General features: G+C 63.4%; 837 protein-coding genes, 2 tRNA genes, 2 other RNA genes, 14 pseudogenes and 1 riboswitch (2 of these 856 running past the window's edge). Of the genes and pseudogenes, 382 read left to right on the top strand and 473 right to left on the bottom strand.

Annotated elements, in window-relative coordinates; genetic code table 11:
- The 7 genes from xoxF5 to JJB99_RS12715 all read left to right on the top strand — a co-directional run.
- Nucleotides 1-956, top strand: partial view of a lanthanide-dependent methanol dehydrogenase XoxF5 gene (gene xoxF5 / locus JJB99_RS12745; protein WP_200499079.1) — the 3' portion only. 847 nt of this gene lie to the left of the window's left edge; 956 of the gene's 1,803 nt are visible here — the last part of the coding sequence; its start codon lies beyond the left edge, outside the window; its stop codon occupies nt 954-956.
- 109 nt (nt 957-1,065) lie between these two features.
- Nucleotides 1,066-1,554 carry a c-type cytochrome, methanol metabolism-related gene (locus tag JJB99_RS12740; protein ID WP_200500139.1) on the top strand — a complete coding sequence of 163 codons (489 nt, stop codon included), beginning with the start codon at nt 1,066-1,068 and terminating at the stop codon, nt 1,552-1,554.
- A 63-nt stretch (nt 1,555-1,617) separates the two neighbouring features.
- Nucleotides 1,618-2,727, top strand: coding sequence for an S-(hydroxymethyl)glutathione dehydrogenase/class III alcohol dehydrogenase (locus JJB99_RS12735; protein WP_200499078.1), 1,110 nt, complete (start codon nt 1,618-1,620; stop codon nt 2,725-2,727).
- Nucleotides 2,728-2,760: 33 nt separating this feature from the next.
- Nucleotides 2,761-3,324: an S-(hydroxymethyl)glutathione synthase gene (gene gfa, locus JJB99_RS12730; protein WP_200499077.1), complete on the top strand. Its 564-nt coding sequence runs from the start codon at nt 2,761-2,763 to the stop codon at nt 3,322-3,324.
- A gap of 656 nt (nt 3,325-3,980) precedes the next feature.
- Nucleotides 3,981-4,433, top strand: a complete 453-nt coding sequence (locus JJB99_RS12725; protein ID WP_200499076.1) for a (2Fe-2S)-binding protein — start codon at nt 3,981-3,983, stop codon at nt 4,431-4,433.
- A 1-nt stretch (nt 4,434) separates the two neighbouring features.
- Nucleotides 4,435-6,747: a xanthine dehydrogenase family protein molybdopterin-binding subunit gene (locus JJB99_RS12720; protein WP_200499075.1), complete on the top strand. Its 2,313-nt coding sequence runs from the start codon at nt 4,435-4,437 to the stop codon at nt 6,745-6,747.
- 57 nt (nt 6,748-6,804) lie between these two features.
- Nucleotides 6,805-7,065, top strand: a complete 261-nt coding sequence (locus JJB99_RS12715) for a hypothetical protein (protein ID WP_200499074.1) — start codon at nt 6,805-6,807, stop codon at nt 7,063-7,065.
- Nucleotides 7,066-7,149: 84 nt separating this feature from the next.
- Here JJB99_RS12715 and JJB99_RS12710 read toward each other — a convergent pair whose 3' ends face one another.
- The 4 genes from JJB99_RS12710 to JJB99_RS12695 form a co-directional block, all read right to left on the bottom strand.
- Nucleotides 7,150-8,889, bottom strand: a complete 1,740-nt coding sequence (locus JJB99_RS12710; protein ID WP_200499073.1) for a methanol/ethanol family PQQ-dependent dehydrogenase — start codon at nt 8,887-8,889, stop codon at nt 7,150-7,152.
- Nucleotides 8,890-9,020: 131 nt separating this feature from the next.
- The gene (locus JJB99_RS12705) at nt 9,021-9,674 is read right to left on the bottom strand and encodes a ubiquinol-cytochrome c reductase iron-sulfur subunit (RefSeq protein WP_200499072.1); all 654 of its coding nucleotides are present in this window, start codon (nt 9,672-9,674) and stop codon (nt 9,021-9,023) included.
- A 246-nt stretch (nt 9,675-9,920) separates the two neighbouring features.
- A complete protein-coding gene (locus JJB99_RS12700; RefSeq protein ID WP_200499071.1) occupies nt 9,921-10,385 on the bottom strand; it encodes a group III truncated hemoglobin in 465 nt (154 codons plus the stop codon).
- Nucleotides 10,386-10,521: 136 nt separating this feature from the next.
- Entirely contained in the window at nt 10,522-11,373 is an 852-nt protein-coding gene (locus JJB99_RS12695) for a 3-hydroxybutyryl-CoA dehydrogenase (RefSeq protein WP_200499070.1), read from the bottom strand.
- 249 nt (nt 11,374-11,622) lie between these two features.
- Between JJB99_RS12695 and JJB99_RS12690 the strand changes: the two genes are divergently transcribed.
- A complete protein-coding gene (locus tag JJB99_RS12690) occupies nt 11,623-12,321 on the top strand; it encodes an ABC transporter permease (RefSeq protein ID WP_200499069.1) in 699 nt (232 codons plus the stop codon).
- Here the strand turns inward: JJB99_RS12690 and JJB99_RS12685 are convergent.
- Complete coding sequence (locus tag JJB99_RS12685) at nt 12,295-13,104, bottom strand: extracellular solute-binding protein (RefSeq protein WP_200499068.1); 810 nt, start codon at nt 13,102-13,104, stop codon at nt 12,295-12,297. The genes JJB99_RS12690 and JJB99_RS12685 overlap by 27 nt on opposite strands.
- A gap of 169 nt (nt 13,105-13,273) precedes the next feature.
- On the opposite strand from JJB99_RS12685, the gene JJB99_RS12680 reads away from it, so the two are divergent.
- Nucleotides 13,274-13,546, top strand: a complete 273-nt coding sequence (locus JJB99_RS12680) for a hypothetical protein (protein WP_200499067.1) — start codon at nt 13,274-13,276, stop codon at nt 13,544-13,546.
- 271 nt (nt 13,547-13,817) lie between these two features.
- Nucleotides 13,818-14,840, top strand: a complete 1,023-nt coding sequence (locus tag JJB99_RS12675) for a hypothetical protein (protein WP_246775227.1) — start codon at nt 13,818-13,820, stop codon at nt 14,838-14,840.
- 137 nt (nt 14,841-14,977) lie between these two features.
- Here JJB99_RS12675 and hutU read toward each other — a convergent pair whose 3' ends face one another.
- From hutU to hutI, 3 genes are read right to left on the bottom strand one after another with little or no spacing between them, the layout of a single operon-like run.
- Nucleotides 14,978-16,642: a urocanate hydratase gene (gene hutU / locus JJB99_RS12670; RefSeq protein WP_200499066.1), complete on the bottom strand. Its 1,665-nt coding sequence runs from the start codon at nt 16,640-16,642 to the stop codon at nt 14,978-14,980.
- A 13-nt stretch (nt 16,643-16,655) separates the two neighbouring features.
- Nucleotides 16,656-18,215, bottom strand: a complete 1,560-nt coding sequence (gene hutH, locus JJB99_RS12665; protein ID WP_200499065.1) for a histidine ammonia-lyase — start codon at nt 18,213-18,215, stop codon at nt 16,656-16,658.
- A complete protein-coding gene (hutI, locus tag JJB99_RS12660) occupies nt 18,212-19,426 on the bottom strand; it encodes an imidazolonepropionase (RefSeq protein WP_200499064.1) in 1,215 nt (404 codons plus the stop codon). Before hutI ends, hutH begins: the two co-directional genes overlap by 4 nt.
- Nucleotides 19,427-19,508: 82 nt before the next feature.
- Between hutI and JJB99_RS12655 the strand changes: the two genes are divergently transcribed.
- From JJB99_RS12655 to JJB99_RS12630, 6 genes are all read left to right on the top strand, one after another.
- The gene (locus JJB99_RS12655; protein WP_200499063.1) at nt 19,509-20,867 is read left to right on the top strand and encodes a formimidoylglutamate deiminase; all 1,359 of its coding nucleotides are present in this window, start codon (nt 19,509-19,511) and stop codon (nt 20,865-20,867) included.
- Entirely contained in the window at nt 20,864-21,592 is a 729-nt protein-coding gene (gene hutC / locus JJB99_RS12650) for a histidine utilization repressor (RefSeq protein ID WP_200499062.1), read from the top strand. The genes JJB99_RS12655 and hutC overlap by 4 nt, the downstream gene beginning before the upstream one ends.
- Before the next feature lie 105 nt (nt 21,593-21,697).
- Nucleotides 21,698-22,642, top strand: a complete 945-nt coding sequence (locus tag JJB99_RS12645) for an ABC transporter substrate-binding protein (protein WP_200499061.1) — start codon at nt 21,698-21,700, stop codon at nt 22,640-22,642.
- A gap of 70 nt (nt 22,643-22,712) precedes the next feature.
- Nucleotides 22,713-23,486 (top strand): ABC transporter permease, encoded by a 774-nt coding sequence (locus JJB99_RS12640; RefSeq protein ID WP_200499060.1) that lies wholly within the window; start codon nt 22,713-22,715, stop codon nt 23,484-23,486.
- On the top strand, nt 23,483-24,268 hold the full coding sequence (locus JJB99_RS12635) for an ABC transporter ATP-binding protein (RefSeq protein ID WP_200499059.1): 786 nt from the start codon (nt 23,483-23,485) through the stop codon (nt 24,266-24,268). Before JJB99_RS12640 ends, JJB99_RS12635 begins: the two co-directional genes overlap by 4 nt.
- Nucleotides 24,261-25,493, top strand: a complete 1,233-nt coding sequence (locus tag JJB99_RS12630) for a Zn-dependent hydrolase (protein ID WP_200499058.1) — start codon at nt 24,261-24,263, stop codon at nt 25,491-25,493. Before JJB99_RS12635 ends, JJB99_RS12630 begins: the two co-directional genes overlap by 8 nt.
- Nucleotides 25,494-25,511: 18 nt before the next feature.
- Here JJB99_RS12630 and JJB99_RS12625 read toward each other — a convergent pair whose 3' ends face one another.
- A complete protein-coding gene (locus JJB99_RS12625) occupies nt 25,512-26,444 on the bottom strand; it encodes a helix-turn-helix domain-containing protein (protein ID WP_200499057.1) in 933 nt (310 codons plus the stop codon).
- Nucleotides 26,445-26,615: 171 nt separating this feature from the next.
- Entirely contained in the window at nt 26,616-29,129 is a 2,514-nt protein-coding gene (bamA, locus tag JJB99_RS12620) for an outer membrane protein assembly factor BamA (protein ID WP_200499056.1), read from the bottom strand.
- Nucleotides 29,130-30,187: 1,058 nt separating this feature from the next.
- On the opposite strand from bamA, the gene JJB99_RS12615 reads away from it, so the two are divergent.
- A complete protein-coding gene (locus JJB99_RS12615) occupies nt 30,188-31,327 on the top strand; it encodes an MFS transporter (RefSeq protein WP_200499055.1) in 1,140 nt (379 codons plus the stop codon).
- 6 nt (nt 31,328-31,333) lie between these two features.
- Here JJB99_RS12615 and JJB99_RS12610 read toward each other — a convergent pair.
- Both JJB99_RS12610 and JJB99_RS12605 read right to left on the bottom strand, forming a co-directional pair.
- Nucleotides 31,334-31,561, bottom strand: a pseudogene (locus JJB99_RS12610) (tripartite tricarboxylate transporter substrate-binding protein); the annotation flags it as partial.
- A gap of 93 nt (nt 31,562-31,654) precedes the next feature.
- The gene (locus JJB99_RS12605; RefSeq protein WP_200499054.1) at nt 31,655-32,278 is read right to left on the bottom strand and encodes a LysR family transcriptional regulator; all 624 of its coding nucleotides are present in this window, start codon (nt 32,276-32,278) and stop codon (nt 31,655-31,657) included.
- A 128-nt stretch (nt 32,279-32,406) separates the two neighbouring features.
- Between JJB99_RS12605 and JJB99_RS12600 the strand changes: the two genes are divergently transcribed.
- Together JJB99_RS12600 and JJB99_RS12595 are read left to right on the top strand one after the other, a co-directional pair.
- The gene (locus JJB99_RS12600) at nt 32,407-32,799 is read left to right on the top strand and encodes a RidA family protein (protein ID WP_200499053.1); all 393 of its coding nucleotides are present in this window, start codon (nt 32,407-32,409) and stop codon (nt 32,797-32,799) included.
- A 47-nt stretch (nt 32,800-32,846) separates the two neighbouring features.
- Nucleotides 32,847-33,533, top strand: coding sequence for an L-2-amino-thiazoline-4-carboxylic acid hydrolase (locus JJB99_RS12595; protein ID WP_200499052.1), 687 nt, complete (start codon nt 32,847-32,849; stop codon nt 33,531-33,533).
- 108 nt (nt 33,534-33,641) lie between these two features.
- Here the strand turns inward: JJB99_RS12595 and msrA (JJB99_RS12590) are convergent, their stop codons facing one another.
- The 3 genes from msrA (JJB99_RS12590) to JJB99_RS12580 form a co-directional block, all read right to left on the bottom strand.
- Nucleotides 33,642-34,157, bottom strand: coding sequence for a peptide-methionine (S)-S-oxide reductase MsrA (gene msrA, locus JJB99_RS12590; RefSeq protein WP_200499051.1), 516 nt, complete (start codon nt 34,155-34,157; stop codon nt 33,642-33,644).
- Between the two features lie 128 nt (nt 34,158-34,285).
- Nucleotides 34,286-34,708, bottom strand: coding sequence for an OsmC family protein (locus tag JJB99_RS12585; RefSeq protein WP_200499050.1), 423 nt, complete (start codon nt 34,706-34,708; stop codon nt 34,286-34,288).
- Nucleotides 34,709-34,848: 140 nt separating this feature from the next.
- A complete protein-coding gene (locus tag JJB99_RS12580) occupies nt 34,849-37,170 on the bottom strand; it encodes a molybdopterin guanine dinucleotide-containing S/N-oxide reductase (RefSeq protein WP_200499049.1) in 2,322 nt (773 codons plus the stop codon).
- A gap of 214 nt (nt 37,171-37,384) precedes the next feature.
- Between JJB99_RS12580 and JJB99_RS12575 the strand changes: the two genes are divergently transcribed.
- The gene (locus JJB99_RS12575) at nt 37,385-37,741 is read left to right on the top strand and encodes a RidA family protein (RefSeq protein ID WP_200499048.1); all 357 of its coding nucleotides are present in this window, start codon (nt 37,385-37,387) and stop codon (nt 37,739-37,741) included.
- Here the strand turns inward: JJB99_RS12575 and JJB99_RS12570 are convergent.
- Entirely contained in the window at nt 37,738-38,358 is a 621-nt protein-coding gene (locus JJB99_RS12570) for a general secretion pathway protein GspN (RefSeq protein WP_200499047.1), read from the bottom strand. The genes JJB99_RS12575 and JJB99_RS12570 overlap by 4 nt on opposite strands.
- Nucleotides 38,359-38,735: 377 nt before the next feature.
- On the opposite strand from JJB99_RS12570, the gene JJB99_RS12565 reads away from it, so the two are divergent.
- Together JJB99_RS12565 and JJB99_RS12560 are read left to right on the top strand one after the other, a co-directional pair.
- Nucleotides 38,736-40,934, top strand: coding sequence for a TonB-dependent receptor (locus JJB99_RS12565; RefSeq protein ID WP_433995761.1), 2,199 nt, complete (start codon nt 38,736-38,738; stop codon nt 40,932-40,934).
- A 120-nt stretch (nt 40,935-41,054) separates the two neighbouring features.
- A complete protein-coding gene (locus tag JJB99_RS12560) occupies nt 41,055-43,682 on the top strand; it encodes a spermidine synthase (protein WP_246775225.1) in 2,628 nt (875 codons plus the stop codon).
- A 92-nt stretch (nt 43,683-43,774) separates the two neighbouring features.
- On the opposite strand, the gene JJB99_RS12555 is transcribed toward JJB99_RS12560, so the two are convergent.
- The 3 genes from JJB99_RS12555 to JJB99_RS12545 form a co-directional block, all read right to left on the bottom strand.
- Nucleotides 43,775-44,398, bottom strand: a complete 624-nt coding sequence (locus tag JJB99_RS12555; RefSeq protein ID WP_200499046.1) for a 2OG-Fe(II) oxygenase family protein — start codon at nt 44,396-44,398, stop codon at nt 43,775-43,777.
- Nucleotides 44,399-44,487: 89 nt separating this feature from the next.
- Entirely contained in the window at nt 44,488-44,826 is a 339-nt protein-coding gene (locus JJB99_RS12550; RefSeq protein ID WP_246775224.1) for a hypothetical protein, read from the bottom strand.
- A gap of 91 nt (nt 44,827-44,917) precedes the next feature.
- Complete coding sequence (locus JJB99_RS12545; protein WP_200499045.1) at nt 44,918-46,921, bottom strand: hypothetical protein; 2,004 nt, start codon at nt 46,919-46,921, stop codon at nt 44,918-44,920.
- 301 nt (nt 46,922-47,222) lie between these two features.
- Here JJB99_RS12545 and JJB99_RS12540 point away from each other — a divergent pair, with 301 nt between their 5' ends.
- Genes JJB99_RS12540 through JJB99_RS12525 form a run of 4 tightly spaced genes read left to right on the top strand, consistent with a single transcriptional unit; the run spans nt 47,223 to nt 50,357 of the window.
- A complete protein-coding gene (locus JJB99_RS12540; RefSeq protein ID WP_433995760.1) occupies nt 47,223-48,131 on the top strand; it encodes a peptidyl-prolyl cis-trans isomerase in 909 nt (302 codons plus the stop codon).
- A gap of 20 nt (nt 48,132-48,151) precedes the next feature.
- Complete coding sequence (locus tag JJB99_RS12535) at nt 48,152-49,120, top strand: HupE/UreJ family protein (RefSeq protein WP_433995786.1); 969 nt, start codon at nt 48,152-48,154, stop codon at nt 49,118-49,120.
- Between the two features lie 17 nt (nt 49,121-49,137).
- Nucleotides 49,138-49,743, top strand: a complete 606-nt coding sequence (locus tag JJB99_RS12530) for a HupE/UreJ family protein (protein ID WP_200499042.1) — start codon at nt 49,138-49,140, stop codon at nt 49,741-49,743.
- A gap of 35 nt (nt 49,744-49,778) precedes the next feature.
- Entirely contained in the window at nt 49,779-50,357 is a 579-nt protein-coding gene (locus tag JJB99_RS12525; RefSeq protein ID WP_349629015.1) for a HupE/UreJ family protein, read from the top strand.
- A 124-nt stretch (nt 50,358-50,481) separates the two neighbouring features.
- Here JJB99_RS12525 and JJB99_RS12520 read toward each other — a convergent pair whose 3' ends face one another.
- On the bottom strand, nt 50,482-52,788 hold the full coding sequence (locus tag JJB99_RS12520) for an FdhF/YdeP family oxidoreductase (protein ID WP_200499040.1): 2,307 nt from the start codon (nt 52,786-52,788) through the stop codon (nt 50,482-50,484).
- On the opposite strand from JJB99_RS12520, the gene fdhD reads away from it, so the two are divergent.
- The gene (gene fdhD / locus JJB99_RS12515) at nt 52,772-53,770 is read left to right on the top strand and encodes a formate dehydrogenase accessory sulfurtransferase FdhD (RefSeq protein WP_246775223.1); all 999 of its coding nucleotides are present in this window, start codon (nt 52,772-52,774) and stop codon (nt 53,768-53,770) included. The two genes, JJB99_RS12520 and fdhD, sit on opposite strands and share 17 nt — an antisense overlap.
- 10 nt (nt 53,771-53,780) lie before the next feature.
- Here the strand turns inward: fdhD and JJB99_RS12510 are convergent, their stop codons facing one another.
- The 3 genes from JJB99_RS12510 to JJB99_RS12500 all read right to left on the bottom strand — a co-directional run bounded on the left by JJB99_RS12510 (nt 53,781) and on the right by JJB99_RS12500 (nt 56,703).
- Nucleotides 53,781-54,671, bottom strand: a complete 891-nt coding sequence (locus JJB99_RS12510; protein WP_200499039.1) for an NAD(P)/FAD-dependent oxidoreductase — start codon at nt 54,669-54,671, stop codon at nt 53,781-53,783.
- Nucleotides 54,672-54,680: 9 nt separating this feature from the next.
- Nucleotides 54,681-55,757 carry a flavodoxin family protein gene (locus tag JJB99_RS12505; RefSeq protein ID WP_200499038.1) on the bottom strand — a complete coding sequence of 359 codons (1,077 nt, stop codon included), beginning with the start codon at nt 55,755-55,757 and terminating at the stop codon, nt 54,681-54,683.
- Nucleotides 55,758-55,917: 160 nt separating this feature from the next.
- Complete coding sequence (locus tag JJB99_RS12500) at nt 55,918-56,703, bottom strand: SDR family NAD(P)-dependent oxidoreductase (RefSeq protein ID WP_200499037.1); 786 nt, start codon at nt 56,701-56,703, stop codon at nt 55,918-55,920.
- 150 nt (nt 56,704-56,853) lie between these two features.
- Here JJB99_RS12500 and JJB99_RS12495 point away from each other — a divergent pair, with 150 nt between their 5' ends.
- The 12 genes from JJB99_RS12495 (at nt 56,854) to JJB99_RS12440 (ending at nt 67,550) form a co-directional block, all read left to right on the top strand.
- The gene (locus JJB99_RS12495) at nt 56,854-58,029 is read left to right on the top strand and encodes a zinc-dependent alcohol dehydrogenase (RefSeq protein ID WP_200499036.1); all 1,176 of its coding nucleotides are present in this window, start codon (nt 56,854-56,856) and stop codon (nt 58,027-58,029) included.
- Nucleotides 58,030-58,044: 15 nt separating this feature from the next.
- Nucleotides 58,045-58,587, top strand: coding sequence for a hypothetical protein (locus tag JJB99_RS12490; protein ID WP_200499035.1), 543 nt, complete (start codon nt 58,045-58,047; stop codon nt 58,585-58,587).
- Nucleotides 58,588-58,654: 67 nt separating this feature from the next.
- The gene (locus tag JJB99_RS12485) at nt 58,655-60,256 is read left to right on the top strand and encodes an alpha-amylase family glycosyl hydrolase (protein ID WP_200499034.1); all 1,602 of its coding nucleotides are present in this window, start codon (nt 58,655-58,657) and stop codon (nt 60,254-60,256) included.
- Nucleotides 60,257-60,438: 182 nt separating this feature from the next.
- Entirely contained in the window at nt 60,439-60,633 is a 195-nt protein-coding gene (locus JJB99_RS12480) for a CsbD family protein (RefSeq protein WP_200499033.1), read from the top strand.
- Between the two features lie 36 nt (nt 60,634-60,669).
- Complete coding sequence (locus JJB99_RS12475) at nt 60,670-61,833, top strand: DUF305 domain-containing protein (RefSeq protein ID WP_433995785.1); 1,164 nt, start codon at nt 60,670-60,672, stop codon at nt 61,831-61,833.
- A gap of 42 nt (nt 61,834-61,875) precedes the next feature.
- Nucleotides 61,876-62,433 (top strand): c-type cytochrome, encoded by a 558-nt coding sequence (locus tag JJB99_RS12470; protein WP_246775222.1) that lies wholly within the window; start codon nt 61,876-61,878, stop codon nt 62,431-62,433.
- Entirely contained in the window at nt 62,433-63,434 is a 1,002-nt protein-coding gene (gene coxB / locus JJB99_RS12465) for a cytochrome c oxidase subunit II (RefSeq protein WP_200500133.1), read from the top strand. The genes JJB99_RS12470 and coxB overlap by 1 nt, the downstream gene beginning before the upstream one ends.
- The gene (gene ctaD / locus JJB99_RS12460; RefSeq protein WP_200499030.1) at nt 63,431-65,341 is read left to right on the top strand and encodes a cytochrome c oxidase subunit I; all 1,911 of its coding nucleotides are present in this window, start codon (nt 63,431-63,433) and stop codon (nt 65,339-65,341) included. The genes coxB and ctaD overlap by 4 nt, the downstream gene beginning before the upstream one ends.
- A complete protein-coding gene (locus JJB99_RS12455) occupies nt 65,338-65,940 on the top strand; it encodes a cytochrome c oxidase subunit 3 (RefSeq protein WP_200499029.1) in 603 nt (200 codons plus the stop codon). The genes ctaD and JJB99_RS12455 overlap by 4 nt, the downstream gene beginning before the upstream one ends.
- Nucleotides 65,937-66,278, top strand: coding sequence for a hypothetical protein (locus JJB99_RS12450; protein WP_200499028.1), 342 nt, complete (start codon nt 65,937-65,939; stop codon nt 66,276-66,278). The genes JJB99_RS12455 and JJB99_RS12450 overlap by 4 nt, the downstream gene beginning before the upstream one ends.
- Nucleotides 66,266-67,162, top strand: coding sequence for a cytochrome c oxidase assembly protein (locus JJB99_RS12445; protein WP_200499027.1), 897 nt, complete (start codon nt 66,266-66,268; stop codon nt 67,160-67,162). The genes JJB99_RS12450 and JJB99_RS12445 overlap by 13 nt, the downstream gene beginning before the upstream one ends.
- 28 nt (nt 67,163-67,190) lie before the next feature.
- Nucleotides 67,191-67,550: a c-type cytochrome gene (locus JJB99_RS12440; protein WP_433995759.1), complete on the top strand. Its 360-nt coding sequence runs from the start codon at nt 67,191-67,193 to the stop codon at nt 67,548-67,550.
- A gap of 9 nt (nt 67,551-67,559) precedes the next feature.
- On the opposite strand, the gene JJB99_RS12435 is transcribed toward JJB99_RS12440, so the two are convergent.
- The 4 genes from JJB99_RS12435 to JJB99_RS12420 form a co-directional block, all read right to left on the bottom strand.
- Nucleotides 67,560-68,477, bottom strand: coding sequence for a c-type cytochrome (locus tag JJB99_RS12435; RefSeq protein WP_200499026.1), 918 nt, complete (start codon nt 68,475-68,477; stop codon nt 67,560-67,562).
- 15 nt (nt 68,478-68,492) lie between these two features.
- Nucleotides 68,493-68,864, bottom strand: coding sequence for a low affinity iron permease family protein (locus tag JJB99_RS12430; protein WP_200499025.1), 372 nt, complete (start codon nt 68,862-68,864; stop codon nt 68,493-68,495).
- A gap of 171 nt (nt 68,865-69,035) precedes the next feature.
- Nucleotides 69,036-69,215, bottom strand: coding sequence for a hypothetical protein (locus JJB99_RS12425; protein WP_200499024.1), 180 nt, complete (start codon nt 69,213-69,215; stop codon nt 69,036-69,038).
- Nucleotides 69,212-69,436: a hypothetical protein gene (locus JJB99_RS12420; protein WP_200499023.1), complete on the bottom strand. Its 225-nt coding sequence runs from the start codon at nt 69,434-69,436 to the stop codon at nt 69,212-69,214. Before JJB99_RS12420 ends, JJB99_RS12425 begins: the two co-directional genes overlap by 4 nt.
- 353 nt (nt 69,437-69,789) lie before the next feature.
- On the opposite strand from JJB99_RS12420, the gene JJB99_RS12415 reads away from it, so the two are divergent.
- The 4 genes from JJB99_RS12415 to JJB99_RS12400 all read left to right on the top strand — a co-directional run bounded on the left by JJB99_RS12415 (nt 69,790) and on the right by JJB99_RS12400 (nt 72,019).
- Nucleotides 69,790-70,251: an Hsp20 family protein gene (locus JJB99_RS12415; protein ID WP_200499022.1), complete on the top strand. Its 462-nt coding sequence runs from the start codon at nt 69,790-69,792 to the stop codon at nt 70,249-70,251.
- A gap of 91 nt (nt 70,252-70,342) precedes the next feature.
- Nucleotides 70,343-70,834: an Hsp20/alpha crystallin family protein gene (locus JJB99_RS12410; protein ID WP_200499021.1), complete on the top strand. Its 492-nt coding sequence runs from the start codon at nt 70,343-70,345 to the stop codon at nt 70,832-70,834.
- A gap of 80 nt (nt 70,835-70,914) precedes the next feature.
- Complete coding sequence (locus JJB99_RS12405; protein ID WP_200499020.1) at nt 70,915-71,247, top strand: hypothetical protein; 333 nt, start codon at nt 70,915-70,917, stop codon at nt 71,245-71,247.
- A 481-nt stretch (nt 71,248-71,728) separates the two neighbouring features.
- Complete coding sequence (locus JJB99_RS12400) at nt 71,729-72,019, top strand: hypothetical protein (protein WP_200499019.1); 291 nt, start codon at nt 71,729-71,731, stop codon at nt 72,017-72,019.
- Between the two features lies 1 nt (nt 72,020).
- On the opposite strand, the gene JJB99_RS12395 is transcribed toward JJB99_RS12400, so the two are convergent.
- From JJB99_RS12395 to JJB99_RS12365, 7 genes are all read right to left on the bottom strand, one after another.
- Nucleotides 72,021-72,767 carry a hypothetical protein gene (locus tag JJB99_RS12395; protein WP_200499018.1) on the bottom strand — a complete coding sequence of 249 codons (747 nt, stop codon included), beginning with the start codon at nt 72,765-72,767 and terminating at the stop codon, nt 72,021-72,023.
- Nucleotides 72,768-72,859: 92 nt separating this feature from the next.
- Nucleotides 72,860-74,278: a YncE family protein gene (locus JJB99_RS12390; protein WP_246775221.1), complete on the bottom strand. Its 1,419-nt coding sequence runs from the start codon at nt 74,276-74,278 to the stop codon at nt 72,860-72,862.
- Between the two features lie 10 nt (nt 74,279-74,288).
- Nucleotides 74,289-75,437: a chromate efflux transporter gene (gene chrA / locus JJB99_RS12385; RefSeq protein WP_200499016.1), complete on the bottom strand. Its 1,149-nt coding sequence runs from the start codon at nt 75,435-75,437 to the stop codon at nt 74,289-74,291.
- Between the two features lie 49 nt (nt 75,438-75,486).
- A complete protein-coding gene (locus JJB99_RS12380; RefSeq protein WP_200499015.1) occupies nt 75,487-75,903 on the bottom strand; it encodes a hypothetical protein in 417 nt (138 codons plus the stop codon).
- Nucleotides 75,879-76,058, bottom strand: coding sequence for a hypothetical protein (locus tag JJB99_RS12375; protein WP_200499014.1), 180 nt, complete (start codon nt 76,056-76,058; stop codon nt 75,879-75,881). The genes JJB99_RS12380 and JJB99_RS12375 overlap by 25 nt, the downstream gene beginning before the upstream one ends.
- Nucleotides 76,059-76,079: 21 nt before the next feature.
- The gene (locus JJB99_RS12370) at nt 76,080-76,985 is read right to left on the bottom strand and encodes a DUF1259 domain-containing protein (protein ID WP_200499013.1); all 906 of its coding nucleotides are present in this window, start codon (nt 76,983-76,985) and stop codon (nt 76,080-76,082) included.
- 17 nt (nt 76,986-77,002) lie between these two features.
- Nucleotides 77,003-77,230 carry a PepSY domain-containing protein gene (locus JJB99_RS12365; protein ID WP_200499012.1) on the bottom strand — a complete coding sequence of 76 codons (228 nt, stop codon included), beginning with the start codon at nt 77,228-77,230 and terminating at the stop codon, nt 77,003-77,005.
- 664 nt (nt 77,231-77,894) lie between these two features.
- Here JJB99_RS12365 and JJB99_RS12360 point away from each other — a divergent pair.
- The 4 genes from JJB99_RS12360 (at nt 77,895) to JJB99_RS12345 (ending at nt 82,253) form a co-directional block, all read left to right on the top strand.
- A complete protein-coding gene (locus tag JJB99_RS12360; protein WP_200499011.1) occupies nt 77,895-78,929 on the top strand; it encodes a Cj0069 family protein in 1,035 nt (344 codons plus the stop codon).
- Between the two features lie 3 nt (nt 78,930-78,932).
- Nucleotides 78,933-79,529, top strand: coding sequence for an ABC transporter ATP-binding protein (locus tag JJB99_RS12355; RefSeq protein ID WP_200499010.1), 597 nt, complete (start codon nt 78,933-78,935; stop codon nt 79,527-79,529).
- Nucleotides 79,526-80,332: an ABC transporter permease gene (locus tag JJB99_RS12350; protein ID WP_200499009.1), complete on the top strand. Its 807-nt coding sequence runs from the start codon at nt 79,526-79,528 to the stop codon at nt 80,330-80,332. The genes JJB99_RS12355 and JJB99_RS12350 overlap by 4 nt, the downstream gene beginning before the upstream one ends.
- A gap of 562 nt (nt 80,333-80,894) precedes the next feature.
- Complete coding sequence (locus JJB99_RS12345) at nt 80,895-82,253, top strand: tyrosine-type recombinase/integrase (protein WP_200499008.1); 1,359 nt, start codon at nt 80,895-80,897, stop codon at nt 82,251-82,253.
- Between the two features lie 121 nt (nt 82,254-82,374).
- On the opposite strand, the gene JJB99_RS12340 is transcribed toward JJB99_RS12345, so the two are convergent.
- Nucleotides 82,375-83,205, bottom strand: a complete 831-nt coding sequence (locus tag JJB99_RS12340; RefSeq protein WP_200499007.1) for a Rap1a/Tai family immunity protein — start codon at nt 83,203-83,205, stop codon at nt 82,375-82,377.
- A gap of 1,054 nt (nt 83,206-84,259) precedes the next feature.
- On the opposite strand from JJB99_RS12340, the gene JJB99_RS12335 reads away from it, so the two are divergent.
- From JJB99_RS12335 to JJB99_RS12325, 3 genes are all read left to right on the top strand, one after another.
- Nucleotides 84,260-84,955 carry a hypothetical protein gene (locus JJB99_RS12335; protein WP_200499006.1) on the top strand — a complete coding sequence of 232 codons (696 nt, stop codon included), beginning with the start codon at nt 84,260-84,262 and terminating at the stop codon, nt 84,953-84,955.
- Between the two features lie 510 nt (nt 84,956-85,465).
- The gene (locus JJB99_RS12330; protein ID WP_200499005.1) at nt 85,466-85,642 is read left to right on the top strand and encodes a hypothetical protein; all 177 of its coding nucleotides are present in this window, start codon (nt 85,466-85,468) and stop codon (nt 85,640-85,642) included.
- Between the two features lie 67 nt (nt 85,643-85,709).
- Complete coding sequence (locus tag JJB99_RS12325; protein WP_200499004.1) at nt 85,710-85,967, top strand: hypothetical protein; 258 nt, start codon at nt 85,710-85,712, stop codon at nt 85,965-85,967.
- 538 nt (nt 85,968-86,505) lie between these two features.
- Here JJB99_RS12325 and JJB99_RS12320 read toward each other — a convergent pair.
- The 3 genes from JJB99_RS12320 to JJB99_RS12310 all read right to left on the bottom strand — a co-directional run bounded on the left by JJB99_RS12320 (nt 86,506) and on the right by JJB99_RS12310 (nt 88,962).
- Entirely contained in the window at nt 86,506-86,877 is a 372-nt protein-coding gene (locus tag JJB99_RS12320) for a cupin domain-containing protein (RefSeq protein WP_200499003.1), read from the bottom strand.
- 705 nt (nt 86,878-87,582) lie between these two features.
- Nucleotides 87,583-87,993 (bottom strand): hypothetical protein, encoded by a 411-nt coding sequence (locus JJB99_RS12315; RefSeq protein WP_200499002.1) that lies wholly within the window; start codon nt 87,991-87,993, stop codon nt 87,583-87,585.
- A gap of 96 nt (nt 87,994-88,089) precedes the next feature.
- Nucleotides 88,090-88,962: a LysR substrate-binding domain-containing protein gene (locus JJB99_RS12310; protein WP_246775220.1), complete on the bottom strand. Its 873-nt coding sequence runs from the start codon at nt 88,960-88,962 to the stop codon at nt 88,090-88,092.
- A 334-nt stretch (nt 88,963-89,296) separates the two neighbouring features.
- On the opposite strand from JJB99_RS12310, the gene JJB99_RS12305 reads away from it, so the two are divergent.
- From JJB99_RS12305 to JJB99_RS12295, 3 genes and pseudogenes are all read left to right on the top strand, one after another.
- The gene (locus tag JJB99_RS12305; protein WP_246775219.1) at nt 89,297-89,779 is read left to right on the top strand and encodes a thiosulfate oxidation carrier protein SoxY; all 483 of its coding nucleotides are present in this window, start codon (nt 89,297-89,299) and stop codon (nt 89,777-89,779) included.
- A 19-nt stretch (nt 89,780-89,798) separates the two neighbouring features.
- Nucleotides 89,799-90,107, top strand: a pseudogene (gene soxZ / locus JJB99_RS12300) (thiosulfate oxidation carrier complex protein SoxZ); the annotation flags it as partial.
- A gap of 134 nt (nt 90,108-90,241) precedes the next feature.
- A pseudogene (locus JJB99_RS12295) lies at nt 90,242-90,364 on the top strand (IS256 family transposase); the annotation flags it as partial.
- 363 nt (nt 90,365-90,727) lie between these two features.
- On the opposite strand, the gene JJB99_RS36225 reads toward JJB99_RS12295, so the two are convergent.
- Nucleotides 90,728-90,877, bottom strand: coding sequence for a GDCCVxC domain-containing (seleno)protein (locus tag JJB99_RS36225; protein WP_349629024.1), 150 nt, complete (start codon nt 90,875-90,877; stop codon nt 90,728-90,730).
- A gap of 250 nt (nt 90,878-91,127) precedes the next feature.
- On the bottom strand, nt 91,128-92,807 hold the full coding sequence (locus JJB99_RS12290) for a cytochrome b5 domain-containing protein (RefSeq protein WP_200498999.1): 1,680 nt from the start codon (nt 92,805-92,807) through the stop codon (nt 91,128-91,130).
- A gap of 341 nt (nt 92,808-93,148) precedes the next feature.
- On the opposite strand from JJB99_RS12290, the pseudogene JJB99_RS12285 reads away from it, so the two are divergent.
- Both JJB99_RS12285 and JJB99_RS12280 read left to right on the top strand, forming a co-directional pair.
- A pseudogene (locus tag JJB99_RS12285) lies at nt 93,149-94,040 on the top strand (cation diffusion facilitator family transporter).
- Between the two features lie 315 nt (nt 94,041-94,355).
- The gene (locus tag JJB99_RS12280) at nt 94,356-94,721 is read left to right on the top strand and encodes a response regulator transcription factor (RefSeq protein WP_200498998.1); all 366 of its coding nucleotides are present in this window, start codon (nt 94,356-94,358) and stop codon (nt 94,719-94,721) included.
- A gap of 36 nt (nt 94,722-94,757) precedes the next feature.
- On the opposite strand, the gene JJB99_RS12275 is transcribed toward JJB99_RS12280, so the two are convergent.
- Nucleotides 94,758-95,054 (bottom strand): hypothetical protein, encoded by a 297-nt coding sequence (locus JJB99_RS12275; protein ID WP_200498997.1) that lies wholly within the window; start codon nt 95,052-95,054, stop codon nt 94,758-94,760.
- Nucleotides 95,055-95,162: 108 nt separating this feature from the next.
- Entirely contained in the window at nt 95,163-96,119 is a 957-nt protein-coding gene (locus JJB99_RS12270) for a Ku protein (RefSeq protein ID WP_200500130.1), read from the bottom strand.
- A 698-nt stretch (nt 96,120-96,817) separates the two neighbouring features.
- Between JJB99_RS12270 and JJB99_RS12265 the strand changes: the two genes are divergently transcribed.
- The 3 genes and pseudogenes from JJB99_RS12265 to JJB99_RS12255 all read left to right on the top strand — a co-directional run bounded on the left by JJB99_RS12265 (nt 96,818) and on the right by JJB99_RS12255 (nt 100,040).
- Entirely contained in the window at nt 96,818-98,473 is a 1,656-nt protein-coding gene (locus JJB99_RS12265; RefSeq protein WP_200494851.1) for a recombinase family protein, read from the top strand.
- A 407-nt stretch (nt 98,474-98,880) separates the two neighbouring features.
- Nucleotides 98,881-99,291: pseudogene (locus JJB99_RS12260) on the top strand (hypothetical protein); the annotation flags it as partial.
- A 491-nt stretch (nt 99,292-99,782) separates the two neighbouring features.
- Nucleotides 99,783-100,040: a hypothetical protein gene (locus JJB99_RS12255; RefSeq protein ID WP_200494852.1), complete on the top strand. Its 258-nt coding sequence runs from the start codon at nt 99,783-99,785 to the stop codon at nt 100,038-100,040.
- Nucleotides 100,041-100,327: 287 nt separating this feature from the next.
- On the opposite strand, the gene JJB99_RS12250 is transcribed toward JJB99_RS12255, so the two are convergent.
- On the bottom strand, nt 100,328-100,522 hold the full coding sequence (locus tag JJB99_RS12250) for a hypothetical protein (RefSeq protein WP_246774970.1): 195 nt from the start codon (nt 100,520-100,522) through the stop codon (nt 100,328-100,330).
- 624 nt (nt 100,523-101,146) lie between these two features.
- On the opposite strand from JJB99_RS12250, the gene JJB99_RS12245 reads away from it, so the two are divergent.
- Together JJB99_RS12245 and JJB99_RS36770 are read left to right on the top strand one after the other, a co-directional pair.
- Complete coding sequence (locus tag JJB99_RS12245; RefSeq protein ID WP_200498996.1) at nt 101,147-101,386, top strand: hypothetical protein; 240 nt, start codon at nt 101,147-101,149, stop codon at nt 101,384-101,386.
- A 1,060-nt stretch (nt 101,387-102,446) separates the two neighbouring features.
- The gene (locus JJB99_RS36770; RefSeq protein ID WP_200498995.1) at nt 102,447-102,854 is read left to right on the top strand and encodes a DNA-directed RNA polymerase subunit alpha C-terminal domain-containing protein; all 408 of its coding nucleotides are present in this window, start codon (nt 102,447-102,449) and stop codon (nt 102,852-102,854) included.
- A 215-nt stretch (nt 102,855-103,069) separates the two neighbouring features.
- On the opposite strand, the gene JJB99_RS12235 is transcribed toward JJB99_RS36770, so the two are convergent.
- The 5 genes from JJB99_RS12235 to JJB99_RS12215 form a co-directional block, all read right to left on the bottom strand.
- Nucleotides 103,070-103,669 (bottom strand): SCO family protein, encoded by a 600-nt coding sequence (locus JJB99_RS12235; RefSeq protein ID WP_246775218.1) that lies wholly within the window; start codon nt 103,667-103,669, stop codon nt 103,070-103,072.
- 15 nt (nt 103,670-103,684) lie between these two features.
- On the bottom strand, nt 103,685-104,794 hold the full coding sequence (locus JJB99_RS12230) for an MBL fold metallo-hydrolase (protein WP_200498994.1): 1,110 nt from the start codon (nt 104,792-104,794) through the stop codon (nt 103,685-103,687).
- A 158-nt stretch (nt 104,795-104,952) separates the two neighbouring features.
- Nucleotides 104,953-106,263, bottom strand: a complete 1,311-nt coding sequence (locus tag JJB99_RS12225) for an adenylate/guanylate cyclase domain-containing protein (protein WP_200494858.1) — start codon at nt 106,261-106,263, stop codon at nt 104,953-104,955.
- A gap of 290 nt (nt 106,264-106,553) precedes the next feature.
- Nucleotides 106,554-107,414, bottom strand: a complete 861-nt coding sequence (locus JJB99_RS12220; RefSeq protein ID WP_200498993.1) for an ABC transporter substrate-binding protein — start codon at nt 107,412-107,414, stop codon at nt 106,554-106,556.
- A gap of 426 nt (nt 107,415-107,840) precedes the next feature.
- On the bottom strand, nt 107,841-108,623 hold the full coding sequence (locus JJB99_RS12215; protein ID WP_200498992.1) for a hypothetical protein: 783 nt from the start codon (nt 108,621-108,623) through the stop codon (nt 107,841-107,843).
- Between the two features lie 2,134 nt (nt 108,624-110,757).
- On the opposite strand from JJB99_RS12215, the gene JJB99_RS12210 reads away from it, so the two are divergent.
- Nucleotides 110,758-111,129: a lipocalin-like domain-containing protein gene (locus tag JJB99_RS12210; protein ID WP_200495502.1), complete on the top strand. Its 372-nt coding sequence runs from the start codon at nt 110,758-110,760 to the stop codon at nt 111,127-111,129.
- A gap of 430 nt (nt 111,130-111,559) precedes the next feature.
- Here the strand turns inward: JJB99_RS12210 and JJB99_RS12205 are convergent, their stop codons facing one another.
- Entirely contained in the window at nt 111,560-112,768 is a 1,209-nt protein-coding gene (locus JJB99_RS12205; protein ID WP_200495503.1) for an FAD-dependent oxidoreductase, read from the bottom strand.
- 58 nt (nt 112,769-112,826) lie between these two features.
- Entirely contained in the window at nt 112,827-113,807 is a 981-nt protein-coding gene (locus JJB99_RS12200; protein WP_200498991.1) for a tripartite tricarboxylate transporter substrate-binding protein, read from the bottom strand.
- 293 nt (nt 113,808-114,100) lie between these two features.
- On the opposite strand from JJB99_RS12200, the gene JJB99_RS12195 reads away from it, so the two are divergent.
- A complete protein-coding gene (locus JJB99_RS12195) occupies nt 114,101-115,078 on the top strand; it encodes a LysR family transcriptional regulator (protein ID WP_200498990.1) in 978 nt (325 codons plus the stop codon).
- Nucleotides 115,079-115,174: 96 nt separating this feature from the next.
- Here the strand turns inward: JJB99_RS12195 and JJB99_RS12190 are convergent, their stop codons facing one another.
- Nucleotides 115,175-116,491, bottom strand: coding sequence for a PQQ-dependent sugar dehydrogenase (locus tag JJB99_RS12190; RefSeq protein ID WP_433995784.1), 1,317 nt, complete (start codon nt 116,489-116,491; stop codon nt 115,175-115,177).
- Nucleotides 116,491-116,928: a DUF2231 domain-containing protein gene (locus JJB99_RS12185; RefSeq protein ID WP_200495504.1), complete on the bottom strand. Its 438-nt coding sequence runs from the start codon at nt 116,926-116,928 to the stop codon at nt 116,491-116,493. The genes JJB99_RS12190 and JJB99_RS12185 overlap by 1 nt, the downstream gene beginning before the upstream one ends.
- Nucleotides 116,929-117,331: 403 nt before the next feature.
- Here JJB99_RS12185 and JJB99_RS12180 point away from each other — a divergent pair, with 403 nt between their 5' ends.
- Nucleotides 117,332-117,727 (top strand): hypothetical protein, encoded by a 396-nt coding sequence (locus JJB99_RS12180; protein WP_200498989.1) that lies wholly within the window; start codon nt 117,332-117,334, stop codon nt 117,725-117,727.
- A gap of 683 nt (nt 117,728-118,410) precedes the next feature.
- Nucleotides 118,411-118,656 carry a hypothetical protein gene (locus JJB99_RS12175; RefSeq protein ID WP_200498988.1) on the top strand — a complete coding sequence of 82 codons (246 nt, stop codon included), beginning with the start codon at nt 118,411-118,413 and terminating at the stop codon, nt 118,654-118,656.
- Nucleotides 118,657-118,868: 212 nt separating this feature from the next.
- Here the strand turns inward: JJB99_RS12175 and JJB99_RS36940 are convergent, their stop codons facing one another.
- On the bottom strand, nt 118,869-119,021 hold the full coding sequence (locus tag JJB99_RS36940) for an SAM-dependent methyltransferase (RefSeq protein ID WP_200498987.1): 153 nt from the start codon (nt 119,019-119,021) through the stop codon (nt 118,869-118,871).
- Between the two features lie 166 nt (nt 119,022-119,187).
- On the opposite strand from JJB99_RS36940, the gene JJB99_RS12165 reads away from it, so the two are divergent.
- The 4 genes from JJB99_RS12165 (at nt 119,188) to JJB99_RS12150 (ending at nt 121,388) form a co-directional block, all read left to right on the top strand.
- Nucleotides 119,188-119,409 carry a hypothetical protein gene (locus JJB99_RS12165; RefSeq protein ID WP_200498986.1) on the top strand — a complete coding sequence of 74 codons (222 nt, stop codon included), beginning with the start codon at nt 119,188-119,190 and terminating at the stop codon, nt 119,407-119,409.
- Nucleotides 119,410-119,553: 144 nt separating this feature from the next.
- Nucleotides 119,554-119,859: a hypothetical protein gene (locus JJB99_RS12160; RefSeq protein WP_246775216.1), complete on the top strand. Its 306-nt coding sequence runs from the start codon at nt 119,554-119,556 to the stop codon at nt 119,857-119,859.
- 103 nt (nt 119,860-119,962) lie between these two features.
- On the top strand, nt 119,963-120,286 hold the full coding sequence (locus tag JJB99_RS12155; protein ID WP_246775215.1) for a LuxR C-terminal-related transcriptional regulator: 324 nt from the start codon (nt 119,963-119,965) through the stop codon (nt 120,284-120,286).
- A 418-nt stretch (nt 120,287-120,704) separates the two neighbouring features.
- Nucleotides 120,705-121,388 (top strand): sensor histidine kinase, encoded by a 684-nt coding sequence (locus tag JJB99_RS12150; protein WP_200498984.1) that lies wholly within the window; start codon nt 120,705-120,707, stop codon nt 121,386-121,388.
- Nucleotides 121,389-121,433: 45 nt separating this feature from the next.
- Here the strand turns inward: JJB99_RS12150 and JJB99_RS12145 are convergent, their stop codons facing one another.
- The 5 genes from JJB99_RS12145 to JJB99_RS12125 all read right to left on the bottom strand — a co-directional run bounded on the left by JJB99_RS12145 (nt 121,434) and on the right by JJB99_RS12125 (nt 132,458).
- Entirely contained in the window at nt 121,434-127,301 is a 5,868-nt protein-coding gene (locus tag JJB99_RS12145; RefSeq protein WP_200500125.1) for an ATP-binding sensor histidine kinase, read from the bottom strand.
- 466 nt (nt 127,302-127,767) lie between these two features.
- On the bottom strand, nt 127,768-130,149 hold the full coding sequence (locus JJB99_RS12140; RefSeq protein WP_200498983.1) for a PAS domain S-box protein: 2,382 nt from the start codon (nt 130,147-130,149) through the stop codon (nt 127,768-127,770).
- 104 nt (nt 130,150-130,253) lie between these two features.
- Nucleotides 130,254-131,117: a hypothetical protein gene (locus JJB99_RS12135; protein WP_200498982.1), complete on the bottom strand. Its 864-nt coding sequence runs from the start codon at nt 131,115-131,117 to the stop codon at nt 130,254-130,256.
- A 157-nt stretch (nt 131,118-131,274) separates the two neighbouring features.
- On the bottom strand, nt 131,275-131,640 hold the full coding sequence (locus JJB99_RS12130; protein WP_246775214.1) for a response regulator transcription factor: 366 nt from the start codon (nt 131,638-131,640) through the stop codon (nt 131,275-131,277).
- 152 nt (nt 131,641-131,792) lie between these two features.
- On the bottom strand, nt 131,793-132,458 hold the full coding sequence (locus tag JJB99_RS12125) for a response regulator transcription factor (RefSeq protein WP_200498980.1): 666 nt from the start codon (nt 132,456-132,458) through the stop codon (nt 131,793-131,795).
- Between the two features lie 260 nt (nt 132,459-132,718).
- Here JJB99_RS12125 and JJB99_RS12120 point away from each other — a divergent pair, with 260 nt between their 5' ends.
- Entirely contained in the window at nt 132,719-134,866 is a 2,148-nt protein-coding gene (locus JJB99_RS12120; protein WP_200498979.1) for a PAS domain S-box protein, read from the top strand.
- A gap of 51 nt (nt 134,867-134,917) precedes the next feature.
- Here the strand turns inward: JJB99_RS12120 and JJB99_RS12115 are convergent, their stop codons facing one another.
- The 6 genes and pseudogenes from JJB99_RS12115 to JJB99_RS12095 form a co-directional block, all read right to left on the bottom strand.
- Nucleotides 134,918-135,970 (bottom strand): helix-turn-helix domain-containing protein, encoded by a 1,053-nt coding sequence (locus JJB99_RS12115; protein ID WP_200498978.1) that lies wholly within the window; start codon nt 135,968-135,970, stop codon nt 134,918-134,920.
- Nucleotides 135,971-136,273: 303 nt separating this feature from the next.
- A complete protein-coding gene (locus JJB99_RS12110) occupies nt 136,274-136,840 on the bottom strand; it encodes a sensor histidine kinase (protein ID WP_246775213.1) in 567 nt (188 codons plus the stop codon).
- A 114-nt stretch (nt 136,841-136,954) separates the two neighbouring features.
- Nucleotides 136,955-137,110: pseudogene (locus tag JJB99_RS36935) on the bottom strand (sensor histidine kinase); the annotation flags it as partial.
- Nucleotides 137,111-137,447: 337 nt separating this feature from the next.
- Entirely contained in the window at nt 137,448-137,738 is a 291-nt protein-coding gene (locus JJB99_RS36210) for a PAS domain-containing protein (RefSeq protein ID WP_246775211.1), read from the bottom strand.
- A gap of 14 nt (nt 137,739-137,752) precedes the next feature.
- Complete coding sequence (locus JJB99_RS12100) at nt 137,753-138,649, bottom strand: PAS domain-containing protein (protein ID WP_200498976.1); 897 nt, start codon at nt 138,647-138,649, stop codon at nt 137,753-137,755.
- Nucleotides 138,650-139,554: 905 nt separating this feature from the next.
- Nucleotides 139,555-139,713: a hypothetical protein gene (locus JJB99_RS12095; protein ID WP_200498975.1), complete on the bottom strand. Its 159-nt coding sequence runs from the start codon at nt 139,711-139,713 to the stop codon at nt 139,555-139,557.
- A gap of 23 nt (nt 139,714-139,736) precedes the next feature.
- Here JJB99_RS12095 and JJB99_RS12090 point away from each other — a divergent pair, with 23 nt between their 5' ends.
- A complete protein-coding gene (locus tag JJB99_RS12090; RefSeq protein WP_200498974.1) occupies nt 139,737-139,946 on the top strand; it encodes a hypothetical protein in 210 nt (69 codons plus the stop codon).
- Between the two features lie 814 nt (nt 139,947-140,760).
- On the opposite strand, the gene JJB99_RS12085 is transcribed toward JJB99_RS12090, so the two are convergent.
- Nucleotides 140,761-142,950 carry a xanthine dehydrogenase family protein molybdopterin-binding subunit gene (locus JJB99_RS12085; RefSeq protein ID WP_200498973.1) on the bottom strand — a complete coding sequence of 730 codons (2,190 nt, stop codon included), beginning with the start codon at nt 142,948-142,950 and terminating at the stop codon, nt 140,761-140,763.
- 9 nt (nt 142,951-142,959) lie between these two features.
- Nucleotides 142,960-143,418 carry a (2Fe-2S)-binding protein gene (locus JJB99_RS12080; protein ID WP_200500124.1) on the bottom strand — a complete coding sequence of 153 codons (459 nt, stop codon included), beginning with the start codon at nt 143,416-143,418 and terminating at the stop codon, nt 142,960-142,962.
- 345 nt (nt 143,419-143,763) lie between these two features.
- On the opposite strand from JJB99_RS12080, the gene JJB99_RS12075 reads away from it, so the two are divergent.
- Nucleotides 143,764-144,141, top strand: coding sequence for a c-type cytochrome (locus tag JJB99_RS12075; RefSeq protein ID WP_246775210.1), 378 nt, complete (start codon nt 143,764-143,766; stop codon nt 144,139-144,141).
- A 6-nt stretch (nt 144,142-144,147) separates the two neighbouring features.
- On the top strand, nt 144,148-144,639 hold the full coding sequence (locus JJB99_RS12070) for a GlcG/HbpS family heme-binding protein (protein ID WP_200498971.1): 492 nt from the start codon (nt 144,148-144,150) through the stop codon (nt 144,637-144,639).
- A 54-nt stretch (nt 144,640-144,693) separates the two neighbouring features.
- On the opposite strand, the gene JJB99_RS12065 is transcribed toward JJB99_RS12070, so the two are convergent.
- The gene (locus tag JJB99_RS12065) at nt 144,694-146,151 is read right to left on the bottom strand and encodes a cytochrome-c peroxidase (RefSeq protein WP_200498970.1); all 1,458 of its coding nucleotides are present in this window, start codon (nt 146,149-146,151) and stop codon (nt 144,694-144,696) included.
- A 252-nt stretch (nt 146,152-146,403) separates the two neighbouring features.
- Between JJB99_RS12065 and JJB99_RS12060 the strand changes: the two genes are divergently transcribed.
- From JJB99_RS12060 to JJB99_RS36765, 9 genes and pseudogenes are all read left to right on the top strand, one after another.
- A complete protein-coding gene (locus JJB99_RS12060; protein ID WP_200500123.1) occupies nt 146,404-146,856 on the top strand; it encodes a (2Fe-2S)-binding protein in 453 nt (150 codons plus the stop codon).
- Complete coding sequence (locus JJB99_RS12055; RefSeq protein ID WP_200498969.1) at nt 146,856-149,111, top strand: xanthine dehydrogenase family protein molybdopterin-binding subunit; 2,256 nt, start codon at nt 146,856-146,858, stop codon at nt 149,109-149,111. Before JJB99_RS12060 ends, JJB99_RS12055 begins: the two co-directional genes overlap by 1 nt.
- 61 nt (nt 149,112-149,172) lie before the next feature.
- On the top strand, nt 149,173-150,249 hold the full coding sequence (locus tag JJB99_RS12050) for an aldo/keto reductase (protein ID WP_349629014.1): 1,077 nt from the start codon (nt 149,173-149,175) through the stop codon (nt 150,247-150,249).
- Nucleotides 150,250-150,303: 54 nt separating this feature from the next.
- Entirely contained in the window at nt 150,304-152,037 is a 1,734-nt protein-coding gene (gene poxB / locus JJB99_RS12045) for a ubiquinone-dependent pyruvate dehydrogenase (protein WP_200498968.1), read from the top strand.
- A gap of 13 nt (nt 152,038-152,050) precedes the next feature.
- Nucleotides 152,051-153,466 carry a cytochrome ubiquinol oxidase subunit I gene (locus JJB99_RS12040; protein WP_200498967.1) on the top strand — a complete coding sequence of 472 codons (1,416 nt, stop codon included), beginning with the start codon at nt 152,051-152,053 and terminating at the stop codon, nt 153,464-153,466.
- Nucleotides 153,467-153,468: 2 nt separating this feature from the next.
- On the top strand, nt 153,469-154,455 hold the full coding sequence (cydB, locus tag JJB99_RS12035) for a cytochrome d ubiquinol oxidase subunit II (RefSeq protein WP_200498966.1): 987 nt from the start codon (nt 153,469-153,471) through the stop codon (nt 154,453-154,455).
- Nucleotides 154,456-154,546: 91 nt separating this feature from the next.
- On the top strand, nt 154,547-156,202 hold the full coding sequence (locus JJB99_RS12030) for an NAD-dependent malic enzyme (protein WP_200498965.1): 1,656 nt from the start codon (nt 154,547-154,549) through the stop codon (nt 156,200-156,202).
- A 5-nt stretch (nt 156,203-156,207) separates the two neighbouring features.
- Nucleotides 156,208-157,617 carry an NAD(P)/FAD-dependent oxidoreductase gene (locus JJB99_RS12025; protein ID WP_200498964.1) on the top strand — a complete coding sequence of 470 codons (1,410 nt, stop codon included), beginning with the start codon at nt 156,208-156,210 and terminating at the stop codon, nt 157,615-157,617.
- A 226-nt stretch (nt 157,618-157,843) separates the two neighbouring features.
- Nucleotides 157,844-158,065 (top strand): annotated as a pseudogene (locus tag JJB99_RS36765) (biotin/lipoyl-binding protein); the annotation flags it as partial.
- Here JJB99_RS36765 and JJB99_RS36200 read toward each other — a convergent pair.
- Nucleotides 158,024-158,458 carry a hypothetical protein gene (locus JJB99_RS36200; protein WP_246775209.1) on the bottom strand — a complete coding sequence of 145 codons (435 nt, stop codon included), beginning with the start codon at nt 158,456-158,458 and terminating at the stop codon, nt 158,024-158,026. The pseudogene JJB99_RS36765 and the gene JJB99_RS36200 sit on opposite strands and share 42 nt — an antisense overlap.
- On the opposite strand from JJB99_RS36200, the gene JJB99_RS36195 reads away from it, so the two are divergent.
- From JJB99_RS36195 to JJB99_RS11945, 16 genes are all read left to right on the top strand, one after another.
- Nucleotides 158,457-158,732 (top strand): HlyD family secretion protein, encoded by a 276-nt coding sequence (locus JJB99_RS36195; protein ID WP_246775208.1) that lies wholly within the window; start codon nt 158,457-158,459, stop codon nt 158,730-158,732. The genes JJB99_RS36200 and JJB99_RS36195 overlap by 2 nt on opposite strands.
- A gap of 312 nt (nt 158,733-159,044) precedes the next feature.
- Nucleotides 159,045-159,602: an NADPH-dependent FMN reductase gene (locus JJB99_RS12015; protein WP_200498963.1), complete on the top strand. Its 558-nt coding sequence runs from the start codon at nt 159,045-159,047 to the stop codon at nt 159,600-159,602.
- 21 nt (nt 159,603-159,623) lie between these two features.
- Nucleotides 159,624-160,502, top strand: coding sequence for an NAD(P)-dependent oxidoreductase (locus JJB99_RS12010; protein ID WP_200498962.1), 879 nt, complete (start codon nt 159,624-159,626; stop codon nt 160,500-160,502).
- Between the two features lie 308 nt (nt 160,503-160,810).
- Nucleotides 160,811-161,275, top strand: a complete 465-nt coding sequence (locus JJB99_RS12005; RefSeq protein ID WP_246775207.1) for a DUF2231 domain-containing protein — start codon at nt 160,811-160,813, stop codon at nt 161,273-161,275.
- Nucleotides 161,275-162,633, top strand: coding sequence for a PQQ-dependent sugar dehydrogenase (locus JJB99_RS12000; RefSeq protein ID WP_200498961.1), 1,359 nt, complete (start codon nt 161,275-161,277; stop codon nt 162,631-162,633). Before JJB99_RS12005 ends, JJB99_RS12000 begins: the two co-directional genes overlap by 1 nt.
- A 275-nt stretch (nt 162,634-162,908) precedes the next feature.
- On the top strand, nt 162,909-163,322 hold the full coding sequence (locus JJB99_RS11995; RefSeq protein ID WP_200498960.1) for a hypothetical protein: 414 nt from the start codon (nt 162,909-162,911) through the stop codon (nt 163,320-163,322).
- Nucleotides 163,323-164,307: 985 nt separating this feature from the next.
- On the top strand, nt 164,308-165,489 hold the full coding sequence (locus JJB99_RS11990) for an efflux RND transporter periplasmic adaptor subunit (protein WP_200498959.1): 1,182 nt from the start codon (nt 164,308-164,310) through the stop codon (nt 165,487-165,489).
- Nucleotides 165,486-168,596 (top strand): efflux RND transporter permease subunit, encoded by a 3,111-nt coding sequence (locus tag JJB99_RS11985; protein ID WP_200498958.1) that lies wholly within the window; start codon nt 165,486-165,488, stop codon nt 168,594-168,596. Before JJB99_RS11990 ends, JJB99_RS11985 begins: the two co-directional genes overlap by 4 nt.
- 169 nt (nt 168,597-168,765) lie before the next feature.
- Nucleotides 168,766-169,689 (top strand): RNA polymerase sigma factor RpoH, encoded by a 924-nt coding sequence (gene rpoH, locus JJB99_RS11980; RefSeq protein WP_200498957.1) that lies wholly within the window; start codon nt 168,766-168,768, stop codon nt 169,687-169,689.
- Nucleotides 169,690-169,799: 110 nt separating this feature from the next.
- Nucleotides 169,800-170,201: a cupin domain-containing protein gene (locus JJB99_RS11975; protein ID WP_200498956.1), complete on the top strand. Its 402-nt coding sequence runs from the start codon at nt 169,800-169,802 to the stop codon at nt 170,199-170,201.
- A gap of 56 nt (nt 170,202-170,257) precedes the next feature.
- A complete protein-coding gene (gene hemA / locus JJB99_RS11970) occupies nt 170,258-171,487 on the top strand; it encodes a 5-aminolevulinate synthase (protein WP_200498955.1) in 1,230 nt (409 codons plus the stop codon).
- Nucleotides 171,488-171,769: 282 nt separating this feature from the next.
- Nucleotides 171,770-173,197 (top strand): catalase, encoded by a 1,428-nt coding sequence (locus tag JJB99_RS11965; protein WP_433995783.1) that lies wholly within the window; start codon nt 171,770-171,772, stop codon nt 173,195-173,197.
- Between the two features lie 108 nt (nt 173,198-173,305).
- The gene (locus JJB99_RS11960; RefSeq protein WP_200498953.1) at nt 173,306-174,049 is read left to right on the top strand and encodes an MIP/aquaporin family protein; all 744 of its coding nucleotides are present in this window, start codon (nt 173,306-173,308) and stop codon (nt 174,047-174,049) included.
- A gap of 88 nt (nt 174,050-174,137) precedes the next feature.
- Nucleotides 174,138-175,094: an iron exporter MbfA gene (gene mbfA / locus JJB99_RS11955; RefSeq protein WP_200500120.1), complete on the top strand. Its 957-nt coding sequence runs from the start codon at nt 174,138-174,140 to the stop codon at nt 175,092-175,094.
- A gap of 281 nt (nt 175,095-175,375) precedes the next feature.
- On the top strand, nt 175,376-175,711 hold the full coding sequence (locus JJB99_RS36760) for a BA14K family protein (RefSeq protein ID WP_200498952.1): 336 nt from the start codon (nt 175,376-175,378) through the stop codon (nt 175,709-175,711).
- A 185-nt stretch (nt 175,712-175,896) separates the two neighbouring features.
- Nucleotides 175,897-176,778, top strand: coding sequence for a DUF4396 domain-containing protein (locus tag JJB99_RS11945; protein WP_200498951.1), 882 nt, complete (start codon nt 175,897-175,899; stop codon nt 176,776-176,778).
- A gap of 151 nt (nt 176,779-176,929) precedes the next feature.
- Here JJB99_RS11945 and JJB99_RS11940 read toward each other — a convergent pair whose 3' ends face one another.
- The 3 genes from JJB99_RS11940 to JJB99_RS11930 all read right to left on the bottom strand — a co-directional run bounded on the left by JJB99_RS11940 (nt 176,930) and on the right by JJB99_RS11930 (nt 178,652).
- Complete coding sequence (locus tag JJB99_RS11940; RefSeq protein WP_200498950.1) at nt 176,930-177,397, bottom strand: DUF305 domain-containing protein; 468 nt, start codon at nt 177,395-177,397, stop codon at nt 176,930-176,932.
- 291 nt (nt 177,398-177,688) lie between these two features.
- Nucleotides 177,689-177,955: a hypothetical protein gene (locus JJB99_RS11935; RefSeq protein WP_200498949.1), complete on the bottom strand. Its 267-nt coding sequence runs from the start codon at nt 177,953-177,955 to the stop codon at nt 177,689-177,691.
- Between the two features lie 289 nt (nt 177,956-178,244).
- On the bottom strand, nt 178,245-178,652 hold the full coding sequence (locus JJB99_RS11930; protein ID WP_200498948.1) for a YodC family protein: 408 nt from the start codon (nt 178,650-178,652) through the stop codon (nt 178,245-178,247).
- Nucleotides 178,653-179,040: 388 nt separating this feature from the next.
- Here JJB99_RS11930 and JJB99_RS11925 point away from each other — a divergent pair, with 388 nt between their 5' ends.
- Nucleotides 179,041-179,454 (top strand): hypothetical protein, encoded by a 414-nt coding sequence (locus tag JJB99_RS11925; RefSeq protein WP_246775206.1) that lies wholly within the window; start codon nt 179,041-179,043, stop codon nt 179,452-179,454.
- Nucleotides 179,455-179,695: 241 nt separating this feature from the next.
- Here the strand turns inward: JJB99_RS11925 and JJB99_RS11920 are convergent, their stop codons facing one another.
- Complete coding sequence (locus JJB99_RS11920) at nt 179,696-179,917, bottom strand: hypothetical protein (protein ID WP_200498947.1); 222 nt, start codon at nt 179,915-179,917, stop codon at nt 179,696-179,698.
- Nucleotides 179,918-180,526: 609 nt separating this feature from the next.
- Here JJB99_RS11920 and JJB99_RS11915 point away from each other — a divergent pair.
- From JJB99_RS11915 to JJB99_RS11870, 10 genes and pseudogenes are all read left to right on the top strand, one after another.
- On the top strand, nt 180,527-181,270 hold the full coding sequence (locus JJB99_RS11915) for a (Fe-S)-binding protein (protein ID WP_200498946.1): 744 nt from the start codon (nt 180,527-180,529) through the stop codon (nt 181,268-181,270).
- Between the two features lie 32 nt (nt 181,271-181,302).
- Nucleotides 181,303-182,806: pseudogene (locus JJB99_RS36665) on the top strand (lactate utilization protein B).
- Complete coding sequence (locus tag JJB99_RS11905; RefSeq protein ID WP_200498945.1) at nt 182,803-183,438, top strand: LutC/YkgG family protein; 636 nt, start codon at nt 182,803-182,805, stop codon at nt 183,436-183,438. Before JJB99_RS36665 ends, JJB99_RS11905 begins: the two are co-directional and overlap by 4 nt.
- Nucleotides 183,431-185,083 (top strand): NAD-dependent malic enzyme, encoded by a 1,653-nt coding sequence (locus JJB99_RS11900; RefSeq protein WP_200498944.1) that lies wholly within the window; start codon nt 183,431-183,433, stop codon nt 185,081-185,083. The genes JJB99_RS11905 and JJB99_RS11900 overlap by 8 nt, the downstream gene beginning before the upstream one ends.
- A 54-nt stretch (nt 185,084-185,137) precedes the next feature.
- The gene (locus JJB99_RS11895) at nt 185,138-186,085 is read left to right on the top strand and encodes an AEC family transporter (protein WP_200498943.1); all 948 of its coding nucleotides are present in this window, start codon (nt 185,138-185,140) and stop codon (nt 186,083-186,085) included.
- Nucleotides 186,086-186,104: 19 nt separating this feature from the next.
- Nucleotides 186,105-187,556, top strand: coding sequence for a class II fumarate hydratase (gene fumC / locus JJB99_RS11890; RefSeq protein WP_200498942.1), 1,452 nt, complete (start codon nt 186,105-186,107; stop codon nt 187,554-187,556).
- A gap of 56 nt (nt 187,557-187,612) precedes the next feature.
- A complete protein-coding gene (locus JJB99_RS11885; RefSeq protein WP_200498941.1) occupies nt 187,613-188,140 on the top strand; it encodes an FUSC family protein in 528 nt (175 codons plus the stop codon).
- A 69-nt stretch (nt 188,141-188,209) separates the two neighbouring features.
- A complete protein-coding gene (locus JJB99_RS11880; RefSeq protein ID WP_200498940.1) occupies nt 188,210-189,049 on the top strand; it encodes a YoaK family protein in 840 nt (279 codons plus the stop codon).
- On the top strand, nt 189,033-191,108 hold the full coding sequence (locus tag JJB99_RS11875; RefSeq protein WP_200498939.1) for an FUSC family protein: 2,076 nt from the start codon (nt 189,033-189,035) through the stop codon (nt 191,106-191,108). Before JJB99_RS11880 ends, JJB99_RS11875 begins: the two co-directional genes overlap by 17 nt.
- Nucleotides 191,105-191,308 carry a DUF1656 domain-containing protein gene (locus JJB99_RS11870; protein WP_027533524.1) on the top strand — a complete coding sequence of 68 codons (204 nt, stop codon included), beginning with the start codon at nt 191,105-191,107 and terminating at the stop codon, nt 191,306-191,308. Before JJB99_RS11875 ends, JJB99_RS11870 begins: the two co-directional genes overlap by 4 nt.
- A gap of 210 nt (nt 191,309-191,518) precedes the next feature.
- On the opposite strand, the gene JJB99_RS11865 is transcribed toward JJB99_RS11870, so the two are convergent.
- A complete protein-coding gene (locus JJB99_RS11865; protein WP_200498938.1) occupies nt 191,519-191,848 on the bottom strand; it encodes a hypothetical protein in 330 nt (109 codons plus the stop codon).
- A 319-nt stretch (nt 191,849-192,167) separates the two neighbouring features.
- Between JJB99_RS11865 and JJB99_RS11860 the strand changes: the two genes are divergently transcribed.
- Complete coding sequence (locus tag JJB99_RS11860) at nt 192,168-192,728, top strand: hypothetical protein (RefSeq protein ID WP_200498937.1); 561 nt, start codon at nt 192,168-192,170, stop codon at nt 192,726-192,728.
- 104 nt (nt 192,729-192,832) lie between these two features.
- A complete protein-coding gene (locus tag JJB99_RS11855) occupies nt 192,833-193,594 on the top strand; it encodes an SURF1 family protein (protein ID WP_200498936.1) in 762 nt (253 codons plus the stop codon).
- Nucleotides 193,595-193,671: 77 nt separating this feature from the next.
- Here JJB99_RS11855 and JJB99_RS11850 read toward each other — a convergent pair whose 3' ends face one another.
- A complete protein-coding gene (locus JJB99_RS11850) occupies nt 193,672-195,564 on the bottom strand; it encodes a potassium transporter Kup (RefSeq protein ID WP_200498935.1) in 1,893 nt (630 codons plus the stop codon).
- A gap of 881 nt (nt 195,565-196,445) precedes the next feature.
- Between JJB99_RS11850 and JJB99_RS11845 the strand changes: the two genes are divergently transcribed.
- Complete coding sequence (locus JJB99_RS11845) at nt 196,446-196,802, top strand: hypothetical protein (protein WP_200498934.1); 357 nt, start codon at nt 196,446-196,448, stop codon at nt 196,800-196,802.
- 294 nt (nt 196,803-197,096) lie between these two features.
- Entirely contained in the window at nt 197,097-197,813 is a 717-nt protein-coding gene (locus JJB99_RS11840) for a tetratricopeptide repeat protein (RefSeq protein WP_200498933.1), read from the top strand.
- A gap of 203 nt (nt 197,814-198,016) precedes the next feature.
- Here JJB99_RS11840 and JJB99_RS11835 read toward each other — a convergent pair.
- The 7 genes and pseudogenes from JJB99_RS11835 to JJB99_RS11805 form a co-directional block, all read right to left on the bottom strand.
- Nucleotides 198,017-198,776, bottom strand: a pseudogene (locus tag JJB99_RS11835) (hypothetical protein).
- 999 nt (nt 198,777-199,775) lie between these two features.
- On the bottom strand, nt 199,776-201,002 hold the full coding sequence (locus JJB99_RS11830) for an ABC transporter substrate-binding protein (RefSeq protein WP_200498932.1): 1,227 nt from the start codon (nt 201,000-201,002) through the stop codon (nt 199,776-199,778).
- Between the two features lie 562 nt (nt 201,003-201,564).
- Nucleotides 201,565-203,100: an AMP-binding protein gene (locus JJB99_RS11825; protein ID WP_200498931.1), complete on the bottom strand. Its 1,536-nt coding sequence runs from the start codon at nt 203,098-203,100 to the stop codon at nt 201,565-201,567.
- Nucleotides 203,101-203,125: 25 nt separating this feature from the next.
- Complete coding sequence (locus JJB99_RS11820) at nt 203,126-204,109, bottom strand: quinone oxidoreductase family protein (protein WP_200498930.1); 984 nt, start codon at nt 204,107-204,109, stop codon at nt 203,126-203,128.
- Nucleotides 204,106-205,035 (bottom strand): 3-hydroxyisobutyrate dehydrogenase, encoded by a 930-nt coding sequence (gene mmsB / locus JJB99_RS11815; protein ID WP_200498929.1) that lies wholly within the window; start codon nt 205,033-205,035, stop codon nt 204,106-204,108. Before mmsB ends, JJB99_RS11820 begins: the two co-directional genes overlap by 4 nt.
- 15 nt (nt 205,036-205,050) lie before the next feature.
- Nucleotides 205,051-206,268: an ABC transporter substrate-binding protein gene (locus JJB99_RS11810; RefSeq protein ID WP_200498928.1), complete on the bottom strand. Its 1,218-nt coding sequence runs from the start codon at nt 206,266-206,268 to the stop codon at nt 205,051-205,053.
- Nucleotides 206,269-206,323: 55 nt separating this feature from the next.
- Nucleotides 206,324-207,106 carry an enoyl-CoA hydratase/isomerase family protein gene (locus tag JJB99_RS11805; RefSeq protein WP_200498927.1) on the bottom strand — a complete coding sequence of 261 codons (783 nt, stop codon included), beginning with the start codon at nt 207,104-207,106 and terminating at the stop codon, nt 206,324-206,326.
- A gap of 124 nt (nt 207,107-207,230) precedes the next feature.
- Here JJB99_RS11805 and JJB99_RS11800 point away from each other — a divergent pair, with 124 nt between their 5' ends.
- Both JJB99_RS11800 and JJB99_RS11795 read left to right on the top strand, forming a co-directional pair.
- Nucleotides 207,231-207,893: a GntR family transcriptional regulator gene (locus JJB99_RS11800; protein ID WP_200498926.1), complete on the top strand. Its 663-nt coding sequence runs from the start codon at nt 207,231-207,233 to the stop codon at nt 207,891-207,893.
- A 60-nt stretch (nt 207,894-207,953) separates the two neighbouring features.
- Entirely contained in the window at nt 207,954-209,432 is a 1,479-nt protein-coding gene (locus tag JJB99_RS11795) for an aldehyde dehydrogenase family protein (RefSeq protein ID WP_200498925.1), read from the top strand.
- 163 nt (nt 209,433-209,595) lie between these two features.
- Here JJB99_RS11795 and JJB99_RS11790 read toward each other — a convergent pair whose 3' ends face one another.
- The 7 genes from JJB99_RS11790 to JJB99_RS11760 all read right to left on the bottom strand — a co-directional run bounded on the left by JJB99_RS11790 (nt 209,596) and on the right by JJB99_RS11760 (nt 215,316).
- Nucleotides 209,596-210,297, bottom strand: a complete 702-nt coding sequence (locus JJB99_RS11790; protein ID WP_200498924.1) for an alpha/beta fold hydrolase — start codon at nt 210,295-210,297, stop codon at nt 209,596-209,598.
- Between the two features lie 238 nt (nt 210,298-210,535).
- Entirely contained in the window at nt 210,536-211,516 is a 981-nt protein-coding gene (locus JJB99_RS11785) for an NADPH:quinone oxidoreductase family protein (protein ID WP_200498923.1), read from the bottom strand.
- Nucleotides 211,517-211,621: 105 nt separating this feature from the next.
- Nucleotides 211,622-212,605 carry a quinone oxidoreductase family protein gene (locus JJB99_RS11780; protein WP_200498922.1) on the bottom strand — a complete coding sequence of 328 codons (984 nt, stop codon included), beginning with the start codon at nt 212,603-212,605 and terminating at the stop codon, nt 211,622-211,624.
- Between the two features lie 139 nt (nt 212,606-212,744).
- On the bottom strand, nt 212,745-213,647 hold the full coding sequence (locus JJB99_RS11775; protein WP_246775301.1) for a LysR family transcriptional regulator: 903 nt from the start codon (nt 213,645-213,647) through the stop codon (nt 212,745-212,747).
- Between the two features lie 611 nt (nt 213,648-214,258).
- Nucleotides 214,259-214,438, bottom strand: coding sequence for a hypothetical protein (locus tag JJB99_RS11770; RefSeq protein ID WP_200498920.1), 180 nt, complete (start codon nt 214,436-214,438; stop codon nt 214,259-214,261).
- Nucleotides 214,439-214,694: 256 nt separating this feature from the next.
- Nucleotides 214,695-215,099, bottom strand: coding sequence for a hypothetical protein (locus tag JJB99_RS11765; protein ID WP_200498919.1), 405 nt, complete (start codon nt 215,097-215,099; stop codon nt 214,695-214,697).
- Nucleotides 215,100-215,115: 16 nt separating this feature from the next.
- The gene (locus tag JJB99_RS11760) at nt 215,116-215,316 is read right to left on the bottom strand and encodes a hypothetical protein (protein ID WP_200498918.1); all 201 of its coding nucleotides are present in this window, start codon (nt 215,314-215,316) and stop codon (nt 215,116-215,118) included.
- Nucleotides 215,317-215,871: 555 nt separating this feature from the next.
- Here JJB99_RS11760 and JJB99_RS11755 point away from each other — a divergent pair.
- The 4 genes from JJB99_RS11755 to JJB99_RS11740 all read left to right on the top strand — a co-directional run bounded on the left by JJB99_RS11755 (nt 215,872) and on the right by JJB99_RS11740 (nt 220,854).
- Nucleotides 215,872-217,080, top strand: a complete 1,209-nt coding sequence (locus tag JJB99_RS11755) for a DNA polymerase/3'-5' exonuclease PolX (protein ID WP_200498917.1) — start codon at nt 215,872-215,874, stop codon at nt 217,078-217,080.
- A 664-nt stretch (nt 217,081-217,744) separates the two neighbouring features.
- On the top strand, nt 217,745-219,559 hold the full coding sequence (ligD, locus tag JJB99_RS11750) for a DNA ligase D (RefSeq protein ID WP_200498916.1): 1,815 nt from the start codon (nt 217,745-217,747) through the stop codon (nt 219,557-219,559).
- A 6-nt stretch (nt 219,560-219,565) separates the two neighbouring features.
- Entirely contained in the window at nt 219,566-220,063 is a 498-nt protein-coding gene (locus JJB99_RS11745) for a hypothetical protein (protein WP_200498915.1), read from the top strand.
- A 5-nt stretch (nt 220,064-220,068) separates the two neighbouring features.
- Nucleotides 220,069-220,854, top strand: a complete 786-nt coding sequence (locus tag JJB99_RS11740; protein WP_200498914.1) for a type II toxin-antitoxin system VapC family toxin — start codon at nt 220,069-220,071, stop codon at nt 220,852-220,854.
- A gap of 341 nt (nt 220,855-221,195) precedes the next feature.
- Here JJB99_RS11740 and JJB99_RS11735 read toward each other — a convergent pair whose 3' ends face one another.
- From JJB99_RS11735 to JJB99_RS11700, 7 genes are all read right to left on the bottom strand, one after another.
- Nucleotides 221,196-221,513, bottom strand: a complete 318-nt coding sequence (locus JJB99_RS11735; RefSeq protein ID WP_200500473.1) for a hypothetical protein — start codon at nt 221,511-221,513, stop codon at nt 221,196-221,198.
- A 238-nt stretch (nt 221,514-221,751) separates the two neighbouring features.
- Nucleotides 221,752-222,708, bottom strand: coding sequence for an alpha/beta hydrolase (locus JJB99_RS11725; protein WP_200498912.1), 957 nt, complete (start codon nt 222,706-222,708; stop codon nt 221,752-221,754).
- Nucleotides 222,709-223,168: 460 nt separating this feature from the next.
- A complete protein-coding gene (locus tag JJB99_RS11720; RefSeq protein WP_200498911.1) occupies nt 223,169-223,558 on the bottom strand; it encodes a nuclear transport factor 2 family protein in 390 nt (129 codons plus the stop codon).
- Between the two features lie 318 nt (nt 223,559-223,876).
- A complete protein-coding gene (locus JJB99_RS11715; RefSeq protein ID WP_200498910.1) occupies nt 223,877-224,620 on the bottom strand; it encodes an SDR family oxidoreductase in 744 nt (247 codons plus the stop codon).
- A gap of 142 nt (nt 224,621-224,762) precedes the next feature.
- A complete protein-coding gene (locus JJB99_RS11710; RefSeq protein WP_200498909.1) occupies nt 224,763-225,074 on the bottom strand; it encodes a helix-turn-helix domain-containing protein in 312 nt (103 codons plus the stop codon).
- Between the two features lie 225 nt (nt 225,075-225,299).
- On the bottom strand, nt 225,300-226,559 hold the full coding sequence (locus JJB99_RS11705; protein ID WP_200498908.1) for a Glu/Leu/Phe/Val family dehydrogenase: 1,260 nt from the start codon (nt 226,557-226,559) through the stop codon (nt 225,300-225,302).
- Between the two features lie 319 nt (nt 226,560-226,878).
- Nucleotides 226,879-228,336, bottom strand: a complete 1,458-nt coding sequence (locus JJB99_RS11700) for an NAD-dependent succinate-semialdehyde dehydrogenase (protein WP_200498907.1) — start codon at nt 228,334-228,336, stop codon at nt 226,879-226,881.
- A 197-nt stretch (nt 228,337-228,533) separates the two neighbouring features.
- On the opposite strand from JJB99_RS11700, the gene JJB99_RS11695 reads away from it, so the two are divergent.
- The 3 genes and pseudogenes from JJB99_RS11695 (at nt 228,534) to JJB99_RS11685 (ending at nt 232,134) form a co-directional block, all read left to right on the top strand.
- The gene (locus JJB99_RS11695; RefSeq protein ID WP_200498906.1) at nt 228,534-229,712 is read left to right on the top strand and encodes an NAD(P)/FAD-dependent oxidoreductase; all 1,179 of its coding nucleotides are present in this window, start codon (nt 228,534-228,536) and stop codon (nt 229,710-229,712) included.
- A 37-nt stretch (nt 229,713-229,749) separates the two neighbouring features.
- Nucleotides 229,750-231,054 carry a 4-aminobutyrate--2-oxoglutarate transaminase gene (gene gabT, locus JJB99_RS11690; protein ID WP_200498905.1) on the top strand — a complete coding sequence of 435 codons (1,305 nt, stop codon included), beginning with the start codon at nt 229,750-229,752 and terminating at the stop codon, nt 231,052-231,054.
- 555 nt (nt 231,055-231,609) lie between these two features.
- Nucleotides 231,610-232,134: pseudogene (locus JJB99_RS11685) on the top strand (DinB family protein).
- Nucleotides 232,135-232,236: 102 nt separating this feature from the next.
- On the opposite strand, the gene JJB99_RS11680 reads toward JJB99_RS11685, so the two are convergent.
- Nucleotides 232,237-233,142 (bottom strand): alpha/beta fold hydrolase, encoded by a 906-nt coding sequence (locus JJB99_RS11680; protein WP_200498904.1) that lies wholly within the window; start codon nt 233,140-233,142, stop codon nt 232,237-232,239.
- 442 nt (nt 233,143-233,584) lie between these two features.
- Entirely contained in the window at nt 233,585-233,809 is a 225-nt protein-coding gene (locus JJB99_RS36930; protein WP_433995782.1) for a membrane dipeptidase, read from the bottom strand.
- 804 nt (nt 233,810-234,613) lie between these two features.
- Here JJB99_RS36930 and JJB99_RS11670 point away from each other — a divergent pair.
- On the top strand, nt 234,614-234,820 hold the full coding sequence (locus tag JJB99_RS11670; protein ID WP_200498903.1) for a hypothetical protein: 207 nt from the start codon (nt 234,614-234,616) through the stop codon (nt 234,818-234,820).
- Between the two features lie 419 nt (nt 234,821-235,239).
- Here the strand turns inward: JJB99_RS11670 and JJB99_RS11665 are convergent, their stop codons facing one another.
- The 11 genes from JJB99_RS11665 to JJB99_RS11615 form a co-directional block, all read right to left on the bottom strand.
- Complete coding sequence (locus JJB99_RS11665; RefSeq protein WP_200498902.1) at nt 235,240-236,652, bottom strand: FAD-binding oxidoreductase; 1,413 nt, start codon at nt 236,650-236,652, stop codon at nt 235,240-235,242.
- 116 nt (nt 236,653-236,768) lie between these two features.
- Nucleotides 236,769-237,257 (bottom strand): Lrp/AsnC family transcriptional regulator, encoded by a 489-nt coding sequence (locus tag JJB99_RS11660; RefSeq protein WP_200498901.1) that lies wholly within the window; start codon nt 237,255-237,257, stop codon nt 236,769-236,771.
- 17 nt (nt 237,258-237,274) lie between these two features.
- Nucleotides 237,275-238,000, bottom strand: coding sequence for a haloacid dehalogenase type II (locus JJB99_RS11655; protein WP_200500117.1), 726 nt, complete (start codon nt 237,998-238,000; stop codon nt 237,275-237,277).
- A gap of 429 nt (nt 238,001-238,429) precedes the next feature.
- A complete protein-coding gene (locus JJB99_RS11650) occupies nt 238,430-238,933 on the bottom strand; it encodes a GAF domain-containing protein (protein WP_200498900.1) in 504 nt (167 codons plus the stop codon).
- A complete protein-coding gene (locus JJB99_RS11645) occupies nt 238,930-239,916 on the bottom strand; it encodes a CobW family GTP-binding protein (RefSeq protein WP_200498899.1) in 987 nt (328 codons plus the stop codon). Before JJB99_RS11645 ends, JJB99_RS11650 begins: the two co-directional genes overlap by 4 nt.
- Entirely contained in the window at nt 239,916-241,442 is a 1,527-nt protein-coding gene (locus tag JJB99_RS11640) for an amidohydrolase family protein (protein ID WP_246775205.1), read from the bottom strand. The genes JJB99_RS11645 and JJB99_RS11640 overlap by 1 nt, the downstream gene beginning before the upstream one ends.
- 58 nt (nt 241,443-241,500) lie before the next feature.
- Nucleotides 241,501-242,445 (bottom strand): branched-chain amino acid ABC transporter permease, encoded by a 945-nt coding sequence (locus tag JJB99_RS11635; RefSeq protein ID WP_200498898.1) that lies wholly within the window; start codon nt 242,443-242,445, stop codon nt 241,501-241,503.
- A complete protein-coding gene (locus tag JJB99_RS11630; protein WP_200498897.1) occupies nt 242,442-243,329 on the bottom strand; it encodes a branched-chain amino acid ABC transporter permease in 888 nt (295 codons plus the stop codon). The genes JJB99_RS11635 and JJB99_RS11630 overlap by 4 nt, the downstream gene beginning before the upstream one ends.
- A 19-nt stretch (nt 243,330-243,348) precedes the next feature.
- Nucleotides 243,349-244,617: an ABC transporter substrate-binding protein gene (locus tag JJB99_RS11625; RefSeq protein WP_246775204.1), complete on the bottom strand. Its 1,269-nt coding sequence runs from the start codon at nt 244,615-244,617 to the stop codon at nt 243,349-243,351.
- Nucleotides 244,547-245,314 (bottom strand): ABC transporter ATP-binding protein, encoded by a 768-nt coding sequence (locus JJB99_RS11620; RefSeq protein ID WP_200498896.1) that lies wholly within the window; start codon nt 245,312-245,314, stop codon nt 244,547-244,549. The genes JJB99_RS11625 and JJB99_RS11620 overlap by 71 nt, the downstream gene beginning before the upstream one ends.
- Complete coding sequence (locus tag JJB99_RS11615) at nt 245,311-246,081, bottom strand: ABC transporter ATP-binding protein (protein WP_200498895.1); 771 nt, start codon at nt 246,079-246,081, stop codon at nt 245,311-245,313. The genes JJB99_RS11620 and JJB99_RS11615 overlap by 4 nt, the downstream gene beginning before the upstream one ends.
- 196 nt (nt 246,082-246,277) lie before the next feature.
- Between JJB99_RS11615 and JJB99_RS11610 the strand changes: the two genes are divergently transcribed.
- On the top strand, nt 246,278-246,832 hold the full coding sequence (locus JJB99_RS11610) for a LuxR C-terminal-related transcriptional regulator (RefSeq protein ID WP_200498894.1): 555 nt from the start codon (nt 246,278-246,280) through the stop codon (nt 246,830-246,832).
- 363 nt (nt 246,833-247,195) lie between these two features.
- Here JJB99_RS11610 and JJB99_RS11605 read toward each other — a convergent pair whose 3' ends face one another.
- Nucleotides 247,196-247,537: a tRNA-binding protein gene (locus JJB99_RS11605; RefSeq protein ID WP_200498893.1), complete on the bottom strand. Its 342-nt coding sequence runs from the start codon at nt 247,535-247,537 to the stop codon at nt 247,196-247,198.
- A 366-nt stretch (nt 247,538-247,903) separates the two neighbouring features.
- Between JJB99_RS11605 and JJB99_RS11600 the strand changes: the two genes are divergently transcribed.
- From JJB99_RS11600 to JJB99_RS11570, 7 genes are all read left to right on the top strand, one after another.
- Nucleotides 247,904-248,740, top strand: coding sequence for a transporter substrate-binding domain-containing protein (locus JJB99_RS11600; RefSeq protein ID WP_200500114.1), 837 nt, complete (start codon nt 247,904-247,906; stop codon nt 248,738-248,740).
- A 67-nt stretch (nt 248,741-248,807) separates the two neighbouring features.
- Nucleotides 248,808-249,473 (top strand): amino acid ABC transporter permease, encoded by a 666-nt coding sequence (locus tag JJB99_RS11595; RefSeq protein WP_200498892.1) that lies wholly within the window; start codon nt 248,808-248,810, stop codon nt 249,471-249,473.
- Between the two features lie 11 nt (nt 249,474-249,484).
- Entirely contained in the window at nt 249,485-250,135 is a 651-nt protein-coding gene (locus JJB99_RS11590) for an amino acid ABC transporter permease (protein ID WP_200498891.1), read from the top strand.
- Entirely contained in the window at nt 250,132-250,857 is a 726-nt protein-coding gene (locus JJB99_RS11585) for an amino acid ABC transporter ATP-binding protein (RefSeq protein WP_200498890.1), read from the top strand. Before JJB99_RS11590 ends, JJB99_RS11585 begins: the two co-directional genes overlap by 4 nt.
- Before the next feature lie 755 nt (nt 250,858-251,612).
- The gene (locus JJB99_RS11580; protein WP_200498889.1) at nt 251,613-252,335 is read left to right on the top strand and encodes a helix-turn-helix transcriptional regulator; all 723 of its coding nucleotides are present in this window, start codon (nt 251,613-251,615) and stop codon (nt 252,333-252,335) included.
- Nucleotides 252,336-252,432: 97 nt separating this feature from the next.
- Nucleotides 252,433-253,062, top strand: a complete 630-nt coding sequence (locus JJB99_RS11575) for an acyl-homoserine-lactone synthase (protein WP_200498888.1) — start codon at nt 252,433-252,435, stop codon at nt 253,060-253,062.
- Nucleotides 252,987-254,057 carry a LysR family transcriptional regulator gene (locus JJB99_RS11570; protein ID WP_349629012.1) on the top strand — a complete coding sequence of 357 codons (1,071 nt, stop codon included), beginning with the start codon at nt 252,987-252,989 and terminating at the stop codon, nt 254,055-254,057. The genes JJB99_RS11575 and JJB99_RS11570 overlap by 76 nt, the downstream gene beginning before the upstream one ends.
- Here JJB99_RS11570 and JJB99_RS11565 read toward each other — a convergent pair.
- From JJB99_RS11565 to JJB99_RS36175, 23 genes are all read right to left on the bottom strand, one after another.
- Complete coding sequence (locus JJB99_RS11565; RefSeq protein WP_200498886.1) at nt 254,024-254,269, bottom strand: DUF2274 domain-containing protein; 246 nt, start codon at nt 254,267-254,269, stop codon at nt 254,024-254,026. The genes JJB99_RS11570 and JJB99_RS11565 overlap by 34 nt on opposite strands.
- 2 nt (nt 254,270-254,271) lie before the next feature.
- Nucleotides 254,272-255,483: a TrbI/VirB10 family protein gene (locus JJB99_RS11560; protein ID WP_200498885.1), complete on the bottom strand. Its 1,212-nt coding sequence runs from the start codon at nt 255,481-255,483 to the stop codon at nt 254,272-254,274.
- Complete coding sequence (gene trbG, locus JJB99_RS11555; protein ID WP_200498884.1) at nt 255,480-256,514, bottom strand: P-type conjugative transfer protein TrbG; 1,035 nt, start codon at nt 256,512-256,514, stop codon at nt 255,480-255,482. Before trbG ends, JJB99_RS11560 begins: the two co-directional genes overlap by 4 nt.
- Nucleotides 256,511-257,194, bottom strand: coding sequence for a conjugal transfer protein TrbF (gene trbF / locus JJB99_RS11550; protein ID WP_200498883.1), 684 nt, complete (start codon nt 257,192-257,194; stop codon nt 256,511-256,513). The genes trbG and trbF overlap by 4 nt, the downstream gene beginning before the upstream one ends.
- A 96-nt stretch (nt 257,195-257,290) precedes the next feature.
- Nucleotides 257,291-258,520 (bottom strand): P-type conjugative transfer protein TrbL, encoded by a 1,230-nt coding sequence (trbL, locus tag JJB99_RS11545; RefSeq protein ID WP_200498882.1) that lies wholly within the window; start codon nt 258,518-258,520, stop codon nt 257,291-257,293.
- Entirely contained in the window at nt 258,517-258,888 is a 372-nt protein-coding gene (trbK-alt, locus tag JJB99_RS11540; protein WP_200498881.1) for a putative entry exclusion protein TrbK-alt, read from the bottom strand. The genes trbL and trbK-alt overlap by 4 nt, the downstream gene beginning before the upstream one ends.
- Nucleotides 258,888-259,616 carry a P-type conjugative transfer protein TrbJ gene (trbJ, locus tag JJB99_RS11535; protein ID WP_200498880.1) on the bottom strand — a complete coding sequence of 243 codons (729 nt, stop codon included), beginning with the start codon at nt 259,614-259,616 and terminating at the stop codon, nt 258,888-258,890. The genes trbK-alt and trbJ overlap by 1 nt, the downstream gene beginning before the upstream one ends.
- Nucleotides 259,613-262,054 carry a conjugal transfer protein TrbE gene (trbE, locus tag JJB99_RS11530; protein WP_200498879.1) on the bottom strand — a complete coding sequence of 814 codons (2,442 nt, stop codon included), beginning with the start codon at nt 262,052-262,054 and terminating at the stop codon, nt 259,613-259,615. Before trbE ends, trbJ begins: the two co-directional genes overlap by 4 nt.
- A gap of 10 nt (nt 262,055-262,064) precedes the next feature.
- On the bottom strand, nt 262,065-262,328 hold the full coding sequence (locus JJB99_RS11525; RefSeq protein ID WP_200498878.1) for a VirB3 family type IV secretion system protein: 264 nt from the start codon (nt 262,326-262,328) through the stop codon (nt 262,065-262,067).
- A complete protein-coding gene (locus JJB99_RS11520; protein WP_200498877.1) occupies nt 262,328-262,654 on the bottom strand; it encodes a TrbC/VirB2 family protein in 327 nt (108 codons plus the stop codon). Before JJB99_RS11520 ends, JJB99_RS11525 begins: the two co-directional genes overlap by 1 nt.
- 1 nt (nt 262,655) lies before the next feature.
- The gene (gene trbB, locus JJB99_RS11515; protein WP_200500113.1) at nt 262,656-263,570 is read right to left on the bottom strand and encodes a P-type conjugative transfer ATPase TrbB; all 915 of its coding nucleotides are present in this window, start codon (nt 263,568-263,570) and stop codon (nt 262,656-262,658) included.
- Between the two features lie 203 nt (nt 263,571-263,773).
- Nucleotides 263,774-265,090, bottom strand: a complete 1,317-nt coding sequence (locus JJB99_RS11510) for an MFS transporter (protein ID WP_200498876.1) — start codon at nt 265,088-265,090, stop codon at nt 263,774-263,776.
- Between the two features lie 132 nt (nt 265,091-265,222).
- On the bottom strand, nt 265,223-265,651 hold the full coding sequence (locus JJB99_RS11505) for a CopG family transcriptional regulator (protein ID WP_200498875.1): 429 nt from the start codon (nt 265,649-265,651) through the stop codon (nt 265,223-265,225).
- A gap of 6 nt (nt 265,652-265,657) precedes the next feature.
- The gene (locus tag JJB99_RS11500) at nt 265,658-267,643 is read right to left on the bottom strand and encodes a conjugal transfer protein TraG (protein ID WP_200498874.1); all 1,986 of its coding nucleotides are present in this window, start codon (nt 267,641-267,643) and stop codon (nt 265,658-265,660) included.
- Nucleotides 267,644-267,680: 37 nt separating this feature from the next.
- Entirely contained in the window at nt 267,681-269,444 is a 1,764-nt protein-coding gene (locus JJB99_RS11495; RefSeq protein ID WP_200498873.1) for a relaxase/mobilization nuclease domain-containing protein, read from the bottom strand.
- 385 nt (nt 269,445-269,829) lie between these two features.
- Nucleotides 269,830-270,723, bottom strand: a complete 894-nt coding sequence (locus tag JJB99_RS11490) for a lytic transglycosylase domain-containing protein (RefSeq protein WP_246775300.1) — start codon at nt 270,721-270,723, stop codon at nt 269,830-269,832.
- A 2-nt stretch (nt 270,724-270,725) separates the two neighbouring features.
- A complete protein-coding gene (locus tag JJB99_RS11485) occupies nt 270,726-271,238 on the bottom strand; it encodes a S26 family signal peptidase (RefSeq protein ID WP_200498872.1) in 513 nt (170 codons plus the stop codon).
- Nucleotides 271,235-271,699 (bottom strand): DUF2840 domain-containing protein, encoded by a 465-nt coding sequence (locus JJB99_RS11480; protein WP_200498871.1) that lies wholly within the window; start codon nt 271,697-271,699, stop codon nt 271,235-271,237. The genes JJB99_RS11485 and JJB99_RS11480 overlap by 4 nt, the downstream gene beginning before the upstream one ends.
- A 289-nt stretch (nt 271,700-271,988) precedes the next feature.
- Entirely contained in the window at nt 271,989-272,870 is an 882-nt protein-coding gene (locus JJB99_RS11475) for a replication initiator protein A (RefSeq protein ID WP_200498870.1), read from the bottom strand.
- A 22-nt stretch (nt 272,871-272,892) separates the two neighbouring features.
- A complete protein-coding gene (locus tag JJB99_RS11470) occupies nt 272,893-273,174 on the bottom strand; it encodes a helix-turn-helix transcriptional regulator (protein ID WP_200498869.1) in 282 nt (93 codons plus the stop codon).
- Nucleotides 273,175-273,308: 134 nt separating this feature from the next.
- Nucleotides 273,309-273,719, bottom strand: a complete 411-nt coding sequence (locus tag JJB99_RS11465) for a DUF2285 domain-containing protein (protein ID WP_246775203.1) — start codon at nt 273,717-273,719, stop codon at nt 273,309-273,311.
- 166 nt (nt 273,720-273,885) lie between these two features.
- The gene (locus tag JJB99_RS11460; protein ID WP_200498867.1) at nt 273,886-274,080 is read right to left on the bottom strand and encodes a transcriptional regulator domain-containing protein; all 195 of its coding nucleotides are present in this window, start codon (nt 274,078-274,080) and stop codon (nt 273,886-273,888) included.
- A gap of 165 nt (nt 274,081-274,245) precedes the next feature.
- Nucleotides 274,246-274,518, bottom strand: coding sequence for a DUF2285 domain-containing protein (locus JJB99_RS36175; RefSeq protein ID WP_246775202.1), 273 nt, complete (start codon nt 274,516-274,518; stop codon nt 274,246-274,248).
- A 231-nt stretch (nt 274,519-274,749) separates the two neighbouring features.
- Here JJB99_RS36175 and JJB99_RS11455 point away from each other — a divergent pair, with 231 nt between their 5' ends.
- On the top strand, nt 274,750-274,977 hold the full coding sequence (locus tag JJB99_RS11455) for a helix-turn-helix domain-containing protein (protein ID WP_140483337.1): 228 nt from the start codon (nt 274,750-274,752) through the stop codon (nt 274,975-274,977).
- A gap of 141 nt (nt 274,978-275,118) precedes the next feature.
- On the opposite strand, the gene JJB99_RS11450 is transcribed toward JJB99_RS11455, so the two are convergent.
- Together JJB99_RS11450 and JJB99_RS11445 are read right to left on the bottom strand one after the other, a co-directional pair.
- Nucleotides 275,119-276,309: a DUF932 domain-containing protein gene (locus JJB99_RS11450; RefSeq protein ID WP_200500111.1), complete on the bottom strand. Its 1,191-nt coding sequence runs from the start codon at nt 276,307-276,309 to the stop codon at nt 275,119-275,121.
- Between the two features lie 371 nt (nt 276,310-276,680).
- Nucleotides 276,681-276,992: a DUF736 domain-containing protein gene (locus JJB99_RS11445; RefSeq protein ID WP_200498866.1), complete on the bottom strand. Its 312-nt coding sequence runs from the start codon at nt 276,990-276,992 to the stop codon at nt 276,681-276,683.
- A 260-nt stretch (nt 276,993-277,252) separates the two neighbouring features.
- Here JJB99_RS11445 and JJB99_RS11440 point away from each other — a divergent pair, with 260 nt between their 5' ends.
- The gene (locus JJB99_RS11440) at nt 277,253-277,663 is read left to right on the top strand and encodes a hypothetical protein (protein ID WP_200498865.1); all 411 of its coding nucleotides are present in this window, start codon (nt 277,253-277,255) and stop codon (nt 277,661-277,663) included.
- 38 nt (nt 277,664-277,701) lie between these two features.
- On the opposite strand, the gene JJB99_RS11435 is transcribed toward JJB99_RS11440, so the two are convergent.
- Complete coding sequence (locus JJB99_RS11435; RefSeq protein WP_200498864.1) at nt 277,702-279,711, bottom strand: ParB/RepB/Spo0J family partition protein; 2,010 nt, start codon at nt 279,709-279,711, stop codon at nt 277,702-277,704.
- A 516-nt stretch (nt 279,712-280,227) separates the two neighbouring features.
- Here JJB99_RS11435 and JJB99_RS11430 point away from each other — a divergent pair.
- Both JJB99_RS11430 and JJB99_RS11425 read left to right on the top strand, forming a co-directional pair.
- Nucleotides 280,228-280,542, top strand: a complete 315-nt coding sequence (locus JJB99_RS11430) for a hypothetical protein (protein WP_200498863.1) — start codon at nt 280,228-280,230, stop codon at nt 280,540-280,542.
- A gap of 381 nt (nt 280,543-280,923) precedes the next feature.
- Nucleotides 280,924-281,187 carry a hypothetical protein gene (locus JJB99_RS11425; protein WP_200498862.1) on the top strand — a complete coding sequence of 88 codons (264 nt, stop codon included), beginning with the start codon at nt 280,924-280,926 and terminating at the stop codon, nt 281,185-281,187.
- A gap of 41 nt (nt 281,188-281,228) precedes the next feature.
- Here JJB99_RS11425 and JJB99_RS11420 read toward each other — a convergent pair whose 3' ends face one another.
- The gene (locus JJB99_RS11420) at nt 281,229-281,417 is read right to left on the bottom strand and encodes a DUF3606 domain-containing protein (RefSeq protein WP_200498861.1); all 189 of its coding nucleotides are present in this window, start codon (nt 281,415-281,417) and stop codon (nt 281,229-281,231) included.
- Nucleotides 281,418-281,661: 244 nt separating this feature from the next.
- Here JJB99_RS11420 and ligD (JJB99_RS11415) point away from each other — a divergent pair, with 244 nt between their 5' ends.
- Nucleotides 281,662-282,609, top strand: coding sequence for a non-homologous end-joining DNA ligase (gene ligD, locus JJB99_RS11415; RefSeq protein ID WP_200498860.1), 948 nt, complete (start codon nt 281,662-281,664; stop codon nt 282,607-282,609).
- A 62-nt stretch (nt 282,610-282,671) separates the two neighbouring features.
- Here ligD (JJB99_RS11415) and JJB99_RS11410 read toward each other — a convergent pair whose 3' ends face one another.
- From JJB99_RS11410 to JJB99_RS11400, 3 genes are all read right to left on the bottom strand, one after another.
- Nucleotides 282,672-283,136, bottom strand: a complete 465-nt coding sequence (locus JJB99_RS11410) for a metallophosphoesterase family protein (RefSeq protein ID WP_200498859.1) — start codon at nt 283,134-283,136, stop codon at nt 282,672-282,674.
- Entirely contained in the window at nt 283,133-283,636 is a 504-nt protein-coding gene (locus JJB99_RS11405) for an NUDIX domain-containing protein (protein WP_200498858.1), read from the bottom strand. Before JJB99_RS11405 ends, JJB99_RS11410 begins: the two co-directional genes overlap by 4 nt.
- Nucleotides 283,637-283,923: 287 nt before the next feature.
- Nucleotides 283,924-284,853 (bottom strand): Ku protein, encoded by a 930-nt coding sequence (locus JJB99_RS11400; RefSeq protein WP_200498857.1) that lies wholly within the window; start codon nt 284,851-284,853, stop codon nt 283,924-283,926.
- Nucleotides 284,854-284,999: 146 nt separating this feature from the next.
- On the opposite strand from JJB99_RS11400, the gene JJB99_RS11395 reads away from it, so the two are divergent.
- Genes JJB99_RS11395 through JJB99_RS11385 form a run of 3 tightly spaced genes read left to right on the top strand, consistent with a single transcriptional unit; the run spans nt 285,000 to nt 286,620 of the window.
- On the top strand, nt 285,000-285,395 hold the full coding sequence (locus tag JJB99_RS11395; protein ID WP_200498856.1) for a hypothetical protein: 396 nt from the start codon (nt 285,000-285,002) through the stop codon (nt 285,393-285,395).
- A gap of 46 nt (nt 285,396-285,441) precedes the next feature.
- The gene (locus tag JJB99_RS11390; protein WP_200498855.1) at nt 285,442-285,891 is read left to right on the top strand and encodes a hypothetical protein; all 450 of its coding nucleotides are present in this window, start codon (nt 285,442-285,444) and stop codon (nt 285,889-285,891) included.
- 3 nt (nt 285,892-285,894) lie between these two features.
- Complete coding sequence (locus JJB99_RS11385) at nt 285,895-286,620, top strand: SOS response-associated peptidase (protein WP_200498854.1); 726 nt, start codon at nt 285,895-285,897, stop codon at nt 286,618-286,620.
- 189 nt (nt 286,621-286,809) lie between these two features.
- Here JJB99_RS11385 and JJB99_RS11380 read toward each other — a convergent pair whose 3' ends face one another.
- Together JJB99_RS11380 and JJB99_RS11375 are read right to left on the bottom strand one after the other, a co-directional pair.
- A complete protein-coding gene (locus tag JJB99_RS11380; protein ID WP_200498853.1) occupies nt 286,810-288,564 on the bottom strand; it encodes a phospholipase D-like domain-containing protein in 1,755 nt (584 codons plus the stop codon).
- 8 nt (nt 288,565-288,572) lie between these two features.
- On the bottom strand, nt 288,573-292,112 hold the full coding sequence (locus JJB99_RS11375; protein ID WP_200498852.1) for an AAA domain-containing protein: 3,540 nt from the start codon (nt 292,110-292,112) through the stop codon (nt 288,573-288,575).
- 111 nt (nt 292,113-292,223) lie between these two features.
- On the opposite strand from JJB99_RS11375, the gene JJB99_RS11370 reads away from it, so the two are divergent.
- Nucleotides 292,224-293,183, top strand: a complete 960-nt coding sequence (locus tag JJB99_RS11370) for an SIR2 family protein (protein ID WP_200498851.1) — start codon at nt 292,224-292,226, stop codon at nt 293,181-293,183.
- Between the two features lie 634 nt (nt 293,184-293,817).
- Here the strand turns inward: JJB99_RS11370 and JJB99_RS11365 are convergent.
- Nucleotides 293,818-294,354: a hypothetical protein gene (locus tag JJB99_RS11365; RefSeq protein WP_200498850.1), complete on the bottom strand. Its 537-nt coding sequence runs from the start codon at nt 294,352-294,354 to the stop codon at nt 293,818-293,820.
- On the opposite strand from JJB99_RS11365, the gene JJB99_RS36170 reads away from it, so the two are divergent.
- The gene (locus JJB99_RS36170) at nt 294,344-296,647 is read left to right on the top strand and encodes an SMODS domain-containing nucleotidyltransferase (RefSeq protein ID WP_246775201.1); all 2,304 of its coding nucleotides are present in this window, start codon (nt 294,344-294,346) and stop codon (nt 296,645-296,647) included. The two genes, JJB99_RS11365 and JJB99_RS36170, sit on opposite strands and share 11 nt — an antisense overlap.
- Before the next feature lie 621 nt (nt 296,648-297,268).
- Here the strand turns inward: JJB99_RS36170 and JJB99_RS11355 are convergent.
- Nucleotides 297,269-298,225, bottom strand: coding sequence for a hypothetical protein (locus tag JJB99_RS11355; RefSeq protein ID WP_200498849.1), 957 nt, complete (start codon nt 298,223-298,225; stop codon nt 297,269-297,271).
- 415 nt (nt 298,226-298,640) lie between these two features.
- Here JJB99_RS11355 and JJB99_RS11350 point away from each other — a divergent pair, with 415 nt between their 5' ends.
- Nucleotides 298,641-300,155, top strand: coding sequence for a DUF2235 domain-containing protein (locus JJB99_RS11350; protein ID WP_200498848.1), 1,515 nt, complete (start codon nt 298,641-298,643; stop codon nt 300,153-300,155).
- Nucleotides 300,156-300,344: 189 nt separating this feature from the next.
- Here the strand turns inward: JJB99_RS11350 and JJB99_RS11345 are convergent.
- The 5 genes from JJB99_RS11345 to JJB99_RS11325 form a co-directional block, all read right to left on the bottom strand.
- A tRNA-Lys gene (locus JJB99_RS11345) sits at nt 300,345-300,420 on the bottom strand.
- A 169-nt stretch (nt 300,421-300,589) separates the two neighbouring features.
- Nucleotides 300,590-301,186, bottom strand: a complete 597-nt coding sequence (locus JJB99_RS11340; protein WP_200498847.1) for a Spy/CpxP family protein refolding chaperone — start codon at nt 301,184-301,186, stop codon at nt 300,590-300,592.
- A 209-nt stretch (nt 301,187-301,395) separates the two neighbouring features.
- On the bottom strand, nt 301,396-302,400 hold the full coding sequence (locus JJB99_RS11335) for a TRAP transporter substrate-binding protein (RefSeq protein ID WP_200498846.1): 1,005 nt from the start codon (nt 302,398-302,400) through the stop codon (nt 301,396-301,398).
- A gap of 285 nt (nt 302,401-302,685) precedes the next feature.
- Nucleotides 302,686-304,248, bottom strand: coding sequence for a 2-isopropylmalate synthase (locus JJB99_RS11330; RefSeq protein ID WP_200498845.1), 1,563 nt, complete (start codon nt 304,246-304,248; stop codon nt 302,686-302,688).
- A 438-nt stretch (nt 304,249-304,686) separates the two neighbouring features.
- Complete coding sequence (locus JJB99_RS11325) at nt 304,687-304,950, bottom strand: hypothetical protein (RefSeq protein WP_200498844.1); 264 nt, start codon at nt 304,948-304,950, stop codon at nt 304,687-304,689.
- Between the two features lie 300 nt (nt 304,951-305,250).
- Between JJB99_RS11325 and JJB99_RS11320 the strand changes: the two genes are divergently transcribed.
- Nucleotides 305,251-306,501: an SMP-30/gluconolactonase/LRE family protein gene (locus JJB99_RS11320; protein WP_200498843.1), complete on the top strand. Its 1,251-nt coding sequence runs from the start codon at nt 305,251-305,253 to the stop codon at nt 306,499-306,501.
- Nucleotides 306,502-306,589: 88 nt separating this feature from the next.
- Here the strand turns inward: JJB99_RS11320 and JJB99_RS11315 are convergent, their stop codons facing one another.
- On the bottom strand, nt 306,590-307,756 hold the full coding sequence (locus JJB99_RS11315) for a hypothetical protein (RefSeq protein WP_246775200.1): 1,167 nt from the start codon (nt 307,754-307,756) through the stop codon (nt 306,590-306,592).
- Nucleotides 307,757-307,976: 220 nt separating this feature from the next.
- On the opposite strand from JJB99_RS11315, the gene JJB99_RS11310 reads away from it, so the two are divergent.
- The 7 genes from JJB99_RS11310 (at nt 307,977) to JJB99_RS11280 (ending at nt 316,745) form a co-directional block, all read left to right on the top strand.
- Entirely contained in the window at nt 307,977-309,080 is a 1,104-nt protein-coding gene (locus tag JJB99_RS11310) for an NAD(P)/FAD-dependent oxidoreductase (protein WP_200498842.1), read from the top strand.
- A 287-nt stretch (nt 309,081-309,367) separates the two neighbouring features.
- Nucleotides 309,368-310,582, top strand: coding sequence for an ABC transporter substrate-binding protein (locus JJB99_RS11305; protein ID WP_433995781.1), 1,215 nt, complete (start codon nt 309,368-309,370; stop codon nt 310,580-310,582).
- Between the two features lie 103 nt (nt 310,583-310,685).
- A complete protein-coding gene (locus tag JJB99_RS11300) occupies nt 310,686-311,561 on the top strand; it encodes a branched-chain amino acid ABC transporter permease (protein WP_200498840.1) in 876 nt (291 codons plus the stop codon).
- A 1-nt stretch (nt 311,562) separates the two neighbouring features.
- Nucleotides 311,563-312,489, top strand: coding sequence for a branched-chain amino acid ABC transporter permease (locus tag JJB99_RS11295; RefSeq protein ID WP_200498839.1), 927 nt, complete (start codon nt 311,563-311,565; stop codon nt 312,487-312,489).
- The gene (locus JJB99_RS11290) at nt 312,489-313,970 is read left to right on the top strand and encodes an ATP-binding cassette domain-containing protein (RefSeq protein ID WP_200498838.1); all 1,482 of its coding nucleotides are present in this window, start codon (nt 312,489-312,491) and stop codon (nt 313,968-313,970) included. Before JJB99_RS11295 ends, JJB99_RS11290 begins: the two co-directional genes overlap by 1 nt.
- 40 nt (nt 313,971-314,010) lie before the next feature.
- Nucleotides 314,011-315,246, top strand: a complete 1,236-nt coding sequence (locus JJB99_RS11285) for an ABC transporter substrate-binding protein (RefSeq protein ID WP_200498837.1) — start codon at nt 314,011-314,013, stop codon at nt 315,244-315,246.
- Between the two features lie 188 nt (nt 315,247-315,434).
- On the top strand, nt 315,435-316,745 hold the full coding sequence (locus JJB99_RS11280; RefSeq protein ID WP_200498836.1) for an ABC transporter substrate-binding protein: 1,311 nt from the start codon (nt 315,435-315,437) through the stop codon (nt 316,743-316,745).
- A 208-nt stretch (nt 316,746-316,953) separates the two neighbouring features.
- On the opposite strand, the gene JJB99_RS11275 is transcribed toward JJB99_RS11280, so the two are convergent.
- The 4 genes from JJB99_RS11275 to JJB99_RS11260 form a co-directional block, all read right to left on the bottom strand.
- Nucleotides 316,954-318,123 carry a Gfo/Idh/MocA family protein gene (locus JJB99_RS11275; RefSeq protein WP_200498835.1) on the bottom strand — a complete coding sequence of 390 codons (1,170 nt, stop codon included), beginning with the start codon at nt 318,121-318,123 and terminating at the stop codon, nt 316,954-316,956.
- A 43-nt stretch (nt 318,124-318,166) separates the two neighbouring features.
- Nucleotides 318,167-318,478: a septal ring lytic transglycosylase RlpA family protein gene (locus JJB99_RS11270; protein WP_200498834.1), complete on the bottom strand. Its 312-nt coding sequence runs from the start codon at nt 318,476-318,478 to the stop codon at nt 318,167-318,169.
- A 104-nt stretch (nt 318,479-318,582) separates the two neighbouring features.
- On the bottom strand, nt 318,583-319,428 hold the full coding sequence (locus JJB99_RS11265) for a CmcJ/NvfI family oxidoreductase (protein WP_200498833.1): 846 nt from the start codon (nt 319,426-319,428) through the stop codon (nt 318,583-318,585).
- 321 nt (nt 319,429-319,749) lie between these two features.
- On the bottom strand, nt 319,750-320,160 hold the full coding sequence (locus JJB99_RS11260; protein ID WP_200498832.1) for a hypothetical protein: 411 nt from the start codon (nt 320,158-320,160) through the stop codon (nt 319,750-319,752).
- 340 nt (nt 320,161-320,500) lie between these two features.
- On the opposite strand from JJB99_RS11260, the gene glgC reads away from it, so the two are divergent.
- The 3 genes from glgC to JJB99_RS11245 are packed head-to-tail and all read left to right on the top strand — an operon-like array spanning nt 320,501 to nt 323,511.
- Nucleotides 320,501-321,763: a glucose-1-phosphate adenylyltransferase gene (gene glgC / locus JJB99_RS11255; RefSeq protein ID WP_200498831.1), complete on the top strand. Its 1,263-nt coding sequence runs from the start codon at nt 320,501-320,503 to the stop codon at nt 321,761-321,763.
- Nucleotides 321,760-323,220 carry a glycogen synthase GlgA gene (gene glgA, locus JJB99_RS11250; RefSeq protein ID WP_200498830.1) on the top strand — a complete coding sequence of 487 codons (1,461 nt, stop codon included), beginning with the start codon at nt 321,760-321,762 and terminating at the stop codon, nt 323,218-323,220. The genes glgC and glgA overlap by 4 nt, the downstream gene beginning before the upstream one ends.
- A 30-nt stretch (nt 323,221-323,250) precedes the next feature.
- Nucleotides 323,251-323,511: a SemiSWEET transporter gene (locus JJB99_RS11245; protein ID WP_200498829.1), complete on the top strand. Its 261-nt coding sequence runs from the start codon at nt 323,251-323,253 to the stop codon at nt 323,509-323,511.
- 189 nt (nt 323,512-323,700) lie between these two features.
- Here the strand turns inward: JJB99_RS11245 and JJB99_RS11240 are convergent, their stop codons facing one another.
- Nucleotides 323,701-324,495, bottom strand: a complete 795-nt coding sequence (locus tag JJB99_RS11240; RefSeq protein WP_200498828.1) for a DODA-type extradiol aromatic ring-opening family dioxygenase — start codon at nt 324,493-324,495, stop codon at nt 323,701-323,703.
- Nucleotides 324,496-324,652: 157 nt separating this feature from the next.
- On the opposite strand from JJB99_RS11240, the gene JJB99_RS11235 reads away from it, so the two are divergent.
- Nucleotides 324,653-324,832 (top strand): hypothetical protein, encoded by a 180-nt coding sequence (locus JJB99_RS11235; RefSeq protein ID WP_027547875.1) that lies wholly within the window; start codon nt 324,653-324,655, stop codon nt 324,830-324,832.
- A 21-nt stretch (nt 324,833-324,853) separates the two neighbouring features.
- On the opposite strand, the gene JJB99_RS11230 is transcribed toward JJB99_RS11235, so the two are convergent.
- Entirely contained in the window at nt 324,854-326,314 is a 1,461-nt protein-coding gene (locus JJB99_RS11230) for a carboxylesterase/lipase family protein (protein WP_200498827.1), read from the bottom strand.
- A gap of 99 nt (nt 326,315-326,413) precedes the next feature.
- Between JJB99_RS11230 and JJB99_RS11225 the strand changes: the two genes are divergently transcribed.
- A complete protein-coding gene (locus JJB99_RS11225; RefSeq protein ID WP_246775199.1) occupies nt 326,414-327,808 on the top strand; it encodes an LON peptidase substrate-binding domain-containing protein in 1,395 nt (464 codons plus the stop codon).
- 84 nt (nt 327,809-327,892) lie between these two features.
- Here JJB99_RS11225 and JJB99_RS11220 read toward each other — a convergent pair whose 3' ends face one another.
- The gene (locus JJB99_RS11220) at nt 327,893-328,141 is read right to left on the bottom strand and encodes a hypothetical protein (protein WP_200498826.1); all 249 of its coding nucleotides are present in this window, start codon (nt 328,139-328,141) and stop codon (nt 327,893-327,895) included.
- 189 nt (nt 328,142-328,330) lie between these two features.
- Here JJB99_RS11220 and JJB99_RS11215 point away from each other — a divergent pair, with 189 nt between their 5' ends.
- The 3 genes from JJB99_RS11215 (at nt 328,331) to JJB99_RS11205 (ending at nt 331,850) form a co-directional block, all read left to right on the top strand.
- Nucleotides 328,331-331,021: a flavin-containing monooxygenase gene (locus tag JJB99_RS11215; RefSeq protein ID WP_200498825.1), complete on the top strand. Its 2,691-nt coding sequence runs from the start codon at nt 328,331-328,333 to the stop codon at nt 331,019-331,021.
- Between the two features lie 129 nt (nt 331,022-331,150).
- A complete protein-coding gene (locus tag JJB99_RS11210; RefSeq protein WP_200498824.1) occupies nt 331,151-331,426 on the top strand; it encodes a hypothetical protein in 276 nt (91 codons plus the stop codon).
- A 124-nt stretch (nt 331,427-331,550) separates the two neighbouring features.
- A complete protein-coding gene (locus JJB99_RS11205) occupies nt 331,551-331,850 on the top strand; it encodes a hypothetical protein (protein ID WP_200498823.1) in 300 nt (99 codons plus the stop codon).
- Between the two features lie 82 nt (nt 331,851-331,932).
- Here the strand turns inward: JJB99_RS11205 and JJB99_RS11200 are convergent, their stop codons facing one another.
- From JJB99_RS11200 to JJB99_RS11110, 19 genes are all read right to left on the bottom strand, one after another.
- Nucleotides 331,933-332,094 carry a hypothetical protein gene (locus JJB99_RS11200; RefSeq protein ID WP_200498822.1) on the bottom strand — a complete coding sequence of 54 codons (162 nt, stop codon included), beginning with the start codon at nt 332,092-332,094 and terminating at the stop codon, nt 331,933-331,935.
- Between the two features lie 105 nt (nt 332,095-332,199).
- Nucleotides 332,200-332,715, bottom strand: coding sequence for a septal ring lytic transglycosylase RlpA family protein (locus JJB99_RS11195; protein WP_200498821.1), 516 nt, complete (start codon nt 332,713-332,715; stop codon nt 332,200-332,202).
- Nucleotides 332,716-332,867: 152 nt separating this feature from the next.
- Complete coding sequence (locus JJB99_RS11190; protein ID WP_200498820.1) at nt 332,868-333,035, bottom strand: hypothetical protein; 168 nt, start codon at nt 333,033-333,035, stop codon at nt 332,868-332,870.
- Nucleotides 333,036-333,063: 28 nt separating this feature from the next.
- Nucleotides 333,064-334,314: a DUF1501 domain-containing protein gene (locus JJB99_RS11185; RefSeq protein WP_200498819.1), complete on the bottom strand. Its 1,251-nt coding sequence runs from the start codon at nt 334,312-334,314 to the stop codon at nt 333,064-333,066.
- Between the two features lie 2 nt (nt 334,315-334,316).
- The gene (locus JJB99_RS11180) at nt 334,317-335,792 is read right to left on the bottom strand and encodes a DUF1800 domain-containing protein (protein WP_200498818.1); all 1,476 of its coding nucleotides are present in this window, start codon (nt 335,790-335,792) and stop codon (nt 334,317-334,319) included.
- A 165-nt stretch (nt 335,793-335,957) separates the two neighbouring features.
- Nucleotides 335,958-338,486 carry a M56 family metallopeptidase gene (locus tag JJB99_RS11175; protein ID WP_200498817.1) on the bottom strand — a complete coding sequence of 843 codons (2,529 nt, stop codon included), beginning with the start codon at nt 338,484-338,486 and terminating at the stop codon, nt 335,958-335,960.
- Nucleotides 338,483-338,875 (bottom strand): BlaI/MecI/CopY family transcriptional regulator, encoded by a 393-nt coding sequence (locus tag JJB99_RS11170; RefSeq protein ID WP_200498816.1) that lies wholly within the window; start codon nt 338,873-338,875, stop codon nt 338,483-338,485. Before JJB99_RS11170 ends, JJB99_RS11175 begins: the two co-directional genes overlap by 4 nt.
- 370 nt (nt 338,876-339,245) lie before the next feature.
- A complete protein-coding gene (locus tag JJB99_RS11165) occupies nt 339,246-340,841 on the bottom strand; it encodes an NAD-dependent malic enzyme (protein WP_246775299.1) in 1,596 nt (531 codons plus the stop codon).
- A 322-nt stretch (nt 340,842-341,163) separates the two neighbouring features.
- Nucleotides 341,164-343,494 carry a mechanosensitive ion channel domain-containing protein gene (locus JJB99_RS11160; RefSeq protein ID WP_200498814.1) on the bottom strand — a complete coding sequence of 777 codons (2,331 nt, stop codon included), beginning with the start codon at nt 343,492-343,494 and terminating at the stop codon, nt 341,164-341,166.
- 962 nt (nt 343,495-344,456) lie between these two features.
- The gene (locus tag JJB99_RS11155; RefSeq protein ID WP_200498813.1) at nt 344,457-345,392 is read right to left on the bottom strand and encodes a polyphosphate kinase 2 family protein; all 936 of its coding nucleotides are present in this window, start codon (nt 345,390-345,392) and stop codon (nt 344,457-344,459) included.
- Complete coding sequence (locus JJB99_RS11150; RefSeq protein WP_200498812.1) at nt 345,352-346,371, bottom strand: branched-chain amino acid ABC transporter permease; 1,020 nt, start codon at nt 346,369-346,371, stop codon at nt 345,352-345,354. Before JJB99_RS11150 ends, JJB99_RS11155 begins: the two co-directional genes overlap by 41 nt.
- Nucleotides 346,368-347,249 carry a branched-chain amino acid ABC transporter permease gene (locus JJB99_RS11145; protein ID WP_200498811.1) on the bottom strand — a complete coding sequence of 294 codons (882 nt, stop codon included), beginning with the start codon at nt 347,247-347,249 and terminating at the stop codon, nt 346,368-346,370. The genes JJB99_RS11150 and JJB99_RS11145 overlap by 4 nt, the downstream gene beginning before the upstream one ends.
- A 5-nt stretch (nt 347,250-347,254) precedes the next feature.
- A complete protein-coding gene (locus tag JJB99_RS11140) occupies nt 347,255-347,959 on the bottom strand; it encodes an ABC transporter ATP-binding protein (RefSeq protein WP_200498810.1) in 705 nt (234 codons plus the stop codon).
- Nucleotides 347,959-348,729, bottom strand: coding sequence for an ABC transporter ATP-binding protein (locus tag JJB99_RS11135; protein WP_200498809.1), 771 nt, complete (start codon nt 348,727-348,729; stop codon nt 347,959-347,961). Before JJB99_RS11135 ends, JJB99_RS11140 begins: the two co-directional genes overlap by 1 nt.
- A gap of 15 nt (nt 348,730-348,744) precedes the next feature.
- Nucleotides 348,745-350,055 (bottom strand): ABC transporter substrate-binding protein, encoded by a 1,311-nt coding sequence (locus JJB99_RS11130; protein ID WP_200498808.1) that lies wholly within the window; start codon nt 350,053-350,055, stop codon nt 348,745-348,747.
- Nucleotides 350,056-350,149: 94 nt separating this feature from the next.
- Nucleotides 350,150-350,854, bottom strand: a complete 705-nt coding sequence (locus JJB99_RS11125) for an NUDIX hydrolase (RefSeq protein ID WP_200498807.1) — start codon at nt 350,852-350,854, stop codon at nt 350,150-350,152.
- Nucleotides 350,855-350,884: 30 nt separating this feature from the next.
- Complete coding sequence (locus JJB99_RS11120; protein ID WP_200498806.1) at nt 350,885-351,907, bottom strand: ABC transporter substrate-binding protein; 1,023 nt, start codon at nt 351,905-351,907, stop codon at nt 350,885-350,887.
- 72 nt (nt 351,908-351,979) lie between these two features.
- The gene (locus JJB99_RS11115; protein WP_200498805.1) at nt 351,980-352,765 is read right to left on the bottom strand and encodes an ABC transporter permease; all 786 of its coding nucleotides are present in this window, start codon (nt 352,763-352,765) and stop codon (nt 351,980-351,982) included.
- On the bottom strand, nt 352,765-353,583 hold the full coding sequence (locus tag JJB99_RS11110) for an ABC transporter ATP-binding protein (RefSeq protein ID WP_200498804.1): 819 nt from the start codon (nt 353,581-353,583) through the stop codon (nt 352,765-352,767). Before JJB99_RS11110 ends, JJB99_RS11115 begins: the two co-directional genes overlap by 1 nt.
- A gap of 266 nt (nt 353,584-353,849) precedes the next feature.
- Here JJB99_RS11110 and JJB99_RS11105 point away from each other — a divergent pair, with 266 nt between their 5' ends.
- Together JJB99_RS11105 and JJB99_RS11100 are read left to right on the top strand one after the other, a co-directional pair.
- Nucleotides 353,850-354,632 carry an ATP-binding cassette domain-containing protein gene (locus JJB99_RS11105; RefSeq protein ID WP_200498803.1) on the top strand — a complete coding sequence of 261 codons (783 nt, stop codon included), beginning with the start codon at nt 353,850-353,852 and terminating at the stop codon, nt 354,630-354,632.
- Nucleotides 354,629-356,188 carry a glycine betaine ABC transporter substrate-binding protein gene (locus tag JJB99_RS11100; protein ID WP_200498802.1) on the top strand — a complete coding sequence of 520 codons (1,560 nt, stop codon included), beginning with the start codon at nt 354,629-354,631 and terminating at the stop codon, nt 356,186-356,188. Before JJB99_RS11105 ends, JJB99_RS11100 begins: the two co-directional genes overlap by 4 nt.
- 89 nt (nt 356,189-356,277) lie before the next feature.
- On the opposite strand, the gene JJB99_RS11095 is transcribed toward JJB99_RS11100, so the two are convergent.
- The 5 genes from JJB99_RS11095 to JJB99_RS11075 all read right to left on the bottom strand — a co-directional run bounded on the left by JJB99_RS11095 (nt 356,278) and on the right by JJB99_RS11075 (nt 362,093).
- Nucleotides 356,278-357,240: an ABC transporter permease gene (locus JJB99_RS11095; protein ID WP_200498801.1), complete on the bottom strand. Its 963-nt coding sequence runs from the start codon at nt 357,238-357,240 to the stop codon at nt 356,278-356,280.
- Nucleotides 357,230-358,216 carry an ABC transporter ATP-binding protein gene (locus tag JJB99_RS11090; RefSeq protein WP_200498800.1) on the bottom strand — a complete coding sequence of 329 codons (987 nt, stop codon included), beginning with the start codon at nt 358,214-358,216 and terminating at the stop codon, nt 357,230-357,232. The genes JJB99_RS11095 and JJB99_RS11090 overlap by 11 nt, the downstream gene beginning before the upstream one ends.
- On the bottom strand, nt 358,213-359,379 hold the full coding sequence (locus JJB99_RS11085; protein ID WP_200498799.1) for a COG1470 family protein: 1,167 nt from the start codon (nt 359,377-359,379) through the stop codon (nt 358,213-358,215). The genes JJB99_RS11090 and JJB99_RS11085 overlap by 4 nt, the downstream gene beginning before the upstream one ends.
- Nucleotides 359,380-359,653: 274 nt before the next feature.
- Nucleotides 359,654-361,366: a sulfatase-like hydrolase/transferase gene (locus tag JJB99_RS11080; protein ID WP_200498798.1), complete on the bottom strand. Its 1,713-nt coding sequence runs from the start codon at nt 361,364-361,366 to the stop codon at nt 359,654-359,656.
- Between the two features lie 208 nt (nt 361,367-361,574).
- Complete coding sequence (locus tag JJB99_RS11075; protein WP_246775197.1) at nt 361,575-362,093, bottom strand: TetR-like C-terminal domain-containing protein; 519 nt, start codon at nt 362,091-362,093, stop codon at nt 361,575-361,577.
- Between the two features lie 244 nt (nt 362,094-362,337).
- Between JJB99_RS11075 and JJB99_RS11070 the strand changes: the two genes are divergently transcribed.
- A complete protein-coding gene (locus JJB99_RS11070) occupies nt 362,338-362,985 on the top strand; it encodes a hypothetical protein (protein WP_200498796.1) in 648 nt (215 codons plus the stop codon).
- Nucleotides 362,986-363,040: 55 nt separating this feature from the next.
- Nucleotides 363,041-363,346 (top strand): hypothetical protein, encoded by a 306-nt coding sequence (locus tag JJB99_RS11065; RefSeq protein WP_200498795.1) that lies wholly within the window; start codon nt 363,041-363,043, stop codon nt 363,344-363,346.
- A 10-nt stretch (nt 363,347-363,356) separates the two neighbouring features.
- Here the strand turns inward: JJB99_RS11065 and ilvC are convergent, their stop codons facing one another.
- The 7 genes from ilvC to miaA form a co-directional block, all read right to left on the bottom strand.
- Nucleotides 363,357-364,376 carry a ketol-acid reductoisomerase gene (gene ilvC, locus JJB99_RS11060; protein ID WP_200498794.1) on the bottom strand — a complete coding sequence of 340 codons (1,020 nt, stop codon included), beginning with the start codon at nt 364,374-364,376 and terminating at the stop codon, nt 363,357-363,359.
- A gap of 132 nt (nt 364,377-364,508) precedes the next feature.
- Entirely contained in the window at nt 364,509-365,111 is a 603-nt protein-coding gene (locus JJB99_RS11055; protein ID WP_200498793.1) for a LysE family translocator, read from the bottom strand.
- A gap of 7 nt (nt 365,112-365,118) precedes the next feature.
- Nucleotides 365,119-365,994, bottom strand: coding sequence for an EamA family transporter (locus JJB99_RS11050; RefSeq protein WP_200498792.1), 876 nt, complete (start codon nt 365,992-365,994; stop codon nt 365,119-365,121).
- A gap of 162 nt (nt 365,995-366,156) precedes the next feature.
- Nucleotides 366,157-366,852, bottom strand: a complete 696-nt coding sequence (locus JJB99_RS11045; RefSeq protein ID WP_200498791.1) for a class I SAM-dependent methyltransferase — start codon at nt 366,850-366,852, stop codon at nt 366,157-366,159.
- 3 nt (nt 366,853-366,855) lie between these two features.
- Nucleotides 366,856-367,398, bottom strand: coding sequence for an acetolactate synthase small subunit (gene ilvN / locus JJB99_RS11040; RefSeq protein ID WP_011089241.1), 543 nt, complete (start codon nt 367,396-367,398; stop codon nt 366,856-366,858).
- 148 nt (nt 367,399-367,546) lie between these two features.
- A complete protein-coding gene (locus JJB99_RS11035; protein ID WP_200498790.1) occupies nt 367,547-369,322 on the bottom strand; it encodes an acetolactate synthase 3 large subunit in 1,776 nt (591 codons plus the stop codon).
- Nucleotides 369,323-369,645: 323 nt separating this feature from the next.
- Nucleotides 369,646-370,587, bottom strand: coding sequence for a tRNA (adenosine(37)-N6)-dimethylallyltransferase MiaA (miaA, locus tag JJB99_RS11030; protein WP_200498789.1), 942 nt, complete (start codon nt 370,585-370,587; stop codon nt 369,646-369,648).
- A gap of 11 nt (nt 370,588-370,598) precedes the next feature.
- On the opposite strand from miaA, the gene serB reads away from it, so the two are divergent.
- A complete protein-coding gene (gene serB, locus JJB99_RS11025; protein WP_200498788.1) occupies nt 370,599-371,504 on the top strand; it encodes a phosphoserine phosphatase SerB in 906 nt (301 codons plus the stop codon).
- Nucleotides 371,505-371,644: 140 nt separating this feature from the next.
- Here serB and JJB99_RS11020 read toward each other — a convergent pair whose 3' ends face one another.
- From JJB99_RS11020 to JJB99_RS10965, 12 genes are all read right to left on the bottom strand, one after another.
- Nucleotides 371,645-373,141, bottom strand: coding sequence for a Do family serine endopeptidase (locus tag JJB99_RS11020; RefSeq protein ID WP_200498787.1), 1,497 nt, complete (start codon nt 373,139-373,141; stop codon nt 371,645-371,647).
- 144 nt (nt 373,142-373,285) lie between these two features.
- Nucleotides 373,286-373,492, bottom strand: coding sequence for a DUF2065 domain-containing protein (locus JJB99_RS11015; RefSeq protein WP_200498786.1), 207 nt, complete (start codon nt 373,490-373,492; stop codon nt 373,286-373,288).
- A 97-nt stretch (nt 373,493-373,589) separates the two neighbouring features.
- Nucleotides 373,590-374,486, bottom strand: a complete 897-nt coding sequence (gene hflC, locus JJB99_RS11010) for a protease modulator HflC (protein ID WP_200498785.1) — start codon at nt 374,484-374,486, stop codon at nt 373,590-373,592.
- Complete coding sequence (gene hflK / locus JJB99_RS11005; RefSeq protein WP_200498784.1) at nt 374,483-375,619, bottom strand: FtsH protease activity modulator HflK; 1,137 nt, start codon at nt 375,617-375,619, stop codon at nt 374,483-374,485. The genes hflC and hflK overlap by 4 nt, the downstream gene beginning before the upstream one ends.
- Before the next feature lie 159 nt (nt 375,620-375,778).
- Nucleotides 375,779-376,291 carry a dihydrofolate reductase gene (locus JJB99_RS11000; RefSeq protein ID WP_200498783.1) on the bottom strand — a complete coding sequence of 171 codons (513 nt, stop codon included), beginning with the start codon at nt 376,289-376,291 and terminating at the stop codon, nt 375,779-375,781.
- Entirely contained in the window at nt 376,291-376,776 is a 486-nt protein-coding gene (locus tag JJB99_RS10995) for a GNAT family N-acetyltransferase (RefSeq protein WP_200498782.1), read from the bottom strand. The genes JJB99_RS11000 and JJB99_RS10995 overlap by 1 nt, the downstream gene beginning before the upstream one ends.
- A 5-nt stretch (nt 376,777-376,781) precedes the next feature.
- Nucleotides 376,782-377,576 carry a thymidylate synthase gene (locus tag JJB99_RS10990; protein WP_200498781.1) on the bottom strand — a complete coding sequence of 265 codons (795 nt, stop codon included), beginning with the start codon at nt 377,574-377,576 and terminating at the stop codon, nt 376,782-376,784.
- A gap of 171 nt (nt 377,577-377,747) precedes the next feature.
- Entirely contained in the window at nt 377,748-378,728 is a 981-nt protein-coding gene (locus JJB99_RS10985) for a tripartite tricarboxylate transporter substrate binding protein BugD (protein ID WP_200498780.1), read from the bottom strand.
- 139 nt (nt 378,729-378,867) lie between these two features.
- Nucleotides 378,868-380,382, bottom strand: coding sequence for a tripartite tricarboxylate transporter permease (locus JJB99_RS10980; RefSeq protein ID WP_200498779.1), 1,515 nt, complete (start codon nt 380,380-380,382; stop codon nt 378,868-378,870).
- Nucleotides 380,383-380,389: 7 nt separating this feature from the next.
- Entirely contained in the window at nt 380,390-381,151 is a 762-nt protein-coding gene (locus JJB99_RS10975; RefSeq protein ID WP_200498778.1) for a tripartite tricarboxylate transporter TctB family protein, read from the bottom strand.
- A 94-nt stretch (nt 381,152-381,245) separates the two neighbouring features.
- On the bottom strand, nt 381,246-381,776 hold the full coding sequence (locus JJB99_RS10970; RefSeq protein WP_200498777.1) for a chromate transporter: 531 nt from the start codon (nt 381,774-381,776) through the stop codon (nt 381,246-381,248).
- A complete protein-coding gene (locus JJB99_RS10965; protein WP_200498776.1) occupies nt 381,773-382,378 on the bottom strand; it encodes a chromate transporter in 606 nt (201 codons plus the stop codon). Before JJB99_RS10965 ends, JJB99_RS10970 begins: the two co-directional genes overlap by 4 nt.
- A gap of 96 nt (nt 382,379-382,474) precedes the next feature.
- Here JJB99_RS10965 and ssrA point away from each other — a divergent pair.
- The 10 genes from ssrA to JJB99_RS10915 all read left to right on the top strand — a co-directional run bounded on the left by ssrA (nt 382,475) and on the right by JJB99_RS10915 (nt 392,085).
- Nucleotides 382,475-382,840: a transfer-messenger RNA gene (ssrA, locus tag JJB99_RS10960) on the top strand.
- 113 nt (nt 382,841-382,953) lie between these two features.
- On the top strand, nt 382,954-383,472 hold the full coding sequence (locus JJB99_RS10955) for an SspB family protein (RefSeq protein ID WP_200498775.1): 519 nt from the start codon (nt 382,954-382,956) through the stop codon (nt 383,470-383,472).
- Nucleotides 383,473-383,562: 90 nt separating this feature from the next.
- A complete protein-coding gene (fumC, locus tag JJB99_RS10950; protein ID WP_200500107.1) occupies nt 383,563-384,996 on the top strand; it encodes a class II fumarate hydratase in 1,434 nt (477 codons plus the stop codon).
- Nucleotides 384,997-385,271: 275 nt separating this feature from the next.
- Nucleotides 385,272-385,460: a DUF4169 family protein gene (locus JJB99_RS10945; protein WP_200469320.1), complete on the top strand. Its 189-nt coding sequence runs from the start codon at nt 385,272-385,274 to the stop codon at nt 385,458-385,460.
- The gene (locus JJB99_RS10940) at nt 385,457-385,708 is read left to right on the top strand and encodes a ribbon-helix-helix domain-containing protein (protein ID WP_200498774.1); all 252 of its coding nucleotides are present in this window, start codon (nt 385,457-385,459) and stop codon (nt 385,706-385,708) included. The genes JJB99_RS10945 and JJB99_RS10940 overlap by 4 nt, the downstream gene beginning before the upstream one ends.
- A 113-nt stretch (nt 385,709-385,821) precedes the next feature.
- Entirely contained in the window at nt 385,822-386,097 is a 276-nt protein-coding gene (locus tag JJB99_RS10935; RefSeq protein ID WP_200498773.1) for a FeoA family protein, read from the top strand.
- Nucleotides 386,098-386,119: 22 nt separating this feature from the next.
- Nucleotides 386,120-387,991, top strand: a complete 1,872-nt coding sequence (gene feoB / locus JJB99_RS10930; RefSeq protein WP_200498772.1) for a ferrous iron transporter B — start codon at nt 386,120-386,122, stop codon at nt 387,989-387,991.
- 179 nt (nt 387,992-388,170) lie between these two features.
- A complete protein-coding gene (locus tag JJB99_RS10925; RefSeq protein ID WP_200498771.1) occupies nt 388,171-388,707 on the top strand; it encodes a GNAT family N-acetyltransferase in 537 nt (178 codons plus the stop codon).
- Between the two features lie 160 nt (nt 388,708-388,867).
- Entirely contained in the window at nt 388,868-390,382 is a 1,515-nt protein-coding gene (locus tag JJB99_RS10920) for an ATPase domain-containing protein (RefSeq protein ID WP_200498770.1), read from the top strand.
- Complete coding sequence (locus JJB99_RS10915) at nt 390,379-392,085, top strand: ATP-binding protein (RefSeq protein WP_200498769.1); 1,707 nt, start codon at nt 390,379-390,381, stop codon at nt 392,083-392,085. The genes JJB99_RS10920 and JJB99_RS10915 overlap by 4 nt, the downstream gene beginning before the upstream one ends.
- 82 nt (nt 392,086-392,167) lie before the next feature.
- On the opposite strand, the gene JJB99_RS10910 is transcribed toward JJB99_RS10915, so the two are convergent.
- Nucleotides 392,168-392,653, bottom strand: coding sequence for a YkgB family protein (locus JJB99_RS10910; RefSeq protein WP_200498768.1), 486 nt, complete (start codon nt 392,651-392,653; stop codon nt 392,168-392,170).
- Nucleotides 392,654-393,047: 394 nt separating this feature from the next.
- Between JJB99_RS10910 and JJB99_RS10905 the strand changes: the two genes are divergently transcribed.
- Entirely contained in the window at nt 393,048-393,284 is a 237-nt protein-coding gene (locus JJB99_RS10905; RefSeq protein ID WP_200498767.1) for a hypothetical protein, read from the top strand.
- A 195-nt stretch (nt 393,285-393,479) separates the two neighbouring features.
- Here JJB99_RS10905 and JJB99_RS10900 read toward each other — a convergent pair whose 3' ends face one another.
- The 4 genes from JJB99_RS10900 to JJB99_RS10885 all read right to left on the bottom strand — a co-directional run bounded on the left by JJB99_RS10900 (nt 393,480) and on the right by JJB99_RS10885 (nt 400,222).
- Nucleotides 393,480-393,725, bottom strand: a complete 246-nt coding sequence (locus JJB99_RS10900) for a hypothetical protein (protein WP_200498766.1) — start codon at nt 393,723-393,725, stop codon at nt 393,480-393,482.
- Nucleotides 393,726-393,755: 30 nt separating this feature from the next.
- Nucleotides 393,756-394,874: a DUF2336 domain-containing protein gene (locus JJB99_RS10895; RefSeq protein WP_200498765.1), complete on the bottom strand. Its 1,119-nt coding sequence runs from the start codon at nt 394,872-394,874 to the stop codon at nt 393,756-393,758.
- A 368-nt stretch (nt 394,875-395,242) separates the two neighbouring features.
- Entirely contained in the window at nt 395,243-398,863 is a 3,621-nt protein-coding gene (locus JJB99_RS10890; protein ID WP_200498764.1) for an AsmA family protein, read from the bottom strand.
- A gap of 132 nt (nt 398,864-398,995) precedes the next feature.
- Nucleotides 398,996-400,222: a cytochrome P450 gene (locus JJB99_RS10885; RefSeq protein WP_200498763.1), complete on the bottom strand. Its 1,227-nt coding sequence runs from the start codon at nt 400,220-400,222 to the stop codon at nt 398,996-398,998.
- Between the two features lie 141 nt (nt 400,223-400,363).
- Here JJB99_RS10885 and JJB99_RS10880 point away from each other — a divergent pair, with 141 nt between their 5' ends.
- Together JJB99_RS10880 and JJB99_RS10875 are read left to right on the top strand one after the other, a co-directional pair.
- Complete coding sequence (locus JJB99_RS10880; RefSeq protein WP_200498762.1) at nt 400,364-400,975, top strand: TetR/AcrR family transcriptional regulator; 612 nt, start codon at nt 400,364-400,366, stop codon at nt 400,973-400,975.
- 162 nt (nt 400,976-401,137) lie between these two features.
- Nucleotides 401,138-401,785, top strand: coding sequence for a hypothetical protein (locus JJB99_RS10875; RefSeq protein WP_200498761.1), 648 nt, complete (start codon nt 401,138-401,140; stop codon nt 401,783-401,785).
- Between the two features lie 114 nt (nt 401,786-401,899).
- Here JJB99_RS10875 and JJB99_RS10870 read toward each other — a convergent pair whose 3' ends face one another.
- Nucleotides 401,900-402,178, bottom strand: coding sequence for a hypothetical protein (locus tag JJB99_RS10870; protein ID WP_200498760.1), 279 nt, complete (start codon nt 402,176-402,178; stop codon nt 401,900-401,902).
- Between the two features lie 37 nt (nt 402,179-402,215).
- Between JJB99_RS10870 and JJB99_RS10865 the strand changes: the two genes are divergently transcribed.
- Entirely contained in the window at nt 402,216-402,644 is a 429-nt protein-coding gene (locus JJB99_RS10865) for a hypothetical protein (RefSeq protein ID WP_200498759.1), read from the top strand.
- 57 nt (nt 402,645-402,701) lie between these two features.
- Here JJB99_RS10865 and JJB99_RS10860 read toward each other — a convergent pair whose 3' ends face one another.
- Nucleotides 402,702-403,157 (bottom strand): hypothetical protein, encoded by a 456-nt coding sequence (locus JJB99_RS10860; protein ID WP_200498758.1) that lies wholly within the window; start codon nt 403,155-403,157, stop codon nt 402,702-402,704.
- A gap of 89 nt (nt 403,158-403,246) precedes the next feature.
- Entirely contained in the window at nt 403,247-403,756 is a 510-nt protein-coding gene (locus tag JJB99_RS10855; RefSeq protein WP_200498757.1) for a MarR family winged helix-turn-helix transcriptional regulator, read from the bottom strand.
- A 99-nt stretch (nt 403,757-403,855) separates the two neighbouring features.
- Here JJB99_RS10855 and JJB99_RS10850 point away from each other — a divergent pair, with 99 nt between their 5' ends.
- Both JJB99_RS10850 and JJB99_RS10845 read left to right on the top strand, forming a co-directional pair.
- A complete protein-coding gene (locus JJB99_RS10850) occupies nt 403,856-404,755 on the top strand; it encodes an alpha/beta fold hydrolase (RefSeq protein WP_200498756.1) in 900 nt (299 codons plus the stop codon).
- Nucleotides 404,756-404,825: 70 nt separating this feature from the next.
- A complete protein-coding gene (locus JJB99_RS10845; protein ID WP_200498755.1) occupies nt 404,826-405,629 on the top strand; it encodes an isocitrate lyase/PEP mutase family protein in 804 nt (267 codons plus the stop codon).
- 320 nt (nt 405,630-405,949) lie between these two features.
- Here JJB99_RS10845 and JJB99_RS10840 read toward each other — a convergent pair whose 3' ends face one another.
- Nucleotides 405,950-406,363: a RidA family protein gene (locus tag JJB99_RS10840; protein WP_200498754.1), complete on the bottom strand. Its 414-nt coding sequence runs from the start codon at nt 406,361-406,363 to the stop codon at nt 405,950-405,952.
- 119 nt (nt 406,364-406,482) lie between these two features.
- Here JJB99_RS10840 and JJB99_RS10835 point away from each other — a divergent pair, with 119 nt between their 5' ends.
- A complete protein-coding gene (locus JJB99_RS10835) occupies nt 406,483-406,983 on the top strand; it encodes an Lrp/AsnC family transcriptional regulator (protein WP_200498753.1) in 501 nt (166 codons plus the stop codon).
- 146 nt (nt 406,984-407,129) lie between these two features.
- Here the strand turns inward: JJB99_RS10835 and JJB99_RS10830 are convergent, their stop codons facing one another.
- The 6 genes from JJB99_RS10830 to JJB99_RS10805 form a co-directional block, all read right to left on the bottom strand.
- Nucleotides 407,130-407,693 carry a GNAT family N-acetyltransferase gene (locus JJB99_RS10830; RefSeq protein ID WP_246775196.1) on the bottom strand — a complete coding sequence of 188 codons (564 nt, stop codon included), beginning with the start codon at nt 407,691-407,693 and terminating at the stop codon, nt 407,130-407,132.
- Nucleotides 407,694-407,947: 254 nt separating this feature from the next.
- Complete coding sequence (locus JJB99_RS10825; RefSeq protein WP_200498752.1) at nt 407,948-410,527, bottom strand: EAL domain-containing protein; 2,580 nt, start codon at nt 410,525-410,527, stop codon at nt 407,948-407,950.
- Between the two features lie 149 nt (nt 410,528-410,676).
- Complete coding sequence (locus JJB99_RS10820) at nt 410,677-411,978, bottom strand: MFS transporter (RefSeq protein WP_200498751.1); 1,302 nt, start codon at nt 411,976-411,978, stop codon at nt 410,677-410,679.
- 304 nt (nt 411,979-412,282) lie between these two features.
- Nucleotides 412,283-413,260, bottom strand: a complete 978-nt coding sequence (locus tag JJB99_RS10815) for an NAD(P)-dependent oxidoreductase (RefSeq protein ID WP_200498750.1) — start codon at nt 413,258-413,260, stop codon at nt 412,283-412,285.
- Nucleotides 413,261-413,272: 12 nt separating this feature from the next.
- Nucleotides 413,273-415,126 carry a TRAP transporter large permease gene (locus JJB99_RS10810; protein ID WP_200498749.1) on the bottom strand — a complete coding sequence of 618 codons (1,854 nt, stop codon included), beginning with the start codon at nt 415,124-415,126 and terminating at the stop codon, nt 413,273-413,275.
- A gap of 21 nt (nt 415,127-415,147) precedes the next feature.
- The gene (locus JJB99_RS10805) at nt 415,148-416,179 is read right to left on the bottom strand and encodes a TRAP transporter substrate-binding protein (RefSeq protein WP_200498748.1); all 1,032 of its coding nucleotides are present in this window, start codon (nt 416,177-416,179) and stop codon (nt 415,148-415,150) included.
- A 419-nt stretch (nt 416,180-416,598) separates the two neighbouring features.
- Between JJB99_RS10805 and JJB99_RS10800 the strand changes: the two genes are divergently transcribed.
- Both JJB99_RS10800 and JJB99_RS10795 read left to right on the top strand, forming a co-directional pair.
- Nucleotides 416,599-418,110: a caspase family protein gene (locus JJB99_RS10800; RefSeq protein ID WP_200498747.1), complete on the top strand. Its 1,512-nt coding sequence runs from the start codon at nt 416,599-416,601 to the stop codon at nt 418,108-418,110.
- A gap of 145 nt (nt 418,111-418,255) precedes the next feature.
- Nucleotides 418,256-419,269 carry an IS5 family transposase gene (locus JJB99_RS10795; protein WP_200498373.1) on the top strand — a complete coding sequence of 338 codons (1,014 nt, stop codon included), beginning with the start codon at nt 418,256-418,258 and terminating at the stop codon, nt 419,267-419,269.
- Between the two features lie 268 nt (nt 419,270-419,537).
- Here JJB99_RS10795 and JJB99_RS10790 read toward each other — a convergent pair whose 3' ends face one another.
- The 3 genes from JJB99_RS10790 to JJB99_RS10780 form a co-directional block, all read right to left on the bottom strand.
- On the bottom strand, nt 419,538-419,900 hold the full coding sequence (locus JJB99_RS10790; RefSeq protein WP_200498746.1) for a hypothetical protein: 363 nt from the start codon (nt 419,898-419,900) through the stop codon (nt 419,538-419,540).
- Between the two features lie 124 nt (nt 419,901-420,024).
- Nucleotides 420,025-421,362 (bottom strand): Spy/CpxP family protein refolding chaperone, encoded by a 1,338-nt coding sequence (locus tag JJB99_RS10785; protein WP_200498745.1) that lies wholly within the window; start codon nt 421,360-421,362, stop codon nt 420,025-420,027.
- 106 nt (nt 421,363-421,468) lie between these two features.
- Nucleotides 421,469-422,893 (bottom strand): FAD-binding oxidoreductase, encoded by a 1,425-nt coding sequence (locus JJB99_RS10780; protein ID WP_200498744.1) that lies wholly within the window; start codon nt 422,891-422,893, stop codon nt 421,469-421,471.
- 85 nt (nt 422,894-422,978) lie between these two features.
- On the opposite strand from JJB99_RS10780, the gene JJB99_RS10775 reads away from it, so the two are divergent.
- A complete protein-coding gene (locus JJB99_RS10775; protein ID WP_200498743.1) occupies nt 422,979-423,485 on the top strand; it encodes a thioesterase family protein in 507 nt (168 codons plus the stop codon).
- Between the two features lie 131 nt (nt 423,486-423,616).
- Here JJB99_RS10775 and JJB99_RS10770 read toward each other — a convergent pair whose 3' ends face one another.
- Entirely contained in the window at nt 423,617-423,790 is a 174-nt protein-coding gene (locus tag JJB99_RS10770; RefSeq protein ID WP_200498742.1) for a DUF1328 domain-containing protein, read from the bottom strand.
- 238 nt (nt 423,791-424,028) lie between these two features.
- Between JJB99_RS10770 and JJB99_RS10765 the strand changes: the two genes are divergently transcribed.
- From JJB99_RS10765 to JJB99_RS10725, 9 genes are all read left to right on the top strand, one after another.
- Nucleotides 424,029-426,671 carry an ATP-dependent helicase gene (locus JJB99_RS10765; protein ID WP_200498741.1) on the top strand — a complete coding sequence of 881 codons (2,643 nt, stop codon included), beginning with the start codon at nt 424,029-424,031 and terminating at the stop codon, nt 426,669-426,671.
- Nucleotides 426,672-426,678: 7 nt separating this feature from the next.
- Entirely contained in the window at nt 426,679-426,969 is a 291-nt protein-coding gene (locus tag JJB99_RS10760) for a type II toxin-antitoxin system HicB family antitoxin (protein ID WP_200498740.1), read from the top strand.
- Nucleotides 426,970-427,057: 88 nt separating this feature from the next.
- The gene (locus JJB99_RS10755) at nt 427,058-427,474 is read left to right on the top strand and encodes a hypothetical protein (RefSeq protein ID WP_200498739.1); all 417 of its coding nucleotides are present in this window, start codon (nt 427,058-427,060) and stop codon (nt 427,472-427,474) included.
- Nucleotides 427,474-428,133, top strand: coding sequence for an OmpA family protein (locus JJB99_RS10750; protein WP_200500105.1), 660 nt, complete (start codon nt 427,474-427,476; stop codon nt 428,131-428,133). Before JJB99_RS10755 ends, JJB99_RS10750 begins: the two co-directional genes overlap by 1 nt.
- A gap of 154 nt (nt 428,134-428,287) precedes the next feature.
- Nucleotides 428,288-428,824 carry a DUF962 domain-containing protein gene (locus tag JJB99_RS10745; protein WP_200498738.1) on the top strand — a complete coding sequence of 179 codons (537 nt, stop codon included), beginning with the start codon at nt 428,288-428,290 and terminating at the stop codon, nt 428,822-428,824.
- Nucleotides 428,825-428,853: 29 nt separating this feature from the next.
- The gene (locus tag JJB99_RS10740) at nt 428,854-429,885 is read left to right on the top strand and encodes an NAD-dependent epimerase/dehydratase family protein (RefSeq protein WP_200498737.1); all 1,032 of its coding nucleotides are present in this window, start codon (nt 428,854-428,856) and stop codon (nt 429,883-429,885) included.
- A 27-nt stretch (nt 429,886-429,912) separates the two neighbouring features.
- On the top strand, nt 429,913-430,539 hold the full coding sequence (locus JJB99_RS10735; RefSeq protein WP_200498736.1) for a methyltransferase family protein: 627 nt from the start codon (nt 429,913-429,915) through the stop codon (nt 430,537-430,539).
- Nucleotides 430,540-430,663: 124 nt separating this feature from the next.
- Nucleotides 430,664-430,873 (top strand): hypothetical protein, encoded by a 210-nt coding sequence (locus JJB99_RS10730; RefSeq protein ID WP_200498735.1) that lies wholly within the window; start codon nt 430,664-430,666, stop codon nt 430,871-430,873.
- 119 nt (nt 430,874-430,992) lie between these two features.
- Nucleotides 430,993-432,297, top strand: coding sequence for a PQQ-dependent sugar dehydrogenase (locus JJB99_RS10725; protein ID WP_200498734.1), 1,305 nt, complete (start codon nt 430,993-430,995; stop codon nt 432,295-432,297).
- Nucleotides 432,298-432,300: 3 nt separating this feature from the next.
- Here JJB99_RS10725 and JJB99_RS10720 read toward each other — a convergent pair whose 3' ends face one another.
- Both JJB99_RS10720 and JJB99_RS10715 read right to left on the bottom strand, forming a co-directional pair.
- Nucleotides 432,301-433,125: an aspartate dehydrogenase gene (locus tag JJB99_RS10720; RefSeq protein ID WP_200498733.1), complete on the bottom strand. Its 825-nt coding sequence runs from the start codon at nt 433,123-433,125 to the stop codon at nt 432,301-432,303.
- Between the two features lie 37 nt (nt 433,126-433,162).
- Complete coding sequence (locus JJB99_RS10715; RefSeq protein ID WP_200498732.1) at nt 433,163-434,080, bottom strand: LysR family transcriptional regulator; 918 nt, start codon at nt 434,078-434,080, stop codon at nt 433,163-433,165.
- Nucleotides 434,081-434,241: 161 nt separating this feature from the next.
- Here JJB99_RS10715 and JJB99_RS10710 point away from each other — a divergent pair, with 161 nt between their 5' ends.
- Both JJB99_RS10710 and JJB99_RS10705 read left to right on the top strand, forming a co-directional pair.
- Complete coding sequence (locus JJB99_RS10710; RefSeq protein WP_200498731.1) at nt 434,242-435,540, top strand: MFS transporter; 1,299 nt, start codon at nt 434,242-434,244, stop codon at nt 435,538-435,540.
- Nucleotides 435,541-435,560: 20 nt separating this feature from the next.
- Nucleotides 435,561-436,634: a tartrate dehydrogenase gene (locus JJB99_RS10705; RefSeq protein WP_200498730.1), complete on the top strand. Its 1,074-nt coding sequence runs from the start codon at nt 435,561-435,563 to the stop codon at nt 436,632-436,634.
- A gap of 5 nt (nt 436,635-436,639) precedes the next feature.
- On the opposite strand, the gene JJB99_RS10700 is transcribed toward JJB99_RS10705, so the two are convergent.
- Nucleotides 436,640-437,584 carry a LysM peptidoglycan-binding domain-containing protein gene (locus JJB99_RS10700; RefSeq protein ID WP_200498729.1) on the bottom strand — a complete coding sequence of 315 codons (945 nt, stop codon included), beginning with the start codon at nt 437,582-437,584 and terminating at the stop codon, nt 436,640-436,642.
- A gap of 128 nt (nt 437,585-437,712) precedes the next feature.
- Nucleotides 437,713-438,333: a CGNR zinc finger domain-containing protein gene (locus tag JJB99_RS10695; protein WP_200498728.1), complete on the bottom strand. Its 621-nt coding sequence runs from the start codon at nt 438,331-438,333 to the stop codon at nt 437,713-437,715.
- Nucleotides 438,334-438,475: 142 nt separating this feature from the next.
- On the opposite strand from JJB99_RS10695, the gene JJB99_RS10690 reads away from it, so the two are divergent.
- The 3 genes from JJB99_RS10690 to JJB99_RS10680 all read left to right on the top strand — a co-directional run bounded on the left by JJB99_RS10690 (nt 438,476) and on the right by JJB99_RS10680 (nt 440,878).
- Complete coding sequence (locus tag JJB99_RS10690; protein WP_200498727.1) at nt 438,476-439,348, top strand: alpha/beta fold hydrolase; 873 nt, start codon at nt 438,476-438,478, stop codon at nt 439,346-439,348.
- A 13-nt stretch (nt 439,349-439,361) separates the two neighbouring features.
- Nucleotides 439,362-439,970: a TMEM175 family protein gene (locus tag JJB99_RS10685; RefSeq protein WP_200498726.1), complete on the top strand. Its 609-nt coding sequence runs from the start codon at nt 439,362-439,364 to the stop codon at nt 439,968-439,970.
- A gap of 374 nt (nt 439,971-440,344) precedes the next feature.
- On the top strand, nt 440,345-440,878 hold the full coding sequence (locus JJB99_RS10680; protein ID WP_200498725.1) for a helix-turn-helix domain-containing protein: 534 nt from the start codon (nt 440,345-440,347) through the stop codon (nt 440,876-440,878).
- 9 nt (nt 440,879-440,887) lie between these two features.
- On the opposite strand, the gene JJB99_RS10675 is transcribed toward JJB99_RS10680, so the two are convergent.
- The 3 genes from JJB99_RS10675 to JJB99_RS10665 are packed head-to-tail and all read right to left on the bottom strand — an operon-like array spanning nt 440,888 to nt 445,642.
- Nucleotides 440,888-442,417, bottom strand: coding sequence for an aldehyde dehydrogenase (locus JJB99_RS10675; protein WP_433995758.1), 1,530 nt, complete (start codon nt 442,415-442,417; stop codon nt 440,888-440,890).
- Between the two features lie 47 nt (nt 442,418-442,464).
- Nucleotides 442,465-443,670 (bottom strand): ABC transporter substrate-binding protein, encoded by a 1,206-nt coding sequence (locus tag JJB99_RS10670; RefSeq protein WP_200498724.1) that lies wholly within the window; start codon nt 443,668-443,670, stop codon nt 442,465-442,467.
- A gap of 37 nt (nt 443,671-443,707) precedes the next feature.
- On the bottom strand, nt 443,708-445,642 hold the full coding sequence (locus JJB99_RS10665) for an autotransporter domain-containing protein (RefSeq protein WP_200498723.1): 1,935 nt from the start codon (nt 445,640-445,642) through the stop codon (nt 443,708-443,710).
- Between the two features lie 145 nt (nt 445,643-445,787).
- Between JJB99_RS10665 and JJB99_RS10660 the strand changes: the two genes are divergently transcribed.
- Nucleotides 445,788-445,976: a CoA transferase gene (locus JJB99_RS10660; RefSeq protein WP_200498722.1), complete on the top strand. Its 189-nt coding sequence runs from the start codon at nt 445,788-445,790 to the stop codon at nt 445,974-445,976.
- The gene (locus JJB99_RS10655) at nt 445,928-446,446 is read left to right on the top strand and encodes a hypothetical protein (RefSeq protein ID WP_349629011.1); all 519 of its coding nucleotides are present in this window, start codon (nt 445,928-445,930) and stop codon (nt 446,444-446,446) included. Before JJB99_RS10660 ends, JJB99_RS10655 begins: the two co-directional genes overlap by 49 nt.
- Here JJB99_RS10655 and JJB99_RS10650 read toward each other — a convergent pair.
- Nucleotides 446,443-447,168 (bottom strand): hypothetical protein, encoded by a 726-nt coding sequence (locus tag JJB99_RS10650; RefSeq protein WP_200498721.1) that lies wholly within the window; start codon nt 447,166-447,168, stop codon nt 446,443-446,445. The genes JJB99_RS10655 and JJB99_RS10650 overlap by 4 nt on opposite strands.
- Nucleotides 447,169-447,456: 288 nt before the next feature.
- Between JJB99_RS10650 and JJB99_RS10645 the strand changes: the two genes are divergently transcribed.
- Nucleotides 447,457-448,380 (top strand): ABC transporter ATP-binding protein, encoded by a 924-nt coding sequence (locus tag JJB99_RS10645; protein WP_200498720.1) that lies wholly within the window; start codon nt 447,457-447,459, stop codon nt 448,378-448,380.
- On the top strand, nt 448,377-449,138 hold the full coding sequence (locus tag JJB99_RS10640; RefSeq protein WP_200498719.1) for an ABC transporter permease: 762 nt from the start codon (nt 448,377-448,379) through the stop codon (nt 449,136-449,138). The genes JJB99_RS10645 and JJB99_RS10640 overlap by 4 nt, the downstream gene beginning before the upstream one ends.
- Nucleotides 449,139-449,149: 11 nt before the next feature.
- On the opposite strand, the gene JJB99_RS10635 is transcribed toward JJB99_RS10640, so the two are convergent.
- Nucleotides 449,150-449,470, bottom strand: coding sequence for a hypothetical protein (locus JJB99_RS10635; RefSeq protein ID WP_200498718.1), 321 nt, complete (start codon nt 449,468-449,470; stop codon nt 449,150-449,152).
- Nucleotides 449,471-449,826: 356 nt separating this feature from the next.
- Between JJB99_RS10635 and JJB99_RS10630 the strand changes: the two genes are divergently transcribed.
- Both JJB99_RS10630 and JJB99_RS10625 read left to right on the top strand, forming a co-directional pair.
- The gene (locus JJB99_RS10630) at nt 449,827-450,630 is read left to right on the top strand and encodes a L,D-transpeptidase (protein WP_200498717.1); all 804 of its coding nucleotides are present in this window, start codon (nt 449,827-449,829) and stop codon (nt 450,628-450,630) included.
- 273 nt (nt 450,631-450,903) lie between these two features.
- On the top strand, nt 450,904-451,761 hold the full coding sequence (locus JJB99_RS10625) for an alpha/beta fold hydrolase (protein WP_200498716.1): 858 nt from the start codon (nt 450,904-450,906) through the stop codon (nt 451,759-451,761).
- Nucleotides 451,762-451,922: 161 nt separating this feature from the next.
- On the opposite strand, the gene JJB99_RS10620 is transcribed toward JJB99_RS10625, so the two are convergent.
- Entirely contained in the window at nt 451,923-454,202 is a 2,280-nt protein-coding gene (locus tag JJB99_RS10620; protein WP_200498715.1) for a fused MFS/spermidine synthase, read from the bottom strand.
- Nucleotides 454,203-454,441: 239 nt separating this feature from the next.
- On the opposite strand from JJB99_RS10620, the gene JJB99_RS10615 reads away from it, so the two are divergent.
- Entirely contained in the window at nt 454,442-456,052 is a 1,611-nt protein-coding gene (locus JJB99_RS10615; protein ID WP_200498714.1) for a phytoene desaturase family protein, read from the top strand.
- Between the two features lie 75 nt (nt 456,053-456,127).
- The gene (locus JJB99_RS10610; protein ID WP_200498713.1) at nt 456,128-456,361 is read left to right on the top strand and encodes a hypothetical protein; all 234 of its coding nucleotides are present in this window, start codon (nt 456,128-456,130) and stop codon (nt 456,359-456,361) included.
- 256 nt (nt 456,362-456,617) lie between these two features.
- Here the strand turns inward: JJB99_RS10610 and JJB99_RS10605 are convergent, their stop codons facing one another.
- Nucleotides 456,618-456,773: a Flp family type IVb pilin gene (locus tag JJB99_RS10605; RefSeq protein ID WP_092021903.1), complete on the bottom strand. Its 156-nt coding sequence runs from the start codon at nt 456,771-456,773 to the stop codon at nt 456,618-456,620.
- A gap of 162 nt (nt 456,774-456,935) precedes the next feature.
- Between JJB99_RS10605 and JJB99_RS10600 the strand changes: the two genes are divergently transcribed.
- Nucleotides 456,936-457,823, top strand: coding sequence for a 50S ribosomal protein L11 methyltransferase (locus JJB99_RS10600; protein WP_200498712.1), 888 nt, complete (start codon nt 456,936-456,938; stop codon nt 457,821-457,823).
- Between the two features lie 127 nt (nt 457,824-457,950).
- Here the strand turns inward: JJB99_RS10600 and JJB99_RS10595 are convergent, their stop codons facing one another.
- A complete protein-coding gene (locus JJB99_RS10595; RefSeq protein WP_200498711.1) occupies nt 457,951-458,130 on the bottom strand; it encodes a hypothetical protein in 180 nt (59 codons plus the stop codon).
- A 185-nt stretch (nt 458,131-458,315) separates the two neighbouring features.
- Here JJB99_RS10595 and JJB99_RS10590 point away from each other — a divergent pair, with 185 nt between their 5' ends.
- Both JJB99_RS10590 and JJB99_RS10585 read left to right on the top strand, forming a co-directional pair.
- Entirely contained in the window at nt 458,316-460,145 is a 1,830-nt protein-coding gene (locus JJB99_RS10590; RefSeq protein ID WP_200498710.1) for an aminopeptidase P family protein, read from the top strand.
- A 318-nt stretch (nt 460,146-460,463) separates the two neighbouring features.
- Nucleotides 460,464-461,741: a multidrug effflux MFS transporter gene (locus tag JJB99_RS10585; RefSeq protein WP_200498709.1), complete on the top strand. Its 1,278-nt coding sequence runs from the start codon at nt 460,464-460,466 to the stop codon at nt 461,739-461,741.
- Nucleotides 461,742-461,905: 164 nt separating this feature from the next.
- On the opposite strand, the gene ligA is transcribed toward JJB99_RS10585, so the two are convergent.
- The 19 genes from ligA to rsmH form a co-directional block, all read right to left on the bottom strand.
- Nucleotides 461,906-464,059 (bottom strand): NAD-dependent DNA ligase LigA, encoded by a 2,154-nt coding sequence (gene ligA / locus JJB99_RS10580; protein ID WP_200498708.1) that lies wholly within the window; start codon nt 464,057-464,059, stop codon nt 461,906-461,908.
- 69 nt (nt 464,060-464,128) lie between these two features.
- A complete protein-coding gene (gene recN / locus JJB99_RS10575; protein WP_200498707.1) occupies nt 464,129-465,802 on the bottom strand; it encodes a DNA repair protein RecN in 1,674 nt (557 codons plus the stop codon).
- 25 nt (nt 465,803-465,827) lie between these two features.
- Nucleotides 465,828-466,715 carry an outer membrane protein assembly factor BamD gene (locus JJB99_RS10570; protein ID WP_200498706.1) on the bottom strand — a complete coding sequence of 296 codons (888 nt, stop codon included), beginning with the start codon at nt 466,713-466,715 and terminating at the stop codon, nt 465,828-465,830.
- A 245-nt stretch (nt 466,716-466,960) separates the two neighbouring features.
- Nucleotides 466,961-467,923 (bottom strand): UDP-3-O-acyl-N-acetylglucosamine deacetylase, encoded by a 963-nt coding sequence (gene lpxC / locus JJB99_RS10565; RefSeq protein ID WP_200498705.1) that lies wholly within the window; start codon nt 467,921-467,923, stop codon nt 466,961-466,963.
- A 363-nt stretch (nt 467,924-468,286) separates the two neighbouring features.
- Nucleotides 468,287-470,074 carry a cell division protein FtsZ gene (gene ftsZ / locus JJB99_RS10560; RefSeq protein WP_200498704.1) on the bottom strand — a complete coding sequence of 596 codons (1,788 nt, stop codon included), beginning with the start codon at nt 470,072-470,074 and terminating at the stop codon, nt 468,287-468,289.
- Nucleotides 470,075-470,161: 87 nt separating this feature from the next.
- A complete protein-coding gene (ftsA, locus tag JJB99_RS10555) occupies nt 470,162-471,484 on the bottom strand; it encodes a cell division protein FtsA (protein WP_200498703.1) in 1,323 nt (440 codons plus the stop codon).
- Nucleotides 471,481-472,521, bottom strand: coding sequence for a cell division protein FtsQ/DivIB (locus tag JJB99_RS10550; RefSeq protein WP_200498702.1), 1,041 nt, complete (start codon nt 472,519-472,521; stop codon nt 471,481-471,483). The genes ftsA and JJB99_RS10550 overlap by 4 nt, the downstream gene beginning before the upstream one ends.
- Nucleotides 472,522-472,870: 349 nt before the next feature.
- Nucleotides 472,871-473,857: a D-alanine--D-alanine ligase family protein gene (locus tag JJB99_RS10545; protein ID WP_200498701.1), complete on the bottom strand. Its 987-nt coding sequence runs from the start codon at nt 473,855-473,857 to the stop codon at nt 472,871-472,873.
- Between the two features lie 122 nt (nt 473,858-473,979).
- Nucleotides 473,980-474,900 carry a UDP-N-acetylmuramate dehydrogenase gene (gene murB / locus JJB99_RS10540; RefSeq protein WP_200498700.1) on the bottom strand — a complete coding sequence of 307 codons (921 nt, stop codon included), beginning with the start codon at nt 474,898-474,900 and terminating at the stop codon, nt 473,980-473,982.
- A gap of 4 nt (nt 474,901-474,904) precedes the next feature.
- On the bottom strand, nt 474,905-476,308 hold the full coding sequence (gene murC / locus JJB99_RS10535; protein WP_200498699.1) for a UDP-N-acetylmuramate--L-alanine ligase: 1,404 nt from the start codon (nt 476,306-476,308) through the stop codon (nt 474,905-474,907).
- Between the two features lie 123 nt (nt 476,309-476,431).
- A complete protein-coding gene (murG, locus tag JJB99_RS10530) occupies nt 476,432-477,532 on the bottom strand; it encodes an undecaprenyldiphospho-muramoylpentapeptide beta-N-acetylglucosaminyltransferase (protein WP_200498698.1) in 1,101 nt (366 codons plus the stop codon).
- 179 nt (nt 477,533-477,711) lie between these two features.
- On the bottom strand, nt 477,712-478,863 hold the full coding sequence (ftsW, locus tag JJB99_RS10525; RefSeq protein ID WP_200498697.1) for a putative lipid II flippase FtsW: 1,152 nt from the start codon (nt 478,861-478,863) through the stop codon (nt 477,712-477,714).
- A gap of 241 nt (nt 478,864-479,104) precedes the next feature.
- The gene (gene murD, locus JJB99_RS10520) at nt 479,105-480,505 is read right to left on the bottom strand and encodes a UDP-N-acetylmuramoyl-L-alanine--D-glutamate ligase (RefSeq protein WP_200498696.1); all 1,401 of its coding nucleotides are present in this window, start codon (nt 480,503-480,505) and stop codon (nt 479,105-479,107) included.
- Between the two features lie 7 nt (nt 480,506-480,512).
- The gene (mraY, locus tag JJB99_RS10515) at nt 480,513-481,616 is read right to left on the bottom strand and encodes a phospho-N-acetylmuramoyl-pentapeptide-transferase (RefSeq protein WP_200498695.1); all 1,104 of its coding nucleotides are present in this window, start codon (nt 481,614-481,616) and stop codon (nt 480,513-480,515) included.
- Nucleotides 481,617-481,812: 196 nt separating this feature from the next.
- On the bottom strand, nt 481,813-483,192 hold the full coding sequence (locus JJB99_RS10510) for a UDP-N-acetylmuramoyl-tripeptide--D-alanyl-D-alanine ligase (protein ID WP_200498694.1): 1,380 nt from the start codon (nt 483,190-483,192) through the stop codon (nt 481,813-481,815).
- Nucleotides 483,189-484,661, bottom strand: a complete 1,473-nt coding sequence (locus JJB99_RS10505) for a UDP-N-acetylmuramoyl-L-alanyl-D-glutamate--2,6-diaminopimelate ligase (RefSeq protein WP_200498693.1) — start codon at nt 484,659-484,661, stop codon at nt 483,189-483,191. The genes JJB99_RS10510 and JJB99_RS10505 overlap by 4 nt, the downstream gene beginning before the upstream one ends.
- An 83-nt stretch (nt 484,662-484,744) precedes the next feature.
- On the bottom strand, nt 484,745-486,487 hold the full coding sequence (locus JJB99_RS10500; protein WP_200498692.1) for a peptidoglycan D,D-transpeptidase FtsI family protein: 1,743 nt from the start codon (nt 486,485-486,487) through the stop codon (nt 484,745-484,747).
- Nucleotides 486,484-486,876 (bottom strand): cell division protein FtsL, encoded by a 393-nt coding sequence (gene ftsL / locus JJB99_RS10495; RefSeq protein WP_200498691.1) that lies wholly within the window; start codon nt 486,874-486,876, stop codon nt 486,484-486,486. The genes JJB99_RS10500 and ftsL overlap by 4 nt, the downstream gene beginning before the upstream one ends.
- 3 nt (nt 486,877-486,879) lie before the next feature.
- Nucleotides 486,880-487,869, bottom strand: a complete 990-nt coding sequence (rsmH, locus tag JJB99_RS10490) for a 16S rRNA (cytosine(1402)-N(4))-methyltransferase RsmH (RefSeq protein ID WP_200498690.1) — start codon at nt 487,867-487,869, stop codon at nt 486,880-486,882.
- Nucleotides 487,870-488,316: 447 nt separating this feature from the next.
- Between rsmH and JJB99_RS10485 the strand changes: the two genes are divergently transcribed.
- Nucleotides 488,317-489,174: an N-acetylmuramoyl-L-alanine amidase gene (locus tag JJB99_RS10485; RefSeq protein ID WP_200500103.1), complete on the top strand. Its 858-nt coding sequence runs from the start codon at nt 488,317-488,319 to the stop codon at nt 489,172-489,174.
- 142 nt (nt 489,175-489,316) lie between these two features.
- On the opposite strand, the gene JJB99_RS10480 is transcribed toward JJB99_RS10485, so the two are convergent.
- Nucleotides 489,317-490,549 carry an RNA polymerase sigma factor gene (locus JJB99_RS10480; RefSeq protein WP_200498689.1) on the bottom strand — a complete coding sequence of 411 codons (1,233 nt, stop codon included), beginning with the start codon at nt 490,547-490,549 and terminating at the stop codon, nt 489,317-489,319.
- Nucleotides 490,550-490,571: 22 nt separating this feature from the next.
- The gene (locus JJB99_RS10475; RefSeq protein ID WP_200498688.1) at nt 490,572-490,925 is read right to left on the bottom strand and encodes a YciI family protein; all 354 of its coding nucleotides are present in this window, start codon (nt 490,923-490,925) and stop codon (nt 490,572-490,574) included.
- A gap of 148 nt (nt 490,926-491,073) precedes the next feature.
- On the opposite strand from JJB99_RS10475, the gene rnpB reads away from it, so the two are divergent.
- Nucleotides 491,074-491,500: RNase P RNA component class A (gene rnpB / locus JJB99_RS10470), an RNA gene on the top strand.
- Between the two features lie 184 nt (nt 491,501-491,684).
- Here rnpB and JJB99_RS10465 read toward each other — a convergent pair.
- Together JJB99_RS10465 and JJB99_RS10460 are read right to left on the bottom strand one after the other, a co-directional pair.
- Nucleotides 491,685-492,398, bottom strand: a complete 714-nt coding sequence (locus tag JJB99_RS10465) for an alpha/beta fold hydrolase (protein WP_200498687.1) — start codon at nt 492,396-492,398, stop codon at nt 491,685-491,687.
- A gap of 70 nt (nt 492,399-492,468) precedes the next feature.
- The gene (locus tag JJB99_RS10460; RefSeq protein WP_246775194.1) at nt 492,469-492,903 is read right to left on the bottom strand and encodes a DUF983 domain-containing protein; all 435 of its coding nucleotides are present in this window, start codon (nt 492,901-492,903) and stop codon (nt 492,469-492,471) included.
- Between the two features lie 79 nt (nt 492,904-492,982).
- Between JJB99_RS10460 and JJB99_RS10455 the strand changes: the two genes are divergently transcribed.
- The gene (locus tag JJB99_RS10455) at nt 492,983-494,353 is read left to right on the top strand and encodes a PLP-dependent aminotransferase family protein (protein ID WP_200498685.1); all 1,371 of its coding nucleotides are present in this window, start codon (nt 492,983-492,985) and stop codon (nt 494,351-494,353) included.
- 7 nt (nt 494,354-494,360) lie between these two features.
- Here JJB99_RS10455 and JJB99_RS10450 read toward each other — a convergent pair whose 3' ends face one another.
- Complete coding sequence (locus tag JJB99_RS10450) at nt 494,361-494,621, bottom strand: hypothetical protein (protein ID WP_200498684.1); 261 nt, start codon at nt 494,619-494,621, stop codon at nt 494,361-494,363.
- A 224-nt stretch (nt 494,622-494,845) separates the two neighbouring features.
- Here JJB99_RS10450 and JJB99_RS10445 point away from each other — a divergent pair, with 224 nt between their 5' ends.
- Nucleotides 494,846-495,589 (top strand): sulfite exporter TauE/SafE family protein, encoded by a 744-nt coding sequence (locus JJB99_RS10445; RefSeq protein WP_200498683.1) that lies wholly within the window; start codon nt 494,846-494,848, stop codon nt 495,587-495,589.
- Between the two features lie 33 nt (nt 495,590-495,622).
- Here JJB99_RS10445 and JJB99_RS10440 read toward each other — a convergent pair whose 3' ends face one another.
- The 4 genes from JJB99_RS10440 to JJB99_RS10425 form a co-directional block, all read right to left on the bottom strand.
- Entirely contained in the window at nt 495,623-497,026 is a 1,404-nt protein-coding gene (locus tag JJB99_RS10440; RefSeq protein ID WP_200498682.1) for an MATE family efflux transporter, read from the bottom strand.
- Between the two features lie 54 nt (nt 497,027-497,080).
- Nucleotides 497,081-498,880 (bottom strand): ABC transporter ATP-binding protein, encoded by a 1,800-nt coding sequence (locus tag JJB99_RS10435; RefSeq protein ID WP_200498681.1) that lies wholly within the window; start codon nt 498,878-498,880, stop codon nt 497,081-497,083.
- Between the two features lie 521 nt (nt 498,881-499,401).
- Complete coding sequence (locus JJB99_RS10430) at nt 499,402-500,985, bottom strand: DHA2 family efflux MFS transporter permease subunit (protein WP_200498680.1); 1,584 nt, start codon at nt 500,983-500,985, stop codon at nt 499,402-499,404.
- A gap of 212 nt (nt 500,986-501,197) precedes the next feature.
- The gene (locus JJB99_RS10425) at nt 501,198-502,520 is read right to left on the bottom strand and encodes an HlyD family secretion protein (RefSeq protein ID WP_200498679.1); all 1,323 of its coding nucleotides are present in this window, start codon (nt 502,518-502,520) and stop codon (nt 501,198-501,200) included.
- Between the two features lie 196 nt (nt 502,521-502,716).
- Here JJB99_RS10425 and JJB99_RS10420 point away from each other — a divergent pair, with 196 nt between their 5' ends.
- Nucleotides 502,717-503,352, top strand: a complete 636-nt coding sequence (locus JJB99_RS10420; RefSeq protein WP_200498678.1) for a TetR/AcrR family transcriptional regulator — start codon at nt 502,717-502,719, stop codon at nt 503,350-503,352.
- Between the two features lie 54 nt (nt 503,353-503,406).
- Nucleotides 503,407-503,745, top strand: coding sequence for a DUF6665 family protein (locus JJB99_RS10415; RefSeq protein WP_200498677.1), 339 nt, complete (start codon nt 503,407-503,409; stop codon nt 503,743-503,745).
- A gap of 54 nt (nt 503,746-503,799) precedes the next feature.
- Here the strand turns inward: JJB99_RS10415 and JJB99_RS10410 are convergent, their stop codons facing one another.
- Nucleotides 503,800-505,008, bottom strand: a complete 1,209-nt coding sequence (locus JJB99_RS10410) for an extensin-like domain-containing protein (protein WP_200498676.1) — start codon at nt 505,006-505,008, stop codon at nt 503,800-503,802.
- A 110-nt stretch (nt 505,009-505,118) separates the two neighbouring features.
- Here JJB99_RS10410 and JJB99_RS10405 point away from each other — a divergent pair, with 110 nt between their 5' ends.
- From JJB99_RS10405 to JJB99_RS10395, 3 genes are all read left to right on the top strand, one after another.
- Nucleotides 505,119-505,283 carry a hypothetical protein gene (locus JJB99_RS10405; RefSeq protein ID WP_200498675.1) on the top strand — a complete coding sequence of 55 codons (165 nt, stop codon included), beginning with the start codon at nt 505,119-505,121 and terminating at the stop codon, nt 505,281-505,283.
- A gap of 214 nt (nt 505,284-505,497) precedes the next feature.
- Nucleotides 505,498-506,277: a DUF2147 domain-containing protein gene (locus JJB99_RS10400; RefSeq protein WP_200498674.1), complete on the top strand. Its 780-nt coding sequence runs from the start codon at nt 505,498-505,500 to the stop codon at nt 506,275-506,277.
- A 305-nt stretch (nt 506,278-506,582) separates the two neighbouring features.
- Nucleotides 506,583-508,070: a FecR domain-containing protein gene (locus JJB99_RS10395; protein ID WP_246775298.1), complete on the top strand. Its 1,488-nt coding sequence runs from the start codon at nt 506,583-506,585 to the stop codon at nt 508,068-508,070.
- 230 nt (nt 508,071-508,300) lie between these two features.
- Here the strand turns inward: JJB99_RS10395 and JJB99_RS10390 are convergent, their stop codons facing one another.
- Both JJB99_RS10390 and asd read right to left on the bottom strand, forming a co-directional pair.
- On the bottom strand, nt 508,301-508,888 hold the full coding sequence (locus JJB99_RS10390; RefSeq protein ID WP_200498673.1) for an NUDIX hydrolase: 588 nt from the start codon (nt 508,886-508,888) through the stop codon (nt 508,301-508,303).
- Between the two features lie 68 nt (nt 508,889-508,956).
- Nucleotides 508,957-509,820, bottom strand: a complete 864-nt coding sequence (gene asd, locus JJB99_RS10385) for an archaetidylserine decarboxylase (protein ID WP_200498672.1) — start codon at nt 509,818-509,820, stop codon at nt 508,957-508,959.
- Between the two features lie 35 nt (nt 509,821-509,855).
- On the opposite strand from asd, the gene JJB99_RS10380 reads away from it, so the two are divergent.
- Complete coding sequence (locus JJB99_RS10380) at nt 509,856-511,520, top strand: aminotransferase class III-fold pyridoxal phosphate-dependent enzyme (RefSeq protein ID WP_200498671.1); 1,665 nt, start codon at nt 509,856-509,858, stop codon at nt 511,518-511,520.
- A 302-nt stretch (nt 511,521-511,822) separates the two neighbouring features.
- Here JJB99_RS10380 and JJB99_RS10375 read toward each other — a convergent pair whose 3' ends face one another.
- The 3 genes from JJB99_RS10375 to JJB99_RS10365 form a co-directional block, all read right to left on the bottom strand.
- Entirely contained in the window at nt 511,823-512,482 is a 660-nt protein-coding gene (locus tag JJB99_RS10375; protein WP_200498670.1) for a hypothetical protein, read from the bottom strand.
- A 154-nt stretch (nt 512,483-512,636) separates the two neighbouring features.
- Nucleotides 512,637-513,326: a class I SAM-dependent methyltransferase gene (locus tag JJB99_RS10370; protein WP_200498669.1), complete on the bottom strand. Its 690-nt coding sequence runs from the start codon at nt 513,324-513,326 to the stop codon at nt 512,637-512,639.
- Nucleotides 513,327-513,360: 34 nt separating this feature from the next.
- The gene (locus JJB99_RS10365; RefSeq protein ID WP_200498668.1) at nt 513,361-514,413 is read right to left on the bottom strand and encodes a glycosyltransferase family 4 protein; all 1,053 of its coding nucleotides are present in this window, start codon (nt 514,411-514,413) and stop codon (nt 513,361-513,363) included.
- Nucleotides 514,414-514,689: 276 nt separating this feature from the next.
- Here JJB99_RS10365 and JJB99_RS10360 point away from each other — a divergent pair, with 276 nt between their 5' ends.
- A complete protein-coding gene (locus JJB99_RS10360; protein ID WP_200498667.1) occupies nt 514,690-515,388 on the top strand; it encodes a L,D-transpeptidase in 699 nt (232 codons plus the stop codon).
- A 215-nt stretch (nt 515,389-515,603) separates the two neighbouring features.
- Here JJB99_RS10360 and JJB99_RS10355 read toward each other — a convergent pair whose 3' ends face one another.
- Together JJB99_RS10355 and JJB99_RS10350 are read right to left on the bottom strand one after the other, a co-directional pair.
- On the bottom strand, nt 515,604-515,897 hold the full coding sequence (locus JJB99_RS10355) for a hypothetical protein (RefSeq protein WP_200498666.1): 294 nt from the start codon (nt 515,895-515,897) through the stop codon (nt 515,604-515,606).
- A complete protein-coding gene (locus JJB99_RS10350) occupies nt 515,890-516,681 on the bottom strand; it encodes a DUF899 domain-containing protein (RefSeq protein WP_200498665.1) in 792 nt (263 codons plus the stop codon). The genes JJB99_RS10355 and JJB99_RS10350 overlap by 8 nt, the downstream gene beginning before the upstream one ends.
- 138 nt (nt 516,682-516,819) lie before the next feature.
- On the opposite strand from JJB99_RS10350, the gene JJB99_RS10345 reads away from it, so the two are divergent.
- The 9 genes from JJB99_RS10345 to JJB99_RS10305 all read left to right on the top strand — a co-directional run bounded on the left by JJB99_RS10345 (nt 516,820) and on the right by JJB99_RS10305 (nt 527,831).
- On the top strand, nt 516,820-518,040 hold the full coding sequence (locus JJB99_RS10345) for a helix-turn-helix domain-containing protein (protein WP_200498664.1): 1,221 nt from the start codon (nt 516,820-516,822) through the stop codon (nt 518,038-518,040).
- 28 nt (nt 518,041-518,068) lie between these two features.
- Complete coding sequence (locus tag JJB99_RS10340; RefSeq protein ID WP_200498663.1) at nt 518,069-518,707, top strand: Vgb family protein; 639 nt, start codon at nt 518,069-518,071, stop codon at nt 518,705-518,707.
- A 138-nt stretch (nt 518,708-518,845) separates the two neighbouring features.
- A complete protein-coding gene (locus JJB99_RS10335; protein ID WP_200498662.1) occupies nt 518,846-520,414 on the top strand; it encodes a DUF4403 family protein in 1,569 nt (522 codons plus the stop codon).
- Between the two features lie 116 nt (nt 520,415-520,530).
- Nucleotides 520,531-521,640, top strand: coding sequence for an ABC transporter ATP-binding protein (locus JJB99_RS10330; RefSeq protein ID WP_200498661.1), 1,110 nt, complete (start codon nt 520,531-520,533; stop codon nt 521,638-521,640).
- A 42-nt stretch (nt 521,641-521,682) separates the two neighbouring features.
- Nucleotides 521,683-522,765, top strand: a complete 1,083-nt coding sequence (locus tag JJB99_RS10325; RefSeq protein WP_433995757.1) for an ABC transporter substrate-binding protein — start codon at nt 521,683-521,685, stop codon at nt 522,763-522,765.
- 268 nt (nt 522,766-523,033) lie between these two features.
- Nucleotides 523,034-524,293 carry an ABC transporter permease gene (locus JJB99_RS10320; protein ID WP_200498660.1) on the top strand — a complete coding sequence of 420 codons (1,260 nt, stop codon included), beginning with the start codon at nt 523,034-523,036 and terminating at the stop codon, nt 524,291-524,293.
- Complete coding sequence (locus JJB99_RS10315) at nt 524,290-525,117, top strand: ABC transporter permease (RefSeq protein WP_200498659.1); 828 nt, start codon at nt 524,290-524,292, stop codon at nt 525,115-525,117. The genes JJB99_RS10320 and JJB99_RS10315 overlap by 4 nt, the downstream gene beginning before the upstream one ends.
- A 151-nt stretch (nt 525,118-525,268) precedes the next feature.
- Nucleotides 525,269-526,282, top strand: coding sequence for an IS5 family transposase (locus JJB99_RS10310; RefSeq protein WP_200498373.1), 1,014 nt, complete (start codon nt 525,269-525,271; stop codon nt 526,280-526,282).
- A gap of 340 nt (nt 526,283-526,622) precedes the next feature.
- A complete protein-coding gene (locus tag JJB99_RS10305) occupies nt 526,623-527,831 on the top strand; it encodes an ABC transporter substrate-binding protein (RefSeq protein ID WP_200498658.1) in 1,209 nt (402 codons plus the stop codon).
- A gap of 104 nt (nt 527,832-527,935) precedes the next feature.
- On the opposite strand, the gene JJB99_RS10300 is transcribed toward JJB99_RS10305, so the two are convergent.
- Together JJB99_RS10300 and JJB99_RS10295 are read right to left on the bottom strand one after the other, a co-directional pair.
- Nucleotides 527,936-528,466: a PRC-barrel domain-containing protein gene (locus tag JJB99_RS10300; protein WP_200498657.1), complete on the bottom strand. Its 531-nt coding sequence runs from the start codon at nt 528,464-528,466 to the stop codon at nt 527,936-527,938.
- A gap of 240 nt (nt 528,467-528,706) precedes the next feature.
- Nucleotides 528,707-529,273, bottom strand: coding sequence for a hypothetical protein (locus JJB99_RS10295; protein WP_200498656.1), 567 nt, complete (start codon nt 529,271-529,273; stop codon nt 528,707-528,709).
- Between the two features lie 180 nt (nt 529,274-529,453).
- On the opposite strand from JJB99_RS10295, the gene JJB99_RS10290 reads away from it, so the two are divergent.
- Together JJB99_RS10290 and JJB99_RS10285 are read left to right on the top strand one after the other, a co-directional pair.
- Nucleotides 529,454-530,224 (top strand): response regulator, encoded by a 771-nt coding sequence (locus JJB99_RS10290; protein WP_200498655.1) that lies wholly within the window; start codon nt 529,454-529,456, stop codon nt 530,222-530,224.
- A 14-nt stretch (nt 530,225-530,238) separates the two neighbouring features.
- The gene (locus JJB99_RS10285) at nt 530,239-531,564 is read left to right on the top strand and encodes an ATP-binding protein (protein ID WP_200498654.1); all 1,326 of its coding nucleotides are present in this window, start codon (nt 530,239-530,241) and stop codon (nt 531,562-531,564) included.
- Nucleotides 531,565-531,567: 3 nt separating this feature from the next.
- Here the strand turns inward: JJB99_RS10285 and JJB99_RS10280 are convergent, their stop codons facing one another.
- Nucleotides 531,568-531,783 (bottom strand): hypothetical protein, encoded by a 216-nt coding sequence (locus JJB99_RS10280; RefSeq protein WP_200498653.1) that lies wholly within the window; start codon nt 531,781-531,783, stop codon nt 531,568-531,570.
- Between the two features lie 226 nt (nt 531,784-532,009).
- Here JJB99_RS10280 and JJB99_RS10275 point away from each other — a divergent pair, with 226 nt between their 5' ends.
- The 6 genes from JJB99_RS10275 (at nt 532,010) to thiC (ending at nt 537,783) form a co-directional block, all read left to right on the top strand.
- Nucleotides 532,010-532,558, top strand: coding sequence for a lytic transglycosylase domain-containing protein (locus tag JJB99_RS10275; protein WP_200498652.1), 549 nt, complete (start codon nt 532,010-532,012; stop codon nt 532,556-532,558).
- A 171-nt stretch (nt 532,559-532,729) separates the two neighbouring features.
- Nucleotides 532,730-532,871, top strand: a riboswitch (TPP riboswitch).
- Nucleotides 532,859-533,899 (top strand): FAD-dependent oxidoreductase, encoded by a 1,041-nt coding sequence (locus JJB99_RS10270; protein ID WP_200498651.1) that lies wholly within the window; start codon nt 532,859-532,861, stop codon nt 533,897-533,899. Its footprint overlaps the riboswitch before it by 13 nt.
- Nucleotides 533,890-534,087: a sulfur carrier protein ThiS gene (gene thiS / locus JJB99_RS10265; RefSeq protein ID WP_200498650.1), complete on the top strand. Its 198-nt coding sequence runs from the start codon at nt 533,890-533,892 to the stop codon at nt 534,085-534,087. The genes JJB99_RS10270 and thiS overlap by 10 nt, the downstream gene beginning before the upstream one ends.
- A gap of 175 nt (nt 534,088-534,262) precedes the next feature.
- Nucleotides 534,263-535,045 (top strand): thiazole synthase, encoded by a 783-nt coding sequence (locus JJB99_RS10260; protein WP_200498649.1) that lies wholly within the window; start codon nt 534,263-534,265, stop codon nt 535,043-535,045.
- Nucleotides 535,032-535,640, top strand: a complete 609-nt coding sequence (locus JJB99_RS10255; protein WP_200498648.1) for a thiamine phosphate synthase — start codon at nt 535,032-535,034, stop codon at nt 535,638-535,640. The genes JJB99_RS10260 and JJB99_RS10255 overlap by 14 nt, the downstream gene beginning before the upstream one ends.
- Nucleotides 535,641-535,884: 244 nt before the next feature.
- Nucleotides 535,885-537,783, top strand: coding sequence for a phosphomethylpyrimidine synthase ThiC (thiC, locus tag JJB99_RS10250; protein WP_200498647.1), 1,899 nt, complete (start codon nt 535,885-535,887; stop codon nt 537,781-537,783).
- 377 nt (nt 537,784-538,160) lie between these two features.
- Here thiC and JJB99_RS10245 read toward each other — a convergent pair whose 3' ends face one another.
- Together JJB99_RS10245 and JJB99_RS36925 are read right to left on the bottom strand one after the other, a co-directional pair.
- The gene (locus JJB99_RS10245) at nt 538,161-538,400 is read right to left on the bottom strand and encodes an ORC-CDC6 family AAA ATPase (protein WP_200498646.1); all 240 of its coding nucleotides are present in this window, start codon (nt 538,398-538,400) and stop codon (nt 538,161-538,163) included.
- 231 nt (nt 538,401-538,631) lie between these two features.
- Nucleotides 538,632-538,913 (bottom strand): DUF6150 family protein, encoded by a 282-nt coding sequence (locus tag JJB99_RS36925; protein WP_433995756.1) that lies wholly within the window; start codon nt 538,911-538,913, stop codon nt 538,632-538,634.
- A gap of 126 nt (nt 538,914-539,039) precedes the next feature.
- Between JJB99_RS36925 and JJB99_RS10240 the strand changes: the two are divergent.
- A pseudogene (locus JJB99_RS10240) lies at nt 539,040-539,575 on the top strand (mismatch-specific DNA-glycosylase).
- Between the two features lie 165 nt (nt 539,576-539,740).
- Here JJB99_RS10240 and JJB99_RS10235 read toward each other — a convergent pair.
- Entirely contained in the window at nt 539,741-540,178 is a 438-nt protein-coding gene (locus JJB99_RS10235) for a VOC family protein (protein ID WP_200498645.1), read from the bottom strand.
- Nucleotides 540,179-540,337: 159 nt separating this feature from the next.
- Between JJB99_RS10235 and JJB99_RS10230 the strand changes: the two genes are divergently transcribed.
- Entirely contained in the window at nt 540,338-540,988 is a 651-nt protein-coding gene (locus JJB99_RS10230) for a glutathione S-transferase family protein (protein ID WP_200498644.1), read from the top strand.
- 62 nt (nt 540,989-541,050) lie between these two features.
- Here JJB99_RS10230 and JJB99_RS10225 read toward each other — a convergent pair whose 3' ends face one another.
- Nucleotides 541,051-541,485, bottom strand: coding sequence for a hypothetical protein (locus JJB99_RS10225; RefSeq protein WP_200498643.1), 435 nt, complete (start codon nt 541,483-541,485; stop codon nt 541,051-541,053).
- Between the two features lie 630 nt (nt 541,486-542,115).
- Here JJB99_RS10225 and JJB99_RS10220 point away from each other — a divergent pair.
- The 3 genes from JJB99_RS10220 to JJB99_RS10210 all read left to right on the top strand — a co-directional run bounded on the left by JJB99_RS10220 (nt 542,116) and on the right by JJB99_RS10210 (nt 543,594).
- Complete coding sequence (locus tag JJB99_RS10220; protein ID WP_200498642.1) at nt 542,116-542,376, top strand: hypothetical protein; 261 nt, start codon at nt 542,116-542,118, stop codon at nt 542,374-542,376.
- A 239-nt stretch (nt 542,377-542,615) separates the two neighbouring features.
- The gene (locus tag JJB99_RS10215) at nt 542,616-542,867 is read left to right on the top strand and encodes a hypothetical protein (protein WP_200498641.1); all 252 of its coding nucleotides are present in this window, start codon (nt 542,616-542,618) and stop codon (nt 542,865-542,867) included.
- 91 nt (nt 542,868-542,958) lie between these two features.
- Nucleotides 542,959-543,594, top strand: coding sequence for a hypothetical protein (locus tag JJB99_RS10210; protein ID WP_200498640.1), 636 nt, complete (start codon nt 542,959-542,961; stop codon nt 543,592-543,594).
- 5 nt (nt 543,595-543,599) lie between these two features.
- On the opposite strand, the gene JJB99_RS10205 is transcribed toward JJB99_RS10210, so the two are convergent.
- Nucleotides 543,600-544,085: a J domain-containing protein gene (locus JJB99_RS10205; protein ID WP_200498639.1), complete on the bottom strand. Its 486-nt coding sequence runs from the start codon at nt 544,083-544,085 to the stop codon at nt 543,600-543,602.
- Between the two features lie 111 nt (nt 544,086-544,196).
- Here JJB99_RS10205 and JJB99_RS10200 point away from each other — a divergent pair, with 111 nt between their 5' ends.
- The 3 genes from JJB99_RS10200 (at nt 544,197) to JJB99_RS10190 (ending at nt 546,018) form a co-directional block, all read left to right on the top strand.
- Nucleotides 544,197-544,964: an SDR family NAD(P)-dependent oxidoreductase gene (locus JJB99_RS10200; protein WP_200498638.1), complete on the top strand. Its 768-nt coding sequence runs from the start codon at nt 544,197-544,199 to the stop codon at nt 544,962-544,964.
- A gap of 194 nt (nt 544,965-545,158) precedes the next feature.
- Nucleotides 545,159-545,404 (top strand): helix-turn-helix domain-containing protein, encoded by a 246-nt coding sequence (locus JJB99_RS10195; protein WP_200498637.1) that lies wholly within the window; start codon nt 545,159-545,161, stop codon nt 545,402-545,404.
- Between the two features lie 119 nt (nt 545,405-545,523).
- A complete protein-coding gene (locus JJB99_RS10190; protein WP_200498636.1) occupies nt 545,524-546,018 on the top strand; it encodes a collagen-like protein in 495 nt (164 codons plus the stop codon).
- A gap of 4 nt (nt 546,019-546,022) precedes the next feature.
- On the opposite strand, the gene JJB99_RS10185 is transcribed toward JJB99_RS10190, so the two are convergent.
- Together JJB99_RS10185 and JJB99_RS10180 are read right to left on the bottom strand one after the other, a co-directional pair.
- On the bottom strand, nt 546,023-546,238 hold the full coding sequence (locus JJB99_RS10185) for a hypothetical protein (protein WP_200498635.1): 216 nt from the start codon (nt 546,236-546,238) through the stop codon (nt 546,023-546,025).
- Nucleotides 546,239-546,324: 86 nt separating this feature from the next.
- Nucleotides 546,325-546,591: a DUF2277 domain-containing protein gene (locus tag JJB99_RS10180; RefSeq protein ID WP_200498634.1), complete on the bottom strand. Its 267-nt coding sequence runs from the start codon at nt 546,589-546,591 to the stop codon at nt 546,325-546,327.
- Between the two features lie 136 nt (nt 546,592-546,727).
- On the opposite strand from JJB99_RS10180, the gene JJB99_RS10175 reads away from it, so the two are divergent.
- Both JJB99_RS10175 and JJB99_RS10170 read left to right on the top strand, forming a co-directional pair.
- Nucleotides 546,728-547,789 (top strand): alpha/beta fold hydrolase, encoded by a 1,062-nt coding sequence (locus JJB99_RS10175; protein ID WP_200498633.1) that lies wholly within the window; start codon nt 546,728-546,730, stop codon nt 547,787-547,789.
- Between the two features lie 150 nt (nt 547,790-547,939).
- Nucleotides 547,940-548,542: a pyridoxamine 5'-phosphate oxidase family protein gene (locus JJB99_RS10170; protein ID WP_200498632.1), complete on the top strand. Its 603-nt coding sequence runs from the start codon at nt 547,940-547,942 to the stop codon at nt 548,540-548,542.
- 72 nt (nt 548,543-548,614) lie between these two features.
- Here JJB99_RS10170 and bfr read toward each other — a convergent pair whose 3' ends face one another.
- The 3 genes from bfr to JJB99_RS10155 form a co-directional block, all read right to left on the bottom strand.
- Entirely contained in the window at nt 548,615-549,103 is a 489-nt protein-coding gene (gene bfr / locus JJB99_RS10165) for a bacterioferritin (RefSeq protein ID WP_011089420.1), read from the bottom strand.
- A 133-nt stretch (nt 549,104-549,236) separates the two neighbouring features.
- Nucleotides 549,237-549,509 (bottom strand): (2Fe-2S)-binding protein, encoded by a 273-nt coding sequence (locus JJB99_RS10160; protein ID WP_200498631.1) that lies wholly within the window; start codon nt 549,507-549,509, stop codon nt 549,237-549,239.
- A 149-nt stretch (nt 549,510-549,658) separates the two neighbouring features.
- Nucleotides 549,659-549,958 carry a hypothetical protein gene (locus JJB99_RS10155; RefSeq protein ID WP_200498630.1) on the bottom strand — a complete coding sequence of 100 codons (300 nt, stop codon included), beginning with the start codon at nt 549,956-549,958 and terminating at the stop codon, nt 549,659-549,661.
- 137 nt (nt 549,959-550,095) lie between these two features.
- Between JJB99_RS10155 and JJB99_RS10150 the strand changes: the two genes are divergently transcribed.
- Together JJB99_RS10150 and JJB99_RS10145 are read left to right on the top strand one after the other, a co-directional pair.
- Nucleotides 550,096-550,425: a hypothetical protein gene (locus JJB99_RS10150; protein WP_200498629.1), complete on the top strand. Its 330-nt coding sequence runs from the start codon at nt 550,096-550,098 to the stop codon at nt 550,423-550,425.
- A gap of 225 nt (nt 550,426-550,650) precedes the next feature.
- Nucleotides 550,651-550,935 (top strand): hypothetical protein, encoded by a 285-nt coding sequence (locus tag JJB99_RS10145; protein WP_200498628.1) that lies wholly within the window; start codon nt 550,651-550,653, stop codon nt 550,933-550,935.
- 81 nt (nt 550,936-551,016) lie between these two features.
- Here the strand turns inward: JJB99_RS10145 and JJB99_RS10140 are convergent, their stop codons facing one another.
- Both JJB99_RS10140 and ettA read right to left on the bottom strand, forming a co-directional pair.
- Nucleotides 551,017-552,243: a lytic murein transglycosylase gene (locus JJB99_RS10140; protein WP_200498627.1), complete on the bottom strand. Its 1,227-nt coding sequence runs from the start codon at nt 552,241-552,243 to the stop codon at nt 551,017-551,019.
- A gap of 7 nt (nt 552,244-552,250) precedes the next feature.
- The gene (gene ettA, locus JJB99_RS10135) at nt 552,251-553,900 is read right to left on the bottom strand and encodes an energy-dependent translational throttle protein EttA (protein WP_200498626.1); all 1,650 of its coding nucleotides are present in this window, start codon (nt 553,898-553,900) and stop codon (nt 552,251-552,253) included.
- A gap of 233 nt (nt 553,901-554,133) precedes the next feature.
- Here ettA and JJB99_RS10130 point away from each other — a divergent pair, with 233 nt between their 5' ends.
- Entirely contained in the window at nt 554,134-554,349 is a 216-nt protein-coding gene (locus JJB99_RS10130) for a hypothetical protein (RefSeq protein WP_200498625.1), read from the top strand.
- Between the two features lie 133 nt (nt 554,350-554,482).
- Nucleotides 554,483-555,445, top strand: coding sequence for a D-2-hydroxyacid dehydrogenase family protein (locus JJB99_RS10125; RefSeq protein WP_200498624.1), 963 nt, complete (start codon nt 554,483-554,485; stop codon nt 555,443-555,445).
- Between the two features lie 10 nt (nt 555,446-555,455).
- Here the strand turns inward: JJB99_RS10125 and JJB99_RS10120 are convergent, their stop codons facing one another.
- Both JJB99_RS10120 and JJB99_RS10115 read right to left on the bottom strand, forming a co-directional pair.
- On the bottom strand, nt 555,456-556,424 hold the full coding sequence (locus tag JJB99_RS10120; RefSeq protein WP_200498623.1) for an NAD-dependent epimerase/dehydratase family protein: 969 nt from the start codon (nt 556,422-556,424) through the stop codon (nt 555,456-555,458).
- 162 nt (nt 556,425-556,586) lie between these two features.
- Nucleotides 556,587-557,786, bottom strand: coding sequence for a L,D-transpeptidase family protein (locus tag JJB99_RS10115; protein ID WP_200498622.1), 1,200 nt, complete (start codon nt 557,784-557,786; stop codon nt 556,587-556,589).
- Nucleotides 557,787-558,152: 366 nt separating this feature from the next.
- On the opposite strand from JJB99_RS10115, the gene JJB99_RS10110 reads away from it, so the two are divergent.
- A complete protein-coding gene (locus tag JJB99_RS10110; protein WP_200498621.1) occupies nt 558,153-558,959 on the top strand; it encodes a hypothetical protein in 807 nt (268 codons plus the stop codon).
- A 70-nt stretch (nt 558,960-559,029) separates the two neighbouring features.
- Here JJB99_RS10110 and sseA read toward each other — a convergent pair whose 3' ends face one another.
- From sseA to JJB99_RS10095, 3 genes are all read right to left on the bottom strand, one after another.
- The gene (gene sseA, locus JJB99_RS10105) at nt 559,030-559,887 is read right to left on the bottom strand and encodes a 3-mercaptopyruvate sulfurtransferase (protein ID WP_200498620.1); all 858 of its coding nucleotides are present in this window, start codon (nt 559,885-559,887) and stop codon (nt 559,030-559,032) included.
- Nucleotides 559,888-560,090: 203 nt separating this feature from the next.
- The gene (locus tag JJB99_RS10100) at nt 560,091-560,504 is read right to left on the bottom strand and encodes a rhodanese-like domain-containing protein (RefSeq protein ID WP_008140276.1); all 414 of its coding nucleotides are present in this window, start codon (nt 560,502-560,504) and stop codon (nt 560,091-560,093) included.
- Nucleotides 560,505-560,631: 127 nt separating this feature from the next.
- Nucleotides 560,632-561,807, bottom strand: coding sequence for a vWA domain-containing protein (locus JJB99_RS10095; RefSeq protein WP_200498619.1), 1,176 nt, complete (start codon nt 561,805-561,807; stop codon nt 560,632-560,634).
- Between the two features lie 228 nt (nt 561,808-562,035).
- Here JJB99_RS10095 and JJB99_RS10090 point away from each other — a divergent pair, with 228 nt between their 5' ends.
- The gene (locus JJB99_RS10090; protein WP_200498618.1) at nt 562,036-562,878 is read left to right on the top strand and encodes an AAA family ATPase; all 843 of its coding nucleotides are present in this window, start codon (nt 562,036-562,038) and stop codon (nt 562,876-562,878) included.
- An 876-nt stretch (nt 562,879-563,754) separates the two neighbouring features.
- On the opposite strand, the gene JJB99_RS10085 is transcribed toward JJB99_RS10090, so the two are convergent.
- The 4 genes from JJB99_RS10085 to JJB99_RS10070 form a co-directional block, all read right to left on the bottom strand.
- Nucleotides 563,755-565,401 (bottom strand): GMC family oxidoreductase, encoded by a 1,647-nt coding sequence (locus JJB99_RS10085; protein ID WP_200498617.1) that lies wholly within the window; start codon nt 565,399-565,401, stop codon nt 563,755-563,757.
- A 16-nt stretch (nt 565,402-565,417) separates the two neighbouring features.
- Nucleotides 565,418-566,011: a GNAT family N-acetyltransferase gene (locus JJB99_RS10080; protein WP_200498616.1), complete on the bottom strand. Its 594-nt coding sequence runs from the start codon at nt 566,009-566,011 to the stop codon at nt 565,418-565,420.
- A gap of 195 nt (nt 566,012-566,206) precedes the next feature.
- Entirely contained in the window at nt 566,207-567,133 is a 927-nt protein-coding gene (locus JJB99_RS10075) for an SMP-30/gluconolactonase/LRE family protein (RefSeq protein WP_200498615.1), read from the bottom strand.
- 133 nt (nt 567,134-567,266) lie between these two features.
- A complete protein-coding gene (locus JJB99_RS10070; RefSeq protein WP_200498614.1) occupies nt 567,267-568,100 on the bottom strand; it encodes an AraC family transcriptional regulator in 834 nt (277 codons plus the stop codon).
- 165 nt (nt 568,101-568,265) lie between these two features.
- On the opposite strand from JJB99_RS10070, the gene JJB99_RS10065 reads away from it, so the two are divergent.
- Nucleotides 568,266-569,369, top strand: coding sequence for a mandelate racemase/muconate lactonizing enzyme family protein (locus JJB99_RS10065; RefSeq protein WP_200498613.1), 1,104 nt, complete (start codon nt 568,266-568,268; stop codon nt 569,367-569,369).
- A 9-nt stretch (nt 569,370-569,378) separates the two neighbouring features.
- On the opposite strand, the gene JJB99_RS10060 is transcribed toward JJB99_RS10065, so the two are convergent.
- Nucleotides 569,379-569,735, bottom strand: a complete 357-nt coding sequence (locus JJB99_RS10060; protein WP_200498612.1) for a hypothetical protein — start codon at nt 569,733-569,735, stop codon at nt 569,379-569,381.
- Nucleotides 569,736-569,917: 182 nt separating this feature from the next.
- On the opposite strand from JJB99_RS10060, the gene JJB99_RS10055 reads away from it, so the two are divergent.
- Both JJB99_RS10055 and JJB99_RS10050 read left to right on the top strand, forming a co-directional pair.
- Nucleotides 569,918-570,142, top strand: coding sequence for a hypothetical protein (locus JJB99_RS10055; RefSeq protein ID WP_027547310.1), 225 nt, complete (start codon nt 569,918-569,920; stop codon nt 570,140-570,142).
- 355 nt (nt 570,143-570,497) lie between these two features.
- Entirely contained in the window at nt 570,498-571,607 is a 1,110-nt protein-coding gene (locus tag JJB99_RS10050; protein ID WP_200498611.1) for a hypothetical protein, read from the top strand.
- Here the strand turns inward: JJB99_RS10050 and JJB99_RS10045 are convergent.
- The 4 genes from JJB99_RS10045 to JJB99_RS10030 all read right to left on the bottom strand — a co-directional run bounded on the left by JJB99_RS10045 (nt 571,604) and on the right by JJB99_RS10030 (nt 577,024).
- Nucleotides 571,604-572,947 (bottom strand): cytochrome-c peroxidase, encoded by a 1,344-nt coding sequence (locus tag JJB99_RS10045; RefSeq protein WP_200498610.1) that lies wholly within the window; start codon nt 572,945-572,947, stop codon nt 571,604-571,606. The two genes, JJB99_RS10050 and JJB99_RS10045, sit on opposite strands and share 4 nt — an antisense overlap.
- Before the next feature lie 18 nt (nt 572,948-572,965).
- On the bottom strand, nt 572,966-574,714 hold the full coding sequence (locus tag JJB99_RS10040; protein ID WP_200498609.1) for a phospholipase C: 1,749 nt from the start codon (nt 574,712-574,714) through the stop codon (nt 572,966-572,968).
- Between the two features lie 233 nt (nt 574,715-574,947).
- Nucleotides 574,948-576,153, bottom strand: a complete 1,206-nt coding sequence (locus tag JJB99_RS10035) for an alpha/beta hydrolase family protein (RefSeq protein WP_246775193.1) — start codon at nt 576,151-576,153, stop codon at nt 574,948-574,950.
- Between the two features lie 79 nt (nt 576,154-576,232).
- Nucleotides 576,233-577,024 (bottom strand): ABC transporter substrate-binding protein, encoded by a 792-nt coding sequence (locus JJB99_RS10030; protein ID WP_200498608.1) that lies wholly within the window; start codon nt 577,022-577,024, stop codon nt 576,233-576,235.
- A gap of 234 nt (nt 577,025-577,258) precedes the next feature.
- Here JJB99_RS10030 and JJB99_RS10025 point away from each other — a divergent pair, with 234 nt between their 5' ends.
- Both JJB99_RS10025 and JJB99_RS10020 read left to right on the top strand, forming a co-directional pair.
- Nucleotides 577,259-578,452: an efflux RND transporter periplasmic adaptor subunit gene (locus JJB99_RS10025; protein ID WP_200498607.1), complete on the top strand. Its 1,194-nt coding sequence runs from the start codon at nt 577,259-577,261 to the stop codon at nt 578,450-578,452.
- Nucleotides 578,453-578,464: 12 nt separating this feature from the next.
- A complete protein-coding gene (locus tag JJB99_RS10020) occupies nt 578,465-581,617 on the top strand; it encodes an efflux RND transporter permease subunit (protein WP_200498606.1) in 3,153 nt (1,050 codons plus the stop codon).
- A gap of 181 nt (nt 581,618-581,798) precedes the next feature.
- On the opposite strand, the gene JJB99_RS10015 is transcribed toward JJB99_RS10020, so the two are convergent.
- Nucleotides 581,799-584,066, bottom strand: coding sequence for a cation:proton antiporter domain-containing protein (locus tag JJB99_RS10015; protein ID WP_200498605.1), 2,268 nt, complete (start codon nt 584,064-584,066; stop codon nt 581,799-581,801).
- Between the two features lie 520 nt (nt 584,067-584,586).
- The gene (locus tag JJB99_RS10010; RefSeq protein WP_200498604.1) at nt 584,587-585,759 is read right to left on the bottom strand and encodes an MFS transporter; all 1,173 of its coding nucleotides are present in this window, start codon (nt 585,757-585,759) and stop codon (nt 584,587-584,589) included.
- A gap of 62 nt (nt 585,760-585,821) precedes the next feature.
- On the opposite strand from JJB99_RS10010, the gene JJB99_RS10005 reads away from it, so the two are divergent.
- The 3 genes from JJB99_RS10005 (at nt 585,822) to JJB99_RS09995 (ending at nt 589,490) form a co-directional block, all read left to right on the top strand.
- Nucleotides 585,822-586,622, top strand: coding sequence for an AraC family transcriptional regulator (locus tag JJB99_RS10005; RefSeq protein ID WP_200498603.1), 801 nt, complete (start codon nt 585,822-585,824; stop codon nt 586,620-586,622).
- 94 nt (nt 586,623-586,716) lie between these two features.
- Nucleotides 586,717-588,069 carry a malonyl-CoA decarboxylase gene (locus tag JJB99_RS10000; RefSeq protein WP_200498602.1) on the top strand — a complete coding sequence of 451 codons (1,353 nt, stop codon included), beginning with the start codon at nt 586,717-586,719 and terminating at the stop codon, nt 588,067-588,069.
- Nucleotides 588,070-588,344: 275 nt separating this feature from the next.
- Nucleotides 588,345-589,490: a DUF418 domain-containing protein gene (locus JJB99_RS09995; RefSeq protein WP_200498601.1), complete on the top strand. Its 1,146-nt coding sequence runs from the start codon at nt 588,345-588,347 to the stop codon at nt 589,488-589,490.
- A 184-nt stretch (nt 589,491-589,674) separates the two neighbouring features.
- Here JJB99_RS09995 and tarD read toward each other — a convergent pair whose 3' ends face one another.
- From tarD to JJB99_RS09970, 5 genes are all read right to left on the bottom strand, one after another.
- The gene (tarD, locus tag JJB99_RS09990) at nt 589,675-590,844 is read right to left on the bottom strand and encodes a D(-)-tartrate dehydratase (protein WP_200498600.1); all 1,170 of its coding nucleotides are present in this window, start codon (nt 590,842-590,844) and stop codon (nt 589,675-589,677) included.
- A 144-nt stretch (nt 590,845-590,988) separates the two neighbouring features.
- The gene (locus JJB99_RS09985) at nt 590,989-591,231 is read right to left on the bottom strand and encodes a DUF3297 family protein (protein WP_029674077.1); all 243 of its coding nucleotides are present in this window, start codon (nt 591,229-591,231) and stop codon (nt 590,989-590,991) included.
- A gap of 11 nt (nt 591,232-591,242) precedes the next feature.
- Nucleotides 591,243-591,719 (bottom strand): glutathione peroxidase, encoded by a 477-nt coding sequence (locus tag JJB99_RS09980; protein ID WP_200498599.1) that lies wholly within the window; start codon nt 591,717-591,719, stop codon nt 591,243-591,245.
- Nucleotides 591,720-591,721: 2 nt separating this feature from the next.
- On the bottom strand, nt 591,722-593,122 hold the full coding sequence (locus tag JJB99_RS09975; RefSeq protein ID WP_200498598.1) for an amidase family protein: 1,401 nt from the start codon (nt 593,120-593,122) through the stop codon (nt 591,722-591,724).
- A 266-nt stretch (nt 593,123-593,388) separates the two neighbouring features.
- Nucleotides 593,389-593,646, bottom strand: coding sequence for a DUF6894 family protein (locus JJB99_RS09970; protein ID WP_200498597.1), 258 nt, complete (start codon nt 593,644-593,646; stop codon nt 593,389-593,391).
- A 247-nt stretch (nt 593,647-593,893) separates the two neighbouring features.
- Between JJB99_RS09970 and pqqA the strand changes: the two genes are divergently transcribed.
- The 10 genes from pqqA to JJB99_RS09920 all read left to right on the top strand — a co-directional run bounded on the left by pqqA (nt 593,894) and on the right by JJB99_RS09920 (nt 603,912).
- Nucleotides 593,894-593,974, top strand: a complete 81-nt coding sequence (gene pqqA / locus JJB99_RS09965; protein ID WP_007595659.1) for a pyrroloquinoline quinone precursor peptide PqqA — start codon at nt 593,894-593,896, stop codon at nt 593,972-593,974.
- A 133-nt stretch (nt 593,975-594,107) separates the two neighbouring features.
- Nucleotides 594,108-595,037: a pyrroloquinoline quinone biosynthesis protein PqqB gene (pqqB, locus tag JJB99_RS09960; protein ID WP_200498596.1), complete on the top strand. Its 930-nt coding sequence runs from the start codon at nt 594,108-594,110 to the stop codon at nt 595,035-595,037.
- Nucleotides 595,038-595,072: 35 nt separating this feature from the next.
- On the top strand, nt 595,073-595,828 hold the full coding sequence (gene pqqC / locus JJB99_RS09955) for a pyrroloquinoline-quinone synthase PqqC (protein ID WP_433995755.1): 756 nt from the start codon (nt 595,073-595,075) through the stop codon (nt 595,826-595,828).
- Between the two features lie 12 nt (nt 595,829-595,840).
- The gene (gene pqqD, locus JJB99_RS09950; RefSeq protein ID WP_014492816.1) at nt 595,841-596,152 is read left to right on the top strand and encodes a pyrroloquinoline quinone biosynthesis peptide chaperone PqqD; all 312 of its coding nucleotides are present in this window, start codon (nt 595,841-595,843) and stop codon (nt 596,150-596,152) included.
- Nucleotides 596,149-597,342, top strand: coding sequence for a pyrroloquinoline quinone biosynthesis protein PqqE (gene pqqE, locus JJB99_RS09945; RefSeq protein ID WP_200498594.1), 1,194 nt, complete (start codon nt 596,149-596,151; stop codon nt 597,340-597,342). Before pqqD ends, pqqE begins: the two co-directional genes overlap by 4 nt.
- Nucleotides 597,332-598,318, top strand: a complete 987-nt coding sequence (pip, locus tag JJB99_RS09940; protein WP_200498593.1) for a prolyl aminopeptidase — start codon at nt 597,332-597,334, stop codon at nt 598,316-598,318. Before pqqE ends, pip begins: the two co-directional genes overlap by 11 nt.
- 12 nt (nt 598,319-598,330) lie before the next feature.
- Nucleotides 598,331-599,008: a DUF4286 family protein gene (locus JJB99_RS09935; RefSeq protein ID WP_200498592.1), complete on the top strand. Its 678-nt coding sequence runs from the start codon at nt 598,331-598,333 to the stop codon at nt 599,006-599,008.
- 235 nt (nt 599,009-599,243) lie between these two features.
- Nucleotides 599,244-601,043, top strand: coding sequence for an FAD-dependent oxidoreductase (locus tag JJB99_RS09930; RefSeq protein ID WP_200498591.1), 1,800 nt, complete (start codon nt 599,244-599,246; stop codon nt 601,041-601,043).
- Nucleotides 601,013-602,860: a 2-oxoacid:acceptor oxidoreductase subunit alpha gene (locus tag JJB99_RS09925; RefSeq protein ID WP_200498590.1), complete on the top strand. Its 1,848-nt coding sequence runs from the start codon at nt 601,013-601,015 to the stop codon at nt 602,858-602,860. The genes JJB99_RS09930 and JJB99_RS09925 overlap by 31 nt, the downstream gene beginning before the upstream one ends.
- Entirely contained in the window at nt 602,857-603,912 is a 1,056-nt protein-coding gene (locus JJB99_RS09920) for a 2-oxoacid:ferredoxin oxidoreductase subunit beta (RefSeq protein ID WP_200498589.1), read from the top strand. The genes JJB99_RS09925 and JJB99_RS09920 overlap by 4 nt, the downstream gene beginning before the upstream one ends.
- On the opposite strand, the gene JJB99_RS09915 is transcribed toward JJB99_RS09920, so the two are convergent.
- The 3 genes from JJB99_RS09915 to JJB99_RS09905 form a co-directional block, all read right to left on the bottom strand.
- Nucleotides 603,913-604,356 carry a DUF4399 domain-containing protein gene (locus JJB99_RS09915; RefSeq protein WP_200498588.1) on the bottom strand — a complete coding sequence of 148 codons (444 nt, stop codon included), beginning with the start codon at nt 604,354-604,356 and terminating at the stop codon, nt 603,913-603,915.
- A gap of 17 nt (nt 604,357-604,373) precedes the next feature.
- On the bottom strand, nt 604,374-605,903 hold the full coding sequence (locus tag JJB99_RS09910; RefSeq protein ID WP_200498587.1) for an SUMF1/EgtB/PvdO family nonheme iron enzyme: 1,530 nt from the start codon (nt 605,901-605,903) through the stop codon (nt 604,374-604,376).
- Nucleotides 605,904-606,198: 295 nt separating this feature from the next.
- The gene (locus tag JJB99_RS09905) at nt 606,199-606,771 is read right to left on the bottom strand and encodes an STM3941 family protein (RefSeq protein ID WP_200498586.1); all 573 of its coding nucleotides are present in this window, start codon (nt 606,769-606,771) and stop codon (nt 606,199-606,201) included.
- Nucleotides 606,772-606,975: 204 nt separating this feature from the next.
- Between JJB99_RS09905 and JJB99_RS09900 the strand changes: the two genes are divergently transcribed.
- From JJB99_RS09900 to JJB99_RS09875, 6 genes are all read left to right on the top strand, one after another.
- Nucleotides 606,976-607,596 (top strand): hypothetical protein, encoded by a 621-nt coding sequence (locus JJB99_RS09900; protein ID WP_200498585.1) that lies wholly within the window; start codon nt 606,976-606,978, stop codon nt 607,594-607,596.
- An 82-nt stretch (nt 607,597-607,678) separates the two neighbouring features.
- Complete coding sequence (locus JJB99_RS09895) at nt 607,679-608,128, top strand: DsrE family protein (RefSeq protein ID WP_200498584.1); 450 nt, start codon at nt 607,679-607,681, stop codon at nt 608,126-608,128.
- A gap of 220 nt (nt 608,129-608,348) precedes the next feature.
- The gene (locus tag JJB99_RS09890; RefSeq protein WP_200498583.1) at nt 608,349-608,672 is read left to right on the top strand and encodes an ArsR/SmtB family transcription factor; all 324 of its coding nucleotides are present in this window, start codon (nt 608,349-608,351) and stop codon (nt 608,670-608,672) included.
- Nucleotides 608,669-609,088, top strand: a complete 420-nt coding sequence (locus JJB99_RS09885; RefSeq protein WP_200498582.1) for an SRPBCC family protein — start codon at nt 608,669-608,671, stop codon at nt 609,086-609,088. Before JJB99_RS09890 ends, JJB99_RS09885 begins: the two co-directional genes overlap by 4 nt.
- 56 nt (nt 609,089-609,144) lie before the next feature.
- Complete coding sequence (locus JJB99_RS09880) at nt 609,145-609,357, top strand: hypothetical protein (protein WP_433995780.1); 213 nt, start codon at nt 609,145-609,147, stop codon at nt 609,355-609,357.
- Nucleotides 609,354-609,800, top strand: coding sequence for a DUF1801 domain-containing protein (locus JJB99_RS09875; protein WP_200498580.1), 447 nt, complete (start codon nt 609,354-609,356; stop codon nt 609,798-609,800). Before JJB99_RS09880 ends, JJB99_RS09875 begins: the two co-directional genes overlap by 4 nt.
- Nucleotides 609,801-610,051: 251 nt before the next feature.
- Here the strand turns inward: JJB99_RS09875 and JJB99_RS09870 are convergent, their stop codons facing one another.
- The 4 genes from JJB99_RS09870 to JJB99_RS09855 form a co-directional block, all read right to left on the bottom strand.
- Nucleotides 610,052-611,590 (bottom strand): SpoVR family protein, encoded by a 1,539-nt coding sequence (locus JJB99_RS09870; RefSeq protein ID WP_200498579.1) that lies wholly within the window; start codon nt 611,588-611,590, stop codon nt 610,052-610,054.
- Entirely contained in the window at nt 611,587-612,864 is a 1,278-nt protein-coding gene (locus JJB99_RS09865) for a YeaH/YhbH family protein (RefSeq protein WP_200500099.1), read from the bottom strand. The genes JJB99_RS09870 and JJB99_RS09865 overlap by 4 nt, the downstream gene beginning before the upstream one ends.
- Before the next feature lie 19 nt (nt 612,865-612,883).
- Complete coding sequence (locus JJB99_RS09860) at nt 612,884-614,827, bottom strand: PrkA family serine protein kinase (protein ID WP_200498578.1); 1,944 nt, start codon at nt 614,825-614,827, stop codon at nt 612,884-612,886.
- Between the two features lie 299 nt (nt 614,828-615,126).
- Entirely contained in the window at nt 615,127-615,780 is a 654-nt protein-coding gene (locus JJB99_RS09855; RefSeq protein ID WP_200498577.1) for an STM3941 family protein, read from the bottom strand.
- Nucleotides 615,781-616,084: 304 nt separating this feature from the next.
- Here JJB99_RS09855 and JJB99_RS09850 point away from each other — a divergent pair, with 304 nt between their 5' ends.
- From JJB99_RS09850 to JJB99_RS09825, 6 genes are read left to right on the top strand one after another with little or no spacing between them, the layout of a single operon-like run.
- A complete protein-coding gene (locus JJB99_RS09850; protein WP_200498576.1) occupies nt 616,085-618,934 on the top strand; it encodes a bifunctional transaldolase/phosoglucose isomerase in 2,850 nt (949 codons plus the stop codon).
- A 12-nt stretch (nt 618,935-618,946) separates the two neighbouring features.
- Nucleotides 618,947-619,945, top strand: a complete 999-nt coding sequence (gnd, locus tag JJB99_RS09845) for a phosphogluconate dehydrogenase (NAD(+)-dependent, decarboxylating) (RefSeq protein WP_200498575.1) — start codon at nt 618,947-618,949, stop codon at nt 619,943-619,945.
- A 38-nt stretch (nt 619,946-619,983) separates the two neighbouring features.
- Complete coding sequence (zwf, locus tag JJB99_RS09840) at nt 619,984-621,495, top strand: glucose-6-phosphate dehydrogenase (RefSeq protein ID WP_200498574.1); 1,512 nt, start codon at nt 619,984-619,986, stop codon at nt 621,493-621,495.
- The gene (gene pgl / locus JJB99_RS09835) at nt 621,495-622,247 is read left to right on the top strand and encodes a 6-phosphogluconolactonase (protein ID WP_200500098.1); all 753 of its coding nucleotides are present in this window, start codon (nt 621,495-621,497) and stop codon (nt 622,245-622,247) included. The genes zwf and pgl overlap by 1 nt, the downstream gene beginning before the upstream one ends.
- Nucleotides 622,248-622,269: 22 nt before the next feature.
- Nucleotides 622,270-622,770: a gluconokinase gene (locus JJB99_RS09830; protein ID WP_433995779.1), complete on the top strand. Its 501-nt coding sequence runs from the start codon at nt 622,270-622,272 to the stop codon at nt 622,768-622,770.
- 15 nt (nt 622,771-622,785) lie between these two features.
- Nucleotides 622,786-623,598: a Cof-type HAD-IIB family hydrolase gene (locus tag JJB99_RS09825; protein WP_200498572.1), complete on the top strand. Its 813-nt coding sequence runs from the start codon at nt 622,786-622,788 to the stop codon at nt 623,596-623,598.
- 240 nt (nt 623,599-623,838) lie between these two features.
- On the opposite strand, the gene JJB99_RS09820 is transcribed toward JJB99_RS09825, so the two are convergent.
- Both JJB99_RS09820 and malQ read right to left on the bottom strand, forming a co-directional pair.
- Nucleotides 623,839-625,638 (bottom strand): glycoside hydrolase family 15 protein, encoded by a 1,800-nt coding sequence (locus tag JJB99_RS09820; protein WP_200498571.1) that lies wholly within the window; start codon nt 625,636-625,638, stop codon nt 623,839-623,841.
- A gap of 29 nt (nt 625,639-625,667) precedes the next feature.
- Entirely contained in the window at nt 625,668-627,629 is a 1,962-nt protein-coding gene (malQ, locus tag JJB99_RS09815) for a 4-alpha-glucanotransferase (protein ID WP_200498570.1), read from the bottom strand.
- A gap of 205 nt (nt 627,630-627,834) precedes the next feature.
- Here malQ and JJB99_RS09810 point away from each other — a divergent pair, with 205 nt between their 5' ends.
- From JJB99_RS09810 to treY, 6 genes are read left to right on the top strand one after another with little or no spacing between them, the layout of a single operon-like run.
- Nucleotides 627,835-629,781, top strand: a complete 1,947-nt coding sequence (locus JJB99_RS09810; protein ID WP_200498569.1) for a maltotransferase domain-containing protein — start codon at nt 627,835-627,837, stop codon at nt 629,779-629,781.
- Between the two features lie 11 nt (nt 629,782-629,792).
- Nucleotides 629,793-633,086: a maltose alpha-D-glucosyltransferase gene (gene treS, locus JJB99_RS09805; RefSeq protein WP_200498568.1), complete on the top strand. Its 3,294-nt coding sequence runs from the start codon at nt 629,793-629,795 to the stop codon at nt 633,084-633,086.
- Nucleotides 633,079-635,217 (top strand): 1,4-alpha-glucan branching protein GlgB, encoded by a 2,139-nt coding sequence (gene glgB, locus JJB99_RS09800; RefSeq protein ID WP_200498567.1) that lies wholly within the window; start codon nt 633,079-633,081, stop codon nt 635,215-635,217. Before treS ends, glgB begins: the two co-directional genes overlap by 8 nt.
- A 3-nt stretch (nt 635,218-635,220) precedes the next feature.
- Nucleotides 635,221-637,299 carry a glycogen debranching protein GlgX gene (gene glgX, locus JJB99_RS09795; protein ID WP_200498566.1) on the top strand — a complete coding sequence of 693 codons (2,079 nt, stop codon included), beginning with the start codon at nt 635,221-635,223 and terminating at the stop codon, nt 637,297-637,299.
- Nucleotides 637,296-639,050: a malto-oligosyltrehalose trehalohydrolase gene (gene treZ, locus JJB99_RS09790; protein WP_200498565.1), complete on the top strand. Its 1,755-nt coding sequence runs from the start codon at nt 637,296-637,298 to the stop codon at nt 639,048-639,050. The genes glgX and treZ overlap by 4 nt, the downstream gene beginning before the upstream one ends.
- 1 nt (nt 639,051) lies before the next feature.
- Complete coding sequence (treY, locus tag JJB99_RS09785) at nt 639,052-641,835, top strand: malto-oligosyltrehalose synthase (protein WP_200498564.1); 2,784 nt, start codon at nt 639,052-639,054, stop codon at nt 641,833-641,835.
- Nucleotides 641,836-641,837: 2 nt separating this feature from the next.
- Here the strand turns inward: treY and JJB99_RS09780 are convergent, their stop codons facing one another.
- Nucleotides 641,838-642,155 (bottom strand): polyhydroxyalkanoic acid system family protein, encoded by a 318-nt coding sequence (locus JJB99_RS09780; RefSeq protein WP_200498563.1) that lies wholly within the window; start codon nt 642,153-642,155, stop codon nt 641,838-641,840.
- Between the two features lie 182 nt (nt 642,156-642,337).
- Between JJB99_RS09780 and JJB99_RS09775 the strand changes: the two genes are divergently transcribed.
- A complete protein-coding gene (locus JJB99_RS09775; protein WP_084298933.1) occupies nt 642,338-642,502 on the top strand; it encodes a DUF3309 family protein in 165 nt (54 codons plus the stop codon).
- Nucleotides 642,503-642,618: 116 nt separating this feature from the next.
- Here the strand turns inward: JJB99_RS09775 and ligD (JJB99_RS09770) are convergent, their stop codons facing one another.
- Nucleotides 642,619-645,324 (bottom strand): DNA ligase D, encoded by a 2,706-nt coding sequence (ligD, locus tag JJB99_RS09770; RefSeq protein ID WP_200498562.1) that lies wholly within the window; start codon nt 645,322-645,324, stop codon nt 642,619-642,621.
- Between the two features lie 116 nt (nt 645,325-645,440).
- On the opposite strand from ligD (JJB99_RS09770), the gene JJB99_RS09765 reads away from it, so the two are divergent.
- Nucleotides 645,441-646,319, top strand: coding sequence for a Ku protein (locus JJB99_RS09765; RefSeq protein ID WP_200498561.1), 879 nt, complete (start codon nt 645,441-645,443; stop codon nt 646,317-646,319).
- A gap of 117 nt (nt 646,320-646,436) precedes the next feature.
- Here the strand turns inward: JJB99_RS09765 and JJB99_RS09760 are convergent, their stop codons facing one another.
- From JJB99_RS09760 to JJB99_RS09730, 7 genes are all read right to left on the bottom strand, one after another.
- Nucleotides 646,437-647,126, bottom strand: coding sequence for a response regulator (locus JJB99_RS09760; protein WP_200498560.1), 690 nt, complete (start codon nt 647,124-647,126; stop codon nt 646,437-646,439).
- A complete protein-coding gene (locus tag JJB99_RS09755) occupies nt 647,123-649,843 on the bottom strand; it encodes a sensor histidine kinase (RefSeq protein WP_200498559.1) in 2,721 nt (906 codons plus the stop codon). The genes JJB99_RS09760 and JJB99_RS09755 overlap by 4 nt, the downstream gene beginning before the upstream one ends.
- Nucleotides 649,844-649,883: 40 nt before the next feature.
- Nucleotides 649,884-650,489, bottom strand: coding sequence for a K(+)-transporting ATPase subunit C (locus JJB99_RS09750; RefSeq protein ID WP_200498558.1), 606 nt, complete (start codon nt 650,487-650,489; stop codon nt 649,884-649,886).
- A 113-nt stretch (nt 650,490-650,602) separates the two neighbouring features.
- On the bottom strand, nt 650,603-652,717 hold the full coding sequence (gene kdpB / locus JJB99_RS09745) for a potassium-transporting ATPase subunit KdpB (protein ID WP_200498557.1): 2,115 nt from the start codon (nt 652,715-652,717) through the stop codon (nt 650,603-650,605).
- A gap of 34 nt (nt 652,718-652,751) precedes the next feature.
- Nucleotides 652,752-654,455, bottom strand: a complete 1,704-nt coding sequence (gene kdpA / locus JJB99_RS09740) for a potassium-transporting ATPase subunit KdpA (RefSeq protein WP_200498556.1) — start codon at nt 654,453-654,455, stop codon at nt 652,752-652,754.
- 112 nt (nt 654,456-654,567) lie between these two features.
- Nucleotides 654,568-654,657 (bottom strand): K(+)-transporting ATPase subunit F, encoded by a 90-nt coding sequence (locus tag JJB99_RS09735; RefSeq protein WP_035698142.1) that lies wholly within the window; start codon nt 654,655-654,657, stop codon nt 654,568-654,570.
- 11 nt (nt 654,658-654,668) lie between these two features.
- The gene (locus JJB99_RS09730; protein WP_200498555.1) at nt 654,669-655,166 is read right to left on the bottom strand and encodes a hypothetical protein; all 498 of its coding nucleotides are present in this window, start codon (nt 655,164-655,166) and stop codon (nt 654,669-654,671) included.
- On the opposite strand from JJB99_RS09730, the gene upp reads away from it, so the two are divergent.
- Nucleotides 655,134-655,769: a uracil phosphoribosyltransferase gene (gene upp, locus JJB99_RS09725; RefSeq protein ID WP_200498554.1), complete on the top strand. Its 636-nt coding sequence runs from the start codon at nt 655,134-655,136 to the stop codon at nt 655,767-655,769. The two genes, JJB99_RS09730 and upp, sit on opposite strands and share 33 nt — an antisense overlap.
- Nucleotides 655,770-655,802: 33 nt before the next feature.
- Nucleotides 655,803-657,374, top strand: coding sequence for an AMP-binding protein (locus JJB99_RS09720; protein WP_200498553.1), 1,572 nt, complete (start codon nt 655,803-655,805; stop codon nt 657,372-657,374).
- Nucleotides 657,375-657,521: 147 nt separating this feature from the next.
- Here the strand turns inward: JJB99_RS09720 and JJB99_RS09715 are convergent, their stop codons facing one another.
- From JJB99_RS09715 to fliD, 9 genes are all read right to left on the bottom strand, one after another.
- Nucleotides 657,522-658,433 (bottom strand): flagellin, encoded by a 912-nt coding sequence (locus JJB99_RS09715; RefSeq protein ID WP_200498552.1) that lies wholly within the window; start codon nt 658,431-658,433, stop codon nt 657,522-657,524.
- 12 nt (nt 658,434-658,445) lie between these two features.
- On the bottom strand, nt 658,446-660,221 hold the full coding sequence (flgK, locus tag JJB99_RS09710; RefSeq protein WP_200498551.1) for a flagellar hook-associated protein FlgK: 1,776 nt from the start codon (nt 660,219-660,221) through the stop codon (nt 658,446-658,448).
- 19 nt (nt 660,222-660,240) lie between these two features.
- Complete coding sequence (locus JJB99_RS09705) at nt 660,241-660,696, bottom strand: flagellar protein FlgN (RefSeq protein ID WP_433995754.1); 456 nt, start codon at nt 660,694-660,696, stop codon at nt 660,241-660,243.
- A gap of 12 nt (nt 660,697-660,708) precedes the next feature.
- Entirely contained in the window at nt 660,709-660,969 is a 261-nt protein-coding gene (locus tag JJB99_RS09700; RefSeq protein ID WP_200498549.1) for a hypothetical protein, read from the bottom strand.
- Between the two features lie 3 nt (nt 660,970-660,972).
- Nucleotides 660,973-662,238: a flagellar hook protein FlgE gene (flgE, locus tag JJB99_RS09695; protein WP_200498548.1), complete on the bottom strand. Its 1,266-nt coding sequence runs from the start codon at nt 662,236-662,238 to the stop codon at nt 660,973-660,975.
- A gap of 32 nt (nt 662,239-662,270) precedes the next feature.
- A complete protein-coding gene (locus tag JJB99_RS09690; protein WP_200498547.1) occupies nt 662,271-662,939 on the bottom strand; it encodes a flagellar hook assembly protein FlgD in 669 nt (222 codons plus the stop codon).
- A gap of 376 nt (nt 662,940-663,315) precedes the next feature.
- Complete coding sequence (locus JJB99_RS09685; protein WP_200498546.1) at nt 663,316-663,588, bottom strand: hypothetical protein; 273 nt, start codon at nt 663,586-663,588, stop codon at nt 663,316-663,318.
- A 168-nt stretch (nt 663,589-663,756) separates the two neighbouring features.
- A complete protein-coding gene (fliS, locus tag JJB99_RS09680) occupies nt 663,757-664,182 on the bottom strand; it encodes a flagellar export chaperone FliS (protein ID WP_200498545.1) in 426 nt (141 codons plus the stop codon).
- 2 nt (nt 664,183-664,184) lie between these two features.
- The gene (fliD, locus tag JJB99_RS09675) at nt 664,185-665,819 is read right to left on the bottom strand and encodes a flagellar filament capping protein FliD (protein WP_246775192.1); all 1,635 of its coding nucleotides are present in this window, start codon (nt 665,817-665,819) and stop codon (nt 664,185-664,187) included.
- On the opposite strand from fliD, the gene JJB99_RS36165 reads away from it, so the two are divergent.
- Nucleotides 665,746-665,940: a hypothetical protein gene (locus tag JJB99_RS36165; RefSeq protein ID WP_246775366.1), complete on the top strand. Its 195-nt coding sequence runs from the start codon at nt 665,746-665,748 to the stop codon at nt 665,938-665,940. The two genes, fliD and JJB99_RS36165, sit on opposite strands and share 74 nt — an antisense overlap.
- 21 nt (nt 665,941-665,961) lie before the next feature.
- On the opposite strand, the gene JJB99_RS09670 is transcribed toward JJB99_RS36165, so the two are convergent.
- Nucleotides 665,962-666,786 carry a flagellin gene (locus JJB99_RS09670; RefSeq protein ID WP_200498543.1) on the bottom strand — a complete coding sequence of 275 codons (825 nt, stop codon included), beginning with the start codon at nt 666,784-666,786 and terminating at the stop codon, nt 665,962-665,964.
- A 140-nt stretch (nt 666,787-666,926) separates the two neighbouring features.
- Complete coding sequence (locus JJB99_RS09665; protein WP_200498542.1) at nt 666,927-667,625, bottom strand: RNA polymerase sigma factor; 699 nt, start codon at nt 667,623-667,625, stop codon at nt 666,927-666,929.
- Between the two features lie 513 nt (nt 667,626-668,138).
- Between JJB99_RS09665 and JJB99_RS09660 the strand changes: the two genes are divergently transcribed.
- The 3 genes from JJB99_RS09660 to JJB99_RS09650 all read left to right on the top strand — a co-directional run bounded on the left by JJB99_RS09660 (nt 668,139) and on the right by JJB99_RS09650 (nt 672,484).
- A complete protein-coding gene (locus JJB99_RS09660; protein WP_200498541.1) occupies nt 668,139-670,553 on the top strand; it encodes a hypothetical protein in 2,415 nt (804 codons plus the stop codon).
- A 61-nt stretch (nt 670,554-670,614) separates the two neighbouring features.
- Entirely contained in the window at nt 670,615-671,934 is a 1,320-nt protein-coding gene (locus JJB99_RS09655; protein WP_200500097.1) for a hypothetical protein, read from the top strand.
- 13 nt (nt 671,935-671,947) lie between these two features.
- Nucleotides 671,948-672,484 (top strand): hypothetical protein, encoded by a 537-nt coding sequence (locus JJB99_RS09650; protein ID WP_200498540.1) that lies wholly within the window; start codon nt 671,948-671,950, stop codon nt 672,482-672,484.
- A 49-nt stretch (nt 672,485-672,533) separates the two neighbouring features.
- Here JJB99_RS09650 and JJB99_RS09645 read toward each other — a convergent pair whose 3' ends face one another.
- On the bottom strand, nt 672,534-673,700 hold the full coding sequence (locus JJB99_RS09645; RefSeq protein ID WP_200498539.1) for an acyl-CoA dehydrogenase family protein: 1,167 nt from the start codon (nt 673,698-673,700) through the stop codon (nt 672,534-672,536).
- A gap of 226 nt (nt 673,701-673,926) precedes the next feature.
- On the opposite strand from JJB99_RS09645, the gene JJB99_RS09640 reads away from it, so the two are divergent.
- Entirely contained in the window at nt 673,927-674,379 is a 453-nt protein-coding gene (locus JJB99_RS09640; protein WP_200498538.1) for a MaoC family dehydratase, read from the top strand.
- Nucleotides 674,379-675,230 (top strand): HpcH/HpaI aldolase/citrate lyase family protein, encoded by an 852-nt coding sequence (locus tag JJB99_RS09635; protein WP_200498537.1) that lies wholly within the window; start codon nt 674,379-674,381, stop codon nt 675,228-675,230. The genes JJB99_RS09640 and JJB99_RS09635 overlap by 1 nt, the downstream gene beginning before the upstream one ends.
- Before the next feature lie 139 nt (nt 675,231-675,369).
- Here JJB99_RS09635 and JJB99_RS09630 read toward each other — a convergent pair whose 3' ends face one another.
- Entirely contained in the window at nt 675,370-676,170 is an 801-nt protein-coding gene (locus JJB99_RS09630; protein WP_200498536.1) for a fumarylacetoacetate hydrolase family protein, read from the bottom strand.
- Nucleotides 676,171-676,331: 161 nt separating this feature from the next.
- On the opposite strand from JJB99_RS09630, the gene JJB99_RS09625 reads away from it, so the two are divergent.
- Nucleotides 676,332-677,843, top strand: a complete 1,512-nt coding sequence (locus JJB99_RS09625; RefSeq protein ID WP_246775191.1) for a hypothetical protein — start codon at nt 676,332-676,334, stop codon at nt 677,841-677,843.
- A 6-nt stretch (nt 677,844-677,849) separates the two neighbouring features.
- Here the strand turns inward: JJB99_RS09625 and JJB99_RS09620 are convergent, their stop codons facing one another.
- Nucleotides 677,850-679,151: an MFS transporter gene (locus JJB99_RS09620; protein WP_200498535.1), complete on the bottom strand. Its 1,302-nt coding sequence runs from the start codon at nt 679,149-679,151 to the stop codon at nt 677,850-677,852.
- A gap of 355 nt (nt 679,152-679,506) precedes the next feature.
- Here JJB99_RS09620 and JJB99_RS09615 point away from each other — a divergent pair, with 355 nt between their 5' ends.
- From JJB99_RS09615 to JJB99_RS09605, 3 genes are read left to right on the top strand one after another with little or no spacing between them, the layout of a single operon-like run.
- On the top strand, nt 679,507-680,721 hold the full coding sequence (locus tag JJB99_RS09615) for an ABC transporter substrate-binding protein (protein WP_200498534.1): 1,215 nt from the start codon (nt 679,507-679,509) through the stop codon (nt 680,719-680,721).
- Between the two features lie 7 nt (nt 680,722-680,728).
- Entirely contained in the window at nt 680,729-682,462 is a 1,734-nt protein-coding gene (locus JJB99_RS09610; RefSeq protein WP_200498533.1) for an FAD-dependent oxidoreductase, read from the top strand.
- Nucleotides 682,463-682,481: 19 nt separating this feature from the next.
- Entirely contained in the window at nt 682,482-683,276 is a 795-nt protein-coding gene (locus JJB99_RS09605; protein ID WP_200498532.1) for an IclR family transcriptional regulator, read from the top strand.
- A gap of 269 nt (nt 683,277-683,545) precedes the next feature.
- Here the strand turns inward: JJB99_RS09605 and JJB99_RS09600 are convergent, their stop codons facing one another.
- The 9 genes from JJB99_RS09600 to JJB99_RS09560 form a co-directional block, all read right to left on the bottom strand.
- On the bottom strand, nt 683,546-684,559 hold the full coding sequence (locus JJB99_RS09600; RefSeq protein WP_200498373.1) for an IS5 family transposase: 1,014 nt from the start codon (nt 684,557-684,559) through the stop codon (nt 683,546-683,548).
- A 141-nt stretch (nt 684,560-684,700) separates the two neighbouring features.
- The gene (locus JJB99_RS09595; RefSeq protein ID WP_200498531.1) at nt 684,701-685,480 is read right to left on the bottom strand and encodes an SDR family NAD(P)-dependent oxidoreductase; all 780 of its coding nucleotides are present in this window, start codon (nt 685,478-685,480) and stop codon (nt 684,701-684,703) included.
- 54 nt (nt 685,481-685,534) lie between these two features.
- Nucleotides 685,535-686,125, bottom strand: a complete 591-nt coding sequence (locus JJB99_RS09590; RefSeq protein WP_200498530.1) for a thiamine pyrophosphate-dependent enzyme — start codon at nt 686,123-686,125, stop codon at nt 685,535-685,537.
- 5 nt (nt 686,126-686,130) lie between these two features.
- On the bottom strand, nt 686,131-686,673 hold the full coding sequence (locus tag JJB99_RS09585; protein WP_200498529.1) for a thiamine pyrophosphate-binding protein: 543 nt from the start codon (nt 686,671-686,673) through the stop codon (nt 686,131-686,133).
- Between the two features lie 271 nt (nt 686,674-686,944).
- A complete protein-coding gene (locus JJB99_RS09580) occupies nt 686,945-687,649 on the bottom strand; it encodes a GntR family transcriptional regulator (RefSeq protein WP_200498528.1) in 705 nt (234 codons plus the stop codon).
- A 17-nt stretch (nt 687,650-687,666) separates the two neighbouring features.
- Nucleotides 687,667-688,410, bottom strand: a complete 744-nt coding sequence (locus JJB99_RS09575) for an aspartate/glutamate racemase family protein (RefSeq protein WP_200498527.1) — start codon at nt 688,408-688,410, stop codon at nt 687,667-687,669.
- A gap of 9 nt (nt 688,411-688,419) precedes the next feature.
- The gene (locus tag JJB99_RS09570; RefSeq protein WP_200498526.1) at nt 688,420-689,685 is read right to left on the bottom strand and encodes an NAD(P)/FAD-dependent oxidoreductase; all 1,266 of its coding nucleotides are present in this window, start codon (nt 689,683-689,685) and stop codon (nt 688,420-688,422) included.
- Nucleotides 689,686-689,688: 3 nt separating this feature from the next.
- Nucleotides 689,689-691,350, bottom strand: a complete 1,662-nt coding sequence (locus JJB99_RS09565) for a thiamine pyrophosphate-binding protein (protein ID WP_200498525.1) — start codon at nt 691,348-691,350, stop codon at nt 689,689-689,691.
- A gap of 156 nt (nt 691,351-691,506) precedes the next feature.
- A complete protein-coding gene (locus JJB99_RS09560; protein WP_200498524.1) occupies nt 691,507-692,424 on the bottom strand; it encodes an NAD(P)-dependent oxidoreductase in 918 nt (305 codons plus the stop codon).
- A 125-nt stretch (nt 692,425-692,549) separates the two neighbouring features.
- Between JJB99_RS09560 and JJB99_RS09555 the strand changes: the two genes are divergently transcribed.
- Nucleotides 692,550-693,386: a transporter substrate-binding domain-containing protein gene (locus JJB99_RS09555; RefSeq protein ID WP_200498523.1), complete on the top strand. Its 837-nt coding sequence runs from the start codon at nt 692,550-692,552 to the stop codon at nt 693,384-693,386.
- 73 nt (nt 693,387-693,459) lie between these two features.
- Nucleotides 693,460-694,095: a TetR/AcrR family transcriptional regulator gene (locus JJB99_RS09550; protein ID WP_200498522.1), complete on the top strand. Its 636-nt coding sequence runs from the start codon at nt 693,460-693,462 to the stop codon at nt 694,093-694,095.
- A gap of 174 nt (nt 694,096-694,269) precedes the next feature.
- Here the strand turns inward: JJB99_RS09550 and uxuA are convergent, their stop codons facing one another.
- The 6 genes from uxuA to JJB99_RS09520 form a co-directional block, all read right to left on the bottom strand.
- Nucleotides 694,270-695,460 (bottom strand): mannonate dehydratase, encoded by a 1,191-nt coding sequence (uxuA, locus tag JJB99_RS09545; RefSeq protein ID WP_200498521.1) that lies wholly within the window; start codon nt 695,458-695,460, stop codon nt 694,270-694,272.
- 14 nt (nt 695,461-695,474) lie between these two features.
- Complete coding sequence (locus JJB99_RS09540; RefSeq protein ID WP_200498520.1) at nt 695,475-696,524, bottom strand: L-idonate 5-dehydrogenase; 1,050 nt, start codon at nt 696,522-696,524, stop codon at nt 695,475-695,477.
- Nucleotides 696,521-697,927, bottom strand: coding sequence for a TRAP transporter large permease (locus tag JJB99_RS09535; RefSeq protein ID WP_200498519.1), 1,407 nt, complete (start codon nt 697,925-697,927; stop codon nt 696,521-696,523). The genes JJB99_RS09540 and JJB99_RS09535 overlap by 4 nt, the downstream gene beginning before the upstream one ends.
- Before the next feature lie 4 nt (nt 697,928-697,931).
- Nucleotides 697,932-698,510 carry a TRAP transporter small permease gene (locus JJB99_RS09530; RefSeq protein ID WP_200498518.1) on the bottom strand — a complete coding sequence of 193 codons (579 nt, stop codon included), beginning with the start codon at nt 698,508-698,510 and terminating at the stop codon, nt 697,932-697,934.
- 106 nt (nt 698,511-698,616) lie between these two features.
- Nucleotides 698,617-699,576 (bottom strand): sialic acid TRAP transporter substrate-binding protein SiaP, encoded by a 960-nt coding sequence (locus tag JJB99_RS09525; RefSeq protein WP_246775297.1) that lies wholly within the window; start codon nt 699,574-699,576, stop codon nt 698,617-698,619.
- An 89-nt stretch (nt 699,577-699,665) separates the two neighbouring features.
- Nucleotides 699,666-700,484, bottom strand: a complete 819-nt coding sequence (locus tag JJB99_RS09520; RefSeq protein WP_200498516.1) for a FadR/GntR family transcriptional regulator — start codon at nt 700,482-700,484, stop codon at nt 699,666-699,668.
- Between the two features lie 143 nt (nt 700,485-700,627).
- Between JJB99_RS09520 and JJB99_RS09515 the strand changes: the two genes are divergently transcribed.
- Nucleotides 700,628-702,112: a mannitol dehydrogenase family protein gene (locus JJB99_RS09515; protein WP_200498515.1), complete on the top strand. Its 1,485-nt coding sequence runs from the start codon at nt 700,628-700,630 to the stop codon at nt 702,110-702,112.
- A gap of 99 nt (nt 702,113-702,211) precedes the next feature.
- Entirely contained in the window at nt 702,212-702,619 is a 408-nt protein-coding gene (locus JJB99_RS09510; protein ID WP_200498514.1) for a nuclear transport factor 2 family protein, read from the top strand.
- 24 nt (nt 702,620-702,643) lie between these two features.
- On the opposite strand, the gene JJB99_RS09505 is transcribed toward JJB99_RS09510, so the two are convergent.
- The gene (locus tag JJB99_RS09505; RefSeq protein WP_200498513.1) at nt 702,644-703,399 is read right to left on the bottom strand and encodes an HAD family hydrolase; all 756 of its coding nucleotides are present in this window, start codon (nt 703,397-703,399) and stop codon (nt 702,644-702,646) included.
- A 148-nt stretch (nt 703,400-703,547) separates the two neighbouring features.
- On the opposite strand from JJB99_RS09505, the gene JJB99_RS09500 reads away from it, so the two are divergent.
- Complete coding sequence (locus tag JJB99_RS09500) at nt 703,548-704,420, top strand: SDR family oxidoreductase (protein WP_200498512.1); 873 nt, start codon at nt 703,548-703,550, stop codon at nt 704,418-704,420.
- Between the two features lie 19 nt (nt 704,421-704,439).
- Here JJB99_RS09500 and JJB99_RS09495 read toward each other — a convergent pair whose 3' ends face one another.
- On the bottom strand, nt 704,440-705,327 hold the full coding sequence (locus JJB99_RS09495; protein WP_200498511.1) for a dienelactone hydrolase family protein: 888 nt from the start codon (nt 705,325-705,327) through the stop codon (nt 704,440-704,442).
- Nucleotides 705,328-705,946: 619 nt separating this feature from the next.
- Between JJB99_RS09495 and JJB99_RS09490 the strand changes: the two genes are divergently transcribed.
- Nucleotides 705,947-706,525 (top strand): MarR family winged helix-turn-helix transcriptional regulator, encoded by a 579-nt coding sequence (locus tag JJB99_RS09490; RefSeq protein WP_200498510.1) that lies wholly within the window; start codon nt 705,947-705,949, stop codon nt 706,523-706,525.
- A gap of 14 nt (nt 706,526-706,539) precedes the next feature.
- Here the strand turns inward: JJB99_RS09490 and JJB99_RS09485 are convergent, their stop codons facing one another.
- Nucleotides 706,540-707,517: a hypothetical protein gene (locus JJB99_RS09485; protein WP_200498509.1), complete on the bottom strand. Its 978-nt coding sequence runs from the start codon at nt 707,515-707,517 to the stop codon at nt 706,540-706,542.
- Nucleotides 707,518-708,331: 814 nt separating this feature from the next.
- On the opposite strand from JJB99_RS09485, the gene JJB99_RS09480 reads away from it, so the two are divergent.
- Nucleotides 708,332-709,102 (top strand): response regulator transcription factor, encoded by a 771-nt coding sequence (locus JJB99_RS09480; protein WP_200500095.1) that lies wholly within the window; start codon nt 708,332-708,334, stop codon nt 709,100-709,102.
- 100 nt (nt 709,103-709,202) lie between these two features.
- On the opposite strand, the gene JJB99_RS09475 is transcribed toward JJB99_RS09480, so the two are convergent.
- The 38 genes from JJB99_RS09475 to motA form a co-directional block, all read right to left on the bottom strand.
- Entirely contained in the window at nt 709,203-709,658 is a 456-nt protein-coding gene (locus tag JJB99_RS09475) for a hypothetical protein (RefSeq protein ID WP_200498508.1), read from the bottom strand.
- Nucleotides 709,655-710,167 (bottom strand): flagellar biosynthesis protein FlgN, encoded by a 513-nt coding sequence (locus JJB99_RS09470; RefSeq protein ID WP_200498507.1) that lies wholly within the window; start codon nt 710,165-710,167, stop codon nt 709,655-709,657. The genes JJB99_RS09475 and JJB99_RS09470 overlap by 4 nt, the downstream gene beginning before the upstream one ends.
- 37 nt (nt 710,168-710,204) lie before the next feature.
- Entirely contained in the window at nt 710,205-710,687 is a 483-nt protein-coding gene (locus tag JJB99_RS09465; protein ID WP_200498506.1) for a rod-binding protein, read from the bottom strand.
- On the bottom strand, nt 710,684-711,103 hold the full coding sequence (locus JJB99_RS09460; RefSeq protein WP_200498505.1) for a hypothetical protein: 420 nt from the start codon (nt 711,101-711,103) through the stop codon (nt 710,684-710,686). Before JJB99_RS09460 ends, JJB99_RS09465 begins: the two co-directional genes overlap by 4 nt.
- 6 nt (nt 711,104-711,109) lie before the next feature.
- Entirely contained in the window at nt 711,110-711,862 is a 753-nt protein-coding gene (gene fliR / locus JJB99_RS09455; protein WP_200498504.1) for a flagellar biosynthesis protein FliR, read from the bottom strand.
- The gene (gene flhA / locus JJB99_RS09450) at nt 711,859-713,940 is read right to left on the bottom strand and encodes a flagellar biosynthesis protein FlhA (protein ID WP_200498503.1); all 2,082 of its coding nucleotides are present in this window, start codon (nt 713,938-713,940) and stop codon (nt 711,859-711,861) included. The genes fliR and flhA overlap by 4 nt, the downstream gene beginning before the upstream one ends.
- A 78-nt stretch (nt 713,941-714,018) precedes the next feature.
- On the bottom strand, nt 714,019-714,285 hold the full coding sequence (gene fliQ / locus JJB99_RS09445) for a flagellar biosynthesis protein FliQ (RefSeq protein WP_200498502.1): 267 nt from the start codon (nt 714,283-714,285) through the stop codon (nt 714,019-714,021).
- Complete coding sequence (gene flgD, locus JJB99_RS09440) at nt 714,282-714,704, bottom strand: flagellar hook assembly protein FlgD (RefSeq protein WP_200498501.1); 423 nt, start codon at nt 714,702-714,704, stop codon at nt 714,282-714,284. The genes fliQ and flgD overlap by 4 nt, the downstream gene beginning before the upstream one ends.
- Before the next feature lie 15 nt (nt 714,705-714,719).
- Nucleotides 714,720-715,130 carry a flagellar biosynthesis repressor FlbT gene (gene flbT / locus JJB99_RS09435; protein ID WP_200498500.1) on the bottom strand — a complete coding sequence of 137 codons (411 nt, stop codon included), beginning with the start codon at nt 715,128-715,130 and terminating at the stop codon, nt 714,720-714,722.
- The gene (gene flaF / locus JJB99_RS09430) at nt 715,130-715,474 is read right to left on the bottom strand and encodes a flagellar biosynthesis regulator FlaF (RefSeq protein ID WP_200498499.1); all 345 of its coding nucleotides are present in this window, start codon (nt 715,472-715,474) and stop codon (nt 715,130-715,132) included. Before flaF ends, flbT begins: the two co-directional genes overlap by 1 nt.
- Before the next feature lie 101 nt (nt 715,475-715,575).
- A complete protein-coding gene (locus tag JJB99_RS09425) occupies nt 715,576-716,622 on the bottom strand; it encodes a flagellar hook-associated family protein (protein WP_200498498.1) in 1,047 nt (348 codons plus the stop codon).
- Between the two features lie 3 nt (nt 716,623-716,625).
- Nucleotides 716,626-718,101 (bottom strand): flagellar hook-associated protein FlgK, encoded by a 1,476-nt coding sequence (flgK, locus tag JJB99_RS09420; protein WP_200498497.1) that lies wholly within the window; start codon nt 718,099-718,101, stop codon nt 716,626-716,628.
- A gap of 34 nt (nt 718,102-718,135) precedes the next feature.
- Complete coding sequence (locus tag JJB99_RS09415; RefSeq protein ID WP_200498496.1) at nt 718,136-719,374, bottom strand: flagellar hook protein FlgE; 1,239 nt, start codon at nt 719,372-719,374, stop codon at nt 718,136-718,138.
- 97 nt (nt 719,375-719,471) lie between these two features.
- Nucleotides 719,472-720,053, bottom strand: coding sequence for a transglycosylase SLT domain-containing protein (locus JJB99_RS09410; RefSeq protein WP_200498495.1), 582 nt, complete (start codon nt 720,051-720,053; stop codon nt 719,472-719,474).
- Nucleotides 720,004-721,368, bottom strand: coding sequence for a flagellar hook-length control protein FliK (locus JJB99_RS09405; protein ID WP_200498494.1), 1,365 nt, complete (start codon nt 721,366-721,368; stop codon nt 720,004-720,006). The genes JJB99_RS09410 and JJB99_RS09405 overlap by 50 nt, the downstream gene beginning before the upstream one ends.
- Entirely contained in the window at nt 721,365-722,552 is a 1,188-nt protein-coding gene (locus tag JJB99_RS09400) for a chemotaxis protein (protein WP_200498493.1), read from the bottom strand. The genes JJB99_RS09405 and JJB99_RS09400 overlap by 4 nt, the downstream gene beginning before the upstream one ends.
- Complete coding sequence (locus JJB99_RS09395; protein ID WP_200498492.1) at nt 722,549-723,892, bottom strand: MotB family protein; 1,344 nt, start codon at nt 723,890-723,892, stop codon at nt 722,549-722,551. Before JJB99_RS09395 ends, JJB99_RS09400 begins: the two co-directional genes overlap by 4 nt.
- Nucleotides 723,893-723,898: 6 nt before the next feature.
- Nucleotides 723,899-724,603, bottom strand: coding sequence for a hypothetical protein (locus tag JJB99_RS09390; RefSeq protein WP_200498491.1), 705 nt, complete (start codon nt 724,601-724,603; stop codon nt 723,899-723,901).
- Complete coding sequence (gene fliF / locus JJB99_RS09385) at nt 724,600-726,225, bottom strand: flagellar basal-body MS-ring/collar protein FliF (RefSeq protein WP_200498490.1); 1,626 nt, start codon at nt 726,223-726,225, stop codon at nt 724,600-724,602. Before fliF (JJB99_RS09385) ends, JJB99_RS09390 begins: the two co-directional genes overlap by 4 nt.
- 270 nt (nt 726,226-726,495) lie before the next feature.
- Complete coding sequence (locus JJB99_RS09380) at nt 726,496-727,404, bottom strand: flagellin (protein WP_200498489.1); 909 nt, start codon at nt 727,402-727,404, stop codon at nt 726,496-726,498.
- A 280-nt stretch (nt 727,405-727,684) separates the two neighbouring features.
- On the bottom strand, nt 727,685-728,593 hold the full coding sequence (locus tag JJB99_RS09375; RefSeq protein ID WP_200498488.1) for a flagellin: 909 nt from the start codon (nt 728,591-728,593) through the stop codon (nt 727,685-727,687).
- A 274-nt stretch (nt 728,594-728,867) separates the two neighbouring features.
- A complete protein-coding gene (locus JJB99_RS09370) occupies nt 728,868-729,773 on the bottom strand; it encodes a flagellin (RefSeq protein WP_200498487.1) in 906 nt (301 codons plus the stop codon).
- Between the two features lie 266 nt (nt 729,774-730,039).
- Entirely contained in the window at nt 730,040-730,780 is a 741-nt protein-coding gene (gene fliP / locus JJB99_RS09365) for a flagellar type III secretion system pore protein FliP (protein WP_200498486.1), read from the bottom strand.
- Nucleotides 730,777-731,220, bottom strand: a complete 444-nt coding sequence (locus JJB99_RS09360) for a flagellar basal body-associated FliL family protein (protein ID WP_200498485.1) — start codon at nt 731,218-731,220, stop codon at nt 730,777-730,779. The genes fliP and JJB99_RS09360 overlap by 4 nt, the downstream gene beginning before the upstream one ends.
- Nucleotides 731,221-731,262: 42 nt before the next feature.
- On the bottom strand, nt 731,263-731,970 hold the full coding sequence (gene flgH / locus JJB99_RS09355; RefSeq protein WP_200498484.1) for a flagellar basal body L-ring protein FlgH: 708 nt from the start codon (nt 731,968-731,970) through the stop codon (nt 731,263-731,265).
- Nucleotides 731,971-732,744, bottom strand: a complete 774-nt coding sequence (locus tag JJB99_RS09350) for a MotE family protein (protein ID WP_200498483.1) — start codon at nt 732,742-732,744, stop codon at nt 731,971-731,973.
- Nucleotides 732,745-732,811: 67 nt separating this feature from the next.
- Nucleotides 732,812-733,942: a flagellar basal body P-ring protein FlgI gene (gene flgI / locus JJB99_RS09345; protein WP_200498482.1), complete on the bottom strand. Its 1,131-nt coding sequence runs from the start codon at nt 733,940-733,942 to the stop codon at nt 732,812-732,814.
- On the bottom strand, nt 733,939-734,415 hold the full coding sequence (flgA, locus tag JJB99_RS09340; RefSeq protein WP_200498481.1) for a flagellar basal body P-ring formation chaperone FlgA: 477 nt from the start codon (nt 734,413-734,415) through the stop codon (nt 733,939-733,941). The genes flgI and flgA overlap by 4 nt, the downstream gene beginning before the upstream one ends.
- A 13-nt stretch (nt 734,416-734,428) precedes the next feature.
- Nucleotides 734,429-735,217: a flagellar basal-body rod protein FlgG gene (gene flgG, locus JJB99_RS09335; protein ID WP_200498480.1), complete on the bottom strand. Its 789-nt coding sequence runs from the start codon at nt 735,215-735,217 to the stop codon at nt 734,429-734,431.
- A gap of 17 nt (nt 735,218-735,234) precedes the next feature.
- Nucleotides 735,235-735,564, bottom strand: coding sequence for a flagellar hook-basal body complex protein FliE (locus tag JJB99_RS09330; protein WP_200498479.1), 330 nt, complete (start codon nt 735,562-735,564; stop codon nt 735,235-735,237).
- Nucleotides 735,565-735,566: 2 nt separating this feature from the next.
- Nucleotides 735,567-735,983 carry a flagellar basal body rod protein FlgC gene (gene flgC / locus JJB99_RS09325; protein ID WP_018641261.1) on the bottom strand — a complete coding sequence of 139 codons (417 nt, stop codon included), beginning with the start codon at nt 735,981-735,983 and terminating at the stop codon, nt 735,567-735,569.
- Between the two features lie 11 nt (nt 735,984-735,994).
- Nucleotides 735,995-736,396, bottom strand: coding sequence for a flagellar basal body rod protein FlgB (gene flgB / locus JJB99_RS09320; RefSeq protein ID WP_200498478.1), 402 nt, complete (start codon nt 736,394-736,396; stop codon nt 735,995-735,997).
- 65 nt (nt 736,397-736,461) lie between these two features.
- Nucleotides 736,462-737,547, bottom strand: coding sequence for a flagellar biosynthesis protein FlhB (gene flhB, locus JJB99_RS09315; RefSeq protein ID WP_200498477.1), 1,086 nt, complete (start codon nt 737,545-737,547; stop codon nt 736,462-736,464).
- Nucleotides 737,548-737,560: 13 nt separating this feature from the next.
- Nucleotides 737,561-738,595 (bottom strand): flagellar motor switch protein FliG, encoded by a 1,035-nt coding sequence (locus JJB99_RS09310; RefSeq protein WP_200498476.1) that lies wholly within the window; start codon nt 738,593-738,595, stop codon nt 737,561-737,563.
- A gap of 2 nt (nt 738,596-738,597) precedes the next feature.
- Nucleotides 738,598-738,972 (bottom strand): flagellar motor switch protein FliN, encoded by a 375-nt coding sequence (gene fliN / locus JJB99_RS09305; RefSeq protein WP_200498475.1) that lies wholly within the window; start codon nt 738,970-738,972, stop codon nt 738,598-738,600.
- 76 nt (nt 738,973-739,048) lie between these two features.
- Entirely contained in the window at nt 739,049-739,354 is a 306-nt protein-coding gene (locus JJB99_RS09300; protein WP_200498474.1) for a hypothetical protein, read from the bottom strand.
- Nucleotides 739,335-740,276 carry a flagellar motor switch protein FliM gene (locus tag JJB99_RS09295; protein WP_200498473.1) on the bottom strand — a complete coding sequence of 314 codons (942 nt, stop codon included), beginning with the start codon at nt 740,274-740,276 and terminating at the stop codon, nt 739,335-739,337. The genes JJB99_RS09300 and JJB99_RS09295 overlap by 20 nt, the downstream gene beginning before the upstream one ends.
- Entirely contained in the window at nt 740,273-741,169 is an 897-nt protein-coding gene (gene motA, locus JJB99_RS09290; protein WP_200498472.1) for a flagellar motor stator protein MotA, read from the bottom strand. The genes JJB99_RS09295 and motA overlap by 4 nt, the downstream gene beginning before the upstream one ends.
- Nucleotides 741,170-741,312: 143 nt before the next feature.
- On the opposite strand from motA, the gene JJB99_RS09285 reads away from it, so the two are divergent.
- The 8 genes from JJB99_RS09285 (at nt 741,313) to JJB99_RS09250 (ending at nt 750,629) form a co-directional block, all read left to right on the top strand.
- Nucleotides 741,313-742,101, top strand: a complete 789-nt coding sequence (locus tag JJB99_RS09285) for a DUF1217 domain-containing protein (RefSeq protein ID WP_200498471.1) — start codon at nt 741,313-741,315, stop codon at nt 742,099-742,101.
- A gap of 3 nt (nt 742,102-742,104) precedes the next feature.
- Nucleotides 742,105-742,833, top strand: a complete 729-nt coding sequence (gene flgF / locus JJB99_RS09280) for a flagellar basal-body rod protein FlgF (protein ID WP_200498470.1) — start codon at nt 742,105-742,107, stop codon at nt 742,831-742,833.
- Between the two features lie 85 nt (nt 742,834-742,918).
- The gene (gene fliI, locus JJB99_RS09275; RefSeq protein WP_200498469.1) at nt 742,919-744,244 is read left to right on the top strand and encodes a flagellar protein export ATPase FliI; all 1,326 of its coding nucleotides are present in this window, start codon (nt 742,919-742,921) and stop codon (nt 744,242-744,244) included.
- A 44-nt stretch (nt 744,245-744,288) separates the two neighbouring features.
- A complete protein-coding gene (locus JJB99_RS09270) occupies nt 744,289-744,660 on the top strand; it encodes a hypothetical protein (RefSeq protein ID WP_200498468.1) in 372 nt (123 codons plus the stop codon).
- A 427-nt stretch (nt 744,661-745,087) separates the two neighbouring features.
- Entirely contained in the window at nt 745,088-745,735 is a 648-nt protein-coding gene (locus JJB99_RS09265) for a MarR family winged helix-turn-helix transcriptional regulator (protein WP_200498467.1), read from the top strand.
- 891 nt (nt 745,736-746,626) lie between these two features.
- Entirely contained in the window at nt 746,627-747,691 is a 1,065-nt protein-coding gene (locus tag JJB99_RS09260; RefSeq protein WP_200498466.1) for a ketopantoate reductase family protein, read from the top strand.
- A 503-nt stretch (nt 747,692-748,194) separates the two neighbouring features.
- A complete protein-coding gene (locus tag JJB99_RS09255) occupies nt 748,195-749,013 on the top strand; it encodes a YkgJ family cysteine cluster protein (RefSeq protein ID WP_200498465.1) in 819 nt (272 codons plus the stop codon).
- Nucleotides 749,014-749,117: 104 nt separating this feature from the next.
- Nucleotides 749,118-750,629, top strand: a complete 1,512-nt coding sequence (locus JJB99_RS09250) for an ATP-binding protein (protein ID WP_200498464.1) — start codon at nt 749,118-749,120, stop codon at nt 750,627-750,629.
- 110 nt (nt 750,630-750,739) lie between these two features.
- Here JJB99_RS09250 and JJB99_RS09245 read toward each other — a convergent pair whose 3' ends face one another.
- The 10 genes from JJB99_RS09245 to JJB99_RS09200 form a co-directional block, all read right to left on the bottom strand.
- On the bottom strand, nt 750,740-751,480 hold the full coding sequence (locus JJB99_RS09245; RefSeq protein WP_200498463.1) for an ABC transporter ATP-binding protein: 741 nt from the start codon (nt 751,478-751,480) through the stop codon (nt 750,740-750,742).
- A complete protein-coding gene (locus JJB99_RS09240) occupies nt 751,477-752,316 on the bottom strand; it encodes an ABC transporter ATP-binding protein (RefSeq protein WP_200498462.1) in 840 nt (279 codons plus the stop codon). Before JJB99_RS09240 ends, JJB99_RS09245 begins: the two co-directional genes overlap by 4 nt.
- Nucleotides 752,316-754,139: an ABC transporter permease gene (locus JJB99_RS09235; RefSeq protein WP_200498461.1), complete on the bottom strand. Its 1,824-nt coding sequence runs from the start codon at nt 754,137-754,139 to the stop codon at nt 752,316-752,318. Before JJB99_RS09235 ends, JJB99_RS09240 begins: the two co-directional genes overlap by 1 nt.
- A 47-nt stretch (nt 754,140-754,186) precedes the next feature.
- Nucleotides 754,187-755,344, bottom strand: a complete 1,158-nt coding sequence (locus JJB99_RS09230; RefSeq protein WP_200498460.1) for an ABC transporter substrate-binding protein — start codon at nt 755,342-755,344, stop codon at nt 754,187-754,189.
- Nucleotides 755,345-755,418: 74 nt separating this feature from the next.
- The gene (locus JJB99_RS09225; RefSeq protein ID WP_200498459.1) at nt 755,419-755,997 is read right to left on the bottom strand and encodes an alkylhydroperoxidase domain protein; all 579 of its coding nucleotides are present in this window, start codon (nt 755,995-755,997) and stop codon (nt 755,419-755,421) included.
- 15 nt (nt 755,998-756,012) lie between these two features.
- Nucleotides 756,013-756,612 (bottom strand): CMD domain protein, encoded by a 600-nt coding sequence (locus tag JJB99_RS09220; protein ID WP_200500094.1) that lies wholly within the window; start codon nt 756,610-756,612, stop codon nt 756,013-756,015.
- A gap of 3 nt (nt 756,613-756,615) precedes the next feature.
- Nucleotides 756,616-757,662: a putative FMN-dependent luciferase-like monooxygenase gene (locus JJB99_RS09215; RefSeq protein WP_200498458.1), complete on the bottom strand. Its 1,047-nt coding sequence runs from the start codon at nt 757,660-757,662 to the stop codon at nt 756,616-756,618.
- A gap of 146 nt (nt 757,663-757,808) precedes the next feature.
- On the bottom strand, nt 757,809-758,591 hold the full coding sequence (locus JJB99_RS09210) for a MetQ/NlpA family ABC transporter substrate-binding protein (protein WP_200498457.1): 783 nt from the start codon (nt 758,589-758,591) through the stop codon (nt 757,809-757,811).
- A 170-nt stretch (nt 758,592-758,761) separates the two neighbouring features.
- Nucleotides 758,762-758,944 carry a hypothetical protein gene (locus tag JJB99_RS09205; protein WP_200500093.1) on the bottom strand — a complete coding sequence of 61 codons (183 nt, stop codon included), beginning with the start codon at nt 758,942-758,944 and terminating at the stop codon, nt 758,762-758,764.
- Between the two features lie 135 nt (nt 758,945-759,079).
- A complete protein-coding gene (locus JJB99_RS09200; RefSeq protein ID WP_200500092.1) occupies nt 759,080-759,274 on the bottom strand; it encodes a hypothetical protein in 195 nt (64 codons plus the stop codon).
- Between the two features lie 203 nt (nt 759,275-759,477).
- Here JJB99_RS09200 and JJB99_RS09195 point away from each other — a divergent pair, with 203 nt between their 5' ends.
- Nucleotides 759,478-761,265, top strand: a complete 1,788-nt coding sequence (locus JJB99_RS09195; RefSeq protein ID WP_200498456.1) for a peptide ABC transporter substrate-binding protein — start codon at nt 759,478-759,480, stop codon at nt 761,263-761,265.
- A 42-nt stretch (nt 761,266-761,307) separates the two neighbouring features.
- On the opposite strand, the gene JJB99_RS09190 is transcribed toward JJB99_RS09195, so the two are convergent.
- Both JJB99_RS09190 and JJB99_RS09185 read right to left on the bottom strand, forming a co-directional pair.
- Entirely contained in the window at nt 761,308-761,595 is a 288-nt protein-coding gene (locus tag JJB99_RS09190) for a hypothetical protein (RefSeq protein ID WP_200498455.1), read from the bottom strand.
- A 3-nt stretch (nt 761,596-761,598) separates the two neighbouring features.
- A complete protein-coding gene (locus JJB99_RS09185; protein WP_246775189.1) occupies nt 761,599-761,880 on the bottom strand; it encodes a hypothetical protein in 282 nt (93 codons plus the stop codon).
- Nucleotides 761,881-762,041: 161 nt separating this feature from the next.
- Between JJB99_RS09185 and JJB99_RS09180 the strand changes: the two genes are divergently transcribed.
- Nucleotides 762,042-762,332 carry a hypothetical protein gene (locus tag JJB99_RS09180; protein ID WP_246775188.1) on the top strand — a complete coding sequence of 97 codons (291 nt, stop codon included), beginning with the start codon at nt 762,042-762,044 and terminating at the stop codon, nt 762,330-762,332.
- Between the two features lie 210 nt (nt 762,333-762,542).
- Here JJB99_RS09180 and JJB99_RS09175 read toward each other — a convergent pair whose 3' ends face one another.
- The 4 genes from JJB99_RS09175 to JJB99_RS09160 all read right to left on the bottom strand — a co-directional run bounded on the left by JJB99_RS09175 (nt 762,543) and on the right by JJB99_RS09160 (nt 764,216).
- Entirely contained in the window at nt 762,543-762,836 is a 294-nt protein-coding gene (locus tag JJB99_RS09175; protein WP_200498454.1) for a DUF2934 domain-containing protein, read from the bottom strand.
- Nucleotides 762,837-762,942: 106 nt separating this feature from the next.
- Complete coding sequence (locus tag JJB99_RS09170) at nt 762,943-763,128, bottom strand: hypothetical protein (protein WP_200498453.1); 186 nt, start codon at nt 763,126-763,128, stop codon at nt 762,943-762,945.
- Nucleotides 763,125-763,286: a DUF2934 domain-containing protein gene (locus JJB99_RS09165; protein ID WP_200498452.1), complete on the bottom strand. Its 162-nt coding sequence runs from the start codon at nt 763,284-763,286 to the stop codon at nt 763,125-763,127. Before JJB99_RS09165 ends, JJB99_RS09170 begins: the two co-directional genes overlap by 4 nt.
- Nucleotides 763,287-763,769: 483 nt before the next feature.
- Entirely contained in the window at nt 763,770-764,216 is a 447-nt protein-coding gene (locus JJB99_RS09160; protein WP_246775187.1) for a CBS domain-containing protein, read from the bottom strand.
- Between the two features lie 464 nt (nt 764,217-764,680).
- On the opposite strand from JJB99_RS09160, the gene JJB99_RS09155 reads away from it, so the two are divergent.
- Nucleotides 764,681-765,073 carry a VOC family protein gene (locus JJB99_RS09155; protein ID WP_200498451.1) on the top strand — a complete coding sequence of 131 codons (393 nt, stop codon included), beginning with the start codon at nt 764,681-764,683 and terminating at the stop codon, nt 765,071-765,073.
- 416 nt (nt 765,074-765,489) lie between these two features.
- Here the strand turns inward: JJB99_RS09155 and JJB99_RS36160 are convergent, their stop codons facing one another.
- Both JJB99_RS36160 and JJB99_RS36155 read right to left on the bottom strand, forming a co-directional pair.
- Nucleotides 765,490-765,624, bottom strand: a complete 135-nt coding sequence (locus tag JJB99_RS36160; protein ID WP_246775186.1) for a tyrosine-type recombinase/integrase — start codon at nt 765,622-765,624, stop codon at nt 765,490-765,492.
- 693 nt (nt 765,625-766,317) lie between these two features.
- Nucleotides 766,318-766,596 (bottom strand): annotated as a pseudogene (locus JJB99_RS36155) (hypothetical protein); the annotation flags it as partial.
- 2,273 nt (nt 766,597-768,869) lie between these two features.
- Between JJB99_RS36155 and JJB99_RS09145 the strand changes: the two are divergent.
- Nucleotides 768,870-769,169 (top strand): hypothetical protein, encoded by a 300-nt coding sequence (locus JJB99_RS09145; protein WP_200498449.1) that lies wholly within the window; start codon nt 768,870-768,872, stop codon nt 769,167-769,169.
- Between the two features lie 306 nt (nt 769,170-769,475).
- Nucleotides 769,476-769,883 carry a cupin domain-containing protein gene (locus JJB99_RS09140; protein ID WP_246775185.1) on the top strand — a complete coding sequence of 136 codons (408 nt, stop codon included), beginning with the start codon at nt 769,476-769,478 and terminating at the stop codon, nt 769,881-769,883.
- Between the two features lie 2,558 nt (nt 769,884-772,441).
- On the opposite strand, the gene JJB99_RS09135 is transcribed toward JJB99_RS09140, so the two are convergent.
- From JJB99_RS09135 to JJB99_RS09115, 5 genes are all read right to left on the bottom strand, one after another.
- Nucleotides 772,442-773,800, bottom strand: a complete 1,359-nt coding sequence (locus JJB99_RS09135; RefSeq protein WP_200498447.1) for an HlyD family type I secretion periplasmic adaptor subunit — start codon at nt 773,798-773,800, stop codon at nt 772,442-772,444.
- A gap of 18 nt (nt 773,801-773,818) precedes the next feature.
- Nucleotides 773,819-775,645, bottom strand: a complete 1,827-nt coding sequence (locus JJB99_RS09130; protein WP_200498446.1) for a type I secretion system permease/ATPase — start codon at nt 775,643-775,645, stop codon at nt 773,819-773,821.
- Between the two features lie 12 nt (nt 775,646-775,657).
- Complete coding sequence (locus tag JJB99_RS09125) at nt 775,658-778,780, bottom strand: hypothetical protein (protein WP_200498445.1); 3,123 nt, start codon at nt 778,778-778,780, stop codon at nt 775,658-775,660.
- Nucleotides 778,781-779,431: 651 nt separating this feature from the next.
- Nucleotides 779,432-779,929, bottom strand: coding sequence for a hypothetical protein (locus tag JJB99_RS09120; RefSeq protein ID WP_200498444.1), 498 nt, complete (start codon nt 779,927-779,929; stop codon nt 779,432-779,434).
- Nucleotides 779,930-780,045: 116 nt separating this feature from the next.
- The gene (locus JJB99_RS09115) at nt 780,046-780,693 is read right to left on the bottom strand and encodes a sigma-70 family RNA polymerase sigma factor (protein ID WP_246775183.1); all 648 of its coding nucleotides are present in this window, start codon (nt 780,691-780,693) and stop codon (nt 780,046-780,048) included.
- Between the two features lie 513 nt (nt 780,694-781,206).
- On the opposite strand from JJB99_RS09115, the gene JJB99_RS09110 reads away from it, so the two are divergent.
- The 4 genes from JJB99_RS09110 (at nt 781,207) to JJB99_RS09095 (ending at nt 786,138) form a co-directional block, all read left to right on the top strand.
- Nucleotides 781,207-781,365, top strand: a complete 159-nt coding sequence (locus JJB99_RS09110; RefSeq protein ID WP_200498443.1) for a hypothetical protein — start codon at nt 781,207-781,209, stop codon at nt 781,363-781,365.
- A 716-nt stretch (nt 781,366-782,081) separates the two neighbouring features.
- Nucleotides 782,082-782,279 (top strand): hypothetical protein, encoded by a 198-nt coding sequence (locus JJB99_RS09105; protein WP_200498442.1) that lies wholly within the window; start codon nt 782,082-782,084, stop codon nt 782,277-782,279.
- A 150-nt stretch (nt 782,280-782,429) separates the two neighbouring features.
- Nucleotides 782,430-783,680, top strand: coding sequence for an HlyD family efflux transporter periplasmic adaptor subunit (locus JJB99_RS09100; RefSeq protein WP_200498441.1), 1,251 nt, complete (start codon nt 782,430-782,432; stop codon nt 783,678-783,680).
- Nucleotides 783,681-783,684: 4 nt separating this feature from the next.
- A complete protein-coding gene (locus tag JJB99_RS09095; protein WP_200498440.1) occupies nt 783,685-786,138 on the top strand; it encodes a peptidase domain-containing ABC transporter in 2,454 nt (817 codons plus the stop codon).
- Nucleotides 786,139-786,526: 388 nt separating this feature from the next.
- Here the strand turns inward: JJB99_RS09095 and JJB99_RS09090 are convergent, their stop codons facing one another.
- The gene (locus tag JJB99_RS09090) at nt 786,527-786,760 is read right to left on the bottom strand and encodes a hypothetical protein (RefSeq protein ID WP_246775182.1); all 234 of its coding nucleotides are present in this window, start codon (nt 786,758-786,760) and stop codon (nt 786,527-786,529) included.
- A gap of 396 nt (nt 786,761-787,156) precedes the next feature.
- Here JJB99_RS09090 and JJB99_RS36755 point away from each other — a divergent pair, with 396 nt between their 5' ends.
- The 3 genes from JJB99_RS36755 (at nt 787,157) to JJB99_RS09080 (ending at nt 790,565) form a co-directional block, all read left to right on the top strand.
- The gene (locus JJB99_RS36755; protein WP_349629010.1) at nt 787,157-787,744 is read left to right on the top strand and encodes a septal ring lytic transglycosylase RlpA family protein; all 588 of its coding nucleotides are present in this window, start codon (nt 787,157-787,159) and stop codon (nt 787,742-787,744) included.
- A gap of 711 nt (nt 787,745-788,455) precedes the next feature.
- Nucleotides 788,456-788,641, top strand: a complete 186-nt coding sequence (locus JJB99_RS36920; RefSeq protein ID WP_433995753.1) for an alpha/beta fold hydrolase — start codon at nt 788,456-788,458, stop codon at nt 788,639-788,641.
- Nucleotides 788,642-789,806: 1,165 nt separating this feature from the next.
- Complete coding sequence (locus tag JJB99_RS09080) at nt 789,807-790,565, top strand: hypothetical protein (protein WP_200498439.1); 759 nt, start codon at nt 789,807-789,809, stop codon at nt 790,563-790,565.
- 710 nt (nt 790,566-791,275) lie between these two features.
- Here the strand turns inward: JJB99_RS09080 and JJB99_RS09075 are convergent.
- Nucleotides 791,276-791,581 carry a hypothetical protein gene (locus JJB99_RS09075; RefSeq protein ID WP_200498438.1) on the bottom strand — a complete coding sequence of 102 codons (306 nt, stop codon included), beginning with the start codon at nt 791,579-791,581 and terminating at the stop codon, nt 791,276-791,278.
- A 979-nt stretch (nt 791,582-792,560) separates the two neighbouring features.
- Here JJB99_RS09075 and JJB99_RS09070 point away from each other — a divergent pair.
- The gene (locus tag JJB99_RS09070; protein WP_200498437.1) at nt 792,561-795,938 is read left to right on the top strand and encodes an AAA family ATPase; all 3,378 of its coding nucleotides are present in this window, start codon (nt 792,561-792,563) and stop codon (nt 795,936-795,938) included.
- A 404-nt stretch (nt 795,939-796,342) separates the two neighbouring features.
- On the opposite strand, the gene JJB99_RS09065 is transcribed toward JJB99_RS09070, so the two are convergent.
- The 6 genes from JJB99_RS09065 to JJB99_RS09040 form a co-directional block, all read right to left on the bottom strand.
- On the bottom strand, nt 796,343-797,956 hold the full coding sequence (locus JJB99_RS09065; RefSeq protein ID WP_200498436.1) for an NAD(P)-binding domain-containing protein: 1,614 nt from the start codon (nt 797,954-797,956) through the stop codon (nt 796,343-796,345).
- Nucleotides 797,957-799,000: 1,044 nt separating this feature from the next.
- Nucleotides 799,001-799,711, bottom strand: coding sequence for an ABC transporter ATP-binding protein (locus JJB99_RS09060; RefSeq protein ID WP_200498435.1), 711 nt, complete (start codon nt 799,709-799,711; stop codon nt 799,001-799,003).
- Complete coding sequence (locus tag JJB99_RS09055) at nt 799,708-800,460, bottom strand: ABC transporter ATP-binding protein (protein ID WP_200498434.1); 753 nt, start codon at nt 800,458-800,460, stop codon at nt 799,708-799,710. Before JJB99_RS09055 ends, JJB99_RS09060 begins: the two co-directional genes overlap by 4 nt.
- A complete protein-coding gene (locus JJB99_RS09050) occupies nt 800,457-801,416 on the bottom strand; it encodes a branched-chain amino acid ABC transporter permease (protein WP_200498433.1) in 960 nt (319 codons plus the stop codon). The genes JJB99_RS09055 and JJB99_RS09050 overlap by 4 nt, the downstream gene beginning before the upstream one ends.
- The gene (locus JJB99_RS09045) at nt 801,413-802,312 is read right to left on the bottom strand and encodes a branched-chain amino acid ABC transporter permease (protein WP_200498432.1); all 900 of its coding nucleotides are present in this window, start codon (nt 802,310-802,312) and stop codon (nt 801,413-801,415) included. Before JJB99_RS09045 ends, JJB99_RS09050 begins: the two co-directional genes overlap by 4 nt.
- 6 nt (nt 802,313-802,318) lie before the next feature.
- A complete protein-coding gene (locus JJB99_RS09040; protein ID WP_200498431.1) occupies nt 802,319-803,554 on the bottom strand; it encodes an ABC transporter substrate-binding protein in 1,236 nt (411 codons plus the stop codon).
- A 96-nt stretch (nt 803,555-803,650) separates the two neighbouring features.
- On the opposite strand from JJB99_RS09040, the gene JJB99_RS09035 reads away from it, so the two are divergent.
- The 7 genes from JJB99_RS09035 (at nt 803,651) to JJB99_RS09005 (ending at nt 810,409) form a co-directional block, all read left to right on the top strand.
- Nucleotides 803,651-803,809, top strand: coding sequence for a hypothetical protein (locus tag JJB99_RS09035; protein ID WP_200498430.1), 159 nt, complete (start codon nt 803,651-803,653; stop codon nt 803,807-803,809).
- Nucleotides 803,810-804,095: 286 nt separating this feature from the next.
- Nucleotides 804,096-804,917 (top strand): N-acyl homoserine lactonase family protein, encoded by an 822-nt coding sequence (locus JJB99_RS09030; RefSeq protein WP_200498429.1) that lies wholly within the window; start codon nt 804,096-804,098, stop codon nt 804,915-804,917.
- 111 nt (nt 804,918-805,028) lie between these two features.
- Nucleotides 805,029-805,961, top strand: coding sequence for an ABC transporter ATP-binding protein (locus JJB99_RS09025; RefSeq protein WP_200498428.1), 933 nt, complete (start codon nt 805,029-805,031; stop codon nt 805,959-805,961).
- Nucleotides 805,958-806,659: an ABC transporter permease gene (locus JJB99_RS09020; protein WP_200498427.1), complete on the top strand. Its 702-nt coding sequence runs from the start codon at nt 805,958-805,960 to the stop codon at nt 806,657-806,659. Before JJB99_RS09025 ends, JJB99_RS09020 begins: the two co-directional genes overlap by 4 nt.
- A gap of 8 nt (nt 806,660-806,667) precedes the next feature.
- Nucleotides 806,668-808,260, top strand: a complete 1,593-nt coding sequence (locus tag JJB99_RS09015; protein ID WP_200498426.1) for a Gldg family protein — start codon at nt 806,668-806,670, stop codon at nt 808,258-808,260.
- 35 nt (nt 808,261-808,295) lie between these two features.
- A complete protein-coding gene (locus JJB99_RS09010) occupies nt 808,296-809,315 on the top strand; it encodes a hypothetical protein (protein ID WP_200498425.1) in 1,020 nt (339 codons plus the stop codon).
- A gap of 20 nt (nt 809,316-809,335) precedes the next feature.
- Nucleotides 809,336-810,409 carry a HupE/UreJ family protein gene (locus tag JJB99_RS09005; RefSeq protein ID WP_200498424.1) on the top strand — a complete coding sequence of 358 codons (1,074 nt, stop codon included), beginning with the start codon at nt 809,336-809,338 and terminating at the stop codon, nt 810,407-810,409.
- A 597-nt stretch (nt 810,410-811,006) separates the two neighbouring features.
- On the opposite strand, the gene JJB99_RS36915 is transcribed toward JJB99_RS09005, so the two are convergent.
- The 14 genes and pseudogenes from JJB99_RS36915 to JJB99_RS08935 form a co-directional block, all read right to left on the bottom strand.
- The gene (locus JJB99_RS36915; RefSeq protein WP_200498423.1) at nt 811,007-811,348 is read right to left on the bottom strand and encodes a helix-turn-helix domain-containing protein; all 342 of its coding nucleotides are present in this window, start codon (nt 811,346-811,348) and stop codon (nt 811,007-811,009) included.
- 470 nt (nt 811,349-811,818) lie between these two features.
- The gene (locus JJB99_RS08995; protein WP_200498422.1) at nt 811,819-812,634 is read right to left on the bottom strand and encodes a TIGR01459 family HAD-type hydrolase; all 816 of its coding nucleotides are present in this window, start codon (nt 812,632-812,634) and stop codon (nt 811,819-811,821) included.
- Nucleotides 812,635-812,648: 14 nt separating this feature from the next.
- Complete coding sequence (locus tag JJB99_RS08990) at nt 812,649-813,923, bottom strand: FGGY-family carbohydrate kinase (protein ID WP_200498421.1); 1,275 nt, start codon at nt 813,921-813,923, stop codon at nt 812,649-812,651.
- Nucleotides 813,920-814,960: a class II aldolase/adducin family protein gene (locus JJB99_RS08985; protein ID WP_246775181.1), complete on the bottom strand. Its 1,041-nt coding sequence runs from the start codon at nt 814,958-814,960 to the stop codon at nt 813,920-813,922. The genes JJB99_RS08990 and JJB99_RS08985 overlap by 4 nt, the downstream gene beginning before the upstream one ends.
- Nucleotides 814,957-816,462 carry a glycerol-3-phosphate dehydrogenase gene (locus JJB99_RS08980; RefSeq protein WP_200500086.1) on the bottom strand — a complete coding sequence of 502 codons (1,506 nt, stop codon included), beginning with the start codon at nt 816,460-816,462 and terminating at the stop codon, nt 814,957-814,959. The genes JJB99_RS08985 and JJB99_RS08980 overlap by 4 nt, the downstream gene beginning before the upstream one ends.
- On the bottom strand, nt 816,462-817,148 hold the full coding sequence (locus tag JJB99_RS08975; protein ID WP_200498420.1) for a class II aldolase/adducin family protein: 687 nt from the start codon (nt 817,146-817,148) through the stop codon (nt 816,462-816,464). The genes JJB99_RS08980 and JJB99_RS08975 overlap by 1 nt, the downstream gene beginning before the upstream one ends.
- 18 nt (nt 817,149-817,166) lie before the next feature.
- The gene (locus JJB99_RS08970; protein WP_200498419.1) at nt 817,167-818,207 is read right to left on the bottom strand and encodes a 2-hydroxyacid dehydrogenase; all 1,041 of its coding nucleotides are present in this window, start codon (nt 818,205-818,207) and stop codon (nt 817,167-817,169) included.
- Nucleotides 818,207-819,757 (bottom strand): annotated as a pseudogene (locus JJB99_RS08965) (FGGY family carbohydrate kinase). The gene JJB99_RS08970 and the pseudogene JJB99_RS08965 overlap by 1 nt, the downstream one beginning before the upstream one ends.
- Nucleotides 819,757-820,884 (bottom strand): ABC transporter ATP-binding protein, encoded by a 1,128-nt coding sequence (locus JJB99_RS08960; protein ID WP_200498418.1) that lies wholly within the window; start codon nt 820,882-820,884, stop codon nt 819,757-819,759. The pseudogene JJB99_RS08965 and the gene JJB99_RS08960 overlap by 1 nt, the downstream one beginning before the upstream one ends.
- Nucleotides 820,881-821,990, bottom strand: coding sequence for an ABC transporter ATP-binding protein (locus tag JJB99_RS08955; protein ID WP_200498417.1), 1,110 nt, complete (start codon nt 821,988-821,990; stop codon nt 820,881-820,883). Before JJB99_RS08955 ends, JJB99_RS08960 begins: the two co-directional genes overlap by 4 nt.
- Nucleotide 821,991: 1 nt before the next feature.
- The gene (locus JJB99_RS08950; protein ID WP_200498416.1) at nt 821,992-822,849 is read right to left on the bottom strand and encodes a carbohydrate ABC transporter permease; all 858 of its coding nucleotides are present in this window, start codon (nt 822,847-822,849) and stop codon (nt 821,992-821,994) included.
- A 12-nt stretch (nt 822,850-822,861) separates the two neighbouring features.
- Nucleotides 822,862-823,785 (bottom strand): carbohydrate ABC transporter permease, encoded by a 924-nt coding sequence (locus tag JJB99_RS08945; RefSeq protein WP_200498415.1) that lies wholly within the window; start codon nt 823,783-823,785, stop codon nt 822,862-822,864.
- A 75-nt stretch (nt 823,786-823,860) separates the two neighbouring features.
- Nucleotides 823,861-825,300, bottom strand: a complete 1,440-nt coding sequence (locus JJB99_RS08940; protein ID WP_200498414.1) for an ABC transporter substrate-binding protein — start codon at nt 825,298-825,300, stop codon at nt 823,861-823,863.
- Complete coding sequence (locus JJB99_RS08935) at nt 825,284-826,342, bottom strand: sugar-binding transcriptional regulator (RefSeq protein ID WP_200498413.1); 1,059 nt, start codon at nt 826,340-826,342, stop codon at nt 825,284-825,286. Before JJB99_RS08935 ends, JJB99_RS08940 begins: the two co-directional genes overlap by 17 nt.
- An 885-nt stretch (nt 826,343-827,227) precedes the next feature.
- Between JJB99_RS08935 and JJB99_RS36660 the strand changes: the two genes are divergently transcribed.
- From JJB99_RS36660 to JJB99_RS36130, 3 genes are read left to right on the top strand one after another with little or no spacing between them, the layout of a single operon-like run.
- Nucleotides 827,228-827,500, top strand: a complete 273-nt coding sequence (locus JJB99_RS36660; protein ID WP_283816038.1) for a recombinase family protein — start codon at nt 827,228-827,230, stop codon at nt 827,498-827,500.
- A gap of 16 nt (nt 827,501-827,516) precedes the next feature.
- The gene (locus JJB99_RS36135) at nt 827,517-828,113 is read left to right on the top strand and encodes a recombinase family protein (protein ID WP_283816037.1); all 597 of its coding nucleotides are present in this window, start codon (nt 827,517-827,519) and stop codon (nt 828,111-828,113) included.
- Between the two features lie 22 nt (nt 828,114-828,135).
- Nucleotides 828,136-828,897: a zinc ribbon domain-containing protein gene (locus JJB99_RS36130; protein ID WP_349629023.1), complete on the top strand. Its 762-nt coding sequence runs from the start codon at nt 828,136-828,138 to the stop codon at nt 828,895-828,897.
- Here the strand turns inward: JJB99_RS36130 and JJB99_RS08920 are convergent.
- The 5 genes from JJB99_RS08920 to mnmA form a co-directional block, all read right to left on the bottom strand.
- Nucleotides 828,854-828,930 (bottom strand) — tRNA-Met (locus tag JJB99_RS08920). The two genes, JJB99_RS36130 and JJB99_RS08920, sit on opposite strands and share 44 nt — an antisense overlap.
- Nucleotides 828,931-829,213: 283 nt before the next feature.
- Nucleotides 829,214-829,570 (bottom strand): hypothetical protein, encoded by a 357-nt coding sequence (locus tag JJB99_RS08915; RefSeq protein WP_200498411.1) that lies wholly within the window; start codon nt 829,568-829,570, stop codon nt 829,214-829,216.
- A gap of 240 nt (nt 829,571-829,810) precedes the next feature.
- Nucleotides 829,811-830,449: a class I SAM-dependent methyltransferase gene (locus JJB99_RS08910; RefSeq protein ID WP_200498410.1), complete on the bottom strand. Its 639-nt coding sequence runs from the start codon at nt 830,447-830,449 to the stop codon at nt 829,811-829,813.
- Between the two features lie 311 nt (nt 830,450-830,760).
- Nucleotides 830,761-831,774: an IS5 family transposase gene (locus tag JJB99_RS08905; RefSeq protein WP_200498373.1), complete on the bottom strand. Its 1,014-nt coding sequence runs from the start codon at nt 831,772-831,774 to the stop codon at nt 830,761-830,763.
- Nucleotides 831,775-831,895: 121 nt separating this feature from the next.
- The gene (mnmA, locus tag JJB99_RS08900; protein ID WP_200498409.1) at nt 831,896-833,077 is read right to left on the bottom strand and encodes a tRNA 2-thiouridine(34) synthase MnmA; all 1,182 of its coding nucleotides are present in this window, start codon (nt 833,075-833,077) and stop codon (nt 831,896-831,898) included.
- Between the two features lie 342 nt (nt 833,078-833,419).
- Here mnmA and JJB99_RS08895 point away from each other — a divergent pair, with 342 nt between their 5' ends.
- From JJB99_RS08895 to JJB99_RS08855, 9 genes are all read left to right on the top strand, one after another.
- Nucleotides 833,420-835,027, top strand: coding sequence for a flagellar hook-length control protein FliK (locus JJB99_RS08895; protein WP_200498408.1), 1,608 nt, complete (start codon nt 833,420-833,422; stop codon nt 835,025-835,027).
- Nucleotides 835,028-835,040: 13 nt separating this feature from the next.
- Nucleotides 835,041-835,748 (top strand): flagellar hook assembly protein FlgD, encoded by a 708-nt coding sequence (locus tag JJB99_RS08890; protein WP_200498407.1) that lies wholly within the window; start codon nt 835,041-835,043, stop codon nt 835,746-835,748.
- Between the two features lie 264 nt (nt 835,749-836,012).
- Nucleotides 836,013-836,288 (top strand): DUF1153 domain-containing protein, encoded by a 276-nt coding sequence (locus JJB99_RS08885; RefSeq protein ID WP_002714638.1) that lies wholly within the window; start codon nt 836,013-836,015, stop codon nt 836,286-836,288.
- Between the two features lie 188 nt (nt 836,289-836,476).
- Nucleotides 836,477-838,087 (top strand): flagellar basal-body MS-ring/collar protein FliF, encoded by a 1,611-nt coding sequence (gene fliF, locus JJB99_RS08880; protein ID WP_200498406.1) that lies wholly within the window; start codon nt 836,477-836,479, stop codon nt 838,085-838,087.
- A 26-nt stretch (nt 838,088-838,113) separates the two neighbouring features.
- A complete protein-coding gene (gene fliG / locus JJB99_RS08875) occupies nt 838,114-839,208 on the top strand; it encodes a flagellar motor switch protein FliG (protein WP_200498405.1) in 1,095 nt (364 codons plus the stop codon).
- Entirely contained in the window at nt 839,208-839,831 is a 624-nt protein-coding gene (locus JJB99_RS08870) for a FliH/SctL family protein (RefSeq protein ID WP_200498404.1), read from the top strand. The genes fliG and JJB99_RS08870 overlap by 1 nt, the downstream gene beginning before the upstream one ends.
- A 3-nt stretch (nt 839,832-839,834) precedes the next feature.
- Entirely contained in the window at nt 839,835-840,182 is a 348-nt protein-coding gene (fliN, locus tag JJB99_RS08865; RefSeq protein ID WP_200498403.1) for a flagellar motor switch protein FliN, read from the top strand.
- Nucleotides 840,183-840,225: 43 nt separating this feature from the next.
- On the top strand, nt 840,226-841,611 hold the full coding sequence (gene flbD / locus JJB99_RS08860) for a sigma-54-dependent transcriptional regulator FlbD (protein ID WP_200498402.1): 1,386 nt from the start codon (nt 840,226-840,228) through the stop codon (nt 841,609-841,611).
- A 189-nt stretch (nt 841,612-841,800) separates the two neighbouring features.
- Complete coding sequence (locus tag JJB99_RS08855; RefSeq protein WP_200498401.1) at nt 841,801-842,949, top strand: M20 family metallopeptidase; 1,149 nt, start codon at nt 841,801-841,803, stop codon at nt 842,947-842,949.
- Between the two features lie 113 nt (nt 842,950-843,062).
- Here JJB99_RS08855 and JJB99_RS08850 read toward each other — a convergent pair whose 3' ends face one another.
- The 5 genes from JJB99_RS08850 to JJB99_RS08830 all read right to left on the bottom strand — a co-directional run bounded on the left by JJB99_RS08850 (nt 843,063) and on the right by JJB99_RS08830 (nt 849,485).
- Complete coding sequence (locus JJB99_RS08850) at nt 843,063-843,221, bottom strand: hypothetical protein (protein ID WP_200500472.1); 159 nt, start codon at nt 843,219-843,221, stop codon at nt 843,063-843,065.
- Nucleotides 843,222-843,315: 94 nt separating this feature from the next.
- Nucleotides 843,316-843,897: a flavin reductase family protein gene (locus JJB99_RS08845; RefSeq protein ID WP_200498400.1), complete on the bottom strand. Its 582-nt coding sequence runs from the start codon at nt 843,895-843,897 to the stop codon at nt 843,316-843,318.
- Nucleotides 843,898-844,333: 436 nt separating this feature from the next.
- A complete protein-coding gene (locus tag JJB99_RS08840; protein ID WP_200498399.1) occupies nt 844,334-845,500 on the bottom strand; it encodes a cytochrome P450 in 1,167 nt (388 codons plus the stop codon).
- An 838-nt stretch (nt 845,501-846,338) separates the two neighbouring features.
- Nucleotides 846,339-847,205 carry a L,D-transpeptidase gene (locus JJB99_RS08835; protein ID WP_200498398.1) on the bottom strand — a complete coding sequence of 289 codons (867 nt, stop codon included), beginning with the start codon at nt 847,203-847,205 and terminating at the stop codon, nt 846,339-846,341.
- Between the two features lie 186 nt (nt 847,206-847,391).
- A complete protein-coding gene (locus tag JJB99_RS08830) occupies nt 847,392-849,485 on the bottom strand; it encodes a LuxR C-terminal-related transcriptional regulator (protein ID WP_200498397.1) in 2,094 nt (697 codons plus the stop codon).
- A 322-nt stretch (nt 849,486-849,807) separates the two neighbouring features.
- On the opposite strand from JJB99_RS08830, the gene JJB99_RS08825 reads away from it, so the two are divergent.
- Nucleotides 849,808-850,125: a hypothetical protein gene (locus tag JJB99_RS08825; RefSeq protein WP_200498396.1), complete on the top strand. Its 318-nt coding sequence runs from the start codon at nt 849,808-849,810 to the stop codon at nt 850,123-850,125.
- A gap of 8 nt (nt 850,126-850,133) precedes the next feature.
- Here JJB99_RS08825 and JJB99_RS08820 read toward each other — a convergent pair whose 3' ends face one another.
- Together JJB99_RS08820 and JJB99_RS08815 are read right to left on the bottom strand one after the other, a co-directional pair.
- Entirely contained in the window at nt 850,134-850,478 is a 345-nt protein-coding gene (locus JJB99_RS08820) for a septal ring lytic transglycosylase RlpA family protein (RefSeq protein ID WP_246775180.1), read from the bottom strand.
- A 364-nt stretch (nt 850,479-850,842) separates the two neighbouring features.
- Entirely contained in the window at nt 850,843-852,048 is a 1,206-nt protein-coding gene (locus JJB99_RS08815) for an LLM class flavin-dependent oxidoreductase (protein ID WP_200498394.1), read from the bottom strand.
- 170 nt (nt 852,049-852,218) lie between these two features.
- On the opposite strand from JJB99_RS08815, the gene JJB99_RS08810 reads away from it, so the two are divergent.
- Entirely contained in the window at nt 852,219-853,334 is a 1,116-nt protein-coding gene (locus JJB99_RS08810) for an ATP-dependent DNA helicase (protein ID WP_200498393.1), read from the top strand.
- A 119-nt stretch (nt 853,335-853,453) separates the two neighbouring features.
- Here the strand turns inward: JJB99_RS08810 and JJB99_RS08805 are convergent, their stop codons facing one another.
- A complete protein-coding gene (locus tag JJB99_RS08805) occupies nt 853,454-855,139 on the bottom strand; it encodes a caspase family protein (protein ID WP_200500085.1) in 1,686 nt (561 codons plus the stop codon).
- Between the two features lie 275 nt (nt 855,140-855,414).
- On the opposite strand from JJB99_RS08805, the gene msrA (JJB99_RS08800) reads away from it, so the two are divergent.
- From msrA (JJB99_RS08800) to JJB99_RS08785, 4 genes are all read left to right on the top strand, one after another.
- Nucleotides 855,415-856,110, top strand: a complete 696-nt coding sequence (gene msrA / locus JJB99_RS08800) for a peptide-methionine (S)-S-oxide reductase MsrA (RefSeq protein ID WP_200500084.1) — start codon at nt 855,415-855,417, stop codon at nt 856,108-856,110.
- A 30-nt stretch (nt 856,111-856,140) separates the two neighbouring features.
- On the top strand, nt 856,141-856,560 hold the full coding sequence (msrB, locus tag JJB99_RS08795; protein ID WP_200498392.1) for a peptide-methionine (R)-S-oxide reductase MsrB: 420 nt from the start codon (nt 856,141-856,143) through the stop codon (nt 856,558-856,560).
- Nucleotides 856,561-856,667: 107 nt separating this feature from the next.
- Nucleotides 856,668-856,832: a DUF3309 family protein gene (locus JJB99_RS08790; RefSeq protein ID WP_035731827.1), complete on the top strand. Its 165-nt coding sequence runs from the start codon at nt 856,668-856,670 to the stop codon at nt 856,830-856,832.
- 214 nt (nt 856,833-857,046) lie between these two features.
- Complete coding sequence (locus JJB99_RS08785) at nt 857,047-857,340, top strand: hypothetical protein (protein ID WP_200498391.1); 294 nt, start codon at nt 857,047-857,049, stop codon at nt 857,338-857,340.
- Between the two features lie 144 nt (nt 857,341-857,484).
- Here JJB99_RS08785 and JJB99_RS08780 read toward each other — a convergent pair whose 3' ends face one another.
- Both JJB99_RS08780 and JJB99_RS08775 read right to left on the bottom strand, forming a co-directional pair.
- A complete protein-coding gene (locus JJB99_RS08780) occupies nt 857,485-858,027 on the bottom strand; it encodes a DUF4112 domain-containing protein (protein ID WP_200498390.1) in 543 nt (180 codons plus the stop codon).
- 59 nt (nt 858,028-858,086) lie between these two features.
- Nucleotides 858,087-858,512, bottom strand: a complete 426-nt coding sequence (locus tag JJB99_RS08775; protein ID WP_200498389.1) for a DUF5413 family protein — start codon at nt 858,510-858,512, stop codon at nt 858,087-858,089.
- A gap of 146 nt (nt 858,513-858,658) precedes the next feature.
- Here JJB99_RS08775 and JJB99_RS08770 point away from each other — a divergent pair, with 146 nt between their 5' ends.
- The 4 genes from JJB99_RS08770 (at nt 858,659) to JJB99_RS08755 (ending at nt 860,373) form a co-directional block, all read left to right on the top strand.
- Complete coding sequence (locus JJB99_RS08770) at nt 858,659-858,901, top strand: hypothetical protein (protein ID WP_200498388.1); 243 nt, start codon at nt 858,659-858,661, stop codon at nt 858,899-858,901.
- A gap of 26 nt (nt 858,902-858,927) precedes the next feature.
- The gene (locus JJB99_RS08765) at nt 858,928-859,164 is read left to right on the top strand and encodes a hypothetical protein (protein WP_246775179.1); all 237 of its coding nucleotides are present in this window, start codon (nt 858,928-858,930) and stop codon (nt 859,162-859,164) included.
- A 258-nt stretch (nt 859,165-859,422) separates the two neighbouring features.
- A complete protein-coding gene (locus tag JJB99_RS08760; protein WP_246775178.1) occupies nt 859,423-859,695 on the top strand; it encodes a hypothetical protein in 273 nt (90 codons plus the stop codon).
- Between the two features lie 141 nt (nt 859,696-859,836).
- Nucleotides 859,837-860,373 carry a hypothetical protein gene (locus JJB99_RS08755; RefSeq protein WP_200498386.1) on the top strand — a complete coding sequence of 179 codons (537 nt, stop codon included), beginning with the start codon at nt 859,837-859,839 and terminating at the stop codon, nt 860,371-860,373.
- Between the two features lie 85 nt (nt 860,374-860,458).
- Here the strand turns inward: JJB99_RS08755 and JJB99_RS08750 are convergent, their stop codons facing one another.
- Entirely contained in the window at nt 860,459-862,072 is a 1,614-nt protein-coding gene (locus tag JJB99_RS08750; RefSeq protein ID WP_200498385.1) for a hypothetical protein, read from the bottom strand.
- 37 nt (nt 862,073-862,109) lie between these two features.
- Complete coding sequence (locus tag JJB99_RS08745) at nt 862,110-863,402, bottom strand: adenylosuccinate synthase (protein WP_200498384.1); 1,293 nt, start codon at nt 863,400-863,402, stop codon at nt 862,110-862,112.
- Between the two features lie 374 nt (nt 863,403-863,776).
- Between JJB99_RS08745 and JJB99_RS08740 the strand changes: the two genes are divergently transcribed.
- Nucleotides 863,777-864,709 (top strand): DMT family transporter, encoded by a 933-nt coding sequence (locus JJB99_RS08740; protein ID WP_200498383.1) that lies wholly within the window; start codon nt 863,777-863,779, stop codon nt 864,707-864,709.
- 194 nt (nt 864,710-864,903) lie between these two features.
- Here JJB99_RS08740 and JJB99_RS08735 read toward each other — a convergent pair whose 3' ends face one another.
- On the bottom strand, nt 864,904-865,293 hold the full coding sequence (locus tag JJB99_RS08735; protein ID WP_200498382.1) for a DUF1330 domain-containing protein: 390 nt from the start codon (nt 865,291-865,293) through the stop codon (nt 864,904-864,906).
- A 105-nt stretch (nt 865,294-865,398) separates the two neighbouring features.
- On the opposite strand from JJB99_RS08735, the gene JJB99_RS08730 reads away from it, so the two are divergent.
- Nucleotides 865,399-866,334 carry a DMT family transporter gene (locus JJB99_RS08730; protein WP_200498381.1) on the top strand — a complete coding sequence of 312 codons (936 nt, stop codon included), beginning with the start codon at nt 865,399-865,401 and terminating at the stop codon, nt 866,332-866,334.
- A 94-nt stretch (nt 866,335-866,428) separates the two neighbouring features.
- Entirely contained in the window at nt 866,429-867,406 is a 978-nt protein-coding gene (locus JJB99_RS08725; RefSeq protein ID WP_200498380.1) for a Bug family tripartite tricarboxylate transporter substrate binding protein, read from the top strand.
- Nucleotides 867,407-867,595: 189 nt separating this feature from the next.
- On the opposite strand, the gene JJB99_RS08720 is transcribed toward JJB99_RS08725, so the two are convergent.
- The gene (locus JJB99_RS08720; RefSeq protein ID WP_200498379.1) at nt 867,596-869,281 is read right to left on the bottom strand and encodes a methyl-accepting chemotaxis protein; all 1,686 of its coding nucleotides are present in this window, start codon (nt 869,279-869,281) and stop codon (nt 867,596-867,598) included.
- Nucleotides 869,282-869,542: 261 nt separating this feature from the next.
- Between JJB99_RS08720 and JJB99_RS08715 the strand changes: the two genes are divergently transcribed.
- The 7 genes and pseudogenes from JJB99_RS08715 (at nt 869,543) to JJB99_RS08685 (ending at nt 875,703) form a co-directional block, all read left to right on the top strand.
- The gene (locus JJB99_RS08715) at nt 869,543-870,586 is read left to right on the top strand and encodes a C-terminal binding protein (protein ID WP_200498378.1); all 1,044 of its coding nucleotides are present in this window, start codon (nt 869,543-869,545) and stop codon (nt 870,584-870,586) included.
- A gap of 94 nt (nt 870,587-870,680) precedes the next feature.
- Complete coding sequence (locus JJB99_RS08710) at nt 870,681-872,021, top strand: ABC transporter substrate-binding protein (RefSeq protein ID WP_200498377.1); 1,341 nt, start codon at nt 870,681-870,683, stop codon at nt 872,019-872,021.
- Between the two features lie 160 nt (nt 872,022-872,181).
- The gene (locus tag JJB99_RS08705; RefSeq protein WP_200498376.1) at nt 872,182-873,138 is read left to right on the top strand and encodes a carbohydrate ABC transporter permease; all 957 of its coding nucleotides are present in this window, start codon (nt 872,182-872,184) and stop codon (nt 873,136-873,138) included.
- Nucleotides 873,131-874,030: a carbohydrate ABC transporter permease gene (locus JJB99_RS08700; protein ID WP_200498375.1), complete on the top strand. Its 900-nt coding sequence runs from the start codon at nt 873,131-873,133 to the stop codon at nt 874,028-874,030. The genes JJB99_RS08705 and JJB99_RS08700 overlap by 8 nt, the downstream gene beginning before the upstream one ends.
- A 130-nt stretch (nt 874,031-874,160) precedes the next feature.
- The gene (locus JJB99_RS08695; protein WP_200498374.1) at nt 874,161-874,343 is read left to right on the top strand and encodes a hypothetical protein; all 183 of its coding nucleotides are present in this window, start codon (nt 874,161-874,163) and stop codon (nt 874,341-874,343) included.
- A 41-nt stretch (nt 874,344-874,384) separates the two neighbouring features.
- Nucleotides 874,385-874,590: pseudogene (locus JJB99_RS08690) on the top strand (esterase-like activity of phytase family protein); the annotation flags it as partial.
- A gap of 99 nt (nt 874,591-874,689) precedes the next feature.
- Nucleotides 874,690-875,703 carry an IS5 family transposase gene (locus tag JJB99_RS08685; RefSeq protein ID WP_200498373.1) on the top strand — a complete coding sequence of 338 codons (1,014 nt, stop codon included), beginning with the start codon at nt 874,690-874,692 and terminating at the stop codon, nt 875,701-875,703.
- Between the two features lie 350 nt (nt 875,704-876,053).
- On the opposite strand, the gene JJB99_RS08680 is transcribed toward JJB99_RS08685, so the two are convergent.
- The 5 genes from JJB99_RS08680 to JJB99_RS08660 all read right to left on the bottom strand — a co-directional run bounded on the left by JJB99_RS08680 (nt 876,054) and on the right by JJB99_RS08660 (nt 882,606).
- Nucleotides 876,054-877,733: a mucoidy inhibitor MuiA family protein gene (locus JJB99_RS08680; protein WP_200498372.1), complete on the bottom strand. Its 1,680-nt coding sequence runs from the start codon at nt 877,731-877,733 to the stop codon at nt 876,054-876,056.
- Nucleotides 877,734-877,943: 210 nt separating this feature from the next.
- Nucleotides 877,944-878,537 (bottom strand): DUF1349 domain-containing protein, encoded by a 594-nt coding sequence (locus JJB99_RS08675; RefSeq protein WP_200498371.1) that lies wholly within the window; start codon nt 878,535-878,537, stop codon nt 877,944-877,946.
- Nucleotides 878,538-878,673: 136 nt separating this feature from the next.
- Nucleotides 878,674-879,648: a substrate-binding domain-containing protein gene (locus tag JJB99_RS08670; protein WP_200498370.1), complete on the bottom strand. Its 975-nt coding sequence runs from the start codon at nt 879,646-879,648 to the stop codon at nt 878,674-878,676.
- On the bottom strand, nt 879,635-880,969 hold the full coding sequence (locus JJB99_RS08665) for an ABC transporter permease (RefSeq protein WP_200498369.1): 1,335 nt from the start codon (nt 880,967-880,969) through the stop codon (nt 879,635-879,637). Before JJB99_RS08665 ends, JJB99_RS08670 begins: the two co-directional genes overlap by 14 nt.
- Entirely contained in the window at nt 880,966-882,606 is a 1,641-nt protein-coding gene (locus tag JJB99_RS08660; RefSeq protein WP_200498368.1) for a sugar ABC transporter ATP-binding protein, read from the bottom strand. Before JJB99_RS08660 ends, JJB99_RS08665 begins: the two co-directional genes overlap by 4 nt.
- A gap of 95 nt (nt 882,607-882,701) precedes the next feature.
- Here JJB99_RS08660 and JJB99_RS36910 point away from each other — a divergent pair, with 95 nt between their 5' ends.
- Nucleotides 882,702-883,508, top strand: a complete 807-nt coding sequence (locus JJB99_RS36910; protein ID WP_433995778.1) for a GntR family transcriptional regulator — start codon at nt 882,702-882,704, stop codon at nt 883,506-883,508.
- A 17-nt stretch (nt 883,509-883,525) separates the two neighbouring features.
- Here the strand turns inward: JJB99_RS36910 and JJB99_RS08650 are convergent, their stop codons facing one another.
- From JJB99_RS08650 to JJB99_RS08635, 4 genes are all read right to left on the bottom strand, one after another.
- Nucleotides 883,526-883,843, bottom strand: coding sequence for an antibiotic biosynthesis monooxygenase family protein (locus JJB99_RS08650; RefSeq protein ID WP_200498366.1), 318 nt, complete (start codon nt 883,841-883,843; stop codon nt 883,526-883,528).
- 142 nt (nt 883,844-883,985) lie between these two features.
- Nucleotides 883,986-884,621, bottom strand: a complete 636-nt coding sequence (locus JJB99_RS08645) for a GNAT family N-acetyltransferase (RefSeq protein WP_200498365.1) — start codon at nt 884,619-884,621, stop codon at nt 883,986-883,988.
- A 22-nt stretch (nt 884,622-884,643) separates the two neighbouring features.
- Nucleotides 884,644-885,294 (bottom strand): 3-oxoacid CoA-transferase subunit B, encoded by a 651-nt coding sequence (locus tag JJB99_RS08640; RefSeq protein WP_200498364.1) that lies wholly within the window; start codon nt 885,292-885,294, stop codon nt 884,644-884,646.
- The gene (locus JJB99_RS08635; protein ID WP_200498363.1) at nt 885,294-886,031 is read right to left on the bottom strand and encodes a CoA transferase subunit A; all 738 of its coding nucleotides are present in this window, start codon (nt 886,029-886,031) and stop codon (nt 885,294-885,296) included. The genes JJB99_RS08640 and JJB99_RS08635 overlap by 1 nt, the downstream gene beginning before the upstream one ends.
- A gap of 288 nt (nt 886,032-886,319) precedes the next feature.
- Here JJB99_RS08635 and JJB99_RS08630 point away from each other — a divergent pair, with 288 nt between their 5' ends.
- Nucleotides 886,320-888,242 (top strand): AsmA family protein, encoded by a 1,923-nt coding sequence (locus JJB99_RS08630; RefSeq protein WP_200500083.1) that lies wholly within the window; start codon nt 886,320-886,322, stop codon nt 888,240-888,242.
- 171 nt (nt 888,243-888,413) lie between these two features.
- On the opposite strand, the gene dctA is transcribed toward JJB99_RS08630, so the two are convergent.
- Nucleotides 888,414-889,793: a C4-dicarboxylate transporter DctA gene (gene dctA, locus JJB99_RS08625; protein WP_433995777.1), complete on the bottom strand. Its 1,380-nt coding sequence runs from the start codon at nt 889,791-889,793 to the stop codon at nt 888,414-888,416.
- A 58-nt stretch (nt 889,794-889,851) separates the two neighbouring features.
- Nucleotides 889,852-890,925: a 4-oxalomesaconate tautomerase gene (locus JJB99_RS08620; protein WP_200498361.1), complete on the bottom strand. Its 1,074-nt coding sequence runs from the start codon at nt 890,923-890,925 to the stop codon at nt 889,852-889,854.
- 117 nt (nt 890,926-891,042) lie between these two features.
- Between JJB99_RS08620 and JJB99_RS08615 the strand changes: the two genes are divergently transcribed.
- The 5 genes from JJB99_RS08615 to JJB99_RS08595 all read left to right on the top strand — a co-directional run bounded on the left by JJB99_RS08615 (nt 891,043) and on the right by JJB99_RS08595 (nt 896,740).
- The gene (locus JJB99_RS08615; protein ID WP_200498360.1) at nt 891,043-892,017 is read left to right on the top strand and encodes a LysR family transcriptional regulator; all 975 of its coding nucleotides are present in this window, start codon (nt 891,043-891,045) and stop codon (nt 892,015-892,017) included.
- A gap of 389 nt (nt 892,018-892,406) precedes the next feature.
- Nucleotides 892,407-893,792 carry an ABC transporter substrate-binding protein gene (locus JJB99_RS08610; protein WP_200498359.1) on the top strand — a complete coding sequence of 462 codons (1,386 nt, stop codon included), beginning with the start codon at nt 892,407-892,409 and terminating at the stop codon, nt 893,790-893,792.
- A gap of 96 nt (nt 893,793-893,888) precedes the next feature.
- On the top strand, nt 893,889-894,761 hold the full coding sequence (locus JJB99_RS08605) for a carbohydrate ABC transporter permease (RefSeq protein WP_200498358.1): 873 nt from the start codon (nt 893,889-893,891) through the stop codon (nt 894,759-894,761).
- Nucleotides 894,758-895,624 carry a carbohydrate ABC transporter permease gene (locus JJB99_RS08600; protein ID WP_200498357.1) on the top strand — a complete coding sequence of 289 codons (867 nt, stop codon included), beginning with the start codon at nt 894,758-894,760 and terminating at the stop codon, nt 895,622-895,624. The genes JJB99_RS08605 and JJB99_RS08600 overlap by 4 nt, the downstream gene beginning before the upstream one ends.
- A gap of 117 nt (nt 895,625-895,741) precedes the next feature.
- Nucleotides 895,742-896,740, top strand: a complete 999-nt coding sequence (locus JJB99_RS08595; RefSeq protein WP_200498356.1) for an HD domain-containing protein — start codon at nt 895,742-895,744, stop codon at nt 896,738-896,740.
- Between the two features lie 55 nt (nt 896,741-896,795).
- On the opposite strand, the gene JJB99_RS08590 is transcribed toward JJB99_RS08595, so the two are convergent.
- From JJB99_RS08590 to JJB99_RS08570, 5 genes are all read right to left on the bottom strand, one after another.
- Nucleotides 896,796-897,608 (bottom strand): ABC transporter permease subunit, encoded by an 813-nt coding sequence (locus tag JJB99_RS08590; RefSeq protein ID WP_200498355.1) that lies wholly within the window; start codon nt 897,606-897,608, stop codon nt 896,796-896,798.
- A gap of 4 nt (nt 897,609-897,612) precedes the next feature.
- A complete protein-coding gene (locus JJB99_RS08585; RefSeq protein WP_200498354.1) occupies nt 897,613-898,527 on the bottom strand; it encodes an ABC transporter permease in 915 nt (304 codons plus the stop codon).
- A complete protein-coding gene (locus JJB99_RS08580; protein ID WP_433995776.1) occupies nt 898,524-899,657 on the bottom strand; it encodes an ABC transporter ATP-binding protein in 1,134 nt (377 codons plus the stop codon). The genes JJB99_RS08585 and JJB99_RS08580 overlap by 4 nt, the downstream gene beginning before the upstream one ends.
- Nucleotides 899,658-899,771: 114 nt before the next feature.
- Nucleotides 899,772-901,232: a glycerol-3-phosphate dehydrogenase gene (locus JJB99_RS08575; protein ID WP_200498352.1), complete on the bottom strand. Its 1,461-nt coding sequence runs from the start codon at nt 901,230-901,232 to the stop codon at nt 899,772-899,774.
- 138 nt (nt 901,233-901,370) lie between these two features.
- Nucleotides 901,371-904,055 carry a sensor domain-containing protein gene (locus JJB99_RS08570; protein WP_200498351.1) on the bottom strand — a complete coding sequence of 895 codons (2,685 nt, stop codon included), beginning with the start codon at nt 904,053-904,055 and terminating at the stop codon, nt 901,371-901,373.
- A 202-nt stretch (nt 904,056-904,257) separates the two neighbouring features.
- On the opposite strand from JJB99_RS08570, the gene JJB99_RS08565 reads away from it, so the two are divergent.
- Entirely contained in the window at nt 904,258-905,361 is a 1,104-nt protein-coding gene (locus JJB99_RS08565; RefSeq protein WP_200498350.1) for an NAD(P)/FAD-dependent oxidoreductase, read from the top strand.
- A 109-nt stretch (nt 905,362-905,470) separates the two neighbouring features.
- Here JJB99_RS08565 and JJB99_RS08560 read toward each other — a convergent pair whose 3' ends face one another.
- Nucleotides 905,471-905,650: a YdcH family protein gene (locus tag JJB99_RS08560; RefSeq protein ID WP_200498349.1), complete on the bottom strand. Its 180-nt coding sequence runs from the start codon at nt 905,648-905,650 to the stop codon at nt 905,471-905,473.
- A 113-nt stretch (nt 905,651-905,763) separates the two neighbouring features.
- Nucleotides 905,764-905,913: a hypothetical protein gene (locus tag JJB99_RS08555; RefSeq protein ID WP_200498348.1), complete on the bottom strand. Its 150-nt coding sequence runs from the start codon at nt 905,911-905,913 to the stop codon at nt 905,764-905,766.
- 68 nt (nt 905,914-905,981) lie between these two features.
- Between JJB99_RS08555 and JJB99_RS08550 the strand changes: the two genes are divergently transcribed.
- The 3 genes from JJB99_RS08550 to JJB99_RS08540 all read left to right on the top strand — a co-directional run bounded on the left by JJB99_RS08550 (nt 905,982) and on the right by JJB99_RS08540 (nt 906,811).
- On the top strand, nt 905,982-906,188 hold the full coding sequence (locus JJB99_RS08550; RefSeq protein WP_008546179.1) for a YdcH family protein: 207 nt from the start codon (nt 905,982-905,984) through the stop codon (nt 906,186-906,188).
- A 142-nt stretch (nt 906,189-906,330) separates the two neighbouring features.
- A complete protein-coding gene (locus tag JJB99_RS08545) occupies nt 906,331-906,537 on the top strand; it encodes a hypothetical protein (protein ID WP_200498347.1) in 207 nt (68 codons plus the stop codon).
- Nucleotides 906,538-906,559: 22 nt separating this feature from the next.
- The gene (locus JJB99_RS08540; protein ID WP_200498346.1) at nt 906,560-906,811 is read left to right on the top strand and encodes a hypothetical protein; all 252 of its coding nucleotides are present in this window, start codon (nt 906,560-906,562) and stop codon (nt 906,809-906,811) included.
- 60 nt (nt 906,812-906,871) lie between these two features.
- Here JJB99_RS08540 and JJB99_RS08535 read toward each other — a convergent pair whose 3' ends face one another.
- A complete protein-coding gene (locus JJB99_RS08535; RefSeq protein WP_246775176.1) occupies nt 906,872-907,534 on the bottom strand; it encodes a GGDEF domain-containing protein in 663 nt (220 codons plus the stop codon).
- Between JJB99_RS08535 and JJB99_RS36120 the strand changes: the two genes are divergently transcribed.
- From JJB99_RS36120 to JJB99_RS08525, 3 genes are all read left to right on the top strand, one after another.
- A complete protein-coding gene (locus tag JJB99_RS36120) occupies nt 907,527-907,670 on the top strand; it encodes a hypothetical protein (protein WP_246775175.1) in 144 nt (47 codons plus the stop codon). The genes JJB99_RS08535 and JJB99_RS36120 overlap by 8 nt on opposite strands.
- Nucleotides 907,671-907,762: 92 nt before the next feature.
- Nucleotides 907,763-908,251, top strand: coding sequence for a 5-(carboxyamino)imidazole ribonucleotide mutase (purE, locus tag JJB99_RS08530; RefSeq protein ID WP_200498344.1), 489 nt, complete (start codon nt 907,763-907,765; stop codon nt 908,249-908,251).
- Nucleotides 908,248-909,341, top strand: partial view of a 5-(carboxyamino)imidazole ribonucleotide synthase gene (locus JJB99_RS08525; RefSeq protein WP_200498343.1) — the 5' portion only. Its footprint extends 13 nt past the window's final position; only the first 1,094 of its 1,107 coding nucleotides appear in the window; it begins with the start codon at nt 908,248-908,250; its stop codon lies beyond the right edge, outside the window. Before purE ends, JJB99_RS08525 begins: the two co-directional genes overlap by 4 nt.

Raw genomic sequence — 909,341 nt, 5'->3', positions numbered from 1 at the left:
CGAAGCAGCGTCCCGGCGACAACAAATGGTCGATGACGATCTGGGCGCGCAACCCGGACACCGGCGTCGCCAAGTGGGTCTATCAGATGACGCCCCACGACGAGTGGGACTATGACGGCGTCAACGAGATGATCCTCTCGGATCAGTCGATCAACGGCCAGGCGCGCAAGCTGCTGACGCATTTCGATCGTAACGGCCTCGGCTATACGCTCGATCGCGCCACCGGCGAGCTTCTGGTCGCCGAGAAGTACGATCCGAAGGTGAACTGGACCTCCGGCGTCGACATGGACAAGAACTCGCCGACTTATGGCCGTCCGAAGGTGGTCGACGCAGCTTCGACCGACAAGGCCGGTGAAGACCACAACGTGAAGGGCATCTGCCCGGCCGCGCTCGGCACCAAGGACGAGCAGCCGGCAGCCTACTCGCCGGACACGCAGCTGTTCTACGTTCCGACCAACCACGTCTGCATGGACTACGAACCGTTCAAGGTGAGCTACACCGCGGGTCAGCCCTATGTGGGTGCGACGCTCTCGATGTATCCGCCGCAGGGTGAAAGCCACATGGGCAATTTCATCGCCTGGGACGGCAAGACCGGCAAGATCGTTTGGTCGAACAAGGAGCAGTTCTCGGTCTGGTCAGGTGCGCTCGCAACCGCCGGCGGCGTGGTGTTCTACGGCACGCTCGAAGGGTACCTGAAGGCGGTCGACGCCAAGACCGGCAAGGAGCTCTACAAGTTCAAGACTCCCTCCGGCATCATCGGCAACGTCACCACCTATGAGAACGGCGGCAAGCAGTACGTCGCAGTGCTCTCGGGCGTCGGCGGCTGGGCCGGCATTGGTCTCGCCGCAGGCCTGACCGATCCGACCGCAGGTCTCGGCGCGGTCGGCGGCTACGCAGCGCTGAGCAACTACACGGCGCTCGGCGGCACGCTGACCGTGTTCTCGCTGCCGAACTAAGCCTCGTCAGCATCGCTCCGGCGCGTGGACCTGTTCCACGCGCCGGCTCGTCTCCCCGGCCCCTTCGAGGAAAAATCTCTTGCGTAAAATCTGCTCTGTCATGGCTGCGATGATCTTCGTTGCGTCCGGAGGAATTGCTGTTGCGGACGGCTCGGGCGACCCGACTGCCGTCAAGCAGAACGAAACTGGCGAATGGCTCGATAAGGAAGGAAACCCGACCTACAAGATCAACGATGGATCGGTGGACTGGTACACCTATTCCGGATACCGCCGCTATCACTCGGACTGCCATGTGTGCCATGGCCCGGACGGAATGGGCTCGACCTATGCGCCGGCGCTGAAGGATTCGCTCAAGACGATGAGCTATGCCGATTTTCTCGGTGTCGTCGCCTCGGGCCGCAAGAACATCTCGACTGCGTCAGAGAACGTGATGCCGGCCTTCGGCGATAATCCGAACGTCGCCTGCTACATGGACGATCTCTACGTCTATCTGCGCGCCCGCTCCAACGAGGCCTGGGGCCGCGCCAGGCCCGGCAAGCACGAGGACAAGAACGACGCCTATACCAAGAATGAAGACTCGTGCATGGGCAAGAAGTGAACGTTTGGGGCCCGGCCGAGACTCAGTTCTTGGCGCCCTCTCGAGAAATTTGAGGAGTTACCGATGAAGACACGTGCCGCCGTCGCTTTCGAAGCCAAGAAGCCGCTCGAGATCGTCGAAGTCGACCTGGAAGGACCGAAGGCCGGCGAGGTCCTGGTCGAGATCAAGGCGACGGGCATCTGCCATACCGACGCCTACACGCTCGACGGCTTCGACAGCGAGGGCATCTTCCCCTCGATCCTCGGCCACGAGGGCGCCGGCATCATTCGTGAGATCGGCCCCGGCGTGACCTCGGTGAAGCCGGGCGACCACGTCATTCCGCTCTACACGCCGGAATGCCGGCAGTGCAAAAGCTGCCTCAGCCAGAAGACCAATCTCTGCACCGCGATCCGCGCGACGCAGGGCAAGGGCGTGATGCCCGACGGCACCAGCCGCTTCTCCTACAAAGGAAAGCCGATCTACCACTATATGGGCTGCTCGACCTTCTCGAACTTCACGGTGCTGCCGGAGATCGCGGTCGCCAAGATCCGCGAGGACGCTCCGTTCGACAAGAGCTGCTACATCGGCTGCGGCGTCACCACCGGCGTCGGCGCCGTCGTCAATACCGCCAAGGTCGAGCCCGGCGCCAACGTCGTCGTGTTCGGCCTCGGCGGCATCGGCCTCAACGTGATCCAGGGCGCCAAGATGGCCGGCGCCGACAAGATCATCGGTGTCGACATCAACGATTCCAAGGAGGAGTGGGGCAAGCGGTTCGGCATGACGCATTTCGTCAACCCCAAGAAAGTGACCGGCGACATCGTCCAGCACCTCGTCGGCCTCACCGACGGCGGCGCCGACTACACGTTCGACTGCACCGGCAACACCACCGTGATGCGCCAGGCGCTGGAAGCCTGCCATCGCGGCTGGGGCACCTCGATCATCATCGGGGTCGCCGAGGCCGGCAAGGAGATCGCCACCCGCCCGTTCCAGCTCGTCACCGGCCGCAACTGGCGCGGCACCGCCTTCGGCGGCGCACGCGGCCGCACCGACGTGCCGAAGATCGTCGACTGGTACATGAACGGAAAGATCCAGATCGATCCGATGATCACCCACGTGCTCAAGCTCGAAGAGATCAACAAGGGTTTTGACCTCATGCACGAGGGCAAATCCATCCGTTCCGTCGTCGTGTTCTAGCTCGAAAGCGTCACCCCCAAGGAGGATCGACCCATGACTGTTGCACTCCACCCATCGATCGACAACGGCGTCAAACAGGGCAGCGGCAGCTTTGCCGGCGGCACGCTGGTCTGCAAATGCAAGGACCATCCGGTCAAGGTCGGCATCAAGGGCGACGTGGCGCATAACCACGCCTGCGGCTGTACCAAGTGCTGGAAGCCGCAGGGTGCGACGTTCTCCGTCGTCGCCGTCGTACCGCGCCAGAACGTCACCGTGCTCGAGAACGGCGACAAGCTCGAGATCGTCGATCCGTCGGCGGTAATCCAGCGCCACGCCTGCAAGGCCTGCGGCACGCACATGTACGGCCGCATCGAGAACAAGAACCATCCATTCTACGGCCTCGACTTCATCCATCCCGAGCTGTTCCAGGAGCAGGGCTCGCAGGCGCCGCAATTCGCCGCCTTCGTCTCCTCGGTGATTGAATCGGGCGTGAAGCCGGAGCAGATGCCAGCCATCCGCGCGCGGCTGAAGGAAATCGGGCTCGAGCCCTATGACTGCCTGTCGCCGGCGCTGATGGACGCGATCGCGACCCATGTGGCGAAAGCCAAAGCGGCCTGACAAGGCCACCCGGCAAGACCGACGTTCCCCACGCCCCGGCTCGCTGGTCCCGACCACCGCCAGCGAGCCGAACGGGCACGGGTTGTTGTGTTGTCGCGGCGGTGCCGCCGCTGCACTCTGCGTATGAGGGCCAAGAGCTCCCTAGATCATGAGCTCCTCAGTCCTGGTCTCTGAATGACTGCGCAGTGCCGCTCACTTCCCGCTTGAAGTCCGCGGTTCTTGCGTTTCTCCCTCCCTCGACTGAGGCATCCTGCTTCGTCCGCGCAGATCTCCTGGCGGACGAAGCCTTTTTTGCGCGCGCGTCCCGCTGGGCACGGGGCGTGACGTCGCGCCCCGTTTTTGACAAACCATCGATGCAATCTTTTCCCGGTGAGAACACTCGGCTGTGAACGCCGGGCCGGCGCGATCTCTGCTACGGTCGCGCCGTCACGATGCCGCGCGAAGTTCAACAAACAAGAACAACACGGGAGGTATCGAGCACATCCAGACATCGCCATTGGCGTTCCTGCCTCCCTCCGGGATTTGCCCGCGCGGGGATGATGGCAGGAATCCGTCGAGACCGCATATGAACCACCGCCGACTCGCGTCGGCGGTCCACATCGGCGAATTTGAATTCGACATGCTTATGACATGCTTATGAAGAGCGAGGGACGATCATGATCAAGGTGAAGATCAACGGCCAGGAACAGAGCTGGGACGGCGACCCGGACCTCCCGCTGCTCTGGTTCCTGCGCGACGAGGCCGGGCTGACCGGCACCAAGTTCGGCTGTGGCCAGGCCCTGTGCGGCGCCTGCACTGTTATCGTCGACAAGGAGGCGGTGCGCTCCTGCATCACGTCGATCAACGACGTCGCCGGGCGCGAGGTCACCACGATCGAGGGGCTGCATCCGAATGGCGATCACCCGGTGCAGAAGGCCTGGCGTCAGGTCAACGTGCCCCAATGCGGCTTCTGCCAGGCCGGCCAGATCATGCAGGCGGCTGCGCTGCTGATGGACAACCCGAAGCCGTCACACGACCAGATCCGCGAGGCGATGGCCGGCAACATCTGCCGCTGCGGCTGCTACCAGCGCATCGAGAACGCGGTCCATCTCGCATCGACGGGAGTGTGACATGAATTTCATCGACAATCCCGGCAAGCTCCGTGGCTTCGAAAAGCACATCAAGGTCGAGAAGATCTCCCGTCGCAGCATCCTGAAGGGACTCGGCGTCACCGGCGGCTTCGTGCTCGCCGCACCCGTGATGTCGCGCCAGGCCTTCGCCTATGAGACCGGCGCCGGCAAGATGCCGCATGGCGTCGTGGTCGATCCGCGCGTGTTCGTCGCGGTCGCCTCCGACGGCACCGTCACCATCATCGCCCATCGCGCCGAAATGGGCACCGGCGTGCGCACCAGCCTGCCGCTAATCGTGGCCGAGGAGATGGAGGCCGACTGGTCCAGGGTGAAGGTCGAGCAGGCCCACGGCGACGAGGTCAAGTTCGGCAACCAAGACACCGACGGTTCGCGCAGCACGCGGCATTACCTGATGCCGATGCGCCAGATCGGCGCCTCTGCCCGCACCATGCTGGAGCAGGCTGCGGCGAAACGCTGGAACGTGCCGGCGACTGAGGTCAAGGCCGTCAACCACGAGGTCGTCCACAGCGCCAGCGGCCGCAAGCTCGGCTTCGGCGAGCTGGCCGCGGATGCCGCCAAGGAATCGGTGCCGAGCATCGAAGGCCTCAAGCTGAAGGATCCCAAGGACTTTCGCTATCTCGGCAAGGGCCAGATCGGTATCGTCGATCTGCATGACATCACCACCGGCAAGGCGCGCTATGGCGCCGACGTGCGGCTACCCGGCATGAAATATGCCGTGATCGCGCGTCCGCCGGTGACCGGCGGCAAGCTGGTCAAGTTCGAGCCGGACGACGCGCTGAAGGTTCCCGGCGTCGAGAAAGTGATGCAGGTGCAGGGCTGGCCGTGGCCGTCGAAATTCCAGCCGCTCGGCGGCGTCGCGGTGATCGCGCGCAACACCGGCGCGGCGATCAAGGGTCGCGACGCGCTGAAGCTGACCTGGGACGACGGTCCCAACGGCAAATACGACTCGGTCGCCTATCGCAAGGAGCTCGAGGACGCCGCCCGCAAGCCGGGGCTCGTCGTGCGCCAGGAGGGCGACGCCGACACCGCGCTGAGGAGCGCCGACAAGGTCATCGTCGGCGAATATTATCTGCCGCACCTTGCCCATGTCAGCATGGAGCCGCCGGTGGCGGTTGCCGATGTCAAGGGCGACAAGGCGGAGATCTGGGCGCCGGTGCAAAGCCCCGGCGGCACCCGCGAGGACGTCGCCAAGACGCTCGGCATTCCCGAGGACAATGTCACCGTCAACGTGACGCTGCTCGGTGGCGGTTTCGGCCGCAAGTCGAAATGCGACTTCGCGCTCGAAGCCGCTTTGCTGTCGAAGGAGCTGGGCGCGCCCGTGAAGGTGCAGTGGACCCGTGAGGACGATGTCCGCCACGACTTCCTGCACACCGTCTCGGTCGAGCGTATCGAAGCGGGACTCGACAAGAGCGGCAAGGTGATCGCCTGGCGCCACCGCAGCGTGGCGCCGAGCATCGCCTCGACGTTTGCTGCGGGCACGACGCATGAGGCACCCTTCGAGCTCGGCATGGGCCTCGTCGACATGCCGTTCGAGATCGCCAATATCAGTTGCGAGAATCCGGAAGCGGCCGCGCACACCCGCATCGGCTGGTTCCGCTCGGTCTCGAACATTCCGCGCGCCTTCGCGGTGCAGTCGATGGTCGGCGAGATCGCAGCGGCGACCGGCCGCGACCAGAAGGAGACGCTGCTCGCACTGATCGGCAGCCCGCGTATCGTCAAGCCGGCGGTGAAAGATCTGTGGAACTACGGCGAGCCCTTCGACAGCTATCCGATCGACACCGCGCGCCTGCGCAAGGTGGTCGAGCTGGTCGCCGAGAAGGGCGAGTGGGGCCGTCAGGTGCCCAAGGGCCACGGTCTCGGCATTGCCGTGCACCGCAGCTTCGTCAGCTACATCGCGACCATCGTCGAGGTGGCCGTCGACGACAAGGGCAAGCTGACGGTGCCGCGGGTCGACACCGCGATCGATTGCGGCACCTATGTCAATCCCGAGCGCATCGCCTCGCAGATCGAGGGCGCGGCGATCATGGGCTTGAGCCTCGCCAAATACGGCGAAATCACCTTCAAGGACGGCAAGGTGGAGCAAAAGAACTTTGACGACTTCCAGGTCATCCGGATGGATGAATCTCCTGCCGTCACCAACGTCTACATCGTTCCGCCCGGACCCGACACGCCGCCGAGCGGCGTCGGCGAGCCTGGCGTACCGCCATTCGCGCCGGCGCTGATGAACGCCATTTTCGCCGCGACCGGAAAACGCATCCGGAGCTTGCCGATCGGCAAGCAATTGGAGGCGTGAGGGAACGGAACAGAGGCGGCCTCGCGCCGTTTCCATCGATCTGACAGGAGCAGATCGATGACCAACATCTCAAAGGCGCTCGCAGTCTCGGTGCTGTCGGGTGCCTTTCTTTTGACCCCCGCGGGCGCGTTCGCCCAGAACAACACGACGCCGCCCACGACAGCGACGCGTCCGACCGCGCCGGACCAGAACTCGCTGCCCAACGCCGCCGCCCCGCCCGCCTCGACCAAGCAGACCACCGGGCAGCACAATCCGGATCCAAAGGTTCGGGAGATGAACCAGAAGGAGAAGGACAAGGTCGAGCGCGAGGGGAAGTAGGCGCACACGCAAGATGCGGCGGACGTTGCCGTCCGCCGCTCTCGCCACCCCCATGCTCCGCTTCTCTCGATCCGCCTTCGGAGCTTACTTCTTCAGCGCGAACACCCAGATCACGCCGCCTTGCGGCACGTTGGATTCGATGCCGATATTGTTGGTCGCGAGCGCATCCTGGATGCGCTGCGCGTCCACGCCCCAACCCGACTGGACCGCGACGTATTGGGTGCCGTCGATCTCATAGGACACCGGCATGCCCATGATGCCGGAGTTGGTCTTCTGCTCCCATAGCAACTCGCCGGTCTTGGCGTTGAAGGCGCGGAAGTTGCGGTCGTTGGTGCCGCCGGCGAAGACGAGATCGCCTGCGGTTGCCGTCACCGAGCCGAACAGCTGCGACTTCGGGAAGTTGTGCTGCCACACTTTCTTGCCGGTGGCGGGGTCCCAGGCCTGGAGCTCGCCGAAATGATCGGCGCCGGGCTTCGCCTTCAAGCCGATGTCCTCCGGCTTGGTGCCGAGCCAGAGTTCGCCCGGCTTGAGCGCGATCTTCTCGCCGGTGAAGCCGCCGCAGAAATTCTCGTTGGCGGGCACGTAGACGAGACCGGTCTTCTGGCTGTAGGCCGCCGACGGCCAGTCCTTGCCGCCCCACAGCGACGGACAGAACTCGACGCGCTTGCCGACGACCGGCTTGTGATCGGGATCGACGATCGGCTTGCCGCTCTCGGCGTCGATGCCCTTCCAGACGTCGGTGGCGACGAACGGCCAGCCGGCAACATAGTTGATCTTGGTCGGCGTGCGCTCGAGCACCCAGAAGATCGCGTCGCGTCCGGGATGGACCAGGCTCTTGATGTTGCGGCCGTCGCGTTGCAGGTCAATCAGCATCGGCGCCTCGACCTCGTCCCAATCCCAGGAATCGTTCTGGTGGTACTGGTGGTAGGTCTTGATCTTGCCGGTGCCGGGATCGAGCGCGAGCACCGACGAGGTGTAGAGATTGTCGCCGGGATGCATCTCGCCGGGCCACGGCGCGGCATTGCCGACACCCCAATAGATCGTCTTGGTGTCCTTGTCGTAATTGCCTGTCATCCAGGCCGAGCCGCCGCCGTTCTTCCAGTCGTCGCCCTGCCAGGTGTCGTGACCGGGCTCGCCCTCGCCGGGAATGGTGAAGGTGCGCCACAGCTCCTTGCCGTCCTTGGCATCGAAAGCGGCGACATAGCCGCGCACGCCGAACTCGCCGCCGGAGCCGCCGACAATGACCTTGCCGTCGACAATCAGCGGCATCAGGGTCATGTATTGACCCTTCTTGTAATCCTGCACCTTGGTGTCCCACACCACCTTGCCGGTCTTGGCATCGAGCGCGACGACGTGGTCGTCGGTGGTGGCGAGATAGAGCTTGTCCTCCCAGAGGCCGACGCCGCGGCTGGTCGGATGCAGCTGGAACAGATCGTCGGGCAGCTGCCGCTTGTATCGCCAATATTCGTCGCCGGTCTTCGCGTTCAGCGCGATCACCTGCCCCATCGGGGTCGCCACGAACATCACGCCATTATTGACGATCGGCGGCGCCTCGTGGCCTTCAACGACGCCGGTGGCGAAGGTCCAGACCGGCGTGAGGTTCTTGACGTTCGAGGTGTTGATCTGGTCGAGCGGGCTGTAGCCCTGCCCGTCATAGGTGCGCCGATAGAGCATCCAGTTGCCCGGCTCCGGATTCTCCAGGCGCTGCTGGGTAACTGGCGCATAGTTCTCGATCGGGCCGGCAATTGCAGCGGTCGAGACGAGGCAGGTGAAGGCGACGAAGCCGGACAGGTACCATTGCTTTTTGGTGATCGACGTTTTCATGGACGTTCCCCTTTTTCATCCGTTTGAATTCTTGTTTTCAATTCTTGTTCTGAATTCTTGTCGTTCGTCCCGCCGTCCGCCCCTCGGCGGATGCGGCCTCTCGTGACGCGGGGCATATCCCGCACCGCCCATCATCCTGGCTGCGCGCCACCTACCTTTCCGATGAAATTGCCGGCAACGCTGAGCGCGCCGTCAGCAAGCGCCAGCGGCAGCGCGGCGAGCCGGCGCGGCGCCGGCCCGAACACGACCTGCGCGCCCGCGCGCGGATCGTATTCCGAATTGTGGCACATGCACTTGAACACCTCCTTGTCGCCGGCATCGCTCTTGACCCAGGCGGTGACAGGACAGCCGGCATGCGAGCAGATCGCCGAATAGGCGAGGATGCCGTCGACGGCACGTGCTTTGGTTTGCTCGTCGAGCTCGGCGGGATCGAGCCGGATGATCAGGATCTCGTTGAGGCGTGAGGCGCTGCGCACCACCGACGTCTTGGGATCCTTCGGCCAGGCATGTACCGGCGGCCCGCCCGCCGGCAGATCGGCCGCAGTGACGAGCTTGCCTTCCTGATCGCCCTCGGAGAAGACGAGCACGTCGCCCCTCTGCGGGCGCTCGTCTGAGCCGGGCGGATCCTCAGCCGCGTGCGCGCGCGTGGAACAGCCCAGGCACGCGGTGCTGGCGAGCGCGCCGAGCAGGATCGCTCGTCGTGTCTGCTCCGTGGACTCGTCGGCTTCGGGTTCCGCAACCGTCTCGGAGGATGAGCAATGGGTGTTGGACAATGCGCGTGCCATGCCTGCTAGCAGGCGCTGGAACTCTGCCGAAAACAAGGCGAAGAATTGGCGCCGCAGCGCATCAATATGGCTTTGCTCGTTTTGATTGAACGAGAATGAACGCGTTCGCGCGCGTTTTCGCGAATTCTACATCGCACCACGCGAATGGCATGATGATTTTGCAGATCAGACCGATGATGTTGGTATTGGTGCGACGCGCCATGCGCGACGCAAGCTTGCGCGTTTCTCAGGCAGGCATTTTGTATTTCACTGCCTGAGCACGTGACGCGGCGAAGCGATACGGCCGGCGATAGTGGCCGAGGCCATTTCAAAACTGTCGGCGATGCGCCGTGCCTTGTCGATGAACAGCGCAGCCGCCGGTGGCGGACAGACCTCCCGCGCGGTCTGCTCGAACAGATCGAGCCAGCGGTCGAAATGATCGCCCACCAAACCGAGGGGCACATGCGCCCGCATCGGCGAACCATGATAGCGGCCGCTCATCAGCACGACCGACGACCAGAAGCCCTTGAGCTTGGCGAGATGCTCGTCCCAATTCTGCACGACCGCGAAAACCGGCCCGAGCAGCGCATCCTCGCGCACGCGCCCGTAGAACCGGGTGACGAGTTCTCCGATCATCTCCTCGGTAATCCCGGTGCGCTCGATCGCATCCTGAGTTAGCAAGTTCCGCCGCGCGGCCGCCGCTTCGCGCTCGGTCTTCAGTCGATCCGACATGTCCTTTGTTTCCGTTTTCGTTGTTCCCGCGAGGTCGCCCGTTCGACATTTCGGGCGAATTGCGCACGGCGTCTTTGTCGCAGCGCAAATTGCAGGGATCAGCGGCGGGCGCGACTGCCCGCCGCTGGCTATTTGATCAGGTGCCGTAGGTATAAAAACCCTGCCCGGTCTTGCGGCCGAGATGGCCGGCATCGACCATTTCCTTGAGCAAGGGGGCCGGACGGTATTTAGGGTCGTTGAAGCCCTTATAAAAGACCTCCATCACCGACAGCATGGTGTCGAGCCCGACCAGATCGGCCAGCGCCAGCGGCCCGATCGGATGGTTGCAGCCGAGCTTCATGCCGGCGTCGATCTCTTCCGCCGTCGCGATCCCTTCCTGAAGCGCGAAGATCGCCTCGTTGATCATCGGGCACAGGATGCGGTTGACCGCGAAGCCCGGGCTGTTCTTGGCCGTGATCGCCACTTTGCCGACGCGCTGGGCAAAATCGAGCGCCTTGGCATGGGTGTCGTCGGAGGTCTGCAGGCCGCGGATGAGTTCCAGCAGTGCCATCACCGGAACCGGGTTGAAGAAATGCATGCCGATGAAGCGGTCGGGACGATCGGTCGCGGCAGCGAGCTTGGTGATCGAGATCGACGAGGTGTTGGTCGCCACCAGCGTGCGCGGCGACAGGGTGGCGCAGAGATCCTTCAGGATCTTGATCTTGAGCTCTTCGTTCTCGGTCGCTGCCTCGATCACGAGGTCGCAATCGGAGAGTTTTGCGCGGTCGGTGGTGCCGGTGATGCGCTTGAGCGTGGCTTCGCGATCGGCCGCCGAGATCTTCTCCTTCTTGACCAGGCGCTCGAGGCTGCCGCCGACGGTCGAAAACCCGCGGTTCACCGCCGCATCGGAAATGTCGACCATCACGACCGAAAGCCCGGCGGCGGCGCAGACCTGCGCGATGCCGTTCCCCATGGTCCCTGCCCCGATGATGCCAACGGTCTGGATCATTGCCTCACATCCTTCATCCTTGCGGCCCGCCGCTACCGGCCCGGCCCATTGTTCCTGCATCAGGGTCTAGCACCGCGACCGTGCGGGTGCGACCTGATCCTGTCTCTTCCTTAACGCATTCAAGGCAGGAATAAAGCCGCTCCTCCAAGGCCGAGGCGCCTGATTTGGCGCTTAGGCCCCCCGACGGTTCTGACCCTATCCCGATTGACAGCCGCTCGTATTTCCATGACCGTTGAAATATCAGACAGAATGAACGATTTCGCGCGATCCATTGCCGCAGCCTTCGCGCTGATCGGCGAAGCCGATGCCGAGCTGCTCGGCATCGTCGCATTGTCGGTCCGTGTCAGCCTGACCGCCAGCATCGTCGCGCTGCTGATCGGCGCACCGTTCGGGGCCCTGCTTGCGATCACCCGTTTCCCCGGGCGGCAGGTCGTCATCGTGCTGATCAACGCGCTGCTTGGCCTCCCACCGGTCGTGGTCGGGCTCGCGCTCTATCTGCTGCTGTCGCGGTCCGGCCCGCTCGGGACAGCCGGCCTGCTGTTCACGCCAACGGCCATGGTGATCGCGCAGACGCTGCTTGCGACCCCGATCGTGGTCGCGCTGGTGCACCGGCCGGCGAGCCTGCTGTGGGCGGAGTATGGCGATCTGGCACGGATCGACGGACTGTCGGCCCTGCGCAGCATGGCGCTTCTGTTCGCGCTGGGACGGACTTCGCTGCTGACGGCTTTTCTCGCAGCGTTCGGGCGCGCCATCGCCGAGGTCGGCGCCATCCTCATCGTCGGCGGCAACATCCGCGGTTTTACGCGCACGATGACGACCGCGATCGCGCTGGAGACCAGCAAGGGCGACCTACCGCTGGCGCTCGGGCTCGGCCTGATCCTGCTCGCCCTCAGCGTTGCGGTGTCGACCGTCGCCTTCCTGCTAGTGGGACGCGTTGGGGAAAAATAGCTGCTCGCCGCCGACCTTGTAGCCGGCGATCGCATCCTGCCCCTTCGGCGAGACCAGCCAGTCGATGAAAGCCTGCCCGTCCTTCGCCTTCACGTTCGGATGCTTTTCCGGATTCACCAGCATGACGCCATACTGGTTGAACAGCCGCTTGTCGCCCTCGGTCAGGATGGTGAGCTCGCCGCGATTCTTGAACGACAGCCAGGTGCCGCGATCCGACAGCAGATAGGCATTCGACGACGAGGCCATGTTCAGTGCCGGGCCCATGCCCTGCCCGATTTCGCGATACCAGCTGTCCTTGCCGGCAGCGACGTCGATGCCCGCCGCCTTCCACAATCGCAGCTCCGCCGCATGCGTGCCGGACTTGTCGCCGCGCGAGATGAACGGCGCCTTCGCCGCCGCGATCTTGCGCAAGGCATCAGCGACGTCCTTGCCGCCGCCGATATGCGCGGGATCAGACTTCGGGCCAACGATGACGAAGTCATTGTACATGACGTCGAAGCGCTTCACGCCGTGGCCTTCGGACATGAACTTGTCTTCGGCCGGCCTGTCATGGACGAACACCACATCGGCATCGCCGCGCCGTCCGATGTCGAGCGCCTGGCCAGTGCCGACGGCAACGACCTTCACCTCGATGCCTTCGGCCTTCGAGAACAGCGGCAGCAAGTAGCCGAACAGGCCCGATTGCTCCGTGGACGTCGTCGAGGCCACGGTGATGCTGCGATCCTGCGCGAATGAGCATGTCGACCAGAACAAAACCGCTGCGATTGCGGCAAACTTTCTCATTGCGTCGTCCCCACACCTGGATATCGAGTGCTCCAAACTACGTCAGGCGGACTGCCCAGGGAACCCCGACGATCGGCTTGGCGCAGTCGCTCCCTGCGCCATCCGGCGGCCGCTGAGGAACGTCGCTCCCGCCTCCTGGTTGTCTGAACATGAATCCAGGGAGACCGTGATGACGAAAATCATCCTCGCATCCGCCTGCATCATGGCGCTGGCCACCGGTGGCGCCTTTGCGCAGACACAGCCCGCGCCGGACGCATCCGGTCAGGGCGGCGTCGGTCAGTCCTCGCGAGGTCCCGCCACCAAGGGCATGACGACGGGCAAGTCGTCGAACATGCAGAACGAGGCCAGCAGCAGCAAGGGCACGCAGTCCCCGAGCGCGGGCGGCACCAACACCAACAACATGGGCAGCCAAGCCGGCGGCGGCGCCGGCTCCGGGAAATAGCCGCAAGATCGAGATGCCGGGAAGGGGCAGCTGTGCCTTTCCGAGCACCAATCGGCGATCCAGGAAACATCTTCTCGCGCCACGACGCACGAGAACATCTAAGACGAAAAGTCGCTGCAGTTGCAGGATGTAATCTCCACGCGCGCTGCACGCGTGGATGTTCTGCAATTGGTCCCACCTACATTGACACACGTGTGACAGGCGAGGCAGTTTTTCATATTGCTGACGAATCAGCGATGGCCTCACGCCGAGTACCCTTGGACAACTCCCAGTGCTTTCGAGACTGATATCGTTGCTGCACCGGATTCCTGCGGTGAAATGGGCGTTCACCCGGCTTCGGCCCTCGTCGCGCAGCGGCAGCATCGACGTCTCGCCAAGCACGGCAACTGACCTGCCCGCCATCCTTGCCGGCGTGGCGGAGGCCGCTCCGGCGCTCGATTCGAGCATCAGCGCCGAACCGCGTCAGTCCGACATCACGGTCACGCCTCCAATCGCTAGGGACGAGCCTGCGATCGCTGTGATCGTAGAGAGCCCGTCAGCAGCGCCAACTGACATCAGCATCGGCGACGGACCATCCCGGGCGACACCCGTGGAGATCGAGCCGGTTGTCGCCCAGCCTGTCGTCCTCGAGCAGGCCTTGCCGGTCGACGTCGCAAGCGAGCAGGTCAGCGCTCCTGAAGTTGTCAGCAACGATCCTCCGGTGGAACTGCTGACGAGCGTTGAGGCCGCCATCGTGGAAGAGGCACCGGTCTCTTTCGAGGTTGCGAGCGAGCCGGCTGATGCTCCCGAAGCCGTCGTCAGCGCTACCGACGCATCTTGTGAAGAGTGCGCCGATGACAAGGTCTCGGACGTCTCCGAAAGCAGCATCGACCGCGATCTCTCTCCCAGCGTCGTGCTGGAGATCGAGCCGGTCCTTGAGTCTCCTGCTCCAGTCGTTCCCCGTGCGCCAAAAGTGCGCTCAAAGGTCACCGAGCCCGCCGACCGCGCCGCGCTGATCCGGCAGCGCTGGGCGGAGACTGGGATCAGGATGTGGAATCCGCGGCTGCACGGCACCGGCGATGCCACGCTGAACATCCAGGGGCGCGTCGGGCTGCTGCCGCCCGCGCCCGGCGAGACGATGCCGCGCTACGACAAGCTGGAATTCGGGATGCTGGGCGGGCAGATCGTCTGCGAAGGCGTCATCGTCGAGGCACCCGTCCAGGCGGACAAGCGCAGCTTCACTCACCTCGCCGCCCCCGGAAAACCCGAGCGGGTCCGCGAGCCGATCCGGGAACGCCAGGCTGCTCTCGCCTGATGCTGACGTGCCAGGTTCTCGACGACATGAAAGCGACCAGCTTCCGCGACGCCATGCGCTCGAGCGCCGGGGCGACGATCGGGCGCTGCGCCGCTCTCTCGCCCGGTTGAGAAAGCTTGACTTGCCTAGCAAATCGACTACAGGCTCGGCAGGTTGAGCCCATTGGCGCGCGCGCAGTCGATCGCGCTCTCATAGCCCGCGTCAGCATGGCGCATGACGCCGCTGGCGGGATCGTTCCACAGCACGCGCTCGATCCGCTTCGCCGCTTCCGGCGTGCCGTCGGCAACGATCACCATGCCGGCGTGCTGGGAATAGCCGATGCCGACGCCGCCGCCATGATGCAGTGAGACCCAGGTCGCGCCGCTGGCGCAATTGAGCAGCGCGTTGAGCAGCGGCCAGTCGGACACCGCGTCCGAGCCGTCCTTCATCGCTTCGGTCTCGCGATTGGGGCTTGCCACCGAGCCGCTGTCGAGATGATCGCGGCCAATCACGATCGGCGCTTTCAATTCGCCACGCGCCACCATCTCGTTGAAGGCAAGGCCGAGGCGATCGCGATCGCCGAGGCCAACCCAGCAGATTCGCGCCGGCAGCCCCTGGAACTTGATGCGCTCCTTGGCCATATCGAGCCAGTTATGCAGATGCTTATCATTGGGCATCAACTCCTTGACCTTGGCATCGGTCTTGAAGATATCCTCGGGATCGCCTGACAGCGCGGCCCAGCGGAACGGCCCAACGCCGCGACAGAACAGGGGTCGGATATAGGCGGGCACGAAACCGGGGAAATCGAAGGCGTTCTTCAGGCCCATGTCCTGCGCCATCTGGCGGATGTTGTTGCCGTAGTCGAGTGTCGGGATGCCCTGTGCGTGGAAATCCAGCATGGCCTGGACATGCTCGACCATCGAGATCTTCGACGCACGCTCGACCGTCTTGGGATCGGCGGCGCGCTTGGCTTCCCAATCGGCGAGGGACCAGCCCTTCGGCAAATAGCCGTTGATCGGATCGTGCGCGCTGGTCTGGTCGGTGACGATGTCGGGCTTGGCGCCGCGGCGCACCAGCTCCGGGAAAATCTCCGCGGCATTGCCGAGCAGGCCGACTGAGACCGCCTTCTTCGTCTTCGCGGCCTCCGCCATGATTGCGAGCGCCTCGTCGAGTGTTGCGGCCCGACGATCGAGATAGCCGGTGCGCAGCCGCATCTCGATGCGGCTCGGCTGGCATTCGACCGCGAGCATCGAAGCACCGGCCATGGTCGCGGCCAGCGGCTGCGCGCCGCCCATGCCGCCGAGACCGGCAGTGAGAATCCATTTTCCAGCGAGGCTGCCGCCATAATGGCGCCGGCCGACCTCGACAAAGGTCTCGTAGGTGCCCTGCACGATGCCCTGGCTGCCGATATAGATCCAGGAGCCCGCCGTCATCTGGCCGTACATCATCAGGCCCTTGCGATCGAGCTCGTTGAAATGATCGAGCGTCGCCCAGTGCGGCACGATGTTGGAATTCGCGATCAGCACGCGCGGCGCGTCGGTATGAGTGCGGAAGACGCCGACCGGCTTGCCGGACTGAACCAGCAGCGTCTGGTCGGCTTCCAGCTTGCGCAAGGCCGCAATGATCCGGTCGAAGCTCTCCCAGTCGCGCGCAGCGCGGCCGATGCCGCCATAGACGACGAGCTCGCTCGGTCGTTCCGCGACGTCAGGATCGAGATTATTCATGAGCATGCGCAAGGGAGCTTCCGTGAGCCAGCTCTTGGCGCTGATGTCGCTGCCGCGGGGCGCGCGGATGGTGCGGTCGTTGTCCAGTCGGCGGTTCATGCGAAGGACCTCTTCAGCTCAGTCTCGGAAACGGATCAGATGCAAGCTTGGCGAGTGCCGCGGCCGGCAACGCATCGGCTTCGATCAACGCCGCAGCCTTGGCGAGATCGCCAGCCATGTAGCGATCGGCCCCGAGCGCGGGCACTTGATCGCGAAGCTTGGCGATAACAGCAACGAGCGGCGCGCTGGTTGCATGCGGCGCGCGCAGCGTGATGCCTTGGGCGGCGACCAGCAGCTCGATGCCCAGAATGGCGGCGAGATTGTCGGCCATGTCGGACAGGCGCCGCGCGGCATGCGCGGCCATCGAAACGTGATCTTCCTGGTTGGCGCTGGTCGGCGTCGAGTCGATCGAGCAGGCAGAAGCGCGCTGCTTGTTCTCGGCATAGAGCGCGGCCGCCGTCACCTCGGCGATCATGAAGCCGGAATTGATGCCGGGGTCGGGGGTGAGGAACGGCGGCAGGCCGAAATTGAGCGCGGGATCGACCAGCGTCGCGATCCGCCGCTCGCTGATCGCGCCGATCTCCGACAGCGCCAGCGCGATCGCATCGGCAGCAAAGGCCACCGGCTCGGCGTGGAAATTGCCACCGGAGACGATCTCACCGGTCTCGACCAGGACCAGCGGATTGTCTGTGACAGCGTTAGCCTCGACGATCAAGGTGCGCGCGGCCTGCGTGATCAGGTCGAGCGCGGCGCCCGCCACCTGAGGTTGACACCGCAGGCAATAGGGATCCTGCACGCGCTCGTCGCCTTCGAGATGCGACAGGCGGATATCGCTGCCGTCGAGCAGCGCAGCCAGCGTTGCGGCTGCTGCGGTCTGCCCGGCATGGCCGCGCAGCGCCTGGATCTCGGGGCGGAACGGCGCCGTAGAGGCCATCGCCGCATCGACCGACAGCGCGCCGGTGACGAGCGCGGCACGCGCCAGACGGAATGCGCGCAGCACGCCGGCGATGGCGTAGGCAGTGGAGAACTGCGTACCGTTGATCAGCGCGAGCCCCTCCTTGGGGCCGAGCGTCAGCGCCGCAAGGCCGGCGGCGGCGAGCGCCTCGCCGCCGGGAACGATTGTCCCCCCAACGATCGCCTGCCCTTCGCCGATCATCACCGCCGTCATATGCGCGAGCGGCGCGAGATCGCCGGAAGCGCCGACTGAGCCCTGCTGCGGCACCAGCGGATAGACGCCGCGTGCCAGCATGGCCTGCAATTGCTCGATCACCTCGCGGCGCACGCCCGAGGCGCCACGCCCGAGCGAAACGATCTTCAGCGCCATCATCAGGCGGACGATTGGCTCCGGTGTTGCTGGACCGACGCCACAGCAATGCGAGACGATGAGGTTGCGCTGGAGCAGCGCGGTCTGGTCGGCCGGAATGCGCTTTGACGCCAGCTTCCCGAAGCCGGTGTTGATCCCATAGACGGGGACATCAGCGTGCGCGGCCTTCGCAACGATCTCCGCTGCAGCCTCCACGCGTGGCCAGAACGACGGGTCAAGCACGACATCAGCGCCCGCGAGCACGCGCGCGAGATCGTCGAAGCCGACCGTGCCCGGCTTGACGACGATCGCTGCGCCCTGCTCCGTCATTGTCCCCTCCACACCCGGCGATGCAGTGGATTGAAGCCGATGCGGTAGACCAGTTCGGCGGGACGCTCGATGTCCCAGATCGCGAGGTCGCACCATTTGCCGGTTTCCAGCGTGCCGGTCTCATGGAGCACGCCGAGCGCGCGGGCGCCTTCGCGCGTAATACCGGCCAGGCATTCGGCGACCGTCATCCGGAACAGCGTCGCGCCCATGTTCATCGCAAGCAGGAGCGAGGTCAGCGGCGAGCTGCCGGGATTGCAGTCGGTCGCGAGCGCCATGGCAACGCCAAGCTTGCGGAACGCCTCGACCGGCGGCTTCTGCGTCTCCCGGATGAAGTAGAAGGCGCCGGGCAATAGCACCGCCACCGTTCCGGCCTTCGCCATCGCGGCGGCACCGGCTTCATCGGTATGCTCGAGATGATCGGCCGACAGCGCGGAGAATTTTGCGGCGAGCGCAGCACCACCGAGATTCGAGAGCTGGTCGGCATGGAGCTTGACCGGCAGGCCAAGCTCCTTCGCAGTCTCGAACACCCGTGCGGTCTGCTCGGCCGAGAACGCGATGCTTTCCATGAAGGCATCCACGGCATCGGCAAGGCCGGCCTTCGCGATGGCGGGCAGCATCTGCCTGCACACGAGATCGATGTAGCGATCCTTGTCGCCATCGGCTTCCACCGGCAGCGCATGCGCGCCGAGGAACGAGGTACGGATCGCGACCTTCCGCTGACGGCCAAGACTGCGCGCGGCCGAGAGCTGCCGCATCTCGGTCTCGATGTCGAGACCGTAGCCAGACTTGATCTCGACCGTAGTGGCACCTTCGCCGATCAGCGCATCGAGCCGCGGCAATGCGCTTGCGACCAGCTCGGCCTCACTCGCCTTGCGCGTCGCGGCCACGGTCGAGACGATGCCGCCGCCGGCACGCGCGATCTCCTCGTAGCTTGCGCCTTTCAGGCGCATTTCGAACTCGTGCGCGCGGTTACCGCCATAGACGAGATGGGTGTGGCAATCAACGAGGCCCGGGGTGATCCAGCGCTCCTCGCAATCAATCCGCTCGATGGCGTCCGCATCCACCGGAAAGTCCGCTTGCGGGCCGGTATAGACGATACGGCCGCCGCGCGCGGCGATCACGCCGCGCTCGACCTCGCCGAGATCGGGACGGTCCGCCCGCATCGTGGCGAGCCGGGCGTTATGCCAGATCCGATCGAAGCGCTGTGCCATGCGACGGTCCCTTCGTGGGATGCTTGACTTATATGTCTAGACATATAATCGTAAGGTGGTTCTGTCCAGCCGGCGTGTCATCATGTCCCGACTGCATTTCGCCTCCGCGCTCCTGCCCTCGGGCTGGGCCAATGACGTGCAGGTGGTCATCACCGCCGGCGCGATCGCGGCAGTGACGCCGGGCGTGGCACCGGCCGCCGGCGACGAGCGCCACGCCATCGCGCTGCCGGGACTTGCGAGCCTGCATAGCCATGCCTTCCAGCGCGGCATGGCGGGACTTGCGGAGCTGCGCGGCGACAGCACCGACACGTTCTGGACCTGGCGCGAGACGATGTATCGTTTCGCGCTGGCGATGACTCCAGATGACGTGACCGCCGTCGCGACGCTGCTTTATGTCGAGATGCTGGAGCAGGGTTTTACCCGCGTCGGCGAATTCCATTATCTCCACCACGATCGCGACGGCTCGCAATATGCCGATATCGGCGAGATGGCCGAGCGAATTGCGCAGGCTGCCGAAGCCTCGGGCATTGCACTGACTCTGCTGCCGAGTTTTTATGCGCATGGCTCCTTCGGCGGCGCAGCGCCGCACGAGGGCCAGCGCCGCTTCATCTGCACGGTCGATCAGTTCGACGCGCTGATGAGCGCATCGCGCAAGGCGACCGCAAACCTGCCGGGCGCCAATATCGGGATCGCCCCGCACAGTCTGCGCGCGGTTGCGCCGGACGAGCTCGCGGCGATCATTCCGCTCGCGGGCGGCGGACCGGTGCACATCCATGCCGCCGAGCAGGTCAAGGAGGTCGAGGATTGCCTGGCCTGGTCGGGACGGCGTCCGGTGCAATGGCTGCTGGATCACGCGCCCCTCGATCAGCGCTGGTGCCTCATTCACACGACCCACATGACGGATCCGGAAGTCGCCGCATTCGCGAAGACGGGGGCGGTGGCGGGTCTCTGCCCCATCACCGAGGCAAGCCTCGGCGACGGCATTTTTCCGGCGCGCGAGTTTCTCGCCGCCGGCGGCGCGTTCGGTGTGGGCACCGATTCCAACGTGCTGGTCGGCGTCGCCGACGAATTGCGCCAGCTCGAATACGGCCAGCGCCTGAAGCATCGCGAGCGCAACGTCCTCTCCGGTAGCGCAGGCCGCTCGACGGGACGCACGCTGTTCGATCATGCGCTCGCAGGCGGCGCGCAAGCGATGGCGCAGGCAACGGTCGGCCTTGTACCGGGCGCGCGCGCCGACATCGTCACGCTCGATGCGGCGCATCCATCGCTGGCGGGACGTCCGGGTGATGCGGCCATAGATGGCTGGATCTTTGCGGCCGGCGGCGGCGCGATCGATTGCGTCTGGGCCGGCGGCCATAAGCTCGTCGAGGGCGGACGGCACCGACTGCGCCAGGCCGCACGCGAACGCTTCAACGCGGCGGTGCGGAGGCTCGTCGCATGAGCCTTGCCACCGATGCGGCCGACCAGCCGACGCTCTACAAGCGCATCCGCGCCGACATCGAAAAGCGCATCCTGACCGGCGAATGGCCGCCCGGGCATCGCATTCCGTTCGAGCACGAACTGGTCGCACGCTACGGCTGTTCGCGCATGACGGTGAACAAGGCGCTGTCAGAGCTCGCGCAAGCCGATCTGATCGAGCGCCGGCGTCGCGCCGGATCCTTCGTGTGCCGGCCGCAGCATCAGTCGGCGGTGCTCAAGATCGCCGACATCCGTGCCGAGATCACCGCGCTCGGGCGCACGTATGGCTATGAGCTGACCGGCCGCAAGCTGCGTGCCGCGACCGTTGCCGACCGCGAGCGTCTTGGCGTGAAGAAAGCCGGCAAGGTCGTCGCGATCACCTGCCGCCACAGCGCCGACAATGTTCCCTTTGCCGTCGAAGACCGGCTGATCGATCTTGCCTCCGTGCCGGATGCGGCGACCGCGGATTTCTCCCGTGAGCCGCCCGGCTCATGGCTGCTTCATCATGTCCCATGGACAGAAGCCGAGCATACGATCAGCGCCATCATTGCGGATGATCGCACGGCGGAAGCGCTCGATATCGCCATCGGCGCACCCTGTCTCGTGATCGACCGCTATACTTGGCGCAGCGCGCGCACGATCACCGCGGTGCGCCTGCTCTATCCCGGTAACTCTCACCGCCTTGTCGCCCGATTCAAGGGAGGCTGAGGGAACGATGTCGGCACAGATCGTGCAACGCGTCGGGCAAACGGTCCATCAGGGCCGACAGAGTTCAACAGGACGTCAATCCATCTGGGCAAGAGGACGACAATCATGCGTAGTTCGACGATTTTTGCGACAATCATTGCGCTTGCGGCCACCACTCCCGTGCTCGCCGACGACGTCAAGGTCGGAATCGGCATCTCCGGATGGACCGGCTTCGCGCCGCTGACGCTGGCGAAGGAGGCCGGCATCTTCAAGAAGAACGGGCTCGACGTCACCATCAAGAAGATCCCGCAGAAGGATCGTCATCTCGCGATCGCCTCCGGCGATGTGCAGTGCGCCGCGACGACGGTCGAGACCTGGATTTCCTGGAACGCCAACGGCGTTGCGACCAAGCAGATCTTCCAGCTCGACAAGAGCTATGGCGCCGACGGCATGGCCGTGCGCAACGACGTGACGTCGATCAAGGAGCTGAAGGGCAAGACCGTCGCGGCGTCCGCGCCCGGGACCTCGCCCTATTTCGCGCTGGCCTGGATGCTCAAGAAGAACGGGCTGTCGGTGAAGGACGTCACCGTTGTCAACCTCGAGCCGGCCGCGGCCGCGCAGGCCTTCGTCTCCGGCCAGAACGATGCCGCGATGACCTACGAGCCTTATCTCTCGACGGTTCGCGCCGCGCCCGACAAGGGCAAGATCATCGCGACCACGCTCGACTACCCGATGGTGATGGACACCTTCGGCTGTACGCCAAAATTCCTCGCCGAGAATCCGAAGGCCGCCAAGGCGCTCGCCGACAGCTATTTCGAGTCGCTCGACATGATCGCCAAGGACCAGGCCAAGGCCTACGAGATCATGGGCGCCGACGTGAAACAGAGCGGCGAGCAGTTCGGCAACTCGGCAAAATATCTGCGCTGGCAGGACAAGGCCGCGAACCAGAAATTCTTCGCAGGCGATTTCCTGACCTTCAACAAGGAGGCCGCCGACCTCCTGCTCGAGATCGGCATCATCAAGGCCACGCCGAAGATCGAGGACCTCTTCGACGCCAGTTACATCAAGTAAATTCCTCAGGAGCGGCCGGCCCCGTCTCAGCAGGGCCGGCAGTTCTGTTCACCGCCCGGATTGATCGTCGATGCGTCCCCTGGATCCCGTGACATCGAAGCAGCGCGTGGCGTACGGCCTTGCGTTCTTCGTGCTCTTCGTTGCTCTCTGGTCCTGGGCAACGCTCGGCGGCCATGTGTCGAAGACGTTTCTCGCCAATCCGCTGACCATGGTGCAGGAGGGTTATGATCTCCTGGCCAAGCAGGGGTTCGTCTACGATATCGGCATGACGATCTGGCGCGTCGTCGGCGGCTTTGCGCTCGCCGCTGTCATCGCGGTGCCGCTCGGCGTACTGATGGGCGCCTACAAGCCGGTCGAGGCCTTCCTCGAACCGTTCGTGTCCTTTGCGCGCTATCTGCCTGCCTCCGCCTTCATTCCGCTGTTGATCCTGTGGGCCGGCATTGGTGAGCTGCAAAAGTTGCTGGTGATCTTCATCGGCTCGGTCTTCCAGGTCATCCTGATGGTTGCCGTCACCGTCGGCGCCACACGGCGCGATCTGGTCGAGGCCGCCTATACGCTCGGGGCCAGCGACCGCGGCATCATCCGCCGCGTGCTGCTGCCCTCCTCCGCGCCGGAGATCGCGGAAATCCTGCGGCTGGTGCTGGGCTGGGCCTGGACCTACGTCATCGTCGCCGAGTTGATCGGCTCGTCCTCGGGCATCGGCCATATGATCACCGACAGCCAGGCACTGCTCAACACCGGCCAGATCATCTTCGGCATCATCGTGATCGGGCTGATCGGCCTCCTCTCGGACTTCATGTTCAAGGCGTTCAACGCCTGGCTGTTTCCGTGGAGGCTCGCATGACCACGCTGAAGATCGAGCAGGTCTCGCGAACTTTTCCCGCACGCCACGGCAATGCACCGACGCGGGCGCTGGAGCCGACCGATCTCGTCATCGGCAATAACGACTTCGTCACCATCCTCGGCCCCTCCGGCTGCGGCAAGTCCACGCTGCTGCGCATCGTCGCCGGACTCGATCGCCCAACCAGCGGGCGCGTCACGCTCGATGGGCGCGAGGTGACCGGTCCCGGCGCGGACCGCGGCATGGTGTTCCAATCCTACACGCTGTTTCCATGGCTGACCGTGCGCGAGAACATCGCCTTCGGCCTGCGCGAGCGCGGCGCATCCGAGACCGAGCGCCACAAGATCGCGGACGCCTTCATCCGCCAGGTCGGCCTCACCGGCTTCGAGAACCACTGGCCGAAACAGCTCTCGGGCGGCATGCAGCAGCGCACGGCGATTGCGCGCGCGCTCGCCAACGACCCGAAGATTCTTTTGCTCGACGAACCGTTCGGCGCGCTGGACAACCAGACCCGCGCGCTGATGCAGGAGATGCTGCTCGGGATCTGGGAGCGCGACCAGAAGACCGTTCTGTTCGTGACCCACGATATCGAGGAGGCGATCTTCCTCGGCAGCCGCGTCATCGTCATGAGCGCGCGTCCCGGCCGCGTCAAGGCCGAGATCAAGGTGGCCCTGCCGCATCCGCGCTCCTACAGGATCAAGACCACGCCGGAATTCGTCCAGCTGAAGGAAAGGCTGGTCGAGGAGATCCGTACCGAGGCGTTGAAGGTGGCCGAACATGCCTGACACAAGCCCGCGCGCCGATGGCCAGCGCGTTGTCGCCGACCTCAATGCGCTCCGCGCCATCGGCGCCTACAAGACCGGCGTGCACAAGCCGACCTTCTCCGAGCCGCACAAGCTTTCGTTGGACTGGCTGGTGCAGAAACTGCCTGAGGCCGGCCTCGCGGGGACGATTGACGGCATCGGCAATGTCTTCGGCACCAGCGCGAAGCCAGGGCCGAAGCTGCTGGCCGGATCGCATCTGGAGAGCCAGAACTATGCCGGCTGGCTCGACGGCCCGCTCGGCGTCGTCTATGCGCTCGAAGCGGCGCGGGTCCTCAATGCAGATCGCTCCGTGAACGGCGCCGTCGAAGTCGCCGCCTGGTGTGACGAGGAAGGGCATTTTGGCAGCTTTCTCGGTTCGCGCTCCTTTGTCGGACAGGTGACCGAGGCCGAGATCGACGCCGCGCGCGACCGCACCAGCGGCCGCCCCTTGCGCGATGCCCTCGCCGATATGGGACTTGCCGGGCGGGCGCGCGTCGCTGTCGAGCAGGGACGGCACGTCGGCTATCTCGAGGCGCATATCGAGCAGGGCGACACGCTCGAAAGCGGCAGGCTGGCGATCGGCGTCGTGACCTCCATCGTCGGCATCTGGCAGTACCGCATCAATTTCGCCGGCGAGCAGAACCACGCCGGCACCACCCGCATGGCCGTGCGGAAGGACGCCGGGCTTGCGCTGGCCAAATTCTGCGTGGCGATCGACCAGCGTTTCCCGGCCGCCTGCGGGCCGCGCACGGTCTGGACCACCGGCCGCATCACGCTCGATCCCGGTGCGCCGAGCATCATTCCCGGCGGTGCCGAGATGTTGTTCCAGATTCGCGACGACAACCCTGCCGTGATTGCGCGCCTCGAGGATCTGCTGCGGACCATGGCCGACGAATTCAACGCGAAAGGCCCTTGCACCGTCGCCGTGGAGAAAATCCGCACCGGTGCGCCCGCCATAATGAATGCGGGCATTCAGGACGCGATCGAGGCCGCGAGCAAGGCCTTTGCCGGCGGACGCTCCATCCGCATGCCGAGCGGCGCCGGCCACGATGCGCAGATGCTAGCAACCGTCATGCCGGCGGGCATGCTGTTCGTGCCGTCGATCGGCGGCATCAGCCATCATTGGAGCGAGAATACCGCGGACGCCGATATCGTCACTGGCGCAGAGGTTTTCGTCGACGCCTGCCGACGGATCCTGGGTGGCTGAGGCCGGCCTCGCCCCCGTTCACCCCTCGCCGCCCGTGACGCCAAGCGCCTCGCGGCGCCACATGGCCGGGCTGACGCCGACGATCGAGGAAAACACGCGCGTGAAGTGGCTCTGGTTGGCAAAGCCGGCCGCGATCGCGATCTCCGACAGCGGCAGGTCGCGAACGCTCATCAACTGCTTGGCGGTCTTGACGCGCTGATGCAGCAGCCATTGGTGCGGCGGCAGGCCGACTGAGATTCGAAACGCCCGCGAGAAATGGCTGACCGAGAGTTCGAGCTCAGCGGCGATCTTCTGCAACGAGAGTTTGCCGCCGAGATCCGACTCCAGCCTCTCGCAGGCTTGCTTCGCCTGCCATCGTGCGAGACCGCCGCGCGCGGGCGCGGATATGCGCTGAAGCCCGCCATAGATCCGGGCGACATGGGCGGTGAGCCCGAGCATCATGTGGTCGACGAAGAGCTGATTGGCCTCGTCCGGCCTGCGCAAGCCTTCCTGCAGCGACGCGCCGATGTGGCGAATGATTTCGTCGTCATGGCCAACGCCGATCCGGCAGTCGAGCTCGTCGATCCGCGGTGCATTCAACTGTTCGGCGATGCCGTCGAGTGCCGAGCGTGGAATATAGAAGAACAGCGAGTGGAACGGCTTGTCGATCACATAGCGCGGATCGCGCTTGAGGTCGTAGAGATAGGTCGTGCCGGCGCGGACATCCGCCTTCATGATGCATTTGCCGCGCTCCCAGAGCTCGCAGTCCGGGTAATCGTGAAGCTTCAGGCTGACGAGAAAGGCGTCTTCGGCGGTCAGCGAACCGGACAGGCCCGGCACCGGGCGGTCATTGCGGGTTTCGGTGACCGCGAGTTCGGCGCTGCGCAGCGAGCGCGTGACCAGCGCGGGCGGCGCATCCTTCAGGCGCAGGAACTGCCCGAGCCTCCGGCCGTAGGCGCCTGGCTGTGTCATCGCGGTAATCCTTCTGTGGAAGCCCGAATGCAAGCCACAGTGTCCTGCAATCTGCAGCGCGTGTTATCGGGCATCCGGCAATGGCTGTCCACACACGCGCACGCGAGGCTGATCACGGATTTTTCACAAACGCACAACGAGTGCTGCAACGTCACGTGGCTGCGTCGCTGCCTAGAACGAGGTGCCACCGCCGAACCTGAACTCCTGGACGATGTCGTATTTGCCTTTCGTGATCGGCACGGCGTAATCGAAGCGCAGCGGCCCGAACGGCGAAGCCCAGATCAGGCCGACACCGACCGACGATCGCACCACGTTGCGGTCGTCATATTGCAGTCCGCAGGTCGGACAGGCCTTGGTGTTGACCTCGCCCGTGGCCGACCATGACGTCGGGCCCTGGTAACCCCAGAGCGAGCCGGCATCCGCGTAGACCGCGCCCTTCAGGCCCACTTCCTTTGGCAGGAACCAGAACGGCATCTGCAATTCCATGGACGCGCCCCAGTATTTCGTGCCGCCGAGCGCATCGCCGGCGGCGCCGTAATTGTAGTAGGTGATGTCGCGCGGACCGATGCCGTTGGAGGCAAAGCCGCGCACGAGATTCGGCCCCATCTGGAAGTGATCCAGCATGCGCAAATCGTTATTGCCGATCTTGTTGAGAATGCCGCCCTGGAGATGGATCACGTTGACGATCTCGGAGACCAGCGGCGTGTAGTACTTGGTGTCGAGCGCGGTCTTCAGATAGGTTACGTCGCCGCCGACGCCGGCGAAGTCCTGCCGGAAGTCGATCAGCAGTCCGTCGGTCGGATTCTTGGTGTTGTCGAGCGTGTTGTAATTCAGCGTGTAGCCGAGCGCCGAAGTCCAGGTCGCGCCGTTCGCCAGCTCCTTCCGGACCGGCAGGCTCGACTCGCCGTCGCCGTAGCAGCCATAGCCATAAACGCCCGAACTCGTGGAATTGGTCGGGTCGACGCCGCCGAGCACGTTCTGGATGTAGGCCGGCGTCGGGTTGAAGGCCAGCGACGTGCTCGATGCGTTATTGTTACAGTTGTTGTAGGCGCTGGCGAGCGTAATGCTCTGCTGGTAGAGCGAATAGCGCAGCTGGAGCGAGAGGTCCTCACGCAGTGCGAAGCCGAGGCGCGGCGAAAAGCCCAGCGTCGTCACGCCGTAGCTCGTATAGCTGTTCGACAATTGCTGGCGCCAGTAGGTGTCGAACCCGAGCGCCAGCCGGTAGTCGAGCAGATAGGGCTCGACGAATGACAGCGAGATGCCGCGCGAGTACTGGCCGTAGCTCACGGACGCCTTGGCGAACAGGCCGCGGCCGAGCAGGTTGCGCTCGGAGATCGAGACCTCGGCGAGCGCGCCGTCGGTGGTGGAGTAACCGCCCGAGATCGAGAAGTCGCCGGTCGATTTCTCTTCCATGTCGACGATCAGGATGACGCGGTCGCTCGAGGAGCCCGGCTCGGTCGTGATCTTCACGCTCTTGAAGTAGTCGAGGTTCTTCAGACGCCGCTCGGCGCGGTCGACCAGCGCGCGGTTGTAGGCATCTCCTTCCGAGATGTCGAACTCGCGGCGGATGACGTAGTCGCGCGTGCGGGTGTTGCCGCGCAAATTGATGCGCTCGATATAGGTGCGCGGGCCCTCGTCGATGTTGAACACGACGGAGACGGTGTGCGCCTCGAAATTGCGGTCGCCGCCGGGCCGGACCACGGGGAAGGCGTAGCCGCGGCGCGAGGCCTCGATCTGCATCTCCTCGACCGACTTCTCGACCGATTCGACGTTGTAGAGCGAGCCGACATTGACGCGCGAATAGGCGCGCATCGAGGTGGGATCGAAGTTCGGAATGCTGGAGCGGAAATCGACGGTGGCGACGCGGTATTGCGCGCCTTCCTCGATCTTGAAGGTGACGTTGAAGCCCTTCTTCTCCGGATCGTATTCGGTGAGCGCGGCCACGACCTGCACGTCGGCAAAGCCGTTCTTGAGATAGAAGCGGCGGATCAGGTCGCGGTCGGCCTCGACGCGATCGGGATCGTAGATGTCGCCGCTGGCGAGGAAGCTCAGCAGATTCGATTCGTGGGTCTTGATCACGTCCTTGAGGCGATAGGACGAGAACGCGTTGTTGCCGATGAACTCGATCGACTTGACGCCGGTCTTGGCGCCCTCCTCGATCGTGAAAATGAGGTCGACGCGGTTGTTCGGCTGCTCGATGATCTCAGGCGTGACGCGCACGTCGTAGCGGCCGGAGCGGCGGTAGATCTCGGCGATTCGCAGCGTGTCGGACTGCACCATGGCGCGGGAGAAGGTGCCGCGCGCCTTGGACTGGACCTCGGCGGTGAGCTGCTCGTCCTTGATCTTCTTGTTGCCCTCGAAGGCGATGCGACCGATCACCGGGTTTTCCACCACGGAGACGACGATCTGGCCGCCGGGGCCGCGATTGATCCTGACGTCCTGGAACAGGCCGGTCTCGATCAGGGCCTTGAGGCCGTCGTCGATGGCGCCCTGATCCAGACGGCCGCCCGGGCCCGGCCTAAAATAGGAGCGGACCGTCTCGGCTTCGACGCGGCGATTGCCTTCGACGACAATCGTCTCCACGCTCTGCGCGGCGGCTTGCGGCAACAGCGCGACCGGAATTGAACTCGCAATCGAGACGCCACTCATCACCAAGGCGATCAGCCAGGCCCGCACAAACGACATTCCACACCTCGAAAACCCTGACCTGCTCTGAAACGGGAGAGCTATGGCCGCGGTGTGGCCTTGAGATTTCTGCACTGTTTCCGATCGTTGAGTTTGATTAGAGAGTGACGGATGGAGGTACGTTCACGTCCGCTTCCACGAGCGCAGCGACTTGTCCGCCGAAGCTTTAGCGAAGGCGGAAGCAATCCGGAATGCCGCCGCAGGAAGATTCTGGATTGCTTCGTCGCAAGGGCTCCTCGCAATGACGGAGCACGTGGTGGCAGCGAATCCTCTAACGCAGATTTCAACTCGCAGACACGCCTTCGCATCCTCGCGGCTTACTTCGCCCGAGCTTTGCCTGGTCATTCCACCCTCTCTAAGCCAAGAGGGCGCAGGGAAGGCCGGGTGCCGGCTGGCACCCGCGGTCCGCTGCGCGAAAGGCACACGCAGGAAGAACCGCACAGCAGCATACAGGTGAAGCCCAACACACGGCCTTCCCTGCGCGATGGTCGGACGGCTTATGCCGTGCTCTCCCGGGAGCCGAGTTCGTCTGGCCTCCCTCACCCCGGCGGAAGTCACCGGCCATCGCGCCGGTTGGCGCGACTGCCGCATCCGCCAGGGCTTGACCGTAGCAACGACGGCCAGGACCACACGGTTTTGCCGTACGCGCGGCTCGTTGGCGCCACAGCGGCCGACGGCGTTGTGCACGTTGCCATCGACATGTTGGCGCGACGAGCCTGACAGCGCCGTCCGTCTGCGCGAAGCCTTACGGGCTCACGGAGAGCAATCCGCCCTGCCCCAGACCTCTCGCGCCCGACGCTGCCGCGTCCACCGCAAGCCCGGCTCGCGAAACATGACGACCACACGATCGCCCCTCAAGGATGAGCCGGGATGGGCGACACATACGACAAATCCGAATTTCGGTAAAGCGGAATATTTTTTCCCGAGCGGGTGACAGCTTTGTGAGGTGTTTTGCCCGACGGGCAGCTGCGACAATTCGAGCTGCGTCCCGGACATAAAGTCGCGACAATCGTCGGGCTTGTCAGCCGCCTTCGCGCCCGCTTCCTTCCGGAGTTCCCATGCATTCTGCCGATCGGCCGGCGACCCGTCTCGCGACGCGGCTCGCCTTTCTCGTCGCGGGCTTCGGCATCGCTTGCTGGGCGCCGCTGGTGCCGTTCGCGAAGGCGCGGCTCGCCGTCGATGACGGCGTGCTCGGACTGCTGCTGCTCAGCCTCGGCATCGGTTCGGTGCTCGCGATGCTGCTGACCGGAATCATGAGCGCGCGTTACGGCAGCAAGCCGGTCATCGTTGCGGGCGGCCTGGGACTTGCGCTGGTGCTGCCGCTGCTGGCGATCGCGAACGCGCCGGCAACGCTGGCGCTGGCGTTGTTCGCCTTCGGCGCGGCGCTCGGGTCGATCGACGTCGCCATGAACATCCACGCGGTGGAGGTGGAGCGCGATGCGGGCCGGCCGCTGATGTCAGGCTTCCACGCGCTGTTCAGCATCGGCGGCTTTGCCGGCTCGGCACTGATGACCGCGCTGCTCTCGCTGCAGACAGGCGTGCTCGGCTCGACGCTGATCTGCTCCGCCCTGATGCTGGCCGCAATGCTGGCGGCCTGGCCGCGTTTGCTTCGCTCGGTGCAGGTGCAGGACGGGCCGCTGTTCGTGCTGCCGCATGGATCGGTGCTGCTGCTGGCGCTGCTCGGCGCCATCACCTTCCTGGTCGAAGGCGCGATGCTCGATTGGGGCGCGCTGCTCGTGATCGGCGCGGGCCTCGTCTCCGAGGCGCAAGGCGGGATCGGCTACATCGTGTTCTCGGTCGCAATGACGATCGGGCGGCTTGGCGGCGATGCCGTCGTTGCGCGCGTCGGGGACCGCGCGACCCTGATATGGGGCAGCCTCATTGCGATCGCGGGATTTGCCGTCCTGCTCACCGCGCCTGTCGCGGCGATCGCGCTCGGCGGCTTCCTGCTGATCGGCCTTGGCGCATCGAACCTCGTGCCGGTGCTGTTCCGCCGGGCGGCGCGGCAGACGGTGATGCCGACAGGGCTTGCGGTCGCGGCGATCACGACCGCGGGCTATGCCGGCATCCTGATCGGCCCGGCCGGCGTCGGCTTCGTCGCGCGTGTCGGCGGACTCCCGACGGCGTTCTGGCTGCTGGCCGCGCTGATGGGCCTCGTCACGCTGTCGGCGCGCATCGTGACGCGCAAGGGGGCCTGAGCGATCTTACAGTTGGCTCAGCCCGATCGATTTGATCACGGGCGCAAGGCTCGGCCTGGTCGCCTCGACGATGCGCTGGAATTTACCGGGGCTGGAATCGCTGTCCGGCTCCATGCCTTGGGCAAGATAGCTGGCCTGAAGTGCCGGATCGATCATGGCGAGGCGCGTCGCCTGCGCGATCCGGTCGATGATCGCATCGTCGGCGTCGCTGGGCGCGAACAGACCGAACGGCGGGCACCGACGGATGAATGGCAAAAACCAGCGCACTGCCGATGAGGCGGTAGACGGCTGCGCGCCTGACCGCGCGTCGAGGCCAAGCCGGCCGCCTCAACTTCCGACGGTGCCGACCAGACGCGGGCGGCCTGCGAGCGGCTTCTCGACTGATGCGGCGCGCAGCCAGCCGCGAAAGCTGACGATTTCAGGACAATCCGCGGTGCCTTCGGGCGCGATCAGCCAGTCACCCAGGCCGGATCCTTCCGTGACCCTGTCGCAGCGATAGCCCGGATGGCGGCCGAGACCGCGGGCGATCAGGAGGTCGACCTTGCCCTCGACCAGCTCGTGCAGGCCTGCCGGCTGCAGCACGCGCAAGCCGATCTCGGCATGCGCGCTGCGAAACACCGCCAGATCGAGGCGGCGCAGGTCGAAGCTGCCATAAACGCCCAATTGCAGCAGCACGGTACCTGCCGGCTTCAATTGCGAGGTCGCGTCCGCGATGTGGCGAAAGCCTTCGGATACGCCGGGCAGATAGGCCTGCCCTGCCGCGGTGAGGATCAGCTGCTTATGCAGGCGCTCGAACAGCTGCACGCCGAGCCGCGCCTCCAGCGCTTTCACCTGCTGACCCACGGCGGCGGGCGTCACATGCAGCTCGTGCGCGGCCAGCTTGAAGCTGAGATGCCGCGCGGCGGCTTCGAATGCGCGGAGCGCGTTGAGCGGTGGAAGGGCGTAGGTCATCGCGCATGAGCTTGACACTGATGCGGCCTCGCCTTGCAATAGATTTTCTTGCGCTGAACCGCAGCAACTATGCTTTGCGCCGCCGCGATGCCGCCGGATACGGTCAGCCCGCAATCCGGAGACACCCTATGCCCCTACCTGATATCGTCGGCCACAATCCCGCAAGGGTCCACCCGCCCGCCGGCGGCTACTGCATGGGACTTGAACTGAAGCAGCATCGCCGCCTGCTGTTCATCAGCGGCCAAGTGCCCGAGAGATCCGGCGGCACCGTTCCGGAAGGCTTCGAGGCGCAGTGCGAGCAGGCCTGGCGCAACGTCAAGGAGGTGCTCGCCGCCGCCGGCCTTGGCGTCGAGCATCTGGTCAAGGTCACCACGTTCCTGACCGACCGGGCGCAGCTCGCGGCTAACCGCACCATTCGCCGCGCGATGCTCGCCGATCATCAGCCTGCGCTGACGGTCGTGGTCGCCCAGACCGTCGACAGCAAATGGCTGCTGGAGATCGAGGCGATTGCCGCGGAATGAAATCGGCTTCGCCGGCTTTGCGATAAGCCAACTGTGTCAGGTGTCCAATGGCTGAGACCGTCCATCCCTTTTACGAAACGCATCGCGACGCCATGGAGGCCGCCATGCGCGATCGACTCGACCTTGCCGAAGCGATGCTGCGCGAGCGCGCACATCTCTCCGGCGTTGGTGGGATCAGACAACAGGTGATGGACGAATTCGAGATCGTGCTCACCCGGATGCCCTACGTCGGCGGCACGGCAAACCGCATGAGCGACTTCTTCATGCGTCTGATGGGCTTCATGGCGATCAGCCGCGTGCTGCGGCGGCACGGCGTGCCGATGCCCGTGATCGGCGAGATCGAGCGGGAAACCTACAAGGCGCAATTGCTCACCGTGCCAGAAGCGGAACGTCTCGCCTCGGGACGTCAATTCATGTCGTCAGAGAACCAGGCCGTGCTGCGCCAGCAGGCTGCAAGAAGCGCGACAAGAAGCCATCAGGACGCGTTTCCGGAAGATTTCGTCTACGATTTCGTCGAGCCTCGCCCGGGTGACGATTTCGAGTTCGGCATCGATTACAAGGCCTGCGGCTTCTGCAAATTTGCCGCCCGCCACGGCGACAAGGAGATCCTGCCGAACATTTGCGGGCTTGATTTCGACGCCTATGCAACGCGCGGCATCCGCCTGGAAAGGACACAGACCCTGGCCGGCGGCGCGAGCCACTGCGATTTCCGCTTCTCGCGGCTGCCGGACTAAAGCGCGATGAGATCGGGATGGATCATCATCGCGCTTTAGCTCTATTTGCGCATGATCTTTTCGGAAAACCGCCACGCACTTTTCCGGATCATGCAGACTAGGTCTTCTCTACCCGCCCACAACAGCCGCACGCCGCGGCAGCTTCCAGCCGGGCCGGACGAAGTGGCAGGTGTAGCCACCGGGATAACGTTCGAGATAATCCTGATGCTCCGGCTCGGCTTCCCAGAATTCGCGGGCCGGCGCGACCTCGGTCACCACCTTGCCGGGCCACAGGCCCGACGCCTCGACGTCTGCGATGGTGTCCTCGGCGATCCGCTTCTGCTCCTCGCTGGTGTAGAAGATCGCCGAGCGATAGCTCGTGCCGAGATCATTGCCCTGGCGGTTGAGCGTGGTGGGATCGTGGATCTGGAAAAAGAACTCCAGCATGGTCCGGAAGCTGGTCTTGGCGGGATCGAAGATGATCTCGATCGCTTCGGCGTGGCCGTCGTGATTGCGATAGGTGGCGTTCTTCACATGCCCGCCGGTGTAGCCGACACGCGTCGAGATCACGCCGGGCTGCTTGCGGATCAGATCCTGCATGCCCCAGAAACAGCCTCCGGCCAAAACTGCGCGCTCCGTCGTCATCTGTCCGCTCCCGATTGATCGCTCTGCATCTGCGTCAACATATGCTTTCCGCGGCCCGGCCGGAAGGCAGGCAGTCCGTTTATGTCCACCCGGTTCCTCAGAACCGGATGGACATTGAGAGCTCGTTACTAGCCCAGCTTGGCGTCGAGCGTGATCTCGGCGTTGAGGAGCTTCGACACCGGGCAGTTCTTCTCGGCCTCACCGGCGAACTTGGCAAAACCGGCATCGTCGAGGTCCGGTACCTTGGCGCGCAAGGTGAGCGCCGACTTGCTGATCTTGAAACCTTTGCCCTCGGGCTCGAGCGTGACGGCGGCTTCGGTCGAGAGCTCATCCGGCGTGAAACCGGCCATCTGCAGGCCGAAGGCCAGCGCCATGGTGAAGCAGCCGGCATGGGCGGCCGCGATCAACTCTTCGGGATTGGTGCCCTTCTCGTTCTCGAACCGGGTCTTGAACGAATAGGGCGTCTCGGCGAGCACGCCGGATTCGCTCGACAGGTGGCCGGCGCCATCGCGACCGGTGCCCTTCCAGACTGCCTTTGCCTTGCGGATCATCTTGGTTCTCCCTGTTTGTTTTTCGAGCACCGGCGCTCCGTACCGGTGAAAGGCGACATCAGCGTGACCGCCTGCGGCCCGTTCATCGGCGTTTGCTGCCGGACTCCGTCATTGCGGCCTCGGATTACGTCCAAAGCTTCCTACACCGGATCAAACGCCCGGATCGGCGGCAGATTGCCGGTGAACTTCTCCACTTCCACCGTCGTCAGTTGCCCCGTGCAGCCTTGCGCGAATGACGACGTGCCGATGTCGCGGGTAAGCACGTTTGGATTGCCGTGCACGCAGAGCGGAGCGTCGTCTTCGGGGTCCATGGGATCGTACCAGGCGCCGGTCGGAAGTTGCACGACGCCGGGTGCGATTCCATCGGTGACGTGAACGGCGGCAAGGCACGCGCCGCGTTCGTTGAACAGGCGGATGACGTCGCCGTCCTTGATGCCGCGCGCGTCCGCATCGCGCGGATTCATGCGCGCGACTTCGCGGCCGCGATGTTTTGCGCCAAGCGAATGGCCGCCGAAATCGAGCTGGCTGTGCAGGCGCGTCACCGGCTGGTTGGCGACGAGGAAGCACGGCGCACCGGGCTTCGGCATGTCGGTCTTGTCGAGCCAGACCGGATGGCCCGGGCAATCGGCATCGCCATGGCCAGCGATCTTGGCCGAATAGATCTCGATGCGGCCGCTCGGCGTCGGCAAGGCATGCGCGACCGGATCTTCGCGAAAACTGCGCAGCCGGCCGCCATCATCAGGCTGCTGCGGCACAATGAGGCTGCCGCGCCGCCAGAATTCCTCGAAGCTCGGGGCTTCGAGGCCGCGCGCTGCGAGCGAGGCGCGGGTCGGCTCGTAGAGATGCTCCAGCCATTGCCGCGAGGTGCGTCCTTCGGTGAAGGGTTCGCGCGCGCCGAGACGCTCGGCGAGATCGGCAAAGATCTCGTAGTCGTCCCGCGCCAGCCCATACGGCTCGGCGATGCGGTGCATCGCCACCATCAAGGGGTCGTTGCTGGAATAGCCGATGTCCTCGCGCTCGAGCGTCATGGTCGCGGGCAGCACGATATCGGCGTGGCGTGCGGTGGCAGTCCAGCCGAGATCATGCACGACGAATGTATCGACTTGCGCAAACGCCTTGCGCAGGCGGTTGATGTCCTGGTGATGATGGAAGGGATTGCCGCCGGCCCAGTAGACCAGGCGGATGTGCGGATAGGTCCGCGTCTCGCCGTTGTAGCGATAGGTGCTTCCAGGGTTGAGCAGCATGTCGGCGATGCGCGCCACCGGAATGAAATCGCGGACGCCGTTGCGGCCCTGCCCCAGCGTCGGCCCCGGCACGTCGTTGACGCGGCGGCCGTAATAGCCGATCGCTCCGAGCGAATAGGCGTAGCCGCCGCCGGGAAGGCCGATCTGGCCGAGCGCGGCCGCCAGCACCATGCCCATCCACACCGGCTGCTCGCCATGCTCGGCGCGCTGGAGCGAATGCGAGACGGTGATGAGCGCGCGCTTGCCGGCAAGGCGATGCGCCAGTGTGCGGATCGTATTCGCATCGACGCCTGAGATCGCCGCGGCCCACTCGGCATGCTTGGGCTGCCCGTCGCTCTCGCCGGTGAGATAACGCAGGAAGACCGGCCAGCCTTCGGTGTAGCGATCGAGGAAGGCCTGGTCGTGCAAATTCTCGCTGACCAGCGTGTGGACGATGCCGAGCATCAAGGCGGTATCGGTGCCAGGCACGCAGGTCATCCATTCGGCGCCGGCCTCGACCGGCAGGTCCTCACGCAAGGGGCTGACCAGGATGAACTCGCAGCCGCGGCGGCGCGCAGCCGCCATGGCGCCGCGCTCGACATGCTTGCTGATCGAGCCGCCCGCCACCATCGAGTTCTTCAGCGCCATGCCGCCGAACGCGAGCACGATATCGGTGTGAGCGGCGATCTGCTCCCAGGTGACGTTGCGCTTGGTGATGTCCTCGTAGCCCGCCAGGATCTGCGGCAACAGCACCGAGGACGCGCCTGAGGAATAGGAATTCACCGAACGCACATAGCCGCCCATCGCGATGTTGAGGAAGCGATGCACCTGGCTCTGGGCGTGATGGAAGCGGCCCGCGCTCGACCAGCCATAGGAGCCGCCGAACACGGCGCCGGGGCCGCGCGTATCGCGGATGCGGCCGAGCTCGTCGCCGAGCAGATCGAGCGCCTTCTCCCAGCTGACGGAGACGAATTCGTCGCGGCCGCGGCGATTGTCCGGACCCGGTCCGCGCTCGAGCCAGCCACGGCGGATCGCCGGCTGGGCGATGCGCGCCTGATGGCGCAGCGCGCCGGGAAAATTGTCGATGATGCCGTTCGGATCGGGGTCGCCCGCATAGGCCCGAACCTCAAGGCCGGCCTCGCTTTGACGCGCGGAAAACACGCCCCAATGCGAGGTGTGCGGCTTGAAGCCGTCCGACAGGTCGAGGCCGGGGTCGGGGAAGCCAATCGTGTCGTCCATCGCCTGATCCTTGTTCCGGTGCACGGTGGCAGTATACCGATCCCGGTCCCGATGTCATTGAGATCGGGCTGACGCAAACGCTGGGCTCCCCCGCACACTCTGCGGTCTGGCGAACGTTCCATCGAACGAAGGTCTCCGACCTCGCTCAGCCCTCGCCTCGATGATGGAAGTGTGCGATATGCGCCCCATTCCTCGAGCAATATCGGTCCCTCTCATGATCAATCGCGTCTTGCCCTATGAAGGACTGCTCCACGAGGTGGTCGAGCACAACGGCGTACTCTACATCGGCGGAATCGTCCCCGAAGACACCAGCCTCGACATGTCGGGCCAGGCCAACGACGTGCTCCGGCAGCTTGCGCAGCTGCTGAAGACCCTCGAATCCGATCTGTCCAAGGTCTTGCAGGTGACCATCTACATGACCGACCTCAAGGAGAAGGCCGAGTTCAATGCGGCCTGGAAGGCGCATTTCGCAGAAGCGCATCTGCCGGCGCGCGCTGCAATCGGCGTGGCGGATCTCGGTCCGGGCGTCAAGCTCGAGATGACCGCGATCGCGGCGCGAGGGCTCGCTTAGTCGTACTGAGCCGTGTGCGAGCTTCCGCGCTTCGCCGTGCTTTCCGCAACGGTCGATACATTTGCGGACGCGCCCTCACCTCGTTTGGTGAGCTCCAACGTCTCGGTCAACTCGCCGCGCGCCATGATCACCTCCCGGCGATGCACCGACAGAAGCTTCCAGCCCTGATAGTCGCCGTCGAGCTTCAGGCGCAGCGTGGCCTTGCTCTTCTCGTCGACAAAGATCCCGACACTCTGATCGCCGCCGATGACGGTTCCGACCAACACCAGCCGCAACTCGGCCTGCGGCGGGTCCGGCGGCTTTGGCGGCGGCGGTGCGCTCGGCGCAGATATTGAAGCCACGGGTGGCGGCCGCCGCGAGGCCGAAAAGATCGGCCGGTCGCCTGTTTCCGACAGCGTCGCAAGCGGAACCGCCCAGAGCGGATTGCCCTTCATCGCCTCCCTTTTGACACGCGATGGCGATGGCGCCGTGGGAGCAACTGCCGGTGCCGAAATTGCGGGAGCCTCCATCAGCGGACGGTCGGGCGCCGGCACGACGTAGGCTGGGGCGTCGGCATCCGAGAAATCAGACGGGAGCGCAAAGCTCGGCGCGGAAACGGCGAGCAGAGGCGCCAGCATGGAAGCAAGCCATGGCGATGTCCGCCGTATCGCCCGATCTGCGCTCATGTCCCTCGTCATCAGGCAATTGCCAGCAGCACAATATTTCTCAGTCACGGATAGCTGACGACCCACGTACACAAGACAAGCAGCCCCTGCCAAGGATCAGGTCGCCTGAGGGAAGCAAGGCTTATCGGTCACCCGTGTGACATCTGTGCGAAGCAGCGGCCATTGCGCCAATGTTTCAACGGCTCATTCCCCTGCGACGCCGTGACTGCATCAATGCCCGATTCGCAATGTCCGGCGAAGACCAGTATGATATTGTTGCTGAATCGTCATACTGATCTGCCATAGTGCAGCTTTGTTATTGGACTGCTGTGGTTGTCGTGCGGAACATCGTGGTGCGTAGGGTCTTGTCGCGGGTGTTGTCGGCTGCCGCATCGTCCGCCCTGTGCACGCTCCCGACCGCCGCCCACGACGTCGGCTCCACTGCGTCCGCCGAGCTTCCGCCGGTCAGCGTTGCAGCACCGGACAATCAGCCTGCCAAACGGCAGGCCCGCAGAAAGCCGCCGAAGGACCGTGGTCTGCGCAGTCATGCTGCCGCCCGCATAGACAGTCCGACCGAGAGCGGCGGTGCGGCCGGCGCGGAGCCCGCCGGCGCGTCTGCGCTGCAACCCAGCGCCGCTAGCGCAACGCGTATCAGCGGCACGGAGGTCAACGCAGTCCCGTTCTCCCGGCCTGGCGAGGCGCTGGAGGTGGTGCCGGGCCTGATCGTCACGCAGCATTCCGGCGAGGGCAAAGCCAACCAGTATTTTCTGCGCGGATTCAATCTCGATCACGGCACCGATCTCGCGATCAGCGTGGACGGCATGCCCGTCAACATGCCGACCCACGGGCATGGGCAAGGCTACGCTGACATCAATTTTCTCATCCCCGAGCTGATCCAGTCGGTCAATGTGCGCAAGGGCCCGTATTTCGCCGACCAGGGCGACTTCGCATCCGCCGGCGCCGTGGCGATCGACTATGTCAACAAGCTGCCGCACAACGTCGCCGAGATGACCTTCGGCAGCTTCGGCTATCGCCGCGCATTGGCAGCGGGATCGACCGCGGTGGGTGCCGGCACGCTGCTGACGGCGTTCGAAGCGAGCAAGTATGACGGTCCCTGGGACGTGCCCGACGATGTCCGCAAGCTGAACGGCGTGCTGCGCTACAGCCAGGGCACCGCGACCGATGGCCTGACGCTGACGGCGATGGCCTATTCCAACGGCTGGAATTCGACCGACCAGGTCCCGCAACGCGCGATCGACCAGGGCCTCATCAACCGTTTCGGCACGCTCGATCCGACCGATGGCGGCACCTCCAGCCGATTCAGCCTGTCGAGCAACTGGGCGCAGTCGAGCGAGCACGGACAGACCAATGTCAGCGCCTATGTCGTGCGCTCCGACCTGCGGCTGTTCAACAATTTCACCTATTTCCTCGACAATCCCGTCAATGGCGACCAGTTCAGCCAGCTCGACGGTCGCACGCTCGGCGGCGTCGATGCGCGGCACACGTTCGACTGGCGCTTCGCCTCTCTCGAATCGCAGACCCGCGTCGGGGTGCAGAGCCGCTATGACGATATCCACGTCGGGCTGTTCAAGACCGAGCAGCGCGCATGGCTCTCGACCGTGCGCGAGGACCGCGTGCAGGAGGGCAATGTCGGCCTCTGGACCGACACGACCACGCACTGGAAGGACTGGCTGCACACCACGATCGGCATCCGCGAGGATTTTTTCGCCGGCCACGTCTTTAGCGATACGCCGGAGAATTCAGGCAACGCGCAGGCGTCGATGATGAGCCCGAAGGCCGGCATCGTGCTCGGCCCCTGGTCCAAGACCGAGCTCTACGGCAATGCCGGCTACGGCCTGCACAGCAACGACATCCGCGGCGCGACCATCACCGTCGATCCCAACGACAAGGTAACCCCGCTCGAGCGCGTGCCGCTGCTGGTGCGCTCGCGCGGCGCCGAGCTCGGCATCCGCACCAAGGTGATCGAGGGTCTCACCAGCTCGCTGGCAGTGTTCGTGCTCGATTTCGACTCGGAGCTGCTGTTCGTCGGGGACGCCGGCACCACCGAGCCGAGCCGGCCCAGCCGCCGCGTCGGCGTCGAGTGGACGAACCAGTACAAGCCGCTGCCGTGGATGACGGTCGATCTCGACGTCGCCCAGACCCACGCGCGTTTCACCGATTTCGACCCTGCCGGCGCCCACATTCCCGGCGCACCGGCGTGGGTGGCCAGCAGCGCGATCACGCTGGGCGGCGACACCGGCTGGTTCGGCAGCCTGAAGGCGCGCTATTTCGGTCCGCGTCCTCTGATCGAGGACGACAGCGTCCGCTCGAAGGCGTCGCTGATCTTCAATGCGCGCGCCGGCTACAGGTTCGACAATGGCCTGTGGGTGCAGCTCGACGTGCTCAACCTCTTCAATGCCCAGACCAACCAGATCGAATATTATTATCTGTCGCGCCTGCCGGGAGAGCCCATCGCCGGCGTCGCAGATCGTCACGTCCATCCGGCCGAGCCCCTCGCGGTGCGGCTGACGGTGGCGGCGAGATTCTGATCACAGCGGCCATGGGCACCGACTGAGCGTCACAAATCCTAAGAAAATCTGACATGAAGCGGATGCTTCTGTCTGCGGGGACGCGGACGGCTGGGTGCGCTCGCGGCAGGAGTGAGGGGAATGCAATCTGAGCCGGACAGCATGACGATCGCTGCGGCAAATCGGCTCGCGGGCGCGATCCAGGACGAGGCCGCGCCGGCGCGCGCGCGTGCAAGCCGCGCCTGGGCCCTCGTGCCGATCGTGACTGCGTCGGGCTTTGCGGGCCTCGGCTACGAGATCGTATGGACGCGCCAGCTGAGCCTTGCGCTGGGCACCGAGATGATGGCGGTGCTCGGCGTCATCGCCGGGTTCTTCGGCGGCCTGGCTTTGGGCGCGTTCGCGCTCGATCGGCCGATCCGCCGCGCGACATCGCCATGGCGCGCCTATGCAATGCTCGAGGCGGTCATTGCCGTATGGGGCCTGATCAGCGTCTGGCTGCTGCCGGCGGCCGGCCGCGCCCTGGCTCCCCTGCTCGGCACCGAACCATCTGCTGCTCTGCTCTGGGTCGGCAGCCTGGCGCTGCCGACCCTCGTGCTGCTTCCGGCCACGATGGCCATGGGCGGAACGCTGGCCGCGCTGGAACGGATGATGCGGGCCGCGCGTGGCGAGGCCCGCATCGCGGCAGGCGTCTACGGCGCGAATACGGCCGGGGCTCTGGCCGGCACGCTGGTCTCGACGTTCCTGCTGATTCCGGCGCTGGGATTTTCGGGAACGCTGCTTTGCCTCGCCGCGGTCAATGCGTTCTGCTCCCTTGGCGCGCTCGCGCTCGGATCGACGGCGCACAGGGCTGATGCCGACGAACGGCGGCCGGCACGCATTCGCGACATGCGGCTCACTATCACTCTATTCGCGACGGGACTGCTCGGAATCGCCTTCGAGGTCCTCGTGGTCCGGCTCGCCGCGCAGGTGATGGAAGACACGGTCTACACGTTCGCTGGACTGCTGGCCGCCTATCTGCTCGGCACCGCGGCGGGGAGCCTGCTCTGGCAGCGGACCGGGCGCCACCCGAATGATCGCAATCTGCGCGGCCTGCTCGCCATAACAGCGCTCGCCTGCATCGCAACCGCGGCGCTCGCGCCCTATGCCGGCCGTCTGATCGAGGCCATATCGTCGGCGGACGTATTCGGCGAGCTGGCCGTGGCGATCGCGCTGTTCCTGGCGCCCGCGACCGCCATGGGCGCGCTGTTCGGCCTGCTGGCGCAACGGGTGAGCGACCAGCGCGGCTCGGTGGGAGCGGCGGTCGGCATCAACAGTCTTGGCGCTTGCATCGCGCCGCTGCTGGCGGCGCAATTCCTGATTCCGGCCCTTGGCGCCTGGACGGCGCTGCTTGCCGTTGCGCTTGGCTATCTGCTGCTGCTGCCGCCTGGACGATCGGCGCTACTGTGGTCCGCAGCGCCGGCGCTAACCGCGCTCGTCCTGTGGCTCAATCCCGCGCCATCATTGACGCGGGTGCCGCCGGGGGGCGCGCTGCTTGCGGTGCGTGAAGGTCCGATGGCGACGGCCAGCGTCGTCGATGACGCCACGGGCACGCGCTACCTCGAGATCAACGGCCACTTCCGCATGGGGGGAACGAGCTCGACGCGCTCCGACTACCGGCAGGCAATGCTGCCGCTGCTGCTTCACGAGGCGCCGCACCGCGCCTTGTTCCTGGGCATCGGCACTGGCGCCACCATGGTCGGCGGGGCGCAGATGCCCGGCGTCAGCGTGCGCGGCGTCGAACTCTCCCGCGAAGTGGTCGATCTCCTGCCCTGGTTCGTCAATCCGGCCCCGGCATCCGTGCCGCTTGTGACCGTGGCCGATGCCCGCCGCTATGTCGCTGCGGATACCGGCCAGCATGACGTGATCATCGCCGACCTGTTCCATCCGGCGCTCGACGGCAGCGGCGCGCTCTACACCGTGGAGCATTTCGCGGCCGTAAAACGCCGCCTGGCGAGAGGCGGCATCTTCTGCCAATGGCTGCCGCTGTACCAACTCGATATGCCCTCGCTGCGCGCCATCGTCCGCGGCTTTCTCGACGTCTATCCCGACGGCGCGGCCTGGCTCAATCATTACAGCGTCCGCACACCGATGCTTGCGCTGATCGGAACGCGGGACGGCGGCCATCTCGACATCGATGCGCTCGCTGCACGGCTTCGCGATCCCGCGATCGTATCAGTCGTTCGCCCGTTCGGGTTCGAGGCACCGATCGATCTGCTCGGGCAGTATCTCGCCGGCCCGCGCGCCCTTTCCGCATTCGCAGGCCAAGGGCCGCGTAATACGGACGATTATCCGTTCGTGACCTTCGATGCGCGGCGAAATGTCCGTGCGCTCACCGCAGCGCCTTGGTCGCTGCTGCTTGCCGTCACGAAAGAGATCCGGCCGGATCCGAATGAACTCCTCTCGCGCGCGGCCGAGCAAGACGCGCTGGGCGCGCGCCTCAATGCCTACTGGGCGGCGCGCAACCGCTTTCTCGAAGCCGGCGCGTCCCTACCAGGCGATCCGCGCGGTGCCGCGTTGATCGACGCGGCGTCGCCCGGCCTGATCGACGCGCTTCGCCTGAGCGGCGAGTTCGATCCGGCCTATGCGCCGCTGATGGGAATGGCGAGATTCCTGCTCGGCTCGGACCGCGCGGCGGCTGCCCGCCTGCTGCGCAAAATCAATGAGGCGGCCCCGTCGCGCCGTGAGGCAAGGGATTTGCTGCTTCGTGAGTTCGGCCTGAGAAACGAGTGATCGACCGGTCTCGCGCATGATCCGGAAAAGTGCGCAGCGGTTTTCCGAAAAGATCATGCTGAAACAATAATCTAAATCGCGACGTTCGCGCTTTAGGGCGTGAAGTTGATGCGATAACCCCAGCAGTCCAGATGATCCGGGATCGCGTTGAAGGCGATCGTGATCCGCTGTCCGCCCGGATTTCTCGGGACCTCATGATAGAGGTAGCTTGGAAACAGCACGAGATCGCCCGGCTCGGCCTCCGGCAAGACGTATTTGCCCGCATTGAACGGCCCGATGGCGGCACTGCGCGTGTGGTGGCGGAAGGAGAAGTCGGAGCCGCCGGGCGGCCGCACGAACACTGTCTTGCAGGCCTGGTGCGAGGGCGTCAGATAGAAGATGCCGGACACGAAACTGTTGGCGTGGGAATGCAGCGTCTGGTTTCCACCGGTCTCGAGCATGTTGGTCCACATCTCCTTGACCGTCCAGCGCAGCTCTTCGCCGAACAGCAGCACGCCGAAATCGACCAGCTTCGGCGCGGCAAGCTCGGCGATCTGGCGAAACAGCTCGTTGTCGCGGGGATCGGCAACCTCGGTATGAAACAGCTGGCCCGAACGCAGATTGCCCTCAATCTTGGTGCTGCGGATCGCGGCCACGGCCGCTTCGTTCAACGATGGCGGCAGCAGCCCAGGCGAGCGCATGAGGGGAATCGGGAAAAGCGGCTCGATCTGATCCATGACGCGACATCTACCTGTTCGTGAAGCTCGGCCAACCATGCCTGCGGAAAGATGACGCTGCGATGACAGCGCCGATTCCCCCGATCGCGCTACTCGTTGGACTTAAGCACTCTCAGCTGTTCGCCCGGCCGTAGCTCGTGGCGCCGTTCGCGCACTTCCTCGGAGGCACGCGCGGCCATATCGACGCATTCGTCGAACTCGCCGTTGCCGGCCTCAACCAGGGCCTGGTGCAAGTGCCGCTCGGCAAAGTAGCGGGACAGATGGTCGGGCGGCAGACCAGCCGCCAATGCGCGCGCCTCCGCAACTGCGGCGTTGCAATCGTCCGGTGTGGGCTCGTCCGAAGCAGGCGCGGCACCGGGGTTGGCCACACCGGAGCCGAAGCCGGCAAGGAGGAACAGCGCGCAGACGGTGAGACGGAACAGATACATAGCAAGCGTACCGACAGACTAAGCCCGTTTCAAAAAAGCGCGGCGGGACGCAGTTGTGATGCGTCCCGCCGGATGGCCTCAAATCACCACATCAGTCGTGGTCGTGATGATCGTCGTGATCGTGATCGTTGTCGGCGCGCTGCCCGAGCCGGCGAGCCAGTTCGGCGTTGGTCTCGACCAGCAGCTTCGGCGAATTTTCCGGCCGCACGAAGATCGGATTGGCGTAGAACCAGACGTTGGAATAGGCCTGAACGTCGTGGGTCACCTTCTTGACGCCGTTCACGGTGTCGAGATGCGCCGGGCACGCCGGATCGGTGCAGCTGACCTGCGCGTTGTTGGCATCGAGCAGCGGGTTTCCGGCGGTGTCGGTGACGTTGGGCGTGCCGTTCGGAATGTTGGTGCCGCGCGCGCGGATGTAGAAGGGCTGGGTGCCGGCGGTGAACGTCGTCGTGAACCGCAAGCGGACCGCACCGTGGTCCTTATGCTCGCGATGCATCTGCTTCGCCGAGATCTGCTGCGCGATCGTCGCCGTCGGGTTGTAGACGATCGCCGCACCGGCCGTACCGGCAGCATTCGCCACGGCATAGCCGGACGCATCGGGCGCGATGACGCCGGTGATCTTGCCGGTGATGAGGTCGACGTGGTCGAGCGACGGCTTGTTCAGCGGCTGCTTGATTCCGACCGGCAGCAGCAGCGGATTGTCGAAGCTGTAGGGGGCGTTGTTCTCAGCCGGGACGGTCATCTCCATCTCGACCGTCACCTTGTCGCCCGGCCTTACGACCAGCGTCTCGCCCATGGTCTTCCAGTCGTCGCCGCGCGCCTTGGCGCGGAACACCAGATCCGGTCCGATGAGGTCCGCGTTGACCGAGTACGAATTGCCCGAACGCATGCCGTCGATGACGTCTTGCGATGAGAACCGTCCGGCATTCGGGACATACAGCTTGGTGTATTCGCCGGGAATGAAGTCGGCCGTCGTGAAGGAATCACGCGCACCGCCCGCGCCGCGGCTGTGCCAGTCCGAGCTCACGAAGATGAAGAAGTTGCGGCCTTCGCCGAGCAGACCGTCCCAGAGGCCGCCGACCTTCGCGGTGTAGATACCGCTCATGCCGTAGGTGCCGCCGCCGACCGCGTTCGCAGTGTACGAGCCGGAGCCGCCGCTGGCGCCGCCTTCGGCGAAGTGACCGGGCGATTCGATGCCGAACGCCACCGTCGGGCCCGCGTTGTTGAAGTCGCGGAAGTGCTCGATGTTGTAGCCCTTGCTGGCGGTCGCGCTGAACGGTCCCTGGCGCTCGGTGTGGGTCGGAATGACGTAGGATTGCAGCGGATAGTTCTGCTGCAGCCACTTGATACCCGTGAGCGCCTTCTGGTGACCCGCGGTGCCGGTGTTGTTGACGTTGTCCTTGCCGGGCCAGAGCTGGTTGCCGCTGGCGTCGACGGTGGGACCGATCGCGTCGGTGTCGGCGCGGTCGAAGCGGTATTCGAACTCCGCCATTTTGTCGGCGTTGCCGGGGCCCTTCCGCTTGTGCATCGGGTGCTGCCCGGTGATGACGGCGACATCAACGTGCTCATGGCCCGGCGCGATCCACTCGAGACCTTCGATCAGCACCTTGTCGTAGGTGGCGGTGCGATTGACGATGATCGGATACTCGACCTCGCGGATCGACTGCCAGCGCCACATCGCGGCGCCGGTGCCGCTGCCGTTCGGGGTGCCTTTCAGGCTGCTGATGGTGATGCCGTCGATGGTCTGGCCGAGCGTCTGGCTCCAGGTGGTCGTGCTCTGCCCGGGAAGATTGGCGCTGGTGTCGCTGAAGCGGCAGTCGCGGTTGCCGGAGCCGCCATGGTTGCCGAGCGTGAACCAGTCGAGATCGAAATTGTTTCCACCGGCCGACGCGGTGCCGCGGCCGACCGCGCGATCGATCGCATAGCCGGCGGCAACCGAACCGTCAGTGCAGGTATTGTGATTGTGCATGTCACCCGCGACGTAGGGATTGCCGCGGCGCTCGCCGCGCCCCCAATCGTCGGCCGCAGCGCTCTGCGTCAGCGCCAAGGTTGCCGATGCCGCAGTCAACAGGATCGTCTTGCCGGATGGAAACATCTATCGCCCCTCGTGTCACATATCGAGAAAAATTCGTCAGAGGTGCGGGGAATTGAGAACCGTTTGGCCCAACCGCGTGCGCGGCTCCCTGCACGCGGCGATACTGGCCAGAGTTACGATACAGCTTCGTGAAGGATTTGTGTTCGGCCGCGACAAGTGCGTGCTGTACATGCGGCATCTTGTCTCTTGCATTTACCCATTGCATTTTTCTTCGCCGCGTGAGCGATAGAAGATGACAGATGAAAAGCACTGCCGCATAAGACGCGGCGACGCGCGTGCCCAGAGAGTTTGTGACAAACGTATGTCAATGCCAGCGACACCAGTTGAAGTGCAGCCTTTTCCGAGATCGCACGCCGAAGGCTCCAACCCGAGCGCCGATCTCGCCCGTGCGGCAGCGGCGCCCTCGCACTCCTTTATCTCTGCGCTGGTGCGGCTCTCGCGCGAACCTTTGCTGCACTTCACCTTGCTCGGAGCGATCATCTTCGGCATCGACGCCGTGCTGCATCCACCGGCCAAGGATGAAAAGGTCATCACCGTCACCAAGGCGATGCGACAGTCCTTCATCGACAATTTCGACGAGGACAAGGAACGTGCCCCTTCCGATGCGCAACTCCAGAAGATGATCGACAGCTGGGTCGCGAGCGAGATTCTCTACCGCGAAGGCAAGGCGCTCGGCGTCGACCGCGGCGACGAGACGATCCGCGACCGGATCGCCTTCAAGATGCAATTGCTGATCTTCGACCAGATCCGCGTCCCGCGCCCGACCGACGAGCAGCTGCAAGCCTGGTTCGCGGAAAATCACGCCCGCTTCGACGAGCCGGAGCGCGTTTCATTCTATATCACCCCGCCGGCGGATCAGGAAACGGCGCAGCGCCAGCTCGACGACATCACCCAGCAGCGCGAATCCGAGGAGTTACAAAAGGTCACCCGCGCCATTCTCGGCCGACCGGTCGAAAGTCTTGCGGCATCCTTTGGCGACAAATTCCGTGACGGGCTGCTGGCGATGCCGCAAGGCGAATGGAAGCTGTTGCAGTCCAAGGATGGCTGGCACGTTGCCCGGCTTGATTCCCGGCAAGCAGGAAAACTCGCGAGTCTCGACAGCGTTCGGGACGAGGCCGCCAGGAACTGGCATACGGAGGAAACCCGCAAGCGCGCCTGGGAAGCGGTCAAGCGGCTCAAGGCATCCTATCAAGTGCGGAACGAGCCGTGACGGCCGCCCGATATTTGCGGCTGGCGCTGCTGGCCTTGACAGTGACGGTGGCCGTACTGATCCGGCCTTCGGGGCTCCATGCGCATGAAGCGGCAATGGGCGTGCTCGAATTCCGCGAGGTTCGGCCCGGCGCCTTTGTCGGCCGCTGGAGCATCGAGCCGTCGATCGGCGCCTCGCGGGTCGATCTGCGGGTGCCGCCGCACTGCTTCCTGCGCCTGCCCGAGATGAACTGCGGCCAAAAGGGACTGATCGGCCCGATCACCATCACCAATCTCGGCTCCAACATGTCGGTCGTCCTGATCAAGGTCATCCCGATCGAGGGCGAGCCGCGCAGCTACACGATCTCGACGGCCAATCCCGTCGTCTCCGTCCTCGGCACCGGCGCGCCGACGCTCGAGACCTGGATCGAGCTCGCCAAGACTTATGTGAACTACGGTATCGATCACATTCTGCTGGGCGCCGATCACCTGCTGTTCGTGCTGGGCTTGATCTGGATCGTCGGCGGTGGCTGGCGTCTGGTGAAGACGATCACGGCCTTCACGATCGGACACAGCGCTTCGCTGGCTGCGGCGGCATTCGGCCTCATCGGCGTGCCGGAACGCCCGCTCAACGCCTGCATCGCCTTGAGCATCGCGTTCGTCGGCGTGGAAATCGTCAAGCAGCAGCGCGGCGAGATCGGGCTTACCGCCCGCTATCCCTGGGTTGTGGCCTTCACCTTCGGCCTGGTTCACGGCATCGGCTTTGCGAGCGCCTTGGCGGGACTTGGGCTCGAACGCCGCCTCCTGCCCGCGGCGCTGCTGTTCTTCAACATCGGCGTCGAGATCGGGCAGCTCGCCTTCGTGCTGCTGGTGCTCGCATTGATCTGGGCGCATCGGCGGCTTGACGCCGTCGTGCCGCGCTGGGGCGAGTCCCTCCCCGCCTATCTCATCGGGACGGTGTCGATGTTCTGGTTCTTCGGCCGTCTGGCGCGCGTGTTCGCCGTGATCTGAGCGAGAGTCGCAGCACAATGAATCTACATATCGCCCGAGCCTTCACCACCGCCGTCGTTTCGTTCGCACTGACGCAGCCGGCTCTCGCGCACGAGCAGGCCGGTGTGGCCGGCGGCCTCGTCAGCGGCCTGCTGCACCCGGTTACCGGCGTCGACCATCTGATCGCAATGGTGGCCGTCGGGATCTGGGGCGCGCAGCTCGGCGCGCCGGCGATCTGGATTCTGCCGATCACGTTCCCCCTCATCATGGCGGTCGGCGGAGTGCTGGGCGTGCTGCATGTTCCGCTGCCGATGCCGGAAGTGATGATTGCTGCATCCGCCGTGATCCTGGGCGTGGCTGTGGCCGCTCGGCTGCGCCTGCCCTTTGCCGCGGCCGCCGTGATCGTCGCGGTTTTCGCGGTCTTCCATGGGCACGCGCATGGCGCCGAGCTTCCCCGCGCGGCCAATGCGCTGGCCTATGGCGTCGGCTTCGTCACCGCCACCGGCCTGTTGCATCTGTGCGGCATCGTGATCGGCACGTTGACGCGCTGGCCCGCCGGCGAGCGCATCATTCAGGGACTCGGCGCCGGCATCGCGGTTATTGGCTGCTACTTCCTCGCACAAGGTCTCGGAGCCGTCGCATGAGATCGCACCTTGCACGGGCCTTGATCACCGCAACATTGCTGCTGACCGGCGCGCATGCCGCCGAAGCGCATATCGTCGCGGCCCGCCTCGGCGATTTCTACATGGGAGCCTCCCACCCGCTCACCGATCTCCAGGATGTCCTGCTCTGGGTTTCGACCGGCATACTCGCTGGTATGCTTGGCACCACCAAGGGGCGTTTGCTCATCCTGGTGTTTCCGCTTGGCTTGCTAGCTGGACTATCTCTCGGGTCCCATTTTGGCGCGGCAGCGACGCAGTTCGCCGACGCGACCATGATGCTCGCAATCGGCATGCTGCTCGCGGCAGCGGTGCAGGTCCCCACCTTCGTGCTGTGCGCGATTGCATTCGCGGTTGCCGTGATACGGGGCGCTGCGAACGGCGCCGAGCTCGGACCCGACACCGACCGGCTGTTGTTTGCGGTGGGCCTCGTTTGCGTGGGCTATGCGGTCATCACGCTGACGACGGCGCTGACCGCCATGTTCCGGCAAACGACGTCGGACAACACGGCATCGTGGCGAACCATCGCCGTTCGCGCCCTCGGAGGCTGGATCGCGGCGATCGGCCTGATGATGGCAAGCCTCACTCTTGCGTCGTGAGTGCGCCGTAAGGTGACGTCCTCTTCGGCCATTCCGATGGCGACGCTCTAAGCCGTTCGCGGAAACCCCCAATACGTGAGCGAGCCGCAGGACGGCGCGCGCTTCGTCTCCACGCTGGTACCCCTCAAGATGCCAAAGCGTCGGCCTTGATCCTCACGGGAATCGCCTTCGAGGCCGGCGTCTTCGCCTTTTCCTCGTGATGCCACAGCGGGACCAGCGGATTGCATTCGGGATAATATCCGGCAATGCAGCCCTCCGGGATATCGTAAGCGACGATCCGCAAGCCGCCCACCTGACGGTCGACGCCGTCATCCACCGCAGTGGCCAGGGTGACCATGGCGCCCTCCTGCAATCCGAGCCGTTCGATGTCGTTGCGATGCATCAGCACGACTTGACGCGAGCCGTAGATTCCGCGGAAGCGGTCATCGTAGTTGTAGATCGTCGTGTTGAACTGGCCGTTGCTGCGCAGCGTGATGAGCTGAACGACATCGCGAGCCTCGGGTGCGGTGTCGATATCGGTCGAGAGCGATTTGGGAATGATGAAATTGGCTTTTCCGGTCTTGGTCTTCCACGTCCTTTCGCGCGCACCGAGGGGACGATGGAAGCCGCCGGGTTTCCACATGCGTGCGTTGAAGTCATGGAAGATGTCCGGATAGGTCGCCGCAATCGCGTCGCGAATCTTGCTGTAGTCGCCGACCCATTCGTCCCAAGGGATCGTTGTTCGATTTGGCACGGTGGCCTTGGCAAGCTCAGCGACGATCCGGGGTTCGGACAAAAGGTGCGGGCTTGCCGGCCTGACCTGCCCCCATGAGCCATGCATGCAACCCGTCGAGTCCTCTATCGCGACGGCTTGGCGGCCGGTGGCCTGCTCATCGATTTCGATGCGCCCGAGACAGGGCAGGATGTAGGAAATTTCGCCGTGCACCAGCGCGCTGCGGTTGAGCTTGGTCAGAATCTGCACGGTCAGGCGGAGCTTGCGCCAAGCCGGCACGACGAGGCGATGGTCCGGCACGGAGCGAACCAGATTACCGCCGAGCTGGATCACCGCCCGCACGCTGCCATCGATGATCTTGGCGCAGGCATCGACCGTGACGAGGCCCTTTTTCCGCGGCACGTCGATGCCGAACAGCGACTTGATCTTGTCAGCGGGCACCATCTCCGGCTTCTCGGTGATCCCGACGGTGCGCTGCCCCTGGACGTTGGAATGTCCGCGCACCGGGCAAATCCCGGCCCCTGGCCGTCCGATGCTGCCACGCATCAGCGCCAGATTGACCAGGGTCTGCACGGTTTCGACGCCCTTCCTGTGCTGGGTCAATCCCATGCCGTAGATGAACATCGTCGCGCTGGAATGTGCGTAGACGTGAGCTGCGGCTTCAAGCGCGCCCCGCGTCAGGCCCGAGCGCTGCTCGATGTCAGACCATGCACAGGCCTTGACGGCGTTCGCCCATTCATCCCAGCCATGGCAGTGCTCGTGGATGAAGTCCCAGTCGATCACGCGTCCGGACTCGCCCTTCGCCTGCATCGCCAGCAGCGCTTTGGCCATGCCCATGATGGCGGCAGTATCGCCACCGGTCTTCACCTGGTGGTATTGCGAGCTGATGGGGGTCGCCGAACCGCTCAGCATCTCCGCCGGTGACTGAGGGTTGGCGAACTCCACGAGCCCGCGTTCACGCAGCGGATTGAAGGTCACGATCGGGACGCCGCGCTTTGCCGCGTCCTGAAGCTCGTGCAGCATGCGCGGGCTCGATGTCCCGACGTTCTGGCCGAAGAACAGGATGCAGTCGGTTTTGGCGAAATCGTCGAGCGTGCAGGTCCCGACGGGAACACCGATACTCTCCGGCAACGCCACCGACGTCGTCTCGTGGCACATGTTGGAGCTGTCGGGCAGATTGTTGGTGCCGTAAGCGCGGGCCAGAAGGCCGTACATGAACGACGTCTCGAGCGACGCGCGACCGGACGTGTAGAATACGGCGCTGTCGGGTTCCATTGCCCGCAATTCGCGACCGATCTCTGCAAACGCCTCGTCCCAGCTCACCGGCACATATTTGTCGCTGGCGGCATCGAACCGCATCGGATGGGTCAGCCGCCCTGCGTCTTCGAGATGATGATCGTCCCAGGCTTCCAGCTCCGTCACGGTGTGTTTGGCAAAAAATTCCGGGGTGACGCGCTTGTGCGTGATTTCCCAGGTGGTCGCCTTGGCGCCATTCTCGCAGAATTCGAACACCCGCGGATCGGCAGGCTTGGCCCAGGCGCAACTCACGCAGGCGAAGCCGTCCGGCTTGTTCTGCTTGAGCAGCACGCGCGGGCCGCTGAACGGTACGCGGGAGTGGGTAAGGCTCCTGGCCAGCGATTTGACCGAGCCCCAGCCGCCTGCCGGAGCGTCGTAGGGCTCGACTTCCAGATCGGGCCCCCATTTGCGTGTTGTTGTCATTGGCTTATTCCGAAAGACTGCCCGCTCGAAACCAACAAAGCGGCGCTACGCGGTTTCGTTCCTGAGCTCAGACCAATTGTGGATTGTCAGCAGCGGGCCGCCGCATCGCCAAGGAACCTTTCGGCGCAAGCGGCGTCGGTTATTGGCACGGGAGGAACTGTTGCACGGTCTTCATTTCAATCGGCCCGCGGACATGCCGCGCGCGATGGTCAGCGTCGACCGCCTCGATCACAGGCGGCAACAGGCGCCGCGCATTCTTGCCGAAGAAACGCCGGTCGCGTTGGTGTACAATGGGACAACTCTGGCTGTAGTCATGGCGACTCCGGCGGACCTCGGCGATCTCGCCGTCGGCTTCAGTCTTACCGAAGGCATCATCCGGCACCCTGCCGAGATCGAAGAGCTTGAGACATTGCGGCATGCCGACGGAATCGAGTTGCGCATGTGGATGTCGCGCGAGCGGGGCGACCGGCTGTCGGCAAGGCAACGTCGGCTGGTCGGTCCGACGGGTTGCGGTCTCTGCGGAATAGAAAGCCTGACCGACGCCAACCGGTCTGTGCCGCCCGTGCGCCGGACATTTTCGCTGACGCCCGGTCAGGTCGCGGCCGCCGTAGGGTCGCTGGCCGAAGCGCAGGACCTCAACCGCGCAACGCGCGCGACCCACGCGGCCGGATTCTACTCGGCCGAAGCCGCCTTGATCCTGCTGCGCGAGGATGTCGGCCGGCACAACGCAGTCGACAAGCTCGCGGGTGCGCTCGCCGCCGAGGGCGTGGAGGGCTCGTCAGGCGTTCTCGTGCTGACCAGCCGGGTTTCCATCGAGCTGGTGCAGAAGGCTGCGGCGATCGGCTGCGGCTTTCTCATTGCCGTTTCGGCGCCGACCGCCCTCGCGGTGCGCGCCGCAACCGCCTGCGGCATGACGCTGGTCGGGGTTGCTCGCGGAAGTGAGTTCGAGATTTTCAGTCACCCTGGAGGGCTGGCGGCCTAGATTGCCGTGCTTACGCAAGCCGTCGCGGCAGGCTGTTGTGGATCGCGCAGGCAGCCACGGCCGCGTGGCCGAACGCAACGGATATCTGATGCAGGTCGGTGACCATGTCCCCGATGCCGTAAAGGCCGGGCACCGACGTGCGCTGATGGTCGTCGACCCTCAGATAGCCCTCTTCGGTATGGTCCGCCCCCAAGGACAACGCGAGTTGCGATCGCACCCGCGCGCCCATGGTCGGATAGACCACGTCGAATCCTGGCGTATCGCCGCTCGCGAGTACGGCTTCGAGCCTTGCGCCCTCGCGCCTGAGCCGCACGCCGAGGGCCTCCACGATCTTGACGCCTGCGTCCGAGAGCTGCGCCAGTGTTGGTTTTTCCGCATCCTGCCGCGTTGCAAGTAGCGTCACGTCACGAGAGTAACCCCGCAGGAACAGCGCCTTGCTTGCTGCATGGGACAATGGACCGACGACGCCGATTCGACGATCGGTCGCTTCATAGGCGTCACAGACCGGACAATACCGCAACAGTCCGTCCGCGACCGCAGGGCGCCAATCATCGAATGGCGGATGGAGATCGACAATGCCGCAGGCAAGCGCGACGACGGCCGCGTCGGCTTCGCCACCATCCCAGCGCGCATGGAATCCATCGGACGTCCGCGCCAAGCCGGTGACTTCCGCCGCAATGCAGGTCACGCCGAGTTCGGTTAGCTGCACCGACATGCGTTCGATCAATTCCGACCCGGACAGGCCGTGCGCAAATCCGGGCACGTTGTGACTGCGCGGGATCAGGGCCGCGCGGCTCGCGCCGGCATCCAACAGCCACACACGGCGCCGGAACCGCGCAAGATAGATCGCAGCCATCAGCCCTGCTGGACCACCGCCGATGACAAGGCAGTCAATTGACATTGAGACCTTTCACTTCGGATTGGGATCGGCGATGTGCGTACCGGGATCGCGAAGCTGCCCGAGCCTTGCGAGTCGAACCGCATTGCCCAGCGCCCGGGCCGCGTTCACCACTTCTTCCTGAAATTCGCGATCGTCATCCAGCTCCTGGTGGGACGTGGCATACGGCTCCATGTAGCCGACATAGCCGTCCAGTTCGGCAAAGCGTCCCGCCGAGACCAGGTGCATGTCGGTCAGCCAGTCGGAGAGCGTCCGGCGCGCGCCTTCGGCGCCGACACTATCGCCGTGCACGATCACGCCGAAATAGCGGCCCGCAAGATGGCGCGGATACGGCCAGCCCTTCAGCTCCAGCGCCTTGGCTTCATCAGCTCTTTTGCCGTGCGTCGATGTCGGATCGGGATTTCCGCCATCAGCGCACACCAGACGGTCCACCATCGCCTTGAGCCCCGCCGGCACGTGATACCAGTTCACCGGCGCCACGATCAGGACACCGTGGGCTGCGACCCACAACGGATAGATCTCGTTCATCCAGTCATTGGCCTGACCGAGTGCGTAGTTCGGATAGCAGCTGCATGGCCAATGACAGAGCGGCATGGCTGTCGCGACGCAGGATTTGCAGGGATGGATATTGCGGCCGAACTCCGAGGTCAGGCGCGAGAGATCGAGGAGATCGACGGCGAATCCCATCTCGGCGAAGACGGGCTCGGCCAGCTTGACCATTCGCCATGTCTTGGACATCTCACCGGGACAGGTGTGCTCACTCCGGGAGGAGCCGTTGATGATCAAGACGCGCGGCGGCTCCTCCGCATCGTCATGCCGCCGCTGCGCCTCCAGGATGGCCGCTCGGGCATCGAGCCAGTCGACCGCGATATCGTAGCTTGGGTCGGCGAAGCCCGCTCCGGCCTTTCTCGTGACCGGCGCTTTCCGCGAATGACTGTAAGCATCCCAGGCGGCGCGGACGACACCGTCAAGCTCGCGTTGCAGCGGCGCAAAGGCCGGATCGACGAATTGGCTCCTGTAGCGGCGTTCGAATTCCTCGCGCGGCAGCTTGACGGGCGGCATCCCTTTGCGAACGTCCGGCTCCCTCATGCTGGCTCCTCGGAAGGCTCGTTTGTACAACTCGACCAACACGGCGCGCCGCGCGCGGTTCCCGAGCGCGCTGGCGGACGACTGGTGGCCTTGCCATGACGGCGTCGGGGCCGCAGAATGATTGGAACAAGCTGTCGCTCTGCCCGCCCCCGAACGCCGGCTAGGTCTTTGCAGTGCCGGGCTCTGCCATCTTGCGATGCTGTTTCGCCAGCATATCGGCGGGGGTCACGTTCGCGACGACAGTTTGCAGCTTGTTCTTCAGGCCGGTGACGATATCGCCCTTGCCTTTCATCATCGCGTCAAAGCCCTCGCGCGCGACCATCGCGGGATCGTCCTTCTTCTCCGTACCGACCTTGGTGTCGAGCATGTCCGCACGGGCGAAGAACGCTGTCTCGGTGGCACCCGGCATGAGGCAGGTGACGCTGATCTCGGTGTCCCGCAGCTCCTCGCGGAGCGCAAACGACAGGGAGTTCAGGTAAGCCTTGCTTGCGTTGTACACCGCCTGGAAGCTGCCGGGGGTGAAGCCGGCGATCGAACCGGTAATGAGAATGCGGCCCCGGTTGCGGCGCCGCATGTCGTTTCCGACCTTGTGAAGCAGGTAGGTCGTGCCCGCTACGTTGGTCTCGATGACATCGCGAATGCGGGCGAGATCCTGGTCGAGGAAAGCATGGCCGAGGCCCCGGCCTGCGTTCGCCATCAAGATATCGATCGGCCGCGCCCGGGCCGCCGCATAGAGCCTGTCGATACCATCCTCCGTCGCAAGGTTCACTTGCAGGGCCTCGACCGAGCCTGCTCCGGCCTCGTTCCGAAGCGCTTCGGCCGCATTTTGGATCTCCGGTTCATCCGCCGCGATCAGAAGGTCAAATCCCTCCTGCGCGCAGATGCGCGCCAGCTCGTAGCCGATCCCCGTTGAAGCGCCGGTCACGATTGCAAACTGCCTGTCCATCCTCGCTCTCCGTCCCGCTCGAAATTTGCTTTCTAATCGCGAAGCGCTCCGCCTGTTCCTAAGACAGGCGCATCAGAAAACTGAACGGCATCTAGCAACCATCCCAAGGGCTTCGACTTAGAAGCTTCGTGGTTGCGGCGGAGGAAGGACATGAAGGCACTGGTTTGGCACGGCAAGGAGGATATCCGCTGCGACACCGTCACCGATCCTGAGATTCAGGACCCCCGCGACGCCATCATCAAGGTGACGAGCTGCGCAATCTGCGGCTCGGACCTGCACCTCTTCCACAACTTCATTCCCGGCATGCTGCCCGGCGACATCATGGGCCATGAGACCATGGGCGAAGTGGTCGAGGTCGGCGGCGGGGTCGACGGCAAGCTGAAGAAGGGCGACCGCATCGTGGTGCCCTTCACCATCATCTGCGGCGAGTGCGAGCAGTGCAAGCGGGGCAATTTCTCGGTCTGCGAGACCACGAACCGCAAGAAGCATCTCGCCGACAAGGCGTTCGGCCACACCACCGCGGGCCTGTTCGGCTACACGCATCTGACCGGGGGCTACCCCGGCGGGCAGGCCGAATATCTTCGCGTGCCCTTCGCCGATGCCACCCACATCAAGGTGCCCGACGGAATTCCGGACGAGCAGCTGCTGTTTCTCAGCGACATCTTCCCGACCGGCTGGCAGGCCGCCGTGCAATGCGACATCGTGCCGACCGACACCGTCGCGATCTGGGGCTGCGGCCCGGTCGGACAGATGGCGATCCGCAGCGCGATCCTGCTCGGCGCCAACCAGGTGATCGCCATCGATTGTCTCCCCGAGCGGCTCAGCATGGCGGAAGCCGGCGGAGCCACGACGATCAATTTCGAAACCGAAAGCGTGGTCGAACGGCTCAACGAGCTCACCGACGGCAGAGGACCCGAGAAGTGCATCGATTGCGCCGGCATGGAGGCGCATGTGATGGCCTCGCAGCCCGACACCGTGCTCGACCGCGCCAAGCAGATGGTGATGCTGGAAAATGACCGGCCGCACGTGCTGCGCGAAATGATCTACGTCTGCCGGCCCGGCGGGGTGATCTCGGTGGCCGGCGTCTACTCCGGCTTCTCCGACAAGATCCCGATGGGCGCCTTCATGAACAAGGGGCTGACGATGCGCACCGGGCAGACCCACGTCAACCGCTGGACCGACGACCTGCTCCGCCGCATCGAGGAGGGCGAGATCGATCCGTCCTTCGTGATCACCCACACGGTGCCGCTGGAACAAGGGCCGCAGATGTATCAGGTGTTTCGCGACAAGCGAGACTCCTGCGTCAAGGTCGTGCTGAAGCCCTGAAGGAGCGAGCGAAACATGTTTCACTTCTCGAATTTCGTGCGGTCCAACGGCGATCCGAAGATCGTTGAGGGCGGCCGCAGCCTGAAGCGGCCCGAAGACCAGCTCGCCCGCGCGCTCGGCTGGTTCAGCATCGGGCTTGGCGCAATGCAGCTGCTGGCCCCGCGGCGCGTCACGGAAACGCTGGGCATGGAAGGCCACGAGACGCTGGTCCGCGCCTTCGGCGTCCGCGAAATCCTGTCCGGCATCATGTCCTTGTCGGTCGACAAGAATGCCGGACTTTGGGCCCGCGTCGGTGGCGACGGGCTCGATGCGGCTGCACTGCTTTCCGGACTGACACCCGACAATCCCAAAAAGGCCAACATCGCGCTGGCGCTGCTGATGGTCGGCGGCATCGCCATGCTCGACTATCGGGCCGCGCAGGACACCAAACCCAAACGGCCCGTGCCGAACGCAAGGCGCCGGCTCTATCCCACCCGCAGCGGTTTTCCCAAAGGACTGGAGGCGGCCAGAAGCGTGGCAAAGCAGCTTCCGCCGCCGTCCAACCCAGGAAGCTCCTGAGGCTCGCCGCAACGTCAGAGAACATAACGTCAGAGAATATCCAGAGTGCAAGAGGTGAATCGCAGCAATGACGGCCGAGTCCAATGACGGGACTGCATGGTGGCAATCTGCGGTCATCTACGAGATCTCCCTGATCTCGTTTCAGGATTGCAATGGCGACGGCAAAGGCGATCTCGCCGGGTTGCTGTCGCGGATCGAGTATCTCAAATGGCTGGGCGTCGACGCGGTCTGGCTGACGCCGATCTACAAAAGTCCCTTCCGCGACCTCGGTTACGACATCTCCGACTATTGTTCGGTCGATCCGGCGTTCGGCAGCCTCGACGAACTCGACTGGCTCATCACCAGGCTGCACGAGGCAGGCATCCGGCTCGTTCTCGACCTCGTCCCGAATCACACGTCCAACGACCACAGCTGGTTCGTCGAGAGCAGCAGCTCACCCAACAGCGCGAAGGCCGATTGGTACATCTGGGCCGATCCTGCCGAAAACGGCGGGCCGCCGAACAACTGGCTCAGCCGCTTCGGCGGCACCGCATGGGAATGGTGCGAAGCGCGGCGGCAATACTACTATCATTCCTTTCTGGCCGAGCAGCCCGATTTGAACTGGCGCAATCCGGCCGTACGAGCGGCGATTGCGGACGTCATGCGCTTCTGGCTCGACCGCGGTGTCGACGGCTTTCGCGTCGATGCCAGCGCCGTTCTGATCAAGGATGACCTGCTGCGCGACAATCCGCCAAACCCGCAAGCCAAGGGCAAGCCTCCGCCGCAGCGCCACACTCCGGTCTTCACCGACGACCGGCCCGAGACGATGCAATGCATCGAATTCATGCGGCACGTGATCGACGGCTATCCGGAGCGGCTGCTGTGCGGCGAGGTCCAGGGCAAGACCGACCGGATCGGGCACTTCTACGGTACCGATTGCCCTCGCCTCCATTTGCCGCTCAATTTCGCGCTGCTCGACTCGCAATGGGACTCGCTGTCGCTGCAAGCGACCATCGATGCCTACTACAACGCGCTGCCCGAGGGCGCATGGCCGGTCTGGGTCATCGGAGGCCACGACAAGCAGAGGATTGCCGGCAAGATCGGTCAGGCGCAGATGCGCGTGCTGGCGATGCTCCTGATGACACTGCGCGGAACGCCGTTCTTCTATATGGGCGACGAGATCGGTCGGGAGCGTGTCCCGATCCCGCCCGATCGCATCCATGATCCCTTCGAGAAGCTTGTGCCCGGATATGGGCTGTGCCGCGATCCCGAGCGCGCACCGATGCGGTGGGACGACAGCCCGACCGGCGGCTTCACCAGCGGCAGGCCGTGGCTGCCGTTGGAGCCGGACGGCAGCCGCAACGTGGGGCAGCAGCGGCGTAATGAGCGGTCGGTCCTTCAGCTGTTTCGCGCACTGATCGCACTGCGGCGGGAGCGCCCCTGCCTACGATACGGAGATTATGTGCCGGTTCGATCGCATGATGACGTCCTCGCCTTCAAACGGGTGCTGGACCGAACCACACTGCTGGTCGCGCTCAATGTCTCCGCCGAGCCGCGAAATTGGGACTGGGAAAGCGTTGGCCGCGTGCTGCTGTCCACGCATCTGGATCGGCCGCCGCAATCCCTGCCGGACGCCAGGATCCTGCTTCGCGGCAACGAAGGCGTGATCATCGAGCTCGCCCCCAGGTGATGACCTCAGATCATCATGAGCGAGCTCCGCGTCCTGCAAAGGAACGATCCGCTCGCCCGGGAGTCTAGCCCACACTTCCGGTATCCGACCCCCGTTACCGGAAGCAATCCGTGGAACGGCGGCTCCGGTGCCCATTCCCCCCGTGGGCGCTGGGGTCGCTGCACGAGCCCGGGAGGGCGGCGATGAGCAAGACGAAGAGCCTGCGGCAGCGGATCGCTGGCAAGACCAAACAGGCCGTTGGCGAAATCATTGGAGACCAGGAGCTGCATGAGGACGGCAAGGCCCAGGAGAGCAGTCGCCGGAAAGAGCAGGACGAGAAAGCGCCGGAGAACTCCAGTGGCCTTAATCCGCTCAAGAAGCTCAATCATCTGACATGAGCGCCGACTTGTAGTTCCGTGCAGCTCACTGCCGCCATTGACGAACGCGCACCAGCGATCCCTGCACGCAGGTTGCGGCCACGCCGGCTCGCTGCGATCGAGCTCGGCCTGATCAGCAGTACCTTCTCGACCATCGTCAGCCAATTGTTCGCTGCGCGGATCGGCCGCGATGCCGCGGTCGACTGGATGACGGTCGCCACGATCCCGGCCCGCGACTGGGCGATCAGCGCCGAGCCGTCGTGGAGTGCGATCATTGCAGGCATCGCCTTTCATCAATGGGCCGATTTTTCCTGGGCACTGGTGTTCTTCGGCGTATTCGGGCGCTGGACCGCTCAGCTGCCGCCGCTGGCCATCCTGGCACTTGCCATGCCCTGGGCGGTGTTCTCCTCGGCGACGGAATGGTTCGTGCTGGTACCGCTGTTTCCGTTCTGGCAGCCGCTGTTCACGTTGCAGCAGCCCTACTGGATCGGTCTGCTCGTCCATGGCTCATCGGCCCTGATGTATCCGCTGTTCGCCCGGCTGCGCTGGGTGGGCGGTGCTGCCCCGGAAAGAGACATTCGGTTCACCAGCGCCTGGATGGTGGCGGCGCTGGCCGTGATCGCGCTGCTCGGCGGCATCGCACTATCTGCTGCACGCGGCCACGAGCTGCCTTGGTTTGGCAACCATAAGGAGGTGGATCAGACCTACATCCGGCACATGACGGCACATCACGCCCAAGGCATTGTGCTGGCGCGGCTTGCAATCGAGCGCGCCCACGATCCGCATCTGCGGAAGCTCGCGATGCTGATGCTCGCAAGCCAGAACGGCGAGACCAAAATCTTCGAAAACTGGTGGCTCAGCTGGTTCGACACTGGGATGCCGGGTTGCACCGCAGAGGAGCGTGCCGACATGCCGGGCTTCCTGACGCCCGCCCAGATGCGGCAAGTCGATGCGGCGCCGCCGGAGCAGTTCGATGGGGCTTTCATCGACATGATGAGCCGGCATCACCGGGGCGCCGTGAAGATGGCTGATCAGATGTGGCACAGCCGGGGCGACCTCCGCCTGCGGATCATGGCCCATGCGATCCGCCACGAGCAGCAGGGCGAAATCGCGCTGATGCACGGGGCGACCGGCATCGACGCTGTGTCCACAGCGTTCCGCAACATGCTCGGTGACAACGTCAACTCGCCCGCTGGAACCTTGGCCGGAACAATCGATTGACGATTGTATGTTCCCTCGCGTTCAGACGATCCGATGATACGGATGGCGGGCTTACTCCTTGGACTTGCAGCCGCCTTGGCGGGCTGCCAGCGCGAAGAGCGGCAGTTGCGTCTTGATCCGCCGATCGCCGAAGCGCTGGACGGTATCGCACTGATGCCAAACGGGATCAGCGGCGCTCCCCCCGAGGTCTACTTCGCGCTGGATAGGCCGTATGAAGTCAACGCGTACAATCTAAGCCAGGGTAAACGGCTCTACGCGTGGTTCGGCTGCAAGGCCTGTCATGGCGACGGCCAGGGCGGCAGCGGCCCGGCATTTCTCGACGGCTGGTGGTACTACGGCCCCGAGATGGTCTCGATCTTCGCCTCGATCCGCGATGGCCGGCCGCACGGGATGCCGGCCTTTCGCGACAGGATGACCACGGAGCAGATCTGGCAGCTTGCCGGCTACGTGCAGACCATCGGCTCCTATGAGGGCAAGACCGCCGCGCCGAGCCGCAATGACGAGGCGCAGACACGGCCTGCGGAAAATCGCGCGCCGGCAAAGCTCCTGTTCGATCAGGGACCGACGCCGGTCCATCCGGATCAAGGGCCGACGCCGTGATGCGCCGGCTCGCCAAAACGTCTGCGAGCGTGATGCTCGCGTTGCCGCTGGCCGGCTGCGACGGCTCGCAGTCGGCCCTCGATGCACATGGCGCGTCCGCAATCGAGCTGAAGCAGCTGATCATCGTGATCGTCGCGGTCTGCTCCGTCGTCTGGATGCTGGTGATGGTGGCGCTGATCGGCGCATTGTGGCGCAACCGGCCGGCTCTGCGCCCGCCCGCCTCGCCATCGGCCGAGCGGCGGATGACGATCGCGACCATCGCCGCCGTCGTCGCCACGACGATCATCATCAGCGGCTTCACCGTCATGAGTTTCATCGCGACCCGCGCGCTCGCAGTCGCGGGCAATCACGACCTGACGATCAGGGTTCGCGGCCTGCAATGGTGGTGGAGCGTCGAATATCTCGGCACGAGCGCGGAGCGCTTCGAGACCGCCAATGAAATCCATATTCCCGTGGGCCGTAATGTCCGCCTCAAACTCGAAGGCGTCGACGTCATCCACTCCTTCTGGGTGCCAAGTCTCGCCGGCAAGCAGGACCTCGTCCCTGGCCGCAACAACGAGCTGACGATCCGTGCCGAGCGGGTGGGCATCTACCGCGGCCAATGTGCCGAATATTGCGGGATGCAGCACGCCCATATGGCACTCCTCGTGGTCGCCGACAGCCAGGACGATTTCGACAAATGGGCGGCAGCCCAACGGCAAGCCGCCAACCCGCCCGCCGAAGAAGAACTCGCGGCAGGCCGGCAGACATTTTTGGCGAAGCCCTGCGCGGCATGCCATACGATCCGCGGCACGGACGCATCCGGCAAAACGGGGCCCGACCTGACGCATGTCGGCAGCCGCCGCACCATCGCGGCCGGGCTGTTCGAGACCACGCGCGGCTCGCTCGCGGCCTGGATCGCCGATCCGCAGACGATCAAGCCGGGCAACAACATGCCCGTGGTTCCGCTGACGCCGGACGAGCTGCGCTCGGTCTCGGCCTATATGGCGAGCCTCAAATGACCGCCGACGCTGCGCCCGATACCCGCGACGCCGACGTCGAGCGGACGCACCTGACCTGCACGCTCGCAGAAACCTGGAAGACGCCCGCGGGATTCTGGGGCGCGCTTTCGACCGTGGACCACAAGATCATCGGGCGGCGCTACATCTTCACGGCGTTCGTCTTCCTGGCCCTTGGCGGCGTGCTCGCCGCCTTGATGCGCATCCAGCTCGCCCAGCCCGAGGCGCGCCTGCTCGGCCCCGACCGCTACAACCAGATCTTCACGATGCACGGCGCCAACATGATGTTCCTGTTCGCCGTGCCGGTGATGGAGGCCATGGCGGTCTATCTCGTGCCGCTGATGGTCGGCACCCGCAACATCGCCTTCCCGCGGCTCAATGCATTCTCCTACTGGATTTACCTCGCCGGCGGCGCGCTGCTCTGGATCGCCTTTGCACTCGACATGGGACCCGATGTCGGCTGGTTCGCCTATGTGCCGCTGTCCGGCCCGCAATACGGCGCCGGCAAGCGCGCCGACATCTGGGCCCAGATGATTACCTTTACCGAGCTCTCGGCGCTCGCCGTCGCGGTTGAGCTCGTGGTCACCATCTTCAAGCAGCGTGCTCCGGGAATGACGCTGGACCGCATTCCCGTCTTCGTCTGGGCGATGCTGGTCACCTCATTCCTCGTCATCATGGCGATGCCGGCGATCATGGTCGCGAGCACCAGCCTGATCCTGGACCGGTTGGTCGGCACGCATTTGTTCAATCCTGCCGAAGGCGGCGACGTGCTGCTGTGGCAGCATCTGTTCTGGTTCTTCGGCCATCCCGAGGTCTACATCATTTTCCTGCCGGCCGCCGGCATGGTCTCGACCATGATCGAGCCGTTCGCCCGCCGGCCGGCGTTCGGTTATCTCGCCTTGGTGATGGCCCTGATCGCGACGGGGATTCTCTCGTTCGGACTGTGGGTGCATCACATGTTCGTCGCCGGGCTGCCGCGGCTGGGCGAAAGCTTCTTTACGGCGTCCAGCATGACGATTGCGATCCCGGCGGGCATTCAGGTGTTCTGCTGGCTCGCGACGCTCTGGGACGGCACACTCGTATTCAAGACCCCGCTCCTTTTCATCATCGGCTTCATCGTCACGTTTGTGATCGGTGGGCTGACCGGCGTGATGGTTGCTTCGGTGCCGTTCGACACCCAAGTGCATGACACATATTTCGTCGTCGCCCATTTCCACTACGTGCTGGTTGGTGGTGCCGTATTTCCGCTGCTGGGCGCCATCCATTACTGGTTTCCCAAGCTCACCGGCCGGATGATGAGCGAGACGCTCGGACAATGGTCGTTCTGGCTGATCTTCATCGGCTTCAACGCGACCTTCTTCCCCATGCATATTCTCGGACTCCAGGGCATGCCCCGGCGGATCTACACCTATCAGCCGGACCTGGCGTGGCACGGCATGAACCTGTTCGTCAGCCTCAGCGCGGCTGTCCTGATCGCGGGATTCCTGCTGTTCTTCGTCAATGCGCTCCGTAGCGCGCGCTATGGCGAGCCTGCCTCCGACAATCCCTGGGACGCACCGACCCTGGAATGGGCGACGGCGTCGCCGCCGCCGAGCTACAATTTTGCAATGATCCCGGTGGTGAGCGGCGCACAGCCGCTTTGGAACGTCGAGGGCGCGCTGCCCGTCGCCGAGGGGCTTCGCACCGACCGGCGCGAGCTGGTTGTGACCTCGCTTGCGGCCGCAGAGCCGCAGACCCGCGAGGCCTCGCCGCGCCACTCGATCTGGCCGCTCTGGGCGGCGCTCGCGACCACGGTGATGCTGATTTGGTCGATCTTCTCGCCGTGGGCCGTGGTCTGGGGCTCGATTCCGATTGCCGTCACGCTGATCGGATGGTTCTGGCCCAAGGGCACACCGGAGGACGAGTCATGAGAGAAAGGGTCGTACTCGATCTTGCGAGATTGCCCCTGCACGGCACGGGCGCTGCAAGCGTCACGTGGTGGGGCACGCTCGCCTTCATGCTCATCGAAGGCACCGGTTTTGCGCTGGCGATCGCGGTCTACCTCTACCTGATGAGCCTCGCCACAACCTGGCCGCTCGACGCCCCGCCGCCAGATCTCTTGCCCGGCACGCTCGTGACGGTCATCCTCGTGGTCAGCGTCGTGCCAAACGTCATGATCTCGCGCTGGGCCGAGCAGCAGGATCTGCGCAAGGTGCGGATCGGAATGATCGTGATGTCCGCGCTCGGTGTTGCGCCGCTGATCGTGCGCATCTTCGAATTTCCTGCCTTGAACATCAGTTGGGACAGCAACGCCTACGGCTCGGTCGTCTGGATCCTGCTCGGCCTGCACACCACCCACATCATCACCGATCTCGTCGACACTCTTGTACTCGCAGCGTTGATGTTCACGCGGCATGGCGACAATCTGCGCCGGTTCGGCGACGTCCAGGACAATGCGATGTACTGGAACTTTGTCGTGACGACCTGGCTTCCGATCTATGGCTGCATCTACTGGATCCCGCGGCTATGAGCATGTCGAAGCCACTTGCCAACCTCGCGATCTGGGCCGGACTCTGGGTCGCGCCGCTGATGTGGGCGGCAAACATGCAGCTCGGACAAATCCTGCCCTATGCCGACTGCTATGGGCGGATGCACGCCGCCGCCATCGCGTCGTTCCTTTGCGGCGCCGTCGCCGCACTGTCGAGCGTCGTGTCGTGGCGCAACGTCCGAGACCCGAACTCCGCATCAGAGACGCACAGTGTCGCTGTCTTTGGCGCACGCGTTAGCGCGCTTTCGGCGGCTCTGTTCACATTTGCCCTGGTCATGCAGGGGATTGCTTCGATGGTGTTGACGGGATGCGAAAGGTAGCCGCCATCCTACTGCTGCTGACGCCCGCAGGCCCGATCGAGGCGCACGGGCTCGAGCAGCCGATTGCTGGGGCGGCCTGGACTTTCGACCCCTGGATCGTTGTGCCCCTCCTCGCCTTTGGCGCGGCCTATGTCGGCGGCGTCCTTGTGCTGCGGCGGCGAACGAGCCGGACGGCCATCGCCCGTACCTCGCATCATCTCGCCTGTTTCGCAGGGTGGCTCACGCTGGCCGCCGCGCTGGTCTCGCCGCTGCATTGGCTCGGCGAACGCCTGTTCACCTTTCACATGATCGAGCACGAGATCATTATGGCGGTATCTGCACCGCTGATCGTCGTCGCCCGGCCCGTGGGCACCTTGTTGTGGTCGCTTCCGCGGCGCGCGCGGCTGATGACCGCGCGCTTGATGCGGCACCCCGCCAGCCGTACCGTCTGGACCTTGTTGACCGCCGGACGCAACGCGACACTGCTCCACGGACTCGCAATCTGGATCTGGCATGCGCCCAGCCTGTTCGATGCGGCTATTGTCAACATCGCCCTGCACCGGCTGCAGCATCTCAGCTTCTTCGCCACCGCCATCCTGTTCTGGTGGTCGGTGTTTCGCCGCAGCGATACCGGCACGGCAGCGTGGCACGTGTTCATCACCATGATGCACACGAGCATTCTCGGGGCGCTGATGGCACTCGCGCCCCGGGTCCTTTATCAGCAGCAGACAGCGACCGCGGCGGCCTGGGGACTGTCGCCACTGGAGGATCAACAGCTTGCCGGCATCGTTATGTGGGTACCGGCCGGAACGATCTATGCCGGAGCTGCGCTCGCGTTGCTGGCGATCTGGATCCGGAGCGCCGGACACAGCAAAGTACATGCCGATGCGACCAGCCTTCGCTAGATCGTCCTGGACAATATCAGGGCTGCTGGTGCTGTCGGCGATCGCGATCCCATCGGCTCTGTTCTGGACGTCTCAGCAACAAACCGAGCAAGTCGCCCGTGCGATGACGGGCGGCGATCCGGCGCGCGCGCCGGCGCTGATGCGCCGCTATGGCTGCGCCGGCTGTCACACGATCCCCGGTATTCCCGGCGGCGACGGACAGGTCGGCGCCTCCCTCGCCGATATCCGCCATCGCGTGTATATCGCCGGCGTGGCGGCGAATTCGCCCGACAACCTGGTGCGCTGGATCGTCGCGCCGCAGGCCTTTTCGGAACGCACGGCGATGCCGGCCACCGGAATCAGCGAAGCCGAAGCGCGCGACGTCGCAGCCTATCTGTATGCGCAGTGACGTGACTGATCAGGGTTTCGGCGTCGGCCGCGGCGGCAGCGATTTGACGTAATGCGCAATAGCCTGCAGGTCACTCTCCGGCAGCATCGCCGTATTGGTGACGACGCCAGCCATGGAAGAGCCGACGCGGCCATGGTCCGGCGTGTTGCCGCTCCTCAGCATCTCGACCAGCGCCTGCTCGGACCATGCGCCGATGCGGTCAGCCGTGATGTTGGGATAAAATCCGGCGCCTTCCGGATCCTGCCCGCCGGCATAGCGCGTGTTCGTCCTGATGCCTCCGAATGCATCGCGCGAGGAGTGGCACCCGGCACAATGGCCGAGCGCCTCGACGAGATAACGCCCACGATTCCATGTCTCGTCATGGGCGGGATCGGCCGGGATCGGACCCGGACGGAAGTAAATCAGCTTCCAGAAACCCACGAGGCGGCGAATGCCAAACACCAAAGCGAGATCGTGCGGCGGCGGCCGCTGCTTCACAGCCGGCAGTGTTCGCAGATAGGCCATCAGATCCTGGATGTCTGTCGAAGTCATGTGGGAATAACTGGGGTACGGAAAGACAGGGTAGTAATGGCTGCCGTTCGGTGAGACGCCGTTCAACAGCGCGTTGGCAAGGTCTTTGGTCCGCCAGTTTCCGATCCCGTCCACCGGATCCATAGAGATATTGGGCGCGCGAAAGGTCCCATAGGGAGATGCGATCGCCAGGCCGCCGCCCAGGTGCAACCGATCGGACTGGCCTGGCGATGCATGGCAAGACGCGCAGTCGCCGGCGGCAAAGACGAGCTTGCCGCGCGCGGCATCTCCACCGGTATCCGAAAACTGCGCGAGATCGGCCGAAGCGAATAGCGAAGGCGCCGTGACCGCCCAAACAATCGCGGCAATGACGGCTGCGGTCACGATCGTCCCGATTATCCAAGCTCGTGCACGCATTCTCGTCCTGACGGACTAGTGAGTTCCATCGCTCTGAAGTTCTTTCTGCTTCGATTTCAGCTCGGGTTCGGGCTTTTCCTCGATTCCGATCACATCCTTCCGCGAATTGGTCGCTCTGATCAGTTCGTCGAGTTTCAGTTGAAGGGCGGCGCTGTCGCGGTTCTGAGCGTTTTGAATAAGAAACACCATCAGAAAGGTGACGACGCTGCTGACGGTGTTCATCACCAGCTGCCAAGTATCGGAAAATCCAAAGATCGGACCGCTAATGATCCATGCCAGTACGAGGCCGGTCGCCGACGCGAAAGCCCAGGGTCGGCCTGCCTGGAAAGCGGTTCTCTGCGCGAGTCTCGCGAAACGCACTTCGTTTTCGTGTTGCATCGCATGCATGGCCGAACATCACTCCCCGTAACCTACGAAAACGAGGCAGTCCTGTTCCATTCCGGCAGGATTTTCCACGCTCTGGGGACGCCGGCTTTCGAAGCGATTTTGCACCGGACGGAGAAGCCATGGGACGAGAACGGTCCGCCGTCCGACGGTCGCCCGCGACACGCATCCGGCTTACGCGGCGAACAGGTCCGGAAAGTGTCCCTGTAGTTGGTCCAGCAGCCGCTGCTCGCGCTTGATCCGATCTCGATAAAGCTGGCGCTCGCCCTCGGATTTGGCGCTCGCAAGCAGCAGGCGATAATGTCCGATCACCTTTTGGCTGCCGCGGATCAGGACGTCATGGATGTCGCTCACGGCTCGGCTCCCATCATTGCGGAAGCCAACTGGTGTTTCGGAAGGGCGAATGCGACGGGGAAGGTGTCGGCGGCCAGCGCCTTTAACGCGGTCTGCTCCTCGGCGAGGCGTCTTTGGATGAATTGACGTTCCAGGTCCGACAGCTTCGTCCGAAGCAGCCGCCGATAGCGGTGGATGTTGTTGCGGTGCGCGCGGATGCGGGCCAACTCTTCATCAAGCATCGTCGTCACTCCTGACGGTCGTCACGGTCCTTTTGGCGTTGAGAAAACCGGGAAGAACATTCCCCGCGCAAAAAATATTCGGGCCCGGGTGGCTGTCAAGACGCCTCTCGCCGCACGCCCGAGTCCTGCGGACGGGCGGCACGGCCGGACCGAGCGGCGCCAGATTGCTCGAATTTTTTTGCGGCGGGCCTCTTGAAACAGCTTCCTGTTTTTCTAAGTCATTTTTCGCCGCGGGAGCGGTGTGCCGGGCGCCAGATCGGGCCCGGCGCGAACGCCGGGCTGGGTCTCGGACCCCGTCTGAAATCCTGTCTTGCGTTCCTTCGTATCCATCTTGCTCTTTGGAGGACTTGGTTATGAGGACCACCTTTGACTTCGCGCCGCTGTGGCGCTCCACCATCGGTTTCGATCACCTGGCCAGCATCGTCGACGGCGCGCTCCGCCAGGCGACCGAGGACAACTATCCCCCCTATAACATCGAACGCTCCGGCGAGGACCACTACCGGATCTCGCTCGCGGTCGCCGGCTTCGGCGCCGACGACATCACGGTGACGGCCGAGCAGAATGCGCTCACCATCGAGGGCAGGAAGCCCGAGAAGGCAGCCGGCGAGTACCTGTATCAGGGCATCGCCGCGCGTCCGTTCCGGCGCGTGTTCAACCTGGCCGACTACGTCCAGGTGAAGGAGGCCTCCTTCCGCGACGGGCTGCTGATCATCGATCTCGTCCGCGAGGTGCCGGAAGCGATGAAGCCGCGCCGGATCCAGATCGGAAGCGGCGCCTCCCCTTCGGCGCAGATCGAGCAAAAGAAGGCAGCCTGACGACAGATCGAGGGTCGACTGCGGAACGCGGCGCGCGCAAGCGCAGCCGCGCTCCCTGCCTCCTGCCTCATGCACTGAAGGAGAGAAACCAATGGCAATTCGTGACCTCATTCCCTGGTCGAGAAACCAGGAGCTTGCGCCGGCGCGCGGCACCTACGATCCGTTCATGACGCTGCATCGCGAAATGAACCGCCTGTTCGACGATGTCTTCCGCGGCTTCAGTGGCACCGGCCTTTCGCCGCTGATGGAAGGACAGTTCGGCTGGCCAAAGATCGAGCTTAGCGAAACTGACAAGGCGCTGACGATCTCCGCCGAGCTTCCCGGCATGACGGAGAAGGACGTCCAGATCGAAATCGCGCGGGGCGTCCTGACCATCCGCGGCGAAAAGAAGAGCGAGCGCAAGGACGAAGGCAAATACTTCACCGAGCGCTACTATGGCTCCTTCGAGCGGCAGATCCCGCTCGAGGACGTCGAGGAGGACAAGGCCGAGGCGTCGTTCAAAAACGGCCTCCTGACCATCTCGCTGCCGAAATCGGAAAACCCGCGCGCCGGTGTCAAGCGCATCGCCATCAACGCGCAATAGAGAACGATCACGGGCGGCGGCACCGCCGCCCAACCCATCAAACCCCGTCCCTCGGAAAGGAGCATGAAGGGAGGCAATTGATGACAAACGCCAACACCAACGCCGGCAATCTTCATCCCCTCTTTCATCCGGCCGCGCACTATGCGTCTCCGAATGACGTGCTGAACGACGGAGCGCTCTCGGCTCCGGAGAAGCGGATCATCCTGTCGTCCTGGGCATCCGACATGTTCGCGGTCGAATCCTGTCCTGCTTTGCGCGAGATTCCCGGCATGGGTCATACCATCCGGCTCGCCGACATTCTCGCCGCGCTGCGCCAGCTCGACGGCGGAGGCGACGACGACCCGCCGCCCCGCGGCGGCATCGCCATGCGACTGCGGCGGCCATGGGCCGCCGCACAGCGCTGGCGCTTGTGATGTTCATTCCCGCAGTGCCGGCAGTCGAGCTCCTCGGCCACCGCATCGCCGCATCGAAGCTGTTGGGCGCTTCGATCCGGATACAGTGATCGACGGCGGCGTTCCAGATCTCAACGCAGGAAGTCACGGCCAGGGCTCGAACCTGGGACCCGCTGATTAAGAGTCGGCGACGGCTCAAGAACAATCAATGACTTACTGATCTCACTACTGGACTTATCCGACCGAAAGTAGGCATTCGTCGCACGGTCATACGAGGCAACCACCGATAGCGACATTCGCCGTAGGTGCGAACTGACATTCGCCTACGTAGACCGTAGCGCTAGCAAGTCCAAAAGCACATCGATCCGTGCGCGGCGCCTCAGCCTAGATCCGCTCGCGCATTTCACGATACGCGGTCGCGGCATAGGTGAAAACGCGGTCATTTACGAACTATGCGCGTTCCGGCAAGTTAATGCACAGTTCTGATGAGGAAGGAGCCACCATGAAAAGCTCTACATCGCTTGCTGCATTATCCGCTTTCGCGCTGACCGTCGCATTCGGCGGAGCCGCCGCCCAAGCGCAGTCCACCCCGGTTCAGGAGGCACAACCGCCCCAACAGTCGGAGCAATCGCGTGAGCAGGATCGCAGTCGCGCTGAGGACGTCAAGATCGGACGCGACTGGAAGGCCCAAGGCGGCGAGAACGACCACGCCGGTCAGGCTGCGCCGAACCAGGATCACCAGACGGTGGGCCGCGACTGGCGCGCCCGTCCAGAGAAATCGGATCGCCAGTAGGCTATCTCGGCGGCATCGGCGACGACCGTCCCGCGGCGTGACCTTCGAAGAAGGAAAGCGGAAAACCGAAGGTCAGGCCTGCGCGAATTTCGTTCACCGGGTGCCTGCCGGTGAGTGCATGACGGACTGCGGCGTCGAAGCTCAAATCGTCTCGCACCCGGTAGATCAAGCCGACCAAACCGGAAAACGTCTCCTCCTTCCCAAACTCGTTCTCGTAGAAGACTTCTGCGACTGGGCGAACTGTCCACGTCGACGGCCCCTCGATGATTGCGCCAAGAAAGACATCGCCATGATGGTCGCGGGTTAGGGCCGTCTCAGCGTTCAGATGGATGGTGCCCCAGTCCCAGCGCTGCGAGACAATGCCGGCCAGGCTCAAGCCGGCCCCTGCATTGCCGGTACTATCCGGGAGAAGAACGCCAAATTCGGTCGCAATGCTCGGGCCCGTCTTGTCCTGCAGGCTCCCGGGCACAATCACATGCTTGAGAAACGCTCCGGCTGCAGTCAGGCTGGTTGGCCCGGATGGAGAAAGCGGGGTCTGTCCCTGGCCCTCGAAGACGGCTTCCCAACCTTCACTCAAACCGTAGTTGATGACCCAGGCTGGCGCAATCAGGCTTGCCCCACCCTCATCACGCAAGCGCCCCGCCGGCTGCAGTTCGATCTCCATTTCGCCCGTCTTTGCAACGGCCGCATCGGTGCCATCGAATGGGCGATAGGCGGAAGCTGGAACCGACCAGGCGATCAGCGCCAAAGTGACCGCCACCCGTGGCACAAAGCATCTCGTGGAGCTGCGAAAGCCTCGGCTACGTCTGCACATGGGGCTGCCTCCTGATGAATTCGATCTCACGGCATTGGTTTGAACACCCAGATCGCGGCCGGCCCAGCGGGCCCCGCCCGGACGGCCACAAGCAAACGGTCCAACTCCGGCACAAACAGCGACGTTCGCGCCCCCCCTGCCGTCGGCAAACGTGCGATCCTCCGATAGGCTGACCCATCGATTTCAAGGACGTCGACGTATCCTGAGCCGCAGCTTACATAAACACGATTGCGCCTCCCATCGATGAAGATGTCATCGACGTCGCCGCAGGTTTCCGCACTCGCGATCGGCTTGCCGTCCACCGAAAAGACGGCAAGTGCGGCGGGGTTACGGTACGCCAGAAGCACGCGGCCGCGGTCGCGATCAATGGTCATCGCGAAATTGCCGCCTTTGTCCATTGGCCAGTTGGCGATCAGCTTCCCGGACGCGGTGTCCACCACTGCGACCGCGTGCGCATCGGGCAAGTTGACAAAGATGCGCCCGCCGTTGGGCTCGAGCTGGAAGCTCTCCGGATGCGCTTTCAATGGGATACTCTGGACCTTGTTGCGAGTGGCCGGGTCGATGACCGCCAGACCACCATCGCCATAGCCTACGATGACGCGCTTGCCGACCGCGTCGATCCGGATGTTGTCGGCATCGCCGCCAAGTTCAATCCGTCCGGTCGCCTTGTACTCGTTGGCCTCGTAAAGCCGGACCGATCCATCGCGGGCGTCGGCGACATAGAGGGTGTCGGTCGACGGCTCATAGCCGACGCCCTGGGGTTCGCTGAGCCCTGTGATGGTTTTGAGGACGGTGTTTGCGGCCAGATCGACGACGCCGACACTGTCATTGCCGAGTTCGGCCACGAACAATCGCTGCCGCTTCAGATCGACGGCCAAATGATCGATCCGCCCGCGGACATCGCCGAGCGGGATCTTGGTTTGGAGCTGGAGTGGCACCTTATTCCCCGCGGATTCGGCGGCTGCCGCCAGCGTCGGAATAAGTGCGTCGATGCGCTGGACGATCTGATCCCGGGTTGTTTCGTAATCGTCGATGCCCAAGGGAACGCCGGACCAGTAGCTCACGTTGACGCCTGCTCGCCGCTCCGCCGGAATCTTATCGAACGCCACCACCCCGCCTGCCGCGGTCATGTCCTCGACGGCAAGCTGTTGTGGCGCGTTGGCCGCCTCCAGACCATCCAGTGCAAGGCCGTCCTGGATCCGCACCGGCACCGACCGGTAGAGATCGATGCCCCGGGAGACCGCCCTGAATGGCAGCGCTCGCTCGTGCGCGGCCTTGTTGAAATAGGCCGCAGCGATCTGACTGTTCACCACCCCGTGCTGGCAGACGAAGACGACGGTCTCATCTTCGCCCGCCAGCGCGGAGGCGACCGATGTCAACAGGATCGCCAGGACTACGACCGGAAGGCGCAGCCCTGTTTGAGCATTCCCCAACATCGTTCGCATCGCTATCATCTCACTTCAGCCCTGTGAGCACCCATGCAGGCTGCAGGACCGGATAGGCAGCCAACCCAATGACCGCCGTCGCGGCAATAAGCAAGGGATTGCTGACCTTCCAACGAAACAGCACGGCGAGCGAGACGATGCCGATGAGCGCAGTCAGCCAGTCGCCGATCGCGATCTTGCCGAGCAGGAAGCTCGCGCCCAAGATGGTTCCGATCGCCGCCGCGTAAGCGCCCTTCACGAAGCCCTGCACATTCGGATTCTTGCGATGGCGCGCCAGCAACGGGGCCGCGATCAGGACCAGCAGGAAGGACGGCAAGAAGATACCGACCGTCGAGATCAGAGAGCCCCAGAAGCCCGCCACCAGATAGCCGACGAAGGTTGCCGTGATCACGACCGGCCCGGGGCTCATCATGCCGATCGCGACAGCCACCAGGAATTCGCGCTCATTGAGCCAGCCGTACTGCTGCACCAGTCCTTGCTCCAGGAAGGGAACGATGACGAGCCCGCTGCCGAAGGTCAGCGAGCCCGCCTTGAGGAAGAACAGCAGCAGCTTGCCGAGCGTCGAACCGGTCGCGGCCGGGACGGCGGCGGGCGCCGCCGCCGGGATCAGCGCAAGCTGCAGCGCGACCGGTGGGCGCCTGACCTGGCCGTAATAGACGATACCCACGATACCCGACCCGATGAACAGCAGCGCGACCTCGGCCTTCAGGATCACGGTGACGGCCAGACAGACGGCTGCGATCACCCACTGCAGCCAGTCTTCCATGCCGAGCTTGGCAAGCCGGTAGCAGGAATGCAGGATCAGAGCGATCACGGCCGGGCTGACGCCATAAAAGATTCCGGTGACCGCCTTGAGATCTCCGAGGTGGACGAAAAGCGCGCCAAGCGCCGCGACGATGATGAAATTTGGCAGGATGAACGCCCAGCCGCCGGCCCAGGCCCCCCAGAAACCGCAGCGCAAATAGGCGATAAAGATGCCGACCTGGATCGCGAGCGGTCCGGGCAGCGATTGGCAGATGGCGATGGTCTCGCGCATCTGCTCTTTGGTGAGCCACTTTTTGTCGTCGACGAGTTCGCGCTCCATCTGGCCAACCAGTGCGACCGGTCCGCCGAAGCCGAGAAAGCCCAGTCGCAGAAAGTAGCGGACCAATTCACCCATCCCACCGCGTTCACCGATCGTTGTTGTCGTCGTCACAGTCTTGCCCCCTTCAATTCTGATCTGCGGGTTCGAGAATCCCGTCGAGCGGAGGCCCGAGTCCCGATGGCACCAATTCGACACTCTGGCCCTTGAGAGTCACCGCGTAGCAGCCGTCATCGTTCTCACCCAGCCGCAAGCACAGGTCGTCCTTTTCGATAGACCACCTTCCGGCCTTCTTGGCGCCCATCGAATAGCTTCTCAGCGTGCCGTCGGGATCGTAGACAAGGCGATAGTGCACCTTGTCTGTAAGCTGCATGCCGACAAGCCTGGCCTTGATCTGTACACCGGAGAGCTTGCGCGCATCGGCAGCGACAGCTCCGTCAGACGCTTGCGACCCGAATCCAATAGCCGCGGCTACGACGACCGATAACCGCGTGATGCCTACCAGCTCACGCATCCGGCTCACTTTTTGCAGGCCTTCATGCACATCTGATACTCGGACTTGCAGGTCGGTCCGGCATAGTTCTTCATGCAAGCCTTCTGTTGGTCGGCGCAGACTTTGCAACTGGTCTGGCCGACCGCAGCGTTCATGCCCGCAAGAACTCCGACTGCCGCCAGGAACATGGCTGTGAACGTTCGCATCCTTCGATCCCCCAGGTTTCGTTAGCTCTTCGTGCTCGCGGTCTTGTCGAGCGCTGCGCGTAGGCCTTCTGCGAGCTTGATGGCATCGTCGTTCGCCCAGAAATGCATGAAGAAGAGCCGAGGCTGCTCGTCCAGCATGTGGCTGTGCAGTGCGGTCACCTCGATGCCATGCGTCCGCAGCGCCAGGATGACGGGGTTGACCTCGTCGCCGGTCAACACGAAGTCTCCCGTGATGGCGGCCTTGCCGCCCGCCGTCGGCTGGAAATTGATGCCGGTCGCGACGCCCATCGGGCTGACTGGGGTCAACGGCATGCCGTCCTGCGTGATCGGGTCGCGCCGCTTGACGTTGAACTGGTAGACGCCACTATTGGCCTGGCCCTTCACGCCGATGATCTGGTCCAATTTCGCAGTGTCGATATCGACGGCGGGCGGCGGGTTCGCCGGCGCCGCGACGGTCAGCGGCGTCTTGCTTTCGGCGAGACCATCGTGGATGGCCGAGGCCAGCTTGACGGGGTCGCCGTGGCCGGCGACATGCATGTAGAACGTCGCCGGGCTCGCCCGCAGCAGATGATTGTGCACGGCAGTGATTTCGAGGCCGCTCGCGATCATCTTCGCCATCACCGGATTGATCTCGGTCTCGAGCAGCACGAGGTCGCCCATCACCATGGCGCCGCCATGCACGGGCTTGAATGCAACCCAGCCGCCCAGCGCCAGCGCCGGCTTGATCGTGACGCCGTCCAAAGTCACGGAGAGGTCGCTGCGGGGGAAGCCGTAGCGGCGAACGTCGTCGGAGACGGCAGGCTTGCGACCGAGTGTCTCCTCAACCTTCTGCCAGTCGGCATCTTGAGCATACGCGGGGAACAAGGGCGCGAAGCGGAATGCGAAAAGGCAGACGATGCCGACGAGGGCCAGGATGGTCTTCTTCATGGTGTTACTCCTCACGTTCAATTCCGCTCTTTGATTTGGCCACTGCTGTCGACGACAAGCTTCACCGGCTTACCCTCCTTTACCGCCTGCGCGGTGATGCCTTCGGCCGTCGATTTGACGTCTTGCACTTGCGAGTAGCCGGCCGCCTGGATCTTGGCGATCAGTTCCTCCTGGGTCAGGGCATGTGCGGGCGACGCCGCAAGCGCCAAGAGGAGCGCGGTCCGATAGATCGTTGATGTCCGCATCTTTGGTCTCCTGGTTATCCCTGCCCCGGAAGTAGCCCTGCCTCCTCACTTGATCTTGTTGTTCGGCCAGTGGTGCGTCTCCTTGGTCGCATCGCGCATCGGTAGAACGCGTCGTAGAGCAGGAAACCTGCGCTCCCTTGCTGAGCTCCTTGCCCTTGTGCCAAACCACGACGGCGGACTGGCCCGTCAGGCGAGACACCCAATCCCGGACGTCGAGATGCGAGCGCCGCACGGCGCCGGGAATCCGGCGCGGGTCGGCCGAAAAATCCGCTGCATACGTCAATGAGCGCCGGCGCAGCCGCCGTGCTTATCAATCGAGACAGTTTGTCGGGTGAAATGGAGGTGTACGATACTGACATGCTGCGCCCTTGGTGATCAGGACGCGATTCTTGGGCATGACGCCTCGCGGGGAGATCGCATTTCCCCGTGGCCTGAATAAAAGCCCGGATGGCGGGGCTGTCAACCTGCGTGGGCCGAAGGATTCCAAGAAAATATGGGGCCCTACGTCAGGGAGTTTTTCAGCGATCGAATGGCATCCGGAAAGGCGAATGGCCCCTTGATGGGGCCAAGCGAACTCACGTAGACTGCCCGAGCGGGATCAGGCAGACTCCCGGCGAGACTTCGGTCCAAGCTCTGCGCAGCACGCAAAACGTGGAGCTTGCGCATGGACATCGAAAGACGACCCTTCCATCGACGTACCGTCGCCATCCTCTCGCGAGGAGATGATGCCGCGCGACGGGATGCGACCCCGCAAAAAAGCCGCTTCTTTGACGTCATCGAAGCGCTCGCCGCCGTCGGCGTCGAAGCGCGGCCAGTGATCTACGACGAAAGCTTCGCAGACGCGGTCCGTGAGCAACTGCTCGCGGTGGGCGGCGTGCTCGTCTGGGTCAACCCAATTCAAGACGGCCGTAACCGCGCCGGTCTCGACTCCCTGCTGCGGGACGTCGCCACGCAGGGCGTGTGGGTCAGCGCTCATCCGGACGTCATCCTCAAGATGGGCACCAAAGAGGTCCTCTATCGTACCCGCTCGATGGGGTGGGGATCGGACACGGCGCTATATCAAACCGCCGCCGCGATGCGTGCCGAGCTGCCTCTACGGCTCGCAACCGGTCCACGCGTGATCAAGCGCAACCGCGGTAACGGCGGCCAAGGCGTCTGGAAGGTCGAGACGCTGCCGAACACCTCCACGATAAGGGTGCTCGACGCGACCAAGGACGCGTCCGAGGAACTGACGCTGGATGATTTTCTTCGTCGCTGCGCGGAGCATTTCGAAAGCGGCAGCGTGATCGATCAACCCTACCAGCCGCGCCTAAGCGAAGGTGTGATTCGCTGCTATATGGCAGGCGACCGCTGCGCCGGCTTCGGTCACCACAAAGTCAAACCCCTGGTCGACTCGCCCGCCGCGCGTTCCGAGGCCGGACCGCGGCTCTATACATCCAATGCAGACCCGCGCTTCCAGCGACTGCGCCGGTTGATGGAGGACGAGTGGACGCCACAGCTAACCTCGCTGCTCGATATCGCCCGTGATGACCTGCCCATGATCTGGGACGCCGACTTCATGCTTGGCCGGGTGCAGACGGACGGGAGCGACAGCTACGTGCTCGGCGAGATCAATGTCAGCTCGGTGCATCCCTATCCGGTCGAGGCGCCGACGGAGATCGCCAGCCGGGTTGCCGACCGGCTGCAGCTTAAGCTTTGACGCATGTTGACGGTCAGCGGGCTCAAGCGCTTGCACATTTCCGTGTCGTTCCACTTGCAGGACGGCGAATGCGTCGCCCTGCAAGGGCCTTCGGGAGTCGGGAAAACCTTGCTACTCCGCTCCATCGCGGATCTCGATCCCAACGAAGGAACGGTCAAGCTGGACGGAACGCTGAGAGAAGCGATGCCCGCTCCTGCCTGGCGAAAACAAGTGACCTATGTCGCCGCCGAGCCCGGCTGGTGGTGCGACACCGTGCAAGAGCACTTCACGGGCTGGGATGACGCCCTCCCGCTGGTCAGACGTTTTGGGCTGTCGGACGACTGCGGACCCTGGCCAATCCAGAGGCTCTCCTCCGGAGAGAAACAGCGGCTGGGACTTGTAAGGGCGCTTATGCTGCGATCGCGGGTGCTTTTGCTGGACGAGCCAACCTCGGCGCTCGACTCGGCATCCGCCGCGGCCGTGGAATCCTTGATCGCCGAACGCATTGCGAGTGGAACGAGCGTCGTTTGGAGTACCCACGACGACGCTCAAGCCCGCCGGGTCGGGTCAAGGGTATTTGCGATGAGCCCCGATGGTGGGATCGAGGAAAATCGACCGTGACCTACATCCAACTGTCGTACGGTGATTTGGTCCTGCCCGCTCTCCTTGTCGTCATGGACGGCACTCTCTCGCTTGTTCTCCGTCTCAAGCTTGAAAAACAACTGGCCATCGCGACTGTGCGGATGGTGCTTCAGCTCGTCCTCGTTGGATACGTGCTGACGTTCCTGTTCGCTGCGGTGTCGCCGCTCTGGACCGCCCTTGCCGCCCTCATCATGGTTCTCTTCGCCTCGCGGGAGATCGTCGCGCGGCAGAAGCGGCGCTTGCCGGGCGTTTGGAGCTACAGCTTGGGCGCCGGCTGCACCCTGCTCGCCGCGGGTACCATCACGATGTTCGCGCTCCTGACGGAGCTGCGCCCGGATCCCTGGTATCATCCGCGCTATGCGCTGCCTTTGCTGGGCATGATCCTGGGCAACACCATGACCGGCATAAGCCTGGGCCTGGACGTGCTGACGAATAGCCTTATGCGCGAACGGACCGCCGTAGAGGCGTGTCTTGCACTCGGCGGTACTCGGCATCAGGCACTGCTGCCAATCGTCCGGGACGCGTTGAGAAGCGGCTTCATGCCGATCATGAACAGCATGGCGGCGATCGGCCTTGTTTCCTTGCCCGGGATGATGACTGGCCAGATTCTCGCGGGCGTCGAGCCCGTGGACGCGGCAAAGTATCAACTGCTGATTATGTTCCTGATCGCTGGCGGTACAGGCTTAGGCACTCTCGTTGCTGTCATGGGAGGAGCACGCCTGCTCACCGATCATCGACATCGATTACGCCTTGATCGAATTGCCTCAGATACACCCAATTGAAAGCTTGGGTCGGCGGAACGATCCACTCCTGGTTCGTAGATTCCAGCTGGTAGACCGCGGTCGCGGACATTCGATCATTCGGCCGCTCGTTGCGGCGACGGGCAGAAACAGATTGTCCGTTTTGCTCGCTCCAATATCCTATTCCACGACGAGCACGCGCACGGCCTGTGCCATCGGATCTGCGTGCTATATCGAATGGGGGTGAAGATACAGAAGCAAGGAAAAGCTGAACAGCAATCTGGCCGCACGAAGTCTGACAGCAAAAAAACGTCGCACGAGACCCGTTTCGTTCTCGGCGGACCTGCTCGTAATCTATTGAAGAAGAAGGCCTTTTAGATGGTGGGCGCACCAGGGCTCGAACCTGGGACCCGCTGATTAAGAGTTCAAAGCCGGCGCCTTGCTATCATTTCTGAAACTGCGCCACACTACGACAACGTGCAAGAAGGCCTTTTATTTATAGAGCCTTGTCGCATAGCGTCGCCGTCCAGCGAACCCAGACCTTCAAACACCTCGGCTCGCCAAAACCGTTTGAAAACCGTTTTAGCAGTTCACGTCCACGCTCATGACCGACATTCGCATTGCTCTCAACGACAAGGCCATCGCTCAGCTACCGACCCCTGAAGATGGATGGTATCTGGCTCGCGATACAGAGTTGAAAGGCTTCTTCGTGGTCGTGGGGAAGCGAAAAAGAACCTTCACTGTTCAAGGTGATCTTAGACATCGAGGAAGGCGGGCCTCAACCGTCAGAGTGTCCATTGGAGATGCCAGCGAGTTGACGACCCGAGCGGCCCGCGCGATCGCTAAGGAATATCTTGCTCAGATCAGCAAAGGACAGCACCCGAAACCAAGGCAAGGCGGGAAAGCCGAACAGGCCGAGGCCGATGGGAATATTGCTGTAGCGGTTACCACCCTGAAGCAGGCTTGGCAACGCTATCTGGAAGCCCACTTGATCCGAAAAGGCCGTAGCGAGAAAACGATAAGTGGATATCGCGATCACGTCGAACGACTCTTTGCGGAATGGCTCGACACCCCTCTGCTCGATCTCGCGAACGATCCCGGTCGCGTTGCCAAAAAGCATGATGAACTTACCAAGGAGAACGGTCCCTACATGGCGAATGGCAGCATGCGGACGCTGCGGGCCATTTACAATCATGCTCGGAAGACCAATCGATCGCTGCCGCGTGACAATCCAGCAGATGCAGTCGATTGGAATCAGGAGGAGCGCAGGAATACTGGAATGGGCACCGGCGATTTGAAAGGATGGTTCGTAGAGCTGGCAAATCTAGACAATCCAATTCGGCGCGAGTTTCATCTTTTCACATTGCTGTGTGGGTCTAGGCCCACCGCATTGCAGCGGGCTAAGCCCGAACACATCAATTTTCGACGGCGAACGCTCCACATCCCTAAGCCCAAGGGAGGTAGCAAGCGCGCGTTCGACATCCCGCTGTCTCGGGAAATGATCCTAAGCCTCATTCGGGTGCTTCGTTTCGGCAGGCAAATGCATCCGTCTCAGGCGCAAGAGTGGTTATTCCCAGCCGAGAGCGCCTCCGGACACCTTGCGGAAACAAAGGAGGATCGAGATATCTTATCAAAATGGGGCAATGACCTTCGTCAAACATTTCGAACAATTGCCACCGCTGCCGGCGTTTCCGAATTCGACGCCAAGCTCCTCATGAACCATTCAATCCCTGGAGTGAATGCAGGCTATGTCACTCGACACAAACTGGTTGAAGACCATCTGCGCAGCCAACAACAAGCCATCAGTACCGTCATGTTTTCCGCACTCGGTAAGTTGCGCACAGAACATGGAGCTGTAATCGAATGGCTTGGTCACCGGGCAAGCCGAACAGCTGTGAGCCAATTCCGATCGAAGCCGACCGCTCTCGACGAGAAGCAAGAAAGAATTCGGCGAGCAGCCTGACCTCAAGCTTGTTGGCTCGCGTTCCGAGGGACTTCTCTTACGCACACGTCGGGGGTCGGTCGCGCGAGACGACGTGACGCATGGGGACACTGTCACGGTCTAGCGGCCCTGCATCAACTCTTCACCGAATAAGTTTCCAACCGAACCCATTGCCCCGCCACGTGAGCTCAAAATTGCATGTGGCTTCTTTGCGCTTGCGATTACACGGGGGCATATCGCCCCGTACTTCCATCAGGATCTTTAGCTGCATCTGCCCCTGCCTGCCTTCGATCACGCGTTTATCGAATGCAGTTTGATCAAATTCCTTTTTCCAAGATTTGGGCGACTGCTCTGAATAGACGTAAAAATCACATCCGCCGGTAGAGCACGCTCCGTTTCCGTGAAATGTGCATATCTTGCTGGGATCGAAAATGGCGAGCCGCTTGCCGTCACCTCTCTCATAGACAGAGACCGTCTTGTCCAAGTCCCCGCGAGTGCCGTCCTCTTCAGCCTCTTTGCAAGCAGCTGCGACATCCTTCGCTATTTGTCCGACCTCGGTCGGCAAGTCAGCGATGTGAACCCTGGCGGAGCTTTCGCGCGATACGCTTGATGGCTCCTGACAAGGGAAGTTGTCTTTGAACGCCAACATAAGAGCTTGGGCGGCAGGAAGCTCCCGCGCCTCTCTATGTCCTGCTAAATAGTCAAAGAAGATTACGCTCATCTCTTTGACGGTCATTCCCGTAGGACAAAACGTCCTCGTTCCTTGAAGGAAGGCAATTCTCGCATCATCCCACCCGTTAATATATGCATTACAAAGCTTCGCGTGATCGTCCGCGTTCTTCTCCCTCTTCAGGTCGGGCACGTTGGCTGAACAAGCGAACGCGAGAGCCTCTCCTGTTAAATCGCTGGCATGGAGCGGAGCCTTGAAAGCCGCAAGGGAGAACACAAAAGCCAGAAGAAGCTTCCGAAGCAAATGATCACCGTTCCGAAGTCGAAATATATTCATCATTATCGTAGTGCGCGGCGAACCCGAGCATGCTCCCTATTTGACGCGGCGTCCTGTCGGACGCCGCGTCGCAATTCGCAATTCGTTTACTGGTGCGTGCCGTAGCGGTTGCCAGTGTTCACGTTTCTATAGCTGCCGCCTCGATGAGATGAGCCCAGACCGCCCGAATAGTGCCCTCCATGGCTCGATGTATGATGGCCACCACCGTAGGAGAGGCGGCCGCCGCCTCCATGTCCACCTCTGGCATGCGCAATGGAAATTGAGCAAAGGAGAACAAACGAAAGCACTGCAACATTTTTCAACATAATCTTCCCCTGAAGTTGAACGAGGCGATCTCTCCCAGAGTAGCAACGACAGGGCAATGCTACTTTGGCCGCCCCCCGGCTGCGCTTGTGGATCAGGCATGTGGGGCAAGAGCCTGCCTCCGGAGAAATACGGGGGGTCACCATCGAAAGTGTAGATCTCGCCGCCTACAGCTTGCGCGATCTCTCACGTTTCGCTTCAATGCGACCATGCGCGGCGGGGTTGTCATTCTACTTCTGGGGCCTTACGGCCTTAGGAGCATATTCCATTGGTCGCCACGATCTCGGGGCGGCCAACGCCCCGTCTTCGCTCGTAGCGCAGTCGCCAACCGCAAGGGCGCTAGCTTGGCAGAGGTCCCTAACAGCGCTCCAGCGCAACCGCCCGCCAGAGCTGCACCAAGTTCGACAGTCACCGCACCTCCCATAGTGTTGCCAGAGCGCGCGCCACAGCAAGGCGACACTAAGCGGAAGGTTGAAGTGGCACTGACCGCCGCAGCCATTGCTGCGATCCTGATCAAGGCCAGCCGGGACCAGTATCACGCATCCGGCAGGCCATGCGCCTGCCCAGATGATACGATGCGGAACGGGCGAGCATGCGGAGGCAGAAGCGCCTACTCGCGGCCCGCGGGCGCGGCACCGCTTTGCTACCCTGGCGATGTGACGACAACAATGATAGACGAGTACCGGAAAAAGATAATCCGATAGCTGGTGGGGGCACAGTGTTTCAGTTCAGGGTTTTTTCCATCTTCGCGGTTAGACGCCTCAGCTTCGTGGCAGCCGCGGCGACAACATTAACGGGCTGCATCACGACATCGATGCAAGGATATGCAGACCGAGACCTTCCCTCCAAGCCGATCACTCGGATAGTGGCCTACGTTGCCGGACCGCCCGCGCTGGTTTCCAGCATTCAGGCGACCATCTCAGAGGAAGGAAGAAAGCGCGGCGTTGTTGCTGAAGATGCATTCGCGCTGTTTCCACCAACGCGGACGTACACCAATGCAGAAATTCGTCAGGGGCTTACGACCAACAGCATAGATGGCGTGCTTGTCCTGAACGTCGGCGACAGTGGCGTCCAGCAGCAATATGCTGGAACCATATTGAGTGGTCAGTATTCTGGTTCCTCCACTGCGAACGGCACTATCAACACTTTCGGGAATGTTTCGTCTGCTTCGCTCAATGGAGTATCCTCAGGTACGGTCACTGCAACAGCCACTCCCGTGTACCACTACCGGCGGCAAACTGCGTTCACAGCGCGTTTGCTTGAACCAGCGACGGGTCGCAACCTGTGGGTTGGGAACGGGCAGGTGAATGCGCGAGGGTCACTTTTTGTCGGCGATGGAGCCAATGCGTCCAGCTCGGTCGGAGCGATTTTCGACGACTTGCAACGCAAAGGCATCATCGGAGGATCAAGCTAACAAACGGAGTTTAGCAGCTCGCCGGATGTCTATCTCTGACCCTGCAGCTTTCTGGCGTGTTCGATCACGCAATCCAAGCCAGCATGGCTCTAATCGTCGGCGCTCGAACATTCCAACCATGCTCGCCGCGATGTTTACGCGCACGAGGGCACCCGTAAATTTCCCAAGTGTTGGCTGCTCGGCTCACTGCTTAACTGGTGCAAAGTCGCAAGGCCGCACCATAAAAACGCAAAGCCGAAGCAATGAGCCGAGCAGGAGGTCCGACGCTTGATCACACTCGCCCGGCAGGGATTTGGCGCATCGAAGATAGCCGCCGAACTGGGCCGCCACGCCGGATCAGTCAGGCGAATGGCGCGGGCGGTTGGAATGCTGGTTAAGAAGTAGCCCAGCAACTTTTCTTCCTCCCGCCGGTGCAATTTCCCGTAATTTTACGGACATTGCATGTGCCTGATGTTTGGCATCTACTTGAGATTGATTTTTTGTGACCAACTAATTTCCGGATGAAGGCCCATGAGCGTTAAAGCCATGATGGCGAGGATCCTTCAGAATCAATTGGCATTGCGCGGCGTACAGTCACTGACGCCATTTGACTGTGAAGAGATCGTAGAACACTTGGTTGAACAACTCAGAGAGCTGGAGCTTAGCTTGGCGGCTCGCGAATTAGCTGGCAAGCACGAGCCGAAGTAACTTCATCGAATGCTGGCGCGCGCATTTGGTTGGTCAGCTACGGCGACTCAATGTATCGATCGCTACCATGAAATGCGCTTCTGCTCGCCCGTTGGCCGACCCGGAAAACGCCGGTCGCAAGCTGGTTGAGATCGCCTCCAGCATCCAGCCTGTGCAGGATGGGCGCATCTTCATCGAGCTCATCAATGTGCCCTTTCTGAAGCAAGGCGGGACCGGCGAACAATTCCGCGACGCAGTCGCGCTGGCGCAGGAGCGAGGCTGGCTAGAGCTGCATGAGAGCGGCACGTATGTGCGGCTAACGGGGCAGACCACAGAAGTTCGGTGAAGAACTAACATCAGAATCAGCAAATCCAGTCAGCTCCGCGCTGCTAAGCGGAGTGACGTGTGCCGCGACTTCGCTGATGGGCCAGAAGCGGAAGGAAAGATAACGTCTACTCCCCTCAGGGCAGGGGCTCGTCACGGAATTAGAAACCTCCTGACAGCGTTCCGAGCCCGACCTACCATGGCCTCTACTTCTTCCATGACACACGCTCGGTATTCGCGACCGTCGAAACTGCCACAGAGCGTACAGATGTTGTCGATGCGACAGGCTTCGCGAAATTTGAGAGCCCACCTTGGCACCCGTTGATCTATGGCAGCCTCAATGTAAGTCCGGTTGCACGCAGCTTCGGTCGCGGTCGCAAAAACTGCGAGAAATGCCCCAAGTAAAACTCTGCTCACGGATAACGCCTCCAGCCTCGTTCAGCCGGAGAACGTCATTTGTGAACGATTGTCGAGTCCACTCCCTCAAGGATGTTGGGTCTCGCTCTCTTCAGGCAGCGCAACGCTCATCGCATGCCGCTCCTGAAATCGGAGGGTTCAAGTCACTTCGCGGGCTCGACAAGCGGCTTGCCTTTGTCGACGATATGGACGGTCAACATCTTGAGCGTCTTGTCTCCGGCAATCTTGAAGCCGGCGTGGGGGACGTCGCGCGTGTTGATCGAGACCCGGCCAGTCGGAAACGGCACCTCTTTGCCATCGGGAAGGGCCAGGGTGGCGCCTTCGAGAACGTATACGGCCTCTTCTCCGTGGTGGGTATGTCTTGCCAGTTCGTTACCGGGCGGCACGTCGACCACGCTTACGATGATCTCCATGTCCGTGCCGGTTAGATCGGCGCGCTTTAACTCCTGGCGATTTGTCTGGGCGTTTGCGGAGACGGTGAGTGCGAATAAAAAGGCGGCTGCTAATTGAAACATCCTCTTCTCCCGCTGAAATGAGCGCGCAAGGCGCTGTTTGAAAGGCGCTAATCAAACACGTTGAAGAGCACCAGTGCAAGTTGCGGCGCAACAAAATAATCGCATTCACTCCCTCAGGGACAACGTATTCTCGGCAGCTGCGACGGTCCGCTTCGGGTCACAAGCAGCGGTCACGGCAAGCGCAGCGCGGCTTCCGGTCTCCCTCCGATAGCCGACATCGCAACGGGGTCGACCTTGTTCAGCTAAGGGCCACATCCGGACATTTCCAAACGCGAGCCCGTGGGCTCGACCACACTCGTTTTAGCTTAGGGAGCGCTCGACTCGTTCGCTTCTGCTTGGCAAGACCGTTGTCTCAAACCATAATCTACTTTCAGTAGCATAGCTCGCTAGGGCCGTCCGACTGGAGCTTTTGCCGGACCTGCTCCTCGGTGACCGGTTGATTTCCCGCTATGAAAGCTGGGCCCTTGCTCGGCTCTGCGGTCACCACGGCCGCACCGGCGCCATCCACGGCAAGCACGGGCGTTGTTGGCCTCGGTCGCGCGGATCTTCGTCAACGTCTAGTTCTTCCCGTCTCCTCGGCGCAGGCGAGACCGAGACCACAGGACAGCAGTATTGCCGTTATCATCGCGAGACTGCGCATGCGTTCCTCCTCCATTTGGCTGAACGCTAACGATTTGCTTCAGCTTCGGTTCGGGGATTTCGCGCTCATTCGCTTGCACCGCCGCAGCGTAGATCTGTGAAATGCGTTGGCCCCAACGCGCGTATGCCGTCAGCGACCACAAGCGGGCTCGTCATCTCTCCGCTGGGCAGCACGTCCCGATCTGAAAAGATGAACCATCGGGCAACTGACGAAAACACCATGTACCTATTCCTATCGACAGTTCGTAAAATGCCTTCCTCGTGCCACTTGAAGGCGCGGCTGGTCACTTCCGCCGCCACCACACCCTTTCCAGTGTTCATGGTTCTGCCCGTCAAGTCGACTTCGAAAGGCGCTGATGTCTCTTGACCGCCAATCGAGCACTCGAGCACGAGCGTCTCGGCATCTGCATCGGCGACAGCCAGCGCCTCGGCGCAGAGCACTCCCGCGGCAACAATTGTCACAGTCCATGCATCCATCGAATACTCCGCCTTAAGCACGCAAAGCCGGGCCAAGCGTTCAAACTACGATAGCGATCGGCCGCTCAGCTTATTTCGTCGCATCGTCATTTTCAGTCAGACGGCTTCTCGCCTGAGCCGGCGCCTCCTCGCTCGGTCTGAGCCGTCGGCGTGCGGCGGCTTTCGATCACCGGGCTGAGACGCGAGCTTTTTGAGCTGCCGCAAGTCAGCCGCCGCTTCCGCCAGCAGCCAATCCCGAAACTTCGCAATCTTCGGCAGCGCCGAAGTCGCCTTCGGGCATACGATCCAGTAGGTCTTTGACACGGAAAGTGGTTCTGGGAAGGCCATCACGAGCCGGCCATTCATCAAATCCCAAGCCGCCAATGTGGTGCGCGCAAGTGCAATGCCCTGCCCATTGATTGCAGCATCGATCACCATGCTGGCCCGATTGAGCACCGGACCGTGGGTGACGCCTGCGTCATCAATGCCAACGCCGCGCAACCATTTTTCCCAATCTGAACGGCTGTCGAGATGGATCAGGGGATACTTCAGAATATCGGCTGCTCCGCCAAGGCGTCGTCGACTGGACAAGAGCTTTGGGCTGCATACGGCAAAGAGCCGTTCGGCACCAAGCCTGACAGCATCAAGACCCGGCCAATTGCCATCGCCATGACTCACGGCGAGATCAACTTCCTCGCGCGCGAAATCGACGTGATGCAGGGTTGCGGAGACTCGAAGATCAATTCCCGCATGAGCCTCGGCAAAATGGCCCAGCCGATGAACCAGCCATTTGGCTGCGAAATCTGGCGAGGTACTGACCGTCAGAACGCCAGCGCTTTGTCGCTGCAGCAGACGCTCCGTCCCCGCGGCAATACGATCGAGCGCGTCGCGCACGACAGCGAGATAGCCCTGCCCTGCTTCGGTGATGATAAGCCGCTGGCGTTCACGATTGAACAGCTTGATCGCCAGCTCCCCTTCCAGCGCCTTCACCTGATGGCTGACGGCCCCTTGTGTAACGCACAGCTCCTCCCCCGCGCGCGTAAGGCTTTCGAGCCAGCGACAATTCGAAATCATGGGTTTAGGAGGGGTTCGATGTCAACGCGTTTTGCCAGCAGCGCTCACCTTCCCCGGCTTTGGCGCGCCACGACGTCCAAGGGTCATCAAAGCAATTCATGGCACGCTCTGCTCGACCGATTGCTTGCTTGCAGCGAGCGAAGCCACCAGCGCGCCGGCCTACGGGCAATCGCGATGACCCACACCTGCTTGCCGACCTCGGGCTCACCCGCGAAGAGGCCCTCGAGCAGGCCAATACGCCGTTCTGGCGATGATGCGCGCTACTGAAGGAGCACCCATGCAATCCATTTCGCGCCGCGAGGTCCTGCCCAGTGCAACTCAACTGACTGCCATTGCTGCGGCTGGCACGCTGAGCCCGGCCGATTCCGCACCGGCTGACGCGGCCGCCGAGATTGCCAGGTTCACAGCCGGCGTCATCCCCGACGCCGGCAGGATCGCAATCGATCTGCCGGAGATCGCGGAAAATGGCAATGCCGTCCCGCTCGCGGTCGATATCGACCACCCGATGACACCCGAAAGCCACGTCGTCGAAGTGCTCGTGGTCGCCGAGGCCAACCCCTGGCCGCGCATTGCCAGATTTCATTTCACGCCCATGAGCGGACGGGCAATGGTCGCGACCCGGATCCGGCTTGCGGGCACGCAGACCATTCAGGTCCTGGCCAGGACCAGCGAGAACCGAATCCTTACGGCTCAAAGGCAGATCAAGGTCACCATCGGCGGTTGCGGCGGCTGAGCCATTTCAGGAGGTGTTTGTGACCAACAAGCCACGCATCAAGATTCCCGATCAGATCCGCAAAGGAGAGATCATTCGGATCAAAACCCTCGTCGCGCACGAAATGGAGAATGGCCTGCGCCGCGATCAGGCTGGCAAAGTCATTCCGCGCAAGATCATTAATCGGTTTTTGTGCAGCTTCAACGGAAAGCCCGTATTTGCCTGCGACCTCGAACCGGCCGTAGCCGCCAATCCATATCTCGTGTTTTCGGTACGGGTCGATGAGAGCGGCCTCTTCAATTTCACCTGGACCGGCGACGACGGCACCGTAATCACCGCGGAAGAGAGGGCTGTCACCTTACGAGGCGCGTTGACGCTTCGCTGGCGACCTGCCAAGGAGTCCTGCTACCATGATTTTTGCACGTAGCCGGATAGTGATTGGCGCAACACTCGCCCTGCTCGCGGCATCGTTCCTCATTTTTCGGTGCGATCCTGCTCGAACAGAACGATGAATGGGCCATCCAGCGTGCCCGCTACATGACGCTGGAGACCATCGCGCCGTTGAGCGATGATCCAACCGTCAGCCTTCAGGCTATCACAAGCTGATCAGCCCGGCCCATGCCGGTGAACGCGGTGACCCGCCGCCAGCTACACCACGCAACGGGACACGATCCGATTGGCAAACGGATAAGAGACCTGCCGCTTAGCCGCGAGCGAATTGAGCGGGCATCGATATAGAGCTACGTGCGCCTCGTCGCCCGCGATCTTCATAGAGCGAGACACCGGAGCGGCCTCACACTCGTGTTCGCCAGCGCAAGTTGCTTCTGCTCGGCATACTCCTCTGGCTTGGCCAACATGGAGAATGGCAGTTGAGCTTAAGTTCTGATGGCACTCCGCTTTTCGAGATGTCCGGTCCAATCATGAAAAATTTGAAGCTCCTACCGCTGGCTTTCTCGCGGTCCTGGACGCTTAATTGCAACAACCACCGCTTTGGATCGGCGGACACGGCATTGATCGATAGGAGCAGAACACACAACAATCGCTGGCGAGGGGTTTGAGGCGCTTTCCGCAGCCCTCGCAGTCATAATAAAACCGACAGGCATTTCTTGATGGCCGCACTCCGGGCAAGTGAGGGTAGATTCAAGCTATAGTCCCTGTCATTCTTGCAAAGAGGCTCGCTGTCTCGCAGGCGCTTGCTACGGAAGGCGTCGGCGGCGGGTTGTGCTGATCCACCCGTCCATTTCCCTGCACAGTTTACCAAATATGTTGACTAAAGCGACCCTCGCGTCCCAACCCCCGTCCTCACTGGCGCATCGCTTATGGTCAACCCGGAAGTCCGATTTGGGTCGGCGAGCTAGTGACTGGCCAGTCACGCAGGTGTTGGAGCGCCGACGAGGTCGCCGATAAAGAAATGCGACATGTGGGCGACAGCTTCAGGACTGTGATAGTCACCGAATTCGGCAGTAGCTTCCTTGCCGGCATACATGCGGGCGATTCCTGCGCCACCGGGGTGATGGGGTGCCCACTCCGTGATATCGTAGACTTTTGCCCGGATGATGACCCAGCAGTCGTCGCGCGTTTTGTGCCGGGCGACTTCTTCGCGCGTGACCGGGCGTGGAGCCCTGGCGGGAGCAGCCGGTGTCCAGAGCTCGCTCGTGGTCGCGGGGTAGTTGGCCTTTGCGGCGCGGCGGAAGTCCCACGGCCCCAATCTCTTGGGAGGCAATTCGGCGCCGATGTTGCGGGCATCGTACGCATAGATCCAGGAGTCGTCCTCGCCACCGCGCTTGTCGTGGGCAAAGGCAGGGCTCACACGCTCGTCGATTTTCTCAAGTAGCGCCTTCTGCTCAGCGGTGTCCTTGGCGCGCAAATGGTCGAAGGCGAATTTGGATCCGAGTTGGAAACGGGTCGCGCGATAATGCCGCACGCGCTCGTAATGCAGCAGCGCCGTCGCCACGTCGTCCTTATGCAGCGCGAAGGCGCTGGCGAGCGCGGCGGCGTCCTCGAAGGACTGCGCAGCGCCCTGGCCAAACGTCGGCAGCATCGGGTGCGCCGCGTCCCCGAGCAGACAGATGCGGCCTTGCACCCAGGTTTCGAGCGCGTCGCGATCGTAGAGGCCCCACTTCGTGGGACGGACGATCGCCCCCGCCAGAGCAACCAAATCGTCGCGGCTGGGGCTCCCATCGAACGCCTCGCCCACCTCGCGAATGATCTCCTTCCGACCGACGGGAAACCAGTCGCCCTCCTCCTGCTCGAACGCGGCAGAGTCGGGCTCGTAGCGGGCGATCCAAACGTTCAACAACTCGCCGCCGCGCACCCAGTATGTCGTCGCCCCGCTCCTCTCGGTCCGGTGGCGGTCCATGCTGAAGGAGTCGATGGGATTATTGTCCAGCGGGCTGCCGTCAGCCTTGCGGAGCGAGGCGACCACCGCCCGCGGAATAAGTCCACGGAAGCAGGTCACCTCCGTCCAGCGCTTCGGACGCGGGTTCGGCCACGCCAGCTGCAATGTTGCAGAGTTGATCCCGTCGGCACCCACGAGAACCTCTCCCGTGGCGCTTCGGCCGTTCGCAAAGGTCGCCACTACCTCGCCGGCGCTCTGACGCAGCTGCGTCAGCCGAGAGTCCATGTGCACGGTGATCGGGCATGGCGCCATGCTGTCGGGACCGAACTCGAACACCCGCTTATACAGGCACATCAATAGGTCCAGCCTGTGCATATGATGAAATCCGGCGCTATCACCTGCGGCGGTGACATGATCGAACGGCCTCTGCGTCACCGTCCCATCGGCGTTGAACTGCCGTGTCAACTCCAGAATTGCAGCCCGGCCACCCTCGATCACCCCGTCGGGGCCACTGGGATCCCCGCCATCCAGGTCAACGCCCAGCCAACGACATATTCGCGCCCCGTTGGGCGGTACGTTCAACCCGGCGCCTGCGGTGCTCGGCACCTTGGTTTGCTCGTAGACCTCGACCGAGGCGAAGACGCCGGACTGCCGCAGGGCCAATGCCGTCATCAACCCGCCCATTCCTGCGCCGATGATCACTGCCCGCATCTGTCGCCCTTCCGAAGTAAGCGAACGCACCGATTACCCAGCTCGTGGCGGAGTACGGTGGGTGCCGCACGAATTAACTCGAGAGTAGCTTCGGGTGGGCCAGCAATAAAGCACCTTCTGGCGGAACCGGACGTCCTAACTTCACAATCCCTGCGAGCCCGCAATTACCATGCTCGAGCTATTTATGGCACGGTCCCGTATGCTCGGAGTGGGTAGCCGCCCGTACCCCAAACGACTGAACCGTTTCGCAATTGCAAGTGATTATCGCGAGCAAAGTTCGCGGTTGATTGAGCCGGAAATGCGGCTTAATCGGACGAACATCTCGATCCGATTGGGCAGTCATGAATCGCACTTTGAAGTTGGCAGCCGGCAGCATCGTGGTCGGCTGCCTTGTATTACTGCTGAAGTATGTCGCGTATCTAGTTACCGGAAGCGTGGCCCTCTATTCGGACGCCCTTGAAAGCACGTTAAATGTCGCCGCGGCTATCTTCGCATTCACTGCGGTAAGGATCAGCGCGGCGCCCGCCGACGCAAACCATCCTTATGATCATCATAAGGTGGAATACCTGTCCGCAATCGCGGAAGGCGTTCTCATCGTTCTCGCAGCGCTGTTCATATTCTACGCAGCCTACGAGGGCTTCTCCCGACCCAAGTCGCTCGAAGCCCCCCTGCTCGGTCTTCTTATTAACTCTGGTGCGAGCGCCGTGAATGCGTCCTGGTGCGTAATCCTCGGGCGTTATGGTCAGAAATGGCGGTCTCCCGCCCTGCTCGCGGAAGCCAAGCATCTCTGGACCGATGTGGTCACATCGGCAGGGGTACTTGTCGGTGTGGCCCTGGTCTGGTTGACGGGCTATCTCTTGCTTGACCCGACGGTGGCAGCGCTCGTCGCGATTAACATCCTGTGGACCGGTTGGCGCCTCATTGCGCGAGTCCATTGGCGGTCTGATGGACGAGGCGCTGCCGGAACCTACACTGGCAAAGGTGCGGAACATCATCTCCTCGCATGCGGGCGGCGCGGTCGAAGCCCATGATCTCAGGACCCGGCATGCCGGACGGGCAAACTTCATTGACTTTCATCTCGTCGTGCCCGGGAGCATGACCGTTTCCGAATCGCACGATCTCTGCGACCGGATCGAGGCTGCTCTGAAAGCGGAAATCGACGACGCGATGATTTCGATTCACGTGGAGCCGGAACAAAAGGCCAAGCATCCCGGCGTGGTGCCCATCGTTTGAGACGGTGCGCGGGTAAATGCCCACCCGAACCACGCCTTCATCAGGAATGGCTCACAGCCGCCGGCATAGCCGATTTTATTCCCCCACACCGGGCAAAAATTTTTCCGGTGAACCGATTGAAGTGACCGGCCAGATCGGTAGCTTCGCTGTCAATCAATAATTGAAGGCGGGCTGTGAGGCCGGTGCAGGCCGCCTATCGCCGCTGCGGCGAGCGTTCTCGCGCTCCGGCTGTCCACATCGACTCACCTCCAGGAACGACCACCAGCTGGGGCCGTTCGACATTGCGTGACAAATGCCATCCGTACTGAGCGACCAGTGAGCGTGCTTCTCGTCGAGGACGATCCTCTCATCCGCGAGTTCGTCGTCGAAGCCCTGCGCGAGGCCGGCTATCATGTCATCCATGCGAGCACGGGCGAGGAGGCGCTGGCCTGGTGCAAGCGGCACGCGGCGGACGTTCTCGGCACGGACATCCGACTGCCCGGGGAGGTCGACGGATGGCAGATCGCGGAGCGTTGCCGCGAACACGACCCGGACCTGCCGGTCATCTACGCCACCGGCTTCTCCCCCACTACACCACGCCCGGTGCCGGGCAGCCGCACGTTGAGGAAGCCCTTCCATCCGGACGAGATCGTACGGATGGTTAAAGAGCTCGGCGGCGGGAACCGGACGTCACCGCACTAGGGGGAATGCTCCGACGCCAACCGCCGCGCTTCGACGTCACTGCTGGTCCGGCTTCTTGGCGGGCGGGCCGCTCTTGTTCCCAGGCAGCCCCTTGATGTTGGACGTGTCCTGCTGCTGCACCGTCGGATTCTGCTGGTTGAGTGTCGAGCTTGAGCCAACGGTCTCTCCCGGCTTTGCCGCCGGACCGTTCTTGTTTCCAGGCTGGCCGGTTATGCCGGCGCCTGAGTTCTGCGCGCTCGGCGCGGACGAGACATCCGGCTTGCTCGTCTGCGCAAACGCGGCCGGAGCCGATATCGCCAGAGCGAACACGAGAGCGCTCGCGATGCACCTCATCTCGAATCCTCCTTTTGAGCTTCGGAATCGCTGACTGCGACTCCCTGGAGCCCGAACGTGCGGTTGTGTCGAGCGTTCCTAGCAGGCGTCGCCGTTCTGTCAGGTCCGCTAGGCCGACTTCCGCCGCGCCCCCGCGGCCGGCTTCTTCGCCGCCGCTTCCTTCACCGGCTTCTTGCCGGCGATCGGCATCAGCATCTCCTTTTGGCCGGCTGCCGGCTTGCGCGGCTTCTTGGCCGGCTTGGCGGCCTTTGCCGGCGCGGCTTCCCGGCCGACGCTCTGGCGCAGCGCCTCCAACAGGTCGACGACGTTCTCGCCTTTCGGCCGCTCCTTGGGATGGATGACCTTGCCAGCGCGCTTCTGGTTGATGAGTTCCACCAGCGCGGCTTCGTAATGGTCCTCGAACTTCTCCGGATCGAACCGGCCGGCCTTCTGGTTCACGATGTGCTTGGCGAGCTCCAGCATGTCCTTGGTGACCTTCACGTCCTGGATTTCGTCGAAATACTCGGCCTCGCTACGCACCTCGTACGGATACCGCAGCAGCGTCCCGACCAAGCCCTTGTCCATCGGCTCGAGCGCGATGATGTGCTCGCGGTTGGTCAGCACGACCCTCCCGATCGCGATCTTGTCCATCTCGCGGATGGTCTCGCGGATCACCGCGAAGGCATCGTGACCGACCTTGCCGTCCGGACGCAGGTAGTAGGGGCGGATGAGGTAGCGTGGGTCGATGTCGGTGCGATCCACGAACTCGTCGATCTCGATAGTGCGCGTGGACTCCAGCGCGATCTCCTCGAGCTCCTCCTTGGTGACCTCGATGAACTGGTCCTTCTCGAGCTGATAGCCCTTGACGATGTCCTCGTTTTGCACCTCGTCGCCGGTGTCCGCATCGACTTTGAGATACTTGATCCTGTGGCCGGTCTGGCGATTGAGCTGGTCGAATGAAATCTTTTCGCTCTCCGATGTAGCAGGGTAAAGTGCTACCGGACAGGTCACCAGGGATAGACGCAGGAAGCCTTTCCAGTTGGCTCGGGGGCCATGAACGCGGAACTCCGGGAATTGTTCTCCGATACAAGACGAACGAGGCACCTCAGTTCCGACGCTGGTGCCGACAGCGTCGTCAATGTTTCTCACCCCGAACGATCTCGCCAGCGGCCAGATGAGAAGCAGTCCATCGAATACGACCCAAGGGCGGCGCCAGCCTCTCCTTCCAAGGTCAGAACCCCGAGCCGAACGCCCGCCACGATCGCGAGCCACAGAAAGAGATTGGGTGCCCGAGCTACGTTGATCGCACCCTGTTTGGCGATCGCGGAAAACCTATCGCATAACTGAGTGCACGCTATTTCTCATCGGAACGCGCTAGCACGGCAAAATCTGAATTGCTGCGTCCCTTGCTCCTGCGGATCGGGCGCTTGCTCGACAATGGAATAGCCCTCGTGGGCCTGGACGAACGCTCGCTCAGCTAACCAATTACGCTGGTATTTCACTAGCTTTTCCGTCGAGGTCCTTAGCCCTCCAGGTCCATTGTCACTCAGAAAGATGTTTGGATCTCTGGCTTGGAGGCATCATCGCTGATCGGCACGCGATGCCAAACCAGCGCGGCTTGATGGTTACGATTGCGTCCGGGACGTATTGTATGGCGCCGTTCGAGTGGACGAGATCGATGTCACCACATTTTGAAACAATTCATGACGAGAACCCGTCAACGCGCTTGCTGAGAGACTCACACAGGCGTCTGATAGTGGCGGGCGCAGGCTTCGAGAGCATCCATGGGCAACGAACTCGTCGTTCGAAAGTCCAGCCTTCCAGCGGCTCAAAAAGTGTGTAGAGCCGCCCAGTACGTTCGTATGTCTACCGAACGGCAGCAGTATTCGATCCAGAACCAAGCTGCGGTGATCGCCGCTTATGCGCACGCGCACAATCTGACGCTTGTTCGAACCTACAGAGACGAGGGCGAGAGTGGTCTCCTGATCAAGAATCGAGCCGGTCTCATTCAACTTCTAGAAGACGTACAAGCGGGAGAGGCCGATTTTGCTCATGTCCTGGTTTATGACGTGAGCCGCTGGGGCCGCTTTCAGGATGTGGACGAAAGTGCGCACTACGAGTTTCTCTGCAAACGAGCCGGCATCAGAGTGGCCTACTGTGCTGAGCAATTCGACAACGACGGGAGCATGCTCGCCAGCATCGTCAAGAACATCAAACGAGTCATGGCGGCCGAGTACAGCCGGGAGCTTTCGGCCAAGGTCTATGCCGGTCAATGTCGGTTCGCTCGGCTCGGCTACAAACCTTGCGGCAAGGTTGGCTATGGTCTGGTTCGGGAGCTTGTTGACGAGAAAGAGCAATCGAAGGGCGCGCTGAAGAAAGGAGAGCGCAAGTATCTTGCAACTGATCACATCCGAGTGCGCCCCGGTCCCCCGAAGGAGGTGGCTGCTGTCAGATGGATATTTAGTCGGTTCTTGGAAGTGAAGTGTGAGACGGTAGTAGCTTGGGAGCTGAACAAGCGGAAGGTGCCAACTCGCACGGGGAAGCCGTGGACACGCGTGATGGTCGGCGCGATCCTCAGAGACGAGAGTTACATCGGCAATCTCGTTTTCAACCGCCGCTCATGGAAGCTGCGTCAAATCCGCTCGTACAATCCTCCTGAACAGTGGATCAGGGCTGAAAACTGCCTTGAGCCGATAATCGAGCGCGCTGTCTTCACAAGAGTTTCTAAGTTCATCCAAGAGCGGCGCGTCGATCTGACCGAGGATGAGATGCTTGTGCGGTTACGCCGAACCCTGCACAAGGAGGGGCGGTTAAGCATCAGCATTATCGACCGTACGCCGGGCCTACCCTGTGTGGCGACTTGTCAGACCCATTTCGGCAGCATGCGGAATCTCTATCGCTTGCTCGGCTACACGCCCAAGCGGAACTATGAATTTCTGGAATTGCGGCCTCTCTGGTCGGGGCAAAAAGTAGAACTCGCGGCTGGGATTGGCGCGGCCGTGCGAAAGGCGGGCTGTCGTACGAGTACGGGAGGCTGGACAGATTCGTTGCGTGTGAATGGTACCACTTGTGTTTCGGTTAGGGCGGCTCGCTGGACTCCGGGAAAGGAGGAAACTCATTCGCCGCATTGGACCATTCAATGCGACGCGCACGTGCCTGCTGGGTGGATTGCTGCCATCAGGCTATCTGAGCATAATGAGGCTGTACTGGACTATGTGTTGTTGCCGACAGATGGCAGAGTGAAGCGAACCATCAGATTCTCGGAGGCGGCCCGCGAACGTCGCTCAATTGTCTCATTCAAAACACCCGACGCTCTCGTGCGCGCAATCACCCGGAGGCTAACCAAGAAAAACCGTGCTTCCCGAGCCATGCCAGCCCCGATGAGCAAGCTACCGAAAGTAGCCCAGCCCAAAGCCAAGAACGGCCCCGCGCGGCACTGATCGAACGCAGGTAGAGGAATGCACCGAGTAGAGGGCCGTAGTTTCTTCGAAAGTCTCCATTGAGTTTCGCAATCTTCGACAGCTCGGAAGAGACCTCGACTTCATCCGCCATGACGCTGGTTCCTTCGAATGTGGGTAGAGCCAGCACCCTATGAACCACTGTTTTGCCCGACGGAGCAAGTGGAAATTTCGGTATATCGAAAATTTTGTTTGGACGGAGCACGCAAGCCGCATCAATGTATTGGGCTCCTGCCGGCGAGTTCGTCCGGTTCCTAATTTTGAAAGCGTTGCGCGTAGTCGATCAACAAGGCCAATCGCGACCCTTGACCAAGAGCTGGCCTTTTCTCCACAAGGCGGTTCTAAAGCTAGCGGCTTGCTTCGGCGCTCCTCCCGCGGAATCATCCGAGATGGGCACCAAGTCGCGAGAATACCTATTCGGGGCGACGGTCCGGATCCTCGCCGAACGTGCGCGGGACGCTCGCAAGGATGCCGACACCTTGGCTTGTCAGGCCTGGAACGCGCGAATGCTTGGCTTCCAGGGACCTGCCCAGCCCTCCCCAGCCCTTGGCGGTGCCCTGAACGCGGGCTACCGCTATCTTGAGGTAAAGTGCCTCGGGTGCGACACGCACCAGACAGTCCCGCTGGACATCGTGCGGCGGCCGAAGACCACCCCTATCCATGAGCTAGAGCGTTATATGCGCTGCAAGCGATGCTCAGAACTTCAGGAGCGCCCATTCAAGCGTAGTCATCTTGTGGCATTGCGAACCACGAAGATTTCCACCAGCAATCCGCCTTCTGTTTGGTGGCCGGGGGAGCGTCAAATGAAGCTGACTGACCAAGGGCCATATTCCAGCCCAGAGGCCGCAGCGCGCAAGCTGATCGAGCTCGCTGCGGGCATCGAGGTCCAGGATTGCTGCCCGCTCAGTAAAGCAGCATCAGCGACATCCACGCCGCCAGCGACGCGCAAAGACCAATTCCCAGGTAAGGCAATGCTAGGCGCATCGGGCTTCTCCTCCGAAACGCGAATATGGATCAGTGTCGCACGCCGGTCGGCCGACGACTACGAATCCAGAGTTGCACCGGGTCGCTTCGGGGCTGCATGATGCGCCTCGACCATTCGAAGAAACGGCTCCCGCATCCTTGGGGCGCTGAAGCAGGGGACGGATGCTGGAGCCGTTCCTCGGATACCTGACGCCAGCGCGAATCCTCACCTGTGCTCTTTCTACCGACAATGCAGTAGCTCGCGCGTGGTCTGAGCCACCAGTAATCGACAATTTGACTCTCGCCGGCGCCGCGCTTCGATGGCGGCATGACCAAGGCAGAGAACCGAGCGGCCGCCAAGGCGTATCACCAGGAGCGGATGCGCAAGATCAGCGAAGAGGCGCGCGCCAAAGCGGTCGAGGCAGAGCTCGGCGAGCTGGATCTATTCCGCCGATACCTCATGCAAGGCGGGCTCGGCCACACCCGGCCGCTGATCGATGCGATCGACGACTATGCCGAGCAAATCACCGGGGATCGGACCGCGCTGCACGGGAAGCCCTCAAGCATCGGGCCAGCAAGGCGCTGATGTCCTGGTCCCGCAAGCTGAAGAGAGATCAATAAGAGGATGACACGCCCAAGCTTGGATCCCCAAAAGACGGCCCCGACCCTGGGGGTTCTTGGGCGTGTGAGAGGGCCAGGGCCGTTGGAGGTGCTCGGGCGGTAATGGGATCGCCAAGCGTTGCCACCTTATCCCGCCATCACGGCGTTCCTCTGTTCGGTTCAGCATCAAGTACGGCCGCTTCAGAGCAGGCAAAGAGGCCGCCCGCTGAGGCGGCGTGAAACTACGGTGCCAGGAAAAACTGGCAACTCGGCTCATTGCGAGTTGTTATTCTGACCTTGATCATTCTGATTGCCGTCGGAATGCACCACGCGACCACCGGATGATGCGATCGCGCCTGACGTCAACGACGTCGAGAGCAGCACAGTCATGGCTGGAGGCGTTACGGCTGCAAACTTCCCACAGATCTTCAAAAATTCTCGCCGATCGTTGTCTTCCATCTCAGACATGGTATCACTCCATGTGCTCTGGATATTTTCAACGGCTTATAATTAAACTATTTATCCAGATTATAAATAAAATAATGCGCAGCTTTGATCACGAAGTGTAGCACAGCAGCCAAGCTGTCTCTTTCCTGCGCATAGGAACATTCCGGGAAACGAGAACAGAGGCTCCCCAGCGTGAACCGCCGGGCCGCTTGTCAGTGGCTCAGCCGTGCTGCGGCGGTTGTAGCTGCTCCAGTGCACCCTCGATCACTCGGAGGTCCTCAAGTAAAGCATCTCTTGAATGAGCCGGGTCAACGCCCGATGTGGACTCTAGCTGTTCGAGCAACTGGCGCCGGAGCTCTCGCATATTCTCCAAGGCTTGACGGTTCTTCAGGCGCACGTAAGCCGAAACGATCGATTCAATGCTTGTTGCCAACGGGTAGGTCCCAATACAAAATTCTAAAACAGGTTGTATCGTAACCCTTCCGGGAAAATCTGGTATATACACTTTTTTGTTAGGGGAGAGAGCGCGGCATGGCTGAGGACCGACTGAGCGCGAGAGGACGTCTAAATTCGGCCGTTGTGTAAGTTTTGATACGTTGCGCGCCCATGGATCCTGCTACTCTCCCGAGACCGCGGGGGCAAAGCATGGACAATCTGAAGAACGCGCTGGGAGAGCTCGAAGCGCCGATTTGTCCCGACTGCCACGTCAACATGAGGTGGTTTCGATCAGAGCTGGTGCGAGACACGCCGGTGATGATCGCTCACCTCTTCGTCTGCCCAAATTGCAAACGCGCTCAGCGGACTGAAACGAAGTTCACATCGCGCTCGGTTCCACCAGAAAAACTGGCTGCGCCCCGCTTCCGTGTGATCGTAGGGGGCAAATAAGCCACCGACTAAGGCCGCCTACAATTGCGAAACCAAGAGGGCAACGCATGCGATCACCGTTGCCGTGCTGAAGGTCACTACGACAAGGGCTTGTTCGCTGCGGGCTTTCAGTGCGGCATCATCCATCGATGTCCAACCGAAGAAAGCCCATCTGGTTTCTTGGAATCTAACCTTTGTTAACCTCGCTCCAGAACAAAATAGGGCCACTGAGGTCGGAAACAGGCCAGTGCCTGGCCTCATGCCATGCCACCTCACTCGTCCGGCAGCTCCTCGCCCCGATGCAGCGTGATCGGCGCGGAGTTCGCATGCGCTGTGGATGCGAATACCTTGGCCACGCTGCCTCGGAAGGTGGTAGGCGTGCTTCTTTTTACGCCTGCCGAAGAGCTTAGGCTGATCTATGCCGGTTCAGCAGATGAACCAAAGCTCGCCGGCCGACGTACGTCAGCTCGCCGAGCAATTGCGCGAAAAGATGGTCGTTGAGATCGGTTAGCCTGTTCTTTGTCATTTGGTCTTCCTTCGCTCAAAGCGCGGAATGCGCATCGAGAAGCCGAATCCTGAATCGCGGCGGCGCGTAGACGCACTTAGCCATCAGGATTTCTCATTCCGCGCGAACAGCATTTGAGTCGCAGGAGGACTGCAGGCATGCAGGCCGCTCATGCCATCCCGCCTTGCTGCCAGTCCTGGGTCGCCTGTTCCAGCAGCCCATCAGCATCGCCAATGCCGGATTCGGCGGGGTCTCGCTCCCGGTCGTTCAGCTCGCCAAGAAGGACAGAAGTTAAGGCCCATGGGGTCCGCCCCGGCGGAACGTGGAGGCTCCAGCCTCGTTGATGCTCAGGAGTTATGATGAGCTTTAGCGACTGGCGCTTTTACGGGTTCGTGGCTGGCTGCTTGGTTGCAGCAGCGCTACTTCTTGCATTGCTTATAGGGGGCGAGGTCGCCGGCCCGCAAGTTGCTGAGGTGCATCATCGTCCGACGTCAGAAAATCGAGACTGAGTTTATTTTTCAACAACGCCCGTTATTGCCTCGAACGGCACACGGCAGCCGTCCAGGATCTAGTGTGATGATGAACGACAACTCTATTTCCAAGCCGGCCAGCGCCGCTCAACTAGCGGCAGAAAAGATGTTTCGCCAAGCTGAACCCGAGGTTTCAGAATACATAAAGGCGCAGCAAGCGTTCGGCGCTAATCGGGAGCGGCTCCGGGACGAGCGGCTTGCCCGTGAGGCGGTGGCTCCCACCCATTTGGCCCCAACTCCCGAATTGCCCGACGACACGCCTCTTGCAAACGTGCGTCTGCCATCGCGTGTACAAAACGCGCTTCAGGCCGCCGGCTTCAAAACGGTCGGGGAGGTCCGCGATGCGACTGACAAAACGCTAGTGAGCTTGCAAGATCTCGGTAAGAAGTCAGTATCGGAGCTGCGCGACACCCTCGGCCTGCCTTCGACGGAAGGAGTGAGACCCTGCCGATAGTACTTGCGAGTCTATCTCGGACCAGCTTTTGCCTGCGCATCAGGCCGTGTACCTATACCCGGCGGCGTCATGTGACTGGTGCCTACGTCCGCTTTGCTCCTATATAGCGACCAAGTTTGTGCAGCAGCGCAGTATGTCGGGATGGGCCAACAGCAGACTGAGCATCGAACGTTTTATTGCTGCTATCATGAATGAGGAGCGGGAGGTCCGGCGCGTCAATCGAGATACTTGCGAAGGATTTCGATGAGCCGATCCGGCCCCGTCTGCGGCGGCATGAAGCCGAGGTATTCGCCGTTCCGTCCCATCAAATAAATGACACCCGAGTGATCGATGGAATACTCGCCGCTCCGGTTGTCTTCCACCTTCCCGTAGTACGCCTTGTAGGAATTGGCGAGTTCCTTGGTTGTTTTGGAAGATCCAGTCAGCCCGATGAAGCTGGGGTGAAACGCTTCAAGGTAGTCGGCAAGCACGTCCGTGTCACGCTCGGGGTCGATCGTAATGAAGATCGGTTGAATGCTTTCGGCTTTGGAACCGAGCGCGTCCAGCGCCTGCGTGATTGCCATTAGGTCGGTCGGGCAGACATCAGGGCAGAAGGTGTAGCCAAAATAGATGATCATCAGCTTGCCACGAAACTCGGTGTCGCTGCGTATCTTTCCGTGCTGGTCAGATAGGGTGAACGTTCCACCGATTGGCCCCCGGGCGTACATCAGGTCGTCCATCATCTCCGCGGCCGAGGGTTGCGGTTCGGCGACCGCCATCGCAGCGCCAATAACCGACGCAGCCACAACAAACACGCACGCCGCCAGCTTGGTCACCGCGCGCCCCGTTAATCAGATACCGAACGTTATCCGTGTGCCCGTCGTTGTAGTGAGCACTTTGCCCGGCATCTGGCGCTGCGCTTCCTGGGTGAAGTTCAGCCCGCTACAGTGCATCGGGATCACCACGTCAGGATTAAGGTTGGCGATCTCAGCGACAACCTTCGTGAGATAGTCAGCCGGTGCCGGCCCGAGATGGAAGCCGCCCATGATGGCATGAACCTTGTCAATACCGGACACTGCCATCGCCTGGCGCACCGAATTGACGATGCCGACATGGCCGCAGGAAGAGATGACGATTAGGCCCTTGTCTCTCAGATTGAAGCAGGTTGCGTGCTCATGGATATGTTCGTCGGGCACGACCTTGCCTTCCATCTCTGCCGGCAAATAGTGGCTGGCATTGCAGCCGGCACCGTCCTTGATCTGAAATCCCACCAAGCTGTTCGGAAGCACTTTCTCGATGCTGCTGCGGGTAATCTTGCCGGTGGTGAAGGCCTGACCTCCGATCACGACTGGAGCTTCGCACAGCACAACCTTCACGTTTTGTTTGACAATGTCCCGGCGGTCGAGAGTGCCAAAGTCGGCGAGGTCGCCTCCGGCACCCATCTTAACGTAGCGCGGGCAAAAATTGTCCTCGCCGCCGGCATACATTGTGAGGTCAACCGGTAGATCCTTGCGGTGCCGCTCCAGGAAGCCGAGCAGGCCGCCCCAATGGTCAAAGTGGCCGTGGCTCATGATCAGCGCGTCGATTTTAGAAGGATCGAGCCTGAGAAGCTCCATGTTGCCGTTGATCGCTTCGGGTGTCCAACCGAAATCGAGAAGGAAAGTTTTCCTCTCATTGCCGCGCTGCGGCTCCAGGTACAGCGACAACCCCCATTCGCTATGCAATGGCCGCTTCGGATCGGTCGATCGGCCGGGCTCGGTCCTCACCCCGCTCACATCTTGCGGCTTAAAGAAGATGTCGCTCGCGCTGTCGACGAGAACCCTGACGGTGAGCTTGTCGACCGTTGGGATCTCGATCGAGCCCGCCTTGGCCACCTCCCAACAGGAAAAGCTGCCTGTCGCGGCCGTAAGCGTCAGCCCAGCAGAAAACTTTAAAGCATCACGTCGGCTGAAATTTATCATGACCAATTCTCCATTCGGCATTTTCCGGCCGGCGAAGATTATCCCTCAATTACAGGCGCAATCTATTCCGCTGTCAACGCAATAGGGGATCGTCTCAGCTGACGTCGGTTGTGGGTCACAAGCGGGGGTCGGGGCGGAATCGACGCTCCGGAACTTATTCAGGTGACGGCTGCGAAGAGACGCATTGTCTCGGCGAGACCCTTAAGCTCAGCGGGTCCCTTATCGACGAACTTGAGGCCAGCACCTGCCACCAAGTCTTTTACCGTGCTTGAGGCCAGAACTTCGCTTGCTTTCGCATGCTGAGCTACTCGTGCTGCGATGTGCACAGCAATGCCGCCCACATCGTCTCCCATCATTTCAACCTCACCGGTATGGACGCCGGCCCGCACTTCGAGATCGAGCGGCCGCACCGCGCTGACAATCCTCTGGGCGCAGCGGACAGCGCGCGCCGGGCCGTCGAACAGCGCCAGAAATCCGTCGCCTGTAGTTTTAACCTCGCGTCCGCGATGCCGCTCCAATTCCGAACGCACCGTCGCATGATGCGCTTCCAGAGTTGAACGCCACTGCCGGTCACCCACCAACGAGGCCCTCCTTGTCGAATCGACGATATCGGTGAACAGCACAGTCGAGAGGACGCGATCAACGTCGAAGGCAGTGGCGGAAACACCCATGAATTGTCTGATCTCCTCGACAAGTCGATCCTGATCTCCTGACCATGCGAGGTGATCGCTACCCGGTAGTTCGATGTAGCGCGCCTGAGAAATTCTCTCTCCAAGCTCGCGCCCGGCGAGTGCACGAATCCGTACGTCGTCGCACCGGTGCATGACAAGCGTAGGAACACGGATCGACGGCAGGATGGCGGTCACGTCGATCTCGCGGTTCATACGCATCAGATTGATCACATCAGACGGGCTGGCGGCGGAGCGCTCGAACTTGGCGAAGCGCTCCATGGCTCCGGGAATTGCGGCTGCCGATGGGGAGAAACTTGGCAGACTTTTGCCGGAACCCCAGTTGGACCGGATATCACGCTCGAGTCCCGCAAAATCGTCAAACGGAACGGAGGCGCCAACCGTGCGCGCATACGTGCCGAACAGGATAAGGCCGGCGACCCGTTCAGGGTAGGTCGCTGCGAACAGAATCGACATCGGCCCGCCCTCCGAGACACCGAACAAGTAGGCTCTCTTGGAACCCGCGGCGTCGAGGACGGCGCGGATATCGTCGATCCTTTCATCGAGATGCGGGACACCGACGCCACGATCACTGAGACCCGTGCCGCGTTTGTCGAATCGGATCAGTCGCGAGAACGAGCCGAGGTCATTAAGGAACCGCGCGGCGTTGGGATTCTCCCACGACAGCTCCAGATGCGATACAAAGCCCGGGGTCATGAGCAAATCCGGACCGTCCTGTCCGGATATTTGGTACGCGACGAAGACCTCGCCGCTGGTCACATAGCGCGTCTCGACAACCATGGCTTCCCGCCACTCTGGGTCACTGGGCAGCCTACGGCTAAACGGCCACACAGTGCAATCGAGCAGCGAGAGGCTAGCGAGAGGCTCATGGCGTGTGGCCGTCGCCTCAGGCTGGCCCCTGTTCGCTGAGGGTCCGCGGCGTACCCCTGCCGGAGCCTTTCGGAAGTCGGCTTCGGATCAAAAGCTGCTCTCTGCTGCCCTCATGAACTTGGTCAGCTCATTTCTCCGAAGCTGACTCCGCCGCGATCCGGGCTCTAAGTCAGCCATGGGCCACAAGCCGACATGAGGCATTATTCGATTACCCGATCAGCCATCAGCAACACGCGTTCGGGGATTTCGATTCCGAAAGCTCGTGCAGTTCGCAGATTGATCACGAACTCGAAGGTAGTTGGCTGTTCGACAGGTATATCTTTTGGCTCTGCGCCCTTAAGTATTCGGTCGGCGTATTCAACCGCCTTCGTGAACAACGACCGCATGTTTGGACCATAACTCACCAATCCGTCGTGGATCGTGACGTAAGTGCTTACCTGGAAGATAGTAGGTAAGCCCGCTCGCAATGCGATCGGAGGAAGAGTGGCTCGTGGAGGATCAGCAAGAACGTAAACGACGTCACATTTTGCAGCCTTCATCTCCGCGAACACCTTTTCCAGGTCTTCCGGATTGCGGGCGAGAAAACGAGTCGCAGAAAGACCCGCCTTGTTTGCCGCCTGCTCCGTGACCTCTGCGAAGACCGGGTGAGTTGGATTGTTGGAAACCAAGATCCCGATCTTGGTCGCTTTCGGAAACACCTGCCGGATAATATCCAGTGTCTTTGTCGTGGTGTCTCCGAACATGTTGGCTACACCCGTGATGTTCCCTCCTGGGTGAGTGAAGCTCTTGACGAAGCCGGAGCCAATCGGATCGCTAGCCGGCGCCATGATGATGGGAATTGTGCTCGATGCCCTTTTCGCAGCGGCAACCGCCGGCGTTGCTTCCGCGATTATCAGGTCAGGACGGAGCGCGATCAGCTCATCAATCAACTGAGGCAAATCGGCGTAGCGGCCGTTCGCCGCTCGAAAGTCGATGACTAGGTTCTTGCCCTCTTCATAACCTGCATCCTTGAAGGAACTGCGGATAATATCGAGGACCGCGCCCCCATGTCCAGAAGTCACCAGAGCAACTCGCCGAACCTTCGCTGAAGCTGCCCTTGCCGGACTAACGATGCTGAGAAGACATAAGACAGTCGCCCGACGTGTTAGCGACTTGACCAAAGCCGGTCCTCCTAAGTTCACTTACCAATCGCGACAAAGTTTCAACCCCTTCTTTTTGCAAGACTAGTGCGAAGCAGGCCGATGCGCCAGACCTGACTTCCGCTTCGGGTCAAAGTGAGAAGTCTGAGTGCTCAGCCGGCAGGTCGGCTTTCCCCCTAGCTCCAGACAGACCACTGCATCGGACCAGCGGACGCGATGGGCCAGAAACGGAATTCGCTGTTCTACGAGACCTCGTAGTTTGGTCGCCAGTTCTCATCTAAGATGCTCTCGGACTTTGGCCCGGAGCGCCACCAATTCAGCTTTTGGTATTGTGGTTCTGCGACGCCCTCACTGGATTAACTTGAGCAATTTCTCCCGCATCGTCCTTCGGGTTTCGACCTGTGCCGAGCCGTAGACTTCGCCCGGCAAGAAACGCGGCGTGTAATCCGGTGGCCCAGTGACTTCTACGGACTTGCCTGGATAACCCTGCTTATCTGAAACCTCTTGCTGCGTTCCTCTCGCCAACCCGGCTCGTATTTCGTGCAAACCACCTCTACAAAGCAGATCGTCATCCTGTCTGGCTGGAGCGGTACGGGTCTCGTACCCCAGTGCCAACGCGACAATTTTTTCCTTCCACTCGGTGGATTGGCTTTTCATGAACGCTAAGATCACGCCGTTCTTCTCGATCAACTGGTCCACTCGATGGGATGGTGCAGTTTTATCCTCGCATTTCGCGCCATCGATCGCCGCTAGTTCGAAGGCGTACAACCAAAGCAGTGCGGCGCTCATCCGGGGGTCTGCGGCGGGGTCGCTTATCTGTTTGCTAATCCCTATCATCCAAAGCCAGCGCATATAGTGAAGCGTTAGCAGAAACCCGCCCCCGCCATCCACGCGCGACTTCAACCACACGAGTCCTTTTGATAGGGAAGTTGCATCGCTGGGTGGGTGTTCCAGCGCTGCAGTCAGGTGCCCCCAATCCTTGGCTTTAAAGAAGGAGTCGAGTTCGGAGTCAAATGAGCGCGCAGCATCTCCGGTGACAAGCGCGTTCTGCGCGACAGCGCGATTGAACGAAAAAAATAGGCTCGTAACTATCAAGCTGAACGTGAGCCAACTACGCAATTGTGTTTTCAAAGTTTATTCCCCCGCCAGCTCATTGATTTTATAAAACTTCTATGAAGTCTGTAAGAATGGGAAAGGTCGGGACTGCAAAAGCAACGTCGCGCTCCGTTTGATCCGATGAGAAGGTCGGATCGAAATTCGACAAGCCACAAATCCGGTTTGGGTCAAGAGCGCCATTCAGAAGGTCCTCCAGCCGCTTCCCGTCTGCCACGAGCCGACATTTCTGAGCCCCGCGCGGGCTTCGCATTCGGGCCAAATCAGGACTAAGGCTTCACAGGTAGGCTGCAATCTTTGAGGTGCCAGCGGGGCACACTTCATCTAGCTACCTGGTTAAGCAATCGAGCACCATCAGCGACGGGATCTGAGAAAAAGCGGCTGCCATGAGGCACACGCGAGCCAATACGTACTCGCCCGGGATCGGTACTGACGAGGTGTCATATTCAGCTTGCTTTCGAACGCACCAATCCCAACGAATGGCAATAAAAAGCGGGAGGGCTAGGGTCGCAAACGGCCACGCCACCAGCAAAGACCACGGAGAGCCTTCGGACCACTGGGAAAGACGCCAGCTCGGACATCCGGCAGGAGCAGCAGTCAAGAGCGGTAAGGTCGCTGACCCAGCCGAGCATAGCGCGGCGATGAATACAGCGATGCGAGCGAAGATCATCGCGGTTCATGTCCAACTCCCGGGGCGCATCTTGAACGGGAACTCTTTCCAGAACACCAACGGATCGGCATAAACTTGTCGAACTCTCCGAAGGTCCGCTCCGGGTCAAAGTGAGAAGTCTGAGTGCTCAGCCGGCAGGTCGGCTTCTCCCCCTAGCTCCGGACAGACCACTGCATCGGACCAGCGGACGCGATGGGCCACAAGCGGGCATTCCATCAACGAGCCGGGATCGTAAACTCAAAGAGAGCCTTGCCTTCGTCTAACTGGCATCTATCCGGCTATGGCTGGCCACGCGCGATATGCGTCCACGCCCTACTCGAAGAGTAGTCTGTGTCGCGGTGCGATCATATCCAGTAGCTACTTGCTACCTGGCGCGAGAATGCCGGTATTGTTAGTGTTTCCCAAATTATTGACGGCGTTGTTTGCCGTTGGGTTGCTATAGGAGGTGGAGCTTGACGAAGTGCTTCCGGCCTGGGGAGGACCACCAGTTGACCTATTCAGGTTGTTGCCTGTCGTCCCGTGGCTAAGCGCGTTGCTCGTGTTCGGGCCGGGTGAGCCTCCCGTACCGTTTACACTCCCGCTGCTCGACATCGAGCCAGCTGCCATTCCAGACGAGCTTGAAGCTCCCGAAGATGCACCGCCCCCACTGCTGCCTCCTCCGGATCCACCGCCTTGCGCCAGCGCTGTATACGAAGCGCTAGCAAGCATTGCTGCAAGTGCTGTCACAATAAATGCGCGATGCATGACATGACCTCCTGAAGGCCTACAAAATCAAGTACTCTCTCCCTCGAGGCGTTCCTAGGTAGAGCGGGATTTATGACGCGGGGAAGCTAGGCCATTGTCGCGAGCAGGACAGCGGCTAATTGGCGGGAGCGGAACTTCATACCGGCATCGGCCGTTCACCAAGCCCTAATGGTGCAAGGAAGGGCAAGATGACGGACCTCACGAAAAAGGAGCTGATGATCTTCGCTGCGGGCGCTTTAGTGGCGCTACCAGTCTTTGGGGGGTTGGGACTCGCAGTGCTGGGAGTCGTCACTTGGTAAGGCGTCTTCGTCGAATCCAGCGCGTTGGCGGGCATCGACCGCGGCCGCTTATGTCCCGCTGAGCTTTGCCCCAGGCGAAGCTTACCAGTTCGACTGGAGCCACGAGGTGGTCCTGCTGAGCGGCACCACGGTGATCGTGAAGGGGACGGCTGTCGGCGGCTTCCGCCCTTATGTGCGATTGCTCATCTGCTCCTCCTTCGGTGCTTCCGGCAGAAGCGGGACATCTGGAAATCAGGCGTTCACGAGCGGGGTTTCCTATAATCTCCTGTAGCTCTACAGTGCGGAACAGGTTCAAGGCGGAGCCACGGAGGACACCAATGAAGCACCGTAGCGTTCTCGGTATGTGCATTGCCACGGCTTTGGGGCTGTTGCCTTTAGTCAGCAGTCATGGCTGAAGAAAGGACTCGTTGGAACGTGGACGGTTCTCTCGTGGGAACAAATGAAAAGCGACGGCACCACGTTGCGGCAGTTCGGAGCAAACCCAACGGGTATGGCCATTTTTGACGCACGCGGGCGGTACATCATCACGGTTATGCGCTCAGACCGGGCCAAGTACGCAAGCAATGCGCTCTGGCGAGGCTCTGCGGAAGAAAACGAAGCAACAGCCAATGGGACCCAGACCTACTTCGGGACTTACTCGGTGAATGACCAAGACCGCAGCGTCGCAATTCATGTTGAAGGTAGTTCCTTTCCGAATTGGAATGGTTCAGATCAGAAACGCTTCGTTGCGATCACTGGAGATCAGCTCACGCTAACTATTCGTCCTCCAAGCGGGGAGAGCGTCGATGTGGTTTGGAAGCGAGCAAAATGAACACCCACGTCGCGTCGGCTTCTGCCCCTCGCGACATTGCCGCGGTCGCGCATAGGGGCGGTATCAGAGCGAAGCGAACCACGCCGCCGGTTTATGAGTACACGGCTAGTGCGGAATCGAAGTGACCGGCGAAGAGCCTCCCGTGATCCAGCGGACAGGCCAAGCCGCTTCGCTTGGCATCGATCGCAGGTTGCCGCTGGTCCGGCGCTCACGCCCGATTGCCGCCGATGAGGCTCAATCGCTCTTCGCAGTCCTTCGGGAGCCGAAGCTCGGCCAGAATCGCAAGACGACCCTCGATATGTGAGGGGCTTTCGGCAACTTCAGGAAGACGGCGCGCCTACTTCCGAGGGGCCGGCGCCTGCGCGTTCGAATTCGCCGGCTAAACTCGCCGTCGGTTGGTGAGACGTCGACTAAGAGCCAGAAGGAGACGTTAGAGCACCCCCAGCTCTTTGGCTCGATCGAGGCTCGCGATCATCGATACTCTTCGTAGGAACTCGCGAGTCAGTTGTCGGTCATTCGCCGTCCGTCTCAGTTCGTCGCGGAAGCCATCTCGCTCGTCAGGGTCACTGGTTTCCAGATTGCGCTTGGTGCGGATGGAGTGCTTCTGCACATGCTCGATTGCCACCGCGCGGCGCTGCAGATCGTAAAGATCCAAATCAGTGTCTGGAGCCGGTCTTGTGCAAAACTCACCCAGTCGCTCCGCCAGATTCACCGCATCGTGGATTCCTCCGTTCAATCCCATCCCGCCCAGCGGATTGTTGATGTGAGCAGCATCGCCGGCGAGAAAGACGCGCCCGGCGCGGAATGCCGCCGCGACACGCTGGTGCACTTTGAAGAGGGCGATGTGTGCGATCTCGCCGTCGTCAACTCCGGAAGCAAGCGTTGACAGCGCGGTTCGGGCAAAGGCGCGGCTGGTCGCTGTAGCATCTGGCAGATCTCGCGCGAGCGGTAATATCACGCGCCACCTCGAGGGGAGTTGCAACAGGAAGCGCCAGTTCATCGGTGCCGCCACATAGGTCAGCGATTCCACACCCGCGAGCGCGGTATGGAAATCGAAAGACGTGTCTACGATCAGAAAGCGTTCGGGCCAGGTGAAGCCTTCGAACGGAATGCCAAGCGCCTTGCGCACCGCGCTGTGACTGCCGTCGGCGCCGATGAGCCAGCTGCCGCGTTCCTCTCGCGGAGCGGAGCTGAACGATGAGAGCTCGACGGTGACGCCGGTCCGATCTTGCGAAACGCCGCTAACTCGCGTTCCAAACTCGATTTGGTAGTTCGGATTGCCGGACAGTTGATCGTGAATGATGCGCGTGAGATTGAATTGCTCGCACTGCAATCTGTACGGATGCCGTGTCGAGTCGGCGATAGCGGAATAGTCAAAGGTGGCCATCACCTCGTCGCGTCCGGAGCGATATTGCAGCCGGCGCGCAATCAAACCGCGTTGGGCGAGCGATTCGGCCAAGCCGAGGTCGTCGAGCATATCGAGCGTCGGTGGATGGAAGGTCGTCGCCCGCGATTCCGTGGTGAGCGCCGCGGACGCTTCGAACACCTTCACCGGAATACCGCGCCGTACCAGGCAGGCGGCTGCCGTGAGGCCGACTGGTCCTGCGCCGGCGATCAATATGCGCTGGTTCGGCATCATTTCGGTGGGTGCCTTGTGACTAGTTGAGAAACCGGGAGACGGGTCGGCCTGCCAGAGCTTATTCGGCCCTGACGTTTGCCGCTTTGAGGATCGGCCACCACTTCTGGATTTCGGCTTTTTGCAGGTCTGACAGGGCCTGAGGCGTTTGCTGTTCGCGTGTTGGGATTTGGACGCCGAGACTCTCCAGCCGCTCACGGACGACGGGGTCGGCCAGCGCGTCGACGACGGCCGCGTTCAGCTTGGCGATGACAGGTCGTGGGGTTGCTTTTGGCGCGAAGAGAGCGTGCCAAACCGATATTTGGAGGCCCGGGAGTCCAGCCTCCTCAACGGTCGGGACTTCGGGAGCGGACGCCAAGCGCTTCTTCGCTGTGACCGCGTACACCTTGAGTTCGCCGTTGCGTACGTGCGGCAACGCGCTCGACACCTGATCGAACATCACGTCGAGGCGTCCCGCGATCAGGTCCTGCATGACAGGCGCCGCGCCGCGATACGGCACGAACTGGAAGTGCGTGCCGGTCAAATGCTGAAACAGGATCGCGGCGACGTGGGAGGCGCTGCCCACACCCGACGTGCCTTGTAGAGCCTTGTCCGGGTTCGCCTCCAGCCACTCGACGAGTTGCTGCAGGTTTTCAGCAGGCAATGAGCTCCGTCCCAGGATGAGGAGCGGATTGTTCCCGAGCAGCGAGATCGGCTCGAAGTCCTGCACCACGTCGTAGGACAGCGGGTAAATCGCCCCGTTGAGAACGTGCGTGCCCCAATAGCCGTAGCTCACGGTGTAGCCATCGTTTGCGCTGCGGGCGACCTTGCCTGCCGCCACGCTTCCTGCTCCACCGACGACATTTTCGATGATGACTGGCTGGCCGAGCGTGACCTTCATCCGTTCGGCGATTATGCGCGCCTGCACGTCCGCTGGTCCGCCTGCCGCAAATGGCACCACAACGGTGATTGGACGCGAAGGGAATTCCTTGGCGGAGGCATTGCCGGCGGCGAGCCAGGCGGCCGCCATGATTGAGCACGCGAGGTAGGTGAGAGTTGTCATTCTGTTTCGCTCCCTACTATCCGGCAGCGCCCAGGATATCCGCGATCTCGCTGCCCAGGCCAGCAACGAACAGCAGAGCGCTGAGCATCAATCCACCCACGGACCAGAGGCACAAAACGGGCAGCGTCGCGCGTCGGGCGGACTGTGCCCAGCGAGGGGAGGACGTGGGTGTTCATGGTGTTGCGCTCCGCGTGGTCTCGCCGCCAATAATCGGCCGAGACCGTTGCGACACTAGCTCTCCTTCGCTACAAGCAATATTCTCTATTTTCCTGGATCCACCAAAGTCCTAGCTTATGGCCAAAATCATCGATTGGGACAGCCACATCGGTCGTCGCCTGAGCTTGCGCGACCTCCACGTGTTCTTCGTTGTCGCCCAGGAGGGCAGCTTGGCGAAGGCGGCCGCGCAGCTGCGTGTATCGCAACCGGCCGTTTCCCAACTGATCGCAGACCTCGAGCATTCCGTCGGTGCAAGGCTTTTCGACCGCAGCTCTCGGGGAGTGACGCTGACGATCTACGGCCGTGCCTTGCTCGGGCGCGGCCGGTCAGCCTTCGACGAGTTGAAGCAGGGCGTTCGGGAAATCGAGTACCTGTCCAACCCTCGCACGGGGGAGGTGAAGTTTGGTTGCCCGGAGGGACTCTCGCAAATCTTGCCACCGGTGATCGAGAGCTTTTCGAGGCTTTATCCCGGCATCCTCCTGGACATCCACGAGGAGGAGTTCGCGTCATTCGCCGGCAAGCTGCGCAGTCGTAGCTTGGATTTCGTACTTCAGCGGCTGCATGGGCGTCCACGCCCCGAGGACCACTCCGCCGATGATCTGGACGTCGAGATTCTCTTCGAGGATGAGCTGGTCATCGTTGCCGGCGCAGACAGCCGATTCAGTCGCAAGAAGAAGATCGACCTCGCGCAGCTCATCGACGAGCCATGGATACTGGCCTCACCTCCCAGCTGGAACCACAAGGTCATCGCCGAGGCGTGTCAGGCACGCGGCATTCCAATGCCGAAGGTGGTCTTGAGCACTTTTTCTTCGCACATCCGGGCCAGTATGCTCGCTTCCGGCCGCTACATTGCGACGTTTCCGAGATCGGTTGCGAACTATTTCGCGGGTCCGTTCGGGGTGCGAGTCCTCAACGTGGAATTGCCCTCTCGACCCTGGCCAGTGGCAATTCTGACGCTGAAGAACCGAATGCTGAGTCCGGTGGCAGGAGTCTTTCTCGACCATCTTCGCCAATTCACGGCTTCGAACTATCCCTCGGTCGCTCGGCCGGCTTGAGCACCGGGTCGCCCGGTTGTCGGCGGCGGTCTAGTCTGCTCGCGACGAGTGGACAGCCCACGGATAGAAGCGCACCCAGCTAAGAGTATCCCTTAGCTACTGCCCCGACTGGGCCGCGCTGACGCGCCATATCGCGTTGCCCGTATCATCGGCGACCAGCAGCGCGCCGGTGCGGTCAAGCGCTACGCCCACGGGTCGGCCGCGCACCGTATCGTCGTCATTGCCGAGAAATCCGGTAACGACCGGGACAGGTTTGCCCTCCGGTCGCCCGTTCACCAGCGGGACGAAAATGACTTGATAACCATTGACCGGGCTACGGTCCCAACTGCCGTGCTCACCGACAAAAATGCCGTTACCGAATTTGGGGGACAGCGTCTCGCCCTTGCTGAACACGAGACCGAGCGCCGCCACGTGTGAACTCAGGCCGTAGTCGGGCTTGACCGCTTTGGCCACCAGATCGGGTCTCTGCGGATGCACGCGGACGTCCACGTGCTGGCCCCAGTAGCTGTAAGGCCAGCCGTAGAAGGCGCCCTCCTGAACCATCGTGAGATAGTCCGGGACAAGGTCCGGGCCGATTTCGTCCCGCTCGTTCACCACCGCAAACAGCCGGCCCGTTTCTGGATCGACCGCCAGATTGGTCGGATTGCGCGTGCCCGACGCAAAAATGCGCTTGGCGCCGGTCTCGCGGTCGACCTGGTAGATCGCGGCCCGGCCCTCTTCGGCGTCGAGGCCGTTTTCGGTGATGTTGCTGTTGGACCCGACACCGACATAGAGCTTGGATCCATCGGGGCTGGCCGCCATCGCTTTGGTCCAGTGGTGGTCTATCGGGCCAGCCGGAAGATCCGCCAGCTTCGTACCGGGATCCGTGATCTTGGTCTGCCCGAGCGCGTACTTGAACGCCATGATCGCGTCCGTGTTGGCGACATAGAGCGTGCCGTCCACATACGCCACGCCATAGGGTGAGTGGAGGTGGTCGACGAGAATCGTCTGCTCTTCCGGCTTTCCATCGCCGTCGGCATCGCGAAGCAGGGTGATGCGGTTGCCGCCCTTGCCGGCGGTTCCGGCCCTTGCCTTCACCTTGCCTTGGATGAAGTCCTTGGGCCGGAAAGGTGTGGTGCCGGGACTGTTGCCTTCCACGACCAGGATATCGCCGTTCGGCAGAGGATAGACGATGCGAGGATGCATCAGCCCTGTCGCCATGGCTTGGACTTTCAACCCTTCGGTGACCGTTGGCGTCTCACCCGGCTTCCAGCCTATTCCCTTCGGGACGCTCATCGGCGGCAACAGATAGTTCTGAGGCTCTGGCAGGTAGGGATCAGACCCGTACTGCCGCATGGGATCGCCGCCTTGGTCGCAAGCGGTCAGCACGACCAAGGCGCAGATGGCGTAGAGGGCTCGGAGCTTTGCATGAATCACAGCCTGTCTCCGATCGCAGGAGCACGAACCGTGGTCACCGCCCAGCCGCGGACGGCGGCTATCAGGAGCAGAACCGTCACGATCGCGGAGATCGAGATTCCCTGCGGCACGACCGAGGTCCAGGCGTCGCGGCTGTGGATGAAAACATTCAGAAGAGAGAGAAGCGCCGCCAGCGCGACGAGCAAAAAGGAAATCCAATTGATCCGCCCCGCGCGGCCCGCGAGAAGATCGATGATCAGAGCAATCGTTGCGATCAGAGCCAGGACCAGTCCGGCAGCAATCAGCCAAGCCGAGGAGTTGGCCCACTGCCAATTCGATGTGTCCCAGTACATGGCATCAGTAGCGAACCCCGCTATCAGCAGGGTTGATCCGGCGCAGATGAAGCTTGGGTGCATCAGCGGTTTGGGACTGATTTCAGGAGTCGATCTCGCCATGTACTTTCCGCGAACCATTCCCGCCGAGCCAAGCCCGCGCGCTTGCGAAGTTGTGCATGGCGCGAACGCGGTAAGCACCCGAGCAGTTCCTACTCGCGGCGGACAGGTGAACCGGACGCCGGTTGGATCGCGAAACCACGGCGCATGTGGCGGACGGCTCGGCATTGGCGTGGTGCCAAGGACTCAAGTTGCTAACCTCCCAGGTTCTCGGTCGTACCGCTCAACGTCCCGCGCGGCCTGACCTACAAACCGGAACACCGCGGCTCCGCGGCACATTGCTCTTCCATGGAAGCGTTTCTGTACCGCCTGCTGAAGGCCAGATCGGACTTTCCGATCTGGGTACGTTACCTCCTAACGCTCGGTCTGGTTGGGATCGCTTTCTTTGCCAGGGCGCGAGGCCCGCTTGTCGGATGTGGCGCTGAACTGGCTGCTGGCCGGAGCTTCGCTCATTCCGGGCGGCCTGAAACACGACGGCAGTGTTCTGCGGCTGTCGCCCAGTCCCGCGGGTCCCCAACACAATGAGCAGGCGGGGGGCTTTCTCAAGGCCGGCATGCGCGATCTTCCCATCGATCCCGAGAGCGGGGAATCGAAATCGCCGATGCACAAATCCGTCTATCGGCGTTTCGAGGCGGGATCGGTTCTCCTCTATGACCGCATGGCAGCGTATCGGCCGGACAACATGAGGGTTCATGTCGACTTCAAGCACTATTTCGATGGAAGCGCGGCGCAGCCGCCCCAATGCATCCCCGATGACATTGAACGGAAGTGGGAAAATGCCGGATACGTCGGGCGGCTCTGACCCACATACAAGATTGAGCAAGCGGTTCTGTCGGGCGGCTTTCGACGCGCCGTGGCGTCCGCCGAGACAAGTGGAGCAGATCACAATGCTGAGAGTGAACTCGCCGACCGGCCGCCAAGAACACCGTTTGAAAAACCGTTTTAGTTCGGCCTTCTCAAACGGTTTCTCTCGCTAAGGTCTTGATTTGTTTGGTGGGCGCACCAGGGCTCGAACCTGGGACCCGCTGATTAAGAGACATGCTAAAGACCTTGATTTCTCAAGATAATTTTTCCAACCGCGCCAAAATCCAAGCATTGGAGATCAACGGCTTACAGTTAAAAATCCAACCACGAGAGCGGGTCGCTCTTGGCGGTCGACGGATCCGCGGCACGGTTCTGTCGATAGGTCAAACGCTCGTCCCGCAATTGACGGCGTCGGACCTTTGCCCTCCGAAAGCAAAGGTCACACGATCGACACAACGACATCGTGCGACAGCAACGGCCTTGCAATACTCGTAAGCAGCACACGCCAACGGACCGGCGTAGTCTGCGACATGCGGCCTCGCGAATTCGGCTGAGGCTGCGCATTCGATTATTGGCGCCTGAAGCTAACGTTAAGTTTACTGGCGCACGAGGCTCAACGAACGACATCCGTGTCCGAGAAGCCAAGCTCCCTCGGCTTCCACTAACAAGCGGAGACTTTCCATGATGAACCTGACGCTCCTGTCGACCTGCCTGATCGCGGTCGCCATGCTTTCGACCCCTGCCATCGCTCGCGAGCATCACATCGCTTCGCGGCATTTCGCAGAACGCGCGAATGCCTCCACTTCGCCAGCCGCAGTGAACCTGGGCGGCCGTCCCTGCTATCCCGCACCGCGGGTCGGCGCATATGCGACGGCGCCGTGGACCGGAAACAATGTCCCCTGCGAACCGGGACCGGGCGAGTATTGATTCGTCCGGATGGGCGCTACCGATTGGCCATCAAAACCAACCCGCGGCCTTCGACAAGGTGCATTGGCTACAACGGTGCTCGCCTGGAATTCGCGTAAGTCGGGCTGGAGGTTGTCCTCCAAGCCCGATTTCTTCCTACGGGACCTCCGGCAGCATAGAGATACTTTGGCAGGCGACCGTCGAACTGCCGAACCGAGACTCGGGTCGGAACGTCATCTCCACAGAAGCCCACTGGCAGCTACGGCTTCGGTGCTACTCGTCGCCGGCGCTATTCCGCAGCGTTGACGTAAGTTGGAGACTGCCTCAAGTCCCAGTCCGCCCCACCCACATCCGATGTCGAGCACCCGCTGACCTGGGTGCAGCATCAGCTCCTGATCGCTTCGCAGTTTTCGATGGCCTGTCGGATTGGTGCGAACTCAATTCCCGAGCCGGCCTTTGGCGCAATTTTTGCTAACTCGACTTAATTCTGGTCAAGCCATTCGCGGCCATATGGCTAGGCTACCCTGGGGCTGCGAACTCCGGGAGCCGCGCATGCCGACGCAGATTGTAATGGATCACACGGGCGATACCCGTCACCTCTTCGACGCGAACGATGCCGAGGCACTTGCCAAAGCAGAAGAACGGTTCAAGGCGCTTGTCCGCAAGGGATTTACGCCCGCTGTTCGCGACCCGGCGGGCGAAGTCAGGATTGCACGCTCGTTTGATCCGACTACGCAAGAGATGCTGTTCTATCCGCGGCTCGTCGGCGGCTGACGGCGGCCGAACATGTCGCCGGATAGGCTTCTCACTGCGGCAAGGGCTATCTGCAGGCATTGGATAGTTTGGCGGGCCTTCTGCGAGCGCTGCGTCGCCCTAAGCCGCGCCCTCACCAGCGAAGACGTTCGCGAGGCCCGCGGAATGACGCTCCTAAGAGAATGGCTGTTGCCTGAGCAGCGCGCGCAACTTGATGCCAATAAATGGTTCGACGTTATCGGCTGCGACACTGGGAAGCGATACCGCATCCGTTACGGCCGGGTGGTGAACGTCGTCGAGATGAGCGAAGAACACTGCCCGGTAGTCGGCTGGTGTTTTGTGCCCAGGGGACCGCTGGTCGCCGGCGACGTCATGCTTGCGCAAAAGATCGCTTTGCAAACCGATGAACATGCTGCGCTATCGGTGGCGCAGCCGTTTCCGGTTCAAGCCCCACTGCACGTACGGGGTTAATCTTCGCTCACTCACTCACCGATGAGAGCGGGGAAATGATCCACCCGAACTCGCCGGTTTGCGACAATGCAAGGGAGGTAATATGCGCGGATGTTCAAGCGTCTTGACGAAGCAGCAGCAAGCGGTCTGCGACCTCGTCATGGAAGGATTGGGCAACAAAGCGATTGCAAGGCAACTAGGGCTCAGTCCCCGAACGATCGAGGACCACAAGCTCAGCGTCTATCGGAAGAAGATGGACGTGTCGAATGGGATTCGGTTGGTGCGGAAGGTACTTGAAAGGAGGATCGAGGAGCTGGTTTCCTCCCACAGTAATGGGGCGTCAGCAGTCATTCGTCACCGAGAACGCGGAGGCGTGATTGACGGAGCTGGCGGAACTCGGCTGGAAGACGCACGGCGGCTCGCCGAACAGGTCGAGCACACGGCGTAAAGTAGCTCGCTGTTAGAGCGATCCAGATCCATAGCGTGTGAATCGGCGAGATGAAACGCCTCCATGCGGATCAATGATGGAGTGGCCGAGGCGCCAATCAGCCACCGGCCCCCGCGCCTCTTCACGAGCAAGTTCGCGAACTCTCCGACATCCCGATACCTCGGTTTGATTGCGACAGCAAACGTGTCGATCCGGTCTCCCTCGGGTATAATGGACCTCGCCGCTCAATGGGCTACTACTCAGGCCTGATCACGATCAGCGACTGAATCGGTCGAGTTTCAAGGAAGCGGGAGAAGCCGATGAACGGCGTTTTGTGTGGGCGCAATCGCATCAGCCTGGACGATCTCGGTACGGCTAGTACAGCGAAGAGGCCCGTCGGTGAATGGGGTACCGGCGTCTTGTGCGTCGGGAGCGCGATATGATCGAGCCGGCTATCGAATTGCCTTTCCTGGAGGAACTCACGCTGCTGAGCGAGCTCAGCCACAGGGTCAAGAACGAGTTTGCCTGTGTCATCGGCATCGTTGCTCACGCTGCGGTTCGTTCCGACAACGAGGAGGTCAAGACCGCCCTGACAAGGGTCTCTGAACTGCTTCACAGGTTTGTCGACGTCCACCGTGCCATGCAGAGGCCAGAATATCACGCTTTCGTCGACGCAGCGGTGCATCTTGAGGGACTATGCGCGTCGATCCGCCGGTCCAGGCTCGACCATGCGAAAATAAAGCTGGTGCTCGCCGCCTCGCCCCTGGAGTTGCAGTCGGACCAATGCTGGCGACTGGGTCTGATCGTCTACGAGCTCATAACCAACTCGGCACGGCACGCCTTTGCCAACGGGAGCGGCGAGATTCGGGTCGAGTTGTGTCGGGCGGGACCGTTCGTGGAATGTAGAGTGCTCGACAATGGGTCGGCTCCGGCCACAATACAGCCGGGGCGAGGCCTGAAGGTCGTCCGCGAACTCGCCAAAACTCTTGCCGGAAAGCTCGACCATCAGTTCGGATCGGCGGGAACGAGGTCGATCCTTACCTTTCCGTCGTGCTGCGAACCTCCGAGAAACGGGCACGAAAGAATCCTGCCCACCGAGCCGAGCCGCTTTGCAACGCAGTAGCGGCTCCCGCTTGCACGCGAGCACGCCAAAACGCGGCCACTACCGTCAGTGCACCGCGGGTAGCGTGAACTGAAAAATGGCGCCTCGGGGAACGTTCGCGCTCGCCCACAAACGTCCGCCGTGGGTCTCGACGATTGAACGGCAGATCGAGAGTCCCAGCCCCAAACCGCTCGGCTTGGTCGTGTAGAACGATTCGAAGAGACGATCGAGACCTGCTGATGCCAGCCCCGGACCGGAGTCACAAACAGCGACAAGCACGCCGCCTGAGTTGCCGGTCCCGCTGCTGATCAATATTTCGCGCGGCCCCTCGCCGATGCCACTCATGGCTTCGATCGCATTGATGATCAAATTCAAGAGCACCTGCTGCAGTTGGACCCTATCCCCCTCCACCAACGGCAGCCCGTCCGTGAGGTCTGTATGCACGGAGACGCTGTTCTTGGCCGTCTCGCCCCGGATGAGCTCAACGACCTCGCGAATTGCCGCATTGATCTCCCAGCGATCCCGCCGGGGTGGCGTCTTCTTGACCAGATCGCGGATGTGGCTGATGACCTCACCCGCACGATTTCCATCTCTCACGATGTCGTGGAGGATCTGTCGTACTTCGTCGATATCCATCATCGGGCCATCAAGAAAGCGCAATGCGGCCTGCGCATTGGTCATGGTCGCGGCGATCGGCTGCTTCACTTCGTGAGCAATGGAAGCCGTGAGATGTCCCATTGTCGCGACGCGGTTGGCGTGGGCCAATTCCATCTGCATTTCGCGATTTCGGCGATCGCTCTCGCGGGCTTCGGCTTCCGCACGCTTGCGCTCGGTAATGTGCCGACCGACGCCGCGGTACCCGGTAAAGCGTCCCGCCTCGTCGAAAACTGGCAGCCCCGAAACGGATACATAGCGCTTGCCGCCGTCGGGCGTGGGACGCGCGAGCTCGAAATCACGGAACGGCAGCTGGGCATCTAGCATCTCCCGATGCTTGCGCCACGCATCTTCATCAGGCTCCAAGTGGGGTACCTCCCAGCGCGTCTTGCCGAGTTCGGAGCCCGTCGCCGGCGCGTCGCTGACGCTTTCGGCGAATTCCTGGCGAATGAAGCGATGCTGCGCGTCGGTCTCCCAGTATGCGTCGAAGGAGAATTGCACGAGCGTGCGAAAACGCTCCTCGCTCCCGCGCAGCTCTTGCTCGGACCGTCTTCGCTCGGTCAGATCGAGCACGAATGCGACGAGCTGGTATCGTTCTTCATCAAACGCAGCCACGCCCACAAGAACGGGGACACGACTGCCATCTTTACGAAAATACTCCTTCTCGAAGGGCTTGATGGTCCCGGTACTGTCAAGTTCAGCAAGCGCCAATGCGGTGCGGTCGAGTGATTCGGGTGCTGTTAGATTCATCCATTGCACACGACCGGCGACGAGATCCTCGCGGCCATACCCGACGATCCTCAGAAACGCATCATTTGCCTCGATGATGCCACCATCCCGCGTTGAAACGCAGATTCCGATAATGTTGGCGTCAACCAAGCGCCGGATCTTCGCCTCGCGCAGCTCAAGGTCGCGGTACAGCCGCGTGTTTTCCAGCGAGACGGCCGCTTGCGAGGCCAGCAGCTTCAGTACTGCAATCCGGGCCGGCGCGAAGACGCGGGGCGCGAGGTTGTTTTCCAGATAGAGTACCCCGCTGAGCTTGGCCTGGTTGATCAAGGGCAGACAGAGAATGGAACGGGCCGTGCGCTGACGGATGTAGGGGTCCGCAAGAAACGAAGGTTGAATCGTAGCGTCGTCGATAATGACGCTCTCGCGGGTGCGCAGGACGTAGTGAAGAACCGTCTCCGGCAGCACAGATGCGGTTACGGCTGCATCGCGAATCTCAACGAGGATCGTCTCGCCCGAGGTCGTTGCTTCTGCCGCGATCCATTGCTCGGCCGCGCGTGACAGGATCAACAGGCCACGCTCGGCACCCGCTTGCGCGAGCGCGGTGCGCATGAGCGTATCGAGCATTTTCTCGAGAACGATCTCGCCCGAGACGGCCTGCGAAACCTTGATCACGGTCGTGAGGTCAAGGTGTTCGACCGGCGTCGCGATCGTGCCCGTCGGGGTAGGCACCGGCTCCTGCTTACCGAGCTGCGGATAGAGCTCGTCGAGCTGCCGGACCTTGCCGCCTGCTCCCCAACGCAGGAAGCAGTAGCGGGCGTCCTGTAAATACACACGGGAAATCTTCTCGAAACCACGCACCGCGTAAAACCGGGCGGCGAGTTCATTGGCGAGCGCCTCGGTATGTATAAATCCGTTGGCGCGCGCCGACTGAATTGCCTGTTCGTAGAGGTGCTCGGCATCCAGCTCGCGGCCCTCCAGGCGCGCCAGCTCGGCGCCCACGAGCGCTGCGCGGCTCTCGAAGTTCTCCGGGCAGTTCTCCGCCCAGACCTGGAGCTGCTTGTGATGTGCAGCCAGGGCTCCTAAGTGCTGTGCCCGTTCGTCGGCCGATGCGAAATCGCGGTAAGCGGCTTTGGCCAGCGCGCCGTAAAAGTGAAACTCGGCTTCCTCAAAGAACGAGGACGTGGTCCAAAGCAGCCGTTGCGCCTTCGATGCGGCATCGACGGCCGTCACGAAGTCGCCAGCTATATAGCGCGCCTGCAATTTTCGGATCCAGTACCAGCACGCAGCGAGCGCCAAGGCCGGATTGCGGGACAAATAGTCTTCGAACCGAAGTTCATCGAATTGGCCGTCGTCGAAGCAGCCAAACTCCGGCGTCAGGCCACGAAGCATCCGGATCAGCGCGACTTGCGGAATGATGTAGTCAATGACAGGGCCGAACCGCGCCTTTCCGGCGAAGGCGAGGCTATTTTCGGCTTCGCCTTGCGCCTCCAGCAGCGGTTCGCCGGCAAAGAGAAGGTCCGAGTTGAGATTGTTGCACGCGTAGCCCGCATACATGAGATCTCCGATCCGGTTCGCCGCCTCGAAAGCGCGGCGAAGCAGATCACGGCATTCCCGCACGTGTTTCATCCAGGGAACAACGTAAACCGAGAAGCAAAGATACGTGCTCGCCTCGAAACGTCTTAGCCGGCGGCGTTCGACGAGATCGTAGCCGAGTTGCCCAAAGCGAAATCCTGCCTCGTAGTCGCCGAAGCGCGGTCCGGCGATCCTAGCGAACCATACATATGTCAGACACGAAGCATCGCAGTTGCCGTGCTCGAGGCTGAGACCGACCGCCTTGCAGACGGAGAGGGAAGCCAAATTCGCGTCCGTAATCAAGGCTGACGGGAAGATCTTGCTCAGAACATCGACCGTCGCGAGAGACGCCAGGTCGGTCATCAAGGGCAGATCGATAAGTTCCTCAATCGCGCGGCTTCCGAGTTGTGACCAAATCTGCTCATACTCGCGGTGCGCTTCATCGTCCTGCGGATGGGGTGACCACTCGATCCCGACATGCCGGAGGTACTCCAGACAGACGAGCACCGCCCGGTCGCTCTGATCGAGGGCCGTGCAGACATCGATGCGCAAGCACGCGACGAGGGCTCGTTCGACCGTCGTTGTGGCCCGACTCGATAGCGCCGCCAATAGGCCATCTGCGGTGGTCAATTGGCCCGTCAAAAATTCGCATTCAGCCCGGTTCAGCTCCAGGGCGAAGGCAAGCTCATGCCTGCGCTCCCAGCCATCCTTCGCCAACAGAGCCAGACCGGCATTGAGATAGATGAGCGCTGAGTCGTAGGCGGTCGCCCCCTTCGCACGCCTGCCGGCGATCAGGTCGAGCGCGGCGAGCTCGTCCCGCTCCTCTTGTGCGGTGATCAGCGCGGCGCCGCGGTTGAGCTGACCAACGATCTCAAAGATCGCCTCCTCACGTCTCGCGGGAGGCGTTTGAGCGGCCAGCATACGACCTATCCGGAGATGTGCCTCGGCGCGCAATTGCTCCGGAATCGACGAATAGGCCGCCTCCTGGACCCGGTCATGGGCAAATTTGTAGGAGCCTTCGACACGCACAACTAACTCTAGGCGAGCCGCCGGCCACAGCGCTGCGTGCAGACGTTCCTCCGAGCTCCCGAGAACGGTCGAAAGCAGCGTGGTCGCGGCAACGTTGCCCAGGCAGGCGAATTGCTGCAAGGCCTGCTGAGTTTCGGCCGGCAGGCGCGTGAGCTTGGCCAACATGAGGTCCACGACATTGTCGGTGTAGCCTTTGGCGCGTATGCGATCGAGCTCCCAGCACCAAGTCGCCGCCTCATGATCGAAGCTAAGCAAGTCCTCTTCCGCCAGCGAATAAAGAAACTGAATTGCGTAAAACGGATTTCCGGCAGTCTTCAGGTATAGAAGTTCGGCGAAGTCTGCGGCGCGTACCGACTCACAGCGAAGGGCGTCCGCGATAAGCTGCTCAAGGTGCTCTCGGGCAAGCGGCACAAGCGCGATCTCCTCTATCTTCGCGCCTACTTGCTTCATTGCTTCAAGCTTTCGCTTAAGCTGGTGAGCGGCGTCGACCTCGTTGTCCCGGTAAGCGCCGATCAACATGAGGTGCTGCAGCTCCGATCGACCTAATAGATCCTCCAAGAGGTCGAGCGTCGCCGCGTCGAGCCACTGCAAATCGTCAAGAAACAGGGCCAGCGGATGTTCCGGTCGGGCAAACACGCCGATGAAGCGTCGGAACACCGACTGAAAGCGGCTCAGGGCCTGCTGTGGCGCCAGTTCAGGGACCGGCGGCGGATCACCGATGATGAGCTTCAGCTCGGGGATCAACTCGGTTATGAGCCCTGCATTCGGCTCCAGTGCCTCGAGAAACGCACCTCGCCAGCTCGCCACCTCGGAATCGCTCTTGCCGAGAAGAGGCCGCACAAGGCTTTGAAAAGCCTGCACCAGCGTCGAATACGGAATGTCGCGTTTGTACTGGTCGAACTTGCCGGCTGCGAAGAGCCCACGCGGCGGCACGAGCACCTTCTGCAGTTCATTGACGACGGAAGACTTGCCTATTCCGGAATAACCGGACACCAGCACCAATTCCGGCGCGCCGCTTTGGACGATGCGATCGAACGCTGCAACCAAGGTATCGACCTCGCGCTCCCGTCCGTACAGCTTCTCCGGAATCAACAGCCGGTCCGGCATATCGTGTTCGCACAGCGGAAAATCCTCAATGTGTCGAGCCCGGTCCCACATGCCGAGACAGCGTTGCAAATCACGCTCAAGACCAGCAGCCGTTTGGTAGCGATCTTCGGCGGTCTTGGCGAGCAGCTTCATGACGATCTGCGAGAGCGGAGCAGGAAGACTGTCCAGCCGCTCGCCCGGGGACACCGGCTTTCTGGCGATGTGACAGTGCACCCATTCCATTGGATCGGCGGCGGAAAATGGCAAGGCGCCGGTAAGCATCTGATAGAGCGTGACACCAAGCGAATAGAGATCGCTACGGGAATCGATAGAGCGGTTCATGCGTCCGGTCTGCTCAGGCGCCATATAGGCCAACGTGCCGGCGATAGTCTCAGGGGGATTGAGCGACTGCCGCTCGCGAGGAAGCCGTGAGGCGATGCCGAAACCAGTGAGCCGGACTTTGCCGATCGAGCGATCGACCATGATGTTGCTCGGCTTGATATCCTTGTGAACCAAGCCGCCCTGGTGAGCCTTGCCTAACGCTGCAGCGATTCCGATAGCGAGTTGCAGGAAGCTACCGATCTCCATGGGCGCACCGGTCAGCCGCTCGAGCGGCTCACCGCGGGAGTCGTCGAGCATCAACATGATTGAGGCGCTCTCGTGCAACAACTCCAGCGGCGGCACGGCCCAAGTCTCGTCGAGCTCATCCTTCAGTGCGCATTCATGAGCGAAGCGTGCGAGGATGCCGGGGGATGGATGCTCCCCAGCAGGCAGGACTACCAGCACAGCTCGCACCTTCCCATCGTCGCCCAGCCGCCACCCTCGACAGAATACGCGTTCCACGTCCTGCCAAAGGATTTCCAGACCCTTGTTGGCATCAGGGCCCAATCCAGAGTTTCGGGTCAGTTGGTCCAATGGGCGGATCTCCGGGCGTGCAGACGGTGGGGCGTTCAAGTTTCGTTAGAGTTGCCTTCGTGTCTCTTCAGCGCACGGTAAACGCATGGGCTGAGGTTCCCACTGGCCTCAACCACCTTGCGGCGACCCTGCGCACCGAAGCATCATCGTCGACGACCGAGAATCGGGACATTGCCCAGCGACTTACCTTCGTTCGAGGGAAGGCGACCGAGGTCGCACCCCGACCGTGATGCAGCCCGATTGTATGATACGATGGAATTTACGGGTGAGAATTATACCTGGGTATCGAGGGACCGGCAGCGGCGCATCTTGGGACTATGGGGTGGAGACATCGTCCGAGCATTGATCGCGAACCGAGGGCTGCCTAAGCGAGACGTCGCAGGCGCGCCTCGCGATACGATCGCGCGTAAGCACGTCAAGACACGGCCATTGCCGCCGGGACCGTGAACTGAAAAATGGCGCCTCGGGGAACGTTCGCGCTCGCCCACAAACGCCCGCCGTGGGCCTCAACGATCGAGCGGCAGATCGACAACCCCAGCCCCAAGCCGCTCGGCTTGGTCGTGTAGAACGTCTCGAAAAGACGATCGCGGCCTGCTGGCGTCAGTCCCGGACCCGAGTCACAAACAGTGACAAGTACGCCACCCGAGTCGGCAGTTCCGCTGCTGATCGACAATTCCCGCGGCCCCTCGCCGAGGCCATTCATGGCTTCGATCGCGTTGATGATCAAATTTAGGAGCACCTGCTGCAATTGGACTCTATCCCCTTCCACCGTCGGTAGCCCGTCCGCGAGATCGGTATGCACCGAGACGCTGTTCTTCGCCGCTTCGCCGCGAGCGAGCTCAATGACCTCGCTGATCGCGCCGTTCATTTGCCAGCGATCCCGCCGGGTCGGCGCCTTCTTGACGAGATCGCGGATCCGGCTGATGACCTCGCCGGCGCGACTCCCATCCTTGACGATGTCATTGAGGATCTGTCGCACTTCGTTCATATCCACACTAGGAGCGTCAAGAAAGCGCAACGCGGCTTGCGCGTTGGTTATTGTCGCGGCGATCGGCTGGTTCACCTCGTGGGCAATGGAGGCCGTGAGCCGTCCCATGGTCGCCACGCGGTTGGCGTGGGCCAATTCTACCTGCATCTCGCGGTGCCGCCGTTCGCTCTCGCGCGCTTCTGCCTCTGCCCGCTTGCGCTGCGTCAGATCGACAACGAAGACAACGCCCAGCGGAACGCCCAGATTGCTTCCATCGAAAAGCGTCGAGCCCACCAGCACGGGCACGCGGCTGCCGTCCTTACGGAAATACTCCTTCTCGTAGGGTTGGACCGTTTTTCCCGATCCTATTTCCGTCATCGTCTGTGCAGTTCGGTCTCGCCATTCCAGCGGCGTCATGTCAACCACATGCATCCGACTGGCAAGCAGATATTCGCGCCCGTATCCCACGATGCGGAGAAATTCGTCATTCGCTTCAATTATACGACCCTGGAGGTCCGCGACGAAGACCCCAATGATGTTGGCGTCGACCAGGCGCCGAATCTTGGCTTCGCGTTCCCGCAGAGCCTGCTCCGCGCGCTTGCGCTCCGTCAAATCGAGCACGAAAGCGACACCCTGATTTCCATCCTGTTCGAACGTCGCTGCTCCGATCAAGACGGGCACGCGCTCGCCATTTTTCCGAAAGTACTCCTTCTCGGTAGGCTGCAAAACCCCCGTCATCTTGTGCTCTCGGACCATCTGCGCGTCGCGGTCGCGCCATTCCGGTGGAGTTAGATTCGCCCAGCTCAGGCGGCCAGCCGCGAGGTCCTCGCGTTCGTAAGCCACCATTTGGAGAAACGCATCGTTAGCCTCCAGAATATTCCCTTCGAAATCCCACATGAAGATGCCAATGATGTTGGCGTCGACGAGGCGCCGGATCCGGGCTTCTCGCTCGCGTACAGTTGCCTCTGCCTGGCGGCGGGCGGCTAACTCTCGGGCAAGCTGGTCGTTGGTGTGATGGAAACTGCGATAAGCGAGCTGCAGATCATCAGACAACCTATTGAATGCAGTGACCAGTCGCTCCAGCTCATCCTCGTGCCGACGGGGTGGACGCTCCAATCGCAACGGCGACTGCGGTTCGCCGATGCGGTAATTGGCAACGAAATGGGCGATTGCGAATAGATGGCGGGTAACAAGGTAATGAAAGATACAAACGATAAATACGGACACCAAGAATGTCTTTGCCGCCTGTCTGAGCAAAATGATCAATGCCGTGTCGTACAGTCTCCGATATATGTCGGCAAGGGTTGCTTGGACATAGAGCGTGCCGATCACAGCGTTCCGGCCCTGCACATCGCGTCGCAGCGGATATTCTCGGATGATTGCTGATGGCGCGGAGAACTCGCCAAGCCTCATGTCAAACGCGTCGCCTATGTCGCCAGCCGCACGAACCTCAACGGCACGCATATCAGGAAATTGTAGAATTCCCGTGAGCTGCAGCCGCAACTGCTTTTCATCCAGCTCCCAGAGACTTTCAGTAAGGCTGCTCAGATTGCTCTTGCTGATCTGCTCCAGCCGCAACTCAAGGGCCGAGACGTCGTGTCTGTACTCAAAGTAGAGCTGAAGCACCGTCAGAATGAGCGTGACGCATCCGCTGAAGAGCAGAATACTGCCTAGCAGCCGCGGGCCCAGACTTTCACGCGTGAGGACCATCGACGGCAGGCGTCCGTGCAAATCGGCCGCGACTTTGCTGATGAACGCCAAATACTGCTTCGGCCGCGTGCCTGCGCCAGGCGTAGGCGGTTCGGGGGACGACTTGCCATTCAATGCCATGCCTGCCGCCTCCGTTCCGCCGACTCCCACCTGCAAACAAAAGATGACTGCTCGATTCTTCGCTCTCGCGTAACCAGAGAACCTGCTGGCACGATCGCGCTCATCTAGGGCATTTGCTCGGGATCGAACCACAGGTTCTTGCGGTTGAGCGGCACCCAACTTGGCAGGAACGGATTCTCCAGTTCGATCACGACCCGTTGGCGGAGATTGAGGTCCACCAGAAGCTTGCCGTAATGTTCGGTAAACAAGGCGTCGAAGCTGCCATCCGCGACCATGCGCTCGAGTCCGGCCGCGAGGCGGGTCGCTAGGCGGGGCGCGGACCTGCTGACATAGAAGACTTTGCAGAAAGGATAATGGATCAGGAGGTGCTGCTCGATTGCAAAATCGGGGAAGAACTGGGTGTAGGCTGAAAGACCGCGCGGGAACAGATCGAACCGACCGTCCAGCAGCATCGGGAACAGCGACTCGAAATTCGGTGCCGTTTCGACCGGAATGCGGTTGTACTCATAGATGGGCGTATCGGCCCAGCCACTTCCCTGCCCGACGCGTAGATGGCGCAGATCTTCAATACTCTGGATGCGAGAGAATCGCTCCTGGTTACGCTGATTGATCAGGGAGACCCTGTAGCTGAGCAGGCCCTTGTCGATCGGGAATGGTACGGGGATCATCTCCCGCTCGGGGACAGCTTGGCCGACACCTGCGGGGTAGAGGTTGACCAAGTCGCCCCCGACGGCCAATTGGATGGCGCGTGCGTTGGAGACATTTTCAGTGAACGGCTTCACCTCGTAAGCACCATAGTCGGGCCGCGTCCGCTCCAGCGCTCCATGCAAGAGCGCTAGTTCATAGCCGCTCATGGCCCAAGGCAGATTCTCTGCCTCGATCGGCCTCACGATATCGGCGGCGAACGCCGAAGGCGGCATAAAGGCCAGCATCAGCAAACCAATCAGCAGTCTCAACGCATCAATCACGAGGCGTGCTCCGAACATCGAACGCGCGGCGACGATTGATCATCCCGCGCTGATCCTCATTGAGTGGTCAGGGTGGGCGCGCCGCACGAATTGAAAGACAGCGCCCTTGAGCCGTTCGCAAGGGCCCAGAGTTGACGTGGCTGATTGTGCAATCTGATCAAGGGTTGTTCGGGCGGTCTTGGCGCATCGCCAGTGCCCGCTCCACACATTCGAGCAGCCGCGGCTCATCGAATGGCTTGCTCAAAAAATCGATCGCCCCAGCCCGCATCGCGCGTTCTCGAATCCGATCCTCCGGAAATGCCGTGATGAAGATCATCGGGGTGTTATGGCCGTTGGCAATCAGATACTCCTGCAGCTCAATGCCGCTCATACCGGGCATCTCCACGTCGGCAATGAGGCACGAGGTTTCAGGCAGTCGCGGCGACGACAGGAATTCCTTGGCCGAAGCAAACGCATGGGCTGAGAATCCCAGTGACCTCAACAATCTCGCGGTCGCGGTACGCACCGAAGCATCGTCGTCCACGACCGAAATTATGGGGCCATCAGTCACGCGACTTACCTTTGTTCGAGGGGAAGACGACCGAGATCGCACCCCCGATAGACGGCGCCGCCTGAGCGTATGATACGGCTGATTTGAGAGATGAGAACTATACTCGGGTATCGAAGGACCGTACCTCAGTGCTGGAGCGTCGGAGGCTTTACTCCAAGGGCTTCAGCCATCCTGACCAGATCGGCCACTGATCTGGCTTCCATCTTCTTCATGATATGGCTACGGTGCACTTTCACCGTGATTTCGCTCAGATTGATCTGAGCCGCGATTTGCTTGCTCATCAATCCGCTGGCGACCAGAGCCATGATCTCGCGCTCGCGAGCGGTTAGCGATGCGAAGTGCGCCCTCATGTCCGCGATCGCATGTTCATTTTCGCGGCGCCCCTTGTCGCGCTGGATTGCAGCGGCAACGGCATCCAGAAGGTCCTGGTCACGGAACGGCTTGGTGAGGAAATCGATGGCGCCGGCCTTCATGGCTCGCACCGACATCGGAATATCGCCGTGCCCCGTAATGAACACGACCGGAATAGGAAGCGCGGCATCTGCCAATCCGGCTTGGAAATCAAGGCCACTCAGCCCAGGCAGTCGGATATCGAGCACGAGACAAGCCGGAGCATCCGGCCGCTTAGCCTGCAAGAACTCCTGCGTCGACGCGAATACTTCAACCTTCAACTGGACCGAATAGAACAGCCGTGCGAGCGCCTCACGCATTGACGCATCGTCGTCGATGACGAAGACGGTCGGCTGGTCCGTGCTTCCAGCCGGCTTCGTTGATGAATTATGCTGCCTCATTCTGGTTCTTCACCATCTGGAGCCGGTCCCGATTAAAGCAAATCACAATACCTCAGCGGCTCGGCCGAGCTGAGGTCATATTGTAACGGAATCCGCTGGACAGGCAAATCCCGCACGCTCTGCCGCCTATCATTCGCCCCGCGCCTGCCAGGATGGCCCATCCCGGCCTTCCCGCGAGTTTAAACGAGCGGTATGGTTGCGGAATTTCCGCCTCCAAAGCGAAAGCTGTCAGGAGGCTTTGGTCTCGGTAACGATCGTTGATGACGCGTGATCCAGTCCAGGAGGTGCTGCGGTTGTTGGTCGGCGTCCTCGCGCTGGCAGCACTGACATGGCTATTTTTTTGGCTGAACCTGCGCCTGGTTTCCGCGGCGTTCACATACCTGATTCTCATTGTTCTGTTGTCACTCTCCGGCGGCCTGATTTCTCTCATCGTCCTATGCTTCGCTGCCGTTGCATCCCTCAACTACTTCTTTGCGCCCCCCATCTTCTCCTTTCGAGTTGATTATCCGGAAGACATCATCGCTTTGGCCGGGTTCCTGATCACCTCCCTGGTCATCACCGGCCTCGTAGGGAGGATGAGGGCGGGACGAGACCAACTGGTGCAGGTCCTGGACGGGTTGCCTGCGCTGGTTTGGAACATGTCCTCACACGGCACAGCTGATTTCTTCAATGATCGGTTCCTGAACTACACCGGCTTGTCCGCGCAGCAGTCGCGGGGCCCAGGCTGGCTGAATGCAGTGCATCCGGAAGATCGCGCCTGTGAGGAGTGGAGCACCGTGTTCGCGACTGGGAAGCCGTTCGAAAGAGAAATGCGCATTCGAAGCGCTGGCGGCGAATACCGTTGGTTCTTTGTCCGCCTGGTACCGATCTTTGGCGAGCAGAATAAGATATTGAGATGGTGCGCCAGCGCGGGCGACGTCCAGGAGCGCAGACGGGCGCTCGAGGCCTTGCGCGATAGCGAAGAACAGTGGCGCGCGGTTTTCGAGCACAATCCCACAATGTATTTCATGCTAGATGCGGCCGGTTCTGTGCTTTCGGTCAATCCTTATGGCGCCTGCCAGTTGGGCTACGACGTCAGCGATCTGACAGGCCGCCCCGTGCAGGAGGTGTTTCATGAAACTGATTGGCCGATAGTTCAGCGCAAGGCCGCCATGTGCATGGAACAGCTTGGTGAGCCGACAAGCTGGGAGGCGCGAAAACGGCGCAAAGACGGAACCATCCTGTGGGTACGCGAAACCGCCAAAGCGATGTTGATCAAGCAGCAGCCGGTGCTCTTGGTCGTCTGCGAGGATATCACCGATCGCAAGCGCGCCGAATATCTGGCTCAGCATGTCTTTGACACGCTACCAGACGTCGTGTCTGTGATCGACAAAGATTACCGCTACCGACAGTCCAATCGGGCACATCAGCGAGTTTGGGGATTAACGGCCGACACGCTCATCGGCCGGTACGTCGCTGACGCCATGGGGAGGGAGGCGTTCGACCAGCTGGCCAAACCGAATTTGGATCGGTGCTTTGCTGGAGAAGAGTTCCACATCAGTCAATGGTTCGATGGGCCCGCCGGTCGAAGATACTGGGTCGTAACCTATTCACCGCTCCAGCTCGAAACAGACGCGGTGGACAGCGCGCTTGTATTGGCCCGCGATCTGACGGATCACATGCTGGCCTCGGAAGCCGTACGGGACGCCCAGGCCCAACTGGCGCACGCGAACCGAGTGGCGACCGTCGGTCAACTAACCGCATCTGTTGCGCATGAGGTCAATCAGCCCGTTGGAGCGCTGGTCACGAACGCGCATGCCGCCTTGCGCCTGCTCCGCGCAACGCCTCCGGATCTGGAGCTGTCTTGCCAGGCGCTGGAGGACATTATCAAGGACGGGCGCAGGGTCAGCGATGTCATCAGCCGGATCCGCGCATTGGTCAAAAAGACGCCAGCGCAGATCGACAAGTTGGATATTAACGAGGTGATCATCGAGACGATCGCCCTGACCCGCGGCGAGATTATCAAGAACGGGATATCACTTGAGGCAGACCTTGCATCCGATTTGCCGTTCGTTCGCGGAGATCGGATTCAGCTGCAACAAGTCATCATGAATTTGGTGATGAATGCTGTCGAGGCCATGAGCAATGTCGACGACGACGGACGCGAATTGCAGATTAGCTCAGCAAGGGACCGAGAGGATGGCATCTCGCTCACAGTTCGCGACTCCGGTCCGACATTGCGCCCAGAAGCTCTGGACCGGTTCTTTGAGGCGTTCTACTCCACCAAAGCCAGCGGCATGGGCATCGGACTTTCCATCTGCCGTTCAATAGTTGAGGCACACGGCGGCCGCATTTGGGCCACCGCGAATGCTACTCGAGGCGTCACGCTTCATATCGTCCTGCCGGCATCGCGAGACTCTTCGCCTTGAGATGTTTTCGTGACCCCACAACCGTCCCCGGAGGACGTCTGGCTTGCCCATTCACCCTAAGCTGCGGCGGTATTGGGTGGGAGTGATCCCTGTCGTCTGCCGAAATGCTGACGAAAATGAGCTCGTCTCGCTGAACCCCAGCGCGAGCCCGATGTCAGTCACTGACTGTTCCGGATCTCCCAGCAAGGCCTTGGCGCGCTCGATACGGCGACTAATGTGATACCGGTGTGGTGGCATGCCGAATGATTGCTTGAATGCGCGGCAGAAATAGTAAGAGCTTAGACGAGCGAGCGCCGCCAGCGTCGCGAGCGAGATAGGTTCGGCCAGGTGTTCCTCCATATATCCTGTGACGGCGCGCTGCTGCCAGACAGCCAGCCCACCCCTCGCCAATGGTTTGCGGCGTGGCGAATGCTCGTTGTCCTGCATCAGCTCATGCGCAACGATCACCCCAAGCGCTTCACAATAGCGCTCGTTTTCGCAGCCTTCGTCGATTGCTGCTGTCAGCTTCGCGGCGGCATCCCACAGCCCGCGATGTTCGAACAATAGTCGAGGTGCAAGTCGAGCATCGGGTGACTCCGGATCGATGGCAGACATTTTGGCCGGATCAAGATAGAAGCAGGTCATACGACTGGGAACGCGCGGCTGCTGCCAGTCATGGTATTCGTGACCGGCGGGCACGAAGGTGAGCTTGCGCTTGAGCGTTCGCAGGTTCGAAGGCGGCAGAGTCCGAATGAAGGTCTCGCCGTGGTCACGAACGCCCTCTTCATGGACAAGCAGCAGATGGCACGGTGCACGGAATCGAAACTCGACCCTGTCATGGGCGACGCACCGGACGATCTCGACGGTGATCCCATCCCAGGCGATCGCCCGACGGCTGGCGACATGAGCAGGAAATATCTCAAGAGCGTGGCGACCGGCTTTATGCGTCCCGGCCTCAAGGGGCTGCTCACCGCGCCCGCCGCGCGGCAGATGATTGTTTTCGAGATGCGGATGATCGATGCGCCGCCGCGTCGTCTGTTCCTGATGCTGACGGTTGCTTAGGACGGAGACTTCGGAGAAGTCGGCGAGCCGCGCAGCGTTGACATCCATCGAGTAGGTCAGCATCGTTGCTCCCCTTGTGCGGGTCCATGAGGCCCCTGCTCCTCGACAGTCGTAGGGTTAGAACGGCGACCGCTCAATCGTAGCGAGGTTGACGCGATTGATTCGCTCGTTTCGGCCGCAGATACCCGGCGGTCGCAGCCCTCATACTTGGGTTGCCTGCGCTATACCTCGGTATGCAACGGAGTGACATGGTGGGCAACAGCGAGCCGATCGATGATCTCGCACAAACAAACGTGAGCACGCTGGCCAAATGGGGAGCGGCTATCTGCCTTCGACCGCCGGGATAGTAAACTGAAAGACGGCGCCCTAGAACGACTCGAAGACGCGATCGAGCATCGCTGGCGCCAGTCCCGGACCCGAGTCTCGCACAGTCACAAGCACGCCGCCCGACTCGGTTGTCCCGCTGCTGACCAGCAATTCCCGTGGTCCCTCGCCGAGGCCGCTCATGGCCTCGATCGCATTGATCACCAAGTTCAGGAGCACTTGTTGCAGTTGGACCCGGTCCCCATGAACGATTGGCAAGCCGTTCGCGAGTTCCGCGTGCATGGAGACGCTGTTCTTCACCGCCGCGCTACGGGTAAGTTCTATCAGTTCGCGAATGGCTTCGTTGACCTCCAAGCGATCCGGCCGGGGTGGCGCTTTTTTGATGAGATCCTGGATACGGCTGACGACCTCTCCTGCTCGATTGCCGTCTTTCAACATGTCGTTGAGTATCTGTCGTACTTCATCCAGATCCACCATCGGGGCGTCAAGAAAGCGCAATGCGGCTCGCGCATTGGCCACTGTCGCAGCGATCGGCTGCTTCACTTCATGGGCGATCGAGGCCGTTAGCTGCCCCATTGCTGCGACGCGGTTTGCGTGCGCCAATTCCATCTGCACCTCACGATATCGCCGCTCGCTCTCGCGCGCTTCGGCTTCAGCCTGCTTGCCCTCAGTAATGTCACGTGAAACCGAAAGCAGCTGCTCGGGCTGGCCGTCCGCATTGCAGATCGGGGTGGTGACGACATCCCACCAGCGCGGAGCCCCCTTCGCCGATGGACAGAACGCCTGAAATTTCCCAATTCCTCCAGCCCTTGCAGCGGCGACGGCTTCGCTGATCCTTGGGCGGTCTTCCGGTTGCCAGAAATCTATCCCAGCAGGCATTCACGTAGGTCTGGATATCGTCTATTTCGAGCAACTGCTGACCGCCGCTGCTCATGAACAGCAGGTTTGCATTCAGATCGAGCACCTTGATGCAGTCTCTACTGCTCTCGATGATTCTCCGCTTAAGCTCTTCGCTCGCGCGCAGCTCATCCTCGGCCCGTTTTCGCTCGGTTAGATCGAGTACGAAAGCAACACCTTGCCGTCCGCTTTCTTCGAAATCGGCCAGACCGATCAGGACGGGCACGCGGCTGCCGTCTTTCCTGAAAAACTCCTTCTCGAACGGGTGCAGGCGCCCGGTCCTCACGTACTCCGGGCCCCGTTGCACATCGCCTTCGAGTCATTCTTGCGGCATCAATTCCGTGCAACGCAAGCGGCCCGCGTCGAGATCTTCGCGGTCATATCCCATGATACGAAGAAACGCGTCATTGGCTTCGAGAATCGCACCTTCGGCCTCCCAGATGAAGATGCCGATGATATTGGCGTCTACTAGGCGCCGGATCTTGGCTTCGCGCACTGTGAGATCGCGGTCCAAGTGGGCACGTTGAATCGCAACCCCCGCCAGATGGGTGATCTGTTCTATGATCTCCTGATCGCGCAGGCTTGGGCTCCGCGGCTCGCTATAATACATGGCGAAGGTGCCAATCACCTGCCTTCTGAGGACATGATGGGCGTCGACCAGACGGCGCGCAGCGAAGGAAAGAGAGGCAGAACATCGCGAAGCTCGTCAAATGACGGGTCGGTCGTGATATCGGAAACGATGACTTGTCTGGCGAAATACGCCGCGGGCCCGCATGATCCGACCTTGGGTCCAACCGCGATTTTTCCCTCGACAGCCTCGACATAGGCTGGAGGAAGGCTCGGCTTCCCAACATGCCTCAGCCGGCCGTCCTCGACCAGAAGGATCGCAGTGAGCGCATCCCGAGTATGCTCTTCCACCAGCAGGCAGAGGCAATCGAGGATATAGGGAAGCGATTCCCCTTTGGCCACCATCTCGAGGATGCGATTCTCGCCGGCGAGCAGGGCCTCCGCCCGCTTGCGATCCTCGATGTCCGTCAGGATTTTATACCACCTCAGAATATTTCCTTGGTCGTCGCGGAGTGGGACAGCGCGCCCCAAGAACCAGCGGTATTCCCCATCGGCAGCGCAACGGAAACGCGCCTCACCTTCGAACGGTTCGCCGGTGGCCAAGGACTCACGAGATTTGTGCAAATATTGCTCAGCGTCTCCTGGATGAATTGCAGCCTCCCAGCCCGAACCCACGCTGTCCTGCGCAGGCAGGCCACAATATTCGGCCCAACGCCTATTCGCAAATGCGTTGGAGCCGTCAGGCAACATCGTCCAGGCCATCACCGGAATGGTTTCGATGATTTCGAAAAGCTGCTTGTCACCCGGGGGGCCTACGGCCTCCCCAGCACCATTCCGCTTTGTAGCGGCACCGTTCATATCGCGAAGTCGCGCCGCACCGCTCAAGTGCTGCCGGTGTTGGTCCATGTTGGTCAGATCGCGTTCTTCGACTTGGGAAGGCTCGCCGGTGGCCATCGCGTGTCAACCCCGCCGCGTCGCGTGTGACCGCGACCGCTCCCAACCAGCCTTGTTTTTCACCCATCGCAACAGATCGTACCCTTTGCGCCGGCCAGCGATAGCGAAACTCCGGTCGGTAGCGACCCGTCGCGAGTTCCCGCCAGCGCCGGGCTGGACGAGATAACCGAATTACCGCGGGAATCGGAGATGCCGTTCACACAACCAAGCCGTACTCGAGAGCAGCGGGCCATGCCCACTCTCGATCTCACGGTATGCTCCAGGATGATATCGGACCGTTTATAGATGAGAACTATACTTGGGTATCGACAGCTGATCGGCCGCTCCCGGACGAACCGGCCACGACAATCCACATGCTGAGCGACCGTGATTGCAAACCTCCGCATTTGAGTCGCCCGTTTTGAGGATCGCAACATCCAGCTGCAGATCCGATAGGCAATGACAGGATTGACGCGAGTTGCCCTTGCCGAAGGGGCGGCGTTAAAGCGCGAGCGCCATACACCTTCGTATCGCTCCGTGACGCCTTTCGATGTCGGACAATAACCTACGTTCAATTGAGACACTGACGGCAATCGTCTTAGGCTGCATGCGTTGGACAAGCACACAGGGCTCATGAAGTGCTGTGAAAAAGGGATGATCGACGTAGAGATACTAATGCCAAGGGAGACCACAATGCTCAACTGCTCTGAAAGTCCTAGATCTAGCAGAGCCGCGCGATGCGCGGTTTGCGAGGGCAAGTTTGGTCTCGTCCGACACTACTCGTGGCGAACTCCGCTTTGTTCCAAGAGGTGCGTCGATCGCTTCAGAGCTCGCAGGGAAAGTGACCGCAATTGGGTGAGCTGGCTCAAGGTCTCATTCGACCAGGCGCGGGAGAACCGCGGGAGGATTCTATGAGCGTTCATGTTTCACAGCGAGGCAAGGAATATCTGGAGATAGCGCGGACTTTGCTCCGCGCTGCCCAAACCATGACCGACGCAGCGGTTGCCGGCCAGCTTAAGGCCCTTGCCGAAGACTACCAACGGCGAGCTGAGAAGGCTTCGCATGTCGATGCGGCCAATGCTCATCGTAGCAAGGGGGTTGTCCTGTCATGATCAAGATCATCGCCGTGCTCTGCAGTCTTTCCTCTCCGGAAAATTGCCACGAGCAGACCGTCACCACCTCGGACTTCGCCGACGTGTCGATGCAGTCCTGCCTGATGGGCGCGCCGCAGCTCGCTAAGTGGATGAACCAGCATCCGACCGAGCGCCTGGCGGCATGGCGCTGCGTGATTGGCAAACAGGATGGCAGGCCAGCTTAGGGTGGAGAGCAGCTCCATCGGATGCATTGCACCGCCCGCCGCTCAGTCCGTGGCACCTCTGGCGCAACAAAGGGCCAATCGCAGCAATCTGGTAGGAGCGCGGTCCAGCCGCGGTGTAGGCGCATAGGAGCGGAAGCGGTCCACACAAGAAGCCGAGGACAGTTATGGCGATATCCTGTAAGCGGCCCGACAAGGAGAACGCCGTCGTCCTTCTCGTCGATCAGCCGACTGACTTTCTGTCGCCGGTTCGCGATATTGGCCCGGAGCAGTTCAAGAACCACGTGTCTGGCGAGCATCGCTCGATGAGCTCTGTTTGAGCGCGATGGGCCACCATTTTCAACTACTCACCCGTCGATAGCGACGGAGCACCAGGAGCCGAACATGAGATATCTTGCTATTGTAATGCTCGCGCTGTCAGTCGGCAGTTCGGCGAGCGCCGCCCGCTATTGTGCGGGTGGCCAACAGCCTGTCCCACCTAGCGTCGCGGAGCGAATGGCGCTGCCTCTGTGCGGCTTTGCCGCGACGGAGTCTTGGGGGCCGAACGGCTGCCAGCTCTGTGACTCCCGGAACATGTATCCAAATCCATTCGAGGCCTATGGTAAGGCGCGTTCCGTCTTTAGGCGATAGCCGGGCTGCTCCCTCCGACTCGGGCTTCAGCAAGGAGCGATCGAAGTGCAAGCGCAGCAAGCGGGCCGGCTTCGTCGTTGAACCAGAACGCCACCAGCGCCTGTGGAAGCTGCATGGCGTGCTACGATGGCTGGATGCAGATCGAAGTGTATGTGCCGGCCGGCGGCCGACCCAACATTTCAGTCAGTCACGCCCCTGCTAATTCCGCCAGCACCTTGACAGGCGTAAACGGCACCGAACGCAGCCGTACTCCCGTTGCCTCGAAAACAGCACCGGCGATCGCCGAGGGCACAACGGCGCAGGCCGGCTCCCCGCCACCCCAAGGGACCTCTTCCGGCCGATCAATCAGGTCGATCACGACCTCCGGAATTTCCGGAAACGTCAGAATAGGATAGCTCGCCCAATCGAGGCTTGTGACCATCGACCGATCGAATGTTACCTGCTCCTTCAAGGTGCGGCTCACCGTCTGAACGATGCAGCCTTCGATCTGATTTCGCAGCCCGTCAGGATTGATAATTTGTCCGCAATCATGCGCGACATAGAAGCGCTTGACCGCAAGTTGTCCAGTCTTGCGGTTGATCTCGACCTCGGCGACTGCGCCGACATAGGTGCGGACCAATTCGTATTTGACGTAGGCAAGCCCGCGCCCCGTCACTGTGTCCGCACCACGATCGCCCTTCGGGCGCTCACGCCATTTGCTCAATTTGGCGAGCCGCTCGAGAAGTTCCTTGCCGCGAGCGTCGGTGAGATGTCTCAGCCGAATGTCGAGCGGATCGGTATCGGTTGCGGCAGCGATCTCGTCTAGAAAGGTCTCGTTCGCAAACGTATTCTGCAACCGTCCCGGTGAGCGGATCCAGGCCGGCCGCAGCGGTGTCGCTGCCAACCGGTGGGCCGTCGTCGTGACATTCGGAAAGACGTACGGGACTGCCAGGTCGTTCAACACCCCACCGGGGCTGAGCTTGCCGAGACTGTCGAGTCCGGCGAGCTCGGAGCCGACCAGTGTTACAAAACCGGCGGTTCCATCCGGCACGTAGAGCTCGGATTCCCAGGCCGCCACGTCTCCGACCTTATCGATCGCGGCCCGCATATCGATAAGCGTAGGTGGACCTTTTGGATCCCAGCCGTGCTCGTCCGCGCGCATCCATTGCACGCGCACCGGCTGGCCGACCGCGCGCGACAGCAGGGCCGCGTCGGCCGCAGCATCCTCATGCCCATTGCGGCCGTAGCACCCCGCCCCTTCGATATAGATGCAGCGCACGTCCGCATCTGATATCGCGAAGGTGGCAGCGAGTTGCTTGCGCAGGTCGTGCGTTGCTTGCGACGCTGTCCAGCACGTCAGCTTGCCTTCGGCGAACGTTGCCACGGCGCAGGAGGGGCCGATGGAGCCATGGGTATGCATGCCGAATTCGTACGTTGCAGCAAGCTTGTTTGGTGTGCTTGCGAGCGCAGAACCAGAATCGCCGGTGCGGCTGGTGACATCGTCGCGCACGACCGGGGTGCTGCGCACGTGCTGCCAAATTCTGCTTTGGTCCGGCAATTCCTCCCACTTCGACCAGGTCACCGCCAACTGCTGGGCGGCCTTGATTGCGCTCCACTCGCTTTTCGCAACGACGCCGAGGAAGTTGTTGATGCGGACGACCTTCACGATGCCGGGAATGTCCGCAACGGACGATTCGTCATAGGAAACGAGTGTGGCACCGAATCCGGACGGGCGTACCACCCGGCCGTGTAACATGTCCGGCAGCTTGAAATCCTGCATGAACGTGAAGCGGCCGTTGACCTTGTCAGGAATGTCCAGCCGGGGCACGGCTTTACCGACGATCGTGTAAGCGTGGGGAGACTTTTCCTGCACGTCTTTGGTGATATCGATGGCCAACGTCGTGCCGTCAATGAACTCGCCGATCGGCAGCCGCCTGCCATGTTTGGCTGTTATGACGCCCTCGTGAAGCGACAACGTTGAAATATCCTGCCGCAGACGGGCGGCTGCTCGACGGAGGACAGCCCGACGCGCGGTCGCGGCGGCCCGGCGCAACTGCATGCCGCCGTTCTGAATCGAGAGACTTCCTGACGTCACGCCCTGGTCGGGAGTTAACGCGGTGTCGCCCTCGACGAGCGAGACGTGGCTCATCGGAACGTCAAGCTCCTCGGCGACGATCTGGGTCAGCGCCGTCCGCACCCCGGTGCCGAGATCGACCTTGCCGGAATAGACGGTGATATGGCCGTCTCGCGTGATGGCCAGAAAGCCATCGACCCGATCAGGCGAGACGGTTTTCGGTCCAGAAGCAGGCTTGGCTGTGCTCGAAGATAGCGGCAGGTAAAAGCTGACAACGAGCGCGCCGCCTGCCTGCAGCAACGAGCGTCTGTCGATCTGGTTCATGGGGCTGCCTCAGGTGCCAGCGGCGCGCAGGACCGCGCGCACGATGCGCAGGTGCGTGCCGCAACGGCATAGATTGTTCGCCAATTCGGCTTTGACCTCTCCCTCATTCGGCTTTGGGTTGCGCGCCAGGAGCGCGGCGGACTGCATGATCATCCCGTTGATGCAGTAACCGCACTGCAGAGCCTGTTCGTGGACGAAGGCCTCCTGAAGCGGATGCGGCTTTGCGCTGGTGCCGAGGCCCTCGAGCGTGACGATCTTGCCTTTGACAGCGGATAATGGAGTGACGCACGAGCGGATCGCCGCTCCATCAACATGCACAGTGCAGGCGCCGCATTGGCCGAGACCGCACCCGAAACGCGGACCGTGCAAGCCAAGCTCATTTCGCAAGATGTAGAGCAGTGGTGTGTCGGGGTCATCGACGGCTACCGAGACGGTACTGCCGTTCACGTTCAGGGCCGTTGTCGCCACAGTCTCTTCCTCTTTCTTGTCCCCGTCGAGATGAGGGATGCGGCCGGCCACCGCGCTGCGGAGGCCAGCCGCGCCCAAGCCGGTTGCGACACGGGGGCGGGAGGAGACAACCGACCAACCGAGACCTATCTATCGGTTGAACTGATGACTTTAGCGTTTTTGCCGCATTCGGCTTGGCCTTGCGCAATTTATTGTTGCACTGACGTCAATCAATCGCGTGCCACGGCTGCCAATCGCAAGGGCAAGAACGGCACACTGCAGCAAGCCGCGCCAAGTAAATTTGGGACGGGCCAACTAAATTGGCGCTGCAATGTCACACGCGAGGTACTTACAATGCGAAAACCGATGGTCGCAATCATCCCGGCACTCTCCGTCGCTGCGGTAGTCGGCACAACCCTGGCTGCCCTGCCGGCCCAGGCCGCCGGAGACGCTGCCGTGGGAAAGCAGGTATTTGCGCGTTGTGTCGGATGCCATTCGACGACACTGGGTGAGAACAAGATCGGCCCGTCGCTGGCCGGCGTTTTCGGCCGCAAGAGCGGATCCGAGCCAGGCTACAACTATTCGCCAGCGCTGAAGGCGGCGAACATCACATGGGACGAACATACTCTCGATCAGTTCCTCGCCAATCCTGCGACTGACGTCCATGGCACCAAGATGTTCGTCAATCTCCCGCAGGCGGCAGACCGCGAGAATGTCATCTCCTACCTGGAGACGTTGAAGTGAGCACCGATGGCGAAGATTGAAGTCAGCATCGGGATAGTCGCCGTGCTCTTCTGCATGTCGGCCCACGGACAGACCGTCAAAGTGCCGCTCCTCGATCAGACCGGTGCCCAGACAGTCCTGCGGGCCGCCGAGAAGACGGCGCAGCAGCGGAATGCGCCGTCGGCCATCGCGGTTGTTGACCCCGCCGGCGATCTGCTTGCATTCCAGCGAATGGATGGGGTCCGCCTGGCAGGCGTGGATCTCGCCATCGGGAACGCGCGAACGGCTGCGCGGCTGCAAAGGCCGACGGCGGAGATCGAGGACAGCATCAACCAGGGGCGGACAGCATTCGTTACCGCCGGTGTCATGGCGCTGCGGGGCGGCGCGCCGATACGCGTGAATGGCGAAATCGTGGGCGCAGTCGGTGTTGCTGGCTTGAGCAAGGAGACCGACACCGAGATCGCGAACACCGCTGCATCAGTTCTCAACCCCTCGTCTGCCATACCTCAGCACAATTGAGAGATTTACCGTTCGCGCGGACAGCGACGTAGCGGTGGATCGACGCACGCGTGACTACCGCTGCATGTACCCGTCACTGAGCGTCTGCATGAAGCTGACCAGTGCATCCTCCTCCTCATCGGAAAGACCGAGACGTCCGACGAACTTCGTGTTCATGTTGCGGGCGGATTCCGGGGCCGGCCAGCACGCGGTCCCCTCGCCCGGGTCGTTCCGACCACAGCGCGGCAGCACGTCGCGCGTGTTATAGAAATGCACGATCGACTTGAGACTCCTGAAATATCCGTTGTGACCGTAAGCCTTGACGAAGTCCGGATAAGGCCTCTTGTCGACGTTGCGCAGCGTCGGAACCTGAAAGCGCCCGACATTCTCCGGCGCGAGCGGGGCCCAGCGCGCATCGACGGACGAAGGTTGGCTAAGCAGATGATCGGCGGCGAGAAAGCCGGCGACGCCCGGATCCACATAGGATGAGCCTGCGGGATTGGCGCTATAGCCACGTGCGTCCGGTTGCTGTTCGACGTAGTACGGAAGCCGCGGATTTGCGGGGGTGCCGATGTTGCTCGCCGTGAAATCCGTGAACAGCGGATCTTCACCGGGCCCACCATCGCGGTGGCAATTGTTGCATTGCCCTTTGCCGCGGAACAGAGCGTAACCCGCCTGCTCCTGCGGCGTGAACTGCGCCTTCCCCGCCTGCACCGCATCGAACTTGGACGTAAGCGCCGTCACCTCCGCCGATGCTTCATAGCTGGAGATGGACTGCGCCATCTGGTCGAACGTTGTCGCGGCCCGGCCGCGATCTATCGGCGTCAGGTGAACCGGCGTCGGATCGTTCGCGGGGGGCGGCCCAGGCTGATTGCAAACTTGCTCAACGTCACCGGGCCACTGGATGGCAAATGCCTGTGGACCCCAGACGGTTTCGAACAGGCCGCGATAGGGCCGTTGAGCGGCGCGATAAACCGCACAAGCGATATCGGGCAGGCCCATTTCGACGGGATTGGTCGGCGGCCCCTCCGCCTGTTCGGCCGCGGGATTGCCCAATCGGCGGCCAGTTGCACGCATGTCCCAGAAATTGCCGCCGACGAGATCGCCCTGGCCGGGATTGTAATGCAGCACGGGCGAGAGCGGCGCGTACGCGTGCGATTGCGGCTTGCGATTGCTGAATCGAGTGCGCACCGAACCCGGATAGGAGCCGGTCGTACGATTAAGCTCGGACACCGGTCCCGTGAAGCCCGTCTCAGGTGTGTGACAGAACGCACACGCCTCGTTGCGATTCACCGAGAGGTCCTTGTCATAGAGCATCAGCTTGCCAAGCAATTCGATCTGCTGCACCTGATTGTCAGGTGACGCCGTCAGCCGCTGGAGGCTTTCTGCTTCGATCCGGTCAATCTCGGCCTCAACCCGCGCAATTTCCTTCAAAGCGGCCGGCGAGAGCGTCGTGCTTGTCTCCTGCGCCCACACGACCGCAGCCCCAGCAGTGGTGAGCATCACAATCGCCGTCCTGATCGACACGTTCATCCGGCGTGATCTCACAAATAGAGTGTCCATTCCCATGCCGTTCTCGGCGACATCGGGACGGTGCGCTTGTTGGTAATTGTTTCAATCAGCGCGTTTTTGCCTGAAACAGCACAGACGGCGTTCCGCACGAGCAAGCAGTCTCAGTGCAGAACACGCGATCGCAGCAATCGCAATCAACAAAAGACAAGGGCTCTCAAGTTGATTTTCGCCGCGGCGACTAGCTTGGGCATGTCGTCAACATCGGCTGCTCATATGCAACAAATCAACATCAACGGCGCCCTGCACAATATCGATGCTGATCCGCAGATGCCTTTGCTTTGGGCGATCCGTGACATTCTCGGGCTGGCCGGCACAAAATTCGGCTGCGGCATCGGCGCTTGCGGCGCATGCACCGTGCACATGGACGGGCAGGCGGTGCGCTCTTGCGTGACGCCGTTGTCGGCCGCCGCCGGCCATGAGATCGTCACCATCGAAGGACTAAGCTCCGATGGCACGCACGCCGTCCAGCGCGCGTGGCGCGCCAACAATGTGCCCCAGTGCGGCTACTGCCAGCCGGGCCAGATCATGCAGGCCGCGGCTCTCCTCAAGGAAACGCCAAAGCCGACTGATCAGCAGATCACAGATGCCATGTCCGGCAACATTTGCCGCTGTGGCACCTACGCGCGGATCCGCGCCGCGATCAAGTCAGCCGCGGAGACGATCTGATGACGAGGATCGTAAACCTCAGCCGACGCGAAGTCCTCGCGGGCGGCGCCACCAGCCTCGTTCTCGGCTTCACGATCGGTTTCAGCAACTTTCCGGCTCTCGCGGCTCATGCTCACGCGAGCGAGGCTTTTGAACCCAACGTCTACCTGATCATCGATCAGACCGGTTTGGTGACGATTGTCGCGCATCGGTCGGAAATGGGCACGGGAATCAAGACGGGGTTGCCGACGGTGCTCGCCAATGAGCTTGGCGCCGACTGGAGCCGCGTCAGGATCGTGCAGGCCCAGGGTGATCCGAAATATGGCGACCAAAACACCGATGGCTCCCGGAGCATGCGGGAATTCTACCAGCCGATGCGCGAAGCTGGCGCCTCGGCCCGCCAGATGCTCGAAGCGGCCGCTGCGCATGTCTGGCAGGTCAACGCAAACGACTGCCAGGCACGCAATCACACGGTCGTTCACGTTCCAACAGGACGGCAGCTTTCGTTCGGCGATGCCGCGAAGGTGGCCGCCACGCTGGAGATCGCGCCGACCGATCACATGGAATTGCGCTTCAAGCCGGTAAGCGAATGGCGTTACGTCGGCAAGCCCGTTCCGATTGTCGACCTTGACGCCATCACGCGCGGCACGGCGACCTATGGCATCGACGTCACACTTTCCGGAATGAAGTACGCGTCTGTGGAGCGCTGTCCGGTCTATGGCGGCAAAGCCCTGCACTTCGACGCCACCGACGCCCTGAAAGTCCCCGGCGTCGAGCAGGTGGTGGAGATTCCGGCCACCCCTATTCCGGCGGGCTTCTATCCGCTCGGCGGCATTGCCGTCATCGCCAGCAATACCTGGTCGGCGCAGCAGGGCCGCGAAAAGCTCAAGATCACCTGGGATTTTGGCCCCAACGCCAATCACGATTCGACGACTTATCGGGCTGAGCTTGAGGCAACGGCGAAACAGCCCGGGCGGGTCGTGCGCAGCCAAGGCAATGTCGAGGGCGCCCTCGGCGCCGCCCATCGCCGCATCTCGGCGGACTATTTTGTGCCCTATTACGCGCATGCGCCGATGGAGGTGCCGAACGCTGTCGCCCACTTCGCCGATGGCAAGTGTGAGATCTGGGCGCCCACGCAATTTCCGCAATCCGCACGTACGACCGCCTCCCAAGTCCTCGGCGTGCCGTTCGAAGACGTCACGGTCAACGTAACGCTGCTGGGAGGCGCATTCGGCCGTAAATCCAAATCCGATTACGTGGCCGAGGCGGCACTGCTGTCACGCCGCATCGGTGCGCCGGTCAAGGTCACCTGGACGCGCGAGGACGAGATCCAGCACGACTATTATCACGCGATTTCTGCCCAGCACCTCGAAGCCGGGCTCGACGCCGAAGGACGCCCGTCCGCCTGGCTGCACCGAACCGTCTTTCCGGCCATCGAATCGACCTTCCAGCCGGACGTCACATACGGCAGCGCCGGTGAGCTGCAGCAGGGCGTGACCGACATGCCCTACGCGATCGCCAACGTCCGCTGCGAAAACGGCCCGGCCGCCAACCACGTCAGAATCGGCTGGTATCGGTCGGTCTACAATATTCCCCATGCGTTCGCCGTGTGCTCGTTCGCCGATGAGCTCGCACAGGCGGCCGGCAAAGACCCGCTCGACTATCTGCGCGATCTGCTGGGCGAGCCGCGCAAGCTCGACTTCGCCGCCATGCATGTCAACTATCCCAACTACGGAGCATCGCTCGATACGTATCCGGTCGACACCGGCCGACTGCGAGGTGTCCTTGACCTGGTCGCGCGCAACAGTGGATGGGGCAGCAGCCTGCCGCCACGGCACGGACGCGGCATCGCCGTCCACCGCAGTTTCCTGAGCTACGCAGCAGCGGTCGTGCAGGTCGCTGTCGGCAGCGACGGCCAACTCACCATTCCCAGGGTGGATATCGGGCTCGATTGCGGCCTCGTCGTCAATCCGGACCGCGTACGCGCCCAGCTCGAAGGCGCCGTGATCATGGCCATCAGCAATGCGCTCTACAGCAATATTAGTATCAAGCAGGGGCGCATCGAGCAGAGCAATTTCAGCGATTACCTGGTCGCTCGTACCGATATCGCACCTGAAACTCACGTCCACCTCGTCGAGAGTGTTGCGCCTCCCGGCGGGGTTGGCGAGCCCGGCGTGCCGCCGGTCGCGCCGGCCATCTGCAACGCGATTTTTGCCGCTACTCGGAAGCGAATTCGTGCGCTGCCGATCGACCCTTCGCAATTGAAGGTCACCTGACAGGTGGAACGGCCGCTTCGGTCAAAGGGGACCGGAAAGGCATCGAGTAAGGAGCAAGCTTATGGCTGATGAAGCCAAGATACTCGAAAACAAGACATTCGACTACAAGGCTCCGGCGAGCACGCCTGTCCGAATCGGCATGGAGCGCGTCGAAATTCGGAGGACGCTGCTCCAGGTCTCACGGGTCGCGCTAGGGACGTGGGCCATCGGGGGCTGGATGTGGGGCGGCACGGATGAAGCGGAATCGATCAAAACGATTCAAGGGGCGATCGAGCACGGCATCAACGTCATCGACACCGCGCCGGCCTACGGGTTTGGCCGCTCCGAAGAAATTGTCGGCAAGGCACTCGCAGACGGTGGTCTGCGCTCCCGTGTGCAGATCGCCACAAAGGTCGGATTGGAATGGAAGGACGGGCGCGTATTCCGCAATGCCAGCCGCGCACGAATCCTTCGGGAATTGAAGGATTCTCTTCGTCGGCTTCAGACCGACTACATCGATATCTACCAGATCCACTGGCCGGATCCGTTGATCACGATCGAGGAGACCGCCGAGGCGATGCGTGACCTGTTCGAACAGGGAATAATCCGCGCGATCGGCGTCAGCAACTTCTCGGTCCTGCAGATGGAGCAGTTCCGGCGAATTGCTCCACTGCACGTGCTGCAGCCGCCCTTCAATCTGTTTGAGCGCGGCATCGAGACCGATATCTTGCCCTGTTGCCGCGAGAACAACATTGCGACCTTCGGGTATGGCGCGCTGTGCCGTGGCCTGCTCTCCGGCAGAATGCGGCCGGAGAGCAAATTCGAAGGGGATGACCTCCGACGAACCGATCCGAAATTCCAGCAGCCGCGCTTTGCGCAATATCTTGCGGCCGTCGAGCAGCTCGATTTACTCGCGCAGCGACGCTTCGGCAAGCGAGTGATCCACCTGGCCATCCGGTGGATGCTCGACCAGGGCATCACGACGGCGCTCTGGGGTGCGCGCAATCCGGCGCAACTTCTCCCGGTCGACGAGGTGAGCGGCTGGCATCTGGATGAGACAGCCAGAGCGGACATCGACCGCATCCTGCACGACACGATTACCGATTCGATCGGCCCGGAGTTCATGGCGCCGCCGGCACGGAGTTCTGCAGCGCACTAGGCCCAAGGACCAGGCGTGGCGGTAAAGGCATTAGCTTCTTAGAAAGGAAACGGCATGAGCGGCACAGTGGCGGACCAATTCGTAGAGATCCTCGTCGCGGCTGGGGTCAAGCGAATGTATGGCATCGTCGGCGACAGCCTGAACGGACTGACGGACGCGATTCGTCGCGACGGCAAAATCGAATGGATCCATGTCCGGCACGAGGAGGTCGCAGCCTTCGCGGCAGGCGCCGACGCTCACCTTACCGGCGAGCTCGTCGTCTGCGCGGGCAGTTGCGGGCCCGGTAACCTGCATCTCATCAATGGGCTGTTCGACTGTCATCGCTCCAGGGTGCCGGTCCTCGCCATCGCCGCGCAAATCCCGTCGAGCGAAATCGGCTCCGGATATTTCCAGGAAACGCATCCGGAGCAGCTGTTCAAGGAATGCAGTCACTATTGCGAGGTCGTCTCCGGTGCCAACCAGATGCAGCGCACGCTCGAGCTCGCCATTCGGCAGGCCGTCACAAACCGCGGCGTCTCCGTGATCGTCATTCCAGGCGACGTCGCGCTACAGCCAGCCGAAATGGGATCGGATCCGCAGCCCGCGAACCTGCTGCCGGCCCGACCGGCCGTGCCGGCAGCCAACGATGCCTTGGATCGATTGGCCGCACTGCTCAACGGAAACGGGCGCGTGACGATGCTCTGCGGCTCCGGCTGTCAAGGCGCGCATGATCAAGTCGTCGCCCTCGCCGAGCGCCTTAAGGCGCCTGTCGTTCACGCGTTGAGAGGCAAGGAACATGTCGAGTGGGATAACCCATATGACGTCGGCATGACTGGTCTGCTCGGCTTTTCATCGGGCTATTACGCGATGCTGGATTGCGACGTCCTGCTGATGCTTGGGACCGACTTCCCGTACCGACAGTTCTATCCGCGCGGTTCGGGGGTGAAGATCGCGCAGGTCGACCTGCGAGCGGAGGTCATCGGGCGACGAACTCCGGTCGATCTCGCCATTATTGGCGACGTGCGCGCGACGATCGACGCGCTTCTGCCGCTCCTGAAGGAGAAGCGAGACGGTAGTCATCTTGCTCAGGCGCGCGAACACTACGGTAAAGCACGCAAAGGTCTCGATGAGCTTGCTCGCAAGGGCAGCGGCAAGTTGATTCACCCGCAGCAGATTGCGAAGGCCGTTAGCGATTTGGCCTCCGATGATGCGGTCTTCACCTGCGATGTGGGTCTGCCAACCGTCTGGGCGGCGCGCTACCTGGCGATGAACGGCAAGCGGCGGCTGATCGGGTCATTCTGGCACGGCTCGATGGCAAATGCGATGCCGCAGGCAATTGGCGCACAAGCCGCCTTTCCCGGCCGACAGGTGATCTCGCTCTCGGGTGACGGCGGCTTCACCATGCTGATGGGCGACTTGCTCACGCTCGTGCAGCACCGCCTTTCGACGAAGGTGGTGGTGTTCAACAACGGCGCACTCGGTTTCATCGAGCTCGAGCAGAAGGGCACCGGTTTCCTCGATTTTGGCACCGAGCTCAAGAACCCCAATTTCGCGGCCATGGCCGAAGCTGTCGGCATTCGCGGCATTCGGATCGAAGACCCCGAGAAGGTGGAGGAGGGAATCGCCGCGGCGTTTGCGCACGATGGCCCCGTTCTCATCGATGCCGTCGTCAGCCGGACAGAGCTTGCCGTGCCGCCGTCGATCAACGTCGAGATGGCGAAGGGCTTCTCGCTCTACATGGTGAAGGCGATCATGAGCGGCCGGGCCGACGAGGTCATCGACCTCGCAAAAACCAATCTCTGGCGGTAAGGGCGGCCGCATCATGGAGATCACGGCGCTTCTTCTGTCGCGACTGCAGTTCGCGTTCACCGTTTCGTTTCACATCGTCTTTCCGTCCTTCACGATCGGCCTGGCAGCGTGGCTCACTGTCCTGGAGGCCCTTCATCTCGCGACGGGGCGCCCGGCGTACCGCGTGCTGTTCGACTTCTGGCTCAAGATCTTCGCAGTGGCTTTCGGACTCGGCGTGGTCTCGGGGGTCGTCATGGCCTTCGAGATAGGCACCAACTGGAGCGACTTTTCACGGATGACGGGACCGATCCAGGGGGTGCTTCTCTCGTATGAAACATTCACTGCTTTTGCGCTAGAGGCGGGTTTCCTCGGCGTACTTCTGTTCGGCCGACCGAAAGTCCCTCCGTGGTTCTACCTGTTTTCGACCGCAATGGTCGCCCTCGGCACCACGCTGTCGGCGTTCTGGATCATGATCAACAACAGTTGGATGCAAGTTCCGGTCGGGTATGTCGTCGAGAACGGAATGTTCGCGCCAAACGATTGGGCCAAGATCATCTTCAATTCGGTGGTCTGGTCGCGCTTTCCGCACATGCTTCTGGCAGCTTACCTGACCGGCGCATTCTGCGTGGCTGCGACGGGCGCCTGGTATTTGCTGCGGGGAATGTTTATCGCCGAAGCAAAAATTATGCTGCGTATGGGCTTGTATCTCGCGGCCGTGCTCGTTCCCGTCCAGATCATCTTCGGTCACCTCAACGGTGAATACGTTGTCCGCTACCAGCCCGCGAAGATGGCCGCCATCGAGGCGCGATGGCACAATGAACAGCCGGCATCCGAAGTGCTGCTCGCGTGGCCGGATGTCGCAAATCGGCGCAACCTTTTCGCGATCACTTTGCCCCCGCCTTGGGGCAGCTTGATCGACTCTGATAGCCTCGACGCCGCGGAAGTCGGGCTCGACAGCATTCCCGAGAGCGATTGGCCGCCGATACTCATTCCTTTCTTCAGCTTCCGGATCATGGTCGGCTGCGGCGTCCTTATGTTGGTTCTGGCCTGGGTCGGAACATATCTGAGCCGCAAAGGGCATCTGGCGCGGAACCGGACGGTGCTCTGGGCAACGTTTCTCAGCTTTCCTCTGCCTTTCGTCGCCACCTTGACCGGCTGGTTCACGGCGGAGGTAGGACGTCAGCCCTGGGTGGTCTACGGCGTGCTGAGAACCGCGGATGCAATGACGCCCTTCCTCACGACGGGCACGGCAATCATTTCGCTCATCCTTTTTTGTGCGATCTACACTTTCATCTTCGCGTTCGGCATCTTCTACATCTACCGGCTGCTGCGTGCAGGACCGGTCGGTCGCCTCCTGCCGCCAACAGCCGTTCTTCCTAATCGGCCTCTGTCGGTCGTCGGCGAGCCGGATGCGGCAGCAGCCCTCGTTCGCCTTCCGGCCGGAGAATAGCCATGGTCATGTTCTGGGTGACGATCCTTGCGGTCAGCATTTTACTTTATGTCTTGCTGGACGGGTTCGATCTGGGCGTCGGCATGCTGTTCGGGTTGGCTCCCGACGAGCCGCGAAGGCACGCCATGATAAGCGCGGTGGCGCCGGTTTGGGACGGCAACGAGACCTGGCTCGTCGTCTCGGGCGTGATCCTCTGGGGAGCGTTTCCGGTTGTCTATTCTGTGCTGATGTCGGCGTTTTATCTCCCGGTTCTGCTGATGTTGGCGGGTCTGATCCTGCGTGGCGTGGCGTTCGAGTTTCGCCACAAGGCGGTGCAGATGCGGTGGATCTGGAACGCAAGCTTTGTGGGAGGCTCGCTTGTCGCAACATTCATGCAGGGCTTGATGGTGGGCGCTCTTGTGCAGGGTCTGCCGGTCTCCGGCGACAGGTATGCTGGCGGCGAATTCGGATGGTTCAGTCCCTTTGCGATTGCGTGCGGCATTGGCCTGTGTGTCGGCTATGCGCTGCTCGGCGCCTGCTGGCTTGTGCGAAAATGCGAGGACGAGGTCCGCGACCAGGCCTATCGCCTAATTCCCTATCTGGCAGCCGCGTTGCTCGTCTTCTTGATCGTCGTGTTCGCCTACGCGTTAGCCGGAGATTTTGCAGTGATGACGCGTTGGCTTGACCGGCCATCCCTGTTCGTCTTCCCGGTGATTGGCATGTTGGCCGCGATCACGCTTGCCGCCAGCGTTCATCGCCATCAGGACGCGCTCCCCTTCCCCATGGTCGCTCTCATCTTTGTGGCCGCGTTCGGCACGCTGGCGATCTCGTTCTGGCCCTACATGATTCCGTTCTCGATCACGATCGAACAGGCGGCCGCCCCTCATTCGAGCCTTGCTTTCATGTTCTGGGGAGAGGGGCTCTTCGTATTCCCCCTCATGCTGCTCTACACCGTGATCAGCCTGACCGTGTTCAGAGGCAAAGTCGCAGCTTCAACAGACCATTACTAGGCGGGCGGGCCTCGCAAGCTTCGCCCTTCCACCAATTTGCGGCCCTCAGGCGCGGCCATCTCGAGACTACACAAAACGGAGCGATCAGAAGATGACCACACCCATCAGCAAAAAAATCGAACCGGCCCTCGGCCACCTCACCAGCTACCAGTTGCTGCATGATCCGCGCCTAAACAGGGGCACCGCCTTCACCGAGGCTGAGCGCCGCGCCTGGGGTCTCGAAGGTCTGCTGCCCCCCGCCGTCACCAATATCGAATTGCAGGTATCACGCCGGCACGCCGAGATCGCCGCGCTCGACAATGATCTCCTGAAATACCTTGTGCTGTCGGATCTGCAGGCGCGCAACGAGACGCTCTACTACGCGACGCTGATGTCGGACCCCGCCACCTATATGCCGCTGGTCTACACGCCGACCGTCGGCGAAGCCTGCCAGAAGTTCGGGCACATCTTCCGTCAGCCGCGCGGCATGTATCTACCGATCAGCGCGCGCGGTCGGGTCAAGGAATTGCTCTCCAACTGGCCGGAAAAGGACGTGCGCTTCATCGTCGTCACTGACGGTGAGCGCATCCTCGGTCTGGGCGATCTCGGCGCCGGCGGCATGGGCATTCCGATCGGCAAGCTCGCGCTCTATACCGCCTGCGCCGGCGTGCCACCGCAAGGCTGCCTGCCGGTCGTTCTCGATGTCGGCACGAACAATCAGAATTTGCTCGATGACCCGCTCTATCTCGGGCTGCGACGGCAGCGCGAGCGCGGCGACACCTACATGGCCTTTGTCGACGAGTTCGTAACGGTCGTGCAGCAGCTCTACCCGAAATGCTGTATCCAGTGGGAGGATTTCGCCAACACCAATGCCGTGCCGATTCTCGCGCGCTACCGCGACAAGATCTGCACCTTCAATGACGACATCCAGGGTACTGCCGGGGTGGCGTTGGCCGGCATCCTCGCCGCCTCCCGCCTCACCGGGAAGAAGCTAGCCGAGCAGCGATTCCTGTTTCTCGGTGCGGGATCGGCTGCAACCGGCATCGCCGAGCTGATCAGCCTCGCGATGACGCGCGAGGGCATGGATCCCGCCGAGGCGCGGCGGCGCAACGCGCTGTTCGACGTGCACGGGCTGCTGGTGACCTCGCGCACCGATTTGGCCGAATTTCAGAAGCCGTTCGCCCAGGACCGGGCCCCCGTCTCCACTTTCGCCGAGGCTGTCGAGTCGGGGCGACCGACCGGCATCATCGGGGTCAGCGCTGTTCCGAAACTGTTCAATCAGGCGGTGATCGGCGCGATGGCGCGCGTCAACGAGCGGCCGATCATCTTCCCCTATTCGAACCCGACCTCGCGCTCCGAGTGCACGGCCGAGGAGGCTTATCGCTGGTCGGACGGGCGGGCCATTTTTGCCAGCGGCAGCCCGTTCCCGCCGGTGGAGATCGCCGGCCGGCGCTTCGTCCCAGGCCAAGGCAACAACGTCTACATCTTCCCGGCGCTGGGCATGGCGGTGTTTGCCACGGAGGCGACCCGGGTGACGGACGAGATGTTCCTAGTCGCTGCGCAAGCCGTCGCCGAGCAGGTCACCGAAGAGAACCTCTCGGTCGGACTGATCTATCCGCCGCAGAGCCGTATCCTCGAAGCATCGCTCCATGTCGCGGAGCGGGTCGCGGCCTGCATTTTCGACCAGGGGCTCGCCGGCGTGAAGCGACCTGACGATATCAGCGCGCTGATCCGCAGCCGCATCTACCGTCCCGGCTATCTGGGGTGATGCGGATGGCCGACGTGTTGCAACGCGATCCCGATCAGGACTTAACTCGTGCAAATCCGCGTTCTGAGGCGGCGACGCTGCACCTTGGCGACCGCGTTGCCGACAAGGCGCTGCACCGCATCGTCGTTGTGGGCGGCGGTGCAGCAGGGCTCGAGCTCGTCACCCGGCTCGGCGATCGCCTCGGCCGCAAATCACGGGCGTCCATTACCCTGGTGGAGTCGGCCCGGACCCATCTCTGGAAACCGCTTCTGCACGCGGTGGCGGCAGGAAGCATTGATCCCGGCGAATACGAGGTGAACTATCTCGCGCAGGCGCATTGGCACGGCTTCAGATATCACTTCGGCGAGATGATCGGGCTTGATCGCACCAGCAAGGAAGTGCATCTCGCCGCCACCTTCGACGACGAGGGGCGCCAGATCACGCCGCCGCGCGCGGTCGGATACGACACATTGGTGATCGCGATCGGCAGCGTGACCAACGATTTCGGGACGCCAGGCGTTGCAGAATATGCTATTCCGCTTGAAACCCCCGCACAGGCCGAACGGTTCAACCGGCGACTTGTCAACGCCTGCCTGCGCGCGCAAACACAGCCGGGCCCGGTGCGGCCGGGCCAGCTTCACGTGGCGGTGGTCGGGGCTGGCGCGACCGGCACCGAATTGGCCGCTGAGCTCCATCGTACCACGCGCGAGGTGGTCGCCTACGGCCTTGACCACATCGATCCGGAGCGCGACATCCGTGTGGTGTTGATCGAGGCCGCGCCGCGCATCCTACCTGGCCTGCCGGAGCGAATCTCCGATGCCACGCGCCGCCTGCTCGACCAGATCGGTGTCAAGGTCCGCACCGGCGCGAGAGTCAAGGAGGTGACGCCGGAGGGTGTCACGCTCACCGACAGCTCGTTCATCGCCTCGGAGCTCGTCGTATGGGCGGCGGGGGTCAAGGCACCGGAGGTACTGGGCCGGCTCGACGGCCTCGAGAACAATCGCATCAATCAGCTCGTCGTCAAGCCGACACTGCAGACGACGCGCGATCCCGCAATCTTCGCAATCGGCGACTGCGCGGCTTGTCCGCGCCCGGGCGCATCCACCGCGGTCCCACCGCGGGCGCAGGCCGCGCATCAGGAAGCGGCGCATATGGTGCGCCAGATCGAGCGGCGGCTGAGCGGGCAGCGGCTGCAGCCGTACAAATACCGCGACTTCGGCTCGCTGGTTTCGCTCGGCAGATGGAGCACGGTCGGAAACCTGATGGGCTTCCTCTACGGCCGCGGCATCTTCGTCGCGGGCCTGTTTGCCCGGGTCATGTATCTCTCGCTGCGCATCATGCATGAGGGCGCGCTGGGTGGCACCTCGCGGGCACTGCTCGCTTTCGTCGCCCGCGCTCTGACGCGTCGGACCGGCCCTCCGGTAAAGCTGCATTGATTTCGCAGCTCTCGGGGCAATGATCCACGAACTCCGAAATCGCCTCTACACGAAAGTCATCCCAAGGGACGAAGCAAACGGGCCGGAACGCTTGGTGTCTACGTTGCGCCGATCGCAGTGATCGCGCTCATCATCGCATGCGGAGCTCACGATATCCGATGCTGAACCCAAATCGGAGAACAAAAGGGCCGATCTCTGCGTCGGCTTCGCGAACCCGGCAACTCCAATGACGAAGACATCGTTTCGATTGGTTCCGCCGTTGCTGACGCTCGCGGCCACCGGGCTTGCCGTGGTGCTCGGCTGGGCAATGTGGGAATCATATATGGGGACGCCCTGGACACGCGACGGTACCGTTCGCACCTATGTCGTGACCATCGCGCCGGAGGTAGATGGGCGTATTGTTCAGCTAACCGTGGGCGACAATCAGTTCGTGCACAAGGGCGATTTGCTGCTGGTGATCGATCCGACGAACTACAGGATCGCGCTCCAGTTGGCTGAAGCAGCTGTCGCGCAGGCTCGGGCCGCGGCCCAGAATGCGCAGCGACAGGCAGCGCGGCGCCGCATGATGACCGATCTGGCGGAGACCGTTGAAGACAGACAGACCTATGAGGCCAATGCCGCCGTGGCTCAGGCGCAATACCAGCAGGCTGTCGCCAGCCGCGATCAGGCAAAGATCAATCTGGAGCGCACCGAGGTCCGTTCTCCGGTGAATGGGTGGGTGACCAATCTCTTGGCGCGGCTTGGTGACTACGCCGGCGTTGGACGGAACACGATCTCGGTCGTCGACGGCGAATTCCTTCTGGGTGGATGCATATTTCGAGGAAACGCAGCTTGCGCTCATGCACGAAGGCGATCCTGCCAGTATCAAGTTGATGGGCTACAGGCAGGTCGTACACGGCGAAGTCGGGGGCGTGGCGCGCGGCATCAACATCGCCAACGCGCAATCCGACCCGCAAGGGCTAGCTACGGTGAATCCGATTTTCACCTGGGTACGCCTCGCTCAACGCATACCTGTGCGCATCCGGATCGATCAGGTACCTGCGGGAGTTCGGCTGGTCGCCGGCATGACGGCAACCGTCCAGATCGACCCGCGGAATGAGCCACGCAGGAACTGAGCACGGGCTCATCGCACGGACTTCGGTTGCGCAACGCCCACGTCTGCAAGTGCCCGGCGAAGCACGCACCATAGACGCTCGGCCCAGCCGCCGAGTTAAACAAGCGCAAGATCTCGCCCAATGCGGCAATAGGTGCAAAGCCCCGCCTTCCCGGCGCTGCTAGATCAGAGGCGCCTGGTGACCCCATCCTCCCCCAAACCAGGTTCGCTGCGGCCGTCCATTCGTCCCTAAGTGGACGGCCGCTTTCTTTTTGTTGCCGAACGCGCGCTCCGCGTGCCGCCGGCCGGTCGACTGCTCCAATGGAGTGCCAAGATGCATGACATTACAAGACCAACCCGCCTTGTTGGCCTATGTGGGAGCTTGCGCGAAGCCTCCTATTCACGTGCGACCCTGTCGGGCCTGCGTGACAATCTTCCGCTGTCGGTTGACCTTGAAATCTGCGATCTGCAGCTTCCGCTCTATAACGAGGATGAGGATCGAGCCGATGGACCGGAGCAAGTGCGGCTCTTTCGAAAGGCCATTGGTGCCAGCGACGGCGTTGTCATCGTGACGCCGGAGTACAATCACGGCATTCCGGGCGTGTTGAAAAATGCCCTGGATTGGGCCTCACGCCCATTTGGAAAGTCCGGGCTGATCGATAAGCCGGTGCTGGTCATAACGGTCTCGCCTGCCTTTACTGGCGGAGTCCGAGCCCATGCGCAGGTCAACGAGACGCTCCTCTCGATTCCTGCCCGCATCCTAGCCGGGCCCCAGATCGTCCTCGCCGGCATTGCAACAAAGGTCAAGGACGGCATTGTTGATCCCCCTTACCTGGCCTTCACTCTGGAAGCGATCGATCGGCTGGTCGCCATGTCACGACAACGGACGTGACCGAGTGTAGGAGATTGCAAGATGAAAATCGGCGTTATAGGGCTCGGCCAGATGGGCCGCGGACTGGTCCTGTCACTCCTGCGGGCCGGCCATGATGTCACGGTCTACAACCGCACGGCAGCAAAGGCCGGCGAATTGCTCAAAAAGGGCGCTGTTTCGGCGCCGCGCATATCTGACGCGTGTAGCGGCGATGTCGTCATGACCATACTGGCCAATGATGCGGCGGTTGAGAGCGTCGTTTATAGCGCCGACGGGCTGCTCGCGAGCCTTCCTAAGGGTCGGGTCCATATCTCCTCGAGTACGATTAGCGTGGCCCTTTCAGAGCGCCTTGCGGCTGATCACGCGAAGGCCGGCCAGCGGTTTGTCGCGGCTCCGGTGTTTGGGCGCCCAGATGTTGCAGCGGCCGGAGATCTCTCCGTCATTGTCGGTGGCGACCACGACGCGACCCAGGCTGCCGCACCTGTTTTCGATGCGATCGGGAAGAAGACATTCGTGATTTCCGACAAGCCCAAAGCCGCCAATCTCGTCAAGCTCAGCGGCAACTTCCTCATTGCGTCCGTCATCGAGTCATTGGGCGAGGCCGTCGCGCTTGTCGCCAAGGATGGCGTCGACCGCCAAGCATATGTCGACATGCTGACGTCCACCCTCTTCGACGCGCCCGTCTACAAGACCTACGGCAAGCTGATCGTTGAGGGAAAGTTCGAGCCCGCTGGCTTTGCTGCGCCACTCGGTTACAAGGATATCCGGCTCGTGCTGGCCGCTGGCGACGATTTGCACGTGCCCATGCCGGTCGCAAGTGTGCTGCGCGATCGCTTCTTGACTTTGCTGGCTCACGGCGGTGACAAGCTCGACTGGTCTGCGGTCGGAGCATTGGCCAGCCGGGATTCCGGCACCTCTTGATCCCTTAGCGAACCAACAATCCATTCCGCGACTGGACGAGCCAGCACTGCACCGAGCCGCCTTGCAGCAATGAGCGTTGCTGCGCTCGATTGCCGCATCCGCATCAATGGCAAGAATGACGCAGCACGAGCAATTTGCGCCAAGCCGCGCCGTGCTCATCACCTATTATTCGGAAGCAAGAAGGCGTTCGCCGGGCGACACCGACGCCGCACACCGGTGAAGATGCGCGGCGCGGACGTCGCAGCGGGGCGCTGGCTGTTGCCGTAGTTCCTCGCGACCGCACCCGCGAACCATGAGGATGGAAAGAGATGCAGCACGCTACGATAACGGAAGCGAGTTTCAGGCCCGAAGCAGCCTCAGCCGTCCAGGCCGGAGTTCATCCGGTTCACCGGATCCTAACGCCGTTTCCCGTCGCCTATTTTACGGGAGCACTCGCAACGGATCTCGCCTATTGGCGGACTGCGGACGTGATGTGGGAAGATTTCTCGGCCTGGCTGATAACGGCCGGCCTGATCGTGGCCGGCCTGGCGCTATTCACCGCCGTGATCGAAGTTGCAACCGGCAGGCAAAGGGCAGCTTGGGCGCGCGTGATTGGCTATGTACTCGCAGTCCTCCTCGCGCTGGTGAATATCTTCGTCCACAGCCGCGACGCTTACACCGCCGTTGTGCCGACGGGCCTGATGCTCTCGGCGCTCGTCGTCATCATTCTGTTGGCCATGGCCCCAACTTGTTGGGTCCTGACCTCCCCTCGTCATGTTGGAGCAGACACGTGATGCCGATCCTCAAGACTGCCCGCGCGGCGAACCTGCCGCGTCTTGCCACCGTCTTTGTCGCCGTTGCCGGCCTGGGGCTCGCGAGCTGCGAAGACAGCGGCGGCGACCCACGAAGCCAAATCGGCGCGCATCCCACGCTGCCTGCCCTGCAGCAATATGTGGTGCCGCCAATCCGGATTGCGGAGCCGGTCGGGTGGGGAAACGATGTAAAGCCGACCGTGCCGCAGGATTTGCAGGCCCAGGCAATAGCCACCGGCCTGGCGCATCCGCGCTCGCTTTATGTGCTCCCGAACGGCGACGTGCTCGTGGTTGAGAGCAACGGCCCGAAGGCGCCGATTTACCGTCCCAAGGACATTGTCACTAGCTGGGTAAAGTGGTTCGCCGGCGCCTCAGCAAAGGACGCAAACCGCATCACGCTGCTGCGCGATACAAATGGCGATGGCATTCCCGAAGTCCGGACCGTCTTTCTGGACCATCTGAATTCTCCTTTTGGCGTCGCGCTCGTCGGTAACGACCTTTACATCGCCAATACCGATGCCATCGTCCGCTATCCCTACCAGGAAGGACAGACCAGCATCACGGCCGCGCCGACCAAGCTGACTGACCTTCCCGGCGGTCCGATCGATCATCACTGGACGAAGCCGCTGTTAGCAAGTCCGGATGGCTCGAAGCTTTATGTCGGGATTGGCTCCAACAGCAACATCACCGAAAACGGGATCGGAGCCGAATATGAGCGGGCCGCGATCTGGGAGGTCGACCGTGCATCCGGCGCCCATCGCATTTTCGCCAGCGGAACGCGCAACCCGACCGGCCTTCAGTGGGAGCCCGAAACTGGCAAACTCTGGGCCATCGTCAACGAGCGCGACGAGATCGGACCAGACCTGGTCCCGGACTATCTGACCGCGGTGCAGGACAGAGGCTTCTATGGCTGGCCCTACAGCTATTACGGCAAGCACCTGGACCCGCGAGTTCAGCCACAGCGCCCGGATCTGGTGGCCACAGCGATTGTGCCGGACTACGCTCTAAGCTCCCATGTGGCGCCACTCGGCTTGGCAATGTACTCGGGCGGCGATCTCCCTGCCAACTATCGAAGCGGTGCCTTCGTCGGCGAACACGGAAGCTGGGATCGAACTCCACTCAACGGCTATAAGGTCGTCTTCGTGCCGTTTACCGGCGGAAAGCCCAGCGGGCCGGCGCGGGATGTCGTCACAGGATTCCTTGATGAAAACAATCACGCCCGCGGCCGGCCCGTTGGTCTCGCGATCGATCGCGCCGGCAGATTGCTGATCGCCGACGACGTCGGAAACACCGTTTGGCGCATATCGTCAGTTCGCCCAGGCCCCAAGCCAGCCACTTAGCAGCAGACACTTCCACGCTGCGGCGCCAGCCGAGAAATCGATTCAAGACCCGGCATGCGCCGGGTCTTTGTCGTTGCGTCTATCTGGATGCATGCACCACGCTTCCGTCCTGCTCGAGGGCGCGTTTCGTTCAGCCCGATGAACGCAAGTATAGTGGAGACGCCCGTGAAGCGTGCCCATCTCCCGCCTGTCGCGACGCTCGTGGCCTTCCGCGGCCATGCCGGCCGCGGACAATGACTGTGGGCGGACAACCGCCCGGTTGAAAGGAGAATGTCATGAGAAGACGAATGACGATGATTATGGCAACTGCGCTGCTCGCCGGCAGCCTTGTGGCCACTGCTGCGCAGGCGCGCGGTGGTGGTGGTGGTGGTGGCGGCGGCGGGGGACACGGCGGCGGTGGCGGATTTGGCGGAGGAGGCCATATGGGCGGCGGCTTCGGCGGCGGAGGCCATATCGGTGGGTTTGGCGGAGGTCACATGGGCGGCTTTGGTGGAGCCCACATCGGCGGGTTTGGCGGGACTCACTTTGGAAGTCACGTCGGTGGCTTTGGCTCAGGTCACATGGCGCATGTAGGTCGCGCCCATTTCGGACGACGCCGTTACGCTCACGGCTTTTACGACTATGGCCTCGATTGCCCATATTACCGGCCGTACGCCAGGCGATACTCCTGCAACTACGACTACTACTGATCGGTTGACCGGCTCGACGCGACAGCAGACCGCAATGAGGAATTTCATTGCGGTCTCTCTGGACCTTTTTCAGCCAGACTCTCGGTCGCAGGGGCCGAGCAAACAGCATAGGCGTATTCCACGCTCGCGGCCCTTCGATACCGAAGTACATACGAAGATACCAAGTTGCGATACCGCCAAACCCGAGTGCAATAACGACGACCAAGCGGTCTCCGTTACTCTCGCACCTGATGACTGGTCTTCCAAAGCTGGTCGCTTCGGTGCTCGCCCCAAAGACGCGGCTGAAACGGAGAATACGAATGAGATCCTCTCTGATTGCCTCCGTGCTTCCGGCACTCCTTTTCTGCAACGTTGCCATCGCGCAGGGAATTCCGGCGCCAACCCAGAGCCTGAGCCCGACGTCGCCGCTTGGCCTGGGAACGGGTTCGACGGTTTCCCCGACCATTCCTCTCGGCGCCACCGAACTCGCGTCCCCCGGAATCAGTCCAGCTCCCACAGGCGTAACCGGCACAATCGCTATGCCGGGCAGCACCACCTCATGTTCGACGGCGGGGACCTCACCGTCGACGATGTCCGGATCGACCTCCACTTACGACGGCGGCGGATTGGCTGTTGGCGGTGCAACGCCGGCCGCCGCCGCACCGTCTGGAATGTCGACATCGGTGATCTGCAGCTCCGCCTCGGGAAGCGCCGCAGCATCGTCGGCTCCAACGCCAATGTCGCCCACAACGACGGGAGGCGTCGCTCAAACCGGCGTTCCGTTGGGATCCACGGAGATCGGCAATCTCGGTGTCAGCTCTGCAGCACCAGTGCCGACAATAGGAGTCTCGCCCATCACGGGTAGCGTGGCGTCCGGCGTGGCCCCAACAGCCCCTTCTGTGTCGTCGCCACCCTAGGCCTCAACTACCCCGACAACCGGCACGATCGGAACGTCAATCCTTCCAGGCCAGTGAGACTGATCTCCCATTCGCAAATGAGAGCAAGCATGAACAAGAAGGTTATCGTTCCCGCTGCCTTGCTGCTCGCCGCCGTTGCGGCCGGCGGCATCCTCTTCTTCACACGCGCTGACCCAGTCGAGGCTACCGCCACTCCCGCGGCTCCGCCCGCGGTGCCCGTCGTCGGCGGCGTAGTCGCCCAGCATGATGTTCCGATCTATCTAAGCGGCGTCGGGACCGTGATCGCGTACAACACCGACGTCGTGCGTGCTCAGATCCAAGGAGAACTCGTCAGCATCAACTTCACAGAAGGCCAAGCTGTTCATGCCGGCGATCTGCTCGCGCAGATCGACCCGCGTCCTTACCAGGCGATGGTGGAGCAGTACACGGGTAACCTACAGCGGGATGAGGCGCAGCTTGCAAACGCCCAGGCAAACCTCATCCGCTACAACGCGTTGGGCAAGAACGGCTGGGCCACGCCGCAACTGATTGAAACTCAAAAGGCGCAGGTCCGCCAACTCCAGGCGGCCATCAAAACCGATCAAGCGTTGATCGATGCCGCGAACGTGCAACTCGGCTACACCCGCCTCACCTCCCCGATCGACGGTGTCGTCGGGATACGTCAGATAGACGTCGGCAACATCATCAGCCCGTCCACCACGAATGGACTCGTCGTCGTCACCCAAATCAATCCGATCTCGCTGATCTTCACGCTTCCCGAGACTGTTCTCCCGCAAATCCAGCAGCAACAGCAAAGGACCAACGCCCCGCTCCCGGTCCTAGCCTACAGCCAGGACAATACAATCCTGCTCGACCAAGGCTTCCTTGGTCTTATCAACAACGAGATCCTGCAGACAACGGGTTCGATTCAACTCAAAGCGAATTTTGCCAACCAATCGCACCGGCTCTGGCCGGGCCAACTCGTCAATGCCCGACTACTCGTCGATACGAGACACAATGGCCTGACCGTTGCCGCCTCGGCCGTTCAGCAGGGGCCGAATGGAGCCTATGTCTACGCCATCAATCCCGACAGCACGGTCCAGATCCGGCCGGTCAAGGTCACGCAGATCGGCGGCGGCCAGGCGCTCATCGATGCCGGTCTTACGGCAAACGAGCAGGTCGTGGTCGACGGACAATACAGGCTGCAACCGGGCACGCGTGTTACGCTGCTGCACGGAACGGCGGCGGATGAGGCCATCGCACAGACCGCCCAACAGGCGCCGATTCCATGAACATATCCGCGCCGTTCATCCATCGGCCGATCGCTACCGCTCTTCTGATGGTCGGATTGCTGGTCGGAGGCCTGGTGAGCTACCCACTCTTGCCGGTGGCCTCACTGCCCAACGTCAATTTCCCGACCCTCCAGGTCACGGCGCGATTGCCAGGCGCTGATCCGCAGACAATGGCATCTTCAGTGGCGACGCCGCTCGAACTGCAGTTCGGTCAGATCCCGGGCCTCACCCAAATGACGTCGGCGAGTGCGCTTGGCTTTGTCCAGGTCACGCTGCAGTTCGATTTGAGCCGGGCCATCGATGGAGCAGTGAGCGACACGCTCTCGGCTATCAACGCTGCGCAAGCGCAGCTACCCCTGAACATGCCGTATCCGCCCACGATCCGTAAGGTGAATCCAGCCGACACGCCAATCCTGGTACTCGCCTTGACCTCTGACAGCCTGCCGCTGACGACAGTTGACGCCTATGCAGAAAACATCCTGCTGCAAAAGATCTCGCAAATATCTGGCGTTGGTCTCGTGGGTATTGCAGGTCAGCAGAAGCCCGCGATTCGCGTGCAGCTCGATCCGCAGGCGCTCGCTGCTCGCGGCATCAGCCTTGAGGACGTACGCACGGTACTGGGACAGGCCAACGTCGACTTGCCCAAAGGCACCCTCAACAGCCCGCGCCTGACCTACACGCTCAATACCAACGATCAGCTGCTCAAGGCCGACGACTACGCCAATCTGATCCTCGCCTATCGCAATGGAGCGACGGTTCGTGTTCGTGACGTCGGCCGCGTGATCAGCGCGGCCGAGAACGACTTGATCGCAGGCTGGTACAACCAGGACCGGGCGATCATCCTGCCGATCCAGCGCCAGCCTGGCGCCAACGTCATCGCGACCGTCGAGAACATTAAGAACATGATGCCGACCCTCCAGGCCTCGATCCCGCCGGCCATCAAAGTCAGTATCATTACCGATCGGACCGAAACCATCCGTGCCTCGGTGAGCGACGTCCAGTTCACGTTGCTGCTCACCATCGCGCTGGTGGTGATGGTAATATTCGTGTTCCTGCGCAATTTTTGGGCGACGATCATTCCGGCAGTGACGGTGCCGCTCTCGCTGGTCGGCAGCTTCGCGGTGCTCTATGAGCTTGGCTACAGCCTTGATAACCTCTCGCTGATGGCATTGTCGATCGCTGTCGGCTTCGTGGTCGACGATGCGGTCGTCGTGATCGAGAACATTGTGCGGCACATGGAGCTCGGCGCTTCGCCGTTCGAAGCGGCGGTGAAGGGTGCCGGCGAGATCGGCTTCACCATCGTATCGATTACGTTGTCGCTGATTGCCGTCTTCATTCCGCTGTTCCTGATGGGCGGATATGTTGGCCTGTTGTTCCGAGAGTTTGCGATCACGGTTAGCGCGGCTCTAGTGCTGTCGCTGCTGATCTCGCTGACGCTTACGCCAATGATGTGCGCATACCTACTCAAGCCAGAGAGCAAGGAGCACGGGCGGCTCTACCGGTTTTTCGAACGCGGCTTCGATGGCTTGCTCAACCTCTATGAGGCGGGCCTCAAGATCGTGCTGCGTCACCGGTTCATTACGCTGATGACCATGCTCGGCACCATCGCGTTGACCGGATATCTGTACGTCGTGATCCCCAAGGGCTTCTTTCCGCAGCAGGACACCGGATTGATCATCGGCCTGTCCGAGGCCGCACAGGATATCTCGTTCCAGGGGATGGCCGAGCGCCAGCAGGCGTTGCTAAACGCCGTAATGCAGGATCCCGCAGTCGCCGCGGTCGGGTCAGGCGTCGGAGCCGGCGGCGGCAACACGACAGTCAACAACGGCCGTGTTTACATTGCGCTCAAGCCCCAGAATCAGCGCGGCAGCATGGATCAAGTGATGGCGAGGTTGCGCACCAACCTCGCAAAGATCCCGGGGATCACGCTCTACATGCAGGCCGCGCAGGATATTACTATCGGCGGACGGATTTCGAAGACCCAGTATCAGTACACATTGGCGGATGCCGACCCGGGCGAGCTGAACCATTGGGCGGCGCTGTTCCTCGACCGGATAAAGGCTATTAAGGGTACCGCCGACGTCACCACGGATCAGCTCAATGCCGGACCGATGCTCGACATCTCGATCAAGCGCGACGTCGCCTCGAGCTACGGCATCCAGCCCTATGCAATCGACAACACCCTCTCCGATGCCTTCGGTCAGCGTATTGTCTCAACCATGTTTACGACCCTGAATCAGTATCACGTCGTCATGGAGGTTGATCCCAAGTTCCAGTATGGGCCCGAGGCCCTCAACGGCATCTATGTCAATTCATCGAGCGGCCAGCAGGTGCCCCTGTCCACCCTGGTCGATAGCGCCGTGACGGTCGCTCCGCTCGTTGTCAACCATCAAGGCCAATTTCCGTCGGTGACGATCTCGTTCAATCTGACACCGGGCACCGCGATCGGCCAGGCGGTCGGCGCGATCCAGCAGGCCGAAAAGGATTTGGGTAAGCCACTCTCGCTTCAGACGAGCTTCCAAGGCAATGCCCAGGCATTTGGCGCAGCTCTTTCGAGCACGCCGATCCTCATCATCGCCGCGCTCTTCGTCATCTACATCATCCTCGGCGTGCTCTATGAGAGCCTGATTCATCCGATCACCATCATCTCGACCCTGCCGTCGGCCGGCCTTGGTGCGCTGTTGCTCCTGATGGCGGTTCACTTCGATCTGAGCGTCATCGCGATCGTGGGCATCATCCTGCTTATCGGCATCGTCAAGAAGAATGGCATCATGCTGGTCGATTTTGCTCTCCACGTCGAACACGAACAAGGGTTGACTGCCGAGGAGTCCATTCATCAAGCCTGCATCATGCGTTTCAGGCCAATCCTGATGACCACGATGGCGGCGCTCCTTGGCGGCGTTCCGATGATGCTCGGCAGTGGGAACGGATCGGAGCTTCGCCAGCCGCTCGGCTATGCCATTGTCGGCGGCCTCGCTCTGTCGCAGTTGCTCACTCTCTATACGACGCCGGTCGTCTATATCTATCTGGATCGGCTGCAAACCAAGCTGTTTGGGGAGAGGAAGCCGGCCGCCGCAAACCGGCCTGCCCCCGCACCTGCTGAATGAACGATGATGATGAAAGGGCTTTGGTCTGTGAAACGCTCTCACTCTCAATCTCGTGGATCGCGGAAATCGCGTGCGGCCCATCGCTGCTTTCTAAATCCCGCCTGTTGCGCTTCGTCGATCCGGATCGTTCGTTTCAGGCGTCGGTATCTTGACGGAAAGGGCAGCTGAGATGAGCGCAGAGGAGAACAAGGATCGTTGCGGACTAGCCACTCGAAGCCTGGATGCACCTTCGGCCGGCAACCCCGGATCAAGCTACTTCGCTGACATTCGACGCTTCTCATTACTCGAGAGAGACCGGGAATATCAGCTAGCCAAGCGCTGGCGAGACCATGGCGAGCGTGATGCGGCCGACCAAATCGTCACCAGCCATCTGCGGCTGGTCGCCAAAATGGCGATGAACTACCGCGGCTATGGTCTGCCCGTCTCGGACCTGATATCGGAAGGCAATGTCGGCCTGATGCAAGCCGTCCAACGCTTCGAGCCCGACATGGGATTTCGCTTTTCCACCTATGCGATGTGGTGGATAAAGGCCGCGATACAGGACTACATCCTACGATCCTGGTCGCTGGTGAAAATAGGCACCACTGCGAACCAGAAAAAGCTCTTTTTCAAGCTGCGATCGGCCAAGGCGAAGATTGCCGCTTTCGATAACGCTAGTTTACGTCCTGAACAGGTAAGCGAAATTGCAACGACCTTGGGGGTGACGGACCAGGACGTGGTAGATATGAATGGACGCCTCGCCGGCGACACATCGCTAAACTCACCGGTACGCGAAGGAGAACAGCCCAGCGAATGGCAAGACTATCTCGTTGATGAGAGCCCATCTCCGGAAACCATCGTCCTTAATCACGACGAAATGGATCACCGACAAGAAGCGCTCGCCTGCGCGATGGGCGTACTCGATAATCGAGAGCGGCGAATCTTTGAGGCGCGGCATCTTATCGATAATCCACCGACGCTGGAAGATCTTGCGCTCGAATTCAACGTTTCGCGTGAGCGCATTCGCCAGATCGAGGTACGCGCCTACGAGAAGGTACGGATTGCAGCGAGGCGATCCTTGGAACGACCCCTGCAAGGCGCAATGCATGCGTAGCGACGATCGTAATTCGCGCAAATTTCAGCCAAACGCCGCAATTTCGGCTGAGTGCTCCTAACCGAGAGCTCGCATATTGAGCGCTCCTAGCGCGAACCCCAAAGGGCACCATGAGTAAGCCTGCGATCCATATCGTAAACCCGGCTCAGTTCGATTCCGGAACAGCCCAGACGCCAGGCTCTCAGCGTCGTGCGGCTATCGCTCCAGAACTCGGGATCCCTTCGGCAATCTGGGGCGGTCTGTTCGAGGTGGCCCCTGGACTGCGTACAGGAATTCACCATCACGGACAGCAGGAAACGATCGCCTACGTCCTTTCCGGTATCTGTGAAGTGCGCTGGGGTGAAAGAGGCGAATTCTCCGCACTTGCGAAGGTCGGCGATTTCATTCACGTCCCGGCTTTCCTACCGCATATCGAAACCAACCCTTCGAAGCTGGAGCCGTTTCGGTGGGTCGTCGTTCGTAGTACAGCGACGCCTATCGTGATTAACCTGCCGGACGACACCTGGACCTAGGTCCAAAGCCGGGCCGCTTGTCGGCCGGACTGGGCGCATTCGGGCCGGGAGCTTCCATGAACTACGACACATTCTTAGCCAACGCCATAAGCCGGCTGAAGCACGAGCAGCGCTATCGCGTCTTCGCAGATCTTGAACGTATCGCTGGCCGCTTCCCGCACGCCATCTGGCATTCTCCCGGCGGCCCGCGCGAAGTGGTGATCTGGTGCTCGAACGACTATCTCGGAATGGGCCAGCACACGAAGGTGATCGGCGCCATGACAGCGGCCGCGACGCGCCTCGGCGTCGGCGCCGGCGGGACACGAAACATCGCCGGTACCAATCATCCCCTGATCGAGTTGGAGCATGAACTGGCCGATTTGCACCGCAAGGAGGCGGCTCTCGTTTTTACGTCGGGTTACGTGTCAAACCAGACCGGAATCGCGACCATCGGAAAGCTCATTCCGGACTGCCTGATCCTCTCCGATGAGCTCAACCACAATTCGATGATCGAAGGCGCGCGTCAGTCCGGTTGCGACAAGCAGATCTGGCGGCATAACGACGTCGACCATCTCGAACGGTTGTTGCAAGCCGCCGGACAGGATCGGCCGAAGCTGATTGCCTTCGAGACCGTCTATTCCATGGATGGCGACGTGGCGCCGGTGCACCGCATCTGTGACCTCGCCGAACACTACGGCGCGATGACCTATGCGGACGAGGTGCACGCCGTGGGCATGTACGGCGCGCGTGGTGCCGGCGTTGCGGAACGCGATGGGGTAATGGACCGGATCGACGTTCTGGAAGGCACGCTCGCCAAGGCGTTCGGCTGCATGGGCGGATACATTGCGGGAAACAGCATCTTGATCGACGCGGTGCGCTCGTATGCGCCAGGCTTTATCTTTACCACTGCTTTGCCACCGCCGATTTGCGCCGCTGCCACCGCCGCGATCCGACACCTGAAGGCTTCGAATTGGGAACGCGAGCGACATCAGGAACGAGCAGCACGCGTCAAAGCCGTGCTCACGGCCGCCGCGTTGCCAGTTATGCCGAGCGAGACCCATATCGTGCCGGTGCTGGTCGGAGATCCCGAGAGGTGCAAGATGGCCTGCGATCTGTTGCTCACTGACCACGGCATTTACATCCAGCCGATCAACTATCCCACCGTGCCGCGCGGAACTGAACGGCTGCGGATCACACCGACCCCCTACCACGACGACATGCTCGTAGATGCTCTCGCTCGCGCACTGGTGGATGTATGGGCAAGACTAGAGCTTGCGCCCAAGAGCTGGTCGGCAGCAGCCGAATAAGCGGTTCGTCTTTGCGTCCAACAACCAGTGGCCGCTGGGTTAGCGCCCGCCCCTCGCAGATAGAAGCAACTCCAACACAGCCACGGCAATAGAGCCACAGCCCTCCCAAACATAAAGGCTACATTCTGCTCCAGCCGGTCTTTTGCGGATGCAGTTGCCGCAACAAACGAGGTTGCCAACAGAAACGGGCAGCCGCACAGCGGCGACGTTGCCGGCATACTAACGCCTCGCATACAGGAGCATTTCGTGGCCAAACGCCCTACCCTCACCACCACCAGCGGCATGCCGATTGCCGACAACCAGAACAGCATCACCGCCGGCCCACGCGGCCCGGTTCTGATGCAGGACTTCCATCTCCTGGAGAGGATGGCGCATCAGAATCGCGAACGTATCCCCGAGCGCACCGTGCATGCCAAGGGATCGGCCGCCTACGGTACGTTGACCATCACCCATGACATCACGAGGTACACGAAGGCCAAAGCGCTACAGAAGGGCAAGAAGACCGAGGCTTTCCTGCGGTTCTCGACAGTGGCGGGCGAGCGTGGCGCGGCTGACGCTGAGCGCGACGTGCGGGGCTTTGCCCTCCGCTTCTATACTGAGGAAGGCAACTGGGACATCGTGGGCAACAATACGCCGGTGTTCTTCCTTCGCGATCCGCTGAAATTCCCCGACTTCATTCATACCCAGAAGCGGCACCCGCGGACCAATATGCGATCGCCGACCGCGATGTGGGATTACTGGTCGCTCTCACCTGAAAGCTTGCACCAGGTGACCATCCTGATGTCCGATCGCGGCCTGCCCCAGAGCTATCGGAATGTCGATGGCTTCGGCTCGCATACCTATTCGTTCATCAATGACAGGAATGAACGCCATTGGGTCAAGTTTCACTTCAAGACCTTGCAAGGCATCAAGAACTGGACCAACGCCGAAGCGGCCCAGAAGGTCGCCTACGACCGCGAGACCCATCAGCGCGATCTGTTCGATTCGATCGAGAAGCGCGACTTCCCGAAATGGAAGTTTTCCGTGCAGATCATGCCGGAGAGCGACATCGACAAGCACTGGTACAACCCGTTCGACTTGACCAAGGTATGGCCGCACGCGGACTATCCACTGATCGAGGTCGGTATCCTCGAGCTCAACCGCAATCCGGCGAACTATTTTGCCGAGGTCGAACAGGCGGCGCTCGCGCCGTCGAACATCGTACCCGGCATCGGCCACTCGCCGGACAAGGTGCTGCAGGCACGCATCTTTTCCTATGCGGACGCGCATCGTTACCGGGTCGGCATCAATGCACACCAACTCCCGGTAAATCGGCCGCGAGCAGAAGTGAACGATTATCACATCGACGGCACGATGCGGCTCGAGGGCAAGCCTTATCCCGACGCTTACTACGAGCCGAATTCGTTTGACGGCCCGCTAGAGGACCACAGTTTCCGCGAGCCGCCGCTCAGGATCACGGGAGACGCGACCCGCTACGATCATCGCGACGGCAACGACGACTATCGGCAGCCGGGAGAACTGTTCCGGCTGATGACGGCCGATCAGAAGCAGCAGCTGTTCAACAACATCAGGGATGCGATGGACGGCGTGCCGCCAAAAATCGTCTACCGTCAGCTCGTTCACTTCTATCGCGCCGATCCCGCATATGGTGCCGGCGTCGCCAACGCCCTCGGCGTCGATTTCAAGCCTGGGATGGTCGCCGCGGAGTAGGCCTGCGCTTTGTCGGCCGGCGGCGCTGCTGCGACCGCCGGTCGACCCATGACGTTCCGCAGCGCCAATCGATCGCGCCAAGCGGTCATTCCATCTCCGGAGACAACAATGTCCAACAGACTTGCATCCAAGCTCCTTGCGGAGCTCGTCGGCACCTTCTCGTTTGTATTCATCGGTGCAGGCGCCGCGGCGATAGTCGGCACCGGTGTCGGCCTGCCCGGCGTCGTTGCAGTTGCCTTTGCACACGGCTTGACGATCATGGCGTTCGCCTTCGCGTATGGCTCCGTGTCGGGCGGGCACATGAACCCCGCCGTCACCGTCGGCGTACTCGCCGCCGGGGCGATGCGTGCCGGCGAGGCGGCTGGCTATATCGTCAGTCAGCTCATTGGAGGTATCGCAGGCGCCCTGTTGCTGCGGACCGTTCTAGGCGGTTCGGCCACCGGCCTCGGCATGCCGACGCTCGCTCACAACCTCGCGCTCGGCGCTACGACCCTCACGATCACTCCCACAATCGGCTTCTTGATCGAGGCCGTGCTCGCCTTCTTCCTGGTTACAGTGGTACTCAGCACGGCGGTTGCGGGTCGCGCAGGCAGCCTCGCGCCGCTTGCGATCGGAATGACGCTGACCCTCAACATCCTGATGGGTGGGCCACTCACTGGCGCCCCGTTCAACCCAGCGCGGGCGCTCGGCCCGATGGTCGCCACCGGCAACTACGGCGATGTCTGGCTGTACCTGGCCGCCCCTATCGTGGGTGCCATCGTCGCTGCTATTTTTCATACCGTTCTCGTGTTGCTCGCCCATGAGGAGGCAGCCTCCGCGCCGGGCAGGGCCGGACAGGCACCCGCCGAATGACCCCGTCACTCGAGACTCATTGTTCAAGGCCGACCCACATTCCGCCAAGGCCGGTCGGTCCCAACGCGGCGCGGCTCGGCAGCTCAACATGAAATCATTCGATCAGCTCACGGAGCAGGAAATCCTCGCGCTCGCCATCAGCAGCGAGGAAGAGGATGGACGGATCTATGCCGATTTCGCAGAAAGTTTGAGGGACGAACATCCCGACACGGCGCAGGTCTTCTCTGATATGTCTGTAGAAGAGAACGAGCATCGCCGCGCATTGATCGAACTCTATTGTTCAAGATTTGGCGGTCACATTCCGCTCGTGAGACGACAGGACGTCCGCGGCTTCGTGCAACGAAAGAGGCTTTGGCGGGTCCGCTTTCGGGGCATCGAAGCCGTGAGGCAGCAAGCGAGTCAGATGGAGCAAGACGCCCGGCGCTTCTACGACCTGGCCGCTTCCCGAACGACCGACGCTTCTGTTCGCATATTGCTCGGCGACCTGGCAAAAGCCGAATTGCAACATGAACGGACGGCGGAAGCAATTACAGCCAAACGTCTGCCGCAGGAGGCCAGGGGCCTGGAGGACGAAAACGCCCGGCGCAGTTTCATCCTCCAGATCATTCAGCCAGGGCTCGTCGGACTGATGGATGGATCGGTTTCGACGTTAGCTCCGGTGTTTGCAGCGGCGTTTGCCACGCACAACTCGTGGAATGCCTTTCAAGTCGGCATGGCAGCGTCGCTCGGCGCTGGAATTTCTATGGGATTTGCGGAAGCTCTCGCCGATGACGGAAAGCTGTCCGGTCGCGGTACGCCATATTTGCGAGGACTTGTTTGTGGTCTCATGACAGTCGCGGGTGGCATAGGGCATACGCTTCCATACTTGATACCGGATTTTTTCACAGCGACCGCGACAGCCGCAGCGGTTGTTATGGCCGAGCTGCTCGCGATTGCCTTCATTCAATGGAAATACATGGACACGGCGCCGATCTCCGCCGCCGCCAAGGTCATGCTCGGAGGCGGACTTGTTCTCGCGACCGGCGTTCTCATTGGAAACGGCTGATCCAACGCAGCCCTTCCCGACCCCGTCAACTTGGGCAGGCCTCTTTGCGTCGACCTGCGATCTGTTTGGCACCCTTCAGAAGCGTCCGCCTATTCTCTCATTCCAGCACGTCGTCTGCGATGACGCGGTGTTCGCGCAGGAGTGATGTCCGTGCGCTTGGCTTCGCCGGATGCACTTGCCACATCGTCGTTGCTTAGAAACGTCCGCAGAAAACGGACCAACCAGAGCAGCGGCCATCGCTGCGCGAATTGTCCGCACAGAAAGCAACACGGAGAACCATTATGATTGGATTGAAAGCTTTGGTCGCGGCAACTCTATTGTCGACGATCACCATCACATCTGCAAGCGCTCAGGTCCCCGTTTGGGCCAGCCAGAATCCAGACACGTTTCAGGCCGAGTACCCGAACCGTGACGTTCTGAATGGAGGCACGCCAACGCCTGCAGGCAGAGCGGGCATGGAGCTCCCTGATGGCGCTGCTCCCGGCTATCGGGCACGCGGTGCTTATGCGGCCATGGTTGGCGCGCCTTACTCTTCCTGCGCTCGGCGCTATAGCTCCTACGATCCCGCGTCTGCCACCTTCCTCGGCCGCGATGGTCGACGCCATGCCTGCGAGTGATGCGAACAGAGTGTTTGACAATGATCAGGAATGCGCCGCCGATCGGCGGCGCATTCACGGTCTGACAACGTTGCTCGTGACAAGAACGGCTTGGTCGAGGGCGTGGACTCCATCCAATCAACGCGAAGACCCATTGCGGACGAGCGCCTTTCGGACGGAGCGCTGCATGAAGGTGGAGGCTTGCCATGCTCGACGGCGCCATGATCGTCTGGTTCGCGCTGACAGCCGGCAGCGTGGCCTTCGTCGTCTGGGACTCCATTTTCAATGGCGTCACCAGCTGGGTGCAGCGCATCGCCTGGATCCTCGTCACGATCTATGCGGGGCCGGTCGGCGCGTTCTTCTACCTGCTCGCCTGCCGCAGGCCCCTGCCGGGCACCCATGATGCCTTCACCGCGGCGAGGTGGAAGCAGTCGCTCAACAGCGAGATGCACTGCCTGGCAGGGGACGCTACCGGCATTGTCATGGCAGCCTCCATCCTGCCGGTCTTCAGTCTCACCAACGGCTGGGACGCGACGATCGAATACCTGGCGGGCTTCGTCTCCGGCCTGTTCATCTTCCAGGCGCTAATGATGGTCGGTATGTACGAGGGCGACTACTGGAAGGCGGTCCGCAAGACTTTCTTCGCTGAGACCGTGTCGATGAATATGGTGATGACTGGCATGATCGCGACCATGCTGATCCTGGGCGCCCACTGGGCGGGCTCGGAGGAGCCGCAGGCCCTCTCGTTCTGGTTCCGCATGAGCATAGCGACGATCGTCGGCGGCCTCGTCGCGTATCCGATCAACCACTGGATGGTTGCGAACCGCCTGAAGCATGGCTGTATGACTCTGCCTGATGCAGATAAACCTGCACCGGATCTGGGCCACGCCACGCCCGAGCCCTCGAAGATGATGGATCACGCCCAGATGCATCACGCGGCGGGATCGGCCGGCGCGATGTATCAACACCACGATCACGCGATGAACGAGCTGCCGGCAGGCCGCGCCGCGGTTATCATCGCCGCAACCTTCGTGGTTCTACTCGCCGCGGTTTGGCTGACGAGTTTCCTAATTCCGGTGAGGTTCTAACCAACAGTTGCTCCGTTCGGCATGGATGACGAACGGACACTGTTTCCGTCGGCAGCCGATGTGGTCACGGCTCCAATCTCAGCGACGCCGGCAAAACTGTTTATATCCATCGCGGTTCAGCCGGGCAGTCCTCGATTCGGATCTTGTGGACTCAATTCTCTTCCTTGTCGGCATACTTCTTGAGCCACTCTTTCATCCAGCTTATCTGCTGTCCCTGCTCCTTGATCACTTGCTCCGCGAACCTCTTGGCTTCAGCATTATGCCCGGTCTTCAGGACGACCTCGGCCATGTCGACGGCGCCCTGATGGTGCGGGATCATGCCACAGATGAACCCGACATCAGGATCGTTCGCCATGATGCCCATCTGCGTCGGAGCTCGCATCTTCATCATCGCTTCAAGATAGCCCTTCTGAGCCTCGCCCAGCTTGGCCGTGGGTTGCCCCTTCTGCGACATACTTCGCGTCATGCTGTGCATGCTTTGGTTCGGCTCGCTCCCGTGCGCCGCCATCCGGCACTCCTTGGGCAGGCTATCCGCCGCCATGGGCATCTGCTGAGCCGCTGCGCCGCAGCCCAGGGCGGCTGCGACGGCTGCAACGAGGATCAAAACTCGGTTCGACATAGCTGTTTTCTCCGTAGAGCTTGAGGGGTAATTTAAGGCCGTGACGCGTTGGATGGCCGGGGTGACGACCGACAGAGTTGCCTAGCCGCATATACCTTTATCAATGACGAAGTCGGCGGTCGTTCGGCCTTGACAGGCCCGGCGGCGGCGGGCTGGTTTTGCCGCTGCAAAACACAACTAAGCACGGTCCACACGGCAGGCCTTATCGATATTGCGGCGTTCGGCCTCGTCTTGCGATGATTGTGACCGGGTCAGGCCGCGCTCACGAACCTCGAATTATGACCACACGCCCTAGCAACCGCGACAAATGCCATTGATCATGCGGTCGAGCGCGGCGTTCTCCTGATTTACCGGATCGTTTGGATTCATCAGGTTCTTCTCCGATGGCACCTCGTCGGCACGTGGCTGGCGATGGCCTACCGGCGCCTCCGGGATGGATCGCCGCTCCAGGTTCATTGACGACGGCACGGACGGATTTGGCAAGACGCGCGACCGCGCTATCGCCATCGGGCTACCGATGACCGCGACCAACGCTATTGTGGCAATCAACTCGCGCATGATTGGCTCTCCAAGTGACCCTCGCTCACCCCAGAATGGTGCAAGAAAACTCCATCGCAAGCTGCCAAGGCTCACGTTTCGTTCAGATCATCGCGGCGCGGGTAAGTGCCGCGCGTACCGTCGCGACGATCGCATTTGGGATTGTCACGCTGGCGGCTCCAAGTCACTGTCCGAGGGCAGCTCCCGCCGGCGCGCTCGAGCCGGTGGTCCGACCTAAACATCCGCACCTTGGGCAAGGTCTTCAGCGGCAAGCCCTCCGCCACATCTTGCCGCGGGGCCCTTCCAATCGCTAATAGGCGCAGGTGAACTGCCCCTCAATCGATACTGATCCGGATGGGCAGTGCTTCTTGTAGTAGGCATCCGTATCGCGTTCGTCCTGTTGAAGGCTCGGATCTGCGGGAGGGATGGTCACGGGCACGCTGAGCACTGCAACGGGGAAGGTTTCCGATTTGAGCTCGCCCGTTATCCAATCAGTCCATGAGCAATTGACCTGATCGCCTTCAACGCTGTTCACTGTCATCAATGGCCCTCCCGAACGCACTCGAACAAGATCGCCACTGTGCAGCGTCGCAACAGCCTGCGCTGTAGTGCTTGGCTGGGCGGAGTCGGCGAAGGCCGCAGCCGACAGCGACCCAGCAAGTGCTAATCCGAGCGTCATAGCGATTGCGATCGGGATCCGTTTTGGAGACGACAACATGTTAAACTCCATTTCGACGCTGGGTCGCGTAGGGCACCAGTACTTGGCGCCGCGTCGCAATTGCGCGCCCCGAGGACGTGTTGGCGCCGCACGAAAATGAGAAGCCCTGATCAGTTGATTGTGACGCAGCTAACCGATTTGTTTGGCGGGCGGTGCCAATTGGAGCACAATGACATTCGTGAGCTCTCGAGCCATTGAACGTCGGCCCATGACCGAGTGATCGGCTCGATGAGGCCTCTCTCCATTTTCGTTTAGACCGCGTGCCGAGTGTCGTGCCCCGATCCTGCTGTTCGAGCAATTTCAGGCCACAAAGAGCAATGGCAGCGCAGCGGATAACGCGGCAGCTGATAAACTCTACGTCAGCCAAAACACCGGAGTTCTTGTTTCGATGCTATCCACGTCCAAGCCCGTCCTATGGCTGGCGATCATGGCGCTATCGGCGCTGTTCTTGACCACCGGCATCCGCGCTCGCGATCTCGGACAGTGGGAGAACGCCGATCCGCAGGTCCGCGGTTGGTATCAGAGCCTGATGATGCCGGATGTCCCGACTGCATCATGCTGTGGCGAAGCAGATGCTTACTGGTGCGATGACATCCACGTCAAGGATAGCAAGACCTTCTGCACCATCACCGATGACCGCGACAACGCCAAGTTGAGGCGCACGCCGGTCCCGATCGGCACGGAGATCGAAATACCGGACCACAAGCTAACCTGGAAAGACGGGAATCCGACGGGCCATAGCGTCGTGTTTCTGAGCACCGGCGGGCTAGTCTACTGCTTCGTGCAAAACGGCGGGGTATGAATGAAGAAGGGCCTCAATTGCGTCCAGCCTAAGCGTGCAGGACGGAGTTTGGACATGCGTGCACGAAGCTACTTTCAATCCCATGGCTTGTCGCTTAGGCTTATCACTGCGTCGTTTTTGCATTTGTTTTCGGGCGCACGGATGTCAGGAGAGTTTGGCTACCGGCAGCCGCGGCATCATCGCGACAAGACGTAGCGACCATCTCGGTTGACGACGCGAGCCGTGTCCACCGAGTTCTTCTCTACGGGTCCATGCCGAGCGATTGGCCACCAAACTTGGACGGATCGTCAAACCTGGGAGTGTCGTTGAAGTAGAGCGGCGGCCGACGCGGAGCCGCAGCAAACTTGGCGGCCACGCCTGGAGGAGCATCGACGTGATGGCGCATGCGGGCGTGGTGCACCGTTGCCCCGCTGGCCGAAGCGTATAGCGCAATCAATAGACCGAAGGCGAAAACAGAACGCATTGTATCTCTCGAAGCCATCTTCCCCCCAATCATGTCATGGGAGCGCAGTACCGGCACAATATGCGGCGGCTTCACGATCAGTCACATCGGCGGGAGCTCGGTGAATGGCCCCCACCCGCGGCCGCAATCCGCATACTCACGCGCCGATTATCGCGCGGCCCGACGCAGCCGCCATCGGGGCGGAGCCGGTCGTGATCGGCGCCATCGATAACACGAGCCACGCCTTGTCGCCTTACGCACCAGAAAGGCCGAATGTCCCGAATGTGGCTGATGCGAAACCGTCCGGTTCTCAGGCTTCCGCAGGATTGAATCCGATCATCGCGTCATGCGGGGACGGAAGGGCGCCCGCAGTTCGTCACGCTCACCCCCGCCGCAAGGGTTCTTCAAAAACAGCAATCCTCACACAGTGCTGTCGGGCGAGAGTGGCTACCTTGCATTCGACCTGAGGAACAGAGAGCACCTAGAGCAACCAGGCATGGTTTTAACTGTCGCCCCCTCTATCCGTGTTTCCCGCGATCGCTTGATCTATTCGAAGGCGCCTTCGCAGCATGGGCGACCCGCTACTGCAAGAGAGTAAGTTCCGAAATGTCCGCGATCATGGAGTGACACATGCGAATTGGGCTCTTCGTCCCCTGTTATATCGACGCTTTCTTTCCGCAAGTCGGCATCGCGACACTCGAGCTGCTGGAGCGCTTCGGTCATGAGGTCGTGTACCCACGCGATCAGACCTGCTGCGGACAACCGATGGCCAACAGTGGTTTCAACCCCGACTGCGCCGCGACTGAAGCCCTGTTCGTGCGCAATTTCTCGGGCTTCGACTATGTCGTAGGTCCGTCCGGCAGCTGCGTTCACCACGTGCGCGACAATTTCGACGCGATTGAGCAGACCGCGGACGTCAAGGAGGTTCGGGCGCGAACCTACGAACTGGTCGAGTTTCTGCACGATGTCCTGAAGGTCGATGCGTTTCCGTGGGCGAGGTTTCCACACCGGATCGGCCTCCATAACAGCTGCGGCACCCTGCGTCGGCTCAAGCACGCAACACCATCGGAGCTACACGAGCCGTTCTTCTCCAAGCCGGTGGATCTGCTGTCCAAGGTCGACGGCATCGAATTCGTCAAGCCGGCGAGACCTGACGAGTGTTGCGGCTTCGGAGGCACCTTCTCGGTCTTCGAGGAAGTCGTTTCTACCAAGATGGGGTACGACAAGGTCAGCGATCATGCCCGCGCGGGTGCCGAGTACATCGTATCGGCGGACAGCTCCTGCCTGATGCATCAGCAAGGCTGCGCCGAGCGCATCGGCGTGCCGCTCAAGTTCATCCACATCGCCGAGATATTGAACGGAGCCAGTGCATGACGAGCTCTGCTGAGCCGCTGCCCGGCCGCGCCATGCTGCATCCTGAGATGGTGGCTGCCGAGGACACCCAGGCCATCTACCGCGATGGCCACCGCCTCGATCACGCCGAGGGCGCCTCCAAGCCGTTGCGTTCGCGGGCCGAACCGCAGCCGCGCGGTGCGACAATCCACGGCAATCGTCCGATCGACCAGGCGGAAGCGGCCGCACGCTTCATTGCCTCGCCAGAGCACGAAAAGATGCATGACGAGCGCCTCTGGGATCTTCGCCAGAAGCGCGATCGGGAAATGCACCATATTCCCGAATGGGAAGAGCTCCGTTCCCTTGCGTCAGCCATCAAGGAGCACACGCTCACCCATCTCGACGAGTACCTCGATCAGTTCGAGGCGCGTGCGCGGGCGAACGGCATCCATGTGCACTGGGCACGCGACGCCGCCGAGCACAACCGGATCGTCCACGGGATCCTCAAGGACCACGGCGCGAAGTCCCTGATCAAGAGCAAATCGATGCTGACTGAGGAGTGTGGCTTTCGCCCCTACATGGCCTCCGCCGGGATCGAGGTGATCGAGACCGACCTCGGCGAGCGGATTCAGCAGCTCGACAAGGAGGATCCCAGCCATGTCGTGGTTCCGGCCGTGCACAAACTGCGTACTGATGTGGCAAAGGTATTAGCCGACACGATCGGCACGGACCCCGACAACAGCGACGGCACAGCGCGAGGCGACGCGCCCGCTGATCCTCGCCGCCGATGCCGGCATGACGGGGGGCAATTTCGTAGTCGCGGAGACCGGCACATTTGTAGTCTGCACCAACGAGGGCAATGCAGACCTGTCGGCGAACGTACCTAAGCTGCACATCGCCTCGATCGGTATCGAGAAGATCATTCCCCGTTTGGAGCACCTGGCGGTGTTTGTCCGCCTGCTGTCGCGCAGCGCCTTGGGTTCGCCGATGACCCAATACACCTCGCACTTCCGCGGCCCGCGGAAAGGCGGCGAAATGCATGTCGTGCTGGTCGATAACGGCCGCTCCGAACGGCTCGGTCTGGAAGAGTTCTGGACTTCTCTCAAATGCATCCGCTGCGGAGCCTGCATGAACACCTGCCCGGTGTATCGGCGTAGTGGCGGCTTGAGCTACGGCGCAACCTACTCTGGACCGATAGGCCTCATCATCGATCCGACCTTCAACGCGCGAAAATACAGCAACTTGCCCTTCGCCTCATCGCTCAACGGCAGTTGCACCAACGTCTGCCCGGTGAAGATCAATATCCACGAGCAGATCTATGCCTGGCGAAGAGAGCTGGTGAAGCGGCACGACGTGCCCCTCGTCAAGAAAGCCGCGATGAAGGCCGCCGGCGAGTTGCTGTCCCGGCCCGCGGCTTATCGAGTCGCGATCGCATCAGCCGATGTTGCGCTCGCGCACCTGCCTCGCTTCGTCATCTACAACGGTCTCGACGCCTGGGGAAAGCATCGCGAGGTGCCGCATCCGCCGAAGCAGACTTTCCACAGCTGGCACAAGGCGAACCGCGGAGGCGAACAGTGACAAGCCGCGACGATATACTGGATTCGATCCGGGCGAACCTGCCGCGAGTCGATCGGCCGCTGCCGCATGTTCCGATGTTCGACGAAGACCCGCCGGCATCGCTGCTCTCTGCGTTCAAGGGCAGCCTGGAACGCATGGGTGGGATATTTCTCGATCCGCCGGCCTCAGGCGATGTCCTCGCGCCGGTGCGGGCGAAGGTCGCAAGCGCGAAAGTCGTGTGCTCGACGGTCTCGGAGATCGTCGGCAACCGCGATATCGCAACGGTCGGTGGGACGCAGGAACTGGCAGATGTGGATTTCGCGATCGTGCGCGCGTCCTTCGCCGTGGCCGAGACCGGCTCCGTGCTTTTGAGCGAAACGGACTTGAACATCAACGCCCTCGCTTACTTCGCACAGCACCTGATCGTGCTGCTCGATCCAGCCGACATCGTTGTCAATCTGCATCATGCCTATCGCCGGCCAGAATTCCGCGAGCGGCACTACGCCAGCTTTCACACCGGCCCCTCCGCCACCGCAGATATCGAAGGCGTGCTCATCCATGGGGCGCAGGGCGTCCGCTCACTGTCTGTTCTGCCCATCGCGCGAAATTATCAACCCCAGCCGACTTCACCCCAGGAGAAGAAGCATGACTGAACGAGTAAAGATTACCACCAAGACCAAGCCGGTGGAGGTTCCGCACGGGGCTGCGTTTCTGGGCGATCCCACGCGCAACAAGGGTACGGCCTTCACTTTGGAGGAGCGCAGGCTCCATAGGCTCGAAGGTCTTCTACCGTATTCGGTTGACACCATCGAGCATCAGGTCGAGCGCGTGCTCGGGCATCTGGAAGCCAAGCCGACCGACCTCGAGCGGTACGTCTACCTTATCGGTCTGGAAGATCGGAATGAGACGTTGTTCTACCGCACCGTGATGTCCGATCCTGCACGCTTCATACCGATCCTCTATGACCCGACCGTTGCCTACGCCTGCCTCACCTTCGGCCACATCTACCGGCGGGCCCGGGGCATGTACATCAGCCGCGACATGAAGGGCCGCATCGCCGAGGTACTGCGCAATTGGCCGCAGCGCGACGTCCGATTTATTTGCGTCTCCACCGGCGGGCGCATCCTCGGCCTCGGTGACATCGGCGCAAACGGCATGGGCATCCCGATCGGCAAGCTGCAGCTCTACACCGCTTGCGCAGCGGTGCCGCCTACCACCCTGCTTCCGGTGCTGCTTGACATCGGCACGACCAACGATGCGTTACGCGCCGATCCACTCTATCTCGGTATGCGGGAGAAGCCGCCGTCCGATCAGGAACTCAACGAACTGACAGACGAATTCGTGGACGCGGTTCAGAAAGTCTTTCCCGACTGCTGTATCCATTTCGAGGACTGGAAAGGCACCGACGCCATTCGGATGCTCAAGCGGTATCGAGACAAGGTGCTGTGCTACAATGATGACATTCAGGGCACTGCCAGCATCTCCCTTGCAGGCCTGATAACTGCATTGCAGATCGTTGACGCGCCGCTCACCGAGCAGCGTATTCTGTTCCTCGGGGCCGGGTCGGCGGCAATCGCCATCGCAGGTCTCATAGCCTCTGCGATGGAACAGAAAGGCCTGTCGCCAGACCAAGCGCGCAGCCGCATCTCGATGTTCGACATCGATGGGCTGATCGAGCCATCTCGCTCCGATCTCTCGGATGTGCAGAAGGTGTATGCGCACAAGGCTGCGCCGTCGAAGGATCTTGTCCGGACCATCGAAGCGTTCAAGCCGACCATCCTGATCGGCGTCAGCACAAAGGGCGGCGCGTTTACTCAGCAGGTCGTCGAGGCGATGAGCCGGATAAATGAGCGACCCATCATCTTCGCGCTCTCCAACCCGACTGAAAAGGCGGAATGTTCCGCCGAGCAGGCCTACACGTGGTCCAAGGGCAAGGCGCTGTACGCGGCCGGCGTCCAGTTTCCTGACGTGACGGTGAACGGCAAGACCTATCACCCAGGTCAGGCCAACAACTTCTATATCTTTCCCGCCGTCGGCCTCGCAACCTATGTGGCGCGGCCGAAGAGGCTCACCGACGCCTGCTTCATCGCGGCGGCCCAGGCGTGCGCCGACCAAGTCGGCCCCGACCTGCGCGCCAAAGGCATGCTGTATCCAAGCCAAGCCGACATCCTGGAATCCGAAGTGACGACCGCGACTCGCGTGGCAGAGTTCATGTTCGACCGTGGCCTGGCGCAGGTGGAGCGGCCGCGCGACGTCCGCGCCTGGATCGAAGGGCAACTTTACAAACCAGAATACTGACGCGGTACCCGGGCGGCCAATCGCGGCTGCCCGGCCCACACGGAGCGCAAATACATGATCGCGACCATCCTTAGCGGCCTGCTGCCGATCCTGTTCGTCGCCTTCCTCGGATGGCTCGCAGGGCGCATGGGCCTGTTCGGCCCCAAATCGACCACGACACTCTCCACTTTCGTCGTGAGCTTCGCGTTGCCACTATCCCTGTTCCTGGCGGCAGCCCACGCCAAGCCAGAGCAGCTGACCGACGCCGCCTATGCGGGAAGCCTGGCTGCCGGTCTGCTCGGTACCTACGTGCTTGGGATACTCCTTGGTCGCCTGGTATTCCGGCATGACCTGCGGTCGAGCACGCTCGAAGGACTGTCCTGCGGCTTCCCCAACATGGCTTATTGCGGGCCGCCTGTGCTCACGGCGGCGGTGGGTGCGCAGGGCGTGCTCGCTGTCATCGTGGGTAATCTCATAGTCACCATCATCATGGTGCCGCTCACGATGGTGATGCTTCAACTCGCGATTCCGTCAAAAGGAAACGCGAAGGAAAGCGAGGTGCTGGTGGTCGAGCGCAGCCTTCTCAGCGCAGTCAAGCAGCCACTCGTTTGGCTCCCGGTGCTCGGCGCCATACTTGCGATTGCAGGCGTGCGGCTTCCCGATCTGATCGACAATTCGGTCGAGCAGATTGGACAAGCCGCCGGCGGCGCAGCGCTGTTCACGCTTGGCCTGATGCTCGCACAAAACCCGATCAGGCTCGGCCGCGACGTCGTGGCGAACGTCGCGCTTAAGAATCTGATTCAGCCCGCAATCATCTTGGGGGCGGCGCTGGTGTTTCGGCTCGACTCCACGCTGACGAAGGAAGTTTTTCTGGTTGGCGTCATGCCGTCAGCAACTGCGGCCTCAGTGCTGGCGCAACGGTACGGCGCCTATGCACAGGAGGCCGCCGCAACGACTGCGGCCAGCACGTTCTTCGCCATCATCTCGATCAGTCTCGGCCTGGCCATCGCCGCGACCCTCTAATCATGAAAGGAGCTATCTTATGAACGATCAGACACCTATCCTGCAGGACATCCCGATCGGCATCAATGCGACCGGGAAGCGTCACGAAACCGATTCGATGGGCGGCATCGACGTGCCGGCCGACCGCTACTGGGGCGCGCAAACCGAACGCAGCCTTGTCCATTTTTCGATCGGCAACGATCACATGCCGAAGCGGGTCTACCACGCCTACGGATACGTGAAGAAGGCGGCGGCGCTGGTCAACGCCGCGGCCGGCCGGCTACCGCAGTGGAAGGCGGACGCCATTGTCCGCGCCGCCGACGAAGCAATCGGCGGCAAGCTCGACGAGAACTTCCCGCTGTATGTCTGGCAGACCGGATCGGGCACCCAGTCGAACATGAATGTCAACGAGGTGCTGTCGAACCGCGCCATCCAGCTGCTCGGTGGCAAGATCGGCAGCAAGTCACCGATCCATCCCAACGACGACGTCAACATGGGGCAGTCCTCGAACGACAGCTTCCCAACCGCGATGCACATTGCCGCGTTGCTGGAAGTCGAAGAGCATTTGCTGCCGCACGCGGAGGCCCTGGCTGACGCGATCGAGGCAAAGGCAAGAGAATGGAACGATGTCGTCAAGACGGGCCGGACGCATCTGCAGGATGCCGTGCCGCTGACGGTGGGACAGGAATGGTCGGGCTACGCGCGTCAGATCCGCGACGCGCTGGAGCGCATTCGCGTCTCCGAGGAGGGACTTTTCGAACTGGCGGCAGGCGGCACCGCGGTCGGCACCGGGCTGAACGCGCCGGCCGGCTTTAGCCGGGAGATCGCGGCCAAGATCGCGGAGTTGACCCGCCACCCCTTTGTCACCGCGCCCAACAAATTCGCGGCCCAGGGCTCGCTCGATGCAATGGTCGCCGCGATGGCGGCGCTGCGAGGGCTTGCGGTTTCCTTGATGAAGGTCGCCAACGATATGCGCTGGCTCGCCTCCGGCCCGCGCTGCGGACTTGGCGAACTGCTGCTGCCGGAGAACGAGCCGGGCTCCTCGATCATGCCAGGCAAGGTCAACCCGACCCAGTGCGAAGCGATGGTGATGGTCTGCATCGAGGTGATCGGCGAGGACACCGCGGTCGCGTTCGCCGGCAGCCAGGGCAACTTCGAGCTCAACGCGATGCGCCCGGTCATCATCAACAACTTCCTCCACTCCGCGGGCATCCTCGGCGATGCCTGTGACAAGTTCCGGCGCTTCTCGGTTGAAGGCACACGTCTCAATCGCAAGCGCATCGACGAGGCGGTCGGCCGCTCGCTGATGTTGGTCACTGCACTCAGCCCGGTCATCGGCTACGACAAGGCCTCCGCGGTTGCGCACAAGGCCAATGACGACGAGCTGACCCTGAGGGAAGCCGCGCTTCAGTCCGGCTATATCGACGGGAAGCGCTTTGACGAGATCGTCGACCCCAAGAAGATGATCGGGCACGGTCTCGCCGGAGCATAGCTCCGCGGCGACATGCTCGGTTCGGGACGTACCAGCTTCGCTGAGGAGCGCATGCGATGAGCAAACTAGCAAGGCTGTCCTTGTGGGACGTGGTCTACGCCTTGGACATGGCCATCGCATGCGCGATCTCGTACTGGGCTGTTACCCATCTCCTTCATCCTCTGGCCAACAAGGATTCCGATTTGCTGGGAGGGATGTGGGCTGTGGCCGCGACGGTGTTCGTGTTCCGCGAAACGCGCCAGGACAGCCTCTCCGCCGGAGTAGCGCGTCTGATTGCCACATGCCTGAGTTTTTCGCTCTGCCTCCTCTACTTGTGGTTCTTTCCATTTACCCCGCTGGGAATGGCGGTCCTGCTCGGAATTGGGACCCTGGCGATGATGCTCTCGAATCGGCGCGGCGACATTGTAACGACCGGCATAACGACTGCGGTCGTCATGGTGGTCGCGGGCATGTCGCCGATGAATGCGTGGCATCAGCCGTTGCTGCGCCTGATCGATACCGTCGTCGGAATCGCCGTCGGTGTTGCATGTAAGTGGATCGCCTCGGCTGTCTTCTATGGGATCACTGGGGAGCCGGTACGATGATTGGTGACACTTGCAATCGTCATCGAGAAAACGTCCGAGCTCCTGCGTGTACTCGTCAGGAGACAGCTCATGTTTGAACGCGTGACAGCCGATCTCGGGCCTCCGCTAGTGGACGAGTCCCTCGCTGCAAAGCTGCTTCCGGGCGTCCTTAGCGTGATCGGCGGCAGTACGGACGTGATCAGCTTTCTCGGGCTCGGCGGCCTGTTCACCGCCCACATCACGGGCAATCTCGTCATTCTGGCCGCGCACGTCGTCGCCGGAGGCGAAGCACCATTGGCTCTGATGATTTCGGTTCCCGTATTCATTCTCGTGCTTGCCCTGACGCGATTCCTCGCAGCTGGATTGGAGCGGATGTGCGTCGCCTCGCTTCGACCTCTGCTTCTTCTCCAATTCCTGTTGCTTGCTGGTTTTCTAGCGCTTTGCGTAGGTGGCGGTTCGCAGCTCGATTCAAGCGCTGCAAGAGGGATAGTGGCGGGGATGCTGGGCGTCTCCGCTATGGCGGTGCAAAACGCTCTCGTGCAGATTTCCTTGGAGGGCGCGCCGTCCACTGCAGTGATGACGACCAATGTTACGCGGTTCGTCATGGACCTCGGGGAGGTTTTGCTCGGACACAGTCCAAGTGATGTGACGAGCGCAAGCCGGCGCGCGCGGCGCAGCGGGCTTGCGATCGTTGGCTTCGTCGTAGGCTGTGGCCTCGGCGCTGGGTGTCAAGCCGTCGCCGGGCTATGGTCGCTGGCGCTGCCCACCGGCCTTGGGCTAGTGGCGCTGGTCATGGCGGCTGCGGCCAAGCTCGACGGCGCTCAGGGCCACCTCCTGATTCCGGGTCTCGCTGCCGAGACGAAGCCGGAACCGAGCGACTCGCTCCGAGCAAGCGCATCAGAGACAGCTTCCAATGCCGGGCGCGCTTGACGAACCCGGCAGGATCGGTGCGAGGCGCTTTGCGACCCGATCAGGCACGCTGACAAGCGCGGTCGCGGCCGCGGGTCCGCCGTTGCTCTTTGGGGTTCGGCTGTGGGCCTCCGTCTGCCTGGCCCTCTATGTCGCGTTTTGGCTGCAGCTCGACAATGCGTATTGGGCCGGCACGTCCGCGGCGCTGGTGTGCCAGCCCTTTCTCGGCGCGTCGCTTCGCAAGGGATGGTTTCGCATGATCGGGACTTTGGTGGGCGCGGTCGCGATAGTGACGCTGACGGCCTGCTTCCCGCAAGAGCGCGCAGGCTTTCTGGTCGGCCTGGCGTTGTGGGGCGCAGCCTGCGCGCTGGTCGCCACGTTGCTGCGCAATTTTGCGGCCTATGGTGCAGCGCTGGCCGGTTACACGGCCGCGATTATCGCGAGCGATGAGCTCGGCGCGACCGGCGGCACAGATGGCCTCGCCTTCACTTTCGCTCTCGCGCGCGTCACCGAGATCTGGATCGGCATCGCATGCGCTGGCATCGTGCTCGCCGGGACCGATTTCGGCGGCGCCCGGCGTCAGCTTGCCGCGCTGCTCGCCGGCCTGTCAGCCGAGATCGCTGCCAGGTTCAGCTTCGCACTGACACAGGCCGGATCGGCCTTGTCGAAGATGCCGCCGGTTCGCCGCGAGCACATCCGCCAGGTTATTGCGCTCGACCCGGTCATCGACCAGGTAAAGGGGGAGTCCTCGATCCTTCGCTATCATTCGCCGGTGCTGCAGGCGGCGGTGGATGGCCTGTTTGAAGCGCTGGCCGGTTGGTGCGCAGTGGTATGGAGGCTCGCGCGCTTGCCGGATGACACCGCTCGGCGGGAGGCCGATGCCGTGCTGCGTAACATTCCAGCGGAGCTGCGTTCGGCTCTCTTGCAGGCCGATCCGCTCCCCTGGACAACCGACCCGATCGGAATGCGTCGACTGTGTGACGGGGCCGCCCGGACGCTGATCGCCATACCGGCTGGTGCGCCGTCGCTGCGGCTGCTGGCCGATCAAACCGTCCGGGTGCTGACCGGCTTGTCCGATGTGCTCGGCGGACTGGCGTTGCTGGTTGCCGAGCCCGCCGGTCGCACGCCTCCCCTTCGCAGCGTCAGACCTCACGTGCCCGATTGGTTGCCGGCGCTCATCAATGCCGCCCGGGCGTTCGTCACCATTGGTGCAGTCGAGCTGTTCTGGATTATGACGGAATGGCCAAACGGGGCGGTAGCCATCACCTGGGCAGCCATTTCGGTCATCCTGTTCGCGCCGAGAGCCGACGAGGCCTACGCGCGGGCCGTCGACTTCACGATTGGCACCGGCCTTGCCACGGTTTGTGCCGCGGTCGTTGCGTTTGCGATATTGCCAAACGTAGCAACCTTCGCCGGCTTGAGCATCGTCCTGGCGCTCTATCTGATTCCAGTGGGAGCCCTGATGGCCCAACCATGGCAGGCCACAATGTTCGCTCCCATGGCCGGCAACTTCGTGCCGCTGCTTGGGCCCGCCAACCAGATGAGCTACGACACAGTGCATTTCTACAACAATGCTCTGGCGATCGCCGCAGGGTGCGGCGCTGCGGCGCTCTCATTTCGCCTGCTCCCACCGCTCTCTCCGGCACTACGAAGCCGACGGCTGATCGCGCTGACCTTGCGCGACCTGCGTCGCCTCACCACCGACGCCGGCCGGCTGCCGGGGGACGATTGGGAAGGCCTCATTTACAGCCGCCTCGAGGCTCTGCCGGACCAAGCCGAACCGCTGCAGCGGGCACAGCTCATCGCGGCCCTTTCGGTCGGGGCCGACATCATCCACCTCCGCCGCCTCGCGCCTCGACTGGGCTTGGTCCAGGAACTCGAGGCGGCGCTCGCGGCATTTGCGCAAGAAGACAGCGCCGCTGCAATCGCTGGGCTGACCGCGTTCGATCACCGTCTTGCATCCCTCGGCGAGACTGGCCCAGAAGATTCCGTTGTGCTTCGAGCGCGCAGCCGGGTTCTCGCAGTCTGTGACGCCTTGGTCCGGCATGGCACTTATTTCGAAGCACGAGTATGCGGATGAGATTCGTCGAGATCAACCTGCTGGGCGTCTACGTCGCACCGATCTCCCTGCTGATGGTAGCGGCGTGGCTCGTCACGATCGTGCTGCGCAGGATCGCGGTCCGAACCGGCTTGTTGGTGCACGTCTGGCACCCGGCGCTCTTCGTGTTCGCGGTGTATGTCATCGTGCTGTCCTCAGCTGTACTCGTAATCGCACGCTGAGCTCGCACCCGCGCCCAGGATGGTTAACCACGAGGAGCGTCATGGACGAGAGTATACGAAGCAAGCGACGCCAGCTCTCCGGCCAAACGCCGAAGAGCTGCGCGCGTAGTATCATCTTTGACGAGAGGCTCGCCGCACCTTCAGTAAAGAGATAGACGTTAGATCCAAGCCCTTCCTCTTGCAGCCGGCGTTGCTCAGGTCGAAAGAGGTCTACGGTTTCGAAGCTTGGACTCCCGCCCCTGTCGTTTCATCGACCTCGGTAATGGCCGTTACCGAATCCGGATTCACGACCATCATCACAGGATTGCCATCCTGGTCTTTGGCGCGCACCAGAAACGAACTCGGCATGATTTGTATGTTGGTAAAGCCGGCTGCCTGCAGATTGTTCTGGATCTTGGTGCCAATCGGCGCCGGATTCGGCATCGAGCTCTGCTGCGATCCTGAACCGGAGTGCGGTGTGCTACTCGAATTTGCGCTCTGCGCAGAGGCTGCGGAAGCTACCATCAACGCGGCGGCGGCGATTACAAATGCAATTCGCATGTATTTTTCTCCTTTGATGTGCCCCTCGGAGCTAAGTGGGTCGACAGCGCGAAGCTGCAAGTTTGCGGATGGCTTTTGACGCAAACGCTCACAAGCGATCGCAATTTTCCACTAGTGTCGCTGATCGCTCGCACGGCCCGCCTTCGATACCCAAACGTTGGGACTTTTTTTTAACGTCCCTGACCCCAAAGAGCTACCTTAGTTTCGAGCCCCGATACAAAGATACCACGTGGACGAACCTCTGGATCATTCAGCTTCTCGCTTTCATTCCATAAACTTCTTCCACCGACGAGATCCACCAGCTGGACGGATGAAAACAATGCCTGACAACGATGCCATCGTTGCCGTCTTCACCGATCATCAAGGTGCAGAGGCGGCCACAAAGAAACTTGCCGAAGGCGGTTTCGACTTGAAGAAACTCACTCTGGTCGGCAAGGGCTATCACAGTGAGGAAAAGATCATTGGATTTTATAATACAGGCGATCGCGTCAGATTCTGGGGCAAGTACGGCACATTCTGGGGCGGTCTGTGGGGTTTGCTCTTTGGCGGCATCTTCGTGACCGTCAGCGGGGTGGGGCCCGTCGTTGTCCTTGGATACCTCGCCGCTGTGATCCTGTCTGGCATCGAGAGCGCGATCGTGGTTGGAGGTGTGAGCGCGCTGGGAGCCGCGCTTTACAGCATCGGGATTCCGAAAGACAGCGTACTCAATTACGAGACGGCTGTGAAGGCGGACGGATTTCTGGTCATGGCCCATGGAACGGCCGAAGAGATGGCACGGGCGAAAGCTATCCTCGACACCAGCAATCCCTCGCGTGTCGACATACACGAAGACCTGCCTGAGCCGCCTCCTGCCGATCATTCCGCACACGCGGCTGTATGACACCATTGAACCTTCGCCATTTCGCGAAGGTTTTGCGGACCGGATCGGTTTAGTTTGCCACGAGGACAAGGATTACCCGGTCTTCACGCTCTTGGCGACTTACGATGTCTGACAAAGTTGGGCAACACGAGACCGGCGGCTTCGCTACTGTAATGGTGGCGATAGTGGTGCTGTTTGCCGGCTTGGGGATCTGGCAACTTCAGCATCGGATCAAGGAGCACGCGCTCCTTGCGGCCCTCGGTGAACGCGTTCGCGCGGCGCCCGTGCCTTTGCCCGATCCGTCGCAGTGGCACGCGCTGGCGGCGGAGACCGACCAATTGCGACGCGTCAGCTTTACGGCAACCTATGAGTCCCGTCTGGATGCGATGGTTTACAGCTCTGCCTCTGCCGAGCGCGCCGATATTGCGGGTCGCGGCACATGGGCCTTTCTTCCCGCCCGCCTGTCAACCGGCCAAATCGTGGCGATCAACGCGGGGTTCGTCCCGAACGCGACTCAGGACCGCGACCAACAGGATCGCGCGGTGGCCCACCTCATTACCAACAAGCCCGTCATGATGACCGGCTACATTCGTTTTCCAGAGCGGGTCGGCGCGTTCACGCCAGACGTAGAGCGCGATACTCGCCTGTGGTTCAGCCGCGATCACCTCGCAATGGCACAGGCGCTCGGCTGGGGGGAGGTCGCACCATTCTACATCGATTTGGAAGCGCCGGTGCCGGCGAGCGGCGTCCCGAAGCCCGGACCGCTACGGGTACACCTGGTCGACCGTCACCTGCGATATGCGATCATCTGGTTTTCGCTTGCAGCCTTGGCGCTGTTGGCGCTTGTGGTCTCGCTGCGCGGCCGTCGAAGCCGTCGACCTCTATGAACGGTGCGCCTGTCGGACGGCATTGGCTCGTTTCATCTCGGCTGCGACTCCTGATCACGTGCTACCCGGACTGACAACTAGATCGCAATCTGGCGTCCGATCTCGACCACCTGGTCATTAGGAAGGTCGAAGAACTCGCCTACATGCTGCGCATTGCGCTCCATGAGCGCGAAAATCCGCTCCTGCCAAGCCGGGAGGCCGTTGCCGTCCGCGCGCCGGATCACCGTCTCGTGCCCGACGTAGTAGGTCACGTCGGACAGATCGATGGTGCATCCAAGGACCTTGCTCTGGGCGAGCAGTTCGACGAAATGCGGACGTTCCATGAAACCGTAATGGACATCGGCGCGCCAGAAGTTGGGCGCAGCTTGCTCGATTCTGATCCTGTCCGTGACGGACACCCAGGGTACCGACAGCACCTTGAGGCGCAGCACGAGAAGGTGCTCGTGCAAGGCGCGGTTATGCTTAACATGCCACACCATCACCGGCGGCGTGTCGCGTTCAGTCCGAGTCAGAAACACGGCGGTGCCCCGCACTCGAGGTACATTCCTTGCAACGACCTGTGCCATGAACTCCGGGACCGGAATCAGCACGTCATGTAGTCGCTGCGAAACCGCAGCGGCGCCGCGATGCCAGATCCACATCACACCGTAAACCGCCAAGGCCAAGATCAACGGCACGTAGCCGCCCGAGGCGATCTTGACGAGATTGGCGAGGAAGAAAGTGCAGTCGACGACAAAAAGGAAGCCTGCGACCGAGCCGGCCGCCAGCATGCTCCAACCCCAGATCTCGCGCATCGCAATGAAAAGCAGAGCCGATGTCGACAGCATCGTCAGCGACACCGCGATGCCGTAAGCGGCCGCCAGATTGTCCGATTTTCCAAACCCGATAGTCAACCCGACTGTCACGATCATCAGCAGCCAGTTGACCACGCCGATGTAGATCTGGCCAAAGCCCTGTGACGAGGTCTGCTTGATCCGCAGTCTCGGCAGCCAGCCAAGCTGGATCGCCTGTCGCGTCATCGAGAAAGCTCCGGTGATGATCGATTGGCTGGCTATGATGGTTGCGATCGTCGCGAGCAGTATCAGCGGCAGCAGCAAGACCTCAGGGCACAGCCTGAAGAAAATATTGCCGTCGGTCGGCGCGCCGTCGAGCACGAGAGCGGCCTGGCCAGCATAGTTCAGAATCAGGCTTGGAAACACGAGCGCGAACCAGGCAAACTTGATCGGTCCGCTGCCAAAATGGCCAATATCGGCATAAAGCGCTTCGGCACCTGTCACGCAAAGAAATACAGCGCCTAGAACGAGAAAACCGCTAATACCGTTCGAGAACAAATACGACAGGCCGTAGAGCGGATCCAGCGCGGCAAACACCGCAGGATGCCTCGCAATGCCGAAGATTCCCATCACGCCCATGGTCACGAACCAGATCAGCATCACGGGGCCGAACAGTTGGCCGATGGTCGCCGTGCCATGTGACTGGATGGCGAACAGTGCGAGCAGGATCGCCACGGCCGCCGGTACGACATAGGGCTGAAGCGCCGGTGCCACCATGTTCAGCCCTTCCAGCGCCGATAGCACGGAGATCGCTGGCGTGATCGTGCCGTCGCCATAGATCAGCGCTGCCCCTAACAAGCCGACGGCCACGATGGCCGGCCGGTGTCGTTTGCTCACGCCGAGCAGCGCCATTAATGCGAGAATGCCGCCCTCGCCGCCATTGTCGAAGCGCATGGCAAACAGCACATATTTGACGGTGGTGATGATAAACAGCGTCCAGAGCACCAGTGAAAGCGCGCCGAGTACGATGTGGGGAGATGGCTCGGCGGCGCCGAGAATGGTTTTGAAGGTGTAGAGCGGACTGGTGCCAATATCGCCGAATACGACGCCAAGCGCGGACAGACTGAGCAGGGGAAGCGCGCCTCGCGCACCGCGCCGCCCCGTATCGCTGGTCGCTGATGTCCGGTTTTTGTGCATGCAACTTCCTTCGGATCAGACAAACTTCTGGGCTTTCCCAGCCCCTCCAGATTGCGGCGTGGCGCAAAAGCGCCGACTGGCTGTGATCGGTGGAGCTTGGCGCTTGCGCCAAGCTCGGCGTCAAAGAGCCAGCTCGGCTCCCGAACTGGACGGCGACATGCCGGAACGTTTTCGGAATGAGCGGTCCTGCGTGACTTTCTCATCGCCGCCGCGGATCGCATTGGGCCAGAAAACCCGGGCACGAAGGGAAACGGCCGTCCCTGCGGGCGAAGGACGGTCGCGCCGCGCCTGGTTTGGGGCTCATGAGAACCAAGCGCATCGAATGTAGCAGTCTCTTCAAAGCACGGTTTTGCCATTGTTGCCGCTGTCCGTGTGATCTTGCGCTCGTTTTCTCAGATGCGCTGGCGCAGCCTGCAGTCGATCAGCCTGGCGCAGCCAGGACGTCGTTGTTCCCAAACTTCGGTCGGCCTTCCCAGACAAAGAGCGCGCAATTCGCTGGCATTGGGGTGGCTGCATCATAGCGGCCGCTGTTCTCTTCCGACCGGCGCTGATGGGTCGTCCGCAGCAGATGAAACCTCTCGCCGAGACACCTTTGCATTCGTGCGGAGCAATGGAGTAAGCAACCCACGCCGGCCCCGCCCGTGCGCATTTGTGGGAGAGCGCTAACACATCCAGCGGCTGCACCCGTCTCCAGCAATAGCGCGGCATTCAGAGCAATCCGGAGCAAGCATCGCAACGCGATGTGTGGAAAATGGCGGATCCACCTGCCCGCGCCCTTCATAGCTGCTTTTGAGCTTGGGCCTCGTGGGCACCAGATGCCTGCGTACAATCACTGCGGAGGAAACGTGCAACCTGTATTCTCCTTGGGATCCTGCACAATCATGTTAGCTCTCGCTCGCACGTGCCTTGCCATCTTCATGGCAGTATCGGCGCCAGCGGCTGCATTTGAGTGTCCAGCCGCCCAGGCACGCACCAGCAGCTCGGCGGTCAAGGAAACTCCCGCGCAAATAGCGCAGCTAACAAGGGAATTGGAAGGGGATGAGACGGGCAACACCGCTATGGCCATGATTTGGCAACTTAAGTCCAAGTATCCCCAAGCTGGCTTCAACGAGATCGTCAATTACATGGTCACGGCCTACTGTCCGATTGTTGCGCAGAACGCTTCGTTGAGCGACGATGAGAAGAAAGACCGCCTAATGCGCTACTCGCGGCAGATCGAGAGACTCGCGATTCAATAGCGAGCTCTTGGGGGCAAGATAGCTAAACTGTTCGCACGGCTGGACGAGGGCGGACGACATGGGACGCGAAGCGGAGCCAAGATCAATCAAATGTGGGCAATCCCCACAAATTCATCGTCAGCGATGATCGATAGTCTCATCAATGTGTAGAGGTGATCGACTCCCACAAGGATGGGCATATCGCTCGGCGTGGAGGACGGATGAGATACAGTCCCTTCAAACCGTAGCTACAGCTCTTTGGCTCCTGCTATCGATCGCATTGCGAGGCAGGCTTGGCGATAGAAACCGCGCAAAATGGAATTTCCAGTGCCGCTCGGAGAACTTGCCCAACCGAAAACCCCGCAGCCGCCCAACGAGCCGCGATTCCCTGGCTTTCTCGGCTATGTGGCTATTGGGTTGCTAATTGGAATTGCGGCGCAGGAATTCCGCTGGCGAAACTGGAACATGGCACCGCGAGCTCAACTGGCGCAGGCGGAGCATGATGCTAAGGCTGGTGATTATCGCGCAGCGGTGAAGTTATTCGATAGTCTCGCGAAGAAGAATGATCCGCTCGCCGAGTATTGGATAGGGCATCTGAGTGAGCTTGGTCTTGGCGTGGCCCGCGACCCGGCCAAGGCGGTCGAGTTTTACACCAGAGCCGCAGCCCAGGACGTCGCCCCGGCTGAGCTCCGGCTCGGCGAGCTATATCTGGATGGGAACCTTGTGTTGCCTGACTTTGAAAAGGCCAAGTCCTACCTGGAAAAGGCGGCCTATCATGGCGAGCCTCAGGCCGCGATGTTACTGGGCCAAATGTATCGTGATGGCATTGGAGCGCCCGCCGATCAAACCCAGGCGTATGCCTGGTCAGAAGTAGCCACTCTGGAGGGCAGCGCTTTCGCACAACGTGATCGGGATGCTGCACTCCACGACTTGAATGCTGTCGATCCAAAGACTGCAATAGCTCGCGCGCGGGAAATCCTCGACGCCATCAAGAAACAGACGCCTCCGTTCAAATCAACCACAGCGAATTGAAGCGCGCGCAACATTCTCCGCGACGGTGTTCCGTGCTCTCAAGGGACCGCCGCTCAGGCACTAGAGGAGATTGAAAGCCTGGACGTGCTAATCATCGAGGTGAAGGGAGAGGTTGCGGACCCGCTTTGGAGCTCCACGATGGCACACCAACTGAGTACTTGCTCGATCTCTGGGCTGCCGCTGCCGGTCGCACACGCCGCTGCTCATTCCGCAGCCGGTTCGCGGCCAGTCAACGGGGCTGCGAGGCCGGTCGGAACGCCGGCTTTAGCGGTCTTGATCGACTTGGCGGCCGGCGTGAGTCTCTCCCCGCTGACGGCTTCCCTCATGACCCCCTCCCGCCCAGCCTTTGCGTCAACGGCGGCGGCGCTGTCATTTCGCCGGAGTACGTCAACTACCTCGTCAGTCGTTACTAAATTGGTAAGCCGCAATTCAGCGGGCGACAGTTCGTGCAGCTCTTCCCACGTCGGGACGCTCAGCGCGAGCGACAAGAGATCACCCCCGCCGCCCATATCGAACGTGTATTTGGCGAGGCGGCCGATGTCCCTCTACGATCGTCATATCGTCCGCGCTATAGGTCGCGGCCTTGGCGTCATCGGCGCGATCGCCCATCCAGATCTGATGCACCCGCGCATGCGCGCCATGCGGCACCGAACGCACCCTGCCCGATAACAGCAGAAACACACAGATGGACTCGCAATAGGACTGCGGCTCGAGGCCGGTAGGCTTTTCTACGTCGTTGCTTGTGCCGACCGTCGTCAGCATGCCAAGATTCCGCCACTGCCGCCCCAGTGCGATTGCATCGTTGACGGAACCGCCGCTGGAATCCAGCACGACCGTCGTGCCGAAGAGTTCGCGCCCGCGAGCAAATTCATCGAATTCGTTCGGAGTATCCGCGGTGACGATGCCGACGGCTCCGACCCAACCGCCACAATTCGGCTGGCACGCGGCCCAACTGAGGCGCATCAGCAGTTTGCGTTGTTCGAGGCTCGAAATCACATGCGCTGGACCACCGGACGTAGCCGGGTGACCAACTGAGATCGAGGTTTGTCCTGTCGCCGGGCCGCTCAGTAGAAAGCCGAAGACGGCGGTGCCAAGAAAGAGAATAAGGGCCGCCTTCCCATACAATCTGTGCTGAAATACCAATGCAAGGTGAACAATGCCTCTTCTGGTCCGAAGCTTTGCTAATTCAGCCGCCGCGCTGGACACTCCGTTCAGTCGGGCGGCTCGTCTAAAATACATACGAGCTCGTACTGAATTTTCTGCGCTGCCCCTGACCTGATCCCGTTTCTTTCGGCTAGACCCGTTCAGCCAATAGGCGGCCATAAAGCAACCAAGGAGCAGCTTGCACAGAAAGTCCATTTCGGAGCCTCGCGCGCTTCGCAGGACGTAATTTGCGCATCAACTATCCCGCCCTCGTGGGAATCAAGTTAGTAGCCCTCTTGCAAATAGATTGGTGGGTATTGCCCTGCTTTGATCAGTATTGGCGCCTTATCCTTTGTAACGGCGCTTTCACCGGACCCGGAGGATCTTTGCACAATTCATTCTAGGCGGCAGGAGATGGGAGCGGGGCAGCGCTGGACGCGAACGAAACCTAACGTTCCGCCGCGTTTGTGCGGTGCTCCGGAACGGCTCTGCCGATCGCCCATAGCGCGCGAGCGCCTCGCACATCCGCCGTCGATATTCAGCAATGCGTTTTGCTTCACTTGCCCATAGCCGCGCACCTCAATAGCTTTTGTGCGATACGGAACGGTGACCGACTGCGTCAACCTGGAGAACGCCGCCCCGCATAGCGTGATCAACGCACTTGGTATGCTTGGTCTTTGGAGCTCCGGACTGATAAGGGTGCGTGCAGCACGGGCTTATGGGGTCTCGGGGGCTCAGGGCGGCGCGCATGCGTAACCGCGAAATGCGACATGGACAAGCCACGGTGTGGACCATCCCTTTCACCTATGATGTGTTTGCTCACTTCTTGACGAGCGGGCAATCGCTTTGCGCCAGCGGCCGGAACGCCTGATCAATCGGAATGGTCTTGATCAGCTTGGAGAGATCCCAGGGTCCCCTGCTCTCGGCGGGCGCTTTCACCTGCATCAGGTGCATCGGGTGAATCTTACGGCCGTCGGCACGAACCTGCCCGTTGCCAAACACCACATCGTCGGTCGGCAACTCCTTCATCGTGGCGACAATCTTGGCACCGTCGTGTGTTTGCGCCGCCTCGATCGCCCTGAGGAAATGAATGGTCCCGCTGTAGTTGCCGGCGTGATCCATCGTAGGGTACAATTTGTCCGTACCCGCTTTTTGCATGAATCGCTTGGTCCATTCGCGCGTCGCATCGTTCATGTCCCAGTAGAAGGCCGTCGTATAGTTGAGGCCCTGGGCAACCGGCAGCCCGAGCGAATGTAGATCGGTGATGAAAACAGCCAGCGCCGCCATCTTCTGTCCGCCCTTGACGATTCCGAATTCCGAGGCCCCTTTTATCGCATTTTGCATGTCACCGCCCGCGTTCGCCAGACCGATTACCTGCGCCTTCGAAGCCTGCGCTTGCAGCAAAAACGAGGAGAAATCCGGTGAATTCAGTGGCGCTCGCACGCTGCCGACAACTGTGCCACCGTCGGCCTTGACCACGTCCGAAGTCTGCTTTTCCAGATCGATACCGAACGAATAATCGGTCGTGATGAAGAACCAGCTCTTGCCGCCGCCCGCAACCATCGCGCTGCCAGTCCCATGCGCCAGCGAATAGTTGTCGAACGTCCATTGCACGGTGTTGGCGTTGCACAGATCGCCGGTCAGTCGGGTACTTCCCGCCGAGACAATGATGTCGACCTTGTTGAGCTGCTTGGTCACGCCGCTCACCGCCAGCGCCAGGGCCGAGTTGGGCACATCGATGATCAGATCGACGCCGTCGCGCTCGTACCACTGGCGCGCTATCGACGATCCGACGTCCGGCTTGTTTTGATGATCGGCCGAGATGATCTCGATCTGCAGCTTCGAAGTTGGATTGGCCTTCTTGTAGTCTTCGACCGCAAGCTGAACCGCAGAGATTGAACCGGCCCCGGTTGCATCGGAGTAGAGGCTAGACAGGTCGGTGAGGACGCCGATCTTCACCTTGCCGTCGAAAGGCGCCTGCGCGTCCGCCGGCAGCGAAAGGCCCATCATCAACCCTACAAGCAGGGCCGGTACGACTTTCTTCATGCGTCTATCCCCCGAAACTTATTCTAGCGATCACTGCTTTCACGCGCTTCTTCCGGCGCCATCAGCGACCATAGAGGCATGAGCGACGAACGTTGATCGGAAAATGTGAAAAACAATTGTGCGATTTTGATCGTGGACGGAATGTGCCCAAAACTGTCGTGAAAAGCGTGGAAAGCGAAAAACTAGGCATGCGGGAGATGGGAGAGCTAACAGATGCGATCTTAGAAGCGCGCGATCTGGTCAGTAATTTCGCGGGCTTCCAGTCAGTAAATCATACGAACCTACAGAGCGCCGCGGTCCATTCACGCCTCTGATTGGACCGGATGGCGCGCGCAAGACCAGCCGCTTCAGTTGCTGATAAAACTCCTCCGCGTCCACAGGGCTCCAATGCGGCAGGACATGACAGCCCCACCGCCATGGTCGACCGCAAAGGCCTCGTCCGTTTGCTCCAGTTCTGCACATAGATGTCGCCGCGAAACGTGGCTGCGTCCTTGCGGGGAATGGTGCCAGCAACGACCGACATCCCGCTCGCTACCCTTGTCGGGCGTCCGTTTCGTTGCGCTCAGGACGTTTGTGCCCCCGAGGAGCGCAGCCCATTGTCGACGGTCGCGCCGAATAGCGAAGCGCGCAGTTCGTTCTTCAGTACCTTCCCCATGGAATTTCTGGGCAGATCGTCGACCACGACAACCTGCTTAGGTACCTTGTAATTCGCAAGTCTGCTCTTGACCGTCTGAATGACTTCGGCAGCGACGGGTGGCCGGGTCCTATCGACGGGAATGACGAAGGCGACGACGCACTCGCCAAAATCGGGATGCGGCCCTCCGACCACGGCGGTTTCCCGGACGGATGGCATTTCGTCGATGACGGATTCGACCTCCGCCGGATAGACGTTGTAGCCGCCGCTGATGATCAGATCCTTCGCGCGGCCCGTGATCGTCACGTAACCCTCTTCGTCGAGTCGGCCCAGGTCACCGCTCCGGAAGAAACCGTCCTTGGTGAATTCCGCGCTCGTTTGAGCCGGCTTCTTCCAATACTCCGAGAAAAAACCCGGTCCGCGAGCCTGTATCATACCGATGCTTCCGCCCGGAAGGGGCCGGTCGGCCTGATCGGCTATCCGCAGTTCGACGCCGGGAATGGGAAATCCGACCGACCCGGGGCGCCGCTCTCCTGCAAGGGGATTCGAACAGATGATCATGGCCTCCGTCGACCCGTACCTCTCCAATATGCGCTGCCCGATTCGGGCTTCGAATTCGCGGTGGACGTCCGCCGAAAGCGGCGCTGAACCCGAGACGAACAGGCGCATGGACCGGCACACGTCCTTCGAGAGACATGGATGAGCGAGCAGCCGGTGATAATAGGTCGGGACGCCCATGAAGACGGTCGATCGCGGAAGCGCTTCGAGGACGCTCTCGGCGTCGAATTTGGATTGCAGAAGAACTCGGGCGCCGCTCGCGAGCGCGACGTTGAACGCGATGAACAGCCCATGACTATGGAAGATCGGCAGCGTGTGCAGCAGGACATCCGACGGTGAGAAGCCCCAGATGTCGCTCAACGTACGCGCCGAGTAGGTCAGCGCTCGATGGCTGAGAACCGCGCCTTTCGGTCTGCCGGTCGTCCCCGACGTGTATAGCAGCGCGGCAGGGTCTCCCTCGCGGACGTCAACGGTCGCGAACTCTTCGCTCGCGGCCGCTACCAACTCCGCGAACGTGCCTTCGCCGTCCGCGCCGAAGGAAAATGTCCTCGTCGTGTCATGCAAAATGCCCGCCTCGCCGTACGTAAAGAAGGCCTTTGGCTCCGCGTCGTCCAGCAGGTACATCAGTTCGCCGGCCTTGTACGCGGTGTTCACCGGCAGATAGCAGAGCCCCGCGCGCACGCACGCCAGATAAAGCGCGAAGGCGTGCGCCGACTTGTCGAGCTGCACCGCCACGCGGTCCCCCGGCTCGCAGCCGACTCCGCGCAATGCGCTGGCGTACCGCCCGGACAAAGCGTGGAGCCAAGTCCGGGTAATAGTCTTGCCATCTTCCAATTCGAAGACGACGGCCGATCCATCCCGACGGACGCCTTCCTCGAACGAAGAATAGAAGTTGCCATCTTGCATCTCACGGGATTCCTTGCACCGGGGACTAAGGGATCAGGACAATCGAGCCCGTCGTCTTGCGGCCCTCGAAGGCGCGGTGGACGTCGGCGACCTCGGCGAGCGGCGCCGTCATTCCGATTTCGGCCGTGATCGCACCCTCCTTGAGCCCCGCGAAAACGCCTTCCGCCAGTCTGACGATGCCCTCGCGTTTCGCGACGAAGGTCGCCAGAGTCGGCTTAGACAGGAAGATGGAGCCCTTCTGCGCCAGTTTGCTGATGTCCAACGGCGGCACGGGGCCACTTGCCTGCCCGACGCTCACCAGCATGCCGAGGGGGCGGATAGAGCCGAGCGACTTGTCGAAGGTGTCGGCACCGATGGAATCGTATACGACGTCGACGCCGGCTCCCCCTGTGATCTTCCTCGCTTCCGCCTCGAAATCCTGATCCTTCAGGACAACGACATGAGCGCAGCCTGCGGCTTGGGCGGCCTTCACCTTTTCGGCGGAGCCCACAGTACCGATCACCGTCGCGCCGAGATGCTTTGCCCACTGCGACATCAGACGGCCAACGCCGCCCGCAGCGGTGTGGACCAGGACGTTATCGCCCTTCTTCACCTTCCAGATGTCGTGCAGCAGGTAGAAGGCGGTGCCGCCTTTGAGCATGACAGCGGCGGCGGCCTGATCTGACACTCCGTCCGGTATCTTGACGAGGCGCCAGGCCGGAGCCACGCGTTTGGCAGAGTAGGCACCGGGCAGCATCCAATAGGCCACCCGGTCGCCGACCGTCACGTTGTCGACGCCGGCACCGATCGCTTCCACCACTCCGGCGGCTTCCACGCCAAGCGTGGCCGGACGAGGCAACGCGTACTGACCGGCGGTGGCGGTCCGATGATAGATGTCTATCAGGTTCACGCCGATCGCGGTGTGCCGTACAATTGCTTCGCCCTCGCCCGGCTCTTTCAGTTCGATCTCGTCCGTCTTCAGGACTTCCGGGCCGCCGGCCTCGTGTACGCGGATCGCTCTCGTCTTCATGTCACATCCTTCTTGAGCGTCTCGGACGACAGCCGTCCGGAAATCAATTTGTAGACGATGCTGAAGTCGCGATCGGCATGTCCGCCGGCGACGAGCATCTGATAGAAGGCGGTCGCCGCGCCGGCGAGAGCGGTCGCCGCGGACGAACTCGCCGCAGCCTGCTGCGAGAGCCTCATGTCCTTGAGCATCATTTCGGCCGAAAAGCCCGGCGCGTAGTCGTTACTCGAAGGAGAGGTCGGGACCGGTCCCGGCACCGGACAATAGGCCTGCAACGCCCAGCAGTTTCCCGACCCCTTCGTGACGACGTCGTACACCGTCTGATGGTCAAGCCCGAGGCGCTCGGCCAACGTCAACACCTCCGAGATGGCGACCATGCTCATGCCGGTCATCATGTTGTTGCAGATCTTCATCGCCTGACCACAGCCGGCTGGACCGATGTGCACGAAGGTGTGACCCATGGCCTTGAGAGGCGGAATCGCCCGGTTGTACCCCTCTTCGGTACCGCCGATCATGAAGATCAGACGTCCGGCGATGGCCGCGGGCTGCGCGCCGGAGACCGGCGCGTCGACCATCTCGAAGTTGGCAGCAACCGCAGCGGCGTTCACCGCCTTGGCACTCTCGATATCGACGGTGGAACAGTCGATCAGCATCGCGCCGGGACGCGCGTGCTTCAGGACCCCCTCCGCACCTTCGTACACTTCCCGGACGTGTCTGCCGGTCGGCACCATCGAGATGACGTAGTCGGCATCGTGTACAGCTTCAGCGATGCTGGTGCAGGGCGTGCCACCAATCTGTTTGAGCCTGCTCAATGCTTCCGGCGAGATGTCGTAGCCGGACACGGAGAAGCCGTTGCGTGCCAGATGGGTGCACATCGGATGCCCCATATTGCCCAATCCGATGAAAGCGATTTTGTGCAACATTTCCATGCTCCTATCGTCCGATCACTTCTTCACCAGGGGGCACTTGCTTTCCGAGAGGGGGATCGATGCCTCCTCCGCGGGGATCGTACGTAGGATCTTGTAATAGTCCCAGGGCGCCTTCGACTCCGACGGAGCCTTGACCTGGATGAGATACATGTCGTGCTCCATCTTGCCGTCGACGCGCACCTTCCCGTTCTTCGCGAAGAAATCGTTCACGGGGAGCTCGCGCATTTTCGCGGCGACCGCATTGGCGTCGTCTGCGCCGGCAGCTTTCAAGGCCTTCAGGTAGTGGAGGACGGAAGAATAGACGCCGGCCTGGATCATTCCGGGCATGCGTCCGGTCAACTTCATATAACGATTGCCGAACGCGCGGCTCTCGTCGTCACGATCCCAATAATATCCGGTGGTCGCTACGATGCCCTGCGCCGCCTGCAGCCCCAGCGCATGCACGTCGCTGATGACGAGGGCCATGCTCGCAAGCCGCTGCCCGCCCTGGACGATGCCGAATTCGGAGGCCTGCTTGACCGAATTCGTCGTATCGGCGCCGCCATTGGCGAGAGCGATGATCTGCGCCTTGCTGCTTTGGGCCTGGAGCAGGAAGGACGAGAAGTCAGGGGTCGAAAGGGGCGCACGGACCTCCCCGGCTACGGTACCGCCGTTCGCCGTGATGACCTTTCTCAGGTCTTCGGCCATCTGCTTTCCGAAGGCGTAGTCGGCCGCGAGAATGAACCAACTCTTGCCGCCATCCTTGAGCACAGTTCGGGCGGTCCCTATGACCGACGAATAGGTGTCCCACGTCCAGGCGAAACCGAGCCGCGAGCAGTCTTCCTGGGTCAAGCGCCTGGAGCCCGGACCGGAAGCGAGCGTGATGCGCTTCTTCTCTTTCGCGAGCCCCTGCACGGCGAGGGCAACGCCGGAATTCGTCAGGTCGGCGATGGCGAGAACGCTGTCTTGATCGAACCACTTTCTCGCGATCTGTGTACCGATGTCGGCCTTGTTCTGATGGTCGGCGGATACGATTTCGATATCGCGTCCTAAGGCTTTCCCGCCGAAGTCCTCAACCGCCATCTTCGCGGCCGTCACCGAACCCAGCCCGCCGAACTCCGCGTACAGTCCGGACTGGTCGTTGAGCACTCCGATCCGGATGGGGCCGTTCTGCGCGGTTGCCGGGCAGATCGATTCCGCGGCGATGATCGCGGCGAGAGCGACCATCGTTTTCAAGCCGACCAAACGTTTCATTCCCTGCTTCCTCTCCTGTTAGCGGCTCTAGCGGCCGACTTCCGAATAAACAGATCTAGGCGTCGGCGAACCTGGCGGGTCGCCTCTCGGACCAAGCGTCGAGTCCTTCCTTCGCGTCGGGCGAATCCAGACTTTCGAAAAACCTCGCATCGATGGTGGCCGGGTCATCGGAGCCTCGGGCTATCGCGTTGAGAGAGGCCTTCAGTCCGCGCACAGATTTGGGTGAACGCTGGGCCAGGGCGTCGGCTATCGCCGTGATCCGGATTTCGAGTTGCTCGGGCGCAGCTATCTCGCTTAGAAATCCGATGCGCAGCATGGTCGCGGTGTCGACCTGCTCGCCGGTGAGGAACAGGCGCTTCGCTTCCGTCAATCCGAGCCGCTCGACGTATCTGCGAAGTCCGCTGTAATAATATTCGATGCCGAGCCGCGCCGGCGACATCTGAAGGCGACAACCATCGACGCCGATGCGGAAATCGCACGACAGAGCGATGTCGGTCGCTCCCCCGTAGATGTTGCCGTTGATTCCGCACACGGTCGGGATCGGCAGCGTTTCAATCAGGTCGCAAAGCCTTGCGAACGCCGCGGTGCTCTGCCGCGCCTTGGGCCCGGAGAGCGTTTCCAGATCGAAGCCCGAGCTGAAGCTCGGCCCTCTCGCCGTGATGACCAGTACGCGTGCCGCGCCACCCTTCGCTAACTCTTCCAGCATCGCCGACATCGCCTCGATGTCAGCCGGCTCGAACCGATTGTGCCTATCGGGCCGGTTCAGAGCGATACGGGCGACCGCGCCCCCAATCTCGAGCGACGGACATCTCCCAGCCATCGGGCGAGCCTGTTCCATAAGTGCTTTATTTCATATAAAAAAAATATTTGTCAATGTAAAAAAAATATGTGAGGGTCGGTGATCGGTTCGCGACGCCGTCGGGGGTAGCGTCTAGAAGGTGATGATTGGGATGGATTGCGCCTTGCTGAACCGAAAGACGTACCGAACGGAAGAGATCGCGAAATGGATTCGCGACGAGATCGAGGCGGGCTCGTTCCCGCCAGGCGCGCGTTTGGAAGAACGACCGCTTTCCGAGCGCTTTGGCGTCTCGAAAACCCCGGTTCGGGAAGCCCTCATCCAACTCGCGACAATCGGGATGGTCGAACTCCGCCAGCGCCGGGGCGCGATGGTGACGGTACTCAGCGTCGACCAGGTCATCTCGATGTTCGAAGTCATGACCGAACTCGAAACGATGGCAGCCAAGCTCGCGGCGAACCGCATGTCGGCGTCGGACCGGAGCGAACTGTCCAGGATCCATAGCCGCAGCGAGGCCTGCATCCCCGCCGAGGATTTCGAGGCGTACGACGCCATCAACAAGGAATTCCACGAAGTGATTTACCGAGGTTCGTGCAACGACTACCTCGAAACGAGCATCAAGGACGTGCGCAGCCGCCTTCGCGTATATCGCCGGTATCCGTTCACGAAGGCCGGACGGATACGCCAATCGTTCTCCGATCACGCGCAGATCGTTCAGGCGATCTCGAGGGGCGACGGTGATGCGGCAGCCGCCGCCATGCGCGATCACATCAGCATCGGCGGGCGTGTTTTCGCCGATCTGGTCGCCGATATGCGGCGGCGGGCCTGAGAGTCTTTCGCGACCGATCCGTCCGAGATGGAAGTTCGAACGAGAAAAAAGGAGGACGTCATGAACACCGTCGTCAACGATCAAAAGGTACGGCGCCAACTCATGTTGATCGGCGGCGAATGGGTGCCCGCCGCATCCGGCGAAACCATCGCCGTGGAGAATCCGGGACGCCGCCAGATCATCGCGACGGTGCCGCGCGGCGGCGCCGAGGATGTCGACCTCGCGGTCAAGAAGGCCCACGCGGCGTTCGCATCCTGGAAACGGACGCCCCCTCGCGAACGCGGTCGCCTGCTGCAGACCATCGCCAAAAAGATCGAAGCCGAGCATGAGAACCTCGCGCGACAGGTCGCCGAGGAGACTGGAAACGCGCTGAGGACGCAGGCGCGCCCCGAAATCAAGATCGCTGCCGATATCTTCCGGTACTTTGGGGGGTTGGCATCCGAACTCAAGGGAGAAACTCTTCCTCTGGGCCATGATCTCCTCAGCTTCACGCAGCGCGAGCCCCTTGGCGTCGTGGCCGCCGTGATCCCCTGGAACGCGCCATTCCTGCTCGCATCGCTGAAGATCGCCCCCGCTCTGTGCGCCGGCAACACGGTGGTGATGAAGACAGCAGAGGACGCTCCCCTCGCGGTTTTTGAGCTCGCCAAGATCTGTTCCGACGTCCTTCCTTCCGGCACGCTGAGCATGCTTTCCGGCACCGGCCAGGAATGCGGCGCGCCGCTCCTCAATCATCCGCTCGTCGCCAAGCTCTCGTTCACAGGCTCGACGGCCGTCGGCAAGCTGGTCATGGAAGCCGCGGCGAAGCGCGTGCTGCCGGTCTCGCTCGAACTGGGGGGCAAGAGTCCGTCCATCGTCTACCCCGATGCGACAGACGACTGGGTCATAGAAGGGCTCGTCGCCGCGATGCGCTTCACCCGTCAAAGTCAATCCTGCACGGCCGGGTCCCGCCTGTTTCTTCACCGCAAGATCTACGACAACGTTCTCGAACGTCTTGTCGAGGCGACTTCGAAGCTGCGCGTCGGCGATCCGCTGGCCGAGGAGAGCGACGTCGGTGCGATCATCAACGAGCGCCAGTACAACAAGGTCTGCGGCTACATCGAAGACGGCATGAAGCAGAGCGGCTCGAAACTCCTCTGCGGTGGTCATCCCCGCGATGACAAGTCGCTCGGCGACGGCTATTACTTGCGTCCGACGATTTTCGCGCAAGGTACGAACGAATGGCGACTGGCCCGAGAGGAGATCTTCGGGCCCGTGCTGGTCGCAATCCCTTGGGAAGACGAGGACGACGTAATCCGGATGGCCAACGATTCCCATTACGGTCTTGCCGCCTACGTCTGGACGCATGATATCGGCAAGGCGTTGCGTGCCGCGCGGGACATCGAGTCCGGATGGGTACAGGTCAATCAGGGCGGCGGTCAAATGCCCGGCCATTCCTACGGCGGGTACAAGCAGAGCGGGCTCGGCCGCGAATTCTCCCTCGCCGCGATGCTCGACAGCTTCACGCAGACGAAGAACATCACGGTCAATCTCGTCCGCTAGACGGGTGATGCAAAGAACCGCTCCCGCACCGACGGTGCGAGAGCGGAGTCAGAGGGACGAGCCCTCTACGAGGGCCGCCGTCACCGACCCGAACGTCGATCGCCTCGTCGCGGGAACGAGTTTCGCTCGGCGGCCCTGTCGGTCCGACCTCGTAAAAACTGGATCACGGTAATGGAGCCGGCGCATACGAGAGCAGCAATTGCGCGAGCAACCGCGGATTGGTGATGTTGGGACTGTGACTGGCGTCGATCCCATGGAACGCCCATTCAGGATCCTGAGAAAACCGGTCGGCGAACTGGCGAAAGAAATCCTTATTCGCTTTTCGGGTACAGTGAATGTAGGAGCGCGGAGAAGCAGGTTTCGTGTGCGACAGTCGCAGTCCTTGTGAAAACGTCCGCACGGGCTGATGCCGGCGCAAGGGCGTCGTCCAGGCGATGTCCTCTGCGGATGTATCCGGCGCCAGCGCCACTGGCGGGATCAGCCATCCTTCGACGGGAGCGGCAAAGCTGGATTCGCCCCCGGCCAAATCGTATAGAGATTCTCCGTCCTCCGGTACGAAGGCGTCGACGTAGATCATCTGTCTGACTCGCTCGCGGATGCGATCGGCGAGCGCCGTGGTGACCATTCCGCCGTAGCTGTGACCTACCAGGATGATGTCGGTCAAATCCTCGTACTCGATCACGTTCCTGACATCCTGAATGTGAGTTTCGAGATCCACCAGCGGGTTGGTGAGATGGGCGCGCTCGCCCAGGCCGGTATAAGTCGGAACGAGAACCTCGTGATCTTCGGTGCGAAGAATGTCGCGGATCCTCTTCCACGCCCAGTTGCCGGCCCAAGCTCCGTGACAAATCAGGTAGGTCGCCATCAAGAACTCCCGCGCGTGAACACCTTCACGACCTCGACGATAATCGCAGGCTTTCATTCTTCCTGTTTTCGTGCGGAGGCCACCAAAAAAAGTGAAAAATGGTTTTCCACTTGTGGCGGATTCCCATCGGACGAGCGTGGGCAAAGATGAATGGCGGCGATGGGCATTTGAGCGAGACCTTCGTCTGAACACCGCTTGCACACCGACTGAGCTGCATTATTCGCTGAAGGACGTATTCCTAGTCGGCCACTTCGACGACTATCTTTCCCCTCGCGCGACGCGCACTCATCGTTTGGAACGCCTCCTGGAAGTTCGCGAAGGAAAACGTGTGCGTCGGCGGCGGCTCGAGCGACTTCCTTTCTAAGGCGACGCAAACATCCTGCATTAGCCGGTCATAGACGTCCGGCTCAAATTTTCGAATTTGAGCGCTGTCGACGCCAGTGAGCGAGGCTCCTTTTAGGAGGGCGATGTTGAACGGAAGGGCGGGGATTTTGCCGGCAGCGAATCCGACGACAAGATGCTGCCCCTTCCAGGCCAGCGTGCGAAAGGCAACGGGCGAAATTTCACCGCCGACCGCATCGAAAACGACGTTCACCGCGCGCCCCTGGGTGAGCGACTTCAACGTCTCCCGCCAATTCTCCAGTGTATAGTCGATTGCGGCGTCCGCTCCTTGCGAACATGCGAACGATCGCTTTTCCTCCGACGAAGCGGCGGCGATCACATGCGCACCCAAACTCTTCCCGACCTTGATCGCCGCGGTCCCTGTTCCGCCTGCCGCTCCGAGCACGAGGAGGATCTCTCCCCCGCGCAGCGCCGCCCGCTCTCGCAGGCCATATGTCGCCGTGAGATAGTTCACAGGAATCGCGGCGGACTGAACGAAGGAGAGGTTCTCAGGAATTCTGAATAGCTCGTTCTCCGGCACCACGATCTCTTCGGCCAACGCTCCCCTTGAAGCCAGGCCGAAGACCCGATCGGCCACCGCTACCCGAGAAACAGCTTCGCCGATCTCGTCTACCACACCGGCAAATTCCATCCCAGGAACGAAGGGAAGCGGATCTCTGGTCTGATAGAGTCCCTGCACCTTAAGACCATCGACGAAGCCGATGCCGGCGGCCTTGATCCGAACGCGAACCCGTCCTCGGGGCAAATCTGAGGTCGGGACGTCCTGGATACGGAGCGACTGAACCGGCGAGAATTGTTCGACAAGAACCGCCTTCATTTGTTCCTCCTCCGAACGGGATGGCCCAGAGCTGGTGCCGCCACCGACCGCGCGAATACGGCTGCGTCCTTCTGCTTATTTAAGTGCTTCCCTCATTCACAAGGATCAGGGAAGTAGAATCAGTGAACCCGAAGTCTTCCTGGCCTCAAGATCCCGATGCGCCTGGGGGGCGTCAGGCAGCAAGTACTCCGTAACCCCGGCGGCCTTTATCGTTCCGCTTTCGATGGCCTCGAACACCGCGGCCGCGCCTTTTTCCAAATCCGGGCGTTTCGCCGTGTAATGCGCGATGGAGGGCCTCGTCACGAAAAGTGAGCCTTTCGTGCCAAGCACACCCAGATCGAACGGCGGCACCGGCCCCGAGGAGGTGCCAAAGCTGACCAAAGTGCCGGTCATCCGCAAGCAATCCAGCGAACCTCCAAACGTCTGCGCTCCGACCGAGTCGTAGACGACCGCGACGCCCTCGCCCTTCGTGATCTCCTTCACTTGCTCGACGAAGCTCTGCTTCGTGTAGACGATCGGATGATCGCAGCCGTTGGCGCGCACGAGCTTTGCTTTCTCTTCGCTTCCGACCGTGCCGATGACAGTTGCTCCCATTGCCTTCAGCCACTGGCACGCAATCAGGCCGATGCCGCCGGCAGCAGCGTGCCACAGGACGAAGTCCCCGGCCTTCACCTGGTGACAGCGCCGGATGAGATATTCGACGGTCAAACCTTTGAAGGTAAGGCTCGCGGCCGCCTTGCTGGACACGTCCGCCGGAAGCTTCACAACCCGCGCGGCAGGTGCGTTTCTGATGGTGGCATACGCGCCGGGAGTGCCACCAGCATAGGCAACGCGGTCGCCTACGGCGAAGCCAGAGACTCCGCCGCCTACCGCTTCGATCGTGCCGGCTCCCTCGACGCCGATGCCACTGGGTAGCGGAAGGGGATATATCCCGGAACGATGATAGACGTCGATATAGTTGACGCCGATCGCTTCGTGGCGGATCTGCACCTGTCCTTCCGCAGGCGGAGGAACCTGGTCCGAGACCCATTCGAGTACGTCGGGACCCCCGGTACGAGAAAACTTGAAGGCTTGCGCGGTGGTGGTCATTTCAAAAATGCTCCAGAAAACTGCCGAAGACGTTTTTCTGCTCTTTTGCCTGAGCGACCAGCGGCAATCACGCAAAAGCGTTTTTCAAAATTGAAAAGCGCGCACGGGCATTCGGTCATGAAGCGGCGCCAGAGAGCCCTTAGCCGAGGTCCATGAAATCGGCCGAGGATTGCTGAAGCGCCTCCGCGACATGGTCGGCAAGCACCCTCACGCGAGCAAACGAACTAGAGCCCGGCGCCTGCAACATCCATATGTCGGAGGAGAACGGAGCCTCCTCCTTGAGGACCCGGACCAACCCGAATTTCTTGGCGACGAACGCCGGCAAAACAGCGAGACCGAGATTGGCTTCGGCCGCCGCCAACTGTGCGCTCATCGTGTGGGCGCGGAAGACCACGTTGGTTTCAGGCAAGGCGTCCAGCAGCCAACGAGAGAATGGCAAGAATCCGAGTTCGGCTTCCCAGCCGATCATGCGGTGATTCAGCAAATCTGACGGGACCGCGGGCGAGCCGTGCGCAGCCAGGTACGCCGGCGAACCATACAGCGCGAGCGCGATCCGGCCTACCCGGCGGACCAGGTAGTCTCCTTGCGTTGGATGCACAAGACGGACGAGAACGTCGGCTTCACGCCTGCTCAAGCGCATTGGGCGCACGTCGGCGATGACCTCCAGCCGGATCGAGGGGTGGCGCTCGCTGAAATCGGCGAGAGAAGGAATGATGAAGTGTTGGCCTAGCAATTCCGGAATCGCCAAGCGGACGATCCCGGCGAGGCTCTCGGCCGGGAAGGCCGCCCCCCGTTCCAACCACAGAAGGTGAGCCTCCGCCTGCTCAGCGGGTTCGAACAACGCTTCGCCTGCGGTCGTCAAGCTGTATCCGTCGTGGCGCTTAGTAAAGAGACCTCTTCCGATGGTATGTTCGAGAGCCGCAATGCGGCGTGCGATCGTCGCCTGGCTCACTCTCAGCTCCCGGGACGCTTCCGTTAGACTGTGAAGCCGGGCCACGGCCAAGAAGTAACGCAGATCGTTCCAATCCAAGCACAACTCCATTTCCCGAAGCGGGCTGCGGCGCGGGCGATTTCCGTGTTGGCCGCCGCCGCGCAGCAGAAGGCGTTCTTCGGTTTGCATCGTAGGGACGATCGCTGAAACAATTCAAGCTGATTTCGGGCGAGACGCCGTGCAATGGGATGCGTCGGCTCGCGACGTGCATCGGACAAATGACTGGTTGTGGCAACCGTGAACTCACGAGAGAAATTCCAACTGCTCGAGCCGCTTGAGGGTCGAACCTCCGTTCGCCTCTGCGCATTGAAAACCGCAACCAGCATCTGCCGTCGAGGCAAATGCAGTGATCTGCGGCTTGAGGAAGCGATAGCGCCTGCCGCATGCGTGGTTGGAACTGCAAATCCGCCTTACACACTAGTAGCCAGAGGCGCCTGCGCGCCTGACGTACTGTTCTGTCCTTGCAATATTGGCGATCAGCGCCATCGCGCTTGCGTTTCGGCCAGCCTCGAAAACGCCGCATCTGGTCGTTCGGGAAAAGCCAGTCGCGGATGTAGCGTTAGGTCGGCGTCTATCGAATTCCCTTCGGCTTGCGCCAAACCACGGACCTTTTTTGCTCGCAATCAGCCTTTCGGCAGGTCCAATTCCTCAATGGCCCGGACTCAGATCTTGGCGGGATCCTTGAGGCCGGTCTGAGCGATCTCAAGGATCTTCCTGGCCACCAATTCAGTGTTTCGATCCTGTACGCCAATCGTACGGAGAGCCTGCTCGTAAACGCTGGAAAGACGCGTGATCTCTTCAGGGCCAAGAGGTGAGTTTTTAAGTATTCGGTAGATGGCCAATTGTTCGTCCCCCCTACTGGAGCCAGCGTAGCATCCGTCCGCTGAGGGAGCATTGTGATTTAGGAGCTAATTTTAGTTTCCGAAAACCTCGGAGGTGTCGGTGGAGATCCGCGATGCCAATGCATATGGGCTGTCTGAAAGCTTAGCGCCGCTCAGGCGCCCTCAAAGAGCGCCGACGAACAGTTCGAAGGAGGGATTAGAGATTTCCCGTCACCGGTGGTAGCCGGAGGTTCGGCGGAAGCCGCTCGGGAGGAGATCAGGAAGCCTTCGCCCTGGCCCGCTCGCGAGCGGCTCGGCGGCGCTGACGGCGTTGATCCCCAGTGAGCCGGGTTGAGACAGGAAGACGCGCCGCTTGCGCCGTAATGGACGGCTCAGCTCCTACTCCGTCTCTTTCCGGCTCCGTTTTAGAAGGACGAGCTTCCATGAGTTCGAGCACCGCGCGCCCCTTCTCAGTAATACGCCAGCCGCCGTTCAGGCGCTCGACCAGCGCTTGCGAGAAGATATCGAGATCCGCCACCCGCGCGGCAAGCCGCTTGGTCCGCTCAGCCCAATCCCGTCCGCTCGTTGCGAGGATGGCCATGTCGCGCTTGAGGTCCGCCATAACGGCAAAACCGTCCGGATAGCTCACCAGGATCTTAAGCACCGTAACCTGGAAGTTCACGCCCCACGTCTCCCCGCTATCGCCACATGGTCGGCGCGTCGTAGAGAGCCTCGCGGCCGATCTGCTTGAGCCGGTCCGGCGAAGTGTCACCCTTGTTGACGGCTTCCAGGATCCTGGATGCCACGTGGACGCGTGTGCCGGATTCGGAGCGCGAAACGTCTTCGCAGACCTCGTCGAGGACGGCGCGCAACAGCGCGGTCGTTGCCGGATCGAACATGGGAGCCCCCCAAAGGAAAGGCAATCGTATCGCAACCGCAGAGGCGCCGAATTCAACATTGTTAAAGCGGCGTAAAATACGGCCTACTCTACATTCGGACCGTCTCTTCGCAACTGGAATTTGCCGCGCCGCAACGCTCAGCCGCCGATCACCGATCGCGCCGAGGGATACGAGGAGGTCTCGCAGCGTGCAAAGACCGCCAGCTCAGTTTCGACTGGGATCACCGGGTCAGGCTGCGTTCAGATCCGGGGGCCCGGAGCGCTGAATCGGCCGGCGGCGTAGTCGACCGGTCTCGTCGGCGTGACACCTCGGGCACCTGAACCGGATTTCCGGCTGCGGAGAGGACGTCCGCTGCAGGCTCGCGGCCATCGGCCAGGCGCCGCAGCGTAGGCATTTCTCCAAAAGAGTGTCGGTCTCGATCATGCAAGCGTCCTCCACACCCCCTCTGGCCAACCAGCTCAATTCCCTGCCGTTCCAGGCTCGGCAATAGCCCTTCCCCGGAACTGCTAGCCGCTTGGGACCGTTGAGACTCGGAAAGAATTTTGGGAAGACATCGTGCCCAAGATCGGTACGCAAGAGATCGCAAAGTTGCTGCGGGGGTACGCGCAGCGGAGCGCACTCCGCGGCGGCAATCCGTACCGCGCGAAAGCCTATTCGCGCGCCGCGGACAGCCTGACGGCGCTGGCCGTCCCGATCGAGCGTCTGATTGAAGAGGACAGGTTGACGGAGATACCTGGCGTGGGTGGTGCCATCGCAGACATCATCCTCAAGCTTCACCGCACAGGCACTCATCCCAGCTTGGAGAAGCTCCGGGAGGAGGTCCCCGCCGGTGTGCTGGAACTCCTGAGCCTACCCGGGCTCCGGCCCGAGAAGGTGCTGCGGCTCTACAAGGACCTAGGCGTCACGTCCCTCGCCGAACTGGAGGAGGCAGCGAAGGAGGACCGGATCAAGAAGGCCAAGGGGCTTGGGTCAGCGCTGCAGACCAAGATCCTGCAAAATCTCGCGATCGCGAAAAGCGGCGAAGGTCGGCGCGGGATCGTGCACTGCCACACCGACGCCTCGGACGGGACCGAGACCCTTGAGACCATGGCGAAGGCGACGCGAAAGCGCGGCTTCGAATATTTTGGTGTTGCCGACCATTCCAAGTCCGCGCACTACGCCGGAGGCCTGTCGCTCGAAGAGATCAAGGAGCAGCACCAGGAAGCCGACCGGCTCAACAAGAAATTTGGCAAGGACTTCCGGATCCTGAAAGGGATCGAATCGGACATCCTGGCAGACGGAGCGCTCGACTATCCTGACGACGTGCTTGAAAGCTTCGACTTTGTGGTTGCCAGTATCCATGGACGATTCAAGCTGGACAGAAAGGCGCAGACCGAACGGCTGCTCCGCGCCGTTGCCAACCCCTACACCACCATCATCGGCCATATGACTGGCCGCCAGCTCCAGCGCCGGCCGGGGTACGAGATCGACGTCGAAAAGGTCCTTCGCTCCTGCGCCAAGCACGACGTCGCGGTCGAGATCAACGCCCATCCGTGGCGGCTCGATCTGGACTGGCGCTGGCATCAGGCGGCGCTCGAATACGGCTGCATGCTGAGCATCAATCCGGACGCACACTCGATTGCTGAGCTCGATCATATGCATTGGGGTGTCGAGATGGCGCGAAAAGGTGGCGTGCCGCCCGACCGGGTGCTGAATGCCATGCCGCTGTCGGACATCACGCGATACCTTCGCCAGCGGCGGCGCTCCTTTGCACGTGCAGCCTGACGGACGATGACGGGCCTCGTCCTCGAAGGCATCGTTCTGGCCGTGTCGGCAGATCACAGGCATCGTTTTCAGCAAGATGCCGCAACGCGAGATCCTGTTGGTGGAAGGCCATGGCGTCGAAGGCGATGCGCACGCTGGGCCTTTCGTTCGGCACCGATACCTCGTCCGAAGGCAGCCTCGCCCGCCTAATCTGCGCCAAGTACACCTGATCCCGTCCGAGCTGTTCGGCACACTCCGGAGATGCGGCTACGAAATCGGCGCGGGAGAACTCGGCGAGAACATCGACGGACGGCCTCGACCTTGAGGAGATGCCGCGGGGGACGCGGATCCTGCTCGGACCGACCGCCGCCGTGGAACTGACGGGCTTCGGGCTGCCTGCGTGCTGGTTGATCGCTTCCGGTCCAGCCTGAAACAGCACCTGCTCCCGTTTGAGAAAACAGGCCCAGCGTTTAGATGCGGCGTGATGGGCGTTGTTCGAACCGGCGGACGCGTAGCTGCGGGCGATGTTGCGCGAGTGGTCCTGCCGAGCCCTCCCTTACGGGCTCTCCCGCCCATATAGCTCCTCGGCTTAAAACCGGGCCGGCCGAGACGAACCTCGATCGCATTCACCGGTGGCGGAGCATTTCCAGGAGGGAACGAATCGGCCGGGATGCGTTGAATCCGCATGTGTGCTGTAGCGTTGCGTCAGTCTCGTTCGGGAGTATCGCGCGTCCGCGGGGCGCAAAAGACTGCTATTCCAGGTTACATCGAGCCTTGTGATCCCACGTTGCGCGAGACGCCGCCGCGTGGCGAGGGTTGGGTCTATGAGATTAAGGCCGACGGCTACCGCGCGCAGCTGCACCTGGACGATGGTGACGTCAAAGTGTATTCGCGCACGGGTTACGACTGGACCGAGCAGTTCTCGTCAATCGCTGCGGCGGCGCATCGGTTGAAAGCAGACAGCGCGATCATCGACGGCGAAGCCGTGGTGTACGGCAGCGCCGGATTACCTGACTTTCAGCAGCTCCGGCGCGAGCTCGGGCCAAAGCGCAGTGAGCGTGTGCGCTACCACGCATTCGACCTGCTCTACTTAGATGGCTACGATTTGCGTGCGGTCGCGTATGAGGGTCGGAAGCGTTTACTCCAACGCCTCCTCAAGCATGCGCCCGACACCTTCATCTATGTCGAAAGCTTGGAAGCCGATGGCGACCGAATCTTCCACAATGGGTGCGAGCTGGGCCTGGAAGGGCTCATCGCCAAGCGGCTCGGAGAACCCTATCGCTCGGGCAGGCAGGAGACCTGGATCAAGCTCAAGTGCAAGAAGAGCGAGACCCTTCCAATCGTGGCGTTCGTGGAGAAGCTCGGGGCCCACCCTCGCAAGATCGCTTCGCTCTATGTGGGCCGTCGTGAAAACGGCAAGCTGGTCTATGCCGGCAAGGTCCGCACCGGCTATACGGAGACGACCGCGCGTGAGTTGCGCGAGCGGCTGGATCCATTGATCCGGCGGACGTCGCCGCTGGACGTCAGGATCAAGAAGCCAAAGGCCACCTGGGTCGAACCGAAGGTTGACGCTGAAGTCGAGTTTGGCGCGCTGACGGACGATGGCCTGTTGCGTGAGGCCGTGTTCAAGGGGCTCCGTGAGGACCTCGCCGTGAGAAAGGTCAAGGCCCCCCGGCTGGTACCCTCCCCCGTCGGACGGCCGAAGCTCGGGGTCCCCAGGGAAAACATCCTGCAACTGCTGCCCGACGCCGTCGTCCCCTCGAAGGAACAGCTCGCGGAGTACTGGAAGCGCGTTTGGAGGAAGGCGCTGCCGCACCTGGGCAATCGTCCGCTCAAGCTCGTCCGGCACGTACACGGCACCACCTTCTACCACAAGGGTCCGCTTCCGAAGGAGATTCCGGAAGCGGTGCACCAGCTCCGAATCCAAAAGCGGGAAGGCGGCCAAGGCACGCGCCTATGGGTCGACAGTCTTCATGGCTTCCTCGGCCTGGTCGAGATTGGGGCGATCGAACTGCACCCGTGGAATTCGACAGTGGAGGATTTCGAGCACGCCGATCGTATCGTGATCGATCTCGATCCCGGAGATGGCATCGAATGGGAGACAGTCGCCGACACCGCTCTTGAACTCCGCGCGGCAATGAAACGTCAGGGGTTCGACACTTGGCCGAAGTTGACCGGAGGCAAGGGCATCCATTTGATCGCGTCGCTGGATGGACCTATACTGCACGATCAGGCGCATCATATCGCACGACGCCTGGTGGCCGACTTCGCGGCGCGCAACCCCGCCCGCTACATCCTCTCAGCGCAGGCTAGGCGCAGCGGCCGGATCTTCCTCGATTACTTGCGGAACGGGCGTGGGACCACTGCGGTGGGCACCTACTCGCCGCGGGCGCGGGAGGGATTTCCGATTGCCGCGCCTGTCACCTGGACTCGCATCGAGAGCGGTATCAGGCCGGATGCATTCACGATGGATAATCCATTCCGCGCGACGCGGAGGTAAGCAGCCATGACCGACGCATTTGACGAATTCTGGCGGTGGCGAGAAAAGCCCCCCGGCAGCAGGCTCGCAATATCGAACGAGATACACGGCGCCGTGATGTCTTTGCCGGAAGCAGAGCGCTCAAGCCGCAAAGCAGTCAACGCCGCAGTTGAGAACTGGGCCGAGCTACGGCGAAATGGGCAAATCGTCTGGGTCTACCTGAACGATTTCGACAACGGAGATCAGCGTAAACCCGGCGATCCCGATTGGGTCAAGCTCTTCGGCTCGGATGACGCTGCCGACAGGTGGTTGCAGCAACACGATCCGGAAGGCGTCGCCTGGGCATATGAGGTCGAAGGCGGACCGCGACGAGCCTCACTTTGGCTCTATCTCTCCGATGAACACTCCAGGGCGATCGGAGACCCCGCGTGGGCGAAGCTGTTCGCCTCCAGGCAAGTCGCAGAACGATGGCTGGAGCAGAACGCTCCCGATGGCAAGATTTGGGACTATCCACTCGAGGAGTAAGAAGGGTGAGCACGTTCGTTGACAGCTCAGTGTGGTTTGCCGCCGCGTGCAAGCGCGACCGCAACAATGAACTCGCAAAGTCCATACTACTCAGCATCGATCGGTGCACGCTCACTAACCACGTCTTGGCTCAGACGTGGCAAATGCTCAACGCGCAGTTCGGCACCGGCGTCGCGGATACCTTTTGGGAGCGCTTGCGGGAGATTGACGCGGTCGTTGAACCCGTCACGGCGACCGACCTGGAAACGGCCAGGCAAATGTCGGAAGCGTATCCCCATGAGGAGCTTTCGCTCGTGGACCGAACAAGCTTCGCGGTGATGCAACGATGTGGCATCACGCGAGCGGCGACGTTCAGTTCGTCCTTTGAGATATTCAGGTATGGTCCTCGCAAGAAGGCCTTTCAAATCGTTCGCACAGGCCACAGCGCCACCTTTCTTGCCATGAAGGACGCCATCCTCCGGCGGAAGACGCTTCGGCTAAATTATAACGGAAGAGACCTAACGGCCTGCCCGTACATATTAGGCCACGCCTTGCAAGAGGAACGCGCGTTCGTCTTGGCTGTCGATGGGATTGGCAGGCCAACTCGGGCAGAACGTGGAAAATGGATGTGCCTGCGTTTGGCGAGCGTCGACGATATCAAGGTTTTGGATCAGCCCTGGACCGAACAGCCCTACCCCGGTCGCATTCAGCGCTGCGTGGACAGTGTACACCTGGATGCAGCTCGACTCGGCACCGCGAAGAGCACCGCTGTCGCGACGAGAGTATCGTCTAAGAAAACCCATCGCTTCTAGGGCGTTGCCCTCCGAAGGCAAAGGTCACACGTTCAAATGGTGTCGGGTGGCCACCGCATAGAAAGCGCGAACGCCAGCAGCCGCCGATTCTAGCCCTTGGGTTTGACTGCCTGCGAATGGTGCTCATGGACGAAAACCCATTCGCCCTGGCGCTTCTCGAAACAAATGTGAGCCGGACCGTAATTAGCGGCGCGTCGCTCCATTTTTCGGAATGATCTTCTGGAAATCCGTGGATGAGGACGAGCGCAGGCCCGCTCCCGCCTATCACGTAGGAGATCGTTGCGCCATTGACGCGCGCCTCCTCGCGCCGAAAGCCTTCTGGCGGAGGTGATGCTTTGCAGTCAACGACCGTCGGGGATGTTTGAGAGGCGGCCGTCGAGAGTTGCAGCGGAAATGCGATGAGTGTTGCTGCGAATATGGTTCGAATTGCAGATAAGAATTTCACCAGCGCCTCCGCACTGCGAAGTTGCATTGGCCAGATCCCAATTAATCTGTGCGCTGGCCGATGATGCCGTTTGGCCGAACGCCTCATCATCGAGCTTCGGCCAATCCTCATCGACGCCGCGGCCGTGCGGGGTCAGGTCGAGGATATTCCAGATGAGGTCCAAGGGTCCGTTGTGACGAGGGTGCTGGCCGCGATCGGCGGGAGCGTAGAACATCTCTGAGCCCAAACGTGTCGCACGGTAGCGCCCGCCTTCTGGAAGACGTTGATCATGGGATTCTCAAGGCCCTCGGCGAGGGCGAAATAGTCGGCATTGGACGTGTTCCCAGCCGATGAAAGCATCGGGAAGAAGCGCCAGCCGCGTTTTTTCTTGGGGACACGCCATCGGCGCCAAAAACCGCCGATTTCCAATACAGAGCGTCAAGTTGCATCCGCAGGCCGCGATCATGTTAACTTCAATTTGCGTCCAAGAAGTTGACGACAGCCCGATAAAGGTCACCGCGGCTTTCCTCAAGATGCATCAGGTGCGTGGCCTTCGCAATCTTGATGTCGGTCTTCTGCGGTACAGAGGTTAGCGCCGCAAGCAACCACGCCGCGTCGGCATCTTTGCAGCGACTGTCCCATTCGCCGCGTACAATTGCGATCGAAGATTTGATCAACGCCGGATCATAGGCGAGCGATCCGGACCATGCAGCCATGATATCGGCCATCGGGCCATTTGGCGTTCTCACAGATTGCGGTGTGCGGGTGCTGCTGGACGGGTCCGACTTCAGATAGAGTACCGTCCAGTCCGCAAAGTAGCGATCGAGCAACACAGGTGGCTGACCTGCCGGCACATCCTCGACAAAGCGCTTATGCTGTTCTTCGACGGTCAGAAAACGCCATGGCCCCAGTGGCGGTCCTCCCTTAACGATTTCGCGTCGAACGAGCGGTCCAAAGAAGACGATGCGGTCGACTAGTTCTGGATGTTTCGTGGCGAACAGACCCGCCGCCATCGTGCCCCACGAATGAGCGATGATTGAGACGCGGGCCGCGCCGGTCTCGGCGACAATCGCGCGAACGGCACGTTCAATTTGAACCGCGGCCTCGGGTGCGCGGCCGAGCGGCTCGCCAGCCGGCGGTGCCGACTGCGCCATCTGGGGGTAGAATTCGGAGCCGCCAAACCCGGCGAAATCCAATGCCCAGACCGAACGGCCGGATCTGTTCAAAGCATCAGCCCAGGACACGCCGTCAAATCTGAACATCATGGAATTGGCCGAAGGAAACGTAGCGCCGTGGATGTACAGAACGGGGCTTTGGCGATCCGCACCGTCTGACGTTTGCTTGCGCAGCAAAAGCGCCGGCCGCCAGGGCTCCGTTGCCGAAGCCGCGGTTCCCGGCAAGATGACCGTCTGATTTTTTGCAAGCGCCATATCCTGTCCTCCGGTGATCAGCAGTACGAACGAGATCCCCAATCGTCGTCGCGTGGTGACCTCTCAAAAACTGTCGAGAGGCTGTTAGCCCAGTCGAGGACCTCGATGCTTCGATGGGAACCGAAGCATTCCGGAGTGCGCCTAAATCGAAGGCAGCGCCGCGAGGCGCAGTGCAAAGTCGTAGAGTGTCGCAGCTTTGCAGATTGAAGCGCGTGCCGCGCTGCGGCATCATAGCGCCACGGCGAAGCAGTAGTGCCCATCTTCATCGGCCGTGGCGCGCCATTGCCACCGAATCCACAACCTCCTGCGATCCGCTACGCCGGGCGCCTCCGGCAACGATTCATGGTCGCGCGAAGGGCGGTGCTTGGCGCGGAAAACGTTTGAATCGCTTGGAGTGGTGCGGTAGGGCTGCGCCTGTTTCAGTCATTGCCCTTCCGCAACACCGGTCAACGGCGGCAAATCAAGCGTGTCCCTTTCCGTCACTCCCGATGTGTTGGCCATCGGGCACTTTGTGCGGGATGTCCCAGCCAAAATAGACCTCTGTCGCTACCAGACGGCCGTCCCGGACCGTGTGCACCTCGCAGTTTCTGAAGGTCTTTCCGGCCAAATTGCGCCCCTCATAAACTATGAAGGCGCGATCGCCGTCCTCCGCTTGATGGATGAGCTCGAAGCCTGCCATCGTCTCGCTGTTCGGCCAGCAGATCTCGATATAACTCTTGCGGTCGAGCGCATTGTCGATCGGACTCGTGAAGTGATAGGCATCGGCAATCAGCGCTTCGATCGCCGCACGGTCCTTTTCTACATAAGCCTGGAGGCAGGTGCGAGCGACGGCGAGCGGACTGGCGTTCATGACGGACCTCATTGTCAAAAGATCAATGCTCACCTATTCCTTCGAGCACTCATCTATGGTTGCGTGTTGGGTAACCGCGCTCAAAGAACGACGCCGCTCCTGCGTTCGTTCCATTAGAACAAGCAAGCGCAGTTTCAGTATTATGGCGCAGCATGGCGTGCCCTATCGTTTTTGAGCGTAGGCGAGTTAAATTCTCCGAAGGCGAAGGCCACACGTTCGAATGGTGTCGGGTGCGCCATATTTGCGGCCAAAGCACCATATCTCGGGCTTCACAGCCGCAAGGCTTTGCTGCCGATCCGTTCGAATTTGGGGGATTCCTCATGCCTGTTGCGTCGGATAAAGGGTCAGAATGTTCACATTAACATGCGGCGGCTGGGTCACGGCGTAGAGGATAGCCGCGGCAACGTCCTCGCTCTCGAGCTGCACCATGTCGCCCAACCTCTGCTCGACCGACGCACGGACTTCGTCGCGCATGTGGGAGGTAAATTCCGTCCTCACCGCACCAGGCTCGATTGAGGTCACGCGAATCCAATCCTTACCAATCTCGCGCCGCAGCGACTCCGCCATGGCACTGGCCGCATGCTTAGTGCCGGAATAGACCGTCGAGGGGTGGATGTAGCGACCCGTGCCGGACGAAACGATCACAATGTGCCCCGCGCCTTGCGCCTTCATCGCCGGCAACGCGGCGTGAATCGGATAGAGCAGTCCTAGAAAGTTGACCTCGACCATCTGGCGATATTCGGCTGTAGTCGTGTTCTGGAAGGGCGCAGCAACACCGACGCCGGCAATGTTGAGCAGGATGTCCAACCGTTCGAAATCTTGCAGAACACGCTCCACCATGGTTGTGGCCTGTGCTTCATCCCTCACATCGGCTGTGATCGGCAGTGCTTCGCCACCGCCTTGGCGAATGCGGTCTGCAAGATCGTTCAGGCGCTGAACGCGACGCGCGGCGATCGCCACGCGCGCGCCCTCTGCCGCCAACGCCAGTGCGGTCGCTTCGCCGATGCCGGAGGATGCCCCCGTTACCAAGGCTACTTTTCCTTTAAGTCTTTTCGTCTGCATATCTGCTCTCCTGCGGGGAGATTGGTGCCGACCGAGGTGTTTACCAACATATTTCTGGTAGGCGGACGAGAACTTCAAGACACGCACCGATCTGCCTCTTCAACCGCAGTTTCAGCCGGCAGGATGACTGCCCAAGCTCGCCTCACCGACGACCTGTTCGCCCGCTGGGGCCAATGATCGAGCTCAGCAAGCGGCCGCGGATCAAGATGATAGAACCGATGGCGCCCCAATGCTCCTCGCGAAGCAAGCCCGCTCTTCGGAGTGATTGGAGATGTTCGGAAACTGCAGGCCGTTTAAGGTTTTTGAAGCTCTGCGAAATCTCGGTGGCACTAAGCGCGCGCTTCCTCGAATCGGCCAGAATTTGCCGCCGAACCGGATTTGCTAGGATTGAAAAGACGTCGACGGTGGGGATAGCGGAAGCAATCATGCCTTCAGTGTCGGATTTTTTCGACATGTCAAGTTTTCGCGACGCATTTTCGCGAGCGATTAGGGGTGACCGATCAGACAATGGACAGGTTCCTGCTCAGATATGCGTGTTGGCGGCACACGAAGCCTATCCCGACAAATCATCAGGCCGTCGGCAGCCCCTTGTCAGAGATCGCTCGTTAGGTCTGTGGCCGCTTCAAGCTCGACCGACCTTGGGCCGCACCTGGAAGACCGGAGATCAGTCGGCGTGCCGCTATGGAAACAATCCACGTGCTTGCTTCGCTTTACGAACTCGGTCGACACCGATCGACATTGCCGCGGTTCGGTTGGAAACGCCGTGCCGGTTGGCGCGATCAACGACTTGTCTCCATGAGCGATCGAGCGCGCGCTCGAGCTTTTCCATGACTTCGTCTTTCGACCAAAAGTATTGTTGAAGCGATTGCACCCACTCAAAATAACTAACGATCACACCGCCGGCGTTGCAGAGGATGTCCGGTATCACGAAGATCGCGTTGTTCTGATTGCCAAGCACAAGATCGGCATCTGGTGTTGTCGGTCCGTTGGCGCCCTCGGCGAGAATTCGACAGTTCAGTGCAGCCGCCACCTCTTCGTCTATGACCCGCTCGACCGCACAGGGCGCCAGAATATCGCACGGCTTTGTTAGAAGCTCTGTGGGATCAATCTCGGCTTGATCGGCGAAGCCCTTCAGCACGCGATGTTTCATGACATGGTCGAACGCGCTCTGGGCGTCAAAGCCGTTCCGATCGTAGATGGCCACCGTGTGATCGCTCAGACCGACGATTCTGGTGCCGCGACGAGCCAGCCCAATTGCGGCATGTGATCCGACATTACCGAAACCTTGCAAGATCGCGGTTGAGGCGAGCGGGTCTATTCCTAGATGATCAAGAGCTCGGCTGGCGAGAAAGGCTACTCCATGACCAGTGGCCTCATTACGGCCGAGGGTGCCGCCCGATCCGACCGGCTTACCAGTAACGATTTCCGTGACGGTCACTCCCTGGTACATGGAATAGGTATCCATGAACCAAGCCATCACCTGCTCGTTCGTACCCATATCGGGCGCCATCACGTCGGTATGCGGACCGACGAAGGGAATCATCTCCTGCATGTAGCGACGCGATAGGCTCTCGAGTTCTCGAGGCGACAGTAGTCTTGGGTCGACAGTCACGCCGCCTTTGCCTCCGCCATAGGGCAGGTCGGCCAGCGCGCATTTCCAACTCATCCAGATAGCTAGGGCGGCAATCTCGCCTATATCGACGTTCGGGGCGTAGCGGGTTCCGCCTTTTGCCGGGCCCAGTGTTAGGTGATGCTGCACGCGATATCCCGTGAAAACCGCGGTCCTGCCATCGTCCATATGGATCGGGCAGGAAACCGAGATGGCGCGCTTCGGCAAGAGCAAGCGATCGCGTTCGTCACTGGGAATTTCAAGGTGGTCTGCGATGATATTGAACTGAGTGCGAGCCATGTCGAAAACCGGCCCTGCAAATAGAGTCATGGTGCTTCACCTGTTTTTGTTCATGGCTTTCGATCATGCCAGGGAGGATGGATTCCGCCGCGGAGGGTGCCGCTCGCACAAGCTTAGTTATGGAGCCTACGTGTAGATTTCATCGTGTCGTGCTTTGCCGGAATCCGAGCGGCGCCAGCGTCGGTCGTACTTGACCCGGGCAAATATCGTTCAGCCCAAGCGACGACGAAGATGATTGCCACCATGACCACAACGGAGATCGTCGCCATCAAATGTTGAGTTCTTAGTCTGAACTTCGGAGGGTTCTCGATTTCCCCAGGAAAGACGCGCTGTTCCATGACGGCGAATCTCAGATGCCACCGAGATGAAGAGTCTTCATCTCAAGAAACTCTTCGATGCCATGGTGGGACCCTTCGCGTCCCAGCCCCGATTCCTTGATTCCGCCGAACGGCGCGGTCGTTGTCGACACCGACCCGGCATTGATCCCAATCATGCCGAATTCAAGCGCTTCTGCGACCCTGAAAGCTCGCGAAATATCGCGCGTATAGAGATAAGACGCCAGACCGAAGGGCGTGTCGTTCGCCATTGCAATCGCATCCGCCTCATTGGCGAACCGAAAGAGCGGAGCCACGGGCCCAAATGTCTCTTCCTGGGCGACTCTCATCTCCGTCGTGACGTCCTTCAGTACAGTCGGTTGATAGAACAATCCTCCCATGGCATTGCCGCCGAGGACGATGGCCGCTCCCCGCGACACAGCATCATCGACGTGCTGCTGAATCTTGTCGATGGCTGCCTGGTTGATCATCGGGCCGATAGTCGTTCCGTCGACCAGCCCGTCGCCAACCTTCAGCTTTGAGGTGGCCGCAACGAGCCGGTCGGCGAAAGCGTCGTAGATGCCACTTTGAACGAAGATGCGATTGGCGCAAACGCATGTCTGCCCGCCATTGCGGAACTTACTCGCCACTACACCGGTGATCGCGGCGTCGAGGTCCGCGTCGTCGAAGATGACGAACGGGGCATTCCCGCCCAGTTCGAGCCCGACCCGCTTCACCGTCGCTGCGCACTGTTCCATCAGGAGCTTGCCAACACGGGTCGAACCCGTGAATGTCAGCTTGCGTACCACCGGACTCTTCGTGAGCGCGGCGCCAATATCGGCCGGCCGACCCGTGAGAACGTTGAGGACGCCCTTGGGAATCCCAGCTCGTTCGGCGAGCACAGCGAGCGCCAGAGCGGAGAACGGCGTCGCCTCAGCCGGCTTGATCACGATCGTGCAGCCGGCAGCGAGAGCCGGCGCCGCTTTCCGCGTGATCATGGCGTTCGGAAAATTCCAAGGCGTTATGGCTGCCACAACCCCGATCGGCTGTTTCTGGACGATGATTCGTCCGTCGACGGAAGCGGCGGGAATTGTCTCGCCGTACACGCGGCGCGCCTCCTCCGCGAACCACTTCACAAAGGAAGCGCCATAGGTGATTTCACCGCGGGCCTCGGCAAGTGGCTTGCCCTGCTCCAAAGTCATGATGCGAGCGAGATCTTCGCTATTCTGGATCATGAGATCGAACCAGCGTTCGAGGAGTTCCCCCCTCTCGCCCGCCGTCTTCTTTCGCCAAACTTGAAAAGCCTGTTCGGCTGCGGCAATGGCCGCTCCGGTCTCGCGTGCGCCGCACTGCGGAACGTTCCCGATTATCGCGCCTGTGGCGGGATTGTCGACCGGGAACGTCGCCTCCCCGTCCGCATCTATCCATCCGCCGCCGACGAAGCAGCGCTCGGCAAGCAATGATGGGTCCTTAAGCTGCGACGCGATTGTCATGGCTTCCTCCAGATTGGTCGCAATCATCACCCGAGGGCTGCGGCATGATCTGCCGAAGGTGCGCTCAAGCACGATAGTAATGCACGAATTCGACCTGCCGATTCGCGCTTTGTCACTGACCATGATGTGCAAGACTCCGTAACAAAGCGAATACGAGCGCCATGACGTCCGCTTTGTGGAGACTGGAAAAACGGAACATGGAAACAGCAGATTTCATTGTCATCGGTGGCGGCATCGCCGGCGCATCAGTCGCATACGAGCTTAGTCGAGAGGGAAAGGTCGTCCTGCTCGAGATGGAATCGTCCCCGGGATATCACTCGACCGGCCGATCCGCGGCGGTGATGTCGGAGAATTATGGGCCCTCCCTTTGGAGTCGACTGGTGACGGCCTCGCGGGCGTTTCTGGAGTCACCTCCCGACCACTTCACGGAAGTCCCGCTCGTGATGCCGCGCGGCGCGCTGTTCCTCGCGCACGAGCATGAGCGGAAGCAGTTGCACCGGCAGGCTGACGAATTGCTTCGCAGGGGCGCGGCAATCGAAATGACCACCGCCGAGCAGGCGCTCAAATTCTGCCCCGTCATCCGAGCCGAAGAATTTGCGACGGCGATGTACGAGCCGGACTGCAAGGATATCGATTCAAATGCTCTTGTGACGAGCTACCTCAAGGCTCTCCGGAAGAATGGCGGCACCTTCCTCACCGACGCCAGGGTTGAGGCGCTCGAACGGTCTGGGAGCACTTGGCGAGCTTCCACGCCGCGCGGCGAATTCGAAGCGCCGGTTATTGTCAACGCTGCTGGCGGATGGGTGCAGGAGATCGCAAAGCTTGCGGGTCTCTCCTACCGCAATGTCGTTCCCTTCCGTCGGACCGCTGTCGTTTTCGATCCGCCAGAGGGCAGCGTGATTCAAACCTGGCCAATGACGTTCGACGTCTCCGAGACGTTCTATTTCAAGCCCGAGGCCGGCCGGATCATGGTCTCGCCGATCGATATGGCGCCCTCCCCGCCGTGCGACGCCCAGGCGGATGAGCTTGAGGTGGCGATTGCCGTCGACCGGATTCACCGCTTCACCACGATGAATGTCCGCACGGTTGTGCACAAATGGGGTGGGCTGCGGACGTTCGCACCGGATCATGAGCCCGTCATCGGTCGTGATCCTGAACAACCGAGTTTCGTCTGGTTGGCGGGTCAGGGCGGCAATGGCGTGATGGGCGGCGCGGCCGCGGCGCGCTTGGCGGCGAGTTTCGCGCTTAACACCAACATCCCGGAAGACATCGCAGCGCTCGGCATTACCACCGAAAACGTCTCGCCGGGCCGCCGCTGCGTGGTCGACCCGAACCACGCCGCGCCGGTGGTGGGCACGATGGAAGAATTCGAGTGATCCGGCACACGAAATGTTCTGACAGAAAGGAAAACCCATGTCTAAGAACCAGAGAACCTCCGAAGATCTCTTGGCCGCCCGCTCCAGCAACATCCCGCGGGGCGTGCTGAGCGCCCATCCGATCGTAGTCGACCGCGCCGAGGGCGCCCATATCTGGGACAAGTCCGGGCGGCGCTACCTCGATTTCGTCGGCGGCATTGGCGTCATCAACGTCGGTCACAACCATCCGCGCGTGGTCGCCGCAGTCCAGGAACAGCTAAAGAAGGTCACCCACACCGCTTTCCAGGTTGCTGCCTATGAGCCCTATGTCGTTCTGGCGGAGCGCCTGAACAAACTCATCGGCAAGGGCGCACCGTACAAGTGTGCCCTCTTCACGACAGGTGCCGAAGCTGTCGAGAATGCAGTCAAGATCGCGCGGGGCTTCACCAATCGCCCCGGGATCATCTCCTTTCGCGGTGGATTCCATGGGCGCACGCTTCTGGGCGTGACGCTGACCGGGTTCGCCCAGCCCTATAAGCAAAATTTCGGGCCCTTCGCGCCCGAGGTCTTCCACACGCCCTACCCGGACAGCTATCGTGGCGTCTCTTCGGACGACGCCCTCGCCGCGCTCGAGGAGGTCTTCGCGACCGACATTGCTCCCGATCGTGTGGCCGCGATCATCATCGAGCCGGTTCAGGGGGATGGTGGCTTTCTACACGCACCCGTCGAATTCATGCGGGCGCTGCGCGAACTCACGCAGCGTCATGGCATTGTCCTCATCGTCGACGAAATCCAGACCGGCTTCGGCCGAACCGGAAAACTGTTCGGTTTCGAGCACTCTGACATCCAGCCCGATCTGGTCACGGTTGCCAAAAGCCTGGCCGGCGGCTTTCCCATCTCGGCCGTCGTCGGCAAGGCCGAGATCATGGACGCTCCGACACCCGGCGGTCTCGGCGGCACCTATGGCGGTAACGCCATTGCCTGCGCCGCAGCGCTCGCGGTGCTCGACGCGTTTGAACAGGACGGCCTAGTCGAGCGTGCTGCCGCACTCGGCGAGAAGCTTGGAGCTAACCTGGAAGCGCTCAAGGCGAAGCATTCCGACATCGGCATCGTACGGGGTTGTGGCTTCATGCGCGCAATCGAATTCGTCACCGACCCCGAAAGCAAGAAGCCCGACGCAGATCGAGCGCAGCAAGTCATGGAGCTGGCTCGCGAGCAGGGGCTACTGGTGATCAAGTGCGGCGTTCACCGCAATATCGTGCGTTTCCTCGCGCCGATCGTGCTGTCAGATGAAGACCTGGAGGAAGCATTGCGCCTCTTGGCGGCTGCACTCGACGCCGGCAAGGTCGCTCGCGCCGCTTAGCACCTCGACACAATGCGGTGGTCCAGGCCGAATGTTCGCCGGCCTGGATCGATTCCGAAAGCATAAGAAATCGAGCGGATTAAAGCTTGATCGCTCTGGAGGCGACCTATGCGCGCGACATTTGTTGACTGTACTCCCGAACTCGCGCGCGTCATCGATCAGCGCGCATTGTCCATCCGAAGACGATCGAGATCAACCACGGAAGTAGCTGATCGGCCTTTGCGGTGCTGCGCAGACGATCCTTACCGAGCATACGGGCATTTCGCCAGCGGTTCTTGACGCACGGCCCGCCGCTGGGTCACGAGCCGCTCGACGTTCGCATAAGCCGACAAGAGCTCATCGCCGAAGATGTAGCCGGCGGACGGAGGTAGCCCATTCCCGTACAACCATGTGGGCGATCTAATAGTCTCTTGTCAGAGACAGCAAAGAGCGTAAGCTATTCACGTGTGGCAATTCCGTCAGTCAGGCATCAGCCTGACGCTTAGCGATGTGATCGCGGATTGCATAGGACAAGACTAATCTGTCCGGCACTGTTCCAGCCAAATACTGACAAGCATGGAGCCTGATAAAATGATCTCAGCCGGATACTGCCGACTTATGGCTCGTTACAACAGTTGGCAGAACACTTCATTGGTTGCTGCCGCCGAGGGGCTTACCAACGAGGATCGCTGGAAGGACCGAGGCGCGTTCTTCCGCTCGATCGCAGCTACGTTAAACCACCTTTATTGGGCTGATGCCCTGATCCTGGGGCGATTAAAAGGGAACGAGCGTCCCGAGAAAACCATCAAGCACTCCCTTACAAGTCCATCGGATTGGGCTGACTTCAAAGCGCTACGTTTGCAGAGGAACGAGCAAATCGAAGAGTGATCGGCGAGATTGTTCGACGCGGACCTGGATGGGATCCTTGTCTGGTATTCCGGGGATGGCTCCACCCGGATCGAGAAGCCAAAAACGTTCTGTGTCATGCAGCTTTTCAACCACCAGACACACCATCGGGGTCAGGTCCACGCCATGCTGACGGCCGCGGGCGCAGACCCAGAGCCGACTGATCTTCTGGAGCTACCGGCTTTGCTCAGTTAACCACGTTTCCGACCCAAACTTCGTGCATGCCGCGCCTGATCGTGCCCGACAATCTGAAGTCCGACGTCAACCAGGCCGCGCCTTCATGCATGACTGCAAGGTCTAGGAGCCCGCTTCCCGCTCGATTAGCTCCGTCACAAACGCTGGCTGTTCTCCGATAACGTAGTGCGCTGCTCCCGAGATGGCTTCGGTTTTCACTTGCGCGAACCCCGACGCACGTAGCCCAGCAGCGAACTTTGGGAGCAGGTGTAAGAAGGGCGATCGTTCGCCCGCTCCGAGCACCATAGGTGTTGGGTTCGCACCGTGTTGAGCGGCGTTCCACCGCGCATTTTCAGGGAAGGCTCGGTAGATGCCAAGTGCGGCACGCCACTGTGCGGGCGTGGCGTAGGCCGCCCGGCTCGCCTCTTGCTCAGCTGGCGTAAAGCGACTGAATCCCATAAAATAGTCGATGAACACCGCTTCTCGGCCGGCGAGCAATTGTTCTGGAAGGCCCGGTGTCTGCATGAAGCCGACGTGCCACACGCCAGGTAGCTTTAAACTTTCGTCCCATCCATCGATGCCCGGGATCGGCGCGTCCATCAGCATCGCGCCGCGTGCAAAGCTTGGATCTAGCCGGACTAACGCGTATGTGACCTGACCCCCGATGTCATGGCCGACCACGTACGGCCGTTTCAGATTAAGCTTAGCCACGAGTTGCCTAACGTCCTCGGCGAGGGTCCGCGCATCGTAAGGACCATCGCCCTTGGATTCACCAATGCCGCGGATGTCGAGAGCTATGACAGTGTAGCGGCGAGCGAGGCGCTCGAGCACTGGCCGATACTCTGACCAATTTTGCGGGAATCCGTGGATCAGTAAGAGGGGCGGCCCGGAACCGCCACGAACATAGTGGATTTGCGCACCATTAACCGCCTCAACCGCAGAGATAAAGCCGGCTGGCGCTGCGGCTGCATGTACAGTCGGAATGAGTGCGATGGCAAGCGACGCCATCCAACTTGCAACACTCGCCATCCCTTCACCTCAATTCATCAAGCGCCGATGCGCTCCGCCAACGGCTACAGGTTCGTCGCCCCGAGTCTTTGGATCCGGGCCGACGGCCGAGGGAAAGCCGAACCCAACACCGACGAAAGTCCCGCCACGGTACCCCGCATGTCCTCCAGTCACGCTGTCGCAAACTCGTCGGCCACGGAACGGCAGTCTGATCGAGCGCTCCAGTTTCAGGATAACGTGGCTCATCGTCGATAGTTCGATATCGAGCGCGCAACCCGCCGGTAAAGAGCTTCCGTGAGCCGCAGGCGCGATTGCGCAACGAAGCTGACGGACATGGCCGAGGAACACGCCAATACCATTTCGCCAGCGGCGTTTGAGAAACGCCGCTATTTGGCCCGGAAATCCTATCGGTTCCGAAACCCAGATGATCTTCACCAATCAAGAAAAACGTGCCGAACCACAATTACATAGTCATCGAACGTCGACTGGAGTTTGATGAGAGAGGTATTGCGGCGATGCCTACAATTCCCCCTTTCTCAGCTATCGCTCGCAATTGTCGATCAGTTTTTTTCCGAACGTTGGCCGGCAAAGGCTCGCACCCCGCGCGGAAACAGCAAAGCGGCCTTGTTGACAGTTCGATGATCTCAGCACCCGTCCGATCGCCGACATGGGTGAGATCGACAAGGATACTTATATGGTTGCAGCGCTCGACTAGATCTCGACCGTAGGAGTCAAACCGTTGTTCGGCTCGTAGTATCCTCCGCCTGCAGCGTTAGCGGAGTTGAACGCAGGCGCAGGTCTCCGTAGCCCAAGCTCGTGATGGAGTGGAACTAAATCAAGGTTGGCTGCGAATCCATCAGATTTTTACCGACCTGAAATGATTCCGACCGCTCCAATGGCCCTGGCTGTCTTAATGTCCGCTCCCGAGGACAAGAAGCCCTTTGTCGCTCGCACCGATGATGCGACGGACACGAGCGAACGCGGCAAATGCGTCTGGCGCATCTTGCCCAATGGCAGCAGCATAGATAGCGGAATTGAGCCCGCTTTCGAACATCTGAGGATCGAGCGATCGTTGAATTCAGGGAAGACGAGTCCGTCGATCAGCGTAAGGGTCCAATCTGAGTTGGTAGATACGTGAACGGGCAAGTGTGTATTGCGCAGCCTGTCGCTCGGGATATGTGAGCGTTAGCTTAGTTAGTCGGACACGATTGGCTTAGCGCGACAGCAACAACGGCTGGAGAGCGCTTCGCGAACCCTAGAATCTGCCGTTCCGGCGAGGCCTTCAGCATCTCTATCCGCGGTCGGGCGCTAGCATCCTCTTCGTCGAAATCCGGCTCCTCCCGCCGGTTGGGGTGGCATTGCGCGCCTCAATACTATGGGCTCGGCGACAATCGCCGGGCCCTCTTTTTTGCGCATCGTGGCCCGAGGCGGCAACGCCGAATTTAATTGCGAAGGAAACGCATGCAGACCTCGATCAACGCAGGCGGGCTACATGTTCGAGGTCACGACGCTCCGACTCAAACGCAAGGGAATTCCAGAGGCGTTGATTTCGTTCTCCAGTTGCTGGAAGGGCCGGGTCAATCTCTCAAACGTCGCGATCGTGTCGGCTATGCCGATCTTTGGGATGCCAGCCAATTTGCCCGAACGCGAACCGGACAGGAACTCAGCCTCGATCTGCAGCGGTCGTTCTGCTGTCTGAAGAAATGCGCGGCCGTCCTGTGTCAACGTGACGCCAGGCCAGACCGATCAAACAAGGTGACAACCAGCGATTGTTCGTCCGCGCCGAGACCGCAGGCGGCGTTGCATTGAGGCTCACTCCGACCTGCGCGAACATCCAAGCGTTCCAAGCGTCGCGACGAGGTGAAAACCCCGGATTTGCGCAAACTTCGTTCGCCGCCTCACCGCGGCGCTCACTAAGTGAGTTGCTGTGCGGACCAGCCTCGGCACGTTACAGTCGGTCAACGGGACCTAGATAGAACCGATTTCGCCCGCTTCGAACATCGGCATACCGGGCGAGTAAGCGGCGTCAAGGGAAGCATGGAGCGAGCCTGCCGCCTCGAGAGCCGCCTTGGGCGCGCCCGAAACCCTTGCCTCGACGTACGTCGTCAAGAAGGATTCTCAGACGCTGACGACCTTGCCCGGGTTCAGGAGGCCATCGGGATCAAAAGCCAACTTAACGCGACGTATGAGCTCGGCTTTGCCCGGAGCGCCATACTGCTCAAGGTGCTTAAGCTTCACCCGTCCGATGCCGTACTCGGCGCTAAAGGTTCCCTCCATCTGCGCGGCAAGATCGTAGATCTGCGGCGAAACGTCTTTTTCGAACTGTTGCTTGAAGTCCTGCGGTTCGACGCCGGGCGCCGCGAGAACGTTGAAATGAACGTTCCCGTCTCCAACATGACCATAGACCGACAGAATCGAACCGGGCGAAGCGCCACGGACAAGCGAGCATGCGGCTTCGATGAAGGCTGCGACACGCGAGGTCCGAACCGCGATATCGTGCTTCACCGAACCTCCATGGCGGACTTCAGCTTCGGGGATGTTTTCCCGGAGATGCCAGAACTCCGTCGCTTGTTGCCCGCTGGAGGCGATCGAGCCGTCAACGATCAGGCCTTGCTGCATGAGCTCGGTAAGGAGCTGCGTCACCACTTCGTTGAAATTGAGCGTTGGAGACGCCGTCGCCAGTTCTAGAAGAACGTAATGATTGCCGGTCGTTTCGACGGGAAGGCGCAGATTTGGATTGGCACTCAGAAGCAACTGAAGCGACGTTACGGAAATGTATTCGAATGACGTGACGGCCTCGCCACTTTGGATCTGAGCGCGCTCGAGCACTTCATCCAGATCGCCGATATTCTGCAGCAAAAGAAAGGCGGTGACGCTCTGCTGCGGCTTTCTAGTGAGCTTCAAGCTTGCCGCAGTAATGACGCCGAGCGTGCCCTCCGCGCCGACAAAAAGTTGCTTGACGTCGTAACCGGTGTTGTTTTTTCGAAGTGGGCTGAGCTCACTGTAGAGGCTGCCATCCGGCAACACCACCTCAAGACCGAGTACGAGGTCGCGCGCCATTCCGTACCGGAGCACGGAGATTCCTCCAGCGTTCGTCGACAAATTTCCGCCGATACGGCAGGACTGCTGGGATCCGAGCGAGAGAGGAAGAAGAAGATCCGCCTTCGCGGCTGCGTCCTGGAGTTCACTCAAGATTGCGCCCGCCTCCGCGCACATCGAAAGATTGGCACGATCAACCTCGCGGATTTGATTCATCCTCTCAAGGCTGAGAACGAGCTCATTTCCCTCGCGGCTCGGGGTGGCGGCTGTGCAGTAGCTCGTATTGCCTCCTTGCGGAACAAGCGGAACATGCAATTCGCCGCAGGTCCGCACGATCGCCTGCACCTCTGCCACGTTTCTGGGGCGCAGTACCGCCCTTGCGCTTCCGGTATAGACGCCGCGAAAATCCGTCGTGTAGCCGGCGACGATATGCGGATCGTCGGTAACGATGCCGGCGGGAAGTCGGGCAAGAACAGTGCCGATGGCGTCCATAGTTCTCTCTCAGTGCAATGGCAAACCGCGAAGCGACTTGCCCACAAGGCAACACTCTGAAGACCGCAGCTGTCGCATGGCGGATGTGACTTACCAACGGGAAAACTAAGCGAGAGCTAATGCTCCATGAGCGACTTGACGGGTACGCTGCCGCGATCGTGAATCGTCTTTATTACGATGTAGCTGAAGTATTTCTCCACACCGATATTTCGTTCGGTAATGCGTTCCATCATTTCCTGATACTTTGCCACGCTCCGTATGACGAACTTCAGCAGATAGTCATAGCCTCCACTAACGAGGTGGCATTCCTGGAGCGCATCGTACCGGCGGATTGCTGTTTCGAACTTGATAAAGTCCTCGCGGCGATGATCGTTGAGGGTCACCTCCGTGAAGACGGTGATATGTTCGATGAGCTTCGGAAGATGAATCCGAGCGTTGTAACTAATGATGTAGCCCGCATCCTCCAGCCGCCTCAAGCGGGCAAGGCATGGGCTTGCTGACAAGCCCACGGCCTCCGCGAGGTCGACATTGGTCAGCCGACCGTTTTCCTGGAGCTGCGCAAGGATGTTGATGTCGATCCGATCTAGCCTTGGTGCTCCAGCCATTTTCGCGCCACCCCATTTCAACCGTCCCTGAGCGCTTCCTGATGCGCCTTCACAAGGTCGGCCATGCTGTTGAAGCGAAAGTCGACTTTCGGCATATCGCCGGGATGCATGGTCGCGCCAAAACCTTCTTGGTCGTGGCGACGATAGATCCAGCAGGAGGCAAGACCGTGCCTGTTGGCGGGTCCGTGGTCGTGGAACATGCTCTCGGCAGTGTGAAGAATCTCGCTTTTCTTGATACCGAGGGCCTCAAGCTTCTTCAGCATGTATTCGAAATTGCGATCCGAGGGCTTGTAGGAACCGCAATCCTCGGCCGTGTAAATCGCGTCAAACTGGACCTGAAGCCTTTTGTTGCTCGCGGCAAAGCTCGCATTGTCGACGTTCGACAGAATGATGAGCTTGTAGTGGCGCTTGAGATACCGGAGCGCGCCGGCCGAATCCGTGAAAGCGGGCCAGTTTCTGACCGATTGCCCGTAGGTGACGCATTCATCCCACGTCACAGGCAGCCCCCATTCTTCGGCGAGCCGCTTGTACACGATCGGCAGGACATCGCTATAGCGCGTGGCCGGTGTTTGAGTCTGCTGCGACGATTCATGGCGCGCGTGGGCCTCAAGGACCTGATCGCGCGTCAGCGGAGAAGAGAGCCGGGCCGTAAGGGGCTTCAGCGCCTCGAACATGCCCGATTCCCAATCGATCAGCGTTCCGTAACAATCGAACGTCAGCGCCTTGAAGTCTGTCAGTTTCATCGACCTATATCCTGCTTTTACGGAAGGAGACGCGGATCGTCTCATCCAGGGAAGTGTTGCGTCGTCGGAAAACCAAGTCGGATCCTGCTGACCGCTTCACTCATATCGCGCTTATAAAAACCTGCCCCGCAAGATCGTTCGCTCCCTTTGAACACAACCACATTGCCTCCAAAGGGGAAGCAATTGGGAAACAACTCTTCTGGCTAGACCGCAGACGCTGCCGAAAATAGCCACCAAATCGATCCGTTCTGCCGTTTTGTTTTACGGCGACTTAAACGCGGACGAAGGGAAAGTCGCGCTGCGACAGGGCGTCGAAGGAGATCGCTTCGCGCTGCCGTCGTCGCGTCGCCCGAACGGAACGCGAGATTCGGTATCTTATACTCAGGCGCTGTCGCGCCTGATCTGTCCCGACGGGCCGGAAGGGTCGCGTCAAAGGCGAGCATCGCACGGTCCTCGAGTGTCCAGAAACAACGGAACGGCGAGTTGGGCGTAGGGTGCGAAATGCTCGGCCGAAACGTCATCATATTGGCTGGCGCGGCCGAGAATGTTGATTGAGCCGACGGTGTGGCTTTTCCAACGAATGGGGATGTTCATCACGCTCTCGCAGCCGATGGCCCAGAGCGGCTCATAGTCGAAGAAGACCTCTTTCAGATCCTGCCGGCTCCGCCCGATATAGCTCCTGCCTTCCTGAATGAGCCGATCGGCCCATGGTCCGCTCGGCAGCGGCTTCTGGCCTCCTATCGGGCTAACCTCCTCACGGTTCGAATAGAGCCTCAACATGACCTGATCGCGATAGTCGAAGCGCAAGCAAGTGAAGAGGACATGATTGTGAAGACGCGCCGACCTCTTCTCGAGAGCGGAGAACGCCGCCCCCTCGCTCGTCGCTCGCGTCAACGAGCCGAGGAAGTCCCGGAGATCGTCAAACGCAATCATCGGATCCTCACCGTGGGTGGGTTCTCGACCCCGAAGGGTTGGAAGAGTTCATCTCTCGCCACATCACGCATGATCAGCATCACGCCGAGACGAATGTCGTCCAAGACGCGGATCCGCCTGGGCGGCGAGAACGCGTCGCCGACACCGTTGATTAGCACGGGGTCTAGATAGCCGTCGGGCCTGACCAGACCCTTCAGGCGCAAGAGGCGGCTTCCGAAGAAACCCGCGAGGTTCTCGATCCACTCGGAAATTGCCTCCCAGGACGCAGTCGCGTGCCATTGCGCGAAGACCACCGTGATACGGGAGGGTGAGGCCGCGCTTGCGGAGAATTGCGGAGCCCGAGCGAAAGGTCGGTCGCCATGCCTAGAGAACGCGGCAAGCGCCCGTTCCCAAGCCCGATCCGTTACGACCTGCCCGGCTAGCGGGTTGAAGCGTTGAGCCTCTGCGGCGCTGCGAGCCCATTGTCGCTCGGAAATCTTGTCGAGCTTGGTCAGCACGATCGTTTGCGCGGCCGCGAGTTGGGATGCGTAGTGTGGAAGAAAGCTTTCGCCGACGGTTGGTCCCGATGCGTCGAAGGTGGCGACGATCCGGACGTCGAACTCGACCTGCCGAATCGCGCGCAGGTATCGGATGATGGGCGCGGGCTCGGCAAGCCCGCTCGTTTCGAGAATGATCCGCCGCGGAGGGCCCAGACGTCGTTCAGCGCGCGCCTGCAGCAAGGCATCGATCCCCTCCTGAAGATCGTTGCCGAGCGAGCAGCACACGCAGCCACCGTCCAGCGTGGCGAGGGCGAGATTACGATGGTCCGAACCAATCACCGCACCGTCAATGTTGACCTCGCCAGCATCATTGACGAGCACACCCGTGTCGGACGTGTCGGCGAAGGAGAGGTACTCCGACAGGAGCGTCGTCTTGCCGGTCCCCAAAGGCCCCGTCAGCACGAAGAATTCCGGACGATCGGCGGTTGAGCCCGAGCGATCCATCAGCGCTCCTGTCTGGCTGCGGAGACCATCGCCTCGACATCGTCGAGGAGTTCGACCGGGTCATAGAGCAGCCCACCCTTGATCACGGTCTCCAGGCTGCGGTCCCAGTCGACGGATTTCATCACGTCGTTCAGGCGCATGGCCCCGGTGCCGTAGAGCAGCTTGAAATCTGTCAGCGGATTGCTGCGGTGGATGAGGATGTCGGCGCGCTTTCCGATCTCGAGCGTCCCCGTATCCTGCTCGATGCCCAGCAGTTCTGCACCGCACGCCGTCGCAGAGCGTAGGACCTCTAGCGGCGTAAATCCGGCCTCCTGGAGGAGCTCCAGCTCCCGGATATATCCGAAGCCGTATGTCTGGAACATGAAGCCGGAATCACTACCGACGGCGATGCGACCGCCGAGATTCTTGTAGTCGTTGACGAAGCGCATCCAGAGACGGAAAGTTTCCCGCCACTCGATCTCGTTCGTCGTCGACCAGCGATACCAGTAGGCCCCGTGTCCGCCGCGCTGCGGCTGGAAATAGGCCCAGAGCGTCGGATCGGTGAACCGCTCGTGCCAATCGGCCCGCCGCGTGCGCATTAGGTCGCGATTGCCGTCGTAGACGTTGAAGGTCGGGACGAAGGTGTGGCGCGCCTCAAGGAAGAGGCCAAGGACCGCTTCCCACTTCGGCGAGCCCGGGAGGGCGGCCTGCATGAAGGTCTGGCCTGCCGCCGAGAAGCGCAGATATTCGTCCCCGTAATCGTAATCCGGAGGGAACGACTGCAGCGTCTGGTTTTCGAGCAGCGTCTCAGGGATTCCGTAGGAATGCTCGGTGCTGCTGAGACCCCAACCGGCCGTCTGGAGCGGGTTCATCCGGCCGACCGCGAGCTGAGCGTGGTGACAGCAACTCCGCAGATCGCGCCGAGTGCACTCTTCGAGCGCCGCTTTCATCAAAGCCGGCGGCGCTCCGAAGAACTTTATGCCGTCAGCGCCGGCCTCCTTGACATCACGGACCCAGGCCGCGGCCTGTTCCGGCGTATGCAGACTCTTGACATAGTCGGTCGTCGCCGGGAAAGGCGCATAGGCCATAATCCGTGGGGCGTCGATACGCCCCTCCTCGGCCGCCGCCTTCTGCTGCAACGTCCAGGATAGGCCGTTGAAGCATCCAGTCTCACGCACGGTCGTGACGCCATGTCCGAGCCAGAGCTTGTAGATGTAGTCGGCTGAAGGTTGCGGCCCGTTCTTGGCATGGAACGGGGCGCCGATATGAGCATGGCAGTCGATGAGCCCTGGAGTGAGGAACTTGCCGGAGCAGTTGATCTCCAGCACATCGTTGGCATTCTCCGTCTCTGGAAGCTTCGCCTTGCCTGTCTTGGCGAGCGCGACGATCCGGCCATTCTCAACGACTAGATCCGCCGGCCCCCACGGCGGCGCGCCCGTCCCGTCGATCACGCGGGCGCCCGTCAGTTTGAGATATCGATGGGGCTCGCGGCCTCGTGTTCTTTTGGTCGCCGCCGTCAATCCCGGCAGGCCGGCCGCGGCGAACATGGTGGCGAACTCGTCTCCCGGCCCCCCGGCAATGGAGCTATTTGTCATAGTGGCATTCTCACTTCGATGCTGTCGCAACGGTCGGCGCAGAGGACGTGGCGTCGATAGCGCCAGCACCCGCACGCTCGTTCCGAAGGCCGAAAACGCCCTGTGGCCGTAGTTGCATGATCACGATTAGTGCGACCGCGATCGCGAACTCCCTGAGCGATGCAATCTGCACGGCGCTCAGGCCCGGAATGTACTCAGCAGCGAAACGCGAGGATTCCAGGATCGTCAGTACTGCCAGGGAGCCGAACACAGCGCCAATCAATCGGCTATAACCGCCGGCGGTCACGGCGAGGAAGATATAGATGGTGAGTTGAACGACGAAGTTGTCGGGGGAGATGTAGCTCGTGAGGTGGGCATAGAGCGCGCCGGCAAGGCCGAAAAGAGCTGCCCCTATTCCGAAGGCTTGGCATTTCAGGCGCAGCACGTTCTTGCCCGCCACGGCAGCGATCTTCTCGTCGTCCCGTACCGCGCGAAGGGCTCGGCCGAAGGGACTGCCAAGGATGCGTGTGAGGACCCAGACAACGAGGGCGACGAGGGCCCACGCCAGCGCAAAATAAAACCAGGGATAGAGATCGCCGAGCGTATCCTTCAACGGGGCGCGGATGCCAGAGATGCCGTCGCTGCCGCCCGTGAGCCAGCGCTCATTGAGCTCGACAAGACGCAGGCCTTCGCCGAAGCCCAGTGTCACGATGGCGAGGTAGTCGCCTCGGAGCGTTCGAGTCAGAAGACAGAACGCCACGCCGATCGCGGCTGATAGTGCCGCTCCCGCGACCCATCCAACTCCGATCGGTGCCCCGAACTTCGTCAGCAGTGCGGAGCAATAAGCGCCAAGGCCAAAGAAACCGACCAGGCCGAGATTGACCATACCGGTCTGGCCCCAACTGACGACGAGGCCGAGCGAGAGCAGGGAGTAGATGGCGGCAATGGTTCCGATGAACAAAAGATACGAGGTCATTTTCTCACCCCTTCCGCGCCGACGAGGAGGCCTGTCGGCTTCACCAGCAGGATGAAGAGAATCGCGAGAAAGGCCGTGAGGGACTGATATACGGGAGGCATCGCGATCATCGCGACCTCGCCCATGACACCGATGATCAGCGCCCCCAGGACCGCACCGTAAAGGCTCGTCAATCCCCCCAGCACGCTCGCCGAAAAAATAACTAGAATAAGCCGCGAGCCGGTCGATGGATCGACGCTGGTATCGATCGCCAGCAGCGAGCCGCCGATGCCGGCGAGCCCCATGCCGATGAACGTCGCGAGGTTCGCCAGATTGCGTGGCTCGATGCCCTTCAATCTGGCGAGGTCAGTATTGTCGGCAACCGCCCGCATCGCTTTGCCCCACCGGGTCAGCGAAAAGAATGCCGCAAGCGCTACCGCGATGAGGAGTGCGGTGACCAGATTGCGAAGCTGCTGGGGACCGACGCTCAACCCCCAGATCTGAAGGTTGCGTTCGACCGGAATGTCGAAGCTGTTTAGATTGCTCCCGAAGAGGAAGCGGAGCGCATTCTCGATTGCGAGATTCAGCGCGATTGAGACGACCGCCAGCATCAAGGCGGTGTGGGCACCGGATTGGCGCCGGATCGGAGCGAGCGCGAGCCGGTCGGCCGCGACGCCCAGCATGCCAGGGACCAGGAATGCGAAAAGCAGCATCAGGATGGAAGACCATCCCAAATAAGCTCCTGCGAGCCAAGCGGCGTAGGCGCCGACGGTCATCTGGGCGGCAACACTGAAGTTGACGAACCCCTGCACGGAGAAGATCAACGTGAGCCCCAGCGCCGGCAATGCGATGAGCGCTCCCAGCACAAGGCCGTTCAGCACATATTGTGCGAATTCGGTGAACATGGATCGCCACCTAATTCGCTCAGGCGACCTTCAGAAGGGCCATCTTACCCTTCTGAACCTGCTCATACCGAAAGAAGACGCCTTCGACATCGCCGTTGGCAGCAAATTCGAGTGGGCCGCTCGGGCCGTCGTAGTTGAGCGGCTTCTTGTCGGCGATGAGTTTCAACCCCTGTGCGACGTCGCTGACCTTTTCCCCCTTCGGATCCTGAGAAATCGCTCTCACGGCGTCGCGGACGACGGTGCCGTTCGGTGACGCGGCCGCAGCCTGCGCGAGTGCCAAAGTGGTCAGAACGACATGATCGTAGACCTGACACGAATAGCTATCGAGGGCCGACCGGCCCATCTTGCCGATGAGTGTCTTATAGGCCGTCGAATCTTCGGACGCCGACGGCACGAGCGAGGCGGTGCCTTCTGACACCTCGTGAGGCAGTCCGTCGGCCAGGACCTGGTTCACTCCGAAAGAGTACCCGATCTTCTTGCCGCCGAAGCCGGCGCGATAGAGGTCCTTGAGAACGACGGAGGTGTCCGGTACGTAGCCGCCGAGCACAACGACGTCTGGATTCGTCCGCAGCGCTTGATCGACCTCGGTCCGGTAGCTGGCGCGCTTGTCCTCGTAGATCAGTCCCTGTCCGAATCCGCCCGCATCCTTGAACAGTTTCGAGATGATGTCGATGTAGGACTGGGCAAAGGGGGTCTGCGGCCCGAGGAAGAACATCTTTTTGGCGCCGAGTTCCAGCGCGTATTGTCCCACCCGCGTGCCTTGCAAAGTGACGGTCGGGGAGGTGCGGAAGACGTAGCCGTTGTGCGGCGTCTTTGTGATGCTATCCGCCCCCGACGAGGTGAAGAGCACCGTCTTGCTCTCATAGCACAAGGGCGCGATCGCCGATGTTACGGCCGAAGCGTAGGAACCGCCGATCGAGACGACCTTGTCGACGTCGATCAGTTTGCGTACCGCCCGAACCGCGGCTTCCGGGTTGCTCTGGTCATCCTCGATCAGGACTTCGACCAGCCGGCCGGCCACGCCTCCGGCGGCGTTGATGTTGCTGACGGCAATCTTGGCCGCAGCACTCATCGTCGCCCCGAACTGGCTGGTTGACCCGGTCAGGGGGATCAGGATGCCGATCTTGATGGGCTGCGTGCCCTGCGCCAGCAGCGCACGCGGCCAAAAAGCCGCCATAGAGCCGGCACCGGCGGCACCGGCAAGGAAACGCCTACGGTCAAATTCCCTCATGATGATCCTCGCGTTTTGCTTCGTGTTGGATGGCTGGACCGTGCTCGCGTCGGCCAAGGAACAGGTGACGCACTTCGTCGTCGGCGAGCAACGATGACGCGGAGGCCTCGCGTGCTTTTCGGCCCGCGACCAGAGCCAGGCCCTTGGTCCCGTATTCGAGAGCCAGGAGGGCGTTCTGCTCGACCATAAGGACTGCGAGGCCCGACTTCGCCAAATCCCGAACGAGTTCGAATATCTCGTCCGCTGCAGCCGGCGATAGCCCGGCCGTCGGCTCGTCGAGCAGCAGCACGCTCGGACTGGTCATGAGCGCCACGCCCATGGCGAGCACCTGGCGCTGCCCGCCCGACAGGTTCCCCGCCCTTTCGCGGAATTTGGTCTTCAACAGCGGGAAGCGCGACAGTTGCTCGTCGATCCGGTCCTTCACGCCCTTGCGGAGAAGATATCCGCCCATCTCAAGGTTCTCGCGAATCGTCAGGCTCGCGAAAACGTTTCTCTCCTGCGGGACGAAGCTCATTCCGGCCCTGCACGCGGCTTGAGCATTTCCAAGTTGGAGCGGCTGCCCTTGCAGGCTGATCACTCCCGAGGATGGTTTCAGCAAACCCGCGACGAGTTTCAGAAACGTCGATTTTCCGGCTCCGTTTGGGCCGATAATGACCGTGAGATCGCCAGGCCGGACGTCCAGGTCGATGCCTTTAACAATTTCTTCAGCGTTCGGGTAGCCGCCCCGGATGCCTTGGACAGCAAGGTCGGTCATTGGCGCCGAATCCCCAAATAGCTCTCCTGGACGTCGCGGTTCGCCGCGATTTCGGAGAAGCTGCCGCGCGTTAGGAAGCGCCCGCCCGCCATGACGATGACCTCGTCGCAAAGGCGCTCGATCAGTTCCATTTCGTGCTCGATCAGCACAATCGAGATGCCGCTCTTGCGCATCTCAACGAGATGATCGGCGATCTCCTGGACAAGCGTGGGGTTCACGCCCGCCATGGGCTCGTCGAGCAGGATCATCTTGGGCTTGGCGAGAAGAACACGCCCGACCTCCAACAGCTTCTTCTGGCCGCCGGACAGGCGCGTGACGAGGTTGTCGAGAACATGCGCAAGCTTGAGGCGCCGCGCGATGTCGAGCGCCTCCTCGCGAAGCGCTTCCTCTTGCCTGCGCACCTCGGCGTTGCCTAGCAGCGCGCTCGCGAGTCCCTCACCACGCTGGCGTGGACCATAAAGCATGAGATGCTCGAACACCGTCATGTTCTCGCAGCCGCGAGCCAGTTGGAACGAGCGGACCAGACCCGCGCGGGAGATTTGCTGGGGAGATTCGCGGGAGATATCGCGCCCGCCAAACCTGACGGTCCCGCTCGCTCCAGGCGTCAGTCCCGAGATGCAATTGAAGAGCGTTGTCTTCCCGGCGCCGTTGGGGCCGATCAGACCTGTCGTGATGCCTGACCTGATTGCAAAGGAGGCACCATCAAGCGCGTGAACGCCTCCGAAATGGATCGAGAGATCAGAAATCTCAAGCTGTGCTTCTGCCATTTCCGCTCTACCTAACGCTTCCCCGCGATTTCGGCCCAGAACCGGGCTCTTTTGATTTCACCTGGAACCTCACGACGGGAAATCCTCCAGGTGCGTTCATTTACGGTATGACACCTAAACACTTAATGCTATAGGTGTTGAACACTTAAGTGTTCGGGCCGATCAGCGCCGTTCGCACAACCGGGAGCACACAGGGGTGGAGGTGGATTACAAGCGCGCGTTCGAGAACTCTCCCGTCGGCCAAGCGATTGCGCGTAACCGCGTGATCGTTGCGTGCAACCACACGTTCGCAGCCATTTTCCGCAGCTCGATCGCAGATCTGGTCGGTCAGACCTTCGAGCGCCTTTATCCAACCCAGGCGGACTACGAGAGCACGGGACGTCGGGTTGGTGCTCGGCTATCGGCGGAGCGTAGCTATAGTGACGACCGTGTCATGCGCCGGATCAACGGCGACCTATTCTGGGTCCGGGTGAGCGGCTTCACCTATACGCCAAGGAACGCTCACGCGCACACCTTGTGGGTGTTCACAGAACTGGCAAAGACCGGCGCCGAAGGGCAATCGCTCAGATCATCTTTGACGGATCGCGAGCGCGACGTGGCCACGCTTCTCATCGAGGGGAAGACTGGAAAAGAGGTCGCGAAAGCCTTGGGTATCAGCCCGAGAACAGTCGACATCTATCGCACGCGACTGCTGCGGAAGTACAATGCCGCGAACACTGCGGAGTTGATAACTCTCCTGCTAACGGCCTAGAGCAGGTCACCTGGATCATGCGCAGCAGTAGATCAATCGACCCTGTGGCTCTAGGGTAGCCGGAGCCACACGTGGGACTAGCCGAGGAACGTCAGCGGCGCAGCAACGCAGCCGGGCCGCGGCGTATAGTGCGGCGCCGAGACTTACGGCGCGAAATTCCTGCTCGTCTTAAAGGACTTGCGTTCTTTCGTCAGGCATCTCCAAAACGAATTCCGACATCTCAAGATCGTCAATTTGAACAAGCATCTTGGCCTGAGTAGTACGCGACTTCCCGATCTACAGCCAAGAGCGCCACCGGGACGGCGGCCTGTCCTTTCCGATCACAAGACAAGGACAGGCTATTACCCACCATTCGGTGTGCGGCTAAAACATCCTAGCGCCGTTCGGAACACTGCGTTCCGGAGCGATTAGAACCACGCGGCCTTGCTCGTCGGGAAACCCCAGCGTCAGCACTTCAGAGAGAAACGGACCGATCTTACGGGGCGACAAGTTGACGACGCACGCGACCTGCCGGCCGATCAATTGCTCACGCGAATACAGCGCAACAATCTGCGCGCTGGATTTCTTGACACCGATCTCGGCGCCAAAATCGATCTTCAGTTTCCATGCAGGCTTGCGGGCCTCCGGAAAGGCGGCCACCTCAACGACAGTGCCAACCCTGATATCAACGGATAGAAAATCATCGATGCTTATAGGCTTTGTCATTTTGTCCTCTTCTACAAGTCCTTCTTCGTTAGTGTTGGCTGACGCTAGTCTGGATGAGTGTTCAGGGAAGCAGACGACGAGCATTGCCACCAAGCTGTGCCGAAGGCCTTCTTTCGGCAGCAGTCGCCCATTGCTAATACTTGGCCCGATCCAGACGCAACGTTCCCGTAGCAACCATTCAGGGCTCACCATCACGCAGCCCTACCAGCAGAATGCCAAGGAAATTCGCGAGAAAACGACGAAGTGGCCCTGAGCTCCGCCCTCTTAACGGCAGGAACTGCTGTCCCGCGGCGTTTAGATTGTGACGGCTGTACGGCAATGGGGAATCCGACCGAGCAGACCACAACAAAATTCTGGAAACGCCTGATGTTCTACCCATTTCGCAACCTACACATCGGCTGTGTCGTGGCTGTCCTCGCGATCGGTGTCAGCACCGGCGCGGAAGCCGACAAAATCGACGATATTATCTCCTCCGGAAAGCTGCGTTGCGCGGTGGTCCTCGACTATCCGCCGATGGGCTATCGCAATGCCAAGAACGAACCGGAAGGCTTCGATGTCGAGTATTGCCGCGATCTGGCAAAGGCTCTCGGTGTCGAGCCCCAAATCGTGGAAACGCCGTTTCCCGATCGTATTCCCGCGCTGATCTCCGATCGCGCAGATGTCGGCGTGGCCTCGACCTCGGATACGCTCGAGCGTGCGAAAACGATTGGGTTCACCATCCCGTATTTCGTTCTGAACACGGTCGTACTCGCGCGCGAGGACGCAAGCATCACCAAGCCTGACGAGATCAAGGGCCACCCTGTCGGTGGGGTCGCAGGCAACTATGAAACGATCGGCCTTGAGGCCAATGTGAAGGCCCTCAACGATCCTAGAGGTCGCTTCCGCGCATTTCAGTCGCAAGCCGATGTGTTTCTGGCGCTCAGTCAGAAGCAGATCGACGCGACCTGGGTCGCATCGACGGTTGCGGCCGACATCATCAAGTCCGGCAGGTATCCCGGCCTAAAGGTCGTCGGCGTTGCACCCATTGTGCCCGATTACGTCGCACTCATCGCGCTGCGTCAGGAGCAGGGCCTCCTCAACTACCTGAATTTGTTCATCAATCAGCAGGTTCGATCAGGCCGGTACAATGCACTCTACGACAAGTGGGTCGGTAAGGCGGCCGGCGATGTGCCGGCTCTGACCGTTCCCGGCGTGTATCGCTGAACCTTGCAAGGAGGCGGAGCATCCACGCTTCGCCTCCCCAAGGTTCACAGGCGAGGTTGGCGTCATCATGTTCAAGTATTCGTTTCACTGGCGCCCGGTGTTCCAGGCACTTCCGGACATGTTGTGGGGAGCGCTCGTTACACTCGAGATTGCCACCCTCGCGATGCTGGTGGGCACAATCATCGGCCTAAGCCTCGCTCTCTTCAAGCGTAGCGAAAGCCTATTGGTGTCGGCGGTCGCCGCAACCTGGGTTGAAATCGCGCGCAACACGCCAGCCTTGTTTCAGATCTATATGATCTATTTCGGGCTCGGATCGCTCGGCATCCGCATCGACTCCTATTGGGCGTTGCTGGTTGGGATCTCGTTCAACAACGCCGGCTATCTGGCAGAAACCTTCCGCGGTGGCTTCAAGGCGGTGCCCGACACGCAAATGCGCGCGGCTCGCTCGCTCGGCATGGCCGCCGGGCAAAGCATGCGCCTGATTATCCTTCCACAGATGTTTCGTGTCGTCTATTTCGCTCTGACCAATCAGATGGTGTGGTCAATATTGATGACCTCCTTGGGCGTGGTCGTTGGCCTCACGTCCGATCTGACCGGCGTGACGCAGGAACTGAATGTGCGCACATTCCGCACGTTCGAATATTTCCTAGCAGCAGCGGTTCTATACCTGCTTGTCGCCAAGACGTTCACATTTTCGGCGGGTCTGATGGCCGTACGGCTATTTCGGTACTGAGGGAGAGCGTCGTGTTTCAGGGCTCTCTGTCATGGAATGATGTGCTGCTCATGCTGCAGGGCGCAGGTGTGACGCTTGCGATCACATTCTGGGCCGTCCTCGGCGGAACCATTCTCGGGCTCGTCTTCGGCGTCGTGCGTGCCAGCGCTGCGCGTTGGGTCCAAATCGTACTCGGCGCTTTCCTGGAGATCTTTCGATCGGTGCCGCTGCTGATCCAGCTTGTCCTGATCAATTCGTTCAGCTCGATCGCGAAATTCGGACTACCGCCCTTTAAAATCGCTTGCATAACGCTCGCGATATACACGGCAGCTTATTGCGCTGAGATCGTCAGAAGCGGTGTCCTGGCCGTGCCGCAAACGACGCGCCGTGCCGCTCGCTCGCTCGGCCTCACGAGGTGCCAGGACCTGATGTCGATCGTGCTTCCGATTGCAACACGAGTCATGCTTCCGAGTTGGATCGGCTTGGTCCTGGCTGTGATGAAGGACACGGCCCTGGTCCTCTGGATCGGGATCGCCGAGCTTCTTCGAACCTCGCAAACAATCGTCACTCGGACCCAAGAGCCGCTGCTCGTATTAGCGATCGCCGGCCTCATCTACTTCGCAATGAGCTTCCCGATTGCGCGCGTCGGCGGATATCTCGAGAGAAAGTGGCAGATGCAATGATTGATATCAAGGATGTGCGTAAGTCGTTCGGCTCCCTTGAGGTGCTCAAAGGAATTAACCTCACGGTCAATAAAGGAGAGGTTCTGTCGCTGATCGGTGGCTCCGGCTCCGGAAAGTCGACGTTGTTGATGTGCATTAACGGCCTCGAGCCCATTCAGTCCGGCAACATCATTGTCGATGGCGTGGATGTTCATGCCGCAACGACCGATCTCAACGAGCTGCGTCGCAAGATCGGTATCGTCTTCCAGCAATGGAACGCCTTCCCTCACCTGACCGTGATCGAAAACGTCATGTTGGCTCTGCGCAAGGTGCTCGGGAAGACCCGGCTGGAGGCAGAGGCAATCGCTGTCGAACAGCTTCGGCATGTCGGCCTCCACGACAAGCTCAAGGTGTTTCCATCTCGCCTATCGGGAGGACAGCAACAGCGAATGGCGATCGCTCGGGCGCTCGCGATGTCTCCCGACTATATGCTGTTCGACGAAGTCACGTCGGCACTTGACCCGCAACTCGTCGGTGAAGTGCTCGATACAATGCGCATGCTGTCCAAGGAGGGCATGACGATGATCTGCGTCACGCATGAAATGCGGTTTGCGCGAGAGGTATCCGACCGAGTCGCTTTCTTTCGCGGAGGCTTGGTCCATGAGATCGGGACGCCGCAACAGATCTTTGAGTGTCCACAGCAGCCGGAAACAGCCGCCTTTCTCAAGGCTTCACACTTCTGACCGTAGGGGCGGCCCCGATTGGCGGGAACGAACTGGAAGAGTAGAATGCGCAACTCTAGGATAGTGCATATTGCGAGTTGTGAACCGGAGCGCGAGGTCGCCGGCGTGATCGTTGAGGGGCTGCACTTCGCCCCGCAACACGTCCGTGAGGGGGCCCATTGCGTCGTCGACACCCGACTCTGGCCAGCTGATCGCCGATATCAACAGCAGCAATTGGCATGTCGCATCCCTACAAGCCTTGATCGGCTACGCTTCTGTACATTGGCTTCATCAACTTCGGAGTATCCGGCGCTTCGGCTTAACTTTGGGGGGAGAGTCGCAACCTTTCTCAGAGGAGTCCGATCAGGGAAGATTCGGCCGCACTACTGCGCAGGCGCAGATGCATCGCGTTTTCCAGCGGTTTATTGATTCGCTTGTAAGTGCGCAAGACGCGAAAGGCTTCTCGAATGCGACGGTTCCTTCTGACTTTAAGTGACCTCGGGTATGCCGGCTTTGACGGGAGGTCATTCGCGCTGCAGCCCAAGCTCAGGTGCAAGGTCTGACGCGCATATTCCGCGTCTGTGAGGGCGACGGTGCAGCCCGAGTAGGTTTCCCTGGGCGTGATCACGCTTCAATCAGCGGGCCTCCAAAGCAGCGGCTGTCTCGTGCATCGGAACGGAAGGAGCCGAGGCCGCATTGCGCGGCGGCTTTTCGGATGCTGCGGCTGAGCCGACAGGCAAGACCAGTGGCCTAAGATAAAAGCGAGACACAGTACCGTGCGGCTTGTCTTTCAAACGTTTGTCGATCGTCTCGTCGAAAGTAGGGATCCCAACGATCTCGGAGACGGATTGGCCGAAACTGCTGCGGCGCTGAATCTCTGCTGCTTCGCCTACCTTTCTCTGCCGCGCGCTCCCGGCGCGCTGCCTCTGCTAATTTCAAACTATCCTTCAACTTGGACGTCCTTATATTTACAAAGGCAATATGAGCGGATCGATCCAGTAATTGTTCAAGCGACCCGTCATCCAGGTCCGTTTCGTTGGGGCCTCGGAGTAGGATTGGCAGCGAGTTCGGACTCGGAGCGTCTATTATTCGAGGAAGCGGCTCGCTTTGGTATTCGCTGCGGGTTCACAATTCCCATCCATGATAGCAGCGGAGCCATTGCCGCGGTTACCTTTGCTGCCGATGAGCGTCGGTCCACTTTCGAGCGCACAATCGACGATCATGCACTCGTCCTGCAGCTCATGGCGATTTTCTTTCATGCTCACGCCCAGCGCAAGATCGCATTCGATAACCGGATAGACGGCGTTAATCTTTCGCCGCGAGAGGTTGAATGTCTCAAATGGGCTGCTGAGGGGAAATCGGCCTGGGAAACTGGACGCATCATGGGAATCTCGCGTCATACGGTGGCATTCCATCTCGAAAATGCCAAGGCAAAGCTCGGTGTTAGATCAACAATTCAGGCAGTCGCGCGTCTTGCTTCAGCGAGGTCGAGCACCTGAAGCATGAGCCTGACGTTAGCCCCCTCCTTAGTTGAGGAGGCTGTAGGCCCACGAAGCTTGTCCTTCAATAGACTATTGTCGTCTTTGGAGGCACATCATGATGCAGGTCATAACGTCAGAATACTACGGGGCTCTCGCCTATGAGATCGCCGAAATGCATCGGCTTCGGTACCGGGTATTCAAAGAACGCCTCCAATGGGACGTCCAAATCAGCGGCGATATGGAGATAGACGAATTCGATGCACTCCATCCCATTTACCTAATTCAGCGAGCAAGCGACTCCCGTATTCAAGGTTGCGTTCGAATGCTTCCGTCTACGGGACCGACGATGTTGCGAGATATCTTCCCCGCCTTGCTGGATGGGAAGTCATTCCAAGCAACTCCATCGGTCTGGGAAAGTAGCCGTTTCGCACTCGACGTTGCCAATGATGCGCGCAGCACAATTCGTGGAATGACCAACGCAACTTACGAGCTCTTCGCTGGCATGATCGAATTCGGTCTATCGCGACATCTAACGGATATTGTGACCGTCACGGACAGCCGCATGGAGCGCCTCTTACGCCGTGCGGGATGGCCCCTACGCCGAACAGGCCAGCCAAGAAGATTTGGAAACACTGAGGCAGTTGCTGGGTATCTTGCGGTCTCCTCGGAATGCCTAACACAGGTACGAACTGCTGGAAACCTGCAGTCTCCGATACTTTGGGAACCTGCAGTGAAAGCCGCATAAAAATGCACGCCGTTTCGAATGTTCGACTGTCAGATCCCAGCATCAGGAAGCTTCAAATGACTCCTTCTTCGCAAGCTACCCGGATCGAGTTGCGTCACTTGCGGGCCGCGATAGCTGCCGCAGAATGCGGAAGCTTTCGGCAAGCATCGGAGCTTCTGGTGGTCCGACATTCCGTGTTAAGCCGCTTGATCAGCCAGTTAGAACATCTGGTCGGAGCGACATTATTTGCGCGCTCCAATGCAGGAGTTGTGCCTACCGTTGCAGGTCAGAGCGTCCTACGGATATCGCGAACAATTCTAGAGCAAGTCGACGCGATACTTGCGACCGCTCGATCCAGCGGTCGCGGCGAAGCTGGACGTCTCTCAGTGGGGTTTTGCACGTCCATTTCAGCGGGAAACCTGAGGGCAACCATGATCGATTTTAAGAAGAGATTGCCCCTGGTCGAGCTCGCGACTATCGAGCGGCCACGCCCTCTTCTAATGAGCGCTCTCAGGAACGGTACTCTCGACATAACCATCGTTCCGGGGCGAAGACCGCTGTCCGATGTCAAGACACTGCCAGTCTGGAGCGAGCGTGCACTAGCTTTGGTTCCAAACGATCATCCTCTGGCTACGCGTCAAGTCATCTACTGGACAGATCTTCGCAGCCAGACGGTGCTCTTGGGCGAGCAGGATCTTGGAAGCGAGCTCGAAGATCTGTTGGTCTCCAGGCTGGTGACCGACGAGCATCGCCCAACAATCGAACGTCACGATGTGAGTCGGGGCATCATAAAGAGCCTGATCAGTATGGGACTTGGAATTGGTCTCGTCATGGAGTCGGATGTGGGAGCCAGCTTCGCTGGTTTGGTCTACCGTGAATTGCACGACGACGCCGGCATGAGCCGCATCGGCTTCTATGCGTATTGGCGGCAAGATAACGAAAACCCGGCCCTGAAGCGTTTCCTCGATTTGCTGGCAGAGCGCTATCCCTCGCCTCCACCGGCTCTCGGGGGATGAGCGCTTCGCCTTGCCTTTGCAAATCCACGGTCAGTGGCCATGAATCGCGCCAGCATGGGCGCGATCAGCTTCACTGGATCGATGCTCTGCCCGTTTTCGCGTGCCACAGCCTCTGCATAGGCCACGAGATCCCGATGCACTGATGCCGGGAGCTCCGCGGTGACCTTGACCGGCTTGTCGTCGGGCAGTGTTCCTATTCTAAGCTTGGGCATCCCTATCCTCTGTAAGGCGCAAGTATAAGGTCACGATTGACGAGAACGCGAACTGGGAAACCAGGTCGCACGGTCAGAGTGGGCTGAATGTTAAGACTACGGCGAACCACCTGCTGTCCGGTTTGGCTTAATGAGCCGGAGGCGCCGTGTCGCAATGCCTGGATGATGGCGCTGTCGTTGCTGTTGGTGTCCGAGCCGGCCCCCAATTCAGTCCCGACCGCCAAAAAGGTCGATAGTGCCGCAGCCTTGAACAACTCGCCCCAGTGATTGTCGACCTGATCTTCGAGGCCTGCATATCCGGCGCTGTCAGCGCCAGGCTGCCGCTCGAGAACGATAGAACGTCCATTCGGCATGATCAGCCGGGTCCAGGCGAGCAGAACGCGGGACTGGCCGAAAGTGACTTGGCTATCGTAGATGCCGATCAGACGCGCTCCCTGAGGCACAAGCAGAAACCGGCCGGTCGGCGTATCGAAGACATTTTCGGTCACCTGCGCTGTGACCTGGCCAGGAAGATCCGACCGAATCCCACTGATCAGGGCTCCCGGAATGAGCGTGCCAGCCTGGACGATATACGGTGAAGCGGGCTTGGTGACACGGTCAGGGCTGACGGTGCGACGGTCCACAGAGGCGTTGATGAAGGCAAGCTTGCGGTCTTGACCATTCTGCGCAGATCCATCGTCGCCAGTACTCGTGGCGTTTGGCGGCACGACGCGCTCGCCTCCAAGACCTGCGGCGGCGGTCGGACGCACTTCTCGTCCATTGGTCGATGCGAACAAATGGCTGATGCGGGCTGCTTCGGTCTCTTGATCCCGGCGCTGCTGGTCCGGATCAGCGCCCATGTTCGGTAACTGGCCTTGAGCAGCAAGGATCGGTCGGCCGAGGTCCCCAGGGAGCGGTGGACCAAGCTGGGGGATCGGCTGGCGCGGAACGCCAGCGTAATCTTTCGGCAGCGTCGTGATGCCGTCGGCAACATTGTGATGGTCGGTGCTGTAAAGCTCATCGGTCGCCTGTCGTCCGGGATGCTTATTCTGCAGCGACCACAGGACCGCTCCGCCGATGACAAGCAGGGCCGCCGCGCTCCCTCCGGCCAGTACTTTTCGCGACAACCGTGTCACCCGCGGATGCTCTGCTCTTAAGCGGAAGCTTTTGGACTGCTCCTGTTGTGTCTCCGGCGGCACTGTTGCCTCGTGATCGTCTCCCCTCCGCGTGTTCATGACGACGGCCTCCCGTCGGTCCTCACAATCCTGACCTTCTGCTGGTGCTCCCCGCCGAGCCGGAGTTCGGCGGCTGCAAACAGCCGATCGACGATCAACACGTTGCCGTAGGCGCGATAGTTGACGAGTTCGGTCTTGCCGTCGGGACCAATGACAAAGAGCGGCGGCATTTCCCCCTGCACGATGCCTTGCGGGAATTCGACATAGACCTTGCGGCCATCGTCATATGCGGCAAGCGGCCGCCAGGGAGGGCTGTCCCCTTCGATGGCATAGCGGGAAATGCGTCGCGCCGGATCGGGAAGGACCGGTTTCAGAGCGACTGAACGCGATCGTTCGCGCACTGTTTCCGGATAGTACCAGGCAACAGATGGCATGTATGGCCGCTCGCGGGAGCGAAGCTCGATCAGATAGGTGCGCCGATCGGTATTGACAACCAGGTTGGTCTCGATCGATGCGCGGGTGGGCTTCACCAGGATATGAACCCGTCGCGCGTCGCCGCTCCCGCTCTCGGTATCGCCCACCACCCAGCGTACGGTATCTCCAGCCGCGATGGGTCCCGATCCCGTCAACTGCTCTCCCTCCTCGAGCGCGATATCCGTGATCTGCCCGGGCGCTGCGTAAATCTGATAGAGCGCTCCGGGACTGTAAGCGTAGATTTGGGCTGCGTTGAAATACCCGCGCCTGCGAGGTTCAACGCGGGCTGCGCTGTTTGCGGTCTCAATTCGGCTCACGGGTTCAGCGTCTTCCTTCCCTCCTGATTGCCCGCCAAGAGCCGGCTTCCAGAGGGGTGGAACGTGCAGCGGTCGCGATCTATCGTCGAGAGGCACGGGAGGCGCCGGCAACGGCGGGACTTCGGCGTCATAGCTGATCTCCGGCGGAATGTAGGTCGCGCACCCGCCAAGCGCCGACGAACAAAGCAGAAGAGCGGACAGAAATGCGCGCTTCGAGCCCACGAATTCGGGCCAAGCCGAATTGAGCCTAGATTCTGCGAAGTGATGCTTCGAATGAACGTCGGACTTCGTCTTGGTCACTGACTCAACTCCTTTGACCAGTTGATAGCGCGGACGTAAACGCCAAGGGGGTTCTTGCGCAGGCGTTCGGCATCGCGCGCCGTCTCGATCGTGATTGTGAGAATGGCGGTCCAGCGCTCGGTCGAACTCAACGAACCGTTGTCGTAGGTTCGCTGGATCCATGCGATCCGAAAGCTATCCGGAGACGCGCGTATGACGCTCGACACGTCGACGGAGATCTGCGTCTTGCCGAGCTTGGCAAAGGGGTCATTGTTGCGCGCATAGTCGTTGAGCGCGGCCGCCCCGCGATCGGTCGTAAAATCATAGGCCCGGAGCCAGTTCTGACGCAGAACGATGCCGTCGGCCGGCAGGCCCCTGACATCTTCGATAAAGCGCGCAAGATGGTAGGCGATCTGGGCGTCGGTGGGTTGATAGTCGATGTTGGCGGGCGCGACCCTTTGAGCCTGGCCGAGACGATCGACTTCGACCACCCACGGCGTGATCGATCCCTGGCTCGATTGCCAAACAAGCCCCCCGGCGAGGCCGGCGGACATCATCAGGCAGCCGAACGCCATCAAGCGCCAGTTCTTGGCTTGCACGCGCGCCGACCCAATGCGTTCGTCCCAAACCTGCGCTGCCTTTTGATAAGGCGTGATCGGCTCGGGCATGCGCCCATAGTGGACAGAAGGTCGTTTGAACATCGATGGTTGCCCCTGAGATCAAGTGATCGGTTTCGAGTCGAGCGGTGTCCGCTTGAGACGCCCGCGCAGTGCGTGGCGAAGCTGCAATGCTGCGTGTCAGCGCTCTCCTTCGGACAAGTCGACGGACGAGCCGCTGCCACCTTGATCGCCGGAGCGCACCGCGTGACCAGCAGCCGACGCGCCATGTCGAATAGTCTCGGCACGCTTCATGCGCCGCGCCCAATCGGGCTGCCCTTCGGCCGAAGTGCCGGCGGCCTGCTCGCCGGCATGCCCGCCTCCGCCCAATGCTGCCGTTGTGCGACGCAACGGGCTCATGACCGCCGATCCTCCAGCTTCCGCGACGCCAGCAAGACCGCCACTTCGATACGCTGCAGTGGCTCCGCTTAGGACGGCGCCGCCCCCGCGCGCGGCACCTGCAATCGCACCGCCGGCCAGACCAGCACCTCCCGCGGCAAGACCCGCGCCAGCTGCAACGACACCGCCCGCGGCAAGTCCAGTTCCGATTGCAGCACCGGCGCCGAGCTGCGGCCCACCGGACACCAAGCCGTTTGCGATTCCGGGTCCAAAGATACCGAGGCCCAACAGCGAGAGCGCCGCGAGCACCAGCGTCATCGCGTCTTCAATGGTCGCCTGGCCGCCAGCGAAGCCGGAGGTAAATTGCGAGAACAGGGTCGAGCCGATGCCGACGATGACGGCCAGAACCAGAACCTTGATTCCGGATGATATGACGTTGCCTAACACCCGTTCGGCAGCGAAGGCGGTCTTACCAAACAGGCCAAAGGGAATGAGCACAAAGCCAGCCAGCGTCGTCAGCTTGAACTCGATCAGAGTGACGAAGAGCTGGATCGCCAGAATGAAGAAAGCGAGCAGCACCACGATCCAGGCAAACAGGAGAACGACGATCTGGACGAAATTCTCGAAGAAACTGATGTAGCCCATCAGGTTCGAAATCGAATCGAGCAGCGGCCGGCCGGCGTCGAGTCCTACTTGAGCGATCTTTCCAGGTCTCAGAAAATCTGCAGCGGAGAGGCTTGCGCCGGATGCCTTCAGCCCGAGACCGGCAAAGCTCTCGAAAACGATGCGCGCCAGGCTGTTCCAGTTGCTTATGAGGTAAGCGAAGACACCAACGAACAGCGTCTTCTTGACGAGGCGCGCGATAATGTCCTCGTCTGGCCCCCAGCTCCAGAACAACGCAGCGAGCGTGATGTCGATCGCGGCAAGGGTCGTTGCGAGATATCCGACATCCCCACCCAAGAGCCCGAAGCCGTTGTCGATGTAACGGGTGAACGTCTCCAGGAACTGATCGATGATCCCAGTACTGGTCATGGCTTGCTCGCTTCGGGTGATGCCACGGATGGATACCCCTGCGGCATCCGGCTCTGATCCTTTGGCGCGGGTGTTGGACCGGCGGCGGGATCCGCGCGGCGGGACGCAGCAGCACCATCCTTTTTGCCAAGGAACCTTCGCCGGTTTTCGGCCCAGACCTGCTGGCAGTGCTGATACTTGGCCGTTTCATCCGGCGTGACGGCGCGGCAGCGGGCGAGGTCAATAGGATCGCCGTCCGTGGTCTTCTCTGCCTTTGGCGGCGAAGAAGCATCCTCTCCACCACGAAGCTGAATCGTGCAGGCTGCGACAACAAACACCCCGGCCGACACCGCCAGCGACAGCGCTTTGAACGCTTTTACATCCGGCATCAGTGAAACATCCGCACGTCTTGCGATTGATAGCCCTGCCCAGGCGTCAAAAACCGCCGAAGCTGCTCTCTGCCCTGGTCTTGGGCTACGGCGCGTTGCGCGGATTCGAAGCTCTGCGCCCTGCCCTGCGCCGCCACGGCAGCCGTGAGATCGCCGAGCTGTTGCGCCTGAAGGGCGAGAAGCTGATTGCCGGCCTGGGTTGCCTGCAGAGCGCCACTGGCGCCCTGGCTCGACGTCACAAGCGCCGACGTCTGGACGCGGTTGGTATCGAGGTTGGCGACGACGCCGGCCTGGACCCGGAGCGCATCCTGCAGTGCGGCGACAGAATTCTGCCAGCGCGATTGGGCGTTGGTGATCAACGCCTGGTTGGACTGGCTGCCGTTGGCCGGCGCGTAGCTGGTTGAAAACGCCCGATCGATCTGCTGGACGTCGTAAGCGATCCGCTGGGCCTGGGCGAGCAATTGCTGGGTCCGCTGGATCGACGATTGCAGCTGCTGCAGCGACGAATACGGCAGACTTGCCAGATTCCTCGCCTGATTGATCAGCATCTGCGCCTCGTTCTGCAACGAGACGATCTGATTGTTGATCTGCTGGAGTTCTCGAGCGGCTGTCAGGACGTTCTGGACGTAGTTGTTGGGATCGAAGACGATCAGCGCCCGCGCGGGCACCGCGAGGCCAAGCCCAAGCGCGACGGTGCCGGCGGCTGCCAATAGGCCAAGACGCCTCATAGCGATTTCTCCAGGTTGACGAGATTGGGGATCAGGTCCGTAGCCCACGCGATGCCGCGGTGCTGAAGCCAGGCCGTCACGAAGCCCTCGCGCCCATGTGCGGCGAGGAGTTGCTCGATGGCGGCCTGGTCGGTCTTTGAAGAGGCTGCGGTAAAGGCGAGCGCCACTTCGCCTAGGCCGAGTTCGAACATCCGGTTGCCGCGGCGAGACTGGCAGTAATAGTCCCGCTTCGGCATTGCACGGCTCAGAAGCTCGATCTGGCGATCGTTGAGGCCAAAACGTCGGTAGATGGCTGATATCTGCGGCTCGATCGCCCGTTCGTTCGGCAGCAGGAGGCGCGTCGGGCAGCTTTCGATGATGGCCGGCGCGATTGCGGAGCCGTCGATATCCGAGAGAGACTGGGTGGCGAAGATGACGGACGCATTCTTCTTCCGAAGCGTCTTCAGCCACTCGCGAAGCTGGCCGGCGAAGTCCTCATCGTCCAAAGCCAGCCAGCCCTCATCGACAATGAGGAGTGTTGGCCTGCCGTCGAGGCGATCTCCAATCCGATGAAAGAGGTACGCCAGCACGGCCGGAGCTGCGCTCGTTCCGATCAGACCTTCGGTCTCAAAGGCCTGGACCGAGGCCTCACCGAGACGCTCGAACTCGGCATCAAGCAGGCGCCCGGATGGTCCGCCCAGACAATAGGGCTGCAACGCACGTTTCAGGGAGCTCGATTGCAGCAGCACGGACAGACCGGTCAGGGTGCGTTCCTGCATCGGCGCGGAAGCGAGAGATGTCAGCGCCGACCAGAGATGGTCCTTCACCTCCGGGGTGATCTCGATCTTCTCTCGGGCCAGGATCGCGCCGAGCCACTCCGTGGCCCACCCCCGCTCGATGGAATCGTCGATCCAGGCCAGCGGCTGCAATGCGACGGGTTGATCGTCCCCGTCAGACAATGCGCCACCGAGATCATGCCAGTCGCCGTCCATGGCGAGAGCGGCGGCCCGGATCGAACCGCCGAAATCGAACGCAAAGACCTGAGAATTCGGGTAGCGGCGGAACTGTAATGCCATCAGTGCCAGCAGCACCGACTTGCCGGCACCCGTCGGCCCCACCACAAGGGTGTGGCCGACGTCACCGACGTGGAGCGAGAACCGGAACGGTGTCGAGCCCTCGGTCTTGCCGAACAGGAGCGGCGGAGCCTTGAAGTGGAGATCCCGGGCTTCGCCCGCCCACACCGCCGACATCGGAATCATATGAGCCAGGTTGAGGGTCGAAACCGGTGGCTGCCGCACGTTGGCATAGACGTGCCCGGGGAGACTGCCGAGCCAGGCTTCAACGGCGTTCACCGTCTCAATCATGCAGGTGAAATCGCGACCTTGGATCACCTTCTCGACCAGCCGCAGCTTCTCGTCGGCTGCACCGGGATCGCGGTCCCAGACCGTGATAGTTGCCGTGACAAAGGCTTGCCCGATCTGGTCCGAACCCAGTTCCTGTAGCGCCGCGTCAGCGTCCATCGCCTTGTTGTGGGCGTCGGTATCAAGGAGTGTCGACGCCTCGTTGGTCATGACTTCCTTGAGGATCGCGCCAATCGACTTTCTCTTGGCAAACCACTGTCGGCGAATCTTGGTCAGCAGCTTGGTCGCATCGGTCTTGTCGAGCATGATCGCCCGTGTCGACCAGCGATACGAAAAGGCCAGGCGGTTCAGGTCGTCCAGGATTCCCGGCGTCGTCGCACCTGGAAAGCCGACAATCGTCAGAACCCGCACATTGGCCGAACCCAGCATCGGCTCGAGCCCGCCGGTCAGCGGCTGATCAGCCAAGAGCGCATCGATGTACATGGGACTTTCGGGCACGCGAACGCGATGACGCCTGGTCGAGATCGTCGAGTGCAGGTAGGTCAGGGTGTCCTGATCATCGAGCCAGCCGCATTCGGGCATGAACCCTTCCACTAGCTGAAGCACGCGGTTGGTTTGATCGATAAATCCGCGGAGCACCTCGCGAGCGTCGGCTCCAACCGTACGATCGCGGCCCTCATAGAGCAGTCGCTCTGCCCTGGCGGCGCCCTCCTCCGGCGGCAGGTAGAGAAACGTCAGGAAATAGCTCGATTCATAGTGGGCGCCAGCCTCCTCGAACTGAGCCCTGCGCTCCGCGTCGACCAGCGCGGACGCGACGTCTGGAAAGCTGTTCGGCGGGTAAGCCCCCGCAAAATGACGCTGCGCCTCGACGAAGATGGCCCAGCCAGATCCGAGGCGACGCAGGGCGTTGTTCAAGCGACCGGCGACGGCGACAAGTTCAGCCGGCACTGCACTATCCAGGTCGGGTCCCCGGAATTTCGCGGTCCGTTGAAACGAACCGTCCTTGTTCAGGATGATTCCTTCGCCGACGAGGGCTGCCCAAGGCAGAAAGTCGGCCAGACGTGCATTGAAATGGCGGTATTCAGCAAGGTTCATCATGATCGAGAGCTCAGACGTCGAGATGACCGGGAATGCGCAGATGTCGGCGCACGACATCGACGAAGGCGGGATCACGCTTGGCGGCCCAGACAGCGGCCATGTGTCCGATGAACCAGAGCACGAGGCCCGCGATCCACAGCCGCAGTCCAAGTCCAAGCGCGGCTCCCAATGTGCCGTTGACGATCGCGACCGACCGCGGCGCGCCGCCCATCAAGATCGGTTCCGTGAGCGCACGGTGAACGGGCACGACAAAACCTGCGACGGGATCATCCATCAGATCACCACGCCGCCGCCGAACGAGAAGAACGACAGGAAGAAACTCGAGGCGGCAAATGCGATCGACAGGCCGAACACGATCTGGATCAGCCTGCGGAAACCGCCGGACGAATCGCCGAACGCGAGCGTCAAACCGGTGACGACGATGATGATCACGGCGATGATCTTGGCGACCGGACCTTCGACCGATTGCAGGATCTGGTTGAGCGGCTGCTCCCACGGCATGTTCGAACCAGCCGCCCATGCCGGCGGCGTTGTCAGAAGAAGCGCACCCGAAGCAGCCAAACCAGCGGCTTCTCGAAGAAAACGAAATTGCGGACGCATGTCAGTCTCCTGCTTGTGAAAGGCTGTAGTCGCCCGCTGCTCCAAGGCCGGTGACGAGGGCGAGCTCAGAGAGGTGACGATCGCCGCCACGGCCTGTAAGCACGGCGACGAGGTTGATGGTTTCGGCGATAAGGGCACGCGGAACCGTAATGACGGCTTCCTGGATGAGTTGCTCGAGCCGCCGCAGCGCGCCGAGTGCCGTACCCGCATGGATGGTGCCGATGCCGCCGGGGTGGCCCGTGCCCCAGGCCTTGAGCAAATCGAGCGCTTCGGCGCCCCTGACCTCGCCGATCGGGATGCGGTCCGGGCGCAGTCGGAGCGAGGAGCGGACGAGGTCGGATAGGGTGGCAACGCCATCCTTGGTGCGCAGCGCAACGAGATTGGGTGCTTTGCACTGCAGTTCGCGCGTATCCTCGATCAGAACGACGCGATCGGAGGTTTTCGCCACTTCAGCCAACAGCGCGTTGGTCAGTGTTGTCTTGCCGCTCGATGTGCCACCGGCGACGAGGATGTTTTTGCGAGCGGAGACGGCACCTCTCAGTGCCGCGGCCTGCCTCGAGGTCATGATCCCCTTAGCGACGTAATCGTTGAGCGTGAACACGGCCACCGCCGGCTTGCGGATTGCAAAAGCTGGCGCCGCAACGACCGGAGGCAGGAGACCTTCGAAACGCTCGCCGGTGCCGGGCAGTTCGGCCGAAACGCGAGGTGAACCGGCGTGCACCTCCGCCCCTACGTGGTGGGCTACCAGGCGAACGATGCGCTCGCCGTCCGCCGCGGACAATGTCTCGCCGGTATCAACAAGGCCACTCGACAGGCGGTCGATCCACAACCTCCCGTCTGGATTGAGCATGACCTCAACGATCGATTCATCTTCAAGGTAGCCTGAAATTGCCACACCAAGCGCGCTCCGCAGCATACGCGCGCCGCGTGATGTCGTCTCCGACTGAATGGATTTGATCGCCACCGCTGCCCCCACGGAATGAGGACGTCCAAAGAGCGCCCTCAGATGGGGATGATTAGAAAAGCCACCAACCGATCTAGGGCAACAAGCACTTCGGGCAATCGTAGAACAGCGTAGGAAAAGAAAGACGAGCAGAGCAATTTAACGTGGGTCGCCACTCACCACTCCGTATCGTCATCCGCGGGCCCTTGTAGGACCGCTTGTTCGTAGAAACAGACCGGTTCGATTACATCGGAAGCGTCAAATGCGCCGATCCAACGGCCGACGTAGCGGACCCATGGCAGCCCGAACCACGCGAGCGCCGCGATCTGCAGCAATACGTTGAGACCAAACGCGACTTGGTAGGCCAATATGGGCTTATGGCTCGCCCCGGGAGACCATTGCTCCAAGATCAAGCCCGTCGCGCATTGGGCCAAAAATGCCCATCCGAAGTGCAGCACGTTCAATGCGCCATTGGCACGACCCGCAAGCCCGGGCGGAAAGTAATCGGCTATCACAGCGAAACTGACCACGGAGGCCGCTCCGACGACTGCGACAACGGACCATGGCAAGAGGGACGGCAAAGGCACACGAAACATCAAAAAAAGTTGGGCAGCGATGAACAGCACCGCAATCGTCGCCAATATTGATTCCGCTCCGATTTCTCTTCGTCTGATGTAGTGGACCGTCGTACCGAACAACCAAGCACCGCCGCTCAACACGATCGACATCGTGAACAGCTGTCTGACGAGACTTCCCCGATCAAAGCCCTCCACGTCTGTTAGCCACGTCGAGGCCCATAATCCTTGCAGTGACCAAGCCGACCCCACGCACGTGGCCGACAATGGGGCAATTCGCCAGAAACGCCTGTCGCCAACAACAGAGCTGAGGGTGTTAGAGATTGACGCTGTCGACGGGACGACGACTTGCTCGGGAACCACGACATAGATCAGCATGGCCGTGACGCCGGTTGCGACTGCAAGGATCTCGAAAAACTGTCGCCATCCTATCCACGCGAGTAGGTGCTCGGCGGGCGCCGTAGCGGTGACCGCCCCGAGCGATCCCAACATGACCATGTAGCCATTAAGCAAGGCCACTCGTTCTCTCGGAAACCAGAGGACGATCGATTTCAACCCCGCCGTCAGCGCTGCCGCTACGCCAAGCCCAATCATTGCACGCGCGATCAAGAGTGAAAAAAATCCGGCCGATATCGCGAACACTCCGGCACCAGCGGCAGCGATCAGGAGCAGAGCACTCTGGACGCGACGTGGGCCAAAGCGGTCCAACATTATGCCGACGGGGATCTGGGCCGCGGCGAAGACCAGGAAATAGACGGACGTCAGTAACCCGAGGTCCGCAGCATCAAGTCCGATATCGGAAATGAGATGACCTGAGATCAGAGCGTTGATCGTTCGGAACAAATATGAAAGATAGTATCCAGCAGCAAATGGGAGAAAAACGGAGGCGATGAGACGCCATGCTATTGAAATTGGCATGCTGGCCCTTCTTGCTCACTCAGCTCATTCGAGCCGATAGCGCGTCCAGCTTTTTGTCGACTTAGCTACATTGCTGCGATCGTAGGCTGGCGTAGAAAAAGGAAGGACCGGCGAAGTAGCTCCTCTGGTGGATTAATCCAGTTTGGCGACCGGCTCGTCACGAACGACGTCTTCCGAGATTTCACGCAGGAAGCTCTGCCCCTTTTGCAAACGGCGCCCGAGCGCCTCGACAAATCCCTCAAAGCGTTCCCGGCCTTTTGCCTGGGCAGCAGCCTGCGCGTCGTTGGGCAATGGCGGCGTGATCGTCAGCCAGAAGCGGATGAACAGGGCCAAAGTCTCGGCAGTCAGACCGACGTCACGTTCCAGTCTCTGCATCTGACGCGATAAACGATCCAGGCGCCGGGTAAACGCCGCCTCCCGCCTGTCCGCACCATCCGGCGATAGAAAGGAAGCGACCGCTGCTTCCACGATCGCGGATCGCGAGAGGTTCCTGCGATCGGCGAGGTCTGAGATCTGCTTCAAGAGCTCGGGCGGGAAATACACGTTCATCCTGTCGCGCATGATGCCTCAGAGCTCCATCCCGTCATCTGGGTCGAGCGCGACCTGGCGGGCCACACCTCGCATCTGTTTTCGTACGAGCCGAGACTGGCGGACCGCTTCGTCGTCATCGTCAAACACGATGGCAAATTCCTCGGCTGGCGTCCGTTCGGTCGTCTCTTTAGCGATGGCAACGTGATCAGGCAGTTCGGGCTCTCGGCGGAGCCCACTGTTCGCCGTGTCGTCCTCGACCTCCGCGGCCTTGTCAGTTGGACCTCCCGTCGGCTTCAACATTCCAAGCGCTGACCATCCGTCCGTTCGCGATGATCGACCGGCCCTTGCCGGATCGGGCGGCGGTAGAACCCGCTCCGTGAATCGCCTATCCTCGTAGTAGCGGACCTTCTTCGCCCGGATCGGCGGCGTGCCCGCCACCATGACGATCTCATCCATTGGCGGGAGCTGCATTACCTCGCCAGGGGTTAAGAGCGGCCTTGCCGTCTCCTGGCGCGAGACCATGAGGTGCCCCAGCCAGGGGTTCAACCTGTGCCCGGCATAGTTCTTCATCGCCCGCATTTCCGTCGCGGTGCCCAGCGCGTCGGACACCCGCTTTGCGGTCCTCTCGTCGTTGGTCGCGAAGCTGACGCGGACGTGACAGTTATCGAGGATGGCGTTGTTGGGCCCGTAGGCCTTCTCGATCTGATTGAGCGATTGCGCGATCAGAAAACTCTTAAGGCCGTACCCCGCCATGAAGGCGAGCGCGGATTCGAAGAAGTCGAGCCGCCCCAGAGCCGGGAACTCATCGAGCATCATCAGGACCCGATGCCGGCGGTCGCGGGCATGCAAGTCCTCGGTCAGCCGCCGGCCGATCTGATTCAGCACCAGGCGGATCAGCGGCTTGGTCCGCGAGATATCGGAGGGCGGCACCACAAGGTAAAGCGTTGTAGGGCTATCTGCGATCAGATCGGCAATCCGCCAGTCGCACCGGCAGGTCACCAGGGCCACCACGGGATCCCGATAAAGCCCAAGGAACGACATCGCGGTGGACAGGACGCCAGAACGTTCATTCTCCGATTTGTTGAGGAGTTCGCGCGCGGTGGAGGCGACAACGGGATGGGCGCCCTGCTCGCCCAGATGCGCGGTGGTCATCATTGCCTTCAGCGTCGCCTCGATTGGCCGCTTGGGGTCGGACAGAAAGGCGGCGACGCCTGCCAAGGTTTTGTCGGCCTCGGCATAAAGGACATGGAGGATGGCCCCGACCAGGAGCGAATGACTGGTCTTCTCCCAGTGGTTTCGTTTATCGAGCGAGCCTTCGGGATCGACCAGAACGTCGGCCACGTTCTGGACATCGCGAACTTCCCACTCTCCACGCCGGACCTCGAGCAGCGCGTTGTAGGCCGAAGACTTTGGGTTCGTCGGGTCGAACAACAGCACCCGGCCATGTCGCGAGCGAAAGCCGGCGGTCAATTGCCAATTCTCGCCCTTGATGTCGTGAACGATGGCCGAGCCGGGCCAAGCCAATAACGAGGGCACAACCAGCCCAACACCTTTGCCCGACCGGGTGGGCGCGAAACACAGCACATGCTCCGGTCCGTCATGGCGAAGGTAGTCGCCGTCAAGTTTGCCCAGCACCACGCCATCGGGACCGAGAAGCCCGGCGGCTTTGACCTCCTCCGCGTTGGCCCAGCGCGCAGAACCATAGGTCTCGACGTTCTTGGCCTCACGCGCCCGCCAGACCGACATGCCGATCGCCACCGCGATCGAAATGAAGGTCCCCGACGCCGCGATGAAGGCTCCCTCGACAAAGACCTGAGGCGCATAGGCATCAAAGACGAACCACCACCAGAAAAAGACCGGCGGGTAGTAGAATTTCCAACCCAGCAGTTCGAACCAGGGCCGGCCAAGCTCCGGTTGATAGGCGAGCCGCCACGCCGTCCATTCGGTTGCTCCCCAGATCGCCAGCAGAACGATCAAGCCGACAACGATCACCTGTCCCCAGAGGATCTTGGTTCCGGACATCCCGAACGCCCTTCCGCAATTGGAATTGGAGAGATTGCTAGAGGCCTAGGTCGCGCTTGCGACCAAAGCCCCACTCGATGCCACCGCCGTCCTTGACGACACCGATGACGTGTTGGCCGAGCCGCTTTTCGAGGTCACGCGACCAGGGCACGAGCTGGAAGCCGAGCCCATTGTCGATCATGGCAAAGCGCCCCGACGCGAGCGTCAGCCGCTGGCGATACGTGCCCGTCACGTGCTCCCCGGAGGCGGCCTTCAGATGAGGCAGACCTGTGTCGGCCGAGACTTTTGCCGCCACCTCATCCAGCTCGCGCCGGCGCAAGGTATCCAGGAGATCGCGCTGCAGGATGATGCGCTGCCCCTGCCGCCGCGCAAGACCCTGGTTAACCAGATGCTCGGCACGGGCTTCCATGGCACGGCGGGTCTCGCGGCCGAAACCACCCATGGCGAGCGGCATCGGATCGCGTTCGACCAGCCGGTGGTCGAGCCAGGTCGCACCTTTCGCGGTCACCTGATCACCAACATCTAGATCGGAACGAGTTGCGAGCACCAAGGTGGAGCGCGGATCATCGGTTTGACCGAAGCGTCGCACTTCGACGATGCCACCGACGGGCGGTGCATGTTCGAAGGCCTCGATTCCTCGGAAGCGGACGTGGTGAGCGCGTCCGTCTGTTCCGTCGATCAGGGCATAGGTCTCGCCCGTCAGTTCATCAAGCAATCCACGATCGACCAATCGTCCGATGATCTGGGACGTCGGCTGTCCGCCTTCGATGACGTAGTCCGACACGCCGCGCGCCTCCCCACGCTCGGTAAAGGCGCGGTGCATGGTCTTGATGATGTCGCCGCGCATGCCAAGGTCGCGCAGGCTACGCTCGGCCTCGAGCCCCACCATCCATTCCCCGGGCGCGGCGGACGTGGCGAGGCCCATCTTCTCCAACTGCTGGAGGCGGCCAACCATCAGTCGCCGGATCTCGGGATCGGAGCTGCCGGGATTTTCTGGGCGAAGATCGATATAGCCGGTCTCATCGGCCGACAGCCGGATCTCCCGATCAAGCCGCGTCCATCGTTCCGCCGTGACTTCCCTCTCCAGCGAATTGCGGATCTCGTGCTCGGGCTTTGGACCGAGTTCGATGGCGACGAGCTCCTCGGCTCGTGAACGCAGGCCCCGACTGATGTAGTCGCGGGAGATTACGAGGTCCGCCCCTTGCTCATCGACTCCCCTGACGAGAAGGTGGACGTGCGGATTGTCGGTATTCCAATGGTCGACGGCCAACCAATCGAGCCGCGTGGCAAGATCGGTCTCCATCTGCCTGGCGAGATCGCGGGTGAACGCCTTGAGGTCGGTCATGTCGTCAGCGTCCTGGGGCGAGACGATGAATCTGAAATGATGCCGGTCGTGCTGGCACCGCTCGGCGAAGGCCGCGCCATCGGCTCCGTCACTGCCAGCATCGAACATCTCGGCCCGCTCGCCGCTTCGGGTCACCCCATCGCGCTTCAGGTATGAAAGATGCGCGGTTAACGGCGCCGAACGGAATGAACGCCCCTTGTGGCGCACGATGCGCGCCTTCACCACAACTCGCCGTATCGGACTGAACAACCGGCTGCGACTAAAAGCGAGCCGGCCGCGGCCGAACGTCGAACGCCCATAGGCCGCCGAGCGCCTGCCCGCGGCAACCTGTCCCGAGGTGTGTCCTGCTTTCTTCGCGGCACGCAGCACCTGGTTGATGAAGCTCTTGGGCTTCGGCGCGCGGGTGCTGCGGATACGCCCGGGCCGAATGCGCAGATCGCTGTCGCCGGCGGTCATGGCGGAGCCTCGAACACCATTAAAACAGCTGCAGTGCCGAAAATGTCTTTGATCACATTGTTCAAAACGCAAGGCGCGGCACGCGCCCCGACCGACCGGCACGCCAGAACCCAAGCCATGACAATGGCTTGCGGTTCGACCGGCGAGCCGCTTTTATCTCGCCGTCCTGCCGTCGTGGTCTCAAAGTCGCTGAATCCGGAAAGAGCCGCCGCGCCTTGGCAGCCAACATGCGAAGCCCCCACTGCTTCCGAGCGCTTGCGATAGCGATCGTTACCCGAAGGGCCGAGACACCCGAAGGGTGGCTCGGTGAGGAGCGAAGCGACGAGTAGAGCGCGGGCCGAAGGCATCGCCCATACGCCATCACCTTGCGAACCCGCACACGTGGTCATCGCGATACACCCGAATCCGATCGAGGGACGAACATGCCAACAGGCCGGGGCACCATGGGCGCTACATCGTGCGCCGAGATTGCGGTCGTGACACCGCTCGAGGGCATGAGCGCCAGTAACCGATCGCGCGTTTTCATGAGATCGGATCGCGTGACAAATAGCGTCGCAGCTGCTGATGACTGTCCGCTGGACGTCCACGTCGGCGGCAGTTCGATGCCAAGCAGATTTGCAAGCTTTGCGACGTATGCTCGCGTCTCATCTGGCAGAGAGCCGCTTGCGAGATGCTCTTCGTAGCGAGCAGGTCCCGCATTGTACGCCGCAAGAAAGCCCGGTGAACCGTACCGCTCGTGCAGTTCGTGAAGGTACGCCGTGCCAGCAAGAATGTTGTCACGCGGATCGTAGGGATCGTTGCCGAGCTGGTACCGCAGCCGTAGCTCCGCCCACGTCTCCGGCATAATCTGCATCAGTCCCATGGCGCCTTTTGGTGATCTGGCACGCACGCCCCGGGCGCTTTCGACGTGCAGAACTGCGCCTATCCAGCGCACCGGCACGCCAAAGCGGCGCGAGGCCTGCTCGACGAACTCCCCAAACTGATCGCCAGCTCGATGACTCGCTGAAGGCTCCACGGATCGCGTCTCGGCGACAGCAACGGTGTTGCTCACGGTCAGCGCAACGAATACCGGTACGACAGCGCGCAGGCTCCCCTCGAACAAGCGCAAGCATGCCGCCGTGCTCCCGGCCGTCCAGGGTGAAGCCGCTTCGCGCCGGCCATTCGGCCGCCCTGGACCGCCGCTGCGCGCGACGGCCGTGCGATCGTTGGTCGGGACGGAGGAATGGTGCAGCACTTGGCCGAACAGAGGAATGGCTGTTCGGAAACTCAATTCGCGCACGATCAATCCTCCCAGGTCCAGACGGGAAGCGCACGGCCAATGACGGACGATGCCGGCAGTAGCCCGAAGTAGCGCCCATCCAGCGAGCTGGTGGACTGCCAGTTCATGACGAAGAGCTCGCCCTCGCCGACTACGCGGCATCCCTGCCATTTCGGCAGCGGTCGACCGCGTCCATCGCGATCTCGTGCCTCGCCAATTTCGATTGCATCGACGGACACCGCGAGCCCGCTTCTACAGACGGTTTGCCCCGGAAGCGCCAGCACACGTTTGAGCATCGGCACACCAGCTGGCAGATAGCCGTTCAGATCGAGGAAGGTCGCGAGCGGTTCCGGCGGCTGTATGGCGAGGAGTTCTGGAACGAATAGTTTGCCCGGCGGCTGCACACGGTAGAGCCCGATCGGTACGCTCTCGGATGCATTCCAGATGTAGGCCGGCGTGATCTCCAGAACGATTGGCGCAACAAGTGCGACGGCGCCGCCGAGCATCGCAGTCAACGTCTTGAGCCGCGGTGTCATCGCACAATCCTCTGCCGGTGAAGCCACGCCTGGTGGCGGGCTTTCGTGTACGGGCGCGGGTTTTCGTTGACGGACAGGCGGTTATGAACGTGATGCCAATGATCGGGCGCAACATCAGCGGGATTAATCCCGAGCGCCTCAATGGCATCGGTCATCTGCAACACTCGTTCGACCTTCGGCCAGCCAGACAGACGCAGCAGGATCTCCCCGCCCGGCGTCACATACGGCACAGTCGAGCAGCGCTGTCCTGGTGCGACCGCGCGCAAGATGTCGATGCGCGAAATGATCGTCCCAAAGTCGTTCGAGGTCCACCGGACGAAGGCAAAGATGCTACCGGGCGCAAATGACAGGACACGCCGGTGGCGATCAAGCTTCCGTTCCTTGACGATACGACCGAACCGAATGCGGTTTTCGATGCGCTTCTCGAGCCACAACACTTCCACTTCCGTGAGATCGGTCATGCCGTGGCTCTCTGACGCTGGAGCGGGCAGCCGTGAACTGAGGGCTCGGTGGAGAGTGTGTGTGGCCTGCAAACGCGGGCTAGACTGCCGGACCGCCGTTGCCGGGCGCCGACCACGCGGCTTTCGGCCTGATCCGTTAGAAGAAATCCGAAGGATTTCCGGTTAGTAAAGTTAGAGCGGCTGGAAGGCGCGGAGAAACAAGCTCTTAAGTCCGATTCCGGTCCCCGATAGCACGAGGATCTGGTCCCCGATAGCACGAGGGTTGCGGTCCCCGATAGCACGAGCTGACTCACAGGTTGTCCTCCGAATTTGGAATGAGACCGCGCCGGCGCAGGCGTATCGTTAAGGGATCAACGGGTGTCGGCGCGAAGTTCAGCCGCTCGGTGCCATCAGGATCGCGCGTGAGCACAAGCTGATAGCCTGGCAATGTCTGGCGCTGGACGATCTGACGGACGTCGTATGCAAAATGCTTCAGCGGCGAGAGGATGCCGGACTTGGCATGGAGGTGCACAAGATCAAAACTCCAGCCGCCCTCCTGCCGGCCGCCGTGCTTGCGCACGAGCCGGTAGAGCCAGCGCTCCAGTCCGCCCGTCAGATCGAAATAGGCGCGATCGATCGTCAGCACGAGCGCGTCATCGATGATGCCCGCGTAGAACCAATCAGGCAGGATTAGCTCGAGGCCAAATGGACGACCGTTTGCATCGGCGGTCTCCTTCCACTCGTTGATCCAGGAGAAACGGTGCCGCCGTCGTTCTGCCGGCTGGCGGATCGATGTCAGCACGGTCGTTGACTGAAGTCTGTCGAGACCGGCCTTCAGCCGGTCATAGTCGCGCGCGCTAGTCCCGCGCCCGACAAACGTCAGGATCTCATAAGGCGTTGCAGCCATTAGGCGCGACGTCTTCAGGCCGGCGTCACGGGCTTCGACGATCTGCGAGGCGGCCCAGATCAGAACGTCTGCATCCCAGATGGTCGCCATGCCGTGTTCCGGCACGGCTTCGACACGAATTGCGATCGGACCGGCACGAAAATCGATCGGCACGATCCGCCTGGTCTTTGCGAGCGAGAAGAACGGATAAGCCATCAAATCCTGCGCGTCTCGGGCGGCAAGATCACCGGGCAATGCCCGAAAGAGCTCAAGCTGCTCGCGCTCCGAATGGTGTTTACGCCGCATGATCGTTGCTCTCACGCGGCAATCAGCGGCGCTCTTGGCCTGCATACGGCCGCAGCGCCGGATGCTTTTTGGCCGGCAGAACGGTCCCCTTCCCCGGATCGGAGGTCGACGTCTTGGCGCCCCGGTCGGCCCACGCCTTCAGGTCATCAAGGGCGTAGACGACACGTCCGCCAATCTTCCGATAGGTCGGTCCAGTACCGTACGTGCGGTGCTTTTCCAGCGTGCGACCGGACAGGCCAAGATAGCGCGCGGCCTCAGGTGTACGCAGGAAGCGCGGGGGAAGACCGGCCATCGGATCGGGCATTTGAGGACTCCAAGAGGACAGCGCACCACGCTTGGCTAGGCCGGCGTGTGTGCGGACATCATGGAGGAGCAAGATCTCGAAGGGGAATGCCGAATGTTGAGGGTATGATTTTCGGCACCCCTCGGGCGACTGCGCTACTCGTCCCTGCGCCTTGGCCGCAGGAGTTTGCGGTAACCACCGCGCATCAACGCGAGGCCGCTTTGCACCAAGCGGACCGTTCGATTGCGCAGATCATGCGTCTTCCACGCGCGATCGGGCACGCGCTTCTTGCCGAACAGCGCTTCGGCGATAACGCGATAGCTGCCGCCGGCGCTATGCGCATCGAGCGCTCGGATCGCAGCGCTCAAGCGTTCGCGTCGCTGTTTCGAGAGATGATGAAAGGCAGGACCTGGCGCGCGTCCATTCATCGCTCGCCACAGCCGGCGGGCTGCATACGCACGCGCGTCGAAATCGCCGTCAAACGGCAGTTCGGCTGCGTATGACGCGCCGAGCACCGGCGGCTCTTTGGACCAGACACGGTGATCAACCGGGCCGATACGCAGCACGGCATGCCAGCCATCGACAGCTCGGCGCACCTCCCCAGCTGTAAGGTCGAGCAGTGGCTGAGACGGCGCCCCGCCCTCTTCAGGCACTGCGACCTTGACCGGAACGACCGCCGCTAAAACCTCTGGCGCCCAAAAGATCGTTTGCTCGTCGTAGGACCTCTGCGGGTCATGGGCGAAAGCAGAGGCCCCACCTCCTCCTGAATTCCTCGGTCACTTCGCCGTCCGGGCTGCTGGCGATCATCGCCTCAAAGTCGCGTCGGTAGTCCGCGTTGCGGCGAAGACATTCCCAGGCGATGTCGGTGATTTCAGCGTCTTTTAGGCTTTTGTAGGATTCCGGCGACCGCCAGTCGAATTCAGGCATTGCTTCCGCCCCATTGCACACAGCTAACAACGATTGCGCCGCAATAGGTATGAACGAAGCGGTTGCAGGAAGACCCTAGTTTGGCACCACGTGGTGCACCGGAATGACCACCGGTCACCAAAAGAAAATAGTTCTTCCTGCAGGTCACCAGGCGGCGATTCTGTTCTATTTCGAGCCGGTGCCACGTAATAGGCGGCCCTGTTCAGTCATCCATTTAGCGCGCGCAAGATGACTTTGATATGCGCTTCTCGCGCGGTCTGGCTCTCGCTCTGGGTCCATATGCAAGACCACGCGAGCCACTTCTCGCCAGTCTGCCCTCTCGCCTTCCGCCTGCAAAAGGCGAATGTACGTGACGACATGCTGTTCGTCATAGGCAGTCAGCGCCGGCTCGTTCGGTGCGACATCTGCGACGTCAGGATTTAGCGGCGGCTTCGACATCAGAGACTACAATATGCGCGTGATCGAAAATCAAATTGGGACGCGCGAGCCTCGGCGGCTCGAACGGTTCCCAGCCTGAGCATATGGCATGCCACCCGCTCGGGCGAGGGCTCAATAAGCCGCATTTCTCGACGTTTCAGCAATCGAAGCTCCGTCCGTGACCCTCAACATCCAAGCTCCGCGTATTATAACACGTAGCGCCAAAATACGCGATTGCTTCCTATCCTGCGGATGGATATTCGCAAGGTCTTCGGAGCGAACGCGCGTCGATTTCGACTGGCCCTTGGCTTGAGCCAAGAGGCAGTTGCAGAACGCATGGGCGTCGACCGGGCCTTCGTAAGCAGCATGGAGCGAGGGCTGCAAAACGCAACGTTGCTTACAATCTGGCAGATTGCCCAAGCGTTGGATGTCCGACCTGCAGATCTGCTTGAGGAAAAAGTGTCCAAGGTTCGATCCTGACCTTCCACGAGCCGGCCGGAGGCCGGCGAACGCCGGACGCGGATACGCGTCACCGCCGATCCAGCCTGCCGGATCGGCGGCGACGCACCATTCTGGATAGCATGGCCGCGCAACCGAAAGCCGGTCGCGCGGCTCAGGTCATCAGATTGCGCGCTCCATCAATCGTTTCGCTTTGCCTTCCAGTTCAAGTCGTGTGTCCTGATGAGCCTTGCCGCGAGCAAACGCAGTAATGCCTTGCACGAAATCAAAGATGCTTTCCGGCTTGCGGTTTTCCTCGCCCAAGACGGTCTCGATGATCTTCGAGGTCTTGGATTTGGAAAACCCGCCTTTGCGGAGGAACGTCTCCCGGTCGTCGTCCGTGCGGGCAACGATCCGCTCCCGCGCTGCCTTGATCCCGGCCACGAATAGCGCAGGTGACGAGTTGGCAAAGCTCGTTAGCGCTGGCGCAGCTTCATGGGCGAACCGTTGAGCGGCAAATTTGGAATGCCGAATCGTGATCTTCTCGAAATTCTCGACGCCCCAAAGATTACGGTTCATGCAGACGGCGCGGAGATAGAAGCTCGCGATCCCAAGCGTCTTGCTGCCGACTTCACTGTTCCAGCAGTAGAACCCCCGGAAATACAAATCCGGTGATCCATCCGGCAGGCGCCCGGCTTCGATCGGGTTGGTGTCGTCGACCAGAAACAGGAACACATCCCGGTCACTGCCATAGAGCGTGGTCGTGTCCTTGGTCACGTCCACAAACGGATTATGGGTCATGGTGGCCCAGTCCATCACGCCCGGGACCTTCCACCGCGTGTCACCCGTGCCATTGCCCGCGATCTTCATGACCGCTGCGACCAACTCATGATCCCAGATGCGGCCATAGTCCGGCCCGGTCACGGCACGAAGCTCAACGCGTCCGTTGTTGGCCTCCAAGGTTTTCACGAGCTCGGCGCGATGTGACAAAAAACCGTGTTGCAGATTGATAGCGGATAGGGCTGCGGGAAGCTGCCGCAGATAAGATGTCGGCGCACTGACCAGCGTACACAACTGGCCAAAACTCCAATGGGTCGGCGCCACCGGCTCGTCACGTCCCGGCACCGTCAGGGTCAGCCGCTCGGCATTGTCCCGGCTCGCCTCCACCCGGATCGCGCGGCTCTCCACCGTCCGCGCCTGCGCGCGCTCGGCCCGTCCTCGCACTGCTTCATAAAGGTCCGGCAGGTTCAGATACCGCTCGTCATCCGGTCGCGCAAACCACTCGGACGACACGCGGCCGATCCGCTGGCCGCGCGATACATCCACGCGGAAACCTCCCGAAACAGGCTGTTCGCTCTGGGACAATGTCATCATGTTCATGGTCGTTCTCCTATGGGCTGAGGTTGAAGCGCAGCGCTGCGCTGCAACCCTGCCCGTCGGCGAGACCTGGGGTAGCAAGGGCAAGGGCGGCCGGAGCGGAGGGGGATCACCCGCCTGACAAGGGCGCGCGAAGCGCGCGTCTGCACGCGCCCGACGACATCGTCGTCGTGAAGATCTTTTGCGCGGAAGACCGGGGATACCGCTCCGGCCGGCACGGCGAGCCGTGCTTCACCCTTGCCTGCGCGAGGGCGGAGCCCTTAGCAATCTCCTCAAAGAAAAATGCGCTTCTTCTTCCTCCCGAAGCGGCGAAATAAAATGCAGAAAAGCCCCGCCTCCGAGGAGGCGGGGCTGACGATCCCGTGGGATCAGTCGCCGTTGCGGCGGGACCAGATCAAGGCGAAGCCCTCGTCGCCTTCGACCTTCACCAGCGAGGCGTAGATCGGGGCCGGGAAAGTCGGATCGTCGAGCTTGACCGAGAGGTATTCGCGATCGGTCTCGCGGGCGGTCTTCTTCCAGGCGGCACCGAGCTCGGTCGTACCGGCGAAGATGCGGTAGTCGGGCGCCTTGTCGTTGTCCTTCTCGGATGCCGCGAACCTTGCCTTGACGTTCAGGGTCAGCGTCTTGATCGAACCGATGTAGCCGTTGTCCGAAGCGGTAAAGGTGCCGATGGTAGCCATGATGGTCTCCGTTTGTTGCTCGGGCCGCGCCCATCGCAGCCTCGATGGCGATCCTTGGCCCGGGGAGCGATCGGCCCGCAGCCGTCAGGCCCGCAGCGACAGCGGAGGACGGCGATAGCCTGCTTTTTTGTCTTCCCGCGAGGAATGCCGCCACTTCGCGGCAGGGGAAAAAAGCAGGCGCAGCCGTTGCGGGAAGGCGATCAAGGCTCTTGCCGGCCCTCGGGCCTGATCAGCCCATTCGAGGTTGCGTTGGACGCGCCATGAACGAACTGACGGAGACAACCATGGCGGCCGACACCGACGCGGCACAAGGACATGCCTGGGCGGATCGAACATCTGCTGGCACCCGCGCATCAACGGCAAAAAAGACGCATCTTGGCAAACACAAGCGAAACCAAGCGCATTTTCGCGTAGGAGACCAAATGTGCCGCTGGAGTTATCTGCCTGCGCGCGATCTCGATGCTCGCAGTCATCACACCATCAAAGCGTCCGCCCTGAATCGCATCGTCCTGATGAGGCGAGTGCGACACAGCCGTCCTCACTGGTGCGGCAAACGGCGTGGATCGGACAGATCGTGGCCCATATCCGAGTCGAGGGCTTGTGTGGGCGGTCGCCGCTTTGCATTGATCGAAGCGGCCGCGCGCGGGTCCGGCGCGCGGCCGAAAATTTAAAACCCGCCGGGGGCGCCTACGCGGCCCCGGCTCAGTCCTCATTCCGCGGCCTCCGAATACGCGTCGCCGTCCTGCACGTCAGTTGAAGCATCGGCGCGATCCTGCGACTTCGCTGTTCTCAGCAGCGAAGGCAGCCAGTCGGTCGCCGCTAGCAATTGTTCGGCGGCTTCCGCCATGTCGACCTTCTTCATGTCCACCATACGCTCGGCCGCCTCGGCGCTCACGCCCTCGCAAACCGCCTCCAGAATACGCGCCTTGGTGACGCGACCCAGATAGCTACGCACCGTCGGCCGCCAATAGCCGGTCATGTCAAGAGACACGGCTTCCGCCAGCCGGTCGGCCGTTGACAGCGCCCGCGGCCGCCGCTCCCACGGCAGTTTCACCGCATTGACGGTCAATGCGGTGCAATGCGCAAACAAGGCCATGCGGCTGTCGTGGTCGAGTTCGGCCACGAAAGCCCAAAGACCAGCCACGTCCCGCGGCATCTGCCTTGCCCAATTGGCGTGACGATCCGCCCAGGCCTTGCCGGCGGGTGTATCCTCGATACCGTCCGCATGCCCAGCCAAATCGGTCTTGACTGGCTGGATACCAACGACATGCGCATCCGCGCCGAGATAGAAGATTTGGGCCGCGAGCGCATGCGTGACGGCCACGATTGCGGTTTCGGGCTGTTCGCTCAAATTGAGCCTCAGCCCCAAGGTGCGATGTGCGGTGAGGTCGCGAACGAGAACGTCAGATAGGGGTCTGTCGTCGTCCTCGTCCTCCGCAACGGCTTCTTCATGACCACCTTGCGCCGCATGGCCATCTGTGTCCGCGCCCTCATTCGCCCCCTGCGGGTCGCTCCCTTCCTCCGTTTGGGCTTGGGGTTTCTCGTCTGCCGGGCGGATGAACCCGCGCTCGATCCGAATGCTGCCGTCGTGATTGAGGATCACGAAAGCGCCTCCGCGTGCAATGTCGTCAGGATCATAGGCCTGCCGCTTCGCTTCCAGCCGCTCGATTTCGGCCTCAAGCTCGCCGAACCGTGCATCTACGTCGTCAGCAAGTTCCTCAGCCGCCTGATGCTGTTCGGTCAGCCGATCGAAATCCGTCTGTGCCGCAGTAAGAGCGGCCTGATCTTCCGCGGAAAGCTCGACCGGATGCGGATAGGTCCGCCGCATGCCGTGCGCGTGCGGAAAATCAAGATGGGCTTCCGTCCATTTCCAACCCTCGGCTGACCGCACCGCATCGGCCTCACGGCCGAGCTTTGCGGTTACCAAAAGATCGAGCAGCGCCACATCCTCCAGATAGCCGCCGCGATCCTCGGTGAAAAGATCGCGAAGGACCGTACCGCCTGCTTCGGTGTAGGCCTCGATCCCGACAAAGCGCGCGCGGCGGTCGGTGGCGGCCACGTGGGTTTCGGTGAGCATGCGGCGGATGGTGCTGGCATCCCGGTTATAGGACAGGCGCTCATAGACGCCTTCCTGCCGGGCATGATCATCGGTGATGGCAAAGGCCATCAGCTGTTCTAGCGTCAGATCGCCATCGCGATAGACCTGCATCAGTTTCGGGGAGACCGCGCCGAGCCGTAGGCGCTGCCGCACGACATGCGGCGTCACGCCGAAACGGGCGGCAATTTCCTCTGCACCGAAACCGCGTTCTTCCGCCAGCTTCTTGAACGCCTCGAACTGGTCGGCAGGATGCATGTTTTCCCGGGTGACGTTCTCGTCCAGGCTGATTTCGTGCGGATCGTTCGCGGTGTCGATGATGCAGCGGATCGGCTCGGTCTTCTTGATCTCCTTCCGCTTCGCCCGCAGAAGCTGGGCAAGGCGTCTGCCCTCACCGATGGTCACGAAATAGAACCCCGTGGTCGCTCCTTCTCCGTCCAACTCCGGTTCGATCACCAGATTTTGCAAGATGCCCTTGGCGGCGATGCTCGCTGCATACGCCTCGATCGCCGCCTCGCTGTGCGGCGTCTTGCGCGCGTTCTTCGGCGACTTCTTGAGCTTGTTCAGCGGAATGAAAATCTCCGTCCCGCTCTCGGGAATGGCTTCAATGTGCTTGGCCGACATGATCAATCTCCCTTTGCCTTCATGGGTGCAGGGCGCACTCCGCGCCTGCGCCCCTGCCCGTCGGCGAGACCGGGGGTAACAAGTGCCAGGGCGAACCGGGCGGAGGGGGATCACCCGCCCGACAGGGCCGCTCAGTGAGCGGGTCTGCACAAGCGCATGCCGGTCTTTCGGAAGAGTGAGGAATCAGAGGACGCGCGGAAGACCGGGGAGACCGCTCGGGACGGCGCCGGCGTAAGCCGACGCTTTACCCTGGCGCGCGCGAGGGGCAGCGCCCCTTAGATCTCAACCATGAGAATGCCGGGTAGCCCGGCAGAGCTCACAACAAGAGAAGAGTGAGAGAATCAAAAGAGGCACCCGCAGGAGGGTCAGCATAGCGCCGACGCGTAGCGGCGGGACCCGGGACCGAGTGCAGTCGCGAGACCGGTTAAGAAGGCACCCGATCCGAAGGGCAGTGATAGCGACGCCGGCATGCAATGACGGCGGGCCCGAGGGCGAGTGCCTCCGGCGAGCGACTCAATGCGGATCACGTCTCGTTGGTATCAGTTTTGCTTTTGTGATAGCGTCTCACCGGTGCGCATGTCGATGCACGGCGTGGGCATGTTCACTGAGTCAATTCTTTACAGAGGACGACATGGCCAAGAAAGCCAAGAAGGCAAAGAAGACCGCGAAGGCAGCCACCAAGAAGGTGGCAAAGAAGACTTCAAAGAAAAAGAAGTAGTCGTATCGGCTACTGATTTATTGCCGCCTCCGGGTCGCAACCCGGATGAAAAGCGAGACCTCCCAAAGGATATGAAGCGTCCTTTGCAGCCGTTCGGTATCGCGGCACGCTAGGATAAGGCCGGACCTTTGTGCAGGTGGCTGCTGCATAAAGGTCCGGTTTTTCGTTTCTGCCCCCGCAAGGGGGTGATCTGCTCTAGTGCGAGGGATCGAAGCCGCAAGGCCGAGACGCTGCGTGGCTCGGTTCACCAGAGCCCAGTGCGGCGACAGCCGCACGCGCAAAACGGATAAGGGAGCACCACTTGAGCTCGCACGTCTGAAGTATCGGAAAACGGTTTCTTCGGTTCGTTCTCGCCCACCCTACCACCTGGCCGGCTGGAAAATTCGGCCTTCGAAAAACCACGAGATCCCACGATCCGGAATCCCAGCCGTGTGTTAGCGATGGGGAACGTCTGCGGGACTAAACGATTCGTCTCAGCGTGGGAGAACCTTTCAATGCTGATGACCAAGCAGAGACGGCCGGCGATCCGCACCCTGCGCGGTTGGGCGATCAACGTGCTGAACGAAGCCGGCGCCATCCGCGAATGCGAGGACCACGGCTGGATGCAAGACCGCGCCGATCCGCATGCCCGAGAGCGGGCCTTCGACATCGCCCGTCGAGACCTGCCGGAAGGCGTATCCCGTCAAACAGCGGAGGCCGCAGTTCGCGACGTTCTGGACTCGATCGGTGATACCTGCCCTGAATGCCCCTCCGACTAGAACGATCGCCGCCACCCTCGGACGCCAGCCCGTCTCTCGACTCAGCGGCCCAGCCGTTTCTCAACACGCTTGCGCGAGTTGCCGACCTTCTTGACTGCCTTTTTCACCGCGGGTGCGGACTTTCGCGTCTTCTTCGCCTCGTACCGCACTTCATAGTCCTGCCCGCCAGCCACCCGCGCCCGGTCCTGTTTTCGTCCGCGCGCCGTCTTGCTCTTCTTCGCTACCGCCATCGGTGCCTCCCGTTGTGACATCGAAGCAAACGCGACAAGGATTCGCAGGTTCCGGAACGATTCGAACTGTACCAATTTGAATCGGCTGTAGCGTGGAGTTCTTCAGTGGCGTTTCAGCGTAAAAGGCCGGCGGCTATCGGTGTCACGGCGCTTTTCCCGGGCTTCATCGAACCGGCCCTGGCCACTCGAGCGATAAGGTGCCGTCCATGCATTACGCAACACGCTCTGAAGGATTGGCCCTTGAATGAGCCGAACGTCGACCCTGCCCAAACGCCTACAGCCAATGCTTGCTACGCTCACCGACGCGCCGTTCGACGATCCCGGTTGGGTTTTCGAGGATAAGTACGACGGCTTCCGGATGATCGCGGAAATCCGCCGGGGCAAGGTTTCGCTCTACAGCCGCAACGGCAAGATCATCAGCCGCAGCTATATCGAGGTCGCCAAAGCGCTGGAGGGCGTGAAGGGCGACGCCGTGATCGACGGTGAGCTCGTCGCGATCGGAAAGGACGGCGTCTCGCATTTCCAGCTGCTTCAGAACGCGCTGCGCCATGAAGCGAAGCTCCTGTATTGCGCTTTCGATCTCATGTTTCAGAACGCAGTTGATTTGCGCAAGCAGCCTCTTCTCGAGCGCAAGGAGCGGCTGAAAGCGATCCTGCCGAGCAACCGGTTGATCGCCTTCAGCCGCCACCGCAAAGCAAACGGCACGAAATTCTTCGCCGAGGCCGAGCGGAAGGGTCTGGAGGGCATCATGGCGAAGCGCGCCGACAGCGCGTATACCTCCGGAAGCCGAACGGCGGATTGGCTGAAGATCAAGACGGCAAAGCGACAGGAAGTGGTGATCGCGGGCTTCACAGCGCCCAAGCGCTCCAGGCCGTTCTTCGGCGCCCTGGTCCTCGCCGTGCGGGAATACGACGCATGGCGCTACATCGGGCATGTCGGCACCGGCTTCAGTCACAAGGTCCTGGGAGATCTCCATGCCAAGCTCGTGAAGCTGACCACTCCTAAATCACCCTTCCCTTCCAAAGTGAAGGACGAGGGCGCCACGACCTGGGTCAAGCCCTCGTTGGTTGCCGAGGTCAAATTCGCGGAGTGGACGAGTAAGGGCGAACTGCGCCAGGCCGTCTACCTTGGGCTCAGGTCTGACAAGCGGGCGAGGGAGGTCGTGCGCGAGCGAGAACGTCCGCGCAAATAGCGCTCCCCTCCGAGCGTAACCCGGCAAACGGAAGGGATTAACCGGCCCTCCGCGGTGGGCACTCAGTCGCCTCCGAGGTAGTGGATTTCCGGACGCATGCCATCAGGCGTGAGTTCGAGCGTCGCAAACGTGATCGGCAGCTTGAAACGCCGGGGTCCCGCGCTGCCGGGATTCAGATAGAGAACGCCACCGACCGTGTCGATCTTCGGCACGTGGGAATGCCCGGAGACGATGACGTCGATGCCGGCGCCGCGGTCGGCTTTCAGCGTTTTCAAGTCGTGCAGAACGTAAATCGACCTACCTGCCAGGCGCACAAGGTTCGTGTCGGGGTAGTCGCGAGCCCACTCGCCACCATCCACGTTCCCACGAATGGCCGTGACGGGCGCAATCCGGCGAAGCGCATCGACGATCTCGGGGCGCCCGATGTCGCCGGCATGGATGATGTGATCGACGCCCGTCAGGCCTCGTTCCGCCTCGGGCCTCAACAGGCCGTGCGTGTCGGAAATGATTCCAATCCTGAACATCATTTCTCGGCGCTCTCAACCGCAATCGCCAAAAGTCGATCGAGAAGCTCAGCTTGAGCGGACAGCATCTTGGTCCGCGCGAGCTCGATATCAAACCATTCCGCCCGGTCGACTTCGGGAAAGGTCTTCCTTCGACCGCTTCGAGGCGGCCATTCGATATCGAAGGTATTACTGGTCAGCGCTGCCGGATCAAAGTGGCCCTCGGCGGCGAATGCGATGACGCGCTTCCCTCCTCGCTGTCGGACTTCCCCCAGCGCCTGGAGTGGACCAATCGAAGCGCTCGGGCCGAGTTCTTCGGCAAATTCGCGTCGAGCGACGTGCTCCGGAGCATCATTAGCATCGATTTCGCCCTTAGGAATGGACCAGGCGCCATCATCCTTCTTACGCCAGAACGGACCGCCGGGATGAACGAGCAGAACCTCGAGCCCACGAGCGCCCTTGCGGTATGCGAGAATGCCCGCGCTGAAGGTCGATCTCTTGGAGATCTTTTTCACGGCAGCCATATCGCTCCTGCTTTGCAGAGCAATCGAGAGCCGGCGAGCCGTCGTCCCGCCATACCGGACCGCGCTCGCCGAGCGCCTGCTTAGCCTCGTCCACGGTCCTATGCACCGTTACTGCGGCCTCGCGGTCGGCCGCCTTCCTGGCGCGCGCACCGACCCGCCGGGCCGCCATTAGACGGCTGACGAGATGATCTCGCGTGACCTCGTCGAGACGGGATTTGCCATTCGCCAGAGCCTGCCGCGGACGACGAAGGAGTGGCCGTCCGGCGTCACCGGATGCTTCACGACACCTAAGCCGACTTCCGCTGCGGCTTGGCCGCCGGCTTCTTCGCCCCGGTCTCCTTCGCCGGCTTCTTGCCTGCGATTGGCATCAGCATTTCTTTTTGCCCGACGGCCGCCTTGCGCGGCTTTTTTCCTGATTTCTTGGGTGCCTCTGTCGCAGCCCCCTCTCTTCCGATGCTCTTGCGCAGCGCGTCCATCAGGTCCACCACGTTCTCGCCGCGGGGACGCGCTTTCGCGGTGATGGGTTTGCCGGCGCGCTTCTGATTGATGAGATCGATGAGGGCAGTTTCGTACTGGTCTTGGAACTTGTCCGGCTCGAAATGGCCCGCCTTCTGATTGACGATGTGTTTGGCGAGATCGAGCATGTCCTTGGTAACTTTGACATCCTGGATATCGTCGAAATACTCTTCGGCGGAGCGCACTTCATAAGGGTAGCGCAGCAGCGTTCCCATCAGCCCCTTGTCCAGCGGCTCGAGCGCGATGATGTGCTCACGATTGGTCAGCACTACCCGACCAATTGCCACCTTGTTCATCTCGCGGATGGTTTCCCGAATGACGGCGAAGGCATCGTGCCCGACTTTACCGTCGGGTCGCAGATAGTATGGACGGATCAGATATCGCGGATCGATCTCGCTGCGGTCGACGAACTCGTCTATCTCGATGGTGCGCGTCGATTCCAGCGCGACGTTCTCAAGCTCCTCCTTGGTCACCTCGATAAAGGTGTCGGTATCAACCTTGTAGCCCTTGACGATGTCCTCGTTGTCGACCTCCTCGCCGGTGTCGGCGTCGACCTTGGCGTACTTGATCCGATGGCCGGTCTTTCGGTTCAGCTGGTTGAACGAGACTTTTTCGGATTCCGAGGTGGCCGGATAGAGCGCGACCGGACAGGTGACGAGAGAAAGACGCAGGAAGCCTTTCCAGTTAGCGCGGGGGGCCATGCCGGGGAACTCCGATACTAATACCGGATTCAAGACGAACGATCCGGCTTGGTTCCGACATCGCGACCCGTCCCACAGGAGGATTTTTTCTGACCGGCTGTCCCGGTCGGACTCGACATTTGTTCTTGTTATGTTCTAATTCGAGCATGACCGACCGACCCGCGAGCTGGCGCATGCCGACCCCGAAACAGATGCAAAAATTGGCCGTTGAAGCCTACCGTAGACGTGCGCCGCCCGCTGCCGCTCCAGATGCCCCCCTCCCGGCCGAATATTGGGAATCGGTCCTCAAAGACCCTCGCGCCCACGGGACCGTGGCGCAGGCTCGTGAGCGACGTCTTTCGGAAATCAAAGCCCACGTGCTGCGCGTCTCCTGCCGCCGCTGCGAGCGGACCGTGGAAATCCAGACCGCCGATGCCGTCCGGCTGTATGGCACCAACGCAGTCTGGAAGGACGTGGCGCAGCGGTTGCTCGACAACACCTGCCAGCAGCGCACCGGCAGGCATGAAGAAGACGGGTGCTGGCCAGCGTTCGAGACGCCGTAGTCGCTCTGGATTTGCCGATCCGATCTCTTTGCGCCTGGATGTCCGGATGGCCCCGAAGTATCACCCTACGCCCCTGTCGGGCGGCGATCGCAAGGCTCTGGCGAAAGAGCTCGGCAAGGCACGTGCGATGGCTAACATCCTGGCCATCCAATCGGCGGAGATGCGGGCCAAAGGCGAGGCGATGATCCAGCAAGCCGACAGGCTGCTTTGCGAAAGCTGGAACGAGCGGATGTGGAGTGACGGCGAACCGATCGATCCATCGCCGACCATCGATCAGGCGGTGAACGGAGGCTTCGCTTGGCTCGAGATCAGGTGCGCGCGCTGCAAGACGCCGAGCGATGTGGACCTCGCGGCCATGAAGCACCCGCCGACCACCTTCGTGCACGATCTCGCCAGCCGGCTGCGCTGCCGCAAATGCGCCAAGGCGGGCCGGCGTCCATCCGCGACTCTGCTACAGTTGACGTGGCAGCCGCGTCACCCTCGAACCGAATCCTGACCGATGTGCAATCCTTATTCGATCACGACCAACCAAGCCGCAATCAGCGCGCTGTTTCCTGTCGTGAACCAATACGTCGGCAACCTGGCGCCGATGCCCGGCGTGTTTCCGGACTACAATGCACCAATCGTGCGAAACGGGACCGAGGGCCGCGAGCTCGCTACGGCGCGGTGGGGAATGCCATCGTCGTCAAAAGCGCTGATGGACGCCACGAAGAAGCGAGCCGAGAAGTTGCAGGCCAAGGGCAAGGCGGTGGATTTCAAGGAATTGCTCAGAATGGAGCCGGACAGCGGCACGACCAACATCCGCAACGTGAAGAGCAAACACTGGGCCCGCTGGCTCGGCGTCGAAAACCGCTGCGTGGTGCCGTTCAACTCGTTCAGCGAGTTCAACAAGGCCGAGGGCGGCGGTATCTGGTTCGCGCTCGATGAGACCCGCCCCCTCGCCTGCTTCGCCGGCATCTGGACCAACTGGACGTCTGTGCGGAAGGTCAAGGAAGGTGAGACTACCAACGACCTTTATACGTTCCTCACGACGGAGCCGAACGCCGAAGTCGGCGCCATCCACCCCAAGGCAATGCCCGCTATCCTGACGACACAGGACGAAGTCGAAGCCTGGATGACGGCAACTCCGGACGAGGCCCTGAAATTGCAAAGGTCGCTTCCGGATGGAATCCCCCGGGTCGTCGCCCGGGGCGTCAAGGAAGACCAAGCAGGGTCCACAATGTAACCGACGAGACAGACTACCAACGGCGCCACCATGCATCGACGCATGGGGGGGGCGCTAGACAACGTCTGCGACGATCGCGCTCCAAGCGCCATGCCACGACGGGGATCAAAAAGGCGTAGGTTTCTCGCCGGTTCACTCCAAAAATGAATATGCGTGCCTTGGCGGGTTCCAAACAACTCGCGTCAGTTCTCAGGCCTGGCAGTCGAGAATATCGCGGTCAATTCCGGCGATTTCGCTGAATTTACTCTTGAGATGGCCAACCAGTCCCGGTCCTTTGACGATGACACCTATTTCCGCCCCGCGTGGCTTCCATGGATTGGAGGTTGTCGCGAGCCAGTTAAAGCTCGTGATCAGCAAAGCGTCATCGTCCCAGGTCATGAATTTTCCGTGGACCTGATCGACGGCGAAAAGCTTTATGCCAACTTCAGAAAGCGCGGCCGCAGTGCGCTCACGCTCTTCGGGTGAGACGCTTTTAGCGAGCTTGTTGTGGATGAGCGCTACGGCAACCTGGTCCCTGTCGGTCGCTCGCATCGGCACGAAAACCGATGTTTCACCGGCAGGTCCCAACAGATCGCAGACGGCGACGATGCTGGAGTTTGCGCCATCACGGGCTTCGCGAACGGCAGCCAAGTGTTCATGATCTCTCAGCACCGCTACACGATGTGGCCCCTCGATCCGCGCGTCAGCTCGGCGACATTCATTGCGGAGCTCAGCCAGACGATAGACGTCCTTTGTCCACTTGCCCGATGATGGAATCCGAAGAAACGCCAGAGTCGACGCAAGTGTGGCGACCACGTGCGGCTCCCGCAGCCTGATCGACACTTCAACGGATTTGTAAAGCGAGGAAAGCCAATTGCACGATCCGACGCAAGCTTCATAGGATCCGTGAGGTCCCGAATCCGCGAGCACGATCTTGGCATGAGATCCGGTCTCGGTCTCGGCGAAGCGCAGGTATGATTTCGTATGAGGAGACAGCTTGTCGAACATCGCCTTTGCTTCTCGAAAATCCTTCAGCGCTTCCTCGTTCAGCTCCTCGTTTCGTTGACCCCACAGGAGATCAACTCTCACTTTGCGCTTCGCCGCGGCCTCGAGATCTGGCATCAGACGGCGAACGGCTTCCGTTCCCACAAAGCATGTATGGATCACCACGAACGATTTTGCATCCGAAAGGACCCGTTTCAGCTCCGACAGATGAGCAGGTCCACCAACGACGAGATCGTCCGCGGTCACCTCGGCATAGCTATAGCCATCCTCTGTTTCCAGGCGGGTATCGGCACGAGCGATCACTTCTTCAGCAGCTGTATCGTCGCCCGCTTCAGGCGACATGGTTACGGCCTCCACGATCGCTTGGCGAAATTCGGGAGAGGTATATTGCGGCAGTCCCTCGACCTGGTAACCGGAGATTTGCACCGACGCGAAAAGACGCTGAGCCGTGATCCTGTGGTCGACCCACTCCTCGAAGGTCTCGTCCTCCTTCATGTACAACCGGTCGACACTGCCTGTCGGCGACATGGTCAACTTGAAAACCCTCGGTCTCAGAACGAAAGCATTCTCGGGAAGCTTGTCCTTGTGGATAAGGGTGAGATCCTCGGGCTGGAAAAAGCTCATGGTAATCCGCTCCATGCACAAAGTGTCGCGCCTGCGCAGGTTGCGGGTATCTTCAGGCAGCTTCTTGAGAGTCGCCGCTTTCTTGCCACCTGCCGTCGCCTCAAACGCTACACGGCCTGAGCTCGTGTGAATGTCGACCCATCCGACACCGATCAGCTCGATCAGGCATTCGACAACGAGTCGAAGCGGGACGCTGGAGAGTTCAGCAAGTTCGACGGAAGTTGCCCGTTCCTGGGCAAGCTTCCACAGGATCATGTGCTCGAACGCGCTCCACGTGCGGCCCTGCTTGACGATGTAATCCGCCCGAACCTTGTAGATCGGAATATAGACCGTCATCCGAGCCGTCACTTGTAAGCTCCTCCGAAGTCCTTCGGCTGTACTCGCTTCACTCGGCCGCGTTTCTCCTCCGCGATCAACCACCGCATCAATCTGGTGATGTGAGCAAGCTCGTCCTCCTCGTTCGGTTCGGAAGAGACGTCCACCCGGCTCACCAGAAAATTCCAACTTCCCACCAGGACAAGCTTCTGCCTTGCGCGGCTAAGCAGAACATTGAAACGACGTCGGTCGGCGAGGAAGCCCAGTCCCTTTCCGACCTTCTCGTCATTGTTGCGCACGAGCGAGGCAACCACGACGTCGGCTTCACTTCCCTGAAATTCGTCCACCGTTGCCCCCATCCGCTTCGCAAGGCGGATGTCGAGTTCAGGATAGAGCAGGTTTTTCAGCTTTCCTGAAGAGGTCCTGTCGGAAACCGCCGATACGATCTCGCGAACCTGTGCGCGGTAGGGCGACAAAATCTGAACATGGCAATCCTGTCCCGATTTGGGAACAAACTGCGTCAACACCTGAAGAACGGCATCGATCTCCGCGGGGTTGGTATATCGGCGCTTGCCGTCGGCTCCGCCCACCTCGCCCGTCGCGTGCTTTACCTCCTGCATCCAGGGCAAGTCGACAAAGACGATGCGCTGCTCCGGCATCCATCCGTTGGCCACGATGCCAAACGGTGGACCTTCGCTCTCAAATCGCGCGATAGCGTCTTCATGCGTCCGCAGCCTCTCGTGATAGAAGCAATGCGAGATCATATCGCAAATGTCCGGATGCATGCGATGTTGCAATTCAAGTCGCATCGCAATCGGCGCTTCCGCGACCACGCTTCTCTGGCATCGTCGAAACATTTCCGCAAAGAACTGGACCATGTCGAGCCAGACGGTGCAGCTCTCGCCGAACCTCTGCTGATCGTCATCGTCCAATCCGACATACTCGCGACCGACTAGGCCGGGAGCAAATCCAGCGCCGTTCTTCCACGCGTTCAGAATGCGAGGAGGCTCGCGGAATAGGCCCTCGAGCGCTGCGAAATTGAAAGGGGGAAGCTGCTCTTGGTCACCGATCAACAGCACCCGGTAGCTTGCCTGAAGCGCGAGCGCTAGGTCGAAACCATGCGCCTTTCCGGCCTCTTCAACAATCGACCAATCGAAGCGCCGGTTGTCTTCCAGTAACTGCGCCAACTCGCCCGAGTTCGATGTTGCAAACACGACATTGGCCGCTTGGCGAACCAGCGATTCCAGACTGCGTATGTCTCGCGTTGCCGGCTTGCCTTGTTCCATATCCACAGCGATCGACCTGGCCCGCTCTAGGATGTGGCTGGGGGCAGACGCCGCCAGTGGGCTGTCGGAAATCGCTCTGGCCAAACGAGCCGTGGTGCGGGAGACGTAGTCCGTGTCTGCCTTGTCGTCGAGACGGACGACAATTGGACGTGTGGTCTGCGGCAAAGTGGCGATACGCTCGGCAAGCTTGCGCCGTACATGCCGGACCGCTTCGTGCGAATGTGCGGTGATCAGTGCCTGCGTCGATACATCGACTTCAAGCAAGCGGGTCGTCAATGTCTCGAGAAGCCGCGTTTTTCCGGTCCCCGGCGGCCCCTGGAGCGCGAATAGGGGCTGTGTCTTCCAGATTCTGTTGAGCGCGAGTTGCTTTGACTCATCCATGCTCTCGATAGCATCGCTGCTTCCCGGACTATCGGTCGTATCCCGCCGTGCTCTATCGGGATCAGCGATCGCGGTCAGCAGACCGGCATGACTTCGCATGCCGTCGATCGCCCGCTGACGCCGCTTGAGCTGCGCGATCGTTCCGCCAAGACCCGACGGCATCAGGTACATCCGGGAATCCAGCGTCGGAGCCGGAAGCCCCGCATCTTCGTGATAAAAGCGATACCTGATCCCGCCGGGATGAAAAATCACGCGGTCGAAACGCCAACGGATGTTAGTCTCTTGCTCGCCGCGCCCCAAAACGCCTTCATAGCCGAGCGTAAAATCTGACTCTTCCGCAAGAGGCAGAGAGACAGCATCGCGCGTGAAAAAATCTCTCATCTGATCTGCTGAGCGAGAGAGCTTTAAGTTCAACGCGAGCTCATCGCGCTGTCCGTCGGGAACCGAGGTTACCTCAACGACCGCGCCTTCTGTCTGCTCCTCCACCTCGACCACACGAACCGGCCAGATCTGGGCCGCCGTCAGCAATGCATCCAGTTGGTTCGTGATCCTGAAGAACTCCAAAACTTGATTCTGAGCATCGTCCAACTCGGTCGTGGTCGACTCGAACGGAAAGACGGCATCCCAAGCCGCACCGATGCTGCGCGCCCGGTTCAAGTCTCGTGAAAGCTTCGGCGCCGCCCGCACTTCAAGCTTCCGCCCGTCGAGCGAAGCCACCTTTTCTGTTGGATCCAGCGAAGGCGGGTCGGCGGACTGGCAAAATCCGACGTCCCAGGTCGGGTTATCCCTCTCCCATCGCTGTACGCGGTACTGAAGCAGACGACCGTTGAGCACGTAGTGCTGGAAGGGCGTCTGACGGACAAGGACTTGCAAGTCTCCGGTCAAGTCTCGTTGGATAAAATCAAGCTGCGCCTCAACGTCTGCAGCTCGAATGGCCCCCTTGGCCGCGTTCGCTGTTATGTCGGCGATGGCTTCGGAAAGACGGGAACCCGAACCGAGATTGAAGCCGATGTACAAGGGTTTACCGATGACGATCGTTCGGTTGCGTACCGAGGCATGCGCCTCCGAAAGCCCTTGTAAGATGGTGGCACTGTCGGTAAATCGCCGCTCGGCATCAGGCTCGAGCAGACCAAGAATGAGAGCTCGCTCGGGAGGGCCGAGATAAGCAAGGTTCAAAACGACTTCGCGCAGTCTTTCGACCGTCTTGATTCCTCTACCGGAAGGCTCGAACCCAAAAATCTCCGTGCAGAGCACACCGAAATCAAACCAATCGGTCGCGAATGAATACCGCGCATCCGATTTCTCGAGCTCCGGCGCCCGCAGCCGATCGACCTTGTTGGAGCCATCGCGTCCGACGGACGACGCTGATGTGACGCGGAGCGACCACTCGAAGCCGCTTAAGCGAAAATCACAGTCGCCGCGGTCGTCGCTGAACACCGCAGCCGGCGATATGGCCCGGTGAATAGTACCTTCCTCGTGCAGCATGCTCACCGCAGTTGCGATACGGCGCAGCCCTTCCCAAACCTTTCGGCGACGCGCCGGCGTTGAGACGTCTCTTAGCCAAGGCCGGCGTCCTCGATCTGCGAGCATTTGCGCGAGCGGCTGGCGGTCGCCAGCATCGAGAACGACATAGAACTTCTTCTCTTCAATGCCGAGGTCGCGCAGCTGAACGAAATAATGTCCCGCTCTGGGATATCCTCCGAGGCGGAGAAGACTTCGGATTTCGTGGTTCCAGAGCGCCCTTAGATCGGCAGACTCGCCGGTCCGTGACCATGTACGCGCGAACAAGAACATGCCGGCATCGCTCACCTCGTAAAGAAACGGAAAACGGCCAGTCCTGTCGCCGCGAATAATCGTGCGAACGATCCGGTACCTGTCGCCAAGATATTGTGGTGAGCTCACGAATCGGACCCTATAAACGATAAGTTGTATAAGAATAGAAGCATATGTCGGCGGGAAACAATCGCCGATGGCAATTTCGACGATTTATCCAAGCAGGAATGGACTTTCTCGATGACCAAGGACCACGGTCCGAAGCCGGACGATATCGACCCGTACGAGCGGCAATTTCTTCCGCCTGACGGGAACTTCGAAAACCTTGTTAGCAACTGGGGCCGCTTAAATTCCCGGCTGACGATATTCCTGGGCGCCGGGGCTTCGGTCGGCGCCAAGAACCGGGCAGGTCAACTCTTACCTTCTGCACTGCGGCTGCGGGATGAGATCTGGCTGGAATTCATGTGCAACGATGAAGAGAGGCGAGCGTTTGGACCGAAAACGCTAGGGATGATGACCCTCGAGCATGCTGCGGCCTTGGCCGAAGCGCGGGCCGGACGGGGGGCCATTGAGGAATATCTGACGACGCGATTCGACTGCATCCGACCTCTTTGGCAACATGCTGTGCTTCCCTTTCTTGGACCTAAGGCGCTCTTCACTACGAATTATGATGAGCTCATCGAAAAGGGCTGGCGCCTTCAGATCGGGCGACCAAAAACGGAGGAGATCTTCCTAAGGCACAATGCAGCGCACCTGGATTCTCCGGCTCCCAGAATGTCCTTGTTCAAACCGCACGGGACAATGGAGCTAGCAGCGCGCCAAATCGGGCACGGTGGGCTCGTCATTACAATGTTCGATTACTTTCGCATGATTGGCGATTACAAAGGTATGATCGAACGGTTCCTTTCTGACTTCAACCAGAGCTGTGTGCTATTTATCGGATATGCTTTCATGGATATGGATATAGGAGCCGAGCTTTTTCGTCTTAGACAGGATAGAAAGATTCCCTGGTACGCCGTGTTCCCTCGAGACGATGCCGACGTTCGGAGGATGTACGAGCAGAAGTTCGGCATCCTGCAGATCAACCGGCGCTCACTAGACTTCCTTGTAGAGCTCGATGATCGAGTCGACTTCATTGCAGACAAGAAGTGGAAGTTTGATCAATTATCGGATCTTAGAGGAGCCGGCTTCATCCAATGAATGGTGGATTTCTGATCAATGCCAGGGGCTGAAGCGCTCGTACGTGCACGTATCGCCCGCGAGTTCGTTAATATGGCTGCGGGCGCGGTCGGCCGATCTAAACTAGCGGTGCGTTAGATCACCTGCGCAAGTGCGGAGATCGAAGTCGCTCTATTCATCGAACCAGCCGACCGAATCCCGTCGTGGGATCACGGCGCAATTGGTAGACCAGCTCCTGTAGTTTGCCAGCTCAATCCTTCGGGAGCATCCTGCCGCAGGGTACCGATCTCGCGCTGATTTGGAGGAGCGATGGGGTGACGCGGTCGATTCGACTCCAAGGATGTAGCTAGACCTGTGGGCAGCCATCACTTCTTCGGCTGTGTAATCAACATGTCTACGCCGAGGTCTACTCGCGCCACCAGAATATCCTCGACCGCCTGCTCCACATGCCCGGAACGTGTCGAGCCGGTCGGCTCGGCTGCTCGTCTCGTCCTGACGCGCTGCGCCAGCTCCGGCTCGGCTCCTCGCATCTGCGGACTAACCAAAGTTCGAACCGTGTCTCTGAGCAATCGCGATGAACTCTCCGGTGTCCGGTATTGCGGACGTTCAAAGAGGGCGCGAGCGTTTTGAGCGAGCGCTCCGTAGTTCAGTGCAGTTATCGGACGAGGGTGTGAGCAGAAGTACGCGACGGGCGTGTTAGTTTGTAAGCAATCGTATGATTCTTGTCATCGGGAAGCGGGCCGATATCAGCCGGAGAGAAGAAGGCCGATCTCTCGTGGACGCGTCCATCTTTGTACGCAAGGTTGAACTCACCCAGATTGTGCATGCCCGGCGAGGCATAGAAGACAGCACCAGGAAATTTTTGTTCTAGATCTATGAGTCTCCAATGCTGTCCTGATAGATCCCGCCGCATGAGCGGCATACGAAAGAAGGGGACGACAAGGCCAGCCAGCTGATGCGTCGATATCTCCCCGGCGCTATTGCGAGTCATCGATTCCGGCAGCTTGTACTGAATGGATGAGGTACACGCCGTGATCGCCGGATGAGTCGCCCGCATTGCCGAGGCGGCGCTTTCCTGTTGAAAATCTGGACAAACGTAATCAGCAGTTGTAATCGGGTTCCGCGTACATACATGCGGTTCATACCTTTCGCATTTCATCACGAAACAATGGAGCGGCAGCGTGAGCCTCACGTCAGCGAATCTGGTCGGCTATTTACGCGCCGAGTTCGACAGGGCGTCGAAGCTCCGCGTAGCGCTGTTCTTCCTGCAACTCGCCGTCGCACTGCCGGCCGCGATCTCGGTTGTCATCCCTGACAACTACCATGCCACCCTTTACACCATTGCGATCTGCGGCGCGCTCCTGCTCGCGCTCTGGTGGGTGGTGAATGGAGCGTATGAAAAGTCCCGATCTGCGGCGCAAGCTGCCCGGCGCGCCGCTCTCCTTACCGGCGGCTTGGAAGAATCACTCTCGCCGAGCGAAATCAGCGCCCTCCGTGAGCGATTCACGGTCTCAACCGAAAAGGCCCAGAAGTTCGAGAAAGGGGACTACTACGCCTCCTCCCTGCCCGCCGGAGCCGGGCGCCTTGCGGAAATGCTGGAAGAATCTGCTCTCTACAGTGAGCACCTGCAACGCATCAGCAGCCATGTAATGCTCGGCATCCTGTGGTTCTTCCTTTTGATCTTCTTTGGCATTGCCTTCGCCACTGTGCCCTTCGTGGAGCGCGAAGTGGCGTTCTTGGTGCTGCGGGTGTTCTTGGCGTTGATCGTATTCGTGATGTCAGCGGACGTGCTCGGCGCGTACCAAGAGCAAAAATCCGCGGCAAAAGAGATCAGGGACATCCGCCAGCGCCTGTCCGCCGCTGATGCGAACGGCTACCCGATGCCCGATGTGTTGCTCGCCATGACTGATTATAACGCGGCCGTCGAGGGCGCGCCGGAAACCATACCTGTACGGCTGGTATGTCGACGAGCTCGATCAACGCTGGAAAGCCTACCAGGCAGACCGTGCCGCTGCGCGCGCCAAGAGGGCCGCAGCATGAAGCTGATCGATCAATTCAACACGTTCCTCAACGATACCGTCAACCTGAACCAGACGCGGGTCAGCGATCTCGAAAAAAGCATTGAGGCCATCAAGCAGGCCATTCGGGATTCCGATTGGAAGCCAAAAATCCAGAGCTGGGCGCCTCAAGGTTCGTGGGCACATAAGACGATCATCAAGCCAGTAGATCAAGGCGAGTTCGACGCCGATCTGCTGGTGTTCGTCCATCCTGTCGATGGCTGGACGGCGCGGGACTATGTCGAAAAGCTGTATGACGCCCTGCGCGAGAACACCACCTATAAAGACAAGCTGAAGCGCTGGTCGCACTGCGTTACGATCAACTACGCCAACGAACGCAAAATCGACGTGGCGCCCTGCGTGGTGAATCGGATCGGGGCGCGCCTGGAAGTCTGCAACCGCCTCGACGACGAGTTCGAGCGTTCCGAGCCTATCCAGTACACCGACTGGCTGACCACGCAGAACGGCTACTCGGGCAGCAACAGCTTCCGCAAGGTTACCCGCCTCATCAAGTACATGCGGGACATCAAGACGCGGTTTACCTGCACATCCGTGCTGCTCACGACGCTGCTCGGCTATCGCATCCAGAGTACTGACAAAGATACCGACGCGTTCGCGGACACCCCGACTGCTCTAAAGACGATTTTCGGCCGCCTCGATGATTGGCTGCAGGCGAATAACGCTAAGCCAACGGTCTCGAATCCGTTTCTGCTGGAAGAGAATTTCGCCGACGCGTGGACCGACGACCAGTACACGAACTTCCGCGACAAGGTCCACACATACCGGGATTGGATCGACGAAGCTTATGACGAGGAGGACCGCAACGAAAGCATCGCCAAGTGGCGGCGTGTTTTCGGCGACGAGTTCGCTGCATCGGTTGACATCGACGAAGGCAAATCCATCAGCAAGATGGCCATTGCCAAGCTGAAGGAGAGCGTCAGCGCTGCTGCGCTGTTCGCCGGTGATCTCGTGGATGCCGTCAAGAGCTATGGCGTTCGAGCACTGCCGGAAGGCTTCAACAAGCGCCCGTATATGAAGGCGCCGAAGTGGAAAAAAGCTCGCACCGGCACGTTCCCAATCTTCGTCAAAGCCGTGCTCTACCAATCCAAGGGCTACAACAAGCTTCGCGATGTGCAGTCGCTTGATCCGGTACCGAAGGGCCGATGGCTCGAATTTACGGCGGTGACAAATCTCGGCCTGCCGCCTAGCAAAGACGAGTTTACCGTGGAGTGGCGCGTCACCAACACCGACGAAGCGGCCTATAACGCCCGGGCCCTGCGCGGTGGTTTCTACCCGTCAGAAGGCGGCCAGAGCCGTTTTGAGGAGCTGAGCTACCGCGGTGTGCATCTGGTCGAAGCGTTCGTGATCCGCAGGCGGGATGATGCTCTTGTCGCACAAAGCGAGCCGTTCCGCGTCTTGATTGAGTGAAGATCACGAGTGGTGCCGGCATTGCCGCCGGCACCGTTTCTTATTTGCGCTGACCTCGCCCTGCGACAGCACTGATGCTGAGAGCTTCTTCGAGTCCGCGAGGGTAGGTTTCGGAGAGCTCTGCTTGGTAGCCATTTCAATCAGTCCTTTACGAGGATCGGGATATTCGTGACAGAAATATAGCACGAACATTCGCGCCATGTTATTCAGAGCGGAAAGCGGGGAATAACAATGCCGGGGAAGCGATGTCCGTGGTGCGGTGAGCTGACGTTTGCTCGCGCGCGCCACAACAACAAAGACAAAGCCTACAGCAAGTGCAGTAACTGCGACGGCATCGGCTGGGTAAAGAGGCCAGCCGGCACCGGCGGCGGCTCTGGCAAAAACTGCTACCAGTGCGGCAAACGCACTTTGCACACCATTCGCAGAGGTTCTGAGCTCACGTTGATATACTGCACCACCGCGACATGCACATCCGTGATGGCGTTCAAGGGTCGTCCCGCCGCTCGGTGATATAGCTTTCTTGATAGATCAGTTATGCGGATTGTCCTCGCACGTCGGGTCGGAGGCCGGCATATGTTGCCGCCACCTCCGCATCTTTAAAAGAGCATAACCCGCTCTATTCTACCGCGCCTCCTCCGTAAGAGCCTGCTTGCCGATCCGTTTCATGGCTCGCCCGATCTTCTTGGCCTTCTCTATCGCGCCGCCGTTGACCACAGCAGCGACCGCGGTGATGGCGGCAACACTGTCCGCCTTCATCAGGGCCAGGAGGCCAACCGATGAGACGAGTATCGCGCCTTTCGCAGTTGAGGTCAGGATCTCCCCGCTCTTATTGGTCCACCACTCCTCCACGCCTTGCCTAAACGTCTTGGTGGCTTTTACGACTTCCTGGTCTGGCGCCTTGCCCTTCTTGAACGCAGCAACCATTTCGCGGATTCGTTCGAGCTCGGCTTTCATCCGCTCGAAGCCGGAAATTTCACGTGCAACCCGTGACTGTCCATCGTCGGAATTGGGTAGCTCGCCGCGCAAGGCTTCGAGTTTGGCCTCGATCTGGAGAATGAGGCCGGCGATCGCCAGATAGATTTCCTTCTCGTTAGCCAGAACCGCCTTCCCGAGGCGCGTGCTGGCTTTGCTCTTCTTGGGCTTCGGAATGGCCAGCAACTCTCGAAGCTGCTTTAGGTCCAGCGCGCGGAAGCGGCGATCGTTCCGCGGCATTTTTCTCATAGGCTCGCCAATAAAATACTGCCCGACCAGCCAGTATTCATCGAAGTCCGGCTCCTTTTTCTGTTCGATCGAATGGCGAAAGTCCTCAAACGCCTGTCTCAGTCGCGGCGGATTGATCTCGCTCACCGCGTCGATGATGTAGCGCCGCTCGCGGCCAAGATCGTTGCGTTTGACGAGCAGGTCCCCGGGTCTCGTTCGGCCGCCGTCGGGCAAGCGCGACGCACTCCAATTTGCCGCCTCAAAAAGCGCAGCAATCTGGCGCTCGAACTCCGCCTCTTCGACCCGTTCTTTCTCGGTGGTCTTTCGGATCGACGCCAGAATTTCCCGCTGGCTCGGCTCTTTAACCCGCTTGGCCATTCCTCTTCCCCTGTCGTCTCAAATACACACGCGCGGCCCGCGAATTGCAACCGGCTGACGGCCCCCAAAGTGGGAAACAGGCCCGCCTCTTTTTCTCCCGCCCGCAAACCGCGCAGACCCCGCGCGGGGCCAAAAATATCCGAACCCTTACAAATTTGGCTGCGCCCAATGCGCTCCCCCTTCGCGGCGGTCCGAGGGAGCAAGGTAAGGGATGGTGGCTGCCGAGAGGCTTGCGGTTGAGCTTCAGCCCCCGCGGCGTTGACCGAGCCGTTTTCGCCATCGCGGCGAGTTGAGCCTTGAATGAGGCGAACGCGACCATCCGCGAGCTGTGCTCAAGTGGGCCAGCTCACATTTAGGCTCGTGCAATCTGTGATATATGGATTGGCCTTTGGCGCGCTTTTGGGGACGATGTGCAATGCCGAAGTATATTGTGATCTTCTCCGACGGCACAGGCCAGGCCGGCGGCATTAATTTCGACGAAGCGCGGACGAATGTTTACAAGATCTACCGCGCCTGCCGCGTCGGCCCGGACACGAAGGTCGAACCGTCCGAACAGGTCGCCTTCTATGACGCCGGTCTTGGGTCGGCGTCGGACGGCGGTCATTTCAAGATCGGCTGGATGCGCTGGCTCTACAATCTCGCCAGCATGGCGACGGGCCTCGGGATCACGAGGAACATCGTTGATTGTTACGCCGCGATCATTGCCCTGTATGAGGAGGGCGACCGCGTCTTCCTGATCGGTTTCAGCCGCGGGGCCTACACTGTGCGATCGGTTGCCGGCGTCATGACCTATTGCGGCATCCCGCGCCATATGCCCGATGGCTCGCCCCTGCGCCGCGATCCAAAGAGCATCCACAAGCTGGCCGAGCATGCCGTGAAGGATGTCTATCAATTCTGCCCATCCTACTCGCGCAAGACTCTTGGATACCGGCAGTTTCTGTTGGAGACTCGAGATGCGATCGCCGCACAATTCAGACAGCAGTACGGTAGCACAAGCACCATCAACGGCGCCGAGCGGGCGAACGTCTTTCCCTACTTCATCGGCGTGTTCGATACGGTCGCCGCCCTCGGCCACAAATATCTCGGCACGGCGCTCGTGACCTCCGGCATTGCGCTGCTGATCGGGCTTCACTGGCTCGGAGGCTTCCTTCAGCCGGTCTTTCCATGGGCGGCATGGGGAGCTTGGATTCTGAGTTACCTTGGCGTCGCTACAGCCCTGATCGCTTTTCTCATGAACTATCTCAAGATCGCGCCATCCCTGCCCGGCTATGGGTTCTTGAAGCGCCTCCAGACCGTGCATTTCGCGCCGCCGAAGCACAAATTCTACGACACGACGTTGAATCCAAATGTTGGCTACGCCAAGCATGCGATTGCGATCGACGAGAACCGCGCCGACTTCAAACGCGTCGGCTGGGCGCCCACGGCCGAGAAGCAGGACGAACGCGATGCGCACGGCAACCTCTACTTCGAACAGGTCTGGTTTCCCGGCGTGCATGCGGATGTCGGCGGCGGCTATCTGGAAAATGAGGCCCGCTTGTCGGATGTCGCGCTGAACTGGCTGCTCGCCGGAGCTTCGCTCATTCCAGGCGGGTTGAAACACGACGGCAGTGTTCTGCGGCTCTCGCCCAATCCCGCGGGTCCCCAGCACAATGAGCAGGCGGGAGGCTTTCTCAAGGCCGGCGTGCGCGATCTTCCAATCGATCCCGAGAGCAGGGAAGCGAAATCGCCGATGCACAAATCGGTCTATCGGCGCTTCGAGGCGGGATCGGTTCTCCTCTATGACCGCATGGCGGCCTATCGGCCGGACAACATGAGGGTTCACGTCGACTTCAAGCACTATTTCGATGGAAGCGCGGGGCAGCCGCCCCAATGCATCGCCGATGACATTGAACGGAAGTGGGAAAATGCCGGCTACGTCGGGCGGCTCTGACCCACATACAAGATTGAGCAACCGGTTCTGTCGGGCGGCTTTCGAGGCGCCTTGGCCCCCGCCGAGACAAGTAGAGCAGATCACAATGCTGAGAGTGGACTCGTCGACCGGCCGCCAAAAACACCGTTTGAAAAACCGTTTTAGTTCGGCCTTCTCAAACGGTTTCTCTCGCTAAGATCTTGATTTGTTTGGTGGGCGCACCAGGGCTCGAACCTGGGACCCGCTGATTAAGAGTCAGCTGCTCTACCAACTGAGCTATGCGCCCGAAAGGCGGTCAGTGCCTTGCGAGGCCGGTCGTTTAGCAAAGCGATCCGGGTCTGGCAAGCGATGCGGCGAAGGTTTTTCCCCAGTCCCCAAAAAGCGAAAAGCCGCTGGATTCCAGCGGCTTCGCCAAGGTTAATCCAAAGCTTGGTCCCCGTAAGATCCGCGATGGCTCAGAGCCGGCCCTCGCGGTCCTGGTCCGGGCCGTTGTCACGGTCGAAACGGTCACGGCGGAAGTGCTCCATGCCGCGCTCCATCATGCGGTCCATGCCGCGTTCCATGAAGTGGTGAGGCCGGCCCTCCTCGCCGCCGCCGAACGGGCCGCGGTGCCGGGTCAGCACGGCCAGGCGCCGCTTCTGACCCTCGTCGAGCGTCTTGTAGAGCGGATCGGCGGCATCGGCGATCTTCTTCAGGGCGGCAGAGGCCGCGCCCATGTCCTCGGCGCGCTGGCGCAGGCGGGCGATCGGATCCTCCGGCTGGTCGGCATCGCCCGAAGGCGCGTTCATCCGCGCATTGGCGCGGTCGATGCGCAGCTTGGCGAAATCGCGCACGGCGGCCTCGACCGGCGGCCACAGCTTCTCCTGATCGGCGTTGAGCTTGAGCCCGGCATGGACGGCGGCGATCCGCGCGTCGACGAAGGCGGCGCGGTCTTCCGGGTTCATGCGGATGTGGCGGAAGTGCTCCATCCACGGGCGATGATATTGGGCATAGACCGCACCCGAGCCGGCGATACTGAGCACGGCGATGGCGGCGATGGTGAACTTCCTCATGACGGACCTCCTCTGGAAGGATGGGCATGAGGATGAGCGCCAAGCCGCTTGCGCGCAACTTACAACTTGGACAGGGAGCACGGTCTTACGGAGATGTAACTACCGTGAATGTCCGTTCAGGTGCAGACTGAAACGATTTGTAACGGAAGGGGCTTCCGTGCCGGCACGGAAGCCCCGTCATGCTTCGTTGAGACTAGGTCGTCGCGCTCCTAATTCGTCGCGCTCTTGGCTTCCTTCTGGAACTCATCGATCAACGGCTGGCCGACACGGCTCGCAGCGTCCTTGTAGACCGGCTCCATGGCCTTGCGCATCGCGGCATCCTGCTCCGGCGTCAGCTTGATGATCTCGCTCTTGCCGCTCTTCCTGATCTCGGCGAGCGCGTCGTCGTTCTCCTTCTGCGACTGCGCGTTGTTGAAGTCGGTCGCCTCCTTCATCGCCTTCGACAACTGGTCGCGGATGTCGGCCGGCAGATCGTCCCAGAACTTCTTGTTCACGATCACGACGTAGCCGATGTAGCCGTGATTGGTCTCGGTGATGTACTTCTGCACCTCGTGCATCTTCTGGGTATAGATGTTCGACCAGGTATTCTCCTGGCCGTCGACGACGCCGGTCTGCAGCGCCTGATAGACTTCCGAGAACGCCATCACCTGCGGCAGCGAGCCGAGCGCCTTGAATTGGGCCTGGAGCACGCGCGAGGACTGGATGCGGAATTTCACGCCCTGATAGTCGGCGGGCGTCACCAGCTTCTTATTGGCGCTCATCTGCTTGAAGCCGTTGTCCCAATAGGCAAGGCCGGTGATGCCCTTGGGCTCGAGCTGCTTGAGCAGCCTGGCGCCGAGCGGCCCCTCCGTCACCTTCCGCAACGTCTTCAGGTCGGGAAGGATGTAGGGCAGATCGAACACCTCGAACTCACGGATGCCGAGCGGACCGAATTTCGAGTTGGACGGCGCCAGCATCTGCACGCTGCCGAGCTGCAGCGCCTCGAGCTCTTCCTTGTCCTTGTAGAGCGTCGAGTTCGGATAGACCTCGACCTTGACCTTGCCGTTCGTGTACTTCTCGGCAAGCTCCTTGAACTTCTCCGACGCCTTGCCCTTCGGCGTATCGGTCGCGACCACGTGGCTGAATTTGATGATGATCGGCGACTGCGCCGATGACGGCCCGGCAAGTCCGAATGCCAATGCCGCGATGGATGCGGCGATCGCGAAGGTGCGCATGATGTCTCCCTTGTTATTCTCTTGGGCTGCCCAAAGCGGGCGCCTATCCTCGAGCCGGAAGCATCAATAGCGGCTGAGACGCCGAGCCGCTATTGGCCGTTAGCAGGGCAGCCATTCGCGACCATGCCGCTGCGCTCCCTCTCCCGCTTGCGGGAGAGGGTTGGGGAGAGGGTGTCTCCGCAATGGGAGAGTCCCGGTGAGGAAAGAACCCTCACCCGCCACGCTTCGCGTGTCGGCCTCTCCCGCAAGCGGGAGAGGCGAAGCCAATGCGCGGCAACGCTTGCGTCAGCTCGCAGCGGCCGTCGTCACCGTATCGCGCTGGCGTTTCATGACGATCTTGTTGAGCGCGCCGAGATAGGCCTTGGCCGAGGCGACCAGCGTATCCGGATCCGCCGCGCGCGCCGTCATCGACCGTCCCTCCTGCGACAGCCGCACCGAGACTTCCGCCTGCGCGTCGGTGCCTTCGGTCACCGCGTGAACCTGGTACAGCTCGAGCTTGGCCTCGTGCGGCACGAGACGCTTGATGCAGTTGAACACCGCATCGACCGGCCCGTTGCCCTCGGCCTCCTCGATTCTGATCTGGCCGTCGACGTCGAGCTTCATGGTCGCACGCTGCGGGCCATGGGTGCCGGCGATCACGGTCAGCGAGGTCAGCTTGATGCGGTCGTGCGAGGCCGCCATCTCCTCGTCGACCAGCGCCTCGATGTCCTCGTCATAGATGTCCTTCTTGCGGTCGGCGAGCGCCTTCATCCGCGTGAACGCATCTTCCAGCTGGTTCGGGCCGAGCTTGTAGCCCATCTCCTCCAGCTTGTGCACGAAGGCGTGGCGGCCGGAGTGCTTGCCGAGCACCAGCGACGACTGCTTCAGGCCGACCATTTCGGGCCGCATGATTTCGTAAGTCGAGGCGTCCTTCAGCACGCCGTCTTGGTGGATGCCGCTCTCATGCGCGAACGCGTTCCGGCCGACGATCGCCTTGTTGTACTGGACCGGAAACGAGGTCGCCGCCGACACGACCTTGGAGGCGCGGGTCAGCTGCGTGGTGTCGATCTTGTTCCAGTACGGGAATTTGTCGTTGCGCACGTTGATCGCCATCACGATCTCTTCGAGCGCCGCATTGCCGGCGCGCTCGCCGATCCCGTTGATGGTGCACTCGACCTGGCGCGCGCCGCCGACGATGCCGGCAAGCGAGTTCGCGACCGCCATGCCGAGGTCGTTGTGGCAGTGCACGGAGAACACGGCCTTGTCGGAGTTCGGCACACGCTCGATCAGCGTCTTCATGAAATGAGTGTATTCCTCCGGCACCGTGTAGCCGACGGTATCGGGAATGTTCACCGTGGTGGCGCCGGCCCTGATGACGGCTTCGACGATGCGGCACAAAAAGTCCATCTCGCTGCGGGTGCCGTCCTCGGCCGACCATTCAACGTCGTCGATCTGGTTGCGGGCGCGCGCGACCATCGCGACCGAGGTCTCGATCACTTGCTCCGGCGTCTTGTTCAGCTTCACCCGCATATGCAGCGGCGAGGTCGCGATCACGGTGTGGACGCGGCCGCGTTTTGCGAACTTCACCGCTTCGGCGCAGCGGTCGATGTCGGCAGGATGGGCGCGGGACAGGCCGGCGATGACGGCGTTCTTGGAACGGCGGGCGATCTCGCTCACCGCCTGGAAGTCGCCTTCGGAGGTGATCGGGAAGCCGGCCTCGATGACGTCGACGCCCATATCGTCCAAGAGCTCGGCGACCTCGAGCTTTTCCTCGAAGGTCATGGTGGCGCCGGGGCATTGCTCGCCGTCGCGCAGCGTGGTGTCGAAAATGATGACGCGGTCCTTGTCGGACTTGTTCGCGGGAGCCATTTCAAATTCCTTTTGAGCTTTGGCGCCGGTCATCTGCCTTGAGCGCCTGAGGTTGTCCGGTGACCTCGTACAAACCCCTGAGTGCCCAGGCGCGTGGCGCCCAGCCGGCCCTCAGGGGCAGGTAAGAAGAAGCCCGCCAAGAAGGAGGGTGGGCAGCAGCGCGGCCGGGATCGCGGCGGCGGCCAGAGCCACCTCCCTCGAAATCCCATCGATTTGGCCGCGAATCAGCATTGCCAGACCCTTTGAGCCAAGAATCCTCGGTCAAAACCATTGACGGTTGGTTGCCGGGAGGCTCGATGCGTCCGTTTCTAGACGAGAAATAGGCGCAACTGCAACGCCAAAAGATGGTCAGGGGAGCTGACCTGATTGAGCGTGGCGCCCTGCTGAACCGTCATTCGGGCAAGGTGACGGGAATGGATTGGCGTGCGCTCCTCGCATTTAGCTCGCGCGGCGGGCGCGGGCTCTGGTCTCCCAGCGGTCCAGCATCTGGCCGAGCTCGCCGGTGGGCACGGGCGCAGCCGGTTTGGTGCGCGCGATCTCGTTGGTGTTGGCCGGCGCGGTGGTGCGGTCCCAGTCCGGCCGCGCGTAGCCGCGCATGCGGCGGGCCTCCGCATGCCGCTTGCGGGAGATCATCTCGCGCGTGAAATAGCCGGCCGCGAATGCGATCCCAAGCAATACGATCAATATGACAACGCCACCCACGACCAACTCCGACCTGTGCCCCGGAGGTTTTGTGCGCGGCAATAGGCACGAAATCAAGGCTGCAAATGCGCCAGGCCCAGTTCGTCCAAACTTCTGCGCAGAATAGTCGTTGACGTGTTCGTATGCAGGTTCTTGCGCAGCACCGCCCCCGTTTTGGACAGACTTGCGACGAAATCACGACATCATCCGGCAATCGCCTGAAGCATGCAAAGCCGGCTCTCGCAACCGGCCGCGGACCGCATTAACCTCCCGCTGCTCGGCCGGATCAACCGGCCAGCCGAACATGATCGGGAGGACGCGATGACACGCCAAGAGGCTCGTGACCACGAGCCGCGTGACCAGGACGCTGCGCTTTCACGACGAACACTGGTGCAAGGAGTTGTGCAAGGACTTGCACTCGGTGCCGCCGCCACGCTGACCGGTGCCGGCTCGGCGCTGGCCCAGACGGGACCAGCCGCACCGCCGACGACGATCACCACGCCGCCGCGCGATTTCGGCCCGCGCGGCGCGCCGACCACCTATTTCTGGGACCCTGATATCATCGCGGTCGATCCGTCCTTCAACGATCTCGCCCAGCCCAACACCGCGATCAAGCGCCTCCACACTGGCGTGTTGTGGGCCGAGGGCCCGGCGTGGTGCGCACAGGGGCGCTATCTGTTGTGGAGTGACATTCCGAACAACCGGCAGATGCGCTGGAGCGAGGACGACGGCCATGTGAGCGTGTTCCGCTCGCCGTCCAACTATTCCAACGGCAACTCGTTCGACTTCCAGGGCCGCCAGCTCTCCTGCGAGCATCTGACGCGGCGGGTGACGCGCTACGAGCACGACGGCACCGTGACCGTGCTCGCCGACTCCTATCAGGGCAAGCGGCTGAACTCGCCGAACGACATCGCAGCCCATCCCGACGGCAGCTACTGGTTCACCGATCCGCCCTATGGCGGCCAATTGTACGAAGGCGAGCCCGATGGTCCGGGCGGACCAAGCAATGCTGGCGGCAAGCTCAATCCGCGGATCGGACAGCCGGCCGGCTTCGCCCCGGGCAAGCGCGAGCTGCCGACCAATTGCTACCGCATCGACCCCTCAGGCCGCATCGATCTCGTCGTGACTGAGGATCAGGTGCCCGATCCGAACGGTCTCTGCTTCTCGCCCGATTTCAAGAAGCTCTATGTCGTCTCGACCGGCAAGGGTCCGGGCGACACGGGCGCGGGCGGCAAGAGTGAGGTCTTCGTATTCGACGTCGGCAGCGACAACAAGTTGTCCAACCAGAAGCGGTTCAGCGATTTCGTGATCGATGGCGTGAAGTGCGGGCCTGACGGCGTGCGCTGCGACGTCAACGGCAATGTCTGGGCTTCCAGCAATGCCGGTCGCGCCGTCGGCTATAACGGCGTCACGGTGTGGTCGCCGGAGGGCAAGCTCATCGGCCGCATCCGCCTGCCGGAGGTCTGCGGCAACATCACCTTCGGCGGCCCCAAGCGCAACCGCCTGTTCATGGCCGCGAGTCAGTCGATTTACGCGGTGTATACGGCGACGCAAGGCGCCGGCCCGGGCTGAGGCGTGCGGCTTCAAAAAGATGGTGCCGGCGCAATGCGCGCCGGCACCAGATTTCGCCGAAGATCCCGAACCGGCCTCGGCCCGCGTGTCAGTTGTCACCACGCTTTGGCGGCGCCGGCACGGCGGTTCGATTGGCGGGCACGATCTGCGGCTGGAACGCGAACACCTCGCGGGTGCGGTCGTCCACGAACACCTTCAGCCACTGCACATCGTTGTTGCCGTTCGCCTGATTGTCGCCAAAGGTCTCGACGCGGACGAAGTTTTCAAGCCGCCGGCCCTTGTCATCAAGGAATGGCCGATCGATCCGGAAATAGTGGGAGTCGCCATGAACGTAGGCGACGGGCCTGCCGAAGCCGACCACTTCATCCCGCAGCGCCAGCAGGAAGGCCTGGAAACCGTCCGGATTGGTATCGGTTTCCTTGAGCGTCTTCGGGTCACGCAACGGGGACCGGGTTGCGTCGGACTGATCCCAGCCCGGATCCGCCTGCGAGATGAACATGATCGCCGCGGCGCGGTAGGTTCTCGCCACATCGAAGGTCTGCTGCATCCACAGGATGTCGGCGTTGTTGCGCGCGGCCCATTCGGCGTCATCGGGCAGCGTATCGCAACGGTTGTTGCACGATCCCTGAATGTTGAGCGTCGCGTAGACGACGCCTTTCATGATCCAGCGGCGATTTTCGACGCAACCGGTCAACTGGTTGTTGTGATCAAGACACAGCCTGTCGTGCTGCACCTGCTGCTTGATCGGCCGCTGACCAAGGGAATAATCGGTGCTGAAGAAAATCTTCCGCTCGTAATCGAGCCGCTCGCGCGAGGAGAACGAGCCGTTCGATGCTCGATCGCAGTCGGTCCAGTCGTTGTCGCCGGTGGTGAACATCGCAGCCGACTTCAGCGCGTTGAAATATCCGAGGCCCTGCTGGTACAGAGCGTCGCTGCAGGTGGTGGGGGTCACCGATCCCGGCGTGCCGTTGCCGGCCTTCAGGTCGCCATCATGAACCGTGAAGGCGAGCTTCTGCTCGTTCATGTCGGCGATCAGGTTAGGCACGCCGACCTGCGCCTGGAGGTCGGAATATGGCAGATCGCCCCACAATCCGATAGCGTAAGCCCGGCTCTCGCCTCCTCTGTCGCTGTCGTCATCGTCAGCGTGCGCGCCGACGATCGGGCTGATCGCAAAGCAGGCTGCCAGCAGAAGAAAGCTCATCCTGCGCAGCTTGCCGTAAACGCCTTCCAACTTCCCTCGACCGAGTCTCTTCATGGTTTGCTCCCCAGACAGCTTTGGACAATAGGCGGCTCATCACAGGGACAACGTCGCGTTGTCCTGCGCCAAGCCAGGTTATGAAATGAGAGAAAGCCCGCCCGTAGCTTCAATTTGCCGCGGTGAAGCTAGCTGCGGGTTGTGACGCCCACGTGAAACATTTTGAAACACGGCGCACTGATGCAGAGTTGCGAACGTGTGATCGACAAGGAGAGAGAGCATGCGCGTTGTGATCTGCGGCAGCGGCGTGATCGGGGCCTGCACCGCCTGGTTTCTTCGCCGGCACGGCATCGACGTCATCGTCGTCGAGCGGACCGGTATCGCGGCCGCCGCATCGGGCAAGGCCGGCGGCTTCCTGGCGCGCGACTGGTGCGCTGGGTCGCCCCTCGATGCGCTGGCGCGCCGCAGCTTTTCGCTTCACGCGCAGCTGCCGGACGAGATCGCAGGCGACTGGGGCTATCGCCCGATGAACGCGTATAGCGGCTTCGTTGCGTCCGGCGATGATGCGCGCCGGACTGCGCCATCCGAGCTGAGCTGGCTCAGCGACGGCATCGTCATCGCACAGCGCATCGGCACGCCGCAGACGACCGCGATCGTTCATCCCGGTAAGTTCACATCGGCCATGATGAATGCTGCGCTCGCGCAGGGCGCCGAGCTTCGCCTTGGCCGCGTTACCGGCATCGTGCGCGATGCAAATGGCACGCGTGCGAAAGGCGTCGAAATCGACGGCGACATCATCGCGGCGGATGCCGTCCTGATCGCGATGGGCCCATGGTCGCTGCTCGCGGCGCAATGGATGAGCCTGCCCGCGGTTTATGGCCAGCGCAGCCCGAGCATCGTGTACGACCTCGGCGCCAACGTGCCGGCCGATGCGTTGTTCCTGGAGCACGACGAGAACGGCAGCGCCGTCTCGATCGAGGTCTTCCCGCGCGCCGACGGCAGCACGCATATCACGGCCTTGTCCGACATCGCACCGCTGCCGCTCGATCCGGCAGCCGTGACGCCGGACAGCGACGCGATCGCACGGCTGCAAGCCATGTCCGAGTGCCTGTCGCCGCTGTTCGAGCCTGCGAAGATCATTGCGAAACAGGCCTGCTTTCGTCCGGTGACCCAGGACGGCCTGCCGCTAATCGGCCAGGTGCCGCAGAGTGAACGCCTTTATGTTGCGACTGGACATAATGTCTGGGGCATCCTCAATGCGCCCGCGACCGGCGAGGCGGTGGCGCAGCTGATCGCCGAGGGCGCGACGCGCGATGTGGACCTCGCGCCGTTCGATCCGGCCCGGCTCCAGCCGCTCGATCCATCGCTGCTGCAAGCGCGCTGAGCCGGCGCAGCAGCATCGCGGCTTCGATCGACGCTTGTTATTTGTGCGCCTTCGACACTCATGCATGCCCGTCGGCGAAATCTGCATGCCTCTGCGTGCAGCAGGTCTCCTGCACCTCTCCTGCCTGCATTTTACGCAGCGCTAGACTTTAGTCCCCTGCTCACACTCCGGAACGCGGTTTCACTTGCCGAGAATTCCCTCGCCGTTATAGTCGCGCCAATAGCTCAAAGAAGCTTGGTTCAAAGGGAGAAAACAACATGAATAATGCACTCTCTGTTGCATTGCGAATGACGCTTGGTGCGGGCGCGGTGGGCGCGGTGATAGCAGCCTCAGGCGCGGCACTGGCGGCGGATCCGATCAAGATCGGCGTGATCGCGGAAGCGCAGGCCATCGCCGGCGCTTCCATCCCACAAGCAGCGCAGCTTGCCGCCGACGAGATCAACGCCAAGGGTGGCGTCGACGGCCGCAAGATCGAGATCATCTCCTACGACAATCACTCCTCCTCGGCGGATTCCGTGCGCGCATTCCAGCGCGCGGTAAACGAGGACAAGGTCAACGCGGTCATCGCCAGCTATATCAGCGAGGTCGTGTTGGCGCTGGAGCCCTGGGCCTCGCGGCTGAAGACGCCGTTCGTGACGCCGGGCGCCGCCTCCAACGAGATCAGCAAGAGCGTCCACGCCGACTACGAAAGGAACAAGTATACCTTCCACGGCTATCTGACCTCGGCGGCGCTGGCGCTCTCGGTCTGCGACGCCGCCAAGGACCTTCTCGTCGACAAGATGCACATGAAGTCGGCCGTTATCATGAGCGAGGACGCCGCCTGGACCAAGCCGCTCGATGTCGGCTACGAGGAATGCCTGCCCAAGATCGGGCTGAAGGTGCTCGACCACATCCGCTTCTCGCCCGATACCACCGACTTCACGCCGATTTTCAACAAGATCGAAGGCGCCAAGCCCGACGTGATCATCACCGGCATCTCCCATGTCGGCGTGCAGCCGACGGTGCAGTGGAAGAACCAGCAGGTGCCGATCCCGATGTTCGGCATTTCCTCGCAGGCGACCAATGAGACCTTTGGCAAGGACACCAACCAGGCCGCCGAAGGCGTGCTCTACCAGGGGGTCTCCGGGCCCGGCGTCGCGGTGACGCCGAAGTCGGTGCCGTTTGCCGAAAACTTCAAGAAGAAGTTCGGCAACTATCCGTCCTACGCCGGCTACACTGCCTATGACGAGGTCTACTACATCGCCGATGCGGTGAAGCGCGCCGGCTCGACCGACGCCGACAAGCTGGTGACGGCGTTGGAGGGGACCGACTGGGAAGGCACGATCGGCCGCGTCCAGTTCTACGGCAAGGACGATCCTTTCACCCACTCGATCAAATACGGCAAGGGCCTGATCACCGGGCTGATGCTGCAATGGCAGGACGGCAAGCAGAGCGCGGTTTGGCCCAAGGACGTCGCCAAGGTCGACGTCAAGTTCCCGAGCTTCATCAAGCTCTCGAACTAGCAGGAACAGCTCCCGGGATCACCTCCCGGGAGCGTCCACATGCGGCACCCCGCAGCACCTTCCCTCGAAGCGGCAGTTTGACTGCCACCTGGCCAAATCATCAATGCGAGCTTTCCAGATCCTGATCGATGGCTTTGCCATCAGCGCTCTCTACGCTCTCGGTGCTACCGGCTTCACGCTGATCTTCGGCGTCTCCGGCGTGCTCAACCTCTCCCACGGCGCCATCATGGTGGCCGCAGCGGTCGCGGCCTGGGCCGCAGCCAGCATCCTCGGCGTCGGCACCTATGCCGGCGCGCTGATCGGGGTCGCGGTCGCCCTCGTCACCGCCTTTGCCACCTATTTCGCGGTGGTGAAGCCGATCCAGGACTCCCGGCGCATCCCGAACGAGGAGAAGGAGATCTTCGTCCTCACGGGAACGCTGCTCTGGGGCATCATGATCCAGGAGCTGATCGCCTATTTCTTCACCAACAACGCCAAGACCGTGCTGCCGATCGTCGAGGGCGTGGTCGATATTCTCGGCGTGCGCACCCCGCGCAACGAGATCTTCACCGCCATCGTGTGCTGTCTCGTGATTGCGCTGCTGTGGCTGCTGGTGAACCGCACCCGCACCGGCAAGGCGGTGCTGGCGGCCTCGATGAACCCGCGCGGCGTCACCTTGCTCGGTCTCGAGCTCACCAACATCTACATCGTGGTCTGGGCGATCTATGGCATCCTCGCCGGCATCGCCGGCGTGCTGCTCGGCATGTTCCTCGGCGTCAGCTCCTACAGCGTCGGGCCGCTGACGGCGAGCGCGTTCTCGATCGTCGTGCTCGGCGGGCTCGGCAGCGTGTCCGGCTCGCTGATCGCGGCCTTCGTGGTCGGCTATCTCGAAACGCTGACGGCCTATCTGGTCTCGCCGGCCTATCGCACCATCCCGGCGCTGCTGCTGCTCGTGTTCGTGATGTATATCCGGCCCCAGGGCCTTCTGGGGAGGCGCTGAGATGACCACCTTCTTCACCTCGCGCCTGTTCTTCGTCTCGCTTGCGCTCGTCGTCATCGCAGCGACGCTGCCGCTTTACGTCTCCGGCTATGTGCTGGGCCTGCTCACCGTCGCGTTCTATTTCGGCGTGTTTGCGATGGCCTGGGACCTGCTGTTCGGCTTTGCCGGCGAAGTCAATTTCGGGCCGACCTTCCTGATCGGCGTCGGCGCCTACACGGCCGGCATTTTGAACAACCAGTTCGGCTGGTCGGTCTATCTCTGCATCGTGCTGGGGGCGCTCGCCTCCGTCGTCGCCGGCCTCGTGCTGGCGCTGCCGGCGCTGCGGGTCCGTGGCCCCTATTTCGGCCTGACCACGCTGGTCGCAGTCTTGATGCTCCAGAACTTCATCGTCGTGTTCGCTGACCTCACTGGCGGCGAGATCGGGCTCACCATCCCCGACGTCATCAGCATCAATGCCGGCGCCAATTACTGGATCGCGCTCGGCTTCATGACGATCTCGGCCGCGATCCTCTACGGCCTGTCGCAATCGCCTGTTGGACTCGTGCTCCAGGCCAGCGGCCAGGACCCGGTGCAGGCCGGCGCGCTCGGCTTCAACATCGTCAAGCACAAGCTCGCCGCCTTCATCGTCTCGGCGTTCTTCTCGGGGCTGTCGGGCGCGCTCTTGGTGTTCTACTTCGGCACCGCCTCGGTCGGCACCGTCGTCGACGTCGCGGTGGGCGTCAACGTCATCGTCTCGGCCGTGCTCGGCGGACGGCGCACCGTGCTTGGTGCTGCGCTGGGCGCGATCTTCCTGATCGTCGCCGGCGAATTCCTGCGGCCGACCGGCGAGCTTGCGACCTTCATCGTCTCGGCGGTCGCGCTGCTCGTCGTGCTGTTCTTCCCCGGCGGCTTCCTCGGAGCGGCCCTCTCGCGTGAGGCGCGTTCGTGATGGATATGAGCCTTTCAAACCGGGCCGTGCTCGAAGTCCGCGGTCTCACCAAACGCTTCGGCGGATTGACGGCGGTCAAGAACCTCGGGTTCGAGGTTAATGGCGGCGAGATCTTTGGCCTGATCGGTCCGAACGGGTCGGGCAAATCGACCGCCATGAAGAGCGTGATGGGCATCGAGCGCCCGACATCAGGCGAAGTCATCTTTGAAGGCGAGAATATCGCCGGCCTGCCCGCGCACAAGATCGCGCGCAAGGGCTTTGGCATGGTGTTCCAGCACTCGCGGCCGCTGAACCGGCAGACGGTCCTGGAGAACATCATGGTCGCGCTGCTGCCGGACAGCCTATTCATGCTGTTTCCCGACAAGGCGCTGGTCGAGCGCGCCAAATGGATCGCCGACCGGGTCGGGCTCGGCAGCGTAATGAACCGCCGTCCGCCGACGCTGCCCTTCGCCGATCTGCGCCGGCTCGAGCTCGCCAAAGCGATCGCCCGCGATCCCAAGGTCGTGCTGGTGGACGAGCCCTTCGCCGGCCTGACGCGGGCGGAGGTCGACGTCTTCTCCGACCTGATCCGCAGCTTCCGCGACGAGGGCCGCGCGGTGATGCTGGTCGACCACAACGTCAAGAGCGTCGCCGCGCTCGTCGACCGCGTGCTCGCAATGTATCTCGGCGAGGAGATCGTCACCGGTAAGGCCGAGGACGTGATGAAGAACGAGACCGTGCGCCGGGTCTACCTCGGCGGCGCGATCGAAACCCATGCGCGGCCCGAGACCAGCTTCAAGGACAAGGTGCCGCTGCTCCAGGTCGAGAATGTCAGCGTGTTCTACGGCAAGGCGCAGGCGCTGGAGAACGTCTCGATCCACGTCCACGAGGGCGAGTTCGTCTCGGTCGTCGGCCTCAACGGCGCCGGCAAGACCACGCTGTTCAACACCATCTCCGGCTTCCTGCCCTATACCGGCGAGATCATGCGCGGCGGCGACAAGCTGCGCGGCACCAGCCCGGCGAAGATCGCGCGCAGCGGCCTCGTGCAATGCCCGGAATCGCGCGAGCTGTTCGGCGAGATGAGCGTGCGGGAGAATCTCGATCTCGGCGGCCAGCATCTTTCCGACGACAAGCGCGCGGCGCAGCTGGCCTGGCTGTTCGAGCTGTTCCCGATCCTGAAGGAGCGCCAGGGCCAGATGGCGCAGACGCTCTCCGGCGGCGAGCAGCAGATGCTGGCGATCGGCCGCGCGCTGATGATGCAGCCGCAGATCCTGATCCTCGACGAGCCGACGCTGGGCCTTGCCCCCGTCATCCTCGAGCAATTGTCCAAGGCGCTGGAGAAGCTGCGTCAGACAACGTCGATCACGGTGCTGCTCGGCGAGCAGAACGTCACCTTCGCACTGCCGCATGCCGACCGCGTCTATGTGCTGGAGCATGCGCGGATCGTCTGGGAGGGGGATCCGGGCCGCTTCGCAACCGAGGCCGGCGCGGATTTTCTTTAAGTCCTCGATATCAACAAGAAGCATAGAAAGGGAAACGACCATGCGATCTTCAGTTCTCAGCGGCAGCTTCATCGCCTCGGCGCTGGCGCTGTGCCTTGCCGCCCCCGCCTACGCGCAATCGAACGATCCGATCAAGATCGGCGTCATCGCCGAGGTGCAGTCGATCGCGGGTGCCGCGACCCCGGGCGGCGCGCAGATCGCCGCCGATGAGATCAACGCCAGGGGCGGCATCCTCGGCCGCAAGATCGAGATCGTCACCTATGACAACAAGAGCTCGTCGGCCGATTCCGTGCGCGCGTTCCAGCGCGCGGTAAGCGAGGACAAGGTCTCGGCGGTGATCGCGAGCTACATCTCCGAGGTGGTGCTGGCGCTGGAGCCGTGGGCGGCGCGGCTGAAGATGCCGCTGATCACGCCCGGCGCGGCCTCGAACGAGATCACCAAGGCGATCCACAACGACTACGAGAAGAACAAGTACACCTTCCACGGCTACCTGACCTCGGCCGCGCAAGCGCAGCTCGTCTGCGACGCCGCCAAGGACCTCCTCGTCGACAAGCTCAAGTTCAAGACCGTCGCGATCATGAGCGAGGACGCCGCCTGGACCAAGCCGCTCGACGTCGGCTACGAGGCCTGCCTGCCGAAGGCCGGGCTGAAGGTGGTCGAGCATGTCCGCTTCTCGCCTGACACCACCGACTTCACGCCGATCTTCAACAACATCGAAAGCAAGAAACCCGACGTGATCGTCACCGGTATCTCGCATGTCGGCGTGCAGCCGACGGTGCAGTGGAAGAACCAGCAGGTGCCGATCCCGATGTTCGGCATCAGCGCGCAGGCGCTGAGCCCGACCTTCTGGAAGGACACCAACGGCGCCGCCGACGGCGTGCCCTCGCTGGCTGTAGCGACGCCCGACGTTGCCGTGACCTCGAAGACAAAGCCGTTCGCGGCCGCCTTCAAGGCCAAGTTCGGCACGCCGCCGGCCTATACCGGCTACACCGCCTATGACGAGGTCTACATCATCACCGACGCGATCAAACGCGCCGGCTCGACCGATCCCGACAAGATGGTCGCGGAGATGGAGAAGACCAATTTCGAGGGCACGATCGGCCAGATCCAGTTCTACGGCAAGGACGACGAGTTCACCCACGGCATCAAGTCCGGCCCCGGCGCCGTGACCGGCCTCGTCTTCCAGTGGCAGGACCAGAAGCAGGTCGTGGTCTGGCCGGAGAAGATCGCCGAGGGCAAGCTGAAGTTTCCGAACTTCGTCAAGCTCTCGCAGTAATCGGGTCGCATTCAGATAAGCCCATCGCTCCGCAGGGAGCGGTGGGCTTTTTCTTTGCCTTTCGCAGATGCGTTGTGCCGCGCCACGCGCGTATCGACCTTGGGCGATGTTGACTTTCCGCCGTCCCGCTCGCCATACTTCGCAAAAAAGCAAGAACCAATCATAAGACGGTTTTGAGGGAGGATAGGATGCCGACTTCACGCAGGCAGCTGCTGAAGGGTACGGCGGCTGCCGCCGCCACGCTCAGCCTCGATTGGACGCGGGCCCAGGCCCAAGCCGAGAATTTGCGCATCGGCCTGATCTACGACCTCACTGGCCCCTTCGCCGCCGGCGGCTCTGTCGCCTCCTCGGTCGGCGCGCAGATCGCGATCGATCTCGTCAACGAGAAGGGCGGCATCGGCGGCAAGACCAAGATCGTGCCGGTTGCCGCCGACTCCCAGAGCAAGGCCGACGTCGCCATCAACGAGGCCGAGCGGCTGATCAGCCAGGAAAAGATCGACATCATCAATGGCGTCTATTCCAGCGCGCACGCGGTGCCGATGGCGGCGAAGGTCGAGCAGCAGAAGAAGATCCTCTGGATCACGACTGCGGTCTCGACCGCCGTGTTCAAGGACAAGAACCTGCAATATGTGTTTCGCGCGCAGATCCATTCCGATCAATATGGCCAGGCCTTCGCCGGCTTCATCGCCGAGCATGCGCAAGGCAAGCTCGGCATGGACCCAAAGGACGTCAAGGTCGCGCTGATCCACGAGGATGGTCCCTATGGCGTCGGCGTTGCCGCGGCCGACGAGGCCTACGCCAAGCAGGCGGGCATCCAGGTCGTGCTGCGCGAGGGCTATTCGGCCTCGGCGCCCGATCTCTCGGTGCTGGTGACGAAGATCAAGCGTGCCAAGGCCGACGTGATCTCGCATGCCGGCTACAACCCCGACATCACCCTGTTCCTGCGCCAGGCCCGCGAGAGCGGCTTGCGCTTCAAGATGCTGTTCGGCGCCGGTGCCGGCTACAGCCAGCTCGACAAGCTGCGCGCGACCTTCGGCACCGACATCGACAATTTCTGCAACATCGATCCGGTGCCGGCGCAGCTGCTCGATCCCGCCAAGCTCGCGCCCGGCATGGGCGATCTGATCAACGCGATGGTCACGCGCTACAAGGCCAAGACCGGCGCGACCGACGTGCCGCCGCACTGCTCGATGGGCTTCAACCAGACCTGGGTGCTGCTCAACAACGTGCTGCCGGTCGCCAAGGAGAAGTACGGCAGCTTCGAGCCGGAGGCGATCCGCAAGGCCGCGCTCGACGTCGACATCCCCGCCGGCGGCACCATCCAGGGCTATGGCGTCAAGTTCTTCCCGCCGGGCACGCCGCTCTCCGGCCAGAACGAGCGTTCGACGCCGGTGGTGATGCAGAACGCCGGCGAGCACATCTCGGTGGTGTGGCCGACCAACATCCGTACGAAGGACCCGGTCTTCCCGCTGCCGAAGGGATCGACCTACGGCGCGTGACAGACGCACACCGCAGCGGCTCCCACCCTCCCCTGGAGGGGGAGGGCTCACATCGAGCGCAGCGAAAATGTGAGACGGGATGGGGTGATCTCTCCAATCGGCAGTGCCCGCGAGGAGAGATCACCCCACCCCGCTCGCGCTTCGCGCGATCGACCCTCCCCCCCTCCAGGGGAGCGTAAGTGAGCGTCGCATCCGCGATTGCGACGGCCTACAACACCACCCGCCGCCCCTCCTCCGCCGCCCAGTACCCCGCGTAATTCACCTTGATCGTCTCGTACGCCAGCGCGAGATCCGACAGCGGCTGGCGGCCGGTCGCGGCGCATTCCATGAAGTCCTGGATCTCCTGCAAATAGCCGCGCGTCCATTCCTCTTCGAGGCAGACATATTGCCAGCCGGTTTTGCGATCGACCTTCTCGGTGATGTAGACGCTGGCGAGCTTCTCCTCGGAGGTCTGGTAGCTCATCAGATGCGTGTTCGGCGTGATGTTGGCAAACAGCGAGCCGCCGCTGGTGTAGGTCTCGATCAGGTTGCGCACGCCGCCCATGATCATGTCACCGGAGAATACGGTCGCCTTGGTGCCGTCGGAGAAGGTCGCGGTCAGCGTGCCCCAGTCCTCGACATCGACCGGATTGGCCTTGATATAGCTGCGCTCCTCCGGCTTCAGACCGGCGGTGACATTGCCGACATCGCAGGTGACGCTGGCAACGCGGATGTTCTCACCGCGCGCCTTCGCTTCGACCTGCTTGAGATAGAGCACGGCCGAGAGCGGATGGCAGCCCATGCGGATCAGCGAGCCGCCGCCGGTCATGGCCCATTGCGCGGCATGCGCGGCGTGCGAGCCGGAATGGCTCTCCTCGCCCTTCATGAACAGGATCTTGTCTTTGGTCGCCTTGATGATCTCCGCGATCTTGGTCACCGCCGGCGCGTAGATCCAGTCCTCGGCATACATGAAGAGTTTGCCGGTGCGCGCGATCGCCGCCCGGGTCGCGTCCATCTCTTCCAGCACGCGCTCATACATCAGCGCCTTCGGCACGTGCTTGCCGATCGGCTGCGCATCGCCCGCGCGGCCGAAATAGCCTGCGAACGGCTTTTCGCAGATCACATGCTTGCCGGCCTGCATCGCCGCCACAATCATCTCCGCATGCAGGTTGGGCGGGGTGCAGATGTCGATGACGTCGAGCTCGCGGTCGGCGATCAATTCGGGGAAGCTGCGATAGACCTTCGCAATCCCGTGATGCCCCGCGAATTCGACGACGCGCTCGCCGCGCGCGGCCACCGCCGCGACCTCGACGTCCACACCATAGACGCGCCGGAACGCATACATATGCAGCTCCGACACGAAGCCACAGCCGACGAGTCCCACCCTGATTTTGGCCATAGCGCCCCCTTGCTTGGGGCCGCACTATAGCGCGCTCCGAGACCTAATCCACCGAGACCCGCACCACGCCGGCACTCATCATGCCGAGCGCGCGGGCCGCCGGCACCGAGAGATCGACGATGCGGCCGCGGATGAAGGGCCCGCGATCGTTGACGCGACACTGGATCGTGCGTCCGCTGTAGGACACCTTGAGCACGCTGCCGAACGGACGCGTGCGATGGGCGCATGTCATCTCGCCCCTGCCCGCTTTCGCGTAGCCGTAGTATGAGGCTAGTCCGCTTTCGGCATTTGCAACTGAAATGAAGGCGAGAGATGAGGTCGTCAAACAAAGCAAGAGTGTCGGCTGCGCTCGCACGGCACCGCTCCCGGTTGGCCCTGCCCGGCGCTGCAAACGTCGCTTTGTTCCCTTAAGTTCCCAAAACACTGCCGCGCGATGCGCGGCAGTGCCATCACACATTGTTACTGTTTGTGAAAGACCAGCGTGCGGACCTCGATGCTTTCGCGCGGCGCCGCATCTTGCGGCGTGGTCGGATCGACGAAAGCGGTGTGCGGCCCGAACCGCGTGCGGCCGTCGGTTGCGGAATCGTAGCATTTGAGCAGCAGCGCCTCGTCCGGCGTCATCTCGGGGAAATAGAACCAGCGATGGTTCGGATTGTATTTCACCGAATAGGTCTCGCCGCGGCGGTTGGGATAGATCAGGTCGGAGGCGACGAGATCGTCCGGCGCAATCGTGCTGCCGTCCGCCATCGCCAGCGGTGAATCGCGCAATGGGCCGCGGATCGGCCGCCACAAATTGATCACCTGCACGCGGCCCTTCAGCAGCTCCTCGGCCTCATCGGGCAGATGCTCGCGCACGCGGTTGGCGCCGGACACGGCAGTCTGGTCGACATGGACGCGCGTTGCGGGCTGGCGCGGTCCGGCGCCGCGAATGTCGGCCGCACCTTCGACGCGCTTGCGCACGGTGTGATCGAAGATGACGACGCGATCCGCCTTCAGCGTCGCGCGCAGGAAGGCCTCGACGGCGGGATAGTAGACCGCCTTCACCTCCTCCTCGTTGTAGAAATCCTTCACCCCCGTTGGATGGCGCACCAGCGCAAAGCCCTCGCGGTCGAGCGAGAAGTTCTGCGCGATCAGGCGCGCATCGAAGATCGGCACCAGATGTGGCTCCGGCAGCGACGTGCTCTTGGGCTCGCCGGGCGGCGGATCGAAGGCGTAGGTGCGCGGCTTGCCTGATGTCGGTGCGAGATAGTTGAGTTCGGCGGTGACGAAGGGAAGCGACTCGATTTTTGTTTCTTGCAGGCCCATGGCCGGTCTCCCGATGTGATCGTCCTTGAGAGTTTTGACGGGAGGCGGCGCGCTGCAAGGCAGGCCCGCGAAATAGCAATGGGGGTGTTGCCGGAAGCGGCAAATGCAGATGGAATATTTCGAACACCGAAGCCGCGCCGGCAGCAATATTCTCACTTCACGGGCGCTTGAGGGACTCGTGAGGACACCGTGCTTTGCGCGGGTGGTATCGGCCGCGCAGGATGCGTGAGGCTGTCGACCGCAGCTTCACGGCTGCGGCCGCAGCATCGCCGAACCCAGGTCTTGCCTGCATGGGCCTGATCGTGTGGCTGTCGCCCTAACTCACCAATATCCGCGGTAATAGTGACGGTGATAAACCCGGTACGGCCGGTAGTAGCCGTAGCTATAGCCGTAATACGGCCGGTAGGGCCGATAATATCGCGGATAGGCGTAGGCCGGCCCGTAGCCGTAATAGGCCGGCGCATAACCGTAGCCATAGTACGGGCCGCCGTAATAGCCGTAGTCGTAAGGCGCGCTGCTGGCGATGGCGCCGCCGATGATCGCGGCGGCCGCGAGACCGCCGAGGCCCCATCCCCAGCCGCCCCGCCAATGCACCTGCGTGACGTCATCGCCGGCCGCGGCCTTCATGGTCGCGACATTGGTCGGCAGCGGCGCCGCACCGGCCTGCCCAATTTGGCCGGCCACGACAGCGGCGGCCAGCGAACAGGCAATTGCCGTTTTCCAGATCCTCATCGTCTTGCTCCCTGTCTGACACTCTCCTCGAAAAGGTGATCGCCGGGGCACGATCGGGCATCCTTGCGCCAAATCAAAGCCTCGGAAAATCGAGGCTTCCCGTTGCGTGCGCCGCACAAGCGTTCATCTGCCTCAGTCGTCATCGGCCGGCACGGGCTCAGCGCACGGATGTGACGCCGGTACGACGGAGCCGGAGGCCACCACGGCAAAGCATTAAGCTTCCCGCGCGTTCGCAACCAACAACCACCTTTCCGATTTACTATTCGTACCGTTACTATCGGTTCCAATAGTGCGCGGCCGGGAGGCTTCTCGCGAAGCGCCAGAGGTGTGGGAGGATGACATGAGTGCCGCGAGACCCGAGCCGCTTGCCCGTCAGGCGCTGGCGTTCGTCCTGGCCGGCGGACGCGGCAGCCGGCTCCTCGAGCTGACCGACCGGCGCGCCAAGCCGGCGGTCTATTTCGGCGGCAAGTCCCGCATCATCGACTTTGCATTGTCGAACGCGGTGAACTCCGGCATCCGCCGCATCGCGGTCGCAACCCAGTACAAGGCGCACAGCCTGATCCGGCATCTCCAGATGGGCTGGAATTTCTTCCGCCCCGAGCGCAACGAGAGTTTTGACATCCTCCCCGCGAGCCAGCGCGTGTCGGAGAGCATGTGGTATGTCGGCACGGCCGATGCGGTCTACCAGAACATCGACATCATCGAATCCCATGCCTGCCGCTTCATCGTCGTGCTGGCCGGGGACCACATCTATAAGATGGACTACGAGGTGATGCTGCGCCAGCACGTCGACAGCGGCGCCGACGTCACCGTCGGCTGTCTCGAAATGCCGCGCCAAGAATCTTCCGGCTTCGGCATCATGCATATCGACGAGAACGGCTGGATCAAGGAGTTCCTGGAGAAGCCGAAAGATCCGCCGCCGATGCCGGGCAAGCCCGACGTCTCGCTGGCCAGCATGGGCATCTACGTCTTCAACGCCAAATTCCTGTTCGACCAGCTCAAGCGCGATGCCGAGGACCCGCACTCCAACCACGATTTCGGCAAGGACATCATCCCCTACCTCGTCAAGAACGGCCGCGCGATGGCGCACCAGTACTCGACGTCCTGCGTCCGTTCCGGCAGCGACCAGCGCGCCTATTGGCGCGACGTCGGCACGGTGGACGCCTATTGGGCCGCCAATATCGATCTCACCGACGTGGTGCCCGAGCTCGATCTGTTCGACCGCGCCTGGCCGATCTGGTCCTATGCGGAGATCACCCCGCCCGCCAAATTCGTCCACGACGAGGAGAGCCGGCGCGGTTCGGCCGTCAGCTCCCTGGTCTCGGGCGGCTGCATTGTCTCCGGCGCGTCGCTGCGCCGTTCGTTGCTGTTCAGCGGCGTGCGCGTCAATTCCTACGCCAGCGTGGAGAACGCCGTGATCATGCCCTACGTCAATGTCGGGCGAGGCGCGCGGCTGAAGAACGTCGTGATCGACCGCGGCGTCGAGATCCCCGAAGGCCTCGTCGTCGGCGAGGACCCGGAATTCGACGCCAAGCGCTTCCGCACCACTGAGCAGGGCATCTCGCTCATCACCCAGCCGATGCTCGACAGGCTCAATACATGATGCCTGTTCGCGTCCTCGCGGTCGCCTCTGAAGTCTATCCCATTGTCAAGACCGGCGGCCTCGCGGATGTCGCCGGCGCACTGCCGGTTGCGCTGAAGGCGCACGGCGTCGAAATGCGCACCCTGATGCCGGGCTATCCCGAGGTGATGCGGCTGCTCGCGGGCGCGGACGAAATCCGGCACTGGCCGGACTATTTCGGCGGCCCCGGACGCCTGCTCGCAGGCTCGCGCGACGGGCTCGATCTGTTCGTGCTCGACGTGCCGCATCTCTATGCGCGGCCCGGCAACCCCTACGTCACCACTGAGGGCGTCGACTGGGCGGACAACGGCGTGCGCTTCGCGGCGCTGTCGCGCGTCGCGGCCGATATCGGCCACGGCCTCGTCCCGGCTTTCGTGCCCGATGTCGTGCATGCCCATGACTGGCAAGCCGGACTCGCGCCGGCCTATCTGCACTACGACAATCGCCCGCGGCCCGGTACCGTGATGACGATCCACAACATGGCCTATCAGGGCAAGTTCGCGCCCGAGTTGATCGGCTCGATCGGCCTGCCCTGGTCTTCCTTCAACGTCAACGAGATCGAATATTTCGGCGGCATCAGCTTTTTGAAGGCCGGCCTGCAATTCGCCGATCGCATCACTACGGTGTCACCGACCTACGCGCGCGAGATCCAGAGCGACGAAGGCGGCATGGGGCTCGGCGGCCTCCTGCGCGAACGCGCGGACGTTTTGAGCGGCATTCTCAACGGCATCGACATCGAAGTCTGGAATCCGCAAACCGATCCGCACATCGCCTACCGCTTCGGCGCCGAGGACCTGACGTTCCGGGCCGCGAACAAGGCGGTGCTTCAGCAGCAGTTCAATCTCGATTCCTCGGATGAGGCGCCGCTGCTCGGCGTCATCAGCCGGCTGTCCTGGCAGAAAGGGCTTGATCTCCTGCTCGAGGCGATTCCGACCATCCTGGGCGAAGGCATGCAGCTCGCGCTGCTCGGCAGCGGCGACCGCGATCTTCAGGATCGTTATCAGGCCGCCGCCCGCGCCAACCCCGGCCGGATCGGCGTCTTGATCGGCTATGACGAGGTTTTGGCGCATCTGATCCAGGCCGGCTCCGATGCGCTGATCGTGCCGTCGCGGTTCGAGCCATGCGGCCTGACCCAGCTCTGCGCGCTGCGCTATGGCGCCGTCCCGATCGTCTCGCGCGTCGGCGGCCTCGAGGACACCATCGTCGATATCGGCGAGGCCGACACGTCGGACCGCGACGCTACCGGCTTCAAGTTCGGGCCCGTGACAGCGGATGCCCTCGCCGGCACGCTGCGCAAGGCCAACACGACTTTCCATGACAAGCTGACCTGGCGCCGCCTGCAACTGAGCGGCCTTGCCACCGACGTCTCCTGGCGCAACCGCGCCGGCGACTATGCGGCGCTGTATCGCGCTCTCATGACGTCGCGCCGCAGCGCATGACCGCCCTCGAATCCATGCTATAGAGCGCGCATGGAACCGTTCGTGATCAAGCTGATCGGCTTTGCCGCCGCCACCTGCACCACTGTGGCCTACGCGCCGCAGGCCATCAAGGTGTGGAAGACCCGCTCCACCGCAGACATCTCGCTCGGCATGTTCCTGGTGATGGTGCTGGGCCTCGCGCTCTGGCTGATCTACGGCCTGCTCTCCGGCGATGCCCCGTTGGTCGCCGCCAACGCCATCACCATGCTGCTCGCCGGCGGCATTCTGGTGATGAAGCTGCGATACGGATGAGGCTTGCTCCGCCTCTCCCGCTTGCTTGCGGGAGAGGCCGACGTGCCCGGGCGATGCGAAGCATCGTCCCGCGCGCGGCGGGTGAGGGCTCTCGCCACGCAGGGACGTTCTCCGCAATCCCTTGGAATCCCGACGCGGAAGCACCCCACCCCAGCCCTCCCCCGCAAGCGGGAGAGGGAGAAGAGATCATCACCCAAACACATACGACGCCATCGCGACGTTCGCGACCTCGTCGACGAAGACGCGCTTGCCCACATCGCTGGCGGCGGCGCCGGCGGCCACCATCAGCGGCAGCAGATGGTCTTCACGCGGATGTGCCAGCCGCGCGCTCGGCGCGCTCTCCCAATCGACCAGCATCGCGTTGCGGCGCGCTGCATCGGGGTTGCTGATGGCCTCGTTCAGATAGGCTTCGAAATCATACGAGACCGGCTTGGACTCGGGCCGGTTGAAGCCGCGCATGTTGTGATAGGTCAACCCGCTGCCGATGATCAGAATGCCCTCGTCGCGCAGCGATGCGATCGCCTGCCCGGCCTTGATATGCTCGGCCGCATCGTAGCTGGCCTTCAGCGACAGCAGCACGATCGGCACGTCGGCATTCGGATACATCAGGCCGAGCGGCACGAAGGTGCCGTGATCAAAGCCTTGATTGGGGTCTTCCCGGCAGTCGAGGCCCGCGCGCGCAAGCAGCGCCTTCGCTTCCAAGGCAAGCTCGGGCTTGCCCGGCGCCGGATATTTGAGCTGATAGGTATGCTCGGGGAAACCGTAATAGTCGTACACCATCGGCGGATGCGCCGAGGTCGATACGTTGAAGGCATCGGCCTCCCAGTGGCCGGTGATGACGAGCACGGCCTTCGGCCTTTCCGGCAGCAGTTGCGGCAGCCGTGCGAACGCCTCGGCGGTTTTCGCATATTGCACCCGTCTGTCCTCCATGAACGGCCAGGGGCCGCCGCCGTGCGACAGGAACAGGGTCGGAAATCGCGTCATGGCTAAAGCTCGGCTCGAAGACGACATGCGCGTGCAGCAGCCGCGCAATCGCCGGCGAGCATAGGCAAACCGGCATGGTTAGCAAGCCGTTAACGATTTGCCTCCCACAATCGCTGACGTGTGGCCGAAGGAGTCGGCCGGTTGCCAGGGACGCGAGATGAGGAAGTTTGCGCTGGGGGACGTCGTCAACAGTGACAAGGGCCGTCGCGGTGTCGTTCGCGCCGCCTTCAAGTCCCGGGAAGGCCAGCAGTTCTATGCCGTCGAGAAGGACGGCGCGATGGACTATCTGGAGGAAGACCGGCTGAGCCCGGCGCCGCGCGTCGAACTCGCGGCTTAATCCAACTCATTTTTTTTGCTCTCACTTCGCGAGCCGGTCGAGGCGCTCCGACAAGGGATCGCCTCCGCTCGCGATGCGGTCGTTGGTGATCAGCAGCAGGCGATCGCGGTCTGCGGCCGCATCCCAGCGCGGCAGGTCGGGTCCGTTGGGATCGCCGCTCCTCGCAAAGTTGACCCAATAGCTGCGCATGCGCGTTGCGAGCTCGCGGTCGCGCCGCGAGAAGATGCCCGCACCGGGCACGCCTTCGACGCCGAAGATGAACTGCAATTCCCGTCCGTGACCGCCTTCCGGATTTGCGCGCCGCGCCTCGGGCACATAGCCGAACCGATAGCGGAACGTCGGCGCGCCGCGTGCGGCATGCAGGCGAGCCAGCAATCGCACCGGCTCGGAGAAAGTCTTGTCGGTGTAGAACCTCGCCGCGAGGTCCGAAGGTCTGGCGATATCGGGATAGAGCTTGCGCAGCTCGTCGCTCGTGGCGCCTGACGCCGCGAGCTCCTCCTTGAGGTCGAGGTCGGCGTCGAAACCCGTCTCGTCGTCGTTCGCGCCGATGATCACGGGAATGCGGCTTTCATGTCCGGCCGTAAAGCCTGCGGCAATATCCCCGGTCACCAGACGTCCATCGATGACAGGTGCAAAGCCGTGCGGTGATTTTTCCAGCAGATGTTTTTCGGCCGCAAGCACGCGCCGCGGCTCGGCCGCACGTAGATCCACCTCAGGTCCAAGCGCCGCCGCGAATTGCCGTCCCACCGCTTCGGCCTCCCGTACGGATCGCAGGCGCCTACGGCCGGGCACCGATTGCAGGATGGCTTTCTGAAACAGATCGCGCGAGTGCGCGGACAGCATCAGCAGCGCGATCGACGTCGCCCCTGCGTCGCTGCCGAACAGGGTGACATTGCCGGGATCGCCGCCGAACGCCGCCATGTTGTCGTGAATCCAATGTAGCGCGGCGATCTGGTCCATCAGGCCAAAATTGCCGGAGCCGCCGTCCGACAATTCGGGGGGCGTAAGCCAGCCGAGCGCGCCGAGGCGATAATTCACGGTGACCACGATGAGGCCGGCCTGCGCGAGCTTGGCACCGTCGAACAGCGGGTCGTTCGCCGTGCCCGAGACGAACGCGCCGCCGTGGATGAAGACCATCACCGGCAGCGGGCCGTCGACCCCGAACGGACGGAACACATTCAGCGTCAGGCAATCCTCGCTCGTATCAGGCAGCGACGGCTGAAGGCACGGCGCACCGTAGTCGTAGACGGTACGCATCTCCGAGCTCTCGGCCGTTGGCTGCGGCGGCCGCCAGCGCAGCGCACCCACCGGCGCGGCCGCATAGGCCATCCCCTTGAACGAGGCCACCTCGCCTTCGACGGCGCCGAGCATCTGGCCTTCGTGGGTCAGGGCAAACGGAAATTGTCCGACGGCCTGAGCCGTGGCCTCGCCGGCGAAGCCGAGGACTGCGACAGCCGCAGCGAGCACCAATAAGGATCGCATCGGCAAGTTCTCAACGCGGAGAAGGCGCTTTGCGGAATTTACGTGCCTCCGAGGTGATGGGGCAAGCCTCTTGCAGTTGGAATTGACAGCGAACGCGCTTTGGTTCAATTTTTCCCCTCGGTAGATACGACCTGCCGGTTGCACCCCCGCCAGGGGGACGGTGAACGTATCGAAGCCTTTTTTGGCCACCCTTTGCCCGAGCGACCGGGTCAGCAACGCAACCACCTGACACGCCTGGTTCGCTCATTGCAAAGGACGGAATCAATGCGCGATTTTCGCGATGCCAAGGCTATGGCGCAGACCCTGCGCGACTCCCTCAAGTCGAAGGCCGTGAGCATAAGCCATGGCGAGAGCCTGGAGCTGGTGTCCAGGATGTTCGGCGTTGCCGATTGGAATACGTTGTCGGCAATGCTTCAGACCAATCGCCCCGATCGCAAGGCGACGGCCGCTGTGCAGGCAGCACCGCACGTCGACATCGCCGCCTACCCGGCCGTTCCCCTGCGCGACCTGGTCCCCTTTCCTGCGGCGACCTATCCGCTTTTCGTCGGCCGCCCAAAGACCATGCAGGCGCTCGATCATGCTTTCCAGCGGCAGCGCGAGGTCGTGCTTGCAATCCAGAAGCAGTCGGGCGTCGACGAGCCCGGAGCAGACGACGTTCACGCCATCGGCGTGCTGGCCCAGCTGCTCGAGCTCGAGCCGCTACCCGACGGCACGCTGAAGGTGCTGACGCAGGTCCACCGCCGTGTGCTCATCCATCGCTTCGTCGGCGAAACCGGCGCCTTCGAAGCCGAGGTCACAGCTCTCAGCGAAGGACCGATCCCCGACGCACCCGAGCTGATCCTGCGTGCCGTCAAACGCTTCGAGCGCTATGCGGCGGTGCGCGACATTCGCATCCCCGGCGTTTGGCCGCTCCTTGAGCAGACCCGCGACCCCGGACGCGTCGCCGATATCATCGCAGCACGCTTGCGGCTGCCGATGGACGACAAGCAGAATCTTCTGACGATGCTCGATCCCGTGGCGCGGCTGAAGCAAGTCGATGCCTTCATGGATTTCGGCCGTCCGGCATCGCCGCGGCTCCACGCGACGAAACGTCGTGCGCTCCTGCATGCGACCCGGCGCAACCATCAATATGCCACGCTCGAACATCTTCTGTTCGCCCTGCTCGACGACGACGACGCGGCCGAGCTCCTGCGATCCTGCAATGCCGATTTCGAAGCGATGCGAACAAGCTTGCGGGTCTATGTCGATGGCGGGCTGAACAACATCGCCATTCAGGGCGAAGGCGAAGCCAAGCCGACGCCCGCCTTTCAGCGCGCGGAACAGCGTGCCGAGCTTCATGCGCAGGAGCTCGGCCGGCCCGAGGTCACCGGCGCGGACATGCTCATGGGCATCTTCCCGGAGACGAGAAGCCCGGCAGCTCAGTTACTGGGCGAGCACGGCGTCTCGCACGCCCGCGCCGCCAGCTTCATGTCCCGCCGCCCGGAAGAGCCGTGAGGACTATCCGTGGTTCACCTCTCCCGACGGGGAGAGGTGAACCGAGTCCAGAGCGCGCATCGATGCAGCCAAATCGAGCCCGTGCTAGCTGCCCTTGCCCGTGAGTTCCGCCAGCGCGCGCCGCGCGATGATCCCGAGCTCGCCGAGCGTCGAATGCCCCGCCTGTGCCGCCTCGATCAGGCGCTCGGCGATGAACCTGCGGCTGTCGTGATCGCCGCCATGCGGCAATTGGCGGCACGTCTCCTCCAGGACGACGTCCATGTTCGCTTTGGTCCGCTCACTCAACTCAGTCATGACGCCCGGCTGGTACGCGTGGCTTGTAGCCGCAAGCATACACAGGGGGATCGTGCATGATTAGCCCGGGTAATCACGGCCATTGTGCATCGCGATGCGTGCATTGGAGCAACGTTCGCGCCGCCACGGTGACGCCAAAAACGACTACCGAGGATTGCACTTGTTGTGATGACAAGCCGAGCCTGCAGGGCTAGCCTGCCGGCAAAACAAAACACACGGAGGAATGCCATGCCGGACGCGATGGTTGCCGCACGTGAGTCCAGGGGCACGAGTGGAATAGCAGAGCAGGTCGACGTCGCCGTGGTCGGCGCCGGATTTGCCGGCCTCTATCTGCTCCATCGCCTGCGCAAGGCCGGCTTTTCCGCCGTCGGCCTCGAAGAGGCCGGCGACGTCGGCGGCACCTGGTACTGGAACCGCTATCCCGGCGCGCGTTGCGATATCCAGACCATCGACTACAGCTACACCTTCGATCCGGAACTCGAGACAGCCTGGACCTGGTCGGAGAAATACGCGACCCAGCCCGAGATCCTGCGCTATTTCGGCTTTGTCGCTGACCGCTACGACCTCCGCCGCGACATCCGCTTCCGGACCAAGGTCACCGAAGCCAGATGGGACGAGACGGCCGAGCGCTGGCAGCTCACCACCGACAATGGCGCACCGGTCTCGTGCCGCCACTACATCATGGCCACGGGCTGCCTCTCCGCGCCGAAGCCGCCGGAGATCGACGGCGTCAAGGATTTTGAGGGCAAGATCTACTTCACCGGACGCTGGCCGCATGATGGCGTCGATCTCGCCGGCAAGCGCGTCGCCGTGATCGGCACGGGCTCGTCGGCGATTCAATCGATCCCGCTGATCGCCGAACAGGCCGCGCATCTCACCGTGTTCCAGCGCACGCCGAACTTCGCGCTGCCGGCGCATAACGGCCCGGCACCGGACGACCGCATGAGCCTGCTGCAAGGCGATCGTGCGGCCTATCGCGAGCAGGCGCGCCAATCGATGGCCGGCGTGCCCTATCCGCAGCAGACGGTGGTGAGCTGGCAATTGAGCGAGGCCGAGCGGCGCGAGCGGTTCGAGCGCGCCTGGGCCGCCGGCGACCTCGTCCACATCCTGACCCAGCTCTGGGCCGACCAGGCCGTCGATGTCGACGGCAACAAGATCGTCCAGGACCTGATCCGCGAGAAGATCTCGGCGGCCGTGAAGGATCCCGAGACGGCCGCGGCGCTGATGCCGCACGACCATCCCTTCGGCGCCAAACGTCCATGCCTCGACACCAACTATTACGCGACCTACAACCGGCCGAACGTCACCCTAGTCAACCTGCGCCAGGAGCCGATCAAGGCAATCACCGCAAGCGGCATCACGACGGCCAAGCGCAATGTCGATCTCGACGTCATCGTGTTCGCGACCGGCTTCGATGCCATGACCGGTGCGATCCGCGCCGTGCATCCGATCACCGGACGCGGCGGCAAGTCGCTCACCGATGTCTGGGCGCAGGGGCCGCAGACCTATCTCGGCCTGACCGTCGCGGGCTTTCCGAACTTCTTCATGATCACCGGGCCCGGCAGCCCGTCGGTGCTGTCGAACATGGCGGTGTCGATCGAGCAGCATGTCGACTGGGTCGTCGATCGTTTGGCGGCGCTCCGCGACGCCGGCTTCACCACGATCGAGCCGACCGAGACGGCGCAGGCCGGCTGGAACAGGCACATGGCGGACTGCTCAATGCTGACGCTGCACCGGCTCGCCAACACCTGGTACACGGGCGCCAACGTGCCCGGCAAGGTGCAGGGCCTGATGCCCTACACCGGCGGCGCCGGCCCCTATCGCAGCATCTGCGACGAGGTCGTCAGCCGCGGCATGCTCGGCTTCAGGCTCACCGGTCCCGATGGCGCCGCGCAATGCAACGATGGCGAAGTCGTGCGCTTGCAGCCGGACGTGCGGCTGGTGCTGAACCTGCTCACGTCGCTGAACCTGCCGCCGATCGAGTCGATGGGCGCGATCGGCGCCCGCGCCTTCGTCAACGAGTTCAACAAGGGCCGGCCGGCGGGACGGCCGATCGGCGAGATCGTCGACGGCACCCTGCCCGGCGCCGAGGGCGCGCTGCCTTACCGCGTCTACAAGCCTGCGACGCCGGGGCCGCATCCCGTCGTGGTCTATTTCCACGGCGGCGGCTGGGTGCTCGGCGACGAGCAGTCGGACGAGCCGTTCTGCCGCGACATGGTGCGGCGGACCGGCATGATGTTCGTCAGCGTCGGCTACCGCCATGCGCCGGAGCATCGCTTCCCGGCCGCAGCCGAGGACGGCTATGCAGCGACGCGCTGGATCGCCGAGCACGCCACCGAGCTCGGCGGCAAGCCGGGACCGGTGCTGGTCGCGGGCTGGAGCGCCGGCGGCAACATCGCGGCCGTCACCTGCCAGCTCGCGCGCGACCGCGGCGGGCCTGACATCGCCGGCCAGCTGCTGGTCTGTCCGGTCACCGACTGCAGCTATGATCGTCCGTCCTACAACGACAATGCGACCGGCTATTTCCTGACGCGCTCGCTGATGTACTGGTTCTGGGACCTCTACTGCTCGCCGGCCGACCGCACCGATCCGCGTGTCTCGCCGCTGCGCGGCAACGTTGCCGGCCTGCCGCCGGCTTTCGTCGTGACCTGCGAGTTCGATCCGCTGCGCGACGAGGGCATCGCCTATGCGGAGGCCATGGCTGCGGGCGGCGTCCCGGTCCAGCAACTCAAGGCGCGCGGTCATTTCCACTCGTCCTTTGCAATGGTCGACGTGGTGATCACCGGCGTGCAGGGCCGCGTGCAGATGGCCGAGGCGTTGCGGCGCTTTGCCGGGCTTTCGCCGGAGGTCAGCCGCGGCGACGAGAGCAGCCACGATCAGGCCCGTCCGGGGCACAAAATCGCGGCGGCCGCAAGCTGACGGCAACAAAGCTGGGAACCTTTTCCCGGCAGTCCCGTTGAGTGCATGTGGCATTGAGATGCAGCGATAGGTGTGGGCCCCGGCACGCAAGAGCGCGTGCTGGGGCATTTTTTGCGTGAGGGCAGGACGATGGGGGACGGATCAGGTACGGGTTCAAAGGTCGATTTCAGCGCGCTTGCGGTGCTGCACAAATGGCCGTCACTGGCGAACCAGCGCCGCCCGGACCGGGACTCCTACCAGGTGAGCGAAGGCACGCTCGATCAGTGCATCACCGCATTCATGGACAAGCCGGCAACGACCAGGCACCTCTATGAAATCCACACGGCGCCGCAGCCGCCGCTGGTCACGGATGTCCTCTCGCCCGAGCACGTCGCCGAGCTGTCGCGCTTGAGGGAATTTCTCTGATTGCGTGCAGGCGCCGACGCTGCACGCGCGGCAAGATGCTCACTTCCTTCTTACCGGTGAGGCAGGAACCTTCTTCCGTTTTTTCCCGTTAACGGGCATCGGACGTCAAGACGAGTGCCTCAAGATGCTTGAAGCCGGCGTACCATCGTCCATCGTGCCCTACGGTGCAGACCAGACCCTGTTCGTGGTGATCGACCGCCTCGACGAGGCGACCGAAATCCGCATCGAACGCAGCGATCTCGAAACCACCATCGGCGAGCTCGTCGCCGGTTGCTTCAGCGATCCGATCAAGGTGATCTCGTTCAACACGCTGGAGCATTGGATGAAGGACATCTCGACCGATGTTGCCGGCGAGATCCAGGCGCGCTGCGATATCGATGGCGTGCCCGACTATCTCAGCGACTTCATCGAGAGCCACACCTGATCGCGCAACATCCGCGCCGCTCCGCCCAGTTGGCGCCGGAAGTTCGAAGAACTCCGCGCTGGGCACGCGTTCAGAGCGTGATTTATGAGAGTGAGGCGCGCCCCTTGCCGGCGATGAGTTCGATCTCGCGGCGGCGCTCGCCTGCGAAGCTCAGGAGCTTCTCAACCGTCGACGTATCCGTGATCCGTTTGGCGAGCCGCTCGGCGCGTGCGGCCTGATCTTCGAGATACTGGATCGTGTTCAAGCGTCCGCCCCCCAGGAGCCCCGAATTGTTTGGGCAGCCATGGTGCGTGAGAAGCGACTAACAGGCGGTTAAGCGCGGCGTGTCTCAGCCGATGAATCGCGCGCGCTATTGCACGACGTCGAGCCTGACATTGGTGACGCCCTTGTCGACCATGCCGAGCGCCTCGGCCGCCGACGGCGAGATGTCGACCACGCGTCCGCGAACGAATGGCCCGCGATCGTTGACCCTGACGGTCACGAAGCGGCCGGAGGACACGTCGGTGACGCGCAAGCGTGTGCCGAACGGCAGGGTGGGATGCGCCGCGGTCAATTCGTTCTTGTCGAACTTCTCGCCGCTCGCAGTCTCGCTATCCGAATAGAAGCTGGCGAGACCATGCGAGGCGCTTTGCTTCGCGTCGGTATCAGGGACACGCGCCCGCCTGATCGGCCGCGGATGCAGCATCGCCACGCGGTGCGGACGCTCGACCGTGGGCTGCCTGCTGGTGCCGAGATCGGCTTTCTGGCGGCCGACCGGCGACTGCGCACACGCGGCGAGCGAAGCGGCACCGACGATTGCAAGCAGCAACCGGGTCGAGGTCGCCAGCGACATCCGGGCAGTTTCGGCACTTGCAAAGCGAGACATGATGCGCCCTCCGAACAACCGCAAGTTTCGGTGGGCAATCGGGGCAGAACCTTGGCTGAACAAAAGCGGCCTTGGGGCCGCGGCCCTTTCGGACCGACTGTGACGATTCCACCACAGTCGCTGTCCTGAATCGGGACAAATTTTTCGGAAAATCAGCCCGATATGATCTGCAAAATGATGGGGTGCGCGTCCGACCGGGCCTCACCGCACTCGGCGTCGCCCTTCAACAGCCGCATCAGCTCGCGCCGATAAAGCCGTCGCCAGCCGGTTTTCAGGCTGGCGAGAAAGTCGAGCTCGAATTGCGTCAGTGTGCACATCATGAACCCGATCCGGTTGCAACGAGCCTCGTCAGCCGACGAGGCCTCCCATCGGTCTGACCTCAGTGCTGCCGGGGAAGACCGTCTCGGCCAGCACCTTCTCCTCGACGCGCAGATGATCCCTGAGCAGACCCTTCAGCACGGCACGTAAGTCAGTGGTCGGCTTGAGGTCGCGATCCTCGAACAACTGCGCCGGCTTGAGGCCCGGCCAGTCCGCGATGACGCGGCCGCCGGCAAGCCCGCCGCCCATGAGGAAGGCGACCGTGGCCGTCCCGTGATCCGTTCCCTGCGTGCCGTTGATGCGCGCGGTGCGGCCGAACTCGGTGACGACGGCGACCACGGTCTCTTTCCACGCCTCGCCCAGGTTGCTCTCGATCGCCGCGAACGCGCCGTCGAGCGCGCCGAGCAGATTGTAGAGCTGGCCGGAGGCTGCGCCTTCCGCGATGTGCGTGTCCCAGCCGACGAAGCCCATGGCGCCGACGCGGGGGCCATCGGGCTTGGCGAGATAGCGCGCGGCGGTGCCGGCGGCCTCGGCAAAGTAGGCGCGCACGCGCGCGATGCCCGGAGGCGCCAGGGTCGGATCATCCGACATCGGATCGCCCGCACCCGGTGCGCCGCCGAGCGAGGCCAGCCTCATGCGCGCCTGGAGCACGGTCGCAAGCTTGGGATCGGTGTGCTGGTAGAGATCGAGCAGGCGGTTCTGCGTGTCCTCGCTCGCCGGCAGCAATTTCTGCGGCACCCATGTCATGACCGGCGCCGCGCCGCGCACCACCAGCGGCGTCACGGAGCCGATGCTGAGCGCGCGGCTGCCGCGCGGATCGACGCGTCCGCCCGACTCCATCGCGAGCAGCGCCCGGTTGAGCCATCCCGATGCGGTGGCGCCGGGCTTGGTGAACCCGCTCTCGAGCACGTCCTGGCCGTCGAAATGCGAGCGCTCGCGATAGGGCGTCGCGGTGGCGTGGACGATCGCGGCCTTGCCGCTTTTGTAGAGCCGGTGCAGATTCGGCATCGCCGGATTGAGCGCAAAGAAGGCATCGAGCGGCAGCGCCGGCGGCTTGCCGTCCAGCAGCAGCGCGCGATCGCCGCGCAAGCTTATCCAGTCGGGATCACCGACCGGCGCGACCGCGCCAAGACCGTCGAGCGCGCCGCGCAGCACGATCACGAGCAGGCGCGGATCGCGCCCTTCGGCGCGTGCAATCCGCGGCATCTGGCTCCATGCGAACAATGCACCGGAGCCGACCAGAAGCTCGCGCCGCGTGGGCAGATGATGCTCAAAGCCCATGCTCACCTCCTCTGAAAATCCGCCGACATGAACAGCAGCGCCAGCGCCTGCTGCCGGCTCTCCGCGCGGCCGACCGCCTGCTTCACCTCGATCGCGATCTGCGATGCAAAGACATCCTCGATGATCGCTTGCGGATCGGCCATGCCGGCGAGCCGTTCGGCAAAATAGTTGGCGACGTCGAGCCGCCGGCCGACGCCGTCGATCCAGCTCACCTCGTCGTCCGGATAGCCTTTTGGCATTGACGGGCGCCACAGCGGCTCGCCGAGCAGTTCCTGGCCTGCGGTGTAGCGGACCGGATCGACGGCTGTGATGCCGGTCGCGCGCACCATGCCGGCCCCCCATTCGCCGGGACGCTTGAGCTTGGCCGGCGGCCCGCGCCAGGCATCGTCCGACGATACCATGGCGATCGCGACCTGCTTGAGATCGCCTTCGGTGTCGCGAAAGGACTTCGCAAGCTGCTCGACCAGCGCCGGTGGCGGCTCGTCCGCAACGAAATGCCGCGCGAGCTTGGTTGCGACATGGGTTGCGGTGGCCGGATGCGCGGCGAGGTCGCGCAGCACGGCGCGGCCCTGCTCGGCATCCTCCTGCTCGTAGCGTTTGCCGAGCACGGTCTGTCCGCCGGGCTCGTGCAGCCGCGGATTGAAGGTGAACTCGCCGCCGTGATTGGGATCGGCGCCCGGCGGCACCAGCGTCCAGCCGGTCAGCACATTGGCAAAACTGATGACGTCGTCCTGGGTGTAGCCGGTGCGCACGCCGAGCGTATGCAGCTCCATGATCTCGCGCGCGAAGTTCTCGTTGAGGCCACGGCTGCGGTTGATGCCGGCCGTCGAGTTGGCGCCCATCGATTCCAGATTGTCGAGATAGAACAGCATCGCCGGATGGCTTTCGGCGGCCAGCAGGAGATCAACGAAGCGGCCGAGCGCATTGGCGCGAACAACCTCGCGCTCATAGGCGCCGGACATGCTCCGGATCCGGTTGGCCGAGACGCAGAAATGGTTGGACCAGAACCACACCAGCCGCTCGGCGAAGCCGATATCGGCCGCGAGCGCGGCCTCCGTGCGCAGCTTGGCTTCCTCCAAATAAATGGCGCGGCCGGGATCGGGAATGGCGTCGGCGGCCTGCTTGGCGGCCATCTCGGCGGCATCCTTAACCTCGCCTTGCGCCGGCGCTTGCGCCTCGCTCTGCGCCTGACCTTGCTCACCCGAAGCAACCTGCGCCGCAGCCATCTGCTGCTTCTTGGCCTGCTGCTGCGCCTGCTTGGCGCGCGCGGTCCGCCGCGCATTGGCGTCGGCCACGGTGCGATAGGCTTTTGCGCTGGAGGGAAGGCTCGCCGCTCCTGTCAGCGCGAGCGGCCGGTCGAGCTCGGCGATCAGCGCGCCGCGCGGGTCGGTGCCGATCGCGGCAATCGATCCCGGTCGCGGGCCCATCCCGAAGCGATGAAGCGCCAGCACAGCTTCGGCCTTTGCGGAGTTGCTCATGGCGAACGCCCATTCTTTCGTGCCTGCCAGGAATGTCGACATCAAGCTACGAGCCGTAATGCTACACATCGTAACATTTGCGATATGGACCCGCAAGCAGAGATTGAGTGGTCGCCATCAGGAAATCCGGAGCCGCCCGCGCCACGCGGGCGGGCGCAAACGATCCTAGAAGTTCGGCCCGAGCGCGATCTTCGTGATCGTGCCGTTCCTCACCCCGATGCGCCATTCCGCCGAGCCGTTGGCGAACTGGGCGACATAGATGTCGCTGTCGAGCGCGGTGACGCCGCGGAACGAGACTGCGCGCAACGCACCGAGCCGTGCCAGGATCGCCTGGTCGAACGGCAGCTGCCGGCGCGTGATATCGGCCACCTCCGGCGTCATGAGCTCGTAATCCGGCTGGCCCTTGCCGATGCCATCGATGTAGCGGCGCAGCATCTCCTCGCCATTGGCGATCGGAACGGCGCGGCGTGCGGCACGGCCCGGACGAGCGCCGAGATTCGAGGCCTCGACATTGTGGAAGCGCGTCTGCCGGCCCGGCACCAGGATCTCCAGGCACCGCCCCGACCTGTCGGCAATGACCCAGGGATTGTTCACCGTGGTGGTGGCGGCCCAGGTCGCGTTGGGCCAGACGACGCTCTGGGCCTTGTGATTGCCGTCGACGTCGAGATTGAAGACCTGGATGTCCTCGCCCATCTCGTTGTAGACCAAGATCCGGATCGGAGAGGTGCCGGCACGGCCGCGCACATTCGCTTCCTCGGCGCAGGGCACGATGCCGCCGAGCTCGTCGTTGCCGTCGGCGCGGAAGATCACGTCGCCGGCCTTGCCGTCGGGCTCGAGCAGCAAGCGGAATTCCGCCGTGCCGTTCTCGAACTTCGCGCCATAGATGTCGTAGCCGCCAGGCCCAACGCCGCGGAAGAACAGCGACTCCACCGCGCCGAGCGCCTGGAACGTCGCGCGCATTTCATTGAGGTACCGATGGATCTTGGCCGCCAGCGGTGCGCTCATGCGCTCATAGCTCGGCGTGCCGCCACGCAGCTCCTCGATTCCGCGCAAGATCATCTCCTTGCTGCCGGCAGCCGGGACCTGGTCTCTGAATCTGTCAGGAACTTCGGCGAGCCGCCGCGCGAACTCCGCCTCGACCGCCTGAGCCACCGCCGCATCGACACGGGATGCGAGGCGCGCACCGAAAACGGCGCTCTGCACCAGCACGCGCGAGACTTTTGTCTGCTCGTCGCGCAGGAAAATCACGAGATGATCGCCGCGGAAAGAGAAGGCGTCGGTGCCCTCGGCAAGGACCTGCATGGCGCCCTGTCCGGTTTCGTTCAGCCAGAGCCGGTCGCCGTCGCGCCGCACGGTGAGCACGCGATTCGGCGCAATCCTGTACCAGCCGACATACTGATCGAGCGAAACGGAATCGGTCGGCGAGGCCGGCATCTCGGCGACGCGAACCGCGCGGATGTCACGGCCGTTCATGCGCAGCATCAGCTCGGACGAGCGGCGCTCGGCTTCGACCGCGAACGTGATCTCAGCGAACGACGCCGCGTAGGACGCTGTACCGTCGGCAGCAACCGAGAGCCGCAGCTTGCGCTGTCCGGTGATCTGTCCATAGAGCTCGTCACCCTCGCGGAAAATCGCGAACACCGAGGCCGGACCCATGGCGTAGAAATTGACGAAGGGACGGTAATGCTGCGCGGGCACCTCCCCGGTCTCCGCGGCGACCGGCGCGGGGTCCGGACTGCGATAGGCGATCATGCCGGCGGAGACGATCACGGCGGGCAAGATCCCCGCCGCGATCCACAGCCGCTTGCGCCAGCCGACCGCAACGGGCATTGCGGCCGCCGCGATGATGCGCTCGATGCGGGCGCGCACGGTCGAGGCGCGCGCCATCGCAAGCTCCATCGGACGTGGTTTCACGGTGCTGGCAAAATCCAGCAGGATTTCGGCATAGGACAGCCGGTCGTCGATCACCTCGATCGCTTCGGCGTCGCTGATGATCTCGGCGAGCTCAGCGAGGCGCGCGAGCTGCCACCACGAGAACGGGCTGAACCAGAACACCGCGCGATTGAGGGAAGCGAGCAGCAGAATGTAGAAATCCCAATTGGCGACATGCGCGCCCTCATGCGCGAGCACCGCGAGGCGCTTCTTCGCATCCCAGGCCGCAAATTGCGGCGGCACCAGAATGGTCGAGCCGAAGGTGACGGGACCGCCGACGTCGCGGCTGATGCGCACGTCGGCCGCGATCATGTTCACGCCACCCACGGGCTGCGCTGCCCGCGCCAGGCGCCAGGTCAGGCAGAGGCCGATGGCGAGCCGCAGCAAGAGCAGCCCGGCGACGCCGGCATAGACCAGCGTGGCGACCAACCACCAGTTGATCGAGAGGCCGCTTCTGGCCGGCGGCGCAATGACTGCTGCTGCGGGCGGCACTGCCAAGGACGGCTGCGGCATCTCCAGCATCGAGATATCAGCCGGCGCAAGATCGTCTGCCAAGGACATCGGCAGCGGCAACGGCAGCCGGGTGATCGTCAGCGTCGGCCAATGCATGACGAAAGGCATCGCCAGCGACGCCAGCAGCACGACGATCCACGCCGTCATGTGGACGTGCGGATTGCGCACGCGAAAAAGACAAAGACCGAACCAGACGACGCCTCCCAGCACAAGGGAGCGCAGCGCCGCCTCCGCCAGAGTTGCGATCATTCTTTCTTCACTCCCCTCGCTTTCTTCGCCTTGGCTACTTGATCGGCCAACGTGCGCAGCTGCTGCTGGTCGAGCATCGCATTGTCCACCATGCCGACGAGGACTTCCTCGATCGAGCCGTTGCAGAACCAGTCCACGATGCGCTGCACCGCCTTGGCGGCGACCCGTGAGCGCTCTTCGGCGGCGTGGTAGACATAGGTCCGTCCGTCCACGGTGTGGCGAACATAGCCCTTCTCCTCGAGCCGGCGCAGCACGGTGCGGACGGTGGATTCCTTCAGACGTCGCGACAGCCGCTCCCGCACGATTTCGGCCGTGACGGGACCATGGGACCAAACCAATTGCATGACCTCGCGCTCGAGGTCGCCCAGCTCGGGCAAACGATCGTCCATGGCGGCTTACCTTGCGGCTTGAATTTCTTGTAACGCTACAGATTGTCGCATATGTCGTCGCGCGGCACAACGGCGATTCTACCTGGGATGGTGTCGATGGGCTGACCTGATGCCGGTCCAAAAACGCCTGGGGAGTCGGATGGACTTTCGACCTGATTGACGGGGTGCCCTGCCCCTCACCCGGATCGCCCGCCGATGCTTCGCATTGCCGAGCGATCCGACCTCTCCCCGCAGAAGAGCGGGGAGAGGTTTAACGAGGCACGCTCTCTCACTCCCTCTCCCCGTTCTTACGGGGTCGCGACGAGCTTCGCTCGCGCTGAGAGGGTGGGGTGAGGGGCTGCCTCCGCAAGTTTGGATCGAATTGTGAGCCTCAGTACATCGGCTCGTACATCTGCGACTGCACCAGACCCTTCACATCGTTGGGCGCCGGTCCATCCGCCAGCCCGCGCTGATAGGCGACATCCGCGACGGCAACCGCAATACGGGCCGAGACCTCGCGGATGCGGGGCAGCGCCGGATAGAGGCTGCCCTGCGCAAGGTCGTCCTTGCCGACGCAATCGGCGAGCGTATGGGCGGCCGCCATGAACATCTCGTCGGTGACGAGCCGCGAGCGGCTGGCGATGACGCCGAGGCCGACGCCGGGGAAGATGTAGGAATTGTTGCCCTGGCGCGGCACGAAGGTGCGGCCGTTCAGCTTCACCGGATCGTACGGGCTGCCGCAGGCGAACAGCGCGCGGCCCTCGGTGTAGCGATAGGCATCCTCCGCCGAGCATTCGGCCTTCGAGGTCGGGTTGGACAGCGCGAACACGATCGGCTGCCCGTTGAGCTCGGCCATCGCCTTGAGCACGTCGGGCGTGAAGGCGCCGCCAACGGCGGCGACGCCGATGATCGCCGTCGGCTTCAGCGTCCTGATCGCGGTGAGGAAATCGGCGATCGGCGCCTGCCCGGTATGGGCATAACGCAGCTTGTGGCCGTGAAGGCCGTCGCGGCCCGCAACGACGAGGCCGCGGGAATCCACCAGCCAGTTGCGCCGCAGCGCTTCCGCTTCCGACGCGCCCTCCGCCATCATCGCGGAGACCACGAGATCGGCGATGCCGGTCGCGGCTTCGCCGGCGCCGAGGAACAGGATGCGCTGGTCCCTCAGCCTGCCGCCGGAGACGCGCAGGGCCGAAAACAGGCCGGCGAGCGCCACCGCCGCGGTACCCTGGATGTCGTCGTTGAAGACGCAGGCTTCGTCGCGGTATTTGTGCAGCAGCCTGAACGCCGAGTGATTGGCGAAATCCTCGAACTGGATCAGCACGCCGGGAAACGTCTTTCGCGCCGCCTCCATGAACTCGTCGACGAAGCTGTCATAGGCCTCGCCCGTGAGCCGGCGCTCGCGCAGGCCGAGATAATAGGGATCGCCCAGCAGCTCTTCGTTGTTGGTGCCGACGTCGAGCACAACAGGCAGGCACTGCTCGGGATGCACGCCGGCGCAGGCCGAATAGAGCGACAATTTGCCGACGGGTATGCCCATGCCGTTGGCACCGAGATCGCCGAGGCCGAGGATGCGCTCGCCGTCGGTGACGACGATGAGCTTTGCGGCATGGGGCCAGTTCTTCAGGATCTCACCGATCTGGCCGCGATCGCGCGAGCAGATGAACATGCCGCGCGGCCGCTGGAAGATCAGGCCGTATTTCTGGCAGGCGAGCCCGACCGTCGGCGTGTAGATGATCGGCTGGATCTCGTCGATATTGTCGACGACGACGCGGAAGAACAGCGCCTCATTGCGGTCGTGCAGCGCATTCAGTGCGACGTATTTTTCGAGATCCGTCGGCAAAGTGCGCAGATTGGTCAGAATACGCTGAGCTTGCGTCTCCATCGTCAGCACGCATGGAGGCAGCAGGCCGCGCAGGCCGAGCGCCTCGCGCTCCGCCTCCGTGAAGGCGGTGCCCTTGTTGAGCAGGGGATCGCGCAGCAGCGTCATGCCGTGCGCGGTCTCGGATGATGTCGCATGGGCGTTGACCCGAGCAGGTCTATTCACGAATCCCCCAGGGAGTTTCTTATGGAAGGGCCGACATTGTCGGCCAGCGCGCAACCGAGATCAAGGACACAGAAACTCGGGCGTCGATTGTGATCTCGCACCGCAGCGAGATTTTCGCGCGAGAGCGCGAGCGGCTTGAGACAAAATTAACGCGGCAAAGCTGCTCTTGTCCCTCATGGTGAGGAGGCGCGTCAGCGCCATCTCCGGACGATGCTGCGCATCGCCGGGTGAACCATCAAGGTCCCGATCGTGCCGGCGGCCGTCGCTATCGGGCCGCCCGCCGCGGCGTCAAATTGGCGGCAGCGTCAGCCGGCGGCGCGACCTGCATCAATATGGTCTGGACGGGGGACGCGATTTCGATGCCGTTCTGCTGGAAGCGCAGCTTCATGCGGCGGTTGAATTCGCGCTGGACCGGCCAGCGCCCGGCTTCGGTGCAGCGGATCTGGCCGACGATGGACACCATGGCGCCGTCGACCTTGTCGATGCCCCACAGTTCGAGATCGCCGCGGATCGCCGCGCGAAACTCCGGCTCGCGCCGCATCTCGTCGACGATGTCCTTGAGGATCTGGCCGGCGCGGTCGGTGTCCTCCTTGTAAGCGACGTTGACGCTGACGGAGGCATTGCCGGCGCCGCGGCTGGCATTGGTGATGGTCGTGACCGCGCTGAACGGCACGATGTGCACGGCGCCGTCGCCAGCGCGCAGCCGAATGGTGCGGATCGAGACGTTCTCGACCACGCCGGTTAGGCCCGACACACTCACGGTGTCGCCGACCTGCACCGTGTTCTCCAGCAGCAGGAACAGTCCGGTGATGAGATCCTGCACCAGCTTCTGCGAGCCGAAGCCGATGGCGATGCCGACGATGCCGGCGCCCGCCAGCAGCGGCGCGACATTGACGCCGATCTCGCTCAGCGCGGTGAGGCCGACGACCGTTGCGATCAGGCAGAGCAGCGCGGTGCGCAGCATCGGCTGGAAGGTGCGTAAGCGAGCCGCGCGGGCATAGTGTCCGTCGCGCGACAGCGTGTTGATCTGGCGATCCAGCAGCGCGTTGCTGGCTTCCCAGATCGCCGCTGCGATGAACACGGCGAGGCCGATCGTCACCACGGCCGAGATCAGCCGGCTGCCGATCTGGCCGCCATAGAACCAGACGATGGCATCGACGCCCCAGACCTCGAGCACGGCGACGAAGCCGATGAAGGCGATCACGCCGGAGACGATCCTGCGCAGCAGCGGCAGATAACGGTTGGCGCGGGTCTCCAGCCCCGGAAAGCGCTGCAGGATCTCCGGCCTGATGCGGAAGCCGCGATCGATCAGGCTCAAGGTCACCATGATGGCGACGCGCGTGATCAGCGCCACCACGATCGTGCCGACGAAATATTGCAGCAGCAGCGAATAGCCGTTGCGGATGTTGAGCGCCCACACCGCCCACAACGCAAGATCGAGCGCGATGGCAAGATAGTGCCAGCCGCCGGCGATGCGGTTGCGCAGGCGCGCGGCGATGCCCTGCCGTTCGGCCGGCGCGCGGATGGCCTCAGCGACCTGGCGGCGGCATTGCAGGATGATGACGACGATGAAGAGGTGCACGACCAGCATCACCATGCGCAGCAGCGCCGCGTAGCCGGCGCGGTGCAGGCCGAGCAGCAGCGCCACATTGGCGAAGGCGATGCCGGAAACGCCAACGCCGACGATGCGGCGCGCCCAGATCTCGACATAGGCCGCAGTCTCGGCGCGCACCGGAAACAGGCCGAACGGTCCCGCCAGCGCACGAACCACGCAGATGAGCCCGCGCGAGAACGCATAGGCGTTGACGACGGCGAGGATCACGAAGCGGACGGTGACGGGATCGCCGATCTCGGTTCCGAGCAATGCGGTCGCTAAACCGATGAAGACGAACACCGGCAGCAGTTCGAGCAGGAGGCGTCCGAGCACGAACGGCAGCCGCAGCAGCACCTGCCAGACCCGGGCGAGGCTGTTGCGCCGCTTCTGCAATTCAGGCGCCGGCGTCACGTCGGCCACTGACGATGGTGGGTCGGCAATCGGCAGCGCCTGCACCGGCAGCCGTGCGGTTTGCGGCACGCGTCCTTCCAGGAAGGCGACCGGACGCCGGATCGCGCGGAAGATCACCCATTCGGCCGCAAGCGCGCAGCCGAGCACCAGCGCGAGCTTCCAGGCGATCTCGATCAGGAGGTTATAGGCGGCGGGATCATTGGCGGTGCGCACAATCCAATAGTAGAACGCCGGGAAATGCGTCAGCGTCCGCGCCATGCTGGCGATCTCGCGCGAGATCTCGCCGATCTCTTCCGAGACCGTGAGCAGAAGCTGCGCGCCGAGACCGTCGGCCGAGAGCGGGATCGGTGACTTCTGCTCGGGCGCGGGCTGCTGTGGACCTGACGCATTCGCGATCGCGCGCAAGGTGTCGATGATCTGCGCGCGTTTCTTGTCGTCCTGGAGGGTTTCCAGCGCACGCCTCGCCTCGTCCGGCGACAGCGCGGCAGCAGCACTGGCCGCCGGAGCGGGCGGCTCGGCGCGGGCGCCGGAGACAGCCGAGATCGCGAGGAAGAGAGCGGCGAAGAGCGCCGGGGCAAGCTTGTGCGACACGATGATCCCTGGAAAAGATGAATGCGCCAGCGGACTCGGCATCGTCATCGCCGAAGCACTGCGTCATGTCGGATCGCCGCTATTCGCCCCTGCGCTGTGTCGGAAGTTGGCCAATGAGGCGACCTTCTCTTGGCATTTGCCGCAGTGCAGGATGGGTGCAGGAATCGGTCCAGGAATGGGAACTGCGAGCTTCCGCGCGGCCGAAGCGCCGGCTTTGCTGCGAGACACGCCAAACCTCTCCCGTCATTCCGGGGATAGGCCCGGAATGACGGCGAGGAGGAGAGAGAAAACTGGATGTCAAAGACGCCGATTCGGCGGCCCCGTCACGGCTCTTTCAACGCGCTCAGCGCGTTCTCAAAATACAGCGCCGGGACGGTAGGGGCCTTGCCTCACTGATGCGGCCCGCTAAACCTTATCCCGGCGTGCCGTTCGCGGTTTTGCCGCTATGCGATAGTCCGAACGAGCTCCATCGCAATTAACGCGGCTGGATTTGCGGAGGTGGTGTCATAGACCTCCCCTTGCTCATGAGGTGGACGTTGCGCGTCGCGTATTCGCGACCATGACGATGCTCCTCCTGCGACACAAAACTGTCAAGCGGGATCAACGGCACATGAGATCACATTTGAACGCGGGTTCCTTGGCTGCTGGAGTGATGCGACGAGCGACCGCCTTGCACAGTGATCGCAAGGGTAGGCAAAGGCGCACTTGCGCCGTGCCACGTCTTCTTGACCAGGATCGAAGACGTGGGCACGCTCCGCTTTGCCCACCCTACGCGATTTGATCGCGACCTGTTGCGATGATGACATCATGCCCCTGTTTTGCCCGACGCGTCGAGCGCAATTCCGTAAAATCCGCAACAACATTCGCGACGGTCGGCCAAGCCGTTGATCCCACTATCGTCTGCTACTGTGCATGGGGTTGTTTTCGCATTTCTTGTTCTCGCCATGCGCATGGTGCGCCGTTCACTGCTTCCCTGCCCGCTTCTTGCTTCCCTTCCCCTCCTTCTCCAGCGCCTTGCGTACGGTCTTGAACTCCGCGAGCGAGGCCTTGTCGGCGCGCGGGAAGCGCAGGTCGAGCTTTTCGAGTGCGGCATTGATCACCGAGCCGATCACGACGCGGGCGAACCATTTGTGGTCGGCCGGCACGACGTACCAGGGCGCATGCGGCGTTGACGTATGCCGGACGATGTCCTGATAGACCGCTTGGTAGCGCGGCCACAGCGCGCGCTCCTTGATGTCATCAATCGAGAACTTCCACTGCTTGGACGGAATCTCCAGCCGGTCGAGAAAGCGCTCGCGCTGCTCCTCCTTGGAGACGTTGAGGAAGAACTTCAGCACCAGTGTGCCGTTGCGACAAAGGTAACGCTCGAACGCGGCGATGTCCTCGAACCGCTCCTTCCAGATGTGCTTGGTGACGAGCTTTGGCGGCAGCTTCTCCCTGGCGAGGATTTCCGGATGCACGCGCGTCACCAGGCATTCCTCGTAGTGCGAGCGGTTGAAGATGCCGATATGGCCGCGCTCGGGCAGCGCGACGACGTGACGCCAGAGGAAGTCGTGGTCGAGTTCCTTGCTGCTCGGCGCCTTGAAGGCCGTGACCTCGCAGCCCTGCGGATTGATGCCCTCGAAAATCGCCTTGATCGCACTGTCCTTGCCGCCGGCATCCATGGCCTGGAATACGATCAGCAGCGACCAGCGGTCCTGGGCGTAGAGCTTCTCCTGGAATTCGATCAGCCCCTTCTTGTTGGCCTCGAGGATCGCCTGCGCCTTCTCCTTGTCGAGATCGCCCTTCTCGTCGGTCTTGTGATCGCTGAGGTGAAACTTGCCCGATCCGTCGTAGCGGAACGGCGTGATGTAGCGGTCAAGTTCCTGGGCGTGCGACCTGGACGACTTCTTGCTCATGAGCGCGGGGCACCTTGCGTTGCGGCTTCAATCGGTCGAGCACGCTACCAAGGATGCCCTTGGGAAGGAATATGATGAAGAGCACCAGCAGCACACCGTAGACGAGATTGTCCCAGCCGACCGCCTTGGTGCCGAAGCCGATGCGCAGGGTCTCGGCCAGCAGGATCGTGATGATCGCGCCGAAGGTCGGGCCGAGCGAGACGAACAGGCCGCCGACGATGGCGGCGAACACCATCTGGAGCGACACTGCGATGCCGCTGACCGTATCGGGCGTGATGAACATCTGGTACTGACAGTAGATCGCGCCGGCGAGCGCCGTCATCAGCGCGCTGAGCAGCGTGATCTTCAGCTTCTCCGCAGTGACGTTGACGCCGGCGGCGGCCGCAGCGTCCTCGTCCTCCGAGATCGCCTCCAGCGCATAGCGCGCCATGCTGCGGTCGACCCAGTGCCAGACCACGATGCCGAACAGCCAGACCGCGAGCGCGATCAGATACCAGGTGGTCTTGTCGTCGAATTGCAGCGCCAACAGCTTGTTGCCCGCGGCGCGGTTCGGTGTGTAGCCGAGCGAGCCGCCGGTATGGTCGCGCGTCGCGGTAATGACCTGGAGCACGATTCCTGACAGCGCCAGCGTCACCAGCACGAAATAGTGGCCGGTGATGCGGAAGCGGAAACAGGGATAGCCGACGATCAGCGCCAGCGCGCCGGCCGCGACCATGCTGACGGGAATACCGATCCAGGGCGACAGGCCGAGATGATTCCACAATAGCGCGGTGACATAGGCGCCGATCCCCATGAAGCCGCCATGGCCGAGCGAGACGAGGCCGAACCGTCCCATCATCGACCATGATGTATAGGCGAACGACCAGATCAGGATCAGCACCAGGATGTGCAGATGATAGGGATCGCGATAGACGAACGGCAGCGCGACCAGCGCCGCAAGCCCGATCCCCCAAGCCGCAAGCCGCCATTGTCCCGTCATCGGCGCCTCGCCAGCAGGCCCGCGGGCCGGATGAACATCATGACGATGAAGAACGCGAAGGCGAGCACGTAGCCCCATTCGAGATCGGAGAACAGGCCGCCGAGCGAGATGATCTCGGCGAACACGAAGGCGGCGATGAAGCCGCCGATGAAATTTCCGAGCCCGCCGAGCACGCAGATCAGGAAGGTGATCGGCCCGAAGGACAGGCCGACGAAGGGATGCACGTCATACTGCAGCACCAGCAGGCAAGCGGCGAGCCCGGCCAGCGCGCCGCCGAGCGCCGAGGTGATCAGATAGATTCGTTTGGTGTCGACGCCCATCAGCGCCATGATCTGCCGGTCCTGCGAGATCGCCCGGATTGCCGTGCCGGTGAAGGTGCGGGTCATGAACAGGTAGACCGCGACCATCCCAACGAGTGCGGCAAGGAACGACAGCAGGCGGGCGTAGCTGAAATTCATGTCGCCGAAGGCGAGCACCGGCAGGCGAATGCCGAGGTTGCGGAAGTCGATGCCGAAGGCAACAGTGGCAAAGCTCTGCAGCACGAACAGCACGCCGCCGGTGGCGAGCAGCTGGTTGATCGGCGGCGCGGTGAGCAGCGGCGCGATCACGAGATAATGCAAGGCGGCACCGAGCAACGCGACCAGCAGGATCGTGAACGGCGCAGCGACGAAATAACTGACGCCGTAATACTGCACCATGAAATACATCGCGTACATGCCGATCATCACCAGTTCGGCGTAGCAGATCCAGGTCACATCGATGACGCCGAAGATCAGGTTCAGCCCAAGCGCGAGCAGCGCCAGCACGCCGCCGAGCAGGATGCCGTTGATCACGGCCTCCAGCAGGTAGATGTCGAATATATCCAGGACCGCCTGCATGCCCATCACACCCCGAGATACGCTTCCTTGACCGTGTCGCTCGCCAGCATCTCGGCCGAGGTGCCCGATGCCCTGATCGTCCCCGCCTCGATCAGATAGGCGCGGTCGACCACCTTCAGCACCTGCTGCACGTTCTGCTCGACGATCAAGACCGTGAGGCCGCGGCTACGGATCCGCTTCACCAGCTCGAACACCTGCTGCACCACGACCGGTGCGAGCCCGGCCGAGGGCTCGTCGAGCAGCAGCAGCTTGGGATTGGACATCAGGGCGCGGCCGATCGCGCACATCTGCTGTTCGCCGCCGGACATGGTGCCGGCCATCTGATGGCGGCGCTCCTTCAGGCGCGGAAACAGCTCGAACACGACCTCCAGCCGCTCGGCATAATGGCCGCGCGCTTCCTTCATAAAAGCGCCCATCTTGAGATTGTCATCGACCGTGAGCTGCGGAAACAGCCGCCGGTTTTCCGGCACGTGCGCGATTCCGAGGCTGACGATCTTGTGCGGCGGCGTCGCCACGACATCGACGCCCTCCATCCTGATCGAGCCGCGCGACGGACGGATCAGGCCGGAGATGACGCGCATCAGGGTGGTCTTGCCGGCGCCGTTTGGACCGATGACGCCGACGGCCTCGCCGGCCCTGACGTCGAGGTTGACGTCGAACAGCGCCTGGAAGGTGCCGTAGCCGGCACCGACGCTCCGAAGCTCAAGCATCATTGCCCTCCCGCGCGGCGGCGCGCTTCGGCGGCCGCGGCCTGCGTGGTCTCGGCATCAGTGCCGAGATAGACCTCGATCACGCGCGGATCGCCGGCAACCGCGCTCGGCAGCCCTTCCGAGATCTTCTCGCCGTGATCGAGCACCATCACGCGGTCGACGACGCGCATCAAGACGCCCATGATGTGCTCGACCCAGATGATGGTGATGCCGAGCTCGTCGCGGATGTTGCGCAGCATGTCGGCGGCCTGGTCCATCTCGGTCTCGTCCAGCCCGCCGAGGCTCTCGTCGGCGAGCAGCACCTTTGGCGCCGTCGCGAGCGCTTTTGCGAGTTCGAGCTTCTTCAGGCCGGCGGCACCTAAGCCATCGACGCTGGCATGCCGATCGGTCGGCAATCCGACCATGGCGAGCGATCGGTCGGCCGCCTCCTCCGCCTTGATGCGGCTCTGTCGACCTTGCCCATAAAAGCCGGCGAGCGCGACATTCTCAAAAATGGTCAGGCGGCGGAACGGCCGCGGGATCTGGAAGGTGCGACCGATGCCGCTGTTGATGATGCGGTGCGGCGCAAGGCCCGCGATCTCGGAGCCGGCGAACCGGATCGATCCCGAGGTCGGCGCCAACGTGCCGGAGAGCATGTTGAAGATCGTGCTCTTGCCCGAGCCGTTGGGGCCGATCAGGCCGAGGATCTCGCCCTGATCGACCCTAAACGACACGTTGTTGACGGCGGTGAAGCCGCCGAACCGCTTCACCAGCCCGCTGACCTCCAGCACCGTCCCGCTCCGCCGCTACTGGTTGCTGTAGGTGGTGCCCTTCGGCAGCGGCAGCACGGCCTCGCGCTGCGCCTGGCTCTTCGGCCACACCACGGCGGATTTGTCGTCGATGTACTGGATCACGACCGGGAACGAGCGCTCGTTCTGCCCGGCCATCGGCGTCCCCTCGCCGTAGAACTTCACGCCGAAGCCGAGCATGGTGCCGCCCTCGGGAATGTCGGTGTCGAGCGCGGCCTTGCGCAACGCGTCGGGATCGACGCCGCCATATTTCTTGATCGCGCGCGGCAGCACGTCATTCATGAAGACGTAGGTGTTGGATGCACCGATGCCGACATGGGCGGAGCGGATGGCAACGCCTGGCTTGATCTTGTCGAACTCCTCGCCGACCATCTTGATTACGGGCGGGAGCTTGGGATCCATCGTCTTCTGGTTGGCGAGCCAGATCGAGATCGGATCGGTGTTGAAGATGTAGCTGGCGTCGGCACCCATGCCTTCCTTCAGCTTTTCATAGACGCCGTAGCCTGCGCCATGCCCCATCAGCGCGCCGAATTTCAGCCCCTGCTCGCGAGCCTGCCGCAGCAACAGCGTGATGTCGGGATTGTAGCCGGTGTGGAAGATGATGTCGGGCTTGGCCCGCTTCAGCTTGGTCACCAGCGCGGAGAGATCGGGCGCGGTCGCCGAGTATCCTTCCTTCAGGACGACATTGAAGCCGGCCTTCTTCGCGCCGGCCTCGTTGCCTTTGGAGACATCGACGCCATAGGAGCCATCCTCGTGGATGATGGCGACGCGCAAATCCTTCGGCTCCTTGCCGAACTTCTCCCTGGCGTTCTGCGCGATGAAATCCATCGTCATCATGCCGAACTGGTCGCCGCTCGCCTGCGGGCGGAACACGTATTTGTAGTTCTTCTCGTTGAACACGGCGGACGAGATGCAGGTCGTCATCCACATGAACTTCTTGAGCTGCTCGACGCGCTCGGCCACCGGCACGCACTGCGCCGAGGAGAAGAAGCCGAGCACCAGGTCGACCTTCTCCTGTTCGAGCAGGCGAACGGACTCGTTGATGGCGACGTCCGGCTTGCTCTGCGCATCGGCGTAGACCGCCTCGACCTTATAGCCTTCGACGCCCGTCTTCACGAACTGGTCGAGGATGATCTTGGTGCCGATATATTCAAGCTCCGACCCGCCGCCCGCGAGCGGCCCGGTCAGATCGAAAATCACGCCAATCTTGATCTTCTTCTCTTGAGCGTCAGCGGACACCGCCAAGCCCGTCGCTGATATCGCGACCAACAGCCCACGTACCAAGCGGGCAGCCATGCGCAGACGCATCAAAACCTCCCTGGACGATTGTGCATTGCATTCTTGTTGTTTTTGCTTTTTGCCCATCACATGGGCTATGCGCAGCGATGTCAAGCCTCGCACGTCAGCGCGAGGTGAACTGCTGCTCGACGAAGGCCGTGACAAATCGCGGCATGGTCGGCGTGAGATCATCGATTCCGCGCACGAGATGGATGGCCGACAGCTCCGGCTCGGCCTCTCGCGCCAGATTGGCTTCGATCCGGGCACGCGCAACGTCGCCCGGCACATCCAGGTTGAGCACCTGAATCATTGCAATCGCACGACCTGAGACGACACAGTGCCAGTCTGCTTCGGCCCGATAGTCGTCGGCCGTGAGCCCGGTCTCCTCCTCGAGTTCGCGCACAACGCTGCCGGAAATATCGAGCGTGCCTTCCCTGACGTCGCCCGGATCGGGTGTGCCAGAGGGGAAATAGATGCGGCCTGCATTGGCGGTGTGGGGCGCCATCTCGCCCATGACGAAAGCACCGTCGGAGGCCTGCAGCGCGCCCATGCCAAAACCGTTGAACACGGCGGGGTCAGGAAATCCCCAGTCGCGCCAAGCGAGAAAGCTTGCGAAATCCACTTCGGAATAGGTCGCGGCGAAATGGCCGTCCGAGAACACGGGATCGCGGCCGAGCAGGATACGGCCATTCCAGATCTTCGGCCGCTCGCGCTGCTTCTCGGCGAAATGCGCCGCGATCTCGGCGCGGCGCTCCTCCGCGAACGGCCAGGAGATCGGCCGCACGGCAAGATCAAGCGTCGTGACGCGATGGATGATGGGTGACGTCATGACGCTCAGGTTACTGCCCCTTCGCGTCACTTATTTGGCGTTCCCCGTGGTCTTCTTGGCCTCGACGAACTTGTTGGTGAAGGTCTTGCTGACGTCGATCTTGGCGCTCGCGACTTCAGGTGAACCGACGCTGAACACCGCGAGCACGGCGTCGGCGCCCTTCGGGTCCATCTTGCCGGTTTCGGAGAACATCGGGATCGTGTTCTTCAGCGCAGCGAGATAGAGGTCCTTGTTCTTGCCGACCATCTCGTCCGGCATCTTCGCCATGATCTCCTCAGGGCTGTGCGAATGGATCCAGGCGAGCGTCGCGAGCATCGCGTTGGTGAGCCCCTGCGTCTCCTTCTCGTGACCATTGATCCAGGCCACGGTCGAATACAGCGCGCCGCCCGGGTATTCGCCGCCGAACGTCTCGAGCGTGTCCTTCTGCGTGCGGGTGTCCGAGAGAATGCGCAGATCCTTGTGGCTGCCCTGGAGGACGGTGACGGAGGGATCGAGCATCACGGCGGCATCGAGCTGGCCCTGCTCCATCGCGGCGACCGCGGTGGCGCCGAGGCCGACGCCGATCACGGCGGTGCCGGCGGGATCGAGTCCGTTCTTCTTCAGGAGATATTTCAGGAAGAAGTCGGTCGAGGAGCCGGGCGCACTGACGCCGACCTTCTTGCCGGCGAGATCCTTGATCGACTTGATGTCGTTGGTGCGCGACGGCGCGACCACCAGCACGAGGCCGGGATAGCGGTCATAGACCACGAAGGCCTGAAGCTCTTGCTTCTTCGCGGCGAGATTGACGCAATGGTCGAAATAGCCGGAAACGACGTCGGCGCTGCCGCCGAGCACGGCCTTGAGCGCGTCCGAGCCGCCCTTGAGATCGACCAATTCGACATTGAGGCCGGCCTTCTCGTATTCGCCGAGCTGCTTGGCTAGCACCGTCGGCAAATAGCACAGGCAGGCACCGCCGCCGACTGCGATGGTGACCTTGCTTTGCGCCGCGGCAAATCCGGTGGTGAGCGTCAGCGCGAGCAACGCGCCGGCGAGCCTGGCAATCGTGTTCTTCATTGGTGTCCTCCGTTCGGCCGGCCGCACCATAGAGCAGCCGGACTGGCTTGAGAAGGCAACTAACGGATACGGCTAGCCGCGCCCGTCCACCGTCGGTCGCCAGACCAGCAGCTTCCGCTCCATCAGCGTGACGCCGAAGTCGATCAGGATGACGAAGGCTGACAGCACGAACATGCCGGCGAACACGCCCGCGACGTCAAACACGCCTTCGGCCTGCTGGATCAGATAGCCGAGCCCCGCCGCCGATCCCAGATATTCGCCGACGACCGCGCCGACCACGGCGAAGCCGACCGAGGTGTGCAGCGAGGAGAACATCCATGACAGCGCCGAGGGCCAATAGACGTGCTGCATCAATTGCCGCTCGCTCATGCCGAGCATGCGGCCGTTGTCGAGCACCGTGCGGCTGACCTCCTTGACGCCCTGATAGACGTTGAAGAAGACGATGAAGAACACCAAGGTCACGCCGAGAGCGACCTTGGACCAGATGCCGAGGCCCAGCCACAGCGCAAAGATCGGCGCCAGCACCACGCGCGGCAGCGCGTTGACCATCTTCACGTAAGGATCGAACACCGCGGCGACCAGCGGCTGTCGCGCGAACCAGAAGCCGACCAGCACGCCGCCAGCCGATCCGATCACGAAGGCGAGGAGCGATTCCACCAGGGTGATCCAGAGATGGTTCCAGATCACGCCTGAGGCGAACCACTTGATGATCTGCTCGAACACGTCGACCGGATTGGAGAAGAAGAACGGCGGCAGCAGAATTTTTCCGAACACAGGCACCGTCGAGAGCACCTGCCACAGCACCAGGCAGACAATTGCAACCAGCATTTGCAGCGCCAGCAATGTCACGCGCGACATCAGACTGCCTCCGCCGCTTGGGTGGATTGCGCGTAACCCTTCATCACCTCGTCCTTGAGCACGCTCCAGATCTCGCGATGCAGCGCATGGAAGTCCTTGTCCAGCCGCACCTCGAAAATGTCGCGCGGGCGGGCGAGCTGCACGCGCCAGTCGCCGATGATGCGCGAGGACGGCCCGGCCGACATGATCACGACGCGGTCGGCCAGCGCGATCGCCTCTTCGAGATCATGGGTGACGAACAGCACGGCCTTGCGGTCGGCATTCCAGAGGTCGAGCAGCAGATTGCCCATCACTTGGCGCGTCTGCGCATCGAGCGGCCCGAACGGCTCGTCCATCAGCAGGATCTTGGGATCGCGGATCAGGACCTGCGCCAACGCTACGCGCTTGCGCTGGCCGCCCGAGAGCATGTGCGGATAGCGGCCCGCGAAGGCGCCGAGGCCGACGGACGTCAGCCATTTCTGCGCCTGCGGCAGCGCCTCGGCTCGCGGCGTGCCCTTGATCTCGAGCCCGATCGCGACATTGTCGAGCGCGGTCTTCCAGGGGAACAGCGCATCGGCCTGGAACAGATAGCCGGCGTCCCGGTTCAGCCCCGCGAGCGGCCGGTCAAATATCTTGACGCTGCCGGCGGCGGGCTTGAGCAGGCCGGCCGCGACGTTGAGGAGCGTCGATTTTCCGCAGCCGGTCGGCCCGACAATGGCGACGAACTCGCCCTGCGCGACCGCGAGGTGCGCCTTCTCCACAGCCGTATAGACCCGCCCGTCCCCGAGCCGGAACGCGACCTTGGCATCTTCCAGCGCCACTGCCGTGGGCGTCGTCATATGCTTCCTCCAGACTTGGCTTGATGCCTTAGCCGCTCGCGCGGCCAAGTTCAATCAAGGCGCCAAGCGTGCTACGCATGCAGTGCGAAGGCGTTCTTACCCTCCCTGGAGGGTCGGTGCGCATGAAGCGAAGCGGAATGCGGACCAGGGTGGGGTGACGGTCCCTCCAACACCGCCCGTATGGAGAGATCGCCCCACCCCGCCCGCGCTTTGCGCGAGCGATCCTCCCCCTCCAGGGGAGGGTAAGAAAGAACGAGCCGCGTCGAATGCCTTCAAAGCTGGCGATCAGCTACCGAAACGTCACCAAGAGCTTTGGTCCGCTCAAGGCTGTCGACGACGTATCGCTCGATGTGGCCGCGGGCGAGTTTCTGGCCATCGTCGGCGGGTCTGGATCGGGCAAGACGACGCTGCTGCGGCTCGCCAACCGGCTGATCGAAGCCGATGGCGGTACGATCATCATCGAGGACGAGAACGTGGCGAATGTCGATCCGGTCGCGCTGCGGCGGCGGATCGGTTACGTCTTCCAGAGCGGCGGGCTGTTTCCGCATCTGAGTGTCGCCGACAACATCGGTATCACGCCAAAACTGCTGGGCGAACCGGCAGCAGCCATCGCAACCCGCGTCGACGAGTTGCTCGATCTGGTACAGCTCGACCGGACCACACATCGCGAACGCTTGCCCGAGGCGCTCTCCGGCGGCCAACAGCAGCGCGTCGGCGTGGCGCGGGCGCTGGCGGCAAAGCCCCGCATCGTGTTGATGGACGAGCCGTTCGGCGCGCTCGATCCCCTCACCCGCGATGCCCTCGGCGACGACTATCGCGCGCTGCATCGCAAGCTCGGGCTGACCACCGTGATGATCACGCATGACATGACCGAAGCGATCCTGCTCGCCGACCGCATCGCCGTGATGCGCGGCGGAAAGCTGCTGGCGCAGGGCACGCCGGCAGAGCTTTCCAACAGCAGCGACGCCTATGTGCTGGAGCTTCTGCGCACGCCGCGGCGCCAGGTCGAACGGCTGAATGCGCTGCTGCCGAAGAGCGGTGCGGCATGAGCCTCCTCAATGATCCGCGCTGGGGCGAGGCGCTGTCGCATCTGTCCGATTATCTCGGCAACCATGTACGGGTGAGCCTCGCCGCGCTCGCGCTTGGCCTGATCGTCAGCTTGCCGCTGGCGATCCTGACGCGCAATCGCCCGGCGCCGCGCGGCATCCTGCTCGCGCTCGCCAGCATCGTGCAGACAGTGCCGGGATTGGCGCTGCTTGCGCTGTTCTATCCGCTGCTGCTGCTTGCCGCCTCAGTGACCCTGAGATGGTTCGGCATCTCGTTCTCCGCATTCGGCTTCCTGCCGGCCATGCTGGCGCTGGCGCTCTACTCGATGCTGCCGGTGCTGCGCAACGGCATCACCGGCCTCAACGGCATCGATCCCGCTTTGATCGAGGCCGCGAAAGGCGTCGGCATGACGGAGCGACAGTCGCTCGTCATGGTCGAGGTGCCGCTGGCGCTGCCCGTGATGATGGCGGGCATCCGCACCGCCGCGGTGTGGGTGATCGGCACAGCGACGCTTTCGACCCCGATCGGACAGACCAGCCTCGGCAATTACATCTTTGCCGGGCTTCAGACCCAGAACTGGGTGTTCGTGCTGTTTGGCTGCCTGGCCTCGGCGCTGCTGGCCCTCGCCGTCGATCAGTTGCTCGGCCTGATCGAGAGCGGCCTGCGCCGGCGCAGCCGCGCGCGCACTGGCCTTGGGGCGGCCGGGATCGCTGCCCTGGTCGCCGCAACGCTGGTGCCGACCATGGGACGCTCGTCGCAGAGCTATGTCGTCGGCGCCAAGACCTTCGCCGAGCAATATGTGCTGTCTGCCCTGCTCCGGGACCGCCTCCAGGCTAGCGGCCTTTCGGCCGCCGCACGATCGGGCCTCGGCTCCAGCGTGATCTTCGAGGCGCTCAAGGCCGGCGACATCGATCTCTACATCGATTATTCCGGCACGCTCTGGGCCAACCAGCTGCATCGCAGCGACATCAAGCCGCGCGCGGAACTGCTGGCGGAGCTGAAGACGGCGCTCGCGAAAGACAACGTCACCCTGCTCGGCGAGCTCGGGTTCGAGAATGCCTATGCGCTGGTGATGCCGAAGAAGCGCGCCGAGGCGCTTGGTATCCGCACCATCTCCGATCTCGCCGCGCGCGCACCGACGCTGTCGATCGCCGGCGACTATGAATTCTTCTCACGTCCCGAATGGGCGGCGCTGCAAAAGGCCTATGGCCTTCAGTTCCGCGCCCAGCGCCAGATGCAGCCGGACTTCATGTATGCGGCGGTCGCCAGCGGCGAGGTGGACGTCATTGCAGGCTACACCAGCGATGGGCTGATCGCGAAATACGATCTCGTCGTGCTCGACGATCCCAAGCAGGCGATCCCGCCCTATGACGCGATCCTGCTGCTGGCGCCAAAGCGCGCCGGCGACGAGAAATTGCAGGCGGCGCTCAAGCCGTTGCTCGGCAAGATCGACATCGCCACCATGCGCGAGGCGAATTTGCGCGCCAGCGGCAACGACGCGAATTCGTCGCCGGACGTAGTGGCGAAATGGCTTTGGGGCAGGATCATGCGGCGGTAGAACGAAGTCGAGGGGATGGCCGCGATGGGGGACTTCGGCCACCCCCTCTCGCCAATTCTGGAGAACGAGCGGGCATAGTGGCGATCAGCTCACGCCCGCACCTCCTGCCGCTGGAACAACACGTAACCGAAAGCGAACAGCACGATGGTGCCTGCAATCAGGCCGACGGTCTGCGGCCAGGCGATCATGACGCTCTCGCCGAAGGGGAGCGGCGCGCCCATGACGGCGCCGCGGAGCTGGTCGAGAAAGACCGGCCCGAGCGTCCGCGTCGTCGGCGACAACACGGCGAGCATCGCCTCTCCGAACAAGTCGTTCGGCGACAGCCGCAGCAGCTCCTGCGTCCAGATTGCGGTGGCGGGATCATTGAGGCCGAGCAGCGCGTAGCGCGGATCGGCCGGAGCGATCGCCTGCGCGATCGCCGGGGCCAGCATCGGCCATAGCACGGTCAGGAATAGCCAGATGCCGAGCGAAACCAGCGCCGCCGTGGCGGGCGACCGGAACACGATCGAGAGCAGGATGGCCAGCGAAAGCCAGACACCGGCATAAAAGACCGCCACGACCAGGAACACCAGCGAGCGCGCGATCTCCTCGCTGCCCGGCGGCACGCCGAGGAAAATCAGGCCGAGGCCGATCACCAGCAGCCACAGCGCCGCCAGACTGACGCCAATGGTGGCAAGCGCTGCGAGAAACTTTCCCATCAGCAGCGCATCGCGATAGATCGGCTGTGCCAGGATGCGCGACAGCGTCCGCCGGTTGTGCTCGCTATTGACAGCGTCAAAGCCCAGTCCGATCGCCATCAGCGGAATGAGAAAGCCGAGGATCGCGACGAAGGACGGCAACGGCGCCTGGTCGATCGTGAACAGCCGCAGCAGCAGAAACGGATCCTCCGCCGTGTTCTGCCTGAGGCTGTTGATCGCCTCGTAGAGCGCCGCGAGGGCTGTGGAAACAATCAGGAGCTCCAGCATCAGCATCCGGATGCTGGAGACGTTGTCCGCGAGCTCCTTGACAAAAACCGTCGACAGGCCCTGGAACGGTGATCCCTCACGCCGCATGACGAACGCCTCCCTCCGGCTGCGCCTGGAAGTAGCGCGCATAGATCGCTTCGAGGCTCGGCTCGTCGACCGACAACTTTCGCAACGCACCGTCGACCGCGACGACCGCACGGGCCGCGTCCGGCCGCACGTCGCGCTCCGCGGTCATGCGGAAGCGATCAGTAGCAAGACTCTCGACCTGGCTGACGCCCGGGATCATCGCCAGCCGGCGAGCGATGCCAGGTCCGTCGGCCTCGATCTCCACGACGAAGCCGGCGCCGAGCACCTTGACTGCCAGTTCCGGCACCGCTCCCATCAGCACGATGCGGCCTGTCTTGAAGAGCGCAACGCGATCGCAGATGCGCTGCACCTGGTCGAGCATGTGGGACGACAGCAGGACGGTAACGCCCTCCGCTTGCAATTCCCGGATCAATCCGAGGAACTCCTGCGTCGCCTGCGGATCGAGCCCGGACGTCGGCTCGTCGAGGATCGCGATCTCGGCCCGCTTTACGATGATCTCGGCAAGGCCCAGCCGCTGCCGCATGCCCCGCGAGAAGGTCGCGACACGCTTCCCGGCGACCTCGGCGAGACCAACGCGTGACAGCGCCGCGTCGATCCGCTCCGCCCGCTCGCCGCGGGAAAGGCCCATCAGCTTCGCCGTGTAGGCCAGATTTTCCGCAGCCGTGAGCTGATCGTAGAAGCCGACGGCGTCAGGCAGATAGCCGACGCGACGCTTGACTTTCAGCGGCTCGCGCGCCGGATCGAAGCCGAGCACGCTGACCTTGCCCGACGAGATCTCGGTCAGGCCGAGCATCATCAGGATGGTCGTGGTCTTGCCCGCGCCGTTCGGGCCGAGCAAGCCGAACACCTCGCCGCGGGCGATATCGAAGTCGATGGAGTCGACCACAGTGGACTTCCCGTAACATCTGGTCAGGCCGCGCGCGCTGATGACGAGATCGCGTGGCGTACCCTCTGCCTCGATCCTCTGCCCGCTCATCGCCGTCCGAACCTCGCCACTGCACCCAACATCAGCAACAGCGCGACGCCGATGACGCCAGCGCCCGCCATGCCCCAAACCGTCGACGTGCCGACCGTGACGCGGAACTGGCTGGACGCGCTCTCTCCACGCGAGGTGGCGCGGATCGTGGTCTGATAGTCACCGGCCAGGGACTTGTCGCTCGGCGTCAGCAGCGCCTGCACTTCGGTATCCTTGCCCGGCACGAGACGCTCGATCGTCGCCGGCTCGAACGTCACCTTCCATCCGTTGGGCGCGGTTCCTGCCAAACTGATGTTTTCGGCAGGTGCGGTACCGGAATTGGTTACGACGATCGGGATCGAGCTCTGCTTGCCGGCGACCGCACGCGCACTCAACAAGCCGTCGCGGCCCGAGATCTGGAGCTGTGGCTGCCCGACAACATCGAGCGCGAGCTCGGTCGACGCCATGGCGTCTTCTGCCTTCGCGGTGACCTTGACCGGGAAATGACCGGCATCGACCGTCGTGGGCGGACGTACCTTCAGCTTGATGTCCTTCGACTGGCCCGCATCGATCGGAATCGATGAGAGCTCCTGCGTGCCATAGGCTTCTGTGAACGAGGTCTCGAAATTGGCAGGCGCCTCTGCCGCAAAGCTGACAACGAGATTGCGCCCCGAATCGTTCTTGATCGAGAGCGTATAATTGAAATTGGATTTCGGGCTGCCGCGCAGCGACGGCAAGCTGGATTTCACGCTCAGCTTGGCGGGCAGCTGCTTGGCGAGCGACACCGCAATCGGCAGCTCGGCTGTGGTGCCCTGCCCTTCGGCCTTGACGGTGAGCGTATGCGCGGCGAGATCGTCGCCGGCGGGAATGTCGAGCCTGAGCTGAAGCGCGACGCTGCCGTCGGGGGCCGGCATCGCCGCTCCGACCGGCTGGCCGCCGCCGAGCAGCGTTGCCGTCCAGCCGCTCGGCACGCCGGCCACCGATAGTTGATAGCGCTGCGGCGCGAGACCGTAGTCCTGCAAGCGCAGCGAAATGTTGGTGGAGGTCCCCGGTCGCACTGTCACCGCCGGATAATCGGTCATGAGATAGAGGCCCTTGATGTCCCGGACCGGTTCGGCGGCATGCACGGCGGGCCCGAGCAGCACGAGGGCAAATGCAAGACGCGCAGCATCAAGCGCTCGCATGGACGATACTCCTGCAAGGAAAGGTGAATCGGGAATGCTCATCGCACCGCCGGCAAGACAATCTTGGCGGTTCGGCCGATCATGGGAGCAATCGTGACAAAGTTTTGGAAGCCCGGCGGCCCGCCAGTTACAAGTCGGTGATTGCAGGCCGTTTTGCCTCAGACTTTAGTTCGACGATGGCCTGCACGCGCGGAAGATTAAATATATCGTCATGCGATTTATCTCCGGTACGTATCAAGCGCCGGTGATGCTCCGCCTGAAGCACGACGTGCCGCTACAGCCCCCGGATCATCCCTGCCTCGATCAGCAGCCGGTTCAGCCGCCGCGCTTCGGCGCCATCCTTGCAGCCGTAGAAGATGCCCTTGCAGCGGAGCATGATCTCCTTCTGCGCGGCGAAGGAGGGATCGAGCGGGATGCCGGCGGCCTCCTGGATCACCAGCGGCAGATAGGGGCCATCGACCGTGTCCATCACGGCCTCGCTTCTGACCGGCTCGAAATTGACGGCGTCGATCGCATAATAGGTCGCGTAGAGCCGCGGATCGTAGGCGTCGAGCTTCTTGCCGATCGCGCCCTCATCGAGCCCGGGCTCGAGCAGACTGGGCGCGAACTCGGGCTGATGATCGCCATAGCGCACGATCAGGAAGGGCTCGCCCGGAAAATTCTTCTTCAGGCCCGCGACAAAGGCCTTGTACTGCTCGGCGCTCATCGCTTGCCGCCGCAGATATTCGTCGATCGAGGCCACATTGCCTGGTGCGCGCCAGTTCGGCAGCAGATCGGGACGAAACCGCGTTTCCCAGGGGAAATGATTGGCGCCGAGATAAATGAAGGTGAACAGCGGTTTGTTCGGCGGCTGCTGGCCCATCAGCTGCAGCGCCTTGTCATAGAAAAAGCTATCGGGCTCGACATCCCTGGCGCCGAGATCCTTTGCGTCGAGGAAGCGTTCGACGCCGGTCGTCATCTGGAAGCTGCGCGCGCCCATGAAGCCGCCATAGGCGGGATAAAGCGATAGAGTATCGTAGCCGCAGCGGCGCAGCGCCAGCGGCAGACCGCGCTCGACCCGGCCGGACGCGATGCGCGTTACGAAATAGGCGAAGCGGCCGAACGAACGCGAGGAAAGCCCTGCGAGCACGTTGTATTCGGTGAACCAGCTTGGCCCGCCATTGCTCTCGGCGAGGAACGTGCGCTGCTTGCCGTCCCAGGATTTGAAGTGATTGCCATAGCCCGCCGGCACCTTGATGCCCTGCGCGGCGCGGATGTCAAAACTCGATTCATCATGGATCATGATGATGTTCGGCCGGCGGCCGGGAGGATGGCAGGCATCGACCAGGGGCATGTTGAGCCGCTCGCTCGTAGCGGCGGCCGACTCCATGAAGCCGTACTGCACGAAGTCGGACACGGCGGTGACGCCGGAGCGGAAAAACTTCGAGAGATAGCCGTCGTCGTAATAGCCGCGCCAGGCCTCGTCCGGGTGATAGAGCGAATAGCCGACCAGCCCAGCCACACAGGCGAGCATGGAAGCAAGCGCCGGCAGGCGGCGGATGCGGAACGGATCGAGCCACCACAGCGCGTACATCAGCGGCAGCGTGACAAGGCCGGCTGATATCACCGACCAGCGCAGGTTCGGGAAGATCGTGAACAGGAACGCGACGGTGTCGCGGTCGATCATCATGAGGTCGATGAAGTTGACCGTCATCTGCACGACGTCGTGCTTGAGCCGCGACAGCAGCACCAGCACCACGACCATTGTCAGCGACAGCGCGCCCGACAGCGCCGGCCGCCGCAGCAGCATGATCCAGAAGAAGTTGAGAATGCCCCAGGCCAGCGCGAAGGACAGGCGAGAGCCGAAATCGGTCTCGGTCTCGTACATCAGCGCCAGCGCTGCCAGATGCGGCACCGCCACTGCGAGCAGGCGCCAAATGCCGAGCGCGGCGACGCTCGCCAGCACGGCGGTGGCGACAGAGGGACCTGGATTGGGCGCGGACGCCATCGACGGCACGCAACTTCTGGTCCGGCGCTGTGATGCCCAAGCCGTCGAGCCGGCCTTGGGACGGCCGCGGCACCCGGCGTAGCCGGAAGCCTGCGCCGTGTCACAAAACTGTAACGGAACGGTCACTCGCAGGCAACGCGATCCGCCATCCGACCTTCGCTTAATGTTAGCGACGCGCGAATGTGCCGCACGCTTGACGGTCGCGGCGCTAAGGCTTCGCAATCCCTGCGATGAACAGGTCGATCACCCTTTCCGCCATCCGGTCGATTTCGCCTGCCTCGACGCCCCACCGCGGAAAATGACCGTCGAGATTCATCCGGGCAAAACCGTAGACCAGGGCGCGGCCGGCGATCTGGATGCGCTTGAGGTCGGACGAGCGCAGCAGGCCCTGCCTGGCGGCGTCGGCCAGCATCTGCTCCGTCAGTGCGATCAGCTCGGCATTGTCTTGGGTCAGCTCGGTGGAGCGTTCGTGGGCGAAGTAACGTCCCGTGGAGATGATCTCGAAATGTGCGGGATTGCGCATCGCCCAGCGCAGGTAAGCGAGGCCAAAGGCGCGGAAGCGGCCGAGCGGATCGGTGGCCGGAGCTTGGCCAAGTGCCACCTCGATCTCGGCACGAAAGCGCCGCTGGGCCTCCCCGGCCGCGGCCGCCATCAGCGCATCGCGGTTCGGGAAGTGCCGGAACGGTGCCCCTGGTGACACCGCGGCCCGGCGCGCGGCCTCGCGCACCGTAACCTCCGCTCCCTCCGCAGCCAATTGCAACGCAGCATCGATCAGCACGCGGCGGAGGTCTCCGTGATGATAGGGCCGGGCTTCAGATGTCTGGCGACGGGCGCGCGGCTTAGACTTCGGTCGGATGGACATAGCGCTTCTTCCTAGCATCACTCGAACGTGAATGTAAGCAGCGATTACACTGTTGACGGCCTCGCCACCGCGAAATGTAATCGATGATTACATAGCGGAGGAGATCGTCATGTCACAACGTCAAGGCTGGTTCGAAGGCTGGCGGTTGCTTGCCGTCCTCACTCTGAGCCTGATCGCACTCAGCCTTTGGATCGCCTCGATGCGGCACTTCGAGGTCGAGGGCGTGCGGACGGTGATCCGCTTCACGGCGCGCAGCTCGCTCATGCTGTTCTGCCTCGCCTTCAGTGCGGCAGCGCTGGGGCGGCTGTGGCCGAACGCCTGGACGCAATGGCAGCGCCGCAACGGCCGGCATCTGGGCCTGAGCTTTGCGGCCTCGCACGCCATCCACGCGGTTGCGATCGTCGCGTTCGCCTGGATGGATCCGGCCGGCTTTGCCGTAGCCACCTCGGCCGCATCCTACATTTTCGGCGGCATCGGCTATGCCGTCATCATGGCCATGAGCGCGACGTCGTTCGACCGCACCGCCGCGCTGATCGGACCGCGCATCTGGCGGATGCTGCACCTTGCGGGCGGCTATTATCTCTGGTTCCAGTTCATGGTCTCGTTCGGCAAGCGCGTGCCCGCGATGCCGCTCTATGCAGCGTTCCTCCTTCCGCTGCTTGCCGTTTTGGCGCTGCGCCTGATTGCGATGGTCGCGCGGCCGACTCGACAGACCTCTAAGGCGATCAAGAACGCACAACAGCATGTCACTTCTTAAGATGAACCGCCGCACGAACATCGCGAGGTGAAACGATCGGACGATGACAATGCGGATGAAGAGTCGAATCCTTGACTCTGAAGACGCTAGCGTTTTGGTGTTTGGCGGCGCAGCGGAAAACTTGAAGAACGACGCGAGATCAAGAATGTGGTTTAAGCGTCAGTTCTTGGCGCTCGGAATGCGCATCAGCTCGCAAAGAATTCGAATGAAGCAGCAATGCTTCGCGCGAGATGAAAGAGCGAGACCGCTGTTTGCGATCTCGCTCGAATGTAGTCGCGAAGGTTTAAGATTTGGTTTGGCGAGCGAAGCTCTTGCTTCACGCGTCATTCCGGGGCGCGACAAAGTCGCGAACCCGGAATGACGGCGATGCGTCAGTTCTTCGACTTGTCGACCAGTGCGCCCTTCTTGATCCAGGGCATCATGTCGCGCAGCTTCGCGCCGACTTCCTCGATCGGATGCTGGGCGAGCTTGGCGCGGGTCGCCTTGAACGAGGTCTGGTTGACCTTGTTCTCGAGCATCCAGTCGCGGGCGAACTTGCCGCCCTGGATGTCGGCGAGAACGCGCTTCATCTCGGCCTTGGTCTCGGCGGTGACGATGCGCGGGCCGGTGACGTACTCGCCATACTCGGCGGTGTTCGAGATCGAGTAGTTCATGTTGGCGATGCCGCCTTCATAGATCAGGTCGACGATCAGCTTCACCTCGTGCAGGCACTCGAAATAGGCCATCTCCGGGGCGTAGCCGGCCTCGACCAGGGTCTCGTAGCCGCCCTTGATCAGCTCGACCAGGCCGCCGCAGAGCACCACCTGCTCGCCGAACAGATCGGTCTCGCATTCTTCCTTGAAGGTGGTTTCGATGATGCCGGCGCGGCCGCCGCCGATGGCGGAGGCGTAGGACAGGCCGAGATCATGCGCGTTGCCCGAGACGTCCTTGGCGATCGCGATCAGGCAGGGCACGCCGCCGCCGCGCTGATATTCGGAGCGTACGGTGTGGCCGGGGCCCTTCGGCGCGATCATCAGCACGTCGAGGTCGGCGCGCGGATCGAGCAGGTTGAAGTGGACGTTGAGGCCGTGCGCGAACACGAGGGCGGCGCCCTTTTTCATGTTATCGTGCAGGTGCTCGCGATAGATGTCGCCCTGGAGCTCATCCGGGGTCAGCATCATGACGAGATCAGCCCATTTGGCGGCTTCGGCCACTTCCATCACCTTGAAGCCGGCGGCTTCCGCCTTCTTGGCCGAGGCCGAGCCCTGGCGCAGCGCAATCGCCACCTCCTTGACGCCGGAATCCTTGAGGTTCAGCGCGTGGGCGTGGCCCTGGCTGCCGTAGCCGACGATGACGACCTTCTTCCCCTTGATCAGGTTCAGGTCGGCGTCGCGATCGTAATAAACACGCATAGTCGTTTCCTCATTCAGGGGCCGGAATCGGCCGTGGTCAGGTCTCGGACGGTGAAATTTGCGGATTTCGGGGGCTGTCTAGAGCATTTTCGCGCCCCAGGGAAACCCGTTTCTGCATGGAAATCCGCGACATCATGCATCCATGAAAACGGGATAGAGGGAGGCGAGCAGCAGGATCGCCATCAGGATATTGAAGGCACGGACCAGCCGCTCGGAGGTCAGGACGGGCCGCAAGGCAGTGCCGAACAAGGCCCAGACCACGGTCGAAGCCGTGCCGACGAGCAGGCTGATCAGGGTCTGGATCGCGATGTTCAGGGGGAAGCTGGCGATCGCCGCATAGGCGGTGATGGTGCCGATCACGATCACCCAGCCCTTGGCGTTGATCCACTGGAACATGGCCGCGCCCCAGAAGGTCATCGGGCCGCGAGCACTCTCCTCGCCCGGCTTGGCCGGGCCCGAGAAAGCGATCACGACGGCGAGGTAGATCAGGTAGGCGGCGCCGGCATATTTCAGGACGGTCTGGAGGATCGGATAGGCCAGAAACACGGTGCCGAGCCCGAGGCCGACGACGGCGACCATGAATGCAAAGCCGATGACGATGCCGACGATGTGCGGGATGGTGCGCCGGAAGCCGTAGGTCAGGCCGGAGGACAACAGCATGATGTTGTTCGGCCCCGGCGTGAAGTACATCACCACCATGAAGGCGAGGAAGGCATAGAACAGCGAGGAGGCCATCGTCACCTCACGCGGTCTTCGGAAGGACTTGCGGGCGCTTCGCCAGCACCATCACCGCGATGCCGGCGATCACGGTTACCATGCCGGCAAGGCGCAGCGGCCCGAACCGCTCGCCGAACACGATGCTGGAGGCGGCGGAGCCGACGAACGGCACGAGCAGCGCGAACGGGACGACCTGCGCGGCAGGATAATCACGCAGCAGCCGGCCCCACAGCCAATAGGCGATGCTGGTGGAGATGGCCCCGATCACGAGCAGGCAGATGAGACCGGTGAGCGACATATGAATCAGCGACTGGAAGGTCGGCACCGGCCCGTTGACGACCAGTGCGAGCGCGAACAGCGGCACGGCCGCCGTGAAGCAGAGCCAGGCGAACAGATCGAACATCGGCGCGCCCCGGGCGCCGCGCAGCAGCAGGTTGCCGATCGCAAAACAGATCGGCGAGATCATCAGCACCGCGAAAGCACTGACGCTGAAATCATAACCGACGGTGCCGCAGATCATCAGCAGCCCGGCCGCGGCGATGACGATGCCAAGCGTCTGCGCCGGCGTCGGACGCTCGCCGAAGGCGATCGCGGCAAAGCCGATGGTGAACAGCGCCTGGCTCTGCACAACGACAGAGGTCAACCCGACCGGCACGCCATGGGCAATACCATAGGCCTGGCTCAGGAACTGGCCAAGGAACAGCGTGAAGCTGATCGCGATCAGGAGAGACCACGCAACCTTGGGCTTGGGAATGAACAGGCACGGCACCGCGGCGATGGCAAAGCGCATCGCCGTCATCAGCTCCGGCGAGAACTCGTCGAGCGCGATCCGGCTCGCCACGAAGGCAAGCCCCCAGATGATCGCCACCATGAGGGCGATGAGGATGTCGGCCGGCTTCATCTTCCTAACCTCTCCCGCTTGCGGGAGAGGTCGCGCCGGAGGCGCGGGTGAGGGCTTTCTCCGCACGGAGGCTCCGACTCGTGGAGACACCCTCTCCCCGGCCCTCCCCCGCAAGCGGGGGAGGGAGCGCACCGTCGCTTTGGCTGACGGAATTCATTGCCACTAGCCTTGCTCGCCGGCTTTCGGTTTGCGTAAGAGATACGTGCCGTGCATCGGTGCGTGGTAATCGGCCGAGACCAGCGTGAAGCCGACATCGGTCAGCATCCGCTCCATCACCCAGCCGAAGGTGGAATATTCGTCGCGCATATGCGTCACCACGCTCTCGCGCGAGAAATCGTGGTTCTTGATCTGAAAGTCAGCCCATTGTTCGACGTCGCGTTCGATCGCGTCGGGCATCGAGGCGTACACGATGTCGCGCAGGTAAAAGCTCGCTCCAGGCTTCAGCGCACGAAAAATCCGCGACATCGCCACCGCCTTCCAGAAATCCGGCAGATGATGCAGCGTGAACTCGCTGACGATCAGGTCGTAGGAGTCCGGCCGGTAGGCGAAGCTGAGCAGGCCGGCCGACTGCGTCGCGACCTTTGCCTTGCGGTCGCGGGCGTAGATCTCGGCCAGCGCCAGCATCGCCGGCGAGATGTCGATGGCATCGATCTCGGCGCCCATCAGCGCCGCTTCGGTGGCGAGCACGCCGTTGCCGCAGCCGATATCGGCGATGCGCCAGCCGCGCTGGACACCGAGCATTTTCAGCGCGGCGCGCGCCCGCAGATCGGCATCCTCGTGGCTGTCGTAGATCGAGGCCACTGCGGGGCCGATCCCCATCCGGTTCCGCTCGTTGTAGTACCAGTCGCGCGCCAGCATGGTTCACATTCCTTCAGGCCCGCGGCCGATCGCGGCAACACCGGTGCGCGACACCTCGACAAGGCCGAGCGGGCGCATCAGGTCGATATATTGATTGATCTTGTCCGTATTGCCTGTGATCTCGAACACAAAGCTCTCGGTGGTGGCGTCGATCACGCGGGCGCGGAACGCATCCGCGAGCCGCAGCGCCTCGACGCGATGCTCGCCCTGCCCCCGCACCTTCACCATCGCAAGCTCGCGCTCGATCGAGCGCTTGGTCTGGGTCATGTCGACGACGCGGTAGACCGGGATCATACGGTCGAGCTGATGCTTGATCTGCTCGATCACCATCGGCGTACCGGTGGTGACGATGGTGATGCGCGACAGGTGCTTCTGGGCCTCGGTCTCGGAGACGGTGAGGCTCTCGATATTGTAGCCGCGCCCGGAGAACAGGCCGATCACGCGCGCGAGCACCCCGGGCTCGTTCTGCACGAGCACCGAGAGGGTGTGCGTCTCGTTGGGATCGTGACGGTCCTCGATGAAGTAGGCGGATGCCGGCTGGTTCATTGTCGTCCCCTTTATTCGTTCCTGTCATGCCCCGCGAAGGCGGGGCATCCAGCAATCACCGGCGCCCAGAGTCTCACATCTGCCGCGGCGTACTGGATCGCCCGGTCAAGCCGAGCGATGACAGCGGAGTGTTGTTTGACCATCGCGCTCACACCAGCGCCTTGCCGCCGGCGAACGCCTTCGCCGTGGCCTCGTCATTGGCCTGCTCCGGCAACAGCATCTCGTTATGTGCCTTGCCGGAGGGGATCATCGGGAAGCAGTTTTCGAGCGCCGCGACGCGGCAGTCGAACAGCACCGGCCGTTTGACCGAGATCATCTCCTTGATGGCGCCGTCGAGATCGGAGGGTTTGGTGACCTGGAGGCCGACGCCGCCATAGGCCTCCGCGAGCTTGACGAAGTCCGGTAGCGCCTCCGAGTACGAATGCGACAGGCGATTGCCGTGCAGCAACTGCTGCCACTGCCGCACCATGCCCATGTACTGGTTGTTGAGGATGAAGATCTTGATCGGCAGCTCGTACTGCACCGCCGTCGACATCTCCTGCATCGTCATCTGCACCGAGGCATCGCCCGCGATGTCGATGACCAGGCTGTCCGGATGCGCCACCTGCACGCCGATCGCGGCCGGCAGGCCGTAGCCCATCGTGCCGAGGCCGCCTGATGTCATCCAGCGGTGCGGCTCCTCGAAGCCGTAGAACTGCGCCGCCCACATCTGATGCTGGCCGACTTCCGTCGTGATGTAGGTGTCCTTGCCGCGCGTCGCCTCGAACAGGCTCTGGATCGCATGCTGCGGCAGGATGACGTCATTGCTCTTCTTGTAATAGAGCGAGTTGCGGGCGCGCCACTGCGCGATCTGCTGCCACCACGACTTGATGTCCGGCTTCTTCGCCTCCGCCTTGAACACCTGGAGGATGTCGCCGAGGATGTTGCCGCAATCGCCGATAATCGGCACGTCGACACGGATGTTCTTGTTGATCGAGGACGGATCGATGTCGATGTGGATCTTCTTCGAGCCGGGCGAGAACGCATCGACCCGGCCGGTGATGCGGTCGTCGAAGCGCGCGCCGACGCACAGCATGACGTCGCAATCATGCATCGTCATGTTGGCCTCGTAAGTGCCGTGCATGCCGAGCATGCCGAGCCAGTTCTTGCCCGATGCTGGATAGGCGCCGAGGCCCATCAGCGTCGAGGTGATCGGGAAACCGGTGACCTCGACCAGCTCGCGCAGCAGCTTGGTGGCTTCAGGGCCGGAGTTGATGACGCCGCCGCCGCTGTAGATCACCGGGCGCTTGGCATTGGCGAGCAGCGCCACCGCCTTGCGGATCTGTGTCGCATCCCCCTTCACGCGCGGCGCGTAGGAGCGATGCACGTCGGATTTGCGCGGCGGATGATAGGTGCCGGTGGCGAACTGCACGTCCTTGGGCACGTCGACCAGCACCGGGCCGGGACGGCCCGAAGTTGCGACATAGAACGCCTCGTGCAGCACCTTGGCGAGATCATTGACGTCGCGAACCAGCCAATTGTGCTTGGTGCAGGGCCGCGTGATGCCGACCGTGTCGCATTCCTGGAACGCGTCGTTGCCGATCAGATGCGTCGGCACCTGGCCGGAGATGCAGACCAGCGGGATCGAGTCCATCAGCGCGTCGGTCAGCGGCGTCACCATGTTGGTGGCGCCGGGGCCGGAGGTCACCAGCGCAACGCCGGGCTTGCCGGTCGAGCGCGCATAGCCCTCGGCGGCGTGGCCCGCGCCCTGCTCGTGGCGGACCAGGATGTGCTGGACCTCGCTCTGCTGGAAGATCTCGTCGTAGATCGGAAGCACGGCGCCGCCGGGATAGCCGAAAATGTCGGTCACGCCGTGATCGATGAGCGCACGGACGATCATCGCGGCGCCGGTCATCTGGTTCGGATCGTGGCTCTTGTCGCTCATTGGCTTGCTCCGGATGCGCTGTCGTCAGCGGCTTCGTTCTGGGTTCGGGAAATAAAAAAGGCCCCGAAGAGGGCCCATGCACACCGCCTGTCTTGTGGATGGCAGCTAGCCATCCCCGGCGGTGTGCCTGGGTACGACGGCGATAAGGAGTTTGGTAATAATGTTACGCATGGCAGGCGCCCGGCTTCCCAAAGGTTGCGCGAACATAGCGACCAAAGCCCGGATGTCAAGGCGATGCGGCTATTCCCCGCGCGATTTTGCCAGTGTAGCGGTGTTCCCGGGGCTCGGCGAGAGGTAAATTCGGGAACTCGCCCAAAAGTACGTCAGCCCTGGTCCCGCGCGGCGCTGACAACGGCAGCGAGCCACCCCCTCGCCTCCTCCGGCTTCACCCATTCGAACTCCGGCAATTGATGCCGGAACCAGGTGAATTGCCGCTTGGCGTAGTGGCGGGTATCGGCGCGTCCGATCGTGGCGGCGTCCCCGAGATTGAGCTCGCCGCGCAAATGCCGGATCAGTGCCGGCACGCCATGGGCCTTCATCGCCGGCAGCAGCGGATCGAGGCCTCGCGCGGCGAGGCGCTCGATCTCGGCGAGGGCGCCGGCACCTAACATGGCGTCGAAACGGGCGTCGATGCGGGCGTAGAGCTCGTCGCGTTCGGGGGCGAGGAAGATGGCGCGAAAGCTGTCTCTGGGCAGCAGCGGCGGCTGACCTTCCTGGTGCCAGTCCAGCAGCGAACGGCCGGTCGCCTCGATCACTTCAAGTGCGCGCGCGATGCGGGTTCGGTCGCGCAGGTTCAATCGCTCCGCGGCACGCGGGTCGCGGCGCGCGAGTTCCGCGTGCAGTGCCTCCGCGCCATTGCGCTCCAGCCGGGCGCGCACGTCTTCACGGACGTCAGTGGGGATCGGCGGCACCACGGAGAGGCCGGCCGTCAGCGCCTTGAAATAGAGCCCGGTGCCGCCGGTGAAGATCGGCAGGCGCCCTTCGGCCTTCGCTTCTTCAAGCGCATTTGCAGCGTCGCTCACCCAGGCACCGGCCGAAAAATTCACGGCCGCATCGACATGGCCATAGAGGCGGTGCGGCGCGCGCCCCTCCTCGGCATGTGTGGGACGCGCCGTGATGATGCGGAGGTCCCGATAGACCTGCATGGAATCGGCGTTGATGACGATTCCGCCCGCGCTCAGGGCAAGCTCGAGCGCCAGCGCCGACTTGCCGCTGGCGGTCGGGCCTGCGATAAGCACCGCCTTGCTCAAATGCTCCCCGCTCACGAAAACCTCAAATGTCCCTCGTCGCCACGCTGATCTGCAACCCGAACAATCCTGCGCTCGATTCCACCATCGTCGACGGCGCGCGCGCCGTCCTGCCTCAGGCGGCTCCCGCGCACTGGCTGTTCGACGGAGTTGCGGTCGATATTCCTTTCGGCGCGCAGGATAACCTCGAAGGCGACCGTCACGCCATCGAACAGCGGCTCCGCGAGCTGCGCGGCGACCTTCCGATCGATGTCGTGGTGCAGCCAGTCGGCTTCCGGCGCAAGAAGCTTTTTCTCGCCGACATGGATTCCACCATGATCGGCCAGGAATGCATCGACGAGCTGGCCGACCTCGTCGGCATGAAGGCCCATGTCGCCGGCATCACCGAACGCGCGATGCGCGGCGAGATCGAGTTCGAGCCGGCGCTGCGCGAGCGCGTCGCGCTGCTGAAGGATCTTCCCGCCAGGGTCGTCGACGAGGTGCTGGACAAGCGCATCACGCTGACCCCGGGCGGACGCGAGCTGGTCGCGACCATGCGCAAGCACGGCGCCTACACCTGCCTCGTCTCGGGCGGCTTCACGCTGTTCACCAGTGCGGTTGCCGCCAAGCTCGGCTTCCACGAGAACCGCGCCAACGAGCTCGTCGTGCGCGACGGCAAGTTCACCGGCGAGGTGAAGGAGCCGATCTTGGGCCGCGCGGCCAAGCTTGCGACGCTGGTCGATCTGATGGAGTCGTTCGATCTCGACGACATCGATTCGCTCGTGGTCGGCGACGGCGCCAACGATCTCGCGATGATCCAGGCGGCCGGGCTGGGCGTGGCGTATCACGCCAAGCCGGCAGTGGCCGCGGCCGCAGCGGCGCGGATCGATCACGGCGATCTTACGGCGCTGCTTTATGCGCAGGGGTACCGGCGCGATGAGTTTGTGGAGGCGTAGCCTTCTCTCCGCTGTCATCACCCGCGAAAGCGGGTGATCCAGTATTCCAGAGGCGGCAGTGCTCGAACCGAGAAGCCGCGGCGTACTGAATGCCCCGGTCAAGCCGGGGCATCCAGTGAGTGTGGGGCTAAGAACGTCCCTTACTGCACGCTCAGGGCCACGAACCGCAGCTCGCCCTCGCCGTTCGAGACCAGCAGCAGCACGGACTTCTTGCCGTCCTTCTTGAGCTGGTCGACGCGCTTCTGGATGTCGGCGCCGCTGGAGACGGCTTCCTGCGCGACCTCGACGATGACGTCGCCGGCAGAGAGGCGCTTCTCGGCCGCATCCGAACTGGCGTCGACGTTGGTCACGACCACGCCGTTGACGCTGTCCTTGATCTTGTAGCGCGAGCGCAGATCCTTGTTCAGCGTTGCGAGATCGAGGCCGAGCGCCTTCTGCGTCACCGGCTTCTCCGGCGGGGGTTCGTCGGTCTTCACCGCGGCCTGCACCTTGTCGGGATCCTGCAAGCGGCCGAGCGTGACCTTCTTGGTCTGCTCCTCGCCCTTGCGGATGATGACGACATCGGCCTCCTTGCCGACGGCCGTGTCGGCGACGACGCGGGAGAGATCCTTGGGATCCTTGACGTCCTTGCCGTCGAACTTGACGATGACGTCGCCGGGCTCGATGCCGGCCGGCTTGGCCGGACCCTTGTCGTCGACGCCGGCGACCAGCGCGCCGCGCGCCGGCTTGATGTTGAGGCTCTCGGCGATCTCGTCGGTGACGCTTTGGATGCGCACCCCGAGCCAGCCGCGGCGCAGCTCGCCAAACTGGCGCAACTGGTCGACGACGCCCGCGACCGTCTTCGACGGCACGGCGAACCCGATGCCAATCGAGCCGCCGGACGGCGAGATGATCAGGGTGTTGACGCCGATGACGTCGCCATCGAGGTTGAACAGCGGACCGCCGGAATTGCCGCGGTTGATGGAGGCGTCAGTCTGGATGTAGCTGTCATAGGGGCCGGAGGAGATGTCGCGGTTCTTGGCCGAGACGATGCCGGCCGTCACGGTGCCGCCGAGGCTGAACGGGTTGCCGATCGCGACCACCCAGTCGCCGAGGCGCAGCTTGTCGCTGTCGCCGAACTTCACCGCGACCAGCGGCCTTGGCGGCTTGAACTTGAGCACGGCAAGGTCCGTCTTCTTGTCGACGCCGACCAGCTCGGCCTTGATCTTGGTGCCGTCGTTGAGGATGACGTTGATCTCGTCGGCGTCGGCGATGACGTGGTTGTTGGTGACGACGACGCCGGACGTATCGATGATGAAGCCGCTCCCGAGCGAGTTGGTCTTGCGCGGCGGGCCGCTGCCGTTGTCACCGCCCTTGCTGCCGCCGCCGGGACCCTTGCGGTTCTTGAAGAAGTCGTCGAAGAACTCCTCAAAGGGCGAGCCGGGCGGCAGTTGCGGCATGGCGTTGCCGCCGCCCTTGGCCTCGACGGTCTGCGAGGTCGAAATGTTGACGACCGCGTCGATCACCTTCTCGGCGACGTCGGCGATACCGTCCGGTCCGCGCGCGGCGGCCGGCGTGCTCAATGCGCCGAACGCGCTGACGGCGAGCACAGCCAGCCCTAAGCGCAAGCGGGTCGGGGCAATGGTGGCAGCGGTCATTGTGATCTCCAGGAAACAAGGATTCGGCGTCAAGACTGCGCTCGAACGGGGGGACGGCGCAAGCGCGGACGTTAACGAGCCTCAAGGCTCCGAGAATACGGCGAAAACCGGTCTGGCGCCTTCACTTTGGCGTTGGCGGAACGCCTAAATCGGGCGGCGCATCACCCAGATCAGGATCAGGCCGGCCACGGCCGATCCGATCCCGACTGCCCGCAGGATGTTGTCCGGCGTGGCGATGGCGCTCTTCATGGCCTTGCGCATCCAGTTCGGACTTGCCGCGAACATCAAGCCTTCCAGCACGAACAGAATGCCTAAGCCGATGAGGAAGTCGGTGAACGCAATGGACCTCATCGGATTGGAACCTCCCGGCGTGCTGTTCTTGTCTGGACGAAGGGCGGCAGAGCTGCCGCCCCCGATCGCGTTGACGCCTGTCCGGCTTTTACCTGGCTCAAGGCTTGGCCGGCGTCTCGGCGGCCGTCTTGCCCGACGGGTTACCGAAATACCGGAAGAAATCCGAGTCCGGCCGCAGCAGGAAACGGGTGTCGCTCGACTTCAGCCCGTTCTCGTAGGCCGTCATCGATCGGTAGAAGGCGAAGAAGTCGGCATCCTTGCCGTAGGCCTCGGCGAACAGGCGGTTGCGCTCGGCGTCGCCGACACCGCGCGTCTGCTCGGCCTGCGACCTGGCTTCTGCCTCGATCACGGTTGCCTCACGGTCGGCCTTCGAGCGGATCTCCTGCGCCTTCTGGCCGCCCTGCGCGCGGAACTCGGCAGCCTCGCGCTCGCGCTCGGTCTTCATGCGCTGATAGACCGCCTGGCTGTTCTGCTCCGGCAGGTCGGCGCGCCGGATACGGACGTCGACGACCTGGATGCCGTAGCCGTCGGCCTCGCGATCGAGTTGCTCGCGGATGCGCTGCATCAGCTTCTCACGGTCGTCCCGCACCACGTTGATGAAGGTGACCTCGCCGAGCACGCGGCGCAGTGCCGCGTTGAGGAGCGTGGTGAGCTGGATGTTGGCGGCCTGGATCGAGCCGACGCTCTGGTAGAAGCGCAGCGCGTCCTTGATGCGATAGCGCGCGAAGGCGTCGACGACGAGCCGCTTCTGGTCGGACGCGATCGCCTCCTGCGACGGGTTCTCGAGATCGAGAATCCGCTTGTCGATGTTGATCACCGAATTCCACGGCGCCTTGAAATGCAAGCCGGGCGCGGTGACGACCTCAACGGGCTTGCCGAACTGGAGCACGATGGTCTGCTCGGTCTGCTGCACCGTGAACAGCGACATGTAGCCGACGATCACGACAAGGAGCAGCGCGAGCAGCGTGACGATACCTGTGACCGGAGACCTCATCGGGTGCCTCCGCTCGAGGGCTGACCGCTGGCAGGCGGCCGCTTGGTCGTCAATTCGTTCAGCGGGAGATAAGGCACGACGCCCTGGCCGGAGGGGCCGCCGTCATAGACGAGCTTGTCCGCGCCGCCGAGCACCCGCTCCATGGTCTCCAGATAAATCCGCTCACGCGTCACGTCCGGCGCCTTCTTGTATTCCTCGTACACCTTGAGGAAGCGCGCACTCTGGCCCTTGGCCTCGGCGACCGCCTGCTCCTTGTAGCCTTCGGCGGCCTGCAGGATCTGCGCGGCGCGTCCGCGCGCCTGCGGCACGACCTGGTTGGCATAGGTCTGGGCTTCGTTCTGCAGCTGCTCGAGGTTGGCGCGCGCCGCCTGAACGTCACGGAACGCTGCGATCACGTCGCCCGGCGGGTCGACCTTCTGCATCTGCACCTGGGTGATCTGGATACCGGAGCCGTAGGCGTCGAGCGTCCTCTGCATCAATTCCTGCACGTTCTGCTCGGTGACGTTGCGCGCGCCGGTCAGGATCGGCTGGATCTGCGAGCGGCCGATCACCTCGCGCATCGCGCTCTCGGCGACCGCCTTCACCGTGCCCTCGGGGTTCTGGATGTTGAAGAGGAAATCGCCGACGCCGTCGGGCTTGATGCGCCACAGCACGGTGAAATCGACGTCGACGATGTTCTCGTCGCCGGTCAGCATCAGGCTCTCTTCCGGCACGTCACGAATGGAGCGGCCGCGGCGCGCCGGATCGTCGATCAGCGTCATGCCGATGGAAATGGTGTTGACGCGCAGTGCCTTCGGCAGCAGCACGGTCTCGATCGGATAGGGCAGATGATAGTTCAGGCCCGGCTGCACGGTGCGGACGTGCTTGCCGAAGCGCAGCACGACGCCGAGCTCTTCGGACTGCACGCGGAAGAAACCCGACAGCAGCCAGAACGCAATGATGATCAGGATGATCAGCGTGATGCCGACGCCGGAGAAATAGCCGCCCGGCATGATCTGCTGGAGACGGTCCTGGCCGCGCCGCAGAAGGTCTTCCAGATCCGGCGGCCTCGGCCCGACCGGTTGCGGGCCTGAGCCCCATGGTCCCTTCGGACCCGAGCCCCACGGGCCACCGCCCTGATTCTTCCACGGCATTCGACGCTCTCCTCGGCAGACCGGGACTAGAACTAACCCGGCCCACGTTGTCCGGTCCGGCTTTATAGGGGACCGGCAGGTCCCTTACAACGCAGCCCTCGCCGACTTCCGAGCTATGCTCGGGCACGAAAAAGTCAATGTAAACATTGGCGAAAGCGGTTAATGGCGGCGCCGCCGACGATATGTCACATAGGAGAAGCCGGCGCTGTCGTCGGGGCCGGCCGGATGGCGGATGCGCGCCGTCTCGTCCCAGTCTGCCTTGTCGACCTCGAAATGCGTATCGCCGTCGGGGCGGGCATGCACTTCGGTGATTTCCAGGCGATCGGCGCGATCCAGCCATTGCCGAAAGATCTCGGCACCGCCGATCACCGCAATCTCGGTGACCGAACGCCGCAGGGCATCGCCGCGCGCAACCGCGTCAGCATCCGCGGCCGACGTCGTGACGATGGCGCCGTTGGCGCGATAATCCGCATCGCGCGTTATGACGATATTGGTGCGGCGCGGCAGGGGGCGGCGGGGCAGGGATTCGAAAGTCTTGCGGCCCATGATCACGGGCTTGCCGACGGTGAGCGCCCTGAAGCGCGCCATGTCGGATTTCAATCGCCACGGGATCGCATTGCCCGCGCCGATGACGCCGTTCTCCGCGATCGCGACCACGAAGACGATCTCCATCAGGCTGAGCTCCCGGCAAGCCGCGTCAGCGCAGGCCCGGAGACGCGGCACAGCGTCCAATCGTCCATCATGACGGCGCCGAGCGATTTGTAGAACGCGATCGACGGCGCGTTCCAGTCGAGCACCGCCCATTGCAGGCGCGACCAGCCGTTGTCGATACATTCGCTGGCGAGATGGACCAGCAGCGCCTTGCCGAGGCCCCTGCCTCGATGCGAGGGCCGCACATAGAGATCTTCGAGATAGATGCCGTGGCGGCCGCTGAAAGTCGAGAAATTGAGAAACCACACCGCGAAGCCAACGGCCTCGCCGTCCCACTCGGCGATCGCGCAAAAGAGCCGCGGATCATCGCCAAACAAGGCGTCGGCAATCATTGCCTCGGTCGCCTCGACTTCGTGCGAGAGCCTTTCGTACTCGGCAAGTTCGCGGATGAAGGAGAGAACGAGCCCGGCTTCGCCCGGGCGCACACGGCGGATGTTGAGAGACATCGGCGTCAGACCGCCACTTCCGCCTTGATGTGTGGATGCGGATCATAGCCGACGAGCTCGAAATCCTCGTAGCGGAAGGAGAAGATGTCCTTCACATCAGGGTTGATCCGCATCACCGGCAGCGCGCGCGGCGCGCGGGTGAGCTGAAGGCGGGCCTGTTCCAGATGGTTGGAGTACAGATGCGTGTCGCCAAACGAATGAACGAAATCGCCGGGCTTGAGGCCCGTGACCTGCGCCACCATCATGGTGAGCAGCGCATAAGAGGCGATGTTGAAGGGCACGCCGAGGAAGACGTCGGCCGAGCGCTGATAGAGCTGGCACGACAGCTTGCCGCCTGCGACGTAGAACTGGAACAGGCAATGGCACGGCGGCAGCGCCATCTTGTCGACCTCGGCCGGATTCCAGGCCGAGACGATCAGACGGCGCGAATCCGGATTGCGCTTGATCATGTCGACCACATTCGCGATCTGGTCGATGCTGCGGCCATCCGGCGCAGGCCAGGACCGCCACTGATGGCCATAAACCGGGCCGAGATCGCCGTTGGCGTCGGCCCACTCGTCCCAGATGGTGACGCCGTTGTCGCGCAGATATTTGATGTTGGTGTCGCCCTTCAGGAACCACAGCAACTCATGCACGATCGCCTTCAGTGGCAGCCGCTTGGTGGTCAGCATCGGGAAGCCGGCGGACAGATTGAAGCGCATCTGATGGCCGAACACCGAGAGCGTACCGGTGCCGGTCCGGTCGGTCTTCTCGGCGCCGTCTGAAAGAATCCGCTCGAGCAGGTCCTGATACTGGTGCATGTGCCAATGAGCCGTTGGGGAGGCGGCGAACTTAACGGCGCCCCCCGTGCTGTGACAGCGGCGATTCGCTGCTCCCACAGATTATACCCGGAAAAGGTGAGTGTTCCCCCGGCAAACGACAAGGGGCGGAACTCGCGCCCCGCCCCTCGCCCATCGGCTTGAAAGTGCTGCTCAAGTCGCCGGTTTGAGCACCGGGCTCCACTTCGCAATCTCGTTCTTGACGAGCCTCGCCAGCGCCTCCGGCGTCCGATCCGCAGGTGCCGGGATGACGCTGCCGAGCTCGACCAGGCGCTTCTTCACGGTCTCGTCGTCGAGCGCCCTGATGGCGGCGCCATTCAGGCTCGCGATGATCGCGGGCGAAGTTCCTTTCGGCGCGAACATCGCATTCCAGGCCTGGGCCTGGAATGCCGGCAGGCCGGCTTCCACCGTTGTCGGCACGTTCGGGAGCGACGGATTGCGCTCGGGCGTTGCGATCGCGTAGGCCTTGATGGTGCCCGCGTTGATCTGCGGCACGGCGTTGACGATTTGGTCGCACATGTAATCGACTTGGCCTGCGACCAGCGCGTTCATCGCCGGACCGGTGCCGTTGAAGGGCACACCGACCGGCTTGACGTCGAGGATGGAATGCAGGAGCTCGCAGGAGACGTGCGAGACCGAGCCGACGCCGGCATGAGCCGCGTTCACCTTCTCGGCATTGGCCTTCACGTAAGTCATGAACTCCTTGAGATCCTTCGGCGGAAAGTCCTTGCGCGCCAGGATCAGGATCGGCGTGCCCGCGAGCAGCGCGACCGGCTCGAAATCTTTCTCCGGATGATAGGCGAGCTTCGGATAGAGCGGTACGGAGGCGGCGTGTGTGCCCATATGCCCGGTGATCAGCATATAGCCGTCATTGGCGGCACGCGCGGCGCGCGTGGTCGCAGTGGTGCCGCCGGCGCCGACCATGTTCTCGATGATGATGCTCTGGCCGAGCGTCTGCGCCATATGCGCGGTGACGATGCGCGAGATCACGTCGGTCGGACCGCCTGCCGCGAACGGTACGATCATGGTGATGCTGCGCGTCGGATAGGTCTGCGCTTCGCTTGGTGCGACAAAGGCGCACAGCGATGCAAGCGCGGCAGCACAGGCGCCCGTGAGCGCGCGAATGACCGTCATGTCGATCCCCTCTGACACAAACAAAAATGCCGGCCACAAGGGCCGGCATTTTCATTTCACAAAGCCGTCGCGCAAGTCGATTCGACTTCCGAATGCGGCGCGCGGACGCAGGGCGCCGCGCGGACGCAGGGCGCGGCGCTCAGTTCTCGGATTCGGTGAACACCTCGTCGCGCTTGGCACGCAGCATGGGCAACAGGGTGAGCATCAGCAGGAACGCCGCGATCGCGAGCAGCACGGCCGACAGCGGACGCGTCAGGAACACGCTCCAGTCGCCGCGCGAGATCAGCAGCGCACGACGCAGGTTCTCTTCCATCAGCGGACCGAGCACCATGCCGAGCAGCAGCGGCGCCGGCTCGAAATCGTGCTTGATCAGCCAGTAGCCAACGAGACCGAACACGCCCGCAAGGATGACATCGACCGGTGCATTGTTCACCGAGTAGATGCCGATCGCACAGAAGATCACGATCGAGGGGAACATCAGCCGGTAGGGCACGCGCAAGAGGCGCACCCAGATGCCGACCAGCGGCAGGTTGATGATGATCAGCATCAGATTGCCGATCCACATCGAGGCGATCATGCCCCAGACCAGATCAGGCTGCTTCTGCATCACCTGCGGACCGGGCACGATGCCGTGAATGGTCATCGCACCGACCATCAGCGCCATCACCGCGTTCGGCGGGATGCCGAGGGTGAGCAGCGGGATGAACGAGGTCTGCGCCGCGGCGTTGTTGGCGCTTTCCGGCGCCGCCACGCCCTCGATCGCGCCGCGGCCGAACCGCTTCGGATCCTTCGCGAGCTTCTTCTCGAGCGTGTAGGCCGCGAACGAGGCGATGACCGCGCCGCCGCCCGGCAGGATGCCGAGGATCGAGCCGAGCACGGTGCCGCGCAGAATCGCAGGCGTCGAGTCCTTCAGATCCTTCCTGGTCGGCATCAGGCCGGTAATCTTCTGCTGCACGAGATCGCGGTTCATCTCGGCGCCGGCGTCGAGATTGCGGATGATCTCGGCAAACCCGAACACGCCCATCGCCACCGTGGCAAAGCCGAGGCCGTCAGCAAGCTCCGGAATGTTGAAGGCCATGCGCGAGGCGCCGGTCTCGATGTCCGAGCCGACCATGGAGAGCAGCAGGCCGAACACGATCATCGCGATCGCCTTCAGCACCGAGCCCTTGGCCAGCACGACCGCGAAGATCAGGCCGAGCACCATCAGCGAGAAATATTCGGCCGGACCGAACGCCAGCGCGAGTTTCGTTAGCGGCGCGCCAAGGACCGCGATCAAAACTGTGGCGACGCAGCCAGCGAAGAACGAGCCGATCGCGGCGATCGCCAGCGCCGGGCCGGCGCGGCCCTGCTTAGCCATCTGGTGACCGTCGATCGCGGTGACGACCGATGTCGCCTCACCTGGAATGTTGACCAGGATCGACGTGGTCGAGCCGCCATATTGCGCGCCGTAATAGATGCCGGCGAGCATGATCAGCGCGCCAACCGGCGGCAGGCCGAAGGTGATCGGCAGCAGCATTGCGACCGTCGCGATGGTGCCGATACCGGGGAGAACGCCGACCAGCGTGCCGACGAGCGCGCCGATCAGGCACATCAGCAGGTTGATCGGAGAGAGCGCGACGGCAAAACCGTGAGCGAGGTTGGCAAAGATATCCATCACACCCTCACTGGACCAGGAAACGCGGGAACATCGGCATCGGCAGACCGAGCACGTAGGGGAAGAGCAGCGCGCAGCCGAGCGTCAGGCAGGCGCCGACGATGATGGTTTCGACCCACCGCGTCTCATGCGTGCCCATCGCCGCGATCAGGAAGCTTGTGAATGCCGAAACGACGACGCCCAGTGGGCGGATCGCCAGCGCGAAGAAGACGATCGACGCCATCACGAATAGCGGCCCGCGCCAGGAATAATGCGCCATGGCCGGCCCATCGGACAACAATCCCGTCAATGCGATGCCGGCGCCAAGCGCCACGAGGAGCCCACCGAACATCCGCGGCGCCGTGCCCGCGCCAAAGGAGAAGCCGCGCATTCCCTGCAAATCGCTGGAGGCCCACAGCGCGAACAAGGCGAGCGCCATCAGGGCAATCCCGCCGACATAATCCTGTGCCGATCTGATCGTCATAAAGATCGTGAGGATCGCCACTGCAAAGATCGGATAGGAGTAGATCAGCGCCAGCAGCACATCGGCTGACGCCTTCTTGGCGTCACCGCTGGCCGCTCCGATCAGCGCCGCGGGAGCACCCGCGACCAGCGCGGTGGCATGGCTGATCAGGACGGTGGCCGGGCCGCGTCCGGCGCCCCAACCGAAGATCGTCCCGATCGACCAGATCAATTCGAAAATCTGCGGCGCTATCGCCAGCAGACAAAAGCCGAGCGCCACCTTGGTGTTTCGAGTGGCTGTCGCTGAGTGGCCCATCGTGTCGGCCATGCATGTCTCCTCCGCGACCCGTAAGTCACGAGCACTGTTGTTCTAATCGGCTGGAAATGGATCCCCCGCCCGCATCACTGCCTAGCGATTTTCATCATACAATGCCAGCAAAACCCAACAGGCCACCTATGAGCAGGAGCCATAGTGGATTGATGCGTGAGACGGAGGCGATCGCCGCAACCAATACGGTCAGAAGCAGTGCAGCAATGGTGCGATCGGTCGACTGGGCCAGGATCAGGGCGCTGGCCGCCATCAATCCGATCGACAGCGGAACCAGTGCAGCCTGAATCAGGCCTGGCCAGCGCGACTGGCTCGGCCGGTTCAGGAGCCGGCTGACATAATAGGCAAGCAGCGCCGTCGGCAGGCACATCGCCAGCGTCGCCGCCAAGGCGCCGGGAATGCCGGCGACGGCATAGCCGATCAACGTGACAATAAGCACGTTCGGACCGGGCGAGAGCTGCGCGATCGCATAGGCATCGGTGAACTGCTTGTCGGTCATCCAGTGATGCACGTCGACCGCGATGCGGTGCATCTCCGGCACCGCCGCCGCGGCGCCGCCGACCGCGAACAGCGACATTAGACCAAAGGTGGAGATCAGCGCCCAGATCGGGTTCTCGGCATTCATGCTGCTACCTTCCGCCGCATCAAATATGTGGCGCCGATGCTGAGGGGCATCGCGAGGAGCAGCACGGCCTGGAGCGGCAGGCGGAGCACGCCGATGGCAACGAACACGCCGAGCATCAGGAGCAGCGCAACGGCATCGATTCGCTTCAACAGCGGCGTCATCATGCGAAAGACCACCGCGATCAGGAGACCGACCGCCGCGCAGGAGATGCCTGCGAGAATACGCCGCAACACCTCGACGTCGCCGAACCGGGCATAGATGATCGCAAGTACCATCATGATCAGCGTCGGCGGCAGCAACAGGCCGCTAAAGGCGGCCACGCCGCCGGCGATGCCGCGCAGGCGCGAGCCGAACACCATCGACAGATTGACGATGTTGGGTCCGGGCAGGAAATGACACAGCGCGAAGGTCTCGTTGAACTCGTCCGCCGTCATCCAGCGGTGCTGGTCGACGATGGCGTGCCGGGCAAACACCAGGACCCCGCCGAAACCGGCCAGCGACATCCGGGCGAAGGCCAGGAATAGCGCCGGCAAGCCGGGCCGTGGGGCGTGACCGGCGGCGATATCCGGCTCTTGGGCGGCCGGTGCGGAATCCGGGGACATGTCAGGAGCTTAGAACGCCGGCCGTGACGCGGCCAAGATCAGACCGGCAGCCGGGCGGAACCTATCCAAAGAGAACATGAGATCCGCCGCTCGAAACACCTGTTATTTGAAACCTTTGCCCCCTATATTGGGGGTGCCGGTTCGCCGGCTATGGAAATAAACGGTCGTCGCAATAAACCATTCGGACCCGGGGGCGGTACCCGGCGCCTCCACCAAAGCCCACGAGCGGGCTAGCCCGAAGCGGGTTTTGGCGGGGGCGAAATAGGATCGACGAGGGCGTAAAGGGCGTACTTTTTCCCGGTATTGTTCCGCCGTTATCGGGCTACTGCAATAGTTGCCAACGACAACTTTGCTCCGGTTGCTCAGGCTGCGTAACGCAGTTTGAAAGACCAACTTAAAGTCCTAACGGGTTAAGCTCCGTTAGGCGGGGTTCGGAGGCACCTGGCAACAGAAGCCTCCACTTACATTTATTTCCTTTCCGGCGGGGACTCCTGCTGACCCGTCAGGCGCGGTACTATTGCGGCTTGGCGAGTCGGGCCGGCAGGGCCCGTCTCCTGGAATGCAACAGGACCACCATGGCGACCGATCATATCCGATACGATGTGCTGGCCCGCGACGCGCTGCGCGGCGTGCTGCGGAAGGTGTTGACCGATGCCGCATCCCATGGGCTTCCCGGCGACCACCATTTCTTCATCACCTTCATGTCGAAGGCCGAGGGCGTGAAACTGTCCTCGCGGCTGCTTGCGCAATATCCGGAAGAGATGACGATCATCCTCCAGCATCAGTTCTGGGACCTGACCGTGCTCGAGGACCGTTTCGAGGTCGGCCTGTCGTTCGGCGGCATTCCGGAGCGGCTGGTGGTGCCGTTCAGCGCCATCAAGAGCTTCCTCGATCCGTCGGTGAAGTTCGGCCTCCAGTTCGATACCTCCGATGTTGCCGAGGTCGCGCCGGAGACATTGCCGGCAGGCCCCGCGGCGTCCGCCGTATCGGTGCCCGCCCCCGCCGCTGAGAAGGCGGATGCCGCCGACGAGCCGACCCCGCCGAGCCAGGGCGGTGCCGAAGTCGTGCGGCTCGATCGTTTCCGCAAGAAATGATCCAGGCTGCCGCACGAGATCGTCGCGCCCGGCCCAACTGCCTATATAGAAGAGCACATGAAGAGGCTGCGCGGCGTTTCGTGCGGCGGAATGGATGTGCTCATGGCCAAAGCTGCTCCCTCGAAGACGACCCGTCCCGCGACCCGCACCGAGACCGATAGTTTTGGTCCGATTGAAGTACCGGCCGATCGCTATTGGGGGGCGCAGACCGAGCGCTCGCGCCAGAACTTCCGCATCGGCACCGACCGCATGCCGATCTCGCTCGTGCATGCGCTCGGCATCGTCAAGCTTGCGGCAGCGCAGTCCAACCTCGAGCTCGGCCTGCTCGACCAGCGCCGCGCCGATGCCATCATCCGCGCCGCGCGCGAGGTGATCGACGGCAAGCTCGACGATCATTTCCCGCTGGTGGTGTGGCAGACCGGCTCCGGCACGCAGAGCAACATGAACCTCAACGAGGTCATCGCCAACCGCGCCAACGAGCTGCTCGGCGGCGAGCTCGGCGCCAAGAAGCCGGTGCATCCCAACGACCACGTCAACATGAGCCAGTCGTCGAACGACTCGTTTCCGACCGCGATGCACATCGCAGCCGCAAGCCGCATCAATGCCGATCTCGTCCCTGCCCTCGGCGAGCTGCTCGGCGCGCTGCGCAAGAAGGAGAAAGAGTTCGGCAAGATCGTCAAGATCGGCCGCACCCATACCCAGGATGCGACGCCGCTGACGCTCGGCCAGGAATTCTCCGGCTATGCCGCGCAGGTCGAAAGCGGCATCGCGCGGCTCAAGGTCGCGGTGAAGGAGCTCTATCCGCTGGCGCAGGGCGGCACCGCGGTGGGCACCGGCCTCAACTCCAAACCGCGCTTTGCAAAACTGTTCGCAAAGCACGTGGCTGCGATTACGAAGCTCCCCTTCACCAGCGCCGCCAACAAATTCGAGGCGCTGGCCTCGAACGATGCCTATGTGCTGGCGCACGGCGCCATCAATTCGGTCGCCACCGGCCTGTTCAAGATCGCCAACGACATCCGCCTGCTTGGATCGGGCCCGCGCTCGGGGCTCGGCGAATTGATCCTGCCGGAGAACGAGCCGGGCTCCTCGATCATGCCGGGCAAGGTCAATCCGACGCAGTGCGAGGCGATGACCATGGTGTGCTGCCAGGTGTTCGGCAATCACACCGCGATCACGGTCGCCGGCAGCCAGGGCCATTTCGAGCTCAACGTCTACAAGCCGGTGCTGGCCTACAACATGCTGCACTCGATCCGCCTGATGGCGGATGCCGCGCGCTCCTTCACCGAACATTGCGTCAGCGGCATCCGCGCCGACGAGAAGCGCATCAGCGAGCTGATGCAGCGCTCGCTGATGCTGGTGACGGCGCTCGCCCCGAAGATCGGCTACGACAATGCCGCCAAGGTGGCCAAGACGGCGCATGCCAACGGCACCACGCTGAAGGAGGAGGCGCTGCGGCTCGGCTTCGTCTCGGCGGAGGAGTTCGACCGCCTGGTGCGTCCCGAGAAGATGACCAGCCCGGGATAGATTCCGAATTCCGATAGTCATCCGTAGTGATACGGACGCTCGATGCTCAGAAATATGCGGCGTCAGAGGCGGGATTTGATTACCGTCAATGTTATGGCCGGACGGCGTGTTACACGGCCGTCCGCCCCTGACGGACTTAATTCATCGTTTGATGGCCCGAGAGGCCGATTGACGAGGACGAGCGAATGGCGATCAAGTCTTTTGGGGCGCAACGCGGCACCCCGTTTCTGAATGTTTCATCCTGCCCGCAGAGGATCGGATGATGGAGACGCGGCATGGGGAACGTCATCAACCTGAATCGCTTCAGGAAGCGCGCCGAGCGGGAAGCCTCGGCGAAGCAGGCGGACGCCAACCGAACGAAGTTCGGCCGCACGAAGGCCGAGCGGTCGGCGGAGGAGAAGCAGGCGGACCAGGCGAAGGCGCATCTGGACCAGCACCGGATCGATCGCGAGGAGCAGCCATGAAGTCGCCCGTCGTGAAACGGTCGATCGTGGTCGCCGGCCACAAGACCAGCGTCAGCCTGGAAGAGGCGTTCTGGAACGGCATGAAGGAGATCTCGGGCCTGCGCAACATGACGCTGTCCGAGCTGGTCGGCGAGATCGACAGCAACCGCCAGCAGGGCAATCTGTCCTCGGCGATCCGGCTGTTCGTGCTCGACTACTTCAAGAGCCGCGCCATGGCGCCGCAGCCGGACAAGGTTTCGGCCCAATAGCCGCCGGGCCATTTCCGGAGCGTCCGGCCCCCTGCACTTTAAAATCGCTCTAAGGTGCAGGTTCGGCGAGCCGGCGCGCTTGACCTCAATGCCCTGCGTTGAAAATACAGGGCATGACCGACACCCATGAGACGCGCCGCGAGATGCCGCTGGGCCTGGCCCAGCGCGGCTATGCCGGCATCATTCAGCATCTGTCCGCCAAGGATGCAGGCTCGGCGCTCTCGGACATCGAGCTGGAGAGCCGGCTGATCGAGCTCGGCTTCGTCGAGGGCGCCCGGGTCGAAATCCTGCACGAGGGGCTGGTCGGGCGCGATCCGATCGCCGTCCGTGTCGACAACATCACGATCGCGGTGCGCCGCCGTGAAGCCATGGCCGTCATCGTCGCCTAGATAGCGACCGGATATCTGTCCCATGGAATTGCCCCTGCTGCATCTCGCCCTGGTCGGCACGCCAAACAGCGGCAAGACCTCGCTGTTCAACGCGCTGACCGGCAGCCGGCAGAAGGTCGCGAACTATCCCGGCGTCACCGTCGAGCGCAAGGAGGGCTTCTTCGTCACGCCCCTGGGACGCCAGGTCTCCGTGGTCGACCTGCCCGGCACCTATTCGCTGCGCGGGCGCAGCCCGGACGAGGAGATCACCCGCGACTTCGTCCTCGGCAAGGCTTCCGGCGAGACCGTGCCCGACCTCGTGCTATGCGTCGCGGACTCCACCAATCTGCGCCTGACCATCCGCCTGCTGCTGGAGCTGAAGCGCACGGGACGGCCGATGATCCTCGTGCTCAACATGTTCGACATCGCGAGCCGTCGCGGCATCACTGTCGACGTCGAGCGGCTCGCCAAGGAGCTCGGCGTGCCCGTGGTCACCTCGATCGCGGTGCGCAAGGGCGGCACGGCCGACCTGCTGGCGCTGACCGACGAGATCGCGGCCAAACTCGCCACTGAGCCGGCCGAGAATAGTTGGCGCGCGCTCAGCGTCGCCGAGCTGCGCGCCACCCAGCGCGAGGCCGACCGCATCATCGCGGACTGCGTCAGCCTGCCTGCCAGGCCCGACACCTGGACCGCGCGGATCGATGCCCTCGTGCTGCATCCCGTCGGCGGGCTCATCGTGCTGGCGCTGATCCTGTTCGTGATGTTCCAGGCGGTGTTCGCCTGGGCGCAGCCGCTGATGGACCTGCTCAAGTCCGGCTTCGACGCGCTCGGCGGGTTGGTGCAGGCCACCCTCCCCGGCGGCCTGCTGCAGAGCTTCCTTCAGGATGGCGTGATCGCGGGCGTCGGCAGCGTGATCGTGTTCCTGCCGCAGATCATCCTCATCTTCCTGTTCATCCTGCTCCTGGAAGATTTCGGCTACATGGCGCGCGCCGCGTTCCTGATGGACCGCATCATGGGCGGCGCCGGGCTGCACGGCCGCGCCTTCATTCCGCTCTTGTCGAGCTTTGCCTGCGCCATTCCCGGCATCATGGCGACCCGCGTGATCGACAACAAGCGCGACCGGCTGACCACGATCCTGATCGCGCCGCTGATGACCTGCTCGGCGCGCATTCCGGTCTATACGCTGATCATCTCCGCCTTCATTCCGGCCAGGGACGTCTGGGGCTTCATCAACCTGCAGGGCCTCGTGATGTTCGGCCTCTACGCCACCGGCATCGTCAGCGCGCTTGCCGTCTCGTTCGTCATCAAGTTCTTCATGATACGCGACTATGCGCCGGCGCCGTTCATGCTGGAGCTGCCGGACTACAAGGTGCCCCGGCTGAAATCGATCGCGATCGGCATCTACACCCGCGCCAAGATGTTCCTGCACCGCGCCGGCACCACGATCTTCTCGATGATGGTGCTGATCTGGTTTCTGGCCTCGTTCCCGCAGCCGCCCGCGGGCGCGACCGAGCCTGCCATCGACTTCAGCCTGGCTGCGATGATCGGCAAGGCGCTCGCGCCGCTGCTCGCGCCTGTCGGCTTCAACTGGCAGATCGCGGTGGCGCTGATCCCGGGCATGGCGGCGCGCGAGGTCGCGGTCGCCGCCCTCGGCACCGTCTATGCGATCGAGGGCGGCAAGGAAGCGGCCGAGCAGATCGGCCAGGTGCTGGCGACGAAATGGTCGCTGGCCACCGCCCTGTCGATGCTGGCCTGGTACATCTTCGCCCCGCAATGCGCCTCGACGCTGGCCGTGATCCGGCGCGAGACCGGAAGCTGGGGCTGGATGGCGGCGACCTTTGCCTACATGCTGGTGCTGGCTTATGCGGCGAGCCTTCTGACCTACAATGTCGCGGTGGCGCTCGGGGCGGGATAGCCCCTCTCAAAACCAAAACTTCGAAAACAACCCCATGCACAGTAGACGTGGGTTGTTGAATCAATGGCTTACGCCAGTCGAACCGTCCGGCCGTAGCGGGGGACGACGGACCACGCCCCGGTTGACCCGTCGGGCAAAACAGGGGCATGATGTCATGATCAGCCCGCAGCGATGGCAGCATGAACGACGACACGCCACAGCGGCGGCGATCCGTCTCCGTAGACCATTTCAGCACCGACAGACTGATCGCCGAGCGGCTGTGCGAGGATCACCTCGGCAACCTCGTCGCACTGCATCTCGATCCCGACGTCTCCCGCTATCTCGGCGGCGTGCGCTCGGCGGAGACAACGGAGAAATATCTCTCCATCAACATGGCCCACTGGGATCAGCACGGCTTCGGGCTGTGGGCGCTGCGAACGAAAGACGGCGCGTTTGCCGGACGGGCGGGTATCCGGCACATCCTCGTCGACGACACCGACGAGATCGAGATTGCCTACGCCTTCACGCGCGATCTCTGGTGTCAGGGATTTGCGAGTGAGATCGCGACCGCGATGACGCGGATCGGGCTGTCACAGCTGTCACTGCCATCTCTCATTGGCATCGTCTATGTCCGCAACGGCGCTTCCCGCCGCGTGCTGGAGAAATCGAATTATCTCCTCGAGCAGAGCACGAACCGTCACGGCGAGAACGTGGTGATTTACCGTATTCGAGGGTGAGAGCTGCAAGAAGGCCGGCCCCCTTTTTCAGGATTGGAACTCGGCGGCTGCGTTGGAGTTCCTCTCTACGTCTTTTTTGGCCGAAGCCTTGAGCCTCAGGCCTTGGACCAAATGCGGGGACAGGTGACGCCCTTTTCGGGTGAAAGCGTCAGGATATTTGATGACTAACCAAACCAGCGCCGCCCAAGCCGGCGAGCCCAAAGATTTGCCGAGAGTTTCGACGGGCAGCCAAGGGCTCGACGACATTCTCGGAGGGGGCTTCGATGCCAACCGGATGTACCTGTACGAAGGCAGGCCCGGCACCGGCAAAACCACCATGGCGCTCCAGTTCCTGCTCAAGGGTGTCCGCAGCGGCGAACGCGTGCTCTACATCTCGCTCTCCGAAACCAAGCGCGAACTGAGCCTCGTGGCGAAACGGCACGGCTGGTCGCTCGAGGGCGTCGACATCTTCGAGCTGGTGCCGCCGGAGACGACGCTCGATCCGGACCGCGAGCTCACTGTGTTCCATCCCGCCGAAATGGAGCTGAGCGAAACGACCGGTCTGATCTTCAAGGAGGTCGAGCGGATCAATCCCACCCGCGTGGTGCTCGACAGCCTGTCCGAACTGCGCCTGCTTGCCCAGAACCCGCTTCGTTACCGGCGCCAGGTACTGGCTCTCAAGCATTTCTTCACCAATCGCAATTGCACGGTCGTCCTGCTCGACGATCTCTCATCGTCCCAGGACGATCTGCAATTGCATTCGATCGCGCACGGCGTGGTGATGCTCGAACAGCTCGCCATCGACTATGGCGCGGAGCGGAGGCGGCTTCGCGTCGTCAAGATGCGCGGCATCAAATTTCGCGGCGGCTTCCATGATTTTACGATCGAGCAAGGCGGCCTGAACATCTTTCCGCGTCTGGTCGCCGCCGAGCATCACAAGCCTTTTCGCGGCGACTACACGCCCAGCGGAAATACTGAACTGGATCAGCTCCTGGGAGGTGGCCTCGAGCGCGGCACCAATGCGCTCCTCATCGGCGCCGCGGGCGTCGGCAAGTCATCTCTCGCATTGACTTACGCGATCGCGGCGGCCGAACGCGGCGAGCACGCGGTTTTCCTCGCCTTCGACGAGGGCCGCGGCACGGTTGAAGCCCGCGCCAGGACACTCGGTTTGCCACTCGAAAAACACATCGAGTCCGGACACATCCGGTTTCAACAAATCGACCCGGCCGAACTGTCTCCAGGCGAGTTCGCCGCAAACGTGAGAAAAAGCGTCGAACGCGACAACGCGCGAGTCGTCATCATCGACAGTCTGAACGGGTATCTCAATGCCATGCCGGACGAGCGTTTTCTCATCCTGCAGATGCACGAGCTCCTCAGCTATCTTGCGCAGCAAGGTGTGCTGACCATCCTGGTTCTAGCCCAGCATGGGCTGGTCGGGCCGATGGATACGCCACTCGACATCAGCTATCTGAGCGACGCGGTGATCATGCTGCGGTATTTCGAGTTGGGCGGCACGGTGCGGCGCGCCTTGTCGGTCGTCAAGAAGCGCAGCGGTCATCACGAGCATACCATCCGCGAGTTTCGCCTCAGCAGTGCCGGCATCGGGCTGGGTCCGCCGCTCAAGGAGTTCAGCGGCATCTTTTCAGGCAACCCGCGTTATACCGGTACGGCAATGCCGGAAGGACCGGCTGAATGAGCGTCGGCCGAGATCAGCATGTTCTCGTCTTTGCTCCGATAGGGCGCGACGGACCGGCCGCTACGGAGCTCTTCCGCGGCTCGAACCTCGAAGCGATCAACTGCCGAAGCCTTCCCGAACTCGTCAGCGAGATGACCGCGGGCGTGGGCGCGGTTTTCCTTGCCGAAGAAGGTCTGTTCGGGAAGGACACGGCGCCGCTGGCCCAATGGATCGCCAGTCAGCCGCCCTGGTCCGACCTTCCTTTCGTCATCCTCACCAGCCACCGCGAGCAGCCTGCCGTCGTCGCATGGCGCCGCAGTATTGTCGCGCTGCTTCGTAACGTGTCGCTGCTTGAGCGGCCGGTCCAGCCGATGACCCTGACCAGCGCTCTTCAGTCGGCGATGCGGGCCCGAGAACGTCAATACCAGATCCGAGCACTGCTGGAGGCGCGCGAGCAGACGGCGCAGCAGCTCGAACAGCTGGTCGTCGAGCGCACGCGCGCGCTGGCGGAAGCCAATGAGCAATTGCGCCTCGAGATGAAGGAGCGCGCCCGGGTCGAGGAGACGCTCCGCCAGGCCCAGAAGATCGAAGCTATCGGCCAGCTGACCGGCGGCGTTGCGCATGACTTCAATAATCTGCTGATGGTCATTTCCGGTGGCCTAGACATGCTGGACCGTCAGACAGACCCCGTCCGCCGTCGCCGCCTGATGGACGGGATGGTCCAGGCGGCACAGCGCGGGGCCAGCCTGACCAAGCAGCTTCTTGCGTTCTCTCGCCGGCAGACGCTCCGGCCCGAGCCCGTCGACGTCGCCTCGCAGATGGGCGGCATGCGCGAACTTCTCGATCGAAGTCTGAGGGGCGACGTTCACGTCGAGTTCGATTTTCCGGATACGCTCTGGCCGGTGGAGGTCGATCCCGGCGAGCTGGAGCTCGTGATTCTCAACCTTGCCGTCAACGCCCGTGACGCCATGCCCAATGGCGGCACGATTCTCGTCCGCGGAGAAAACCTCCCCGATCTGAACGATGAGCAGATCGCCGGAGACTACGTGCGCCTCTCCGTCGTCGATACCGGCGTCGGCATGAGGCCGGAGATACTGTCGCGCGTTTTCGAACCGTTCTTTACGACCAAGGAGGTCGGCAAGGGCTCCGGGCTCGGGCTTGCCCAAGTCCATGGATTTGCGACACAGTCTCGGGGCACGGTCCGCATTCGATCGGCGGTCGGCAAAGGCACGAGCATCGAGCTCTACCTGCCTCGATCGCACAACGTTCCTTCCAGGCAGCGACATCTCATCGATCTCAACGTGGTGCGGCCGACGAAGAGCAACCATGGCCTCATCCTTCTGGTCGAGGACGATGACGAGGTTGCCGCGCTGGTGAGCGAGATGCTTGGCCAGCTTGGTTACGAGGTCACGCGCGCTGCGAGTGGCAACGCCGCGCTCGGTGCCCTCGCCGACGGCCGCGCCGTCGATCTCATCTTCTCCGATATCATGATGCCCGGCGGCATCAATGGCGTCGAACTGGCGCGAGAGATCAAAAGGAGGCGAAGCGACATACCCATCCTCCTGACCAGCGGATACGCCGACGCCGCAGTTCACGACGCCGAACTGGCGGGTATCCAGATTTTGCCGAAACCCTATCACATAGATGAGTTGGCCGCCGCACTTAGCGCAGTGCAGCCAGAACCTCGGCAGGACACGGAGTCCAAGCGATCCAACCGGTGCTGATGTCGAACACGCGCTTGTGGACAGCGTCGACGACATCGAGATCGCCTGTTACCGAATCCGGCGATGAGAAACGACGTCCCGCTCAACCGGTGCGCAACCGGACAACCGACTGCGGCAATGATGCGAGAAACAGCACGACGCAGACACACAGCAGGACGATGTCCTTGAACAGGAACTCGCCGGTTAAATTCCACGCCATTGGATCGGTTGAAAGACTCCATTTGACGACCCCCGGCGTCGTGAAGAAGAACGACCATGTGATCGCGAAGGTCACCACACCCATCAGCGAACCGAGGGCGGACAAGACCGGGCTGAAGCTGCCTGCCGCGAGCAGCGCTGCAATCACGAATTCGGCAACACCGAGAAAATAGGCTTCTCCCCTCAAGCCGAACACCGACAGCCAGGAGATGAACGGACTGTTGCTGATGAACTGGGCGATGCCTTGGGCGGATTGCAGTGTGAATTTCTGCATTCCGAACGACACGAAGATGACCACCATGACCCAGCGGAGAATGGCAAGCGGACGATAAGACCCGCCACCATCCTCGGCGACGTTGAACCCTTTCATGTGACGATTTCTCCCCGGCTTGTACGCGCATCTGTCGGCGAACGGAACGTTCGCTACGGTCTGTACGGAGGGGAGCGTCCGTCGTTACCCGCGTGGTGGGGTTCACCGATCACAGCTGCGTGCAACGCGCGTGTTCTCGGACGGCAGCGTGTAGGATGGGTTTCGCTGCAGCGAAACCCATCACGCCTCGACACGGGATCAATGATGGGTTTCGCTGCGCTCTACCCATCCTACATTTCTCTCGTTGCTATCGCAGTTCCATCGCAGCTTCTTCAAGGAAGCGCACCAATGCAACCGACCTGAACAGCCATTCAAGAAAGTTTCCTGGCTGTTCCTGCAACAGCTGATGGCGGCAGCCGTTGACCCCGCGGCAATGCAGAGCAAGGAGGAACAGATGAAGAAGTTGACTTACGCTCTTGCGGCGGCAGCGACGCTCGCGATCGGTGCCCCCTCCATCGCCAATGCAGCCGGCTTCGGCGTCTATGTCGGCGGCGACAGGGATTATTATGACGGTCCGCGCACACGCATCTACGAGCATGACCGCGGCTGGCACCGTGGCTGGTACCACCACGATGGCGACTATGACCGCGGCGTCGTGATCCGGCGATATCATCACTGGGACGACGATTAGTGCGGACCAGCACGATTGAGCAAGGAGGCCTCGCTGCGGCGGGGCCTTTTTGTTTTTGTCTTTGGACGCAGGGAGCCGCGACGGCGGCAGATGGATGTCATCAGGCGCGATGCGCGATCAAGACGGCGCTCGGCGACCGCCTGGATGGCTTCGACCCCAAGCGTGCCTTGCAGTGACGAGGCGGGCTACGAAGTCTTACCTGAAATACCCCAGCACGAGATCGACATCCGAATTGCTGGCGACGGTGCCGTTCAGCTCGGCGTCGATGACGCGGCGGCAGGCCGCGATCGCGGCGTGGTCGCCGAGATCGTTGGCGGCTTCCAGCACCAGCCAGGCCGCGTCGACGGACGCCTTTTCCGGCGCCGATCCGCCGACATCGGCGGTAACGGCTTTGTTAAGATTCTTGTTCTTGCGAACTGCGGTGCCGAATTGAGGCAACATGGCAAATACTCCCCTCTCGCTCAGTCCTGCTTAGTGGATCTGGAGCTCAGGCTGACGACCCGCATCAGCACCCGCACCGGTCTTGCGCGACTGGTAGAACTTCAGAATGCTGCGCGAGGTCTCGATCTTGAGCCGGCCGAACTCGCGCTCGTTGTCCTGGAGGTCGCGCGCCGTGATCAGATGATCCTTGGCGCCGAGGAACAGCAGCGACATCGTGGTGTCCCAGGAGAAGTCGAGCGCCTTGCACAGCACCAGGATCATCTCGCGGTTGCGGTCCATCAGCGCGCGCTCGATCACGTCGACCGGCAGCGACGACAGCAGCGACAGGCCGATCTGCACCTCGTCGAAACGGTGCTGGCGCGCGTAATTGGAAATCGAATCCTGGTTGAGGTTGCCCTGGCGGTATTGCGTCGTCACCACGCGTTTGGCGACGAAATAGCTGCGCGAGGACGGGCCGAACTTGGATTGGAGGTCGCCGGTGACGTCGGTCACCGAGCTCTGGATCTGCGGCATCATCTCGGGCCGCTCGCTCTCGAGGCGGCGACGGACGTCTTCCGACGCCTTCGAGATCAGCTGCTGGAAGATGTGCCGCGGCACGTCCTTGCGCAGGCCAAGCTGCTCGGCGAGAATCGAATCGCCTTCGGCGCGGCGGACCATGTGCAGCAGGCCCGAGCCGGAGAAGCGCGCGCCCTCGTTCTTCGCGACCGAGGTCACGACCTCCTGGTTGCCGCGCTTGACCAGCACGTCGGTCACGGCCTCGCCGATCTGCTCGCGCTGCGAGATCGCAAGCAGATGCGCCTGGCTCTTGGTCAGGGCGCTCTCGAGCAGCATTTTCTCGTCAATACGGGTGGAGTCGCGCAGCACCGGACCGGCGACCTCGATCTCATCGTCGAGGGCGAGCTTCTCGATGACGTTGAGCGGGGCGTGGTCGCAGGCCGCCATCAGCTCGGAGAGCTGCGCCCGCGCCGCCACCTCGATCTCGTCGGCGAGCCGGCCGATGACCTCGCCGAACATGCTGATCTCGTCGTCGCTGTAGCGGCCCGTGATCAGGATATCGGTCGCATGCCACAACGCCTTCGCACGGCTCTCGTCGGTGCCGCGCGCGATGGCGTCGTCCAGGTCCTGTAGAAGCGATTTCGCCCCGTCCATCTCGATACCCCAGTTCTTGGCCCAGTTCTTGGCGCGCCGCCCCGCCTCTGTCGGCAGGACACGGATTCCTCTGGGAGCAGACGTTAGAGATCAAACGCGAGAATTCAGTAAAATCGGCAAATCAGTTTTGCCGAGCAGAATTCATTCAAATGCGAGAGAGTGCGTTAGCCGGCGGCCAGGATGGGAAGCTGCCGCACAGGAGGTGCGCTCCCTCTCCCGCTCGCGGGAGAGGGTTGGGGAGAGGGTGTCTCCACAAAGGGACAATCTCCTAGAGGAAAGAGCCCTCACCCGGCGCTACGCGCCGACCTCTCCCGCAAGCGGGAGAGGTTAAGACCCTGCGGCTCGATCCGGGCAAACCAACTCCGCCCTCACGGATTCGACTGCGGCGTGAGGACCAGCGGCGGCTTCGGCCTGGGTTTTGCGGGCGGCGGGCCCGGAGCCGGCCGCACGTCGATCGGCGGCGGCAGGGGCGCGACCTGCTGGCTTGCGAGCGGCGGATTTGGAGCTGCGGGCGCGGCCTGCGGCGCCCTTGGCGTCGGCGCCGCCTTTGGCTTGGACGATGGCGCACGGCGGGGATCGCGGTCGGGCAGCGGCACGTCGGTCCGCGATGGCTCCGGCGCCGGATCGGGCGAGACCAGCGTCGGCAGCGCCGCGGTCGCCGGCGGTGGCTCGCCGCGCTCGATGGCGTCCAACCGGCGCGTCTCACGGTCGATGGTGCGCACCGCGAGCCATGACGACAGCGGCGCGACATCGACCGTGCGGTTCAGCTTGTCGGGAGGACCGGCCGCGAACAGCTGGATCTCCGGCGGCGCGCCGGAGAGCCCGGTCATGATCGGCGTCAGGCTGGCGCGGATATCGGCCTGGTCGGCGGGGATGTCGTAGCCGCCGGAGACGATGGCGCGGGCATTCTTCGCTTCCAGCGGCGTTGCGCCGACCCGCAGGCGCCCATCGCGGATGGTGAACGGAATCTGCGCCGAAGCGACCGCGATGGGAGCCGCCGACAACGCGGGCTCGACCAGCTGACGCAGGCGGTTGTCGTCGCTGACCTGGCCGCCGTCGCTGGCGCGGATGGCGATCTCGAAGGCGCGGGGATTGAGGCCAGAGATCTCGGCGGACTCGAGCGTCACCGTGCCGTTGCCGGCGAGCGCGCCGGTCAAGGCCGCGACGCTGCGGCCCTGGCTGGTCAGCGCCATCTGCAGCGAGGCGCGTCCCTTGGGCAGCGCCAGATCGCGGTAGCGCAGCGCCGCCGCATCGACATTGGCGAGCTCGATGCGCGCGCTCAACGCAAGACCCCCCGCGCCATTGCGTGCGTCAAGGCTCGCCGACATCTCACCGCCGCCAAGGCCGCCCTTGAGGCCATCGAGCGCGAGCGACTGGCCGTCGCTCCTGATGATGCCGCCGACGGGACGCAGCTCGATGCCGCCAGGCAGCGCGCCGCGCAGCGCCTGGAAGGCAATCCTGCCGCGCCAGGCACCGATCAGCCCCGCACCGAGCGGCTCGCCGGCATCATGTCCGGCAGCGCCGATCGCCATCGCGAGCGCCGGCATCAGATCGAGCGTATCGAGGCCGACTTCGCCCTCGACGCTCTTCTCCTGATCGAGCGTGACCGCGAGATGACCGCGCAAATGCGAGCCGGCTGCGCTGCTGTCGAGATCGTCAAGCGTCAGGCGATTGCCCGACAGCCCGACGCGCGCGGACAGGCTGACGCCCTGGACGGATTTGCCGGCCGGGCTGGCGCCGAACAGCGGCGCCAGATTGGCGTTGCGGACGCGCAGGTTCACGCTGCCTTTGGGCTCCGACAGTTCGACGCTGCCTTGCGCATCCGCGTCCAGCCCGCCGCCGCTCAGCCTGGCGTTCAACTGCAGCGGACGATGCCAGGCGCCGCTGATCTTGCTTTCGAATTGCGAGGCGCCCTCGCCCGCCGCCACGACGCGGTCGAGCCCGAGCGGCGCCAGCAATGCATTCGCCTGCGGCGTCGAGACTTTCGAGTCCAGCGTGAAGTCGCTGCTCCGCAACGTCTCGATATCGATGCCGCTGACGGCGGCGACCGGTGTCTGCGCGGTCAGCGTCGCGGTGGCCTTGAGCTGCGGCGCATCGAGATCGAGCACGGCGCGGGCGTTGCTGCGATCGGCATGCTCGGCATTCTTGTCGAGACTGAGGTCGAGCTTGAGGCGCGCCGCGCCGGGCAATGACGGGAGCGCATCGAAGCGGGCGCGCACCGACGGCGCAAACGGCTCGATCAGTGCGGTCAGCTCGCGCAGCGAATTGGCGGAGGATTTCAGCGCCAGTCTGCCGGTGGCATGCGTGCGATCGAAATTGCCGCTCGCCTCGGTAATGACGCCGCCGGCCCGACCGAACCGCAACTGCTCCAGCGACAGCGCCGCCGGGCCGTAGCCGAGCCTGGCCGTGAACGGCCGCAGCTCCTGGCCGGCGGAGATGGCGCGGCCGATATCGAGCGAGAGCTTTGCCTCTTCCGGCCATTCGCCTTGCGGCCCCGCGAGCGCGCGGACAAAACTTGCGGCGGCGTCGAGGTCGAGGCGATCGGCCTTGATCTCGGCGTCGATGCGCGAACCCTTGCTCGCGCCGGTCTGCACGAAGCCGATGCGGCCTTCGACGGCGCCGCCTTCGATCTCGGCTTTGAGGTGGTCGATGGCGAGATGGTTGGCGGCGATGGTGACGTCGCCGGCAAGGCGCAGCGGCCGCGTGCTGCGGCGGTTGATCTCGCTGCGGCCCTGGAGCCAGGCCACCAGCGTATCCGGATCGGAGGATTCGACGCTGAGGCGGCCGCTGAAACTGTCCGCGCCTGGCGTCGCACCGTTGAGCGACAGCTGCGTCATGCCGGGCGCGCGCAGCTCGAGCTTCTGAAAGGTCCAGGATCGTCCGTCGGTCGCAAGCTCGGCGGCGATGTTCTGGAGCGGACGGCCGCCGAGCATGATCTGGTCGGAGTTGAACTCGATCTGCGCCGGGATCGGCGCCTGCGGGATCGCAGCGAGCCCGGCGCGCAGCGCCGGCAGGATGCGCAGCGGCTCGGCATCGTCCTTGCCCGCGAGCTTGTCGGCATCGACCTGGCGCGCGGACAGCACCGCGCGCAGCAGCGGCGAGGCGCCGAACCTGAGATCGCCGACGCCGCCGAGTTTGAGCGCGCTGTCCTCACTGCCGAAGCTGGCATCGACCTGCTCGAACTTCGCCCCGGCTGGATCGGCCTTCAGTTTGGTGGTGAGCTTCCACGGCGTCGGCCCGGCCTCGCCCGGCTTTTTGGCCGCGGGCACCGCAAGCGTCAGCGCGCCGTCGAATTTCGGCTGGCGGTTGTCGAAAGCGAGCACGCCCTCGAGATCGGCAAGCATGGCGCGTTCGCCGGGCTCGATGTTGAGATGCAGACGGGTGGCGCTGCCGTCGGCGCTCGGGCCGGAGGAGATGCGGAACGGATAGCGGGTGCGCCCGACCGTGAAACTGCCGTCGCCGCGCACCGAGCCGGCGAGCGAGCGGACGTCGCCGGAGAAGGCGATGTCGCTCAGCTCCAGCGTCGAGCGGCTGGCGGCATCGTGCAGGGCGATGCGGCCGGTGAGATTCAGCCGCTCGATCGCGAGCGAGGCGAGATTGAAGGTGCCGCTGGCGGTCGAGGGCAGATCGACCCGGCCGCGCGCATCGAGGCCGAGATCGGCCGCCATGCCTCCCACCGAAAGTTCGGTGGCGCGCCATTCGCCGCGCATCAGCGAGCCCAGGCTGAACTCGACATCGAGCTTGTCGGCGCGCAGGCGGCCGAGATCGTTGTTGCCGCCGAACGTAACCGAGCGCAGCCGCAGCGTCGGCGTCGGCAGCAGCCGCGCGTCGAGCTCGCCCGCCACCCGCACCGGCACGCCGATGATCCTGACAGCCTCCGCCTCGAACTGGGGCCGGAACTGGTTCCAGTCGATGAAGTATGGCCCGATCAGCGCGGCCAAAAGCGCAATGATGAAGGCAATCGCCAGTCCGAGCAGCGTCGTCTGCACGGGTCTCCCCTCGGCCAAACCGGCCCGGGCCAAACCTGAGGGCCTCAGGCGCGCCGGAACAGCCCCTTATATAGGGGGAAGTGTGGCGAAGTCACAGCGACTGTTGCGCGCGGAGGTTAACGCGTCCGTCCTTCACCAACTCGCCGGCAGGCGCTTCAGGCCGCGCAGCACGAAGGTCGGGCGCCATTCCGGGTTCTCGACGTCATCGATCCGCAAGCCCGGCAGCCGCCGCAGCAGCGTCGCGATCGCGATCTCGGCCTCGATGCGCGCCAATTGGGCGCCGAGGCAGAAATGGATGCCGCCGCCGAACGACAGCGGCCTGACATTGGGACGGGTAATGTCGAGCCGGTCGGGCCTGTCAGGATAGACCGCGGGGTCGCGGTTGGCCGAACCGAGCAGGCAGAGCACGCTCTCGCCCCGCGGGATCTGCTTGCCGCCGAGGTCGACGTCTTCGAGCGCGACGCGTCCGGTCATCTGCACGGACGAATCGTAGCGCAAAAACTCCTCGACTGCGTTGACCATCAGCTCCGGCCGCGCCTTGAGCAGCGCGAGCTGGTCCGGATGGCGGTGGAGCGCGAGCAGGCCGTTGCCGATCAGGTTGACCGTGGTCTCGTGGCCGGCGCCGAACAACAGGATGATGTTGGCGGTCAGCTCCTCGTTGGTGAGCTTGTTGCCGTCTTCCTCGGCCTGCACCAGCTGGGTGGTGAGGTCGTCGCCGGGACTCTTGCGGCGCAGCTCGAACAGCTGCTGGAAATACATCTGCGCCATCATGTTGCCGGCGTTGCCCTTGGCGATTTCCTCCGGCGTGAGCGGCACCGGGTCGAGCAGCCGCCCGCCGTCGCGCGAGCTCTTGTAGAAGGTCTCGCGGTGCTCCTCGGGAATGCCGAGCATGTCGCAGATGATGGTCACGGGCAGGCGGAAGGCGAAATCCTCGATCAGGTCCATGTGGCCGCGGTCGATCACGGCATCGATGGTCTGGTCGACGATCTCCTGGATGCGCGGCCGCATGTCCTCGACCCGGCGGGCGGTGAAGGCCTTCACGACGAGACCGCGCAGACGGGTGTGATCGGGCGGATCGGCCTGCAGCATCCAGTGGCTCATGCTGCGGAACACCGGCTCGTTCATGATGTCGGGGCCGTAGCGGCGCTTGGTACGCTCGACGAAATCCTTGCCGAAACGCCTGTCGCGCATCACGAGGCTGACCTCGGCGTGACGGCTGGCGACGAACTGACCGAGTGGCGTCACGTGGACCGGATCGACCGTGCGCAGCCGGTCGTAGTGCGGATAGGGATCGCGGATGAAGTCCGGCGACAGCGGATTGAACAGCGGTCCGCCGGCGGGTTGCACTTGCTCGTTCATGGTGACCTCACATCGGTTGCCGCATGACACGATACGCGAGGCAGCCCCGGAGCCTTGCACGGAGCCTTGCGTAACCATCCCTGTCTATTATCAACTCGATACATTGTTGTATCGAGTTGCATTTTGCCCTAAACTCGTCCGATGTCAAGACTGAGAACCAGGCCGACCAGGGACGACACGCGCGATAAGCTGTTCGAGGCGGCCGCGCGCGTGTTCGAAGCGGACGGCATCGGCGGCGCCAGCATCGAGGCGATCGCGGCCGCCGCTGGCTTCACCCGCGGCGCGTTCTATTCCAATTTCAAGAGCAAGGACGAATTGATCATCGCCATGCTCGAGGACCATGTCGAGCAGTCGATCCGCCGCAACATGGACATCCTCGCCCAGCACGACAATCTCGACGATTTCATCGCGGCCTTGAAGGCGATGGATCGCAGCAGGCAGGATCCGCTCGGCCGCTCGCCGCTGCTGCACATGGAGATGATCCTGTTCGTCGCGCGCGCCGAAAAGCGCCGCCCAGAACTCGCCAAACGCCTGCGCGCGCGGCGCAAGCTCGTCGCCGACATTATCGAGGCGACCATGAAGAGCAGCGCGAAGCGCGACACGCTGAACCCGCCCTGGATCGCGTCCGTCGTGCTGGCGCTGGAAGACGGCTTCCGCCTGCACCGCCTGATCGATCCGGAGACGACGCCGGCCGACAGCTTCCTGCGCGCGATCACGGATTTGCGGCGCAGGACGGGACTGGCGTCGTCCTGACAACGCCGAGCTTCGCACCCGCGTGACATCTGCGTCACCGGAACCCGACGCAATCATATCGCGTGCATCTTCCACATCCCCCAACCTGCCAAAGGAACGTTTCAGCCTCTGCCACTTTATCCCGAGCCTGTTTTGGCAATTTGATAATCGGAGGAGACACTGATGAGGATTCTGAAATTGTCTGCGGCCGCAGCGGCGCTGCTGGCCGGTACGGCGCTCGCCGTGGCGCAGTCGAGCTCGACGGTCGGCACGGGCGGCTCGTCGGCTGGCGGCGGCACCAGCAACTCGACCGTCGGCACCGGCGGTTCGTCGGCTGGTTCCGGCAGCGGCTCGGGCTCGGCATCGACGCTCGGGACGGGCGGCTCGTCGGCAGGCGGCGGCACCAGCAGCTCGACGGTCGGCACCGGCGGCTCTGCAGCGGGCTCCGGCTCGGGTAGCGGCTCGGCCTCGACGCTCGGCACCGGCGGTTCGTCGGCTGGCAGCGGCAAGAGCTCTTCAAGCGTTGGCACGGGCGGCTCTGCGGCCGGATCCGGCTCGGGCAGCGGCTCGGCCTCGACCCTCGGCACCGGCGGTTCGTCGGCCGGCGGCGGCAAGAGCTCTTCAAGCCTCGGCACCGGCGGCTCCGCGGCAGGCTCCGGCTCCGGCTCCAACTCGGCATCGACTGTCGGCACCGGCGGCTCGTCAGCGGGCGGCGGCAAGAGCGGCTCGACCGTGGGAGCAGCCGGCTCGTCTGCGGGTCACGCCAGCGAGATGGGCATGGAGAAGGGCAAAGGCCACCACAAGGGCGAGATGAAGAAGGACAGGGACTGACGTTCTGGCCGGCGGAGCGGCAGCGATGCCGCTCCTTCGTCTTTGTTGGAGGAGAACTCGCATGATTAGATCAATCGTTGCGATCGCGGCGTTGGTCCTGATGGGCAGCGCTGCTCAGGCGGTAACAATGGAAAAAACCGGCAAGACGGCTTCGGGCGAGACCTGCAAGGTCACGGTCGAAAAACACGCCGACGGCAGCATCACTGCGATCGGCTCCTCAGGTTCAGGCACGACCGGCTCGTCCGCATCGAGCGGCTCGTTGTCGAGCTCGAGCTCGGCCGGTGGATCGTCGGTGCACATCCAGGCGGGCGGCGGCAACGTGTCGAGTTCGTCCTCGACTGCAGGCGGGCCCGGCTCGACCAGCGCAAGCACAGTGACCGTCAACGGCTGCACGATCTCGACATCGTCGCCATAAGGAAAGGACTGACAGATGAAAACATTGATCGCGACCTCTGCGGTCGCGTTGCTGGTCGCGGCTGCCTCGCCGCTATCGGCGCAAACCAGCATGACCGGCGGCACCGGCGGTTCGGCCGCCGCCGGCGGCACCTCGGCCACGACACTCGGCACCGGCGGCACCTCGACGTCGGCTTCGGGACAGACCGGCTCGTCCATCGCGGCAGGCGGCGGTGCCGCGGCCGTCAACGGCAGGGCGCAATCCGGCACCAGCATGAACAAGGGAAACGGCCCGGTGCTCAATTCCAACGCGCGTGCGCAAGCGCATGAGGGCGGCACCTTCAGCCGCTCCCACACCCGCACGAAAGTGAAGGCGGGCGAAGAGGTGGGATCGACCACCAAGACCATGTCGCATGTGCCGGGCTCCAAGCCGTCCATGTCGACGACGTCGACGAACGTGCGCTGAACAATCCTCACGAACTGCTGCCCGCAACGCGCGGGCAGCTCTTTTCATCGCAGAAGATCAGCCGCCGCTCAGCGTGCGGCTGATCCGGGTCACGACCGCATCCCATTGCCGCTTCTCGGCGGCCGGATAGTTGATCAGCACGCAATGCACGTAGCGGCTCCCGAAGTTGCAGCGATCGTACCAGATCTTGCCACGGCGGATGCTGGAGACCACGAAGAAGCGCGGCGCGACGCGCTTGTAGATGATGCCGGCCGGCGGGTTCTTCCTGGCGAGGAATGCGGCCGGCGAGCTGCCGTCATTCGGGACGGCCTGCACCGTGAGGTCCGCACGGCCGTCGCCGGTCCGGTATTTCACGCCGTATCCGTCAGGCTGTCCGGCCTTTTCGGTGAAGATGGATGCGGGAATGTCGACGCGGGTCCCGCTCTCGGGAATGCGATAGCTGCTCCAGCTCTCCGCACCGGCAGCAGCCGGCAACGCACAGAGCATGACAAGGATCGCGGCGGTCTTCTTCATCGTGTGGTGTTCTGTGCTGGCCGGCTGAACAACGCCGCTGGTCGCGACAACGTTGGCAATTGCAAGATGTTCCGATCCGGAGCGATCCGCTAGCGACCGCCTTTGCCCTTGTTCGTGGGCAACGGGCAATTCGTGCAGACCCTGTCGTCGCACATCCGGCAGATCGTGAAGCGATCCATCTCGGATGTGTCCTGCCTTGCCAGCAATGCGTGGATCAGGGTTTCGAGCCGCTTGGTTTCCGCCGGTGACAGCACATCGAGAAGCGACGCGACGGCTGAAATGCGGGACGTCATCAACTGGTTCCGGGTCGCGGCGCCCGTAGCGGTCAGGTGCAGGGCGATCTCGCGGCCGTCCTTTCCGGCACGGCGCTCGACGAGCCGGTCCGAAACCAGACGGTCCACCAGCCGGACAGTGCCGGAATGCGACAGGCCGAGGATGCGCCGCAGCTTGTCGTTGGTCATGCCCTGGCCATAGCCGATGACAACGAGCGCCGCGGGCGTTTCGCCGCCACGGCCGATGACCTCGCGCGCGCCCTGCTCGATCCGATCCATGACCGCGAGCGAGAGCGCTCCCAGCAAATTGGCGATTCCCGTTTCCATGCCCGCCACAATATGTGCGCTACGCACAAAAAACAACTTGACCAGACATGTGCGCTACGCACATATTTGGTCGCAGGAAGCAAAACATGGAGGATGACGATGAATCCGAGCAGCGCTGCACGAGCAACACCAACGGCCACCGCCGGTGAACCCGCCCTGAATTACGTCGAGGCCAATGGCGTGCGGTTCGCCTATCTCGAACAGGGGACCGGACCCCTCGTGATGTTCCTGCACGGATTTCCCGACAACGCCTGGTCATATCGCAAGCAGCTGCAGGTCTTCGCCGATGCCGGCTATCGCGCGGTCTCGCCGTTCCTGCGCGGCTACGCGCCGACCGCGATTCCTGCGGATGACATTTTCGACCCCATCGCGCTCGGCAGGGATCTCGAAGCGCTCATCGCGGCGCTGAGCGAAGACGGGCAAGCCTGCGTCGTCGGCATGGATTGGGGCGGCACGTCGACCTTCCAGGCGTTGGCCACGGCGCCATCGGCGATCAAGGCCGCGGTGGTGATGAACACGGCCCACCCGATCACGTTCTCGAGCATCAGGCGGGATCCCGACATCGTTCGATCCATCTTCCATGTCTACTTCTTCCAGCTGATCGGCGCCGAGTCGGCGGTCAATATCGAGGGACTCCCCTTCGTCGACTATCTCTGGAAGCTGTGGTCGCCGAGCTTTCACAACGAAGAGCATCTCCGTTCGGTCAAGGAGACGCTCAGCTCTCCCGGCACGATGGCGGCGGCCCTCAAATATTATGGAGGCCTCACCGAGGCAGGACGGATGGGCCGGCTGCCGATCGCTGACATGCACACGCCGACGCTGACGATCTATGGCAGCAACGATCCGACGGCGAAATATTCGGTCAAGGAAGAGCGGCTGTTCAAGGGACCGCACCGGCGCGTCGTGCTGCCTGACGTCGGGCACTTCCCGCACCTCGAGCGTGAAGCCGAAGTCACCGGCCTGATCATGGACTGGTTCAGGGCGCACCCATCCGACTGAACGCAATAGCGGACCGCCCGACGGCGCCGCACGATCGACCTCATGGATTCTCTCAGCAGGAGTGAGCGCAATGGACGCCGAGACACAGCAGAAACATGCAGAGACGTTTCACGCTCTTCACAGGACAACAGATCCGCTCGTTCTGTTCAACGCCTGGGACGCCGCCACCGCCAAGGCCATTGCGAAGACTGCTCCGGCCATCGCCACCAGTAGCGGAGCGGTCGCCTCCGCCCTCGGCTACGCCGACGGAGAGAACGTCCCGCTCGAAATGGTGGCCGACCTGGTGTCGCGGATCACCGCGACCGTCCCGGTTCCGGTGTCGATCGATCTGGAAGCGGGCTACGGCGACACCGCGGAGGCCGCCGCGACGTCGGCGACGACAATTCTGCAAGCCGGCGCCGTCGGCATCAATATCGAAGACGGGCTCGCCGACGGAAAGCGCCAGCTCGTCAGCCCCGAACAGCATGCCGCGAAGATCAAGGCGGTGCGAAACGCCGCCCAAGAGTTCGGCGTTCGCCTGTTCATCAATGCCAGGACCGATCCGTTTCTGCTGAAATTCGGATCGCCGGATGACTGCATGAACGAAGCGGCACGGCGCGCGAAGGTCTATGCCGACGCCGGCGCCGACGGCATTTTCGTTCCGGGCCTCACCGACCTCGCGCTGATCGAGAAATTCGTTCAGCTCACGACCCTGCCGGTCAACATCATGGTGACGCAAGGCGTTCCCGAAATCGCAGATCTCGCCCGCGTTGGCGTGCGCCGCGTGAGTCTTGGGCCGTGGCCCATGATGGCAGCGATGCGTGTCATCGGACAGGCCGCTGCGGAGATCGCCGCGAGCAGGCAATACGGCACGTTCCTGAAGCCGAACGCCTGAGCCGGCCTTTTAAAGCAGACGGTCGTTAATCCGGGCAACGCCACACGGCTTGTCCGGGAGCATGGGCTTGATGGCAATCCATTCAGAATCGGCGAGTTCGTACTGTATGGGTTCGGGCCCGCCGGTTTAGAGGCTTGAATCACCAGGGTCCGGCCAAGCGCAACGCTTCGGGCAGCCCCGGTTGGACGCCTACGGAGTAGAAGCGGACATCAGCCAACCGACAATCTCCGCTGAAACCGCCGAAAATGACCCATTGCGGTCTTCGTCGGAAGTAGCGAGATTGTCTGCTGTGCAATGTTCGAAAACGGTCTGGCCGGAGCCTATACCGCCGCTACGCCCTCAATCTCAATAAGCAGTCGCTCCGAGTAAAGGCGCGATACCTCAACGAGGGTCACCGCGGGAGCGACGGGCGGGCTCACCGAGTTGAAGAAACGATCGCGCACGCGTCGGTAGTCTGCCAATTTGCCCATGTCGCGCACGAAGACGGTAAGCTTCACCAAGTTTGCGGCAGTGCACCCGACGCTCTCAAGCGCCGTCGACAGGTTGCGGAATGCCTGCTCAGCTTGCCCTTCCATAATGTCCCCACCAACGACAGTGCCGCTGGCATCAACACCTGCCTGTCCGGCAATAAAGATCAAGCGATTACCGCGCACGTCAACAACATGGGAGTAGCCGGGCGGCTTTTCGAGGGCGGGTGGGTTCAGGTAACGGACGACAGCAGTGTCGGTCGGCATGGGGCAACTCCACGGAATTGGTGGCAGGCAATATGTCCCACGATCGACAGGCGTGTCCTTGCGAAGTGCGGTATTGAAGGGCAGCGAGACGCAACAAGTGATCACCGTGGAGCCGGAATGTGAGTAGATATGCCAAACTTGAGTTGGACGACATCGATCGTCGCATTATCGCCGAACTGCAGGCGGAAGCGCGACTGACCAATACTGAACTTGCTGATCGCGTCGGCCTTTCCCCGTCTCCGTGTCTACGGCGCGTGAAACGATTGACGGATGAGGGGGTCATCGCCGGATATCGCGCGGTACTCCATCGCAATCGTGTCGGTCTCGGTCTCACAGTGTTCCTCACCGTGACGATCGATCGGCACGCAAACGACCGCGCACTCGACTTCGAGCGTGCCGTGACCGCCATGCCAGAAGTGGTCGGATGTCACCTTGTGGCGGGTGAAGCGGACTACTTCCTAGAGGTCGTGGTACCCCACATGGAACGCTATCAGCAGCTCCTTGTCGGCAAACTGCTTGAGTTGCCAATTGTGCGCGACGTGCGCAGCAACATAGCCATCCAATCGCTCAAGGCCGATGCGCAACTTCCACTCGGACACTTCGATTTGGACAGAAAGTGAATGTCTGTTGTCACTTCCATCGCAACGAAAAGCACCGCCTACCGAAATGTCTTAAAGTGGCCCCAAGCGGATCATCCCGCACTGCTCGCGGCTGTCAGCTATTAACCCGGACCGGACGTCAGCACGTCGAATTGCAACCGATCAATTTAATTCGGTGGGTCGCCCGCAATCCGTCCAAACATTCGGAAATCATGATACTCACCTTTGAACCAAGCCTTCTGTCGAAGGGTACCCTCGTATCGAAATCCGGATTTTTCCAGGACCCGGTCTGACGCTGAGTTTCCGGGGAGCGTCCAAGCCTCGATGCGGTTAAGCCCAAAAATCTCGTGACCGCATGCCACCGTGGCGGAGACCGCCTCGGACATCAGGCCCTTTCCCCAAAATTGCGGGTGCAACTCGTACCCGATCTCGCCAGAACGCCATTTTTTCTCAAAGCTATTGAAGCGGATCGCGCCAATGAGGGATTCCGACTTTCGGTCTTCGATGATCCACGCGCAGCCCTTGCCGGAGGCGTAAAGCTTAACCATCCACCTTGCATACCGTTCGCTTTGAACTTTGCTGGGTTTATCCGGCCAATTTGAATGACGGGTTACTTCCGGTATCGACAGGAGTGCTCCGAAGGCGGTGGCATCTTTGGGCGTCATGGCGCGCAGCACTAGGCGCTTTGTGGACAGCGAGGGAAAATTCTTTCCTTTAGTCATCAACATCATGCACTCGCTTGTGGCGGCCAACATTTCGATACCAGCTTAGGGCACATTTCTGGGTTTGTTTAGTGGAAGGGGGCTGGCCCCCCTGTCAAAGTGAAGCGAATAGCTCACAGCAGACCTCGACCGATTCGAACGCGCAGGCTAGGTCCGGAAGTGGCCCATCGCGACATACAACGCTGCCGCATGAACTTGGTCACTCTAGGAGCAAAGCGGACGTAGTCACCCATCAGATGACGCCGCCGGGTCAGGTACACGGCCTACGCCGACCGCTTCACTGCAACGGCATCGACGGGCGCGAGCCGCCCCAGCATCGCCCTCGCCTGCTCGGCGCAGTGCTCGATCAGCCAGCGCTCGAAGGCGACCGGGGCGAGCGCGGGGGCGTAGAGGAAGCCTTGCACGACGTCGCAGCCGAGCTCGGCCAGCGTCCTGCGCTGGCCCTCGGTCTCGACGCCTTCGCCGACGACGGTCATGCCGAGGCCCTGGCCGACGCGCACCACGGCGGTGGCGATGGCGAGCGCGCCGGCGTCGCGTTCGATGTCGCGCATGAAACTGCGGTCGATCTTCAATTCGCGGATCGGCAGATGGGCGAGACGGCTGAGGCTGGAATAGCCGGTGCCGAAATCGTCGACCGACAGGCCGACGCCGAGCTCGCGGATCGCGTTCATGGTCTCGAGCGCAGCGACGCCATCCTGCATGAACGCACCCTCGGTGATCTCGAGCATCAAGGCCTCGGGCGGCAATTCGTATTCGGCGAGGATGTCCTTGAGCCGCGCGGCCAGCGTGACGTTGCGGAAGTTGATCGGCGACAGGTTCACCGAGACGCAGGGGATGTTGAGCCCGGCGCGGCGCCAGCTCGCCATCTGGCGGCAGGCCTCGCGCACCGACCACAGGCCGATCTGCTCGATCAGGCCGCACTCCTCGGCGAGCGGAATGAATTTTGCCGGCGAGACGTCGCCGAGCACGGCATCATGCCAGCGCGCCAACGCCTCGACGCCGTGGATGGCGCCGTCGCAGCTGCGGATCTGCGGCTGGTAGCTGAGGCTGAGTGCGCCCTCGGCGATGGCGCGACGCAACGCCGCGATCAGCGCCAGCCGCTGCTCGGTAAGCCCGTTCATCTCGGCATTGAAGATGCGATGGGTCGAACGTCCCGCCTGCTTGGCCATGTACATCGCAGCGTCGGCCTGCTGCATCAACGTGTCGATGTCGGTAGCGTGATCGGGATAGAGACTGATGCCGATGCTGGCCGACATCGGCATCAACTTCGATCCGAGCCGCAACGGCGCGGCCAGCGCCTCCGCGATCCCAGCTGCGACGCGCTCGGCGTCCTCGGCATTGCGCTGCGGCAGCAGGATGACGAATTCGTCGCCGCCGAGCCGGCCCAGCATGTCCTGGGGGCCGATATGCTCGCGCAGGCGCTGCGCCAGCTGGATCAGCAGCTCGTCGCCGGCGGCATGACCGAGCGTGTCGTTGACGTCCTTGAAATGGTCGACGTCGAGGAAGGCCAGCGCGACATGGCTGCCGGTCGAGCAGGCATCGATCGCAGTGGTGATCAGGTGCCGCAGCTGCGCGCGGTTCGGCAGGCCGGTGAGGATGTCGTGATAGGCGAGCCGCGCGATCTCGGCGCGTGCCTCCTTGCGCTCGATCGCGAAGGCGCCGAGATCGACGCAGGCCTCGACGATGCGGCGGTGCCAGGTGCTCGGCGCGCGCGGCTCCCGATAGTAGAAGGCGAAGGTGGCGATGACCCGGCCGTCCTTGGCCTTGACCGGGGTCGACCAGCAGGCGCGCAGGCCGACCGCGAGCGGCATGGTCTTGTAAGGCTGCCAGCGCGGATCGGTGTCGATGTCGGTCGCCAGCACCGGCTCGCCATAGAAGGCGGCCGTGCCGCAGGAGCCGACATCGGGACCGATCGCGATGCCGTCCAGCGCGCGGGAATAATTCTCGGGCAGACTGGGGCCGCCGAGCGGATGGACCAGGCCCGCGGCATCGACGTGAAGCAGCGAGCAGACGACGTCGGGCGCGATCTCCTCGACGCGGCGGCACAGCCGGTCGGCGATCTCGGTGATCGGAACCTCGTCGGCGAGCGCGCTCATGATGAGCTGCTGGAGCGAGCGCAGCTGCTTGGTCTCGGTGATATCCTCAAGCAGCGCGAAGATGTGCCTGACCCGGCCCTTCCTGTCCCGGAAGGCGTCGATCCGGGCGCAGACCCAGATCTCCTCGCCGTTCTTGTCGTAGGCGAGCACTTCGGCCTCGCCGCGACGGCCGCCATGTATTAGGCGATTGACGAGCCTTGCGACGGTCTTGCGATCGGTGTGGCGGCCGGCGATGAGCTCGCCTGCATGGCGCGCCTCGGCCTCCTCGCTGGTGTAGCCGAACAGCGTCGTGAACGCCGAGTTGACATAGACAATGTTCTGCTCGACGTCGGTGATGATCACTGCGCGATTGGTCTGGTCCGCAACCGTGTCGAGGAGACCGATCCGCGCGCGGCGTTCGGCCTCGATGGTGACGTCGCGCGCGAACACGATGTGATGGACCGCGCCGTCGATGGTCACGGACGAGAGCGCGACACTCGCCCTGATGCGGCTGCCGTCCCGGCGCATAAGGCTGATCTCGTCGCGGAAGTCGGCAACCGGATCGGCCTGGAGGCAGTTCAGCGTGAGAATTTCGGCATCGCGGCCGAGCACCTCGGCGCGTTCCAGCTTCCAGATCCGCTCCGCGGCGCCGTTGAAATGCGTGATGCGATGCGCGCCGTCGACGATAACGATGCCGTCGTCGGCGCATTCGAGCGCGGCGCGCAGCACATCCGGAATTTCTGTGACAAGACAATCGGAGGCGGACATCGTTCGACCCGGCGGAACACGGCAATCGGCCCGAAGCTAACGCTTCGATGGTGTCCAAGACGTTTTTTACACCCCGTCGCCTGTCGCCCAAGCCGCGACATGCTTAACGTTCGGCGAAAACCGCGAGGATATCTTGATGTGCACGGAACCTATTCAGCGCGGATTTCCGCCCGGAGCTTGTGCAGCCGGCCGGCCACGGCTCGCACCTTGCGCGGCGCGGCCTGCCAGATCGCGAACGCCGATAATCCGCTCACCACGATCGCGATGCCAAAGGCGAGCGTGTAATCGCCGGTGCGGTCATAGAGAAACCCCGTGAGCCATGGGCCGGCCGCCCCGCCCGCCAGCGCTGCGAGCATGATCGTGCCGAAAATGCTGCCCTGGTGCTTGCCCTGAAATATCTCGAACACCACCGCGCCCATGATCGAGGTGAGGCCGTAACCGAGGGCGCCTTGCGTGAACACCATGAGGTAGACCAGCCACAGCGATGGCTGGAACTTCAGCGCCATCAGCGCCGCAAAACAGATCGCAAAGCCGGCGCAGCTGATTGCCCAGACCCATTCCCGCCCGATTCGGTCGGAGACATGGCCGAGCCATATCTGGCCGGGAATGCCGAGCAGGCTGACGATGCCCAGTGCCCACACGGCGACACCCGGGCTGAAGCCGATGTCGAGCAGGAATTTGGTCTGGTGCACCTGCACCGCGTACCAGATGTACAGGCCGCAGAAATAACCGAGCGCGATCCACCAGAAGCGCGCGGTCGCAACTGCACGGGCGAGCGTCCACTCGGTGCCGACCCAGACGGGATCGACGACGTTGGAGACCGGTGGCGCCGCGCCCGCGGCCGGAGCGGCATCGCCGTCCGGCTGCAGGCCAATGTCCTCGGGACGCTTGCGCAGCAGCAGATTGATCGGCGCCAGCACGAGCAAGATGAGCAGGCCCATCGCGGTGCAGGCGGTACGCCAGCCGGTCTGCTCGATCATATGCTGCACCCAGGGCAGCAGTGTCACCGAGCCGAGGCCGACGCCGGCAAAGGCGATGCCGATGGCGAAGCCGCGCGTGCGGATGAACCAGTTCGGCAGGAACAGCGACTGGCCGGAATAGCCGAGGCAGACGCTGCCGGCGCCCACCATGACGCCGAGCGTGACGTAGAGATGCCAGGGCTGGCTGGTGAGCGGGGCGAGCAGCATGCCTCCGCCCATGAGCGCGACGCCGAGCTCCATCACCGCGCGGGGACCGGCGCGGTCCATCAGCCGGCCGATCAGCGGGCTCGCCACGCCGGAAGCCACGAAGCCGAAGGAGAACGCGCCCGCGGTGACGCCGCGCTCCCAGCCGAACTCGGAGATGATGGGCGGAAAGAACAGCGAGAACGCGGTGCGCGCGTTGACGCCGATGGCCATGGTGACGAAGGTCACGGCGACCATGACCCAGCCGTAGAAGAACGGAAGCCGCATCGTATGTTTCACCCCTGGACCATCTTACCGATCATCCGGGGCTGTTTGGGTCAAGCGATTTTCGCGCATGCACGTTTGAGGGGGCATTCGCGACAAAAGGAGCGTGGCAGGCGGCCTTTGTTTTGGCCATCCTTCGACACGTCCGCTTCGCGGGCTCCTCGGGATGAGGACGGAGTGCGCGGCAGCAGTTTCAAAAGGCACAGGTGCCGCTGAGCCTCATCCTGAGGAGACCGCGATGCGGTCGCCTCGAAGGACGAGGCGCGCGCTCAGGCTGCGTCGGGACGTTCAGGGCGGTGGACCGGCTTTAGGGCCGCCGCGTCCAGCGCTCGGCGTTGACGGCGCCATGCGGGACCTCGCCCTTGATGATGGCTTCGACCTGCCGCACGGTTTCGAGCGACTGATATTCGATCGCCTGTGGCGTCAGACCGCCCACATGCGGAGTGGCGATGACGTTTGGCAGTTTCGCCAGTTCCGGCGTCGGCATCTGGTCCGGCGCGCGGCCGACATCCATCGCGGCGCCGGCGATGCGGTTCTCCAGCAGCGCCTTCGCAAGCGCGGCCTCGTCGACGAGATTGCCGCGGGAGAGATTGATGAAGACGGCGTGCTTCTGCATGCGCGCCAACGCCGCTTCTCCGATCAGGTTTTCGGTCTGCTCGTTGGCAATGGCGAGGCAGACGACGTAGTCCGACGCGGCCAGCAGTTCGTCGAGATTGACGTGCCGGATCGCGGGGTCGCCGACATCGGCGAAGGGATCGGCGACCAGCACCTCCATGCGCAGCACTTTTGCCACTTGAGCAAGGTAGCGCCCGATGCTGCCATAGCCGATGATGCCGATCCGGCTGCCGGCGAGCTGGCGGCCCATCCGCGCCTCCACCTTGCGGCCGGCGTGGTAGTCGGCCGTCGCCCGCGACACGCCGCGGGAGAGATCGACCATGAAGCCGAGCGCGAGCTCGGCGACCGCCTGCACGAAGCCCGGACCGGCACGGGTCACGAGCACGCCGGCTTGCGAGGCCGCATCGACATCGACGTTGCGGATGTCGACGGCGCAGCGGACGAAGGCGGAGAGGCGCGGCAGCTGCGCAAAGATCTCGCCGCGTCCCTCGGTCATGCGATCGGCGACGATGATGTCGGCATCCTTCGCCGCATTCACGAGGCTCGCCGAATCGAGTACCTGATCGCCCTCGTGCAGGATCACGTCCGCGATTGCGCGCAGGCCGTTCAGGCTGCGATCGCCGTAATAATTGCGGCGCATCTCCGGCGTATGGGCGAGCAGGACCTTCACGACAAGACTCCGTCAGTAACCGAACGCCCGCGGCAGCGCCGTCGAGAGCCATGGCACGAAGGCGATGACGAGCAGGCAGAGGAACAAGAGGCCGAGATAGCCCATGATCGGCTTCACCGTCTGCTCGATCGGCACGTTGCCGATCAGGCAGGCGCCGTAAAGCCCGAGCCCGAGCGGCGGCGCGAACAGGCCGATGCCCATGGCGATGACCAGCACCACGCCGAAATGCAGGGGATCGACGCCGAGCTGCACCGCGACCGGCAGCAGCAGCGGCCCGAAGATGATCAGCGCGGCGGCGCCTTCCAGCACCGAGCCCATCACGATCAACACGCCGATGGCGAGCAGGATGAAGAGCCAGACGCCCGACGTCTTCGAGAGGCCGAGCATGAAATCGCCGACCGCATGCGGCACCTGCTGCAAGGTCAGCGTGAACGCCAGCGACTGCGCGGCGGCGACGATGAACAGCACGAGCCCGGCGCGCGTTGCCGCCTGGACGAAACTGTGCGCGGCCGATCTCAAGCCGAGCTCGCGGAACACGAGGCTGCCGACGACGAGCGCGTAGGCGACGGCAAAGGCGGAGATTTCGGTGGCCGTGGCAAAGCCGCTCTTGAAGCCGAAGAAGATCATGAAGATCAGGCCGAACGCGGCGATCGCGCCGCTCCACAGGCCCGACACCGGCGCCTGCGGCGCGACGTCCTCGGCGTCCGCCGGCGGCTTGCCGAAGATGATGGAGACCCCGATCAGCACCAGCGCCATCAGCGCGGCCGGCAACAGTCCGGCCATGAACAGGCCGCCGATCGACAGGTTTGCGACGAAGCCGAGAATGATGAGGTTGATGCAGGGCGGAATGGTTTCCGCCATCACCGCGGATGCCGCAAGCAGCGCCACCGCGCCGCCGGGGTTCTGCTTGGAGCGGCGCGCCGCCGGGATCAGCACGGAGCCGACCGCGGCAACGTCGGCCATCTTCGACCCCGATATGCCGGAGAACAGCACCATCGAGGCCACCATCACGACGTTGAGGCCGCCGCGCATCCGCCCGACCCCACGCTGCAACAGCTCGATCAGGCGCACCGACATGCCGTTGGCTTCCATGAGGTAGCCGACCAGAATGAAGAAGGGGATCGCGAGCAGCACGAAATTATCGATGCCGCGCGCCATCTGCTGGGCGAAGATGACGCCGGGCAGCGCGCCCTCGACCCAGATGAAGATCAGCGCGGCCAGCGCCAGCGCGAAGCCGATCGGCAAGCCGCCAAACAAAGTGGCGAAGAAGCCGATCAGCATCAGCGTGCCCGCCGACGGCACCGAGGAGGGGGAGAGATAATCCCAGCCGAGATAGAGGCCGGTGATGATGACGATCGCGACGAGTCCCCTGACGATGTCGGGGAGCGGCCTTGCGCAGAGATGATCGATCGCGAACACCGTCATGAACAGCGCGCCGATTCCCATCGGGTAGAAGGTGAGCTCCAGCGGCAGGCCGGAGCCGGTGGTCTGGCCTGCCGTGAGCGAGCCGAGCTTGGTCGCGTTCCAGGCGACATAGCCGGAGATCAGCACGATCAGCAGGGCGCTGGCCGCATCGACCAGCGTGCGCAGCCGCAGCGGCAGGAGATCGCGAAAGAAGGACACGCCGACATTTTCCCCGCGCGCGAGCGCGCTCGCCGCGCCGAAGAAGGCCGAGCCGACCATCAGGCCGCGCGCGACGTCGTCGGACCATTCGACCGGCGCATTGAAGCAGAAGCGCAGCAGCACGGAGGCGCAGACCACGACGAGATCGGCGGCGAGCAGAATGGCCGCGATCGCATCGCTGACGCGCAGCAAAAGCGCGATGCTCCCGTGGCGGCCGCCCGAGACGGGCACGGCGGCTGTCATTGCCATCTCAGACCGGCCATCTCAGGCTTGCGTCGCGCGGATCATGTCGATGACCGGCTTCGACTCCGGCCGCGCCTTGATGAAGTTCTCGATCTGCGGCGCGACGCGCTTCTTGAAGGCCTCGCGGTCGCATTCGGCGACCGTCACGCCCTTCTCGGTCAAGGCCGCCAGCGCCTCCTTCTCGACTGCGAGCCCGTGGCTGCGGGTATCGGCCGCGGCCTTCTTCGCGGCATCGAGAAAGCCCTCGCGCAGCTTCGGGTCCATGCGGTTGTAGGTCATGTCGCTGAAATAGATCGCGAGCGGCGAGAAATTGTGCTGCGTCAGCGCGTAGAATTTTGCGGTCTCGAAGAACTTGCTGGCCAGGATGGTCGGCGGATCGTGCTCGAGGCCATCGAGCACGCCGGCCTGCAGCGCCGTGTAGATTTCGCCGAATGCCAGCGGCGTCGCGGCGGCGCCCATCAGGCGCAGGCATTCGGTGATAACGGGGTTTGGCAGGGTGCGGATCTTGAGCCCGGCGAGATCCTCCGGCGTCTTCACCGGCTTTCTCGCCAGCACGCTGCGCGAGCCGAAATTATAGGCCCAGGCGATGATGCGGATGTTGCCGCCCTTGAGCAGCGCGTCCTCGATCGGCTTGGCGGCGCCGGAATCGAACGCCTTGGTCTGCTGCGGGAAGCTCGAGAACAGGAAGCCGAGGTCGAAGGTGCCGACCAGCGGCACCAGATTGGCCGAGATCGAGGAGCCCGACACCATCAGGTCGATGACGCCGAGCTTCACCGAATTGATGACGTCGATTTCCTGTCCGAGCTGGTTGTCCGGGAAGAACGCGACCTCGACCTGCTCGCCGAGACCGTTGCCCTTCAGATTCTTGACCAGGTTGTCGTAGTAGACGCGGCCGTTGGCGTATTTGGGATCGTTCGGCAGCGAGGAGGAGCATTTCAGCTTCAGCGTCGCAGCTTCGGCGCGGCCGATGATCGCGGGAGAGAGCACGAGGCCGGCGGTGACCACCGCGGATGACGTGATGAACGCGCGACGGTTCACTGGCACGATGGTCATGATGCGGTTTCTCCCGATATTCTTGTTTGCGGCTGCGGTCGTTGCCACAGCCTTTGCGCGGACTGTATGGCCAAAGCGGCGGGGCAGGCAAGGGTTGCGCCCGGACCTCGCAAAGCGGCGCTTCACACCTATCGGCAGCGCGGACGCGCAGCGAAACGACCAGGTTTCGCCCGGATTATCGCCAGGGTGCGCGCGACGTGCGAGCAAGCGCTTTCGCGCATCGGCGAGGATCGATCCAATTGGCGCATGGATCAATGCGCGATTCACATGGATGGCGCGAGACCGATACTCCGCTGGCTCGGGCAGACGCCCTGCCCCATTTTGCCGCACACCCGACGTGATCCAGCGCACATACGGCGTCGTGGCGCCGACGTAGAAAAGGTGACATCATCGCGCGCATTGCCGATGGAGGTGACATCATGCGCCGTCCAGTCCTTTGCAATTTGCTTCTTGCATCCGGTCTTCTTGCATTCACGCAACTGATGACGCCGACGGACGCGGCCGCCGAGGCGCGGCTCGCGCTGGTGATCGGCCAGTCCGCCTACCGCACCGTGCCGGAACTGCCCAACGCCGCCAACGACGCCAAGGGCATGACGGAGCTGCTCGGCAATGCCGGCTTCACCGTCACCACGGCGGCCAATCTCGGGCAGAACGAGATGCGCGCGGCGATCTCGGATTTCGCGGGCCAGGTCAGCGCCAGCGGCGCCGACACCGTCGCGCTGGTGTTCTATGCCGGCCACGGCCTCCAGATCGACGGCGAGAATTATCTGGTGCCGGTCGATCTCGATCCCAAGCGCGAGGCCGACATTCCGCTCCAGGGCGTGCGGCTCAACGACCTGCTCAACACGCTCGGCGCGCTGCCGACCCGGGCGCGCATCTTCATGCTGGACGCCTGCCGCAACAATCCGTTCCCGGCGCTCAGCGGCGCGGGCCACGGGCTCGCGATCGTCGACACCAAGGCCGGCGCGCCCGGCTCGTTCATTTCCTATTCGACCTCGCCCGGCGCCGAAGCCGAGGACGGCAACGGCATCGACAGCCCCTACACCACGGCCGCGCTGACCATCGCCAAGCAACCCAATGTGCCGATCGAGGAAGTGTTCAAGCGCATCCGCGTCGCGGTGGCGCAGTCGACCGACGGACGGCAGATCCCCTGGGAAAGCTCCTCGCTGACGACCGACTTCAAGTTCTTTGGCGGTGAGAGCAGCAGCGGCCAGCCCGCGCTTCCGGGCGCAGGCGCGATGGCGCTCGCCAGCGGCACGCGCAGCGTCGAGGACTGGCGCAAGGATCTGCAGGGCAAGGACGCCAAAGTCGCCTATGAGCTCGTGATCGCCGACGACACCGTGCCGGCGTATCAGGCCTATGTCGAGCTGTTCACGCAGGCGTCCTACACGCCGCGCCTGCGCACGATCCTGGAGCGGCGGCGCCAGATGCTGGCCTGGGAGCGCGCGGTCTCGATCAACACCCGCGCCTCGTTCGAGGCTTACCTCGCCAACTGGGACAACAGCGACCTCGCCGCCACCGCGCGCCGGCTGCTGCTTCGCGTGCAGAACCGCAATTATGCCTTGCCGGTTGCAGCGGCTGCGACCCCAGCCCCGGTCGCCGTCGCATTGGCGCCGACCTGCCCGTGCTCGACGCCACAGGCTCCGGCTTCGCCAATCAACCCGGCGGTCGCGCCCGTGATCAAGAAGCGCGTCGAGGACACGTCGCCAAAGCGCAAGGTTGACGACACGCCGCCGAAGCGCAAGGTCGTGGAGACCCCGCCAAAGCGCCGGCCGCCCCCCGACGAAGTGGTCTACGAGCGCGCCCCGCCGCCGGATCGCGGCCCGCCACCCGCCGCCATCATGCAGGGCATCGGCATTGGGATCGGCATCGGTATGGGCATGGGCGGCGGCCGCGGCGGCGATTATCACAACGACCGCGGCCGGTACTGAGACGCCTTCGCGCGGTGGGGAAATAAGAGCGTGGCTCTCAGCTGGACCCGTCGAGCCGCGGGCTCCTCAACCTCTCCCGCTTGCGAGAGCTTTGCATAAAGCACGAGTCTGGGATTCTCTCTGGCTTGAGGGGAAAGGGGCTGGGATGGCATATCGTCAGGTTGGACAACCGAGCTTCGCGGACGCGCTGGTGTCGCGGCGAGGAAAAGGGAGCCCGGTGCTGAGGCGGATTGGCGAACTGGTGGATTGGGAGGCAGTGGAGCGCGTGCTGGGCGGCCTGCCGGAACCGGAGCGGGGCGCGCCGGCCTATCCACGGCTGGTGATGTTCAAGGCGCTGCTGCTGCAGCAATGGTACGGGCTGTCCGATCCGGAGCTTGAAGAGGCGCTTGATGATCGGGCCTCGTTCCGCGATTTCTGCGGCTTTGTGCTGGGCGACGAGACCCCCGACCATGCAACGATCTGGCGCTTCCGGGAGGCTTTGCAGCGGGCCGGCCTGGACGAGACGCTGTTCAGTGAGATCTTGCGCCAGATTGAGGCGCATGGGCTGGTGGTGCGGCGGGGCACGCTGATCGACGCGAGTCTGATTCCGGCGGCGGTGAAGCCGCCGAAGCCGCCAGAGGATCCGCAACCGCCCGGCCCGGACGGCCTGGCGCCGAGCAAACTGGTCAACAGCAAGCGCGATCCTGACGCGCGCTGGACCAAGAAGGGCGGCAAACGATACTTCGGCTACAAGGCACATGTGGGCATCGACCAGGGCTCGGCGATCATCCGCCGCAGCAAGCTGACCGATGCTGCGGTCAACGACACGGTGCCCGCCGACGAGTTGATCTGCGGTGATGAGAAGGCGGTGTATGCCGACCAGGCCTATGACAAGCACGAGCGCCGCAGCGGCCTTCGTGCGCGAGGCATCAAGCCGCGGCTGATGTTCCGCCCCAACAAGCATCATCCGCTGACCGAGCGGCAGAAGCGCTTCAACGACGCTGTGGGAAAGCGGCGCGCGCCGGTCGAGCAGGTCTTCGCCCGCCTCAAGGGCGGCTACCGCTGGGCGCGCGCCCGCTATCTGGGCCTGGCGCGCAACCAGACGCATCTGCGCCTGATCTGCCTCGCCATGAATCTCAAACGATGGGCGGTGCTGTCTGCTGTGGGAGCTGCAGCATGACCGTCGTCGCCCGAAGCCATCCGTCGGCCACCAAAACGCAACCGTTCCATGCCGTGCGCCGTCAGATGCTGCGCAAAAAAAGCCCGGCAGCAGGAACTACCCCCGCACATCCAATTAAGCAAAGCTCTCGCTTGCGGGAGAGGTCGCGCCGAAGGCGCGGGTGAGGGCTCTCTCCTCTTCGGGAGTCCAACCGCGGAAGCACCCTCTCCCCAGCCCTCCCCCGCGCGCGGGGGAGGGAGCGCACCTCCCTCGTGGTGACAATCGGGCTTCATGAAACGAGCGCCGGATGATCCCGCTGCACCGTTTCACGGATCCAGGCCGCATGGATCGCGCGAAACAGGATCTGTGCGGTCTTGAGGTCGCCCGCCTTCATGCAGAGATCGACGATGCGGCGGACCGCGTCATCTCGCATCAGATCGTCCGAGATCTTCATCGCGATTTCCATTGCGGCCTTGGCCGCGCGCTCGTAGCGCTCGCTGTCGCGCTTGTCGTCGCGCGCGGAACCTGCGGCACTCGCGGCCGCGACCTCACAGATCGCGCGGATGCGCTCGGCAGCTTCGATGTCGCCGAGCGGCCATTCGATGGTCTCGTCCCAGATCTCCGCCGGCTTCCGCTTCGCGAACCACTTCATCGCCCCACCCACCCGCGGTCTTCCAGCCGCCGTATCGCCGCGCTTCAGGCGCGCTTATCATAGAGAGCCCCGTCGCGATCGGCGAGGCGATTTTTCCGCCCCATCATTGCTTCGCGAGACGCAATCAGGACGTCCGACGCGGTCCGATCGCCTCGAACTGCGCCTTCTGCTCGTCATTCAGCGTGCCGTAGAAATCCTCCAGCGCCGCGCGAACCGACTTGACGCCGTCGAGCATCACATCGAGCCGCTTGCGCACCGCGGCCATCCGCGCCGGCGGCGTCATCACGTCGCTCGGCTGGCACGCGGCCTTGAGCGATGCGCTGACCTTGGCGCTGGTGTCCTGAAGCACCTGCAGCGCGGCGCGCTGGGTGTCGTTGGGGTGAAGCCTCGCCTCGATCTCGGTGCCCGGCCAATCGAGCGCAGCCGGCGCATGGCAATTCTGCACCAGCGATCCCGCGGCGTTGCTGGAGGCCGTCGCACGACGCTGATCCTCGGCCAGCGCATTGAAGCGCGCCTTCTGTTCGTCGGTGAGCGAGCCGTAGAATTTGTCCAGTGCGGGGTGAACGAGATCGACGGCTTTCTCCATCGCCTCGATGCGCTGCTGCATCGCCATCAGACGACCGGGCGCGGTCGCTGCGACCTGTGACGGGCAGGAGGCGCGGATCAGCTCCGCCGCCTGGATCGACGCGTTGCCGAGCTCGTCGAGGCTTGCGCCTTGCGCCTCGCCCGGCTGCACCGCGGCGGCGATCTGGTCGATCGGCAGGCCGACGATTTCGCGGCGATCGCTGCCGCAAAGCTGATCCAGTGCAACACCGCGCGCATGCCGGCGTCCCTGCGGTCGCTGCGGCAGATAGGCCGCCAGACCATCATAGCCATAGGGCCCGAAGATGCCGGCATAGATGTCCGGATAGCCATAGCCCCAGAAGCCGAGACCGTCGCCCCAGATCGTGTAGTCATAGAGATCGTTGTAGGCGAACGGCCAGAACAGCGGTCCGACCCAGCCATAACCGCCGCCTGCATGCTGCCACCATCCGCTGCTGGCGCCATGCCAGCCGGCGAGTGCGGCGGCCGCCGCGATCTGGGCGCGCGCCGCCGGATTGCCGATCAGACGGCCGTTGCGGAAGGCGCTGGAATGCAGATTGAGCGCGTTGCGGAAATGCGCAGGCCGGACCGCCGCATTGCGGATCTGACCGAAGTTCGGACCGCCATGTCGAGCCGCTGTCGCAAAGCGGACCCCGCCACGATGCGAGCCGCCATGGGCGTGGCCGAAGCCATGACCGCCAAAATGGCCGCCACCGTAATGCCCACCACCATGATGCCCGCCGCCATGGTGGCCGCCACCATGTCCACCGCCACCATGTCCACCGCCATGGCCGCCACCGTGTCCGCCCTTGCCCAGAGCCGCGCCCGTCAGCACGCAGGCAAGCGCCATCGCGGCAATTCCAATGACCGGTCGCAACATGGCATCCTCCCGCAGAGCCGCGCCATTAAAGGCATCGGAATCGACGGGAATTGGAACCGGCCTGATTGCCAAAAGTTCCCGCAGCCGCGACGCAGCAAGCCGCGCGTTAGCCCTCCGGCACGATCTTGCCGGGGTTGAGGATATTGAGCGGATCGAGCGCCTGCTTCAGCGCGCGCATCGCCTCGATCGCCTCGGAGCCGAGCTCCGCCTTCAGATATTTCTGCTTGCCCTGGCCGATGCCGTGCTCGCCGGTGCAGGTGCCGTCCATGGCCTGCGCGCGCTCGACCAGGCGATGCATGAACTCCTCGCCGCGCGCCATCTCGTCGGCATCGCTGGTGTCGCAGACCAGCGAGCAGTGGAAATTGCCGTCGCCGACATGGCCGACGATCGGCGACAACAGATTGAGACGCTTGAGGTCTTCCTCGGTCTCGCCGACGCAATCGGCAAGGCGCGAGATCGGCACGCAGACGTCGGTCGCAACCACGCCGATGCTATCACCAGGGCGCAGCGCCTTGACCGACCAGTAGGCATCGTGCCGCGCCTGCCACAGCTTGGTGCGATCCTCGGGCTTGGTGGTCCAGGAGAAATCGCCGCCGCCGCAATCCCTGGCGATCTCGCCGAACGCCTTGGACTGCTCGGCGACCTCGATCTCGCTGCCGTGGAATTCCATCAGCAGCAGCGGCGTCTCCGGCAGCGTCAGCTTCGAATAAGCGTTGCAGGCCTTCACCTGTGCAGCGTTGAGCAGCTCGATGCGCGCCACTGGAATGCCGGTCTGGATCGCCAGGATCACGGCCTGACATGCCCCGTGGACGGTCTCGAACGACACCGCGCCGGCGGCGATCGTCTCGGGGATGCCGCGCAGGCGAATGGTCAGCTCGGAAATGATGCCGAGCGTGCCTTCAGCGCCGATGAACAGATGCGTCAGGTCGTAGCCCGCGGATGATTTCTTGGCGCGCGTGCCGGTCGTGATGATCTCGCCGTCGCCGCGCACCACCTTCAGCGCCAGCACGCTGTCGCGCATGGTGCCGTAGCGCACCGCGTTGGTGCCGGAGGCGCGCGTCGAGGCCATGCCGCCGAGCGAGGCGTCGGCGCCGGGATCGATCGGGAAGAACAGGCCCTGGTCGCGCAGGTGCTCGTTGAGCGCCTTGCGGGTGACGCCGGGTTGGATCACGCAGTCGAGGTCCTCGGCATGCACCGCGAGCACCTTGTTCATGTCACGCAAGTCGATCGAGATGCCGCCGGCGGGTGCGTTGACCTGCCCCTCCAGCGAGGTGCCGGTGCCGAAGGCAATCACAGGCACGCGGTTCTTGGCGCAGATCCGCACCACGTCCTGGATGTCGGCGGTCTCCTGCGCCATCACCACGCCATCCGGCGGCTGGTTGGGAATCCATGTGGTGGTATGGCCGTGCTGCTCGCGGACGGCCTGCGAGGTGATGAGGCGGTTGCCGAAGCGGGCGGCAAGCTGCTCCAATGCGCTCGCGAGGGCTTTCGGCGCCGGCCTCGGCGGATTATTGGTGATGGTCGTGCCCACGGACTTTCCTCCCGACAGAAGAAACCGTGGCAAAGGACATAAAGCCGGTTAAGTCAAGCGACCGGACGCATAGCTGGAAGGACACATGTCGGACACCGCCGCTTCAGCGCCCAAGGCCGAGCCGTTCCGCTCTTCGATCATGCAGATCGAGCCGCAATGGATCGACTATAACGGCCATCTCAACATGGCCTATTACAACGTGATGTTCGACCGCGCGATCGACCAGATGTGGCTGCAGCTCGGGATCGGGCCCACTTATATGAAGGAGCGAGGCGGCTCGACCTTCACCGCCGAATGCCATGTGCGCTATCTGCGCGAGATCCATCTCGGCGATCCCGTGCAGGTGTCGGTCTGGCTGCTGGAGGCCGACGACAAAAGGCTGCACACGTTCGAGGAGCTGCGGCACGCCGCCGAGGGTTGGCTGTCGGCGACCTCGGAGAACATGTCGCTCCACATCGATATGGGCTCGCGCAAGGTGGCAGCGTTTCCGCCGGATATTCGCGAACGCATCGCCAGCGTGGTCAAGGCTCACAGTGCCGTGCCGCGGCCCGTGGGCATCGGCCGGAACGTGGCGATGCCCTCGAAGCGGTAGCTCAGCGGCCCTCTCTAACCCCTCGTCCTGAGGAGCTCGCGAAGCGGGCGTCTCGAAGGATGTCAGGCGACAGTCGGGCCTTCGTGGTTCGAGACGCGCGTTCCGCGCTCCTCATCATGAGGATAACGGCGCTATATTCTGTTGCGCCCGCGCGCCAATCCGACCACGGCCGAGACCAGGAACAGAACGACCGCGATGAAGAAGATGATCTTGGCGATCTCGACCGAAGCGCCGGCGATGCCGCCAAAACCAAGGATACCCGCGATCAGCGCGATAACCAGAAACGTCACAACCCAGCCTAGCATGGTCAAACCCTCGTCTTGATGTCTGTCTGCATCTAGCGCGGCCTGGCCGCGCCACCTGTCGAGACAATCTCGACGCGGAAACGAAGGTTCCGGAATACGCCGGACGGAATTAACGCGGCTTCCGGGAACAAATCGGCCTGCCGCGTACGTGGAAAACCCGCCCCGCCGCCCCATATAGGCAGCAATCCCTGTTAAGAAGGCTCCCTCCCGTCACCCCGCGGTGCCATCGTGGGGCCAAATGATTCGCATGACCAAGCCGAGCAAGATCACCAGCGTTCCCGACCACCAGCCCGCCGCCGGCGGCATCGCCGCGCGTGCGCGCGCCTCGGTGGGCCCGAAATATCTCTCCGGTCTCAATCCGGAGCAGCGCGAGGCGGTGGAGACGCTGGACGGCCCGGTGCTGGTGCTGGCCGGCGCCGGCACCGGCAAGACGCGCGTGCTGACCACGCGCATCGCCCATATCCTGAGCCAGGGCCGCGCCCGTCCCGCCGAGATCCTGTCGGTGACCTTCACCAATAAGGCCGCGCGCGAGATGAAGCACCGGCTCGGCCAGATGCTCGGCCACGCGGTCGAAGGCATGCCGTGGCTCGGCACCTTCCACTCCATCGGCGGCCGCATCCTGCGCTTCCACGCCGAGCTGGCGCAGCTCAAGTCGAACTTCACCGTGCTCGATGTTGACGACCAGGTCCGGCTGCTGAAGCAGTTGCTCCAGGCCGAGAACATCGACGACAAGCGCTGGCCGGCGCGCATGCTGGCCGGCCTGATCGACGGCTGGAAGAACCGTGGCCTGACGCCGTCGCAGGTGCCATCAGGTGAAGCCGCCGTCTTCGCCAACGGCAAGGGCGGCAAGCTCTATGCGAGCTACCAGGAGCGGCTGAAGATTTTGAACGCCGCCGATTTCGGCGATCTGCTGCTGGAGAACATCCGCATCTTCCGCGAGCACCCGGATATTTTGCGGCAGTACCAGCAGCGCTTCAAATTCATCCTGGTCGACGAATATCAGGACACCAACGTCGCGCAATATCTGTGGCTGCGGCTGCTGTCGCAGGCGCCGGCGTCTCCTTCCTTCGCCTCTCCCCGCCTGCGGGGAGAGGCCGACGCGCTCGGCAGCGCAATTGCGGGCCAGAGCGCGGCGGGTGAGGGGGACTCTCCGAGCACCGAACTCGTGGAGAGTCCCCCTCACCCCGACCCTCTCAGCGCGAGCGAAGCTCGTCGCGACCCCGCAAGCGGGGCGAGGGAGCAGAAAGCCCACGTCAAAAACATCTGCTGCGTCGGCGACGACGACCAATCGATCTATGGCTGGCGCGGGGCCGAGGTCGACAACATCCTGCGCTTCGAGCACGATTTTCCCGGCGCCAAGGTGATCCGGCTCGAGCGCAACTACCGCTCCACCGGCCACATCCTCGCCGCCGCCTCGCATCTGATCGCGCATAATGAAGGCCGGCTCGGCAAGACGCTGCGCACCGAGGACCAGGACGGCGAGAAAGTCACGGTCACGGGCTCCTGGGATTCGGAAGAGGAAGCCCGCGGCATCGGCGAGGAGATCGAGCAGCTGCAGCGCCAGGGCGAGAAGCTGAACGAGATCGCCATTCTCGTGCGCGCCTCCTATCAGATGCGCGAGTTCGAAGACCGTTTCGTCACGCTCGGCCTGCCCTATCGCGTCATCGGCGGCCCGCGCTTCTATGAGCGCGCCGAGATCCGCGATGCGCTGGCTTACCTGCGCGTCATCAATTCGCCGGCCGACGATCTCGCCTTCGAGCGCATCGTCAACGTGCCCAAGCGCGGCCTCGGCGATGCCACCGTGCAGATGCTGCACGACCACGCCCGCAACCGCCGCATTCCGCTGTTCGAGGCGGCGCGCGCCGTGGTCGAGACCGACGAGCTGAAGCCGAAGGCGCGCGGATCCTTGCGCGACGTCGTCGCCCAGTTCGACCGCTGGCGCGCCCAGCGCGAGGTCACCTCCCATACCGATCTCGCCCAGATCGTGCTCGACGAGAGCGGCTATACCGAGATGTGGCAGAAGGACCGCTCGGCGGACGCCGCGGGCCGGCTGGAGAACCTCAAGGAGCTGGTGCGCTCGATGGAGGAGTTCGAGAACCTGCAGGGGTTTTTGGAGCACATCTCGCTGGTGATGGACCGCGAGGGCGGCGCCGAGGACGACGCGGTGTCGCTGATGACGCTGCACTCGGCCAAGGGCCTCGAATTCGACAACGTGTTCCTGCCGGGCTGGGAGGAAGGCCTGTTCCCGAGCCAGCGCACGCTGGACGAACAGGGCCGCGCCGGTCTCGAAGAAGAGCGCCGGCTCGGCCATGTCGGCCTCACCCGCGCCCGCCGCCGCGCCATGATCTATTTCGCCACCAACCGCCGCATCCACGGCACCTGGTCGACCACGATCCCGTCGCGCTTCCTCGACGAATTGCCGGCGGCCAACGTCGAGATCACGGAATCCAAGGGTGGCTCGGCCTGGGGCGGCACCGGCGGCTACGGCGCCTCGCGCTTCGACGACATGGAAGCGTTCGGCTCCAGCTATTCGACGCCGGGCTGGCAGCGCGCCCAGGCCAACCGCAACCGCGGCGGCGGCCGCAATGGCGGCGGCAGCCACGGCGGCTTCGAGGAAGAGGCCGCGACGTTCTCGTCCGCCTCATCGGCCGGCCCCGATTTCGGCAGCTTCTCCTCGCGCCGGCGTGGGCCGATGACGATCGAGGGCGAGCTGGTCGCCAAATCCACCGGCACGACGTCCGAATTCTCGCTCGAAGACCGCGTCTTCCACCAGAAATTCGGCTACGGCCGCGTCACCAAGATCGACGGCAACAAGCTCACCATCGCCTTCGACAAGGCCGGCGAGAAGAAGGTCGTGGACAGCTTTGTGCAGCGGGCGTGAGGCCGACATGCCTCACTACGTCGCCATCATCGAGGACGGCGGCCCGGAAGGGGCCGTGGGCCTGTGGTTCCCCGATCTCCCCGGCTGCATCTCCGGCGGCGACGATATCGACGAGGCGCTGGAGAATGCCCCCGAGGCACTCGCGCTCTACGCCAAGGACCTCGCCGAGGACGGCCGCCAGCTTCCGCCGCCGCGGACGCTGGACGATCTCAAGGCCGATCCGGAGTTTGCCGACGATCTCAGGAACCATACGGCCGTCCTGATCGAATGGCCGCCCCTCGCCGACGCGACGGGGTGAGGACGGTTGGCCGCACGCGCCGGGCCTTCGACTGTTCCGGTCCGAACGCCCCTTGACCATCGCAAACTTCCCCGTATCAGATAACCTCATGGTCCGGGGCTCCATCACATCGATCGTGCTGGCATTGGTTATGCCGTCGCTTGCGGCGGCGGAGACCATGAGCTTTGGCGATTCGATCGGGCTGCTGGCCAAAAGCTGCGGGGCGGAAATCGTCGCCAATTGCCGCGGCGTCAACCCGGACTCGACCCGCCTCAAGGAATGCCTGTCGCGCAACCGCGACGTGCTGTCGCCGCAATGCGCGAGCGACTATCTCGGCGCCTTCGACGCCATCCAGAAGCGCATCGCCGCGCGCATCTCGGTGGCGAACGCCTGCCAGCGCGAGATCGTCAAGGTCTGCGGCGGCTCGACCAAGGAGACCAGCAAGTCGGTCCCCTGCCTGGTCTCGACGCCCAAGGGCATCAGCAACAATTGCCTGAAGGCCGTCGACGACGCGGGGTATCGATGATGCGCGCGTCCGGAATTGCCATCACGCTTGGGCTTGTCCTGCTCGCGGGCGCAGCCGCTGCGCAGACGGCGGCGGCGCCGACCCGCGACGACATCGTCGCCAAGCTCAACCATTTCGAAGAGGCCCCGGAGGTCGATCTCCCGGCGCTGAAGCAGCAGGTGATGGAGCGCGCCAAGGCCAGGATCAAGAACGATCCCGGTCCGGTGAACCGGCCGCTGATCGCGCCCGATCTCGCCAGGCTGCCCGCCTTCAACGCGCAGATCCAGTTCGACGCCGACACGCCGATCATTCAGCCGGCGTCCTACCAGACCGTCGGACGCATCGCCGATGCGCTGGTTCATTCCTCGCTGCTGCCCTACACCTTCCTGATCGTCGGCCACGTCGAGACCAACACCAAGACGCGCGAGGCCAACGCGATCCTGAGCCAGCGTCGCGCTGACGCGATCCGCGACGTGCTGGTGAACACGTTCAAGATCTCGACCAAGCGGCTGCATCCGATCGGCCTCGGCGAGGAGCAGATGCTCGACCGGGCCAAGCCGACCTCCGCCGTGAACGGCCAGCTGCAAATCCTGACCCTTGCAAAGGTGCCCGACGAGACGCCAGCGCGCCCGGCTGCAGCACCTGCGCCTGCGGCGAAAAAGCCCGCCAGGAAGCGCTGAGCATGCGCGCCTCGGCGCCTGACGGAACCCATTGAAGTCTCGTCCGTTTTGTGACCTGTCTCACAGCGCGACCGCCCGGTCTTGCGCGACAATAGCGCCAGTTTGTGCACTGCCCTATCCGGTGCTATAGGCTTTTTCGACCTTCCCAGACCCCATGCTGCATGAGACCGAGATGGCTGGCCATTTTCAACGCCAACTGGCCGATTACGTTGAATATCATCGCGATCCTTGGAACTGTGCGATGCACGTGGTCGGTATCCTCCTGCTGTTCACCGGCGCCGTGCTGCCGCTGACCCTCGTGCATGTCTCCGTGTTCGGGATCGAGATCAGCCTCGCCGTGATTCTGGCACTGCCGGTGCTGGTCTACTGGCTGATGCTGGACGCCGGAATCGGGCTTGGGATCTTCGCGACGATGATCGTGCTGGTTTTGGTCGCAACCGCGATCGGCAATCAGGTCTCCATCCTCGCGATGTGGACGATTTTCGCGGTGCTGATCGGGTTCGGCGTCGCGGCCCAGATCGTCGGCCACCGGGTGTTCGAGGAACGGCAGCCCTCGATGGTCGACCACCCCGCGCATTTCCTGCTTGGACCGATGTTCGTCATGGCAAAATTATTCATCGCATTGGGCTTCCGTCGCGACCTTGCCGCGATTCTGGCGCCTCTTCCGGCCAATTCCCTTTCAACCCGATAGCTCCAGAAGCGGAACAGCAAACTCTCTTCATGGCTCTCGTCCTGGTTACCGGTGGCAGCGGCTTCATCGGACATCATCTCGTCGAAGCGCTCCGCGCCCGTGGGCAGCGGGTACGTGTGCTCGATGTCCGCCCGCCGGCTGCTGCGAATGCGGACGTCGAACATGTCCATGGCTCGGTGCTGGACGGCGCCGCGGTCGATGCTGCCGTTGCGGGCGCTGATCAGGTCTATCACCTCGCCGGCCTGCCCGGCATGTGGGTCGCCAACAAGCAAGACTTTCACGATGTCAATTGCCGAGGCACGGAGGTGGTGCTCGCCGCCGCAATGAAGCGCGGCGTCTCGCGCTTTCTGCATTGCTCGACGGAATCGATCCTGTTCCCCTATTCCAATCTCAACGGCGTCGCCGCCGAAGAGGCGCTGCAGCCGGCCGATGCGATGCCCGGCGCCTATACGCGGTCGAAGGCGCTGGCCGAATATCACGCCGCGAAGGCTGCAGCCAGCGGCTTTCCGGTCGTCATCGGCACGCCGACCATGCCGATTGGCGCTGCCGACCACAATCTGACGCCGCCGACCGCGATGCTCTGGTACTTCCTCCAGAAGAAGGTGCAGCCGCATCTCAACTTCCTGGTCAACCTGGTCGACGTCCGCGACGTCGCGATGGGGCTCGTGCTGACCATGGAGCGCGGCCGCATCGGCCAGCGCTATATCCTCGGCGGCGACTGCGTCCCGCTCGGCCGCATCCTGCGGATGATGTCGGCGATGAGCGGCCGCCGGCAGTTTCCGGTCGTCGTACCCGGCAGGATCGCCGAGCTCTCCGCAATCATGCTCGAATACATCTCCGATCACGTCACGCGCCGGCCGCCCAACGGCACCGCGGAGGGCGTGCGCATCGCACTCGCCGCGAGCGATCTTTCGATCGGCAAGGCCCGCAATGAGCTCGGCTATTCGCCGCGCCCGATCGAGCCGGTGCTGCGCGAAACCATCACCCATCTGCTCGCCCGTGGCGGCGCGCAGCCCTCCGGCGCCATCGAGCATCACGCGCTGTCCTCGCGCGCGGGCTGAAGCCGCCGCCTAACGCAAAGAACCTTCATGTCCTTCGATTTCAGCAAGCTTCTCTCTGTCGCCTGGGGCGGCTGGACCACCACCTGGCCGACGCAACTGCTCGCCCTGATCTGGCTCGCCTGGCTCGCCAGCTGGGTCGGTGCCTCGTTCTGGCAGGGCCGCACCCAGAAGCAGGTGCTGACGCTGGAGTCCGGCCGCTACCGCATCCCGATCCTGGTCGGCGGCATCCTGTTCACGCCGTGGACCGCGGAAGTGCTCGGCGAGAAGCCGCTCTGGGTGTTCAGCAATACCGGCGTCTACATCGTCGCGCTGATCGTGCTCGCCGGAATCTCCTTCACCTGGTGGGGCCGGCTGCATCTCGGCAAGTTCTGGTCGAACACCATCACCCACAAGGAAGACCACCGCGTCGTCGACACCGGCCCGTACGGCATCGTGCGTCATCCGATCTACACCGGCCTGATCGCGGGCATGCTGGCGACCGGCATCGCGGTCGGCACGGTCAGCGCGATCCTCGGCGCCATCCTGATCTCGCTCGGCATGTGGCAGAAGGGTCGGATGGAAGAGGTGTTCCTGTCCAAGGAGCTCGGCGAGGACGCCTACGGCGCCTATTGCCGCCGCGTGCCGATGATCATTCCGTTCCTGTCGCCGCGGTGATTCCTCGCCATTGCGCGCGGATGACGGTGAGACATGGGCGCGGCTCGGAACATTCGGCCAAGGAACCGCCCCTCCGCTCGTCCGTTACGCTCCGATACCTGCAATTGACCGCAGAGCATCGAGCATGTCCGACGCCTACGATTATTTCCGCGAACACGCGATCGCCGCCGTGCGCAAGGCGCGGGCGCTGCCGCCGGGACGATCCAAGCAAAAACAGCGCACCGTGGCGCGGGTGTATCATCTGCTCTCGAGGGAAGCTGCGCTCGCGCCGAACGTCCATCACCTCGATGATTTTCGCGCGGCGCGGCGTCTGGAGCGGCAGATCGGCCGCTGACCTCTCCATGCAATTTTGGCCGGCTGCCATTCCAGCGGAATAGACCCTCGCCGTGCACCGCACAGGTTGACGTCCGCCTCGTCAGCCAGTTGGATGCGCGCGCAAACCGGGGGCGTGTCATGACCTTTTCCAGCATCTTCGCGCAGTTCGTCGCGTTCCTCGGCGGCATCGCGCTGCAATGGCGAAAACTGTCAGGCACCGAGCCCGCACCGGCCTGGGGCCAGACCCCGGCCATCCCGCAAGCGAAGCCGCAAGGCGCGATCCCGACCTTGAAGATGCCGACCGCGCGCGGCTGGAGCGAAGGGCAGAAGCCGACCGCGGCGCCCGGGCTCAAGGTGAATGCATTCGCGACCGGCCTCGATCATCCACGCTGGATCGAGGTGCTGCCCAATGGCGACGTGCTGATCGCGGAAGCGACCCAGGTCGCAGGTCCCCCGCGCACCGTGTTTCACTACGCGATGCAGGCGACGATGCGCCGCGCCGCGGCGCTCGGCGTGTCCGCCAACCGGATCACGCTGCTGCGCGACAAGGATGGCGACGGCGTTGCCGAAGTTCGCGGCGCCTTCATGGAGAACCTCAACCAGCCGTTCGGCATGGCGCTGGTCGGCGACACGTTCTACGTCGGCAATACCGACGGCGTGATGGCGTTTCCCTACGTCGCCAATGCCGACCGCATCACCGCGCCGGGCAAGCGGCTCACGACATTCAAGCCGGGCGGGCACTGGACCCGCAGTCTTCTGGCCAGCCCCGACGGCAAAAAACTGTATGCCGGCGTCGGCTCGCTCAGCAACATCGCCGAGATGGGCATGGAGGTCGAGGAAGGCCGCGCCGCGGTCTACGAGCTCGATCTCGCCGCCGGCACGCATCGCATCTTCGGCGCCGGGCTGCGCAATCCCGTTGGCCTTGCCTGGGAGCCGACGACCGGCGTGCTCTGGACCGTCGTCAACGAGCGCGACGGACTCGGCGACGAGACGCCGCCGGACTATCTCACCTCGGTGCGCGACGGCGGCTTCTACGGCTGGCCCTATTGCTACTGGGGCAAGACGGTGGACGACCGCGTGCCGCAGGACCCCGCGATGGTCGCCAAGGCGCTGACACCCGACTACGCGCTCGGCGGCCACACCGCTTCGCTCGGCCTGTGCTGGATGCCTGCCGGCACCCTGCCCGGCTTTCCCGACGGCATGGCGATCGGCCAGCACGGCTCGTGGAATCGCAGCAAGCTGTCCGGCTACAAGCTGGTGTTCGTTCCGTTCGAGAACGGCAAGCCGTCCGGTCCGGCGCGCGACATCCTGTCGGGCTTCCTCGCGCCCGACGAGAAGGAATCCTACGGCCGCCCGGTCGGCGTCGTGATCGGCCCCGACAAGACGTCGCTGCTGATGGCCGACGACGTGGGCAATGTGATCTGGCGCGTGACGGGGGCCTAAGAACTACGTCCCCACACACAACGTGGCGCGCTGCTTGCGCAACAGCGCGATCACGGACAGTGCGGTGATCAGGCCCGTCTTGGGATTTTCGGACGGGATGTTCTCGATCGACATCGAAAAGCGCGCGGAGTCCGCCTCGACCTCGATGCGGTGAACGTTGCGCGTCACGCTCGGGTCGGCCCAGATCTGCACGGAGGTGCGATCCGGTCCGACGCCCGCGAGCGACAGCGCCACCGCGACGTTGAGATTGGCCGGAAAGCCTTTCGCGGCTTCACGCGCGCTACCCTCGAACAGTTTTAGCGGCTCGCGCAGATTGTCGATGTCGATCTTGTTCTCGACAATGAACGGCGCGCCCTGCAGCCCGTCGACCGGCTTGCGCGTCACCATCTTCACCGAATGAATGGTGCCGATTGCGGCGGCGTTGACGGCGTCGAGCCCGATCAGCGCGCCGGTCGGCACCAGGATGCGCCCGCCATGGGCGCGGGCGAGATCGACCAGATCGAAATTATCGAGCAGCCCGCCGACGCTGACCACGACCGCGGCCTTGCCGCGCTTCACCGCGGGCTCGACGATCGCGCGCAACTGGCTGCTCGGCGCGCACTCGACCACGATGTCGGCGGCCTCGCCGAGCCGGTCGATCGGCATGATTTGCGGCGGGCGGCTCAGGCCGCTCAGGAAAGTTTGATGCTTGGCGGGATCGCGGACAGCAACGGCAGAAAGCGCCAGCCCCTCGATGCCCTGATCGAGCGCGGTCGCGATCTTGCTGCCGATCGAGCCAAGGCCCGCAATGGCAACGCGCAACTCGTTCGAAACTTTTTGTTCAGTCATCCCGCTCACCTCTCATCCGAGCTTAGGTCATAACCGCTCACGCCTCCCGCGCATAGCTGCGCAGGCGCGCCTCCAGCACCGCCAGCATGGCATCACGGCTCGGATCGCGCGAGCCGCGCAGCCAGGCGGCGGCCAGTGGCAGGCGACCGACCGGGCCGCTCTGCTTTGGCCGCAGCGGCACGAAGCGCACACCAGTGGCTGCCATTCGCGTGGTCCAGCGCGGCACGATGGCAACCCCGAGCTTCGTTGCCACCAGGTTGATGATGGTCTGCTTCTCGTCGGCGACCTGCACGATGCGCGGCGTCAGGCCGGCCTGTTCGAACAGTTTGATGGTGAGGTCGTGGCTGTGCGGCCGCGAGCGGCGATCCGGGACCAGCATCGCTTCGCCGGCGATATCCGCCAGCGCGATCGACTTGCGCGCGGCCAGCGCATGCCGCTGCGGGAACGCCACGATCGCGGTCTCCTGGAGCAGATCGCGGAATTCGAGCCGCTTGTCCATGCGGTCAGGCGGCCGGACGAAGGCCAGATCGAGCGCGCCGGTCAAAATCTTCGGCAGCAGCCGGACGGTCTTGTCCTCGAGGAGCTGCACCGCGATGTCGGGATGCCTGGCGCGGAAATCGCGCAGCAGCGGCGGCAACAGGCCCGCTGCCGCACTGTCGATGGCGCCGACCCGGAGCCGCCGGGCGGCGCCTGCACGCGAGCCGTTGCGCAAGGTTTTCTCGACCGCCTCGACCTTGGCGAGGATGGCACGGGCATCGCGGAGCAGCGTGGTGCCGTCCTCGGTAAGGGACACGGCGCGCGTCGTGCGCGCGAACAGCCGCGTGCCCAGATCGTCCTCCAGCAACCGGATCTGGCGCCCGAGCGCCGAAGGCAGCATTTGCAGCTGCTGCGCCGCATGGCCGAAATGCAATTGCTCGGCCGCCGCCACGAAGCATCGCAACTGATGCAATTCCATTCACGATCCTCTCGTCCCGCCAGCCCAGGATTATATCATTTTTTTGTATAAACCAGCGCCAATTGAGTATGCCTCCCGCCTCCGCCTAGGCTTGCTGTCGGCTTCGATCTCTTGGGGGGGGCCGCCGACACAACAACAAACCGGAATTTATGGAGGCCAGGGTGGCGAGCGAGATTGAGACGCGCGTGCTGCGCAAGATCACCTGGCGCATCGTTCCCTTCATCATGCTGCTCTACTTCGTGGCCTTCATCGACCGCGTCAATATCGGCTTCGCCTCGCTGACGATGAACAAGGACATCGGCCTCTCGCCCGCGGTCTATGGCTTCGGCGCCGGCATCTTCTTCTGGGGCTATTTCCTGTTCGAGGTGCCCTCCAACATCATCCTGCACAAGATCGGCGCACGGATCTGGATCGCGCGGGTGATGATCACCTGGGGCCTTGTCTCCGCCGCGATGGCGTTCGTGCAGGGCGCGACCAGCTTCTACATCCTGCGCTTTCTGCTCGGCGTCGCCGAAGCCGGCTTTTTCCCCGGCATCATCCTCTATCTCTCCTACTGGTTCCCGGCGCGCCAGCGCGCCGCGGTGACCGCATTGTTCATGGCGGCCGCGCCGCTCTCGACCGTGCTGGGCTCGCCGGTCTCGGGCGCACTGCTGGAGATGGACGGCCTGCTCGGCTTCAAGGGCTGGCAATGGTTGTTCGTGCTCGAAGCGCTGCCCGCCGTACTGCTCGGCTTCGTCGTGCTGGGCTTTCTGACCGATCGTCCCGAGAAGGCAAAATGGCTTGCAGAGGACGAACGTCGCTGGCTGGTCGAGGCCATGAACGCAGAGACCACCAGCAAGGCCGCAACCGCGAGCCACAGCATCTGGCGCGGGCTCGCCGATCCACGCGTGCTGGCGCTGGCGCTGATCTATTTCGGCACCTCGGCCGGCCTCTACACGCTCGGCGTCTGGGCACCGCAGATCATCAAGCAGTTCGGCCTGTCCTCGCTCCAGGTCGGCTTCCTCAATGCGCTTCCGGCGACCGCCGCCGTCGTCGCCATGATCCTGTGGGCGCGGCATTCGGACCGCAGCGGCGAGCGCACCTGGCACGTCGTATGGGCCTGCCTGATCGCTGCCGCAGGTCTCGCCTATGCAGGCCTAGCGGCCGGCGTCGTCGCCGTGCTGGTCGCGCTGACGCTGGTCAACATCGGCATCTCCTCCGCAAAGCCACCGCTGTGGAGCATGCCGACGCTGTTCCTGTCCGGCCCCGCTGCTGCCGCCGGTATCGCCTCCATCAACTCGATCGGCAATCTCGGCGGCTTCGTCGGTCCTGCCGTGATCGGCTGGATCAAGGACCAGACCGGCAGCTTCGTCGGCGGTCTCTATTTCGTCAGCGGCCTGCTCGTTCTCTCGGCGGTCCTGACCCTGCTATTGTCGCGCGCGCAGACCGCGCCCGCCGAACCCGTCCCGCAATCCCACTGATCTCGCAAACGGAGCCTTTCATGCGCACGCACTCGATCGCAGCCATTCCCGCCGACGGCATCGGCCCCGAGGTGATCTCCGCCGGTGTGCGCGTGCTGGAGGCGCTGGCAAAACGCAGCGGCGACCTCGCCTTCAACGTCAAGACGTTCGACTGGGGCTCGGACTATTACAAGAAGCATGGCGTGATGATGCCGGCCGACGGCCTCACTGAGCTGAAGAAGTTCGACGCGATCTATTTCGGCGCCGTCGGCGCTCCTGACGTGCCCGACCACATCACGCTGTGGGGTCTGCGCCTGCCGATCTGCCAGGGCTTTGACCAATACGCCAATGTGCGCCCGACCAAGATCCTGCCGGGCGTCGCCTCGCCGCTGCGCAATGTCGGCGTCGGCGATCTCGACTGGGTGATCGTGCGCGAGAATTCGGAAGGCGAATATGCCGGCATGGGCGGCCGTGCGCACAAGGGCCTGCCGGAAGAGGTCGGCACCGAGGTCGCGGTGTTCACCCGCGTCGGCGTCACCCGCATCATGCGGTACGCATTCCAGCTCGCGCAGTCGCGGCCGCGCAAATTCCTGACCGTCGTCACCAAGTCGAACGCGCAGCGCCACGGCATGGTGATGTGGGACGAGATCGCAGCCGAAGTCGCGACCGAATTCCCCGACGTGAGCTGGGACAAGATGCTGGTCGACGCCATGACGGTGCGCATGACGCTGCATCCGAAAAGCCTCGATACCATCGTGGCGACCAACCTCCACGCCGACATCCTCTCCGACCTCGCCGGCGCGCTCGCCGGCAGCCTCGGCGTGGCGCCGACCGGCAACATCGATCCGCAGCGTCGCTTCCCCTCGATGTTCGAGCCGATCCACGGCTCGGCCTTCGACATCACCGGCAAGGGCATCGCCAACCCGGTCGCGACCTTCTGGACCGGCGCGCAGATGCTCGAGCATCTTGGCGAGAAGGATGCGGCATCACGGCTGATGGCTGCCGTCGAGCGCGTCTGCGCCGCCGGCGTGCTCACGCCCGATGTCGGCGGCAAGGCGACGACGAAGGAGGTCACCGACGCCGTGATCGACGCGATCCACGGGTCGAATGTGTGAACGCCCTATTTCCGCCCAGCCGGCGGAGGCGGCGTCGCCATTGCCGCGGCCGGCGGAGGCGGCGTCAGATGGCGCGGAACGATGATGGTCTGGCCGGGGGTGAGCGGCGCGTCCTCTGCGAGCGAGTTGCTCTGCGCGAGCGTCCACAGCGGCACGCGATTGGCCGCGGCGATGCTCTCCATGGTGTCGCCGCGGCGCACCGGCACCCGCACGCCGCTATCCCATAATTCGACCAGCGTATCGCCGGGCACGAGATAGCGCAGCGGCACGGCATCGGCCTGGGTCTGCGGCGGAATGCGCGGCAGCTGCGTCACCATCTCGACGATCTGGCGATGGATGTCGTCCGACTTCTCGATGTTGATGTGCGAGACGCGGCTGTTTTCCTTCAGATCGTAGCTCGCATAATGGCCGCGATAGCCGGGCACGGCCACGACATCGCCGCCGCCGAGCACGCTGTCGGAGAGGAAGATGTTGATGAAGCGCTCGACATTGAGCGGCACGTCGCCGGTCGCATGCGCAGGGTCGATGGCGATCACGAGGCTGATTGGGATGTTCTCCTTGGCCGCCATCTCGGAGATGACGATCGAGCACAGCCCGCCCATGGAATGGCCGATCAGCACGATCGGCGCCGGCTCTTCCTTGTAGCTGGCGATGGCGCGGTTACCGATGAACCGGCAGATGGTGAATTCATAAACATCGGCGGAGAAACCGGCCTTGGTCAGCTTCTCGCCCAGCCGGTCCATGCCGGTCGAGAAGATCGGACCCATGGCGCCGCGGAACAGGTAGATTTTCGGCGGCGCTAGCGGCTCGAACGGCGGGGGCGGCGGTGCGACGGGCACGGCGGGGGTCGCTGCCGGCTTCGACTTGGCCGGAGATGCCGCGGCCATCACCGGATTCAAGGCGAGCAGCGCAAACGCTGCCAGCACGACAACTCGCCTCAAATCGATCATCAGGTCAGTAGTCCCACCACGGTATTACAAGCCTCCACGGGGCTTAGTGACCGCCGATTGGGTGGATTTTGGGGCACGGAATTGGGCGGTGACTGGCCCACAGCATTTGCCAGCCCTGCTGGTCGCTGTCACGGCCTGTTCTTGAGCCGGCTGCGGTGCGCCGCCTGCTTGGCCCGGTTGCCGCAAATCGCCATCGTGCACCATCGCCGCGCGCGCCTGCGGGTGTGGTCGGCGAACAGCATCGTGCAGTGATGACCCTCGCACGCCTTCACGTCGGAAAAGTCTTCCTCGCAGACGAACTTCGCCATCGCCTCGCCGATGGGCAGCAGCAAGGATTGGGATGATTGCCAGCGCCGCGTCATCCGCAGCGCGAGGCCATGATGGCCATTGTCGTATCGCGGCTCGATCCGGCTGAACAATTCGTCCTGCTCCAGGAGGTTGTTCAGCGGACCGAGTTCCTGCAGCGCGGTCGGGCCAAGCGGCCGGCCCGCATGCTCGCGAACAAATCCCCTGAACCATTCGCGCAACGCGCGCGCCTCACCTGCGACCTTATCGAGCTCGCCCGGCTTTGCGCGCGCCTTCAGCGCGTCCAGCTCCGCGATGGGCACCAGCTTGGCCTGCGCTAGCCAGTCGAGCAGGCCATCGCCATCGTCGAGCCAATCGATGGGCGTATCGACTGGCGTCGCGACAGAGTTGAGAAAATCGAGGCCGAGTGCGTCGGCGATGAACATAGCGGGCGGGCGGTCCATGCGCGGTCTCTGAAGGGTCTTCGGCAGTCTGGATCAGGCACGACCTTAGTAACCACTAAAATGCGAGTTGACAAGTTACGGAGGAGGTACGTAACCTGTATCTAGCCATATAGACGGTTACCATAAAACAATGGAGACAGCCATGTCCTCGATCACCTATCGCACCGCCGACGTCGACGGCTTCAAGGTGTTCTATCGTGAGGCGGGCCCCAAGAGCGCACCAAAGCTCCTGTTGCTGCACGGCTTCCCGAGCGCAAGCCATATGTTCCGCGATCTGATCCCGCTGCTCGCGGAGAAATTCCACATCATCGCGCCCGATCTTCCGGGCTTCGGCCAGTCCGATATGCCGGCGCGCCACACCTTTCGCTACACCTTCGACAATATCGCGCAGGTGATCGATCGCTTCACCGAAGTGATCGGCTTCGACCGCTTCGCCGTCTACGTCTTCGACTACGGCGCGCCGACCGGCTTCCGGCTGGCGCTGCGTCATCCCGAGCGGATCACCGCACTCATCTCGCAGAACGGCAACGCCTATGAGGACGGCCTCAGCGATGGCTGGACTCCGATCAAGGCCTATTGGCAGGACCCCTCGCCCGCCAACCGCGAGGCGCTGCGCGGCTTCCTCACGCCGGAGGCCACGCGCTGGCAATACACCCATGGTGTCCCCGATCCGGTCCTGGTGTCGCCGGACGGCCAGAACCTCGACAACTTTTATCTCGCACGCCCAGGTTCCGATGAGGTGCAGCTCGACCTGTTCGGCGACTACAAGAGCAATGTCGCGCTGTATCCGGCATTCCAGAGCTATTTCCGTAACCACAAGCCGCCGTTCCTGGCGGTCTGGGGCAGGAACGATCCATTCTTCATCCCGCCCGGCGCCGAAGCGTTCAAGCGCGACAATCCCAACGCGGTGGTCCAGTTTTTCGACACCGGCCATTTCGCGCTGGAGACGCATGCGCGGGAGATCGCGGACAGCATCCGCGATTTCCTCGGCAAGCTCGAGGTGAAATCGGTGTGATGGAGCGGCGGCCATGGCCCATGCGAGACGGACTCCGGAACGGCTCAGCGCATTCTCCGACGGCGTATTCGCCGTCCTGATCACGGTGCTGGTGCTGGAGCTTCGGCCGCCCGAAATCCCGACCATCACGGCATTGCTGGCGCTGTGGCCGACCTGGCTCTCCTATGCGGTGAGCTACGTCTTCATCGCGATCGTCTGGGCCAACCATCACCACCTGATGCGCTATGCCAGCGAAGCGACGCCGCGGCTGATGTGGTTCAATTTCGCGCATCTGTTCTCGGTGTCGCTGCTGCCGCTTTCCACCGCCTGGATGGCGGTGAGCGAGCTCGCACCGCAGCCGGTTGCGTTCTACGCCGCGGTGTTCTTCCTGGTGAACGCGACCTATGTCGCGCTGATCTGGGATCTGGTCGGACGCGCGCCTGTCAGCGAGGTCCCGCCACGGGAGCGCAGGATCATGCGCATCCGCGCGATTCTGACGCTTGTCGTCTTCGCGTTCGCGGCCGTGGTCGCCTTGCGCTTCCCGGTCGCGGGGCTCGTGATGTGCTGCTGCTGCCTGATCGTTTACCTGAAGCCGGAGGCTCCGGGGGCGGAAGAAGCCGGATCCGTCGATGACAGGGCATAGCGGACACGGGTTGCCTCTGCTGCGATCGCCGCAGCGAGCCCGACGTAGCGGTACCGCAGTCTAGAACGGCAGAATCCGGTTCAACAAATCCAGCAAGCTGCGCTGCTCAGCCTCGCTGAGCGGTGGTTTCCACCCAAGCCGGGGCACTACCGACCTTGAGACCTGCGCGAAGTTCTGAGACTATGGCCCCACAATGTCTCGAGCCGCAAATTTTCTGAATGCATGACAGATCGCCAACGCATCGACCAAAGCGCGCCTCCGACCCGTCTGCGAACGAAGTCGCCGCCCCAGGCAAGACGGGAACGAAAGGCAAGCGACAGACGCGGCCCAGCCGCGCAAGTGACGACGCGCTGGTCATTGAGGTTGGCAGCCGGGTGAAACGGCTGCGGACGCAAGCCGGCCTGACGCTCGAGGAGTTTGCCAGCCAGTCCGGCGTCAGCCGCGCCATGCTGTCCAAGGTCGAGCGCGGCGAGAAGAGCCCGACGCTCGCGATCATCGTGCGGATTGCCAAAGGGCTCAACGTCTCGATGTCGGCCTTGATGGGCGCAGAGCCGGATCCTGCTCAGGTGTCCGTCATTCGCAAGGCGAACCGCCTCGCGTTCCGGGATGCCGAGACCGGGTTCGAGCGACACAATCTGTCGCCGACGCATCTGGACAACGATTTGGAGTTTCTGCTCCACCGGATTCCGCCGGGAGAATCCTCCGGCGAGTTGCCGCCCTACAAGGTGCCAACCGAGAAATATCTCGTGGTGCATGAGGGGCAGCTGACGGTGCAGACCGGCGAAGCCAACTACGTGCTCGAGACCGGCGACTCCTTCTATTTCGACGTCCGCGATTCCTATCGCTTCATCAATGCGGGCAGGACGCCCTGCGCCTACTATCTGGTCATTCGTCGGCGCCGCTCCTAGCCAGCGGCGTCATTGCAAGGTGAATGGATTGGAGATCGACGGTTTGGGATTGATGAAGACGCTCTTCGCTTCCAGATATTCGTAAATCGCCTCAATGCCGTTCTCCCGTCCGATGCCGGATTCCTTGAAGCCGCCGAACGGCGACAGATAGCTCACGACCCGGTACGCATTGACCCATACCGTGCCCGCGCGCAGCCGCTTCGGCAGCGTCATCGCGCGCGCGAGATCGGTGGTCCAGAGTCCCGCGGCGAGACCGAACGGCGTGTCGTTGGCGAGTGCGATGGCCTCGTCATCGGTATCGAATTTGATGACGCTCAGGATCGGGCCGAACACCTCTTCGCGCGCGATCCGCATGCCGTTGGTGACATCGGCGAAGATCGTCGGTTCGACGAACCAGCCGTCGCCGCAATCGCCCCCGGAAGCGCGACGACCGCCGAGGATGCAGCGAGCCCCCTCCGCCTTGGCAAGCGTGATGTAGTCCAGGACCTTCTGGAGCTGCTGCTCGGTTGCGACCGGCCCGACATCCGTCTCGGGGCTGTTGGGATCGCCAAGGCGGGCCGCCCTCGTCACTTCGACGAGGCGCGCCAGGAACGTGTCGTGAATCGACGAATGCAACAGCAGCCGCGAGCCCGCCATGCAAGTCTGGCCGCTTGCGGCGAAGATGCCGGAGATGACGCCCTTGACGGCGTCCTCGATGCCGGCATCGCCGAACACGATGTTCGGCGACTTGCCGCCGAGCTCGAGCGAGACCCGCTTGAACTGCCGCGCCGCCGCCTCGTAGATCTTCCGGCCGGCGAGATTGCCGCCGGTGAAGGCGATCCGGTCGACGAAGGGATGCTCGACCAGCGGCTCGCCGGTCTCGGCGCCGAGACCGGTGACGACATTGATGACGCCCTTGGGAAAGCCGGCCTGTTCGAACAGCTCGACCAGCGCCAGGAGGGACGTGGATGCAAATTCGGACGGCTTGATCACGAGCGTATTGCCGGCGGCGAGCGCCGGCGCGATCTTCCACACCGTCAGGAGCAGCGGCGAATTCCATGGCGTGATTGCGCCGACGACGCCGATCGGCTCGTAGGACACGTAGTGCAGCATGCCCTTCTTGTCGGTCGGCGGCATGCGGCCTTCGATCTTGTCGGCAAGCCCGCCATAGTACTGAAACCAGCGCGGCAGATATTTCATCTGGCCGAGCATCTCGACCTTGAGCTTGCCGTTGTCGCGCACCTCCAGCTCGGCCAGCCGCTCCGCATTCGCCGCGATCAGGTCGCCAACCCGGTGCAGCAGCAAACCGCGGTCGCTCGGATGCATGGTCGCCCAGGGACCGCCGACAAAGGCGCGGTTGGCCGCCTGCACCGCCCTGTCGACATCGTCAGCATTGCCCCTGGGAATGACGGCCCAAGCTTTGCCCGTATAGGGATTCTTGGTCTCCAGCCAGCGCCCGGAGGCCGACTCGCACCATTCGCCGTCGATGTACATCCGGAAGGCCTGGAGCTGATCCGGGGCATTTGCCTGCGCCGTGCCATCAGGCGACATCGTGTGCATCGATCCTTCCGCAGTCATGACAACACCTCAATTGCAAACGGCGCCCGTTACCTCACGGCGAGGTACGGACACCCACTCTTCTCGGCCGGCACGAACAACCCGTCTCCCGGCAGCGTCGCGACCAGCTTGTAGAGATCCGCCGGGCTCTTCGAGTCCTGCGGGCTCTTCACCTCGAAGATGTGCATGTCGGAGACGACGCGGCCGTTCGGCTGGATATGCGCATGCTGGATCAGATTGCCCTCGATCGGCAGCTGCAGCATTTTCGCCTGCACCTGCGCGGCATCGTCGGAGCCAACGGCCGCGACTGCCTTGAGGTAGTGGGTGGTGGCGAGATAGGCGAGCACATGACCCATGGTCGGGACCGCGTTGCCGCTGCGGGCCATGAAGCGCTTCGACCAGGCGCGCGTCTCATCGTTCAGATCCCAGTAGAATGAGGCGGCAAGCCGCAGGCCCTGTGCGGTGGAGAGCCCGAGCGCGGTGACGTTGTTCTCGAACACCAGCATGGTCGCAAGCTTGGCGCTGACGCCGAACTCCCTGGCCTGCTTGATCGCAAGCACGAGATCGGGCCCGGCATTGGCAAGCCCGATCACGTCGGCGCCGGAGCCCTGTGCCGCCAGCAGCTGCGACGCCAGATCAGTGACGTTCAGGGGATGCAGCACTTGTCCGACGACCTGGCCGCCCGACGCCTTCACGGTCTCGCCGGCGTCGGCCGCGAGATTCTTGCCGAACACATAGTCGGCAACGATGAAGAACCATTTCTTGCCGCCGGCCTCGACGATGCCCTTGGCGATGGTCTTGGAGAGCTCGCTCGTGGATGGCGCCCATTGCGTGCCATAGGGCGAGCAGCCGTCGCCGCTGAAATTGGCTGCATAGCCGCCACTGACCAGCGTGGTCTTCTTCAGCGATCGCGCCATCGCCTGCACGGCGAGGCCGACCGAGCTTGCGCCGCCTGGAATGATGGCGCTGACGCCCTGCTGCTCGATGTACTGACGCGCCAGCGCGGCGCCGATGTCGGGTTTGCTCTGGTGATCGGCGGAAATGACCTCGATCGGCCGCCCCAGCACCTTGCCGCCGAAATCCTCGACCGCCATTTTCGTGGCGAGCACCGTACCGGGTCCGCCATTGCCGGAATAGACGCCCGACATGTCGTCGATCACGCCGATCCGGAACGGTGCGTCCTCGGCGGAGACGGCCACGGGCGCGGCAGCGAACAGCATGGCGAGCGAGGCAGCGCGAAGCAGTGACACGGTCATGTTTCCCTCCTGATGTGATTGTTCGTTCTCATGGCGGTCAGAACGCTATTCTGACGGCGCCCTGGACGGCGAATTGCGGATTGCTGTTTCCAAACGTGCCGGCCGCGGTCAGCATGGCGTTGACATTGCCCGTGAGCGCCGTGCTGAGGCCGCCCACCGCCTTGCCATAGGTGCGATCGGGATTGCCGGGCACCACGGTGTAGATCGGCAGCGCGAGCGCGACCGTTTCCGCCGAGAGCAGCGTGCGGGCGCCACCGAGGAAGTCGTGCTCGGCGGTCACGTTGAGGAAGGAATTGACCGCGCGCGTCGCCACCATGACGGGCATGCGGAATTGCACGCCGGCGCTGCCCGTCAGCCCCTGCAGCGTCTGGCGGGAGACTGCCTGGGTCAGGATCGGATCGCCGGTCTCGGTATAGGGATTCACATTGGTATAGTCGTAGACGAGACCGGCCAGCGGGCCGACCCTCAAGCTGCCGACGTCGAACAAATAGGCCGACTTGAACCCCGCCGTGAACGTGTCGCCGGTGGTGCTGCCGCGGATCGTGTCGACGACGCCCGGCCGGTCGATCCGGTAGGAATGACGGCCGTAGGTCGCGACCACATCGGTGAGCAGATGCGGGTAGGTGAAGGATGCAAAGCCGCCGATCTGATAGCTGTCGACGTTGAGGTGCCCGCCACCGCAGTTCAGATTGGCGACGGGATTGGTGTAGTTGAGCGCACCGCCGACGCGGATGTTGGGATCGACCTTGTAGTCGGCGCCGAAGGTGCCGCCCGCGAGCGTATAGTCGAAGCCGAGACCGTTGCCATCGGCGCTGAAGCGATCGCCGCGGCTGCCGCTGCCATAGGCGGCCGCGAGATAGACCGAGAGCGGCAATTCGGAAGCGACGCGCGTCGGCGGCGCCTTGGTGCTCATGGCCGGCCGATCCATCGAGGCATAGGCCTGCGACGCCATCCCCGTCACGCGCGGATCGCTGGCGCGATAGGCATCGAGCCGCGAGAACATCGAGTTCGAGAAGTTCTGTGCCGCGATCTGCCCGATGTCGCCCTGCGCAGCCAGCCCGTCTTGCGCCGCGAGAAGATTGGCCTCGTAGCGCGCAATCACGGCATAACCGGCATCGGTCGGATGCAGGTCGAACATGAAGTGCTGGTTCTGCACGTCCTTGGAGGCTGCGAGACAACCTGGATCGAACACGCAAGCGGTGCCGGTCTTGAAGCCGAGGCTCGCTGGATCGGTGTAGGCTTTGGTGTAGATCGCGGCGAGATCGACGACGTGAATACGGACTCCGGGCCGCGCCAGCGGCGCGAGCGTCGCCGCGAGATTATCGTTGACGAGGCCGAAGAACTGACGAGCCACCGGCAGATCGGGAATCTGATTGTAGGGCGGCCCAAACGGATAGAATCCGCCGAGATTGTACCAGTTGTAGGTCGCCGAACTGAACATGTTCTCGGCAATGAAATTATGCCCACCGGCTTTGATGAGCTGCGCAAAGTTGTTGTATTGCTGGGACAGCGTTGCTGCAGACAAGGTCTGCGGCGTGTACGGCGCTCCGTTCGGATCAGGAATTCCGAGGAACATTGCGGCCCAATTGTTCGGCATGCCGCCGACCACGATCACGTCGTTCGCTTGAAAAGTTCGACCAGCGCTGGTGAATTCGACGATCTGCTGGGCCACCGTCGGGCCACCGTTGAAGGCCGGAAAGACGCCGTTGCCGACGCCGTTGTAGGCATAGTCGTTGGCCTTGTTGAAACTGTAGCTGGTCAGCATCGACAGCCATTGCAGCGAGCCGCGGCCATTGCCGCAGGCGCCGTACGGCGCCGATTGTGGAAACGCGATCGGACAATTGCGCGATACGTCGAGCAGACTGTCGCCAAATCCGTAGATCGTCCCCGATTGCTGCGCCTGCGCGCCGGCAACAGGCATTCCCGCGGCCAGCAGCAATGCTGCGGCCGGTACCGCTGACTTCAGTCGCACGGTGACCTCCCCGTTTTGCGTTTCGTCCCTGAGCGGCGTCTTTCGCGCCTTTGTTGCCGGGAAGGCTAGCACGGATTTTCTATTATGAAAGAGAAATCTTCTATAGGAGATTTTTCCAATCAGTCATCGGAGGAGACCGTCAGAGATGAAAGGTCCGCTCGCCGACATCTACGTGCTCGAGCTCGGAACGTTGATTGCCGCATCCGTTGCGGCGCGGCTGATGGCTGAGTGCGGCGCCGACATCGTCAAGATCGAGCAGCCGGGCCAGGGCGATCCCTTGCGCAAATGGCGCAAGCTGCATCAGGGCACGTCGCTGTGGCGGTATCTGCAATAGCGCGACAAGAAGTCGGTCGCGCTCGATCTCAAATCTTCCGATGGGCTCGCGACGGAAAGTGGCTCGAATTGTCGAAACTTATCTGCACCTCGGCGCGCGAAGCATCACGCTCGCCGACACCGCGGGCATGGACAACCCGCGCCTCGCTAGTCAGCGGGTCACACCTGCTTGGCATCGTCTCAAGCGACGCGCTGACGCTGCATTTTCACAACACGCGCGGACTTGGGCTGGTGAATGTCATGGCCGCCTTCGATGCCGGCGCGTTGCGCTTCGATGCAGCACTCGGCGGGCTTGGCGGCTATCCATTTGCACCAGGCTCCTCGGGCAATGTGTGCACCGAGGATCTCGTCAACCTCTCAGCAAACCGGGATCGAGACCGGTCTCGACCTCGAGGGCCTGATCGCTCTGTCGCGCGAGCTGCCGTCGATGGTGGCGCGCGATCCTCCACCCAATGGACGGTAAGGGGCTAATTCCTTGCCGGTACCGCCGCCGCCGAACGCGCCGGCCGCGGCCCTGCGGGCGCGCCGGGCTCGGCGACCGGGGCTGCCGGTGCACGCGAGCGCGCAATCGCGGCGTCGATCTCGGCGATGACGCGGCGCTGGATCGCCTCGTTCTTATCGATGGAGATGTGGCCGAGTCCGCTGCCGCGCACGTCGACATTGTCGAGCCTGCCGCGCAGGCCGGCCGCGGCCCGCACCGGCTCGCCGGGACCGTCGCCGATGTAGATGTTGATGTAGCGCTCGGCGCCGGTCGAGAGCTTGGTCTTGAACACGGAATCGAGGCCGATCGCGAGCTTCACGGGAACGCCGAGCTGGTTGAGCTTGGCGATCATGTCCGGCAGCGCAGTCGCGCCGGAGGAATGGCCGACCAGGATGATGGTCTTGAGGCGGCCGGCCTTGTAGGCGGTCGCAGCTTCATCGGCGAGCGAGGACCAGGACACGAAGTTGGCGACCGTCACCGGGATGCCCTGGGCCTGGAGGCGGGCGCCGATCGTGTCGAGGCCGAGCGAGAAGATGTTGAGCACGCCGCGCAGCAGATAGACATGCGTTGTTGCGGTCGCGGCCTGGCTCGGCGCGGCCCTGACCGGGGCCGGACTGATGGCAACAGCTGACAGCAGGAGCAGGCCCATCGCCCACACGCGGAGGGCGGACAATTGGCTGGTGCCGGCGGTGTGACGGCCGTTCGGTCTCATCGATGTTTTTCCCTGGGGACAATACGCTTCGCGATTGGCCGGAATCGTAGCCACGGCCTGCTCGCAGACGCAACAAAGAGGCGCGTGAGCGGCAATCTTAGCCACAGCCCGTGACCATCGCGCAACACTTGCCCGAAACCTGCCACCGAAGCGCCGGTTTTGAGGCCATTTTTCTCCGGACAATTGCGGGTGGGCAAGAGCATTCCTATTTCAGGGCTCCGCTGACCGCCTCCCGGACGGTTCCAGCCTGCCCTCCCCAGCTTTTGCCCCCTCAGCTCTGCGGCCACCATGTCCTCCATCATTTCCGTCGCCAATCTGTCGAAGACCTATGGGTCCGGCTTCAAGGCGCTCAAGAACATCAATCTCGATATCAAGCGCGGCGAGATCTTTGCGCTGCTCGGACCGAACGGCGCGGGAAAGACCACGCTGATCTCGATCATCTGCGGCATCGCCAATCCCAGCGAGGGCAAAGTCCTCGTCGGCGGCGAGGACATCCAGACCTCCTACCGCAAGGCGCGCTCGTTGATCGGCCTCGTGCCGCAGGAATTGCACACCGACGCCTTCGAGAGCGTGTGGGCGACGGTGAGCTTCTCGCGCGGCCTGTTCGGCAAGCCGAAGAACCCCGCCCACATCGAGAAGGTGCTGAAAGACCTCTCGCTGTGGGACAAGAAGGACAACAAGATCATCACGCTCTCCGGCGGCATGAAGCGCCGCGTCATGATCGCGAAAGCGCTGTCGCACGAGCCGCAGATCCTGTTCCTGGACGAGCCCACAGCCGGCGTCGACGTCGAGCTGCGCAAGGGCATGTGGGAGGTGGTGCGCACCCTTCAGCAGTCCGGCGTCACCGTCATCCTCACCACGCATTACATCGAGGAAGCCGAGGAGATGGCCGACCGCATCGGCGTCATCAACAAGGGCGAGATCGTGCTGGTCGAAGACAAGACGACCTTGATGCAGAAGCTCGGCAAGAAGCGGCTGACGCTGCATCTGCAGGGCAAGCTGAACGCGCTGCCCGACAGCCTCGCCCCCTACAAGCTCGACCTCTGCGATTCCGGCGCGACGCTGGTCTACGACTACGACACCAAGGGTGACCGCACCGGCATCACCAGCCTGCTTGGCGACCTCCGCACCGCCGGCATCCGCTTCAACGATCTCGACACGACGCAATCGTCGCTCGAGGACATCTTCGTCGACCTCGTGAGGACGTCATGAATCACCGCGCCATCCGCGCCATCTATCTGTTCGAAATGGCACGTACCTGGCGCACGCTGCTGCAAAGCATCGTCTCGCCGGTGGTTTCGACCTCGCTCTATTTCGTGGTGTTCGGCGCCGCGATCGGCTCGCGCATCAGCCAGGTCGAAGGCGTCAGCTATGGCACCTTCATCGTGCCGGGTCTGATCATGCTCTCGGTGCTGACGCAGAGCATCGCCAACGCCTCGTTCGGCATCTATTTCCCGAAATTCACCGGCACGATCTACGAGATCCTGTCGGCGCCGATTTCCTATTTCGAGATCGTGCTCGGCTATGTCGGCGCCGCCGCGACCAAGTCGATCATCCTCGGCCTGATCATCCTCGCCACCGCCGGATTGTTTGTGCCGCTGCACATCCACCATCCGGTCTGGATGCTGACCTTCCTGGTGCTGACGGCGGTGACGTTCAGCCTGTTCGGCTTCATCATCGGCATCTGGGCCGACGGCTTCGAGAAGCTGCAGATGATCCCGATGCTGCTAGTGACGCCGCTGACCTTCCTCGGCGGCAGCTTCTATTCCATCGACATGCTGCCGCCGACCTGGCGCACGGTGGCGCTGCTCAACCCGGTGGTCTATCTGATCTCCGGCTTCCGCTGGAGCTTCTACGAGATCGCCGACGTCAGCGTGTCCGTCAGCATCGGCATGACCACGGCGTTCCTGGTGATCTGCCTCGCCATCATCTGGTGGATTTTCCGCACCGGATATCGGCTGAAGAATTGACGGCAGCGACGTCACCGATAGCAATGGAAGCGGTGATATCCGTCATAGTACCCGCGGCAGTGACGGTAATGACGATGGGGAATGCCGAGCACGCCCTCGACGGCGCCGACAGCGCCGCCGACGCCGGCACCGACGACGCCTCCGACCGCGCCGCCCACCGGGCCGGCGATCCGGTTGCCTTCATAGGAGCCCTCCTGGGCACCGCGCACGATGCCCTGGGCATGGCCGGCCTGCGGCAGCGCCAATAGCGCGAGCAGGACGGCGGCGGCTGCAAACAGCAGGCGGACGGGCAGGCCGGCCGATGGCACGGCGGCGATACGGGCTTTGTTCATCTTCGGTCCCAGGGAAATAACAAGGGAAATAAACGGGCGTGAGACGGCGGGCGCCGCCCGTCGAGGTGGCCACGATCAACGCGCGAAGCGGCCAAATGGTTGCGCCTTTGTGACGAATTGTCGGCGTTGCAAACGCATATATGCGCTCGCGAAAATGTCAGCACCGCCGAAGCCGGGGCGGCACCAAGCGGCCTTGCTTACATCAGGCATCGCGTTAACGATGGGCGGGCAGGCCGCTGGAACGAAAGCCGGATTGCAGGCATAGTGCATGCCGGGGACGGAGAGCCGCGGCGCCTAGCGTGAACAGGCCGGAGGCCAGGACTCAGATGCGTTTTCCTCACATGCGTTTCCCTCAGATGCGTTTCCCTCGGATGCGTTCATTTTTAATCGCGTTCACTTCCCTGATGCTTTTGAGCGCGGGCACCGCGCAGGCCAAGGTCGACATCACCATCGACAAGGACAATCAGCAGATGACTGTCGTCGTCGACGGCGTGACCCGCTATCACTGGCCGGTGTCGACCGGCATCCCCTCACGCGAGACGCCGAACGGCAGCTTCCGCGCCTTCCGCATGGAAGAGGATCACTTCTCGAAGGAATTCGACGACGCGCCGATGCCGCATTCGATCTTCTTCACCAAGATCGGCCACGCCATCCACGGCACCGACTCGGTCGGTCGACTGGGCACGCCTGCCTCGCATGGCTGCGTGCGGCTGTCGCGCCAGAACGCCTCGACGCTCTACGCGCTGGTGCAGCAACAGGGCGTGCTCAACACCACGGTGACGCTGACCGGCTCGGCGCAGGTCGCGCTGGCGCGCAATCCGCGCGGCCGCGCCAACACCGCAATCGCTCGCGCCCCGCAGGAGCCTGCTGAAGAACAGTACGCCACCACTGGCGATCCCGTGAACCTGGCGCCGCCGGCGCAGCCCGCCCGCCGCTACATGCCGCAGGACGACAATTACATCTATCCGGCCGATGGCAGCGACACCGGCGCGCGCTATCCGGCACCGCGCCCGATCACCCGCCCCTATGGGGCCCAGGCCTACCAGCAGCTGCCGCAACCGCAGCCGACCTACGACCCGGCCTATGGCCAGCAGGGCGGTTATTATCAGCCGCAGCCGCGGCAAGTTTATCAGCCGCGCGGCTATTACTACCAGAACTGACGCGAATTGAACCCGGCGTGGCCGTTCGCGCAATCAAGGCCGGTCGCGCCGAGATCCTCCGTCGACCATTCCCTCACTTTTGCGAGAGAATCGAGCCACCTGGCCGCTCCGGCGGACGGTCGGTCATTCCGCTGTAAAAACCCGGCAATACCGTCCGCACCATTCATAGAGCAAGGACGGCGGGGCTGGGATCTTGTGGTGCACTCGACATCAAGACCGGCCCACCCTCGCCCCTCGTCCGCCGCGATTTGAACGCCAGATGCGGAGAGTACCATGAAGCGAGGCATTGCCGTTTTCGCCTCAGCCGCGGCGCTGATGGGCTTCTTCTATTTCGTTGCCGGCAAATGGGTGATCCGCCACAAGACTGTCGAGATGGCCGACATCCTGCGCGATGGCCGCGACGTGACCGTCGAAATCTCGGTGCGCCGCGACCGCGAGATCCAGTCGATCGCCGAAATGATCGAGCTGCCGGTGGTGATCCTCAGCCACGGCAACACGGTCAAGCATACCGAGTACTCGTTCCTCACCAACACATTCGCCGCGCGCGGCTATCTGGTCGCCAGCATCCAGCACGATCTTTCGACCGACGATCCCATGGTGACGAAGGCCGGCGAGGAATATGTCGGCCGCCGCTCGCAATACAACCGCGGCATCGCCAACATCCTGTTCACGATCGACCGGCTCAAGCAGCTCTACCCGAATGCGGATTACCGCCACCTCACTCTGGTCGGCCATTCGAACGGCGGCGACGTCTCGATGTACTTCGCCAAGCTCCATCCGGAGCTGGTGAAGAAGGTCGTCACGCTCGACAATCTGCGCGTGCCCTTCGTCATCGACGGCAGGATCAAGATCCTGTCCTTCCGCTCGAAGGATCCGCAGTTCAAGCCCGATCCAGGCGTCGTCCCTGATGACGAGACCTGCGCCAAGGCCGGCATTCAGGTGGTGAAGACCGAATTCCAGCATAACGATCTCAGTGACCGCGGCTCGGACCAGGTCAAGGGCTTCATCGAAGGCGCGGTGCACGACTTCCTCAACGAGCTCGGCGAGGACGACAGCCCGTTCAACCTGCCGCGCCTGGCAAAGTCGCGGCCCACCATCGACCAGTTGGCGGCCGCGGCGCCTGAGCGTTGAGCGCTCATTCGTAACTCTCCTGTCCCGGACACGGCGCGGCATGAAATGACGCGACGCAGAGCCGGGACCCAGAAAGCCGCAGCGTGGGGCCCCGGACGCAGCGCACCGCTAAAGAAGCGCTGCGCTGCGTCCGGGGCACGAGTCCCTTTGTGGCGCGAAGCTCACTCCCCGTCCCTTAGCCGCCGGTACAGCGCGCCCAGAATGTTGGAATAGTCGTCGGTCCAGACCCGCACCCTGTCGTCGGCTTCGGTTTCCTCCCATTGCTTGGAGGACGCGATGCTGCCGACGTCGGCAGCATCGCGCGCGGAGATGACGACGTCAGTCGAGAAGATGTAGTCGGAATCGCGCCCCGAATCCTCGTTGTAGACCCAGCTCTTCAAATCATTGGCATCGGCGATGCCGACCACGACGGGCTCGAGATCGAGATGCCGGTTGGAGACGTGCATCACCACCGCGCCGTGTGGAGCGAGCTTATCCTTGTAGATCTTCATCGCCTCTTCGGTCGCGAGGTGGATCGGGATCGCATCCGACGAATAGGCATCGACGATGATGAGGTCATAGGCGCCGTCCGGCTCCCTGGCGAAGGTGAGACGCGCATCACCGATCACAGGCTTCAGGTCCGGCATGCAGCTCGAGATGTAGCGGAAGTTCTTCGGGTCGCTTGCGGCGTCGACCATGGACTGGTCGATCTCGAAGAATTTCCAGTCCTCGCCGGGCTCGGCGGCGCAAGTGAGCGTGCCCGAGCCGACGCCGATTGCGGCAACCTTCAGCGGACCGCCCTTGCGCTCGCGCATCGCGGTGACGGCCTGACCGATGCCACCGTCCTTGTGATAATAGGTGATCAGCTCGGGCCGGCCGGTGACCGGCGTGCCGTCATCGTTGAGGAAGCGCTCGGCGCCGTGAATGGTGGTGCCGTGCATCAGCACGTGGAAATGGCCGCCGGGCGTCACCACGATCTTGTGCACGCCGAAGAAGCTGCGCACCGTCGTGACGCGGCCTTCGTCCGCGGGATAGATGCGGATCAACGCCAGCGCGAGCGCGACGGTGGCGAAGATCTTCCAGCGGCCGGCGTTGAACGTCAGCGCGAGCAGTGCGGCGAGCACGCCGACGGCCCCGGCGACCCAGACGCGATGATCCTCGAGCCAGGTCGAAAGACCGCCCGTGGTGGTGGATGGCACGACGAGCGCGACCGCGAGCGCGGCGAGCACCAGCCAGTACCATTTGACGACACCGGCGAGACGCTCGCTGGCCGGCGGCCGGCACAGCGCGGCAAGCGCAACCAGGATCGGATATTCGGCGATCCACGAGAATGTGAAGGGAGCAACGAGGCCGGCAAAGAGGCCGCCGACCATGCCGCCGAACGACAGTGCGACATAGAAGCCGGTGAGATATTTGGCGGCCGGCCGGGTCCGCGCCAGTTCGCCATGGCAGGCCATGGCGATGACGAAGAAGCAGAGCTGGTGAGCGCCCAGGGTCAGCAGCAGGTTCTGCTCGCCGCCGAAAGCGAGCAGGACGATGACGCCGGCGATCGCCACCGGCTGGAGCATCAGCATCCATTTGTGCGGCAATAGCGGCCGCGACTGGAACACCACCACCCAGGTGAGCAGATAGAGCGACAGCGGCAGCACCCAGAGCAGCGGCGCCGCCGCGACGTCGGTCGAGATGTGCGCGGTGACCGCGATGAGCAGGCCGGACGGCACGGCGGCGAGGAAAATCCAGCGCAGCCGCGTCAGGAGACTTGGCGCCGGCGCGTTCATCTCCTCGGTTTGCGCATCGACCACGGGCAGCTTCGGCGAGCGCAGCAGCAGCACGCCACAGGCGGCGATCAGGAGGATCAGAACGCCATAGCCGCCGGTCCAGAGCCGGTTCTGCGTGTGCAGCGTGAACATCGGCTCGAGCAGGAAGGGATAGGACAATAGCGCAAGGAAGCTGCCGATGTTGGAGGAGGCATAGAGAAAGTAAGGATCGTGCCCGGCGGGATGGCCGGTGCGGACGAACCAGGCCTGCAGCAGCGGATTGTTGGCGGCGAGCGCGAAGAACGGCAGGCCGATCGAGACCACGAACAGGCCGAGCAGCCAGACCGCATAGCCCGACGCCGGCGGCTCGCCATAGGCGGAGGCGATGCCGAGCGGCAGGGTGGCGAAAGCCGCGACCAGCAGCACCAGATGCACCACGACGGGAACGATGCGGTTTCTCACCTGCATCAACAGATGCGCATAGGCGTAGCCGGCGAGCAGCAGCGACTGGAAGAACACCATCGCCACCGACCACACCGCCGGCGAGCCGCCGAGCCGCGGCAGCACCATCTTGGTGAACAGCGGCTGCACCGAGAACAGCAGCAATGCGCTGACGAAGATCGCGGCAGTGTAGACCGTCAGCAGCAGCCGGTTGCGCGATGACGACGGCTGCTCCGTGGCGGCGGGTTGCAGGATCGAATCCATGGAAGCTCCGGCTCAAACCCCCGGCGGGCGCCGGACGGGCGCAATGGAGCACACGGCGCCTGAACGGGCAATAAAGAGGCGCGTGATGTTGCGGTGGGGAATGCTTGATATACAGATGTCGTTCCGGGGCGATGCAAGGCATCGAACCCGGAACCTCGAGATTCTCCGGTGCGGAAGCACGCACCGTAGTTCTCGCTTCGCGAACCCCGGAATGACGGTAGACTGGGCCACGAATTCTCATGACCGAAACCGACGTCGTCATCATCGGCGCTGGCCATAACGGCCTCACTTGCGCGGCCTATCTCGCCAGTGCGGGCCTGCGCGTGCGCGTCGTCGAGCGCCGCAAGGTGGTCGGCGGCGCCGCGGTCACCGAGGAGTTTCATCCGGGCTTCCGCAATTCGGTCGCCGCCTACACCGTGAGCCTGCTCAATCCGCAGGTGATCCGCGACCTCGGTCTCGCCGAGCAGGGCCTGCGAATCGTCGAGCGGCGCGCGCAGAATTTCCTGCCCGCGTCCGATGGCAAGTATCTCCTCACCGGCGAGGGACGGACGAAGGATTCGGTCGCGCGGCTCAGCGCGCATGATGCGGCCGCGCTCGATGATTTCTCGCGCGAGCTGGAAGACATCGCCGACGTGCTCCGGCAGTTCGTGCTGCGCGCGCCGCCGAACCTGCTCGATGGTTTCGGCCCGGCTGCGATCCGCGAGGCCGTGAACGCGCTCCAGAGCGCCAACATCCTGCGCGGGCTCACGCTGGAGCAAAGCCGCAGCCTGCTCGATCTCTTCACCCGCTCGGCCGGCGAGATGCTGGACGAGCGGTTCGAGCATGATCTCGTCAGGGCGCTGTTCGGCTTCGACGCCATCGTCGGCAATTACGCCAGCCCCTACGCCGCCGGCTCCGCCTATGTGATGCTGCATCACGCCTTCGGCGAGGTGAACGGCAAGAAGGGCGTCTGGGGCCACGCCATCGGCGGCATGGGTGCGATCACGCAGGCGATGGCCCGCGCCGCGCAGAGCCGCGGTGTCGCGATCGACCTTGATGCCGGCGTGCGCGAAATCATCATCGAGCGCGACCGCGCCGTCGGCGTGGTGCTGGAGAACGGCACCGCCATCCGCGCAAAGTATGTCGCAGCCAACGTCAATCCAAAGCTGCTCTATACGCGGCTGATCGCAGCCGATGCCCTGCCCGCCGATTTCCTCGCCCGCATCAGGCACTGGAAGAACGGCTCCGGCACCTTCCGCATGAACGTGGCACTGGACCGTCTGCCCTCCTTCACGGCGCTATCAGGCGAAGGCGATCATCTCAGCTCCGGCATCATCATCGCGCCGAGCCTTGCCTACATGGATCGCGCTTATCTCGATGCGCGCGCGCGGGGGTGGAGCCGAGAGCCTGTGGTGGAGATGCTGATTCCCTCGACGCTCGACGACACGCTGGCGCCCGAAGGCCAGCACGTCGCGAGCCTGTTCTGCCAGCACGTCGCGCCGGAGCTTCCCGACGGCAAATCCTGGGACGACCATCGCGACGAGGTCGCCGATCTCATGATCGCAACGGTGGATAAATACGCGCCGGGCTTTGCGGCCAGCGTGCTCGGCCGCCAGATCCTCTCGCCGCTCGACCTCGAACGGCAGTTCGGCCTGCTCGGCGGCGACATCTTCCACGGCGCGCTGAGCTTGAACCAGTTGTTCTCGGCCCGGCCGATGCTGGGTCACGCCGATTACCGCGGGCCCCTCAAGGGCCTCTACCACTGCGGCTCCGGCGCCCATCCCGGCGGCGGCGTCACCGGCGCCCCCGGCCATAACGCGGCGCAGGCGATCCTGCGGGATCACCGCTCGCTGTTCGGAAGCCGTGGATAGGTCTGTGGATGGGCCGGGGACAAAGCTGTGAGAGGGCGGTAGTGTCTCAGTGCTTGGCAAGGGAGGGGCGCAGCAATGAAACGAGTCGCGATCGCCGCCGCGGTGCTGATATTTGGTGCCATCTTCGCTTTGAAGCTGACAGCTAACAAGCCTGACCCGAAGTTTAGCGCTCATTTCAGAGACGCTTGGAGCACGTGCAAAGGACTATATCCCGACGCCAAAGGGAAAGATTTTGATGATTGTGTGAGCCGGATGGTTACGGCCTACGAGTCCTTTCCTGATCGCAGGGACCGTGAAATTTCGAACTGAGACACTATGGAGAGGGCAGCGGCGCCGCTTGTTGGCAGTCGGGCAAACCCGGTTGAAAAGGCGCTGGAAAACCGGGGGACGGACGGCGGGATAAGGCGGTGGACAGCGTTGGGAAAACCACGGGACAAGCTGTGGCTTTCCTGTGAGAACCGCCCCCAAAACGACTTCGCCCGCCAGGGGCAATTCCCCGTGCGGGCGGTCGTCGAAACTGCTGTCTATGAAGAAAGGTGCCCCCGCTGGGAATGGGAGGCGGAAATTACTTCAAGGAGCTGCTAATCGAACCGAACTTGTCGTTCATCGTGCTGCCCAGGCTGTTCACCACCGTGATGATCGCCAACGCGATACCAGCCGCGATCAGGCCGTATTCGATCGCGGTCGCGCCGGACTCATCGGACCAGAACTTCAAAACCATGCGCTTCAAGACTCGCCTCCATTTCCATTTCAAGCTGTGTTGGTCAGCCCCAACATCCGCAAATCTACGGACCACAACCTGAGGTCAGGTTAATCGGCGCAGCGCAAGTTGTACGAAAATTGAGAACGAAAGTTCCAGAAATTGAACCCACGGAACCCCAGGATGCAGCCTTCCCCCACCCACCGTGCCAGCTTTTCGCTTCCCGACGAGGCCGCGGCGCGACACGTCGTCGACGTGCTCACCGAGGTGTTCTTCGAGGGCGATGCCGCCGTCGCGGCGTTCGAGCGGCCGGACGGACAATGGGACGTCACGCTGCATTTCGCCGAGGCGCCGGACCAGGAATTGTTGCGCGAACTCGTTGCAAACGCGGCAGGAACTGGCATTGCCGCGACCCTTGCCTTCGATACCGTCGAGGCCAAGGACTGGGTCAAGGCGAGCCTGGAAGATCTCGTCCCGGTGCCGGCCGGACGCTTCGTCGTGCACGGCAGCCACGACCGCGACCGCGTCGCGCCGAACAAGCTCAAGATCGAGATCGAGGCGGCGCTCGCCTTCGGCACCGGCCACCACGGCACCACCCGCGGCTGTTTACTGTTGCTTGACCATGTCCTCAAGAGTTCCCGGCCGCGGAGCCTGCTCGACCTTGGCACCGGGACCGGCGTGCTCGCCATCGCGGCGGCGAAGGCGCTGCATCGTGCCGTGCTGGCCTCCGACATCGACCCGCCCTCGGTGCGGGTGGCGGCCGAGAACGCTGACCTGAACGACGTCGGCACCTGCGTCCGGGTGATCCGTGCCACCGGCTTCGCCGCGCCCGATTTCGCCAGATGCGGCCCGTTCGACCTGGTGCTGGCCAACATTCTTGCCAACCCGCTCAGGCAATTGGCGGGTCCGATGGCGCGGCACCTCGCGCCTGGCGCCCGCGTCATCCTCTCCGGCCTGCTCACCCACCAGGCTCCCGCCGTGATCGCCGCCTATCGCGCACGCGGCCTCGCGCCGCTCAGGCATCTGCGGATCGAGGGGTGGAGCAGTCTGCTGCTGCGGAAGCTTTCGTAGGGCGCGCAAAGCGACTTGTCCGCCATAGCTCAAAGAGAGACGGCGGAAGCCTGCCCACCATTCCGGCCGCGAATTCGGAAAGCATCGTGGGCACGGCGCTTCGCGCCTTTGCCCACGAGACTCCGCCCTACTCCGCCCGCTTCTCGTCCTGCCGCATCGCGCGCTCGCCCTGCAAGACGCGCCGGGCGCGACGTTCGGCGAAACGGTCGATCATCTGGCTGATGAGGCCGCGCGGCTTCTTCGGGCTCGATGCGGCCGGAGCGCGGCGGACCGGCGGCGAAATCTTCTCAAACATGAACGCTGGCATCGTGTGTCCCCTCGCCGCTGCGATGAACCACCTGCTCGAATGTCCCTGTTCTCCGGACGAAGCGCAACTGCCGCATCCCCCAACTCCACTCAATTCGAATGGAATATTTCAAGCACACTCCATGCCAGATGCGACGCAAATGCGTCCGGATTGCGGAGCGATCCCCATGGTCCTAGATTGAGCGCATGTTCGAAGCGCATTTCCAGACATTCGAGGAGCCCGAGGCCGGCGTCGCGTTGACGGCGCGCCTCGCCGCGCTCCGCGAAGAGCTCGCCCGCCGCAAGCTGACCGGCTTCGTCGTTCCCCGGGCCGACCAGCAGCAGAACGAATATGTGCCCCCGTCGGAAGAACGGCTGGCCTGGCTGACCGGCTTTACCGGCTCGGCAGGCTTGGCCGTGGTGCTGACGCAGGAGGCCGCAGTGTTCGTCGATGGGCGCTACACCATCCAGGCCGCCAAGCAGGTCGACGCCAAGGCCTGGGCGGTGGAATCGCTGATCGATCCGCCGCCGGAAAGTTGGCTATCGGCGCATCTGAAGGCGGGCGACCGCCTAGGATTTGATCCGTGGCTGCACACTTCTGCGGCAGCCGAACGCCTCGCTGCTGCCTGCACTAAGGCCGGCGCCGAGTTGGTCGCCGTCGACAGCAATCCGGTCGATGCGATCTGGCACGACCGGCCGCAGCCGCCGCTCGCCCCGGTCGCGGTGCACGGCCTGCAACATGCCGGTGTTGCCGAAGCCGCGAAAATTGCGCAGATCAGGAGCGAGATCGACAAGCTCGGCGTCGACGCGCTGGTGCTGTCCGACAGCCATGCCGTCGCCTGGACCTTCAACATCCGCGGCGCCGACGTCGCGCACACGCCGCTGCCGCTGTCCTATGCAGTGGTGCCGAAGGACGGCCGTCCCACCATCTTCATCGATCGCCGCAAGCTCTCGAACCTGACGCGCGACCATCTCGAGCAGTCCGCCGACGTGCGCGAGCCCGATGCGATGGCTCCGACGCTGATGGCGCTGGCTGGAAGCGGCGCCGCGATCGCGCTCGACAATGCCACGGCGGCCGACGCGCTGAGCCGATTGATCGCGGGCGCCGGCGGCAAGCCGGTGCGCGGCAACGATCCGGTCGCGCTGCTCAAGGCGGTCAAGAACGCGACCGAGATCACCGGCACCAAGACGGCTCATGTCCGCGACGCCGTGGCGCTGGCCCGCTTCCTCGCATGGATCGACCGCGAGGCGCCAAGCGGCAAGCTCACCGAGATCGACGCCGTCGAGGCGCTGGAGACGTTCCGCCGCGAGACCGGTGCGCTGAAAGATGTGTCGTTCCCGACCATCTCCGGCACCGGCCCGAACGGCGCCATCGTGCATTACCGCGTCACCCGCAAGAGCAACCGGCGCATCGCGCCCGGCGACCTCCTGCTGATCGATTCCGGCGCGCAATATGAAGACGGCACCACCGACGTCACCCGCACCATGGCGGTGGGCGAACCGACGGCCGAGATGCGCGACCGCTTCACCCGCGTGCTGCGCGGCCACATTGCAATCGCGCGCGCGATCTTCCCGGACGGCACCAGCGGTGCGCAACTCGACACGCTGGCGCGGCAATATCTCTGGGCCGCCGGCATCGATTTCGAGCACGGCACCGGCCATGGCGTCGGCAGCTATCTCAGCGTCCACGAAGGACCGGCGCGGATCTCGAAGCTCGGCACCACGCCGCTGAAGCGCGGCATGATCCTGTCCAACGAGCCCGGCTATTACAAGACCGACGGCTTCGGCATCCGCATCGAGAATCTCGAGCTGGTGGTCGCCGCCGACATCAAGGGCGCCGAGAAGCCGATGAACGCGTTCGAGACGCTGACCCTGGCGCCGATCGACCGCCGGCTGATCGACACGGCGATGCTGAGCCGCGACGAGCTCGACTGGCTCAACGCCTACCACGCGCGCGTCCGGGCCGCTGTGCGCGAGGGGCTGGATGAGGCGACGAAGGCGTGGCTCGACCAGGCGACGGCGGAGCTGACGGCGTAAGCGCGGGCCGGGCGATGCATGGCCCTACGCGATTAGCGCAATGCTGCTTCTCCACATATCGCCGTCATTCCCCGCGAAGGCGGGCAATCAAGTATTCCGGAGGCAGAATACGTATGCGGAGCGGCCGCGGCGTACTGGATCGCCCGCCTTCGCGGGCGATGACGCCGTTTTGCGGAATGAAGCGAGCGCCCAATCGGCCATCATCGCGCTGCAATCATCACAGTCCCGGAATCCGTATAGCTGCATTCCGAAACACCGATATCCGTCTTGTGCGAGCACGCTACAGTCCGATTCGAAATTCGAACGAGACGGACGCGCATGCACGGCATGATCAGCAAACCGCCGGAAGCGGCGATGAAGAACCTCGCGACCTCGCGCGTGGTGTTGCTGCTCCTGGTCGTCATGACCGGGATTGCCCCGATCTCACTCTACATGCTGGTCCCGGCGCTGCCGGTGCTGGCGACGACGTTCGGCAGCGACATCTCGGTCGCGCAGATGACGGTGTCGTTCTACATGGTCGGCATCGCGCTGTCGCAGCTGATGATGGGGCCGCTGTCGGACAGGTTCGGGCGGCGCCCGGTGCTCCTCTGCGGCCTCACGCTAATGGTCGCGGCGAGCGTCGCCTGCATCTTCGCGCAGACCCTGCCGCAGCTGATCGCCGCGCGCTTCTTCCAAGCACTCGGCGGCGCCGCCGGCATGGTGGTGAGCCGCGCCATTATCCGCGACATCTATGAGCGCGATCGCGTCGCCTCGATGATCAGCCTCGTGGTCGCAGCGCTGATGATCGGACAGATGGTGTCGCCGCTGACCGGCGGCCTGATCGAGACCGCGTTCGGCTGGCGCGCGATCTTTTACGCCATCACCGTCGGCGCGATCATCGTCGCTGTCGGCATCGCGATCGCGCTGCCGGAGACGCGCCGCACCCGCGCCGCCGGCAGCGGCTTCCGCGGCGACGTCGGCATTCTCATCCGCAACCGCGCCTTCGTCGGTTACGTGATGTGTCAGGTGCTGGCTTCGCAGATCATCTTCACCTTTGCCGGCGGCGGTCCATACATCGTGGTGACGCAGATGGGCCGGACCAGCGCCGAATACGGCGCCTGGTTCGCAACGACCGGCTTTGCCTATCTCGTCGGCAATCTGCTCTGCGTACGCTTTGCACCCAGGCATTCGCTGGAGAAGCTGATCTGGTTCGGGCTGGCGTTGCAGCTCTGCGGCAGCCTACTGAACCTGGTCTGGAGTTTTACCGGCTCGAACGAGGCGCCCGCCTGGCTGTTCGGCACCCAGATGATCGTGATGGCCGGCAATGCCTTCGTGATGGCGAATTCCGCGGCCGGCGCCATCAGCATCCGCCCTGAAGCCGCCGGCACCGCCTCGGGCGCGATGGGCTTCCTCCAGCAGGGCATCGGCGCGCTGATGTCGCAATTCGGCGCCTATCTCGGTGGCCATTCCGCCACGACGCTGCCACTGACGTCGGCAGTGCTGGCGATCTCGCTGCTCTGCGCCTGCATGATGATCTTCGTCGTCCCCCGCCACGAGATCCTGGTGAGCGAGACGCTGATCGAGCAGGCCGAGGAGGAAGAGAGCGGGATGATGTAGCCGTCGCCGCGCGACGGCTGTCACGGTACGCTCGGTGTCATCCTCCACGAAAGCGGGGGATCCAGTACGCCGCGGCTTTCAATGAACTATAGTCGTCTCGGAGTACTGGATCACCCGGTCAAGCCGGACGATGACAGCGGAGTGAGTGGCGCACAGGCGGGACCTCACTCCCCGATCAGCTTCAGCCACTCATCTTCCGTCAGCACCTTGACGCCGTGTTTGTTCGCCTCCGCGAGCTTCGAGCCGGCGCCGGGGCCGGCGACGACGAGATCGGTCTTCTTCGATACCGAACCGGACACCTTGGCGCCCAGCCGTTCCGCGGTTACCTTGGCCTCGTCGCGCGTCATCTTCTCCAGCGAGCCCGTGAAAACGACCGTCTTGCCGGCGACGGCCGAGTTGCTCTTCGGCTTCTCGGCGTCGACGATCTCGACCTCTTTCGTCAGCCGCTCGACGATGCCGCGATTGTGATCCTCGCCGAAATAATCGGCGATGCTCTTGATCACGGTGTCGCCGATCTGGTCGAGCGCGTCCATGTCCGCCATCGCCTCCTCGTCGCCCTGCGCGACCTTCAGGCAGGCCTCGTGGAAAGCGTCCCAGGAACCGTAGCCGCGTGCCAGCGCCAGCGCGGTGGTCTCGCCGACATGGCGCATGCCGAGCGCATAGATGAAACGTTCCAGCGCGATTCTGCGCCGGCTCTCGATCGCGCCGAACAGGTTGCGCACCGAGGTCGCGCCGTAACCCTCGATCTCCTCGAGCTTGAGTTTCGAGTTGCGCTTCTCCAGCGTGAAGATGTCGGCGGGCTCCTTCACCCATCCTTCATCGAAGAAATACTGGAGCTGCTTTTCCCCCAAGCCGTCGATGTCGAAGGCGCGGCGCGACACGAACAGCTTGAGATGCTCGATCTTCTGATAGGGGCAGGCGAACTCGCCGGTGCAGCGGGCGCGCGAGCCTTCCTCGCCGGTCGCCGTCTCTTCGCGCGTGACGTCGGTGTGCAGCGGACACGGGCATTTCTTGGGAAAGCGGAATTCCTTCGCGGTCTTCGGCCGCTTGTCGAGGATGACATCGACCACCTGCGGGATCACGTCGCCGGCGCGCTGGATCACGACGGTGTCGCCGATCCTGATGTCGCGGCCTTCGCGTAAGCTCTCGCCCTTGTTGCCGATGCCCTTGATGTAGTCCTCATTGTGCAGCGTGACGTTCTGCACGATCACGCCGCCGACGCCGACCGGTTCGAGCTTGCCGACCGGCGTGAACGAGCCGGTGCGGCCGACCTGGATCTCGATGTCGCGCAGCACGGTCATGGCGCGCTCGGCCGGAAATTTATGCGCGATGCCCCAGCGCGGCGTGCGCGAGACGAAGCCGAGGCGCTCCTGCCAATCGATGCGATCGACCTTGTAGACGACGCCGTCGATGTCGTAGTCGAGTTTTGCGCGCTGCTCCTCGATCGAGTGATGGAACGCGAGCAGCTCTTCGACGGAGTGACAGAGCCTGGTCAGCGGATTGGTTTTGAAGCCGCAGCGCTCGAACCAGTGAATCATCCCGGTCTGTGTGCCCTCGGGCATCGCGCTCATCTCGCCCCAGGCATAGGCGAAGAAACCGAGGGGACGCGAGGCGGTGATGGCCGGGTCCTTCTGCCGCAGCGAGCCCGCGGCCGAGTTGCGCGGATTGGCGAAGATGGTGCCGCCTTCGGCCTTCTGCCGCTCGTTGAGCGCGAGGAAGGCCTTCTTGGTCATGTAGACCTCGCCGCGCACCTCGCAGATGTCGGGGATGTTGCGCCCCTTCAGCTGCTGCGGCACGTCTTCGAGCGTGCGGATGTTGGCGGTGACGTCCTCCCCTTCCGCGCCGTCACCGCGCGTCGCCGCGGTGACGAGCTCGCCGCCCTCGTAGCGCAGCGACATCGAGAGGCCGTCGATCTTCGGCTCGGCGGAGAAATCGATCTCGCCGTTGTCGAGCTTCAGGAAGCGCGCGATGCGGCCGGCGAAGTCGCGCACGTCCGCTTCGGCAAAGGCGTTGTCGAGCGACAGCATCGGAAGGGAATGACGAACCTTCTTAAAGCGCCCGGACGGCGCCGCGCCGACCTTCTGCGAGGGCGAGTCGGCGCTGACGAATTCGGGGAAGCGCTTTTCGATGGCGTTGAAGCGCTGGCGCAGCGCGTCGTATTCGGCGTCAGTGACGGTCGGTGCGTCCTCTTGATAATAGCGCCTGTCGTGCTCTTCGAGTTCGAGCGCCAGCCGCTTGTGCTCGACCTGGGCCTTCGCCTTGGTGAGCTCGGCGACATCGGGAAGCGGCGTTGCTTTGGATTTTGCTGCTCTGGCCATGGAGCTTGAATATTACAGACGCTGCGCGAGGGCAAAGGTGAGTTGGGTTTGGCGCCCGGACGCAGAAGCCTAAGCCGTTGCCGCCTTGAGCAGTCTCTCCGCGGCCGCCCTCGCCTCGGCCGTGATCTCCGCGCCCGCCAGCATGCGGGCGATTTCCTCGCGGCGGTGGTCGGCGGCGAGCGCGTTGACGCGGGTGGCGACGCGCTTGCCCTTGTCTAGGGCGTCCTTGGAGATGAGCAAATGCTGGTCGGCGCGGGCGGCGACCTGCGGGGCGTGGGTCACGGCCATCACCTGCACCTTGCCGGCGAGCCGCGCCAGCCGGCCACCGATCGCGTCCGCGACCGCGCCGCCGACGCCGGTGTCGATTTCGTCGAAGACAAGCGTCGGCGCCGAGCCGCGGTCGGACAGCACGACCTTGAGGGCCAGGAGGAAGCGCGACAGCTCGCCGCCGGAGGCGACTTTCATCAGGGGCCCCGGCCGCGTGCCCGGATTGGTCTGCACCCAGAACTCGACGCGATCGAACCCTTGTGGGCCCGGCGCTCCTTCGTCGGTCTCGACCTGGGTCATGAATTTGGCGCGCTCGAGCTTGAGCGGGGCGAGCTCGGCATTGACGGCCTTGTTGAGCTTCTCGGCCGACTTCTGCCGCGCCAGCGACAGTTTCTTGGCGGCAGCGGCATAGCGGCCATCGGCCTCGATCGCGGCCTGCTCCAGCTTCTTGAGCTGCGAGGCGCCGGCATCGATCAGCACGACATCGGCGGCGTATTTGGCGGCCAGCGCAGCCAGACCGTCGACCGGCGTCGAATATTTGCGCGAGGCGGCGCGAAGTGCGAACAGCCGCTCCTCGATGCGTTCGAGCTCAGCCGGATCGAAATCGGTCGCGGCAAGCGCGGCCTGGAGATGCTGGTCGGCCTCCTCCAGCGCATTGATCGCGGTGTCGATCGCCCGCACGGCGGGCTCGACCAGCGCCGGCGAGTTGACGCCGCGGCGCTCGAGCCGGCGCACCGCGGCCGATAGCGCCGCAACCGGCGAATGGTTGCCGCCGACCGCCTCCTGCGCCTCGCGCAAATCGGAGGCGATCTTCTCGCCCTGCATCATGGTGGTGCGGCGCGAGGCCAGCGCGGTCTCCTCGCCGTCTTTGGGCGCGAGCTGCTTCAATTCATCGGAGGCGTGGCGCAGATAGTCGGCCTCGCGCGCGGCGCGCTCCATGCCGGCGCGGTGCTCTTCCAGGGCGGTATTGGCGATGCGGCGCGCGTCCCACAGCGCTTCCACGGCGGCGACGTCCTTCTCGAGGCCGGCAAAGGCATCGAGCAGGCGGCGGTGGGTGGCGGCATCGACCAGCGCGCGCTCGTCGTGCTGGCCGTGGATCTCGACCAGGGCGGCGCCGACCGCCTTCAGCGTCTGCACGCTGATCGACTGGTCATTGATGAAGGCGCGGGTGCGGCCGTCGGCGAGCTGGACCCGGCGAAGAATCATCTCCCCGGTGTCCTCCAGGCCGTTCTCGGCCAGGATTTTTGCCGCGGGGTGATTCTTGGGGACATCGAATACGGCGGTGACCTGCCCCTGCTCGACGCCGTGGCGCACGAGGCCGGCATCGCCGCGGCCGCCGAGCGCCAGTGCAAAGGCATCGAGCAGGATGGATTTGCCCGCACCGGTCTCGCCGGTCAAAACCGCAAGGCCGGTGGCGAATTCGATATCGAGCCGTTCGATCAGGACGATGTCACGGATCGACAGACGCGCCAGCATGGAACCAGATTTCCCAGCCGAGACCTTAAAGACCTATCTTCTTGAAGGCCCTGCTCATCCAGGACCCCTGATTCTCGCTCGGTTCGAGACCGCCGGATTTTACAAGATTATAGGCGTCCTTGTACCAGCGGCTGTCAGGAAAATTGTGCCCGAGCACGGCGGCCGCGGTCTGCGCCTCGCCGACAATGCCGATCGCCGTATAGGCCTCGGTCAGGCGGAACAGCGCCTCCTCAACATGGCGCGTGGTCTGATACTGCGTGACGACGGTCTTGTAGCGGTTGATCGCCGCCGTGTAGTCGCGCTTTTGCGCGTAATAGCGGCCGACATTCATTTCGTTGCCGGCGAGCTGATCGCGCGCACCCTCGATCTTGGCCTTGGCCGAGGTCGCATATTCGGACGTCGGATATTTGCGCACCACCTCTTCCAGCGCCGCGATCGCCTTCTCGGTGCGGGCCTGGTCGCGGCTGATGTCCGGAATCTGGTCGTAATGGGAGGCGGCGATCAGGTACTGCGCATAGGCCGCATCCGGGCTGCCGGGATGCAGCGTGACGTAGCGGGTGGCGGCGCCGATGCAACCGTCATAGTCGCCGCCCTGGTAGGACGCGTAGGCCGACATCAGCAGCGACTTGCGGGCCCAGTCGGAATAAGGATGCTGGCGGTCGACTTCTTCGAACTTCTTGTTCGCCGCCTTCATGTCCTTCTTCTCGTTCATGAGGTACAGGCCCTCATTGTAGATCTTGTCGGCGGGCTCCTCGACGAAGGTGTCGTCCTTGGCGGTGAACTTGTCCCAGAGCGAGCCGGTGCCGCAGCCCGCCAGCGGCAGCGCGAGCAGGATGAAGGTGGCGGCGTGAAGCAGCCCACGGGCGCCAGACGAGACCGAGAGATATCCGCGCGTCTTACGCTGTGCCGACATGAATTTAAGACCTGACGCCCTGTGATGCGGTGCCCGCCAGCCCATGAACTCCGTCATGGGCGCGAAATGTGACCGTGGTGCCTGCCATGCGACCACGCAGGTGTACCCGAAAAACGATCGCTAACCCATCCGATAGGCAGGCATTCCGCCCGGATTAAGGCGAAATTGCCGCAATGCTAGCGGATCCCGGTTACCAGGAGTTTCCCGGGGAAAAGGCCGCCGCGACTCTGCCGCAGCGGATCTGTTCAGGACACGTCCGGCCCGTAGGCCGCAGCGATCCGACCGCCGACGATACCGCGGCCGACTTCGCCCACGGGACGCGTGGTGCGGCGGGCCGCTTCGCCCTCGACCACCCGCCAGGCGGTACGGTCGGCGAGCAGCGCGGTCAGGACAGCGTGGTTGAGCTTGTGGCCGCCACGAACGGAACGGTAGGCGCCGAGCAACGGCAGGCCGGCCAGCGCGAGGTCGCCGATCACGTCCAGCACCTTGTGACGGGCGCATTCGTCGGCGTAGCGCAGCCCCTCGGTGTTGAGCAGCCGCTCGTCGTCGAACACGACGGTGTTGTCGAAGGAGGCGCCGAGCGCGTAGCCCGCGCTCCACAGCCTGGCGACATCGCACATCAGGCCGAAGGTGCGGGCGCGGCCGACTTCGCGGCGGAAGCGTTCCGGGCTCAGCTCAAAGGCGTAGCTCTGCTGGCCGATGACGGGGTTGGTGAAGTCGATCTCGACCTCGGCGCGGAACCCGTTGGCATAGGGCCGGATCTCGCCGAAGGAGTCGCCGATCTTGACCGAGATCGGCTTCAAAACCTGGATGAAACGGCGCTGCGCCGGCTGGGTGACGATGCCGGCCTGGTCGATCGCCGCAATGAAGGCCGCGGCGCTGCCGTCCATGATCGGCACTTCCGGGCCGTCGATCTCGATCGTGGCGTTGTCAACGCCCATACCCCGCAGCGCAGCAAGCACATGCTCGGCGGTGGACACCAAAGGACCGCTGCGATCGCCGAGAACGGTGGCGAAATCGGTCGCGATCACCTGGTCAGCGGTCGCCTGAACTTCGCGGTCACGTCCCTCAAGCCCGGTGCGGACAAAAATAAAACCCGCGTCCACAGGCGCAGGCCCAAGCGTGAGAGTGACGGGAAGACCGGAGTGAACGCCGACGCCTGCCACGGAGGCTTGCGCGCGAAGCGTTGTTTGCCGGCTAAATTTCATCAGGAACCGCCCCACTACGACCCATTGCGACTTATACGAGCCCCGCCTGGCCGGCCAGTGCCGGCGCTTGCGAATCTGCGTATCCCCAAGTCACGGCCGACCATAGTCACAGCCCCAAACAGCGCCAACTCACGCTTTTTTACCGATTGTTACCCCAAACCTGCCGTATTCGCGCCAAGGCTTAACCAAATTGCGCCAGGGTTTTGGGTCGTTGCCGGCAGTTTTACTGAACCACCAAATATGTAATTAATGATTTAAAATCAGTTGTTTGGCCGAGCAATCCGGATCTGCACGGGACCAAAGGAAAGGTCCCGGCAAGCTTGTTGCCGGGACCTTTTTTCGTCTGCCTTATTGTAACAATTCTCAGGTCGCCTGCCGCCGCAGGAAGGCCGGGATATCAAGATGGTCGTCACCCTGTGGCGTTGGCGCAACAGGTGCCGGGCGGCCATGCATGTCCAGACCCTGCGGCGCGGGACGGCGGGCATACTCCGATACCGGCTCGCTCGCCGTAATCTGCTGCGCTACGCTCTTCTGCGGACGGCGATCGGGCAGCGGCGGCATCGCCGGACCAGTGGTGCGGGCGGCAACCGGCGCCTCGCTTTCCTCATCGCGGCGGCCGAGGCCGACATTGGCAAGGCGCTGGAGCAGCGACAGGCGGCTCTTCTGCGGGGTCTCTTCTTCGACCTCGCCGCGGGCCTGCCGAAGCTCGGCCTGGGCCGGCATCGGCAGCTCGTCGAGGCGCGGCATCCGCGGTGCGCGGACCGGACGCTCGGCCTGCGGCGGGATGAAGTTTTCGGGCGTCATCGGCTCCTGCATCGCGATCGGGGCCTGCTCAGGCTCCGGGAACAGGGTCGGCTTCTGCGCGATCGGGCGCACCGTGACGTCGCCATAGGTCTGCGGCGCAGGCGCCTGCGGCACGTCCGAGACGGCAGCCGCGATGGCGGCGAGCGCGGCACGCTCGACGTTCGGACGCGGCGCGGCGGAAGCCTGTGCGGCAGCCGGAATCTGCGTTTCCAGCTTCTGGGCACGCTCGGCCAGGCGCTGGTTGTCGGCACGAAGCCGTGCGGTCAGGTCGGCAAGACGGCTTTCGGCGGCGGCGGCCGGAGCGGCGGGCGCCTGCGCCTGCGCCTGCGGCGCCGGGTTGGCAACGGGCGCGGAGGTCGCCTGGCTGTTGCGGGCGATCGCGGCCTGCTCGATGCCGGTGGCAACGACCGAGACGCGGATCAGTCCGTCGAGGGCTTCGTCGAAAGTGGCGCCGACGATGATGTTGGCATCCTGGTCGACTTCCTCGCGGATGCGGGTCGCGGCCTCATCCACCTCGAACAGCGTGAGGTCCTTGCCGCCGGTGATGGAGATGAGAAGGCCCTTGGCGCCCTTCATCGAGGAATCGTCGATCAGCGGGTTGGCGATCGCGGCTTCCGCGGCGGTCAGCGCGCGCTTGTCGCCGGAGGCTTCGCCGGTGCCCATCATCGCCTTGCCCATCTCACGCATCACGGCGCGAACGTCGGCGAAGTCGAGGTTGATCAGGCCTTCCTTGACCATCAGGTCGGTAATGCAGGCAACGCCCGAGTAGAGCACCTGGTCGGCCATCGCGAAGGCGTCGGCGAAGGTGGTCTTCTCGTTGGCGACCCGGAACAGGTTCTGGTTCGGGATGATCAGCAGCGTGTCCACGACCTTGTGCAGCTCGTTGATACCGGCTTCGGCGGTGCGCATGCGGCGGCCGCCCTCGAAGTGGAACGGCTTGGTCACGACCCCGACGGTCAGAATGCCCATGTCGCGCGCGGTCTTGGCGATCACGGGAGCTGCACCGGTGCCGGTGCCGCCGCCCATGCCGGCGGTGACGAACACCATGTTGGCGCCCGAGAGATGGTCGCGCAGCTCGTCGATCACCTCTTCAGCGGCGGCTGCGCCGACATTCGGCTGCGAACCTGCGCCGAGGCCTTGCGTGACCGCGGTGCCCATCTGCACGATGCGCTGCGCCTTCGACATCGTCAGCGCCTGCGCGTCGGTGTTGGCGACCACGAAGTCGACGCCCTGGAGGCCCGCCGTGATCATGTTGTTGACGGCGTTGCCACCGGCGCCGCCGACGCCGAACACGGTGATCCGGGGCTTCAACTCGTGAATATCAGGAACGTTGATGCTGATGGTCATGTTTGCCTCTCGATCACGCGCGTGTGGGTTCGCCCCGGCCGGCGGCCGCGGGAGTTGGTGAAAATGAGAAATTGCGGAAAGGAGTCATTAGAATCCCTCGCGTAGCCATCGTCCGACCTTTCCGAAATAGCCGCCGGTCCCTGTCTTGACCTGCTGCCGCGTATGCCGCGGTTCGACATGCTCGTGGTGAACATATTGCGGGTAGACGAGGAGTCCGGCCGGCACCGCGAACGCGGCGTTCTTCGCCTCGACGGGCAACCGGCCGAAGCCGAGCGGACGTCCGATCCGTACGGGCCGGCCGAGAATCTGGGTGCCGAGTTCGACGAGGCCGGTGAGCTGCGAGGCGCCGCCCGAGAGCACGACGCGGCCGTTGGGCTCTGCGGCGAAGGGCGAATCCTTCAGCTTGTCCCGAACCATTTCGAAGACTTCCTCGGCACGGTGCTTGACGATGTTGGCGATGGTGGCGCGGGAGACGATCTGCGGCAGATCCTGCTCGTCACCGGCTGTCGGTACAGACATCAGCTCACGCGAGTCCGATCCACCGGTGATGACGGTGCCGTATAACGTCTTGATTCGCTCGGCATCGGCAATGGTCGCGGACAGTCCGCGGGCAAGATCCATCGTGATGTGTTGCCCGCCGACCGCAAAACCGGCCGCATGCACGAAACGGCCACCGGAATAGACCGCGATCGTGGTGGTGCCGGCGCCCATCTCGACCACGGCGGCGCCGAGATCGGCCTCGTCGTCGGTCAGTACGGAAAGACCAGCCACATAGGGGCTGGCCGCCATGGCTTCGACGTTGATGTGGCAGCGTTCCACCGCCAGCATCAGGTTCCGCGCCACGGTGGCGTCGCAGGTGACGACGTTCATGTCGACGCCGAACTGGTGGGCGACCATGCCGCGGGGATCGCGGATGCCCTTGACGCCGTCGAGCGTGTAGCCGACCGGCAGCGCGTGCAGCACGGTGCGGCCCTCGCCGGTGGCGTGGCGCATGCCGGTGGAGGTGACGCGGCTGACATCGGCCGGCGTCACGGCGCCGCCGCGAATATCGGCGGCGGCTTCGACCAGCTGGCCGGAAAGCCGGCCGCCGGAGACCGACAGCAGCACGGACTCGACCCGCACCTTGGCCATCTTCTCCGCGAGCCCGACGGCCTGGCGCACCGCCTGCTCGCACTCGCCGAGGTCGATCACCGCGCCGGCCTTCATGCCGCGCGACTGGATCTGGCTGTAGCCGATCAATTCCACCGCATGGGTGCGGCCGCGCAGCGCATCGCTCGGCGGCGACGGCTTCAACCGCGCGATCATGCAGGCGATCTTGCTGGTGCCGATGTCGAGGCAGGCGACGAGGCCGCCGCGCTTGTGCGGCATCGGGCGCGTCTTCGGGGTCTGGGTGCGATCAAGACCGGTCATGCGGCGTCCCCGGCCTTTTTCTTCTTCTTGTCCTTGAACTGCTCCTCGCGCGCCTTGGCGGCGTCATCGGACAGCTGCACCACCAGGCGATCGGGCAGGCGCATGTCGACGGCGACGATGTCGCGGGAGAACAGCCTGTCCTCCTTGTCGAGCCGGGACAGCATCGCCAGCGCATTGCCGACGTCCTGCTCGGGCAGGCGGATGTCGAGGCCGTCCTTGAGCCGCAAATTCCAGCGCCGCTCGCCGACATAGATCGCAGCCTTGGTCACCGCATCCACTTGCGGATAGCGCGCCAGCAGCGCCAGGAAATCGCGCGCCTGCGTCTCGGCGCCCTTGCCGACCACGAGCGGCAGCGACAGGAAGCGGCGCGACACATAGGGTTCGAGCACGGCGCCGTCGTCGGCGATGACGGAGAGCCGGCCGGCCTCCTGCCACAGCGCGAAGGCCTGGCGCTCGGTGATGTCGATCATCAGCCGGCCCGGATAGAGCTTCAGCACGGTCGCATCGGCGATCCAGGGATTGGCCTTGAGTTTTTCGCGGACGGCGTCGGCGTCGAGGAACAGCAGCGAGGAGCGGCCGCTGACGCCGCCGACCGCGAGGATCTCGTCCTGGGTGAGCTGCTTGCGGCCGTTGATCACGACCGAGGTGATGCGGAAGCCGGCGGAATTGGCCAGCGCGTTACGGGCATCGCTGACCGCCGCGATGAAATCCTGGAGATGGCCGCCTTTGACGATGCCGAAGCCGCAGCTTCCGAGCAGCAGCAGCGCGGTCATGGTAATTCCGACCCGGCGCGGCAGATAGCGCTCGACCAGCGCGACCACGCGCGGCGGCGGCTCGCGCTCGACGACCGGCTTCGCCTTGGTCTTGGCCTTGGCCTTGGTCCTGATCTTGTCCTGAGCGGCGGCGCGCGCCTCGGCGCGTTTGTCCTGGACCCACTCGCGCAGAAGCACGACCGCTCCGACAGCGGCCGCCTTCAGGTCAGCTTGGGGCCTCAGCGATCTCAAAAGCGATCGGGTGAGGCTTCCTGCACCATCCATTGCACGAGCTCGTCAACAGTTAGCCCGCGACATCGCGCGGGTCCTGGCGAACATGACGTCTCGGACTTGCCGGGCCGGGTGCTGGTCTTCAGCAGAAGAAACCTCTCCCGTTCAAAGCGTTCGCTGCAGGTGACATCACCCAGGACAGCTCACGCGCCGGCAGCCAAAGCGCCATATGCGCCGCCAGCGTTAACCTTCGGATGTCCTGGTAAACAAAAGGTAAAGTTCGTTAACGCCGGATGCTTTTTGCGCAGGCGTGTGAGGCATTTATGCCGCGATATCCGGCATTTTACCGGATTTGGAGCCCAAACCGGGCCATTTCGGCCGTTTCGCCGTTAACCAGTCCTAATTATTTTCGCACACCCCGCCCGGCGAGCTCGACCAGGCCGCGCAGGAAGTCGACGAACGCGATGCCTTCGGCTTTCAGCGCCTTGGGATAGAGCGAGGACTTGGTCAGCCCGGGCAGCGTGTTGGTTTCGAGGTAGACGAGGCCCTTCTCCGAGACGATGAAGTCCGAGCGGGAATAGCCGGTGCAGGACATCGCGCGATGCGCCAGCATCGCCTGCTCCTTCAGCGCGGCGGTGATCTCGGGCGCGAACCGGCCCGGGCAGATCTCCTGGGTCGACTTCAAAAGGTATTTTGCGGCGTAGTCGAAATTGCCTTCGCCCGGAATGATCTCGATCGGCGGCAGCGAGATGATCGACCCGTCGGTACGCTCCAGCACGCCGCAGGTCGCTTCGATGCCGGCGATGTAGGGCTCGATCACATACTCTTCGTGCTTGGCCGCGTTGCGGACGGCGACGAGGTCCTGCCTGGCGTTGACGAAGATCAGCCCGTAGCTCGAGCCGTCGCGCGCCGGCTTGGCGATCAGCCTGCCGTACTCGGCGAGGGCTTCATCGATGTTCTCAAGCGCAACGTTTTCCGGCGGAGTCACGCCGCCGAGCGCGGCAAAGCGCTTGGCCGCGATCTTGTCGAAGGCGAGATGCGAGGAGGCCGAGCCCGAGCCGGTGAACGGCACGCCGCGCGCCTCGCACATCACCTGCAACTCGCCGTTCTCGGCGCGCCCGCCATGCAGGCCGAGCACCAGCACGCGGTCCTCCGCCTTGGCCCGGTCGAGCGCCTGCTCGAGCGGAATGCCTCGCGTGCCCGGCTTGAACTCGTCCTCGAACGGACGGGCATGTTCGAGCAGCTGCTTGGACTGCACCACATGCACCTTGTCCTCGACGTCCCACCACCAGAGATCGGCCTCGGGCAGCGCCTGATGCAGCGCCTGGGCCGAGGCCACAGAGACGAGACGCTCGCGGTTGGAGCCGCCAAAGAGGATGGTGATGCGCATTCGTGTCCTCGCATTTCGTCATTCCGGGATGGTGCGCAAGCACCAGACCCGGAATCTCGAGATTCTCAGGTGCGCGACTGCGCACCGTAGTTCGATGCTAACGCATCGCCCCGGAATGACTGTTAAATAGGAATTCCAATCCGCTTGATTTCCCAGTGTAGCTCGATTCCGGAATTCGCCTTCACCCGTTCGCGCACGGTCTCGCCCAGCGTCTCGATGTCGTGCGCGGTGGCATCGCCGGTGTTGATCAGGAAATTGCAGTGCATCTCCGAGACCTGCGCGCCGCCGACGCGCAAGCCGCGGCAGCCGGCGGCGTCGACCAGCTTCCAGGCGGAATGGCCGGACGGATTCTTGAAGGTCGAGCCGCCGGTCTTCTCGCGGATCGGCTGCGCGGTCTCGCGATGGCTCTGCACCTCCGCCATGCGCGCGCGGATCGCATCGGTGTCCCTGATCTCGCCGCGAAAGCGCGCGGAGGTGAAGATGATGGAGGGATCGAGGCCGCTGCTGCGATAGACGAATTTCATGTCGGCGTTGGAGAAGACGTGCCTGGTGCCGTCGCGCCCGACGCCGCGCGCCTCGATCAGCACGTCCTTGGTTTCGCCGCCATTGGCGCCCGCATTCATGCGCAGCGCGCCGCCGATGGTGCCGGGAATGCCGAAATAAAATTCGAGCCCGCCGATACTGGCGGAGGCCGCCACTTCCGCCACGCGCTTGTCAAGCGCAGCAGCGCCCGCGGTGACGATGTCGCCGCTCGCGGTCACCTCGCCGAAGGCGCGTGGCGCAAGGCGGATCACCACGCCGGCCACGCCGCCATCGCGCACGATGAGATTGGAGCCGACACCGACGACATAGACGGGGATGTCGGACGCGAGATGCGCGAGGAAGTACGCGAGATCGTCCTCATCCGCCGGCGTGAACAGCGCCTGCGCCGGACCGCCGACGCGAAACCAGGTCAGCTCGGCGAGCGACTGGTTGGCCAGCAGCCGGCCGCGAAGATCAGGCATCGCGGCTTTGAGTTCGGGCGTTATGTCGGGAAATCCCACCGCCCTACCCCAGCGCCTTCAACTGGTCCGGCAATGCATATGCCCATTGCGTGATGTTACCGGCCCCTAAGCACACAACGAGATCGCCGGACCTCGCCAATCCCTTGACGATACCCGCAAGCTCCGGCGCCCCCGGCAGCGGCACCACCTCGCGGTGGCCATGGGCGCGCAGGCCGGCGACGAAATGATCGCGGTCGATGCCTTCGATCGGCGCTTCGCCGGCGGCATAGACGTCGGCGACAACAACCGCATCGGCGTCGTTGAAGCAGGTGCAAAATTCCTCGAACAGCGATTGCAGGCGGGTGTAGCGGTGCGGCTGCACCACGGCGATGATCTTGCCGTTGGTGGATTCCCTGGCAGCCTTCAGCACCGCAGCAATCTCGACGGGGTGATGGCCGTAATCGTCGATCACGGTGACGCCGTTCCATTCGCCGGTCTTGGTGAAGCGGCGCTTGACGCCGCCGAAGGTCGCGATCGCCTTGCGGATCGCAGCGTCGGAGACACCAAGCTCGCGCGCGACCGCGATCGCCGCCGTCGCGTTGGAAGCATTGTGACGGCCCGGCATCGGCAGCATGAGATCTGCGATCTCGTGCACGGCCCCTGTCTTGCGATCGCGGAACGCGACCTTGAACCTGGAGCCGCCGCCCATCGGGGTCAGATCGACGAACCGCACATCGGCCTGCGGATTTTCGCCGTAAGTGATGATGCGGCGATCCTCGATCTGGCCGACGATGGTCTGCACCACGGGATGGTCGATGCACATCACGGCGAAGCCGTAGAACGGCAGGTTCCCGACAAAATTCCGGAACGCGTCCTGCACGGCCTCGAAGGTCTTGAAGTGGTCGAGATGCTCGGGATCGACATTGGTGACAACAGCGACATCGGTCGGCAGCTTCAAGAACGTTCCGTCGCTTTCGTCGGCCTCGACCACCATCCAGTCGCCGGCCCCGAGCCGCGCGTTGGAGCCATAGGCATTGATGATGCCGCCGTTGATCACGGTGGGATCGAGCCCGCCGGCATCGAGCAGCGTTGCGACCATCGTGGTCGTCGTGGTCTTGCCGTGGGTGCCGGCAATGGCGACGCAGCTTTTGAGCCGCATCAGCTCGGCCAGCATCTCGGCGCGGCGCACCACGGGAATGCGCCGCTCGCGCGCCGCCATCAGTTCCGGATTGTCGCGCTTGATCGCGGAGGACACCACGACCACCTCGGCGCCGTCGACATTCTCGCCCCTGTGGCCGACCGAGACCTTGGCGCCGTTCTTGCGCAGGCGGTCGAGATTGTAATTGTCCGAGGCGTCCGAGCCCTGCACGGCGTAGCCGAGATTGACCAGCACCTCGGCGATCCCGCTCATGCCGATCCCGCCGATCCCGACGAAGTGGATGGGTCCGATCTCGCGCGGCAGTCTCATGCTAGGTTCCCCGACCTCGCCGCCTTGCGCAGGCGGGCAACTGGCGAAGGTCACGGCCAAATCAGCCGCGCCGTTATTACTGGATGCCCCGCTTTAGAAGGCGAAGACAAGGGCTTTTTCGCGTCAGATTCCAGCGACTTTGATCACCAGATCGGCCAGCCGTTCCGCGGCGTCGAGCCGGCCGGCGCTGCGGGCGGCCTCAGCCATGGCGGCGAGACGTGCGGGCTCGGCGGCGAAGGCCGAAATCTCGGACGCGAGACGGTCCGACGTAAACTCGGTCTGCGGGATGCGGATCGCGCCATCGACCTTGGCCAGCACGCCGGCATTGGCGAACTGGTCCTGGTCGATCGAGCCCGGCAGCGGCACTAGGATCGAGGGCCGGCCGATCGCCGCGAGCTCGGCCACCGTGCCGGCGCCGGAGCGCGATACCACCAGATGGTTGGCGGCAAGCCGCGCCGGCAGATCGGTGAAGAACGCCGCGAGCTCGGCCTTGATCTTGAGCTTGTCGTAGACCACGCGCACGCGCGCCATGTCCTCGTCGCGGACCTGCTGGGTCAGAATGAGCCTGCTCCACAACGAAGACTCGAGGCGCTCGATCGCGCCGGGCACGATGTCGGCCATGATACGCGCGCCCTGGCTGCCGCCGACGACGAGCAGGCGCAGCGGGCCGTTCACCTCGGGCGCGGCGTATTTCACGCCGGCCGCAGCGAGGATCGCGGGACGCATCGGTGTGCCGACAGTCGTGGTCTTGCCTGACAGCGCCGGATCGCGGTCGAGCACGCCAGGCAGCGACGTCGCGATGGCGCGGACGCGGCCCGACAGAAACCGGTTGGCGCGGCCGAGCACGGCGTTGGCCTCATGGATGATGCCGGGCACGCCGGCGAACTTTGCCGCGACCAGCGGCGGCAGCGTCGGATAGCCGCCGAAGCCGACGACCGCGACGGGCCTGAGCCGTTTGATCAGGCGATACGCGGACAGCGTGCCGGCGGCGAGCGTGAGGCCGGCATAAGCGAGCTGCAACGGATTGCGGCCGCGCGCGGTCTCGCTGGCGACGACGTCGATCATCTCCTTGCTGAACAGCCCGCTATAGCGCAGCGCACGCTCGTCGGTAACGAGGCGGACGCGAAAGCCGCGCCGGATCAACTCGACGCCGAGCGCCTCGGCCGGAAACAGATGGCCGCCGGTGCCGCCCGCGGCGAGAAGAATCAAAGGGGACGTGTCCATGGCGTGGAGTTTTACAGGGACTTTTTGGCCATTGCGAGCTGGCTACACTGGGCTCGTGCCCCGGGCGCAGCAGCGCGCCGCACTTCGCGGCGTGGTGCGCTGCTGAACCGGGCCCATGCCAGCCGCATTTCTGGGTCCCGGCTCTGTGCTCCGCTTCGCTTGTCCGGGACACGAGAGGATCAGGCGTAGCTGCGCATCGCCTCGGCATGGCCGCTGGCCTCGACCTCGGTGCGTGGGCGCAGCCGCGTCAGCGCCAGCATCATGCCGACGCCATAGGCGAGCGACACGATCGAGGAGCCGCCATAGGAGATGAACGGCAGCGTCATGCCCTTGGCAGGGATGAGCTGGAGGTTGACCGACATGTTGATCGCGGCCTGCACGCCGAACAGGATCGCCAGGCCGGAAGCGGCAAAGCGCGAGAACATGTCTTCATTGGCATAGGCGCGCGACAGCGTGCGGATCACGACGAAAGCGAACAGCGCCAGCATGGCAAGGCACAGGATGATGCCGAACTCTTCGGCCGCGACTGCAAACACGAAGTCAGTGTGGCTGTCCGGCAGGCTGCGTTTTGCAATTCCCTCGCCTGGTCCAAGGCCAAACCAGCCGCCATTGTAAAAGGCTTCCATGGCGGTATCGACCTGGAAGGTGTCGCCGGAGGCGGGATTCATGAAGCGCTTGATGCGTCCTGCCACGTGCGGAACAAAGAGGTACGCGCTGAACAGGCCGGCGCCGCCGAGACCTGCGAGACCAAACACCCAGATCATGCGCATGCCCGCGATAAAGAACAGCGAGCCCCACACCATCAGGATCAGCATGGTCTGGCCGAAGTCCGGCTCCATCACCAAGAGCGAGACCAGCATCAACAGCAGCACCAGGGCCATCGAGGTCGCCGGCATCTCCGGCCGTTTGGTCGATTCCGCAAACAGCCAGGCAGCGATGACGACGAAGGACGGTTTGGCGATTTCCGAAGCCTGGATGTTGACGCCGAGCAGCGTGATCCAGCGTCGCGAGCCCTTCACCTCCGGGCCGATCGCGAGCGTCAGCACGATCAGGATGATGCTGACCGCGAAGATGATCAGCGCGCTGCGGCGGATCGACCGCGGCGACAGGAAGGACACCCCAAGCAGCACCATGCAGGACGGCGCCAGGAAGAACACGTGGCGGCTGAAGAAGTGGAAGGGATCGAGCCCGATGCGGGTGGCAACGGGCGGGCTCGCCGCCAGCGACAGGATCACTCCGGTTAGCATCAGTACCAGGATGGCCCCGAGCAGCGGCTTGTCGACGGTCCACCACCATTCGGAAAAGGGGGTGCGTTCTTCACGGGAGAGCATGGGCGGCTGCTTTCGGACGGAGGTCCGTCCATTGGTCGCCGAGGTTGGTTACCGGAGGGTTAAGGAATTGCGGATGGCTGGAGATGATCCCCCATGCCGCCACACAACTTACTGTCATGCCCCGGCTTGACCGGGGCATCCCAGTACGCCGCGGCCCCTCGACCCAAACACGGTCTCTGGAATATTGGATCGACCGGTCAAGCCGGGCGACGATAGCGGAGAACGACGCGCCGGCGAGCCCTCACACCACCGGCTTCACGCCCGGCAGCGCCTGCACCAGCTCGCGGAACTTTGTGCCGCGGATTTCGAAGTTGCGGTACTGGTCGAAGGAGGCGCAGGCGGGTGAGAGCAGCACGACCGCATCGGTGAGGCCCGAGGCTTCCGCATCGCGCGCGGCGTGCTCGACCGCGACATCCAGCGTCTGGCTGATCTCGTGCGCGACTTGCGTGCCCAGCGTTCCCGAAAACTCCTGCGCGGCTTCGCCGATCAGATAGGCTTTTCGGATGCGAGGGAAGAAAGAAGCCAGGCTGGTAATGCCGCCCGCCTTCGGCTTGCCGCCGGCGATCCAGAAGATGTCCGAAAAGGACGACAGCGCATGCGCAGTGGCGTCGGCGTTGGTGCCCTTGGAATCGTTGACGAACAGCACGTTGCCGCGGCGGCCGACCTGCTCCATGCGATGCGCCAGGCCGGGAAAGCTGCGCAGGCCGTTCTGAAGCACGTCGAGGCTGATGCCCATCGCGAGCGCGGCGCCGGCAGCGCAGGCTGCGTTCTGAGCGTTGTGCAGGCCGCGCAGCGAACCGATGCCGCCGAGTTTTGCGATCTCGCTGCGGGCGCCGCCCGCGGTGCGCACGATGCTGCCGTGCTCGACATGGATGCCGCTCGCCAGCGGATTCCTCACGGAGATGCGCACCACGGTCTTGCCGGCGCGATCGAGCCTATCGGCGATGTCGCGGCAATAGCCGTCATCGACGCCGACAATCGCGGTGCCGCCTGCCAGCACACCCGCCACGAGGCGCTCTTTCACCCCGGCGTAATGTGCGATGGTGCCGTGCCGATCGATGTGGTCCTCGCTGACATTGAGCAGAATGCCGACGGAGGGATCGAGCGAGGGCGTGAGGTCGATCTGGTAGGACGACATCTCGATGACGTGGACGCGGCCCCTGCGCGGCGGCTCCAGTGACAGGATCGCGGTGCCGATATTGCCGCCCATCTGGGTGTCGTAGCCGGCGACTTTCGTTAAGTGCGCGATCAGCGCGGTCGTGGTCGACTTGCCGTTGGTGCCGGTGATGGCGACGAACGGCGCGTCCGGCGCATGGCGCCGCCGCTCGCGGCAGAACAGCTCGATGTCGCCGATCACCTCGATAGCCGCCTCGCGCGCCTTCAGCACGCTCCAGTGCGGCACCGGATGCGTCAGCGGCACGCCGGGCGCGAGCACGAGCGCCGCGAAATTCGCCCAGGAGACGTTGCGCAAATCCGCTGTGATGAAACCGGCCTGCGCGGCCTTGGCGACGTTCTCGGCATTGTCGTCGGCGGCGATCACCTCGGCGCCGCCGGCCTTCAAGGCGTGACAGGAGGCGAGCCCGGAGCCGCCGAGGCCGAACACCGCGACCGTCTTGCCGGCGAAAGACGTAACCGGGATCATCGATCGATCACCGCAGCTTCAGCGTCGACAGGCCGGCGAGCGCCAGCATCACCGAGATGATCCAGAACCGGATCACGATCTGCGGCTCGGTCCAGCCGAGCTGCTCGAAATGGTGATGGATCGGGGCCATCCGGAAGATGCGCTTTCCGGTGAGCTTGAACGACACCACCTGCACGATGACGGAGACCGCCTCCAGCACGAACAGGCCGCCGATCACCGCGAGCACGATCTCGTGCTTCACCGCGACCGCGATCGCACCCAACATGCCGCCGAGCGCGAGCGAGCCGGTGTCGCCCATGAAGATCGAAGCTGGTGGGGCATTGAACCAGAGAAAACCGAGGCCGGCGCCGAGCAGCGCGCCGCAGAGAACGGCGAGCTCGCCGGTGCCCGCGACATATTTGATCTGGAGATAATCGGCGAAGACGGCATTGCCGGCGAGATAGGCGATCATCGCAAAGCTCGCGGTCGCGATCATCACGGGTACGATGGCAAGGCCGTCGAGACCATCGGTGAGATTCACCGCGTTGCCGGCGCCGACGATCACGAAAGCGCCGAACACGACGAAGAACCAGCCGAAATGCAGTACCGTGTCCTTGAGGAACGGTATCGTCAGCGCGGTCGATGCGGGATCCCGGTTCAGCCGCACCAGCGCATAGCAGGCAACCAGCGCGATCGCCGCCTCGATCAGCAGGCGCAGCTTGCCGCCGAACCCGGTCGTGGTCTGCTTGGTCACCTTGAGGTAGTCGTCATAGAAGCCGACGAAGCCGAAGCCGAGCGTCACCGCCAGCACGATCCAGACATAGGGGTTGAGGGGATTGGCCCACAGCACGGTGCCGACCGTGAGGCCGGACAGGATCATCAGCCCGCCCATGGTGGGCGTGCCCTTCTTGCTGAGATGCGATTGCGGGCCGTCGGTGCGGATCGGCTGACCCTTGCCCTGGCGGATGCGCAAATGATCGATGATCCAGGGCCCGAACAGGAACACGAACAGCGCACCGGTGACGATGGCGCCGCCGGTGCGGAAGGTGATGTAGCGGAAGACGTTCAAGACGGTGCGCACTGCACCGAAGCCCGGAAATGTGTTGGATAGATCGATCAGCCAGTAAAACATTCAGACGGTCCTATGACGCCTTTGCACGGGGCCTTTGGTCTTGCCCTTGGTTCTTGCCCTTGATCTGGCCTCGACTTCGGCCTTGTCACCGCGCGTCACGCGCATTCGCTGGTCTTCATCATGGGGTCGCGCGACCTCCGGGAAAACGCTTCGCGCCGCAGAAGGTGGGATTCGGGAACAGCGCCTTCCAAGCAGTTTACGCCTTTGCCTGCAAGGCGGCCACTAGGCCCGGCACAAACTTGTTGACCCAGAACATCTTCTTGCTGCCCTTGACAACCACGACATCGCCTGCCTTCAGCAGTTTCGCGACCTCGCCCGGTTGCAGCGTGGCGGGATCGTCGTGCCAGCCGAGGCCCTTGCCTGATGGCAGCACCTCGAACAGGTGGCGCATCAGCGGTCCGACGCAATAGACGCCGTCGATGCCGGCGAGATGCGCGGCAAGGCCGGTGTGATAGCGAGGTGCGTCATCGCCGAGCTCGAGCATATCGCCGAGCACCGCAATACGCCTGCCGCCGGTCACGTTGCGGGCCTGGAGGCTTTGCAGCGCAGCAGCAACGCTGGCCGGATTGCCGTTGAAACTGTCGTCGATCACGGTGACACCGCCGGCCGCCTGCTCGACGCCGCGACCGGTCATGATACCGACCCGGTCGAGCTTGATCGCGAGCGTCGCCGCATCGAGGTTCGCGGCGCGGATCGCAGCGAGCGCTGCCAGCGCATTCTGCACGCGGTGCGGCGCGCCCGGCGTCAGGCTGAAGGCGATCTCCTTCTTGCCGATCATGGCCACGACCTGCCAGCTCTCGCCATGCGGCGCGTGCGCGACCTCGTGCACCTCGGCATGCTCGCCGAAGCGCACCACCCTGCCCTTCCATTCCGACGCCTTGAGCCCGGCGGGCAGCACCAGCACGCCGCCTTCGGGCAGGCCGAGCGCAATCGAGACCTTCTCGCGACGGATGGCTTCGAGCGAGCCGAGCTTTTCCAGATGCACCGGCTGGACGTTGACGACGAGCGCGACCGTCGGCCGCGTGAGCTCGCTGAGCCGTGCGATCTCGCCTTGCTGGTTCATGCCCATCTCGACGACCCAGAGGCTGGCATCGGGACGGGCGTTGCACAGCGTCAGCGGCACGCCCCAGAAATTGTTGAAGCTCGACGGGCTCGCATGGGCGCCTGGGTAGGCCGCGAGAAATTCCTTGGTGCTGGTCTTGCCCGCGCTGCCGGTGAGCCCGATCACCGGCCCGTGGAAGCGCGCGCGTGCGGCGCGCGCGAGGCCCCAGAGCCCGTCGATCAGCGTGTCCTTCACCACGATCTGGGGAATGCGGATGCCTGCGATCTCGTGCGGCACGATCATCGCGACCGCGCCGGAAGCTTCCGCCTTGTCGGCGAACTCCCAGCCGTCGCGCGCGCTGGCGAAGGCGGAGACGAAGCCGCCGCTCGGCGTGCCGCTCAGCGCGACGAACAGGCTGCCCGGTTTCACCAGCCGGCTGTCCTGGGTGACGAAGTCGATCGGCGTGTCCGGGAACGATCCGGCAGCGCTCAGCGCGCGCGCCACTTCGGCCACCGTCCAGATTGGCGCGCTCATGCTGTCCTCGACGCTAATGCGGCGGCGACCGCCTCGTGATCACTGAAGGGCAGCACCTCGCCGCCGATGATCTGTCCGGTCTCGTGTCCCTTGCCGGCGACGAGCAGCGCATCCCCTTCTTGCAATTCCTCGATCGCGGTTCGGATTGCCGCGGCACGATCGCCGATCTCGCGGGCGCCTTTTGCGGTGGCGAGGATTTCGGCGCGAATGGCTTCCGGCTTCTCGTTGCGCGGATTGTCGTCGGTGATGATGATGCCGTCGGCATTCTCGGCGGCGATCTCGCCCATGATCGGACGCTTGCCGGCATCGCGGTCGCCGCCGGCGCCGAACACGACGACCAGCCGGCGCTTGGCGTAAGGCCGCAGCGCCTGGAGCGCCTTCGCCAGTGCGTCGGGCTTGTGTGCATAGTCGACGAAGATCGGCGCGCCGTTGCGCTCGCCGACACGTTCGAGCCGGCCCTTGGCACCCTCGAGATGTTCGAGGCTCGCGAACACATTCGCGGCATCGCTGCCCGTGCCGATGGCGAGGCCGGCCGACACCAGCGCGTTCTCGATCTGGAATTCGCCGACCAGCGGCAGGCGCACGAAATAGCGCTTGCCGCGATGTTCGAGCGCGAGCTTTTGCGAGAAACCTTCGACCTCGGCCTCGACCAGGCGAATGCCCTCGCCTGCCCCGTCACCATTGCGGCCGACCGCCATCACGCGCAAGTTGCTCGCCTTCGCCGCCTCGATCGCTTCGGCCGAGCAATCGTGATCGGCCGAGATCACGGCCGCGCCGCCCGGCGGAACCAGTTCGCGGAACAGACGGAGTTTGGCGGCAAGATAATGCGCGACGGTTGGATGATAATCCATGTGGTCGCGCGAGAGGTTGGTGAAGCCGCCGGCAGAAATGCGCACGCCATCGAGGCGATACTGGTCAAGACCGTGCGACGAGGCCTCGAAGGCGAGGTGCGTGACGCCCTCGCGGGCGATCTCATCGAGCTGCCGGTGCAGCGCGATCGGATCCGGCGTCGTCAGCGAGCCATAGACCGTGCGCTTGGGCGAGACGAGACCGATGGTGCCGATGCTGGCCGAGGCATGCCCCAGCCGCTCCCAGATCTGGCGCGTGAATGCTGCGACCGAGGTCTTGCCGCTGGTGCCGGTCACCGCGGCAATCGTCGCGGGCTGTGCGGGGAAAAATTTTGCCGCGGCCAGCGCTAGCGCGCGGCGCGGATTGGTCACCCTGACGAATGGAACCTTGCTGCCATCAGGCGCATGATCGCTGACAACCGCCACCGCGCCCGCGGCAACCGCGGCATCGATGAAACGTGCGCCGTCGGTCTTGCTGCCGGCCAGAGCAAAGAAAAGATCGCCCGGCTTGACCGCGCGGCTGTCGAGCGCAACACCGGTGACATCCAGCGCCGCGACAGCGGGCTCGAGTGCGGTGTCATTGCCCAGAGCGTCCTGACCTAAGAGTTCGCGCAGCTTCATGGTGGTCCAGTCGACACGCCGCGCCGGAAAGCCGAATCGTCAGGAAAAGCCGAATCAGCACCGGCGATGGCCACCCCAGTTGATTACTGGGTTGTCCTGGATGCTGCAAGAATAAGGCGGTCCGCAGGCGGCAGGTCGAACCGCGGCTCGACGCCCAGAAGCGGGGCGATCCGCTCGATCACCTTGCCGCCCGTCGGCACCGCGTTCCATCCCGACGTGATGAAACCCTTCGTCTCGGGAATCGCCTGCGGCTCGTCGAGCATGATCAGGATCTGATATTTCGGATCGTCGCAGGGCATGATCGCGGTGAAGGAGTTCAGCACCCGCTTCTTGGCATAGCGGCCGTTGATGACCTTCTCGGACGTTCCGGTCTTGCCGCCGACGTAGTATCCCTTGACGTCGGCGCTCTTGGCGGTGCCGATTTCGGCGTTGAGCCGCATCAGGAACCGCATCTTGTCGCTGGTCTCGGTCTTGATGACGCGCTTGGCCAACGCCGCCGCTTCCTCCTCACTGCGCTTCATGAATGTCGGCGGAATGAGGTAGCCGCCGTTCACCAGCGCGTTGATGCCCATCACCGCCTGCAGTGGCGCCACCGAGATGCCCTGGCCGAACGCGATGGTCACCGTGTTCAATTCACCCCAGCGCCGCGGCACCAGCGGCGCCGCGCTCTCCGGCAGCTCGGTCCGCAGCCGCGTCAACTGCCCCATCTTGGCGAGGAACGCCTTGTGCGCCTCGACGCCCTGGCTGAGCGCGATCCGCGCGGCACCGATGTTGGAGGAGTAGGTGAACACTTCCTTGGTGTTGATGAAACGGCCGAGCGCATGGCTGTCGTGGATGGTGAACTTGCCGTAGTGCAGATTGCCGCGCGCATCCCACGAGGAGTTCAGATTGATCTTCCCGGAATCGAGCGCCATCGCCAGCGTGAACGCCTTGAAGGTCGAGCCCATCTCGTAGACGCCCGTGGTCAGGCGGTTGATGCGGTCGGGATCGTGCGCTTCCTTCGGATTGTTGGGGTCGAAATCCGGCAGCGAGACCATCGCCACGAGCTCACCGGTCTTGACGTTGGAGACGATGCCGGACGCCGCCTTGGCGTGGAACTTGTCCTTGGCCTTCAGAAGCTCGTCGCGCAGCGCGTGCTCGACGCGCAGATCGATCGAGAGCTCGATCGGTTTTTGCAGCCGGTCGGTGGCGAAGCCGGCGCGATGCAGATCGGCGAGGCCCTGATTGTCGAGCCACTTCTCCATGCCGGCGATGCCCTGGTTATCGATGTTGACGAGACCGATGAGGTGGGCGACCTCGTTGCCGGTCGGATAGACGCGCTTGTTCTCGCGCAGGAAGCCGATCCCGGGAATGCCGAGCTTGTGGATGTCCTGCTGCTGCTTCGCCGTGACCTCGCGCTTGAGCCAGACGAAGCCCTTGCGCGTTCTAAGGCGCTCGCGCACTTCGGCCTCGTCGAGGTCCGGCACGGTGGCAGTCAAAAGCTCGATCGCCTCGTCCTTGTCGATGATGCGGCGCGGCTCGCCGAACAGGCTCGAAGCCTTGACGTCGGTGGCGAGGATCGCACCGTTTCGGTCGACGATATCGGGCCGCGCGGTCGCGACCACCTCCTGCGCCGCGGCCCGGCGCGCGCCATGGGCATCGGCGCCGATCGCGAACATCACGAGACGGCCGCCGATCAGAAGATAGACCGAGGCAAAAGCGAGCATACCGAGGCCGACGCGCGCGCGCGCCTTCGCGGCGCGGTCTACGTTGCGCCCATAGAGCAGGCTGCGGATCAGCCGCTGCCGCCAGGGTTCAGTGGGTTTTGCAGGCGTCGCCGGGCTCATTGCTGGTCCTCGGGGTGAGGCACGGAGCCGGTCACGTTATCGGCGTCGCTCGCAGCTTCGATGGTATTGAGCATGGCCCCGATCGGATCCGGCTCGCCCGGCCTGAACATCCGCGGCGGACGCTCCGGCAGGTTCTTTAGGGAGTCATATTGCGTGCCGTTGACGGGCTTGAGCGGCAGATGCCGCTCGGCGAGGCCCTGCAGGCGCAGCGGCGCATCGAGCTTGGCCCATTCGGAACGGAGCGCTGCGATCGCGTCGCGCTGCTCGCGGATCTCCGCATGCAGCCGCAGCACCTTCTCGGTGCGTGCCGTGGAATCCATCTTGATCCGGTAGACATAGGCCGCAGCGAAGATCAGCGCGCCGATGACGAGGAGGTGGATGATGCGCATGCGCTAGCCGCCCCTCATCACGTCGGAGAGCTTTGGCCAGGACGATGGCTCGCTGTCGTCGTGCACGGGCGCCGAGGTGCGCTCGGCGGCGCGCAGCTTTGCCGAACGTGCGCGCGGATTATGCGCGACTTCCGCTTCGCCGGCGACGACAGGACGACGCGTCAGCAGCTGGAAGCTCGGCGCGGTTTGTGCCACTTCCGGCAGATGGCGCGAGCCGCCGCCGGTCTTGGAACGCTCGGCGAGGAAGTTCTTGACGATGCGGTCTTCCAGCGAATGGAACGAGACCACCACGAGGCGGCCGCCGGGCTTGAGCACGCGCTCGGCAGCAGCGAGCGCGGTGTGGAGCTCGTCGAGTTCCTCGTTGACGAAGATGCGCAGCGCCTGGAACGTCCGCGTCGCCGGGTGAATGTCGCCGGGTTTTGAGCGCACCACCCTGCCGACGAGATCGGCCAGCCCGCGCGTGGTCGTGAACGGCGTCTCCTCCCGGTCCGCCACGATGGCGCGGGCGATGCGGCGCGACTGCCGCTCCTCGCCGAACAGATAAATGATGTCGGCGAGATCGCCTTCCGAGGCGTGCGCGACGACGTCGGCCGCGGTGGGGCCCGCCTGCCCCATCCGCATGTCGAGCGGACCGTCGAGGCGGAAGGAGAAGCCGCGGCCGGCCTGGTCGAGCTGCATCGAGGACACGCCGACATCCATCACGACGCCGTCGACGGCTTCGACGCCTTGTGCCGCGCAGACTTCGGCGAGATTGGAGAAGCGATTTTCAACCAGCGTCAGGCGGCCCGCGGAGCGTTCGACCAGTTCGGCACCGCCAGCGATCGCGGTGCGGTCGCGGTCGATCGCGATCAGGCGGGTTCCCGGCACGTCGAGAATGGCGCGGCTATAGCCGCCGGCGCCGAAGGTGGCGTCGACATAAACGCCGCCCGCGCGCGGCGCGAGATGCTCGACCGCCTCGCGGCCGAGAACGGGGATATGCGGAACCGAGCTCATGCGCAGCGCCCGCCGCGCGTCCATAAGAGATCGGGGACGAGCAAGCCCATAACGCCTCGAATAATTCCGCGTCGCGGCGGTTCCACGACAAAGCCCTCGTCCAGCATGGTGACCGAGCCCGGCCATCCCAGGCTGCAAACCCAGAGTTCCCAGTGGAATTTGTCGGGCAGCCATGGGATTTCGAGCCAAAATACGCTTTGGCCGCCTCCGGACACGGGTCGGCTCTTCATCCCTCAGTAACGGCCCTTAGCGTTAAGAAAGCGTTGATCGACCCGTTACAACTCGAAAAGGTGCTTGGCGTAAGATAGGGCGGCTCGGTGGTGATGCTGCATCCACACACAAGGCGCAAAATGCATCCGTTAACCGCGTCGCGCGATTGCGTACGGCGGAAGGTAAAGGAATAGTAAAGAGAAGGGCTTGGCCCACTCTCCGTCCGATGAGCTGTCGATGCCGTCCGGTTCGTCCACACCGTCTGATTCGAAGCGTCAACGCGTTCTCCCGGTTCCCAAGGCCGCGGCGAACATCCGGACGTTCGAGCCGGATTCCTCGATCGTCTCCGACATCATCCCGTCGCCGAACTATGGCGAGCGCAACAAGGGACGGCAGCCGGACATGATCTTGCTGCACTACACCGGCATGCCCGATGTCGAGGGCGCGCTGGCGCGGCTCTGCACGGCGGGCACCGAAGTGTCGGCGCATTACGTCGTGCTGGAGGACGGCCGCATCGTGCAATGCGTGCCCGAGGCTAAGCGCGCCTGGCACGCCGGCGTCTCGTCCTGGGCCGGCGAGGACGATATCAATTCCTGCTCGATCGGCATCGAGATCATCAATCGTGGCCATGACTGGGGCTATCCGGAATTTCCGCTGCGCCAGATCGCGGCCGTGATCGCGCTGTGCCGCGGCATCATGCTGCGGCGAAAAGTGCCGGCGCACCGCGTGCTCGGCCATTCCGACGTCGCCCCCGCGCGCAAGAAGGATCCCGGCGAGAAATTTCCGTGGCATTCGCTGGCCAATTCCGGCGTCGGTCACTGGGTGACGCCCGCGCCGATCGTACGCGGCGAGAGCCTGATGCTCGGCACGATCAGCGACGCGGTGCTGAGCATGCAGCAGGCGCTCGCGAAGTACGGCTACGGCGTGCCGCTGACCGGCAAATACGACGCCGCGACGATGGAAGTGATCACCGCCTTCCAGCGCCATTTCCGCCCGGCGCGGCTCGATGGCGTCGCGGATCATTCGACGCTGTCGACCTTGCAGGCGCTGCTGGCGAGCTTGCCTCAGGAAGCGACCACCATCACAACGAAGTGACGGCGAGGCCTGCACCACTCTCGTGTCCCGGACGCGCGAAGCGCGAGCCGGGACCCAGTCGGCGATGCGATCCGCTACGGTGAGATGGGCCCGGCTCTGCAGCGCACCGCCCAAGAGGCGCTGCGTCCGGCGCACGAGAGGCCTAATCCATCTCCCGCATCCGCCGCGCATAGAGCCGCCGCAACGGCTCGAGCTGCGTCGCCTCGGTCGCGGCAAGATAGGCGGCGCGCGCTTCGTCCTTCCGTCCCAGTCGACGCAGCAGATCCGCGCGCACGGCAGGCAACAGTTCGTAGCCATTGAGCCCGCCGCGCGCGGTGATCGCGTCGACGAGATCGAGCGCGCGTGCGGGCCCGTCGACCATCGACACCGCCGCGGCGTGATTGAGCTCGATCACCGGCGACGGGCTGATGCGCAGCAGCACCTCGTAGAGCCCGGCGATCTGCGCCCAGTCGGTCTCCTCAAAACTCGCCGCGCGCGCATGCAGCGCGGCGATCGCGGCCTGCACGGCATAAGCCTGCGGCCGGCCGGGCAGGCGCAGCGCATCGTCCACCAGACGCAGGCCTTCCTCGATCTGCTTGCGATCCCACAGCATGCGGTCCTGCTCCTCGAGCAGCACGACGTCGCCGGCCGCCGTCTCGCGCCCGGCGCGGCGCGCGTCGTGCAGCAGCATCAGGGAGAGCAGGCCCTTGATGCCCGCGCGCTCCGGCATCAAGCGGTCGAGCAGGCGGCCGAGCCGGATGGCCTCGACCGCGAGATCGGGCCGCATCAAATCCGCACCTGAGGTCGCGACATAACCTTCGGTGAAGACGAGATAGATCACGGTGAGCACGCCGTCGAGACGCGGCACCAGAGTGTCACGTTCGGGCACTTCATACGGGATGCCTGCCAGCCTGATCTTCTGCTTGGCGCGAACGAGGCGCTGCGCCATCGCCTCCTCACTGACGAGAAAGGCGCGCGCGACCTGCACGGTCGAGAGCCCGCAGACGGTGCGCAGCGTGAGCGCGACCTGCACCTCGGGCGCAAAGGAAGGATGGCAGCAGGTGAAGATCAGCCGCAGCATGTCGTCGTCGAGCATCGCCGGCGGCTCGTCGACGGCCTGCGCATTGAGCTCGAGCTCGTGCACGAGCTGTTGCTCCTTGCCGCGGAAGACGGTCTGGCGGCGGACCCGGTCGATCGCCTTGTGCTTGGCGACATTGACCAGCCAGGCGCGCGGATTGTCGGGTGCCCCGCACGCCGGCCAGCGCTCCAGCGCGACGGCAAAGGCTTCTTGGAGCGCGTCCTCGGCCAGATCGAAATCGCCGACGAGGCGGATCAGCGTGGCCAGCGCCCGCCCCGCCTCGTCGCGGAAGATCTTGTCGATCTCACTAGGGGTCATGCGTCAATGCGCGGCTGCGCCGTCACTTGTCGTACACCCAGATCGGCCGCACCTCGATTGAGCCGATGCGCGCGCTCGGAATGCGCGCGGCAATCTCGATCGCTGCGTTCAGGTCCTTGGCCTCGATCAAATAGTAGCCGCCGAGTTGCTCGCGCGTCTCCGCAAACGGACCGTCGGTCGTCAGCGTCTTGCCGTCGCGCACGCGCACGGTCGTCGCGGTCGTGGTCGGCCGCAGCCGGTCGCCGGCCTTGAAATTGCCGCTCTGGATGATGGATTGCGTGAAGGCCTGGTACTCGGCCAGCATCTTCTGGCTGGTCGCCGCGTCATTCTTCGCGTACTCGACCTCGTTCTGGTAGATCATCAGCAGATACTGCATGGTTTAACTCCTGTTGTTCGGCTGTGTCGCCGACATCCAGTCGAACCGGGCACGCTCCAAACGACATCTTCAGGATAAATTATTTGCAGGCCGCCCGCGCGGCGATATCGGCTTGACGAAACCGTCACAAATGCCCATGCCTAGGCCGTCAGTCGGCCGGACGGCCGCTCCGGCAGGGGCCGAAAGGCCGCCGGGGAGGAAAGTCCGGGCTCCCTTGACATACGGTGCCGGATAACGTCCGGCGGGGGCAACCCCAGGGAAAGTGCCACAGAGAACGAACCGCCCTGCTTCGCCTTCGGGCTTCGCAGGGTAAGGGTGAAAAGGTGCGGTAAGAGCGCACCGCGGCGTCGGCAACGAAGCCGGCATGGTAAACCCCACCGGGAGCAAAACCGAATAGGGACGGCGTAGCGGGCTGTTCGCGAAAGCGATAACGCCGCGGGGCGATGTCAGGCCCGCCGTCCGGGTAGGTTGCTCGAGGCCATGTGCAAACATGGTCCCAGAGGAATGGCCGTCACGTATCGTTCGCGCAAGCGGATGGTGCCCTACAGAACCCGGCTTACAGGCCGGCTGATATCTTGCAACGAGGGGTTCGATGCTGACCGCATCGGACCCCTCACCAATTGGGCCGAGCGCGCGGCCATTCAAATGGTGTCATTCCGGGGCTCGCGAAGCGAGAGCCCGGAATCCATCGCGCGGCAGAGAATTGGAGGAATGGATTCCGGGTTCGTGCTGCGCACGCCCCCGAATGACCGCTGTGGGTCAGCCAACAATCTCCTCCAACACACCCATCAACGCTTCCGGTGCCGTGACATTCGGCGCGTGGCTCGCGTCGAGCTCGAAATAGCGCCAGCCCTCCTCGCTCTTCGTCCGTTTGGCGAATTGCCCGAACACATCGCCGGGCGGAATGCGCTTGCAGTAGATGTAGCTGCGCGGCATCGCGAGTTTGCCGTGTTGGAGCTTCAGCCTGGTCTCGAAACATTTGATCGGCATGTTGATGCGGCGCGCATTGAGCCAGTCGAGATCGGCCAGCGGCGTGTCCGGCGGCGGCGGGTTCGGTGGGATGCGATAGCCATCGCCCGCAGCGGCCGCCTTGCGCATCGGCTCGCGACCGCTCTCGTTGAGGTCGAACAGCGACTGGCCATCGCACGGCACGAAGGCATCGAGATAGATCAGCTGCGACACACGTTCGCGCGCGCGATCGGCAACGCCGGTCGCGACCATGCCGCCATAGCTGTGGCCGAGCAGCACGATGTCGGAGAGGTCCTCGAAGGCGATGACGTTGAGGATGTCGTTGATATGCGTGTCGAGATCGATCGCCGGGCTGGCGAGATGCGCACGCTCGCCAAGACCGGTGTAGGTCGGCGCGACCAGGCGATGGCCGGCCTGCATCATCAGCGGATGCATCTTCTTCCAGGCCCATCCGCCGGACCAGGCGCCATGACAGAGCAGGAAGGTTTTCGCGCGTGCGGCCATCGGCGTTTCCATCGTCCTTGCTTTTATGATGGAGTGTAGCGGCCGGACGCGCGATGTAAACGCCGGCGCCTCAGGCGGCGCGCGAATCCGCCTTCACCAGCACCGGAGCGAGTTCGCGGGCCTCGCGCCGCAGCTTGCCCGCCTCGAAGCCGTGCATGCCGATCTGCCATTGCAGGCCGACGATGGCTCCCTTGGTCGGCTGCAGCAGCGCGAGCGAGGCGAACAGCGTCACCGGCAGCCACGCCGCCAGCTGCAGCCAGACCGGCGGCGCGTAGGCCGTCTCGACCGCGAGGATCGCCGGCACCACGAGATGGCCGACCACGACCATCACCAGATAGGCCGGGAAATCGTCGGCGCGCTGGTGGAACAACTCCTCGCCGCAGTGATCGCAACTGCCCGCGACTTTCAGGAAGCGCCCGAACATATGTCCCTCGCCGCAGTTCGGGCACTTGCCGCGAAAACCACACCACATCGCCTTTGCCAGAGAAACCGAACCGGTCGTCATAACGACACCTCTTCCGTTTTGCTGGTCCATACAATAATATCTTGCATCCATACATTCAAAGGATTTAGACTTATATTGCATGGATTGGACTCCTACAATCGCCGAGCTGAGCGGGCCGCGCTACCAGCGCATCGTCGAGGCCATGGAGGCCGACATCGCCGCCGGCCGCTTGGTACGCGGCCAGCAGCTCCCGACGCAACGCGCACTGGCAAAAGCGCTCGGCATCGACCTCACCACGGTGACGCGCGCCTACACCGAGGCGCGGCGCCGCGGCATCATGGAGGCGCGCGTCGGACAGGGCTCGTTCGTGTCGGAGACCAGCGCACGCCGCGGGGTCGACCTGCCGCATCCCGTCGCGATCGACCTCTCGATGAACGTGCCGCCGCATCCGCTGGAGGCGCAGCTCGACGAGCGCATCATCGCGGGGATGGAGGCCCTTCGCGCGCAATCGGGCCTGACTGCATTCCTGAACTATCAGCCGCCCGGCGGCAGCGCGCATGAGCGCGAGGTTGCGGCGCGCTGGATGCGCGCACGCGTAGCACACGCCCATGCCGACAGGCTGGTGATATTTCCCGGCGCGCAGACCATCCTGTTCAACCTGCTCGCCCATCTGGCGCGGCCCGGCGACGTCGTGCTGACCGAAGGCCTCACTTTTCCCGGCATCAAGGCGGCCGCGGCACGGCTTGGGGTCAAGCTCGTCAGCGTCGCCATGGACGACGGCGGCATATTGCCCGATGCGCTGGCGAAGGCTTGCCGCACGCACAAGCCCAAAGCCGTCTATCTCATTCCGACGCTGCACAATCCGACTACCGCAACGCTCTCTCCCGAACGCCGTGAGGCCATCGCCAAGATCATCCGCGATGCCGATACGATTCTGATCGAGGACGATGCCTACGGCCTGCTCGACCGCTCGGCATCGCCGATCGCCAATCTCATTCCCGAGCGGACATATCTCGCAACCACGCTGTCAAAATGCATCGCGCCGGCGCTGCGCGTCGCTTATCTCATGACGCCCGATGACGATGCGCAGCTTCAGATGCGCGGCTATTTGCAGGCGACCGTGCAGATGCCGACGCCGCTGATGGTCGCGCTGGTGACGCACTGGATCGAAGCCGGCATCGCCGATCGGATTATCACCGCGATCCGCAACGAGGCGGTCGGCCGCCAGCAGCTCGCGCAGCGCGCATTGAAGGGTTTCCAGTTCCTGGCCAAGCCGGCTGCGCATCATCTCTGGCTGCGGCTGCCGGAGGGCCGCCCCGACATCGCGGCTCATCTCTTGCGCAACGGCCTCGCGGTCGTCGCCGGCGATGCCTTCACCGTAGATGGAACGCCGCCACATGCCGCACGCGTTTCGCTGGGCGCAGCGCGCAACAGAGCTGAACTGACGGAGGCAGTGCGCATTCTGGTCGGCGCGCTGCACAAGCCCGCGGAGACCAGGCAGATCGTCTAGGCGAACATCACTGACGGCGATGGCGTGGGCGAACGATCGGCGCGAGGCCTGACGGATAAGCTTGCGAGGCGTAGGCATCGCTCGGCGTTCCCTGCTGGCCGAGCGCTGCTCGCGCGGCAGGCGTGAGCTGGCCGCCGTTGAGCACATCGCGGTCGGGATGCGCGGCCTGATAGGCCGCGGGCTCGGAAAACTGTGCCTGCGCCACGGTCGGCATCAAGGCCATCGCCGACAGCAGCGCGACCGAAACGGCCATCTTCGTACGTCTCATGATCGTGCTCCATCATCTAAGCGGGGACATGCCGATCGCAGCGCACACGGCGGCGCCCCCCCGATTGAAGTACGCCCGTCATGTAGGCCTGTTTTCCGCGAAAGCCCGCTATGAAGGATCACGCTTGCGTGCGGTTTTGAAATTGACCGCCACCGCCGCGGCTGTGCTATGCGGACAATGCCGATCAACACTCCGGCATCGCCCATTGCGACAAGGACAATCCGTTGGAAACGCTCACCTACGTGCTGCTGCTGTTCGGCGCACTGGCCGGCGGCTTCGTCTCGGGGCTGGCCGGATTCGGCACGGCGCTGATGGCGCTCGGCATCTGGCTCTACGTGCTGCCGCCCTCGCTCGCGGTGCCGCTGGTGCTGATCTGCTCGGTGATCGCGCAGACCTCGACGCTGCCATCGATGTGGAAGAGCTTTGATCTGTCACTGGTGTGGCCGTTCCTGATCGGAGGACTGCTCGGCGTGCCGCTGGGCACCATGATGATCGCCTCCGCCGATCCAAAGGTGTTCAAGCTGAGCGTCGGCGTGCTGATCCTGATCTTTTCGAGCGCGCTCTATCTGAACAAGAGGCCGCTCGCCATCAAGTTCGGCGGCCGGATCGCCGACGGCGCGATCGGCTTTGCCGGCGGCGTTCTTGGCGGCCTCGCCGGTTTGTCAGGGCCGCTGCCGATCCTGTGGGCCAACATCCGCGGCTGGAACAAGCATGAGCGGCGCGGAATCTTCCAGCTCTTCAATTTCACTGTGCTCGCCACTGCGCTGGTGTTGCAGACCGCGTCAGGCATCGTCGAGCTCAAGCTCGTCTGGCTCGCGCTGGTCGCCTTTCCGGGCACGTTGGTCGGCGCATGGGCCGGCGCGCGCGTCTATCACGCGCTGAACGACAAGCATTTTGGCGATGTCGTGCTTGGCCTGTTGTTCCTGTCGGGCCTAACGCTCGTCTGGAACAGTCTTGGCGCGCATTAGCCCCACGGCGCCGCGCGAGGAGGTTAACCGACGCTACGCGGGCGCGCGCACAGGAGGCGCGACCAGGTCTTCCACTGGCTTTGCGACCTCGTCATGCGGCAACCGCGCGAAGCGCTTCCTGAGCTCGCGGCGCAGCAGCCACAGGCTCAAAGCCGCCTGGAGCGTGGTCGCCGCGATCGACACGTACCAGACATACTCCATGCGGAAGCCGGGACGCGTCGAGAGCCAGATCGCCGGCAGCGAATAGGTGAACACGCGCGTCGCCGAGCTCAGCAGCACCGGCTTGGTGTTGCCGAGGCCCTGGAACATGCTCGAGCAGGTGAAGATCAGTCCTTGCGCCACCATATTGAGCGAGATGATCCGCAGGAACAGATAGGCGACCGCCATCGTCTCCCGGTCGTTGGAGAATCCGGCGAGCAGCAGCTCCGGCTTCAGCTGCGCAATGGTCATGAATCCGATCATCACGACAGTGGTGATCAGCGCCGACTTGACGAAGGTTTCCCGCACCCGCGCGCCGTTGGCAGCGCCGACATTCTGGCCGGCGATCGGCCCGGCCGCGAGCGCGACCGCGAGCGCCGGCATCTGGATCAGGCCGAGCACACGCTGCCCGATGCCGAATCCCGCCTGCGCCGCCGCGCCGAAGTCGCTGAGCACGTAATAGACCACTGCCATGAAGATGAACATCATCGCGAACTCGCCGCCCGCCGGCAGACCGACATTGAGAATACGCTTCAGATGGCGCGGCTGCGGGCGCCACTGCGCCGGATTGAATGCGACATAGCGCTCGGTTGCGCGGAAATGCGCCAGCAGCATCAGAACGCCGATGAATACTGCGATCGAGCTCGCCAGCCCTGCGCCGGCAACGCCGAGCGCGTAGCCGGTGCCCCAGCCCGAGATCAGCACCGGCGCCAGCGCGATGTTGATCGCGACCGCGAGCACCCGCACCGACATCGCGGGGCGCACGATGCCGGTCGCACGCAGCGCCGATGCCAGCACTTGCATGGCGAATTCCAGCGCCAGCGCCGGCATGAACCACAACAGATAAGTCGTCCCCGCCTCGATCGTGGCCTGGTCCGCGGCAACCGAGCACATGTAGAGGCGCGAGAGCGCTGCGCCCATGGCCAGGGTCAGCAGGCCGAACAGCGCCGAGAGCGCGATCGCCTGGTTGAAGATCAGGTTGGCGTCCGGCCGATCCTTGCGTCCGACGGCATGCGCGATCAGCGCCACCGTGCCGACGCCCAGCACCTGGATCAGCGCGTTGATGAGAAAGCCGGCATTGCCGGCCGCGGCGACGCCCGCCACGGCCGCATCGCCCAATCCCGACACGAAGTAGAGATCGACCAGCTGGCAGATCATGATCGTGACCATGCCGGCCATGATCGGCGGCGCCATGGCCAGGATGTGTCTCACGATGGAGCCGTGTGTCAGGTCTTTCATCTCATTCCATCCTCTGGCGGCGTGACCGCGGGGCTTTCGCCCCGCTGCCGCCCGTCACTCGGCTGCTGCGACGTGTCCGAGCTCCACCACCTGGCGCTCGAACAGGCCGCGATAGACGCCGCCCGGCTTGCCCGCGAGCATGGCGTGGGTGCCCTGCTCGACGATCTCGCCGCGGTCGAAGACCAGGATGCGGTCGAGGCTCCTCACGGTCGACAGGCGGTGCGCGATCACGATCGCGGTGCGGCCCTTCATCAGCCGCTCCATCGCCTGCTGGATCAGCGCCTCCGATTCCGAATCGAGGCTCGAGGTCGCCTCGTCCAGGATCAGCACCGGCGCATCGGCCAGGAAGGCGCGCGCCAGCGCCACGCGCTGCCGCTCGCCGCCCGAGAGCTTGACGCCGCGCTCGCCGACCAGCGTGCCGTAGTCCTTCGGCAAGCGCAGGATGAAATCGTGCGCATTCGCCAGCCGCGCCGCCTGCTCGATCGCCTCGAGGCTGGCGCCGGGCCGGCCATAGGCGATGTTCTCGGCGAGCGAGCGATGGAACAGGATCGGGTCCTGCTGCACGATCGCGATCTGGCTGCGCAGCGATTGCTGCGTCGCCTTCGCGATGTCCTGGCCGTCGATCAGCACGCGTCCATCAGAGACGTCGTAGAGCCGCTGCACCAGCTTGACGAAGGTGGTCTTGCCGGAGCCGGAACGGCCGACCAAGCCCACGCGCTCGCCGGCGCGGATCGTCAGCGACAATCCGTCGTACAGCGGTGCACGATGGCCGCCATAATGGAACGTGACGTCGTCGAACACGATCTCGCCGCCCTCGATGGCAATCGGCCGCGCGTCGGCAGCGTCCGCGATTCCGATCGGCTCGTCATGGATCGCCACCAGCTCCTCCATGTCGTTGACCGAGCGCTGGAGGTTGTTGATGTGCATGCCGACATCGCGCAAATAGGCGTGGATGACATAGTAGCTCGTCAGCACATAGGTGACGTCGCCGGGCGAGGCATGCCCGTACATCCATAGCAGCACCGATCCGCCGATCACGGATCCCCGCAGGCACAGCAGCAGCGAGAGCTGCGCCATGGCGGTGTAGTTGTAGCGCAACCAGGTCCGCCGCACCCGCACGCGCCAGCGGTTGATGACGCGGGCGAGCCGCGTATCCTCGCGCAGCTCCGCGCCGAAGGATTTCACCACGGCGTTGCAGGTCAGCGCATCCGCCAGCGTGCCGCCGACCTTGGTGTCCCAGGCATTGGAGACGCGCGCCGCCGGCGCGATGTAGCGCGTCGAGAACAGCACGGTCATCGTGACATAGACAAGTGCCCCGAGCGCAATCACCGCACCTAACGATGTCCAGTGCACGCCGAGCAGGATCATCGAGCCGATCAGCACGACCAGCGACGGCAGCAGCGCCAGCAAAATGGTGTCGTTGAGCAGGTCGAGCGCCCACATGCCGCGCGTGATCTTCCGCACGGTGGAGCCGGCGAAGGAGTTGGCGTGCCAGTCGGTCGAGAAGCGCTGCACGCGCATGAACGCGTCCTGCGCGACCTCGGACATGATCTTCAGCGTGAACGGCACGATCGCCTGCAGGCCTGCGAGCCGCAGCACCATCGAGGCCGCGCCCAGCGCCACGATGGCGCCGAATGCGACCAGCGCGGCGTGGCGCGCATCGGCATCGGAGGGCCCGCGCGTCAGCGCATCGATCAGATGCCCGGAAAAGACCGGCATGAACAGGTCGGCCGCGGTCGCGCTCAGCAGGCTGCCGACAACGACCAGCGTAGATCCCGGCTGCTTCAGCCAGTGCCGGAACACGAAAGGCAGCACCACACGTATCGCCGCGGGCTTCTTTGACAGAGCAGTCATGGCATCATCCGGCCGCTTTGCGCGCGGGCCGGCTCCATCGATGGACGCAAGCCGGCCGCGAGGACCGGGACGGCGTCACTTAAAGTTGGCTTTGACTTGGGAAGTTGAGCGATCGGGACGCTTGGTCGAAATCTTGGCCCAATCGAATCTGGCGGAAGAGGCCTCTAGGAGGCCGAGCACATACCGAGCCAGAACATCAGCGAGCGCGGGCGTGCGATCTGCGAATGCGACAAAATCATGCAAATCTCTCCCGGTTCGAGTGAATGAGGCGCGCTTTATAGATGCATCGCGGGTGATTTGCAACGGGGCCCGCCCGAGATCACGGACGAGTGTTGCAATTTGGTGCGGAGGGCGTGGTGTGCTTCGCCTTGAGCGGCCTCACCGCCGCTCCACTCTCCGCTGTCATGCCCTTGCGAAGGCGGGGCATCCAGTACTCCGCGGCGGTAGTTAGTTTACACAATTTCCGCCGCGGAGTACTGGATCGCCCGCCTGCGCGGGCGACGACACCGAGTGTGCGGCCGTCAATGCGCGTCGCCACCGCCGGCCAGCGCGGCCGGCTTTTTCAGCAGCGTGACCAGCAGGCTGAGGCCGAGATAGAACAGCGTCAGAATGAAGAAGGCGTCGCCAAAGCTCATCACCACGGCCTGGCGGTGCACGATCTGGCTGAGCTGCTTCATCGCCATCAGCGTGGAATCGCCGAGCCCCTGGAACTTCTGCATGAACATGGTCAAGGTTTCGGTCGCGGTCGCGTTGCCCCAGGTCACGCGCTCCTGAAGGCGGGTGATGTGCAGGTCGGTGCGATTGTTGAGCACGGTGTTGATGACGGCAAGGCCAACCGCGCCGCCGAGATTGCGCATCAGGTTGAACAGGCCGGAGGCGTTCTTCACCCGGTCCGGCGCCAGCGTGCCGAGCGCGATATTGTTGGTCGGCACCATCGCAAACATCATGCCGATGCCGCGCAGGATCTGCGGCACCAGCAGCTCGTAGAAATCGTAGTCGCGCGTGATCCAGGTCATCTGATAGGAGCCGATCGCGAACACGATGAGGCCGAAGGCGACCATGTAGCGCATGTCGACCTTGGCCATCAGACGTCCAACCAGCGGCGCGACCAGGAACATGGTGATGCCCGAGACGAACATGGTCTCGCCGATCATCAGCGCGCTGTAACCGCGCACCTCGGCGAGATAGCGCGGATAGATGTAGGTCAGGCCGTAGAGCCCGATGCCGATGCAGAACTGCAGCGTGCAGCCGACGGCGAAATTGCGGTCCGAGAAGGTGCGCAAATTGACGATCGGCTCGGCCGCGGTGAAGACGCGCCAGAAGAAGGCGACTGCCGAGATCGCGCAGATCCAGGCGCAGATCGCCACGGAGGTGTCCTGCATCCATTCATATTGCGGGCCCTCCTCCAGCACATATTCCAACGTGCCGAGGAAGCCGGCCATGAACAAGAGGCCCCACCAGTCGAAGCGGTCGAGCAATTCGAAATGCGGCTCGTCGAAATCGACCAGCGCCAAAACGCCGAGTGTGATGGCGATGCCGGGCACGACGTTGATGAAGAACAGCCAGTTCCACGACATCAGGTCGGTGATGTAGCCGCCGACGGTCGGTCCGATTGTGGGGGCCAACGTCGCAACAAGCCCGATGATGGGACCGACGATGTGGAATTTGGAACGCGGAAACACGGTGTAGGCCGAGGCGAACACGGTCGGGATCATGCCGGCGCCGAGAAAACCTTGCAGCGCGCGCCAGAGGATCATCTCTTCGATCGTCGTGGCAAAGCCGCAGAGCAGGCTCGATGCGGTGAAGCCGGCCGCCGAGATCGCGAACAGGAGCCGCGTGCCGAAGGCGCGCGACAGGAATCCGGACAGCGGAATCGCAATGACTTCGGCGATCAGATAGGCGGTCTGGACCCAGGAGACTTCGCTGGAGCTTGCCGATAGGCCAGCCTGGATCTCACTGAGCGATGCCGAGACGATCTGGATGTCCAGGATCGACATGAACATCCCGAACACCATGATGATGAAGGCGAACAGCCGCTTCGGCGCGATGCGCTCCGAATCGGGGCTCGCCATCATGGCGGGTGAAGCGGTAGTAGCGTTGGCCATGGTGTCAGCTCTGACCCAAGCAAGCTGCGAGTTGGCTACACCTCTCCCGCTTGCGGGAGAGGTCGGATCGCATCGACGATGCGATCCGGGTGAGGGCTTTCTCCTCTTGGAGAGTCTTCCTGGAGGAGACACCCTCTCCCCAACCCTCCCCCGCAGGCGGGGGAGGGAGCGCACCTGCACTGGAGGCTGCGGCGCGGCTCATATCACCAATCCTACTGCGGATGAATCGCGGTGGGATCGTCGAGATCGACCTCGCTGTCGGCGTCGGCCGCGCCCTTGTTGGTGTCGACGGTCGCATAGACCGACATGCCGGCGCGGAGCAGGTTCTGCTTTGCGACCGACTTCGGCACGCGGATGCGGACCGGCACGCGCTGCACGATCTTGGTGAAGTTACCGGTGGCGTTGTCCGGCGGCAGCAGCGTGAAGACCGAGCCTGCGCCGGCTGCGATGCTGTCGACCATTCCGGAGAACTTGCGCATGCCATAGGCATCGACCTTGATCGTCACCGGCTGGCCAGGGCGGATGCGCTTGAGTTGAGTCTCCTTGAAATTGGCGTCGATATAGACGTCGTCGAGCGGCACGATATTGCCGAGGCGCTGGCCGACCGCGACGAAGTCGCCGGTGTTGACGAGACGGTTCGAGAACGTGCCGTCGACCGGCGCGCGCACCGCGGTGAAGGCGAGATCGCGCTCGGCCTTGGCGAGTGTGGTCTTGAGCTCGGCGAGTTGCGCCTGCGCTTCGACCTGCTGCGCCTTGGTGACGTCGACATTGCTGACGGCGACGTCGTAGGCGGCCTGCGCGGCCTTGACCGCGGCAGCGCCCTGGTCGCGTCCGGCCTCCGAGCTTTCGAAGGTGGCGCGCGAGGCAAAGCCCTTGCTGCTCAGCGCCTGCTGGCGCTCATAGTCGAATTCGGCGCGTTTGAGGCCGGCTTCGGCCGAGACGAGCTGCGCCTTGGCCTGCGCGACCTGGCTCTCGAGTGCCGCGATCTGGCGGCCGATGCGGTCGATGGTGGCCTGCTGGGTCGCGATCCGGGTCGCGGCGGCATCGACGGCGATCTTGTAGTCGCCGTCGTCGATGCGGAAGACGATGTCGCCGGCGCGCACCGGCGTGTTGTCGCGAGCGAGGATCGAGGAGATGTGGCCGGCAACGCGCGCGCCCAGCATGGTGTTGTTGGCGCGGACATAGGCGTCGTCGGTTGCGACGTAGAAGCGGCCGACCAGCGTGTAGTAGCCGGCATAGCTCGCGGCCGCGAGCGCCAGCACGAGACCGACGCCCATCAGCACGAATTTGCGCTTGCCGGATTTCGGCGCGCCGCCGGCGGCAGGCGCGCCTGGCGCAGGTGCGGCCGGCTTGTCGGTCACGGGCTTCTCCGGCGCCTCGCGGCGCTTGGTTTCCTCGGCCACGTGAGAGCGCAACTGCTCGGCAAGGACGGCGGCAGACTTTTCGGTCCCAGCTTCACCGCCCGCCTGCTCCGGCATCGTCTCCACCGTTTCCGGGCGAAGAACGCGCGCGGCCTGGTCTCTCGATCCGGCCATAAAGGCCTCCTCATAAAAACAGCACGACCAGGGGCAGCCGTCCTGCGACGGTTCCCTCTCGTCCATTCCAAATATCATTGACCGAACGGTTCGGTCAATATACATGTTGTTCCCGGGTCGACCCTACCGGCCCGAATCCTTTATTCGGGTTTCATGGCTCTGGACCCGATCCAAAACCTTCCGAGACCCTGAACCAATGGTTGTAGCCGACCGCGAACATCTGCATGTCCTCCAGGGAGAGGACAGCTCCAAGCGGCGCCAGATTCTGGACGGCGCCCGCAAGGTGTTCATGGATCTCGGTTTCGACGGCGCCAGCATGGGCGAGATCGCGCGCGCGGCGCAGGTCTCCAAGGGCACGCTCTACGTCTACTTCGCCGACAAATGCGCGCTGTTCGAAGCCATCCTCGAGCAGGAGGCGCTCCAGCACGGCCAGGTCGTGTTCAATTTCGATCCCGCGCGCGATGCCGCGACCACGCTGAAGGATTTCGGCCAAGCCTACATCCACCTGCTCTGCCGCCCTGGCGGCGGATCGGCGATCCGCACCGTGATGGCGATCGCCGAGCGCATGCCCGACGTCGGACGCCGTTATTATGCGCGGGTGCTGGACAAGACCATCAACCGCCTCTCCGACTATCTCAAAGCGCACGTCGCCTCCGGCGATCTCGATATCGGCGATTGCGACCTTGCCGCCTCGCAGTTCATGGAACTGTGCAAGGCCTCGCTGTTTCTTCCGTTCGTCTTCCAGGCCGCGCCCGCGCCGTCGGAACAGCGCATGACCGAGGTCGTCGACAGCGCGGTGCGGATGTTTCTGGCGGCGTACCGGGCGAAGTAGCAGCCGCCGGCAACGCGTTGCGCAGGCCGGTCGCGCCACATTATATTCGAGCCCATGTCCCGTGATCTTCGCCCGCCGGTCGATATCCTCCATTATGAAATCGTCCAGGAACAAGCCTCGGCGCTTGGACGGATGGGTCGCACGCTCGAACAGGCGCTGACGCGCTTGCGCGAATTCGACGCGGCCCACGCGCTCGCGGAAACCCCGGCCTCGCAACCGGCGAGGCGCAAGCTGGTACTGGAAGCCGGCCAGGCGCTGTGGATGTTCGTGGTGCAACGCGAGGCGTCGGGCCTGCGCGACAGCCGCCACATCATGCGCACCTACAACGTCCCCGCCGAGGTGCAGCGGTGCATGGGGCTGGTCCCGGCACCGTCGAAGCCGCCTGCGAAATGACCTTCCAGCTCCGTCGAGCTATGCCCGGTCTCTCCGCGCTGCCGGCGAGCGCACCTAATCGTCGGCGGAGTCGTCTTCTTCCTGCTTGCGCGTCGCGCTCTTGCGTGTGCCGAGCGAGCCGGTGACGTAGGGATCGCGCCTGCCGGCGTAAGGGTTACGCTGCTGCGCGCGCGAGGCGACCTCGTCGCCTGAAACCGCGGCGGGCTGACAGATCAGGCGGCGGCTGGCGCGACGCATCAGATCCACATGGATGTGATCGTAGTGATAGACGTTGGAGCCCGGCGCCAGCACCGTGGTGAAATGCGCGCACGCGCCCGACTGCACGTCGCGCAGGAATCCCTGCTCTTCCGGCATGCCGCGCCAGCCGTCCTTCACGGTGACGCGGCGACCGTCGGCGAGCACGAAGGCGGCGATGTCGAGCGCGTTGCCGAAGGCGTGCTCGGAAATGTGGGCGTGCGGATTGCCGTTCATGCCGCGGCAGGAATAGGCCGAGATCTGCTTGATCTCAACGACGCGGGCGCCGAACCAGCGCATCGCCGACGGCTGCACCGTGTCGGCGAGCCAGCGGTCGAGCTCGGACACGATCGGACAGGCGAGCGTCGCGGTCGGCTTGATCGCGACGGGACCGACGGCGGTGACCGGATTGCCCTGCGCAGGCCCCAGGCGCGGCAGCGGCTGCTGCGCCGGCGCCTGCGAATAAGGTGCGCCCTGCCGCGCCGGATAGCTCGGCGCATTCATGTAGCGCGCCGCGCCCGCGGCATCGGTGCCCTCGGGCGGCAGGTCGATCTCGTCTTCCTGCGCTGCCACGCCGGGCGCGTTCAGCGACATCGGCCCGCTCGAGGTGCCATAGCCGGACGGCTGACGCACCGCGCTCTCGGGATAGTTCGACTGTTGCGGATAGGACGATGGCGGATAGTTCTGGCTCTGCGGATAGTTCGAGCGCGGCTGCGTCACCGGCCAGCGCGGCTGGTTGCCGATGCTGCCGGGCGGGCGCAGCTCCTCGTCGGCAAAGCCGTAGCTGCCGGAGGCCTCGCCGATCGCGGCGACCTTGAGCGGAAACTCGGCGCCGCACATGCCGGGGCCGGAGATCGGCTCGATGCGGACGATATCCGCGCTTTCCTTGACCGCGCCCGATTTCAGGCACGCCGCTTCGGCCTCGGCCCGCCACGGTTCACGTTCGGCCTGGAAAAAGCCGCGTCCGCAACCCGCAAGCGAAACAAGGACGATGGAGCCGACGAGATACAAACGAACTCCGCGCGTCATGCACGCACGTTCGGTGAATTTACTTAAAGACTCTTCAACGTGTCGGCTTCAGCGTTCTTTAACCACGCCGGCTGCGCCGCGCATCGGCGCCGTGCGGAATCAGCGGCAGTGTGGCTGACTTTTTCGAATGGAGACTTTCTGTTAACCATGACATCGGCGCGCAAAGCGGCGCGCATGGAGGGAGCGACCTCATGACGTTCGCCGGGAGACTGAGCGTAGTCACCGCGTACCTCGCCATGGCCTTTGTCGGCGCCATCGTGCTCGGCATGATCTAGATCCGTCGATCAATCAATCACAGCGCAGCCGCTTACCCTCCCCTGGAGGGTAGGGCCGGCTCACATGAAGCGCAGCGGAGTGCCTCACCCAGCGGCGCTGGCCCCTTGTGATGTCCATCACGGAAGGCGCGAGCAGCCCGGCGTAGGGTCGAACCACGCTTCATCCACCAGCGACTTCATCCATATCGGGACCGCACATTTTTCAGAGGTTGTCATGAACAAGCTCACCATCGCCGCCACCGCGCTCTTCCTCGCGTCGACCGCGGCCGCGCATGCCGGCAACTCGATCTCGTTCCAGATCGAAGGCCAGCACATCCGTATCGAGACGCCGCGCAACTGCGCTTCGCTCAACTGCGTCACCATCGTCGCGCCGGGCCTGTCGGACAAGCCGATCAAGCTGAACAACATCAACCTCAAGGGCCTCGGCTCCAAGGACGACGACGTCGACACCACCCCGGCTCCGGCCACGACCGCACAGCCCGCGCCGGCTCCGGTGCAGCAGCAGCCCGTGCAACAAGCGCCGGTCCAGGCCGCCGTGCCGGCCGCGCCCGCGGCTCCTGCTCCGGCCGCGACGGTTGCCGCCGCCCCGTCCGTCGGTTTCGACAATACGCAGCCCGCACCTGTTGCGCCGCCCGCTCCCGTTGCCGCACCCGCGCCGGTCGCTGTTGCTCCCGCGCCCGCCCCGGTTGCCGCCGCGCCCGTGGCCGCACCGAACTCGCCGATCGGCGTGTGGGCGACCGAAGAGAACAAGGGCAATGTCCGTGTCGAGCAGTGCGGCGCCAATCTGTGCGGCTACGCGCAGAAGACCAACGAACGCATCCTGATCAACATGAGACCTGACGGCGCAAAGTGGAGCGGCCGCATCCACGATCCCGACTCCGGCCGCAACTACGACTCGACGATCGCGATGAAAGGCCCGAATGCGATGCGCGTGCAGGGCTGCGCCTTCGGCGGCATGTTCTGCGGCGGCCAGACCTGGAAGCGCGTGAGCTGACACCGCAGGTGTCATCCCGGGGCGATGCACAGCATCGAACCCGGGATCTCGCGCAACAAGCACATTCTATCTCCTCACTCTGAGGAGTCTGCGCAGCAGGCGTCTCGAAGGGGGGCCCGCCTTGCGATGCGGGCCTGGATGGTTCGAGACGCGCGCAAGAGAGCGCGCTCCTCACCATGAAAGGAGGGAGTGGCGTTTGGACGTTCGCCCCTCCCATGCGATATGTTCATCCGCCATTCAGCCTGATGCGGCTGATATCGGCCGATCTCGCCTCGCGTTCTCACCGGGACCTCCTCGTGACTTCATTGGTGGCTTGGCGCCGCTTCGTGTTTGCGCTCGTGCTGCCGGCCTTGCCGCTGGCCGGCGCGAGCGTGGCTTGTGCATCTGATGCAATCGAGCTCACGCAGGCGCAACCGGCGCCTGCCCCTTCCCCGACGCCCTCGGACTCGCCGACACCGTCAGCCTCGCCGACACCGGCGACAGACGCGCAGACCACCCCTGTCGAGCCGATCGGCAACGTCGCGACCGTGACGGGGATCGCGACCGTGATCCGCGACAAGAATTCCTATCCGCTGCGCGTGCGCGACGATATCTATCTCAACGACGTCGTGCAGACCTCGTCGAATTCCTCGCTCGGCATCACCTTTGACGACGCGACCACGTTCAATCTCTCCGCCAGCGCCAGGATCACCATCGACAATTACGTCTATGAGGACGGCGGCAAACAGAATTCGGCGATCTTCGACATCGGCAAGGGCACGGTCGCCTTCGTCGCGGCCGCGGTGGCGAAGACCGGCGACATGAAGATCACGACGCCGACGGCAACACTCGGCATCCGCGGCACCACCGGCGTCGTCGACGTGCCGGAAGGCGCAGCGGCGAACCGCGCGAGCAACGTCAACATCAAGCTCTATCCCGACGCCGATGGCCGCGTCGGTCACATCGACGTCGACGACCGCAGCAGCGGCACGCGGCTCGGCGCGCTGACGCGGCCCGCGAGCGGCTTTGCGATCCGACCGGGCGCCGCTACCGCCGGAATCATGCGCTTTGCCGCGGTGCCGATCACGATTCCCGCCCAGCAGATCGCGCGCGACCGCGGTTTCGTCAGCCAGGTGCATCTGGCGCAGACCACTGGCCGGCAGATCGTCACCGAGCAGCGCGACTTCCGCCGCGCCAATCCAACCGCGATCAGCCGCATTCCGCGGCCCACCCAGCCGCCGCAGCAGCAACAATTGCGGCCGAACAATGCGCCGGGGCAACAGCGGCCGAACGGCCAACCCGGTCAGAACAACCGTCCGGGTCAGCAGCAGCCGGGAACGCCGGGCCGGCAAGGAACACAGCAAGGCACACGGCCGCCGCAGCGGCAGGGCCAGGGACAACAGGGACAAGGCGGCACCGTGCAGCCAGGCGGCCAGCGCGCAGGTCAGCGTGAGCAACAGCCGGGTCAGCAGCAAGCGCGTCCGGCAGGCGCGCCGCGCGCTGGAGAAGGCGGTCGGCAAGGGGGTGGGCAAGCCACGCCACCCATGGGCACGCCGCAAACCCGGCCGCAGCGCGGCGGACACACTCCGGTGCAACCCGGAGCCGTGACACCGACTCAACCGGGCGGCACTGCTCCGCAAGCGCCGGGCCCGCAAACACCGCGCACCGTGCTGCAGCCTGGGCAGCCGCCGATAGTGCAACCGCCGGGCCTGCAGCGACCGGGCGGCTTGCAGCAGCGCCTCCCCGGCGCACAACGCCCCGCAGCGCCACGCAAACCGGCTCCGGCTCCGAAAGACAAGAAGGAGCGGCGGTAGAGCATTGCGCGCCACATCGCCGGTGCGCTCCCTCGCCCCGTTCTTACGGGGAGAGGGTTGGGGTGAGGGGCTGCTTCCGCGAGTTCGACTTCAATGGTGGACCCACCTCGATAATTATCGCACGAGTCGGATGGACTTCCATTGTTGCAACGATGTGCCCGGCCCCTCACCCGGATCGCTTGCGCGATCCGACCTCTCCCCGCTGAAGAGCGGGGAGAGGTGAAGAGACCTCACGCCTCGCCGCGCAGCCAGGCCTTCACCTTCTGCAACAGACCATGCTGCAGCTCCTCGACCGAAGCCGCTTCGGCTGGTGTCAGCGTCTGCAAAGCTGCATCGATGTCGTCGGCCGCCAATGGCAACGCCGGCTCTGACACGGGCGCCGGCTCCGGAGCGGGTGCAGGCACCAGCCCCGCCGCCGCGAGCGCGATCGGGCCAACCTGCGTCAAGAACGCTCGCTCATATTCGCGCGACAGGCGTCCGAGCGCGTCGTCGAGTGTCACCCAGTCCACCGCCTTGATGTCGTTCATCAGCTTGCGGACGGGACCGCCGTCGGCCTCCATCCGCCAGAAATGCACGACCTTGGAGCGGCCGCCCGACTGATACACCAGCGTGCCCAGGAATTCGTGCATCGCCACATTGTGGCCGGTCTCTTCCAGCACCTCGCGATGCGCGGCTTCTTTCGGCGTCTCGCCATCGTCGAGCTTGCCCTTGGGCAACACCCATTCGTTGCGCTTGCGCTGGCGCACGATCGCGATCAGCGGCGTCACACCACGCCGCAGCACAATACCACCCGCCGCCATCACCGGCGCCCGCGCCATCGCTCAAATCCGTCGTCTCAAGGATCGTCCCTGCGCCGATATAGGCGATGGGCACGGCGGATTGAAGGCTACTTTCTTTTCAACAGCGCTTGACCGGCGCGAATGCGCGTGCCCTCGGCGATGCCGTCGCAGAAGGTAAAATCGCCGGGCGCCAGGATGATGATGGTCGAGCCGTGCTCGAACCAGCCGAGCTCCTGGCCCTTGGTCACGTTGACGTCGCAGGGGAAATTGACCGGGCCGCGTGTCTGCGCGTTCAGCACCATGTCGAGGAAGTGCAACCGGATGCTCGCGACCAGGATCGCAGCAACCGGCACGAGCGTCACCGCCTCGCCGGTCGACAGATGCGTGCGGATCACGGCGCGCTCGTTCTTGCAGAACAGGCGCTCGACCCGCTGCAAGGCGATCGGGTTGACGTTCCAGACGTCGCCATGGATCAGCGTCACGCGCTCGATATGCGCGTCATAGGGCGCATGGAAGCGGTGGTACATGCTCGAGGTCAGCCGCAGCGTGACGAAGCTTCCGTTGCGGTGCTGGTCGACCAGCGCGGAATCGCCGAGCAGGTCGAGCAGCGAATAGGGCGCGCCCTTGACCTGGAACAGCTCGGTGTCTGCGATCCGGCCATGGGCCCCGACGATGCCGTCCGAGGGGCTCGCGACAATGGAAGGATCCGGATCAAACGGGCGCAGTCCCGGCTTCAGTTCCCGGGTGAAGCAGTCGTGCAGGCTTTTGAAATGGGTCTTGCGCGCCTCCGACAGATCGAGGTCGGAGAACAGCTTCCACAGCGCGATCGAGACATCTCGCACCAGCGGGTTCTCGATCTTGGAGAACCAGCCCATGAACCGGGTCAGGGCCGCGCGGGGGATGCGGTTGGTCAACAGGAAGTTGAGGTCTTCCTGCTGGGTGAAAGAGGCGATGAGGGCTTTGACTGTCATGAATCTGTCAGCTCGCAGTATTAGCGCTTGTTGTCATGGAAACGACACTCCCGATTCTCTCTTTGTCCGTGGCAGCCGCAGCGTCCGCTGCGGCCGCCTTCCCGAAGCTCAAGGCGCGCATCGAGCTCTCCCGCGCCAAGCACCGCTCGCTCGCCGGACACTCCAAAATGTCGCGCCGGGTGGCAAAGCTGCTCCCGTTCTACGAGTTCGAGGGCGACAAATATTTCGGCTGCGACGGCGCGCCCGCCAACGTGGTGATGCAGCGCAGAGACGCCTTCTTCCGCCTCGCGCGCATCTACGCCGATCGCTACCCCAAGGGCCGCGCGATGACCAGGGAAGCGGCGGAGACGATCTCCGACCTGAACTTCACCGAGAGCTACCGCGTGCCGTTCCAGTTCTCGCGCCTCGTGCGCGAGCATCTGGGCACCTCGACCTTCATGGAATCCTCGAACGGCGTCACCGTGACCGACGTCGACGGCAACACGTCGTACGATCTCACGGGTTCCTACGGCGTCAACATCTTCGGCAACGACTTCTACAAGGAGTGCATCGAAGGTTCCGAGAAGCGGGCGCATGCGCTGGGTCCCGTGCTCGGTCCCTATCACCCCGTCATTCTCGATAACGTGCAACGGCTTTGCCAGATCTCGGGCCTCGACGAGGTCTCGTTCCATATGTCCGGCACCGAAGCCGTGATGCAGGCCGTGCGGCTCGCGCGCTATCACACCAAGCGCACGCATCTGGTTCGTTTCGCCGGCGCCTATCACGGCTGGTGGGGCGACGTGCAGCCCGGCGTCGGCAACCCGATTCCCGCGCACGAAACCTACACGGTCGCCGAGATGTCGGAGAAGACGCTGCACGTGTTGCGCACGCGCAAGGACATCGCCTGCGTGCTGGTCAATCCGCTCCAGGGGCTGCATCCGAACAGCAACGCGCCCGGCGATTCCTCGCTGGTCGACAGCTCCCGCGGCGGCAATTTCGATCGCGCCGCCTACACCGAATGGCTGAAGAAGCTGCGCGAGGTCTGCGACGAGCGCGGCATCGTGCTGATCTTCGACGAGGTGTTCGTCGGCTTCCGTCTCGCCGCCGGCGGCGCTCAGGAATATTTCGGCGTCAAGGCCGACATGGTGACCTACGGCAAGAGCCTCGCCGGCGGCCTGCCGGTCGGCGTCGTTTGCGGCAGACGCGAGCTGATGCGCCGCTTCCGCGACGATCGTCCTGCCGACATCTGCTTTGCGCGCGGCACCTTCAATTCGCACCCCTACGTCATGACGGCGATGGACGAGTTTTTGAGCCGGCTCGCCAGCCCGAACTTCCGCGCCATCTATGACGGGCTGGATGCGACCTGGAACGGCCGCGCGCAAAAGCTCAACCAGATGATGTCTGATGCCGACCTGCCGGTGCGGTTCGCCAACTTCTCGTCGATCTGGACGGTGAAATACACCACCCCGTCCCGCTACAACTGGATGCTGCAATATTATTTGCGCGCCGAGGGCCTGGCCCTGAGTTGGGTCGGCACCGGACGGCTGATCTTCAGCCTGAACTACACCGACGCCGACTTCGCCGAAGTCGCCGACCGCTTCGTCCGCGCGGCGCAGAAGATGAAAGCCGATGGCTTCTGGTGGCACGACGGCGCGCTCACCAACAAGCAGATCAAGCGGCAGATCTTGAAAGAGATGCTGGCCAAGCGCTTCGGGCGCTGAGGCGCCATTACACTCTCGCTGCAGAGTGAATACCCCGAACATCGCTCCTTCCTCCCCCTCTTCCCGCCCTTCGCGGGGAGAGGGTTGGGGTGAGGGGCCGCTTCCGCATTCATGGTGAAAGTTGGACTCGCGGAGAGCCCCCCTCACCCGAATTTGCGCTGCGCGCAAATTCGACCTCTCCCCGCACCCGGGGAGAGGTGAAGGAAGCTCGGCGTACGCAGCCCCCCAGACGTGGATGCCCGGCACGAGGCCGGGCATGACGCAACCATCAGACATCGGAGTGTTGGGTGTGCGCAGCCTGCTCAGGCGTGCTGCTCTTCGAGCGCGGGCTCGGAGATGAGGCCCAGCGTGTGCTCGGGGTTGAGGTGCAGGCCGGGATCCATCAGCTCGCCGCGCATCAGAGCGAGCGGTGCGCTGCGATACAGCATCAGATCGTGGAAGGGGTCGGTCAGGATCTTGGTCATCCAGACGAGGCCGGTCTCGACGTCGCGGATGAAGAACAGGTGCACGGTGCGGAACAGCAGGCCGCCGCCGCCGATCACGAGCCAGATCTTGGCCACCTGACGCATGAAGTCGGCGGCGGTCGCCCAGGGGGTGAACAGGCCGAACAGCGTCGGATCGACGACCAGCACCAGCGGCGAGAGTGCCCAGATCGCCATCAGCACCACTTTGCGCTGCAGGTTGTAGCCGACCTTGATGTCTTCCTTGTACTCGTGCGTCGCCTGGTTGATGTGGTCGTAATCATGCGGCTCGAAGAAGAAGTGACCGGCCTGGCGCGAGGTCATCGAGACCAGCCAGCCGACCAGGGCGGAGATCATGGGATCGACGAACAGCCAGAGGTAGGCGAAGAGAAAGCTCAGCGCGCTGACGAAGTGCAGGCTCTGATTGATGCGGCTGTGGTGATAGTAGCGATGGTCGTCCCAGCGCTGGATCCGCAGCTGCTCGAGGTAATTCTTGATCATGCTCTCCCCCAAAATGCTTTCGGGTTCAGGATTTACAGGGATTCGATGTACGCCGTGTGACATCATCATTTTGTCATATGACAATGTGCAGCGACGCGATGACGCACGCGAACGCGTGAGCGGCGGATCACACCGCCGCTCCAAGGCAGCCTGCTCAGGCTGCCTTGGCGACGTCGACCTTGCGGAAGCGCACCAGCGAGAAATGACCGAGCGGCGGAATCAGACGGCGCTCGGCGAGCTCGATGCCGTTGGCACCGGCCAGCCACTTGACGTAACGCGACCAGGCGAATTCGGCGGTACGGAAGCCAAGCGGACGCACCACCGGCTGGAGCTTCTGCTCGATGAAGCGGCGCATGCCGGTGTCGGCGCTGACGCGGGTCAGGATGATCAGCTCGCCGCCCGGACGCAGCACGCGGGCGAATTCGTCGAGCGCCTTCTCCGGATTCGGCACGGCGGTGACGACGTACTGCGCCATCACGACGTCGAAGGAATTGTCCGGGAATTCGAGCTTCTCGGCGTCCATCACCGCGAGGCCCTCGACGTTCTTCAGCTTGCCCTCGCTGACGCGGCGGCGCGCCTTATCGAGCATGGCCTCCGAAATGTCGGTGCCGAAGATGCGCAGATGCGGCGCATAGAGCGGCAGGGAGATGCCGGTGCCGACGCCGACCTCGAGCACGCGGCCGCCGATCTTGTTGGTGGCCGCGATCGCGGCCTGGCGGCCCTTGGCGAACACGCCTCCGAACACGAGATCGTAGACGGGCGCCCAGCGATCATAGGCCTGCTCGACGGTACCGCGGGTAAGGTCGAGCTGCTGGGTGCCGTCAAGGTTCATGATCTTAGCCATCGATGAGGTTCTCGCTGTGGGTCAAAAGTATAAGTCAACCGCGCACTGGTCGCCGCGCCATCCGAGGCGAGGCGCGCAGGACGCGGCTGGGCTGAAGTGACGTCAGGTTTCCGACGAACTGGCGCGCGCTGTTCTCCCAGGAGCGCTCCAGCGCGAAATTGCGGCAAGTCTCGCGCGACATGGTGAGCGCGCGCAGGCACGCGGTACGCAGATCATGGTCGATCGCACCGATCGGATGATCGGCGATGACGTCCTTCGGACCCGTCACCGGAAACGCCGCCACCGGCGTGCCGCAGGCGAGCGCCTCGAGCTGCACCACGCCAAAAGTGTCGGTCAGGCTCGGGAAGACGAAGACGTCGGCGGCGGCGAGATGCGCGGTGAGATCCGCGCCCTTCTTCTCGCCGAGGAAGACGGCATCGCGATACTTCTTTTCCAGCGCCGCCTTCTGCGGGCCGTCGCCGACGACGACCTTGGTGCCGGGCAGATCGAGCGAGAGGAACGCTTCGAGATTCTTCTCCACCGCGACGCGGCCCATGGTCATGAAGATCGGCCGGGGCAGATCGAGCTCTGCCGGAGCATCGGGATGGAACAGCTCGGTGTTGACGCCGCGCCCCCAGAAGCCGAGCCGCTTGAAGCCGCGCGCGGAGAGCTCCTGCCGCAGCGAGGGCGTCGCCACCATGGTCATGGCCGCGGCGTCGTGGAAGTGGCGCAGCACGGCGTAGCCGACGGCATCGGGGATGCCGGTCCGCACCGAGACATATTCGGGAAAACGCGTCGTATAAGAGGTGGTGAACGCAAGGCCGTTGCGGCGGCAATAGGCCCGCGCGGCCCAGCCGATCGGGCCTTCGGTCGCGATGTGCAGCGCGTCGGGCGCCGCCTTCTCGATCCGCCGCGCGATCTCCTTTCCGCCCGGCAGCGCGAAGCGCAGCCCCGGATAGGTCGGCAGCGGCCAGGAGCGGAAGCCTTCCGGCGTCAGGAAGTCGATCTCGACATCGAGCGCCCTGGCCGCGTTCGCCAGCGAGGTCAGGGTGCGGACCACACCGTTGACCTGCGGGTGCCAGGCGTCAGTCGCGATTAATACCCGCATGGGAAAATCCCGAGAGGTTGATGATTCTCGGCTTACGACCATCAACCACGGATATTTCAGGCGTGTGACGTCACACAAATGTCGGCCCGCTGTTTTGTTGGTTAACAGGCCGGCCGCGCCACGAAACTGTCATGAAACAATCCTTGCCGCGATGAAACCGTTTTCGGTTTTCCGCGCAAACGTCCCGAAACTTCTTCCCGTTACTGATTTTACGCAACGGAGCACCGGAACGGTGCCGCGGTGGCGTGGAAACACCGAGCAAACAGGGGCGATCAAATGTTCAAGCTGGACAAGTTCAGGACGTATTCGCGCGCCGTTGCTTTCGGCGCAATCGCGATCTCGGCCATCGCATTCGCTGGCCCGGCCAAGGCTGCGCCCGTGCAGCTCTTCCCGTTCTTCCAACCGCTGCCGCCGATGGCGCAGCCGCTCCAGCCCTACCAGGCAACGCCTTACCAGGCCGCGCCGTCTGAGGATCAGGACCGGGTCGAGATGCCGGCGCGCTTCCGCCGCCAGATCGTGTCCTACGCCACGCGCGAAGCGCCGGGCACCATCATCATCGATACGCCGAACACCTATCTTTACTACGTGCTCGGAGGCGGCCACGCGCTGCGCTACGGCATCGGCGTCGGCCGCGACGGCTTCACCTGGTCCGGCATCCAGTCGGTGACCAAGAAGGCCGAGTGGCCGGATTGGACCCCGCCGCCGGAGATGATCGCCCGCCAGCCCTACCTGCCGCGCCACATGGCCGGCGGCCCCGGCAACCCGCTCGGCGCCCGCGCCATGTATCTCGGCGGCACCATCTACCGCATCCACGGCACCAACGCGCCCGAGACCATCGGCAAGCACGTCTCCTCCGGCTGCATCCGCCTGACCAACGAGGACGTCACCGACCTCTATTCCCGCGTCAACGTCGGCACCAAGGTGATCGTGCTGCCGATGACCGAGCGGCGAGCGGATCTCGGCGCGGCGCGGTAAGCGACAGCAGGATTGAGATGTGAGCGGCCCCGGCGAGACCGGGGCCGTTTTTGTTTGGCGCCGGTGCCCGCAGCGCATCCTTCGAGACGCCCGCCTGCGGCGGGCTCCTCAGGATGAGGATGGAGTGCGCGGCTACGTACTTGCAGCAACGTTCGAATGCTAGTTAGCCTCATCCTGAGGAGCGCGCGAAGCGGTCGTCTCGAAGGACGAGGCGTTCACGCGGATGGAGTCCTCAGGCTGCTCTTGCCCCGCCGCTCCGCGATCAGCCTCAGCCACGCCGCCGAATGAAACGCGCTCATCAAGAGATACATCGGCACCATTCCGCCGAGCAAAGATCCGTGCCCGGCGGCACACAGCATGTCCGCGGAGCCGCCGCTGATCAGGGCCGTCAGCACTGCCATGATCGCGAAGGTCGGCGTCGCTGCCAAAGCCAGCCATCTGGCGAGGTGGCGCGCGGCCGTGACACCGTCGCTTCTGGCGCCGGCAGTTGCGCTGACGGGACTAGTCACGGCCTTTCGCGGCCTCCTCGCGAAACGCCTTCTCGCCGGCGTCCGAGATCTCCACCCATTTCTTGTCGGGCGCGGCACCTTCGGCGTAGCTGTCGTGCCAGTTCCACCATTTGTAGGTCGGTGTCTGCGGGTAGCCCTTCGGCGAATCCTCCCAGACCTCCTGGCGGCCGAGCGGCGTGATGTCGAGATAATTCCAGGTGCCGCCCATCTGCTCGTCGCCGCGGCTCTTGACGAAGTAGGTGCGGAAGATGCGATTGCCGTCGCGATAGAACACGTTGGTGCCGTGCCATTCGCCGACGCCGAAATCGGCATCGAAACTGTCGGTGATGGTGACCCAGGGCATGGTCCAGCCCATCCGCTGCTTCAGCCTGGCGATGTCGGCCTGCGGCGCGCGCGAGGCGAACACCAGCGTGGTATCGCGGGCATTGAGATGCGCGACATGAGCGACCTGGTCGGCGACCATCGAGCAGCCGCGGCAGGCATGATCGGGCCAGCCGAACACGCCGCGCTCGAAGAAAGCGCGGTAGACGATCAGCTGCCGCCGGCCCTGGAACAGATCGGCCAGACTGAGCTTGCCGCCAGGCCCCTCGAACGCATACGTTTTGGTCACTTCCATCCACGGCATGCGCCGGCGCTCGGCGGCCAGCGCGTCGCGAGCACGGGTGTGCGCCTTCTCTTTCACGAGCAGTTGCTGGCGGGCTGCCTCCCAGTCCTGCGGCGATACCACCGGTGGTGTTTGCATGGCCTGTCCGTTCGTCGCTGCGTTTTCAACTGATGTCATCATGGTTCTCCAAACGTCTTGCCTGAACAGCCATTCCGCATCGCGCGGAACCGCTCGCCCCTCGCCGCACATTGTCGGCCGTCAACGATTTCTGCCACCAAGCGGTTGCGCGGTGGGAGTAACAAGTGTGGCGGGATTGGCATGGAGTCGCTGATCACGGCGGCGGCGCGCGCGTTGGAAGCCGGTGATCCGCTCGGCGCGCTGAACCGTGTTGCTCTGCGCAACGATGCACCATCGCTGGCGCTGCGCGGCATCGCGATGGCGCAGCTCGGCGATTTCGCGAAGGCGAAGAGGTTGCTGCGCAGCGCCGCACGCGCCTTCGGTCCGCGCGAAGCGGTGGCGCGCGCGAGATGCGTGGTGGCCGAAGCCGAGATCGCGCTGGTCTTGCGCGACCTGAAATGGCCGGTGAAAACGCTCGCGGCGGCGCGTGCGACGCTCCAGCAGCACGGCGATCTCGCCAATGCGGCGCATGCGGGCCATATTGAGGCGCGCCGTCTGCTCCTCGTCGGACGCCCCGACGAGGCCGAGCGCACGCTGGCCGAGCTTGACGCCTCGCCGCTTCCACCGGCATCGCAAGCCGTCCGCGGGCTCGTGGTCGCCGGCATCGCCATCAGGCGGCTGAAGGCAGGAGATGCGCGCGCGGCACTCGACCTCGCGACAAGAGCCGCGCGGCAGGCACAAATCCCGGCACTCGTGGCCGAGGTCGACAGCGCGAAGCTCATCCTCGACACGCCGGCAGCGCGCCTGATCGCGCGCGGCAGCGAACACCCGCTGTTGCTCGGCGAAATCGAAAGACTCGCGATCTCGGCGGCGCTGGTCGTGGATACCTTTCATCATGTCGTGCGCAGGCAGGGTGTTGTCGCATCGTTCGGAACGCGGCCCGTGCTGTTCGCGCTCGCCCGTCTGCTGGCGGAGGCATGGCCCGCGGAGGTCTCGCGGGAGGCGTTGATATCGGGCGCGTTCCGCGCGAAGCAAGCCGATGAATCGCACCGTGCGCGATTGCGCGTCGAGATCGGGCGGCTCCGCACCAAGCTGAAGCCGCTGGCTGACGTCAGCGCGACGAAGCAGGGTTTTGTACTGGCGCCGCGGAAAACGCGCGACGTCCTTGTGCTGGCGCGGCCCGTCGAAGAGAAGCACGCCACCGTCCTTGCCTTGCTCGCCGATGGCGAGCCGTGGTCGAGCTCGGCGCTCGCGGTCGCGCTTGGAACCAGCGCGCGCACCGTGCAGCGCGCGCTCGACGAGCTGGCGCGGTCGAACAAGGTGCAGTCGTTCGGGAACGGGCGGGCGCGGCGCTGGATGATCCCGCCTGTCCCGGGTTTCCCGACAGGCTTGTTACTCCACGGCCCGCTCCTGAAGACGTAGGGTGGCAGCACATCACAGGGATGAGCACATGAAACGTTCAGCCGCCGAGATCGTCAGGGAATACGGGCCTTATCCAGGCGTCGACGCCGTGCATGGCGTCACCTACGACGGCACCCATGTCTGGTTCGCATCCGGCGACAGATTGAGTGCAGTCGATCCCGCCAGCGGCAAGGTCGCGCGCTCGATCGACGTTGCCGCACATGCGGGAACGGCATTCGACGGCCGTCACCTGTTCCAGATCGCCGAGGACCGCATCCAGAAGATCGACGCCGCCACCGGCAAGGTGCTCGGCACGATCCCGGCGCCGGGCGGCGGTGGCGATTCCGGCCTCGCCTGGGCCGAGGGCTCGCTCTGGGTCGGCCAATATCGCGAGCGCAAGATCCATCAGGTCGATCCCGCGACCGGAAAGGTTCTCCGCAGCATCGAATGCAAGCGCTTCGTCACCGGCGTGACCTGGGTCGATGGCGAGCTCTGGCACGGCACCTGGGAAGGCGAGGAAAGCGACATCAGGCGGATCGACCCTGATAACGGAAAGGTGCTCGAGCAGATCGACCTGCCGGCGGGGACGATGGTCACGGGACTGGAGTCCGACGGCGCAGATCGCTTCTTCTGCGGCGGTGGTGAACGCGGCAATATGCGAGCGGTTCGCCGTCCCAGGCGCGCCTGACCGCGATGACTGTCTGGCGACGCAGCCGTGGCGTTGCCGCGCTGGTTAACCCATTCGCCCCAATTCCACCTCACGGTTGCGCTCTAGCGCCCCCCTCGCCCGCCCTGTAGACTTCAACCGGGGCGGCTTGGGGGATTGATGCGTCTGACGTTGAACCTGAAGACTATTCTGATCGCTGTCGCGGTGCTCGCGGCGTCATTCTTTATCAGCCTGAAGGCGATGGACTGGTTGTCGCCGCGCGCGACGAATTCGGCGCCACCGGTCGCGCAGCTGCCGCCGCTGCCTCCGGTCGCGAAGAGCTCGATCGTGGTCGCGCCGGTCGCGATCGCGCTCTCGGCGATCCGCGACCAGGCTGAGCGAGCCGCCCCGCGCAATTTCGCCGGCAAGGCCGACAACCCGATCTCGCAGATCCTGGAGAACGCCGACATCGGCTGGACTGCGGTGCGCGGGCCAATGGCAACTGCCGGCGACAAGGACGTGCTGACGATCTCGACGCCGCTCACCGGCAAGCTGAACGTGACGGGCTCGCTGTCCTCGAAGGCGACCGGCGCGCTCGGCGAAGCGCTCGGCAGCGTGCTCGGCGGCGACGCGGCGAAACGGATCGGCGCGGTCAACATCAAGAACTTGAATGCCAGCGCCGAGATCAAGGGCAATGTGGTCGTCACCTCGCGCCCGAAGCTTGCCGCCGCCTGGCATCTCGAGCCCAATCTCGGCGCGCAGGTCAATCTCGGCGACACCAACGTCAACGTCGCCGGCGCCAAGCTCAACGTACCGGCGCAGGTCAAGCCGCTGATCGACAAGAATGTCGGCGAGCAGATCAACGCCGTCTCCGAGCGCATCCGCAACGATCCTTCGCTGCGGGAGAACGCGAAAATGCAATGGGCCAAGGCCTGCCGTTCGATTCCGCTGCAAGGCGCGGGCACCTCCGCCGCGCTGCCGCCGCTCTGGCTCGAGATGAAGCCGATCCGCGCCATCGCGGCGCAGCCGCGCGTCGACGCGCAAGCCGTCACCCTGCTGATGGGCCTGGAAGCGGAGACGCGCGTGACCTCGACCCAGACCAAGCCGGACTGTCCGTTCCCCGAAAAGATCTCGATCGTGCCGCCGACCGGCACCGGCGTGAATATCGCCGTGCCGATCGACGTGCCCTTCACCGAGATCAACAAGCTGATCGCAGCCCAGATGGTCGGCCACACCTATCCCGAGGACGGCTCCGGTCCGGTCGACGTCACCGTGAAGAGCGTCAACGTGGTCCCGTCCGGCGAGCGGCTGCTGATCTCGCTCTTGGTCCGCGCCAAGGAAAAGAAGAGCTGGTTCGGTCTCGACGCCGAGGCCACCGTGCACATCTGGGGCCGGCCGATGCTCGACCAGGCGCAACAGACGCTGCGGCTCGCCGACATCCAGCTTGCGGTGGAATCCGAAGCGGCCTTCGGCCTGCTCGGCGCGGCAGCCCGCGCGGTCGTGCCGCAGATGCAGCAGGCGCTGGTGCAGAAGGCGACGCTCGACCTGAAGCCGATCGCCGCCAACGCCCGCGAGAAGATCGGAGCGGTGATCGCCGACTACCAGAAGAGCGAGGACGGCCTCAAGGTCGACGCGAAAATCGACAGCCTGACGCTCACCGACATCGCTTTCGATTCAAGGACACTGCGCGTCGTCGCCGAAGCTGGCGGCTCGGTGAATGTGTCCGTGACGAAACTGTCCGGGATGTAGCCCGCCCTCACGTGACGGGCTTGCGCCGCTGGCATTCTCGTCGGAGGATGCTAAGCTGTTCTTCGCAACCTCGAACGAGGTGCTGACAGCACAGTAGTGGATAACGCGAGGACGACATGGAAGCCGGCATGGTCACGCCTGCGCCGGCACTGGTGCGCTTTTCCGGCATTCAGAAGACCTACGATGGCGAGCAACTCGTGGTGAAGAACCTCGATCTCGAAATCAGGAAGGGCGAGTTCATCACGCTGCTCGGCCCGTCGGGCTCGGGCAAGACGACCACGCTGATGATGCTGGCTGGCTTCGAGGTTCCAACCCATGGCGAGATCTATCTCGCCGACCACCCGATCAAGAACGTGCCGCCCCATAAGCGCGACATCGGCATGGTGTTCCAGAACTATGCCTTGTTTCCGCACCTGACGATCGCGGAGAATATCGCCTTCCCACTATCCGTTCGAAACACGAACAAGGCGGAAGCGCAGGAGCGCGTCAAGGCGGCGCTGCGCATGATCAAGATGGAAACCCTGGCGCACCGGCGGCCCGGGCAGCTGTCCGGCGGCCAGCAGCAGCGCGTGGCGTTGGCCCGCGCGCTGGTTTTCAATCCGCAACTCGTGCTGATGGACGAGCCCCTGGGCGCTTTGGACAAGCGCCTGCGGGAGCAGATGCAACTGGAGATCAAGCAACTGCACGAGACGATGGGCATCACAATCGTCTACGTCACCCACGATCAGAGCGAAGCGCTCACCATGTCGGACCGCATCGCCGTGTTCAACGACGGCATCGTTCAGCAGATCGATAGGCCCGACGCGCTGTATGAGCATCCGGTAAACAGCTTCGTCGCCCACTTCATCGGCGAAAACAACGTACTGGCCGGTACCGTCGAGACGGTCGACAAGGACTATTGCCGCGTCGCGCTGGCTGGTGGCGGCGCCGTGACCGCACGGGCCGTCAATGTATCAGGCGCGGGCGCGCCGACCTCGCTGTCGGTGCGGCCGGAGCGGATCGCCATTGTCCTGGATGGCACCTCCAGCGAGGGACCAAACCGGCTGCCGGCCAGGGTGCAGAACACCATCTATCTCGGCGACCACGCGCTGGCCGTACTCGACGTCGCCGGCAACGCCGAGTTCATGGTCAAGCTTCCGCCGCGGGCGCATGACGACCTTCGACCTGGCGAAAACATCTTCATCACCTTCCGCCCCGAGGACTGCCTGGCCCTCGATCCCGCCTGATCCAGCGATCAAGATCAACGCAACGCATATGAAGAAGGAACAATGACCATGCTGAAGCGCAACATCGGCAAGCTTGGCAAGATTGGCAAGATTGTCCTGGGTTTCGCCACGGTGTTGGGCGCCAGCGCCGCGCTGGCAACAGTCGCGCAGGCGCGCGACCTCACCGTCGTGTCATGGGGCGGCGCGTATCAGGATGCCCAGAAGAAGGTCTATTTCGAGCCGTTCAAGAAGGCAGCCGGCATTGCGATGAACGACGAATCCTGGGACGGCGGCGTCGGCGTGCTGCGCGCCAAGGTGCAGGGCGGAGCCGCCACCTGGGACGTCGTCCAGGTCGAGAGCGACGAACTGGCAGTCGGCTGCGAGGAAGGCCTGTTCGAGAAGCTGGATTATTCCAAGATCGGCGGTGAGGCCGCCTATATCCCGCCGTCGGTCAATCAATGCGGCGTCGGCGCCATCCTTTATGATTTCGTTCTCGGCTACGACAAGGACAAGCTGAAGGACGCGCCAAACGGCTGGGCCGACTTCTTCGACACCAGGAAGATTCCGGGCAAGCGGGCCTTGCGTCAGGGCCCGAAGACTACGCTGGAGATTGCGCTGATGGCCGACGGCGTCGCACCGAAGGATGTCTACAAGGTGCTGGCGACCGACGAAGGCGTCGAGCGCGCGTTCAAGAAGCTGGATACCATCAAGGCCGACATCGTCTGGTGGAAGGCCGGCGCCCAGCCGCCGCAATTGCTCGCCTCGGGCGAGGTGGCGATGACCTCGGTCTACAATGGTCGCATCGACACCGCGAACAAGAACGAGAAGAAGAATTTCGGCATCGTGTGGGATGGAGCGCTCTTCACCCTCGACAGTTGGGTCATCCTGAAGGGCAGCCCGAACAAGGAGGCGGCCTACAAGTTCCTGGACTTCGTCGGCAAGGCGGAGAACCAGTCCAAGCTGTCGGAGAACATTGCCTATGGCACCTCGAACAAGGACGCAGCCGGCCGGTTGCAGCCTGCCGTTCTGAAGGATCTGCCGACGGCGCCCGACAACATCAAGAACGCGGTCGAGATTAACGTTGCCTTCTGGCTCGAGAACATCGACCGCCTGACCGAGCGCTTCAACAAATGGGCCGCGAAGTAACGCAGGACCGAACCGGCGTGCGGCGCGGGGATCAATCCGCTGGGTCGCTTCGCCTCTCCCGCTTGCGGGGGAGACCGCTGCGCATCGTGAGATGCGCGGCGGCTGGGGGTAGCTCCGCAGTGGGATTCCCAATGCGGAGACACCCCCACCCCACCCTCCCCCGCAAGCGGGGGAGGGAGCCCAGCGCCGCTGCCCACGTCACTGCAATGTCCCATGCTATTGCCCGCCCTGAAATGGCGCAGGAAGTGCGGTCAAAGAGGCTGCGCCCATGACAGCCGCGCTGATCGGCACCGATGTGAAGACCAGCGTTCCGCTCAAGCGCCGCCTGAAGCGGGCGGAGCGGGCGCGTCAGATCAAGGCGCTAGCACTGGTTGCGCCGCTGCTGCTGTTTCTGCTCTTCACCTTCGCCGGGCCCATCGCCGGCATGCTGTGGCGCGCGGTCGATGACCGGGAGGTGCGTGAGGTTCTGCCGCAAGCGGTCTCTGCTCTCGCCGACTGGAACGGCAAGGACCTGCCGGACGAAAAGGCCTACGCGGCGCTGGCAGGCGACATCCTGGCGGCGCGCGCCTCCGGCACCATCGCGATCGCGGCCAAGCGGCTCAACTACGCTCTGAACGGTTTTCGCACCATCCTCACCAACACCGCGCGCAGTCTGAAGGCGGCGCCGGAGCCCGGCACGGCCAAGGAGACGCTGGCCAAGATCAACCCGGCCTGGCGCGAGCGCGCCACCTGGATGACGATCAAGAACGCCAGCGGTCCGATGACCGGCTTCTACCTTCTGGCGGCGCTCGACCTGACACGGAACGCGGACGGCGCGATCGTCGCAGCCGCGCCAGATCAGGCTATCTACCGCGCCGTTTTCGCCCGCACCTTCCTCATCAGCCTCAGCGTCACGGTCTTCTGCCTGATCCTCGGCTTCCCCGTCGCCTATTTGCTGGCGACGCTGCCGCCCGCCCGCTCGAACCTGCTGATGATCTTCGTCCTGCTGCCGTTCTGGACCTCGCTTCTGGTCCGCACCTGCGCCTGGATCGTGCTGTTGCAGAGCAAGGGCGTCGTCAACGACAGCCTGCACTGGCTTGGCATCATCGACCAGCCGCTCCGCCTGATCTACAACCGCTTCGGCGTCTGCGTGGCCATGACCCACGTCCTCCTGCCGTTCATGATCCTGCCACTGTACAGCACCATGAAGGCGATCTCGCCGGCCTACATGCGTGCCGCCGCCTCGCTCGGTGCACCACCGCTCACCGCCTTCCTGCGGATTTACCTGCCGCAAACCCTGCCCGGCATCGGCGCGGGGAGCCTGCTCGTCTTCATCCTGGCGCTCGGCTACTACATCACACCGGCGCTCGTCGGGGGCGCCGCCGATCAGATGATCAGCTACTTCATCGCGCTCTACACGACCGAGACGGCCAATTGGGGCCTGGCTTCGGCGTTAGGTGCGGTGCTGCTGCTCGCCACCGTTCTGCTCGCTCTCGTGTACGGCAAGCTGGTGCAGGGCCAGCAGGTCACGGGAGGGATGAAGAATTGAGCGATAATCTGACCCTTCGCACCCCCAGCCAGCGCATCGCGTGGACCGCGACAATCGTCATCTCCACGCTGGTCTTCATCTTCCTGGTCGCGCCGATCCTTGCGATCATGCCGCTGTCCTTCAGCTCAGGCTCGTACCTCACCTATCCGCTGCCGGGCCTCTCCTTGCGCTGGTACGGCGACTTCATCAATTCGCCGCGCTGGATGAATTCGTTGAAGAACAGCATGATCATCGGCGTCGCATCGACGCTGCTGTCCATGGTGCTCGGCACGCTGGCCGCGCTGGGGCTCGCGCAGTGGAAGAGCCGGTTCAAGCCGCTGGTGCTGGCTTTCGTGCTGTCGCCCGTGGTCGTGCCCGGTGTCATCACCGCAGTCGGCCTTTATTTCTTCTTCGCGCCGATCGGACTGACCGGCACTTATCTCGGCTTGATCCTGGCCCACACTGCGCTCGCGACGCCTTTCGTGGTGATCACGGTCGGCGCGACGCTGCAAAGCTTCGAGACCAATCTGGTGCGCGCCGCCGCCTCGCTCGGCGCCTCGCCGCTTCAAGCGTTCCGCCGCGTGATCCTGCCGCTGATCCTGCCGGGCCTCGCGTCGGGCGCTCTGTTCGCCTTTGCGACCAGCTTCGATGAAGTGGTGATCGTGCTGTTCATGGCAGGTCCCGAGCAGCGCACCCTGCCGCGCGAGATGTTCAGCGGCATCCGCGAGAACATCAGCCCGACCATCACGGCAGCCGCGGTGATCCTGACGACGGTCTCGGTCATCCTCCTCGTCACCCTGGAAGCCTTGCGCCGACGCAACGAACGGCTCAAGGGCAGCGCCTGATAACTTCTCCCTCTCCCTACCTGCGGCAGGGCAATCACAGATGGATCTCACGACGATTGTCCGCGGGCTTGCTCCGCCTCTCCCGCTTGCGAGAGCTTTGCATAAAGCACGAGTCTGGGATTCTCTCTGGCTTGAGGGGAAAGGGGCTGGGATGGCATATCGTCAGGTTGGACAACCGAGCTTCGCGGACGCGCTGGTGTCGCGGCGAGGAAAAGGGAGCCCGGTGCTGAGGCGGATTGGCGAACTGGTGGATTGGGAGGCAGTGGAGCGCGTGCTGGGCGGCCTGCCGGAACCGGAGCGGGGCGCGCCGGCCTATCCACGGCTGGTGATGTTCAAGGCGCTGCTGCTGCAGCAATGGTACGGGCTGTCCGATCCGGAGCTTGAAGAGGCGCTTGATGATCGGGCCTCGTTCCGCGATTTCTGCGGCTTTGTGCTGGGCGACGAGACCCCCGACCATGCAACGATCTGGCGCTTCCGGGAGGCTTTGCAGCGGGCCGGCCTGGACGAGACGCTGTTCAGTGAGATCTTGCGCCAGATTGAGGCGCATGGGCTGGTGGTGCGGCGGGGCACGCTGATCGACGCGAGTCTGATTCCGGCGGCGGTGAAGCCGCCGAAGCCGCCAGAGGATCCGCAACCGCCCGGCCCGGACGGCCTGGCGCCGAGCAAACTGGTCAACAGCAAGCGCGATCCTGACGCGCGCTGGACCAAGAAGGGCGGCAAACGATACTTCGGCTACAAGGCACATGTGGGCATCGACCAGGGCTCGGCGATCATCCGCCGCAGCAAGCTGACCGATGCTGCGGTCAACGACACGGTGCCCGCCGACGAGTTGATCTGCGGTGATGAGAAGGCGGTGTATGCCGACCAGGCCTATGACAAGCACGAGCGCCGCAGCGGCCTTCGTGCGCGAGGCATCAAGCCGCGGCTGATGTTCCGCCCCAACAAGCATCATCCGCTGACCGAGCGGCAGAAGCGCTTCAACGACGCTGTGGGAAAGCGGCGCGCGCCGGTCGAGCAGGTCTTCGCCCGCCTCAAGGGCGGCTACCGCTGGGCGCGCGCCCGCTATCTGGGCCTGGCGCGCAACCAGACGCATCTGCGCCTGATCTGCCTCGCCATGAATCTCAAACGATGGGCGGTGCTGTCTGCTGTGGGAGCTGCAGCATGACCGTCGTCGCCCGAAGCCATCCGTCGGCCACCAAAACGCAACCGTTCCATGCCGTGCGCCGTCAGATGCTGCGCAAAAAAAGCCCGGCAGCAGGAACTACCCCCGCACATCCAATTAAGCAAAGCTCTCGCTTGCGGGAGAGGGAGCGCACTGCCGATGCCGCCGCATCGTACACGCCATATGCGATTGCCCTGCCGCAAGCGGGGAGAGGCGAAGGGAACACCGCCCTCCCCTTCCCTTTTTGCATTCCACTATGGCGTGGATGCTTACCTGCCACACCCGATTGTCGCTACAACAGTCCTCGCAACAAAACCCAAACAACAACGCTGAGGGAGAAAACATGCATAAATTCATCGCCGCGGTCGCGGCCGGCCTCGCCGTCGCCGCCACATCGGGCGCCGCGCAGGCGCAGATTTCAGACGACGTCGTCAAGATCGGCGTGCTCACCGACATGTCGAGCCTCTATGCGGACGCGACCGGCAAGGGCTCGCTCGCCGCCGTCGAGATGGCGGTGGCCGATTACGGGGCCAAGGTCGCGGGCAAGCCGGTCCAGGTCGTCGCCGCCGATCACCAGAACAAGCCCGATGTCGGCGTCAATATCGCCCGCAACTGGTACGACAACGACAAGGTCGACGCGATCTTCGACGTGCCGACCTCCTCGGTGGCGCTGCCGATCTCCGCTCTCACCCGCGAGAAGAACAAGGTCAACATCAATTCCGGCGGCGGCTCCTCCGACATCACCGGGGTTGCCTGCTCGCCCAACACGGTGCATTGGACCTACGACACCTATGCGCTGTCGAACGTCGCGGGCAAGGCGATGGTCAAGCGCGGCGAGGACACCTGGTTCTTCGTCACTGCCGACTATGCCTTCGGCATGGCGCTCGAGCGCGACGCCGCCAACGTCGTCAAGGAAAGCGGCGGCAAGGTGCTCGGCGACGTGCGCCATCCGCTCAACTCCTCGGACTTCTCCTCCTTCCTGCTCCAGGCCCAGGCCTCCAAGGCCAAGGTGGTCGCACTCGCCAATGCCGGCGGCGACACCACCAACGCGCTGAAGCAGGCGGCCGAGTTCGGCCTGACGCAAGGCGGCCAGAAGATGATCGCGCTGCTCCAGGAAATCACCGACACGCATTCGCTCGGCATCAAGGCGACGCAGGGCCTGATCGTCACCGACGCCTTCTACTGGGACATGAATGACGAAACGCGTGCCTTCTCCAAGCGCTTCAACGAGAAGGTCGGGCACATGCCGACCATGATCCAGGCAGGACTCTATTCGGCGACCATGCACTATCTGAAGGCGATCGATGCCATCAAGACCGACGAGGCGCCGAAGGTGATGGAGCAGATGCGCAAGACGCCGATCAACGATTTCTTCGCCAAGAACGGCAAGATCCGCATCGACGGCCGCATGGTCCACGACATGTATCTGTTCGAGGTCAAGAAGCCCGAGGAGTCCAAGGGCGAGTGGGACCTCTATAAGCTGATCGCTACCGTGCCCGGCGACGAGGCCTTCCGCCCGCTCGATAAGGGCGGCTGCCCGCTGGTGAAGTGAGCCTCTTCTCCCTCGCCCCGCTTGCGGGGAGAGGTAAGAAAAGACACGACAGCGCGCCCGGTGAAGACCAGGCGCGCTTCGTTTAGGCCGTCACGCGAGCCGCGTTACTCCGAGTACTTGAACTCGGGCATGTTCTTCAGCTCGTCCTTGCTGGCATTGAACACGGCGTGGTCCGGATACCACTTCGATCCTGACGACGTGGTCGTCGCGGTCTTGTCGGTGCCGGTCGCAGCGCCCGTGGTCGTGGTGGACTTGTTCATCGTGCCGCCCGCGCCGCCGGTGCCGGTATAGGCCACGGCCTCATTGACGAACTTCAGCTTCTCGTAGGGAACGGCGACCAGATGCTCGCCCATGCCGAGGAATCCGCCGACGCCGATCACGGCGATCTTGACGTTGCCGGACTTGTCCATCAGCAGATCGTTGATCGAACCGATGTTCTCGTTGGAGTCGTTGTAGACCTTGAGGCCCGACATCTTCGAGGCACGCCATTCACCCGACGCACTGGTGGTGGTGGTTGTCGCGGTGGCCGCAGGTGCCGCCTTGTCGGTGCTGGTGGTTGGCGGCGTTTGAGCGAACGCAACGGTCGCAAGCAGAGCCGTGCCGGCAACACCGGCGGCAATCGATTTCATCAGCATGTTGTCCTCTCCTTCGACAGAAACCTTGTGTGGAGAAAACAGCGTCGATCATCTGCAGTTCCGTGCGCGCGGCAATTTCGTGAGCGCGATGCCCGAGAGGAGTCGTGGAGCCGAATGTTCCTGCGTCACCCGGGAACATGTTGCGGCGCACGGTTCCCCGCCGACGGTCACACGCCCTGGGTGAAGCGTGACCGCGGCGAGGAACGCGCCGACCTGCGTCGCTCAGGTCAGCTCTGGAAGTCAGCTCTTGTAGTCGATCAGAAGTGCCGAGAAATCCGAGCGGCCGGACGAGCTGCCATTGGCGCCATAGGACGAGCTCGATGATTGCGACTGCTGGAGCGCCTGGAGGAATTGCTGGAGAATCTCCGCGGTGGTCGAGTTGGTCGAGGTGCTGCTGGTCGCATCCGTCGACGACGATGAATCCGACGAGCTGTCGTCCGGCGGCGGCGGACCGGGCGGCGGTCCGCCTGCACCGCCGGCACCGCCCGGACCGTTGGCGAAGGCGGACTGAAACACGCCTTTCAATTCCTCGGCCTGGTCCGAGCTCAGCGTGCCATTCGAGACCTCGCTGGAGATGAGGTCGTCGATCTTCGACTGCATGTCGTCCTTGGAGGGAGGCGTACCGCTCGACTGGCCGCTCGACCGGCTCTGCTGCAGGGCGGTGTCAATGTCGGTCAGCGCCGTCGAGAGCGCCGACTGGTCCGACGCCGAGATGGTGCCGGCGGACACCTCCGACTGCAATTCCTGCTGCAGCCGCTGCAACGGCGACTGGTAGCTACCGGCGGAGGCCGCCGAAATCGAGGTCATGATGGCTCCGTGGATCTTGCGGGGTTTCTTCGCGGACCACGCCACGGTATGGTTAACGCTCTTAACGAGACCTTGCCGCAGCGCTGCCCGGTCGTGTCCTGGTGTTGCGGCATCAACTCCAGAAATGATCCGAAACAAAAATCTTCGCCATTTAGCCCGAATCTTGGACAAACAAAGCGCATGGCCATTCCCAATCCCAACATCCTGGTCGTCGAGGACGACCGCGAAACGCGGACGTTGATTGCGAAGTACCTGCGCAACAACGCCTGCAACGTCACCGCCGTGAGCGATGGCCGCGAGATGTCGCGCGCCATGGCCGATCACCGCGTTGACCTCATCATCCTCGACGTCATGCTGCCCGGCGAGGACGGCCTCAGCCTGTGCCGCAAGGTACGCGCGGAGACGCAGACGCCGATCATCATGCTGACCGCGCGCGGCGAGGACGTCGATCGCATCGTCGGCCTCGAGATGGGCGCGGACGATTATCTGCCAAAACCGTTCAACCCGCGTGAGCTGCTCGCCCGCATCAATGCGGTGCTGCGCCGCCAGGCCGCGGCTCAAGCGGCGAGCTCGATCGAGGGCACAAGCAAGCTCGCATTCGAGGGCTGGTGCATCGATCTGCGCCTGCGCGAGCTGCGCAACCCCGAAGGCGCGCGCGTCGCCGTGACCAGCGCCGAGTTCGATCTGCTCCGCACCTTCTGCGAGCGGCCCGGCCGCGTGCTGTCGCGCGACAGCCTGCTCGACCTCACGCAGGGCCGCAATACCGGCTCGTTCGAGCGCTCCATCGACGTGCTGGTCAGCCGCATCCGCCGCAAGATCGAGCCGAACCCGGCCGATCCCACCATCATCAAGACGGTGCGCTCCGGCGGCTATCTGTTCACGCCCCGGACAGAACCGGCAAGGACTGAACCGGCAGGCAGTGAAGCGGTTGCCGCGCCCCTGAGCAGCTGAGGGGCGCGCCGACGATGAAGCCGTTCGGGTTCTTCCACCTCAGGGGTATCGGCGGGCAGATCGCCGCGCTGGTGCTGGCTTCGACCGTCGCGCTGCATCTCGTCGTGACCACCGCCTTCCTGATCAGCCGGCCCGATCGCCCCGATGCAGCGCCGGACGGCGCGCATCAGCTGATCGATGCCGCGCTGGTGCTCAATGCGGTGAGCGAGGTCGATCGGCCGCGTCTCCTCGCCGATCTCAGCCGCGCCTTCCCCAAGCTCAACATCGAGGCGCTCGCGCCGGGCGCGGCGACGGTGGTCAAAGAGAACGAAAGCCCGCACCTGCGCGGCATGCGTCGTCATCTCGGCCGCGGCTATGAGCTGGTGCAGCTCGCCCCCGACGGCGGCACGCACCGGGTCGGCGTGCAATTGCCTGACGGCACCGTGATCGCGGGCTGGGTCGAGAACGGTCCGCGGCCGTGGTTCTGGGGCGCGCCGTGGCTGGTGACGCTGATGACCGCATTCATCTGTATCACCGTGCTCGGCCTATGGGCGGCGCGCGCGCTGGCCGCGCCGCTGTCGTCCTTTGCCAGGGCCGCGGAGAATTTCAGCCTTGACGGCGCTTCCGAGCCGCTGCCCGAGCGCGGGCCGGAGGAGATCCGCTCGGTGGCGCGCGCGCTCAACCGCATGCATGAACGGATCGCGCGGCTGATGTCGGATCGCACCCGGATGCTGGCCGCGATCAGCCATGATCTGCGCACGCCGATCACGCGGCTGCGCCTGCGCGCCGAGTTCATCGAGGACGAGGGCAATCGCAAGCGCATGCTGATCGATCTCGACCAGATGCGCTCGATGCTGGAGTCCGTGCTGTCGCTGCTGCGCAACGACCGCAAGATCGAGGCGGTGACGCTGGTCGACATCGCCAGCACGCTGCAGCTCATCGCCGACCAGTTCGGCGACATGGGTCATGTCGTGCATTATGACGGCCCGACCTCCGCGACCGCCGCCGCGCGGCCCGACGATCTGCATCGCGGCGTCACCAACCTCGTCGAGAACGCAGTGCGCTTCGGCGCCGAGGTGACGATCCGCCTCGACGCATCGTCCACCACGCTCGTCATCGACGTCGAGGACGACGGCCCCGGCATTTCGGACGCGCGCAAGCAGGAAATGCTGGAGCCGTTCGTGCGCGGCGACGACGCCCGCACCATGGACGAGTCCACCGGCTTCGGGCTCGGCCTGTCGATCGCGCGCGCGATCGCGCTCGCCCATGGCGGCGAGCTGTCGCTGCACGACCGCGCGCCGCACGGCTTGATCGTGCGGATGCAATTGCCGGTGTGGCAGCAGCCGCGGCTGGCGGCGTAAAGCTCAGGCCGCGAGCGGCGGGTGCGCGATGGGCATCTCGTGGTAGATCGCCACCGCCTCGAACCGGTAGCCGCAGGCCTGGCATCGCCAGAGATAGGAGACGCGCCCCTCGCCCGGCTCGATCCAGTCGGGCTTCGGAATCGGGGTGCCGCATTGGGCGCAGGGGTTCTGCGTGGGGATGTCGCCGGTGTGTGCTGTCGCCATGTTTGATTTCGTCATGCACCCTCCCATTTGCAAACCGCTTCATACTCGCTTTCGCAGCCCGGCGCGAATGGGCAGGCGTGCTGTCGCGAGCGGGGTTCGTCCGCCGGAGGCGAGCCCTCACGTCAGCTTTGAGTCCGAACGGCGGCTCTGCGCTGCACAATCGCAGGCGGCGTTTGGTCACATCATCGCCGCGTTTAGCAGGCCTAAGAGCCGCCGGCGCAGGTCACTCGGGAATAATCTGATGAAAATTTTAGGCGTTGCCGCGCTGCTCGCGGCCGGACTGATTGTGCCGCAGGCCGCATCGGCGGGCGAAGCCGACTATGCCGAGATGGTCGCGATGCATGCGCGCGCCAACGGCGTGCCTGAGGCGCTGGTGCACCGCGTCATCATGCGCGAGAGCCGCTATCAGCCCGGCCTCGTCGGCCACGGCGGCACCATCGGCCTGATGCAGATCAAGCTCGCGACCGCCCGCGGGCTCGGCTACACCGGCGACGCCGCCGGCCTGCGCGATCCGAACACCAACCTCACTTATGCGGTGAAGTACCTCGCCGGCGCCTATCACGCCGCGGGTGGCGACCACGCCAGAGCCGTGCGTTATTTCGCGGGCGGCTATTACTACGCTGCAAAGCGGCAGCGGCAGGCGGCCGTGCAGGTCGCCAATATGGGCGAGACCAATATGGGCGCCCCCTGGCTCGAGCCGAACGGCAATCCGCAGCCGATGTTCGGCACCGCGCCGTACAGGAAGCTGGTCCAGCGCGTCCGCAAGGCGCAGGCCCAGGCGCCGAAGTAGCTCTCGTGTCCCGGACGCGCTGCAGCGTGCAACGCTGCTGCGCAGAGCCGGGACCCAGCAAAATCCGACCACGCAAATGGGCCCCGGCTCTGCGACGCATCGCGTCCGGGGCACGCGCGGTGAGGTTCCGGGCCAAACGCGTTGACACAGCCCGTCACTGGCATACATTAGAGCCGTTCCGAGGGGTGCTCCGAGGAGGAGCTGAGATACCGCTAAATGGGCAATACGGCCAACACCGGCTGCCCAAGACCGCGGTGACCCTTTGAACCTGATCCGGGTCATGCCGGCGAAGGGACAGGGATGTTGCAGACGACCAAGCGACCGGATTCACCGGTATCCATTTCCCCGGTATCCATTATCGGCGCAGGCATTGCAGGGGCCTGGCAGGCGCTGTTGTTCGCGCAGGCCGGTCATGCCGTGACCCTACACGAGCGCGGTGACGCAGGCATGACCGATGCCACCAGCCATTGGGCCGGCGGCATGCTGGCGCCCTGGTGCGAGGCCGAGGTTGCCGAACCCATCATCTCCAGGCTCGGCCAGCGCTCCCTCGACATCTGGCGGCGCGAGCTGCCGGATACGCCCTTCAACGGCTCGCTCGTCGTCGCCCATCCGCGCGAGCGCAACGATTTCGAGCGCTTTGCCCGGATGACCGAGGGCCATCGCCGCCTGGATGCCGCCGGCCTCGCCGAACTCGAACCGTCGCTGGAGAGCCGTTTTCGCGAGGCGCTGTTCTTCCCGGCCGAGGGCCATGTCGAGCCGCGCCGCGTGCTGCCGAAGCTGCATGAGCGCATCAAAGCTGCCGGTGGCACCATCAAGTTCGACAGCGGCGTCTCCGCGAAAGATCTCGCAAACCTTGATCCTAAAGGCATCGTGATCGACTGCCGCGGCCTTGCCGCGCGCGAGGAGCAGCCTGGCTTGCGCGGCGTCAAGGGCGAGATGATCCTGATCGAGACCTGTGAAGTGCAGCTGTCGCGCCCGGTGCGGCTGATCCATCCGCGCTGGCCGCTCTACGTCATCCCCCGCGAGGACAATCTGTTCATGCTGGGCGCGACCTCGATCGAGGCCGAGGACACCGGCGTCAGCGTCCGCTCCGCGCTGGAGCTGCTGGGCGCCGCCTATGCCGTGCATCCGGCCTTTGGCGAAGCCCGCATTGTCGAATTCGGCTCGGGCCTCCGTCCCGCCTTCCCGGACAATCTGCCGCGCATCGGCATCCGTGGCGAAAAGATCAGCGTCAACGGGCTTTACCGCCACGGCTTCCTGCTCGCGCCGGCACTCGCCGAGCTGACGCTCGCTTTCGTCGAGCGCGGCCAGATCGACAATGAGGTGATGCAATGCGCGTGATCATCAATGGCGAGCAGCGCGAGGTGAATTCCGCCAGCGTCGACGCGCTGCTCGCTGAGCTCGACTACGAGGGCACCCATTTCGCGATCGCGCTGAACTACGATGTCGTGCCGAAAAGCCGCTGGGCCGAGACCAGTCTCAAGGCCGGCGACGAGATCGAGATCATCACGCCGCGGCAGGGAGGGTGATGGATTTGATGCGCCCGCCACATATTCCACTGTCATCGCCCGACTTGATCGGGCGATCCAGTACGCCGCAGCTTCTCGGCTCTAGCCGCGCCGCCGCGGCGTACTGGATCCCCGCTTTCGCGGGGATGACAGCTACATTTGGGCTGACACCGTCATCTACGGAGACACCTTCAACATGGTGACCTTCTACGGCAAAACCTTCGCCTCGCGCCTGCTCATCGGCAGCGCGCTCTACCCATCGCCGGCGATCATGCAGGGCGCGATCCGCGCCTCCGGTGCGAACATCGTCACGGTGTCGCTGCGCCGCGAAGCCGCCGGCGGCAAGACTGGGGATGCGTTCTGGAAGCTGATCCGCGAGCTCGACGTCGCCGTGCTGCCGAACACCGCCGGCTGCCGCAGTGTGCGCGAGGCCGTGACCACGGCCAAGCTTGCGCGCGAATTGTTCGGCACCTCCTGGATCAAGCTGGAAGTGATCGCCGACAACGACACGCTGCAGCCTGACGTCGTTGGCCTCGTCGAAGCCGCGACCATCCTGATCAAGGACGGTTTTGAAGTGTTCCCCTACTGCACCGAGGATCTCTCGGTCGCCAATCGCCTGGTCGATGCCGGCTGCAAGGTGGTGATGCCGTGGGCGGCCCCGATCGGCAGCGCGAAGGGCATCATCAACCGCGATGCGTTGAAACTGCTGCGCGAGCGGCTGCCCGACATCACGCTGGTGGTCGACGCCGGCTTGGGGGCGCCCTCGCACGCGGCCGAAGCGCTCGAGCTCGGCTACGACGCCGTGCTGCTCAACACCGCCATCGCAAAAGCCGCGGACCCGATCGCGATGGCGGGCGCCTTCCGCCTCGGCATCGAGGCCGGCCGCACCGCATATGAAGCGGGGCTGATGAACGCCCGCGATTTCGCTTCCCCCTCCACCCCTGTCGTTGGGACCCCGTTCTGGCATGCCGTATCCTGATCGCTTCTATCCCGTTGTCGACAGCCTCAAATGGGTCGAGCGCCTGACCAGGCTCGGCGTCGGCACCATCCAGCTGCGCGCGAAAAACCTCGACGACTCGCAGGCTCTCCAGATCGTCACCGACGCGGTGGCGATCACTGAGGGCACGCAGGCCAAGCTGGTCGTGAACGATTATTGGCGCGCGGCGATCGTCGCCGGCGCAAAATACCTGCATCTTGGCCAGGAGGATCTGGCGGATGCCGACCTCAAGGCCATCCGCGAGGCCGGCATGTCGCTCGGAATCTCCACCCATGACGACGACGAGCTTGCGACCGCGCTCGAAGCCAAGCCCGACTACGTCGCGCTCGGCCCGATCTTCTTCACCACGCTCAAATCGATGCGCTTCGAACCGCAGGGCATTCCGAAGATCACGGAGTGGAAGCAGCGCATCGGCAGCATCCCGCTGGTCGCGATCGGCGGCATCAAGTTCGAGCACGCCGCGGAGATCTTTGCCGCCGGTGCGGACTCCATCGCGGTGGTTTCCGACGTCACCCAGAACGCCGACCCCGATGCCCGGGTGCGGCAATGGCTCGGCCAGTCGAAGGAGGCGGCGTGATGCGCACGCTCTCTCCACACCCTCAACTGTCATCGCCCGGCTTGCCGCCTACGCTAAAGCTTCGGCGCGCCAGTACAGCGTGGCCTCGGCGAAGCCTCGGCGAAGCCGGGACCGGGCGATCCAGTACGCCGCGGCCTCGCCGTACCTCACAAAAGTCTCTGGAATACTGGATCCCCGCTTTCGCGGGGATGACAGCTGTAATCGACGCGCGCGCAGCGAAGCTAACGAATTGAAGGAGAATCCCATGAACATCCGCTCCAATCCCGAAAAGACCGTCCCTGCCGTCACCACCGGCCCGCTGCCCTCCTCGCGAAAGATCTTCGCCTCACCCGACGCCGCGCCCGACCTGCGCGTGCCCTTGCGCGAGATCATCCTGTCCGAAGGCGCCGGCGAGCCGAACCTGCCGGTCTACGACACCTCGGGCCCCTACACCGATCCGTCCGTGACCATCGACGTCAACGCGGGCCTTGCGCGCAACCGCAAGGCCTGGGTGCTGGAGCGCGGCGGCGTCGAGGAATATGAGGGCCGCCAGATCAAGCCGGAGGACAATGGCAGCGTCTCCACCGACAAGGCCGCGCGCGCGTTCAGCGCCTATCACAAGCCGCTGCGCGGCCTCGACGGCCACAAGATCACCCAGCTTGAATTTGCCCGCGCCGGCATCATCACCAAGGAGATGATCTACGTCGCCGCGCGCGAAAATCTCGGCCGCAAGCAGCAGCTCGAGCGCGCGGAAGCCGCGCTCGCCGACGGTGAAAGCTTCGGCGCCTCGGTCCCCGCCTTCATCACCCCGGAGTTCGTGCGCAGCGAGATCGCGCGCGGCCGCGCCATCATCCCGTGCAACATCAACCACTCCGAGCTCGAGCCGATGATCATCGGCCGCAACTTCCTCACCAAGATCAACGCCAATATCGGCAACTCCGCGGTAACGTCTTCAGTGGAGGAAGAGGTCGAGAAGATGGTGTGGGCGATCCGCTGGGGCGCCGACACCGTGATGGACCTCTCCACGGGGCGCAACATCCACACCACGCGCGAATGGATTTTGCGCAACGCGCCGGTGCCGATCGGCACCGTGCCGATTTATCAGGCGCTGGAGAAGTGCAACGGGGATCCGGTCAAGCTGACCTGGGAGCTCTACAAGGACACCTTGATCGAGCAGTGCGAGCAGGGCGTCGACTATTTCACCATCCACGCCGGCGTGCGCCTGCCCTACATCCACCTCACCGCCAATCGCGTCACCGGCATCGTCAGCCGCGGCGGCTCGATCATGGCGAAGTGGTGCCTGGCGCATCACAAGGAAAGCTTCCTCTACACCCATTTCGACGAGATCTGCGACCTCATGCGCAAGTACGACGTCTCGTTCTCGCTCGGCGACGGCCTGCGTCCCGGCTCGATCGCGGACGCGAACGACCGCGCGCAGTTTGCCGAGCTGGAGACGCTCGGCGAACTCACGAAGATCGCGTGGGACAAGGGCTGCCAGGTCATGATCGAAGGCCCCGGCCACGTGCCGATGCACAAGATCAAGATCAACATGGACAAGCAGCTCAAGGAGTGCGGCGAGGCGCCGTTCTACACGCTTGGGCCGCTGACCACCGACATCGCGCCGGGCTACGACCACATCACCTCAGGGATTGGCGCCGCCATGATCGGCTGGTTCGGCTGCGCCATGCTCTGCTACGTCACGCCGAAGGAGCATCTCGGCCTCCCTGATCGCAACGACGTCAAGACCGGCGTCATTACCTACAAGATCGCCGCGCACGCCTCCGATCTCGCCAAGGGCCACCCCGCCGCGCAGCTGCGCGACGACGCCCTCTCGCGCGCGCGGTTCGACTTCCGCTGGAGCGACCAGTTCAACCTCGGCCTCGACCCCGACACCGCGAAGAACTTCCACGACGAGACCCTGCCGAAGGAAGCCCACAAGGTCGCCCATTTCTGCTCGATGTGCGGTCCAAAATTCTGCTCGATGAAGATCACGCAGGACGTGCGGGATTATGCGGCGACGCTCAATGATCCGAACTCGGTGGGCATGTCGATGGCCGGCACGGCGGAGGACGGCATGAAGCAGATGAGCGCGAAGTTCAAGGAAATGGGCGAGAGCTTGTACCTGGATGCGGAGAAGGTGAAGGAGAGCAATCGGGTGCTGTGAGCGGGATGACCAGCAGAAGCTATTCTCGCGCTTCTCGCAGCTTTGCGTACTCTTTCAAGCCGAGATGAACCTTGAAGCGGTTGGCGACATTGTCCCAGCCTGCTTCAGGGTCACTATACTGAAATGCCCAGGACGAACCGCCGTAGCCACTTCTGCGTTCATAGCCAATTACAGAAAACCGATAGAGCAGCGCAAGAGCTTCAGATGCAGCGAAGTCGTTCTTCGACGATTTGCGCTGAGCGTACTCGCGCTCAAAATCGGCGCGCTCGAATGTAATCGTACTTAGTGCGGAACACGCCTGGAGCGCCTCGTCCCAAAACGCCCAATGGGGCCGGATTTCGTCGTCAAGCTCCTGCTTTAGGTAAGACGAATAATCTTCACGAGAGCCAACGATACCCGCGAAGATTTAACGCCTTGGAGAGAGTGCGAACTTTCCCTTCCGTAAGGTATCGCACGATTGCTGTCTTTCCTGTTCCCTTCCGACCAAGCACAAGGAACGCTTCGCGATTTTCGATTCTTTGAACAGCGTTCGTTGAGACGAAGTAGTCCAAAACAGCATCGTCCTCTGCGGCGACATCGCCGAACGTTTCGAATTGAGCAAGAGAAAGCTTGACCATGTTTTGCCTGCGTATCAGTTCTAAATGGACCAATTTATGGCTGCACGCACTCGCGCCCGGCAGCGTTGGACGATCGAAGCATACCTAAACCAAGATCTTGGCTGCACGTTCGACCAACAATAACAGTATCAACCCCTCTATTCAGTTTCTCCCGACCAGGTGCTGTTCGAGACCTTAAATCGAGAGAGGGCGGCATCACTAACAATCGGGAGCAACCGATGAAATAAAGCCTTACAATCTTCCCTTTAACGGATGGTCCCTTCGCCAACCGCTTGCGGCTCGCGAGTCGACGTAACAGACGAGCAAATCGGCCGCTCCTCGAGAGGTTATAATATGAACAAGAGAACTCGCTGCGGCGCGGGAATCAACGAAGCACCACAGTCCATCGTTGCCACGAGCAGGATTTCGAGAATCGACTTTGCAAACCAACAAATCGGCCGCCGCGCGAGAGGGCACTTCGCACACTAAGACGTCCGCTGCCCCGCGCGAGCCCACCAAATGCACTAAAGCCATTCGCTTTCCTAATTCGCAAAATGTATAAAGCCAATAGGATGCACATGAATATGCCAAGTGTCAATTTCTGGTTGTGGCTTGTTAAGCAACATCAAAGGCGGTGCAAATTACCTAAACAGCGGACGCATGCCACAGACTCAGGATTTGCCTACCCAGACTTTCCACCGCCTCCCCGACCAGCTCCGCCCCAACCTCCGCCTCGTCCTCGTCGGCACCGCCGCCTCTGCGCGTTCGGCCGAGCTCGGGCACTACTACGCCCATCCCGGCAACCGCTTCTGGCGCGCGATCCATGAGGCCGGGATCACGCCGCGCCGCTATCAACCGGGCGAGTTCGCATCGCTGATCGAGCTCGGGATCGGCTTCACCGATCTCTCCAAGTCGGCGCCGGGATGGATCATCAGATCGCGGCCGCGTCGATTGACGTGCCGGGGTTCAGGGCGAAGATGGAAAAGTATCGGCCGCGGACGATTGCGTTCACGAGCAAGAAGGCGGCGAGCTTGTTTTATGGAAGGGCGTCGAGAGCGATTGCGCTGGGGCGGCAGGTGCGCGAGGAAAGCTGGCCGGAGATATTCGTGCTGCCGTCGCCGTCTGGTGCTGCGTCCGGGCATTGGACGATCGAGCCATGGCGGGAGTTGGCGGAGTGGATTGCTCGCACGAGCTAGGCGGCTCAGCCTCGGATTGGCGCTGCTCTCGTGTCCCGGGCAAGCGCAGCGCAGACCCGGGACCCAGAAGCTCCGGCACGGATGCGGCATGGGCCCCGGCTCTGCAGCGCATCACGCCGCAAGCGGCGCGCTGCACTGCGTCCGGGGCACGCCATCATCATCCCCTCACCCCGCATACGCCTTGTCGAGATCCGCAATCACGATCTTCCGCATCCCCATCATCGCCTGCATGACGCGGTTCGCCTTGGCGCGGTCGGGGTCGCCGAGATAGTGGCCGAGCGCCTTCGGCACCACCTGCCAGGACAGCCCGAATTTGTCCTTGAGCCAGCCGCAGCGGGACTCTTCGCCGCCATCCGCAGTCAACCGGCTCCAGAAATAATCGACCTCGCCTTGCGTCTCGACGCTGATGAAGAACGACACCGCCTCGTTGAAGCGGTATTGCGGGCCGCCGTTGAGCGCGTGGAAGCGCTGGCCTTCGAGCTCGAACACCGCCATGAAGTCGCTGACGGTCTCGATTTTGGCGTTGGGAAACACCGATTTGTAGAACGCGACGGCTTCCGGGACGTTGTTGTCGAACCAGAGGAACGGCGTGATGGAGGTCATGGGCGGGGAATCCTTTTGTCTCAAGCCGGCCGCGCGCCGGTACTCCAAGGACGCGGCCGGAACGGGTGTTCCGACAAAGTTGGCCAGAATTTGTTGTCGGAATCCGCCTCGCTTGTTCGTCCTCCGAACGCAAAGCGCAAACCACCCCGGAGCCCCCACATGCCCCCGACCATCACCGCCTTTGAGAATTCCCCCGATCGCGGCCGGGGGCAGGCGCGCGACATGCGGGTTCGCTGGGCGCTCGAGGAAGTGGGCCAGCCTTACGACGTTCGGCTGGTGTCGTTCGCGGCGATGAAGCAGGCCGCGCACCTGGCGCTGCATCCGTTCGGGCAGCTTCCGACCTATGAGGACGGCGATCTCGCGCTGTTCGAGTCCGGCGCGATCGTGCTGCATCTCGCCGAGCGCCATGCCGGCCTGCTGCCGGCGGACGCGAATGCGAGGAGCCGCGCGATCGCATGGACGTTTGCCGCGCTGAACACGCTGGAGCCGCCGATCGTCGAGCTCGGAATGGCGATGCTGACTGAGCGCGACAAGAGCTGGTACGAGCAGCGCCTGCCGATGCTCAGGGATCGCGTGCGCGTCCGGCTCGGCGAATTGTCCCGCCACCTCGGCGATGCCGAATGGCTCGACGGCGCGTTCAGCGCCGGCGATCTCATGATGGTGACCGTGCTGCGCCGGCTGAACACCTCTGGCCTGCTGGACGAATACCCTGAGATCGCCGCCTATGTCGCCCGCGGCGAAGCGCGGCCGGCATTCAAGCGTGCGTTCGATGCGCAACTGGCGGTATTTGCCGCGGCGTCGCGTTCGTAGCCCAGGATGAGCGCAAGCGATATCCGGGATGCGGGGCTAACGGATCGAGGCGAGAAGCGCCGCTACCGCATCGTGATCGCAAGGCCGCTGAGATCCGCATTCGCCATCAGGCCGACCTGCGTGCCGGTCAATTCGAGCACCGCGCCTTTCTGGTTGGTCAGCACGATGGCGCGGGCGCCGCGGCCCAAAGCGAGGCCGGCACCGGCCGCGCCATAGACGCCGGCGACGTCGGAGGGGCGGTTGATGTTGGAGACCCGGCCGCGCAGCACGGTCTTGGAGCCGCCGAAGACGAGGCCGTAGTCGAGCCCGCCGGTGGAGAGCGGATAGGCGCGGCCGCGGAAGTTCAGGACGCCCGAGCCGCCCGAGCCGCCGATGATCCAGCCCGCCTTGTAGATCGTCAGCGTCACGAAGCCGCCGTCGGCCCGTGCGGCGGTCGAGAGGCCGGCGAGCGCGGCGATGGCGACCAACGCGACGCGGAAGGTGGATGCGATCTTCATGAAGAATCTCCGGGGGCTATTTTTCAAGGGGGAAAGCGAATCAGACGCAGCGAATCTATCCGATCGATCGCGGCGGCAACATGATGGGGCGGACGTGGATTGCCAAATCCAGCAACACCCCAACCGTCATCGCCCGGCTTGACCGGGCGATCCGCCCAGCATTCCAGAAACGTTGGTGATGAGCCGAGAAACCGCGGCGTACTGGATTGCCGCGGTCAAGCCGGGGCATGACGGCGGGGTTTGGAGCTCCAAGGCGCGCTATCCCATCACACCATTCTGCCAGTGTTTTGCCCGACGCGTCAAGTTCTGCTTCTATATTTCCGAATTCATTGACAGGCGCGGCCTTTTCTACTGTGCATGGGGTTGTTTTCGCATTTTGTATTCGCCGCCCCCAATGCCGCTCCGCTTGCGCCGACACCCTGCCCCATCCGAAGATGCTGATCGAGATCGAGGCGGTGGCCTCGCTTTCGAAGTGAGCCGCGCCGTCTGCGTGTGACCTACAGGGCACGCGGCCAAACCAAGTGCCCGGCTGCGCCTGACATATCCGTGAACGGCCGCTCCGCGGCTTGCAAAGGGTCTGTTTTTACCGCACGAATTTTCGGGTCACACTTTCCCACAAGGAGATATTTCATGCGTCGCGTTCTCGCCCTCTGTGCCGTTGCCGGCATCGCCTCGTCCGTGTTCGCCGTGCCCGCGTCGGCCAAGGTCGGCTATTACGTGATCCGCTGGGACAACACCGGCATCTGCCAGGTCTGGAACGAGGACCTCAAGTACAAGCCGTTCCAATGGGGCGTGTCGACCTACAAGGTCGTCAGCAAGCCGCTCCCGACCTTCCAGGCAGCGTCCGACCTCCAGATCAAGCTGCGCGCGGAGCGCCGCTGCACGCTGTAAGCCTCACGTGACGGATCGCGTTCAGAGGGCGGGTCGCACGTAGCGATCCGCCCTTTTTCTTTGCCGGCGTCTTCCGCGTTTTCAGGCGAATTCAGCCCGCTTCCCGCGCACGCGCTTTGAACCTGACGGACGGACAGAACTACTCACAACTTGTTCGGGGCGCATCCCCCAAGCGTCCCGCACCACCCCTCCCGTCATTTCCGGGAGGCGCATCACATCTTGGATTTGAGGAGCTGATCATGCGTCGTATTTCCGTGCTGTGCGCTGCCGCCGGCCTTGCCGTCACGGCGTTCGTTGCCGCGAGCCCTGCCCAAGCCAGCTATCACCTGATCCGCTGGCAGGACACGGGCTTCTGCCAGATCTGGGACGACAGCATCCCGACCACGCCGTGGCCTTCCGATTACCACCGTGTCAGCGCGACCGTGCTGACCTTCGTCGACGCGCTGATGCTGAAGGATCATGCGCTGAAGGCCGGCCACTGCAGCTGGTAAGATCCGATCGCGGACGACAAGCCCCGGGCAAGGATGCGATGCCAGCATCCTTGCCCGCTCGCGTTTCTATCCTTGGGCTCGGAGCAGAACGATGCGCCCGACCACGACAGCCACGGTTCTCGCCGCTTCGCTTTTGCTCGCGGTCACCGCGCAGGCGCAGGCCCCGCAATCCTTCCGCGTGATCTCGCCGATCTTCGGCCAGCTCGTCAGCTTCGCGATGCCCTCGGGTTTCAACGTGGTGTTCGAGAACACCAAGGGCGGCCATTACATCCGCGAGGCCGTGCTCAAGGGCGAGACGCCCGAGCGCTGGACCGAGATGATCACGGTCACCGGCGAGAAGGGCATGACGCTGACGCCGGGCGCATCGCCTGAAGGCTTCGCCGGCTCGATTGCCGGCGGCTTCAAATCGGCCTGCCCCGACAGCTTCGCGGCGCAGCCGCTCGGCAACATGACGTTCGGCCGCTTCGAAGGCTTTGTCGCCGTGATCGGCTGCGGGCGCGTCGACACCGGCCCGACCCGCCACAGCGAGACTGCGCTGCTGATCGTGCTGAAGGGCACGAGCGACTATTACACCATCCAATGGGCCGAGCGCGGCCCCGAGAGCGACGAGCCGCCGGTCAGGGACGCACGCTGGCAGCAGCGCCTCAGCGATCTCGGCCCGATCGCCCTCTGCGCGATCGTGCCAGGCGAAGCCGCGCCCTATCCGAGCTGCGTGAACAAGAGCTGATACTCTCAGGCGTCCTTGTGCGCGCCGGGATGGATCAGGATATCGCGCGCGGCGGCGAGGTCGATGAACGCTTCCGTGCTGCCGCCCTGGTCGGGATGCAGGCCCTTGGCGGCGCGGCGATAGGCCTGGTTGATGTCCTCGCAGGTGAGCTGCACCGCGAGCGGCAGGCCGAGCATCTTGCGCGCCCGGTCCTCGCTTGAAAGTTTCTTCGGCGCGGCGTTGCGGCGGCCGAAGCGCGGCGCGGTCAGGTCGTGGACGACATCAAGGACCACACCGAGCCGGCGCTGGGCCGCCAACGTGACGCTTTGATCGTCATTGTCGACGGCCTGGCGCAGCACCGGAAGCGCCTGCTCGGCCGCCTGCCGCAGCGTGGCATCGCTGCTCATGCGCGCGATCTCGGCGATGAGGCGGCCCGCCTCGGCGAAGTCGGCCGATTGCGCCGCGCGCAGGCGTTCGAGAGCGAGTTTCCAGGAGTCCAGCCGTTCCATCATGCGCGCAACGTTTAGCAATGAAGATCAGTATGCCAAGGCCGCCGTTTCCGACCCCTTAATTTCGAGTTAGCCTTTCATGAAACTTCGAAAATAAATCGGGAGGAAATTGTCATGGCATTGCTCGCAAACCACATCGCCGTCGTCACGGGCGCCGGTTCCGGGATCGGCCGGGCGATCGCCGCCGGCTACGCCCGCGAGGGCGCGCAAGTGGTGCTGCTCGACGTCAACGCCGACACGGTCGCGGAGGCCGCGCAGGAGATCCGAAAAGCGAGCGGCAAGGCCGAGAGCTTTGCGCTCGACGTGACCAAGCGCGAGGATTGCTTCGCGCTGGCAAAGCAGGTCGCCGACAAGGTCGGACAGGTCTCGATCCTCGTCAACAATGCCGGCATCACCCGCCGCAACGCCTTCACCGCCAAGACGGAGACGGTGGCGAAGGACTGGAACGACATCATCTCGCTCAACCTCAACGGCGTCTTCAACATGACGCAGGCCTTCCTCGCCCCTCTGCGCGCGAGCAAGGGCCGCATCGTCAATATCGGCTCGATCCAGTCCTTCGTGCACCTGCGCACGCCGAGCTCTGTGGCCTACACCACATCGAAACACGGCGTGCTCGGCTTCACCAAGGCGCTTGCGGTCGAGCTCGGCAAGGAGGGCGTGCGCGTCAACGCGATCGGGCCCGGCTTCATCGAGACCAACATCAACGCCAACGTGCGCGCGACCAATCCGGCGCTGGTGCAGGCCTTCGTCGATCACACCCCGCTGGCGCGTACCGGCAAGCCGGAGGACATCGTGGGGCCCGCGATCTTCCTCGCCTCCGACCTGTCGGCCTACGTCACCGGCACGATCGTGATGGTGGATGGCGGCTATCGGACGGTGTGAGCGAGATCGTCCGCAACACTATGCATCTCGCGCCAATCGCGGCCGCATCGCGGCATTCCTGAGGTCAATTGGTGCGATGGCTCGCAATTAACCTTCCATTAACCAAACCCGCCCACCGTAGATCTACGGCTTGGGGGTCGTTTGTTCTCGATCCGCTTCCAGCGAAGGAAGCGGGCGTTGATCGGGGTGTGTTGATGACCACTGTTCATGTCGCGGCGCCGCAGGACGCACAATTCCTCGCACCCAACCAGATCGTTCCGCTGCTGATCGGCGCGACCGTCGACGAGGTCGAGCGCGAGCTCGTGCTCCAGACGCTCGCGCGCTGCGACGGCAACCGCACGCGCGCCGCACGCGTGCTCGGCCTGTCGGTGCGCACGCTGCGCAACAAGATCAGGACCTATGCGGCGTCCGGCATCGAGGTGCCCGCGTATCACGACTAGCGCGTGACCGCGTCCCGTGGCGCTGATTGATGTTGATCATCGCCGCGCAATGCGCCTGCGGAATTGCTGCTGTCGCCAAACGCCGCTAAGTAGCTGGCTTCCGCAGAGGGAGCAGTGGCGTGGCTGACGATCAACGACGGCAGGGACCTCAGGGGCCGCGTGGGCGGCAGGGCGAGCCGGGACCGCAGGGTCATCCCGGCAAGCGCGGACCGGACGGCGCGCGCGGCAAGCCGGGGCCTCAAGGCAAGCCCGGCCCGGCCGGAAAGGCGGGACCTCAGGGCAAGCCCGGTCCGCAGGGCAAGCCCGGCGAGGCCGGTCCGCGCGGCGCAGCCGGACCGCAGGGACCTGCCGGGCCGCAGGGCCCGCGCGGCGAGGCCGGGCCGCCCGGCCAATTGCCGTCGATCGACCAGGTGCTGCCGTGGCTTGAGCAGCTGTTCGACGCTTGGGACGAGCGCCGCCGCCAGCGCGAGCAGGAAGCCGCCGAACGCGCAGCGCTCGAAGCCGCGGTGCATGAGTCCGACGAGGCCCTCGTCGATGACGGCGGCGGCGGCGGCGACGGCGGCGATCAGAGGAAAAAGAAGAAAAAGAAGAAGCACGGCAACAAGGACCAGTAGAGGTCTATTCCGTCCGGTCCTCGCGCCGCGACAGCATGCCCATGCGCTCGAACTGCCAGCGCATGGCCCGGTACCAGAGATAGCCGACCGCCGCGCCGCACAGCGCGAGGATGACCAAGTTAGCGCTCGAGAACGAGCCGCTCCACCACATCATCCACGCGGTCCACAGCAGCGTGAAGACGATGGCACCTGCTTTCAGCGGAAGAAGGGGGCGGCTCATGATCGTGCTCCGGGCTGTCAAAACCCCGGCAGACACCATCGCGCGTTGAGACGATTTCCACCGTGAGTCAGATCACGGAACGGCTTTCAGCCGAACCGCAGCCGCGAGCGCTCCTTCGCCTTTTCCGCTTCGAGCTCGCGGTCGCGCGCCGGCGCATGGGTATGCAGCGAGTTCAGCAGCCGCCGCGCGGCCTCCGAGACCTCCGCCACTGCGCGCTCGAACGCCGCCTCATTGGCCTGTGACGGCTTGTTGAAGCCCGACAATTTGCGCACGAACTGGAGCGCGCTGGCGTGGATCTCGTCCTCCGTCGCCGGCGGCTCGAAGTTGAACAGCGTCTTGATGTTGCGGCACATGCAGTCTCTCCTGGAGTTCCCATAAAGACGGTCGGCGGAGCCGGAATCCTACATCCTCCAGCGCAGTTCTGCTAAGTTCCGCCGCATCGCGGCCGCCGATGACGAGCCGCAACGGGAGAGAAACGGGGAGCGAAACATGAAGGCCTCTTGCGTCGCGCTGTCGGCCATTCTGCTGTCGATTTCAACATCGGTCATGGCTGCCGATTCTCCGGCGCCGAAGCAGGGCGACTGGATCGTCAAAGACTTCAAGTTCCACACCGGCGAGACCATGCCGGAGCTGAAGCTGCACTACACCACCGTTGGTGAGCCCCCCGGCCAGCCGGTGCTTGTGCTGCACGGATCGGGCGGCTCGGCCGCAAGCATGCTCTCGCCTTCGTTCGCCGGCGAGCTGTTCGGCGCAGGCCAGCCGCTCGACGCCGCCAAATATTACATCATCATCCCCGACGGCATCGGCCACGGCAAGTCGTCAAAGCCGTCCGACGGCATGAAGATGAGCTTCCCGAAGTACGATTACGACGACATGGTCGAGGCGCAATATCGCCTGGTGACGGAAGGCCTCGGCGTCAAGCATCTGCGGCTCGTCATCGGCAATTCGATGGGCGGCATGCATACCTGGTTGTGGGGCGAGAAATACCCGAAGGCGATGGACGCGCTGATCCCGATGGCCTCGCAGCCGACCGAGATGGCCTCGCGCAACTGGATGATGCGGCGGATCATGCTCGAGACCATCCGCAACGATCCCGACTACGACGGCGGCAACTACACCAGCCAGCCGCGCATGATGAAATACGCCATCACCGCCTACGGGATCGCCAGCACCGGCGGCACGCTCGCCTATCAATCGCAGGCGCCGACAGCGGCCAAGGCCGACAAGATCGTCGAGGACCGCCTTGCGACGCTGATCACGGCGGATGCCAACGACTTCGTCTACCAGTGGGAGGCCTCGCACGACTACAATGCCGGTGAGAAGCTGGAGCAGATCGAGGCGACGCTGCTGCTGATCAACTCCGCCGACGACGAACGCAATCCGCCGGAGACCGGCGTCACCGACGCCGCGATGAAGCGGGTCAAGAACGGCAGGCTGTATCTCATCCCCGCGAGCACCGAGACGCGCGGCCACGGCACGACCGGCAACGCAAAATTCTATCGCGAGCAGATCAGGCAATTGCTGCAAACCGCGCCGCAGCGGACGATGTGAGACGGTGCGGCCGATCTGCAAGGCCTCGATTGTCGTCCGCATTCGGCTGCATCATGCCGGCCGATGCGGCCGCTGCATTGCAGCGGATTTCGTTGGCTGGAGGCGGCCTGATCGGGTAGTTTGACGCCCAGTTGATGTGGAGGCATGCCGTTGACCGAGCTTTGCGCCGAAGACCTCGCCACCATCTATGCCAAGCCGAGCCCGCGTGTGATCGCGAAGGCGCGTCCCGCGATCGATGCGCATGCGAAGAAGTTCATTGAGATGTCGCCGTTCTGCGTGCTCGCGACGTCTGGCGCTGACGGCAGCGTCGACGCCTCGCCGCGCGGTGGCGAGATCGGCTTCGTCCACGTCGCCGCCCCCAACCGATTGCTGATGCCCGATCGCTCCGGCAACAACCGGATCGACAGTTTTCGCAACGTCGTCGAAGGCTCCGGCTTCGTGCACATGTTGTTCTTCGTCCCCGGCATCGACGAGACGCTGCGCATCAGCGGACGCGGCACGCTGTCGGCCGATCCGGACCTGCTGGCATCCATGGTGGAATTCGGCAAGCCGCCGCGCGCGGTGCTCAACGTCGCCGTCAGCGAAGTCTATTTCCACTGCGGCAAGGCACTGATGCGGTCAAAGCTGTGGTCATCCGAGAAGGTGCAGCGCTCGGTGATGCCGAGCATCGGCGAGGTCATTCACGACCAGACGGGGCTGGGCGAGCCGGAGAGCCAGGAGATCGTGGAAGCGCGCTACAAGACGCAGCTGTAGCTGGCGCCCGAACAAAAATGTCGTTCCGGCCTGCGCCGGAACGACATGAGAGTACGCGGCTGACGCGTGAGCTTAATGTCCCTCGCCCTCGAGCCCGCCGACGTGCTTCTGCGTGTAGAGCTCGAGGCCGATGCGGCCGATCAGGTCGAGCTGGGTTTCGAGGAAGTCGATGTGGTGCTCCTCGTCGCTCATCAGCTTCTCGAACAAATCGCGCGTGACGTAGTCCTTGACGCCGTGGCAGTAGGTCGCCGCTTCCTGGTAGAGCGCCCGCGCGCTCATCTCGGCGGCGAGGTCGCACTCGATGATCTCCTTGACGTTCTGGCCGATGCGCAGGGGATCGAGCACCTGCATGTTCGGGAAGCCGTCGAAGAACAGGATGCGCGCGGTGAGCTTGTCGGCGTGCTCCATCTCCTCGATGGACTCCTTGCGCCAGACCTTGGCCATGTCGAGGAGGCCCCAATTGTCGAGAAAGCGGTAGTGCAGCCAGTACTGGTTGATCGCAGTCAGTTCGTGACGCAGCGCCTTGTTCAAATAGTCGATGACTTTTGCGTCGCCCTGCATGGTTCACTCCAGCTCTTGCAGTCCAAATCGGCCCTAAATCGTACTTAGAATGCTTCTAAGTCAGTTTAAGGATGAGGGCAACCAACTCCGGCGACGCGGCCCGGGAAAAGCTCAGCCGAACTTGCGGAAGATTTCAGCAGGCCGCGAGGGCGAACTCGACGGGCTCGGCCGCCTCGTCATTGGCCGCCGCCGTGTGGCTGTGCGGGCACCCCGAGCAGCAGGACTGGGCGCAGGGGCCGAGCGCTTCCTCGATGATGGTCTTGATCGTGCGGGCGCAGCGGCCGCATTCGGCACTGCAACCGAGACATCCATAGACCTGCTTGGCATGACGCACGGCATCGTCGGACTCGGCGACGGCGGCGCGGATGTCGTCATCGCTCAGCACGTTACAGGAACAAACGATCATGGAAGCGGTAGGCCCTTCGGTGATGCGTCGTCATCGATATTTAACGGGCCGTCCGGATGCAAAGGGAAAAACCGGTATTTGAAGCTATTCCAAACTGCCGTGGAAGCAGCCTAGAACGGCTCTAAAATAGGGTTGCGCCGGATCAAGGATCAGTCGCCGCCACCGCCTCCCCCACCGTCGCCGCCGCAATCCCCGCCACTGCTGCCGCTATCACTGCTCGGACAGCTGCCGCCGTCGCTCGAGCCAGACGAGCTGTCGCTGGAAAACCAGCTGCCTAACGGGAAGCCGTCGCTCGATCCCGAATAGCTGTCGCCGCCGCCACTGCCCCCATCGGTCCCGGCCGCCGCCCGCGAGCGCCCGCCGCGGTTCTGGAGATGGCTGATCCAGCCGTAGCCGATGGCGAAGATGACCCCGACAGCAATCAAGGCATTGATCATCGCGTTACCCATCGTCGCCTCCCTGGCGGACCTGCGATCCCTATTAATTGGTCGTCCCCGGCAAAGGTGCCGTTCATTGATCATTCAAACGAAGTATGGAACTCTGCTCCCAAAGAGTTTCTCGTGTGTTCGTGCAAAAGGTCAAACCGATGAAGAAGTCACTCCTGGCAGTTGCTGCCCTTGCCACCGTCGCCCTGACGGCCGGAACGCCGGCCCATGCGCAGCGCGGCGTCGCTGCCGGCGTGGCCGCCGGAATCATCGGTGGCGCCATTGTCGGTGGCGCTCTGGCATCTCCGTATTACTACGGACCCGGCCCCGGCTATGGCTATTATGAACCGGGCTACTATCCGCCCCGCTACTACGCGCCGGGTCCGGGCTATGTCGCCGACGACTATTACGGCGGCGGCTGCGTCTGGCAGAGACAGCGCTTCTGGGACGGCTATGCCTGGCGCGTCCGTCGCGTGCGGGTCTGCGGCTGAGGCGACGAGCGCCGCTTGCTTGGTCCGGTTCACTACGGGATGCGCCGTTCATCTGCGGGCCTGAAAAAGACCGCTTTTTCTCGTCACTGCTCCGTCTGCGTTTACCGTGGATTGACCATTTGCGCGCTTCCTAGCTGCAAGGCCAATTCCCACAGAGTCTGCGTGAACCTTTGAAACCCGGGCGCCTCTAACAAGGGGAGCCCATCTCCCAGGAGAGCCCTGAGCATGAAGAAGACTTTAGTTGCCGCCCTCACGGTTGCGACAGTCGCCGGTTCGCTGGTGACCGCCACCCCGCCCGCCAAAGCCGGTGACGGCGTCGGCGTCGGCATCGCAGCCGGCCTGATCGGCGGCGCCATCGTTGGCGGCGCCATCGCGTCGAGCCGTCCTGCCTATGGTGGCCCGGTCTATGTTGCCGAGCCCGGCCCGCCGCCGCCCCCCTGCTACTGGCGTCGTGAGCGGTATTGGGACGGCTACGGCTGGGTCGTCCGCCCGGTTCGCGTTTGCTACTGATCTGATCGCTGGGCGCATCCGCGCCAGGATCGAAGCCCGGCCGAGATGATCGGCCGGGCTTTTTTCATGGGCATGCGTGCGCTATCGCGCCGTCTGGATCGAGCGCAGCACCTCTTCGCTCGGCCAGCAATCGACCTTGAGGCCTGCCGACTTCTGATAGGCGCCGAGTGCGGCACGCGTCTGCATGCCAGCCTTGCCGTCGATCTTGTCCTTGTAAAGCCCGATACGCGTCAGCCCGCGCTGCATGGTCTCGACATCCTTGGTCCGCAATTGCTTCGAGGCCGCCCATGGTATCGCGAACGGCTGCGGGCTCGTCATGCGGTCGCTCAGATGGCCGACGAACAGCACGTAGAGGTCGGAGAAATTGTATTCCTTGATGACGAAGTAGTTCTTCGTGGTCAGAAATGACGGGCCGTAAATGCCCTCCGGCTGGAGCAGCGAGGCCGGCTGCGCCTGCTCGGCAGCGCTGAGTCGCTGCCCGCGTACCGGCACAAAGCCTTCGCGCAGCCACTGGCCGATCGGCTTCGTCACCTCGGGCACGCCCATGGTGCAGTCGACCTTGGCCGGCGCCTGCACCTCATAGGCCCAGCGCACGCCGCTCTGCCAGCCCTTGTTGACGAGCTGCTGCGCAGCAGAAGCCAGCGCATCGGGCACCGAGTGCCAGATGTCGATGCGGCCGTCGCCGTCGAAGTCGACGCCGTGCTTGTAATATTCCGACAGCAGGAACTGCGTGAGGCCGGTGGCGCCGGCCCAGGATGAGCGCATGTCTTTGCGTGTCACCACGCCCTCGCCGAGGATCTTCAGCGCGAGGATGAACTCGCCCCGATAGGTGTCCTTGCGGCGGCCGACATAGGCCTGCGTCGCCAGCACGCGGACCAGATCATAAGGCAGCGTGTAGCGGCCGTAATCGGTCTCGCGGCCCCAGATCGCGAGCATCACGGTCGCGGGCACGCCTGACTTCTTCTCGATCTCGCTCAGCGCCGGACGATATTTTTGCAGCAGCCGCTGCCCCTCGCCCGCAAGCCGCGCGATCGAGGCTTCCTTGACGTAGTCGGCCGGCACCTGCACGAACTCCGCCTGCGACGGCGCGCCGGTCGCGGGCCGCCCGGGCAGGATCAGGTCCGGCAGCTTGTAGTCAGGCTCAAGCCCGCGCGTCTGCTCATCGAACGTCGCGCGTGACACGCCTTCGGCCTGCGCCTCCGGCCAGAGCGAGGCGATGAACTGCGTGAAGGCCGCGTCGGCCGCACGGGCGGGCGACCAGCCGCAAGTGACCGCGATCACAGCAGCGATCAGCGCCCGCCGCATCATGCCGAGATCACCGCGTCAACTTCTTGTACTTCACGCGATGCGGAATGATGCTGTCCTGGCCGAGCCGGCGCATCTTGTCCTTCTCGTAGTCCTGGAAGTTGCCTTCGAACCATTCGACGTGGCTGTCCCCCTCGAAGGCCAGGATGTGGGTCGCGATGCGGTCGAGGAACCAGCGATCGTGGCTGATGATGACGGCGCAGCCGGCGAAATCCTCCAGCGCCTCTTCGAGCGCGCGCAGCGTGTCGACGTCGAGATCGTTGGTCGGCTCGTCGAGCAGCAGCACGTTGGCGCCGGACTTCAGCATCTTGGCGAGATGCACCCGGTTGCGTTCACCGCCCGAGAGTGCACCGACCTTCTTCTGCTGGTCGGCGCCCTTGAAGTTGAACGACGAACAGTAACCGCGCGAGTTCACTTCCTTCTTGCCGAGCAGGATCAGCTCGTTGCCGCCGGAGATTTCCTCCCACACGGTCTTCTTGCCATCGAGCGCGTCGCGCGACTGATCGACATAGCCGAGATGCACGGTCTCGCCGACCGTGATCGTGCCCTTGTCCGGCTGCTCCTGGTTGGTGATCATCTTGAACAGCGTGGTCTTGCCGGCGCCATTGGGGCCGATCACGCCCACGATGCCGCCGGGCGGCAGCTTGAAGGTGAGATCGTCGATCAGCAGACGATCGCCAAAGCCTTTGCTGAGGCCTTCGAAGTCGACGACATTGGCGCCTAGCCGCTCGGCGACGGGAATGATGATCTGCGCGGTCTGGGTCTGCTTCTCGCTCGCCTGCTTGAGCAACTCCTCATAGCGCTGGTAGCGCGCCTTGGATTTGGCCTGACGGGCCTTCGGCGAGGACGCGACCCATTCCTGCTCGCGGGCGAGCGTCTTCTGGTGCGCAGCGTCCTCGCGGCCTTCCTGCTCGAGCCGCTTCTGCTTCTGCACCAGCCAGGACGAGTAATTGCCCTCGTAGGGAATGCCGCGGCCGCGATCGAGCTCGAGGATCCAGCCTGTGACGTTGTCAAGGAAGTAGCGGTCGTGGGTGACGATCAGGATCGCACCGGGATAGTTGCGAAGATGACCCTCCAGCCACGACACGGATTCGGCGTCGAGATGGTTGGTCGGCTCGTCCAGCAGCAGCAGTTCGGGCTGGTCGAGCAAAAGGCGGCACAGCGCGACGCGGCGGCGCTCGCCGCCCGAGAGCTTGGTGACGTCGGCATCATCAGACGGACAGCGCAGCGCGTCCATGGCCTGGTCAACCTTGCTGTCGAGATCCCAGAGACCTTGGGCCTCGATCTCATCCTGCAGCTTGGTCATCTCGTCGGCGGTCTCGTCGGAATAATTGACCGCGAGCTCGTTGTAGCGGTCGAGAATCGCCTTCTGCTTGGCGACGCCCTGCATCACGTTCTCGCGCACCGAAAGCTTCGGATCCAGCTGCGGCTCCTGCTCGAGATAGCCGACGCGGGCGCCCTCGGCGACCCAGGCCTCGCCGGTATATTCCTTGTCGAGGCCGGCCATGATCTTGAGCAGCGTCGACTTACCCGAGCCGTTGACGCCGAGCACGCCGATCTTGGCGTCCGGGTAGAAGCTCAGATGGATGTTATCGAGCACCTTCCGGGTCGGGTAGCTCTTGGTCAGGCCCTGCATGAAATAGATGAACTGGCGCGCCATCGGTCCCGTGAAACCTTCGATTTGAGGAGATTTGCTTGCCGCCGATGTAGCGATCCCGCCCCCAAAGGGCAACGTTTTCCCTCCGTTCACCACGGATCAATACGGGACGGACACCATCCCGACCCCGATCCGGACAATTGAAACCATCTTTTAATAAATCAGGCCAAAGCTCGGTTTCGCGCGGAAACAGCGCCACCCGCTCAGAATGAGCGGGAGAACAGCGAGACAGCGTCATGGCTCTGATCGAGACCCACTCCTTTCCTGTTCCGGCCGAAGCCGGGAACGCCTCCCGCCTCATGTCCGAGGTCAAGGGCTTCTGGAAGCGCTTCTTCGCCACCGCCTTCAATCCCTACCGGCCCGAGCTCCACTACATGCGCGGCCCCGGCCCGGCCTGGCGCGCCAAGCACGGCATGGATGCGCCGTTCCGGCTCAAGCCCCGCGACCACTGAACCCGCCTCCGCTATCGGATTTTTGAGGACCCGAGGCGCTTGCGCGCGAGGCTGATTGCGCGCAACCATGGCCGCGTTCCGACGACGGCGCCCATCGCCCAGCGCCGTCCCCTCTCGTCATGGATGAACGCTGATGAGCCGGCTGCGCTGTGCAATTCTCGACGACTATTTCAACCTTGCTCTCGACGTTGCCGACTGGCCGAAACTGTCCGACCGCATCGACGTCACCGTGTTCAGCCATCCCTTCGCCTCGGAGCAGGCGGCGGCGAGCGCGCTTGCCGACTTCGAGATCATCTGCGCGATGCGCGAGCGCACCGCGTTCCCCAAAAGCCTGTTCGATAGCCTGCCGAAGCTGAAGCTGCTGCTGACATCAGGCATGCGCAACGCGGCGATCGACCTGGAGGCCGCGAAGGCGCGCGGGGTTGCCATCGGCGGCACGCAATATTCGCGCGATCCCACCGCGCCCCTCGCCATGGGCCTGATCCTGGAGCTGACCCGCGGCATCGGCCGCGAGAATGCACGAATGCATGCGGGCGAGCCCTGGCAGACCTTTGCCGGCGTCGAGATCGAAGGGATGACGCTCGGCATCGTCGGGCTCGGCAAGCTCGGCAGCAAGATGGCGGGCATCGCGAAGGCGTTCGGCATGAACGTGATCGCCTGGAGCCCGAACCTCACGGCGGAGAAGTGCGCGGCGGTCGGCGTCGGCTACGCCACCAAGGAGGAGCTGTTCGCCAAGGCCGACATCGTTACCATCCATGTGGTGCTGAGCGAACGCTCGCGCGGCCTCGTCGGCCGCAACGATCTCGCACGGATGAAGCCGACGTCCTTCCTCGTCAACACCGCGCGGGGACCGATCGTGGACGAGCAGGCGCTGCTCGAGGCCTTGCAGCAGCGCAAGATCGCGGGCGCTGGCCTGGATGTGTTCTCGGTCGAGCCGCTGCCGGTCGAGCATCCGTTCCGCAAGCTCGACAACCTCGTGCTGACGCCGCATCTCGGCTACGCGACCGAGGACGGGTTGCGTATCCATTACGGCCAGATGGTCGAGGCGATCGACGCCTGGACCAGGGGAAGCGAACTGCCGCGCAAGCTGGCCTAAGGCAGGCGCCTCACGCCGCGGAGCGCTGCGCTGCCGAGGCCGGCGCGAGTTCGGCAAATCCCTCGCGCCACGACGGCTTCGCCGGTTTCCAGCCGAGTTCGCGTCTCGCCTTGGCATTCGACGCCCCGCGCACCTCAGTCATCATCGCCACCATGTGCTCGCCCGCGAGCAGGCGCCCGAGCCAGGTGGGAATGTGGAGTGGCGGCTTGGCACCGATCAGTTCGGCGAGCGCAGGCAACCAATCCTTCACCTGTGCCGGATGATCGTCGACAATGTTGTAGACATTGCCGGCGCGCCCGCGCTCGATCGCGGCAAGCGTCGCAGCCGCAGCATCCTCGGTGTGGATGAACGACCACGTCCCGGCGCCCCCGCCGATCACCGGCACACGGCGGTGGCGTAGCTGGTCCATCATGGCCGGCGACAGCGTGCCGGTGTCGGGCCCGTAGAAGAATCCATAGCGCAGCACGATCCCTTCCGGCGTGGTCGATGCGGTGACGCTCCGCTCCAGATATCCGATTGCCTCGAGCGTGCGTCGCAGCTCCTGCGGCGGGTGTGGATCGAGTTCATCGGTCTCGGTCTTCACCGTCCCTCCGGTGCGGCTGAAGGTCCAGCCGCAGAAGCTTTGCGCGATGAAGCGCCTGGCACCGGCCTCGCGTGCGGCGGCGAGCAGAATGTCGGTTCCTCGCGTGCGAAGCTCGTTGGTTCGCGCGAAAGCGCGATCGAAATGGCGGAGATCGGTAGCGGCCGCGAGATCCGTCATCTGGTGGACGACCACGTCCGGCTTTGCCGCAGAGACCGCAGCGCCCATGCTGCCGGCGTCGAGACCGTCGGCGATGGCCGGCTCCGCACCCAATCGACGCAGGACGTCTGCTTTGGCCGCACTCCGCGTCGTGCCAACCACTGAATGCCCGGCCGCGACCAGCGCCGGAACAAGATATTGCCCGACCGCACCGGTCGCGCCCGCAACAAAGATTCGCATCACGTGCTCCTCGAATTCGTTGCAACCTCCTCGGCAGGTAGGCGACGTGCGTGAGGATTCAACGGGCGAATGCCAGGCGAGGCGGACGGGCAGGCATCAAACGAAAGCGGCGCGTGGCCGAGGCACACGCGCCGCTCGTTTAATCAGCTCTGACGAAGCCAGTTAGCGCACAGTCACCGGCGCGGGCAGCGGCGGCACCACCGTCGGCTGCGTGCCCGGGGCCGGGCCGGCCTGGGCAGACATCGGAGCCGGCGCAGGCGCTGCGGACGCGGTCGCCGTCCCCGGCGGCGGGCCACCGGGCAGCACCACCACGCGAGTGCCGACCTTGACGCGGTCGAACAGGTCGGAGACGTCCTCGTTCAGCATGCCGATACAGCCGGAGGAGACGAACTTGCCGATCGTCGAAGGCTGGTTGGTGCCGTGGATGCGGTAGACGGTCGAGCCGAGATACATCGCGCGGGCGCCGAGCGGATTGCCGGGACCGCCGGCCATGAAGCGCGGCAGATAGGGCTGGCGCTCGATCATCTCGGTCGGCGGATGCCAATCCGGCCACTCGGCCTTGCGGGTGATCTTCTGCACGCCGGTCCAGGTGAACCCGTCGCGGCCGACGCGGACGCCGTAGCGGATCGCGCGGCCATTGCCGAGCACGTAATAGAGGTAGGTGTTGGGCGTATCGACCACGAGCGTGCCGGCGGGCTCCTTGGTCTGGAACGCGACTTCCTGGCGGCGCAGGTTCGGCGGCAGCTGCGCCGGAGCTGCATCGGGTTGCTCCTCGGGCGGCAGCGAAGCGATCGTCATTGGCCGGCCGTCGGCGCCGACGGGCGGCTGGCCAGCCTGGACCGTTCCGGTCGCGGCCCGGCCATCGACGGCCTCCGGCGGACGCAGGCCGTCATTGGCGGGCGCCTGGGCCGGACGGTCGGCATAGATCACCGGCGGCGCGCCCGCGGGCCTGCCATAGCGGGGATCGTCGGGCGACATCACCGGACCCTGTGGCGGCGGGGCAGCCGAATAGACCGGCGCGCCAGCCGGACGGCCGTAACGGGGATCATCCGGCGACATCACCGGGCCCTGCGGCGGGGCGGCCGAATAGACCGGCGGGGAGCCAGCCGGGCGGCCATAGCGCGGATCATCCGGCGAGGTGATCGGACCGCCTGGGCCGGGCGGCGGCAGCGCGGCCTGCGGCATCGCGTCGTCGTCATCGTCCAGCGCGTCGAAATTCGGGGTGCGGTCGCCGGGCCGATATTCGGCCGGAGCGCCGTAGCTCGGCGCCTGCTGGACCGGATAGCTCTGAGCCTGCACGAGCGAGGTTCCCGCCGCAGCGACTGTTGCGGCAGCGCATATCGTCAGAAAATGTTTGATCATCATCGCTCTTGTATAGTCCCCAAGCCCTGACCGGACCGTTACGGCCAGATGACGGAAGATCGCGGCACATTCAAGACATCTGAGGCTCAATTGCGCCGGATTTGCCGATTTGTGATCCGCAAGACTACCGTTGCCCCGTTGCATCACGGGGCGGAAATCGCATTGCGCCGCAGATTGCCGGACTCTGCGGCCCGGAATTTAAGGGAACGGCGCGGAGACGTTGCGATATGGTCGAATCAGCCTGATTCGCCACCGCTTTGAGCTCCGATCCCTGCGTGGCGAACGCGGCACTCAGTACCGTCACCGCGTTCAGATGGCTCATGGGCCCCGGCACCGCCACCGGGGCGGAAATTCGCAACCCGTCCGATGCTTCCCGGCTTTCGCTTCCTGCTTGCCGCGATCCTGCTGTCAACCTCCATCCTGGTGTTCGGCCTGGGCGCCGCCGCGCTGTTGCGCGCGACCCATGAGCAGTATGTCAGCAACCCGTCCTGGCGGAATGGCCCGCAGGAGCAGGTGTTCGCGCAAGCCTCCGAGCCGGCCCAGCCGGTGCTCGCGGTGCTCCGCGCCGAACCGGAGGCGGCGGTCGAGCCCACGCCGTCGCTGCGTGACCAGGTGCCGACCATCGGATTGCCGGAAACCGGCCCCGAGCAGATGGCCGCGCTCACGACCGGGACCGACGCGCAGCCACAGGTCATCGCTCCGCCGGCTGACGCCGCGTCGGCCGAACCGGCCAGGGCGGAGACCGCGGCCGAAACCAAGATCGAGACACCGACGGATCCCGCAGCAGCGCCAGCCGACACGCTCACCCCCGCCGACACCACGGCCTCGATCCCCGAGGCCGGACCCGCAATTGTCGCGACCACCAGCGCGCCGACGCCGGATGATGCCGGCGCAGCCGCTGATCCCGGCGTCGCCATGGCCGCCGCGGCGCTCGACGTTGCGACGACCAGGCTTGCCGCACTGAACGATCCGGCGGCCCCCGCCGCAAAGGCCCCGCCCGCCAAAGCCAAATCCGACAGCGCCGCGCCGGACAGCAAGGCGACCAAGCGCAAGGCGAAGCCGAAAAAGCGACATCGCGTGGTGCGACGTCAGCCGCCTCAGCAACTGCAGCAGAGCCTCGACCCGTTCGGGCAGCAGCAGACTTTCGCGACAACGACTGCACGCACGCGGTGATCTTACTTCACCTCTCCCCGCAAGAGCGGGGCGAGGGAGTGAACCGCCGCCGTGGCGACGGTCGCACCCTTCACGCCGGCCCGGTCGCGATTGGCGGGCCTTTTTCCTGGCCCCATTCCGACCACGAGCCGTCGTAGAGCGCGGTATCGGTGACGCCGAGGCGATAGAGCGCGAGCGTCAGCACGCCGGCAGAGACGCCGGAGCCGCAACTTGTCACGATCGGCGCATCGAGCTTGACGCCGGCGCTCGTGAAGGCGGCGCGCAGTTCCTCGAGCGGCTTCATCTCGCCGGTCGCGGCATCGAACAGGAGATTGTAGGGCACGTTGCGCGCGCCGGGAATGTGGCCGGAGCGGATGCCCGGACGCGGCTCCGGCGCGCGGCCCTCGAAACGGTCGGCGGCGCGGGCGTCGATCACCTGCTCGGCGCGGCTTTCGATGTTGGCGATCAGCTGCTGCATGCTGCGCACGCGCTTCGGATCGTAGCTCGCTTTGAAGCTCGCGGGCTTTGGCTTCACCTCGCCGCTCTCGACGGGGCGTCCTTCAGCGCGCCACTTCTTCAGGCCGCCATTGAGGATGCGCACATTGCCATGGCCGAAGGCCAGGAACATCCACCAGGCGCGGGGCGCGGCGACCCAGCCGCCGGCGTCGTAGAGCACGACGGTGTCGGCGTTGGAGATGCCGAGATTGCCGATGTCGCGGCCGAACTGCTCGGCGCTCGGATACATGTGCGGCAGCGGATTGGAATGATCCGACACCGCATCGACATCGAAGAACACGGCGCCCGGCAGATGCGCGACGAGGTAGTCGTCCTTCGGCAGCGGCAGCACGCCCGGCAGCTTGAAGCTGGCGTCGAGGATCTTGACGTTGGGATCGCCCATGTGGGCGGCGAGCCATTCGGTGGAGACGAGGGGGTCGGTGGCGGTGGTCATTGGCTTTCCTTGCAGTCATTCCGGAGGCCCCGCGGTGCAAGCGAGGCTGAAGCTGCGCATCACACTCCGCTGTCATCGCCCGGCTTGACCGGGCGATCCAGTACGCCGAGGCAGTTGTGATTAGACCGATCGGCCGCGGCGTACTGGATTCCCCGCTTTCGCGGGGAATGACAGCGGAGAATGGCGCGACAGCGCAGCACTTCTCACCCCTTCTTCTTCGGCTCCCACGCTTCCGTCGGGCCGCCGGCATCGCGCCAGGCGGCGTAGCCGCCGGCGATGTGGGCGACGGGTTTTAAGCCCATGTCTTGTGCGGTCTTGGCCGCGAGCGCGGAGCGCAGGCCGCCGGCGCAGTGGAAGACGAACTTCTTGTCCTCCTGGAACACCGGCTTGGCGTAGGGGCTCTGCGGATCGATCCAGAATTCCAGCATGCCGCGGGTGCAGGCGAACGCACCGGGGATGCGGCCGTCGCGCTCGATCTCGCGGGGATCGCGGATGTCGACGATGACGACGTCGCCGTTCTTCGAGATCTCAATGGCGTCCTTGGCGTTGAGCGTCTCGATCTCGGCATTGGCCTCGTCGATCAGCGCCTTGATGCCGCGGGTGATGGTCTGGGGCATGTGGTTCTCCCTTCTTCCCGTTGTCATTCCGGGGCGCGCAGCGCCGGCCCGGAATCCATTCATCTCCATGCGCTGCGGCCCGATGGATTCCGGGTTCTCGCTTCGCGAGCCCCGGAATGACGGGAAGCTAATGCGTCAATTCCTTCATCGCACCTTCCAGCCCCTCGATTGTGATCGGGTACATGCGGTTTGCAAAGATGCGTTTGATGATGGTGGTCGATTCCGAATAGTCCCAGTGCTTCTGCGCGACCGGATTGAGCCACACCGTATGCGGATAAGTGCGGATGATGCGGTCGAGCCAGACCGAGCCGGGCTCCTCGTTGACATGCTCGACCGAGCCGCCCGGCACCATGATCTCGTAGGGCGACATCGAGGCGTCGCCGACGAACACGACCTTGTAGTCGTGCGGATATTTGTGCAGCACGTCCCAGGTCGGCGTGCGGTCGGTGAAGCGGCGCTTGTTCTGCTTCCACACGCCCTCATAGAGGCAGTTGTGGAAGTAGAAATACTCCATGTGCTTGAACTCGCTCTTCGCCGCCGAGAACAGCTCCTCGACCTGCTCGATATGCGAATCCATCGAGCCGCCGATGTCGAAGAACACCAGCAGCTTCACCGCATTGCGCCGCTCGGGGCGCATGTGCACGTCGAGATAGCCGTGATTGGCGGTCTCGCGGATGGTGGTGTCGAGGTCGAGCTCGTCCGGTGCACCGGTGCGCGCGAACTTGCGCAGGCGGCGCAGCGCCACCTTGATGTTGCGGATGCCGAGTTCGACATTGCCGTCGAGATCTTTGAATTCGCGCTTGTCCCACACCTTCACGGCGCGGTTGTTGCGGTTCTTCTCCTGGCCGATGCGGACGCCTTCGGGATTGTAGCCATGGGCGCCGAATGGCGAGGTGCCTGCCGTGCCGATCCACTTCGAGCCGCCCTGGTGGCGGCCCTTCTGTTCCTCGAGGCGCTTCTTGAGGGTCTCCATGAGCTTGTCCCAGCCCATGGCCTCGATCTGCTTTTTCTCTTCCTCCGTGAGATATTTCTCGGCGAGCTTCTTCAGCCACTCCTCGGGAATCTCCGCCTTCTCCATGGCGTCGAGCAGGCTTTCCAGCCCCTTGAACACCGTGCCGAAGACGCGGTCGAACTTGTCGAGGTTGCGCTCGTCCTTCACCAGCGAGGTGCGCGACAGATAGTAGAAATTCTCGACCGAATAGTCCGACAGGTCGGCGTCGAGCGCCTCCATCAGCGTGAGGTATTCGCGCAGCGTCACGGGGACCTGCGCCTCGCGCAGAGAAGTGAAGAATTGCAGGAACATGGCTGACAGATTGCCTTTCGGGTGGCTGGCGTCAAGGGGACGGGCGCATGCCTGGGCGCCGCGACACGATTGTCCATGAGGCGGGATTGGCGCGGAGATTGTGCTCGTCATCCTTTCGCTGATAAAACGGGTCTGAAAGCCTGACCGAACCAGGAACGGCCGCCATGTGCGGCCGTTCCCATGTCGCGACCGAGGACCGCTTCGGCCGACGGCCAACAAGGACGCACGATGAAATTTACCGGCACCAAGGACTATGTTGCGACCGACGATCTCAAGGTCGCGGTCAATGCCTCGATCGTGCTGGAGCGCCCGCTCCTCATCAAGGGCGAGCCCGGCACCGGCAAGACGGTGCTGGCGGAGGAAGTGGCGAAGGCGCTGAACGCGCCGCTGCTGACCTGGCACATCAAGTCCACCACCAAGGCGCAGCAGGGCCTCTACGAGTACGATGCGGTGTCGCGTCTGCGCGACAGCCAGCTCGGCGACGCGCGCGTGTCTGACATCGGGAACTACATCAAGCGCGGCAAGCTGTGGGAAGCCTTCACGAGCGACCAGCGCCCGGTGCTCCTGATCGACGAGATCGACAAGGCCGACATCGAATTTCCGAACGACCTCCTGCTCGAGCTCGACCGCATGGAATTCCATGTCTACGAGACCGGCGAGACGATCAAGGCCAAGCAGCGCCCGATCATGATGATCACCTCCAACAACGAGAAGGAGCTGCCGGACGCGTTTCTCCGCCGCTGCTTCTTCCACTACATCAAATTCCCCGACGCCGACACGATGGGCCGCATCGTCGACGTCCACTTCCCCGGCATCAAGAAGCGCCTGGTCGAGGAAGCGCTGCGGATCTTTTTCGAGGTGCGCGAAGTGCCCGGCCTGAAGAAGAAGCCATCCACGTCCGAGCTTCTGGACTGGCTCAAGCTGCTGCTCAACGAGGACATGAGCGTCGAGCAACTGCGCGAGCGCGACCCGCGCAAGCTGATCCCGCCGCTGCACGGCGCGCTGCTCAAGAACGAGCAGGACGTGCACCTGTTCGAGCGGCTGGCGTTCTTGAGCCGACGGGAAGTGTAGGCGCGGGTTCGCTTGTCATAGCGCTCCGCCGAGATCCCAACCACCGCCGTCATTCCCCGCGAAAGCGGGGAATCCAATACGCCGCGGCCGCTCGGCTGAACCACAACTGCCTCGGGGTCCTGGATCGCCCGGTCAAGGCCGGGCGATGACGGTGAGTGTGTAATCGCAGACACGCCATCGCATCCTCGCGGCGCATTTCGCCCGAGCTTTGCTCTCTCCATCGCCCTCAGAAGAAAGAGGGCGCAGGGAAGGCCGGGTGCCGGCTGGCACCCACGGTTCGCTGTGCGAAAGCACACGCAGAAAACTGCACAGCGGCATACAGGTGAAGCCGAACACACGGCCTTCCCTGCGCAGTGGTTGGACGGCTTATACCGTGCTCTCCCGGGAGCCGAGTTCGTTTTGGCCTCCCTCACCCCGCGAATTGACGATGCAGTCTGCCCGGTTGGGCTCGCTCACACCTCCGCGACAGGCTTGACCGTAGCAACGACGGCCAGGACCACACGGTTTTGCCGTACGCGCTCAGCGCCGTCCGTCCACACGTGGCTACGGGCTCACAGGGACTACCCGCCCTGCCCGCTACCGGTCGTGCCGACGCTGCCGCGTCCACCGCAACCCGGCCCGCGTTTCGAACGACTCGCGAACCGCCCCTCTTCGTCAGGCCGGGCTGTTTCGATGTATGCCGCAATTCCGAATTTCGGTAAAGTGGAATATTTTTACGGAAAGGGGTTGACGCATGGTGCGGTGTTTTGCCCGACGGGACGCGATCGCGACTGAATCCGGCCTTGTAAGGCGGGCAAAGCGAAAGCGTGCCCACCATTTCTGCCCAACCGCAGAGCGGCGGTGGGCACGGCGCTTCGCGCCTTTGCCCACCCTTGCTCACGCCACCGCTGTATCCGGAATCCGCGCGGCTTCCATCGGGGCCTTGCCGCGGATCAGGTCCGATGCACGATCCGCGATCATCATGGTGGAGGCATTGAGGTTCGCCGAGATCATGCGCGGCATCACGGAGGCGTCGATCACGCGCAGGCCCTCGAGGCCGTGGACGCGGAGCTGGTCGTCGACCACGGCCCAGGTCGAGTCCGCCGGGCCCATGCGGCAGGTGCAGCCGGGGTGGAAGGTGGTGGTGCCGCGCTCGGTGGCGGCGTGCAGGAATTCGTCGTCGGTGTTGACGTTCGGGCCGGGGAAATCCTCGTAGGCGTAATAGGGCGACAGCGGTGCCGACTTCAGCAGGCGCCGCGCGAGCTTCATGCCGCCGACGATGACGCGGCGGTCGAGCTCGGCGGCGAGATAGTTGGTCTGGATGATCGGCGGCGCGAACGGATCGGCCGAGCGGATGCGGACATAGCCGCGGCTCTCCGGGCGCTGCTGCCAGGAGGCGACCGTCATGCCGGGCTCGTCCTCGAGCTGGCCCTGCACGCCTTCCTTGTAGGAGGCCGGCGTGAAGGTGAGCTGGAGGTCGGAGCTCTCCGCGCTCTCGCCGGAATGCCAGAAGCAATAGACCATGGTCGGCGACAACGAGAGCAGGCCGCGGCGCGCGGTGGCCCATTTCATCGCCTCGACCCAGAGTCGCCAGCCGCGGCGGAGCTCGTTGATGGTTTTGATGTCCTTGACGCGCGCCACTGTGCGCGGAGCGTAGTGGTCCTGGAGGCCTTCGCCGACCGGGAGCGCGTGACGCACCGCGATGCCGTGCTGCTGCAACAGCTCGGGCGAGCCGATGCCGGAGAGCTGCAACAGCTGCGGCGAATTATAGGTACCGCCGGAGAGGATGACTTCCTTGTTGGCCCGCACTTCCACCGGCGTCCCGCCACGGCCGCCCTTCATGTAGCGCACACCCACCGCGCGCTTGCCTTCAAAAATGATCTCGGTCGCGTGCGCATGGGTGTGCACATGCACGTTGGGCCGTTTCATCGCCGGCTTGAGGAAGGCCGTCGCGCCGGAGACGCGCAGGCCGTTGTTGATGGTGCGCTGGCAGTAGGAGACGCCTTCCTGGGTCTTGCCGTTGTAGTCGGGGTTGCGGGGAATGCCGAGCGAGACCGCGCCTTCCATGAAGGCCTCGCAGAGCGGATCGCGCCAGTTCATGGTGGTGACAATGAGGTTGCCGTCGCGGCCGCGATAGGTGTCCTCGCCCTCGCCGATCCGCTTCTCCAGCCGCCGGAAATAGGGCAGCACGTCGGCATAGCCCCAGCCGCGATTGCCCATCTGCGCCCAGGTGTCGAAATCCATGCGCTGGCCGCGGTTGTAGATATGGCCGTTGATCGAGGACGAGCCGCCGAGCGTCTTGCCGCGCGGCGCATAGATGCTGCGCCCGTTGGTGTAGGGCCCGGGCTCCTGCTGATAGGCCCAGTTGATGCTCTTCATGTGGAAGGTCTTGATGAAGCCCGCCGGCAGATGGATGTAGGGATGCCAGTCGCTCGGCCCGGCCTCGAGCACGCAGACGCTGGTGTTAGGATCTTCGCTGAGCCGGCTGGTGAGCACGCAGCCGGCGGAGCCCGCGCCGACGATCACATAATCGAATCTGTCCATGGTGCCTCGGCCGCCCCTAGCGCGGCTTGTCGTTGAGTTGATAGTTCAGGTGTGCCTTCACCGTCGGCCATTCCGCCGCGGTGATGCTGTAAACCACGGTGTCGCGTAAGCTGCCGTTCGGCGCGACCTGATGGCTGCGCAGGATGCCGTCCTGCTTGGCCCCTAAGCGCTCGATGGCGCGGCGGCTCTGGTGATTGAAGAAGTGCGTGCGGAACTCGACTGCGATGCAGTTCAGCGCCTCGAAGGCGTGGGTGAGCAGCAGCAGCTTGCCCTGCGTGTTGAGCGGGCCGCGCTGCGCGCTCTTCGCATACCAGGTCGAGCCGATCTCGACGCGGCGGTTGGCGGCATCGATGTTCATGTAGGTGGTCTGGCCGACGATCTTGCCGGCGGCGTCGAACACGGTGAATGGCAGCATCGAGCCGGCGGCCTGAAGCGCGAGGCGACGGTCGATCTCCTTGGCGACGTTCTCCGGCGTCGGGATCGCGGTGTACCAGATCGTGTAGAGCTCGCCGTCCTTGACGGCCTCGACTAGTCCATCGTGGTGCTGCTGCGACAGCGGCTCGAGACGGGCGTGCTGTCCACGCAGGGTGATGGGATCGGGCCAGGGCATTGAAGTCTCTCCTTACGTCATTTGTGCGGCGAGCCAGCCGGACTGTCAGATCCTCATCCTGAGGAGCGCGGAACGCGCGTCTCGAAGGATGAAGGCCCGGCTGGTGGCCTCGCCCTTCGAGACGCGCGCCAGATGCGCGCTCCTCAGGGTGAGGGTCTGGGAGTTGCCTCGCCTCGCGTAAAATGACGGCTTGGCTCACTTATTCAAAAAGTTCAACGGCAAACCGCCGCGCGGCCAGTCCATGGCAATCAGCTCGCCCTTGCCGGACAGCGTGATATAGGCGGTCTTCAGCTCGGGGCCGCCGAAGGCGATGTTGGTGGTGACGCGGTCGCCGGTCGGGACCTGCTCCACCAGGGTGCCGTCGGGCGCGATCACCGAGATGCAGCCGGACACGAGCGTGGCGACGCAGACATTGCCGTTTGCCTCCACCGCAAGCGAATCGAACATCTGATAGCCGCCGAGGCCGCAGATCGGCTTGCCCCGCTCGCCGCGATAGATCGCATCGCGCGGCTTGAGCGTGCCGGGCGCGGAGAGCTCATAGGCCCACAGCCGCCCCGTCGGCGTCTCCGCGATATAGACGGTGGTCTCGTCCGGCGACAGCCCGATGCCGTTGGCCGGCAGCACGCCGTGCACGACCTCGACGATCTCGGTCATGCCGGGTTTGAGATAATACATGCCGCCGACGTCCATCTCGCGCGCGCGGCGCTTGCCGAGATCGGAGAACCACAGGCCGCCCTGCCTGTCGAAGACGAGATCGTTCGGCCCGCGCAGATCGTGCTCGCCGCATTTGCTGACGACGGTCTCGACCTTGCCGGTTTGCAGGTCGACGCGCTGAATCGAGCCACCGAGATAATCGTCAGGCTGCGGACCCGGCATGATCATGTTGCGGGTCGGGATCCAGGAGAAGCCGCCATTGTTGCAGATGTAGATCTTGCCGTCGGGGCCGAGGGCGGCGCCGTTCGGGCCACCCGGCACCTTGGCGACGATCTCCTTGCGGCCGTCGGGATAGACACGGGTCAGGCGCTGGCCGCGGATTTCCACCAGCACGACCGAGCCGTCCGGCATCGCCACCGGCCCTTCGGGAAATTCGAGGTCGGTGGCGAGAACGCGAACGTTGGACATGTGAGACCCTCCCGGCTGCTTGTTATGGCTTGCACGGGATGTCCGGCACGGGCCCCACACGCAAGATTTGCCTGCGGTTATGACAAAGTCGCTTCCGCTTGCCAAGCAAGCCAAATGGTATGCCAGCCTTGCGCTACTCCTTCACTGGTATCCAAATCTCGAAACCGCCGTTTCCGGTCGCCGGATCGAACTTCTCGTCATAGCGCTCGAAGTTGGGCGCATCCGCCGCCTTCAGGCCGGAGGCCGGCAGCCATTGATTCCAGATCGTGTTGACGGTGCGCCGGACCGAGGCGACGTGGTCCGAATGCGTGAACACCGCATAGCGCTGCTCGGGGATGCGGATGCGACCGAAGCCGCGCGGCAGGTCGGAGAAATCGGCGACCTCGACGCCGGCGATGTAATCGAAATTGCCGGCATCATCGCCATTGCAGCAGACGCCATAGGCGACGTTATCGACGCGCGCCGGAATGTCGGCGACCTCCTGGTGGAAGCGCTGCCACATTCCGGGGATGACTGCGCCGTTGTCGCAGGAGATGCGCTCGCCGATGCCGGCGACCAGGAAGGCTTTTGCGGTTTCGAAACGCGGGGCTTTGAGACTGTCGAGCATGGTGGAGTCCATGAGGATCGGCTCCTGTAGCTTGAGGTGATTGACGGATGACGCGGCCCGGACCGCTTCGGGCGTGGTGCCGAACTGGTCGCGGAACGCGCGGGTGAATGCCTCGTGGGAGCCGTAATCCGCCTCCAGCGCCAGCGACAGGATGTCCGGCGCGCCGTTCGCAAGACTGCGCGCCGCTTCGCTCAGCCGGCGTGCGCGCACGTAGCGCATCACGGGAAGGCTGGTTGCTGCGGCAAACGCACGCACGATGTGGAACCGCGACACGCCTGCCATTGCCGCGATCTCGTCGAGCGTCGTCGGCTCGGCGAGATGGCTCTCGATATACCAGAGCGCGCGCTGAGCTGGGTTCATGGTGGCCCTCGTTCGAAGCGTGGCGATGATGCGCCGATCAGCGCCGGCCGGCTTGATCGGCATTGCTGTTCCGGCATGAGGATAGTCCGGGAATAGCCAGTAGCAACGCCCCCGCGTTCGTGACTACACTCAGCGAAACCGCTCACCAGAAAGAGGAACCGCGTCATGGAAATCACCGATGTGCGGGCGCACCATATCCGCATCCCCTATGACGCCGGTGTCGCCAGCTTCCGCCAGGGCGCCTCCGCCATCTCCGCGCTCGACATGGTGCTGGTCGAGGTCACGACTGACGCGGGGTTGACCGGCTGGGGCGATGCCTTCGCCTATGTCTGCCCGCGCACCACGCGCAGCGCGGTCGAGGAAATGATCGCGCCGCAGGCGCGCGGACTGAAGGTGCCCGACGCCGCCGGCATTCCTGCGGCGATGGAGCAGATCCAGCGCAATCTGCACCTGTTCGGCCGCTACGGCATCACCATGTTCGCGATCTCGGGTCTCGATATCGCATTGTGGGATCTGGCTGCGAAGGTCCAGGGCTTGCCGGTGCACCGCCTGCTGGGCGAGACGAAACGCGCGCACATTCCCGCTTATGCGAGCCTGCTGCGGATCGGCTCGCCCGAGAACATCGCGGGCGAATGCAGGAAGGCGCTTGCACTTGGCTATGGCGCGATCAAGCTGCACGAGACCACGCTGCCTGCGGTGTTCGCCGCGCGCGAGGCGATCGGACCCGGCATTCCGCTGATGGTCGACATGAACTGCCCGCTCACTGGCGAGCAGGCGATCGCGTTCGCGAGGGCATGCGCGGACGCGCAGCCGATGTTCCTGGAGGAGCCGGTCTGGCCGCCCGAGGACTTTGCCACGCTCGCCGACGTCCGCCGCAAGGGCGGGCTCGGAATCGCCGCCGGCGAGAACGCCTGCACCGAATATCAATTCCGCCAAATGATGAATGCGGGCGCGGTGAGCCATGCCCAGCCGTCGGTGACCAAGCTCGGCGGCATCACGGAATTTTTGAAGGTCGCCGCGCTGGCCGATCAGTCCGGCGTCAAGATCGTCCCGCATTCCCCCTATTTCGGTCCGGGCCTGCTGGCAACGCTGCATCTGCTGGCGACCCGCGACGACGGGCTGGTCGAGATGTTCTATCTCAAGCGCGAGGCCTGCCTCTGGAGCGGCCGCGCCGATGTCGATGCCGCCGGCCATGTCGCGGTGCCGACCGGACCCGGGCTCGGCTATGAACCCGATCGCGGCGTGATGGAGCGCTATCGCGTGGCGTGATCGCCGCGCTTATTTCTGCGCGTCCTTTGGCGGCGGCGCATCCTGCTTCTTCTTCAGATCCTCCGCGATCTCCGCCTGCGCGGCCTGAAGATCGCCGAGCGTCTTCTGCAATCCAGCCACCGTCGTCTTCAACGCGTCGATCTGGCGGGCCGCGGCATCCAGCTTCTGCTGATGATCGAGGTTGAGCTTGGTGATCGTCGTCTGGAGAAAGTCGACGTTGCTCTGCAGGCAGCTGGTGCGCCGCTCCATGGTCTTCTCGACCGTGCAGATCTCGATCCCGGGCATGTCCTGCGCGCGGACCGGCGCCATCACCAGCCCGGCGAGCAGCAACATCGCGAAACAAATGCCGGCGCTTCGAAGCAGCATGAGAGGTTCCTTGTCAATCGATCACGGCAATGTGCGCTGTTTGCGCGCAGCGGGTGGAGGCTACCACACTCGTACCGCATTCTCGCGTTGAGCTTGGGCCTGTTCCCTCGGACGGGGAACGATGATCCGCGCGCGGGAGAAGTGGGCGCTTTCCGCGGCTTTGATTAGGGGAGATTTTTAGAATGGCAACGCGCGACAGACGTCTGGCGGAATTCGATGGCGCCGGCGAACCACCACCTGGCCTGCCGGTCGAAGTTTTGTGCGAAGACCATAGCGGAACGTATCAACTTCCGTTCGCCTGCCGCTATGTCGAGGGACGGTGGCAGAACCACGAGGCCGGCATCGCGGTCGAGGCAACCGTCATCGGCTGGCGCCTGCCGCGCCTGAAGCATAGCGGCGTAGCCTGACGGGCCAACCTGTCTCAAAACGCAACGGAGCCGCGCTCCGCCTTAACGAACGGAACGCGGCCCGAACGAATCACGTCCGAATCAGCCGTCACGCGTTGTACGCAGCTGTTCACGGCTAGATGTCGCAACATGCGCCTTGGCGGATACAATATCTGCGCAGCGCTTAGGCGGGCCGAGTCTGCGACGGACACGAAACGTTAACGGCTCAATCACATGGCGGCTGGGTGCCAGAGTCGGCAATGCGCGTCCGGTGCGGTCAAGATCTCCTCGAAATCGAGGCCGGAGGATTTCGTCAGCAGCCCGGAGGGCAAGGATTAAGCTACGATCCCAGCGGGACGATTCGTTGGGGAACTGGATGCGCGCACGACGTCACGCCATCGCAGCCATTGCCGCGCTTGGGCTGATCGCGGCGGCATCAGCCGCGAGCGATGCGCAAACGCTCACGGCGAAGCAGTCGGAGGCGGTTGCGGCCTACGAACGCGCGCTCGGCGACTTCAAGTCCATCCTCGCCGAACGTCGCAAGCAGATCGAGGCAAAGCAGCCGCTGCCGAACCTGCCGGGCCAGGCGCTGTATCTCGCACGCGTCGCCGTGATCAGTACCTACAAGGATCTCACCGACGCCGTGCCGTCGCGGATCGGAAGGCCCAACAAGTTCGGGATACCGCCGGCTTATTTCGACGCCGACATCGAGCCGCTGATCGACGAGTACGGAAAACTGTTCGACGTCATGGAGGCGCCGCCGGCGGACGCGCAGAACTCGCCGACGCCGTTCAAGGACGTCGTCGATCTCGCGGTTGCGATTGCGCGCGCCAAGGGGCTTGCACCTGACCATGCGGAAGCCGCAGGGCGTATCAGCCTCGGGCTCTTCTTTGCGGAGACCAACGGCAAGCAGAACGTCCGGAACGGGCGCTCGAACACCTATATGGGCAGCTTCCAGACCGGTCCCTCGGAAGACCGCAACGGCCGCAGGAAATGGGAGGCGATCAAGCCCGAGATCGCCGCCACCAATCCGGAGCTGAACGCGCGCGACGACCAGGAAGAGGCCCGCGCCCGCGGCACCGATCACCGCTTCAATCACTGGACCAATGTGCGCGACGGCCTGATGAATGCGCATGCGGATCTGTTCCGGGACATCCCGGGAATCGTGAAGACGCTGCCCGACCCGATCGACCAGATGAAGCTGTTCGAGCTGATCCAGATCATTCCCACCCCGACCAGGTCGGCGCTCAAATCGGGCGATCTCCTGAACTACCGGGTGTCCAGTCCGACGATCATGAAGCACCTGCGCAACAACAGCATTTTTGCGTTCGGACAGGCCGACCGGGCGCGCACATCCGCCAGCTTCCGCGAGATCCTCGCTGCAATGTGGTTGTTCAACCGCAAGTTCGAGCGGGCGATGGCGAAATATTCGGAGATCAAGCGACGACAGGCGCGACGCTTTGAGCTTCCGTCACATCCGAGCTAGTTCTCCACCTTGTAACCGTCCGTCAGAGTCTTCAGGAACGCGATGATGTCGGCCTTGTCCTGCTCCGTCATCGCCGGCTTGTCGCTGGGGTGGCGGTCGAAGGGCGGATCGGTGACATCGACATTGGCGTGATATTTTTGCGGCAGGTCGTCGTACTTCAGCACCGTGCCGTCGGCGGCGCGTGGAAACACCTTTTCCGGATTGGTGTCGCGGAAATTGTAGAAGTCCATCACCTGCTGAAGGGTGCTGAACACGCCGTTGTGGAAGAAGGCATGGCGTGTTGCCGTGTTGCGCAGCGTCGGCGTGAGGAACATGCCGCAATATTGCGTCTGCTCGGCCACGTCGGTGCGCTGTGGGCCACAGACGCCGAGATCGAAATAATCGGGGTCGCGGTTGCTGACGAGCGCGGCATTGCGCGGCGCGCCGAGCGCCTCGTATTGATGATCCGTGAACAACGGCGGCAGGCCGTCGCGGGTCGGCGCCGAAGTGTGGCATCCTGCGCAATTGGCCTTGCCAGGGTCGTTGAATACTTGCAGGCCGCGCAGCTCGCTCTCGGACAGGCGCGCCTTGCCTTCGAGCCAGTAGTCGTACTTGCTGGTGTAGGGATGGAAGCTCGGCTCCTCGACTTGATAGCGCGCGACAGCGAACATAGCCTCCGCGATCAGCAGCCGCTGATTACGAAGCACGCCAGCGCCGAACAGTTCGACAAAGCGCTGGACATAGGGGGCGCGGCGCAGCTTGTCCGCGACGATCTCGGCGCTGCCGCCGTCCATCTCGTTGGGATCGAGCAGCGGAAACAGCGCCTGGTCCTGCAGCGTGTCGGCGCGGCCGTCCCAGAACAGGCCGCCCTGCGGCACGATGTTCGCCGCCGCACCGCTGCCGCCTGCGGTCTTTGTTGCGCGCGCAGCCTGCTGTCCGAGCGCGGCCATCTGCGCGAGGTCGATCATATTGTCATCGTCGCCCTTGTCGGGGCCGATGCTGAAATTCGGCTGCCGCTCCAGATAGGTCAGCGACGGAACGGCGCGCGCGCCCTGCCGCGACAGCGTGGCGCCGCCGAGCATCACCGGCCCGTCATTGGGCGGCCCATAGGCGTGATCCGGGCTGTGGCAGGACGCGCAGGACAGCGCCCCGGAGGACGACAGCGATGCGTCGTAGAAAATCTCCTTGCCGAGCTGCGCCATCGCCGAGAGCGGCGCGACCGGCGGGCGATAGAGATGAACCGGGTTCGGATTGACGCCCGACGGGCTCGCCCCGGCCAGTCCCTGCGTCCCGACCGCAAAGACAGCGCCGGCCAGCGAGAGCAGGCCGGCGCCGAGGAGCCACAAAGTGCGGCTGTGCATAAATGACGTCCCGTTGGACTAGTGGTGGTGATGCTCGTCCGGCGGGCTGGTGATCACCGTGCCGGAGGCGGGATCGAGGAACAGCGCATCGGTCCGGAGGTCGTGGCTGTGATCGTGCTCGAAGTCGAACAGGTCCATGATCGAGCCGGTGGTGGCATCGAACGAGCCGCCGCCGAGACGCTTGCCCTTCAGCCAGTTGTCTTCGATGAACCGCACCACCGAAGCCTGCGAGATGGCGGTGTGGCTGACGAAGTTGGTCTTGGCGTAGGGCGAGATCACGATGAAGGGCACACGGGTGGCGGGACCGCAACGGCCGTTCACCGGCTTGCCGCCGACGCCGTTCAGCTGAGGCTGCTTGGCAGCGCCGAGACCGCACTGGCCCGAGCCGTTGAGCTGATCGGCGGTCGGATCGTAGGAGGCGCTGATCGGCGTGGCGTAAGCGTGATCGTACCAGCCGTCGGAGTCGTCGTAGGTGATGATGACGGCCGTCTCGCGCCACTCGGGCTGCTTTTGGAGGAAGTTGATCAGCTCGACCGTTCCCTGCTGCTCGTCGAGAGGATCAGAATAGCCGGCGTGGCCATCCTGATAGGCCGGCAGCTTGACGTAGGACACCGCGGGGAAATTGCCTGCCTTCACCGCGGCATAGAAATCCTCGAGATCGTAGCCGTGATTGGCGGGATCGAGGGTCTTGGCGTCCTTCTGGTAGGTGTGGCCGATCGCATCGACCGAGCTCGGCCGCGCATGGCTCGGATTGGCGGTCGACTTGTAGTACTGGAACCAGGCGTGATGCGGAACGTAGTCCGCCTTGGTGGCGCCGACCACGGTCGAGAATGTGCTTCGTGCACAGCCGGTCGTGCCGTTCGCGTTGGTCACGGACAGATCGAAGCCGCCCATGAACGAGCCCCAGCTGACGCCGGCATCGTTGAGCAGATCGCCAATGTTCTTGCCGGTCATCGTGACCTGCGTCGTATAGCCCGGGGTGCTGCAAGGATCATAGGCTGGACCGGGGTCGCCGATCACCGTGAGGCCACCCTGGCCATCGGGGATGATTTGCGTTGCTGCATTGCCGAGCACCGCCACCGCGCCATTGGTCTGGCCCGAAATCACGTTCAGTGCGCCGACCGTCGACGGACCATAGGTGTCGGTGTAGGCGTTGTCGTTCATCGAAAAGTTCTGCGAGTAATTCCAGAGCGCGGTGACAGTGTTGCCGTCGAAATAGCCCATGACCTGACCGGTGGTGCCGAACGCGCCGGCACCGCCCGGTGTGCCGCGCCCCGTATATTTCGGGAACAGATCAGCCTTGCCGTTGTCATAGGCCTGCTGCTCCGCGGTGTATGCGTGGTTCTGCGAAGCGGTGTTGGCCTGGGTGCGGTCGAGACGGAACGGATCGGCCGCGCCGGCGCCGTTGGCCGGATTGTTGTTCGGGTTGTTCACCAACAAATTGGCGTTGGCGAGATTGTTGACCTTCGGCGTATGCGGTTTCGGCACGAAGGGAATCGAGCCCGAGGGATTGCCGGCATTCGGATAGGTCGCGAAGTAATGATCGAACGAGCGGTTCTCGTTGAAGATCACGACGAGATGCTTGATCGGCGTCTCGGTGTGGATGTCGTGGGCGTGACGATGATGATCGCGATCGTTGTCATGATCACCTTGATCATGTCCGTGATCGCGGTCCCGGCCGAAATCGTCCGCGAGGACGGGAAGAGTGCACGCGAGCGCGCTCGCGGCCGCGAAAATCGCAGCCGTCGTCAATAGTCTCGATTTCATGTTTTTGCCGCCCCGGAAATGAGGATGTTTACGATCAGAAATATTCTAAACAGCGCGAATGACAGAGCTGTGTCAGTTTGACGCACGAGACACTTTGCGCAGTTGTGCAGGCAACGTTTTCTTACAAGCCCGCCTGCGCCGCGCCCGTGTTCAGTGGCGATCGATCCGCCGATCGTTGACGTCGCACGGGACCTCGCAGCAGACCGCGAGGATGGCGTTCACCGCGGCCGATGCTATCGGTCGAGCGTGGTGAGGTACTGGTCGGCGACTGCACGCCAGCGTTCGGGATAGAGCCGCAGCAAATGGCCGTCGCTGGGAACACCGTGCAGCAGCTCGAAGCGCGCGTTGCCACCGGCGGCTGCGAACGCCTGGTGATATTCGCGGATCAGCTCTTCCTTATAGAGGCGGTCATTGTCGGCATAGAGCCAGAGCTGCTTGACCTTATCGGCCGCGCCGCGGCCGGCATTCGCATAATACGACGTGGTCACCGGCCCGTACGGGTACCAGCCGCCGTTGAAATTCACCACTCCCATCACCTCGTCGGGCTTAAGGCCGGCATAGTGCATGGCGAGGAAGCCGCCGCGCGACTGACCGGCGAGCAGCACCTTGCCCTGCTTGACTTCCGGCAGCGTGCGGCCAAAGGCGATTGCGGAGTCGAGATCCTCGACGGCCTCGGCGACACCGGCCGAGACGTCGATCAAGCTGCCATCGTGATCGCGTCCAAAGGTTTCCTCACCGTTGATCCCCTCGGAGCTGCCACGTCCACGGCGCATCAGCGCCAGCACCGCAAATCCGTTGTCGCATAGCCAATGCGCCTCTGTCGAGAAAGACCAAGATCTGAGCTGATTGCGGCCTATATCGGAGCCGTGGGTGAAGATCGCGAGGGGAGCCGGCCCCTGCCGTGAAGACGGATAGAAAGTGCCCTCGAGCGTGATCGGCCGAGCGCCGTTGGGAGCTCGAACCGTGAGGTGCGGAATTCGCACGCGCTCACCGGGCCACGGCCAGTCAGCCGGCCGGTCGCCTGCGGCCAGACGCGCCGGATCGGCGCGGACCAGTGCTCCGGACGTGACAACGCCATTCTTCAGCGTCGCCGTCATGTACAACCGGTCTGGACCATCGAAGGCATATCGGAAGATGCGAAATCCGGTCATGGTGAGCACGCCGTCGACGACCCTCGCCTGGTCCCGCCACCATTCGCGATTCATGCCGTTGAAGGCCGAGTCCGACCGGGCGAAGACGAGGTTGACATGCCCATCAGCCTGGACGCGCTCGACCACGAGGATGTGTCGGTCGTCTTGGCACGTCCCGATCCACGCGCCCTGGAAGCGAGCGATCTCAGGCGGCACGTCGGAAGCTGGCGGCTCCATATCGAACCGCGGCGGCAACGGAACGACGGACTCCGGATCAACCGTCAGGGGTTGTGCCTGGGCGCTTTGCATCATCAACACCAGCAAGAATGTAGCAATTGTAATCCAGCGTCCAAGCATGTGCGCCCAGTCGAAATCCAATGTAGCCGGCCTATTCGGTGCGGATCGGCACGTCGTTCAGCCCGTTGTTATCATAGGCTTTGCGCAGAGTGCCGTTCGCCACGGCCTCGTTCATGAATTGTATGACAAAGGTCAAAGCCCGTTGGTGGCCGAGCGGAACGGCGACGGCGGTCACCGTCTTCTTGAAGGTCTCATCCAGCACCTTCGTGCCCGGAATCTTCTGCGCCATCTTGTTGAGCTGGTCGCGCGACAGCGCGAAGGCGTCGATCTCGCCGCTCTTCAGAAGTGCGAAGATTTCATCATAGGTCTGATAGCCGGTGACCTCAGCGTTCTTCAGATGCGCGACGGCGCCGCGCATGGTGGTGGTGGCGTTGACGGCCGCGACCTTGATGCCGGGCTGGTCGAGCGTGGCGAAATTGGTGACGCTCGATCCGGCCTTGACGATGTAGGTGGCATCCGCGACCTCGTAGATAGGTCCGAACATCATCCTGGTCTCGCGCTCGGGATCCCTCGGCAGCCAGGTGACATCCCATGTGCCCTTGCCCGCCGCGTCGGTGATCTGCCCGGAATTGTGGTGCACGACATATTCCACTGCCACGCCGAGCTGCGCGGCCATCTCCTTGCCGAGATCGACCGGCACGCCGGCATAGCCGGATTGCGTCTTGGTCGACCAGAACGCACCACCCGCCGGGCTGATCGCGATCGCGACCCGCAGCTTGCCCGTCGGCGCGATCTCGTCCTTCAGGCCATCGGCTAGCGCGGGCATGGCAACCGCCGCAGCGACAGCGAGGCCGGGAAGGGCCGATCGGAGCAAGGTCGGCATGTCATGTTCTCCTCACCTTTTCTTCTTCCGGCCGCCAGGTCTCGGTCACGCAGGCTTTGACACAATTCTGGTCGATCATACGCCCGGTGAAAAGCGGTTTGTCACGACAAATCTGTCAAAGGCCACGCCGCCACTCGCGATGCAAGGCCGGCAACTGCCATGGCTATGGTGTTCCACGGCCACGCGATTGTTGCTAGCCTGCCGCACCGACAGACAATCATCGGGGACCACCGAATGACCGCAGCGAATCCCGCTTCTTCCGCGCGACGCAACGAAGCGCGGAGACATCTCGGACGGGCTTTGGCCGCAACAGTGGCCGTGGTCGCGCTCGCCGGCTGCGAGGACAAGAACAGCTTCGTCGCGCCGCCGCCGCCCAAGGTGGATGTGGCCACGCCCGTGCAGCGTCCGGTGACGCGCTATGTCGAAGCCACCGGCAACACCGCGCCGATCAAGAGCGTCGATCTCGTCGCGCGCGTGCAAGGCTTCCTGCAATCGCAGGACTATCAGGACGGCACTTTCGTCAAGCAGGGCACCCAGCTGTTCACGATCGAGCCCGAGACCTACAAGCTGAAGCTCGAGCAGGCGGAGGCGGCCGAGGCCGGCGCGCAGGCCTCGCTGCGGCAGGCCGAAGCCGACTACAAGCGGCAGGCCGAGCTGGTGCAGCGCCAGGCAGTCTCGCAGGCCACCCTCGACACCTCGACGTCCAATCGCGACAACGCCCAGGCCAATCTCCAGCAGGCCCAGGCCAACACCCGAATTGCCGAGGTCAACTACGGCTACACCAAGGTGAGCGCGCCGTTCGACGGCATCGTCAGCGCGCACATCGTCTCGGTCGGCGAGCTCGTCGGCGTCTCCTCCCCGACCCAGCTTGCGACCATCGTCGCGATGGATCCGATCTATGTGAACTTCACCGTCAGCGAGCAGGACGTGTTGCGGATTCGGGCCGAGGCGCAGCGGCGCGGGTTGACATCTGCCGACCTCAAGCAGTTTCCAATCCAGCTGGGCCTCCAGACCGAGACAGGCTATCCGCATGAAGGCCACCTCGACTACGTCGCGCCCACGCTCAACCAGTCGACCGGAACGCTCGCGGTGCGCGGCCTCGTCCCCAATGACAAACGGCTGCTGCTGCCCGGTTATTTCGTCCGCGTCCGCGTGCCGTTCACTCAGGAGAAGGACGCCCTCCTCGTCCCTGACACCGCGCTCGGCAGCGACCAGGGCGGCCGCTATCTCCTCGTCGTCAACGGCGATAACGTCGTGGAGCAGCGCAAGGTGCAGATCGGCCCAATCGACAACGGCCTGCGCGTGATCGAGAATGGCCTGAAGCCCGACGACCGCGTGGTGATCGCGGGACTGCTGCGCGTGATCCCGGGCCAGAAGATCGATCCACAACTGACGAAGATCGACCAGCCGCAGACCTCGGCCAAGTAGGAGCCGCCGGCCATGATCTCAAAGTTCTTCATCGAGCGGCCGGTCCTCTCGAACGTGATCGCGCTCCTGATGATCCTGATCGGCGGTGTTGCGCTGTTCAACCTCGCGATCGCGCAATATCCCGATGTGGTGCCGCCGACGGTGCAGGTGACGACGCGCTATCCCGGCGCCAGCGCCAGGACCGTGATCGACACGGTCGCGCTGCCGATCGAACAGCAGGTCAACGGCGTCGAGGACATGCTCTACATGCAGTCCTACAGCGGCTCCGACGGCACCTACACCCTGACCGTGACCTTCAAGATCGGGACCGACCTCAACTTCGCGCAGGTGCTGGTGCAGAACCGCGTCTCCAGCGCGCTGTCGCAACTGCCGCAGGCGGTGCAGAACCAGGGTGTCACCGTACAGAAGCGGTCGACCTCGATCCTGCTGTTCGTGACGCTGACCTCGCCGGACAAGACCTTCGACAGCCTCTATTTGAGCAACTACGCCACCATCAACATCCGCGACGAGCTCTCGCGCCTGCCCGGCGTCGGCAACGTCACGGTGTTCGGCGCCGGCCAGTATTCGATGCGGGTCTGGCTCGATCCGAACAAGCTCCAGGTGCGAGGCCTCGTGCCGCAGGACGTCATCCAGGCGATCCAGCAGCAGAGCCAGCAGGTCTCCGCCGGCCAGGTCGGCGCGCCGCCGACGCCGCCGGGACAGGCATTCCAGTACACGCTCAACGTCAACGGCCGGCTCGACGACGCCGCCCAGTTCGAGAATATCATCGTCAAATCAGGCACCAGCGGCGACGTCACGCGGGTGCGCGACGTCGGCTGGGTCGAACTCGGTGCACAGACCTACAGCCAGATCTTCTCGCTGAACAAGCAGCCCGCCGTCGGCATCGGTGTGTTCCAGTCGCCCGGCGCCAACGCGCTCCAGGTCGAGCAGGCCGTCGAAAAGAAGATGGCGGAACTCGCAAAAGCCTTCCCGCAAGGCATGAAGTACGACACGCCATTCGACACCACGAAATTCGTGCAGGCCTCGGTGCACGAGGTCTACATGACGCTGATCGAGGCCGGCCTCCTGGTGCTGGTCGTGATCCTGGTGTTCCTGCAGGACTGGCGCGCGATGCTGGTGCCGGCGACCACCGTGCCTGTCACCATCATTGGCGCCTTTGCCGCGATGGCGGCGCTCGGCTTCACCATCAACATGTCGACGCTGTTCGCGATCGTGCTCGCGATCGGCATCGTCGTCGACGATGCCATCGTCGTGGTCGAAGGCGCCGCCCACAATATCGAGCAGGGCATGAACGGCCACGATGCCGCGATCAAGGCGATGGACCAGCTGTTCGCGCCGATCGTCGGCATCACGCTGGTGCTGATCTCGGTGTTCCTGCCGGCCTCGTTCCTCGCCGGCCTTACGGGCCGCATCTATTCGCAATTCGCGCTGGTGATCGCCGCGACCGCGTTGCTCTCCGCCATCAACGCAGCGACGCTGAAGCCGACGCAATGCGCGCTCTGGCTGCGGCCGGCGGTTCCGCCGGAGCAGCGCAATTTCTTCTACCGCGGCTTCAACAACGTCTATAACCGCGTCGAACGCGGCTACACGCGGCTGATCACGTTCCTGGTGAAACATGCCACCGTCGCGGTCGCATTCGCGCTGGTCGTGATCGGGCTCAGCGGCTACGGCCTGTCGCGGGTGCCGACCGGCTTCCTGCCGATCGAGGACCAGGGCTATCTGATTGCCGCCGTGCAACTGCCCGACGGCGCCGCGCTAGAGCGGACCCAGAAGGTGCTCGACAAGGCCGCCGACGTCATCAAGGACACGCCCGGCGTCCAGCAGGTCATCACCATCGCCGGCATCTCCGCGCTCGACAATAGCGCCAGCTTGGCCAATGCCGGCGTTGCCTACATCATCCTGAAGGACTGGGATTCGCGCGGCAAGGGCGAGGATCTGCGTTCGCTGGTCTATGGGCTCAACGACAAGCTCGCGACCATCATGGAGGCGCGCACGCTGGTGCTGCCACCGCCGCCGATCCAGGGCATCGGCAACGCCGCCGGCTTCTCGATGCAGGTCGAGCTGCGCGACGGCAACAGCGATTTCGCCAAGCTTCAGGCCATCACCGGCGCGATGGTCTCGAACGGGCAGAGCCAGAGCGCGCTTCAGCGCGTGCAGTCCTCATTCCGCTCCTCGGTGCCGCAGTTCAACGTCGAGATCGATCGCGTCAAGACCCAGACCCTGCATGTCACCACCGATCAGGTGTTTTCGGCGCTATCGACCTATCTCGGCTCGTCCTATGTCAACCAGTTCAACAAGTTCGGCCGCGTGTTCCAGGTCTACACGCAAGCCGATCCCGCCTTCCGCGTCACCGAGCGCGACATCGCCAACATGCAGGTGCGCAACTCCAACGGCGACATGATCCCGATCGGCACCGTCGCCAAGATCACGCCGGCCACCGGTCCCTCGCTGATCAGCCTCTACAATCTCTATCCGTCGTCCACCGTGATCGGCCTGCCGGCGCAGGGCTATTCCTCCGGCCAGTCACTGAAGCTGATGGAGGAGATCGCGGACAAGACGCTGCCGCCGGGCACCGGCTATGAATGGACCGCGATGTCGTACCAGGAGAAGGCGGTCTCGAACCAGATCTACTGGGTGTTCGGGCTTGCCATGCTGCTGGTCTATCTCGTGCTCGCCGGTCAGTATGAGAGCTGGTACGCGCCGATCTCGGTGATCCTGGCGGTGCCGCTGTCGCTGCTCGGACCGATGCTGATCCTCTCTGGGCTGAAGATCGACAACAACCTCTATTGCCAGATCGGCCTGATCCTGCTGATCGCGCTGTCGGCCAAGAACGCCATCCTGATCGTCGAGGTCGGGCTCGAGCTACACGGCCGCGACGGCAAGCCGATCCTGGAGTCGGCGATCGAGGCGGCGCGTGCCCGCTTCCGCCCGATCCTGATGACCTCGTTCGCCTTCATCCTCGGCGTCGTGCCGCTGGTGATCGCGACCGGCGCCGGCGCCAGCGCGCGCAAGTCGATCGGCATCACCGTATTCTCCGGCATGCTGGCCTCGACCTGCCTTGCGGTGCTGTTCGTGCCGGCGTTCTTCGTGGTGGTGCAGCGCTTCGAGAACTGGCGCGCGAAGAAGATGCCAAAGGCGCAGGCGGCGGCGGAGGTGAAGTCCTAGGCGCGCTGCTTCGGGTCACCTCTCCCGAAGGCAGAGGTCGGAGCGCGTCGAAGATGCGTTCCGGGTGAGGGGTTACAGTCTCACCGGATGCTGGGCCCCCTCGCCCGGATTGCTGCGCAATCCGACCTCTCCCCGCTGGGGAGAGGTGACGCAGTGCGGCCGCAGCCGCAAGTCGCTCACTTCAAGCCTTCTCCGCCGGGGCCTGCCGGGCCTCGCCGCTCGAGACCAGCAGCACCGAGACTTTGGACTGCCGCAGCACCGCATCGGCGACGCCGCCGAAGGAGAGATGGTCGGCCTGGATGCGGTCGACGCCCATGACGACGAGATCGACATCGGTGGTGTCGATCTCGCGCAGGATCGCCGCCTCCGGCGCGCGATTGACGCGCAGCGTGGTGGTGATGTCGACCTCGTAGCGGGCGGCGAGATCGCTGGTGTCCTTGAGGATGCCGGTTTCTTGGCTGAGCCCGCGGGAGGCCCCGCGCTGGGCGCCCTTGTCGCGCGTCGTCGCCACATAGATCACGCGGAGCGAGCCCGATCCGGCCTGCGTCAGCGCCACCGCGACCTCGGCGCCGCGCTTGGCGATGCTGCTGCCGGAAACCGGAACGAGGATGTTGAGCTGCTCGGGCATCGGCTGCTTCAGATGTTTGCCCTTGGCTGCGACGATCGCGAGCGGTCCGTCGAATTTTGCGGCGATGTCCTCGATCTTGCGGTCGAAGCGGTCTTTCGTGGCGCCGACCCTGTCGACACCGACGACGAGGAGATCGAAGCCCTTGCGCGCTTCATTCGCGATGGTCTCACCGAGCTCCTCGCGTCGCGCCCGCGTGACGACGTCGACGCTGCCGGCATCGCCGTCGCCATTGGCGGAGACGGTTTCGGCAGCTTTCTTCACCACGGCCTCGTGGCTCTCCGCCTCGCCGCGGACCTTCTCCCGCTCACCGGCCCGCTTGCCGATATGCAGCACGGTGATCGGCAGGCCGCGCATGCCGGCGATCAGGCCTGCGATGTGGGCGGCGAAGGTGGCGTTGACGCTTTCGTCCACGGCGAGCAAGGGACGTTCGAGATTGGCGATGAAGCCGCGCTTCTCGAATTCCTCCCGCTCAAGGCGCTCCCTCTCCTCCTTGTTCATCGGCAGCTTCGCGAGCGCCGCGCGCAGCATCGGCGGCATCGCCATCGTCGTGACGATCGCCATAGTTACGATCATCGTGAACAGGTTCTGGCTGAGCACGCCGATGGAGAGGCCGATGGTGGCAATGATGACCTCGGTCGAGCCGCGCGCGTTCATGCCGCTGGCGAGCGCCAGCGACTCCCGCGTGTTCAGCCCGCCGACGGTGCCGCCGACAAAGGCGCCGCCGAACTTGCCCACGCTGGCGATCACGACCAGGAGGCCGGTGAGCATCAGCAGGTTGGGGTCGCGCAGCACGGAGAGATCGGCGGCAAGGCCCGCAAGGCCGAAGAACACCGGCATGAAGACGCTCGAGATCAGGCTGCGCAGGCGTTCGTCGATCTGCCGGGTCAGGATCGGGGACTCCCCGACCAGGATGCCGGCGACGAAGGCGCCGAGCACGGTGTGCACGCCGATCGCATGCGTAATCAGCGCCATCGTGCCCATCAGCAGCAGGATGACGGTGATCACCGCCGCGGTGCTGACGAGATTGTCGTTGGCCCAGCGGATCAGCTGGAACACCAGCCGGCGGCCGATGGTGAAGCTGACCGCGAGGAAGGCGAGCGTGCCCAGCACGGCCTTCGCCACCGAGGCGACGTCCAGCGTGCCTTGCGACGCCAGGCTGAAAATCACCGCGATGATGATCCAGCCGATGGTGTCGTCGATGACGGCGGTCGCGACGATGATCTGGCCGACATTGCGGCGCATGAAATTCATCTCGCGCACGACCACGGCGACGATCTTCACCGAGGAGATCGACAGCGCCGTGCCCATGAACAGCGAGGCGACAAGGCGCGCTTGCGGATTGGGCAGCAGTGCGTCAGGCAGGAATTCGCCGAGCGCAAAGCCGAAGGCGAAGGGCACGAGGATGCCGGCGATCGAGATCGCGATGGCGGCCTTGCCGACCCTCCTGACCAGCTTGAGGTCGGTCTCCATGCCGGTCAGCAACAGCAGCAGCAGGATGCCGAACTGGGCGATGCCGTCGATCATCGCCTTCTGCTCGGGCGTCTTGGGGAAGATCGCGGCTTGCGCCTCGGGCCAGACCCAGCCGAACAGCGACGGACCGAGGATGATGCCGGCGAGCAGTTCGCCCATCACCGAAGGCTGGCCGATGCGCTGCATGATCTCGCCGAGACCGCGCCCCACCGCGATCAGCAGCACGATCTGCGCCACCAGCAGGAATTCCGAGGGGCCGGCCGATTTGCCGCCCTCGGCACCGGCCGCAATGGTGGTGAGGACAAGCGCCGCAGGGACAAGGCCGACCGGTCGGAGCAGGCTCCACTGCATGCAGGTGTCTTCCCCCGTTCGCTGTCCCGGCAAGGTGCCGGGGCCATAGGGACAGAACCCGCGGGAGGTGGAGCGGGTTCCCCGGCGGGATTTCAAGGGGCGAAAACAAAAAGTGCGAAAACAACCCCATGCACAGTAGAGATTGGATCGAAAAGGCTGAGGAAATTTCTGTATTACCGAAAATGACTTGCGCCGTCGGGCAACACACGGGCATAATGGCATCGTGGGTGGTGTGCGTGATGTGCCGTCGTTTGCGGCCTTGTCCGTCATTGCGAGCGAAGCGAAGCAATCCAGAGTCCCTCCGCGGAAAGATTCTGGATTGCTTCGCTGCGCTCGGAATGATGCGCGAGAGTGAGCCGCCTTACGTCCCGCTCGTGCCCCGGACGCAGCGCAGCGCCACATTTGGCGGTGCGCGGCAGAGCCGGGGGCTCACGCGAGAACGGAATTCGTAGCCTCTGGGTCCCGGCTCTGCGCTGCAACGCTCATGCGTTGCAGCTTGTCCGGGACACGACACGCCCCCTCACGCCGCCTGCGGCGACCGGATTTCGCGCGGCAGGATGATCGCCGCCGCAATCGCGAGCAGGCAGAGGCCGGCGAAGGCGTGCAGCATGGTGACGAAGCCACCCTGCTCGTAGAGCCAGGCAACCAGCCCCACCGAGGCGCCGGCTGCGGTGAAGCCGATGAAATAGCGCACGGCATAGGCGCGCGAGCGCCATTGCTCGCTGGTGTACTTGCCGACCATGGCATCGTTCACCGTGACCTGCCCGAACGCGCCCATGACGATGCCGATCGACACCACGATCAGCGGCAGATTGTTCAGGCTTGCGGCAAGATACAAAAACGGCGCCAGCATGAAGGACAGCGGAAGCGCCACGGCCTTCAGCGAGTAGCGGTCGAGCAGGCGGCCGATCGTGTACTGCGTCATCGCGCCGAACACGTAGACGCAGGCGGCGATCACCCCTAACAGCGCCGGGCTCTTGGTCAGATCCGCAAGCCGCTCCGCGAACAGTTTTGGCAGTGCCACCGTGACCGCATTGAAGGTGGTCGAAATCGCGATCACCACGATCAGCAGCGACAGCACGACGCGCCACATGTCCTGCTTGGCGACGCGCGCCTGCGCCGCGGCCTGCCTGGAGCCCTTGCGGTCCTCGTGCACGACCAGCATCGCAAAGGCGATGCCGATCAGGATGGTGACCAGGCCCGGAATGATGAAGGCAAAACGCCAGCCGAGAAATTGGCCGATCACGCCGGTGACGAGGGCGGACGAGGCAACGCCGAGATTGCCCCAGACGCCGTTGATTCCCATCTCGCGGCCGAGCCGGTCGGCATAGGACACGATCATCGCGGTGCCGACGGGGTGGTAGATCGAGGCGAAGATGCCGATCGCGAGCAGCGCGGCGCCGAGCTCAGCCTGCGTCTGCACGAAGCCGACCGAGATCATGGAAGCGCCGATGCCGACGAAGAAGATCAGCATCATGTGGCGGCGGCTCCAGCGGTCCCCGAGCCAGCCGGTGAGCAGTGAGCCGGCGCCGAACGCCACGAAGCCAGGTGTCGCGTACGGCAGCAGTTCCGAATAGGCCATGCCGAGCGCCGGGCCCATGATGATCACCGCGGCGGCGAAGATCAGCATCGCATAATGGTCGATGAAATGGCCTGCGTTGACGAAACTGATGACCCGGCTGGGGCTGTTCATTTCCCGAATCCTCTCCCGCTCCGAAATGAGTTATATGTCGGGCGAATGACGGGATGCTGCCAATGACTGTCGTCGAAACGCCAATCCTTCGGGAGGTCCGGGGTAGCCACCGCTCGACCGCGGGCGTGCACCTGGTCGCGCGCGATTACCCGAGAGGCATGCGGATCGATCCGCACCTGCACCGCGAATCGCAGCTGATCTATGCCGCCAAAGGCACGATGCAGGTGACGACGCCCGGGGGACGCTGGCTGGTGCCGCCGGACCGCGCCGTGTGGGTGCCGGCCGGACTCGAGCACGCCATCGACCTGCTCGCCGACATCGAGATGCGCACGCTGTATTTCGACCTGTCGTGGCTGAAGCGCGAGAAGCGCTATGAGGGCCTGACCAGGGAATTCGTGGTGCGGGTGTCGCCGCTGCTCAATCAAGCGATCCTCGCGCTGTTCGACGCGCGCAACACCGAGGAGCGCACCGAGCTGCTGGTGCGCCTCGTCATGCTGGAATTGCATCAGGCCGAGGATTCCGCGACCTTCGTGCCGCTGCCGCAGGAGCCGCGCTGCCGCCGCGCCGCTCTGATCGTGCTCGACGATCCCACGGGACTACATGACGTCGACACGCTGGCGCGCGAGGTCGGAACCTCCGCCCGCACGCTGTCGCGGCTGTTCTCGAGCGAGACGCAATTGAGCTTCAAGAGCTGGTGCCAGCGCGCGAGGATTGCGGCGGCGATCCAGCTGATATCGACGGATGCCAATGTGTCGGTGAAACAGCTCGCGACCCAGCTCGGTTATGCCAGCGTGCCCGCGTTTTCGGCCGCGTTCCGTCAGGTGACGGGACGGACGCCGACGGAGTTTTCCAAAAAAGCATGATGCGGATGCCACATTCTTGCGCTTGATTGTGATCGGCTTCGGCCTAAATCCCGTGTAAGCTTCCGCATCGCACAAACCTGAATCGAAAGCCCAGATGGCCAACGCCTTCTTCTCCGACCTGCTCGCCACCATTTCCGAGCGCGGCCGCACGCTGCTGCGCCGGGGGGACTCCGCCGATACCAAGCAGGACGCCGACGGACTGATCGCGCTCTGCGGCGCGCTGCTGTCGGGCCGGGGCGAAGCGTCCGGCACCGCCATGGCGCGTGAGGTGCTCGACATCTACCGGGAGCTGGATGCGGCGGGACGCCGCGCCTTCTTCGAAGGGCTGGTGCGCGATTTCGGCCCGGACCGCGAACGCCTGTCCAAGGCGATCGAGAAATGGCGGGCCAAGCCCAGCGACGAGGACGCAAGCAGCCTGCACTTCGCCTCCGAGCCGCGACGGCAGGAGCTGATCCGCCGGCTCAACCGCGCGCCGGGCGGCACCGGCGATCTCGTCGCCATGCGCGCCGACCTGCTCGGCATGATGAACGGACACACCGATCTCGCCGCGCTCGACCGCGACGTCTCGCATCTTCTTTCTTCGTGGTTCAACAGGGGGTTTCTCGTGCTGCGCAGGATCGACTGGTCGACCCCGGCCAACATCCTCGAAAAGATCATCCGTTACGAGGCCGTGCACGAGATCTCCGACTGGGACGATCTGCGCCGCCGCATCGATCCAGTCGACCGCCGCTGCTACGCCTTCTTCCATCCCGCCATGGTCGACGAGCCCCTGATCTTCGTCGAGGTGGCGCTGACCGAGACGATCCCGGGCGCGATTGCGCCGCTGCTCGCGGTCGACCGTCAACATTTGCCGATCGAGCGCGCGCGTACCGCCGTGTTCTATTCGATCTCCAACACCCAGCGCGGCCTTGGCGGCATCTCCTTCGGCAGCTTCCTGATCAAGCAGGTGGTGGAGGAGCTGCGCCGCGAATTGCCGAAGCTTGATAGCTTCGTGACGCTGTCGCCGGTGCCGGGCTTCATGCAATGGATCAAGCAGGACAAGGACCTGCCGCTGACGGACGAGGACCGCGACCTCCTGAAGCGTCTCGACGACCCCAAATGGTTCGAGCACCCCGAGACGACGATGCTGCTACGCGCGCTGCTCGAGCCCCTCGCGGCACACTACTTCCTGAAGGCGCGTACGCCGAAGGGCAAGCTGATCGACTCGGTCGCCCGCTTCCATCTCGGCAACGGCGCCCGGCTCGAACGCATCAACTGGCTCGGCGACCTCTCGCCCAAGGGCGTGCGCGAGTCCGCCGGCGTGATGGTCAACTATCTCTACCGCCTCGACGACATCGAGAAGAACCACGAGGCCTACGCCAATGACGGCGAGGTCGTGGCCTCCAGCGCTGTGAAGAAGCTGTTGAAGGGCGAGGGGCGGCGGCTGCTGGATATGCGGTTGTCGTAACGACAACATCGGTGTCATCGCCCGGCTTGACCGGGCGATCCAGTATTCCAGAGGCCAGCGTTAGCGAACTCGCTCTTACCACATCCGCCGCGGCGTACTGGATGCCCCGGTCCCATCTCCGCCAAGGCTACGCCGGGCCAACAGGGTGCTCGGCTGCCAAAGCTTTAGCGGGCGGCAAGCCGGGGTATGACAGCGGGATTGTGGATGCGCCCGCTCGCAATGACGTAGGATGTGGCGGCATCTCGCCGCCCGGCTACGATGGAATTCAGACCGCGATGACCTCCGATAGCGCCGCAATCTCCAAGCCGACGCCGTCCGCGGATCGAATCGAAGCCATCGACGTTCTGCGGGGCATCGCCCTGTTCGGCGTCATGGCGGTCAACGTCGTGATGGAATTTCGCGTTTCGATCTTCGAGCAGTTTCTGGGTCCGAGGACGCCTGTCTCGCCGATCGATCGCGCCATCGAAACGATTCTGACAGAGGCTATCGAGCTCAAGGCATTCGCGCTGTTTGCGCTGCTGTTCGGCGCAGGTCTTGCCATTCAATTCGACCGGCTCGCGATCAGCGAGCACCGGACTGCGCTGCTGCTGCGCCGGCTCGTTGTGCTGCTGGTGTTCGGCGTCGTTCACCTGTGCCTGATCTGGAATGGCGATATTCTCACCGAATATGCGCTGGCGGGGTTCGTCGTGCTGCCGTTCCTGTTTGCTCCGCGCTGGCTGCTGGCGCTTGCCGCGCTGGTGTTTCTGGCGCTGTATCTGGCCATGCAGGCCTTTCCGCCGGCCGGATTGTTTCCGAGCAGGGCCGCGATCTGGCAGGACGTCATGGATGCCAATCGCATCTACGCGACGGGCGGCTTCCTCGACGTGCTGGCGTTTCGCCTGCGCGAAATTCCCCTCATCGCCTCCCTGCACGCATTCGTCTTCTTGCGTACGGTCGGGCTGTTTTTTGTGGGCGCGCTCGCCTGGCGTAGCGGCGTGGTGCAAAATACCCGCGTCCTGTTCGCCATCGCGCTCCCCGCGATCGGTCTCGGCGCGGCCTTGCTCCATATTGGTATCGAGCCGCTCGGCACCGTTCTGCTGGCGCTGGGCTATGGCGCCGCCATCCTCGGCATCGCCCATTTCGAGCGCGGCAAGCGGCTGCTCGGCTGGGCCGCGCCGCTGGGCCGCATGGCCTTCACCAACTACGTCGCACAATCCGTCATCTTCGGCTGGATCTTTTACGGCTATGGCCTCGGCCTGTTCGGGCGGCTCGGCATCACCCAGAGCCTCGCCATCGGCATCGCTGTCTACGCAATGCAGGTGCTGTTCAGCGCATGGTGGCTGCGCCACCACCGGTACGGCCCGCTCGAATGGCTGTGGCGCACGCTGATGTACGGGGTGCGGCAGCCGATGATGCTGGCAGAGGCGATGGCGGTGCGGTGAAGGCGGCAGCGGACGTCCAACGCGCCCGGGCCACAGCCACGGTGTCATCGCCCGGCCTTGACCGGGCGATCCAGTATTCCACAGGCGGGGGCGGCCAGGCCGAGAAGCCGCGGCGTACTGGATGCCCCGGCCAAGCCGGGGCATGACAGCGGAGCGTGTAGGTCGGCCGTCTGCACCAGCGCCCCTACTCCGCCAGCGCCTTCATCTCCTTGTAGAGATCCGACTTGCCCTCGAAGCCGATGCCGGGGAGATCCGGCATGGTGATGTGGCCGTTCTCGACGCGCACGCCGTCGGGGAAGCCGCCGTAAGGCTGGAACAGGTCGGGGTAGCTCTCGTTGCCGCCGAGGCCGAGGCCGGCTGCGATGTTGAGCGACATCTGGTGGCCGCCATGCGGGATGCAGCGGCTGGGCGACCAGCCGTAGGTCTTCAGGACGTCCAGCGTGCGCTGATATTCGCACAGGCCGTAGGACAGCGCGCAGTCGAATTGCAGCCAGTCTCGGTCGGGGCGCATGCCGCCGTAGCGGATGAGGTTGCGGGCGTCCTGGTGGCTGAACAGATTCTCGCCTGTCGCCATCGGGCCGGGATAGAATTCGGCGAGCGCGGCCTGCAGCGCGTAGTCGAGGGGATCGCCGGCCTCCTCGTACCAGAACAAGGGATAGTCGCGCAGCATTTTTGCGTAGGCGATGCCGGTCTCGAGATTGAAGCGGCCGTTGGCGTCGACGGCGAGCTGCGCGTCCCTGCCGATCTCCTTCAGCACCGCCTCGATGCGGGTGCGGTCTTCTTCAATTGGCGCGCCGCCGATCTTCATCTTCACGACGCTGTAGCCGCGATCGAGATAGCCGCGCATCTCAGCCCGCAGCATCGAGAGAGCCTTGCCGGGATAGTAATAGCCGCCGGCGGCGTAGACAAACACGCGCGGATCGGCGGTGACGCCGTGACGTTCGGCGAGCAGGCGAAACAGCGGCTTGCCCGCGATCTTCGCCACCGCATCCCACACCGCCATGTCGATGGTGCCGACCGCGACCGAGCGCTCGCCATGGCCGCCCGGCTTCTCGTTGGTCATCATCGCGCCCCAGACCTTGTCGGGGTCGAGGTTGTCGCCGGAAGCATTCAAGAGCGACTTCGGATCGGCTTCGAGGATGCGTGCGGCAAAGCGCTCGCGGATCAGACCGCCCTGCCCGTAGCGGCCGTTGGAGTTGAAGCCGTAGCCGACGACGCGTTTTCCCTCGCGGACCACATCTGTGACGACGGCGACGAGGCTCGTCGTCATCTTGGTGAAATCGATGTAGGCGTTGCGGATCGGGGACGAGATCGGCTTGGTGATCTCGCGGACGTCGACGATGCGGACGGACATGGGGGTGGCTTTCTCGCGGGCTCTCTCGTCTCGTCATGGCCGGGCTTGACCCGGCCATCCACGTCTTGGCCGCCTCGAAGAACGTGGATGCCCGGGACAAGCTCGGGCACGACGGCGCACCTCGCGGCGCGCGCTCAGCTCAAATTACTTCTTGTCCCGAAAATACGGCTCCACCGGGCCATGCACCTTGATGGTCAGCGGGTTGCCGTGGCGGTCCTTGGCGTTGCCGGCGGTGACGCGGACCCAGCCTTCGCTGATGCAGTATTCCTCGACATTGGTCTTCTCGATACCCTTGAAGCGGATGCCGACATCGCGCGCCAGGATGTCCGCGTTGTAATAGGGGCTGTTCGGATCGACCGACAGGCGGTCGGGAAATTCGTCGCTCATGATTGTCTCGCTCACAACAGTGTTTCGATTTGATTGCGCAGGCCCTCGGGCCGCGCGGTCGGCGCGTAGCGCGCGATCACTCGGCCGGCACGGTTCACCAGGAATTTGGTGAAATTCCATTTGATGGACGAACCGAGCAGGCCGGATTGCTGGCGCTTCAGGTACTCATACAGAGGATGCGCTTTCGGTCCGTTGACGTCGATCTTCTCGAACAGCGGAAAGGTCACGTCATAATTGGTCGAGCAGAACGCCTGGATCTCGCTCGCCTGCCCCGGCTCCTGCGCGCCGAACTGATTGCAGGGAAAGCCGAGCACCGAGAAGCCGCGCGGCGACAGATCGCGGTGCAGATCTTCGAGCCCGCGATATTGCGGCGTGAAGCCGCATTTGCTCGCGGTGTTGACGATCAGCAGCACCTGTCCCTCGAAGCGGCGCATCGGCACCTCCTCGCCGGCAAGCGAGTTGGCCTTGAAGTGGTAGATGACAGACATCGCTAACCCACGGGATCGATCGGCGACGGCGGCACGCCGCCCGCCTCGATCGCCTCGCCTGCGAGGAGACAAAGGTCCTCGCGATAGCGGCCGGACACGATGTGCACGCCGACCGGCGCCTTGCCGACGAGGCCGGTGGAGACCACGAGGCCTGGTAGGCCCATGAAGGGAATCGCGATCTGCGGCAGCTGCGCCTCCCAGACCCGCTTGAAGGAGGCCTCGTCCTTGCGATCGAGCTGATCGGGGAACGGCAGCTCGGCGGAGACCGGCGTCAGCAGCACCGCATATTTCTCGAAGAACAACATCCAATCGCGCGTCAGCGTGGCTCTTCGGGTCAGCGCCTTGGCGTAATTGGCCTGGTCCATTGGCGCCACCCTGCTGCGGTTACCGCGCAGGCACGCCAGCGCACCGGGATCGCCTTCGCGCTCGGCCATCTCGAGCTGCGCCTCGTAGCCGTCGCCGAGCCAGAGCTTGATTTGCCACTCGACGGCCTCGCGCATCGGCGGGGTGTCGTCGATCACCTCCACGGTCCAGCCGGCGCGCTCGAGGCGCTTGCCGGCATCGCTCACCGCCGCTTGCACCTCGGGCCTGGTCGCAAGGCCGTTCGGATTGAGGCAGAGCGCGGCCCGCTTGGGCTTTGCGGGGCCGTCCAGCGGCACCGGCACGAACCAGGGATCGCGGATATCGCGGGCCGACATTGCTGCGAGCGAGATGCGCAAATCGTTGACGGTGCGCGCCAGCGGGCCCGAAACCGCCATGATCTGCGGCCCGATCGGACGCTCCGGCAGCGCGGGGTTGAAAGCGGGAATGCGGCCGAGCGTGGGGCGCAGGCCGTGCACGCCGCAGGCATAGGCGGGATAACGGATCGAGCCCGCAATGTCGGTGCCGTGGGCGATATGGCCGATGCCGGCCGCGACCGCCGAGCCGGCCCCGCCGGACGAGCCGCCCGGCGTCAGCAACGCATCGCGCGGGTTCTTGGTGTCGCCATGGACCAGGTTGGTGGTGAACCAGCGATAGGAGAAGGCCGGGCAATTGGTGCGGCCAAGGAGAATGGCGCCGGCTTTGCGGAAATTGGCGACGACCGGATTGTCCTCGCGCGCGATCAAATCGCGCTGGAGTTTGAGGCCATTGGTGGTGGCAAAGCCTTCCTGGTCGACATTGGCCTTGATGGTGACGGGCACGCCGGTGAGCACGCCGGGGTCCTCGCCCCGCGCAATGGCGGCGTCGACCGCGTCAGCCTGCTTGAATACGTCGTCGGGCCGGTGGTCGATCACGGCGTTGAGTTTGGGATTGACGGCGTCGAGGCGGTCGAGGCCGGCCTTGGCGGCTTCCCGGGCAGACACCTTCCTGGATTTGATGAGAGTGGCGAGGTCGGCGGCCGACAGGCGCCAGAGGTCTTGCATGGCTTGCTCCGTGTGACCGGCGTCTTTTAGCGCCGGGAACGCGGCAAAGCCATGCGGATTTCGCAGGGGCGAAGGTGGTTCACCTCTCCCGTAGGGAGAGGTCGGAGCGCATCGAAGATGCGATCCGGGTGAGGGGTTGCGGTTTCACTGTACGCTGCGGCCCCTCACCCGGATTGCACTGGACGATGCTTCGCATCGCCAGGCGCAATCCGACCTCTCCCCACCGGGGAGAGATGAGCACCCGCTCGCGGTTGGCTTTGGGGCCTCTAATGCCGTGTCGCGGACTGGTCCGGTATGTCCAGCAGGGCTTCGGTGAACGGGAACTCCAGCACGATCTCCCCGTCGTCGTCGGTCACCTCGATGACCGCCTCCAGCAGCGCCGGCTGGGTGCCCTCGGATTTCAGCACCTCCAGGATCATCTGGCGGGCGACCTCCCAGGCGCGATCGGGATTGCGCAAATCCTCTCCGTCAGGATCCACGATCAGTTCGTCGCCGATGCGGGTGTTGAAGAAGTATCTGGGCATCACGAGGTCCAATTGGGTCGCCTGTACCGGATTGAAAGCTGCACGGCACTCACAACTGCTTTATCAGGACAGGGTTCACGACCGAATGCGCCACGCGCAAGGCAGCGTCCCCTTGAGGCGATGTTCCGGCGTCGTTTCGCGGCGCAACATATGCATTCTCGGGAAAATTTCACTGGCGAAGTTTTGCATCCGCATTACTTTAACGCTTGGGCGGATACGTCCGAATTCGCGAAAATGGAGAGCCAAAATGGCCTGGAAAGCCCCGAAGATCGTCGAAGTGCCTTGCGGCATGGAAATCAACATGTATGTGAGCGCCACCCGCAAGTAAGCGGTTGGTGAGTTTGCGTTCTGCGCAGGTGGATCTTTCGGTCACGATGCATGTCCGGAAGACAAAAACTTTGTCGACCGAAATCGTGTCGGCGTGAGGTCCACCTCGCGAGATTGCCTCCAGGAGACGTAACATGCTGCGCGTCGTCGTCCTGGGCGCCGGGGCTGGCGGCGGAGTCCCGCAATGGAATTGCGGGTGTGAGGGCTGCCGGGCGGCACGTAGCCGCGGACATGAGCTTTATCGAACCCAGGCCTCGGTCGCCTTCAGCGGCGATGGCGAGCACTGGTTCCTGATCAACGCCTCCCCCGACCTTCGTCAGCAGTTGAATGCGACGCCGCAGTTGCATCCGAAGGCGGGCGCGCTGCGCCATACGCCTGTTGCAGGCGTGATCCTGACCAATGGCGAAGTGGACGCGGTGGCGGGCCTGCTGTCGATGCGCGAGGGCTCGCCCTTTACGGTGTACGCGCATGAGAAGGTGCTGGCGATCCTGAAGAGCAACAGCATCTTCAACGTGCTGAATGAAAAGAACGTGCGGCGGCAGCCGATCGCTATCGGCGAGCCGTTCGAGCCGCGATTGCCGGATGGCGCGCGCTCAGGCCTGGAAGTGCTGCCGTTCGCAGTACCGGGCAAGTCGGCCTGGTATCTCGAAGGCAAGGCGCATCCCGGCGGCGAGAGCGGCGACGGCGATACGCTGGGCCTGAAGGTCACGGACAAATCGACCGGCAAGTGCTTCTATTTCATCGCCGCCTGCGCCGAGGTGACCGACGCGCTCAAGGCCGAGATCGATGGCGCTGCGCTGGTGTTCTTCGACGGCACGGTCTGGCAGGACGACGAGATGGTCCGGGCCGGGCTCGGCCACAAGACCGGCAAGAGCATGGGCCATATCGCGATGTCCGGCGACGACGGCGTCATCGCGCGGCTCGCCGACCTCACACTCGACAGGAAGATGTTTCTGCATATCAATAACTCGAATCCGGCGCTGCTGCCTGATACGCCTGAGCACAAGGCCGTTGAGGCGGCCGGCTGGCAGATACCCGCTGACGGAACGGAGATCGTGCTGTGAATGCAGCGTCACTGACTGGCAAGACCCTGACTGGAATGACTGCACTTTCGATCGGCAAGGACATCACGCTCAACTCCGCCGAGGAGCTGGAGGCGACGCTGCGCCACATCGGCGCGACGCGCTATCACAGCCTGCATCCGTTTCATAAGCTGCTGCATGGCGGCAAGCTGAACAAGGGCCAGGTGCAGGCCTGGGCGCTGAACCGCTACTATTACCAGAGCACGATCCCGATCAAGGATGCGGTCGTGATCTCGCGCTTCCGCGACCGCGCCACGCGGCTGGAATGGCGCCACCGCATCGAGGACCATGACGGTGATATCGGCAGCGAGGGCGGCATCGAGCGCTGGCTGAAGCTGACCGAAGGCCTCGGGCTCGACACGGCTTACGTGGAATCGACCGAAGGCATCTTGCCGGCGACGCGCTTCGCGGTGGAGGCCTATGTGCATTTCTGCCGCGAAAAAAGCCCGCTGGAGGCGATCGCGTCCTCGCTCACAGAGCTGTTCGCGCCGAACCTGCACGAGGAGCGCATCTCCGGCATGCTGGAGCATTACGACTTCGTCAATCCTGACATCATGAGCTACTTCAAGCGCCGCCTCGCGCAAGCGCCCCGCGATGCCGGCTTTGCGCTCGACTATGTCAAGGCGCATGCCACGACGCCCGAGCAGCGCGCGCTTGTGTGCAATGCACTGATCTTCAAGACCAACGTGCTGTGGGTACAGCTCGACGCGCTGTACCATGCCTATGTCGAGCGCCACATTCCACCGGGCGCGTTCGTGCCCAAAGCGAGTTGAGGGACAAGAGCAATGGCCGGGCCGCGGAACATCAGCGTCAGCGAGGCAAGCCGCCCCGTGCTGCCGCGGCATGCCAAGCTCAAATATGACGAGACGCGGAAAGTCTGGGTGATCCTGGCGCCGGAACGGGTGCTGGCGCCGGACGAGATTGCAGTCGAGGTCTTGCAGCTCTGCAACGGCGAGCGCAATGTCGGCGATGTCGCGGACCAGCTGGCGGCGAAATACGCCGCGCCACGCGAAGCGATCCTCGCCGACGTGATCGTCATGCTGCAGGATCTCGCCGATAAGGGCTTTCTCACGGAAGCCCGGGAGAAGACGTCATGAGCGATGTGCTCGGCAATGTTTCGCCTGATGTTGGCGACAGCCTCGCGGTGCTGGAGAAGAGCCGCTCGACGGCGGAGACGTTCGGCATTCCGCTCGCGGTGCTGCTCGAGATCACCCATCGCTGCCCACTGCAATGCCCCTATTGCTCCAACCCGGTCGAGCTCGACCGCTCGGCCAAGGAGCTGACCACGGACGAGTGGAAGAAGGTCTTGACCGAGCTCGCCGAGATCGGCGTGCTCCAGGTGCATTTCTCCGGCGGCGAGCCGACGGCGCGGAAGGATCTCGTCGAGCTGGTCAAGCATGCCAGCGACGCCGGGCTCTACACCAACCTGATCACGTCGGCCGTGCTGCTGACACGCGAGAAGCTCAGCGCGCTGGCTGATGCCGGGCTCTGCCATGTGCAGATCAGCTTTCAAGGCATCGAGGAAGGCCTCGCCGACCGCGTCGCCGGCTACAAGGGCGGCCACCGCAAGAAGCTCGAAGTGGCGAAATGGACGCGCGAGCTCGATCTGCCGCTCACCGTGAATGCGGTGATGCACCGGCAGAACCTGCACCAGCTGCCTGATATCATCCAGATGTCGCTCGATCTCGACGCCGACCGGCTCGAGGTCGCCAATGTGCAGTATTACGGCTGGGCGCTGAAGAACCGTGCCGCGCTGATGCCGACGGTGGCGCAGTTAGATGAGTGCACCCGCCTCGTCGAGGAGGCGCGCGAGCGGCTCAAGGGCCGGCTGACCATCGACTACGTCGTGCCGGACTATTACGCGCTGCGGCCGAAGAAGTGCATGGGCGGCTGGGGCCGGCAGTTTTTCAACATCTCGCCCGCCGGCAAGGTGCTGCCCTGTCACGCCGCCGAGAGCATCACCGGGCTCGACTTCCTGTCCGTGCGCTCCAACCACTCGATCGCCTGGATCTGGCAGAACTCCGACGCCTTCAACCGCTATCGCGGCACCGGCTGGATGAAGGAGCCGTGCAAGTCTTGCGAATTCCGCGAGATCGATTTCGGCGGCTGTCGCTGCCAGGCCTTTGCGCTGACGGGCGATGCCGCCAACACCGATCCGGCCTGCGCGCTGTCGCCGCTGCACGAGACCATCTTCAAGCAGGCGGAAGCCGAGGCCGAGGGCGAGACCAGCCGCTTCCTCTATCGCAATTTCGCCGGCGGCACTCTGGAATCCGGGAATGACGCCTGACGCCGACGCGGCCGCAGCGGTCAAGCGCGCCGATCCCTTTGCGCCGCTGACCTCCGACATGCTCGACGTCGGCGACGGCCACGAACTCTATGTCGAAAGCGTCGGCCGTGCCGACGGAATCCCGGCGATCTATCTGCATGGCGGGCCGGGCAGCGGCTGCCAGCCCGACCATCGCCGGCTGTTCGATCCCGATCGCTTCTGCGCGGTGCTGTTCGACCAGCGTGGCTGCGGCCGCAGCCGTCCGAAGGGATCGCGCGAGCACAATACGACGGCGCATCTGATCGCAGACATGGAGAAGATCCGCGAAAAATTCGGTTTCGAACGCTGGATGGTGGTCGGCGGCTCCTGGGGCGCGACGCTGGCGCTGGCCTATGCAGAGGCCCATCCCGAGCGCGTCGCCGGCATCGCGCTGCGCGCAACTTTTCTCGGCACGCGGGCGGAAGTCGAGACCGCTTTCACCTCGCGCCTGTCGCAATTCTATCCTGCGCTTTACGAGGATTTCCTGAGCGTGCTGCCGCCCGAAGAGCGCGCGCATCCGGTGGACGCCTATTGGCGCCGCATCCTCGATGCCGATCCGGCGGTGCATGGCCCCGCAGCGCGGGCCTGGCACGACACCGAGCGCGCCCTGTCGGAGCACAAGGCGGCAAAGACGCGGCTGGACCTCGCTTCGCTGAACGTCTGGCGCACGCTGCCGGCGGCGCCGTTCATGGAGGCGCATTATTTCGTCGACGACTCCTTCATGAGCGAAGACCAGCTGTTGCGGAACGCGGGAAGGCTCGAAGGCATACCCGGTATCATCGTGCAGGGCCGCTACGATCTGTTGTGTCCGCCCGAAACATCCGAGCGGCTTGCGAAAGTTTGGCCGGGTTCCGAGATTCGCATCGTGGAAGAGGCCGGGCATTCGCTCTATGATGGCGGCGTGAGGGACGCGGTCATGAAGTCGATCGCGGACTTGGCTTCGAAGACCGCGCGATAAAGGACAAGAACAATGCCGCTCGCCGGGAAAGGCATGCTGCTGACGTCGATGAACATTGACGTTTCAGATGAAGCCGATTTCAACCGCTGGTATGATCGCGAGCACTTGGAAGAGCGCGTTGCGATCGAGGGATTCCTGGAAGCGCGGCGCTATGTCGCGCATGCGGCCAATCCCAAATATCTCTGCCTCTATTCGACCGCGACGCTCGACGTGCTCGACAGCCCCGCCTACAGGGCGCGGCTCGCGAGCCCGACCGACTGGTCGCGGCAGACCATGGCGCGCTTCAAGGACATGCTGCGCGTGGTTGCGCGCATCACCATCAGCAACGGCACGGGCCGCGGCGCCGCGCTCGGCGTGGTGCGGCTGCGGCCGGGACCGGACAATGCCGGCTCATGGCGCGATGCATTGCAAGAAAAGCTGGCGCCCGAAACACGCGCGGGCATCATCTCGATGCATCTGCTCGAGAGCGAGCCGGAATTGTCCGGGGCGACGGCGGAAATTCCGGCAGCGCGCAATGAAGGCGCGCGCGACTGGTTCGTGCTGATCGACGGCACGCATGTCGGCGCGGTCTCAGGCATCATCGCCGAGCGCTTCACCGGGCCGGCGGCAGCGCCCTTCCCGCTGCCAATCTCGGTCGGCACCTACTGCCTGATGTGGGACCTCGCAAAGAGCGACATTGCGCAAAGCTGAAGCGCCTCTGCATCGCAACATATTGCACCGCACGCAGCTCGTGCGCGGCGTTAATGCTGTGTGCGCGGAGCTCCCATGAAAGAGGGGACGCGCGAAAATTTGCCGTTGTACTTCGGAGCGGTTCTAATAAGCTAACCCAATGACGTCATTCAGAAACCACATCGAAACGCGTTAAGCGTTCGCCAAGCTCAAGAAAAGGCCGCGGGGTCTTTGGGCCTGCGCGGACAGGGTAGGAATGAAACCGACCGATATCGCGGCCCCCGACTACTTTCACAAGGTGGTCGATTGCCAGTGGGCCTGTCCTGCGCACACCCCCGTTCCCGAATACATCCGACTGATCGCCCAAGGCCGCTATAGCGACGCCTACATGATCAATTGGAAATCGAACGTGTTTCCCGGAATTCTGGGACGCACCTGCGATCGTCCCTGCGAGCCGGCGTGCCGGCGCGGACGCGTCGAGGAGACGCCGGTTGCGATCTGCCGCCTCAAGCGCGTCGCCGCCGACTTCAAGGACGATATCAAGCAGCGCCTGCCGCGCCCCGGCCCTCAAAACGGCAAGCGCGTCGCGCTGGTCGGCGGCGGCCCGGCTTCGCTGACGGTGGCGCGCGATCTCGCCCCGCTCGGCTATCACTGCACCGTGTTCGATGCCGATCCCGAAGCCGGCGGCATGATGCGCACGCAGATCCCGAAATTCCGCCTGCCCAATTCGGTGATCGACGAGGAGACCGGTTACATCCTCGGCCTTGGCGTCGAGTTCAGGGGCGGTCACCGCATCGAGAGCATGAAGGCGCTGCTCGCGGAGAAGTATGATGCGATCTTCGTCGGCTCCGGCGCGCCGCGGGGCCGCGAGCTCGACATCCCCGGCCGGAAAGAGGCGGCCGCCAACATCCATATCGGCATCGAGTGGCTGGCCAATGTGTCGTTCGGCCATACCGACAAGATCGGCAAGCGCGTCATCGTGCTCGGCGGCGGCAACACCGCGATGGATTGCTGCCGCACTGCGCGCCGGCTCGGCGGCGAGAGCGTCAAGGTGGTCGTCCGCTCCGGCTTCGAGGAGATGAAAGCCTCGCCCTGGGAAAAGGAAGACGCGCTCCACGAGGACATTCCGATCCTGAACTACATGGTTCCGGTGGCGTTCAAACATGTCGCCGGCAAGCTCATTGGCGTCACTTTCCAGAAGGTGAAGGCCGAATACGACGCCCAGGGCAAGCGCAATTTGGTGCCGTCGGGCGAGCCGGACGAGACGATCACCTGCGACGACGTGCTGGTCGCGGTCGGCCAGGAGAATGCCTTCCCGTGGATCGAGCAGGATTGCGGCATCGAGTTCGACAAATGGCACATGCCGAAGGTCGATCCGAAGACCTTCGCCTCGACCAATCCAAAAGTGTTCTTCGGCGGCGATGCCGCATTCGGGCCGAAGAACATCATCTGGGCGGTGGCGCACGGCCACGATGCCGCATTGTCCATCCACAAGATGCTCTCGGGCGAGGACATCGCCGAACGGCCGCTGCCGGAGGTGCAAATCTCCTCGCAGAAGATGGGCATCCACGAATGGAGCTATGACAACGACATCTCCAACGACAAGCGCTTCAAGGTGCCGCACCGCGACAAGGTGATCGCGCTGAAGGACGTCCGCACAGAGGTCGAGCTGGGCTACGACGTCAAGCTGGCGCTGGGCGAAGCCGAGCGCTGCCTGAACTGTGACGTGCAGACCGTGTTCTCGACCTCGCTCTGCATCGAATGCGATGCCTGCGTCGACATTTGCCCGATGGACTGCATCACCTTCACTGCTAACGGCGAGGAAGACGATCTGCGCCAGCGGCTGAAGGCGCCCTCGCCGCATCCGGACCAGGATCTCTACGTCTCCAGTGACCTCAAGACCGGCCGCGTGATGGTGAAGGACGAGGACGTCTGCCTGCATTGCGGGCTGTGCGCCGAGCGTTGCCCCACCGGCGCCTGGGACATGCAGAAATATTTCATCGAGATGACTCACGCAGGATCATCATGCCCGACAAGAAGCCGATCAGCAGCGTAAACGACTTCGTCGTCCGCTTCGCCAACGTCAACGGCTCGGGCTCGGCCAGCGCCAACGAGATGTTCGCGCGCGCAATCCTGCGCCATGGCGTTCCGGTGTCCCCGCGCAACATCTTCCCCTCCAACATCCAGGGCCTGCCGACCTGGTACGAGGTACGGGTGACGGAAGACGGCCATCTCGGCGCCCGCGGCGGCGTCGACATGATGGTGGCGATGAACCCGCAGACCTGGGACAAGGACGTCGCCGGCATCGAGCCCGGCGGCTATCTGTTCTACGATTCCACCAAGCCGATGCCGTCGACCAAATTCCGCGACGACATCACCGTGATCGGCGTTCCCCTAACCGCGATCACCAACTCGACCTACACCGATCCGCGCCAGCGCCAGCTGTTCAAGAACATCATCTATCTCGGCGCGCTCAGTGCCTTGCTCGACATGGACCCCAAGCTGATCGAGCAGCTGATCGGCGAGCAGTACAAGGGCAAGGAGAAGCTGCTCTCCTCCAACGTCCATGCGCTGCATCTCGGCCGCGACTGGGCGCTGCAGAATTTGAAATGCCCGATCGGGCTTAGAGTGAAGAAGTCCGACAAGGTCGGCGACCGCATCTTCATTGAGGGCAACAGCGCCGCCGCGCTCGGTGCCGTCTATGGCGGCGCCACGGTGTGCGCGTGGTATCCGATCACGCCGTCCTCGTCGGTGGCGGAAGCTTTCACCGCCCATTGCAAGAAGTACCGGCACGATCCTGACACCGGCAAGGCGAAATACGCCATCGTGCAGGGCGAGGACGAGCTCGCTTCGATCGGCATCGTGATCGGCGCCTCCTGGAACGGCGCCCGTGCCTTCACCGCGACATCAGGCCCCGGCATCTCCTTGATGACCGAGTTCATCGGCCTTTCGTATTTCGCCGAGATCCCGGCGGTGATCATGAACATCCAGCGCGCCGGCCCCTCCACGGGCATGCCGACCCGCACCCAGCAATGCGACATCATCGCCTGCGCCTATGCCTCTCACGGCGATACCAAGCATGTGCTGCTGTTCCCGGAAGATCCGGCCGAAGCCTTCGAGTTCGCGGCAGCCAGCTTCGACCTCGCCGAGCGGCTGCAGACCACGATCTTCCTGATGCTCGATCTCGACATCGGCATGAACCACCGGCTCTGCCGTCCGCTGAAGTGGGACGATGCCAGGCAGTACGACCGCGGCAAGGTGATGACCGCGGAGATGCTGGAGGAAGGTCGCGACTTCGGCCGCTATCTCGACGTCGATGGCGACGGCATTCCCTACCGCACCTATCCCGGCACGCACCCGACCAAGGGCTCCTATTTCACCCGCGGCACCTCGCGCGACCGCTATGCGCGTTACTCCGAGGAAGGCCCTGTCTATGCCGACAACATGCAGCGCCTGGTGCGCAAGTTCGAGACTGCGCAGGACCTCGTGCCGCGGCCGCTCCAGGCCAACGCGGAACGGCCGACCAAGTATGGCGTGATCTATTTCGGCTCGACCTCGCCGGCGATGGACGAGGCGATCGGTCTGCTCGAGGCGCGCGGGCACCAGCTCGACCGCCTGCGCATCCGCGCCTTTCCGTTCCACTCCAGCGTTGCGAGCTTCCTCGCCGAGCACGATTTCGTCTACGTCGTCGAGCAGAACCGCGACAGCCAGCTGCGCCAGCTCATCGTCAACGAGAACGGCATCGACCCGGTGCGGCTGGTGCCGATCGTGCATTACGACGGCTCGCCGATCACCGCCCGCTTCATCGCAAAAGCCATTGGCGACCATCAGGATCACCTCAAGGTGACCCCGCTCCGCAAGGCCGTGTCATGACCTATATTGCAAAGCCGAAATTCCATCATCCGGGCCTCAAGAAGAACGAGCTCGGCTACACCCATCGCGACTACGAGGGCAAGATCTCGACGCTGTGCGCCGGCTGCGGCCATGACTCGATCACGGCTTCGATCATCGAGGCCTGTTACGAGCTCTCGATCGAGCCGCATAGAGTTGCAAAGATCTCCGGCATTGGCTGCTCGTCGAAGACGCCGGACTATTTCCTCGGCAATTCGCACGGCTTCAACTCCGTGCACGGCCGCATGCCCAGCGTCTTGACCGGCGCCAACCTCGCCAACCGGGACCTGATCTATCTCGGCGTCTCCGGCGACGGCGATTCCGCCTCGATCGGCTTCGGCCAGTTCGCGCATTCGATCCGGCGCGGCGTCAACATGACCTATATCGTCGAGAACAACGGCGTGTACGGCCTGACCAAGGGCCAGTTCTCGGCCACCGCCGACCGCGGGTCGAAGAGCAAGAAGGGCGTCACCAACACCGACAACGCCATCGACCTCGTCGCGATCGCGCTGCAACTCGGCGCCACCTTCGTCGCGCGCTCGTTCTCCGGCGACAAAACCCAGCTGGTGCCGCTGATCGCGGCCGCGATCCGCCACAAGGGCGCGTCCTTCATCGACGTCATCAGTCCATGCATCGCCTTCAACAACCACGCCGGCTCGACCAAGAGCTTCGACTATGTCCGCGAGCACAATGACGCCGTGAACCGGCTCGACGTGCTGGTCGGGCGTGACCCCATTGCGGTGGACTATGCGCCGGGCACGGTGCAGATGGTCGAACAGCACGACGGCAGCAAGATCGCGCTGCGCAAGATCGATGCCGACTACGATCCGCACGACAGGCTCGGCGCGATGACCTTCCTCCAGAAGCACGCCGCCAAGGGCCAGATCGTGACCGGGCTGCTCTATGTCGACCCTGATGCGGAAGACCTGCACGAGCATCTCAACACGGTCGAGACGCCGCTCAATTCGCTGGAGGCGGACGCGCTGTGTCCGGGCTCGGCGGTGCTGGACAAGATCAACGCCAGCCTGCGGTGATTACTTGCCGGAAACAGGCTGTCTGACGCGCACGGTGATCTTCTCCGACACGATAGGCGGCTCGAACGGATAGTGCTTCGCGTCGCCGAGCACCAGTTGCAGCGTGTGGGTCCCGGGCGGGAGTTCGAGCAGGGTTTCGGTCTGCCCGGCGCCGAAATGGAGATGCGACTTGTCCTGCGGGATCGGCTCCTTGGGATCGATCGGGTCGTTAACGTCGACCAGCAGATGGTGATGACCCGCGTTCTGGTACTCGTCGCCGGCATGCGTCACGCCCATGTTGCGCAAGCCGAACCGGACCCAGAATCCACCGCGAAGCTTCTGCCCGTCACGCGGGCTGATGAAATAGAGTTTGGCGTCCTTGGGCGCAGTCTTGCCCTGCGCGTAGGCTGCGCCCGGAAGCAATGCGAGCGCCGCCGCCAATGCGGCGCAACGAATGATCTTCATCAAATCTACTCCGGCAATCACGGACTGAGCGCGACGCGAAATCCGTGCGTTGGGTAACGGACATCGGTGTCGTAACCATCGCGGTTTGACGGCCGCACATATCTTGAATCGTTCTTCCAGGAACCCGAGCGCAGGACGTGCGAGGAGCAGTCACCGCCGGTCCATGCCGATCCGTCGCCGGGCGCGCCTTGATAGTTTCTGTGCCAGCAATCCTCGACCCACTGGTCGATCGCGCCGCCCATGTCGTACAACCCGAATGGATTGGGCTTGAAGCTGCCGACCTTCGCCGGCTGCTCGGTCCCGAGGTCGCCGCAATCCTTGCACCCGGCCATGCCCGGCTGGAGCTTGTCACCCCACCAATACTTGCTCTGCGTTCCCCCGCGCGCCGCATATTCCCATTCGGCTTCGCTCGGAAGCCGGTACGGCTTCTTCGCCGCCTGGGAGAGATAGGCCACATATTGTCGCGCATCGGTCCAGCTCACATTGCTGACCGGCGCATCGTCCTTGCCTACGGCCGTGAACGAGCACGCCTTCGCAGCGGCGCATTCGTTCCACTCCTGCACCGTCACCGGATATTTGCCGATCGAGAACGGCTTGATCGTGACCTGGTGGACCGGACGTTCGGTCGGATCATCATTGCTTCCCATGGTGAAGCTGCCGCCACGAATGGCGATCATCTCGGGTTCGCGAAGCGGCGTCGCCGACGGGCTGGGCGTCGATGCCGGCGACGGAGGGGCAGACGCCAATGACGGGGATGGCTGCGGGGTCGGCGTCGCCGCTTCGCGCGGCGGAGGCTGCCGGCTCGGTGTTGGGGCCGGCGCGACGGCGGGCGCGGCAGCCTGCTCGTCCACCCTGCCCGGCGGCTGCGCCAGCAGATACCACAGCGCACCGGCAGCAATGACCAGCACCGTGATGCTCAGAAGAAAAATCAGGACAGTCTCGCGCCGGCCGCGCGTCCTGCCGACCGCATCTGCGTCCGGCAGCACGCGATAGATGCGTACGGGATCGGTGATGTTCTTGACCTTGCGATCGCCGAGCGACTCATAGCCGCACACCACCTTGTGCTTGATCTGTTCGTAGATCGCGCCCGAGATGTACACCTGACCGGGCTCGGCAATGCCCTCGATGCGTGAGGCGATGTTGACACCGTCGCCGTAGATATCGTCCGGCTCAACGATGACATCGCCGAGATTGACGCCAATCCGGTATTCGATCCGCGAATCCTTCGGAAGCGAAGCGTTGCGGCCGACGAGATTCTGCTGGATGACAATGCTGCATCGAACGGCCTCAACGGGGCTATCGAAGATGGCGATAAACCCGTCGCCCGTCGTCTTCACCAGACTTCCATGATGCTCGACGATGCTGGGCATGATAAGATCGCGCTCGATCCGCTTGACGCGGGCGTGCGTGCCCTCCTCGTCAGCCTGCATCAAGCGGCTGTAGGAAGCGATGTCACCGACAATGATCGCTGCGAGACGACGAGGCATCGCGCCGTGCTGAGGCGGCTCGCCCTGATTTCCGGATCTGAAGTTGCGAATTTCGCCCATTGCGGGGGACTCCACACGCTACAAGAGGCGGCCCCACCCTAAGACTGCCGAAAGCAATCGTCTGTGAACGCTATCACATCGACGAATGGGGACAATGTCGAAGGTTTGCGCGGCATCGAGTTCCCGTAGGAGCGAAGGCCCACCGCGATTGAACCTTCCCGGCCTGAGGTTCGACTAAGGCCGTGCTTGGAACCACGCTACCTCGCTTCGCAGCGGCGATTTCGATTCCAGCGGCGACTGCCACCACGCAGTGTTCGTGAAAGAAGGCAACGAGGTCCCTCGGCGGACGTCGGGACTAGCTGGCGGGCGCGGGCTCAGCTGCGGCGCGGCCCGAATAGGCCATTCGGCCGGCCGTCCAGTATTGCTTGCAGGTGTCGAACAGCGCTTCGCCGTCCATGGTCAGGCCGCCCGCATTGACGAGCACGCCATCCGCGCCAATTGGCTTGTTCAGCAGCGACAAGATGCGTTTCAGAAAGCCCCCTGCGAACCGTTCGGCAAGAAGAGGGTCGAGCTGGAGCACCACGATCTTCTGGCTGCGATACCGCCAGATCGATATGTCCCGCACCGATCGCCAGGAGATGGTGTCATCGGCAATCCTGGTGTCGCGAATGCCGACACGGGTGATGAAGAGGACGGGCTCGCTGGAGCAGATCAACGTCCAGAGCGTCTTGCAGGTGGCCAGGCCGAAAAACACGATGCCGAAATAGCAGAGCGCGATCTGCAACGCGGTGATGTCCTTGCCATGGTGCCAGTTGAATGCGAGCGCGGCGCATAGCAGCGTCAGCAACAGGCCGGCTCCCAGGAGCTTGAACAGCCGGCCCAGGGAATAGCCGATCGCAAGGTTGGGCAAGTTCTGACTTACGGACATTTTGACCGCCACCAGTCATCTGCAACAACCAGGGGTCTGCCAATGCCCCTCCTTCTGGAGTGTTAATACTGGAACCTTGCGCGAGGCTGCCCACGGGATTGGGCGGTGAGAGCCTATGAACGCGCCGCACGCCGCCCGCGACTAACGGCCGAACCGCCTCTGCCTATCTGGCAGACGCCAACCGCTCTCTCGCCTGGTGCGATCATGAAGCTTGCCCTTGTCCTTCCGCTGGTCCTTGCGACCTTCATAGGCGCTGTCCAGGCCGGCCGGGCCGACGACGTCCGCGAGGTCACCAAGGCAGAGGCTGACACTTTCAACGCACGCATGTATGCGGGTACGCCCGGCGACAAGGCCTATGCCTGCTTTGTCCGCCGCTACGACGCCAATCACCTCGCGCGGCATCCGCAGCAGAGGGTCGCCGCGATGAAGCTGCTGATCTCCGCGGAGGTCGACAAGGAGGACAAGCAGCTTCACAACTCGTTCCGGCTCGGTTTCAGATACCGCCATCGCGCGGGCGATTTCGATTCCAGCGGCGACTGTCACCATGTGGTTTTCGTGAAGGACGGCAACGAGGTGCGCCTGGGCTGCGGCGTCGACTGCGAAGGCGGCGGCATCGGCGTTGCGCTCTCCAGGGACGACGAGTCCGCCATCGTGCGGCTGACGCGGGTCAGGGTCTGGCAGAACAACAAGCCGGACGACGATGCCGAGCAATCGCTGGTGGCAGGCGCCGACGACGGAATTTTTCGGCTCGACCGCACCGACAATGCCGAGTGCACCTCGCTGGTGACCGACCGCAAGGAACTCGCCGCGCTTCGTCACAAGTGATATCTGTCGGCGAATTCTGCGTATTTTGCGCATGATCTTTCCGGAAAACCGCTTTCCGGATCGTGCTTCGAGGGAGATCGCCATGAACCGCCGGAACATCCTGTGGAGTGCTGTGTCGGCTTTGGGCGCCGCTTTTGGCGCCTCCAGCGCGAAGGCCGCGGCCGAGATTCCATCGTCGAACAAGCTGAAAGTCGTCTATCACCTCAGCGACGCCGAGAAGGTCAATTTCGTGCTCGGCAACATCCAGAACCACATCGACGGCGTCGGCGGCCCCGAGCACGTCACGATCGCGCTGGTGATCCACGGGCCGGCGCTGAAGGCGTTTCACGCGGTGCAGGCCAACCCCGACGTCAGCAAGCGCGTCGGCGATTTCTCCAAGGACGGCGTCGAGCTCGCCGCCTGCGGCAACACCATGAAGGCGCAGAACGTCACGCTATCGGATTTGCTGCCGGGCTTCGTCAGCGCGGAGAAGGGCGGCGTGGTCCGCCTCGCGGAGTTGCAGTCGCAGGGGTATTTGTATCTGCGGCCGTAAGGCACTTCGGTAACTGCGAGGACAGAACCCTCACCCGACGCGCGGGACGATGCTTCGCATCGCCCGAACGCGTCGACCTCTCCCGCAAGCGCAAGCGGGAGAGGTGCAGCGGAGCCCGCGGCTGTTACCCCAATCCAACAGAGCCATCTCCCAGACACTTGACTTACTCATAACTCTCCGGTTATGAGTTTATGCATAACCCGTAGGTTATGGATTACGCATGTCCGCCACGCACGATCTGCTGTTCAGAACGCTCGCCGACCCCACCCGGCGGGCGATCTTCGAGCGGCTGTGCCGCGACGGCGAGCAGACCGTCGGGGCGCTGACGGCCCGATCGGGGGTTTCCCAACCGGCGGTCTCGAAACATCTCGGCGCGCTGAAGCAGGCGGGCCTGGTACGCGACCGCCATGAGGGACGGCAGACCCATTACACCGCGCAGCCCGGCGCGCTCAATCCGCTGATCGACTGGACCGGTCAGATGGCCGGCTTCTGGCAGAACCGGCTGGATGCGCTCGATGATTTGCTGAAGAGGATGGACCAATGACCGAAACACGTTCAGTCGTCGTCGAGCGCGAATTCGCCTTTCCGGCCGAGCGGCTGTGGCGCGCGCTGACGCAGCCGCATCTGATCGAGGAATGGCTGATGAAGAACGACTTCAAGCCGAGGGTCGGTCATCGCTTCAATTTGCGCGGCGAATGGGGCGGCGTGCTCGATTGCGAGGTGCTCACCATCGAGCCGGAGAAGACGCTCGCCTACACCTGGAATTTCTCGCACGAGGACGCGGCCTTCGACCTCAAGAGTATCGTGACCTTCACCCTCACGCCGACGGGCTCAGGCACTCACTTGCGCGTCGAGCAGGCCGGCTTCAGCCCGACGCAGAAGCAGGCCTATGGCGGTGCGCATGCCGGCTGGAAGCAGTTTTTCGCCAAACTGGACGAAGTGCTGGCGCGGGCTGACTAGCCCGGCCGTCCGACTTCATTAGATCATCTCAAGAGGAGGTTTCATTGACCGGGAATATGTGGGTCCGGCAGATCCATCGCTGGCTGTCGATAGCTTTTACGCTCGCCGTCATCGCCAACATCGTCGCGATGACGCAGCAAATGGAGGCGACATGGATCGGCTTCCTCGCGCTCGTTCCGCTCATCCCGCTGCTCGCGACAGGGCTCTATTTGTTCGCGCTGCCCTATCTCGGCCGGCGTGACGCCGCGCGACACGAGGCGAGATCATGAAGAAAGCCGTGGCGGCGAAGCAGAGCAGCACGAAGGACGCGAATGATGTTTCGCCCTCCAAGCTGATCGACGGCAGGATCAAGGAGCTCGGCGACTGGCGCGGCGAGATGCTGGGACGCGTCCGCGGCCTGATCAGGGAGGCCGATCCTGAGGTGGTCGAGGCATGGAAATGGCGCGGCGTGCCCGTGTGGGAGCACGACGGCATCATCTGCACCGGCGAGACCTACAAGGAGGTGGTGAAGCTGACCTTTGCCAAGGGCGCGGCGCTGGATGACCCGGCCGGCCTGTTCAATTCCAGCCTCGACGGCAATGTGCGGCGCGCGATCGATATTCGCGAGGGCGAAAAGATCAACGAGAAGGCGCTGAAAGCGCTGATCCGCGCGGCGGTGGAGCTGAATGCGTCGAAGGCTAAGAAAAAGCCAGCCAAGAAGCGGCCGGCGTAGTACGCCATGAGCTCACGTTGATTGCTCCAGCCGCGGTCTGGCTTTAACCCCTCCCGCTTGCGGGAGAGGTCGGCGCGTCCTGGGCGATGCGAAGCATCGTCCGCGCGCCGGGTGAGGGCTCTCTCCTCTGGGGGAGTCCCACTGCGGAGACACCCTCTCCCCAACCCTCCCCCGCCAGCGGGGGAGGGAGCGCATCTCCCTCGGAGCAGTCAAAGGTTGGTCTCATCGGGCGCTGCGACGCACCACCCGCCTCACGCCACCGCCGCCGGAATCGGGCGCGGGCTCACGACGTATTCGCGCAAGACCTTGTCGTTGGAATCGACCTCGATCAGCGCGACGTCATAAGTCCAGAGATCGGCAAGGTGCTGGAGCACGCGCTTGGCGTCGGTCTCATTGAGCTGCGAGCCCTTGATGACGTGGTGATGCAGGATCAGCCGGCGGTCGCCGGCAAGATCGACGTCGACCACTTCGATATTGGCGTCGATGTAGCCGACGTCGTGCTGCCGTGCCAGCTCGCGCCGCACGCGACGGAAGCCGCGATCGTCATGGATGGCATCGACACGGATGCCGGCGCGCTCCTCGGGATCGTCGTGCAGATGGAACATGCGGAAGTGCCGCATCAGCTTCGGGCTCAGAAATTGCCCGATGAAGCTCTCGTCGCGGTAGTTGGCCCAGACGTCGCGCAGCACGCCCATCACGTCATTCTTGCCGGCAATGTCGGGGAACCACTCGCGGTCCTCGTCTTCGGGCCTCGTGACGATGCGCTCGATGTCCTGCATCATGGCGAAGCCGAGCGCATAGGGGTTGAAGCCGGAGAAGCGCGGATCGTCGAATTCGGGCTGGAACACCACATTGGTGTGCGACCCCAGGAATTCGAGGAAGTTGCCGTCGCTGATGCGGCCCTGCTGGTGCAGCTGGGTCATGATGCGATAGTGGACGTAGGTCGCCGTCCCCTCGTTCATCACCTTGGTCTGGCTCTGCGGATAGAAATATTGCGCGATGTGGCGGACGATGCGGAGCAGCTCGCGCTGCCAGGGCGCCAGCCGCGGCGCGCTCTTCTCCAGGAAGTAGAGCAGGTTCTCCTGCGGCAGGCCGAGCAGCTTGCGGCGCCGTTCCAGCGAGATCGCGGACTTGGTCTTCGAGGCGCCCTTCGGCACGGTGCGCCAGAGATCGTTGAAGACTTCTTCCTCGTGCTGGCGGCGGCGCCCTGCCCGCTTCTCCTCGGCGCGCAAATCCAGCTTCTTCTTGCCGGGATAGCGGTCGATGCCGTGCGACATCAGCGCGTGGGCGGCGTCGAGCGTGCGCTCGACCTCTGTGCGGCCGTAGCGCTCCTCGCAGGTCGCGACGTAGTTCTTGGCGAAGTCGAGATAGTCGAGAATGCCGTCGGCGTCGGTCCACTGCTTGAACAGATAATTGTTCTTGAAGAAGTGGTTGTGGCCGAAGGCGGCGTGCGCGATCACCAGCGTCTGCATCGTCGCCGTGTTCTCCTCCATCAGGTAGGAGATGCAGGGCGAGGAGTTGATCACGATCTCGTAGGCGAGCCCCATCAGGCCCTTGCGGTAGGACGCCTCATGAAACGCAAAGTGCTTGCCGAACGACCAGTGCTTGTAGAACAGCGGCATGCCGACCGAGGAGTAGGCATCGAGCATCTGCTCGGCGGTGATGACCTCGATCTGGTTCGGATAGACGTCGAGGCCGAGATCCTTCAGCGCCACCTCCTCGCAGGCATCGGTGATGCGCTGCAAGGTGTGGAAATCCCAATCCGCGCCTTCGAACAAGCGATCCGTCATGGAGCGGCTTTCTCCTGGCTGGTTTCGCGGCGTTGGAACAGGTCGTGGAACACCGGGAAGATCTCGCTGCGCTCCGAGACCTTGCGCATCGAGAGCGGCGCGCCGCTGTTGCGCAGGCGATCATAGAGCGTCCAGAGCGAGGAGTCGGAGAGATCGAAGGCGCTGCCGCCGGATTCCCCGACCTCGAGATAGGCGAAGAACTGGCAGACCGGCAAAATCTTGTCGGTCAGCAACAGGCCGGTGAGCTCGCCGTCGGAATAGGAATTGTCACCGTCGGAAGCTTGGGCTGCGTAGATATTCCAGTCCGACGGATTGAAGCGCTCGCGCACGATCTCGTACATCGCCTGCAGCGCGCTGGAGACCAGCGTGCCGCCCGAGGCTGGGCCGTAGAAGAAGGTCTGCTCATCGACCTCCTCGGCGCGGTCGGTGTGGCGGATGAAGACGATCTCGACATGCTTGTAGCGGCGTTTCAGGAACACGTAGAGCAGCATGTAGAAGCGCTTGGCGAGATCCTTCATGTGCTCGGACATCGAGCCCGACACGTCCATCAGGCAGAACATCACGGCTTGCGCGACGGGGCGCGGCACCGTCTCGAAGCGGCGATAGCGGATGTCGAGCGGATCGATGAAGGGAATACGCTTGGATTTCGCCTTGAGCTTTTCGAGCTTGTCGACGAGCTCGGCGCGCAGATCCTCGTCGGTGCAGGCGGCGATCTCGGCCTCCAGCTCCTCGATCTCGCTCTTGCGCGGACGGCGCAGCGCGATACGGCGGGCGAGCGCGAGCTGCACCGTCCGGCTCACCGAGATGTTGGCGGGCGAGCCCGATGTAGTGTAGCCGGCGCGCTGGATGCCCTCGCTCTCGGTCTGCGCGATCTTGCGCTTGGCGAGATCCGGCAGCTCGAGGTCGTCGAGGAAGAGATCGACGAACTCGTCGCGGGAGAGCACGAAGCGGAAGGCGTCCTCGCTGTCGCCTTCGCCCGGACCGGAATCCTTGGCGCTGCCCTGGCCGGAGCGCTGGAGATAGTCGCCCTCGATGAACTTCTTGTTGCCGGGCAGCACCATGTCGCGCGTGCCGCCTTCGCGGCGGAAGCGCGGCTCGTGCATGCCATCGAGCGGGATCGTGACCTCACCACCCTCCAGAACGTCCTTGATGTCGCGTTCCTGCGAGGTCTTCTTGACGGCGCCCTGCACCAGGGACTTGGCCCGACGCAAGAACCGCTGCCGGTTCTCAAGACTCTTGCCGCCTGGATTCAGGCGCCTGTCAATAATGTGAATGGCCACTTTCCCATCCGCCTCAACCGGCCTGCTTCACGCGCATGTACCATTCGACGAGCCGGCGAACCTGACGCTCGGTGTAGCCGCGCTCCACCATGCGTGCGACGAACTCGCCGTGCTTCTTCTCCGTCTCGCCGTCCTTCTTCGACCCGAAGGAGATGACCGGAAGCAGGTCCTCGACCTGGGAGAATATCCGCTTTTCGATCACGTCGCGAATCTTCTCGTAGGAGGTCCAGGTCGGATTCTTGCCGCCGTTCTGGGCCCGGGAGCGTAACGAGAATTTGACCACCTCGTTCCGGAAGTCCTTGGGGTTGGCGATGCCCGCCGGCTTCTCGATTTTGGTCAGCTCCTGGTTCAAAAGCTCGCGATCGAGCAGCTGGCCGGTGTCGGGGTCCTTGAAATCCTGATCCTCGATCCAGGCGTCGGCGTAGTCGACGTAGCGGTCGAACAGGTTCTGGCCGTAGTCCGAGTAGGATTCGAGGTAAGCCTTCTGGATCTCGTTGCCGATGAACTCGGCGTAGCGCGGCGCCAGCTCCGCCTTGATGAATTCGAGATAGCGCTTCTCGACTTCCTCGGGCAGCTGCTCGCGGCGGATCGACTGCTCCAGCGCGTACATCAGATGCACGGCGTCGGCGGCGACCTCCTGCGGGTCGTGATTGAAGGTCGCGGCCAGGATCTTGAAGGCGAAGCGGGTGGAGACGCCGTCCATGCCTTCGTCGACGCCGGCGGCGTCGCGATATTCCTGGACGCTGCGCGCCTTCGGATCGGATTCCTTCAGGCTCTCGCCGTCATAGACCCGCATCTTGCCGAACAGCGTCGAATTCTCGTGCTTGCGCAGGCGCGACATCACCGAGAACCGCGCCAGCGTCTCCAGCGTCGAGGGCGCGCAAGGCGCGGCCGCGAGCTCGGAGCCCTGGATCAGCTTTTCGTAGATCTTCTGCTCCTCGGTGACGCGCAGGCAGTACGGCACCTTGATCACGCAGATGCGATCGATGAAGGCCTCGTTGTTCTTGTTGGCCTTGAAGCTCGCCCACTCCGCTTCGTTGGAGTGCGCGAGGATGATGCCGGTGAACGGGATCGCGCCGATGTTCTCGGTGCCGATATAGTTGCCTTCCTGCGTTGCGGTCAGCAACGGGTGCAGCATCTTGATCGGCGCCTTGAACATCTCGACGAATTCGAGGATGCCCTGGTTGGCGCGGTTGAGGCCGCCGGAATAGCTGTAGGCATCGGGATCGTTCTGGGCGTAGGTCTCGAGCTTGCGGATATCGACCTTGCCGACCAGCGAAGAGATGTCCTGGTTGTTCTCGTCGCCGGGCTCGGTCTTGGCGATCGCGATCTGGCGCAGCCGCGACGGCTGGATTTTTGCGACGCGAAACTGGGAAATATCGCCGCCGAAGGCCTCCAGCCGCTTGTAGCACCACGGGCTCATCAACCCGGTGAGACGCCGGCGCGGGATGCCGTATTTCTCTTCCAGCATCGGACCGAGCTGGTCGGGATCGAACAGGCTGAGCGGGCTCTCGAACACCGGCGAGAGTTCATCGCCGGCCTTGAGCACGTAGATCGGATGCACTTCCATCAGCGACTTCAGCCGCTCGGCGAGCGAGGACTTGCCGCCGCCGACCGGCCCGAGAAGATAGAGGATCTGCTTGCGCTCTTCGAGACCTTGCGCAGCGTGACGGAAGAAACCGACGATACGCTCGATGGTTTCTTCCATGCCGTAAAAGCCGGCAAAGGCCGGATAGGTGCGGATGGTGCGGTTCAAAAAAATACGGCCAAGGCGTGGGTCCTTGGCCGTATCGATCGTCTGAGGCTCACCGATGGCAGCTAGCAGTCGTTCGGCCGCGTTGGCATATTTCATGGGATCGCTTCGACACGATTCCAGATATTCCGCCATCGACATGTCGTGCTGGCTTCTCGCCTCGAACGACCGAGCGAAAGCGTTGAATAGAGAATCGTTGTACATGATCCCTCTCCGCGTGAGTTCCGCTATAAGCTGAAACGAAAGCAGTTACCGGACCGTTCCTCAGGCCGTTTCGAATCAGCGTGAGCACATGACGATCATTGGACACCCGGGTGCCGACGCGACGCAACGCACAAGGTAGGCACTCGCTGAATTACGAACAGGCACTTGCCTGCAATTTGTGCGAATCTGCATCCATCTTCGCTCATTTCCAAAAAATGTCACTCGCTCGCCACATCCGGGCATTACCGGGGACAAGTCCATCCGGCACTGCAACATAGAGCGATTTGCGAGCGGCAATCTTATGACGCTTGTACGGCGAAGCCTTGCGTGCCCCGTCCATCTTCCTGCTGCAATGCGGTGCGTGCCGCATGACAATCGCGGCAAGCGCGCAGAAGTGTCTCAAAATCGATCGCCAATCCGTCCGTGTCGATGACGATCCGGTGGTTTTGCGCGCAGCGCGCCAGGGCACGGATGGTGCAGAGCTGCCGCTGCAGGGCCGGCGTCGGCGTCAGCACGATTACCTTGTGCCCGCGGCATTTCTCAGCCGAAATCTCCGCAATGGAGTCCCACAGCAGGAATTCATTGCCGATGCGGAGATCGCGGATGCCGTAGGGGGTGACGATCACCACCGGTCCGCGCTCGGCCGGAAGCAGCCAGATCAACCGGCTGGTCACGAGGCCGAACAACGCCACGCCGGCATAGCCGATCGCCGTATCGTAGTCGCCGAGCCCGTCCCACCAGTCGAAGGCGAGGCTTGCGCTGAACAGGGTCATCGCAAAGCCCGCCGCGACCAGCAGCCGCAGCTGCGTCGTGCACTGACTGATTTCGAGATCGCGAGGCGCCTCGATGCTGACGGCAGGCGCGACCGATTGCGAGCGGCCGGCGGCCGCAAATGCAAGATCCTCAGCAAGGCCCTCAGTAGGTGCGTGCATGCTTTCCCCCAGCATGGCCATTCGCGACCGAGCCATGATGCACCAGACGGACCGGAATCCGCTGGTGGCACTCCGCAGCCGCGAGCCGACGAGACGAAGCGACTGACGTGACGCAACCAGACCCTTGGCCGATTCCTCCGGCCAGCGACTTTTTACGCAACGCTGCTACTTCCGCCTGGATCGTCATGATCGCGCCGGAGTTACCCTGAGACTATGACGCTCGTACCCTTGATTGGTTCCCTCCCGGGAGCATGTAGGCTAGAGGATAGCGCGTCAGGACCGGCGCGGAAACCCCTCGCCCGCAGGCTTGGAGATAATAAGCATCATGAATCCCGTCAAAGAACTGGAAAAGCACGGCCAAGCCGTCTGGCTGGACTTCCTGGCCCGTGGCTTCATCGCCAAGGGCGACCTGAAGCGGCTGATCGACGCCGACGGCGTCAAGGGCGTTACCTCCAATCCGTCGATCTTCGAGAAGGCGATCGGCAGCTCGGACGAATATGACGCCTCGATCGGCAAGGCGCTGAAGCGCGGCGACCGGGCCGTGGCTGACCTGTTCGAGGCGGTCGCAGTCGAGGACATCCAGAAGGCCGCCGACGTGCTCCGCCCGGTCTACGATCGCCTTAGAGGAGGCGACGGCTATGTCAGCCTGGAGGTCTCGCCCTATCTGGCGATGGACACCGCCGGCTCCGTCGCCGAGGCGCGGCGGCTGTGGAAGGAGGTCAATCGCAAGAACCTGATGGTGAAGGTGCCGGCAACGCCCGAGGGCCTGCCGGCAATCGAAACGCTGATTGGCGACGGCATCAGCATCAACATCACGCTGCTGTTCTCCAGGGCGGTCTACCTCGAGGTCGCCGAAGCCTATCTCGCGGGCCTGGAGAGATACGTTGCAGGCGGCGGCGACCCCTCGCATGTCGCGAGCGTGGCGAGCTTCTTCGTCAGCCGCATCGACACCATGGTCGACAAGCAGCTCGACGAGAAGATCGCCCGCGCCAACGACCCGTCCGAAAAGGAGCGGCTCGCCGCGCTCAAGGGTAAGGTCGCGATCGCCAACGCCAAGCTGGCCTACCAGGATTACAAGCGCCTGTTCACCGGCCCCCGCTGGGACAAGCTCGCCGCCAAGGGCGCCAAGCCGCAGCGCATGCTGTGGGCCTCCACCGGCACCAAGAACAAGGATTACAGCGACGTGCTCTATGTCGAGGAGCTGATCGGCCCCGACACCATCAACACCATGCCGCCGGCAACGCTGGATGCGTTCCGCGAACATGGCAAGCCGCGCGACAGCCTGGAAGAAAACCTCGACGACGCGCGCCGCGTGCTGGAAGAGCTGGAGCGCTCCGGCATCTCGCTCGACGCCGTCACCGAGGAGCTGGTCAAGGACGGCGTCAAGCAGTTTGCCGACGCCGCCGACAAGCTCTATGGCGCCGTCGCCCACAAGCGCGCCACCGTGCTCGGACCCGCGATCGACCGTCAGCAGCTTTCGCTCGGCGACGGGCTCGGCAAAGCCGTGGCCAAGAGCACCGAGGAGTGGCGCGCATCGGCCAAGATCCGCAGGCTGTGGCAGCGCGACAAATCGGTATGGACCGGCACCGATGAAGACAAATGGCTCGGCTGGCTTGACAGCGCGGCCAAGGCCGACGTCGCCGATTACGAGGACTACGCGAGCCGGGTGAAAGGCCAGAAATTCTCCGATGCCGTCGTGCTCGGCATGGGCGGATCGAGCCTTGGACCTGAGGTGCTCGCCGAGACGTTTGGCAAAAAGCCCGGCTTCCCGAAGCTGCACGTGCTGGATTCCACCGATCCGGCGCAGGTGCGGGCGATGGAGGCCAAGATCGACATCACCAATACCGTGTTCATCGTCTCCAGCAAATCAGGTGGCACCACCGAGCCGAACGCCATGAAGGATTATTTCCATGAGCGTGTCGCGCAGGCCCTCGGCCCGAAGGCCAAGACTGGCTTCCGCTTCATCGCGGTGACCGATCCCGGCTCGTCGCTGGAGAAGGCGGCCAAGACGCTGAACTACGCCCGCATCTTCCATGGCGAGCCGTCCATCGGCGGACGTTATTCGGTGCTCTCGCCGTTCGGCCTCGTGCCGGCGGCGACCGCAGGCATCGACGTCAAGACCTTCATCAAGCACGCGCTGGCGATGGCCCGCTCGTGCGGGCCGGACGTGCCGCCCAGCGAAAACCCGGGCGTGCAGCTCGGGCTCGCCATGGGCCTTGCCGGCCTCGAAGGCCGCGACAAGGTGACGATCCTGTCGTCGAAGAAGATCGCCGATTTCGGCGCCTGGGCCGAGCAGCTGATCGCGGAGTCGACCGGCAAGGAGGGCAAGGGACTGATCCCGATCGATGGCGAGCCGCTGGGCGAGCCTTCGCTTTACGGCAACGATCGCTTCTTCATCGACATCCGCACCGAAGGCGAGTCGGACGCCGCACACGAGTCCCGTCTTGCCGCGATCGAAGCGGCCGGCCATCCCGTGGTGCGCATCGTCATGAAGTCGATCGAGCATCTTGGCCAGGAATTCTTCCGCTTCGAGATGGCGACAGCCGTGGCGGGCAGCATCCTCGGCATCAACCCGTTCGACCAGCCGGACGTGGAAGCGGCCAAGATCAAGACCCGCGAACTGACGGCATCGTTCGAGAAGACCGGCGCCTTGCCGGCCGAGGAGCCGGTGGTCAGCACGGATGAAGCCGACCTCTACACCGACGAGGCCAACGCCACGGCGCTGCGCGCCGCCGGCGCCAATGGCGACCTCACCTCCTGGCTGAAGGCGCATCTGTCGCGCTCGGGCGATGGCGATTATGTCGCCCTGCTCGGCTACATCCCGCGCGACAAGGCGACCATCGACGCGCTCCAGGCCATGCGGCTCGAGGTGCGCGAGAAGCGCCATGTCGCGACCTGCGCCGAGTTCGGCCCGCGCTTCCTGCATTCCACGGGACAGGCCTACAAAGGCGGGCCCGACAGCGGCGTGTTCCTCCAGATCACCGCCGACGATGCCAAGGACTTGCCGGTGCCCGGACAGAAGGCCAGCTTCGGCGTGATCAAGGCGGCGCAGGCGCGCGGCGATTTCGACGTGCTCACCGAGCGCGGACGCCGCGCGCTGCGGGTGCACCTGAAGGGCGGGCTCAAGAAAGGTCTCGCGGCGCTCAATACGGCGCTCAATGATGCGCTGAATTAAAGGATCTTTGACATGCAACTCGGCATGATCGGCCTCGGCCGGATGGGCGGCAACATCGTTCGCCGCCTGATGCGCCACGGCCATACGACCGTGGTCTATGACAAGGACGCCAAGGCCGTCGCCGGCCTTGCCGCCGACGGCGCAACCGGCTCGGCAACGCTGGAAGAGTTCATCTCGAAGCTCGCGCGGCCGCGCACCGCCTGGGTGATGCTGCCGGCCGGGCACATCACCGAGACCACCATCGACACAATTGCCGGCGTGATGCAAGACGGCGACGTCATCATCGACGGCGGCAACACCTTCTGGCAGGACGACGTCCGCCGCGGCAAGGCGCTGAAGGCGCGCGGCATCCACTATGTCGACGTCGGCACCTCAGGCGGCGTTTGGGGCCTCGACCGCGGCTATTGCATGATGATCGGCGGCGAGAAGGCTGTGGTGGACCGGCTCGATCCGATCTTCGCCGCGCTCGCCCCCGGTGCCGGCGACATTCCGCGCACGGAAGGACGCGAAGGTCGCGATCCCCGCATCGAGCAGGGCTACATCCATGCCGGCCCCGTCGGTGCCGGCCATTTCGTGAAGATGATCCACAACGGCATCGAATACGGCCTCATGCAGGCCTATGCCGAAGGGTTCGACATCCTCAAGAACGCCAACATCGACGCACTGCCGGCGGATCACCGCTACGATTTCGATCTGGCCGACATCGCCGAAGTCTGGCGGCGCGGCAGCGTGATCCCGTCCTGGCTGCTCGACCTCACCTCCACCGCGCTCGCGGACAGCCCGCAACTCTCGGAATATTCCGGCTTCGTCGAAGATTCCGGCGAAGGCCGCTGGACCGTGAATGCCGCGATCGACGAGGCGGTGCCGGCCGAAGTGTTGACCGCGGCGCTCTACACACGTTTCCGTTCCCGCAAGGAACACACCTTTGCCGAGAAAATTCTCTCCGCAATGCGTGCGGGTTTCGGCGGCCACAAGGAGCCGAAGCAGCCGGGCGCTGCGAAGCCAAAATAAGCTTAGGTAACAAGTAACAAAGCGAAGGCCGACAGTTCGTGACAAAAGACCCGCAAGCCAAGCGCAAGCCGGAAAATTGCGCCTTCGTCATCTTCGGTGTCACCGGCGACCTCACCCATCGGTTGGTGATTCCCTCGCTCTACAATCTGGCCGCCGAGCACCTGTTGCCCGAAAAGTTCTGCGTCGTCGGCGTGGCCCGCAATGCCCAGTCGGATGACGAGCTGCGCGACAGCCTGATGAAGGGCCTGCGTCAGTTCGCGACGCGCCCAGTGGACGACGAGATCGCCCGGAAGCTGCTGCAATGCCTGACTTTCGTCGAGGCTGACGCAAAGGACCCGCCGTCTTTCGATCGCCTGCACGAGCATCTGGATTCGCTGGAATGCGCGGAAGGCACCGGCGGCAACCGCCTGTTCTATCTCGCGACCCCGCCGGTGGCGTTCGCGCCGACCGCGCGCGAGCTCGGTCGCACCGGCATGATGAAGGAGAACGGCGCCTGGCGGCGGCTGGTGATCGAAAAGCCGTTCGGCACCGACCTCGCATCGGCGCGCGCGCTGAACGGCGAGTTGCTGAAGATCATGGACGAGCACCAGATCTACCGGATCGATCATTATCTCGGCAAGGAGACGGTGCAGAACATCCTGGTGCTGCGCTTTGCCAACGGCATGTTCGAGCCGATCTGGAATCGCAACCATATCGACCACGTCCAGATCACCGTCGAGGAGAAGCTCGGCGTCGGCCATCGCGGCGGCTTCTACGATGCCACCGGCGCGCTGCGCGACATGGTGCCGAACCATCTGTTCCAGCTGATGTCGCTGGTCGCGATGGAGCCCCCCGCCCGCTTCGATGCGCATTCCGTGCGCTCCGAGAAGGCCGAGGTGCTCACCGCGATCCAGCAGCCGAGCGAAGAGGAAGCGCTGAGGAGCTCGGTGCGTGCGCAATATCTTGCAGGGCGCGTCGGCGACGAGGAGATTCCGGACTATCGCAAGACCGAGGACGTCAAGCCGGGCAGTACCACCGAGACCTTTGTCGCGCTGAAGCTGATGATCGACAATTGGCGCTGGGCCGGCGTGCCGTTCTATTTGCGCACCGGCAAGGCGCTCGGCCACAAGCGCACGGAAGTGGCGATCAAGTTCAAGCAGGCGCCGCTGTCGATGTTCTCAGGCACGGCAGTCGACCGCCTCTCGCAGAACTTTCTCACCATCGGCATCGCGCCGACCGAGACTATCGAGCTTCAGTTCAACGCCAAGATTCCCGGGCCAAGCATCACCATCGACGGCGTTGAGATGAAATTCCGCTACGGCGACTATTTCCGCGCCGATCCCTCGACCGGCTACGAGACGCTGATCTACGACTGCATGATCGGCGACAACATCCTGTTCCAGCGCGCCGACGGCATCGAGGCGGGATGGCAGGCGGTGCAGCCGTTCCTCGACGCCTGGAAAAATGCCGGCACCAACGGCATCGAGACCTATCGGGCCGGCAGCGACGGACCGGCCTGCGCCGACGAACTGCTCCGCCGCGACGGGCGTAGCTGGCGGAAATATACGTGATGGTCGCGGCCGGCGGCCCGCCAAAGCTGATCGTCGCGGCCGACGCCGAGGCCCTGGCGCAAGCCGCGGCCGAGCGGGTGATGGCGCGGATCGCGGCCAACCCGGGCCGCATCGCGATCTGCCTCACCGGCGGCTCCAGCCCGAAGAAGCTCTACCAGCGGCTTGGCAGCGACCGATGGCGCGGCAGGATTCCGTGGGATCGCGTGCACTGGTTCATCGGCGACGAGCGTTTTGTCCCGGAAAACGATCCGCTCAACAACATGGCGATCGCGCGCGCGACCTTTCTCGATCGCAACGCGCCCTCGGGCCATGTGCATCCGATTCCGACCACGGCCGAAAATCCCGATGCGAGCGCTGCGGCCTATGCGCGCGAGCTGCAGGCCTTCTACGGCTCGGATCAGCTCGATCCGGCCCGTCCGCTGTTCGATCTCGTGCTGATGGGCGCGGGTCCTGATGGACACACCGCCTCGCTGTTTCCCGGCTATCCCCAAATCGAGGAGACCGCGCGCTGGGTCGTCGGCGTGCCCAAGGCCAATGTCGCGCCGTTCGTGCCGCGGGTGTCGCTCACTTTACCCGCTTTGGCCTCCTGTCGCGAAATGCTGTTCGAGATTGCCGGGCATGACAAGCAGCCGATCTTGACGCGCCTCCTCAATGGCGAGACCCTGCCGGCGTTGCGCGCGCGCTCGAATGGTGAGACCGTCTGGTTGGTCGACCGGGCCGCGCTACCGGAGGGGATTCGTGGGCCGCGTTGAAGCACCTTGTGCGTTGATCGTGATGGGCGTGTCGGGTTCGGGCAAGAGCACGGTTGCGGCCGCGCTCGGCGAGCGGCTCGGCTGGCGCTTCGAAGACGGCGACAGCTTCCATCCTGCCAGCAACGTCGAGAAGATGCGCGCCGGCCATCCCCTTACCGACGAGGACCGCTGGCCCTGGCTCAACGCCATCGCCGACGAGATCGCGCGGGTCTGCGGGCACGGCGAGCACGTCATCATCGCCTGCTCGGCGCTGAAGCACAGCTATCGCGACGTGCTGCTGCGCGGACGCGACGACGTCCGCTTCATCTTCCTGAGGGGCACCAGGGAACTGATCGCCGCCCGCCTCGCACAGCGCAAGGGCCACTTCATGCCGCCGGAATTGCTGACGAGCCAGTTCAACACGCTGGAGCCGCCGGGAGCCGGCGAGCATGTCATCACCGTCTCGATCGACGAAACCGTCGAGGCGATCGTCGATGGCATCGTGCGGCAGCTGAAACTGGGCGGCGCAACGCTGAGACCATAACCCCAAGGTCCTGCCATGACGAAAATCTCTCTCGTGGTCTCCGATGTCGACGGCACGCTGCTGACCAAGGACAAGACGCTGACGGAGCGCGCGAGGAGCGCGGTGCAGCGGCTGCACCAGGCCGGCATCGGCTTCACCATCACTTCCAGCCGCCCCGCCATCGGCATGCGTTTCCTGATCGAGCCGCTGGCGCTGTGGCTGCCGGTCGGCCCGTTCAACGGCTCCTCGATCATCGATCCCGAGATGAGGCCCGTCGAGCAGCACCTGATCCCGGCGAGCGCGGCCGAACGGACCCTGACAATCCTCCGCGAGTTCGGCGCCGATATCTGGATCTTCACCGCCGACAAATGGCTGATCGACAAGCCCAGCGGCAGCTACGTCGCGCACGAGCAGCATACGATCCGCTCAGAACCAACTGTTGTGGGAGACTTTTTGCCGTATCTCGCCAGCGCCTGCAAAATCGTCGGCGCGAGCGCCGATGCCGCTGGCCTCGCCGCTTGCGAAAAGGCGATGCAGGAGGCACTCGGCAACCAGGCGACCGCGGTGCGCTCGCAGACCTATTATCTCGACATCACACCGCCCGGCTTCAACAAGGGCACCTTCGTGCAGGCGATGGCCAAGCGCCTCGGCATTTCGACCGACGCGGTCGCCACCATCGGCGACATGCAGAACGATCTCGCGATGTTCCGCGTCAGCGGCACCTCGATCGCCATGGGCAACGCCGCCGACAACGTTAAGGACGAGGCCACCCACGTCACCGCGAGCAACGAGCAGGACGGCTTTGCCGAGGCGATGGAGATGATCCTGAAGCGGAATGGGGCTGGCTAGAGGCAAATGGCTGTGAGTCGGTCGATCGAGCCGCGAGCTTCTTAACCTCTCCCGCTTGCGGGAGAGGTCGGCGCGTCCCGGGCGATGCGAAGCATCGTCCCGCGCACCGGGTGAGGGCTTTGTCCTCTTGGGGAGTCTTCGTCGTTGAAGCACCCTCTCCCCAACCCTCCCCCGCAAGCGGGGGAGGGAGCGCACCTTCGTCGCGGAAACAATCAGGCGTAACACTCTTGCACGCCAAACTTACTTCGACCGCTGCACCGCCGGTTTCTGGCTGCTCTGCCTTGCCGCCGAAAGATTATGCGCGGTGTTGACCAGCGCGATGTGGGTCAGCGCCTGCGGGAAATTGCCGGTCTGGCGGCGCGCAACGGAATCATATTCCTCGGCGAGCAGCCCGACGTCATTGGCGATGCCGACCACGCGATCGAACAGGACTTGCGCCTTGTCGAGATCGCCCGACAGCACATAGGCATCGGCCAGCCACAGGCTGCACGCCAGGAACGCGCCTTCGAGCGGCGGTTGGCCCGCAGGCAGCTCGCGCGGATCGTGCCGCAGCACGAAGCCGTCGCGCATCAGGTGCTTTTCGACCGCGGCGATGGTGCCGCGGATGCGCGGATCCGACGGCGGCAGGAAGCCGACCGCCGGCAATAGCAGCAAGCTGGCATCGAGCATCGTCGAGCCGTAGGACTCGACATAGGCGTTCATCCCGGCGTCGAAGCCGTTGTTGCAGACGTCGCGATGAATGGCTTCGCGCAAGGTCTGCCAATGCAGCAGCGGTGCCTTGAAGCCGAAGGTCTCGGCGCTCTTGATGCCGCGGTCGAAGGCGACCCAGGTCATCACCTTGGAGAAGACGTAGTGCTTCGGCTGCCCGCGCCGCTCCCAGATGCCGTGATCGGGATGGTCCCAGACCTCGGCGAGATGGTTGAGCACGTTGCATTCCAGCGCCCAGCTTTCCTCGTCGAGCTTGAGCTTGGCCATGCGCGACTGGTGGAAGGCATCGATCAACTCGCCAAAAACATCGAGCTGAAGCTGCGCATGCGCGGCATTGCCGACGCGCACCGGCTGCGCGCCCTCATAGCCGGCGAGCCAGCCCGCCTCCCATTCGAGCAGCCGCCGCTGACCCCAGATGCCGTACATGATCTGCATGTTCGCCGGCGAGCCGGCAGCGGCGCGCAACAGCCAATTGTGCCAGGCCGAGGCTTCCTCGGTATAGCCCGAGTTCATCAGCGCCAGCAGGGTGAAGGTGGCGTCGCGCAGCCAGCAGAAGCGGTAGTCCCAGTTCCTGGCTCCGCCGAGCTTCTCCGGCAGCGAGGTGGTGGGCGCGGCGACGATGCCGCCGGTCGGACCGAAGGTCAGCGCTTTGAGCGTGATCAGCGAGCGCAGGATGAGGTCGTGATAGGGGCCGTCACGGGTGCAATGGCTGCACCAATCGTTCCAGAACTCTTCCGTCTCCTGAAGCGCGCGCTCGGGATCGATCGGTCCGGGCGGCTCGAGATGCGAAGGGCCGTAGGTCAACACGAATGGCACGGTCTCGCCTTCCTTCACCTCGAAATCGGACACCGTGGTGAGATCCTCGCCGCGGATCTCGGCCGGCGTGCGCAGCACCGTCATATCTTGACCGCAGATCGCGAGCAGGGAATGATCGATCCGCCGCACCCAGGGAATGTCGACGCCGAAGCCGAAGCGGATGACGAGCTCCATCCGCATCTTCACCGTGCCGGTGAGGCCGCGCACCAGCCGCACGATGTCGGAGGCCTTGCCGCGCGGCGGCATGAAGTCGATCAGCAGGGCCGTGCCGGTCTTCGTCTCGAAGCGCGTTTCGAGGATGAGGGTGTCGCCGAGATAGCGACGCGACGTTGCGGTCACATCTTCGGCAGGCGCGATCAGCCAGCGGCCGTTTTTGTGATTGCCGAGGATCGCGGCGAAGCAGGCATCGGAATCGAAGGCCGGCCAGCACAGCCAGTCGATCGAGCCGTTGCGCCCGATCAGCGCAGCGGTCTCGCAGTCGCCGATCAGCGCATAGTCCTCGATCCTCTGAGACAATGTCGTTCGAGCCTGGATACTCCGGCCGGTTAACGCCCACCACTCAATGAACGTTCCCGCGTCGCGGCCTTCAAGGCCTCAAGATCGATCTTCGAAGCGATCCGGTCGAGCGCGACCGGCAGGCGCTGGCGCCAGTTCGGATGCTCGTCGATCGTGCCGGGAATGTTGGGCTGGTCGATGACGCCGAGCAGATCCTCCAGCGACACCGCGAGCAGCCGCGAGGGCGTGCGCGACAGGAAAGCGAGCACCGAATAGAGGTCGTTGGCGGCGATGCCGTTCTGCCGCAGGATCTCGTCGAGCCTGCCGAGCGCGTCCCAGCGCGCCTGGTCGTTCTCGCCGGGATCGAGCCCGAGCGAGCGCTTCATCTTGAGGTCGCTGAAGGAGCGCCAGCCGGCATAGGTCGAGAGGTCGTGGGTGTTCAGCGTGACCAGCGCGTTGGGCCGGTAGTGATCGGTGGCGCGGAAATGGCCGGCATCGTCGCGTTCGAACATCATGACGAGATAGGACCAGATACCAAAATCCTGCATGGTCTCGCGAAAACCTTCCGGCACGGTGCCAAGGTCCTCGCCGATGACGATGCATTTGTGGGTGGCGCTCTCGCTCGCCACCGCCGCCAGCAGCGCCTCGAACGGCATCTGCACGTAGGCGCCATTGTCGGGCTTGAAACCGCGCGGCACCAGATAGAGCCGCTTCAGGCCGAGGACGTGATCGAGCCGGATCGCGCCGGCGTGGCGCATCGATGCGGCGAGCATGTCGGCAAACGGCACGAAGGATTGGGCTTCGAGCCCACCGGCATTGAAGCCGGCAAGGCCCCAGTCCTGGCCGACGGTGTTGAGCACGTCGGGCGGCGCGCCGACGGCGAGATGGCGCGAGATCGCCATCTGCTCATTCCAGGCGTCGAAGCCGTTGGACTGCACGCCGACGGCGACGTCGAGATAAAGCCCGACCCGCATGCCGAGCTGGCTTGCGAGCTCCCTGGCGGCGCGCAACTGGCTGTCCGCCGTCCATTGCACGAATTCGACGAACTCGACCTCGCGCTTGTCGGGACCGTCGCGCAAGCCCGCGCATTTCGCCTCATCCGGCTGCTGCCATTCCGCCGGCCATTCCCACCACGGTCGGGCGAAGCGATGGCGCAGCACCTCGAAACAGGCAAAGCGCGACAACAGCGGCGCGCGGTCGGCGCGGAAGGCATCGAACTCCTGGCGGCGCGCCCCGCTCGCACTTGTCACGAAGCTGTTGAAGGCGGCACGCAAGCCCAGCCACTTCAAGGCCGCCACGTCCGTATAGGGCACGCGATCGCCTTCGCGGAGCCGCGCGGCCGTCGCAGCCGCATCGGGCACGAGATCGGCGGAAAATTCCGGGATCGCCTCGACGTCGATATAGAGCGGATTGAGAAACAGCCGGCTGTTTGGCGAATAGGGGCTGCAATCGGCCGGATGGTCGTCGAACAGGACGTGGAGCGGATTGAGGCCGACACCGTCGGCGCCGAGCTGCCTGGCCAGCCGGAGGAGTCCGGCCAAATCGGTGAAATCGCCGATGCCCCAATTGCGGTCCGAGCGGACGCTGTAGAGCTGCACGGCCAGCAGCCAGCCGCGGTCGAAATCGCCGCCGAAGGCGCGCTCCGGCGCCACGATCATCGGCACCTCTTCGCTCACACCTTCGGCATCGGTGAGCGTCAGCCGGTGATAGCCGAGCGGCAGGCCCGCGGGCCAGGCGATCACGGGCTCGCGCGTCTCGCCTTGCGCGATGATCTTGTCCTTGCCCGTGACTTTCCATGTGAGCGGCACTGCGCCTGTCATGGCCAGTTCGGTGCGCGGATTGCCCAGGGCCCGGACCACGACCGGCCCACTGACGAAGCGGTAAACCCGCTTCTCCGGCAGGGCTTCGAGAATGGATTTGAGGGCCACGGGATCGGTGACCCGCAGCTTTCCGAGGGCGTCGATGAATTCAGATTGAACGCCCTTGATCCGGGCTTGAGCTAAAAGATCCATTCGGCACGCAGCTTGCAGGCCATGATTTGGCCGGTGGCATCGACTTTAATGAGATCGCGGAAGAGGTTAGTCAGAATTAACTCGCAAACCGCGCCTGCCGTTCCCAAGGGAACCAAATGACACACAAGCGGCTTTCTATGGTGGTACCAAGCGTAGGTTCCCGACAAGGGAAACGGGCTCCTGCTTTCTTGTCAATGGCATCACCGTGAACAAGACAATTCAAACTGTCGAGAGTGCCGCTGCCGGCAGCGCTTTCCTCATCGAAGACGTCTACCCCTCGATCGACGGCGGCCGCTTCGCCGTGAAGCGGATCGCAGGCGAGCGCGTCGAGGTCTGGGCCGACATCTACCGCGACGGCGACGCCGTGATATCAGCCGCGCTGATCTGGCGAGGCGAGCAGGACCGCGAATGGCGGAGCGAGCCGATGACGCCTGACGGCAATGACCGGTGGTCCGGCGCGTTCACGCCCCAGGAGCCCGGCCAATATGTCTATGCGATCGAAGCCTGGACCGACGAGTTCGCGACCTGGTCCCACGGCATCGCGCGTAAGCAGCGCACCGGCGCCGACGTGAGTCTCGATGCGATCGAGGGGGCCGGCCTGCTGACCAAGGCGCATGGTGGAAGGCAGGACGCTGCAGCGGTCATCATCAGGCAATGCGAGGACTATCTTCAGAGCGGCGACGTCGCCCCGCTGCTGTCCGCCGAGCTCGGCAAGGCGATGGCCGAGAGCCAGTCGCGGCCCGACCTGACCCGCTCGCCGCCCTTCCCGCTCATCGTCGATCGCGACAAGGCGCGCTTTGGCGCCTGCTATCAGATGATGCCGCGCAGCCAGAGCCGGATTCCGGGCCGGCATGGCACGCTCCGCGACTGCATTGCGCGCGTGCCCGATCTCGCCGCGATGGGCTTTGACGTGCTCTACCTCACGCCGGTCCACCCGATTGGCCGCACACGCCGCAAGGGCCGCAACAATGCGCCGGTGGCAACCGATCGCGAGCCCGGCTCGCCTTATGCGATCGGCTCAGCCGACGGCGGGCACGATGCGCTGCATCCCGAGCTCGGCACCATCGAGGACTTCCGCGCGCTGGTCGCGACCTGTCTGGAATACGGCCTCGAGCTCGCGCTCGATTTCGCCGTGCAATGCTCGCCGGACCACCCCTGGCTGACGCAGCATCCGGAGTGGTTCAAATGGCGCCCGGACCGTTCGGTCCGGACCGCGGACGGGCCCTATTCCGACATCGTCATCCCCGATTTCGCCTCGGTCGACAGAGTGGGGCTGTGGAATGCGTTCCGCGACGCCATGCTGTTCTGGATCGACCATGGCGTCACCATCTTCGCCATCGACAATCATGACACTGCGCCGCTGCCGTTCTGGGACTGGCTGATCGGCGACATCCGCCGCCGGCATCCCGGGGTGATCCTGTTCTCCAAGACATTTGCAAAGCCGAAGCTGATGAAGGGACTCGCAAAACTCGGCTTTGCGCAGTCCTTCACCTATTTTCCCTGGCGCACGACGAAATGGGAGCTGGAGCAATATCTTGGCGAGCTCACGCGCTATCCGGAGCGCGACTTCTATCGCCCGAACCTGTTCGTGAACACGCCCGACCTGTTGCCGTACCATCTCCAGAGCGGCGAGACCTGGATGTTCAAATCGCGCGTTGCCCTGGCGGCGACGCTGTCGAGCAGCTTCGGCATCTACAGCGGCTTCGAGCTGCTGGAGCACGAGGCTGTGCCCGGCCGCGAAGAGTATCTCGATTCCGAAAAATATCAGATCAGGCAGCGCGACTGGGACAAGCCCGGCAACATCAAAGCCTACATCGCCGCGCTCAACGGCATCCGCAAAGACAATGCCGCGCTTCAGCAGACGGCGAATTTGCGCTTCCTCGGCATCGAGGATGGCGAGACCATCGCCTTTGCCAAGGAGGCGGCCGATTCCACAAACACCGTCCTCGCTGTCATCGCCCTCTCGCGCCATGTCCGCGAATTCTGGTTGCCGCTCGGCGGGCTCACCATCGACGCCGGCGGCGAACGCTGCCACGTCGCCGCACTGGAAAATCTCCTCACCGGCGAACAGTCCCGCATCGAATGGGGCGGGATCAGATTGCGTATCGATCCCGACCGCGATCCGGCGCTCTTGTTCCGCTGCCTGGCGTAAGGGTTCACGCCATGAACGTATTGTCTTCCGTGCACACCAAAAAGATTGAGATCGCCGAGGTCGTGGACGAGCTGTGGTACAAGGACGCCATCATCTACCAGCTCCACGTCAAGGCCTTTGCCGACAGCAACAATGACGGCATCGGCGACTTCGCCGGGCTGACCGAGAAGCTGCCTTATCTGCAGGACCTCGGCGTCACCGCGCTGTGGCTGCTGCCGTTCTATCCCTCGCCCGGCCGCGACGACGGCTACGACATCGGCGACTACGGCTCGGTCAATCCCGACTTCGGAACGATGAAGGACTTCAAGCGCTTCATCCAAGAGGCGCAGAAGCGCGGCTTACGCGTCATCACCGAGCTCGTCGTCAACCACACCTCCGACCAGCACAAATGGTTCAAGCGCGCGCGCCGGAGCCCCGCCGGCTCGAGCGCCCGCAACTGGTATGTCTGGAGCGACACCGACCAGAAATACCAGGGCACGCGCATCATCTTCACCGACACCGAGAAATCGAACTGGACCTGGGATCCGGAGGCTGGCGCGTTCTACTGGCACCGCTTCTTCTCGCATCAGCCGGACCTGAATTTCGACAATCCGCGCGTCGTCAGCGCCATCATCCAGGTGATGAAGCGCTGGCTGGACGCCGGCGTCGACGGCTTCCGGTTAGATGCCATTCCCTATCTCTGCGAGCGCGAGGGCACCTCGAACGAGAATCTGCCGGAGACGCATGCGGTGATCAAGCGCTTGCGCCGCGAGCTCGATGCGTATTCCAAGGGCAAGCTGCTGCTGGCCGAGGCCAATCAATGGCCGGAGGACGTGCAGGAATATTTCGGCCAAGGCGACGAGTGCCACATGGCCTATCACTTCCCGCTGATGCCGCGCATCTACATGGCGATCGCGCAGGAGGACCGCTTCCCGATCACCGACATCCTGCGCCAGACGCCGGATATCCCGGCGAGCTGCCAATGGGCGCTGTTCCTGCGCAACCATGACGAGCTGACGCTGGAGATGGTCACCGACGTCGAGCGCGACTATCTCTGGACCACCTATGCTAATGATCCCCGCGCGCGCATCAATGTCGGCATCCGCCGTCGGCTTGCGCCGCTGATGGACAATGACCGCCGCAAGATCGAGCTGATGAACTCGCTGCTGCTGTCGTTCCCGGGCACGCCGATCATCTATTACGGTGACGAGATCGGGATGGGCGACAACATCTATCTCGGCGACCGCAACGGCGTGCGCACGCCGATGCAGTGGAGCCCGGACCGCAACGGCGGCTTCTCGCGCTGCGATCCCGCCCGGCTCTATGCGCCGCTGATCATGGATCCCGTCTACGGTTACGAATCGGTCAACGTCGAAGCGCAGTCGCGCAGCCTGTCCTCGCTGCTCAGCGCCACCAAACGGCTGATCTCGGTTCGCAAGTCGACCCTCGCCTTCGGCCGCGGCACCATGACCTTCATCCGCCCGGCCAACCGCGCCGTGCTGGCCTATGTCCGGCAATACCGCGACGAGGTGATCCTATGCGTGGCCAATTTGTCGCGCGCAGCCCAGGCCACCGAGCTCGACCTGTCGCCGTGGAAGGACCGCATCCCGCAGGAGATGCTGGGACGCACGCGCTTCCCCCCGATCGGCGAGCTGCCCTACATGATCACGCTGGGCCCTTACGGCTTCTACTGGTTCCAGCTGCAGGAGCGCGACAAGTCGGAGCCGGTGATCCCGCGCGCGGTGCCGGAGTTCGAGACCCTGGTCGTCCCCGTCAATTCGAACTGGGTATCGCTCGCGCGTGAGCGCGGCGTGTTCGAACGCGATGTGCTGCCGGGATTCTTGTCACGAACGCGATGGTTCCCCGAGCACAATCCCAAGAACATCAAGACCGCGCTGACCTCGGCAGTGCCGTTCTGCGACATCGGCGACAACCGGCCCTGGATCGCTTTCTTCGAGGCCAGGCAGGGGGACAAGGCGAGACGCTACGTGATCCCGTTGCAGATCGAGTGGGTGCGGTTCGACCGCGAGCGCTTCAATCCCAGGGCGCTCGCCGCCGTGCGCCAGGGCGCGCGCGAAGGCACGCTGCTCGACGTTGCGACCGAGCAGATCTTCATCGGCCTGTTCCTGCGCAATCTGTCGCAGAACCTTGTGGTGGAGGAGAACAATCTGCGGCTTGAGTTCAAGGCCACCAGCCGGTTCGCCGAATACATCATCAAGGAGCCCGAGCGCATCCGCGCGATCGAGCAGTCGAACAGCACCGCCCTGGTCGACAACCAGTACGTCGCCAAGATCTACCGCCGGCTCGAAAGCGGGACCAGTCCCGAAATCGAGATCGGCCACTATCTCACGGAAGTTGCCCGCTTCGCCAATACGCCGGCGCTGCTCGGCAGCGTCGAGCTGGTCGAGGGCAACCAGCGTAGCGCGCTCGGCGTGCTGCACGCCTTTGTCGAGAACCAGGGCGACGGCTGGTCCGTGACCGCGGGATATCTCGACCGCTATATCGACGAGCAGCGCGTCCTGCCGCCGGGCGAAACGCTGCGCGAGACCCAGGAACAAGCGCCCTATCTGCACTTCATGTCGCAGATCGGCCGGCGACTGGGCGAGCTGCATGTCGTGCTGGCCGCGGCCAAGCCCGATGATCTCGCCCCGGCGCCGATCGCCTCCGCAGATATCAAGCGCTGGGTGTCCGACCTCACGGCGCGTGCCGAGCGGCTGTTCGAGCGCCTCACCGAGAGCCGCGACGGCCTGCGGGAGGCGGACCGGCCGCTGATCGACCGGCTCGTCGCGGCACGCAGCGGCTTGCCCGACCTGCTGAATGCGCTCTTGCGTTCCGGGATCGGCGGGTTGAACATCCGTCATCATGGCGACTTCCGCCTCGGGCAAACTCTGATCGTGAAGGATGACATCTTCATCATCGATTTCGACGGCGATCCGCGTCTGCCGCTGGCCGACAAGCGGCGCAAGCTGCCTGCCGCGCGCGATGTCGCCGGCCTGATCCACTCGATTGATCTTTCGGTTAACACCGCGCTGAACCGGGCGCTCACGGGCGCTTCCGACGAGCAGGGCCGGCTCACGGCCGCGCTCGACGAATGGCGCGAGCGCGCCACCGCGACGTTCCTCACCGCCTATCGCGAAGCCATGACGGATCGCCGGCTGTGGCCGGAAGATGCGCAATCCGCGGAAGGCCTGTTAAGGTTTTTCCTGCTTGATCAAGCGTTCGACAAAGTAGAGTACGAGCTGTCCCACCGGCCTGAGGGGCTCCACGCGCCGCTGACCGGACTGCTTCGCATTCTGTCCAGTGCCGAGAGCGAAGCCCATGCCTAAACTGCCCGCAGAAGCCTACGCGATCATCGAAGGCCGCCACTCCGATCCCTTCCATTATCTCGGGCTGCATCCCGAGGGCGGCAGGAGCGTGGTGCGCGCGTTCCTGCCCGAAGCCTCCAATGTCGAGGCGGTCGGCGACCACGGCGAGGTCGCGCCGCTCGATCGTGTCCACGATGCCGGCCTGTTCATCGGCGCGCTGCCCAACGGCGCGAAGCATTATCAGCTGCGCGCGAAGTTCGGCGACAACGTCGTCGAGTTCGAGGACGCCTACCGCTTTCCGCCGATCCTGACCGATTTCGACCTCTATCTGCTCGGCGAAGGCACCCATCAGCGCCTCTATGACAAGCTCGGCGCGCATCCGATGCGGCTCGAAGGCATCGACGGCATCGGCTTCGTGGTGCTGGCGCCGAATGCGCGGCGCGTGTCCGTGGTCGGCGATTTCAATTTCTGGGACGGGCGGCGCCATCCGATGCGGGTCCGCGGCGCCGGCTATTGGGAATTGTTCATTCCGCATGCCAAGGCCGGCGATCACTACAAGTTCGAGATCATCGGCCCGCACGGCCATCTGCTGCCGCTGAAATCCGATCCCATGGCATTCGCGAGCGAGGTGCGGCCAAAGACGGCCTCCATCGTGTTCGACGAGGCGCATCTGCCGCGGCCCCACCCGGCGCCCGACGGCATCAACGCACTGTCGGCACCGATGTCGATCTATGAGGTCCATCTCGGCTCGTGGCGGCGCAAGAACGGCAATGAATGGCTGACCTATCGCGAGCTCGCCGAGCAGCTGCCGGCCTATGCCCGCGACATGGGCTTCACCCATCTCGAATTCCTCCCCGTCAGCGAGCATCCGTTCGACGGCTCCTGGGGCTATCAGCCGACCGGCCTCTACGCGCCGACCAGCCGCTTCGGCGGGCCTGAGGATTTCGCCGCGCTGATCGATGCCTGCCACCGCGAGGGCATTGGCGTCCTGCTCGACTGGGTGCCCGGCCACTTCCCGGATGATCCCCACGGGCTCGGCCATTTCGACGGCACCTCGCTCTACGAGCACGCCAACCCGCTCCAGGGCCGCCACCTCGACTGGGGCACGCTGATCTACAATTACGGCCGCACCGAAGTGACCAACTTCCTGGTGTCGAACGCGCTGTTCTGGCTGGAGCGCTATGCGATCGACGGCCTGCGCGTCGACGCGGTCGCCTCCATGCTCTATCTCGATTACAGCCGGCCGCCCGGCGCCTGGATCCCGAACCAGTATGGCGGCCGCGAGAACATCGAGGCCATCAACTTCCTGCGCCGCTTCAACACGGAAGTCTTCGCCCGCTTCCCGCAGGCGACCACGGCGGCCGAGGAATCCACCGCATGGCCGCAGGTCTCGCGCCCGGTTGAGTTCGGCGGGCTCGGTTTCGGCTACAAGTGGAACATGGGCTGGATGCACGACACGCTGAACTACATCAGCAAGGATCCCATCCACCGCAAGCACCATCACGGCGAGATCCTGTTCGGCCTGCACTATGCGTTCTCGGAGAACTTCATCCTGCCGCTGTCGCATGACGAGGTCGTGCACGGCAAGCGCTCGATCCTCGGCCGCATGCCCGGCGACGAATGGCAGCGTTTTGCGAATTTGCGCGCCTATTACAGCTTCATGTTCGGCCATCCCGGCAAGAAGCTGCTGTTCATGGGCGCCGAAATCGCACAGAGCCGCGAATGGAATCACGACCAATCGCTCGACTGGCACCTGCTCGAATACAAATATCACCAGGGCATCCAGGCGCTGATCCGCGACCTTAACCGGCTCTATCGCGCCGTGCCGGCACTGCACCAGATGGATTGCGACCAGGCTGGATTCGAATGGCTGATCACGGACGATGCCAATCGCAACGTGTTCGCCTGGTTGCGCAAGGGCTTTGACGAGCACGCGCGCTGCCTCGTCATCGTCAACTTCTCCCCCAACGTCTACCGCAACTATCCCGTGCGCGTACCCTTTGCCGGCAAGTGGAAGGAAGTGTTCAATTCGGACTCCGCCCATTATGGCGGCAGCAATGTCGGGAACATCGGCGAGGTCCAGGCCGTTGACGGCGAGCTCCGCTTGACCATTCCACCTTTGGGCGCGATCTTCCTCGTTCCGGAAAGTTGACCCATGCGCCTGACTGCCGGATCGCCCGCACGCCTCGGCGCCAGCTGGGACGGACGCGGCACCAATTTCGCGCTGTTTTCCGCCAATGCGCAGAAGGTCGAGCTCTGCCTGTTCGACACGCAAGGGCGGCGCGAGCTCGAACGAATCGAATTGCCTGAAAAGACCGAGGACGTCTGGCACGGCTATCTCAACGACGTCTCGCCCGGCCAGCTCTACGGCTATCGCGTGCACGGGCCCTACGAGCCCGAGCACGGTCATCGCTTCAACGCCAACAAGCTGCTGCTCGATCCCTATGCCAAGCGGCTCGCCGGGCGGCTGGTCTGGAGCGATGCGCATTTCGCCTACCGCACCGGTTCGCCGCGCGAGGATTTGTCGTTCGACCGGCGCGACAATGCGCGCGGCATGCCCAAGGCCGTCGTGGTCGACGAGACCTTCAACTGGGGCCGCCGCGAGATCCGGCCCCACATCCCCTGGGAAGACACCGTCATCTACGAGGCGCACGTCAAGGGCCTGACGCAGAAGCGCGACGACGTGCCGCCGAATCTGCGCGGCACCTATGGCGGGCTGTCCTCACCCGCCGTGATCGAGCATCTGAAGAAGCTCGGCGTCACCACGATCGAGCTGTTGCCGATCCACAGCTTCGTCGACGACCGCATCCTGGTCGAGAAGAAGCTCGCCAATTACTGGGGCTACAACACGCTGTCTTTCTTCGCGCCGGAGCCGCGCTACGCCCAGGACAATGCGCTCGATTCCTTCCGCACCACGGTCGCGCGGCTGCACGATGCCGGCATCGAAGTGATGCTCGACGTCGTCTACAACCACACCGCCGAAGGCAATCATCTCGGCCCGACGCTGTGCTATCGCGGCATCGACAACGCCTCCTATTACTGGCTTAATCGCGACAATCCGCGCTATTACGATGACTTCACCGGCTGCGGCTCGTCGGTGAACCTCACCCACCCGCGCGTGCTCCAGATGGTGATGGATTCCCTGCGCTACTGGGTCGAGGTCTGCCATGTCGACGGCTTCCGCTTCGACCTCGCCACCACGCTCGCGCGCGGGCCGAACGGCTTTGACCGCGGCAGCTCGTTCCTGACCGCGATCCGGCAGGATCCGGTGCTGGCGGCCGTCAAACTGGTCGCCGAGCCCTGGGACCTTGGCCTTGGCGGCTACCAGGTCGGTGCATTCCCGTCCCAATGGTCGGAGTGGAACGACCGCTATCGCAGCGCCATGCGCCGTTACTGGAGCGGCGAAGGCAGCCTGATCGGCGACATCTCCAGCCGCATGACGGCGTCCTCCGATCTGTTCAACCACGACGGACGGCGGCCGCGCGCCAGCATCAATCACATCACCGTGCATGACGGTTTCACGCTCGCCGATCTCTTCAGCTACAACGAGAAGCACAACGAGGCCAATGGCGAGGACAATCGCGACGGCTCCAGCGACAACCACAGCAACAATTGCGGCGTCGAGGGCCCGACGGACGATCCGCAAATCCTCGCGCTGCGGCGGCAGCTGCGCAAGAACGTGCTGGCCTGCCTGATGCTGGCGCAAGGCGTTCCGCTGCTGCTGGCGGGCGACGAGGTCGGCAATTCGCAATCCGGCAACAACAACGCCTATTGCCAGGACAACGAGATCGGCTGGGTCGGCTGGGACAATCTCGGCAAGGACGGCGAGGACATGGTCGATTTCGTCGCCCGTCTCGCCGAGATCCGCCGCCGCTTCTCGCAGCTTCGCAGCCATCGCTGGCTCGACGGGCGCCTCGCGGATGGCGCCTCCTACGGCGCACTCTGGCTGACGCCCGCCGGCGACGAGATGACGGAAAGCGACTGGAAATTCCCGGAAGGCAGGTTCCTCTCTTATGTGGTGGGCCCGGTGGAACCGGGCGAGGCTGCGATCTTTATCGTACTGAACGCCGCCCCCGAAGAGATCGCATTCAAATTGCCCGAGATCGACGAATACAAGAGCTGGCAGCAGCTCCTGAACACGACGGATGCCAAGCTGAACAGCGTCGATTTCCTGCCCGGAAGCGACAGCAAGGCGCCGCCGCGCTCCGTGCTCGCCTTCGCGGGGGCGCCATGAGGCCATCCTTCGGGGCGAGGCCGACCAAAGACGGCGTGTCGTTTCGCCTGTGGGCGCCAGGTGCGCGCCGCGTCGATCTGCTGCTCGAGCGACGCCACGCGATGCAGCGCCGGCAGGATGGCTGGTATGTGGCGGACATCGACGATCTTGCCATCGGCAGTCGCTACAAGTTCAGGATCGACGACGAGATCGACGTACCTGATCCCGCCTCGGCCTTCCAGCCGGAGGATGTGTTCGGCCCGAGCGAGGTGATCGATCACGACGCCTTCGCCTGGCGGGCGCGCGACTGGCGCGGCCGGCCCTGGGAAGAGACGGTGCTGATCGAGACCCATGTCGGCACCTTCACGGCTGAAGGCACCTACGGCGCCATGATCGACAAGCTCGACCATCTCGCAGCGACCGGCATCACCGCGCTGGAGCTGATGCCGCTCGCCGATTTTGCCGGGCGCCGCGGCTGGGGCTATGACGGCGTGCTGTGGTATGCGCCCGACAGCGCCTATGGCCGGCCCGAGGATCTGAAGACTCTGATCGACGAGGCGCATCTGCGCGGGCTGATGGTGTTTCTCGACGTCGTCTACAATCATTTCGGCCCCGAGGGCAATTACCTCGGCCGCTACGCGCCGGCCTTCTTCACCGACGCGCATACGCCGTGGGGCAGCACGATCGATTATCGCGTGCCGCAGGTGCGCGCGTTCGCGGTCGAGAACGCGCTGTCATGGCTTGGCGATTACCGCTTCGACGGCCTGCGGCTCGATGCCGCCAATCACATCATGGCGGTGCCCGGGGAGCAGTCGATGCTGCAGGACCTCAGCGCCGCCGCCGGCGAACTCGCCAAGGCGACGGGGCGGCACATCCACCTCGTGCTGGAGAACGGCGACAATCGCGCCAGCTTGCTCGATGCCGCGCAGGAGCCGCCGAACGGCAAATATCGCGCGCAGTGGAACGATGATTATCACCACGTCTGGCACGTGATGCTGACTGGAGAGCTCAACGGCTATTATGCCGATTACCAGACGCCGCGCATGGACCTCGCACGCGCGCTGGCGTCGGGCTTCGTTTATCAGGGCGAGATCTCTGAATTCTGGGGCAAGAAGCCGCGCGGCGAGCCGAGCGGCGAGCTGCCGCCGGCAACCTTCGTCAACTTCCTGCAAAACCACGACCAGATCGGCAACCGTCCGCTCGGCGACCGGCTCGAGAGCCTGGCCTCGCCGCGGCAGATCGAAGCGGCGCTTGCGGTGACGCTCCTTGCTCCCATGATCCCGATGTTGTTTCAGGGCGAGGAATGGGCCTCGACCGTGCCCTTCCCGTTCTTCTGCGATTTCCAGGGCGGCTTGGCTGATGCCGTGCGCAAGGGCCGTAAGCAGGAATATGCCTGGGCTTACGAGAAATACGGCGACGAGGTCCCCGACCCGCTCGACCCGGCCACGCTGCAATCGGCGGTGCTCGACTGGACCGGCCGCACGCGGGAGCAGGACAAGCGGCTGGCTTTCGTGAAAGAGCTGCTCACGCTCCGTCGCAAGGAAATCATGCCGCGACTGAAGGGGGCGAGTTTTGGCGATGCCCGGGCGTCGGATAGCGGCCTGCTCACCGCATATTGGCGCATGGGCGACGGCACGACATTGCACCTTTTCGCCAATCTCTCGGACAAGGACATCGCATATTCCAAGAGCAATGCAGGCACGCCGATCTGGGGCGGCGCGGCCGGCAACCGGCTTCCGCCCTGGTCGGTGGTCTGGCATCTCGGAGGTTGACATGCCTCCCGCCATGCCGCTTGCGACCTACCGGCTTCAGCTCACCGCGGATTTCGACTTCGACAAGGCCGCCGCGGTCGTGCCTTATCTCAAGGCGCTCGGGATCACGCATCTCTACGCCTCGCCGGTGATGAAGGCGCGCAAGGGTTCGACCCACGGCTACGACACCGTCGATCACAGCCAGCTCAGTCTCGAGCTTGGCGGCGAGGCCGGTTTCGCGCGGCTGAGCGAGGTACTGAAGCAGCACGACCTCGGCCTCATCATCGATTTCGTGCCGAACCATGTCGGCGTGCACTTTGCCGACAATCCCTGGTGGCTCGACGTGCTGGAATGGGGCCAGACCTCGCCGCACGCTGTCTCGTTCGACATCGACTGGGACCAATTGGCCTACCGCGCCCGCGGCGGCGTGCTGCTGCCGATCCTCGGCACATCCTACGGCGAGGCGCTGGAGCGCGGCGAGATCGAGCTGCGCTACGATGCCGACGAGGGCAGTTTTTCCGCCTGGTATTTCGAGCACCGCCTGCCGATCGCCCCGGAGCGCTATGGCGAGATGCTGCGAATGATCGTGAAGGAGGCGGACGCGGCCGATACCGTGGCCGGCAAACGCTTGCTCTCGCTGGCCGCGCGCTACACGGGCCTGCGCCGACCGAATCGCAAGGAAGCTCCCGCCTTCAAGGCCGAATTGAAGGAGATCGCAGGCAGCGCCGACATCATCAACCATGGCCTTGCCGCCTACCGCGCCGCCAAGGATCGCCCCGCACCAACGCTGGCGCTGCATCATCTCTTGGAGCGCCAGCATTACAAGCTCGGGCACTGGCGGCTCGCCTCCAGCGACATCAATTATCGCCGCTTCTTCGACGTCAACGGGCTCGCGGGGCTGCGCGTCGAGGACCCCGGCACCTTCGCCTCGACTCACCGCCTGGTGAAGCAGCTCGTCGCAGACGGCAGGCTGCAAGGCATCCGCCTCGATCACATCGACGGCCTGCGCGATCCCGCCCAATACTGCCAGCGGCTGCGCCGGCTGATGCGCGACGCGCAGGGCAACACAAAGCCGTTCTACACGGTGATCGAAAAGATCCTGTGCGAGCACGAGCGGCTGGTGCATTTCGCCGGCGTGCAAGGCACCACCGGCTATGAATGGATGAACGCCATCACGCATGTCCTGGTCGACGCCAAGGGGCTGGAGGCGCTGGACGAGACCTGGCGGCAGATCAGCAACCGCCCGCCGCAGCTTGCGCCCTACGTCAAGGACGCAAAAAGGCGCGTGCTGGAAACGCTGCTCACCAGCGAGTTCACCGTGCTGACGCGTCTGCTCGCGCGCATCGCCAACGGTCACTATTCGACCCGCGATTTTTCCGCCGACAGCCTGCGGCAGGCGCTCGAGCTCTATGTGCTGCATTTCCCGGTCTATCGCACCTATTTGACGCATAGCGGCCCGACCGCGCTCGACCGCAAGCTGATCGACGACACCATCGCGCGCGCCCGCGCCGAATGGTTCGCAGCCGACGAAGGCATTTTCGACTTCCTGCGCGATGCGCTCACCATGGACCTGCTCAAGCCCGGCCGTCCGCCGCACAGCGCCCCGCGCGTGCGGCGCTTCGCGCTGAAGGTACAGCAGTTCACCGGGCCGATGATGGCGAAATCGCTGGAGGACACTGCGTTCTATCAATTCCACCGGCTGCTCGCGCTGAACGAGGTCGGCGGCGATCCCGCCAGCACCGGCCTCACCATTCCCGCTTTCCACGAGGCCATGCGCGCGCGCGCCAAGGAATGGCCGCAAGGGATGACGGCCACCGCCACCCACGACACCAAGCGCGGCGAGGATGCCCGCGCGCGGATCACAGCGCTGAGCGAGATCCCGGGCGAATGGACCAGCGCGGTGTCGCGCTGGAAGGTGCTGAACGCGCCGCACCTTGCCCTTCACGGCAATCTGCGCGCGCCGTCGGCGACGTTCGAATACATGCTCTACCAGACCCTGCTCGGCGCCTGGCCGCTGCAACAGACGCTTGATGCCGGCTTCGTCGAGCGCATCCAGGGCTATGCGCTCAAGGCTGCGCGCGAGGGCAAGGAAGAGACGAGCTGGCTCAATCCGCATGAGGCCTATGAGAACGGTATCAAGAGCTTCATCGAAAAGATCCTCGATCCCGCGCTGTCAGGCGAATTTCTGGAGGCGCTGCAGACGCTGGCCCGCCGCCTCGCGCTGCTCGGCGCGCTAAACTCGCTCAGCCAGCTCACGCTGAAGGCGACGCTGCCGGGCGTGCCCGATTTCTACCAGGGCACCGAATATTGGGACCTCTCGCTGGTCGATCCCGACAACCGTCGCCCCGTGGATTTTGCCGCGCGGAGCACGGCGCTGGTGTCACTGGACACGCCGGACTGGCGCGGACTGATCAAGAGCTGGCCGGATGGCCGGCTCAAGCTTGCCTGGACGCTGCATCTGCTCAAGCTGCGCAATGTGCTTGCCGACGTCTTTGCGCAAGGCGACTATCAGCCGCTCGAGGTGCGCGGCGCGCACGCCGACCACATCATCGCCTTCGCGCGCCGGCATGGCCGAGCCGCGGCGATCGTCGTGGTCGGACGTCAGTTTTCACCGTTCACGCAGGCCGGGCGCGAATGGCCCGCTCTCGAAGGATTTGATGCAACCGTCGACATCGCCGGCTACAGCGCACCGGGTCTTGCGAGCGGGCTTCCCGTCGGGCAGGCCTTCCGGGATTTCCCTGCCGCTGTGATCGAGGCCCGCGCCGCAACCGCCATCAGGCCTCAACGACAGCGCGCCCGTGCCTGAGGCTACTTTCCTCCGTCCTTGGTCAGCAGCAGCTGGCCGCGCTTTTTGATGGTCGCCTGCGCCATCTCGGCGAAACGCTGCAACAGCCAGGGCAGCACCACCTCGACCTTGACATGATCGTCGGCGACGTCGACCTGCCCGGTCGCGATCTGCCCGAGCGCGCGGATGCGGAAGGCCAGAGTGTCGCCGCTCCAGCGCTCCTCCTCGACCTGCATCACCGGAATGCTCGCGGCGGCGCGGCCGAGACCGCTCTTGAGCCGGCGCACCGCCTCCTCGCGGCCGAGGCGATGCGGAATGGAAACGACGAGCGGTGCTGACATGGTCGTGCCCCCTTCTGATTGATTCTCAATGAGAGAGCCGCCCAAAACGACAAAGGTTCCACTCACAACTGAGACCAGGGACGCCGTTCGCAACCGGAACTTTAAAACCTGCGGCAAGTTGCCCCCGCACGACGGGACAGGTGCAAACGACCCTTTGATCAAAAGGGCTGGAGGAGATTCGCATGTCAATCGGTACGATCATTCTGATCATTTTGGTCATCGCCCTGCTCGGCGGTTTCAGCGGCATCGGCGGCGGGCCGTTTTACGGCACCGGGTATTACGGCGGCGGCGGCCTCGGGCTCGTCATCATCATTCTGCTGATATTGTTGCTGATGGGACGGATCTAACGACACAGCAGTCATTCCGGGGCGCGCGCAAGCGCGACCCCGGAATCTCGCGCCACAAACCTCTGGATTCCGGGTCTGCGCTATCGCGCAGCCCGAAACGACGTTTTGGGAAGGACCTACTTCCTTTTCCCCGCAAGCTTCTTGATCGCCGTCTTGATCGGCGCGGCCGCATCGTCATAACCCTCCCACGCCTTCGATCGCGCCAGCAGGCCCGGCACCGTCCGCATCGTGTATTTCTTCGGATCGAGGTCGCTCTTCACCTGTGTCCATGTGACAGGCATCGAGACGGTGGCGCCCGCGCGCGCACGCGGCGACAGCGGTGCGACCGCGGTCGACATGCGGTCGTTGCGTAAGTAATCCAGGAAGATCTTTCCCTTGCGCAGCTTCTTCGACATGTTGAGCAGATAGCGCTCGGGATCATCGTCCGCCATCCACTGGCACACGCCCTGCGCGAACGCCTTGGCCTCCTTCCAGCTCACCTTGTCGCGCGCGCCGTAGAGCAGCGGCACCACGACGTGCAGGCCCTTGCCGCCGGTGGTCTTGCAAAAGCTGTCCATGCCGATGTCAGTCAGCCGCTGCCGCATCTCCTTGGCGGCCTCGACCACCTCGGCGAAATCGACATCCGGTGCCGGGTCGAGATCGAACACCAGACGGCCCGGCGTGTCATAGGCATAAGGCGCACAATTCCAGGGATGCAGTTCGACGCCGCCGATCTGCGCCACGGCCGCGAGTCCCTCGATGCGATCGATCTGCAAGTATGGCTTGCGATCGCCGGAGACGCGCGCGAGCTCCAGCAGGTTCGAGGTTCCCTGCATGGCATGGCGCTGGAAGAAACACTCACCCTTGATACCGTCGGGGGCGCGTATCAGCGAGCATGGCCGGCCCTTGAGGTGCACGATCATCCACTCGCCGACCGCTTCGAGATAACGCGCAAGATCCAGCTTGGTGACGGGCTCGCTCTCGCCGTCGTCGGGCCAGAGCTCCTTGTCGGGCTTCGAGATGACGACGCCCATGACTTCGGCGTTTTGGGCATTCTGCTTCGGCTGACGGGCGGTCTTCGCCTTGGCGCGCGGCTTCGCCTTGGCCGCGGGTTCAGCGAGCTCGGTATCGACGGGTGTTTCCGCCTCGACCTCCTCGGCCGGCTTGTCCTGCCGCAGCCCCTTGAAAGCGGCCTGGCGGATATTGCCGTCGGCGGTGAAGCCCGCGAACTCGATCTCGGCGACGAGCTCCGGCTTCAGCCAGTGCACGTCGCGCGTCTTCTTTGGCGCGTTCTTGCCGCCGAACGGACTGGTCTTGGCCTCCATTGCCTTCAGTGACGGCATGATGCGCTTGACCTTGTCGGCGCCGAAACCGGTGCCGACCATGCCGACGAAGGCGAGATGATCGCCGCGATGCACGCCGGCCATCAGCGAGCGGAATTTGCCGCTGGTGGTCTTGTAGCCGCCGATCACGACCTCATGGCCGGCCCGGCATTTGGCCTTGGTCCAGCTCTCGGTGCGGCCGGAGCGATAGGGCGCATCCAGCTTCTTCGACACCACGCCCTCGAGCTCGAGCTTGCAGGCCGATTGCAGCACGGCGTCGCCGCCGCTCTCGAAATGCTCGACATAGCGGATCTGGGTCGACTTTCGCTTGCGCGCTTCCAGCAGCTCCTTGAGCCGTGCCTTGCGTTCGCCGAGTGGCAGGCCGCGGTAATCGAGCCCTCCGGCGAACAGCAGGTCGAACGCGAAGAAGATCAGGTCTTCGGTGTTGCCGTCCGACAGTGCAGCCTGGAGCGAAGAAAAATTCGGCGCGCCGTTGTGGTCGAGCGCGATGATTTCGCCATCGATCATCACGTCCGGCAGCGAGCCTGCCTCCTTCGCGATCGAAGCGAACTTGTCGGTCCAGTCGAGGCCCTTGCGCGTCTTCAGCGTTGCCTTGCCGCTCTCGACCCGGAGCTGCACGCGGTAACCGTCGAACTTGATCTCGTGGCACCAGCCATCGCCGGCCGGCGGGCGCTCGATCGAGGTGCAGAGCTGCGGCGCGACGAAGTCAGGCATCTCCGCGACCTCTTTGGCGGCCGTCGCGCTCGTGGCTTTTTTCTTGGCGGTCTTGCTCTTTGCAGTCTTGCCCTTTGCAGTCGTCGCGCTCTTCAGCGCCGCGCGCGGCGCCGGCTTGATGGTGTGCCCTTTCGTCTCCTCGGCGCGGTTGGACTGCCAGACTGCATCCGCCTTGGCTCCCTTCGCCAGCATGAACGGTTTCGGCGCGCGGCCCTTGCCCTCGGCGATCTGCTCCATCGCACGACCGGAGGCGACCGACTTGTCCTGGTCGAGAATGTCGTTGTCGGCGCCCTCGCGGGCATATTCGTCGCGGTGCTTGATCAGCAGCCAATTGGTGCGCTTTTCGCCGCCGCGATTGCGCATGCGCACCAGCACCCAGCTGCCGTGCAGCTTGTCGCCATGCAGGGTGAACTTGAGATCGCCCTTCTTAAAGCCGCCTTCCGGATCGTCCGATTCCCATGTGCCGCGGTCCCACAGCATCACCGTGCCGCCGCCATACTGGCCTTCCGGAATCGTGCCTTCGAAATCGCCGTAATCGAGCGGGTGGTCCTCGACCTCGACCGCCAGCCGCTTGTCGTGGGGATCGAGCGAGGGCCCCTTCGTCACCGCCCAAGACTTGAAGACGCCGTCGAATTCGAGCCTGAGGTCGTAGTGCAGCCGCGTTGCGTCATGCTTCTGGATCACGAAACGTCGCTGTTCGGACGGCGCCACTGCTGCCTTGCCCGACGGCTCCGGCGTCTTCTCGAAGTCACGCTTCTTTCGGTAAGTGGAGAGTTTTTGCAGCACGACCAGTCCCGCTTCTCTTTCGGCATTCAGCCTATCACGGCAAAAGTCCCGCCCGGAACCAAAACCCCACCGGGCGGTTGGGGTTCCAAAACGCCTTGGAATCACTGGAGAATGGAATGGCCCCGCGCGCCTATTGGAAGGGAACGTTGAAGCTGTCACTGGTCAGCTGCCCGGTCGTGCTCTACCCGGCGACGACGGCGGCCGAGAAGACGCGATTTCACCTGATCAACCGCGAAACAGGCAATCGGCTCAAGCAGCAGATGGTGGATTCCGAGACCGGCGACGTCGTCGAGAGCGACCAGAAGGGCCGCGGCTACGAGCTGCGCAAGGGAAAATACGTCGAGATCGAACCGGAGGAACTCGAAGCCGTCCAGATCGAGAGCAACCACACCATCGACATCGAGAGCTTCGTGCCGAGCGAGGAGATCGACCAGCGCTATCTCAACCATCCCTATTACATCGCGCCCGACGGCAAGGCGGCGGTCGACGCCTTTGCGGTGATCCGCGACGCCATGAAGGACCAGGATCGCGTGGCGCTCGCCAAGATCGTGCTGACCAACCGCGAGCACATCATCGCGATCGAGCCGCTCGGCAAGGGCCTGCTCGGCACTACGCTACGCTTTCCCTACGAGCTGCGCGACGAGACCGAGTTCTTTGACGATATCAAGAGTCCGAAGATCACGAAGGACATGGTCGAGCTCGCCGGCCACATCCTGCACACCAAGGCCGCACATTTCGACCCCAGCAAATTCAAGGACGACTACGAGACCGCGCTGAAGGCGCTGGTGAAGCGGAAGGCCAGCGGCAAGACTATCGAGCTGCCGGCGCGGGAGGAGCGGCCGAGCAACGTCGTCAGCTTGATGGATGCGCTGAAGCAGAGCCTCAAGGGCGGAAAGAAGACCGCGGCGAAATCCCACGCGCGGCGCGCGACCGGGCGACGGCAAGCCGCGAAGAAGGCACACCGCTCGACGGCGCGGCATCGCAAGGCAGGCTAGCGAGCGCCGTCATTCCGGGGGCGCGTCGAAGAGGCGAACCTCAGGTGCGCAATTGCGCACCGGGGATTCTCGATGTTCCGGGTTCGATGCTTCGCATCGCCCCGGAACGACGGCTAATCAATCCCCCACCTTAAGCCGGTACCCGATCCCCGTCTCGGTCAGCACATATTGCGGGCGCTCCGGATCGGCTTCGATCTTCTGGCGGAGCTGGCGAACGTAAACGCGCAGATATTGCGCATCGGTCAATTCGTCCCAGAGCGCCTTGAGCAGGAAGCGATGGGTCAGCACCTTGCCGGCGTGCTGGACCAGCACGCGCAGCAAATCGTACTCCTTCGGCGACAATTTGATGTCGCGCTCGCCAACCTTGACGATACGGCGGACGAGATCGACGGAGAGATCGCCGGCGCGGAACACCGGGCGCTCGCCCTGAACCTGGAGCTGGTGCCGCAGCGCGGCGCGCAGGCGCGCCAAGAGTTCGTCCATGCCGAAGGGCTTCGTGAGGTAATCGTCGGCGCCGAGATCGAGCGCCTGCACCTTGCCGGCCTCGTCGCCGCGGCTCGACAGCACCACGATCGGCACGCCCTCGTTGCGGGCACGGATGGTACGCAGTAGCTCGTGGCCCTGGATGTCGGGCAGGCCGAGATCGAGGATGATCAACGCCGGCTCCTCGGCAAGCTTCTCCAGCGCGATCTTGCCGTTCGACGCGTCGAGGATCTCGTAGCCCTGCGTCGAGAGCCCCAACCGCAGTAATTTGCGGATCGGCGGCTCGTCGTCGATGACCAGAACTTTGATCGGGGCGGCACTCATGCGGCGGTGTCCAATGCGGAGGTCTGTGCCGGAACGGGCAGACGGATGATGAGCACGGCGCCGCTGCGGTCGCTGCGGCTGGCAGCCGAGACCGTGCCGCCCATCGCTTCGACGAAGCCGCGGGAGATAGCAAGCCCGAGCCCGGTGCCGGGCCGGACATGGTCGCCCTTGTGCACCCGATAGAACTTGTCGAACACGCTCTCGAGCTCATCGGGCGGAATGCCGGCGCCTTCGTCGGCGATCTCCAGCACCACCTGATCCCGCTCGCGCCGGCTGCGGATCGAGATCGTGGTGTCGGCGGGTGAATATTTTGCGGCGTTGTCGAGCAGATTGAACAGCACCTGCTCGAACAACACGGCGTCGAGCTGGAGCATCGGCAGGTCGGCGGCCAACACCAGCTCCATCTTGTGGGCGGTCAGGATCTTGCTCGCGCGCCTGAGCGCGCTGCCGACGATCTCGCCGAGATCATGCAGCGCCGTGTTGGGCACGATGGCGCCGGATTCGAGCTTGGTCATGTCGAGCAGATTGGCGATAAAACGGTTGAGCCGCTCGGATTCGTCGATCACGGTGGCGAGCAGATCGTGCTTCTCGGTGTCGGACAACGCACCGGCGAGATCGCGCATGGTCGAGGCCGCACCCAACACCGAGGCGAGGGGCGTCTTCAGGTCGTGCGAGATCGAGGTGAGCAGCGCCGCGCGCAGCCGCTCGGATTCGATGGTGCGCTTGACGCGGTCCATGTCCTCGACCAACAGCACGCGCTCGATCGCGAGCGCGCCCTGGTCGACCAGCGCGTCGAGCAGCCGGCGCTGGTCCGGCGTCAGCAGCGGGCCGGTGCGGTCATTGTCGATCCCGATGACGCCGATCGGGCCGCGCCCCGTGCGCATCGGCAGGAACAGCCGCTTGGCGCCCGGCAAGGTGTCCGAGCCGCGGCCGGCCGGGCGATCGTTGCTCCAGGCCCAGTTTGCCGCGGCAAGGTCGGCCTGGTCGAGCTGGTCCTCCGGCGGATAGCCCGATTTCACCGTGAGCAGGCCGTCGTCCGGCAGCAGCAGCACGACGCGCACCCTCAGCATCAGCGCAATCTGATAGGCCGACGCCCACAACACGTCGTCGAGGGTAGCGGTGCCGGCGAGCTTGCGGCTGAACGCATAGAGCTGCTCGGTGGTCCTGATGCGGCCGATCGCAGTGTCGGCCTGCGTGCGCACGCGCGCCGCGACATTCGAGACAATCATCGCCACTGCCATGAACAGGACGAAGGCGGCGACATTGGTCGGATCAGTGATCGTGAAGGTGTAAATCGGCGGCAGGAAGAAGAAGTTGTAGGACAGCGAGGCAGCGACCGTCGCAAGCAGCGACGGCCACAGGCCGTAACGGACGGCGACAGCTACCACCGCCGTCAGCAGCACGAGATCCACGTTCTCGATGCCGAATCTCGGCTGAATCAGCTCGGCGGCGCCGAGGCCGACCAGAACGATGCCGAGCGCCTTGAGATAAGGCAGCGGATCGAACGGCTCGGATCGGGCGGCGGTCTGCACCGACGTCTTCGCGGGCTCTCCGGACAGCTCATCGCCGGGGATGACGTGAACGCTGATATTGCCGGCACGGCGAACCAGATCGTGCACGACGGATCCGCGCGTCATCTCGAACCAGCGCGAGCGCGTCGACTTGCCGATCACGATCTGGGTGACGTTATTGCCCTGCGCGAAATTGATCACGTCGTCCGCGATGCGGCGGCCGACGGCGGGAATCGTCAGCGCTTCACCGCCGAGCGATTCCGCGAGCCGCAGGGTATCGGCGAGCCGGTCGCGCTCCTCGTCCGAGAGCTGGAGCGAGCGGCGCGTCTCGATCGAGATCGCGGTGAACGGCGCATGCAGCCGGTCGGCCAGCCGCTTGGTGTAGCGAACAAGGCCAGCTGCGCGCGGATCCTCGCTGACGCAGACCAGGATGCGCTCGCCCGCGGCCCAGGGACCGGGAATCGCGTTCGCCTGCATGTGGGTGAGCAGCTGCTCGTCGACCCGCTCGGCCGTGCGCCGCAGCGCCAGCTCGCGCAGGGCGGTCAGATTGCCCGGCGAGAAATAATGCTCCAGCGCCCGCTCGGCCTGCTTGGGGACGTAGACCTTGCCTTCCTTGAGCCTCTGGATCAGATCGTCGGGCGTGAGGTCGATCAGCTCGATGGCCTCGGCGCGATCGAAAATCGAGTCCGGCACCGTCTCGCGCACCCGCACATGGGTGATCTGGGCGACGATGTCGTTGAGGCTCTCGATGTGCTGGATATTGACAGCGGTGTAGACGTCGATGCCGTGGGAGAGCAGCTCCTCGACGTCGAGATAACGCTTGGGATGGCGGCTGCCGGCCGTATTGGTGTGGGCGAGCTCGTCGACCACCGCGATCTGCGGCCGCCGCGCGATCACAGCGTCGAGGTCCATCTCCTCGATGATCTGGCCGCGATGGTCGAGCCTCTTGCGCGGTATTGCTTCGAGCCCATTCACCAGCGCCTCGGTTTCGGCGCGGCCATGGGTTTCCACGAAACCGACCACGACATCGATTCCGGCCTTGCGCCTGGCATGGGCGCTCTGCAGCATCTCATAGGTCTTGCCGACGCCGGGGGCGGCACCGACGAAGATCTTCAGCTTGCCGCTCGCGCTCTCCTCCCGGCGCGCGGCTTCCAGCAGCGCCTCGGGAGACGGACGTTGTTCGGGATCGCGGCGCTGTTGAACCATCAGGCCAATATAACCATCCGGGCGCAGCGAGCCTAGACCGCTACTTCGCGGCGGCGCGATCGAGTGCGAGGTTCAATGCCAGCACGTTAACCCGCGGTTCGCCAAGCAGTCCAAGCAGACGGCCCTGGGTGTTGGAAGCCACGAGCTGCTTGACCCGATCGTCCGACAGATTCCGCGCCTTGGCCACCCGCGGCACCTGAAATTCCGCCGCTTCCAACGAGATGTCCGGGTCGAGGCCGCTAGCCGAGGTCGTAACCAGGTCGACGGGCACGGCGGCGCTCGGATTTTCCGCCTTCAGCTTGTTCACGTCCCCCTTCAGCCGGTCGGCCAGCGCCTTGCTGGTCGGGCCGAGATTGGAGCCGCCGGAGTTGGCGGCGTTGTAGGGCGCGGACACCGTCTTGGTCGGATCATTCGGGTCGGGCGCCAAGGTCGCCGAGGGGCGGCCGTGGAAGTATCGCTGGGTTTTGAACTCCTGCCCGATCAGGGCGGAGCCGATCACCCTGCCGTCCTTCTCGATCAGGCTGCCTTGCGCTTTGGCGGGAAAGATCGCGCCGGCGATGGCGGTCATCACGAGCGGATAGGCCAGGCCCGTGATGGCCGTGAGGACCAGCAAGAGGACGATGGCGGGGCGGATTTCTCTGAGCATGTGTTTCTCCAATTTCTCCCGTCATTGCGAGGAGCGAAGCGACGAAGCAATATCCAGGCTGCTAATCGCGGAGACATTCCTGGATTGCCTCGCTTCGCTCGCAATGACCGGCGTTAGGCGAGATGCAGGGCAACGACGACGAGGTCGATCGCCTTGATACCGATGAAGGGAATGACGATGCCGCCGAGCCCGTAGATCAGGAGGTTGCGGCGGAGCAACGCGCCGGCCCCGACCGCGCGGTAGGCAACACCCTTCAGCGCCAGCGGGATCAGCGCGATGATGATCAGCGCATTGAAGATGATCGCCGACAGGATGGCACTCTGCGGGCTCGACAGGTTCATGACGTTGAGCACGTTGAGCTGCGGATAGAACGCCACGAACATCGCCGGGATGATCGCAAAATATTTCGCGACGTCGTTGGCGATCGAGAAGGTCGTCAGCGCACCGCGCGTCATCAGCAGCTGCTTGCCGATCTCGACCACCTCGATCAGCTTGGTCGGGTTGGAATCGAGGTCGACCATGTTGCCGGCTTCGCGCGCGGCCTGGGTGCCGGTGTTCATGGCGACACCGACGTCGGCCTGGGCGAGCGCCGGCGCGTCGTTGGTGCCGTCGCCGCACATGGCAACGAGCTTGCCCTTGGCCTGCTCCTCGCGGATCAGCTTGAGCTTGTCCTCGGGGGTTGCCTGCGCCAAGAAGTCGTCGACGCCGGCTTCCGCTGCGATCGCCGCGGCGGTCATCGGGTTGTCGCCGGTGATCATGACGGTGCGGATGCCCATGCGGCGCAGCTCGGTAAAGCGCTCGCGGATGCCGCCCTTGACGATGTCCTTGAGCTGGATGACGCCGAGCAGCTTGCCGTCCTTGGCGACCGCCAGCGGCGTGCCGCCGGCTTTCGCAATCTCGTCGGCAATGGTCTGGATCTCGCGGCCGATCTCGGGCAGCCCAGCGGGCTGGATGGCGCGCGCCGTATTGCCGGAGGCAATGGCCAGCGGCGCGCCGCCCCCGACATAGTTCAGCATGGCATCGACCGCCCCCTTGCGCACCGACGAGCCGCCGGCATCGACGCCGCTCATGCGGGTCTGAGCCGTGAACGGGATGAAGGTGGCCCCCAACTCGGCCATGTCGCGGCCGCGGATGCCGTATTTCTCTTTCGCCAGCACGACGATGGAACGGCCTTCCGGAGTCTCGTCGGCGAGCGAGGCGAGCTGGGCTGCGTCCGCCAGTTCCTGCTCGGTGACGCCGCGCACGGGGCGGAACGCCGTTGCCTGCCGGTTGCCGAGGGTGATGGTGCCGGTCTTGTCGAGCAGCAGCGTGTCGACGTCGCCGGCGGCCTCGACTGCACGTCCGGACATCGCGAGCACGTTGAAGCGCACCAGGCGGTCCATGCCGGCGATGCCGATCGCCGATAACAGCGCGCCGATCGTGGTCGGGATCAAGGTCACGAACAGGGCGACCAGCACGATCACCGAGATCGAGCCGCCGGCATAGGCCGCATAGCTCGGAATAGTAACGGTGGCGAACACGAAGATGATGGTGAGGCCGGCCAAGAGGATGTTGAGCGCGATCTCGTTCGGCGTCTTTGCGCGCTCGGCGCCTTCAACCAGCTTGATCATGCGGTCGATGAAGGTCGAGCCCTGGGCGGCCGTGATGCGCACGCGGATCCAATCGGACAGCACCTGCGTGCCGCCGGTCACGGCGGAACGGTCGCCGCCGGATTCGCGGATCACGGGCGCGGATTCGCCGGTGATGGCGGCTTCGTTGACAGAAGCCACACCCTCGATCACCTCGCCGTCGGAGGGGATGGTGTCGCCGGCCTCGACCAGCACGATGTCGCCGACCTTCAGGCTGGTGCCTGGCACGAGGTTGAACGCCTGGCCGCCGCCCGTCAAAAGCTTGGCCTGGCTTTCGGTGCGGGTCTTGCGCAGCGAGTCCGCCTGCGCCTTGCCGCGGCCTTCGGCCAGCGCTTCGGCGAAGTTGGCGAACAGCACCGTGAACCAGAGCCAGAGGATGATCTGGAAGGTGAAGCCGAGGCCGGCACCTCCCGTGAGGACATCGCGCAGGAAAATCACGGTGGTGAGCGCGGCCACGATCTCGACCACGAACATCACGGGGTTCTTGATCATCAGCCGCGGATCGAGCTTGGTAAAGGAGGCGCGGATCGCGGGCAGCACGATCTTCGCATCCAGCATCGCCGACATCGGCGCACGTTTTTGCAGTTTCATCGCTTCCATCGAGGTCGCTCCAAACCAATCAGAAGACGTTTACTCAGAACACTTGGCCGGCGTTCATCGCGAGGTGTTCGACGATCGGGCCGAGTGCGAGGGCGGGGAAGAAAGTGAGACCGCCGATGATCAGGATCACGCCGACGACGAGGCCGACGAACAGCCCGCCGGTGGTCGGGAATGTGCCGGCCGACGGTGGGATCGATTTCTTGGCCGCGAGCGAGCCCGCGATCGCCATCGCCGGAACGATCATGAAGAAGCGGCCGACGAACATCGCGCTGGCGAGCGTCAGATTGTAGAACAAGGTGTTGCCGGTAAGGCCCGCAAACGCCGAGCCGTTGTTGCCGGTCGCGGAGGTGAAGGCATAGAGCACCTCGGTGAAGCCGTGCGGGCCGGCGTTCGCCATCGAGGCGACCGCGGCCGGATGGACCACGCCGACCGCGGTCCAGCCGAGATACATCAGCGGCAGCACCAGGATCGCGAGCATCGCCATCTTGACCTCGCGGGCCTCGATCTTCTTGCCGACATATTCCGGCGTGCGGCCGACCATCAGGCCTGCAACGAAGATCGCGAGCACGACGAACAGCAGCATGCCGTAGAGGCCGGCGCCGACACCGCCGATGATGATCTCGCCGAGCTGCATGTTGATCAGCGGGATCATGCCGCCAAGCGCGGTAAAACTGTCATGCATCGCGTTGACGGCGCCGCAGGAAGCCGCCGTAGTGATCACGGCGAACAGCGAGGAGGCAACGATGCCGAAGCGGACTTCCTTGCCCTCCATGTTGCCGCCGGCGAGGCCCAGCGCATGCATCGTCGTGGTGCCATTGGCTTCAGCCCAATAGGTGACAGCGACGCCGACGACGAACAGAACGCCCATCACGGCGAGGATCGCAAATCCTTGGCGCTGGTTACCGACCATGCGGCCGAACACGTTGGTGAGGCCAGCGCCGATCAGGAAGATCGACAGCATCTGCACGAAATTCGACAGCGCGGTCGGGTTCTCGAAAGGATGCGCGGCGTTGGCGTTGAAGAAGCCGCCGCCGTTGGTGCCGAGCATCTTGATCGCGACCTGCGAGGCGACCGGCCCGACTGCGATGGTCTGCTTGGCGCCTTCCAGCGTCGCCGCCTCGACATAGTCACCGAGCGTCTGCGGCATGCCCTGCCAGACCAGGAACAGGCAGTAGACCACGCAGATCGGCAGCAGCACGTAAAGGGTGCAGCGGGTGACGTCGACCCAGAAATTGCCGATCGTGCGCATCGAGGCACGCGAGAAGCCGCGGATCAGCGCGACTGCCAGTGCAATGCCGGTGGCCGCCGACAGAAAATTCTGGTGCGTCAGGCCCAGCATCTGCACGAGATAGGAGACCGTGCTCTCGCCGCCGTAGTTCTGCCAGTTGGTGTTGGTGATGAAGGAGATCGCGGTGTCGAAGGAGAGGTCTTCCGCGACCGCCCCTTGGCCTGCCGGATTGAAGGGCAACACGGCCTGCAGCCGCATCACGCCATAGATGATGAGGAAGCCGCCGACATGGAACAGCAGCATGGAAACCGTGTAGGTCAGCCAATGCTGCTCGCGCCTCTCCTCGACGCCGGAGATCCAGTAGATGCCGGTCTCGATCGGGCGTAGCACCGGCGACAGAAACGTCCGCTCGCCACCGAACACGCGCGTCATGTACCAGCCGAGCGGCTTGGTGAGCGCGACGACGATGACGCAATAGAGAATGATCTGGAGCCAACCGATCATGGTCATGGAATCAACCCTTCAGGCTTGGTGTCCGGCGCAACCGCGGCAGGAGCACCACAAGCAAGCCGGCGACGAGCGCGGCGTCCGCCAGCAGCAATTCGACAGGCAGCAGCACGGCTCAGAACCGCTCGGGCCGCAGCAGCGCATAGGTGAGATAGATCAGAAGGCCGAACGAGACGGCACCGGCGAGTGCATAATCGAAGATCATGGCCCGCTCCCTCACAGCCGTTCGCAGGCATAGGTGTAGCCGATCGCGAGCGCGAAGAAGGCGAAGCCGAGCGCCAGCATCAGAATGTCCATCATGGGATTGCTCCTCGTTGCGCTCGCATGTCTGGCGCAACTGTTTCTCCGGATTCCGGCGGAGTTCGCGAAGGAAAAGCAGGTGCATCTCCGCGGACGCCAGCCGGTACTTTTGACCGGGCTGAAGTGCCACCCCAGGCATAGGTTTTCGAGATGAGGGTTACGGCGAAGATATAGGAATCTCATAAAGGGCGAGGCGGCGGCGCCGAATGGCACAGGGCGACGCACTTCCGCACAGCAATCGACCGCGAACTGACCCTGGCTGCCTAAGAGGCGAGCAACCCGTGCCCGTCGGGCGGTCGCGATGCCGCCTTGACGCGACGTATCCAGCGAAAAAACCCGGCCGATCTGGCGCAATTCTAGGGAACCGTGTAGAGCGGTTGCATGAGCAACAGCAACGTCAACGTCGTCGTCCACCCTCTGGTCCAGCACAAGCTCTCGCTGATGCGGGAGAAGGACCGCTCGACCAAGAGCTTTCGCGAGATCCTGAACGAGATCGGGATGCTGCTCGGCTACGAGGTGACGCGCGACCTGCCGCTCGAGCTGGTCGCGATCGAAACGCCGATCGCGGCGATGCAGGCGCCGAAGATCGCCGGCAAAAAGCTCACGCTGGCGCCGATCCTGCGCGCCGGGGTCGGCTTCCTCGACGGCATGCTGGCGCTGATGCCATCGGCCCGCATTGCCCATATCGGGCTCTACCGTGACCCCGAGACATTGCAGGCCGTGGAATATTACTTCAAGGCGCCGCAGGACCTGTCCGACCGCACCGTGATCCTGATGGACCCGATGCTGGCGACCGGCAACTCGGCCTGCGCCGGCGCCTCCCTGCTCAAGGCACGCGGCGCCCGCGATATCCGCTTCGTGTGCCTTCTCGCCGCACCCGAAGGCATCGCGCAATTCCAGAGCGAACATCCCGACGTGCCGGTCTGGACCGCCGCGATCGACGAGCGGCTCAATGACCACGGCTACATCGTGCCGGGCCTCGGCGATGCCGGCGACCGCATGTTCGGCACCAAGTAGACAGGTTTGCACGATCGGGCTACTCCGATTGCCATGAGCGCCAACGATTTTTCGCTGCAATCGCTGATCCGCCCCGAGGGTGCCGACCCTGCCTTCGTGTTCGACGGTACACCGGTCTCGCGCGCGGAATTCTCCGCAAGGGCCGAGCAAGCCGCCGCCTGGCTTGCCGCGCAAGGCATCGGCAAGGGCGATGTCGTTGCGGTCTGGCTGGTCAACCGGGTCGAGTGGATCGCGCTGCTGTTCGCTGCCGCCCGCCTCGGCGCAATCGTCGCCGCCGTCAACACGCGCTACCGCAGCGCAGAAGTCGCGCATCTGCTCAAGGTCTCCGGCGCGAAGCTGATGGTGGTCGAGGCCGCGTTCCGCTCGATCGATTTCGCCGCCATCCTCGCCGATGTCGACAAGGCCGAGGTGCCCGCGCTGGAAAAGCTCGCGGTCGTCGGCGCGGATGCGATCCCCGCCCAATGGGCCTCTGTGCGCTTCGATGCCTTCGACAAGCCCTATCCGCCGGCGCCATCACCGCAGGGCAACGTCGACCTGCCGGTGCTGCTCTACACGACATCGGGCACGACCAAGGGGCCAAAGCTCGTTGCGCATTCGCAGCGGACGCTGGCGAGCCACGCCGTCTCCGTCGCCAGGGCGCTCAAGCTCGATCCACAGCGTCATTCGCTGCTGGCCATGCTGCCGTTCTGCGGCACCTTCGGCATGACGAGCCTGCTCGGCTTCGTCGCCGCGGGCGCCCCCATCCATGTGCTCGATGCCTTTGAGGCGGCCCCGGCGCTAGAAATCCTCAGCGAGCACCGGATCACGCATGCGTTCGGCTCCGACGAGATGTTCCGCCGCATCCTCGCGCTCACCGATGCACCGCGGCCGTTTCCGCAGCTCGAAGTCTGCGGCTTCGCCGCATTCCAGCCCGGCTGGCGCGAGCTGGCCGTCGCGGCCGAGGCGCGCGGCATGCCATTGTTCGGGCTCTATGGTTCAAGCGAAGTGCAGGCGCTGTTCTCGATCGGCCGCACCAGCGACACCTTCGCCGACCGGATCGAAGGCGGCGGCTGGCCGATGTCGCCCGACGCCAAGGTGCGCGTGCGCGACACCGAGACCGGCGAGCTTGCCGCCCACGGCATCTCCGGCGAAATCGAGATCAGCGCGCCGTCGCGCTTCCTCGGCTATTTCAACAATCCGCAAGCCACGCGCGATGCGATTACGGCGGACGGCTTCTTCCGCACCGGCGACATCGGCCGGCTGCGCGGCGACGGCGCCTTCGTCTACGAGACCCGCGCGGGCGACGCCATGCGGCTCGGCGGCTTTCTGGTTGCGCCCGGCGAGATCGAGGACGAGCTCAAAGCTTGCGACGGCGTCGCCGATGCCCAGGTCGTCGCGGTCGACCTGAACGGGCAGGCGCGCTGCGTCGCCTTCGTCATCCCTGACAAGGAGCCGCCGCAGCAGGAGGCGTTGACCGCGCGGCTGCGCGAGCGGCTCGCCGGCTACAAGGTGCCGGCGCGGATTTATCTGGTCGCCGCCTTCCCGGTCACCGACAGCGCCAACGGCGTCAAGATCCAGCGCGCACGGCTTCGCGCCATGGCGCTCGAACGGATCGCGGCCGAATAGCGTCCGGCTGCACGCATCCACACAACGCGCTGTCATGCCCCGCGAAAGCGGGGCATCCACTATTCCAGAGACAGCGAGATAGGGCCGAGAGGCTGCGGCGTACTGGATTCCCCGCTTTCGCGGGGAATGACACCGGGTGTGTTGAGCCTATTTCAGGTAGCTTGCGAGATTGAGGCTCAATGTCTTGGCAAGCGCCGAATAGGATGCGGAGAGCTGGGCCTGATAGGTCGAAAGCTGCGCCGTGATCGCGGCGACGTCGACGCCGGTGAGGTCGTTCGACAGGCTCTCGGCATAGCTCTTGTAGTCGGCCTGACGCGAGCTCGCCGTCTCGATCGAGGCCGCGTTGTTCGACAGCTTGGCCTGCACCGCCGCGGTGTCGTCCAGCGCCGTGCTGGCGAGATCGAGCGCGCTGGAAATGTCCGAAGACGACAGCGAGGTGCTGTTGGCCACGAATTTGAGCACCCGCATCACCTCCTCGAACGCCGAATTGTCGGCGGTGACGCCGTACGACACCGTATCATCCGAAGCCACGCGCACCGAGGCGATCTCGTCGTCGCCGTTGTAGTAGCTGGTATCAGCCGTGGTCAGGGAGCCGGTGCCGGACGAAAAGCTGGTGAGATCGACCGGCGCGGTATCGGTCTTGCCGCCGCCGAACACATACTGGCCGTCATATTGCGTGTTCATCAACGAGCCCATCTCCTTCAGCATCTGTTGGGCGGACGAGATCACCGAGTTCGCCTCGGTCGAGCTGCCGGTCGAGGCGGCGCTGAGCTGGGACCGGAGCTGCGTCAGGATGTCGGTCATCGAGCCGACCGCCGAATACATCACCTGGACCTTGCTGTCGGCGAGCGTCGCGGCATCGATGTAGGACTGCGCGCGCGTCACCGAGACCTGGAGATTGACGACATGCTGGGCGTCCGCGCCATAGCCGCCGAAATCGGTCGAGACGATGCCCGACGATTCCTGGATCTGCTTGTTGGCCATGACCGTCTCGACGCGCATCGCATCGGCGACCATTTTGTTCGACTGCGCGAAAGTCGCAACCCGCATCGCTACCATGGCATCTCCTGCTCAGGTCGACTGTACGGCGGTGAGCAGCGCCGAATACATCGCGTTGATGGCCTGGATCAGCGCGGACGCAGCGGAATATTTGTTCTGGAGCGTGCTGAGCTTGGCGGATTCCTCGTCGAGGTTGACGCCCGACTGCGACGACAGCGAGCTCGCATAGGTCGACTGCGCGGTCTCCTTGGCGGTGTAGGTCGTCGCGGCCTGCGATGCCTTGCTCGCGACATCGGATACGATGGCCGCGGCATAGTCGGCGAGAGAGCCGGTGGTGGCCGCGAGGCCGCCGGTGGAGGCGAATGTCCGGGAGTCCGTCAGCGCGTCGTAGAACGCGTTGACCACGGTAGCGGAACCCGACGACAGCACGGTGCTGCCGGCGGTCAGGCTCGACGAGGAATCCAGCGTCGCGAGCTGCAGCTCGCTGGTGCCGGACAGGATCTTGCTATTGACCGCGATATCCGCCGCGCTCGTTCCGGTCACGAGGTCGTTGAGGCCGAAATATTCCGAGAAACCTTCATCCGAGCTCCCGACCGAGCTCGTCATCTCGTTGATGGCGACGCCGTTGCCGGAGCCGGTCGCTGAGATCGAGAGATGGCCGTCGGAATCGACCGAGGCCGACAGGCCAGAGATGCCGTTGATGGCGGTGACGAGATCTCCGACCGTGGCGTAGGACGAGAGGTCGAGATCGCCGTAGGAAACCAAATTGCCGCTTTCGTCGGTGACGGCGATGCGCACCGTACCGGTGGCGGAGAGCGCCGTGCCGCCGGTGACACTGGTCGTGCCGGTGAGGCTGGTCGGCGCCGGCACCGAGGATGCGCTGTTCGAGACGCTGTTCATTACTGATGCCAGCTGCTGCGTAAGCTGGTCGAGCTGTGACTGCGCCGCAGGCAGGGTCTTGTCGCGCAGCGTGATCAGCGAGCCGATATCGCCGCCCGATATCTGGGAGGTGATGTCGACCCCGTTCACCGTGATCGCGCTGAAACCGCTCGACGAGGAGCCCGCGGTATAGGTCGTCGCCGCCGTCACCTTGGCCGCGGCCGTATAGCTGATCGTGTGCGCCGACGAGTCCACCAGCGCCTGGCCCGACGTGGTGTAGATCTGGAGATCGCCGTTCGACGCGGTGAAATAGCTGATGTTCATCTTCGAGGCGAGGTCCTGAAACGCGGTGTTGCGCTGGTCCTCGAGGTCCGCGGTCGACTGGCCGGCCGCCGCGGTCTGCTTGATCTGGGCGTTCAGGTCCGCGATCTGCTGCAGATCCGTGTTGACGTCGTCGATCGAGGAGGCGATGTCTTGGTCGGCGTCGGAGCGGAGCTTCTGGATGCCGCTCGAGGTTTCGCGCAGCTGGCTCGCGACGTCGTCGAGCGCGCTGATGACGTTGGATTGCAGCGAGGCGCTGCTGGGCGTGCTCGCCAGCGACGACAGCGCCGATTCCAGTGAAGCGATGCTGTTGGCGAGCGAGGTCCCGGTCGACGAATCGTCCGTGCTGCTGGTCGAGCCATAGAGCTTCTCCAGCGAGGTCAGATAGGTGTTGGCAGTATCGGCCGTGCCGAGATCCGAGGTCGCGGAGATCAGCGACTTCAGCAGCAGCTTGTCGACCGTCGATGTGATGCCCGTCACCGTGACGCCGGTGCCGACGCCATTGGTGACGCTGCTCGACTGGTTCGCCGTCTTCGTCGTATAGCCTGTCGTGTCGGCGTTCGAGATGTTCGACGACGTCACGCTGATCTGCACGGATGTCGCCGACAACCCGCTGAAGGCGATCGATCGTGCGATATCGAGTGACACGGCGGCTTTCCTCGAATTGTCAGGCGCTGCGGCTGGTGCCGCTGGAGACGGCGCGGGCGGCGAGCCGGCCCGAGGCGCCGTAGGGCGACACCGCCGCGATCTGCTCGCGGATCGCCTGCATGACGGCCTCGATCCGGCGATTGCTGGCTTCGATCGCCGCACGCAGTCGCACCAAATTCTCGTCCATCGCCGCGCGCAGCTTCAGGATCCGCTCCATCAGCTGCTCGCGCAGAATCCGGTCGCGCACGTGCAGGCTGGTCGTGCCGGCCGCGCATTCGGCGACGATCCGCTCGAACATCTCTGCCAGCCGGTTCTTCTCGTCGACCTGCTTCAGGCGCGAGGCCGGCAGGCCCTTGGCGAGCTCGGCATTCTCCTCGGCCACCAAGGCGGTCAGCCTGTCGATCAGCGTGATCAGCGACTTGATCCTGATATCGCCGTTTGCGGCACTCGTCATCCTGGCTTGGGCTACAGTCATGGTCATCGCCTTCTAATTATGCCGTTTGCCGCGCTGGACTTGCGAGTTGCGCAAATATGCGCCGATCGCAGTCGCCCTGACGGATGCCTGTCTCATCTCGCCCTCGATCTCCGCGCATTCCCGCAGGAGGCCGCGGCGGGTTGTCTCGATGTCGTCGACTAGCGCGAGAAGCTGCTTGCCGTCGCCGCCCCTGACGCCGGCGGCCCGCGCCACCAGCCGCCGCAGCCGGCGCAGCAGCACCTCTCCGGCTGCGCTCGCCTTTTCACCGCGCATCGCTCACCTCATCGCCGAGATCAGGGTGTCGTACATCTTGTTGACGGTGGAGATGACCTGGGACGCGGCGGAATAGGCCTGCTGCGCCGAGATCATGCTCGAGAACTGGCTGGAGGTGTCGGTGGTCGAGGATTCCAGCTCGCTGCCGTAGATCGTGCCCGCGCCGTTCTCGCCGGAGGCCTGTAGTGAGGCGTTGCCGGACGTCACCGTCGCCGAATAGAGGCCGTCGCTGGCGGCGGAGAGCCCGTTGGGATCGGCAAAGGTCGCCACCGCGATCTTGTAGATCGCGATGGTCTCGCCGTTGGAATAGGTGGCGTCGACCACGCCGTTCTTGCCGATCGAGACGCTCGACAGCTTGCCGTAGGAGAGGCCGTCCGAATCGATGCTGGTGACGTTCACCGCCGGCGTCGTTTCACCGGACGCATATTGCGTCAGACCGTCCGTCGCGCCGACAGTGCCGAGATCCATGGTGATCGTGCTATCGGCGGCACCGTCGGTCCAGCCCGTGATGGAGACCGTCGCGGGGTCCGGGCTGGTGCTGGCGAGCGAGCCGTCGCTATTGAAGGTGATGGCGATCGTGCCGGAGGCCGTGCCGGTGGCGGTCGTCGTGTCGGACGTCGATGTCGGATTGGCGAAGCTCGCGCTCCAGGCGTTGCTGCCGGTCTTGGTCCAGGTGATCTGCATCGTATTCGCCGCACCGAGCGAATCGTAGACCGTCATCGAGCTGGTATAGGTGTCGCCGGTGGCCGCATCCGAGGGCAAATTGGCCGCGATTGTGGTCTTGGTGGTGGCGCTGCCGCTGGTCGAGGCGATCTGGGTGTTGATGGCCGAGAGATTGCTGGCGGACTCGCTGCCGACGACATTGCCGTCCGCGTCGGTGCGCCATCCTTCCAGATAGCTTCCGTTGTTCTCGAGGTAGCCCGCATTGTTGATCGTGAAGGCGCCGTTGCGGGTGTAGGAGGTGACGCCGCCTGATGTGGCGCTGGTCACCACGAAGAAACCCGAGCCCTGGATCGCGACGTCGGTGGCATTGGAGGTCGCGGCCAGCAAGCCCTGCTGGCTGATGTTGGCGCGGCCGGCGACGGTCACGCCGCCCGAGGCGTAGGAGGTCGTATTGCTCGACGCGGTGACCAGCGCGTCGAACATCGCCGACGTGGTCTTGTAGGCGGTCGTGTCGGAGTTGGCGATGTTGTCGCTGATCATCGACAGGGACTGGCTCTGGGCGCTGAGCGCCGAGATCGCCGAAGACAATGCGCCGGTGAGACTCATGAGGAAACTCCGAGGAAATCAGGACGTTGGGATCAGGACGTGACGCCGAGGATGTTGGCCGCGCTGACCGAGACGCCGTTCACCGTGAGCGAGGGCGTGGAGGTCGAGGTGTCGATGCCGGTCACCGTGCCGGTGACGGTCGTGTAGTTGAGGACCGAGTTGCCGGCGGAGTCCGTCGCGGTCACCGAGATGGTGTACTGGCCGCCGTCCGCGAGCTGGTTGCCGCTGGAATCCTTGCCGTCCCAGGTGAAGGTGTTCGAGCCGGAATTTCCGGTCCCGGTTCCGGTGTAGACGACGTTTCCCGACGAATCCGAGATGCTGATCGAGACGCTCGATGCGGCCGACGACAGCGAGTAGCCGAAGGTTGCCGAGCCGCTGCTCAGCGTCGAGGTGTCGGTCTTCGCCTCCACGGTGTGACCGATATAGTTCACCGAGTTGAGCGTCACGAGGCTCGAGAACGAGCTCGCCAGCGAGGACATGTTGGAGTTGATCGATTGCTGCTGGGTGAAATTGGCGTAGGAGGTGAGCTGATTGATGAAGTCGGTGGTCGACGTCGCGTTCAGCGGATCCTGGTTCTGAAGCTCGCTGACGAGCAGGCTGAGGAAATCACTTGATGTGAGCGACGAACTGGACGACGTGCTCGACGACGACGATGACGTCGTGGTTGCAGTCGTTGCTGAACTCGTGGCGGAAACGGTCATCAGAAGCTCCGGCTTTCCTGCGCTGCCGGCGATCAGGTGCCACTCGGCTGTGCTTGAAATCTGTGTGCTGATGAAACGCGTGGGTGCGCGGATTCAGGCGAGGATTCGCGCGCGAGAAATCGGCTTTCGACACGGCAAAATCTGCCGCATGCGCAACTTGGGAAGCGGCGAGTTCAAGCTGATTTAGCGCCGCAGTGGCGCCGCGCTCCCTCGCCCCGCTCGCGCTGAGAGGGTTGGGCTGAGGGGGAGTCTCCGGGAAGGAGGTGAGGGTTGGACTCGCGGAAGCTCCCTCACCCGAATTCGATCTGCGATCGAATTCGACCTCTCCCCGCAAGCGGGGAGAGGTGAAGAGAGCGACGATGTCAGAAAGAGCCGCTCAGCTCTCCGCCGTCTCGCCTTCGGTGCGCGGCTCGGTGGTGTCGCCCTTCAGTTTCGCAGCCGCGGCGACGATGCGGTCGGCGAGGCCTTTGGGCGCGCGGACGGCGGGCGCGGCGAGCGCGTGGCGCAAGGCGCGCGCCTCGTCGAGCAGGGCTTGCGCGGCGGCCGATTGCGCCAGCAGCTCTTCGGCGGGCAGGCGTCGATCGTCGGGCCAGAGCGAGAGATCCTCGCCCAGCCGATCGATCAGTTCCTCAAACTCGGTGACGTCCATCGCCCGCCGGTCCCGCCTCGGTCAGGCCCGTCATAAAGCATTGCAGGCGCGGCGGAAACCGGATTTGAGCGGCTTCGCGCGCCAAAACCGCCCGGAGCACTACGGAAAGCGCCGAAACGGCAGGCGTCTTGATTGCGAGCGCGCTGCGGATGAGCGAGCCGGCGCCCTTCAGCCCTTGCGGGCCGAATCGGCCGGCGCGGCCTTGGCGCCCCGCGCCGTCGCGTCGACCTGCTCCCAGGCCTCCTTCAGCTCGGTCAGCCCGGCGGTGATGCGTCCAAAACTCTCGCGCGCATGCGGGCGGCCGAACGCCTTGAGGCTCGCCAGGATCAGTGCGTTATAGGTCTGGAACAGCCGCTCCGCCACCGCGCCGCCTTTGGTGAAATCCAGATTGTGGCTGAGCCCGCGCAGGATCGCGGTCGCTTTCATCAGATACTCGTGCCCCTCCTCGAAGCGGCGCGCTTCCTGCGCCGTCAGCGACTTCTGGAGGAAGGTGATCGCGCCGCCGAGCAGCATCGAAATCGCCTTAAGCGGCGGCACGCTGGTCGCGGCTCCCCGATAGGCCTGGTTGGCCATGTACGCCATCGGATTATGCATGATCAATCACTCGAGCTGGAGTTGAGCAGGGCCTTGAGATAGGTGAGCGTGTTGTTGGCGCTCTCGATCGCGGCCTGGTAGCTTGCGTATTGGGTCTGGAGCTGTGTCTGATAGGCGGAGGCGGCGCTCTCGATGTCGTCCACCTTCTGCTGGAGCTTGTCGTCACGATCCGTGAGGTTGGTGATCAACGTCTGCAACGCGCCCGAGCTCGACGAGTAGTTCTTGGAAATCTGGTAGAGCTGGGTGGCGATGCCGGAGGTCGAGGTCACCGTGATCGACTGCGACGTCGAGCCCGAGTAAGTGAAGGCCATGCCGGCATAGGCCGTTCCGGCAACGCCGATGATCGTGGTGCCGCTGACCGTGAACAGCGACGCATCGCCGCCGACCGAGGCCGAGGAGAGATTGCCGTCGGAATCCACCGTGAGATCGAGCGTGAAGGACTGCGGCGAGGTTCCGGTGTTGACGACGGTGAGCTGGCTCGACGAGGTCTTGGTCTGCGCCGACAGCAACGTCGTGACGCCGCTCAGATTGGTGCTGAGGATCTCGGACAAGGTCGAGGTGTCGAGCTCGAGCTCGTTCTTCTCGTTGAAGGAGAGGCCGAGGTCGGCCATGGTGAGCCCGCCCACCGTGCTGTTGAGCGCGTTCTGCAGCGCGTCCATGATGTCGCGCATGGTGCCGTCGCCGAACAGCACCGCGCTCGAATCCGCCGTGCCGTCCGAGCCGGTCGCCTGCTGCGCGATGACCGCATCGCGAAAGGTGTTGTAATTGGTGACGAAGGTCTCGACCGCCGTCTCGATCTGGCTGGTGTCGGGCTCGATGCTGATGTCCACGGTCGCCCCGTCGGGCGTCGCCTGGAGCAGGTTGAACGTCACGCCGGTGAGCACGTCGGTGATGTCGTTGGTATCCCGCGTCATCGAAATGCCGTCGAGGGTGAACTCGGCGACCTGCGAGGTCTGGAGCACGTCAGCGAAGGTGCCGGTAGTGTCGGTCACCCCGAGCTTGTTGAGGATATCGTCGCCGGACGTGCTGGAATAGGTGATGTCGGCGGCGTCCTCGGTCCCGGTCAGCACCATTTCATATGACCCGCTCGACACCTGGACGATCGAGGCCTGGACATTGGTGCTCGAGGTCTGGGCGTTGATGCTGTCGACGATGTCCTGGAGCGACATCGTGCTGTCGATGGTGATGTCGGACGTGGTCCCGCCCTCGAGGCCGATCGAGAAGGTGCCGGAATAGCCGAGCTCGCTGGTCTGGCTCGACTGCGAGGTGCCGAGCACTTTGTGCGCTGTCGCGATCTGGCTGATCGTCAGCGTGTGGTCGCCAGTCGCCGCGCCGTTGCTGACCGACATGGATAGCGCGGAGGACGCGCTCACGTCGCCGGTCGAGCTGAGCGTCGCCGCACGGGTGGCGAAGACGTTGGTCGCCAACGAATTGACGACGGAAGTCGCGAGTGAAGACAGCCCGCTCGACAGCGTCGAAAGATCGGTCTGCAGGGTCTGGTAGGCCGAGATCTTGGCCTCGTTGGCGGTGATCGTGGTCGAGATCGTGGTCGCCTGGACAAGCTTGGCGTTCACCGCCGCGGTGATCAGCGCGCTCCAGTCGACGCTGGTCGACGTGCTGGTCCCGGTCGTGGTCACCGAGGAAGCGCTCGATGAGCTCGTGGTCGACGTGCTGCTGGTGCTCGAACTGACGCTGGTCACTGAGGTGGCCGCTCCATCCCCGGGAGAACCGGGCCGGCATCAAGCCGGCCCGGCATGACGGTGGTTTGCGCCTCCCGCCTTAGCCGAGGAGCTTGAGCAGGTACTGCGGCATCTGGTTCGCCGCTGATTCGGCCGACACCGCGGCCTGGGTCTTCACTTCGGCGGAGGACAGCTTGGCCTGTTCGGACGCGATGTCGACGTCCTTGATCGCCGAGTTCGCGGACTGCAGGTTCTGGGTCTGGGTCGAGATCGAGTCGGACGAGAAGTTGAACCGGGATTCCTGCGCGCCGATGCTGGCGCGGGCGGCCGAGACGGTGTCGATCGCGGTATCGAGCGCGGTCAGCGCCGAGGTCGCGTCCGACAGCGTGCTGACATCGAGCGAGGAGACGCCGAGCGACGACGACGTCAGGCTGGCCAGCGTGATGGTGATGGTGTCGGAGCCGGAGGAGCCGACCAGCACGGACACGCCCGAGGAGAACACGCTCGTGCCGTCCAGAAGGCTCTGGCTGGAATAACGCGTGCCGGTCGAGATCGAATCGATTTCGCTGGTGAGCTGGGAGAATTCCGAGTTGATGTAGGCGCGGCTGGAGTCGGTCGTGGTGCCCGAGGCGGATTCGGAGGCCAGCGACTTCATGCGCGCCAGGATGTCGGAGATGTTCGAGGCGCCGCCGTCGGCGGTCTGGAGGATCGCGGTCGCCTGCGAGGCATTGGTCGCGGCCTGCTGCAGCGTGGTGACGTCCGAGGAGATGCGGGTCGAGATCGCGAGGCCCGCGGCGTCGTCGGAGGCCGAGGTGATGCGCGAGCCGCTCGACAGCTTCGCGAGCGAGCTGCTCTCCTGCGCGGAGTTGATGTTGAGGTAGCGGACCGCGGAGTTCGCGGCGGTGTTGGTGTTGATTGCAGGCATTGGAAGCTCCTGTGCTGATGGGCATGGCGTGCCGCATCGTTGAGACGATTGACGACGCAGACCGCAGCCCCGTCCGTTCGCTCAAACGGCGGAGCGCAAGAAGATCAGGCGCGAAAATTTTCGCGAGGGAGATTTTATGGTTAGCAGTCGGTAAACGCGGTGCGGATGTCGCGCTCGTGCTTGCGCAGCAGCTGGCGCAGCTGCTGGCGGCCGCGCTTGAGCAGCGACTCGACCGCCGCCACCGTGGTGTCCATCACCTGGGCGATCTCGCCGTTGCTCATGTTCTCGTGGTACGAGAAGATCACCGCGATGCGCTGCTGCTCGGGCAGGCGCTGCATGGCGAGCTCCAGCATGTCATTCAGCTCGTTGCGCTCGATGATCTCGACGGCGCCGGGCTGGCCGTCGGCGAGCTCGGGTACGGTCTCGACATTCTCGTTGCGCGGCTTGCGGCGCAGGTCGATGCAGCGGTTGGAGATGACGCGGTAGAGCCAGGTCGAGAACTTGGCGCGGCCGTGCTGCCAGCGGCCGCGATGGCTCCAGATCTTGAGCATGGTGTCCTGCACCACGTCTTCGGCGTCCGCCGCATTGCCGACGATGCGCAGCGCGATCGCATAGGCGCGGTCGATATGACGCTCGACCAGAATTCGGAACGCCGCCTCGTCGTTGGCAGCGAGCCTGTCGAGGAGTTCGCTGTCTTCATCGAAGACGATTTCGGCGGCACCAGGCGCGCTGTCCGGCGCGAGCGGCGCCGACGGCATCATCGGCACGGCGATTTCGGCCGGCGCTGTCGTCGCAATCTCGGCCGCGGCGGGAGCCATGACATCAGCAGCGTAACTCATCCCGCAATCTCCAACCCGCAATGCCGGCGGCACACATGCCACACGGCTTCCAGGCGTTGAACGCGGCACCAAAACGATCCAGGCGGAGAATTTTTGTTGTTTTTCAAGATGTTAGCCGGTCGATTTTGCCGAGTATCGGGCAATAATTGCCGACTGCGCGATCATCCCGCACCTCACATCCGCAGTCATCACATCGTCTCGCGCCATGGCGGATCATCCATCCTGAATAGATGTCGTTGAGAGAAAACGCTGACATTACGCGGCACTAGGTGATCGAGCGCGCCGCGCACGACGCGCGTGAAGCCGCGATTGTTTCCGGGTGTGAATGAACGCAAGACGACTTCCGCACCCGGCAATTTTTTCCGAATCACCTTTTTCGAACCTAGCGATTTTTTTGAATCTGTCAGTCGCGACGAACGCGATTTTGAATCGCGCGTGAACTTTTTTCGCTGATGTGGCGCCTGACCTCGCGCATGCGCACGTTAATCGTGCTGGTGGATGGGGAATTGCAGCATGACGATCGCAATGGCCGCGCTGGAGCGCCGCGCGCAAATTGTTTCTGCTTGGTCGTTCGATGTTTTCGATACGTTTCTGCTTCGCGCGTGCACGACGCCAGACGGCGTATTTGAAAGGACTTACGGGCTTTCCGGCATTTCAAGAACTTGTCCGAATGTTTCCGCGAGTTTCGTTCAGCATCGAATCCAGGCCGAATCGCGTGCACGCCGAACCGCGAAGGAGAAACGCGGCGGAAGCGAAGTGCATATCGAGGAAATCTATTCGTTCTTTCCGTTCAACCTGTTCGGCCTCGCGCGCCGCGATCTGAACGACCTCGTCGAATCGGAGTTCGCCGCCGAGCTCGAGCTCTGCCGCGCCAATCCGGACATGCTTCGGCAATATGTGGACATGAAGCACGCTGGTCACCGTGTCGGATTCATCTCCGACACCTATTGGGATTCGGGCCGGCTGGCGCGGCTGCTGCGCGCTTGCCATCCCGGCCTGACCTGGGACTTCCTCTACGCGTCCTGCGATCACGGCAGCAGCAAGAGCGAGACGCTGTTCGCAACGTACCTGGCCAACGAGGGCATCGACGCCAGCGCCTCCTTTCATATCGGCGACAATGACAAGGCCGACGTCAAGGGGGCGAAGCGCCACGGCATTCGGCCACGCTACTATCCGCAGGCCGCGGCTTGGCTCGCTTCCAAATTTCAGCGCGAGACCGCACTGTTCGAGCTGTTGTGCACGGGCGGGCCATCACGGCTCGACCACGGCACGCGCACCTTGCGACGCATGGTCGCCGCGCGCAGCGCCGAAAGATCTCCCGCCTTCCACCTGGGCCTGACCGTCCTCGGCCCAGTGATGGCGGCCTTTGACGCTTTCGTGGCAAGGCGCTGCGAAGAGGTGGCAGGTCCCGGCCGGACGGCCGCGCTCGGTTTTCTCGGCCGCGACGGCTTTCTATCGCACCGGATCTGGCAGGACCTGCACGGGGGGACGGCGGCCTATATCGAGGTCAATCGCCGCGTCAGCCTGATCGCCTCCGCTGACACGATGCAACCGCTCGTCGATCTCCTCAGCAAGATCCTGAAAATCGACGCTCCGGCCTTCCGCGACATGGTGAAGATCATGCCGCCGAAGGTCGCGGCGTTCTTTGCCGGCTTTTCCGACGGCATCGCGTCCGGTGAAGAGCTCGCCGACGCGCTTCCCGGCCTGATGGATGCGACCGAAATCGTCGAGCTTGCTGCAGGCCTGCGGGCCCGGCTGCTCGCCTACTTCCGCCATACCATCCCCAGCTTCGACCACTGTACCGACCTCGTGCTCGCCGATCTCGGCTACTCCGGCAGCGTGCAGAAGGCCCTGCGCCGCATCTTCGACATCGAAGGCATCAAGATCCGCCTGCATGGCGCCTACCTGATCTCGCTCGACGACGCCTTCGGTGACATCGCCGAGCAGGACAGCGCGGCAGGGTTCGTCTCCGACCTCGTGGTCACGCCTCACGTCAAGCGCATGCTGATCCGCAACGTCGCACTGCTGGAGCAGATCTGCTGCTCGGCCGACGGGTCGGTGCGCGACTATGACGGCGGCCGGGTGCTGCGCGAGATCAATCCGCGCCCCGAAAGCCAGGTCGCACTGGCGGCCGAGATCCAGGCCGGCGCCCTCGCCTTTGCAGACGGTGCCGAAGCCGTTGCGCTCGACCTCCGCCTCGCCCCCTACGCCGCAGCCGAAACCGCCGCGCGCTGGTGCGCGGCGACGCTGGCGCGCCTGCTGCTGCTGCCCGACGAGGACGAGCTGGCCCTGCTCGGCGGATTGAAGCACGACGTCAATCTCGGCACCCATGCGCTGGCGCCGATGCTAGACGGCGATTTCATCCGCCGGCAGATCGTCGCGCGGGGCCTCTCGGCTGCCTGCACCTCGACCGCGCCGCCGATGTGGCTTGCGGGCAGCTTTGCGTGCCTGTCGCCCTCCTACGCCTATCTCTATGCGCTGTTCGGCGCCAACCGCCTGCCGGCCGACGTTTTTGGGGAGAGCCCCTCCGGTCCGGTTCAGGTTGGGTTGTTCCGCGCCGGCGGCGAAGCAACGCTGGAGACGGTGACCGTCCATCGCACCGGTCTCGGTGAATTGCGCGTGCGCATTCCGGTCTCGCGCGCAATGGGCATCGCCATGATCGCGCTGCCGCTGCCGAGGTTTGCCGCCGAAGGCCTGCTGCATGGCGTGACCCTCCAGACCGCGGACGACGTCCGCGACGCCGCCGAGAGCCAGGAGGTGATCGGCATCACGGCTGAAAGCCTGGTCTATGCCGGGATACAGCGGAATGGCGACCATTATCGCGCCGAGAGCGCGGACGGCTGCGTGCTGATCCCGGTCGCCTCGATGACGAAGGACATCGCGATCTATTGCGTGGCAATCACGCCGCTCGGCTCCAGCCTCAAATAGCGCGCCTGATCGCGCCGTCCCGACCGTTGAAGTCGAAGGGTTGGCACGAGGGGGCATGGGCTTGACGGACGGGACGCACGAAAACCTTGATCGGCTGCTGCAATTCGGCGGCATCAGGCTCGGCCGGGCCCAGCGCGATCGCCTGGACTGGCTGGTGGGCCAGTACGGCGCACTGAGGCTCGACGGCGCCGGCGAGGGCCGGCGCAGCGGCGTCATCATCCTGAAGGAGCCGCCGAGCGGCGCCGCGGCCGAGCTGTTCTACCGCGCGCTCACGCCCGGCTGTGCCGTCGTCATTCCCACCAGCGAGAATCCCGGCTTCGATTTCCTCAAGTCCAAGCTGACCGAGTTCGGCACCGTCGGCCCCTGCGGCGCGGACGGCCCGCACGAGCTGTGGTGGGGCGGCATCGGCTGGTCGAAATTCCTCACCGCTGCTGATGCGTCCACGGTCCGGCCGCGGATCGTTTCCTGCTATCCACGCGGCGGCGATGCGACCGCGGCTTTCGCCCTGCGGCACTCGCTCGAGCGCTTTGACCTTGGCTGCCATATCGAGCCGATCGACACGCAGCTCGACGATCGCGTTCTCTGCTTCGAGAAGACCGAGTTCTTGCTGCGGATGTGGAACAAATATCGCGAGCCGCTGCTGTTCGTCGAGGCCGGTGCGATCTTGCGCGAAGCGCCGCTGCTGCCGTCCTTCCTTGGCTGCGACGTCGCCCTGCACAAATGGAATCGCTGGGAGATGTCGGCGCGCACGCTCTATCTCGGCCGCACCGCCCGCGCCGAAATGCTGCTCCGCACCTGGCAGCAGCTTGCCGCGTCGTTTCCTGCGATCTGGGAGGGCTACCTGCTCGACCAGGCCTGGAGCCTGACCTCCTCGCAGGTGCCGCTCGACACCGTGTGGCTGCCGCGGTCCTATCACGCGCTGAAGGGGGACCTTGGCGCGATGCGCGCCACGATCCTGCACAACGCGCAGACCACAACACTGGACCTCGGCCCAGATCATGGCTTCGCCGGCATCGCGCGCGCGGCCCGCCGCGCCGGACGCACCGGCCCCCGCGATGCCTTCATGGTGATGACCTCGAAGGTCGAGGCCGGCAATGGCATCGCCGTGATCCTGCGCGATGTTTCCGCCAGCGATGCCGGCGCGGTCGCCGCGACGGTGGAAGCCGTGACCGGCGCCTATGCCGCCGATTGCGGCGGATACGGCCGGCTCGAACTGACGCTCTGCGCCTGGCAGGATGACATCGGTCCCGCGCGCGACGCTGCGGCGCTTGCGCGCTACCGCATCCTGGAGATCGCGCCGGGGCAGCGCATCGCCAACGATTTCTTCGCAGCCCATGCCGCCGACGAGGCGGTCACGACCGCACGCCATCTCTTGCCCTGACGGACATCACACGATGCTCAAGACCATCATCCTGCTCACTGACACCCTGCAACAGCAGCAGCCGCTGGCCAACCTGCTCCGCGAGCACAATCGCGACCTCGCCTTCTGCTCGGCGCTGCGCGCATCGGACCTCAGCGCGATCGATCCGGACGTGTTGAGCGAGGCGCGCCTGGTGTCGTTTGCCGCCGATGTCGCCGTCTCCGAAAAGTTCCTGCTCCAGCTCGGCTGCGGCGCCTACAAATTCTACGCCGCACCCACTCAATATCCAGGCCTGCCGCCGGCGCCCGACGAAAGCGAGGACGATCCGCGCTGCTACTCGGTGATCGCGCAGTCAATGACGATGTGGCCCGACTTCAAGAAAGTGGTTGGCCTCGAGACGGTGACGATCCCGGACGGCACCGTTCCCGCCGAGCGCGAACGGCTGGTGTTCTCCCGCCTCGCCCGCCTGTTCTGGAGCATGTCGCACATGATCGCCGGCGAGGCGACGGACATCCCTGCCATCATTGGGGGCGGCGAGAACCAGCGCCCGACGCTGGCGATGATGAACTGAGCTAGCGCGCCACGCGGGCGTCGTCACCGTCTCGGTCGGGACGACCCGCCTAGTACGACTTGGCGAGCCCGAGCACTTTTTCCGCGATGAAGCTTAGAGCGAGCTGGGGGCTGACCGGCGCGATGCGCGGGATCAGCACTTCGCGCAAGTAGCGCTCGACATGGAATTCCTTGGCGTAACCGAAGCCGCCATGGGTCATCACGGCCTGCTCGCAGGCCGAAAAGCCGGCTTCGCCCGCGAGATATTTGGCGGCATTGGCCGCCGCGCCGCAGGGCATACCCTTGTCGTATTGCCATGCCGCCGACATCACCATCAGCCAGGCTGCCTCGAGCTCGACCCAGTTCACCGCGAGGGGGTGCTGGATGCCTTGATTCTTGCCGATCGGACGGTTGAACACCACGCGCGTCTTGGCGTATTCGGTCGCGCGCGACAGCGCCAGCTTGCCGAGACCGACGGCTTCCGCCGCGATCAGGATGCGCTCGGGGTTCATGCCTTCGAGGATGTACTGAAAACCCTTGCCCTCTTCGCCGATACGGTCCTCCATCGGGATCTCAAAATCCTCGAAGAACAGCTCGTTGGAATCGACGATCTTGCGGCCCATTTTCTCGATCTCATGGACCTTGATCTTGTTGCGGTCGAAGTCGGTGTAGAACAGGCTGAGACCGTGGGTCGGCGAGCGCACCTCTTCCAGCGGCGTCGTGCGCGCCAAGAGCAGGATCTTGTGTGCGACCTGCGCGGTCGAGATCCAGACCTTCTGGCCGTTGACGATGTAGCGGTCGTTCTTGGCGACGGCGCGGGTCTTGAGCTGCGTGGTGTTGAGGCCGGTGTTGGGCTCGGTGACGGCGAAGCACGCCTTCTCGCGGCCCTCGACCATCGGCGGCAGCATGCGCTTGCGCTGCTCTTCGGTGCCGAACACGACCACGGGATTGAGCCCGAACACGTTGATGTGCACCGCGGAGGCGCCCGACATGCCAGCGCCTGACTCCGCGATGGTGCGCATCATGATCGCAGCTTCGGTGATGCCGAGCCCGGAGCCGCCATATTCTTCCGGCACGCAGATGCCGAGCCAGCCGGCATCGGCAAGTGCTTTATGAAAATCGTGGGGGAAGCCGCCGTCGTGATCCTTCTTCAGCCAGTAAGCGTCGGGAAAGCCTTCGCAGATCTTGGCGATGGCGTCGCGAATGGCTTCCTGCTGGTCGGTGAGCGCGAAATCCATGGTCTTGATCTCCCTCCTTGGGAGCCGCGGCCGCGCCATCTCCCTTCTATTCGCGTTCCCCCAAGGCCGTGGCCGCTTGCTGCGCCCTGACGTGCCTCGTCCGCGTTCTTTAGCTCGAAAAATCGCGTGCAGATACGTGAATTTGCCTATCAAGTGTGTCTACCATGCATAGGGTCATGCGGCGCGAGGCATGCGCGCGCTGTTATTTCGCAGGGAGGAAACCGCGATGGCCGGACTTTATTTCGAAGACTTTTCCGTGGGCCAGGAGTTCAGGCATCCGCTGAGCCGGACCGTCACGGAGATGGATAACACCATGTTCAGCCTGCTGACGCTGAACCCGCAGCCGCTGCATATCGACGCGCATTTCGCCGAAAAGACCGAGTTCGGCCAGCGCATTTTCAACAGCCTTTACACCCTCGGCATCATGATCGGCATGACGGTCTATGATACGACCCTGGGCACCACCGTCGCCAATCTCGGCATGACGGACGTCACCTTTCCAAAGCCTGTCTTCCATGGCGATACGTTGCGGGCGACGACAAAGGTGCTCTCGGTGCGGGACTCCAAATCGCGGCCCAAAGCCGGGATCGTCGAGTTCGAGCATCATGCTCTGAACCAGAATGACGAGATCGTCGGCAAATGCCGCCGCATGGCGATGATGCACAAGAGGCCGGTCTGATGCGATCCATGCTGTTCGTGCCGGGCGATTCCCCGCGCAAATTCGAGAAGGCGAGCGAGGGCAAGGCCGATGCGCTGATCATCGACCTCGAGGATTCCGTCGTCGTCGAGAAGAAGCCGGAGGCGCGCACCCTGACCCTGGCGATGCTGAAGAGCCGTCCCGGTCCGCACCAGCTCTATGTCCGCGTCAACGCGCTCGACACCGGCATGACGCTCGCCGATCTTGCCGCGGTGATGCCGGGCAAGCCCGACGGCATCGTGCTGCCGAAATCGCAAGGCGGCGACGACGTGCGGCAGGTCGGGGCCTGGCTCGAAGCCCTGGAGGCTGCGAACGGCATCACGATCGGCGCGACGCGCATCGTCTGCGTCGCGACCGAAACCGCAAGCTCGATCTTCGGCCTCGGCAGCTACAACGGCTGCTCGCCTCGCCTCGCCGGCCTGATGTGGGGCGCGGAAGATCTCTCGGCCTCGCTCGGCGCTACCGAGAAAGCGAGCGGCGGCGTGTTCCACAGCCCCTATCGTCTCGCACGCGATCTCTGCCTGATGGCGGCGGCAGCAGCCGAGGTCGCGCCGATCGACACCGTTTACACTGACATCGACAATTTGGCCGGGCTCGAGCAGGAGACACGCGCAGCGCGCCGCGACGGGTTCTCGGCGAAGGCGCTGATCCATCCCAAGCATGTCGAGATCGTCAACGCGGCGTTCGAGCCGACCGACGCCGAACGCAACTGGGCGGAGAAAGTCATCGCGGCATTCGCGACAAATCCGAATTCCGGCACGCTGCGGCTCGACGGCCAGATGATCGACAGGCCGCATCTTCGCGCCGCGAAGAAGATCCTCGGCCAAACTTAAGAAGCAGGACGCAAAGCCCTGCCATGATCGTTCGCCAGGCCGCCGACGTCCTGCAGTCGGACGCGCGGAGAGTCCTCCTCACCCGGAATTTGCACTCGCAAATTCCGGCCTCTCCCCGCAAGCGGGGAGAGGCGAAGAGTCAGACGATCTTGATCGACATGTCCGGCAGGCCCTCGAGCTTGCACAGAAGCACGTCGCCCTTCACGACGGCGCCGACATTCTCCGGCGTGCCGGAATAGATGATGTCGCCGGCCTTGAGCTCGAACGCTTCCGAGAGCTTTGCGATCTGCTCGGCGACGCTCCAGATCATTTTGCTGAGATCCGAGCTCTGCCTCACGGTGCCGTTGACGGCGAGCGAAATGGCGCCCTTGTCGAAATGGCCGGTCTTGCTGGCCGGGTGGATCGGGCCGAGCACCGCGGCGTGGTCGAAGCTCTTGCCGATCTCCCAAGGCTTCTTCTCCGCGGCCATGCCGTTCTGCAGGTCGCGCCGAGTCATGTCGAGGCCGAGCGCGTAGCCATAGACATGGTCGAGCGCCTTGTCGGCCGGGATATTGGTGCCGCCGGATTTCAGCGCGGCGACTAGCTCGACCTCGTGGTGATAGTTCTTGGTCAGCGACGGATAGGGATGATCGGCGACCTCGCCGATCGCGACGTTCTGGATCGCGTCGGTCGGCTTCTGGAAGAAGAACGGCGGCTCGCGGTTCGGATCGGAGCCGCGCTCGATCGCATGGGCGGCATAGTTGCGGCCGATGCAGTAGATGCGGCGAACCTGGAACACACTCGTCTCGCCGACGATCGGGATCGTCACCATCGGCACCGGGAAGATCGGCTTCGGCCCGGCCTGCGCAGCGGCCGGAGCGGCTTCGGCGATCGTGGCTGCAGTCACCAAGGCGGCGCTTGCGAGCAGATCGCGTCGCGTCGGTGAGGAGGTCTTTTTCACGTCTTTTGCTCCCTGGGACGGTTATTTGTGCCGGACCGACCGATAGAGGATCAGGCATCCTCGAGCAACGTCTTTAGCATCGATATCGCAGCGCATCATGAGAATGCGGCGCTAGGATCAGTCATATGACAAGACAGGGCAGCCGCCATGCAGGAGACCGGATGGAGCAGCGAGACGCGGCTGCACGCGCCATCCGCGCCGCCGGAATGGCACTGCTTGTCATCGCGATATCGCCGGGAGCCGGCAATGGCGCGGAGATCGTCGATCCGAAAGGGCTGAGCGCGATCGGCACGATCGATGCGCGCTTCCAGTCGTACAACATCGAGATGGTGGAGGTCACAGGCGGACGGTTCTGGAAACCTTATGCGCAAGGAGGGCGTCGCGGCGATCGCTACGCATATCGCCCGCCGATCGATCTCGCCAACACGCGCCTGCGCAAGCTCGCCGCAGCGCTCGGGCCGGCCTATTTGCGCGTGAGCGGCACCTGGGCGAATGCGACGTTTTTCGCCGACACCGACACTACGCCGGCCGCACCGCCTGCCGGCTTCAACACCGTGCTCAGTCGCACACAATGGCGCGGCGTCGTCGATTTCGCACACTTCGCCAATGCGGAGATCGTGACGTCTTTCGCCGTCAGTCCCGGCAGCCGCGACGCCGATGGCGCCTGGGCGCCGGACCGGGCCCAGCGTCTCCTCGATTTCACGCGATCGCTGGGCGGCCGCATCGCTGCGGCTGAACTCATGAACGAGCCGACGCTCGCGGCGAACAATGGCGCATCAATGGGCTATGACGCGAATGCCTATGGCCGCGACTTCAAGATCTTTCGCACATGGCTGAAGCGCGCGTCGCCCGGGACGTTGATCGTTGGGCCCGGCTCGGTCGGCGACTCCGCCTCATCCCCGGCCACCGGCATCAACACACGCGATCTGCTCGCTGCATCGGGCCCGGGACTCGATCGCGTCTCCTATCACCACTACAATACGCTCTCGCCCCGCTGCGGCGGGCACGACAATCCCGCCCTGGCGCTGTCCGAGGACTGGTTTTCGCGGACCGATGCCGCGCTTGCCGTCTACCGCAGACTGCGCGACGAATTCGAGCCGGACAAACCGATCTGGCTGACGGAGACCGCGGATGCCGCCTGCGGCGGCAATCGCTGGGACGCGACCTTTCTCGACACGTTCCGCTATCTCGATCAGCTCGGCCGGCTGGCGAGAGCCGGCGTGCAGGTGGTGATGCACAACACGCTGGCGGCGAGCGACTACGGGCTGCTCGACGAAAAGACGTTTCGGCCACGGCCGAACTACTGGGCCGCGCTGCTCTGGCATCGCCTGATGGGAACGACGGTGCTCGAGGCGAGCACGGCCTCGACGCGGGCCGTTCACGCCTATGCGCATTGTCATCCCGTGACGAAAGGCGCGGCCTCCGTGCTCCTCATCAACACGTCGCAACATGGATCGCACGCCGTGACGCTGGCGGCGCCCGCCGACCGCTACACGCTCCGGGCGCGCCGCCTCCAGAGTGCGCGCGTGCAACTGAACGGCACGACGCTCGCCTTGACCGACGGCGATGATCTGCCGCGCCTCGCGCCGCAAGCGGCACCCGCAGGCCGGATCCGCCTGCCGCCCGCCAGCATCACCTTCCTGGTGATGCGGGACGTGGCCGCGTGCCGCTAAGTGATTTCAGGATTTCAGCGCATCGCGCGCCGTCTCCGGCGTCATCAGGGTCGCGATGATCGTGACGATCGACAGCGCGATGATGTAGACCGACACCGCCCAGTAGGAGCCGGCCCACGCCAAAAGCGCGGTCGCGATCAGTGGCGAGAAGCCGCCGCTGATCGCTGCGGCAACATTGGCCCCCAACGAGGCGCCGCTGTAGCGCACCTGGGTGCGGAACAGCTCCGGCATGAAGGCGGCCTTGGGCCCGAACAGCAGCGCGTGCGTCAGCGTCATCGTGACGACGAGCGCGAAGGTGATCAGCGCCGGCTCCTTTGTATCGAGGAACCAGAATAGCGGAAACGCAAGCGCCACCGAGAACACGCCGCCGGCGAGATACAGCGCCTTGCGGCCAAAGATGTCGGAGAGCCAGCCGGCCAGCGGCAGCGTCGCGAACTCCACGATCGCGGCATAGACCACGGCATTGAGGATCACCTGCCGCGGCAGGCCGAGCTTTGTGGTGGCATAGACCACCGTGAAGACGGTGAGCAGATAAGCAAGACCGACCTCGGACACCGTGATGCCGATCGCGAGCAGAAAGCTGCGCCAGTCGCGGCGCAGCACTTCCCACACCGGCTGCGCCAGCACTTCCTTCCGCTCCACGACCTCCTTGAAGTGCGGCGTCTCCGCGAGCTTGAGCCGCACGATGAAGCCAACGCCGACCAGCAAAATGCTGATCAGGAACGGCACGCGCCAGCCCCAGCTCAGGAAATCCGCTTCAGGCAGCTGAGTCATCAGACCAAAAATGCCGGTCGATGCCGCGACGCCGACGGGAAAGCCGATCTGGACCAGGCTGCCGTAGAAGCCGCGGCGATTGCCGGCGTGCTCGATCACCATCACCACTGCGCCGCTCCACTCGCCACCGAGCCCGATGCCCTGGATGAAGCGCAGGATGACGAGGAAGATCGGCGCCCAGATTCCGACCTGGCTGTAGGTCGGCAGACAGCCGATCAGGAAAGTGCCGAGCCCCATCGCGATCATGGTCGCGACCAGCATGGTCTTGCGGCCGATCCGGTCGCCGTAATGCCCGATGATCGCGCCGCCGATCGGCCTCGCCACGAAGCCGACCGCATAGGTCGAGAATGCCGCGAGCGTGCCGACGAAGGGATCGAAGTTCGGAAAGAACAGCTTGCTGAACACCAGAGCCGCAGCGGTGTTGTAGATCAGGAAGTCATACCACTCGATCGCAGTGCCGAGCGCGCTCGCCCAGACCACATGCGCCGTCGTCGATCTCTCCGCCGAAGCGGAGGCCCCTGTTGCTGCCGTCATGTCCTGCCCCAAAGATTCCGGGAAGCATCATGGATAATCGCGTCGCTGGTTGCAACCTGCCCGCGTGTTTGTTTCCCCATTCTCAGTATCTGGTCATTCCCGCGAAAGCGGGGAATCCAGTACGCCGCGGCCTCTCGGCTCAACCTCAACCGTCTCCGGACTACTGGATCGCCTGATCAAGTCCGGCGATGACACCGAATGTGAAGCGCGCGTGTCCTCTCATGATGCGGAAGCGCCAAAAATCGCCCTGCGTCAGAGATATCAATTCGCCATTGACAAATTCATTCGCCATTATCTAATTGGCAGCCAGAATAACCGGCCGCGCCAAGTGGCCCACAAAAGAGAGGGAACGACGATGAGAGGGCTTTTGGCCTTTGCCATGCTCGCGGCCATGACGTCGGCTGCCATGACCACAGTCGCGCGTGCGCAAGTCTCCGACGATGCGGTGCGGATCGGCGTGCTGACGGATCTGTCGAGCTGGGGCCGCGACAACAGCGGGCCGGGATCGGTCGAGGCCGCAAAAATGGCGGTGGAGGAATTCGGGCCCACCGTGCTCGGCAAGCCGATCGAGATCATCAGCGCCGATCACCAGATGAAGACCGACGTCGGGGTGCAGATCGTGCGCGGCTGGTTCGACAACGGCAAGGTCGACGCCGTCGTCGACATCCCCAATTCCGGCATTGCGATTGCCGTGCACAACATGGTGCGCGAGCGCAACAAGATCGCACTGCTCTCCGGTCCCGGCGCGAGCTCGCTGACCGACGAGCTGTGCAGCCCCAACACCGTCCATTTCACCTACGACACCTACGCGCTGTCCAAGGTGACGGCCTCCGCCGTGATCAAGGAAGGTGGCAAGTCCTGGTACTTCATCACCGCTGATTACGCCTTCGGCCAGCAGCTCGAGAAGGACGCCACCCGCTTCATCAACGAGATGGGCGGCAAGGTCCTGGGCGGCGTCAAGCATCCGACCAACACCGCCGACTTCTCCTCCTTCGCGTTGCAGGCGCAGAGCTCGAAATCCGACGTTGTTGCCTTCGCCAATGCCGGCCAGGACACTGACAACGCCATCAAGCAGTCCGGCGAGTTCGGCCTCGTCCAGGGCGGCCAGAAGCTCGTCGGCCTCTTGATGTTCGACACCGACGTGCACGCGATCGGCCTGAAGTCCGCGCAGGGCACCTATATGACGACGGCTTCGTACTGGAACATGGACGAGGCGACGCGTGCCTGGTCGAAGAAATTCTACGAGCGCACCAAGGTGATGCCGACCATGATCCACACCGGCGTCTACGGCTCGGTGCTGCATTACCTGAAGGGCATCAAGGCCGCCGGCACCGACGATCCGGCCAAGGTGATGGCGAAAATGCGCGAGCTGCCGATCGAGGATACCTTCGTCCATGGCGGACGCTTGCGCGAGGATGGCCGCGTCATCCGCGACATGTATCTGGCCAGGGTGAAGTCGCCCGAGCAGTCCAAGGAGCCCTGGGACTATCTGGAGATCGTCAAGACCGTGAAGGGCGAGGACGCCTTCCGTCCGGTCTCCGAATCCAAATGTCCGCTCCTGAAGAAGTGAGGCCCAGATGACCGGCAACGAGCGTGGCGCAAGCGAAACATACGAGTGCGACGTGCTCGTGGCCGGATCAGGTTGCTCCGGCATGTCGGCCGCAATCACGGCGCGTTATCGCGGCCTCGACGTGCTGATCGTCGACAAGGAGCCGCGCTTCGGCGGCACCACCGCCCGCTCCGGCGGCTGGCTCTGGATTCCCGGCACGTCGCTGGCGAAGGCCTACGGCATCGAGGAGACGCCGGAGCAGGCGCGCACTTACTTGCGGCACGAAGCCGGGAACAATTTTGATGCAGCGCGGGTCGATGCGTTTCTCAGCGCAGGCCCCGAAGCCGTGGACTTCTTCACCAGCAAGACTGCGCTGCGTTTCGACATGCCGCTGGTCTTCCCGGACTATCACGCCGAGGCGCCCGGCGGCGCGCAGGGCGGCCGCTCCATGGTGACGCGCCCGTTCGACGGCCGCGAGCTGGGCGAGCAGATCAAGACGCTCGGCATGCCCCTGCCCGAGCTCACCGTGTTCGGCATGATGCTCGGAAGCGGCAAGGAGATCATCCATTTCATGCGGGTGACGAAGTCGCTGACGTCGGCCGTGTATGTGGCAAAGCGCCTGTCGCGACATCTCATGGACGTGCTGCGCTACGGTCGCGGCATGACGCTGACCAACGGCAATGCGCTGGCGGGACGGCTTGCGAAATCCGCACTCGATCTCAAGATTCCGATGTGGCTGTCCTCCCCTGTGCGCCAGCTAACGGTTGAGAGCGGCGCGGTGACCGGCGCGATCGTCACCCGTGAGGGGCGCGACGTCCGCGTTCGCGCTCGCCAGGGCGTCGTGCTCGCCTGCGGCGGCTTCCCGCACGATGTCGAACGACGCAAGAAGATGTTCCCGCATGCGCCGACCGGCAACGAGCATTTCTCGCCGGGACCGACGGGCAATACCGGCGATGGCCTGCGCCTTGCCGAAAGCGCGGGCGGACATGTCGAGGATCGGCTGCCGAACGCGGCGGCCTGGGTGCCGGTGTCGCTGACGACGCGCAAGAACGGCTCGAAGGGCGTGATGCCGCATTTCATCGACCGCGCCAAACCCGGCGTGATCGCCGTGATGCGCGACGGCAGGCGCTTTGCCAACGAAGGCAATTCCTATCACGACTTCGTCCAGGCCATGATCAAGGCCGCCAAGCCCGGCGAGGAGATTGCCGCGTTCCTGGTGTGCGATCACAAGACGCTGCGCAAATACGGCCTCGGCTGCGTGCCGCCGTTCCCGATGCCGCTGGGTCATCACCTCGAGACCGGCTATCTCATGCGCGGCGACACGCTGGAGGCGCTGGCGGCGAAGGCCGGCATCGATGCGAAAACGTTCATGGAGACGGTCAAGCAGTTCAATGCCACCGCGCCACAAGGCCATGACCCGGCGTTCGGCAAGGGCTCAAAAGCCTATAACCGTTACCAGGGCGACGCGCTGCATGGCCCCAATCCTTGCGTCGCGCCGATCGAGAACGGCCCGTTCTATGCCATCAAGATGGTGATCGGCGATCTCGGCACCTATGCCGGCATCGTAACCGACGAGAATGCGCGGGCGCTCGATGCCGAGGGCCGGGTGATCCCCGGGCTCTATGCCGTCGGTAACGACATGGCGAGCATCATGGGCGGCAATTATCCCGGCGCCGGCATCACGCTTGGGCCGGCGCTGACCTTCGGCTACATTGCCGGCCGTCATCTCGCCGACAGCGCCGCCAAGCGCGACGCGGCGTAAGCCACACGCCAGGAGGCGCATGAAGAGAGAAAGCCGCGGCATCCAGTCGATCGAGGTCGGCGGAGAATTGCTCCGCGCGCTCGCCAGGAGCGGCGAGCCGATGATGCTGCGCGATCTCGCCCGCGAAGCCGGCATGACGCCGGCCAAGGCGCATCCTTATCTCGCCAGCTTTTCCCGCATCGGACTGATCGAGCAGGATGAGACCACCGGCCGCTACGAGATCGGCGCGCTGGCATTGGAGCTCGGCCTGATCAGCCTCCGCCGCCTCTCCGGCGTTCGCATCGCGCGGCCAAAGATCGCCGCACTCGCGAGCCAGATCGGCCACGCCGTCTCGCTCGCGGTCTGGGGCACGCACGGCCCGACCGTGGTGCAGCTGGAGGAGCCCGGGCAGCCCGTGCACATCGTGATGCGCGCCGGCTCGGTGATGGCGCTGCTGGAGACCGCGACAGGGCGCGCTTTCGCGGCGTTCCTGCCGGAGAAGACAATCAATGCTGCGCTCGAAAGTGGCCTCGACCGTCACGGCGTCGGCTACAATCCGAAGCGCGCGGTGAAGGGCGCCAAGGTCGCCGAGATGCTCACCGAGGTCCGCAAGCACGGCCTCGCCCGCGCGCTCGGCGATCCCCTGCCCGGCGTCAATGCGTTCTCGGCGCCCGTGTTCGACCATTCCAGCCACGTCGCGCTGGTCATCACCGCGATGGGACCGGAAGGCACTTTCGATGCACGCTGGGACAGCCCGATCGCGCGTGCGCTGCGGGATTGCGCCGGCGGGATCTCGAAGCGGCTCGGTTACGGGATGACGGTGGCGGCGGAGTGATCGGCGCTGAAGCCGCTTGCGCGGCGCGCCCCCTCTCCCGCTTGCGGGAGAGGGTTGGGGGGAGGGTGTCTCCGCAACGGGACAATCCCCCAGAGGAAAGAGCCCTCACCCGCGCCTACGGCGCGACCTCGCCCGCTTGCGAGAGCTTTGCTTAATTGGATGTGCGGGGGTAGTTCCTGCTGCCGGGCTTTTTTTGCGCAGCATCTGACGGCGCACGGCATGGAACGGTTGCGTTTTGGTGGCCGACGGATGGCTTCGGGCGACGACGGTCATGCTGCAGCTCCCACAGCAGACAGCACCGCCCATCGTTTGAGATTCATGGCGAGGCAGATCAGGCGCAGATGCGTCTGGTTGCGCGCCAGGCCCAGATAGCGGGCGCGCGCCCAGCGGTAGCCGCCCTTGAGGCGGGCGAAGACCTGCTCGACCGGCGCGCGCCGCTTTCCCACAGCGTCGTTGAAGCGCTTCTGCCGCTCGGTCAGCGGATGATGCTTGTTGGGGCGGAACATCAGCCGCGGCTTGATGCCTCGCGCACGAAGGCCGCTGCGGCGCTCGTGCTTGTCATAGGCCTGGTCGGCATACACCGCCTTCTCATCACCGCAGATCAACTCGTCGGCGGGCACCGTGTCGTTGACCGCAGCATCGGTCAGCTTGCTGCGGCGGATGATCGCCGAGCCCTGGTCGATGCCCACATGTGCCTTGTAGCCGAAGTATCGTTTGCCGCCCTTCTTGGTCCAGCGCGCGTCAGGATCGCGCTTGCTGTTGACCAGTTTGCTCGGCGCCAGGCCGTCCGGGCCGGGCGGTTGCGGATCCTCTGGCGGCTTCGGCGGCTTCACCGCCGCCGGAATCAGACTCGCGTCGATCAGCGTGCCCCGCCGCACCACCAGCCCATGCGCCTCAATCTGGCGCAAGATCTCACTGAACAGCGTCTCGTCCAGGCCGGCCCGCTGCAAAGCCTCCCGGAAGCGCCAGATCGTTGCATGGTCGGGGGTCTCGTCGCCCAGCACAAAGCCGCAGAAATCGCGGAACGAGGCCCGATCATCAAGCGCCTCTTCAAGCTCCGGATCGGACAGCCCGTACCATTGCTGCAGCAGCAGCGCCTTGAACATCACCAGCCGTGGATAGGCCGGCGCGCCCCGCTCCGGTTCCGGCAGGCCGCCCAGCACGCGCTCCACTGCCTCCCAATCCACCAGTTCGCCAATCCGCCTCAGCACCGGGCTCCCTTTTCCTCGCCGCGACACCAGCGCGTCCGCGAAGCTCGGTTGTCCAACCTGACGATATGCCATCCCAGCCCCTTTCCCCTCAAGCCAGAGAGAATCCCAGACTCGTGCTTTATGCAAAGCTCTCGCAAGCGGGAGAGGTAAGAAAGCAGCGATCGCCGCCAGTTCATCGACGGCATGACATCGGCGCAGTGAAGTCTCGAGGCTCTACTTCTCTTTCACCGGCACCGTGTAGTTCAGGACCAGCCGCCCGCCATCCGGATAGATCGTCTGCCCGGTGATGTAGGATGCATCGTCGCTGGCGAGGAACGCGACCACCGAAGCCACCTCGCTCGGCTCGCCGCCACGGCCGGCCGGCGTACGCGACATCACGGTCTTGCGGGCGTCTTCCGACGTGTAGATCGAGGACGCCACCATATCGGTCAAGATCGTGCCGGGCCCGACCGCGACGACACGAATGTTGTGCGGGGCGAGCGCGACGGCGGCGACTGAGGTGAGCTGCTTCATGCCGCCCTTGGACATCGCATAGGTCGCCAGCGACGGGATCGCCAGCAGCGCGTTCACCGAGGACATGTTGATGATGACCCCACCGCCACCCTGCGCGATCATCTGCTTGGCCGCGGCCTGCACGCCGAAGAACGCGCCTTTCAAATTGATGCCGATGATTTCGTCGAATTCCTCTTCGGATATCTCGAGGATGTCCCGGTTGCGGGCGACGCCGGCATTGTTGACCATGATGTCGAGCCGGCCGAATTCCCGGACCGCGGTTGCAACGGCACGATCGACCTCTGCGCGTCGCGCGACGTGGCACGGCACGGCGTAAAGCTCCTTCGGCCTGCCCAGCTCGTTGACGGTCTTCTCGAGCTCATCGGTGTCGACGTCGGAGATGACGACCTTGACGCCGTCGTCGAGGAACCGCTTTGCGCAGGCCTTACCGATGCCGCGCGCCGCGCCGGTGATGACGGCGACCTTGCCGGATAGTTTCATGGGGCTCGCTCCAGGATAGCTGCTCGGGGCGGCTATCCCGGAGAGGGCTCCGGATCAGGCCGCCGCAAACCCGAGATGAGCACGGAACCGGTTCTTGATAAAGACGGCATCGCGCGAGGGCAGCGAGCGCGGCGGATTTTCGGCCAGAACTTTGATGACAAAAAGCCGCGGGCCATCGGCCGGTTCGGCGATTTGCGCAGCGAGGCGCTGTACTTGCTCGATGGTTCGCATAGTTCCGGTCGCGGCAAAGCCGCAGGCTGCGGCGATCGCAGTGAGATCGACGCCGCCGCCGGTGTGGCTCGCCTGCATCCCGGTCTCGCCAAAATGCTGATTGTCGATCACGACGATGTCCAGATTGCGCGGGCGCGCGACGCCAATCGTGGCGATGCCGCCGAGACCCATGAGCTGCTCGCCATCGCCGGTGAGCGCGAGGACACGCTTGGAAGGCTGCGCCTGCGCGAGGCCAAGCCCGATCAGCGCGGCGCCGCCCATGGCGCCCCAAAGATAAAAATTGTCGTCGCGATCACCGGCCGCATGCAGATCATAGGTGGGAGAGCCAAGGCCCGAGATGACCAGCATATCCTTGCGATTCTTCAGCAGCGCTGCGACGGCGGCACGGCGATCGAGCTGCGAGGGAACGGACATCGACGTCACCACTTCTTCTTGCCGATCAGGCGCTGCCCGATCAGGACTGCGATCTGCTGGTCGGCCTCGTAGGCGAGCGCGGCTGCGGATTCGACGGTCTCGACCAGGTCCTCCGCCGACTCCGCCCGCATCACCTTCAGGCCGATGGCTTCGAGCGAGGGCTGCGTCGCCCGGCTCATCGGCACCTGCCAGGGATTGAACTCGGCCCATTCGCCGCGCATCGTCACCAGCATCAGAAGCGGAAAGCGGCCGATCGCAGGCAGCGACAGCATGTTGATGCAATTGCCGACGCCACTCGATTGCATCAACAGCACGCTGCGCTGGCCGCCGAGCCAGGCGCCCGCGGCAATCGCGATGCCCTCCTCCTCCGTGGTCAGCACATTGGAGGTGACATCGCGATCGGCCGAAAACAGGCGGATGAGCTGGCTGTGCCCGGCATCCGGCACGTAGGACATCTGCCTGACATCGGCGGCTTTGAGGACGCGATAGAGTTTTGACGACCAGTCATCGCTTGCGTGTGGTTCGAGATGGGACTGAGGGCTGTGCACCGCGTGTCTCCGTGAATTTCTGGAAACAGGCTAGCGATGTTCGAGTGCGAAGGCTCTGACCGTCTGGCACGATCAGGTATCGAAGGATTGTATAGCTGCGGCCGCGAGCGGTGGTGCGCTCCCTCGCCCCGCTTGCGGGGAGAGGGTTGGGGTGAGGGGGAGTCTCCGCGGCGACGCTGGCAGTTGGACTCGTGGAGAGTCCCCCTCACCCGGATCGCATCTTCGATGCGATCCGACCTCTCCCCGCAAGCGGGGCGAGGTGAAGAGAACCTCAATTCGCCACGGACCTGGCCGACGCCGGCATGTAGATCTGCGCGTAGCCTTCCTTGATCGCCGCGGTGATACGATCGAGCCGGCGATCGATATGCTTCTCCAGCACCGACACGCAAGCCCCCTCATCCCGCGCCTTCAGACCCTCGACGACGGCGCGGTGCTCGGCCTGCGTGTTCGAGCGGTTGACCCGATCCATGTCGATCCAGCGTACGAACCGGATGCGGGCGTTGACGTTGCGCAGCACGCGCAGCATCTCGGCATTGTCAGACATTGCCATCAGCCGCTCGTGAAAGGTCTCGTCGAGCTCGACCAGCTCCACCGACGAACGCTCGCCGGGATCGGGGCCGGTAGCTTCGAGGAATTTCAGCAGCGCGTCGATGTCTTCATCCCTGGCGCGCTTGACGGCGAGCCGGACCGCGGCGACCTCGATCGACTTGCGCAGCTCGTAGAGATCGAAGATCTCGTGCGCATCGAGCTCGCGGCAGAAAAAGCCCTTGCCCGGCGTGAAGCGCAGGAAACCTTCGGTGTTGAGACGGTTGAGCGCTTCGCGCAGCGGCGTGCGGCTGACGCCGAGCCGTTTTGCCAGCTCGCCCTCGTTGAGCCGTTCGCCCGGCTTGAACTCGTAGCTCACGGCCATCGCCTTGAGCTGTTCATAGACGCGATCGACGATACTGTCCGAGGTGAGTTCCAGGTGTTTGTTCATGGGCAGCTTCTTGACCTCTAGCCAAACCGACGCGGGCGCAGTCCGGCATGAAACCATGTGATCATCGAATAGATATCATAAACAGGCCGCCCGACCTCGGCCTGCAGAGCGGCCGCATAGGGTGGCATATTGGTGCATTCGAGCACGATGGCGCCGACATCGGGGTTTTTGGCGACGAGCTCCTTGCCCGCCTCGACCACGTCGCGCTCGGCCTGGGCAATGTCCATGTCGTCCTTCTCGGCCTTGATCAGGACGCGGAAAAACTCCTTGCCGTGCTCGGTGCCGACCAGCGGCGTATCGAGCGGCACGCCGGCGCCTTCGAGATGGGCTGGCGTCAGGGTCGAGCCCGACACGGTGACGAGGCCGACGCGCTTGCCTGGCGGCAGGGTCGCCTGCACCCACGGCACCTGCATCAGCGACGAGGTCGCGACCGGCACGCCGACGGCCGCCGCGATCTCCTTCTGGAACAGCGAGAGGAAGCCGCAATTGGTGGTGATGGCTTCGGCCCCGAGCCGCACCAGATCCTTCGCCGCCTCGATGAAATCCGGCAGCAGGCCGGCGGCACCCTTCAGCACCACCTTCTCCGGCGAGGCCCCGCTCACCACGCGATAGAGCACGGGGAATGGCCAGGTCGTGCCGTTGCCCATATCGCCGGGAATGCGGGGGAAGCGCGCCTCCAGCATCAAAATGCCGAGCGGCGCGCCGTAGATCGCCTTGCCGCCACTGGCGATGCGAGAGGATGCATTGGCTGGAGTGGTCATGATGCGACCTCAGAGGAAGCGCGTGGGCGAAAACGGCGCCAGCGGAATTTCCGGCGGCTTGCCGCTCAGGAGCTGGGCGACGAGACGGCCGGTGCGGGCCGAGCCGACCAGGCCGACATGGCCATGACCGAAGGCATAGACGATGTCGCGCGAGGCGCGCGCGTGGCCGATACACGGACGTCCATCTGGCATGCTCGGCCGATGGCCGAACCAGGTCTTGATGCGCGAGGCCGGAATATCCTTTGGCAGCTTCGGGAACATGCCGAGGAGATTGTCACGCAGGATCTCGGCACGCTTCCAGTTCGGCGCGGCCTCAAGGCCCGCGATCTCGACGGTGCCGGCGGCGCGCAGGCCCTTGTTGGTCCAGTTTACCACCATCTTGGCATCTGAAGCCATCATCGAGCTGCGCGGGCCCGCTTCCGGATTCTCGATCATGACGTGATAGCCGCGCTCGGTCTCGAGCGGCAGGGGATCGCCGACCGAAGCGGTGAGCTGCTTCGAGCGGGCGCCGGCGGCGACCACCGCTGCATCGCAGGCAATCTCGCCGGTCTCGGTGATGACGGCGACGAGCTTGTCGCCGTCGAGCTTGAGACCCGTCGCCCTGGCGCGCACAAGCTTTGCGCCGCTCGCCAGCGCATGATTGGCGAGCGCGGCGACATAAGCGCCGGGATCGCGGCAGCGTCCGGCCTCCTCCACCACCACGCCAAAGGTGTAGCGCGGGTGCAGGTCCGGCTCGCGCTGACGCATCTCGTCGGCATTGAGCTCCAGCCATTCGACGCCGACCTTCTTGCGCAGGCGCCAGCCGAGATCGTTGTCGAAATTGCCGCGCGAGGGGAAGACGTGCATCACGCCGTTGCGCTCGATCAATTCGGGCACGCCGGCTTCTTCCGCGAGCTTCCGGTGCAGCAGCGGTGCGTCCTTCAGGAGATCACGCAGCGCGAAGGCGGTCTTCTCGACCCTCGCCTCGGTCCAGCCCGACAGCAGATATTTGATCAGCCAGGGCAGCGCCTTCGGCAAATACGACCAGCGGATCGCGAGCGGGCCGAGGGGATCCATCAGATAACCCGGCACCTTCTTCCAGACACCCGGCTCGGCCGGCGGGATCACCGAATGCGACGAGAGCCAGCCGGCATTGCCGTAGCTCGCCGCCTGTTCGCCGCCGGGCTCGCCCGGATCGATCAGCGTGACGCGATGGCCCTCGCGCAGCGCCTCGATGGCGCTGATCACGCCGACCGCGCCGGCGCCGATGATTGCGACGTGGCGGCCGGCTGACATTGTTTAAGCTTTCACCGCGGGGACAAAATCCTTGCCGACCGAGATCGCGCGCGGATCGATGATGCAGTGGAGGATCGACGGCTTGCCGGAGGCCAGCGCGCGCTCGAACGCCGGCGCGAACTCTTCGGTGCGCTCGACCCGCTCGCCATGGCCGCCGAACGCGTTCGCGTACATCGCAAAATCCGGGTTCTTGAGCTGGGTGCCGACGACGCGGCCGGGATAATCGCGCTCCTGGTGCATGCGGATGGTGCCGTATTGCGAGTTGTCGACGATGATGACGATCAGCGGCGCCTCGTATTGCACGGCGGTCGCGAACTCCTGGCCGTTCATCAGGAAGCAGCCGTCGCCGGCAAAGGCGACGACGATTCGACCCGGATATTGCCGTTTCGCCAGCACGCCCGCCGGCACGCCATAGCCCATCGAGCCCGAGGTCGGCGCGAGCTGGGCGGCAAAGCTGTGGAAGCGGTGGTGGCGATGGATCCAGCCGGCGTAATTGCCGGCACCGTTGCAGACGATCGCGTCCTTCGGCAGGCGGTCGCGCAACCAGGTCATCACCTGGCCGTACTGGAATGTGCCCGGCAGCTCGCGCGCCTTGTCGGTCCAGGCGAGGTAATCGGCATGCGCTTTCGCCGCCTCGCCCTTCCAGGCAACCGCGCCTGAAGGCTTCAACGTCTCGACGGCGGCAGCGAACGCGGCGGGCGCCGCCTGGATCGCCAACGCCGGCTGGTAGACGCGGCCGAGCTCTTCCGAGCCCGGATGCACATGGATCAGCTTCTGCTTTGGTGTCGGGATCGCGAGCAGCGTGTAGGACGAGGACGGCATCTCCGACATGCGGCCGCCGATCAGGAGAATGACATCCGCGCCCTCGATGCGCGCCTTCAGGCCCGGACTCGGCCCGATGCCGAGATCGCCGGCATAATGCGAATGATCGGCGTCGATCAGCGAGGCCCGGCGGAACGAGGTCGCGACCGGCAGGTCGAACCGCTCGGCAAAGCGCGCGATGCTTTTGGTCGCTTCATCGGTCCAGCGCGAGCCGCCGAGGACGACCAGCGGCGCCTTGGCGCTTGCGAGCATCGCACCGACGCGCTCGATGTCCGATGGCGCCGGCCAGCTCACCGCCGGCTCGATCCGCATGGCGTCTGCGACGGCCGCGGTCTCCGTCAGCATGTTCTCCGGCAGCGCGATCACGACGGGGCCGGGGCGGCCCTGCATCGCGACGCGGAAGGCGCGCGCGACCAATTCCGGAATGCGGTCGGGGCGATCGATCTCGACCGCCCATTTCGCCATGGAGCCGAACACCGCCTTGTAGTCGAGCTCCTGGAACGCCTCGCGCTCGCGCATGCCGGTGTCGACCTGGCCGACGAACAGGATCATCGGCGTCGAATCCTGCATGGCGATGTGGACGCCGTGGCTGGCATTGGTCGCGCCGGGGCCGCGGGTGACGAAACAGATTCCCGGCCGTCCCGTCAGCTTGCCATAGGCTTCCGCCATCATCGCAGCGCCGCCTTCGGCGCGGCAGATCACCACGTCGATCGGGCTGTCATGCAGCGCATCGAGCGCGGCCAGATAGCTCTCGCCCGGCACGCAGGTGACGCGCTCGACGCCTTGCGCGACGAGCTGATCGATCAGGATCTGGCCTCCGGTGCGGGTGTTGGGAATGGTCATGACGGCTCCCTGCTGGCTCTGGCGGTGCGTGCGGCGCCTTACGCAAATCTTGCGCAAATCTCGTTCGGAGGTGCGTAGGACAGGCGGGCTGAGCGCGCAAGATCGAAAGCTCTCTTCGATCCTGCACAGGCATCATGCCCGGTTTCGATGATTGCACTAGCGGCCGCCTGCGATGATGCGGCGGCAGTGATCCAGCGCCGCGCCGATCAGATTGTCGCTCGCCTCGGGGGTGCGGAACGCCGAATGCGCCGACAGCGTCACGTTCGGCAGCTTCGTCAGCGGATGGCCCGGCGGCAGCGGCTCGATTGTGAAGACGTCGAGGCCGGCATGGGCGATGTGGCCGGAGCGCAAGCCATCCAGCATCGCGTCCTCGTCGACGATCGCGCCGCGCGCGGTGTTGATCAGGATGCTGCCTTGGCGCATCATCGCGATGCGATCGCGCGACAAAAACCCCTTGGTCTCGTCATTGAGCAAGAGATGCAGCGAGACGACATGGCTCTCGGCAAGCAGCTTCTGCAGCGGCACGAATTCGACGCCCGGATGAGTCTTCGGCGACCTGTTCCAGGCGATCACCTTCATGCCGCAGCCCGCCGCCATCCGCGCGGCTTCCGCGGCGATGCCGCCGAAGCCGATCAGGCCGAGCGTCTTACCCGTGAGCTGCACCGCGTCGCGGCGCAGCCAGTTGCCTTCGCGCATGCCGCGGTCCATCTCGCCGAAATTTTTCGCCGCGACCCACATCAGGGCGATCGCGCATTCGGCAACCGCGGTGTCGCCATAGCCCTTGATGGTGTGAACCGAGATGCCGTGCCGACTAAGCTCTTCCGGATTCATGTAGCTGCGCGCGCCGGTGCCGAGGAAGACGACGTGCTTCAAGCCGACACATTTTGCGGCAATCGGCGTCGGCACTGCGGTATGATCGACGATCATGATCTCGATGCCGTCGAGCAGGCGCGGCAGGTCGTCGGGCGAGATCGCGGGATTGCGGTTGATGGCGACCGGCAGATTGTCCGCGCGCAGCAGTCTTTCGGTCACCGCGGCAAGAGTGTCGTTGGCGTCGACGAAGAGAGCACGCACGTGTTTGGCTATCCCGTTCAATTCAAAATACCGTATTGCATTTTAAGCTGAATACAGAAATAGTCCAGACGCCGGGTTGAACGTTCAGCAGAAGCGACTGACCAGGAGATTGCCAGGAGACTGCCATGAATCGCAGGGACGCACTCACCACCGTCGCCCTCGCCGGTGCCGCGATCGCGGCAACCGGATCGGCCAGGGCGGACACCGCGCCCGGCTCGACGCTCGAGCGGATCAAGAAGAGCGGCGTGCTGCGGATCGCCGTGATCGCCGGCCAGGAGCCCTATTTCCACAAGGACCTCAGCACCAACCAATGGTCGGGCGCCTGCATCGACATGGCGAACGACATCGCCAGCAAGTTAGGCGCCAAGGTCGAGACGCTGGAATCGACCTGGGGCAACCAGATCCTGGATCTGCAGGCCGACAAGATCGACCTCGCCTTTGCGGTGAATCCGACGCCGGAGCGCTCGCTGGTCATCGACTTCTCGACGCCGATCCTGGTGCACTCCTTCACCGTCATCACCAAGAAGGGCTTTGCCAAGCCGCAGACCTGGTCCGAGATCAACAAGCCCGAGGTCAAGATCGCCGTCGATATCGGCTCGACCCACGAGACCATCGCGCGGCGCTATTGCCCGAAGGCGAACATCCTCGGTTTCAAGGAGCGCAACGAGGCGATCCTCGCCGTGTCAACCGGCCGGGCGGACTGCAACATCTCGCTGGCGGTGCTCTCGGTCGCGACCCTGAAGAAGAATCCGACGCTCGGCGAGCTCGCGGTGCCGCGGCCGCTCTTGACGCTGCCGACCAACATGGGCATCCGCGCCGAAGCCGACCGGCGCTACAAGGACTTCCTCAGCGCCTGGGCCGACTACAACCGCTCGCTGGGCCAGACCCGCGAATGGATGCTGAAGGGTTTTGAGGCCGTCGGCCTCGCCGCGGACGACATCCCCGGCGAAGTGCAGTTCTGACTCTCTGCCGTTCGGGTTGCCGCAACGCCGGTTTCCATGGAAACTGGCGGGAGAAACAGCGACGCCCGAGCGCATGCCGCCCCCATTGAAACGCACCAACGATCCCGACCGCACCAAGCGCGACATCCTCGAAGTGGCGATGGCCGAATTTGCCTCGGAAGGCTATTCCGGCGCCCGCGTCGATGCCATCGCGGCGCGGACGCGCACGTCGAAGCGGATGATCTATTACTATTTCGGGGGCAAGGAGCAGCTCTACCTCGCGGTGCTGGAGGAGGCCTATCGCAGCATCCGCGCGCTGGAGGACCAGCTCGATATCGAAAGCTGCGACGCCCGGGAGGGCTTGCGCCGGCTGATTGAATCCACTTTCGACCATGACGAGCGCAACCCGAACTTCATCCGCCTCGTCAGCATCGAGAACATCCACCATGGCAAGCACCTGAAGCAGAATCTTCAGCTGCGCCAGCTCAACGCCAGCGTGATCGCGACGCTCGACGGCATCCTCGCGCGCGGCCGCAGCGAAGGCGTCTTCCGCGACGACGTCGACGCCATCGACCTGCACCTCGCGATTTCCTCCTACTGCTTCTTCCGCGTCGCCAACCGCCACACCTTCGGTGCGCTGTTCGACCGCGATCTCAGCGAGCCCGGGGTGCTGGCGAAGAGCCGCAGGCAGATCGTGGAGATGATCTTGGCGTGGCTGGCGAAGGCTTAACCACACACTCGCTGTCATTCTCCGCGAAGGCGGGGAATCCAGTACGCCGCGGCCTACATGGAATCACTGCCGTCTCTGGAATACTGGATCGCCCGCCTCCGCGGGCGATGACACCGAGAATGCGGGACACGCGTGCCACAAACTCGTCATTGCGAGCGGATAGAGCTTCGCCCTCTAGCGATGCTCGATCGCGCGGATCGCGCCGCGCAGCTCGGCGAGGCCGCGGAGGCGGCCGATCGCGGTGTAACCGGGATTGGTGCGCTTGGTGGCAGCGAGATCGTCGAGCATGCGGTGGCCGTGATCGGGACGGAACACGATGCGCTTGTCAGGCGAACGCCGCGCGTTCTCCTTCAGCAGCGCCTTCAGGACCGCCACCATGTCGACATCGCCGTCGAGATGATCGGATTCGTAGAACGACAGGACGTCGGCCTCGCGCTTGGTCGCGCGCAGATGCGCAAAGGCGATGCGGGGGCCGAAGCGCTCGGCCATCGCGGGAAGATCATTCTCGGCGCGCACGCCGAGCGAGCCCGTGCAGAGGCAGATGCCGTTGGCCTTGGACGGCACGGCGTCGAACAGTGCCTGATAGTCGTCGGCGGACGAGGCGATGCGCGGCAGCCCGAACAGCGGGCGCGGCGGATCGTCCGGGTGCAGCGTCAGCGACACGCCGAGCTGTTCGGCGACCGGCGTCACGCGCGCAAGGAATTCCGTGAGGTGCTGCCGCAGGATCTCTGGCGTGATGTCGCGATAGGTCTCCAGCCGATCGCGGAATTGCGGGATCGTCATCGGCTCGGTGGTCGAGCCCGGCAGCGCGCTGGCGATCACCATGACGAGGTAATCGATATCCGCCTGGCTCATCTGCTCAAACAGCTTCTTCGCGCGCGCTTGCTGCTCGGGCGAATACTCCTGCATTGCGGCGGGACGCTTGAGGATGTGCAGCTCGAACGCGGCAAAGCGGTCCTGGTCGAAGCGCATGGCTCGGGCGCCATTCGGCAGCTCCCACTCCAGATCGGTGCGGCACCAGTCGACCACGGGCATGAAATTGTAGCAGATGATCTTGATGCCTGAGGCGGCCACCGCCTCCAGGCTCGCGATCCAGGCGTCGATCGACTTTGTCGCCTTGGCGCCGAGCCGTTTGACATCGTCAGGGATCGGAATCGATTCCACCACCGACCAGGTCAGCTGCGAGCGGCCGGGCTGGCCGTTCTCGATGAAATTCTTGCGCGCCTCAACCGCCTTGCGCGTCCAGGGTTCCCCGATCGGCACCTGATGCAGCGCCGAGACGATATCCGTCGCCCCGGCCTGCCTGACGTCATCGAGCGAGACCGGATCATCCGGCCCGTACCAGCGCCATCCCTCCAGCATCATCAAAATTCTCCCGATCAGTTCGCGGTCAGCACGACCTTGACGCTCTGCGAGCGGTCGAGCGCCAGCCGCAGCGCATCGGGCGCGGCCGATAGCGGCCGCTCGGCCGTGACCAGCGACAGCACGTCGACGCTGCCTGAGCCGATCAGTTCCACCGCGGTCATGAACTCGAAGCCGAAGCGGAACGAGCCGCGCAGGTCGATCTCCTTGGCCATCACCGCGTTCGACGGCGTCGGAATCTGGCCGCCCGGCAGATTGCCGATCTGCACCACCACGCCGCCACGCCTGATGATCGCGATCGCGCTGGCAAGGCCCGCGGCCGTGCCGGAGACCTCGAAGGCGACGTCGTAGGGACGCGCAGCAGCCTGCGCCTTCAGCCCCTCCTCACCACCCGAGACGTTCTCGACATGGGAGGCGCCGAGCCGGGTCGCGAAGGCCAGCGGCGCCGGCGCGATATCCGCCACCGTGATGTCGGCCATGCCGGCGCGACGCGCAGCGAGCATGGTCAGAAGCCCGATCGGGCCGGCACCGAAGATGATGCCGCGCTTGCCATCGATATTGCCGGCGCGCGCCACCGCGTGCAGGCAGACCGCGAGCGGCTCGGCGAGCGCTGCGGCCTGATAGGAGACGTGATCCGGAATTTTGACGCACTGCGCCGGGATCGCGTCGAAATAATTGGCGAAGCCGCCCTGCATGTGCGGCGTCTTCGACGCCGAGCCCATGAAGTAGATGTTCTCGCAGAGGTTTGGCCGGCCCTCGCGGCAGGCAACGCAATGACCGCACCAGCGCGACGGATTGACGGCGACGCGGTCGCCCACTTTCAGGTATGGAGCCGAGCCTGCGATCTCCACGATCTCGCCGGAGATCTCATGCCCGAGCACCAGCCGCGACTTTACCACGAAATCGCCGGTCCGGGCATGGCGGAAATAGTGCATGTCGGAGCCGCAGATGCCGCCGGCACCGAAGCGGACGCGCACCATGCCGTCGGCGAGCTTGTCGAGCGGGTGCTCGATCATGCGCAGGTCTTCGGGACCGAACAGGGTTGCGGCGAGAGCGGTGGAGGTCATTTGGAGAGTCCCATGTATTTTGGCAGCCAGAGGGTCAGTTCGGGAATGTAAGTGATCGCGATCAGCGCGAGCATCAGTGGCACCAGCCAGGGCAGGATCGCCACCGTGGTGCGCTCGACCGAGAGCTTTGCCACGCGCGCCAGCACGAACAGCACCATGCCGAGCGGCGGGTGCAACAGGCCGATCATCAGGTTCAGCGTCATGATCAGACCGAAATGGATGGGATCGATGCCGAGCTTGAGCACGATCGGCAGCAGGATCGGCACCAGGATGGTGATCGCCGCCGTGGTATCGATGAAGCAGCCGACGAACAGGATCAGCACGTTGGCGAGCGCCAGGAACACCCATTTGTTGTGAGTGATGCTGAGCATCCAGTCCGACAGCAACTGGGCGGCCTGCGACACCGTCAGCAGCCAGGCGAAGATCGAGGCGGCCGTGACGATGAACAGCACCGAGGCCGTGGTCTCGATGGTGTCGAAGGTCGCCTTCGCCACCGTCTTCAAGGTCATGGTGCGGTAGCGCACGAGGCCGAGGAACAGCGACCAGATCACCGCTGCAACCGCGGCTTCGGTCGGCGTGAACCAGCCGAGTGTCATGCCGCCGATCAGGATCACCGGCGCCATCAGCGCCATCACCGCCGAGAAGTCGAAATACCAGTCGATCGCCAGCAGCGTGCCGAGGCCGATCACGACGGCGAGGTTCGTCGAGAGGCCGGCGAGCGTCATCAGCCAGATCGCGAGCGGGAAGGAGAACACGACGACGATCTCGAGCCCGGCCGAGCCGAGCTGCGGCCAGGAGAACGGCGTATCGCTACCCCATTTGTTCCTGTGCGCGAAATAGGTGACGGTGGCCATCATCAGCAGCGTCAGGACCACGCCGGGAATGACGCCGCCGAGGAACAGCGCGCCGATCGAGACGTTCGCCATCATGCCGTAGATCACGAAGGGCAGCGACGGCGGGATGATCGGCCCGAGCGTCGCAGAGGCCGCCGTGACGCCGACCGAGAATTCGGTGGTGTAACCGTGGTCCTTCATCGCCTTGATCTCGATGGTGCCGAGACCGGCGGCATCCGCGATCGCGGTCCCCGACATGCCGGAGAAGATCACCGAACCGATGATGTTGACGTGGCCGAGGCCGCCGCGCATCCAGCCCACCAGCGCGACGGCGAACTTGTAGATGCGTCCGGTGACGCCGGCGATGTTCATGAGGTTACCGGCCAGGATGAAGAAGGGAACGGCGAGCAGCGGAAAACTCTCGACCCCGGCGATCATGCGCTGCGCCAGCGTGACATCCGGCGTCACGCCACTGACCAGAATGTAGAGCAGCGACGACGCCGCCATGGCGATCGCCACGGGAACGCCGAGCAACATCAGGATGAGGAAGCCCCCGAGCAACAGCAGCATGATACTATCCTTCAAAACCGTCGTAGGCGCCGGGGCGTTCGAGGATCGAATAGCCCTGCCGCAGATGTTGCATGGCCACCTGCACCGAGCGCAGGAACATCAGCACGAAGCCGGCCAGCACGGCGTAATAGACGTAGTCCTTGGGAAGATTGATCGTGGTCATGGACTCATCGCCGATGATCTGGATGTAGACCCAGACCAGCTTGATGGCGTAGCCGAAGAAGGCGATCCGGATCAGGTCGATCATCGTCGACAACGTGCGCGCCACCATGTGCGGCAGATAGCGGTAGACCAGATCGACCTGGATATGCCGCGACAGCCGCACGCACATCGAGGCGCCGATGAAGACTACCCCGATCAGGCAATAGGTCGCGATCTCCTCGGTCCAGGCATAGCTGTCGTTGAGCACGTAGCGGGTGAAGAACTGGAGGAAGACGGCGAGCGCCATCACCCAGAAGATCGCCAGCGCCACCCAATCCTCGAAGGCATAGACGCCGAGATCGACCTTCGGCGTCGCCTCCTCCTCGAAGGTATGGGCGATCTCGTCGCCGGTGATCTGCCGGTGCACTTCGGCGGTGGACATGGGGTGCTCCTTAGAACTCTCGATCGTCATTCCGGGGCGGCTCGAAGAGCCGAACCCGGAATCTCGAGTTCCGGGTTCTCGCTTCGCGAGCCCCGGAACGACGGCCTTACTTGACGTCCTGAATCCGTTCCCAATCGGCCTTGCGATAGCCGAAGGTCTCGAACGGGACGTTCTTCAGCACGATGTCGCGGAACTCCTTCTTGTCGACCTCGGTCACGGTCAGGCCCTTGTCCTTGAAGAAGGCGACCAGCTTGGCCTCGTTCTGCTTGATCTCCGCGGTGGCTTTCGCTGCGGCTTCCTGCGCGACGTCGGTGAAGATCTTCTTGTCCTCGTCGGACAGCTTCTTCCACAGCGCGCCCGCCACGACGGTGTTGAGGTGGTCGACGATGTGGCCGGTCAGGACGATGTGCTTCTGCACCTCGTAGAACTTCTTGGCCTCGATCGTGGTCAGCGGGTTCTCCTGCGCCTCGACGGTGCCGTTCTGGAGCGCGAGATAGACTTCGGCGAACGCGATCGGCGCGGTGTTGGCGCCGCAGGCGCGCGGCATCGCAAGATAGGCCGGCACGTCGGGCACGCGCATCTTCAGGCCCTTCATATCGGCACAGCTCTTGATCGGCTTGTTCGACGAGGTCTGGCGCACGCCGTAGTAGGTCACCGCGATGATGTGGTGGCCGCTCTTGTCCTCATAGCCCTTGGCGAGCTCCCTGAAGATGTCGCTCTTGGTGTAGGCCAGGAGATGATCGGCGTCGCGGAAGGTGTAGGGATAATAGGTCACGCCGATCGGCGGAAAACTCTTGGCCGCGAAGCTGGAGCCGGAGATGATGATGTCGACCGAGCCGAGCGACAGGCCCTGGTTGATGTCGGCTTCCTTGCCGAGCTGCGAGGCCGGATAGACGTCGATCTGGTAGCGCCCGTTGGTGCGTTTGCCGATCTCCTGCGCAGCCCAGACCGAAGCGGTGTGGAACGGCTCGGAGGTCTCATAGACATGGGCCCATTTGAGCTTGGTCTGCGCCATGCCGGGACTGGCGGCCACGAGCATCGTCGCGACCGAAGCCGCCAGCGCCATCGTCATCTTCTTCAACATCGACCTATCCTCCACTGACTAAAGTCTGTTTCTTGTTCGCCCGTCCCGAAGCGGAGACGGGCCGCCCAATCTCATCGTTTCCGCGCGCTGCCGCGCTTGACCTGCTTTTTGACCTGGTTCGTCGGTTCTCGCTTTGGTTTTGGCGGCTTTGCCGGGGAGCGCACAGTGCGACCTCGCCCGGCCGGCGCAGCAGCCTCGGCACCAAAATTCTGCGCAAAGCGCTCCTGCGAGCGCGCCAGATGTTTTCGCATGGCCTCGCGCGCGGCGTCGGGATCGTGCGCCGCGATCGCGTCGCGCACGGCGCGGTGCTCGTCGAGCGCGGTGCGCCAGGTGCCCGGGCTCTCGAAATAATGCGCAAGCTGCGCGAAATAGGGATTGAGCCGCTGATCGAACAGCTCGCCGACCACGCGGACCAGGACGGCATTGCCGAGGCTTCCGGCGATCGCGATATGAAACGCGCGGTCGTGGACCATCGAGGCTTCGCCGGGGTGCTCGACGTTCTCCATCGCGACGAGCGATGCATCGATGCGGGCGACATCGTCCTTCGTCGCCACGCGCGCGGCCTCTTCGGCGATCGCACTTTCGAGAAACTCGCGGGCGCGGAGCAGCTCGAACGGGCCTTCGATGACAGCAGCGGTTGCGGGCGCGGCGGCAGCGGCGGGCTCGATCACATAGATGCCAGACCCGACGCGGATGCGGAGGCGGCCTTCGACCTCGAGCGCGATCAGCGCTTCGCGTACCGTCGGCCGCGACACCTTGAGCTGCTCGGCGAGCTCGCGCTCGGTCGGCAAGCGGCTGCCGACCGCGTACTCGCCGCTGTCGATCAGGCTTCGCAATTGATCGGCGACCTGGCGATAAAGCCGTCTCGCCTCCACAGCTTCCAGCGGCACGCTGGCCTCCCCGAAAAAGGTCGCACGGGACGTAAGAATCCTGCGGCCCGCCAATTTTGGAAAATTGGTCTTACCAATTGACCGGAGCATTGACCGAGGACGAGGGCCATGTCAAGCAGCGGCAAAACAAGGGAGAGACGCCCATGCGCCCTAGTTCAGTACGTCTTGGCAGCGCCAATCTCGACCGGCTGGCACCTCCGATCCGCCGCCCGGCGTATGACCGTTCGCGCGTCACGCCCGGGATCGTGCATCTCGGCCTCGGGGCTTTTCATCGCGCCCATCAGGCCGTCGTTATCGACGATTGCCTCACCACGGGCGCCACATCCTGGGGCATCATCGGCGCGAGCCTGCGCAGCCCCGATACGCGCGACGCGCTCGCTCCGCAGGATCATCTCTACACAGTCGCCGTACGAGCGGCCGAAGGCACCGAGCACCGCGTCATCGGCGCGCTGCTCGCAAGCGTCGTCGCCCGCGAGAAGCCGGCAGCGCTGGTCGAGCGGATGGCCGATCCCGCCATCCGCATCGTCTCGCTCACGGTCACCGAGAAGGGCTATTGCCACACCCCGCAGACCGGCGATCTCGACGAGCGGCATCCCGATATCGTGCACGATCTGAACAATCTCGACGCGCCGCGTTCGGCGCCCGGCTTCATCGTGGCTGCGCTGGCGCGGCGGCGGGCGCAGGGGATGGCGCCCTTCACCGTGCTCTGCTGCGACAATCTCGCCGCCAACGGCCATACCGTGCAGCGGATCGTGACGCAGTTCGCAGCGCTACGCTCGAAGGAGCTCGGCAAGTGGATCGCGGACAACGCCGCGTTCCCCTCCACCATGGTCGACCGCATCGTGCCGGAGACGACTGATGCCGACCGGGATGCGGTGTCCACCGCGCTCGGCCTGCGCGACGCCTGGCCTGTGATGACGGAGCCGTTCACGCAATGGGTGGTGGAGGACCGTTTTTCAGCAGGCCGGCCCGATCTCGCCGCCGCCGGCGTGGAGCTCGTCACCGACGTCAAGCCGTTCGAGCTGATGAAGCTGCGGCTGCTCAACGCCAGCCATTCCGCGCTGGCCTATCTCGGCTATCTCGCCGGCTACGAGACCATTGCCGATACCATGCAGGATCCGCATTTCGCGCGCCTCGCCGCGCAGGTGATGGAAGAGGCCGCGGTGACGCTGACGATGCCTGATGGCACCGACCTCGCCGCCTATCGCGCCTCGCTGCTGAAGCGCTTTTCCAATCCGGCGCTGCATCACCGCACCTGGCAGATCGCGATGGACGGCTCGCAAAAGCTGCCGCAGCGTCTGCTCGGCGCGATGCAGGATCGCCTGCACAAGGGCTTGCCGATCGCGACGCATGCACTCGCGGTCGCGGGCTGGATGCGTTACGTCAGCGCCATCGACGAGCAAGGCCGCACCATCGACGTGCGCGATCCGCTCGCCGCCGAGTTCGCCGCGCTGGCGCGTGAGGCGGGAGCAGTGGCCGAGCGGCTCGCGCCCGCACTGCTCGCCGTGGAAAAAGTATTCGGGCCGCTCGGCGCCGATCCGCAGCTGCGCGGGGCCGTGACTGCCGCGCTCGGCCGTCTCTACAAGGACGGCGCGCGGAGGGCGGTGGAGACGCACGTTTCGGTGTGACCACAAAGCAGGCAATGCTGCATTGCGACTTAAAATCGAACGCAAATTCGAACGGAAGTCGCGCTTGATTTTTGCCTGTCATTGGCCCACCGGGGAGGCATGGCAAAGGACAGCAAGGTCATCGCCGCCAATGCGGCTTTCTACGCCGCCTTTTCAACCGGCGATTTCGAACGCATGGAGCGGATGTGGGCGGATGACCACGCCATTTCCTGCATCCATCCCGGCTGGCCGGCGATCGTCGGCCGCGCCACCGTGATCGGAAGCTGGCGCGACATCCTGCAAAATCCTGAAAGGCCGCAGATCATCTGCGCCGAGCCGCAGGCCATCGTCGATGGCGACTGCGCCCGCGTGCTCTGCATCGAGATCGTCGACGGCACCGCTTTGGCCGCCGCCAACCATTTTCGCCGCGTCGGCGACGGCTGGCGGCTGGTGCATCACCAGTCGAGCCCGATTGCGCAGATTGTCGAGCAGGCTGAGGACGATAGAATGAGCCACCGGGTGCACTGACGATGGCACTCACGCCGCCGTGATCTACTGTGCATGGGGTTGTTTTTCAGTTTTTTGTTCTGCGAGCCCGAGTTCCGACAAATCGTCCAGCACAAACCGCGCCGCGCTGAAGTCGTCATCCCCGAAGAACATGCTGCGCGTAATGAGAACCGGAATGCCTGCCCGCGACGCCGCGATCAGCCCGTTGCCGGAGTCTTCGATCGCGACGCAATCGGATGGATCCAGCTTCAGCCGCGCCAGGATCTCCAGATAGACGTCCGCCGCCGGTTTCTTCTGCCTGACGTCGTCGCCGCCGACGATTGCGTCGAACTGGGCGGCCCAGCGCGCCCCGAGCGCCTGCGACAGCAGTGCGTCGATATTGCCGTGCGACGTCGTGGTCGCGATCGCAAGCCGCTGGCTGCGCGCCTTCGCCGCACCGAGCAGCTCCGCCACGCCGGGCCGCAACGGACAGCAGCCGGTTTCGATCAGCCCGGCATAATGCGCAGTCTTGATGCGGTGGAGCGATGCGATATCAGCATCCGACAATGGCCGGGCACTCGGTAGCCTGTCATGATAGGCGCGCATGCGCTCCTTGCCGCCGGTGACCCGCAGCAGGTCCTTGTAGACGGCCCGGTCCCACTGCCAGTCGAGGCCATGGCGGACGAAGGCATGATTGAAGGCCTGCCGATGCAGCTCCTCGGTCTCGGCCAGGGTGCCATCGACGTCGAAGATCAGCGCGGCTGCGCGCCGGATCAGCTCCGCGGCATCCGCCGCTGCGATGGTGGTCGCGTCTGCCTGCATCACCTCCCTCCTGATCCGTCTGTGCTAAGCGAGCATGGTCCGAGGCAGCAGGCGAGACAAATCGCAATATCTTTTGCCCGGCCCAAAAATCTCTTATGAGCGGGGGCGCGGCGGGCGCGAACGGAACCTTCACCTGTACGGGAGACGCATGCGGCTCTTCATCCTCGGCCTTGGCTACAGTGCCCGGCACTTTGTCCGCAAATTCGGCGGCGCTTTCTCGCATATCGCCGGCACCGTGCGCGATCCCGGCAAGCGGGACGATCTTGCCGGCATCGAGGTGCATGGCTTTTCCGCCACTAGCCCGGCTCGCGAGACAGTCGAACGTATCGGCAATGCCGACGTTCTACTCATCTCGATCCCGCCCGGCAGCACCAGCGATCCCGCCATCGCAGCATTCGGCGACGTGCTGACAGCCGGCCGCCGCAAGGTCGTCTACCTCTCGACCATCGGCGTTTATGGCGATCACGGCGGCGGATGGGTCGACGAGAGCACGCCGCCGCAGGCAACGCTCGAGCGCACGCGCATGCGCATTGCGGCCGAGCAGGCCTGGACCGATGCGACCAGCGGCAATGCCGCGATCCTGCGGCTGGCCGGCATCTATGGGCCCGGCCGCAACGCGCTGGTGACGCTGCGCGCAGGCACGGCAAGGCGCATCATCAAGCCGGGACAAGTCTTCAACCGCATCCATGTCGACGATATCGCAAGCGCGATTATGGCCGCGATCGGTCACCAGGGTGGCGGCATCTTCAATATCTGCGACGACGAGCCCGCGTCGCCGCAGGACGTGATCACCTATGCGGCGAAGCTGATGAACGTTGCGCCGCCGCCCGAGGAGGCCTTCGCGACCGCCGAGATGTCGGCGATGGCGCGCAGCTTCTATGCCAGCAGCGCCCGCGTCTCCAACGCGAAGCTCAAGCGCGAGCTTGCCGTCACGCTGTCCTGCCCGACCTATCGGCACGGCCTCGATGCGCTGTGGCGCGCAGGCGAGGGAGGATGGGGTTCCGGCGCGATCGTGAAGTGAAATTGGTGCGAAATCCGCGTCAGCTCAGCACGCCATACTTCTTGAACCAGGCCTGCGCCTGTTTCCAGGCATCTTCCGCCGCGTCCTTGCGGTAGCTGCCGCGGTAGTCGGCATGGAAGCCGTGCGGCGCGTCCGGGTAAATCTTGAATTCGGCCGTCTTCTTGTTCTGCGCGAGCGCCGCCTTGAGCTGCTCGACCTGCGCGACCGGAATGCCGGTATCGGCGCTGCCATAAAGGCCCAGCACCGGCGCCTTCATCTCGGGGGCAAGCTGCATCGGGCTCTTCGGCCAGAGCGGATTGGCCGGATCGACCGGCGGACCATAGAAGGCAACGCCAGCCTTGAGCGCACCGCTATGGGCGGCATATTCCCAGACGGTGCGACCGCCGCGGCAGAAGCCGATGATGCCGAGCTTCGCGGTGTCGCCGCCTTGCGATCCCGCCCAGGCCACCGTCGCATCGAGATCGGACAAGAGCTCGGCGTCCGGCTTGGCATTGACGATCGGCAGCAAGTCCTTGATGTCGGTAATCTTGGTGAGATCGGTGCCTTTGCGGAAGTAATAGTCGGGCGCCACCGCGAACGCGCCGAGCTTGGCGAGGCGCCGCGTCACGTCCTTGATGTATTCGTGCAAGCCAAAGATCTCCATCGCGACGATGATGACCGGCGCCTTGGTGTTGCCGGCGGGACGGGCGAAATAGGCCGGCATCTCCTCGGAGCCGACCTTGATCCTGGCGTCGCCGGCCTGGAGGCCGCTGGTGTCGGTCGTGATCACGTCGGCACGGACGGGACCTGCCGCAAGCGTGTAGCCGGCGGCAACGGCCGCAGTGGCGCTCATGAATCCGCGGCGCGAGACCGGGGCGGCTTTGGTCAGCCCGACGACGTCGGATGTCATGTTGGATTGGAAGCTCATCGATCTACCCTTCCCTGCTGGCTATCCTGGTGCCCCGGCGCGTCGCATTCGCCAATAGTTGCCCGGGAAAGGCAAGTCACCAGCCTGCGAGCACGCCGCTGCCAGATCCTCGTCCTGACACCGTCAGCGGTGTCCGAGAGGGCCCATGCCAGATCAGATTTGTTCAGATCGTGTGCGGGATTTAACCGCGTGACTGCGCTGCGGCGCAACATCCATTAACCGACGATTGCGGTTCTGCCATTGCACGTTGCGGCGTCGGATGTTGCGGACGTTCGGCTCCTTCGCCCCACTCGAAGCCCTTCCTCGCAACAAACTGGCTCGATGATGGCCCCGATGACACATCATATTGCCCGGATATCGCGCACGGCTGAAATCGCGCACGTATCGCCGCGATTTGACGGAAATTTTCCGAATAGTTGAGCCGTGCGATTTACTCGAACTTTCTTCGTGCCGCCCTAGTTCCACGGCCGGAAGTTCCATCTCCGGAAACGGAGAAGCGGTTTCCCGAGCGCTAGCCGTCCCCCGGGACGAAGAACCGCCCGACAGCTTCATTGTCATCCATACAGATTGCGCTGCCCAAGGCTCAATTGAATAAAGTTTTATCCGCACCGGTATCGAAATGAATTTGGCTCGCGAATCGATTGAACTGGTGGAGCAGGTGGCGCGAATCCTGTGGTTCGAAGGCAGCAAGCACGGCTTGCGTGACCGCGAGTGGATGGCGCTGCGCTTCCTCTCTCGTGCCAACCGCTTCTCGAGGACACCCTCGGCGCTCGCAAGCTATGTCGGTACCACGCGCGGCACCGCCTCGTTCATCATCGGCGAGCTCGAGCGGCTCGGTTACATCGAGCGCAAGCGCTCCGCCACGGACAAACGGTCAGTCATGCTGAGCGTGACGCAGCAGGGCAAGAAGTTCCTGGTGCGCGACCCCGTCAACGTTCTCGTCGAGGCGATTGCCGGTCTCGACGACGAAGCCAAGATCCGCTTCCGCGATGCGCTCCGGCACGTGCTGGATCAGTCGGATGCGGCCGAGCAGCGGCATCACACCGACGTTTGCAAGCGATGTATCTTCCTTCGCGAAGATCGCACCGCCGCGGACAGCAAGACGACGGCCGAGTTCAGCTGCCGCCTGTTCCGCGCAGCGATCGCGGAGGCGGAGATCGATCTGCTATGCACCAGCTTCGAGCATCACCGCCAGTAGAAGGCGGCTTTGGCTCAGGGCGTCGCCCTGCGTGACGAATAGATGACGCCGCCGCTGGACTCCACCACCAGGCGCCCGTTCTCGTTCCTGATCTCCTCGATGCGGCCGAGGCCCGGCACCTGCTGTCCGAGCACGACCTCGACGACGCCGTTCGGACTTTGCAGGATCGCGATCCCTTCATAGGCTTGGCGGACCGACCAGCCCTTGACCGCCTTCCGCGGCGCCGACGAGCGCTCTGACGGAGGCACCGAGCCGGTGACCTCGGGTGCCGCGAGCGACGCCATCATCGGGGCTGCCTGTGACGACGGCTGCGATTGCGCCATTGTCGGCGCCGGAGCCTGCGCCTGGGCGAGCTTGTCGAGCTTTGCCGTCGAGGACGAGCTCACGCGCTCGATGCGGTCGAGGTTCTCGGCGAACCTGCCGAAACGGTCATTGGTCGCCTTGCTCGATTGATCGACCGCGGTGCGCAGGCCGTCGAGATTTTCGGACACGCCCGACAGCTGCTTACGCAGCTGCCCGACCGTCTCGCGCAGATTCCTGATCTCGGTGTTGGCCGCAACGTTGCTCTGGGCAGGCTGCGTGGCGAGATAGGCGATCACGCCGGTGCAGGCGCAGACCACCAGGATGGCGGCGACCGCCAATGTTGCGAGCGGCGCGACCCATGTCGGACGAGGCGGCGGCGGCTTGGCCACGATTACGGCCGGCTTGAGCGCGACTGGCGTGGGCTTGGGTATCGCCATCTTGTCGAGGCGCGCCTTGGCGCGAATACGCTTCAATCCTTCAAGCGCTTCTTTTGCCAAGGTCTCGTCGTTCGCCACGGTCGACATACGCTTTGCGCTCGCTGCCGGCTTTGCGCTTGCAGCAGGCTTGAAGTTCGCAGGCTTGGCCGCTTGCGCCGCGTTGTCCTTTATAGTGCTCGCCGCTGGAGCCGGCTTCGCCGCCGCGGAAACATCAGCGGTCTCGTTGGGACGAGCTTGTCCATCGGACAACATGTGAAAATGCTCCGTTCGGTTCAATCTGTTTGATCGACGAGATTATTTGCCGAAGCTTGCCTGAAACGTGCGCATCGAAAGCTTTTCATCACGCGCGATGCGACGTCACATGAGTCGAACGCGTCATGCACGTGGCGAGAGTGCGACTCGAAAGACACACCCTCGCCAAGATTTCGCCAAGCTGGAGTCTCCTCGCCACACGTGAGTCGAATTGTCGCATGTAGAAACACAGCAAGGAGAGTCAATCCGGAGTTGAAAATTGCGGCATGCGCCGAGCTTGCCGCGCTACCCAAAATAGCTGTGATTATACGGAGATGCGGAACTTTAGAACCGCTGCGGTGCAAAACTAGTTCGAATTTCAAATCAACTGATGCGATTGAACATACCAAGAAACAACTCGAAACAAATCAACAGCATCAAACACACATAGCAATCGCTTTGCAGCGCGCGCTTGATCGGAATTAGGCAATTGTTACGGTCCTACTCAAGTGATTCTCGCCGGTTGGCGAGGAGATCGGCACAGCACAGTAGCGTTCGGACGCGATGAGCAACTTGGCGCAACTGGTCTAGGCCGCTTTCTCAATCCGCTCCGCGGGATGTAAGACCCGCCGGGCCTCACGCAGTAAGCGTTCAGTATCGAGTCGAAGTAACAGGCCCGCGCAGGTGGGCACTGAATGCGTAGGGCTGCCCGCGAATATCGAAACCATAATAACGGTTCGCGGGATGGGAAATATCGTCAAACAGCATGGTCGCCGGGCCGGGCATCACAACAACTAGCCGGCCGCGAGAAGTGCGAAACAGGGGCGAAAGACTGATGTATATTATCGTTGATGATCGCGAGAGCGTCACGAACAGCTACGTTGGAGGGCTCGTTCGCGAAGGTGTCTCGTCGATCGGATTCTCCTCCGGAGAATTCTGGGAATGGCTGCAGTCTGCGAGTGAATCGGATCTGGCGGCGGTCGATGCCTTCCTGCTCGGGGATTGCGATGCCCGCGGAAGCCTGCCGCGGGCGATGCGCAAGCGCTCCTCGGCTCCCATCATCGCCATGAGCGGCCAGAAGATGCTCAAGAACACGCTCGAGCTGTTCGAATCGGGCGTCGACGACGTCGTGCATGTGCCGATACATCTGCGCGAGATCCTGGCCCGAACGGCCGCGATCGCGCGCCGCCGGGTTGGCGACCTGCCGAGGCCGTGCGAGAGCAGGATCCAGGTCTTCTTCAACGGACGTGACCCGGAGATCGCGGGCCACGCCCTCACCCTGCCCCGCCGCGAGCTGCGCATTCTCGAATATATGGTCGCTAACCACGGCAAGTGGATCACTAAGACGCAGATCTTCAACGCGGTCTACGGCATCTTCGAGTCGACCTTCGACGAGAGCGTGATTGAGAGCCACGTCAGCAAGCTGCGCAAGAAGCTCCGCGACCGCCTCGGCTTCGATGCGATCGTGGCCCGGCGCTACGTCGGATACCGACTCAACATTCCGGCCGGCGAAACCATCGAAGTGCCGATGCAGGATCTCGACGAGGTCGGCATCCTCCTGAACAGGGCGCACGCCGCCCCGGCGGCGTACCCGGCCGGAAACTGAGACGGCGGGACGCAACGAGGACACGAAAACGGCCTCTGCGGAGCACCTTCGCAGAGGCCGTTGCAATTTCTGGAGGCTAAGACGTCAAAAAAGGGCTGCCCTACTGCTTCTGGAATTCTTCCTTCGACACGTAGTTGAAATCCTCGACCAGGACGTCCTGGACGACGTCGGCCTGCATCCGCTCGTTGACGCGCTGCTTGATCGCTGTCGTGAGAACGGAGAGGTCGTAACGGGCGAGCTTCCTGAAATCGAGGTGGTCGTCGGCATAGATCCTGCGGAAGGCCTCGTCGACGACGAACGCCTCCGGCGGAACGTTGAGCTGGTGCATGGTGCGCGCTTCCATGGTGTAGACGAAGCGCGCGACGATGTAGCCCTGCACATTGCCGTTCTCGATCATGGGCACGCTCAGCGCCCGTGTCTTCTGGTATTGCAGCCCGTCGAGATATTCGTCCTTCGCCGGCAGCAAGCTGCCGTTTTCCTTCCAATAGGCCACGCCATAGCTGGTGCCTGCGGTGAGGATGCAGACCCAGAGTCCGGCCAGCACGACCCTGATCATTTTCCGTCCTGCGCTGTGCGACCGGTATAGGTGCCGTCCGACTCGGCGTCCTTGACGGCCTTGACGATGATGGCCGCGACCTCCCGCACCGCGTCGTAGTGCATTTCGAGGACGGAGCGATTGCGCTCGAGCTTCTCGCGCAACCGCTGGATCTCCTCGGTGATCTCGACCTCGCCGCCGAGATGCATCCGTGCCCGCATCAGGCGGACGAATTCGAGCATGCTCCGGCTCTTGCGGGCGCTGAAGTCGTCGAAATCGATCTTCTTGCCGCTCGTGAGCGCGGCCGTCTCCTCCTCGACGATGGTCTCGAGCCGCCAGATCGCCGATAGCAGGCCGCGCATTTCGTCCGATCTCGCAGCCTCGGTGCCGCCAACCACCGCCTCGCTGCCGGCATTCGGCAGCAGCGCAGGCAATTGCGCACCGCCTGATCCTGCTCGCGTCGTCATTGCCTCGCTGTCCACGACCGGCTGCTCCATCGTCAGGGCCGCCGCGCCTTCTTGTACCTGCATAGGAAATCACCCCTCAAAGTCTGTCATCATTCCCGGATCATGATCCGGCTTTCCCCGTCGCGTCCGGTCCCGTCGGATGCGCAGCGGCGAGCTGCTTGGCAATGCCAATGCCCTTGCCCTTTGCCAGCTGGGCACCGAGCTGCTCCGCCAGCATCGACTTCCAGACGCCGCCGGCCGTGCCCTTACCGAACACCTCCTCCGACTCCTTCGGCAGCATCGTTTCGACGAAGGTCTGGAGGATGAAAGCTTCGAACTTCCGGTACACCTCGCCGGACGCCGGCGCCTTGATCACCTGCACCGGCGGCCCGTTCACGGCAGTCGATTGCGCCTCGGCAACTTTCGCCGCGGCTTGATCGCCAGTTGCCGCCTTGGCCTTGCCGACCTCCGCGTCCATCGTGGCGGCAAAATCGGCGCCCGATGATTTCAGCGCATCGAGCTTGGCCGCCGCCGCGCGCTGCGTCACGGGATCGGCGGCATCGAGGACGTCGAGGACGAGGTCGGGCGTTGCTGTTACGATCATGTCTTGTTCCGGCTGGCTGGCCGCGGCGTCCACTCGCGCACGGTGAGGCTTGTTCCCGTCATCTCCTCGAGCGCACGCTTTTCGGCATCGCGCAGCTTGTCCGCGAGCGCCGCCCTGGCGACCTGCTCGAGCTGTTTCACGCGGCGCGTCTCGGAGCGGACCTGGTCGAGCTGCTGCGATGCCTTCGCCTGGACCGCGCGTGCACCGACGCTGGTCCTGTTCAGGCGCCGCGCGATCGATTCGCTCGACGAGCCGGCCGGCGGCTTGCCTTGGTTCAGGGCTCCGACCAGCCATTCCTGCTCGTCCAGCAAGCCGCGCTCCTGCTGCCGCAATTGCGCCAGTTGCCATTCGGACAAGCGGAGCTGGAGCTTCACCAGCGAGACCATCCGCCCGAGCTTGTCTGCGCGTGAGGTCATGACCGGTCACTCCGCCAGCCACGACGAGACGCCGAGCATGAATTGCGTCAACAGCTCGTCGCTGGTGAGGTAGAGCAGCAGGAAGCCGCCGAACAGCACGAAGGGCACCGAGATGAAGTAGACCGGGATTGCCGGCGTCAGCTTGTTGATCAGGCCGACCGCGAGGTTGACGATGACCGAATAGACGATAAACGGGCTGGTGATCCGCAAGGTCAGCACGAAGGCCTCGGACAGGCGACCGACCAGCTGATCGAGCGCCATGCTGTCACCGAGCCTACTGCCTGGATGCCAGACGTCGTAGGAGTTCATCAGCCCGCGCAGCACCTGCCAGTGCTGGTCGGTCATGAAGAACAGCGTGGTGACGGCCGCCATGATCAGCGGCACCAGCGCCGGCGCCGGATCGGTATCGCCGATCGGCGTCCCCGGGATGTTGCTGAGCCCGATCGCGCTCGCCATCACGGTCGCCATGGTCTGGAGCGCGAGGAAGAACACGCGCCCGCCGAGCCCGATGACGCTGCCGACCACGAGCTCGGAGCAGATCAACAGCGCGAGCGTCAGCGGCGCCGCGTTGTCCGTGAGAGGTTTCAGGATCGCGATCAGGACTGGCGTCAGCGCAAACGTCGTCACGAGCGCGACGAACAATCGGACCTGGGCCGGAACGTTGACGCTGGAATAGCCCGGCACCAGCATCATGCAGGCGCCGATGCGGCAGAACACGATGAACGTGACCAGCACGCTGTCGGCGAAGCTGCTGATCACGACACGGCTCCGAGCGCTCTGATCTCGGCGCTGCGCGCGACCTCGACATGCGACAGGATCGGCAAGGTCGGGAACACCCGCTCCAGGATCATGCGGACATAGGGGCGGGCTTCGGGCGTCACCGCCAGCACCACGCTGGTGCCGTTGTCGGTGAACTTGCGGATAGCGGCGCTGGCTTCGGTCGCGAATTGCTCGATCAGGCGCGGATCGGCATCGAACTCGACGACGTCGCCCTTGGCGTCGCGCTTCAGGCTCTGGTGGAAGGCGAGATCCCAGCGGTTGCCGAGGCGGACCACGTTGAGCACGCCATTTTCGGAGAGGTCGCCGCAGATCTGCTGCGCAAGCCGCGTGCGCACGTGCTCGGCGATGTGCTCGGAGCGCCGCACATGAGGCGCGATCTCGGCGATGGCCTCGAGGATCAGATGCAGGTTGCGGATCGACACGCGCTCGGCCAGCAGGATCTTGAGGATTGCCAGCAGACCGGAATAGGAGATCTGCGACGGGCAGAGATCCTCGACCAGGCGCTTGTATTCGGGATCGAGCCGGTCGAGCAGCCCGCGCATGTCCTTGTAGGACAGCAGCTGGGCGAGGTTCGCCCTGATCACCTCGCTCAAATGGGTGAGCAGTACCGACAGATTGTCGACCGGCTTGCAGCCCTGTCGCTTGACCTCGTCGGTGAAGGCTTCCGTCACCCACAGCGCCTTCATGCCGAAGGCGGGCTCGATCACCTCTTCGCCGGGTACGTCGGGCTTGCCGTCCTTGTCGACCAGCACCAGCACCTCGCCGAGCCTGAGCTCGCCCTGGGCGACACGCGTATCGTGAATCCGGAACTGGTACGCCTTCGGATCGATCGACAGATTGTCGGTGAGCTTGATCTCGGGGATGACGAAGCCGTATTGCTTGGCGAACTTCTTGCGGATCTTGGCGACGCGGTGCGCAAGCTCGGTGCGCGAGCCCAACAGATGGACCGAAAGATGGCCGCCGAGCGACAGCTCGATCTCCGCGGTCTTGAGCTGTTCCTTGACGGAGTCCTTGGCCTCCACCTGGGCGCGCTCATCGGCCTTGCGCGCGTCTTCCTTCTGCTTCAAGGCCGCTGCCCGCTTCGGCAGCGAGTAGCCGACGAAGGCCATGACGCCGCCGAGCAGCACGAACGGCGCCATCGGCAGGCCCGGCATCAAAGCCAGCACGAACATCATCAAAGCGGCCGCTGACACGGCGCGGGGATAGCCGCTGAGCTGGCGGAGCACCGCCTGCTCCGCCGAACCCCGAGTGCCACCCTTGGAGACCAGCAGGCCCGCCGACAGCGACACGATCAGCGCCGGCATCTGCGACACCAGACCGTCGCCGACGGAGAGTTTTGTGTAGACGTCGGCGGAGCGCGCCAGCGTCAGCCCATGATGGGTGACGCCGATGATGATGCCGCCGAAGATGTTGATCGCGGTGATGATCAGGCCGGCGATGGCATCGCCGCGGACGAATTTCGAGGCACCGTCCATGGCGCCGAAGAATGCGCTCTCTTCCTCGAGCTCACGGCGCCGGCGCTGGGCCTCCTTATCGTCGATCAGGCCCGCGGACAGGTCGGCGTCGATCGCCATCTGCTTGCCGGGGATGGCATCCAGAGTGAAACGGGCGCCGACTTCGGCGATACGAGTCGCACCCTTGGTGATCACGACGAAATTCACCGTGACCAGGATCGCGAAGATGATCAGGCCGATGACGAAGTCGCCGCCCATAACGAACTTCGAGAAACCGGCGACGACGTAACCCGCGGCCTGCTCGCCCTCCCCGCCGCGCGACAGGATCAGACGCGTGGTCGCGACGTTCAGCGCGAGGCGCAGGATCGTCGCGATCAGCAGTACGGTCGGGAAGGCCGAGAAGTCGAGCGGCCGCTGGATCCACAGCGCGACCATCAGGATCAGCGCCGACAGTGCGATCGAGAACGCGAGGCCGAGATCGATCAGGATCGGAGGGATCGGCAGGAACAGGATCGTGAGCATGGCCACGATACCGCCTGCGAAGAAGGCGTCCGCCCCGAGGCGTCGCGGGCTGGGCAGGCTAGCAGCTAAGGTATCGGCCATGGGTCACCGGCAGAGGGTCCGCCCCTCAATCTGCCGTGCAAAGCTTACGCGAGGGTGGTGACTGGCGCTTTCTGCAGATCAGAAGCCATGCTCGATTCGCGAGTAGACCATCTCGGTGAAGGTGGAGAGATGCGCGCCGATAAAGGAACCGGAGACGGCGACGACCAGCAGAATGACGATGATCTTCGGAACGAAGGTCAGCGTCACCTCCTGGATCTGGGTCAGGGCCTGCATCAGCGCGATGAGGGTGCCGACCAGCATGGCGGCGCCGACCGCAGGGCCGGAGGCGACGATGATGGTCCAGATCGCCGCCTGGACAATGTCGAGGGCGTCGCGCTCGTTCATGACTGGCTGATCGTGAGCCCGGGCCCAATGGCGACTTTGGTACCGTCCTCGAGAGTCGCGATGGAACCGTTGGTATTGATGGAGATCGATGCAACCTTGCCGCTGAAGGTCGCTCCGGTCGAGTCCGTGAAACTGACCTTCTTTCCGATCAGTCCGTCTGCTTGCGACAGCGACTGCGAGGACAGCAGCGAATCCAGCTTGTTGTTGGTCTGCATGGCCTGCTCGACCGACGACAGCTGGGCAAACTGGCTCATATATTGCGAAGTATCCATCGGATTGGTCGGATCCTGGTTCTTCATCTCGGCGATGAGAAGCTGAAGAAACGTGTTGTAATCGACGCCGGTGCTCGACGTGGACGTGGTGGAGCCGGTCGAACTGGACGACTTGCTGGTGCTGTCGGTCGCGCTGGTGACGTTCATGTGGCCTCTCCGCTGTCAGGCAGCCTCGAATGGGGTTACGGCCGTGGCAGCGGCGAGGATCGCCTGCTCCACCGGAAACAGCGCCCGGATCCGCTTGAGCGCTTCGAAATAGCGGGTCGTGCCGACCAGCTCATCGATCGCCGCAAGACCGTCGAGCATCTCGCGGCTCTCGCACACCGCAAGCAGAGCCGCGTGGTGCCTGCCGTAGAGCGCCGATGCGTCGCTGACGTCGGTCGGGTTCATCAGCATGAGCTGGACGATGAAATAGAGCTGCCGCAGCGCCGTGGTGGCGTCGGAGGCCTGCATGACCTGGCCTTCGAGCAGGAACATGACGTCGTTAACGAGCTCGACGGAGACCTTGCGGTCGACGCGCAGCACCGCACCGTTGATGTAGATCCGCTCGCCCGCCCGCAATGAGATCTTCATCAGAGCGCGTCTCGGATCAGGCGGTTGATTTCGATGAGCTGCGCCACGTCGTTCGACCTCTCTTCGCGAAGCCGATCCGCCTCCTTGACCACCCACAGGCCGATCGAGATGATGTCGGCCCGTAGCTTCTCGGGAAGCCCGTTCTCCGGATGTGCGAGGTCCTCGATGAAGATCGTCCACAGCCGCCGCACATAGAGCAGGCTCTCGACCAGATCCTCGAGGCTGAAGCGGCCCTTCTGGAGCCGCTCGAGCCGGTCGATGCCGAGGCTGAGCGCCTGCCGTTCGCGGCCGCGCGCCTCGGAGCCGCTGTCGTCGACGACCGCTTCATAGGCTTCAAAAGTCATCACAACCACTCTGCGCAGGAAACCGGATAACCCAGACGAATGTTACGAGCGTTACGAACGAGCCTTGGCTCAGAGCTACCTTGGCTCAGAGCTACCTTGGCTCAGAGATAGTTGATGAGACTGATCTTCTGGAGCTGAGATGTCAGCGCAAGCGCGGTCTGAATCTGGGTCTGCAAGGTGTTGACCCGGACCGAAGCCTCGGCCGGATCGACCTTCTCCATACCGACGATCTGATTGTTCAGAATATCCTGCTGCGTCTTGAGCTTATCGGTTGCGGACGTGATCCGCTGCTGGACCGTGCCGATATCGCCGCCGAGCGTCGCGAGATCGGTGATGGCGTTTCCGACGAGGCCGATGGCCTTGTCGACGACGACCTGGAACGTCGCCTGGTCGAGGTTCGCGTTGCCGAGATCGGCCATCATGGTGTAGGCCTCGGCAAGCTTGCGGAAGCCGGCCTGGTTGGCGCTAACCGACGTATCGGCGACCTCGGTCGTGGAGATGCGGCTTTGCATGACCTGGTCGGTGGCCGTCGACCAATTGGTGTTCCAGGCCGGGCTCGCGAACTCGGCATCGAAGGTGGTATCGAGGAAGGTCTGCATCTGGGCCGGGGTGATGGTGTTCACGCTGGCCGAGGATTGCGAGAAGCCGAAGGCCGCAAGGAAATCGGCGTCGACCTGGTTCTTGCTGGCGGAGCCGGCGGTGTAGGCCGTGATCGGCTGGTTCTGCGTGTTGATGCCCGAGAACAGATACGAGCCGTTATAGGAGACGTTCAGCGCGCCGATCAGGTCCTGGAGGTTGGAGGACGCGGGTGGCAGGATGATCCGCCCGCCACCGTCGGTGCTACGGGCCGCGATCAGGTCTTTGAGGAAGTCCGTCGCGGTCGAGCCGAGCTGGGTGATCCGGCTCTGCGTTATGTCGAGGCGTCCCGAGACCAGCCCGTTGGTATCGACGAGCTGATCGGCGAAACTCAGGTCCGCCCGCAGGGTGAGGTCGCTTCCCGTCGTGGCGCCGAGCTCGAGGCCGACGTCGTAGAAACGGCCGGTGGTCGCCTCCTTCGATGCCTTGCTCAGCGCAGCCTGGTTGTTCGTGATCGAGGACCTCAACGACGACGACAGCATCAAGGTCGAGATGTAGTTGGCGCTCATCATGACTTAATTCCCCACGGCGGCCAGCAGGCTCTGCAACATTTCGTCGACGGTCGAGATGATCTTCGACGAGGCCGAATAGGTGCGCTCGACCTGCAGCATCAGGGACATCTCGTCGTCCATGTTGACGCCGCTGACGTTCGACAGCGCCGCAGTGCTGCGGTCGAGCAGCGTTTTCTGGTAGCTGACGTTGGAGTCCGCGGCCTTGCGCTGGTTTTCGATCCAGCTCGTCGACGACGACGCATAGTCGATCAGGCTACCGCTCGGCTTGCCTTGCGTGGTTGCATCGAACGGCTGCGACGCATCCATGCCGCCGATCAGCTGCTGCAGCCTGGCCGAGTAGCCGCCGTTGCCCGCGGTGTTGTATTGGTATGCGGCGCTGCCGCTGATCGCGCCGTCGCGCAGCAGGTTCGGGTTGCCGCCCTGGGCCGGATCAACCGAGGCGGCAACGCTGATCAGGCCGGCAAGGCCGGCCGAGACGGTGGCGCTCGCCGGCATCGCTGGCGCGCCGGGATAGGTGAAGAGGCCGGGAACGTCGGGCAGCGCCGCCGCGGTCTGATCGCTCTCCCTGAAGGTGTTGATCAGGCCGCGCGCGATTTCGTCGAGCTGGCTCTGATAGGTGACTGCGTCCTGGTCGCGCAGCTGAGCGAGGCCGGCAAGCTTGCCCGATTTCAGCGGCATCACCGAATTGGCGCCGGTCACCGGCACACCGTCGACATAGACCGCATTGCCCGTGGTGCCGGCCGTATAGGAGTTGGTGGGCACGAAACTCACCGTACGCGCCGTCTTGTCGAACAGGACGGCGCCGCTGTCGGTGTAGAGCGCCGCGTCGCCATTGGTACGGAGCGACATCGTAACGCCGAGCTCCTGCGACAGCTGCGAGACGATGCTGTCGCGCTGGTCGAGATAGTCGGTAATGTCGTCGCCGGAGATCGTACCCTTCACGATCGCGGTGTTCACGGTCTGGAACTGGGAGAGCAGCTGATTGATGTTCTGAACCGACGTCTTCATGTCGGCATCAGCGCCCGCACGGACCGACTGTACCGTCTGGGTCGCCTGGTTGAGCGCCGTGGCCATGTCCTTGGCGGACGTGACCGCCGCCTGCGCCAGCGTAGTGTTATCAGGGGCGTTGGCATATTGCTGGAGCGCCTGCTTCAGCGCATTGAGCTGCGCCGTCGGCGACTGATCGAGCTCCGGATCGTCCACCGTGGCAGATGCGATCTTCTGGAGACCGTCATAGATCGCGCTCTGCTTGGCCGACGAGGAGGTCGCGATCAAGACGTTGTTGTAGAGACCCGAGCTGGCGGCGCGCTGGATCGCCTCCACATAGACGCCGGTCCCGGGGAAGTTGTCCAGCACGGCGATCTTGCGCGAATAGCCGGTGGCACTGGCACCGGCGATGTTGCGCGAGATGGTCGACGACTGGATGCCCGACGCCATGAGCGAGGAGCGGGCGGATTCGAGTGCGGCGGTAAGGTTCATGATCTGCTCTTGCCGGGGGCGAGCGCCGTGGGAATCAGCGCTTCAGGTTGACGACCACGTCCAGCAAGTCGGCGCCGGTCTGGAACGATTTCGAGTTCGCGGTGAAGCCGCGCTGCGCCTCGATCATCGAGGTCAATTCGTCCGCGAGGTCGACGTTGGAATCTTCCAGCGCGCCAGATTTGATGGTGCCGAGACCGCCCTGGCCGGCAAGTCCGACCTGCACGTTTCCGGAATCCAGGTTCGGCGAATAGACGTTGCCGACCTCGGGCGTCAGATGGTCCGGGCTCGGCACGGTCGCGAGCGCGATCTGGAAGCTCGGCAGCTCGGTGCCGTTCTTCAGGACCGCGGTGACCACGCCCTTGTCGTCGATATTGACCTTTTCGACCGCGGACGGTGCGTTGCCGTCGACCGTCGCCTTGAAGTCGAAGCTAGAGGCGACCTGCGTCATCGCCGAGAGGTCTATCGTGAAGGGGAAGGTCGAACCGCCGGCACTGGGTATATTAAACGCAAGCGATTTCGTGCTCGCTGCTGCCAGCGCGCCCTTGCCGGCCGCCGTCGTGTCAAAGGTGAACGTCGTACTAGGGCCGGTTGGTGCAAGCAGCGACCCTCCCTGGTAGACCTGGACATCCCAGGTGTCCGTCGCGGTCTGGGCAAGATAGACGTCAAGCGTCACGGCATTTCCGATATTGTCGTAGGTCACCATTGACGTCTTCGACGTATAGTTGGCCGGGCCGGCAGGCGCTGTGAGGTTGGTGGCGCTCGGAGCCAGATTGGCCGCGACTGTTGCCTTGGTCGAAGCCGAAGCCTGGAGTGCCATCTGATTGACGTTGACGACCTGCAGATTGCCGAAACCATTGGCGGCGACGTTGGGCACGGCCCCGTTCGCGATGTTGTAGCCCATCAGCTGGAAGCCGGCGGCGTTGACGAGATTGCCGGTGCTGTCCGGCACGAACGCGCCGGCGCGCGTCAGGAAGTTATTGCCGTTTGCGTCCTGCACGACGAAGAAGCCGTTGCCCTGGACCGCAAGATCCGTCGTCGAGGTCGTGAACTGGTAGTTGCCGGCATCGGAGATGGCGTAACGCACCGTGGTCTCGACCGCGCCGGAGTCGTAATTGCCGGAGCCGCTGTTCAGGATCAGCGACGAGAATTCCGTCGAAGCCCGCTTGTAGCCGGTCGTGTTGACGTTCGCGATGTTGTCCGAAACCGTCGACAGCTTGTTGGACTGCGCGTTCATTCCGGAAACGCCGGTGCGCATAACACCATACAGGCTCATGAATTGGGCTCCTTCGGTAGGTTGCCGCTACAATGCGGGCTCTTGCTTGCGCGGGGCTGATGATTGGGAACCATGCACAGCTTTGGGGTTGTTCAAATCATGTCGTCTTGGGCTGACAGAACGAGCGTGCTTCGTCGGTCCACGCGCCAAACCCGCTCGAGACGAGATGAGCGACGATGTGGCAGACGTAGCGCTTCTGCGCCGGCTGGTTGTTGGGACCTGCGTTGTAGCGGGCGATCGCCATGGTCCAGCTGCGCTCGCGTTGCTTCAGCTCTTTCAGGAAGCGCGCGGCGTAGTCGACGTTCCTGGCTGGATCGAACATCGCCCGCACCGAGGCGAACTTGTCGCCGTGATAATAATGGTTGATCTGCATGCAGCCGAGGTCGATCAGCTTGATGCCCCTGGCGCGCATCGCCTCGAAATTAGCGATCGCGTCGTCCATATCCTTGGCGAACACGGTCCGGCCGTCGGCGCCGAGCGCGTAAGGATAGAGCGCGCCGCGCCGCCCGGTCTCGGTGAGTCCGACCGCATAGAGGATGCCGAGCGGAATCCCGTACTGTTGGGACGCACGCGCCATCTCGCGCTCGCAGGGGCGCGCATTGTCGGTCGCCGCTGCCGCGGTGCCCACGCTACAGATAAACAGGGCCGCGACGAGTCTGCGGGCCCACGTCGTGATCATGACGCGTCTCCTGGTTGGACTGTCGCTCCTGGCTCGCGCCGCCGTCCGGCTGCCTCGACGAGTTGCCCGCGCCGTCGAACGTGCCTTGCGACTGCGACGATGGCTGCTGCTGGCCGGAGGGCTGCGGCTGCGGCTGGCCGGAGCCGCTCTGGAATCCATCGAGCGAGCCGTGCTGCACCGGCGCGACGTCGGCGACGTAGCCCGCCGACTGCATGAGATCGCGGATCGAGTCACGCTGCTGGTCCAGCATCTGGCTCGTGTCCTTGCGCTCAGCCGCGAGATGGACGGACACCTCGGTGCCGACGAGACGAAGCCGGACGGTGACGTTGCCGAGCGCCGGCGGCTCGAGATTGATGGTCAGGATCTTGAGCGGTTGATCCGGGGCGTTGCCCTGCGATGTCGCGAAATCGGGGGCTGCGGACGCCGTCTGCGCCGCGCTTTCCTTGAGCTCGCCGACGATCGCGCTGGCGATCTGCTGCGGGACGTTGAACTGCGCCGGAGGCAGATGAGTCTCCTGCTGAACCACAGTGACCTTGGTCGCCTCGGGCAGCGCCTCACGCCCCGCGGCCTTGGCGGCCCGTTCGACATTTGCCGTGATGGCTTCGAAGCCGGATGCCGGCGGCATGGCCGTGGACGACGGCTCGCTGTCCTGCGCCAACGCCGTCTGCAGGGCCGCCGCCATTCGCGGAGCCGCTCCTTGCGAGCGGCCCCCGATCGGAGCCGCCGTGGATGAGGCGGCGTCGACGGCGGTTGCCTTTGCCATGCCGGTGGCCTGAACGTCGCGCTTCGTTGCGGAGTCGCGCTCGTCTCGCGCCGGCGCGTCCTTCCTGTCGCTGGCCGCGGCTTGCGTCTGCGGTTTCACGGCAAACGCGGCGGCGATCTCTTGCCCAACGATCACAGGGATGCCCGGTTGATCCTGGACGTCCGGCTTCGCGGCAAGACTTGCCGGACCGTGCTTCCCCGACTTGTCGGCCTTCTTGTCGGACGATTTGTCGGTGGACTTATTCTCCGACGTCCCGGCCGCTTTGGATTCCGCGGCGGCCGCGGTGCGCTCATGCACCGTCTCGTCCTTGTCCGTCTCGGCCGGATGCACAAGACGCGTGCGCAGCGTTCCGCCCTTCACGGCGGTGTCGCTGCCCTCGTCGTTCAGGGCTCGCTTCGCGAGATTCGAGACGGTGTGAAGCAGATCGTTGAACGACGAGTCCGCCGGCGACTTGGTGCCGGCGCCCTTGGCGGAGCGCGACGTCCCGCGCATGGTGAGGCTCTCGGCGAACCCCGAAAAAAGCTGTCCGGAGGTTCCGCTAAGCTTGGTCATGGGCGGCGATCCCTGGTGAGAAGTTCGAGTTCGCCGAGCTGCTTCTGCGCGCGCACGAGGATCGCGGTCGAGGAGGCGAGATCGAGCCGCGCCGGCGTGACCGGAGGCTTGTCGGCTGCGGCGGCCGAATTGCCGGCGAACGCCTTGCGGACATCGAGCGCGAGCTGCAGCGTGGCATTCAGAAGGGGAACGTCGCGCTCGGGCAGTTTCGACCGGTCGAGCGCCTTCAGCTCGGCAACGCCGCCGTCATATTCGTCGGTGAGCGCGCGCGAGACGCCGCGGAAGAAATGCGCTCGCTCGCGTTCGGGTGACGCATCGGCGCTGAGCGTCAGGGACCGCTCGCCGGCAAGCCGCGTCATTTCCAGCCGTCCGCGCATCATGGCGGCGCGCGCGATCGCGAGGTAAAGCTTGAGGCGGCTCGCGCGATCGATCTGCTCCAGCAAGGTGGCGATCCGTGCGAAGCGGCGCTCGTCGAGCGCAATGCTCGATTGCGTCAGGCCCGAAGAGAAGCGCTGCCAGAAATCGCCGGCATAGATCGAATTGCGGTAATGGCGGATATACGCCAGCGTCAGGAACTCGAACTTGTCGAAATCCTCGGCCTGACCGACCAGCAGGATCTCGCGGCGCAGCGCCGCTTCCTCCACCAGCGTGCCCGGCAACAGCAGGCGCGCATCGTCCAGCCGCTCGATCGCGAGTGATGCCTCTTTGCGCGCGAACAGCGCGCCCTGCACCAGCGCGACCTGGCCGCCGAGGCCCGAGGGAAGCGTGCGCGGCTGGATGTCCTTGAGCTGCTCGCGCGCATCGTCCTGACGGCCCTCGACATAGGCGAGCGCCCCATCGAACAGCCGTCCGTCGACGTTCAGCTTGTCGCGCGGCAGCTTGCGGACCACTTGCGGCGCGCCGCCGCTGAGCAGGTAAATGACGACAGCCTGACCGTTCTGTGCGTTGCTCCATACGCTTGCATCGGCGGCGATGAATTTTTCGCCGATCTGACGGATCAGGGCGATGTGGCTGGCATGAGCTGCCGTGTCGCCGTTGGCAATGCCGTCCTGCACGGCCTGCAGCGCTCGCACGAGCGCATACGGCTCGTTCGCGGTTGATGCCGGCGCCGGATCTGCAAGCGCAGGCGCCGCTGTCAGCGCCAACGCTATCAGCCATGCGGCGCAGAGCAGCAGCCTGATCAAGGGCGCTTCTCCCGGATCAGGATCTCGATGCGGCGATTCTGCGCGGCCGCGGGATCGTTCGGAAGCTTCGGCCGCCGATCGGCGTAGCCTTCGACATGCTCGATCCGCTGCGCGTCGACCCCGGAGCGGACCAGCATGTAATAGGCCATCTGCGCGCGGGCGGTCGACAGCCGCCAATTGTCGTAGGTCTCCGACTTGTAGGGCCGGTTGTCGGTGTGGCCGCGGACGATGATCACACCCTGGCGCTTCATCAACAGCGGCCCGATCTTGTCGATCACGCGGATCAGCTCGGGTCGCGGTTCGGCCGAGCCGACCGCGAACATGCCGAAGCTCGCATCGTCGGTCAGGCTGACCAGCAAGCCTTCCTCGACCTGACGCACCTCGGCCACCGGGCCCGCGCCGGCCTTGATATCGGACAATGCATCCGCGATCGCGGACTGGAGCTGCCGGACGGTCGTTTGCTGGCTCGCATCGCGCGGATCGGAATTCTTCGCCTGCTCGCCAGGGCGCAACTGCGCGGCGGCATTGGCTTGAGCGACAGCCTGGGCGCCCGATTGCGCATTCGCCTGTACATTCGATTGGGCACTGCCATCGCGCTGTGCCTGCGAGGCCGCAGGTCCCGGCGGCAGCAGCGGCGACAGGCTTGCGGAGGACGCATCCGCGTTCGGAGCCACGCTTCCGCCGGCGTCATCCTGCGCGGCACGGCGCGCTTGCGGCGCGCCCTGCCCCGTCCCGGATGCGCCGTCGCGCGCCGAAGCATTCGGCTTCGGCTCGCTGTCCATGAAGCGATCCGCATCCTTCGACATCTGCGGCGCCAGCTTCCAATAGCCGGGATCGAAGGGATCGCGATAGGCGTCGCCGCCCTTGAGGCCCTCCTCCTCGGCGGAGGTCAGAGCGCCGGCGCGCCGCTGGCCAGAAGCCTGGTTTGAGCTGTTCGCGATCTCGGCAAGCGTCGCGAAGGGATCACGGAACAGGACTTTCTCTTCGAACGAGGCCGGCTTCTCCGCCGTCGGCGAGTCGCCGCGACGCTCTTCATTCGGCCCGGCCGGCTGCCGCTTGCCGTCCTGGCCTTCGAACTGCGACGGCTCCTTCTTGGCGAGGTCCTTCAGGCCCTTCGGTGCGGGTGCGTTCTCCGCGAGCTTGATGGGATTGAAATAGCTCGCGACCACCTGCTTCTGGTCCTGGTTGAGCGCATTGAGCAACCACATGACCAGGAAGAACGCCATCATCGCGGTCATGAAGTCCGCATAGGCGATCTTCCAGACGCCGCCGTGATGCGCCTCCTCGGCGAAGGCGCTGCGTCTGCGGACGATGACCAGCTCGTGCTTGACCTCTTCCATGGCGAACTACCGGCGCGCCTCGTTCAGCCGTTCGCTCCAGGCCGAGATCTGCGTCTCGATCACGGTCTGGTCGGCAACGACGCGCACCTCGAAGGTCTCCGCAGGCTCGTATTCGATGCCCGTGCGCCTTGACGCCTCGAGCTGCGCCCGCACGAGATCGAGCAACTCACCGGGGCCGGTGACCTTGAATACCGGCACCGGGGAGTTGCCGGTCAGCGCCGCAATCTGCTCGACCAGCGACCCGATCGCCTTGTCACGAACCGCCTCGGCGAGGAACGGGAGCAGGATCCGCGCAACAGAGCTCGCGATGTTGGTCTCGATCTCGCGGCAAGCCGCCACGAAGCCGCTGACGATCGCGGCCGCCTGCTGGTCGGACCATTTGGCGCGCTCTTCGCCGAGCCGGATCGCACTGCGCACCCGCTCCTCGGCGACCTTGGCATCGCCTTCCGCAACGCCGGCGGCATGACCGCGACGATAGGCATCGTCGAGAAGATTGACCGGCGGAGCTTCCGGCGCGGGCGCCGGGGGCGGCGGCTGAAGCTGGGGCTGCGATTGAGGTTGGCGCTGCGGCTGGGCCTGCGGCTGCGGCTCGCGCCGGGCTTCCTTCGGTCTCGTCAGCACGTGCTGGATCTTGGGTGGCGGAGGCGGCGGCGACTTGACCCGGCCATTCGCGTCGAACTGCGTCAGGAGTTTTCCGATTGCCGCGTTCATGCCGCCTCCTCGCGTCGCATCCAGTCTTTAAGGATTGCTGCCGCCTGCATCTGATCGAGCCGGACGATCTGCTCCAGCCGCTTCTGCGGCGTGCGCTGCATCTTGCCTTCGAGGTCCTCGACGAGGTTGAGCTCGGGATCCTGGCTCTCGGCCAATGCGAGAGCCGTCGCAGCTTCGAGTTCGGCAGCCTCGGCGGCCTCGGTCTGCTCCTGCTGCGCGCGATGGGTCAGAATGCCGTTGACCGCGGGCCGAAGTCCGAACCAGACCAGCATCGAGGCGACGGCCAGGATCGTGACCGCGTTGATGACGCTGCCGAGCTGCTTGTTGATCATCTCGACGAAGCTGATCGGGGGCACCGGCGCCAGCTCGCGCGAACCTTCGATGAAGTCGACGGCCGTCACCTGGATCTGGTCGCCGCGCGCTTTGTCCAGCCCGCCGGCCGTCGCCGCGAGCTGGCTGATCTCGGCGAGCTTGCTGTCGATGATGGCCTGGTTGCTCTTGTCGCCGAGATCGGCGACGAGCCTGGAGCGGTTGACCAGCACGGCGATGAAGAGCTTCTTGACCGAATAGCCGTCGCTGACCGTCGTCGTGGTCTTGGACGACACCTCGAAATTGGTGACGTCCTCGCGGCGGGTCTTGTCCTCGCTGGAATTCTTGCTGCCGCCGGCGTTGACCTGCTGGTCGGGCAGATTCTGCTGCACCGTGGTCGGTTGCGAACGATCCGCATTCTGCGAGGATTCCTTCTCGCGGACGTTCCGCACCGAGCGCTCGGCGCGGCTCTCCGGATCGTAAACGGTCTCGTTGATCTGCCGCTTGTCGGTCGAGAGCTGCGGGGCAACGCTCACCTCGAAATTGTCCAGGCCGAGATACGGGGTCAGCGCCTTGCGGATGTTCTCCTGCACCATGCCGCCAACGGTCTTCTGGAGGCTCGCCATCTTGGTCGGCGCGGCGCTGGCCTCGTCCTCCTCGGCCAGCAACAGCGAGCCGTCGGCGTCCAGCACCGTCACCTTGTCGCGTGTCATGCCGGGGATGGCGGCGGCGACGAGATGGCGGATCGATTGCGCCGTGCGCGCCTCGATCGCGCCGTCGGTGCGCAGCACCACCGACGCCGACGGCGGCTGCTGCGTGGCGCGGAACGAACCGCGCACCGGCATGACAATGTGCACCCGCGCCGCCTTGACGCCCTTCATCAATTGCACGGTGCGGGCGATCTCGCCCTCGAGCGCGCGAAGCTTCGTGACCTCCTGCATGAACGAGGTCAGGCCGAGCGAGCCGATCTTGTCGAACAGCTCGTAGCCGGAATTGGCGCTGGTCGGCAGCCCCTTCTCGGCGAGCAGCATGCGCGCCTGCATGGTCTGGCTCGGGCGCACCGAGACCGCGTCGCCGGCCGTATTGACGTCGAACGCGATGTTCTGCTCGCGCAGGGCGGCGCCCATCCGCGTCACGTCCTCGCGGCTCAGGCCTGTGTAGAGCGTTTCGAACTCAGGCCGGCTCAGATAATAGGCGCCGCCGACAACGGTGACGAGGACGGCAAAACCGATCAATCCCAAGGCCATCAGACGTCGCGGCCCAAGTTCCAGCAGATTGTTGAGCAGCTGCTGTAGCTGCGCGCGACTGAGCATGTGACCTCGTACCAATGCGGACGGTGAGGACACTCCGCTGTGAACCTTGTCTGAAGGTTGCGCGCGGACACGAATGTGTCAGTTCGCAGGCGGGACGATGTACTTTTGCTGGAATCTGGGCGGCGCAACCGGTTCAGCAGCAACCGGGCGTGCGGCAGCACGAGCGGCACACGCGGCATGCTTGCGGGCATGTCATGTGCCGTCACATCCGCTGTTCACGACGGAGACCGTGCTCCCATGGGGAGCACGGTCGCTTTCAAAAGCCGCAGCTTACTTGAACAGCGACAGGATGCTCTGGCTGTTCTGGTTGGCGATCGAGAGCGCTTGAACGCCGAGTTGCTGCTGGGTCTGGAGGGCCTGAAGGCGGGTCGACTCCGCGTTCATGTCTGCGTCGACGAGCTGACCGACACCGCGATTATCCGAGTCCATCAGGGTCTTGACAAACTCGGTGTTGGTCGAGAGGCGGTTCTTGACGGCGCCGAGATCGGCAGCGGCCGAGCTCACCGCGTTGAGCGCGGTGGTGACCTGCGCGATGAAGCCATCGAGCGTGGTCTGGTCAGCGGCCGAGTCGGTCAGCGCGCTGATGTCGATCGTATCGATCGACGCAGTGCCGCTCACCTTGTCGAGGATGCCGGTCTGAGTGCTGGTATAGAGCGAGTAGTTGGCGATTGTCAGGGTGATGGACCCGATCGTCGGCGTGCCGCCGACGCGGGAGAACGACGACACCAGGTTGAAGGTGGCCGGCGTGGTCGCCGTCGCGCTCAGCCAGTTGACGCCGTTGAAGGTCGCCGCATTGGCGGTGCCCTTCATCTGCTGCTGGATCTGGGTGATATCGGCCTGGATTTTCTTGCGGTCGATACCGGCCGTCTTGGCTTCGACCAGCAGCGCCTGGAGCTTGGTCAGGCCGCCGGTCTGGTCGCCGACAACGGCGGTCAGAGCGGTATATTCGGTGTCGACAGTCGCAGCCGACAGACCGAGCGAGTCGGAGACGGCGGAGAGCGCGGCGTTGTCGGCGCGCATCGAGGTCGCGATCGACCAGTAGGCGGCGTTGTCAGACGCCGTCGAGACGCGCATGCCGGTCGAGATCCGGTTCTGCGTGGTCGAGAGTTGCGAGCTGACGTTGCGGAGGGTCTGCAGCGCGGTCATTGCAGACGAATTGGTGAGCAGACTGGAGCTCATGATTGACGTCCCCTTGAAACAGATTGAATTGATTTTTGGGACATACCGGGCTTGCACCGGTACGACAGGGCGGCCTCATGCCTTTGGGCGGCGGAAAAGGCAGGCCCAACTTGTCGTAGGGCGACAATAACGCGCGAACACTGCGCGAGGCTTGCGGCTCTGTGACCGGGCCGCAACAAACCGAGCCCGGCCGAGTTCATGGCTCGACCGACGCACACGAGGTAAAATGAAAGGGCCGCGCTTCGCGAGAAGCGCGGCCCTCCCAAGGCTAGCGAAGGGCTTAGCGGAACAGCGACAGGATGCTCTGGCTGTTCTGGTTGGCGATCGAGAGCGCCTGAACGCCGAGCTGCTGCTGGGTCTGAAGCGCCTGAAGGCGGGTGGACTCTGCGTTCATGTCTGCGTCGACGAGCTGGCCGACACCGCGATTAACCGAGTCCATCAGGGTCTTGACGAACTCGGTGTTGGTCGAGATGCGGTTCTTGACGGCGCCGAGATCGGCAGCGGCCGAGGCCACCGAGTTGATGCCAGCGGTGACCTGCGCGATATAGCCGTCGAGCGTGGTCATGTCGGCCGTCGAGTCGGTCAGCGCGCTGATGTCGATCGTGTCGATCGAAGCAGTGCCGCTCACCTTGTCGAGGATGCCGGTCTGGGTGCTGGTATAGAGCGAGTAGTTGGCGATCGTCAGGTTGATGGAGCCGATCGTCGGCGTGCCGCCGACGCGCGAGAACGACGACACCAGGTTGAAGGTCGCCGGCGTGGTCGCCGTCGTGCTCAGCCAGTTCACGCCGTTGAAGGTCGCCGCACCGGCGGTGCCCTTCATCTGCTGCTGGATCTGGGTGATGTCGGCCTGGATCTTGGTGCGGTCGATACCGGCCGTCTTGGCTTCGACCAGCAGCGCCTGGAGCTTGGTCAGGCCGCCGGTCTGGTCGCCGACGACGGCGGTCAGAGCGGTATATTCGGTGTCGACAGTCGCAGCCGACAGACCGAGCGAGTCGGAGACGGCGGAGAGCGCGGCGTTGTCGGCGCGCATCGAGGTCGCGATCGACCAGTAGGCGGCGTTGTCAGACGCGGTCGAGACGCGCATGCCGGTCGAGATCCGGTTCTGCGTGGTGGCGAGCTGCGAGCTGACGTTGCGAAGGGTCTGCAGCGCGGTCATTGCAGACGAGTTGGTGAGCAGGCTAGAACCCATTTTGATGTCCCTTTGACGATTGGATTGAGTTTTTGGGACATACCGGGCTTGCACCGGTACGACAGGGCGGCGTCATGCCTTTGGGCTGCGGAAAAGCGGGATGGGGGCCCAACCTGTCGTAATGACCCCGATAGCACTCGAAGCTTGTGCGAAGCTTGTGGCTCCGTTGCCTGGACGCAACAGGAAAGCCGGATCACGGCGTGCGCCCGGTGTCACGCCAAACGAAAGGGCCGCGCTTCGCGAGAAGCGCGGCCCTCCCTGGATTGCTTACGGCTTAGCGGAACAGCGACAGGATGCTCTGGCTGCTGTTGTTGGCGATCGAGAGCGCCTGCACGCCGAGCTGCTGCTGGACCTGGAGGGCCGCCAGGCGGGTCGACTCCTGGTTCATGTCGGCGTCGACGAGCTGGCCGATACCGCGATCAACCGAGTCCATCAGCGACTTCACGAAGTCCGTGTTGGTCGAGATACGGTTCTTGACGGCGCCGAGGTTGGCGGCGGCCGCGGCCACCGAGTTGATCGCACCGGTCACCTGCGTGATGTAGCCGTCGAGCGTGGTCTGGTCAGCCGCGGAGTCGGTCAGCGCAGAGATGTCGATCGTATCGACCGACGCAGTGCCGCTGACCTTATCGAGGATAGCGGTCTGGGTGGAGGTGTAGAGCGAGTAGTTGGCGGTGGTCAGGCTGATCGAGCCGGTGGTCGGCGTGCCGCCGACGCGGGAGAACGACGACACCAGGTTCACGGTCGCCGGCGTGGTTGCGGTCGTGCTCAGCCAGTTCACGCCGTTGAAGGTCGCCGCACCGGCGGTGGCCTTCATCTGTTGCTGGATTTGGGTGATGTCGGCCTGGATCTTGGTACGGTCGATACCGGCGGTCTTGGCCTGGACTAGCAGGGACTGGAGCTTGGTCAGACCGGAGCTGCTATCACCCACAACCGTGGTCAGACCGGTATATTCGGTGTCGACGGTCGCAGCCGACAGACCGAGCGAGTCGGAGACGGCGGAGAGCGCGGCGTTGTCGGCGCGCATCGAGGTCGCGATCGACCAATAGGCGGCGTTGTCGGAAGCGGTCGAGACGCGCTGACCGGTCGAGATGCGTTTCTGCGTGGTGGAGAGCTGGGAGCTGACAGACCGCAAGGTCTGGAGCGCGGTCATGGCGGTCGAGTTCGTAAGCAGGCTTGACATTGCGAATGTCCCTTTATGTACGCGTTACATTTTCACGAGGGGACATACCGGGCTTGCACCGGTACGGAGGGGCGGCATCATGCCTTTGGACTGATGTGGTGGGGTCCAACCCGCCGTACCGCATTGCTAGCACGTCGAATCTTGTCGCCGGATTAAGATCGGCTTGAATTACGCAGCAATATCATATGGTTAACATTAGCCTCTGCTAACCATGAGCCGTTACGTCCCGCTAACCCTAACCGACCGGTCGGCCAGCGATCGCGCGCTTACGAGAACGAGCGCACAAGGCCGGAGGCGAGCAGATTCCAGCCGTCGATCAGCACGAAGAACAGCATCTTGAACGGCAGCGCGAGGATCGTCGGCGGCATCATCATCATGCCCATCGACATGGTCAGCGTCGCCACGATCATGTCGATGACGAGGAATGGCAGGATGATGAGGAATCCGATCTCGAACGAGCGCCTGAGCTCGGAGATCATGAAGGCCGGAATGATGACCCGCATGTCGATGCGCTTGTCGTCGAACTTCTTGCGAAAGCTCTCGGCGGCGAGCGCCTCGAAGGTCTGGAGATCCTTGTCGCGGACATGGGCCAGCATGAACTCGCGGAACGGATCGGTGATCTTCAGATAGGCGTCTTCCTCGGAGATCTCGTTCTTCATCAGCGGCTGGACGCCGGTCTCCCAGGCACGGTCGAAGGTCGGCGCCATCACGTAGAAGGTCATGAACAGCGCGAGGCTGATCAGCACCAGATTGGCCGGCGTGGTCTGGAGCCCGAGACCGGCGCGCAGGAACGACAGCGCCACTGCAAATCGCGTGAAGCTCGTCACCATGATGAGCAGGCCCGGCGCCACCGACAGCACCGTGATCAGCGCCATCAGCTGGATGATGCGGCCGCTGGTCGAGCCGTTGCCGGGCGGCAGCAGCGAGTTGAGGTCGGGTATCTGGGCGAGCGCCACCTCTGGCAACACGACCAGAACCAGGGCGAGCAGAAGGACTTTCACTCTCACTGAATCACCAACGTCTCAATGATCAATTCGCGGACCTTGCCGGACGAGCGGATATTGGCGCGCTCGGCGAGGTCGTCGCGCAGATGCTGGAGCCCGCGCGATCCCTCGAACTGCGCAACGGAGGCGGACCGCAAGTAGGTGACGATGTCCTCGCTGATATGGGCGGCCAGGATGCCGGCATCCTCGTCGCTCATGCTGTCGGTCACCATCGAGGCTTCGACGCGGGCCCAATTGTTGGTCGGCGCGGCGAGATTTGTCACGATCGGCGACAGCTTTCGAAGCCGCGCGCTGCCGGCGTAGCTTGAGGCAATCGGCGCGGGCGTGGCGCTCTTCTTGGCATCGGCGACACGCTCGGCGGCCGCAAACAGATGCAGGCCGGCAAGCGCGCCCGCACCGATCGCGACGAGGGTCAGCACCACAATGGCCGCAATCAGCCGCATGACGTCCCCTGCCCTCGCGCTGCGGTCAGGCCGCCGCGAATCTCAGAATGGTGCCACGGCGTCATAAATCCGATGTCCCCATCCGGGTTGCTGCACGTCAGACAGATTTCCGCGACCGCCGTAGGAGACGCGCGCCTCGGCGATCTTCTCGTAGGAGATCGTGTTGGTTCGCGAGATATCGCGCGGGCGCACGATGCCGCCGACGTTGAGCACGCGCATCTCGGTGTTGACGCGGAATTCCTGCGAGCCGCTGATCATCATATTGCCGTTCGGCAACACGTCGGTGACGATTGCGGCGATCGACAGCTTGATGTCCTCGGTGCGATCGATCTGTCCGTTGCCCTTGATCTGGGTGTTGGTAGAGAGGTTGGCGTTGGCCTGGCCCTTGTCGCTCCATCCGGCGACATCCATCAGCCAGTCCAGCCCGAACTTGATCTGCGAATCGCGCGAGCGGCCGGTCTTGTTGTCGAGCTTGGCCTTGTCCTGCATCGAGATGATCACCGTCACGACATCGCCGGTACGGCAGGCGCGGGGATCGCGGTAGAGATCGGTGCCGTCGTCCCAGGTCGAGCGATAGCTGACGGGCGATCGCAGGCGGGGCGTCACCGGGATCGGATCGGCCTGCGTCCTCAGGCCGCTGCCGACCGGCGACAATCGTGGGCCGGTCAGGATTTCCGCCGGATCGTTGAAGCACCCGGCCAGCAGCACCGACGACAGCAGCAGCGACAGGATGAGGATCGGCTTGTTCATCTATTTGGTCTTTCCGTCATCCACGCGGCGCATTCCGCCGAGCAGGTCGGCCAGATGCGCTGCGCGCGCCGCATCCATCTCGTTGAAGATCGCGCTCGAGCTCCTCGGGCTCAGCTTGGCGAGCACGGCGGCGGCGGTCTCGTCCGCCATGCCGGCGATCTGGGTCGCCGCAGCGTCCGGCTTCATCTTCGAATAGATCTCGACGACCTGGGCCTCGGCCTTCTTCAGGAAGTCGTCGCGCAGCGCCATCCACTTCTCGTATTCGGCGCGCTTGGCCTCGACCTCGGCGATCCGTTCCCGGAGCAGGGTCTCGGCCTTCTCCAGCTCCTTGAGCTGCCAGGCCAGCCGCGCATCGACCGCGGGATCGGCGACGTTGCTGCAGAACAGGGCGACCTCGTTGTCGGCGGGCACAGCTGCCTGCGACGGTGCGGGTTTCGGCGGTGCCGTGACGCTGCCGGGCTTGGCCGGCCGCACGGGCGCCGTTGCGGGGGCAGGAGCAGGAGCCGGCGTTGCGGGGGCAGGCACCGCGCCAGTGATCGCCGGGCCGGAATCCTCGGCCGCCCACGCCGTCGTGCGGATCGAGGCATTGTCGCTTGGCATCGACGCCGCCGGCGGGGGCAGCTTCTGGGCTCCGGGGGCGCGCGCACGCGCGAACGACAGCAGGTTGAGCGGCTTCGAGGGCTTGGCGCCATCCAGCGCCAGCACTGGCGATACGCTCACAAGCGCAGTAGCCGCGACCAGGAGGAGTTTGGCTTTGTGTTCCAGCTTCAGCATCGGGCCGCGTGCGATTCTCGGTCGAGGCCTGAGCATTGAGCGACCAAGCTTGCACGACGCTTGTGCATCATTGCACGATGACGTCGGCCTGGAGCGCACCGGCCGTCTTGATCGCCTGGAGGATCGCAATGATGCCCGACGGCTTCAGGCCGATCTGGTTCAGGCCGCGCACCAGACGCTGGAGATCGACGCCGCTGAGGATCGCCACCTGCGATCCGGCCTCGTTGGCCTCGACGATGGTCTGGGGAACGACCACCGTCTTGCCTTGCGAGAACGGCGCAGGCTGCGACACCACGGGGAGCTCGGTGACACGGACCGTCAGATTGCCGTGTGTCACGGCGACGGTCGATATGCGCACGTCACGCCCGATCACCACCGTGCCGGTGCGCTCGTTGATCACCACCCTCGCCGGCGTGTCCGGCTCGACCGTCAGCTCGCCGATTTCGGCGAGGAAACGGACTGGACCGATATAGCGCGGCTTCGACAGCACGATCGTGCGGAAGTCGCGCTCGAACGCGATCTGCGCGCGATAGCGGCCGCCGGCATAGCGGTTGATGGCGTCGAGAATGCGCGTCGCGGTGACGAAGTCGGGGTTCTTGAGCTCCAGCACCAGGAATTCCATTTCATGGAGGCTTCCCTGCACCTCGCGCTCGACCAGCGCGCCGTTCGGGATGCGGCCGGCGGTCGGCGTGCCCTGGCTGACGTTCTGCGCCTGGCCTCCGACGCTATAGCCGGCGACCGTGACCGCGCCTTGCGCCACGGCATAGACTGCACCATCCGCCGCACGCAGCGACGTCATCACCAGGGTGCCGCCGAGCAGCGATGTCGCATCGCCGAGCGACGACACGGTCACGTCCATCCGCTCGCCGGGTCCGATCGAGGGTAGCAGGTCCGCGGTCACCATCACGGCCGCGACGTTGCGCGTGCGCAGGGTCGTCGGCCTCGGAGGATTGTTGGTGCTCGTGGTCTCGTTCCTGACATTGATGCCCATGTTCTCGAGCATCGATTGCAGCGACTGTTCCGTGAACGGCGCATTGCGGAGCGTGTCGCCGGTACCGTTCAGGCCGATGACGAGGCCGTAACCGACGATCTGATTTTCGCGCAGTCCCTTGATGTCCGCGATGTCCTTGATGCGGACAGCGGCCTGGGCACTGGCGGCGGAGAGGAGGAGGACGAGCGCAAGCAGGAACCTGATCATGACCCGTCCACGACCTTGACGGTGCCGTCCGGCTGGACGATGCCCCTGATGATCACGCCGGTATCGGAGTTTCGCACCGGGATGAGTGCACCGGGCGCGCCCTGCTGCATCGCCGCGCCGTAGGTGACGATCGACAGGCCGCTGTCTTCGACCACGACCTTGACCATGGCGCCGCGTGCGACGGTCCAGGGCTCTTCCACGGAGTTGGTCGGGATCGGCTGGCCCGGCAGCAGCGCACGCCGCGCCATTCGACCGACCAGCATCTGGCGTGCCTCGATGAACATGGAAACGCCGAGCACGTTCGGCGCGAAGGCGCGCTCCGTGATCATGTCGTCCCGGATCAGCTCGCCGGCGCGGATCGACACGGCCGGCACGGGAAGCCGCTTCTCCTCGGCCGCAGCCAAGCGCGCCGAGACGAGAACCAGCAGCACGGCGGCCAACCCGCGCACCATCAAGCCCACCCTGTTCAACATGACGACACCGGAACTAGCGCATGCCCTTCGAGACAGTCTGGGCCATTTCGTCCGAGGCCTGGATGACCTTGGCATTCATTTCGTAGGCGCGCTGGGCCGAGATCAACTCGGTGATTTCCTTGACCGGATCGACGTTCGAGGCTTCGAGATATTGCTGGTTGATCTTGCCGTAGCCGGAATCGCCGGGCAGTCCGACGACCGGCGTGCCGGACGCCGTGGTCTCGCGATAGAGGTTGCCGCCGAGCGGCTCGAGGCCTGCTTCGTTGGCGAAATTGGCGAGGTTGAGCTGGCCGATCTGCCGGGGGTTCACTTCCGTGTCCAGCTTGGCGAACACCTGTCCGGTCTGGTTGACCGTGACCTGAACCGTTCCCTGCGGCACCGTGATCGCGGGATCCAGCAGATAGCCGTCGATCGTGACGAGCTGGCCGTTGGCATTGGTGTTGAACGAACCGGCGCGGGTGTATTGCACCTCGTTGTTCGGACCGAGCACCTGAAACCAGCCGCGGCCGTTGATCGCGAGGTCGTACGGGTTGCCGGTCTGAGTGAGCGCGCCCTGGATGTGCAGCTTGCGGATCGCCGCCGACTTGACGCCGAGGCCGAGATTGGAGCCTTCCGGGATCGGCGAGGAGCCGTTGACGTTCGCGACGCCTTGCATGCGGTCCATCTGGTAGAACAGATCGGTGAACTCCGCGCGCGCGCGCTTGTACGACGTCGAATTGATGTTGGCGATGTTGTTGGCGATGACTTCGATGTTGGTCTGCTGGGCGTTCATGCCCGTGGCCGCAATGGCGAGCGATTTCACGATTTCATTCCCTCAGATCAAATCGACATCCGGACGACTTCCTGGTAGGCCTGCACGACCTTGTCGCGAACCGCGACCGCCGTCTGCAAGGCCTGCTCGGCCGACATCAGCGCCTCCACGACCTTGCGGGTCGATTCCTTGCCCTGCATCGCCGAGATTGACGCCGCCTCGCCCGCCTTCAGCGTTCCGATCGCGTCGGTCGTCACCTGCTTCATCACCGAATCGAAGCCGATGTCGTCCGTGGACTGGATCGCGCTCGGCGCCGCCGGCGAGATCGCCTGAGCCTCGGTGGCGCGGCTTGCCGCCTGGCCTGCGGAAAGCGCGGTGGATGAAATCGCCTCAAGCATTGTCAGCTCCTCAGCAGGTCGATGGTCATGCCGAGCATCGACCTCACCTGTTTCACGACCTGGAGATTGGCCTCATAGGACCGGTTGACTTCGCGCATGTCGGCCATCTCGATCATCATGTTGACGTTCGGCAGCTTGACGTAGCCGGCCTTGTCGGCGGCGGGATGCCCGGGATCGTACTCGACGCGGTAGGGCGTGGTGTCGACCCCGATCTCCTTGACCTTGGCAAGCTGCGCGCCCGAGGCCCGGTCCATTGCGGCGTCGAAGGTGATGGTCTTGCGCTGGTACGGATCGGCGCCGGCAGTGCGCCCCGTCGAGGTCGCGTTGGCGAGGTTTTCCGAGACGATGCGCATGCGCGTCGACTGCGCTTCGAGCCCGGAGCTCGCGACCGTCAGCGATGCACTCAGTGAGTCCAGCATGTCAGTTCACCTCAGACTTTCGCGCTCGACAGCAGCATGCGGTGGAACGAGCGCACGACCGCCGCATTCATCGAATAGTCGCGATTGACGTCGCTGCCCTTGATCATTTCCTGCTCGAGGCTGACGGAGTTGCCGGAGTGGACTACGTCCCAGCTGTCCTTCTTCGCGGTCTGCCGCGTGTCTGTCTCGACCGGGGACAGCTGCATGTGCGAGGGCGACGTCGTCGCAAGCCTGACCGGCATGCCGTCGAGCACCTTGTTGAAGGGCTCGACGTCGCGCGCCTTGAAGCCCGGCGTGTTGGCGTTGGCGACGTTGGTCGCGATGGTCGACTGGCGGAGTTCGAGATAGCGCGCCTGCGACGATGCGAGTTCGAAGAGATAAAGCGGTCCCACGACAGCCCCGTTCTGGTCCATTCGGGGAGAACCCTAGGGCGTTAAGCTTTCGTCAAGCTGATGCGCGAAGCACAATCCTCGGAAATCTACTGGACCTTCTCGGGCCGCGGCGCCTGCTTCGACTGCAGGAAGTAGATGATCTCGGCGACGGGCCGGAAGAATTCCGCCGGGATCACCTGGTCGACCTGGACCGCCTCGTAGAGCGCGCGCGCCAGCGCCTTGTTCTCGATCACCGGAATCCGGTTCTGCTCGGCGACCTCGCGGATCTTCAGCGCGATCACGTCCATGCCCTTGGCGACGACGAGCGGCGCCGCATTCTCCTCGCGCTTGTAGCGCAGCGCGATCGCAAAATGCGTCGGGTTCGCGATCACCAGCGTCGCGCGCGAAGCCGACGCGATCATGCGCTGCCGCGAGCGGTCGCGCGCCAGCGAGCGCAGACGCGCCTTGATCAGCGGATCGCCCTCGGCCTGCTTGTGCTCGTCCTTGATCTCCTGCTTGGTCATGCGCAGCTCGCGCCGCCAGTGGAAGCGCGACCAGGCGAGATCGATCGCGACCAGCACGATGGTCGCGATGCAGATCGCCGAGACGATCCGCATTGCGATGTTGAGGATCATCTCCGGCAGCGCGACCGGGTCGGTATACATCGCCTCGAACGCCTTTGCTTCGGACGAGCGCAGCACGAAGGCGACCACGGCCGTGACCGAAACGAGCTTGAACAGCGACTTGGCGAACTCGACGAGGCCCTGCGTTCCGAACAGGCGGCTCCAGCCGCTGATCGGGGAGACCCGCGAAAGGTCCGGCTTGATGCGCTCCAGCACCAGGCGCGGCGCATTTTGCAGAAGCGAGGCTGCGAGCCCGAACACCGCCAGGACGACGACGAGCGGCACCAGGAATCGCAGCGCCTGGAGCCCCACCACGGTGAGCAGGTTCTGCGCGTCCGCGCCGGTCGCGAGCGGGAATCCGTCGGGATCGTCGAGCAGGCTCTTCAAGGCCGGCGTCAATTGCTGCACGCCTTGGCCGATCAGGAACGCCTGGATCACCATCAGCGCGGCCATCGAGGCGAAGATGGACGCCTCCCGAGAGACCGGAATGTTGCCCTGTTCGAGCGCATCACGGACTTTCTTCTCGGTCGGCTCTTCTGTCTTGCTCTCCTGATCGGATGTTTCTGCCATGCGCGCTCAGCGGTCAGCGGAAGACCAGCTCATCCTCCTGCTCGGGATTGAGCTCGATTTCACCTTTCTCCGCCAGCTCGAGCGCGAGGTCGGTGATCACGCGCCGCGCCTCCAATACGTCGCGCTGGTTCGACGGCTCGCCGCTGGCGAGTTCGTGCTCGACGACGCGGCGGACACGCGAGGCGACCGAGGACAGGATCAGCTCGCGGAACTGCTTGTCGGTGCCCTTCAGTGCGATGACGATGCGATCGGTCGGCACCTGGTCGAAGATCATGGTGCGCGCCTTCGGCGTCAGATTGACGACGTCGTCGAAGGTGAACAGCAGCTCCTTGAGCACTTCGGCCGATTTCGGCCGCTTCTCCGACAGGCTCTTCAGCATGTCTTCGATATGGCCGCGCTCCATCTTGTTGATGATGTCCGCGACGCGGGCGTAGGTGTCCGCGCCGAGGTTGCGGGCGAAGTTCAGCGTCAGATCCTCGTGCAGCGTCTTCTCGAGGACCTTCATCGCGTCGTCGGCGATCGGCTTGAGGCTGAGCACGCGCCGCATCAGCTCGTTGCGCAGGCTCGACGGCAGCTGGCTCATCACCTTGGCGGCGCAGGACGGCTTGACCTTGGACAGGATCAGCGCCGCGGTCTGCGGATGCTCCTTGGAAAGGTAGGTCGCCAGCGAATTCTCCGACACCGACGAGACGCGGTCCCATACCGAGCGGCTCGAATTGCCGAGCAGGTCGGACATGATCGCGGTGACCTGGTCGGCGGGAAGCACATCGCCCAGCACGGCTTCGAGGCCGCCGAGGGTGCCGAGAATGTTCGCGCCCATCGAGAACTGCTGAGCGAACTCCTCGACGATCGCCTCGAGTTCCTGCGCCGTGATCGGCCGCAGCTCAGCCGCGGCCTTGGTGACGATGCGAATGTCCTGCGGCTCGAACTGCGCGAGTACGCTCGCGGCCGCCTGCCGGCCCATCGCCAGCAGGAGTGCCGCAACCTTTTCCGTTCCGCCCAGCGTAGCGACACCGCGCTGTTTGATGGGAGCGACCTGTGCCGCCATGGTCAGGTATCACCCTGCCCCAGCGGCCCCACAATCTCCGTGAGCGAGACGCCGAAGCGGGAATTGTCCTCTTCGACGACGACCACCTCGCCGCGAGCGACGATGCGGCCGTTGACGACGACGTCGACGGGTTCACCGACCCGGTGATCGAGCGGAACCACCGCGCCGCGACCGAGCTTCATCAGATTCGCCACCGGGATGGTCGCCGATCCCAGCACCACCTGCATGGTAACGGGAATGCGCAGGATGGCATCGACATTGGCGAACTTGCCGGTCTCCTCCGCGGTGCGCGCGGCGATCTCGGCCAGCCGCTCCAGCGGAGACGTCTCGGTCTCTTCCGATGCAGATGCAGACTCATAATCGAAGGATTGCGCCATTTGGAATCGCCTCTTGGTATTTCCGCTCCCGGAACGCCGCGGCGTTCCGATCGTCATTTTTCCGCCGCTTCGAGCTTCAATGCTTGTTGACGTCGGCCCCGCCGGCGGTCGCGAGCCCGCTCCTGGCGTCGAGCGCCGCGATCGCCTCATGGGCCTGATCGATCTTCGTGCTCAGCACGTTGGCGAGCCGCCCGAGATTGGCCGTGGAATCATGTGCCGCTGTGATGACCGTATCGAAGGCGCCCGCAGTCTCGTGCACGATGGTCGAGAATTCGCCCTGGTAGCTGCGCAAACGCGCCAGTTCGCGGTGCATCTTCGTCACCCGCATGCTGGTGAAGGCCAGCGCAATCAGCAGCACGGCATCAACGAGATAGGATATCATCGACGAACTCCCGTTTCTGATCGACGGGATCTGCCACCTGCATGGCATAATAGCCATCGAGCTGGCCGATCTGACACCAGAACAGCACCTGGTTGTTGCTTTCGAGGCGGGCCAGCGTGCGCGGCGTGGCTTCGAGCTCGAGCACTTGTCCGACCTGGAACTTCACGACGTCCCCGAGGGTCACCATCTTCTCGTCGAGCACGGCGCTCAACGTCACCTCGGTCCGGTGGACCTCGCTCTCCATCTGCTCGCGCCAGCGCGGATCGGACGCACGACCGTCGCTGACGACGACGTGGGCGAGCTTCTGGCGCAGCGGATTGAGCGCGGAGTGCGGAACGATGAGGAACATCTGGCCGCCGCGGTAGAGCGCCTGCAGCATGATGTTCGCGCAGATCGACATGTTGCCGCTCCGCCCGATCGCGAGCGAGGCCATCGCGGTCTCGACCCGCTCGATGCGGAAGCTGACGTTGGACGTGCCGGCGAAGGCGGACTGCAGCGCCTTGGCGAAGCGCTCGAACAACGCCTGGACCAGGCGAATCTCGATGTTCGAGAACGAGCGCTCGACGTCGAGCGGCGGCTCGGCGCCGTCGGAGCCGAACATCGCCTCCACCATGGTGAACACGAAGTCGCGGTCGAGCATGATGATGACGCGGGAGTCCCACTGCTCGGCGTAGAGCACGGCGGCGACCGCGTTACCTTCGTAGTCCTTGATGATGTCGCCGACGCGGTCGTTGGTGATACCGTTGACCGAGAAATAGCAGGGTGTTCCCGCCATCGGCTGGAGGCTGTCGGTGCACGATGCCGCCATGCGATCGAAGATCACATTGAGCATCGGCATGCGTTCGATGGAAATACCTGCCGCGTCGAGCAGGTAGTTTGGCAGCTGCTTGCGCTGATCGATCTCGACGTCTTGCATCGTCATGCTCGGGCAGCTTTCGGTTCGGCGTCGGTCACGACGACCTTGGGACCCGCGATCGTCTCGTTCTCGACGACGTCGATCGAGGGACGCTCATTGCTCGCGATCATCTTGCGGCCGTGCTCGACCGCGATCTGCGGCATGGCGCCGTTCATGAAGGCCAGCAGCGTCTGCTTGACGATGATGTAGGGCCGGCACTTCTTCTCTCGCGTCATTTTGATCTTGATCGCGAAGGGCGAAATGATGCCGTAGGACAGGAAGATGCCGGCGAAGGTGCCGACCAGGGCCGCACCGATGAAGCCGCCCAGCAGCTTCGGCGACTGGTCGAGCGCACCCATCGCCTTGATGACGCCGAGCACCGCAGCGACGATGCCGAGCGCCGGCAGCGCCTCTGAGACCGTGACCAGCGAATGGTAGGGCGCCAGCTTGCTCTTCACGATGGTGTGGATCTCCTCGTCCATCAGCGCTTCGATCTCGTGCGTGCGCGCATTGCCCATGATGATGAGGCGAACATAGTCGCAGATGAACTGGAGCAGCGCCGAGTCGCCGAGCACGCTCGGGAACGCCTTGAAGATCTCGGAGGACGAGGGATCGTCGATATGCGCTTCCACCTCGTTGCGGCCCTTGCCCCGCAGCTCGCGCATCAGCGCATGCAGCGCTCCGAGCAGGTCGAGATAATAGCGCTGCCCCGGCACCGCGCCGGTGATGGCCTGCATGCAGGCAACCCCGGTGTCGACGACCGTCTTCCACGGATTGGCCAGGATGAAGGTGCCGGCCGCGGTGCCCATGATGATGACGAATTCCCACGGCTGCATGAGCACGGCCAGATGCCCGCCCATGGCGGCAAATCCGCCGAGCAGCGCCGCCACCGTGATGAAAATCCCCACGAAACTGAGCAACGCGCCACTCCATCGCCGATCCCACCGGAAATATCTAGTCGGCGAGCCTTGCGCGAAGCTGGCTTCCCGCATCGCCAGCCTCGCGCAAGCAATTCGCGGCAGCTTGCGACGGTGCCGTACAGGCGGCCGGAGGGGCGCGTCTCATGCTATCCACGATCGCGGACTACACCAGGCTGACCAAGGACATGAGCAAGTCGCTGACGCAGGTCGCGCAGGAGCCGGATGTCAGCCGCGAGACCGACTATTTCCTCAGCCATATCGGCAACGTGAAGACCATTGACGATTTCCTGAAGGATTATCGTCTCTACTCCTATGCGATGAAGGCCTACGGCCTCAGCGACATGACCTACGCCAAGGCGTTCATGCGCAAGGTGCTGACCGAGGGGGTCTCGGACAAGGACGCGTTTGCGAACAAGCTCTCCGATGCCCGTTACCGGCAGTTCGCCACCGCCTTCAATTTCGCCGGCCTCGGTGCCCAGGCGACCTCGACGACCGCAGCCACGACTGGCACGGCGACCCAGTACGTCACGCAGACGATGGAGGAGAACGCCGGCGACCAAAACGAGGGCCTGCGGCTGGCGCTCTATTTCACCCGCAAGGCTTCGACGGTCACGAATGCCTACCAGATCCTCGCCGACAAGGCGCTGACCCAGGTGGTCCAGACCGCGATGGGCTGGTCGCCGACGATCAGCTCGTCCGACATCGACGCCCAGGCCAAGATGATCACGGACAAGATCGATCTCACCGATTTCCAGGATCCGGCCAAGGTGACCAAGTTCGTACAGCGCTTCGCGGCGATGTGGGATGCGACCCAGGCCCAGAGCGACAATTCGACCAATCCCGCGCTGGTCCTGATCGGCGGCGCGTCGACTTCGGCCAGCATGGATACCGACATGCTCGCGAAGCTTCAGAACATCCGGTTCAACAGGTAAGTCATGCAATCGGCTCTCTATGTGGGATTGTCGGCGCAGGTCGCGCTCGAGAAGCGTCTCCAGACCATCGCCAACAACGTCGCCAACGTGAACACCGCGGCGTTCCGCACCGACGTGGTGAAGTTCGAGACGGTGCTGTCCAAGGCCGGCGCGAACCCGGTCGCCTTCTCCTCGCCCGGCGACAACATCATCTCGCGCGAACAGGGCAACATTACCGAGAGCGGCAACCCGCTCGACGTCGCCGTCGTCGGCCAGGGCTGGATCGCCTTCGCCGGCCCGAACGGCACGGTCTACACGCGTGACGGCCGTCTCCAGATCGCCCCCAACGGCGACCTTCAGACCGTGTCCGGCTTCCCCGTCATCGATGCCGGCGGCGCGCAGATCACGCTCGACCCGAACGGCGGACCGATCTCGATCGCGCGCAGCGGCGCGATCACCCAGGACAATAACGAGATCGGCTCGATCGGCCTGTTCGACATTCCCGCTGATGCCAATCTCGAGCGCTACGGCAATTCGGGCGTCACGCCCGACCGCCCCGCGACCGCGATTGCCGATTTCTCCCGCAACGGCTTCAAGCAGGGCTATGTCGAGGGCTCCGGCGCCAACCCGATGATGGAATTGACGAAGCTGATCGCGGCCTCGCGTGCCTTCGACGGCACCAATTCGATGATCGAGGGCACCGAGAGCTCGCTCCAGAACGCAATCCGGACGCTGGGCGAGCCCGGCAAGTAGACCTGCATCAGAGTAGACTTGCATCAGAGTAGACTTGCATGAGACCAGACTTGCGCCGCGCGCGCATTGAGGGTGGACGGATTCCTTGAACGCTCTTCGGCAACTCGAATGGGCGCTGCTGGAGCTTGAGCAGAGCACGCCCCTGGCCAGCGTCAGCGGCGCGATCTCCGAGATCGCGCCGACGCATTTCCGCGTCTCGGGCCTGTCGCGCTTTGTGCGGCTCGGTGAGCTGATCGGCGTCAATTCCGGCAGCAAGCCCCAGATCGGCGAGGTGGTGCGGATCGACAGCGAGGGCATCGTCGCCAAGCCATTCGACCGGCAATTTGCCGGCGGTCTCGGCTCCGTCGCCTACCGAATGCCGCCTTTGTCCTTCGCGCCCGATCCGAGCTGGAAGGGTCGCGTCATCAACGCGCTCGGCGCGCCACTGGACGGACAAGGCCCGCTCACCCCGGGATCGCGTCCGGTCTCGGCGGAAGCCGACGCGCCGTCGGCGATGAAGCGCGCCCGCGTCCACAAGCCGCTGCGCACCGGCGTGCGCGTGATCGATCTGTTCGCGCCGATCTGCGCGGGCCAGCGCGTCGGCATCTTTGCCGGCTCCGGCGTCGGCAAGTCGACGCTGCTTGCGATGCTCGCCCGCAGCCAGGGCTTTGACACCGTCGTGCTGGCGCTCGTCGGCGAGCGCGGCCGCGAGGTGCGCGAATTCATCGAGGACGTGCTCGGCGCCAACCGCAACCGCGCCGTCACGATCGTATCGACGGGAGATGAAAGCCCGATGATGCGGCGGCTGGCGCCGAAGACGGCGATGGCGGTCGCCGAATATTTCCGCGACCGCGGCGAATCGGTGCTGCTCGTGGTCGATTCGATCACCCGTTTCGCCCATGCCGCCCGCGAGGTCGCGCTGGCCGCCGGCGAGCCCGCGGTCGCGCGCGGCTATGCGCCGACCGTCTTCACCGATTTGCCGCGCCTGTTGGAGCGCGCCGGCCCCGGCGAGGACGGATCCGGCACGATCACCGGCATTTTCTCCGTGCTGGTCGACGGCGACGACCACAACGAGCCGATTGCCGACAGTATCCGCAGCACGCTCGACGGCCACATCGTGCTCTCCAGGCACATCGCCGACCAGGCACGCTATCCGGCCGTGGACGTGCTGGCCTCCGTCTCCCGCCTTGCCCACAATGTCTGGGACCCCGAGGAGCGCGAACTGGTGAGCAAGCTGCGCACCATGATCGCCAAATACGAGGACACGCGCGATCTCCGCCTGATGGGCGGATATCAATCCGGGCGTGATTCGGGGCTCGACCAGGCAGTTGATATCGTTCCGAGAATCTACAGCGCGATGCGGCAAGACGCCTCGGCGCCGCCGAGTGCCGAGCCGTTCCGCGAGCTGAGGGACATGCTCAGGGGCGAATAGCCGCGAGGCGCAGAGACGGTCCCGCGACAAGCACCTGCGAGCGCGTGCTGCTCATTGTTTCGGCAGGCGATGCACGACACTTCCAGCGCATGCGCCTTCTTTACGGATTACATCGTGAGCACATCAGCCGTTCGGGTGAGATCGGCCGGACGGAAGCGATCGAGCCGACTATTCCACAGCTGCTGCGGGAACAACCGCCGCGTGTAATCCCTGTGAGTTCCCCGGGCGATTCCCCGGCGGATCGCACAAGTTGGTGGATCACCTGCCGGTGCACATCGGTCGTCATGTACAAGCTCGATTGGTTGGCCTTGATGACAAGACGGCAACATGCGTGCAATCAAACCGTCGTCAAGTTGCGTGCAAATAGCTTGTTTGCGCTGGGTATTGCGATCACCATCATGTGTTCTGATGAGTGAAATCGTCTTGAACGTTACAATTGCCTCAGCCGACATCCAGTCTCCGGGAGCGTCTCTACTTGATTTTGTTGAGAAGCTCATTCATCGTTTCGGCGGAACATAAGAAACGTCTGCGTGTGACTTGAACCTTTAGGGACTGCGGTTGAACAATTCCGAACCATCGTCCGCCAGTGACGGCAACTCGGGCTTGCGTTCGACGACGTCACGGTTGGCATGCCATCAGCGACGCCGCGTCTCTTCTCGCGGCTTGCGGTGCCCATCAGTCCAAATCGGGTGCCGAACAGTCCGTGCTTTCGCGCAGCAATCGGGCACGGCATACCGATCGGACATTTGGGGTGATACGGCTTCTCGCGAAGGACTCGTGTGCAATGGCGGAAGGCGGCTCCGGGGCGCCGCAGACGTGATATCCGGGGCAAGGTAGGACTTCATGCCGTTGGCACGCGAGGCGGTCGAGCTGCTGGTTCAGGCGGCCAGAGCCTGGTATTTCGAGGGCAATCAGCACGGGTTGCGCGATCGGGAATGGATGGCGCTGCGCTTTCTCGGGCGCGCCAACAGGTTTTCGCGCACGCCGTCCGCGCTCGCCGGCTTCATCGGCGCCACCAGGGCGACTGCATCGCAGATCGTGAAGACGCTCGAGGGCAAGTCGTTCCTGGTGCGAAAACCGTCGCAGGAGGACAAGCGGTCCGTCGTGCTGCACGTCACCGCGCAGGGCGAGAAATGCCTGAGCCAGCACGACCCAATCAATCACGTGGTGAATGCGGTCACAGCGCTCGGCACTGATGAGTGCATCCGCTTGCGCAATTCGCTGCGCGAGATCCTCAATCATCTTGATGCGGCCCATCAGCGGCTCGATGCCAGCATCTGCCGGGACTGCATGTTTCTCGCCGAACGCAGTCCCGGCACCAGCGCGGGCGCCGGCAAGGGGCGCGGCGCTGCCGAATTCATGTGTCGGCTGTACCGCGCTCCGATCTCGCTCGAGGAGACCGAGCTGCTCTGCACCAGTTTCGAGCGCACCCGCGACCGCCCGAAGATCGAGGGGCATCTCGATCGCGCACGCGTGGCGAGCCAGGGCTGAGGCGGGAGCGCTCGGCCCGGGCGCACGCTCAGGATGACGGTCATAGAGTTTTGCCCGCTTCATTGACTTGCACATCTCAAGCTGCAGACACGCCTTCGCATCCTCGCGGCTGGCTTCGCCCGAGCTTTGCCTGGTCATTCCACCCTCTTGAGCCAAGAGGGCGCAGGGAAGGCCGGGTGCCGGCTGGCACCCGCGGTCCGCTGCGCGAAAAGCACACGCAGGAAGAACCGCACAGCAGCATACAGGTGAAGCCCAACACACGGCCTTCCCTGCGCGATGGTCGGACGGCTTATGCCGTGCTCTCCCGGGAGCCGAGTTCTTGCTGGCCTCCCTCACCCTCGCAGAAGTCACCGGCCATCGCGCCGGTTGGCGCGACCGCCGCATCCGCCAGGGCTTGGCCGTAGCAACGACGGCCAGGACCACACGGTTTTGCCGTACGCGCGGCTCGTTGGCGCCACAGCGGCCGACGGCGTTGTGCACATTGCCATCGACATGTTGGCGCGACGAGCCTGACAGCGCCGTCCGTACGCGCGAAGCCTTACGGGCTCACGGAGAGCAATCCGCCCTGCCCCAGACCTCTCGCGCCCGACGCTGCCGCGTCCACCGCAAGCCCGGCTCGCGAACATGACGACCACACGATCGCCCCTCAAGGTGAGCCGGGATGACCCGACACATACGATAAATCCGAATTTCGGTAAAGTGGAATATTTTTGCGAGAGCGGATTGACAGCCCTCGCAGTGTTTTGCCCGTCGGGCAAAGTGCCAGCCGCAGCTCCCTTGTATGCATTATCCCAGTTGCCATCGTCCGCCACTTTGCTTTACATGCCCGCCAACCTGCCCTTGGGCCGCGGCCGGGGCCCAAAAATCACATGACATTTCCTGGGACGAAATATGGCGCGTAACATATTGATTCTCGGAGCTTCTTACGGCTCGCTGCTGGGCACGAAGCTGCTGATGGCGGGGCACAATGTGACCCTGGTCTGCCGCGCCAAGACCGCGGAGCTGATCAACCGCAACGGGACCGAGGTGCGCATCAAATTGCGCGATGAAGCCGTGCACCGGGCGATCTTCTCGCGCGACCTGCCCGGCAAGCTCGATGCGGTGACGCCGGCCGATGTCGACGTCTCCCGTTACGACATGGTCGGCCTTGCGATGCAGGAGCCGCAATACACCAACCACACGGTGCGCGTTCTCATGGTCAAGATCGCCGCGGCGAAGCTGCCGTGCCTGTCGATCATGAACATGCCGCCGCTGCCCTATCTGAAGCGGATTCCGGCGCTGGCGAACATGGATCTCGAGGAGGCTTACACCAACGCGCAGGTCTGGGAGCGCTTCGAGCCCGGCCTGGTGACGCTGTGCTCGCCCGATCCGCAGGCGTTCCGTCCGCCGGAGGAAGCCGCGAACGTGCTTCATGTCGGCCTGCCCACGAACTTCAAGGCATCGGTCTTCGCCGACGAGAAGCACAACAAGGTACTGCGCGAGTTGGAAGCGGACATCGACGCGGTGACGCTCGACGGTCACGACGTGCCGGTGAAGCTGAAGGTGTTCGATTCTCTGTTCGTGCCGCTGGCGAAATGGTCGATGCTGCTGACCGGCAACTACCGCTGCATCACGCCGCACGAGCCGCAGTCGATCCGCGACGCCGTGCACGGCGATCTCGCGCGCTCGCAGACGATCTACGACCATGTCGATGCGATTGCCCGCAAGCTTGGCGCCGACCCGCAGGACCAGGTGCCGTTCGCGAAATACGCCAAGGCCGCCGAGAGCCTGCTCAAGCCGTCGTCGGCCGCGCGTGCGGTCGCGAGCGGCGCGCCCTTCATCGAGCGCGTCGACCTCCTGGTGAAGCTGATCTCGCACCAGCTCGGCGCGCCCAATGCCGAGATCGACCGCACCGTCGAGACCGTGGACCAGAAGCTGAACGAGAAGATCGTCCAGGGCGGATCGGGCGCGCAGTAGCAGCGCGGTTCGATTCATCCTTCCCGGGGCACGTACTGGATTCATGCGCGATGACGCATGTCGCGCATCCAGTTCCGGGTGTGGCGCAATGCCAACATGACCTGACTCCACCGTTTTCGATCGCCGCCGAGCATGCCAGCTGCTGACTGACGCAATCGCACTCCATCGATCACGCGATCGTGTCGTCTCGCTCTCCATGTCGCGCGCGTGCGCATGTCACGACTGCGTGACCGCGATGCATGTCGGAGATCATATTTTGATGCGACAAGACGTCAAAGAGAGCCATTCCGGGCCAATTGTGCCAAAGCGCGACGGCGTCCTGCTTGCCATGACGCCTGCAGGCGCGCGTCCGTTCACAACTGATCCCACGTTTGCGCAAACGCCGCATGCGCGCAGGTCAATTCCTGCTTGTTGTCTCACAAAAAGGAGAAAGATAGCTTTCCTGGTCACCCATATGCGGTTGCCGGCGTCCCCGAGCGGACAAAAACAACAAGAAAAGAAAGATGGATCAGGCAATGCTGAGCGTCGTCCGCGCCGTCGAGGCGGGCGCTACGACGATGAAGGGCGTGATCGACGCCACCGGACTGTCCCGTCTGAAGATCGAACGTGCGCTGAATGCGCTGGAGAAGCAGAAGCTGCTGGCCCGCGACGGCCAGGGTTTTCGCGCAACCGGCCTGCCGAAATCGGCGCGCCCCGCCCGGCAATGCGGTTCGTGCAATGCCTGCTGCGATATCCTGGAGGTGGCTGCCGTCGACAAGCCGGTGAACCAGCTCTGCAAACATTGGCAAACGGGCACGGGATGCACCATCTACGAGCGCCGCCCGCAGATGTGCCGCTCGTTCGTCTGCGCCTGGCTGCAGGGCCATCTCGACGACGACTGGTTTCCGGCGAAGTCGGGCATCATCGTGCATTTCAGCCAGGATGCCGTGAATGTGACGGTCGATGACCATTGCCCGGATCGCTGGCGCGAGGAGCCCTATTTCGGCAAGCTCGCCGAATGGTCGCTGAACGGGATCAGGCGGATCGGAAATCGCGGCTACGCGACCCTCGTCGTCTCCGGCGCCGACCGGTTCCTGCTGCTCGGCCGCACCATCGTTCCCGAGCCGACATTGTTCGGCACCGCGTTTCTGCCGCTGACGCAGGACACGTTCCGCTTTTGGAAGGCAAGATCGCTCGAACATTTGCAGCGGCTCAACGAGCGCATCGCCGAGATCGAGCGGATCAGGCAGGAATTCGGCTCCTGCGCGATTCCCGAGAACGAGGACGACGATCCGCAGGCGCCGTATCGGCCCGCACTTCTACGGCTTTCCAATCGCGCCTGAACTCCGCCGTGGGCAACATGGCATGATTCGCCCTCTTCCGCTCGACGCGCCGCGGCCGGGTTGATAAGCCGCTGTCCGCGAATGGCGGGACTTGAGTCGAGGACATGACGGTTGCGATCGAGATGGGGCAGACCACGGCAGGCGCCGTGGCCGCCATGGACCTCGAGGAACTCTTGGCGACCCGTCTCCTGGTGCAGGGCAATTCGGGCTCCGGCAAGTCGCATCTGTTGCGGCGTCTGCTGGAGCAGAGCGCGCCCTGGGTGCAGCAGGCCATCATCGACCCCGAGGGCGATTTCGTCACGCTGGCCGAGCGGTTCGGCCATCTGGTGATCGAGGCCGAGGATCACACCGAGCGCGGCCTTCAGGTCGCCGGCGAGCGCGCGCGGCTGCATCGGGTCTCAACCGTGCTCAATCTCGAAGGGCTGGACGCCGAGAACCAGATGCGGCGCGCCGCGGCGTTTCTCGGCGGCCTGTTTGATGTGGACCGCGACCATTGGTACCCGATGCTGGTGGTGGTGGACGAGGCGCAGCTGTTCGCGCCCGCTGTGGCCGGCGACGTCTCGGACGAGGCGCGCAAGCTGTCGCTGGGCGCGATGACCAATCTGATGTGCCGCGGCCGCAAGCGCGGCCTTGCCGGCATCATCGCGACCCAGCGCCTCGCCAAGCTCGCCAAGAACGTCGCGGCGGAGGCCTCGAACTTCCTGATGGGCCGGACCTTCCTCGACATCGACATGGCCCGCGCCGCAGACCTGCTCGGCATGGAGCGGCGGCAGGCCGAAGCCTTTCGCGATCTCGAGCGCGGACAGTTCATGGCGCTCGGGCCTGCGCTGTCGCGCCGCCCGCTCCGCCTGAACATCGGCGCGACCGATACCAGCCCGCGCAATTCCACGCCGCGGCTGCTGCCGCTGCCTGAAGCGGCGCTGGAGGATGCGCGCGCCGTGATCCTGGCAGCGCCGCCGCCCGATGCCAGCCGGCCGCAGCGCCGGCCAGCGCCGGACCTGCTCGAGCAGCTCCGCGCGGCGAAGGCCGCGGCACCGGAAGCGCGCGCTGAGCCAATCGAGGTACCTGTCAGCGCGGAGGAGCTGGCGGAGCGGCGCGAGCGCGTCGATCGGACGCTTCGCGCCGTGATGGCCGAGCCCGACGCCGGCTTCCGCGCCATCGGCGTGCTCTACCAGGAATTCGTGGTCCGCTGCCGCATCGAGGGTCTCGGCGCGGCCGTGCCTGACCTCAACGAATTCCGCCGCATGCTGACGCATGCGCGCGCCGGGCTCGGCGCTGATCTGGCCGACGATGATGCCTGGCAGGACGTGTCGCTGCGCGCCTCGATCCTGCCCGACGACATGCAGGGCGTGTTCATGATGATTGCGCGCGCGGCGAAAGAAGGCTGGCCCTGCCCCGGCGACGCCGCGATCGCCCGTGCCTACGGCTCGCATTCGCTGCGCCGGGCGCAGCGGCTGCTCGGCTATATGGAGGAGCAGGGTCTGATCGTGGTCCAGCTCGATGGCGGCGGCCGCAGAATCGTGACACTGGTGGAGCTGGCCTGGGCCACCGCGCCGGGCGATCCCAATGCCGACGATCTGCCGGCGGAGCAGATGCAGAGCGCGGCGTCGGCCTGATCGTGACCAAAGGAAGTGCGCTCCCTCTCCCGCTTGCGGGAAGAGGACAGAGCCCTCACCCGCGCCTACGGCGCGACCTCTCCCGCAAGCAAGCGGGAGAGGTTGAGACCCTAAGCGGCTTCGGACCCGCCGAGATAGGCGTCGCGCACGCGGGGATCGTCCTTCAGCGCCCGTGCGGGGCCGGAGAGCACGATCCTGCCGGTCTGCAGCACGTAGGCTTCATGCGCGATCTCGAGCGCGAGGCTGGCGTTCTGCTCGACCATGAACACCGAGACGCCCTCCTGGTTGATGGTGCGGATCAGCTCCAGCACGCGGTCGACATAGAGCGGCGACAGGCCCATGGTCGGCTCGTCCATCACGATCATCCTGGGACGGCTCATCAGCGCGCGCGCCATCGCCACCATCTGCTGCTCGCCGCCGGAGAGCGAGCCGGCGCGCTGCGACAGCCGCTGGCCAAGCTTCGGGAACAGCGTCAGCATCCTGTCGAGGTCCTGCGCCACCGCATCGCGGTCGTTGCGCACGAAGGCGCCCATCAAAATGTTCTCGCGCACGCTCATGTCCGCGAACAGCCGCCGCGCCTCCGGCACCGAGGCGATGCCGCGGCGAACGATCTGCGGCGTGGTGAGCCCGAGCAGCGAGGCACCGTCGAAGGTCACGCCGCCCGAACGCGGCTTCACCAGGCCCAAAATGATCTTCATCGTCGTCGATTTGCCGCTGGCATTGCCGCCGAGCAGGCAGACGATGTGACCGCGCGCAACATTGATCGACAGGTCGAAATGGACCTGGGCCTGGCCGTAGAAGGTGTTGACATCAGACAACGTCAGCAGCGGTTCGGGTGCCTTCGCCGTCATGCCGCGCTCTCCTGCTCTGGTGTCAGGCCGTGGCCGAGATAGGCCTCGATCACTTTGGGATCGTTGCGCACCTCCTCGCCCGGCCCTTCCGCGATCTTCTTGCCTTCGTCCATCACAATGACGCGGTCTGACAGCCGCATGACCATCTCGAGCTTGTGCTCGATCAGGAGGATGGTCAGCCCTTCGGCCTTCAGCCCGGCGACGAGGCCCTGCATCTCCGCGGTCTCGGTCGGATTCATGCCGGCAGTGGGCTCGTCGAGCAGCAGGAGGCGCGGCTTGAGCGCGAGCGCACGCGCGATCTCGACGCGGCGGCGGTTGGCATAGGAGAGACTGTACGCAGGCTGGTCGATCCGCGGCAGCAGCCGCTCGCCGAACCGTGCCAGGATGGCTTTCACCTCCTCGCGCAGGCACTCCTCCTCGGCCCTGACGCTGGCGGGGCGCAGCAGCGCCAGTCCGAGCTCGAGCAGCGGCCCGATCACCGGCACGGCCGGCTTGACGGCCCGCAGGCGCGTGTGGGCGCCGATCAGGACATTGTCCATGACGCTGAGATTGCCGAAAACGCGGCCGAGCTGGAACGTGCGCGCGATGCCTTTTGCCGCGAGCCGCTCCGGGGCGAGACCCGTGACGTCCTCGCCTTCAAAGCTGACATGGCCGGCGTCGGGACGGTCGAGCCCGGTGACGAGATTGAACAGCGTCGTCTTCCCGGCTCCATTGGGGCCGATGATGCTGATCAGCCCGCCCTTGGCGAGATCGAGATCGATGGCATCGACTGCGGTGAGGCCGCCGAAGCTGCGCGTCAGGCCGCGCAGGGACAGCATGGGCGCGTGCTCCGCCATCAGATCGTTCCCAACAGGCCCTGCGGCCTGAACCGCACCAGCAGCAAGAGCACGATGCCGTAGATCAGGATGCGGTACTCCGCCGCGATCCGAAAGACTTCGGGCAAACCCACCAGCGCCACCGATCCAAGGATGGCGCCGACGACATTGCCAAGGCCGCCGAGGATGACGACGGTCAGCGCCAGGATCGATTGCTGCGTGTTGAAGGTCTCATGGTTGATGTAGGAGTAGAGATGCGCGGCGATGCCGCCGCTGACGCCGGCCGCGAAGCCGCCGAAGATGAAGGCCAGCGACTTGTAGCGGTTGAGGCTGAGGCCATAGGCGCGCGCGGCGATGTCGTCGTCGCGGATGGCGCGAAAGCTGCGGCCGAGATGCGAGGAGAGCAGCCGCCCCTGCACCAGCGCCAGCACCACCATCACAGCAAGGCTGAACCAGTAGATCGAGTTCGGACTGATCAGATCGTAGCCGAACAGCGACAGCGGCGGGATTCCGGAGATGCCGATCGGACCGCGCGTAACACTCTCCCAATTCAGGATCACCAACGACACGATCTCGCCGATCGCGAGCGTCGCGATCGACACATAGTGGCCGCGCAGCCGGAACGACGGCGAGATCAGCGTCGTGCCGAGCGCAGCACTCATCAGTCCGCCGCCGATGATGGCGAGGCCGACCGGAACGGAGAAATTCAGCGACAGCAGCGCCGAGGTGTAGGCGCCGATCGCGAGCAGCGCGGCGTGTCCCAGCGAGACCTGCCCGATCGTGCCGGCAACCAGCGTCAGGCTGAGCGCGAGCATGCCGAGCAGCCAGGCGTTGATCAGGGTCTGGAGCACATAAAAAGACACCGGGAAGAACGGCAGGACCGCGAAGATCGCGGCCGCAAGCAGCAACGCCCAGCGCGGAACGCGCACGGGCCGGCTCGGTGCAATGAAGGTGCCGGTGAGCGGCTCGGGCGGCGCCTGCCGCGCACTGGCGAACAGGCCGTTGGGGCGCAGCACGAGAACGACGACCAGCAGCAGGAAGGCGAACAGGTTGCGGTAGCTGGTGCCGAATACGGCGACGCCGTAGCTCTCGACCAATCCGAGCAGCAGGCTGCCCACCACCGCGCCCGGCACGTTGCCGGCGCCGCCGACCACCTCGGCGACAACGCCCTTGAGCGTCGCTTGCAGGCTCATCGCGGTGTCGATCTGGTTGTAGTACATGCCGACCAGCATGCCGGAGACGCCGCCGAGTGCGGCGGCGATGCCGAACACCGCCTGATTGACCCGGTTGACGTCGACGCCCATCTGCATCGCGGCGTCGCGGTCTTGCGAGGCGGCGCGCACCGCCCAGCCAAGCTTGCTGTAGCGCAGGAACACGAACAGCAACAGCGCGCTGGTGATGCCGACGCCGGCGATCAAGAGATCAAGCGGGCCGATGGTGCCGCCGCCGACCTGGAAGCGCACGTCCGGCAGCTGGCTCGGCAGCGCGCGCGGATTGGGCGAGAAGGTCAGCATCACCAGCTGGTCGAGCACGAAGCTGATGCCAATGGTCGCGAGCAGCGGCGCGATGCGGACCGAGTTCTGCAGCGGCCGCAGGCCGAACCGCTCGATGATCAGTCCCACCATCGCGGCAGATACCGCGACGACGATGATGGTCAGCGGCAGCGGCGTATGCAGCTGCACCACCGCGACCCAGCCGATATAGGCGCCCACGAGATAGATCGAGCCTTGCGCAAAGTTGATCAGCCGGCTGACGCCGAAGATCAGCGCGAGCCCGACCGCAACGAGCGCGTAGACATTGCCGACGATCAGCCCGTTGATCGTGTAGTCGAGCCAGGAAGACACGCAGGGTTCCTATGAAGGGAGGAAGGCCGGAGCAAAAACTCCGGCCGTCAGGTCGGCTTGCCGTCCCAGAGCGCGAACTGGCCCTTGCGCACGACCAGCTCGGCGTTCATGGCACCCTTGACCCGGCGGGTCGCGACATCGAACGTCGCGGTGCCGAAGATGACGCTCGGGACGTCCTTGACCTTGGCGAAGGCGTCGCGGATCGCGCGGCGATCGGTGCCACCGATCCTCACCACGGCAGCCGCCATGTTCATCGCGTCGTAGGCGTAGGCGTTGAAGGCATCGGGCTCCTGCCCGTTGTATTTCTTCTTGAAGCCGGCGATGAACTTCTGCACCTCCGGTCGCGGGTCCTCCGGGAAGTAGCGCGTGCCGACATGGACGTCCTCCACCGCCTCGCCGCCGAGCTCCAGGAATTTCGGCGAGTAGACCGAGCTTGCGGCGCAGATCACCTGCTTCAATCCGACCTGCCGGGCCTGGCGGGCGATCAGCGCGCCGTCGGAATAATACGAGATCAGGATCAGCCCGTCGGGATTGGCGTCGCGCACGCGCACCAGCGTGGAGCGGAAATCGCGCTCCTCCGCGATGTAGCCTTCGGTGATCGCGATCTCCGCACCGTACTCCTTCGCCGCCTTGACGAAATAGTCGCGGCTGGTGCGGCCCCAATCGGTGTTGAGGTGCAGCACCGCGAGCTTCTTCAGGCCGAGGCGCTGCACCGCATAGCGCGCCAGCAGCGGCTGCTCATCGGCCTGACTGACCGAGGTGCTCCACATGAAGTCGCCACCCTTGGTGAAATCGGGGTGCGAATTGGTGAAGCCGAACTGCACGAGGCCGGCGCGCTGATAGATGGGGGAAGCCGCCATCGAGGCGGGGCTCGAGAAATCGCCGAGCTCCATGACGATGCGGGGATCGGAGACGAACTTCTGGGCGATTGCGACCGACTGGCGCGGATCGCTCTGGCTGTCCTCGAATTGGTATGCGAGCTTGCGGCCGTTGATGCCGCCGGCAGCCATGATCTCGTCGAGCGCGAGATCAAAGCCCTGCTTCCACTGCGCGCCATATTGCGCATTCGGGCCGGTCAGGGGACCGCTGACGCCGAGCAGGATCGGCTCGGAGGTGTCAGCGAAGCCGGCGCGCGAAAAGGTGGCGCCCGCCATCATGGCGACGAGCGAGCCCTTGACCAGGGTACGGCGATCGATGTTGCTCATGCACGGCTCCATTCACTCAGTATTGATACAGGCAGCGTTAATACAAGCAGCAATTCCTGTGCCGGCGAGATTGCCTATTTCGAGGGCTCGCCGAGTGACAGCATCAGCCGGTTGGCCCAGTTGAAGAACGAGGCGCCGTTGATGACATCGACGATCTCGGCGTCATCGAGGCCGGCTCGGCGCAGCTCCTCGATGTTGCTGGGACCAAACGCGATCGGCGTCGCGGCCAGCGCCACCGAGGCCTTGACGATAGCATTCCAACGCTCGCCGAGGTCGGCCTTGATGCCCTCATCCAGTAGACGCTGCACGTCCTCGCGGCGCTTGGAATAGGTGCTGGCGAACCGCGCATGGACGGAGGCGCAGTAGATGCAGCCGTTGTAGCGCGAGGTCGCCGCGGCGGCGAGCTCACGCTCGGCGCGCGGCAGACCGTCGGCGACATTGTAGAAGATGTCCTTGTCGGTCTTGGTGCGGGCTTCCAGCACCTCGGGATCGCGCACCAGCAGGCGGAAATAGTCCGACTTGGCGCGGGCGCGATCGACGAGGCCGTTGAAATGCCGTTCGGTCAGCTCGGCTTCCGGCAGCGGATCGATCCACGACACCCAGCCGAGCTCGTCCTGGGTGAAGGCGACGGGGGGATTGACGGTGGCGCTCATGATTGCGGCCTCCTCTTAGGCGTTCACTGCTGCAAGCGTGCGCAAGCCGCTGACGACGCGCACCTGAAACGACAGGAACGCGACGAGCTGGGAGAACGTGACGATGCCGGTGTTTGACCAGCCGGCGTCAAGCAGCGCCTTCATGTCGGCGGACGCGGCATCGCGCGGCCGGAACACCAGCAGATGCGCATGCTCGAACGCCGCGGTGAGCCGGGCGCCGAGGACCGACTTGTCCTCCGCGCTCACGCGGTAGATCAGGCCGGCCATATTCTCCGGCGACAGGGGTCCGGCCGGATACGCGCCGTACGGGCCCGAGGTCTCGCCGCGCGCGATTTCGGCCTCGACGACCTCGATGAGGCGGGCACCGTCGGCCGTCGCCGCGAGCTTCGCGCGGTAGAAGGCGGTGACATTGGGCTCGCGGTGCAGGCCGATCACGAAGAGCGCGACCGCCGCGCGTTCCACAAGCGAGAATTCGCTGGCGTCAATCGGCTCGAACAGCGCGAGATAGCTCTTCTGCGCGTTCTCGCGCGCCTGAAGACGGCGGGCGCGAATGGCGTCCAGAGCCGAGCCCGGTTTGATTCCGGCGAGCGTGTCGATGATATCCGTCGTACTCATCATTCAACCTCGTGCAACACGTTGATGCCCGTCGGCCGCCGCCGCGCGGACCCAGCCCAGCGCCGGTGCGACCTTCTCGGCGACCAGCTCGATCGAGCGCAGGATATAGGGATGCGGCGCATCGACCGAATGGGCCTGGAAGACCAGATCGGTCACCCGCTCCAGCGTCGCGTCGGTGCGGAGCGAGACGATGACGTCGTCGGCCGCGCCGACATGAGTGTCGAAGGCGATGATCATTTCCTCCAGCGTTTCGCCCGGCGGAAGGTGACCGCTCTTCATGAACTGCGGCAGCGCGCGCCGTAGTCCGATGTCGGCAAGGCGCATCGCCTCGGCGCGGTCGTCGGCGACGAAGACGCTGCGCGAGGCCATGATGCGAGGCTCGGCCCCCTTGGGCAGCGCTTCGAGATAGGCATCGATGATCGGGTTCTGGATCTCGGCGAGCGTGGCATTCGGCGCGTCCTTGGTCCGCGGCTGGGTGCGCGACAGCAGGAGGCCATCGCCCGCCCTGCCGGCGCGGGCGCCGCCGGCGACCGAGAATGTCGCCTGCCAGATGCGCTTGTCCAATTCAGGACGCTGCGGATAGAGCGTGTCGCCGCCCTCAAGCTGCTTGCCGACGAGGGCCGTGCGGACGATTTCCAGATTACGGGCAAAGATCTCGTTGCGCTGGGTGCTGTCGAGGCCGAAGGCGGCAAAAGCCGACGGGTTGCCGCCGGTGCCGACGCCGAGCTCGAAACGGCCGTTGCAGAGAAGGTCGAGCACCGCAGCGTCCTCCGCCACCCGCACCGCATTCTCCAGCGGCAGCGTCACGATGCCGGTGCCGAGGCGGATGCGCGAGGTCTGGGCTGCGACATAGCCGAGAAAGGTGAAGGGCGACGGCAGGCCGCCTTCCCGCTCGTGAAAATGATGCTGCGCGATCCACGCGGAATCGAGACCCGCCTGCTCGGCGCGCACGATCTGCTCGGCGGCAAAGCGGTAGCGGTCGGCGGGCGGCGCCTCGTCGAGGAGGCGCGTGAAGAACCCCAGTCGTTTCAGGTTTGCGAAGCGTTTCATGACGACCCCTGCCGGGCGAGGATAGGCCCCGATGATGTCGGTTGCCGCAGCTCCAGACAAGCGGTCATTGCGCAAGACTCATACGCAAGGCTCACACGCAAGGCCGCCCGCCGGGGTCGGCCTTGCGCCGAAGCTGGGCAGATCGCCTACCAGCTCGGCAGCACCGCGCCCTTGAACTTGGTCAGGACGAACTCCCTCACCTCCGGCGTGTGGTAGCTGTCCACGAGGGCCTTGACCCAGGGCTTGTCCTTGTCGGCGCTGCGCACGGCGATCAGGTTGACATAGGGACCCTTGGGGTCCTCGCGCAGGATCGGGTCCTTGACCGGATCGAGGCCCGCCTGGGTGGCGTAATTGGTGTTGATTGCGGCGGCATCGACGTCGTCGAGCGCGCGCGGCGCCTGCGCCGCATCGACCTCGATGAATTTCAGCTTCTTCGGATTCTCGGTGATGTCCAGCACCGTCGGCTTGAAGCCGGTGCCATCCTTCAGCTTGATCACGCCCTTGTCGCGCAGCAGCAGCAGCACGCGGCCGCCATTGGTCGGATCGTTCGGGATCGAGACCTTGCCGCCGTCAGGGATGTCGGCGAAGGTCTTGTGCTTCTTCGAATAGACACCGATCGGGAAGTTCACGGTGAGCGCGACGGACTCAATCTTGTAGCCGCGGTCGGCCTTCTGGTTGTCGAGATAAGGCTGGTTCTGGAATGAATTGGCCTGGATCTCGCCGGCATCGAGCGCGGCGTTCGGCACGACGTAATCGGAAAACTCGATGAGCTGGATGTCGAGGCCTTGCCTGGCGGCGATCGGCTTCACGGCTTCGAGGATCTGCGCATGCGGACCCGGCGTCACGCCGATCTTGATGGTCTCGGCGCTCGCGGTAGCCGACCAGGCGGCAAGCACCGCCGAGAGGATCAGGGGGAGGCGAAACGACATCTTGGTCTCCGTGGAAGCTGCGAAACGACTGGAACCGTATTCGCTGCTCCGCCGGGCGAAATCAATGAAATGGAAAACCATATTGGCTGCCGCTGGCGGCAACACCTTCTCCGCGGGGCGCCCGATGGGAAACGAATTCGCGGGCGGCGACCGCGCCTGCCGTAATGGCGTCAGCCGCGCGCGCTGTCCACCAGCAGATTCCAGATCCGTTGGGTTTCGCAGGTGGTGCGGACGTCGGGCTTGGCCTCCGAGTCCGACTGCGAGCGGTCGCCGGCCGACTTGACGTCAGGCGGCGCGATCCATCGCTCAGAGATCGGGTCGTACCATTTGCCGATAGTCGTTCCGATAAACATGTCGCTCACGAAAGTCACCTCGAGCCCGCTGTATCGATTGCGCGCCCTGCTCGCTCGCATCAGACGCAACGTTCGATAGGAAAACGAGGTTCGCTTGCGAACGTTCCCGGGATGACGAACCGCCGGCGCGGCGCTTCAAGCGGGCTTGACCGGGTGCTGTGTGCGCGGATGACGCGCGTGCAGCAGCCGCGCGAGGTCCTCGCGTTCGCCATCGCGCTCTTTCATCGCGGTCTCGAACAGCGCCTCCTGGATGTCGCGGGGCATGTCGCCCCACACGTCCATCGCCGCCCGCCCGAGCAGCCGCGCAAAATGGTCTTCGCCCTCGCTCATCGGCGTCTCCATATCCATCATATGGAAGGAACAGCTGTCGCGCCGCGGCGTTCCATTGCCATCATCGTGAAATGCCCAGTAAACCCGCACCCGCCGCCATTTCGCCGCAGGGCTTTCCGGCCTTGCCGCCATTGCCGTCCCGTCCCTGATGAAACATGATGGGCGCCGGTGACGAATGGTCCTTGACGGGTGGAGGTCATCCGATGAACGAGAACGAAATCCGCAACCTGGTCGCGGAGGTGAAGCAAGGCACGTTGTCGCGACGCGCGTTCATCCGGACCATGGCGACGGTCGGGATCGCAGCGCCGATCGCAAGCCAGATCCTGCTCTGGCACGACGTGGCGATGGCGGACGCCACGCTGCCCTACAAGCCGACCAAGGCCGGCGGCGGCGGCCCGCTGAAGATCCTGCTCTGGCAGGCGCCCACTTTGCTCAACCCGCATTTCGCGATCGGCACCAAGGACCAGATCGCCTCGCGCATCTTCTTCGAGCCGCTCGCCGGCTGGGACAAGGAGGGCAACCTCGTCCCCTGCCTCGCCGCCGAAGTCCCGACCAAGGCCAATGGCGGCCTCTCGGCGGACGGGATGAGCGTCGTCTGGAAGCTGAAGCAGGGCGTGAAGTGGCATGACGGCAAGCCCTTCACCGCCGACGACGTCGTCTTTACCTGGACCTATGCCGCGGATCTCGCGACCGCCGCCTACACCACCGGCTCCTACAAGGACATCACCGTCGAGAAGATCGACGACCACACGGTGAAGGTGCTCTTCAAGGCGCCGACGCCGTTCTGGGCCGATCCCTACGTCGGCTCGGTCGGCCAGATTCTGCCAAAACATCATTTCGCCGACTATGTCGGCGCCAAGTCGCGCGAGGCCCCGGGCAATCTGAAGCCGGTCGGCACCGGCCCGTACAAGTTCATCGAGTTCAAGCCGGGCGACCTGATCCGCGCCGAACGCAATACCGACTATCATGTCAAAAGCCAGCCATATTTCGACACGCTCGAGGTCAAGGGCGGCGGCGATGCGGTCTCCGCCGCGCGCGCGGTGCTGCAGACCGGCGAATACGACTATGCCTGGAACATGCAGGTCGAGGAGGAGGTCCTCAAGCGCATGGAGGCCGGCGGCAAGGGCAAGATCGATGTCACGCCGTCGGGCAATGTCGAGTTCATCATCCTCAACACCACGGATCCATGGACCGAGGTCGATGGCGAGCGCTCCAGCGTCAAGACCAAGCACCCGACGCTGTCCGATCCGGCGGTGCGCCGCGCGATCAACCTGCTGATCGACCGCGACTCGATTCAGAAATTCATCTACGGCCGCGGCGGCGTCGCCACCGCGAGCTTCGTCAACGCGCCCAAGCAGTTCAAGTCGCCCAAGCTCAAATACGAGTTCGACGTCGACAAGGCCAACAAGATCCTCGACGACGCCGGCTGGACCAAGGGCGCGGACGGCATCCGCGAGAAGGACGGCAAGAAGCTCAAATATGTCTACCAGACCTCGACCAACGCGCCGCGCCAGAAGACGCAGGCCATCATCAAGCAGGCCTGCCAGAAGGCCGGCATTGAGATCGAGATCAAGGCGGTCACCGCATCGGTGTTCTTCTCCTCCGACGTCGGCAACCCCGACACCTACTCGAAATTCTATGCCGACATGGAGATGTACAACACCACGCAGCCGCAGCCCGATCCGGAGCGCTTCCTGAACCAGTGCGTCTCCTGGGAGATCGCCACCAAGGACAATAAATGGCTCGGCCGCAACATCTCGCGCTGGTCCGATCCCGAGGTCGACAAGGCCTACAAGGCCGCGCAACACGAGCTCGACCCGATCAAGCGCGCCGCGCTGCTGATCAAGGTCGACGAGACCTTCTGCGACGCCCACGTGTTCCTGCCGCTGCTCTCCCGCAACATCGTCAATGCCGGCGTCAACAACCTCATGGTCGACATGTCGGGCTGGGACGTCACGACGTGGAATCTGGCGGCTTGGTATCGCGTCTGAGGGCGCAAGCAGTGGTGCGCGAACGCAAGGCCCGTACCCCGGCTACTTGCGGTTGGACGAACTCTGGCTGGACGAAGGCGAGGTCGAATTGCTCGTCGCGGGCTGGCCGGTGCGGTCGCGGCCCGGACTCACTCCGCCGCTCGCATTGTTGCCATAGCTGTTGCCCTGGTTGGTATTGACCGTGCCGCTGGCGTTGGTGCCGGCGGTGCCCTGCACGCTCGACGAATTGGTCGTCGTCTGCCCCGCCGCGGAGCCGCCTGAATTGCTCTGTGCGAGGGCGGACGGGAAGCTGCCGAACATGATGCTGAGAAACGTCGCAATGTATTTCATGGTCTATTTTCGCTCCTTCTTGCGGAATGGATCGGCCGCATCGCCATAGCCGCGCCGGCTGCTGAAGAACATCAAGGCCATCAGCCCGCAGCCGATGAGCAGCGAAAAGAACGAGCCGAGACCGAGCGCGATCCAGCCGTTCTCGTCCATCGCGACGTCGCTGACGCCGTTGGTCGCATCCCAGGCCCAGCCGATGCCGAAGGCTGCGATAGCGAGCATGACGAGCAACGCGGCGATGAGAATCACCTGACCAAGACCGAGATTGCCAAGACCGAGATTTCGCATGGACTATTCCCTTTGGCGGGCAACCGCAGGACCTTGCGGCGGTTCCTAATGCAGCGGCTCGATTGGCACCTTCCGCATCTCCAACGGTTACAGAGCGAGAAGGAATGAGTTGCATCGACCCGCAGCTGCTCGACGAAGCCCGTTCAACAGAGGGAACCGACATGAAGCTTTTCGCAATGGTCGCACTCGGCGCGGCCCTGATGACGATAAACCCCGCTGGCGCGCAGAGCGGATCGGGCGCATCCAGCACAGGCTCGAGCATCAACTCATCAGGCACCGGAGGCGCGACGGGAGCCGGAGCCTCGGGCCTCAACACGCCGGCCGACAACAATGGTGGCGGATCGAGCGCGCCGGCCAAATCCGCGCCCGCATCATCGAGCAGCACTGGCACCAGCGCGACCCAGGGAAGCGCGGCATCGACTGCCGGCTCGTCCGGATCGGGGCAGAAATAGCTGCTGACAATTGCGAGATGTCTGTGCGGTGTGTGTGTCAGGTCACAGCAGAATCACGCAGCGTGGCCTACAAAGACCGGGCATGGCCGCAAACAAGGTAACGGCGGTACGCACGAGGCTGCGGCGGCGATCGACAGCTATGGACTTATCGGAGCCGCCAGGGTGGAGAGCCCGGCGGCTTTTTTCCTTGTCCCGAGCGGGAAGCCGCAGCTATCGCTCGGGAGCGCCGGGGCGCCTCTGCTCGTCGCGGTCGTCTTCGATCTGCCGTTCGGCTTCGAGCCAGAACTCCAGGTCGCGATTGGCCGGGCGGCCGGCCTGCTCCCAGAGCTCGAAGGCGCGTGCTCGCACCTTGCCGCGCCGCATCATGCGACGCAGCTTCCGGCTCAGCTCCTCGGCGAAGCTTCTCAGGCGATGGACGGTGGGTTCGTCTTTCACGAGCGCGGCCGCTCGCGTCGCGAGTTCGATCTGGTGCTCGATCTTCTGCTGCTCGTCCACGGCGGACATGGCCCTTTCGAACGGGCCTGCGCCACAGCCCGTGCTGCTCGGAAGGCATAATTCCTTTCCGGAAAGCTCCGTTCCCTGAAGGCCTGCAAATGAGGTTATGCGCGGCCTAATGCCAAGTCGTGTCCGCCTCGACGATGACCGCCCGCGTCTGCCGGTCTTCGCTCGTGTTGCAGGTGCAGGGCATGCCCTCGCCGCACCGGCATCCGCCCAGCTCCTCGCTCCAGGCCCGGAGCGGATGGTTCTCGCAGACCCATCCCAGGCCGTAGCAGAACGGGCACTTCTTGTAGGTCACAGCGTATCCGGCGTTCGCATGGTGTCGGACTTGTCCTCGTTGCGCAGCTCCTGCTCGGCGGCGTGCCAGAACTCGTCCTCGCGGCCTTCGGGCTTGCCGGCACGCTCCCACAATTGGTGTGCGCGCTCCCTGATCTCTTGCTCACTCGGCTCCGGCAATTGCATCTCCTCTCATGTGGCGCGGCCCCGGCCTTGGGGACTGGGGGGCTTGGAGGCGGGGCCGCGCAGGCCAGCCATCGGCGGCGAGGCCGGGCCGCGGATTCAAGCTTCGATCCTGTGCAGGAGTTCCTTTTCCGCTGACCGCGCGATGCGGAATCCATCTCGTCCGTCGGACCTGCGGCCGGCCCGGCGGTCAAACGGCCGACGCGCCTTCGCATTCTCGCGGCGCATTCCGCGCGCTTTGCTCGGCCACTCTACCCTTGAGGCCAACTACCCTCGAGGCCAACAGGGCACGGGGAAGGCCGGGTGCTGACCTCACGCCCGCGGTCCAAGCGATAGCGCATCATTTCGCCAGCCGAGCGGCAACCATCCGCCACTGGCCTGCGCATGACGATGCAAGATCGCGCTGACCGCCGCGATCGCAAGCAGGCGGACCACGCGCCCGCTTCTCAGCAGTCGATCCGCTCTGAAGGCCGACGCGGCTCAGGCGAGAGCGTAGCTCTGGTTGTGCTGCTGGCTCGGCCGAACGATTCCATGCAGCGCCTCGGCCGTCCCAGCCGACTGGCGTGCCAAATCACTGAGCGATACGATCCCGACCAGGCGCTTGTTCCGGTCCAAGACGGGCAACCGCCGCACCTGTATCTCACTCATATTCGCGCAGACGTGAGATATGTCCTCGTCTTCAAAGCAGTATTTCACCTCTTGGCTCATCGCGTCACGAACCTTGCTGTTCGGCCCCTTGCCGTCCGCGATGCAGCGCACCGCGATATCCCGATCGGTGATCATGCCCACGAGCCGATCGCCTTCGCTCACGGGCAACACACCACAATCGCATTCCTTCATCAGCTTTGCTGCGTCCTGGATCGTGTCGGTGGGATTTACGAGTTTGGCATCGCGCGTCATCACTTCACTGATCTTCTTTATAGTCATCTCCTGAGTCGCGCTCTAAGCCTCGCTAACGCACGGGCTCCTTCGATTGACAGCTACGGCAAGTTTCCCAGTTTCGTTGACGCTCCGCGGAGCGCCAGCTCTACTCGGTAGGCTGGGAACATCGCTCTGGGTGCCGCGTCCCTAGTCTCCCAAACGGTGCGGGGCACATCATGTTCCCGCGCAAGCGCAAGGCAAAGCGTCCAGATTTGCTGGGCTGACCGACACCACAATCGGCCGCGTCAAGCGGACGATCCAAGATCATGCGTGTCACTCCACTCTATCCATCCTTCGGCGAGCCGAAGCGGGATGCGAAAGATTTACTCTGTCATTTGGTGCACCGCGAATGTCGCGAGATTTCGTTCGTTCCTGTTGCTGGGAACTGAATGTCCGCGCATTCGAGTAGGAACGAGCTCAGTGTCTGACTCGTTTTGATGCGTCGATCATCGCGCTGCAGAGATCTGAATATGGCTGTCGACTTCAATCATACGATTCTGTCAGCTCGCGACAGCAAGGCGTCGGCCGATTTCCTGGCCGAGATGCTGGGGCTGCCGGCGCCACGGCGGTGGGGCCCGTTCTATATGGTCAGGACCGACAACGACGCCAATCTCGACTATATGGATCAGCAAGGAGAGTTCGCGCGTCAGCACTACGCTTTCCTGGTTGGTGACGCCGAGTTCGATGCGATCTTTGATCGGATTCAGAAGCGGAATCTGACCTACTGGGCTGATCCCGCGCAGCGGAGGCCAACCGAGATCAACGATCACGACGGCGGACGCGGCCTCTATTTCGAAGAGCTGAACCGGCACCTGCTCGAAATCATTACGCGCCCGTACGGCAGTGGCGGCTGGAATCCATAACAGCATGGTAGACATGACGGCGGAAATCCGCGCCACGATCCAAGCAAGCGGCTTCGGCTCATCTGGACGAGTGCGGCGCGACTTGTGACTTACTCTGCTCAGCCCAGGCAAGCTGCGTCACTGGACAGACCATTCGGGGCGAAAAATCGCCCGGATCGCAGTTCGGCGTGCAAAAAATTGAGGATTGGTAGCGGGGGTCCACTACATCGCTAGACCCACTATTATGGAAGCCCTGTTTTCTTACCGGAGGGCAGCCTAAGGCGCGAGGTGGCCTGTTGATAACCCGTCGAAGGCCGCCGTTCGCACGCTGATCGGCCTTGCACGGACCCAGCCACTTGCCCGTGACCAGTATGGTCCTGTCGCTCCGCACCCCTGCCGGCATGGCGAATCACTTTCGCGCTTCGAAACGCCTTTTTTCAAAGCGCGAGAGTGCCTAGCACGTTCGCCCGTTCAAAAGTCGTTCGAAGCGTTTCGTCCGACACGTGGGTGTAGATCTCCGTAGTCGCAAAGCTCAAGTGTCCCAGCAGTTTCTGAACGACTCTCTTGTCCACTCCGTTTCTATGAGAAGCATCGCAGCCTTGTGTCGCAAATATGCAGGTTACGCGGCGCTTTATGCCCGCTTGTCCCCCGAGGACCAGCAGCTTCGTACAAACGGAATGAGGCCTAGGGGCCGTTCCCCGCCGATTGACGAAGAGAGGTCCCGGCTCCCCAGCAACCAGTTTCGTTGTCAACTCTCGACGTAAGTTGGTATCAGCCACATAGACCAACCGATCGCGGGATCCCTTGGAGCAGTCCGCCGTTCAGAAAAACAGGGATCAGCCGTCGTAACAGGCAGCCACGCTTGCGGCAGGGGCCCTCAGGGGAGGTCGACTCACGTCAATGAAGTCTCGCTGGCGTGGTGTAGACTAGCCGCCGGCGCCCGCTTTTCTGCGGTGGGTTTGTCTAGCCGCGATGCCCGCTCCAGAGCTTGGTATGATACTAGTCTGACTGCTCACGGCATTTAAAATAGTTGGGTTGGTCTGCACGGCCGCGACACCGGTTGAAGAGCCGGCAGGATGCGCAACGCTTCGTTGGTCGTTATTTGGAAAAGCGGAGTTCGCCGCTGGTTGTCCGGGATCGAAATAGTCAGTGCTCTTGTTGGGCGTGGCCGAGGTCTGTGATGGTGTCGTCGACGTCGTCATGTGGACGGCCGTACCAGGTGATGGTGATGAGCCAGAGGTCACACCAACTGGGCCAGGCGCTGAGCCGCCGTTGCCGCTGCCAACCTCTGCGGTTCCTCCTTTACCACCACCGCCTCCACCGACGGATATTCCCATTTCGCGATCGTTGTTAATAAAGGAATGCTCGGACCCGGGACTGCGGCTGCCACTAGAGCCGTCAACGCGTCCGCCGCCGGAATGCGCGATCGCTGCTGATGTAAGCGAAGTGGACAATAACAGTGTCATGGCTGGAGGCGTTACGGCCGCGAATCTCCCGCAGGCCTTCAAGAATTCGCGCCGATCGTCGTCTTCGATTTTGGGCATTGCGTCGATCCCGCCAAATTGTTGAGCATCGCGATGTTTAATTTTGCAAATCTAACAAATTAAATCGAATTAACAACTTAATCAGTGACACAGCCCGCCTCGTTTGGCGGCCTCTTCCAAAGACACCTTTGGCGACATGCGCGAGTTCCGCGTGCGCGGCATCGTGGACGTTGCACCAGGTACGATTGCAGCCGCTGCTTTCAGCGCCGATCGCCCGGGGGGCAATGAGCGGCTGCCGGTGTCGACCCGCGCTTCGTCTGTGAGGCAATGCGGCGGCGAAGACGTTCGGCCAGACTTCAATTGGAATAAATGCGCCGTGCGGCATGGGTTTCGAAACACGAGGCCTGAGCCCTCGGACACGCCGACCCCCGGCCGTCTGAAGGTACGTGTGGGCCGGCGCTCCAAGGCCGGGCGCACGGGGCTGGCAGATCGCCCGAGCGCCGCAGAGGTTAGCCCTCGCCGAGTAAGTCCTGAGTGCACTTTTGATCACCTGGATCCATTTTAATGTTTACCAGCGCCCGGGCGGTTCCCTGAAATTCCCTTTAACGTGCATTGAGGGAGATTTCACCGGATTGAAACGGGTTTCGTCTGGCACTCCTCAGAGCGTCACGTCGAATTCGGACGGAACCTGCGCGGCAAAGTTTGCATCCCCTTAGATTTTGACCCGAGGCCCCGGGCAGCCTTGCCGCCGAGGGTTATTTCAGTACATGCTATTGATCGCGTTTACACTCTGCCGCCGCCTGCGGGGCGGCCTTTGCTACCTTCGTCGTCGCACTGGCGTACCCCAATTTGAAAATAGAACGCCGTGCGGCAGCGCTCGAACTCGGGCGAGTCTTGGTACCCAGGGCGTCATTCCAACTGCCACGATTGGAGCGCAGAGTCGTCAGGAAACAGGCCTGGACATTTCTAACGCCGACGTTTGATCATCCCCGCTTATCGGCTCTCAGGGCGCCTCGGCGTGCTCGGACGGCACGCACCTTGCGGATTGGATCCACCACGCAAGGAGGTGTGTAGCCATGGGACAAAAGGGTCCAATCTTAAAACAGCGAGGACGTATTTTGACACACGCCCTGGTCGATCTCCTGAGATTGATGCAGGAGCTCGAGGACCTGAGAGAACAGGTCCGGGCGGCAGAAGCCGAACGAGTGTTGCACTAGGTCTGGTGGTTTGAGCAATTCGGCGCGTCGGGAGCGTTTCGGACTGCGGCGAATTCCGCGGCTATGAAGGCATTCTCTTTGGCGCTGATTGCGGCGGCCGCATTCTCCGCCGGCGTTATAATTGGCTATGGCATCAGGGAGCTAATTTCCGCCAGACGCCGAGCAAGAGCACGCCGCCGGCGCCATGATTTCGAATGAGCATGCCCGCGCTCTCAAGCACAACAGCTATAGCAGCAGCCAGTCCGCGTGCGCGAGCACCTTCCGCAGCCAAAAACGAGAGACAGAACATTGATCACCCAGAGCTCTGCCCCCAACTCAGTCGCCGAATTGCAAGTCGAACCGATTATAGCCAAGTGGTTTCGACGCAAACGTGACTGTCTTGCCAGAAAGCTGGCTCAAGGTGCCGGAGGCAAACTTTACGATTGCTTTCCCGGACGCGTTTGTCCCCGCGGGTTTGCCATCCTTCATTACGACTGTACCGCCTCCGTCTACGATCTGAGTTATAGCGAGACCACCAGGTACACGATGAATGCCACCTCCAAAAAGAAACGTCCTCTGAGGTCCGTCGGCTTCGCTCACGTTCATAGACGTATACACAGCGCCCTTCAGCAGTCCATCCACCCCTGAGCACGCGTATTGCACGCTGCTAAGCGCGTGACCGTCGCGGTCGCCTACCTGGTCCTGAAGTGGTGCACCGATTACGTTACACTCGTAACGGCCAATTGGTTCTGCCACGGCAATGTCAGTCCCAAGCGAGGCAAGTACGAAGCAGACAAAGGCGGACGGTATTCGTAGGATATGGATATCAATCATAAGAATGCTCCATCGAAAAAAGACAGTGTGAATTGCAGATGCATCCTAGCGCTTCCACAACCGCAAGCAAGCTTACGCGATCGTCCCTACACCGAAGCTGACCGAATGCCGCCGTCGTCGCTCATTGCGCTACCGCGATGCGAGATAGATGGAGGTGTGAACCCGTCCCAGATGGCTGGACAACTTGATCGCTGCTTTCGAAGTAAGGTGAGTTTTAATGTTGGATGCTTGAAACTAGGGGGTTTCTGCGGGGGTTTGTTTCGACGCAGCAAAAGAAGAAGCGCTGTTACGGAGGAGGAAAACATGACCCAGCTGAACCGGTCATTGGACAGGAACGCAGTTTTGGCCGGTAGCGTCGCTGCTGGTCTTCTTGCGCTCTTCACTACGGGCGCCTCGGCCGCGATTGCGTGTAGGGGAGACGTTTGCTGGCGTGTTCATACGCCCTATCTCTACCCGCCGTCTTCGACAATAGTCATCCATCCTGACTATTGGCGGCCCCCGACTCCGACAATCGTCATTCGCGAGCACTGGCGTCCGGTGGAGCGCTTCACGCGAGAGTACATCGTGCGGGAGTATGATAGCTTCGACGATCCCGAATGGTAGACAAGTCGCCATAGGCTGACTTGGGAGCCTCGTCAGAAGGCGATCGGCGAGTTATCGTGCAGTGCAGCGCCGGTCATTCAGTCGCTAGAGCCTCCGAACATCGCGACGACACGTCGCAGTGAGCACCCGCGTTTTCGATCGGCCAACATAAGACCAGAGGCTGATCTGAACCAACAACCCAGTTTGACCGACAGATATTTTTAAACCTGAACAAAGTTGTCGTTAAGATGGAGGCGAAGCATGCGAACTAGTACGCTGAGTCTTGTGCTTCTCGTAGCCGGCGCGTCCGGCGCACTTGCCGACGACATGAAGATGCCGGTCAAGGCGTCTCAGATCGAATGGGCGGCTGCGCCGGATTTCGTTCCCGAGGGTGCCCAGATTGCGGTGCTATCGGGGGATCCATCCAAGGATGGGTTATATGTTGTTCGGCTGAAGATGCCTGCCGGATATCAAATCCCCGCTCACAATCACCCGACGGCCGAAATGGTCACCGTCATCTCCGGCGATTTCCATCTCGGAATGGGCGATAGGCTCGACGAAGCAAAGAGCCTGCTGCTCACGGCTGGAGACTATGCCGAGGCGCCGGCCAAAATGAACCATTACGCTTGGGCGAGTAGTCCGACTGTGGTGCAGGTACATGGCCAGGGATCGTTCGCGATCACCTACGTCGACCCCGCGGACGATCCCAGAACGAAAGCTAAGCCGTCCAAGTAGTCTCGGTCACGCCATTCGGCACAAGTATCGCTTGGCGGATTGTCTGCTGGTGAGATTCAGATCTCTTTGTGATACCATGGAGATTCCATCCTTGATCTCCGCCGTCGCCTAAGAGGAGGGTCTCTCGTAGCCTAAGCATCGGGGTCGCCGTCGTTTTGCGTAGTCACGTTGGTATCCAGAGCGCGCTCGGCCGAGCTCTCGAAGCGAAAGCCGACAACGATAAGTCGTCGTGCGGAGTTTGCGCAGACTGGTCAGCCGCCAGGGCGTCTGAGTGGAGTTGCTCATGAGTACTGAGCGGAACCCCAACCGGACCGTGGTCCTGTTGTTCGCGATTGCAGCGACAGTCGCAGCCCTCGCGGCATTCGTCACCACGTTTGAGCGGGTCGGGAGCATCACACGTAGCGACTCTCTCTCCGGCACCACGGGCTTGGCCAGCCCTCGGCGGCCTCTTGATCGCGCACCCGGACAATCAGTGGTGAGGAAGTAAGCGTTGCGTTCATGCCAGCTCCAGGGCGCCGCGTCCCTGTGCTGCGGCATATCAGCCCGCAGCCTTACCTGAGTGACCCGGCCTTTCGAACGAAAGCCGACCCGAAAGACAAAGCGAAAGGGACGCGCAACGACAACCCTATGCAGTCTATCGGGCCTCCTTCAACGTTCACGCTATCGTCTTTTGGGGGTTGTATGTTCCTCCCCCCGATTGCATACTTTTCCCGTTATCGCCTGCATGTCGTTTCAATAATCATTGTTCGAGGCAGTGATGAGTAATCGAGGTCAGGTTTACAACCGTTCGGCTATTCTGCGCGAACGGGTCGAGGGGCTGCTCGCATTGTTTGGGGAACTGCAGACGCTCCGGCGTCGCCTGCGCGCCGCTAACGCGAGACGGATTGGCAGTGGTCGGCGTATCCGGAAGGCCGCCGCTAGAAAGAGAGTTCTTCGGCGGCTGTAGCCACCGTTAAACGCGATGCTTCGGCATTTTTGCGAAGCCGCATCCGGCCGGTTTACGACACCTGTGTCTGTCCCCATGCCCAGGTAACCCGAAGCATTGTCGCAACAGTTTCCCGGCACTTTGACCAGTGCGCGATTGTTAATTTGCGCCGTGTGCGCGACTCAGGCCTGCTCTCTTTCACATGGGATGTGGGGGGAACGGGAAATGATTGTACGGGCGGGAGCCATTATTGCCTTATTGCTGATCCCGCTGGGGTCCGAAGTTTTCGCTTCGCGTCACCACAGGCCCACAACACGCATCTCTTGCAGCGAGGTCAGATACTACGTGGCGAAGTATTCGGCACCAGTGGCCGAGATGTACGCTCGCAACCACGGGGCTAGCGACGCCCAGATCGAACGCGCGCGGCGCTGCTTGGCCTCAAACGAGACTGCCGAAACGGAGCGACCTCGCGCTTATACCGACTGAACTTTGACAACAATCCCATCGCTGCTGATTTATTGTATTTTTCGGTCGGCTCCAGATTTCGGCATCGCAGCGCCAAGTGAACAGCCTGCGGCTTGAGACGAAATTGACGGAGCACGACCTGGCGCTGGAGGAGGAGGCGCTTGATCCAGAGAGCAAAAGCTCTGGTCGTCGGGAAAATTGCATCCGCAGCAGGCTTCAACATAGTCTCCGGCGATGATTTGCCCAGCACGACCTTCGCCAAGATTGTACAGAATCTGTCGCGCCGCTGTCCGGCTCGGGGGACGGCACTTCCGCCCTATGCTCGCGGACAGGAGGACCCTCGTATCGTCGCTCAGCTCATGCACCAAGTGCGGCGCAGCTGAATGAGAGCAGCCGCCGAACTGATGCGCGATTTTTCAAAGTCCTTAGCGACGACACCGTCCTAAAAACGCGGGCTCCCAGTAGCCCTTATGAGTTCTTCGAACAGCTCGAGATCGCCGCATGAGTACACGACCAAAGCCTCTCTGCTCCTCTTCGTAAATTTAGAATGGAAGGCCTCCCTGCTAATCGTGGCTCGAAGCCTGTGCTTGCCGTACTGGGCTCGAATTTGCGGCCGCCGTATCCCGATCCCTATCACGGAGCACGCCCTCCGCCAGAAGCGGCTTGAGCGACAGAGATTCCGCAACGCACTGATAGCCTGGAGAACCGTCGGATCTCGGCTGCGCGGTTCATAATAAGTCAGTGAGGTTCTGATGCGTCGCCTCGGTCGTCCTTTGGGCGGAGTTGCTCGAGCCGCCTTTCGAGTTCAGCCTTTTTGACGGCCAGCCTCGCAGCGAGAATGGCATCCACCGTTGTATGTAGATCCCACAACTCATCAATCGACATGTTCTCAAATTGCCTTGGGTCCATGATACGCCCGAATCATGATCTGCCAGTGTGGGGTATTGAACCGAGAGTAACAACTATCCGGTGCTCGGCGCGAATGGCATTTCTGATTTCAGCACTCGCGCAAGCATGATCATGAGGTGCAGCTTTATGCTTTCGACCGGGACAACCCGTGCCCTATGTGGAAATGCAAGGTTGCGCATTCGCACCAATCGCTCGCACACCCTCTCCCGCTGGGGGTACTCGTGAGAGCTCAGCATTGGCGACCAGATTTCTGGTCCATTCAGGTTTCGCGGAAAGCGCGGGAGAAGCTGTCGAGGACGGGCTTCATGATGTACTCGAAAAACGTGCGTTCTCCGGTCTTGATGTAAACGTCGGCGGGCATCCCGGGCGTCGGAATGAAATCTGGCATGCGCCTGAGAATATCATCCTGGTCCAGGCGCACCCGAACGACATAGAATTCCCGACGCGTGTTACCACCGGGACGTGTTTCGGCCTTCTCCTGCTCCGACAACGTGTCCGCTGACACATAGGTGACGCTCGCCCCGACCATGGGCGTGATGCGCTGGTTGAGCGCCGACAGCCGCACCAACGCCTCCTGGCCTATACTCACGTGCGAAATGTCCTTGGGATTCACATGTGCCTCGATGATGCGCTCTTCGCCTACCGGTAGGAGCTCAAGGATCACGGCGCCAGGAGCCACAACGCCGCCTGGCGTATGGAAGTTCTTCTTCACCACGACGCCACGGACCGGGGAACGGACCTCGACCCGATCGACCACATCCCGGGCGGCGCGAATCTGCTCCTCGACATCGTCCAGATCCGCCTCGGTCTCGCGCAGCTCCTTGATCGCATCCCGGAACGCCGCCGCGTGGAGCTGGGCTATTCTTTCGTTCGCCTGAGCGATCCGCTCCTTCGAATCGGCAATGCGGCCGAGATACTCGCCGAGCTCTCCCCCAAGACTCGCCTCGGAGCGTCGCAGCGCGAGCACATCCGACTTGCGGACCAACTGCTGGCCAAGAAGCGAATTCTTGTCCTTGAGCTCTTCGGCGAACAGCGCAATGCGCTCCTGGGTGGACTGCACCTGGGCCTGATATCCGCGAATGCTTTCCTCCAGCCCGGCAATCTGCTTCAAGAGTACGCTTTCCTCGGACACGAGACTAGCGCGGCGTGCCCGCAGCTCGGCACGTTGCCGCTCAAGAATCGCTTTGATTTCCGGATCACGTTCGCTTTCGCTGAAGGCGGCCGGAGTTTCGATTGTCTCTGAAGCGCTCATTTCGGCTTGGAGGCGGGCCTTCATGGCGAGCAACCGATACTTCTTTAACTCCAGACGCCTCAGCTTGGAATTGGCAGCGGTATCGTCCATGCGAACCAGGACCTGGTTCGCCTCGACGACATCACCGTCCTTGACCGCAATCTCGCGGATGATGCCGCCCTCGAAGTGCTGCACCAGCTTGTTCTGTCCGGTAGCCACGAACGTGCCGGAGGCCACGACCGCACTGTTCAGTGGCGCGACGCCGGCCCAAACACCGAAGAAACCAAGCCAAACGACCAGAATGGCGAGGCCGGTGAAGATGGGCCATTTGGCACTCAGCGGAACGCCGCGATACCACTCGCCGGTGCTGTCCTTCTCAGCTCTCATGCTGTCCTCCCGAGTTGGTCACCTCCCCGGGCCCGAGGATTCGATGCGTTGCGGTTGCTCCGGCTTGTCGCCGGCGGCTCCGCCGGGCGACCGAACCAGGCGATGCAGCACGTCGCTCGGAGATCCGAATGCTTCCGCCCGTCCGGCCCGCAGAATGAGAACTTTGTCCACGCTGTTCAGCAAGGCCGGGCGCAGGGTTACGACTACTGCAGTGACCCCCCGCTTCTTGGCGCGCTGCAGCGTCTCGGTCAGAGCCTGCTCGCCCGCCGCGTCAAGATTCGAGTTGGGCTCATCGAGCACGACAAGAGACGGATTACCGAAGAAGGCCCGGGCGAGCGCGATGCGCTGCTTCTGGCCTCCGGAGAGCGGTCCGCCGCCGCGGTCGAGCACGGTCTCGTATCCTTGCGAGAGCTGACAGACCATGTCGTGGATGCCCGAGAAGATCGCCGCCTCATAGATGCTCGCATCGGGCAAGTCGTCCCGCATGCGGCAGATGTTCTGCTTGATAGTCCCGGGAAATAATTCGACCTCTTGGGGCAGGTAGCCTGTGTACTCCCCAAATTGGCGGCGATCCCAGTTGCGCAGCTCCGTTCCGTCCAGCCTGACCTTGCCAGCCGTCGGCACCAGACAGCCCACCAGAATGCGCGCGAGCGTCGACTTGCCTGATCCGGACGGTCCGACAATGGCCAGAGACTCTCCGGGCGCGAGCTCGAGCGACACACTATTGAGCACCGGCTCCTTCGAACCGGGCGGCAGGTACAAGACCCGATCCACCGTCAGTCGTCCCTGCGGTTTGGGTAGGCGCAGCTTCGGCGTCTCGCGCTGGAACGACTCGACCGCCTGCTTGACGAGCGCATAAGCCGATCTCGCCTGAACGCAGCTGCGCCATCCCTCGATCAAGCCCTCAAGCGGCTGCAGGGCGCGACCGGCAATGATGGAGGCCGCGATCATCATGCCGCCGGTGATCTCGGCGTGGAGGGCCAGATAGGCGCCCGTGCCAAGGATCGTGATCTGGGTCACGAGCCGGACGAACTTCGACGCACCGCTGATCCAGAAATTCCGGTCGAGGGCCTGGCTCTGCACCGTCAGAGCCGGCGCCTGCCGGCGACCCCAGTGGAGAATGCTCTCGCTCAGCATTCCCATCGCATTGATCACCTGTGAATTTCGCGCCAGTGACTCGGCCGCCGCGTCGGCTTCGGCGGCATGCAGGCCCGCTTGGCCCAGACGCTCCGAGGTCGCTCTCTGGTTGACCAATGCAATCACGGCCAAGGCCAAACCCGCCGCGACAGCGATGAAGCCGAGATCTCGGTGAACAAGGAATATGACTCCGAAGTAGAGGGGCGAGAGCGGCGCGTCCATCACCAGAAGCATGACGGGACTCGAAAGGAAGCCGCGCACCTGGTGAAGGCTGCGGATCGCGTGGATAGACCCGCCCTCGCCGGCCCTCGCGTTGTTGATGCTGCTCGCCAGCACTGCGCCGCCGAGCAAGGCCTCCATCTTGGTTGCAAGGCGCCCCAGCACCTGCCGACGCAATATGTCGACGATCGAGAGAATGCCGATGAATGCGAGCGCGAGAGCCGAGAGCATCAGCAGTGTCTCGAAGCTGCGGCTCGTCAGCACGCGGTCGGATATCTGGAACAGGTAGATCGGCAGCGTGAGCATCAGCAGATTCACGACGACCGAAAATGCCGCGACCGCGATCAGGTTCGCGCGCGCGACCGAACGCCAAGCCGCCAGCGGGTTGACAGGTCCAACATGATCGAGAGCCTCGCCGCCGAGTGCAACGCGAAGTCTATCCGGGGAATGGTCGCGCGGCGGATTGCCCAGTGTCTCGACAGCCGCCATGTTCGGCCCCCGCTATAGGATGGCATGGTGATCGGTTGGAAGAGTCGTATCCATGATGTCGGGAGGCGGCGGCGCCTGTGATTGGACATCCGCAACCCCCGGCACCGAAGTCTCGTGATCCGATGTGGCGTCGGCCGGAGACCCGGCATGCTGCGGGGCAATGGTGCCGTCGCTACTCAGCGCGACGCCGTAGTCGGTATATTGTGTGCCGGTGTGCAGAGCATCCGTTGGAGGCGGTGGCGCGTCTTTCAAGGCGATCACGTCGCTTGCGGAGGCGGTCGGGTCGACGGCCGCCACGGCTTTCGATGTGTCCGCTGCGCCGTCGGCTGGGGCAGCCGTCGCGGATCCAGAAGTCGCGGTCGGTGCGTCAGGCGCTGTGGCGAGCGCGAGAAGGGTGTCGGCTGGTCCGGGGGCTTGACCGCTGTCAGTGTCGGCCGGATGTGACGGGTCGCCGGTTGAATTGCTCGAGGAGGTAGCGCTCGTGGTGAGCACTGGCTCGGCCGCATCAACAGCCGGCGACGCGTTCGGAAGAGCATCGCTGGCCACGTTTGCAGTGTCGGCCGGATGTGACCCGTCCCCGGCTGAATTGCTGGAGGAGGTAGCGCTCGTGGTGAGCACTGGCTCGGCCGTATCAACGGCCGGCGACGCGTTCGGAAGAGCATCGCTGGCCACGTTTGCAGTGTCGGCCGGATGTGACCCGTCGCCGGCTGAATTGCTCGAGGAGGTAGCGCTCGTGGTGAGCACTGGCTCGGCCGTATCAACGGCCGGCGACGCGTTCGGAAGAGCATCGCTGGCCACGTTTCCAGTGTCGGCCGGATGTGACCCGTCGCCGGCTGAATTGCTCGAGGAGGTAGCGCTCGTGGTGAGCACTGGCTCGGCCGCATCAACGGTCGGCGACGCGTTCGGAAGAGCATCGCTGGCCACATTTCCGGTGTCGGCCGGATGTGACCCGTCGCCGGCTGAATTGCTCGAGGAGGTAGCGCTCGTGGTGAGCACTGGCTCGGCCGCATCAACGGCCGGCGACGCGTTCGGAAGAGCATCGCTGGCCACATTTCCGGTGTCGACTGGATGTGACCCGTCGCTGGCCGGATGGCTCACAGCGGCCGTTGCCGCGGTGAGCACCGGCTCGGCCGTGTCAACGGCCGGCGCCGCACTCGCAAGCCCGTCGCTCGCCACGTTTCCGATGTCGGCCGGATGTGCCCCGTCGCCAGTTGAATTGCTCGAGGAGGTAGCGCTCGTGGTGAGCACTGGCTCGGCCGTATCAACGGCCGGCAACGCCTTCGGAAGAGCATCGCTGGCCACGTTTGCAGTGTCGGCCGGATGTGACCCGTCGCTGGTCGGATGGCTCACAGCGGCCGTTGCCGCGGTGAGCACCGGCTCGGCCGTGTCAACGGCCGGCCCCGCACTCGGAAGAGTGTCGCTCGCCACGTTTCCGATGTCGGCCGGATGTGACCCGTCGCTGGTCGGATGGCTCACAGCGGCCGTTGCCGCGGTGAGCACCGGCTCGGCCGCGTCAGCGGCCGGCCCCGCACTCGGAAGAGTGTCGCTCGCCACGTTTTCGGTGTCGGCCGGATGTGACCCGTCGCTGGTCGGATGGCTCACAGCGGCCGTTGCCGCCGTGAGCACCGGCTCGGCCGCGCCAACGGCCCGCACCGCACTCGCAAGAGTGTCGCTGGCCACATTGCGTGGTTGCGCAATGTCACCGCTCCCAGTGCTGCCAGTGGCGGGCCCGACCGTGCTCGCTAGATCATGGCTCAGCATGCCGATGCTGTCGGTCGCGGTCGTGAGCATTGGTGGCACGGCCGCCTCGACCGGTGCGATCGCGCTGGCCACCTCATGGCTCAGCGTGCTCACGGTATCCGTCGCCGCCGGGAGCACCGGCGGCACCGCCGCCTCGACCGGCGCGATCGTGCTCGCTATGTCGTGACCCAGCGTGCTCACGGTATCCGTCACCGTCGTGAGCACCGGCGGCACGGTCGCCTCGACCGGCGCAATCGCGCTCGCTACGTCGTGGCTCAGCGTGCTCACGGTATCCGTCGCCGCCGGGAGCACCGGCGGCACCGCCGCCTCGACCGGCGCGATCGTGCTGGCTACGTCGTGGCTCAGCGTGCTCACGGTATCGGTCGCGGTCGTGAGCACCGGCGACACCGCCGTCTCGACCGGCGCGACCGTGCTCGCCACGTCGTGGCTCAGCGTGCTCACGGTATCGCTCGCCGTCGTGAGCACCGGCGGCACCGCCGCCTCGACCGGCGCGATCGTGCTCGCTACGTCGTGGCTCAGCGTGCTCACGGTATCGGTCGCCGTCGTGAGCACCGGTGGCACCGCCGTCTCGACCGGCGCGATCGTGCTCGCTACGTCGTGGCTCAGCGTGCTCACGGTATCGGTCGCGGTCGTGAGCACCGGCGGCACCGCCGTCTCGACCGGCGCGATCGTGCTCGCTACGTCGTGGCTCAGCGTGCTCACGATATCGGTCGCCGTCGTGAGCACCGGCGGCACCGCCGTCTCGACCGGCGCGACCGTGCTCGCTACGTCGTGGCTCAGCGTGCTCACGGTCGCGGTCGTGAGCACCGGCGACACCGCCGTCTCGACCCGCGCGACCGTGCTCGCTACATCATGGCCCAGCGTTCCGATGGTGTCAGTCGCGGTCGTGAGCACCGGCGGCACCGCCGCCTCGACCGGCGCGATCGTGCTCGCTACGTCGTGGCTCAGCGTGCTCACGGTATCGGTCGCCGTCGTGAGCACCGGCGGCACCGCCGTCTCGACCGGCGCGACCGTGCTCGCTACGTCGTGGCTCAGCGTGCTCACGCGGCTCAGCGTGCTCACGGTCGCGGTCGTGAGCACCGGCGACACCGCCGTCTCGACCCGCGCGACCGTGCTCGCTACATCATGGCCCAGCGTTCCGATGGTGTCAGTCGCGGTCGTGAGCACCGGCGGCACCGCCGCCTCGACCGGCGCGATCGTGCTCGCTACGTCGTGGCTCAGCGTGCTCACGGTATCGGTCGCCGTCGTGAGCACCGGCGGCACCGCCGTCTCGACCGGCGCGACCGTGCTCGCTACGTCATTGCCAGGACTTCCGATCGTTCCAAGCAGGGGGGAGGAGCCGACGACCGACGGGCTGAACGAGTCGCCAAGCACATTAGACTGAACGGTTTCGAGCGTTGACCCACCCAGCAGTTGACTGCTTCCGAGGTGGGAAGCCGCTGACAGCGAGTTGGCGGATTCATCGTCAATTGAGGTGTGAGCGTCATGATGGCGGAAATCGGCATCATCGCCGCCTCCGTCGCCTCTATCCTCTGCGCCGACGACAGCTTCGCTGCGGGCGGTGCTCGGCTTGGGCACGTCTTCATGCGGCTGCGTCAGAAGCCGGGTCGGATCGAACTGGGCCGCATGCGCCTCCCCCGACGAGGCGGTTGGCCTCTTGGCTGTCACAGCCTCTGCGTCCGCTCTAGAGGGATCAATTGCCGGCGACTGGTCATACGTCGCCTGCGGAGCGGCGCCTGCCTGCGCGGCTTTCGCGTCTTCCTGTTCGGCTGCTTCGAATTTGAACGTTGCAGCAAGAGATTCTTCGTTGGCGATCAACGGGGCAATGGCAACGAAGAACGGCCAGGTCAAGAAACTGAAAGAACCGGTTCGCTTTTCCACACGTTGCGCCCCAGCTTCGAAGATCTTCCGCTCTTGTTCGAACAGTTCGCGTTTTTCTACTTCGTTCATGACCGCCGCCTTTCATCTCGTTCCACTCAACAACTCTCACCTGGCAGCATTCACCGGGCGAACCCTTTCGGCGCATCAGGCGTCCGTGTCGTGCGAGGTGTCCGCCGGCCCCTCGAAATGCCCTACGTCGAAGTGGTCCGCCGGGCCCATCTGGCCGATCGCGTATTCGAGCGCATCGTCGGACGACATCGAAGCGAGCGCGCACTGGATGTCACCCGAATGATCTGGACCGTGCGAGCCGAAATCGTCCCGTGAGAAATCGCCCTGTGAGAAGTCGAACTTGGCCAGCGCTTCACCCGGGTTATGATAGCTGTCGCCCCTGCCGTCTTTCGAGGCGTCGTCCTCGCCCTGCTTCGTACAGTCGTACTTTGAATAATCGTACTTTCCGCTAAGCCTGGAATAGTCGTTCTTGTCCCCGTCTTTCGAGTAGTCGCCGCGCCCTCTGTCGTCGTCATCCCACTTGGAGTGCCTGCTGTGGTCGGGCTCGGTTGGCTCGGATGCCTCGCGCTGGCCGCCGAGTCCTGGAATCTTCATTAGCTCGAGAATGCTCGCAACGCTGCTCAGGATAGACATGGTTTCGCTCCCGGCTTTCGATTTGCGGCGGGCGCATGCCGCCGATCACCCCGCCGTCACTCCTACTGTCGCCGACGCACGCCGATGGATGCAGCGGCGAAAAATAACTTTACGCCTCATTCGAGTTGCCGACGCATGGCCACGAGCTCTCTGCGGATCCACGCCTTGACGGTTCCGACCGGAACCCGGAGGTATTCGGCGATCTCCTCGTGCGTGTGGCCGTCGACGATCGCCAGAAGCAGGCTCGCGCGGCGCTTTGGCTCAAGTTGATCGAGCATGGTGCGGAGGGTCATGCTGTCCGGGATGCCGGACTCGGGGTTCGGAACAGACTGTTCCCGCGCAGAGATGGCGTTCAGAGTGTCGTCCTGGAGCGTGACTTCGCGCTTGGCGTTCGCCTGCATCTTGAACGCCGTGTTACGGACGATCGCGTAGATCCAGCCCCGGGCCGATCCGCGTGCAGGATCGAAGTTTTTGGCATATCGGAGAATCTGCGCGAATGCATCGTGGATGACGTCCTCCGCCCGCGACCCGTCGTGGAGGATGCGGTGCGCCATCGCGCGCAACTGCGCCTTCTCCCGGACGTAGATCTCGCCGACGGCCGACTGTGATCCGGATGCGCACTCGAGCAGCGCCGTCTCATAGTTGAGAGTCGTCTTGCAATCAAAATTTATCTCATCCTGCGCTGTGTCGCAGTGAGACTCTGCTTTTGTAAGACTGGCGCCTTGATGGGGCATGGTCGCAGCGACCTGTGGCAACGCGGCCACTCTTATCCTCTGCAGGAACAAATTATCCCGCGCAGGGCATATCAGTGACCCACATTTAACCAGTGACACAAATTCAAATAATTAAATAATTTAAATAAAAACGAAAAATGCGAGCGCGAGTGGTGAAGCAAGCCAGCACAATCGAGTTCGTTCCCAAACCTGTCGAAAAAATTTTCCGATCTCCGCCATCACGAATTATGTAGCTGGTCAACTCAGCAAGGGCAGCACCGATAGACGATCCGGCCAGCAGATTTCGCATCGGGAAATTGACGGCCCGTTGCCCCGCATGCGCTCGCGGCGAGCTTGATTGCGACCTCCTGGAGGTCGAGCGGTATCAATGACCGGCGCCGTCATTCCTGATCGGCACAATTCGAGCGACGCTGCATCCAGATTGCCGGCTTCCGAATAGAGAGGGATGGCGGCTGTTACTTACGACGCCATCAACACACAAGGAGAGTAACATGCAGGAACAGCCCGTCGGCAGCGCGCTTCGCCTTCTTGAGGGTTGAGCAAATGGACCTGCACGAAGATACCATCGATGAACTGAGCGGCGACGGTACGATCATTATCGGCGGAGAGGAAGCGGGCGCTGTCTACTATTGGCTCACGATTGTGCCGATAGCAGGACCTGTCGTCGCAGAGGGCTCCATCATTGGCCCGAGCAGTTCATGAGGAAGATCATGAAGGCCACTGGTCCGAAGTTGGTGCTGCAGGATGGCTACGTCGTATCGCTCCAATTCGAAGGCGGCGCTACGGGCGTTCGATGGGTGAAAGCTCTCGCGGACCGTGGTCCGACACAACAATACACGGCTCGGAGCGACGCCCTCCGAGTCCTGAGTTGAGTGTTGGAGCGCCGAGCCTGGGTCCGCTCCGAAGCCGAACGGATTGGTGGATAGTACAGGCAAACCATCGGCAATGTTGGACATTCCAATGATTGGTGTCTTCCCAATGACTGGTCTCTTCGCATGCTTCAACGGCGGGCAAAGACTCCAAGTCAGCAATGCGCCCATTAGAACGAGCTAGATACGCATGATTAACCCAGCTTGAGCTCGTAGCTGGTCAACTGGGCAATGGCAGCACCGATCGACGACCGGCCGACCGTTTTCGAAACGGGAATTCGGCATCAGCTGCAAAACGAGATGCTGATTGGGATCCTGCGCGGTGGCGCCATGCCACCCACTTGATCGACAAGAATAGAATAAGGCGTGACTTGCTCGGGATCTTTTCGCGATGAAGCGTGGATGAAGCGTGCTCGAATGAATGGTAAGCGTCATCCCATGCCTCACAGAAATTTCCGCGACAGTGCATCCAGATTTGCGGCTGCCGACTATTCGTAGCGTGGCAGCACTTATAGCAACATCGCGCCACTTACATCCAAGGAGAGCAACATGATGGAAGAATTTGCGACCCCTGTCGAACTAACCGATGAGGAACTCGACCTCGTAGCAGCCGGTAGCGGCAGCTGCGGATGCAGCGGCGGCGACCGCAATGGCAACGGCTCGATCAACGTTCTCAGCTTCGATACCGTGCAGGTGAACGTTGCTGGGCTTGCGGGCATCCAATCGAACAGTTCCGATAACGCCTAATGCAATGAATGTTGGCGCGAGAGCCGCTTCTCGATAGCGGGAAGCGGTTCTCCACCGCATTGTGCGGTATCCATCCGGACGTGCTGCGGCGGAACAATATTTACGCGCAGCCCCATAAATTGACGAATGAGAGCCTAGCAAGGTGCGTCGATGGAGACTCGGCCAGCTCTATTTCGCCACGAAGCAATCGACTTTCTGCATCAGCGTCACAGCTGGGGCGAGGTCGTATCGCTGCAGCCGATATCGAGCACGATCCTCAGCTGGTCTCTCGCGATGCTTGTTACAATCATCTTATGTTTTCTCACCATCGCTCAATACGCGCGCAAGGAAACCGTAACCGGCTATCTAACGCCGACCTTCGGCACGGCCAAGATTTTCGTGCCACAACAGGGTTTCATCAAGGAGCTACACGTCAAGGAGGGGCAGGAGGTTGCCGAGGGCGACCCGCTCCTGACCGTGGTCACTGCCCAAATCAGCGCCAACGGCGATGACGTCAATGCCGCAGTCCTCGCAGCGCTGACGCAACAACGCGATGTCATCGAGCGACAGATCGCTGCCGAAGAGCGCCGGACCGCCTCGGAGCACGATCGCCTCGCGTCCACGATCAAAGGGATTGAGGCAGAGACTGCTCAGCTCGAGGACCAGAGAGAGATCCAGAGCGATCGGCTGAAGCTCTCCGAGAGTTTCGTATCGTCGGGCGCCAAGTTGACCGCGAGCGGGGCCTTGCCGACCATCGAGCTGAAGCGACGCGAGCAGGCCGCGCTGGAGCAAAAGCAGAACGTGGCGTCCCTTGATCAGCAGATCACCGCACGACGCACTCAATTGGCCGACGCCCGGCATACACTCGAGCAACTTCCGATCGTGGCGGGAGATAGGATTCGCGTGCTGCGCAATGATCTTTCCTGGATCGAACAGCGCGTTGCCGAGGTGAATGGACGGCGAGCGTATATTATCAAAGCGCCGACCAGCGGGCGCGTGTCGACGGTACAGGCGACCGTCGGCCAGATCGCCGATCCAAAGTATATGCAGCTGGAAATCGTTCCGCTCGATGCGACCTTGCAGGCTGAGCTGTTCTTTCCGACGCGCGCGTTCGGTTTCGTGCGCCCCGGCCAGCAGGTCAGGATGCTCTACGATGCGTTTCCCTATCAGAAATTCGGCACCTACCGCGGCAGCGTGACAAAGGTCTCTCACACGATCCTGACCGGCAACGACAGTACCGGGCCGATTACCCTCAAGGAGCCGGCTTACCGCGTGACTGCGGCTCTCGCGAGGCCCGACATCGATGCCTATGGTCTCAAGATTCCGCTTCAGCCAGGCATGCTGCTTAAGGCCGATGTCGTTCTTGAGCAGCGCTCGCTAATGCGGTGGCTGCTTGATCCGATATTTAGCGCAAGGATGTAGCCGCATGCAGGGGTTATTGAATTTCACTGGGCGCGCCTTCCTCCCGCTCGTTAGGCAGACAGAAGCGGCGGAATGCGGGCTGGCATGCCTTGCCATGGTGGCGTCCTATCACGGCTATCGAACCGACATGAATAGCCTGCGGCGTCGATACCCAGTATCCCTGAAAGGTGTCACTCTCCGCGACCTCATGGAGATAGCGGCTCACCTGGGCCTCGCATGCCGGCCGCTGCGAATTGAGCTTGGCCATCTCAGGCAATTGCGCCTCCCGGCTATCCTGCACTGGGACATGGCTCATTTCGTTGTCCTGAAAGCGTACAAGAAAAATGGGATCGTGGTGCACGATCCGGCGGCTGGCGAGAAATGGTTTCCCATTAGCGAAGCATCGAGACATCTCACCGGAGTCGTGCTCGAGCTCTCACCCACCGAAGGGTTCTGCCGCACAGACGAAAGAGTGCGATTACCGTTCTCGGTATTCTTTAGCGGAATGAGCGGAAACGTTCATATCTTAATGCAAATATTAGTCCTGTCAGTGGTCACCGAGATTCTTATTCTCGCCGCCCCTTTCTACATGCAGCTCACAGTCGACGAGGTGATCGCCAGAGGGGACGTCGATCTCCTGCTCGTACTCGGACTTGGATTCGCGCTCCTCCTCCTGACCAAAGTCGCGTCGACCGCGACCCGCTCGTTCATTATTCTTATTCTGCAGAACACGTTGAGCTTTCAGATCGGCGCCCGGCTGTTTCATCATCTGGTGCGTTTGCCACTCTCCTTTTTCGAAAAGCGGCATATCGGCGACATCGTGTCGCGCTTCGGCTCGATCGAGCCCATCCGCAACATGCTCGCGGAGGGACTGATCACGGGCTTGATCGACGGTCTCATGTCGGCGTTGATGCTGGCGTTGATGTTCACCTACAGCATACAACTCGGATTTGTCGTCCTGTTCGCATTCGCGCTGTACGCCGCCTTGCGGCTCGCGCTCTTCAGGATGTTCCGGCGACGGAACGAAGCGGCCATCCACAGTAAGGCAGACGAAAACTCCACCTTCATCGAGACCGTGCGAGCGGTGCAGAGCCTGAAGCTGCTCAACCGAGAGAACGAGCGGGAGAGCCAGTGGCTCAACCGTTATGCCGACTATGTAAATGCCAACGTGCGATTAGGCCGGGCGAAGATCAGCTTCAAAGCGATGAACGACACGATTTTCGGCTTGGAAAACGTAGTCACAATCTACCTTGCCGCTCGCCTCGCCCTAGACAATCTCATGACGGTTGGCATGATCTTCGCGTTCGTCAGCTACAAGCTGCAGTTCGCGGAACGGACGGCGCTGCTCATCGAGAAGCTGGTAGACCTGCGCATTCTTGGACTGCACCTGGAGCGCCTCGCCGATATTGCACTCACCCCACTGGAGCGGGGACACGACCAGGACCTATCGTATGTGCGACCGATCCAAGGCGCGATTGAGTTGCGCAACGTGTGCTTCCGCTATGCAGAAGCAGAGCCTCTGATTCTCGAGAACATCAACCTGCGCGTTGCTCCGGGCCAATTCGTGACGCTCATGGGACCCTCCGGCTGCGGCAAGACAACTCTTGTCAAGATTATGCTTGGGCTGCTCGAGCCAACGAGCGGCGAGGTCCTGATCGACGGCCTTCCGCTAGGCCAGATCGGATCGCGCGTTTACCGCGAACAAATCGGCGCGGTGATGCAGGAGGATCAATTGCTGTCAGGATCGATTGCCGACAATATCTGCTTTTTTGAGACTACATTCGACCAGCACTGGATGATCGAGTGTGCGCGGATTGCCGGCATCCACGACGACATCATGGCAATGCCGATGAGCTACAACAGTCTCATCGGTGACATGGGAAGCTCGCTTTCCAGCGGGCAGAAACAGCGGGTACTGCTCGCCCGCGCGCTCTATCGCCGACCAAAGATCCTGTTCCTGGACGAGGGCACGGCACATCTTGACACCGAAAAGGAAAAAGAAATCAATGCGAATCTGCGACATCTAAATATGACTCGCGTGAGCATAGCGCACCGCCCCGAAATCACGCACGGCGCGGATATGATCATCCATCTTGCCAGGGCGGGCAGGCCGCTTCAGGTCGGAGACATAAGCCGCAGACCGGCAGTGGCGCCTACGCAGGATGCTGGTTTCACTGGGCTTGCCGCCGAAAGTGTAGAATCGGCCGACTCCGCAGAGGGCCGCGACGACTGCTCCGATAACATCCGCAAGGGCGACCATCCGAAGTGCGCCGGGAACGACGATTGCTCGAAGGACGGCAAGAGGGATAAGCCCGATGGCGGCTGTAATGATGCCACGAACTACAGTTGCCCGCGGCACAAGGACTACTGCCAGCCGCAGAAGGACTACTGCGCCTCCAACCCGTCCGACACCCGTGGCAACGCGGGTGAAGCGCTGGCCAACTTCGACTTCTCATCCCTCGGGCGAGGCCGCCAATGAGCCGGCCATTGCCGCCACTGCTCGCGATCCGGTCACTTGGACCAGCTCGGGCTCAGCCGAACGATCCGCGTTAATCTACGCGCGCGCGTTGGCTGTCTAACTGTTCCTCGACGGTGGTCGGGTTTCTTCCAATCCCGCTTGGTAGTTACCCGCGAACCTCTCGATATTGTCGGCCCACATCCGCAGCATCGAGACCTGAAAGTGCATAATTGGCTTTAGGGTTACATGCCGACTGCTGTTGCTGCGGTGATGCGCCTTTATCGGTCGCGCGCGAACCGGCTTGCGTTGGAGGTATTGCCTGCCATGCTGTTCTCTTCGTCTCTCATATTATGGCCGAAAGCCAAGTGTCAGTTGTGCACTATTTGATTCTAAACCTTCGGCCAAGATTTCATCTGCCGCGAGTCTCGACTCGGTCGTCATGCAATTCGTCCAGCTTTTTCAAGTAGGCGACTGCCGCTATTTGCAAACTACCGAAATCATATTCGCCGGCATTACGAAGATTGGTGACGTAGCGATGAAGGGCGGAACGCCTCTCCTCATTTTCGTTGATACCGCTGTGGAGCAGCAAGTAGTTTCGCCAAGCGAACGCGCACGCGCCTTCTATGATGGCCTGCGAAGGCATGGGCACCTCCCAAAGCCAGAGAAACACTCACCTTACGTTTCGTTCCGTGAACTTCTTAGATGTCACGCTGTTCCGTAGGTGCGCCGCCAGGCGCTAAAGTTTCTTTAGCTGCATGAAATCGGCGTCGGTAAGACCGCAGCCGATCCATCCGACGGTGAAGGTGACATAATCTCTTTGCATCTAAAAAACGTGATTCAACGCGGGACCCGCGTGTCCATTTTTGTCCGGGTCCGGTGTTGGTGCTGGCGCCGCTAGACACTTAGCTCCAGGACTTCTGGCCAGTCAACGTGATGCGCCGCAACGGATAAATGCTTGCTGCACTGCGCCCACACGCCTCGGTGCATCAAATTTCGGAAAAATCGGTATGCTGTCACCTCCCGACATTTGGATCCCTGCATGTGCAGGAACACAACTCATAAGTTCGCATTGTTTTTCGAGTTCGATTTTTCAGTGAGGCCGATCATGCGTTTGCTTGCTAGAATGATCGCGATTGCAACAGTCCCGGTGTGGATGGCGAGTCATGCGAACCCTGCGGTAGCGCAGTCCTTCGACGACAGGTGGTCCATCATTCCAAAGGCTCACGCAGAGCCCGCTCCTGAGGGACCTGACCAGACAAAGAACGATGAGCCACAAGCGCAACCTCCGATCGGAAACAAATCGGCACGAGATTCGACAGCTGGCCCAGGGACCCGCTCTTTCAATCGAATTTTTTCCGGAAGAGCCTCGTTCTACTCATACCAGAAAGGAAAAACAGCCAGCGGTTCTCCGTTCAATCGGGATTCGCTGACAGCAGCGCATCGCAGCTTACCGTTCGGCACAAGAGTTCGCGTCACTGATGCTACGAGCAGCAAGTCGGTGGTGGTTCGTATCACCGACCGCGGACCAAGGGTTCGCGGCCGTGTCCTCGACCTTTCACTTGGCGCCGCGCGCAGCTTGGGCATTACGGACCGTGGCGTGGTTCAGGTTCATGCTGAAGTGCTTTAGCGACCTATGCCACTTGGTCCATTGCCTTGCGGGAAAGCGCGGGCGTAGAGCGTTTCTGCCGGTCGTGGTCACCAGAGATTGTGCAAGCGCGTAGACATGCCGAGCTGAACAGCGTTCCCGCCGCAACAACGTCCGCTGTTTGAGTTGCAGTGGACACGCCCGGCGCTTGCCTCGACCGCCGCTTCTGACCCGAAAGCAGACGAAGGCTTGGGAAGGTACCCGACAGCCGAGCCCGTCGAGCTGGGCCACTCGCGAGGCCACATCCGCCACTGGACCGAGCACCAGGCCAGCCGGTACTCGGCAACAACAAGCTGCCGCATACCCCGCCTGGCCGATGAGTGGATTGGGCAGGCTGTTCCGTCGGCGTGTTGTTATGACGATTTCTGAACGTCGGAAACGGATTGAGGATGTTTCGGCAAGAGGACGAGCTTTATGTCGAAGCCTATGGTATCGCTGGGATGGTACTACTTCCGGACCGCTCGATTGGACGTGTGGGTTGATGTCAGGTCCAGCTATACCGGTCCTGGGCGACTTGGTCAGTTACACTGTCGCGCCTGTCATTTCCTGGGCCGTCTTGCCGGGAGCCCTCCGTAAAATCTTCGCGCCCGTTCGGTCCCGCAGACGTTCAAGAATGAATTTCCAGCATCTCTAGTTCTCAGGCCCAGACAGTTGAGGGCGGCTGCGGAGGAGAGTGCACTCCTCGTTCCAACTATGGGCAACCCACTGCAAATATTCCATGGAGCAGAGGACCAGGTGATCGAACCCAAGCAAGCGCGAGATTTACATCAGGCGCTACCTCGGTCCGATCTTCACCTGATTCCGAATGCCGGGCATATGGTCACGCACGCAGATCCCGCCGCCATCGCGCAGGCTGTCAATTCAGTATCAAATGCTTAACGCCGAGGGTCATTGGATGATCCGAAACCAGTTGCCTGACGATGAACCGCTTAGTTAGGACGCATCTCGCGCAGGTTGTCTCCTCCTTCTCAACCTCTTTTCGGTTACGCCTACGGCGTCGAGATCAATCCACGAGCTGTTGCAACTATCCAGCGGTTGCCCCAACGCACGATAGAATCGATTCGCCCGATGCCGGGAATCACGTCCCCCCGTGCTGCCATTCGAATCCCATCGGGCCCTTCGAGCACCGCCGTTCCGCCGCGAACGTCAAGGACTGCCCACCCCCCAATAGTTGTTGGTCTTGTCTCCGGGACCGACAGGAGCGGCCCCGCAGGCTCGAGCGAGCCGGTCACAGACATGTCCGCCTGCAAAACTGAAGAAGCTGGGTTCGAAGCTTGCGCCGATTGCGCGCCACCCGACGCTTTGGCGAGAGGCTTCGGAGCAAGGCTCGCGCTGATTGCGGAGGGCTGAACTAAACCGGGCGGTGTTCGCGAGCTTGCTCCTAATGCCATCTTACGGCTGCTTTCGGCCTTACCGCCGGACTTTGTGTCCGGCACGCGGCGCGAAGCCGGTTCTATCCGAGCATTTGGATTGAGAGCCGAGATGGTTGCAGGAGCATACCAGGCACCAGCCCATCCCACTCCAAAACCTCCAGCCAATGCAACCGCGAGGAGCCAAATAGTGGATTTTGGATGACCGGTTGGCGCCAATAGCGCCATGACCTCATCTCGAGTGGAGGACGAGAAGTCCGATCGGCCGAGCGTGACGGGCCACGTCGCGACCTCGCCACTACCCTGATCCGCGACCGTCTCGATTATTTCCAAGGTATTGGCATGGTGCAATTGCATGCTCGGGCCCCTTGTGGTCCCCAATGATCATGCCGGGAACTAAACCGACCCTTAACAACCGATGTACCTAAGCACGATTAAGACAGCGGTGGATCGCAGAAAACCAAGGAGTGATGTCCGGCGGCCGCCGCGACTCGACCCACATGACGGTGGGGCTGTGTTTTGCAACCTTGAGCGGCTAGACCGGATTTGCATTCGGACCCGGGGCTCACGTCGGGAGCACAATGAATCCATGGCGCCGCCAGATTTGAGCCGCATGGCCGCCTATGTCAGTACGAAGGGTCATGCCGGGCGGGGCGCAACACCGGGAGTTTTCGATGTCCGGTTATTTGCGAATGTGCTTCGTCAGTTTGGTTCTTGTTGAAACTCTTTCGACGGGGGCTGCATCTTCCAATCCTCTTGCGGATATCTTCAATACTGCTGCACCCCAACCTACGGTGACCTCTCCGCCGCAAGGGGAATGCTTGGGACGCCCCGGCAACTCGACCCCCGATAGCCAGCATTGGGTCTACCGAATGGACGGGCACCGCAAATGCTGGTTCCTTACCGAGGGTGTGGCGAAGGTGAAGAAGACGGTTCGTCGGCGCGTGGCGCAAAATAACACCGCCAGTTTGGACGAGAACGGGACCACGCGGCCCAGGCAGAGCGGGGTCGTTGATGCGCGCGCGGAGTTGCTGCGCTCCGGACCGGCCGAGCCGTCTCAGCCGCCTTACCCCGAAGTCAAGGTAGCTGATGCTGCCTCCGATCTCGATACGGGCACCACTCTAATGTCGGCGGCCCTCATCGCTGAGCACGGCCGCCGGCCCACGCACTCCGTGCCGAGCCAAGTCGATGTTGAGCGACTTCTCGCGGCCGCGCCGGCCAATGATGCGGTGACTTCGACCGAACCTCCGACTACGCCGATGTCCGAACGTCCGACTATGCCGATCGACGCGCTCGTGCTCACTGCAGAGGCACGTAACGAAGCGCCGAGCCGAACGGCAACTTGGCTCGGCGGACTACTGATGATGCTGGGGATGCTCTCCATCTTAAGCTCGAGCCGCTCGCTTCGGCACGCGGTGAGATTGCGCCACTGAAGCGCACTACTCTGACTAGGTTTACCTGACGCGTCGGTCGCTCGGTCGATGAGGTCTAGCTGGTATAGCCGAATTGACACACGTACAAAGGTTCCGCGCACATTCATTGAAGTTTGGCGCGGCCTTAGACGGACATTCGAGTACGGTGACGGTCCACCTTTGGGATGGGACTGCATCATGCGGTACAAAGTGTTCGTGGTGGACAGCAGGCGGCATGTGATTTGCGCCGCAAAGCTCGACTGCATTGACGAGCAGGCGGCGAGACGTCGAGCCGAACAAATGTGTTGCGAGCACGACGTTGAGCTTTGGGAAGGTGATTGCCTCATTGCTGTATTTGGAGGTGCAAGTGCGAACGAACAATCGAGGCGACCACTCCGTCCTAAATAAATGGCCCGTCTTACCGCCGGCTTAGTTCGAATATTAGCCATGCCGGGCTAACAAGTTGCCAACATCTCCCATCGAAACTCAATGAGCTAAAGCCGCAGTCGCCAGATGCTCCCAGTACTCTGCCTGCGAGCAGCCAGCTCCTGTCAGGGTTCGCGCGGCAGTCCATCGGCAAAACAATGCCCTGCGCGAAAGCGGCGGGCAGCTTCCAATCCAACCTCCCATATTTTCTCAAACATATTTTCCATTTTCGTGATGGTTGTTGCGCGAGAACCCAACCATATTGGCGATCAGCCCGGCGCAAAGGCCCGGCTTGTTCGTTGCGCTCAGTGCTGCTTCCCGTTCAATTCTCTCAGTAAGGCATGTAGGAAGTCGCTGGCATGATCGTATTCGACGCGGCCATCGGCAACCGCGCGAGCGCGCGGACATAGGACATTGCCAACCGTGTCGGGATCGAGCGTGTCGACGCGCTCAGACCACAGCTCGAGTAGACCATCAGGTATGTCGTCGCTGGATCTGAACAGCTTCGTGAGACAATGCTCGCCGTCGTGCCTCTGATCGTGGTGCGCTTTGGCAGCATAAAAGGCGAACAGACCGCGGAATGCTTCGCGGGAAACAGCGATCCTGGCCATTATTTCCCCCAAATCACTGAAGTGTCGCTACATTCTTACAATCTAAGAAAGTAACCTAAAATAACACAAGGCCCGACCGGGAAAAATAGGAAAGTGCGTCAGCAAAGTTGCCGCAAGGTTGGTAGCCCGCCATTGCGTAGACGGAAATCGGAGTTCGGAGACCACACTTCCCTTGACTTCTCTTGGGCTGGAACCGCGCTTGCCCAAGACAACAGCTCCGTCACATGCCCCGGTGATAGCGGGCTCCAGGGGAGTGGGTGAGCTCTGAAGCGAGAGACCACTGGTGCAAGCTGGTGCTGGTATGGCTCGATACGTGCCCCTTACGGTACACGACTCGGCCTTCGAAAATCCCGCGTCCGCTTCCCGCTGCGGCAGCGCCCCTCGCGCAGCATGAGCGAAGTTAGCGATTGGGCCGCGTCGTGATCAATTGTGCGGACTACCGCTGTACCATAGCGTAGCGGGAAGCGCCGATCGCTGGGCGGCCACGCTGCGGAGGCTATCGGACGTTGAGCCGCGCTTCATCTGCAGCTGATTGCCGAGTTGGCTGCCATTCAGATCGACGAGAATGCGGTAGCGATTCATTCAAATCAGCGTGCACTGCCTGACTTGGCCAATGAGTTGAACCACGGCAACTCAGAGGAAACTGCATCCGCGGCTTGATCAAATCGAGAAAGGTGTGTCTGTGTCGGTTCGCGCTTCGAACGGAATATTCTGAGACCAATATAGCAAACCGTCTTCGTGGTGATCAAAGAATCGCAACTGACCCCGCCAGTCTCTCGGGCAGAAGACACTCACCCCGTTCACAGGTATTTAGACGCGGCGAATTGCGAGGCTGTTCACATGTCCAGCTCCGACGGCATGCTACCGTGGGGCGCGGTATGAGCATTGAATCAGTTTTTTAATGAAGTAGGATTGAGCTGCCCGAACTAAGATCAGGTTCTGAGATGCTGAATCATCTGCTATGCACAAGGATCCTGGCATGGAAATCAGGACGTGGCTGAGAGGGCTGGGCCTGGGACGGCATGAGTCCCTGTTCATCGCGAACGCCATAGATTGCGATGTGCTGCCGCAATTGACGGAACTCGACTTCGAAAAGATCGGTATCCCGCTCGGCGATCGGAAGCGTCTCATGAGCGGGATAAATGCGCTTCCTCCCCGCTCTCCCTCACCTGTCGGGAACGCTGCAGTTGCGCCCTTTGCGGAACGGCGCCATCTCACGGTGATGATCTGTGATTTAGTCGATTCGACCGCCTTGGCGGCCCGGCTTGACCCGGAAGATATGAGCGCCGTTATCGATGCCTATCACGCCGCTTGTGCTCGGATAACGCGCTCCTATGACGGCTTTCTCGCGGACTTTCGTGGAGACGGCATACTTGCGTATTTCGGCTATCCCATTGCGCACGAGGACGATCCTGAACGAACAGTTAGAGCGGCACTAGACATCATTGCTGCTGTCGCACGGCTTGAAACGCGCGCAGGAGAACCTCTCGCCGTTCGCATCGGCATCGCTACCGGAATGGTGGTCGTGGGCGACCTCGGCGGCGAAGGCAAACTTCGTGAGCATTCCGTAGTTGGAGGCGCTCCTAATGTCGCGGCTCGCGTGCAAGCCTTGGTCGGGCCGAATACGGTGGTCGTCGCCGAGTCTACGCGCCGTCTTCTTGCCGATATCTTCGATCTTCGCGATTTGGGCCCCCACCAGCTCAAAGGCATCAGCGCGCCCGTGAGCGCGTGGGTCGTTCAGGGCCTCTCGGCCTCCAAGAGCCGATTTGAGGCGGTGCGTCCGGCAGAGCTCAGCTCTCTCATCGGCCGCGACTCCGAGTTGAAGTTCCTGTTGGAACGTCAGGATTTGGCTCGGGCCGGCGAAGGCCAGATTGTCCTTATCTCTGGTGAACCGGGTATTGGCAAATCGCGGCTTGCAACGGCTCTAACGGAACGTGCGGGCAACCATCAATCAGACGCGCAATTTCGCTATCAGTGTTCGCCTTATCACGCCAATAGTGCACTTCATCCCGTGGTCGAGCAGTTGGAGAGGAGCGCGGGGATTAAGGCGGAGGATACGGCCGAGAAGCGGCTTGATAAGCTGGAGGCGCTGCTCGCTTTGAGAGGGCCGGAAGTTGAGGCCGTGGCACCACTTTTTGCTGCATTGCTATCGATCCCATTCGCATGCCGTTATCCGGAACTGAAGCTAAGTCCCGCTCAGCAGCGTCGACGCACGCTTGCCGCGCTGCTCGATCATTTCGAGAGCCGATCGCGCAAACAGCCGATCCTCTTGCTCTTCGAAGATGTTCACTGGGCCGACGACACTACTCTCGAACTGCTCGACCTCATCGTCGAGCGAGCCCGTCTGCTGCCTATGCTTGTACTGGTTACCTTTCGACCAGAGTTTGAGCCTGCTTGGACGGGTCTTGCAAATGTTGGAAGCCTGACGTTAGGACGGCTCAATCCCGACGATGTTAAAGGCGTGGCCACCCAGGTGGCCAATGGCCGCGCGCTTCCGACAGACGTGATGAAACAGATCATAACCAAGACGGATGGGAATCCGCTTTTCGTGGAGGAACTCACAAAGGCCGTCCTCGAAGCAGGAATTCTGGTCGAAGATCAAAATGGCTATCAACTCGGAAGTCCGTTACCGCCTTTCGCGATCCCAGAAACCCTGCACGATTCCCTCATGGCGCGGCTCGACCGCCTGCACTCAGTAAAGGAGATCGCCCAAATTGGCGCCACCATCGGCCGTGAATTTTCCTATTGCTTGATACGAGCTGTGGTCGCTCGCGAGGAAACACGTTTGCAGCAGTCCCTCTCTGAACTCGAACAGGCCGGACTCATTTTCCGGCAAGGTGATTTGCCGGAAGCGGTGTACACGTTCAAGCACGCGTTGGTGCGAGATGCGGCTTATCAAAGTTTACTGAAAACACGACGGCGGCAACTCCATGCTCAAATAGCGCGCGCCCTGGAGGAAGAATTCCAGACAGCCGCTGTGAACGATCCGGAAATCCTTGCGCATCATTTCACCGAATCCGGCCTGCTTGAACAGGCTACTGACTATTGGCTCAAGGCCGGAAAGCGTGCGCTCGGTCGGTCCTCCAATGCCGAAGCCGTAAAACATCTGGCGCGAGGGCTGGAGCTGATCCAACAGCTGCGGAGCTCGCCACAACGCGATCGCAAAGAACTGGATTTCCATCTGGCTCTTGGGCCTGCAGTCGCCGCGACCGACGGCGACGCCGCGCCCGAAACGTTGCGGGTCTTCTCGCGAGCTCGCGCGCTGCTTGGCGAAAGCGCGAGCCTCGAAGAACGAATGACGATCCTATGGGGCAACTACCTAGCTCACTTCATGCGCGCGGAGTATGGGACAGCGCTCGAGGATGCCCGCCAATGCCTTGCGTTGGCCGCAGAGTATGATCATCCTGGCGTTTCCGTCTTAGCCACGCGCTTCATCGGACAGACGCTGCATTGCACAGGCGTGTTCGCCGACGCGCGCAACCACCTGGAGCGAGCGCTCTCGTTGTGCTCGACCAATCCCGTCACAATATCGACCTATCGCCGCTTTGGAGTCGACGACGCGGTGAACAGTCTAGCGTGGCTCTCGTCGACGCAATTAGTGCTTGGTTATCCCGAACAATCCGCAAGGATCCTCGAGCAGACCGAAATTCTTGCTCGAACGAGGCAACAAAGCTTCACAACCGCCCTTGCTCTGGGGAACATAGTCATTTTGGGAATAATCGGAGGCGACGCACAGCGTGCCCTGGCACACGCCGACGAGGCAATATCACTCAGCGTTGAGCATGAATTCGCGGCGATCGAACGAAGAGCGCGTTTTTTCCGTGGAGCACTATTAGCCCAAGCAGGAGAACTTCAAGCCGGGATCGACCTGATGCGCAGCGCCTTGGCGGCAACTTACCGCAATTCTGAACGAGGCCGCCGCAGTCTCTACCTGGGCCATCTCGCCCTTGCCCATGCCAAACTCGGAGAGCCGGAAGTTGGCCTTCGTCTGCTGGAGGAAGGCGTTCAGATGGTGCAGGCAACAGGTGAGAGGTTCTTTGAAGCCGAGTTGTACCGTATCCGGGGCACCATCAATCTAGGACTCGGCAGGAGTGACCAAGCAGAGGCCGATCTGCAGCGGTCCGTGGCGGTTGCACAGCAACAACAAGCCCGCTGGTGGGAGTTGCGTGCCTCCATTTGTCTCGCTCGGCATTGGATCAACGAAGGCAGATACTTCGAAGCTAGGTCCCTGGTAAACCCCGTATACACGTGGTTCACCGAAGGTCGGGATACGCCAGATCTGGAAGACGCCAGGACCCTCGTAGAGGAGTTGAGCTCAATTCCGGGATTGAAAGAGGCAGACCACGGTAACTGCTAGCCAACGCCGCTCAACATTCGCTCGTGCCGGCGATTTGGCAGCGTCAACGCCTACCCCTCCCCGTCTTTCGCTTTCGAGTCGTGCCACCGGATCGCTCGAGCTTACTTAGGGCAATCTCGACATCTCTTATTGCCTTCTTGAGCTGCTTCTCGCGGTTCCCAAGAATGCTCTTAAGCTCTTTTCGTTGTTCAGGCGTCAATGTGGTAAAATCGATCACCTTCGTAAATGCGATGAAGGCCATTACTTACCTCCCGATGGGTGGTCGTCAGGCGCTGATCACTAGGTGCAAGGCAAAGAAATGCAATATTTTCTGCTATCATTGGCCTATAGTCAAACGACATTTTCTTGCTGTCCGCGGAGCGAGAAGAAACGGTAGCGCCGCACATCTTGTTACTAATCGCCTCTCACCGCCTCTTTTTCTTCTTCAGTTGCGCCGCTCGCCGGGTACGCTTCTTGCGCCCGAGCCGGATGGACTTTGCCGACAAAGAGCTCTGCTGGGGCATTGATCGCTGCAATGAGCCACCGAGCGTTGCAACCTGGTGTTGATCGAACTGACTGACAAGGCCGTCGCCATTAACCGCCTCACTGCCAAGCTGGCTCAACCAGACAAATGCACTATCGAGGGTGCGCAGCTCAGGCGTCTCGTATGATAGCAGATCTCTATAGTAAGCGGCTGCCTCTTCGCGAAACAGTTGCTGCGCGATGCCGCTTACGAGCCGCCGCAGTCCGTACTTCATACCCGTTATGGCAGCTCCCGAAATGCCATGACTCAGCATCGCTCCGAAGGTGAAGTTGTATAGTCCTTTCAGGAAAGGAGCCGCGCCGCAGTGCCGCTCTGTGAATTCAAAGGCTTTACCCAAATATGGATAGCGAGCGAGTGACTCGCTTTCCTCCCCGCGTGGAGGCGTGAAGCGGTCCTGCCAAAGAGCAATCTCTTCACAAAAGAGGACGAGCTCCGGCCGTGCCGCGAGATCAGTCTCCACTCCGTTCGCAAAAATAATGAAATCGAAATCAAAGCTGCGGTCGGTACTTCGGGCTCTTGCGACACCGCCTGCTTGCTCGACGACACTCCACCCGCACTCGGAATGCCAGTGAAAATTCTCAAAGCTGCGGCATCGCCAGTAGGCGTCCTGTGTGGGCGGGACCGGGAGCTCCTCGAGAATGTGGCGCATGAATCGCCAGCGGTCCAGGTCCGAAAGTTCACCGAAGTGGCCCAACATACCAGCAAAGTTCATCCAGGTGAGCGGATTGACTCGGGGCATTTCCGAACGACGGAAGCATAGATCTACTCGTGCGGCGCCGGCCTCAAGTGCGAGGGCTGCGTTGTCGAAGGCCGATGCACCGGCGCCAAGGATGCCGATGCGTTTTCCCGCAAGCTTCCGAAAATCGATAACATCGGCTGAATGCGCATAGAGATCTGCGGATAAATGAGTAACCAGAGACCTCGGAGCCCGCCAGCTGCCGCTTCCCTCAAAGCCCGTTGCTAGAACGATCTTTTTTGCATGCACCCGCTCAATGCCATCGGAACGACGAAGGAGGGCAAGGAAAATATCATCCACGGGCTCAATCAGCACCAACTCGACATCATTTTCCACCGGGAGAGCCAACACGTCCCGGTACCAATCCAGATACGATCGCCATACTTCCTGGTGGAGCGTATCTATCCGATCCCATGCTCGCTTCCCAAACTTTTCCTCGTACCACGCCCGCACAGTTAGGCTTGGGATGCCGAAATCAATGCCGGTCACCTCTTTCGGCGTGCGCAGCTGTTTCATCCGAGCGAAACTGCGCCAGGGGCCTTCAAAACCACGTCGACGGCGATCAATGATCCTGAAGTTTGTTATGCGCTCGAGCCTCAAACCGAAGGCGATTCCGAGCCCGCTCTGTCCGCCGCCGACGATCAGCACATCGAGAACCGGCGAGCCGTCCCGAAATCGCGGGATGGTCCACTCCCGAGCCGGATATTCCAAATAACTCAGCTCGCGCCGAACCCGCTTCGTGAGTTGGGAGACGCTCATGGGAGCTCCCTGCGCTGCGATCTTGCAAGATGTTGATCTTTGCTCTTCGACTTCGCTCTGTCCCATTACCATAGGTCCAGTTTCAGAGAAATCGACGCTCGGGCGCAACCATGCAAGATCTTGGCCCTGCGAAATGAAGGACACAAAGCAGAGCTGGTCTGTCTGCTGCAGCTTTTACCTATTTGCCCGACTCAGTCGAAATTGGCGCGGCCGGGTCTCGCTTTGGCTGGGGCAGGAGACGCGATCACGGCAGGTCCGGCCGCGGCGGGACCGACGCGCCCTTCCCGCCGCGTCGACGGTCGTGCCGAATTGCGCCAGTCCATCGTAGCACGTCACCGTGGCTATTCACGCAAGCTTCAGAGGGATTGTAGAATTTGCAGAGAACTCATCTTCTTAGCTAAGTCGTTTGGAGGAGCGGTGATCCTCCGGTTTTCGCCCGTTCCGCTTGGACAAGAGCGGCACTGATAGGGTTTTGTTAGAAAGCTTATCAGTCGCGAGCAGGGTACTTGCCGATCTCCTAGCAGCTGCGCGGCGTCTTGCCGACAGTCTTGCACGAAGTAGAACCGGCCCACGAGCGACAATTCGATTTTCCTTGCTGTCCACGAACGCCTCGTTGAGGGAATGCGGCTGGCCGGGGTGCCAGAAGGGTAGCGTTCGTCATGTCAGACCCAACGGACGTCATCTTCGTCCGAAATGGGTCACATTGCGCCTTTGAGCCGCAGACGCCCCCCTTCCGGTCTACCCGATGAGCGGACAAATTGGCGCGTGGCCTGCACTTCGTGTTTGGGCCACTTTCGGACTCAAGAAGAAGGCCTGCTCGATCTGCGCATTACGCTCAAGACTTACGGTTGTGTAGCGGCCCCCCTACTACACCGGGCCACGCCGATTTAATTTGCGAAGTCCTAATCGTGACGACAGCGCTTCGACAGTGGCCGAGGAAAGGTCGAGTTCTCGGCGGGGCAATTCGACGGTCATGATCCGGTGTCCTTGCATAAAACCGGGAGGCGTTTTTCGCAATGGCCATTGCCAGCACCAACCCGATCGCTACATGGCGAGATAGCGCCGGCGGATATCCTCGTTCCTGGCAAGGCCGGCCGTATCCTGGTGGTGCACCACTTTACCTTTATCGATGACCACGGCCTCCTCCGCAATCCGCAGGCAAAAATGCATGTTCTGCTCGGCAAGCAGGATGGTGGCGCCGCTTGCTCCCAGTTCGCGCAGCATGCTGCTGATGGTGGCGACCACGATGGGAGCGAGCCCTTCGCTCGGCTCGTCGAGCAAGAGAACCAGGGGGTTGCCCATCAGAGCCCGCGCGATCACCAGCAACTGTTGCTCGCCGCCGGACAGGCGGCCCGCTTGGCGCGCGCGAAAGTTTGCGAGCAGCGGGAAGGTGTCCCAGATGCGCGGCAGCGTCCAGTCGCGTCGTCCATCGGGACCGCTCTTGGCCGCGATCAGGAGATTGTCCTCCACGCTGTGCTCGGGGAACACCTGGCGATCCTCGGGCACATAGGCGAGACCGAGCCTGGCGCGCACGTGCGGCGGCGCGCGGGTGACGTCGCGGCCGGCTAAGACGATGCGGCCGCCTCTGGCCGGCACGATCCCCGCAAGCGTCTTCATGGTCGTGCTCTTGCCTGCGCCGTTGCGGCCGAGCAGCGCCAGCGTGCGCTTCTCTTCGAGCGCGAGGTCAATATCGAACAGGATCTGGCTGGCGCCATAAAAGGCGCTCAATCCTTCGGCACGCAGGAGCTCCGTCATGCCGCGGGTTCCTCTCTGCCAAGATAGGCATCGATCACCGCCTGGTTGTTGCGGATCTCGTCCGGCGTGCCCTCGGCCAGGACGCGGCCGTAGCACAGCACGCGAATGGTGCTCGCGACCTGGAAGACGACGTCCATGTCGTGCTCGATGAACACCAGCGTGAGCTTGCGCTGATCCCATAATCCCCAGACGCGGTCGATCATGCGCCAGCGCTCGTCGGATCCCATGCCGGCCGTCGGCTCATCGAGCAGGAGCACCTTCGGTTCGAGCGCAAGCGCAATGGCGATATCCAGCAGCTTCTGGTCTCCGTGGGAAAGGATCGCAGCCTCGACATTGGCGGCGTGGGTCAGGCCGACCAACTCCATCACCTCTCCGGCGCGCTCTCGCACGCCGGGGGGCGGAAAGCGGCGAGCGAGATTGCCCCACCGGCCGAGATGGGCGGTAACGGCGGCCATAAGGTTCTCCGCCACCGTCATGCTAGGAAAGCAGCTCGCCACCTGAAACGCCCGCCCGATGCCAAGTTGCATGCGTTCAGCTTTGGAGCGACGGACGAGGTCCTGGCCCTCGAGCAGAACCTCCCCGGCATCGGGGGCGAACGCGCCGCTGATCAGGTTGAAGAAGGTGCTCTTGCCGGCGCCGTTCGGGCCGATCACCGCCGAAAGCGAGCCTGACGGAAAGGCCAGCGACACATCGTCGATCGCCCGCACGCCACCGAACGTTTTGGTGAGATGTCTGATCTCGAGCTTCATCGTAAGCCTTTCGGCCAGGCAAGTCGGAGGAAATCAAGCACGCCGCGGCGCAAGCCAAGGGCGAAGATGAGGATCACAATCCCTAATACCAAGCCCTGATATTCGGTGACGCGTGCCACCGCGTCATTCAGCGCGAGCAGGATCGCCGCGCCGAGAAGCGGTCCGAGGAAGCTGTTGATTCCGCCCAGCATGACAGCAAAGATCGCTTGGCCCGAATTCGGCCAATCGGCCAGTTCCGGATAGGCCCCCGACACGAACAGTGCGGCCAACACGCCGCCGAGCCCTGCGAAGCCGCCGGCGATGGTGAAGGCGCACAGTCGGGCGCGCCACAGCACCACGCCCAGAAAGCCCGTACGGGTCTCGTTGTCGCGGATCATGCACAGCGTCTGGCCAAACGGGCTTGCGGAAATGTGGCGCAGCGCAAGCAGGCCGAGCACCGCGATGACCGCGCAGAACTGGTAAAGATGAAGCTGCGAGGTGAGGTCGAAGCCGAATATCTCGCGGCGCGGCAGGCCGCCGCGCAGGCCCTGGTCACCGCCGGTGAGGTTCTGCCAGGAAATGATGACGCTGTAGATCAGCATCTGAAACGCCAGCGTGATGAAGGCGAAATAGTCCGTGCTGAGGCGGACGCAGATAGTGCCGACGCAGAGCGCGGCAACTGTCGTGAACAGCACCGCGAGCACCGCGACGACGGGCAGCGAAAGCTCCGTCATCTGCATCATCAATGCGAAGGCGTAGGCGCCAAGCCCATAGAACATGCCATGGCCGAAAGAGACCATGCCGGTGTTGCCGACCAGGAGGTTGAGCGAGGTCGCAAACAGCGCCATCGCACTCAACCGGATGACGAAATCCTCGAAGGCGGGGCTGCGATGGACGAACGGGATACTCAGCACGATAATCAAGGCCACTGCGGCAATCGCCACATCCCGCGTGGCCGAGCGGTGATTGTCCTTCATAGCCGCCGACCGAACAGGCCCTGCGGCCGGAGCAGCAGGATGGCGATCATCACGATGTAGATCAGGCCGTCGGTGAACTGGGGGAAGCCGATCGTGCCGAAGCCGCGAACCAGCCCGATCAGCAGCGCCGAAACTAGCGCGCCCGCAATCGAGCCCATGCCGCCGATCACAGTGACGATAAAGCTCTCGATCAGCACCGAAAAGCCCATGCCTGGCGACAGCGAACGCACCGGGGCCGCGAGAGCGCCGGCGAGCCCCGCGAGCCCGCCGCCGACCGCGAAGACGATCGCAAACAGCAGCGTGGTGTCGACTCCGAGCGCGGATACCATCTGGGCGTTGATCGCGGCGGCGCGCACCGTCTTGCCGAGCCGCGTCATCGACAGGCCGAGGCCGAGAACGACAGCGATCAGCGCAGCGATGCCGATCAGCACGGCATAAAATGGGGGCACCACGCCACCGGCGATGAAGAGGGGTGGCACCTGGAACGTCGGCGGCATACCCATGGCGTGGAACTCGGGCCCCCAGATGATCTTCACGAGATCGTCGAAGATCAACACCACAGCGTAGCAGATCAGAAGCTGCATCAGGACATTGGAGCTGTAGACGCGACTGATCAGCGCGCGCTCGAACACGACGCCGAACACCGCCATTGACACCGCGCCCGCCAGCACCGCAAGCGCATAGCTGCCGGTGACCCCGAGCGCCGTATAGGCGACGTAACCGCCCAGCATGTAGAAGGTGCCGTGGGCGAAATTCACGATCTTCAGCACGCCGAAGATCAGGGTCACGCCTGCGGCGACCAGGAACAGCAGCATGCCCACGATAAGCCCGCTGGTGGTTTGGGTCACCACACAGGCTGATGTTGTGAGGCAGGCGCCGAGCGCGTTGAGGTCCATCTGAGCTCAGATGTACTTCTGCTGCTTCTTCCACTCCGTCTCGAGCTCGATGATCTTACCCCAGTCGGCGGCCTTCACGTCGACGATGAACGGCTCCTTCGGTATGGTCTGGCCCCAGCCGATGGCATAGCCTATCGTGGTGTGGTCGTCGCGCATGGTGATCGTGCCGTCGACGCCGAATGGCGTGCTAATCTTCATCCCGGTGAGCGCATCGGCCAGCGACTTGCCATCCAGGGCGTCGACCTTCTTGATGGCCTGCTCATAGAACTGCATCGCCACCGTGTTCTGCCACGACCAGTTGGTCGGCCGCTCGTTCCACTTCTTGAAGTAGGCCTGGCCCCATTCCTTGTTGGCGGGCGTATTCGGGAAGGTTTCGAGATAGCGGGTCGCCGACTGGATGCCGGCCGGCAGGTTCTTGATCGCAGCCAGCACCGGATAATCGACATTGGGCGTCGCCACGGCCATCTGCGAGAACAGCGCATAGATGTTGCCCTGGTTCACGAAGGCCGAGAGGTCGCCGGCATAGAGCAACGTGAACAGCGCCTGCGGCTTGGCCTGGATCAGCTTGGTGATGACTTCGGTGAAATCGGGCTGTCCGAGCTTGGGCCAGGCCTCGGTGATCACCTCGAGGTCCGGCTTGAACTGCTTGAAGAACTGCAGGTATTGCGCAGTGGTGTCGCGGCCGTAGGCGTAGTCAGGCGAGCATGTCGCCCATTTGTTAAGCTTCTTGGCGCTGGCGTATTCGGAGAGATAAATGCTGCCGGCGACAGCGTCGTGAACGCCCTGCCGCGCGACGCGGAACGCGGTGGGCGCCCGGATCTTGGGGTCGGCAGTCAGCGACGACGTCTCGCTGTTTGTGTGGATGCAGGGGATGCCAAGATTGCGCACGACTTCCTGGACCGCGAAGGAGGCGGACGACGCCTCGGCATCGATCAGGAGCTCGCAACCTGAGCTGTTCACCAGCTCGCGCGCGATGCGGGCGGCCTCCTGCGGCTGGCCCTTTGAATCGCGGTACACGATTTCGATCTGTCGGCCGAGGAAGCCGCCGGCCGCGTTGATACGATCCTGTTCCATCATCAGCGCGTTGCGCGAGGAGGTGCCGAGCAGCGCGATCGGCCCCGACAGGATGCTTTGCATTCCAATGCGCAAGGTGTTGGCCTGTGCCCTGGCCACCCAGGGAGCGGCCAGCAAGCTGGCGGTACCAGCGGCCAGCACAATGCGACGCGTGATGACTGCGCTCATTGAATCACACCTCCCATGAACCTGTTCCCGTGGCCTGTCTCGAAGACAGCCGGCTGTTTTTATTCAGGCGGCCGAGTGTAGATCGGCGATAGGTTTGTGATCAACTGGCATTTGCGACTGGCGCCAACCAGCAGCGGCGCCGCGGTTGCGACCGTCACTAGGTCGAGCGATGCGACCATGATCGACGGCGGCTGGATCGCTTATGCCGGACATCAGGCGAGGAAGAAGGCGATCAAGCAATATCTCGCCCTGTGAAATAAGCCCGTATCGGCGAGTCGGCCTGAGGGATCGTGATCTTGCTGCTGCGCAACAAAACCGCTCGCGCAATTTCGTTGTGTGGTGGGTCACAAGCTGCACAATCGACACAGGTTGTGGTATGAAGCTAACATCCGACAACCATCGAGCGAGAACGACCCAAGCAAGACGGAAAGACAAAGCGGAAGATAAAATACGTCAAAACCGGGAGGACGACATGCTGATGCGCTGTGCGAGAGTCCTTGGCTTATTGATCGTAGGACTGATTTGGACAGCCGCCGGGACGATGGCGGCGGACGCTCCGAAAGAGATGAAGCTCTACGTCTTCTCCTCGGGGGCGCTTAATCTCGACAAGTCGATCATTCAGAATGGCTCTAGCGGCAAGGTCCAGATTCCGGTCGGCTTTTTCCTGATCCGCCATCCCAAGGGCGACGTTCTGTTCGATTGTGGCAACAACGACCGGATCATCAAGGATCCCGACTATTGGGGCCCGTTCGTGAAGGCGCTTGATCCGGGCCGCGATCCCGACATCGCCATCGATGCCCAGCTTTCCAAGATCAACGTCAAGCCGTCCGACATCAAGTACGTCGTGCTCGGGCACTTCCACGTCGACCACGCCGGCAACATCGGCAAGTTCCTGGATTCGACTTTCGTGTTCCAGCGCGACGAGATCAGGAACGCGTTCTGGCCGGCGCCGGGCTACGCCACGTTCTTCATCTCAGAAGATTTTTCGATGTTGCGGAACAGCATCGGCGGCGGCATGCCCGCCAAGTACAAGACCATCGAGCTCGACGGCGATCTCGACCTGTTCGGCGACAACAGCGTCTTCATCCATCGCACGGTGTCGCACACGCCGGGAAGCCAGATCCTAGTCGTGCGGCTGCCGAAGACCGGCACAGTGGTGCTGACCTCCGACGCCGTGTATCTCCAGGAGAATCTCGACAAGAATATCCTGCCGAGCATCGGCAGCGTCTATGATCCCGTCGGCATGCTCGATGCCTACGCCTGGGTGAAACGGGTTCGCGACACCGAGAGCGCCGACATCATCTATGCCCACGATCCCGATACGTTCAAGGCGCACAAGCACTCGCCCGAATTCTACGAGTGATTGGCTGACGACCTCGGTCCTCGCGCGCGGAGTCGTCATCCCGGGCCTTAGGGTCCGGGATTCTGTTCGATACTCTGCGCGCGAGACCGCCAGAGGAGTGTTGTGGATACCATGCCTCCGGTCGTTCTGGCGCAGCATGTGACGAAATGGTACGGGCCGCGGCGCGCCGTCACGGATGTATCCTTTGCGATCGAGCCGGGCGAGATCGTCGGCCTGCTCGGGCCGAACGGGTCCGGAAAGAGCACGATCTTCCGCATGCTCACGGGCTATCTAGTGCCGACCTTCGGCCGGATCGAGGTGGCGGGCTGCGACGTGGTCGCCGATTCGCTTGGCGTCCGCCGCGCCATCAGCTACGTGCCGGAGGATGCGCCGCTCTACGATCACATGAGGGTCGGCGAGTTCCTGCATTTCATGGCGGGCATCAAGGGGCTGCACGGAGCCAAGGCGCGCACCGCAGTCAATGAGGCCGCCGAGCGGCTCGACCTGACGGGGGTCATGACGCTCTCGACCGGGAAACTGTCGCGCGGCTTCCGCCAGCGTGTCTCGATCGCGCAGGGGCTGCTGGCCAATCCTGAGGTGCTCGTGCTGGATGAGCCGACCAGCGGGCTCGATCCGCATCAGGTGATCGCGGTACGCGAACTCATCCGATCGCTCGCAGGTCGCCACACGGTGTTGATGGCCTCCCACATCCTGCCCGAAATCGAGAAGATCGCCTCGCGCGTGATGATCCTGCTCGATGGCCGGCTCCTGACGGCCGATGCGCTGAAGGAGATGATGCAGGACCTGGCGCTGAGGCTGGCGACGCCGTCGCCCGAAGCTGCCGTGCGCCATGCCGCCGAAGGTGTTTCCGGCGTGCGCCACGTTGCGCCCGATCACGACGCGGGTCATTATCTGATCCGCGCCGAGCGCCGCGCATCGCTCGCGGCCGATCTGATCGCCGCGCTCGTCGCGGCCGATGTCGCGGTGTCGGCGCTCTCCGAGTTGCGGCCGGGTCTCGAGCAGGTGTTTCTCGATCTCACCAGGGCCCCGAGGGAGGCCGCATGAGAAGTTTTGCGGTTCTGCTCCGAAAGGAAGAGACGGCACTGTTCTCTTCGCCGATCGCCTATGTGCTGATGACCGTGTTCCTCCTCATCATGGGCTACAGCTTCACGCTCACGCTGTTCCTCAGCCACCAGCCGAGCATGGTGCACATCTTCTTTCAGATGTTCGTGCTGTTCGGGCTCACGGCGCCGCTGATCACCATGCGCCTATTTGCCGAGGAGCGGAAACTGAAGACGCTCGAAGTGCTGTTGACCGCGCCGGTGTCGGAGCTCGCGATCGTCTTGGCAAAGTACCTCGCCGCCATGAGCCTGGTCGTGGTCATGCTGCTGCTGTCGGGCGCCTACGCCGCTGCGCTCGCCTGGTTCGGCGATCCTGACTTCGGCCCGATCTACAGCGGCTATCTCGGCCTATTGCTGTTCGGCTCGGCGCTGGTCGGCACCGGGCTCCTGGCGTCGGCGCTGACGGCGAACCAGGTAATCGCGGCCCTGATCACGCTCAGCGTGTTCCTGCTCTTGTGGATCATCGACAATTTCGGCTGGCTGCTGCCGAGCCCCGCTGACACGCTGGTCGTGAACCTGTCGTTGTCGGTTCATTTTCGCCCCTTCGCCATCGGCTCGATCTATCTCTCCGACGTCGGCTTCTTCCTCAGCGTCACGCTTCTGACGCTGCTATTGACTGTGCGGGCGCTGGCGCGGCGATGATGGCGCGCTTGACCAGAGCCAACATCATCGTGGCCGCGCTGGCAGTCGGCGCCGTCGCCTGCGGTCTGCTCGGCTTTGGCGGCATGAGTGAGACCGCATCGAACAGCATTCTGTTCGTCGCCTGTCTGCTCGTGCTGCTTGCCCTGTTCATGCTGGCGGTGCGGCTTCCGTTGCGCGGCAGCGGTTCGCGCGCCTCGGCCTGGGTTACGAATGCGGCCATCGTGCTGGGCGCGATCGCCGTCGTGACGGGCGCCAATGTTGCGCTCTATCGCCATGACGTGCATCTCGACGTCAGCCAGGAGGCGTTGAACACGCCACCCCGGCAGCTGACCGACGTCATCGCGCAATTGCGCACTCCGCTCGCGTTGACCTATTTCTACAATGCCAGCGATCCCAACGCGGTCGCCCTGCGCGACCTCGTGCAGATCGCCGCTCGCAACCATCCACTGTTCGCCTTTCGCGCCATCGATCTCGACAAGGAGCCCGGCACGGCGCGCGACCTCGGCGTGCGCGCCTATAACACTGCGGTGCTGCAGGCCGAGGATCGCAAGGTCCTGGTCGAGAGCGTGATCGATCCCGCGCGGCTCGGCTTGGCTACGCTGCGCGTGCTGCGCAAGCGCACCGAGACCGTCTGCTTCGTCACCGGGCATGGCGAGACTTTCCGCCCGATGCCGTCGCACTTCCATTATAGCCATGTCGAGACGCTGAAGGGCCATGAGACGCCCGGCGCCGGCGACGTGCTGGAGGCCGCGCCCGAGCAGCTCGACCGGCTGCAGCTCGCGCTGAACCAGATCGGCTTCGAGATGCGCGAGCTCGTCACCGCGACGGCGTCGGCAATTCCGCCCGACTGCTCGGTGATCGCCGAGATCGGGCCGCGTACTGCCCTTACCGCGGACGAGGTGCAGCTGCTCGGCAATTACCTCAAAGGCGGCGGCCGGCTGTTGCTGCTGCTCGATCCGCTGTCGGAGATATCAGGTGATTTCGAGCGGCTCCTGCTCAGGCCGGTCGGACTGGCGAGCGAGGCCGCGATCGTCGTCGATCCCCTCAACCATTTCCGGACCGACGCCGACAAGGTCGCGGTGCCCTATTATCCAACCCATCCCATCACAAAGCGCCTCGCGCTGACCGTGTTCCCGCAGGCGCGGCCGCTTCTCGTCGCGCAGCCGCCGTCCGGTGTCAGCCTCGTCGTGCTGGCGGCGAGTAGCCAGGACAGCTATCTGAAATCGCCCACGGCCGTGGTTGCGGCAACAGGCGGAGAGGCGCCGAGCGCAAAATCCGGCCCGCAGCCGCTCGCGGTTGCGCTCGAGGGGACCTGGCCCGGCGCGGGCGAGGACAAACGCTTTCGTCTCATAGTCGCCGGTACCAGCAAGTTAGCCAGCAACGAATACTTCCCCTACGTCTCCAACGGCGAGCTGTCGCTGTCGATGCTGCGCTGGCTCGCCGAGGATGATGCAAGCCCGAGCGTGCCGCCGCAGCGGTTGAAGCTGCCGGAGATCGTGCTGACGAGCCGCCAGATGCGCGACAGCTTCCTTGTGCTGGAGGTCCTGTTGCCGCTGAGCACCGCGGTGTTCGGCATGCTGATGTGGTGGAGGCGGCGATGAGGGCAGCGGCTGCAAGCAGGACCGGACGATGGCGAATGCCGCTATTGGCCGCATTGCTGCTGGCGCTGCTCGCCGTTCTTGTGATCAGCGGGCAGTGGCCGGAATTGCGGAGCAAGGTCGCGTTTGCGCCAAAGGGCCTGGTGGCGATCGCGCCCGCTGACGTGCGTCGCGTCGCGATCCGCTCCGGCGGCGACAGCATCGTGCTCGTCCACCGGGCGACCGGCTGGGGCATCGAAGCTGTCGATGGCGCCGTGCCGCCCGAGCTCGGCAAGCATCTTGATACGGCGCTGCGGCTAATCAATGTCAGCGAGGTCGTGCGCGAGATGCCGGCAAGCGAGCTCACAGTCGCGAGCTTCGCCGAGTTCGGCCTCGATCCGCCAGTCATCGTCGCTGCGATCGAGGCGAACGGCGGCACTGCTGCGACCATCAATTTCGGCGCGCTCAATCCGGCGAGCACCTCGCATTACGTCCGGCTCGCGGGCAAGGCCACGGTCGCGCTAATGCCACGCCATGTGGCGGAGGAGTGGCGCGTGGCTTTCGACATCGCGCGCCGCTCCCGCGACCAGGCAGGCCACGGCGCGGCGAGCCGCGGCAAGGACCTGCTGCTGCCGGTCTCGATCGCGCAGATTTGGGCGATCGAGATCGTATTTGCCGGCAAGCTGACGCGGTTCGAGCGTGACCCCGACGGCAACTGGTTCCGTCATCTCGGCCAGCACAGCCATGCCGCCGGCAACGTCGCCCATCTCGCCGATCCCGCTCAGGCCCGCATCATCGATGCGGCGCTGCGCGCGTTCGATGCGTCGGCTGTCGAGACGCGCATCGGGCACGCCGAGCCGTCGCAGCTCGCGCGGTATGGCCTCAATCTGCCCGGCCTGATCCTGCTGGCCTTCGCGCGCGACTCGTCGACGCCGCTGGCGCGGCTCGAATTCGGTGCCTCAGCCGATCCGCTCGATCGCTATGCGCGGCTTGCGCCCGATGGCGCCGTGGTCACCGTGGCCGAGTTCGAGATGCGCCGTCTCACGGAGCTGTTGCGCGCCGTCGGAGCGGCCTCGTGAGACGATCGTGGCGGGGGTCCTTGGCTGCAATCCTGACACTGCTGGGCCTGGCCCTGCCGGCCTGGGCGCACCAGATCAACCTTTCCACAGCGCGCCTCACCTCGACCGACGACCGCATAGTAACCGTCGAGATGGGGCTCAAGGGCAGCGACGTCGACCGTCTGGTCGGCACCAAGCTCTATGACGCCAAGGAGGATACGGTCGATCCCGCCGCGGTCGCCGCCGCCACGCCGGTGATCCTTGCCTATGTGACCGCGCATCTGGCCGTGAGAAATGCCGCCGGCATCGCGTGCCCGGCCGGCGACGCCGCGATCCTCGCCGATGGCGACGGCGTCATCTTCCGCAACACCTTCTCCTGCGCCACCGTGGCCGGCGACATCATCTATCGCTCCACGGTAATGACGGAGAAGGATCCCACCGCGCGGCAGGTCGTGCTGGTCGCGCAAGGCGGACACGAGGCGCAGGCGCTGCTCGATGCCGACAACACGACCGTGACACTGTCGGCGCAGGCGCCATCGCTCGCCTCGACGATGCAACGCTATCTTCTCACCGGCATCGAGCACATCTTTCTCGGCTACGACCACATCGCCTTCCTGGTCGCCGTCGTGCTCTGGGCGCGGCGGCTCGTTCCCGTCATCAAGATCGTGACGGCGTTCACGATCGCGCATTCGATCACGCTGTCGCTGGCGGCGCTTGGCATCGTCATCATCCCGAGCCGGATCGTTGAACCCGCGATCGCGGCATCGATCGTGTTTGTTGCCGTCGAGAATTTCTTTTCGCGGGACATCGACCGGCGCTGGCGCGTGACCTTCATGTTCGGGCTGATCCACGGCTTCGGCTTTGCCAGCGCGCTGCAGGAGATCGGCCTTCCGTCACATGCGGTCGTGTCGGCACTCGCGGCCTTCAACATCGGCGTCGAGATCGGCCAGGTCGCTATCGTTGCAATGGTGATTCCGGCGCTGATTGGCCTAGACGGCCTCGTGGCGATCGACAGAGCCAAGCCGGCGAGGCCCGCAGCTTTGGTCTATGCGCTGTCGGCGCTGATTACCCTGCTCGGCAGCTATTGGTTCTTCACGGGCGTGGTCGATGCATAGCAACTCAACCGATCGGAGAGGCAGATACGAGACTACTCAGCAGCCCATTCGATCCCGCGCGCGAAGCCGCGCTGGTCACGGGGTGCGAAATGGCTTGAGGTGAGCCTCACGTTAGACGCCGTAGAGGCGCTGGTACTCGACACGAACATCCTCGCGGATGCCTTTGCGGGCAAACCATCGCCCATCCGAAGCACGACTTAACGCAGCCATCCGCAATGCCATTTGTGACGCCTTTTGTATTTTAGGCGGCGCAAATACGTCAGGTCTACCAGTAAGATGCCGGGATTGCAGGACAATTCAACTGTGTTGGTACAGTTGGGTGGGCTCGAATCACCGACTTCCTGTTCCACAGAACGAAGGTCAGATTCGGCCGCACCAGCTTCGCACCAGAAGCAACGCGAACGAACGCCAAGAACGCGATCGAACCCTAGCGAAAACGCAGCAGAATCAACCACTTCGATGATAGTCTCCCGCTCATAACAGCCTAGTTGATGGTTCGAATCCTCGACCGGCGAAGAGAGCACGGTCGTGTCATCAAATTGAGTGTTGAAGAAAGGCGCGTTCGAAGTGGATTGCTCCCGTTAAGTGGCACTTCCGCTAGTTCGACATGTTGGTGTCAAGGAGCGCCAGAAGTGAGCGCACCCCTACTAGTCGCCGACGTCCGATCGTTGTCGTGACGATACGCCCAGTTCCGATCAACTCGTAAAGCTTCGTGCGTCCCAAGCCGGTCGCTTCGCATGCATCGTCAACCGTGCAGGTGAGCCGCTGCGCGAATGCAACGTGCTCGGTTCTGCGGCTGTCGGAGCGGATAGACTGACTAGTGAATGCTGTCTGCCAGCTTTCTCTCGTCGATTGTATCTCACGTGGCCGGCCCTCTTTTCGCACGAAGCTCGACAGGACAAGAGTTGATTGTGCGACAAGCAGCGTCACTGCGAACATCCGAGGGCGCTCGCGTACGACAGCGCACGTCAGCGGCGGTTTGAATATTTCTGGACACCAAGGGCGAGGAGCAAATTTTTCGCGAATGCGGCAGCCACAATGAGGCACCGCGCCGAGGCTAGTCCGCTATGTCGGTAGCAAATTCCCCAAGCGTTCGTCGCTGTTCACCAGCGTCTTATTCAACCATTATTCAACGAACGTGGCTGATACCTGGCTAAGTGCCTGAGTTTGCTGGCGCTCCCTAGGGGAATCGAACCCCTGTTTCAGCCTTGAGAGAGCGACGGGAAGCGCTTGAAGAAGATGCGGCTGTTGAGCCAATCAGCTTCGAAGCGCGAACTCGCAACCGCACCAGTTTCGCAGCAGAAAAGACCTCACCGAAACCAACAAACGCGATCGAACCGAAGCAAAATCAACGGACCTGACCGAGATTCTGCCGCTTGCGGCGGCGGGGACATCGGCCGGGAAACCGATCACCATTTGAAGGATGCAGTGAGAAAATCTGGCGTGCCGCCACATGCGGCGCACAAGCTGAGAAGCTCGGGCTCTCCAAGGGACCGGTGAATGCCTGTCCGCACCAGAAGCGTCGACAATCCCATCGCCCTGCCGCCGCAAACGTCGTGTTCTGGGCTGTCACCGACCATGATCGCGCGCTCGACATCTGTCGTTACACCGCCCAGCGCGTGGCGGAAAATCACACCATCCGGTTTGCCGACATAGTCGACCTGGCCTCCAAGGTCCTGATAGATCCTTGCGATCGCGCCCGGTGCGGGAACGAGCTCACCGTCCCTGATCATGGTGATGTCCGGATTGACGCAGATCGCCGGCACGCCCGTCTGCGCCGCGGTCTGCAACAACGCGCGATAAGAATCCAGCGAGGTCCTCGGCGCGTCCGAGCCGGCGAAGACCAGGAAGGCGGCGTCATCCGGTCGAGTCACCAGATCGAATACATCCGACGAAAAGGCGTATCGATCGCCGCGGCGTCCGATCACGCAAACCGCTGCGCCGAGCGTAAACCGTGGGCCGAGGCCGCCGCTGCGCACGAGCTGCAAGCCGACCTCTCCCGAACTCAAGACACGGAAACGGCAGTCGGAAAAGCCCAACTGGGCGAGCCGGGCCATGTTGTCGGACGCGTTCTTGCCTGAGTTCGTCAGCACGATGACGTCGCGCGCGTGGTCAGCAATCCTCGCCAGGCCATCGATGGCACCGGGATAGGCGGCAACGCCGTCATGCAGCACCCCATACTGATCGACGAGGTAGACATCGAATTGGTCGGCGATGTCGCGCAATCCGGCGATCCGCTTCATGACGAAAGCCCCGCTCGGAGTGCGAGCCGGGCAACGCCAACGGCTGCTTCGTCGTTCAAGGAGGCCACCACGGGCACGCCGAGAGCGGCAGCGCGGATGCGGCGCCAGACCTCGTTCGCAGCACCGCCGCCGACTGTGGCAACGCCGGTGAGAGAAGGACCACCGAGCTCGGACAGCCGCCGGTAACCCAGCGCTTCGATGCGTGCGATGCTTTCGAACAGTCCTTGCAGAAATGCCGCATCGTCATCGGGACGGGGCGTCAGCCGCGGGGCGAGTGCGGGATCGTTAATGGGGAATCGTTCACCAGGCGCAGGCAGCGGATAGTAATCGAGACCGGTGCTGGTGCCTGGATCGATCCGCGCGCTGATCTCGCGCAATTGCTCGGATGAAAAGAACTGGGAAAGCGTCGCTCCTCCAGTATTGGAAGCGCCGCCGGCCAGCCAGAGGTCGCCGATGCGATGGCTGTAGATGCCATATTCGGGGGCGAACAAGGGCACTTGGCTCGCAAGCTTCAGCACCAGCGTCGAACCCAGCGATGTGACGGCATCTCCCGGTTTCGCGGCGCCGGTCGCCATGAAGGCGGCGCACCCGTCCGTCATTCCGGCGACAACGACAGTTTTGGCGGGCAGCCCAAACTTCTGCGATGCCGTCGGCGATAACTGGCCGATGACGCTGCCGGCTCGCACCACCGCCGGAAGTTTTGGCAACGCAACGCCGGTGGCTGCAATCCAGTCAGGCCATCGCCGGCGGACCGGATCATAGCCGGTCTTCAGCGCATTGCTTTCGTCGCTGACATCGAAGCGCCCCGAGAACTGCGCGGCGATCCAGTCGGCCTGATGCAGAACCCTGACAACGCCCGACGTCTGCAACAGACGCATCGCGCGCGCCAGCGGCGAAGTCACGCCATGAACAGCGGCCTTAGGCGGCGCGACGCGTGCGACCGCAGCGATATCGGCATCGTCGGCGCGGTCATTGTAGAGGGTTCCAGCCGCCATCGGGGCGCCACGATCGTCGATCCCAACCAATGTCCCTGAGGTGCCGTCCACGGCCAGTGCTGCGACCCGCGTCAGATCGATCATCGATGAAAGGCGCATCATCGCATCGTCGAGCCCACGCGCCCATACCAATGCGTCCTGGGTGATCCGATCGCCTTGACGAGGCGCCGGCGGCATCGCCGCAGTTGCGAGGGCCGCGATCTCGGCGGCGCGATCGATCGCAGCGATCCGGACCCCGGAGGTCCCGACATCAATCCCGAGAACGAGATTGCTCATGGCATCCTCGCATCGAGCGACTGCCGATATTTCTCTGCGTCCCAATTCAGCAATTGCGCTTCGTCATCCGCGCTCAGCGGCGCGATCGGATCGTCGCTCGCGAGCCGGCACGTGACGTCCGCCAGACAGCCGATCATCGCGCGGGCGCCTGGCGTCGCCGCCGCATGCACCAGGACGCCAGCACCGGGAACGACGACCAATGGCGTGCCGACACGGCCGCAGCGCCGCGCAGCGTCGACCGCTCGTTCGCCGGCGTCGGCTGTCACGATGCCTGGACCGAGAAAGACGACGTGATCCGGATAAAGCGATCCACGCCGAGCCGCGGCGAGACTGACCAAGTCGGTCGCGATCGCATGGCGGCGATCGTCATCCGGAATCGAATAGCCGTCGCCCGCGGCGGCCTGCAGCACCTCGCGATCCGGCTTCGGCGCCGCGCGCGCAACCCTGGCAAGCCGCTGCGACACTTCCGCGCGGAGCCGCTCGGCTTCAGCTACGCTGTCGGCGGCGACCACCAATCCATGGTTGCCGAGCACCAAGACGTTTGTCTCGGCTGTGAGATGTCTAAGCATGGCCCGCCCCAGCGGGGCGCCAGGGCGAACATAAGGCACGAAGCTCCAATTCAGCCCGGACAAGCGCGCAGTAAGCCGTTCGACCGCGTCGGACAGGCACACGGCCGCGATAGTCTCGACACAATGTACATGCACGACCACGCGCTGCGGCATAACCGCATGCAAAGTGGTTTCGATCGAGGGACGCAGCGCAAGATCCGTGAGATCGCGGCGCACGAACGGCTCGCACGTTTCGCAGGCGGGATCGCCGGCCGCCAAGCCGTCAAGCACCGCGGCGACATCGATCGGAATCAGGATCGAGCGCTCGGTGGCCTCCGCCATCCAGGTGCCGCTCGCCTTGACCCACATCACGCCATCGCGCTTGAGCGAGATGTTGCCGCCGGGCCCTTGAATGACGAGCGGATTGCGCCCAAGCCGCTCTGCCAGCGCGAGCAGGTCGCGCATTTCGGAATCGTCGGTATCCGTCACGCGGATTTCGCCATGGTGAACATCCAGTCGGAAAAAGCCTGCTTCTGGCCAGGCGTGAGATGGAGGCCGTGTTTTGTGCGCCGCTCCAGGACATCCTCCGGCGTCAAGGCCCATTCGTCCCGTTGCAGGAATTCGGCCTCACGCTGATAAAACACGCCACCGAAATGGCGCCCCAGGTCGGCGGGCGCACGAACCTTATCAAGCAGCCCGAGAGCGCGTATCCCGTAAAGCCGCGCATAGTGATCGAGTACCTCGCGCGGTAAAGCCGGATAGTCACGACGAAGGCCCGCGGCGAACGCATCGAAGTCGGCCCACGCGATATCGCCGCCCGGCAGCGCAGCATCTGATGTCCACGGGCCAGTCATGCCCGGAAAATACGGCCTCAGCTTCTCGAGCGCCTGCTCCGCCAACTTTCGAAAGGTCGTGATCTTGCCGCCGAACACCGACAGGATCGGCGCGGCGCCATCGGCGTCATTGAGCTCGAAGACATAATCCCGCGTCACCGCTGAGGGATTCTCGGCGTTGTCATCGAACAGCGGCCGAACGCCCGAGAACGAATGGACAACGTCGGCGCGTGAGAGCTGTGTTACGCAATAGCGATTGACCGCGCGCAACAGATAAGAGATCTCGTCCTCGCCGACTGCGACAGCGTCGGCCTGGCCGCTATAGGGGATATCCGTGGTCCCGATCAGACAGAGATCGTCCTGATACGGATTGACGAAGATCACCCGGCGATCGTCGTTCTGGAAGAGATAGGCGTGCGGCCCGTCCCAGAACTTCGGCACAACGATGTGGCTGCCCTTGACCAGGCGAACGCGGTGGCCTGCATTCAACCCGGCATGGTGGCGAAGCACATCTTCGACCCACGGACCGGCCGCATTCACGACGGCACGGGCCGAGACGATGGTGACGGCGCCCGCCTGGTCGCGCAGCTCGGCGTGCCAGATCCCGCCGTCCCTGCGTGCGGACACCAGCGCGGTCCGTGTCAGGATCCGCGCGCCACGAGCCGCCGCGTCGAGCGCATTGAGCACGACCAGCCGCGCGTCGTCGACCCAGCAATCAGAATATTCGAAGCCCGTCCTGTACTCCGGTTTGAGCGCCCTGCCCGCAAGCTCGGTCGGCAGATCGAGGCGGCGCGATTTCGGCAGCAGCTTGCGGCCGCCGAGATGATCGTACAGCATCAACCCGAGCCGGATCATCCAGGCCGGACGTTGCTCCTTCGAATGCGGCAGCACGAAGCGCAGCGGCCAGATGATATGCGGCGCAGCGCGGAGCAACACTTCCCGCTCGATCAGCGCTTCGCGCACCAAACGGAATTCATAATATTCCAGATAACGCAGGCCGCCGTGAACCAGCTTTCCCGAACGCGAGCTCGTGCCCTGCGCCAGATCGTCCTTCTCGCAGAGCACAACGCTGAGGCCGCGGCCGGCCGCATCGCGTGCGATACCTGTGCCGTTGATGCCGCCGCCGATGACGAGAAGATCGACCGGGTCTGGTCCCATCACGCTGATGCGATCTTCTTCGATTTGGACGGCGGGTCCTGCACGCCGTAGCTGCCGAAGGCGCTCGCCGTGTCGGCGATCTCGGTCTCGCTGAGCAGAACCGGCCCGCCGATCGCCAGAGTGAGATAATATTGCCGTGCGATGGTCTCGAGCTCGACGGCGAGCCACATCGCCTTGTCGAGCGAGGTTCCGACCGCGATCATGCCGTGGTTGGCCAACAGGCAGGCCGTGCGGCCCTCCAAGGCCTGCAGCGCATAGTCGGATAGCTCCTTGGTGCCGAAGCGCGCATAACCGGCGACGCGTACGTTCATGCCGCCGAAGGCGGCCATCATGTAGTGGCAGGCCGGGATTTCCTTGCGTGCGATCGCCAGCACCGTCGAATAGGTCGCGTGGGTGTGCACGATGCCGCCGACCTCGGGCCGCGCCTTCATGATGTCGAGATGAAATCGCCATTCGGTCGACGGTTTCAGCGGCCCTTCCCACGATCCGTACTCACCGTTGATCGGCATTGCGGCGACCATCTCGGGCGTCATGATGTCATAGGGCGTCGCCGACGGTGAGATCAGCATGGTGTCGCCATGCCGCGCCGAGATGTTCCCCGATGTACCCTGGTTCAGGCCGGAGGCGTTCATCCAGCGGCATTTGTCGATGATTGCTTTGCGCAACTGCAGCTCGGTGTCATCCATGGTTCGGCTCCTGAGAGATCAGCAAAGGTGATGAAGGGAATCGCCGTTCAGATATCGCTGCACTTCCAGCGCCGCGGCTCGGGCCGCGATCCTCACGGTCTTGACCGACGCGCCCGCGATATGCGGCGTCAACGTGACGTTCGGCAGTTGCAGCAACGGCCAATCCGGCGGAACGGGTTCGACCGCGAAAGTTTCGATGGCGGCGCCGCGCAAATGATCGGAGGCAAGCGCATCATACAGCGCCTGGTAGTCGACCAGCGGGCCGCGCGCGGTGTTGATGAAGTAGCTGCCCGATTTCATCGCGGCGAACTGCGCGGCACCGATCATGCCCCGCGTTTCCTCCGTGACTCGCGGATGTAGGCTGACCACGTCGGATTGCGCCAGCAGGCGCTCCAGACCGACCTGCTCCACATCATCATTGAGGTCCTCGACCGCGAGCTGCACATAGGGATCGCACACCAGAATGCGGCAACCGAACGCCTTGAGCAGCCGCACCACGCGGCGGCCGACATGGCCATAGCCGATGATGCCGACCGTCATCGCGGACAGCTCATCGCCGGTCAGATCGGCGCGGTAGAGATCGCCGCGCCACTCGCCCCGCCGCAACGAGTCGTGACCGCGCGTGATCAGACGAGTTTGCGAGAGGATGGCACCGATGGTGAATTCGGCGACCGCACTGGCATTGCGTCCCGGCGTGTTGACGACCTGGATGCCGCGTGCCCGCGCCGCAGGGACGTCGATGTTGACGGGGCCGCCGCGGGACACCGCGACCAGTTTGAGGTGTGGCAGGCGATCCATCATGGTGGCCGACAAAGGCGCGAGATGCGTCACCAGGATCGGCGCGTCGCCGATGAAGGCCACGATGTCGTCGGGCTGCCCCATATATTCCTTCAGGCCATCCATGCCTGCCTTGGCATAGCCGTGCTCCATCGGCTCGTCGGGCCATGGCTGTTCGAACGAGCGGATCGTCAGCGCATCACCGCAAACATCCCGCAACGCCTCCTCGAACAGGCGCGGCAGCATGAAGCGGTCCCCGATGATGGCCACCGACTGCGTCATCAGTTAGCCTCCCTTGCGTCAGCCAGGGCGGCCCAGATCGGGGACATGGCTTCGCGAACAGAACGGTAGATCGGAAACAGCTTGTCGTAGAGCACACGACGATCGGGATCGGGGTCGACCGACGGACCGAGCGTCGGCGTGACCCAGCGATCCGCGCAATCCGCGAGGCTCGCATAGTGGCCGAGGCTCATCGCGGCAATCATCGCGGCGCCGGCGGCGCCGGTTTCCTCGCGCATCACCCGCCGCACCGAGGCGCCGAGGATGTCGGCGAAAATCTGCAGCAGGCTCGACGAGCGCGCCGCACCGCCGGTGACGCGAATCTCGCTCGGGATATTCCCCATCACGCTGTAGCAATCGCGCGCGGCAAGGCCCAGCCCTTCATAGATCGCACGGATCAGGCCGGCAAAAGTGGTGCTGGTCGACAACCCGACGAATTGCGCGCGCGCATCGGCATTCATGAACGGGCCGCGTTCACCAGCTTCCAGGATATACGGATGATACAGCGCGCTGCCCGGTGTCGCGGCGGCGGGTGTCGACGCCGGCGAGCAGCGCCTGCCGGTTGGCATCGACGCCCGCCATGGCACAGGCCTGCCGCGCCGTCTCGATCGCCCAGTCGATGTTGACCGTCCCCGCCATATTGGACTGGATCTGCGCATAGAGCTGAGGTTCGGGCAGCGCCATGGTGTAGCCCGAGCAGGCCGGATTGAGCGCCACCGCATCAGCGCCGACGCTCATCCGCATATGCATGCCGGTCGAGCCGAGAATCGAGCAGCCGACCTCACCGCCGACATCGTAGAGCCCGCCACCGATCGCCGAACAGACCACGTCGACGTAGCCGAGCACGACAGGCAAGCCGCTCGGCAGGCCCGTCGCTGCCGCGGCCGTGTCGGTGAGACCGTGATGCGCCCGTGCGCCATCCACGATCTCGGGCAGTAGACCAACATGCTGCGCAATGCCGAGTCGTCGAATATCTCAGGCGCGTAGCTGCGGCTGCGAAAATCTCCATAAGTAAAGATGGCCTCCGACGGGTCGACGGCGCGAATGCCGGTCAGCTTAAAATAGAGCCAGTCCTTGCAATGCAAGGCGGTCGCTGCGCGTTGCAATCGCTCCGGCTGGTGCTGCTGCATCCAGGCGAGCTGGACCGACTGCTGGCAGGCGTTCAGACCGGTGCCGGTCGTCGTATAATGGGCGGCGTGATCCGGTCCAGCCACGAAGAGCGCCGCCATCTCGGCCGCCCGCGAATCCAACCAGATCAACCCGTCGCCGATCGGCTCGCCATCGGCATCGATCAGCCAGCAACCGTCGCCCTGCCCGGTCACGGCAAGCGCTACGACACGCTCGGTGAGATTGGGCACGACGGCGGCGAGATCGCACAATGTCTGCCGAGCGTCATCCCAAGTCCGCAACATGTCCTGCTCGACACATCCGCGTCCGAGTTTTGTGTAGGCATTCGGGCGCGACGTCATCCCGACCTGCACGCCGTCGATCGTGAACGCCACCGATTTGAGAACGGAGGTGCCGGCGTCGAGGCCGATGATGAGATCGCGAATCATGCGGCTCGCGCTCCATGCGCCAGCGCAACGGTAGTATGAGGATCGAAGATGTGAAGATCCTGCGCCCGCACCGCATACGGCACAGTGTCTCCGATCGCGGCCCGCACCCGGGCATGGGAGACCGCGACCAATAGCTTACCGGCCACCGCCATCGCGACGTGGCTCTGGTCGCCGAGCCATTGGTTGGAAACGACACGTGCCGTCGCGGCGCTGCCATTGCCGAGCACGACACGGTGCGGACGAACGCCTAGCACAACCGTGGTCCGGTCGCCGATCGCCCTCCGGACCTCCAGTCCCAGCTCGTTGTCGCTGAAGCTCAAGTTTGGGCCATTGTCGAGCGCGAATGTGGTGCGGCCATCGTCGCGGATCACAGACGCATCGAACACGTTCATCGGCGGCTCGCCGATGAACGTCGCGACGTAGAGGTTCGCGGGTTTCTCCTTGAGAACGTGCTGGGGCGCGAATTGCTGCAGCACGCCGCCTTCCATGACCGCGATGCGGTCGGCCAGCGCATTGGCCTCGGTCTGGTCATGGGTGACGAAGATCGAGGTCATCGCGCGATGTTTGAGCAGCCGCTTGAGGCGGCCACGCAACACCGCGCGCAATTGCGGCTCGAGCTGTCCCATCGGCTCGTCCAGCACATACAATGCTGCATCACGCACCAGCGCGCGCGCCAGCGACGCGCGCTGCTGCTGGCCGCCGGAGATCGAGTTAGGATAGCGGTCAAGGATCGGCTCGATCTCCACCAACGCGGCCACCTCCTGGACGCGGCGCGACACCTCGCTCGCGGAGAGCCGACCCCGCTTCAGCGCGAAGGCGATGTTCTCCCGCACCGTCAGCGGCGGATAGAGCGAATACCCCTCGAAGGCCATCGCGACGTCGCGCGCGGCCGGTGCGAGACGCTCGATCCGCCGATTCGCGAGCGATATCTCGCCGGCACTGACGTCCTCGAAGCCGGCGACCATTCGCAAGGTCGAGGTCTTGCCGCAGCCGGACGAGCCGAGCAGCGCAACGATTTCGCCACGCTCGACCTCCATGCTCAGCGCCTTGACGGCGTGAACCGGCGCGCGGCCGCGCGGATGGTAGGTCTTGTCGACGGCGCGAAGCGACAGCGGTGCGCTCATGAGCCACCTCCTCCCTTTCCCGCGGGAATGAATCGTCGGCCGCTCTCGCGCTCGAACAACAGCACCGCGTCGAGATCGAGCGCAATATGCGCGGGCCCAGTTCGGCGCGGCTCATCGCGGTCGCCGGCTTCCGACGCCAGCAATTCCTCTCCACCTTGCATTGCAAGCAGCAGCACCGACTTCTCATTTAGTGGTGTCACGGCGAGCAGCTCCACCGCAATTGTGCCCGGCGCCGGTCGATCGACTAGGCGCAATGCCTCCGGCCGCAATCCCAGCAGATAGCTGCCGCCCGCCGTCGCCGCGTAGCTCGCAGGAAGCCTGATAGTTGCGCCGCCCAGCCGGATCTCGGGCGCTCCATCGACAACCTGCGGCGCGACTTCGATCAGGTTGAGCGTCGGGTCGCCGAACAGCCGCGCCACGCCGACATTGACCGGCTCGGCATAGATCCGCGCCGGCGTATCGCATTGTGCGACCTGACCATCGAGCAGGACTGCGACACGGTCGCCCAGCGCCATCGCCTCTTTGAAATCCTGCGTCACGTAGACGACGGTCGATCCGGCGCGCTTCAGCAGCGCGGGCAGCTCCAGCCGCATTTCGTAGCGAAGCTTGGCATCGACATTGCGCAAGGGATCATCGAGCAGCAAAATATCGGGATCCGCGACCAGCGCACGCGCCAGCGCGGTGCGCTGCTTCTGGCCATTGGACAACTCACGCGGCGAATGCCCCAGCACGTGGCCGATCTTGAGAAGCTGTGCGACGGCATCGACCTTTCGGTCGATCTCGCGGCCGTCCGTCTTTCGTGCCGTCAACGCGCTTGTGATGTTCTCGCGTGCGGTCATATGCGGAAACAACGCAAAGTTCTGGAAGGCCATGCCGATGCCGCGCTTGTCCGGCGGGCTTCCCGAGGCGTCGCGGCCACGTAGGGCGATCGAGCCGACATCCGGCGGGTAGATTCCCGCAAGCAGCCGCAACAGCACGGTCTTACCGGTCCCCGATGGCCCGAACAGGGTGATGATCTCGCCCTTGTCGACGCTCAAGAACAGTCCTTTCAGGACTGCGTCATCCTTGAAAGCCTTGTGCAGGTTCCTGATCTCGATCTGCGCCATGTCAGCCCTTGACGGCTCCTAGCGACAGGCCTTCAACCAGCCAGCGCTGCGCATAGAGCGCGAGCAGCAAAGTCGGCGTCACCGAAAGCACAATGGCGGCCGCGACTTGGCCGTATTGGATTCCGGAGGCCGTGACGAAAGCCAGCGCACCGACTGTCACCGGCTGCTTGTCGGCGGACGCCAGCACCAGTGCGAAGACGAAATTGTTCCAGCAGAAAATGAAGGACAATAGTCCTGCGGCCGCAATGCCCGGCCCCGCCAGCGGCACGGCGATTTTGAAGAAGGTGCGCAGCCAGGAATGGCCCGCAATACGGTAAGCATTCTCGATATCGGGCGAGATGTCCTCGAAATAACCGCGTACGATCCAGAGGATCAGCGGCAGCGCGATCAACTGATAGACCCAGATCAGTCCGGTATAGGTGTCGTCCAGCCCGAGCTGCTGGAAATACAGCGATAGCGGCAGCAGCACCAGAAGCGGCGGCGCGAAGCGAAATGACAGGAGCGTGAACGCGATGTCCTCGCTGAGCCAGAACTTGAATCGGGCAAAGGCATAGGCCGCCGGTACGCCTAGGATCAGCGCCAGCAGCACAGCAGAGGTCGACAGGAGCACGCTGTTGCCGAGATTGCGCATGAAGGCGATGTCGAGCGAGCCGGCGCTGGTTAGCAGATGGCCGCTGATCAGGGCTTGGTAATTCTCTAGGGTCGGCACGAAGGTGAGGCTGGGTGGAATGCGCAGGATCTGCTCGTTGGTCTGGAACGACATCAAGAGGATCCAGACGATCGGAAACAGGAAGAAGATCACGATCAAAGTCAGCAGCACGGCGCGAATGACGCGTTCGACAACAGAGCTACGATCCATTTGGTCTGCTCCTCATGCCGAGGCGTGGCTGCGTTCACGCAGCCGCAACCAGTTCTTGATGAAGAAATGCGAGAGGATGTAGGTGATCAGCCATAGCACGACCAGCAGCGCCGCCGACTTTCCGACATTCGTGTACTGGTAGAATTCGAGATAGGCGCGGACCTGAAATACCAGCAAGGTGTTGCCTGGCCCGCCCTGCGTCATCGCGTAGATGATATCGAATTGCTGGATGGCATCGAGCAGCCGAAACAGGCTCGCCGTGATGATGTAGGGCGACAGCATCGGCAGCGTGATCCGGAAGAACACGAACAATCTGGGCACACCGTCCAGGGCCGCCGCCTCGAATGGCTGCTGCGGCAGCGAGCGCAACCCGGCCAGCAGCAGCACCATCATGAACGGGGTATAGACCCAGACATCGACCAGGACGACAGTGAACAGAGCCGTCGACGGGCTGGATGCCCAGCGAAAATCGGATATGCCGGCGAGGCTGACGAGATAGGACAGGACCCCGAAATTCGGGTTCGTCATCAGCTTCCACATCAGCGACGCGATCGCCGGCGCGGTCATCAGCGGCAACAGCAGCAGCACCGAAATCAGATTGTTGATGCGGGTCTGCCGCTGCAGCAACAGCGCAATGATCAATCCGAACACCAGCTCGACGCCGACCGTGATGGCCGTGTACCGCAGCGAGATGCTGACGGTGTTCCAGAACTCGGAATCGTACAGCAGGTTGGTGTAGTTACCGAACCAGATGAAACCCTTCAGAGCCGGCAAATTCAGCCGAAACCGCAATGCCGAATAATACAGCGCGGTGACGAACGGAATGAGGATGCCGATGCAGACCAAGAGCGCCGGCAGGCTGAGCAGATAGGGCAGCCACTCGACCGGACGGCGATCGACGACGCGAACGGGCTCGTCAATGGGCTGTGACGTCATGAGAGAGCCTCCGGTGCCCGACCCCTTCGGGTCGGGCGAAGCAGGCGATGAGATAACAACGGTCGCGGAGAAGGTTCAGCCGAGGCCGGCTTCCCGCAAGTGCTTGTCGATGCTGGCGGCGAGCTGATCGAGCCCTTCGCTGACCTGCACCTCCTTGGCAACCATCTTCTGCAGCGTTTCCGCCCACTGAGTGGTGACGTCGAAGAACAGCGGCTGGGCGGTGAAGTAGATCTTCGCGCCCGGCGCCGAGGCCTCGTACTGATCGAGGTAGCCGGGATAGGATTTGGCGATACGGTCGCGGAACTCGCCGTCCTTCCAGACCGAGGCCCGGACCGGATTGACGAAGTCCATCTTGCGCGCACCGAACATGTCGTGCTCGACCGAGGTTGCCCATTGCATGAACTTCCAGGCCGCGTCCTTCTTCTTCGAGAAGCTGGACATCGCCAGCGACCAGATCCAGACGTTCGGCGTCGGCGCCTTTGCCGCGGGGTTGGCCGCGAACGCCGCGTAGCCGAGATTGCCCTTCTCCTTGTTGTCGCCGCCGTTCTCGAAATAGCCGAGAATATCGGCGTCGTAGATCATGGCGGATGCACCGGCGCCGAGATCGGTGCCGACCTGATACCAAGTGTAGGTGGACCAGTTCTTCGGGCCTGATTCCCGGATCATGTCCACCCATTGCTGGTGGAACGCCTTCGAGCCGGTGGTGTTCATCGCGGCTTTGAGCTTGCCGCCATTGACCGTAAAATCCTTCTCGCCAAAATTGGCGTATCCCGACAGGAAGCCCGGATGGATCGTCGCCCAGGAGCGCGATCCGCGCACGCCGATGCCATAGGGGCCGCCGAGATCCTTGGTCAGCTTTGCGGCCGTCTCCTTCAACTCGCCGAGATTCTTCGGCGCGCTGACCTTGGCCTTTTCGAACATCTTGCGGTTATAGGTCAGATTGTTCTGCTCGTAGCCCCACGGAATGCACCATTGCTTGGCATCCGCCGAGCCGAGTTCACCGCCGGGCACGCCGTTCCAGGCGGTCGACGCGCGTAAACCGGGCATCACGTCATCCCAGGCAAAATTCGGGTTCGTCTTCTTCGGGTCTTTGATGTATTCGTTGAGATCGACCACCCACCCGGCCGGACCATAAGTCCAGGTCATATAGGCGCCGGTCATGAAGGCATCGTATTGATCGGATTTCGACGACAGTGCCGCCGTTACCTTGTCGAAATAGACGTCTTCCGGAAACACATCGTAGCTGACCTCGATCCCGGTCATCTTCTTGAAGTTATCGAGATCGGCGATCATGGCGTCGGCATAGGGATGCTTGTTGAGCAGCAGCTTGATCGCCGTCCCCTTCTGCGCCTGCCAGTCGTAATCGGCAGCCATGGCCTCCACGAACGAGGAGCCGAGCAGCAGGTTTGCCGTCGCCGCGGTGACACCAAGGCGGGCGGCACCGCGCATCAGGTCTCGACGGCTGACACGACCAGCCGCATAGGCGTCGAACAGATCCTTAATTCTGTCTGTCATGTTTCACTCCCTTTGCTTTTTTCTGCGTTTTGACGCGACGGCCTTTGCCGTTCTTTTTGTCGGGAACAACCGCGCTCCGCTCATCGACGAGACGGCGCGCGGTGAGTTCATCAGTGATCAGTCCTTTCAAAAGTCCGCTGGCCAATGCTGCGCGGATGCCTTCGACCTTGCTCGGCCCTCCTGCGATCGCCACGATGTTGCGGCCGCGCAGATCCCGCGGCGACAGCGAGATCGAGCGGCTGGACAATTCGGTTTCGACTACGTTGCCGCCGGCGTCGAAGAAATGCCCGAGCATCTCGCCGGCGACCCCGGCACGCTCCAGTTCCGCGACTTCATCAGGGCGGATCATTCCGGTTTTCACCAGCGACCCGCTCGGGCGCGCCTCGCCAATGCCGACCAGCATCAGGTCCGCCCGCCGCGCGAGATCGAACACCGCGGAGATACCGAGCTGCGCGAGCAGCACGGCGCGATCCGCTGCGCTGTTGGCATAGAGCGGCACCGGCATCAGATAGGCTTCGCTGTCGGTCCGCTCGGCAATGAGATGAATGACGTCAAACGGGCTCGCCGAGAATTTTCGCGTCAAGCCGCCGAGCAGCGACACGAACTTGACTTCCGACGTTGGCATCGAGGGCAGATGCCTGACCACGGCAGCCAGCGTGCGCCCGTGACCGATGCCGACAATCTGCCCCGCGTCGCGCTGCAGGACCGCATGCAGATAGCTCGCACCGGAAAACGCCAGGGCCTTGAGCGGCAGGCCGACCTCGCCGAGATCGGGCGCGACTTGAACCATGTCGAGCTGAAAGCGCTGTTTGAGCGCCTCTTCGAACTTCACACAGTCCGCAACGGCTCCGTCGACGAAAATGCGGATCAGGCCTTCGCGCCCGGCGCGAGCAATCAACCGATGCGCCTTGATGGCGGGAATGTTCAGGCGCGACGCGATCTCACCCTGGGTGAGCCCGCCAGCGTAATGCAGCCACGCCGCACGCGATGCGAGGCTCGCATCATCGTTATCAGGCGAAATGGGCCGATCGCTGGCGCTCACGTCTCCACCCTGTAATTTTTTTCAGTGGCGGCAAAATTTCACATGCGGGGTCGCCTGTCAATTGCGACGCCGCAATTTTGCAATGCGGTATTCCGCGATCTGAATCGCTGCAAAGCAATGCGTTCAATGCGGGGCAGCCCTTGGGGCAACTCAGGATTTCGCGAGAGCGCACTCGGCCCGATGCTTGCGCACCACTTTGCCGTCGCGTCGGCGGGTCCCCGTACCGAGCGAGATGTCGCACAAGGACGGCACACTTCCGAAGAGACGCCCTTTCGCATCTGCATGAGCGTTTGCTCGGATGATATGGCGCGAGAACACGGAGGGGGCGAGCTATGTCTCGGAACGTAGCTCAACCGGACGATGCTTTTGGGAGTGCGTGTGAGCCAATGATGTTCTTGGACCAGAGGGTGTGCCTCGAAATAATCTTCCGACCGGTTGCGCACCAGAAACGACCCGAACGAACCGTAACAAGCGCAATTGAGGGCAAGCAAAGCGCAGCTGCATCAACGAAGCTGACCGATACCCGGCCGCTCATAACGGTCTGGTTGCAGGTTCGTTCATCTGATGGCGCAGCATTATTCCTGGCCGGGTTGCGGGCAGAACAAGACTCTCCGCACTAGATATCATCTGGGAGTGTCCGTTTTGTTCCCTATCGTATCCAATTCGCCGATCGGCGCATAAGCGCCCTGCTTTCTCTCACGAATGCGCAGCATCTTGCGGGGATGAAGCGCGCGAGGACGAGAGAAGTGCAGAGTCGTGGACCACGGTCGGCAGCCTCAGCGCAAATCGATCCCGCTCTGATCAAGTTTGTTGAAGCACTTGCAATTGCCGACGCAAGACGCGATCATCTTTTCGATAGCGACCGCCTGATGAAGAATCATCTTGATGCCGCAGGCGACAAACGCATCAGCACTGGTATTCGAGATGAAACCCGCAGCGATCTATGCTCGGTTCTCGACCGAGCTTCAAAACGAAAAATCGACTGAAGATCAGATTGCTCTATGCTGCGCTTATGCGGGTCGTCATCAACTCGATGTCGTTGCTACCTTTGAAGACAAAGCGCGTTCTGGAGCCTCGGTATTCGGTCGCGATGGTTTGATGCAGCTTATGGACGCTGCGCGTCAGCATCGTTTCACACTTGTGATCGTAGAGGCATGACCGGCTCTCACGTGACATGGAGGATCTGGCCGGCATCCACAAAAGGTTGTCTTTCCAGGGGATCGAGATCCAGGCCGTCCACGATGGCACTGCAGACTCAATCTTGATTGGGATCCGCGGCCTCGTCGGACAGATGCAGCGCGAGGACGGCGCCAAGAAGGTCCGCCGCGGCATGGCTGGCGTGATACGCGATGGCCGACATGCGGGAGGGCGTGCCTACGGATATCGAACGGTACCTGGCAAACCCGGCGAACTCGAAATCGTTGAAGACGAAGCTACAATCATCCGGCGGATTTTTGCAGCATACGCAGCGGGACGGGGGCCCCGAGAGATCGCGCAGGATCTCAATCGGGGAAATATCCGCCCACCGCGAGGCCGGCGATGGAATGCATCGACGATCAACGGCAACGCCAAGCGCGGGACGGGGCTCATCTTCAATGAGCTCTATGCTGGCCGTATTGTCTGGAACAAGGTGCGGATGGTGAAGGATCCCGATACTGGCAAACGATTGTCTCGCCCAAACCCTCGTGAGGAGTGGCAGAGCATTGATGCGCCCCAACTACGGATCGTCGAACAGTCCGTTTGGGAGCAGGCGCATGCATTGAAAGACTGAGAAGGGGCATTTGGCCAGCCACATGAAGCGACGGGCGCCGCATCTCCTGTCGGGTCTTCTTCGGTGCGGTCGTTGCGGATCTGGCATGTCAGTCCACGATCGGGACAAGACCGGAAAGACCAGGATTCGTTGCTCAGCTGTGCGCGAGAGTGGCAGTTGCTCGAATCGCAGGATCATCTACCTGCGCGACATCGAAAGACTTGTGCTCAGCGGGATGGCCGAGGAGTTGAAGGACCCACGGCTGATCGAGACCTACGTCCGCAACTACAACAGTGAGCGAGAGCGGTTTGCGGGGAACGCCTCCTCGGAGCGCCTGCGGCTAGAGGCGAAACGTGACCGGATCGAAGGCGAGCGTCAGCGCAACATTGATCTCGTGATCAGGTACGTGATTTCGGAGGAAGATGCGAAGCAACGGATCGCCGAACTGAAGCAGGAGCGATTGCGCGTCGAGGCGGAACTGGCTGCCCTCGAGGAGGCGCCTACGCCCATCTCACTGCATCCGGCCACGCTGGACCGCTACATCGAGACCGTCAATGCGCTTGCCGACACGATAGCAAGCCATACAAGCGCGGAGGACGACCGCGGCCCGTTGGTCGCCGACTTCAGAGCGCTTGTGCACAGGGTCATTGTCCACCCGAAAGGCCCATGGGAAGGCTTCGAGGTCGAGGTCAGGGGAAAGCTGGCCGCGCTGGTCGGCGGAGCGCTCTTTCCGCAGGCCCACCATAGTAGTGGGTCATACGTGGTAGCGGGGGAGGGACTCGAACCCCCGACCCCAGGATTATGATTCCCGTGCTCTAACCAGCTGAGCTACCCCGCCACAGGGATCGCGGCGGCCGGATACGGCCGATCTCGCGAACGCGCGGCATATAAGGAAGGGGGCGGCGGGAAGTCAATCCGCGTTTGCGAAAAGCTTCCCCCTGCGCCAAGGCTTCAGCGGGAAAGGCTTCGGCGGGACAAGTTGGCGGGAAAACGGATGATTCTGGCGACGGATTCCTCTGTTTTCCGGAACCAGACTCGCGGGGAGTCCCCCTCACCTGGAATCCGCGCTTTGCGCAGATTCCGGCCTCTCCCCGCAAGCGGGGAGAGGCGAAGGAAGAGGCTTATTTCGGCCGGACCGTCTGGTCGCCGCCGGGGCTGCCGGGCGGCGGGATCACGGGCATGCTGCCGTCCGTGCTCGGCGCTGGGGCGTGCATTTCGGGGTCGACGCCGGCGGGTGGGCAGATCACGCCGTCGGACTTTGCCAGCTTGTCGCCGAGCGGTTCCCGGGACTGGCCGGTGGTGGTGCCGTCGGCCTGGCGGTTCGGGCGGTCCTGCGGCGAGCAGTTGGCGGCGTGTTGCGGGGATGGCGGCGCGGTCGCTTGCGGCGGCGTCGCCGGGGCGGGCGGGGCCTGCGCGATCGCTGGCCCGAAGGCGGCGATCAGGAGGCCCGCTAGGATGATGTTTGATGTCGTGCGCATAGGTGGGAAACGCGCCGGCCGCGGGCGATGTTCCCGGGGAGCGCGAGATGTGATCGGGTTATGCCGTCATTGGGAATCGCCCGGGGAGCCAGTCTGGATTGCTTCGTCGCAAGGGCTCCTCGCAAATGGCGGAGCAACTCGCGAGATATCGCGAATGGAGAGAGCCCTTCTCCCCAACCCTCCCCCGCTCGCGTGGAAGGGAGCGCACTGCTGGCGTGGCGGCGTGCCAGGCTCATCGCATCATGATTTGCGGTAGCGGATCAGGGAGAAATGGCCCATTGGCGGCATCGGGCGGCGCTCGGCGAGGGTGACGCCGCCGTGTCTGGCGGCCCAGTCGAGGAGGCGCTGCCACGGGAATTCCGGGCGCCAGCCGAGACGGCGTGCGAGCGGAGCGAAGGCGAGTTCGGAGAGTTTTCGCAGGCCTTTCTCGGCGCCGATGTGGTTGACGAGGATCAATTCGCCGCCGGGCCGGAGCACGCGCACGAACTCGTCGAGCGTGCCTTCGGGATCAGGCACGGCGGTGATGACATATTGCGCCACCACCGCGTCGAAGGCGCTATCGGGGAAGGCGAGGTTTTTCGCGTCCATCACCGAGAGCACTTCGACATTGGAGAGACGCAAGCTGCGTACGCGCGCCTGCGCCTTGCGCAGCATCGGCTCGGAGATGTCGACGCCGCAGATCTTTGTGGTGCGCGCATAGTCGGACAGCGACAGACCGGTGCCGACGCCGACGTCGAGGATGCGGCCGCCGATGCGGTCGGCCTCCGCGATGGTCGACTGCCGGCCGGCGTCGAACACCTTACCGAACACGAGATCGTAGACCGGCGCCCAGCGGCCATAGGCCTTCTCGACCCCGGCCCGCGAGATGTCTGCTGCCATGCCCCTGCCCTGCGCGAAACTCTAGAGAGTATTATTCATTGGTGAGATCGAAGTCAGCCCCGCGCGCGGTGTAGCGCCTCTCGCGCTTGCGGGAGAGGTCGGCGCGGAGCGCCGGGTGAGGGCTTTCTCCACTCGCGATATATCGCTGGTGGAGAGCCCTCTCCCAACCCTCTCCCGCAGGCGAGAGCTTTGCTTAATTGGATGTGCGGGGGTAGTTCCTGCTGCCGGGCTTTTTTTGCGCAGCATCTGACGGCGCACGGCATGGAACGGTTGCGTTTTGGTGGCCGACGGATGGCTTCGGGCGACGACGGTCATGCTGCAGCTCCCACAGCAGACAGCACCGCCCATCGTTTGAGATTCATGGCGAGGCAGATCAGGCGCAGATGGGTCTGGTTGCGCGCCAGGCCCAGATAGCGGGCGCGCGCCCAGCGGTAGCCGCCCTTGAGGCGGGCGAAGACCTGCTCGACCGGCGCGCGCCGCTTTCCCACAGCGTCGTTGAAGCGCTTCTGCCGCTCGGTCAGCGGATGATGCTTGTTGGGGCGGAACATCAGCCGCGGCTTGATGCCTCGCGCACGAAGGCCGCTGCGGCGCTCGTGCTTGTCATAGGCCTGGTCGGCATACACCGCCTTCTCATCACCGCAGATCAACTCGTCGGCGGGCACCGTGTCGTTGACCGCAGCATCGGTCAGCTTGCTGCGGCGGATGATCGCCGAGCCCTGGTCGATGCCCACATGTGCCTTGTAGCCGAAGTATCGTTTGCCGCCCTTCTTGGTCCAGCGCGCGTCAGGATCGCGCTTGCTGTTGACCAGTTTGCTCGGCGCCAGGCCGTCCGGGCCGGGCGGTTGCGGATCCTCTGGCGGCTTCGGCGGCTTCACCGCCGCCGGAATCAGACTCGCGTCGATCAGCGTGCCCCGCCGCACCACCAGCCCATGCGCCTCAATCTGGCGCAAGATCTCACTGAACAGCGTCTCGTCCAGGCCGGCCCGCTGCAAAGCCTCCCGGAAGCGCCAGATCGTTGCATGGTCGGGGGTCTCGTCGCCCAGCACAAAGCCGCAGAAATCGCGGAACGAGGCCCGATCATCAAGCGCCTCTTCAAGCTCCGGATCGGACAGCCCGTACCATTGCTGCAGCAGCAGCGCCTTGAACATCACCAGCCGTGGATAGGCCGGCGCGCCCCGCTCCGGTTCCGGCAGGCCGCCCAGCACGCGCTCCACTGCCTCCCAATCCACCAGTTCGCCAATCCGCCTCAGCACCGGGCTCCCTTTTCCTCGCCGCGACACCAGCGCGTCCGCGAAGCTCGGTTGTCCAACCTGACGATATGCCATCCCAGCCCCTTTCCCCTCAAGCCAGAGAGAATCCCAGACTCGTGCTTTATGCAAAGCTCTCGCAGGCGGGAGAGGGGGCGCACTTCCGGTGTCGCGAGAGTGCGTTCCGATCTCATGATGACTAGCCGCGCACCGCTTCCACCAGCGGCCTCGCTGCGTTGCTCGCGATCTTCGCAGCAGCGCTCTGGATAAAGCCGCCGCCGAGCACGCGGGCCTGACCCCCAGGTGCATCGTAGAATACGCAGGCTTGTCCCGGCGAGACGCCCTCCTCGCCGGCGACGAGCTCGACCTCGTAATGGCCGCCTCCGCCGCGCAGCCAGGCCGGCTGGGGCGCGCGGGTCGAGCGCACGCGCACGAACAGCTCGAGACCAGAGCCAATCGCGCGATCGATGTCGCCGCCGCCGATCCAATTGACATCGCGCAAGCTGATGCGGTGCATCTTCAAGGCATCGCGCGGGCCGACGACGACGCGGCGACTCGGGGCATCCAGCCGCACCACGAACAGCGGCGCGTGAGCCGCGATGCCGAGGCCGCGGCGCTGGCCGACGGTGAAATTGGCGATGCCGTTGTGCCGGCCGAGCACGCGCCCATCGAGATCGACGATGTCGCCGGGATCCATCGCGTTCGGACGCAGGCGCGTGATGATGTCGGTGTAGCGACCTGTCGGCACGAAGCAGATGTCCTGGCTGTCATGCTTGTCGGCCACGGCAAGGCCAAAGCGCCGCGCGAGCTCGCGCGTCTCGGGCTTGGTCATGTCGCCGAGCGGGAAGCGAAGGAAGTCGAGCTGCTCCTGCGTGGTCGCGAACAGGAAGTAGCTCTGGTCGCGGTCGCTGTCGGCGGCGCAGACCAGCGCACGCGAGCCGTCGCCCTGGCGACGCGAGGCGATGTAATGGCCGGTGGCGAGCGCCTGCGCGCCCAGCTCGCGCGCGGTCTTGAGCAGGTCACGGAACTTGACCGAGCGGTTGCACTCGATGCACGGCACCGGCGTCTCGCCGAGCGCGTAGCTGTCGGCAAAATTGTCGATGACGGACTCGCGGAAGCGGTCCTCGTAGTCGAGCACATAATGGGGAATGCCAAGCTTGGCCGCGACATCGCGGGCGTCGTGGATGTCCTGACCGGCGCAGCAGGCGCCCTTGCGATGCGTTGCCGCGCCATGGTCGTAGAGCTGCAGCGTGATGCCGACGACGTCATAGCGCTCAGCCTTCAGCAGCGCAGCCGTCGTCGAGGAATCGACGCCGCCCGACATGGCAACGACGACCCTGGTATCCTCAGGACGGCCTTCGAGATCCAGACTGTTGAGCATGGCTTTAAAGTTGTGACGGCGGCGTTCGCGATCCGCGAATAATGCTTCCAACCGGGACATCGGCGATCCCCGGGAACCCTGGTTCCCGAAGGGCACGGCTTGCCCGGTCGAAAGCGGCTGAGAGCTGCCTCCTTAATATAGGCGGCCTTCCGGTGAAGCAATCACGCCGGCCACAGGCTCAAGGCAATTCTTGCCGGGGCGGCAGAAATGACGAGGCTGGATGCGTTGCGTGCAGGCCGCACTATTTATCAAGCTATTGATTTTATTATCTAAAATTCATTCCCGGGAGCTGGCCCGCTCCTTGCTACCTCTTAGGCCGAAGATGTTGCCAAGGGGTCGCCTGTGGTCGGTCGGACGTCAGATGTAGCCGCCAGCGTGCAAGTTCCGAGCGCGCAGCAAAAGCCTGCGAAGTCGCAGAGCAGCAAGGACACGTCAGACTCCTTCGGCTCGCTGGTGGACAGCAACACCCAGGCCATCAGCAACAGCGCGCCGGCGCAGGACACCCGCCGGACCGACTCGTCGTCCTCCGCCTCCGACCGGAGCTCGCGCGACACGTCCGCGACCGACCAGCCCTCGCAGAGCAAGCCGAGCGGCGACACCGATAATTCCGCGACCGCCAGCGACACGGTCGCCGATCCGGTCAACGATCCGACCAAGGCGGCGGACAAGGCCGGCAAAGCCAAGGACAAGGCCGAGACCTCCGAGGCTAAACCGGCGGACAAGTCCGACGAGACGAAGAGCGATAAGGCCGACGGCACCGACGGGCTCGCCGCCGCCGTTGATGCCGCAGCGACCGTGCAAACCGACGCGACGCAAACGGCCGTGCCCGATCCGAATGTGATTCCTGTTGCCGTCCCGGTCGATCCGACCCCAGCTGCGGGCCCGGCCTCCGATGCCGCCGCCTCGCCGCTGACGATCGCCGCCGCCGGCCTTGCCGCCAGCGCCTCCACGGCGGCGCAGATCGCGGGCACCAAGACGGATACGGCAACGCCGGGCGACAAGAGCGCCAAAACCGCCGGCGCCAAGGTCGATGCCGACACCACGGCAACGCTGGGCGATGCCGCGACCGGTACCACCGACGGAGCCGCGACCGATGCCAAGACCAGCGGCGGACTGATCGCCGCAGCCGATCTCGGCACGCCCAAAACCTCGTTCAAGGCCGCCGTCACCACGCAAAGCCAGACCGACGTCTCCGATATCGGCCAGAATACGGGCAAGGCGAACGCCGCCACGCAGCCTCCGGCGAATACGACAACCACCAACGCCGCGCATGCCCAGGCCGCCAAGCCGCAAGCCGAGGCCGCCGCTACCGACGCAAAGGCCGATGCGAAGGCCGGCGCCACTGACGCTGTGCCCGCCACCCCGACCATGCACGCCCATGCCGGCACGCAGGGCCCCGCGCCCACCACGACGGACACCAGCGCGCAAGCCGCATCCGCGATCCAGGCGCCCGTGACCAATACGACGTCGGCGGCCACCGCCTCGACCGCGACGCTGACCGCGACCGCGGCTACCAACGGCGCCGTGCCGCTCAACGCCGTCCCGATCGAGATTGCGGCGGCCGCGCGCGCCGGCAAGACTCGCTTTGACATCAGCCTCGATCCGGTCGAGCTCGGCCGCATCGACGTGCGCATCAATGTCGACCGCAACGGACAGGTCAGCTCTCATCTCACGGTGGAGAAGCCGGAGACGCTGGCGATGCTGAAGCAGGACGCGCCGCAATTGCAGCGCGCGCTCGACGATGCCGGCTTCAAGACCGGCAGCAACGGACTGTCCTTCAGCCTGCGCGACCAGAATTCATCTGGCCAGCAGTCCGGCCAGAACAACGACAATGACGGCAATGCCCGCCGGCTGATCGTCAGCGAGGACGAAACCGTGACCGCTGCGCCGATCGGACGCGGCTACGGTCGCATGCTCGGATCGAGCAGCGGCGTCGACATCAGAGTGTGAGGAGTATTCGATCATGACCACCACGAATGCCGCCACCGCGCCGTCGGTCGTCTCCGGGACGACCGACATCCCGAAATCCTCCTCGTCGAACTCGTTGAGCTCGTCCACGGGATCGACGCTCGCCGGCAATTTCCAGACCTTCCTGACCCTGCTGACGACGCAACTGCAGAATCAGAACCCGCTCGATCCGCTCGACACCAACCAGTTCACCCAGCAGCTGGTGCAGTTCGCCGGCGTCGAGCAGCAGCTCAAGACCAACGATTCGCTGGCCCAGCTCGTGACGCTGCAGCAGACCACGCAGGCGACCCAGGCGCTGGGCTTCGTCGGCAAGACCGCGCTGGTCGACGGCTCGACCGCGAGCATGACGAAGTCGTCGGCGACCTGGCACCTCAACGTGCCCAGCGATGCGACCGTCGACATCTCCATCGCCAATTCGAGCGGCCAGACCGTGTTCACCGGCAAATACACCGCCGCCGCCGGCACCGACATTCCCTTCACCTGGAACGGCCAGGGCAATGACGGCATGCAATGGCCCGACGGCAAGTACACCATCTCGGCCACCGGCAAGGACGCCGGGGGCAACAATGTCGGCATCGCCGCGCAGGTGCAGGGCGTGGTGTCGTCGGTCGACCTGACCCAGTCGCCGCCGCTGCTCTCGATTGACGGCAACAGCTACACGCTGAGCCAGGTCAAGAGCATCATCGCCACCAGCAGCAATTGATCGCGCGCTCCACCTCTCCCCGGCGGCAAACGTGGATCAGAGTTGCGGGCTCGCGCCGAGCCCGCAAAAGTCATTCGGCATTAGTAAAGTATTTACCTTCTGTCCCGCCTGGCCAGCCGAAAACCGCGTTTCGGCTCCCGGGCCGGCGGCGTTCCAGCCGGTTTCAACGAGAATTGTATTGAAGCCTTAGGCTTAGCGGATTTTTAAGCCGCCGCGCGTAGGGTTACCGCGTGAGTTCAGTGGTTGAGAGTTTGTGAGTACGCCATGACAGAACCCCATCGCCCGAGGGTAAAATACGTCATCGGGCCGGACGGCAGTCCGCTGACGATTGCAGACCTGCCCGCACCCGGCACCAAACGCTGGGTCATCCGCCGCAAGGCTGAAGTCGTCGCCGCCGTCCGTGGCGGACTTCTCTCCCTCGAGGAGGCCTGCAGCCGTTATACCCTGACGGTCGACGAATTCCTCTCCTGGCAGTTTTCCATCGACCAGCACGGTCTGGCGGGTCTTCGCACCACCCGCATCCAGCAATATCGCCAGTAAGCGATTCGGAAATCTGCGGCTTTTGACGAAAATCGGCCTCGCCCTGCGAGGCCGATTTTTTTCATGTTGGCTTTTGGCGCGACTTTTGTCCCACCTCTTAACCTTCGTTAACCATATCGAAACCATCACCTAGGCAATAATTGCCCAGTCGGCCGCTCAGTTGCGGGTCGAAGCTTCGGGGCGGTTGCTTGCAAGGTCTTGCGGACTTCTTAAAAGGTATCGGCGCCGCCCGGTTCGGGGCGATGATCGCGGTCACCGCCGCGCTCATCGGCTTCTTCGCCTTCGTCATCATGCGCGTCACCACGCCGCAGATGACCACGTTGTTCACGGATCTGTCGGTCGAGGATTCCTCCAGCATCATCAAGGACCTGGAACGCCAGGGAATCCAGTACGAAATCCGCAACGAGGGCTCCATCATCATGGCGCCCAAGGACAAGGTCACCCGGCTGCGCATGAAGCTCGCCGAGGGCGGCCTGCCCAAGGGCGGCGGCGTCGGCTACGAGGTGTTCGACAAATCGGACGCGCTCGGCACCACCTCCTTTGTCCAGAATATCAATCATCTGCGCGCGCTGGAAGGCGAGCTCGCCCGCACCATCCGCGCCATCGACCGCATCCAGGCCGCCCGCGTCCATCTCGTACTGCCCGAGCGCCCGCTGTTCTCGCGCGAGGCGCCGGAGCCGTCGGCGTCGATCGTGGTCCGCGTCCGCGGCTCGCTCGAGGCCCCGCAGATCCGCGCCATCCGCCACCTCGTCGCCTCCGCCGTGAACGGGCTGAAGCCGCAGCGCGTCTCGATCGTCGACGAGGCCGGCCAGCTGCTCGCCGACGGCGCCGCGACCGATCCGGAACAGGCCGTCGGCGACGAGCGCCGCATCGCCTTCGAGAAGCGGATGCGCAAGCAGGTCGAGGACATCGTCTCCTCAGTGGTCGGCTCGGGCCGCGCCCGCGTCCAGCTCTCGGCCGATTTCGACTTCAACAAGGTGACCCAGACCTCGGACAAGTACGATCCCGAGGGCCGCGTGCTGCGCTCCAGCCAGACCCGCGAAGAGCAGAGCATGACCGCCGACAACAACGGCCAGGTCACCGTCAACAACGAGCTCCCCGGCAACCAGCAGAACAACGGCGTCGCGGCCAAGGACCAGAGCAAGAAGACCGAAGAGACCAACAATTACGAGATCTCCCGCACCACCAAGACCGAGGTGACCGAGGCCGGCCGGGTCAACCGCATCTCGGTCGCGGTGCTGGTGGACGGCATCTATTCCAAGAACGACAAGGGCGAGCTGGCCTATCAGGACCGCACCAAGGAACAGCTCGACCGCATCGCCGCGCTGGTGCGCTCGGCGATCGGCTTTGACCAGAAGCGCGGCGACCAGGTCGAGGTCGTCAATCTGCGCTTTGCCGACGCGCCCTCCACCGCCCCGATCGCCGAGCCTAACGGCTTCCTCGGCATGCTCCAGTTCACCAAGGACGACGTCATGTACTTCGTCGAGCTCGGCGTGATGATGCTGCTCGGCCTGATCGTGCTGTTCATGGTGGTCCGCCCGCTGGTCAAGCGCATCCTCGCGTCCGACGAGGTGGCCGCCGCCATCTCCGGCGTCCTCGCCGGGCCGGCCGCTTCGGAGGAAGCCGCGCCAGCCGCCCAGCCGCTGCTGCCCAGCGGCGCCGCCAGCGCGATCGACGTCGCCACCATCCAGGGCCAGGTCCACGCCCAGTCCGTGCACCGCGTCGGCGAGCTCGCCGAGCGCAACCCCAATGAAACCGTCGCCATCATCCGCCAATGGCTGACCGAACCCGCGAAATGATCGAGTGAATAGAGAAGTGATCTGACATGGCCGCCGCTCTGCAAAACGCCAACTCCAACGACATCACCAGCGTGATCTCGACGCTCGGGCAGCGCGCCAACAGCCGCGCCGGCGGCCCCAAGACCGAGGCGCTGGCGGGGCCGAAGCGCGCCGCGATCCTGATGCTGGCGCTGGGCGAGCAATATGGCGGCAAGATCTGGTCGCTGCTCGACGACGACGAGGTGCGCCAGCTCTCGCTGGAGATGTCGACGCTCGGCACCGTCGAGGTCGACACCGTCGAGGACATGCTGCTCGAATTCGTCTCGCGCATGTCGGCCTCGGGCGCGCTGATGGGCAATTTCGACGCCACCGAGCGCCTGCTGCAGCAATACCTGCCGCCGGAGCGCGTCAACGGCATCATGGACGAGATCCGCGGCCCTGCAGGGCGCAACATGTGGGAGAAGCTCTCCAACGTGCAGGAAGAGGTGCTCGCCAATTACCTCAAGAACGAATACCCGCAGACCATCGCCGTGGTGCTGTCGAAGCTGAAATCGGAGCACGCCGCCCGCGTGCTCGGCATCCTGCCCGAGGAGCTCGCGCTCGACGTCGTCAACCGCATGCTGAAGATGGAAGCGGTGCAGAAGGAGGTGATCGAGAGCGTGGAGAAGACGCTGCGCACCGAGTTCATGTCCAACCTGTCGCAGACCCGCCGCCGTGACGCCCACGAGGTGATGGCGGAAATCTTCAACAATTTCGACCGCCAGACCGAAACCCGCTTCATCACCTCGCTGGAAGAGGACAACCGCGAATCCGCCGAGCGCATCAAAGCGCTGATGTTCACCTTTGACGACCTCGTGAAGCTGGATTCCGGCTCGGCCCAGACCTTGATGCGCAACGTCGACAAGGACAAGCTCGGCGTCGCCCTCAAGAGCGCCAACGAGGATGTCCGCAACTTCTTCTTCGGCAACATGTCCTCGCGCGCGGCAAAAATGCTCCAGGACGACATGGCGGCGATGGGCCCGGTGCGCCTGCGCGACGTCGACGAGGCCCAGGCGCTGCTCGTCAACCTCGCCAAGGATCTGGCCGCCAAGGGCGAGATCATGCTGACCAAGAACCGCGCCGACGACGAGCTGGTGTACTGATGGCCGCTCCGGCAAAATTCCTGTTCGACACCGACTTCGCGGCGCCCGAGCGCTCGTCTCGCGAGAAGGCCGCGACCGCGGCCGAGATCGCCCAGAAGGTCGCCGAAGCCGAAGCGCGCGCCTATCAGGACGGCTTTGCCGCCGGCCAGCGCGAAGCCAAGGCCGAGAGCGACCGCCGCGTCGCACTCGCCATGGAGGAGATCGGCATCGGCATCAGAGGCATCGCCTCCGGCATCGGCAACATCGAAACCAGGATGGAGACCGAGGCGGTGGACGTCGCCGTCGCGGTGGCCCGCAAGCTGTGCGCCGACCTCGTCGCCGCCGAGCCGCTCGGCGAGGTCATGGCGCTGGTCAAGGACTGCTTCTCGCATCTGGTGGCGACGCCGCACCTCGTCGTCCGCATCAACGACGCGCTCTACGACGCCGCGCGCGAGAAGATCGAGCGGCTCGCCAAGCAGAGCGGGTTCGAGGGCCGGCTGGTGATCCTGGCCGAGCCTGACATCGACACCGGCGACTGCCGGATCGAATGGGCCGATGGCGGCGTCGTGCTGGAGCGCGGCGCCATCGCGGCCAAGATCGACGAAATGGTGGGGCGCTATATCGCGTCCCGCAGAGGGAGCTAAGCCATGAGCGACACCGACGGACAGGTCCCGCTGCCCGATCTCAACGGGCCGCTGCCGCCGACCACAGATATCGGCTACAACGAGGACGAATATGCCGCGCGGGCCGCTGCCGACCTCGAGGCCGTGTTCGACGTGCCGGTGCAGGTCTCGGCCGTGCTCGGCCGCTCCAAGATGGACGTCGGCGAGCTGCTCAAGCTCGGGCCCGGCACCGTGCTCGAGCTCGACCGCCGCGTCGGCGAGGCCATCGACATCTACGTCAACAACAAGCTGGTCGCCCGCGGCGAGGTCGTCCTGGTCGAGGACAAGCTCGGCGTGACCATGACCGAAATCATCAAGACCGAACGCGGCTAGGAAATAACGCGCGGCAGCGCGACCAGACGGACAGGAGACTGACATGCGGCTTCTCATCGTTGGCACCTTGAAGGGCCAGCTCACCACCGCCACCAAGATCGCGATGGAGAACGGTGCCACCGTGACCCATGCCGAGGATCACGAGCAGGCGATGCGCGTGCTGCGCGGCGGCAAGGGCGCCGACCTCCTGCTGGTCGACGTCGCCCTCGACATCCGCGATCTCGTGATGCGGCTGGAGGCCGAGCACATCCACGCCCCGATCGTCGCCTGCGGCATCACCAACGACGCCCGCGCCGCGGTCGCCGCGATCCATGCCGGCGCCAAGGAATACATCCCGCTGCCGCCGGACCCCGAGCTGATCGCCGCGGTGCTCGCCGCGGTCGCCAACGATTCCCGCGAGCTGATCTATCGCGACGAGGCGATGGCAAAGGTGATCAAGCTCGCGCAGCAGATCGCGGGCTCCGACGCCTCGGTGATGATCACCGGCGAGTCAGGCACGGGCAAGGAAGTGCTGGCCCGCTACGTCCACACCCGCTCGCCCCGCGCCAAGCGCCCGTTCATCTCGATCAACTGCGCCGCGATCCCCGAGCATCTCCTGGAGTCCGAGCTGTTCGGCCACGAGAAAGGCGCCTTCACCGGCGCAGTCGCGCGCCGCATCGGCAAGTTCGAGGAAGCTACCGGCGGCACGCTGCTGCTCGACGAAATCTCGGAGATGGACGTTCGCCTGCAATCGAAACTGCTGCGCGCCATCCAGGAACGCGTGATCGACCGCGTCGGCGGCACCAAGCCGGTTCCGGTGGACATCCGCATCATCGCGACCTCGAACCGCAATCTCGCCGAGGCCGTGCGCGAGGGCACGTTCCGCGAAGACCTGCTGTTCCGCCTCAACGTCGTCAATCTCAAGATCCCGCCGCTGCGCGAGCGTCCCGCCGACATCCTGGAGCTCGCCCAGCATTTCGTGAAGAAGTACGCCGAAGCCAATGGCGTGCCGCTGCGGCCGGTCTCGGCGGAGGCGCGCCGCGTCCTCTCCGCTAACCGCTGGCAGGGCAATGTCCGCGAGCTCGAGAACACGATGCATCGCGCGGTGCTGATGGCGCAGGGCGACGAGATCGGCCCCGACGCGATCATCACGCCGGACGGCGACCGCCTCGACCTCGCCAGGACCGCCCCGGCGGTCGCGCATGCGACCATGGCCGCCGAGCAGGTCACGCGGGCGCTGGTCGGGCGCACCGTGGCCGATGTCGAGCGCGATCTGATCCTCGAGACGTTGAAGCATTGCCTCGGCAACCGCACCCATGCCGCGAACATCCTGGGCATCTCGATCCGCACGCTGCGCAACAAGCTCAACGAATATGCCGACGGCGGCATCCCGATCCCGCCGGCAGGCACGCCGGGCGAATATCCGCGGATGCCGATGGTGGGGGCGTAGGCGGCCCGCACGATTATTGATGATGCGAATGCCCGGGCTCAGTCCCGGGCATTTTTGTTTGCGCCGAACACTCCACGCGCTCGCTGTCGTCCCCGCGAACGCGGTGGACATGGCGGGACCGCATCCGGCGACTAGGTCCAGCCGGCACAACGCCCTATAACCCCGCATGAGAACCACGCGAGGAACCACATGTCTCAAGCTCAAATCACGGACTGGCTGGCGTCGCAGAAGCAGGCCATGATCGATCTGCTCCGCGACGTCGTGAACATCGATTCCGGGTCCTACGATAAGGCAGGCGTCGATGCGGTCGGTGCGCGGTTCGAGCGGCATTTTGCCGAGCACGGCATTCCCTGCCGGCGCGAGAGCAACGATACCTTCGGCGATGCGATCCATGCCGAGGTGGCAAAACCCGGCAGCAACGAGAAGCCGGTGCTGTTGATGGGACATCGCGACACCGTGTTCGGCAAAGGTGAGGCCGGGCGGCGCCCGTTCACGATCAAGGACGGCCGTGCCTATGGGCCCGGCGTTGCCGACATGAAGTCCGGTCTCGTCATGAACGTGTTCGTGGCGACCGCCTTCCACAAGTTCGGCGGCTCGCCGCATCCGATCAAGGTGCTGATCACCTCCGACGAGGAGATCGGCTCGCCCTCCTCCCGCCCCGTCATCGAGCGCGAGGGGCGCGCCGCACGCGCCGTGTTCAATTCCGAGCCGGGGCGGCCGACCGGCAACATCGTCACCGGACGCAAAGGCGGCATCTTCATGCAGATGGCCATCACCGGCAAGGCCGCGCATTCCGGCGCCAACTTTGCCGCGGGCGTCAGCGCCATCGGCGAGCTCGCGCACAAGATCGTCCATATCCACGCGCTGACCGATCTCGACAAGGGTATCACGCTCAATGTCGGTCTCGTCTCGGGCGGGCAGTCCGTCAACACCACAGCGCCCTACGCGGAAGGGCAAATCGACCTGCGCTATGTCGATCCGGCGGACCGTGCGCGGATCATGGCCGCGATCGAAAAGATCGTCGCCACATCTTACGTGCCGGGCACCAGCGCCACGCTAACGATCAAGGGCGAGTTCGTGCCGGTGGTGCAGAGCGCGGAATCGAAGGCGCTGTTCGAGAGCTATCAGGCGGCCGCAAGGCAGGTTGGGCTCACCACGCTCCAAGGCGAGTTCTCCGGCGGCTGCGCCGATTCCGGCTTCACCGCGGCCGTGGGCACGCCGACCATCTGCGGCCTTGGACCGGTCGGCGGGCTTGCGCACACGCCGGAGGAATATCTCGAGATCGACAGCATCGTGCCGCGCGCACAGGCGCTGGCGCTGTCGATTTTGCGGGGGTAACCACACACGCCGTCGTCATGCCCGGGCTCGTCCCGGGCATCCACGCCTTGCGTCGATCCCGGCTGCACGTGGATGGCCGGGTCAAGCCCGGCCATGACGAGTTGAGAGAGCCGTCACGAATAACTCGGCGCGTCCGGCTTGCGGAAGATATGGATGGGATCGCCCGGCACGAGGGGCTGGCCGCTGAACATCGCATAGGCGTAGAGCGCGAGATAGGCGATCGCCAGCGCGCCGATGGCATAGAAGGCCCAGGTCGCGACACGCTTCATCATTCCGCTCCCATGCCTTCCGGCGGGAAGGCTCAGGCAGCGCTTCTAGAGCGATGAGGCGGAAAAGGCCAGCTTGTGCAGCGGTGCGCGGCGAGGATCAAACGCCGCGGCAGGCGCGCGCGGGAACGCTGGCATCGGCGAGCCTCGCGGCGTCTTCGTCCTGGTCGACCGCCACGTACTGGCCATGCCAATAGGCCAGCGCCGCGTTGCGGGTCGAGCTCCTGACATCCCTGACGCGGCCGATGACGATGCCGTGCGAATGCCGCTCCAGGATCTCCTCGACCTCGCAGTCGAACGCCGACAAGGCGCCGGCCAGCAGCGGAACGCCCGACACCGCCGTCAACCACTGGCTGCCGGCAAAGCGATCGGCGCCCTTGAGCCCGCCCTTGCCGGCAAAGCGCTCGGCGATGTCGAGCTGGTCGGCATTGAGGATGCTCACGCCGAAGGCGCCGTGGCGCTTGATCAGCGAAAAGGACGAGGCATCGCGGTTGATGCTGACCAGCAGCGTCGGCGGCTCGACCGACAGCGAAGTGACGGATGTCACCGTCATGCCGGTGACGTCCTTGCCCCGCCCTGCGGTGATGATGCTGACGCCGCCGGTGAGGTGGCGCATGGCGCCGCGGACGTCGGCGGACGAGACGGGGATTTCGGTCATGAGGTCGCGGGGCACTACATTCATGGCATGCTCCCCGAAGCGGGGTCCTGCTCTATCTAGGTACGATCGTCCGCCGGCAAAGGGGCATCCAGAACTCGCGTCACACGAATCCGGTCCGCCGCGCTCGGCACAGGGTCACAAAATCCGAAAACAACCCCATGCACAGTAGCCGGAGCGAGGAAGAACAAGCGCTTGCTGATTATCCGAATATCATTTGACACGTCGGGCAAAACAGGGGCATGATGGCATCATCAAGGGACTGGGGCTGTCGGCCAAAACTCCTTCCACACCCTGCGCTGCCATTCCCCGCCGCTGGGTCTCGCCTTCGGCGAGCCCGATGACAGGCTCCAGCGGGGAATCCAGTATTCCAGAGACGACAAACGTTCCACACAACTGCCGCGGCGTACTGGATCGCCCGCTTTCGCGGGCGATGACACCAGCTTTGGAGAGAGCGCCCTTGCTAATGCCGCCACGTCACCGGCAGATTCTGCAAGCCGCGAAAGGCCCAACCGCCGATCCGCACCGGCTCGTCGTCGGCGATCTCGATCCGCCTGGCGCGGGCGAACAATTTCGGCAGCGCGACATCGGCGATCATGGCGCGCGAGGCGAAGGCGCCGGCGCAGAAATGCGGACCGGCACCGAAGGCGACGCTCCTGGAGGTGTCACGGCGCACGTCGAACTCATCGGCACGCGCGAAGTGTTTCTCGTCGCGGTTGGCGGAGCCGAACATCAGGAACACGCGCTCATCAAGCTCAAACGACACGTCGCGGATCGTCCACGGCTTTGCGATCCGCCGCGGCGACATGCCGATCGGCGAGATCCAGCGGGCATATTCCTCGAAGGCCTGGAGCCAGGACACGTCACCGCGCAGGACCAGATCGAGCTGCGCGGGATGAGTCAGCAGCGCCCACACCGTGCCGGCGATCGCCTTGCGCGGCTCGTTCTGGCCGCCCGAGATCGCGAGCTTGACGTTGGCGCGCACGCTTTCCATCGGCATGCCGGAGGCGAGCAGCACGCCCAAAATGCTCTGATCGGGATGCTTGCGCATCGCCGGCAGGATGTCGTCGATCGCGGCGTCGATGCCTGACGTCGCGGCGTGGCAGCGCGCCTCGACCGCGGGATCGCCGGCGTAGTTGGCAATGCCCTCGATCATGCCTTGCGACCAGGCATCCATGTCCTCAAAGCCGATATTGGTGAGGCCGGTGATCGACTTCAGGCACTCGCCGGAGAACGGCAGCGCGAAGTCGCGCATGAGGTCGATGCGCCCCGGCGCGATCTCATCGAGGATGCGATCCGCATGGGCCTGGAACACCGCGGTCCAGTAGGCCTTCACCGTCTTCGGCGACACCGCCGGAAACATCGCGCGCCGCTCGATTTGGTGCGCCTCGCCGTCCTTGCGCATCATGTTGTGGCCCATCAGCCGGTTCATCAGGCCGGCGGGCTGGTGCGAGGAGAACACGTCGATCTGCTTCTCGGAGATCGAGATGTCATCGCGACTGGCCAAGAGCGTCGAGCCGAGCTGCGGCACGAAGGCGATCGGCGCCTCCTTGCGCATCTTTGCGAGCATCGGATAGGGGTCGGCCCAGAATGCGGTCGGGTCGATGTCGATGCGCGGCGCGGTGCTCAAGGCGGCCTCCCCTGGAGTGTCGTGTGATCCAGGACAGACTACCGAAATCCGCCGCCGGCGTCTGTCCCTAAGGATAGGGACAGGCCGGATGAGGATGTATCTACATTGCCGGGAACGAGGGACGCGATAGTGGTCCGCATGCCCTATAACAACGGACATCGACGAACGCATCAACGACGTTCGTTATGGGCCACAAACGGACGTTGCCGTATGTCGGCGGGTTTATCGTCGATTTGGATGAAAGGTCTCTGGATACTCGCCCGCCGAAACTTCAACCGCGACACTGTTTCCGCGAGCGTCGAGATACTGATGTCCTGACGCTGATGGCACCAACGCGGCTATTCTGTCAGCAAAATCCTCTGCCAATGCCGGATGCAGGCTCCACTCCAAAGCATCGCGGCCGTGACGCATCCCGGCGTCTCGCTCGACCGATACAGGTCTGATTGTAATCTTGTTGCCATCTACGGGGATGCAGAAGTCTTCAAACGCAGGGGCGTACGGAGTCCTCCAGAGAGCCCGCAGAAAGTCTTCCAACCGACGCATGCCGGTTGCGTCACCCCAAAGGAGTACCGTAGGACCACTTTTCCAGTTTTCAAAATATGCTGATCGCAGGGGCATACGAGCTTCCTATCTTTTCAGGCATCGCAGCTGGTTTAAGCGATCAGCCCAACTTCGATCAAGTCAGCTCCGGGTCACAAGCCGAAGCAAAGAGCAGCCGGAGCTCCAGTCCCCTCTACGCCTGAATGCAGACCCCTGCTAGATGGTCGCAGAGCCAGCGATGGGCTAAAGCGGCGACCTGAATGTTTGCTTGTCGTCAGTTACAGCCCGAGGACTGAGTTTACTGCGCCTCGGCGATCTTCGGTCCGGGTGACAGCATCTGCGCGTTAGCCGCGAGCGGCCGCTTCGATGGCAATGCCGGGTCAGGCAATCGGAACGCGGCGTCGGTCGGCGCGCCCTGGGATGGCCGGCGGGCCGCATTTGCCGGCAGCACGATCACCTTGGCTCCGACTTTCACCCGCTCATACAGATCCGTGACGTCGTCATTGGTCAGCCGGATACAGCCGGACGACACCCGCTTGCCGATCGTATCGGGTTTGTTGGTGCCGTGAATGCGATATTCGGTCTCGCCCAGATACATCGCCCGGGCGCCGAGCGGGTTGCCGGGACCGCCTGCCATGAACCGCGGCAGATAAGGCTGACGCCCGACCATCTCCGCAGGCGGGCGCCAATCCGGCCATTCGGCTTTACGCGCCACGGTCTGCTCGCCTGACCATGCGAAACCTTCGCGGCCAACACCGATGCCGTAGCGCATCGCTTGCGTGTCGTTCAGGACGAGATAAAGGAACGTGTTCTTGGTATCGATGATCACGGTGCCGGGCGCCTGGTGGCTGGCGTAGTCAACCACCTGCCGGACAAGTGCTCCGGGAACGTCGGCGTCGGCTTTTGGTGGTTCGACCAGAGGGGCCGAGGCGGGAGGAGGAATCGGAGCCGGAGCTGGCGCTGATGCATGAACTGGAGCGACGTAAACCGGCGTTGAGGATGCCCGGGCTTCAGGCGCCGACGGCTTCCGTGACGGTTGCACGCTCGCCGGACGAGACAGCAAACCGTACCCCACTACGGCGACGGCCACTGCGCCAATCGCAACTCTCGCGACCGCGGGTAGTGCGAGCGTCTCCGCCTTTCCACGTTTGGCCCGCTTACCCATGCTCTTTCCCCAGGTCACTCCGCCCAAAAGAGGTACCCAGCAAAATTTAAGAAACTTCGAAGGGATGCCGCTCAGGGGGGAACCGCGGATGATGGTTAATGCCGAACTCCTGGTCGGCAGCAGACGGCGGACGCGGCCGGCAACGCTCAAAGCCGCGGCACCGACGCTAGTGAGGCGTCGAGTAAGCTACACAAACAAATCATGCGTCAGATGGTGCTCAACTCTTGCGTGATCAGGGACGCTTTGCTCGGCATGCGAAGGGCCAATCAGGTCCGCATCCAGAATCGGCGCCAGTCCATTTTGTCCGGCATCGTGCAGAGCATGTTCCACTGCATCCGGTCTGTGGCCGTTCTCAGAGTATTCTGAAGCTCTGATCTCTGCCCTGTCATCCTTGAAATGAAAGGAATCTTCGACCTGGGGCGCAGCTGCCGTTGCATTCTGGCCCGGCCCCGCATGCTGAGTTGTAGATCCGCTCGTGGACGCCTTGTGCAAGTCAGCGTGCGAGTGTCCGGAATTGAAATGGCTACTCTGTGCATCGTCCTCGGCATGCTGATCGGCAGTTGACGAACCTTGCTCCGAAGCGTGTAAGTCGCGATGCAATTGCCCGCGATCAGATTCGTGTCCGGATGAGTCGTGCTTCGCGTGCTGCTTACCGGCTGCTGCGTCCTGTTCCGAGACATGCAAATCACGCTGCGGCTGTCCATGGTCCGAATCGTGTCCGGGTGGTCCCTCCTCGGCGTGTGGCTTACTGGCTGCTGCACCCTCTTTCGAAACATGCAAATCGCGCTGCGACTGTCCATGATCCGAATCGTGTCCGGGCGGCCCGTCCCCGGCATGTGGGTTACCGGCTGCGGCGCCCTGTTCCGAAACATGCAAATCAGCGCGCGATTGCTCGTCATTGGATCCATCTACCGCGGTCGCATGTGTTGTGCCGTGTTCGGCATTCCCCGACACGTTGGTTGCGGCCGCCTGCCCGGAGCCGCCATGATCGATCGCAGCGTCGACGGCGCCGGATCCAATGTGAGGGTTGCCGCCGGCACCTAAGCCATGTTCGCTTGCGGCTGCATCGATGATCTGACGCTCGTCGCTTCTGCCGATGGTATCGCCTTGGCCAGCCTCGAAAACGAATGATTCATGGCGGATTTCGGGATCAGGCCAGACCAGGTTCTCTGACTCGGTTGGGTTCGTGCCGGCGCTGCCAAGCGGATTAAAGGCGCCCAGTTCGCTGGTGCCATTTGCGGCAGCCGACGCAAAGCCATCGCGGTAAGTGAACGCCTGCGCAGCACTGTTAAGGAATTCGTAGATCGAAACTCCAAACGTCATGAGCATAAACGCGCCAAACTCACTGATGCCCGACCTTGCGGCGTTGAGTGTCGGCGGTGTGATCGTGCTGGCGGCGATATCGGCGCGGGATTCGATGAGCTTGCTGAACCGCCCCGCAATATCAGCTAAAGAGTTCTCCACACCACCGGATTTACTCACGGCCTTGGTCGTCTTACCCGAAGCAGCGGCCGTTTTTTGAGGGCTGATTTTGATCGTCACGACAGCGCCGGCGTCGTCTGCGGCCACTACCGTAAGGCTATCGGCGTGCGCATGATCAGCTGCGCTCACGGGTTGGACGTCGTCCAGCGCCGCCCAGATCAGAGCTGCAAGCGCGCCGATCCCGCCGTAAAGGCGCGACAGAGCGAACGTTGCGAGCTCGGTCCGGTTTTTGATCTCAAACTGCGCAGATATGCGATCAACTCGCGCCTTGATGGTGCCTGGGGCGACCTTGAGCTGGCGAGCGATCTCCTTGTTCGACATACCGCAGGCGACCAGGCGCATGATCTTGCGCTCCAGGTCCGTCAACCCTGCAAGTCCTTTTTCGCCGGACGCGCCATTGCCGGGATTGCGGGCAACCGCCCGATGCGCGGGCGGTGCCACCAGCCTCAGGGACTGCAACAACGTTTCGGGCTCCTCGCGCATCGGAATCGCGGTGCAGGCACCCGCGGCGACCGCGTCAGCGATATCGCCTCGCGCAACCGATGCTGTGTAGAATACCAGGCGCGTGGGAAGGTCTTCCGAAGTAACGGTGGCGAGCATTTCAGAAGCCGTCACGTCAGAAAATCCGTCCTCCACAAGGGCGACATCTGGCGTCAACCTCCGCACTGCTTCGAGGCAGCCCGCGCCATTGCTGCATGATGCGACAATCTCGAAGTCACGCTCCGCCGCGAGTAGCGTGGCAAAACCCTGCAGGACGATCGGACGACGATCTGCTATCAATAGTCGGATAGGAAGCACCTGCGCTACCTCGCCCGGCCTCCGTCCGGCCACCCAGCAGAGGCGAGCCGGATTCGACGGGGTCACACCAAAGAGCAGCCCGGCAACGCACAGGCATCCTCTTGGTTCCTGCAGATTAGGAACGCGATCGGATGATCTTCATACTTGCGAGTGAACGAGCGCCCGCGTGGCCGACAGAAAGCCCATCGGCTAGGAAGTCATGTAGGGGCAGAACGAGATGCGCGAACCGTCCGCTATAGGTCACAAGCCGCGATTAGCCAGCGCCGCCGCGATGTCGGCCATGCGCCGATAAGCCCGGCTGCTATTCCAGAAGGCGCAAAGCATGTTGTCCGCAGATTACGTCCTTGGCTTCGCTGTTGCCGTGGTCGTCGCATTCAACATTTATTTTGGCCGCCGGATCGAAGGCGAGCGAGTTGCGATGCAATGGGGACGCGACGGCGAGCCAACCTGGTACGCTCCAAAATGGCTGGCGATGTGGGGAATGATTGTCTTCATGGCAGCCGTTCGGCTCTTCATTTGGCTAGCTTCGGTATATACGCCGCAGTACGTCCACGGCGCTGAATTAGGGATAGTTGTTTTTTCGGTGATCGCCGCAGGCTCTCACCTGTTCGTTTTGACGAAGGCGACAGCCAGTCGCTGAACGGACCTTCAGCCCACCGGCCCCAGTGTCCAATTGTCCCCCGAAAGCGGGCTGACCTTGACGTCCTTGATGACGCCGCGCTCCAGGCTGGGATCGAAATGGCGCATCGTGCGCTCGTTGAAATCGATGATGCGGCCGGGCCTGAGTGGTCCCACGTCGTTGATCTTGACGATGACCTTCTTGCCGACGGCCTCGACCAGGGCAAATTTCGGCCTCTCGCCAAATGGGACCCCACCAAATTTCCTGCGCAAGGTCGTCTTGATGGCAGCCGCCCAGTCGGAGGGATCGTAACGCTCGCCGGAGGCTGTGCTTGGACCGCCCTCCTCCTTGCCGGGCTTGAACGGATTGTACATGGATGCAGCGCCGACGACCGCATTCCCGGAGGCGGCATCGACGAGGGCGCTCGGGTGATCCCCACGCGTTTCACCTCGAGCAACGGTAACAGAAACGGCAAGCGTAAGCAGGGCGCCGCAAAGTGCGGCGCTCGAGCGGAACAACATCATAACTCCTGTGATTTTTTCGTCTTCCGGTTCCCGACACCGCAAACGGGCAAGCGAACGCGGAGGCGTTCATGACGCTTGCACCGATGTTTTGCGGATTCGAGCCAACCCCTTGGCTATGGAACCGTGGTGCGAACCAGAGTGATTCCCACGCAGTGTTTTAAGTTGTCACCCGTTAAGACAGAGATTGCGTCAGCAACATGACTTAACGACCAGCTTATTCCGCTGAGGCCTTAGCAGGGGCGACATTGATCGCAAGCTTGCCATAACGATCCGTAAAAGCCTGGGTATCGATCTCTTCGAGTTCGATCTCGCCGCTCATCACGCCTCGTTTCCATTCGGCTTGCGCCGGGTCGTTCTGGAACTCCGGCATCACCTCGCGGCCGAACAGCTCGAGCGATTCACAGATGTGCTCGTGGCTGTTCTTGCCAGCCTGATTGAGCAAGATCACCTGGTCGATATGCGAGGACTGGAAGCGCTTCAGTTTCCGCCGAAGCGTCTCCGGCGAGCCGATCAGGCCGCCGCGCAATGCTGCCTCCTGCGCTTCCGGATTGTCGCGCTTCCATTTGTTGTACTCGTCCCACATGTTGACGGTGTACGGCGCCGGGCGTTGGCGGTTCTGCGCGGCGCCGTAGAAGCGCAGCGCGAACTGAAAGAAGGTGGCGCCATCGGCGCGGGCACGCGCCTCCTCGTCCGTCTTCGCGCACATGAAGAACGACACCAGCGCCATGTTCGGATTGATCTCGTAGTCGGCGAGCTTGTGCAGCCGCTTGGTCATGGCGTTGTAATAGGCGTGCACCCAGGCATGCGCGGCATCGGCGCTGACGAACTGGAAGCCGAGCGCGCCAAAGCCGTGACGGCCGGCGCGCTCGATGGTCGGCAGCTGCGAGCACGCCATCCACAGCGGCGGATGCGGCTTCTGCACCGGCTTGGGCACGACGTTGCGCAGAGGGATGTCGAAATACTTGCCGTGATGCTCGCTGCCGGCGTCCTTGAACATCGGGAAGATCGCGGCGACGGCCTCCTCGAACACCTCCTTCTTGGTTTCCATGTCGCGGCCGAACGGCGTCAGCTCGGTGATGGACGCGCTCTCACCCATGCCGAACTCGCAGCGGCCATTGGAGAGCAGGTCGAGCACCGCGACACGCTCGGCAACACGCGCCGGATGGTTGGTGGTGAGCTGGAGGATGCCGTGGCCGAGCCGGATGTTTTTGGTACGCTGGCTCGCCGCGGCGAGGAACGATTCCGGCGAAGGCGAATGCGAGTACTCTTCGAGGAAGTGATGCTCGACCACCCAGGCGTGGTCGTAGCCGAGACTGTCCGCGAGCTCCATCTGCGAGAGGGCGTTCTGGTAGAGGGCGAGCTCGTCGCCGGCGACCCAGGGCCGCGGCAATTGCAGCTCATAGAAGATGCCGAACTTCATGACGCCTCTCCCGCTTGTTCTTGTTGCGGGTATCTTAATGCGCGGGGCGAAGCTGTCTACGGAGCAGCAATTCCGCCGCGCGGGAGAATGGCTTGATTGCGCAGTCCGAATGGTTAGTTTGGATAGTGGCGACTCAATTATGCTGGCGCCCTCTCGTCTCCCGAAAGACCATGGCCACCTTCACTCCACATCAGGACGCCGCGCTCAAGGCCGTTGGCGACTGGCTCAAAGCAAAACCCGGCCGCAACGGCACGCCGCCCGTGTTCCGCCTGTTCGGCTTTGCCGGCACCGGCAAGACCACGCTGGCGCGGCACATCGCCGAGGGCGTCGACGGCGAAGTGAAGTTCGCCGCCTTCACCGGCAAGGCGGCGCTCGTCATGCGCAACAAGGGCTGCGACGAGGCCTCCACCATCCACTCGCTGATCTACCGCGCCCGCGAATCCGGCGAGGAGCAACCGAGCTTCGAGCTGTGGGACGACGCGCCGGCCTCGAAAGCCAAGCTGATCGTGATCGACGAATGCTCGATGGTCGATGCCGAATTGGGCCGCGACCTGATGTCGTTCGAATGTCCGCTGCTGGTGCTGGGCGATCCCGCCCAGCTGCCGCCGATCCAGGGCGGCGGCTTCTTCACCAACTCCGAGCCCGACGCGATGCTGACCGAGGTGCACCGCCAGGCCCAGGACGATCCGATCGTGCGGATGTCGATGGACGTCCGCGAAGGCCGCGAGCTCGACATCGGCCGCTACGGCGAGAGCGAGGTGGTGTCGCGCAAAGAGCTCGATCCGGACCGCGTGATGGGCGCCGACCAGGTCCTGGTCGGCCGCAACAACACCAGGCGCGCCTACAACATGCGGGTGCGCCAGCGCCAGAATATCGAGGACGTCTTTCCGGTCGCCGGCGACAAGCTGGTGTGCCTGCGCAACAACCGCAAGAAGGGCCTGTTCAACGGCGGTCTGTGGCGTGTGAAGTCGCGCAACACCTCGCGCTCGAAATCGCGCATCCTTTCCATGCGGCTGTCGCCAGACGAGGATTTTGGGCACAAGGTGACGAAGGTGTCGGTGCGCGCCGATTGCTTCGAGGGCGGCGTCGAGCAGATCGCCTGGGAGCAGCGCAAGCCCTATGACGAGTTCGATTACGGCTATGTGCTGACCGTGCACAAATCGCAGGGCTCGCAATGGGACGACGTCGTGTTGTTCGACGAGAGCTTTGCGTTTCAGGAGTCGCGGGCGCGGTGGCTGTATACGGGCATCACGCGGGCGGCGAAGCGGCTGAGTATTGTTGTTTAGAGCACCGCTCCCGTAGGGTAGGCAAAGGCGCAAAGCGCCGTGCCCACGATCTCTCTCCATAAGCAACAAGATGCGTGGGCACGCTCCGCTTTGCCCACCCTACGGCATCGCCAACCCCGTCACTTCCCCGCCACGAAATAAAAATCCTCGCGACCCGGCGGCGAGCCGTAGGTGAACGGCTGCTGCTCGTGCTTCGTCGCGGACCAGACATCGTCGCGGACGATGTCAAACAGTTTTCGGATCTCGACCTTCGGCTGCTTGATGTCGCGGGCAAGCGCGGTGGCGAAGGGGCTGTCGGCGCCGCCGTCGCCGTCGATCGCGGTCTCGCCGTGCTTGGCGGCGTAGACCACCATCAAGCCGGCGCCGGGCTCGATGTTGGAGAAACCTTTGTCGACCAGCTTGAGCGACAGCGTGTGCTGCATGGTCGGCGCGAACGGATTGTCGCGGCACGCATCCAGCATCACGAGGCGCACTTTTCGCGCAGCACCGACGGCGGCGATCACCTGCTCGAGCGCAACCGCCTGGGTCTCGGCGTCCTTGTCGGCGGCAAGCTTGGCGTCGACGGGGACGAGGTAATTCACCCCGCCGATCTCAAAGCCGTGGCCGGCGTAATAGACCACGGCCCAGTCGGCCTTCTCCGCCTCCTCCGCGAAGGACTTCAGCGCTTCGAAGAACTTGTCGCGGGTGAGATCGTTGACGGAGATCACGGTCTGGAAGCCGACATCGCGCAGCGCGCCTGCGATCAGCCTGGAGTCGCGCGGCGGATTCGGCAGCGCATGGACGTTCTTGTAGGCGCCGTTGCCGATCACGAGCGCGACGCGGCGCCCGCCCGCGGCGGCCGGCGCCTGCGGCGTCAGCGCGGCAAGCCGCTCCCGCGCGATGGCGCGGGCGCGTGCCACGTCGATCTCGTCGAACGGCGTCAGCGAATAGGCCGCCGAACGGTAGTCGGCTCTCGCCTGGGCGAGATCTTTCCGCCGCTCGTAGATCTGGCCGCGGCCGGAATGCGCGCGAACATTGTTCGGGCTGATCTGGATGACTGCGTTGTAGTCCCTCAGCGCGGCATCGAGATCGCCCTTCATCATGCTGACGTCGGCGCGGTTGTTGATCGCGTAGATGTTCTTTGGCTGCCGCTCGATCAGCTGGTTGCAATCGGCAAAGGCCTGGTCGTACTTGCCCATCAAGCCGTAAGTGACACAGCGGTTGGCCGCGATCTGCGGCGCGGCCGGATCGATCTTCTCGGCCGCGGCGAAATCGGCGAGCGCGCCATCGAAATCTTTCGTCAGCGTGCGCACGCGGGCCCGATTGGTCCAGCCGAGCAGGAATCTGGGCGCATATTTGATCGACAGGCTGAAATCGTCGAGCGCGCTTTGCAGCGCGCCCCGGCGCAGCTGGATGACACCGCGGTTGTTGTAGGGAACGCCATAAGTCGGGCGCTTCTGGAGTGCGAGGTTGTAATCGGCCAAAGCCAGATCGTCCTGGCCCTTGCGCTCGTAAGCGATGCCGCGCGAATTGAGGATCAGGGCACTGTCCGGCTCGAGCGCGATGGCGGCCGAGAACGCCTCGATCGCCTTGTCATAGTCGCGCCTGGTGATCAGCGCATTGCCGTGCACAAGCAGCGCCGTGGCCTTGTCCTTGCCGGTGACGCGCTCGGCATTGAGGAGATTTTCGCAGGCTTGCGTTCGCGCTTGCGTCTCCGCCTGCCGGTCGCGGCAGGTCGCGACGTCGTCGGCGGGCGGCGGGTCGGCCGCAGCCATCGGCATGGATGACAACAGAGCAAGGAAGGTCAGGGAAAAGACGCGCAACATGGTCGACAAATCAAGCTCCGGTCCCACACATTTTTATGTCGGCGCTTCCAAGCGCGGGTTCAGTGGGACCGATGAAGTCTCGGCCCGACGCCGCCGGGCCCCTTCTGCCACGCTACCATGCCGGTTTCACGCCTTCGTGTCCGTTCCAACGTAACAACCGGCCGGCTCACCCGTATCTTGGGCAACGGAAACCACGACGGACGGACTGTTCGCTCCGTCCCGATCATCCTAAACTCTCCCTTCCCTGCACTCGAGGATGCGCCATGAGCCGAACCTTGCTCCGCCCCCTGTCCCTGTTCGCAGCCGCCGCCCTGACACTGGCCTTCGCCATGCCGTCGCGGGCCGCCGAGGATGCGGTCGTGATCCCCGCTCCCGCCATGGACGCGGCGCCCGCTACCGGGATCCAGACCGCTGTGGTCGCCGGCGGCTGCTTCTGGGGTGTGCAGGGCGTGTTCCAGCACACCGCCGGCGTCATCAACGCGGTCTCCGGCTATGCCGGCGGAACCAAGGCGACCGCGGATTACCAGACCGTCTCGAGCGGCCGGACCGGCCACGCCGAATCGGTCGAGATCAAATACGACCCGAAGAAGATTACTTACGGAAAGATCCTCCAGATCTACTTCTCGGTGGTGCACGACCCGACCCAGCTCAATCGCCAGGGCCCCGACACCGGCACGCAATATCGCTCGGCGATCTTCACGACGTCCGACGAGCAGAAGAAGGTGGCGGAGGCCTACATTGCCCAGCTCGACGGCGCCAAGGTGTTCGGCAAGCCGATCGTGACCAAGATCAGTCCGCTGGAGGCGTTCTACCCGGCGGAGGCCTATCACCAGGATTATCTGACGCTGCACCCGAACCAGCCCTACATCGCCTACAACGATCTTCCGAAGGTCGCGAACCTGAAAAAGCTGTTCGCGGATAACTACATCGAAAAGCCGACGCTGGTCAGTGCCAGCAAGGCCACCAACTGATCGCGAGATCGCAAACGAAACGGGAGACCCATGCCCGATAGCAAGATGAAACCCGCCGACGACAAAGTCATTAAGAGTGAGGAACAGTGGCGGCGCGAGCTGACGCCGATGCAGTATGCCGTGCTGCGCGAGAAGGCGACCGAGCGTCCGTTCACCGGCGAGTATGAGCACGACCACCGTGCCGGCACTTATGTCTGCGCCGGCTGCGGCAATGTGCTGTTCGAATCCGACGCCAAGTTCGATTCCGGCTGTGGCTGGCCGAGCTTCACCCAACCCGCTGTCGAGAGCCATATCGACGAGGAGCGCGACGTGAGCCATGGCATGGTTCGCACCGAGGTGCTGTGCTCCAAGTGCAGCGGCCATCTCGGCCATGTCTTCCCTGACGGACCCGGGCCGACCGGCCTGCGCTACTGCATCAACTCGGCGGCGCTGAAGCTTGAGCCGAAATAATATTGCGCCCCATCGGGTTCCCGAATGGAACCCGATGGAGCCAACATGCATTTCCCTCCTGGCGGTGCAGCCGATGCGCACGGTCCGCGGCCGCCAGGGAGGATGCCGTGACGCTTGGGACCATCCTGATCATCCTGGTGATCATCTATCTGCTCGGCGGCTGGTCGGGCCGGATCGGCGGCTATGGCTATGGCATGGGCCATTCCGGCATGGGAATCGGCGGTGTCGTTTTGGTGGTGCTGCTCGTCTTGCTCCTTCTTGGCAAGCTGTAAACCACGTAAGCCGCTGAAATAAATTCAGTTTTTGTCTTTGCGGGCCTGCCATGCGCGGATTCATCATCTCCCATCGCAGGGGTCGCAATTTTGTCAAATCGGCCTATATTAGTGGACGAAAATGCCATGTGCGGCGGGCCCGCTCGATTGCGGCCCCTGCCCTCCCAAACCCCACGCGCTTAAAGCCCCAGAGAAGATCACGAGGTCTTTGACCATGCGTCCACTGCGTCCGTTCAACTTCAACACTTCCGCCGAACTGTTCCCCGCCGCCATCCGCAAGAAGAAGCGCGCGGGCTTCACCTATCGCCGGTTCGGCACCGCGGCCGAAGCCGTGCAGTTCGCGATGGAGCAGTTGCCGACGGATTCGCTGAACGGCGCCTATCTCCAGGTCGAGGAAGCGCGCTTCGACCAGAACGGCATCCGCTCGCTGTATGAGAGCGAAGCCTTCCCGCTGCCCCGCCGCCGCAAGGCGGAGGCGGCCGCGGAGACCGACGCCGACGCGGCGTAAGTTTCTTCGCAAGCCTCCGATGTGCGCAGAAGGCGCGATGGCCGATAGGCCGTCGCGCTTTTTGTTTGTGGTTCTCCCTCTCCCGCTTGCAAGCGGGAGAGGTGCACCGAGCCTGACGCTCGACTGTCGGGAGCCTTCAGGCCCTCACACCCGCGGCTGCTTGTCGAGCCAGCGGCGGAGCAGGCGCACGTTGCGCATGTTGGCACGGAACATGACGTCGAAAGCATCGCCCGCGAACGGCACCATGCCGACCACGCCGTCGACCGCGACATTGCCGAGCATGCGCGCGGTGATGTACCAGGGCGCGCCGAGCGCGCGGGCCTCGCGCACCAGCCACAGCGAGATCGCCGTGGTGATGATGTCGCCGACGACAGGAATCAGCCCGATCAGCCCGTCGATGCCGTAGCGGATATTGGTACCGGGCAGGATGAAGGCGACGTCGAGCAGCTTGGCGATCGCCTCGAGCCGCGCGATCCGCTGCTCGCGCGTCAGGTTGCCGAACGGATTGCCTTGCCCGAAATCAAAACGAAACTCGCGAAACCCCTCCTCCAGCGTCTCGGGCCGGATCTCGCGGCCGTCCTGGTCGATGATCGGCCCGCGCGCCTCGGCGCGCGAAGAGCCCGCGCGTGAGCGGCCTCCCGAACGGGATTTGCGCGGCGTAAGGATATCGTCGTCGGACATGGTCATGGTCTCTGAAGAACGCCCTGGTGCGGCGGAGGTTGCTGCCGCGCCCGAACGTCGCGCGCTCAGGTCGGTGCCGCCGCCGGTTGCGGCTCTTCGACATATCTATGCACGAGCCAGGACGACATCGCCGCCGGCACGAACCCGACGAGGCCATACAGGATGAACTGAACCGCGCCGGAGTCCGGCCCGCGCGAACTGTAGGTCAACGAGGCCAGCACGAAGGCGAACAGGCCGACCAGCAGCATGCGCAGCACCGGACCAATCCGCCTGACATGCAACAGGATGTCGTCGACCGCGCCGATCATCAGCGAAGGCAGAAAGCCAAACAAATAGCTGTATTGCAGGGTCTTGAAGAACACGGCGAACAGCTTGCCGACCTCGCCCAGATTAGTCTGGGTCCAATAGCCGGACTGGTAGGTCGTGGTCAGCAGCAGCAGGAACCCGCCGACGAACGGACCGACCAGGGCAAACACCAGATAGCGTTTCATCGAACACCCTCACAACTCTGCCCCGTTATAGCAGCGCCGCGGGAACCTTGAACAGCGGGCGCGGCCCGGCTTCGAGGGGAACAAGTGGCAAGGCGCCGAGTTCAGACAGGACCCTGAGAACATTCACTGCCGGATTGGAGCCGCCGATGTCCCGCAAACTTGTTCTGGCGACGATCACGCTGGCCGCGCTGAGCGGCCTATCGAGCGCGCCCGTTCGCGCGCAAGGCCACATGGGTACGCCGCAGGAGCAGAACGCCTGCTCGCGGGACGCATCGCGCCTCTGTCGCAAGGAGCTCGGCAACGACAATGCGGTGCAGAGCTGCCTGCAAGCCAACCGGGCCAAGCTGTCGCGGTCCTGCAGCAAGGTATTCCAGAGCCACGGCATGTGAGGATCGAGCCCCTGCAGAGATCGGAGATGTCAGACATGCTGCGCGACGAACAACTCTCGATCCTCAGGGACATCAGCCAATCCGTTGCCTTCGCCGACGACCGGCACGGCAAGATCGGCGAGCTGATCGCCGAGGGCTATGTGATGAAGGACGGCGATCTGTTCGAGCTCACGGCAAAGGGCGTCAGCGCCGTCGAGGAACACGCCGCGCTCGGCGCTGATGATGCCGACGACGCGAGCGCATCGCCCGATCGGCCGATCTGATCGCGCGTTGCCGCGTCGTGCGTGACGTGCGCGCAACAATTGCGAATTCCTTCACGCCGGCCATTGCAGCTCCGTGACAATGGCGCATACTCGAATCGGGCGGCGCAGCACTTTTCGATTCGAACATCAAGAAATCGAGCGACCACATGCGGGAGCAAGGTCCCGGCGTGAAGGCTGTGACATGCGGCAGATCAAGCCGCGTGCGGCGCCCCAAAATCAAGCGGGCTCAAGCCCACGGAACTCGGGGACGTATTCTGCATGTCACGCTATCATACCACCGTTTCGCTGTTGGCCTTCACCGCGGCCATCGCACTCCAGACATCACCTGGTCTCGCCTTCTCATCCGAAGCACAGCAGATGTGCTCCGCCGACGCGATGCGGCTTTGCTCCAGTGAGATCCCCGACATTCCCAGGATCACCGCCTGCATGGTGCGGAACAAGTCGCATGTCAGCCCCGGCTGCCGCGCCGTGATGGACCGCGAGCACGCAGCGGCCGCCGCCGCGCGCAAGCGGGAAGCGGCGGCGCAATAAGCCGGACGGCTGCCCGGCCGGCCGGCGACAGCGTTGACCGGCGGCGGGCGCCACTAGCGCGCTCGCCGCTCGTTCGACAGCGAGGGAAACATTGTTGAGTTCCCGACATTGATCCGTTTCGAACAAGCATCGGAGCGGAACATGGCATCACCGACATTTGGAACGCTGGTCGCGATCGCCTTTATCGGCATCGCCACGCCGGCCCTTGCGCAGGGCACGAGCGGAGCTGCTGCCGGCTCGGGCGGCACCGGCTCTGCCGCGGCGGGTTCGGCAGGCGCCTACGGAAACGGGGCCTATGGCGCCGGCAGTTACGGGGCGTTCAGCGGGACCAACACCATCAGGCCAGCGACCAATCTGGGACCGACCGACAATACGAGCGGAACAACAGGCAGCACGACGGCAACGACGGGCACCGCCGGCGCAATCTCCACGCCAAGGAAGGCGACGAACTATTTCGTGCCTTCGGCTCCCTCGCTCGGCGGTCCGAGCGCGACGGCGGCCGCCCAGAAAAATACCGCCGTCAACGGTTTGAACACGGCACAGGCAGCGGACCAATCATCGGGCGCCGTGGGTGCAGCCGGTGTCGGTGTCGGCCATTCCGCCAACGGACAACCGATCGGCAGCTCCGGCTCAGGCCTTGGCTCGCCGGAGAATCCGATCGGCGCGACGTCGAAGTAGTTGTCCCAGAGCGCGATGGGTTCTGATTGAATCGACGCGCGCTCAGGGCTCACCTCACCTCTCCCGCAGGGAGAGGTGAACAAGCCTAGTCGCCCCACTGCGCGAAGGCGTCGTTGAAGGTGCGCTCGCCGGGGGCGCCCTTCTCGATGGCGATGATGGCGCGGCGCTGGTTGGCATAGACCAGCGGCACGTCAAACCACGAGCGCTCCTTCAGGAGCTGGACGTTGCGGGCACGATCGGCATCGACATTGGAGAGGCCGACCAGGAAGAAGCCGTCGGTGACCTTGACCGCGAGGCCGGCGAGCGGCGTGCCGCGCGCCTGCTCGTTCGACTTCATCAAGATGCCGGGGACGTTGGAGACGCTGCCGCCCGGGAAATCCGGCGGCAGGATGAAGGTCAGCTCCGCGGTATGGCTCGCCGGAAGCGAGGAGTCCGTGTTGCGGCGGAACGACATCGTCATCTTGAACTTGCGCTCGGGAATCTCGATCTCGGCGCGCACGGCGACGTCGGCCTTCTGGTTGCCCGACGCCTTGATCGGCTCGAGCCGCCACACCACCGAGCCGACATATTGCTTGCCCTTCGGATCGGACGGATCCTCGTCATAGAGCACGACCTTCTGCGCCACCGGCGCGACCGGCTGATCGCTCGCCGAGGGCTGGCCGACGCGATCCGGAATCTTGGGCTTGCTCTGCGGCTGGGCCGGCTCCTTAGGCGCCTCCACCACCTGGGTCGGCGAGGACTTGAAAAAGTTGGTCGCGGTCTGGAGCAGCGGCTTGCCCCAGAGGATGCCGGCGCCGACCAGGATCAGCACGATGCCGACGGCGATCGCGCTCTTGAACGGGAACCCCGAGCCGGTGCGGGCACGCTTCTTGGCGTCGCGCTCGGGCGCGATGCGCGGACGCGGCGACGGCGGCTGCGGCGCGTAGCGCTCGGCCTCCTCGATCGACTCGTCGTAAGAATAAGGCGCGTCCTGCTCGCCGGCGCGGTTTTCCAGGCTCGGCTCCAGCCGGTCGAATTCCGGCGAGGGCGAGGGCACGTTGGCATAGGTGCGGCGCGCGGCGCGGCTCGCCTGCGCCGCGGCGCCGCCGAGATCGTTGGCATCGGCGGTGATGTCGCGGAAGCCGCGCACGCCCGGCGCCGGCGGCAGCGGCGGCGAAGGTCCGATGTCCGGCGGACGGCGCGGACCGCCTCGGTCGCGCCCGGCCTGCGGCGCGGGCGGCTCCGGCATCGGCGGCGCGGACGGACCGGGCTGGCGCGGTGCGTCGAAACGCGGCGCGCGCGGCGGACGCTGGGCATCGCCCTGGTCATCGGCGTTGAAGGACGGACGATCCGCACGCGGCGGCGGCGGGGCCGGGCGGGTGCGCGGCGGAGCAGCCGGCTGGGACGCGGCCGGGTTGCCCTCGGCGGCACGGGTGCTGGCCCGGCGGAAGGCGTCGCCGCTGCTGCTGCGAACGGCGCCACCGGGCCGCGAGGCTTCGCGGGCACGCTGGGCGGCCTCCGATTCGACCTTGCGGACGGCCTCTTCCAGCGACAGCCGTTCGCGGGTGATCTCGGATTCGGAGAGCGGCGGCTGAACGCTGCGGAGTTGCGCGATCAGCGCCGTGCGCGCCCGCTCATAGAGCGCGCGACGGCTTTCGCCGGGAGCGTTGGGGTCCAGGGCGGCAATAGCGCGGGCGATCAGCGGATAGTAATCAGCCATTTCTACTCAACTATACGCGCGTCCCGGTAAGATATCGTTAAGCCTCAAACGGATTTTGCACGAGGATAGTATCTTCGCGTTCGGGGCTGGTGGAAAGCAAGGCGACCGGGCAGCCCACCAATTCCTCGATCCGGCGGACATATTTGATGGCCTGGGCCGGCAGGTCCGCCCAGGAGCGGGCGTTGGCGGTCGGCTCCTTCCAACCCTCGATGGTCTCGTAGATCGGCTCGACCCGGCCTTGCGCGCCCTCGCCGGCCGGGAAGTGATCGATCTCCTTGCCGTCGAGCTTGTAGCCGGTGCAGACCTCGATCGAATCGAAGCCATCGAGGATGTCGAGCTTGGTCAGCGCGAGGCCGTTGATGCCGCAGGTGCGGACCGCCTGGCGAACCAGCACGGCGTCGAACCAGCCGCAGCGGCGCGGACGGCCGGTGTTGGTGCCGAACTCACGGCCGCGCTCGCCGATCTTGCGGCCGATCTCATTGTCCTGCTCGGTCGGGAACGGGCCCTGGCCGACGCGGGTCGTGTAGGCCTTGCACAGGCCGAGGACGTAGCCGACGGCGCCCGGTCCGAGGCCCGAGCCGATCGCGGCCTGCGCCGCCACCGTGTTGGACGAGGTGACGTAAGGATAGGTGCCGTGATCGACGTCGAGCAGCGCGCCCTGCGCGCCCTCGAACAGCATGCGCTTGCCGGCGCGCCGCTCGATGTCGAGCAGCCGCCACACCGTCTCGGCATAGGGCAACAGCTGCGGCGCCAGCGCGCTCAGCTCCTTCAAAATCTCCTTGCCGTCGAACTCGGGCAGGCCGAGACCGCGGCGCAAGGCATTGTGATGCGCCAGCAGCCGGTCGATCTTGTGCGGGAGCGTGTCGAGGTCGGCGAGGTCCATCAAGCGGATGGCGCGGCGGCCGACCTTGTCCTCATAGGCAGGTCCAATGCCGCGGCGGGTGGTGCCGATCGCGGTCGCGGCACTGGCGGATTCACGGTGCGCGTCGAGTTCGCGGTGCAGCGGCAGGATCAGCGTGACGTTCTCGGCGATGCGCAGATTGTCCGGCGAGACCGCGACGCCCTGGGCACGCAGCTTGGCGACCTCGTCCAGGAAGGCTGTGGGATCGAACACCACGCCGTTGCCGATCACCGACAGCTTCGCCTCGCGCAGCACGCCGGAGGGCAACAGCGCCAGCTTGTAGGTCTTGCCGTTGATCACCAGCGTGTGGCCGGCGTTATGACCGCCCTGGAAGCGGACGACGATGTCCGCCTGCTCCGACAACCAGTCGACGATCTTGCCCTTCCCTTCGTCGCCCCACTGGGCGCCGACGACGACAACATTGGCCATTCGCGGGGATTCCCTTCGAAGATAGTAGATGCGCCCAGCCCAATCCACGGCCGGGGCCGCTCGCACGCGAGGCAGCCAACCGGATAAAGGATGCAGCCTCTCTAGGCAAGCAAGAACGGGGCTTTTTCGGGGCTCGGAGCGCGCTCCAAGCCTTTGATATCCCCGGAAAATCCAGAAACGTCGGCGACGAACGCAATGGCTTCGACCAAAGCCTGAGAAGCTGCATCCGCCGCTGCATGGTCGCGATGCATCCGCCCCCCGTTGCTGCAGGCGCGATTTCCGTGTCTTTGGGCAGCGCCGGGTGATGAGCCGGCCCGGACTTCGCCGGGCCGGATGGCTCCCGGCGCATGCCACGCGGGGCCATAACGATCACAATGTCCGCCACCGGCCAGACCACGAGCGCGGAAACATCCGGCCACAACTGGGTCGCCAACCAGCCTTATCTGCTGCTGTGCATCACCGCGCTGTGCTGGGCCGGCAATGCCATCGTCGGGCGTCTCGCCGCCGGCCACATTCCGCCGGTGACGCTGTCATTCCTGCGCTGGTTCTTCGCCTTTCTCCTGGTGCTGCCGTTCGCCTGGAAACACCTCGCCCAGGACTGGCCCGCGATCCGTGGCCGGCTTGGCCTGATGATCACGCTCTCGATCACCGGCATCGGCGCCTTCAACACGCTGCAATATTGGGCGCTGGAGCATACCCAGGCGCTCAACACGCTGCTGCTCCAGTCGGCCGCGCCGCTGGTGGTGGCGCTGTGGTCGCTCGCCATCCTCGGCGTCCGCCTCACCGTGGCGCAGGCGTTCGGCGTGCTGCTCTCGATGTGCGGCGTGCTGACGATCCTGCTGCATGGCGATGTCACCACGCTGTCGAACATCGAATTCAACAAGGGCGATCTCATCTTCATCGTCGCGCTGGTCATCTTCGCGCTGTACTCGGTGCTGACCTTGAAGCGGCCGCCGATGCACGGCCTGTCGTTCCTCGCCTTCACCTTCGGCGCCGGCGCGGCCTGTCTCCTCCCGCTGGAGATCTGGGAGCTGTCTGCGCGCCCGGTGATGAAGCTCGACGGGCCGAACCTCTTGACGCTCTTCTACGTCGCGGTCTTCCCCTCGACGCTCGCCTATCTCTGCTTCAATCGCGGCGTGCGCCTGATCGGCGCCAACCGCGCCGCGCCGTTCTTCCACGTGGTGCCGGTGTTCGGCTCGATCATGGCGATGGCGTTCCTCGGCGAACACCCGCAGGCGTTCCACTTCATCGGTTTCGCGCTGGTGCTGGCCGGGGTGTTCGCGGCGTCAAGGAAGCAGGCGACGTAGCTCCATTCAAGCGTGACGCCGCCATTCACCCTCCCCTGGAGGGGGTCGGCTCGTAGCGCGCTAGCGATGAGAGACCGGGTGGGGTGACAGTCTCTCGGCAACGAACGCTGCCCGAGTGGAGGGATCACCCCACCCCGCTCGCGCTGCGCGCGATCGACCCTCCCCCTCCAGGGGAGGGTAAGAACGAGCGTGCGCTATCTCGTCTTGAACTTGCTGTAGGCTTCGCTGGTGGCGATGATGACGTGCTCGGCGCAGCCGTTGACGCGATGCGGATTGGCCTGCATCTCGTATTCCTTCGACGTCATCATGTCGATGAACGCCGCGACGGTTGGATAATAGACCAGCGCGACGAAATCCCAGTCATTGCCCGCATGCGGGCCGAGTGCGATCGCCTTGGCCTCGCCGGTCCACAGCAGCGTGCCGCCGCGCGCCTTGATCATCGGCACGGTGATCGCGCTGTAACGGAGATAAGCATCCCAGCCGGAGCCGTCGCCGTCGCGCGAGCGCGCGTGAAAACGCATCAGGTTCAGCATCACCACCGGCGCTTGGCGATCGAGCTGCTCCAGGCCTTCGATGTTCAACATATTAACCGCCAATGACACCTCCTCTGTCGATGCGCGCATTGTAGCATTGCGGCCGCGTGACTTGTGTCGCGGCGGCAATCCGGCGCAAGCTCGCAACCGACGCCAATGACGATCGCTTCGCCCGCGCCAGCGCCCTCGAGTCCGGCCAGTTGGCTCAACAACCAGCCTTATCTGCTGCTCAGCCTGAGCTCGCTGTTCTGGGCCGGCAACATCGTGCTCGCCCGCCATGTCGGCGCGCACGTGCCGCCGCTGACGGTGACCACGATCCGCTGGTTCGGCGTGTTCCTGATCCTGCTGCCGTTCGCCTGGCCGCATCTGAAGCGCGACTGGCCTGCCCTGCGCGGCAGCCTGCCCTTGATGCTGTTCCTGTCGCTGGTCGGCTTTGCCTTCAACAACGCGATCTCGTACTGGGCGATGCAGTATACAGAAGCGCTGAACGCGCTGCTGATCCAGTCGGCAGGTCCCCTGTTCGTGGCGCTGTGGTCGCTGGTGCTGTTCGGGGTGCGGCTGACGGGCGGACAGTTTGCCGGCATCGCGATCTCGCTGCTCGGCGTGCTCATCATCATCCTGCGCGGCGATCTCGCCGCGCTCGCCGGCATCAGCTTCAACAGGGGCGATCTCATGTTCGGCTCCTCGCTGGTGGCGTTCGGGATCTACTCCGCCTTCATCCCGCGCCGGCCGAAGATCCACCAGCTCTCCTTTCTGTCCTTCACCACCTGCTGCGGCGCGACCATGCTGCTGCCGACCGCGATCTGGGAGGCGTGGAGCGGCCGCGTGCTGCAATTCGACACGACGACGCTGATGACGCTCGGCTACATCCTGATCTTCCCCTCGACGCTCGCCTATCTCTTCTTCAACCGCGGCGTCGCGCTGATCGGCCCGAACCGCGCCGCACCGTTCTTCCATCTGGTGCCGGTGTTCGGCTCGGCAATGGCGATCCTGCTGCTCGGCGAAAAGCTCCAGCCGTTTCATCTGATCGGCTACGCGCTGGTGCTCGCCGGCGTCGTGATCGCCTCGCGCCAGGGCTCTGCGGTGAAGTAATTCCGCGACGCGGGCGACAAAACTCCTGTCTTCCGATTTCAGCTCGGAGAAGCTAGGTTCCCCGCCAACGAAAAAAGAGAGGGAACGTCCAGACATGCTGTCATCACTGATCCGAATGCTGCGCACCGCCGGCGCCGCCGCGCTATGTCTCGCGGCGGCATCCACCGCGCAGGCCGACACCTGGCCGAGCCGCAACATCACGCTGGTGCTGCCATTCGCGGCCGGCAGCGGCACCGACACCACGACGCGGCTGATCTCGCAGCATCTGTCGCAGGCGCTCGGCGTCGGCATCGTGATCGAGAACAAAGCCGGCGCCAACGGCATGATCGCGGCGACCTATGTCGCGCGCGCCGCGCCAGACGGCTACACGCTGCTGGTGACCACCAACACGACGCATTCGGCCAATCCCTATCTGCTCAAGAGCCTCACCTACGATCCGGTCAAGGACTTTACCCCGATCGCGCGCACCGGCGATCTGCCCTTCATGCTGGTGGTCCACCCCGACGTGCCCGCCAAGACCGTCGGCGAGCTCGTTGCCTATGGCAAGGCCAATCCGGGCAAGCTGAGCTACGCCTCGGGCTCGTCTTCGGCGATCGTGTCGGGCGCGACCTTCGCGCACAATGCCGGGCTCGACCTGTTGCACGTGCCCTACAAGAGCTCGCCGCCGGCGCTCAACGACGTCATGGGCGGCCGCGTCTCGATGATGTTCGTCGACATCCTCACCGGGCTGCCGCATGTCCAGGGCAACGCGCTGCGGGCGCTTGCCGTCACCACCAAGGATCGCTCGCCGCTGGTGCCGAACCTGCCCTCGATGCAGGAGGCCGGCGTGCCCGATTTCGATATCTCCTCGTGGCAGGGCTATTTCGGTCCGGCCGGGATGCCGAAGGAGATCGTGACGCGGCTCAACGCCGAGATCCGCAAGATCGTCGAGAAGCCGGAGATCAAGGCACAGCTTGCGACGCTCGGCATGGACGCATTTTCGGGCACGCCGGAGGAGCTCGGCAAGTTCGTCAACGAGCAGCTGGTGCTGTGGGAGAAGCTGATCACGAATGCCGGGATCGAGAAGCAGTAGAGCTCTAGGAAGGTGTCATCGCCCGCGAAGGCGGGCGATCCAGTATTCCGAGACGGCAGTGATTGACCCGATGGGCCGCGGCGTACTGGATGCCCCGCCTTCGCGGGGCATGACAGCTGACGAGTTCAATGAAGGGTGGGCACGACGCTTTCGCGTCTTTGCCCACCCTACGAATTCAGCGCGAGAACTTTAAGCCGCGCGCACCTTGGCGAGGAAGCTGTCGACGGCGCTGCGCAGCGCGCCCGACTGGTTGTCCAGCTCGCGGGCGTTGGTGAGCACGTCGGTGGCGGCAGAGCCGGTCGCTTGCGCGGCCGAGGTGACGCTGCCGATATGGGCGTTGATCTCGCTCGAGCCGGCCGCGACCGACTGGATGTTGCGGGCGATCTCGCGGGTGGCTTCGCCCTGCTGCTCGATCGATGCGGAGATGCCGGCGGTGATCTCGCTCATCTCGGCAATCGTCTGCGTGATGCCGGAGATGGCCGCGACCGCGTCGCTGGTCGAGGTCTGCATCGCCGCCACTTGCGCGGAGATCTCCTCGGTCGCTTTCGCGGTCTGGTTCGCCAGCGCCTTGACCTCGGAGGCGACGACGGCGAAGCCGCGGCCGGATTCACCGGCACGCGCCGCCTCGATGGTGGCGTTGAGCGCCAAGAGGTTGGTCTGCGCCGCGATCGAATGGATCAGCTTGACGACCTCGCCGATCTTCTCGGCGCCGGAGGAGAGCACCTGGACCGTGGCGTTGGTGCGCTCGGCGTCGTTGACGGCCTTGCTCGCGACCTCGGTCGAGCGGGTGACCTGGCGGGAGATTTCCGCGACCGAGCTCGACAGCTCTTCGGCGGCGGCGGCAACCGTGCCGACATTGCCGGAGGCCTTTTGCGAGGCGGCACCGACCGTCGCCGCGCGCGACGAGGCGTCGCTCGCGGTCGCGGTCATCGACTGCGCCGTCGACTGCATGCCGGCCGCGGCCGAGGAGACCGAGCGGACGATGCCGTTGACGCTGCGTTCGAAGTCGTTGGCGATGCCCTCCATAGTGCTGCGACGTTCCGCCGCGGCGCGCTCCTTGGCGTCCGACTCGGTCTTCTCGAGGTCGCGGATGCGAACCGCGTTGTCCTTGAAGATCTGGACGGTCGATGCCATCGCGCCGACCTCGTCGCCGCGGCCGACGCCAGGGATGTCGCCTTCGAGCTTGCCGTCGGCGAGATCCTTCATGCGGGCACCGAGCAGCGCCAGCGGACGGCTGATGCTGCGCCCGATCATCCAGGCGACGCTGCCGGCGACGATGACGATGCCGAGCATGGCGAAGCCGAGCAGCCAGTAGATCGGCCCCATCCTGGCATCGATGTCATCGAGATAGGCGCCGGTGCCGAGATACATGTCGAAGCCGGGAACGGCGACGGCGTAACCGAGCTTGCGGATCGGCGTTTCCTGGCCGGGCTTCACATATTCATAATAGAGAAGGATCTGGCCGTTGGCCTTGACGCCATCCATCAGCTCCTTCGAGAGCTTGCGGCCGTTGGTTTCAACCTCCATGCGGTTGGTGCCGATCTGCTTGGGATCGGGCGCCATCTGGGTGATGCCGTCATAGGTCGTGCCGAACAGATAGCCGGCGCCGTTGTCGTAGGTCATCGCGTTGCCGTAGCGGCGCAGCTCGGCCAGAGCCGCGTCCTTCGTCAGCTCGCCGGCATCGATGCGTTTCCTGAGCGCAGCCGCAAAGTTGCGGCCCATGTCCACGATCGCCTTGGCCTGATCGATGCGCGCGTTCACCATCTCGCGCTTCATCAGATATCCCGCGAGAACTCCGGAGATGCACAGGCCGAACAAGGTAACGCCGACAAGGATGCCGAGCTTGGGGGCGATCTTCAGGTTGCTCAAGTTCACGGGATGGACTCCGGGGAAAAGGAATGCGGGCACGCAAGTGAGTCGACACAAATTTGAAACAATTTTTAGTGTGCGACCCCTTAGCAAGTTACTTACACCCCTCCGTAGAAGCCCGGACCAGCCGACAAATCCGGCAAATAATCGCGGTCCTGGCAACCGGCGATTGTACGCGAGTGGCTCGATTTCGCGTAAAAGACGCAAAGGCCCGCTCAAGAAGGCCGGGTCGCAACAAGAACCGACAAAACAAATCGGGAGCAGGACATGCCGAAATACAGGGTGGTGACGCCGAAGGGCGCGAGCTTCACGGTCGCGGGCAGCGATTATTCCTACGAGCGCGAGGCGCTCGATCCGATCGATGCTGAGATCGTCGAGGCGCCGGCCAATGAGGCCGAGTTCATCGCCGCCGCGAAAAATGCCGACGCCATCTATGCCAAGGGCATCCCGATCACCAAGTCGATCATCGACGCGCTGGACAATTGCAAGGTCATCACGCTCGGCTCGGTCGGCGTCGATAGCGTCGACGTCAAGGCCGCCACCGCCCGCGGCATTCCCGTCACCAACATTCCCGACACCTTCATCGAGGAGGTCGCCGACCACGCCATGATGCTGCTGCTCGCGGGCTTCCGCCGCCTGGTCGAGCAGGACCGCATGGTGCGCGACGGGCGCTGGGCCGAGGGCCGGCCGGCGCTTTTGAAGATTCCGCGGCTGATGGGCCAGACGCTCGGCTTCATCTCGTTCGGCCGTGTCGCGCGTGCCGTTGCCAAGCGCGCCGCGCCGTTCGGCCTGCGCATGATGGCCTACGATCCCTTCATCCAGGAGACGCTGATGTACGACCACGGCGTGATCCCGGCGACGCTGAACGAGGTGCTGTCGCAGTCCGACTTCGTGTCGATGCATGCCCCTGCAAGACCCGAGGTGCATCACATGCTGACCGAGAAGCATTTTCGACAGATGAAGAAGGGCTCGATCTTCATCAACACCGGCCGCGGCGCCACGGTGGACGAGGAGAGCCTGATCAAGGCTCTGCAGGAGGGCTGGATCGCGCACGCCGCCCTCGACGTGCTGGAGACAGAGCCGCCGTCGCACAACAACCCCATCCTCAGGATGGAGAACGTGACCCTGACGGCCCATGTCGCCTCCGCCTCGGCACGGTTCGACGAGGCGCGCAAGCGCCGGGTGGGCTACGAATTGTCACTGGTGCTTCAGGGCATGTGGCCGGTAAGCTGCGTCAACCCGTCGGTGCTGCAAGACACCGCGCTCCGCCGCTGGCAACCGGTCAGCATGGATCGCGGTCCGAACAGCTAAGGCGGCCGGCCACAAGCCGGAAACCGGCAAAAGACCGAAACGACCCTTCACCGGCGATCAACGCCGGGAAGGGAGACATCATAGGGAGGTACTGATGAGGAACGACATCACACGTCGTGATGCCTTGGCGCTGGGCCTGTCCGCCGCGACGTTTGCCGCCACCGGTGCTGCAGCGCAAACATCCAATATCAAGGCCGCCGATGTGGCGGCGCCCAAGCGCGAGATCGAGAAAGGCGCAACCTTGCGCATGCTGCGGCCGGTCCGCTTCGTCCAGGCCGACGAAGACGTGTTCCGCGCCAACGCTGCGAAATTCACGAAGGAAACCGGTGTCGAGGTCAAGGTCGACTTCGTAGGCTGGGAGGACATCAACCAGCAGACTGCGGTCACCGCCAATTCCGGCGCCGGCCCCGACATCATCATCGGCTTCTCCGATGCACCGCACATCTATATTGACAAGCTGATCGAGCTCACCGACGTCGCCGACTATGTCGGCAAACGCTATGGCGGCTGGCTGCCGCTGGCGCAGCGCTACGGCAAGAAGAACAAGAGCGACACCTGGATCGGACTGCCGTTCGGCGCCTCCGCCGGCCCCCTGATCTACCGCAAGTCGATCCTGCAATCGGTCGGCTTCGACAAGGTGCCGGAAGATCATGCCGGCATCCTCGATCTGTGCCAGAAGCTGCAAAAAGCCGGCAAGCCGGCCGGCTTCGCGCTCGGCAACGCCAAGGGCGACGGCAACGGTTTTGCAAGCTGGGCACTGTGGTCGCACAACGCTGCCCTGCTCGATGAAGAAGGCAACCTCACCATCAACAGCAAGGAGACCATCGCCGCGCTGAACTGGGTCAAGCAGCTCTACCCGACCTTCATCGCCGGCACGACATCGTGGAACGACGTCAGCAACAACCGCGCCTATGCCGCGCAGGAAATCGCGCTGACCGCGAACGGCGTCTCGCTGTACTTCTCGCTGAAGAACGATCCGGCGACCAAGGCGATTGCCGAGGACAGCGAGCATCAGCTGCTGCCGAAGGGCCTCGCCAAGGTCTCGCCGATGGCGGGCCTGACGCTGAACGCCATGGTGTTCAAGCACAGCCAGTATCCCAACGCCGCAAAAGCCTTCCTGCAATTCATGCTGGAAAAGGACCAGTACGAGCCGTGGCTCAACGCCAACTCCGGCTACTGGGCCCAGCCGCTGGCCGCCTATGCCGACGCCGCCGTGTGGTCGCAGGACCCCAAGGTCAAGATCTTCAAGGACACCATGAACAGCACCTATTATGACGGCTACAAGGGTCCGATCTCGACGGCGACCGGTGCCGTCAGCGCCGACTACGTGCTGATCCAGATGTTCGCGTCTGTCGCCACAGGCGCCGCTACGCCGGAGGCCGCGGCCGCGGAAGCCGAGCAACGCTGTAAGCGGTATTTCAGGCGGCAGAAGTAAGGACCGTCATTGCGAGCGAAGCGAAGCGAAGCAATCCAGTCCCGCCCCCCGGTTACAGCCTGGATTGCTTCGTCGCTTCAGCGCAAAATTGCTCCGCAATTTTGTCGCGAGCTCCTCGCAATGACGGCGTGGTGACCTTCAACGACAGGACAACGCCCCGATGTCCGTGACCACACTTCCCCCTCTCGCCCTGGCCCAACGGCAACCGTCCTGGTTGGTGCGGCTGTTCGACTACAAGCCGTTCCTGATCGTGATGTGCCTTGCGCCCGCGATCGGGCTGCTCGCGGTGTTCCTGACCTATCCGCTCGGCCTCGGCATCTGGCTCGCTTTCACCGATACGACGATCGGCCGCAAGGGCGTCTATGTCGGTCTCGAGAATTTCCAGTATCTGCTCACCGACTCGCTGTGGTGGAACGCGGTGTTCTACAGCGTCGTCTACACGGCGATCGCGACCTTCGGGAAGTTCGCGCTCGGCTTCTGGCTCGCGCTGCTGCTCAACAACCATTTTCCGTTCAAGAGCCTGCTGCGCGCGATCATCCTGTTGCCCTGGATCGTGCCGACCGTGCTCTCGGCGCTGGCGTTCTGGTGGATCTACGATCCGCAGTTCTCGATCATCTCCTATCTGCTGGTCGACGTGCTGCACTGGCGGTCGAGCAATATCGACTTCCTCGGCTCGGCCTGGCCGGCGCGGTTCTCGCTGATCGCCGCCAACATCTGGCGCGGCATTCCCTTCGTCGCGATCTCGCTGCTGGCGGGCCTTCAAACCATCTCGCCCTCGCTCTACGAGGCCGCGATGCTCGATGGCGCCAGCGCCTGGCAGCGCTTCCGCTACATTACCTTCCCGATGATGATGCCGATCCTCGCCATCGTCATGACCTTCTCGATCATTTTCACCTTCACCGACTTCCAGCTCGTCTACGCGATCACCCGCGGCGGCCCCGGCAACTCGACCCATCTGCTGGCGACGCTGGCGTTCCAGCGCGGCATCGCGGGCGGCGAACTCGGCGAAGGCGCCGCGATCGCGGTGTCGATGATCCCGTTCCTGGTATTCGCGACGCTGTTCTCCTATTTCGGCCTGGCGCGCCGCAAATGGCAGCAGGGAGAGGCCAATGACTGACACGGTCGCGCAACGGTCTGTCGCCGACGCCAAGGCCGCGCCGGACACCATGGCCTGGGATTCCGGGCTGCGGCGACTGATGATGATCTACCTGCCGCTCGGCTGCTTCGTGCTGATCCTGCTGTTTCCGTTCTACTGGATGGCGATCACCTCGTTCAAGCCGAACGCCGAGCTGATGAACTACCGGGAGCACAACCCGTTCTGGATCTCCTCGCCGACGCTGGCGCATATCAAGCACCTCTTGTTCGACACGGCCTATCCGCGCTGGCTGTGGACGACGATGATGGTCGCAATCGGGGCAACCACGCTGTCGCTGGTCGCGAGCACGCTCGCCGCCTATGCGATCGAGCGGCTGCGTTTCCGCGGCAGTCCTTATGTCGGCCTCGGCATCTACCTCGCTTACCTCGTGCCGCCGTCGATTCTGTTCATTCCGCTTGCGACCGTCGTGGTGCAGTTCGGCCTGTTCGACTCGCCGCTTGCCCTGATCCTGGTCTATCCGACCTTCCTGGTGCCGTTCTGCACCTGGCTGCTGATCGGCTATTTCAAGTCAATCCCCTACGAGCTCGAGGAATGCGCGCTGGTCGACGGCGCCACCCGCCTCCAGATCCTGCGCCGCATCACGCTGCCGCTGGCGGTGCCCGGCCTGATCTCGGCTGGCATCTTCTCCTTCACGCTGTCCTGGAACGAGTTCATCTACGCGCTCGCCTTCATCCAGAGCGGCGCCAACAAAACCGTGCCGGTCGCGATCCTGACCGAGCTCGTCACCGGCGACGTCTACCAGTGGGGCGCGCTGATGGCGGGCTCGTTGCTCGGCTCGCTGCCGGTGGCGGTCTTCTACTCGCTGTTCGTCGACTATTACGTGTCCTCGCTGACCGGCGCGGTAAAGGAGTAATCCGAACCAGCCTGTGAGACGATCTCCGGCGCCGCGAAAGGGGCCTCAATCGCGCCTGTGGCATCTTTACAGTCGGCGATCGCTTGCTTACGCTCCAGAACATTGCTTTTGATTTTCCGGAGCATTTGACATGAAGACATTGGCATTGGTCGTGGTCGCCGTTCTATTGCTCGTTCCCGCTGCGTCCAGGGTGCAGGCTCAAACTGGAAGCTCGACTGCGGCCAAGAAGGACACCAAGCAACCGCAGACCAAGAATCTTCCGCGGTGCAGCCGCGCCATGAAGATGTCCGGCAAGCCTTGTTACGGCGGATAACGCCGAGCGACGGCTGAACAACGCCCAGGGAAGATCCACAACCCGACAAGAAGGCGCGGAAAGCCCTCAACGACGGCGTCTACACCTTTCCGTTCTTCGCCACCGAGAACTCGACCGCGTCGACGACACCCACATCATCGTCGGCAACGACAACACCCTGCCGTTCTCCTCCAGCCGCGATCCCAACCAGGCCGACGATGACGAGTTCATGCTGGTCGACCTCGCGGATTTCCTGAAGGCGAAGTGAGGGTTCCGCGGCGAAGGTGCGTCCCCTCCCCCGCTTGCGAGAGCTTTGCATAAAGCACGAGTCTGGGATTCTCTCTGGCTTGAGGGGAAAGGGGCTGGGATGGCATATCGTCAGGTTGGACAACCGAGCTTCGCGGACGCGCTGGTGTCGCGGCGAGGAAAAGGGAGCCCGGTGCTGAGGCGGATTGGCGAACTGGTGGATTGGGAGGCAGTGGAGCGCGTGCTGGGCGGCCTGCCGGAACCGGAGCGGGGCGCGCCGGCCTATCCACGGCTGGTGATGTTCAAGGCGCTGCTGCTGCAGCAATGGTACGGGCTGTCCGATCCGGAGCTTGAAGAGGCGCTTGATGATCGGGCCTCGTTCCGCGATTTCTGCGGCTTTGTGCTGGGCGACGAGACCCCCGACCATGCAACGATCTGGCGCTTCCGGGAGGCTTTGCAGCGGGCCGGCCTGGACGAGACGCTGTTCAGTGAGATCTTGCGCCAGATTGAGGCGCATGGGCTGGTGGTGCGGCGGGGCACGCTGATCGACGCGAGTCTGATTCCGGCGGCGGTGAAGCCGCCGAAGCCGCCAGAGGATCCGCAACCGCCCGGCCCGGACGGCCTGGCGCCGAGCAAACTGGTCAACAGCAAGCGCGATCCTGACGCGCGCTGGACCAAGAAGGGCGGCAAACGATACTTCGGCTACAAGGCACATGTGGGCATCGACCAGGGCTCGGCGATCATCCGCCGCAGCAAGCTGACCGATGCTGCGGTCAACGACACGGTGCCCGCCGACGAGTTGATCTGCGGTGATGAGAAGGCGGTGTATGCCGACCAGGCCTATGACAAGCACGAGCGCCGCAGCGGCCTTCGTGCGCGAGGCATCAAGCCGCGGCTGATGTTCCGCCCCAACAAGCATCATCCGCTGACCGAGCGGCAGAAGCGCTTCAACGACGCTGTGGGAAAGCGGCGCGCGCCGGTCGAGCAGGTCTTCGCCCGCCTCAAGGGCGGCTACCGCTGGGCGCGCGCCCGCTATCTGGGCCTGGCGCGCAACCAGACCCATCTGCGCCTGATCTGCCTCGCCATGAATCTCAAACGATGGGCGGTGCTGTCTGCTGTGGGAGCTGCAGCATGACCGTCGTCGCCCGAAGCCATCCGTCGGCCACCAAAACGCAACCGTTCCATGCCGTGCGCCGTCAGATGCTGCGCAAAAAAAGCCCGGCAGCAGGAACTACCCCCGCACATCCAATTAAGCAAAGCTCTCGCTTGCGGGGGAGGGCTGGGGAGAGGGTGTCTCGACGACGAAGACTCCCCCAGAGGAAAGAGCCCTCACCCCTCTCCCGCAAGCGGGAGAGGGAGCACACCTCCTTCGTGGCGCGACTGATCCTAAAGCGCGATGAATCAGGATGAATCGTCATCGCGCTTTAGGCTGTTGTTGAGCATGATCTTTTCGGAAAACCGCTGCGCACTTTTCCGGATCATGCTCTAGCCCGCCGGCACGATCACCATGCCCTTGTCCTTCGGCCAGCGGATGCGCCAGGCGAAGTTGATGTCGCGGGTCTCGCCGGGCTTGGCGTCGAACGACCATTCCAGCACGCCGCGCCTGTCGCGGATGTTGCTCGCGGTCGGCGGCGTGGTCGCGGGCAGCATCTCGACCACGATGTCCTCGTTCTCGCTGATCGGAAGCTGATCCTCGATCGCGACGTGAATCGGGAAGTCGTGACCATTGCGAACCGTGGTCTTGAACGACCGCTCGTCGGTCTTCGACGTCGTCACGAGCAGACCGGCCGAGCCTTCGTTGCGTTTCACCACCGCGCGCTCGATCTTGACCTTGTCATCGGCGCCGAAGCCGAGCCGCACGATGTCGTCCTTGACTGATGCCGAGAGCCTGCCGCGGCCGACGAAGACGCCGTCGCGATAGATCGCGACCCTGCCCGGCAGCAGCGTCGTGTCATCAGTCTGCTTGAAGCTGGCTTCGAGGAAGGCGGTGGGATCGATCACTGGGGCGGCGCGCACCGCGAGATCGGCAGGCACGCTCATCGAGGCGATGCGCAGGCTCTTGGCCCCCTCGGCGGCGCCGAGGCTGACGCGGCCTGGAATCTTGAAAGCGGCCTGAAAATCACCAATCTCGGCAACAGCCTGCTGCTCGTCGGCTCGCTCGCGCGGCTCGGGTGATTCCGCAACCTTGGCTGCGAATGATGGAATCTGCATCTGACGCGGGACGGGTGCGGGCCTTGCCAGATCCGACGCCGTGCCGAGTGCCGTCGGCCGCGGCGGTTGCGGATATTGCGCCACAAGCGAGCCCAACTCCGGCGCACTGCCGCCACGGCCGATGCGCACCGTGGAGACGCCCAGCGTAACGTTGGACCAATCCTCACCGGTCGATTGCGTCACCTCGGCGCGGCGGACCAACTCGAGCTGCGGCTTGCGGTCCTTGGCGCCCGTGTCGAGCCGGGCGTCGTAGAGCGGCAGCCAGCGCGCATTGCGCACATTGTAACTGACCCGCAGCGTCGCCTTGGTCGCAGCTAGCGCGGCAACGTCCATGCGAACCTCAAGCTTGCTCGGCGGCTTGGCCTTGCGCTCAACCTCGAGCTCGGCGATCTGCCGGTCGATCTCGCGCAATTTGCGCGTGGCCTCGCGGATAGCCGTATCGGCGCTCGCAACTTCCTCGCCGACCGCGGCAAAGGCCGCGCGCCATTCGGCGATCGGCCGCGCCTCGCCCTTCTCGCCGATACCGGCCGGGGATGCTTCCGCAAAGTGCTCGGCAAATTTGCGCCGCGCGTTCGCCGAATCGATCGCGCCCTGCAGGTCGGCGCGCTGGTCGTTCAACGCCTCGATACGCTTATCCAGTTCGGGCAGGTTGACCGGTGCCGCGCGCGGCGGCCGTGCGTCGATCGTGCCGATGGTGAGCTTTGCGCCCGCTTCACCCTCGACCCTGATCGAGGACGTGTCGAGACCGAGCGGAAAATCCTTGGCGACCAGCGTCGAGTCGCCGGACGGCAGGTCGATGGTGATGACGCGGGTGACGGTCGCACCATCCGGGTAAACCGTGACCGTGTCGACGGCCGATGTCGTGTCAACATCGGCGGCCCATGATGGCAATGCAACGGCCATCGGCACCAGAATCAGGCTCGTCGTTGCCAAACATCTTGCGGTGATGCGCATAAAGTCCCTCCTGCCATATCGCCGCGCCGCCAGCCGGACGCGCGATCAAATGCCTCGCCAACATGGTTGGACGCGGCAGCGAAGGAACTGGTTCGATTGGGGTTTCGGTTGGGCGCTCCTGCGGCGGGACCATGGCCGCGGAACGCAGTGCCACGCCATTCTTCGGCAGCTCGCCGCATCAGAGGTTAGCCAAAGCCACTGGCTGCTCGTTCAACCGAGATCGTGCAAATCCTTGCCAAGTGGCGGTGTCAGGCGAAACGTCGGGAAAACAGCTTTCAAGCCGGCCCGCTCGGGCGTGCAGGCCATTGGACCCACGAGGTAGGAGCTTGCCTTGGCAAACGGCGCTAACCGCATGAGCGGCCAGACCTTGCCATCGGCCGAAACCTGCAAACGAAGCACGCCGTCGGCGACTGTTGCGCGCACCCAGAAATCACGGGCCTGGTGCTCATAGGCCGCAGTCGCCCAATCCGATCGTCCGTCGGTCAGCACGCTCGCGAGCATGGCCCGTCCGTCCGAGAACTCGATCCCGGCCTTGACCCAATGCTGCGCGTCGACGCGCACCATGATGCCCGCCTGGTCGTAAAGCGCCTGAAATTCGGCCTGAACGCGCAACTCGGCGGTGAATGCCTCGGCCGTCGGAAAGCCGAGAAAGTGCCCGCTGTCGCGGTTGAAGCCATAGTGGGTTTCGCGCCAAAAGTCGGTGGCTTCGTCGGTCACAATCTGAAGGCCGTCGCGCTGAGCCGACCATTGTGTCGGTTGGTTCAGCCACACACCGTCGCTTCGACCGAAGATCGGGACGTTCATGTTCACCCCTTGTGAATTGTGCCGGCGGTCTCATGCCGTGGCGCGCACGAGCACATTCGATGCCAACGCGAGGGTCTGGTTCGATTGGATCGAACCAGACCCCGCGCCTCTCATGACTGTTTCGAAGACCGGAGCGTCAAAGCAGCCCGTTCTTCTTCAGGATGTCCGGAGCATTCTCCTTGGTGATCAGCATCGTCGGCAAAGTGATGACCGGCTCCAGTTTCTCGCCCTTCAAGAGCTTGACTGCCTGGCGCAATCCCTCAGCTCCTGGCGTTGCGTAGAGGAACGTCGCCGTAAGCTGCCCCTTGGAGACCCAGGTCACGCCCTCGTTCGGCAGGCCGTCGATTCCGAGAATGAACTTGATGTCCTTGTCGCGGCCGGCGTCCTTGGCAGCGAGATAGGCGCCATAAGCCATGGGGTCGTTGTGGCCATAGACCAGATCGATCTTCTCGTTATTGCGCAGCGCGGTCGTCATGATGTTGTAGGCCTTGTCCTGCTTCCAGTCGCCCGACTGGTTGTTAAGCAGATACTTGATCCCAGGCTCTTTGTCGGTGAACGCATGGAAGCCGTCGTGTCGGTCATGCGCGGGCTGCGTGCCCATGCCGCCCCAGATCTCGACGACATTGCCGGCCGCCTTGCCGGGACCGCCGAGCAGCTTCACCGCATGTTCGCCGGCTGCCTTGCCGATCGCGACATTGTCGCCGCCGATAAATTGGGTGATCCGCTTGGTGTCGACGTTGCGGTCGAGCACGATGACCGGGATCTTGGCGTCGATCGCCTTTTCGACCACCCCGGTGAGCCCCGCCGATTCCTTCGGCGAGATCAGGAGCACGTTGACCTGCTGCACGATGAGGTTGTCGCAATCGGCGACCTGCTTCTCGGTCTTGTCCTGGCCGTCGGTAATGACGAGGTCGACATCCGGATGGTTCTTCGCCTCGGCCTGGATATCCTTGTTGAACTGCACGCGCCACGGCTCGAGCGTTGTGCATTGGCTAAAGCCGACCTTCCACTTGCCTGCGGTTCGGGCCGGGCTCCACCCGGCCGGCACATAAACGGTCATCGCGGCGCCTGCGATTGTGGTCGACAGTTTCAAGAATTCACGACGCTTCATCGAGATCCTCCCTTGCAAAATCCGCCGTTGGGGCGTTTGGCAGCCGATGGGTTTCGGCTGTTTTTGGGTCGACCTGTGCTTCGACCGATCGGCTGAACCGCCATCGCCCGATGAGCTGGCCGAGATTCTGTTCCTGCACCAGCACGGTGCCGACGATGATCAATCCCTTCATCAGCAGCTGGACGTTGGAGTCGATGTTCTGAAGCTGGAGAATGTCCGAGAGCAGGCCGAAAATCAGGACCCCGACGAACGTGCCGGCGAGGCCGCCGCGGCCGCCCATCAGGCTGGTGCCGCCGATCACCACCGCGGCAATCGCGTCGAGCTCCAGCCCGGCGCCGGCGTCCGGCTTGCCTTGCCGGTACTGAGCGACGAACAGCACGCCGGCGATGCCCGCCAGCAGTCCGGACAGCAGATATGCCGTGAGCTGGACCTGGGCGACCTTGATGCCCGAGAGCTTGGCCGCCTCGACGTTGCCGCCGATCGCATAGGCGTAACGGCCGAAGGTGGTGAAACGCATAATGGCGCCAAACAGAATGATCGCCGCGAGGAAGAAGACGCTCGGCACCGGCAACACGCCCCACAGCATCGAGCGGAGCATTTCAAAGGCCTCGGTGGCGTTGGTGCCGGTGTAGACCGGCACTACGGCGTTGTCCTGGCCCGCCGTGAGCCTGGCGACGCCGAGTGCGCTGACCATCATCGCCAGCGTGACGATGAAGGGCTGCAACCGTCCGGCGACGATCAGCAGTCCGTTGATGGCGCCAAGCACCAGTGCGAGGCAGGGCGCCACCAGGAGTACGCCGAGCACGCCGAACTTGGTGGGTACCTGCCCTGTTGTCCACCATGCAACTGCGGTGGCGCAGAGGACGCCGAGCAGCGCGGGAATCCACAGGCTGCGCCAGGGCGAGACTGCAATATCAGGACGCCGCCCTGCGCCGATGTCGCGGCCGCGCGCCAGACCCCGGAAAATGAACCGCGCCAACAGCGCGGTGGCTACACCGCTCACGATGGTTGCGGCCGGAACGCCCATCGCGGACGCCGCAGTCAAACCGGGCTTGGTGAGCAGCATCGCGCAAATCACCGTCGAAAAACCCATAACGGAGCCGACCGACAAATCGATGCCGCCAAGCAGAATGACCATGGTCATGCCGGTCGCGACGAGGCCGGTGATCGAAACCTGGCGCAGCACATCGGTCAGGTTGGCGTAGGACAGAAAGATGTTGCTGCCGGACGAGGTGTGCGGCGAGGTGAGCCCGCCGATCAGGCAGATGAGCAGCAAGCCCCAATAGAGCTTGGTTCGGGACAGGAGACGAAGCACTTTCATGATGGGCTTTCCTGCGACCATGCTGCCATGCCGGGCGCCGCAAGCCGCATCACCGTCTCCTGCGTCGCGGTCTCGCGGCTGAGGATTCCGGTCTGCCGTCCCTCGCACATCACCAGGATGCGGTCGGACAACAACAGAAGCTCCGGCATCTCGGAGGTCACCACGACGATGCCGAGGCCCTGCTCGGCAAGATCGAAGATCAGCCGGTAGATGTCCTGCTTGGCGCCGATATCGATGCCCCGAGTCGGCTCGTCGAGCAGAAGAATACGAGGCTCGGTAGCGAGCCATTTCCCGATCACGATCTTCTGCTGATTTCCGCCCGAGAGCGATGCGGCCGCCTGATCGATGCCGGTGCAGCGGACCGACAGCCGGTCGACCACGTCGCGCGCCAAGGCTCGTTCACGCGCGAATGCGCGCAGGCCAAAGCGCGACAGCGCGGCGATCGAGGGCAACGCGATATTGTCACAGATCGAGGCGGCAAGGTGCAGGCCGCGCTCCTTGCGGTCCTCGCTCACGAGCGCGATACCAAGGCGATAGGCGTCGGCCGCCGAGCTGATCTGGACGGCGGTGCCGTCGATGGCGATTTCGCCGCCCCGCCAGCCGCGCGCGACGCCAAAGACCGATTCCAGGATTTCGGTCCGGCCCGAACCGAGCAGGCCGCCGATGCCGAGGATCTCGCCTCGCCTGAGCTCGAAGCTGACACCATGCAGCGTCCGGCGCCATCCGTGAGGGCCGAGCGTGTCGAGCGTGAGGTCGTGCGCCGAAAGGACGACTGCGCCGTCCCGTGCGGCCGTATCGCGTTCACCTGCGACCATGTCGCGGCCGACCATTGCGGAGATGATCGCTCCGCGCGACAAGTCGCCGATCGGGGCCGTGACGACGCGCCTGCCGTCGCGCAGCACCGTCACCCGGTCGGCGAGATCGAGAACCTCTTCGATGCGGTGCGAGGTATAGATGATGGCGACGCCCTCGGCTGCCAGCTGCCGCACGATCTTGAACAGTGTTTCGCATTCGGACGACGACAATGCCGAAGTCGGCTCGTCCATGATGAGGATGCGGGCATTGAGCGACAGCGCCTTGGCGATTTCCACCAATTGCTGTTCGCCGACGCGCAAATCCGCGATGCGGCTTTCGGGAGCGATCCTAACGCCAAGGCGCTCGAGCAGGCGCGCGGCCACCCGGAGCATGCGGCGGCGATCGATCAGCACACCCGCAATCAGCGGCTCGCGACCGAGAAAGATATTGTCGGCCACGCTCAGCTCGGGGACGAGATTGAGCTCCTGATGAATGATTGCGACGCCGGCCTCCTCGGCGTCGCAAACGCCGCCGAACCGGGCGACCTCGCCTCCGACCTGGACGTCGCCGTCATAGTCCGTGTGCACGCCGGCCAGGATTTTCATCAAGGTGCTCTTGCCGGCACCGTTCTCGCCCATCAGCGCGTGAACTTCGCCGTAGCGCAGATCGAAGTCGACGGCGTTGAGGGCCTTCACTCCGGCGAAGGATTTCGAGACCCGCTCGGCAACAAGCACAATATCCCCGTTTCGCGTGCCGCTCCCGGCGTTGTTGCCGATCGCGACCAGCCGTGGGGACGCGCGTCGCTCATCCTGCGCTCTCTCGGCGCCAAAGCGTGTCTCCATGGGGTTGCTCCTCCCCGGCCGGCTCTCTCGCGTGCCCCGCGACCTGTCCTCTTGGGACCTGTGCTGGTGAGACCGACCATTGCTATTTTTCTGACATGCTAGTTATATCAGTTGCCGTTCGTCAAGCCTCCGCGCAAATCGGACCTTTCAGCTTGAAAAGTGAAAATCAGCCCCCGGGGGATCACAGCATGCATTCAGTCGGGGGCTTCAGCGGCGGGGCCGTTGCCGCGCGAGGACGCGGGGCGGGAGGATCGAAAGTCGACCAGGCCTACGTTGCGCTCAAGCGTGCCATCGTATCCGGCGCTCTCGCGCCCGAAACGCCGATCGACAAGAACGAGTGGTGCGCCACTTTCGAAGTGTCCAAGCTTTCGATCACTACGGCGATCAACCGGCTTGCTTTCGAGGGGCTTGTTATCGTCGAGCCGCAACGCGGCTCTTACGTCGCCAGGATCCATCTCGACGACGTCAGGCAGTGGATGTTGATGCGCCGTGCGCTGGAGGTGGAGGTCGTCGGGGTCTGTGCAGCCGACATGTCGGATGATGCCGTCGCAGCGCTGGGCCAGAATCTCGCCTATCAGAAGGCCGCCATCGCCAGCGGAGACCTCGAAGGCTTTCACGAGCTCGACACCAGGTTTCACCGCCAGATGACCGAAGGCCTGAGTCTCGCGCGTGTTGGCGAGGTTCTCGATCCGATCCGGACCCACCTTGAGCGAGTCCGTCGAACGCTGTTGCCGGAGCCAGGACGGCCCGAAGGAACGTTCCGCGAGCACGAAGCGATCTACCGCGCGATTGCCGCGCGTGCGCCGGATCAGGCGAAAAGCGAAATGGCGGGCCACCTCGATCGCGTAGCGCGCGAGCTGCATGCCTTTGTCGGAAGACACCCCGGCTTCTTTGAAGACTAGTTTGGCTTGCACCCAAATCAGGCGTGCTCGAACGGACCGACTTCGCGGATGACCTTGCAAATCTCCAAGCGACCATTGGCATAGAATTCGGCATGCCCCCGTTTCATCGCCTCGATATGTTCTGGATGCGTGCGCCAGGCTTCGAGTGCCTCCTCCGAAGCAAAGCGAAACACGGTCAGTTCCTCGCCATCATCGGCCTTGAACGACTTGACCGACAGAAAGCCGGGAAGGCCGCTGACAATGTTGTACATGCGCTCGCCCAATCGACCATATTCGTCGAGCGAGACACCGTCCCGCAGATTCAGGCCGCCAATCACCACGACTTCGCCGATCATTTTCGGTCCTTTCTCAATCGCATTCCTCGCCAGCTTAACAGCCGGCGCATCTCGCATGATAGTTTCGGATCGATGACGGCACTTGTTACGCCAGAGAAAAATTCAGCGTGCCGGGGCCGGCGGCTGCGGAGACCAAGTGTGCTCAGATCGCGCGAGCGAACATGCGAAAGCCGGGCGCGCCGATGATCGCCTCGAAGGCGGGATCGCGCTTCTCTTCGGCGAAGGCAAAACCGGCCTTGGTGTAGGCGCGCTCGGCGAGCTCGTTGCCGATCAGGAACGAGATCGTCGCCCGCCTAAATCCAGCCGCGCGGCCCTGGTCCAGCGCGTGCGCGATCAATGCCTGCACGAGACCGCGGCCGCGATAGGCAGGATCGGTCGCGACATACTCGATCATCCAGTCGCCCTCGCCGCCCTGAACCCATGAGGCGCGTGTATAGGCGGCGCGTTGACGGATGCCTTCCAGCTCCGGCGCAGCGAGCCCCGTAGCGACCGCAACTTCCTCGATCGCACGCCAGGCCGCAGGTCCCGTGCCTGCCGCCGGGAAGGCACCGAGCGCCGCCGCAGGCCTGCCGTCAACCTCGGCGACCAGGAATTGCGAGACGTGCCAGATCGACACGGTGCGGGCGACCGCGATACGCGCGATGAAATCGCGGCACTGCGCCTCGGGCCAGCCGAGCGCGACGTCGAACCAGCCGCGCGGCCGGTAACCGCGCTGCGATGACAGAATAGTCTGTGCGATGAAATCTGCGTCTCCGGGACGCGCAGACCGTATTGTCATGCGCGCCCCTTCTACGAAGACTTTACGTGTTCTTCAGCGCGACGCGGAATTCGGCCTCGGTCTTGGCCTTGACCTCGTCGAGCGTGACGCCGTCGGCGAGCTCGATCAGGGCCATGCCGCCGTCGCCGTGCTTGTCGATGGTGAAGACGGCGAGATCGGTGACGACCATGTCGACCACGCGTTCGCCGGTCAGCGGCAGGTTGCACTGCTTGAGCAGCTTGGGGCCGTCCTTGGCGGAATGCTCCATCACGACGACGACGCGCTTGACGCCGGCGACGAGATCCATCGCGCCGCCCATGCCCTTGACCATCTTGCCCGGGATCATCCAGTTGGCGAGATCGCCGTTCTGGGCCACCTGCATGGCGCCGAGGATCGACAGGTCCATGTGGCCGCCGCGGATCATGCCGAAGGAATCCGCGCTCGAGAAATACGAGGTCGAGGGCAGTTCGCTCACGGTCTGCTTGCCGGCGTTGATGAGGTCCGCGTCCACCTCGTCCTCATAGGGGAACGGGCCCATGCCGAGCATGCCGTTCTCGCTCTGGAGGCTGACATCGATGCCGTCGGGGATGTAGTTCGAGACCAGCGTCGGGATGCCGATGCCGAGATTGACGTAATAGCCGTCGCGCAGTTCCTTCGCGGCGCGCGCGGCCATCTGTTCACGGGTCCAAGCCATTAGATTTCTACTCCCGTTCCAGCCGTAGACGCGCCGCTCGGACGCGGGCGCGTGTTGCGGAATTCGATGCGCTTCTTGGCCGTGCCTACCTCGACGATGCGCTTCACGAAGATGCCGGGCGTGTGGATGTGGTCGGGATTGAGTTCACCGGCCGGAACCAGATGCTCGACCTCGGCCACGGTGATCTTCGCGGCGGTCGCCATCATCGGGTTAAAGTTGCGCGCGGTCTTGCGGTAGATCAGATTGCCTGCGGTGTCGCCCTTCCAGGCATGCACGATGGCGAGGTCGGCGAACAGGCCGCGCTCCATCAGATACTTCTCGCCGTCGAACTCCTTCACTTCCTTGCCTTCGGCGATCAGCGTGCCGACGCCGGTCTTGGTGTAGAAGGCCGGGATGCCGGCGCCGCCGGCGCGGATGCGCTCGGCCAGGGTGCCCTGCGGATTGAATTCGAGTTCCAGCTCGCCGGCGAGGAATTGCTGGGCGAACAGCTTGTTCTCGCCGACATATGACGAGATCATCTTCTTGATCTGCCGGGTTTCGAGCAAGCGGCTGAGGCCGATGCCATCGACGCCGGCATTGTTGGAGACCACCGTCAGGCCCTTGACGCCGGAGTCGCGGATCGCGTCCGACAGCTCCTCGGCGATGCCGCAGAGGCCGAAGCCGCCCGACATGATCATCATGCCGTCTTTGAGAACGCCCTCGAGAGCCGATTTGGCGTCGGGATAGACCTTGTTCATGCAAATAACCTTCGAGTGAACCTTCGGCTTGCAGGCCGTCGCGCCCTATTGGCGGCGATTATTAGGCGAAATGGTCCGAAGCCGTCAATGATACGGGGTTCTCCGCTCCCGCCGGTGGTGATAGAAGCTGCCCACACGGTGGGCAAACCCGCCCGCGGCCTTGAAAGCGACAAGAAAACCCATCAAGTTGCGGGACTTAAGGAATAGAACTTGGGCGTGGGCACGCAGGTTTCCCCGGCCCGCCCTTCTGGCTCCAACGACCAACCCGACCAGGACATGCCATTGACCATGGCTCAAGGAATGAAGCGCCTCGGGACGCCGATCGCGGCCCTGCTCGGCGTCACGCTGATCGCCCTGATCGCGACCTCCTGGCTCATCAACCGCGACGCGCTGCGCAAGGCGGTGGAGGCGCAGATCCGCGACGTGACCGGGCTCGAGCTCAGTGTCGCGGGCAATATCGACATTTCGGTGCTGCCGGCGAGCTACATCTCCTTCCATGACGTCGGCCTCAAGGACGGCGGCACCAGCGATCCCGCGCTCCATGTCGACGTGCTCACCGCCAATCTGCGGCTGCTGCCGCTCTTGCTGCAACGGTTCGAGATCGCCGACCTGACGCTGCTGCGGCCGCATATCCATGTCAGCCTGAAGCCGGACGGCGAGAGCAACTGGACGCCCTTTATCCAGACCATTGCGCGCACCATGAAGCCCGGCGCCGACAACCAGGTGTCGTTCTCCGAGATCAGGATCCAGGACGGCGTGCTCGATTACGAGGACGCCGCCACCCACGGCACCGAGAAGCTCGAGGACATCGACCTGTCGCTGGCCTGGCCCTCAATCTCGCGCTCCTTTGCCGCGACCGGACAGTTCGACTGGCGCGGCGAGCGCGTCGACGGCTCGATCAGCTTTTCCGATTTCGTCGCCGCCCTCTCCGGCGAGCGCTCGGGGCTGAAGGCGCGGATCGCCAGCGCCCCGCTCAAGCTCGCCTTCGACGGCAGCGTCGCCAACCGCACCAGCCCTATGATGGAGGGCACGCTCACCATTGACAGCCCGTCCTTGCGCAATGCGCTGCGCTGGACCGGCCAGCCGCAGCCCGGCAGCGGCGGCTTCGGCCGGTTCGCGCTGAAGGCGCGGGCCAACGTCGTCGGCGCCTCGATCGCGCTCACCAATGTCAATGTCGAGCTCGACGGCAACACCGCCGAGGGCGTCATGACCTACGCCAATAACGGACGGCAGACGCTGCAGGCGACGCTCGCCGCCGACGCGCTCGACTTCACGCCCTACATCTCCACCTTCCGCCTGCTTGCGAGCGGCGCCCGCGACTGGAACAGGCAGCTGTTCGATCTCAACGGCCTCTCGACCACCGACCTCGACATGCGCCTGTCCGCAGCCAAGCTGACGGTCGGGCCGACCAAGCTCGGCCGCACCGCGATCGGGGCGAACTTGCGCAACGGCACGCTGGCGCTTTCGGTCGGCGAAGCCCAGGTCTATGGCGGCATCGCCAAAGGCTCGTTCGGCATCGCCCGCTCAGACACCGTCGCCGACATCAAGGCGCAATTCCAGTTCACCGACGTCGACCTGCAGGCCTGCGCCACCGAGCTGTTCGGCCTCAACAAGCTGTCCGGCCGCGGCAACATCAGCGTCTCCCTTCTCGCCTCCGGCTCGAGCCCGTTCGGCCTCGTGCAGTCGCTCGACGGCAGCGCCACCGTGACCGGGCATGACGGCGCGATCGCCGGCATCAATGCCGAGCAGCTGCTGAAGCGTCTGGAGCGGCGGCCGCTGTCGGGCGGCGGCAATTTCCGCAACGGCTCGACGCCTTACGACAATCTCACCATCGCACTGAAATTCGCCGACGGCGTTGCGACCGCTGAGGACATCCGCATCGAGGGACCTGCGGCGAAGATCACGCTGACCGGCACCGCGTCGGTGCCGGCGCGTGAATACGACATGAAGGGCGTGGCGAGCCTCAACACGGCGTCCGGCTTTCAATTGCCCTTCGTGGTGCAGGGCCCCTGGGACGATCCCCTGATCCTCCCCGATTCGGAAGTGCTGATCCGCCGCTCGCCCTTTGCCGCCCCGCTGCTCAAGCCGAAGGACGGCCCCACCGGGGACACGGTGCGCTCGGTCATCGAGAAGATCACCGGCGTCAAGCGCCCTCCGCCGACGGAGTCGCCGACGGCCGAGAACGCCAAAGAGAACGAGAAGGCCAACTAACGCCGAACGGCTCTACGCTAAATCGATTGACGCCGCTCGTTCACCTCTCGCCCTTGCGGGATCGGCATAGGCCGCCTGTGGCGGCCGGCCTTTGAAGGCGCCGAGATGAAGCTCCGGCTATGGCGAAGCGCCGGATGAGGGCTTTCGCCTCTTGAGGGCTATCGCTTTGCGTCAGGCGGCCGATTGCGTCGTTGAGATCCAGCTCTTGCGCTCCTGCACCAGTATTGTCCCAGCAGTCTTCGTCCCGGCTGCGGCCTTGACGGTGCCGATCTCTCCCAGTTCACGGGCCAACACCTCACGGTCACAAGCGTTCTCCCACAGCGAAATGGTGATGGATGCGACACAGTTGCTGATCATGCTGGTCAGCGCGCGGGCTTCCGACATGAAGCGGTCGATGCCGACAAGCAGCGCCACGGCGGTCACGGGCAGATCCGGCATGACCGAAAGGGTCGCGACAAGCGCGACGAAGCCGCTGCCGGTCACGCCGGCCGCCCCTTTGGACGTCAGCAGCATCAGTCCGAGCATCGCCGCGATCTGCCCCCACGACAGGTGAATGTCGCAAGCCTGCGCGATGAAGATCGAGGCCAAGGTCAGATAGATGGCGCTGCCGTCCAGATTGAAAGAGTAGCCCATCGGCAACACGAGCCCTGACACGCCTTTCCGGCATCCGAGCTGCTCCAGCTTGCGCAGCGCGCCGGGCAGCGCCGGCTCCGAGGACGAGGTGCCGAGCACGATCAGCAATTCTTCCCTGAAGTAGCGGATGGTCTTCCACAGGCTGAAGCCGTTCAGCCGCGCCAGCGCACCAAGCACGACGATCACGAAGACGGAGCAGGCGACATAGAAGGTCAGGATCAGCAGTCCGAGCGAGCCGATCGAGCGGATGCCGTAGCGCCCCACCGTGAACGCCATGGCCCCAAAGGCGCCGAGCGGCGCCAGCTTCATGATGAAGCCGAACGACACGAACAGCACGTGCGAGAACGAGGCGACTGCCTTTGCCACCGCGGCACCGCCGTCGCCGGCGCGGCTCAGGCCAAAGGCGATCAGGATGGAGATCAGCAGCACCGGCAGCACTTCGCCATCGGCAAACGCTCCGAAGAAGGAATGCGGGATGATGTGCAGCATGAAGTCCGCAAATCCGGTCGCACCTGCCTGCTTGGTGAATTTCGCAGCCACCGACGGATCCAGAGTACTGACGGACACATGCATGCCCACGCCCGGCTGGATCAACGAGACAGCGATCAGCCCGGCGAGCAGTGCGAGCACGGTCAGCAGATAAAACAGCGCCATGGATTTCACCAGTGTGCGACCAATCTCGCGGGTATCGCTGATGCTGTTGATGCCGCTGACGATGGTGCAGAACACGATCGGTGCGATCATCATCTTGACCAGCTTGACGAAGCCGTCTCCGAACGGCTTCAGAGCAGCGCCAAATTCAGGCCAGAAATGACCCGTGATGACGCCCAGCATGAGGCCAATCAGCACCTGGACGTAGAGGATCCGGTAGAATGGTTTTCGTGGCTCCACGTTCGCGGACCCAGCCGGCGCTTGCATCTGCATTCTCGTTTCTCCCTTGGGTCTTGTTCTTGAAGGTTCTAGGAGCTGTCCGGCTTCAAGCCGCCAGCACCGAATGAGGCACGTGCGATCTGCGGGCGAAGACATGGCCCTCGAAAATTCGCCGTGCGGTCCGCTGCACCCGGGCAACCGGGCCGGGCTCCAGCCGCACCACGAGCTGGCCGGAAGGATGGGTAAGCGTGATCGGCACCGGCAGCGCCAGCGGTCCGACCATCTCCGCGGCGATCGTTCCGGGCGTGACACACGCAGTCGCGATCGCGACCGCGCCGGTGACGGCCAGTGCGCTATGGCAGTCGTGCGGCATGAAGTACCGGGTGTTCAACGCCGCCTCGCCCGAGGGCGCAATCAGAACCGGTTTGGGAATCACCATTGCCGCGGAATTTGGAAAACCCATTCGGCGTCCAGCCTCGATGCGCAAATTCTCGAGCCGCGCGCGGAAGCCGCTGTCGGCGAAGTCCGAGGGTGCTTCGCGCCCAGTCCAGCCCAGATCCGCCGCGCGGACCAGCATCACCGGCATCGCCGCGTCGATGCAGGTCACATCGATGCCGTCGATGCGGTCGACCGGCCGCCCGGTCGGGAGCAGGCGCCCGGTGCGGGCGCCGGCCGCATTGGGAAACGACAGTTCGATCGGTGCGGCCGTTCCCGGCACGCCGTCGATCCGCACATCGCCCTCATAAGTCACCCGCCCTCCAGGCGTGGCGACGACCGCATCAATCAGCTTGCCGGTATTGACATTGTGGATGCGCACATGGGTGCGCTCTGCGGTCGCGGCCACCAGGCCGGCTTCGATGGCGAACGGCCCCACGGCCGCCAGCATATTCCCGCAATTGGGCGAGGTATCGACGATCCCTTCACGAACCCGCACCTGGGCGAACAGGTAGTCGACGTCGGCGCCTGGTACCGACGCCGGTCCAATGATCGCGACCTTGTTGATCACGGCATTGCCGCCGCCGATTCCATCGATTCCAAGATCGTGCCCACCTCCCATCACGGACAGCAGGACCGCGTCGCGCGAGCTGGGGTCGGCCGGAAGATCGCGGGCCAGGAAAAACGGCCCGCGCGAGGTCCCTCCGCGCATGACCACACAGGGAATGGCAATCTGTTCGTCCATGGCATTGTTCCGTTCGCGGCATCTTCACGCGAACCAGACCATCCTCCCTCCCAACTCTTTTGTGAAATGCAAATATCTGAGGTATTATTCCGTATATCGATATAATGGAGTGTTGCCGTGAACGCAGAACTGCTTGACCTCAAGGCGTTCATCACCGTCGCCGAGACCGGGAGTTTCGTCCGGACCGCCAAGGCGCTGAACCTGTCGCAACCTGCGCTCAGCCGGCGCATTCAGAAGCTCGAAGAAAGCCTCGGTGCGCCGCTGCTCGAGCGGTCGACCCGCCACGTCAACCTCACCATGACTGGCCGCGACTTCCTGCCGAAGGTGCGCCGTCTCATCGACGAGTTCGAGACCTCGGTGCTCGCCATCCACGATATCGGCGCGCGAAGTTCAGGTCTGGTCTCGGTGGCTGCGGTGCCGACGGCAGTGTTCTACTTCCTGCCGCGTGCGATCGGCCGGTTTGCCGAAGCCTATCCGCGCATTCGCATCCGGATTCTGGACATCGGCGCCAACGAGGGATTGGAGGCGGTCGCGCGCGGAGAAGCCGATTTCGGTATCAATTTCATTGGGGCTTCGCATGCTGAGATCGAGTTCGAGAAACTGGTCGAAGACCCTTTCGTGCTGGCTTGCCGCCATGACCATCCGCTGGCCTCGCGCAAACAGGTCAGCTGGCCCGAGATCGTGCCGCACCGGGTGATCACCGTCGGCCGCAACAGCGGCAATCGCGCATTGATCGACAATGCGCTGGCGCGACACGGGCTGCAGCTGAACTGGTCCTATGAAGTCGCTCACCTCTCGGGTTCGCTTGGCCTGGTCGAAGCGGGACTGGGCATCGCCGTGCTCCCGAGGCTCGCGACGCCAACGGCCGCCCATCCGATCATTCACACCATTCGGTTGATCGAGCCGGAGGTGTCGCGGACGATCGGAATCGTGCGCAGGCGTGGGGCGACGCTATCTCCTCATGCCAGCCAGTTTCTCAAGATGCTGCTCGAGGCGTGGCGCTCTCCTTCCCGCACCGGCGGGCAAGGCAAGCCGCGGTCCCGATCCGCTGCAGCGAATGCCGCTTCCACCGGGCCGAAAGGCAAACGCTGAGGGCCCGCCGGCGCGTTCCCTTCTCAAACCGGAGTTCCTCAGATCAATTCGCCCCTGTTCTCAGTGGCGTCTTGGGTCCTCCGGCCGCGACATCGTGGCGGCCGGCGGTCGCGTTGCGTTCGGTCCTCATACCGCCTACAACGCCGTGGTCTTTCGCTGGCGGCGAGTTGGTGTGTGGCGTTGCCCATAGCCAGGCAAGGCCAGAACGCACAAGGCGAATTGATTGCTGCGAATTGATGCGGCGATTGGATCGATGCATGCGTCAAGCATGTTCACAAGTCCCCGCCCCACGACATTGGTCGGAGAAGAAGCCGCTAGATCGGCTCACCGCCATGCGCTAGTGTTTTATACGACCGGTTAAAAACACCGGCCGTTTGAGGGAGAAAAACGTGAAATCCAAGGTTATTGGCGCAGTCACACTGGCGGTCGCTGCGGCCGGGCTGTTCGCAGCCGCTGCACCCGCATTTGCGCAGCAGAAGACGATTACGGTCTGGTGGGGCAAGGGCTTCTACCGCTCCGAAGACGACGCGCTGATCGAGACGATCAAGAAGTTCGAAGCCAAGACCGGGATCAAGGTCGAGTTGTCGCAATACGCGATCCAGGACATGATTCCGAAGACGGTCGCCGCGCTCGACGCCGGCACCGTTCCCGATGTCGCCTATTCCGACACCTATGACGTGCAGGCGCAGGGCAAGTGGGCCTTCGAGGGCAAGCTCGAGGATCTCACTGACGTCATGAAGCCGATCGAGGACCGGTTCGCGCCGAACACGCTGGAGGCATCGAAGCTCTACGACGACGTCGCCAAGAAGAAGGCCTATTACGGCTTCCCGCTGAAGCAGCAGAGCATGCACGTCCAGATCTGGAACGACATGCTGGAGAAGGCGGGCTTCAAGCAGAGCGACATCCCGACCGACTGGACCGGCTATTGGTCGTTCTGGTGCGACAAGGTGCAGCCGGCGATCCGCAAGGCCACCGGTCAGCGCATCTATGCGGTCGGCCAGCCGATGGGCGTGGAATCCACCGACGCCTTCCAGTCATTCTACACCTTCATGGACGCCTACCACGTCAAGCTGGTCGATGACGATGGCAAGCTCACGGTCGACGATCCCAAGGTTCGCGAGAACCTGATCCACGCCCTGAAGGACTATACCGATACCTACATCAAGGGCTGCACACCGCCGTCCTCGACGACCTGGAAGGATCCGGACAACAACGTCGCCTTCCACAACAAGACCATCGTGATGACGCACAACTTCACGATCTCGATCGCGGCGAAGTGGTACGAGGACTCGCAGAACCAGGCGCTCACGCAGGAGCAGCGCGATGCCGGCAAGAAGGCCTATGAGCAGGACATCATCACGGCGTCCTTCCCGAAGGCGCCCGATGGCTCGACGATCCGCTACCGCTCCGACGTCAAGACCGGGCTGGTCTTCACTGCGGCCAAGAACAAGCCCGAGGCCAAGCAGTTCATCAGCTTCCTGCTCCAGGAAGAGAACGTCCGTCCCTATATCGAGGGCGCGCTCGGCCGCTGGTTCCCGGTGACCAAGGCAAGCCAGGAAAGCCCGTTCTGGCAGGCCGACAAGCACCGCAAGGCGGTCTACACGCAGTTCAAGGGCGGCACCGCGCCGTTCGATTTCACCAAGAACTGGAAGTTCACCATCCTGAACAACGAGAACGTCTGGGCCAAGGCGATGAACCGGGTCGTCAGCGAGAAGGTGCCGGTCGACAAGGCCGTCGACGAGCTGATCGCCCGCATCAAGCAGGTTGCAGGCTAAGGTTTATCCCTCCCTCTCCCCACATGACGGAGAGAGGTGTAAGAACAACACCGGCCGCGTTTCGCGGCCGGCTTCTCTTTGAAGAGTCCGAAAAGAATGGCGATCACGCTCTCCGGCGATCAGTCGATACCCGCCCCACCATTGTCGTCGCGGCTGACCCCGGCGCAGGTCTGGGGCATCGTGCTGCTCGCGCCCTATCTGCTCGTTTTCCTTGCCTTCGTGGTCTACCCGGTCTGCTACGGACTGTGGCTGGCGCGGGCGCCGTCGAATTACGTCGCGCTGTACAACGACCCGATTTTCGCCCGCGCTGCCGTCAACACGCTGATCTTCCTGGTCATCGGCATCAACATCAAGATGCTGATCGCGCTGTTCCTGTCCGGCTTCTTCGCCCAGCAGCGCACGTGGATCAGATGGCTCTCGGTGATCTTCATCCTGCCTTGGGCGGTGCCGTCGATCCCGACCATCCTGTCGGTGCGCTTCATGCTCAATCCCGAATGGGGCATGATCAACCATCTCATCTTTTCCCTCACCGGCGATGACGGCCCGAACTGGCTGAACGACCCGACTGTGGCGCTGAGCATGGCGATCGCCGTGCACATCTGGAAGTCGCTGCCGTTCTGGACGCTGATCCTGATCACCGGACGCCTCGCGATCTCGCACGATCTGTTCGAGGCCGCCGAGGTCGACGGCGCGAGCTGGTGGCAGAAATTCCGCTTCATCACCTGGCCGTCGATGCAGACGCTCTACATCACCTGCACGCTGCTCTCGATGATCTGGACGCTCGGCGACTTCAACAGCGTCTACCTGCTCACCGGCGGCGGCCCTGCCGACCTCACGCATGTGCTGTCGACGCTCGGCATCCGCTATCTCCGGCTCGACCAGCTCTCGCTCGCGATGGCCTCCATCGTCTGCGCAATGCCGTTCGTCCTGCCGCTCGTGTATTTCATGATGAAACGGTTGTCGCGATGAAGCTTCCCGGCGTAAGCGAATTTTCCTGGCGCGACGTCGCGACCGAAGCGCGGCTGCTCCTGATCGGCATTCCCGTCTTGCTGTGGACGATGATCCCGATCTACCACATGTTCCTGTTCGCGATCTCCCCGAAGGAGGATGCGTTCTCGGGCAAGCTATGGCCGGATCACCCGACGCTGCACAACTTCGAGATCGTGTTCAAGCAGCAGCACTATTTCCTGCGCGACTTCTACGTCCAATTCTGGAATTCGGTGGTAATCGCCGCCGCGGTCGGCGCGCTGACGCTGGTGATCGCCACCGCCGCGGCGTTCGCGATCTCGCGGCTGAAGGTGCCGGGCGGACGCATGGTGCTGAACCTTGCGCTGTTCACCTATTTCATCCCGGCGGCGTTCCTCGCCGTACCGATGTACCGGACCATGGGCAATTACGGCCTGCTCAACAATCACTGGTCGCTGATCCTGGCCATGGTGACGATCGCCTCGCCTTACGCGATCTGGGTGCTGAAGCAGGCCTCCGACAAGCTCCCGGTCGAGCTCGACGAAGCCGCCGTGATGGACGGCGCCACCACGCTTCAGATCTTCCGCCTGGTCTATCTGCCGCTGATGATGCCCTCGCTGGTCGCGATCGGCACCTATGCAGTGCTGCTGGCCTGGAACGAATATCTCTATGCGTTCCTGCTGCTCTCCAACGACCAGGAGATCACGCTTCCCGTGGCCCTCGGCAACTTCCTCGCCGCCGACGACTCGCCCTGGGAGCTCTTGATGACCACCGGCTTCATCTACGCGCTGCCGCCGGCCGCGGTCTACTACGCCTTCCGCCGCTACATGGTGGGCGGGCTGACGGCAGGTGCGGTGAAGTCGTAGATCTGCAGTCGCTGACCGTTAACCAAAAAGGTCTTGGATACCGAATCGGACTTGACTTGTTCATGATTTGTTCTATGATACAAGTAGTCCGACGAAACTGTGATTCGCTCGGGAAAGATGCCGAAACAACAGCGCATTCGCGACCCCCTGCACGACATTATCGATTTCAACGTTGATGAAGTGCATCTGGAGCGAGTGCTCTGGCAAGTGATTCAAACTAGGCCGTTTCAGAGGCTTCGAAGAATCAAGCAACTCGGATTCTCGGATTTCGTCTATCCGGGTGCGACACATTCGCGGCTTCTACACAGCTTGGGTGTTTTTCATACGGCGAGATATCTGATGGATGTCGTTCGCAAGTATACACACCCTTTTGAACAGACAAGGGCCGACCAGGCGCTTGCTGCGGCGTTGGTCCACGATGTGGGGCACGGACCTTTCAGTCACGCATTTGAGGATGTCGGACGAAGGCTAAACCTCAAGCTCGCCGACCATGAATTGGTCAGTGAAACTTTGATCCGTGACGGCGAGATCGCGAGAGAATTTCGAGAGTTAGGGTCCGGGTTTGCGGACGATGTCGCAGACGTCGTGAGCGGCAGCGGAAGCAGTTCGATCTATTCTGCGGTTGTATCCAGCCAATTCGACGCCGATCGTTTAGACTATATCCGCCGTGATCGACTAATGGTCGGAACTGAGCATGCGGGAATTGATTTCGAATGGCTGATCCAAAACTTGGAAATCGGTGAAGTACCCTACGGCGTGGACGAAACATCTCTCGGCAAGGTCCGAACGTTCGTTCTCGGCCCGAAAGCTATTTTTGCCGCCGAGGCATATGTGCTGGGCCTCTTTCAACTCTATCCTACTGTCTATTTTCATAAGGCAACACGTGGCGCCGAGAAAATCTACGTAGAACTTCTCGCTCGCACTATAACTCTCGTAAGGGACGGCTCTGTTGCATCAACAGGCCTTACAGCTTCTCACCCGCTAGTAAAATTTGCAAAAGATCCTGAGAACATCAACTGCGCTAAATCTGCTGGTGGCCGCTTAGATCGTGCACGAGCACTCTATGAGAGAATTAGACAGATTCAGACACCGGCACCACTTCCTCAACTTCCATAAGATTTAGTATTTCGCGGTCGTTCGACTGAGCCGTGCCGACCATCGTTGGCGCTCTCTACAGCAGCGCTGCGCTCTCGCCCTGCGAGCTCGACAATTTTGAAGCGAGCGAGGCGATGACGATCACCACCGCAATCAGGCCAATCACCAGCGTGCAGATCGCGTTGATCTCCGGCTTCACGCCCAGCCGCACCTCCGAATAGATCCGGATCGGCAAGGTCGCCGAACCGGGGCCGGTAGTGAAGCTCGCGATCACGAGATCGTCGAGCGACAGTGTGAAGGCCAGCATCCAGCCGGCGACGATCGCAGGCGCGATCAGCGGCAGCGTGACGGCGATGAAGGCGTGCACCGGATTGCAGCCGAGATCCATCGCCGCCTCCTCCAGCGAACGGTCGAGCGAGCCGAGGCGGGACTGCACGACCACCGCGACGAAGCACATCGTCAGCGTGGTGTGGGCGATCGTCACCGTCCAGAAACCGCGCTCGGCGTTCAGCGCCACGAACAGCAGCAGCAAGGACAGTCCCGTGATCACCTCCGGCATCACCAGCGGCGCATAGAGCATGCCGGAGAACAGCGTGCGGCCGCGAAAGCGCTCACCGCGCGACAGCGCCACCGCCGCGAGCGTGCCGAGCAGCGTCGCAATGGTGGCGGAGGCGACCGCGACCCGCAGGCTCATCCCGGCCGCCTCGATCATGGCGCGATCATTGAAGAACTCGCGATACCAGCGCAGCGACCAGCCCCCCCACACCGTCACCAGCCGCGAGGCATTGAAGGAATAGATCACGAGGATCAGGATCGGCAGATAAAGAAAGGCGAGTCCCAGCGCGAGCGAGGCGACATTGAAGCGGGAGAGGCGGGAGACCTTGCGCATCGCCTCAGCGCCCCTCTTCCAGCTGCCGCTTCTGCAGCCGTTCGTACAGCAGCAGCGGCAGCAGCAGCAGCACCAGGAGCGCGATGGCCGCGGCCGAGGCGACCGGCCAGTCCTTGTTGGTGAAGAACTCGAGCCACAGCGTCTGGCCAATCATCAGCGAGTTGGAGCCGGCCAGGAGATCCGGGATCACAAACTCGCCGACAACAGGGATGAAGCAGAGCAGCACGCCGGCGCCGACGCCGGGCAGCGACAGCGGGAAGGTGACGAGCCAGAACACCTGCCAGGGCGGCGCGCCGAGATCGGAGGCCGCCTCCTCCAGCGCCGGCTCCATCTTGGCGAGCGTCGCGTAGAGCGGCAGGATCATGAACGGCAGATAGGAATAGACGATGCCGATATACATCGCAGTATCGGTGGAGAGCCACACCACGGGCTGGCCGACCAGATGCAGCGCCAGCAGGATCTGGTTGAGCAGGCCGTCGTGCTGGAGGATGTTGATCCAGGCATAGATCCGGATCAGGAACGAGGTCCAGAACGGCACGATCACCAGCACCATCGCCACCGCCTGCCGACGTTTTGGCAATCGCGCCATGCCGTAAGCGATGGGATAGCCGATCAGCAGCAGCAGCGCGGTCGCGGTGATGGCAACGGTGAGGCTGCGCACATAGGCGAACACATAGATGTCGTCGGAGATGAGCAGCCTGAAATTGTCGAGCGACAACGCGGCGAAGCCGGCCTTCAGCGCTTCCCATCCTGCCGTCAGCTCGAACACCGGCTCGTAAGGCGGCTGCGCGATCGCGGTCTGCGACAGGCTGATCTTCAGCACGAACGCGAACGGCGCCAGGAAGAACAGCACCATCCAGACATAGGGCGCGATGGCGGAGAACCGCGCCGGCCTTGCGAAGATGCGGCGCGCGCTCATGACGGCAGCACCACGCAATCATCGGGCGTGAACCAGGCAACGACATGCTGGTTCAGGCTGAAGGCGTCGGCGTCGAGGCGCGCGCTATTGGCGACGGACGCCTCAATGATTCCGCCCGTGTCGAGCTTCACCTTATAGGTGGTGGTACCGCCGAGATAGCAGATGTCGGCGATCACGCCGTCGAGGGCGTTGATCGCGGTTTCGCGACCGGCCTCGCTCACCGGGCCGCGCCGCGACAGCTTGACCTTCTCGGGGCGGATCGCGACCGCGAATTTTCCCGCACCGACCGGTTCGCGCGGCTCGGCCACCACCAGCGCACCCGCATCGCGCGTGCCAATGACCAGACGATGACCGTCGCGCAGTTTGGTCTCGCCATCGAACAGGTTGATGTCGCCGACGAACTCCGCGACCCAGCGCGAGCGCGGCGCCTCGTAGAGCTCGCGGGGGCTGGCGACTTGAGCGAGCTTGCCGGCCTTCATCACGCCGATCCGGCTCGCCATCGTCATCGCCTCTTCCTGATCGTGCGTGACGATGATGAAGGTCATCCCGAGCCGGCGCTGCAGCTCCATCAGCTCGCCTTGCGTGCTCTCGCGCAGCTTCTTGTCGAGTGCTGCGAGCGGCTCGTCGAGCAGCAGGAGCTGCGGTCGGCGCGCCAGCGCACGGGCCAGCGCGACGCGCTGGCGCTGGCCGCCGGAGAGCTGATCGGGCTTGCGCTTCTCCAGGCCTTCGAGCTTCACCAGCGCGACCATCTCGGCGACGCGCGTGGCGATCTCGTCGCGCGCCATACGTGCGCGCTTCAGGCCGAAGGCGATGTTGTCGCGCACGGAGAGATGCGGAAACAGCGCATAGTTCTGGAACATCATGTTGATCGGGCGCTCATGCGGCAGCGCCTGCGCGATGTCCTCATCCCCGAGCAGGATGCGCCCCTCGTCCGGCGCCTCGAATCCGGCGAGCATGCGCAACAGCGTGGTCTTGCCGCAGCCGGAGGGGCCGAGCAACGCAAAGAACTCGCCGGCCTTGACGTCGAGCGAGACGCCATCGACGGCGCGGAACGTCCCGAAGGTCTTGGCAACGCCCTCGATGCGCAGCAGTGGCTGCCCCGCTACGGGAAGCGCAGCTCCACCGGTCATACCCGCCGCGACGTCTGTCCTGGGCAACTCGTCCGTCATGATCCCTGCCAAGCCCGATTCCGCCGCACGCTAGCGGCCGATCGGCATTTGCTCAACCGGTTCGGCGGGGCTCAGTCACATCACATTCGCCATGAACGCCGCCAGCATATCACGGTCCGCGGCCGGCATGGTCAGGCCGAGCTTGGAACGGCGCCACAAGATGTCCTCCGGAAAGCGCGCCCATTCGCGGGTCATGAGATAGCGCACCTCTGCAGCAGTCAGCTCAGGGCCGAAGGTGTGACCGAGCTCATCGCGGGTCTTTGCCTCACCGAGCACGGCCGGCAGGCGCGAGCCATAGGCCGCCACCAGGCGCTGGGCTTGCGGCTCCGAGAGAAAACGCCAGCGGTCGCGGGCGAGGTCGACTTCGTGGTCGAAACGATCCCAGGCGAAGTCACCACCCGGCAGCGGTGCACCCGCTGTCCAGGGCCGCGACATTGGATAGAACGGCGTCAGCCGTGTTACCGCCCGCTCGGCGCGCAGGCGCGAGGTGGTGACGTCGCCGCCGAACATCGTGATCAGCGGCGCCTTGCGCCGGCGCGCGTGGAACAGCGTCGTACCGTCGCGCCCTCGCGCGGACGCCAGCGTCAGGTTCACGCCGGAGACCGCCCGCACCACATCGGTCGGGGCGACGCGCTCGCGGAAATAGCGGCTCGCCGCCTCACAGAGATAGCTGACATCGGCCCCGGGCATCGCGACGATCGCGGGATCCCCGGTGAAAGCATGGGTGACCGTGCCGATCAGCGTGAAATCCTGCACAAACGGGCTTGCGAAGATCAGCCGCCCGTCGCTGTTCTGGAAGACGTAGACGTTCTCGGACTCGAACAGCCTGGGCACGACGATCTGGCTCATCTGCACGGCCGCCGTCCGCGGCTGCGGCTGCCGCAGCACGGTCTCCGCGACCAGCGACGTCCAGGCGCCGGTGGTATTGGCGAGCGCGCGCGACGTGATCGTGCGGCGATGGCCGCGATCGACCACTGCGAGCCGCCAGGTGTCGGTCCGATCGGCGCGCACGCAGCGCGCCCCGGTCCGGATCGCGGCACCGCGTTCGGCTGCATCCAGCGCCGTCAGCACCACCAGGCGGGAATCGTCGACGACGCAGTCCGAATATTCGAATGCCACGCCGAACGGACGCTTCAGCGCGTTGCCGACAGGATGATGCGTGATGTCGAGGGTCGCCGATCGAGGCAAGCCGCTTCGGCTCGCCAGACTGTCATAGATATAGAGCCCGGCGCGCAGCAGCCATGGCGGGCGTTCCTCGGAATGGGCGGGAATCACGAAACGCATCGGCCGGACCAGGTGCGGCGCGATGGCGAGCCAGGTCCGGCGCTCGGCGAGCGCTCGGCGCACCCGCGAAAAGCCGCGGCGCTCCAGCACCGAGAGATCGCCATGGATCAGCCGCGGCGTCGCCGACGAGGCTGCGCCACCAAGATCGCCCTGCTCGAACAGGATGACCCTCAGGCCACGGCCCGCCGCATCGCGGGCGAGGCTGACACCGTTCAGGCCGCCGCCGATGATCGCAAGATCGTAGTCCGCCATGAAACCGTCGAGAGCGAAGCGAAGCGCTGCCCATCACTAGAGCCATTTCCGTTCCGATGAAATCGGAACGGGGCTCTGGATTCTTATTTTGACGCGTTTTCTTGACGCGAACCGGTATCCACTGCGCTCGAAAACGCTTTAGCCGGTCTTGAGCGCAAGCTCCATGGCCTCGGTGCGGCCGACGAGGCCGGCATATTTCCCGATCGGCAGCGGCTTGCCGAGCAGGTAGCCTTGCACGCCGTCGCAGCCTTCCTTGGCGAGGAAGGCGAGTTGCTCCACGGTTTCGACGCCCTCGGCGATGATCGACATTTCGAGACCGTGGCCGAGATCGATCACGGCGCGCACGATCGCGGCCGATTGCGGATTGCGGCCGAGATTGATGATGAAGGCGCGGTCGATCTTGATCTTGTCGAACGGAAACGCCTGGAGATAGCTCAGTGAGGAATAGCCGCTGCCGAAATCGTCCATGGAGATACGGACGCCCAGTGCCTTCAGGCGGCGCAGCAGCGCCAGGCCCCGGTCAAAGTCCTCGATCAGCACGCCCTCGGTGATTTCGAGCTCGAGCCGGCCGGGCGCAAGGCCCGTCTCGAGCAGGATCGAATGGACGAGGCCGACCACGTCGCCGTGCATGAACTGCGCCGGCGACAAATTGACCGCGACCTGGAGCGGATTCGGCCAGGACGCCGCCTCACGGCAGACCTCGCGCAGGATCCACTCGCCCATCTCGACGATCAGGCCGCTCTCTTCCGCGATCGGGATGAATTCGGCCGGCGAGACCTGGCCGCGCACCGGGTGCTGCCAGCGCGCCAACGCCTCGAAGCCGATGATCTCGCTCTCAGCGACGCTGTGACGCGCGACGCCCTGCGGCTGGAAGGCGAGTGAAAGCTCCCCGTTCTTGATCGCCATCGACAGATCCTGATGCAGCACGCGGCGGTCGCGGATCTGCTGGTCCATCTCCGGCTGATAGAGGCTGATGGTGCCGCGCGATTTCTGCTTGGCGCGGAACAGCGCCGCACCGGCATTGGCGAGCAGCGAGGCGGCGTCAGTGCCATTGTGCGGGAAGACCGACATGCCGGTGGTAATACCGGCGCGGACCGGCCGGCCGTCGATCTGGAATTCGTGGGCGACAGCCTCGCCGATCTGCTGCGCCAGCGCCAGACCCGCCTCCGGCTGCTTGCCGTCGATGATGAGGCCGAACTCGTCGCCGGACAGGCGCGCCACCACACCGCCGCGGGCGGAATCCTGGAGCCGATGGGCCACCTCGATCAGGAGCTTGTCGCCGAGCGCATGACCGAACACGTCGTTGACCTCCTTGAGGCCGTCGAGATCGACGCAGAGAACGGCGAACTCCTCGCTGGTGCCCTCGCAGGCCTCGATCATCTGGGTCAGCGCCTGCAGGAAAGCGGCGCGGTTGGGCAGATCGGTGAGGCCGTCGTGATAGGCCATGTGCGCCATGCGCGACTCGGTCTGCCGACGGTCGGTGACGTCTTCGTGGGTCTTGATCAGATATTGCGGCTCGCCGGCATCGCTGAGCACGGTGGCGCGGCGGGTCAGGAACAGCCGTAGGCCGTCCTTGGTGGAGATCGGATGCTCCTCGGTGATCATGCCGCGCTTTTTGATCGCCGCCTCGTCGCGCGCGATGATCAGCTTGGCTTCCTTGGCGTTGAAGATGTCGGACGCGGTCAGGCCCGTGGCTTCCTCGCGCCTGCGGTTGAGGATTGTTTCGGCGCTGCGGTTGGCGAGCAGATAGCGGCCATCCTTGACCTGCTCCACGATCAGCGCCACCGGGATGTTGTCGACCACGAGTTCGAGGAATTTCTTGGTGCTTTCCAGCTCCTGCGACAGCGAGCGGCGGTCGGTGATGTCCTCGAACACCAGCAGCAGGAATTCGGGCTGGTTGCTCTCGTTCCGGACCACGATCCGGATCGAGGCTACCATGCGCTGCTCGTCGCCACGCTCAACCTCGAACTGGTTGCGATACTGCCCGTCCGGCGCCAGCAGCGCGGTGCGGTCGGTCGCTTCGATGCTGGCGGCCGAGGCCGGCGCAAACAGCTCACGCGCGTTCTTGCCGACGACGTGGTCGCGCGAAAAGCCCCAGAACCGTTCATAGGCGCTGTTGGCGAAGATGTACCGACCGTCCTCGATGTTCTTGGCGGCGACGCAGGCTGGCACGTTGTCCAGCACGGTCTCCAGGAACTGCTTGGTCGAGGCGAGCTGCCGCGACAGCTTGCGCTGCTCGCTGACGTCGAGATGGGTCGCGACCGAGCCGCCATTCGGCAGAATGAAGTATTTGACTAGGATGGCGCGACCGTCAGGCAGCTCGGTGATGAGCCCGTTGGGACTGGCCGCCTTCTCATAGAACTCGTCGTCGGAGACGCCCAGAACCCCGCGCTGGCGCCGCAGCTCGAGGATGTCGTAGCCGGTCATGTCGGCGCGGAGATCTGACCGGGTCAGGCCGTAGATCTCGAGATAGCGGTCGTTGCAGAAGATGACGCGGCGCCGCGCATCCGTCATCACCACGCCCTGGTTGAGATTGTTCATGGCGCTGGAGACGAAGGCATTGCGCCGCAACTGCAAGCGCCTGGTCCGCCGCAGCGATGAATGGATCCACAGCACAATCGCGGCGAGGAACGCGCAGACCACGATGCCCCCGATCAGGGCTTCCCAGACCACATTCGGGTCGAGCGTGCCGACATAGCTCGGCGCCGCGAAACTGTCCGAGAGGGCATAGGCGTGCGCAGGCGCGACCGCGCCGGCCAGGCACAGCACGGCCTGCACAGCAATCGGAAGCGTGCCGCCCACGTGCCAGTTCTTCTCAGCCATCAGCCACCCGCGATTTCAACGCCGGATTGTCTGGCCTCGCCGGTTTGGATCGGGTAAACGCCTGTACGCGCAACAGAAAAATGTGACGTGAAATACGGCAATTGCCCTGACATGATAAACGCTTCGTTAACGGAAAACGGCCCTGCGCGGTCGCGGCCAGGTTTGATGCGACCAGCGCTTCAAGCGGACATCCTGCACAACCATGGATAGGGTCGACTGTGTCGTCATCGGAGCCGGCGTGGTCGGGCTCGCGGTGGCTCGGAAGCTCGCCCAGGCCGGGCGCGAGGTCATCGTGCTCGAGGCGGCCGAGGCCATCGGCACCGTCACCTCCTCGCGCAACAGCGAGGTGATCCATGCCGGCATCTACTACCGCGCCGGCAGCTGGATGGCGCGCATGTGCGTCAGCGGCAAGCACGCGCTGTATCGCTACTGCTCCGAGCGCGGCATTCCGCACAAGAATTGCGGCAAGCTGATTGTCGCGACCAGCCCGAAAGAGACCGAGAAGCTGCAATCGATCAAGGCACATGCCGAGGCCAACGGCGTGCTCGACATGCAGCTGCTGTCCGGCGAGGCCGCACGCGCGCTGGAGCCGGCGCTGGCCTGCGACGCCGCGCTGCTCTCGCCATCGACCGGCATCATCGACAGCCACGCCTTCATGCTCTCGCTGCGCGGCGAGGCGGAGGGATCCGGCGCGGCCTTTGCCTTTCACACCCCGCTGCTTCGCGCCAAGGCGGCCGGCGGCGTGATCGAGATCGAGGCCGGCGGTGAGGCGCCGATGACCTTGCAATGCAGCCTGCTGGTCAATGCCGCGGGGCTTTCAGCGGTCACGGTGGCGCGCCACATTGACGGGATGCCGATCGACCGGATTCCACCCCCCTATCTCGCCAAGGGAAACTATTTCAGCTGCAACGCCAGGGCGCCGTTCTCGCGGCTGATCTATCCGGTGCCCGAGCCCGGCGGGCTGGGCGTGCATCTGACGCTGGACATGGCAGGGCAGGCGCGTTTCGGCCCCGACGTCGAATGGATCGAGGCGATCAATTACGAGGTCGACCCGTCACGCGCCGAGCGCTTCTATCCGGCGATCCGCAAATACTGGCCGACGCTGCCCGACGGCGCGCTGATGCCGAGCTATTCGGGCATTCGCCCGAAGATCGTGCCGCCCGCGGTGGCCACGCAGGATTTTCTGATGCAGGGTCCGCGCGATCACGGCGTCGAAGGCCTGATCAACCTGTTCGGCATCGAATCCCCGGGGCTGACGTCGTCGCTTGCGATCGCCGATCACGTCGCCGAGCTCGCAGGAATCTAAGCGCCGCGCAAACATGCTTGCACGGTGCGCACCTTCCAGCAGGGACGAGCGCGACAGCTCTCATCCCTGCATGAAGGGTGTGATCAACTCTACGCTGTTACGGGGGTTACTAGTGGAGCGTCTCGCTCTGCCTCAAACGCTCGATCTGGTCCTTGACCATCAACTTCCGGCGCTTCAACTCAACAATTTGCAGGTCGTCTGTTGAAAGGTGCACGAGAGCCTCGTGCAATTCGTTTTCGAGAAGTTTGTGCTTCCGCTCCAATTCAACAAGATGTGCCTGAATTGTCATTCGAAACCTCCTCGGTAGGTTGAACCTCAGGATTCGATCCGGACAAGACAAGTCTACATCACCGATTCGTTCTGTCGATATGTATCCGTCGTCATAGCTTCATTTTTGAAAATTCATATGTAACGAAGCGTGAGTAAGGGAACTGCGCTGGAAAAATCCATGATATCAACGTGCTTGCGCACCGCCGCTGCGAATCGCTCAAAATATTCTCGCGGGAGAGCGGTGCGCAGCGGCCCGAGATCGCTTGCGATCACGTCGCGCAAGGACGATAATTTCCACAGGGCATCCACAGCCTTAATTTCACGCCTATCGGTTTTCGGCCACCGCAGACATGACCAATGAAGATGAGCGTGAGCTCGAAGCCGAGCTCACCCGGTTGCAGCAGGAACACCGAGATCTCGATGCGGCGATCGATGCACTGCATCAATCGCCCGCCCCCGACCTGTTGCGGCTACAGCGGTTGAAGAAGCGCAAGCTGTTGCTACGCGACCGCATCGCGTTCATCGAAGACCAGATCACGCCCGACATCATCGCCTGACCCGCGCCGGCGTTTCGCCGCAGCTTCGGCGCATCTGAATCCGCTTGACTCCAAAAGAACAAAATAGGAACATTTATTGCGCCAGACGCCCCAGGAAACACCCAGGGACTCCCCACGAGTCCTCCTCACAAGGACAACGCAGATGTCGGCAACCGCCCTTCTCGACAACAGCCATTATGAACAGGCCTGCGATCAGGCGATTGCGATGTGCGACGGCAATCTGCGCAGCACCATCAAGGCGCTGATCATGGCCAACGAATATCTGGAAGCCGAACTCGAGCAATTGCAGGCGGCTGTTTCGGCCGGCTGCATTCCCGAGACTTCGCGCAGCAGAAGCAGCGCTGCCTGAACCTCACTGATGGAGCAACGCCATGTCGGATGTGACCTACTACGTTGCAATGCCCTTCCTGATCGATGCCGACGGATCGCCGGTCGCGGGCGCCGCGGAGGAATGCCAGAGCTTGGCGGCCGCGTTGCGGCGCGCCGAAATCATGGCGCACGTTGCAGGCCATATCGGCGCGGTCGCGTTCAGCCGCAGCGGCGATCCCATGACCGGCGAGTTCGGCGACGCCACGCTGCTGCGCAAGTTCGGCAACGTGCCGGAAGATCTCGCAACGCTGTAGTTCTCTTTGTTTGAGCATGATCTTGTCGGAAAACCGCTGCACGCTTTTCCGGATCATGCTCTAGCTGCTGACGAGCCGGATCCGCGGCTCGTGCCGCCGGTGCGCCTTGCGCACATACATGGCGGCATCGGCCTCTTCCAAAGCGCGGCCCGCATCGGACTGCGCGCCCAACAGCGCGACACCGGCGGATGCGCCCGCCGTCACGTGCTGGCCGCGAAAGGTGAACGACAGATCATCGATCGCCTGCTCGAAGATCTCAGCCTTCGCCTTGGCATCGGTCTCGCTGAGATTCCACAGCAGCAGCGCGAACTCGTCGCCGCCGAGCCGGCCGACCACGTCAGAGGCGCGGACCTGCCGCGTCAGCGTGGCCGCGATCGCCTTGAGCACCTGGTCGCCCGCGGCATGGCCGAAGGAATCGTTGATCGGCTTGAGGCGGTCGACGTCGAGCACGATCAGCGCACCGCTGGCGCGGTAGCGCTTCATATAGGCGATGGCGCGCGCGAGCTCGCGCTCGAAACCGCGCCGGTTCGGAATCTCGAGCAGGAAATCGGTGTCGGCGGCGGCCTCGAGTTCGGCAACCCGCCGCTCGGCCGCCTTGAGCTTGCTCCGCAAACCGCGAATGGTCGCCTTGATGGTTTCCCTGGTGCCGTCGCCGGCCGACACTGCCCGCCGCGCCGGCTTGGCAAGGAGTTGGGCAAGGCGCTTGGCGGAACGCTTGGCCAAGCGTTTCGGGGCGGCCTTGGAGCGGGTGGCGCTGGTCTTCCGGCCCTTTTTGGCCTTCGCTGCGCGCGCCCTTTTTGGTTTCTTCATGGGCATCCTGCTCAATGAAGGCTTGCGGGGATTCACCAAGACAGGATAGTGCATTCCCTTCTCCTTGCCACCGCCTTGCGAGCCGCCGGCCGGAACCGTTAATCTGGCCTATCTTTCTGTTTTCCGAGCACAATTGACGTCATGACCGCGCCGATCGCCATCATCATGGGAAGCCAGTCGGACTGGGAGACGATGCGGCATGCGGCCGACACGCTCGCAGCGCTCGGCGTTGCCGCCGACACCCGCATCGTTTCGGCTCACCGCACGCCGGATCGGCTGTTTGCCTTCGCCAAGGGCGCCAAGGCGGCGGGCTACAAGATCATCATCGCCGGCGCCGGCGGCGCGGCCCACCTGCCCGGCATGGCCGCGGCACTGACGGAACTGCCGGTGTTCGGCGTTCCCGTCGAATCCAGGACGCTCAAGGGCATCGATTCGCTCTATTCGATCGTGCAGATGCCCGCGGGCATCCCGGTCGGCACCCTCGCCATCGGCAAGGCCGGCGCGATCAACGCGGCGCTGCTTGCCGCGTCCGTGCTGGCATTGTCCGACCCGGCTCTGTCCGATCGCCTCGCCGCCTGGCGCAAGGCGCAGACCGAGGCGGTTGCCGAGCGCCCGGAGGACAAGGCGTGACTGATGCAAAGCAGGTGAAGCTGAAGCCCGGCGACACCATCGGAATCCTCGGTGGCGGACAATTGGGGCGGATGCTGGCGATGGCCGCGGCGCGGCTGGGCCTGCGCTGCCAGGTGTTCTCGCCCGATCCGGATTCGCCGGCCTTCGACGTCGTGCTGAACGCGACCTGCGCCGAATATGCCGACGTCGAGGCGCTCGAGCTGTTCGCCCATGACGTCGACGTCATCACCTACGAATTCGAGAACGTGCCGTCGGCGGCTGCGATGGTGCTGGATGCGCGCCGCCCGGTGCTGCCGAACCGCAAGATCCTGGAGACCACCCAGGATCGGCTCGCCGAGAAGGATTTCGTGACGAAGCTCGGAATCGGCACCGCGGCCTACGCCGACGTCACTTCGGTGGCCTCGCTGCGCGAGGCAATCCTGAGGATCGGCCTGCCGGCCGTGCTGAAGACCCGCCGCTTCGGCTATGACGGCAAGGGCCAGGCCATCATCCGCCAGGGCGACGACATCGCCAAGGTGTGGACCAGCCTCACCACCAAATCGGCGATCCTGGAAGCCTTCATCCCATACGAGCGCGAGATCTCCGTAATCGCCGCGCGTTCGGCGACGGGTGAGGTCGAGTGCTTCGACGTCACCGAGAACGAGCACCGCGACCACATCCTGAAGATATCGCGCGCGCCTGCGCCGATTCCGGACGGGCTCGCCGAGGAAGCGCGCAGCGTCGCCGGCAAGATCGCAACCGCACTCGACTATGTCGGCGTGCTCGCGGTGGAGATGTTCGTGCTCGCCAATGGCACCGGGCCGAAGGTGCTGGTCAACGAGATCGCCCCGCGCGTGCACAATTCCGGGCACTGGACGCTCGACGGCGCATCGGTCTCGCAATTCGAGCAGCATATCCGCGCCATCGCCGGCTGGCCGCTCGGCAAGCCCGTGCGCCATGGCGAGCTCGTCACGATGACCAATCTGATCGGCGACGAGATCCACGATTACGAGAAGTGGCTCGGCGCGCCGGGCGCGACCGTGCACATCTACGGCAAGGGCGCGCCGCGCCCCGGCCGCAAGATGGGCCACGTCACCGAAGTCAGGCCGAC

Origin of the sequence: Bradyrhizobium diazoefficiens, from assembly GCF_016616235.1 — a bacterium.
Taxonomy (GTDB): domain Bacteria; phylum Pseudomonadota; class Alphaproteobacteria; order Rhizobiales; family Xanthobacteraceae; genus Bradyrhizobium; species Bradyrhizobium diazoefficiens_H.
Note: the sequence above shows the minus strand (reverse complement) of the source record. Positions and strands in the feature narration are given on the sequence as shown.

Bases quoted from the DNA above. Each gene is read 5' to 3' on its own strand.
- JJB99_RS09360 (WP_200498485.1), bottom strand. From the start codon at position 731,220: ATGCGGCTGATTGCGGCCATTGTGGTGCTGACCCTCGTCGCGATCGGT.
- JJB99_RS09350 (WP_200498483.1), bottom strand. From the start codon at position 732,744: ATGCTGAAGCTGGAACACAAAGCCAAACTCCTCCTGGTCGCGGCTACT.
- JJB99_RS08605 (WP_200498358.1), top strand. From the start codon at position 893,889: ATGGCGATCACGCTCTCCGGCGATCAGTCGATACCCGCCCCACCATTG.
- JJB99_RS10850 (WP_200498756.1), top strand. From the start codon at position 403,856: ATGAATCCGAGCAGCGCTGCACGAGCAACACCAACGGCCACCGCCGGT.
- JJB99_RS11330 (WP_200498845.1), bottom strand. From the start codon at position 304,248: ATGGCTCCCGCGAACAAGTCCGACAAGGACCGCGTCATCATTTTCGAC.
- JJB99_RS10700 (WP_200498729.1), bottom strand. From the start codon at position 437,584: ATGATCGATTTGAGGCGAGTTGTCGTGCTGGCAGCGTTTGCGCTGCTC.
- ligD (WP_200498860.1), top strand. From the start codon at position 281,662: ATGAGCCGAACGTCGACCCTGCCCAAACGCCTACAGCCAATGCTTGCT.
- JJB99_RS12705 (WP_200499072.1), bottom strand. From the start codon at position 9,674: ATGGCACGCGCATTGTCCAACACCCATTGCTCATCCTCCGAGACGGTT.
- JJB99_RS11505 (WP_200498875.1), bottom strand. From the start codon at position 265,651: ATGCGCGACAGGATGAACGTGTATTTCCCGCCCGAGCTCTTGAAGCAG.
- JJB99_RS10270 (WP_200498651.1), top strand. From the start codon at position 532,859: ATGTTGCAGACGACCAAGCGACCGGATTCACCGGTATCCATTTCCCCG.
- JJB99_RS10330 (WP_200498661.1), top strand. From the start codon at position 520,531: ATGGAAGCCGGCATGGTCACGCCTGCGCCGGCACTGGTGCGCTTTTCC.
- JJB99_RS09700 (WP_200498549.1), bottom strand. From the start codon at position 660,969: ATGCGCGGTGAAAAGGCGAGCGCAGCCGGAGAGGTGCTGCTGCGCCGG.
- JJB99_RS09875 (WP_200498580.1), top strand. From the start codon at position 609,354: ATGAAGAAAGCCGTGGCGGCGAAGCAGAGCAGCACGAAGGACGCGAAT.
- JJB99_RS09190 (WP_200498455.1), bottom strand. From the start codon at position 761,595: ATGAAATACATTGCGACGTTTCTCAGCATCATGTTCGGCAGCTTCCCG.
- JJB99_RS09195 (WP_200498456.1), top strand. From the start codon at position 759,478: ATGAACGAGAACGAAATCCGCAACCTGGTCGCGGAGGTGAAGCAAGGC.
- JJB99_RS08575 (WP_200498352.1), bottom strand. From the start codon at position 901,232: ATGGCGGACTACGATCTTGCGATCATCGGCGGCGGCCTGAACGGTGTC.
- JJB99_RS11070 (WP_200498796.1), top strand. From the start codon at position 362,338: ATGTCACAACGTCAAGGCTGGTTCGAAGGCTGGCGGTTGCTTGCCGTC.
- JJB99_RS11620 (WP_200498896.1), bottom strand. From the start codon at position 245,314: ATGACCGACCTTGCTGTCCAAGGCATCCGGGGCGGCTACCCGAACGCT.
- JJB99_RS09570 (WP_200498526.1), bottom strand. From the start codon at position 689,685: ATGTCAGCCGGCCGCCACGTCGCAATCATCGGCGCCGGCGCGGTCGGC.
- JJB99_RS10145 (WP_200498628.1), top strand. From the start codon at position 550,651: ATGAAGAAGACTTTAGTTGCCGCCCTCACGGTTGCGACAGTCGCCGGT.
- JJB99_RS10810 (WP_200498749.1), bottom strand. From the start codon at position 415,126: ATGACAGCCGCCGTGCCCGTCTCGGGCGGCCGCCACGGGAGCATCGCG.
- JJB99_RS09415 (WP_200498496.1), bottom strand. From the start codon at position 719,374: ATGAGCCTGTATGGTGTTATGCGCACCGGCGTTTCCGGAATGAACGCG.
- mraY (WP_200498695.1), bottom strand. From the start codon at position 481,616: ATGTTTTACTGGCTGATCGATCTATCCAACACATTTCCGGGCTTCGGT.
- JJB99_RS09120 (WP_200498444.1), bottom strand. From the start codon at position 779,929: ATGTCTATCCTGAGCAGCGTTGCGAGCATTCTCGAGCTAATGAAGATT.
- trbL (WP_200498882.1), bottom strand. From the start codon at position 258,520: ATGACCAGTACTGGGATCATCGATCAGTTCCTGGAGACGTTCACCCGT.
- JJB99_RS10605 (WP_092021903.1), bottom strand. From the start codon at position 456,773: ATGGTTTTGAAGTTCTGGTCCGATGAGTCCGGCGCGACCGCGATCGAA.
- JJB99_RS08955 (WP_200498417.1), bottom strand. From the start codon at position 821,990: ATGGCGCAGATCGAGATCAGGAACCTGCACAAGGCTTTCAAGGATGAC.
- JJB99_RS08990 (WP_200498421.1), bottom strand. From the start codon at position 813,923: ATGAGCAATCTCGTTCTCGGGATTGATGTCGGGACCTCCGGGGTCCGG.
- JJB99_RS10725 (WP_200498734.1), top strand. From the start codon at position 430,993: ATGACCTTTTCCAGCATCTTCGCGCAGTTCGTCGCGTTCCTCGGCGGC.
- JJB99_RS11775 (WP_246775301.1), bottom strand. From the start codon at position 213,647: ATGGAGTTGTGCTTGGATTGGAACGATCTGCGTTACTTCTTGGCCGTG.
- JJB99_RS09185 (WP_246775189.1), bottom strand. From the start codon at position 761,880: ATGCGAAATCTCGGTCTTGGCAATCTCGGTCTTGGTCAGGTGATTCTC.
- JJB99_RS12200 (WP_200498991.1), bottom strand. From the start codon at position 113,807: ATGACAACTCTCACCTACCTCGCGTGCTCAATCATGGCGGCCGCCTGG.
- JJB99_RS08645 (WP_200498365.1), bottom strand. From the start codon at position 884,621: ATGACAATACGGTCTGCGCGTCCCGGAGACGCAGATTTCATCGCACAG.
- JJB99_RS09880 (WP_433995780.1), top strand. From the start codon at position 609,145: ATGTGGGTCCGGCAGATCCATCGCTGGCTGTCGATAGCTTTTACGCTC.
- JJB99_RS12090 (WP_200498974.1), top strand. From the start codon at position 139,737: ATGATCAAGATCATCGCCGTGCTCTGCAGTCTTTCCTCTCCGGAAAAT.
- JJB99_RS09100 (WP_200498441.1), top strand. From the start codon at position 782,430: ATGGAGACTCGGCCAGCTCTATTTCGCCACGAAGCAATCGACTTTCTG.
- JJB99_RS12555 (WP_200499046.1), bottom strand. From the start codon at position 44,398: ATGGATCAGATCGAGCCGCTTTTCCCGATTCCCCTCATGCGCTCGCCT.
- flbD (WP_200498402.1), top strand. From the start codon at position 840,226: ATGCGGCTTCTCATCGTTGGCACCTTGAAGGGCCAGCTCACCACCGCC.
- JJB99_RS12075 (WP_246775210.1), top strand. From the start codon at position 143,764: ATGGTCGCAATCATCCCGGCACTCTCCGTCGCTGCGGTAGTCGGCACA.
- JJB99_RS09925 (WP_200498590.1), top strand. From the start codon at position 601,013: ATGCCCGACAAGAAGCCGATCAGCAGCGTAAACGACTTCGTCGTCCGC.
- JJB99_RS11210 (WP_200498824.1), top strand. From the start codon at position 331,151: ATGGGGGACGGATCAGGTACGGGTTCAAAGGTCGATTTCAGCGCGCTT.
- JJB99_RS11215 (WP_200498825.1), top strand. From the start codon at position 328,331: ATGCCGGACGCGATGGTTGCCGCACGTGAGTCCAGGGGCACGAGTGGA.
- JJB99_RS12125 (WP_200498980.1), bottom strand. From the start codon at position 132,458: ATGAGGCAGCATAATTCATCAACGAAGCCGGCTGGAAGCACGGACCAG.
- JJB99_RS11110 (WP_200498804.1), bottom strand. From the start codon at position 353,583: ATGACGACGCCCACGGCAGTGGCGCTGGAAGATGCCAAGGTCGCGTTC.
- JJB99_RS09635 (WP_200498537.1), top strand. From the start codon at position 674,379: ATGCGATCCATGCTGTTCGTGCCGGGCGATTCCCCGCGCAAATTCGAG.
- JJB99_RS11485 (WP_200498872.1), bottom strand. From the start codon at position 271,238: ATGACACCGCGGCTCAAGACGTTGACTGCGATGCTCGGCGGCGCCGTC.
- JJB99_RS11635 (WP_200498898.1), bottom strand. From the start codon at position 242,445: ATGACCTCGTATCTTTTGTTCATCGGAACCATTGCCGCCATCTACTCC.
- JJB99_RS10970 (WP_200498777.1), bottom strand. From the start codon at position 381,776: ATGAATGCCGAGAACCCGATCTGGGCGCTGATCTCCACCTTTGGTCTA.
- JJB99_RS10600 (WP_200498712.1), top strand. From the start codon at position 456,936: ATGCAGCCTTCCCCCACCCACCGTGCCAGCTTTTCGCTTCCCGACGAG.
- pqqE (WP_200498594.1), top strand. From the start codon at position 596,149: ATGAGCGATGTGCTCGGCAATGTTTCGCCTGATGTTGGCGACAGCCTC.
- feoB (WP_200498772.1), top strand. From the start codon at position 386,120: ATGGAATTGCCCCTGCTGCATCTCGCCCTGGTCGGCACGCCAAACAGC.
- trbK-alt (WP_200498881.1), bottom strand. From the start codon at position 258,888: ATGCCGGATGTAAAAGCGTTCAAAGCGCTGTCGCTGGCGGTGTCGGCC.
- JJB99_RS10945 (WP_200469320.1), top strand. From the start codon at position 385,272: ATGGGGAACGTCATCAACCTGAATCGCTTCAGGAAGCGCGCCGAGCGG.
- JJB99_RS36200 (WP_246775209.1), bottom strand. From the start codon at position 158,458: ATGAGCGCAAGCTGCGTTTCCTCGAAATATGCATCCACCCAGAAGGAA.
- JJB99_RS10750 (WP_200500105.1), top strand. From the start codon at position 427,474: ATGCGCGCGTCCGGAATTGCCATCACGCTTGGGCTTGTCCTGCTCGCG.
- fliN (WP_200498475.1), bottom strand. From the start codon at position 738,972: ATGGCGCAATCCTTCGATTATGAGTCTGCATCTGCATCGGAAGAGACC.
- JJB99_RS11385 (WP_200498854.1), top strand. From the start codon at position 285,895: ATGTGCAATCCTTATTCGATCACGACCAACCAAGCCGCAATCAGCGCG.
- JJB99_RS10905 (WP_200498767.1), top strand. From the start codon at position 393,048: ATGAAGAAGTTGACTTACGCTCTTGCGGCGGCAGCGACGCTCGCGATC.
- JJB99_RS12120 (WP_200498979.1), top strand. From the start codon at position 132,719: ATGACGCGTGATCCAGTCCAGGAGGTGCTGCGGTTGTTGGTCGGCGTC.
- uxuA (WP_200498521.1), bottom strand. From the start codon at position 695,460: ATGATGCTGGAGGGATGGCGCTGGTACGGGCCGGATGATCCGGTCTCG.
- JJB99_RS08670 (WP_200498370.1), bottom strand. From the start codon at position 879,648: ATGAAGCGTCGTGAATTCTTGAAACTGTCGACCACAATCGCAGGCGCC.
- flgE (WP_200498548.1), bottom strand. From the start codon at position 662,238: ATGAGTCTCACCGGCGCATTGTCTTCGGCGATCTCGGCGCTCAGCGCC.
- JJB99_RS12205 (WP_200495503.1), bottom strand. From the start codon at position 112,768: ATGATGCCGAACCAGCGCATATTGATCGCCGGCGCAGGACCAGTCGGC.
- JJB99_RS11935 (WP_200498949.1), bottom strand. From the start codon at position 177,955: ATGCGCGAGTTGATTGCCACAATAGCGTTGGTCGCGGTCATCGGTAGC.
- JJB99_RS11895 (WP_200498943.1), top strand. From the start codon at position 185,138: ATGATCGCGACCATCCTTAGCGGCCTGCTGCCGATCCTGTTCGTCGCC.
- ctaD (WP_200499030.1), top strand. From the start codon at position 63,431: ATGACCGCCGACGCTGCGCCCGATACCCGCGACGCCGACGTCGAGCGG.
- JJB99_RS10730 (WP_200498735.1), top strand. From the start codon at position 430,664: ATGTCCGACGCCTACGATTATTTCCGCGAACACGCGATCGCCGCCGTG.
- JJB99_RS12685 (WP_200499068.1), bottom strand. From the start codon at position 13,104: ATGAGAAAGTTTGCCGCAATCGCAGCGGTTTTGTTCTGGTCGACATGC.
- JJB99_RS09855 (WP_200498577.1), bottom strand. From the start codon at position 615,780: ATGGCCATGCTGGGGGAAAGCATGCACGCACCTACTGAGGGCCTTGCT.
- flgI (WP_200498482.1), bottom strand. From the start codon at position 733,942: ATGATCAGGTTCCTGCTTGCGCTCGTCCTCCTCCTCTCCGCCGCCAGT.
- ettA (WP_200498626.1), bottom strand. From the start codon at position 553,900: ATGGCGCGCCAGTTCATCTATTTCATGCAGGGCCTGACCAAGAGCTAC.
- JJB99_RS12640 (WP_200499060.1), top strand. From the start codon at position 22,713: ATGCGTCCCCTGGATCCCGTGACATCGAAGCAGCGCGTGGCGTACGGC.
- JJB99_RS12605 (WP_200499054.1), bottom strand. From the start codon at position 32,278: ATGACCTACGCCCTTCCACCGCTCAACGCGCTCCGCGCATTCGAAGCC.
- JJB99_RS12560 (WP_246775225.1), top strand. From the start codon at position 41,055: ATGCAATCTGAGCCGGACAGCATGACGATCGCTGCGGCAAATCGGCTC.
- JJB99_RS11125 (WP_200498807.1), bottom strand. From the start codon at position 350,854: ATGACGTCACCCATCATCCATCGCGTCACGACGCTTGATCTTGCCGTG.
- JJB99_RS08600 (WP_200498357.1), top strand. From the start codon at position 894,758: ATGAAGCTTCCCGGCGTAAGCGAATTTTCCTGGCGCGACGTCGCGACC.
- JJB99_RS10255 (WP_200498648.1), top strand. From the start codon at position 535,032: ATGCCGTATCCTGATCGCTTCTATCCCGTTGTCGACAGCCTCAAATGG.
- JJB99_RS09555 (WP_200498523.1), top strand. From the start codon at position 692,550: ATGAATCGCAGGGACGCACTCACCACCGTCGCCCTCGCCGGTGCCGCG.
- JJB99_RS09895 (WP_200498584.1), top strand. From the start codon at position 607,679: ATGAACCGCCGGAACATCCTGTGGAGTGCTGTGTCGGCTTTGGGCGCC.
- JJB99_RS11630 (WP_200498897.1), bottom strand. From the start codon at position 243,329: ATGTTCACCGAATTCGCACAATATGTGCTGAACGGCCTTGTGCTGGGA.
- JJB99_RS09975 (WP_200498598.1), bottom strand. From the start codon at position 593,122: ATGCAAGACCTCTGGCGCCTGTCGGCCGCCGACCTCGCCACTCTCATC.
- JJB99_RS11570 (WP_349629012.1), top strand. From the start codon at position 252,987: ATGCCTAACACAGGTACGAACTGCTGGAAACCTGCAGTCTCCGATACT.
- JJB99_RS10705 (WP_200498730.1), top strand. From the start codon at position 435,561: ATGCGCACGCACTCGATCGCAGCCATTCCCGCCGACGGCATCGGCCCC.
- JJB99_RS10675 (WP_433995758.1), bottom strand. From the start codon at position 442,417: ATGCACACGATGTCGCCTGATGGCACGGCGCAGGCAAATGCCCCGGAT.
- JJB99_RS10830 (WP_246775196.1), bottom strand. From the start codon at position 407,693: ATGATGTTGATGACTAAAGGAAAGAATTTTCCCTCGCTGTCCACAAAG.
- JJB99_RS09595 (WP_200498531.1), bottom strand. From the start codon at position 685,480: ATGAAACTATCCGGCAAGGTCGCCGTCATCACCGGCGCGGCGCGCGGC.
- JJB99_RS10635 (WP_200498718.1), bottom strand. From the start codon at position 449,470: ATGAACAAAGCCCGTATCGCCGCCGTGCCATCGGCCGGCCTGCCCGTC.
- JJB99_RS36130 (WP_349629023.1), top strand. From the start codon at position 828,136: ATGAAGCGACGGGCGCCGCATCTCCTGTCGGGTCTTCTTCGGTGCGGT.
- chrA (WP_200499016.1), bottom strand. From the start codon at position 75,437: ATGGGTGAATTGGTCCGCTACTTTCTGCGACTGGGCTTTCTCGGCTTC.
- JJB99_RS11965 (WP_433995783.1), top strand. From the start codon at position 171,770: ATGCCGATTGCCGACAACCAGAACAGCATCACCGCCGGCCCACGCGGC.
- JJB99_RS10080 (WP_200498616.1), bottom strand. From the start codon at position 566,011: ATGCCCTGGCCCGATCCCATCACCCTGCGTGGACAGCACGCCCGTCTC.
- JJB99_RS11600 (WP_200500114.1), top strand. From the start codon at position 247,904: ATGTTCTACCCATTTCGCAACCTACACATCGGCTGTGTCGTGGCTGTC.
- JJB99_RS11680 (WP_200498904.1), bottom strand. From the start codon at position 233,142: ATGGCGAGTGTTGCAAGTTGGATGGCGTCGCTTGCCATCGCACTCATT.
- JJB99_RS36925 (WP_433995756.1), bottom strand. From the start codon at position 538,913: ATGGCTTTAGTGCATTTGGTGGGCTCGCGCGGGGCAGCGGACGTCTTA.
- JJB99_RS10365 (WP_200498668.1), bottom strand. From the start codon at position 514,413: ATGCGGGTATTAATCGCGACTGACGCCTGGCACCCGCAGGTCAACGGT.
- JJB99_RS09030 (WP_200498429.1), top strand. From the start codon at position 804,096: ATGGCGGCGGACGCTCCGAAAGAGATGAAGCTCTACGTCTTCTCCTCG.
- JJB99_RS08910 (WP_200498410.1), bottom strand. From the start codon at position 830,449: ATGGCAGCAGACATCTCGCGGGCCGGGGTCGAGAAGGCCTATGGCCGC.
- trbB (WP_200500113.1), bottom strand. From the start codon at position 263,570: ATGCTGCGGAGCGCGCTTGGTGTGGCAATTTCAGGCTACCTTGAAGAT.
- JJB99_RS12455 (WP_200499029.1), top strand. From the start codon at position 65,338: ATGAGAGAAAGGGTCGTACTCGATCTTGCGAGATTGCCCCTGCACGGC.
- fliS (WP_200498545.1), bottom strand. From the start codon at position 664,182: ATGCATAATCCGATGGCGTACATGGCCAACCAGGCCTATCGGGGAGCC.
- sseA (WP_200498620.1), bottom strand. From the start codon at position 559,887: ATGACCACCGCCACCGACCCCCTCGTCTCCACCGAATGGCTCGCCGCC.
- JJB99_RS09130 (WP_200498446.1), bottom strand. From the start codon at position 775,645: ATGGCGGCTGTCGAGACACTGGGCAATCCGCCGCGCGACCATTCCCCG.
- JJB99_RS36760 (WP_200498952.1), top strand. From the start codon at position 175,376: ATGATTGGATTGAAAGCTTTGGTCGCGGCAACTCTATTGTCGACGATC.
- JJB99_RS12405 (WP_200499020.1), top strand. From the start codon at position 70,915: ATGACAAACGCCAACACCAACGCCGGCAATCTTCATCCCCTCTTTCAT.
- JJB99_RS09750 (WP_200498558.1), bottom strand. From the start codon at position 650,489: ATGCTCAGAGAAATCCGCCCCGCCATCGTCCTCTTGCTGGTCCTCACG.
- JJB99_RS11095 (WP_200498801.1), bottom strand. From the start codon at position 357,240: ATGCGGCGTGAGGGATCACCGTTCCAGGGCCTGTCGACGGTTTTTGTC.
- JJB99_RS12275 (WP_200498997.1), bottom strand. From the start codon at position 95,054: ATGAGGTGCATCGCGAGCGCTCTCGTGTTCGCTCTGGCGATATCGGCT.
- JJB99_RS11320 (WP_200498843.1), top strand. From the start codon at position 305,251: ATGACACGCCAAGAGGCTCGTGACCACGAGCCGCGTGACCAGGACGCT.
- JJB99_RS11880 (WP_200498940.1), top strand. From the start codon at position 188,210: ATGTTTGAACGCGTGACAGCCGATCTCGGGCCTCCGCTAGTGGACGAG.
- JJB99_RS10175 (WP_200498633.1), top strand. From the start codon at position 546,728: ATGAAGGCCTCTTGCGTCGCGCTGTCGGCCATTCTGCTGTCGATTTCA.
- JJB99_RS08650 (WP_200498366.1), bottom strand. From the start codon at position 883,843: ATGATCGGCGAAGTCGTGGTGATTGGCGGCCTGAATCTGCGGGACGGT.
- JJB99_RS09465 (WP_200498506.1), bottom strand. From the start codon at position 710,687: ATGATCGTAACAGCAACGCCCGACCTCGTCCTCGACGTCCTCGATGCC.
- JJB99_RS09480 (WP_200500095.1), top strand. From the start codon at position 708,332: ATGTATATTATCGTTGATGATCGCGAGAGCGTCACGAACAGCTACGTT.
- tarD (WP_200498600.1), bottom strand. From the start codon at position 590,844: ATGTCCGTCCGCATCGTCGACGTCCGCGAGATCACCAAGCCGATCTCG.
- JJB99_RS09040 (WP_200498431.1), bottom strand. From the start codon at position 803,554: ATGAGCGCAGTCATCACGCGTCGCATTGTGCTGGCCGCTGGTACCGCC.
- JJB99_RS08570 (WP_200498351.1), bottom strand. From the start codon at position 904,055: ATGGCTGAGAAGAACTGGCACGTGGGCGGCACGCTTCCGATTGCTGTG.
- JJB99_RS11000 (WP_200498783.1), bottom strand. From the start codon at position 376,291: ATGGAGATCGTCTTCGTGGTCGCGATCGCGGAGAACGGCGTCATCGGC.
- JJB99_RS12100 (WP_200498976.1), bottom strand. From the start codon at position 138,649: ATGGCCACCGGCGAGCCTTCCCAAGTCGAAGAACGCGATCTGACCAAC.
- JJB99_RS10480 (WP_200498689.1), bottom strand. From the start codon at position 490,549: ATGACCCCTAGTGAGATCGACAAGATCTTCCGCGACGAGGCGGGGCGG.
- pgl (WP_200500098.1), top strand. From the start codon at position 621,495: ATGGTCGCGGCCGGCGGCCCGCCAAAGCTGATCGTCGCGGCCGACGCC.
- JJB99_RS11035 (WP_200498790.1), bottom strand. From the start codon at position 369,322: ATGAGCGACAAGAGCCACGATCCGAACCAGATGACCGGCGCCGCGATG.
- flgA (WP_200498481.1), bottom strand. From the start codon at position 734,415: ATGTTGAACAGGGTGGGCTTGATGGTGCGCGGGTTGGCCGCCGTGCTG.
- JJB99_RS08825 (WP_200498396.1), top strand. From the start codon at position 849,808: ATGTTGTCCGCAGATTACGTCCTTGGCTTCGCTGTTGCCGTGGTCGTC.
- JJB99_RS10430 (WP_200498680.1), bottom strand. From the start codon at position 500,985: ATGGCCAACGCTACTACCGCTTCACCCGCCATGATGGCGAGCCCCGAT.
- JJB99_RS12500 (WP_200499037.1), bottom strand. From the start codon at position 56,703: ATGGACAGGCAGTTTGCAATCGTGACCGGCGCTTCAACGGGGATCGGC.
- JJB99_RS11055 (WP_200498793.1), bottom strand. From the start codon at position 365,111: ATGGCCTCCTCGCTGTTCTATGCCTTCCTCGCCTTCATGGTGGTGATG.
- JJB99_RS12325 (WP_200499004.1), top strand. From the start codon at position 85,710: ATGAAATGCGCTTCTGCTCGCCCGTTGGCCGACCCGGAAAACGCCGGT.
- JJB99_RS10545 (WP_200498701.1), bottom strand. From the start codon at position 473,857: ATGCGCATCACCATCCTCTTTGGCGGCTCCAACCGCGAGCGTCTCGTC.
- JJB99_RS10210 (WP_200498640.1), top strand. From the start codon at position 542,959: ATGCGCCCGACCACGACAGCCACGGTTCTCGCCGCTTCGCTTTTGCTC.
- JJB99_RS10910 (WP_200498768.1), bottom strand. From the start codon at position 392,653: ATGAAAGGGTTCAACGTCGCCGAGGATGGTGGCGGGTCTTATCGTCCG.
- fliQ (WP_200498502.1), bottom strand. From the start codon at position 714,285: ATGAACGAGCGCGACGCCCTCGACATTGTCCAGGCGGCGATCTGGACC.
- JJB99_RS09010 (WP_200498425.1), top strand. From the start codon at position 808,296: ATGCCGCTATTGGCCGCATTGCTGCTGGCGCTGCTCGCCGTTCTTGTG.
- JJB99_RS11520 (WP_200498877.1), bottom strand. From the start codon at position 262,654: ATGCGTCCGCAATTTCGTTTTCTTCGAGAAGCCGCTGGTTTGGCTGCT.
- JJB99_RS09565 (WP_200498525.1), bottom strand. From the start codon at position 691,350: ATGACCATTCCCAACACCCGCACCGGAGGCCAGATCCTGATCGATCAG.
- JJB99_RS11830 (WP_200498932.1), bottom strand. From the start codon at position 201,002: ATGAAGAAAGTCGTACCGGCCCTGCTTGTAGGGTTGATGATGGGCCTT.
- JJB99_RS10180 (WP_200498634.1), bottom strand. From the start codon at position 546,591: ATGTGCCGCAACATCAAGACGCTGTTCAACTTCGAGCCGCCGGCGACG.
- JJB99_RS09180 (WP_246775188.1), top strand. From the start codon at position 762,042: ATGAAGCTTTTCGCAATGGTCGCACTCGGCGCGGCCCTGATGACGATA.
- JJB99_RS12050 (WP_349629014.1), top strand. From the start codon at position 149,173: ATGGCTGATGAAGCCAAGATACTCGAAAACAAGACATTCGACTACAAG.
- JJB99_RS11455 (WP_140483337.1), top strand. From the start codon at position 274,750: ATGGATATTCGCAAGGTCTTCGGAGCGAACGCGCGTCGATTTCGACTG.
- JJB99_RS11725 (WP_200498912.1), bottom strand. From the start codon at position 222,708: ATGGCGCTTGCAAAAAATCAGACGGTCATCTTGCCGGGAACCGCGGCT.
- JJB99_RS09375 (WP_200498488.1), bottom strand. From the start codon at position 728,593: ATGGGTTCTAGCCTGCTCACCAACTCGTCTGCAATGACCGCGCTGCAG.
- JJB99_RS10360 (WP_200498667.1), top strand. From the start codon at position 514,690: ATGTTCAAGCTGGACAAGTTCAGGACGTATTCGCGCGCCGTTGCTTTC.
- JJB99_RS08970 (WP_200498419.1), bottom strand. From the start codon at position 818,207: ATGACGCAGTCGGTGGCCATCATCGGGGACCGCTTCATGCTGCCGCGC.
- JJB99_RS11510 (WP_200498876.1), bottom strand. From the start codon at position 265,090: ATGCCAATTTCAATAGCATGGCGTCTCATCGCCTCCGTTTTTCTCCCA.
- JJB99_RS11410 (WP_200498859.1), bottom strand. From the start codon at position 283,136: ATGATGTTCAGGATTGGAATCATTTCCGACACGCACGGCCTGTTGAGG.
- JJB99_RS11405 (WP_200498858.1), bottom strand. From the start codon at position 283,636: ATGGCTGCCGTGAAAAAGATCTCCAAGAGATCGACCTTCAGCGCGGGC.
- JJB99_RS36135 (WP_283816037.1), top strand. From the start codon at position 827,517: ATGGAGGATCTGGCCGGCATCCACAAAAGGTTGTCTTTCCAGGGGATC.
- JJB99_RS09330 (WP_200498479.1), bottom strand. From the start codon at position 735,564: ATGCTTGAGGCGATTTCATCCACCGCGCTTTCCGCAGGCCAGGCGGCA.
- JJB99_RS09980 (WP_200498599.1), bottom strand. From the start codon at position 591,719: ATGTCTGTCATCTACCACTTCAAGGCCAACTCGCTTGCCGGCGAGGAG.
- JJB99_RS11420 (WP_200498861.1), bottom strand. From the start codon at position 281,417: ATGGCGGTAGCGAAGAAGAGCAAGACGGCGCGCGGACGAAAACAGGAC.
- JJB99_RS11585 (WP_200498890.1), top strand. From the start codon at position 250,132: ATGATTGATATCAAGGATGTGCGTAAGTCGTTCGGCTCCCTTGAGGTG.
- JJB99_RS12000 (WP_200498961.1), top strand. From the start codon at position 161,275: ATGCCGATCCTCAAGACTGCCCGCGCGGCGAACCTGCCGCGTCTTGCC.
- JJB99_RS09995 (WP_200498601.1), top strand. From the start codon at position 588,345: ATGACCTCCGATAGCGCCGCAATCTCCAAGCCGACGCCGTCCGCGGAT.
- JJB99_RS10860 (WP_200498758.1), bottom strand. From the start codon at position 403,157: ATGAAGAAGACCGCCGCGATCCTTGTCATGCTCTGTGCGTTGCCGGCT.
- JJB99_RS10280 (WP_200498653.1), bottom strand. From the start codon at position 531,783: ATGACGAAATCAAACATGGCGACAGCACACACCGGCGACATCCCCACG.
- lpxC (WP_200498705.1), bottom strand. From the start codon at position 467,923: ATGAAATTTAGCCGGCAAACAACGCTTCGCGCGCAAGCCTCCGTGGCA.
- JJB99_RS10050 (WP_200498611.1), top strand. From the start codon at position 570,498: ATGCGCGCACGACGTCACGCCATCGCAGCCATTGCCGCGCTTGGGCTG.
- flgH (WP_200498484.1), bottom strand. From the start codon at position 731,970: ATGAACAAGCCGATCCTCATCCTGTCGCTGCTGCTGTCGTCGGTGCTG.
- JJB99_RS11240 (WP_200498828.1), bottom strand. From the start codon at position 324,495: ATGACGCGATTTCCGACCCTGTTCCTGTCGCACGGCGGCGGCCCCTGG.
- JJB99_RS36770 (WP_200498995.1), top strand. From the start codon at position 102,447: ATGATGAACGACAACTCTATTTCCAAGCCGGCCAGCGCCGCTCAACTA.
- JJB99_RS36940 (WP_200498987.1), bottom strand. From the start codon at position 119,021: ATGCTGCACCCAGGTCAGCGGGTGCTCGACATCGGATGTGGGTGGGGC.
- JJB99_RS11670 (WP_200498903.1), top strand. From the start codon at position 234,614: ATGTTCGAGGTCACGACGCTCCGACTCAAACGCAAGGGAATTCCAGAG.
- JJB99_RS10880 (WP_200498762.1), top strand. From the start codon at position 400,364: ATGTCAAGACTGAGAACCAGGCCGACCAGGGACGACACGCGCGATAAG.
- JJB99_RS08980 (WP_200500086.1), bottom strand. From the start codon at position 816,462: ATGGGACCAGACCCGGTCGATCTTCTCGTCATCGGCGGCGGCATCAAC.
- JJB99_RS09905 (WP_200498586.1), bottom strand. From the start codon at position 606,771: ATGTCCGTAAGTCAGAACTTGCCCAACCTTGCGATCGGCTATTCCCTG.
- JJB99_RS10390 (WP_200498673.1), bottom strand. From the start codon at position 508,888: ATGGCGCGGGCGCCGGTGATGGCGGCGGGTGGTATTGTGCTGCGGCGT.
- JJB99_RS10775 (WP_200498743.1), top strand. From the start codon at position 422,979: ATGTCGGACACCGCCGCTTCAGCGCCCAAGGCCGAGCCGTTCCGCTCT.
- JJB99_RS10185 (WP_200498635.1), bottom strand. From the start codon at position 546,238: ATGAGCCGCCCCCTTCTTCCGCTGAAAGCAGGTGCCATCGTCTTCACG.
- JJB99_RS08820 (WP_246775180.1), bottom strand. From the start codon at position 850,478: ATGTACAATCCGTTCAAGCCCGGCAAGGAGGAGGGCGGTCCAAGCACA.
- JJB99_RS10455 (WP_200498685.1), top strand. From the start codon at position 492,983: ATGGATTGGACTCCTACAATCGCCGAGCTGAGCGGGCCGCGCTACCAG.
- fliG (WP_200498405.1), top strand. From the start codon at position 838,114: ATGGCCGCCGCTCTGCAAAACGCCAACTCCAACGACATCACCAGCGTG.
- JJB99_RS09260 (WP_200498466.1), top strand. From the start codon at position 746,627: ATGGCGCGTAACATATTGATTCTCGGAGCTTCTTACGGCTCGCTGCTG.
- hflK (WP_200498784.1), bottom strand. From the start codon at position 375,619: ATGCCGTGGAAGAATCAGGGCGGTGGCCCGTGGGGCTCGGGTCCGAAG.
- JJB99_RS10285 (WP_200498654.1), top strand. From the start codon at position 530,239: ATGAAGCCGTTCGGGTTCTTCCACCTCAGGGGTATCGGCGGGCAGATC.
- JJB99_RS10435 (WP_200498681.1), bottom strand. From the start codon at position 498,880: ATGACTGCTCTGTCAAAGAAGCCCGCGGCGATACGTGTGGTGCTGCCT.
- JJB99_RS11645 (WP_200498899.1), bottom strand. From the start codon at position 239,916: ATGGATCGCTCGGGCTCAACCGCCGATCGTCCGGAATTCTTCGTGCTG.
- pqqA (WP_007595659.1), top strand. From the start codon at position 593,894: ATGGCCTGGAAAGCCCCGAAGATCGTCGAAGTGCCTTGCGGCATGGAA.
- JJB99_RS08765 (WP_246775179.1), top strand. From the start codon at position 858,928: ATGTCAGACATGCTGCGCGACGAACAACTCTCGATCCTCAGGGACATC.
- JJB99_RS12355 (WP_200499010.1), top strand. From the start codon at position 78,933: ATGTTGACGGTCAGCGGGCTCAAGCGCTTGCACATTTCCGTGTCGTTC.
- JJB99_RS11120 (WP_200498806.1), bottom strand. From the start codon at position 351,907: ATGAAGAACACGATTGCCAGGCTCGCCGGCGCGTTGCTCGCGCTGACG.
- JJB99_RS10465 (WP_200498687.1), bottom strand. From the start codon at position 492,398: ATGGCCGCACGCGCGAAAACCTTCCTGCTCTGTCATGGCGCCTGGTCC.
- JJB99_RS10450 (WP_200498684.1), bottom strand. From the start codon at position 494,621: ATGAGACGTACGAAGATGGCCGTTTCGGTCGCGCTGCTGTCGGCGATG.
- JJB99_RS12430 (WP_200499025.1), bottom strand. From the start codon at position 68,864: ATGCATGCGATGCAACACGAAAACGAAGTGCGTTTCGCGAGACTCGCG.
- JJB99_RS12165 (WP_200498986.1), top strand. From the start codon at position 119,188: ATGCCGACGCAGATTGTAATGGATCACACGGGCGATACCCGTCACCTC.
- JJB99_RS10420 (WP_200498678.1), top strand. From the start codon at position 502,717: ATGGTTGTAGCCGACCGCGAACATCTGCATGTCCTCCAGGGAGAGGAC.
- JJB99_RS10310 (WP_200498373.1), top strand. From the start codon at position 525,269: ATGGCATATCGTCAGGTTGGACAACCGAGCTTCGCGGACGCGCTGGTG.
- JJB99_RS11760 (WP_200498918.1), bottom strand. From the start codon at position 215,316: ATGTTCGATCCGGCAACGACCGCGCTGTTGCGCGCCGTCCTCGACGAG.
- JJB99_RS11175 (WP_200498817.1), bottom strand. From the start codon at position 338,486: ATGATCGCAACTCTGGCGGAGGCGGCGCTGCGCTCCCTTGTGCTGGGA.
- JJB99_RS08730 (WP_200498381.1), top strand. From the start codon at position 865,399: ATGACGATCGCTTCGCCCGCGCCAGCGCCCTCGAGTCCGGCCAGTTGG.
- JJB99_RS12450 (WP_200499028.1), top strand. From the start codon at position 65,937: ATGAGCATGTCGAAGCCACTTGCCAACCTCGCGATCTGGGCCGGACTC.
- JJB99_RS09065 (WP_200498436.1), bottom strand. From the start codon at position 797,956: ATGAGCGTCTCCCAACTCACGAAGCGGGTTCGGCGCGAGCTGAGTTAT.
- JJB99_RS10975 (WP_200498778.1), bottom strand. From the start codon at position 381,151: ATGGCCGACACGATGGGCCACTCAGCGACAGCCACTCGAAACACCAAG.
- JJB99_RS08685 (WP_200498373.1), top strand. From the start codon at position 874,690: ATGGCATATCGTCAGGTTGGACAACCGAGCTTCGCGGACGCGCTGGTG.
- JJB99_RS12360 (WP_200499011.1), top strand. From the start codon at position 77,895: ATGGACATCGAAAGACGACCCTTCCATCGACGTACCGTCGCCATCCTC.
- JJB99_RS12595 (WP_200499052.1), top strand. From the start codon at position 32,847: ATGGCTGAGACCGTCCATCCCTTTTACGAAACGCATCGCGACGCCATG.
- JJB99_RS09265 (WP_200498467.1), top strand. From the start codon at position 745,088: ATGCCGTTGGCACGCGAGGCGGTCGAGCTGCTGGTTCAGGCGGCCAGA.
- JJB99_RS12540 (WP_433995760.1), top strand. From the start codon at position 47,223: ATGTCAATGCCAGCGACACCAGTTGAAGTGCAGCCTTTTCCGAGATCG.
- JJB99_RS11115 (WP_200498805.1), bottom strand. From the start codon at position 352,765: ATGTCGCGCGTGACATTGCTGGCGCTGCAAATGCTGGTTGCAATTGTC.
- poxB (WP_200498968.1), top strand. From the start codon at position 150,304: ATGAGCGGCACAGTGGCGGACCAATTCGTAGAGATCCTCGTCGCGGCT.
- JJB99_RS09295 (WP_200498473.1), bottom strand. From the start codon at position 740,276: ATGACGATGCAAGACGTCGAGATCGATCAGCGCAAGCAGCTGCCAAAC.
- JJB99_RS11840 (WP_200498933.1), top strand. From the start codon at position 197,097: ATGGAATTTCCAGTGCCGCTCGGAGAACTTGCCCAACCGAAAACCCCG.
- JJB99_RS09715 (WP_200498552.1), bottom strand. From the start codon at position 658,433: ATGGTAGCGATGCGGGTTGCGACTTTCGCGCAGTCGAACAAAATGGTC.
- JJB99_RS11985 (WP_200498958.1), top strand. From the start codon at position 165,486: ATGAACATATCCGCGCCGTTCATCCATCGGCCGATCGCTACCGCTCTT.
- JJB99_RS11615 (WP_200498895.1), bottom strand. From the start codon at position 246,081: ATGGCAGAAGCACAGCTTGAGATTTCTGATCTCTCGATCCATTTCGGA.
- JJB99_RS09540 (WP_200498520.1), bottom strand. From the start codon at position 696,524: ATGACCTCCACCGCTCTCGCCGCAACCCTGTTCGGTCCCGAAGACCTG.
- JJB99_RS12445 (WP_200499027.1), top strand. From the start codon at position 66,266: ATGCGAAAGGTAGCCGCCATCCTACTGCTGCTGACGCCCGCAGGCCCG.
- pqqC (WP_433995755.1), top strand. From the start codon at position 595,073: ATGACTGCACTTTCGATCGGCAAGGACATCACGCTCAACTCCGCCGAG.
- JJB99_RS08905 (WP_200498373.1), bottom strand. From the start codon at position 831,774: ATGGCATATCGTCAGGTTGGACAACCGAGCTTCGCGGACGCGCTGGTG.
- JJB99_RS11560 (WP_200498885.1), bottom strand. From the start codon at position 255,483: ATGAACACGCGGAGGGGAGACGATCACGAGGCAACAGTGCCGCCGGAG.
- JJB99_RS08775 (WP_200498389.1), bottom strand. From the start codon at position 858,512: ATGAAACGCTATCTGGTGTTTGCCCTGGTCGGTCCGTTCGTCGGCGGG.
- treZ (WP_200498565.1), top strand. From the start codon at position 637,296: ATGAGGCCATCCTTCGGGGCGAGGCCGACCAAAGACGGCGTGTCGTTT.
- JJB99_RS09870 (WP_200498579.1), bottom strand. From the start codon at position 611,590: ATGACGGATCGCTTGTTCGAAGGCGCGGATTGGGATTTCCACACCTTG.
- JJB99_RS08885 (WP_002714638.1), top strand. From the start codon at position 836,013: ATGACAGAACCCCATCGCCCGAGGGTAAAATACGTCATCGGGCCGGAC.
- fliF (WP_200498490.1), bottom strand. From the start codon at position 726,225: ATGCTCAGTCGCGCGCAGCTACAGCAGCTGCTCAACAATCTGCTGGAA.
- JJB99_RS10505 (WP_200498693.1), bottom strand. From the start codon at position 484,661: ATGAAGCTGCGCGAACTCTTAGGTCAGGACGCTCTGGGCAATGACACC.
- JJB99_RS10670 (WP_200498724.1), bottom strand. From the start codon at position 443,670: ATGACCGTGTCACTGCTTCGCGCTGCCTCGCTCGCCATGCTGTTCGCT.
- ftsL (WP_200498691.1), bottom strand. From the start codon at position 486,876: ATGCGCATCATCCACCTCCTCGTCATCGGCGCGCTGATCTTCGCTGCG.
- JJB99_RS11265 (WP_200498833.1), bottom strand. From the start codon at position 319,428: ATGGGCCTGCAAGAAACAAAAATCGAGTCGCTTCCCTTCGTCACCGCC.
- kdpA (WP_200498556.1), bottom strand. From the start codon at position 654,455: ATGACCATGATCGGTTGGCTCCAGATCATTCTCTATTGCGTCATCGTC.
- JJB99_RS11885 (WP_200498941.1), top strand. From the start codon at position 187,613: ATGAGCAAACTAGCAAGGCTGTCCTTGTGGGACGTGGTCTACGCCTTG.
- JJB99_RS12005 (WP_246775207.1), top strand. From the start codon at position 160,811: ATGCAGCACGCTACGATAACGGAAGCGAGTTTCAGGCCCGAAGCAGCC.
- JJB99_RS11715 (WP_200498910.1), bottom strand. From the start codon at position 224,620: ATGCAGACGAAAAGACTTAAAGGAAAAGTAGCCTTGGTAACGGGGGCA.
- JJB99_RS10655 (WP_349629011.1), top strand. From the start codon at position 445,928: ATGGCGCAAGCTGCATCAGGGCACGTCGCTGTGGCGGTATCTGCAATA.
- JJB99_RS11430 (WP_200498863.1), top strand. From the start codon at position 280,228: ATGCGGATCACGTCTCGTTGGTATCAGTTTTGCTTTTGTGATAGCGTC.
- JJB99_RS11810 (WP_200498928.1), bottom strand. From the start codon at position 206,268: ATGAAACGTTTGGTCGGCTTGAAAACGATGGTCGCTCTCGCCGCGATC.
- JJB99_RS10550 (WP_200498702.1), bottom strand. From the start codon at position 472,521: ATGGATGGTGCAGGAAGCCTCACCCGATCGCTTTTGAGATCGCTGAGG.
- cydB (WP_200498966.1), top strand. From the start codon at position 153,469: ATGGTCATGTTCTGGGTGACGATCCTTGCGGTCAGCATTTTACTTTAT.
- JJB99_RS12410 (WP_200499021.1), top strand. From the start codon at position 70,343: ATGGCAATTCGTGACCTCATTCCCTGGTCGAGAAACCAGGAGCTTGCG.
- JJB99_RS08620 (WP_200498361.1), bottom strand. From the start codon at position 890,925: ATGGACGAACAGATTGCCATTCCCTGTGTGGTCATGCGCGGAGGGACC.
- JJB99_RS09885 (WP_200498582.1), top strand. From the start codon at position 608,669: ATGACCGAAACACGTTCAGTCGTCGTCGAGCGCGAATTCGCCTTTCCG.
- murD (WP_200498696.1), bottom strand. From the start codon at position 480,505: ATGATCCCGGTTACGTCTTTCGCCGGCAAGACGGTCGCGGTGTTCGGC.
- ftsZ (WP_200498704.1), bottom strand. From the start codon at position 470,074: ATGACCATCAGCATCAACGTTCCTGATATTCACGAGTTGAAGCCCCGG.
- JJB99_RS10925 (WP_200498771.1), top strand. From the start codon at position 388,171: ATGAACGACGACACGCCACAGCGGCGGCGATCCGTCTCCGTAGACCAT.
- JJB99_RS08660 (WP_200498368.1), bottom strand. From the start codon at position 882,606: ATGGAGACACGCTTTGGCGCCGAGAGAGCGCAGGATGAGCGACGCGCG.
- JJB99_RS08710 (WP_200498377.1), top strand. From the start codon at position 870,681: ATGAGGAACGACATCACACGTCGTGATGCCTTGGCGCTGGGCCTGTCC.
- JJB99_RS09390 (WP_200498491.1), bottom strand. From the start codon at position 724,603: ATGAACGCGGCAATCGGAAAACTCCTGACGCAGTTCGACGCGAATGGC.
- JJB99_RS12305 (WP_246775219.1), top strand. From the start codon at position 89,297: ATGATGCGCGCTACTGAAGGAGCACCCATGCAATCCATTTCGCGCCGC.
- JJB99_RS09760 (WP_200498560.1), bottom strand. From the start codon at position 647,126: ATGAGTGCCGCCCCGATCAAAGTTCTGGTCATCGACGACGAGCCGCCG.
- ilvC (WP_200498794.1), bottom strand. From the start codon at position 364,376: ATGCGTGTTTATTACGATCGCGACGCCGACCTGAACCTGATCAAGGGG.
- JJB99_RS12420 (WP_200499023.1), bottom strand. From the start codon at position 69,436: ATGCTTGATGAAGAGTTGGCCCGCATCCGCGCGCACCGCAACAACATC.
- JJB99_RS10990 (WP_200498781.1), bottom strand. From the start codon at position 377,576: ATGCACCAGTATCAGGACCTGCTCGAGCGGATTCTTTCAGACGGCGCC.
- JJB99_RS10685 (WP_200498726.1), top strand. From the start codon at position 439,362: ATGGCCCATGCGAGACGGACTCCGGAACGGCTCAGCGCATTCTCCGAC.
- JJB99_RS11185 (WP_200498819.1), bottom strand. From the start codon at position 334,314: ATGGGCTTTGAGCATCATCTGCCCACGCGGCGCGAGCTTCTGGTCGGC.
- JJB99_RS12320 (WP_200499003.1), bottom strand. From the start codon at position 86,877: ATGTTTCAATTAGCAGCCGCCTTTTTATTCGCACTCACCGTCTCCGCA.
- JJB99_RS10980 (WP_200498779.1), bottom strand. From the start codon at position 380,382: ATGGATATCTTTGCCAACCTCGCTCACGGTTTTGCCGTCGCGCTCTCT.
- JJB99_RS09255 (WP_200498465.1), top strand. From the start codon at position 748,195: ATGGATCAGGCAATGCTGAGCGTCGTCCGCGCCGTCGAGGCGGGCGCT.
- JJB99_RS10380 (WP_200498671.1), top strand. From the start codon at position 509,856: ATGGAAACGACACTCCCGATTCTCTCTTTGTCCGTGGCAGCCGCAGCG.
- JJB99_RS11395 (WP_200498856.1), top strand. From the start codon at position 285,000: ATGACCGACCGACCCGCGAGCTGGCGCATGCCGACCCCGAAACAGATG.
- JJB99_RS09025 (WP_200498428.1), top strand. From the start codon at position 805,029: ATGCCTCCGGTCGTTCTGGCGCAGCATGTGACGAAATGGTACGGGCCG.
- JJB99_RS09650 (WP_200498540.1), top strand. From the start codon at position 671,948: ATGCTCAAGACCATCATCCTGCTCACTGACACCCTGCAACAGCAGCAG.
- JJB99_RS09615 (WP_200498534.1), top strand. From the start codon at position 679,507: ATGAGAGGGCTTTTGGCCTTTGCCATGCTCGCGGCCATGACGTCGGCT.
- JJB99_RS10015 (WP_200498605.1), bottom strand. From the start codon at position 584,066: ATGCAGTGGAGCCTGCTCCGACCGGTCGGCCTTGTCCCTGCGGCGCTT.
- JJB99_RS36915 (WP_200498423.1), bottom strand. From the start codon at position 811,348: ATGTTCGCAGTGACGCTGCTTGTCGCACAATCAACTCTTGTCCTGTCG.
- JJB99_RS12495 (WP_200499036.1), top strand. From the start codon at position 56,854: ATGAAGGCACTGGTTTGGCACGGCAAGGAGGATATCCGCTGCGACACC.
- JJB99_RS09755 (WP_200498559.1), bottom strand. From the start codon at position 649,843: ATGGTTCAACAGCGCCGCGATCCCGAACAACGTCCGTCTCCCGAGGCG.
- JJB99_RS11460 (WP_200498867.1), bottom strand. From the start codon at position 274,080: ATGCCTGAATTCGACTGGCGGTCGCCGGAATCCTACAAAAGCCTAAAA.
- JJB99_RS08635 (WP_200498363.1), bottom strand. From the start codon at position 886,031: ATGAACAAGGTCTATCCCGACGCCAAATCGGCTCTCGAGGGCGTTCTC.
- JJB99_RS09910 (WP_200498587.1), bottom strand. From the start codon at position 605,903: ATGGGCGAAATTCGCAACTTCAGATCCGGAAATCAGGGCGAGCCGCCT.
- JJB99_RS09020 (WP_200498427.1), top strand. From the start codon at position 805,958: ATGAGAAGTTTTGCGGTTCTGCTCCGAAAGGAAGAGACGGCACTGTTC.
- JJB99_RS11340 (WP_200498847.1), bottom strand. From the start codon at position 301,186: ATGAGGAAGTTCACCATCGCCGCCATCGCCGTGCTCAGTATCGCCGGC.
- JJB99_RS12225 (WP_200494858.1), bottom strand. From the start codon at position 106,263: ATGGTTGTCGAGACGCGCTATGTGACCAGCGGCGAGGTCTTCGTCGCG.
- JJB99_RS08550 (WP_008546179.1), top strand. From the start codon at position 905,982: ATGACCAATGAAGATGAGCGTGAGCTCGAAGCCGAGCTCACCCGGTTG.
- JJB99_RS12370 (WP_200499013.1), bottom strand. From the start codon at position 76,985: ATGAAGAAGACCATCCTGGCCCTCGTCGGCATCGTCTGCCTTTTCGCA.
- JJB99_RS09985 (WP_029674077.1), bottom strand. From the start codon at position 591,231: ATGAGCGACGAATTTCCCGACCGCCTGTCGGTCGATCCGAACAGCCCC.
- JJB99_RS12485 (WP_200499034.1), top strand. From the start codon at position 58,655: ATGACGGCCGAGTCCAATGACGGGACTGCATGGTGGCAATCTGCGGTC.
- JJB99_RS10695 (WP_200498728.1), bottom strand. From the start codon at position 438,333: ATGGACCGCCCGCCCGCTATGTTCATCGCCGACGCACTCGGCCTCGAT.
- JJB99_RS12245 (WP_200498996.1), top strand. From the start codon at position 101,147: ATGGACAATCTGAAGAACGCGCTGGGAGAGCTCGAAGCGCCGATTTGT.
- JJB99_RS12160 (WP_246775216.1), top strand. From the start codon at position 119,554: ATGACGCTCCTAAGAGAATGGCTGTTGCCTGAGCAGCGCGCGCAACTT.
- JJB99_RS12290 (WP_200498999.1), bottom strand. From the start codon at position 92,807: ATGCGGGCAGTGATCATCGGCGCAGGAATGGGCGGGTTGATGACGGCA.
- JJB99_RS09250 (WP_200498464.1), top strand. From the start codon at position 749,118: ATGACGGTTGCGATCGAGATGGGGCAGACCACGGCAGGCGCCGTGGCC.
- JJB99_RS11295 (WP_200498839.1), top strand. From the start codon at position 311,563: ATGACCACCTTCTTCACCTCGCGCCTGTTCTTCGTCTCGCTTGCGCTC.
- JJB99_RS08740 (WP_200498383.1), top strand. From the start codon at position 863,777: ATGTCCGCCACCGGCCAGACCACGAGCGCGGAAACATCCGGCCACAAC.
- JJB99_RS11605 (WP_200498893.1), bottom strand. From the start codon at position 247,537: ATGACAAAGCCTATAAGCATCGATGATTTTCTATCCGTTGATATCAGG.
- JJB99_RS11355 (WP_200498849.1), bottom strand. From the start codon at position 298,225: ATGGCCAAGCGGGTTAAAGAGCCGAGCCAGCGGGAAATTCTGGCGTCG.
- JJB99_RS10805 (WP_200498748.1), bottom strand. From the start codon at position 416,179: ATGACCATCGTGCCAGTGAACCGTCGCGCGTTCATCACGTCATCCGCG.
- JJB99_RS36210 (WP_246775211.1), bottom strand. From the start codon at position 137,738: ATGTATTATAGCGAGCCGCGGAGCCCAAGCCTGCGCGATCAGGAGATC.
- JJB99_RS12545 (WP_200499045.1), bottom strand. From the start codon at position 46,921: ATGTTTCCATCCGGCAAGACGATCCTGTTGACTGCGGCATCGGCAACC.
- JJB99_RS08725 (WP_200498380.1), top strand. From the start codon at position 866,429: ATGCTGTCATCACTGATCCGAATGCTGCGCACCGCCGGCGCCGCCGCG.
- JJB99_RS09200 (WP_200500092.1), bottom strand. From the start codon at position 759,274: ATGAGCGAGGGCGAAGACCATTTTGCGCGGCTGCTCGGGCGGGCGGCG.
- JJB99_RS08675 (WP_200498371.1), bottom strand. From the start codon at position 878,537: ATGAACGTCCCGATCTTCGGTCGAAGCGACGGTGTGTGGCTGAACCAA.
- JJB99_RS09575 (WP_200498527.1), bottom strand. From the start codon at position 688,410: ATGACCACTCCAGCCAATGCATCCTCTCGCATCGCCAGTGGCGGCAAG.
- ligD (WP_200498916.1), top strand. From the start codon at position 217,745: ATGTGTGCTGTAGCGTTGCGTCAGTCTCGTTCGGGAGTATCGCGCGTC.
- JJB99_RS10100 (WP_008140276.1), bottom strand. From the start codon at position 560,504: ATGCCCCAGACCATCACCCGCGGCATCAAGGCGCTGATCGACGAGGCC.
- JJB99_RS10940 (WP_200498774.1), top strand. From the start codon at position 385,457: ATGAAGTCGCCCGTCGTGAAACGGTCGATCGTGGTCGCCGGCCACAAG.
- JJB99_RS09705 (WP_433995754.1), bottom strand. From the start codon at position 660,696: ATGACTGTAGCCCAAGCCAGGATGACGAGTGCCGCAAACGGCGATATC.
- JJB99_RS36910 (WP_433995778.1), top strand. From the start codon at position 882,702: ATGCTAGTTATATCAGTTGCCGTTCGTCAAGCCTCCGCGCAAATCGGA.
- JJB99_RS10005 (WP_200498603.1), top strand. From the start codon at position 585,822: ATGACTGTCGTCGAAACGCCAATCCTTCGGGAGGTCCGGGGTAGCCAC.
- JJB99_RS09090 (WP_246775182.1), bottom strand. From the start codon at position 786,760: ATGCCTTCGCAGGCCATCATAGAAGGCGCGTGCGCGTTCGCTTGGCGA.
- JJB99_RS10040 (WP_200498609.1), bottom strand. From the start codon at position 574,714: ATGAAATCGAGACTATTGACGACGGCTGCGATTTTCGCGGCCGCGAGC.
- JJB99_RS10570 (WP_200498706.1), bottom strand. From the start codon at position 466,715: ATGTCGGCACAGCGTAAGACGCGCGGATATCTCTCGGTCTCGTCTGGC.
- JJB99_RS10120 (WP_200498623.1), bottom strand. From the start codon at position 556,424: ATGCGAATCTTTGTTGCGGGCGCGACCGGTGCGGTCGGGCAATATCTT.
- JJB99_RS12505 (WP_200499038.1), bottom strand. From the start codon at position 55,757: ATGAGGGAGCCGGACGTTCGCAAAGGGATGCCGCCCGTCAAGCTGCCG.
- JJB99_RS11930 (WP_200498948.1), bottom strand. From the start codon at position 178,652: ATGTTGTCGTCTCCAAAACGGATCCCGATCGCAATCGCTATGACGCTC.
- JJB99_RS11015 (WP_200498786.1), bottom strand. From the start codon at position 373,492: ATGAGGTCCATTGCGTTCACCGACTTCCTCATCGGCTTAGGCATTCTG.
- JJB99_RS08640 (WP_200498364.1), bottom strand. From the start codon at position 885,294: ATGGCTTGGACCCGTGAACAGATGGCCGCGCGCGCCGCGAAGGAACTG.
- JJB99_RS11940 (WP_200498950.1), bottom strand. From the start codon at position 177,397: ATGTCGAACCGAGTTTTGATCCTCGTTGCAGCCGTCGCAGCCGCCCTG.
- JJB99_RS10230 (WP_200498644.1), top strand. From the start codon at position 540,338: ATGCCCCCGACCATCACCGCCTTTGAGAATTCCCCCGATCGCGGCCGG.
- JJB99_RS10075 (WP_200498615.1), bottom strand. From the start codon at position 567,133: ATGTCCAACGTTCGCGTTCTCGCCACCGACCTCGAATTTCCCGAAGGG.
- flgK (WP_200498497.1), bottom strand. From the start codon at position 718,101: ATGAACCTTACCGCCGCACTCGAATCCGCCCGCTCCTCGCTCATGGCG.
- JJB99_RS08630 (WP_200500083.1), top strand. From the start codon at position 886,320: ATGGCTCAAGGAATGAAGCGCCTCGGGACGCCGATCGCGGCCCTGCTC.
- JJB99_RS11370 (WP_200498851.1), top strand. From the start codon at position 292,224: ATGACCAAGGACCACGGTCCGAAGCCGGACGATATCGACCCGTACGAG.
- JJB99_RS11995 (WP_200498960.1), top strand. From the start codon at position 162,909: ATGAGAAGACGAATGACGATGATTATGGCAACTGCGCTGCTCGCCGGC.
- JJB99_RS10955 (WP_200498775.1), top strand. From the start codon at position 382,954: ATGGCGACCGATCATATCCGATACGATGTGCTGGCCCGCGACGCGCTG.
- JJB99_RS08680 (WP_200498372.1), bottom strand. From the start codon at position 877,733: ATGCGCATCACCGCAAGATGTTTGGCAACGACGAGCCTGATTCTGGTG.
- JJB99_RS11820 (WP_200498930.1), bottom strand. From the start codon at position 204,109: ATGAAGACGAGAGCGATCCGCGTACACGAGGCCGGCGGCCCGGAAGTC.
- treS (WP_200498568.1), top strand. From the start codon at position 629,793: ATGAACGTATTGTCTTCCGTGCACACCAAAAAGATTGAGATCGCCGAG.
- JJB99_RS09460 (WP_200498505.1), bottom strand. From the start codon at position 711,103: ATGACCTCACGCGCAGACAAGCTCGGGCGGATGGTCTCGCTGGTGAAG.
- JJB99_RS09055 (WP_200498434.1), bottom strand. From the start codon at position 800,460: ATGAAGCTCGAGATCAGACATCTCACCAAAACGTTCGGTGGCGTGCGG.
- JJB99_RS09075 (WP_200498438.1), bottom strand. From the start codon at position 791,581: ATGGCCAGGATCGCTGTTTCCCGCGAAGCATTCCGCGGTCTGTTCGCC.
- JJB99_RS12470 (WP_246775222.1), top strand. From the start codon at position 61,876: ATGGCGGGCTTACTCCTTGGACTTGCAGCCGCCTTGGCGGGCTGCCAG.
- JJB99_RS10735 (WP_200498736.1), top strand. From the start codon at position 429,913: ATGTCCTTCGATTTCAGCAAGCTTCTCTCTGTCGCCTGGGGCGGCTGG.
- JJB99_RS12265 (WP_200494851.1), top strand. From the start codon at position 96,818: ATGGGCAACGAACTCGTCGTTCGAAAGTCCAGCCTTCCAGCGGCTCAA.
- JJB99_RS12110 (WP_246775213.1), bottom strand. From the start codon at position 136,840: ATGGAATTGGCGCACGCAAACCGCGTCGCAGCAATGGGGCAGCTAACG.
- JJB99_RS11915 (WP_200498946.1), top strand. From the start codon at position 180,527: ATGCGAATTGGGCTCTTCGTCCCCTGTTATATCGACGCTTTCTTTCCG.
- msrA (WP_200499051.1), bottom strand. From the start codon at position 34,157: ATGACGACGGAGCGCGCAGTTTTGGCCGGAGGCTGTTTCTGGGGCATG.
- fumC (WP_200498942.1), top strand. From the start codon at position 186,105: ATGAACGATCAGACACCTATCCTGCAGGACATCCCGATCGGCATCAAT.
- JJB99_RS10130 (WP_200498625.1), top strand. From the start codon at position 554,134: ATGGCTCTGATCGAGACCCACTCCTTTCCTGTTCCGGCCGAAGCCGGG.
- JJB99_RS11310 (WP_200498842.1), top strand. From the start codon at position 307,977: ATGCGCGTTGTGATCTGCGGCAGCGGCGTGATCGGGGCCTGCACCGCC.
- JJB99_RS12695 (WP_200499070.1), bottom strand. From the start codon at position 11,373: ATGATCCAGACCGTTGGCATCATCGGGGCAGGGACCATGGGGAACGGC.
- JJB99_RS10640 (WP_200498719.1), top strand. From the start codon at position 448,377: ATGAATCACCGCGCCATCCGCGCCATCTATCTGTTCGAAATGGCACGT.
- JJB99_RS12185 (WP_200495504.1), bottom strand. From the start codon at position 116,928: ATGGCGAGATCGACTCCTGAAATCAGTCCCAAACCGCTGATGCACCCA.
- fliN (WP_200498403.1), top strand. From the start codon at position 839,835: ATGAGCGACACCGACGGACAGGTCCCGCTGCCCGATCTCAACGGGCCG.
- JJB99_RS10160 (WP_200498631.1), bottom strand. From the start codon at position 549,509: ATGATCGTTTGTTCCTGTAACGTGCTGAGCGATGACGACATCCGCGCC.
- JJB99_RS12015 (WP_200498963.1), top strand. From the start codon at position 159,045: ATGCATGACATTACAAGACCAACCCGCCTTGTTGGCCTATGTGGGAGC.
- JJB99_RS08700 (WP_200498375.1), top strand. From the start codon at position 873,131: ATGACTGACACGGTCGCGCAACGGTCTGTCGCCGACGCCAAGGCCGCG.
- JJB99_RS11315 (WP_246775200.1), bottom strand. From the start codon at position 307,756: ATGAAGAGACTCGGTCGAGGGAAGTTGGAAGGCGTTTACGGCAAGCTG.
- JJB99_RS11065 (WP_200498795.1), top strand. From the start codon at position 363,041: ATGAAGAGTCGAATCCTTGACTCTGAAGACGCTAGCGTTTTGGTGTTT.
- JJB99_RS08715 (WP_200498378.1), top strand. From the start codon at position 869,543: ATGCCGAAATACAGGGTGGTGACGCCGAAGGGCGCGAGCTTCACGGTC.
- JJB99_RS11300 (WP_200498840.1), top strand. From the start codon at position 310,686: ATGCGAGCTTTCCAGATCCTGATCGATGGCTTTGCCATCAGCGCTCTC.
- hutU (WP_200499066.1), bottom strand. From the start codon at position 16,642: ATGAACCGCCGACTGGACAACGACCGCACCATCCGCGCGCCCCGCGGC.
- JJB99_RS10715 (WP_200498732.1), bottom strand. From the start codon at position 434,080: ATGGAATTGCATCAGTTGCGATGCTTCGTGGCGGCGGCCGAGCAATTG.
- JJB99_RS11080 (WP_200498798.1), bottom strand. From the start codon at position 361,366: ATGGCGTCCGCGCCCAATCCAGGTCCCTCTGTCGCCACCGCCGTGCTG.
- JJB99_RS10935 (WP_200498773.1), top strand. From the start codon at position 385,822: ATGACCGACACCCATGAGACGCGCCGCGAGATGCCGCTGGGCCTGGCC.
- JJB99_RS10140 (WP_200498627.1), bottom strand. From the start codon at position 552,243: ATGATGCGGCGGGCGCTGATCGCTGCTGTGATCGCGGTCACTTGCGGC.
- JJB99_RS08845 (WP_200498400.1), bottom strand. From the start codon at position 843,897: ATGAATGTAGTGCCCCGCGACCTCATGACCGAAATCCCCGTCTCGTCC.
- JJB99_RS08560 (WP_200498349.1), bottom strand. From the start codon at position 905,650: ATGACAATTCAGGCACATCTTGTTGAATTGGAGCGGAAGCACAAACTT.
- flgB (WP_200498478.1), bottom strand. From the start codon at position 736,396: ATGGACCAGAACGGGGCTGTCGTGGGACCGCTTTATCTCTTCGAACTC.
- JJB99_RS09645 (WP_200498539.1), bottom strand. From the start codon at position 673,700: ATGGATTTCGCGCTCACCGACCAGCAGGAAGCCATTCGCGACGCCATC.
- JJB99_RS10885 (WP_200498763.1), bottom strand. From the start codon at position 400,222: ATGAACGAGCAAGTGCAACCCGCCGGCGGACCGCTGTTCAATCCGCTG.
- JJB99_RS09525 (WP_246775297.1), bottom strand. From the start codon at position 699,576: ATGGCGCTGGCGGCTTCGGTCGCGACGATGCTCGTGGCCGCCAGTCCC.
- flbT (WP_200498500.1), bottom strand. From the start codon at position 715,130: ATGAAGATCTCATTGCGGGCGGGCGAGCGGATCTACATCAACGGTGCG.
- pqqD (WP_014492816.1), top strand. From the start codon at position 595,841: ATGGCCGGGCCGCGGAACATCAGCGTCAGCGAGGCAAGCCGCCCCGTG.
- JJB99_RS09935 (WP_200498592.1), top strand. From the start codon at position 598,331: ATGCCGCTCGCCGGGAAAGGCATGCTGCTGACGTCGATGAACATTGAC.
- JJB99_RS09080 (WP_200498439.1), top strand. From the start codon at position 789,807: ATGTCCGGTTATTTGCGAATGTGCTTCGTCAGTTTGGTTCTTGTTGAA.
- JJB99_RS08815 (WP_200498394.1), bottom strand. From the start codon at position 852,048: ATGAAGTTCGGCATCTTCTATGAGCTGCAATTGCCGCGGCCCTGGGTC.
- JJB99_RS09220 (WP_200500094.1), bottom strand. From the start codon at position 756,612: ATGAGTACGACGGATATCATCGACACGCTCGCCGGAATCAAACCGGGC.
- JJB99_RS08945 (WP_200498415.1), bottom strand. From the start codon at position 823,785: ATGACGTCACAGCCCATTGACGAGCCCGTTCGCGTCGTCGATCGCCGT.
- JJB99_RS10260 (WP_200498649.1), top strand. From the start codon at position 534,263: ATGGTGACCTTCTACGGCAAAACCTTCGCCTCGCGCCTGCTCATCGGC.
- JJB99_RS10325 (WP_433995757.1), top strand. From the start codon at position 521,683: ATGACCATGCTGAAGCGCAACATCGGCAAGCTTGGCAAGATTGGCAAG.
- JJB99_RS12055 (WP_200498969.1), top strand. From the start codon at position 146,856: ATGACGAGGATCGTAAACCTCAGCCGACGCGAAGTCCTCGCGGGCGGC.
- JJB99_RS12115 (WP_200498978.1), bottom strand. From the start codon at position 135,970: ATGCTGACCTACTCGATGGATGTCAACGCTGCGCGGCTCGCCGACTTC.
- JJB99_RS12655 (WP_200499063.1), top strand. From the start codon at position 19,509: ATGTCCCGACTGCATTTCGCCTCCGCGCTCCTGCCCTCGGGCTGGGCC.
- glgA (WP_200498830.1), top strand. From the start codon at position 321,760: ATGATGCCTGTTCGCGTCCTCGCGGTCGCCTCTGAAGTCTATCCCATT.
- hemA (WP_200498955.1), top strand. From the start codon at position 170,258: ATGAACTACGACACATTCTTAGCCAACGCCATAAGCCGGCTGAAGCAC.
- JJB99_RS09510 (WP_200498514.1), top strand. From the start codon at position 702,212: ATGGCAAAGGACAGCAAGGTCATCGCCGCCAATGCGGCTTTCTACGCC.
- JJB99_RS10150 (WP_200498629.1), top strand. From the start codon at position 550,096: ATGAAGAAGTCACTCCTGGCAGTTGCTGCCCTTGCCACCGTCGCCCTG.
- JJB99_RS12210 (WP_200495502.1), top strand. From the start codon at position 110,758: ATGAAAAGCGACGGCACCACGTTGCGGCAGTTCGGAGCAAACCCAACG.
- fumC (WP_200500107.1), top strand. From the start codon at position 383,563: ATGGATGTGCTCATGGCCAAAGCTGCTCCCTCGAAGACGACCCGTCCC.
- JJB99_RS09410 (WP_200498495.1), bottom strand. From the start codon at position 720,053: ATGATCACGACGTGGGCCCGCAGACTCGTCGCGGCCCTGTTTATCTGT.
- JJB99_RS09140 (WP_246775185.1), top strand. From the start codon at position 769,476: ATGAAGATGCCGGTCAAGGCGTCTCAGATCGAATGGGCGGCTGCGCCG.
- JJB99_RS08785 (WP_200498391.1), top strand. From the start codon at position 857,047: ATGCGTCCACTGCGTCCGTTCAACTTCAACACTTCCGCCGAACTGTTC.
- JJB99_RS10400 (WP_200498674.1), top strand. From the start codon at position 505,498: ATGAACAAGCTCACCATCGCCGCCACCGCGCTCTTCCTCGCGTCGACC.
- JJB99_RS10615 (WP_200498714.1), top strand. From the start codon at position 454,442: ATGACCGAAACCGACGTCGTCATCATCGGCGCTGGCCATAACGGCCTC.
- JJB99_RS10320 (WP_200498660.1), top strand. From the start codon at position 523,034: ATGACAGCCGCGCTGATCGGCACCGATGTGAAGACCAGCGTTCCGCTC.
- JJB99_RS12635 (WP_200499059.1), top strand. From the start codon at position 23,483: ATGACCACGCTGAAGATCGAGCAGGTCTCGCGAACTTTTCCCGCACGC.
- JJB99_RS12720 (WP_200499075.1), top strand. From the start codon at position 4,435: ATGAATTTCATCGACAATCCCGGCAAGCTCCGTGGCTTCGAAAAGCAC.
- JJB99_RS11045 (WP_200498791.1), bottom strand. From the start codon at position 366,852: ATGCTGGCGCGCGACTGGTACTACAACGAGCGGAACCGGATGGGGATC.
- JJB99_RS11380 (WP_200498853.1), bottom strand. From the start codon at position 288,564: ATGACGGTCTATATTCCGATCTACAAGGTTCGGGCGGATTACATCGTC.
- pip (WP_200498593.1), top strand. From the start codon at position 597,332: ATGACGCCTGACGCCGACGCGGCCGCAGCGGTCAAGCGCGCCGATCCC.
- JJB99_RS11655 (WP_200500117.1), bottom strand. From the start codon at position 238,000: ATGAAACTGACAGACTTCAAGGCGCTGACGTTCGATTGTTACGGAACG.
- JJB99_RS12690 (WP_200499069.1), top strand. From the start codon at position 11,623: ATGAACGATTTCGCGCGATCCATTGCCGCAGCCTTCGCGCTGATCGGC.
- JJB99_RS10760 (WP_200498740.1), top strand. From the start codon at position 426,679: ATGCCTCACTACGTCGCCATCATCGAGGACGGCGGCCCGGAAGGGGCC.
- JJB99_RS11875 (WP_200498939.1), top strand. From the start codon at position 189,033: ATGCCGGGCGCGCTTGACGAACCCGGCAGGATCGGTGCGAGGCGCTTT.
- JJB99_RS11400 (WP_200498857.1), bottom strand. From the start codon at position 284,853: ATGGCCCCCCGCGCTAACTGGAAAGGCTTCCTGCGTCTTTCTCTCGTC.
- JJB99_RS08850 (WP_200500472.1), bottom strand. From the start codon at position 843,221: ATGATGAAGCGTGTCGCGACCTGGGCCTTCTATGCCATCGGCGCGCTG.
- JJB99_RS09765 (WP_200498561.1), top strand. From the start codon at position 645,441: ATGGCCCCGCGCGCCTATTGGAAGGGAACGTTGAAGCTGTCACTGGTC.
- JJB99_RS08810 (WP_200498393.1), top strand. From the start codon at position 852,219: ATGGCCACCTTCACTCCACATCAGGACGCCGCGCTCAAGGCCGTTGGC.
- JJB99_RS11145 (WP_200498811.1), bottom strand. From the start codon at position 347,249: ATGCAGGCGGTCCTGGATATATTCGACATCTACCTGCTGGAGGCCGTG.
- JJB99_RS36175 (WP_246775202.1), bottom strand. From the start codon at position 274,518: ATGTCGAAGCCGCCGCTAAATCCTGACGTCGCAGATGTCGCACCGAAC.
- JJB99_RS09850 (WP_200498576.1), top strand. From the start codon at position 616,085: ATGAATCCCGTCAAAGAACTGGAAAAGCACGGCCAAGCCGTCTGGCTG.
- JJB99_RS09610 (WP_200498533.1), top strand. From the start codon at position 680,729: ATGACCGGCAACGAGCGTGGCGCAAGCGAAACATACGAGTGCGACGTG.
- JJB99_RS36195 (WP_246775208.1), top strand. From the start codon at position 158,457: ATGCACGAAGGCGATCCTGCCAGTATCAAGTTGATGGGCTACAGGCAG.
- JJB99_RS10800 (WP_200498747.1), top strand. From the start codon at position 416,599: ATGCGCCGTCCAGTCCTTTGCAATTTGCTTCTTGCATCCGGTCTTCTT.
- JJB99_RS10030 (WP_200498608.1), bottom strand. From the start codon at position 577,024: ATGCCGACCTTGCTCCGATCGGCCCTTCCCGGCCTCGCTGTCGCTGCG.
- JJB99_RS12480 (WP_200499033.1), top strand. From the start codon at position 60,439: ATGAGCAAGACGAAGAGCCTGCGGCAGCGGATCGCTGGCAAGACCAAA.
- JJB99_RS10865 (WP_200498759.1), top strand. From the start codon at position 402,216: ATGAAAACATTGATCGCGACCTCTGCGGTCGCGTTGCTGGTCGCGGCT.
- JJB99_RS11780 (WP_200498922.1), bottom strand. From the start codon at position 212,605: ATGACCACCACCGCGCAAGCCTTCAAGTTTTCTCGTACCGGGGGTCCC.
- thiC (WP_200498647.1), top strand. From the start codon at position 535,885: ATGAACATCCGCTCCAATCCCGAAAAGACCGTCCCTGCCGTCACCACC.
- JJB99_RS09145 (WP_200498449.1), top strand. From the start codon at position 768,870: ATGACCCAGCTGAACCGGTCATTGGACAGGAACGCAGTTTTGGCCGGT.
- bamA (WP_200499056.1), bottom strand. From the start codon at position 29,129: ATGTCGTTTGTGCGGGCCTGGCTGATCGCCTTGGTGATGAGTGGCGTC.
- JJB99_RS08565 (WP_200498350.1), top strand. From the start codon at position 904,258: ATGGATAGGGTCGACTGTGTCGTCATCGGAGCCGGCGTGGTCGGGCTC.
- msrB (WP_200498392.1), top strand. From the start codon at position 856,141: ATGCCCGATAGCAAGATGAAACCCGCCGACGACAAAGTCATTAAGAGT.
- JJB99_RS11090 (WP_200498800.1), bottom strand. From the start codon at position 358,216: ATGAGCGGGCAGAGGATCGAGGCAGAGGGTACGCCACGCGATCTCGTC.
- JJB99_RS10090 (WP_200498618.1), top strand. From the start codon at position 562,036: ATGAAATTTACCGGCACCAAGGACTATGTTGCGACCGACGATCTCAAG.
- JJB99_RS10720 (WP_200498733.1), bottom strand. From the start codon at position 433,125: ATGACTGAACAAAAAGTTTCGAACGAGTTGCGCGTTGCCATTGCGGGC.
- kdpB (WP_200498557.1), bottom strand. From the start codon at position 652,717: ATGGAAGCGATGAAACTGCAAAAACGTGCGCCGATGTCGGCGATGCTG.
- JJB99_RS10595 (WP_200498711.1), bottom strand. From the start codon at position 458,130: ATGCCAGCGTTCATGTTTGAGAAGATTTCGCCGCCGGTCCGCCGCGCT.
- ligA (WP_200498708.1), bottom strand. From the start codon at position 464,059: ATGGCCAGAGCAGCAAAATCCAAAGCAACGCCGCTTCCCGATGTCGCC.
- JJB99_RS11790 (WP_200498924.1), bottom strand. From the start codon at position 210,297: ATGGCGACCTACCTGATTTGTCACGGAGCTTGGGCCGGCAACTGGGCG.
- JJB99_RS11785 (WP_200498923.1), bottom strand. From the start codon at position 211,516: ATGAAGGCGGTTCTTGTCGAACAATTCTCGCCGGTTCAGTCGCTCCGT.
- JJB99_RS11470 (WP_200498869.1), bottom strand. From the start codon at position 273,174: ATGCCCGATCCGATGGCCGGTCTTCCCCCGCGCTTCCTGCGTACACCT.
- JJB99_RS12630 (WP_200499058.1), top strand. From the start codon at position 24,261: ATGCCTGACACAAGCCCGCGCGCCGATGGCCAGCGCGTTGTCGCCGAC.
- JJB99_RS10095 (WP_200498619.1), bottom strand. From the start codon at position 561,807: ATGTTCCTGCAATTCTTCACTTCTCTGCGCGAGGCGCAGGTCCCCGTG.
- JJB99_RS09515 (WP_200498515.1), top strand. From the start codon at position 700,628: ATGCGCCCTAGTTCAGTACGTCTTGGCAGCGCCAATCTCGACCGGCTG.
- gnd (WP_200498575.1), top strand. From the start codon at position 618,947: ATGCAACTCGGCATGATCGGCCTCGGCCGGATGGGCGGCAACATCGTT.
- bfr (WP_011089420.1), bottom strand. From the start codon at position 549,103: ATGCAGGGCGACGCAAAAGTCATCGACTATTTGAACAAGGCGCTGCGT.
- JJB99_RS09110 (WP_200498443.1), top strand. From the start codon at position 781,207: ATGGACCTGCACGAAGATACCATCGATGAACTGAGCGGCGACGGTACG.
- JJB99_RS10200 (WP_200498638.1), top strand. From the start codon at position 544,197: ATGGCATTGCTCGCAAACCACATCGCCGTCGTCACGGGCGCCGGTTCC.
- ftsA (WP_200498703.1), bottom strand. From the start codon at position 471,484: ATGACCGGTCTTGATCGCACCCAGACCCCGAAGACGCGCCCGATGCCG.
- JJB99_RS09860 (WP_200498578.1), bottom strand. From the start codon at position 614,827: ATGTACAACGATTCTCTATTCAACGCTTTCGCTCGGTCGTTCGAGGCG.
- JJB99_RS11155 (WP_200498813.1), bottom strand. From the start codon at position 345,392: ATGAGCAAGAAGTCGTCCAGGTCGCACGCCCAGGAACTTGACCGCTAC.
- JJB99_RS12735 (WP_200499078.1), top strand. From the start codon at position 1,618: ATGAAGACACGTGCCGCCGTCGCTTTCGAAGCCAAGAAGCCGCTCGAG.
- JJB99_RS08890 (WP_200498407.1), top strand. From the start codon at position 835,041: ATGACCACCACGAATGCCGCCACCGCGCCGTCGGTCGTCTCCGGGACG.
- thiS (WP_200498650.1), top strand. From the start codon at position 533,890: ATGCGCGTGATCATCAATGGCGAGCAGCGCGAGGTGAATTCCGCCAGC.
- JJB99_RS10410 (WP_200498676.1), bottom strand. From the start codon at position 505,008: ATGACGCGCGGAGTTCGTTTGTATCTCGTCGGCTCCATCGTCCTTGTT.
- JJB99_RS12315 (WP_200499002.1), bottom strand. From the start codon at position 87,993: ATGGATGCATGGACTGTGACAATTGTTGCCGCGGGAGTGCTCTGCGCC.
- JJB99_RS08760 (WP_246775178.1), top strand. From the start codon at position 859,423: ATGTCACGCTATCATACCACCGTTTCGCTGTTGGCCTTCACCGCGGCC.
- JJB99_RS11440 (WP_200498865.1), top strand. From the start codon at position 277,253: ATGAACGAACTGACGGAGACAACCATGGCGGCCGACACCGACGCGGCA.
- JJB99_RS10755 (WP_200498739.1), top strand. From the start codon at position 427,058: ATGGTCCGGGGCTCCATCACATCGATCGTGCTGGCATTGGTTATGCCG.
- JJB99_RS10785 (WP_200498745.1), bottom strand. From the start codon at position 421,362: ATGTTGCGACCGGTCATTGGAATTGCCGCGATGGCGCTTGCCTGCGTG.
- JJB99_RS09530 (WP_200498518.1), bottom strand. From the start codon at position 698,510: ATGTCCACCGCCGAAGTGCACCGGCAGATCACCGGCGACGAGATCGCC.
- JJB99_RS11450 (WP_200500111.1), bottom strand. From the start codon at position 276,309: ATGATGACATTGTCCCAGAGCGAACAGCCTGTTTCGGGAGGTTTCCGC.
- JJB99_RS09890 (WP_200498583.1), top strand. From the start codon at position 608,349: ATGTCCGCCACGCACGATCTGCTGTTCAGAACGCTCGCCGACCCCACC.
- JJB99_RS08750 (WP_200498385.1), bottom strand. From the start codon at position 862,072: ATGGCTGATTACTATCCGCTGATCGCCCGCGCTATTGCCGCCCTGGAC.
- JJB99_RS08870 (WP_200498404.1), top strand. From the start codon at position 839,208: ATGGCCGCTCCGGCAAAATTCCTGTTCGACACCGACTTCGCGGCGCCC.
- JJB99_RS10045 (WP_200498610.1), bottom strand. From the start codon at position 572,947: ATGCACAGCCGCACTTTGTGGCTCCTCGGCGCCGGCCTGCTCTCGCTG.
- JJB99_RS09505 (WP_200498513.1), bottom strand. From the start codon at position 703,399: ATGCAGGCAGACGCGACCACCATCGCAGCGGCGGATGCCGCGGAGCTG.
- JJB99_RS12580 (WP_200499049.1), bottom strand. From the start codon at position 37,170: ATGGACGACACGATTGGCTTCCCCGACCCCGGCCTCGACCTGTCGGAC.
- JJB99_RS10275 (WP_200498652.1), top strand. From the start codon at position 532,010: ATGAAAATTTTAGGCGTTGCCGCGCTGCTCGCGGCCGGACTGATTGTG.
- JJB99_RS36755 (WP_349629010.1), top strand. From the start codon at position 787,157: ATGTGCAGGAACACAACTCATAAGTTCGCATTGTTTTTCGAGTTCGAT.
- JJB99_RS08580 (WP_433995776.1), bottom strand. From the start codon at position 899,657: ATGACCGGTGGAGCTGCGCTTCCCGTAGCGGGGCAGCCACTGCTGCGC.
- JJB99_RS11305 (WP_433995781.1), top strand. From the start codon at position 309,368: ATGACGCTTGGTGCGGGCGCGGTGGGCGCGGTGATAGCAGCCTCAGGC.
- JJB99_RS11140 (WP_200498810.1), bottom strand. From the start codon at position 347,959: ATGCTTGAGCTTCGGAGCGTCGGTGCCGGCTACGGCACCTTCCAGGCG.
- JJB99_RS11275 (WP_200498835.1), bottom strand. From the start codon at position 318,123: ATGGCCAAAATCAGGGTGGGACTCGTCGGCTGTGGCTTCGTGTCGGAG.
- JJB99_RS12715 (WP_200499074.1), top strand. From the start codon at position 6,805: ATGACCAACATCTCAAAGGCGCTCGCAGTCTCGGTGCTGTCGGGTGCC.
- JJB99_RS10915 (WP_200498769.1), top strand. From the start codon at position 390,379: ATGAGCGTCGGCCGAGATCAGCATGTTCTCGTCTTTGCTCCGATAGGG.
- JJB99_RS10125 (WP_200498624.1), top strand. From the start codon at position 554,483: ATGAGCCGGCTGCGCTGTGCAATTCTCGACGACTATTTCAACCTTGCT.
- JJB99_RS12415 (WP_200499022.1), top strand. From the start codon at position 69,790: ATGAGGACCACCTTTGACTTCGCGCCGCTGTGGCGCTCCACCATCGGT.
- JJB99_RS11500 (WP_200498874.1), bottom strand. From the start codon at position 267,643: ATGTCCGGAACCAAGATCCTCTGGGGACAGGTGATCGTTGTCGGCTTG.
- JJB99_RS09920 (WP_200498589.1), top strand. From the start codon at position 602,857: ATGACCTATATTGCAAAGCCGAAATTCCATCATCCGGGCCTCAAGAAG.
- JJB99_RS10345 (WP_200498664.1), top strand. From the start codon at position 516,820: ATGGAGTCGCTGATCACGGCGGCGGCGCGCGCGTTGGAAGCCGGTGAT.
- JJB99_RS10765 (WP_200498741.1), top strand. From the start codon at position 424,029: ATGATTCGCATGACCAAGCCGAGCAAGATCACCAGCGTTCCCGACCAC.
- JJB99_RS09605 (WP_200498532.1), top strand. From the start codon at position 682,482: ATGAAGAGAGAAAGCCGCGGCATCCAGTCGATCGAGGTCGGCGGAGAA.
- JJB99_RS08855 (WP_200498401.1), top strand. From the start codon at position 841,801: ATGTCTCAAGCTCAAATCACGGACTGGCTGGCGTCGCAGAAGCAGGCC.
- JJB99_RS09210 (WP_200498457.1), bottom strand. From the start codon at position 758,591: ATGTCGTTTCGCCTCCCCCTGATCCTCTCGGCGGTGCTTGCCGCCTGG.
- JJB99_RS09685 (WP_200498546.1), bottom strand. From the start codon at position 663,588: ATGGACGTCACCGAGTTTGAGGAACTGATCGATCGGCTGGGCGAGGAT.
- JJB99_RS09135 (WP_200498447.1), bottom strand. From the start codon at position 773,800: ATGAGAGCTGAGAAGGACAGCACCGGCGAGTGGTATCGCGGCGTTCCG.
- JJB99_RS10650 (WP_200498721.1), bottom strand. From the start codon at position 447,168: ATGAGACCGAACGGCCGTCACACCGCCGGCACCAGCCAATTGTCCGCC.
- JJB99_RS12575 (WP_200499048.1), top strand. From the start codon at position 37,385: ATGATCAATCGCGTCTTGCCCTATGAAGGACTGCTCCACGAGGTGGTC.
- JJB99_RS08755 (WP_200498386.1), top strand. From the start codon at position 859,837: ATGGCATCACCGACATTTGGAACGCTGGTCGCGATCGCCTTTATCGGC.
- JJB99_RS09380 (WP_200498489.1), bottom strand. From the start codon at position 727,404: ATGAGCTCCAGTCTGCTCACCAATTCGTCTGCAATGACCGCGCTGCAG.
- JJB99_RS12570 (WP_200499047.1), bottom strand. From the start codon at position 38,358: ATGCTGGCGCCTCTGCTCGCCGTTTCCGCGCCGAGCTTTGCGCTCCCG.
- glgX (WP_200498566.1), top strand. From the start codon at position 635,221: ATGCGCCTGACTGCCGGATCGCCCGCACGCCTCGGCGCCAGCTGGGAC.
- JJB99_RS10350 (WP_200498665.1), bottom strand. From the start codon at position 516,681: ATGATGACATCAGTTGAAAACGCAGCGACGAACGGACAGGCCATGCAA.
- JJB99_RS08745 (WP_200498384.1), bottom strand. From the start codon at position 863,402: ATGGCCAATGTTGTCGTCGTCGGCGCCCAGTGGGGCGACGAAGGGAAG.
- hutH (WP_200499065.1), bottom strand. From the start codon at position 18,215: ATGACGGAGCAGGGCGCAGCGATCGTCGTCAAGCCGGGCACGGTCGGC.
- JJB99_RS09230 (WP_200498460.1), bottom strand. From the start codon at position 755,344: ATGAGCAACATCGATCGCCGTACCCTGGTCAAGGGCTCGCTCGTCGCC.
- JJB99_RS12550 (WP_246775224.1), bottom strand. From the start codon at position 44,826: ATGTATCTGTTCCGTCTCACCGTCTGCGCGCTGTTCCTCCTTGCCGGC.
- JJB99_RS09830 (WP_433995779.1), top strand. From the start codon at position 622,270: ATGGGCGTGTCGGGTTCGGGCAAGAGCACGGTTGCGGCCGCGCTCGGC.
- JJB99_RS10155 (WP_200498630.1), bottom strand. From the start codon at position 549,958: ATGGGTAACGCGATGATCAATGCCTTGATTGCTGTCGGGGTCATCTTC.
- dctA (WP_433995777.1), bottom strand. From the start codon at position 889,793: ATGCAAGCGCCGGCTGGGTCCGCGAACGTGGAGCCACGAAAACCATTC.
- JJB99_RS11945 (WP_200498951.1), top strand. From the start codon at position 175,897: ATGCTCGACGGCGCCATGATCGTCTGGTTCGCGCTGACAGCCGGCAGC.
- JJB99_RS36660 (WP_283816038.1), top strand. From the start codon at position 827,228: ATGCCGCAGGCGACAAACGCATCAGCACTGGTATTCGAGATGAAACCC.
- JJB99_RS09660 (WP_200498541.1), top strand. From the start codon at position 668,139: ATGACGATCGCAATGGCCGCGCTGGAGCGCCGCGCGCAAATTGTTTCT.
- JJB99_RS11990 (WP_200498959.1), top strand. From the start codon at position 164,308: ATGAACAAGAAGGTTATCGTTCCCGCTGCCTTGCTGCTCGCCGCCGTT.
- JJB99_RS10290 (WP_200498655.1), top strand. From the start codon at position 529,454: ATGGCCATTCCCAATCCCAACATCCTGGTCGTCGAGGACGACCGCGAA.
- JJB99_RS11865 (WP_200498938.1), bottom strand. From the start codon at position 191,848: ATGCGAATTGCATTTGTAATCGCCGCCGCCGCGTTGATGGTAGCTTCC.
- JJB99_RS09690 (WP_200498547.1), bottom strand. From the start codon at position 662,939: ATGACCGTTTCCGCCACGAGTTCAGCAACGACTGCAACCACGACGTCA.
- JJB99_RS12600 (WP_200499053.1), top strand. From the start codon at position 32,407: ATGCCCCTACCTGATATCGTCGGCCACAATCCCGCAAGGGTCCACCCG.
- flhA (WP_200498503.1), bottom strand. From the start codon at position 713,940: ATGGCCGATACCTTAGCTGCTAGCCTGCCCAGCCCGCGACGCCTCGGG.
- JJB99_RS12345 (WP_200499008.1), top strand. From the start codon at position 80,895: ATGACCGACATTCGCATTGCTCTCAACGACAAGGCCATCGCTCAGCTA.
- JJB99_RS11960 (WP_200498953.1), top strand. From the start codon at position 173,306: ATGTCCAACAGACTTGCATCCAAGCTCCTTGCGGAGCTCGTCGGCACC.
- glgC (WP_200498831.1), top strand. From the start codon at position 320,501: ATGAGTGCCGCGAGACCCGAGCCGCTTGCCCGTCAGGCGCTGGCGTTC.
- flgC (WP_018641261.1), bottom strand. From the start codon at position 735,983: ATGCTGGACTCACTGAGTGCATCGCTGACGGTCGCGAGCTCCGGGCTC.
- JJB99_RS11050 (WP_200498792.1), bottom strand. From the start codon at position 365,994: ATGAAGCCGGCCGACATCCTCATCGCCCTCATGGTGGCGATCATCTGG.
- JJB99_RS12585 (WP_200499050.1), bottom strand. From the start codon at position 34,708: ATGATCCGCAAGGCAAAGGCAGTCTGGAAGGGCACCGGTCGCGATGGC.
- serB (WP_200498788.1), top strand. From the start codon at position 370,599: ATGTCCCTCGTCGCCACGCTGATCTGCAACCCGAACAATCCTGCGCTC.
- JJB99_RS08540 (WP_200498346.1), top strand. From the start codon at position 906,560: ATGTCGGATGTGACCTACTACGTTGCAATGCCCTTCCTGATCGATGCC.
- JJB99_RS10300 (WP_200498657.1), bottom strand. From the start codon at position 528,466: ATGCTGATGAAATCGATTGCCGCCGGTGTTGCCGGCACGGCTCTGCTT.
- JJB99_RS12040 (WP_200498967.1), top strand. From the start codon at position 152,051: ATGGAGATCACGGCGCTTCTTCTGTCGCGACTGCAGTTCGCGTTCACC.
- JJB99_RS09580 (WP_200498528.1), bottom strand. From the start codon at position 687,649: ATGAACAAACACCTGGAACTCACCTCGGACAGTATCGTCGATCGCGTC.
- JJB99_RS11845 (WP_200498934.1), top strand. From the start codon at position 196,446: ATGTTAGCTCTCGCTCGCACGTGCCTTGCCATCTTCATGGCAGTATCG.
- JJB99_RS09215 (WP_200498458.1), bottom strand. From the start codon at position 757,662: ATGAAACGCTTCGCAAACCTGAAACGACTGGGGTTCTTCACGCGCCTC.
- JJB99_RS08770 (WP_200498388.1), top strand. From the start codon at position 858,659: ATGTCCCGCAAACTTGTTCTGGCGACGATCACGCTGGCCGCGCTGAGC.
- JJB99_RS10790 (WP_200498746.1), bottom strand. From the start codon at position 419,900: ATGAAGTGGTTCGCGAAGCGGAAGCCGGCGGAGATCTGGGACGAGACC.
- JJB99_RS09490 (WP_200498510.1), top strand. From the start codon at position 705,947: ATGAATTTGGCTCGCGAATCGATTGAACTGGTGGAGCAGGTGGCGCGA.
- glgB (WP_200498567.1), top strand. From the start codon at position 633,079: ATGCCTAAACTGCCCGCAGAAGCCTACGCGATCATCGAAGGCCGCCAC.
- JJB99_RS12375 (WP_200499014.1), bottom strand. From the start codon at position 76,058: ATGCGAACGTTCACAGCCATGTTCCTGGCGGCAGTCGGAGTTCTTGCG.
- JJB99_RS10965 (WP_200498776.1), bottom strand. From the start codon at position 382,378: ATGTCCCCGGATTCCGCACCGGCCGCCCAAGAGCCGGATATCGCCGCC.
- JJB99_RS09915 (WP_200498588.1), bottom strand. From the start codon at position 604,356: ATGAAGATCATTCGTTGCGCCGCATTGGCGGCGGCGCTCGCATTGCTT.
- JJB99_RS10475 (WP_200498688.1), bottom strand. From the start codon at position 490,925: ATGCAGTATCTGCTGATGATCTACCAGAACGAGGTCGAGTACGCGAAG.
- gfa (WP_200499077.1), top strand. From the start codon at position 2,761: ATGACTGTTGCACTCCACCCATCGATCGACAACGGCGTCAAACAGGGC.
- JJB99_RS11700 (WP_200498907.1), bottom strand. From the start codon at position 228,336: ATGACAATCGCGTCGCAGCTTAAGGACCCATCATTGCTTGCCGAGCGC.
- JJB99_RS10855 (WP_200498757.1), bottom strand. From the start codon at position 403,756: ATGGAAACGGGAATCGCCAATTTGCTGGGAGCGCTCTCGCTCGCGGTC.
- JJB99_RS09620 (WP_200498535.1), bottom strand. From the start codon at position 679,151: ATGACGGCAGCAACAGGGGCCTCCGCTTCGGCGGAGAGATCGACGACG.
- JJB99_RS10900 (WP_200498766.1), bottom strand. From the start codon at position 393,725: ATGTTGCCTCAATTCGGCACCGCAGTTCGCAAGAACAAGAATCTTAAC.
- JJB99_RS11235 (WP_027547875.1), top strand. From the start codon at position 324,653: ATGAGGAAGTTTGCGCTGGGGGACGTCGTCAACAGTGACAAGGGCCGT.
- JJB99_RS10845 (WP_200498755.1), top strand. From the start codon at position 404,826: ATGGACGCCGAGACACAGCAGAAACATGCAGAGACGTTTCACGCTCTT.
- JJB99_RS10065 (WP_200498613.1), top strand. From the start codon at position 568,266: ATGGAAATCACCGATGTGCGGGCGCACCATATCCGCATCCCCTATGAC.
- JJB99_RS12490 (WP_200499035.1), top strand. From the start codon at position 58,045: ATGTTTCACTTCTCGAATTTCGTGCGGTCCAACGGCGATCCGAAGATC.
- JJB99_RS10215 (WP_200498641.1), top strand. From the start codon at position 542,616: ATGCGTCGTATTTCCGTGCTGTGCGCTGCCGCCGGCCTTGCCGTCACG.
- JJB99_RS11085 (WP_200498799.1), bottom strand. From the start codon at position 359,379: ATGCGAGCGCTTGATGCTGCGCGTCTTGCATTTGCCCTCGTGCTGCTC.
- rpoH (WP_200498957.1), top strand. From the start codon at position 168,766: ATGAGCGCAGAGGAGAACAAGGATCGTTGCGGACTAGCCACTCGAAGC.
- JJB99_RS36920 (WP_433995753.1), top strand. From the start codon at position 788,456: ATGGGCAACCCACTGCAAATATTCCATGGAGCAGAGGACCAGGTGATC.
- JJB99_RS09590 (WP_200498530.1), bottom strand. From the start codon at position 686,125: ATGTCCGTTCCCTCGCAGCTCGATCGCCGTGCCGCCGTCGCAGCGCTG.
- JJB99_RS12435 (WP_200499026.1), bottom strand. From the start codon at position 68,477: ATGCGTGCACGAGCTTGGATAATCGGGACGATCGTGACCGCAGCCGTC.
- asd (WP_200498672.1), bottom strand. From the start codon at position 509,820: ATGACAGTCAAAGCCCTCATCGCCTCTTTCACCCAGCAGGAAGACCTC.
- JJB99_RS12095 (WP_200498975.1), bottom strand. From the start codon at position 139,713: ATGAGCATTGGCCGCATCGACATGCGAAGCCTTCTCAGCTCGCCGTTG.
- JJB99_RS10370 (WP_200498669.1), bottom strand. From the start codon at position 513,326: ATGGCTAAGATCATGAACCTTGACGGCACCCAGCAGCTCGACCTTACC.
- JJB99_RS12230 (WP_200498994.1), bottom strand. From the start codon at position 104,794: ATGATAAATTTCAGCCGACGTGATGCTTTAAAGTTTTCTGCTGGGCTG.
- JJB99_RS10460 (WP_246775194.1), bottom strand. From the start codon at position 492,903: ATGACGACCGGTTCGGTTTCTCTGGCAAAGGCGATGTGGTGTGGTTTT.
- JJB99_RS12140 (WP_200498983.1), bottom strand. From the start codon at position 130,149: ATGGCATTGAATGGCAAGTCGTCCCCCGAACCGCCTACGCCTGGCGCA.
- JJB99_RS10745 (WP_200498738.1), top strand. From the start codon at position 428,288: ATGCTGCATGAGACCGAGATGGCTGGCCATTTTCAACGCCAACTGGCC.
- JJB99_RS08665 (WP_200498369.1), bottom strand. From the start codon at position 880,969: ATGAAAGTGCTTCGTCTCCTGTCCCGAACCAAGCTCTATTGGGGCTTG.
- JJB99_RS10590 (WP_200498710.1), top strand. From the start codon at position 458,316: ATGTTCGAAGCGCATTTCCAGACATTCGAGGAGCCCGAGGCCGGCGTC.
- coxB (WP_200500133.1), top strand. From the start codon at position 62,433: ATGCGCCGGCTCGCCAAAACGTCTGCGAGCGTGATGCTCGCGTTGCCG.
- JJB99_RS08960 (WP_200498418.1), bottom strand. From the start codon at position 820,884: ATGAGCGCACCGCTGTCGCTTCGCGCCGTCGACAAGACCTACCATCCG.
- JJB99_RS08915 (WP_200498411.1), bottom strand. From the start codon at position 829,570: ATGCGCACGACATCAAACATCATCCTAGCGGGCCTCCTGATCGCCGCC.
- JJB99_RS10630 (WP_200498717.1), top strand. From the start codon at position 449,827: ATGCGTTTCCCTCGGATGCGTTCATTTTTAATCGCGTTCACTTCCCTG.
- JJB99_RS11150 (WP_200498812.1), bottom strand. From the start codon at position 346,371: ATGACGGGACAATGGCGGCTTGCGGCTTGGGGGATCGGGCTTGCGGCG.
- JJB99_RS11860 (WP_200498937.1), top strand. From the start codon at position 192,168: ATGCCTGACAACGATGCCATCGTTGCCGTCTTCACCGATCATCAAGGT.
- JJB99_RS09395 (WP_200498492.1), bottom strand. From the start codon at position 723,892: ATGGAAGAGGTCAAGCACGAGCTGGTCATCGTCCGCAGACGCAGCGCC.
- trbE (WP_200498879.1), bottom strand. From the start codon at position 262,054: ATGATGAACCTTGCTGAATACCGCCATTTCAATGCACGTCTGGCCGAC.
- JJB99_RS11230 (WP_200498827.1), bottom strand. From the start codon at position 326,314: ATGCGATCCTTATTGGTGCTCGCTGCGGCTGTCGCAGTCCTCGGCTTC.
- JJB99_RS08805 (WP_200500085.1), bottom strand. From the start codon at position 855,139: ATGTTGCGCGTCTTTTCCCTGACCTTCCTTGCTCTGTTGTCATCCATG.
- JJB99_RS10295 (WP_200498656.1), bottom strand. From the start codon at position 529,273: ATGACCTCGATTTCGGCGGCCTCCGCCGGTAGCTACCAGTCGCCGTTG.
- JJB99_RS11435 (WP_200498864.1), bottom strand. From the start codon at position 279,711: ATGTCGGCCAAGCACATTGAAGCCATTCCCGAGAGCGGGACGGAGATT.
- JJB99_RS08950 (WP_200498416.1), bottom strand. From the start codon at position 822,849: ATGGATCGTAGCTCTGTTGTCGAACGCGTCATTCGCGCCGTGCTGCTG.
- upp (WP_200498554.1), top strand. From the start codon at position 655,134: ATGAGCAACAGCAACGTCAACGTCGTCGTCCACCCTCTGGTCCAGCAC.
- JJB99_RS08595 (WP_200498356.1), top strand. From the start codon at position 895,742: ATGCCGAAACAACAGCGCATTCGCGACCCCCTGCACGACATTATCGAT.
- JJB99_RS09160 (WP_246775187.1), bottom strand. From the start codon at position 764,216: ATGACTATAAAGAAGATCAGTGAAGTGATGACGCGCGATGCCAAACTC.
- JJB99_RS09475 (WP_200498508.1), bottom strand. From the start codon at position 709,658: ATGATCAGGGTCGTGCTGGCCGGACTCTGGGTCTGCATCCTCACCGCA.
- JJB99_RS09665 (WP_200498542.1), bottom strand. From the start codon at position 667,625: ATGAGTTACGCTGCTGATGTCATGGCTCCCGCCGCGGCCGAGATTGCG.
- JJB99_RS10875 (WP_200498761.1), top strand. From the start codon at position 401,138: ATGAGGATTCTGAAATTGTCTGCGGCCGCAGCGGCGCTGCTGGCCGGT.
- JJB99_RS09670 (WP_200498543.1), bottom strand. From the start codon at position 666,786: ATGCCTGCAATCAACACCAACACCGCCGCGAACTCCGCGGTCCGCTAC.
- JJB99_RS11285 (WP_200498837.1), top strand. From the start codon at position 314,011: ATGCGATCTTCAGTTCTCAGCGGCAGCTTCATCGCCTCGGCGCTGGCG.
- JJB99_RS12390 (WP_246775221.1), bottom strand. From the start codon at position 74,278: ATGCGAACGATGTTGGGGAATGCTCAAACAGGGCTGCGCCTTCCGGTC.
- JJB99_RS11195 (WP_200498821.1), bottom strand. From the start codon at position 332,715: ATGTCTCGCTTTGCAAGTGCCGAAACTGCCCGGATGTCGCTGGCGACC.
- JJB99_RS12150 (WP_200498984.1), top strand. From the start codon at position 120,705: ATGATCGAGCCGGCTATCGAATTGCCTTTCCTGGAGGAACTCACGCTG.
- JJB99_RS09930 (WP_200498591.1), top strand. From the start codon at position 599,244: ATGAAACCGACCGATATCGCGGCCCCCGACTACTTTCACAAGGTGGTC.
- JJB99_RS10305 (WP_200498658.1), top strand. From the start codon at position 526,623: ATGCATAAATTCATCGCCGCGGTCGCGGCCGGCCTCGCCGTCGCCGCC.
- malQ (WP_200498570.1), bottom strand. From the start codon at position 627,629: ATGGATCTTTTAGCTCAAGCCCGGATCAAGGGCGTTCAATCTGAATTC.
- JJB99_RS11220 (WP_200498826.1), bottom strand. From the start codon at position 328,141: ATGCTTGCGGCTACAAGCCACGCGTACCAGCCGGGCGTCATGACTGAG.
- JJB99_RS10485 (WP_200500103.1), top strand. From the start codon at position 488,317: ATGCCGTCCGGTTCGTCCACACCGTCTGATTCGAAGCGTCAACGCGTT.
- JJB99_RS12010 (WP_200498962.1), top strand. From the start codon at position 159,624: ATGAAAATCGGCGTTATAGGGCTCGGCCAGATGGGCCGCGGACTGGTC.
- JJB99_RS08545 (WP_200498347.1), top strand. From the start codon at position 906,331: ATGTCGGCAACCGCCCTTCTCGACAACAGCCATTATGAACAGGCCTGC.
- JJB99_RS09495 (WP_200498511.1), bottom strand. From the start codon at position 705,327: ATGAGCTTCCAATCCAACATGACATCCGACGTCGTCGGGCTGACCAAA.
- JJB99_RS10025 (WP_200498607.1), top strand. From the start codon at position 577,259: ATGACCGCAGCGAATCCCGCTTCTTCCGCGCGACGCAACGAAGCGCGG.
- JJB99_RS11425 (WP_200498862.1), top strand. From the start codon at position 280,924: ATGCTGATGACCAAGCAGAGACGGCCGGCGATCCGCACCCTGCGCGGT.
- JJB99_RS10340 (WP_200498663.1), top strand. From the start codon at position 518,069: ATGAAACGTTCAGCCGCCGAGATCGTCAGGGAATACGGGCCTTATCCA.
- JJB99_RS11705 (WP_200498908.1), bottom strand. From the start codon at position 226,559: ATGACTCTATTTGCAGGGCCGGTTTTCGACATGGCTCGCACTCAGTTC.
- JJB99_RS10660 (WP_200498722.1), top strand. From the start codon at position 445,788: ATGAAAGGTCCGCTCGCCGACATCTACGTGCTCGAGCTCGGAACGTTG.
- JJB99_RS10235 (WP_200498645.1), bottom strand. From the start codon at position 540,178: ATGACCTCCATCACGCCGTTCCTCTGGTTCGACAACAACGTCCCGGAA.
- JJB99_RS10500 (WP_200498692.1), bottom strand. From the start codon at position 486,487: ATGAGCCCGGCGACGCCTGCAAAACCCACTGAACCCTGGCGGCAGCGG.
- JJB99_RS10610 (WP_200498713.1), top strand. From the start codon at position 456,128: ATGAAACGAGTCGCGATCGCCGCCGCGGTGCTGATATTTGGTGCCATC.
- JJB99_RS10510 (WP_200498694.1), bottom strand. From the start codon at position 483,192: ATGAGCGCGCCAATCTGGACGGTGGCCGAAGTGGCGCGCGCGCTGAGC.
- JJB99_RS10070 (WP_200498614.1), bottom strand. From the start codon at position 568,100: ATGAACCCAGCTCAGCGCGCGCTCTGGTATATCGAGAGCCATCTCGCC.
- JJB99_RS09500 (WP_200498512.1), top strand. From the start codon at position 703,548: ATGCGGCTCTTCATCCTCGGCCTTGGCTACAGTGCCCGGCACTTTGTC.
- JJB99_RS10425 (WP_200498679.1), bottom strand. From the start codon at position 502,520: ATGGCCGGATCGAGAGACCAGGCCGCGCGCGTTCTTCGCCCGGAAACG.
- JJB99_RS11925 (WP_246775206.1), top strand. From the start codon at position 179,041: ATGCTATCCACGTCCAAGCCCGTCCTATGGCTGGCGATCATGGCGCTA.
- JJB99_RS10415 (WP_200498677.1), top strand. From the start codon at position 503,407: ATGTCCCGTGATCTTCGCCCGCCGGTCGATATCCTCCATTATGAAATC.
- JJB99_RS10010 (WP_200498604.1), bottom strand. From the start codon at position 585,759: ATGAACAGCCCCAGCCGGGTCATCAGTTTCGTCAACGCAGGCCATTTC.
- JJB99_RS11290 (WP_200498838.1), top strand. From the start codon at position 312,489: ATGGATATGAGCCTTTCAAACCGGGCCGTGCTCGAAGTCCGCGGTCTC.
- JJB99_RS10375 (WP_200498670.1), bottom strand. From the start codon at position 512,482: ATGATCAAGAATTACCTCGAGCAGCTGCGGATCCAGCGCTGGGACGAC.
- JJB99_RS11695 (WP_200498906.1), top strand. From the start codon at position 228,534: ATGGAAACAGCAGATTTCATTGTCATCGGTGGCGGCATCGCCGGCGCA.
- murC (WP_200498699.1), bottom strand. From the start codon at position 476,308: ATGAGACTGCCGCGCGAGATCGGACCCATCCACTTCGTCGGGATCGGC.
- JJB99_RS10920 (WP_200498770.1), top strand. From the start codon at position 388,868: ATGACTAACCAAACCAGCGCCGCCCAAGCCGGCGAGCCCAAAGATTTG.
- JJB99_RS11650 (WP_200498900.1), bottom strand. From the start codon at position 238,933: ATGATTGCGTTTGACGATCTCCGGGACTTCCTCGGCTCGTTGACGCGA.
- JJB99_RS10770 (WP_200498742.1), bottom strand. From the start codon at position 423,790: ATGCTAGGCTGGGTTGTGACGTTTCTGGTTATCGCGCTGATCGCGGGT.
- JJB99_RS10690 (WP_200498727.1), top strand. From the start codon at position 438,476: ATGTCCTCGATCACCTATCGCACCGCCGACGTCGACGGCTTCAAGGTG.
- JJB99_RS10895 (WP_200498765.1), bottom strand. From the start codon at position 394,874: ATGGACGGGGCGAAATCGCTTCTACAGGACCTGGACGACGCCATCGCG.
- JJB99_RS11870 (WP_027533524.1), top strand. From the start codon at position 191,105: ATGAGATTCGTCGAGATCAACCTGCTGGGCGTCTACGTCGCACCGATC.
- JJB99_RS09070 (WP_200498437.1), top strand. From the start codon at position 792,561: ATGGAAATCAGGACGTGGCTGAGAGGGCTGGGCCTGGGACGGCATGAG.
- JJB99_RS12175 (WP_200498988.1), top strand. From the start codon at position 118,411: ATGATGAACCTGACGCTCCTGTCGACCTGCCTGATCGCGGTCGCCATG.
- JJB99_RS08590 (WP_200498355.1), bottom strand. From the start codon at position 897,608: ATGCGCAAGGTCTCCCGCCTCTCCCGCTTCAATGTCGCCTCGCTCGCG.
- JJB99_RS12645 (WP_200499061.1), top strand. From the start codon at position 21,698: ATGCGTAGTTCGACGATTTTTGCGACAATCATTGCGCTTGCGGCCACC.
- JJB99_RS11260 (WP_200498832.1), bottom strand. From the start codon at position 320,160: ATGAGGATCTGGAAAACGGCAATTGCCTGTTCGCTGGCCGCCGCTGTC.
- JJB99_RS10205 (WP_200498639.1), bottom strand. From the start codon at position 544,085: ATGATGGAACGGCTGGACTCCTGGAAACTCGCTCTCGAACGCCTGCGC.
- JJB99_RS08585 (WP_200498354.1), bottom strand. From the start codon at position 898,527: ATGAGCGCGCGCCGCATCTTCGCAAGGCCGGCGCGGTTCTCCGCCATC.
- JJB99_RS10020 (WP_200498606.1), top strand. From the start codon at position 578,465: ATGATCTCAAAGTTCTTCATCGAGCGGCCGGTCCTCTCGAACGTGATC.
- JJB99_RS10795 (WP_200498373.1), top strand. From the start codon at position 418,256: ATGGCATATCGTCAGGTTGGACAACCGAGCTTCGCGGACGCGCTGGTG.
- JJB99_RS11495 (WP_200498873.1), bottom strand. From the start codon at position 269,444: ATGACCGCCGGCGACAGCGATCTGCGCATTCGGCCCGGGCGTATCCGC.
- flgD (WP_200498501.1), bottom strand. From the start codon at position 714,704: ATGAACGTCACCAGCGCGACCGACAGCACCAGCAAGTCGTCCAGTTCG.
- JJB99_RS09405 (WP_200498494.1), bottom strand. From the start codon at position 721,368: ATGACCAAGCTTAGCGGAACCTCCGGACAGCTTTTTTCGGGGTTCGCC.
- JJB99_RS09300 (WP_200498474.1), bottom strand. From the start codon at position 739,354: ATGATATCCTATCTCGTTGATGCCGTGCTGCTGATTGCGCTGGCCTTC.
- JJB99_RS09225 (WP_200498459.1), bottom strand. From the start codon at position 755,997: ATGAGCGCCACCGTCAATCCCCCCGTCGCCTTCACCCAGGACGAGCTC.
- JJB99_RS08695 (WP_200498374.1), top strand. From the start codon at position 874,161: ATGAAGACATTGGCATTGGTCGTGGTCGCCGTTCTATTGCTCGTTCCC.
- JJB99_RS09060 (WP_200498435.1), bottom strand. From the start codon at position 799,711: ATGACGGAGCTCCTGCGTGCCGAAGGATTGAGCGCCTTTTATGGCGCC.
- JJB99_RS09600 (WP_200498373.1), bottom strand. From the start codon at position 684,559: ATGGCATATCGTCAGGTTGGACAACCGAGCTTCGCGGACGCGCTGGTG.
- JJB99_RS09775 (WP_084298933.1), top strand. From the start codon at position 642,338: ATGTCAATCGGTACGATCATTCTGATCATTTTGGTCATCGCCCTGCTC.
- JJB99_RS11100 (WP_200498802.1), top strand. From the start codon at position 354,629: ATGAGCCTCCTCAATGATCCGCGCTGGGGCGAGGCGCTGTCGCATCTG.
- JJB99_RS10085 (WP_200498617.1), bottom strand. From the start codon at position 565,401: ATGGACAGATTCGATTATGTGATCGTCGGCGCGGGCTCCGCCGGCTGC.
- JJB99_RS08940 (WP_200498414.1), bottom strand. From the start codon at position 825,300: ATGACAGACAGAATTAAGGATCTGTTCGACGCCTATGCGGCTGGTCGT.
- JJB99_RS09735 (WP_035698142.1), bottom strand. From the start codon at position 654,657: ATGATCTTCGATTATGCACTCGCCGGTGCCGTCTCGTTCGGCCTTCTG.
- hutC (WP_200499062.1), top strand. From the start codon at position 20,864: ATGAGCCTTGCCACCGATGCGGCCGACCAGCCGACGCTCTACAAGCGC.
- JJB99_RS09640 (WP_200498538.1), top strand. From the start codon at position 673,927: ATGGCCGGACTTTATTTCGAAGACTTTTCCGTGGGCCAGGAGTTCAGG.
- JJB99_RS11445 (WP_200498866.1), bottom strand. From the start codon at position 276,992: ATGGCTACCATCGGCACCTTTACCGCTTCGGACAACGGCTACATCGGT.
- JJB99_RS11245 (WP_200498829.1), top strand. From the start codon at position 323,251: ATGGAACCGTTCGTGATCAAGCTGATCGGCTTTGCCGCCGCCACCTGC.
- JJB99_RS10055 (WP_027547310.1), top strand. From the start codon at position 569,918: ATGGCAACGCGCGACAGACGTCTGGCGGAATTCGATGGCGCCGGCGAA.
- mnmA (WP_200498409.1), bottom strand. From the start codon at position 833,077: ATGCTCAACAGTCTGGATCTCGAAGGCCGTCCTGAGGATACCAGGGTC.
- JJB99_RS11575 (WP_200498888.1), top strand. From the start codon at position 252,433: ATGATGCAGGTCATAACGTCAGAATACTACGGGGCTCTCGCCTATGAG.
- JJB99_RS12510 (WP_200499039.1), bottom strand. From the start codon at position 54,671: ATGTCAATTGACTGCCTTGTCATCGGCGGTGGTCCAGCAGGGCTGATG.
- JJB99_RS11565 (WP_200498886.1), bottom strand. From the start codon at position 254,269: ATGCCCAAGCTTAGAATAGGAACACTGCCCGACGACAAGCCGGTCAAG.
- JJB99_RS12195 (WP_200498990.1), top strand. From the start codon at position 114,101: ATGGCCAAAATCATCGATTGGGACAGCCACATCGGTCGTCGCCTGAGC.
- JJB99_RS10220 (WP_200498642.1), top strand. From the start codon at position 542,116: ATGCGTCGCGTTCTCGCCCTCTGTGCCGTTGCCGGCATCGCCTCGTCC.
- JJB99_RS09175 (WP_200498454.1), bottom strand. From the start codon at position 762,836: ATGTCCGCCGTGGACGAGCAGCAGAAGATCGAGCACCAGATCGAACTC.
- trbJ (WP_200498880.1), bottom strand. From the start codon at position 259,616: ATGAGGCGTCTTGGCCTATTGGCAGCCGCCGGCACCGTCGCGCTTGGG.
- JJB99_RS10840 (WP_200498754.1), bottom strand. From the start codon at position 406,363: ATGCCGACCGACACTGCTGTCGTCCGTTACCTGAACCCACCCGCCCTC.
- ftsW (WP_200498697.1), bottom strand. From the start codon at position 478,863: ATGCTCTCCCGTGAAGAACGCACCCCCTTTTCCGAATGGTGGTGGACC.
- JJB99_RS10740 (WP_200498737.1), top strand. From the start codon at position 428,854: ATGGCTCTCGTCCTGGTTACCGGTGGCAGCGGCTTCATCGGACATCAT.
- JJB99_RS09205 (WP_200500093.1), bottom strand. From the start codon at position 758,944: ATGTTTATCGGAACGACTATCGGCAAATGGTACGACCCGATCTCTGAG.
- JJB99_RS11920 (WP_200498947.1), bottom strand. From the start codon at position 179,917: ATGCGTTCTGTTTTCGCCTTCGGTCTATTGATTGCGCTATACGCTTCG.
- JJB99_RS09485 (WP_200498509.1), bottom strand. From the start codon at position 707,517: ATGTTGTCCGATGGACAAGCTCGTCCCAACGAGACCGCTGATGTTTCC.
- rsmH (WP_200498690.1), bottom strand. From the start codon at position 487,869: ATGAGCTCGGTTCCGCATATCCCCGTTCTCGGCCGCGAGGCGGTCGAG.
- mmsB (WP_200498929.1), bottom strand. From the start codon at position 205,035: ATGGAAATGTTGCACAAAATCGCTTTCATCGGATTGGGCAATATGGGG.
- JJB99_RS11180 (WP_200498818.1), bottom strand. From the start codon at position 335,792: ATGAGCAACTCCGCAAAGGCCGAAGCTGTGCTGGCGCTTCATCGCTTC.
- JJB99_RS11390 (WP_200498855.1), top strand. From the start codon at position 285,442: ATGGCCCCGAAGTATCACCCTACGCCCCTGTCGGGCGGCGATCGCAAG.
- pqqB (WP_200498596.1), top strand. From the start codon at position 594,108: ATGCTGCGCGTCGTCGTCCTGGGCGCCGGGGCTGGCGGCGGAGTCCCG.
- JJB99_RS12025 (WP_200498964.1), top strand. From the start codon at position 156,208: ATGGCCGACGTGTTGCAACGCGATCCCGATCAGGACTTAACTCGTGCA.
- JJB99_RS12070 (WP_200498971.1), top strand. From the start codon at position 144,148: ATGGCGAAGATTGAAGTCAGCATCGGGATAGTCGCCGTGCTCTTCTGC.
- JJB99_RS09625 (WP_246775191.1), top strand. From the start codon at position 676,332: ATGGAGCAGCGAGACGCGGCTGCACGCGCCATCCGCGCCGCCGGAATG.
- JJB99_RS10440 (WP_200498682.1), bottom strand. From the start codon at position 497,026: ATGAAAGACCTGACACACGGCTCCATCGTGAGACACATCCTGGCCATG.
- hutI (WP_200499064.1), bottom strand. From the start codon at position 19,426: ATGGCACAGCGCTTCGATCGGATCTGGCATAACGCCCGGCTCGCCACG.
- JJB99_RS12255 (WP_200494852.1), top strand. From the start codon at position 99,783: ATGACCAAGGCAGAGAACCGAGCGGCCGCCAAGGCGTATCACCAGGAG.
- JJB99_RS08780 (WP_200498390.1), bottom strand. From the start codon at position 858,027: ATGACCATGTCCGACGACGATATCCTTACGCCGCGCAAATCCCGTTCG.
- JJB99_RS08735 (WP_200498382.1), bottom strand. From the start codon at position 865,293: ATGTTGAACATCGAAGGCCTGGAGCAGCTCGATCGCCAAGCGCCGGTG.
- flhB (WP_200498477.1), bottom strand. From the start codon at position 737,547: ATGGCAGAAACATCCGATCAGGAGAGCAAGACAGAAGAGCCGACCGAG.
- JJB99_RS12625 (WP_200499057.1), bottom strand. From the start codon at position 26,444: ATGACACAGCCAGGCGCCTACGGCCGGAGGCTCGGGCAGTTCCTGCGC.
- JJB99_RS09370 (WP_200498487.1), bottom strand. From the start codon at position 729,773: ATGTCAAGCCTGCTTACGAACTCGACCGCCATGACCGCGCTCCAGACC.
- JJB99_RS10335 (WP_200498662.1), top strand. From the start codon at position 518,846: ATGCGTCTGACGTTGAACCTGAAGACTATTCTGATCGCTGTCGCGGTG.
- recN (WP_200498707.1), bottom strand. From the start codon at position 465,802: ATGCTGGCGCGTCTGTCGATCCGTGACATCGTCCTGATCGAACGGCTC.
- JJB99_RS10000 (WP_200498602.1), top strand. From the start codon at position 586,717: ATGGCCAACGCCTTCTTCTCCGACCTGCTCGCCACCATTTCCGAGCGC.
- JJB99_RS09535 (WP_200498519.1), bottom strand. From the start codon at position 697,927: ATGCTGCTGTTGCTCGGGGGCTTCCTCATCCTGATGTTGCTCGGCGTT.
- JJB99_RS11190 (WP_200498820.1), bottom strand. From the start codon at position 333,035: ATGATGTGCACACTGACGCAATTCGAGCTCGACTTTCTCGCCAGCCTG.
- JJB99_RS08705 (WP_200498376.1), top strand. From the start codon at position 872,182: ATGTCCGTGACCACACTTCCCCCTCTCGCCCTGGCCCAACGGCAACCG.
- murG (WP_200498698.1), bottom strand. From the start codon at position 477,532: ATGGACACGTCCCCTTTGATTCTTCTCGCCGCGGGCGGCACCGGCGGC.
- JJB99_RS11825 (WP_200498931.1), bottom strand. From the start codon at position 203,100: ATGCAAGATGGCAACTTCTATTCTTCGTTCGAGGAAGGCGTCCGTCGG.
- JJB99_RS11280 (WP_200498836.1), top strand. From the start codon at position 315,435: ATGCCGACTTCACGCAGGCAGCTGCTGAAGGGTACGGCGGCTGCCGCC.
- JJB99_RS12680 (WP_200499067.1), top strand. From the start codon at position 13,274: ATGACGAAAATCATCCTCGCATCCGCCTGCATCATGGCGCTGGCCACC.
- flgF (WP_200498470.1), top strand. From the start codon at position 742,105: ATGCAATCGGCTCTCTATGTGGGATTGTCGGCGCAGGTCGCGCTCGAG.
- JJB99_RS09105 (WP_200498442.1), top strand. From the start codon at position 782,082: ATGATGGAAGAATTTGCGACCCCTGTCGAACTAACCGATGAGGAACTC.
- JJB99_RS11850 (WP_200498935.1), bottom strand. From the start codon at position 195,564: ATGCACAAAAACCGGACATCAGCGACCAGCGATACGGGGCGGCGCGGT.
- JJB99_RS11660 (WP_200498901.1), bottom strand. From the start codon at position 237,257: ATGGCTGGAGCACCAAGGCTAGATCGGATCGACATCAACATCCTTGCG.
- JJB99_RS10245 (WP_200498646.1), bottom strand. From the start codon at position 538,400: ATGGTCAAGCTTTCTCTTGCTCAATTCGAAACGTTCGGCGATGTCGCC.
- JJB99_RS12740 (WP_200500139.1), top strand. From the start codon at position 1,066: ATGATCTTCGTTGCGTCCGGAGGAATTGCTGTTGCGGACGGCTCGGGC.
- JJB99_RS11205 (WP_200498823.1), top strand. From the start codon at position 331,551: ATGCTTGAAGCCGGCGTACCATCGTCCATCGTGCCCTACGGTGCAGAC.
- JJB99_RS10825 (WP_200498752.1), bottom strand. From the start codon at position 410,527: ATGTCCGCCTCCGATTGTCTTGTCACAGAAATTCCGGATGTGCTGCGC.
- JJB99_RS09825 (WP_200498572.1), top strand. From the start codon at position 622,786: ATGACGAAAATCTCTCTCGTGGTCTCCGATGTCGACGGCACGCTGCTG.
- JJB99_RS09155 (WP_200498451.1), top strand. From the start codon at position 764,681: ATGGCTGTCGACTTCAATCATACGATTCTGTCAGCTCGCGACAGCAAG.
- JJB99_RS10225 (WP_200498643.1), bottom strand. From the start codon at position 541,485: ATGAAGATCGCATCCACCTTCCGCGTCGCGTTGGTCGCCATCGCCGCG.
- JJB99_RS11020 (WP_200498787.1), bottom strand. From the start codon at position 373,141: ATGACCGCTGCCACCATTGCCCCGACCCGCTTGCGCTTAGGGCTGGCT.
- mbfA (WP_200500120.1), top strand. From the start codon at position 174,138: ATGAAATCATTCGATCAGCTCACGGAGCAGGAAATCCTCGCGCTCGCC.
- gabT (WP_200498905.1), top strand. From the start codon at position 229,750: ATGTCTAAGAACCAGAGAACCTCCGAAGATCTCTTGGCCGCCCGCTCC.
- JJB99_RS08835 (WP_200498398.1), bottom strand. From the start codon at position 847,205: ATGGGTAAGCGGGCCAAACGTGGAAAGGCGGAGACGCTCGCACTACCC.
- JJB99_RS10115 (WP_200498622.1), bottom strand. From the start codon at position 557,786: ATGATCAAACATTTTCTGACGATATGCGCTGCCGCAACAGTCGCTGCG.
- JJB99_RS11710 (WP_200498909.1), bottom strand. From the start codon at position 225,074: ATGTCGAAAAAATCCGACACTGAAGGCATGATTGCTTCCGCTATCCCC.
- flaF (WP_200498499.1), bottom strand. From the start codon at position 715,474: ATGACTTTTGAAGCCTATGAAGCGGTCGTCGACGACAGCGGCTCCGAG.
- ilvN (WP_011089241.1), bottom strand. From the start codon at position 367,398: ATGAACCAGCCGGCATCCGCCTACTTCATCGAGGACCGTCACGATCCC.
- JJB99_RS11475 (WP_200498870.1), bottom strand. From the start codon at position 272,870: ATGCGGCGTAAACACCATTCGGAGCGCGAGCAGCTTGAGCTCTTTCGG.
- JJB99_RS11855 (WP_200498936.1), top strand. From the start codon at position 192,833: ATGTCTGACAAAGTTGGGCAACACGAGACCGGCGGCTTCGCTACTGTA.
- JJB99_RS10620 (WP_200498715.1), bottom strand. From the start codon at position 454,202: ATGGATTCGATCCTGCAACCCGCCGCCACGGAGCAGCCGTCGTCATCG.
- JJB99_RS11975 (WP_200498956.1), top strand. From the start codon at position 169,800: ATGAGTAAGCCTGCGATCCATATCGTAAACCCGGCTCAGTTCGATTCC.
- JJB99_RS11350 (WP_200498848.1), top strand. From the start codon at position 298,641: ATGCCGAAGTATATTGTGATCTTCTCCGACGGCACAGGCCAGGCCGGC.
- JJB99_RS12725 (WP_200499076.1), top strand. From the start codon at position 3,981: ATGATCAAGGTGAAGATCAACGGCCAGGAACAGAGCTGGGACGGCGAC.
- JJB99_RS11795 (WP_200498925.1), top strand. From the start codon at position 207,954: ATGAACACCGTCGTCAACGATCAAAAGGTACGGCGCCAACTCATGTTG.
- JJB99_RS11720 (WP_200498911.1), bottom strand. From the start codon at position 223,558: ATGAACGCCAGTCCGCTCGCCGTCGCTCGCACCTGCCTCCAGGCTTAT.
- JJB99_RS10645 (WP_200498720.1), top strand. From the start codon at position 447,457: ATGTCCTCCATCATTTCCGTCGCCAATCTGTCGAAGACCTATGGGTCC.
- JJB99_RS11595 (WP_200498892.1), top strand. From the start codon at position 248,808: ATGTTCAAGTATTCGTTTCACTGGCGCCCGGTGTTCCAGGCACTTCCG.
- JJB99_RS09780 (WP_200498563.1), bottom strand. From the start codon at position 642,155: ATGTCAGCACCGCTCGTCGTTTCCATTCCGCATCGCCTCGGCCGCGAG.
- JJB99_RS09240 (WP_200498462.1), bottom strand. From the start codon at position 752,316: ATGGCGGAGCACGCGCCCATGCTGTCCCTGCGCGGCCTGACGCGCAGC.
- JJB99_RS11900 (WP_200498944.1), top strand. From the start codon at position 183,431: ATGACTGAACGAGTAAAGATTACCACCAAGACCAAGCCGGTGGAGGTT.
- JJB99_RS12520 (WP_200499040.1), bottom strand. From the start codon at position 52,788: ATGACAACAACACGCAAATGGGGGCCCGATCTGGAAGTCGAGCCCTAC.
- JJB99_RS11335 (WP_200498846.1), bottom strand. From the start codon at position 302,400: ATGCGCACCTTCGCGATCGCCGCATCCATCGCGGCATTGGCATTCGGA.
- JJB99_RS12400 (WP_200499019.1), top strand. From the start codon at position 71,729: ATGAAAAGCTCTACATCGCTTGCTGCATTATCCGCTTTCGCGCTGACC.
- JJB99_RS10625 (WP_200498716.1), top strand. From the start codon at position 450,904: ATGAAGCGAGGCATTGCCGTTTTCGCCTCAGCCGCGGCGCTGATGGGC.
- JJB99_RS12060 (WP_200500123.1), top strand. From the start codon at position 146,404: ATGCAACAAATCAACATCAACGGCGCCCTGCACAATATCGATGCTGAT.
- JJB99_RS12330 (WP_200499005.1), top strand. From the start codon at position 85,466: ATGAGCGTTAAAGCCATGATGGCGAGGATCCTTCAGAATCAATTGGCA.
- JJB99_RS10995 (WP_200498782.1), bottom strand. From the start codon at position 376,776: ATGTCTCTCAACATCCGCCGTGTGCGCCCGGGCGAAGCCGGGCTCGTT.
- JJB99_RS09045 (WP_200498432.1), bottom strand. From the start codon at position 802,312: ATGGACCTCAACGCGCTCGGCGCCTGCCTCACAACATCAGCCTGTGTG.
- JJB99_RS09095 (WP_200498440.1), top strand. From the start codon at position 783,685: ATGCAGGGGTTATTGAATTTCACTGGGCGCGCCTTCCTCCCGCTCGTT.
- JJB99_RS11170 (WP_200498816.1), bottom strand. From the start codon at position 338,875: ATGGACGATCGTTTGCCCGAGCTGGGCGACCTCGAGCGCGAGGTCATG.
- JJB99_RS09900 (WP_200498585.1), top strand. From the start codon at position 606,976: ATGAAGCTTGCCCTTGTCCTTCCGCTGGTCCTTGCGACCTTCATAGGC.
- purE (WP_200498344.1), top strand. From the start codon at position 907,763: ATGACCGCGCCGATCGCCATCATCATGGGAAGCCAGTCGGACTGGGAG.
- JJB99_RS12530 (WP_200499042.1), top strand. From the start codon at position 49,138: ATGAATCTACATATCGCCCGAGCCTTCACCACCGCCGTCGTTTCGTTC.
- JJB99_RS12700 (WP_200499071.1), bottom strand. From the start codon at position 10,385: ATGTCGGATCGACTGAAGACCGAGCGCGAAGCGGCGGCCGCGCGGCGG.
- JJB99_RS10110 (WP_200498621.1), top strand. From the start codon at position 558,153: ATGCTTCCCGGCTTTCGCTTCCTGCTTGCCGCGATCCTGCTGTCAACC.
- JJB99_RS11805 (WP_200498927.1), bottom strand. From the start codon at position 207,106: ATGGAACAGGCTCGCCCGATGGCTGGGAGATGTCCGTCGCTCGAGATT.
- JJB99_RS11165 (WP_246775299.1), bottom strand. From the start codon at position 340,841: ATGACGCTGCTGCGCGATCCCCTGCTCAACAAGGGCACCGCCTTCACG.
- JJB99_RS11130 (WP_200498808.1), bottom strand. From the start codon at position 350,055: ATGCGTCTGCGCATGGCTGCCCGCTTGGTACGTGGGCTGTTGGTCGCG.
- JJB99_RS10195 (WP_200498637.1), top strand. From the start codon at position 545,159: ATGACCACTGTTCATGTCGCGGCGCCGCAGGACGCACAATTCCTCGCA.
- JJB99_RS11745 (WP_200498915.1), top strand. From the start codon at position 219,566: ATGACCGACGCATTTGACGAATTCTGGCGGTGGCGAGAAAAGCCCCCC.
- JJB99_RS08975 (WP_200498420.1), bottom strand. From the start codon at position 817,148: ATGGATGACACCGAGCTGCAGTTGCGCAAAGCAATCATCGACAAATGC.
- JJB99_RS09310 (WP_200498476.1), bottom strand. From the start codon at position 738,595: ATGGCGGCACAGGTCGCTCCCATCAAACAGCGCGGTGTCGCTACGCTG.
- treY (WP_200498564.1), top strand. From the start codon at position 639,052: ATGCCTCCCGCCATGCCGCTTGCGACCTACCGGCTTCAGCTCACCGCG.
- hflC (WP_200498785.1), bottom strand. From the start codon at position 374,486: ATGAGGTCTCCGGTCACAGGTATCGTCACGCTGCTCGCGCTGCTCCTT.
- JJB99_RS11640 (WP_246775205.1), bottom strand. From the start codon at position 241,442: ATGTTCGCCGCGGCCGGCCTGCCGGGATTGACGGCGGCGACCAAAAGA.
- JJB99_RS11735 (WP_200500473.1), bottom strand. From the start codon at position 221,513: ATGTTCTACGCTCCCGCCGATCGCGGCCAGCACCCTCGTCACAACGGA.
- JJB99_RS10585 (WP_200498709.1), top strand. From the start codon at position 460,464: ATGCACGGCATGATCAGCAAACCGCCGGAAGCGGCGATGAAGAACCTC.
- JJB99_RS12085 (WP_200498973.1), bottom strand. From the start codon at position 142,950: ATGAACCAGATCGACAGACGCTCGTTGCTGCAGGCAGGCGGCGCGCTC.
- trbF (WP_200498883.1), bottom strand. From the start codon at position 257,194: ATGTTCAAACGACCTTCTGTCCACTATGGGCGCATGCCCGAGCCGATC.
- JJB99_RS10985 (WP_200498780.1), bottom strand. From the start codon at position 378,728: ATGACGGTCATTCGCGCGCTCACGGGCGCCTGTGCTGCCGCGCTTGCA.
- JJB99_RS10820 (WP_200498751.1), bottom strand. From the start codon at position 411,978: ATGCGGCTTCCGTTCTTCTACGGCTGGGTCATGGTCGCCGTGACCTTC.
- JJB99_RS09470 (WP_200498507.1), bottom strand. From the start codon at position 710,167: ATGCAGGTACAAGAAGGCGCGGCGGCCCTGACGATGGAGCAGCCGGTC.
- JJB99_RS09245 (WP_200498463.1), bottom strand. From the start codon at position 751,480: ATGACGGCGAAGGCACCCGAACCGCTGCTGACGTTGTCTGATGTCAAC.
- JJB99_RS09285 (WP_200498471.1), top strand. From the start codon at position 741,313: ATGCTATCCACGATCGCGGACTACACCAGGCTGACCAAGGACATGAGC.
- JJB99_RS11480 (WP_200498871.1), bottom strand. From the start codon at position 271,699: ATGACCGATCTCACGGAAGTGGAAGTGTTGTGGCTCGAGAAGCGCATC.
- JJB99_RS09050 (WP_200498433.1), bottom strand. From the start codon at position 801,416: ATGAAGGACAATCACCGCTCGGCCACGCGGGATGTGGCGATTGCCGCA.
- JJB99_RS09970 (WP_200498597.1), bottom strand. From the start codon at position 593,646: ATGCCCAGATACTTCTTCAACACCCGCATCGGCGACGAACTGATCGTG.
- JJB99_RS12250 (WP_246774970.1), bottom strand. From the start codon at position 100,522: ATGTCTGAGATGGAAGACAACGATCGGCGAGAATTTTTGAAGATCTGT.
- JJB99_RS11105 (WP_200498803.1), top strand. From the start codon at position 353,850: ATGCCTTCAAAGCTGGCGATCAGCTACCGAAACGTCACCAAGAGCTTT.
- JJB99_RS12615 (WP_200499055.1), top strand. From the start codon at position 30,188: ATGCATTCTGCCGATCGGCCGGCGACCCGTCTCGCGACGCGGCTCGCC.
- JJB99_RS12030 (WP_200498965.1), top strand. From the start codon at position 154,547: ATGACCACACCCATCAGCAAAAAAATCGAACCGGCCCTCGGCCACCTC.
- JJB99_RS12710 (WP_200499073.1), bottom strand. From the start codon at position 8,889: ATGAAAACGTCGATCACCAAAAAGCAATGGTACCTGTCCGGCTTCGTC.
- JJB99_RS12065 (WP_200498970.1), bottom strand. From the start codon at position 146,151: ATGAACGTGTCGATCAGGACGGCGATTGTGATGCTCACCACTGCTGGG.
- JJB99_RS10035 (WP_246775193.1), bottom strand. From the start codon at position 576,153: ATGCAAAGCGCCCAGGCACAACCCCTGACGGTTGATCCGGAGTCCGTC.
- JJB99_RS10060 (WP_200498612.1), bottom strand. From the start codon at position 569,735: ATGCTGCTTCGAAGCGCCGGCATTTGTTTCGCGATGTTGCTGCTCGCC.
- JJB99_RS09550 (WP_200498522.1), top strand. From the start codon at position 693,460: ATGCCGCCCCCATTGAAACGCACCAACGATCCCGACCGCACCAAGCGC.
- JJB99_RS11665 (WP_200498902.1), bottom strand. From the start codon at position 236,652: ATGGACGCCATCGGCACTGTTCTTGCCCGACTTCCCGCCGGCATCGTT.
- JJB99_RS11525 (WP_200498878.1), bottom strand. From the start codon at position 262,328: ATGGATGATCCCGTCGCAGGTTTTGTCGTGCCCGTTCACCGTGCGCTC.
- JJB99_RS09425 (WP_200498498.1), bottom strand. From the start codon at position 716,622: ATGATGAGCGCCAACTACATCTCGACCTTGATGCTGTCGTCGTCGTTG.
- JJB99_RS09720 (WP_200498553.1), top strand. From the start codon at position 655,803: ATGAGCGCCAACGATTTTTCGCTGCAATCGCTGATCCGCCCCGAGGGT.
- JJB99_RS12365 (WP_200499012.1), bottom strand. From the start codon at position 77,230: ATGCGGACATCAACGATCTATCGGACCGCGCTCCTCTTGGCGCTTGCG.